General features: G+C 47.0%; 597 protein-coding genes, 6 tRNA genes and 1 other RNA gene (1 of these 604 running past the window's edge). 380 read left to right on the top strand and 224 right to left on the bottom strand.

The features are described 5' to 3' along the window. Positions 1–396: 396 nt before the first annotated feature. Together Q1V85_RS08085 and Q1V85_RS08080 are read right to left on the bottom strand one after the other, a co-directional pair. Complete coding sequence (locus Q1V85_RS08085) at positions 397–1,005, bottom strand: tetratricopeptide repeat protein (RefSeq protein WP_300598795.1); 609 nt, start codon at positions 1,003–1,005, stop codon at positions 397–399. Continuing rightward, positions 1,002–2,006 (bottom strand): VWA domain-containing protein, encoded by a 1,005-nt coding sequence (locus tag Q1V85_RS08080; RefSeq protein WP_300598794.1) that lies wholly within the window; start codon positions 2,004–2,006, stop codon positions 1,002–1,004. The genes Q1V85_RS08085 and Q1V85_RS08080 overlap by 4 nt, the downstream gene beginning before the upstream one ends. A gap of 572 nt (positions 2,007–2,578) precedes the next feature. Between Q1V85_RS08080 and Q1V85_RS08075 the strand changes: the two genes are divergently transcribed. Together Q1V85_RS08075 and Q1V85_RS25185 are read left to right on the top strand one after the other, a co-directional pair. Next, positions 2,579–2,920 (top strand): hypothetical protein, encoded by a 342-nt coding sequence (locus Q1V85_RS08075; protein ID WP_300598793.1) that lies wholly within the window; start codon positions 2,579–2,581, stop codon positions 2,918–2,920. Further along, positions 2,917–3,003, top strand: coding sequence for a hypothetical protein (locus Q1V85_RS25185; RefSeq protein ID WP_366914007.1), 87 nt, complete (start codon positions 2,917–2,919; stop codon positions 3,001–3,003). Before Q1V85_RS08075 ends, Q1V85_RS25185 begins: the two co-directional genes overlap by 4 nt. A 29-nt stretch (positions 3,004–3,032) precedes the next feature. Here the strand turns inward: Q1V85_RS25185 and Q1V85_RS08070 are convergent, their stop codons facing one another. Beyond that, entirely contained in the window at positions 3,033–3,917 is an 885-nt protein-coding gene (locus tag Q1V85_RS08070; RefSeq protein ID WP_300598792.1) for a penicillin-binding transpeptidase domain-containing protein, read from the bottom strand. A 119-nt stretch (positions 3,918–4,036) separates the two neighbouring features. Here Q1V85_RS08070 and Q1V85_RS08065 point away from each other — a divergent pair, with 119 nt between their 5' ends. After that, positions 4,037–4,609 carry a 2'-5' RNA ligase family protein gene (locus Q1V85_RS08065; RefSeq protein WP_300598791.1) on the top strand — a complete coding sequence of 191 codons (573 nt, stop codon included), beginning with the start codon at positions 4,037–4,039 and terminating at the stop codon, positions 4,607–4,609. On the opposite strand, the gene Q1V85_RS08060 is transcribed toward Q1V85_RS08065, so the two are convergent. Beyond that, complete coding sequence (locus Q1V85_RS08060; protein ID WP_300598790.1) at positions 4,610–5,791, bottom strand: heparan-alpha-glucosaminide N-acetyltransferase domain-containing protein; 1,182 nt, start codon at positions 5,789–5,791, stop codon at positions 4,610–4,612. A 172-nt stretch (positions 5,792–5,963) separates the two neighbouring features. Between Q1V85_RS08060 and Q1V85_RS08055 the strand changes: the two genes are divergently transcribed. From Q1V85_RS08055 to Q1V85_RS07960, 20 genes are all read left to right on the top strand, one after another. Continuing rightward, entirely contained in the window at positions 5,964–6,458 is a 495-nt protein-coding gene (locus Q1V85_RS08055) for a UpxY family transcription antiterminator (RefSeq protein WP_300598789.1), read from the top strand. Between the two features lie 9 nt (positions 6,459–6,467). Then, positions 6,468–7,295 (top strand): polysaccharide biosynthesis/export family protein, encoded by an 828-nt coding sequence (locus tag Q1V85_RS08050; RefSeq protein ID WP_300598788.1) that lies wholly within the window; start codon positions 6,468–6,470, stop codon positions 7,293–7,295. 53 nt (positions 7,296–7,348) lie between these two features. Next, positions 7,349–9,712, top strand: a complete 2,364-nt coding sequence (locus Q1V85_RS08045) for a tyrosine-protein kinase (RefSeq protein ID WP_300598787.1) — start codon at positions 7,349–7,351, stop codon at positions 9,710–9,712. A gap of 47 nt (positions 9,713–9,759) precedes the next feature. Next, positions 9,760–10,815 carry a dTDP-glucose 4,6-dehydratase gene (gene rfbB / locus Q1V85_RS08040; protein WP_300598786.1) on the top strand — a complete coding sequence of 352 codons (1,056 nt, stop codon included), beginning with the start codon at positions 9,760–9,762 and terminating at the stop codon, positions 10,813–10,815. 66 nt (positions 10,816–10,881) lie between these two features. Next, a complete protein-coding gene (locus Q1V85_RS08035; RefSeq protein ID WP_300598785.1) occupies positions 10,882–11,325 on the top strand; it encodes a four helix bundle protein in 444 nt (147 codons plus the stop codon). Positions 11,326–11,599: 274 nt separating this feature from the next. Continuing rightward, positions 11,600–12,457, top strand: a complete 858-nt coding sequence (rfbA, locus tag Q1V85_RS08030; protein WP_300598784.1) for a glucose-1-phosphate thymidylyltransferase RfbA — start codon at positions 11,600–11,602, stop codon at positions 12,455–12,457. Between the two features lie 320 nt (positions 12,458–12,777). Continuing rightward, complete coding sequence (locus Q1V85_RS08025) at positions 12,778–13,182, top strand: WxcM-like domain-containing protein (RefSeq protein WP_300598783.1); 405 nt, start codon at positions 12,778–12,780, stop codon at positions 13,180–13,182. Positions 13,183–13,304: 122 nt separating this feature from the next. Then, entirely contained in the window at positions 13,305–13,883 is a 579-nt protein-coding gene (locus tag Q1V85_RS08020; RefSeq protein ID WP_300598782.1) for an acyltransferase, read from the top strand. A gap of 4 nt (positions 13,884–13,887) precedes the next feature. Next, entirely contained in the window at positions 13,888–14,889 is a 1,002-nt protein-coding gene (locus Q1V85_RS08015) for a Gfo/Idh/MocA family oxidoreductase (RefSeq protein ID WP_300598781.1), read from the top strand. A gap of 5 nt (positions 14,890–14,894) precedes the next feature. Beyond that, entirely contained in the window at positions 14,895–15,299 is a 405-nt protein-coding gene (locus Q1V85_RS08010; RefSeq protein ID WP_300598780.1) for an FdtA/QdtA family cupin domain-containing protein, read from the top strand. Then, on the top strand, positions 15,292–15,708 hold the full coding sequence (locus Q1V85_RS08005) for an FdtA/QdtA family cupin domain-containing protein (protein WP_300598779.1): 417 nt from the start codon (positions 15,292–15,294) through the stop codon (positions 15,706–15,708). Before Q1V85_RS08010 ends, Q1V85_RS08005 begins: the two co-directional genes overlap by 8 nt. Before the next feature lie 41 nt (positions 15,709–15,749). Beyond that, the gene (locus Q1V85_RS08000; protein ID WP_300598778.1) at positions 15,750–16,202 is read left to right on the top strand and encodes a GNAT family N-acetyltransferase; all 453 of its coding nucleotides are present in this window, start codon (positions 15,750–15,752) and stop codon (positions 16,200–16,202) included. Then, the gene (locus Q1V85_RS07995) at positions 16,203–17,138 is read left to right on the top strand and encodes a hypothetical protein (protein ID WP_300598777.1); all 936 of its coding nucleotides are present in this window, start codon (positions 16,203–16,205) and stop codon (positions 17,136–17,138) included. It abuts the gene before it with no gap. A gap of 16 nt (positions 17,139–17,154) precedes the next feature. After that, a complete protein-coding gene (locus Q1V85_RS07990; RefSeq protein WP_300598776.1) occupies positions 17,155–18,258 on the top strand; it encodes a DegT/DnrJ/EryC1/StrS family aminotransferase in 1,104 nt (367 codons plus the stop codon). A gap of 20 nt (positions 18,259–18,278) precedes the next feature. Then, the gene (locus Q1V85_RS07985; RefSeq protein WP_300598775.1) at positions 18,279–19,760 is read left to right on the top strand and encodes an O-antigen translocase; all 1,482 of its coding nucleotides are present in this window, start codon (positions 18,279–18,281) and stop codon (positions 19,758–19,760) included. After that, entirely contained in the window at positions 19,748–20,677 is a 930-nt protein-coding gene (locus Q1V85_RS07980) for a glycosyltransferase (protein ID WP_300598774.1), read from the top strand. The genes Q1V85_RS07985 and Q1V85_RS07980 overlap by 13 nt, the downstream gene beginning before the upstream one ends. A 56-nt stretch (positions 20,678–20,733) precedes the next feature. Then, a complete protein-coding gene (locus Q1V85_RS07975; RefSeq protein WP_300598773.1) occupies positions 20,734–21,798 on the top strand; it encodes a glycosyltransferase in 1,065 nt (354 codons plus the stop codon). After that, entirely contained in the window at positions 21,791–22,990 is a 1,200-nt protein-coding gene (locus Q1V85_RS07970) for a glycosyltransferase (protein ID WP_300598772.1), read from the top strand. The genes Q1V85_RS07975 and Q1V85_RS07970 overlap by 8 nt, the downstream gene beginning before the upstream one ends. A gap of 56 nt (positions 22,991–23,046) precedes the next feature. Continuing rightward, on the top strand, positions 23,047–24,957 hold the full coding sequence (gene asnB / locus Q1V85_RS07965) for an asparagine synthase (glutamine-hydrolyzing) (RefSeq protein WP_300598771.1): 1,911 nt from the start codon (positions 23,047–23,049) through the stop codon (positions 24,955–24,957). A 99-nt stretch (positions 24,958–25,056) separates the two neighbouring features. Continuing rightward, positions 25,057–26,094 (top strand): glycosyltransferase, encoded by a 1,038-nt coding sequence (locus tag Q1V85_RS07960; RefSeq protein WP_300598770.1) that lies wholly within the window; start codon positions 25,057–25,059, stop codon positions 26,092–26,094. Between the two features lie 39 nt (positions 26,095–26,133). Here Q1V85_RS07960 and Q1V85_RS07955 read toward each other — a convergent pair whose 3' ends face one another. Further along, entirely contained in the window at positions 26,134–27,561 is a 1,428-nt protein-coding gene (locus Q1V85_RS07955) for a right-handed parallel beta-helix repeat-containing protein (RefSeq protein WP_300598769.1), read from the bottom strand. Positions 27,562–27,786: 225 nt separating this feature from the next. Continuing rightward, a complete protein-coding gene (locus Q1V85_RS07950) occupies positions 27,787–29,142 on the bottom strand; it encodes a hypothetical protein (protein ID WP_300598768.1) in 1,356 nt (451 codons plus the stop codon). A gap of 172 nt (positions 29,143–29,314) precedes the next feature. Between Q1V85_RS07950 and Q1V85_RS07945 the strand changes: the two genes are divergently transcribed. The 4 genes from Q1V85_RS07945 to Q1V85_RS07930 all read left to right on the top strand — a co-directional run bounded on the left by Q1V85_RS07945 (position 29,315) and on the right by Q1V85_RS07930 (position 33,733). Next, a complete protein-coding gene (locus Q1V85_RS07945; protein WP_300598767.1) occupies positions 29,315–30,304 on the top strand; it encodes a UDP-glucuronic acid decarboxylase family protein in 990 nt (329 codons plus the stop codon). Between the two features lie 129 nt (positions 30,305–30,433). Beyond that, positions 30,434–31,705, top strand: a complete 1,272-nt coding sequence (locus tag Q1V85_RS07940) for a glycosyltransferase (protein WP_300598766.1) — start codon at positions 30,434–30,436, stop codon at positions 31,703–31,705. A gap of 156 nt (positions 31,706–31,861) precedes the next feature. Further along, on the top strand, positions 31,862–32,536 hold the full coding sequence (locus Q1V85_RS07935) for a CpsB/CapC family capsule biosynthesis tyrosine phosphatase (protein ID WP_300598765.1): 675 nt from the start codon (positions 31,862–31,864) through the stop codon (positions 32,534–32,536). Between the two features lie 696 nt (positions 32,537–33,232). Continuing rightward, positions 33,233–33,733 (top strand): sigma-70 family RNA polymerase sigma factor, encoded by a 501-nt coding sequence (locus Q1V85_RS07930; RefSeq protein WP_300598764.1) that lies wholly within the window; start codon positions 33,233–33,235, stop codon positions 33,731–33,733. 221 nt (positions 33,734–33,954) lie between these two features. On the opposite strand, the gene Q1V85_RS07925 is transcribed toward Q1V85_RS07930, so the two are convergent. Next, complete coding sequence (locus tag Q1V85_RS07925; protein ID WP_300598763.1) at positions 33,955–34,599, bottom strand: MBL fold metallo-hydrolase; 645 nt, start codon at positions 34,597–34,599, stop codon at positions 33,955–33,957. Positions 34,600–34,778: 179 nt separating this feature from the next. Between Q1V85_RS07925 and Q1V85_RS07920 the strand changes: the two genes are divergently transcribed. After that, complete coding sequence (locus Q1V85_RS07920) at positions 34,779–37,238, top strand: DUF5686 family protein (protein ID WP_300598762.1); 2,460 nt, start codon at positions 34,779–34,781, stop codon at positions 37,236–37,238. 252 nt (positions 37,239–37,490) lie between these two features. On the opposite strand, the gene rpiA is transcribed toward Q1V85_RS07920, so the two are convergent. Next, positions 37,491–38,168, bottom strand: a complete 678-nt coding sequence (gene rpiA / locus Q1V85_RS07915) for a ribose-5-phosphate isomerase RpiA (RefSeq protein ID WP_300598761.1) — start codon at positions 38,166–38,168, stop codon at positions 37,491–37,493. A 29-nt stretch (positions 38,169–38,197) separates the two neighbouring features. Continuing rightward, a complete protein-coding gene (locus Q1V85_RS07910) occupies positions 38,198–39,379 on the bottom strand; it encodes an aspartate aminotransferase family protein (protein ID WP_300598760.1) in 1,182 nt (393 codons plus the stop codon). A 298-nt stretch (positions 39,380–39,677) separates the two neighbouring features. On the opposite strand from Q1V85_RS07910, the gene Q1V85_RS07905 reads away from it, so the two are divergent. The 3 genes from Q1V85_RS07905 to Q1V85_RS07895 all read left to right on the top strand — a co-directional run bounded on the left by Q1V85_RS07905 (position 39,678) and on the right by Q1V85_RS07895 (position 43,637). Further along, positions 39,678–41,081, top strand: coding sequence for a cobalamin-dependent protein (locus Q1V85_RS07905; RefSeq protein WP_300598759.1), 1,404 nt, complete (start codon positions 39,678–39,680; stop codon positions 41,079–41,081). A gap of 80 nt (positions 41,082–41,161) precedes the next feature. After that, positions 41,162–43,135 (top strand): methylmalonyl-CoA mutase family protein, encoded by a 1,974-nt coding sequence (locus Q1V85_RS07900; RefSeq protein ID WP_300598758.1) that lies wholly within the window; start codon positions 41,162–41,164, stop codon positions 43,133–43,135. Between the two features lie 43 nt (positions 43,136–43,178). Next, the gene (locus Q1V85_RS07895) at positions 43,179–43,637 is read left to right on the top strand and encodes a hypothetical protein (RefSeq protein ID WP_300598757.1); all 459 of its coding nucleotides are present in this window, start codon (positions 43,179–43,181) and stop codon (positions 43,635–43,637) included. A 289-nt stretch (positions 43,638–43,926) separates the two neighbouring features. Here Q1V85_RS07895 and Q1V85_RS07890 read toward each other — a convergent pair whose 3' ends face one another. After that, positions 43,927–44,421, bottom strand: coding sequence for a metallophosphoesterase family protein (locus Q1V85_RS07890; RefSeq protein WP_300598756.1), 495 nt, complete (start codon positions 44,419–44,421; stop codon positions 43,927–43,929). A 208-nt stretch (positions 44,422–44,629) separates the two neighbouring features. Further along, positions 44,630–45,322, bottom strand: coding sequence for a hypothetical protein (locus tag Q1V85_RS07885; protein ID WP_300598755.1), 693 nt, complete (start codon positions 45,320–45,322; stop codon positions 44,630–44,632). Positions 45,323–45,724: 402 nt separating this feature from the next. Here Q1V85_RS07885 and Q1V85_RS07880 point away from each other — a divergent pair, with 402 nt between their 5' ends. The 9 genes from Q1V85_RS07880 (at position 45,725) to Q1V85_RS07840 (ending at position 53,237) form a co-directional block, all read left to right on the top strand. Then, a complete protein-coding gene (locus Q1V85_RS07880; RefSeq protein WP_300598754.1) occupies positions 45,725–46,120 on the top strand; it encodes a hypothetical protein in 396 nt (131 codons plus the stop codon). A 116-nt stretch (positions 46,121–46,236) separates the two neighbouring features. Next, entirely contained in the window at positions 46,237–46,455 is a 219-nt protein-coding gene (gene infA / locus Q1V85_RS07875; RefSeq protein ID WP_223710630.1) for a translation initiation factor IF-1, read from the top strand. A 28-nt stretch (positions 46,456–46,483) separates the two neighbouring features. Next, the gene (ykgO, locus tag Q1V85_RS07870) at positions 46,484–46,600 is read left to right on the top strand and encodes a type B 50S ribosomal protein L36 (protein WP_071597075.1); all 117 of its coding nucleotides are present in this window, start codon (positions 46,484–46,486) and stop codon (positions 46,598–46,600) included. 101 nt (positions 46,601–46,701) lie between these two features. After that, positions 46,702–47,082: a 30S ribosomal protein S13 gene (gene rpsM / locus Q1V85_RS07865; RefSeq protein WP_090389550.1), complete on the top strand. Its 381-nt coding sequence runs from the start codon at positions 46,702–46,704 to the stop codon at positions 47,080–47,082. A 202-nt stretch (positions 47,083–47,284) separates the two neighbouring features. Further along, positions 47,285–47,686 carry a 30S ribosomal protein S11 gene (gene rpsK / locus Q1V85_RS07860; RefSeq protein ID WP_300598753.1) on the top strand — a complete coding sequence of 134 codons (402 nt, stop codon included), beginning with the start codon at positions 47,285–47,287 and terminating at the stop codon, positions 47,684–47,686. Between the two features lie 227 nt (positions 47,687–47,913). Further along, positions 47,914–48,519, top strand: a complete 606-nt coding sequence (gene rpsD, locus Q1V85_RS07855; protein ID WP_223710636.1) for a 30S ribosomal protein S4 — start codon at positions 47,914–47,916, stop codon at positions 48,517–48,519. Positions 48,520–48,620: 101 nt separating this feature from the next. Continuing rightward, positions 48,621–49,622, top strand: coding sequence for a DNA-directed RNA polymerase subunit alpha (locus Q1V85_RS07850; RefSeq protein ID WP_300598752.1), 1,002 nt, complete (start codon positions 48,621–48,623; stop codon positions 49,620–49,622). Between the two features lie 194 nt (positions 49,623–49,816). Continuing rightward, entirely contained in the window at positions 49,817–50,371 is a 555-nt protein-coding gene (rplQ, locus tag Q1V85_RS25180) for a 50S ribosomal protein L17 (RefSeq protein WP_366914005.1), read from the top strand. 289 nt (positions 50,372–50,660) lie between these two features. Further along, the gene (locus tag Q1V85_RS07840) at positions 50,661–53,237 is read left to right on the top strand and encodes a phosphoenolpyruvate carboxylase (RefSeq protein WP_300598751.1); all 2,577 of its coding nucleotides are present in this window, start codon (positions 50,661–50,663) and stop codon (positions 53,235–53,237) included. A 280-nt stretch (positions 53,238–53,517) separates the two neighbouring features. Here the strand turns inward: Q1V85_RS07840 and Q1V85_RS07835 are convergent, their stop codons facing one another. Continuing rightward, positions 53,518–56,178, bottom strand: a complete 2,661-nt coding sequence (locus Q1V85_RS07835; RefSeq protein WP_300598750.1) for an alpha-L-rhamnosidase — start codon at positions 56,176–56,178, stop codon at positions 53,518–53,520. A gap of 156 nt (positions 56,179–56,334) precedes the next feature. On the opposite strand from Q1V85_RS07835, the gene Q1V85_RS07830 reads away from it, so the two are divergent. The 3 genes from Q1V85_RS07830 (at position 56,335) to Q1V85_RS07820 (ending at position 62,376) form a co-directional block, all read left to right on the top strand. After that, a complete protein-coding gene (locus Q1V85_RS07830; RefSeq protein WP_300598749.1) occupies positions 56,335–59,610 on the top strand; it encodes a glycosyl hydrolase in 3,276 nt (1,091 codons plus the stop codon). Between the two features lie 5 nt (positions 59,611–59,615). Next, complete coding sequence (locus tag Q1V85_RS07825; protein WP_300598748.1) at positions 59,616–61,547, top strand: beta-L-arabinofuranosidase domain-containing protein; 1,932 nt, start codon at positions 59,616–59,618, stop codon at positions 61,545–61,547. 82 nt (positions 61,548–61,629) lie between these two features. Then, complete coding sequence (locus Q1V85_RS07820; protein ID WP_300598747.1) at positions 61,630–62,376, top strand: MBL fold metallo-hydrolase; 747 nt, start codon at positions 61,630–61,632, stop codon at positions 62,374–62,376. A 146-nt stretch (positions 62,377–62,522) separates the two neighbouring features. Here Q1V85_RS07820 and Q1V85_RS07815 read toward each other — a convergent pair whose 3' ends face one another. The 4 genes from Q1V85_RS07815 to Q1V85_RS07800 form a co-directional block, all read right to left on the bottom strand. Further along, positions 62,523–62,900 carry a hypothetical protein gene (locus tag Q1V85_RS07815; protein WP_300598746.1) on the bottom strand — a complete coding sequence of 126 codons (378 nt, stop codon included), beginning with the start codon at positions 62,898–62,900 and terminating at the stop codon, positions 62,523–62,525. Continuing rightward, positions 62,900–63,469, bottom strand: coding sequence for a hypothetical protein (locus Q1V85_RS07810; RefSeq protein ID WP_300598745.1), 570 nt, complete (start codon positions 63,467–63,469; stop codon positions 62,900–62,902). Before Q1V85_RS07810 ends, Q1V85_RS07815 begins: the two co-directional genes overlap by 1 nt. Positions 63,470–63,506: 37 nt before the next feature. Then, positions 63,507–64,058, bottom strand: coding sequence for an RNA polymerase sigma factor (locus Q1V85_RS07805; protein ID WP_300598744.1), 552 nt, complete (start codon positions 64,056–64,058; stop codon positions 63,507–63,509). A gap of 962 nt (positions 64,059–65,020) precedes the next feature. Continuing rightward, positions 65,021–65,983 carry a transketolase C-terminal domain-containing protein gene (locus Q1V85_RS07800; RefSeq protein WP_300598743.1) on the bottom strand — a complete coding sequence of 321 codons (963 nt, stop codon included), beginning with the start codon at positions 65,981–65,983 and terminating at the stop codon, positions 65,021–65,023. A 254-nt stretch (positions 65,984–66,237) separates the two neighbouring features. Here Q1V85_RS07800 and Q1V85_RS07795 point away from each other — a divergent pair, with 254 nt between their 5' ends. From Q1V85_RS07795 to Q1V85_RS07755, 9 genes are all read left to right on the top strand, one after another. Then, complete coding sequence (locus tag Q1V85_RS07795; RefSeq protein ID WP_090389562.1) at positions 66,238–67,263, top strand: rod shape-determining protein; 1,026 nt, start codon at positions 66,238–66,240, stop codon at positions 67,261–67,263. A gap of 170 nt (positions 67,264–67,433) precedes the next feature. Beyond that, positions 67,434–68,192 (top strand): rod shape-determining protein MreC, encoded by a 759-nt coding sequence (mreC, locus tag Q1V85_RS07790; RefSeq protein ID WP_300598742.1) that lies wholly within the window; start codon positions 67,434–67,436, stop codon positions 68,190–68,192. Beyond that, positions 68,189–68,722 carry a rod shape-determining protein MreD gene (locus Q1V85_RS07785; protein ID WP_300598741.1) on the top strand — a complete coding sequence of 178 codons (534 nt, stop codon included), beginning with the start codon at positions 68,189–68,191 and terminating at the stop codon, positions 68,720–68,722. The genes mreC and Q1V85_RS07785 overlap by 4 nt, the downstream gene beginning before the upstream one ends. Before the next feature lie 362 nt (positions 68,723–69,084). Next, on the top strand, positions 69,085–71,217 hold the full coding sequence (gene mrdA / locus Q1V85_RS07780) for a penicillin-binding protein 2 (protein ID WP_300598740.1): 2,133 nt from the start codon (positions 69,085–69,087) through the stop codon (positions 71,215–71,217). After that, positions 71,214–72,557: a rod shape-determining protein RodA gene (gene rodA / locus Q1V85_RS07775; RefSeq protein WP_300598739.1), complete on the top strand. Its 1,344-nt coding sequence runs from the start codon at positions 71,214–71,216 to the stop codon at positions 72,555–72,557. The genes mrdA and rodA overlap by 4 nt, the downstream gene beginning before the upstream one ends. Positions 72,558–72,876: 319 nt before the next feature. Next, on the top strand, positions 72,877–73,362 hold the full coding sequence (locus tag Q1V85_RS07770; protein ID WP_300598738.1) for an RNA polymerase sigma factor: 486 nt from the start codon (positions 72,877–72,879) through the stop codon (positions 73,360–73,362). A gap of 2 nt (positions 73,363–73,364) precedes the next feature. Continuing rightward, complete coding sequence (locus Q1V85_RS07765; RefSeq protein WP_300598737.1) at positions 73,365–74,390, top strand: hypothetical protein; 1,026 nt, start codon at positions 73,365–73,367, stop codon at positions 74,388–74,390. Positions 74,391–74,395: 5 nt separating this feature from the next. Beyond that, positions 74,396–75,277 (top strand): hypothetical protein, encoded by an 882-nt coding sequence (locus Q1V85_RS07760; RefSeq protein WP_300598736.1) that lies wholly within the window; start codon positions 74,396–74,398, stop codon positions 75,275–75,277. A gap of 90 nt (positions 75,278–75,367) precedes the next feature. Beyond that, entirely contained in the window at positions 75,368–76,225 is an 858-nt protein-coding gene (locus tag Q1V85_RS07755; RefSeq protein ID WP_300598735.1) for an outer membrane beta-barrel protein, read from the top strand. 349 nt (positions 76,226–76,574) lie between these two features. Here the strand turns inward: Q1V85_RS07755 and Q1V85_RS07750 are convergent, their stop codons facing one another. The 4 genes from Q1V85_RS07750 to Q1V85_RS07735 all read right to left on the bottom strand — a co-directional run bounded on the left by Q1V85_RS07750 (position 76,575) and on the right by Q1V85_RS07735 (position 83,729). Continuing rightward, positions 76,575–77,171 (bottom strand): hypothetical protein, encoded by a 597-nt coding sequence (locus Q1V85_RS07750; RefSeq protein ID WP_300598734.1) that lies wholly within the window; start codon positions 77,169–77,171, stop codon positions 76,575–76,577. 63 nt (positions 77,172–77,234) lie between these two features. Further along, complete coding sequence (locus Q1V85_RS07745) at positions 77,235–78,398, bottom strand: DUF3298 and DUF4163 domain-containing protein (RefSeq protein WP_300598733.1); 1,164 nt, start codon at positions 78,396–78,398, stop codon at positions 77,235–77,237. Positions 78,399–78,725: 327 nt separating this feature from the next. Then, a complete protein-coding gene (locus tag Q1V85_RS07740) occupies positions 78,726–80,480 on the bottom strand; it encodes a RagB/SusD family nutrient uptake outer membrane protein (protein ID WP_300598732.1) in 1,755 nt (584 codons plus the stop codon). Between the two features lie 12 nt (positions 80,481–80,492). Beyond that, positions 80,493–83,729, bottom strand: a complete 3,237-nt coding sequence (locus Q1V85_RS07735; protein WP_300598731.1) for a TonB-dependent receptor — start codon at positions 83,727–83,729, stop codon at positions 80,493–80,495. Between the two features lie 587 nt (positions 83,730–84,316). On the opposite strand from Q1V85_RS07735, the gene Q1V85_RS07730 reads away from it, so the two are divergent. Next, a complete protein-coding gene (locus Q1V85_RS07730; RefSeq protein ID WP_300598730.1) occupies positions 84,317–85,078 on the top strand; it encodes a rhamnogalacturonan acetylesterase in 762 nt (253 codons plus the stop codon). Between the two features lie 469 nt (positions 85,079–85,547). Here Q1V85_RS07730 and Q1V85_RS07725 read toward each other — a convergent pair whose 3' ends face one another. The 3 genes from Q1V85_RS07725 to Q1V85_RS07715 all read right to left on the bottom strand — a co-directional run bounded on the left by Q1V85_RS07725 (position 85,548) and on the right by Q1V85_RS07715 (position 89,669). Further along, complete coding sequence (locus tag Q1V85_RS07725) at positions 85,548–87,629, bottom strand: hypothetical protein (RefSeq protein ID WP_300598729.1); 2,082 nt, start codon at positions 87,627–87,629, stop codon at positions 85,548–85,550. Between the two features lie 90 nt (positions 87,630–87,719). After that, a complete protein-coding gene (locus Q1V85_RS07720) occupies positions 87,720–88,919 on the bottom strand; it encodes a putative glycoside hydrolase (RefSeq protein WP_300598728.1) in 1,200 nt (399 codons plus the stop codon). A 6-nt stretch (positions 88,920–88,925) separates the two neighbouring features. Further along, the gene (locus tag Q1V85_RS07715) at positions 88,926–89,669 is read right to left on the bottom strand and encodes a glucosamine-6-phosphate deaminase (protein WP_300598727.1); all 744 of its coding nucleotides are present in this window, start codon (positions 89,667–89,669) and stop codon (positions 88,926–88,928) included. Positions 89,670–89,902: 233 nt separating this feature from the next. Here Q1V85_RS07715 and Q1V85_RS07710 point away from each other — a divergent pair, with 233 nt between their 5' ends. Together Q1V85_RS07710 and nagA (Q1V85_RS07705) are read left to right on the top strand one after the other, a co-directional pair. Further along, positions 89,903–91,222, top strand: a complete 1,320-nt coding sequence (locus Q1V85_RS07710) for a sugar MFS transporter (protein ID WP_300598726.1) — start codon at positions 89,903–89,905, stop codon at positions 91,220–91,222. A gap of 10 nt (positions 91,223–91,232) precedes the next feature. Continuing rightward, on the top strand, positions 91,233–92,435 hold the full coding sequence (nagA, locus tag Q1V85_RS07705; RefSeq protein WP_300598725.1) for an N-acetylglucosamine-6-phosphate deacetylase: 1,203 nt from the start codon (positions 91,233–91,235) through the stop codon (positions 92,433–92,435). On the opposite strand, the gene Q1V85_RS07700 is transcribed toward nagA (Q1V85_RS07705), so the two are convergent. Further along, on the bottom strand, positions 92,422–93,432 hold the full coding sequence (locus Q1V85_RS07700; RefSeq protein ID WP_300598724.1) for a LacI family DNA-binding transcriptional regulator: 1,011 nt from the start codon (positions 93,430–93,432) through the stop codon (positions 92,422–92,424). The genes nagA (Q1V85_RS07705) and Q1V85_RS07700 overlap by 14 nt on opposite strands. Positions 93,433–93,595: 163 nt before the next feature. Between Q1V85_RS07700 and Q1V85_RS07695 the strand changes: the two genes are divergently transcribed. Then, positions 93,596–95,593 carry a TonB-dependent receptor plug domain-containing protein gene (locus tag Q1V85_RS07695; RefSeq protein ID WP_300598723.1) on the top strand — a complete coding sequence of 666 codons (1,998 nt, stop codon included), beginning with the start codon at positions 93,596–93,598 and terminating at the stop codon, positions 95,591–95,593. On the opposite strand, the gene Q1V85_RS07690 is transcribed toward Q1V85_RS07695, so the two are convergent. The 4 genes from Q1V85_RS07690 to Q1V85_RS07675 form a co-directional block, all read right to left on the bottom strand. Next, the gene (locus tag Q1V85_RS07690; protein ID WP_300598722.1) at positions 95,590–95,967 is read right to left on the bottom strand and encodes a TM2 domain-containing protein; all 378 of its coding nucleotides are present in this window, start codon (positions 95,965–95,967) and stop codon (positions 95,590–95,592) included. The genes Q1V85_RS07695 and Q1V85_RS07690 overlap by 4 nt on opposite strands. After that, a complete protein-coding gene (locus tag Q1V85_RS07685) occupies positions 95,927–96,253 on the bottom strand; it encodes a DUF2752 domain-containing protein (RefSeq protein ID WP_300598721.1) in 327 nt (108 codons plus the stop codon). The genes Q1V85_RS07690 and Q1V85_RS07685 overlap by 41 nt, the downstream gene beginning before the upstream one ends. Before the next feature lie 412 nt (positions 96,254–96,665). Then, complete coding sequence (locus Q1V85_RS07680; protein WP_300598720.1) at positions 96,666–97,943, bottom strand: ABC transporter permease; 1,278 nt, start codon at positions 97,941–97,943, stop codon at positions 96,666–96,668. A 5-nt stretch (positions 97,944–97,948) separates the two neighbouring features. Further along, positions 97,949–98,884, bottom strand: coding sequence for an ABC transporter ATP-binding protein (locus tag Q1V85_RS07675; RefSeq protein ID WP_300598719.1), 936 nt, complete (start codon positions 98,882–98,884; stop codon positions 97,949–97,951). 264 nt (positions 98,885–99,148) lie between these two features. Here Q1V85_RS07675 and Q1V85_RS07670 point away from each other — a divergent pair, with 264 nt between their 5' ends. Further along, positions 99,149–100,138 carry a zinc dependent phospholipase C family protein gene (locus Q1V85_RS07670; RefSeq protein WP_300598718.1) on the top strand — a complete coding sequence of 330 codons (990 nt, stop codon included), beginning with the start codon at positions 99,149–99,151 and terminating at the stop codon, positions 100,136–100,138. A gap of 173 nt (positions 100,139–100,311) precedes the next feature. On the opposite strand, the gene Q1V85_RS07665 is transcribed toward Q1V85_RS07670, so the two are convergent. Continuing rightward, a complete protein-coding gene (locus Q1V85_RS07665; protein ID WP_300598717.1) occupies positions 100,312–101,901 on the bottom strand; it encodes an FAD-dependent protein in 1,590 nt (529 codons plus the stop codon). Positions 101,902–102,641: 740 nt separating this feature from the next. After that, positions 102,642–103,247 (bottom strand): hypothetical protein, encoded by a 606-nt coding sequence (locus Q1V85_RS07660; protein WP_300598716.1) that lies wholly within the window; start codon positions 103,245–103,247, stop codon positions 102,642–102,644. A 293-nt stretch (positions 103,248–103,540) separates the two neighbouring features. On the opposite strand from Q1V85_RS07660, the gene Q1V85_RS07655 reads away from it, so the two are divergent. Together Q1V85_RS07655 and Q1V85_RS07650 are read left to right on the top strand one after the other, a co-directional pair. Next, entirely contained in the window at positions 103,541–104,101 is a 561-nt protein-coding gene (locus Q1V85_RS07655) for a YdeI/OmpD-associated family protein (RefSeq protein ID WP_300598715.1), read from the top strand. A gap of 164 nt (positions 104,102–104,265) precedes the next feature. After that, complete coding sequence (locus Q1V85_RS07650) at positions 104,266–105,645, top strand: Mur ligase domain-containing protein (RefSeq protein WP_300598714.1); 1,380 nt, start codon at positions 104,266–104,268, stop codon at positions 105,643–105,645. On the opposite strand, the gene Q1V85_RS07645 is transcribed toward Q1V85_RS07650, so the two are convergent. The 3 genes from Q1V85_RS07645 to Q1V85_RS07635 all read right to left on the bottom strand — a co-directional run bounded on the left by Q1V85_RS07645 (position 105,642) and on the right by Q1V85_RS07635 (position 107,199). Next, positions 105,642–106,106 (bottom strand): hypothetical protein, encoded by a 465-nt coding sequence (locus Q1V85_RS07645; protein ID WP_300598713.1) that lies wholly within the window; start codon positions 106,104–106,106, stop codon positions 105,642–105,644. The genes Q1V85_RS07650 and Q1V85_RS07645 overlap by 4 nt on opposite strands. 159 nt (positions 106,107–106,265) lie before the next feature. Continuing rightward, a complete protein-coding gene (locus Q1V85_RS07640; RefSeq protein WP_300598712.1) occupies positions 106,266–106,628 on the bottom strand; it encodes a hypothetical protein in 363 nt (120 codons plus the stop codon). Further along, positions 106,621–107,199, bottom strand: coding sequence for a sigma-70 family RNA polymerase sigma factor (locus tag Q1V85_RS07635; protein WP_300598711.1), 579 nt, complete (start codon positions 107,197–107,199; stop codon positions 106,621–106,623). Before Q1V85_RS07635 ends, Q1V85_RS07640 begins: the two co-directional genes overlap by 8 nt. A 644-nt stretch (positions 107,200–107,843) precedes the next feature. Here Q1V85_RS07635 and Q1V85_RS07630 point away from each other — a divergent pair. Further along, on the top strand, positions 107,844–108,659 hold the full coding sequence (locus tag Q1V85_RS07630; RefSeq protein ID WP_300598710.1) for a C40 family peptidase: 816 nt from the start codon (positions 107,844–107,846) through the stop codon (positions 108,657–108,659). Here Q1V85_RS07630 and Q1V85_RS07625 read toward each other — a convergent pair. The 6 genes from Q1V85_RS07625 to Q1V85_RS07600 all read right to left on the bottom strand — a co-directional run bounded on the left by Q1V85_RS07625 (position 108,619) and on the right by Q1V85_RS07600 (position 112,810). Next, the gene (locus Q1V85_RS07625) at positions 108,619–109,284 is read right to left on the bottom strand and encodes a hypothetical protein (RefSeq protein WP_300598709.1); all 666 of its coding nucleotides are present in this window, start codon (positions 109,282–109,284) and stop codon (positions 108,619–108,621) included. The genes Q1V85_RS07630 and Q1V85_RS07625 overlap by 41 nt on opposite strands. A gap of 11 nt (positions 109,285–109,295) precedes the next feature. Next, complete coding sequence (locus tag Q1V85_RS07620; protein ID WP_300598708.1) at positions 109,296–109,847, bottom strand: inorganic diphosphatase; 552 nt, start codon at positions 109,845–109,847, stop codon at positions 109,296–109,298. A 114-nt stretch (positions 109,848–109,961) separates the two neighbouring features. Continuing rightward, a complete protein-coding gene (locus Q1V85_RS07615; protein ID WP_300598707.1) occupies positions 109,962–110,372 on the bottom strand; it encodes a hypothetical protein in 411 nt (136 codons plus the stop codon). 36 nt (positions 110,373–110,408) lie between these two features. After that, complete coding sequence (locus tag Q1V85_RS07610; RefSeq protein WP_300598706.1) at positions 110,409–111,065, bottom strand: DUF4878 domain-containing protein; 657 nt, start codon at positions 111,063–111,065, stop codon at positions 110,409–110,411. A 94-nt stretch (positions 111,066–111,159) separates the two neighbouring features. Continuing rightward, positions 111,160–111,705 (bottom strand): YiiX/YebB-like N1pC/P60 family cysteine hydrolase, encoded by a 546-nt coding sequence (locus Q1V85_RS07605; RefSeq protein WP_300598705.1) that lies wholly within the window; start codon positions 111,703–111,705, stop codon positions 111,160–111,162. A 118-nt stretch (positions 111,706–111,823) separates the two neighbouring features. Continuing rightward, a complete protein-coding gene (locus tag Q1V85_RS07600; protein ID WP_300598704.1) occupies positions 111,824–112,810 on the bottom strand; it encodes a PhoH family protein in 987 nt (328 codons plus the stop codon). A gap of 251 nt (positions 112,811–113,061) precedes the next feature. On the opposite strand from Q1V85_RS07600, the gene rpe reads away from it, so the two are divergent. Both rpe and Q1V85_RS07590 read left to right on the top strand, forming a co-directional pair. Next, entirely contained in the window at positions 113,062–113,709 is a 648-nt protein-coding gene (gene rpe / locus Q1V85_RS07595; protein WP_300598703.1) for a ribulose-phosphate 3-epimerase, read from the top strand. 161 nt (positions 113,710–113,870) lie between these two features. Further along, positions 113,871–114,572, top strand: a complete 702-nt coding sequence (locus Q1V85_RS07590; RefSeq protein ID WP_300598702.1) for a porin family protein — start codon at positions 113,871–113,873, stop codon at positions 114,570–114,572. Positions 114,573–114,692: 120 nt separating this feature from the next. Here the strand turns inward: Q1V85_RS07590 and lon are convergent, their stop codons facing one another. The 3 genes from lon to Q1V85_RS07575 form a co-directional block, all read right to left on the bottom strand. Next, positions 114,693–117,092, bottom strand: a complete 2,400-nt coding sequence (gene lon, locus Q1V85_RS07585; protein WP_300598701.1) for an endopeptidase La — start codon at positions 117,090–117,092, stop codon at positions 114,693–114,695. Between the two features lie 281 nt (positions 117,093–117,373). Continuing rightward, entirely contained in the window at positions 117,374–117,964 is a 591-nt protein-coding gene (locus tag Q1V85_RS07580; protein ID WP_300598700.1) for a porin family protein, read from the bottom strand. A gap of 70 nt (positions 117,965–118,034) precedes the next feature. After that, positions 118,035–119,294: a metallophosphoesterase gene (locus Q1V85_RS07575; protein WP_300598699.1), complete on the bottom strand. Its 1,260-nt coding sequence runs from the start codon at positions 119,292–119,294 to the stop codon at positions 118,035–118,037. 338 nt (positions 119,295–119,632) lie between these two features. On the opposite strand from Q1V85_RS07575, the gene Q1V85_RS07570 reads away from it, so the two are divergent. The 12 genes from Q1V85_RS07570 to Q1V85_RS07515 all read left to right on the top strand — a co-directional run bounded on the left by Q1V85_RS07570 (position 119,633) and on the right by Q1V85_RS07515 (position 133,084). After that, positions 119,633–120,433, top strand: coding sequence for an AAA family ATPase (locus tag Q1V85_RS07570; RefSeq protein WP_300598698.1), 801 nt, complete (start codon positions 119,633–119,635; stop codon positions 120,431–120,433). 73 nt (positions 120,434–120,506) lie between these two features. Next, complete coding sequence (locus tag Q1V85_RS07565; protein ID WP_300598697.1) at positions 120,507–121,430, top strand: ParB/RepB/Spo0J family partition protein; 924 nt, start codon at positions 120,507–120,509, stop codon at positions 121,428–121,430. Between the two features lie 67 nt (positions 121,431–121,497). Beyond that, a complete protein-coding gene (locus tag Q1V85_RS07560) occupies positions 121,498–122,151 on the top strand; it encodes a DUF5683 domain-containing protein (RefSeq protein ID WP_300598696.1) in 654 nt (217 codons plus the stop codon). 40 nt (positions 122,152–122,191) lie between these two features. Next, positions 122,192–122,908, top strand: a complete 717-nt coding sequence (gene dapB / locus Q1V85_RS07555; protein WP_300598695.1) for a 4-hydroxy-tetrahydrodipicolinate reductase — start codon at positions 122,192–122,194, stop codon at positions 122,906–122,908. Positions 122,909–123,246: 338 nt separating this feature from the next. Beyond that, on the top strand, positions 123,247–125,097 hold the full coding sequence (locus Q1V85_RS07550; RefSeq protein ID WP_300598694.1) for a type VI secretion system Vgr family protein: 1,851 nt from the start codon (positions 123,247–123,249) through the stop codon (positions 125,095–125,097). Between the two features lie 17 nt (positions 125,098–125,114). Then, positions 125,115–126,398, top strand: coding sequence for a hypothetical protein (locus Q1V85_RS07545; RefSeq protein WP_300598693.1), 1,284 nt, complete (start codon positions 125,115–125,117; stop codon positions 126,396–126,398). A 3-nt stretch (positions 126,399–126,401) separates the two neighbouring features. Continuing rightward, positions 126,402–126,905, top strand: a complete 504-nt coding sequence (locus Q1V85_RS07540) for a hypothetical protein (protein ID WP_300598692.1) — start codon at positions 126,402–126,404, stop codon at positions 126,903–126,905. A 165-nt stretch (positions 126,906–127,070) separates the two neighbouring features. Continuing rightward, positions 127,071–127,991 (top strand): hypothetical protein, encoded by a 921-nt coding sequence (locus Q1V85_RS07535; protein ID WP_300598691.1) that lies wholly within the window; start codon positions 127,071–127,073, stop codon positions 127,989–127,991. Between the two features lie 10 nt (positions 127,992–128,001). Beyond that, complete coding sequence (locus Q1V85_RS07530) at positions 128,002–128,484, top strand: DUF4280 domain-containing protein (protein ID WP_300598690.1); 483 nt, start codon at positions 128,002–128,004, stop codon at positions 128,482–128,484. Continuing rightward, positions 128,474–131,491: a hypothetical protein gene (locus Q1V85_RS07525; RefSeq protein ID WP_300598689.1), complete on the top strand. Its 3,018-nt coding sequence runs from the start codon at positions 128,474–128,476 to the stop codon at positions 131,489–131,491. Before Q1V85_RS07530 ends, Q1V85_RS07525 begins: the two co-directional genes overlap by 11 nt. A gap of 86 nt (positions 131,492–131,577) precedes the next feature. Then, positions 131,578–132,468: a hypothetical protein gene (locus tag Q1V85_RS07520; RefSeq protein ID WP_300598688.1), complete on the top strand. Its 891-nt coding sequence runs from the start codon at positions 131,578–131,580 to the stop codon at positions 132,466–132,468. A gap of 4 nt (positions 132,469–132,472) precedes the next feature. Further along, positions 132,473–133,084 carry a hypothetical protein gene (locus Q1V85_RS07515; protein WP_300598687.1) on the top strand — a complete coding sequence of 204 codons (612 nt, stop codon included), beginning with the start codon at positions 132,473–132,475 and terminating at the stop codon, positions 133,082–133,084. 95 nt (positions 133,085–133,179) lie between these two features. On the opposite strand, the gene Q1V85_RS07510 is transcribed toward Q1V85_RS07515, so the two are convergent. Then, positions 133,180–134,250: an Mrp/NBP35 family ATP-binding protein gene (locus tag Q1V85_RS07510; RefSeq protein ID WP_300598686.1), complete on the bottom strand. Its 1,071-nt coding sequence runs from the start codon at positions 134,248–134,250 to the stop codon at positions 133,180–133,182. Positions 134,251–134,354: 104 nt separating this feature from the next. Here Q1V85_RS07510 and Q1V85_RS07505 point away from each other — a divergent pair, with 104 nt between their 5' ends. Next, positions 134,355–134,993 carry a carboxypeptidase-like regulatory domain-containing protein gene (locus Q1V85_RS07505; protein WP_300598685.1) on the top strand — a complete coding sequence of 213 codons (639 nt, stop codon included), beginning with the start codon at positions 134,355–134,357 and terminating at the stop codon, positions 134,991–134,993. 5 nt (positions 134,994–134,998) lie between these two features. On the opposite strand, the gene Q1V85_RS07500 is transcribed toward Q1V85_RS07505, so the two are convergent. Continuing rightward, positions 134,999–135,277 (bottom strand): barstar family protein, encoded by a 279-nt coding sequence (locus Q1V85_RS07500; RefSeq protein WP_300598684.1) that lies wholly within the window; start codon positions 135,275–135,277, stop codon positions 134,999–135,001. Positions 135,278–135,282: 5 nt separating this feature from the next. Further along, positions 135,283–135,765 carry a ribonuclease domain-containing protein gene (locus Q1V85_RS07495; RefSeq protein ID WP_300598683.1) on the bottom strand — a complete coding sequence of 161 codons (483 nt, stop codon included), beginning with the start codon at positions 135,763–135,765 and terminating at the stop codon, positions 135,283–135,285. A 140-nt stretch (positions 135,766–135,905) separates the two neighbouring features. On the opposite strand from Q1V85_RS07495, the gene Q1V85_RS07490 reads away from it, so the two are divergent. Next, positions 135,906–136,994, top strand: a complete 1,089-nt coding sequence (locus Q1V85_RS07490; protein ID WP_300598682.1) for a DUF3667 domain-containing protein — start codon at positions 135,906–135,908, stop codon at positions 136,992–136,994. An 18-nt stretch (positions 136,995–137,012) separates the two neighbouring features. Then, entirely contained in the window at positions 137,013–137,903 is an 891-nt protein-coding gene (locus tag Q1V85_RS07485) for a 3-hydroxyacyl-CoA dehydrogenase NAD-binding domain-containing protein (RefSeq protein WP_300598681.1), read from the top strand. On the opposite strand, the gene Q1V85_RS07480 is transcribed toward Q1V85_RS07485, so the two are convergent. Beyond that, complete coding sequence (locus Q1V85_RS07480; protein ID WP_300598680.1) at positions 137,877–138,323, bottom strand: type I restriction enzyme HsdR N-terminal domain-containing protein; 447 nt, start codon at positions 138,321–138,323, stop codon at positions 137,877–137,879. The two genes, Q1V85_RS07485 and Q1V85_RS07480, sit on opposite strands and share 27 nt — an antisense overlap. A gap of 102 nt (positions 138,324–138,425) precedes the next feature. On the opposite strand from Q1V85_RS07480, the gene Q1V85_RS07475 reads away from it, so the two are divergent. The 4 genes from Q1V85_RS07475 to Q1V85_RS07460 all read left to right on the top strand — a co-directional run bounded on the left by Q1V85_RS07475 (position 138,426) and on the right by Q1V85_RS07460 (position 141,984). Next, positions 138,426–139,196: an AMP nucleosidase gene (locus Q1V85_RS07475; protein ID WP_300598679.1), complete on the top strand. Its 771-nt coding sequence runs from the start codon at positions 138,426–138,428 to the stop codon at positions 139,194–139,196. A 13-nt stretch (positions 139,197–139,209) separates the two neighbouring features. After that, a complete protein-coding gene (locus tag Q1V85_RS07470; RefSeq protein WP_300598678.1) occupies positions 139,210–139,596 on the top strand; it encodes a hypothetical protein in 387 nt (128 codons plus the stop codon). Positions 139,597–139,709: 113 nt separating this feature from the next. After that, positions 139,710–140,105, top strand: a complete 396-nt coding sequence (locus Q1V85_RS07465) for a hypothetical protein (protein WP_300598677.1) — start codon at positions 139,710–139,712, stop codon at positions 140,103–140,105. Between the two features lie 169 nt (positions 140,106–140,274). Next, positions 140,275–141,984, top strand: coding sequence for an ABC transporter ATP-binding protein (locus tag Q1V85_RS07460; RefSeq protein WP_300598676.1), 1,710 nt, complete (start codon positions 140,275–140,277; stop codon positions 141,982–141,984). A 222-nt stretch (positions 141,985–142,206) separates the two neighbouring features. Here Q1V85_RS07460 and Q1V85_RS07455 read toward each other — a convergent pair whose 3' ends face one another. The 3 genes from Q1V85_RS07455 to Q1V85_RS07445 form a co-directional block, all read right to left on the bottom strand. Further along, the gene (locus Q1V85_RS07455) at positions 142,207–142,449 is read right to left on the bottom strand and encodes a hypothetical protein (protein ID WP_300598675.1); all 243 of its coding nucleotides are present in this window, start codon (positions 142,447–142,449) and stop codon (positions 142,207–142,209) included. A 126-nt stretch (positions 142,450–142,575) separates the two neighbouring features. Continuing rightward, entirely contained in the window at positions 142,576–143,577 is a 1,002-nt protein-coding gene (locus tag Q1V85_RS07450) for an SPFH domain-containing protein (protein ID WP_300598674.1), read from the bottom strand. Positions 143,578–143,709: 132 nt separating this feature from the next. After that, on the bottom strand, positions 143,710–145,032 hold the full coding sequence (locus tag Q1V85_RS07445; protein ID WP_300598673.1) for a hypothetical protein: 1,323 nt from the start codon (positions 145,030–145,032) through the stop codon (positions 143,710–143,712). A 648-nt stretch (positions 145,033–145,680) separates the two neighbouring features. Between Q1V85_RS07445 and queA the strand changes: the two genes are divergently transcribed. After that, on the top strand, positions 145,681–146,730 hold the full coding sequence (gene queA / locus Q1V85_RS07440; protein WP_300598672.1) for a tRNA preQ1(34) S-adenosylmethionine ribosyltransferase-isomerase QueA: 1,050 nt from the start codon (positions 145,681–145,683) through the stop codon (positions 146,728–146,730). Between the two features lie 77 nt (positions 146,731–146,807). On the opposite strand, the gene Q1V85_RS07435 is transcribed toward queA, so the two are convergent. The 5 genes from Q1V85_RS07435 to Q1V85_RS07415 all read right to left on the bottom strand — a co-directional run bounded on the left by Q1V85_RS07435 (position 146,808) and on the right by Q1V85_RS07415 (position 150,725). Continuing rightward, positions 146,808–147,704, bottom strand: coding sequence for a murein hydrolase activator EnvC (locus tag Q1V85_RS07435; RefSeq protein WP_300598671.1), 897 nt, complete (start codon positions 147,702–147,704; stop codon positions 146,808–146,810). A gap of 26 nt (positions 147,705–147,730) precedes the next feature. Then, complete coding sequence (locus tag Q1V85_RS07430; protein ID WP_300598670.1) at positions 147,731–148,561, bottom strand: DUF4292 domain-containing protein; 831 nt, start codon at positions 148,559–148,561, stop codon at positions 147,731–147,733. Positions 148,562–148,657: 96 nt separating this feature from the next. After that, positions 148,658–149,098, bottom strand: coding sequence for a dUTP diphosphatase (dut, locus tag Q1V85_RS07425; RefSeq protein ID WP_300598669.1), 441 nt, complete (start codon positions 149,096–149,098; stop codon positions 148,658–148,660). 141 nt (positions 149,099–149,239) lie between these two features. Then, positions 149,240–149,719, bottom strand: coding sequence for a 2-C-methyl-D-erythritol 2,4-cyclodiphosphate synthase (ispF, locus tag Q1V85_RS07420; RefSeq protein ID WP_300598668.1), 480 nt, complete (start codon positions 149,717–149,719; stop codon positions 149,240–149,242). Between the two features lie 4 nt (positions 149,720–149,723). Further along, positions 149,724–150,725, bottom strand: a complete 1,002-nt coding sequence (locus Q1V85_RS07415; protein ID WP_300598667.1) for a hypothetical protein — start codon at positions 150,723–150,725, stop codon at positions 149,724–149,726. 182 nt (positions 150,726–150,907) lie between these two features. Here Q1V85_RS07415 and murF point away from each other — a divergent pair, with 182 nt between their 5' ends. From murF to Q1V85_RS07400, 3 genes are all read left to right on the top strand, one after another. After that, positions 150,908–152,191, top strand: a complete 1,284-nt coding sequence (gene murF, locus Q1V85_RS07410) for a UDP-N-acetylmuramoyl-tripeptide--D-alanyl-D-alanine ligase (RefSeq protein WP_300598666.1) — start codon at positions 150,908–150,910, stop codon at positions 152,189–152,191. Positions 152,192–152,256: 65 nt separating this feature from the next. Continuing rightward, positions 152,257–152,715 carry a DUF983 domain-containing protein gene (locus tag Q1V85_RS07405; protein WP_300598665.1) on the top strand — a complete coding sequence of 153 codons (459 nt, stop codon included), beginning with the start codon at positions 152,257–152,259 and terminating at the stop codon, positions 152,713–152,715. Positions 152,716–152,881: 166 nt separating this feature from the next. Next, on the top strand, positions 152,882–153,493 hold the full coding sequence (locus tag Q1V85_RS07400; protein WP_300598664.1) for a trimeric intracellular cation channel family protein: 612 nt from the start codon (positions 152,882–152,884) through the stop codon (positions 153,491–153,493). A 191-nt stretch (positions 153,494–153,684) separates the two neighbouring features. Here Q1V85_RS07400 and Q1V85_RS07395 read toward each other — a convergent pair whose 3' ends face one another. The 4 genes from Q1V85_RS07395 to Q1V85_RS07380 form a co-directional block, all read right to left on the bottom strand. Next, entirely contained in the window at positions 153,685–154,458 is a 774-nt protein-coding gene (locus Q1V85_RS07395; protein WP_300598663.1) for a succinate dehydrogenase/fumarate reductase iron-sulfur subunit, read from the bottom strand. 51 nt (positions 154,459–154,509) lie between these two features. Further along, positions 154,510–154,932 (bottom strand): four helix bundle protein, encoded by a 423-nt coding sequence (locus tag Q1V85_RS07390; RefSeq protein ID WP_300598662.1) that lies wholly within the window; start codon positions 154,930–154,932, stop codon positions 154,510–154,512. An 83-nt stretch (positions 154,933–155,015) separates the two neighbouring features. Beyond that, complete coding sequence (locus tag Q1V85_RS07385; RefSeq protein ID WP_300598661.1) at positions 155,016–156,992, bottom strand: fumarate reductase/succinate dehydrogenase flavoprotein subunit; 1,977 nt, start codon at positions 156,990–156,992, stop codon at positions 155,016–155,018. Between the two features lie 59 nt (positions 156,993–157,051). Continuing rightward, a complete protein-coding gene (locus Q1V85_RS07380) occupies positions 157,052–157,777 on the bottom strand; it encodes a succinate dehydrogenase cytochrome b subunit (RefSeq protein ID WP_300598660.1) in 726 nt (241 codons plus the stop codon). A gap of 178 nt (positions 157,778–157,955) precedes the next feature. Between Q1V85_RS07380 and Q1V85_RS07375 the strand changes: the two genes are divergently transcribed. The 3 genes from Q1V85_RS07375 to Q1V85_RS07365 are packed head-to-tail and all read left to right on the top strand — an operon-like array spanning position 157,956 to position 163,327. Next, positions 157,956–160,445, top strand: a complete 2,490-nt coding sequence (locus Q1V85_RS07375) for a tetratricopeptide repeat protein (RefSeq protein WP_300598659.1) — start codon at positions 157,956–157,958, stop codon at positions 160,443–160,445. Position 160,446: 1 nt separating this feature from the next. Further along, positions 160,447–162,246: an HSP90 family protein gene (locus tag Q1V85_RS07370; protein ID WP_300598658.1), complete on the top strand. Its 1,800-nt coding sequence runs from the start codon at positions 160,447–160,449 to the stop codon at positions 162,244–162,246. 10 nt (positions 162,247–162,256) lie between these two features. Further along, positions 162,257–163,327, top strand: a complete 1,071-nt coding sequence (locus Q1V85_RS07365; protein ID WP_300598657.1) for a hypothetical protein — start codon at positions 162,257–162,259, stop codon at positions 163,325–163,327. A gap of 269 nt (positions 163,328–163,596) precedes the next feature. Here the strand turns inward: Q1V85_RS07365 and Q1V85_RS07360 are convergent, their stop codons facing one another. From Q1V85_RS07360 to Q1V85_RS07350, 3 genes are all read right to left on the bottom strand, one after another. After that, a complete protein-coding gene (locus Q1V85_RS07360; RefSeq protein WP_300598656.1) occupies positions 163,597–164,886 on the bottom strand; it encodes an aminopeptidase P family protein in 1,290 nt (429 codons plus the stop codon). A gap of 737 nt (positions 164,887–165,623) precedes the next feature. Beyond that, a complete protein-coding gene (locus Q1V85_RS07355; RefSeq protein ID WP_300598655.1) occupies positions 165,624–166,103 on the bottom strand; it encodes a helix-turn-helix transcriptional regulator in 480 nt (159 codons plus the stop codon). 237 nt (positions 166,104–166,340) lie between these two features. Beyond that, positions 166,341–167,180, bottom strand: coding sequence for an endonuclease/exonuclease/phosphatase family protein (locus Q1V85_RS07350; protein ID WP_300598654.1), 840 nt, complete (start codon positions 167,178–167,180; stop codon positions 166,341–166,343). Between the two features lie 361 nt (positions 167,181–167,541). Between Q1V85_RS07350 and Q1V85_RS07345 the strand changes: the two genes are divergently transcribed. From Q1V85_RS07345 to Q1V85_RS07330, 4 genes are all read left to right on the top strand, one after another. After that, the gene (locus tag Q1V85_RS07345) at positions 167,542–168,090 is read left to right on the top strand and encodes an RNA polymerase sigma factor (RefSeq protein ID WP_300598653.1); all 549 of its coding nucleotides are present in this window, start codon (positions 167,542–167,544) and stop codon (positions 168,088–168,090) included. Between the two features lie 60 nt (positions 168,091–168,150). Beyond that, positions 168,151–169,161 (top strand): FecR domain-containing protein, encoded by a 1,011-nt coding sequence (locus tag Q1V85_RS07340; RefSeq protein ID WP_300598652.1) that lies wholly within the window; start codon positions 168,151–168,153, stop codon positions 169,159–169,161. An 87-nt stretch (positions 169,162–169,248) separates the two neighbouring features. Beyond that, positions 169,249–172,386 (top strand): SusC/RagA family TonB-linked outer membrane protein, encoded by a 3,138-nt coding sequence (locus Q1V85_RS07335; protein ID WP_300598651.1) that lies wholly within the window; start codon positions 169,249–169,251, stop codon positions 172,384–172,386. 31 nt (positions 172,387–172,417) lie between these two features. Further along, positions 172,418–174,007, top strand: coding sequence for a RagB/SusD family nutrient uptake outer membrane protein (locus Q1V85_RS07330; RefSeq protein WP_300598650.1), 1,590 nt, complete (start codon positions 172,418–172,420; stop codon positions 174,005–174,007). A gap of 133 nt (positions 174,008–174,140) precedes the next feature. Here Q1V85_RS07330 and Q1V85_RS07325 read toward each other — a convergent pair whose 3' ends face one another. The 4 genes from Q1V85_RS07325 to Q1V85_RS07310 form a co-directional block, all read right to left on the bottom strand. Further along, complete coding sequence (locus Q1V85_RS07325) at positions 174,141–174,779, bottom strand: deoxynucleoside kinase (protein ID WP_231008793.1); 639 nt, start codon at positions 174,777–174,779, stop codon at positions 174,141–174,143. Between the two features lie 70 nt (positions 174,780–174,849). Beyond that, complete coding sequence (gene trpS / locus Q1V85_RS07320) at positions 174,850–175,854, bottom strand: tryptophan--tRNA ligase (protein WP_300598649.1); 1,005 nt, start codon at positions 175,852–175,854, stop codon at positions 174,850–174,852. 103 nt (positions 175,855–175,957) lie between these two features. Further along, a complete protein-coding gene (locus Q1V85_RS07315) occupies positions 175,958–176,608 on the bottom strand; it encodes a murein L,D-transpeptidase catalytic domain-containing protein (RefSeq protein ID WP_300598648.1) in 651 nt (216 codons plus the stop codon). A 144-nt stretch (positions 176,609–176,752) separates the two neighbouring features. After that, positions 176,753–177,952, bottom strand: coding sequence for a bifunctional 3,4-dihydroxy-2-butanone-4-phosphate synthase/GTP cyclohydrolase II (locus Q1V85_RS07310; protein ID WP_300598647.1), 1,200 nt, complete (start codon positions 177,950–177,952; stop codon positions 176,753–176,755). A gap of 544 nt (positions 177,953–178,496) precedes the next feature. Here Q1V85_RS07310 and Q1V85_RS07305 point away from each other — a divergent pair. After that, positions 178,497–181,853, top strand: a complete 3,357-nt coding sequence (locus tag Q1V85_RS07305; RefSeq protein ID WP_300598646.1) for a TonB-dependent receptor — start codon at positions 178,497–178,499, stop codon at positions 181,851–181,853. A gap of 185 nt (positions 181,854–182,038) precedes the next feature. Here Q1V85_RS07305 and Q1V85_RS07300 read toward each other — a convergent pair whose 3' ends face one another. Beyond that, positions 182,039–182,449 (bottom strand): GNAT family N-acetyltransferase, encoded by a 411-nt coding sequence (locus Q1V85_RS07300; protein WP_300598645.1) that lies wholly within the window; start codon positions 182,447–182,449, stop codon positions 182,039–182,041. An 87-nt stretch (positions 182,450–182,536) separates the two neighbouring features. Continuing rightward, positions 182,537–183,436, bottom strand: a complete 900-nt coding sequence (locus Q1V85_RS07295) for a hypothetical protein (RefSeq protein ID WP_300598644.1) — start codon at positions 183,434–183,436, stop codon at positions 182,537–182,539. Between the two features lie 180 nt (positions 183,437–183,616). On the opposite strand from Q1V85_RS07295, the gene Q1V85_RS07290 reads away from it, so the two are divergent. Next, positions 183,617–184,138, top strand: coding sequence for an antitoxin Xre-like helix-turn-helix domain-containing protein (locus Q1V85_RS07290; RefSeq protein WP_300598643.1), 522 nt, complete (start codon positions 183,617–183,619; stop codon positions 184,136–184,138). Positions 184,139–184,206: 68 nt separating this feature from the next. Beyond that, positions 184,207–184,668 (top strand): RES family NAD+ phosphorylase, encoded by a 462-nt coding sequence (locus tag Q1V85_RS07285; RefSeq protein ID WP_300598642.1) that lies wholly within the window; start codon positions 184,207–184,209, stop codon positions 184,666–184,668. A 15-nt stretch (positions 184,669–184,683) separates the two neighbouring features. Here Q1V85_RS07285 and Q1V85_RS07280 read toward each other — a convergent pair whose 3' ends face one another. Beyond that, positions 184,684–185,550 (bottom strand): DUF4846 domain-containing protein, encoded by an 867-nt coding sequence (locus tag Q1V85_RS07280; protein ID WP_300598641.1) that lies wholly within the window; start codon positions 185,548–185,550, stop codon positions 184,684–184,686. 88 nt (positions 185,551–185,638) lie between these two features. On the opposite strand from Q1V85_RS07280, the gene rnhA reads away from it, so the two are divergent. After that, the gene (gene rnhA, locus Q1V85_RS07275) at positions 185,639–186,100 is read left to right on the top strand and encodes a ribonuclease HI (RefSeq protein ID WP_300598640.1); all 462 of its coding nucleotides are present in this window, start codon (positions 185,639–185,641) and stop codon (positions 186,098–186,100) included. A gap of 44 nt (positions 186,101–186,144) precedes the next feature. On the opposite strand, the gene Q1V85_RS07270 is transcribed toward rnhA, so the two are convergent. Continuing rightward, the gene (locus Q1V85_RS07270) at positions 186,145–187,587 is read right to left on the bottom strand and encodes an L-serine ammonia-lyase (protein WP_300598639.1); all 1,443 of its coding nucleotides are present in this window, start codon (positions 187,585–187,587) and stop codon (positions 186,145–186,147) included. A gap of 40 nt (positions 187,588–187,627) precedes the next feature. Here Q1V85_RS07270 and Q1V85_RS07265 point away from each other — a divergent pair, with 40 nt between their 5' ends. Further along, complete coding sequence (locus tag Q1V85_RS07265; protein WP_300598638.1) at positions 187,628–187,786, top strand: hypothetical protein; 159 nt, start codon at positions 187,628–187,630, stop codon at positions 187,784–187,786. A 111-nt stretch (positions 187,787–187,897) separates the two neighbouring features. Here the strand turns inward: Q1V85_RS07265 and Q1V85_RS07260 are convergent, their stop codons facing one another. The 5 genes from Q1V85_RS07260 to Q1V85_RS07240 all read right to left on the bottom strand — a co-directional run bounded on the left by Q1V85_RS07260 (position 187,898) and on the right by Q1V85_RS07240 (position 190,589). Beyond that, the gene (locus Q1V85_RS07260; RefSeq protein ID WP_300598637.1) at positions 187,898–188,404 is read right to left on the bottom strand and encodes an FKBP-type peptidyl-prolyl cis-trans isomerase; all 507 of its coding nucleotides are present in this window, start codon (positions 188,402–188,404) and stop codon (positions 187,898–187,900) included. Between the two features lie 209 nt (positions 188,405–188,613). Further along, positions 188,614–188,979, bottom strand: coding sequence for an FKBP-type peptidyl-prolyl cis-trans isomerase (locus Q1V85_RS07255; RefSeq protein ID WP_300598636.1), 366 nt, complete (start codon positions 188,977–188,979; stop codon positions 188,614–188,616). Between the two features lie 152 nt (positions 188,980–189,131). Continuing rightward, positions 189,132–189,668, bottom strand: coding sequence for an FKBP-type peptidyl-prolyl cis-trans isomerase (locus tag Q1V85_RS07250; protein ID WP_300598635.1), 537 nt, complete (start codon positions 189,666–189,668; stop codon positions 189,132–189,134). Further along, positions 189,668–190,210 carry an FKBP-type peptidyl-prolyl cis-trans isomerase gene (locus Q1V85_RS07245; protein WP_300598634.1) on the bottom strand — a complete coding sequence of 181 codons (543 nt, stop codon included), beginning with the start codon at positions 190,208–190,210 and terminating at the stop codon, positions 189,668–189,670. Before Q1V85_RS07245 ends, Q1V85_RS07250 begins: the two co-directional genes overlap by 1 nt. A gap of 46 nt (positions 190,211–190,256) precedes the next feature. Continuing rightward, the gene (locus Q1V85_RS07240; protein WP_300598633.1) at positions 190,257–190,589 is read right to left on the bottom strand and encodes a hypothetical protein; all 333 of its coding nucleotides are present in this window, start codon (positions 190,587–190,589) and stop codon (positions 190,257–190,259) included. 63 nt (positions 190,590–190,652) lie between these two features. Here Q1V85_RS07240 and Q1V85_RS07235 point away from each other — a divergent pair, with 63 nt between their 5' ends. From Q1V85_RS07235 to Q1V85_RS07175, 13 genes are all read left to right on the top strand, one after another. Further along, complete coding sequence (locus Q1V85_RS07235) at positions 190,653–191,516, top strand: hypothetical protein (RefSeq protein WP_300598632.1); 864 nt, start codon at positions 190,653–190,655, stop codon at positions 191,514–191,516. Between the two features lie 281 nt (positions 191,517–191,797). Then, positions 191,798–194,128 (top strand): NADP-dependent malic enzyme, encoded by a 2,331-nt coding sequence (locus tag Q1V85_RS07230; protein WP_300598631.1) that lies wholly within the window; start codon positions 191,798–191,800, stop codon positions 194,126–194,128. Positions 194,129–194,150: 22 nt separating this feature from the next. Continuing rightward, positions 194,151–194,888, top strand: coding sequence for an ABC transporter permease (locus Q1V85_RS07225; RefSeq protein WP_300598630.1), 738 nt, complete (start codon positions 194,151–194,153; stop codon positions 194,886–194,888). 17 nt (positions 194,889–194,905) lie between these two features. After that, positions 194,906–195,799 carry an ATP-binding cassette domain-containing protein gene (locus Q1V85_RS07220; protein ID WP_300598629.1) on the top strand — a complete coding sequence of 298 codons (894 nt, stop codon included), beginning with the start codon at positions 194,906–194,908 and terminating at the stop codon, positions 195,797–195,799. A gap of 62 nt (positions 195,800–195,861) precedes the next feature. Further along, positions 195,862–196,737 (top strand): succinate--CoA ligase subunit alpha, encoded by an 876-nt coding sequence (sucD, locus tag Q1V85_RS07215; protein WP_300598628.1) that lies wholly within the window; start codon positions 195,862–195,864, stop codon positions 196,735–196,737. A gap of 241 nt (positions 196,738–196,978) precedes the next feature. Beyond that, the gene (locus tag Q1V85_RS07210) at positions 196,979–197,365 is read left to right on the top strand and encodes a response regulator (RefSeq protein ID WP_300598627.1); all 387 of its coding nucleotides are present in this window, start codon (positions 196,979–196,981) and stop codon (positions 197,363–197,365) included. 132 nt (positions 197,366–197,497) lie between these two features. Continuing rightward, positions 197,498–200,413, top strand: a complete 2,916-nt coding sequence (locus Q1V85_RS07205) for an FAD-binding and (Fe-S)-binding domain-containing protein (protein ID WP_300598626.1) — start codon at positions 197,498–197,500, stop codon at positions 200,411–200,413. A gap of 184 nt (positions 200,414–200,597) precedes the next feature. Beyond that, complete coding sequence (locus Q1V85_RS07200; RefSeq protein ID WP_300598625.1) at positions 200,598–201,374, top strand: prolipoprotein diacylglyceryl transferase family protein; 777 nt, start codon at positions 200,598–200,600, stop codon at positions 201,372–201,374. Next, entirely contained in the window at positions 201,346–202,749 is a 1,404-nt protein-coding gene (locus tag Q1V85_RS07195) for a radical SAM protein (RefSeq protein WP_300598624.1), read from the top strand. The genes Q1V85_RS07200 and Q1V85_RS07195 overlap by 29 nt, the downstream gene beginning before the upstream one ends. 225 nt (positions 202,750–202,974) lie before the next feature. Further along, on the top strand, positions 202,975–203,163 hold the full coding sequence (locus Q1V85_RS07190) for a hypothetical protein (RefSeq protein ID WP_300598623.1): 189 nt from the start codon (positions 202,975–202,977) through the stop codon (positions 203,161–203,163). A 120-nt stretch (positions 203,164–203,283) separates the two neighbouring features. Further along, positions 203,284–203,490, top strand: a complete 207-nt coding sequence (locus Q1V85_RS07185; RefSeq protein WP_300598622.1) for a hypothetical protein — start codon at positions 203,284–203,286, stop codon at positions 203,488–203,490. 109 nt (positions 203,491–203,599) lie between these two features. Further along, on the top strand, positions 203,600–204,958 hold the full coding sequence (locus Q1V85_RS07180) for a sulfatase-like hydrolase/transferase (RefSeq protein WP_300598621.1): 1,359 nt from the start codon (positions 203,600–203,602) through the stop codon (positions 204,956–204,958). A 14-nt stretch (positions 204,959–204,972) separates the two neighbouring features. Continuing rightward, complete coding sequence (locus tag Q1V85_RS07175; RefSeq protein WP_300598620.1) at positions 204,973–206,580, top strand: sulfatase; 1,608 nt, start codon at positions 204,973–204,975, stop codon at positions 206,578–206,580. A 166-nt stretch (positions 206,581–206,746) separates the two neighbouring features. Here the strand turns inward: Q1V85_RS07175 and Q1V85_RS07170 are convergent, their stop codons facing one another. From Q1V85_RS07170 to Q1V85_RS07150, 5 genes are all read right to left on the bottom strand, one after another. Next, positions 206,747–207,370: a hypothetical protein gene (locus Q1V85_RS07170; protein ID WP_300598619.1), complete on the bottom strand. Its 624-nt coding sequence runs from the start codon at positions 207,368–207,370 to the stop codon at positions 206,747–206,749. A gap of 20 nt (positions 207,371–207,390) precedes the next feature. After that, a complete protein-coding gene (locus tag Q1V85_RS07165; RefSeq protein WP_300598618.1) occupies positions 207,391–208,620 on the bottom strand; it encodes a tail fiber domain-containing protein in 1,230 nt (409 codons plus the stop codon). A 10-nt stretch (positions 208,621–208,630) separates the two neighbouring features. After that, positions 208,631–209,926 carry a tail fiber domain-containing protein gene (locus tag Q1V85_RS07160; RefSeq protein WP_300598617.1) on the bottom strand — a complete coding sequence of 432 codons (1,296 nt, stop codon included), beginning with the start codon at positions 209,924–209,926 and terminating at the stop codon, positions 208,631–208,633. A 474-nt stretch (positions 209,927–210,400) separates the two neighbouring features. Then, positions 210,401–211,306 (bottom strand): ribonuclease Z, encoded by a 906-nt coding sequence (locus tag Q1V85_RS07155; protein WP_300598616.1) that lies wholly within the window; start codon positions 211,304–211,306, stop codon positions 210,401–210,403. Positions 211,307–211,335: 29 nt separating this feature from the next. Further along, positions 211,336–211,740 carry an STAS domain-containing protein gene (locus tag Q1V85_RS07150; RefSeq protein ID WP_366914004.1) on the bottom strand — a complete coding sequence of 135 codons (405 nt, stop codon included), beginning with the start codon at positions 211,738–211,740 and terminating at the stop codon, positions 211,336–211,338. A 93-nt stretch (positions 211,741–211,833) separates the two neighbouring features. Here Q1V85_RS07150 and Q1V85_RS07145 point away from each other — a divergent pair, with 93 nt between their 5' ends. Then, positions 211,834–214,362, top strand: a complete 2,529-nt coding sequence (locus Q1V85_RS07145) for an ATP-dependent Clp protease ATP-binding subunit (protein ID WP_300598615.1) — start codon at positions 211,834–211,836, stop codon at positions 214,360–214,362. 479 nt (positions 214,363–214,841) lie between these two features. On the opposite strand, the gene Q1V85_RS07140 is transcribed toward Q1V85_RS07145, so the two are convergent. Next, entirely contained in the window at positions 214,842–215,669 is an 828-nt protein-coding gene (locus tag Q1V85_RS07140) for a polysaccharide deacetylase family protein (protein WP_300598614.1), read from the bottom strand. Between the two features lie 257 nt (positions 215,670–215,926). Beyond that, positions 215,927–216,250 carry a DUF3817 domain-containing protein gene (locus Q1V85_RS07135; RefSeq protein WP_300598613.1) on the bottom strand — a complete coding sequence of 108 codons (324 nt, stop codon included), beginning with the start codon at positions 216,248–216,250 and terminating at the stop codon, positions 215,927–215,929. 105 nt (positions 216,251–216,355) lie between these two features. Here Q1V85_RS07135 and Q1V85_RS07130 point away from each other — a divergent pair, with 105 nt between their 5' ends. From Q1V85_RS07130 to Q1V85_RS07115, 4 genes are all read left to right on the top strand, one after another. Next, a complete protein-coding gene (locus Q1V85_RS07130; RefSeq protein ID WP_300598612.1) occupies positions 216,356–216,652 on the top strand; it encodes a chorismate mutase in 297 nt (98 codons plus the stop codon). 14 nt (positions 216,653–216,666) lie between these two features. Beyond that, on the top strand, positions 216,667–217,179 hold the full coding sequence (locus Q1V85_RS07125) for a GNAT family N-acetyltransferase (protein WP_300598611.1): 513 nt from the start codon (positions 216,667–216,669) through the stop codon (positions 217,177–217,179). Positions 217,180–217,368: 189 nt separating this feature from the next. Continuing rightward, positions 217,369–217,743, top strand: coding sequence for a VOC family protein (locus Q1V85_RS07120; RefSeq protein ID WP_300598610.1), 375 nt, complete (start codon positions 217,369–217,371; stop codon positions 217,741–217,743). Between the two features lie 21 nt (positions 217,744–217,764). Further along, positions 217,765–218,238: an OsmC family protein gene (locus tag Q1V85_RS07115; RefSeq protein ID WP_300598609.1), complete on the top strand. Its 474-nt coding sequence runs from the start codon at positions 217,765–217,767 to the stop codon at positions 218,236–218,238. Positions 218,239–218,438: 200 nt separating this feature from the next. Here Q1V85_RS07115 and Q1V85_RS07110 read toward each other — a convergent pair whose 3' ends face one another. The 5 genes from Q1V85_RS07110 to Q1V85_RS07090 are packed head-to-tail and all read right to left on the bottom strand — an operon-like array spanning position 218,439 to position 224,127. Beyond that, positions 218,439–221,255 (bottom strand): MSEP-CTERM sorting domain-containing protein, encoded by a 2,817-nt coding sequence (locus Q1V85_RS07110; protein WP_300598608.1) that lies wholly within the window; start codon positions 221,253–221,255, stop codon positions 218,439–218,441. Continuing rightward, complete coding sequence (gene xrtK / locus Q1V85_RS07105; protein WP_300598607.1) at positions 221,239–221,775, bottom strand: exosortase K; 537 nt, start codon at positions 221,773–221,775, stop codon at positions 221,239–221,241. Before xrtK ends, Q1V85_RS07110 begins: the two co-directional genes overlap by 17 nt. A 17-nt stretch (positions 221,776–221,792) precedes the next feature. Beyond that, on the bottom strand, positions 221,793–223,154 hold the full coding sequence (locus tag Q1V85_RS07100; protein WP_300598606.1) for a DUF4173 domain-containing protein: 1,362 nt from the start codon (positions 223,152–223,154) through the stop codon (positions 221,793–221,795). Positions 223,155–223,206: 52 nt separating this feature from the next. After that, entirely contained in the window at positions 223,207–223,494 is a 288-nt protein-coding gene (locus Q1V85_RS07095; RefSeq protein WP_300598605.1) for a transcriptional regulator, read from the bottom strand. Between the two features lie 21 nt (positions 223,495–223,515). Further along, on the bottom strand, positions 223,516–224,127 hold the full coding sequence (locus tag Q1V85_RS07090) for a hypothetical protein (protein WP_300598604.1): 612 nt from the start codon (positions 224,125–224,127) through the stop codon (positions 223,516–223,518). A gap of 275 nt (positions 224,128–224,402) precedes the next feature. On the opposite strand from Q1V85_RS07090, the gene Q1V85_RS07085 reads away from it, so the two are divergent. Continuing rightward, on the top strand, positions 224,403–225,077 hold the full coding sequence (locus Q1V85_RS07085; RefSeq protein ID WP_300598603.1) for a hypothetical protein: 675 nt from the start codon (positions 224,403–224,405) through the stop codon (positions 225,075–225,077). 7 nt (positions 225,078–225,084) lie between these two features. Here the strand turns inward: Q1V85_RS07085 and Q1V85_RS07080 are convergent, their stop codons facing one another. Further along, a complete protein-coding gene (locus tag Q1V85_RS07080) occupies positions 225,085–226,314 on the bottom strand; it encodes an ATP-binding protein (RefSeq protein WP_300598602.1) in 1,230 nt (409 codons plus the stop codon). A 273-nt stretch (positions 226,315–226,587) separates the two neighbouring features. Between Q1V85_RS07080 and surE the strand changes: the two genes are divergently transcribed. Both surE and lpxB read left to right on the top strand, forming a co-directional pair. After that, positions 226,588–227,388, top strand: coding sequence for a 5'/3'-nucleotidase SurE (gene surE, locus Q1V85_RS07075; protein WP_300598601.1), 801 nt, complete (start codon positions 226,588–226,590; stop codon positions 227,386–227,388). Between the two features lie 165 nt (positions 227,389–227,553). Continuing rightward, positions 227,554–228,708: a lipid-A-disaccharide synthase gene (gene lpxB / locus Q1V85_RS07070; RefSeq protein WP_300598600.1), complete on the top strand. Its 1,155-nt coding sequence runs from the start codon at positions 227,554–227,556 to the stop codon at positions 228,706–228,708. Here the strand turns inward: lpxB and Q1V85_RS07065 are convergent. Then, the gene (locus tag Q1V85_RS07065; protein WP_300598599.1) at positions 228,686–228,850 is read right to left on the bottom strand and encodes a DUF6728 family protein; all 165 of its coding nucleotides are present in this window, start codon (positions 228,848–228,850) and stop codon (positions 228,686–228,688) included. The two genes, lpxB and Q1V85_RS07065, sit on opposite strands and share 23 nt — an antisense overlap. Before the next feature lie 811 nt (positions 228,851–229,661). After that, on the bottom strand, positions 229,662–232,334 hold the full coding sequence (locus Q1V85_RS07060; RefSeq protein ID WP_300598598.1) for a 4-alpha-glucanotransferase: 2,673 nt from the start codon (positions 232,332–232,334) through the stop codon (positions 229,662–229,664). A 413-nt stretch (positions 232,335–232,747) separates the two neighbouring features. Here Q1V85_RS07060 and Q1V85_RS07055 point away from each other — a divergent pair, with 413 nt between their 5' ends. Beyond that, complete coding sequence (locus tag Q1V85_RS07055) at positions 232,748–232,903, top strand: hypothetical protein (RefSeq protein WP_231004676.1); 156 nt, start codon at positions 232,748–232,750, stop codon at positions 232,901–232,903. An 89-nt stretch (positions 232,904–232,992) separates the two neighbouring features. On the opposite strand, the gene Q1V85_RS07050 is transcribed toward Q1V85_RS07055, so the two are convergent. Beyond that, entirely contained in the window at positions 232,993–233,205 is a 213-nt protein-coding gene (locus tag Q1V85_RS07050) for a hypothetical protein (RefSeq protein ID WP_300598597.1), read from the bottom strand. A gap of 140 nt (positions 233,206–233,345) precedes the next feature. Here Q1V85_RS07050 and Q1V85_RS07045 point away from each other — a divergent pair, with 140 nt between their 5' ends. From Q1V85_RS07045 to Q1V85_RS07030, 4 genes are all read left to right on the top strand, one after another. Beyond that, positions 233,346–233,855, top strand: coding sequence for a hypothetical protein (locus tag Q1V85_RS07045; RefSeq protein WP_300598596.1), 510 nt, complete (start codon positions 233,346–233,348; stop codon positions 233,853–233,855). A gap of 18 nt (positions 233,856–233,873) precedes the next feature. Continuing rightward, a complete protein-coding gene (locus Q1V85_RS07040) occupies positions 233,874–234,626 on the top strand; it encodes a hypothetical protein (RefSeq protein ID WP_300598595.1) in 753 nt (250 codons plus the stop codon). A 46-nt stretch (positions 234,627–234,672) separates the two neighbouring features. Continuing rightward, the gene (locus tag Q1V85_RS07035) at positions 234,673–235,518 is read left to right on the top strand and encodes a hypothetical protein (RefSeq protein ID WP_300598594.1); all 846 of its coding nucleotides are present in this window, start codon (positions 234,673–234,675) and stop codon (positions 235,516–235,518) included. A gap of 79 nt (positions 235,519–235,597) precedes the next feature. Further along, positions 235,598–235,783, top strand: coding sequence for a hypothetical protein (locus Q1V85_RS07030; protein ID WP_300598593.1), 186 nt, complete (start codon positions 235,598–235,600; stop codon positions 235,781–235,783). 68 nt (positions 235,784–235,851) lie between these two features. Here Q1V85_RS07030 and Q1V85_RS07025 read toward each other — a convergent pair whose 3' ends face one another. Further along, positions 235,852–236,496 (bottom strand): hypothetical protein, encoded by a 645-nt coding sequence (locus Q1V85_RS07025; protein ID WP_300598592.1) that lies wholly within the window; start codon positions 236,494–236,496, stop codon positions 235,852–235,854. Positions 236,497–236,717: 221 nt separating this feature from the next. On the opposite strand from Q1V85_RS07025, the gene Q1V85_RS07020 reads away from it, so the two are divergent. The 3 genes from Q1V85_RS07020 to Q1V85_RS07010 are packed head-to-tail and all read left to right on the top strand — an operon-like array spanning position 236,718 to position 237,967. Continuing rightward, the gene (locus Q1V85_RS07020) at positions 236,718–237,128 is read left to right on the top strand and encodes a DoxX family protein (RefSeq protein WP_300598591.1); all 411 of its coding nucleotides are present in this window, start codon (positions 236,718–236,720) and stop codon (positions 237,126–237,128) included. 6 nt (positions 237,129–237,134) lie between these two features. Beyond that, entirely contained in the window at positions 237,135–237,557 is a 423-nt protein-coding gene (locus Q1V85_RS07015; protein WP_300598590.1) for a thioesterase family protein, read from the top strand. 32 nt (positions 237,558–237,589) lie between these two features. Beyond that, the gene (locus tag Q1V85_RS07010) at positions 237,590–237,967 is read left to right on the top strand and encodes a VOC family protein (protein WP_300598589.1); all 378 of its coding nucleotides are present in this window, start codon (positions 237,590–237,592) and stop codon (positions 237,965–237,967) included. 143 nt (positions 237,968–238,110) lie between these two features. On the opposite strand, the gene Q1V85_RS07005 is transcribed toward Q1V85_RS07010, so the two are convergent. The 3 genes from Q1V85_RS07005 to Q1V85_RS06995 are packed head-to-tail and all read right to left on the bottom strand — an operon-like array spanning position 238,111 to position 240,275. After that, positions 238,111–238,506, bottom strand: coding sequence for a DCC1-like thiol-disulfide oxidoreductase family protein (locus tag Q1V85_RS07005; protein ID WP_300598588.1), 396 nt, complete (start codon positions 238,504–238,506; stop codon positions 238,111–238,113). A 1-nt stretch (position 238,507) separates the two neighbouring features. After that, positions 238,508–238,927, bottom strand: coding sequence for a hypothetical protein (locus Q1V85_RS07000; RefSeq protein WP_300598587.1), 420 nt, complete (start codon positions 238,925–238,927; stop codon positions 238,508–238,510). Between the two features lie 28 nt (positions 238,928–238,955). Continuing rightward, positions 238,956–240,275, bottom strand: coding sequence for a Gfo/Idh/MocA family oxidoreductase (locus tag Q1V85_RS06995; RefSeq protein ID WP_300598586.1), 1,320 nt, complete (start codon positions 240,273–240,275; stop codon positions 238,956–238,958). A 143-nt stretch (positions 240,276–240,418) separates the two neighbouring features. On the opposite strand from Q1V85_RS06995, the gene Q1V85_RS06990 reads away from it, so the two are divergent. Further along, positions 240,419–241,774 (top strand): DUF1080 domain-containing protein, encoded by a 1,356-nt coding sequence (locus tag Q1V85_RS06990; RefSeq protein WP_300598585.1) that lies wholly within the window; start codon positions 240,419–240,421, stop codon positions 241,772–241,774. Between the two features lie 210 nt (positions 241,775–241,984). Continuing rightward, positions 241,985–244,255, top strand: coding sequence for a cation:proton antiporter (locus Q1V85_RS06985; protein WP_300598584.1), 2,271 nt, complete (start codon positions 241,985–241,987; stop codon positions 244,253–244,255). Between the two features lie 74 nt (positions 244,256–244,329). Here Q1V85_RS06985 and Q1V85_RS06980 read toward each other — a convergent pair whose 3' ends face one another. The 4 genes from Q1V85_RS06980 to Q1V85_RS06965 form a co-directional block, all read right to left on the bottom strand. Beyond that, positions 244,330–244,953: a SprT-like domain-containing protein gene (locus Q1V85_RS06980; protein ID WP_300598583.1), complete on the bottom strand. Its 624-nt coding sequence runs from the start codon at positions 244,951–244,953 to the stop codon at positions 244,330–244,332. Beyond that, positions 244,946–245,365 carry a hypothetical protein gene (locus Q1V85_RS06975; RefSeq protein ID WP_300598582.1) on the bottom strand — a complete coding sequence of 140 codons (420 nt, stop codon included), beginning with the start codon at positions 245,363–245,365 and terminating at the stop codon, positions 244,946–244,948. Before Q1V85_RS06975 ends, Q1V85_RS06980 begins: the two co-directional genes overlap by 8 nt. Then, the gene (locus Q1V85_RS06970; protein WP_300598581.1) at positions 245,352–245,567 is read right to left on the bottom strand and encodes an AtpZ/AtpI family protein; all 216 of its coding nucleotides are present in this window, start codon (positions 245,565–245,567) and stop codon (positions 245,352–245,354) included. The genes Q1V85_RS06975 and Q1V85_RS06970 overlap by 14 nt, the downstream gene beginning before the upstream one ends. A 114-nt stretch (positions 245,568–245,681) precedes the next feature. Continuing rightward, positions 245,682–249,755: a two-component regulator propeller domain-containing protein gene (locus tag Q1V85_RS06965; RefSeq protein ID WP_300598580.1), complete on the bottom strand. Its 4,074-nt coding sequence runs from the start codon at positions 249,753–249,755 to the stop codon at positions 245,682–245,684. Between the two features lie 439 nt (positions 249,756–250,194). Here Q1V85_RS06965 and Q1V85_RS06960 point away from each other — a divergent pair, with 439 nt between their 5' ends. The 16 genes from Q1V85_RS06960 to Q1V85_RS06890 all read left to right on the top strand — a co-directional run bounded on the left by Q1V85_RS06960 (position 250,195) and on the right by Q1V85_RS06890 (position 275,677). Beyond that, positions 250,195–253,155 (top strand): TonB-dependent receptor plug domain-containing protein, encoded by a 2,961-nt coding sequence (locus tag Q1V85_RS06960; protein ID WP_300598579.1) that lies wholly within the window; start codon positions 250,195–250,197, stop codon positions 253,153–253,155. A 19-nt stretch (positions 253,156–253,174) separates the two neighbouring features. Beyond that, positions 253,175–254,716, top strand: a complete 1,542-nt coding sequence (locus Q1V85_RS06955; protein ID WP_300598578.1) for a RagB/SusD family nutrient uptake outer membrane protein — start codon at positions 253,175–253,177, stop codon at positions 254,714–254,716. Positions 254,717–254,750: 34 nt separating this feature from the next. Beyond that, complete coding sequence (locus tag Q1V85_RS06950; protein ID WP_300598576.1) at positions 254,751–255,422, top strand: fasciclin domain-containing protein; 672 nt, start codon at positions 254,751–254,753, stop codon at positions 255,420–255,422. A gap of 20 nt (positions 255,423–255,442) precedes the next feature. Continuing rightward, complete coding sequence (locus Q1V85_RS06945) at positions 255,443–256,462, top strand: DUF5007 domain-containing protein (protein WP_300598575.1); 1,020 nt, start codon at positions 255,443–255,445, stop codon at positions 256,460–256,462. A gap of 14 nt (positions 256,463–256,476) precedes the next feature. Continuing rightward, positions 256,477–259,641 carry a SusC/RagA family TonB-linked outer membrane protein gene (locus Q1V85_RS06940; RefSeq protein ID WP_300598574.1) on the top strand — a complete coding sequence of 1,055 codons (3,165 nt, stop codon included), beginning with the start codon at positions 256,477–256,479 and terminating at the stop codon, positions 259,639–259,641. A gap of 10 nt (positions 259,642–259,651) precedes the next feature. Further along, positions 259,652–261,211 (top strand): RagB/SusD family nutrient uptake outer membrane protein, encoded by a 1,560-nt coding sequence (locus tag Q1V85_RS06935; RefSeq protein ID WP_300598573.1) that lies wholly within the window; start codon positions 259,652–259,654, stop codon positions 261,209–261,211. 37 nt (positions 261,212–261,248) lie between these two features. Next, positions 261,249–261,986, top strand: a complete 738-nt coding sequence (locus Q1V85_RS06930; RefSeq protein ID WP_300598572.1) for a fasciclin domain-containing protein — start codon at positions 261,249–261,251, stop codon at positions 261,984–261,986. 23 nt (positions 261,987–262,009) lie between these two features. Then, positions 262,010–263,614, top strand: a complete 1,605-nt coding sequence (locus Q1V85_RS06925; RefSeq protein ID WP_300598571.1) for a DUF5008 domain-containing protein — start codon at positions 262,010–262,012, stop codon at positions 263,612–263,614. A gap of 26 nt (positions 263,615–263,640) precedes the next feature. Further along, positions 263,641–265,410 (top strand): LamG-like jellyroll fold domain-containing protein, encoded by a 1,770-nt coding sequence (locus Q1V85_RS06920; protein WP_300598570.1) that lies wholly within the window; start codon positions 263,641–263,643, stop codon positions 265,408–265,410. A gap of 21 nt (positions 265,411–265,431) precedes the next feature. Further along, positions 265,432–267,477, top strand: a complete 2,046-nt coding sequence (locus Q1V85_RS06915) for a M60 family metallopeptidase (RefSeq protein WP_300598569.1) — start codon at positions 265,432–265,434, stop codon at positions 267,475–267,477. An 11-nt stretch (positions 267,478–267,488) separates the two neighbouring features. Further along, positions 267,489–269,213, top strand: a complete 1,725-nt coding sequence (locus Q1V85_RS06910) for a LamG-like jellyroll fold domain-containing protein (RefSeq protein ID WP_300598568.1) — start codon at positions 267,489–267,491, stop codon at positions 269,211–269,213. A 426-nt stretch (positions 269,214–269,639) separates the two neighbouring features. Beyond that, on the top strand, positions 269,640–271,739 hold the full coding sequence (locus tag Q1V85_RS06905) for a glycoside hydrolase family 2 TIM barrel-domain containing protein (protein WP_300598566.1): 2,100 nt from the start codon (positions 269,640–269,642) through the stop codon (positions 271,737–271,739). A 57-nt stretch (positions 271,740–271,796) separates the two neighbouring features. After that, on the top strand, positions 271,797–273,302 hold the full coding sequence (locus Q1V85_RS06900; RefSeq protein WP_300598565.1) for an alpha-L-fucosidase: 1,506 nt from the start codon (positions 271,797–271,799) through the stop codon (positions 273,300–273,302). Positions 273,303–273,416: 114 nt separating this feature from the next. Then, entirely contained in the window at positions 273,417–273,710 is a 294-nt protein-coding gene (locus Q1V85_RS06895; RefSeq protein ID WP_300598564.1) for a hypothetical protein, read from the top strand. Beyond that, positions 273,686–273,991: a type II toxin-antitoxin system RelE/ParE family toxin gene (locus tag Q1V85_RS25175; RefSeq protein WP_366914003.1), complete on the top strand. Its 306-nt coding sequence runs from the start codon at positions 273,686–273,688 to the stop codon at positions 273,989–273,991. Before Q1V85_RS06895 ends, Q1V85_RS25175 begins: the two co-directional genes overlap by 25 nt. Positions 273,992–274,057: 66 nt before the next feature. Continuing rightward, entirely contained in the window at positions 274,058–275,677 is a 1,620-nt protein-coding gene (locus Q1V85_RS06890) for a beta-N-acetylhexosaminidase (protein ID WP_300598563.1), read from the top strand. 95 nt (positions 275,678–275,772) lie between these two features. Here the strand turns inward: Q1V85_RS06890 and Q1V85_RS06885 are convergent, their stop codons facing one another. After that, positions 275,773–276,444 (bottom strand): DUF1345 domain-containing protein, encoded by a 672-nt coding sequence (locus Q1V85_RS06885; RefSeq protein ID WP_300598562.1) that lies wholly within the window; start codon positions 276,442–276,444, stop codon positions 275,773–275,775. 203 nt (positions 276,445–276,647) lie between these two features. Here Q1V85_RS06885 and Q1V85_RS06880 point away from each other — a divergent pair, with 203 nt between their 5' ends. Further along, a complete protein-coding gene (locus Q1V85_RS06880) occupies positions 276,648–277,886 on the top strand; it encodes an MFS transporter (protein ID WP_300598561.1) in 1,239 nt (412 codons plus the stop codon). Positions 277,887–277,955: 69 nt separating this feature from the next. Here the strand turns inward: Q1V85_RS06880 and Q1V85_RS06875 are convergent, their stop codons facing one another. Continuing rightward, positions 277,956–278,849, bottom strand: a complete 894-nt coding sequence (locus Q1V85_RS06875; protein ID WP_300598560.1) for a LysR family transcriptional regulator — start codon at positions 278,847–278,849, stop codon at positions 277,956–277,958. Between the two features lie 54 nt (positions 278,850–278,903). Here Q1V85_RS06875 and nhaA point away from each other — a divergent pair, with 54 nt between their 5' ends. The 3 genes from nhaA to Q1V85_RS06860 all read left to right on the top strand — a co-directional run bounded on the left by nhaA (position 278,904) and on the right by Q1V85_RS06860 (position 282,195). Beyond that, complete coding sequence (gene nhaA, locus Q1V85_RS06870; protein WP_300598559.1) at positions 278,904–280,103, top strand: Na+/H+ antiporter NhaA; 1,200 nt, start codon at positions 278,904–278,906, stop codon at positions 280,101–280,103. 208 nt (positions 280,104–280,311) lie between these two features. Next, a complete protein-coding gene (locus Q1V85_RS06865; protein WP_300598558.1) occupies positions 280,312–281,190 on the top strand; it encodes a bestrophin family protein in 879 nt (292 codons plus the stop codon). A gap of 39 nt (positions 281,191–281,229) precedes the next feature. Continuing rightward, a complete protein-coding gene (locus tag Q1V85_RS06860; protein WP_300598557.1) occupies positions 281,230–282,195 on the top strand; it encodes a YafY family protein in 966 nt (321 codons plus the stop codon). Positions 282,196–282,422: 227 nt separating this feature from the next. Here the strand turns inward: Q1V85_RS06860 and Q1V85_RS06855 are convergent, their stop codons facing one another. After that, positions 282,423–282,917, bottom strand: a complete 495-nt coding sequence (locus Q1V85_RS06855; RefSeq protein ID WP_300598556.1) for a DinB family protein — start codon at positions 282,915–282,917, stop codon at positions 282,423–282,425. A gap of 104 nt (positions 282,918–283,021) precedes the next feature. On the opposite strand from Q1V85_RS06855, the gene Q1V85_RS06850 reads away from it, so the two are divergent. Together Q1V85_RS06850 and Q1V85_RS06845 are read left to right on the top strand one after the other, a co-directional pair. Further along, a complete protein-coding gene (locus Q1V85_RS06850; protein ID WP_300598555.1) occupies positions 283,022–284,077 on the top strand; it encodes a hypothetical protein in 1,056 nt (351 codons plus the stop codon). Position 284,078: 1 nt separating this feature from the next. Then, entirely contained in the window at positions 284,079–284,780 is a 702-nt protein-coding gene (locus Q1V85_RS06845; RefSeq protein WP_300598554.1) for a hypothetical protein, read from the top strand. A 369-nt stretch (positions 284,781–285,149) separates the two neighbouring features. On the opposite strand, the gene ilvA is transcribed toward Q1V85_RS06845, so the two are convergent. The 18 genes from ilvA to Q1V85_RS06755 all read right to left on the bottom strand — a co-directional run bounded on the left by ilvA (position 285,150) and on the right by Q1V85_RS06755 (position 302,797). After that, positions 285,150–286,382 carry a threonine ammonia-lyase IlvA gene (gene ilvA, locus Q1V85_RS06840; protein WP_300598553.1) on the bottom strand — a complete coding sequence of 411 codons (1,233 nt, stop codon included), beginning with the start codon at positions 286,380–286,382 and terminating at the stop codon, positions 285,150–285,152. A gap of 66 nt (positions 286,383–286,448) precedes the next feature. Further along, positions 286,449–287,264: a hypothetical protein gene (locus Q1V85_RS06835; protein ID WP_300598552.1), complete on the bottom strand. Its 816-nt coding sequence runs from the start codon at positions 287,262–287,264 to the stop codon at positions 286,449–286,451. A gap of 89 nt (positions 287,265–287,353) precedes the next feature. Further along, a complete protein-coding gene (locus Q1V85_RS06830) occupies positions 287,354–288,055 on the bottom strand; it encodes a hypothetical protein (protein WP_300598551.1) in 702 nt (233 codons plus the stop codon). A 579-nt stretch (positions 288,056–288,634) separates the two neighbouring features. Further along, positions 288,635–290,071: an ATP-binding cassette domain-containing protein gene (locus Q1V85_RS06825; protein ID WP_300598550.1), complete on the bottom strand. Its 1,437-nt coding sequence runs from the start codon at positions 290,069–290,071 to the stop codon at positions 288,635–288,637. Positions 290,072–290,171: 100 nt separating this feature from the next. Continuing rightward, entirely contained in the window at positions 290,172–291,653 is a 1,482-nt protein-coding gene (gene ilvC, locus Q1V85_RS06820) for a ketol-acid reductoisomerase (protein WP_300598549.1), read from the bottom strand. Between the two features lie 61 nt (positions 291,654–291,714). Further along, the gene (locus Q1V85_RS06815) at positions 291,715–292,176 is read right to left on the bottom strand and encodes a DinB family protein (RefSeq protein WP_300598548.1); all 462 of its coding nucleotides are present in this window, start codon (positions 292,174–292,176) and stop codon (positions 291,715–291,717) included. Between the two features lie 3 nt (positions 292,177–292,179). After that, the gene (locus tag Q1V85_RS06810; protein ID WP_300598547.1) at positions 292,180–292,554 is read right to left on the bottom strand and encodes a glyoxalase superfamily protein; all 375 of its coding nucleotides are present in this window, start codon (positions 292,552–292,554) and stop codon (positions 292,180–292,182) included. Between the two features lie 3 nt (positions 292,555–292,557). Continuing rightward, on the bottom strand, positions 292,558–293,145 hold the full coding sequence (gene ilvN, locus Q1V85_RS06805) for an acetolactate synthase small subunit (protein WP_300598546.1): 588 nt from the start codon (positions 293,143–293,145) through the stop codon (positions 292,558–292,560). A gap of 15 nt (positions 293,146–293,160) precedes the next feature. Continuing rightward, a complete protein-coding gene (locus Q1V85_RS06800; RefSeq protein WP_300598545.1) occupies positions 293,161–293,751 on the bottom strand; it encodes a methyltransferase domain-containing protein in 591 nt (196 codons plus the stop codon). Beyond that, positions 293,748–294,047, bottom strand: coding sequence for an antibiotic biosynthesis monooxygenase (locus Q1V85_RS06795; protein ID WP_300598544.1), 300 nt, complete (start codon positions 294,045–294,047; stop codon positions 293,748–293,750). The genes Q1V85_RS06800 and Q1V85_RS06795 overlap by 4 nt, the downstream gene beginning before the upstream one ends. 10 nt (positions 294,048–294,057) lie before the next feature. After that, positions 294,058–294,483, bottom strand: a complete 426-nt coding sequence (locus Q1V85_RS06790) for a PIN domain-containing protein (protein ID WP_300598543.1) — start codon at positions 294,481–294,483, stop codon at positions 294,058–294,060. After that, positions 294,473–294,712 (bottom strand): DUF6364 family protein, encoded by a 240-nt coding sequence (locus Q1V85_RS06785; RefSeq protein ID WP_300598542.1) that lies wholly within the window; start codon positions 294,710–294,712, stop codon positions 294,473–294,475. Before Q1V85_RS06785 ends, Q1V85_RS06790 begins: the two co-directional genes overlap by 11 nt. 85 nt (positions 294,713–294,797) lie before the next feature. Continuing rightward, the gene (ilvB, locus tag Q1V85_RS06780; protein WP_300598541.1) at positions 294,798–296,561 is read right to left on the bottom strand and encodes a biosynthetic-type acetolactate synthase large subunit; all 1,764 of its coding nucleotides are present in this window, start codon (positions 296,559–296,561) and stop codon (positions 294,798–294,800) included. Positions 296,562–296,608: 47 nt separating this feature from the next. After that, positions 296,609–297,097 carry a DinB family protein gene (locus Q1V85_RS06775; RefSeq protein WP_300598540.1) on the bottom strand — a complete coding sequence of 163 codons (489 nt, stop codon included), beginning with the start codon at positions 297,095–297,097 and terminating at the stop codon, positions 296,609–296,611. Positions 297,098–297,156: 59 nt separating this feature from the next. Next, on the bottom strand, positions 297,157–298,839 hold the full coding sequence (gene ilvD, locus Q1V85_RS06770; RefSeq protein WP_300598539.1) for a dihydroxy-acid dehydratase: 1,683 nt from the start codon (positions 298,837–298,839) through the stop codon (positions 297,157–297,159). Positions 298,840–299,133: 294 nt separating this feature from the next. After that, positions 299,134–300,087 (bottom strand): isocitrate/isopropylmalate family dehydrogenase, encoded by a 954-nt coding sequence (locus tag Q1V85_RS06765; protein WP_300598538.1) that lies wholly within the window; start codon positions 300,085–300,087, stop codon positions 299,134–299,136. A 1-nt stretch (position 300,088) separates the two neighbouring features. Continuing rightward, on the bottom strand, positions 300,089–301,579 hold the full coding sequence (locus Q1V85_RS06760) for an ATP-binding cassette domain-containing protein (RefSeq protein ID WP_300598537.1): 1,491 nt from the start codon (positions 301,577–301,579) through the stop codon (positions 300,089–300,091). A gap of 57 nt (positions 301,580–301,636) precedes the next feature. Further along, on the bottom strand, positions 301,637–302,797 hold the full coding sequence (locus Q1V85_RS06755; protein ID WP_300598536.1) for a 2-isopropylmalate synthase: 1,161 nt from the start codon (positions 302,795–302,797) through the stop codon (positions 301,637–301,639). 199 nt (positions 302,798–302,996) lie between these two features. On the opposite strand from Q1V85_RS06755, the gene Q1V85_RS06750 reads away from it, so the two are divergent. Further along, complete coding sequence (locus tag Q1V85_RS06750; RefSeq protein ID WP_300598535.1) at positions 302,997–304,544, top strand: hypothetical protein; 1,548 nt, start codon at positions 302,997–302,999, stop codon at positions 304,542–304,544. A 400-nt stretch (positions 304,545–304,944) separates the two neighbouring features. Here Q1V85_RS06750 and Q1V85_RS06745 read toward each other — a convergent pair whose 3' ends face one another. Next, positions 304,945–305,307 carry a hypothetical protein gene (locus Q1V85_RS06745; RefSeq protein ID WP_300598534.1) on the bottom strand — a complete coding sequence of 121 codons (363 nt, stop codon included), beginning with the start codon at positions 305,305–305,307 and terminating at the stop codon, positions 304,945–304,947. A 345-nt stretch (positions 305,308–305,652) separates the two neighbouring features. Between Q1V85_RS06745 and Q1V85_RS06740 the strand changes: the two genes are divergently transcribed. Continuing rightward, complete coding sequence (locus tag Q1V85_RS06740; RefSeq protein WP_300598532.1) at positions 305,653–307,077, top strand: tetratricopeptide repeat protein; 1,425 nt, start codon at positions 305,653–305,655, stop codon at positions 307,075–307,077. Positions 307,078–307,275: 198 nt separating this feature from the next. Next, entirely contained in the window at positions 307,276–308,178 is a 903-nt protein-coding gene (locus tag Q1V85_RS06735; RefSeq protein WP_300598531.1) for an Rpn family recombination-promoting nuclease/putative transposase, read from the top strand. Positions 308,179–308,324: 146 nt separating this feature from the next. Here Q1V85_RS06735 and Q1V85_RS06730 read toward each other — a convergent pair whose 3' ends face one another. Next, on the bottom strand, positions 308,325–312,215 hold the full coding sequence (locus Q1V85_RS06730) for a hypothetical protein (RefSeq protein WP_300598530.1): 3,891 nt from the start codon (positions 312,213–312,215) through the stop codon (positions 308,325–308,327). Between the two features lie 225 nt (positions 312,216–312,440). After that, the gene (gene metG, locus Q1V85_RS06725; protein ID WP_300598529.1) at positions 312,441–314,600 is read right to left on the bottom strand and encodes a methionine--tRNA ligase; all 2,160 of its coding nucleotides are present in this window, start codon (positions 314,598–314,600) and stop codon (positions 312,441–312,443) included. Positions 314,601–315,315: 715 nt separating this feature from the next. Between metG and mraZ the strand changes: the two genes are divergently transcribed. From mraZ to ftsZ, 13 genes are all read left to right on the top strand, one after another. Next, on the top strand, positions 315,316–315,765 hold the full coding sequence (mraZ, locus tag Q1V85_RS06720) for a division/cell wall cluster transcriptional repressor MraZ (protein WP_300598528.1): 450 nt from the start codon (positions 315,316–315,318) through the stop codon (positions 315,763–315,765). A 47-nt stretch (positions 315,766–315,812) separates the two neighbouring features. Next, on the top strand, positions 315,813–316,766 hold the full coding sequence (rsmH, locus tag Q1V85_RS06715) for a 16S rRNA (cytosine(1402)-N(4))-methyltransferase RsmH (RefSeq protein ID WP_300598526.1): 954 nt from the start codon (positions 315,813–315,815) through the stop codon (positions 316,764–316,766). A 53-nt stretch (positions 316,767–316,819) separates the two neighbouring features. Further along, complete coding sequence (locus Q1V85_RS06710; RefSeq protein ID WP_300598525.1) at positions 316,820–317,170, top strand: FtsL-like putative cell division protein; 351 nt, start codon at positions 316,820–316,822, stop codon at positions 317,168–317,170. 6 nt (positions 317,171–317,176) lie between these two features. Next, complete coding sequence (locus Q1V85_RS06705; RefSeq protein WP_300598524.1) at positions 317,177–319,309, top strand: penicillin-binding protein; 2,133 nt, start codon at positions 317,177–317,179, stop codon at positions 319,307–319,309. Between the two features lie 9 nt (positions 319,310–319,318). Continuing rightward, entirely contained in the window at positions 319,319–320,779 is a 1,461-nt protein-coding gene (locus Q1V85_RS06700) for a UDP-N-acetylmuramoyl-L-alanyl-D-glutamate--2,6-diaminopimelate ligase (protein ID WP_300598523.1), read from the top strand. Positions 320,780–320,871: 92 nt separating this feature from the next. Next, a complete protein-coding gene (gene mraY / locus Q1V85_RS06695; protein WP_300598522.1) occupies positions 320,872–322,155 on the top strand; it encodes a phospho-N-acetylmuramoyl-pentapeptide-transferase in 1,284 nt (427 codons plus the stop codon). 3 nt (positions 322,156–322,158) lie between these two features. Beyond that, positions 322,159–323,496, top strand: a complete 1,338-nt coding sequence (gene murD / locus Q1V85_RS06690) for a UDP-N-acetylmuramoyl-L-alanine--D-glutamate ligase (RefSeq protein ID WP_300598521.1) — start codon at positions 322,159–322,161, stop codon at positions 323,494–323,496. A 16-nt stretch (positions 323,497–323,512) separates the two neighbouring features. After that, positions 323,513–324,862 (top strand): FtsW/RodA/SpoVE family cell cycle protein, encoded by a 1,350-nt coding sequence (locus tag Q1V85_RS06685; protein ID WP_300598520.1) that lies wholly within the window; start codon positions 323,513–323,515, stop codon positions 324,860–324,862. 4 nt (positions 324,863–324,866) lie between these two features. Continuing rightward, positions 324,867–325,943: an undecaprenyldiphospho-muramoylpentapeptide beta-N-acetylglucosaminyltransferase gene (murG, locus tag Q1V85_RS06680; protein ID WP_300598519.1), complete on the top strand. Its 1,077-nt coding sequence runs from the start codon at positions 324,867–324,869 to the stop codon at positions 325,941–325,943. Between the two features lies 1 nt (position 325,944). After that, a complete protein-coding gene (gene murC / locus Q1V85_RS06675) occupies positions 325,945–327,327 on the top strand; it encodes a UDP-N-acetylmuramate--L-alanine ligase (RefSeq protein WP_300598518.1) in 1,383 nt (460 codons plus the stop codon). Positions 327,328–327,355: 28 nt separating this feature from the next. Then, complete coding sequence (locus tag Q1V85_RS06670; RefSeq protein ID WP_300598517.1) at positions 327,356–328,690, top strand: cell division protein FtsQ/DivIB; 1,335 nt, start codon at positions 327,356–327,358, stop codon at positions 328,688–328,690. 11 nt (positions 328,691–328,701) lie between these two features. Beyond that, positions 328,702–330,084 (top strand): cell division protein FtsA, encoded by a 1,383-nt coding sequence (gene ftsA, locus Q1V85_RS06665; protein ID WP_300598516.1) that lies wholly within the window; start codon positions 328,702–328,704, stop codon positions 330,082–330,084. Between the two features lie 79 nt (positions 330,085–330,163). Further along, a complete protein-coding gene (ftsZ, locus tag Q1V85_RS06660; RefSeq protein WP_300598515.1) occupies positions 330,164–332,065 on the top strand; it encodes a cell division protein FtsZ in 1,902 nt (633 codons plus the stop codon). A 276-nt stretch (positions 332,066–332,341) separates the two neighbouring features. Here the strand turns inward: ftsZ and Q1V85_RS06655 are convergent, their stop codons facing one another. From Q1V85_RS06655 to Q1V85_RS06630, 6 genes are all read right to left on the bottom strand, one after another. Continuing rightward, positions 332,342–332,623: a hypothetical protein gene (locus tag Q1V85_RS06655; RefSeq protein WP_300598514.1), complete on the bottom strand. Its 282-nt coding sequence runs from the start codon at positions 332,621–332,623 to the stop codon at positions 332,342–332,344. Positions 332,624–332,819: 196 nt separating this feature from the next. After that, on the bottom strand, positions 332,820–333,860 hold the full coding sequence (locus Q1V85_RS06650) for an NAD(P)H-dependent glycerol-3-phosphate dehydrogenase (RefSeq protein ID WP_300598513.1): 1,041 nt from the start codon (positions 333,858–333,860) through the stop codon (positions 332,820–332,822). A 106-nt stretch (positions 333,861–333,966) separates the two neighbouring features. Further along, on the bottom strand, positions 333,967–334,725 hold the full coding sequence (locus tag Q1V85_RS06645; protein ID WP_300598512.1) for an SDR family NAD(P)-dependent oxidoreductase: 759 nt from the start codon (positions 334,723–334,725) through the stop codon (positions 333,967–333,969). Between the two features lie 241 nt (positions 334,726–334,966). Next, entirely contained in the window at positions 334,967–335,764 is a 798-nt protein-coding gene (locus tag Q1V85_RS06640; RefSeq protein ID WP_300598511.1) for an alpha/beta hydrolase, read from the bottom strand. Then, on the bottom strand, positions 335,764–337,359 hold the full coding sequence (lnt, locus tag Q1V85_RS06635; protein WP_300598510.1) for an apolipoprotein N-acyltransferase: 1,596 nt from the start codon (positions 337,357–337,359) through the stop codon (positions 335,764–335,766). The genes Q1V85_RS06640 and lnt overlap by 1 nt, the downstream gene beginning before the upstream one ends. Positions 337,360–337,794: 435 nt before the next feature. Further along, positions 337,795–338,319, bottom strand: coding sequence for a DUF6702 family protein (locus Q1V85_RS06630; protein ID WP_300598509.1), 525 nt, complete (start codon positions 338,317–338,319; stop codon positions 337,795–337,797). Between the two features lie 183 nt (positions 338,320–338,502). Here Q1V85_RS06630 and Q1V85_RS06625 point away from each other — a divergent pair, with 183 nt between their 5' ends. The 3 genes from Q1V85_RS06625 (at position 338,503) to Q1V85_RS06615 (ending at position 342,355) form a co-directional block, all read left to right on the top strand. Continuing rightward, positions 338,503–339,084 carry a HupE/UreJ family protein gene (locus Q1V85_RS06625; RefSeq protein WP_300598508.1) on the top strand — a complete coding sequence of 194 codons (582 nt, stop codon included), beginning with the start codon at positions 338,503–338,505 and terminating at the stop codon, positions 339,082–339,084. A gap of 9 nt (positions 339,085–339,093) precedes the next feature. Beyond that, the gene (locus Q1V85_RS06620; RefSeq protein ID WP_300598507.1) at positions 339,094–341,457 is read left to right on the top strand and encodes a M1 family metallopeptidase; all 2,364 of its coding nucleotides are present in this window, start codon (positions 339,094–339,096) and stop codon (positions 341,455–341,457) included. Positions 341,458–341,608: 151 nt separating this feature from the next. Continuing rightward, the gene (locus Q1V85_RS06615) at positions 341,609–342,355 is read left to right on the top strand and encodes a DUF2846 domain-containing protein (RefSeq protein WP_300598506.1); all 747 of its coding nucleotides are present in this window, start codon (positions 341,609–341,611) and stop codon (positions 342,353–342,355) included. 194 nt (positions 342,356–342,549) lie between these two features. On the opposite strand, the gene hpt is transcribed toward Q1V85_RS06615, so the two are convergent. The 4 genes from hpt to Q1V85_RS06595 are packed head-to-tail and all read right to left on the bottom strand — an operon-like array spanning position 342,550 to position 346,222. Next, positions 342,550–343,101, bottom strand: coding sequence for a hypoxanthine phosphoribosyltransferase (gene hpt, locus Q1V85_RS06610; RefSeq protein ID WP_300598505.1), 552 nt, complete (start codon positions 343,099–343,101; stop codon positions 342,550–342,552). 3 nt (positions 343,102–343,104) lie between these two features. After that, a complete protein-coding gene (locus Q1V85_RS06605; protein WP_300598504.1) occupies positions 343,105–344,079 on the bottom strand; it encodes a glucosaminidase domain-containing protein in 975 nt (324 codons plus the stop codon). A 9-nt stretch (positions 344,080–344,088) separates the two neighbouring features. Further along, complete coding sequence (locus Q1V85_RS06600; protein WP_300598503.1) at positions 344,089–344,727, bottom strand: O-methyltransferase; 639 nt, start codon at positions 344,725–344,727, stop codon at positions 344,089–344,091. Between the two features lie 16 nt (positions 344,728–344,743). Then, positions 344,744–346,222 (bottom strand): sodium:solute symporter, encoded by a 1,479-nt coding sequence (locus tag Q1V85_RS06595; protein WP_300598502.1) that lies wholly within the window; start codon positions 346,220–346,222, stop codon positions 344,744–344,746. A gap of 90 nt (positions 346,223–346,312) precedes the next feature. Between Q1V85_RS06595 and Q1V85_RS06590 the strand changes: the two genes are divergently transcribed. Together Q1V85_RS06590 and Q1V85_RS06585 are read left to right on the top strand one after the other, a co-directional pair. Then, positions 346,313–346,849: a TIGR00730 family Rossman fold protein gene (locus Q1V85_RS06590; RefSeq protein WP_300598500.1), complete on the top strand. Its 537-nt coding sequence runs from the start codon at positions 346,313–346,315 to the stop codon at positions 346,847–346,849. 414 nt (positions 346,850–347,263) lie between these two features. Beyond that, positions 347,264–348,028, top strand: coding sequence for a geranylgeranylglyceryl/heptaprenylglyceryl phosphate synthase (locus Q1V85_RS06585; protein WP_300598499.1), 765 nt, complete (start codon positions 347,264–347,266; stop codon positions 348,026–348,028). Positions 348,029–348,326: 298 nt separating this feature from the next. Here Q1V85_RS06585 and Q1V85_RS06580 read toward each other — a convergent pair whose 3' ends face one another. Together Q1V85_RS06580 and Q1V85_RS06575 are read right to left on the bottom strand one after the other, a co-directional pair. After that, the gene (locus Q1V85_RS06580) at positions 348,327–349,061 is read right to left on the bottom strand and encodes a response regulator (protein ID WP_300598498.1); all 735 of its coding nucleotides are present in this window, start codon (positions 349,059–349,061) and stop codon (positions 348,327–348,329) included. Between the two features lie 24 nt (positions 349,062–349,085). Beyond that, the gene (locus Q1V85_RS06575) at positions 349,086–350,150 is read right to left on the bottom strand and encodes a histidine kinase (protein ID WP_300598497.1); all 1,065 of its coding nucleotides are present in this window, start codon (positions 350,148–350,150) and stop codon (positions 349,086–349,088) included. A 350-nt stretch (positions 350,151–350,500) separates the two neighbouring features. On the opposite strand from Q1V85_RS06575, the gene Q1V85_RS06570 reads away from it, so the two are divergent. From Q1V85_RS06570 to Q1V85_RS06560, 3 genes are all read left to right on the top strand, one after another. After that, positions 350,501–351,538 carry a hypothetical protein gene (locus tag Q1V85_RS06570; RefSeq protein WP_300598496.1) on the top strand — a complete coding sequence of 346 codons (1,038 nt, stop codon included), beginning with the start codon at positions 350,501–350,503 and terminating at the stop codon, positions 351,536–351,538. Next, on the top strand, positions 351,504–353,855 hold the full coding sequence (locus Q1V85_RS06565) for a hypothetical protein (RefSeq protein WP_300598495.1): 2,352 nt from the start codon (positions 351,504–351,506) through the stop codon (positions 353,853–353,855). The genes Q1V85_RS06570 and Q1V85_RS06565 overlap by 35 nt, the downstream gene beginning before the upstream one ends. Positions 353,856–354,101: 246 nt before the next feature. After that, complete coding sequence (locus tag Q1V85_RS06560) at positions 354,102–357,083, top strand: glycoside hydrolase domain-containing protein (protein ID WP_300598494.1); 2,982 nt, start codon at positions 354,102–354,104, stop codon at positions 357,081–357,083. A 213-nt stretch (positions 357,084–357,296) separates the two neighbouring features. On the opposite strand, the gene Q1V85_RS06555 is transcribed toward Q1V85_RS06560, so the two are convergent. Next, a complete protein-coding gene (locus tag Q1V85_RS06555) occupies positions 357,297–357,650 on the bottom strand; it encodes a DUF488 domain-containing protein (protein ID WP_300598493.1) in 354 nt (117 codons plus the stop codon). 140 nt (positions 357,651–357,790) lie between these two features. On the opposite strand from Q1V85_RS06555, the gene Q1V85_RS06550 reads away from it, so the two are divergent. Together Q1V85_RS06550 and Q1V85_RS06545 are read left to right on the top strand one after the other, a co-directional pair. After that, positions 357,791–358,225, top strand: a complete 435-nt coding sequence (locus Q1V85_RS06550; protein ID WP_300598491.1) for an Rrf2 family transcriptional regulator — start codon at positions 357,791–357,793, stop codon at positions 358,223–358,225. Between the two features lie 137 nt (positions 358,226–358,362). After that, positions 358,363–358,761 carry a group III truncated hemoglobin gene (locus Q1V85_RS06545; RefSeq protein WP_300598490.1) on the top strand — a complete coding sequence of 133 codons (399 nt, stop codon included), beginning with the start codon at positions 358,363–358,365 and terminating at the stop codon, positions 358,759–358,761. Positions 358,762–358,846: 85 nt separating this feature from the next. On the opposite strand, the gene Q1V85_RS06540 is transcribed toward Q1V85_RS06545, so the two are convergent. Next, a complete protein-coding gene (locus Q1V85_RS06540; protein WP_300598489.1) occupies positions 358,847–359,743 on the bottom strand; it encodes an OmpA family protein in 897 nt (298 codons plus the stop codon). A 408-nt stretch (positions 359,744–360,151) separates the two neighbouring features. On the opposite strand from Q1V85_RS06540, the gene Q1V85_RS06535 reads away from it, so the two are divergent. From Q1V85_RS06535 to Q1V85_RS06470, 14 genes are all read left to right on the top strand, one after another. After that, the gene (locus Q1V85_RS06535; protein ID WP_300598488.1) at positions 360,152–361,513 is read left to right on the top strand and encodes a TolC family protein; all 1,362 of its coding nucleotides are present in this window, start codon (positions 360,152–360,154) and stop codon (positions 361,511–361,513) included. Positions 361,514–361,650: 137 nt separating this feature from the next. Then, positions 361,651–362,619: a biotin/lipoyl-binding protein gene (locus tag Q1V85_RS06530; protein WP_300598487.1), complete on the top strand. Its 969-nt coding sequence runs from the start codon at positions 361,651–361,653 to the stop codon at positions 362,617–362,619. 25 nt (positions 362,620–362,644) lie between these two features. Continuing rightward, positions 362,645–363,826, top strand: coding sequence for an ABC transporter permease (locus Q1V85_RS06525; protein WP_300598486.1), 1,182 nt, complete (start codon positions 362,645–362,647; stop codon positions 363,824–363,826). A gap of 82 nt (positions 363,827–363,908) precedes the next feature. Continuing rightward, positions 363,909–364,859 carry a response regulator transcription factor gene (locus tag Q1V85_RS06520; RefSeq protein WP_300598485.1) on the top strand — a complete coding sequence of 317 codons (951 nt, stop codon included), beginning with the start codon at positions 363,909–363,911 and terminating at the stop codon, positions 364,857–364,859. A 293-nt stretch (positions 364,860–365,152) separates the two neighbouring features. Next, the gene (gene thrA, locus Q1V85_RS06515) at positions 365,153–367,609 is read left to right on the top strand and encodes a bifunctional aspartate kinase/homoserine dehydrogenase I (RefSeq protein WP_300598484.1); all 2,457 of its coding nucleotides are present in this window, start codon (positions 365,153–365,155) and stop codon (positions 367,607–367,609) included. 106 nt (positions 367,610–367,715) lie between these two features. Next, the gene (locus Q1V85_RS06510; protein ID WP_300598483.1) at positions 367,716–368,639 is read left to right on the top strand and encodes a homoserine kinase; all 924 of its coding nucleotides are present in this window, start codon (positions 367,716–367,718) and stop codon (positions 368,637–368,639) included. A 384-nt stretch (positions 368,640–369,023) separates the two neighbouring features. Further along, positions 369,024–370,319, top strand: a complete 1,296-nt coding sequence (gene thrC, locus Q1V85_RS06505) for a threonine synthase (protein WP_300598482.1) — start codon at positions 369,024–369,026, stop codon at positions 370,317–370,319. A 635-nt stretch (positions 370,320–370,954) separates the two neighbouring features. Then, positions 370,955–371,518: a hypothetical protein gene (locus tag Q1V85_RS06500; protein WP_300598481.1), complete on the top strand. Its 564-nt coding sequence runs from the start codon at positions 370,955–370,957 to the stop codon at positions 371,516–371,518. Between the two features lie 5 nt (positions 371,519–371,523). After that, on the top strand, positions 371,524–372,267 hold the full coding sequence (locus Q1V85_RS06495) for a CDP-alcohol phosphatidyltransferase family protein (RefSeq protein WP_300598480.1): 744 nt from the start codon (positions 371,524–371,526) through the stop codon (positions 372,265–372,267). A 67-nt stretch (positions 372,268–372,334) separates the two neighbouring features. After that, entirely contained in the window at positions 372,335–372,580 is a 246-nt protein-coding gene (gene purS, locus Q1V85_RS06490; protein ID WP_300598479.1) for a phosphoribosylformylglycinamidine synthase subunit PurS, read from the top strand. Between the two features lie 116 nt (positions 372,581–372,696). Further along, on the top strand, positions 372,697–373,368 hold the full coding sequence (rsmI, locus tag Q1V85_RS06485) for a 16S rRNA (cytidine(1402)-2'-O)-methyltransferase (RefSeq protein ID WP_300598478.1): 672 nt from the start codon (positions 372,697–372,699) through the stop codon (positions 373,366–373,368). A gap of 75 nt (positions 373,369–373,443) precedes the next feature. Continuing rightward, the gene (locus Q1V85_RS06480) at positions 373,444–376,266 is read left to right on the top strand and encodes a M16 family metallopeptidase (protein ID WP_300598477.1); all 2,823 of its coding nucleotides are present in this window, start codon (positions 373,444–373,446) and stop codon (positions 376,264–376,266) included. 537 nt (positions 376,267–376,803) lie between these two features. After that, complete coding sequence (locus Q1V85_RS06475) at positions 376,804–379,962, top strand: glycoside hydrolase family 2 TIM barrel-domain containing protein (RefSeq protein ID WP_300598476.1); 3,159 nt, start codon at positions 376,804–376,806, stop codon at positions 379,960–379,962. A gap of 240 nt (positions 379,963–380,202) precedes the next feature. Beyond that, the gene (locus Q1V85_RS06470; protein ID WP_300598475.1) at positions 380,203–381,558 is read left to right on the top strand and encodes a Gfo/Idh/MocA family oxidoreductase; all 1,356 of its coding nucleotides are present in this window, start codon (positions 380,203–380,205) and stop codon (positions 381,556–381,558) included. Positions 381,559–381,611: 53 nt separating this feature from the next. On the opposite strand, the gene Q1V85_RS06465 is transcribed toward Q1V85_RS06470, so the two are convergent. The 5 genes from Q1V85_RS06465 to Q1V85_RS06445 all read right to left on the bottom strand — a co-directional run bounded on the left by Q1V85_RS06465 (position 381,612) and on the right by Q1V85_RS06445 (position 388,339). Beyond that, entirely contained in the window at positions 381,612–382,451 is an 840-nt protein-coding gene (locus Q1V85_RS06465; protein ID WP_300598474.1) for an alpha/beta hydrolase-fold protein, read from the bottom strand. 177 nt (positions 382,452–382,628) lie between these two features. Beyond that, a complete protein-coding gene (locus Q1V85_RS06460; RefSeq protein WP_300598473.1) occupies positions 382,629–383,039 on the bottom strand; it encodes a DUF4345 domain-containing protein in 411 nt (136 codons plus the stop codon). A gap of 298 nt (positions 383,040–383,337) precedes the next feature. Next, positions 383,338–385,512 (bottom strand): DPP IV N-terminal domain-containing protein, encoded by a 2,175-nt coding sequence (locus Q1V85_RS06455; RefSeq protein ID WP_300598471.1) that lies wholly within the window; start codon positions 385,510–385,512, stop codon positions 383,338–383,340. Positions 385,513–385,774: 262 nt separating this feature from the next. After that, the gene (locus Q1V85_RS06450) at positions 385,775–387,211 is read right to left on the bottom strand and encodes an RtcB family protein (protein WP_300598470.1); all 1,437 of its coding nucleotides are present in this window, start codon (positions 387,209–387,211) and stop codon (positions 385,775–385,777) included. Positions 387,212–387,436: 225 nt separating this feature from the next. Continuing rightward, positions 387,437–388,339 (bottom strand): hypothetical protein, encoded by a 903-nt coding sequence (locus Q1V85_RS06445; protein ID WP_300598469.1) that lies wholly within the window; start codon positions 388,337–388,339, stop codon positions 387,437–387,439. A gap of 154 nt (positions 388,340–388,493) precedes the next feature. Here Q1V85_RS06445 and Q1V85_RS06440 point away from each other — a divergent pair, with 154 nt between their 5' ends. Further along, complete coding sequence (locus Q1V85_RS06440; RefSeq protein WP_300598468.1) at positions 388,494–389,333, top strand: alpha/beta hydrolase; 840 nt, start codon at positions 388,494–388,496, stop codon at positions 389,331–389,333. On the opposite strand, the gene Q1V85_RS06435 is transcribed toward Q1V85_RS06440, so the two are convergent. After that, complete coding sequence (locus tag Q1V85_RS06435; RefSeq protein WP_300598467.1) at positions 389,330–390,304, bottom strand: helix-turn-helix domain-containing protein; 975 nt, start codon at positions 390,302–390,304, stop codon at positions 389,330–389,332. The two genes, Q1V85_RS06440 and Q1V85_RS06435, sit on opposite strands and share 4 nt — an antisense overlap. Before the next feature lie 139 nt (positions 390,305–390,443). Between Q1V85_RS06435 and Q1V85_RS06430 the strand changes: the two genes are divergently transcribed. The 10 genes from Q1V85_RS06430 to Q1V85_RS06385 all read left to right on the top strand — a co-directional run bounded on the left by Q1V85_RS06430 (position 390,444) and on the right by Q1V85_RS06385 (position 395,435). Beyond that, a complete protein-coding gene (locus tag Q1V85_RS06430) occupies positions 390,444–390,998 on the top strand; it encodes a dihydrofolate reductase family protein (protein WP_300598466.1) in 555 nt (184 codons plus the stop codon). A 19-nt stretch (positions 390,999–391,017) separates the two neighbouring features. Beyond that, on the top strand, positions 391,018–391,236 hold the full coding sequence (locus Q1V85_RS06425) for a hypothetical protein (RefSeq protein WP_300598465.1): 219 nt from the start codon (positions 391,018–391,020) through the stop codon (positions 391,234–391,236). Between the two features lie 36 nt (positions 391,237–391,272). Further along, a complete protein-coding gene (locus Q1V85_RS06420; RefSeq protein ID WP_300598464.1) occupies positions 391,273–391,800 on the top strand; it encodes a DinB family protein in 528 nt (175 codons plus the stop codon). 9 nt (positions 391,801–391,809) lie between these two features. Further along, positions 391,810–392,097: an RNA polymerase alpha subunit C-terminal domain-containing protein gene (locus Q1V85_RS06415; protein WP_300598463.1), complete on the top strand. Its 288-nt coding sequence runs from the start codon at positions 391,810–391,812 to the stop codon at positions 392,095–392,097. A 14-nt stretch (positions 392,098–392,111) separates the two neighbouring features. Continuing rightward, positions 392,112–392,546: an SRPBCC domain-containing protein gene (locus tag Q1V85_RS06410; protein ID WP_300598462.1), complete on the top strand. Its 435-nt coding sequence runs from the start codon at positions 392,112–392,114 to the stop codon at positions 392,544–392,546. Then, positions 392,543–392,953 (top strand): DUF1801 domain-containing protein, encoded by a 411-nt coding sequence (locus tag Q1V85_RS06405; protein ID WP_300598461.1) that lies wholly within the window; start codon positions 392,543–392,545, stop codon positions 392,951–392,953. Before Q1V85_RS06410 ends, Q1V85_RS06405 begins: the two co-directional genes overlap by 4 nt. A 23-nt stretch (positions 392,954–392,976) precedes the next feature. Next, complete coding sequence (locus tag Q1V85_RS06400; RefSeq protein ID WP_300598460.1) at positions 392,977–393,843, top strand: VOC family protein; 867 nt, start codon at positions 392,977–392,979, stop codon at positions 393,841–393,843. 38 nt (positions 393,844–393,881) lie between these two features. Beyond that, a complete protein-coding gene (locus Q1V85_RS06395; RefSeq protein WP_300598459.1) occupies positions 393,882–394,319 on the top strand; it encodes an SRPBCC domain-containing protein in 438 nt (145 codons plus the stop codon). 55 nt (positions 394,320–394,374) lie between these two features. After that, complete coding sequence (locus Q1V85_RS06390; protein ID WP_300598458.1) at positions 394,375–394,815, top strand: VOC family protein; 441 nt, start codon at positions 394,375–394,377, stop codon at positions 394,813–394,815. Between the two features lie 98 nt (positions 394,816–394,913). Next, on the top strand, positions 394,914–395,435 hold the full coding sequence (locus Q1V85_RS06385; protein WP_300598457.1) for a DinB family protein: 522 nt from the start codon (positions 394,914–394,916) through the stop codon (positions 395,433–395,435). A gap of 85 nt (positions 395,436–395,520) precedes the next feature. Here Q1V85_RS06385 and Q1V85_RS06380 read toward each other — a convergent pair whose 3' ends face one another. Together Q1V85_RS06380 and Q1V85_RS06375 are read right to left on the bottom strand one after the other, a co-directional pair. Continuing rightward, positions 395,521–396,369: a ThuA domain-containing protein gene (locus Q1V85_RS06380; RefSeq protein WP_300598456.1), complete on the bottom strand. Its 849-nt coding sequence runs from the start codon at positions 396,367–396,369 to the stop codon at positions 395,521–395,523. A gap of 36 nt (positions 396,370–396,405) precedes the next feature. Beyond that, entirely contained in the window at positions 396,406–396,819 is a 414-nt protein-coding gene (locus tag Q1V85_RS06375) for an OsmC family protein (RefSeq protein WP_300598455.1), read from the bottom strand. A 316-nt stretch (positions 396,820–397,135) separates the two neighbouring features. Between Q1V85_RS06375 and lipA the strand changes: the two genes are divergently transcribed. The 3 genes from lipA (at position 397,136) to Q1V85_RS06360 (ending at position 399,533) form a co-directional block, all read left to right on the top strand. Next, a complete protein-coding gene (gene lipA / locus Q1V85_RS06370; RefSeq protein WP_300598454.1) occupies positions 397,136–398,047 on the top strand; it encodes a lipoyl synthase in 912 nt (303 codons plus the stop codon). 234 nt (positions 398,048–398,281) lie between these two features. After that, positions 398,282–398,854 carry a YceI family protein gene (locus Q1V85_RS06365; RefSeq protein WP_300598453.1) on the top strand — a complete coding sequence of 191 codons (573 nt, stop codon included), beginning with the start codon at positions 398,282–398,284 and terminating at the stop codon, positions 398,852–398,854. 46 nt (positions 398,855–398,900) lie between these two features. Beyond that, positions 398,901–399,533 carry an NAD(P)H-dependent oxidoreductase gene (locus Q1V85_RS06360; protein WP_300598452.1) on the top strand — a complete coding sequence of 211 codons (633 nt, stop codon included), beginning with the start codon at positions 398,901–398,903 and terminating at the stop codon, positions 399,531–399,533. Between the two features lie 361 nt (positions 399,534–399,894). Here Q1V85_RS06360 and Q1V85_RS06355 read toward each other — a convergent pair whose 3' ends face one another. Then, a complete protein-coding gene (locus tag Q1V85_RS06355; RefSeq protein WP_300598451.1) occupies positions 399,895–401,127 on the bottom strand; it encodes a serine hydrolase domain-containing protein in 1,233 nt (410 codons plus the stop codon). A gap of 859 nt (positions 401,128–401,986) precedes the next feature. Between Q1V85_RS06355 and Q1V85_RS06350 the strand changes: the two genes are divergently transcribed. The 8 genes from Q1V85_RS06350 (at position 401,987) to Q1V85_RS06315 (ending at position 411,667) form a co-directional block, all read left to right on the top strand. Continuing rightward, complete coding sequence (locus Q1V85_RS06350; protein WP_300598449.1) at positions 401,987–403,840, top strand: class I mannose-6-phosphate isomerase; 1,854 nt, start codon at positions 401,987–401,989, stop codon at positions 403,838–403,840. 56 nt (positions 403,841–403,896) lie between these two features. After that, a complete protein-coding gene (locus tag Q1V85_RS06345; protein ID WP_300598448.1) occupies positions 403,897–405,345 on the top strand; it encodes a sugar porter family MFS transporter in 1,449 nt (482 codons plus the stop codon). 5 nt (positions 405,346–405,350) lie between these two features. Next, complete coding sequence (locus Q1V85_RS06340) at positions 405,351–406,217, top strand: ROK family protein (protein ID WP_300598447.1); 867 nt, start codon at positions 405,351–405,353, stop codon at positions 406,215–406,217. 38 nt (positions 406,218–406,255) lie between these two features. After that, positions 406,256–408,598 carry a GH92 family glycosyl hydrolase gene (locus Q1V85_RS06335; RefSeq protein WP_300598446.1) on the top strand — a complete coding sequence of 781 codons (2,343 nt, stop codon included), beginning with the start codon at positions 406,256–406,258 and terminating at the stop codon, positions 408,596–408,598. Between the two features lie 534 nt (positions 408,599–409,132). Then, the gene (locus Q1V85_RS06330; protein ID WP_300598445.1) at positions 409,133–409,978 is read left to right on the top strand and encodes a hypothetical protein; all 846 of its coding nucleotides are present in this window, start codon (positions 409,133–409,135) and stop codon (positions 409,976–409,978) included. A gap of 102 nt (positions 409,979–410,080) precedes the next feature. Further along, positions 410,081–410,554 (top strand): GNAT family N-acetyltransferase, encoded by a 474-nt coding sequence (locus tag Q1V85_RS06325; RefSeq protein WP_300598444.1) that lies wholly within the window; start codon positions 410,081–410,083, stop codon positions 410,552–410,554. 62 nt (positions 410,555–410,616) lie between these two features. Then, positions 410,617–411,174, top strand: a complete 558-nt coding sequence (locus Q1V85_RS06320; RefSeq protein WP_300598443.1) for a cupin domain-containing protein — start codon at positions 410,617–410,619, stop codon at positions 411,172–411,174. Next, entirely contained in the window at positions 411,167–411,667 is a 501-nt protein-coding gene (locus tag Q1V85_RS06315) for a MepB family protein (protein ID WP_300598442.1), read from the top strand. Before Q1V85_RS06320 ends, Q1V85_RS06315 begins: the two co-directional genes overlap by 8 nt. Positions 411,668–411,952: 285 nt before the next feature. Here Q1V85_RS06315 and Q1V85_RS06310 read toward each other — a convergent pair whose 3' ends face one another. From Q1V85_RS06310 to Q1V85_RS06280, 7 genes are all read right to left on the bottom strand, one after another. Beyond that, positions 411,953–412,681: a carboxypeptidase-like regulatory domain-containing protein gene (locus Q1V85_RS06310; protein WP_300598441.1), complete on the bottom strand. Its 729-nt coding sequence runs from the start codon at positions 412,679–412,681 to the stop codon at positions 411,953–411,955. A gap of 61 nt (positions 412,682–412,742) precedes the next feature. Next, entirely contained in the window at positions 412,743–413,732 is a 990-nt protein-coding gene (locus Q1V85_RS06305) for a hypothetical protein (RefSeq protein WP_300598440.1), read from the bottom strand. An 87-nt stretch (positions 413,733–413,819) separates the two neighbouring features. Further along, positions 413,820–414,425, bottom strand: a complete 606-nt coding sequence (locus tag Q1V85_RS06300; RefSeq protein WP_300598439.1) for a YceI family protein — start codon at positions 414,423–414,425, stop codon at positions 413,820–413,822. A gap of 3 nt (positions 414,426–414,428) precedes the next feature. Next, positions 414,429–414,902: a cupin domain-containing protein gene (locus Q1V85_RS06295; protein WP_300598438.1), complete on the bottom strand. Its 474-nt coding sequence runs from the start codon at positions 414,900–414,902 to the stop codon at positions 414,429–414,431. 610 nt (positions 414,903–415,512) lie between these two features. Beyond that, positions 415,513–416,265 carry a LytTR family DNA-binding domain-containing protein gene (locus Q1V85_RS06290; RefSeq protein ID WP_300598437.1) on the bottom strand — a complete coding sequence of 251 codons (753 nt, stop codon included), beginning with the start codon at positions 416,263–416,265 and terminating at the stop codon, positions 415,513–415,515. A gap of 19 nt (positions 416,266–416,284) precedes the next feature. Further along, positions 416,285–417,289: a histidine kinase gene (locus Q1V85_RS06285; protein WP_300598436.1), complete on the bottom strand. Its 1,005-nt coding sequence runs from the start codon at positions 417,287–417,289 to the stop codon at positions 416,285–416,287. A gap of 195 nt (positions 417,290–417,484) precedes the next feature. Further along, complete coding sequence (locus Q1V85_RS06280) at positions 417,485–418,282, bottom strand: SDR family oxidoreductase (RefSeq protein ID WP_300598435.1); 798 nt, start codon at positions 418,280–418,282, stop codon at positions 417,485–417,487. A gap of 333 nt (positions 418,283–418,615) precedes the next feature. Here Q1V85_RS06280 and Q1V85_RS06275 point away from each other — a divergent pair, with 333 nt between their 5' ends. The 12 genes from Q1V85_RS06275 to Q1V85_RS06220 all read left to right on the top strand — a co-directional run bounded on the left by Q1V85_RS06275 (position 418,616) and on the right by Q1V85_RS06220 (position 434,205). Next, positions 418,616–419,197, top strand: coding sequence for a DUF4142 domain-containing protein (locus tag Q1V85_RS06275; protein WP_300598433.1), 582 nt, complete (start codon positions 418,616–418,618; stop codon positions 419,195–419,197). Between the two features lie 56 nt (positions 419,198–419,253). Continuing rightward, a complete protein-coding gene (locus Q1V85_RS06270; protein ID WP_300598431.1) occupies positions 419,254–419,961 on the top strand; it encodes a type 1 glutamine amidotransferase domain-containing protein in 708 nt (235 codons plus the stop codon). Between the two features lie 159 nt (positions 419,962–420,120). After that, positions 420,121–420,318: a KTSC domain-containing protein gene (locus Q1V85_RS06265; RefSeq protein WP_300598429.1), complete on the top strand. Its 198-nt coding sequence runs from the start codon at positions 420,121–420,123 to the stop codon at positions 420,316–420,318. A gap of 56 nt (positions 420,319–420,374) precedes the next feature. Next, positions 420,375–420,941 carry a ferritin-like domain-containing protein gene (locus Q1V85_RS06260; protein WP_300598428.1) on the top strand — a complete coding sequence of 189 codons (567 nt, stop codon included), beginning with the start codon at positions 420,375–420,377 and terminating at the stop codon, positions 420,939–420,941. A 117-nt stretch (positions 420,942–421,058) separates the two neighbouring features. After that, positions 421,059–421,817, top strand: a complete 759-nt coding sequence (locus Q1V85_RS06255) for a DNA-formamidopyrimidine glycosylase family protein (RefSeq protein WP_300598427.1) — start codon at positions 421,059–421,061, stop codon at positions 421,815–421,817. A gap of 202 nt (positions 421,818–422,019) precedes the next feature. Then, positions 422,020–423,510: a family 43 glycosylhydrolase gene (locus tag Q1V85_RS06250; protein ID WP_300598426.1), complete on the top strand. Its 1,491-nt coding sequence runs from the start codon at positions 422,020–422,022 to the stop codon at positions 423,508–423,510. Between the two features lie 290 nt (positions 423,511–423,800). Further along, on the top strand, positions 423,801–425,189 hold the full coding sequence (locus Q1V85_RS06245; RefSeq protein ID WP_300598425.1) for an IPT/TIG domain-containing protein: 1,389 nt from the start codon (positions 423,801–423,803) through the stop codon (positions 425,187–425,189). Between the two features lie 101 nt (positions 425,190–425,290). Continuing rightward, positions 425,291–428,371 carry a TonB-dependent receptor gene (locus Q1V85_RS06240; RefSeq protein ID WP_300598424.1) on the top strand — a complete coding sequence of 1,027 codons (3,081 nt, stop codon included), beginning with the start codon at positions 425,291–425,293 and terminating at the stop codon, positions 428,369–428,371. A gap of 11 nt (positions 428,372–428,382) precedes the next feature. Continuing rightward, a complete protein-coding gene (locus Q1V85_RS06235) occupies positions 428,383–430,395 on the top strand; it encodes a RagB/SusD family nutrient uptake outer membrane protein (protein WP_300598423.1) in 2,013 nt (670 codons plus the stop codon). Between the two features lie 124 nt (positions 430,396–430,519). Next, positions 430,520–431,485, top strand: coding sequence for a DUF4973 domain-containing protein (locus Q1V85_RS06230; protein ID WP_300598422.1), 966 nt, complete (start codon positions 430,520–430,522; stop codon positions 431,483–431,485). Positions 431,486–431,522: 37 nt separating this feature from the next. Continuing rightward, positions 431,523–433,061: a family 43 glycosylhydrolase gene (locus Q1V85_RS06225; protein ID WP_300598421.1), complete on the top strand. Its 1,539-nt coding sequence runs from the start codon at positions 431,523–431,525 to the stop codon at positions 433,059–433,061. A gap of 37 nt (positions 433,062–433,098) precedes the next feature. Further along, on the top strand, positions 433,099–434,205 hold the full coding sequence (locus Q1V85_RS06220) for a glycoside hydrolase family 88 protein (protein ID WP_300598420.1): 1,107 nt from the start codon (positions 433,099–433,101) through the stop codon (positions 434,203–434,205). A 351-nt stretch (positions 434,206–434,556) separates the two neighbouring features. On the opposite strand, the gene Q1V85_RS06215 is transcribed toward Q1V85_RS06220, so the two are convergent. From Q1V85_RS06215 to Q1V85_RS06180, 8 genes are all read right to left on the bottom strand, one after another. Further along, positions 434,557–434,736: a hypothetical protein gene (locus tag Q1V85_RS06215; protein ID WP_300598419.1), complete on the bottom strand. Its 180-nt coding sequence runs from the start codon at positions 434,734–434,736 to the stop codon at positions 434,557–434,559. 236 nt (positions 434,737–434,972) lie between these two features. Next, positions 434,973–435,737, bottom strand: coding sequence for a response regulator (locus Q1V85_RS06210; RefSeq protein ID WP_300598418.1), 765 nt, complete (start codon positions 435,735–435,737; stop codon positions 434,973–434,975). A 1-nt stretch (position 435,738) separates the two neighbouring features. After that, a complete protein-coding gene (locus Q1V85_RS06205; protein ID WP_300598417.1) occupies positions 435,739–438,915 on the bottom strand; it encodes a two-component regulator propeller domain-containing protein in 3,177 nt (1,058 codons plus the stop codon). Between the two features lie 1,004 nt (positions 438,916–439,919). Next, entirely contained in the window at positions 439,920–440,786 is an 867-nt protein-coding gene (locus Q1V85_RS06200) for an aldo/keto reductase (protein WP_300598416.1), read from the bottom strand. A 7-nt stretch (positions 440,787–440,793) separates the two neighbouring features. Beyond that, a complete protein-coding gene (locus Q1V85_RS06195; protein ID WP_300598415.1) occupies positions 440,794–441,786 on the bottom strand; it encodes a carboxymuconolactone decarboxylase family protein in 993 nt (330 codons plus the stop codon). A 73-nt stretch (positions 441,787–441,859) separates the two neighbouring features. Further along, entirely contained in the window at positions 441,860–442,279 is a 420-nt protein-coding gene (locus Q1V85_RS06190; RefSeq protein WP_300598414.1) for a cupin domain-containing protein, read from the bottom strand. A gap of 196 nt (positions 442,280–442,475) precedes the next feature. Beyond that, the gene (locus tag Q1V85_RS06185) at positions 442,476–443,057 is read right to left on the bottom strand and encodes a sugar O-acetyltransferase (protein WP_300598413.1); all 582 of its coding nucleotides are present in this window, start codon (positions 443,055–443,057) and stop codon (positions 442,476–442,478) included. 51 nt (positions 443,058–443,108) lie between these two features. Continuing rightward, positions 443,109–443,861, bottom strand: a complete 753-nt coding sequence (locus Q1V85_RS06180) for an SDR family oxidoreductase (protein WP_300598412.1) — start codon at positions 443,859–443,861, stop codon at positions 443,109–443,111. Positions 443,862–444,063: 202 nt separating this feature from the next. On the opposite strand from Q1V85_RS06180, the gene Q1V85_RS06175 reads away from it, so the two are divergent. Then, entirely contained in the window at positions 444,064–444,960 is an 897-nt protein-coding gene (locus Q1V85_RS06175; protein WP_300598411.1) for a helix-turn-helix transcriptional regulator, read from the top strand. Positions 444,961–445,092: 132 nt separating this feature from the next. Further along, the gene (locus Q1V85_RS06170) at positions 445,093–445,452 is read left to right on the top strand and encodes a hypothetical protein (RefSeq protein WP_300598410.1); all 360 of its coding nucleotides are present in this window, start codon (positions 445,093–445,095) and stop codon (positions 445,450–445,452) included. 44 nt (positions 445,453–445,496) lie between these two features. On the opposite strand, the gene Q1V85_RS06165 is transcribed toward Q1V85_RS06170, so the two are convergent. The 6 genes from Q1V85_RS06165 to Q1V85_RS06140 all read right to left on the bottom strand — a co-directional run bounded on the left by Q1V85_RS06165 (position 445,497) and on the right by Q1V85_RS06140 (position 456,408). Then, positions 445,497–446,918, bottom strand: coding sequence for a right-handed parallel beta-helix repeat-containing protein (locus Q1V85_RS06165; RefSeq protein ID WP_300598409.1), 1,422 nt, complete (start codon positions 446,916–446,918; stop codon positions 445,497–445,499). Between the two features lie 124 nt (positions 446,919–447,042). Beyond that, positions 447,043–449,592, bottom strand: coding sequence for a choice-of-anchor Q domain-containing protein (locus Q1V85_RS06160; protein WP_300598408.1), 2,550 nt, complete (start codon positions 449,590–449,592; stop codon positions 447,043–447,045). A gap of 285 nt (positions 449,593–449,877) precedes the next feature. Beyond that, complete coding sequence (locus tag Q1V85_RS06155) at positions 449,878–451,611, bottom strand: sigma factor-like helix-turn-helix DNA-binding protein (RefSeq protein ID WP_300598407.1); 1,734 nt, start codon at positions 451,609–451,611, stop codon at positions 449,878–449,880. A 95-nt stretch (positions 451,612–451,706) separates the two neighbouring features. Further along, complete coding sequence (gene eptA / locus Q1V85_RS06150; RefSeq protein WP_300598406.1) at positions 451,707–453,272, bottom strand: phosphoethanolamine--lipid A transferase EptA; 1,566 nt, start codon at positions 453,270–453,272, stop codon at positions 451,707–451,709. Then, on the bottom strand, positions 453,235–454,146 hold the full coding sequence (locus Q1V85_RS06145; protein ID WP_300598405.1) for a phosphatase PAP2 family protein: 912 nt from the start codon (positions 454,144–454,146) through the stop codon (positions 453,235–453,237). Before Q1V85_RS06145 ends, eptA begins: the two co-directional genes overlap by 38 nt. A 252-nt stretch (positions 454,147–454,398) precedes the next feature. Next, positions 454,399–456,408 (bottom strand): right-handed parallel beta-helix repeat-containing protein, encoded by a 2,010-nt coding sequence (locus tag Q1V85_RS06140; protein WP_300598404.1) that lies wholly within the window; start codon positions 456,406–456,408, stop codon positions 454,399–454,401. Positions 456,409–457,189: 781 nt separating this feature from the next. Here Q1V85_RS06140 and Q1V85_RS06135 point away from each other — a divergent pair. From Q1V85_RS06135 to Q1V85_RS06040, 20 genes are all read left to right on the top strand, one after another. Next, the gene (locus Q1V85_RS06135; protein WP_300598403.1) at positions 457,190–457,696 is read left to right on the top strand and encodes an outer membrane beta-barrel protein; all 507 of its coding nucleotides are present in this window, start codon (positions 457,190–457,192) and stop codon (positions 457,694–457,696) included. Between the two features lie 223 nt (positions 457,697–457,919). Further along, positions 457,920–459,065 carry an acyltransferase gene (locus Q1V85_RS06130; RefSeq protein ID WP_300598402.1) on the top strand — a complete coding sequence of 382 codons (1,146 nt, stop codon included), beginning with the start codon at positions 457,920–457,922 and terminating at the stop codon, positions 459,063–459,065. A gap of 443 nt (positions 459,066–459,508) precedes the next feature. Beyond that, positions 459,509–460,669 (top strand): DNA-binding transcriptional regulator, encoded by a 1,161-nt coding sequence (locus Q1V85_RS06125; protein WP_300598401.1) that lies wholly within the window; start codon positions 459,509–459,511, stop codon positions 460,667–460,669. Between the two features lie 507 nt (positions 460,670–461,176). After that, the gene (locus Q1V85_RS06120) at positions 461,177–462,187 is read left to right on the top strand and encodes a Gfo/Idh/MocA family oxidoreductase (protein ID WP_300598400.1); all 1,011 of its coding nucleotides are present in this window, start codon (positions 461,177–461,179) and stop codon (positions 462,185–462,187) included. Positions 462,188–462,228: 41 nt separating this feature from the next. Next, positions 462,229–463,584: a Gfo/Idh/MocA family oxidoreductase gene (locus Q1V85_RS06115; protein ID WP_300598399.1), complete on the top strand. Its 1,356-nt coding sequence runs from the start codon at positions 462,229–462,231 to the stop codon at positions 463,582–463,584. Between the two features lie 124 nt (positions 463,585–463,708). Next, on the top strand, positions 463,709–465,004 hold the full coding sequence (locus tag Q1V85_RS06110; protein ID WP_300598398.1) for a sugar MFS transporter: 1,296 nt from the start codon (positions 463,709–463,711) through the stop codon (positions 465,002–465,004). A 122-nt stretch (positions 465,005–465,126) separates the two neighbouring features. After that, a complete protein-coding gene (locus tag Q1V85_RS06105; protein ID WP_300598397.1) occupies positions 465,127–465,903 on the top strand; it encodes a glucosamine-6-phosphate deaminase in 777 nt (258 codons plus the stop codon). 47 nt (positions 465,904–465,950) lie between these two features. Further along, a complete protein-coding gene (locus Q1V85_RS06100; RefSeq protein ID WP_300598396.1) occupies positions 465,951–467,243 on the top strand; it encodes a BNR-4 repeat-containing protein in 1,293 nt (430 codons plus the stop codon). 128 nt (positions 467,244–467,371) lie between these two features. Continuing rightward, positions 467,372–470,476 (top strand): SusC/RagA family TonB-linked outer membrane protein, encoded by a 3,105-nt coding sequence (locus tag Q1V85_RS06095; protein ID WP_300598395.1) that lies wholly within the window; start codon positions 467,372–467,374, stop codon positions 470,474–470,476. 21 nt (positions 470,477–470,497) lie between these two features. After that, a complete protein-coding gene (locus Q1V85_RS06090) occupies positions 470,498–472,336 on the top strand; it encodes a RagB/SusD family nutrient uptake outer membrane protein (protein ID WP_300598394.1) in 1,839 nt (612 codons plus the stop codon). 44 nt (positions 472,337–472,380) lie between these two features. After that, positions 472,381–473,496, top strand: a complete 1,116-nt coding sequence (locus Q1V85_RS06085; RefSeq protein ID WP_300598393.1) for a right-handed parallel beta-helix repeat-containing protein — start codon at positions 472,381–472,383, stop codon at positions 473,494–473,496. A gap of 188 nt (positions 473,497–473,684) precedes the next feature. Further along, on the top strand, positions 473,685–476,897 hold the full coding sequence (locus Q1V85_RS06080; RefSeq protein ID WP_300598392.1) for a TonB-dependent receptor: 3,213 nt from the start codon (positions 473,685–473,687) through the stop codon (positions 476,895–476,897). An 18-nt stretch (positions 476,898–476,915) separates the two neighbouring features. After that, a complete protein-coding gene (locus Q1V85_RS06075; RefSeq protein ID WP_300598391.1) occupies positions 476,916–478,634 on the top strand; it encodes a RagB/SusD family nutrient uptake outer membrane protein in 1,719 nt (572 codons plus the stop codon). A gap of 216 nt (positions 478,635–478,850) precedes the next feature. Continuing rightward, complete coding sequence (locus tag Q1V85_RS06070; RefSeq protein ID WP_300598390.1) at positions 478,851–480,278, top strand: Gfo/Idh/MocA family oxidoreductase; 1,428 nt, start codon at positions 478,851–478,853, stop codon at positions 480,276–480,278. Positions 480,279–480,300: 22 nt separating this feature from the next. Continuing rightward, entirely contained in the window at positions 480,301–481,602 is a 1,302-nt protein-coding gene (locus tag Q1V85_RS06065) for an acetylxylan esterase (protein WP_300598389.1), read from the top strand. Continuing rightward, positions 481,599–483,134 (top strand): PQQ-dependent sugar dehydrogenase, encoded by a 1,536-nt coding sequence (locus Q1V85_RS06060; RefSeq protein ID WP_300598388.1) that lies wholly within the window; start codon positions 481,599–481,601, stop codon positions 483,132–483,134. Before Q1V85_RS06065 ends, Q1V85_RS06060 begins: the two co-directional genes overlap by 4 nt. A 202-nt stretch (positions 483,135–483,336) precedes the next feature. Next, complete coding sequence (locus tag Q1V85_RS06055) at positions 483,337–484,476, top strand: prolyl oligopeptidase family serine peptidase (protein WP_300598387.1); 1,140 nt, start codon at positions 483,337–483,339, stop codon at positions 484,474–484,476. Positions 484,477–484,487: 11 nt separating this feature from the next. After that, positions 484,488–485,393 carry a carboxylesterase family protein gene (locus tag Q1V85_RS06050; protein WP_300598386.1) on the top strand — a complete coding sequence of 302 codons (906 nt, stop codon included), beginning with the start codon at positions 484,488–484,490 and terminating at the stop codon, positions 485,391–485,393. Between the two features lie 30 nt (positions 485,394–485,423). Further along, positions 485,424–486,653 (top strand): N-acetylglucosamine-6-phosphate deacetylase, encoded by a 1,230-nt coding sequence (gene nagA, locus Q1V85_RS06045; RefSeq protein WP_300598385.1) that lies wholly within the window; start codon positions 485,424–485,426, stop codon positions 486,651–486,653. A 316-nt stretch (positions 486,654–486,969) separates the two neighbouring features. Then, on the top strand, positions 486,970–488,451 hold the full coding sequence (locus tag Q1V85_RS06040; protein ID WP_300598384.1) for an FAD-binding oxidoreductase: 1,482 nt from the start codon (positions 486,970–486,972) through the stop codon (positions 488,449–488,451). A 299-nt stretch (positions 488,452–488,750) separates the two neighbouring features. Here Q1V85_RS06040 and Q1V85_RS06035 read toward each other — a convergent pair whose 3' ends face one another. The 3 genes from Q1V85_RS06035 to Q1V85_RS06025 form a co-directional block, all read right to left on the bottom strand. Then, positions 488,751–489,146 (bottom strand): hypothetical protein, encoded by a 396-nt coding sequence (locus Q1V85_RS06035; RefSeq protein WP_300598383.1) that lies wholly within the window; start codon positions 489,144–489,146, stop codon positions 488,751–488,753. Between the two features lie 33 nt (positions 489,147–489,179). Then, positions 489,180–490,814, bottom strand: coding sequence for a beta-N-acetylhexosaminidase (locus tag Q1V85_RS06030; protein ID WP_300598382.1), 1,635 nt, complete (start codon positions 490,812–490,814; stop codon positions 489,180–489,182). 392 nt (positions 490,815–491,206) lie between these two features. Then, a tRNA-Glu gene (locus Q1V85_RS06025) sits at positions 491,207–491,278 on the bottom strand. 187 nt (positions 491,279–491,465) lie between these two features. On the opposite strand from Q1V85_RS06025, the gene gap reads away from it, so the two are divergent. From gap to rplL, 8 genes are all read left to right on the top strand, one after another. Further along, a complete protein-coding gene (gene gap, locus Q1V85_RS06020; RefSeq protein ID WP_300598381.1) occupies positions 491,466–492,479 on the top strand; it encodes a type I glyceraldehyde-3-phosphate dehydrogenase in 1,014 nt (337 codons plus the stop codon). Positions 492,480–492,702: 223 nt separating this feature from the next. After that, on the top strand, positions 492,703–493,902 hold the full coding sequence (locus Q1V85_RS06015; protein ID WP_300598380.1) for a phosphoglycerate kinase: 1,200 nt from the start codon (positions 492,703–492,705) through the stop codon (positions 493,900–493,902). Between the two features lie 305 nt (positions 493,903–494,207). Continuing rightward, the gene (locus tag Q1V85_RS06010; RefSeq protein WP_300598379.1) at positions 494,208–494,582 is read left to right on the top strand and encodes a diacylglycerol kinase family protein; all 375 of its coding nucleotides are present in this window, start codon (positions 494,208–494,210) and stop codon (positions 494,580–494,582) included. A 5-nt stretch (positions 494,583–494,587) separates the two neighbouring features. Beyond that, a complete protein-coding gene (locus Q1V85_RS06005) occupies positions 494,588–495,058 on the top strand; it encodes a hypothetical protein (protein ID WP_300598378.1) in 471 nt (156 codons plus the stop codon). Between the two features lie 285 nt (positions 495,059–495,343). Next, positions 495,344–495,787 carry a 50S ribosomal protein L11 gene (gene rplK / locus Q1V85_RS06000; protein WP_231004469.1) on the top strand — a complete coding sequence of 148 codons (444 nt, stop codon included), beginning with the start codon at positions 495,344–495,346 and terminating at the stop codon, positions 495,785–495,787. A gap of 51 nt (positions 495,788–495,838) precedes the next feature. Beyond that, on the top strand, positions 495,839–496,534 hold the full coding sequence (rplA, locus tag Q1V85_RS05995) for a 50S ribosomal protein L1 (RefSeq protein ID WP_300598376.1): 696 nt from the start codon (positions 495,839–495,841) through the stop codon (positions 496,532–496,534). A gap of 50 nt (positions 496,535–496,584) precedes the next feature. After that, positions 496,585–497,172, top strand: a complete 588-nt coding sequence (gene rplJ / locus Q1V85_RS05990; protein WP_300598375.1) for a 50S ribosomal protein L10 — start codon at positions 496,585–496,587, stop codon at positions 497,170–497,172. A 100-nt stretch (positions 497,173–497,272) separates the two neighbouring features. Beyond that, positions 497,273–497,647 carry a 50S ribosomal protein L7/L12 gene (gene rplL / locus Q1V85_RS05985; protein ID WP_235553661.1) on the top strand — a complete coding sequence of 125 codons (375 nt, stop codon included), beginning with the start codon at positions 497,273–497,275 and terminating at the stop codon, positions 497,645–497,647. Positions 497,648–497,951: 304 nt separating this feature from the next. Here rplL and Q1V85_RS25170 read toward each other — a convergent pair whose 3' ends face one another. Next, entirely contained in the window at positions 497,952–498,098 is a 147-nt protein-coding gene (locus Q1V85_RS25170) for a hypothetical protein (protein WP_366914006.1), read from the bottom strand. Between the two features lie 191 nt (positions 498,099–498,289). Then, a complete protein-coding gene (locus Q1V85_RS05980) occupies positions 498,290–499,237 on the bottom strand; it encodes a helix-hairpin-helix domain-containing protein (protein WP_300598374.1) in 948 nt (315 codons plus the stop codon). A 486-nt stretch (positions 499,238–499,723) separates the two neighbouring features. Between Q1V85_RS05980 and Q1V85_RS05975 the strand changes: the two genes are divergently transcribed. The 17 genes from Q1V85_RS05975 to Q1V85_RS05895 all read left to right on the top strand — a co-directional run bounded on the left by Q1V85_RS05975 (position 499,724) and on the right by Q1V85_RS05895 (position 521,026). Next, positions 499,724–503,314 (top strand): Ig-like domain-containing protein, encoded by a 3,591-nt coding sequence (locus tag Q1V85_RS05975; RefSeq protein ID WP_300598373.1) that lies wholly within the window; start codon positions 499,724–499,726, stop codon positions 503,312–503,314. 26 nt (positions 503,315–503,340) lie between these two features. Then, complete coding sequence (locus tag Q1V85_RS05970; protein WP_300598372.1) at positions 503,341–504,342, top strand: hypothetical protein; 1,002 nt, start codon at positions 503,341–503,343, stop codon at positions 504,340–504,342. Between the two features lie 612 nt (positions 504,343–504,954). Then, positions 504,955–508,758: a DNA-directed RNA polymerase subunit beta gene (gene rpoB, locus Q1V85_RS05965; RefSeq protein WP_300598371.1), complete on the top strand. Its 3,804-nt coding sequence runs from the start codon at positions 504,955–504,957 to the stop codon at positions 508,756–508,758. A 176-nt stretch (positions 508,759–508,934) separates the two neighbouring features. Further along, positions 508,935–513,230: a DNA-directed RNA polymerase subunit beta' gene (gene rpoC / locus Q1V85_RS05960; protein WP_300598370.1), complete on the top strand. Its 4,296-nt coding sequence runs from the start codon at positions 508,935–508,937 to the stop codon at positions 513,228–513,230. 92 nt (positions 513,231–513,322) lie between these two features. Beyond that, on the top strand, positions 513,323–514,066 hold the full coding sequence (locus Q1V85_RS05955; RefSeq protein WP_300598369.1) for a hypothetical protein: 744 nt from the start codon (positions 513,323–513,325) through the stop codon (positions 514,064–514,066). A gap of 10 nt (positions 514,067–514,076) precedes the next feature. Then, on the top strand, positions 514,077–514,811 hold the full coding sequence (locus Q1V85_RS05950; protein WP_300598368.1) for a class I SAM-dependent methyltransferase: 735 nt from the start codon (positions 514,077–514,079) through the stop codon (positions 514,809–514,811). A gap of 178 nt (positions 514,812–514,989) precedes the next feature. Further along, positions 514,990–515,062: transfer RNA gene (locus Q1V85_RS05945), tRNA-Thr, on the top strand. Between the two features lie 87 nt (positions 515,063–515,149). Beyond that, a tRNA-Tyr gene (locus Q1V85_RS05940) sits at positions 515,150–515,232 on the top strand. Positions 515,233–515,367: 135 nt separating this feature from the next. Beyond that, positions 515,368–515,440 (top strand) — tRNA-Gly (locus Q1V85_RS05935). Between the two features lie 80 nt (positions 515,441–515,520). Further along, positions 515,521–515,592, top strand: a tRNA-Thr gene (locus tag Q1V85_RS05930). Between the two features lie 168 nt (positions 515,593–515,760). After that, the gene (gene tuf, locus Q1V85_RS05925; RefSeq protein WP_300598367.1) at positions 515,761–516,948 is read left to right on the top strand and encodes an elongation factor Tu; all 1,188 of its coding nucleotides are present in this window, start codon (positions 515,761–515,763) and stop codon (positions 516,946–516,948) included. Between the two features lie 68 nt (positions 516,949–517,016). Then, positions 517,017–517,087: transfer RNA gene (locus tag Q1V85_RS05920), tRNA-Trp, on the top strand. 91 nt (positions 517,088–517,178) lie between these two features. After that, positions 517,179–517,376, top strand: coding sequence for a preprotein translocase subunit SecE (gene secE / locus Q1V85_RS05915; RefSeq protein WP_235553651.1), 198 nt, complete (start codon positions 517,179–517,181; stop codon positions 517,374–517,376). A gap of 3 nt (positions 517,377–517,379) precedes the next feature. After that, positions 517,380–517,973, top strand: coding sequence for a transcription termination/antitermination protein NusG (gene nusG, locus Q1V85_RS05910; RefSeq protein WP_300598366.1), 594 nt, complete (start codon positions 517,380–517,382; stop codon positions 517,971–517,973). Positions 517,974–518,126: 153 nt separating this feature from the next. Then, a complete protein-coding gene (locus Q1V85_RS05905; RefSeq protein ID WP_300598365.1) occupies positions 518,127–518,738 on the top strand; it encodes an OmpH family outer membrane protein in 612 nt (203 codons plus the stop codon). Positions 518,739–518,837: 99 nt separating this feature from the next. After that, positions 518,838–520,358 (top strand): amino acid permease, encoded by a 1,521-nt coding sequence (locus tag Q1V85_RS05900; RefSeq protein WP_300598364.1) that lies wholly within the window; start codon positions 518,838–518,840, stop codon positions 520,356–520,358. 146 nt (positions 520,359–520,504) lie between these two features. Further along, positions 520,505–521,026: a hypothetical protein gene (locus tag Q1V85_RS05895; RefSeq protein WP_300598363.1), complete on the top strand. Its 522-nt coding sequence runs from the start codon at positions 520,505–520,507 to the stop codon at positions 521,024–521,026. Here the strand turns inward: Q1V85_RS05895 and Q1V85_RS05890 are convergent. The 5 genes from Q1V85_RS05890 to Q1V85_RS05870 all read right to left on the bottom strand — a co-directional run bounded on the left by Q1V85_RS05890 (position 521,016) and on the right by Q1V85_RS05870 (position 525,795). Then, positions 521,016–522,749: a M14 family zinc carboxypeptidase gene (locus Q1V85_RS05890; RefSeq protein WP_300598362.1), complete on the bottom strand. Its 1,734-nt coding sequence runs from the start codon at positions 522,747–522,749 to the stop codon at positions 521,016–521,018. The two genes, Q1V85_RS05895 and Q1V85_RS05890, sit on opposite strands and share 11 nt — an antisense overlap. Before the next feature lie 23 nt (positions 522,750–522,772). Next, positions 522,773–523,507, bottom strand: a complete 735-nt coding sequence (locus tag Q1V85_RS05885; protein WP_300598361.1) for a pyridoxine 5'-phosphate synthase — start codon at positions 523,505–523,507, stop codon at positions 522,773–522,775. A 203-nt stretch (positions 523,508–523,710) separates the two neighbouring features. Then, on the bottom strand, positions 523,711–524,556 hold the full coding sequence (locus Q1V85_RS05880; RefSeq protein ID WP_300598360.1) for a 5'-nucleotidase, lipoprotein e(P4) family: 846 nt from the start codon (positions 524,554–524,556) through the stop codon (positions 523,711–523,713). A gap of 67 nt (positions 524,557–524,623) precedes the next feature. Beyond that, the gene (locus Q1V85_RS05875; RefSeq protein WP_300598359.1) at positions 524,624–524,896 is read right to left on the bottom strand and encodes a hypothetical protein; all 273 of its coding nucleotides are present in this window, start codon (positions 524,894–524,896) and stop codon (positions 524,624–524,626) included. A gap of 29 nt (positions 524,897–524,925) precedes the next feature. Further along, positions 524,926–525,795: a hypothetical protein gene (locus Q1V85_RS05870; protein ID WP_300598358.1), complete on the bottom strand. Its 870-nt coding sequence runs from the start codon at positions 525,793–525,795 to the stop codon at positions 524,926–524,928. 87 nt (positions 525,796–525,882) lie between these two features. Here Q1V85_RS05870 and Q1V85_RS05865 point away from each other — a divergent pair, with 87 nt between their 5' ends. From Q1V85_RS05865 to Q1V85_RS05835, 7 genes are all read left to right on the top strand, one after another. After that, complete coding sequence (locus Q1V85_RS05865; protein ID WP_300598357.1) at positions 525,883–526,854, top strand: acyl transferase; 972 nt, start codon at positions 525,883–525,885, stop codon at positions 526,852–526,854. Positions 526,855–526,892: 38 nt separating this feature from the next. Beyond that, positions 526,893–527,846, top strand: a complete 954-nt coding sequence (locus Q1V85_RS05860; RefSeq protein ID WP_300598356.1) for a hypothetical protein — start codon at positions 526,893–526,895, stop codon at positions 527,844–527,846. Positions 527,847–527,977: 131 nt separating this feature from the next. Beyond that, on the top strand, positions 527,978–529,351 hold the full coding sequence (gene dacB / locus Q1V85_RS05855) for a D-alanyl-D-alanine carboxypeptidase/D-alanyl-D-alanine-endopeptidase (RefSeq protein ID WP_300598355.1): 1,374 nt from the start codon (positions 527,978–527,980) through the stop codon (positions 529,349–529,351). A 273-nt stretch (positions 529,352–529,624) separates the two neighbouring features. Then, positions 529,625–530,617, top strand: a complete 993-nt coding sequence (locus Q1V85_RS05850) for an aldo/keto reductase (protein ID WP_300598354.1) — start codon at positions 529,625–529,627, stop codon at positions 530,615–530,617. 33 nt (positions 530,618–530,650) lie between these two features. Next, positions 530,651–531,382 carry a hypothetical protein gene (locus Q1V85_RS05845; RefSeq protein WP_300598353.1) on the top strand — a complete coding sequence of 244 codons (732 nt, stop codon included), beginning with the start codon at positions 530,651–530,653 and terminating at the stop codon, positions 531,380–531,382. Next, on the top strand, positions 531,345–531,893 hold the full coding sequence (locus tag Q1V85_RS05840) for an antitoxin Xre-like helix-turn-helix domain-containing protein (protein WP_300598352.1): 549 nt from the start codon (positions 531,345–531,347) through the stop codon (positions 531,891–531,893). Before Q1V85_RS05845 ends, Q1V85_RS05840 begins: the two co-directional genes overlap by 38 nt. Beyond that, entirely contained in the window at positions 531,893–532,348 is a 456-nt protein-coding gene (locus Q1V85_RS05835) for an RES family NAD+ phosphorylase (protein ID WP_300598351.1), read from the top strand. The genes Q1V85_RS05840 and Q1V85_RS05835 overlap by 1 nt, the downstream gene beginning before the upstream one ends. Before the next feature lie 133 nt (positions 532,349–532,481). Here the strand turns inward: Q1V85_RS05835 and argC are convergent, their stop codons facing one another. Genes argC through Q1V85_RS05810 form a run of 5 tightly spaced genes read right to left on the bottom strand, consistent with a single transcriptional unit; the run spans position 532,482 to position 536,218 of the window. Further along, complete coding sequence (gene argC / locus Q1V85_RS05830; protein WP_300598349.1) at positions 532,482–533,465, bottom strand: N-acetyl-gamma-glutamyl-phosphate reductase; 984 nt, start codon at positions 533,463–533,465, stop codon at positions 532,482–532,484. A gap of 31 nt (positions 533,466–533,496) precedes the next feature. Beyond that, the gene (locus Q1V85_RS05825) at positions 533,497–533,856 is read right to left on the bottom strand and encodes a cupin domain-containing protein (RefSeq protein ID WP_300598348.1); all 360 of its coding nucleotides are present in this window, start codon (positions 533,854–533,856) and stop codon (positions 533,497–533,499) included. Further along, positions 533,837–535,042 carry an argininosuccinate synthase gene (gene argG, locus Q1V85_RS05820; RefSeq protein ID WP_300598347.1) on the bottom strand — a complete coding sequence of 402 codons (1,206 nt, stop codon included), beginning with the start codon at positions 535,040–535,042 and terminating at the stop codon, positions 533,837–533,839. Before argG ends, Q1V85_RS05825 begins: the two co-directional genes overlap by 20 nt. Positions 535,043–535,049: 7 nt before the next feature. After that, positions 535,050–535,484 carry a DinB family protein gene (locus tag Q1V85_RS05815; protein WP_300598346.1) on the bottom strand — a complete coding sequence of 145 codons (435 nt, stop codon included), beginning with the start codon at positions 535,482–535,484 and terminating at the stop codon, positions 535,050–535,052. 11 nt (positions 535,485–535,495) lie between these two features. Continuing rightward, positions 535,496–536,218, bottom strand: coding sequence for a GNAT family N-acetyltransferase (locus tag Q1V85_RS05810; protein ID WP_300598345.1), 723 nt, complete (start codon positions 536,216–536,218; stop codon positions 535,496–535,498). A 305-nt stretch (positions 536,219–536,523) separates the two neighbouring features. On the opposite strand from Q1V85_RS05810, the gene Q1V85_RS05805 reads away from it, so the two are divergent. Then, positions 536,524–536,961 carry a hypothetical protein gene (locus tag Q1V85_RS05805; RefSeq protein WP_300598344.1) on the top strand — a complete coding sequence of 146 codons (438 nt, stop codon included), beginning with the start codon at positions 536,524–536,526 and terminating at the stop codon, positions 536,959–536,961. Here Q1V85_RS05805 and Q1V85_RS05800 read toward each other — a convergent pair. The 3 genes from Q1V85_RS05800 to upp form a co-directional block, all read right to left on the bottom strand. Beyond that, the gene (locus Q1V85_RS05800) at positions 536,950–537,648 is read right to left on the bottom strand and encodes an SAM-dependent methyltransferase (protein ID WP_300598343.1); all 699 of its coding nucleotides are present in this window, start codon (positions 537,646–537,648) and stop codon (positions 536,950–536,952) included. The two genes, Q1V85_RS05805 and Q1V85_RS05800, sit on opposite strands and share 12 nt — an antisense overlap. A gap of 76 nt (positions 537,649–537,724) precedes the next feature. Then, complete coding sequence (gdhA, locus tag Q1V85_RS05795) at positions 537,725–539,065, bottom strand: NADP-specific glutamate dehydrogenase (RefSeq protein WP_300598342.1); 1,341 nt, start codon at positions 539,063–539,065, stop codon at positions 537,725–537,727. A gap of 385 nt (positions 539,066–539,450) precedes the next feature. Next, on the bottom strand, positions 539,451–540,101 hold the full coding sequence (upp, locus tag Q1V85_RS05790; protein ID WP_300598341.1) for a uracil phosphoribosyltransferase: 651 nt from the start codon (positions 540,099–540,101) through the stop codon (positions 539,451–539,453). Positions 540,102–540,335: 234 nt separating this feature from the next. On the opposite strand from upp, the gene Q1V85_RS05785 reads away from it, so the two are divergent. From Q1V85_RS05785 to Q1V85_RS05765, 5 genes are all read left to right on the top strand, one after another. Beyond that, on the top strand, positions 540,336–541,418 hold the full coding sequence (locus Q1V85_RS05785) for an anhydro-N-acetylmuramic acid kinase (RefSeq protein ID WP_300598340.1): 1,083 nt from the start codon (positions 540,336–540,338) through the stop codon (positions 541,416–541,418). Between the two features lie 239 nt (positions 541,419–541,657). Continuing rightward, entirely contained in the window at positions 541,658–541,948 is a 291-nt protein-coding gene (gene gatC / locus Q1V85_RS05780) for an Asp-tRNA(Asn)/Glu-tRNA(Gln) amidotransferase subunit GatC (RefSeq protein ID WP_300598339.1), read from the top strand. Positions 541,949–541,954: 6 nt separating this feature from the next. Continuing rightward, positions 541,955–542,662, top strand: coding sequence for an ABC transporter ATP-binding protein (locus Q1V85_RS05775; protein ID WP_300598338.1), 708 nt, complete (start codon positions 541,955–541,957; stop codon positions 542,660–542,662). 76 nt (positions 542,663–542,738) lie between these two features. After that, positions 542,739–543,299: a cob(I)yrinic acid a,c-diamide adenosyltransferase gene (locus Q1V85_RS05770; RefSeq protein ID WP_300598337.1), complete on the top strand. Its 561-nt coding sequence runs from the start codon at positions 542,739–542,741 to the stop codon at positions 543,297–543,299. Positions 543,300–543,601: 302 nt separating this feature from the next. Next, positions 543,602–544,003: a hypothetical protein gene (locus tag Q1V85_RS05765; RefSeq protein WP_300598336.1), complete on the top strand. Its 402-nt coding sequence runs from the start codon at positions 543,602–543,604 to the stop codon at positions 544,001–544,003. Positions 544,004–544,052: 49 nt separating this feature from the next. Here the strand turns inward: Q1V85_RS05765 and Q1V85_RS05760 are convergent, their stop codons facing one another. Next, on the bottom strand, positions 544,053–544,703 hold the full coding sequence (locus Q1V85_RS05760; protein WP_300598335.1) for an ABC transporter ATP-binding protein: 651 nt from the start codon (positions 544,701–544,703) through the stop codon (positions 544,053–544,055). 309 nt (positions 544,704–545,012) lie between these two features. Here Q1V85_RS05760 and Q1V85_RS05755 point away from each other — a divergent pair, with 309 nt between their 5' ends. After that, positions 545,013–545,234 carry a DUF2795 domain-containing protein gene (locus Q1V85_RS05755; RefSeq protein ID WP_018627833.1) on the top strand — a complete coding sequence of 74 codons (222 nt, stop codon included), beginning with the start codon at positions 545,013–545,015 and terminating at the stop codon, positions 545,232–545,234. A 192-nt stretch (positions 545,235–545,426) separates the two neighbouring features. Here Q1V85_RS05755 and Q1V85_RS05750 read toward each other — a convergent pair whose 3' ends face one another. Continuing rightward, positions 545,427–546,149 (bottom strand): DsbA family oxidoreductase, encoded by a 723-nt coding sequence (locus Q1V85_RS05750; RefSeq protein WP_300598333.1) that lies wholly within the window; start codon positions 546,147–546,149, stop codon positions 545,427–545,429. Between the two features lie 100 nt (positions 546,150–546,249). Then, the gene (locus Q1V85_RS05745; RefSeq protein WP_300598332.1) at positions 546,250–547,437 is read right to left on the bottom strand and encodes an acyltransferase; all 1,188 of its coding nucleotides are present in this window, start codon (positions 547,435–547,437) and stop codon (positions 546,250–546,252) included. 306 nt (positions 547,438–547,743) lie between these two features. Between Q1V85_RS05745 and Q1V85_RS05740 the strand changes: the two genes are divergently transcribed. Beyond that, on the top strand, positions 547,744–551,193 hold the full coding sequence (locus Q1V85_RS05740) for a hypothetical protein (RefSeq protein WP_300598331.1): 3,450 nt from the start codon (positions 547,744–547,746) through the stop codon (positions 551,191–551,193). Positions 551,194–551,228: 35 nt separating this feature from the next. Here the strand turns inward: Q1V85_RS05740 and Q1V85_RS05735 are convergent, their stop codons facing one another. The 4 genes from Q1V85_RS05735 to Q1V85_RS05720 all read right to left on the bottom strand — a co-directional run bounded on the left by Q1V85_RS05735 (position 551,229) and on the right by Q1V85_RS05720 (position 554,109). Further along, positions 551,229–551,696 (bottom strand): cytochrome d ubiquinol oxidase subunit II, encoded by a 468-nt coding sequence (locus Q1V85_RS05735; protein ID WP_300598330.1) that lies wholly within the window; start codon positions 551,694–551,696, stop codon positions 551,229–551,231. Between the two features lie 15 nt (positions 551,697–551,711). Further along, a complete protein-coding gene (locus Q1V85_RS05730) occupies positions 551,712–552,191 on the bottom strand; it encodes a DinB family protein (protein ID WP_300598329.1) in 480 nt (159 codons plus the stop codon). 133 nt (positions 552,192–552,324) lie between these two features. Next, positions 552,325–553,209, bottom strand: a complete 885-nt coding sequence (locus Q1V85_RS05725) for a TraB/GumN family protein (RefSeq protein ID WP_300598328.1) — start codon at positions 553,207–553,209, stop codon at positions 552,325–552,327. Positions 553,210–553,290: 81 nt separating this feature from the next. Continuing rightward, a complete protein-coding gene (locus Q1V85_RS05720; RefSeq protein ID WP_300598327.1) occupies positions 553,291–554,109 on the bottom strand; it encodes a DUF6515 family protein in 819 nt (272 codons plus the stop codon). A gap of 105 nt (positions 554,110–554,214) precedes the next feature. Between Q1V85_RS05720 and Q1V85_RS05715 the strand changes: the two genes are divergently transcribed. Beyond that, the gene (locus Q1V85_RS05715; protein ID WP_300598326.1) at positions 554,215–554,697 is read left to right on the top strand and encodes a DUF1801 domain-containing protein; all 483 of its coding nucleotides are present in this window, start codon (positions 554,215–554,217) and stop codon (positions 554,695–554,697) included. 30 nt (positions 554,698–554,727) lie between these two features. On the opposite strand, the gene Q1V85_RS05710 is transcribed toward Q1V85_RS05715, so the two are convergent. The 5 genes from Q1V85_RS05710 to Q1V85_RS05690 form a co-directional block, all read right to left on the bottom strand. Then, positions 554,728–555,270 (bottom strand): hypothetical protein, encoded by a 543-nt coding sequence (locus tag Q1V85_RS05710; RefSeq protein WP_300598325.1) that lies wholly within the window; start codon positions 555,268–555,270, stop codon positions 554,728–554,730. Positions 555,271–555,439: 169 nt separating this feature from the next. Then, positions 555,440–555,739 carry a hypothetical protein gene (locus tag Q1V85_RS05705; RefSeq protein ID WP_300598324.1) on the bottom strand — a complete coding sequence of 100 codons (300 nt, stop codon included), beginning with the start codon at positions 555,737–555,739 and terminating at the stop codon, positions 555,440–555,442. 96 nt (positions 555,740–555,835) lie between these two features. Further along, positions 555,836–557,647 carry an ABC transporter ATP-binding protein gene (locus Q1V85_RS05700; protein ID WP_300598323.1) on the bottom strand — a complete coding sequence of 604 codons (1,812 nt, stop codon included), beginning with the start codon at positions 557,645–557,647 and terminating at the stop codon, positions 555,836–555,838. A 300-nt stretch (positions 557,648–557,947) separates the two neighbouring features. Then, entirely contained in the window at positions 557,948–558,346 is a 399-nt protein-coding gene (locus tag Q1V85_RS05695; RefSeq protein WP_300598322.1) for a hypothetical protein, read from the bottom strand. Between the two features lie 330 nt (positions 558,347–558,676). Further along, positions 558,677–559,852, bottom strand: coding sequence for an acetyl-CoA C-acyltransferase (locus tag Q1V85_RS05690; protein ID WP_300598321.1), 1,176 nt, complete (start codon positions 559,850–559,852; stop codon positions 558,677–558,679). A gap of 188 nt (positions 559,853–560,040) precedes the next feature. Between Q1V85_RS05690 and Q1V85_RS05685 the strand changes: the two genes are divergently transcribed. The 6 genes from Q1V85_RS05685 to Q1V85_RS05660 all read left to right on the top strand — a co-directional run bounded on the left by Q1V85_RS05685 (position 560,041) and on the right by Q1V85_RS05660 (position 572,222). Then, a complete protein-coding gene (locus tag Q1V85_RS05685) occupies positions 560,041–560,790 on the top strand; it encodes a DeoR/GlpR family DNA-binding transcription regulator (RefSeq protein WP_300598320.1) in 750 nt (249 codons plus the stop codon). 21 nt (positions 560,791–560,811) lie between these two features. Further along, a complete protein-coding gene (locus Q1V85_RS05680) occupies positions 560,812–564,078 on the top strand; it encodes a SusC/RagA family TonB-linked outer membrane protein (RefSeq protein ID WP_300598319.1) in 3,267 nt (1,088 codons plus the stop codon). A 12-nt stretch (positions 564,079–564,090) separates the two neighbouring features. Further along, on the top strand, positions 564,091–565,761 hold the full coding sequence (locus tag Q1V85_RS05675) for a RagB/SusD family nutrient uptake outer membrane protein (protein ID WP_300598318.1): 1,671 nt from the start codon (positions 564,091–564,093) through the stop codon (positions 565,759–565,761). 577 nt (positions 565,762–566,338) lie between these two features. Then, a complete protein-coding gene (locus Q1V85_RS05670; RefSeq protein WP_300598317.1) occupies positions 566,339–569,437 on the top strand; it encodes a SusC/RagA family TonB-linked outer membrane protein in 3,099 nt (1,032 codons plus the stop codon). 10 nt (positions 569,438–569,447) lie between these two features. After that, entirely contained in the window at positions 569,448–571,331 is a 1,884-nt protein-coding gene (locus tag Q1V85_RS05665) for a SusD/RagB family nutrient-binding outer membrane lipoprotein (RefSeq protein ID WP_300598316.1), read from the top strand. A 36-nt stretch (positions 571,332–571,367) separates the two neighbouring features. Continuing rightward, positions 571,368–572,222, top strand: coding sequence for a hypothetical protein (locus Q1V85_RS05660; protein WP_300598315.1), 855 nt, complete (start codon positions 571,368–571,370; stop codon positions 572,220–572,222). Positions 572,223–572,348: 126 nt separating this feature from the next. Here the strand turns inward: Q1V85_RS05660 and Q1V85_RS05655 are convergent, their stop codons facing one another. Both Q1V85_RS05655 and Q1V85_RS05650 read right to left on the bottom strand, forming a co-directional pair. Further along, positions 572,349–572,942: a hypothetical protein gene (locus Q1V85_RS05655; RefSeq protein WP_300598314.1), complete on the bottom strand. Its 594-nt coding sequence runs from the start codon at positions 572,940–572,942 to the stop codon at positions 572,349–572,351. Between the two features lie 329 nt (positions 572,943–573,271). Then, positions 573,272–576,118, bottom strand: coding sequence for a DEAD/DEAH box helicase (locus Q1V85_RS05650; RefSeq protein ID WP_300598313.1), 2,847 nt, complete (start codon positions 576,116–576,118; stop codon positions 573,272–573,274). 375 nt (positions 576,119–576,493) lie between these two features. Here Q1V85_RS05650 and Q1V85_RS05645 point away from each other — a divergent pair, with 375 nt between their 5' ends. The 5 genes from Q1V85_RS05645 to Q1V85_RS05625 all read left to right on the top strand — a co-directional run bounded on the left by Q1V85_RS05645 (position 576,494) and on the right by Q1V85_RS05625 (position 585,540). After that, complete coding sequence (locus tag Q1V85_RS05645) at positions 576,494–577,288, top strand: DeoR/GlpR family DNA-binding transcription regulator (RefSeq protein WP_366914002.1); 795 nt, start codon at positions 576,494–576,496, stop codon at positions 577,286–577,288. A 20-nt stretch (positions 577,289–577,308) separates the two neighbouring features. Further along, on the top strand, positions 577,309–580,725 hold the full coding sequence (locus tag Q1V85_RS05640; RefSeq protein WP_300598312.1) for a TonB-dependent receptor: 3,417 nt from the start codon (positions 577,309–577,311) through the stop codon (positions 580,723–580,725). A gap of 33 nt (positions 580,726–580,758) precedes the next feature. Continuing rightward, a complete protein-coding gene (locus Q1V85_RS05635; RefSeq protein WP_300598311.1) occupies positions 580,759–582,567 on the top strand; it encodes a RagB/SusD family nutrient uptake outer membrane protein in 1,809 nt (602 codons plus the stop codon). A 31-nt stretch (positions 582,568–582,598) separates the two neighbouring features. Then, a complete protein-coding gene (locus Q1V85_RS05630; protein ID WP_300598310.1) occupies positions 582,599–584,038 on the top strand; it encodes a DUF4623 domain-containing protein in 1,440 nt (479 codons plus the stop codon). Positions 584,039–584,100: 62 nt separating this feature from the next. Then, positions 584,101–585,540: a family 10 glycosylhydrolase gene (locus Q1V85_RS05625; protein WP_300598307.1), complete on the top strand. Its 1,440-nt coding sequence runs from the start codon at positions 584,101–584,103 to the stop codon at positions 585,538–585,540. Positions 585,541–585,666: 126 nt separating this feature from the next. Here the strand turns inward: Q1V85_RS05625 and Q1V85_RS05620 are convergent, their stop codons facing one another. Beyond that, positions 585,667–586,776: a carboxylate-amine ligase gene (locus Q1V85_RS05620; protein WP_300598305.1), complete on the bottom strand. Its 1,110-nt coding sequence runs from the start codon at positions 586,774–586,776 to the stop codon at positions 585,667–585,669. 198 nt (positions 586,777–586,974) lie between these two features. After that, positions 586,975–587,913 carry a hypothetical protein gene (locus tag Q1V85_RS05615; protein ID WP_300598303.1) on the bottom strand — a complete coding sequence of 313 codons (939 nt, stop codon included), beginning with the start codon at positions 587,911–587,913 and terminating at the stop codon, positions 586,975–586,977. A gap of 340 nt (positions 587,914–588,253) precedes the next feature. Between Q1V85_RS05615 and Q1V85_RS05610 the strand changes: the two genes are divergently transcribed. The 6 genes from Q1V85_RS05610 (at position 588,254) to Q1V85_RS05585 (ending at position 599,295) form a co-directional block, all read left to right on the top strand. Then, on the top strand, positions 588,254–589,063 hold the full coding sequence (locus tag Q1V85_RS05610; RefSeq protein WP_300598301.1) for an alpha/beta hydrolase-fold protein: 810 nt from the start codon (positions 588,254–588,256) through the stop codon (positions 589,061–589,063). A gap of 180 nt (positions 589,064–589,243) precedes the next feature. Further along, positions 589,244–591,307: a thioredoxin domain-containing protein gene (locus Q1V85_RS05605; RefSeq protein ID WP_300598299.1), complete on the top strand. Its 2,064-nt coding sequence runs from the start codon at positions 589,244–589,246 to the stop codon at positions 591,305–591,307. Then, positions 591,294–591,869 (top strand): DUF1543 domain-containing protein, encoded by a 576-nt coding sequence (locus Q1V85_RS05600; protein ID WP_300598297.1) that lies wholly within the window; start codon positions 591,294–591,296, stop codon positions 591,867–591,869. The genes Q1V85_RS05605 and Q1V85_RS05600 overlap by 14 nt, the downstream gene beginning before the upstream one ends. A gap of 255 nt (positions 591,870–592,124) precedes the next feature. Then, positions 592,125–595,472 carry a vitamin B12-dependent ribonucleotide reductase gene (locus tag Q1V85_RS05595; RefSeq protein WP_300598295.1) on the top strand — a complete coding sequence of 1,116 codons (3,348 nt, stop codon included), beginning with the start codon at positions 592,125–592,127 and terminating at the stop codon, positions 595,470–595,472. Between the two features lie 233 nt (positions 595,473–595,705). After that, positions 595,706–598,648 (top strand): two-component regulator propeller domain-containing protein, encoded by a 2,943-nt coding sequence (locus Q1V85_RS05590; protein WP_300598293.1) that lies wholly within the window; start codon positions 595,706–595,708, stop codon positions 598,646–598,648. Next, on the top strand, positions 598,645–599,295 hold the full coding sequence (locus tag Q1V85_RS05585; RefSeq protein WP_300598291.1) for a response regulator transcription factor: 651 nt from the start codon (positions 598,645–598,647) through the stop codon (positions 599,293–599,295). Before Q1V85_RS05590 ends, Q1V85_RS05585 begins: the two co-directional genes overlap by 4 nt. Before the next feature lie 115 nt (positions 599,296–599,410). On the opposite strand, the gene Q1V85_RS05580 is transcribed toward Q1V85_RS05585, so the two are convergent. The 3 genes from Q1V85_RS05580 to Q1V85_RS05570 are packed head-to-tail and all read right to left on the bottom strand — an operon-like array spanning position 599,411 to position 601,542. Next, complete coding sequence (locus Q1V85_RS05580) at positions 599,411–600,313, bottom strand: hypothetical protein (protein ID WP_300598289.1); 903 nt, start codon at positions 600,311–600,313, stop codon at positions 599,411–599,413. Beyond that, entirely contained in the window at positions 600,288–601,004 is a 717-nt protein-coding gene (locus Q1V85_RS05575) for an anti-sigma factor (RefSeq protein WP_300598287.1), read from the bottom strand. Before Q1V85_RS05575 ends, Q1V85_RS05580 begins: the two co-directional genes overlap by 26 nt. Further along, positions 600,997–601,542 (bottom strand): sigma-70 family RNA polymerase sigma factor, encoded by a 546-nt coding sequence (locus Q1V85_RS05570; RefSeq protein WP_300598285.1) that lies wholly within the window; start codon positions 601,540–601,542, stop codon positions 600,997–600,999. The genes Q1V85_RS05575 and Q1V85_RS05570 overlap by 8 nt, the downstream gene beginning before the upstream one ends. Positions 601,543–601,788: 246 nt before the next feature. Between Q1V85_RS05570 and Q1V85_RS05565 the strand changes: the two genes are divergently transcribed. Further along, the gene (locus Q1V85_RS05565) at positions 601,789–603,093 is read left to right on the top strand and encodes a HAMP domain-containing sensor histidine kinase (RefSeq protein ID WP_300598283.1); all 1,305 of its coding nucleotides are present in this window, start codon (positions 601,789–601,791) and stop codon (positions 603,091–603,093) included. A 43-nt stretch (positions 603,094–603,136) separates the two neighbouring features. Here the strand turns inward: Q1V85_RS05565 and Q1V85_RS05560 are convergent, their stop codons facing one another. Beyond that, a complete protein-coding gene (locus tag Q1V85_RS05560; RefSeq protein ID WP_090393376.1) occupies positions 603,137–603,358 on the bottom strand; it encodes a PspC domain-containing protein in 222 nt (73 codons plus the stop codon). A gap of 415 nt (positions 603,359–603,773) precedes the next feature. Between Q1V85_RS05560 and Q1V85_RS05555 the strand changes: the two genes are divergently transcribed. Together Q1V85_RS05555 and Q1V85_RS05550 are read left to right on the top strand one after the other, a co-directional pair. Next, a complete protein-coding gene (locus Q1V85_RS05555) occupies positions 603,774–606,044 on the top strand; it encodes an aconitate hydratase (RefSeq protein WP_300598280.1) in 2,271 nt (756 codons plus the stop codon). Positions 606,045–606,285: 241 nt separating this feature from the next. Continuing rightward, positions 606,286–607,728, top strand: a complete 1,443-nt coding sequence (locus Q1V85_RS05550) for an ATP-binding protein (protein WP_300598278.1) — start codon at positions 606,286–606,288, stop codon at positions 607,726–607,728. Positions 607,729–607,861: 133 nt separating this feature from the next. Here Q1V85_RS05550 and Q1V85_RS05545 read toward each other — a convergent pair whose 3' ends face one another. The 5 genes from Q1V85_RS05545 to Q1V85_RS05525 form a co-directional block, all read right to left on the bottom strand. Further along, on the bottom strand, positions 607,862–608,503 hold the full coding sequence (locus Q1V85_RS05545; RefSeq protein WP_300598276.1) for a carbonic anhydrase: 642 nt from the start codon (positions 608,501–608,503) through the stop codon (positions 607,862–607,864). Positions 608,504–608,540: 37 nt separating this feature from the next. Beyond that, complete coding sequence (locus Q1V85_RS05540; protein ID WP_300598274.1) at positions 608,541–610,229, bottom strand: SulP family inorganic anion transporter; 1,689 nt, start codon at positions 610,227–610,229, stop codon at positions 608,541–608,543. Positions 610,230–610,383: 154 nt separating this feature from the next. Then, positions 610,384–610,740, bottom strand: a complete 357-nt coding sequence (locus Q1V85_RS05535; protein ID WP_300598272.1) for a hypothetical protein — start codon at positions 610,738–610,740, stop codon at positions 610,384–610,386. Positions 610,741–610,987: 247 nt separating this feature from the next. Then, on the bottom strand, positions 610,988–611,224 hold the full coding sequence (locus tag Q1V85_RS05530; protein WP_300598271.1) for a DUF6814 family protein: 237 nt from the start codon (positions 611,222–611,224) through the stop codon (positions 610,988–610,990). Positions 611,225–611,523: 299 nt separating this feature from the next. Continuing rightward, entirely contained in the window at positions 611,524–613,047 is a 1,524-nt protein-coding gene (locus Q1V85_RS05525; protein ID WP_300598269.1) for an MFS transporter, read from the bottom strand. A 152-nt stretch (positions 613,048–613,199) separates the two neighbouring features. Here Q1V85_RS05525 and acs point away from each other — a divergent pair, with 152 nt between their 5' ends. Continuing rightward, positions 613,200–615,146, top strand: coding sequence for an acetate--CoA ligase (acs, locus tag Q1V85_RS05520; protein ID WP_300598267.1), 1,947 nt, complete (start codon positions 613,200–613,202; stop codon positions 615,144–615,146). A gap of 171 nt (positions 615,147–615,317) precedes the next feature. Here acs and Q1V85_RS05515 read toward each other — a convergent pair whose 3' ends face one another. Then, positions 615,318–616,082, bottom strand: coding sequence for a DeoR/GlpR family DNA-binding transcription regulator (locus Q1V85_RS05515; protein WP_300598265.1), 765 nt, complete (start codon positions 616,080–616,082; stop codon positions 615,318–615,320). A gap of 148 nt (positions 616,083–616,230) precedes the next feature. Between Q1V85_RS05515 and Q1V85_RS05510 the strand changes: the two genes are divergently transcribed. The 7 genes from Q1V85_RS05510 (at position 616,231) to Q1V85_RS05480 (ending at position 626,754) form a co-directional block, all read left to right on the top strand. Next, a complete protein-coding gene (locus Q1V85_RS05510) occupies positions 616,231–617,511 on the top strand; it encodes an MFS transporter (protein ID WP_300598263.1) in 1,281 nt (426 codons plus the stop codon). Positions 617,512–617,594: 83 nt separating this feature from the next. Next, a complete protein-coding gene (locus tag Q1V85_RS05505) occupies positions 617,595–618,575 on the top strand; it encodes a 2-hydroxyacid dehydrogenase (protein WP_300598261.1) in 981 nt (326 codons plus the stop codon). Positions 618,576–618,577: 2 nt separating this feature from the next. Next, positions 618,578–620,023 carry an FGGY family carbohydrate kinase gene (locus Q1V85_RS05500; RefSeq protein WP_300598259.1) on the top strand — a complete coding sequence of 482 codons (1,446 nt, stop codon included), beginning with the start codon at positions 618,578–618,580 and terminating at the stop codon, positions 620,021–620,023. Next, on the top strand, positions 620,024–621,484 hold the full coding sequence (locus tag Q1V85_RS05495; RefSeq protein ID WP_300598257.1) for an FGGY-family carbohydrate kinase: 1,461 nt from the start codon (positions 620,024–620,026) through the stop codon (positions 621,482–621,484). 173 nt (positions 621,485–621,657) lie between these two features. Continuing rightward, complete coding sequence (locus Q1V85_RS05490; protein WP_300598256.1) at positions 621,658–622,260, top strand: histidine phosphatase family protein; 603 nt, start codon at positions 621,658–621,660, stop codon at positions 622,258–622,260. 202 nt (positions 622,261–622,462) lie between these two features. Further along, complete coding sequence (locus Q1V85_RS05485; RefSeq protein WP_300598255.1) at positions 622,463–623,653, top strand: hypothetical protein; 1,191 nt, start codon at positions 622,463–622,465, stop codon at positions 623,651–623,653. A gap of 62 nt (positions 623,654–623,715) precedes the next feature. Further along, positions 623,716–626,754, top strand: coding sequence for a glycosyl hydrolase (locus Q1V85_RS05480; RefSeq protein WP_300598254.1), 3,039 nt, complete (start codon positions 623,716–623,718; stop codon positions 626,752–626,754). A 50-nt stretch (positions 626,755–626,804) separates the two neighbouring features. On the opposite strand, the gene Q1V85_RS05475 is transcribed toward Q1V85_RS05480, so the two are convergent. Together Q1V85_RS05475 and Q1V85_RS05470 are read right to left on the bottom strand one after the other, a co-directional pair. Beyond that, the gene (locus tag Q1V85_RS05475) at positions 626,805–627,014 is read right to left on the bottom strand and encodes a hypothetical protein (RefSeq protein WP_300598253.1); all 210 of its coding nucleotides are present in this window, start codon (positions 627,012–627,014) and stop codon (positions 626,805–626,807) included. Positions 627,015–627,174: 160 nt separating this feature from the next. Further along, positions 627,175–627,846, bottom strand: coding sequence for a TMEM175 family protein (locus tag Q1V85_RS05470; protein ID WP_300598251.1), 672 nt, complete (start codon positions 627,844–627,846; stop codon positions 627,175–627,177). A gap of 17 nt (positions 627,847–627,863) precedes the next feature. Here Q1V85_RS05470 and Q1V85_RS05465 point away from each other — a divergent pair, with 17 nt between their 5' ends. Next, positions 627,864–628,115, top strand: coding sequence for a hypothetical protein (locus tag Q1V85_RS05465; protein WP_300598249.1), 252 nt, complete (start codon positions 627,864–627,866; stop codon positions 628,113–628,115). A gap of 9 nt (positions 628,116–628,124) precedes the next feature. Continuing rightward, positions 628,125–629,546 (top strand): glycoside hydrolase family 125 protein, encoded by a 1,422-nt coding sequence (locus Q1V85_RS05460; RefSeq protein WP_300598247.1) that lies wholly within the window; start codon positions 628,125–628,127, stop codon positions 629,544–629,546. A 205-nt stretch (positions 629,547–629,751) separates the two neighbouring features. Here Q1V85_RS05460 and Q1V85_RS05455 read toward each other — a convergent pair whose 3' ends face one another. Further along, positions 629,752–630,279, bottom strand: coding sequence for a hypothetical protein (locus Q1V85_RS05455; RefSeq protein ID WP_300598245.1), 528 nt, complete (start codon positions 630,277–630,279; stop codon positions 629,752–629,754). 259 nt (positions 630,280–630,538) lie between these two features. Here Q1V85_RS05455 and Q1V85_RS05450 point away from each other — a divergent pair, with 259 nt between their 5' ends. Next, positions 630,539–631,084: an RNA 2'-phosphotransferase gene (locus Q1V85_RS05450; protein ID WP_300598243.1), complete on the top strand. Its 546-nt coding sequence runs from the start codon at positions 630,539–630,541 to the stop codon at positions 631,082–631,084. A 92-nt stretch (positions 631,085–631,176) separates the two neighbouring features. Here Q1V85_RS05450 and Q1V85_RS05445 read toward each other — a convergent pair whose 3' ends face one another. Next, positions 631,177–632,064, bottom strand: coding sequence for a dienelactone hydrolase family protein (locus Q1V85_RS05445; protein ID WP_300598241.1), 888 nt, complete (start codon positions 632,062–632,064; stop codon positions 631,177–631,179). 198 nt (positions 632,065–632,262) lie between these two features. Here Q1V85_RS05445 and Q1V85_RS05440 point away from each other — a divergent pair, with 198 nt between their 5' ends. The 24 genes from Q1V85_RS05440 (at position 632,263) to Q1V85_RS05325 (ending at position 675,944) form a co-directional block, all read left to right on the top strand. Next, positions 632,263–633,024 carry a hypothetical protein gene (locus tag Q1V85_RS05440; RefSeq protein ID WP_300598239.1) on the top strand — a complete coding sequence of 254 codons (762 nt, stop codon included), beginning with the start codon at positions 632,263–632,265 and terminating at the stop codon, positions 633,022–633,024. Between the two features lie 365 nt (positions 633,025–633,389). Further along, positions 633,390–636,077 carry a family 78 glycoside hydrolase catalytic domain gene (locus tag Q1V85_RS05435; RefSeq protein WP_300598237.1) on the top strand — a complete coding sequence of 896 codons (2,688 nt, stop codon included), beginning with the start codon at positions 633,390–633,392 and terminating at the stop codon, positions 636,075–636,077. Further along, positions 636,074–637,177 carry a glycosylase gene (locus tag Q1V85_RS05430; protein ID WP_300598235.1) on the top strand — a complete coding sequence of 368 codons (1,104 nt, stop codon included), beginning with the start codon at positions 636,074–636,076 and terminating at the stop codon, positions 637,175–637,177. The genes Q1V85_RS05435 and Q1V85_RS05430 overlap by 4 nt, the downstream gene beginning before the upstream one ends. A gap of 37 nt (positions 637,178–637,214) precedes the next feature. Next, the gene (locus Q1V85_RS05425) at positions 637,215–639,641 is read left to right on the top strand and encodes a glycoside hydrolase family 2 TIM barrel-domain containing protein (protein ID WP_300598233.1); all 2,427 of its coding nucleotides are present in this window, start codon (positions 637,215–637,217) and stop codon (positions 639,639–639,641) included. A gap of 214 nt (positions 639,642–639,855) precedes the next feature. Beyond that, complete coding sequence (locus tag Q1V85_RS05420) at positions 639,856–640,548, top strand: DUF3826 domain-containing protein (protein ID WP_300598231.1); 693 nt, start codon at positions 639,856–639,858, stop codon at positions 640,546–640,548. Positions 640,549–640,589: 41 nt separating this feature from the next. After that, on the top strand, positions 640,590–643,925 hold the full coding sequence (locus tag Q1V85_RS05415; RefSeq protein ID WP_300598229.1) for a SusC/RagA family TonB-linked outer membrane protein: 3,336 nt from the start codon (positions 640,590–640,592) through the stop codon (positions 643,923–643,925). A gap of 85 nt (positions 643,926–644,010) precedes the next feature. Further along, positions 644,011–645,984 carry a RagB/SusD family nutrient uptake outer membrane protein gene (locus Q1V85_RS05410; RefSeq protein WP_300598227.1) on the top strand — a complete coding sequence of 658 codons (1,974 nt, stop codon included), beginning with the start codon at positions 644,011–644,013 and terminating at the stop codon, positions 645,982–645,984. A 169-nt stretch (positions 645,985–646,153) separates the two neighbouring features. Continuing rightward, on the top strand, positions 646,154–647,785 hold the full coding sequence (locus tag Q1V85_RS05405) for a polysaccharide lyase (protein WP_300598225.1): 1,632 nt from the start codon (positions 646,154–646,156) through the stop codon (positions 647,783–647,785). A 132-nt stretch (positions 647,786–647,917) separates the two neighbouring features. Then, entirely contained in the window at positions 647,918–649,582 is a 1,665-nt protein-coding gene (locus tag Q1V85_RS05400) for a polysaccharide lyase (RefSeq protein ID WP_300598223.1), read from the top strand. Between the two features lie 150 nt (positions 649,583–649,732). Further along, a complete protein-coding gene (locus tag Q1V85_RS05395; protein WP_300598221.1) occupies positions 649,733–652,840 on the top strand; it encodes a DUF6298 domain-containing protein in 3,108 nt (1,035 codons plus the stop codon). Positions 652,841–653,332: 492 nt separating this feature from the next. Beyond that, a complete protein-coding gene (locus Q1V85_RS05390) occupies positions 653,333–654,733 on the top strand; it encodes a glycoside hydrolase family 140 protein (RefSeq protein ID WP_300598219.1) in 1,401 nt (466 codons plus the stop codon). A gap of 156 nt (positions 654,734–654,889) precedes the next feature. After that, positions 654,890–655,819 (top strand): glycoside hydrolase family 43 protein, encoded by a 930-nt coding sequence (locus tag Q1V85_RS05385; protein WP_300598217.1) that lies wholly within the window; start codon positions 654,890–654,892, stop codon positions 655,817–655,819. A 14-nt stretch (positions 655,820–655,833) separates the two neighbouring features. Next, positions 655,834–657,672 carry a six-hairpin glycosidase gene (locus Q1V85_RS05380; protein WP_300598215.1) on the top strand — a complete coding sequence of 613 codons (1,839 nt, stop codon included), beginning with the start codon at positions 655,834–655,836 and terminating at the stop codon, positions 657,670–657,672. Between the two features lie 6 nt (positions 657,673–657,678). Beyond that, a complete protein-coding gene (locus tag Q1V85_RS05375) occupies positions 657,679–659,202 on the top strand; it encodes a glycosyl hydrolase family 65 protein (protein ID WP_300598213.1) in 1,524 nt (507 codons plus the stop codon). After that, positions 659,202–660,629, top strand: coding sequence for a sialate O-acetylesterase (locus tag Q1V85_RS05370; protein WP_300598211.1), 1,428 nt, complete (start codon positions 659,202–659,204; stop codon positions 660,627–660,629). Before Q1V85_RS05375 ends, Q1V85_RS05370 begins: the two co-directional genes overlap by 1 nt. Before the next feature lie 74 nt (positions 660,630–660,703). Next, a complete protein-coding gene (locus Q1V85_RS05365) occupies positions 660,704–663,478 on the top strand; it encodes a glycoside hydrolase family 2 TIM barrel-domain containing protein (protein WP_300598209.1) in 2,775 nt (924 codons plus the stop codon). An 8-nt stretch (positions 663,479–663,486) separates the two neighbouring features. Then, the gene (locus Q1V85_RS05360) at positions 663,487–666,192 is read left to right on the top strand and encodes an alpha-L-rhamnosidase (RefSeq protein ID WP_300598207.1); all 2,706 of its coding nucleotides are present in this window, start codon (positions 663,487–663,489) and stop codon (positions 666,190–666,192) included. A gap of 7 nt (positions 666,193–666,199) precedes the next feature. Beyond that, positions 666,200–666,853, top strand: a complete 654-nt coding sequence (locus Q1V85_RS05355; RefSeq protein WP_300598205.1) for a DUF3826 domain-containing protein — start codon at positions 666,200–666,202, stop codon at positions 666,851–666,853. Positions 666,854–667,054: 201 nt separating this feature from the next. Next, the gene (locus Q1V85_RS05350; RefSeq protein WP_300598203.1) at positions 667,055–668,173 is read left to right on the top strand and encodes a sialidase family protein; all 1,119 of its coding nucleotides are present in this window, start codon (positions 667,055–667,057) and stop codon (positions 668,171–668,173) included. Positions 668,174–668,471: 298 nt separating this feature from the next. Continuing rightward, a complete protein-coding gene (locus Q1V85_RS05345; protein WP_300598201.1) occupies positions 668,472–669,431 on the top strand; it encodes a dihydrodipicolinate synthase family protein in 960 nt (319 codons plus the stop codon). Between the two features lie 40 nt (positions 669,432–669,471). Continuing rightward, a complete protein-coding gene (locus Q1V85_RS05340) occupies positions 669,472–670,869 on the top strand; it encodes a DUF4974 domain-containing protein (protein ID WP_300598199.1) in 1,398 nt (465 codons plus the stop codon). A 236-nt stretch (positions 670,870–671,105) separates the two neighbouring features. After that, on the top strand, positions 671,106–671,963 hold the full coding sequence (locus tag Q1V85_RS05335; protein ID WP_300598197.1) for a sugar phosphate isomerase/epimerase family protein: 858 nt from the start codon (positions 671,106–671,108) through the stop codon (positions 671,961–671,963). A 241-nt stretch (positions 671,964–672,204) separates the two neighbouring features. Continuing rightward, positions 672,205–673,362, top strand: a complete 1,158-nt coding sequence (locus tag Q1V85_RS05330) for an alpha-hydroxy acid oxidase (protein ID WP_300598194.1) — start codon at positions 672,205–672,207, stop codon at positions 673,360–673,362. A 296-nt stretch (positions 673,363–673,658) separates the two neighbouring features. Next, entirely contained in the window at positions 673,659–675,944 is a 2,286-nt protein-coding gene (locus tag Q1V85_RS05325; RefSeq protein WP_300598192.1) for a GH92 family glycosyl hydrolase, read from the top strand. A gap of 198 nt (positions 675,945–676,142) precedes the next feature. Here the strand turns inward: Q1V85_RS05325 and Q1V85_RS05320 are convergent, their stop codons facing one another. Continuing rightward, positions 676,143–676,688 carry an ORF6N domain-containing protein gene (locus tag Q1V85_RS05320; protein WP_300598190.1) on the bottom strand — a complete coding sequence of 182 codons (546 nt, stop codon included), beginning with the start codon at positions 676,686–676,688 and terminating at the stop codon, positions 676,143–676,145. A gap of 274 nt (positions 676,689–676,962) precedes the next feature. Here Q1V85_RS05320 and Q1V85_RS05315 point away from each other — a divergent pair, with 274 nt between their 5' ends. The 10 genes from Q1V85_RS05315 (at position 676,963) to Q1V85_RS05270 (ending at position 691,356) form a co-directional block, all read left to right on the top strand. Further along, positions 676,963–677,409, top strand: coding sequence for a MaoC/PaaZ C-terminal domain-containing protein (locus tag Q1V85_RS05315; protein WP_300598188.1), 447 nt, complete (start codon positions 676,963–676,965; stop codon positions 677,407–677,409). Continuing rightward, the gene (locus tag Q1V85_RS05310) at positions 677,406–678,563 is read left to right on the top strand and encodes an extracellular solute-binding protein (RefSeq protein ID WP_300598186.1); all 1,158 of its coding nucleotides are present in this window, start codon (positions 677,406–677,408) and stop codon (positions 678,561–678,563) included. Before Q1V85_RS05315 ends, Q1V85_RS05310 begins: the two co-directional genes overlap by 4 nt. Next, complete coding sequence (locus tag Q1V85_RS05305) at positions 678,560–679,702, top strand: CaiB/BaiF CoA-transferase family protein (protein WP_300598184.1); 1,143 nt, start codon at positions 678,560–678,562, stop codon at positions 679,700–679,702. Before Q1V85_RS05310 ends, Q1V85_RS05305 begins: the two co-directional genes overlap by 4 nt. Continuing rightward, the gene (locus Q1V85_RS05300) at positions 679,703–680,878 is read left to right on the top strand and encodes a CaiB/BaiF CoA-transferase family protein (RefSeq protein WP_300598182.1); all 1,176 of its coding nucleotides are present in this window, start codon (positions 679,703–679,705) and stop codon (positions 680,876–680,878) included. It abuts the gene before it with no gap. 23 nt (positions 680,879–680,901) lie between these two features. Further along, positions 680,902–681,774 carry an amidohydrolase family protein gene (locus Q1V85_RS05295; RefSeq protein WP_300598180.1) on the top strand — a complete coding sequence of 291 codons (873 nt, stop codon included), beginning with the start codon at positions 680,902–680,904 and terminating at the stop codon, positions 681,772–681,774. Between the two features lie 6 nt (positions 681,775–681,780). After that, positions 681,781–682,806 (top strand): L-rhamnose/proton symporter RhaT, encoded by a 1,026-nt coding sequence (locus Q1V85_RS05290; protein ID WP_300598178.1) that lies wholly within the window; start codon positions 681,781–681,783, stop codon positions 682,804–682,806. Next, positions 682,781–683,854 carry a Gfo/Idh/MocA family oxidoreductase gene (locus Q1V85_RS05285; RefSeq protein WP_300598176.1) on the top strand — a complete coding sequence of 358 codons (1,074 nt, stop codon included), beginning with the start codon at positions 682,781–682,783 and terminating at the stop codon, positions 683,852–683,854. The genes Q1V85_RS05290 and Q1V85_RS05285 overlap by 26 nt, the downstream gene beginning before the upstream one ends. 78 nt (positions 683,855–683,932) lie before the next feature. Continuing rightward, positions 683,933–686,641 carry a hypothetical protein gene (locus tag Q1V85_RS05280; protein WP_300598174.1) on the top strand — a complete coding sequence of 903 codons (2,709 nt, stop codon included), beginning with the start codon at positions 683,933–683,935 and terminating at the stop codon, positions 686,639–686,641. A gap of 181 nt (positions 686,642–686,822) precedes the next feature. Then, complete coding sequence (locus Q1V85_RS05275; RefSeq protein ID WP_300598172.1) at positions 686,823–688,373, top strand: glycoside hydrolase family 28 protein; 1,551 nt, start codon at positions 686,823–686,825, stop codon at positions 688,371–688,373. A gap of 136 nt (positions 688,374–688,509) precedes the next feature. Next, entirely contained in the window at positions 688,510–691,356 is a 2,847-nt protein-coding gene (locus tag Q1V85_RS05270) for a glycoside hydrolase N-terminal domain-containing protein (protein ID WP_300598170.1), read from the top strand. 26 nt (positions 691,357–691,382) lie between these two features. Here the strand turns inward: Q1V85_RS05270 and Q1V85_RS05265 are convergent, their stop codons facing one another. Beyond that, positions 691,383–693,689 (bottom strand): DUF5703 domain-containing protein, encoded by a 2,307-nt coding sequence (locus Q1V85_RS05265; protein WP_300598168.1) that lies wholly within the window; start codon positions 693,687–693,689, stop codon positions 691,383–691,385. Between the two features lie 217 nt (positions 693,690–693,906). On the opposite strand from Q1V85_RS05265, the gene Q1V85_RS05260 reads away from it, so the two are divergent. The 3 genes from Q1V85_RS05260 to Q1V85_RS05250 all read left to right on the top strand — a co-directional run bounded on the left by Q1V85_RS05260 (position 693,907) and on the right by Q1V85_RS05250 (position 697,756). Then, positions 693,907–694,818 carry an AraC family transcriptional regulator gene (locus tag Q1V85_RS05260; RefSeq protein WP_300598166.1) on the top strand — a complete coding sequence of 304 codons (912 nt, stop codon included), beginning with the start codon at positions 693,907–693,909 and terminating at the stop codon, positions 694,816–694,818. Positions 694,819–694,826: 8 nt separating this feature from the next. Beyond that, entirely contained in the window at positions 694,827–695,639 is an 813-nt protein-coding gene (locus Q1V85_RS05255; RefSeq protein WP_300598164.1) for an endonuclease/exonuclease/phosphatase family protein, read from the top strand. An 86-nt stretch (positions 695,640–695,725) separates the two neighbouring features. Then, positions 695,726–697,756 carry a sulfatase-like hydrolase/transferase gene (locus tag Q1V85_RS05250; RefSeq protein ID WP_300598161.1) on the top strand — a complete coding sequence of 677 codons (2,031 nt, stop codon included), beginning with the start codon at positions 695,726–695,728 and terminating at the stop codon, positions 697,754–697,756. Between the two features lie 152 nt (positions 697,757–697,908). Here the strand turns inward: Q1V85_RS05250 and Q1V85_RS05245 are convergent, their stop codons facing one another. Continuing rightward, positions 697,909–698,994, bottom strand: coding sequence for a glycoside hydrolase family 43 protein (locus Q1V85_RS05245; RefSeq protein WP_300598159.1), 1,086 nt, complete (start codon positions 698,992–698,994; stop codon positions 697,909–697,911). Between the two features lie 13 nt (positions 698,995–699,007). Beyond that, positions 699,008–700,387 carry a sulfatase gene (locus Q1V85_RS05240; RefSeq protein ID WP_300598157.1) on the bottom strand — a complete coding sequence of 460 codons (1,380 nt, stop codon included), beginning with the start codon at positions 700,385–700,387 and terminating at the stop codon, positions 699,008–699,010. 229 nt (positions 700,388–700,616) lie between these two features. On the opposite strand from Q1V85_RS05240, the gene Q1V85_RS05235 reads away from it, so the two are divergent. The 21 genes from Q1V85_RS05235 to Q1V85_RS05135 all read left to right on the top strand — a co-directional run bounded on the left by Q1V85_RS05235 (position 700,617) and on the right by Q1V85_RS05135 (position 733,671). Then, on the top strand, positions 700,617–700,799 hold the full coding sequence (locus Q1V85_RS05235; protein ID WP_300598155.1) for a hypothetical protein: 183 nt from the start codon (positions 700,617–700,619) through the stop codon (positions 700,797–700,799). A gap of 9 nt (positions 700,800–700,808) precedes the next feature. Then, positions 700,809–703,967: a TonB-dependent receptor gene (locus Q1V85_RS05230; protein WP_300598153.1), complete on the top strand. Its 3,159-nt coding sequence runs from the start codon at positions 700,809–700,811 to the stop codon at positions 703,965–703,967. A 115-nt stretch (positions 703,968–704,082) separates the two neighbouring features. Beyond that, positions 704,083–705,771, top strand: coding sequence for a RagB/SusD family nutrient uptake outer membrane protein (locus Q1V85_RS05225; RefSeq protein WP_300598151.1), 1,689 nt, complete (start codon positions 704,083–704,085; stop codon positions 705,769–705,771). Between the two features lie 49 nt (positions 705,772–705,820). Beyond that, on the top strand, positions 705,821–707,878 hold the full coding sequence (locus tag Q1V85_RS05220) for an arylsulfatase (protein ID WP_300598149.1): 2,058 nt from the start codon (positions 705,821–705,823) through the stop codon (positions 707,876–707,878). Then, positions 707,878–709,203 carry an alkaline phosphatase family protein gene (locus Q1V85_RS05215; protein ID WP_300598148.1) on the top strand — a complete coding sequence of 442 codons (1,326 nt, stop codon included), beginning with the start codon at positions 707,878–707,880 and terminating at the stop codon, positions 709,201–709,203. Before Q1V85_RS05220 ends, Q1V85_RS05215 begins: the two co-directional genes overlap by 1 nt. A gap of 12 nt (positions 709,204–709,215) precedes the next feature. After that, positions 709,216–710,586: a sulfatase gene (locus Q1V85_RS05210; RefSeq protein WP_300598147.1), complete on the top strand. Its 1,371-nt coding sequence runs from the start codon at positions 709,216–709,218 to the stop codon at positions 710,584–710,586. Between the two features lie 52 nt (positions 710,587–710,638). Further along, positions 710,639–712,048 carry a sulfatase gene (locus Q1V85_RS05205; RefSeq protein ID WP_300598146.1) on the top strand — a complete coding sequence of 470 codons (1,410 nt, stop codon included), beginning with the start codon at positions 710,639–710,641 and terminating at the stop codon, positions 712,046–712,048. Next, a complete protein-coding gene (locus Q1V85_RS05200) occupies positions 711,985–716,145 on the top strand; it encodes a two-component regulator propeller domain-containing protein (protein WP_300598145.1) in 4,161 nt (1,386 codons plus the stop codon). The genes Q1V85_RS05205 and Q1V85_RS05200 overlap by 64 nt, the downstream gene beginning before the upstream one ends. Next, entirely contained in the window at positions 716,105–717,541 is a 1,437-nt protein-coding gene (locus Q1V85_RS05195) for an arylsulfatase (RefSeq protein ID WP_300598144.1), read from the top strand. Before Q1V85_RS05200 ends, Q1V85_RS05195 begins: the two co-directional genes overlap by 41 nt. Before the next feature lie 104 nt (positions 717,542–717,645). Further along, positions 717,646–718,527 carry an aldose 1-epimerase family protein gene (locus Q1V85_RS05190; RefSeq protein WP_300598143.1) on the top strand — a complete coding sequence of 294 codons (882 nt, stop codon included), beginning with the start codon at positions 717,646–717,648 and terminating at the stop codon, positions 718,525–718,527. Positions 718,528–718,610: 83 nt separating this feature from the next. After that, on the top strand, positions 718,611–720,620 hold the full coding sequence (locus tag Q1V85_RS05185) for a hypothetical protein (protein ID WP_300598142.1): 2,010 nt from the start codon (positions 718,611–718,613) through the stop codon (positions 720,618–720,620). Positions 720,621–720,682: 62 nt separating this feature from the next. Next, positions 720,683–723,007, top strand: coding sequence for a TonB-dependent receptor (locus Q1V85_RS05180; RefSeq protein WP_300598141.1), 2,325 nt, complete (start codon positions 720,683–720,685; stop codon positions 723,005–723,007). Between the two features lie 6 nt (positions 723,008–723,013). Beyond that, complete coding sequence (locus Q1V85_RS05175) at positions 723,014–723,820, top strand: DUF4249 domain-containing protein (protein ID WP_300598139.1); 807 nt, start codon at positions 723,014–723,016, stop codon at positions 723,818–723,820. Between the two features lie 31 nt (positions 723,821–723,851). Continuing rightward, positions 723,852–724,268, top strand: coding sequence for a methylmalonyl-CoA epimerase (gene mce, locus Q1V85_RS05170; protein WP_300598138.1), 417 nt, complete (start codon positions 723,852–723,854; stop codon positions 724,266–724,268). Then, entirely contained in the window at positions 724,258–725,370 is a 1,113-nt protein-coding gene (locus tag Q1V85_RS05165; RefSeq protein ID WP_300598137.1) for a glycoside hydrolase family 76 protein, read from the top strand. Before mce ends, Q1V85_RS05165 begins: the two co-directional genes overlap by 11 nt. Positions 725,371–725,398: 28 nt before the next feature. Further along, positions 725,399–726,040 (top strand): DUF2306 domain-containing protein, encoded by a 642-nt coding sequence (locus Q1V85_RS05160; protein WP_300598136.1) that lies wholly within the window; start codon positions 725,399–725,401, stop codon positions 726,038–726,040. After that, positions 726,037–726,927, top strand: a complete 891-nt coding sequence (locus Q1V85_RS05155) for a YARHG domain-containing protein (RefSeq protein WP_300598135.1) — start codon at positions 726,037–726,039, stop codon at positions 726,925–726,927. Before Q1V85_RS05160 ends, Q1V85_RS05155 begins: the two co-directional genes overlap by 4 nt. 203 nt (positions 726,928–727,130) lie before the next feature. Continuing rightward, positions 727,131–728,042, top strand: coding sequence for a polysaccharide deacetylase family protein (locus tag Q1V85_RS05150; protein WP_300598133.1), 912 nt, complete (start codon positions 727,131–727,133; stop codon positions 728,040–728,042). 114 nt (positions 728,043–728,156) lie between these two features. Further along, positions 728,157–728,978: an alpha/beta hydrolase-fold protein gene (locus Q1V85_RS05145; RefSeq protein ID WP_300598131.1), complete on the top strand. Its 822-nt coding sequence runs from the start codon at positions 728,157–728,159 to the stop codon at positions 728,976–728,978. 60 nt (positions 728,979–729,038) lie between these two features. Continuing rightward, positions 729,039–729,824 (top strand): nucleoside triphosphate pyrophosphohydrolase, encoded by a 786-nt coding sequence (gene mazG, locus Q1V85_RS05140; RefSeq protein WP_300598129.1) that lies wholly within the window; start codon positions 729,039–729,041, stop codon positions 729,822–729,824. 1 nt (position 729,825) lies between these two features. Beyond that, complete coding sequence (locus tag Q1V85_RS05135) at positions 729,826–733,671, top strand: HAMP domain-containing sensor histidine kinase (RefSeq protein ID WP_300598127.1); 3,846 nt, start codon at positions 729,826–729,828, stop codon at positions 733,669–733,671. 136 nt (positions 733,672–733,807) lie between these two features. On the opposite strand, the gene Q1V85_RS05130 is transcribed toward Q1V85_RS05135, so the two are convergent. The 4 genes from Q1V85_RS05130 to rplU form a co-directional block, all read right to left on the bottom strand. Next, on the bottom strand, positions 733,808–735,502 hold the full coding sequence (locus tag Q1V85_RS05130; protein ID WP_300598125.1) for a helix-hairpin-helix domain-containing protein: 1,695 nt from the start codon (positions 735,500–735,502) through the stop codon (positions 733,808–733,810). 81 nt (positions 735,503–735,583) lie between these two features. Continuing rightward, the gene (locus Q1V85_RS05125; RefSeq protein WP_300598123.1) at positions 735,584–735,823 is read right to left on the bottom strand and encodes a hypothetical protein; all 240 of its coding nucleotides are present in this window, start codon (positions 735,821–735,823) and stop codon (positions 735,584–735,586) included. Between the two features lie 115 nt (positions 735,824–735,938). Then, complete coding sequence (gene rpmA / locus Q1V85_RS05120) at positions 735,939–736,199, bottom strand: 50S ribosomal protein L27 (protein ID WP_018630198.1); 261 nt, start codon at positions 736,197–736,199, stop codon at positions 735,939–735,941. Positions 736,200–736,289: 90 nt separating this feature from the next. Then, on the bottom strand, positions 736,290–736,589 hold the full coding sequence (rplU, locus tag Q1V85_RS05115; RefSeq protein ID WP_300598120.1) for a 50S ribosomal protein L21: 300 nt from the start codon (positions 736,587–736,589) through the stop codon (positions 736,290–736,292). Positions 736,590–736,743: 154 nt separating this feature from the next. On the opposite strand from rplU, the gene Q1V85_RS05110 reads away from it, so the two are divergent. From Q1V85_RS05110 to Q1V85_RS05095, 4 genes are all read left to right on the top strand, one after another. Then, a complete protein-coding gene (locus tag Q1V85_RS05110; RefSeq protein ID WP_300598118.1) occupies positions 736,744–738,240 on the top strand; it encodes a GH3 auxin-responsive promoter family protein in 1,497 nt (498 codons plus the stop codon). A gap of 67 nt (positions 738,241–738,307) precedes the next feature. Further along, a complete protein-coding gene (locus Q1V85_RS05105; protein ID WP_300598116.1) occupies positions 738,308–739,477 on the top strand; it encodes a 1-deoxy-D-xylulose-5-phosphate reductoisomerase in 1,170 nt (389 codons plus the stop codon). Between the two features lie 207 nt (positions 739,478–739,684). Then, positions 739,685–741,037, top strand: coding sequence for an RIP metalloprotease RseP (gene rseP, locus Q1V85_RS05100; RefSeq protein WP_300598114.1), 1,353 nt, complete (start codon positions 739,685–739,687; stop codon positions 741,035–741,037). A gap of 38 nt (positions 741,038–741,075) precedes the next feature. Next, complete coding sequence (locus Q1V85_RS05095) at positions 741,076–742,191, top strand: hypothetical protein (RefSeq protein ID WP_300598112.1); 1,116 nt, start codon at positions 741,076–741,078, stop codon at positions 742,189–742,191. 246 nt (positions 742,192–742,437) lie between these two features. On the opposite strand, the gene ssrA is transcribed toward Q1V85_RS05095, so the two are convergent. Next, positions 742,438–742,814, bottom strand: a transfer-messenger RNA (tmRNA) gene (ssrA, locus tag Q1V85_RS05090). 116 nt (positions 742,815–742,930) lie between these two features. Further along, positions 742,931–743,200, bottom strand: the 3' end of a protein-coding gene (locus Q1V85_RS05085; RefSeq protein WP_300598110.1) for a hypothetical protein. It continues 354 nt past the right edge of the window; 270 of the gene's 624 nt are visible here — the last part of the coding sequence; its start codon lies off the right edge, out of view — the gene reads right to left on this strand; the stop codon is at positions 742,931–742,933.

Raw genomic sequence — 743,200 nt, 5'->3', positions numbered from 1 at the left:
GCCAAAGCGCCGGCCGCAACCCGGGCAGGTTCGCTTCGTTCGGCTCCGCTACGCTCCGCCTCACTTCGCTTCACCTGCCCGGTGGTTAACTCTCCAATACAGTTACTTAATATTTATTTACACAAAGAACTAAACACTACCGATTTTGTCATTCCCCGGCCCCTTTGTCTCGCTGTCCCCAAAAAAACTTTAGCTATTAGCCATCAGTTCTCAGTGTCTTTAATCGTATCTGTCATGCTCAGGTGATAACACCCTGTTGAGGAATAGCATTGAATAACTGATCTGCTTATCACGAACGGAATCATCTGATAACTGATAGCTGACCACTGATCGCTACAATAGATCATCAGGTATGAAACGGGACCTAATCTTAAACCTCAAACAAAGCGCTCCCGCCTACCAGTCTTTCCCGGCGCTGGTTCCATACTGTGATTTATCTTCGGAGATCCGTTGTTGCGTATTTTTTTCCTTGTTTTCCAGCTTGTCGAGCTGGTTTTGAGCCTGTCGCTGGTTTAACCGCGATCTGTCGGGCTTCCGGTTCTCATCTTCTTTTTTATCCTGTGCGCCACCGCCGCCGCTTTGTTTTTTTCGCTCCAGCAACGCTTTCTGCAGGTTTTCGCGCGCCTTAAGGTCATTGCTGTTGAAGCGCAGGGCATTCTTATAGGCTTCAATGCTTTCTTCCAGTTTATTCTGGTTAGAATATACCACGCCGGTATTGTAATAAGCGCCGGAGCGCAATTCGTTACTCGTTTGCCCGGATGTTGCCACCTGTTCATAGGTCTTCAGCGCGTCTTCCTGCTTTTTCAACCGGTACAGGGCATTGCCTTTGTTCATAAGGGCAATGTATTTTTGTGGACCATCCATCGCCTTATCATAGGCCTTTACGGCTTCTTCCATTTTGCCTTCGCCATAATATTCGTTCCCTTGTTTTATAAAACTGTTTCCATCCTGGGCAAACAGGGGAAGGGCGATCAGGTTCAACAGGTATAGGAAACGCGCTTTCATTCTTTTGTTTTTTTACCCTCCGGCAATAACTGTTCGGTTACCAGTAACAGGAGCATTACCGCTGCAAATACCCAGAAGTAATAAGAAAAGCTCATCAGGCTGGTATCCCCGGTTACCTTTTTGTCGATCTGCGTCAGCTGTGCATTGACCGTTTTAATCGCTGCGTCGATATCGGTCAGGTGTACGTAAACACCATTGGTATTGCTGGCGATCTGCTGTAATTCTTTCTGGTTGAGTTTTGAAATAATCGGCTGACCGGTTTGCGGATCCAGTTTATTGCCGCCTGTGGAATCATCGGGTATATACGTACCCTCGGGGGAGCCGATGCCAACGGTGTTCACCATCAGCCCGCGTTTTTGCATCTCCTTCGATAATTCCAGGGCCTTTTCATCATGATCTTCTCCGTCAGATATCAGGATCACGGCCTTAAACTTGGCTTCCCGCTCTCCAAAGGTTTTCAGGCTTTCTTCCAGCGCATCTCCGATAACGGTACCTTTTACCGGAACCACATCCGGGGAGGCGTCATTGACATAGATCTGTGCGGCACCATGGTCGGCGCTGATGGGCATCTGGATATAGGCTTTACCGGCAAACCATACCAGCCCGATGCGGTTATTGGGCATGGCATCCATCATTTTACTGATAAACTGTTTGGCCAGCAGCAACCGGCTGGGCTTTACATCCTGGGCCAGCATGCTTTTACTAAGGTCGAGGGCAAAAACCACATCAATGCCCTCACGCCTGATGCCATCGCTTCCTCCCGGTTTGCGCAGGCTCATGGTGCAAAGCACGCCCATCAGGAACGCCAGGCATAATAAAACAAACTTAAGATTAAACCGGAAAGGACTGTACCCCCGGATCATGGATTTTACCAGGGCCGGCTCTCCGATTTTACGGATGGTTCTTTTTTTCCATTGTTTTACTGCTGAAAATAGCAACAGGAACAGCAGCACCGCCGCACTCAGCCAGATAAAATAAATGTATTGAAACTCAAACTTCATTGACTTCGTAAAGTTAATAAGTTCGGCGGGTTTAAACGTTAACAGGTTGATAAGTTACGGTTCGGGAGACCGGTTTCAGGTTCGATCCCGCTCATACCCGGTGCCGCGTGTCAAATTCCCGGCTGAAAGCTGATCGCTGACAGCCGGCCCCGGCTTCGATCGGTTTCACACTCAATTCCCTATGCCAGATCCCGATCCCGGACGTCATCAACTGAAAACTGATCGCTGACAACTATTGCCGACCGACAAAAGCAAATCCTTTCCCCAATTCCGGCATACCGCATACCACTCCCTTACCGATACCGAAACGATATACAAACGATACAGCCAGGATACAGCCAGGATACAGAAACGATATACAAAGGATATAGAAAGGATATACAAAGGATACAGAAAACATGCGTTTTGAGATCAGAAGGGATCAATAGGGATCAATAGGGATCAGGAAGGATCATAAGGGGTCAGAAGGGATCAGGAGGGATCAATAGGGATCAAAAAAATAAAACAGCGCTTAAATGCCCCATCTTTATGCAAGCAAACATTTATTGATTCATTTTTAAAAAATTACAACCATGTACAGCGTCACCAATTCCATTTTAAGCGGCACCTCCGGCCGCACCGGGCGTATTATTATTGCCAACGTGCATGGCGTGGAAATAAGCCGCACCCGGCCTTTGAAGCGCAATACCATTAGCGAACCGCAGGTAGCACACCGGGAACTGTTTCGTTTTGCAGTAGCTTTTTTAGGCTTGTACAAGTCCTTTGCCCGCCTGTTCTTTGGCAAGCGTAAAGGGCTGGCAACACCCTATAACCAGGCACAGGCCAATGTAATGGAAAACATTCAGCTTAGTGGCAACGATGTAACATCGACTACACCAAGGTGCTTATTTCGAAGGGGAACCTGCTGGAAATGATTCCCGGCAGTATTAGCGCAGGAGCGGCACAGGCTATTACGGTTACCTGGACCAATAATGCGCCGCCGGACAGCAGTAGCTGACAACTGAAAACCAGTTCTTCCCCGCAGGATCACATCTTCCCTTCAAAGAATCCCAGCTGCTTCAAAATATCCTTTAGCATTTTCAGCCGCACAGTGGTCATATCATATTTAGGATCCGCGGATTCTACGTTCAGTACAAAAAAATAAGGGTGACGGTTCTCCTCGATCCAGCCAACGATCCAGCCCAGCGCATGGCCTTTTTCGGTTGTGGCCCAGCCGGTTTTATAAGCCAGTTTGTAATTGGAATTGTCCTCGAAGAGCATAGCATTCTTTACCTTTTCCTGGTAAAGTTTAAAAAATGGCAACTCGTTGAAGTACAGTTTTTTCACCAGTCCCAGGTTTTCATCAGGGGTCAATTTAAGGGTATTGTCGAGCCAGAAGGTATCAATAGCAGAATGGATCTTAAAGAGGGTATCTTTTTTCCCGGCACCGTAGTGCAGTGAATCCAGCCAGTACTGCATTTTTTCTTTGCCGATCCGCCGGGCCACTTCCTGGTAATAGGGCACGGCTGAAACACGGAAGGCCTGGTACATGTTCAAATCTTTATTCCATTCAGGAATCGCCCGCTGAACCCCGTCCCAGGGAATAACCATGCTGTCGCTGGAAATAATGCCCGTTTGAAGTCCGATCAGTGAATTTACGATCTTAAACGTGCTGGCCGGCAGGTAGGCGCTATCCCGGTAGCGGGCCAGGTTATACACGGTAAATTCGCCGGTACCATTATTCAGCAGGGCAAAGGTTCCGTTGAGCTGGTGCTCATCAAAGTACTTTTTTAACGAATTATCCTGTTTTACATTGTTTTGGGTACAGGAAACGATTGAAATGGCCATTACAGATGCCCAAAACAGTTTAGAAGCTTTACGCATCCGGCTCGCAGCGGCATTCTTTTTTCTGGTAACTTTTGTAAAAAACATAATAAATATTGAACAAAGAATTGAATTCGCCGGCAAAAATACAACCCGTTTGCCTTTGGCAGGGATTTAATAATTTCTGGCACCCGAATTGCATCTTTTTTTATACTTAATAGCCTATTATGCAGGATATTATAACTTATCAAAGAGCGGCATTGAACCATTACCGTTTAATACTGGATACACCTGCAGCGGTAAAGCGTAAAATTGCGGATGCGGGTACCCGGTTAAATGCATTTTTTCCTGGTACACCTCTTTCCGGCGGTACTGTTTTTATGTACCTGGCCAGTTTTTCGGTTTATGAGCCGGATGAAGTAGCGGTAACCGATCTGTTGCACCGGGTAGCACTAGCTGCTATGCCTTACCGGGTTCATTTAAAAGGATTTGCACATCTGGAAACAAAAGAAATCTATATTCCCGCAGTGGAAACGGCCTGGATCACCGCGCTTATTGATACCATTGCAGCCTTACCGGCTCCATGGAGCAATGAGCGGTTCAATGTGTTGCCCCGTATCTCCCTGGCCCGGAACCTGCAGCCCTGGCAGTTTGACCGGGTATGGCCCTATTTTGAAAAGGAATCCTTTCAGGCCCGGTTTGTTATGGATGGAATGCTCCTTTTACGACAGCTCGAAGGGGCTAAACCCTGGCAGATAGAACGGAAGCTTTTATTTGAAAATCAACTAATTGCAGAATAGTTATACTTTTATATAAATTTTCTTTTTATCGAGCCAGTAGCAGATGGCCCACATAAAAAGAATAACGCAGATCGCGTATAGAAGCGACCCGTTTTCCTTGGCACCGGGTGTATGCACCAGTACTTTTGTATAAAGCCAGTTCCAGGGGGTGATGCCTTCTTTTGTTTTAAACAGCGCGGCTGTTTTGGGTAAAAAGGCGCTTAATGCAAAAATAAACAGGGGATTTTTTCCAAAAACCTCGAAGAACCGGCCTAAAAAGCCTGTTTTTTCCCGGATTTCGATAAAATAGATCATGGTTGCAATGGTTACCATGGCCAGGCCTGTTGTATATACGGTATAAGAACTGGTCCAGATCTTTTTATTGATCGGGAATGCCATATCCCAGCAGAAACCCGTGAGTAACAATGCCATGCCCGCTACAAAAAGCCCCGTCAGCATTTTAAACATAGGATTCGCAGGGCTGTTTTTATCCAGGTTGGCAGGTAAATCAGCACTGCTGTTCCGGATATACATTCCCACAAAATATCCAAAAACCACCTGAACAATGGCCGGCAGGGTACTGGCAATACCTTCGGGGTCAAAGGGTACTCCTTCTCCTTTATACATATGGGCGGTATGCAGGATCAGCTTATCCACCTGTTCTGTTCCAAACCAGCCGGCAAGGCTATAAGGATCAACGGGGTTGCCAATGATGCAAAGGGCCCAGTACAGCAGGAGCAGGATTACCGAAAGCAACCCGGCGGCTTTGGGCTTCAGATAATAGGCAATAATGGAAGCAAAAAAATAGCAAACAGCAATACGCTGCAATACGCCAAAAATGCGGACGCCCTTTTCAGGACCGGAAGTCCAGGGAATCAGCTCCAGCGCTCCTTCGTTCCAGCGCATAAAGGGATACCAGTTTAAAAAAAGGCCGATCCCGAAGATCATCAGCGTTCTTTTGATGATTTTTTTCCAAAAAAGACGTGGTCCGGCTTCCTGCAAACGGGGCATCACAAATGCCATGGCGTTGCCCACCGCAAACAGGAAAAAAGGAAATACCAGGTCTGTAGGGGTCAATCCATGCCAGGGGGCATGCTCCAGCGGGCCATAAATATGGGCCCAGCTACCCGGGTTATTGACCAGGATCATCAGGCAAACAGTAGCGCCTCGGAAAACGTCAAGCGATCGGTACCGGATTTTCATTTTTTGATGAATAATATGGTAAAATACAAATTTAACCCATATCGCATTACAAGCGGGAGAGAATTTTCCGTATAAACATTGTTACCGCTATATTTGCAGGGATGTTCCTGTGGCATCTTGTCCGGTCATATTTGATAGGGATGTGACTGAGGGGGCGAAGCCGTGTAAACAAATGAAAGAGAAAAACTGGTATGCGATCTATACAAAGCCCCGGTGGGAGAAAAAAGTATCAAAACTACTTACAGACCGACATATTGTTACCTATTGCCCCCTAAACAAAGTAAAACGCAGATGGAGCGACCGCATGAAAACCGTATGGGTTCCGCTATTACCATCTTATGTATTTGTGTACATTGAAACATCAGATATGCAGAAAGTAAGGGAAACACCTGGAGTCGTTAATTTTGTATATATCGAAGGCAAACCCGCTATCGTTAAAGATTTTGAAGTGGCCCGGATCCGGAAATTTTTGAGCGAGTTTGAGAACGTAGAACTGGAACCTTTTAACCCCCAGCGAAATCAACGGGTAATGATCAACCAGGGCATCCTGGTGGAAGAGGAAGGCCGGGTCATCGATTTAAAGAATAACAAAGTGGAAGTAGCTATCCAAAGTCTTAATTATAACCTGGTGGCCCTGTTTGATAAATCGAAACTGATCAATAACTAAATCAACTTTATGAAACTTATTAATTATACAGCAACACTGGCCGTTGTGTTGTTGTTGGCATCCTGTGCTACCCAGCAAAAGCTTCCCAAATACCTGGAGGGAGCTAACAATGAGTCGATCGACAAGCAAACCAATTTTCCCGAATTGATCATCCAAAAAAATGACCAGCTGGCCATCCAGGTGTACAGTGATTTTATACCTACAAAAGATCTGAATCCTGACCTGTTGTATAACCAACCCCTGCCGGGAGGCGGTGGCGCCACAGGTACCGGGAATATGGCCAACAACACCAGCACTACCAGCGGTTACCTGGTAGATGGTGACGGCAATATCGACTTTCCAAGGCTGGGAAAAATTCATGCAGAAGGGCTTAGTAAAAAACAACTGGAATCGGAAATAAAGAAAAGACTGACAACGCCTGTAGAGCTTTTGAAAAACCCTACGGTACTGATCCGTTTTCAAACCTATAAGATCGTTACTGTAGGAGAGTTTAATAATCCCCAGGTATTGAATATCCCAACGGAGAAAGTGAATATTTTTGAAGCTATTTCGATGGCGGGCGGTATTACCGAATGGGGCAAAAAAGATGAGGTAAAAGTGATCCGGGAACAGGATGGCAAGCGTGAAATGGGGATTGTGGATCTTTCTTCCGCAAATGTATTTACGTCGCCTTATTACTACCTCCGGCAAAATGATATCCTGCTGATCGACCCGGTTAAAGACAAACAGGAAGTAAAGGATGAGACAAGGCGCCTGAGCCGGATATCATTTGCGACCTCCATTGCATCTACCGCTGCTGTAATAGCGTCTATCATTATTACGATTACCAGGAAATAACGGGTATGAAATTTCCTCAGACATTTATATTATAAAATACGGCAATCACAACTATGCAATCCATCGAGAAAAGAGAAATGTCGAGCAATCTTAGTGCAAGAGAGCTTCTTTATAAATACATCCGTTTTCTTCCCCTGGTTATTTTCAGCCTGGTACTGGCTTTTGCGGTAGCCTGGCTTTACCTGCGCTATACACAGGAGCAATACAGTTCCATCGGGAATATGCTCATTACCACCGAAGAGTCGAAGGGTGATAAGGTGGAGGACCTGATTGCGGGGAAAAGTAAAACCACCAACCTGCTGAATGAGATCGAAGTGCTGAAATCGCGGCCCCTCCTTACCCGGGTGGTGCGGAGTTTGGGGTTGCAGATCGGGTACATCAAAAAAGGCAATGTAAAGAACATGAATGCCTATAAACGGGCCAGTTTTGCATTTGTTCCGGTTCAGCTGGTGGATTCGGCTTCGTCTTTTTCAGTGAATATTGATTTTGTAAATGCCAACCAGTTCCGGATCGATAAAAAGAATACCCTGTACAATTTTGACCAGCTGTTTCAGACGCGGAACGGCGTCTTTAAACTGGTAAAGGACGGCGGACAGCCGGAGTCCGGGGCGGAGTTTACGGTAACCTATAGTCACGAAGATGTGGTGGCCGCCGGTATGATCCGGGATTTAAATGTGCAGCCCAAAATGGCTAATACCGGTATCTTATTGGTGGAATATCATTCTCCCAACCCCTATCTGTCTGCCGATGTGGTCAATACGCTCATGAAAGAATACACCATCTGGAAAGTAGAGCAGGGCAATACGTCAATGGATCTTACCATCGACTTTATCAATAACCGTTTGGGTATTGTGCAGCATGATATTGACAGCCTGCAGCAGAAATTGGTATCCTATCAGCAAAGCAATAACCTGGTAGATGCCACCCTGCAAATTACTGCACTGTTGCAGCGGGCACAGGAGCAGGACGCGGCCGGCCAGGAACAACGGATGGCCTTAAATACCCTGGAACAATTGGAGAGCTCTGTTGCAAAGGGGGGCAATAGCACACTGGCACCCTCGGCGCTTGGCATTAAGGATCCGGGGCTAAGCGATATGTTAACCAAATTAAATGAAGCACAGCTGCAACGGAAGGCCCTGGTTGACGGCAATGTACCGGTAGACAATCCCCAGGTGAAACAACTGGATCAGAATATTGACATGTTGCGGAAAGGAACATTAGCAAATGTAGATGCCCTTAAAAACAGCTATAAAAAGAACCTGGGTCTTGTTTCTTCCGAAAAATCGAAAAATACGGGAGGCGCGCTGCAGATGCCGGCGAAGATCACCCAACAGGCAGAGATTGAGCGGGACCTGACTTCCAAACTGGCACTGGCAAAAGTATTGGGAGAGAAACGGGAAGAGGCGGCCATTAAACGGGCCAGCACCATTTCCAATACCAAGATCATTGAGAAGGCGGAACCCGACCTGGTTCCTGTAAAGCCCAGTCCTAAAACGGTTAAGCTGGCTGCCTTGCTTTTTGGATTGGCTATTCCCGGTTTGTTCATCTTATTAAAGGAAGCGTTTAACGACCGGGTAAATACACGGGCGGATATTGAACGGGTAACCGATGCCCCGATACTGGGAGAGATTGGTCACTCCAAATCGGATCATACCCTGGTAGTAAGCAAAACCAAACGCACCCTGATTGCCGAACAGTTCCGGCTGCTTAGATCGAACCTTCAATATATTACCGGTAAACGGGATAAAGTAGTGATCCTGGTAACCTCTTCCTTTGGCGGAGAGGGGAAATCGTTTATCAGTACCAATATTGCGGCGGTTTACGGATTGACCGACAAAAAAACGATCGTACTGGAATTTGACCTGCGAAAACCAAAGGTGTTAAGCGGGTTGGATATGCAGAAGCGGCAGGGGATCAGCAATTATATGATCGGCGATGTAGACCTGGACAGCCTAATCATTCCGGTTGCCGGAGAGGAAAATATGTTTGTATTGCCCTGCGGCCCCATACCACCCAACCCGGCAGAACTGTTGCTGAATGGAAAAACAGACCAGCTATTTGCCCAACTGAAAAATAAATTTGATTATATCGTTATTGATACGGCACCGATCGGAATGGTAAGTGATGCGCTTACCCTGGCTAAGTATGCAGATTGTACCATATATGTAACCCGCCAGGGACATACCTTTAAGAAACAGCTGAACCTGATCAATGAAATGTATGATAACCGGAAAATGCCCAATCTTTCCATTGTACTGAATGATACTAAAATGCCTACTGGTGGCGGGTATTATGGTAACTATGGTTATGGCTACGGTGAAAAGACCGGCAATGATTATTACCAGGATGACACATTTATTGACGGAAAGAAGAAGAAAGGTTTTTTTAGCATTTTTGGAAAAGCTAAAAAGGGATAAGCACTGCGCTATATCAGGGGGCTCTAACAATTAATATTTAATAGCTGATGTCAAAAAAAATTATCATTACCGGGGGTGCGGGATTTATCGGATCGCATGTGGTGCGTTTATTTGTAACCACCTATCCGGAATATACCATCATCAACCTGGATGCGCTTACCTATGCGGGGAATCTTGAAAATCTTAAGGATATAGAAGACCGTCCGAACTATATTTTTGAAAAGGTCAATATCGTTGATGCGGAAGCGGTGAAATCCGTGTTTGAAAAACACCAGCCGGACGGGGTAATTCACCTGGCGGCGGAGAGTCATGTTGACCGTTCCATTACATCGCCCCTGGACTTTGTATACACCAATGTGATCGGTACCGTAAACCTGCTGAATGCAGCCAAGGAATTATGGAAAGATAACTATGAGGGCAAGCGGTTTCACCATGTTTCTACCGATGAAGTATATGGCGCATTGGGAGAAACCGGTTTCTTTACGGAAGAAACAAAATATGATCCGCATTCGCCCTATTCTGCCTCCAAGGCATCTTCCGATCATTTTGTATATGCCTACTCAGATACCTACGGGTTGCCCGTGGTTTTAACCAACTGTTCCAATAACTACGGGCCCAATCATTTTCCTGAAAAGCTGATCCCGCTGATGATTCACAATGTGATCCATAACAAACCGCTACCCATCTATGGCGATGGAAAATATACGCGGGACTGGTTGTATGTGATCGATCATGCCCGGGCGATTGACCAGGTATTTCATAAGGGTACTGTTGGTGAAAAGTACAACGTGGGCGGCTTTAACGAGTGGAAAAATATTGACCTGGTAAAACTCCTGTGCGCACAGATGGATGAAAAACTGGGACGTCCGGCGGGTACCAGTGAGCAGCTCATCACCTTTGTAAAAGACCGGCCGGGCCATGATCTGCGGTACGCGATTGACGCCACCCGGATCAATAAGGAATTGGGATGGGCACCTTCGGTTACATTTGAAGAAGGATTGTCTAAAACGATCGATTGGTACCTGGAAAACAAAGAATGGCTGGATCATGTTACCAGCGGGGACTATCAGCAGTATTATGAGCAGCAGTATAAAGTTGGATGATGGCTGAAGATCGTTGAATGAGCGTTGAATTTGGTTGAATAGTTGTTAACCATTTAAAAACAGATCATGAGCACATATCAGTTTTCTTTTGAAAAATTAGAGGTCTGGCAAAGAGCAAAGGTTTTGGCGGGAAAGATATATAAAGAAACAGAAGTATTCCCTGCCGAAGAGAAGTACGGTTTAGTGTCTCAGATGCGACGGGCTGCGGTATCGGTTTGTGCCAATATTGCGGAGGGTACAACCAGACAAACTGCAAAAGACCAGGCCTATTTTACGACTGTTTCCTACGGTAGCCTGATGGAACTTTTTAGTCACCTGGCTATAGCTGCCGATCTTGGTTATGTGCCAACAGCAGAACTGGATGAATACAGGGCTGCTGTTCAGACTTTATCTGTAAAGCTTTCCAACTTAAAATCTGCGCAATTGAAACGGATAGGAAAAATCAGCTTCATTTGGCTGTTTTTGTTCTTTCCGGATATTGTACGCCCTCCTGCTATATTGCATTCATAGAGGGGTATGTTTGTTGAGGATGGTTTAATAGTTGTTGAATGTGGTTTAATAGTTGTTGAATGTGGTTTAATAGTTGTCGAATGTGGTTTAATGATTGTCGAATGTGGTTTAATAGTTGTTTAACTATAATTCAACAATCTTCAACAACCTTCAACAACCTTCAACGATGTTCAACAATCTTCAACGATGTTCAACAATCTTCAACGATGTTCAACAACCTTCAACAACATTTACCCACCCGTAAAAGTCACCTGAATTAGCGAAATTCGCATCTATGAAAGGAATCATACTCGCCGGCGGCTCCGGCACAAGGTTACACCCTATTACAAAAGCGATCAGCAAACAGCTGATGCCGATCTACGATAAACCGATGATCTATTACCCGCTGTCTGTGTTGATGATGGCAGGAATCCAGGAGATATTGATTATTACCACTCCGGAAGACCAGCCGGGGTTTAAACGCCTTCTTGGTGATGGCGCGCGCATCGGCTGCCGTTTCGAATTTGCAGTGCAGGAACAGCCCAATGGACTGGCGCAGGCATTTGTAATTGGTGCGGATTTTATTGGTACCAACAAGGTAGCGCTGGTGCTGGGGGATAATATTTTTCATGGAGTAGGGCTGGGTTCGCAATTAAAGAAACTGACCGATGTAGAGGGGGGCTATGTATTTGCCTACCAGGTGTCGGATCCCGAGCGGTACGGTGTAGTGGAGTTTGATGAAAACAGGGTGGCACAGTCAATTGAAGAAAAGCCGGCAGCGCCAAAGTCGAACTATGCGGTACCCGGGCTTTATTTTTATGACAATACGGTGGTGGAGATCGCAAAAGAACTGAAGCCTTCTCCCCGTGGTGAATATGAGATCACGGATGTAAATAAGGAATACCTGAACAGAGGCCGGCTACAGGTGGCGGTACTGGACCGGGGAACGGCCTGGTTAGATACCGGAACCTTTGATTCCTTAACAGATGCGTCGGAGTTTGTACGGGTGATTGAAAAGCGGCAGGGCTTAAAAATCGGCTGTATCGAGGAGATCGCTTACCGGAACGGGTTTATCAGCAAAGAACAGCTACTCATCCTGGCCGACGAACTGGCGAAAAGCGGTTATGGAGATTATTTGAAGAAAATAAAGTAATTTGAAAATGTGAGGATGTGGAAATGTGAGCATGAAGATCCGGCTATGGGCATTCCCGTAACAGCCACTGATGCTGGTTTTTAATTTTTGAATGTTGATCGTCGGCTTTTGATTTTTGGTTCTTGACTTTTGTAATTTGTAATTCAATCCCGTTTCCTTAGGCAATTTTTATGGTTGCCGCAGATACGCTGATTGCGCCTGCGGCGCTTTTCTGCGACATTGTTGTATTTAAAGCCAACACCAAATCTGCGCAACTTGTCACGCCCCGGGCGTGATCTGTGGCTTTAAGGAAACGACATTGATTTGTAATTTGAATCTTAATGAATGCACAATTGATACAGGGAGGACATCATACAGACCAGCGGGGCTCCTTGTTGTTTAACAATGGTTTTGATGCCGGTCCCGTAAAACGGATCTATACAATTGAACATAATAATACCGAACTGGTAAGGGGCTGGATGGGCCATGAAGTGGAGCACCGGTGGTTTACCGTTGTGCAGGGTATATTTAAGGTAACGGTGAAAATGATAAGTGATTGGGCGAAGCCGGATTTGAGTGGTGAAGGTACAGAACGCTTTTTGTTAACGGCCGGGTCCCTTGATGTACTGCATATACCACCCGGGCATATTTTTTGCTTACAGGCATTGGAGCCAAGCTCAAAAATCCTCGTTATGGCCGATCATCCGGTGGGAACTACGAATGATGAGCACCGGTACCCGGTTTAGAAGACAAATTTGAAAATGTGGAAATATGTCTGTGCCTCCGGGGGAATGGAGATACCGGAATTAAAACTAAAGCACAACCCGGAACCTGAAAATATCTATCGTCTAATATCTAACATCTAACAATGTCTGCAACCTTTTTCGCACACCCTACTGCCATCATTGATGAAGATTGTATCATTGGCACGGGCACAAAGATCTGGCACTTCTCCCATATTATGGCGGGCTGTACCATTGGAGAACACTGCAACCTGGGGCAAAATGTAGTCGTATCACCTAAAGTAGTACTTGGTAATAATGTGCGGGTGCAAAACAACGTTTCGATCTATGAAGGCGTCATATGCGAGGATGATGTATTCCTGGGGCCCAGCATGGTGTTTACCAATGTCATTAACCCCCGTAGTGCAGTGAGTCGAAAAAGCGAGTATAAACAAACCCTCGTAAAAAAAGGTGCCACTATTGGGGCAAATGCCACTATAGTATGCGGTAACACCATTGGCGCTTATGCATTCATTGGGGCAGGAGCTGTAGTAACGAAGGATGTACCAGCTTACGCATTGGTGGTAGGCAACCCGGCACGGCAAACCGGCTGGATGAGTGAATACGGGCATAAATTAAAGTTTGATGGAGATGGTAAGGCGGTTTGTCCGGAGAGTGGAGCGGTATATGAATTGAAAGCACGTCAGGTGTTTAAAGTTGAATAGGCGAATGGATCAGAAAATAAGATTTGCGGTTGTAGGATATGGGCATATGGGCAAGCGTCATGTAAGCGTGATTCAGGAACATCCTGATTGCAAATTAGCGGCTGTTATCGATATGCATCAACAGCCCATGCTACCCGGTATTCCGTTCTATAACGATTTAGATGATTTTTTGGAATCATCAGCAGTTACAGAAACGGATGTTGTGGTCATCGCTACGCCGAATGGATTGCATGCACAACATGCATTGAAATGCCTGGACGCGCAAAAGCATGTATTGATTGAAAAGCCGATGGCCCTGAGCAAGGCTGATGCCGATGCCATTATTGCTAAAGCGAAGGAGGTGCAGCGGCAGGTATTTGTAATGATGCAGAACCGGTTTAGCCCGGTAAGCAGCTGGTTAAAGGAGCTGACGCAAAGTGGTGTGTTGGGAAAAATATTCTTAGTCCAGGTGAATTGTTTCTGGAACAGGGACCAGCGGTACTACAAAAAGGAAAGCTGGCATGGAACAAGGGAGTTAGACGGAGGTACACTCTTTACCCAGTTCAGTCATTTTATAGACCTGATATACTGGTGTTTTGGCGACATCTCCAATATCCACTCAAGTTTTCGAAACTTTAATCATAACGGAGTGATTGATTTTGAAGATACCGGCATCGTGCATTTCGATTTTGTAAAAGGAGGTATGGGCTCTTTGAGTTACACAACAGCAGTTTGGGATAAGAATCTTGAAAGCAGTATTACTGTTATTGCTGAAAACGGATCAGTGAAAGTGGCGGGGCAATATATGGATAAAGTGGAATATTGTCATATTAAGGATTATGCGCTTCCTCGTCTGGAAGACCGTATGCATCAAAAGGCCGGTCAGCGAACCAATCCAGGCACCGCAAATCATGATCTTATTCTTGAAAACATTTTAAGGGCATTGAAAAGCGTTGACGGCTCTGTTGTTAGTGGAAATGACGGATGGAAAGTCGTTGATATGATACAAAATATTTATAAAAACTAGCCTGTATGGATTTGAAACCCCATATTATTCAGCTGCCAAAAATACTTGATAAAAGAGGGAACCTCTCTTTTTTTGAACATCCCCGTCAATTGCCTTTTAGCATTGCCCGAACCTATTGGATCTATGATGTGCCCGGCGGGGAAACCAGGGGCGGACACGCTTTTAAAGAGCAGCAGGAGTTTATCGTAGCTTTATCCGGAAGCTTTGATGTGGTCTTGCATGACGGCGAAAACGAGCAGGTATTTTCTTTGAACAGAAGCTATTATGGTTTATACGTTCCGCAAATGTATTGGAGGCGGATGGAGAATTTCTCAACGAATTCGCTTGCATTGATCGTATCTGATAAAGCTTATGATGCATCTGATTATATCAGGGAATTTGAGGAATATAAACGGCTAAAAAATGACTAAAAGTGTAAACGTTTTTGATTGTTCAGTGATCGACCTGGGAAAGGTTGGTTTTGATAAGGGGCATTTGACGATTGTGGAAAATGAAAGCCATTTCCCGTTTGGTGTGCGGAGGGTGTTTTATTTGTATGATATTGCCGGCGGAGAAAGCAGGGGGGCACATGCACATAAAAGCTGTCATCAGTTCCTGGTGGCTGTAAGCGGCTCCTTTGAAGTACAGCTGGATGATGGCAAATATAAACGGCAGGTGTTTTTGAATAGACCAAATATCGGCGTTCATATTCCTCCGGGTATTTGGGCCTCGGAGATCAATTTTTCATCGGGTTCTGTATGCCTGGTACTTGCATCCCATGAATATAATGAGCTTGACTATATAAGAGACTACGTTGAGTTTAAAGAGTTTGTTGGATAAGAAAAGCTTTAAGTTGCGGAATAACAAAAACCTATATATTTATGAATGCTATAAGACTTGAATCGTATAACGAAGTATATCTAGAAAAGTCATGGCATTGGCTGAATGATCCCGAAATAAAATGTCTAACCAACACTAGAAGTTTTACAAAAGATGATCAGCAAAAATGGTTTCATGCATTGGCCGGCAGAAGTGATTATAAGTTGTGGGGAGTATCATATAACGCTATTCCAATCGGAGTGTTTGGAATAAAGAATATTGAAAATGGAAGCGGCGAGTATTGGGGCTATATCGGAGAAAAAGAATATTGGGGAAAGGGTTTGGGGCCGGTCATTATAGGTGCAATTATAGATCAGGCAAAACAACTCAACCTAAAACGATTGTATTTAAAAGTAATTGGGGAGAATGTTAGAGCAATAAAGCTCTATAGAAAAATGGGCTTTCAGTTTAGTTCAAAAGAAGAAGGACTAATGGTTTTTACAAAACAATTATAGATGTTTTTATTAAGAAGATATAGCAGCGAGTTTCGGGTAGAATGGGATGATTTTATTGAGCGGTCGAAAAACGGGTTGTTTTTTTTTAAAACAGATTACTTGTTTTATCATTCTGATCGATTTATAGACCATTCTCTCCTTGTGTTTAACGAACATAAGGAACTTTGCGCTGTCTTTCCCGCTAATGAAAATAAGGCTATTATATATTCGCATCAGGGATTAACTTTCGGTTCACTGATATTATCATATAAAACAAAGGCTAAAGACGTTCTATTAATATTTGAGGAAATTATTCGATACTATCGAACTTTAGGTTTTGAAAGAATTATTTACAAGCAGATTCCCTATCATTTCAATAAGTATCCTTCCCAGGAAGACGCATATGCGCTGTTCCGGAATGACGCAGTATTGTTTAGACGTGATATTTCCAGCGTTATCAAATTGTCAGAAAGACTGGGCTTCTCACCCGCAAAAAAAAATCTTGTAAATAAATGTATGCGTATAGGTTTAAATGTTGCGGAAAAACAAGATTTCAGTATATACTGGAGTTTATTAGAAAGTGTATTATCTAAATTTCATACTACTCCTGTTCACACACTGGTTGAAATACAACGATTAAAGAATCAATATCCCAATGAAATACGATTGTTTGAAACATGGCACAGCGGCGTATTGTTGGCGGGTGTGGTAATATTTGACTTTGGAAGTTCCGTACATACTCAATATATGGCTAATTCATCTGAAGGACGAAAAATAGGAGCGCTTGACTTTTTGATTTATCACTTGATTAATAATGTCTTTATGGATAAAGATTTCTTTTCTTTTGGAATTTCCAATGAGAATGACGGGAGATACCTGAACGAAGGGTTAATTCAGCAAAAAGAATTGTTAGGGGCAAGAGGTGCTTGTCTGGATTTTTATGAATTGAATCTATAAAATAAAAAGAGTATTCATGATTAAGTTTTTGGACTTGCTGAAAATAAACCTTGTTCATCAGCAGGAAATAGAAGAGCGGCTATTAAAAACATTCAGATCCGGATGGTATTTATTAGGTGACGAAGTAAAGAACTTTGAGGCTAATTTAGCAAGATATATTGCCGCGCCTAACGCAATTGGGGTGGCGAACGGCCTGGATGCCTTACGTTTGATATTTAAAGCCTATATAGCTTTGGGCGTCATACAGGAGGGAGACGAGGTGATCGTGCCTGCCAATACCTACATTGCATCTATTTTGGCTATAAGTGATAATCATTTAAAGCCGGTACTGGTAGAACCGGATCTGGATACGTATAACATTGATTTTCCAAAAATAGAGGCCGCCATTACCGCCAAAACGAAGGCAATAATGGTAGTGCATTTGTACGGTCGTGTTGCGTGGTCGGTGGAATTGAAGCAACTTGCAGAAAAATATAATCTGAAAATTATTGAGGACAATGCACAGGCTATTGGCGCTTCTTTTAAGGGGAAAAAAACCGGGGCTCTGGGAGATGCGGCGGCCTTTAGCTTTTACCCCGGAAAAAACTTAGGAGCGTTGGGAGATGCGGGTGCGGTAACAACAAATGATGACCGGCTGGCCACCGCAATACGGGCATTGGCAAATTACGGGTCTAATCAGAAATACGTAAATATTTACCAGGGAATGAATTCCCGTTTGGATGAGATACAGGCCGCAGTACTGGATGTTAAGCTAAAGTATATTGATGAAGAAACGGAAATCAGAAGGAAGATTGCTAACCGATATATCCGGGAGATAAAGAATAATGCAATAACACTGCCGGAACCGCCTGCAGATGAGGAAGAACATGTGTGGCATTTGTTTGTGATACGTACAAAAGAGCGAGACCGATTACAGGCTTACCTGACGGACAATGGTATACAAACATTGATCCATTATCCGATTCCTCCACATAAGCAGGAAGCATACAATGAATGGAATGACTGGTCATTCCCCCTTACGGAACAGATACATAAGGAAGTGCTGAGTTTGCCTGTGAGCCCAGTAATGGATGATAGTGAGATAGAACGTATAATAGCTGTTATAACGGGCTATAAATAGAAAGAGCGGCAGGAGAACCAATGGAGAATACACAGTCATCGTATCGGCAAATATTTAAAGCAACTTCTTTATTTGGAGGTGTCCAGGCCTTTAATATTTTGATATCAATTATAAGATCTAAAGTAATTGCGGTACTATTAGGACCCGCTGGTATGGGTGTCGCCGGGCTTTTTACAAGTACATTATTGCTGATGTCAAATATTACTGGTATGGGGCTTGCATCAAGTGCGGTCCGGGATGTAGCAGCAGCACACCAGCGAAATGATATTACAGCGATTTCAAGAACTGTAAAAGTACTTAACAGGTTGGTATGGATTACAGGACTACTGGGAGGAATCATAGTTTGTCTTACTGCGCCTTATTTAAGCAAAATTACGTTTGGCGATACCTCATACACAGTTGCATTTTATTGGCTTTCGATTTCATTGGTATTTAGTCAGCTAACTGCAGGAAGAAATGTTTTATTACAGGGCACACGGCAATTAAATCGCCTTGCTAAGGCGAATGTGCTTGGATCCTTATTGGGCTTGTTGATAACATTACCTTTATATTATTGGTATGGCATAAACGGAGTTGTTCCGGCTCTGATACTGACTGCTTTATGTACGCTGCTCATTGCGCTCTATTTTTCGCGACAGGTAAGGACCGCTGCTGTTACTTTAACCCGAAGCGAGACATGGAATGAAGGAAAAGGCATGTTAAAAATGGGCTTTATGCTAAGTCTTAGCAGTTTAATGGCTTTGGCTGAGGCATACATTGTGCGCATATTTATTAGTAATACCGGCAGTGTTGAAGATGTAGGGCTTTATAACGCGGGGTTTGCAATTATTGGAACTTATGTAGGAATGATTTTTACAGCCATGAGTACAGATTACTATCCCCGTTTAGCTGGAGTTGCTAATAATCGGGTACAAAGGAATCAGCTGATTAATCAGCAGGCAGAAGTTGCTATTTTTATATTGGCTCCAATTCTTTGCACCTTTATTGTTTTTATCAAATGGGGAATCGTTTTGTTATATTCGGGGCAATTTGTATCTATCGATGCAATGATTCATTGGGCTGCATTAGGAATGTATTTTAAGGCGGCAAGTTGGTCTGTGGCATTTATATTTTTAGCGAAAGGAGATTCTAAATTGTTTTTTTGGAATGAACTTGGTGGAGTGGCAAGTCTACTGCTTCTCAATATACTTGGATATAAGTTTCGAGGATTAAGTGGTTTAGGTATGTCATTCATGGTTGGCTATATACTTTATTTTTTTCAAGTTTTCCTTATTGCTAAATTTAAATATGGGTTTGCATTTTGGAAAGCTTTTTATAAAATATTTTTATTTCAGTTCTTGTTAGGTGTAACATGTTTCCTGGCAGTCACATATTTGCCGGGATTATTAAAATACGTAGTGGGTATTGCTGTTTTGTTATTATCATTATTTTACTCTTTTAAAACAATGAATAATCGTATAAGACTGTGGCCTGTTTTGAAAAGCAAATTATGGAGAAGGTAATGCCGTTGATTTCTATAGTGGTAATTACATATAATTCGGCTCAATATGTCCTGGAAACCTTGGATAGTATAAAAAAACAAACATACAGAAATGTAGAACTTGTCATTTCAGATGATGCGTCTAAGGATAATACGGTAGCCATATGCAGCGATTGGTTAAAGTCGAACAGTCGATTTTTTCAAAGGGTTGAGTTACTAACGGTATCTGAAAATACGGGCGTTACAGCTAATTGTAATCGAGGATTTAACAGAAGCAGTGGAGATTGGATCAAGTTTATTGCCGGTGATGATATACTTTTAGATGCATGTTTAGAAGTAAGCTACAAACAAGCAATGGAGTGTAATAGTGATTTGGTTTGTTCTAAACTTGTTTACTTTAATTCCGAAAGAGAGTGGAGAGATCAATCAAATGCAAATGAGTTTTTTAATTTGCTAAGCCCTAACAGAAAGCTTAAGGTTTACTGTCGGTATAGCTTTTTTACCAATACTCCTTCCTGGTTGATAAAGCGTGAAGTGTTAGCAAAGCAAAATGGCTTTGATGAGAGCTATAAAATGCTGGAAGATCAGGTGTTCTTTTTGAGCCTTTTGCGAAACAAATATTCTATAAAGTTTTTAGATGATTTTACGGTAAAATATAGATTACATGGTGATTCAGTAGTTCAAAGCAGAAATGGTATTTTTATTTTGGAATTAAAGAAAAGCTTTCGTGAAATAAGAATAAAATCATTAAGTTACTTTAATTTTAAAGATATTCTTTACATCCTCGATGATAGGATCGCCATTAAAATAGCACAATTTCCCGAGAATTATTTTTATAAAATCTTATGTCGCTTAAGTCCAGCAAGGTATTTTAAGTTAATTATAGATAAGTGTCCTAATTCTCGAACGTTTTATTTTATCAAATATCTTTTGTCGTAAAATTTTGTAGCAAGAATAATAGAATTGGTATGATAAATGTGTAACATGTTGTAACTATGAAAATTCTGCGTCTTACTACACTTCTTGATTTTGGAGGACAGGAGAAACAATATGTTAGCTTTACTGAAATTCCAAAACTGCTCCAATATGATTATGTGTTTGCAGCAATTGGTTATGGCGGCAATTCTGAAAGAATACTAAGGGAAAAAGGATATGAAGTGCATATTTTGGATCGTCGTGTTTCAATCAGAAACATTTTGAATATATGGGCTGTATATCGGTTGATAAAAAAAATCAAGCCAGATGTGGTTCATACTGCTGCCACTGAAGCTAATTTTCATGGTATTATTGCTGCAAAGTTAGCAGGAGTAAAATATATTATTGGAGAGGAAATAGGGATACCTAGCCATTCAAATTTAGCGCAGAAGCTTTTTTCGTGGATATATAATCTGGCGAACAAAGTGGTATGTGTATCGCAATCAGTTAAAGATTATTTAGTTAAAATTGGCGAGATAAAGGAGTCGAAGGGGGTTGTTATTTATAATCCGGTATCAGTTCCAATGAGGTATCCGCAAAAAAAAGGTAATTATTTTCATATAGTATTTGTTGGAAGGCTGGAGCGAATTAAGAATGCGGATACATTGATTAAATCTATTGGAAGACTGAAATCTTTAGAAGTTCGACTAACTATAGTGGGAGATGGACGAGAAAGAGAATCTTTGGAAAAGCTAGCAGGTGAGATTAATGTACGAGAAAATATCACATTTACAGGCTTCAGTGATAATCCATCTGAATATCTTAGTGATGCTGATTTGTTTGTTTTACCATCTTATTCAGAGGGGTTTGGAATTGCCGCGGTTGAAGCAATGTTTTTAAAAATACCGGTGTTATGTACGAACATAGGCGGGATTTCAGAGTTTGTGCGAGATGGAGAAAATGGATGGCTCTTTGATCCTTATAATGTTGAGCAGTTGACGGGAAAAATTAGAATGATTGCTTCAATGAATACGGAGCAAAGAATGGACATTGGGAAAAATGGGTTTATAACGGTGAGTGATAAATTTACGATAGCAAAATATATAAATAATTTAGAACAGTTGTACTCCGAAGGCGATGTCTAAAGCTTTACTTTTTGTTACATGGGATGGCCCTCAAACAAATTATTTGGAGGGGCTTTTTATGCCGATTTTTTTCGAGATTTCGCGAAAGAAAGATATCACATTTCATATTATTCAATTCTCATGGACAGATCAAAGTAAACATAGCCATCTGAAGCAATTGGCCCAAAAGTATGGATTCATTTACACTCAGTATCCGGTCTTGAGAAAACCCAATATTTCTTTCGGCGCACTGCTGACAGTTGCAGGTGCAAAAAAAAAAATAGCTAAATATCTTATCCGAAATAACATCGATGTGGTGATGCCCAGAAGTATTTTTCCTGCAATGATGTTAAATAGTCTTTCACGTGGCAATATTAAAATGATATATGATGCTGATGGTTTAGCCATAGAAGAACGTGTCGATTTTTTGGGAATGAAAAAGAGCTCCCTTCAATATAAATTTTTGACCTCTATGGAGCGTAAAATGATTGTTAGGGCAGATGTGGTAATAACCCGATCTCAAAAGGCAAATGACATACATATATCGAATATTGGGACGAAGTTCCGCCATAAGTTTTTTGTTGTCAATAATGGAAGAGATACTGCTTTGTTTCATAGAAGTGAGCAGTATCGAATATCTGCCCGCAATGAGTTGGGTATAAAGGAAGATGAAACCCTTTTTGTTTATGGAGGCTCTTTGGGTAATCAGTATTGTTTGACCGAAATGCTGAATATCTTTGAGGGATATCTAAAACAGTATAAAGCCAGATTTCTGATCTTAACGGGTGATTTTGAGTATTTGGAAGCAACAATTCCTCAGGCATTACTACCTTTTGTAATTTATAGGACAGTAAACTATGAGCGCGTTCCATATTTTTTGAACGCCGGAGATTTGGCATTTGCATTGCGGAAACCGACATTTAGTATGCAGGGAATAGCTCCCATTAAGTTAGGAGAGTACCTACTCTGCGGCCTGCCGGTAATTGCGAGTAAAGGTATTGGTGATACGGAGGACTATTTTAAGTTTTTTGAAGACTGCTATCTTTTTGATCATACATTGTCTCTGGAGTCTCAGTATGAGAACATCATTGATTTTATCAAAAAAGCTAAGAAATGTAATAAATCCAAAATTGCTTCAAAGGCAATTTCCTTTTTCTCTTTGGAAGCAGCTGCAGAGTCGTATATAAAGGCCTTTGATAGCATTGGGATATAAGAACATTGAACATTCGGTATTAAGAATAGGAGTCCAACATCTAATTTGTTATTTTCATGTGTGGTATTGCGGGTTTCATAGATTTTAATCAGAAAAGTTCCAGGGATATTATTTATCAGATGACAGCCTCCATGTCCCACCGGGGTCCGGATGGGCAGTCTGAATTTTTTGAACAGCGGAAGGGATTCCAGGTTGGTTTGGGTCACCGTCGTTTATCTATTATCGATCTTAGTCATGCAGCGGATCAGCCCATGATCTATGAAGACCTGGTGGTTGTTTTCAATGGGGAGATCTATAATTACAATGAAATCAAGGAAGAACTGACAGCCAGGGGGCATCGGTTTCAGACGACCTCCGATACAGAGGTAATCTTGCACAGCTGGAAGGAATGGGGCGATGCAGCCATTCATAAATGGCACGGAATGTTTGCGCTGGTGTTATATGACCGTGGCAGGCAGGAACTGACGGCTATCCGGGACCGGGCAGGGGTAAAGCCTTTTTACTATTCGTTCCGGGATGGCCTGTTTCTTTTTGGATCGGAACTAAAAGCCCTCATGGCTCATCCGGCCTATCAAAAAGAAGTTAGTCCGGAAGTAGCGGCTTCTTTCCTTCAATATGGTACTGTTCCGGCACCATATTCCATCTTTAAAAATACTTTTAAGCTCCGGGCCGGGCATTTGCTGCGTATGAACCTTCAGAAACGAGAGGTGATAACAGAGCAATATTGGAATGTATACGATTATTACAATAAACCTAAACTTAACATCAGTTTACCCGATGCTATCAGGGAAACGGAGCGCATCCTCGAAAAGGCTTTCCAGTATCGTATGGTAGCAGATGTGCCGGTAGGCGTTTTCCTTAGTGGAGGGTTTGACAGTGCCTGTGTAACGGCCCTTTTACAAAAGAATAAAACGGACCGGATTAAAACGTTTACCATTGGTACCACAGACAATAAATTGGATGAAGCACCTTTTGCAAAACAAATTGCAGCTCATCTGGGCACAGATCATACCGAGTATTATTGTACGGCAAAAGAGGCTTTAGACATTATTCCGGAGCTGCCTTTTTATTATGACGAACCTTTTGCCGACAGTAGTGCCATTCCTACCATCCTTGTAAGCCGGCTGGCCCGGCAAAAAGTGACGGTGGCACTTTCTGCGGATGCCGGTGATGAGATCTTCGCGGGATATAACCGGTATGATTATATTAACCGTTATGGACAAAAACTGCAGAAGATACCGCCTACTCTCCGGAAAATGGCCGCCGGGCTGATGGAACGTATTTCATCAGAGGCCATACCCGTGTTGCGGAATAAGGCCAATTTCCACAGCCGTTATGATAAATTAAAGAACCTGCTGCACGATCCCTCTCCTGCGGAAATGCTGAAGAATCTCAGCATTGTTTTTTCGGACAGGGAAATAGGAAAGTTTTTTGCCTTCGCACCAGGCGGGCTTTCTACCCTGTACCATAGCCGGGAGCTGAAGCCCGAATATTATGACGCCCTTTCCTTCATGATGGCGGTGGATTATCAGACCTACCTGGCGGATGATATTTTACAAAAAGTAGACCGGGCTACTATGAGCACCAGCCTGGAGGGGCGGGAGCCTTTTCTGGATCAGGATATTATTGAATGGGCGGCACAGTTACCTGCGGAATATAAATACCACAAGGGTATTAAAAAGCATATCCTGCGGGAGATTGTGTATCAGCACATACCCAAAGAATTAATGGACCGCCCGAAGATGGGTTTTGGCATTCCGGTGGCCGATTGGCTGGCCGGGCCGTTAAAACCGCTGGTAAATGAATACCTGGGAGATACAGCCCTGGCCTGGCATGGCCTGTTTCAACCAGCAGAGGTGCAACGTTTAAAGCGTGATTTTTTTGCCGGCAGGAAGGAAAAGTATCTTAAAGTCTGGCATTTATTGATGTTTCAGCTATGGTATCAGAAATGGATAAATGTTGTCTGAAAAAGGAAACCGTTTTTATAGTTTCATTGTCGTTTGTTATTTAATTTCAGGGTCTTGGCAAAAAAAAATATTCTTTTCATAGTGCCTTATCCTTTGAATATGGCACCATCGCAACGGTTTCGTGTTGAGCAGTTCTTTCCGACGCTCAACGAGAATTTTATATCGTATGATATTGCCCCCTTTTTAGATGAAAAGACCTGGAACTTTCTTTACAAAAAGGGAGGCGCTATCCAGAAAGTTTATGGAATAATGGCCGGATATATCAGACGGTGGCGTATACTTTTCAAACTACATAGGTATTCGGTCGTTTTTATTCACCGTGAAGCGGCACCGCTCGGCCCTCCTGTATTTGAGTGGCTGATCGCCAAAGTGTGGAAAAAAAAGATGATTTATGATTTTGATGATGCCATATGGATACCGAATACCAGTGCTGAGAATAAAAAAATGAATGTGCTCAAGTCTTTTTGGAAAATACCAAAGATCTGTAAATATGCGTCGATTGTATTTGGAGGTAACGATTTTTTATGTGCGTTTGCAAAGGAAAGTGGGGCCAAACAGGTGTGCTACCTTCCTACGGTTGTAGATACGGAAGACAGGTATGAAAAAATAAAATCGCAGCACGCGGATATCGGGATTACGATCGGTTGGACAGGCTCGCATTCTACGCTTAAATACCTTGATCTAATTGTTCCAATATTGAAAAGGCTGGAAACGGAATACGAATTTAGCTTTGTTGTCATAGCAGACAAGGATCCGGTTATACCATTGAAGAACTATATGTTCATTCCCTGGAAGGCGCCAACCGAAATAGAAGATTTGAAGACAATCGACATAGGGCTTATGCCCCTTACCAATGATAAATGGAGTGAAGGCAAATGCGGTTTTAAATTAATTCAATATATGGCTTTGGGTATTGCGGCTGTTGCATCGCCGGTAGGTGTCAATAAAACCATTATTTCTAACGGATATAATGGTTTTTTATGCGAGGATTCTGATGAATGGTATATAGCCCTGGAAAAATTGGTTAAAGATGTAAGCTTAAGAAGGACTATATGTGAAAATGGACGAAAGCGTATTGAACAAAAATACAGCGTTATTTCTCAGAAGCGCGTTTTCATTGACGCCTTGAAATCGTGAGAAATATAGTAATGCAGTTGCTTATATGAAGCGTAAATTTTAGTCTGTGGCGATCATTTTATTGCCTCCCCCGTCAACATTAGAAGTTTCACAGCATTGGGTTATATAATATTTTTTCCGATACTGCATTGTTGTGTTCTTATAATATGCCCCTCTTAAAACGCCAATAAAATCTCCGGTCGGATAACTATCCACCATGCTGATAAACTTGCAGTTTATTAGTTGATATTTTTCCTTTGCCTGCCAACTTACAGGAGCGCTGAACCAAAAAAGTTTTTTATAACGGGCGGTCAATGTACAATTTTCAAACCGCACGCGTCTTTTGTCATTTGATTCGATAAGAAATGCTCCGGACGGCTGTTGTCCATTATAAGGTTTATCTTCAATCTGACATCTGATAAATTTAGTAGCATCCTGGTCATTGGGCGAGTCGTAGCCATGTACGATGGGACCATAAATTTTGCATGCAGTAAAAGTAAATCCAGGTTTAGTGGTCCAGATGCTCCAGGTAGTACTACTCCAGAAGGTACAGTTATTAAAAGTCATATTACGGCTATCGCCACCATCAGCCACCATACAGCAACCGGTTGCATTTATAAACTCGCAGTTTTCAAACACGCCATTTTGATTAGGGCCATATTCGGCTTCAATGTCTAATCCGGCTCCCGGGGGAGAATAAAATTTCCCCTTTCCGGTATGATTAAACTGGCAGTTTCGGGCGTATACGCCATTGCCTCCAATCCATGAAAAACCCTGACGAGCGTTGTAGTTGAATTTACTGTCAAGTATTTTTATATTGTCAGCAGTGCCTGTCTTTATATTAGCAACGCAGATTCCGTCTAATCCAAAATGATGTGAATTTACATTTTGGATTGTTATCCCCTTACTGTTTTGTATAAAAATACCATAGTGTGGCAGTTGATAACCTACATCGCCGTACCCTCCTCCCAATATAATCTTATCATTATTTCCGTCCAATTCAATGTCTTTTACTGCAATATTTTGGGATTTATCAATGAATATGCAATGCCCAAGGCTTGCGGCCCATCGTGAATCAACAAAGTAACCATTACCCTTCCGGGGGTGCCCGCTGGCAGGATCGAAGGACCCATATTTCATTGCGTCCCGGTATCTTAAAACAGCACCGGAAGAACCTTCAATTGTGAAATTTCGGACATTTGTAAAATGTAGTACATCCTGCCCTTTCCAATTGAATTGTTCGTTTTTGCCATTGTCAATAATTTGATTGCCTACAAGATAGATCCCTTTGGAGATTTTTAATTTACCATTACCGCCTCGTTCGTTAAAAAATGCGGCGGCTTTTTGGAATGCTGCGTGGTCATTAGTCCGTCCGTCGCCACGTGCCCCAAAGGATTTGATATCCCGGATTATTACAGATTGAGCAATCAAATGGCTTTGTAAAATGCACCCGGAAAACAGGGTAAAAAGAAATACAAAAGCTCTCATAGTTATAAAATATTTGAAATATCGATTCAAAAATACATAAATCCCGGACGTGGAGTTATTTAAACTGCGATGGGGAAAGTGGGAGTATCAGGTTTTGCAATGAATGTGGCCAATGAAAACAACGATTTGATTTTCCTGAAATGATAGAGATTGCAAGACCCTGATTTTTGAATGAATTAAAACCTCGCATTATGAATGAAAATCGTGCGAATCAGATTTTTAACGTCAAATTTTCAGAAGTTTTAAAAGCGATTGTTGGCCGGAGACATTTTTATAATAGATAATCATTATCGGCAAGGCATAAAATGGAAGACAGGGTATTTTATACCGGGAAAGCGTGCCGAAATTTCCAGTACTGATACCTACAGAAAAAGCAAAAATTATAGCAAAGATCAGGCAAAACTGTAGGGTCGAATCTTTTGCTATCGTCGTCCAACATCGGCGGAATCCAACGACAATAAGTAGTTTGACAGTTAAAAAAAGTAATAGAAACGCTTCCAGGCCTGAAGCCAAAATAATGAGCTTTTTTGATTCCCATAAATAAGGGCGAAACAGGGTTACATTTACTGCAAGCGGGAATTTCACGAGCATATCCCCCATACCGTTTATTTTTCCCAGGTCGTAGGCAGAGCCTTCTTCCCCGGATGAATATTGGATCCAGTCGCGGGTTATCTGCGCAGTTTGCTCGATATTTTCCAGTGAATACCGCCCTAACATTTCTTCTCCTAACGAAGATGTCATTATATACAGCGATCCGGCAAGGGTAAAGGATAAAACCAGTAACTTAAGCAGGAACCTGCCGGCTGCATTCTGCATCCGGCTGGTATAAACGGAGAGCACCCAGATCAATAAGGCGGGTACAAAGGCAACCAGGATATAGAGTTTTACCCGGGCCACCAGCCAAATGCTTAAAATAGTCAATAGAATATTTCCGGCCTTAAAATTCTTTTGAATCAGCATCTGGAATACGCCATACGTAAGCCAGCCCAGGCCAAAAAGACAGATAGTGTCTTTAAAGATCCCCGATCCCCATACCACCACACTGGGAATAAAAAGAACCGCAATGGCTACCGGTTTTACAAGATCGGGGTAGATCCGCGCAAACGTCCGGAACAACGCCCACATGCCGGTAAAAGAAAGGGCCGCAAAAGTTACTGCAATGGGCAGGTAGGTAGTACCCAGCGGAAGACCCAAAAAAGCAGCAAGTGCGGCCACACTGTAACTGGCTGGATCCTGGTACCAGAACATCCTGCTGATATAATCATAATAACCAACTGTACTATCATCAGGGATACGAAGCAAGAGATTGATCCATTTAACCGGGGAATCATCAAAAGCACTGTTAATAATTTTGGCATGCAAAAAATAGTTCATAGTATCACCTCCCTGGTAATAATACTCATACACCATCCCGATAAAAACAGCCCCGATGATCTTTAATGATAACCCTGTAATAAAATAGGGCCGGTATGCATGCCCGGGCGGATAATGCCGGTTACGGAACCGGAATGCAATGCCATAAATAGCCGCTAACACAAAGGGAAGAATTGCGTAATCCAGGAGCGTTATATTTGGAGCCATTTGATGCGGTTATTAAATAAGGAGTAAAAATAAAGCATTCTTATGGCTCCGTTAACGGACCGCTCTTATTTTTATTTGCTCCACACGAAGAAAAGCAGGATGTACACCGTTTTAACTCATGCCGATCATGTAGCTTTGTGTTGTTTATCATTGGTTTTATAACATTTGAGATATGCAGAAACGCGTCTTAATAACCGGTGCCGCCGGTTTCCTGGGGTCACATCTCTGTGACAAATTTATCGCTGAGGGGTATAAGGTGATCGCGATGGATAACCTGATCACCGGAGATCTGAGGAACCTGGAGCATTTATTTCCCCTTCCGGATTTTGAGTTTTATCATCACGATGTGACCAAGTATATTCATATTTCCGGGGCGCTGGATTATATCCTGCATTTCGCCTCTCCGGCCAGTCCCATCGACTATTTAAAAATTCCCATCCAGACGCTGAAAGTGGGCGCTATGGGAACTCATAACTGTTTGGGCCTGGCAAAAGATAAAAAAGCGCGGATACTGGTAGCCTCCACCAGCGAAGTATATGGTGATCCCCTGGTGCATCCGCAAACGGAGGAATACTGGGGAAATGTAAACCCCGTAGGTCCCAGGGGTGTTTACGATGAGGCAAAACGGTATATGGAGTCCATTACCATGGCGTACCATAATTTTCATAAAGTAGATACAAGGATCGTCCGGATATTTAATACCTACGGACCACGCATGCGCCTTAATGATGGCCGGGCGCTGCCGGCATTTATCGGACAGGCTTTGAGGGGAGAGGATATTACAGTATTCGGAGACGGATCCCAAACGCGCAGTTTCTGTTTTGTATCGGACCTGGTGGATGGGATCTATAAATTGTTATTGAGTTCCTATACTTACCCTGTCAATATTGGAAACCCCGATGAGATCTCGCTAAACGACTTTGCAGAAGAAATTCTGGCGTTAACAGGCAATAGCGTTAAAATTGTTTATAAGCCATTACCTGCCGATGATCCAAAGCAACGTAAGCCGGATATTACAAAGGCGAAGGATATTTTAGGCTGGGAACCCCAGGTGTCCAGGAAGACCGGTCTGGAGATGACATACGAATATTTTAAAAATCTTTCTTCTGAAGAGTGGAACCATCAGCCGAGAGAATTTATTAAAACAATACCCTCCTCCTGATTTACTCATCCATTTTTCATAAAACTTTCTTACCTTGTGGTATCAAGCCCTGTTAATACAAATAAACAGGGCGTTTTTTATGACGAAAACTGGTGTTTTTTTTCAACACAGATGTAAACTTTTTGTAAAATGCCAAGGATACTGCGTATTCATAACCGGCTGATTACCGGGGGACCGGTTTATAACGTATTGAATCTTACGAAATTTCTTGAACCGGATTTTGAAACCCTGCTGGTAGTAGGCGAGAAGGAATACCACGAACAGGATGCCAGCTTTCTGGCTGAGCAAATGGGTATAAAACCATTACTGGTTCCGGAAATGGGCCGTTCTATTCATCCGTTGAAAGATTATAAGGCCTATCACCGGATTACCGAAATTATTAAAGAATTTAAACCGGATATCGTGCACACCCACGCGGCGAAGCCGGGAGCGGTAGGCCGGCTTGCGGCGTATCATATGAAAGTACCGGTAATTTTGCATACCTATCACGGCCATGTATTTCATTCCTATTTTAATAAGGCCAAGACCCAGGTTTTTTTGAATATAGAACGTTACCTGGCAAAGAAAAGCACGGCATTGATCGCCATCAGCCCGGAGCAAAAATCAGAACTGGCCGTTCAATACAAAATTGCCAAAGAAAGCAAATTTCAGGTGGTACCTCTTGGCTTTCAGCTGGAACGGTTTATGGAAGGCCAGGATGAAAAACGGCAGGCATTCCGGAAGGAATTTGATTTAGCCGCGGATGAGATCGCCATTGGCATTACCGGGCGTTTGGTACCGGTAAAAAATCACGACCTGTTCCTGGATGCGCTGGCCTATGTGCTGAAGCATACTACAAAAAAAATAAGAGCATTTATTGTGGGAGATGGTACATCCTGCCCGCATATACAGGAGAAGGCAAGAGCGCTGAATATTTCCTATTGCGTCAGCGGTGAAGTGTGGCAGGGGCAGCCACTGGTTTTTACGTCCTGGAGATCGGATATGGATGTGGTGAATGCCGGTTTGGATATTGTTTGCCTGACCTCGCTCAATGAGGGTACGCCTGTAAGCCTCATTGAAGCCCAGGCTGGAAATAAGCCGATTGTTGCTACAAATGTGGGCGGTGTAAAAGATGTGGTAGAAGATGGAAAAACGGCATTGTTGGCCGGCGTTCAGGACCGGCAACAGCTTTTTGATCATTTATTGGCGCTGGTGAATGATGACGCATTAAGGGCGGGGATCGGGCAATCCGGGGTTGATTTTGTTTCGGACCGGTTTGGCGTAAAAAGACTGGCTGCAGATTTCAGGGCGCTGTATTATGCTTTATTAAATAAAAAAGGAAGCCCACGAAACAATATACAACCCACCGCTTCTGAAAAACAGCAGGAACGTTTACTGCGCCGGCAACGAAGCAATGTTTGATTTAGATGATTGGAGCAGGATATCTATTTTCCGGATGAAAGGCCCGGTCCGGATTTAAAAATTTATCTTTGCTTCCAATTTCAGTAACATATGTTTGGTCTTTTCTCAAGTAAAAATAAAAAACAGCCAATAGATTACACATTAGTAAGAACCGATATGCATTCTCATTTGCTGCCGGGGATCGACGATGGCGCACCTGACCTTGAAACTTCTATAGCCCTGATCCGGGATTTTAAGGAACTGGGCTACTCTAAATTGATCACCACACCGCATATACTCTGGGATCTGTATAAAAATACACCGGCAATTATTGAAAAAGGGTTGGATCAACTCCGCAAGGCGTTGAAGGAAAACCAGGTGGAGATCGAGATCGAAGCGGCTGCAGAATATTTTCTGGATGATCATATGCTGGAGCTGCTGCAAAAGAAAGAACCACTGCTGACAATTAAGGATAATCTTGTTTTAACGGAATTCTCCACCATGCATCAGTCGCTATCCATGAAAAACGTCCTGTTTGATGTACTGATGGCGGGGTACCAGCCCATACTTGCGCATCCGGAGCGGTATATTTATTTATACAAAAAATGGGATCTGTTTCATGAAATAAAGGATAACGGGGTACAGTTTCAGCTAAACCTGCTTTCGGTTACAGGCGGATATGGGGCACGGGTACAGGAGATTGCCCAATACCTGCTCGATCACGACTTCTACTCATTTGTAGGAACCGATCTGCACCACGAAGGGCATATGGCCCGGCTGAAAACACTGACCATTCCCGCTAAACTGCAGGAGCTGCTTGCAAACGGACGTATATTAAATAGCGGTCTTTAGCGGGTAGGAGGTAGTTATCAGTTTTCAGCAATCAGTTTTCAGCTTTCAGACGATGACAACCGGAGATCGTGATTTGTTTTAGATGCGGAAGCTGGGAGTAACAGCGCAGGATTATCTGAACGCTAAAAGCTAAATGCTAAAAGCTGCTAGCGATCAGCCATTAGCTTTCAGTTGATTCCATTGGGGATCGGGGATTGGCATATGCCGGTATTAATCGGCTCTAACATTGAATATTACACCTGGAACTGGTTTTCAGTGATCAGTTGTCAGCTTTCAGACGATGACAACCGGAGATCGTGATTTGTTTTAGATGCGGAAGCTGGGAGTAACAGCGCAGGATTATCTGAATGCTAAAAGCTTAAAGCTGTTAGCAGTCAGCCGTTAGCTTTCAGTTGATTCCATCCGGGATCGGGGATTGGCACATACCGGTGTTAATCGGCTCTAACATTAAACATTGAACCTTAAGCCTGCAATAATTCCCTTGTCTCCCCAGTCTATATGTCCCCCAAGCAACAGCAAATAGCCCATAAATCATCAAGTATAAAACGGAACATTGAACCGAAACCTGAAACGTTCCCCCAGCCGGGCAAAATGTCAGGTGTCTTCAAACGGTAAACTTTTTGTTATAATTGGACGAGCGACTTTGCGCTTACCGGGTAAAGCTTTAATTTAGACAAATTTCAAAAAAGGCGGGTTATGGCAAATAAAGAATTTAATGAACTGTTGGTAGACAATGCGGATTTTCTGAAACCCTTTGCTGTAAATCTTACAAAGAACTCAGAATCAGCGAATGATCTTTACCAGGAAACGCTTTATAAAGCACTGGCAAACTCAGAAAAATACAACTCCGGAACCAATATAAAGGCATGGCTTTTTACCATCATGCGGAATATCTTTATTAATGATTACCGCAGGAATGTAAAACGTAAAACCATTTTAGACAGCACCCCGGAAGACTACCTGATCAATATGAGCCAGGTTTCTGTGGTCAATACGGCAGAAAGCTCGCTCAGGGAGAAAGAGATCAATGCGGCTATTGAAGGACTCCCCGAAACCTTTAAAGTGCCGTTCCGCCTGTATTTTGAAGGGTATAAATACCAGGAAATAGCAGAATATCTGAAAGAACCCCTGGGAACGATCAAAAGTCGTATCCACTTTGCACGAAAACTGCTGAAAGAACAGATCCGGAGGTATTAGGAATTTGAAGATGTGAAAATGTGGAAATTGGATTGCACATCGGGTATGAAATGGAATCTAACCTTAAACAGTTCTCAGCTTTCAGTGGTTAGCAATCAGCTGATCAGGTTTGTGATTGGAGATCTGTCATCAAGTGCGGACTGTGCACAACCTTGAACCTGAAACTTCTATTGCATCAGGTATAAAACTCATTTACAAACGAATAGAACCCCTTTACCGGATCATAAATCCTGGATAAAGGGGTTATTTCTTTTTTCATACCCGATACTGGTTCCGGGGCCATGACCGGAAAAGACCTTTGTATCATCCGGCAGGGTATACAACTGGGTCCGGATGGAATGCTCCAGCGTAGCAAAATCGCCACCCGGCAAATCAGTACGCCCGATGCTGCCGCTGAACAGGGTATCGCCGCTGATAAGGATACCGCTTTCTTTATGGTAAAATGACAGGCTGGCCGGTGAATGCCCGGGGGTAAAAAGCAGGGTAAGGATATCATCTCCCAGGGAAATGGTGTCCGACGCATCCAGGAAAACCAGCGGGCCGGTATAAGGCGCAAAAGAAAAGCCATACATCTCCGCCACTTTGGGCCCGGATTGTAATACAACCTGCTCCCCTTTATGGAGATGCAGCGGCAATTTCCAGGTGTCGGATACAAACTGGTTGCCCAGGATGTGGTCGATATGACAATGCGTATTGAGCAGGTAAACCGGTTGCAGTTTTTTTTCGTCAATAAACCGGAGGAATTCGTTGCGCTCCGTTTCGTTGGAAAACCCAGGGTCAATGATGATACATTTCCCGGTTTCGTTGTAAAGGATATAGGTATTTTCCTGGAACGGATTGAAGACAAAACGATGAATTGATAACATAACAAATCTTTACTTTACTTTTAGGCCATGAAACATTCCGGACCTTTTTGTGATCAGTACAAAAATAACGTACCGCAGGGAGGCCCGTACTGCTTTTCCGGAAAATACGGCCGTTTTAGAACGCGCAAATATACGGATGAGATCACTGAACATGTTGAAAACCCCATGATAGAATGCGAATGATGAGATTGGTCTTATTGTGCTGGATCGTGCTGCTGCAGGTAAACTTATGGGCGCAAAATGATCTTTCCGGTGTGGTAAGGGATAAGCATAGCGAAGAACTGGTGCCATTTGTTTCGTTTCAGTTCAAAAATACCGGCACCGGCTTCATTGCCGATTCGGCAGGCAATTTTCATTTTGAAGCAAAACAATGGCCTGCCGATACACTGGAGATCTCTAACGTTGGTTATGAAACCCAGCTGTTGCCGGTAACGGCTTTTAAAAAAGGGATGGCAGTTTATCTGGAACCCAAAACCTATGACAATGGCGTGGTGGTTAAGGCTAAAATAGATATGGGACTCTGGCTCTGGAAGAACATTGTGAAGCATAAACCGGAAAATGACCGCTTCCGCCGGTTCGATAATTTCTATTACGAACTGTACAATAAGATGGAAATGGATCTTAAAAACATCCGGAGCATCCAGAAGATCGCCAGCATCAAACCCTTCCGGCCGATGAATGAGCTGATCAAAAAGAACCTGGACAGCTCGGAGGGAGTAAAAGTGCTGCCCACTTATCTGACAGAATCGGTTTCTGATTATTATTTTCAAAGACGGCCGCAGCGCAGGCGGGAGGAGATCAAAGGGGTAAACACCAATGGTATCAAAAATGAAAGCATGATAAAGTTCCTGGGCGGAATGGACCAGGTGATCAATATTTATAATGATTTCATTAATGTGTTCAATAAAGAGTTTATCAGCCCGGTAAGCAACAATGGCGATTTTTATTATAAATACAATGTAAGCGATACGCAACGCATCGGCGGAATCAAGTATTACCACCTGGTTTTTATACCCCGGCGTCAGGGAATGAATACATTTGAAGGGGATTGCTGGGTAGAGGGCGGAAGCTTTGCGGTTCAGAAAATGAACCTGCGGTTAGATAAAAAAGCCGATGTGAACTTCCTCGAACGGTTGAGCCTGATACAGGAATACAAAAAGATCAACGACAGCACCTGGTTTATTTCAAAAGATAAACTGGTGGTTGATTTTTCTCCGTTTAATAACCGGGTTCCCGGGGTGATCGGGCGTAAGACCAGTACCTATCAGCATGTACTGGTAAATGATACCACGGTGCGGAACCGGTTGCTGCAAAATAAAACCCAGGAAGAGATCATTGTAAAGGCCGGCTCTGGTGCAAAAGACCGGGTTTATTGGGACAGTGCCCGGCATGAAGGCCTTACGAACACGGAACAGGGGATCATCAAAATGATGGACACCATTGTGAATGCAGCTCCCTTCCAGAAAATAACCCGGCAGGTAGGTTTCCTGGCCACAGGGTATATCAATATCGGTAATGTAGAGCTGGGTTCGGCGTATAACTGGTTTACGGGAAATTCCTGGGAAGGATTCCGGACCCGGTTTGATATTGCCAGCAATAAACACTTTAATAAAAAATTCCGCTGGCATACCTACCTGGCATATGGTTTTGGCGACAAGCAGCTAAAAGGACAGGGTGAACTCTTTTATCTTCCCCGGAAAGATCCGCGCCGGTACTGGTACATGGGGTATCAAAAAGACATGGACTTTGGCCAGGTGTATTTTGGGGAAATTACTTCCGATAATATTTTTGCCTTTGCCATCCGCAAACCCAATATACCGCTAAAGTTTATCAGCCTGGAAAAATGGCAGGTTGAATTTTTTAATGAAACCCGCGGCGGTTTTTCCACCTTGCTGGGATTCAATTCCCGTACCTATACACCGTTGAAAAACCTGGTGCCGGCAGATTCATTTGGCACCGGCAGCAACCCGCTGAGGGCTGCAGAAATCTCCCTGCGGCTGCGGTACGCTTTCCAGGAAAAATTTATTGAATCGCATTTTTACAGGACCAGCCTGGGCAGTCCTTACCCGATTGTGGAAGCTACGGTTTCAAAAGGAGTTTCCGGACTGTTGGGCGGCCGGTACAATTACACAAAGGTTCAGGGAAGTATTTCCGATAATATCAAAACACCGCCGTTCGGAATCATTTCTTACCAGGCCTACGGAGGCAAAACCTTCGGTACATTGCCGTATACCTTCCTGAATGTAGCGCCGGGCAATGAACTGTATTATTATAATAAATATGCATTTAACATGATGAACCGCTACGAGTTCATTCATGATCAGTTCCTGGGTATCAATTTCGAGCACAATATCGGCAATGGTATTTTTAAAGCGATACCGGCGCTTAAGTTCCGTCAGTTTTATACGGTGAAAGCGCTTTGGGGATCTTTATCGGACGCCAATAAGGCGCTGAATTTTAAAGAGGGACATACCTTTCAATCGCTGGACGGAAAAACCTATCTTGAAGTAGGAACAGGGATCGACAATATCCTGCACTTTCTTCGTGTAGACTTTATCTGGAGATTGCTGCCCAAAGATGCGCTCCGGAGCTCCACGGAAAAATTCGGTGTTTTTGGAAGCATCCGGCTGAATTTGTAAGGGCGCAGATCTGAAAATTTGAGTCCCGATGGCTATCGGGAGTGGAAATTTGAAAATGGAGATGCCGTTACGGCTCGATGACCGCACTCTAAAATAAGAAATAAGAAATGTGAGAATGATAAGCGGATCGTAACATTCAACCGTCTTAAACTATATTCAACAATGTTCAACCACCTCAAACGCATTGTGGAAACCAGACACCTGGTTTGAAACGGGGCACAACATGAAACATCAAACCTAAAACTTGAAACTTCACCCCCCTGCTGTAATGATCTCTATCCCGTTGCCCTTGCCAACAATAATATAATCGGCCAGATCGATGAACAATCCATGTTCTACAACGCCGGTGATATGATCCAGCTCTTTTGCCAGTAAACCTGGTTCATCAATCAAACCAAAGCTAACATCCAGGATATGGTTTCCCTGGTCGGTGATATACGTATGGCCGTTCTTAACCCGGAGGGTGGCCGTTCCGTTCAGGGCGCTTAATTTACGGGAAACGGCATTGGCTGCAAAAGGGATCACTTCAATCGGCACCTTAAAGGCGCCTAACTTTTCCACCTGTTTGGATGCGTCTGCAATGATGAGCTGCGTTTGGGTGATGGAGGCCACGATCTTTTCACGCAGCAATGCACCGCCGCCGCCCTTGATCAGCTGAAGACGGTTGTTGAATTCATCGGCTCCGTCGATGGTGACATCGATCGTTTGGATATCATTGATATCGGCCATAGGAATATTCCATTCTTCAGCAAGCTGCCGGGTTGCATCAGAAGTAGGTATGGCCCGGATCTGCAGCCCCTCACGAACCATCTGCCCGATTTCCTTTATGGCAAAATAGGCGGTGGAGCCGGTGCCCAAACCCACGATCTGTCCGTCTTTTACAAAAGAAACCGCTTTTAACGCCGCATTGATTTTTTCCTGTTCGTTCATGGTATCTGCATTTTAAATGGCTGTAAGCCCTATAGGGTTTCTAAAACTTCATTAATCAGGCTGCATGCTTTTTTTATTTCCTCTTCGGTGATGGTTAATGGCGGACAAATGCGAAAACTGGATGCCGCAAACAAAAACCAATCAGTAAATACGCCCCTTTCCAATAGCCGGTCAATGATCTTTTTATTGGTTTCAAAAGAATCGAAGGTTACCGCCATCCACAACCCAAACGAACGGATCTGGTTAATCCTCGGATGCTTCAGCAGCGACCGGAATAACTCTTCCTTTTGATGAACGGTTTCCGCCAGTTGTTCTTTTAATAACACCTGTAATGCTGCATAACCCGCTGCACAGGAAACAGGGTGTCCGCCAAAGGTGGTGATATGGCCCAGCACGGGGTTCTCCGTTAACGACATCATGATCTTCCGGTCGCTGATAAATGCGCCCAGCGGCATGCCGCCTCCGAGCGCCTTCCCCAGCAAGAGGATGTCCGGAACGATATCAAAATGTTCAAAGCCCCAGAGCTTGCCGGTTCTTCCAAAACCTGCTTGTATCTCATCCAGCACCAGCAGGGTGCCGGTTTCGGTGCATCGCTCCCGTACCGCTTGTAACCAGGCTTTATCCGGTGCAAGCACGCCGCCCTCTGCCTGTATGGTTTCAAGAATGACACAGGCGGTAGCAGCATCGATCCGGTGTAACCAGTTCGTATCATTATAATCGGTATGCAAAATACCGGGCAGTAACGGCCGGTAAGCATTGCGCCAGTATTCGTCGCCTAAAATACTCAATGCTCCCTGGGTAGAACCGTGATAAGAGTTTTTGGCGGCAATGATCTGTGTGCGCCCGGTATAGCGCTTGGCCAGTTTCATAGCGCCTTCCACGGCTTCAGCCCCTGAATTGGTAAAATAAACGGAACTCAGACTGGCCGGCAAATGATCGGCCAGCAGTTTGGCGTATTGCACCTGCGGACTTTGAACCACCTCTCCATAAACCATTACATGCAGGTAGTTGTCTAACTGTTTTTTGATAGCGTCGATCACCTCCGGATGTCCATGGCCCGTATTCGCAACGCTGATACCGCCAATAAGGTCGATGTATGCTTTGCCATTGATATCGAAAAGACTGCAGCCCTTTGCCCGGGAAATCTCCAATGCTAAAGGAGCCGTTGAAGTTTGGCCTACATGCTGTAAAAAAAGTTCCCGCTGATTCATTGGGGCAAATTTACACGGATTATAATTTGAAAATTTGAGAATGTGGAAATTGGGCAATAGGTAATGGTCAATAGTGAATGAATAACAGTTAATGGTAAATAGTCAATAGTTAGTGGGCATTGGCTATCAGATCAGCAAGCATGAACTGCAACATTCCTTTGTCCCACCTGTCTTCCCGCCTCCCAAAATTAAAGACGATAGCACATTGTGTATGAAACCAGTCCTCCCTTAAACTTTAAACACCAGATCTCAAACGTAAAACTGAAACCGTACATTTGCTAACAATTGTTCGGTGAAAATGAAAAAAAATACATTGCGCATGGTAACGGCTGCCTCCCTGTTTGACGGGCATGATGCGGCGATTAATATCATGCGCCGGATTTTGCAGTCAAAAGGAGTGGAGATCATCCACCTGGGACATAACCGGGGTGTGCAGGAGATTGTGGAATGTGCCATTGAGGAAGATGTGCATGCCATTGCTATTACCAGCTACCAGGGCGGCCATATAGAGTTTTTCAAATACATGAAAGACCTGCTGGAAGAAGCGGGCTGCGGCCATATAAAAATTTTTGGCGGCGGCGGCGGCACCATCCTGCCACAGGAGATTGAAGCATTACATGCGTATGGCATTGCAAAGATCTATAGTCCGGATGACGGACGAAGGCTGGGACTGGAGGGAATGATCGAAGAGCTGATCGGCATCGTGCGTTCTGAACAATCCATCGAAGCATTTAATAAGGCTCCGGATAACTGGACGGGAAGTCCTCCGCTGGGTGAAACGAAAGAGATCCGGTCAATAGCGCGTGCCATCACACTTGCGGAAGCAGGGACGGATGCGCACAAACAGGTACCGGGGTCAGCTATTGCAACAAAGGTTCCTGTGCTGGGCATTACCGGAACGGGCGGTGCGGGCAAATCATCCGTAACAGATGAGCTGGTGCGCCGTTTTTTAAACGAGTATACTGATAAAACGGTTGCCGTGATCTCTGTAGATCCTTCCCGGAAGAAAACAGGGGGTGCCTTGCTGGGCGACCGTATCCGGATGAATGCGATCAACCATCCCCGGGCCTATATGCGCTCCATGGCAACACGCGATGATCATGTGGCATTGAGCGGCGCCATACAGCAAGCATTGGATGTATGCAGGCAGGCGGCATTTGATCTGGTCATCCTGGAAAGCGCAGGAGTTGGTCAAAGCGATGCTTCGATCGTGGATTATGTAGATGTAAGTATGTATGTAATGACGCCGGAATATGGAGCGGCCTCACAATTGGAAAAGATCAATATGCTGGACTATGCCGATCTCATCTGCATTAATAAGTTTGACAAAGCGGGCGCAGCAGATGCGCTGATGGAAGTAAAAAAACAATACCGGAGAAATCATCAGTTATGGAATGCCGGCGATGCGGAACTGCCTGTAACGGGTACCATTGCTGCAAAGTTCAATGATCCCGGTGTGAATGATCTGTTCTTACAGGTGATCCGGAAGCTGAATCAGCAATGTGGCACAGCATTTAATGAAGCGATTTCGTTTCAGTATACCGCGCAGCTGGAACGCTCCATCATTCCGGGCAAACGGACAAGGTATCTTTCGGATATTGCGGAATCGATACGGCATTATAACCGTCATACAAATGAACAGGCGGAGATTGCCACCCGGCTCTACCAGCTAAAGGGCGTTTTAAAAATGTATGAATCCTGATGACCGTTGAATGCGCTGAAGGAACAACTGCAGCAGGAGGTAAACGTATTTTATAAGAAATTCAAAAAGGAATCAATCGGATGTCGGAGCATCAATCCATAAAAGAAACATTAGAGGCCGCGTATCAAACCCTGTTACAACAGCTGGACCCGGCGTACCAGCAGCTGCTGGAAGAGTGGCCGGAACTCCGGAAGCAATATGAAGGCGAGGTATTTGAATTCACGGTTCGCAACCGTACGATCCGGTTACCGCTTACGGCCACTTCACTGAGCGGAACAACGATCCGTAAAATTGTTTTGCCCCGGTATAAGGATTGGGGCGATCTTTTAAAGTGGCAGCTGCAGGAAAATGTTCCCGGCCGGTTTCCTTTTACGGCAGGAGTATTCGATCTCAAACGGGAGGGAGAAGATCCTACCCGGATGTTTGCAGGCGAAGGCAGTCCGGAACGCACCAACAAGCGCTTCCATTACGTAAGCGCGGAGGCCCCGGCAAAACGGCTGAGCACGGCGTTTGACAGTGTTACCCTTTACGGGGAAGATCCCGGGCACCGGCCGGATATTTATGGAAAGATCGGCAACAGTGGCGTAAGTATTGCTACTGTAAATGACGCTAAAAAACTATACAGCGGCTTCGATCTTTGCAATCCCGCCACTTCCGTATCCATGACCATTAACGGCCCGGCACCCGTTGTACTTGCTTTTTTTCTGAATGCAGCCATTGATCAGCAATGCGAAAAATATATTACGGAGCATCAGCTCTGGGACCGGGTGGATGCCGTACGTCAAAAGAAATTCAGCAAGCTGGCGACACCACAATATCACAATCCGCTGGCTCCCCAGGGTTTGCCGGAAGGACATAATGGACTGGGGCTTCAGTTATTGGGGATCAGCGGGGATGAAGTACTGGAGGCCGGTGTATATGCGGCCATTAAGGCAGATGCGCTGAAAAAAGTACGGGGTACGGTGCAGGCAGATATTTTAAAAGAAGACCAGGCGCAGAATACCTGTATTTTTTCTACAGAGTTTGCGCTAAAGCTGATGGGGGATGTGCAGGAGTATTTTATACAGCAGGAAGTAAAAAACTTTTATAGCGTCAGCATCAGTGGATATCATATCGCAGAGGCCGGTGCCAACCCGGTTACACAACTGGCATTTACGCTGGCAAATGGATTTACCTATGTGGAGTATTACCTGAGCCGGGGGATGCATATCGATGACTTTGCGCCCAATCTCTCCTTCTTTTTCAGCAACGGCATGGATCCGGAGTATAGCGTGATCGGCCGGGTTGCCCGCCGGATCTGGGCAAAGGCTATCAGGGATGTGTATAAGGGGAATGAACGTTCTCAAAAGTTGAAGTATCATATTCAAACCTCCGGCCGCAGCCTGCATGCACAGGAGATCGATTTTAACGATATCCGCACCACGCTTCAGGCGCTGTATGCCATTTACGATAACTGCAACTCGCTGCATACAAATGCCTATGATGAGGCCATTACCACGCCTACAGAAGAAAGTGTACGCCGGGCCATGGCCATTCAGCTGATCATCAACAGGGAGCTGGGTACGGTAAAAACAGAAAATTTTATACAGGGCAGTTTTGCTGTGGAGGAGCTGACGGACCTGGTAGAGGAAGCGGTATTGATGGAGTTTGACCGGATCAATGAACGCGGCGGGGTATTGGGTGCCATGGAGCGGATGTATCAGCGCAATAAGATCCAGGAAGAGAGCATGTATTATGAAATGAAAAAAAACGATGGCAGTTTACCCCTGGTGGGTGTAAATACCTTTTTGAATAAACAGGGAAGTCCGACCATCCTTCCGGATGAAGTGATCCGGAGCACAAAAGAAGAGAAGGAACAACAGATCAAAAATGTAACGGATTTCCGGGAGCTGAATAGGGAAGAAAGCGCCGGGGCGCTATTGCAATTAAGGAAGGCAGCGGTTACCGGGGAAAATCTTTTTGAAGTGCTGATGGATTGTGTAAAGACCTGCACGTTAGGACAAATAACCCATGCTTTATATGAAGTAGGCGGTCAATACAGACGCAGTATGTAATATTTTCTTAATTTCGCTGGATTCACTGTCAAAAAAGATAAATATGGAAACGGGTTTGCTACATCTACACAGTTTCTTACGTTGGGTTATTTTGCTGTTATTGCTGATCGCTATTTTTAAAAGTATCGGTGTCGGAAGCCGGCCATTTACCAATGGACATCGCAAAGCGGGGCTGTTTTTGATGATTGCAGTAGATATTGAATTTTTGATAGGCATCATTCAATGGGTTACCGGTGCCCATGGTTTAAAAGTAATACAGGATCAGGGGATGTCGGCAGTAATGCAGAATGCAACCCTCCGCTTTTTTGCAGTAGAGCATATAACCATGATGCTGATTGCTGTCGTATTGATCCATATTGGAAAATCATTTGCGAAGAAAAATATTTCAGACCGTAAAAAGCACCGGAAAACCGTGCTGTTTTATGTACTGGCGCTCATTATTATCCTTGCTGCTATTCCCTGGCCGTTCCGTGAAATAGGCATGGGAAGAGGATGGTTTTAAAACAGGCTTTCTGACAAAGGCCGTTTTAAACTCAATACATGCTTTAGTGCAGGTTTAACATTCATTGTTTAAGCTGATTCCCCACCCAGTTCCCAGCCCCCAGCCCCAATGTAATCGACTGATAGCTAAAAACTGATTACTGAAGACTGATGACTAATTACTGATAACTGATGACTGATGACTGATGACTGATAGCCGAAGGCTGAAACCCGGCTCCGCTTTCATGCCCGCTGACCGGATAGCCATTGCCTGTTAACTATTCACCATTGACTATTGTCCATCCCCATTTTCATCCTTTTCCCAATTCAATCACCTCGCAGTCGCGGATATTTTTACCCTCAATTACAAACCGGATCAATGTACGCACCTGGTGCCATCCCTGCTTTCCTGCAGCCCCGGGGTTCATATGCAGGCACTGCAATTTATCGTCATAAATAATTTTCAGGATATGCGAATGGCCGCTGATAAAAAGTTGCGGGTATTCTTTTAAGAGCAGGGGTTTGGTTTCTTTATTGTACCGGGGCGGATAGCCGCCGATATGACGGATCATCACTTTTACATCTTCACACATAAATACCAGTGTTTCCGGAAATACCGACCGGATTTCCTGTCCGTCAATATTGCCATAAACACCCCGGAGCGGTTTAAACTGCCGGAGCTGATCTGCCAGTACCAGGTTGCCAAAGTCGCCGCCATGCCAGATCTCATCGCAGTCTTTAAAATAATGAAAGATGGCTTCGTCTAAAAAGCCATGGGTGTCTGATAATAAGCCGATCCGTTTCAATGCTTTTTGCGCTAAAAATAGCCATAAAAAAACAGCCGGGCAAATGCTTTCAGAAGCATTCAATCGCCTAAAAGCCGGTGAATGAACCATGGCGAAATACGCATTGTATCAACTGGTAACGCTGATTATTTGTCAGTTTAATGCGTTGGCAAGTGCAAAAAAAGGTCCCGCTTTTGCAGGACCCTTTTGTAACCAGTAAGATTCAATTTTAAAATACAAAACCGATCCGTACACCGGTAATCACATTGGGGGCTAATTCAAAGCCACTGCCTGCTGATTTTTGGGTAACGGTTGGAGCGTCATTGATGTTTGTTGTGGTTTTACCTTTTTTAGTGCTTAAGAAACCAAAGCCGGCTTCTGCACCCAGGAAAACGCGTTTTGCAATGTAGTAGTCTGCTCCGGCTACTGCTCTTACGCCAAATCCAACACTTCCGGGGCCTTTTACGCTGCCGGAATTATCCTTTGCATAAGCGGTTCCGCCAATAGTGGCATCATTGAATTCTGTTTTTTTGTTGGCCACACTCAACAAAAGATCACCACCCACATAAGGAGATAAACGATCTGTACCTTCAAAATGCTTTTCCACACCCAGGTTTACCAGGAAATCTGTCTGACTTGTTTTGAACGTGCCTTTGTGGGCATCATCACTTGGATCATAAAGGTTCTTGGTGTTGCGGACACTGCTCAGGCCAAAACCCAGCCGGAACGCCAGTGTTTCTTTAGCAAAATAACGGAAGCGCAACAGGTTGCCCTGCTCATTTAACTCAAAGTTGGAATTTAACACACCACCAGACAGGCCGAATTCGGTTGTTACATCACCCTGATTTGGTTTGATTTCACTTTGCGCGTTTACCCCTGCTACAACTGCCAGGGAAAAGATACTCAATAGGATTTTTTTCATTTGATCGAAATTTTACATTTTGCCGCCATGGGACAAGAAGCATGCCAGACGATAACAAAAATTTAAAGATCCCTTAGCGATTTATTAACATTAAAACAGGGCATTATTTGTAACAAACGTGCGTTTACCGGCAGCAAACGCAGACGGGCAAAGGCATACAGGAATGTTTGCAGCGGCTTGAGGATGAATATTTTCGGTATTTGACCAGGGATTAAAAAAAATGCAGCTGTTGCAAAAACATCACTGAAGGATTGTCAGCCACCGGCGGATATCTTTAAAAAGGGCAAGGAATGACAGGGCATATTGGCACCGGAGAAAAAATGGCAGAACGCATGGTGTTTGTCATTATTTTTTCTATCTTAGGAAAGTAATTGGATCATTTGTTACATAAATTTTATCCATATGAAATTAAATGAATTAAAACCGGGAGACTGGGTAATTGTTACGGATGATGGTGTATCACGTGAAGGCTCTGTTGTAAGGGTAAGTAATGAGGAACGGGAGGTTTGTGTAGACAATGGGATCCAGGAGTTCTGGTATCCGCTGGACCAGGTACAGGGAATTCCGCTGAATGAGGCACAGCTGATGCGTTTGGGGTTTGAAAAACTGGACAACCCCGCGGGTGGAGGTACAAAATATGGTAAAGGCCCCTTCCGGGTGCTGGTACCGGCCTCAGACAATTTCTCGAGCAGCGAAGTTTGGTACCGGGAAGACCGGCGCCTTTTCGATCGCCCGATTATGGTTAGTGAGTTGCAAAATATTCATTTACAAATGACTAAAGTGCCGCTGGTTCATTAGTGGTGATACTTTCGGACCCCTGGAGGTCCACACAATACAGCTTTATTCTGAAATTTAGACAGAATAAGGCTTTTTTATTATAAAATATTACCTATCTTTGCAGCCCTAAAATTTGTATGTCAAAACAACCTTTAATAAAACAAGACGGAGTCATCCTGGAAGCCTTGTCTAATGCGATGTTCAGGGTAAAGCTGGAAAACGGCCATGAGGTTTTGGCAACAATTTCCGGTAAAATGCGGATGCACTACATTCGAATTTTGCCCGGGGATAAAGTGGGATTGGAAATGTCTCCTTACGATTTAACAAGAGGCAGGATAAATTTCCGCTATAAATAATTGGCTAAAAATCTTAAATTAAAGAAAGATGAGAGTAAGAGCATCCATTAAAAAACGTAGCGCCGACTGCAAAATTGTACGTCGCAAAGGGAAGCTTTATGTAATTAACAAAAAGAATCCCCGTTTTAAGCAAAGACAAGGATAATAATTTGAAAATGAGGCAATTTGAAAATTTGAAAATGATTTTCGAATTGTTGCTAAATTTTCAGATTAAGAATTTTCAAATTTTCAAATTAAAATAAAATTATGGCACGTATTGCCGGTGTAGACTTACCAAAGAACAAAAGGGGCGAAATTGGCCTTACCTATATTTATGGTATTGGCCCTTCTACAGCAAAATATATTCTCGACAAGAATAGCATTGACCGCAGCAAAAAAGTAAACGAGTGGAATGATGAAGATCTGAATGCGATCCGTTCTACCATTACTGAAGAGCTGAAAGTAGAAGGTCAGCTGAGAAGCGAAGTGCAAATGAATATCAAGCGCCTGCTGGATATCGCCTGCTATCGTGGTCTGCGTCATAGAAAAGGACTTCCGGTGCGTGGTCAGCGTACAAAAACCAACAGCCGTACCCGTAAAGGTAAACGTAAGACGGTTGCCGGTAAGAAGAAGGCCGCTAAGAAATAGTATTTAGTTGACAGGTTGGTAAGTTAATAAGTTGACAGGTTTCATTGATCCTTGTTAACCTTTTAACTTATCAACTTTTCAACTTTATCATAAGCACCTGTTACTACCAGATCAATTTCGGACTCCCGGTGCAGGAATAGGGTTGACTGGGCGTTTTGCTCCGCAGAACGTTTTTATTTTTTAAAGATCACCTTTTAGTACAATGGCAAAATCACAAAACAGCGCAAAAGCCGCTGCGAAAAAAAGGATTGTAAAAGTGGATGCGTACGGAGATGCGCACATTTCTGCAACATTCAACAACATCATCATCAGCTTAACCAACAAAACCGGCCAGGTTATTTCCTGGAGCAGTGCCGGTAAAATGGGCTTCCGCGGTTCTAAAAAGAACACGCCTTATGCAGCCCAGATGGCATCTGCAGATGCTGCTAAAGTAGCACTGGACGCTGGTTTGAAAAGAGTAGATGTATATGTAAAAGGACCCGGTGCTGGTCGTGAAGGAGCTATCCGCTCACTTTCCCAGTCTGGTATTGAAGTAGTAATGATCAAAGACGTTACACCTTTACCACACAACGGATGCCGTCCTCCCAAAAAGAGAAGAGTATAAGGCCGTTCCTGGTTTTTAGTTTTTTGTTTGATGTTTTCATCAGGCAAGTATGAAGTTCTTTAAATAAAATTTTTGCTGAAAGCTAAAGGCTTAACGCTGAAAGCTGAAGCATGATTGATAGCCAATTGGCTTTTCATTTTTAATAAAGGGTACACAATTAATTTTTTCCAAAGCTTTTTACTGATTGCTGTACCGGTTTCTAAAAAAGCTTAAATGAAAGTATAATTATGGCACGTTACAACGGTCCTAAGACCAAAATCTCCCGTATTTTCGGAGAGCCTATTTTAGGTAATGGTAAATGGTTGGGTAAAAACAGTAACCCTCCCGGTATGCATGGCGAAAAGCGCAAACGTAAAACCTTAGGGGAATATGCTTTGCAGCTGCGCGAAAAACAAAAAGCAAAATACACATACGGTGTGTTGGAGAAACAATTCCGCAAAACATTTGAGGAAGCCAACCGTCGTAAAGGTATTACCGGTGAAAACCTTATTAAATTACTTGAAGCGCGTTTAGACAACACGGTATTCCGTATGGGTATTGCACCCAGCCGTCCTGCTGCACGTCAGCTGGTGAGCCACAAGCACATTGAAGTAAATGGTGAAGTGGTAAACATTCCTTCTTACCAGTTAAAAGCAGGTGATATCATCACCCTGAAAGAAGGCAGCAAGAACCGTTCTTCTATTACAAGCGTGATCCGTCCTAAAAATCCAAAATTTGGCTGGATCGATTTCAATGAAACTGAAATCAAAGGTACTTTCATCACCTATCCTGAAAGGGAAAGTGTTCCTGAGAACATTAAGGAGCAACTGATTGTTGAATTGTACAGTAAGTAATTTTTTGGTGAATGGTGAATGGCGAGTAGTGAATGGGAACAAAACCACGCCTACTTGCTACTGCCTACTTACTTTTTCCTTTTAAAATACAAACCTAAAAAATGGCAATTTTAAATTTCCACCAGCCTGACAAAATCATTTTGCAAAAGGCTTCAGATTTCGAAGCTCAGTTTGAGTTTCGTCCATTAGAGCCGGGGTATGGTGTTACCATTGGTAATGCTCTGCGCCGTGTTTTATTGAACTCTCTTGAGGGATATGCGATTGTAGGTATTAAAATAGAGGGTGTAGATCATGAATTTGCTACCATGAAAGGGATCAGCGAAGATGTGGTTGAAATCATCCTGAATTTAAAACAGGTACGCTTCAAAAGAATCGTTGATCATGAAGTGGCCAATGAAAAAATTTCCATTTCGGTAAAAAATCAGACAGAATTCACCGCAGGAATGATCGCAGACGGCACACAGTCCTTCCAGATCATGAACCCGGAGCTGCTGATCTGCACCATGGATTCTTCTTCCAAGCTGGATATTGAGCTCACTATCGGTAAAGGCCGTGGCTATGTACCCGCTGAGGACAATAAAGTAAAAGATGCGCCTGTTGGCTATATCGCAATCGACTCCATCTTTACACCAATCAAAAATGTAAAATACAGCATTGAAAATACCCGTGTGGAACAACGTACGGATTATGAAAAGCTGTTGATGGAAGTAAACACCGATGGTACCATCCATCCGGAAGAAGCGGTGAAACAAGCCAGCCGTATCTTAATTCAGCACCTGATGATCATTACGGATGAAAACATCACGTTTGATAATAAGGAAGAGAAGAAAGAGGATATGGTAGACGAGCAAACATTGCAGCTGCGTAAAGTACTGAAGACTCCGTTGGAAGACCTGGATCTTTCTGTACGTGCGTTCAACTGTCTGAAAGCTGCTAAGATCAACTCCCTGAGCGAACTGGTTCAGTACGAACAGGAAGACCTGATGAAGTTCCGGAACTTTGGTCAGAAATCCCTTTCTGAAATTGAGCAGGTGCTCATCGAAAGAGGTTTAGGCTTTGGCATGGATCTGCAGAAGCTGGGAATTGATAAAGACGATTATTAATAATGTGAGGATTTGATAATGTGGGAGTGTGAAAATTTCCACATTATCACACTCCCACATTTCCACATTTCCACATTTGTATAGTAGGTTACATTTCCTTGACACGGTGTAGCCGAATTTTTTAACCATAATTTGAGAGCGACAGGAATAAACTTTTCATATTCCCTCATTTTCAAATTTCCAAATTAAATGTCATGCGTCACGGAGACAAAATCAAAAATTTAAGCCGTACCAAATCGCACAGAGATGCGTTGTTACGTAATCTTTCCTGCCAGTTGATCGAGCACAAGCGTATTGTAACAACTGTTGCAAAAGCAAAGGCTTTAAGAGTGTATGTAGAGCCGCTGATCACCAAAAGCAAGGAGAATACCACACATCAGCGTCGTATTGTGTTCAGTCATTTACAGGACAAAGAAGCCGTTAAAGAACTGTTCGAAGCCGTTGCAACAAAGGTTGGTGGCCGCCCCGGTGGTTACACCCGCATCATCAAATTAGGGATCCGTCCCGGTGATGCTGCTGAAAAAGCAATGATCGAGCTGGTAGACTTTAACGAAGTTTACGGTAAAGGATCTGATGAAAAAGCTGCTGGTAAACGCACCCGTCGTCGCGGTGGTAGCGGTAGCGGAAAGAAAAAAGAAGAAGCCGTTGCTGAAGCAGCTCCAGCTGAGGAAGTGAAAGAAGCCGTTGCACCTGCAGCCGCTGAAGCAGCTCCCGAAGCCGCAGCAAACGAAGAAAGCAAAGAAGCATAATCCTTCTTAAAGAAAATAAAAAGCCTCGCCCTGGTGATACCGGGCGGGGCTTTTTTGTTGCGATGTATTTCGGAAATGATCCGGGAATTGGGAAGCATGTTTGAGAATATGTAAGGATTGCATTTGTTTCTTAGACGTTGTATAAAGAAATGATTAAATGCTTGAGAATTGCAAATGTTATAGCGGAAAAATAGTATCTTCAACGCTGTTTAAATGCTGACAGGTATCGATGCTTTCTTATAAAGTTCCGGAAGCCCGGCAGTAATTCTAAAAGTCAAACAGGAAATATATGGATGTGGTAAGCAGCCAATCGGTTCAGCACTTCAAAAATGATGTGGGGATCAGATTTCAGTTGTACAATAGTTTATTTACTTCGCTACCGTTCAACCGTATTGAGAAGACCGGGATCTTGCTGTCGTTATTGTCCAGCATGTGTGAAGAAGGATATGAAAAGGCGTTAAGTCCTGTTGAAATTGTAGATGACTTTTTTAACCGGCATACCTCCTATTCAGAAGTAAAAACACAGGTGGATCTGTTGTTTCGCCTGGTACAATATATAGAACGGCAGGTCGTATTGTTTGATGCACTGGAAGATGCTTCTTATAAAGAGATCAACGATCTGAATGGTGCCGGTACCCTAAAACAGCTGATGTCCGAAGTAGTGCAAAACAACAAGGAAGCAGGGTTTGAGCAGGTGCTCAAAGCCTTTTGTGTACGGTTGGTATTAACCGCCCATCCAACGCAATTTTATCCTGGTTCTGTGCTGGGTATTATCCGTGACCTCAGCAGCGCGCTGATAAGAAACGATGCCAGCGAGATCAATATGTTGTTGCAGCAGCTGGGAAAGACCCCGTTTTTGAAAAAGAAAAAGCCCACACCTTACGATGAAGCGGTGAGCCTGATCTGGTACCTGGAGAATGTATTTTACCCGGCTGCGGGCCGCATTATCGGGGCACTGAAGAACCAGTTTCCGCAGATCGACACCGGCAAACATGCCCTGGTGAAAATGGGCTTCTGGCCCGGGGGAGACCGCGACGGAAATCCGTTTGTAACCACCGATACAACGTTACAGGTAGCAGGTGCGTTGCGGGGTGCCATCCTGAAATGTTATTATATGGATGTGCGCCGGTTGCGCCGCCGGCTTACGTTCCAGGGCGTGGAGGAAGAGCTGATTGAACTGGAGCGTAAACTGTATGATGAAGTTTTTGTGCCGGGGTATGAATCGAAAATCCAAATACAGGAGATCATTGATACGCTGGAGACCGTTAAAAATGTAGTGAACGACAAACATAACGGACTTTTTGTAACGAAGATCCAGAACCTCATCAATAAGATCGAGATCTTCGGATTGCATTTTGCATCGCTCGATATCCGGCAGGATAGTTCGGTACATGAGAAATTATATACACAGCTGGCTGCTTCAGGTATCTTACCTGCAGACTATGACCAGTTAACTGAAAAGCAGAAAGTGGCATTGCTGCTGGAGTTGCAGCAGGCAGATGTAACCGCGCTTGTGAAAGATGATGTGGTAAAGGATACCGTACAGGTGGTAGATGCGGTTTGTGCCATACAGAAAGCCAATGGGGAAGAGGGGTGTAACCGTTATATCATCAGTCATTGCACCAGCGTACTGAACATTATTGAGGTGGTAGGACTGTTCCGGCTTAATGGTATCAGCGGTGAAGACTTTAAAGTAGATGTAGTACCCTTGTTTGAAACGATTGAAGACCTGCAGAACGCAGGTACGATCATGAAGGATCTGTATTCAATCCCTGCCTATAAAGAGCATCTGAAGCGCCGCGGCAAAACGCAAACCATCATGCTGGGTTTTTCAGACGGAACCAAGGACGGCGGATACCTGATGGCCAACTGGAGCATTTACCGTGCAAAAGAAGAACTGACCAGGATAACCCGCCAATATGGATTTGATGTGATCTTTTTTGATGGACGCGGAGGCCCGCCCTCAAGAGGTGGTGGTAAAACCCATAAGTTTTATGCATCCATGGGCAGTCATATTTCCAATAAAGAGATCCAGCTAACCATACAGGGACAAACGGTAAGTGCCAATTTCGGTATCATCGAATCGGCGCAGTTCAACCTGGAACAACTTATTAATGCAGGGGTGTCCAACTCGTTATTTACAGACCGCTATCCTCCGCTGAGCGGTAAAAAGGAAGAGCTGATGCAGGAACTGGCTTCCTATGGCTTTGATGCGTACAAACAATTGAAGGACCATCCGCAGCTGGCGAACTACCTCTATGAAATGAGTCCGCTGCGTTTTTATAATGAAACAAATATCGGCAGCCGCCCGGCAAAACGCGGCGGATCGCAATCTTCTTTTTCGCTGAACGACCTGCGTGCCATTCCTTTTGCAGGTGCCTGGAGCCAGTTGAAGCAGAATGTGCCCGGTTTTTACGGTGTGGGAACAGCGCTGAAAAAAATGGAATATATCGGTCGCTTTGAAGAGCTGAAAAGTCTTTATAAAGAGTCGCTGTATTTTAAAACCCTGCTGGATAACTGTGAGATGGCCATGTCAAAATCCTATTTCCCTATTACGGCCTATATGGAAAAGGATGAACAGTTTGGCGGCATCTGGAAAATGATTTACGATGAATATCTGTTGACCAAGGAATATTTATACAAACTTTCCGGGCACGATACATTGATGGCTTCTTACCCGGTGGATAAGCTTTCCATCCGCATGCGGGAGCGCATTGTAAAACCATTGGTTACCATTCAGCAATATGCCCTGGTAAAATTGCGCGAAGGCGGTGATGATATGGATGAGGCATTGCGCGATGCCTATGGCAAACTGGTGATGCGTTGCTCCTTTGGTATTATAAATGCCGGACGAAATTCGGCGTAGTCCTGGGGGATTGGAAAATATCCAGTGTAAAATGTGAATGTAAAATGAAGCATTTGCTGTCGCGCTGTATGCATAGAAGCCGCAGATTCGCAGATATAGATAACGTGCAGATCTGCATTGATTAAGTTCCTGCATTAATCTGAAAAAAATGGCGTGGATCTGTGTGGATATAAAATGTCCGGTGTGGACTATAGTATGCTAGAGTGAAGCAATCGCATCATCCGCCATCTTACTTTCCTGAAGCAATACCGCTGCTAATGCTACATTTAAAATGCAGTGTTTAATATTTTACATTTAACAAAAGGGTATAGGTTCCTGAAGGGAGCGTATAGCTTCCATCTTTATTTGGAGTACCCGGCATCCGGTAGCCTTTTTGTACCTGCCAGGAGGCCGGCATAAAAAAGGTAGCGGTGCTGTTTGCCGGTATCCGGCAGGTATAACGAAGCTGGTCTCCCTGCTTTTCCCAGGCAGAACGGATCTCGCCCCTGGGGCCTTTATAAGCAGCTTTAAATGTTTGCAGTCCCTTTACAAAATTGGGTTTCAGAAGAACGTTCCTGAAACCCGGTTGCTCCGGATCGGGGAAGATGCCGCCAAGGGCTTTATAAAACCAGGCACCGATATCTCCAAACATAATATGGTTGAGCGAGGCATCCCGCGCAGCATCCACCTTCCAGTTTTCATAAAGCGTGGTGGCACCGTTCCCAATCCACCAGCCCCAGGATGGATAGGTTTTGCGTGCCGCCAGTTGGTAGGCCAGGTCGGCATAACCATTTTCGCTTAACACATTCAATACCGCCTTGGCGCCCAGGATGCCCACATCCAGTTGCACGCCGTCTTCCTGTACTTTTTTTGCCAGGTTGGCGACCACTTTTGCTTTCAGGGCATCCGGAACCACTCCCCAGTATACGGGGGTACTTAGTTCGGTTTGTAAACCGGATCCATAAATGCCGGTTGTTGCATTCAGGTATTTATCATTGATGGCTTTACGGATCGTTGCCGCCAGGGTTTCATAATGTGCCGCATCTGCTTTTTTATTGAGCAGCCGGGCTGCCCTGGCAAGAATATGGGCATCCGCATAATAATAAAGGGAAGAGGTTAGTTCCACGGGCGATTTCGATTTAACGGGCACCCAATCCCCCAGTCCCCAGGTGGTTAAACCTGTGGGGTATTGGTCTGCAATACGGTCTACATAACGTTTTATATTTTCATAGTTATCGGCCAGGGGCCTGGTGTCTCCATAAAACTGGTAAAGGGTCCAGGGGATCATGGCAATGGTACTGGTCCAGTCCGGACCATTGGCCCATTGATAGCCCCAGCCGCTGGTTGGGATGATGGCGGGTAATACACCGTTGGGCTGCTGCTCATCCCGGTGATCGGCCAGCCATTTTTCATATACGGTAATGCCGTCAAAATTATAAAGACCCGTTTCCAGTGCAATAACGGCATCACCCGTCCAGCCATTCTTTTCGCGTTGCGGACAATCAGTCGGATATCCGAAAAGGTTCGAAAGATAAGAGTTGTTTGTAGCCTGCCAGATCTTGTTAATGAGCGGATCCCCGGCATCAACCGTACCCACGGGGGGCACATCGCTGTGCATGAAATACCCCTGCAGACTGGATTGGCTGAGTTGCACTGGTTTGCTGCTGATGATTTCTACATACTGGAACCCTTTGTAATTGAACCGGGGTTTAAAGGTTTCGGTACCGCTTCCTTTCAAAATAAAAATATCGGTCTGAAAGGGATCGCTGTCATCGGTAGGACGATAATGCACATCGATATTGGACAGATCGGCATGGCCGGAGCTGTGCACACGTTCTGCATGGATAAGCCGGATCACGGTTCCTGCAGCCCCCGAAACATGGAGCTCGCTGACTCCGGAAATATTCCGGCCCAGGTTGAAGACGTAATTCGTATCGTTGAATTTTTTTAAGGCTACCGGGCTAATGGTTACCACATCCCGTATGGGTTGCAATACCTGTGCCGTGATCAGCGGAGCGGGTGCTGCGCGATCGGTGGCTCCTGCCCATTTTGAATCGTCAAAACCGGGCTTGTTCCAGCCCGGCAGCTCCAGCCGTGCATCATAGTGCTCACCGGTGTAAATGCTGTTAAAGATCACCGGGCTTAAAGCAGTTCTCCAGTTCCGGTCGGTGGCAATGGTTTCTGTAGTGCCATCGGTATAGGTGATCCGGAGGTCCATGCAAAATGCCGGCCGGTTCCGCCAGGGCGCCTTGTCAAAATACCAAACCGCCGTGGACTGGTGATTATACCAGCCGTTTCCCAGCAAAACACCGATCACATTTTCACCCGGCTGCAACTGGTTACTTACATCATAAGTTACATAAAGGTTCCTCCGGTCATAACGGGTATACATAGGATCTAACCGGTGATCGCCTATGGATGTTGCATTGAGTGATAGCTCGTAAAGACCTGCAGCAGCTATATAAGCTCTTGCGGATTTAACCGGTTTCTTCAGCGTAAACGATTTCCTGAAATAGGGGGCAGGTTTTAACCGGGTATCATTGCCATCGCTGATCCATCCGCCCTTCCAGTGCCGTTGCTGCATCATACCGGTTTCAAAAAAGGCGGTTGCGGGTATATTGTAAGGCTGTTTGTTTTTACCGGTGAGCAGCACTTTCCAGGTATACCTTGTAAAAGGCTCCAGCGCTTTGCCCTTATAGGTAACCAGGTTATCCGAAGCGGCCACGATCCCCGAGTTCCATACTTCTTCCCCGGTTTCCCTGGAAACTACAATCCGGTAACTGGTTTGTGTGGCACCAGCCTGCGGATCATCAATGGTCCAGCTAAAGCGGGGCGTTTGATGATCAATGCCCAGCGGGTTGATCAGATGTTCACACTGCAGATTGACAACTTTTTGAGCATTGAGCAACAATGGAATCCCGGCTAAAACCAATAGGAATAGAAAGGCCTGTCTGTAAGTCATATGGGCAATATTATCAGAACAAAATAGAAATGCAGCTGCAAAATAGCAGGAAAAGTTACGTAAAATTATTTTCAGGATAGTACAGGATGGTTCTGTTAGAAACCCGGCTTATATTTAATAGCAACCCTGTTTTAGCCATAACCGTATATGTTTCGAATGATGCAGCCATTAATAAGAAGCTTGTTTTTAAACGTATGGATGATCGCAAATGCCCTGCCGGCAATTGCGCAGCCTGCTCCTGTTGTGCCGCAGGCACGGGAACAGACAGGTCGTTTTAGCGCGCAGGACCGGAAGCTATTTCAGGATCCTTCAAAAAGCTACCACCCGGAAACCTGGTTTCATTTTATTGGAGGAAATATTTCAAAGAAGGGAATCACTGCTGATCTTGAAGCGATCGCTAAAGCAGGTATTTCCGGCATCCAGCTTTTTCATGGTCAGTTTGGGGGAAAATGGCCGGGCGTCGATCCGGAGATCATCTGCCTGAGCCCCGCCTGGGAAGATGCGCTGAACTTTACCGCTAAAGAATGCAAACGGCTGGGCCTCCGGTTCACCCTGCAAAACTGTCCCGGCTGGGCCATGGCGGGCGGGCCCTGGATAAAGCCGGAGAATGCCATGCGCCACCTGGTATGGAAGCGCCAGGATGTAAAAGGAACGGGGCAGGTAAAAAATATTGCCCTGGCAAAACCAGATGCGATAAGTGAACCCTGGCGCGATTACCGGGAAGTGGCCGTGCTGGCATTTCCGACACCGAAGGATGATACCGGCGATCCGCTGGTGCCGGCAGCGGTAACAGGCAGTTCCAATATATTATGGAACGGCCTTTTTTCAGAAAAGGGAAATAAACCGGTAACGCTTGCGCCAGCCAGTCCATCCGATCCTTACCAGGTAACCGTTGATTTCAACACCAGCGTTACCATCCGTTCCATCACACTCCCGAGTATCAATAGTTTTAATCACGCCTGGTGTTACGAGCCGGGAGTTACTATAAAAGGTTTTGCCATTTTTGAGAACGGGCAGTCGAAAGAGATCCTGAATACAGCGCTGCCGCAAAGCAACTGGCAGGATCAATCGCCCATGACCCTGGCCTGCAGGGAAACACAGGGCGCAAAAAGATACCGGTTTGAGATCCTGAATCAACACGATATGCGGCTGGGATTTATTAAGCTGTTTACGGCCAGCCGGAAAAATAACTGGGAGTCAGAAGCGGGATGGACCCTACGCACGATTGAACGAGCGGGCGATGCTTATTCCCGGTCGCCAGATACCTATGTAGATTCGGATCAAATACTGGACCTCACTGCGTTGATGAACAGCAACGGGGAGCTGAGGTGGAATGCGCCTGCGGGCAGCTGGACAATTTTGCGCATCGGGCATGTAAATACCGGCCGTAAAAACGGACCCGCTCCGCCTGCGGGTACCGGCTGGGAATGCAACAAGCTATCGGTGAAAGGAGCACAGGCGCATTTCGAAGGATACATCGGCCGGCTTGCGGACAATAGCGGCCCTGTAAACGGATTGCTGAATGGAGTGCTTTTAGACAGCTGGGAATGTGAAACACAAACCTGGACGGAGGATATGGAACCGGAGTTTGAACGGGTGACTTCCTACCCGCTCCGCAAATGGCTGCCGGCTGTTTTTGGCTATGTGATAAAGGATGAAGCCACCACATTCCGTTTTCTAAGGGATTGGCGGGCTACCATCAGTGACTTGTTCACCCATAAGTTTTACGGACAGCTATCGAAGCTGGCGAAGACCCGCAATTTATCCATCACTTATGAAACGGCTGCCGGGGATGTATTTCCTGCCGATATCATGGAGTATTATAAATATGCAGATGTTCCCATGTGCGAGTTCTGGCAGCCCTTTACGGATGGTTACGTGGGATCGCTGAATTTTAAACCGGTAAAGCCAACCGTTTCTGCGGCCCGGTTGTACGGAAAGCCCCGTGTGTCGGCAGAAGCGTTTACTTCTTTTGCACTTACCTGGAACGAACAATGGCAGATGCTGAAAGAAGTGGCCAATGTAAATATGGTGGAGGGCGTTACCCACCTGGTCTTTCATACCTATACTCATAATCCGCAAACCAATTTTTTGCAACCCGGCACTTCTTTTGGTGCAGGCATCGGTACTCCGTTTTTAAGGGGACAAACCTGGTGGAAGGAGATGCCCGTATTTACGGAATATTTTGCCCGCTGCAATTATTTGCTGGAGCGGGGGAAACCGGTATCCGATGTGTTGTGGTATCTTGGAGATGAGATCGATCACAAACCGGATCAGCATGCACCGTTCCCCGAAGGGTTTAAATATGACTATTGCAATACGGATGTTTTATGGAACCGGTTATCGGTAAAGGATGGATGGATCACAACCCCCGAAGGGATCCGGTACCGGGTCCTATGGCTTCCGGCCAGTATCCGGATGCTGCCAAAAACTGCGGAAAAAATTGCTGCGTTAATTAAGGCCGGTGCCACCGTGGTTGGGGATGCGCCTTCGGGGATCGCTACGCTTAGCGGTGGCAGCGCCGCGCAGGAGCAGCTGAATACGATTGTAAACTCCATTTGGGGCAGGGAAACAAAACCGCGTATCCGTAAAATCGGGAAGGGACAAATTGTTTCGGGGATGAGCCTCTCCGATGCGCTTCAGCAACTGCGGATCGCGCCTGATGTTTCGGGGGGACCGGTACAATGGGTACACCGCCGTGCCGAAGATGCCGACTGGTATTTTGTTTGTGCGCCCAGGGGCGGAGCCTTTGCGGGTACCCTCAGTTTCCGCAATACGGGCAACGTTGAGCTATGGGATCCTGTTTCCGGCAAGGTTTTACCGTTGGCAGCAAAAAGGCAGGGCGACCGGACGGTTGTTACATTGGACCTGCCCGAAGCGGGTTCCGGTTTTATTGTTTTTCATCAAAAAGCAGCATTAGCGGAAAGTAAACCTCCGGCGCTGCATCAACCGGTAGCCATTGCATTTACAAAACCCTGGACGATTCAATTTCCCGGAGGCTGGGGCGCACCGGCTGCTATGGAAGTACAGGAACTAAAACCCTGGAAGGAGCTGGACCTTTCCAATGAAGGAAAAACATTTTCGGGTACTGCGGTTTATACAACGGCCTTCCGGATGGATACCATCCAACGGAAGGCAAGGTATACTATGAACCTGGGACAGGTGAACATGATTGCTTCGGTAACGCTGAATGGGGAGCGTTTTCATACATTGTGGGCCACGCCGTACAAACTGGATATCACAAAGGCCCTCCGGACCGGAATCAATACATTGAAAATAGAAGTGACCAGCACCTGGTTTAACCGGTTGGTATATGATGCCGGTCAGCCGGAAGCGCAGCGGAAAACATGGACGATAAACGGTCCTTCCCAAACGGCAGCGTTAACAAACAGCGGCCTGTCGGGCCCTGTAAGTATGGTCATAGAAAAATAAATCAGATGCGTAAAAAAGAAACATCCCGGTTATCGATGCTTTCAAGAAGAGTATTTGTAAAACAAACCGGCCTTGCCACGGCTGCCGGTATGCTGGCGCCCGCCCTGTTTGCCCGGCAAACCGGTGGCCCCGGTTCCTGGCTTATTGCCAACCGGCTTGAAATGGCCGGCGCAGCCCTATTGCAGGGATATATGGGCAGCCGGCTGGATCAGTGTTTTAAAAATGATATCCTCACAAAAAACTTCGATCAGCTTATCGAACCGTTCCGGCATCGCACAGAAACGCATCTCTGGCAATCGGAGTTTTGGGGAAAATGCATGATGGCGTGCATATGGGCGTATCAGTACAAACCAGATCCGGAGCTGAAGGCAAAAATAGATGCGGCGGTAACAGGCCTCATCGCTACCCAAACACCGGATGGGTATATCGGCAATTATGGTGCACAAAGCCGGTTAAAGCAATGGGATATCTGGGGAATGAAATACTGTCTGCTGGGCTTGCTGGAATATCATGACCTGACCGGCGATAAAAAAAGCCTGGACGCAGCAGTAAAACTGACCGATTACCTGATCGGAGCAATAAACAGGCAGGGCGGAACCATCGTTAATAAGGGAAATTACAGGGGCATGGCGGCTTCTTCTGTATTGTTACCCTTGGTACGGTTAAGCGTGGCAACCGGCAATAAGAAATACCTCAGCTTTGCAGAAACCATCGTAACACAATGGGAAACAACCGTTGGCCCGCAGCTTATCAGCAAGGCTGCTGTAAATGTAAGCGAACGTTTTCCCCGGCCCAAAGAATGGTACAGCCCGGAGCAGGGACAAAAGGCCTATGAAATGATGTCCTGCTATGAAGGGCTGCTGGCATTGTACCGCCTCACCGGTAAAGAAATGTATAAGCAAGCTGTATTGAATGTTTTTGAAAACATACGGGATACAGAGATCAATATTGCCGGTTCCGGAGCTTCGGCAGAAATGTGGTTTGGTGGTAAGGAGCGGCAAACCACCCCGGTATACCACTACCAGGAAACCTGTGTTACCGTAACCTGGATGCAACTCTGCACGGCGTTATTAAAAATGACCGGTGAAGCAAAATATGCGGACGCCATTGAAACAACCTATTATAATGCCCTGATGGCTGCGTTAAAAAGCGACGGTGCTACCTGGGCAAAATATACGCCGCTGAATGGCGAGCGGTTGCCCGGCAGCGGCCAGTGCGGTATGGATCTGAACTGCTGCAGTGCCAACGGACCAAGAGGCCTGTTTGCCATTCCGGGGCTTGTAGCCATGAGCAGCAGGGAAGGCATTGCCGTTAATTTTTTTATAGACGGAACCGCGGCGGTAAAATCTCCCAAAGGGAAACCGGTTAAGCTGGTGCAGGCTACAGACTACCCGGCATCAGGAAAAATAGTCTTCCGGCTGGAGATGGATGCCCCGGAAGATATGGTGCTGCAGCTCCGCATACCGGAATGGAGCCGGCAAACAGTGCTGCAGGTAAACGGTGTACCGCATAAAAATATAGTGCCCGGTGCCTATGTAAACCTGGAGAGAAAATGGAATACCGGTGATATGATCCACCTGGAACTGGATATGCGCGGGCGTATAAAAATAATGGGCGACCGGCACCGGTACTTTGCCTTGCTATCCGGCCCTGTGGTGTTATCAAGAGATACGCGTTTTGCCGGCACCAACCTGGGAACGGTGATAGCCCCGCTAAAAGAAGGCGAACCGTTTATCGATCTTAAAAGAGTTGAAGCAAAGACGGATGATTGCTGGCTGCAGTTTGAAGCAAAGTTCCAGGCCGAGAACTATAAAGAGCAGGGAGCTCCGCCGGTTACCGCCACTTTTTGCGATTATGCCTCTGCCGGTAACGGTGCAAAATCCTCCACCTTTCAAACATGGATACCACTGATCTTCAATGCCGCTAAAATAGAATAGCCGGCAGGTGCAGAGAGCTCATTCACACATGCTTTGCACAACGGGTTTATTTGTTCTAATTTAGCGGCCAGAAATTTTAAATATGAAAATAATCCCGTTATCGGAAGGCAGCTTTACGGTGGATGCCACCAAGAAATTTATTCCGTTCCGTTCATCAGAAGATGAAATGAGTGCCCGCACACACGGAAGCCTGCTGGTGGAAATACAACCATTTTTGATCATCACTTCAAAAGATATCCTGTTACTGGATACGGGGCTTGGCCTGAACCATCATTTGGGCGACCAGATGCAGATAGTAATGCATCTTGCTGAAAACGGCATCCAGACAGGCGATGTTACCAAAGTACTGATGAGCCATTTGCATAAGGATCATACGGGGGGTATGGTAAACCCTGCTACCGGCAAGCCTACTTTTGAAAATGCCGTTTATTATATCCAGGAACGGGAAGTGCAGTTTGCCCGGGAAAATGCCGGTGCTTCTTATGATACCGCTAAGTTTGAGCCGGTGCTGGCCGGCAATGTTGTGCTGTTAAAAACAGATACGGGCACCATTGATGATTATATACGGTACGAGGTAACCGGTGCGCATTCGCGGTATCACCAGGTGTTCTGGATAGAAGAGGGAGGCGACCTGTTGTTTTTTGGGGCCGATGATGCGCCACAGTACCAGCAGATGAAACACCGGTTTGCTGCCAAGTATGATTATGATGGAAAAAAAGCGATGGAACTGCGTACAAAATGGTGGGAAAGCGGCCGCCAGGAAGGCTGGCAGTTTTTGTTTTATCATGATACCCGCCGGCCGGTAGCCAATCCTCAGAATGAGCAATAAATGCAGGCCATAAAAAAAGGCCTGCCCTAAAAAGAGCTGGCCGTTGCTAACCTATGAAAAACACCAATGCAAATATATATACAGCTTTGTTATAAAACAAATTTTTGTACATAAAAAAATGTTGGAACATCAGTTTTAGATAATTTTTAGTTTTCTTTAACACTTCGCTTGCTCAATTCTTCACGGGCTTTTTTGCGGAAAAGCTGTTCTTCGGAAAAGAAACGGGTAGCACGGGGCTCTCCAATAATCGGTACAAAACGTTTGCGGTAGTTGATTTTCAATGCGATACGCTCCTGTTCGCGCAGCAATGGATCTTCCTGGCTTTTGGAGAGTTTCCTGGAATCGGCCAGGTATTGGATCACCATCGGTCGCAGTTGTTTTTTTTCCTGCGGAGTAAGGCTTATTTTTTCAGTAAGGTAATCCAGGAAAACATCATGTACCCGGCTGGCATTAGGCGCCGGCTGTGTTTGTGCCGGTCCCCGGAGGGCGATTAGCGGTAATAAAAGAATTAAAATCAGTTTCATCAGTTAAAGAATATTTCATCCGTTCCTTCTGCAGTTTCCTTTAAAAAACTGGACAGGTCTGCATCCGGAACATTTTTAAACAGGGAAGTACGTTCGGGTTTTGAAGTACCGGCAGTTTGTGTAGCCATCGGCCGGTCACGGGAAACGGTTTCATCCAGTTGAATAAAACGCTCCAGCTGATCATTGGTTAGCTGGTTTACAGTTGCCGCAACCGATGCCTGGGATGTGCTGGCTGTCTGTAATTTTTGAGTAAACAGGAAAATGGAAGTAATGGCCAGCAGGATAAAACTGGCCGCAATGGCCAATCCCTTTTTAAAAGGAATCACCCGCTCGCCTTTATTCCCCCGGAACCGTATAAAATAATCAGCAGGAATACTGAAGGGCATTTTACGGGAAACATTGTCCAATGCGTTATTTAAAACCTCCGGGGCCGTTTCCTGCGCCTGTACCGTTTCCATCAGCCGGTTGGTGAAGGATTCAAAATAGCCATCGGGAAGGGAGCATACCGGGTTGGATTGTTGTTCCTGCCGGATCCTGTTTAAAATTTCGTATGAGGCATCCTGTTTCATTGCACTTAACTTTAAGACGGAATTTTTGCCCTGTTGTTTAACTGTTCCGTAAATAATTTTCAACTTTTTTAGCCGCATGATGATAGCTGGCTTTCAATGCACCTTCTGTAACACCCAGTATCACACTCATTTTCTGGTAAGGCATTTCATCAAAATAACGGAGGTTGAAGATCAACCGCTGTTGCTCCGGTAATTGCTGAATGGCCAGCTGTAATTTCCATTCAATTTTATTGGGATCAAAATGCGGATCGGCCCGGATCTGGTCCGTCAGATCCTGTTCATTTCCAAAAGCAACGATGGCTTTTTTCTTTTTTTGATTTTGCAGATGGGTAATGCTTTCATTGGTGCTGATGCGGTATAGCCAGGTGTACAGCCCGCTCTCCGCACGAAAGCGATCCAGGCCCTTCCAGGTTTTTATAAATACGTTCTGCAACACATCATCCGCATCTTCATGCAGTACCACCATACGCCGTATATGCCAGTAAAGCCGCTCTTTATATTTATTTACAATGGCGGTAAAAGCCCGCTCTTTCGTAACAGGATTGCGAAAAAGCGCCAGCAACGACTCATCACTTTGAAACTGTTCCATTCAGACGTCTGGTATTCTTTGACCGGTAAGATAGGGAAAAGTTTATTCGCGGAGCGTTTAGAAATGTGGAAATGTGAAAATGGGGAATAGAGGAATATGCGTGGGGGAGAGGTGAATGGTCAATGGGTAATAGTCAATGGGCAATAGTCATATGTTTCCTGCCAGGAGAAGGTATCAACTCCCCCAATCCGGCACGTAATCAACTGAAAACTGACGACTGATCGCTGAAAACTGATGAGTGAAGACTATCAGGAGTGGGAATCTGAAAATGGGTTACAGGGACCGGAGGAATATGCGTGGGAGAGAGGTGAATAGTCAATGGGCAATAGTCAATGGTCAATGGTCAATAGGCAATGGTCATACGTTTCCTGACAGGAGAAGGTATCAACTCCCCAATCCGGCACGTAATCAACTGAAAACTGACGACTGATCGCTGAAAACTAATGAGTGAAGACTATCAGGAGTGGGAATCTGAAAATGGGTTACAGGGGAATGGAGGAATATGCGTGGGGGAGAGGTGAATGGTCAATGGTCAATAGTCAATGGGCAATAGTCATACGTTTCCTGCCAGGAGAAGGTATCAACTCTCCAATCCGGCACGTAATCAACTGAAAACTGACGACTGATCGCTGAAAACTGATGAGTGAAGACTATCAGGAGTGGGAATCTGAAAATGGGTTACAGGGACCGGAGGAATATGCGTGAGGGAGAGGTGAGTGGTCAATGGTCAGTAGTCAATGGGCAATAGTCATATGTTTCTTGCCAGGAGAAGGTATCAACTCCCAATCCGGCACGTAATCAACTGAAAACTGACGACTGATAACTAATGGCTGAACGCCTTTTCAGACTCGATTTTCACATTTTCACATTTTCACATTTTCACATTTCCACATCTTCAAATTATCCCATAAAAAAAGAGCCGCCAATTACTGACAGCTCTTTCTTAAGTATGTTTAAAACGATTAACCGTTCTTCCGGGCGATCACTTTTTCGGCTGCTGCCACGATATCGGGCACATCCAGGTGGTATTTTTTTAACAGCTGATCGGGAGTACCGCTTTCGCCAAACGTGTCCAGCGTACCTACGTATTCAATCGGGATGGGAAAGTTGCGGGCGGCACACTGTGCAATCCGGTCTCCCAAACCGCCAATGATATTATGTTCTTCCGCGGTTACCGCGCATTTTGTTTTTTGAATAGAGGCGATCACTGCTGCTTCATCCAGCGGTTTGATGGTGTGGATATTGATCACTTCCACGCTGATGCCTTTTTCTTCGAGGATAATACCGGCTTGTATCGCGTTCCATACCAGGTGTCCGCAGGCAAAGATGCTTACATCCGTTCCTTCAGAAAGCTGCTGGGCTTTTCCGAAAACGAAGTCGGTTTCTTTGGTAAAGATCGGCCAGGACGGACGTCCGAAACGCAGGTAAACCGGTCCGTCGATTTCAGCAATGGCCATGGTAGCCGCCTTGGTTTGTGTATAATCGCAGGGAACGACTACCGACATGCCCGGCAGCATTTTCATCATACCGATATCTTCCAGAATCTGGTGGGTAGCGCCGTCTTCACCCAGGGTTACGCCGGCATGGGATGCACAGATCTTTACGTTTTTGCCGCTGTAGGCAATCGACTGACGGATCTGGTCATATACACGGCCGGTACTGAAGTTCGCAAAAGTGGTTGTAAAAGGAATATGTCCGCCAATGGTTAAGCCAGCCGCTACACCCATCATATTGGCTTCCCCGATACCGCATTGTACAAAACGGTCAGGGAACTCTTTAATAAACTGGTTCAGCTTCATTGAGCCAAGCAGGTCTGCTGTCAACGCCACAACTTTATCGTTTTTGCGGGCTGCTTCCACAATACCATCACCGAAACCGCTGCGGGTATCTTTTTTTCCTGTAGATTGAATATCCTTTAACGCCATAATTTATTTTTGAGGTTACAAAAGTAATGTTTCTGCTAAAGAATCACGCATAAGTTTTCGAACAGATTGATTTATATTTGAGGAAATTACATCATCCGCCGGAGTAATTTACAGACCCGGGTCTGAGGGGCTTTTTGTTAATGAATGTATAAGCTTAAAAATCCTTGCTGTACTTGGATTTTGCTTTGTTAATTTGAATTATTTACTTCACCTTTGCTCCTCACGAAAACACAAGAAATTTATTTAATTAAGGAATGGGACTCTTCAACTGGTTTACACAAGAAATAGCAATGGATTTGGGTACCGCAAATACCCTCATTATACATAACGACGAAGTGGCTGTAAATGAGCCAAGTATTGTGGCGCTGAACCGCAATAATCCCAAAGAAGTGCTGGCCGTTGGAAAGCGTGCATTGATGATGCATGAAAAAACCCATGAAAGCATCCGCACGGTGCGGCCGCTTAAAGATGGTGTGATCGCTGATTTTAACGCCGCAGAACTGATGATCCGGGAGCTCATCAAACTGGTTTATCCCAAAAAACCGTTATTTCCTCCCAGCTGGAGGATGATGATCTGCATTCCTTCCTCCATTACCGAAGTTGAGAAGCGTGCCGTAAGAGACAGTGCCGAACAGGCCGGGGCAAAAGAAGTATACCTTATTCATGAGCCCATGGCGGCAGCCCTGGGTATCGGTATTGATGTGGAAGAGCCGGTGGGGAATATGATCATCGATATCGGCGGCGGTACAACCGGTATCACCGTAATTGCATTGGCCGGTATCGTGTGCGATCAAAGCATTCGTATTGCAGGGGATGAATTTACCGCAGATATTATGGAAGCGCTGCGCCGCTACCACAGCCTCCTGATTGGTGAGCGTACCGCAGAACAGATCAAGATACAGGTGGGGGCTGCAATGAAAGACCTGGAAAATCCTCCGGATGATATCCCGGTGAACGGGCGCGACCTGGTTACGGGTATCCCCAAGCAGATCATGGTAAGTTTCCAGGAAATTGCCGAAGCCCTGGATAAAAGTATCTTTAAGATTGAAGAAGCCATTTTAAAAGCGCTGGAACAAACGCCTCCCGAGCTGGCAGGGGATATTTACCGGAGAGGGTTGTATCTGACCGGTGGCGGGGCATTGCTGCGGGGACTGGATAAACGGCTCAGCCAAAAAATAAAACTACCGGTTCACATTGCGGATGATCCGCTGAAAAGTGTTGTACGGGGAACCGGCATTGCGTTGAAAAACTACGACCGTTATCCTTTTGTAATGCGTTAATTCTTTAACCGTTTTGTTTGGCCTGGCGAAACAGGCGTTAAATTTAACACCCGGTGCGTAATATATTTTTGTTCATCAGGCGATTTTCGGTTTTCATAGGTTTTTTGATCCTACAGGGAATCTGCTTGTACAACCTGTTTACGTACAATCGGTTACACCGGGTTAAAGGCATGGAAACCGCGGGGCGGATCACCAGCTATTTCAATTCCAAATACAATTCACTGGAAGATTTTTTCCGCATGAAGGCGGAGAATAAGCGGGTACACCAACTGAATGATTCGCTCATGAACCTCATGAAGGAAAACTTCGTGCAGATCGATAGCAATGCCATCCTGGTGCATGATACGGCAACGGTGGATACAACCGGCAAGGCAAGGCGCTATCTCTGGCGGACCGCCCAGGTACTGTATGCTACGGTAAACAGCGATAAAAACTACCTGCAAATCAACCGGGGAACGAGTTCGGGCGTAGAAAGCGATATGGGGGTTTTCAGTTCTAACGGAGGCCTGGTAGGGAAGGTGGTAAATGCCGGGAAGGATTTCAGCGAGGTAATGACCCTGCTGCATGTAATGAATAAGCTGAGCGTGCAGCTTAAAAAGACGGGAAATGCCGGCATCATCTCCTGGGACGGCAGAATACCTACGGAGCTTACATTGAATGGCATTCCGAAAACGGACACGGTGCATATCGGGGATACCATTCTTACCGGTAACTACTCATTGAGTTTTCCCCCCGGAAAAATGGTGGGTACGGTATCAAGAATATTAAAGGATGAGGCTACCAATTTTTGGATCCTGAAAATAAAGCCTGCGGCTAACTTTGGAAGCCTGCAGCAGGTATTTGTGGTAGAAAATCTGAACTATGCCGCGCTTCAGCAGTTGAGCGCGGAAACCGGCCGGAAGGTTGAAGCAAAATCTGGAAATAAGTGAGCGATCTTGTAAAAAATATCATCCGTTTTTCACTGTTCGTATTTGTACAGGTGTATGTATTTAACAGCATGCCACACCTGCACGAACTCATCACCCCCTACCTGTACTTTTTATACCTGCTTTGGCTGCCTTTTTCTATAAAAAGGGGCTGGCTGCTGCTGCTGGGCTTTTTACTGGGCATGACGGTTGATTATTTTACCATGACACCCGGGTTACATGCCGCCGCCTGTGTGCTGGTGGCCTTTTTACGCCCCTTCATCCTTCACCTGCTTTCGCCCAAGGATGCAGTAGGGTACACCTACCAGGAACCCTCTCCCCGGGCGATGGGATGGAGTGCATATAGCCTTTACGCGCTGCTCCTTTCATTTGCACATAATTTTTATCTCCTGTTTTTAGAATGGTTATCCTTTGGCGCCTTTATCAATTTCCTGATGAAAGTGCTGACTACCACTGCTATAAGCATGCTGCTGATCTTTATCACAGAACTGCTTTTCTTCCGCAAACAACGCTATCGTACGAATACGGCGTAATGTGGAAATTTGAAGATGTGAGAATGTGGAAATGAGGCAATGGTGAATAATCAATGTGAACAAACAGTAATTCCCCTGTCCCACTTGTCTCTCAAAAAACTTTAGCCATCAGTTATCAGCAATCAGTTTTCAGTTGATTACGTAAGGGGATATAGATCTGTCCCGCCACATCGGGTGTAAAATGGGATCTAACCCGCCTCGGCGGGCACGCCTGAAACTTGAAACCAGGAATGGCTCCTCTGCCGGTTTCAGCGACATCCTCAACTTGCTGCCCGGAACTAAAAACTGATAACCGATAACTGGAATCATAAACAGTTTTGTACTATTTTTGACTTTTCTTACAAAAGTTCCCAGGTTTAAATATGTCGGTGTTCAATAAGTCGAGAAGTTATATTATACGGATCATATTCCTTTCCGTATTTATAATTATTATTGCCCAGCTGGCCAACCTGCAGCTGGTAAGTAATAAATACCTGGAGCTTGCCAAGAATAACGCCGTATTTCAAAAGATCGTTTACCCGGAGAGGGGAATTATTTTCGACCGGAAGGGGAAGGCAGTGCTGAACAATACCATTATGTTCGACCTGATGGTAACACCGGCGGAGATAAAGAACCTGGATACGACGGCCTTTTGTAACCTGATGCAGATCGACACCGCCGAATTCCGTGCAAGGATCGTAAATGCGATCGTTAAAAACTCAAGAGTAAGGCCATCGATCTTTCATTCGCTGCTGACGCCCGAAATGCAGGCCCGGTTTGAAGAGAATAGCTGGCGGTTCCCGGGTTTTGTGCTGCAGCAGCGCCCTGTACGTACCTATCCGTACAATGTGGGCGCGCATATCCTGGGATATATCAGTGAGGTGGATGGTAAAGACATTGAGCGGTCTGGCAATTTTTACCGCATGGGCGATTATGTGGGAAAGAACGGTTTGGAATACGCTTATGAAAAAGTACTGATGGGCCAGCGGGGGGTGCAGTATATGATCAAGGACAACCGGAACCGCCTGGTGGGCCATTATGAAAATGGAGAATTTGATACCACCGCTGTTGCCGGCCGGGGATTAAAGACCCACCTGGATGTGGAACTGCAGGTGCTGGCCGAAAAATTACTGGCAAATAAAGTGGGCTCTGTAGTGGCGCTGGATCCCAAAACCGGTGGGATCCTGGCAATGGCTTCAGGTCCGGTTTTCAATCCCAATGACCTTACCGGCCCTGAAAAAAATGCCAACTACGCCAAAATGATCCTCAACGTTCGGGCACCCCTGCTAAACCGGGGCATTAAAGGAAGGTATCCCCCGGGGTCAACCTTTAAGCCCCTGGGTGGCCTGGTAGCGCTGGATGAAGGCGTTATTACGCCCGCTTACGGATATCCCTGTCCGGGCCGCTACTATGGTTGCGGAACGGGTAAACCGGCCTGTACGCATTCCGGTGGCGGGCATGCTGCTAATTTAAGGCTGGCCATTGCCAATTCCTGCAACTCTTATTTTGTAGATGTGTACCGGAAGGCAGTAGATAACCGGCAGATCGGCAATACCCGTAAAGGATATGAAGGCTGGGAAACATACATGCATAAATTTGGTCTGGGCGTACGCCTGGGGGTAGATCTGCCCAGTGAAGATAAAGGCAATATTCCAACCGTAGAGGTTTATGATAAGGAGTACCGGGGCTCCTGGAACTCCTGTACCAATCTTACCCTGGGTATTGGCCAGGATAAGATGCTGGCCACTCCGCTGCAGCTGGCCAATGCCATGTGTATTATCGCCAACAAAGGATATTATTATACTCCGCATTTTGTAGACAGCATCAATGGCGAAACGGCCGCGGATGCGCCCATCCTGGCAAAATACCGGGAAAAGCACGAGGTGTTAACGCATATTTCAGACACGGCTTATAACGCGATCATCAATGGTATGAATGATGTGGTAACCCGGGGTACGGCAAGGGTGGCAATGATCCCTGGTATTGATGTGTGTGCCAAAACAGGTACTGCGGAGAACTATACCATCCTGGACCGGAGAAGGATCAAGCTGAAGGATAACTCGATGTTTGTTTGCTTTGCTCCAAAAGACAATCCACGGATCGCTATAGCCGTTGCGGTTGAAAATGCGGGCTATGGAGCTACCTGGGCCGGTCCGATTGCCCGGATCCTGATGGAAAAATATTTACTGGACAGCTTAACCAACAAAAGCAAGGCGGACCTGGAACGGATTTCGAATACCAACCTGATGCCGTCTTATTACGACCGGCTGCAGTATATTACGGATTCAACAAGAGCAGAGCAGTGGGCCATGATCCGGAGAGACAGTACCCAGCTGCGGCGTTACCTGAAAGGAGGCGTACAAAAGGCAGCGCCCAAAAAGGATTCTGCGCAAACCGGTGACAAACCAAAACCGGATCCGAAACCGGCGCAGAAAAAATCTGCGGCGCTGATTACGTTTATAACAGAAGATAGAAAATACCGCAGACCCGTTACCGTTTCCGAAGAAATTATATGAGCCAGAAAAAAGCCGAAATATCCAAAGGGGTAGATTACATACTGTTGATCGTATACCTGTTGCTGGTTGCCATAGGACTGATGGCCATCTTTGGAGTAACTTATACGGAGGGCGACCCGGTGCTGCAAAGCTTCCTGGGTTTTAAAACGGATTACAGCCGGCAGTTCTACTTTGCCGGAGTGTCGCTGCTGCTGGGGTTATTTATCCTTTTAACAGACAGTAAGTTTTTTCCGGCTACGGCCAACCTCTGGTATGCCGGCGGTATGCTGTTGTTGCTGCTGGTATTTCCCTTTCACTCTTCGGTAAAAGGTACTGAATCGATTATCCGGCTGGGAGCCTTTCAGTTTCAGCCGGCAGAATTCTGTAAAGTAACCGTAGCCCTGGCGCTGGCCAAATATCTTTCGGATCCGGAGCTGGATTTTACCAGGACCCGTTCCCAGCTGATTGCAACGGCCATTGTGATGACGCCGGCTATTTTAACCATTTTTCAAAAAGAAACGGGTTTGGCACTGGTGTTCTGTGCCTTCTTTTTTGTTATGTACCGGGAAGGGCTGCCGGCTATTATCCTTGTGATCGGTTTTGCGGCAGCAGCGCTGGTGGTGGCCACATTATTGGTAGATAAAAACCTGCTGGCAGTTATTTTAACGGTCATTGCGGGAATAGTAGTGTTGTTTTCGCTGCGGCAGATCAAAAAAGATAAAGCATTTCTGGTTAAAATTATACTTATCTGGGTCCTTTGTGTGGGCATTCAGCGTTTTGGCGTGCCCTTTATGTTTGAGCATATACTGGAAAAACACCAGGTGGAGCGCATCTTTAGTACCATCGGACGGGAAATTCCCCAGGAATACCTCAAGGGGAAAATGGGCGAAATTGATGCAAAAACCGGGAAGCAGAACAATACGGCCGATTACAACGTAAAGCAGTCCAAAATAGCCGTGGGAAGCGGGGGATTGATGGGAAAAGGATTGCTGAGCGGTACGCAAACCCGCTATGGCTTTGTTCCCGAACAGCGGACCGATTTTATTTTTGATACCATTGGAGAAGGATTTGGCTTTGTGGGAAGCGTGGCCCTGCTGGGGCTTTACATATTGCTGTTATTCCGGATCATACGCATCGCCGAGCGGCAGCGAAGTACATTCAGCCGCTGCTATGCCTATGGAGTGGCATCGGTATTCTTCTTCCATATTGCGGTAAACGTTGCCATGACCATCGGGCTGGCCCCGGTAATTGGCATTCCCCTGCCGCTGATCAGTTACGGAGGCACCTCGCTGCTTACCTTTACCATCCTGCTGTTTATCCTTATCCGGCTGGATGCCGACCGCCAGATGGTGTTGCGGTAGGGCCGGTGGCCGGTTTCAGGTTCAAAGTTCCACGTTAGATCCGTTTTGCACCTGATGTGGCAGGACCCCTGAACGGAATCAACTAAAAACTGAAGACTGATCACTGAAAACTGATTGCTAAAAGCTGAACACATATTCCACCTCAGATCCGGTCCCTTCCTGATATACAATCCCATTCCCACACGCTCCCATTTCCAAATGCTCATATTTTCAAATTCCCCCAAAAAATAGATTTTCCTGTAACTTTTTAATCCCTTCCCCCGTATTACCTATAAACCGGTTCAAAAAAGAAAATAACTACAACCCTGCTACTGGATCTATGACGGAAAAGGAATATAACGAATGTGTAACAATGTATGCGGACAATGTGTACCGGTTTATTGTAAAAAACCTGAAGCATGCGGCAAATGCGGAAGATGTGGTACAATCTTCCTTTCAGGCGCTTTGGGAGCAGCGGAGCGAGGTGCAGGTCGAAAAATCGAAATCATTGCTGTTTACCATCGCCTACCGGAAAATGATCGATCATATCCGGAAGCATAAACGGATGATCTACGAGGAGTCGATGGGCGCTTATGACCGGTACACGGAGCAGGGAAGCCGGAATTTAAAAGAGGTATTAAACCGCGCCCTGGAACGCCTGGATGATACGAAACGGTCGCTGGTGTTGTTAAAAGATTATGAAGGGTACAGTTATGAAGAGATCGGGGACATTACAGGGCTTTCGGCCAGTCAGGTAAAGGTTTACCTGCACCGGGCACGTTTGCAGCTGAAAGATTATCTGGTTAAAATTGAAAACGTATTATAACCATGCAAGGAAAAATAAATCCGGCCAATTATGAAGCTTATTTCCTTATGTATGTGGATAATGAACTGAGCAGGGATGAACGCGCGGAAGTGGAAGCATTTTTATTACAGCATCCGGAAACACAGTCCATGCTGGAGGAATTGCTCCGTACCCGGCAGGCCGCCGACCCGGCCATAGTGTTCCCCAACAAATCAAAACTGTTCTTTGGCGCCGCAACGGTTACGGATGATGCCCTGCTTTCTTACTTGGATAAGGAAGCGGTTCCGGCAGCAATCTCCGAAGCGTTGCAACATCCGGATCCGGAACTGGCCAAACGTCTGCAGGCGTTTGAAAAGACCATCGCTGTGCCGGATATGAGTGTGGTGTATCCTGATAAAGCCCGTTTGTACCGGACCTCAAAGCTGGTATCGCTTAAAAGATGGGGCAGCGCTGTTGCCGCGGCTGTGGCGGTGATTGCAGTGGGCACCATTTTGTGGATGCAGCCACATGGCCATCCGGGTGTGGCAGATGCGGGGCACTCCAGGCAGCAGGAATCCTTAGCCGGAAACTCCGCCGCCAGTGTTCCTGCGGAGCCCCATATTGCTGCTGCCGATACACTGCCACAACCCGGCAACACAGAGCAGGGAGCTGTAGCTGCTTACAAGGCTCCGGGTCATCCTGAAAATGACAACCGGGTGGTTAAAAAAGAGCATCCGACCGCGGCCACCCATGTTCCTGTTGTTGCCCAGACAAAACCAGCCACCGCCGTACCGGGCCAACCCACACAGGTTCTGCGCAATACCGATGTGGACGCTCCGAAGGATGCTAACCTGGCCGCACACAACGTAGAAACACCTCCACCCGCCGTATTGAAGCCAGCTCCATCCGTACCACCGGCACTGGCAGCAACCGGGGAAGAAAACCAACCCAAAACAAAAAAATCCTTATTCAAAAAGTTAACGCAACGCATTGAGGAGCGGGTATCCGGGGCACTTGTAAACGACGAGGGGCAGGTAACCATTGCAGGCTTTGCTGTGAACGTAAAATAGAAATAATGAAAACGATAAAAATAATTGTATTACTTACAGTTTTAATGGCACCTGTTTGTTTGCTGGCGCAGGACAAGCAAGGCACCGATACCACTGAAATCAATGTAAAAGTAGTTACCAGTAAAAAGAAAGATTCTGTGATCATTACCGCCAGTGGGCAGCCCTGGGTAAAGGCCAGCCGTGTAAAGAACGTGATCACCAGCTGGTTGAGTATTGACCTGGGATTTGCAAACTTTGTAGATAATACCGTTTATGCGGATGCCGCTACACAGGCTTTTGCTCCGGGTGCTACAGGTTCCTGGCTCGACCTCAGAAGTGGGAAGTCGGTGAATGTAAATATCTGGGTACTGTCACAAAAAGTAAACCTGGTACGCCATGTACTGAATCTGAAATATTCCCTGGGGCTGGAGCTGAACAACTACCGGTTCAAAAACCCCGTGCGGTTCAACCCGCGCCCGGCTACGGATGCAGCTATTCCGGCAGTAGTGTACATGGATGAAGCACCCGGGCATACCTACCGGAAAAACAAACTTGCTGCAGATTATCTTACATTGCCGGTCATGCTAAACATATCATTTCCTGTTAAAAACCGGAAAGTGGTAGAAGTGAACCGTAAAAGTGTGCGTATAAAAGCCAGTAAGGAATTTGGATTGAGCGGGGGCATCAGCGCCGGGTATCTGTATTCCGCAAGAAATAAATACATAAATGCGGAAGAAGGAAAACATAAGATCAAAGATGACTTCAGTTTAAACCCGTGGAAGATCTCCTATGTAGGAGAGGTGAACCTGGGGTACCTGGGGGTATACGGTTCCTTTGCTACCAGGAGCATGTTTAAACGTGGTTTGGACCTCACTCCCTATACCATTGGAGTACGGATAGGTTTATAATTTTGTAAACAAGTTCTTTCCTATCTTTATTGATTGAATAAACCAGATTTTGCAGCAAACTGATTTGTAATGCCACTGATTTGTATAAAGATGAAACAAACATTACTGCTGACTTTTATGATTGCGTGGGTAGCCGCTGCGCAGGCACAGGACAAACCGGATACGCTGGTGATCAACGGTGTAACCATTATCCGGGATAATAAACCGGTAGAACGGGAGCCCAAAAAAGGGTTTCTAAAAAGCATCAATACAAAAAAGAGTCTGAAGAATGTTTCTACCGAATGGGGAATGGTAGATATCGGCATGTCTAATTTTGCCGATGGTACCAATTACACCGATGCAGCGGCTCAGGCCTATGCCCCCGGAAGTAATGCGCAATGGTTTACTACGAAGTATTTCAAATCAAGGAATGTGAATGTATGGATCGTTACACAGCGGTACAATCTTCTTCAGCATTTTTTGAACCTGAAGTATGGATTAGGCCTGGAGCTGAACAATTACCGGTTTAAGAACCCGGTACGGTTTGATCCGCATCCGGCAACGGCGATTGTGAATCCCCCGGTTGTTTCCATGGACGAAACGCCGGGCCGGAACTACCGGAAGGATAAACTTGCTGCCGATTATATTACGGTGCCGCTGATGTTGAATGTTAATTTCACTCCGGACCGCTTGTATCCGTTTGAACTGAGTGCCGGTATCAGTGTGGGTTATTTATATGCTGCCCGGAATAAAACCATCACTTCTGATGAAGGGAAAGTAAAGGCAAAAGATAATTTTGACCTGGATCCCTGGAAACTGTCTTATGTAGGAGATGTTACCCTGGGAGTGGTTACCTTATATGGATCGTATGCATTTAAAAGCATGTACAAACGTGGCCTGGATCATACGCCTTACAATTTTGGCATCCGTTTACGGCCGGCTGATTTCTTCGGGAAGATCCAGAACTAGGGCGGAATGCCGTTTCAGGGTTGATGCAATACTGATAACTGAAGGCCAAACGCCGTTTCAAGTTTCAGGGTTCAAGTTCCAGGTTGGATTCCGTTTTACACTTGATGTGACAGGGCAGATTTATATTCCTGAACGTGATGAACTGAAAACTGATGGCTGATAGCTGAACGCTGAAGCTAATGGTTTTGGAGGACATGGAGACAAGGGAAATGAAAAAAAACACCGACCATTAATCATTGACTATGGACCATTCACCATTTCCACATTCCCACATTTCCAAATTTCCAAATTGAAATTGCATGCTGCTGTAAGATGACGACCTGTTCCGTATCTAAGGATGGGGCAAAGATCACTGCATATCCACATATACGATCCGGTACCGGTTCTTTGTACTGGCGGTTTTTTTCACCAGCCAGATGCCGGCAACAGAGGTAGCTGTAGCAATACCCAAACCCGCAAGGTTCTTTCCTTTAAAAACCGGCTCATTGGAGCGGAGGCCGTTGATGATATTCAATACATCGTATCCAAAACCACCAAGGGCCATTAACCCGCCCAACGGTACCCATACGGTTTTGCGGCCTTTGTGCCGGGGAACATAAATCGTTTTGATCTCTTTATAATGAAAGGGGATGATATCTTTTCGAAGCGTGTCCGTAACCACATAACCCAGTATATTCTGGTACCGGCTGGTTTTGTAAGAGGCAATAAAAACGGTGTCCCGGGCAATGGCGTCGATCGGGCCATCATAGGAAAACCCATCGGTGCCGATAAAACGGATGTCCATACCTGCATAAAAATTCCGGACTGTGATACCGTTTTTTTTCCGGACAGAAATATAGTCGTTCATCTTATGGCTGCCTGTTTGCCTGGAAGGAGCACTGTCAGACTGCGCTGAAACCGTCAGCGCAAATACCAGGCAGCTACATAGTGTAAGCAGTTTTACCATTTGTGCTAAGATACTATCAAATAAGTTAGGGCGTTCTGCATCATTTGTTAAAGAAAACTAATTTTAGATGCCCATTCGTTGTATAAAGGCCGGCTGCAGGTAGGGCCTGAGATCGGTGTACGGAACCCATATGTCAATTAATCCGAGGGCATACGCGGCTACTTCATAAGGCTGGTAAATAAACCCGATGCCCTTAGGGGTAAAATAAAAATTATCGGTAAGGGCCAGCCGTTCATCAAAGAGGATATCCGTTAACGGCGTATCCGCTGCGATTTTATAGCGTGCCCTGAGATGACGTTCCAGGATGGGTTGCAGCGTTGCCGGGTCGATCCGGAGTACATCGCCCAGCAGCAGCTCTTTTTGCTGCTGCATATCCAGGCAAAGCATGGTTTGACCGTAGATGCCATGCGCCCCGCCGGTGTAAGCGTAATTGCCCACGCTGAGAACGGCATACCCATTATTATTATAAATAAGGTTGGAACTGATCTGCTGATCATAATGCATCATCGAGAAGGGGGCTTCATCTGCATTGCCCGCGGCTTTCATGGTATCGATGTCGTCGCGAAAATTTTCAATAAAGCTTCTTCCAAATTGCGTAAGGGCGGTTTGCAGGGATGTGGAATCCGGTCGTTGTGCACCCAGGATATGTTTTTTTAACAGTGCGGTAAACCAGTTGTTTGGAGTGCCGCCCGGTTCCAGTAATACCAGGCTTGAAAAGGCGGTGGGCGTATCTTTTTTAAAACCGGTGATCCGGATCGAATCCAGGTAGCCAACGGGTACAAAGGCGCTGCCTCCTTCCTTTGGATGAAACTGTACCGGTTGGCGTTCATTGTTGTTTATTTTCAGGCCGGTGATCCCATCTGGCCGGATCACCAGGTGGAAGGCGGCATCGGTGCCATTGGGATCTTCCTGTACAGAACGCGGGGCGAATGCTGTAAAAAACAGGCTGTCGTTTTTAAGCAGGCTGTCTTTTTGAAACAAAAGGTCTACGGTTTGTCCCTCGTTATTGCTGGTATAATTAACATCGTAAGTGTTACCGAATTTTACCACATGCATAACCGCCGGCTGATTGCCGATGGTTCCTTCATATTGGAGGTAATAATTACCCGGAGCCTGCGTTGCGGAAAGCGAGTCGCTACCCGAAGGCGCACTGCTTTTTTTATCGGTATGTTTACAACTGAAGAACAGCGCCGGAGCAAATAGGAACAGGAACGATATTTTTTTCATGCGTCTTTCGTTTAGTAGAAACCCAGGCAAAATTAAAACATCAGGCGTATTAATTGCAGGAAATAAAAGACGGACGTTTTTTTAATTGCCACAGGGGGCACAAAGGATTCAACCGTAAAATGAGGCATGCGTTTTATGCGGCGATGGGACAGCGTGTTGCGGTCACATGGTCAATGCTTTTTAGTATTCCCTGACATTCAAAGCTACTACGCCGGTGGTGGAAGGATGCCAGGATCAGTGCTTCTATACCCTTTGTGGCAATAGGCGCAACAAAAAATGAGGCGCCGGGCCTCATTAAAACAGCAGCGATAAAAATTCCGTTGCTGGTCAATACCCATAGTCTTGCGTAATCTTTGGATTGGCGTCGATTACAGCCTGGGGGATCGGCAGCAGCTCGCTGTGGTTGGGTTTGAACAGCTGTGCCACATTGGTAACCCAGGATGCGGTAATGGACCGCGTCCAGTTAACGCGGGTATAGCCCGTTGCGCCGGAAGGGGATGGCCGGTATAACGAGTTGGCAAATACCACCTGTTGCGATCCGGGCAGGTAATACATATACTGTGGTATTTTATCATAGGGCGCCTGGAAGTTCATCATCTTTGTATAACCGTCGCGTACATCATTTATTTTCTGAGCCAGCAGGTTCCAGCGGATCAGATCATATTTACGGATACCCTCTCCTCCAAATTCAAAAGAACGTTCTTTTACCAGCGCGTCAAAGAATCCCTGTTTGTCGGAAGGCGTAGTGCCAATGCGGCCTTCATTTCCTTTGAACCCTCTTTTCCGTACTTCCTCAAATGCCTGTATGGCATCGGCGGTAGGTCCGTTGTTGAGTTCATTTTCCGCTTCGGCAAACATCAGCAATACATCCGAAAAACGCAGGACCGGCCAGTTGATACCAGTGGCCTGTATAGCCGATGTCAATGCCGGCGTGATCCAGTCCGAACGGAATTTTCCATTGGTCATATTTACCAGGGTCTGTACTGTTTTGGTATTGTCTGCATTGTTGTAATAAGGCGCACAGGTTACATCACGTCGGGTATCGATCGAGTCAAAAGCATAAAAATATACCGGGATGATCCGAATGGATCCATTGCCCAGCAGTGCCGTATTCCCCGGGATATAAAACCGCGGACCATCATAATACCCCAGTTTACTGTCTACCTCGCGGGCCATCGCTACTTCAAACATTACTTCTCCGAAAGGATCGATTCTGTATGAATCGATACCATCCTTAAACACAGACTGGAAGCTGGGATTGAGCGTATGCTGGTCTCTCCGCTGAAGCAAGTCATAGCATTCATCTCTTGCTATTTTATAATAGTCGAGGTAATCGGCGTTGCGTTCCATATTTCCGGATTTGCGCAATGAGTATCCGCCCCGGAATAATGCCAGCCGGGCACGCAGGGCTTTAACCGTACCTTTCGTGATGCGTTCATCGGAAGCAACGGCCTTGCGCCAGGGTACCAGGTCTTCGGCCAGTTTCAGATTGGCCAGCAGGGTATCATAAATAATATCGCGGTCTGTTTTCCCAAGGAAAAGATTTACCTGGTCACCGGAAGGACTAAAGGGAGCCGGCACATCGCCCCAGTTGCGGATGAGCTCAAAGTAAAACTGCGCCCGCAGGGTGAGCGCTTCGCCATGCAGTCTTTTTAACTCCGTTTTTTCGGCTTCGCTGCCGTTATTGTACAATTCCATGGCCGGAATGTTTTTAATACAAATATTAGCCCGTTCAATTCCGGAATAAAGCTGGTTGAACGGTGCCAATAGCTGCGCATTGGTTGGCTGAAGGTTGTACCGCGAAAGATCGCGGGAACTATTGTCTGGTGCAGTGCCATTAGTGACGCCGATCATTTCGTCGTTGTCATAGGGATACATCATACTTAAACGGCTGCCATAACCCTGATCTCCCGCCAGCTGGTCATACACGCCCAGTACCGCGCTCCGGGCATTTGCGGCTGAACTGAAGATATATTTTTCATCAAATGCCGACTGTGGTTCCAGCGTCAGGTACTTTTTACAGGAAACGAGCAGCAGGGCTGCAACAGCAAAAAGTGGTAGAAGAGATCGTTGCTTTATCATAATCAACATATATTACAGTGAAACATTTAAGCCGATGATATAAACCTTGCTCCGGGGATAGGCGGAATAATCTACGCCCGGCGTTACCGGTGTTGCCCGGCGGGTATTTACTTCCGGATCATAACCGGAATAACCGGTGAGCACGGCCAGGTTGTTAACAGTCGTATAAACCCGCAGACTTTTTAATTTGATCCGGCGAACCACCGTTTCCGGAAGCGTGTAACCGAGGGTTATGTTATTGATCCGCAGGAAGGATCCGTCTTCCATAGCCCAGGAAGTAGGGTACCAGGCCCCGGCGCCGCTGATAGGGATCCAGAGTTTTGCCTGTGCATTGATGGCCGCCAGCTGATCGGGCGCAATACCTTTTACAACCTGTTGCCCCGATTCGGTTAGCACCTGCTGGATCAGGTTACCGTTCGCATCTATCGTGCGCCAGCGGTCGTTCATAATCGCCAGGGAATTGGTGTGCGAACCATATCCATTGGTAAATTCAATCTTATTGGCATTATACACCTGGTTACCATATACAAAGTTCACAAACAGGCCCAGGTCAAAATGCTTATAGGTAAACCGCTGGTTCAATCCCCCGGAGAATTTGGGATTGGCATTCCCTATAACCGTTTTGTCATTTTCATCGATGATATGATTACCGTCAAGGTCTTTTAGTTTCATCCAGCCGGGCTGGGCAACGCCAATGACTTTTGACGGATCTGCAACACCTTCCTTTAACGTATAAATACTGGTGGCGGCATCGTAATTAAAATCATTCACCGTATAAAAGCCGTCCGATACATAGCCATACATTGTTCCCAGGGGCTGGCCAACTTTTACGATATAATCGGCCGGCTGTCCGGAGATGCCGAAACCGGAATAGGCAAAGTAATGATCCAGACCGCTTGCCAGCCGTTCGATCCGGTTCCGGTTGAAGGATATATTGAATTCCGTATTCCAGGTAAAGCTGGATTTTTGAACGGGAATGGCCGTTAACTGAAGCTCGATGCCCCGGTTGGAAATACTGCCCACATTTTGGAGCTGGGTGGTATATCCCGATGTGGGAGGAATGGGAACGTCGATCAGCAGGTTGTTGACCGTGTTCTTATATACGTCTGCCGTAAGCTGTAACCGGTTTTTAAAGAGGGAAAGGTCCAGACCGATGTTTCGGGAAACAGTGGTTTCCCATTTCAGGTCTTTATTGGGAAGGCTGCCTACCATATAGGCCGGTACGATCTGCTCATTGAGTGCATATTTTGCAGTAGGACTGAAAATATTCATATAAAGATAATCATCGATCCGGTTATTACCGGTAGCACCATAGCTGACGCGGAGTTTCAGATCCGATATAACCTTGCTATTTGCGAGAAAGGATTCCTTTGAAAGACGCCATGCCAGTGCGCCGGCAGGAAAGTATCCCCATTGGTGACCTGGTGCAAATTTGGAAGAACCATCCGCACGCAGGCTGAAGTTGGCAAGGAACCGGTCTTGATACGCATAATTGATCCTGGTAAAGAAGGATACAATATGGCTTTCATAGCTATTGGATTGCGGGTAGGTGGGTACCATGGTTCCGATATTCAGCTGGTTCAATGCCTTTTCCGGAGTAATGCCTATGGGAAAGTTTTTCAATTGCAGATCGGTACTTTTCGCTTTTACATTATAGAACTCATTACCCAGTAATGCATCAATGCGATGATCGGATGAGCGGGAGTTGGTGAAGGTAAGCACATTCGAATTGGAAAGATTGTACACATTATTCGTAAGCACGCCGGCCATAGGCATGCTGGCACCCTGTACGCGGGCCTTGGAGGTAATATAGTCGTAGAAGGTGTTGTAGGTTTGGTTGTTGTAGTTTACACCCAGTGTGGATTTAAATGAAAATTGTTTGTTGAAGATATAATTCGCATACCCGTTGAGGTTGGTAATATGATTGAGCTTTTTGCTGTACAGGGCATTGCTGAGCTGAATGGGGTTGATGATGCCCAGTGCGTTTCCGGCATTGGTTTCATCATAATAGGCTTCATCCAGGTCATCCGGTAATAAATTGTTCAGCATGAATGGCCGGTATTTTACGGTATGTCGCAGCAGGTTGTAGGTAGAGGCCCCGGCATCGGAAGTGCCGGCACCGGTAATGGCCTGGTTGGTATAACGTACGTTGAATCCTACTTTGAATGCATTGCTTACCCGGGTATCCATCCGGAAGGTAACCAGCTTGCGGTTATAACCGGAGTTCAGCATCACACCGTCTTCCCCGTTGCTGGTAAGACTGAGGTTGTATTGCGTGGCCCGGGTGCCGCCGGAAATACCAACATTATGTGTTTGCATCAATGCATCGTTACCAAATGTTTTGTGTTGCCAGTCAATAAAGGGCATGGATTGGTAGACATTCAAACTATCCCACTTACCATAAATTTTCCGGAAAGCATCCTGGCCTTCAGTGGTTCCCCTGCTTTTTTCATATTGAAGCAGTACAAAGTCATAAGGCTGTAGAACCGGCAGTTCTTGGGCCAGCTTTTTAATACCAGCAAACCCATTGTAAGTAACGATGGGTTTTGCTTCTTTTCCGCCTTTTGTAGTAATGATGATTACGCCGTTTGCGCCCCGGGCGCCATAAATGGATGTGGCGGAGGCATCTTTCAATACATCTACTGATTCAATGTCTTGCGGCGAAAGCCCGGAAAGCCCGCCTTCTATTTGCACCCCGTCTACAATATAAAGGGGCGACGCGTCCTGGGTAATGGAGCCATTCCCTCTTATTTTGATCTGCACTTCTGCACCCGGTGCGCCTTCCGATGTGGTTACCTGCACACCGGCCAGTTTGCCGGTAAGTGCTTCGGCCAGAGAGTTTACCGGTATATCTTTTAATTGTTTGCTGGTTAGGGAAGAAACGGATCCCGTAAGGTCCCGCTTTTTCACGGTTGCATACCCGATCATCACCACTTCATCCATCTGCGCAACTGTAGTAGAAAGTTTAATCTGCAGTGGCCCGGTCCCCGATCGTACTTCCTGTGCATTATAGCCGATATGCTGTACCATCAGCACCACCGGTGTATCCGTTGCCGGTATTAAGAGATTGAATTTGCCCTGGCTATTGGTTTGTGTACCTCTTGCCGTTCCTTTTTGCAGAATGGTGGCACCAACCAGCGGTGTATTGTCTGTAGAATCCAGCACGGTTCCGCTAACACGCCGGCCATTTTGTGCCTGGCTCCACGAAAAATTAAGACTTATTAAAAGCAGTACTACGATTCTTTTCATTCATTGTATATTTTGATAAATGAATAACCAGGCAAGGACGTTTGGGATGATCACCGGAGGGGTAAACATGTTCCCGGTTAATGGCTCGCTCTAATTCAATTAAACACCCGTCGATCCGGTGCAATGCGTTTTATTCAGAGACAAGATAGATCTTTTTGTTCCAGATGTGAAACGGAGCGGTGCTAAAAATTAATGGTATCGTTATCGATAACGATACCGGTGATATTTTTGGGTGTTCCTGTGGAATTTGGTATGTAAAGAACTACATTGGCAGTATATTATCGAATCATTTATCAATGCCATTTCCTTAAAGTGGTAAATTGTACGCTGGCATCCCGGAGGGTGAACACAACCGCAAGGGGAGCAAAGGCCACGCAAGGAACGCTAAGGGAATTTTCAATCTTCAGGTTCCCATTGCGACTATTGCGGATACTTTGCGTCCATTGCGGTTAGATCGAACCGTAGATTTGGCAGCAGCTGGTCGTATTCAAAAAGATCCTGGAGACGGTTCCACGGGAGCAATCAGTGGCAACTATAAAGACCGCTTAAGGAAACAGCATTGAATCAATTATTACAAATTTTTCTGTATGAAAAAAGGAATTCTTGCTTTATGTATTATGACCTTGCTGCTCGCATTTAATGCGCAAAAAAAGATCACCATCTACTCCATCGGGGATTCTACGATGTGCGATTATGATCAACGGTATCTGAATGGATTTGGAGGTGAAAATTATCCCATCCGCGGATGGATGCAGATGATGCCGCAGTTTTTTAAGGATGATGTGGTGATCCATAATATGGCCCGCAGCGGAAGAAGTTCAAAAAGTTTCCGGGAAGAGGGCTTCTGGAAAAAAACCATTGAGCAGGTGCAGTCAGGGGACTATGTATTTATCATGTTTGGGCCCAACGATGAAAAACCGGATTCGGCAAGGCATACCGATCCGCAGACCACGTACCGTGCATACCTGACGGATTACATTAATGAAGTAAGAGCAAAAAAGGCGCTTCCTGTTTTATTTACTTCGTTAGCCAGAAGACGGTTTGATAAAAGTGGTCAGTTATTGCCCGATAGCTTTGAGGGTTATGTAACAGAAGTACGGCGCCTGTCTAAGGAGCTGAACGTACCGCTGGTAGACCTGAATACAAAATTCCGGGCGCTTGTTCAACAGTATGGACCGGAGAAATCAAAAAAATTATATGTGCACATTGAGCCGGGAAAATTTACCAAATTACCGGATGGTAAAAAGGACGACACGCATTTGTGTGTGCAGGGCGCCACAGAGGCGGCAAGGCTGGCGGCTGAAGGGCTGAAAGAGCTGAAACTGCCGGTGGCAAAGTATTTGAAATAAAATAGCCAAAGGCGTGGGCCACAAAGACACGAAGCCACAAAGAATCACGAAGCTTTTTTGTGTTACTTAGCGTTCTGGTGTCTTAGTGTCGATAATAGATTAAAACCTTCTGTGCGAATCTGTGAGCAATATTTAGGATGGGCACAAAGGTACGACGGCGCGAAGATCCACTAAGGTTGAATTTGCTCAATGTTCCACAAGGCATTCCTGTTCCCTTAAAGTTAACGTTACCTGTGGATTTATCAAAAAGATAAAACAAGCCTCAAAGGCACAACGCTACTGTGGTTCTTATTGCACGCAAGGAGCAAAGCCGCGACAGGTGAGGAGTTTGCCACAAAGAAACACGAAGCTTTTTTCTTTGTGTTACTTAGCGTCTTAGTGCCTTAGTGGCGATAATATATTAAAGCCTTTAGTGCGAATCTGTGTCATCTGTGAGCAATACCAGGAATGATCTTTGTTCGCTCTATTGTTACCGGAACCGGATTTCTACAAGGTCATACAATGCCAGCTTCGGTACCGTAAATTGTACGCTTCCCTTTTCCTGTTGAAATGCGACCGTGTCGCTTGTCTTACGATCGGGGCTTAATATTTTTATCGCCTGGATCTTTTTACCATCCGGGATTTTCAGGGAGACGTTGATATGTTCCACACCGGCGTTTTCGTAATTAAAATTAACAAGGTGTAACAACAGGCGATTGCGCTCTTCCTGTTTTACCAGTTCCATGGTCACGGTTTCCGGTGCTTCCACTTGTAATGATAATCCATTGCCGGAAGCCCATTGCACGGCTTCTATCAACTGGCGATGGTTTTTGGCAAGCTGGAACGATTTACCAGACATCGGCATCGTAGCGGGCTTGGGCTGGGAGGGGATCACTTCGGGTAAATAGCAGACCCTGCCTTTGCCAACGGCATTCCGTTGTTCTTTTACGGCTAAAATGGTTTCGGGTGTGCTGCGGTTCTGCCATTCCGGTGCCTGTACCTTAAAAAGATCAAAGAGTCCGAAGTTTTCTTTTCGCTGGTGCCAGCTGTTGTACAGGGAAGTATGTTCGGTAGCAATAAGACCACCGCCTTTGCGTACAAAATCGCGGATGCGCTCCTGCTGTTCGTCTGTAAGACATTCCTGGTCGGCCAGTACCAGTACTTTATACTGTTCCAGCCTGGTAAGCTGCGCATCAAAAATAATATCAAAGGGAACTTTGCCCTGTATCAGGCTTTGTTCAAAAAGGAACGTGCTTTGATAAGGGCGGTCGTTGTTGAACGCCATGCTGTTAAAAGTATGCAACACGGCCACGTCTGCAATATTCTTTGTGTGGGTGTAGTATTCAGGATGATCATGGAAAAACTGTACGTAATCTTTCTGATCCTGCGGTAATTGAAAGGCCGACTGATGTTTGCCGCCCTCCATCTCTTCCGAGCCCCCGATCAGGCCAATGCCATCGCGGTTATAAGCGAGGATCTCCGCCATTTTTAATTTGCTGTCGCTGGTATTGGTAAACACCCGGTTGTTAAGGGTACGCGCCATCTTAAAGGTCCGGATCTTGGAAAGCAGTACGCCGTCTGCAGTAAGCGCTGTTTGTTCCCCTTCGGTCCAGAAATAATTCGTATGTGCCAGGATGCGTGGAAAATCAACACTTTCATTCCACATAGCGTTACGGCCGTCCAGCCCGTGTGGATTGCATTCTACGGCTACTTCGGGGTTCAGACTACGTATGTATTGTGCCATCTCCCCGTAGTAGTCGGCCAGCCGCTGACAACGGAAATCGGTCCACTCCTGTGCCAGCGGATCATGCAGGATGCTGATGCTTTTGGTATAGGCGGGTGGTTCTACATAATCCACATTACTAAATCCAAGCCGTTGTTTAAGCAGCTCCGGTGTATATTTTTTACGCAGGAAATCCCGGAACTGTGCTATGGCCAGCGGGTGGTAAAATACCGGTGCAATGGCCTGAATGGAGGAGTTGTCGAAATGAACAAGGTCCGCCTTCAGCTCTTCGACGGCAATTTTTAAAACCCGTTTGATATAGGCCTTGTACCCTTCATGCTGAAAATATACCAGTTTGCGGAATGTCTGGCTGCCATAGGTTACCGGCTGTCCCATGTAAGGCGGTACGATCCAATCCGTTGCTTCGGGAACCTCAGGAAGAAAGGTTTCATAAGGCAGGGTAGCACCTATGTACACGCCTACTTTCAATCCATATTTTTTACAAAGTGCTGCCAGTTTACGGGAAGCATCGATCTCCTCTTTTTCGGCAACCAGGCCAAACCCTTTATAAAAAAAGGCCATCACCATGGTTGCCCCCATCTCCTTATATTTTTTTACCTGGTCTTCAGTAGAAGCTTTTTTATAAACATCATCTATCCATACCGGGTTGGCACCTGCCCGGCGCCGGAAGGTTGGTTTTACATCCCAGTTGCCGATCATGATCACCGGGAACCCGTCCGCCCATTTGGGTTCCGCTTTTTGTACCGGTGGCAGCTGCTGTGCTGTGCCCTCTAACACAAACGCCAGTAAACTCATTGCTGTGCCTAACAGCATCAATCGTTGCTTCATATGCTGGTGATTTTATCAACCGTTTCCTGTAAGCCGGGATCTGTTCACTCCCCAACGGTATCTTATTGTAACGCCGCGCTCCTGTATGTTTTATAAGCCGCCGGCCTGTTCCTGTATAAGTATCCTGCCGGAACCGGGTGGTAATGATATTGTTTTTTGTTTTAAAGAGCCATGCACCGTTCTCCAATTTTCTTCAGGAACCTGGATGCGGATGGTATCCCGGGGAGATGGGTTTACATAAACCATTCCTTTTTGGTACCGCCGTACCCATACCTGCTGCTCCGTATGTGGCTTTTCAACCGGGGCACCGATATGGATATCCATTTCCGGCCGGTAATGAAATTCCTGGTAAATGGCTTTCTTTTCAAAGCCGGTTAAGGCCAGCAGGCTTTGCGGACCGCGCAGTAGCAGGAAATTAGCGATCACCCATTCAAGTTGCGCGGGATCTGCCTGGTCTATCGTGCCATTCACCTGGTTGATGGAAATATATCCTTTTGAAGGAGCTACCCGCTCTAAAAAGAAACGCTGTAATTCCCAGGCCTTGCCCGTTACATTTTTGCCGGTATGGGTAAACCCATTTTCGTCCAGCCAGATGTCTGCACTGTTCATCATGCGCAGCACCACATCCGGTGATGCGCTGGCGGCTTTAATATTGGCGGCAACACGTACACCCAGGGGATGCAGCTGGTCCGACAGGAATTGTATCCAGCGGATCATATTCTGCTGAAATGCCGTGTCGTTTTTTTTACCCGTATAAAGCTGTTCCCATTGCCCGTTTACAAAGCGGCCCACGGCCCCCGGCCAGTTGCCCAGGTCTACATTGTCCATTGCCACTACACTGTAGCCTTTTTTTACCGCGGGCATTATAAATTCGTTAAGGTAGTACTGTCTTACGGCGGGGTTGGATACATCCAGGGGCACCAGTCCGCCATAGTCATAGATATAGCCATAGGCCGGTGTCGTCTGGTCGGCCTGGTACAGGATCCAGTCGGGGTGATTTTTTTTATACCATTCAATATCCCGCTTGCGATCCGGATTACGTACGGAAGGAAAGTATTTGCTGGCCACGATGGCCCCGGGTTGTTTGGGAGCGCGGGCACCCCAGATAAAGTATACCTTGTTGAGGTGCTGAAGATATACGGAAGGATCCGGTACGCCACTATCAAATATCTGTGCCAGCGGTAACCCGTCTTCCGGGATAGGATCAATGACGCTTTGCTGTGCATATACACCGGGCATTGCCCATGCAAGGGCCAGTAACACCATGATATTTCGGATCGAACCCGGCATTCATTCTTATTTAAAAGCCGGTGCCAGCAAGGCGGCGGAGGTTTCATCCAGGTATAATCCGCAGGAGGGATGCTCCTGCAGGATGCTGGCCGGAAAAATCGGGTTTACCGGCTGCTCCACACAGTCTTTAATGGCCTGCGCTTTGCGGCTGTCCGGTACGGAGCAAATGATATGACCCGATTTCATGATCTGTTTTACCGACATGCTGATGGCCTGCGCCGGTACATCGTTTACGGTGGCAAACCAGCCTTCACCCATTTGCTGCAACCGGCACTTTTCGTCCAGGTTTACGATCAGGTAAGGATCTTCGGTATGAAAGTCGGCCGGAGGATCATTAAACGCCAGGTGACCGTTTTCCCCGATGCCTGCCAATGCTACATCAATGGGATATTGCCGGATCAGCTGGTTCAACCGCTGCCGCTCTTCTTCTGCATCGTTTTCTCCGTTGATGAGATAATAGGCTTTTAGCGGTGCAACCTTATCGAGGAAACGCTCTTTAAGATATTTCCGGAAACTTGCCGGGTGCGTGATGGGCAGCCCGATATACTCATCAAGGTGAAACATCACAACCTTGCTCCAATCGATGTCTTCCCTGATCAGCTGTTCCAGTGTCTGAAACTGGCTGGTGCCGGTGGCAAGGATGATGTTGGCTTTCCCGGTTTGCTCAATGGCGTTCCGGATGATGTTGGCTGCTTGTGTTCCGGCTGCATTTCCCAGGGCATACTTATCGTTTTGTATGATCAATTCCATAGCAATAAACTAATTTTAAGAGTGAAGCGATGGGTACATCGCCGTATCAAAAGTATCAATTAACAAAGAGGAATAAAAGCGGCGCGGCGAATAAAACAACGGTAACGTTATCGGCAGGGATCCCGGTAACGTTACCGGTTATTTGTGCGCTTCAAAAGACAGCGGCATATCAATAATCGATAACTTAGCAAAAACGGTCGAAAGCCATAAACGGGCTGATCCCGGCGATAAATATGAAAGAGAAAAATACAGCGGTATCTGCTTCCGCGCTTACGAATAAACAGGTGGGTGTTTCTATCGGCATTATCGCCGTAGTGTTTTTTGTGATCGGCTTCATCTCCTGGGTAAACTCCATCCTGATCCCTTACTTTAAGATCGCTTGTGAGCTTACCACTTTTGAATCGTACTTTGTTACGTTTGCCTTTTATATCTCTTACCTGATCATCTCCGTGCCGGCTTCCTACCTGTTAAAGCGAACGGGGTTTAAAAAGGGCATGGCTATTGGTTTTGGTGTAATGGCCATTGGTGCCTTCCTGTTTATACCGGCCGCTGCCGTTCGTACATATGGCCTGTTTTTAACCGGGTTGTTTGCGCTGGGTGTAGGGCTATCCGTGCTGCAAACCGCAGCCAACCCCTATATCACCATCCTGGGACCCATTGACCGGGCGGCACAGCGGATCAGTATCCTGGGCGTGTGTAACAAAGGTGCCGGTATACTGGCGCCGCTGATCTTTGCAGCAGTTATTTTACGTAAAACGGATACGGAGCTGTTCAAACGCATCCCGCTGATGCAGCCGGGCGAACGGGAGCAGGTACTGGATGAGCTGATCCAGCGGGTAATGGTTCCTTACTTTGTGGTGGGCATCGTGCTGTTGCTGCTGGGATTGCTGATCATGAAATCGCCGTTGCCGGAGATCAATACAGAAAAAGAAGACCCGGAGGTATCAAAAGCCAATGCGGATAAAAAAAGCATTTTCGATTTTCCCTACCTCATCCTGGGAGCAGTGGCCATCTTCCTGCATGTAGGCACGCAGGTGATTTCAATTGATACGATCATTGGTTATGCCACCTCCATGCAGATGCCCCTGCTGGAGGCTAAGGTATTTCCTTCTTATACCCTGTTTGCCACTATCTGCGGTTACGTGCTGGGCGTGATCGTGATACCGCGGTTCATCAGTCAGAAACAGGCGTTAAAGACCTGTACCCTGCTGGGTACCCTGTTTTCGCTGCTCATTCTTTTTGTAAAAGGCAGCAGTACATTCCTGGGGCATACCATCGACGCCTCTATCTGGTTTGTGGCACTGCTGGGCTTTGCCAATTCACTGATATGGGCCGGTATCTGGCCGCTGGCTATAAACGGGCTGGGACGATTTACCAAGCTGGGCGCTTCGGTAATGATCATGGGGCTTTGCGGCAATGGCATCCTGCCACTGGTGTATGGTCACCTGGCCGATCTGCATGGAACCCGGGAGGCCTACTGGGTACTGATACCCTGTTACCTGTATCTGGTTTTTTATGCTTTCTATGGACACCGTATAAAAAAATGGTCGTAAATTCAAACGGATGGAACATTATCTGAAAATCATCAATGCCCGGATCCTTACGCCCCAGCGGATCATTAAAGAGGGTATATTAATTGCCGCGGGGAACCGTATTGTATATGTGGGCGACCAAAACCTGGAAGTGCGTGCAGCCGTTGAAATTGATGCAAAAGGCCGGTACCTGGCCCCGGGGTTTATCGATCTGCATGTACACGGAGGAGGGGGCGCTGATTTTATGGATGGCACGGAGGAGGCATTTCTTAAAATAGCGGAAACGCATGCGCAGTATGGTACCACTTCATTATATCCAACAACACTTACCAGTGAAAAGCAGGACCTGCTGAATACACTGGATGTTTTTGAACGTGCACAGCAGCGCAACCACCGGGGGGCGCAGTTATTGGGCATGCACCTGGAAGGACCTTATTTTGCGATGAACCAGCGGGGTGCCCAGGATCCGCGCTATATCCGCAACCCCGACCCTGAGGAATACAAAGAAGTGATCGGTTACTCCCGCTCTATTAAGCGCTGGAGCGCGGCACCCGAACTGGAAGGCGCTATTGAACTGGGACAGTACCTTTTGTCCAGGAATGTGCTTCCGGCCATCGCACATACGGATGCGGTATATGATGAAGTGGTAACGGCTTTTGAGAACGGATATACACTTGCCACACATTTCTACTCGGGAATGTCTGGTGTTTCCAGACGGAACGGATACCGGTATGCGGGCGTTATTGAAAGCGGCTACCTGATCGACGCCATGGATGTGGAAGTGATCGCCGATGGGATCCACCTGCCGGCTCCGTTATTAAAATTGATCGTAAAGATCAAGGGGGCCGACCGGATGGCGCTGATCACAGATGCCATGCGGGCTGCCGGTATGCCGGAGGGGGAAAGCGTGCTGGGCGGACGGGAAACCGGCCTGAAGGTGATGGTAGATAAAGGAGTGGCCTGGCTGCCGGACCGCAGTTCGTTTGCCGGAAGCGTGGCCACGGCCGATCGCCTGGTGCGGAATATGGTGCAGCTTGCGGAAGTTCCGTTGGTTGATGCCGTGCGGATGATTACGGCAACACCGGCAAGGATCATGAATATCGATCAGCAAAAGGGGGCGCTGGTTGCAGGCAGGGATGCGGACCTGGTGCTCTTTGACGATCAGGTAACGATTCATCAAACGATCATCGGCGGAAAGGTTATTTATAACAGGGATGCGGTTACCGGCGGGTAGATTCCCGTTCAATCAGCGTGCCGGGCAGGATCACTTCCTCCGGGATAAAATTCCGCTTGCCGATATGCTTTAAAAGTAACTCACAGCTTTTTTTCCCGATCTCAAATGCCGGTTCGGCAATGGTAGAAAGGGTTGGGGAAACAATCGTTGCAGCCGGATCGTTGGTAAAGCCGATCACGCCCACCTGTTTCCCGATTTTAATGCCCTGTTCCTTTAGCGTGATCATGGCACCAATGGCCTTCCGGTCATTTGCGGCAAAAATGGCATCCGGCCGGTCCTTCCGGCTAAAGAGGATTGCGGCATCCGCCTGTCCGTTTTCCTGTGCGAAACCCGAATGAACGATCCATTCCTCCTTTACGGGCAACCCATGTTTTTGCAGTGCATCCAGGTAGCCTTTTTTTCGTTTCTGGGTAAAGCCCAATCCTTCGGGCCCCGCGATATGCGCAATTTTCCGGTATCCTTTTTCAATGAGATGTTCCACTGCTTCAAAGGCGCCATTGTAATCATCCTGCATCACTTTCGACGTATGAATGGCATCCGGTACCCGGTCAAAAAATACGATGGGTACCCCGGCATCGATCACCTGCTGAAAATGAGTATAGGCGTCTGAATCGGAAGAAACCGCGATCAGCAATCCATCCAGGTTCGATACCGCAAGGTTTTTGACAATGGAAAGTTCCCGTTCCGGGGCGTCGTTGGTAATATGCAGGATGATATTATAATCCTGCTGATAAGCCACTTCCTGTATGCCGGTGATCACCGTTGAAAAATAATAATTGGTTACAAAGGGCAGGATCACGGCCAGGTTGTGGGAGCTGCGGTTCACTAACCCGGTGGCATTAAAATTGGGACGGTAATTGAGTTCGCTTGCCATTGCCAGTACCTTCTCCCGCGTTTCCTGGTTCACATCATAGGTGTCTCTCAACGCGCGGGAAACCGTCGAAACAGAAATGTTCAGCTTTTTGGCAATATCCTTTATAGTAACAAATCGGCCCATGTAAACGCTTTATCAGACAGCAAATATGCTTACGGTGAAGATACTGAAATATGAGCAGAGGGATAGCGCATTGGATACCAGGGCACAGAATCTTTTTTGTTTGCCTGAAAAGTTGCATTTTTATGGTGTGAGGTACTTCATTTTTTTCTTTTTTCTTCTGAACGTGCAGGTAATAACTGCCCAGGAAACCGATTCCGTTAAAACCATCGACCCTGTTACGGTTACCAGCAGGGCCTTTCAGCAAAAAGACAATATTACAACAGCGGTAGTGCGCCGGGTAGAATATTCCGTGCCCACCAGTAAGAGATCATTGGTTACGGCAATGAATACCATTGCAGGCGTGCGGATGGAAGAACGTTCTCCCGGTAGTTATCGTATTAATATCAGGGGCAGTTCGCTGCGTGCCCCTTTTGGTGTACGGAATGTAAAAGTATATTGGGGCGGCATTCCGCTTACTGATCCGGGAGGAAATACGTATTTTAACCAGCTGGCGTTTAATAATTTTAATGCGCTTACCATTTTTAAAGGCCCGGCATCGAGTATGTATGGCGCGGGTACCGGCGGACTGATCCTGATCGATCCCCCGGCAGCAACAAAAAGCGGTGTGGGAGTGGAATATTTTACCGGTAATTACCATGCCCATCATCTCCTGGCAGATGGCACCTGGACAAAAGATAACTATAGCAATACCGTTACCTATGCCCACGATCAGTCCGATGGCTACCGGGCGCAATCGGCCATGCAGCGGAATAATTTAAGCTGGAACACACGGATGAAGTGGAAGGATCAGGAACTGATCGCTTCTGTTCTTTTTTCAGACCTGTATTACCAGACACCGGGTGCCCTTACCTTAAAAGAATATCAGCAGAACCCGCGTGCCGCGCGTCCCAATGCCGGGGCTTTGCCGGGTGCGGAACAGGTGAATGCGGCTATCTGGCAGAAAACAATCACCGCGGGTGTAACCCATAAACAAAAGTTTGGAGCATACTGGAGCAATGCCACAACGGGTTATGGCACGTATGCACTGGTTAAAAACAGCGCGATACGCAATTTTGAGCAGCGGAAGGAACCGCATTTTGGTGGCCGCACAGTATTTGATTTTGAAAAGAAATGGGCAGAAACCAATCTTCAATGGAGTACAGGTGTGGAAGCGCAACAGGGATACTCGGCCATCCGCGTATCGAACAATAAAAACGGGCGGCCTGATACCCTGCAAACGGACGATGATGTAACCATTGGTACCTATAGCGTTTTTACCCAGGGCATTCTTTCCCGGAAGAGCTGGAGTTATACGGCTGGTGTAAGTCTGAACCGGAGCCGGTTGCTGTTTACCCGTTTGAACGAGTACCCGGTTACCGAACAGGTGTTTCGCTATAATAACGAAGTAGCTCCGCGATTTACGGTGCTGAAAAAATTCCGGCCGGTAGAACTGCTGGCTACTGTATCCCGGGGTTTTTCGCCGCCCACCGTGGCGGAAGTGCTGCCCTCTACAACGATCATTAACCCCGATCTGAAGGCGGAGCACGGATGGAATTATGAGCTTACCGCAAAGAAGGCGCTGTTTAACGGACAATTGCGCCTGGAGGCAACGGGTTTTTATTTCAACCTGAGCCAGGCCCTGGTGCAGCGCCGCGATGCTGCCGGTGCCGATTATTTTATCAATGCCGGTAATATCCGTCAGAAGGGGGCCGAGCTGTATGCGAACTATATGCACTTCTTCAGCGCGGGGTTGGTAGACTATCTAAATCTTACGGCCAATTATGCGCACAGCCATTTCAAATACCACGACTTTGTAAAAACGAACCAGGATTACTCCGGCCATTGGGTTCCCGGCGTGCCGATGAATACGCTCAACACCCAGCTGGGCCTGGTGTTGAGGCAGGGATTGTATACAGACATCAATTATTACACGGCAGCTGCTGTTTTTTTGAATGATGCCAATACAGCGCAAACACCTGCCTATCACCTGCTGGGAATAAAGCTGGGATACCGGAAACAAATAAAAGCGGTAGGCCTGAATGTTTATGCAGGTGCAGACAACCTGTTCAATGAAACCTATAGCTTGGGAAATGATATTAATGCGGCTGGCGGTCGCTATTATAACGCAGCACCCCTTAGGAATTATTACCTGGGTGCTGCGATACGGCTGCGTAAGAATTAAAAGTTACGGGGCTGGTTAAATACCGCGGTTACCAATGCCGCAACTTCATACGCCTGTTTTGCATTGTAACGCGTAGTAAGCGAATTGATATTGATAATGTCCACAATGGTACCAATCAGGCACAGTCCGCCGGTAAGCAGGTAAACAATGCCTAATGCAATGTCTCCGATCATAAGGCGGTGAATACCGGCCACGCCTACAAATCCCAGCAGGGACAATAACAGGAGCTCCTGGCGCGATTTCCTTCTCCGCTGGTACAACATAAGGAACTGCTCCCGTTGCGGTACTCCCATTTCACGGGTGATGTTGAGGAGCGTTACCAACTCATCATATTCAATATCCGGGATGACCCGTAATACTTGTTCCTGGTTCATAATTATTGTTTTTGTTGGTTATAGGTAGTGATTGAATGGTTTGCCATATTAATACCGCGGTAGCAGGAATGCCAAGTTTATGCTCTTGCCAGGCAGTACCAAAACGGAAATGAAGCGTATGGTGCATCGAATGGCCGATGCCACATCCGGGACACCAGCTGATGCCCAGGGCTTTGAACGGGCAAAGCGAAAATGTACTTTCTGTATTCATAAAAAACAAGAGGATCAGTACCACACTCCAGGTGATCGTTTCTCTGTATTTTAAGATGAATACCCGCACGTTCATAGAGCAAATCTACTAAACTCCGGGGCTGTTTGTAAAACCGATATCGGCGAGCGGGAGCTAAACGGCGGTTAAGTGATTGGTTGAGAGGGGGAATTTGAGAATTTGAAAATGTGGGAATGTGGGAATGTGGGAATGTGGAAATGGTGAAAAGTCCGGAGTCTGTAATTTTTGTTATGTCAGGTTCCCTGTGTCTCCCTGTCCTCCAAAAGCTTCAGCCGTCAGTCATCAGCTATCAGCGTTCAACCATCAGCCATCAGTTATCAGTCTTCAGTTATCAGTATTACATGAAAAACACCCCTGTCCCCACTTGTCTCCCTGTCCCCCCAAAGCTACAGCCCTTAGCTATCAGATTCAGTTATCAGTATTACACGTCAAGTGAAAAACGAAATCTAGCGTGAAACCTGAAACAAAATTATTTCCGTACCGCCCAGCGGATCATTTCTTTCCAGGTTGGTTTTTTGCCATACATCAGGATACCGGTGCGGTAAATTTTTCCGGCAAACCAGGTTACAAAAAGGAAGGAGGCAATCAGTACCGACATACTTAATGCCAGCTGCCAGTAGGGAACGGTCCCCGGTATGCCGTAAGGCACACGGGCCATCATCACCAATGGGGAAGTAAACGGAATAATGCTGCACCATACCGCCAGCGGACTACCCGGGTCTTTTACCGCCGTCATCATAATAAAGAATGCGAAAATAATGATCATGGTAATGGGAAAGCTGAGCGACTGCGCCTCCCGCATATCTTCATTTACCGTGCTTCCTACAGCCGCATAAATAGAGGCATAAAAGAAAAATCCCCCCAGGAAATAAAAGATAAAAAGAAACAGGATGGCCGGTACATTGGTATCGGTAAATAATTTCTGTACGCCGCCCACGGCACCGGTAAGCGCGCTGTTGTTCAGTGCCCCGGAACCAGCCCTGGTAGCATTGTAAATAATAAAAATAAAAGCGATCCAGAGCAGGAACTGGGTAAGCGCCACACAGGCAATACCAATGATCTTACCAATCATGAGCTGAAAGGGTTTTACAGAGGATACAATGATCTCTGCGATCCGGTTGGTTTTTTCTTCCATAACGCCCATCATCACCTGGGCTCCGTAAATGATCAGGATAAAATAGATCAGGAAACCGGATACAAAACCGATGCCATAAGCCATTGACGCATTGGTTTCCTTGTGCTCCATGTTCTCCGATTTGATGGTCAGCTGACTTTGGTTGAGTAATTGCTGCTTAAGCGTATCGATGCCCAGGTTCTCGTATTTGATCTCGCTCCAGATGGTATTTAGCTTGGTTTGTACATCGGGTACGGTTCCCAGTGTTTTTTTTGATTTTACCACCAGCTGACCGGGAGCATGACTTACCATGGTATTGGCAGGTATCACCAGGTAGCCGTCAAATCCTTTTTGCTCAAACTGCTGATCCAGCACGGCCGGTTCTTCCTTTACCAGGGTTAAGGTACTATTGGGGAATTCCTTATTGGCCTTGTCGATACGTTGTTGTGTAAAGCTGCCGGACGAATCAATAATGGCGATCTTTAGCTTTGTACCGGCTTTTTCTGACAGGTAGGAAGTGCCGAAGATCAGGGCCAGGTATAAAAGAGGGAATAGCAATGTGGTAATGATAAAGGTCCGTTTACGAACCCTGCTCAGGTATTCCCGTTGTATGATTAATGAAATCTTATTCATGAGATTCAGGCTTGAGTGGTTTGAAATTGGCGTGCCAGCGGTGTGCCTTCTACCTGGCGGATAAAAATATCGTTTAATGAAGGAAGGATCTCATTAAAGGATTCGATGGCACTGCCGGCATTTAAAAAATGGGCCAGCACCTGGTTATTGCTTACTTCAGGATGTTTTTGAATTACCAGGGCATCCGCCGAGGCCTGTTTGATCTCAAAGAGATCCGGTACTGCTGTTTGTGGCGGCGCATCCGCAAAAGAGATCTTATAAAGATGTTCCTTAAACTCCTGTTTGATCTCCTGTACAGTGCCATCCAGGATTTTCTGTCCTTTATTTACGAGGATGATATGATCACAGATCTCTTCCACCTGTTCCATCCGGTGCGTACTGAAAATAATGGTAGCGCCGTTGCGTGCAAGATTAAAGATCTCATCTTTGATCAGGTTGCTGTTTACCGGGTCCAGTCCGCTGAAGGGTTCATCCAGGATAATCAGCCGTGGCTGGTGTAAAACAGTGATCACAAATTGCAGTTTTTGCTGCATCCCTTTGGAAAGATCTTCCACTTTCTTATTCCACCAGGAGTCCATTTGCAGTTTGGCAAACCAGGTCTTTAAACTGTTAACGGCCTCCCTTTTCTTCAATCCTTTCAACTGGGCAAGGTACAATGCCTGTTCCCCGATCTTCATTTTTTTGTACAATCCTCTTTCTTCAGGCATATACCCGATCTTGCCAATATCGTTGGCCGGGTCAAAGGCCTTGCCGTCGAGCGTAATGGTTCCGGAATCGGGATAAAAAATTCCGGTGATCATGCGGATCAGTGTGGTTTTGCCCGCACCATTGGGCCCCAGCAGCCCGAAGATCTGTCCTTCTGAAATGGAGAAACTGATGTCATCAACCGCCTTTTGCGTGGCAAAATGTTTTTTTAGATGCGCAACCTGCAGTAAGTCCATACAAATGATTTAGGATGTAAATATAGCAAACGCCGGCTGTATGACAATTATACCGGAAACGCCACATTGAACGCCCGGAAGCGAAAAAGCCGGCGGCAGAAAAAGATGCGTAGGCCGGTTATTGCTGAACGGTTGGTAAAAATGTACGATTTGTTATCCCGCTGCCTTGCCATTGATGAATGCATTGATAAGAGGCGCTGAAACGGTATATGCCGGTTTTTGCTTTGAAGATTTTATCGCACCTTTGCAGCATTATTCTAAAATATGAAGCAGAACAAACGGATCGGAATATTGCTGATGGTATTGATGGTGGGCCTGAGCAGCTGGGGATTCCTGGTACATCGTACGGTAAATCAACTGGCTATTTACGGGTTACCCAAAAAAATGCAGGCGTTCTTCTACACGCATATGGATAGCCTGGTATATAATGCCCCCCGGCCGGATCAGCGGCGGAATGTGGATCCTGCAGAAGGCAATAAACATTTCCTGGATGGTGAATATTATGGCGACAATGCCTTTGATATCGTTCCGCATAAATGGGAAGATGCAGTAGCAAAATATACGGCAGACACCCTGAAGAAATACGGCACCCTTCCTTACGTGGTAGTGGAAACGCAGCAAAAACTAACGGAAGCCTTCCGGAGGAAAGATAAGGACAGCATCATTTTTTATGCTACGGATCTGGGCCATTATATCGGTGATGCGCATGTGCCCCTGCATACTTCGATCAACTACGACGGGCAGCTGACCAATCAACAGGGCATGCATGATCTTTGGGAAACCACGATCCCGGAAACAGCGCTGACGGGCTTTGCGATCAAAAGCCGGCATAAGGCACGGTACCTGCCTTCTGTGGAAAATGCCATCTGGGGCATTATGAAGCATACACACTCCCTGCTGCCGGCAATGTTTGCGGCGGAACGGGAAGTTTCGAAAAGCTTTACCGATACTTCCAAAAAATACCGCTGGGAATTCCGTTGGGGAAAGAACCGCCGGTTCTATTCGAAGGCGTTTGCCGTGGAATTTAATAAAGCATTAAAAGGATCTGTAGATGAACAGCTCATTCGCAGTGCCAATGACCTATCCGATTTCTGGTACACCGCCTGGGTAAATGCCGGCCGGCCCGATCTGGGCAGCCTGGTGGCACAGCCTTATGAAAAGAAACAGTTCCGTAAGGAGCGCAAAGCCTACCGTAAGAATCAACTGATCGAAAAGGGGTGGCTGATCAGTAATAATTTCAGGACGAGGGACTAGCTTTCGGCGGTTAGCTATCAGCAGTCAGCCCTTAGCCTTTAGCAGTGACTGAAAGCTGAAGGAGTTCCATGTTTAAGGTTTAAAGTTCCACGTTAGATTACGCTTCTTGCTTGATGTGCAATACTGATAACTGAATACTGATAACTGAAGACTGAAGGCTAACCGCTGCCCGCTCAATGCCCAATTTTCAAGGTAATCGTCTTCGCAATCCGCTCGCCATCCATTGCAGCACTTACAATACCACCGGCATACCCGGCGCCTTCGCCACAAGGATACAGGTTGGAAAGTTGCGGATGTTCCAGGGTTGTTGCATCTCTGGGGATCCTTACGGGTGATGAGGTGCGGGATTCTGTGGCAACAATGACAGCGTCGTTGGAGTAATATCCCCTGATCTTGTTGCCAAACAGCTGAAAACCCTGTTGAAGGGCGGTGGTTACAAAGGGGGGCAGCACTTCCCATAAGGGAGCGGAATGAAGCCCCGGCAGGTAGGAACAGTCCGGAAGTGTTTGAGACTGTTTGCCTTCACAAAAATCAACCATGCGTTGAGCCGGAGCCACCAGCCGGCCGCCTCCCGCCGTAAAAGCCAGCTGCTCAACCCATTGCTGAAAATAAAGCAGGAACAGGGGACTGTTCAATGCTGCCCCGTATGCTTTTTTAAATGCGGGAATCGCATGTACATCCTTTTCTTCCACCTGTACCACAATCCCGGAATTAGCATAGGGGTTATTGCGTTTGGAGGGCGACCAGCCATTGACCACGATCTCCTGCTGATCCGTAGCGGCGGGCGCAATGATACCGCCGGGGCACATGCAGAAGGAAAATACACCGCGGTCGCCCACCTGCTGTACCAGGCTGTAGGAGGCCGGGGGAAGCCATTCACCGCGGGAATCGCATTTGTATTGTGCCTGGTCGATCAGGGTTTGCGGATGTTCTGCCCGTACGCCCAGGGCAAAGGGCTTGGCTTCAATCAGCAAGCCTTCGTTGTGGAGCAGGTGAAAGATATCGCGCGCAGAATGCCCGGTTGCCAGGATCACGGCTGCCCCGGTAAAGGCATCGCCATCAGCAGTGGTTACTCCTTTAAGACTGTTTTTGCCGGTGATGAAGCCGGTTACTTTTTTATTAAAATGAACGGCGCCGCCGCTTGCCAGGATCTGCGCACGCATGGCCGTAATGATCTGGGGCAGTTTGTTGGTGCCGATATGCGGATGCGCCTGGTATAATATTTTTTCCTCAGCGCCAAAGCGCACAAAGGTGTTCAGTATCCTGTTGATGTCGCCACGCTTGTTGCTGCGCGTGTACAGTTTACCATCGCTGTACGTGCCGGCTCCGCCTTCTCCGAAACAATAATTGCTTTCCGGGTTCATAACGCCCTGTTTATTGATGGCCGCCAGATCGCGCCTGCGGGTACGCACGTCCTTGCCCCGCTCCAATATAATGGGTTTGATCCCTTTTTCAAGCAGCTGCAGGGCGGCAAAAAGTCCGGCCGGCCCGGCTCCCACAATGATCACTTCCTTTGTGGCTGTATGTACATCCTGATAAACCGGCAGGATCAGTTCCCGTTCTTTAGCCGGTTCATCTACATAAACCAGCAGCGAGAGCTGAATCATCGCCTGGCGCCCGCGGGCATCAATGGAACTTTTTAAGATGGTATAGCCCGAAATGGCCCCGTTGTTTTTACCCAGGGTACGGGCAATAAGGGGAAGAAGTTGTTGCGCGTCTTCCGCCTCTTCGGGCTTTACGCGAAGCGTGATGGTTTGCTGCATATGTCCGATTTTTATCCGGAAAATTTTTGCAAAGAAATGAAAATTTTGCGGCAGATGCTATAAAAGTATTCAGGAAGAAGCAGGACGCGATCTGCCCGGCCGGGCCGCTGTTACGTGGATAGCCGAGGGTAAAAAGACAGAAGGCGGACCGGTACAGCTACCCGAATCCTGGCACCGTGGTGGGTGAATGCAACTGCAAGAGCCACGCAAGGAACCGGGATGACCAGCGATTTTCATGGCGACCATTGCGGATACATTGCACATTGTGGTTAACTGCCAAACCGCAAGGAGCGCGAGGTTTTTCGCCAAGGACGCGAGGACATTCGATCTTTCCTGCGACCGTTGCGGTTTCTTTGCGGGCGTTGCGGTTACACCTTAAACCGCAAAGAATGAAAGGTTCGCTTGCAGCGCTCCTGAAGGCATTTAGCCCAATAACCTTCGTTGCGACCACTGCGGATACATTGCACATTGCGGTTAAATCGAACCGCAATCAGCGCATCTGCGGCAATCATACCATTCATGATTCCATTTTACCGCAACTGCAAGGGCACGCAGGGAACCGGGATGACCAGCGATTTTCGTTGCGACCATTTCGGATACATTGCGTCCTTCGCGGTTAAATCAGACCTGCAATTGACTATCTGCAGCAACTATAAAAATCGCTTAGGGAACAACATCGATTTATTATTGGCAGATCGGATGCACGTTCAAATGGCTCCGGGTATATATAGGGAGCAGTCCTATCCGGCCCGCCTCATGGCCTGTTTGGTCTTCGGGAACCGTTTACCGGTTCGCTTGTGCAAAAACCGGGCAACCGGTTTCGGCTGTGCCAGGTGATCGGGGCGCTGCGTTGGCTGTGGTACAGGAGTGAGCGGCATCATAGTGGTTACCGGTGCTGCTGCAATGGCGGGTTGCTGAGCTGCTGCTTCCTGCAGCAATGCGGTACGGTGTGCTTCCAGTTCCGCTTTAAATTGTACGGCGTCTTCCAGTGCAGACCGTACCTGGTTCAGATGAAATTGCTTTACCAGCAGCATCGGTTGGCTGTATTTTTCCAGGCGGAGATCCAGGAATTCGATCCGGCATTCGGCGCGGTGTATTTGATAGCGGCATTCCCGGGCCCGGTAGCCTTCCTCCATCCTGGATAATCTGCTATTAAGGAGTAATACGTCCAGCTCAAGGCTGCGGCGTTCTTCCGTTACTTTGAACACCATCTCTTCGTGCACTTCCAGCCTGTGCTCAAGCACATCTCTTTTCTTTTGCAGTTTTGCGATGGTTTTGGATACGGTTTTAAGGGCCACATCACAATCGGTGACGGTTAACAGCCCTGTTAAATCATAGATGGCCATAACGTTTCATTTTTGGTTATATATTAAAATAAATATACAACTATTGAAGGCCAAAAGCAAATAATTTTTGTTAAAAACCGGCAAATGACAACCTTCCTGTAAGCAAGCAGCAAGTGCAGTGGGTATGCTCGTTTTAGCGCCCGGTTCAGGCCATTGTCCGGCAACCTGTAACCGCATGCCCAGGTTTTTTGTCAATTTAATCCCTGGGTGGTTCCCGGGCGCACCTTGCACATATAAAGCAGAATGATCTGCCGGATAAGTCCGGATTTTATCTGAAAAATTTTTGCAGGGATATGAAAATTTTACGGCAGATGCCGGAACTTTATCACATGAAAAAGCAGGCTACTGTTTCTTTAACCGCAAGATTGATGAAGTTTGGCGAAAATGGCGATAAGACGGGCTGGACCTATATTGAAGTGCCGGCCGATCTTGCACAGGAATTGCTGCCGGGCAATAAAAAAAGCTTCCTGGTAAAGGGCACCATCGACAGCCATAAGATTGCCGGCGTTTCCCTGCTGCCCATGGGCGGGGGAAATTTTATCCTGCCGGTGAATGCTACCATGCGGAAGGGCATCCGTAAAAAGGAAGGCGCACTGGTGGAACTGCAATTGCAGCTGGACCCCAAAAAATATGAGCTCAATAAAGAACTGCTGGATTGTTTAGCTGAAGAGCCCGAGGTACTTGCATTTTTTAGGTCGCTGGCGCCCTCACGCCAGAGTTATTTCAGCAAGTGGGTGGATGCGGCAAAAACAGATGCCACGAAGATTACCCGCATTACCCGGTGCATTTACGCGTTACAGCGTAAATGGGATTATGGCCAGATGATCCGGTTTTATAAAGACAAGGAAGTATAGCTTTAAAAGCAATTCATCGGTGCACATGCAAACGGGCTTTTTCGCTGACCTTACAGATTGTTTTTTAGCGGATGGGTATACGGGCATTTTTCCGGGATCCCTCCAAATCCGTTTTTGAAAGCATTAACCGTTTCCCGACATTTGCAGCAACTAAGCCAGACAACATGAATATTGATTTGCAAAAAATCAACAACCCTTTTTTTATTGGTATTGCCGGCGCCGGCATGAGTGCGATTGCACAGTATTTACAGGGTATTGGAAAGAATGTTTCCGGAAGCGACCGGTTTTTTAACGAGGGGAAAGCCGGGGATATTAAGGTAAAGCTGGAAGCTGAAGGAATCCGTTGTTTTTTACAAAACGGGGAGGGAATTACACCGGACACAGACCTGATCGTGGCATCCACGGCCATCGAAGATACGGTAGAGGAGATCCGGAAGGCCAGAGCATTGAATATTCCGGTGATGCACCGCTCCGAACTCCTGGCGCTGATCGCTGCCAGTAAAAAGACCATTGCCGTAGGTGGTACCAGTGGTAAAAGCACCACTACCGGTATGTTGTTCGATATTTTGCAACAGGGAGGCCTGCAGCCCTCGGTGATCAGCGGGGCAGGATTGGTAACCCTGATAAAAAAGGGAAAAATAGGGAATGCCTTTGTAGGTGCCGGGGACTGGCTGGTCATTGAGGCCGATGAAAGTGATGGGTCCATTGTGCAATATCATCCCGAAGTGGGCTTATTACTGAATATTGAAAAGGATCATAAAGAGCTGGGAGAATTGATGCAGGTATTTGAGACCTTTAAAAACAACAGCAACCGTTTTTGTGTAAACCGGTCGAACGCGCATGCTGCAAAATTATCTGCAGATCCGGCCAATGATTTTTGTGTGGATGGAAACGGTGCTGGTGCAGGGTTTCGGGCAACCGGTTTTGTACAGAACGGCTTCCACATATCTTTTGCGCTCAATGGGCAACCATTTGAACTGAACCTGCTGGGACATCATAATATGGAAAATGCGGTGGCTGCGGCCACTGCCGCGGCACTTGCCGGCGTATCCCTTGAAACAGCTGCCGCTGCATTGAAACAATATGAAGGTATTTACCGCCGGGCACAGGTCCTTGGCCAAAAGAACGGGGTTTGGGTGGTCGATGATTTTGCGCATAATCCCGTTAAATGTGCGGCGGCCATCCGTTCCTGTCAGCCGGTGTCGGACAAAGTGGTGGCCTGGTTTCAGCCCCATGGGTATACACCTACCAAATTTTTACGTAAAGAGTTTGTGGAAGAAATCGGCAATGCGTTAAGACCACAGGATGAGATCTGGATGAGCGAGATTTTTTATGCCGGGGGAACTACTACAAAAGATATTTCTGCCGGAGACCTGATCGGTGATCTGAAAGCGGCAGGTAAAAATGCCTATTTTGTAGAGAACCGGGACCAGCTGCTTTCCGCAGCAGGCAGTCATCTGCAGCCGGGCACCACCTTGCTGCTAATGGGCGCGCGGGATCCTTCGCTGGAGCAATTTGCTAAAAGGATTTACAACGAGCTTTAGATCGCGGCTCTTGCAGCAACGATCTGGTTATGATTTTTTGGCTGAAACAGGTAAAAGCACATAACCATAAGCAGGCTATAATTGGTAGCATCACTTGGGTTATCGCCTTCCACGGAACAAACAGCTACCGGTTTTTGACCGGCCTCGTCGATGATCTCAATAACATTGTTATTGTCATTCTTAAAATTCAGGTAAAACCGTTTGTCGTCTACTTCAATGTATTTCTGGCGTCCTTCCCGGGAAATTTTACCCAGTTCTGCCCCATATTCATTTTGTAATACCCGCTTGTTCTTAAAAAGACCTTTCTTTTTATAATGAAACAGTCTTTTTTCCCCATCTTTTGATTCCAGGTAAACCGAATCGGATTTCGGTTTGTAGGCAAGGGTTAGCATTTTTTGACCATTGTACCACAATCCAAATCCGGTACTACCTAGGCTGGATGTAATAGTCTTCCATTGCATAACAAAAAATTTATGCTGCAAAGGTACAACCGGAAACGAAGGGATGGGGCGTTTGTTAAAAGAATTAATGTAAAGTTAATACAAACTTAATGTTGAGTTCATTTTGTGCACATTCAACGCACAAACGCGGTTGCTTAACCGGTAATTCGTTGATTGTGATCAACTTGCCATTTTCCCGTGAAGCAGCAGATATACCAGCACCAGCAGGATCAGCAGGATGAGGATGGAAAAATAAAGCCACCACTGGGGTTGCAGATGCCGTTTATTGCGGGCATTTCTTTTCTTTTCGGTGCGTTTTCTCAGGTCGCGGTTCAGGGCTTCGGCAATCAGCACTAACCGCTCCGGGTTTTCCACTTCCTGTAAACCTTCTGCTGCATCATTATAAAACGCATCCTCCAGTAATTGCCGTTCTACCTCATGCTCTTCTTCCTTGCCCAGCTCTTTCTTCAGGTAACGGAGCAGGGTTTCCTGGCTTACATTTTTATTCAGATGGGATAATATGTCTTTTAAATCTTCAGCCATTCTCTTTTTTTGCTTTTTTAAGCATTTTTTGAATCAGCAATTTCAGGTTCCGCTTGCCGTTCTGAATATAACTCTTTACCTGCAACAAGCTATATCCTTCGGACGCGCTGATTTCCTGGTAACTCTTTTTCTTCAGGTAAAACAAAATTACTGATTGTCGCTGCTCCTCGCTCAGCGCATCCAGGGCGTCTTTCAACAGTTCAGGACTGATGGCTTCCTGTTCCGGCACTTCTTCCGGCTCATCAGCGATCTGATCGTTTTCGGTTAATGCCACGGGAATGTTCCGCTTTTTATCGCGTAATACCGTAAGGCAATGATTCTTGGCCACCGTGTATAACCAGGATTTAAAATAGTCGATCCGGTACTTGTGCACTTCCTGCACTACCTTCAGGAAGATCTGCTGAACGGCATCCTGTGCCTGGGTTTCATCTTTAAGGTATTTCATGCATACCCCAAAGAGCAGCAATGTATACCGCTCCAGAAGGATCCCCAGCCACGCACTGTCGTGGTCCTGCAGATACCGGCGGAGCAATTCCTGGTCGCCTATATGGTCATAACGGCTTTGGTTCACGCAAATAAAGGTATTTAAACTATTGATAAGATGCAAGAATGTAAAGATTCCATATCAATGAGGGAGGTTTAATGTTTAAAGTTACAGGCCTGCCCGCCGAGGCGGGTTAAATCCGGTTTTATACTCGTCAATGCTAAACACGCCTCACAATAGCTATCAGATTCAGCAATCAGTTATCAGATGATTCCGTTCGTGATATGCAGATCTGTTACTCAATGCTATCCCTCAATAGAGGTGTGATCACCTGAGCATGACTGATAACTGAGACTGAACGCTGAAAACTGAACACTGAAAACTGAAGACTGATGGCTGAAAGCTAAACGCGGATAGCTTTTGGGGATATGGAGACAGGGGGACCTGGTGATTTTTCAAACATACAAAATGATTTACGCTTACGGGTGCTAAATGCTAAACGCTGAATGCTAAACGTTGTTTAAAGCTCCGGAATAGATCCCATTTGGTACCAGATTCCAGATCACCGATGGCGAATGCAAAGCTGAAAACTGAAGACTGATAACTGATGGCTAATCGCTGATAGCTGATAACTGATAACTGAAAACTGATGGCTAACAGCTAAACGCTAAAAGCTAACCGCTCACTTCTGACTTTAATATTTATCTTTATCCTTCTTTAAAAACAGAGCTATGAAATATGGGATCGTGGTGATGCCGGTGACACCGGTTCGGAAGAAACCGCATCATAAATATGAAATGGTGAACCAATTGCTATTCGGTGAAAAGCTGGCCATCCTTTCTTTTAAGGAAAAGGGCTGGTACAAAGTAAAAAGCCTGTACGATGGGTACAAGGGCTGGATTACCCATCATATGTTTCATGAAATTGATAAGGAAACCGCCCGGAGCCCGCTGCAGCCGGCCCTGGCGGGTGATTTATTAAATACCATCGAAGTAAACGGGCTGCCCATGCATATACCCATGGGGGCCAGTATATGGAATCCCATACAGGGCAGGGGAGCGGTTGGTAACTGGGAATATCATTATGACGGCGCTGTTGCAGCCCCAGCAGTAACCCCGGACGCCTATCGTATTGCCATTGAAAAATATGCCCGCCAATGGCTGAACGCGCCTTATTTATGGGGTGGTAAAACCATACTGGGCGTGGACTGCAGCGGCTTTGCACAAACCATTTTTAAAATGGCGGGGATCGCATTGCTGCGGGATGCCTGGCAGCAGGCCCAGGAAGGAAAAGCCGTGAAGAAACTGCAGGATGCCCAGGTGGGAGACCTGGCATTCTTTGATGACCGCCAGGAAATTGTACATGTGGGCATTCTTTTAGGGCCCGACAAAATCATCCATTCTTCCGGGAATGTGCGGATTGATACCATCGACAAAAAGGGGATCATCCACAGTGAAACCGGAAAGCGTACCCATCAGCTGAAGCTGATCAAGCGCATGCCGCAGTTTAATCTCCCTGAAGATAGAACTGTTGGAAATATTGTCTAATGGAAAAGTAACCACCCCGGGGAACAGCGCGGTTATTGACGTAGTTCATACGAAGCGCAACCAGTAATGCCAGTTCTCCGCCGTCTTTTATATACCAGCCTACGGATATGGGCGGGGAGGATGATCCCTTGGAGGTAAGATTGGTCAGCGCTCCATCGCGAATGCCCTTGATCTTTGTCAGTAAAAGTTCTTCTCCCTGCGGAAGGTCCCTTGCTATTTTCTTGCAGATCCTTTTGTATTCTTTTTGCACCGCTTTGACTGTTTGAACAGTGCTATCAAAAAAACCGGTGATCTGGTAAAAAACAAAGGTGTCAAGCGCATGGTCTTTATGCCGGATCACCAGCTGCTTTTCTCCCAGGAGCATTTCTACCCTCCGGGCACGGATGGCAAATGGATTAAATGTTTTGTAATCGCCCTGTATGTTAAAAAGGCTGGTATCTGTTTTTGGTGTGTCTTCCGTAACCTTCAGCTCCGGATCCGTTTTAACAGCGTTCACAAAGTCTGAAAACCGCCCGGCAAACGGGTTTACCCTGAAATACTCTTTCACCACCTTATAAAATTGTTCCTGTGCGGAAGCCGGGGCCGCAATTCCTATTAGGAACAAGATGATAAGCAGGTGTTTCATAAAACAAATCGTTAAGCAGGCATTTCTTTAAACTTTTTCTTGTAGTAATCGATCGCTTCAGAGATAATGGACAACGCTGTTTCCTTATCCTGGAAGGTGTCGATCTCTACTTTTTTGCTTTCAAGTACCTTATATTGTTCAAAGAAATTGCGCATTTCCAGCAGGAAGTGATGCGGTAATTCGTCAATATTTTCGTAGTGGTTTACAGAAGGGTCGTCAATGGCTACGGCAATGATCTTATCATCCCGCTCCCCGCTGTCGATCATCTGCATATTGCCGATCACCTTAGCCCTTACGAGGCAAAAGGAGCGGATGGTTTGAGAGCAAAGCACCAATATATCCAACGGATCATGATCCTGTCCCAGGGTTTTGGGAATAAAACCATAATTAACCGGGTAGTGGAAGGAAGAATAGATGACCCTGTCCAGCTTTAACAACCCCGTTTCTTTATCAATTTCGTATTTAGCACGCGATCCTTCCGGTATTTCAATGATCGTATTTACAATTTCCGGTGCACCTGCTCCATAACTAACTCCGTGCCATGGGTGTGTAATTGTTGCCATCGTATTCATGTTTTTTAGTCAATAAGGATCGTTACTTCCTGTTCCCTCTGTTCAATCAAAAATAACGAGTTTTTTAATCGGAATGTTTTTCCACTACTATTTATTGTAAACGGTTTATTTATTGGGGTCGAACAGGTATTTAAAGTCAACCAGCCAGGCTCCGTCTCTTTTTACGACTTTCAAAGTGTCTTTATTGTTTTTGTAATAAGAGTTGGAGTAAACGATAATGCTTACGGAATCGTTCAGCAATTTACGCTGATGGATATTGATGGAAGCATCCCAGAGCCCCTGTTTTTCATCAGGGCTGCGCGGCATGCGGGCTACAGCATCCAGGCGTTCATCATTGGCCGAATCGTGCAGCATATAACTGGCCGCACTTTTAAAATTTCCTCTGAGAGCGGCCTGTATAAAACTGCGTGCGGCATCGATATCTGAATCGCCGGGCTCATTTTTATCGGCCTTATCGGGCAAACAGGCGGACAATAAAAAAAGCAGGAATAAAAAGTAAAAACCAGTTCTTTTCATTCCTGCAAGATAAACAACTTTATGCTCTCTTACTGCTTATTTTGCCTTTTCCAGACTTTTCCGGATCTCTTCTACTTTTTTGGGATCCACATGCTTCAGAATGCTGTCGGCCATTTTTTGTGCCTGTTCAGAGTTCACCATGCCCTCAAGTTCCTTCAGTTTTTGAGGATCTACATTTTTCATTGCGCTGTCGGCCATTTTCTGCGCCTGTTCCAGTTGCTCCGGCGATACATTGGGATGTTCCAGGTTTTCGGTACCACCGTTTTCCTGCATTTTGCTCATACCCATTTTCATCAACGCGGCCATGGAAAAATCTACTTTCCACTGACCGTCTTCTTTCACCAGTGATATTTCAGAGGGATCCTGTTTTTTGCTTTTGCTGCTTACTTTAACGTATGCGGTGTCGCCGGAGATCCGGGGATCGCCAAACTCTACGTCTTTGAATTCTTTGGTGGGGTCTGTTTTTTCGGCGGCTGTATCCATCTTCTGGGCCATATCCATGCCCTTTTTGATCATATCCAGTGTGGATTTACTGTCTTTCGTGGCCAGCTTTGCCGCACCGTCGATGTCTTTTTTTGCAAGTAGCTCAAAGAAATGCACCAGGACCGCTTTGGGGTCGCTGCCTGACTGACATCCTATAACACCGGCCATCAGCAGGAGGGCAACGGGTAGCAACTGAATTACTTTTTTCATAATGTAAATTGGTTTTAGAGTGCAAATGTAGGTACTTATCGGCGATGGTGTGCCCGATCACCAATATAAGGGACATTTGGTTGCCGGTCCTATGCTATTGAAGCACATTATAATTGATCTTTTGTACCAGGCTGGTCCATTCATTTAAAAACAGGTCGTCAATAGCGATGTAAACCGGCGGGGTCTGTTTACGGATCACCGGTGAAAGGCGGCCATTCATGCTTTTGTTTACGCTTTTAAATACAAACTCGGAACAATACATCCGGTCGTTGGTATCAAAGTTGAAGAAGAGATCAAAGGGCAGTTTATTTTTATAATGCTCCTGTACGATGGCCATTAACCGCTGCTGTTCTTCCCTGGTAAGGCGGTACCGGTAAATGGCGATGCGGTCGGTTTCTCCTGGTTTGGAGAAGCTGTCCAGCGGCTCTTTCTTCAGTGCTTGTGAAGGGTTGTAACTGCCGCCGATGGCATGATATACCCATACGGTATCCTTTTCCACATCGATGATACCGCAATGCGAAAACGAAGTATCCCTGCGGTTAAATTTACGGGTAGCCTGGCTGGTGGCATCTGTTCCGTTCCGGAGTACCAGGTCTCCGGGATGCAACAGGGGCTTCAGCTGGTTCAATGCCTGCTGCACTGCCGGGCCGGACGGTGGTACCGGACTGCGGTTGGCCCGGCAAGCAGTCAGGAGCAGCAAAAGAAAAAGGCGGCCCCAAGGCCACCCTTTAAAGGTAAAATGGAATATGCTACCCCTGTTACTTTGTATGCTGGGTAAAGCGCTGCTCCTGCTCTTCATGTTCCTGATTATACGCTTTAATGATGGCTTTAACCAGCCGGTGACGTACCACATCTTCTTCATCCAGTTCAATATGACTGATGCCGGGGATGTTCCGCAGGATCCGAGACGCGGTTTGCAGACCGCTTTTCTGGTTGCGGGGCAAATCCACCTGCGTCATATCGCCGGTAATGATGGCCTTGGCATTGGCGCCAATACGCGTTAAGAACATCTTTAATTGCAGATCGGTTGCGTTCTGTGCTTCATCCAGGATGATAAAGGCATTGTCCAGTGTACGCCCGCGCATATAAGCCAGCGGAGCAATCTCAATGGTGCGTGTGGTCATGTAATAGCCCAGCTTATCGGCGGGGATCATATCATCCAGCGCATCGTAAAGCGGCCGCAGGTAGGGATCGATCTTTTCCTTCAGGTCGCCCGGTAAAAAGCCCAGGCTTTCACCGGCTTCCACCGCGGGTCTTGTAAGAATGATCTTCTTTACCTGTTTATTCTTTAAGGCTCTTACGGCCAGGGCCACTGCGGTATAGGTTTTACCGGTACCTGCAGGTCCGATGGCGAAAAGGATATCGTTCTTTTCGGCTTCCTGCACCAGCTTTTTCTGGTTGGCCGTTCGTGCACGAACCGATTTTCCGTTAGGACCAAATACCAATACTTCGTTGGGATTGCGCTCCTGAAAATGATCGATCGTTTCCATATCGTCGCCGCCCAGGATCTGGTCAAAATAGTTTTCACTTAAATGACCATTGCGTTCAATATAGGATACGATGAGATTTATTTTTTCTTTAGCCTCTGCGATCTGTTCGGGGGCACCGCTTAACTTTATCTGAGTGCCACGGGAAAGTATTTTAAGGAGTGGAAATTTTTTCTTCAGGATATCCAGTTTTCCGTTGTTGACCCCAAAAAAATCGATGGGGTTCACTGTTTCCAGGTTAATAATTGCTTCTGTCAATGTTTTCCGTATTTAAATTAAAAATCGTTCTTCTCAAATTTATACAACACTCTGTAAAGTACTGAATTTATTTTATGCACAGGTGTGTATTTTGTTAAAAAGTGACGGATCCTTTAGTTATCAGTTATAAGTTATCAGTCTTCAGTTTTCAGTTTTTAGTTTTCAGTCTGGAGACAAGCAAAACTGATAACTGACAACTGATGAAGCAGAGATACCGATAAATAATGTTATTTTGCCCCAAAAGTTTTTATATGGCAATTATAGCGCCTTCATTATTAGCAGCAGATTTTCTCCATTTACAACGGGAGGTTGAAATGGTTAATAACAGTGCGGCAGACTGGCTGCACCTGGATGTAATGGACGGATTGTTTGTGCCCAATATCAGCTTTGGGCCGATGATCATTGAATTTGTAAAAAAGGTAACTACAAAGACCTGTGATGTGCACCTGATGATAGAAGAGCCTTCGCGCTATTTTGAACAATTTAAAAAAGCCGGTGCTGATCATATCAGCATTCATATAGAAACCTGCCCGCGCCTGCACCAGGATATTCAGCAAATAAAGGCCATGGGTTTAAAAGCCGGGGTAGCCATCAACCCGCATAATCCTGCCGGTTTTCTAAGTGATATCATTGCTGATGTGGATATTGTTTTGGTGATGAGCGTGAACCCGGGTTTTGGCGGCCAAAAATTTATTCCCAATACCCTGAACAAAATAAAGGAAATTAAAAAACTCATTGTGGAAAAAGGTTCCCATGCGGTCATCAACATCGATGGCGGTGTAACGCTTGAGAATGCTGCGGAGATTGTGGCTGCGGGTGCAGATGCCCTGGTGGCGGGCAGTACGGTGTTCAATGCTGCCGATCCACTGGAAGCCATCCGGTTGCTGAAGCAGGCATAGCGGCTAAGATGCTTATTGAATGAGCGCCCCTCCAAAAAGCGGGTGGCTGATAATGTGCTATTGCTACCCTGTGAAAATAGCAGCGGGCTCATTTCTCTTCGGCAAAACAACATTGTGCTTACCTTTGCGTTCAATTTCTTATTTATTAAAAACGAATGCTTATGTTAAAACGACTTTTCCTCTTGTTTTTTGTAGCGGGTTTCTGCAGTGTGGGTTTTGCGCAGGTGCAGTTTGGCGTTCGAGCCGGTGTAAACTTTTCAAATGCTGTGGTGAAGTTATCGGATGGCAGTAAGATGCCCACCAGTTTATTAACCGGTTTTCATGCGGGCGTAGCGGCGGATATACCGATCGGCAATGAATTTTCTATAAGTCCCGGCCTGTTGTTTACAACCAAGGGCTATCAATATAAAGCGTCGGTTGACGGCGCTGTTGGAACACTGAACCAACATCCTTACTACCTTGAATTGCCCATCAATTTTATGTATAAGCCGGAGCTGGGCAACGGCCGTCTTTTACTGGGCGTTGGACCTTACCTGGCATATGGTATCGGCGGAAGATGGAAGGGCAAAGGAACCTCCGGCGGTACAACGATCAGCAAAACCGGTAGCCTGGAATTCAAAAGTGATATTTCATCAACCGACAGCAGCTACATGGATTTTAATAACCTGAAAACGGTTCCTTATGGAAAGCCTTTTGACCTGGGCGGAGCCCTGCTGATGGGCTATGAATTTTCCAATAAATTTTCTATCCAGTTAAATGGCCAGATGGGGCTGATGAATATCGTTTACAAAGTAGATGGAACAGACACCGGCGAGCAGCTTAAAAACATGCAGTTCGGACTTTCGGTGGGGTATAAGTTCTAAAGATTTCAGCTGCTTTTGGGAAACGATCCGCAGGATTTTAACAGGTAGCAAATAGCCCTGTAAATAAAAAAGCATGTCCCGGTAAAGACATGCTTTTTTTATGGATTATTGAAACCGGATCTAAAGGCCGATCGCAATTTTTAAAACATCTTCCATCCGGCTTACATAATGGAATTTTAATCCTTTTATAAAACCGGGTTCTACTTCTTCCACATCCTTCTGATTCTGCAAACAAAGCATGATCTCTTTAAGACCTGCCCGCTTGGCCGCCAGTATTTTTTCTTTAATGCCTCCAACCGGTAATACCTGGCCGCGCAGGGTTATTTCGCCGGTCATCGCCAGGTAAGGTTTTACCTTTTTACCCGTTAGTGCAGAAGCAATAGAGGTCATCATGGTAACGCCTGCACTGGGGCCGTCCTTGGGGGTAGCGCCTTCCGGTACATGGATGTGTATATTTTTCTTTTGAAAAAGAGCGGCATCGAGATGGTACTTTGCTGCATTGGATTTGAGATAGGTGAGGGCCGTGGTAGCACTCTCCTTCATCACATTGCCCAGGTTCCCGGTAAGATGCAGTTCGCCCTTGCCATCACTAAGGCTGGACTCGATAAACAAAATATCGCCTCCCACATAGGTCCAGGCAAGCCCAACGGCCACACCCGGGAGGTTTACTGTTTTATACAGGTCGTTGCTGTACCGCGGTCTGCCCAGGATCTCCTGCACATCCTCCGTGCCGAGGGGCGATTTTAACGTTGTGCCCATTGCCACTTTTTTGGCCTGGTTCCGCATAATGCTTGCCAGCACGCGGTCCAGTTCCCGCACACCACTTTCCCGGGTGTAATCGGCAATCAGCTGTGCCAGTACCTTATCGGAAAAACGGATATTGTTCTTTGCCAGTCCGTGTAACTCCTTTTGCTTGGGAATTAAATGCCGTTTGGCGATTTCGATCTTCTCTTCGATGGCATAACCACTCAGGTCAATGATCTCCAGGCGGTCGCGCAGGGCCGGCTGAATGGTCTGGATATTGTTGGCCGTTGCAATAAACAATACCTTGCTGAGGTCATATTCCAGTTCCAGGTAATTGTCGTAAAAGCTGTTATTCTGCTCCGGATCCAGTACTTCCAGCAAGGCACTGCTGGGATCGCCCCGGAAATCATTTCCCACCTTATCAATTTCATCCAGCACAATTACGGGGTTACTGCTTCTTACCTTCCGCAGGGATTGCAGAATACGTCCGGGCATGGCGCCAATATAGGTTTTCCGGTGTCCGCGGATCTCACTTTCATCGTGCAATCCACCCAGACTTAAGCGTACATATTTGCGGCCCAGGGCGCTGGCAATACTTTTTCCCAGGGATGTTTTCCCGATACCCGGAGGGCCCAGGAAACAAAGGATCGGGCTTTTCATATCGCCCTTTAATTTCAGCACGGCCAGGTATTCCAGGATCCGCTCTTTGATCTTGGCCATACCATAATGATCATGATCCAGGGTTTTTTTGGCGTTGTCAAGATCGTACCGGTCTTCCGTGTATTCTTCCCAGGGCAGGTCCAGCATCAGGTCTACATGATTATACACCACCGAATAATCCGGCGTGCTGGGATGCATCCGCTCCAGTTTTTCAATTCCTTTTTTAAAGGCTTCCTTTGCAGCTTCGGGCCATTTTTTGCTTTCGGCCTTTTTCTGCATTTCTTTTATCTCCTGGCTGTTGGTATCACCACCCAGTTCCTCTTTAATGCTTTTGAGTTGCTGTTGCAGGAAATATTCCCGCTGCTGCTTATCCAGTTCGGTGCGGGTCTTATTGGTTACCTTGTTCTTTAACTCTACAAATTGCAGCTCTTTTTGCAGCAGCTGCATCAGGCTGCCCGCCCGCTCCCGGATATCGTTCATTTCCAGCAGCTGTTGTTTTTCTTCAACCGTCGTATTCAGGTTACTGCTTACAAAATGAATAAGGAAGGAAGGTTTCTCAATATTCTTTAAAATGATTGAGGCTTCGGAGGGAATATTGGGCGACTGCTGAATGATGTTGGTCGCCAGGTCCTTGATATTGGCAATATGCGCCTCAAAATCGGCATCCGTAGGAGTTTCTGTATCCTGTATCCGTTTAATAACGGCTTTAAAATAAGGATCGTTGCTGCTTATTTTCTCAATAGAGAACTTATTCCGCCCCTGTATGATTACGGTGGTTCCGCCATCGGGCATCTTGATCAGCTTAATGATTTTGGCAATGGTGCCGATGCGCTCCAGGTCTTCCGCTTCGGGATTCTCCTGGTTGCTGTCCTTTTGTGCTACCACCCCAATAAATTTATTGCCCTTGTAGGCGTCGTTCACTGCCAGGATGCTTTTGTCCCTGCCAACGGTTATGGGCAGTACCACCCCGGGGAATAAAACGGTATTTCTTAACGGCAGAATGGCAATCTCATCGGGTATTTCATCCAGATTTTCATCCCCTTCATTCTCATTGAGCGGAATGATGGGTAAAAAATCCATCTCATCTTCCGGCCTAAAATTAATATCAAACTTCATAATCTTTTTTAACAGGACAAACTGGCATAGCCCGTTAGGCACGCCGGTTTTTTTTATTGAACATTTAGCAGGTCAATTGTAATGCCACAAACAAAAATGCGGAAAGATTGGCGGTTTTAAAAGTAAAAAATACCCTAACGAATGCCGGAAGGGGGTGCGATTCAATCCCGGCTCCCACTCAAAACGGGACAGTCAGAGTGTGGATCCTAAAAAGATTCCCTCTAAATGTATTGATAACTAATTATTTACGATTGATCCGAAACGCTTGTGCCCGTCTGCTGTTACAATGCAAATCCAACAGCCACCTGTAAGGCCTGGTTTTTCCATTTTTCCTGGCTGGGCAGGTCGCTGATATTGCTCAGGCCAACCACATACCTGCCAGATATCCGCAGGGCGCTGAATTTGAGCTGTACACCGCCTACCATTGAAAAATCACCTTTTTTAAAGGCTTGCTCCCCATTTTGCAGCAGGGTTTTGTTGGAACTGGTTAAAACACTAAACTGCGGACCGGCTTCAATATGTAAAGGTCCGGCCAGTTTTAAATTCAACAGGATCGGAATAGACAGATAGTTCAGTTTCGCTTTTGTCTGATCCTTGTTAAACCCTGGTAATACATTATTAAAACTGGTATCTCTTGTGCTGGTGGCCTGAGAGTAGAGCAGTTCCGGGTTTACACTCAGTTTATCGCTTACGCCAATTTCCGCAAAAAAGCCCACCAGGTAATTATAGTTAAATTCTTCTTTAAAACTCTTCCCATCGATTTTGGTAGCATTTACACCTGCTTTGGCACCAATATGAAATTGCGCGTGCAGCGACAGGGTAAAAAGAGTGCTGAAAATGAAAATGGCAGTAGTCTTTATTGTGCGTGTCATAAAATGAGGGTTGTTTAATATATAAAATTAGACAAAAAAAGCCAATGGTTTATCAAAAACGTGTTGAATATTAATGGAATTCAAAAACGGTGATCTCCGGAAGGATGCCCACCCGGCCCGGGTAGCCGATGAATCCGAACCCCCGGTTAACATATAATTTCTGATGTCCTTTTTCATAAAGACCGGCCCATTGCCGGTATACATATTGCACCGGGCTCCAGCGAAACCAGGGTAGTTCTACACCAAACTGCATTCCATGGGTATGACCGCTGAGCATCAGATCGATATCGGGGTATTTTTTATTCACTTCGGCATCCCAATGCGAAGGATCGTGGCTCAACAGGATCTTAAAGGGATAGTGCCCGCTGCCTTCCGCAGCTTTTGCCATATTGCCATAACTGTGAAAGCGGGCCTTGCCGCTGATATTCTGCACACCGATCAACCCGATCTGTGAGCCGTTCCGCTCCAGCGGCAAATGCTCATCCAGCAGCAGCCGCCAGCCCATCTTCCCGTGGATCGATTTCAGGCGCTCCAGGTTGGCGTCCTTCTCAGCAGCGTTTTTCCAGGGGTGATAATCGCCATAGTCATGGTTCCCCAATGTGGAAAACACGCCCATGGGCGCCTTCAAGCGGGAAAATACTTCCGTATAATGCTCCATTTCGGAAGCGATATTATTCACCAGGTCTCCGGTAAACACGATCAGGTCCGGCTTTTCATTCAGGATCATATCAATGCCCCTGTTCACCGCCGCCTTATTGCTAAAGCTGCCACTGTGCACATCGGAGATCTGTATCATCCGGAATCCCCGGAACCCCTCCGGTAAATGGGCATAGGTCAGCGGCACTTTCCGGATATGGTAATTGTATTTATTGCTGAGTCCGTAAACCAGGCTGGAAAAGATCGTACCGCCTGCGGCAATGCCCAGCCAGGTAAGAAAATTAGAGCGGGAAATGGTTTCTGCATCTGCTCCTGAAACCTCGCCCACCTCGTTATTGGAGGAAAAGAACTTTCCGCCCACCCATTGCGCCAGGCGCCGGATATCGTCCATAAGGAAAAAAACGGCCGCCAGGATCTTGCCCAGGAACAGGGCAAAGATGAGGGTGAAAATAACGCTCCTGCGCAACTGACCCGCTTCTGCCGCGGGCAGGTAGGGCAGCAGCAGGAGGGTACCCAGCGAAAGCACCGTAATACCCCAGTAGCTGATGGTAAAGATGGTACGGCTCCTTGGCGAGGAATAGGCAAACATCGAAGACCGGATGGCAATAAAAATATAAAGATCAATCAGCAGCATCACCAGCAACATCACCCACCAGAATGAGGCATTTCGCATAAAAAGGAAGATTTGACTCCAAAACTAGGTAAATTTTTGATCCGCGCCCTGTTATCAGCGGTTTGCAATTGGCCATTAGCAATCAGCCGTTAGCTTTCAGCGATTAACTATCAGCAATTAGTGTGACCGACAGCTAAAGCTGACACCGATGGCTGAAGACTGATAACTGAAGACTGATAACTGATGACTGACAACTGATGGACAAACGCAGATCACCGGCTGCTGACAGCTGGCAGCTTTTCGCTTTTTATCAATATTAAGACTGGCAAATACTTTACATTTGCTTAATTGGAAATTTTTAGCATTTTTTGCACCTGTTCAGAGAGAATTTAGAAAATATGGCGAAAATCATTGGCGTAGCAAATCAGAAAGGAGGCGTTGGTAAAACAACAACGGCCATTAACCTGGCGGCGAGTTTTGCTGTTCTGGAATATAAGACCTTGTTGGTAGATGCGGATCCGCAGGCAAACAGTACCACCGGGGTAGGGTTTGATCTGCACAATGTTACACATAGCTTATACGATTGTATGGCCAACCAGGCACCCGCCCGGGAGGTGATCCTGAAAAGCGATATACCGAATCTGGACCTGATTCCTTCACATATTGACCTGGTGGGCGCTGAAATTGAAATGATCAATTATCCCAACCGGGAAATGGTGCTGAAAAACATCCTGGAAGCGGTGCAGCATGAGTACGATTTTATTGTGATCGACTGTTCTCCTTCGTTGGGCCTCATCACGGTAAATGCCCTTACGGCAGCGGCCTCTGTAGTGGTACCGGTGCAATGCGAATTTTTTGCATTGGAAGGGCTGGGAAAGCTGTTGAATACAATTAAGATCGTTCAGAGCCGTCTGAATACCGAACTGGTGATCGAAGGCATCCTGATGACAATGTATGATTCGCGGCTAAGACTTTGTAACCAGGTGGTTAGTGAAGTAAGGCGTCATTTTGATGACAAAGTGTTTGACACCATCATTCACCGGAATTCGAAACTGAGTGAAGCGCCCAGCTTTGGAAAACCCGCCATTTTGTATGATGCTACCAGCAAGGGCGCCCTTAACTACCTGAATCTTGCAAAGGAGATCCTGCAAAAGAACGACATGACAAAGATTGCCAATGACGAAAAAATACTGGAATGATGCCCGTTCAATGTTCAATGTTTAGGTTCGGCATACGACCTTGAACCTTAAGCCTTAAACTTTAAACAGAAAAATGTCAACTACAAAACAAAATAAAGATGCACTTGGCAAGGGGATCCGTTCCCTGCTGGGGAGTATTGATGCAGAGCTGAAGAGCACCGGGGGAGAGCAGCTTAAAAAAACGGTGGTGGAAAATGCGACCAATATTTTAAGGATCCCTGTTACAGATATTGAAGTAAACCCCAAGCAGCCGCGGCATGATTTTGACGAACAGGCATTAAGAGAATTATCGGAATCTATAAAGATCCACGACATCATTCAGCCGCTGACGGTTTCAAAAACAGCCACCGGCAAATACCGGCTGATTGCGGGGGAGCGCCGTCTGCGGGCTTCAAAAATGGCCGGTTTAGTGGATGTGCCCGCCTATATCCGCCAGGCAAATGATGCACAGCTGCTGGAGCTGGCCCTGCTGGAGAACCTGCAGCGCGAAGATCTGAATGCGGTGGAGGTAGCCCTGAGCTACAAACGCATGATGGATGAGCTGGACTATTCGCAGGAACAGGTGGCCGAAAGAATGGGCAAGGACCGCAGCACCATTGCCAATTTTATCCGTTTGCTGAAATTGCCGCCGGATATTCAGCTGGCTGTACGCAGCGGAGAACTGTCGATGGGGCATGCCCGGGCTATTATCAATGTAGACACCGTAGAAAAACAACTCTTCATTTTTAAGGAAATAAAAGAAAAAGGGCTTTCGGTACGCCAGACGGAAGTACTGGTGCGTAACCTCTACAAACAGGCCGGTGCAGCCAAAAAGCCGGTTGGCAGAAGCGGCCTGTCCTCATCCTTTCAGCGGATCGAAGACAAACTGGCATCGCAATTTGATACCCGTGTAAAATTAAAGCACAGTACCAATGGCAGCGGGCAGATCACTTTTGATTATTATTCGGTTGAGGAGCTCAATAAGCTGCTGCACAACTTTAACGTATCTGTAGATTAATTAGTGCTTTATTTGCATCATGCATTTCCTGAACAAGATAATACTGCTCCTTTGCATTTTGGCAGGTATGACATTGCCCCTTTGTGCACAAAACACCGACTCCACTACCCGAAAGGACACGCTTCCGCTGAAGCCGGATACGGTAAAAGCTGCAGCGCTGCAAAAGTCTGCAACAAAAGCAAAAGAGAAATATGTGGATACGGTTGCAAGAAAGGATCCGCGGTACCGCAACCCCGGTACGGCCGCATTCCGGTCGGCCATATTGCCCGGGTGGGGGCAGGTATACAACCGGAAAATATGGAAGGTGCCGATCGTATATGCCGCGCTGGGTATTACCGGCGGACTCTTTATAGATAATTTAAAATGGTATAAGCGTTTTCGCTACGCGTTTTCCGTAGCCTCTGATATAAGTCTGGGAAAAGACAGCCTTACCGGACCCAATTATCAAAAAGTGTATGGTCAGTTAAAGCGGCCCTTTTTTGAGGGTCCCAACGGGCTGAATAAGGAAGGCTTAAGAAGCAACCGGGATCAGATCCGGCAGGACGTGGATTATGCATTTGTATTCTTCCTGATCGCCTGGGGACTAAACGTGGTGGATGCCACGGTGGATGCGCACCTGAGTACCTTTGACGTATCGCCTAAACTAAGCCTGCGGCTGCAGCCCGGTTATAGTGAAATGGCCAATACCAGCGGACTCAGCCTGGTGATGCGGATCAAATAGGCTGAAATCTCAAATTCAAATTACAAAATTCAAATCTCAAATGAATATTGCACTTATCGGGTACGGAAAAATGGGAAAAGCCATTGAAGCCATTGCACTGGAAAGAGGGCATGAAGTGGTATTGAAAATTGATGTAAGCAATGCGCAGGAACTGAATGCGGAAAACATCAGTAAGGCAGATGTTGCCATCGAATTTACCGGTCCGCACACAGCATTCGACAATCTCCTGAAGCTGATCAGCCTGGGTGTACCGGTGGTAAGCGGATCTACCGGCTGGCTGGAAAAGATGCCGGAACTGCTGGATGTGATCAATCAGCATAACGGCACCTTTTTATATGCCAGCAATTTTAGTATCGGTGTGAATTTATTCTTCGAACTAAATAAAAAATTAGCAGGCCTGATGCACAAACATGGCTCCTACGAGGTAAGCCTGGAAGAAATACATCATACCGAGAAAAAGGACGCCCCCAGTGGAACGGCCATCACCCTTGCGGAGCAGGTGATGGATGTATATACCGAAAAAGTAAAATGGGTAAATGATGTGGTACCCCGGCCCGAAGAATTGCTGATCACCAGCAAACGCATTGACCCGGCGCCAGGCACCCATACCATTACCTATGCTTCGGAAATTGATGATATTTCGATTACGCACACGGCACATAACCGCAAGGGTTTTGCCCTGGGAGCCGTGCTGGCCGCCGAATATATAAAAGATAAAAAAGGCGTCTTTTCCATGAAAGACGTACTGGATCTTTAACTGCATCCGTATATAAAAATGGTGTTGCCCGCTGCGTTTGCAGGGGGCAATTTTTATAATGGCTTACCCAAATAAAAAGCGGGCCCGGTTTTGATAAACGCAAGCGCTGGTACTGGCAGGAGGGGCAGCGCGGGAACGGTCCTCCGGAAATGATATGGGTTAATTTTTGTTTTGAATTTCCCGGAAATCCTTATTTTTAACCCGTAATAAACCTCGAAAATAAATAATCTATTCGGCTAAATTTGTGAAGACCTGAAAATTTTATGTCATCGCTTAGCTGACGCAATGGGTTTGGGAGGTTAAAACGATATTATTTCGTCACAGACAAAACCTTATGTATGGCGCAATTGACCGAACCTATGTTTAGCATTAATGGTACCCCGTTAATGCAGTTTACCTCATTTTCCCTTCAGCAAAGTATTTTTTCGCATCATCAGTTTACATTGGTATGTCCGGCCCAATCGATAGATGGCCGTACCGGCATGTTCACCGCCTCCAAGGAGATGATCGGGGGCAGCTTTGGCGCCCGCATCAGCGGCGTGGGCCTTTCGGGTACCGTATTGTTCAACGGGATCATTACCGGCGTGGAAACCGCGCGTTTTACAGGGCATCATGGAGATGTGATCATTACCGGGTATAGTCCTACAATTGTGCTGGACAGCGGCCCCCATTGCAAAAGCTGGGAAAAGAAGGCGCTGAAGAATATTGCGCAGGATGTATTAAAATTTTTTCCGGAAAACCTGTTAGAGCCCAAGGTACAGCCATTATATGGCGAAACACTGGCATATACGGTACAATATAAAGAAACGGCCTGGGAGTTTTTACAGCGGTTAACCAGCACTTATGGCGAATGGTTGTTCTGGGATGGACGGAGCCTTGTGGTAGGGCCGCCAAGGGATAATAAAAAAACCGAACTGGTTTATGGCCGGCATCTGTCGCGGTTTAATGTGGCACTGCAGGCAAGGCCGGTACGGTCGCAGTTGCTGGCCTGGGATTACCAGAACAGCCAGGTATACAGCAGCGAGCCGCAGGGGGTAGAACAGAAGGCGGGGCTGAACGCCTGGGGGGAACAGGTATACAAGGCCTCCCAAACCGTATACGGTACACAGCCCAAGCAATGGAATCCGCGCTTTTTAACCAATAAGAAACAGCAGGACGACCTGGTAAACCTCCGGAGTGCTGTAGAGAGCAGCAAGCTGGTACAATTTCATGGACAGAGTGGCCATCCTGGTCTGGCAATCGGTTCGGCGGTAACAATAAGCGGCAGCAATGTATTTACACTGGGCACAGAGGGATATGGCGATTACCTGGTAACGGGAATCAATCATCATGTAGACGCGCAGGGTAATTATGAAAATGATTTCACGGCCGTGCCTTCGGGCATCAAAGTGCCCCCGGTTTCGGTGCCGCGTGACCCGGTATCTGAAACACAGAGCGCGATCGTAACGGATAATAACGACTATAACGGGCTGGGCCGGGTGCGGGTAAAGTTTCACTGGATGAACGGATCGGAAAAAACACCGTGGATCCGCGTAACGAGTCCGCACGGAGGTGGCGCGAAAGGCCATTTTTTCATTCCGGAAATAGGAGAAGAAGTAATCGTGGGCTTTGAGAACGGGAGTGCAACAAAACCATATGTGATCGGTGCCGTGTATCACGGAAGTGCAAACAATAGTTTCAGCAATGCAGGCAACGATCTGAAGGTGATCCGCACACGCAGCGGACATACGGTGGAGTTCAATGACGCCGGCTCCGGCACGCATATCATCATCCGGGATCCCGGGGGTAATGAGATTTACCTGGATACTTCGGGAAAGAACATTACGATCACAGCCCCGGAAACCATGACCTTCAATGCAAAGAACATCAACATTAATGCTGATGAAAACATACGCACCAGTGCCGGAATGAATATTAACACCAGCGCCGGAATGAATATAGGCACAACGGCAGGGGCCAGTATGATGAATAGTGCGGGTGTAAATATTATGAACAATGCGGTGAAGAACCTGACCATGACGGCTACCAATATCATCGGAACGGCAGAAGACAACTTAACCCACAACGCATCAAACACTATAAAAAAACATGGCAATACGATTGAAGCCAGTGCCACAGAAGAAGACTTTAAAATTTACAGTGCTAAAAAGGTGGTAAGCAAGAGTGGGGAACAGGGAAATTTTGCATAACCAATAAGAAGAATGCCATGGGTGATATTATATTCAAAGCCAGGAATATTGTAGAAACTGCAAAAGATATAACATGGACGGCGCATGATGGAGATACCCAGTTAAGTGCGAAAGGATTTATGCGTAAAAACGGGGAGGCCGGTGAGCAGTTATTGCGCGGGGCGCCGCCAGCAAGAGCGGTTACCACCAAAAAGGTAAAAAAAATCATCGTTAATACCCCGCTTGCAGAAGGACTGGATGCCGGTGGAGGAAAACGCCCGGGACTTCAATATGGAGTTGCCTATGAGTTTGAAGCCGTGGAGTTTGATGGAGACGTGCAGCCGGATGATCATGCAACTATAAAATGGGGGTATAAATATCAAAATGAGGACGGAGTTGCCGATTTTGACTTTAATGCCACCGGTAAAAAAATATGGATCAACATTAGCACACTTGCGGTCTGCGGATGTGATTTAACGGTGTATGCGTATTTTTCGGGCAGAACCGCGGAGGCTGAGCGTACCGAATGGGTGCATTACCGGTTTCGATGGTTTTCCTTAAAGGATGTAACAAACGAAATAAATAACAGGGTTGTGGCAAATAACCCAAAATTGGGCGCTATCTTAATTGATCAATCCAATACGCCATTGTGCGGCATGGCGATTGTGTTCTATCTTTTTGCAAAAACAAATCCACAGGCGTATTCAAAGGCGTCCTTTGATCTGCACCGCAAAGGAGAGGCGGAATTCGGAACTTTTAAGCTAAAACCTAAGGATCCTGTTATCTATGAAATGGATCCGGCTGCTGCAAAGTATCCAAAACTTGGCGGAACCCCTATGCCTAAAATAGATTGGATCGATATGGTTACATTAAGAAACCAGGAAAATACATTTTTAAACTACACCGGTGAAGCAGGGCAGGAAATCTCAGGGATCAACTATCCGGATATGGTAGCGCCGTTACTCAAAAATTTTCTTCAGTTCAACGATGTGAAGGACAGTACCAATATAGGAATGAATCCCACGGCTGACAGTAAACAGTATTTGTTAGAGGAAATAGATGCGCAGCATAAAGCGGGCTATAATATTGCAATGTTAATAGATGCTGATATGCTAAAGGATAGCCCCAGTTATTTTGCTGCGGCAGACAATCCCTTCTCCTGGCGGTTTCACTGGATTATTTATGAAGGGAACTACAGCGTAAATATTCAAAACAATACCTGCTCTTTTTCCTTTTGGTGTTGGGGGAATCCTGTGAAGCTGCTGACGATAAAGCAAAAAAGTTTTGATACAAATATTTATGGGTATATAAAAGCCAAATAGTATATGACTGTCATTAGTAAAATAAATTATGGTCTGATTATTCTTTTGTTTTACCTCAGTGCCTGTTTTGACCGGCCCTCTGACACAGAAGTAAATGCATATACTGATCAATGCAATGCTTCTAATCTATGCAGAGAGGGGCTTGCGTTCACGCTGACCGGTTTCCAGATAAATGAAATGCAGGAGGTAAAAACAATTATCAAAGATGCAAATGGAACTATTGTAAAAGATACCATTCAAAAACTGGATACATTGAATGTTAATACATCTGTTAAGCCGCAAACGATCTTTGGATATACGTTAGACTCCTTTCATTTGAATAGTACCATTATGATTGAAATGGCGGGAAAAAAGCTGCTCCTTTCTGATTTTCATCTCAGCGCAAAAACGGGTAACAATGCCATGGGGGGAGCAGTGATTTATGATTGTGGTCTGGATAGCGCAACGGTAAATGGGAAAAGACGTAATTTCTATTATGGTATGACGCTGGATAAAAAGGATTTTTAATTGTGACCAGCATAATAAAATTTGGTTCTGAAGAAGTGATGATTCCAAATGGCAATGAGATATTTTAGGAAAGGACCGAAGGCCCATGGTTAGGATCAGCTCATAAAGCGCCTGTTCCCGATTGCTTGGTCATTCTGTTTAAAATATAAATTAATAAGCTCCTTTTTGAACATAAAAACAGCATATCCTTTTGGGCCAGACCGGCAGATCGTAATTCCCCGGGATGCGCTTTGCCGCACGTACGGTACGGTGATCACTTTTGATGAAACGCTGAAAGTACACTATGAAATGGATGTGGCACAACTGGGGAGCATGGAACAAGAAGGGTACCTGTTCCTTTTAAACCGGAAACAGGTATATGTCAATAACCAGGCTCCTCATCTGCTGGCAGACCGTTTGGCAGATGAGATGGGAGCGATCTTATATCCTTTACTGCTGATGGTTGACCTGGAAGGAGCATTTAAGCGGGTCGTCAATACGGAAGAAGTACTTGACCGGTGGAAAAAGAAAAAAGAGGAGATCACCCGGTATTATAAGGGCGCAATCGTGGAACAGGCAATGACGCAGATGGATCTTGTATTGAATCATGATCATGAACTGAACCAGGCGATAAGGAGCGACTGGTTTTTTGCGGTATTCTTTGCCCGTATTCTGGGTAAACGTGCTTTCAGTTACAAACAGGAACTGGATTTACAATTCCCGCTGGTTGCTTATGGACCGATGGTTAACTACCGGGTATTGGGCCATTTTGATAAAAAGGAAGTTGCTGAAAAAACATTTGCAATTCAATACAAAGGCAATGTTTGCGAGGAGCGAAGCGTAAATGATATACTGCAAAAAAGGCCGGTACCCCTGGAAAGGGCAATGGGCTACCCGGGTACTGAAGCAAAAGGTTCCGCAGTGTTAAATTATCTGATTTATAAGAAGGATTACTCCATACGTTCCGTTTGGGGAACGGTGACGTTACAAAGTGATCCGGAGCAAAAAGTGAAATTTGAAACCTACCACCAGGATACAAGGGACCGGCTGTTAAAAGAGGCTGTCAGCTTTGAGGAAACCGGGAAAAAGAATGCCTCGGTGGTTTAAAAACAAAGGAATGGGTCAAAAACATCTGGTTTGTAACGGTGCTGTTTGCCAATGTAAATTTGGTACCACGCCAGACAAACTTAAAGTAAAGCAAACAGATTTTTATATTAATGAAAACGCGCCGGGTCAAAAGGCCATCGCCAACACAATGGATATTGGTCAGCCTTTTGCAGCAAACACCTTTGGTGCGTGTAAAATAACCAAAAGCGCCTGTAAGCCCGCCATTACCCAATGGCAGGGGGTTCATGATAAGCTTACTATGGAAAACGGTGGCCATCCCCTGCTGGAAGACAGCAAGGCTGTTTGCGCGGTAGGCGGTAGCCCTTGTGTGGAAATCAGTTTTCATGGTCAAACGGCTAACGTTCATCCATCTTCCGGGCAAAAAACAAATGATAATACACAGAAAATATTAAATCCTTTTTTCAGTTTTATGGGTTTGGAAGAAATCGGATATACCCGCCTGCCACAAAAGCAATCTGCCAATGGAAACTAACAATCATCAGCCAATTCAACTGGTTCCGGTAATAAGCGGCGACCAGGTATTTGATAGCAAGAACCGTGTGCTGGTTTTAAAAAGAGCAGGGAATTTTACGGTTTCGGTAGCGGACCTGATAAACCCTCCCAAGGCTGCGCCCAGGAAGGGGGCAAAAAGCAAAGGCAGCGGTGCGCCGGCAGATGCTGCTTCGGGCTATGAAGGTATTAAATGGGTTTGGCGTATTGCCACTTCTGCTGCTGCCATAGAAGGGCTGAAGGATAACGACCGCAACCGCTCATTTAATGATGGGTTACCAAAATCGGGCAAGCAGATCTCGTTTCCTAAAATACTGGAAGGTGGCGGGCTGGTTTGGCTGGAGGCCTACAGGGAAACCCCCACAGGTTCTCCACTGAATGGGATTTTTGTTTGTGCCGTTGGAGAACCGGACCTGCTGGGTGTGGAATGGCGAAAATTAGTGAATAAAGTGGTTGATGGGAAGGAGGTCAGTGAGCCTGGTGAGATCATTACGGGGAAGGAGGCCCGGTTTGGTGAAACCGTTTTCCTGATGGTTTATACCAGGGGACTGTACCTGAATGACATTACCGTGCAGTTCCGGGACAGCGATTCCGGTATCAATAGCGATGACGACCTGCCTGCGTATCCACGTCAGAATGGTGTTCCGGTTAATAAATCTCCTGACAGCGATACCCCGGATAAATCGTTGAAAGTAGTGGCAAGAACGGTCAAATACGTCGAATTCAAGGGCGCTCAGGTCGTTTCAGAAAAAGCGAATGTGGCCGCGCTGATAAAAGAACAGCTCTCCACACTGGAGGGGGCTCCGGGGCAGTATATTCAGTGTGCACAAATTGAAGTGTACATCGATCCGTTCTGGAAATTTGATGGATTCGATCTTGCCCGTTACCTGAAAATTTATCCTACCATCTCGGGTGTAAAATTAAAAGGCGAAACAGCCCTCAGGAACGCTTTTATCGAGGTTAAGGAAAGCCAGTCCGTTGTGGAATCCAAATTATCGGATGTAGGCAACCAGCCGGTTCTGGCAAAAGACTTTGCGATGAATGTAGGTGCCTTCCAGCAATGCCGATATGAGCGGATTGTAGCACAATTGCCGGATGAGAAAAGCCCCGATGGCAAAACCGTACAGCGGCAGCCCGTTACGCTTTTTAATGAAAAGGGCACCAACCCGGATGATCAGCGGCTGAAAGAGTTTGAGGTAGTAGCCGGAGAAACAGCTAATGTTAAACAGATAACCGTTTCACTGGAAGAACTGTTTAATGATCCCGGCGATTGCATCAGTACTCCCAAGCATCAGGGACATAGCCTTACAATTGTAGAGCATCCCGAGCCGGAAGGCCCGGCAGCCGAAAAGGGAAAAGAAAAAAATACTTCGGTAACGTTTTCCGGAACGACCAAGGGCGAGTCTGTTTTAACCGGCGGTGCCAGCAGCAAAGAGCAGAAGCTGAAATCCAAGACAGCGTTAAAAGTATATACACCTCCTTCGGATGGAGATCGCAGGATCCAGTTTGATGCCCGTTTTATATACAACCGGGAGCCGATTACCATGAACCTGGGCGTTCAGAGTATTGACTTTCCGTATGCTTTCCGTTACTTCTGGCTGGGAAACAATGCTGCCGGAAAACCCTATGTTATCCGTGCCGCCACCTGCCGTTATGATCAGAACATCAGGATCATTACCTACCCGGATATTGAATGGAAGCTTGCGATCAATTTTAACAAGTATGATGCCGGTGATAGCGATTTTGAACAGGAGGAGAACAGGGGCACATCGCTGAGTGTTGTCAGCAATTCCATTCAGCGGAATCCAAGACATCGCCGGGAAATGAACCGGATGAAATGGTCTTCGCTCGGCGAAAAAAAATGGGGAGTGGCGCTTTCAGCAAAATGGGATGGTAAGGATGAAGTAGAGTTTTCTGAAGAGTTTAAAAAGAACCTGGAGGAGCGGTTAAAAGGCATCAAGGCACTTATCGAATTCATGGAGGCTTTCTTTTCTCCAAAGAACAGCAACGGGCAAAGAGACCCCGGGGCTGAAAGCACCCTGCAGTCGTACTCCAGGAGCCAGCAATCTGAAATTCAGGACCGGGAAAGAGACCAGCGGAAAATGGAAGAAAAGATCCGGCACCTGGAAACGGCAAAGGAAAGGTACAGGAATGCTGAGCCGGGCAGCCGGGAACAGCGGCAGGCACGTAAGGACATGGAGTCCATCCAGCGAAGTACAGAGCGGAACCTGGGTGGGCTAACAAAGAGAACGGTTGTTGGCTTCGACCTTTTCTGGCCTGCCTTTGAAGGCAGCTTTAGCTGGAAGTTGGTTAATACAAACGATAACCAGTCGGAAGAACACCGGCGGAAAGTGGGCGTGCTGCTCACGGGCAATATTGGTTTTGCTCCTTTGCTGGGCGCTTCCATTTACCTGGATTTCCTGGCGCTGGCACAGCGTTTGCACCCGATAGCCTTTGCTGTGATCGCCATTGCAGATCTTACCCTGAGCCTGATTGGTGACGGAAGTAAAATTGTTGCCGAGCTCCGGGCCACCGGAACAATAGGAGGAACCCTTACCGGATTCCTGAATACCCTTACAAAGGAAAATTCGTTTAACAGGGAAGACCGGAGCACCAACGATAAATCGGTGGCAACGGTTACCGGCGACGTGGACGTTACGGTAAAGGTGCAGATTAAACTAAAGAAGAAAAAGCACCTGGTATTTGTAACCATACAGGGCGAACTGAATGGTGAAGCTTCGGCAACGGCAAAATGGAAATCCAGGGCCGCAATAGACGCAGATAATAAGGGCTTCTTCGCAAATATTTACGGTAACTTTGACGGGCTGGTGATTATTGGCAAAGGGTCTGCCAAAGGAAGCATATCGCTTGATAAAGACGAAGAGGAAGTGGAAGCCGCCAGTGCCGGTGTGGGAGGGTCCATTACCTGGCAGGCGATTGATAAAAAGGATGAATCGCTGATCTCGGCCTGCCGGTTCGGTAGTTTTTAACGGTAATTATGAAACAATTAAAGCAAATAATATTATTGGCGGTTTGGGGATGTGCTCTTACCTCCTGCGCTCAAAACAGCACAAGGATGACAACTTCTATAAAGGATATTTACAAACAGGTTAAGTTTACAGATCAGGCAATTGAATACCGTGCCAATATACAGGTAGGCGCTTCCAGCTTTGAGTTTTATGTAAATGACGTACTGGTGGAGTATTATTTTGGTAACGCTAACGGTACCTTTAATACCAGCACCCCCGTAAACAATGCCATCCTGAAATCAGGAAAACAAAAGTGGAAGCTTATTTTGTATCCTCCATTTCTAAACGGTAAACAGGAACATACGCTTTCACGGAATCTGCTCGTGGAGATCGAAATGGAAGGATTAAGGGATACACCCGACGGAAAGGGGGTACGACCATCCGTTCCGCCAGCCCGGCTTATGGCCATTTCGCAGCAGGAACCAGGCAGCCTGTCTGCAACCGCCGGAAAACCGATGGCCGTATTTGAGGGCGAATTTAATGCCGCCGTTCCTTATACGCTGCCGGGCTGGGATAATAGCGAGGATTTAACAAAAGAGGATGAAAAGCAATTGCTGCAGGAGGTAGTTGAGGCAAATCAGCGTTACCTGGATCTGTTTAAAAATAAAGATATGAACGGCATTCAGGAAATGGTGTACAAAAAAGAACAGGAAACCCAGCAGGCAAATTTCGACGACCAGGCCGGAAGCATGGAGAACTATACTGCTTATGCCGAGGTTTTTGACCTGCCCGATGCTGAGTTTTTGCCGATAGAAAAGTACAAGCTGAAAATTTTTGGCAACGGCCGGTTGGTAGCCCTTGTAAGGAGCGATTTTCCAAATATTGATGAACCTGTTGTACGGATACGCTATTTAAAAAACGGAAGAAGGAAAATAAAGGCGATGCAGGGCATATTTCATAAGCCGGCGGGATCCGGTCATCTGGAATTGATCCGCTAATACCATGTACGCCGTTTTCAAAAAACTGCTTCGCGATCCGCTGTTCTGGTGGCAGGTACTGTTTTATGGTTTCCTGGCAATGCGTCTTAAAAATGATACTGAATACGTTTCCTCCTTTGTTTCCACGCAGATCATTCAGAGTGCATTGCTGGGTATTGCCTGGTTCCTGTTTTTAAAGAACGTTCCATTGATTGCGCAATCAAAAAAAAAGGCAGCTAACCATAAATCAGATCATGCAGCACGCCGGCAAAAAGGAAGTACCATCACTGCTGTCCTTTTTGCGATGCACTATGGGATGATTCACGTTGTTGCGTTTGGCTGGATCTATTTCTCCGGGCAGTTTATACTGCCGGATGCATTCACCCTGGGCGCCTTGATACTTACAGGGTTTGCCTATTATTTTGACAACATGCGGGACTATAAAAATACCGCGGAAGGACTGTCCTCTGTTTTTTTAAAGCCTTATTTCCGGATCATTGTGCCGCTATTTGTGTTGCTGCCCCTGCTGGATAGGGCGCCGGAATCCTTCCTGCTGGCAAAGGGACTGCTTGACCTTCTGATGTATATACTGTTAAATCCCCGGTACAGGAGTATGCTGAAGGCGGCATTAAGATGATAAACACAACGGGCACGCATTCATAAACACAATGCTGATGGCTGCACCTCATCACATATTGACTCAGCAGCAATCAACAATGCTGTACAGCAAGGCTATCTTCTCGATGTTTTTTCCGCAAACTGCGCCACTTTCCTTGCAAAGGATTTGAAGGCCGCCTTGGTAATTTCATCATCGCTCATCATCACCGGGATGCCCATATCACCACCTTCGCGAATGCCTTGCACCAATGGTATTTCACCCAAAAACGGAAGGTCGTATTCACTGGCCAGGCGCTTTCCGCCTTCCTGTCCAAAAATATAATACTTATTATCCGGTAATTCCTGAGGGGTAAAATAACTCATATTCTCCACCAGCCCAATGATGGGTGCATTCAGCTGTGCCTGTCCAAACATAGCAATGCCTTTCTTGGCGTCGGCCAGCGCTACATCCTGGGGGGTGCTTACAATGACCACGCCGCTTACATCGGCAATCTGCATCAGGGTAAGGTGAATATCCCCGGTGCCCGGCGGCATATCTACAATAAGATAATCAAGATCACCCCAATCCACATCCGTGATAAATTGTTTAATGGCGCTGCTGGCCATGGGCCCCCGCCATACCACGGCCTTGCTTTCATCTACCAGCAAACCGATGCTTAAGAGCTGAATGCCGAACCGCTCCAGGGGAACAATCATGCCCTTACCATTTACATCCTTCATCATGGGGCGCTCTCCCCGAACCCCAAACATAATGGGCACACTTGGCCCGTAAATGTCGGCGTCCATCAATCCTACGGCAGCGCCGGATTGGGCCAGCGCCAGTGCGAGGTTGGCGGCAACCGTACTTTTTCCCACACCGCCTTTTCCACTCACCACGGCAATAATATGTTTTACACCCGGTAATACTTTAGCCGGGGTGCTGGCGGCAGCCTGTGCTTTTGGTGCAGCACTGCCAAAGCCTACTTTTACCACCGCCTTTTCGTTTACCTGTGCTTTAATGGCCTGTATACAATCTGTTTTTACTTTTTCTTTTAGTTGTGCATCCTGGCTGGGCAGATCGATATTAAACGAGATATAGTATTTCTCGATTACCAGGTCCTTTACCATATCAAGCGCCACAATATCTTTATGAGACCCCGGAATATGAACCGCACTCAATGCCTGTAAAACAAGTTCTTTTGTCATTTTTTTACCAAAGCTTATGTTAAATTCACTACAATCCGCAAAGTTAAACATCCTATTGGGCATTTTGTTGTCTTATTTACAAATCGTTACTTAAATTTGAGGCTGTGAAGAAAATAATCATACCGGTTATTGTTTTATTATTTGTCATCCCATCAACTGCGAATGCCCAGTTTGAGAAGGCACGTGATTCGGTGATCCAGCTTTTTGGGATCGTAATGTCTTCCGACAGCCTGTACGGGATCCCTTCGGTAAGTGTTACTGTAAAAGGCTCTTCAAGAGGAACCATAACGAACAGCGATGGGGTATTTTCGATTGCCGTGCTGAAAGGAGACCAGATCGAATTTTCGCATGTTACCTATAAGCCGATATTGAAGCCCATTCCCCGCGACCTGGAGGGAAATCAGTATAATATGGTGGTATTGATGACGGAGGATACCGTCTATTTGCCCGCGGCGATCATCCGGCCCCGGCCCACACCGGAGCAATTCGCGCGTGATTTTGTAAGTCTGCACATAGCAGATGACGAGATGGAGATCATCCGGAAGAACAATACAAAGGAAATGCAGCGCGCCATGTTGAAGAAAACACCTTTTGACGGACGGGAGGTAACCAATATGCAGCTCAATATGATCTCCCAGAAAGCGCGCTACCAGGGACAGATACCGCCAATGAATATCTTTAATCCTGCCGCCTGGGCCGAATTTATCAAATCATGGAAGCGGGGCGATTTTAAGAATAAATAAACCGCCTAGGGTTTCTTGAGATAGTACTCAAAGATAAGGTCATCCTCCAGGGCAACAGCCGCATCCTCAAATACCGTAATAATAGCATCAAATTTTTCAAGCTGCCCCAGCGAAAGATGTACAAACTGAATCGTTACAGGAAGTTCAATGGAGCCTGTAAGTACGTCATAGAGCGCATCCAGGTTATTCCCAAAGAAATCCGGAAGCGCCAGTTGTTTTACCGCTGTTTTATAAAAGTCTTCTTCCGTACCGATCCTGTCAAAATCAAAAATGATTGTTTTCATTTCCTTTATTTTTCCTCAAATGTTTGGTAATGATCTTTTGTTACAAAAACCAGGCGATCGCTCGAAAACAGGATCCGGTCGGTATTGCGCCGGCCGCATTCGTAGTTTAAATCGGCCTCGTACCAGGTTCTGCCGCCTTTTACAGGCAGGGCTCTTTGCCGGTTGGTAAAAATATCCCCGCCGATGGCCTTGCCCGGGAGCACTTCACAAAGATTGCCTTTGGACGCGATCCATCCATTGCTGCGGGCCTCCTGTTTGGTGATATAGCAATCGGGAAGCCTTCCCGTTTTTTTGATATACGGAACCACAACGGCTTCGCTGGTAAGCGTTTCGATGGAAGCCTGCGGTTGCGACGGTGTTGTAGCAGGAGCATCCGGTACCGCAGGAGGCCGTACCGTGGTTTTGGAGTTCCGGTGTTCGCACCAGAAATAACCCAGTATAATGATGCCTGCCAATAACAGCATCAGCCACCTGTTTTGTTTTTGCATGTTTATTGCTTTAATCCGCAGGGCAAACCTACAGTAAAAATTGCGATGCGCAAAGAAGCGGGAGCACTGCACAGCGGGGAAATATAAGATACATCGGATCCCCGCATTTCTCATTTTTGATTATCTTGCCTTAAAAATAGATGTCGGGGCACAAACTGAGAAATGAAAAAAACTGTCTGAACTGCGGACATACAGTCGAAGACCATTTTTGCTCCCACTGCGGCCAGGAAAATATCGAACCGCGACAGCCCTTCCATTATCTTTTTACCCATTTTTTTGAGGACCTTACGCATTACGACGGACAGGTTTGGAAAACTTTCCGGTTTTTGTTGTTTTATCCCGGCCGGTTAACCAGGGAGTTTTTAATGGGTCGGCGTATGCGTTATGTGCCGCCGGTGCGCCTGTATATTTTTATGAGCTTTATCGCCTTTTTATTGCCCGCACTTTTATTTCCATCGCATGAATTAAAACTGCCGGAGTTAACTGCAGCACAAAAGGAACAGCAAATTAAAATACTGGAGGAAGAAAAGGCAACGTTCGCCGCCGCAGCACAGAAGCCCGGCAGCAATATTTCATCTAAAGAGGTTGAAAAGAATAATAAATCGATCGACAGGGAGATTAAAGCGGTGCGGGAAGATGGTGATTTTCTCCGGGTACTTTACGGCGATAAACGCGCCGGTATTCATACAACAGCACAGCTGGACTCATTACAAAAAACGCTGCCGGTTAAAGAGCAGTATAACTGGTTGGAGTATAAACTTGTAAAAAAAGACCTGGAGTTGGAAGAGCAGGGGATCCATGGGCCGGAGGCGATAAAAAAGGTAAATGAATCCGTATTTCATAATTTACCCAAAGCATTATTTTTATACATGCCGCTTTTTGCCTTTTGGCTTTGGCTGTTTCATGGTAAAAAGAAATGGTGGTACTTCGATCATGGAATCTTTACCCTTCATTATTTTTCATTGTTACTCACGCTGATCACTATCCTTTACCTGGTAACATTTATTGGCGGATGGTTGGGGAATGCCGGAGAAACCGTCAGGGATTGGTTGATCTTCCTGGCTATTGCTTATGGATTCTTTTATTTTTTTCGCTCCCATAGCAAGGTTTACCAGGAGCGAAAATTAAAATCCCGCTTAAAAGGAATTTTTCTCTTCTTTCTGAATATTGTGTTCATGGCGGTATTTGCGTTCATATTATATATCGTATCGTTTCTTAACCTGCATTAGTATAACTTGTTTTGTTTTATGATTAAAAATGTTTCTGTTATTGGCGCCGGCACCATGGGAAATGGAATTGCACATGTATTTGCGCAAACCGGGCATAAGGTGGTATTGATCGACGTTGCCGCAGCACAGCTGGATAAGGCGCTGCAAACCATTGAAAAAAATCTGGACCGGCAGCTGGCAAAAGGAACCATTACCGGTCAGCAAAAACAGGAAACATTGCAGCAAATTACCGTGGAAACAGATCTGCAAAAAGGTGTATCAGGTGCCGATCTTGTAGTGGAAGCTGCTACCGAAAATGAAGCAATAAAGCTGGAGCTGTTCAAAAAGATCGACGCGGCTGCACCGCAGGGCTGCATCCTGGCCACGAATACCTCATCCATTTCGGTTACAAAAATCGCATCCGTTACCAACCGGCCGGCGCGGGTGATCGGGATGCATTTTATGAACCCGGTTCCGGTGATGAAGTTGGTAGAAGTGATCAACGGGTATGCCACCAGCGCAGAGGTATCGGCCGCTATTGTTACGCTTAGTAAAGCACTGGGCAAGATACCGGCCCTGGCGAATGACTATCCTGGTTTTATTGCCAACCGTATTTTGATGCCCATGATCAACGAAGCGGTTTATAGTTTGTATGAAGGAGTGGCCGGTGTGGAGGCCATTGATACCATTATGAAACTGGGCATGGCACATCCGATGGGGCCCTTACAGCTGGCAGATTTTATCGGGCTGGACGTATGCCTGTCTATTTTAAATGTATTGCACAAAGGATTTGGAAATCCTAAATACGCCCCATGTCCCTTACTGGTGAATATGGTTACTTCTGGTCGTCTGGGTGTTAAATCCGGCGAAGGATTTTATACATATACGCACGGAACAAAAGACTTAGTGGTGAGCGATAAATTCCGGTAAGGTATCGATCGGCACTAAGCGACCATCTTCTTTTTTCCAACCGTAGGTAAGGTTGCCATTGGTAATAACCAGGTATTGTGCGGGCAACACGATATGATACCGCAATACCTGGTTGAGCACCGCATCATTTAACAGTACCTGGCCGGCCTTGCATTCGATCAGCATCCAGGGACGGTGTTCCGGATCGTAAACCAGGATATCGAACCGCTTTTTCAATGTACCCAGCCGGATCTCTTTTTCAAGGGCGATCAGTGTTTGGGGATAGCGCATACTTCGTAAAAGGTAGTGTATAAAATTCTGGCGGATCCATTCCTCATCCTGGAGCACCAGCCATTTTTTTCGCAAGGCATCAAAAATATGCGGCTGGCCATTGCGGGTTTCAATCTTAAACTCAGGTTCCGGGTATTGAATGCGTATCATGGATCCAAAAATAATGGTTAAATTAGCTATGCGAATGTATATTTAGAATAATGTTGCGCAGTGGCGGAGGCGATCAATACGACCTCTTCAAAAAAAAAGCGGATGAAAACAAAAACTGAAATCGTAAAAAACTGGCTGCCCCGGTACACCGGAGAAAGTCTGAAGAATTTTGGCGAATATATTTTACTTACCAATTTCGGTAACTATGTAAAGCTGTTTGCAGAGTGGAACAACGTGGAAGTGATAGGGCTCGATAAACCCATGCAATGTGCTACAGCCGGCGATATTACCATCATTAATTTCGGGATGGGCAGTCCTACAGCCGCCACCGTGATGGACCTGCTGACGGCCATAGCTCCCAAGGCTGTATTGTTCCTGGGTAAATGTGGAGGTTTAAAAAAACGGAATAATGTTGGCGATCTTATATTGCCGATTGCCGCCATCCGGGGAGAAGGTACTTCAGATGATTATTTTCCGCGCGAAGTGCCGGCACTGCCGGCGTTTGCGTTGCAGAAAGCCGTGAGTACCACCATCCGGGAGGCCAAAACCGATTACTGGACCGGCACGGTTTATACAACCAACCGCCGTGTGTGGGAGCATGATGAAGAATTTAAAACCTACCTGCAGCGGATCCGGGCCTATGCCGTGGATATGGAAACCGCAACGATTTTTACGGTTGGATTTTATAATAAGATCCCCACCGGCGCCCTCTTGCTGGTGAGTGACCAGCCCATGATCCCTGATGGCGTAAAAACTGCAGAAAGCGATAAAAAAGTAACAGCGAAGTATGTAGAAAATCATCTCCGGATCGGTATTGATTCGCTGAAACAGCTGATCAATAACGGGCAAACAGTACGGCATCTGCGGTTCTAATAAAAAACAGTATATGAAAAAAAGCTTATTTACATTCATCATTTTGGCGATGGTGCTGAACGCATTTACCGCCTGTTCCTCTAAAGCTTCAAAAGGCGGTGGGGCCAAACTGAAAGCAAGGTTTGAAGTGGCGGGCATGTGCTCCAATTATACGTTCTCCGTTATCGAAGGAAGGATAAACCCGGCACTGGTGGAAGCCTCCTGGACCAATCCGCAAACCAACAAAACCTACTGGAAGGCCTTTGGTATCAGCAATCCCTGCAATTTCCCCTCGAATATAAAAGAAGGGGATACCTTTTACTTTGAGATCGTTCCTGCAGAAAAAGATTCCAAATGTGCGGTATGCATGGCCTTCTATCCCACGCCCGGTAAGAAGCTCAATATTAAAGTGGTTCAGTAAGTAGTATACCGGCAATTTTCGGAGATAACTGCAAACACCATCAGAGATTGTGTAAAAGGACCTGTTGCGTTTTTAATCGCAGATACGTATCTGCAATTAAAACTATTTGAAAAATGAAATTAGCGCGCTTGTTAACGATCCTTCTTTCACTGTCTGTTTTTGTAAGTTTATCTGCCTTTCAGTGTGGGAAGGAAGAACCAAAGCTGCTATCCGGTAAAATTTATAAAGCCCGGCTGGAGATTGCCGGTATGTGTGGCAATTATACATTTTCTAATGTGGATGGGCAAGTGGACCCTAAACTGGTGGAGGCTTCCTGGACGGACCCGCAAACAAGCAAAGTATATAAAAACGCTTTTACGATTGCAGACCCCTGCGGTTTTCCATCCGGTATCAAAGAAGGAGAGACATTCTCTTTCCGGATGGTAACCGATCCGCTTAAAGGTTGTGCTATGTGTGCCGCTTATTATCCAACCCCGGGAAAAAAATTAAATATTAAAGTGATCCGGTAAATAGCGGGGCTATTTGCCTTTATAGGTAATGGATAAATGCTGCAATATACGGGTGTCCCGGCACAATAGGAGAACATGCACCCGGAATACGCCAGCTTGTGGCGCTTTCGGGTTTAATGTAGTAAATTAGCCGGAATATAAACGACCATTCATTAAAGTAATAAATAGAATGCAGCAGCCTTTGTTGGAGATCCGGGAACTGAGTGCCGATTTTGTTTCCGGTGAAGTGGTGAATCATGCGCTGAAGCAGGTTTCCGTAACGGTACATTCAAACGAAATTGTAGCGCTGGTGGGGGAATCAGGATCCGGTAAGTCGGTTACCTCATTATCTGTATTGCAACTGATTCCTGCTCCACCCGTTAAGTATGTACAGGGCGCGATCCTGTACCATGCCGAAGATGGCAGTACGGTTGATCTGCTGCAGCAAAGCAGGGAAGCCCTGCAATCCATCAGGGGCAATGCCATTTCCATGATCTTCCAGGAACCCATGACCTCCCTGAACCCGGTATATACCTGCGGCAACCAGGTTGCTGAAGCCATCCGGATCCATACCCATGTAACAAAGGAAGAAGCCCGCACACGGGCCATACAGTGGTTTGAACGGGTACAGCTACCAGAGCCGGAAGCTATTTATAACCGGTACCCGCATCAGCTCAGCGGCGGACAAAAGCAGCGGGTGATGATCGCTATGGCCATGTGCTGCAAACCCCGTTTGCTGATTTGCGATGAGCCTACCACCGCCCTGGATGTTACCGTACAAAAAACAGTGCTGCACCTGATTAAGGAATTGCAGCAGGAAACCGGCATGGGCGTAATTTTTATTACACATGATCTGGGCGTGGTAGCAGAAATTGCTGACCGGGCTATTGTATTGTATAAAGGTGAAATAATGGAAGAGGGAACAGTGGAAACGCTTTTCCGCAATCCACAGCATCCGTATACCCGGGCACTGCTGGCCTGCCGGCCGGTGAATCATCAAAAAGGGACAAGGCTTCCGGTGGTCAGCGATTTTATGGGTACCACCCCAAAAAACTCGGATGCGCAGGTATCCCTTCCCGTTTTAAAACCGGAGACCTCATCCGCAGCAAGCTGCCTGGTAAAAGTAGAACAGCTTTCCGTTTGGTTTCCCCGGGAACGCAACTGGCTGGGGAAGCCACTCCACTATACGAAGGCGGTGAACGAGGTAAGCTTTGAAATTTTTGAGAATGAAACATTGGGCCTGGTAGGAGAAAGCGGTTGCGGAAAAACAACACTGGGCCGCACCTTGTTGCAGCTGGTGCCTTCCACCTCCGGCAAGATCATTTACAAAGGAAAGGATATGGCGCTTTTTGGAAAAGAGGAACTGCGCGGGCTACGGAAGCAATTGCAGATTATTTTCCAGGATCCCTATTCATCGCTGAACCCCAGGAAAAAGATCGGTCTGGCAATTGAAGAACCGCTGAAAGTACACCACCTGGAACGGGATGCAGCAGCAAGAAAAAAAACGGTGGAAATGCTCCTGCAAAAGGTGGGATTGCTGCCGGAGCACTATGACCGGTACCCGCATGAGTTCAGCGGGGGGCAGCGGCAACGCATTGTGATTGCCCGGGCATTGGCACTGCAGCCTTCCTTTATTATTTGCGACGAGTCGGTTTCGGCTCTGGACGTAAGCGTGCAGGCCCAGGTGCTGAACCTGCTGAATGATCTGAAAAAAGAATTCGGTTTTACCATCGTCTTTATCAGTCACGATCTTTCGGTAGTGCGCTATTTCAGCGACCGGATCATTGTAATGAACAAGGGCCGGATCGAAGAAAGCGGACCCGCGGAATCCGTATATGAAAATCCGCAAAGCGCCTATACCAAAAAACTGATCGATTCCATCCCCCGGGGAATTTTATAATGAACCGCCGTTGATGATCATTAACAGCGTACTTTATTGAATATTGGTTGGCTCCTTCAGATCGAATGAGGTGTGTTGCAGTTAAAACGATATTTATAGCCACAGATGCGCAGATTTGGTAGCAGCTTTAATTGCACAAATAGCACAGAGACGTTACAGGCGCAATCAGCGCTTCTGCGGCAACAACAATCCCTGGAAATGGCAGACGGGCTGCCCTGTTTTTCAGCGCCGCCTGGGCTGAGCTACTTTTCCACCGTTTTCCTGGTAGCCTTTTGAGTGGTTTTTGAAAAAGAACGGTAGCAGCATCGCCAGCAAAAAAGCAGCAACGATCAAAATACCCAGTGTGATCAATGCTTTACGCAGATGCGCCGGATCAATAGGATTAATGCCCCAAACGCTAAGTGTTAAGTAGGCTGTAATGCATAATATAACGGCGGTTGCGAGGATCCCGGTAATGTATTTCATCTGTTTATTTTTTAGTCATTTTTTTAAAGCCCGGTGGTATTTGCTATAAAAAGGATCAAGGTCTTTGGTATCAATTACGCGATCATTTTCATAGCTCATCTCTTCATGGGTTAATGAAAACGATACCTAAAGCTTACCGAGTAATTCTTTTTTCTTTTCTTCAAAATCTGCGGGGCTAATGATGTTTTCGTCTAAAAGCAATTTCAGCTTGCGCAGTTTTTCTACGGCATCTGTATTGCTGCCCGAAAGTATGTCATCGGTTTGCTGATTTAGTTTTTTCCCCAATTCCATACCGGCGCCAAACTGAACACCGGCTCCGGCCAGTCCGCCTTCATTGCGTGCGGCATCCCGTAGCGCCCGCAGTTTTTCCAGGTCGGCATAATCCAGGCCGGCCTGCCCGGCGGCTTTTACATCAGCCGTAATATCCGCCACCCGGCTGATCCGTTCCTGCGTTTTTTCATCAAACTGCGTCCCGGTGATCCGGAAGTCGGTGAGTTGCAATCCCAGTGCGGCAAAGGACTCGTTTAAAATCCGCAACAGCTGTTGTGCAATGTAGTGGAGCTGTGCATCGATCTCCTGGTAGGCATAGCCTTGTTCGGAAAGCGCTGTTGCAATCAGCTGCGGAATACGATCTGCAATGACTGCGCGCATTTCATCGGTGGTATACGTTTCCCTGCTGCCGATGATTTCGGTATAGAAGAACTTTGGATGGGCAATAGTATAGGAAAAACTGCCATTGGCTCCCATTTCAATAGGAATATTGTAAACCTTGTCTACATATTTGACCGGCATGGCCGTACCCCAGGCCTGGTTCACTACCTGGGCCTTCCGGTAAAAGTAGATATACAGTTTATGTTCGCTTTCAAAATTTTGCCGCAGGTTCAGTAAGGTGGTAATAAAGGGATGATTATCTGTTTTAAGATTGTAGGTTCCCTCTGTGTCAATGATGTCGGCGATGGTGCCTTCATATACGAGGATACAACCCTGACCCGGGGCCACGATCAGCTTACTGGCATTTTTGATCTCATTTTCTTTGGAGGGAAACCGGTACCAGAGCAATTGGGGCGGCTGGTTTTCCCATTGGATCACTTTCGAAAGCTGGTTGCTGAAAAGATTGAAAAGACTCATACGGTTATTTTTTTTGCCATTAATAGGGGACACGAATCACGGATGTTGCCGGTGCGCCAACGAAGGGTTCAAAGGGATTTGATGCGATTTTCTTAGTGTTCATGTTGTTTAGGTTTTAGATAAAAGTTGATGTTAATCCCGGTAGTTCATTTCAGACACCTGTTTGCCATCCGCACCATATAAAACCGCCCTGTTGCCCAGTTTGATAAAGTATCCATTTTTTATGATCAGGGCATTGTCCTGGGCATAGGATTCGCCGGTTTGTACGGTCCAGAGAATGTTGCCGCTTTGTGCATCCAGTGCCTGCAGGGATTGCTTTTCATCTTCGGCAGGCGTGGCTTTGAAGCTGATGAGTACGGTGTTGGTATTATATCCTAATACCTTCGGGCTAAAATACAGGCGCCCGGGGCTAAAATCCTGGAAATCCAGTACACGGGCCCATTTTTTCCAGCTGCTGCCGATAAATGTTTTTTTATAGGGTATATCGCCGATATAAATACCCGATCCTACCTGGTAGTCTTTTTGCCAGCCAAAAAGGGGCCGCTCTACCGGGTAACCCGGGGTCATCTGCTGGCGGTATTTTACCAGTTGTATTTTTTCTTCTTTAAAGTCGGAATTCTGGGAAGAAAAGACAAACCGGGTAATCACCGGCGAATTGACCGGCATTAAATGCTCTGCCCGCTCTGCTTTTACATGTTCGTCGTAACCTTCATAGGTTTTAGAAATAAGGGGGTAATAGTACAGCTCTTTTCCGGCGTTGCTCATTATTTTGAAAAAGTCATCTTCCATTTGGTACCCATATTCGATTTTGGCAAACCCCGGTTGCAGATCCGGCAGGTCTTTATAGGTATCAGGCTGCACTTCGGCGGCCGTAAGCAATTGTCGGTCGATGGTGAACAGTTTTTTGCTGTTTACAATAAAATACAAAGTACCATTACTAAAGTATTTAAACTTTCCGTCGAAACGGTCTGCCTTGAGCGGCAACTCCGTAAGCTTGATTTCTTTTTTAGTCAGGGCATCGTAAAAACCAATGTAGAGCGGATGTTCTTTTTCCCTGTAGTCCCGTTCCCTCAGGCCGGCAATGATGTAAACCGGTTTCCCGTCGGGTTTTTCAAGATAAAATACTTCGGCATCGCTCCACTGTTGCCGGGAGCCGGATGCGGTTTGGGCGGTGTAGCCATTTTTTTTCCGGTTACAGGCCCGCGGCAGCGTCATCAGCAAGATGAGGCCGGTAAAGGCAAAAACAATCGCAAGTGCGGTTTTTCTTGCCCGTTCGGGGTTGATCGCCGGCTGAGGTGTGGAATTCCGGTAATAGTGATGGTTGATGTTAATATCGTCATTATCCAGGAAAAATTCGGTGCCACAACTGTTGCAACGGTAAAAATCGGTCTTTAGTTCGGTTGCTTTTACACTGCCGCATTGCGGGCATTTGATCGCTTTTATTTGTTTAGCCATAGTTAGAATCCGAAAGCACGAGGTGCAGGAAACAAATATCGTAAAATATGGATAATAAATCCAAAGAGCGATGGCAGAATGACCGGTACTTAACAAGGATCAATTATATCAACGGCGACTGGGTCGATTTTTGAGGGGCTTTGATAGTGTGCAGGGATATCAGGTGGTAGCGTGCCTCCGGATTGCATGTTTGGTATAACCTTTATATGCTTGCGTTATCCAGGGTCCATGGCGCAGTCCTCGGTTTGGTCGCGCTGAACGAAGCCGAAGGGGCTTACAAATGCAGGGTTGTCTGTATCGCGGGAATGCTCCGGCCTCGCCTGGCACGATGATCGTATGATTATTCTTAAATATATAATGTGAATTGTCATTGGCAATTTATTTCCGCACTGCAGGTTATTAATTGCCAAAAGATGCAGAACCCGGTTTTAGCATTGACAGCAGAAAAAAAGAAACATTTTTTTGGATTTTTATAAAAATTTTTAATATCCCGGATATATAGTACCTTTGCACGCACAAATCGAAAACCGGTGCCGTAAGACCGGGGATCGAAAGGATAAAACATACTGGTTCCCAGTTTGTTCAAAACTTCCTCCCCCGGCTTCGCTTGTTTTTGGGTATTGATATTTAAAACCGTTAAACAGTAGAATGAAGCTTTCACAATTTCAATTTGACCTACCCCTTAACCTTATTGCGCAACATCCCACCAAGAAAAGAGAAGATGCCCGCATGATGGTGGTGCACCGCCAGACCGGGCAGATGGAGAACAAAAATTTCCGCGATATCCTGGATTATTTTGATGACAAGGATGTTTTTGTAGTCAACAATACCAAGGTATTTCCCGCCCGTATGTATGGCCGCAAGGAAAAAACCGGTGCTAAAATTGAAGTATTTCTTTTGAGGGAACTGAATAAGCAGAACCGGCTTTGGGATGTTATCGTTGATCCGGCCCGTAAGATCAGGGTGGGCAATAAGCTGTATTTTGGAGAGAACGAGGAGCTGGTTGCCGAGGTGATCGACAATACTACCAGCCGTGGGCGTACCATCCGCTTTCTGTGGGAAGGATCCGAAGAAGCGTTTAAAGCGCAGCTGGAAGCCCTGGGCGAAACCCCGCTGCCCAAATACATTAAGCGGAAACCAGATGATGAGGATAAAGAGCGCTACCAGACCGTTTATGCCAAACACGAAGGTGCTGTAGCAGCTCCAACTGCGGGTTTGCACTTTAGCCGCGAGCTGATCAAACGCCTGGAGATAAAAGGGATCCGTTTTGCCGAGGTAACACTGCATACCGGCCTGGGCACGTTCCGTCCGATTGAGGTGGAAGACCTGAGCAAGCATAAAATGGATGCCGAGTACTATCATATTGATGATATGGCCTGCCGCATTGTAAATAAAGCGAAGGAAGGCGGCCGCCGCATCTGTTCCATTGGTACCACTACCATGCGGGCTATGGAGTCGTCTTTTACGGCGCAGAAGCTGTTAAAGCCTTCCGAAGGATGGACAAATATGTTTATTCACCCGCCCTATGACTTTAATATTGCCAATGCGCTGGTGACGAATTTTCACCTGCCCAAGACGAGCCTGATGATCATGACCAGTGCTTTTGCCGGTTATGAGCTGACCATTGAGGCCTATAAAAAAGCAATAAAAGATAAATACCGCTTCTTCAGCTATGGAGATGCGCTGCTGATTATTTAATCCCTGGTTAACTGGAGCATTTAACAGCAATAAAAAAGCAGGCCGGAAGACCTGCTTTTTTATTATAGAGATGTATGCTATTGCTGTGGTATGGGGAGGAACCAGGCCTTCGGGTCCAGGTTCTTATCATCGAGCATCAGGATAAAGTCCAGTTTGCCATAGCCGGTTTCTTCATCACGGCCTACGGAACCGATCACCTGTCCCGCTTTTACTTTTGAGCCTTTTACAACCGAAGAGCTGGCCAGGTTGCTGTAGGCGGTTACATATCTTCCATGACGGATCACCACATAGAACAGTCCGCTGAGTTTGGAAACACTGATCACATCGCCTTCAAAAACGGCTTTTACGGGCGTATTTACCGGTGCCGCAAACGTACAGCCGGGGTTATCGCCTACAATATCCGGACCTGCGCCTTCAATTTTAAACCGTCCAAAACCCTGTGTAATGGTGCCTTTATCCAGCGGATAGGGGATCTGGCCGCGGTAAAGCCCGAAATCGCCGGTTAACGCGGCATTGCTTACCGGGTAGGTGGTATGGTGCTGTGGCGGAAGTACGGGGTATTGCCGCTGGGGAACCGGTTCCGGAGCGGGCTCTTCTGCCGGCGCCTTGGCTACCGGGGGCGTATTGGTTTCGGGGTGGTAATAATGATCCCGGAGGGTTTCGATCGATTTTTTGATGCGGCTGATCTCGCGGTCGTTGTCCTGTACTTCTTCGAGGTTGAAGAAACCGGTCTGGCGCGACATGCTGACCACAAACCGTTCCTGGCCTTCGATCTTCCGGTTAAGCGTGGTTAACTGTACCATCGCTTCCCGGGAAACGGTTTTTGTACTGTTATAGGTCCGTTGTATTTCATTTACTTCATTCAGGATCTGCGCCCGCTCTTTCCGCAAGGTAGTTTTAACGTCGTCCTGGGCAAATCCGGTTCCGCTCAAAAGCACAAAGCCCACCCATAGCCAATTTTTTACTCTAAACATAAAGCACTCCAAGTTTTTTTAAGGGGTTACTTTTTGGTTTTATAACCCTTTGGTACCGAAAATGGCGTATTTAACGCTTCATTAAAGGTGTAGGACTTATAGTCCAGTTGAATTTCTATATCCGTTTTATATTTTACATGTATGTTCCTTGCTTTCGGGAACTGGGCATTATTTACTTTTTCATAATTGCCGTACGTCAGTTCCGCAGAGCGGTTCCTTCCGGCATCCACATCTTCCAGTTTGCTTACTGCCGGCAAATAGTCGGGCAGCATAGCGCTGAGCAGATTTCTGAAAAACCGGGTGCGGCTGGTAACCAGAAGGGTATCGTCCTGTTTGGTATAACTGCTGTTGGTTTTGTCGATAAAGACCGGATTGCCCACCAGAAGATCCTGGAGGGTACCCAAATCAAGCGGCAGTCCCAGTTGCTCCTGTAAATAAACGTAACTGGAAGAAATATATTGTTTATTCAGCTTATTAATTATACGCACAGAATCCTGGGTGATGACACCCCGGGCCACTTCAATGCCCAGGGGGCCGATCACAGAGGCCCAGATCAGGCTGTCCTTATGGATCTGGAGCTTGATGTCAAAGTTTTTTGTATCGCCTTTTGCCTTATAGGTAACGCCGGCCCTCCCGGAGAAGGTGGTATAATCCATATGATTGAGCTTTTCCAGTACAACGGAAATGGATTCCGCTGCCGGAGTATCTTTTTTAGTACCGGTATCTTCAGTGGATGCCGTTTCTACTTTTACAGAAGAATCTGCGGTAACCGGAGGATGGGTGCGCTGCGCCTTTTTTGCGGAATTGCAGGAGGCCAGGATCAGGACTGCTGCAACAAATGAGGTTATATATTTCATGAGTTACGGTTTCTTTGTTTTTTTAAAAAGAAAAACTGCCGGGCAACTATTGATTAAATAGCCGGCTGGCAGATATAATTTTGAATACAGATACAGTTATTGCTTGCCGGTGTGGCCAAATCCTCCTGCAGCCCGCACGGTTTCGCTCAGCGAGACGGTTTCTACCCAGTCAGCCTGCTCTACCTTTTGTACCACCAGTTGCGCAATACGGTCGCCATGCTGAATGACCTGTTCTTCGTTGGAGAGATTGATCAGGATTACTTTTACTTCTCCGCGGTAATCGGCATCAATGGTGCCGGGCGTGTTGAGGCAGGTTAATCCCTGTTTAATGGCCAGGCCGCTCCGGGGCCGTACCTGTACTTCATAGCCTTCCGGTATTTCCATAAAAATGCCGGTGGGGATCAATGCACGTTCCAGGGTTTTTAATGTAACCGGGGCTTCCAGATGCGCTCTTACATCCATACCAGAGGCGCCTGTTGTAGCATAACCGGGCAATGGATTGGAGGATTGATTGATGATTTTTATTTCAACTGCCATTGCAACAAAGATAAAGGCTTCGTACGAAAATTATATTACTTTAACATTTATGGAAGAGGGCTTTCCGGCAGGTAGCCAAAGGCAACAGTTATATAGATCGGGGCTGCAAGCTCCGATCAGCGGTTTATTCCGATCAGCGGTTTATTTCTTCTGCAGTAGCACCGTTGCCATGGCCATCAGTCCTTCTTCCCGGCCAATAGCGCCCATCTCTTCTGTGGTGGTGGCCTTTATCGAAACATCGGCAGTTGTAATTCCCAGTATACCGGCAATCGTTTCCTGCATAGCGGGCACAAATTTTTTAATTTTTGGTTCCTGCAAACAAAGGGTACTGTCTACATTCACTACCCCGTAGCCTTTACCGGTAATGAGGCTGATGGTTTCTTTTAACAGGATCTTACTGTCGATATCCTTATACCGGGGATCATTATTGGGGAAATGTACGCCAATATCTCCCAGGCTTAGTGCGCCCAGCAAGGCATCGCAAATAGCATGCAGCAGTACATCGGCATCGCTGTGCCCCAATGCGCCCTTGTGATGGGGGATTTTGATACCGCCGATCCAAAGATCACGCCCTGCTGCAAACTGATGAAAATCGATTCCGGATCCGATTCTGAATGACATATGTTTATTTTTTTAACCATTTGAGCCAATCACCTGCGACTTTATCCCAGTTGAATACCTCATAGTTGGTATTTCCAAGGGCATCAACCGGGAAATAATTGTGCTCGGTGCCAATATAGGTATTAAATACAATATTCTTCTTTTTTAAACGAATGCATTCGGCATGAAAATAATCATTGAAAGGACTGCCCCAGTCCTTACTACCATAAGATACCAAAACCGGAATGTTCAATGCAAGTAAACGGGGAAGCAGTGACGCCGAAAACTCAATCAATGACTTGTTGGTATCGCCGTTACCGTAGTTTATTTTTCCCGGTTCATTGTTCGCCTGTTCCCATTGCTGAAAAAGCTTATCAGTGAGCGCATTGGTATCCTTTTCAAAAAAACGGGCGGTACCAATCATGGTCAGTATCCTTCCTATGGGGTTGCCACCGGAATAGATGAGGCGGGTCACTTTTTTGTTAATGAAAGCTACTCCGGCTGCAATGGTGCTGCCTTCGGAATGGCCGGCCACGACCAGTTCTCCGGTAGCAACAAAGGGCCGGGATTGCAGGTAGTTAATAATAAAATCGGCTCTTTGTATATAATAACCAGGCAGGTTCCTTTCGGCATATTTAAGGAGGATGTTACCTGCACTGTCCAGATACATCAAGTTGTCGCCCAGATCTTTTTTATCGGCAATAAGCGGTACATAAGGCTTTCCTATAATGACCAGGTGATAATACTCAGCAAGGCTGTCTGGGTTAAAAGGGAAGACGCCATAAACATCATTTCCATCTGTTTTGATCAATGGCTGGGGCTGGCTTCCCTGGAAGAACAGGAACAATGGTTTTTTTACCGTTTCCGAGCCTTTTTTTGACTTAATTAACAGATCGACCGGATCACCCTTAAAGCTGGTTTTAACATAACGGTAGCCAAAGTCTTCTGGCGTTTTTACCTGGGCGAAAGAAACGAGATGGGTGCCGAAAATGCTAAGTAGTAAGAATGCCTTTTTGCTAAAAAACATAGATAGCCATTTTTGAAATAAAAATAATTCTTTTTGTATGAAGCTGTTTGAATTTAGGGTTTCTTAAACCCTGCCCCGTCCGTACCGGCCCAGGCGGGTATTGAGGTATTAAGAATCGTTAAGTTGTGCTGATTCTTAATGGTTCTTAACTCCTTAATGTTTTTAAAGCCTAATTTTGTTTGATGAATACGGAAGCTTTATACCAGGTATATCTCAACCATCCCGAAGTGCAAACCGATACCCGCAGGATCCGGGAAGGCGAATTGTTTTTTGCATTGAAGGGACCGAATTTTAACGGCAACCAGTTTGCGCAGCAGGCGGTGGATGCCGGTGCCGCAAAGGTGGTGATTGATGAAGCTGCCTGGGCAATTCCGGGCAAAACGATCCTGGTACCGGATGTGTTACAGGCATTGCAGCAACTGGCCGCCTGGCATCGCGCCCAGTTTTCGTTTCCGGTGATCGCCATTACCGGAAGCAATGGAAAAACCACTACAAAAGAACTGATCCATGCGGTACTGAGCACTACCTGTAAAACGTATACAACTACCGGTAACCTGAATAACCATATCGGTGTGCCGCTAACCCTGCTGAAAATAAAAAGCGACGCGCAACTGGCAGTGATCGAAATGGGAGCAAACCACCTGGAAGAGATCAAAGGCTACTGTGCCGTGGCCCGGCCTACACATGGCCTCATCACCAATGCCGGCAAGGCGCACCTGGAAGGGTTCGGCAGTATCGAAGGCGTTAAGAAAGGAAAGGGAGAGCTGTATGATTTTTTAAGAGAACGCGGCGATGGAACGGCCTTCGTGATGTGGGACTATGATTACCTCCGCACGATGAGTACGGGCATTGCGCATATTGTGCGGTATGGTACAGCCGATGCGGATGTGGTTGGATATGCCACAGGGCAAAGCGGCTTTCTTACGGTGGAACTGAAACAGCCGTTTGATGCGCTCATCAAAACGCAACTGGTGGGAGATTATAACCTGCCCAACGTACTGGCCGCGGTTGCGGTAGGACAGCATTTTAACGTGGCGGCGGAAAAGATCCGGGCGGCCATCGAAGGCTATACACCTTCTAACAGCCGTAGCCAGCTGATGGAAAAAGGATCCAATAAGATCATCCTGGATGCCTATAATGCTAACCCCAGCAGCATGAGGCTGGCTATTGAAAACCTGGCCAAAATGGAAGCAACAAAAAAGGTGCTGGTGTTGGGCGCCATGGCAGAAATGGGTGCGGAAACGGAAGCGGAGCATGAACGTATGATCCAATTGATTGAACAGCATTCCTGGAGTGATGTGATCCTGGTAGGCAAACCCTTTGAACCTTATAAAGAACGGTTCCGTTATTTTGAAAATTCCGGTGAGGCCGCCGGATGGCTTGGCAGGCACCGGCCGGAAAATACCCTGCTGCTGGTTAAAGGAAGCCGCAGCTCGCAGATGGAACGGGTGTTAGAAGTCCTGTGATTTGATTTTTGGTATTTGAAATTTTTGATTTCACGGGGTACCTTTGTATTTTAAACAGGCAGATTATGGGACCGGAAAAAAGCAGCAGGGGGTACCTGGCAACGGTGGTGGGCTGTTATTGTCCGCGTTGCCGCGAGGGGAAGTTATTTGAAAAGTCTTTTGCGCTCCGGTTAAGAGGTGTGCTGAAAATGAACCAGTATTGTCCGGTATGCGGACAACCTACTGAAATTGAAGTGGGATTTTATTATGGAACCGGTTATGTAAGTTATTTCCTGGCCGTTTTTCTTACCGTTATCAGTGCGGTACTATGGTGGCTGGTGATTGGCTTTTCAACAACGGACAACCGGTTTATTTACTGGCTGATATTTAATTCGATAGCCCTGATCTGTCTGCAACCCTGGCTAATGCGCTTTTCCCGAAGCTTATGGCTGTCGTGGTTTGTTAAATACGACCCCAACTGGCGGCATACCAAACCGGAAGACGTTTCGGAGCGTATGAATGAAGAACAGGGGAATAACTGGTAAGCGGCCGGCGTGATCAGCCATCAGTTATCAGTTATCAGCCATCAGTTATTAGTCACAGTTATCAGTTATCAGCCATCAGTCTTCAGTTATCAGTTGTGGCCGTACAGGACTTGCATTTGAAACTTAGCATTTGAGATTTGATATTTAGTGTTTAGAATTTTAAAAAATGTTCTCCAATACATCCGAAGTGATCGAAATACTGGGAACCATTGCGTTTGCGATTTCCGGTACTTTTTCTGCCATGCAGCGGAAGCTGGATGTATTTGGCGTGCTGATCATTGCCTTTGTAACTTCAGTGGGCGGCGGTACCATTCGCGACATGCTGATCGGTGATACGCCCGTGGCCTGGATGCGCGATATGCAGGTATGCCTGGTGATCCTGTTTACATCGATCATCGCTATTCTCTTTAAAACCTATATCCGGAAGTTGAAAGTTACCCTCTTTTTATTCGACAGCCTGGGGCTGGGTTTGTTTACCGTGGTAGGCTTGCAAAAGGGCGTCAATTTTGGGTTGAACCCCGGCATCTGTATCGCGCTGGGAACCATTACCGGCTGTTTTGGCGGCATCATCCGTGACATCCTGCTCAATACCATACCACTGATCTTTCGAAGAGAGATCTACGCCACGGTTTGTATTTTCGGCGGCGCGGTTTACCTGTTGCTGCTGCACTTTAAGGTGAATACCGACATCAGCAAGTTTATGGTGATTGCCATTATTGTTATTACAAGGATCATTGTAGTGCAAAAACGGCTGTCCTTTCCCCGGATGCGGTATTAGTGTATTTTCTTTTTAACAAGACAGAAGATAAATTGAAAGAGCGGCGGCACTGCGACTGGTGCGACCTGTATTACCATTAAATGATCCCTGTTGTCACCTTTGTCCCCGGGATTAGGAAATCATTCGAGTTAGAACAAACCATAAAAAAAGCCCCGCATTAACGGGGCTTAAAATATTAGTACCTGAAGTAATTAATGTTTTTTAGTATCGGATGCCCATCCCGCTGCCAGGTATTCCCGGTTCAGACGGGCGATATTGGTGATCTCGATCTCTTTCGGACAAACGGCTTCGCAGGCACCGGTGTTGGTACAGGAGCCGAATCCTTCTTTATCCATCTGCGCAATCATATTGAGTGCACGGTCTTTCCGTTCCGCTTCACCCTGTGGTAATAACGCCAGGTGCGATACCTTGGCCGAAAGGAACAGCAGCGCTGAGGAATTTTTACAGGCGGCAACGCAGGCTCCGCAACCGATGCAGGCGGCGGCGGCAAATGCCTTGTCTGCATCATCCTTTGGAATCGGAATGGCATTACCATCCTGGGCATTCCCGGTATTTACAGAAATATAACCACCGGCCTGGATGATGCGGTCGAACGCACCACGATCCACAATCAGGTCTTTTACCACAGGAAATGCCTTAGCCCTCCAGGGTTCTACCACAATGGTGTCCCCATCTTTAAAGGCGCGCATATGCAGCTGGCAGGTAGTAGTACCATGCCAGGGACCATGCGGACGTCCGTTGATGTACATAGAGCACATCCCACAAATACCTTCGCGGCAGTCGTGATCAAAAGCGATCGGTTCTTTTCCTTCACGGATCAGTTGCTCGTTCAATACATCAAACATCTCCAGGAAGGACATTTCCGAAGAAATGCCGGATACTTTGTAGGTCTCAAACTTACCACCGGTTTCGGCGTTTTTTTGTTTCCAAACCTTCAGGGTCAAATTCATTGAATAATGCTCCATAATCAAACTAAATGTGTAAATGTGACAAGTGTGGAAATATGAAAATAGAAATCACACGCCTGTCAAAACCATTCTTATTTTAAAAAATACAGCTGAGAGCGCGATTAAACTTAATAGTAACCTTCCTTTCAAACTGCCTTTACTTGATATAATAATTTTTGATATAATCCGTATCAGTTCTCCACACATCTCTTTTAAAGAGCTACTCACAGGATAATTTTCACTTCGCTCACAAATCGACAACCAAAACAACGTTTCGTTTGCCTCTTTTACGGATATCTTCATTTTATGAACAAAATCCGACCTGCTTTCTGCATGTTGTGCCTCAAAAATATTTGCGCCGATAGATGTACCACAACGCAATATTTGTTTTGCTACTACATATTTTTTCGCTCCTTCCAATAATTCCGAAAACCTTACTATTTCTACTCCAAAGGTTAAGGATTTTTCTACGATGATGTTTTTCATTTCCATAATGTGAAATTTATAGGTGAACAATACATCAAATGTACTTATTCCCCCTAATTCTCACATTTCCACATTCTCAAATTTTCAAATTACTTATAGTTCCGTTGTGTCGGCTTGATCACCTCATAATCCAATGGTTCTTTTTCCAGTTCCCAGGAGTTTTCACCGTTGAGTTTCCATGCCGATACATACATATACTGATCATCGTGGCGCAGTGCCTCTCCGTCAGGAGTCTGGCTTTCTTCCCTGAAGTGACCGCCACAGCTTTCATTGCGCTCCAGCGCATCCACGCACATCAGCTCGCCCAGTTCCAGGAAATCGGCTACGCGGCTGGCTTTATCCAGTTCGGGATTCATTTCATAAATGCCGCCGGGGATCCGCACATTTTTCCAAAAATCTTCCCGCAGGTCCCTGATCTCCTGGATGGCCTCTTTTAAGCCTTGCTCGTTACGGGCCATACCACATTTCTCCCACATGATCTTACCCAAGCGCTTGTGAAAGCTTTCCACCGTTTGCGTACCCTGGATGCTCATCAGCCGGTTGATCCGCTCATTTACCTTCGCTTCTGTTTCTACAAACGCCCGGTCGGTTGTAGGAATGGGTTTTACCCCGATCTCATCTGCCAGGTAATTGCCCAATGTGTAAGGGATCACAAAATATCCATCTGCCAGTCCCTGCATCAGGGCCGAAGCGCCCAGGCGGTTGGCACCGTGATCACTGAAGTTGGCCTCACCCAGGCAGAACAATCCTTTTACAGAAGTCATCAGGTCATAGTCTACCCAAAGTCCGCCCATGGTATAGTGTACCGCAGGATAGATCCGCATCGGAACTTCGTAAGGATTTTCCCCGGTAATCTTCTCATACATATCGAACAGGTTGCCATATTCCTCTTTCACTACTTCTTTACCCAGGCGTATCAGTGTTTCTGTATCCGGGTTCTGGATGCCGTGTTTATTGGCTTCCGCTTTTCCGTATTTATTAATCAGGTTGTATTTAAAATCAAGATATACGGCCTGTTTGGTAGTGCCTACGCCGTAGCCTGCATCGCAACGTTCTTTTGCAGCGCGGGAGGCCACATCGCGGGGTACCAGGTTCCCAAAGGCAGGATACCTTCTTTCCAGGTAATAGTCGCGCTCTTCTTCCGGTATTTCGTTGGCCTTACGGGTATCGTTCTGTTTTTTAGGAACCCAGATCCGTCCATCGTTCCGCAATGATTCCGACATCAGTGTCAGTTTACTCTGATGGTCGCCGGAAACCGGGATACAGGTGGGGTGTATCTGTGTAAAACAGGGGTTGGCGAAGTGCGCGCCTTTTTTATGAGCCCTCCAGGCTGCGGTTACATTACTGCCCATGGCATTGGTGGAAAGATAAAATACGTTTCCATAACCACCGGAAGCCAATAGAACAGCATGACCAAAAAAGCGCTCCAGCTGACCGTTGATCAGGTTGCGGGCAATGATACCGCGGGCCTTGCCGTCGATCATTACCACATCCTGCATTTCGTGGCGGTTGTACATTTTCACATTGCCCAGGGCAACCTGGCGCTCCAGGGCCTGGTAGGCTCCAATCAGCAGCTGCTGACCGGTTTGCCCGGCGGCATAAAAGGTTCGTTTTACCTGTACGCCACCAAAGGAGCGATTGTTAAGCAACCCGCCATATTCACGTGCAAAAGGTACACCCTGCGCTACACACTGGTCAATAATATTTACACTTACCTCCGCAAGCCGGTGTACATTGGCTTCGCGCGCACGGTAGTCGCCTCCTTTAATGGTATCATAAAAAAGACGGAAGATCGAGTCTCCGTCGTTCTGGTAGTTCTTTGCAGCATTGATTCCACCCTGTGCGGCAATGGAGTGTGCCCGGCGCGGAGAATCCTGGAAGCAGAAGGCCTTTACCTGGTATCCCTGCTCACCCAGTGCAGCGGCAGCAGAGGCTCCGGCAAGTCCGGTTCCAATCACAATCACTTCCAGTTTCCGTTTATTAGCCGGGTTTACCAATTTACAATGGCCTTTATAGTCCGTCCATTTATCTTCTAATTTTCCGGCTGGTATTTTTGAATCAAGCATAATTGATTTGAGATTTGAGATTTCTGATTTGAGATTTCAACGATCGGATGCGCGCGGGGTTATTGGATCCACCCGAAGTAAAAGCTTAACGGCATTAATACAAATGCAAGGCAGATGATGATCGAATAAACAACGCCCGTGCCCTTAATGAGACCAATATACTTATGATTGGTAAGTCCCAGTGTACGGAAAGAGCTCTGAAACCCATGCACCAGGTGCCAGAAGAGGGCGATCACTCCCAGTTCATATACGATGATGATCCAGGGATAAGTAGTGAACTGGTATTTCATTTCTCCATACAGGTCGTGATATTCTTTTGCTCCCGGAGTGCCCTGTGGTACAATCTGGCCGGTGGCATTGTCGATGAACATGGGTTGCAGCCCGCCAAAACGGCTGGGGATCCAGAAATCGCTGATGTGGATCACTAAAAAGATCAGGATCAGTGCACCCAGGATACCCATGGCCCGGCTGTTCCAGGTACTGCCGCGGTTACCCATTTTTACGGCATAACCGGTACCGCGTTTGCTGCGGTTTTGTACCTCCAGTACCAGACCCTGGATAATATGGAGCAGAAAAAACAGGAACAGGCCAATTTCCAATACGCGGGGCACGACCATTGAACCCATAAAATGGGCGGCTACATTAAACATTACTCCACCATCATTTGCCCAGATACAGGCATTTAACCCCGCATGAATGATCAGGAAAAGGATTAAAAAGATGCCCGACAGCGCCATGGTAATTTTCTTACCAACAGAAGAAGTGAAAAATTGAGACCAGTTCATATTTTCTTATAGAAGGTGAATAAATTGCTGGCAAAGTTAACGCATCAGGGTTAATTTGATGACAAAAAAATGACAAGTTAAACACCCGGGCCACAGCTCCGGAATCTTTACGCACATGGGGGAAGGATTTATTTAATAAAACCCTATTTTAGTAGCCTCACCAAATGAAAATGAATGTATGAGCCACATCGCAGTTTATGAAAAGTACTTTGAAGACCCGCTTTCCGTTCCGGCAGATTTTGTAACCAGCCTCAACAACACCAATATCCGCAATGAAGACACCTGGTTGAGGGCCCTGGCGCTCCTGGAACAAAAGGCTGGAACCGGAGCTCCCAAAGCGGAACTGGATGTTCTTTTTGATCTGTTGTTTAAAGCGGGTGCGGATCATTCGGTAAGCGTGTATTTTCCCGATGAGGTTTATGCCTGGTTTTTTAAGAAGATGACCGGGGTACTCACGCGCGTGGGCACCGTGTACCCGGAGGCATTGCTGGAAAAAGCGATGGCGCTGGTACTCACCCGCAGAGGTTATAAAGATCATGCAGCAGCAATACAGGCCTTTCAACAGGCGATAACGGCCGGTGTGGAAGCCGCGGCCCCCATATATTATTATTATCAGTATGCAGGACTTTTGCCGGGAGCGGATAAAGAAGCTGCACTGGAGCAATTAAAAGCACTGGCAGCGGCAGGCAATCCCTGGGCCGTGGTATACGAAGCATATTACCAGATCTGGTATAGCTCCGGGTTTGAGCCCGGTGCGGCGCTGGAGCAATTAATAAATCACCCGGATAAAAAATTGCAGCGGCACTACTATGATGTGCTGCAGGGATACTATAGCAAGAAGGGTGACCGGGAAAAACAGATCGCTGTTTTAAAGGAAGCCATCAGCAAATTTGATGCGGCCTATTCCCGTTATGTACTGGCCGAAATATCCTGGCCTGGTGCACAGACGGAAACGGAAAAGGGGGCGTTGCTTAAAGAACTGGAAAAAGCCTACGTGGACGGATCAATGGATGCTGCTACCAGTTTGGGTTTGAAATTGTTGCCGCAGCAGCCCCAGACGGCGCAGGATTATGAACCCGCCATTTTCTGGTTGAAAAAAAGCTGGGAGTATGACAATGCATATGCAGCATACCGGCTGGCGTACCTGTACCTGTATAACGAATGGGTGGCGGATGTACCGGCAGGACTACAATTGCTAAAAGAGGCGAAGGATGCGGGAAGCGTGGATGCCGCTATTGAATGGGCGGAAGTGCATATTGAAGGCCGGTTTACGGAGACAGATAAACAGGTCACCTTTGAAACGTTTGAAGATCTGTATGCTAAGCAGGTGCCTTATGCGGGGTACCGGCTGGGCAACTTTTATGAGTATGGCGATCCGGATCTGAATATTACGGCCGATCTTACCCGGGCATTCCAATATTATAAAGAAGCTGCGGAACAACAGTTGCCGATTGCTCAATATAATGTGGGCCGGTTCCTTAAGTATGGCTTTGATGATCAGGCACCGGATATAGCAGCATCGATTCCTTATTTTACAAAAGCAGCGGAGGCAAACAATGCCCAGGCCTGTACCGAGCTGGGCTTGATTGCAGAGGTAGCTGATCAGCCGGACTATGCCCGGGCATTTGAGCATTTTAATAAAGCCGCGGAACTGGGATATCCTTATGCCAGCTATATAAAAGGACTGTACCTGGAATATGATTATCATCAATCGGGGAAACAGGACCCGGTGGCTGCAGTAGCGTGTTATGAATATGCCGCCGGCTATAATGAAATGAATGCGGCCTATGAGCTGGGCCGTTGTTATAAATTTGGAACCGGTACGGCGCAGGATCCGGATAAGGCGATAGCATACCTGAAAAAAGCTGCAAAAGCTCAAAATCCCAAAGCCCTTACGGAACTGGCGCTGAGTTATGAGCGTGCGGAAGGGGTAGCCGAAGACCGGGATAAAGCCCTGGCGTATATGGAACAGGCCGCGGGACTGCACTATGTATACGCGCAATTTGCAACCGGCCGGTATTACCTGCATGGGTATGTGCAGGCAGACAGTGCAAAGGGGCTGGAATGGCTGGAAAAAGCCGCGGCCAGCGAGTACCCTTATGCATTGCTGGAGCTGGGCGACTATTATATGTTTGACTACGACCGGGTAGAACAGTATGAAAAAGCACTGGGCTATTACCGCCGGGCAAAGGACCAGCAGGTATATTCAGATGGACTGGGCCTGTGTTATGAGTATGGCATTGGAACGGAAACAGCTCCCGCTACGGCTTTTAATGAATACATACTGGCAGCCGAATATGGAAATACAAATGCCAAGTACCGGCTGGGCCGTTGTTATTATGAAGGATTTGGTACCGATAAAAACCTGGAAGCTGCTTTCCGGTGGTTTGGGGAAAGTGCCAATGAAGGAAATGATCATGCAAAGGTATACCTGGGACGACAATATTTAAAAGGAGAAGGCATACCGCGCCAACCGGAAAAGGCGGTAACACTTTTTACAGAAGCCGCCGAAAATGAATCCGCCAATGCACAATATGAGCTGGCCAACTGTTATCTTATGGGTACCGGTGTGGATGAAGATGAACAAAAGGCGCTTTACTGGTTTGAACGGGCATCAGAAAACGGCCATGAGGGCGCAAAAAAATTAACAGGAAGAAGACGGAAATAACATGGAAACATCAAATAACGCATACTATTCTTTCCAGGTAAACCTGCAGGGAATGATCAGCTTGTTGTCGGAGCACCTGTACAGTAACCCCAACACTTTTATAAGGGAACTGCTGCAAAATGCAGTAGATGCCATCGCTGCACTGCGCCAGCTGGATGAAGGGCTTGAAGGAGCGGTTCGCATTGAATTGCCGGCACCTGCTGATGACCGGCATTCCTTCAGCTTCCAGGACAATGGTATTGGCTTAAAGGAGCATGAGATTCACGAGTTCCTCTCTGTGATTGGTGAAAGCTCCAAGCGAAAAAATGCGGAAGATGCGCGGCTATTCATCGGCAAATTCGGTATCGGGTTATTGTCTTGCTTTGTGGTAAGCGAAGCCATTACCATCGAAACGCGCTCTGCTTTTGATGAAAAAGGTTTTCGTTGGTCGGCATTTAACGACGGCCGTTACCAGATAGACCCGGTGGAATCATTGCCCATTGGCACCAGGGTATACCTTACGCCCAAAAAGAATTATGCCCATTTGTTCCGGCCGGAAAATTTTATTCCGCAGATCCGGTTTTACGGAGATGCGCTCCCTGAAAAAATCACGGTCGTTACCAATGACAAAGAGCAGCTGATCAACCCGGCGCCGCCGGTGTGGCTTACCCCCGGTGCAGACCGGGAGGCGTTGCTGCAGGCGGGCAGGGATATTTTTCAACTCTCCTTCCTGGATGCGGTGCCCTTTCATACGGAATCCGGAGCATGCGCGGGGGTATTGTATATACTGCCGTATAAAACACAGTTTTCGCTGAAGCAGCACCATCGTATTTATTTAAAACGGATGTTCCTGGGAGAAGCGGATAACGGCTTGCTGCCTTCCTGGGCATTTTTTGTAAAAATGGTGGTAAATAGCAATACGCTTAGCGCAACTGCCTCAAGGGAATCGCTGATGCAGAACGACCTGCTGCGGGGCACGCGCAAAGAGATTGGTGAAACGCTTAAATCCTATCTCAAAAGCATCCGGGATATAGATCCGCAAATATACCTGAAGATCATACAGACGCATTTCCTGCATTTGAAAGCGATGGCCGCGGAAGACGATGAATTTTTACGGCTGATACTGGATGATCTTCCGTTTGAAACCAATAAGGGATTGCGGAGTTTTAAAAATATCAGCGAACAGTTCCCCGTCATTTATTACTGTGCCGATTATGAAGAATTTAAACAGGTGCAGCGGATTGCTGAATTTCAGGGAGTACTGGTGTTAAATGTGGCCTACACATTTGAAGAGGAACTGCTGAAAAAGATAAAAGGGATCCGGAAAGAACTGAACATCCGCGAAATGTCGTCTGCCAAATTGCTGGATACCTTTGTAAGCATCAGCGCCGAGGAAGCAGAACGGTACCAGCCCTTCCTGGATAGACTAACAGGTTTTACGCGGCCATTCCATTGTACCGTAACGCTGAAGTATTTTGAGCCCGGGGATACACCGGCCATTTTTACAAGGGCAGATGAAGACTTTGCAGCGGCTACCATAAAAAAACTAAAGGCCAGCGACAATCCTTTTGCGCATGCCCTGGACAGCCTGAAACAGCAGCCCGAATTGTTGAACCAGTTTTGCCTGAACATGAATAATGATCTGGTGCAGCATATGCTGGCACTGGATGATGAATATATGCTACAGGCGATTACTGAAGTGTTGTATGTGCAGGCATTGCTGATGGGCAAACACCCGGTAAATGAAAAAGAGATGCAGCTGTTCAACAGTGCCCTGCATTCACTGCTGGTAATGGGAATGAAAAATTTTATCCAGATTTAAAACATCCTGTATGTTGTACACATTAAAAATTCAAAAGCTATTAAATCAGGGCGAAGCGCTTTCTTTGCCTGAAGAGAAAATAAAACTGCTGTTGCAGGCCATAAAAATTGCCGATGAGAACGAAGACCTGGAATGGGGATATGACCTGCGGCTGATGTTGATTGAAACAGAACGGGACGTAGCATTCACAAAGGAATCCATCCCGGCTTTTGCGTGGGTGCTGCAGGTTTGCGATCAACATCCGGATCTGTTTTCTGAAACGGATTTCCTATGGCAATATAAATGGATGATGGCCGACCTGTATGATAACCCGCATGTGTCGAAAGAACAGGTACAGGCTGCATTAGAAGATTTTAAACTGCGGCTGCAGCGGAATGGCTATGGTTTACGGGCTTACTATAATGAGCTGTACAGCGATGCGCTGGTACAAAAAGATGCGGCATTGATACAGGAATATGGGGAGCAATTAAAAACGATAACCCGTGATCAGATGAGTGATTGTGAGGCTTGCGAAATGGATGCAGAAGTAAGTGCCACGTTTGAACTGCAGGGCTTTCAGCAAGGGCATGAGCAGGCGCTGCCGTTGCTGGAAAAACAGTATACCTGCGTGCATGTGCCCATGCGTACCCTGGCAAACCTGAGCTATGAAGCATTTAAAAATAACCAGCCCGAACTGGCGCGGGAATTTTGTGAAAAGGCCAATATGGAGCTGGAGGCATTAACGCATGACGCCTCTGCCTTGTTATCGGAAATAAAGCTGCTGGTATTTAAGGCCTCCGCCAACCAGGCTGCTGCAAAAGAGCAGATCGAACAGCTGGTGCCAAAGGTAGCCGGTAACCAGGGCCGGAAGATGTTCCAGATGGCCCTTTATTTTATGGAGGCCCTGCGGCAGTTTCCAGAGAAGGACCTGTTTCACCTGTTACTTAAAGAGGATCACGGATCGTTACAAACCGGCAAAACCGATTACAGCCGGGATGAATTGCTGGCTTACTTTGAGCAGGTTGCCCGAGATATTGCCGGGCTGTTTGACCGGCGCAATGGGAATCATAATTTTATGAAACAGCTGGAACGCATTCGTTAAGGTAAGCGAGCCATTCAGTGTGCATTTTTAACCACATAGGCGCATAGGTGTGATCTCGGTTTCTGAAAGTATACACTAAATCCGGAAGTGTTGTACGCTGTTTTCCATTGTCATACTACGGAAGATTGTTGGTATGTTATATGCGTCTTCTTTGTCTTTGCAGCAGCCTTTTATTACGCAGTCCGTCCATTTCCTCTCATCATGTTAAAAACGAAGAACAGCGGCCGGCATCCCGGACCGCTGTTCTTATATGCTGCCGTTGCTAAGTGCTAGCTGTTCATCAATGTTTCAATATCGTCTGCTTCAATGGGCATGGTCTTCATCAGGTCGATGTTGCCGCTGCGGGTAAGCAGAAAATTGTTTTCGATGCGCACTCCGGTCTGTTCTTCCTCGATATAGAGGCCCGGTTCAATGGTTAATACCATACCCGCCTTTAAGGGTGAGCGGAAGGGTCCCAGGTCGTGCACATCAATACCCAGGTGATGGCTGATGCCATGATAAAGGTATTTGCGGTAAGCCCGGTTTTCGGGATCTTCGTTTTTTACATCGCCCCGGGTCAGCAAACCCAGTTTGAGGCATTCCTTAGTGGCTGCGTCACCCAGCTTTTCGTGATAATTCACGATGGTAATGCCTGGTTTTAGGATGGAGGCTGCATAACGATGCAGGCGTAAACAGGCATTGTATATTTCCTTCTGGCGTTTGGTAAACCGTCCGTTTACGGGAATAGTGCGGGTAAGATCGGCGTTGTAGCCGCCATATTCTGCACCAAAATCCATCAGGATCAGTTCTCCATCCAAACATTGCTGGTTATTGCTCACGTAGTGCAGGGTGCGGGCACGGTCGCCACTGGCGATAATGCTGCCATATCCCTCGCGGGTAGCGCGGTTGCTGAGGAAGGAGTGCAGGATCTCGGCTTCGATCTCAAATTCCCATACGCCCGGTTTGATGAACTGCAATAAACGTCGGAAGGTTTTTTCGGTAATATTGATCGCTTTCTGAATTACTTCTACCTCTTCCGGCGTTTTTATGGCGCGTAGTTCTTTCAGAACCGGTGCTGCCCGTTGATACTGATGCAGCGGAAATTTTTCTTTCAGTTCTTTTATATACCGGTATTGCCGGGTTTCAATCCAGGAACTTTTGCGGTCGTTCTCATTCGTGTCGAGGCAAATTGTTTGAGCGGCATGGATCCAGGAGGTGAGCAGGGCCGGCAATGCGTCCTGCCATACAATGGTTTTAATACCACTGATAGCTGTTGCCTCATTAGCCCGCAGGCGCTTTCCATCCCATTTTTCTTTTAGCTCGTTCGGCCGTACCAGCACAAGTACCTCACGGTATTTGGGATCGGGGTTATCCGGGTAAAGGATCACCATACTGTCTTCCTGCTGGATCCCCGAAAGCCAGAACAGGTTGCTATTGGGTTTGTATTTATAAAGCGCATCGCCGTTTTCAGGCATTTCATCATTAGCCAAAAAAACAGCGATCGTATTACGTTCCAATTTATCCGTAAACCGTTTGCGGTTTTTAATAAAGATCTGGGGATTTAGCGGTAAATATTTCATGTGTCTGTATTTAATCGAAACAACCGTCCGTAACCTAAGTCCGGCTGTTTATGGGTTTCAAATATACGTAAAACTATCAACCGGTAGTTGAAGCCCGGGGCTGTGGAGCACCGACGGTTCTGGAATGGAAGAGAGGCGTCTGGCGGTACGCTGTTGAAAAAGTATCGGGCCCGAAGCAGATGGTCACCCGGCAATGGCCAATAAAAAAAGAGCTGCCCTAAGAATAGGACAGCCTTCAAAATAAACACCACTTATACAAAAGTTAAAATGGACGTTTTTTTGCTTTCAATGTAAACCTCGATCCTTTTTTAAGAAATGCATAAAACACACACTTAAAATATCTTAATTGCCTCTTTTATAAATCAGTTCCGGAAGCTGCAAATGCACTTGTTCCTTCAAAATACAGCACGGTCCGGAGCGCTCATCCACTACAATACTTCATCTACCCGGAAAACCCGGTGTCTGTTACAAAAAACAAAACATGCGTGATAGGCGTTTTTATACAAAACTGCTGATTTGGGCCCTATCAATTGGTATGCTAAACTGGATATGACCAGAATGAATCATTCTGAAGTTGTCATAAGCAGATTTAGGCTGCATGCCTCCTGTTCATCGATCTGGTTGTAAATCTGGCTACAAATATCACCTACTTTACCATCCCCGGCAATACCCCAATTGTGGTATTTTTGATGGGTTGTGCTCACCAGAATAAAGCCCCTCGCTTTTATTACCAGCGGTTACAGCAGCATCGAGTAAAAAATGAGTTCTTTTACGCTGTTGCATCCCAGTTTTCTAAAAATATTCTTCCTGTGGGTTCTTACAGTGTCGGTGGAAATGAAAAGAAGACTGCCGATTTCGGCGCTGGAATGCCCTTTTGAAAGCAGGCTGCAGATCTCTTTTTCGCGGATACTCAATTGCTCGATGCTTTTTTTGTATTTAGAAAGCATCGTCTTGTTTTTCAGGTAGAAGTCGATTGTTTTAACGTATTCAAATACTTCATCCCGGTCTAATTTTATGGATAAGGTGATTTTCTTTTTTTTCGCGGAGGCGTTCTGACGGATGATTTCCATCGTTATACCCAGGATATGATCACTGTCAACCAGTTCCGCTTCCGATTTCACCACTTCGGATAAATTGGTATTCCCGTCCTGTTGCTCCTTAACCCGGTAAGACACAGAGGTATGATTTCTGTTATGTACGTCAACAGGATCACTCATATTTAAGCGGTTATAATTTTGTCCGTCAAAGGTATTTTTTATTAATATGTCAAAAATACCCTAATTGGGGTATTTTTTGAATGGTTGCAAAAGCCTTTAAAAGGTAATATGCGCTATGATGCACCCATACACGGGTATTATTGCCTCAATCCGGGAAAGCGATGCCCTGGCAGATGGCTCCCAAAGGTATTGCATTAATAAAAAATCTTCAGCCATGCTTTAAACAGGGAGCATGCCTTATTTAAAACGGAGGATGGCCTCTACGGGGAAATGATCCGAAGGGTATTTACCATGGTAGGTATCTGTTAAAATACCCCAGCTGAGGGCTTTGCCATTCCGGGTAATAAAAATATGATCAATGACTTCGGTGCGGTCTACGGTTTTGCCATAAGCATTAAAAGAACCGTTGTTTTCGTAAGGTTCTTTCACATCGTTGTAGCTGTCTTTCAGAAGGGTTGAGCTTTCAAGGATGTGGTACCATTCCGAATTCCGGTCGCCATTAAGATCACCTACAAATATTGCATTGCTTTTGCCGGCGATTGCTGCAATCTGTTTAAGCATCAGTTTGGCACTTTCCACACGGGCTACCTTTCCCTCATGATCAAAATGTACGCTGAAGAAATAAAACTTTTTACCTGTTTTTTTGTCCTTCAGTGCTACCCATGAGCAGATACGGTTGCAGCAGCGGGCATCCCATCCTTTGCCCGGTTTATCCGGCGTTTCCGATAACCAGAAGTCGCCCGATTGTAATAACGCAAACCGGTCTTTTTTATAAAAAATGGCAGAATGCTCGCCTTTATCCCCGCCGTCGTCGCGCCCTTTACCATAACGGGCATAGGCCGGCAGCCGTTCGCTGATATCGTCCAGCTGGTTTTTAAAGCCTTCCTGGGTTCCAAATACATCAAAATCGTGGTACCGGATAAGATTGGCTACGGGGGTGGCCCGGTCTTTCCAAAGATTACCCTGGTCCGCAGTGGTCTCCATCCGGATATTAAATGTAGCTACTTTGAGCTGCTGGGCTGCTGCATGATAAAGAAGGCCGCATATAAGGATTACCGTCAGTAAGTATCGCTTCATAATGATGTTGTATTTAGTTGCAATCGTGTGGGCGCCAAGTTAGTACTTTGTTGCTGATTTCTTTAAAAGAAGCACAAAAATAATATCCGGTGATGCTGCGGCAGAAGAAAGGACCGCGCTGCTGAACCGGTTACAATTTGAATGATACAACTGAATAACGCAACGCGCAAATGAGATTACCAGATTGTTATATTTAGGAGCGATGGTGGCCGGATGGAGCCGGATATTTCCAAAAGTACTATCTTCATAAAACTTCCGGAGCAACAGGATACCCGGAGGGTGTGCTTGATTATGGGGACAACGATCTCGTTCCGGCGCTGCCGGAGATGGATTGGTTTGTGTAAATTTTGGTGTAATTTTAATGTCTGTTACCAGCGGGTATATGCTTGCAATGCTTCAGAAAATCAGGGAGGGTGACCAGGATTCATTTCACGAGTTTTATAACTTGTTTCATGAGCGCCTGTATCAATATATTTATATGTATACCCGCTCCGAATGGCTGGCCGAAGAAACCGTGCAGCTCAGCTTTATCAAAATATGGGAGCAACGGAAAAAATTATCCACAGAATACAGTTTGTCTACCCAGCTGTTCCGGGTAGCGAAGTTTACCCTGATCGACCTTCTGCGTAAAAATAAAATCCGCGAAGTGGTGCAGCTTCCACACCCCGAAGCACTTACAGAAGAAACCTCTGTTATTACCGCTATTGAAATGAAGGACGACCTGAAACGGGTCATGAAAACGATTCATGATCTGCCAGTGATGCAACAGCAGGTGCTTACTCAAACCCGTATCAACGACCTTTCTCATAAGGAAACTGCGGCCCTGCTTTCCATCTCCGCCAAAACCGTTGAAACACACGTTACAAGAGCTGTTCGCCGGCTCAGAAAAACCCTTTCTCTCTTTTTTTAAAAAAAAGTTACCACAGTTGTAGGGGATTTTTTTTGTTTGTTCGAACAATAAGGTATGGAAATGTCTCCGGAATTATTACAACGCTTTTTTGCAGGTCACTGTTCAAAAGAACAGGAGGTGCAAATAAGGGCATGGCTGGCAGCGCACCCGGAGATGCTGGCGCCTTATTTGACGGAGCAGAGCTGGGAACAGTTTCAGGCCGGGGGAGCGGTGCCTGCTGAAACGTCGGAGCGGATGCGGCGGTACCTGTTGCGGAAAATGCGTACGCGCACCCGGTACCTGCGATGGAGCGCCGCGGCTGCTATATCGATATTGCTGGTGGGCCTGGCTTATATTCAACTGCAGCAAAAGGAACAATCCTTTATGCAGGAAGCCGTGGCCATGACCTGCTTGCAGGTGGCCAATACCACTTTTATTGCGAAGAATATAAAGCTCCCGGATGGTTCGCAGGTGGCGCTGGCCCCGGGCAGCTCACTGGAATATGATTCCGTATTTGGGGTACGGAGGGATGTGCAGCTTTCCGGAAATGCTTCTTTTTCGGTTGCAAAAGACCGGACCAAACCCTTTTGTGTGCATACCCGGAATATCAATGTGACGGCGCTCGGAACCGTTTTTAGTGTGGAAGATCAGGATACATTGCTGACCCGTGTGCGGCTTCTGGAAGGGAAAGTGGTGGTGAAGAAAGAAGCGCATGTAGCAAAAACAATGGATGCCGTGTTCCTGAAACCTGGGCAGGAACTGGTATTCAATAATGCTGATTTCTCTAACCGGGTACGGCGGTTTGGTGATAAACCGTTGCAGGAAAAGCCTGCAGTTGAACCGGTTTCGGAACCTGTTACAACCGTGCTGGAATTTGACAACGAACCCATGAATGCGGTGTTTAAAAAAATAGAACAGACCTATCATGTAAAGATCGGGTTCAATGAAGCCACGGTAAAAGATATGCGCTTTACCGGTATCTACCGGCCATCTTCAGAAACGATCGAACAGTTTCTGAATACGCTTGTATTGTTAAATCATCTCAAAATAGAAAAAACAACAGCAGGGTTCCTGATCCGTACCGACGATTAAACCAGAATGTTTGTACCTGAATAACTAAGCACGTTTATACCCGGAAGGAGCCCGGATTTTTTAAGAAAAACTAAATCAGCATCTCTTATGAAGCAATTACGCATCGTACTGCTATGGCTTGTCTGTGCCCCTTGTATTGTATTTGGGCAGGGCGGCGGAACCAACTCGGCAACGGGAGTGGTAAAAAATGAGAAGGGAGAGCCCATGCCCGGAGCCTCCGTACTTCTCCAGAAAAAAAATGAGGGTGGCAATTTCTCAAAGGGACTGAGCACTGCCACCAACCAGAGCGGGATCTTCCAGTTTAATAATATCCCCCTGGGCACCGGGTATCGTTTTATTGTAAGCTTTGTGGGATATCAGTCTGATACCCTGGAAGGCTATGAGGTAAACGCTAACAGCCGGATCTCTATCAGTGTGGAACTGCAGCCCGGTGGCAGCGCCCTGGATAAGGTGGTGGTGATCGGTTATGGTTCCATGCGCAAGAAAGATCTTTCGGCCGCCGTGGCAACGGTTCCCGACCTGGAGCAGGCCAAAAGCAGGCCGGTGCTGAGTGTGGAAAATATGATGCAGGGAAAAGTGCCGGGTATTACCGTAACCAATGATGGCGGTCACCCGGACCGCGGTGCCAAAGTAGTGATCCGGGGGATCGGTAACCGGAGCGGAGAAAGTCCGTTGTATGTGGTAGACGGAGTGCCCAATGCACCTTATAACCCGGCAGATGTGGAATCGATCACGGTATTAAAAGACGCCGCTTCTGCGGCGATTTATGGAGCCTTTTCAGGATCGGCCGGTGTCATTCTTATTACGACCAGGCAGGCTAAAAAAGGCGAGCCATCCGTGGAGTATGCAGGCTTTGCCGGTGCCAAAAAGGCCTGGCGTTTACCACAATCCTTAACCGCGCAAAAGGAAGCAGAGGTGGCTAATTTGGCAGCCGCCAATGCCGGAGCCCAACCACTGGATGGATGGAATGCGGCAAAAAATCCCTACGCCCAGGAAACCCGTACCGACTGGATCGGTTCTATCTTCCGCACCGGGCTTATCCAGCGCCATACCGTAACCCTGAATGCGGGTACGGAAAAATTCAGCACCCTGTTCCAGGGGCGCTATGAAGAAAACCAGGGTACACTTTTGAATACTTATGCAAAAAATATGTCGCTGCGGTTTAATGCTGGCTATCAGATTGCCCCGAATGTGAAGTTCCGGCAGGAACTGTTTTATAATAACAGTGACAGTCGCGGTACAGCTACAGAAAGCGGGTATAGCGGTACCATCCTGTCTGCCATCTATATGCCGCGCTCGGCCACGCCTTATTATGCAGATGGAAGTTTTGGTGGCGTAGGCCCGAGGGAATCGGCCTACCTGGGTATTCATGGCGATGTGATAAACCCGGTAGCCACGCTGCTGCGGAACAAGCCCGATAATAAAAATATAGACATCCAGTCGGTTTCGGAACTAACGGTTTCCAACCTGGTGACCAGGGGGCTTTCTTTTATCACGCGTTTCTCTTTCCGGCAGGGTCAGTCTTTATATAAAAACTTTATACCCCGCCGCACGGAACCCGGTAAACCCAATAATTCCAACCAGCTGGATTATCGTACGGATAAGTCGAATAACTGGATCTGGGAGAATACGCTCAATTATGCCCGGGTGTTTAACCAGCACAGCCTGGGGCTGATGCTTTCTACCACCGCGCAGCAAAATAGTGCAAAAGGATTTAGCGCTTCCGCAAAAACCTTTGACAATGAAGCTACCTGGGCGCAGTTCTTTGCTTTTGCCGGTAACTTTACCGATCTCCAGCCCAGCGACTGGGATTGGAGAGACCGTAACCTGTCTTATGTAGGACGGTTGTCCTATAGCTGGGCCGACCGGTATTTTATGACGGCCAGCCTGCGGAATGATATCGCACAGCGTTTACCGGTTAATAACCGCTCTAAGTATTTCCCGGGGGTAACCGCGGCCTGGAAGATCAGCTCCGAACCTTTTTTCAAAGCAGATGCGGTGGACCTGCTGAAGATCCGTGCCAGCTGGGGACGTATCGGAAATATCAATTCGATCCCGAGTTACTACAACAATTCAGCCGATGGCTACTATTATGCGTATCCCTACCTTACAAGAGACAATATTTTCCAGGTGGGCAACGGAGGCCGGCAAACTTTTGTATACTACGTGGGCGATTTACACAATCCAAAGCTGAATTGGGAGAGCTCAGAGCAAAAAGACATCGGTATAGATATCGGCCTTTTAAAGGACCGGCTGACCATCACCGCTGATTATTTTGATAAAATGACCATTGACCTGATTGCGCAACAGAGTGTCAACTGGCCAGTGGCCATGGGTTTGGGTGCGCCCATTATTAACCAGGGAAAGATTAAAAATACGGGCTTTGAATTCAGTGCTACCTGGCACGGCCGGATCAATGAACTGACCTACGATCTGAACGGAAACTTTGCCACCCTGAAGAACCGGGTAGCCTATATTGACGAAGATCCCAGGTCGGCCTGGACTAAGGAGGGCATTACCTGGCGGGGCACCATGAATCCCTATCGCTCCGTGGTAGGGCAGCCGTTTAATTCATTCTGGTTGTACAAAACCGGCGGTATCTTTCAAACGGATGCTGAAGCCGCGGCTTATGTAGGGTCCGATGGTAAACGGATACAGCCCAATGCCAAGGCCGGTGATCTGAAATTTATTGATCAGAATGGCGATGGTAAGCTCGATGACCAGGACCGGGTGTTTATGGGCAATGCGTTTCCGAAGGTTACCTATGGCTTTACGGCCAATGCCAGCTGGAAAAATTTTGACTTCAGTATGTTCTGGCAGGGCGTAGGCGGTGTAAAACTGTTCCATATATTTAAGGAGTCTACGCTCAATGCATCGGAGCAGGGATACAATCGCTGGGATAAGATACTGGATGCCTGGTCGCCTACCAATACGGGGTCGAATATTCCACGTATTTCTGCCAATGACCCCAATAAAAACTTCCAGACACCCTCCGACTGGTACCTGGAAAATGGCGATTACCTGCGGCTGAAAAGTGTGGTGCTGGGGTATAATTTCAATAAGCTGTATAGGAATATGAAACTGCGGGTGTACATCAGCGGGGATAACCTGCTCACCTTTACCAAATATTCCGGAATGGATCCTGAAGTGGGGGGGTATGGTTTTGATGGTGGTCAGTTCCCGGTGTCAAGAATTTATGCAGCAGGTGTACGCCTGACGTTTTAAAAATGGTTAAACAGAAAATTAAAATCAGTATATGAACTATAAATTTACTTCCATATTGCTCCTGGCTGTATTGGCACTGGCTTCCTGCAGTAAGGGTTGGGTAGATTCTAAACCGCAGGGCAAGGCTTCCACTGCGTATCAATGGGACGGTGAGAATAATGTGAATTCGGCCATTGGCGCTCTGTATGTGCCCATGCGCAATGAAGGTACCTGGGGGCGGAACCTGTTCTGGATGCAGGATGCCAGCGATGACCTGATCGTAGGACGCTCCAAAGCGGATGGTGAAAATATCAAAAACTTTATCTGCTCCGGTAATGAAGGCTATATGAAAGATGGCTGGAGCGATCTTTACTGGATGCTGAATAAGGCCAACCAGGCCATTGATGGTGCATCAAAAGCCACCAATATTTCTGATGCACTAAAAAACCGGGTGATGGGTGAAGCCTATTTTATGCGGGCCTTTGCCCATTTCTGGCTGGCCTATCTCTGGGGACATAAAGATCAGGGCGTGCCTTACGATGCTGTGGAAAATCCTGAATTTGGCAAGCGGATGCTTCCGCAGTTAAAATCGGTAACGGATAACTATGCGGCCATTGCGGCCGACCTGCAAAAAGCGGCTGACCTGTTGCCGTTGTTCAGCACTTATGATGATGCCAATAAAGGAAGGGCGCATAAAGCAGCCGCTCTGGGGTACCTGGTAAAAACCTATGCCTACTGGGCACAGTTCGATCCCAGCAAATGGGCATTGATCCCGGCGCTCTGCGACCGGATCAAGAATGAATGCGGCCGGGCACTGATCACCGGGATGGCCACACCTGCAGAGAATTATAAAGCTGTTTTTAAAATTGCCAATAACTGGAGCAGTGAGTATATATGGTCCGTAACATCCGGCCCCCTGGGCGGATCTGAATTTATGGGGGTAGTGCTGGAAAACAAAGGCTGGGGCATTTATAACGGCTGGGGCTATTTTCAACCAACGGAAGAATTATATGATGAATATGAAGCGACTGATCCCCGGAGGGAAGCGACGATCTTAAAGTTTGGCGACAAGTTTACGTTTTTTGGTGTGGAGCGGAGTTATTCCTCTACTAATAGCCTGTCTGGCTTCCAGATCAATAAATACATGGAACCGTACAGCTATGGTTCTAACAACGACCCCAAAACCAACGATAAGATCAACCAGAACGGAGATTATCCTACCACTTCTTTGAACCTGCCGTTAATGCGCTATGCGGAGATCCTGTTGTTTAAAGCGGAGGCCCTGATTCAGCAGGGAAAGAACGGTGAGGCGGCCGCACCTTTGAACGAAGTAAGGGCGAGGGTGGGCCTGTTACCGATCGCCAATCCCACGCTCGATGATCTGAAGCACGAGCGGCGCTGCGAACTGGCATGCGAGTGGACAGACCGGGTGATGGATCTGAAACGCTGGAATGATGTAGCCCGTATCAATGCTCCGTTACACGGACGCATTCATACGGATAAGTCAAATCCTGCTTCACCGTATACCATCCAGCAGGTTTGGCCGGCCCGTAATTATACCCAGGCAAAAATGGCCTGGCCCATTGCGCAGGATGAGATCAATCTTAGTGGTGGTGTTTACAAGCAAACGCCGGGCTGGTAATTCCTGTTTGAACGGAACCCGGATCCCGTTCCGCTACGGGTAAGTAATATAAGAAAAGGCTTCGTCTGCAGATGAAGCCTTTTCTTATAATTTTTTATGGAGGGGTATGAACGCAGGCCCCTCGGTATTGTCATCAAAACAGTCCGTACAGCTGGGAGTCGATCTTGGAAATGATCTTTCCAAAATCTTCCACGTTGTCGGCAAAATTGTTTTTATCTACATCAATGATCAGCAATTTCCCCTCTTTGTAAGAACCGATCCATTTGTTATAATATTCGTTCAGCCGCTTTAAATAATCGAGCCGGATATTTTCTTCGTATTCCCGGCCACGTTTCTGAATTTGTCCTACCAGCGTGGGTACAGAAGCGTTCAGGTAAATCATGAGGTCTGGCGGCCGCACCATCGATTTCAGGGTCTGGAAGAATTGATAATAGTTGTCAAAATCCCGTTTGCTCATCAAACCCATTTCATGAAGGTTGGGCGCAAAAATATTGGCGTCTTCATAAATGGTACGATCCTGTATAACGGTTTCAGTGCCGTTCTGGATATCGATCAGTTGTTTTAACCGGCTGTTCAGAAAATAGATCTGCAGGTTAAAACTCCAGCGGGGCATATCATCATAGAAATCCATCAGGTAGGGATTGTGATCCACATCCTCAAAATTGGGGATCCACTTATAGTGCTTGCTCAACATTTCTGTTAAGGTGGTTTTACCGGCGCCAATATTACCGGCTATGGCAATATGCTTGGGTTTGGATTTTGATTTAGCCATATTACGGATGTGATACAGGAATGGTTTCGTTGTGAAAAATAACTATTCTTTTTTAAATGGGTTTATTTTCTCAGAAGTATTTTAAGCCCATCGCTTTGCGGACCATGTCCATGGTTTTTTCTGCATTCTCTGCTGCTTTCTGAGCACCTACTTTTAAAATAATGCTCAGTGCCCGCTCATCTTCCCGGATGGCTTTTGCTTTTTCCCGGATGGGGCTGATAAAGCGCACCATATCTTCGGCCAGTTGCTTTTTCAGATCGCCATAGCGAATGGTACAGGCATTAAAATCGGCCTCATATTTTTCGATGATCTCCGGTGTACATACCAGTTTCATCAGGTCAAAAATATTCACGATATAATCCGGCTTTTCGGAGTTGGGTTCGGTAGGACCGACGTCCGTTTTGGCTTTCATTACTTTCTTGCGGATCAGGTCATCATCATCCGACAAATAGATCGTGGCATACTGGTTTTCGCTCTTGCTCATCTTTCCCGCGCCATCCAGGCTGGGTACCTTTAGCAGTTGTGCTCCATAATTGAAGGCCTTGGGTTCCGGAAATACCTCGCCATAACGATGATTGAAACGGTTGCCGAAAGTACGTGTCATTTCCAGGTGCTGTTCCTGATCTTTTCCCACAGGAACATACATGGCACGATGAATAAGGATATCTGAAGCCATCAATACCGGGTAGGTAAGCAGCCCTGCGTTTACATTTTCCGGTTGCAATTTTACCTTGTCTTTAAAAGTAGTGGTTTTTTCCAACTCTCCTTTATAGGCCAGCATGTTTAAATAAAGATACAGTTCTGTTGTTTGCGGCAGATCGCTTTGGCAATACAATACACATTTGTCCGGGTCTAATCCGCTGGCCAGGTAATAGGAAGTAACAGAGAGTATATGTTCCCTTAATTCCTTTGTGTCGGGATGCGTGGTCAGCGAATGCAGATCGGCTATAAAAAAATAGCAATTATATTCGTCCTGCATTTTTACATAGTTCCGTAATGCGCCAAAATAATTCCCCAAATGGAGTTGTCCGGTTGGCCGTACTCCACTTAAAACGATTTCTCCTTTTTTACTCATAGGCCGCAAAGATAGATAAAGTTTGAGGTTGAAGTTTCCGGCTGCCGGTTTAAAATTCTGCGTTACAGGTATAGAAGGTGGCGTATTAAAAAATATCAGGGGTTTATTGGATCCGATCATCGTAAATAGAAAGCAGTACGGGCCTTGCGGATGCATCAATAATGGATTGCAATTGTTTTAGGAAGCCCGTACTTACGGTGGGGCAGCCATCGCTTTGGCAAATTTCATCATCCACTTCAATTTCCGGTACACATGCATGGGAATGCAACACTACAAACCGTTCAAAGGCCTTGTTATTGCTGCTGTCCAGCCCGTATAATTTATAGGCCCGTCCAAATTTCCCGTAGTAGGCGCCACCGATCCGGTAATTGCCCAGCGAGGTACAGCGGCTTCCCACATCATTGCTATACCGTCTTCCCTCCAGCCACTGTTCATTACAGCGCCCGTGCGTAACCAGTCCGGATGCGATAACGGTGTCCTGGTTCAGATCATACACAAAAAAACGCTTACGGGAGGAGGGCTGCTGCATGTTAATTAAAAATGCCAGATTCGGATTAAAGTGCCGGTTCCGGATAATGGTTTTAATGGCGGCCAGTTGCGACGCATCGGGTTTATAAATGGTTCCCTTTTCCACGCGGATGCCAGGGGAGACGGGTATTGACGTGGTGCCGTTGGAGCGGATGTAACCTGTATGATAAAATAAGTAACCACCGGCAAGCAGGAGCAGGCTGACCAGCGTCAGGAGTTTGTTCATAAACGGCTTTTGGAAGAAGATGCGGTTACCGGTGCATTCCATAAAGTTCGGCCGTTTACCCGATGAGCCTCAAAAAAAATCCCGGCAGGATAGGTATTCACTGCCGGGATTTTTTTAAGCGTATACTTATTTCAGGAGGGGCGTTTAAAACTCGTGCCCCAGTTTTTCTTTTTTTGTACGCAGGTATTTTTCGTTGTGCTCGTTGGGTGTAATTACGATCGGTACACTTTCCACGATCTCCAGTCCGTACCCGATAAGACCTACGCGCTTCCGGGGGTTATTGCTCATCAGGCGCAGCTTGGTCACATCCAGATGGCGGAGGATCTGTGCACCTACCCCGTAGTCCCGTTCGTCCATCTTAAAGCCCAGGTGCAGGTTGGCTTCCACCGTATCCATACCATTTTCCTGCAGTTTATAGGCTTTTAGTTTGTTCATAAGACCGATACCACGTCCTTCCTGGTTCATATATAATATAAGCCCCTTGCCTTCCTGTTCTACCATTTGCATGGCTTTATGCAGCTGATCGCCGCAATCGCAGCGCAGGGATCCCAGGATGTCGCCGGTAAAACAGGAGGAGTGTACCCGTGTAAGTACCGGTTCCCCCTTTTCCCATTCACCTTTTATCAATGCCAGATGCTCATTATTACTGTTCTTATCTCTGAAGGCCACCAGGGTAAAATTGCCATATTGGGTGGGCATGTTCACCCGTACGATCTCTTCGATGAGCGAGTCACGCTTCAGGCGGTATTCGATAAGGTCTTTGATGCTGATCAGCTTCAGATCAAACTTTTTGGCCACTTCAACCAGGTCCGGAAGCCGGGCCATGGTGCCGTCGTCGTTCATGATCTCTACCAGCACGGCGCCGTGCGGATAAGGAAAGCCTGCCAGGCGCGCCAGATCCGTTGCTGCTTCGGTATGACCTACACGGCGCAGCACGCCGCCTTTTTTTGACCGCAGGGGAAAAATATGTCCCGGACGGCCTAAATCCGACGGATTGGTAAATGGATTATTGAGCGCCTCAATGGTCTTGGCCCGGTCGGATGCCGAAATACCAGTGCCGCAGCCGTTGCCCAGCAGATCCACCGAAATGGTAAAGGCGGTTTCATGCAGCGCCGTATTGTTCGTTACCATCGGCGGCAGGTTTAGCTCGTCGCACCGTTCTTCAGGAAGGGGGGTGCAGATCAGGCCGCGGCCGTTTTTGGCCATAAAATTTACAATTTCGGGAGTAATAGTAGCAGCGGCGGTGATAAAATCGCCCTCATTCTCACGGTCTTCGTCATCTACAACGATTACGAGTTGGCCATTTTTTATCGCTTCAATGGCACTTTCTATTGTATCAAACATATGTTCTTGCTGAATTTATACAAAGATAACGATTGTAAGCGGGGTTTGGTTTTGTGGTTTCCTGGTTTCGTTGCTGCTGCGGGTAAAAAAGGCAGGTCCGGCGCTTTTTAGCAACACCTGTTTAAGATGATTTTACGGTTGTTTCAGGATGTGGTTGTGACAGAAAATCTGTGACCATTTCTTTTTGTCACAAAAAACGGTCACAAATTCCCATGGCCGATTGTTCCTCATTTGCGGGTAAACTGTATTTATTGATCATCAATGGTCGTGCTGGATACCGAAGTTTTGGGTAAGTATAAAGATCATATCGTAACCAGGTGCCGGCAGGAGCCCTGGTATCAATGCTGCTGGTAAAGTTGTTTGTGCGCTGATTTTCAATAAACAAGATTCTTTTTATCTCTAAAAAGTCCTCAATCATCGAAATTGATCCGGATCAAAAATTAACGGATGTTAGGCGCTTGGTTACAATTTGTTAATATTCGGGCCCCAAATGTTAAAGTTTATTCTGTTTCTTTGCCCCCTGAAATCAATTAATCCCAAAATTATGTTAAAGAAGATTTATCTATTCATGGCTGTGGCGCTTCTCTCCACGGCTTTTCTTCACGCCCAGGTAACTACCAGTAGTATTACGGGGAGTGTAAAAACAGAAGACAATAAAGCACTGGAAGGAGCTACAGTTACTGCAGTACACGAACCTTCCGGCACAAAATACCAGGCTGTTTCTAATAAAAACGGCCTTTTTAATCTCCAGGGCCTCCGGATTGGTGGTCCGTATACCGTTGAGGTGAGCTTTGTTGGCTATTCTTCTCAAAAATTTGAGCAGATCAGCCTGGCCCTGGGTGTACCGTATGACTTGCAGGTTGCTTTATCTACTGCAGCTACAGACTTACAGGCCATCGTTGTTTCTGCAACTTCAAGGAAAATAAGCACAGTTAAGCAGGGACCTACCACTGTATTTGGCCAAAGGGAGCTTACAAGCATGCCTACCATCAGCAGAAGCCTTACCGATATTACCAGGGGTACACCCCAGGCCAATGGAAATAACTTTGGCGGCCGGGATGGAAGAATGAACAACCTGAAAGTGGACGGGGTAAATATGAATAATAACTTTGGATTGAGCAATGACCCTCAACCCGGTGGCGGTCTTCCTCCTATTTCTATTGATGCTTTTGACCAGGTGTCTGTAGCAACGGCGCCTTTTGATGTACGGCAATCTGGCTTTACCGGTGCTGCCATTAATGCGGTAACAAAAAGTGGTACCAATACCTTTCATGGAACGGCCTACACGTTTTTTACAAGCCAGGACTTTAACGGATCCCAGGTAAGGGATTACCGGCTTACCAATGCTAAAACCAAGAATAATATTTATGGAGGTTCTTTTGGCGGTCCGATCATAAAAAATAAATTGTTCTTTTTTGCCAATGGGGAATACGAGAAGAGCTCCCGCCCCGGCCCAACCTGGTATCCGACCGGTGGTTCTGGTACCGGACAGCAAAGCAATACTCCAGTAAATGATATGAAGCTGGTGGCTGATCATGTGCTTGAGAAATATGGATATGATGTAGGCGCCTATCAAAGTACACCTCCTTTTGCCGGAGATGACTGGCGTGTTTTAGGTAAAATAGACTGGAATATTGATCTGAATAATAAGCTGACATTAAAGTATACAAACTTTAACAATACCAATGACTGGGCAACGGTTAATAATGGTAGTATTCCTAACAGCGGTGGATTTAGTGTTGTGGGAAGAACCGGCAGTGTAACCAGCTTACCCAATAACCGGTACAGCAAATCTTCCATGGCGTTTTTTAATTCCAACTATTATTTCAAGCACCTGGTAACCACCTATTCTGCAGAATTGAATAGTAAACTGTCATCCAGCATTAATAACCAATTTTTGTTCACCGTTACAAAAAACAAGGATACCCGCATATCTCCTGCAGGAACGTTCCCGACTGTTGATATTTTTAACGGTGCAGGGCAAAACTATATCAGCCTTGGAACTGATCCGTTTACAGCCAACAACGATGTGGTGAATAATATTACATCTGTGATTGACAACTTTACTTATAATGTTGGAAAACATACGCTGACAGCAGGGGTTAGTTATGAGCAGCAATATCTGGGAAATATGTTTATGCCCGGTGCTGCCAGTTATTATGCCTATGATTCGCTGGGCGCATTTTTAAATGATCTGACTCCGGCTTATTATTCCTGGACCTATTCGCTGCTTCCTGGTAATCCCAATCCGTATTCAGCTAAGTTGAAAACAGGACAGTGGGGCGTGTATGTTCAGGATGATATTAAATTAACCGATTACTTTACTATTTCAGCGGGACTGAGAGTTGATAAAATCAATTATCTGGAGAACCCGATCGGTAATTATAAGATCGACAGCATGTTTTTCCCCAATGCGGCAGGCGATTTTGTACGGTATTCTACCAGCAAATGGCCCAATTCCCGTCCGCTGGTTTCTCCCCGTGCCAGTTTCCGGTGGGATGTGCTGCATGACCGTTCGCTCATCCTGCGTGGAGGTAGTGGCTTATTTACCGGCCGGTTCCCATTGGTTTGGCTGACCAATATGCCAAGCAATGCCGGTATTGTACAATTCGGAGGTAAAATTACCGACCGAGCTACCTTATCAACCATAAAGTTCAATCCGGATCCGTCGGCCTATGCAGACAAATTTACTCCGGCTCCGAATCAGACACTCGACCCGTCATCGGTAACCATTCCCGGCACATTTGCGCTGATCGATAAGAATTTCAAATTCCCAATGGTTTGGACATCTGATTTAGCGGTTGATAAAACGTTTGGAAAGGGCTTTACCGCAACGTTGGAGGCAACAGTTACCAAAGATGTTTACGCTTTAAATGTTCGGAACGCCAACTTTAAACCGGCCGACAGTGTTTTTTATGAGGGCGACCTGACCCGGGCACGTTACACTTCTGCAAGTAAGTTTTATAACGGAAATTATAATGCATATGTAATTGAAAATTCCAATAAGGGTTATTCGGCCACTTTTACAGCGCAACTTACAAAAGCAGCGGCTAAAGGCTTTTTTGGAAGCGTTGCTTATGTGTATACTGTTTCAAAAAGCATTAACGGCTTAGGAAGTGCGCAGGCAAACTCTTTATATAATTTTAATCCGAACCAGGGTGTTGGTAATGACGTAGAGCTGGCTAATTCGCAATACGTGGTGCCACATCGGGTAGTTGCAAACCTCTCTTATAAAATTGAATATGCCAATCACCTGGCGTCTACAATTGGTTTATACTATTCCGGAAGTCAGAGTAATGGAATCAATACATCCTATATCGTAAACGGAGATATTAATAACGATGCAAGGAATGCTGCAGATCTCATGTACATTCCCAAAAATCAGGCAGAAATGAATTTTCAAACGCTGACTGTTAATGGTACAGGTGCGGATGGCAAACCCGTATCTTATACATTTACTCCCGGACAGCAGAAAGAAGCATTTGAAACATTTATCAATAACAGCAATTATTTAAAAAAGCACAGAGGGGAAATTGCAGGTAGAAATGCGGCGTTATTACCCTGGTACAATAAACTGGATCTGGCGTTTTTACAGGATTTCTATGTGAGATCCGGTAAAACCCGTCACAACTTACAGTTTAGTGTAAATGTGCTGAACTTTTTAAATATGCTGAACAGGAACTGGGGTGTGCTTAAAACGATCACGATCAATAACCCATTGGTGTATAAATCGCTTGATGCAAATGCAAGACCTGTTTATACCTGGTCTACTTATTCGGTAAACAGGGATGGCGGCGCAACAGGCACGCAGGTTCCTACTTTGTATACACAACCTTATCAGGACTTACGCACTGCTGCAAGTACATGGCAAATGCAGTTAGGACTGCGTTATACATTTTAATAGCAGGTTTGAACGTTTTTAAAAACCGCCTCCGGGCGGTTTTTTTGTGGGGACAAACGGATGCTCTCATGGCAAGCCGGTTTTTGTTTGTTTTTTCGGTGGCAGTGAGGCCCCGCCAGTCCTGGATAATTAAACGGGTGTGAATTCTCCTCTACACAGGGTAAAGGGCCCATGTAGTGTTTTATTTATTTATTATCATACTCCATTCCCGGAGCGTCTATTGCGCGTTCGGTAAAACCATTCTTTTTATAAAAGTCTTTTTTCCCTTTTGCGCTAAAAAGAAGAATATCATTAATACCTGCTAATTTAAGTTCTGATACCATAATTCTTAGAATGGTTTTGCCAATACCGTTCAATTGATACTCCGGCGCCACGATTAAATCGACAATTAGTGCATGTAAAACGCCGTCTGATATGACTCTTCCAAAGCCAACTAACCGGCCATCTGTATAGACAGAAACCGTGCACCAGCTATTTTGGATTGCTGTATATAGTTCGCCTTCATTTCTCTTGTAACCTTTATTCCAATGGGTAGTTTCAAATAGCTTAAAAAAAGAAGCTTTATCGGGTAGACTAAATAAGTATTCAAATTCCATTTAGCAAACATTGATATGAGTAATGAATATGTATTATTCAGAATGTTGTTATTATAAGCTGCAACTGTAACGTACGTCTCATCCTTATCAGAAACCAAATACTCCTTCCAGTCCTACGCCTAGCTGTGTTTTTACAGATTCATTCATACGGGTTGAAACCTCCCGGTTATCCGCCATATATAATAGATCGCTTCCTGCCCCGGTTTTCCATTGCTGCAATGAACCTTTAAGCTGCAGCCCAACCCGTGCACTTAATTGATAGTTTAGTGCCACCAGGCCATTGATTCCCCAGCCGCTGGCATGGTGTACGAAACTGAGGGGATGACGGAATTCGGAACGAAGCCGCCAATCGCCTTCTGCCCGGAACGTATGATACTGGCTACCGATATCAGCCCGGATCTCCCAGTTTTGGGGCAGCCGGATCCTCGTTTCCACATCCAGCAGCGGACCCTGCCATTGCGCGTCATAGATGCCTTTTATATCGGCAGCTGACCGGCCCTGCATCCGGTAACCGGCGTTTGAGATAAAATAGCCTGCCCCCGTAGCCACAGAAACAACCGGGCTTTGAAACAGCAGATAGCTGCATTGCGCCCGGTAATCCCGGGCGTTGTGCTTCCTGCTGCGAAATTTGAGAAAGGCAACAGGGAAACTTCGACCATTACCGGCATAATCAATATCTGTAACCCGGCCGGCATATCCGTATTGCCTTTCCACCGTGGCTTTCAGATCAAAACGGTTGCTAAGCTGATACCGCCCTTCAAAACAAAAACCTGTCTGTTTCAACCGGTTAAAATTCAGTTCGGATAAAATATCCGGTTGTGTGCCCTGTTCATTCCCGGCAATGGACCAATGGAAATGTTCTGTAGATAACAAGGGTCCTAATGCGATATAAAATCGGTTTTTTTGCATTGAAGCCTGGCTAAAGGCAGGTATAGCGTGAATCAACAGGCCATAGAGCAGTATGGTGATTTTAAGCAGTTGGCTCATTGTTGTATTTCGTTAATACAGGTTTGTTGTCTCCAAATTAAGTCCATTTTTGCTAATTGTTCTCACAGGGGCCTGAATTATTTTCTCCAATACCTATGAAACAGCCACAATAACAAAAAGTAGCAGAAAAATTTCCAAAACCGGACAAATGACCGTAAATTTGGGTCATAAATACAGAAGATGAAATCATCAAAAAAAAGATACGGCACAGAAAAACCACTGGCCAATCTTCTGGAAGAGCCAGCCGCAGCCTATTACACCAAATCCAGTAGTGTAGGTTATCCCATTTTATTAATGGGGCTTAAAGATGATCAGGCCTTTAAAACTGTTCGAAGTACTGCTGATTTTATCGGCCGTATACGCGAAGGGCTACCCAAAAAAGCACTGGATCATCTTGCTGAGGTGATGGGCGTATCCGATGCTGAAATGGCTGGAATGATTCATACATCTGACCGAACATTACGTAGGTATACCCCCGCTCAGAAGCTAAATGCCGGTCAATCTGAACGCATTATTGAACTGGCCCGGCTTTACGCAAGAGGGGCCGATGTTTTTGACAGCCTGGAATCCTTCAAAACCTGGATGGCCACACCCGTAGATGCCCTTGGGGCAAAAAAACCCATCGAATTTCTGGATACATCCATCGGTATCGAACTGCTCATGGATGAATTAGGGCGCATAGAGCAAGGCATATTTGCATAAGCTAATCCATTGATGGCGGCCGGTCCTTATGAGACGAGAACCTGGTGTTCTGTTGCAAACAAGAAAATATGAACGTTTACCGAATTAGCAAATGTACCTATATAGACGACCTGAGTGGCACGGGCGCTGCGCGTTTTCCGGGCCGCTGGCATAGCAGGGGTACATATGTGCTGTATACGGCGGCTTCACCCTCTTTGGCACTGTTGGAAAGTGTGGTACATATTACAACCGTGGTGAAGCTGGACCTTTGCATTCTGGGATTGGAGCTGCCGGAACAGCGTATCCAGGAGCTTTCGCCCGCGCTGCTTCCGGAGGAGTGGTTTCATAACCCTGCCCCGGATCAGTTAAAAAACATCGGCGACCGGTTTGTAAGGGAAGGTGCATTCCTTGCCCTAAAGGTTCCTTCTGCCGTGATGCAGGAGGAGTACAATTATCTTTTGAATCCTATGCACCCGGATTTTAAAAGTGTAAAAGTGATCTACAGCAGACGTCTTCATATGGATAAACGATTGCTCCGGGAACAGGAGTAATATTTTTGGCGAGAATTATTTCCAGCCATACAACTGGTCCTTGTAAAAGGTCCATTCCGGTGTTTGAATGACGGAGTTATTGTTTAATATATACCAGGGACTGTGGTGATTATCTGAGGGATTTTTGAGAATATGAATGTCTTGTGCGGGCATATAGCTTTGTGCCAGGAGATAAATTTTTTCTCCATTACTATTTTGTGCCATGTCCATTACAATGACGGCATGCCCGGGTGCTCCGGGTTTTAGGAGTACATCGCCTGGTTGCATACCGGCTATTGGTTTTTTATAAAGAGAGGCCGGTAGTGTGGCGGTTCCGCAATAGGAAAATACAATTTCAAGATATTGTAAAAGGGATGCATGTGTAGCTGCCGCCGGGGTGCTGCGAACAGGGACCAGCCTGTTTCCCGAAAGCTTATACCGCGTTCCTTTTAACCATTCGGCATAAGCGATCCAGGTGCCATCGCCGGCATAAAACCGGATCTGCTCAAATCGCTTTGCGGAGAAGAGGTACTCTGCCCTTAGCCGCATCAGGGCATCTGCACATTGCTGAAGATCTTTATTGCCCACACTGATATCGAGTACAGCGTATTGCGCCTGCTGATTGGCCTTGGGTGCCCCATTAAACAGGAAAACGGTTTTGTTGGTTTTGAGTTTTAGTTGCTTCAGGTAGACTCCAAAATCCGTAACGGGAATAGGAGTGCGGGTATACCCAGGGGGGAGCGTGATACCGGCAACATACATGGGCTCGTGGTCCGGAACCGGGACGGATACGACGGTTGCGGGCACCGGTACTGTAGCCTGTCCGCAACCCTGTATGCAGAACGTGAGACCACAGTATAAAATAAGCGAAGTGATGGATTTCATGTAGCGGATTAAAATCATAAGAAATGATGTTTTATTAAAATGAGAGTGCCGTTTTGAAAAGTTCCATAAACCAATTATTAAAAGCCAAATAGTATATTTGCCCGCTATGCAATCCCAGGGAATTACAATTTATACCGATGGTGCAGCCCGCGGCAATCCGGGGCCCGGTGGATATGGTGTGTTATTAATGTATGGGAAGCATCTGAAAGAATTATCCGGTGGATTCCGGCATACGACCAATAACCGAATGGAGCTGATGGCTGTTATTGAGGGGCTCAAAACATTAAAAACAGCAGAACTGCCGGTTACCATTTATTCCGATAGCCAATATGTGGTTAATGCTGTTACCAAAGGGTGGCTGAATAACTGGGTACGTACTGATTTTAAAGGAGGGAAGAAGAATAAAGACCTCTGGATGCAATACTATCACCTTGCAAAAAAATTTCAGATCCGTTTTGTATGGGTGAAAGGCCATGCAGACAATCCCTATAACAACCGTTGCGATGAACTGGCTACAGCTGCTGCAGACAGAAGAGGCCTGCCGGAGGATATAGGGTATGAAGGTTAGCTTTAAGGCTATGCGCAGAAAGCTAAATGCTGGACGTTGTCAGCCTAACATTCCGGCAAACTCAGCGGCACATTAATTGCCAATCCGCCATCTGCGGTTTCTTTGTATTTAAAATTCATATCCTGTGCCGTGTCCCACATGGTTTTGATGACCTCATCCAGCGATACCCGGGCAAAATCAGGGGTGCTTTGCAAGGCCAGCTGGGATGCTGTAATGGCTTTGATGGCCCCCATTGTGTTTCGTTCAATACATGGAATTTGTACCAGTCCGCCGATGGGATCACAGGTCATACCCAGGTGATGCTCCATCGCAATTTCAGCGGCCATCATGGCTTGTTTTTGTGAACCGCCAAGCCCTTCGGTTAATGCGGCGGCAGCCATAGATGAGGAGACGCCGATTTCAGCCTGACAGCCGCCCATCGCAGCAGAAATGGTGGATTCCTTTTTAAAGATGCTGCCGATTTCCGCGGCGGTCATCAAAAATTTCCGGATCCGTTCGGGTGTATTGTGCTCGTCCTCCGTATTGGTACAAAAAATAATAAAATAGTGCAATACGGCGGGAATGACACCTGCTGAGCCATTGGTGGGGGCGGTTACCACGCGTCCAAAAGAAGCATTTTCTTCGTTCACGGCCAATGCAAAACAACTGACCCAGTCCAGCGTGTAACGAAAATTGCTGCCTCCATTGCGAATCAGGCGAATCCATTCTTCATAAGACGCATAAGTGGCATCTCCAATGAGCTTTTTATTGAGCGCAGCCGCGCGTCTCCGCACATTTAAACCACCGGGCAAGACTCCGGTTTTGTGACAGCCGCGGTACATGCAGTCGCGCATGGCATTCCATATTTTTATAAGTCCCTCGTTCGTCTCCTGCTCGCTGCGCCAGGCCTGCTCATTTTCTGCAACAATTTCACTGATCGAAAGTCCGGTCTTAATGCTCCAGCGTAAAAGATCGTCCGCGTCATCGGTGGGAAAGGGTAGTTGCACATTGTTATTGAGAACAGCATCCTCGCCTTCTTCTTTTACAAAGCCACCGCCAATGGAATAATAGGTTTTTGCTATGTTTTCACCGTTTTCTAAAGTAGCCAGGAAGGTGAGCCCGTTGGGGTGATAGGGCAGGGTTTCTGTAAAAAGAAATTCGATCGCTGTTGTTGGATCAAAAAACACAGCCCTGCTTCCGGCCAGCAACAGGTTCCGGGTTTGCCGTATGGCTGCAATCGTAGTGTCAATTTTTTCTACATCAAAGGTAACCGGGTCGTAACCGCAAAGCCCCAGTTGCACGGCAATATCAGTACCATGCCCTATGCCTGTTTTAGCAAGGGATCCATATAAAAGGATCTTCAGACCGGTTACCTGTTCCAGTTGCTCCTGCTGGTTTAAAAATCCAAGAAAGCGCTCGGCCGCCCGCCAGGGCCCTAATGTATGCGAGCTGGAAGGTCCAACACCGATCTTTAACATATCAAAAACCGAAATCGGTTCGTATTGCATGGTTCAATCTTTAGTTGCCGAAATTACAACAAAGTGCTGATTGGGTAAGAAAACAGTGGGGAACCAGCACGGCAATGATGGTGCTATTTGCAGTATTGGTGCGGTAAAATTACCGGCATTGCGATTTCGTTGGGGCGAGGGGGGCGATATTGTTCGTATGCTGAGTATACCCGGAGGGAAACATGCTTCATTCAACTAAAACAAAGAAGGCATAATGCCCAAGAAAGCGCGCCTAGTGGCTGCTGTATAATGTTTGTGCAATGCTTCGGTGTAGCAATATGGAATCATTTTCCGGAAAAAAATCCACCCATCAGTTGCTCACCTTTATCAGTTCGATGTTAAAAAAAAGCGGCTGATTGACCAGTGGGCCGTACCGGGGATCACATCCATACGCCAGGGCAGATGGAAGGAGTAATTTGATGGCCCCTCCTTCGCGGATCTTGGACAGGCCGAGGGACAATCCCGGGATTAGTTTATTAAGCTGGAGCACAGCGCCGTCGGGATTTTTAACGAAGCTGGAATCAAAACCCTGTCCGGTCAGCAGCCGTCCTATATATTTAATGGTCACCACGCTATTGGATGCCGGCTGAGCGCCACTTCCTTCCCGGATCACCTGCCACATCAGCCAGTTGGTTGTGTTACTGTCGGCAGTAATCGCACTGTCTCTGATGAATTGTTTCATCTGTGCCGTGTCGCTTATGGCGGGCTTCAGATCGCAGGCTGTAGCTTTTTCTTCCTTGATGCAGCCGATGACCAGGATACCGAGTACGGCCACCAGACCGCTCCATAGTGTTTTATTTATTGATGATCTGTTCATGATTTTCTGTGAAAGGGAGCTTCCTTCCGGGGCGAATGTACATAAATGACCGGATTGTGCCGGCATAGCGGCCGACTTTTCCCGAAGGATTAACGTTATTTAAAAAGCAGAAGGCCGGCCTGGTACTCGTTCGTTCTATAGTAAAACCCCGGATGAACCGGGGCTTTATACTGCATATATTCAAAATACGGTTGTGATGAATGGCCTGGTCATTTAACGTTTACCAGCTCTATGTAAAAATAGAGGGGCTGATCTGGTGGAATACTAAAAAAACCGGTACAACCATAAGCCAGGGATGAAGGTACAATAAGCTTAATTTTCCCGCCCTGTTTGATTTTGGGTATGCCCAACTGCCATCCGGCAATAACATTGCCTAAAGAGAATGAGACGCCATCCGGTTGGCTCACATAGGAAGAATCGAAGCCGCGCCCATTTAAAAAACGGCCAACATATTTTGTCGTTACCGTATTGTTGACAGTAGGGTTGTTGCCGGTGCCGGGGTCGATGATTTCATACATCAGACCACTGGGATCGGTTGTTACATTAATGGAACTATCGGCCGCAAATTTTGTCATTGCCGCTTTTTCGCTTTCCACTGTTTTTGGGGTACATGGTTTTACATCATTACTCTTAAGGCAGCTGATCATCAAAACGGATGTAATTGCTGCTAATCCACATATTTTTTTCATACCAGGTATTAAGATATACGTTGTTTAAATTTTAAATATTAACGGTTACTGGTCATGTCGGTAAGTTCGTATTCATAAACCAGCTGCGAGTTTGCGGGCACCATATTGAGGCCCATTACCGGTACGCAGCCGAATTGTGAAGAAGACGGAATCACCAGCCGGATCTTTCCTCCCTTTGAAATTTTGCTGAGGGCATACACAACATACACGCCTGAGCTAAAATCTCTCAGCGGTGCGGTTGGGGGTTGCTTTGTTGTAAGCGCATCCACAATGGTTCCGTTCATCAACTTTCCTGTATACTGAAAAGACACCAGCGAATCAACCGTGGGCTTGGTTGTACCCGTTCCCGGATTTTCGATATAGTAGTAAACGGATGCCTGCTGATCGAAACTGTACAGGGTACTGGTTCCGTTCTTTTGCAGGAAGGAGTCGATGATCTGCCGGTCCTGAGCCAGGGATAGCTTATTGAGGCAAATGGATGGCTGTTCGGATTTTGAACACCGGGTAACCAGCACCCCAACAAACACCAGGAGCACCAGGGAAGCGATCCGCATTTTTAGATGTTGGCTTCGCATTAGTTGGGCGCTTTTACGTCGGTAAGAATATAATCGTAGATCAGCTGAGAGTATCCGGGGATACTTTTTCCATTAATCGTTTGTGAAGAGCAAGAGAAATAGATGGAAGAGGGAAGGATCACTTTAACTTTTCCGCCTTTTTTTAACATAGAAAGTGCCGCATAATAAAGTGAAGGCTGGCCCTGCTGATCCATTAAATCTTTTAAACGAAGCGGCGTTCCGTTCGTATTTGTTTTAATTTCTTCCGATGTTCCGATTTCGGTTCCGTTCATCAGGGACATGGTATATTTAAAGCTAACCAGCGAATCATCTTTTGGCTGACTACCGGTACCGGGGTCTGCAATGCCCATATATGCGCTGTAAGTAGGGTTGAAACTGAGGTAACTTACGGATGGATTTTTATCGATAAACGAATCAATCACAGCCCTGTCTTTTTCCAGTGTATTGGGGTAGCAGGAGGGGCCATTGTTTTTAATACAGGAAGCCAGCATCGTTACAGCGGCCGCAATGGCTGCTACGGGTAGGAATAACTTTTTTTTCATTCTCTCAATTTAAAAAATTTAAACGAATCTATTTATAATCAATTAATTACTTTTTGTTTTTTCGGGCCAGCAACGATTTGTAGTAGTTTTCATTAATATCCCACTTGTGGTAAGACGAAAAGATGGCAATAAACGCAACAATAATGATCCCTGCAATCAGCAAAATTAAAAAAAGTGAGGGGTCTGCGTTGGCTTCCATGGCCGCTTTTTTATACCATCCGCTGAAAAAATTGATAAAAATACCGATCATTAATAAAATTCCAAATGGAGTACTGATAAGGAAATTTTTTAATGATCTTTTTTTCTTAAGCCGGTTGGCCTCCCAGTATTTTATAAAAGCTTCCTCTTCCTTGGTATACATGACGCCCCAAAGGTACATGAAAAACAAGCAGTTTTGCAAGTGTAACAAATCTTGCATATATTGCAGTTCAATTAATTGTTTGTGAAACTAGCGTCATTATTAGCCCAATACCTGTTCGCCCATAAGCAGTTAAGCTTGCCTGGGCTGGGGATCTTTTATGCCGACAACAGCGGCGATCCGGAGTATCCGACTGTGCGGTTTGAACAACAGCCGGTAGACGGATTTGATGAGTCTGTAGTCGATTATATTTCCGCTGAAACGGGAAAAATGAAAGTGTTGGCTATTTCCGATCTCCAGTCTCAACTGGAAGATGCCGTACGTTTTTTAAATACCGGGAAGCCCTATCTCTTTAATGGTATCGGCACCTTACTGAAAAAAGCAAACGGTTCCTACGATTTTGTTTCCAACACCGCCGCCCTTCCGCCAAAGAAAAAGGATGTACCAATAACAGAGCGGAACACGATTCCGCAAAGCTATATTGAGGAAAAGCCGGGGAACGGCCGGTCAAAAAAGCCGGCGATTATCATCATTGTCCTGGCGGTGATTGCCATAGCGGCTACTATCTGGTTCTACTCCAAAACAGGGGAGCCCCGGGAAACCGTACAGGTTGCCGATACTACAGGCCAGGCGCCGCCGGCTGCTGCAGCGAAACCCGATACGGCAAATAAACAAACTTCAACTCCAGGCAGTACAACCAGTACCACACCGGCACCGGTTGCAACCGCCACCCCAGGTGTTGTTACCTATGTGCTGGAAGTAACAAAAGAACCCCGCGCATCCAAACGCTATAACCAGTTAAAGAAGATCTCCTGGCCGGTAGAACTGGAGCAGCTGGATTCCGTGCAGTATGCTATTATCATGAAACTGAATACGGCGGCAGCGGATACTGCCAAAGTGCGGGACTCTTTAACCGCCATTTCCGGCAAAAAAGTAACCATCCGCTAAAATCAGCCGGTGATCATTGGTGTTATATAGCTGGTTGTTTATCAGTCTGTTTTGCACGCGCTCTTAATCGATGCAGTGTATACATCCGAACAACATTGCCCATAGTTAGGCCGGAGCAGCCTGCTGAAAGAAGCGGATAATGCAGGACATAAAGTGACGGGAAAAAGCGCCCTTTTCCGAAGGTGTAGCGCGCTGCAGGAACAAATAATTATTTTGCATATTTGGCGGATTGGTTTACTTTTCGGGCGTCTAAAACCGGTTAATACCCCGAAAGAATTCATATGGCAAAGAATGATCTACGAAAAGAGCAGGCATTGGCCTATCACGCAAATGGAAGACCGGGCAAAATTGAAGTAATTCCAACAAAAAAGGCAAAAACCCAACGGGATCTGGCACTTGCATATTCGCCGGGTGTGGCGGAACCCTGTCTGGAAATTGCCAGGGATGTTGAGAACGTATATAAGTATACAGCAAAAGGAAACCTGGTTGCAGTTATCAGCAACGGTACTGCGGTACTGGGCCTGGGAGATATCGGGCCGGAGGCCGGAAAGCCCGTGATGGAAGGGAAGGGAGTATTGTTTAAGATCTTTGCAGATATTGATGTGTTCGATATTGAGGTGAATGAAAAGGATCCCCAAAAGTTTGTTGAAATTGTAAAGGCGCTTGAGCCTACATTCGGAGGTATCAACCTGGAAGATATCAAGGCCCCGGAATGTTTTTATATAGAGCAGGAATTGCGTAAGCAGATGAATATTCCTGTGATGCACGATGATCAGCATGGCACGGCTATTATTAGTGCGGCAGCACTGATCAACGCACTGGAAATCCAAAAGAAAAAGATCGACAAGGTAAAGTTTGTGGTAAATGGTGCCGGTGCAGCAGCCATGGCCTGTGTATTGCTTTACCAGGAGCTGGGAGCCAGGCCTTCCAACTTCCTGATGTTTGATAAACATGGTGTGCTGAGCAAAGAGCGGACCGACCTGGAAGAAATGAAACTTCCTTTTGCCAATGCAACCCGGGACTTATCCCTGGCGGAGGCAATGAAAGGGGCCGACGTATTTATCGGGCTAAGCGCCGGCAATACGGTTTCTGCGGACATGGTGAAAGGCATGGCTAAAAATCCCATTGTATTTGCCATGGCCAACCCGGATCCGGAGATCTCCTGGGAAGCGGCCACGGGCGCCCGGAAGGATATCATTATGGCAACCGGGCGCAGCGATTATCCCAATCAGGTAAACAACGTGCTGGGCTTTCCCTATATTTTCAGAGGGGCCCTGGATGTACGGGCCCGGGTGATCAATACAGAAATGAAGCTGGCGGCCGTAAGGGCGCTGGCCGGACTGGCTAAGATGCCCGTTCCGGATATCGTAAACCTGGCTTATAACCAGGAAAAAATGGCTTTTGGTGCGGATTATATCATTCCCAAACCGCTGGATCCGCGCCTGTTAACGGCCGTGGCGCCGGCTGTGGCCCGGGCAGCCATGGATTCCGGCGTGGCATATAACCAGATACAGGACTGGGAGCACTATAGCCGGGAGCTGGATAAGCGGCTGGGCGTAGATAACCAGGTGTTGCGGGCGATGGGGGCAAAAGCCCGGTCGGGGCCCAAGCGTATTGTATTTGCAGAAGGTGAAAACGTGAAGATATTAAAAGCCGCCCAGATCGTGCTGGATGAAGGGATCGGCTATCCGCAACTCATTGGTGATAAAAAGGAAATTGAGGCCATTGCGGCCGAGAACAGCATCGATATTTCAGGGATGGTCATTTTTGATCCGCGGAGTGAGGACATGATTGAAAAGCGGAAAGAATACGGCGATCTTTTTTTTCAGAAGAGGGCCCGAAAAGGATATACAAAGGAAGAGGCGCACAAGCTCATGAAGGAGCGGAATCATTTCGGATGTATGATGGTAGAGCGGGGAGATGCCGATTGTATGCTGGCAGGACTTACCAAAAAATATGATGAAGCCATCCGGCCGGCGTTGCAGATCATTGGTACGGAGCCAGGTGTAAACCGGGTTGCGGGAATGTACCTGGTAATGACCAAGAAAGGCCCCTTGTTTCTTGCCGATACCACGGTTAATTTTAATCCCACAGCAGAAGAACTGGCGGAAATTGTGTTACTGACCGCAAAAGAAGTAAAGGCCTTCAATCTTACACCGCGTATCGCGATGCTCAGTTACTCTAATTTTGGCAGCAGCAAATCGCCTGAGGCCGGACTGGTGGCCCACGCAAGGGCACTGGTAAAGGAAAGAATGCCGGAATTGATCGTTGACGGAGAAATGCAGGCGAATGTGGCGTTGAATAACGGACTGCTGCAGGAAATATATCCGTTCAGCGACCTGGTAGGCCAACAGGTAAACACACTGATCTTCCCTAACTTAGCATCCGGAAACATTGCCTATAATATCCTGCTGGAGATCGGATCTACAGATGCGGTAGGGCCCATCGTAATGGGCTTGAAAAAGCCGGTGCACCTGTTGCAATTGGGCAGCACCGTAAGTAATATTGTAAATATGGCGATGATAGCGGTAATTGACGCTCAATTGAAGACAAGGCCGCCTGTTTCGGACGACCGGAAATCAAAGCGATTGTCAAAAAGAAAAACTGATTGATCCATTTTTTAAAAACAATCCATTGAAAATATTAAGAGAGTTTGGAGCATTTATCAAAATGGCCGGGGGGATGTTCCGAAAACCGGAGAATTCCAAAATGTACTGGAAGCAGTTCATGCTCCAGTGCAACGACATAGGAATCGGTTCGCTGGGGATCATTTGTATCATTTCCGTTTTTATCGGGGCGGTATCAACCCTGCAAACAGCCTACCAGCTGGTATCCCCGATCATTCCTAAAACCACCATTGCCCAAATCGTAAGAGATACGGTAATTCTTGAGTTTGCACCTACACTGAGTTGTATTGTGCTTTGTGGTGTGGTGGGAAGTAAAATTGCCAGTGAGCTGGGAAATATGCGCGTAAGCGAGCAGATCGATGCCCTGGAGATCATGGGCATCAATACAAAAGGATACCTGGTATTGCCCAAAATACTGGCAGGGCTGGTTACCATTCCGTTGCTGATCATGCTGGCCATGGTGCTGGGCATTTGGGGCGGACGTCTTGCAGGAACTGCTGCAGGCATCATTGATCCCAGTATTTTTGATACCGGCCTGGTGATGGCCTTTAAAGCCTACAACGTGTATTTTGCCCTTATTAAATCCTTTGTGTTTGCCTTTATCATTACGGCCGTTCCGGCTTTTTACGGGTATAATGTAAAAGGTGGTGCACTGGAGATCGGTCATAGCAGCACCCGGGCAGTGGTTGTATCCTGCGTATTATTATTGCTGGCCGACTATATCTTATCCGCTTTACTTTTGTAAAACAGCAACCCAACAGCATGATTGAAATAAAGAATCTGAAAAAGAGTTTTGATGATAAGGCGGTCCTGAAAGGGGTTGACGTAATTTTTGACGACGGTAAATGCAACCTGATCATTGGCAGCAGCGGCAGCGGAAAAACGGTGCTGATGAAATGCATGGTGGGCCTGATAAAGCCTACTTCCGGCAGCGTATTGTACGACGGGGATGATTTTGTGAGCATGAACGATATAGAGAAAAAAAACATCCGCGAAAAAATAGGCATGCTTTTCCAGGGAGGCGCGCTGTTCGATAGCCAGACGGTAGAGCAAAATGTAATGTTTCCGCTGGATATGTTTACCAGCGATAAATATGCTAAAAAGAAGGAGCGGGTAAAGCAGGTGCTGGAACGGGTACAGCTAAAAGAAGATGCATACCGCAAGTTTCCATCGGAGATCAGCGGAGGGATGCAGAAGCGGGTAGCCTTGGCTCGGGCCATTGTATTAAATCCCAAATACCTGTTTTGCGATGAGCCCAATTCCGGACTGGATCCCCAAACCTCCATGGTGATTGATAAACTGATACAGGAAATTACACAGGAGTATAATATCACGACCATTATCAACACCCACGATATGAACAGTGTAATGGAGATCGGCGATCATATTACGTATATGCACCAGGGTGAAAAGGAGTGGGAAGGCAATAATAAGGAGATCATCCTCAGTGAAAATCAAAAGCTGAACGACTTTATTTTCGCCTCAGAATTCCTGAAGGACGCTAAACGCATGCGAACCATACAGGAAACCGGAGAGATTCCCAAAGATATGCCTGCCGGCGTAAAAGATGCCATCGAGGAAAAGCTGAACGTAGACCTGGATGGCGACGGACATATCGGTAATCCGTCTAAAAACAAGCCCTCTTCAAAAGAATAACGGGTATAAGGGGCAAACCCTTAATTTTGCACTTGCTTTTTTAAACACATAATTAATAAGATATGGCAGTTTTGGTCAATAAAGATTCAAAAATATTAGTTCAGGGATTTACGGGCACAGAAGGCACTTTTCATGCCACGCAAATGATCGAATACGGAACCAACGTGGTTGGGGGTGTTACACCAGGAAAAGGGGGCTCTACGCACCTGGACCGGCCGGTATTCAATACAGTGGCGGAGTGTGTAAAGCAAACGGGCGCCAACGTGAGCATTATTTTTGTTCCACCGGCTTTTGCAGCGGATGCCATTATGGAAGCTGCGGATGCAGGTATTGCGCTGGTTGTGTGCATCACCGAAGGTATTCCGGTACAGGACATGGTTGCTGTAAAAAACTTCCTGCAAGGTACCGGTACCCGCCTGATTGGTCCAAACTGTCCGGGTGTTATTACCGCAGATGCATGTAAAGTAGGGATCATGCCCGGATTCGTGTTTAAAAAAGGACGTGTAGGTATCGTTTCCAAATCCGGAACCCTTACCTATGAAGCGGCCGACCAGGTTGCAAAAGCGGGATTGGGTATCAGTACCGCTATTGGTATTGGTGGAGACCCGATCATCGGCACCACCACCAAAGAAGCCGTGGAGCTGTTTATGCAGGACGACGAAACGGATGCCATTGTAATGATTGGTGAAATTGGCGGTGGTATGGAGGCTGAAGCCGCCCGTTGGATAAAAGAAAATGGCAATAAAAAGCCGGTAGTTGGTTTTATTGCGGGCCAAACAGCACCTCCCGGACGCCGGATGGGACATGCCGGGGCCATCGTGGGTGGAGCTGAAGATACCGCTGCTGCTAAAATGCAGATCATGAGCGAATGCGGCATTGCTGTGGTAAGCAGCCCTGCGGATATTGGCAAAACAATGGCGGAAATTATCGGAAAATAAGTTCCTGTTATACATTTTTTATAGGGCCCCGGGTTTCCGGGGCTTTTTTTATTTCTTTACAGAAGCGGGAATTAAAAAAATATCATAAATTTGATTGCCCTCTGGTACCGGAAAATTTGCAGATGAAATGCAATTGGATGGGAACACTATTCACGCGTTTCGGGCAATAACCGTATGATTGCTATTTTATTTGAACACCAGGCTAGAAAATGATGTAAAGGTTCAAATAACTTCTCTTGTTATGACTGAAGGCAGAGCGATATTTGTTGTAGATGATGACCCAATCCATCGGTTGTTGATGGATAAATTGTTTGCCAAGCAACCCAAACCCTGCAAATTATACTTTTTCGAGAACGGACAAAAAGCTTTGAATGCTCTTGTTGATTCCGAAGCACCGGTTTTGCCGGACCTGATATTGCTGGATATAGAGATGCCGGTTATGAACGGCTGGCAATTTATGGATGCGTTTAGCAAGCTAGACCCTGCATTAACCGGCCGGATACCCGTTTATATGGTGTCTTCTTCTTTTTCGGATATCGACCAGGAACGGGTAAAAACTTATCCGCTGATCAGGGGCTATATCGTAAAACCGATCCGGATCGATACCATTATTGAACTGCTGCAATAACTCCGCACCGTTTGCATAGAAGTATGCCGGCAGACTACCGGGCCGGGTACTGCAGCGGAAAGCAGCTATTCTTATACAACCCATCTCCGTTTTGCGGGGGATCAGTTATCTTTAGCACAAGAACACAGAAACATGGATTTTAAGCAATTGGAAACGGTTTTTTCCGGGGAGCTGTTTTATGATAACAGCAGTTTGCACCAGGCACAGAAAATGATTTATGCAACCGATGCATCCGTTTACCAGGAACAACCGCTGGCAGTAGCCCTGCCTAAAAATAAGGCAGATTTAAAGGCACTGATCCGTTTTGCAAACCAAAACAAGATTTCGCTGATCCCCCGTGCAGCAGGTACTTCGCTGGCCGGACAGGTGGTTGGCAATGGGATCGTAGTAGATATTTCGAAGTATTTTAAAAAAATCATTGAGGTAAATACCCGCGAGCGATGGGTTCGCCTGGAACCGGGGATTATCCGCGATGACCTGAATGCCTTTTTAAAACCCCAGGGCTTGCTGTTTGCCCCGGAAACATCCACCGCCAGCAGGGCGATGATCGGCGGTATGATCGGGAATAATTCCTGCGGACTGCATTCGATCGTATGGGGTGATACCCGTCAGCATTTGCTGGAGGCGACAGTACTACTTAGTAATGGAGAGGAAGTGGTGTTGAAATACCGCACCGATGCTGAAATGGATACCCTTGCTGCCGGCGATACATTGGAGGGGCATATTTACCGGCAGTTGCGGGCATTGTTAAATGACCTAGAAAATGCATCCGTTATCCGGGAACATTATCCTAAAAAATCGCTGCAGCGGCGTAATACCGGCTATGCGCTGGATATGCTGCAGGACGAAAAGGAATCTGGCGGCTTTAACCTCTGCAGCCTGATCGCCGGCTCGGAGGGCACCCTGGCTTTTGTAACGGAGGCCCGGCTTAACCTGCTTCCGTTACCACCGGCAATGGATGCGCTGGTTTGTATTCACTGCACTTCGCTGGCAGAATCGCTGCATGCCAATAATATTGTGCTGCGGCACCACCCGATGGCCTCGGAACTTGTAGACAAATACATCATGGACTTCACCAGGGGGCATCCGGTGTACCACCAGAACCGGTTCTTTATTGAAGGAGCTCCTGAGGCATTGCTGATGGTGGAGTTTATGGAACATACAGATGATGCCCTGGATGAGAAGGCCGCGGCGCTGATTGCAGACCTGAAAAAGAACGGGCTGGGTTATGCGTATCCTGTTATAAAAGGCCCCCAAACCAAACTGGTATGGGATATCCGGAAGGCAGGGCTGGGCCTGATCCGCAACATGCCGGGCGACGAGCAGCCGGTAAACCTGATTGAGGATTGTGCGGTATCTCCCGAAGATCTGCCCGCGTATATAGAGGATCTACAAATATTATTGAACCGTTACGGACTTTCTGCTTCCTATTATGCACATGCGGGTGCCGGTGAATTGCATGTGGAACCCATGATTAACCTGAAAACAGCGGGAGGAAAAGAAACGTTCCGGAATGTGCTGAAAGATACGGTGGCACTGGTAAAAAAATACAACGGCTCTTTAAGCGGTGAGCATGGAGACGGAAGACTGCGGGGTGAGTTTATTGCCAGCGCCATGGGCGATGAGGTATATGGTTTGTTGCAACAGGTAAAAAAGATTTTTGATCCGGGAAATATTTTTAATGCGAACAAGATCGTCAATACGCCCAAAATGAATGAGCAGCTGCGTTATGATGCGGGGAAATCGCAGCAATCCATTGACACAGTATTTGACTATACGCGGCAGGAAAATATCCTGCGGCTAACGGAAAAATGTTCCGGCTCCGGCGATTGCAGGAAGTCGCACATAACCGGAGGCACCATGTGCCCTTCTTACATGGCTACTTTGCAGGAAAAAGATACGACAAGGGCCCGGGCAAATATCCTGCGGCAGTTTCTTACCCATTCAACGAAGCAAAATCCCTTCGATCATCCGGAGATCAGGGAAGTGATGGATCTTTGTCTGAGTTGTAAGGCCTGTAAGTCGGAATGTCCCTCCAGTGTAGACATCGCCAAGCTGAAAGCAGAATTCTTACAACATTATTATGATGCCAACGGCATTCCCTTCCGCTCGAAGCTGATCGCAGGATTTACAAAATCGCAGCGGCTCGGTATTCTTATGCCAGGTATCTACAATGCAGTGGCCGCTAATAAATTCACCTCGGGCATGATAAAAAAAATGGCCGGGTTTGCTGCCGGTCGTTCATTACCCGCAGTAGGCAAAACGACCCTGCGCAGCTGGTTTGAAAAATACAGTAAAACGACTCCGCAACAATATGACCGTATGGTATGCCTGTTTTGCGACGAGTTTACCAATTACAATGATGTAGAAATTGGTAAAACAACCATCAGGCTGCTGAATGCCCTGGGCTATGGAGTAACGATCCCGGATCATAAAGAAAGCGGGCGTACTTATCTGTCTAAAGGAATGGTGCGAAAAGCACAGGAGATCATTGTTGCCAATGTAAAAATGCTTGCGCAAAAGATAACAAAAGATCAGCCGTTGATCGGCATCGAACCCAGTGCCCTGCTTACGTTCCGGGATGAAGCGCTGGATCTTGTACCTCCGGATCTGCGGGAAGCCGCTCAACAGCTAGCCGGCAACAGTTTTTTAATTGAAGAGTTCCTGGCTGCCGAATATGAAGCCGGACATATCGATGCTGCGCAGTTTACGGATGCAAAACGGGTTGTGAAACTGCATGGGCATTGTTACCAGAAATCATTCGGTATAGTGCCTTCGGTGCAGAAAGTATTGGGCATACCGTCAAATTATTATGTGGAACTGATCCCGTCCGGTTGTTGTGGTATGGCCGGATCCTTTGGTTATGAGAAGGAGCATTACGAGGTTTCTATGAAAGTGGGAGAGCTGGTATTGCTGCCGGCGGTTCGTGCTGCGGCCGCAGATACCATCATTGCAGCCTCCGGTACCAGTTGCCGCCACCAGATAAAAGACGGGGCAAAACGTCACAGCCTGCACCCGGTGGAAGTGTTGTGGGAAGCATTGAAGTAGGCGGTTGTTTGTAATTATAGCAGTGGCTATGAGTGGGCTTATGCGTTTAAAAGCCGGGCCACTCCGGCGCGCATCTGGTATCGGAGCAGGTCTCCCTGTTCTCCGGCCTGGCAGCCCGCTGCTGCTGCTTCAAACATACCTCCCACTGGGGAAAAATCCTATCTTTCCGCAAATATTTACCGCTTTGGAATTTCCGGTATACCTGCATGTTGGAACACAAAAGATCCTGTTACATATGGTAACGGAGATCGTCAGCTTTTTTATTGCCTTTCGTTTTTACCTGTATCTGAAACGCAAACAGGGCGATGCTATTTCCGGCATGAACCGCCTGTATATTTTGTTGGGTGCTACGCTTGGGGCGCTGCTGGGGTCCCGCATCCTGGGCGGACTGGAAGATCCCCTGGCATTGATGGCCAGCCCTTCCCCCCTGAAATATTTTTACCTGAACAAAACCGTGGTGGGCGGTTTTTTGGGCGGTCTGGCAGGTGTGGAAATCATGAAAAAGATCATCGGTGAAAAACAGCGCAGCGGAGATCTGTATACCTATCCCATCATTTTAGGACTCATCATTGGTCGCATCGGTTGTTTTAGTATGGGCGTGCATGAAGAAACCTATGGATTGCCCACCACTTTCTTTACAGGCATGAACCTGGGGGATGGCTTGTTGCGGCACCCGGTTGCCCTGTATGAGATCGTTTTTTTGCTGCTGCTGGCGGTATCGATCCGCTATGCAGAACGATCGGTGCCGCTTGATAGCGGAGCCCGGTTTAAGCTCTTTATGATCGGTTACCTGTTGTTCCGCTTCCTCCTGGATTTTATCAAACCTCACTATACCTGGTCCGTGGGATTGTCTTCTATTCAGATCGCTTGTTTACTGGGATTATTATATTATTTTAGATATATTATTCAACCCAAAAGATTACTGATCTCCCATGCCGGTTCGTCCCTACATATACTATGATTTCACCATCAGTCTTTGCAGTACCTGTCTGAAACGGGTAGATGCCAAAATCGTTTTTGAAGATAATAAGGTATACATGCTCAAGAATTGTACGGAGCATGGATTTGAAAAAGTATTGATTGCAACGGATGTGAACTATTATAAAAACATCCGGAATTACAATAAACCTTCTGAAACACCGCTCCAGTTCAATACCAAAACGCATTATGGTTGTCCGTACGATTGCGGCCTCTGTACCGATCATGAACAGCATAGCTGTTTAACGGTGGTTGAAATTACAGATCGCTGCAACCTGACCTGTCCTACCTGTTATGCCATGAGCAGCCCGCATTATGGGCGGCACCGTACCGTGGAAGAGGTAGAGCGGATGCTGGATGTGATTGTTGCCAATGAAGGTACGCCCGATGTGGTACAGATCAGCGGCGGAGAACCTACCCTGCATCCGGATTTTTTTAAGATACTGGATATTGCCAAAACCAAGCCCATCAAGCATTTAATGGTCAATACCAATGGCATCCGGATTGCAAAAGACAAGGAATTTGCAAAGCGGCTGGCATCCTATATGCCGGATTTTGAGATCTACCTGCAGTTTGATTCGTTTAAACCGGAGGCCCTGATCCGTCTGCGGGGGAAAGACCTGCTGGATGTGCGGATAAAGGCACTGGAACACCTGAATGAACTAAATCTTTCAACCACCCTGGTGGTAACCTTGCAGCAAGGCGTGAATGATGATGAAATCGGTACGATCATCGATTATGCGCTGAGGCAACCCTGTGTGCGGGGTGTTACCTTTCAGCCGGTGCAGATCGCAGGACGCACGGAAAATTTTGACCCCGCCGTTAACCGCATTACCATGACCGATGTTCGGCAAAAGATCCTGGATCAAACCAGCGTGTTTAATGCTAATGATCTGATACCGGTGCCCTGTAACCCGGACGCGCTGGTGATGGGCTATGCATTAAAATTGAATAACCATGTATTTCCGCTTACGCGGTATATTGATCCGGCCCAGCTGCTGGATAACTCAAGGAATACGATCATTTATGAACAGGATGACGCTTTAAAAGAGCAGATGATCCATATTTTCAGCACCGGCATTTCTGTAGACCGGGTAGAGGAGAATATGAACCAGCTCCTGTGCTGTCTGCCGCAAATACAGGCGCCGGGTCTTACGTACAACAACCTGTTCCGGATCATTATTATGCGGTTTATTGATGCCTACGATTTTGATGTGCGAGCCATAAAAAAGAGTTGTGTGCATATCGTGCATAAGGACGGGCGACTGATCCCTTTTGAGACCATGAATTTATTTTACAGGGATGAGAAGGAAGCTTATGTAAAACAATTACAGGAAAAAATTGAAACAAAGGTTTAAACGATGGAGGGCATTTTTATTTTTCTTTTATTTGGTATTCCCATTACCTGCCTGGTCCTGATGATTGCAGGCTTCGTAATGTTGTTTTCGAAGAAAAATGAAGTACGGAAATCCGGTTCACGGTTATTGGTTATAAGTAGTATTATCCTGGCCGTAATTCTCTTAATTGGGTTTTCACTTTGTTCCGGCGTCTTTTAAAACGGGTTTTAACTAACAAAAATTATTATGGCAGCAGGGTTGTTTTTATTGATCGGTGGTCTTGTTGCGGGATTGATTCTGATATTGGTAGGGATCATCCGGCTATTTGGAAAGGATGAAAAAGCCATCGAAGGACGCAAAACCGTGCTGATCGGATTTATTCTTTTGGTGTTTTCCGGTTTGGTGGGATTTTCTATTTGTTCGGGTGCCCTTTAATCATCTTATTTACATAGTATTCAGTAAATGGGGAAGATGGAGAACCGGAAGCTGTGCTGTTAACTATAAAAAATACCCGTTGACCGGGCAACGGTATAAGCCGGAATAAAACAACACATTATGGCAGAATTAGGCCTGTTTTTAATCATTGTGGGGCCCATTGTGGGCGGCATTATGTTGCTGGTAGGTATTGTTCAGCTTTTGAGCAAGACCGAACCGGCAGGGCGCGGCCGTAAAACAGCGCTCACAGGGCTCATCATTATTGTGCTTTCCCTGCTCATTGGCTTTTCTATTTGCTCAGCCGTGCCCACGGGCGGCTTTCATTAGATTGCGGCAGGCAGGCATATCATCTGCTGCGCATGAGCGTCTGCAGATATCTTCCGGTAAAACCTCAAACAAATCTTAATTTAGAGCAAATTCTAATTAGTACTTATACATGAAAATAAGGCGTCTTTTCCTATGTGTATGGCTTGGGGTTTTTACCATCTCCGTATGGAGTCAATCCTCTGCACAGCGTCCGAATGTGATCCTGATCTATTCCGATGATCAGGGCTGGGCCGACCTGCATTCTTTTGGATCAACCGATCTGTATACCCCGGTGCTGGACAGCCTTGGGGCCAGCGGTGTGCGGTTTACGCAATTCTATGCGGCTTCTCCCATCTGTTCGCCTTCCAGGGCTTCACTGCTTACCGGGAGGTATCCCCAGCGGGCAGGATTACCGGAAATGGCGTCTTCGTTAAAAGGCGTAGAGGGCATGCCGGGTAGTCAGTATACCATGGGCGAGTTGTTCCGGGATGCGGGTTACAAAACGGCGCATATCGGCAAATGGCATGTGGGCTATACACCGGAAACGATGCCCAATGCCCAGGGCTTTGACGAATCCTTTGGCTTTATGGGCGGATGCATTGATAACTACTCGCATTTTTTTTACTGGAATGGCCCCAATCGTCATGACCTGTGGCGCAATGGCAAAGAGGTGCACGAGGATGGCACTTTCTTCCCGGATCTGATGGTACGCGAGGCCGGCAGTTTTATGGAACAGCACCGCAAGGATCCCTTCTTTATCTATTTTGCCATCAACATACCGCACTATCCGTTACAGGGTGAAAAAAAATGGCTGGATTATTATAAGAACAAAGGATTGGCTGCTCCCCGCGATCAATATGCTGCGTTTGTTTCCACCATGGACGAAAAGATCGGCGCCCTGTTGACCCGGTTGAAAGCATTGGGACTGGCCGATAATACCATTGTGATTTTTCAGCCGGACCAAGGGTTTTCTGAGGAAGAACGGACCTTCGGTGGCGGTGGTTCTGCAGGTGTGCTCCGCGGTTCCAAGTTCAGCCTGTTTGAAGGAGGAACCCGGGTTCCGGCCATCATCAGCTGGCCAAAGCAGATCCGTCCCAACCAGGTGCGGGATCAGCTGGCGGCCAATATCGACTGGTTTCCCACGTTGGCAGAGTATTGTAATATTCCTTTGCCCAACCGCCGGATTGATGGTAAGAGCCTGGTGCCCATTATCAGGGATGACAAGCAGCCTACGCTACACCATACTTTTTTCTGGAAACAGGGCGGCACCAAGGATAACCCACAATGGGCCGTGCGCCGGGGCGATTGGAAACTGCTGCACAATCCTGCGCAGGCCCGGAAAGAAGAATTGGATCCGGAAGGATTGTTCCTGGCCAATATTAAAACAGATCCGGCGGAGAAGATCAATCTTTCCAGGCAGCAACCCGCAATGGTGAAGGAATTAAAGGCGCTGTATGATGCGTGGGTGGTAGAAGTAGATCAACAATAAATAAAAACCAACAGATGCATTGGACAAAAATATCAGGATGGATGCTGGCGCTGATGTTGCCATTGATGGCAGCTGCCCAGCCGGGTACTGGCAAAAAGAAACGCCCGAATATTGTATACATCATGAGCGATGATCATGGATACCAGGCTGTAAGTGCATATGGGTATGGATTGAATCATACGCCCCATATCGACCGGCTGGCAAAGGAGGGCGTGCTGTTTACACAGGCAACGGTTACCAACTCGCTTTGTGCCCCCAGCCGAGCCGTGTTGCTTACCGGCAAGCACAGCTTTATCAATGGGAAAATTGATAATGAGTCCCGCTTTGACTGGAACCAGGATAATTTTGCCAAACAATTGCAGCAACACGGATACCAGACGGCACTGATCGGCAAGATACATATGGATGGTTTGCTCCAGGGATTTGATTATTCGGCGGTGCTGATTGACCAGGGTGAGTACTATAATCCAAACTTTATCATCAATGGAAAAAAGCAACAGGTACAGGGGTATGTGACCGATCTTACCACGGATATGACATTGGACTGGATCGCGAAGCGCGACACCAGCAAACCGTTTTGTGTGCTTTTTCATCAAAAGGCGCCTCATCGCGAATGGCTGCCTGCACTAAGGCATATTGCGGAATACACCAAACTAAAAGTAAAGGAACCGCCTACCTTGTTTGACGATTATAAAGGACGGGGCACGGCCGCCCGCACGGCCGAGATGAATATCCTGAAGGATATGAACTGGGCCGGCGACAGCAAAATACCACCGGCCATGATGGATGAGCTGGGGTTAAAACAAACCCTTACCTGGGATAAAGCCGCGTATAACAATAACCTGGGAAGGATGACGCCTGAGGAACGCAAGGCATGGGATGCGGTATATGATCCCATTATGGCCGACTTTAAGAAACGGTATCCAACCATGTCAAAAACAGAACTGATGCGCTGGCGTTACCAGCGGTATATGCAGGACTACCTGGGAACCGTAGCAGCCGTGGATGACGGCGTGGGCCGGTTGCTGGACTTTTTAAAAGCGAACGGACTGGACGAGAACACCATCGTGATCTATACTTCTGATCAGGGATTTTACCTCGGCGAGCATGGTTGGTTCGATAAACGCTTTATGTATGAAGAGTCGTTGCGTACGCCTTTACTGATCCGTTATCCGTCAGAGATTCCCCAGGGGAAACGGTCGCCTTCACTGGTGCAGAACCTGGATTTTGCACCTACTATCCTGGACTATGCGGGTGTACCGGTTCCAAAAGATATGCAGGGACGGTCGTTCCGGAAACTATTGAATGGAAAAGATACGTCCTGGAGGGATGCGATCTATTATACCTACTACGAATATCCCTCTATTCATATGGTGAAGCGGCATTACGGCGTACGCACCAACCGTTATAAACTGATCCATTTTTATTATGATGTAAATGAATGGGAATTGTATGATCTTGAAAAAGATCCGCATGAAATGAAGAATGTATACAATGATCCGGCCTACGCCGGTATACGGAAGAACCTGCATAAAAAGCTGGAGCAGCTCCGGAAACAGTATAAGGATTCGGATGCGAATGATCAGCGGTTTTTGCCGGCAGCCGTTAAAAAGAATCAATAGATATTCCTTATAACAGAGCAGGACCATACTGCCGGTTGGCCTGATAAAAACGATCAGGGCAGGTACTACCGCTACCTGTTCGGAAACAGCGTTGCCTTCTCAATAAGCACAAAAACCCGGAGCCATTAAGCTCCGGGTTACCAGGTGTTGTTCCAGAAGGTACGGATTATTCCCTGGTAATTGTTACGATCTTACTGTATGTTTTTATGCCGTCTTTATCTACCTGTGCAATACGCAGGTACTGGTTGGGCGTCGTTGCTGCTATGTCCAGATCTTTCCTGGAGCAACCAGAGAGTGTGGCAACCGCCAGCAGGATCACCACCGCGGGCAGGTAGTGCCATTTTCTTCGTTTTGAGAATAACCCTGTGCAGCAAAGCATGCCGAAGACCAACGCAAGTGCTGTTTCTGCCTGCTCCGACCGGTATTCATATTCCAGGGGTGTTGCTGAATGTCCCTCCGGGGCTTTTGAGGCTACAGCAGCGATCTTTTTAAACTGCGTGCCGTCTGTGGAAACCTCAATGTCAAAATGATCATTATGGGTTTCTGTTTCGGTGGTCCATTTTACCAGGAGCTGCTTATTGGCAATGGTAGCGCTGATGGCGCCGAATTGCACGGGAAGGGCGATGGCCGACGGACTACCATCTGCAGACAGGGAGCCCAGGACCCAATCAAGAGAGACCGATCCGGTGGTGCCGCTTCCGGAAGCGCCATAAATACTACCCGATCCGGCCTGTGCCTGAACGGCGATATGGGAAATACAGCATAGTACTGCAATAATTATTTTTTTCATGCGGAATGGATTGAATGGGTTTAATGATCTTTTTTAATGGCGGCCAGCTGCGCTACCTGTTGCTGTAATTTTTTATTGGCTGCTGCTAATTGTTTTATCTGGTTTTGTAAGGCGTCTGTTTGCTTTACCAGCGCCTGCAGGGCAATCATCATTACGCCGTCAATATCGGCACTGGCAATGGTCGTGTCGTTGCCGATAGTTCCTGTACCGTCATTGCCAAACAGGCTGTAAAATTCCTGCGCCATGGGACCATAGTGGCGGTATAATTGTTTATCCTGGCCCTTATAATTCCAGCTGCCGAGCTTCATGCCTTTTATTTTGGAAAGAAAGGCTGTTCCGTTGGCCGGTGCATAATTTTCTTTTTTAGTGCTATCGGAGATGCTGGCCCAGCTATTGCCGTTGGGAGCCAGGGAAACACCAATACCAAAACCGTTATTTGCAGTGCCGGTATAAAACCGGTAACCGCCACCAAAGCGCATCGCCATCTGGTTTTCTGCGGTGTTGCCTGTGCTCCAGCCCGGCCTGTAATCGCCGATAATAAAGGAGCCTTTAAAAGCATTGGTCGTTACGTTATTACCCATGGCTGTTGAATACCCGGCGGTAGCATGCACATCGCGACCAATGGCCTTTGCAAAATCCGCAGTTGCTTCAACATTGCCGCCTATGGCAAAAGACTGTGCTCCTGTTGCTTTTGCCTCACTGCCTATTGCAAAAGAAATTAATCCTGTGGCTTCCGAAAGAACGCCCATGGCCGTGGCGAAATCTGCAAGCGCTTTATTGCTGGGAGACCCGATGGTGGTGCCGCTTACAGATGAAACGGATGAACCGGGTGTTGCCACCCTGCCTGCGGCGAACGCATAAGGTACACTGAGCAGCTGGGTAGTGCTTACGATGGCGAAGGCGCTGCCACCAGCGGGATCTATTTCTACCTGGAGGTAGTAATTTCCGGCATTACCCCAGTTAATGTCCCGAAACATATTCTGGAACGCGCTATTGGTCTTACTGCCGATAGCCACATTAAATACACCGGCCGCATTAGTGGTGGGATTGTGGGTTTCCTGGAGTACCTGCGTACCGGTTTCGGACCCCTGGTGTATGGTAAAACGTACAGAAACCGTTTTGTTAACTACCGGTTGCCCGTTACTATTGCGGGCTACGCCCTGGAAAGCAAATAGCTGGGGAACCTGGGCCATAACGGTCATTGAGAAGTTGGTGGCTATAAGAAGAAGTATGAATGATTTCAGTTTCATGGTAGTGGATTTATTTTTCTTTTCTTGTTGCTTCTAATTGCTGCACCCGTTGCTGCAGTTTTTTATTGGCTTCAGAAAGCTGGTCTACCTGTTTTGCCAATGCCTGCAGGGCAATCATCATTACACCATCAATATCCGCGCTGGCAATGGTAGTATCATTACCAATGGTGCCGGTGCCGTCATTGCCAAACAGGCTGTGGAACTCCTGTGCCATGGGGCCATAGTGGCGGTATAGTTGTTTGTCCTGGCCCTTATAGTTCCAGCTGCCGAGCTTCATTCCTTTTATTTTGGAAAGAAAATCTGTGCCATTGGGCTGCAAATAGTTTTCTTTTTTAGTACTATCGGAAATACTGGACCAGCTATTGCCATTGGGGGCCAATGCCACGCCCGGTCCGGCATTCGCGTCCAGCCCTGATGACGTCAGCAACCGGTAGCCGCCGCCAAAGCGCATGGTCATCTGGTTGTCTGCAGTACTGGTAGTCCCAAATTCATAAACGGCTGAGCGGTAATCGGTAATGATAAAAGCCCCGGGATGTAAGGTTTTGCCATAAGTTCCTATGACAAAAGAGTGATCTCCGGTGGCTTGGTTTGATGTACCGATCGATACAGCCTGTTTACCGATGGCCTTTGTATAGGGACCGCTTCCTATTGCTACGGACTGAATCCCTGAAGCCTCAGCATAGTAGCCCATAGCAATTGCGTCATCGGCCGTAGCGGTCGTCTGTAACCCCATGGCGATCGAATTACTGCCGGAAGCGGTAGCCCCAATGCCAGCAGCAAAAGAATTTTTACCGGAGGCGGTGGTAACATTCCCAACGGCTAAAGCGTTTTCCCCGGTGGCCTTTGTGCCATAACCCATGGTGTTGGCGTTAAAACCTGAAGTGGTGGACCCAAAACCTGCAATCGTACGCGTCATCAGCGAATAAGGCACACTTAATAATTGTGTGGTGCTTACCGGGCTAAAGACGCTGCCACCGGCAGGATCCAGCTCAACCTGCAAAAAATAAATGGCATCGGCCCATTTAATACTTGCAAAAGCTCCCTGGCTTACAGTTCCGCCACCAACAGATACGTTAAATACGCCGGCAGTGCCCGTCGTTGGCAGGTGCCGTTCCTGGTATACGATTGTACCACTTTCAGATCCCTGGTGTATCGTAAAACGCACCGATATTTTTTGACTGGCTGCGGGCTGCCCGTTGCTATTGCGGGCTACACCCTGGAAAGCAAATTGTTGTGGCACCTGCGCCATAGCGCCTATTGATAAGCATATTGCTGCAAGAGCAGACAAAAATAGTTTCAGTTTCATTGTATTTCTTTTTCTAAAACGAAACTATCACCCAGGGAAAGCTCCTGGAAATTAAAAGGCGGTAAACGGATTGAAAAACAGGTAAACCGGATATTTGAGATCGTGAAGCGTTTAGCAAATACCGTTGGTGAATAGTGCTGCCTACGACCGGCAGAATAAGCAATGTGTTACTCCGCTCTTTTATAAGCGTTACAACGATTACAAATCTTAAAAAACGACGTGCTATCATTGGGCGTTTGTTAAAACACCAAGCACCAAAATCCAAAAAGCAAAAATCAAAAACCAAAACACAAAAAGCGGGTGCCTCTGGGGCGACTAAAAGCGTATGGTAATTATCGTATTGATGTTGCAATAACAACCAAGGAACGGCCATTAACCGATGAAGTGTATGCTGATGATGAGACTACAGTACAAGTGTGCGACGCAAGTAAAGCCGATAGCAGTGCAAAAGCCGGGCTCATAAAATAAAAGTAATTAAGGTAAGCGATAACAAACGCCTTCCAACGCCAGGTCGGTATTGGGAAATATTTCGCGGGCTTCTGTTTCAAACGCGTCCAGTACATCGTAACGGCTGCTGAAATGCCCGATCAGCAATTTTTTTACCTGTGCTTTTTGTGCGATCAGGGCGGCCTCTTTGGAAGTGGAGTGAAACCGGTTACGGGCCTGCGCTGCAAAATTATCGAGGTAAGTGGCTTCATGATAGATCATGTCTGCGCCCTGTATGGCCGGGATAAAGGATTCATCGTACCGGGTATCCGCGCAGAAGGCATAGGTGTTGCCCCTGGGTGCGGCATGGGTCAGCTGTTCATTTTTTATAAGCGCTCCGTCGGGGGCTGTATAGTCGTGGCCCTGTTTCAGGTTCTCGAACCAGTGGTAGGGAATGCGGTGTGCTTTCACGGCCTCGGGGTCAATACGCCGTGGCTTCTTTTGCTCTTTAAAAACAAACCCGAAGCATTCAATGCGATGATCCGTTTTAAAACAACTGATTTCGATATCATCTACGGTCATTAAATATCCCGGATGCTGAATGGCATGGAAATGCAGGGGATAGGGCATGCGGGTATCGGCCAGTTTGAATTGCAATGCTAAAACTTCCTGCAGGGCCGGGGGGGCCACTATATGCAGCTCCTGTTGCCGGCCCAGCAATGCAAAAGAGTTTAATAAACCCACCAGGCCAAAATAATGGTCGCCGTGAAGATGCGATATAAAAATATGTGAAATGCGGGTGCGTCGGATCTTGTAGCGGATCAGCTGGATCTGGGTGCCTTCACCGCAATCGATCATAAAGCTCCGGTTGGGCGTGGTGAGCACCTGGCTGGTAGGATGCCGTTCAAAAGCGGGTACGGCTGAATTATTTCCCAGTATGGTGACGCCTAACATTCTGTTAAACTTTTTGGAGATTTATTTGTTTAATCATTTTCGGTGTCTGGAAATTCAATATCCTCTGTATCCAGTAACTCGCGTTCGATCTCTTCCATCTGCACAATATCCCATGCTTCGCTTTCGGTTGGCGTAATATTGAGCAGTTCATCCAGCTCATGATCTGACAAAAATGCGTTTACTGTTTTTTGTATATTGCAGGTTACAAAGGAAGCATTGTTTTCATAGAAAGATTGCTGTATTTGCAGGAGTTTAGCGGCTGAATCAGCATCTATCTCTTCTACCTCCTGCAAGTTCAAAATCACGTTTTTTACCTCCTTTTGCAGAAAGGGGAGCAAGGCCGATTCCATTTTATCTGTCATTGTAGCAGAAAGAACAGGCGCATTTGGCGTGATTACGTGAAATTTCTCTTTGGTATCTATTTTGACTTGCATATAGAGCGAATTTGGAATAAATATGCTTAAATTACAAGTAAATTTAGTACCAAATATATTTGTTAATATTGTAAATAAACATTTTATCTAAATATGGATAATAATTTTTCATCCCAGGTAAAAGAAATCATTTCCTATAGCAGGGAAGAGGCTTTGCGCCTGGGAAATGATTTCATCGGCACAGAGCACCTGCTGCTGGGCCTGATCCGGGAAGGGGATAACACCGCTATCCGGATCCTGAAAAGCTTTAATGTAGACATCTTTGAACTGCGGAAGGAAATAGAGCTGGCAATAAAAGACAAAACGGGTAAAAATATTGCAAACATTAACAGTCTTCCATTGACCAAGCAGGCGGAGAAAGTGATCCGTGTAACAGTTCTGGAAGCCAAGGCGCTGAAGAGCAACCTGGTGGAAACGGAGCACCTGATGCTGTCTATCTTAAAGAATAAAGAAAATATTGCAACACAAATTTTAAATCAGTTTGATGTGGACTATGATCTGTTTCGCCAGGAATTGGGCATCGTAAAATCGGGAGAACCCCGTGCAGAGTTTGGTGAGGAGGGAGAAGAAGAGTTTGAAGAAGAAAAAAAATACTCCCAGTCAAGAGCCGGTGGAGCCAAAGCGGCTGCCAAGAGCAAAACTCCCGTGCTGGATAATTTTGGCCGGGATGTAACCAAGCTGGCAGAAAGTGGTAACCTCGATCCGATCGTAGGACGCGAAAAAGAAATTGAGCGCGTATCGCAGATCCTGAGCCGCCGTAAAAAGAACAACCCGATTTTAATTGGTGAACCCGGTGTGGGTAAAACCGCTATCGTGGAAGGCCTGGCGTTGCGGATCGTACAGCGTAAAGTGAGCCGGGTATTGTTTGATAAACGGGTGATTTCGCTGGATCTTGCTTCACTGGTAGCGGGAACCAAGTACCGCGGTCAGTTTGAAGAGCGTATGAAGGCGATCATGAATGAACTCGAAAAGAACCGGGATGTGATCCTGTTTATTGATGAAATGCATACTATTGTGGGTGCCGGCGGTGCCAGCGGCTCACTGGATGCCAGCAATATCTTTAAGCCGGCGCTGGCCCGTGGAGAGCTTCAGTGCATTGGTGCGTCTACATTAGATGAGTACCGTATGTATATTGAGAAAGACGGGGCCCTGGACCGCCGTTTTCAAAAAGTGATGGTAGATCCGCCAAGCGTGGATGAAACCATCCAGATACTCAATAATATCAAATCAAAGTATGAAGATTTTCACAGTGTAACGTATAGCGATGAGGCGATTGAAGCTTGTGTAAAATTAAGCGACCGTTACATTACCGATCGCCTGCTGCCCGATAAGGCGATTGATGTAATGGATGAAGTGGGTGCCAGGGTGCACCTGAAGAATATCAATGTGCCGCCGAATATCGTAGAGCTGGAGAAGAAGATCGAAGATGTAAAGGAAGAGAAGAATAAAGTGGTGAAGAGCCAGAAATTTGAAGAAGCCGCGTCCCTGCGGGATACTGAAAAGAAACTGGCAGAAGACCTGGAGCGCGCAAAAGCTGCCTGGGAAGAAGAAAGCAAGCACAAGCGTTATCCCATTGATGAAGAAGCAATAGCCGAAGTGATCAATATTATGACCGGTATACCGGTTCGTAAAATGGTGGAAGCCGAGACCGAGAAACTGCGCAAGATGTCGGAAGATATGAAGGGCATGGTGATTGGTCAGGATGAAGCGATTTCAAAAGTGGTGAAAGCCATCCAGCGGAACCGTGTAGGCTTGAAGGATCCGAAGAAACCTATTGGTACCTTTATTTTCCTGGGTCCTACAGGGGTTGGTAAAACAGAGCTGGCCCGTTCGCTGGCACGCTACCTGTTCGATTCTGAAGATTCACTGATCCGGATCGATATGAGTGAATACATGGAGAAATTTACGGTGAGCCGTTTGATTGGTGCACCTCCGGGATATGTGGGCTATGAAGAGGGCGGACAGCTGACAGAGAAAGTGCGTCGCAAACCGTACAGTGTGATCCTTCTGGATGAAATTGAGAAGGCGCACCCGGATATTTACAATATCCTGCTGCAGGTGCTGGACGATGGTGTGCTCACAGATGGATTGGGGCGTAAGGTAGACTTTAAGAATACCATCATCATTATGACTTCCAATATTGGCGTACGCCAGCTGAAGGATTTTGGTGCGGGTGTTGGTTTTGCTACTTCGGCAAGGGTTGAAAATGAAGATGAGGAGAACAAGGCGGTGATTGAAAAAGCGCTGAAGCGTACCTTCTCACCCGAGTTCCTGAACCGTATTGATGATGTGATCATCTTTAACAGTCTTACAAAAGAACATATCTTCAGCATTATTGATATTTCTATGAAAGGTGTGCTGAAACGCGTACAGAACCTGGGCTATGGCCTGGAGTTGAGCGAGGATGCAAAAACCTTCCTGGCCGATAAGGGATACGACCAGCAGTTTGGGGCGCGCCCGCTGCACCGGGCCATTCAGAAATACCTGGAAGACCCGCTGGCCGAAGAGATCCTCAATATGCATGTGAAGCCCGGTGATGTATTGTTGGTAGACCTGGACAAGGAAAAAGAGCGCTTGTTCTTTACAGTAAAAGATGCCAAGGAGAACCCCCAGGAAGCATAATTGAATTTACTACTTAATGGTTGATAACGACACCCTGCAAACGCAGGGTGTTTTTTTATTGGGAGCAGCAGGTGGATTTTTCCGGTATAAGATGGGGGAAAAATCGTATTTTTAATGTACTATGCAAGGATCTTTAAATGCCTGTTTCAGATTTAATGTTCAACGTTTAAGGCGTACCCGCCGTGGCGGGTTCGGTTCTGTTTTACACTTGATGACTATTCACTATTGACCATTGCCTTTTTGGGGGGGGGACATGTAGACTGGGGAAGACCGTGGAAACTGAAAACTGAATGCTAAACGCCTGTTTCAGGTTTTCCCGAGAATCGGAATAAAGTTCCAGGCGTGTCCGCCGTGGCGGGTTAGATCCCGATTGTTACCTGATGAACGATGCTCAATTGCCTGTTCTTTTACTGCATACGATGTCAGATCATCGATCCCCTACGTAATCGTCTGAAGACTGACAACTGATCACTGAAAACTTATTTCCTGTTCTGTACGGTAGGATAATGATCGATGGTTTCAAATACATTCCTGGGGTCCTGTTTCATAATAGAAATGAACTTTCTCAGCGAATCGGCATACTGCGGTTTGGCAAACATGCGGTCATGGGCCAGTAATACAAAAGTATTGGGCTGATAGGTATATTCCTGCTCAAATCTTTTATTGATCTGGGCGGCCATTTCTTCAGCACCCTGTTTAGGTATGGATCCCTTCATGAACTGCCATTCCAGGTCCCATCCAATGATCGTATATCCCAGTGAATCCAGGGCGTTGGCAACTTTTAAAGAAGACTTCGGACCCTGTACCTGCCCGGCGGATGCCCAGGTATTCATTCCCGGAAGACGGGCTACTTTTAGTTTCACCTTCAGATCCTTTTGCGCCTTTAGCATATCTGCTACAGCACTATCGGGGCTGTTATAGAATAAACGGTAGTTATCTCTGAATCCGTGTGTGGTACTGTGATTGGCCACAACAAATTCAGGGTAGCTGTTATTGAGTGAATCGGCCATCCTTCTGCGGTAAGCATCAATTTCCATATTGAAACCAACAAGGAAAAAGGAAGCTTTTACACCTTCTTCATGAAAGATGTTTTTACAATTAATGGTTCCCGGAGGTTGTGGCCCATCATCAAAGGTTAAAAAAATGTATCGCTTACCACTCTGATAGCTAATGGGTTTTCCCAGATCAGACTTCGGTGTAGCGCTGGAATCTGTTTTAGCCGCATTTTTTTCATCACTGCTTTTCTTATCACCACCATTACAACCGGTGCCGCCAATCAGTAATACAGCACCCAATACGGTAGCCATGAACAGGCTTTTTTTTGAATAGAAGAATCGGAGCATAGCAACAAAGTATTTCAGACTAAGCTATGTTTTTTACAGGAGATGAAAAATTTTTTTTTCATCTGCAGAAGGTATTGCAACACCTTGCTTCAGGCATTAAAAAGAAATACCGGACAGGGCGCCGGGTTGGCTGGCAAAAGGACGGCTGAATTTTTTTAATGCCTTCCCCAACAGGTATTTTCTACAATGGTGTATTCCTTTGAGGGCACCGGCCGATTCGATTATCTGCCCGCGCCGGTTTTTAGTTCCGGGTATTCTTTATTCAATTTTGCATCCAGTATAAATGTTCCAAACGGCAGCAGGGATGCAATAAAAGCAAGGGCGGTTTTGCCAAAACTCCATTTAAATGCGCTCCATACCTTTAACAGGTAAATACAAAAAAGCACAAAGAGTACTCCGTGTGCCCATCCGATGTATTTTACACCTTCGGGTACCTGGGCAAAATATTTTAAGGGCATGGCCACCAACAATAAAACAAGATAGGAGATTCCTTCCAAAAAGGCAATCTGCATGAATATTCTCAGGTCCTTAAGCGAACGGTTCATTTGTAGGATATTGTTTTCAAGCAAAACAGCCCTGCTGTTAAAAAGTTTAACAGCCCACCCGTAAATTATAAAGTATCTTTAAATTTTACCAGAAAAGCAAAGGAAATGATTCCGGAACACTGCAATAATATCGAAGACATAAGAGCGGAAATCGACGCCATCGATCAGGAGATCGTGCGCCTGATCGCCGCGCGGGCACGCTTTGTAAAAGCCGCGGCCCGGTTTAAAAAATCAGAAACTGCCGTTAAAGATGAACAACGGGTTGCAGCGGTAATTGAATCGAAAAGAAAACTGGCGGAAGCTAATGATGTTTCACCCGAGCTAATTGAAGCCGTTTACCGGACAATGATCGGGTATTTTGTAAATGAGGAGCTGCAACATTGGAAAGCACTTGCCCGCTAAGTATGATACCGGATATGACACAAGATGCTGACATGCATTACCGGAAAGCCGGGACGGCAGACCTTCAGCAATTGCAGCAGCTGGGGATTGAGGCCTGGAGCGGGTTTGAGCAGGTGCTGGCGCCGGAACACTGGCAGCAGCTGTGGCGTGGCATCAACAATGAACAACTCTATCGGGAGTTGTTGGCTTCTTCCGAATGTTTGGTTTGTGAAACAGGAGCAGGCCGTATTATCGGGATGGTTTTTCTCGTGCCCCGGAACAATCCTACGGATCTGTATCCTCCGGAATGGTCTTATATCCGGTTTTTAACGGTTAGCCCGGATTATGGTGGCAGGGGCATCGGCAGAAAGCTTATGGAAGATTGTATAGCGCAGGCAAAACGCAATGGAGAAACGGTTATGGCATTGCATACGTCGGAAATGATGGTTAATGCCCGCCGGTTATATGAAAACATGGGATTCTACATTCTCCGGGAAATAGAACAGCGGTTCGGGAAGCGCTATTGGCTGTATAAACTGGAGCTATAGTGTAACAATACGGTTAAATTTCCGTTATCATATTTAGGCGATGGAACTCCTGGAGCAGAAAAGCGGGTATTCGCATGTGGTCCATGCAACGATCGGCCACCAGACATCGTTTTAAAGGAGTATCTTTGGATGAAGCAGTAATGGTGTATGGAAACCTGCTTCAGGTCCTGAACCATCAAATGAAACAGCATGAAAGAGGAGAATTTTATAAACCGGATCGTTCCCAATATTTATTCGGATGATCTGGAGCAAAGCAAGGCTTTTTACCACGGGTTCCTGAATATGGATATTATTATGGACCGGGGGTGGGTATTAACATTTGCGTCCCGTACCAATCCCACCGCACAAATCAATGTATTGGAGAACCAGAAAAAAGAAGTGCTGAACAATGCGCGTGTTTTTCTTTCCATTGAGGTGTCTGATGTAAACGGAATGTATAAAAAGGCCACCGCGCTTGGGCTGGAAGTGGTTTATCCTGTTACCAATGAGCCCTGGGGTGTGCGCCGTTTTTTTGTAAAGGATCCGAACGGGGCTACCATCAACCTGTTATCACATAACAGTTAAAGCCTTTAAACAGCTTTGCCAATGGCGCATCAGGAACATCATTACGAGGTAACGGTTACCTGGACCGGTAATTCGGGAAAGGGAACGGCCGCGTATAATGCCTATAGCCGGAATCATACGATCGGTGCTACGGGCAAACCAGAGATCCCCGGTTCTTCTGACCCTGCCTTCCGTGGCGATGCCGGAAGGTACAACCCCGAGGAACTTTTTTTATCTGCACTATCCACCTGTCATATGCTTTGGTACCTGCATCTTTGTGCAGAAGCCGGCATTATTGTAACGGCATATACCGACGCTGCAAGGGGTACAATGACGACAGCAGCAGATGGAAGCGGCCGTTTTACCGGCGTGGTGCTTTACCCGGTTGTAACCATAACCGATGGTGCCCAAACCGCACTGGCCATGGAATTGCACCGCCAGGCGTATCAGCGCTGTTTTATTGCGAATTCGGTGAATTTTCCCGTGGAGCACCAGCCCGAAATTATCGTGGATTAAATGCCCATCCGTTTCTGCAACGGGATAAAATGAAACATAGGAGAAGGCGAGGTTTTTTCGCAATGTTCGCAAAGCGTTATAGTGGTCCTTGCGCACTCCTTGCGGTAAACATTTAACCGCAACGTCATATGGATTATTTTTTTAGTACCAGAACGGTGAGGATCACGATCGTGGCCAGGAGCGTGATCAGAATGAGCAGGTTATACTTTTTCATGATGATGGATTTTTTTTGAGCTGTTTAAATAGATGACTGCATCTGACAGGGAACTTCTGTTTCTAAATAATAACAGCAGCAGGAAGAGCAATAAAACGGCCAGTCCCGGCTCACTCATAGCCGAAGGTTCATCCTCCGTATCGAGGTTCTTATTGCCCGCCATTACTTCTTTTTGTTTTTGATAAAGAGCCGCTTTTTGTGCTTCGTTCTCCACCACGATATACGCAGTGTTTGGAGTGAGCACCCCCGATTGAAAACTGTGTCCGACCTCCTGCAGCCATTCTTTTTTCTGAAGGATGGGATATAATTGCATCCGTTGCGCATTTATGTATAGCTCCAGGGAAGAGGTCCAGTCTTTTTTAAACGGATGTGCATCGTTTGTATAATCACCCTTTGCCAGAATAGCCGGAGCGGCATCTGTGTTTAAATAGGCGGTTGGATGTACCTGGTTGGGATAGGCAAAAACGGGTGCAGGAGCACAATAGATGCGTGTGTTGATCGTGTCCGGAGTATTATCCAGTAATGAAAAGGCCGTGGCGCTTTTTTCGCTGGTGAGCACAAAGTAGTGCCCCATCTCCGGGAAACTAAATGTGAGTGCCTTACGTTCCGGATTTAATATGGCCCGTTTGAAGTGACTGGAAACGACAATAAAGACCGGGTATCGCGTTTTATCGTTGAGATAAGCATGCTGTAAATTTTCCTGCAGGGCACGCTCCAGGAAAAAGCCCCCCTCCCTGGGCTTTTCGCGTAAGGCCTTTTGCCACGGTCCGGTTATTTTGAACGTGTGTACCCGGCTGTTTACAAGACTGATCTGACCTGCTTTTGCGGGTGCTCCCAGTACATTTATCAGGCTGTCAATGGTTTGTTCCTGTTGCCGGGTATCAGATACCGAAGCTGCTGATACATCTAACAGGAAGTGGTAATAGGGTTCCCTGAATACGATCGGCAGTTGTTTTTTTTCTGTGGCGGTAAGATAGGTTGGCCCGGTCTTCGCCGCTGGTAAATCATTCCACGGTTTAGTGGTGGCGCCCAGTTGAATCGCCTGCCCGTCAATGGTAAGGGTTACGGGGTTTTTATGTAAAAATTCAATCCCGGTTTTCCGGACCTCGCTGGCGGTGAACGGCAAAACCTTCAATACAAGTTCTTCCGGATTTTTATAGTACAGGATGCCGGGATCCCTGTTCTCGTTGCGGATCTGGTTAAACACCCATTGCGCGGTTCGTTTTTCAGCAAGGATTCCCGGCTCTTTTTTGTTGCCGATGTATAAATAGTAGTTGCTTACAAAACATCCGGCAGGCAACCGGAAGCTGGTTTCATATTCGCCGGTAGTGGCCGCCGCATTGGAAAGCTCCATCGCTACGGTGCTAAGCCAGGCTCCCGCTTTATGGTCATAAAGGGAACTGACCTTTACATTTGTGAGCGTTACGCTCTTGTTCAATGCAGCTTTTGGACTGGCAACAGGGCCACTGCCCATAAAGATCTGCCGGAGCTGGTTGCTTTTGGTTTCCGATAACGAGAGGTTGTCCAAAACAATCCAGTTATAAATGGAAGAAAGATACGGTTGTCCTTCGCCGGTGATTGTTGAGCGCTCCGGGCGCTTGTTTTTTTCAACGGCGTTTAATGTCCTTGCCAGCGCTTTGCTGTTAATGGAATATGTTTTGGTGAAGTCCGGGGTGTAGATGTATTCCAGTGCTTTGTGAAGGTTGAGCCGCTCATGGAAACAGCAACTGAAGAGAATGGCCGGGATGATCAGGAAGAACCCGGTACCCATAATGGAGAGGTGGGTAAATGGCCTGATAAGTGTTTTATACTGTTGTGTCAGTTTGTGAATATGTATACAGAAAAGTGCCAGCGGCGTAATCATTAAAAAACCTGCCCCATATGCAATGATGGCCATCACCGACAGGGGCAGGTAGGGCAGGAAAACAAAGAAAAAGTAAAGGGTGTAAGGCAGGGTAAAGCAACGGCCAAAGAACAAGGATCGCTGGTAATTGCGTTTGCCGGTTTCGGGCAGGCAGAGCAACAACCCATTGAGTACAGCGAGGATAAAAAACCAGGGATTCGAAAAGTCGCCAAAGAAATTGTCCCATTTTTTATTGATACAAAGCCCTGCTATGGGCAACAGGATGGCAATAAGAAATATCCAGATCATCCGGGTGGTGAAAAACCATTTACCTTTTTTACTTAATAAAATATACAGAAAACGAAACAGGAAGAATAAAAACGAGGCAACCAGCGCGATATAAACAGCATTGAGTGCATGTTCGATAATGCGGTTGTTGAAACTGCTGTACACCCAGGTGGGTTGGAGCACCTGTATAAAAACATAAGCGAGTAAAGGAACTGCTATGGCAGCGGCGAAATTAAGCCAGGCATTTCTTTTTTGAATCTGCCGGGTACAATAGATCATAATGATAACAAGTGCGTGTATCATTGTTGGCATCAGGAATGTGCCGGTATATAATGCCGTAATACCGCTGACCATCCACCGGGGCAATTGAGCAGGAAACAGGATGGTGGCATTGTACAAATAGAAATATACAAAGCACAGGTACAGTACCAGGGATATGCATCCATAGGAAAAGGTGAGTAGCTTTTTTCTACGGGCCACCTGAATACAGTACAGGGCATTTGCCAGTGTCAGCAGCGTCAGCAGGACTCCGTAGCTGTGCCATAAGGACCTGCTGCGCTCATCCAGCAAAGAGTGTATAATGCTGTAGTCTTTTGCATAAAGGATGGATAAGATAATAACGGGAACTGTATTGATGAGCAGTACCCATTTAGGGCTAAGCAACGTGCGCATATGTTCTTGATTTTAATTGAAGCCATTTTTCTGTTAGCAGAAAGGCCGTGATCAGGTAAAACAGGTAAGTGGCCATGCCTTGCAACTCATGCAGATTTTCCGGCATTATATAACCTGTAAAAAAAGAAGTACTCTTTAGTTTTAGCGCTGTTAAGATCCGGGTTGCATTTGCCAGTATCGTTAGGGCATATACCAGCAGAAGCGCAAGCGGGAGATGGCCGAAGAAAATGTTCCGGCTGCGGGAATATTTCAGGAGCAGATAACCTGCAGGTAGTAGTGCAGTGAGCATAAAGGTTGACCCTGAGCAGGATTGGTTAATAATGATACCGGGACCGGGAAAAAGAAATCCCTGACGGGGTATGAATTGTGATGGATCATTGCAGAAAACTTCAACTATAAAACTAACCGGCACCAGCAGAAAGAGATGATGGTTGATATCTGAAATCCGCAGTAGTAATTTCAGCAGGATAAGGATCAGTCCGCCGCCCGTTACGAGTATCATTTTTTCTTTTAACGACATAGTGGGAATATTGAATGTTAATGATGATTCAGCGTGGTGTAATAGAGATTTTGCGATAAAAGCGGATGCACCTGGTGTTGATGCTGCAGTTGCAGGAGTGCTTCTTTCGTAAGTAAGCCTGTATCATAAAGCAGTTGTTTATTAAAAGACAGGCTGTTTGCATATTCCCTATCAAAGGTTTTTTGATATTCCAGGTTGTATTTGGTAACGATCCAGCTCCAGTTAATAGACGCGCCGATAACCAGTGCGGTGTAGCCGGCCCAAACCATACGGCCGACCAGGTAGGTATTGGTTTTTTTGTTTTTAATTTTCAAAAATGTAAAAAAGAGCCCGATGCTGCAAAGCAGGAGGAAGAAGTATACACCCAGTCGCTTAAAGGTAAGCCCATAGGCGCCCACATACTGATTGTTCTTCAGTGTTACCACAATCAGTAGCAGCAGGTTTAAGGTAATCCATATATAAGCATATTTTTTTAGCTGCCCTGTATTGGAGGTAAAGTTCAGTATCCCCCGGAAAAATAACAGGATCACAAAAATGGCCATCACAATGGAAAAGATCAGCAGGTATACGCGCTCGTGCAGTTCATTGCTCAGTGTATTACCCGTAGTACCATTGCCAAATTGTTCAATGCAATAGGTGGTGATAAAAAATGCTACAATGATGTTCAATACGATCAGGGAGATGCCGGCACTTTTTTGGTAGAAACCGGCGTCAACAGCCAGCCAGCCTGCTGACTGCCGGGGAGCAGTTCCGGGAAAGTGATCTTTCAATTTCCGGCTGATAGCCGTTAGCTTTGAGGGTGCCCAGTAATGAACAATGCTGAACATCAGGAAAAAACCCAGGGTGGTCAGGAATCCGATCTGTAAAAAATCGGCATTCCAGTTGATATGGAAAAAAGATTGAAACAGGCTGCTGCCGGAGCTGTAAACAACCAGGAAGCTGACGGCCAGCGCGCCGGGGACCAAAAAATAATAGATCGCCTTTTTGTAGAAATTCACCGTTAGAAGGCCATTCACCGGTAGCCAGCCGGTAAGCACAGGTGCACGGAAAATAAAACTTATGAAGTTGGCTGCGCTTGCAAAAGGTACCAGCAATACATGCATTACCGGCTCATGGGCCTTACATACCAGGAGGGCCAGTGAAGCAAAAACAGCTAAAAAAGAAACAGGATCACCATACCAGGCAAAAGCCCCGGCAGCAATGCCCAGTGCGCCGGTTAGCCACCAGAATAGCGCTGTGTGGTTCTCTTTCCGGGTAGTAAGAAAAACAGCACTCCAGGAAAGGATGGCGAAAAAGCTGAGGTTAAGACCAGGTCCCTGGTTGTAGAACAGGGCTACAAACAGGGCAACGCCCAGAAACAGGACAAGATTCTTTTTCATTTTATTTGTTTTAAAAGTGCTTTGAAATTCAAAGTATATGTATAAAAAAAAATTATTTCAACAGGCGGCCCAGTGCATTAATATGCTGCACAAAGGCTTCCTTTCCCGTGCGGGTGATTTTGTAGGAGGTTTTGGTTTTTTTGCCAACGAATTCCTTTTTCACTTCAATATATTTTTTCGCTTCCAGCGCGGTAATATGACTGGCCAGGTTGCCATCCGTAACGCCCAGGTGTTCTTTCATTTCCAGGAAGTCGACCCAGCCGTTTACGACCAGCACGGACATAATACCCAGTCGTACCCGGCTTTCAAAATCTTTATTTAATTTTTCAATAATGCTCATGATGCGCCTCCGCAAATATCCTTACTTATACTTTTTATACATCAGCAGCCCATAGATAATATGCAACACGCCAAACCCCAGTGCCCAGAAAACCAGCCCGTAGCCCGGGATAAATGCTGCTACAATTCCCAGGAAGATCTCGCAATATCCCAGGTACTGGATATCGGAAAAGGTATATTTGGCGGCATTCACTAATGCCAGTCCATAAAAGAGCAGGGTTGCCGGGGCGATCAGCCCGAACAGTCCGTGGTAAAGCAGCGCCATACAAAACAAACCGCCGGCGATCAGGGGCACCAGCAGATGACTCAGTAATAGCCGGGTGGTACCGGTCCAGATCTTTAACCCGTTCCGTTTGCTTTTTTGAATGGTAAAAAGGATGCCGGAACCAACGGCAAGGATCAGGACCACTGCGGCCAGCAGCACGAGTTTCCATTCCAGGTCGTTATCATATGCGTACCGGTTGCCGGAAAAATAATCGATGCCCTGTTGCTGAAACAGCCAATAGGCAATGGCGGCACCGATCAGGGCAATGGTGCCTGCGGCTACTCCCGATAATCCGTTCAGTGAAATAAACCGCGAAGAGCGCTCCATCATCTGGCGGATATGCTGCAGGTCTTCTTTTGGATCGTTCATTTTAAAAGTACTTTGAGGTGCAAAGTTGTTGTATTGGTTTTGAACAACCAAATTTATTTTCGGGTGGCCCTACCTGTTAGGTCTTAAAATCTAACAGGTAGGGCGGTTAGTTGAATATATGGCAACGCTCATTTCCTTATTTTGACGAGCAAATGTCTTGCGGAAGCCGTCTTTAAGCGGAGCTTAAAGACAACGGATAGTTTTTATTTATTTTGGAAAAAAGGCATACTTTGTAATATTGATACAGATCAAAAGAACTATAAGTACGTTTGCTAATGAGGATAAATCAACAATTGAAGTCTGTTTATGAAGACTATCTTGCAGAGCTGAAGCGTTTGCCTAAAGAACAAACAGGTAAATTTTCGTATCCGCTTTTAATGAAAGCCTTTCCCAGTTACGAAAAGGTAAAGCATAAAATATTGTTTGTTGGTAAAGAGACTTACGGGTGGGGTGGAACAATGAACAAATCTCAAAACTTAACAGTAGAAAAATTAATGAAGGATTATGAAGCGTTTGAATTTGCAAAAAATTATCCGGGACGCAATAGCCCTTTTTGGCGGTTCTTAAGGGTTTGTCATAATAAACTAAATGGCGAAGATTTTCCGGATGGATTTTTATGGACAAATATCTCTAAATGCGATAACAACGGAACCTCGCCTGAATTTAAATTACAAAAATTAAATGACAAGGGGTTTGAAATGATCCTTGATGAGATTCAAATCACAAAACCCGAAATTGTAATTTTCATCACAGGTTGGAACTACGAGTATCAATTTCAACGAGTGTTTAGTGGACTTGAATACAAAACGCTTGAGGAAAACTATTTATATCAATGTATTCACCCGGCTTTGCCAAAACACAGTTATATGACAATGCACCCAAATGGACTTCAATTTAGAAAAAAATTTGACACAACATTAAATCAGATCATTGATAAAATACGCCAGTGACCGGCTACTACCACAAATTTCCTACAGGTACCGCCTTAAACATATCTCCAAATCCTACAACCTGGTCGCCTGTGTACAAAATAATACCCTTTTGAAATTTTTTGCCCGCAAGCGCGGCCAGCTTTTTCAGCCCGTTAAAGTCTGCAGCGTTTACCGAGGCTTTGGATTTTATTTCGACCCCGTACAGTTGTTTTTTCCGGTCTTCCAGTACAAGGTCTACTTCTGCTCCGCTGTGCATGCTGAAATGATAGGCTTTTAGTGAAAGATTGCTCCAGCTTAGTTGTTTCAGTATTTCCAGTGTAACAAAGTTTTCAAAAAATAACCCGGCAGTAGTCCTGTTGCTCAGGAGGCTTGCTGCGCTTTCCCCCATCAGGTGGCAGAGTAGCCCGGTATCGTTCAGCAATACTTTCGGTGATTTTACGAACTGTCCTTCTGTATTGGGTGTCCAGGCCGGAAGCCTGATCAGCAGGAAAATATGTTCTAATAATGCCATGTAGCGTTGAAAAGTAGTGTTTTTAATCCCCGCAAGCCGGGCTATATCGGAAAAATTGATCGTGCTGCCGGCCCTTGTGGCAAGTAGGTGTAAAATATTAGGTAATTGTGTGAGACCCTCAATATTGGAAAGTTCGCGTATATCCTTTTGTAAAATGGCGGCCAGGTAAGCTTGGAACCACCGGTCTCTCCGCATTTCGGTGGCGCGGGCAACGGCTTCGGGGTAACCGCCTGTTTTAATAGCTTGTACTGTATCTGTCCAGTTGGTTTTGCTATTCCGGTAATCGCCGGCCGGCTGCAGCAATGTTTGCAAAAAAACAGGAGTACTTTGCCGTAACTCAGTTTGTGATAACGGCCATAGTTTATGGACTTCGATCCGGCCTGCTAATGAATCAGCCATTTTAGGCAGGGTCATTACATCTGCAGAACCGGTCAGTATATACCTGCGTTCTTTCCTGTTTTCATCCACCAGCTTTTTAATCGGCAAAAAGAGTTCGGGTGCCCGCTGTATTTCGTCGATAATAACCTGTTCGCCCAGGTCGAGCAAAAAACCGGTGGGGTCTGTTTGGGCAGCCATCAATGTAGTGGCATCATCCAGGGTAACAAACCGGCCGTTAAAAACCTCCTGCTCCATTAACTGCCGGCAAAAAGTGCTTTTACCGGTTTGACGTGCTCCATTGATAAGGATAACAGAAGTATCTTCCAGGGCCTCTTTTACCGGGCCAGCCATATATCGTGGATACATTTTGGCGTATATTTTACTGCAAGATACAAATTTGCAGGTAAATTTTATCCATTTAATGGGTAAATTTTGTCCATTTAGTGGGTAAATTTAGTATATTTTGTGGGTAAATTTAGTTCACCGCTCACCCGGAAAATGTAGTAATGCTGAATAGGCGGCATTTCAGGCAAACCCGTAAGTTGCGCTGATCTCAGGAGCTTCAGCGTAAAAAATGTTCTATAACCAATAGTATCCGCGTTCTTTTCGTATAGTCCTTTTCAGCTATTTTTGCAATCTATGACGAACAAAAGACAGAAAGCAAAAAAAGAAGAGCCCATCATCCTGGTGACCAATGATGACGGGGTTGCTGCGGCCGGTATCCGCAACCTGGTGGAAGCAGTACGGGGCCTTGGCAAAATTGTAGTGGTGGCACCGGATAAACCCCAATCGGGTATGGGACACGCTATTACCATCGGGCATCCGCTGCGTTTGTATGAAGTGGAACTGTTTGAGGGCGTGCGCGCTTTTTCCTGCTCCGGTACCCCGGTGGATTGTGTAAAACTGGCGGTAGATAAGATCCTGCACCGCAAGCCCGATATCTGTGTAAGCGGCATTAATCATGGCGCAAACCACAGTATCAATGTGATTTATTCCGGAACCATGTCGGCAGCAATGGAAGCAGCTATTGAAAGCATTCCTGCGGTAGGCTTCTCCCTGCTGGACTATGGTGCGGAGCCGGATTTTACAGCCTCCCGGCAGTATGCCCGGCTGATTGTGGAAAAGATGCTGAAAAAGAAACTGCCCCAGCATTTTCTCCTGAATGTAAACATTCCCAAAGCACCGGCTGAAGAGCTCAAAGGATATAAGATCTGTAAACAGGCCTATGCCAAGTACCAGGAAAAATTTATTGAGCGGAAGGATCCGCACGGACGAAAATATTACTGGCTTACAGGGGAGTTTGTGAACTTTGATAAATCGAAAGATACGGATGTATGGGCTTTAGCCAATAACTATGTAAGCGTAGTGCCCGTTGAATTTGATCTTACGGATTATGGATTGAAGCAGAAGCTGGAAAAAGACTGGGGTGAATCAATTTGAAAATTTGAGAATGTGGGAATGTGAAGATGTGAAAAATTGGAAATGGTTCATAGCTGATGAGGAGTAGTCTAAAGACTAATGTTTATTGTCTGATATCGTCTCCGGTATCTGGTGTCGTATGTCAGGATTCATTGCGCCTTCAATATCAAAAACACCGGAAAAAACGTGAATAACAACAGGCACAAATATTATATCATTGCGGGCGAAGCCTCGGGTGATCTGCACGGGGGCAACCTGGTGGCAGCGATCAAACAATTACTGCCGGAAAGCCGGATCCGTGGCTGGGGCGGCGATAAAATGCAGGCAGCCGGTATGGACCTGGTGAAGCATTACCGCGACCTTGCGTTTATGGGGTTTGTGGAAGTGGTGATGAACCTGAAGACCATCCTGAATAACCTGCGGTTTTGCAAGGAAGACATCCTGGCATTTGAACCCGATGTACTGGTGCTGGTAGATTACCCCGGTTTTAACCTGCGCATTGCCAAATGGGCCAGCGGGCAGGGCATTAAGGTAGTCTATTACATTTCGCCACAGGTATGGGCCTGGAAAGAGGGAAGGGTAAAGATGATGAAGCGCCATATTGATAAGATGCTGGTGATCCTGCCCTTTGAAAAGGCCTACTACGAAAACAAATGGAACTGGGCGGTAGATTATGTAGGACATCCCCTCATTGAAGAGATCGACCGGAAAAAGAAAGTAGGAACCGACCTGGTGATTCGTGACGCTGCAGGTGCGCCGGTAACCAAGCCCGTCATTGCCTTGTTACCGGGCAGCCGGAAACAGGAAATTGAAAAAAAGCTGCCGGTGATGCTGGCGGTGAGTAAGGCGTTTCCGGATTACCAGTTTGTGGTGGCACAGGCTCCGGCAGTGGAGGATGCCTTTTATGAGCAATTTACAAGGCAATATCCCAATGTAAGTATCGTGAACAACCGTACCTATGATGTGTTGCTGCAGGCGACTGCTGCGTTGGTCACTTCGGGAACTGCCACACTGGAAACCGCCCTGTTTGGAGTGCCGGAGGTGGTTTGTTACAAAGGCTCTGAGATCAGCTACCAGATCGCCAAACGGGTGATCAGTATCAAATATATTTCACTGGTGAACCTGATCATGGATAAGCCGGTGGTGAAGGAATTGATCCAGGGGGAGATGAATACGGAGAATATTATTGCCGAATTAAAAGCCCTGCTATTTGACGAAGACCGGAAAGTAGTGCTGAAAAAGGATTACGACGCACTGCACCAGATCCTGGCCGCGGAGGGAGATGCATCCCGGAAGGCGGCGGCGATTATTACTGCGTTTAGCGCGTCAGCAGGCGGATAATAATGAAGATAACCGCGATCAGGAACAATAAAATACTCAACCGGTTAATACCGTGCATATAACGCACCCAACTGCTTTTAGGAGTATTCGGATCTTTCTTCTTTAAGAATAAATACTGTGCTATTTGGTCCCAGATGCCCATTTCACGAACGGTTTAAAATACAAAGGTACGATTATTAGTGGTCAGTCTTTAGTTCTCAGTTCTCAGTCATTAGTCTTCAGCAGGTTGTTGAGCGTGGAGTGCTGCTTTTAGCATAGATGCTTCTTACTTCGTAACGAATCATCTGATAACTGACCGCTGAAAACTGATAGCCATTGGGGAGCATTCAATCTTCAGCAGGTTGCTGAGCGTGGAGTGCTGCTTTTAGCATAGATGCTTCTTACTCCGTAACGAATCATCTGATAACTGACCACTGATAACTGATAGCCATTGTGGAGCTTTCAATCTTCAGCAGGTTGCTGAGCGTGGAGTGCTGCTTTTAGCATAGATACTTCTTACTCCGTAACGAATCATCTGATAACTGACCACTGAAAATTGATAGCCATTGGGGAGCATTCAATCTTCAGCAGGTTGTTGAGCGTGGAGTACTGCTTTTAGCGTATATACTTCTTACTCCGTAACGAATCATCTGATAACTGACCGCTGAAAACTGATAGCCATTGGGGAGCATTCAATCTTCAGCAGGTTGTTGAGCGTGGAGTGCTGCTTTGGGTGTGTATGCTTCTTACTCCGTAACGAATCATCTGATAACTGACCACTGATAACTGATAGCCATTGTGGAGCATTCAATCTTCAGCAGGTTGTTGAACGTGGAGTGCTGCTTTTAGCGTATATACTTTTTACTCCGCAACGAATCATCTGCTAACTGACCACTGCTAACTGATAGCTATTGTGGAGCATTTAGCCCTGGGCATTGCTCATCGGATCCAACAAATCCGAATGCAAAACCGGTCTATCTGCCACTATTAATGATCATTGTTTTGAGCTGGTTGGTAAAGGCTTTGTTTTCGATCAGCTGTGTAAGCGTCAGATGCATACGGTACCGCCAGTAATGATGCGGATCGGCAGGGATGTTGATGCGTTCTTCCGCGGGATCTTTTCTCCGGATATGTTCGTCCATACCCAGGAAGTCCTGCAGCTGGCAGATGCACCACATCGCGGGGGCGGAAAGATGTTGTTTGATGATCTCCCGGTTGATCCAGTCTTCGCAGTAACGGGGCGCCTCACCCTGGAGGTGCAGCATTTCATTATAGAAGGTTTGCGTGAGTTCCCGGTTTTCTTCCCACCATCCGCGGATCGTGCTCATATCGTGTGTAGACGGAGATACCACGGAAAGATAGGGCGCATTGGCCGGATTGAAGAAACGGATCCCCGATTGTTTGGGCATGCGCTGAATCTCCAGACTGAGAATACCCAGTTCCCGCATAACCTCCGGAACGCAGGATGGAACCAGTCCCAGGTCCTCCCCGCAGATAAGCATATTGGTGGACGCTTTTAGCTCCGGAAGCTTTTTCATCGATTCTTTTTTCCAGAATGCATCCTGCCGTCTGAAAAAATAATCATTATAAAGCGCTTTTATTTTTGTTTGCTGATCATGCGGCAACGATTGAAAAGAGATGGTTTGATCCAGCCCGAAACGGGGATGATAACCGGTGGAGCCGCCGGTTCTTTGTTTCAGCATCAGTACATTGGCCAGCAGCTGGAATAGTCCCTGCTTCAAACCATCCGGGTCACCTTGCTGGGTGAACCAGCCTTCCAGTTTCCGCTGACTGTCAAAGTCTGGAAGGAAGAAGTAGTCGAACCCGTTTTCCGTTGCCAGGAATTGTTTTTTTATAAGTGCTGCCTGGTCGCCAAATACCTGCTGCAGTACGATGTTATTGATGAACGGATTACAGAACCGGTCTTCGCTGAACTGAATATCCCTTTCATGAAACTCTTCAGCTTTTAGCGAAATGCTGGGATCAAAATAGCCCATAATGCCCTGTATGCCGTTCAGCGGAATGCTCCATATACGGAAAAAGCCAAGGATATGATCGATGCGGAATGCGTCAAAATAATGACTCATCTGCTCAAACCGGCTTCGCCACCAGCTGAAATGATCTTCCTGCATGCGGGGCCAGTTGTAAGTGGGGAATCCCCAGTTTTGCCCGTACACAGCAAAATCATCCGGAGGCGCGCCTGACTGAAGCTCCATATGATAAAGCTCCGGAGCCACCCAGGTATCGCAACCGTACCGGTATACGCCGATGGGAATATCACCCTTGATTACAATGCCTTTTTTATGGGCATCGGCAACGGCTGCTTCCAATTGAAGATGCAGATGGTACTGTAGGAAACAATAAAAATTAACCACGGGATTCTTCCGGAAAAGCGAGGCAATGGTAGCCGGATCGTACACGCTGTTTGCCGCCCATTTAGAGTAGTCAACTGTTTTATATTGATCCCGCAGGTAACAAAATACGGCATAGGGTTGCAGCCAGTGCCGGTTGGTTTCAAAGAAGTCCTTATAGCTTTTTGATTGCAGTTGTTCCTTGCCCAGCCGGTCAAATAATTTTTTTAGTGTCTGGATCTTTAACTGCAGTACGGCTTCATAATCGATCTGCGGAAGGGCATTGAGGCGTTCCTTATCGGCACAGAGTCCGCTTACGAGGTCCTGTGCCTTGTCACCGGCCACGGTTTCCAGGTTCAGGTAAATGGGGTGAAGGGCGAAGGCAGAAATTGCTGCGTAGGGATAGGAATCATGCCAGGTAAAGGTGGCAGTGGTATCATTTACCGGCAGGATCTGGATCAGCTTTAAGCCGGTTTGCTGTGCCCAGTCTGCCAGCTGTTTGAGGTCGTTGAATTCACCGATCCCCAACCCGTTTTCTGTTCTGAGACTGAACACCGGAATGGCCAGTCCGGTGCCCCGCCAGGTATTGTTGGGGCGTCTGATAAAACCATCCTGCAAAACAGTGATCCCCCGTTCCGTTGGCGGCCAGTCCTGCACCCGGTTTTCTCTTTCTTCATACGCAATAAAACGCTGTTGATGGGTATCATAAATACCGTATTTATATTCCAGTGAAAGCGGTTCCGGTTCTATAGCCAGCTGCACCATCCAGTCTGCACCGGTCTTTTGCAATAACACCGGCGCTGCTGTGTTCCAGTTTGAAAGTGCGTTCGTATTGCCCAGCAGGCAAATGACCTGGTTGGCTTCCAGCAGGGGCGCCTTCACCATAAAGATATAATTGGCGCCAGGTACCGGAACGGGTGCTGCGGTTGAAGCGGCAGGCAATAATACTTCTTCAAACGGGGCGGTATAAAATACATTTTCAATCGCGTCGGTAGCGATCCAGGTATCGTAGATTACCAGGACATCTTCCGGCTGAAGCGGAAGCCGGAGCTGCCGGGCGGTTTTGTATTCCGGGATCCGTTCGCCTTCTATGGTCTGAAATGTATAAAAATAAGCGAGTGGTTGTTGTAGGGTTTCAGGCGACAGATCCAGTTCCAGCGTCCAGTAATCATAATTAAGGTACTTCATCGGAATACCGTCTGCCCCATGTTCGTTCCCCCAGGCATTTCCTGTACCGCATAGCCATAAACTTTCTCCATATTGGGTATGGAACCTGATATTGAACTGAACTTTCATTGTAAGAATTTTTCTATGAAACCGGCAAGTAAAGGGGTTTTATCGAATAATCGTTGATCTTTTTTATAAAGATAATGTGTATTTGATACACATTCAAAAAAAAGCCCCTGTTTTTTTGCCGTATTATGGGGCGTGAATTACCTGGTTCGACTTAGGCGTATTTCCTGTTCTAGCATTGCTTTTCCGCCAGGGTAAAAGGTAAATAAGGGCCAGATAACAGGCCGCAGATATTCCTGTTGCAAACGGTTTACACGCGTTTTTTTTTGAAGCCGTCAGGAAAAGCCCACGGGTAGCAGAAAATTTTAAAAATGCAGCTTCAGCCGGTGTTGTTGACGGGAAAAATAGAAATGTTCGGTTCTCATCGTTTTTTAATCTAGTCCGGTTCCCTTATTTTTGTGCTAAATTTCAAAAAAATGGCAGCAGCATCAAAAAATAAAGGATTAATGTGGATCTTGTTTTTCCTTTCCACAGCATTTTTTCTGTTCTTGATTTTTAGCCACAATCCCTGGCTGACGCTGGTTCTGCCTTTTGTGACTACTTTTTTTGTAAAAGCAATGGATATTATCTAAGCTTTTTTTATCGCATACCGGAGGTTGTTCTGTAAAGCAGGGCAACCTCTTTTTTTTGGGTAACCGGCAACCTGTACTTCCGCTCCGGATTAAAAACGCCCTCTTTTTTGAATTGCCGGATCTTTCATGGTGCCGTTAATACTCCTTCCTATTGCCGAATACCGTTTTTTGCTGTTGATGATGATGACAACCTGGCTGCTGGGAGTATAAGGTTTGATGATATTATAAGGCGCCCATTGCTGATAATAAAAAAAAGTAAAGCGGGCTGTTGCACTTTTACAACAGTGCACGTTCTCGTTCATAACAGCGTTACTGATAAAACCGACGACTGCAACAGGATAGAAGGGGAAATATGTCAAACCCGGTCGAACCGTCAAACCGGTTTGTAATCCTGTCGTATGAAAGACTGAAACGATCATTAAAACGAAATAAAAACCAATCCATGAAAAATGTATGCATGCTTGTGAGCTTTCTGCTTTTACTGTCCTGCTCCAACCGGAAAAATGAAGTGATCGGTTATGCACCGGTTTACGGAGATCTTTCGGAAATAAAGAGCGTATCGCTGGCCCCCGCCCAGGCGCTTGAGAACGGAGGCAAAATTTATGTATGGGGTGATCTTTTGTACCAGGTGGAAACAGGAAAAGGGATTCATATCACCGATATTTCGGATCCGGCGGCCCCCGTGCAAAAAGGCTTTATTAAAGTGAACGGGGCACAGGAGGTAGCTGTAAAGAACGGGCTGATCTATACCAACAGCCAGAACGACCTGGTAATCCTGAAGGTTGAGCAGGACAAACTTCAGATCGTTAAACGGCTGCCGGAGGCTTTTGGTCAACTGCCTGCTATGGCGCTTCCGCCCGAACGCGGACCTTTTGAATGTCCTGATCGGTCAAAAGGGGTGGTGACCGGCTGGCAAAAGAAAACTCTTATCAATCCCACCTGTACCTATTAACCCTATAAAAATTTCCAGATGAACCTGAAACAACTTCTTATGACGATAGCGGGTGGCCTGTTGCTTACCCTTGGCTGTAAAAAAGGCGATACCATGGGCTCCCAGTCCTCCGGCAAAGGCGGGTCTACGGCGCGCCTGACCATTTCCGGCAACTACCTGTACCTGGTAGATCATTCCAAACTGCTGACCTTTGATATTTCCGATCCGGCTCAAACCGTGCTGTTGAATACGCAAAATGTTGGCTGGAACATTGAAACCATCTTTCCTTACCGGGATAAACTTTTTATTGGTTCACAAACGGGCATGTTTGTATTTGACAACAGCAATCCTAAAAAGCCGCAGCTTCAGGGGCAGGCCCAGCATCTGCGCTCCTGCGACCCGGTGGTAGCGGATGAAAATTATGCCTATGTAACCCTGCGCAGCAATAACAATGGCTGCGGTGGTACCCTGAACCAACTGAATATTTACGATATACAGGGCACTAATATACTAAGCCCGAAACAGGTATCTACACTGGTGATGAGTGAGCCGCAGGGGTTGGGTTTGAAGAACAATATCCTTTATGTATGCATGGGAAAAAATGGTTTGAATGTGATCGATGTAACCGATAAAACAAAACCCGTGAGCAGAAAAGTATTATCGGACGATACCGATTTTATAGATGTGATTCCTTATGATCAAACACTGATCGCTTATGTGAAGGGCGGCTTTATATTGTACAACATCACGAATCCTGCAGATCCGAAAAAAAACGGTACCATTTCTAACTAAATGCCGTGCAATTGTATTGCCGGTCATTAAAACCTAAAAAAATTGTATGAGAAAGCTACTATTGGCCCTGTTGTTTATCATCGCATTATTGCCGGTTCGGGCACAGGACAAGGTCTATACCAAGCGGGGATCCCGCGTTATGGAAGTTCAGGTAACAGAGGTAAGTATTGAGTTCATAAAATACCGGAAGCCCACCAATCCGGAGGGACCGGTATATACCTTCCCGCGGAAATATGTGGATTCGATTGTTTATGCGAATGGCACGGCCGATTATTTTTCTGTTGGAAGACGGCACCGGCCGATCAGCCGTGAAAAAGTCCTGCGGCTGAGGGAATACGATAAGCTGGGACCTCATACCGTTATCGCTTCCGGTGGAATCCTGGACCTGGCCAATCAGAACCTGGGAGCGAGGGGGATGGCGAATATGCACAACCGCCCTTCTGCAATTTTCCAGCTTTCGTATGAGCGAACGATGCTGAATAACCGCCTGGGCCTGGATGTGGCTCCCTTCGTAGGCTTAAATGACGGAGCGTACGGTTTTGGTTTTGCCATGCGGTTTTACCCAACGAATAAGGGCCGGGTACGGGTAGGCATGGGACCTCAATACATTCTTGCTGTAAAGAAGGCCGTTGTTGGTTATTATGTAGGCAGCGAAATGGCACTGCCGTACTATTCATCGGCTGTGTATGAAAAAAAGCAGGCCCGGTATTCTTCCCTGGCGTTTACCGGTAAAATAACGGTAAATGTAAACAAGGTATGGTGCCTGGCAGGTAACATGGCCATCGGAGGCGTTATCGGGGGACTGGGATCCGGCAATCATCCGGAATCCTGGAAGAAAGACCTTGCCAATGTATATTACCAGGCAGGGCTGGGAGTGGGCATACGCTTCTGATAAACGGCAGCTAAATTGGCCGGACACCGTTTTCCATCTTAAATCAGTACCTTTAAAGAATGGTAATAAATGTGTGTTCGTGTGGTATATTCTGTTGATCCTTTTGTATATACTGGTCGTTTCCTTTGGGATCCGGTTGGTACTGTTGAATAAAGTATTGCCCGCTCATTTAAAAGTATTGGGGATCATCGTGATCCTTATCTTTAATATTATTCCGGTAGGGCTTTATGTGCTTTTAAATGCCATCAATACCCGTAATAAATAAAACCAGCCGGTCTTTATGCGATCGTGCCAGGGAAACGGGATGCGCTGTTTTTTCTGAAAAAGTAAACCTTACTGTTGCTGATAGGTGGCTTCATTTTTTTGTATGGACGCTTTCTGCTGGTTCCCGGACGATTGAAGGCTGCATCCGTTCTTTAATAAGAAGGCAGCGGCAATCGCTACTGCGGCGGCCAGTACGATCCATGTAATGTTGCGCGACCTGGTTTTACCGGCCTGTTCTTTTTGTTGTGCTTCTTTAATGGCTTCTGTACTGGTTTCTTTCTCTCCGATCAATACCTGCAGGTTGGTATGTTCCCGTACCACTTTCTGGGCGGCAATACCGGTAAAAGGAGAGAGCGTAACGGCCTTTGGTGTAAACGCAATGCGGAAATCGGGTTTCTCGAGGGTGCCCACATCCTCCCAGTTAACGGTTTCCTGGTCGTTTAAGCGAACCAGTACATTGCGGGCAAATTCTTCAAACTGTTCAAGGGCTTCTACCTTGCTGATGGCTTCTTTCGCGGCCAGCGCTTCGTAAAACGCATCGGGGTTCTGGTTGCTTGCAGCAGCCTTGTTCTCCGTGAACCGGATCTCCCAGCCCGGCGCCTCCACCGTTTCAAAACCGGTAGCCGCATGTACGGGAATCAGTTCGAAAAGACCGATTCCGGGAACGGTTAATTTTTTTTCCTGGTATAAATAGGCCGACAGTAAGGGGAACATGATCGATTGTTTTACGGGACGAATATACAATTCCCCGTGTATGTGCGAAAAAGAAAATCGGCGGGTGTGCTAACAGATGCCGGAAATACAAGGGCCTATGCAGCATTTTTTATTTTTGGTCCCAATCCGGGAACCGCATCAAAAAAGTATTATTTCGTGTATGAACATCCCCCGGGGAAAAAGAAAATAATCCCTATGTTTGTTTTCTAATACAATCTTGAATGAAATTGCTCAATACAAAGTATAAGGACTCGGGAGTGGCGCTGGCGTTGCTATTGCTGCGGGTGGTAGCCGGCAGCGCAATGGCTGTAAATCATGGCTATAAAAAATTAACCGGCTTTTCCGAAATGGCTGCCAAAGGATTTTCAGATCCGTTTCATATCGGTGTAAAGGCCTCATTGAGTCTGGCCGTTTTTGCGGAATTCTTTTGTGCGATACTGATCGTTTTGGGATTGCTGACCCGGTTGGCTACCATTCCCCTGATCATTACGATGTGTATTGCGTTGTTTGTGGCGCATAATGGTGATTTTTTTGGGCAGGGAGAACTGGCCGGGGTGTTCCTGGCCATATTCCTGGTGCTTTTGCTGATAGGGCCGGGAAAATACAGTGTGGATAAAGCCATCGGTAAATAAGCGTATATGTTTACTTCAGCAACACAGCTCCGGGTGCGCTATGCAGATACCGATAAGATGGGCGTGGTATACCACAGCAATTATATCAATTATTTTGAAGTCGCCCGTACCGAATCGATCCGGAACCTGGGCATTACCTACGCCCAGATGGAAGCCGCCGGTATCATTATGCCGGTTATTGAAGTGCATTGTAAATACATCCGTCCGGCTACTTACGACGATCTCATCACAGTTACCGCTAACCTGCACGAACTTCCGGAAGGTCATCGCATTACCTTTCACCAGGAAGCCTATAATGAGAAAAAGGAGCTGCTGGTAAAAGGGCATGTGGTGCTGTATTTTATGGAGGCCCGGACCATGAAACGGGCGGCCATGCCGGAATTGCTGTATACGGCATTGAAATCGTTCTTCACCGGGGCAACAAAGTAACCGCTCCGTTTGTTGTTTTGAAAATAATTCATATGAACGTTGCAAAAGGGCACCAGCCGCTCATGCCTTACCTGATCCTGCTGCATGCAGAAGATTTTATCGGGTTTACGCAGCGGGTATTTGATGCCCGGGAAATTTTTAAAAGCTATCGCGATGCAGACAGCAAAGAGATCATGCATGCGGAAGTGCAGATCAATGGCTGTAATATCCTGTTTGCGGATGTAACAGAAGGATATGATCCTGCGCCGGCAAACCTGTTTATTTATGTAGAGGATGCCGCGGAAACCATCCGCAAAGCGGTCAACAATGGTTGTGAGGTGATTGATGAACTGGCGCAGCGCGACTATGGATACAGTGGCGGTGTAAGAGATCCGTTTGGAAATGTATGGTGGCTCACTTCTATGAAATAGGGTGTTGGCTTTTAACCGCTAAGACTGCAATAATCCCGCAAAGCGCGCGATGAAGATGTGGTTTATATCACGTATACCTTAGCGCGAACCTTGCCAAAATCCTGGCGCCTATTGCGGTTAAATAAATACCAGGCAGCTCATTTTTATCCAAGAAACTTTTGCTGAAGCTCTGCCGTAGGACGTATGCATTGGTTGGTACCAAACCAGCGGTACCGGTTGCGGGCGATCCAATCATAGATCTGGTTACGGATAAATGGAGGAACAATCATCAGCAGATACAACAGCGGCCATAAGCCGTTTAGCTTTCGTGCAATCCTTAGTGCCGCTGTAGATTTGAGATAGGTCCTGCCATTTTCGATCAACACTACAGAACCGTAATTCTGAGGAACTCCGTACTCCTGTACAAGCCGTATTCCTGCAGTGGATTGCAGGGATGCAAACCGGAACCGGTCCTTTGGATCGTGTTTGATGATAAACAATACCGCATTATTGCAGAGATTGCATACCCCATCAAATAATATGACCGGTGCTGACAGCATCCTATTGTATTTTCCGGATGGAGAATGTTACTTTCTGTGTGCCTTTATCCAGGGTCTTCGTGGGATTGGGCAAAATATCAATCATACTAAATTGATATTGATGGCTGCCCAGTATTGCTGTGGCCTGGGCCTCTTTTTTCTGCATGCCGCAATCGGCACCGGTACACAATGAAACTGTGGTACTGCCTTTTTCGTCGCTGATGGTCAGGTCGGCAACTGCTTCCCCGGCCCGGATGCAGCGGGCATTCATAGGGCACCTGCTTTCCTGTATCCGGGATACCGCAATGGTAAGGTTATTATATGCTTTTTTTTCATGAAGGGCCAGGCTTAAGGTGGTGCCGTTTGCATCCATAACGGGGGCTGTGCGTTTTGCACAGCTGGCCACAAACAGCACCACGCCTAACCAGAAATAGTATTTCATAAGTAGATCTTTTTTACAAAGATACAACCTATATAGCGGGCAGCTTCCATCCGTTTTGATAAACGGGTTTTACCAGCTGTGTGGCCGCGGGGGTATTGAATTGATTTTTTGTTTGATCCCAATAAATTTTCTGCCCGGTACGCACTGCAATATTTCCCATATGACTGGCGATGGCTACGGTGGCAGCGGCTTCAACGGGGCAATGCAGGTCGGCCTTTTTTCTTGATTTCACTACATCGATAAAGTTTGCGGTATGCAGGTTCAATCCATTGTCTACCGACTTGGTCCAGGCTACTGCCGGGATTTTGTCTTTTTCCGGCCGCACTTCCCATCCGCTCCGGTTCAACAGCAGGGTGCCATTTTCACCAATAAAGGCGATGCCGTGCTGCATATTGTACAGACCCACTCCGGTAGCCAGGTTATGTTCCCAGCTCATCTGGAAGGAGCCAAAATCGTAAAGCGTGGTTTGCAGATCAGGTGTTTCGCGCGCGTCGTCCGGAAATACAAATTTGCCACCGGTAGCCATTACCGACTTAGGCGCTTCGGCCTTCATCCCCATCAGCACGATATCGATCAGGTGTACGCCCCAATCGGTCATTAAGCCACCTGCATAATCCCAGAACCAGCGAAACTCGTAATGGAACCGGTTTTTATTAAAGGGGCGGTTCTTTGCAGGTCCCAGCCACATGGTATAATCCACGCCGGCCGGCACGGGACTGTTCGGTACTACCGGTAATGGGGTAGACCCGCCCCGGTACATCCAGGTTTTAGCAGAAGAAATGCGGCCCAGTTTCCCGGATTGTGCATACGCAATGGCGTCTTTAAAATGTTGCTGACTCCGTTGCCACTGGCCGGCCTGTACCATACGGTTATATTTTGCGGCGGCTTTTACCATCAGTTGTACTTCAAAAATGGAATTGGCCAGCGGCTTTTCGCAATACACATCCTTTCCGGCAGCGCAGGCATCAATCATCTGCAAACAATGCCAATGGTCCGGTGTGCCCACAATTACCACGTCTACATCTTTATTCTGTAAAAGCTTCCGGTAATCTTTATACACTGTGGGTTTTAGCGGACTGATCTTTTCAAGATCCGCAAGCCGCTGCCGGATAATGGTATCATCAATATCACAAAGCGCTACGCATTGTGTTTCCGGCACTTTCAGCATCGAAGAAAGGTCGGACCATCCCATGCCTTTAACACCGATCACACCAATACCGATCTTGTCGTTGGGAGATACGGCCTTTTTAACCGCCGCTAAAAGTTCCAGCGGAACCATGGCGCCTAAACCCGCTGCTGCAGCGGCCAATCCGGTATTCCGGATAAAAACTCTTCTGTTTGTACTCATGTGGCAATTGTTATTATGAGTTGTAATATTGACGAATATAGACCATTTATCAAAATGCTATTTACGAAAACGTTTGAATAGTTAATTTCTGCTGTTTAGCGGAAAGCTGCTAATTTAGCCGGTATTCTTTTAAAATAAAGGCAATGAAAAAATTAATGATGCTTGCCGGAACGGCCCTGCTGGTGCTTGCTGCTGCTGCCCAGGGCTCCGGATGGAAAAATCTTTTTAACGGCAAGGACTTTACCGGCTGGAAACAGCTGAATGGTAAGGCAAAATATACCGTGGAACATGGAGAAATTGTGGGAACTACCGTGTATGGTCAGCCCAATTCTTTTATGGCAACCGAGGTGGAGTATGGCGATTTTGTGCTGGAAATGGAGTTTAAAGTAGACAGTACAATGAACTCTGGTGTGCAGTTCCGCAGCGAAAGCAAACCGGAATACAATAATGGCCGGGTTCATGGCTACCAGTTTGAGATCGATCCCTCATCCAGGGCATGGACGGGTGGTGTTTATGACGAAGCCCGCCGGGGATGGTTGTATACACTGGAGTTGAATCCTTCTGCAAAAAAGGCATTCCGGCAGGGACAATGGAATAAGATCCGGCTGGAGTGTATCGGTAATATCATCCGTACCTGGGTAAATGGCATTCCCTGTTCGTACCTGGTCGATGACATGACGCCGAAAGGATTTATTGCATTGCAGGTTCACGCAATTGGAAATCAAAAAGATGAGGGGCGGCAGATCCGCTGGCGGAATATCCGGATTCGTACCAGCGGGCTGAAGCAGGCTCCGTTGGATGGCATTTATGTTGTAAACATGATCCCGAACAACCTGTCTGAGGCGGAAAAGAAAAATGGTTTCCAGTTGTTGTTTGATGGTAAAACTACAACCGGGTGGAGAGGTGCCTATAAAGCAACCTTCCCCAATAAAGGCTGGGAAGTAAAGGATGGGGTGCTGACGGTTTTGTCTTCGCAGGGAAAAGAATCGGCAAACGGTGGAGACATTGTTTCCGAGAAAGAATATGGTGCGTTTGTTTTTGAATTTGATTTTAAACTGACAAAGGGTGCCAACAGCGGTGTGAAGTATTTTGTAACGGAAAGCGAGAAAAACAAAGGTTCCGCTATCGGGCTCGAGTACCAGATCCTGGATGATGCGGTACATCCGGATGCTAAAATGGGCCGGGATGGAAATCGCACCCTTGCTTCTGTGTACGACCTGATCACTTCCGACCGGGATAAAAAATCGCGCAAGCCTATTGGTGAATGGAACAAAGGAATGGTGATTGTATACCCGAACAATAAAGTAGAGCATTGGCTGAATGGCTTTAAAGTGGTAACATATGAGCGGGGTTCTCCCGAGTTCTTAAAACTCGTGGCTATGAGCAAATACAAGAACTGGCCCAATTTCGGAATGGCCGCCAAAGGACATTTGCTGTTGCAGGACCATGGTGATGAAGTGTCGTACCGTTCTCTAAAAATCAAAGAGCTGAAAAAATAAAACTAAAAGAACGATGATTGAAGAAGGAGCAACCCGAAACGGTTGCTCTTTTTTTGATATGCTTTGCGCTGTATGTCTTCTGCTCAAAACGGTATGTTATTCACTATTTAAGGGAACCAATCATCCGGAAATACGGCTTTATTTTTTTGTAAATCCCTTCCATTTCTGCCCGAAAATGCTTATATTTTCCGCAAACCGCGTAATATACATATGGGGCATTTACCAAAATTGATCGAAGACCTGGCACTCATACTGATGGCCGGCGCCATCGTAACCTTATTGTTTCGAAAAATAAAGCAACCATTGGTGCTGGGCTATATCATTGCCGGCTTTTTGGTTAGTCCGCATTTTATTTTTACTCCCAATGTAGTAGACCAGGAGAATGTGAAAACACTGGCGGAGATCGGGGTGATCTTTCTGCTGTTTAGCCTGGGATTGGAATTCAGCTTTAAAAAGCTGGTGCGGGTGGGAGGCACCGCATCCATTACGGCCTTTACGGAAATCATCTTTATTACGGTGGGTGGTTATTTTGCGGGTAAACTGATGGGCTGGAGCACCATGGACAGTCTGTTCCTGGGCGGAATGCTGGCCAGTTCTTCCACCACCATTATCCTGCGGGCCTTTGATGAACTGGGGGTAAAGACCAAACAGTTTGCCCGCATCGTTTTTGGTGTGCTGGTTGTAGAAGATATTGTGGTCATCCTGCTGATGGTATTGCTTTCAACCGTAGCGGTTACCAAGAACTTTGAAGGCGGCCAGATCCTTTTTACGGTATTAAAGCTGTTGTTTTTTCTGGGGATGTGGTTTATTGTGGGGATTTTTTTACTGCCGACTTTTTTACGGGTGGCCCGCAAACTGCTGGATGAAGAAACCCTGCTGATACTGGCACTGGGGCTTTGCTTGGGCATGGTGGTATTGGCCACACAGGTAGGTTTTTCTGCGGAGCTGGGCGCTTTTGTAATGGGCTCCATTATTGCAGAAACCACGCTGGCAGAAAAAGTGGAGCACCTGATCAAACCAGTAAAAGACCTGTTTGGTGCCGTGTTTTTTGTATCGGTAGGGATGATGATCGATCCCAAGGCGATGGCTACTTATGCAGGGCCGATCTTCTGGATCACCTTGCTCACCTTGTTTGGAAAAATGATCAGCACCACCATCGGTGCACTCATCTCCGGGCAACCGTTAAAACAGTCGGTACAGGTGGGCATGAGCATGGCACAGATCGGTGAATTTGCCTTTATCGTAGCCACCCTGGGGCTTTCGCTGGGTGTGATCTCCGAGTTCCTGTTTCCCATCGCAGTAGGGGCTTCGGCCATTACTACATTCACCACACCCTACCTGATCAAGTTTTCGGAACCGATTTATAATTTCCTGGTAAAAATGTTGCCGGAAAAATGGGTGAACCGGCTGAACCGGTATTCGTCCAGCACCCAGCAGATCCAGGCGGAGAGCGACTGGAAGATTGTACTCAAAACCTATCTGCGGATCCTGGTAACCAATACCATTATCCTGGTAGCTCTTTTACTGGTAAGCAAAAACTTCCTGCATCCTTTTATTGATGAGCGGGTACAGAACAGCTACCTGCGTAATGCCATTACCCTGGTGATTTCGCTGGCGGCTGCGGCGCCGTTCTTCTGGGCCTTTATGGCGGGTAAGCCCAAGAACCAGGCTTATAAAGAATTGTGGGTGGATAAAAAATACAACCGCGGCCCCCTGTTTATTGTAGAGCTGCTGCGGGTAGCCATGGGTATCCTGTTTATGGCCATATTTGTAAATACCCTGGTGCCGGCACGTATTGCACTACTGGTGGGCATTCCTATTACGGTGCTGGTACTGGTACTGTTTTCCAGCAGGATACAGAAGTTTTACCTGCGGATGGAAAAGCGGTTTATGCGTAACCTGAATGAGCGTGAAATAGTGGCGGCTGCGGCCAATGCCATGGAAAATAACCTGAAGGAAAAAAACAATGAAATGCGCTCGAACCTGGAAGCCTGGGATGCGCACATCGTGGAAATGGAGGTAAATCCGCAGGCAACGGTGATTGGCCGGGTGTTAATGGACCTGCAGTGGCGGGAACAGTTTGGCATCAACATCGTATACATAAAAAGGGGAGAAAAGATCATTCATACACCGGGGAGGCAGAATCGCTTGCTTCCGTTTGACCGGGTGGGCATCCTGGCTACGGATGATCAGTTGGCTGCCTTTAAACCGGTTTTTGACGCACGGGAGGTGATCAGCGACGAGGATGTCAGCATCGATGATATTGTGCTGCAGAAAGTACTGGTAGACGAGCACACCAAACTCAGAGGACAAACCATACATGGGTCAGGATTGCGGGAGCGGACAAACGGCCTGGTAGTGGGGATAGAGAAAGAGAAAGACCGTATTTTGAATCCGGAATCATCTACCGTGCTGGAATGGGGTGATATCGTATGGATCGTGGGCGACCGGAAGAAATTACAGAAGCTGATTGTGGAGTAATTTGAAAATTTGAAAATGTGGGAATTTGAAAATGAAGATCAGGTTTCGACATTAAAACGGATCTAATGTGAACCTTAATTCTGCGGCGCATATACCTCGTACACCGGGCTGAATAAGTAAAGCTTTCCGGTTTTCATTTCCAGACATTCAAACCGCTTGGTCCGTTTTTTCCCTTTCTTAAAAACGCGTCCGTCCGGAAGCGCAAACAAGGCGCCGTCGGGCAGTTCTTCTACAAGATAATGATGCTGTTTACGATCATCGTACCGGTATAAGATCCGCTGCAGGCCTTCTTCGGCGCAGGTAGAGGCACCGGGGTTATGGAGCGAGCGTTGCAGCTCCGCGGCGATATCACCAGGGAATACTTTTTTCTGAAGAAATTGCGCCAGCAGCTGTCCGTAATGTTGTTTCCATTCGCGGCCGTGGGATGATACTTTATTTCCAAATTGTTCAAAAGTAACCAGGTGGGCCAGCTCGTGCAGTAAGGTGATGAGGAAGGCATACTTATTCAGATTCCCGTTTACACTGATGCGGTGGTGCTCCGAATTCAGGCGGTGCCGGTAATCGCCCAGCACCGATGACCGGCTCCTGGCAATGGTCAGGTGTACCTTGTAATGATCCAGGTAGGCCAGTACTGCCTCATAGGTATCATCGGGCAGGTACGAGGCCAGCTGCCCCATTGGAACCTGTTTTTTAGGCATTGTTCTTTTTGCTGTTGAATATTTTCTTCAGGGTAGTGGTTTCAATCAGTGAGTATACAATATAGATCCCCAGGCAGATAAATAATGCCGCTTTATTGATACGTCCCTGCTGTGTATAAATATAGATAAAAGCCGCAATGGCACAGGCGAATAAGCGAATCACGAACCCGCTGTAAAACGTGCGCACAAATACCTGTGGATTGGGGTTATCGATGGCGTTTGCCGAACGTACCAGGTTCAGCAGGCTGATTATGAATAACAAAAGATTTCCTGCCAGCACCACTGTGGTATCAATATGCTGCTGTTGCAAGGTGGTTTTCCCAAATATAAAAAGGCCGCTGATGATCACAAACAGAATGATCATGATCCTTACCGGGGTTTTGATGGCCGCCTTTGCATTAAACTGAGTCATTTTTTTTCTTAATAGTTTCTTTGTAAAGTTGATAAAACGTAGTTCCTAAAACCAGCAAAGGTAGCAGGATTAAAAACAATGGCGAAACCGCCAGTTTTTTGTCCAGCCAGATGGCGGCATAAACGGCTACGCCAAGCATGACCAGCAGCTGGGCCGTAAGCCCCAGGTACTTTAACCATGGGTTGGGAGATCGCTCTTTCATGATACAGAATGTTGCCGGTTTTAAAATAAACGGTACACCTGCAAATATATTCTACCGGAACCACAAACGGTTCATGCTGTTTGTGAGGAATGCCATGCAGGTGACCTGGACCCGCTACGATGTTGTTTGCCCTTCTTTTGCATATTCCCGGGGCGTGGCGCCGAATTGCTTTTTGAACTCTTTACTGAAATATTTCCGGTCGAGGAAGCCCACCATCAGGCTGATTTCATTGACCGAGTACGTTTTTAATTGCAACAGCTGCGCGGCTTTTTTGAGCCGGATGGATTTAATGAAATCATTGACAGACATGTTGGTGAGCGCGCGTAGTTTTTTGTAAAGCACCGATTGACTCATGGCAATTTTAACGGAAAGCACATCCACTCCAAAATCCGGGTTGTCGAGATGCTCTTCAATAATATGCACCAGTCGGTCGATGAAGTCCTTATCGGCCGATTGAATAATCGTGTTGGCAGGGGCGATGGTGAATTCATTACTGAATTTCTGCCGCATTTTTTCGCGGGCGGCCAGCAGGTTGCTTACCGTAAGTTGCAGTACCTGAACGCTGAATGGTTTGGTAAGATATACATCGGCACCCATACTTAACCCCGCGATCTGATCGGTTTGTGCGCTCCTGGCCGTTAGCAGGATCACGGGTATATGACTGGTACGGTCATCTTTTTTCAACTGATCGCAAAGGGCCAGTCCGTCCAGTTCCGGCATCATTACATCGCTGATCACCAGGTCGGGTATCTGGGCGGTCGTTATTTCCCAACCCTCAGCCCCGTTTTCACAAAGCGTTATATTGTAGCTGCCCCGAAGCGATTCTTTCATCAGATGGCGCAGCGATTCATTGTCTTCCACCACCACCAGGTTGGGGCGATTACCATCCTCAAATGGTGCAGGATCGGTCCGTAAATCAGCAGGCATAACCGGTGCCGCAGGAGCGGAGTAAGATGGCGCCATGCTTCCGGTGCCCTTATCTTTAAAGTGTACCTGTCCTTTGTGCAGGCAAATGGTAAAGCGGGTATATCCCGGGGTTGTTTTACCTGCAAGGGTACTGATGGCTGTGAGGGTTCCGCCGTGGAGGGTAACGATCGATTTTGAAAGCGCCAGACCAATGCCATAGCCGGTATTCTGATCGGGCTGATCTTCGACCTGGAAGTAGTTGTTGAAAATTTTATGAAGATACTCCGGTGCAATGCCCTTCCCGTTGTCGGTAATATGGATCATCACGGTTTCCGGACCATCCTGTGCATAAATTTCGATACGGCCCGTTGGAGGAGTAAATTTAAATGCATTGTTGAGCAGGTTAAACAGCACTTTTTCCATTTGGGTAGCATCGAAATACAAAAACAGTTCCGGCTGATCATGTATAAATTGCAGCTGAACCTGCTTTTTGAGCGACAATTCTTCGAAGGACTCGTGGATCGCTGCCAGGAAACTGATCAGGTCGTGCTGACCGATATGTAATTGCATTTCGGCTGTTTCTGCTTTACGGAAATCCATCAGTTCATTGACCAGTTGTAACAGGCGATGCCCATTCGTTTTTAAGTGCAGCAGCTGGCGTATCAACCCGGGGTATTGCCGGCTTTCCTGTTCCATCTGCTCAATGGGGGCCTGCATCAGGGTGAGATGGGTCCGGATCTCATGGGAGATATTGGTAAAGAAATTCAGTTTCATTTCGTGCAGGGTATGATCTCTTGCCAGAAGCGCGCGCAGGTAAAAGAACCGGGCAATAAAGAAAAACAAAGTGATGGCCAGGGCGGCATACAGGAGGTAGGCCCACCAGGTGGCCCAGAACGGGGGCAGTACTTTTATTTTTAAAAAACGGGGCGGGCTCCACACGCCGTCATTATTGGCGCCCTTAATAGCCAGGATATAGGTGCCGGGCGAAAGGTTGGTGAATGTGGCAACGGGCACGGCAGAGGAAATCCAGTCCTTATGTACTTCCTGTAGCTCATATGCGTACACATTTTTTCCCGGTTTTATAAAGTTTAAGAGCGCAAATTCAATGGAAAATGTATTATCCCGGTAGGGAAGTTCCAGCAGGGGAGTATGGTTAATATCTTCCTGCAGGATGCCCGACTGGTCTGCTGCAAAAATGGCCTTATTCAACACCTTCAAACCGGTAAATACCAGGGGCGCGGAATCGGTGTTCGTGGGGATTTGTTCCGGTTGAAAGACAATAAGTCCCTTCATACCTCCAAAGAACAGCCGGCCGGAAGATGTGTTCAGGCAGGCGCCTTTGTTGAATTCATTGCCGGGAAGTCCGTCACTAATGGTGTAGGTACGGATCGCATTTTTTGAAGGCGTATATTTTACCAGTCCGTTTCCGGTGCTAAGCCAAAGATTATGCCCACGGTCTGCAAGAATGCCCACTACATTGTTATTGGGTAAATGCTGGGTAATGGGATGGGTATAGATCCTGTTTTGTTGCGGATCATAAACGGCCAGCCCGCCGTAATACAGGCCCAGCCATACCTGGCCCTCTGCATCCAAAGCAATACAGTTGATCTTTTGCGGCTCTGTGGCATGGGCAAAGCGCACCTCTGTAACCGATCCGGTTTGGCGGTTGTAACGCCAAACACCTTTCAATGTGCCGATCCATACCTGCTGCTGTGCATCTTCCTGCAGGGAAGTAATGTATTGGCTGGCCAGTGGTTGCAATGCCGGCTGATGGGATGAAGGCTGTAACTGGGTATCGTGCCGGTCAAAAAGGTATAACCCACTGCTGGTGCCCACCCAAAACAGTCCCTGCCGGTCTTCCAGGATTGAGGGGATCTCTGCCTGCCGGTAATTCAATGCGCTGATCTCGTCGAGGTAGCGGAAGAAACGGCCGCTTTGGGGATCAAAACGGTTCAGCTTGTCTCCGTGTGTGCCCACCCAAAGATGCTGGTCCCGGTCAATATATACCGTCTTGATCAGGTTAGAGCCCAGGCTGCCGGCTGTTTGCGGTTCGTATTGATATACCCGGATCTGGCCGGTGGCACTGTTAATGGCATTCAAACCACCGCCTTCGGTTCCCACCCATATATGCTGATTTTTGTCAACGGCAATCGAGCTTATGATATTGCTGCTGATTGCAGGATAAGTATACAGTTGCTGCCATGCAGATGCATTCAGGGCGGGGTTGTAGGAAATATTTACGCCGCCATAAAAAGTACCAGCCCACATCGATCCCTTTGCATCGCGGAAAAGACATTGTATGGAATTCTGGCTCAGGCTTTTCGGATCGCGGGCATCATAACGGTAGCTGGTGCAGCGGTAGGTAAAAGGATTCATGATGCTGATGCCGTCCTGGGTACCCACCCACAAATTACCGGCGGGATCACCTTCCAGTGCGCGGATGCTGTTATGCGCAATGGATGCAGGATCGGCAGGGTTAGAATAAAAACGGGTAAACCGTTCCGTTACGGGGTCAAAGCGGTTCAGACCATTCAGGGTGCCCACCCATACGGCACCGGAAGCATCCTCATAAAAGGTTGTTACAAAATTGTCGCTGATACTGCCCGGATCCTCTTCCCGGGACAGGAATAATGTTTTTTCATAGTTCCCCGACCGGAGATTGATGCGCAGGGCACCCGGCCCGTTATCACCACAAAGCCAGAGATAGCCGCGGGAATCTTTAAACATCCGGCGGGCCCGCTTGTTTTCCTTCTTTGTTAAAATACCCAGCCGGTCGGCACTGGTAAACCGGTTGTTGCGAACGTCGGTAAGTATGTACAGGCCCTTAAAGCAGCCCACCCAAATCTTGTCTTTATCATTAAGAATCCAATCTACAACGGGGTAAAAAGCGGCAGAATCGACACCCAGCCGGATCCGCTCAAACCGGTTTTTCTGCGGGTCGAATTTGTTCAATCCCTTTTCAGTGCCGATCCAGAGCCCCGATCCGGGTTGATAGGAAATGGCATTGATATAATTATTCGAAATGGAAGTACTGTCGGCCGGGTTATGGGTATAAGTGAGGAACCGATAACCATCATACCGGTTGAGCCCATGCCGGGTACCCAGCCAGATAAACCCTGTATTGTCCTGGGCAACGCTCAGCACCGTATTTTGTGAAAGCCCCTGTTCGGAGTTCAGACTGGTAAATGAAGCAGGTTGCCCCACCGCAACGGTGCAGCAGCAAAGCAGGATAATAACCCAACTATAATATTTATAATGGCAAAACATGGTTCTGTACCTCAAAAACAGTGGATTTTCTTCCGTTTTTATTCCGGGCAGCAGGCATTTTGTGGATCTGCAACCATTTTGGATGGTATCATTGCTTCCTGAACCGGGGCAGGGCACAAAAGTAAGGGTATTTTGAGTGCGAAAAGTAGGAAGATTCCGTTTGATTTTTAATAGCCCCCAGGTTAAATATTTGATAATCAGTTGTTAAAAATGGGGGAAAAAACTAAACAGGTTTTTCCCCCTTTTTTGGAGGAATTATCGCCCATATCCGTGATAAAACGTTCTCACCTTTAGCCCAACAGGGCAGAAAATTGCTGCGCACGTAGAAAATTGAACAAAAAGAATGCTGAAAAAGCCATTTGATTGCTAAAACAACGCGATTGCCATTGCCTGTTCTGAAGTTATAATTCCATAATACTGGTTGTTAGTAAAAGCAAAAACGATCTATTTAAGAATGAGAAAATTGCTGTTAGCCACCCTGATCTTTTGGGGAATATGCGCACATCGCGCCAGTGCCGGAACGTACGTACGATTGTATGTGGCAGAGGCGTACCTGGTTCGGGATACGGTTCCGGCGGGTGATTCTGCGTTACAGGATATCCGGCTGAATGACGAAGGCTTTTTAAAATCTGTAGCCTATGAATTGTCCCGGAAAGGAGATGCTGTTTCAATAGAGCAGCAGAAAAAGATGCCCCTCATTACGGTGCCCCAATATATGAAGGGTGCGGCGGCCGGTCTTTATATACAGGAAAATACGGGTGAACCCGGCAGCTGGCGGCAGTTTATGTATCTCCGCGGCATATCGAAGCCGGTGCTTTCTGTAAAGGATATTTATGAAGTGCAACCTGCGGTATATGTAAACGGAATTCCGCTGATACAGGATAACCCTTTTATTTATAATATACAATCATATTCCGTAAATCCTGCCGGTCCGGCCACCAGTTTGCTTTCGGCGCTGAACCTGGATAATATCGATCAGGTACGGGTGGTAAAAGATTATAAGGATGCAGCGCTGTTAGGTCCCTTTGCCGCCAACGGGGCAATTTACATTACCACTAAAACGGCCGCAGCAGGAGAAAATAAGGTAAGTATCAACAGCTACCTGGGGTATGTTCAGGAACCCGGGATCACCACCATCAACGCTGCATATGAAAAGGACTTCCGGATGCCGTTCTATGCGAAATATGGTTCGGCGGCAAACCTGGTTTCAATGCCGGCGTATTTAAGCGACTCATCAAATGCCAGCTATTACGGGCCATCGAACTGGTCAGACCGGTATTATAAAAATACGCCTCAGTATTCTGTAAATGCCAGTTTAACCGGAGGATCTGAAAGGGCAAATTTTCGCTTTTTTGGCGATTATACCCGTTCTGCGGGCGGTGCGGATGATACAAGGTTTGACCGGTATACGGGATCCTTCTTTATCAATATGATGCCTACCAAATGGCTTACACTATCCAGCATGGTAAATGCCAGTGTTTTAGACCGGAAAAGAAACAGGAGTTTTGTGGACCGCTTTGCTGAGATGCGTTATTTGCCCAATACGCGGGAACCACTGGCTCCCAACCTGGCCAATTATGATGCTTTTTTACGGGCTTATGATAACACGATCGACAAAAACGGAACCACTACCATTCAGGGGTACTGGAATATAAACCTGAAACTGGCAAAGGATCTTAATTATGATGCCCGTATTGCGTTCGACTATAATGAAGGGCGGAGGGATTTGTTCTGGAACAGCAACCTGTTTGATGGTACCAACTATGCATCGAATTATTTTGGATTCAATCAGCGGCTGATTATTGACAACACATTGAACTACCGGAAAAATTTTTCCGGCGGACAAACACTGCGATTAAAGGGAGGGATTAATTATACAGGCGATATTCAGCGATATAATTATGGCATTGGGTATAATGGCCCCAATGATTATATTAAGGTAAATGTGGTAAGTGGCGATAAAAAAAATCCCGGCAAATACCTGAAATCAAATGGATTTAACGTATCCGGGTTCACCGATAAACTGGAACAGCGTTTAATGGCGTTTTACGGAAGGGCCGATTTTAACCCGGTGCAAAACCTCGATCTGGGAGCTCTTGTACGCAGCGATGGATATTCGGCCATGCAGCCGGCCAGCCGGTGGTTTGTATCATCTGCTTTTGACGGTACCTATCATTTGCAGCCATTATTGCCGTCGGGAATATTTTCCCGGTTAGATCTGTTTGCCTCCTGGGGCCGGATCGGGAACCTGCGGTTAGATCAGAATATCGGCGCAGGACCCCAGTATCAGCCGCAGGTAGGCTGGGCCGATTATCCTACCCTGGGGTCTTACAATTCATACGGAGTTTACTCCCGCCCTTATAACTATGGGTGGATCGGATACGACATTCCCTGGGCTTATAGTACACAGCTGAATGCAGGAACCGACTTTTCAGTTTTGAAAAATGCATTAAATGTACAGGTGGAATGGTATAGCAAGGACAACAGAAACGTCGTATTCCCGGCCCCTGTAACCGCAGAATCTGGCTACAAATATGAATGGCGCCCCGGAATGGTGGTTAACAATACCGGTATCGATGTTACCGTGAATGGTAAAGCCGGAACTGCGCATTCCCTTTTATGGAGCGGTGCTTTAAACCTGGGGATGAACAAAAATAAACTGAAGGCATTGCCCGAAGGAAATTCGGTGGTTACCAATGACCGGCTGCTGGAGGTAGGGAAGCCCATAGATCAGTTCTGGCTGCTTCAAAATAATGGCATCTATCATTCAGATGCAGAAGTGCCGGTAAATCCTCAAACCCATCAGCCGATGACCTACAGAGGTGTGGTGCTGAAGGCGGGAGATCCCCAATGGACAGATATAAACGGTGACTACAATATTGACGACAAAGACCGCGTGTTGTCGGGAAATTATCTTCCCCGTATTACCGGTGGATTGGATAACCAGTTTGTTTATAAAAAGTTTGATCTCTGCTTTCAATTTGTTTTTGCATTGAAAAAATATGCCATGAACCAGGTAGCGGCAAACTATTATGGATTTATAGACCGGGATAACGCAAATACCCTGGAGCGCATGAAGGAAATTACTTATTGGGAAAAGCAGGTGGATCCCGGCAGGTATGAACTGTACAACCAATGGAGCGATGTACATCCGTACCAGGTCAATCAAAGCATCTTTATGGAAAATGCTTCATACCTCAAGCTGAGAACGGTAAGCCTGGGTTATGAAATACATAAAAAGCAAAGCCTGCAAAAAATACAACGGGTGTATTTGTATGTAACCGGAACCAACCTGTTAACCATCAGCCCCTATAAAGGGCGCGATCCGGAACTGATTGAATACAACGGGTATGATATGGGCTACGGTCTTCGCCTGCCAAAAAGTTTTATCCTGGGTGTAAAAGTAGATCTCTAAAAACAGCAACTGTATTACAATGCGTAGTAGAAACAGAATCGTAAACCTGGTAACCCTGTTGCTGTTTGCAGCAGTAATGGGTAGTGGCTGCCGGAAATTATTAGATATAAAGGCCACCAATCTGATCAATGAAAGCAATGCCTGGTCGTCGCTCAATGATGCACGTTCCGCATTGTTAGGCACCTATGGATTGCTGCGTACCGCACTTGCCGAAAATGAAGCCAACTGGTTGTACGGAGAGTTAAGGGGAGGGGCGTTTACCGCAATAAACCGGCCCGACCTGCAGGCGGTGATCGATGGCAATCTCCGGCAATCCTACGCACTGTTGAACGAGGTGTCTAACTGGCGGAAATTTTATGCAGTGATCAATGCTGCTAATTTATTCATCGAACGTTCCGGTGCAATAGTGGGGAAAGACCCGCAGTATACAAAGCTTAATAATAGTGTGGACATTGCTCAAATGAAAGCGGTAATCGGCATTACCTATTTTTATATGGTGCGTATATGGGGCGATGTACCGCTGATGACCCAATCGTATGATGGGGCCTTTCCAAAGCTTCCGCGTTCCCAGGCAAAATCGGTGTTGAAATATGCAGAAGAGCAATTGAAAGAGGCGGCTCCGGTATTGCCGTATATCTATGGAAATATTTTAGCCAGTTATTTTCCCGGGCTCTATTATGGAGGTGATCTCAATAAATGGGCCGGTGCTTTAATTACCCGTAATGCAGCTTATGCGTACCTGGCCCATATTGCAGCATGGGACAACCGGTACCTCGATGCGTCGGTATATGCAGATTTTGTATTAAGTAACGCAGCTTATTCCGGTATGAACGGCTCTACTGTTGCTGATCTTACCCGTTCGGACGGTTTCTTTTTGAACCAGAATTCCAACCAGGTCTTCTCTTTGGGTTTTTCCGCTATTGACGGCGAGGCCACACCCACCGGGCATATTGAAAACCTTACGCTTGCCAATCCGCTCATACCCCGGGCCAATCCGTTGGTATATATCCCGGATACCCGCATCATCAATATTTTTAACGAGCCCAACGATCAGCGTTTTTATGTAGACAGCGTAGGTGTAGTACATTCTTATTATTTTTCAAAGTCTGCTGCCAACCTCACCATTTTCAGCAAAATAAAAGCAATTGGTACCGGGGGTATACAACAGAATACCGCAGGCCAGAATACCAATGTGATTACCGTTTACAGTTCACCGGTAATATTTACAAGGCTGGAGGAACTGCGCTTATTGAAAGCGGAGGCACTTACGGTACTGGGGCAGATGAACGACGCCCTGGATATACTCAATGGCCTTCGGTTTAGCCGGGGTCTTAAACTGCTGAATACTACGGATGGGCTCCTGGAAAATATATTTCATGAACGTCAGCGGGAATTAATGGGTGAGGCCTGGGCCTGGTATGACTGGGTACGTTACAAGCAAATAAAAAATAACGATGCTGCTTTTAATGCTTTGCGGCAGCAGGGTGGAATTTACTGGCCGGTAAGCCAGGATGTGATCGATAGAAATCCATTGATTCAGCAAACAGCTTATTGGAAATGATTCCCGGCCCGATTTATAGATAAAATCTATTGTAATGAAAAAAATAGTGGTAGTATATATACTTGTTTGTTGCACGCTGATGGCCTGCCTGGTTTCCTGCAAAAAGAAACCGGATGGTTATTACGATTTTACAAATAAAGAAAATGTATTCAATGGTACCGTTTATGAGTACCTGAAGTCTAAGCAAGGTGTGTTTGATTCGCTCCTGGAGGTGATGGACCGCAGTACCTGGCTAAAAGACAGTTTAAGTAACGCCACAGGCAGGTATACCATTTTTGCTCCCGTAAATAACAATTTCAGGATCGCGCTTCAAAATTTAAATGTGGTGCGTATGGGAAGCAATAAACCGCCGCTTGATCTGAAAACAGTGAATGCCGCCCAGCTGGATACCCTGGTGGATCTTTATGCAGTAAGGGGGTATTATCCTACAGATAGCATGCTCTATGTAGATGGCTTGTATCTTAAATCCATTCGCTATGGCGATTCCCTACATGCACAGCGTTTTATCGATGGCGCACAGGGTATTGTAAACGGCGGGCCGGTGAGCGTAAATTTTGCCTATACAAACAAATCCGGATTTGCATCAAAATGGGTGGTGGAGCCTACGCAGGTGGTAAATATTAAAGCCAGCAATGGTGTTATTCATGTATTGGCGTATGCAAATGAATTTGGCTTTAACCAGGTAATAAAAAGGTGGAATCAATAGTGCAGATAAATACGTATAAAATGAAAAATTTTTGTTTAAGTGCCTTGCTGCTTTTATCTGTTGCGGGGTTACAGGGGTGCTATAAAAAATATCTTCCTTCAGATAAAGATGCTTTTGATCTGAGCTCTCAGTTTGTAACCACAACCTATCAGCCATTCCTGGGAAGAACAACGCTCTTTGCTGATAATTTTACAGATATCCATTCTTCCAGGCCTTTAAATTTCCGGATGTTGAATATCCGTACCTATGACGGCGGGCCGGCACCAGAGTTGCAAAAAACCTTTCCGGTTCTTGTATGGACGCAACCGTATACCGGGCTGGAAACTTCGCTGGCGGAAATAGAAGCAAAAAGAAAAATGGAAGCACATCCTTTATTTGAAATACGCGATCATTCCGGTGAATTTATTATGTGGCAAAGTGCCAATTCCAACATCGTTCGCCCGCAGCCGGATTCCGGTTATGTATTTGATGTGGAAGTAAGCAATAAGGGCGGACGCAAAATTGTGGAAGGGATGCGGTTGATCCCTTATCGCGAGCAGGAATACTGGCCCAATAACGCGGATGTCATTACGGGGAACGTTATTAATGAATCCCTGCATCCGCAGTCTGTTTCAGGAATTATCGGGGATTCCACGGAAAGTGCCCTCTATTCCAATGATATCGATGTAACCTTTCATAAAGTATCCAACACCGGATCTTCCCTCACTTTTCGCTTTTTAGATGCCAATAACCAGTTGATTGATCCGGCAAAATTCAATCTTACCAAATGGGCTACGTTAATTCATGGCTTTAACAGGAAACAAACCAATACCTATGTAAAATATGACGTTGCTTACCCAATACCCCTTGTAGAGCGCCGGACAGACTATACCAATTCGGACGGAACTATGGCGCATCTTGATTTTGGATATGAGCGGTTGGGGTTTGGCGGCCTGCGCCAGGTAGCGAACATGCAGTTTGACTTTGCCATTTATGCCAAAGGCGATTGGGAGATCATTTTCGCCTTTAAAAAAGAAACGCCCAAGTTTAGTAACGATTAATTTTTTAAGCAGATATGAACTTCAGCAACATGCGCTATTTTCTCCTTATACTACTGGCATTGATTTCCGGAACGGCTCTGCAGGCTCAGGATGCCCGTAAGGTCACCGGTAAGGTGCTTGATCAATCCAATAAGCAACCATTGGTTGGTGTAACCGTAAGTTTATCTGATTCATCACATGCGTTGGCCGCAACAGATGGAAATGGAAATTTTACGGTAGTTGTAGCGGCAAACGCTGCTACCCTGCATTTTTCCAATATCGGGTATAAGAATAAATCCGTTTCAATAAAAGGCAAAACAGACCTGGAAGTGTGGATGGAAACCTCTGCCGATGCCATGCAGGGCGTGGTGGTGCAAGGCTTTCAGCGACGTTCAAAAATTACTGCAACAGGATCTACGGTTACGTTGAGCGGAGAAGATATACAGAATGTACCGGTATCCAATTTTACTGAATTGCTTCAGGGTCGGGTAGCAGGCGTAAACGTGCAGAATACAACCGGTATGCCAGGTGCAAGAACCACCATGAACCTGAGGGGACTTTCTTCCGGCTCTGTTTCCGGTTCGGGCAATGATGCCTTCCTGTCGCCAACTTCACCGCTTTTCGTAATTGATGGGGTTCCCGTGGATGTAAACTCCGGGTATGAATACGGGTTTGATCAAAGCGGCCCCGGTACCAGCCCGCTTGCATTAATTCCTCCGGAAGATATTGCGGAGATCAGTTTTTTGAAGAGTGCGGCTGCCACAGCGCTGTATGGATCAAGGGCGGCCTATGGCGTGGTGTTGGTAACTACCAAAAGAGGAAAATCCAAAGTGCCCATCGTAAGTTACGCTGGAAAGTTTTATATCAATACCGTGCCGAAACTGAAAAGTGTAGTGGGCGGTCAATTAGAAAGAACCTTGCGCATACAGGAAATACTGGCGAACGATACCAGCCTGTACAGCGGGCGCGATAAGATTGATATGAACCCGGCTTTATCCGACTTTTTAAACCCATACTATAATAATTCCACCAACTGGCAGTCTGTTTTTTACGGGCCTACGTATAATATGTCGCACAATATATCCGCATCCGGGGGCGACCAGAAGTTTAACTATAAAATAAACATGAATTATGCGAAGGACCAGGGTATCATTAAAAACACCGGTTTTACCCGTTACAACCTGTCTATGAATGCAGACTACCTGCCAACAGATAACTTTAAGGTGAGCACCACCCTGATGGCAGCGTTGGGTGAGCAGCAAAAAGGCAGTGGCAATGGCGTATCTCAAACCGGTGTGGCCAATGCCACCAGTGCTTCATCACTGTTGCCCCGGCCCTCATTTTTTGGCGGCAACACTACTGCATTGGGAAATTTTTCTACCCGCAACGAAAATAAAACCAATAGCCTGCAAACCAATATTAATGCCTGGTACCGGTTTATAAAAAACCTGGCAGTACGCGATGTGTTCAGTTATGCTTATAACGTCGGGCGCGAAAGTAATTTCAGGCCATCTTCCATTAACAATAACGTAGCAGAGCTCTATGTATACGATGACCGCAAGCAGGAATTAAACAACCGGGCTATGCTGGAGTATAACAGAGAATTTGGAGGAAATAAGCACCGGATTAATTCTTATGTGTTTAATGAAATGACCATACGCAATTATTATCCCAAAGCGATGTTATACAGCGGTTCCCCGAACGATCAGTACGAAGGCCCGTTTGGCGGCGGCGGTAACAGCAGCTTATGGGGAATTATTGATAACTATAAGGCCGGAGAACGGATGCTTACGAATGGAGCGGTATTGAGTTACAATTATATGGACCGGTACATGCTGGATCTTACCTACAGTACCAACGGTACATCATCTAACGGTCCTAATCGCCCGTTTGCTAAAAACCCCACTATTGCAGGACGCTGGAATTTTTATAAAGAACCGTTCCTGGAGGATCTTAACTGGCTGAGCCTGGGTGGCGCCCGGTTTGACTGGGGGAAAAGCACGACACCACAGGGTTCTGTTTTTGATGCAAACGGTAAATATCTGTACACTGGCCGGTTTAATAACAACAGTACGATTGGTACCGTTTGGGACTATATTCCCAATCCGAACCTGGCACCAAAAACGACTTCGAAGTACAACTTTGGTTTAGACCTTGGATTCCTCAATAACCGCTACACCGCTACATTTGAAACCTACTACAACCAGGTGGATAATGAATTGTATGACTATGAGCTGGCAGATCACAATGCCTATGGAAAAATTAAATTGAACAGCATGAGCGAAGTGAACTATGGTTATGAGTTAACGCTGACGTTGGCACCGCTGCCCGTTTCCTCAAAATGGCAATGGAATTTAAGTATGAACGGCGCGATTAATAAAAATGTAATGACCGGCCTGCCGGGCAATAGCCGGCTGATCATTTACAATGATAAGGACAATAAGCAGGATATCGTTTACCGGCTGGGACGCAGCAACCTCAGTTACATTCTATATGATTACCGGGGCGTTTTTAAAAGCAATAACGATGTACCCGTAGATCCGGCAACGGGGCTGCCTTACCGCGTAAAGACGGATGGCGGTACTTATTACTTCCAGGCGGGAGATCCCTATTGGACGGACCTTGACGGGAACTATGTTTCGGATGCCAAAGACCGGGTAATTGCCGGCAGCGCAGCCACAAAAATTACCGGAGGGATCCAGTCCTTCTTAAAGTATGGCGGCTGGTCTCTAAACATCAACATGTCCTACCTTTATGGACGGGATATTTTAAACAATGCCCTGGCACAACGCCTGGCAGCTTACAGTACGCCGTTTAATGTGCAAAAGGACGCCAGCTTCATTCCCGTAGGCGATACTAAATTCTGGTCGCCCTCCAATCCTGACGGAACCCTTCCCAACCCGTATAATTACCTGTACACCTCCTTATACAATCCCTTCCGGTATGATCAGACCTTATTTATGGAGGACGGCTCCTATTTTAAAATAAACGCAGTAACACTTTCTTATATGTTGCCCAAATCGTTTACCCGCCGTTACAGAATGACAAGGTTCCAGGTGTATGCCACAGCCAATAATGTATATACGTTTTCCAACTACAGCGGACCTGATCCCGAATTGGTAACCGATTTGGGGAAAGACCGGTCCGACGGCTATCCAAACAGGCGGAGTTATACGTTGGGGGTAAATATTCAATTTTAAAATTGCAGGAATGAAGAAGAGCATTTTAATAGTCATCGTTTTTTTCATCACGCTTTGCAGCGGGTGTAAGAAATTTTTAAATGTGGATTCGCTGGACAGCCTTTCCGGGAATAATTTCTGGAAGACCCGGCAGGATATGGAAAGCTTTACCCGGGAAGTGTATCGCTTATTTCGTGAAGGCGTGGCCATCCGCTCAGGGCTTATTATGGTAGGGGATCTGCGCTGCATGCCGGTGGGGGCGGGGGCTTATCCCCCCCGGGGCGATTTCAGCCTGCTGTCTGCTAACCAGATCCGAACCCTGGTAACAACGAAAAGGGAACAGAATAATGTGGATACCTATTGGCAGTTACACGGCGCCTGGGACTATATCGGAGATTGGTCGCCTATTTACAAAGTCATCCAGTCGGCCAATATACTTTTTGACAAAGCACCTTCCGTAAAGGAGTCTGATGCGTCGATTACCGATGCGATGGTTAAAAAGTACCAGGCAGAAGCCGTATTTATGCGTTGTGTGAGTTATTTTTTCCTTATCCGGTTGTTTGGCGACGTACCTTACTATACCAATGCATACAATGATGCAGCATTGCCGCGCACAAAGGATGTAACAGTTGCAAAAGCCTGCATCGCAGAACTGGAAGCATACAAAACATACCTGCCCTGGACGCCCGACGACCCGGCAGACCGTGCCGTTAGAGCGATGCGGGGAAGTGCACTGGCATTGCAAATGTATTTTAATATGTGGCTGGCCGGTATTGATCCGGAAAATGCAAAAAGCTACTACCAGGAAACGGATCGTTTGGGCGATGAGCTGACTGCCGGCGGTGCTTACCGCCTGCTGAATCTTTCAGAGATCGCATTGGTCTTTGCAGGCAGATCCGAAGAAGGATTGTTTGAAGTACCTCAAAACGTAAACTATGGCGATGTGCTGGGCAATATCCGCCGTACCTTCACCGGTGCTGTACTGCACTACCCATATATCCAATTGAATCAGAACAGTACCAAATCGGAGCTTACTTATAAGGATGGGTATCTTAAAAAGTTATTTCCTGCTGATGTAACGGATGGCCGTAAAACCGCCTGGTTCGATAATAATATATACAACGAGGATGGCTCCATGCAGTGTTTTAAATTCTTTAACCTGGCGCTTGGCGAAAACAATACAACAGCATCGCTAAGTAACTACTTTATTATTTTCAGATATGCAGGCGCATTGTTACTGCAGGCAGAAGCATTGGCCAATCTTGAAAAAAACAGCGCGAAGGCAATGGACCTGCTCAACCAGGTGCGGCGGCGTGCAGGAGCAGACGCATATACCGGAGCTTCAACGGGGGGTGATGACCAAAGCGGACTGACGGATGCCATATTCTGGGAAGAGCGGCGGGAGCTTATTGGTGAAGGGCATGCATATTATGATATGGTGCGTACCCGTAAGGTTTATGATCCCAAATACTGCGATCGGCCGATCCTGTACAGCAACTTTGTAAGAGGTGCCTGGACCTGGCCCATCAGCTCAAATGCATTAACCAACAATCCTTACATGACCTTGAATACCTATTGGGGGAATAATTAAAACGGCCGTGTTTAATAAAACCGCACGAAATTATAAAATGATGAAACAACTATTTTTCCTGCCGATTTTGGTACTGATCATTTTCAGCGCCTGTAAAAAGAACAGTTACTATGAAGATACAGGCATTAATGATCCCAGGTTTAATGGTACCATAATGGACTATCTAAAATCGGATACGCTCTATTTTGACACGTTGGTGCGTGTTGTAAAATATGCCGGACTGGAAGCATCGCTGACTAAAGATCAGCTTACTTTTTTTGCTCCTCCGGACCCCTGTTTTAAAAAAATACTGGATGCTGTTAACGACTTCCAGGTGAAGGTGGGTGCCGGCAGTGTAACCCGTTTTGAACAGATAAAGCCGGAAGTTTGGCGGCAGTTTTTACAAATGTATATCTTCCCGGGCAACAGGGGGCTTAAGGATTATACACAGGTTGATACCCTCGCGTTAGATACCTATAAAGGTGCACTGTTTGAATCGGTGAGCCAGGCACCAATGAATATCGGTGTTATTTATAACGATGCTGTCAGCGGTGATCCCAATACAGTTGGAGGCGCTACCATATTAAAGTACAAAGGCTATCGCCAGCTGATGTTGTCGTATGTACCCGACCAGGCCTATCCTTATTCATCTTGGGTTAATGCCGTGGTGGCTGCATCAGATGTGGCGCCTGCCAACGGGCGCGTGCACCGGCTGCGTTATACCACTCACACATTTGGCTTTGATCCCTTTAGGTTTATTCTGCTGGCAAGGGAAAAAGGAATTGACTATAATTAATCTACTACAAATTATCAACACCGATGGTGCGAAATTATTTTTATATCGGATTGCTTTCGCTGATGTTTCTGGTTCAGTTTTCCTGCAACAAAACATCAGAGATCTATGATGATCCTTACGGGGGCGGGCAACGTGTTATTCAGATCGATTTTGTAAATACACCGCCTGTTCCGGCTAATGGAGAGGCTGGCCAGGCAATGACCTTCTCCGTGAAAGGACTAAAGCCAGAAATGAAAGAGAAGATCTCCTTCATGGCCAACGGTATGCCGGCTACGGTGTCGGGATTTACAGACAGTACGATCACCATCATATTGCCAGAAAACGTAAGCTCCGGCGGGGCTTCCCTGCGTGTGGATGGTCAGGTGTTTCTGGGTCCTTCATTTACGGTGAGGGGCAAACTGGGCCTGGACCCTACCTTTAATCCCGGCAACAATACAGGGTTAGCGAATGTCGTTAACCAGGTACTGCCGTTGTCCAATGGTAACTTCGCCCTGGTTGGAAATATCTTTTCCTATCAGGGAAAACAATTACGGGATCTTGTTCAGATCAATACCACGGGTGGTTTGGTTGGAGGCTTTAATACCGGCACGGGGGCTGATGTGGGAACCATGAACTGTATGCTGCGATTGCCCTCCGGTGAATACCTGGCGGGCGGTTCGCTGAACTCTTATAATGGTAAGAAAGGACTAAATGGTATGGTGCGCTTAAATCCTGATGCTACGTTAAAAACCCGGATCGTAGATCTTTATGTAAGCCCGGGCATATCCGATCCATTTATGGCCACCGACACCGTTTCTTATTTTAATGGAAATCTTTTGGGTAATGTAAAAAAACTGTTTTACTATAATAACCAGGTTACGGCCATCGGTAATATTACAGGGTATGGAACCTATTTTTACGAACGGTCTACAAAAGATAACAAGCTCATCTCCTTTATCCCTAACCAGCAAATTGCACGGATGGACCTGGATGGCAACCTGGATTCTGCCTATTCCTATAACACAGCCGCCAGGGCTTCGCTGCCGGCAGGTAATGGTTCTTTAAATGACGGCTTTATGCAGGCCGATGGAAAACTGGTGCTGGTAGGCGCTTTTACCACCTTCCGCGGAAAACAGGTTAACCGTATTGTACGGTTGAATACGGATGGTACGGTTGATGGTACGTTTAATACCGGTTCAGGAGCAAATGGTGCGATCTTTTCTATCCGGTATAATGCTACCACAAAGAAGATCGTAATTACCGGCGACTTTAGCAAATTTAACGGTCAGGATGCCGCCAATATTGCGGTACTGGATGATAATGGAACCCTGGATCCGGGATTTAAAAGCGCGGGTTTTGCGGGTGGTTTGCCGATGCTGGCGTTGCAGTTGAGTAATGGATTGATTGTGGTTTCCGGCTTTTTTGAAAAGTACAACAATGTAACGCGCCAGGGGCTGATGGTCTTAAATGCAGACGGAGGCCTGACGGCGGGTTATAACGCTACCGGAAAGTTAAACGGTGTGATAAACGATATGGTTGAAACAAAATCCGGAGTGGGCGGACTGCCGGCTGTTCTTTTAGGTGGCGTTATCGGTACGTTTCAGGGACAGCCCATAGGTTGTATTATGAAGCTGGTTTTTAATAATTAAGCGTTTGTACGAGCATAATTTTTACTATGAATAATTTAAAAGATACAGTAGGACGGCTAAGCCTTTTTAGCGTTTTATTTAGTACCATAATGGCTTCCTGTAACCGCGATTTTGACCAGCGGCTGCAGTTTCAAACAAATGCGGATACGGCTGTACACCAGTTCCAGAATGCGAATAAAGTATTGTATGTAATGGTGGATGGCGGTGTAGGCGCCGTATTAGAAACGGAGGCCCAGAAGGATGATAAAAATCCTAATTTGTACGCGCTTACCCGGGAAGCCCTTTATTCGGGAGGCAGCGTGGCAGACAGCAATTCTTTTTTACCTACAGGCTATGCGGATATGCTTACCGGGGTGCTGGTAAACAAACACCAGGTAAAGGCCTCCGGAAACAATAACCTGGCCGCTTACCCAACGTTTATGAAAGTGATAAAAAGCAATAACGCAGGCTTGCGGACTGCTGCTTATGTACGGAATTCATTTCTATACAACAATCTTCTTGCGGGAGCGGATCAGAAACAGCTACTGAATTCAGACGCTGAGGTGCAAACGGCTGCGGTTGCTGAGCTAAAGAATGCGGCATCGGACCTGGTACTGGCACAATACCAGGGTTTATATGATGCAGGATCACAATATGGCTATGGTCCCCGATCGGCACAATATGTTGCTGCCATAAAACCGTTTGATAACTTTATGGGCGCTCTTTTAACAGCCATACACAGTCGCCCGGGCTATAAGTCAGAAAACTGGCTCATCATTGTAGCGTCTAACCAGGGAGGATTGTATGCGTTATACCCGGAAGAGTACGACGGAACGGCATTTAGTCAACCCAAAAGAAATGCCTTTGTACTTTTTGCTAATGATCATTTCTCTGTAAGGTATTTTCCCAAACCGAATATAAAGAACTACCAGCAGGACGGTTATGTAATTGGTTCATCCGATCTGAATAACCAGTTGGGTACGCAGGCCGCAATGGGTACCATAAAAGGGGGGAATGCGGGGACCTATAATTTTGGAACCGTAGGAGGCTATACAGTACAATTCAAGGCGAATTTTAGTAGCCTGGGTTCCAACAGCCCTTCATTACTGGCCAAATCTTCGGGTGCAGCTGGTAATAACCCTTCGGGGGGCTGGGCCATACAACTGGGAAGCGGAAAGGCCCGGGCAATGCTGGCGGGTGTATTTGTTGGAGGCGGAGGCAATACCGAAGCTTTAAATGTATGGAATACATATACCCTGCGTATTTACGACAGTGTATCGAAAAGGTGGGCTAATTTTTATAAGAACGGACAATTATACACAGCACCTGCGGATATAACCGGTAAGAACATCTCCACGCCTGACTCAATGACCATTGGCGGAGGACCTTCCTATGGACAGTATACGCCAAAGTTTTCTATCGCAGACATCCGGATTTATAATGTGGCCCTGCCAGACGCATTCATCAGGGCCAATTATTGCAGCACGCTGGTAAACCCCACGGATCTTTATTTTAATAATCTTATTGGATACTGGCAAGGGCTGGGACTTAAAAGCACGGAACGCATGTTAAATATCTTTACCGATCTCAGTGCCAGTAAAAAAGATATCATCTTTCCAAATGGTCTTTCCTGGACGGCTGCATCACTCATGCAATCAGACAATATCTGTCCTACCGTGCCCTACGATATTGACACTTCTTTGCCACAGCCGGTAGATATCCCCCTGTTTATTTATAGCTGGCTGGGCGTGTCAGATATAGCAGGGCTCAACCTGGATGCCAAACCGTGGTTGCCGCTCTTTAGTAACGCGAAATAATTCAATGTAAGAGTTTTTTATATGAAAAGGAACAACTATTATCTCCTGGTAGCCTTATGTTGCATCTTCACCTGGCTGGCGGGATGCAATAAAAACTACGGATTGAAATTTGACAATGGGTATACCTCCACCAATTTCCCGGATACGGTCAACGTGGAGGTTGACACATCTGTTAAGATCGATAAATCGAAATATATCCAGGCCAGCGTTTTCCCGGGTTTGATCAGTCCGGACGAACCCCGCCTGCAAAATTATGTGGTGAACATCGATTTGAATTATGTAAATGTGCCGGCTTCAGACCTGCGTATCAGTGTGGCTCCGGGTAACTGGCTAAGCACCGGCATGTGGGCACCGGCCGGCGAATTGATTACGGTGGAAGTACCCGACGGTATTTATGGCCTGGAGGCGCAAATAGGTTCGCATACCGATAATCTGACCGGTAAGGCCGACCTGAAACGCGACCCCCTGATCTACAACCGGAAGCAATTGTTCCCGGGCAAGAACTATTTACGCAATCTTTATGGTGGCCTTATTTATATAATCCCTGCAAAGCCAACCGGCGCCATTGTGCCGGTTACATTTAGCGGAACCGCAAAGTCAGCCAGCTTTTTCCTGGGAAAAACGACAGATGCTGAATGGAAGGAGCTGGCGCGTAAAACATCTGTTCCTTTTTTTGAACTGGTAGGTGGCCGTATCGTATTTACGCTGGAGACTGCAAAGCTGGCCCAGGCGCCTATCAGCAGTCCCACAGAGTTGATGACCTTATGGGATAAAACCATTAAAGAAGTGTATTGGGACTGGTATGGACTGATCGAAGGCAATCCTGATGTAAAGAACAGGGCGCCGTTTAACCAGTGGCGGGTGGTACACGATGTGCAGCCTTCTGTGGGTGCCCAGCATAGCGGGTTTCCGGTAGTGGCGATGAATACCATGAACTATTTCAAACAGGCGGTAACGCCCGATCTTGTGCGTACATCGAACTGGGGTACCTTCCATGAGCAGGGACATAACATGCAGATGGGCAGTACCTGGAGTTTTAGCGGCAACGGAGAGGTGAGTAATAACCTGTTCAGTTTTAAAAATGCACAGGTAAATAACCCGGCTGGGTATCACCATCCCAATGAACTGCGTTCCTGGAACGGCGCTCTTCCCTATGTATCGTTAGATTCACTTAAGAAGCGATGGACGGGTACCACCACCTGGGACGGCAGTACCGCAGTAACCAATCCTTCAGATGACGCCAAGATGAGTTTTTATACCCAGATATTTGAGAAATATGGGTTCGAATTTATGACCTACCTGTGTACGGCTGCAAGAAATGCCCGGTTTACAGCAATTGATGATCAATCAAAAGTTGATTTTTATTATGAACGCCTTTGTGAGTTTACCAAAACGGATATGTACCGGTTTATGCGGGAATGGGGACTTACCATAAGTGCAACATCCCGGAAAGCGATCGCTGATAAAGGATATCCCAGGCTAAAAACAAATCTCTGGTTATACAACCCATATACCGGTACCGGCGGGGACCAGGTGTTAAGAACCGATTTTGGTGCAGGTAAGCCGGGTACAAGTTTGGGGTGGACCGTTGAATCCATTACCAATATCCGTTATCCTCTGGATACATACACACCGGCTAATTTGCTGGATGGAAACACAGCTACAATATGGTCAAGTTGTTTTCAGGGATGTTACCTGGGCCCCAACACGGCGGGTGCTACGCCCAATACAACGGGTGGTACCCAGGCTGCTTCTTATCCGTTTGCTGCGGTGGTAAAAACCGGAACCAAAGCGATAACAGCCGATGGGTTTTATTTTGTTCAGCGACAAAATACCCCTTCAACGCATCTGACGGCTGTGACCATTGAAGTAAGTATGGATAACGCTACCTGGGAGAATGTGGGCAGCTACACGCTGAAAACGGGTACTGCGGCAGATGCCGTGGCTAAGCAATATATTGATTTGCCTACCACCAAAACCTTCCAGTACTTCCGGGTCACATGGGGGCGCACAACAGATAGTAACAATAATTCGGCCCTTGCAGAGTTTGGTGCTTTTTACTATTAAAATATTTATAAATGAAACGGTTTTACTTTTTTATATTCCTGTTGGTTATGGGCTCCATTGCAGCCTGCTCTAAATACTACGATCCTCCTGAAGTTTTTGAAACAGCCGTGGAGAAACCATTTAGTAAAAAAAGAAAGGTGCTGATGATTGTGCTGGATGGCGCCTCCGGCCCGGAAGTAAAGAAAATTGCACCACCGTCGATCATGGGTCTTACAGAGCACGCCAAGTACTCCTGGGAGGCATTTGCAGATGCACAAACTACAGATGGTCCTTCCTGGGCCAACATTCTGAGTGGTAAATCTGCCGCAACTTCCGGCATTATTGATAGTTCCTTTACTCCGGGTCTGGATCAGGATAGCTTACATGAAAAAGAAGACCTGCCCGTGTTTTCCAATTTTTTTCAACGGCTGTTAATATCCGGTTACCTGCCAAAAACAGTGGCCATTACGCCCTGGGCAGGACTGGCTGTAAACGGGTTGAAATTTGCGGGTAGTGCGGTTGTAGCTGCGGCGGATCAGCAGGTAAAAGACAGCGCGATCCGGTATCTTCAGGACGACAAGCTGGGGGTAATAATGGTGAACTTTAACAGCGTAAACCTTGCCGGTCTTGCCTCTGCTTTCTCTGCAGATCAGCAGGCGTATAAAGATGCGGTATTAAAAGTAGACGGCTATATTAAAGAAATACTGGATGCCGTGGCAAAAAGAAGCAATTATAAGCTGGAGGACTGGCTCACGATAGTAACGTCTAACCACGGGGGAGAAGGAAACCGGTACGGAGATCCAACCATCCTTCAGCGGAAAATTTTTACCATTTATAATAACTCCAATTTTGTAAAAAAGCAATTCATAGCGCCTGCATTGACAAACGCTGTAAATCACACTGCTATTGCTACGCAGGCGGTTCTTCCTGCAGCAAGTGTTACCGGCATGGGGTACGATATTCCTGCAGTAGGTGCTGGAGAATTTACAATGATGGTAAAAGTAATGCGCACCGGTAATTTTTCACCTTCGGGGAATTCGGTACTGGTGTCTAAAGTAAGCCACCCGTATACGAATATAAAGGGCTGGGAGCTGATGACCAATGGAGCCAATAATTTCAGGATTTGTATTGGCGAAGGTGGCGGAGGTACTACTCCAAGATATTTTCTCCACAGCAAACAGCCTTTGCCTGCTGTCAATTCCGGATGGGTAACGATAGCCCTGGTGGTGCAAACGAAAACCGATGGTAAACGATATGCCAGTGTATATACGAATGGAGTAAAAGATTCTACGTATGATATGACGGCTTATCCGGACCTTTCCAGTCCGGGAAGTCCGCTTGTAATTGGAAATATAACTGCGGCTACAGGTAATCTGCCCTTCCGGGCGATCGAATTAGCCATCTGGAACAAAGCGGTGTCCGAAGCATATATTCAAAGTTATCCCTGTAAGAACGGCATTACCAGTACAGATGACTTTTATAGTAACCTTATCGGGTACTGGCCGTGCAATGAAGCATTGGGAAATGTATATCGCAATAAAAGTCCGTTAGCAACCGGTAAAGACCTGGTGATGAATTTTACACCAGCCTGGTCGCTGCTGTCGGCTACCAATTGCAATACGCCCGACAATTTTTTAACAACAAACACAGATATCGCGCCCAATCTTTTTTATTGGGTAAATCTGAATCCGCTTTCTGCCTGGGGTTTCGAAAGCAAAGAATGGCTTTCGAAGTATGAAACGGAATTTATAAAATAAATGGCGCATCCGGATATGAGATCAACGTTTTTTAAAGATATAGCCGTTGTGGTGTTGGTATTAGTGGTGATCGTATTCATCTTTTTGAAAGCGAACGGCTTTATATAAAACAGCCTTTGCTTGATCCCGGCGCAACGTACAAAACAATTTTCGACAAACAATCAATCTCTCGTCGCGCCATTTCCATGGCGTGACTTTTTTTAAGGAGGAAGATTATAAGGGCAGAATAGCGGGTATAAGCGGATAAAAGATGGACAATCGTTTGCATGCGGAGATGCGCCGGTGATGGTATGAAAAGCAAGCGGACTTCCCGGCTTTTATTGAAAAAGCCGGATATATTTGCAGGCATCAGGAAACTGAAACACTTTCCCCAGGTTTTGCAAGGTCCGTTACGGAGTTTTTAAAATTGAGTATTTATCATAAATTATGGAAATGAAATATTATACGCCCCTTTTTTTTAAAAGGGTTGTCTGGAGCATGGTCGTTGGTGTGTTGTGTTGGGGAATGGTTAATAAGGCTGCTGCACAAAATAGCAGAACGGTGATTACCTTTAACGATAACTGGGAATTTAAAAAAGGACCGGGCGATTTTGGAAAGGATACCAGCTACCTGCACGAGGAATGGGAAAAGATCACGGTGCCGCATACTTATAACCGTACAGATATGCAGCTCGATAAGAACTTCTACGCCGGCGATGCTTTTTATAAAAAGAGTTTTTTTATAAAGAATGAATTGAAAGGAAAACGGATCTTTTTGCGTTTTGAAGGTGTTGGATCGGTAGCTACCATTTATATCAACGGGCGATACCTTACCGAGCATAAAGGAAGCTATGCCGCTTTCGCTTTTGAAATTACCCATACGGTAAAATACGGCGAAGAGAACCTGATCCTGGTCAAAACCAATAACGATGCACGAAAAGATGTGCTGCCGGTAAACCATTTTCTGTTCCCGATCTACGGGGGCATTTACCGGCCGGTAAGCCTGATCGTTACAGCACCTGTAAATATAACGGTTACAGACTATGCATCGCCGGGTATCTACATTACACAGAAGCATGTATCGGCAAAGAGGGCCGATATACAGGTGAACGCAAAACTGGAGAACAATGAAGCAACGGCGCAGACCGTGATACTGCAAATAGTTGTAAAAAATGCCAGCGGAAAGACAGTGGCCCGGGTACGCAAAAATGTATTGGTAAGTCCCCAGGGTACTACCTACGTAGAGCAGGTATTTCCGGTGAATAACCCGCATCTGTGGAACGGTATAAAAGATCCATATTTGTATAGCCTCACCACCGCTCTGATCCGGGATGGCCAGGAGCTGGACGCGGTTACCCAGCCGCTTGGTGTTCGCCGGTTTGAACTGCGGGCCGGGGACGGCATGTACCTGAACGGTGTTAAATACCCGATGTACGGAGTTACAAGACACCAGGATCGCTGGCAGTACGGAAACGCGCTTTCGCACGCGCAGCATGAAGAAGATATGAAGATCATCCGGGAAATGGGTGCCACAACGATCCGGCTGGCGCATTACCAGCAGGCGGAAGATATGTATGCGCTGGCAGATAAAATGGGCCTGTTGATCTGGGCAGAGATTCCTTTTGTAAATACCACTTCGTACCAGGAAAGTGAAAACGCCAAACAGCAAATGACGGAGCTGGTGCGGCAAAACCGGAATCATCCCTCCATCTATATCTGGGGCATGCATAATGAGGTTTATTCTAAAACGCAGGATGAACATGTGCCGGTGCTTACCAGGGAATTGAATGATATTGCAAAAACGGATGATCCGGATAGGTATACGGTGGCTGTTTCCGGTTTTGGTGAAATGAACCGGCCGGCTAACCTGGCTGCAGATGTACAGGGTATGAACCGCTATTACGGCTGGTACGAGGGAAGAATCGGCGATCTTGAAAAATGGGCTTCCGGCCTTGAAAAAAGTTATCCGGCCTACAAAGTCATGTTAACGGAATACGGTGCCGATGGCAATATGGATCAGTCTTCAGAAACACTGCCGGACCCTTCAAAGATCAATCCCGTAAGCGGGAAGTTCTACCCCGAAAATTACCAGACAGAAACGCATATTCAACAATGGGCGATTATCGAAAAGCATCCCTACATTCTTGCATCCTATTTATGGAATGCCTTTGAATTTGCAGTTCCCATGTGGAACCGGGGTGGGGTGAATGCACGAAATTTAAAAGGATTGGTTAGCTTCGACCGGAAACGAAGAAAGGATGCTTTTTACTGGTATAAGGCCAACTGGAACCCGGAACCGATGCTTTACCTGGCCAACCGGCGCGATAGTATACGTACACAGGATACCACCAGGGTGCAGGCATTTTCGAACCTGGCGCAGGTGCGGCTTTTTGTAAACGGAAAGGAAGTAAAGGGACAGTACGGCGTTAATAAAAAACATTGGATATTTGAAAATGTTACATTAAAAAAAGGCGCAAATGAAATTGAGGCAACGGGTTCGGCAAATGGCAAACAATTAAAGGATCGGATGACATGGATATTGCAATAGGAATGTGCAGATTTGGGAATGTGATAATTTAAAAAATAACGGTTAAAGAATCAGGAAATGAAAAATATAAAAAAAGCAGGCTTCTTTCTTTTTGTGATGATCGGGATTTTGAGCCCGTTCGCAAATGCGCAATGGACCGGCCCCAAGCGAAAGCCGGATAGTTTACGAGCGATTCAATACGGCCCCATTACGCCGGCACATCGTACCGATCCGCAAATGAAGGCCTTTCGCAATTATGGCCTGGGCCAGTTCATTCACTGGGGCCTGTACGCCATTCCCGGTAACGAATGGAACGGCGTCAGTGCAAGAGGCGGGGCCGCTGCATCGGAATGGATCCGTTCCTGGGGAGGACCCACCGCTCCCAAAGACTGGAAAAACATCTACGATAATTTATACAAACAGTTTAATCCAAAAGATTTTGATGCAAAGCGCTGGGCAAAGCAGGCAAAGGATATGGGCGCCCGGTATGTGATCTTTACCACCAAGCACCACGATGGATTTGCACTATGGCCTACAAAATATTCCGATTACAGTATTGCAAAAACACCGTATAAAAAAGATATTGTAAAGCAGGTGGTGGATGCCTATACAGCAGAGGGCATTGATGTATACCTTTATTTTTCGGTACTGGAATGGAACAACCCGGATTATATGGGCGGTACACCAAAAACGGAGGAGGAAAAAAAACGGTTTAACCGGTTTTTACAATACACCCGCAACCAGCTGCTGGAGCTGGTTACAAACTATCCGCAGATCAAAGGGCTTTGGTTTGATGGTACCTGGGATGCTTCCTGGAAAAGCGCCTATGATTTTACCTATAAACTGGAGAAAGAACTGCGCGAGAAACACCCGGGACTGATCATTGGATCCAGGTTCCGTAATGATGAATTTGGGGCACGGCATTTCGACAGCAACGGTCGCCTGCTGGGCGATTATGAGCAGGGATGGGAGCGGAAGATGCCCGGCAGTTATGAGTGGATTGACGGAAACGATTGGGATTGTGTGATGACGATTCCGCCAAACGGTTGGGGATATATGAAAGACTGGTCGGGGATCTATACAAAAACAACCGACGACCTGCTGGATCTGCTGATGCGCTGCCGATCGATGAATGGCAATTTTGTGATCAATTTCGGACCAGACGGTCAAGGTAACATGCGACCGGAAGAAGACCGGATTGCGGCAGAAACCGGTGCATGGGTGCGACGCAATGCTGCCGCGGTTTATGAAAACCGGCATTCGGATTTCCCGGTCAGCAATTACGGGTATTTTACCCAGAAGGACAGTACCCTGTACCTGACCGTATTCAACCGGCCGGTAAACAATATTGTACGGATAGCGGTTCCAAAGAACTTTAAACAGGTGCCGGCTTCGGCGGTGCTATTGGAAGCCGGCGGCAAGCTGGAGGTGAAACCTGCGGACATGGGGCTGGACCTGGATAAAAATACCTATTTCGATATCCTGCTGCCGGCATCCTTTCAGGCAACCAGGGCGTTTGTGATCCGCATGCAGCTGGGTGCTCCCGTAAAAAAAGCGAGCAAATTAATGGATGCAAAAATGTAGGTTGCTACAGAAAACCCGCCAATACGGTTTTGCTGATATGAATTGCAAAAAAAACTTCTAAAAAGGATCTTTTCTGGTGATTCAGTGATGATTATATCTCCCTCAATGCGTTGTTTGGAAAAATATTGGTTTAGCGGTAAATTTGTGGAAAAGGAAATTATGACAGGATCAACGCTGGATAAAAAAATAACAGATTATCTGCCTTTGCTGGGAGATGAAGAGAAAATGTCATTGATTGGCGTCATTAAGTCATTTATCCATTTAAAAAAAACAGGGGCCAACACCAGCATGGAGCAATACAACAATGAACTGGCCGAAGCAGAAGCTGAGTTCCAAAGGGGAGATTATATTACGCATGATCAGCTGAAAGCCAAGGCAAAGGAATGGATACCGCGTTCTACCAAATAGTTTGGACAAAACGTGCTCAGGAAGAGTTACAACTCGTATATAACTTTATTAGTAAAGATTCCCCACAAAATGCGTCAAACATTGTGAACGATATCATTGATGCTGTTGGCAGGGCAGAACAGAATCCGGCCATTTACAGACCGGATAAATATAAAGTGGCTAACGATGGTAGCTATAGAGCCTTTGAGAAGCACGGATACAGGATCTCTTATCGTTTCAATAATGCTATTGTTCGTATTTTGAGAGTACGGCATACTAAAATGAAACCTTCATTTTATTAGACAGGTAGTTATACTTTTTTCAAATGCCTGCAATCAACAAATATTTTCTGCTTATTTTAATTAACAATGAGTCGTATTTTTCTTACAACAGTTTTTTTAACTATTAAGCTTTTTCTTTTTTCGCAGGCTCCCTGTCCGGTGATCCCGGCACCGGTGAAAGCAACCGTATCTAACGGTTCCTTCAACCTGAATAAATACACCCGCATTTATGTAGGAAGTGCTTCCCTGAAAGATGCTGCGGCGTATCTGCAAGGGGAACTTAATAAAAAGGAATTACTTCCGCTTGGTTTAACTACAGCGTCATCCACACCCAATGCGATCCGGCTTACCTTCAGCAAGGGGGCTATGGAAGGCGACGAGGGGTATACCCTGCGCATTGCGGATGAGGCGATTCATATTACCGGCAACTCGGTTGGCGGTGTGGTCAACGGTATTTCCAGTTTGTTACAATTGATCCGTCTTCAAAAAAACGATAATGGAAGCATTACTATCGATGGATGGCAGATTACCGATGCACCCCGCTATCGCTGGCGCGGATTTATGCTGGATGAATCGCGGCATTTTATGGGAAAAGAGAAGGTATTGCAATTGCTGGACTGGATGGCTTTTTATAAACTAAACCGCTTTCACTGGCACCTTACGGATGAGCCGGCGTGGCGCCTGGAGATCCGGCGGTATCCCCGGCTAACCCTGATCGGTGGTGCGGGAAGCTTTACCAACCCGGAGGCCCTGGCGGCTTATTATACGCAGCAACAGATCGCCGAGGTTGTTCATTATGCCGCACAGCGCAATATCACTGTGATTCCCGAAATTGATATGCCGGGTCATGCCACAGCAGCGAATCGCGCCTATCCGCAATACAGCGGTGGGGGCAATGCACAGCATCCGGATTTTACCTTTGACCCAGGGAATGAACATACCTATAGTTACCTCACCAATATTCTAAGGGAAACGAATATGCTTTTTCCCTCCGGCATGATTCACCTGGGCGGTGATGAAGTAAGTTTTGGAACCGATAAATGGCTCCAGAATGAGGGTATTAAAAAACTGATGGCCGCACATGACTTAAAGGACCTAAAAGCCGTAGAGCGTTATTTTATGGAACGTATGGCGGATTCGGTTTACGGAATGAATGCAAAGCTGCTGGTTTGGGATGAAATGGCCGAAGTGAACCTGCCAAAGGACAAAACCGTTATCTTCTGGTGGCGGCACGATAAACCGGTGCAGTTAAAAATGGCGTTAGACAGGGGGTATGATGTGGTGGTATGTCCGCGCCTGCCCTATTATTTCGATTTTGTTCAGGACAGTACGCATCGTATGGGCCGGAAATGGGGCAAGGGCTACAGCCCGTTGAAAGATGTTTATTCCTTTAGCCTGTCTGCATTGGTAGATGCGCAGCATCAAAAACAGGTACAGGGACTGCAGGCGAATTTATGGACAGAAACGGTACCCAATACCACCCGGATGGATTACCTCACCTTCCCCCGCATTGCTGCATTAGCGGAGGCGGCCTGGACAAAGGAGTCCTTAAAAGATTATGAAGATTTTACCCAGCGGCTAAAAAAACAATTTGCGCTTTACCGGGATGACGATATTTACTTTTACAACCCCTTTAATCCTTCTGAGATCCCCGAACCGGTATATTTCCGGAAGGATAAACGGAACCTGTCTGCACAGGAGAATTAAGTCGTCAGCCGTTAGCAGTCAGTTATCAGTCTTCAGTTTTCAGTTGCTGATAACTGACTGCTGAAAACTGATAACTAAAAACTGATCTCTCCAGCCTAATGCACCAATCCCGAAACGATATTGATCGTAAGGGCAACCAGGAAGGTGTTTAATGCAAAAGAGATCAGGCCGTGGTACATCGTTACAAGTCTTAGGTTTTTTGAGGTGGTATCTACATCCGAAACCTGGAAGGTGCAACCCATACAAAGGGAATAATATGCAAAATCGCGGTAATCGGGTTTTTCATCTCCGGGAAAATGCAGGCCGTATCCTTCAGGATCATCCTGGTAGTAAAGATGGGCGTAATGAAACGTATAGATCGTATGCACCAATAACCAGGAGGCGATCATTGCAGATACCGACAGCGGCAACCATAGATAATGACTGATATTCGTTTCCCGGGAATTGACCACAATGTTAAGCACCGCACCCATACAGGCAAAGCAGGCCAGTACAATAAATATAAAAACAAAGCTCCGGCTGCCGTCTTCAATGGCCGCTTTTTTTACAATATATTCCTGCGGAGTGGTATAAATCACCTGCCAGCAAAGAATGAGATAGCAGATACAAAACACCAGCCAGCAAGCCAGAACGGTCATTACCGGTGGAAGATGGTGGTACAATAGCGCCGCGCCGGTGATACTGCCGGCAATAAGTGACAAGTATACCCGGTCGATCGCGCGCAATTTATGCGCAAATCCAGGCCGGAAGGGATGCGGTTTCTGCATACAACAACTACTGGTTTTCCGGGACAACTTTTTTTACCGCTCAATATCCGGCACGCCGGGTTTACGCTGCAACAACGCCGGCAGCATACTGCCTAACCTTTGCCTCTGTATGTGCTGCAGATGATTCGGTGCGAAGCGTCCATTCCCAAATGTACTGGATTATTCGTTTTTTTTGCGGTACCTTTGCAGCTTTTTCATATCCTATGGGAATTCTGCGCGTCTATATCCATTCATTCAAAGGCCTTTCAAAGGAAGCCTGGATGCTTGCGGTGGTGATGCTCATCAATCGCTCCGGCTCAATGGTGCTGCCTTTCCTGGGGGTATACATGACGGACCATCTTCATTTTGGTTTAAAAGAGTCCGGGATCGTGCTTAGCTTTTTTGGTATCGGATCGGTGGTGGGCTCCTGGCTGGGAGGATATATTACGGACCGTATCGGGGAGTTCAGGGTGCAGTGGGCCAGTTTATTTTTAAGCGCGCCGTTGTTTGCCGTGATCCCGTTTTTTACCACCTTGCAGGGGCTGGCAGCCATCATTTTTGTTCAAAGCGTCATCAGTGAATCATTCAGGCCGGCTAACTCCGTGGCCATTACCAAGTATGCTGCACCCGAAAACCTTACCCGTGCTTTTTCGCTAAACCGGATGGCAATCAACCTGGGCTTTTCCATCGGCCCTGCGCTGGGTGGCATCCTGGCAGCTGTGTCATACAATTTCCTGTTCGCCGTAAACGCACAGGGGGCATTAACAGCCGGTATTGTTTATGTGCGCTTTTTCAGAAAACGCTCTATCCTGTTCCGCAAAAAAGAACAGGCACGAAAAAAGACTATAAAGGAAGCTGATCTGGTACATGAACGTTCGGCTTACCGCGATACGCCGTTTGTGGTGTATTCGGTGTTCTGTGGGATCTTTTCCCTTTGCTTTTTCCAGTTCTTCAATACGCTGCCCCTGTTTTACCGCGATGAAGCGGGGTTAAATCAAACAACCATCGGATATGTGCTGGGCTACAGCGGTTTTGTGATCGTGGTGATGGAAATGCTGCTGGTAAACATGGCCGAAAGAAAGCTTACGCCCGCAGCCACACTTTTGGTAGGTGCGCTGGGCACGGCCGTATCCTATGCGATGCTGATCGCCGGTCATAGCGTATGGCTGATCATTTTATCCATTACCGTATTGAGCCTGGCAGAAATCCTGGTGCTCCCCTTTATGTCGGCCATAACCGCCATGCGGTCCGGAAAAGGAAACAAGGGTTCTTATATGGGACTTAACGGGATGGCGGTATCCATCTCGTTTATCATTACGCCGTTCCTGGGAACAAGAGTGGCCAGTGACTATGGTTTTAACACTTTATGGATCGCTACCGGCAGCATCCTGGTAGTGGTGGCCGTGGCGCTCTATATTTGCGTAAACCGGATGACACCCCGGAATAACCACCCGGAACATTAAGCGGATAGCCTTTGCCTGCTCCCGGGTTTACAAATAACGAAGCACCTGCCTGAGACGGTAGGCTTCCTGTTACTTGAAATTGTAATGATTGATGAATTTCATAAAATAATCCGGAATAGCGGCCGCCCCGCTGTGCAATTGTACAAACTGGAAATGGCGCTCAATGTCCAGTCCCAGTACATCTACAATAGCCAGTTCATTATTGTTAAGTTCGCCCAGTATGGTATGGATAGAGAGAAAGGAAACGGCCATGGAATTGGAAATATAGGATTTGATGCTCTCAGAACTGGCCAGTTGTATTTCCCGGTTGAGCTGCGAGATCCGGATGCCTTTTGTTTTCAGGTGTTTGGTGATCACTTCGAGTGTGCCGGAGCCGGGCTCTCTTAATGCCATGGGTAACTGCTGTAATTCTTTCAAGGAGATCTTTTGCTTTTTGGTGATGGGGTTTTTTCCGGATGCCACCAGCACAATTTCATCTTTTATAAAGGGGGTATACTTAAACAAACTATTCTTGGGCTGTCCTTCAATCATGCCAAAATCGATCTCGCTCTTTTGTAGCAGCTTTTCAATATACTCGGTGTTGCCACTGGTAAGGACAATGGAAATGTCTTTGAACCGGCTTTTGAAAGCGGCCAGTGCAGGCGGCAGCAGGTATTCGGCAATGGTGGTGCTGGCACCGATCCGCAGGGTTCCTTTGTGCTGTGCAGCAAAAGAATGCAGCTCCAGTTCCATTTTCCGGTAAACACCGAATAACTCTTCCGTATATCGCATCAATATTTTCCCGGCGCCGGTTAATGAGATCTTAGAGCCGTTCCGTTCAAATAATTTGGTTTTAAAATGCTGCTCAATTTCCTGCACATGCTTCGTTGCCGCCGGTTGGGAAATGAACAGCTCTTCTGCGGCGCGCGTGAAATTCAGCCGCCGGGCTACGGTATGAAACACCTGTAATCTGAAATCGAACATCTTTCAAAGGTAGATCGAAAGTAGAAATAAGCGCTGGGAAACCGGGAATTAAAAATGCAATTCGTAATTTTAAGGGCTATGCTGAAACGAATCAATTTAGACACCTTTCGAAAATACGTAAATGCAAACTCTGTTGGAGGAATCATTCTGATGGGATGTGTATTACTATCCCTGGTGATTGCCAATATTCCGGCCGGCCGTTCCTTTGAACAGTGGCTGAACACCTATGTGGGTTGGGAAACCGGTACCATCGGTTTGCGGTTTTCGATCCTGCACTGGATCAATGACGGATTGATGGCGGTTTTTTTCCTGCTGGTAGGTCTGGAGATCAAACGGGAAATGGTGGAAGGGGAGCTTTCCACACCCAGCAAGGCCATGCTTCCGGTGATTGCTGCTTTTGGCGGCGCCATTTTACCGGCGGTGATTTTTGCACTGCTGAATAAAGGAACCGCTACGGCTTCCGGCTGGGGCATTCCCATGGCTACAGATATTGCCTTTGCTCTTGCTGCTATTTCCCTGCTGGGTAAAAAAGTACCGGGGAGCCTGAAGATTTTCCTGGCAGCCCTTGCGATCGTAGACGACCTGATCGCGATCCTGGTCATTGCCCTGTTTTATTCATCAGAAATCCACCTCAACTACCTGCTGTATGCCGGTGCGGTGATGATCCTGCTGGTTATTTTCAACCGCCTCAATGTAAAAGGACTTTGGTTTTACCTGGTGCCGGGACTTTTTGTCTGGTATTTTATTCATCATTCGGGGATACACGCAACCATCGCCGGTGTATTGGTGGCTATGACCCTGCCCACTACGCCCGATGCCACGCAATCGCCACTTGAAAAGTTAGAACATGCGTTAACCAAACCGGTGAATTTTTTAATTATACCGCTTTTTGCCCTGGCGAATACCAATATCCGGTTTGAGGCGTCGATGTTAAATGGGCTCACCGCTCCCCTGGGATTGGGTATTATCATTGGACTGATCGCGGGGAAATGTGCCGGTATTCTTTTATCTACCTGGGCCGGCGTACGGTTGGGCATTGGTAAATTGCCGCGGGGAGCCGGCTGGACGCATATGGCAGGCCTGGGTTTGCTGGCGGGCATCGGGTTTACTATGTCGATCTTTATCAGTTTGCTTTCTTTTGAAGACCCGCTCCTGGTAGCGGAGGCAAAACTGGCGATCCTGGTGGCTTCAGTACTTGCGGCCATACTGGGCTGCATCGTATTGCGCACAATCCACCGGAAAAAGATGGCATAGGGTAAACGGGGCTTCGTTGCCGGATGCTCCCGGTATGCTGCAAAACCGGGAAGCCCCTGACTTCGCATGATTCACGTGTTATAAGGAGGCTTTTGAGCGCTTCCTTAAGATTCGATCCACAAAAAAATGGGTGGGAAAAGCAGAGGTCTTATTTTTACATTCCATTGTTTACATTTATTCATGCTGATCGTTTGTTTTACATAAGTATATGACAATTTACAACTCCAAAGAATGGTTTAAGTCGGTCTTTTATATTCATAAATCGGATACATTCCGGAAACTGGTTCCTTACCTGGTATTGATGGCCCTGTTGTCCTGGGGTATTGCCTACCTGGAACTGGAGTACCTGAAACTATCTGAAAAAAGCTGGTTGCGTAACATTAATATGGTGCACAACCTGCTGGGGTTTGCGTTATCGCTGCTATTGGTATTCCGTACCAATACGGCCTATGATCGCTGGTGGGAAGCCCGCCGGCAGTGGGGAACGCTTACGAATACCTGTCGCTCGCTGGCCATTAAACTGGATGCATTTTTGCCCCGGGCGGATAAAGCAAGCCGTCATTTTTTCCGGAAATCTATCCCGCTGTTTTCGCAAACCCTGTTTAGCTTTTTGCGTTCGGATTATACCACGTTTATGCTGGATACCGCTGATCATCCCGAACTGGACCTGGAGAAAAAACACGGTCCCAACCAGGTAACTTCGATGATCTTCCGGCAGGTGACGGAACTATACCAGGCAGGGAAAATATCGGGAGAGCAGCTGATCGTACTCAACAACGAGCTGCAGTCGCTTACGGATGTGGCCGGGGCCTGTGAGCGTATTAAGAACACGCCCATTCCTTATTCCTACAGTTCGTTTATTAAAAAATTTATCGTTGTATATGTATTCACGCTGCCGATCGGGTTTGTGTTTTCGATGGGCTATTTTGTCATAGCCGCCGTGCCCTTCGTTTTTTATGTGCTGGCATCGCTGGAGCTGATCGCAGAATCCATAGAAAACCCCTTTGGTACCGATCCGGATGACCTGCCGCTGGAGCAGATGGTACTCAATATGCGAAAGCATATACAGGAGGTGTTGCACGCATAGGAGGTGGCCCGGGTATTTATCATTTAAGAATGTATCGTTATGTCTTTTGAACAACTGAATAAATTCGACCGCATTGTTGCCATCCTGATCCAGTTGCAGTCGAAACGTATTGTAAAAGCACAGGATCTGGCAGACCGGTTTGAAGTGAGCTTACGTACCATCTACCGCGATATCCGTAGCCTGCAAACGGCCGGTGTGCCTATTGCCAGTGAAGCCGGTGTTGGTTACGAACTGGTAGAGGGCTACCGGCTGCCACCGGTCATGTTTACAAGGGAGGAGGCCTCCAGTTTTGTGGCGGCGGAAAAACTGATGCAGAAATTTATCGACAAGCGGCTGGGCGATCATTTTGCGTCGGCTATCGCCAAGATGAAGGCGGTACTGCGGATGGCCGATAAGGACTGGATCTCCAGCATCGAATCGCAGGTGCAGGTACGTACCGCCCAAAGTATTTTTAATGAAAAAGTGCCGGAAGCATTGTCGGTATTGTTCGATAGTCTTGCCCAGAAAGTACAGGTGGAGATCCGGTATAAAAAAATAGAATCCAGCACACCGGAGATCCGGAAAATAGAGCCGGTAGGTGTATTTCATGAAAATGATTTTTGGTACATCATGGCCTATTGTCATCTGCGGAAAGACTACCGGCGCTTTCGTACAGACCGGATCCAGGGTATACTTAAAACAGAAACCCCTTTTACAAAGGAGCATCCGGAACTGAAGGAATTTTTAAACCAGCGGAAAGAAGTGCCCCGTACGAAGGTACGCATCATGGTAGAACCGAAGGTGGCCGCCTACCTGCAATGGAACCGGCATTATCATGGCTTTACAGAAGAAAAGGAAACCAGCCAGGGTATCGAAATGACCTTCATGAGCAGTTATCCAGAAAGTGATTTTGCCCGCTGGTTTTTGGGTTTTGGTGATCATGCCCGGATCCTGGAACCGGAATCTTTAAAAGCAAGTGTTCGCTCCATCGTGGCAAAACAGATGGAAAACCTGAAGGAAAAATAAAAATGCAATGAAAGCCGCAGATTCGCAGATAATGGCTTGACCCCATCGGGTTTATTGATCTCAATAAGGATAATCTGCGAATCTGCAGCTGCTAATAAATACTGAATGTTCAGGCCATTTACTGTATTGCAAACGGAACCGACGTTCCGTGAGTGGAGGATGTCTATGTTGAAAGCTGCCGATTGATATGAGCAATGCTCTTTCCTGTCTTAACAAAACACCGGTACTTAACGATCCCAGAAGAAGGGTGGCTGAATATTCAATGCCCGGAGGTACACATACCCCTGTCCGCGGTGATGAATTTCATTATCGATAAAATAAAGGATATTCTGGTAAATGGGAAAGTTGTATTGGCCAAAAAGGTTGAAGGTTTGCGAAAAATCTTCTCCGGGAATCTGGTCAAAATAGGTATTAATGGTTACCGTTTCGGCATCCCATAATTTGAGCAGCTCTTCTTTGGTTTTGGGCGCAATATCTTCTTCGCTGTAGGGTGTAGCGGACCGTTCAACAATGGCTTTTAATGCAGGACCGCACATCGACAGCATTTCGATGGCCAGACTGGAGAACGGACGCATGCCGGCAACGGAAAATTCAAACAGTTCTTTTTCCGGGAAGGCTTCAATAACCTTGCGGGTCAGGTTACGGTGTCCCTGCCAGTGTTTAAGCAGTTGTTCTTTTCCGATTACGGCACTTTGCAGGGTGGCTGTTGTTGTTGTCATCATATTGTTTTATTTTATAAATCAAAATTAAAACCGGGTAGTGACAGCCCTTTGTCAGCAGGAATAAAAATCTTTTGTTTTTGTCAGATTAAATTCTTCTCCGTATTTTGAAGGATCATTCGATGGTATGTGCTTCGCTGCGGACATCGGAAATGCTAAAAGAATCCACTATGACGCCTTCTTCAGATAAAATTAGTAGCGGCCTGGGCTGGTTGCGTTTTTTCCTGTTCTTTTTTGTGGCATTTACGTTGTTCATGACCGCCGGTTTACCCCTGATCATCCATTATGCCGGCGATGAATGGAAGATGACACCGCCGGATCAGCCGGCAACCGCCGCTTTTGTATGGCTGGGGGTAGGTTGCTTTTTATGGATACTGGTGCTGGTACTTTTCATCGACAATTTTATCCTGTCGCAGTTTCGAAAAAAACGGTTGTTGGAGCGCTTGCTTCAAAACGGGCGCCATGCCCGTGGAACGGTTGTGCAAAAGCAGGTGCTGCAGGTGGGAGCCAGGGGCGAATTGCTGGCATTAAAGGTAGCATTCAGAAACCTGGTGGATGCCGAGGTTGAAACCACAATCGATATGGTAGACTCTGAGCCCTCGCAGCACCGTTTTGCGCCGGGTAAAACGGTATCGCTATTACTGGATCCGGAAATAGGCGATCCGGCGGTAATGATCCAGGGGAAAGGGTTTCAATGGAACCGGACGATCATGACCATCATTGTATTGGTGCTGTTGATCCTGTTGACCCTGGCCCCGGGTATACTGGTGTATTCGTACATGCAGGAAAGCAGGGGATATGGATGGCGGTACCTGGGTTTTGGGCACCCCTTTATCCTGATCCCTTTTATTATCGGCATTGAACTGGTCATTTATATGGTGATCCGGAAACTGTCCGGAGCAAAACGGAAAAACTCAAAATTGCTTTTATACGGAAAGCCGGCAACCGCTACCATTATCAATACTGCGCAAACGGGACTTTATATCAATGAGCAGCCGCAGGTGCGGTTTACCATCGAATTTGAAGGAAGCCGGGGGCGTATACACCAGGCTTCTTTTAAGAAGGTGGTCGATTTACTCAGAATACCGGATATCGCGCCTGGAAAAACCATTCCCATTTTATACGATCCGGAGCACCCGGAACAAATTCAACCCCTTGATTAAAATGAAACCGAATTATTTTAAAGCGGTCTTTTTAAGTGCCATAGCATTGATGATGCTCTGTGCCTGTGAGCAGATCAACAAGAGCTTTGAAGAAACCCGTCATCCCCGGCCGGAGAAAAAGGATGCAGCAATGCATACAACAACGGAATCGCATAGTACAAATAGCAGCACTGTTATTGAATCTGATGGTGGAGATGCCTCAAGCAACCGGAGCATTTTTGAAGACGCGGCAACGCTGGATCGCATCCAGTCGGAACTGGAAAACCTGCCACAGTTCAGGGGAAAACAACTGATGTTGTACCAAACCCTTTATTTTTACGATTTCCAGGGTGGCCGAATATCAATCAATATTCAAAATCCCGACACTACGGAAAATATAGACCAGTATGTATATGCCAATGGAAAATGGCAGGATCCGACTCCTGTAAAAATCGTTGGGTCGATGCAGAACGAGGTGGATTTTTTAATGCCGCTGAGCCGGATCCGGCTGGCTACCGCTAAAAAGATCAACGATATCGCGCAGGGGAAAATAAAAGAAATCCCCGGAGGAAAAACGAATGGCTTTATCTACTTTAATTACATGAAGATCAAAAGGGTGAACCGTACCGAAGCGGGCTGGTACCTACAGATCCAGGGCGCACGCTCCGATCTTCGGCTGAATTTTGATCCGGATGGCAATTTAAAAGAGATGAAGAAACAGTAAGGGCCTGGATGATGATCAGATAATTTCGTGGGTGGCTTTGGCATGCCCATGATTAAAAGCCAGTGGGCAACTGCACCTTGCGGGGCTCTACGGTATAGGAGCATAGGGGTGCAGAGGAGTTACATAGTTTCCGATTCATCGCATAGACGGCCGGTTGATTTTTGTGGGTTGGAAAGCTGCGGCGCAGCGTTCATCCTATAGGCTAACCGGCCGTGACAGACGTGTAGGTGCAGCGCACCGGTGACAATGCAAAATTTATGCGTGGTTGCTGCCGGGCTGTGCCTTTGTTTATTTGATAGGTACCCTATGTGTTTAGCCCGTATGGAGTGGGGCAAATGGGCGTTTTAGTTTTTATCGGATATATCACAATTAGACAAGGTAACTGAACAAGGTATTGTCCTTATTGAGCTCGGTAAATTCGATTTGTGTGCGTTCCAGGTTTTGGATCAGCGGATGATAATCTTCCCGGTGCTTCAGTTCAATGCCAATCAGTGCAGGCCCGCTTTCCTTATTGGTTTTTTGCATGTATTCGAAACGGGTGATATCATCATGGGGACCCAGTACATCGTTTACAAACTCTTTTAAGGCACCCGGACGTTGTGCAAAATTTACAAGAAAATAATGCTTCAGCCCTTCGTATTGCAGACTGCGTTCCTTTATTTCCTGCATCCGGTCGATATCGTTATTGCTGCCGCTTACAATACATACGACATTCTTTCCTTTAATTTCTTCCTGCATAAAATCCAGTGCGGCGATGGATAATGCGCCGGCTGGTTCCGCAACAATGGCATCCTTATTATACAATTGCAAAATGGTGCTGCAGATCTTTCCTTCCGGCACCAGGCGCATTTCATCAAGATGGGCTTTACAGAGTTCATAGGTAAGCTGGCCTACTTTTTTTACAGCAGCACCATCTACAAAACGGTCAATGGTTTTCAGTTCCACCGGCCCGCCGCTCTTCAGGGCTAATGTCATAGACGGAGCGCCTTCGGGTTCTGCTCCCGTAATTTTTGTATGCGGGCTTACCGATTTAATATAGGTACTTACTCCGGCACACAGTCCGCCACCTCCGTTGGGGATTATGATGTGGTCGATCTTTTTCAGATCATTCCATATTTCAACCCCTACAGTACCCTGTCCTTCAATGATGCGCTCGTGATCAAAAGGTGGAATAAAGATCATCCCATTTTTTTCTGTGTAGATTTTTGCAGCAGTTGCGCAGTCATCAAAAGTATCGCCGGTAAGAATGATCTCGATATTGGTTTCTCCAAACATCTTGGTCTGCTCGATTTTCTGGTTGGGCGTAATGCTGGGCATAAAGATCACGCCTTTTACACCCAGGCGGTTGCAGCTATAGGCTACACCCTGCGCATGATTGCCGGCGCTGGCGCAAACCACGCCTTTTTGCAACTCGTCGCAGCTAAGAGATTGCATCATGTTGAAGGCCCCCCGGAGTTTATAGGAGCGTACCACCTGAAGATCCTCACGTTTGAGGTAAATATTGCATTGGTACTGTTTTGAGAGATTTTGGTTGTATTGTAACGGTGTTTTTATAACAATTCCCTTTAACCGTTCTGTAGCTTTTTCAAATTCAATCTGCATGTCCAAAGGTAAAAAGGAATCCACATTTTATGACTACAATGTGCAGATTTATTATATACTGACCGGTTAAAGTTTAACGCCCACACCCAGGGTAAGGTAGAACAGGTTTTTCCCGGTTTCTCCTTCCAGCAGGTTTTGCGGCATTACGTAGGAGGGTATAACTGTTGCAAAGAATTTTCCTGCCACGGCTACAACGGGGGCGGAGGCTTCGTATGCCAAAATATTAAAACGATCGAAGGATTGTGTGTTTTCTTTCTGGCCCACCGGTATGCCCAGGAATTTGGTACGCTCGATGTAGCTCTTTGTAAATCGTTGTGTTCCTGCGTACAGGTAACAGGAGGGATCGATGGCAAATGCAACACGACTGTTCGGTTTGTGAAGTACAAAGATATGATCCGCTCCCAGGGTAGCCCCGATATCTGTTTTTTCTTTGGAAAATATCAGGTCGCCACCGGCATTGATGGTAATTACGGGAGTTGTGATTGCTGTATTGACGCCGGTCTGGCTCTTTAATGCAGATTGCGGCAAGGCGCTGTTATCCTTGTACAATACCTGCATATAAAAAATATTGCCGCTGAAATGCTTTGAGGGCTTAAAGCGGAACCCGCCTTCCAGGGTGGTTCCGGCATAAGTGGTGGCTATCGCTTTATTTTGAATGAAAACAAAATTTCCCTGAACGTATAGCCCGTTTTTAAGCTGGTAGCCGATATTGGGAATGAGGGCACTGCTCTGTAGGCTGTCTGTTCTTCCGAAATAATGAAGGCGCGTCTGGAAATTCACTCCGGCCCCGAATTCATTTTTCCGGGTACTGTCTTTTTGGCTAAAGCAGGTTACAGGCATCAGCAGGATGCCCCAAAAGATCGATCTCAATATTGGGTTCATAAGAACGGATTCCAGGTTGTACAGCGATTAAAAAGATTGCCCTCTTATTGCGGAGAGGGCAATCAGTAGCATTTTTATTCAGTACCGGATCATTTTACTTTTACGTTACCGGAAGCGTTTGCATCAACAGTTGACGATGGCTGAGCATTTTTGATTTTAGTGGCTCCTTTTTTTACACCAGACTTAACCGTTCCTGTTGTTTTTTGGGTACCCGCAACTGCAGCACCGGTGCCGGCGTTTGCATCTTCTTTAACATTGGTGGCTGTTTCGCCTGAGCCGGATATGCCAATGGTGGAATTTCCGGATGCACCGGCATCAGTACCGGCCGAAATAACTCCCTCCTTTACGGCCGATTGTTCGTTGGCATTTGCCTTGGCATTTTCATTGGCATGAATGCCGGCCTGCACATCTCCATTTGTAGTGGCATCGGTGGCCGATGCATTTTGAGTTTTTGCGCCCACGCTTACGTTGGTACTGGTGCCTGTCTGAACCGAACTTCCGGCATTAACGCTGCTTTTTGCTGCGGTGGCTGTTTTGTCAACAGCTGTGCCGGCTGCGATTTTTGTTTTATCTACCGCCCCGGTTGCGGCAACCGTTGTTTTATTAACAGCGGTGGTTGTAGCCGCAGCTACTTTGCCAACCGTGTTGGTTGCAGCAGACGCTGCCTTTGCTGCATTTACGGAGGCTCCTACAGAACCTTTTACTGCAGTTCCCACGCCTACCTGCGCATGGGCAGCAGTGATAAACAATACCGAGAACGCAGCAATAGAGATTTTGAGATTTGTTTTCATAAAAACGAATTTTAAATTTAGGATCGTGATGAGGTTTTTTATTTCAACGATTGTGCCAAAACTGGTGTATGAAAATGAAGAATGCATGAACTGGCTGTTGCTGTTGAGCCAAGGAGTTTATTACCAGCATGATTGTTAAACAACAGTTGTGGTTATTTAACAAAAGTATTTCCAATGTTTGTTTTTCATGAAATCTTCATTTTATGGGAGGAGCAAAGAACAGTTTAGGAGGTTGCCAAACTGCGGGGTGTGTTAAGATAGTGCCAACCCGAGCATAAGTTCCCCAATGGTATAATTCATCAGGTTCATGGAATAAGAATATCAGGAAGCGCGTGTCGATGCTTCCATGTTTTAAATCTCATATGCAGCAGGCAGCGATTGAAATACATACGGCGTGGCACAGGTCTGTATTAAACTTCTTTGTTGTGCATTTTTGTGAGCTGGTTAATGCGGCCACAGCGTTGTTCAAAAAAGAGGAAGATGTAGCTGTCTATTGAGTAGCCATCCTGTGGACAGGTACATTGATACATCCACAAAGTGCTCCTTTATTTAATTCTTTTGCCGGTTAATCCAGGGCGGTTAGATCTTTGTATGCTGGATGATTTTTCCATCCTGCAGCACCAGTTTGTGCGTAATGCATGCAGGCAGCTGTGTTTCAAAATGGCCTACATAAATGATGGTGACACCATTTTTGCTGATTTCGTCTACCAGTTTATTAAAGTATTGTGTTTGCTGCTGATCCAGCCCCTGGCAGGGCTCATCCAGCACCAAAAGCTGTGGATTTTTAATAAGGGTGCGGCCTAATAAAGCCAGCCGTTGCTTACCCAGTGGGAGCGTGGTCAGCAGTTCGTCTTTTACGTCATAAAGATCCAGGAATTTCAGCAGCTCATCCAGTTGTTGTTTCTGCATATAACGCAGCTGCCGGTACAGGCCGTTACTGTCGAAAAAGCCGGATGCAAGACTTTGCAGCACGGTAGCGTTTGCATCAAAATACCAGTGCAGTTCCGGCGAAATAAGACCGATCCGCCGTTTAATATCCCAGATGCTTTCCCCACCGCCGCGTTGTACGCCAAATAATTTAATATCATTGGCATAGGCCTGCGGATGATCACCGGTTATCAAACTCAGCAGGGTCGATTTTCCCGAACCGTTATGTCCCTGGAGCAACCAGCGTTCCCCGGCATTTACCTGCCACTGGATATCTTTCAGTACCTGTTTTTCTTCATAATGAACCTGCACATCTTTCATATGGATCAATGTCTGCGTCGTATATTGAGGCGGCTCTTTCAGAAAAGCGGGCAGGGGTTTTAAGGCCTTTGTCTCAAAGCTAAATGAAGCATCCGTAACAGTCAGGCTGCCATTTTGCAGCAATGCAAAATGGTGAATGCACGGGGGCAATTCAATATCGTTGCTGATCAGGATCAGGGTGCCGCCATTTCCTGTAAATTCATCAAGCAGCTGGTTTAAACGTCCGCGGGAGTTTACATCAAGCCCGGTATAAGGCTGGTCGATGATCAGTAATTGCGGGCGCAGCCACAGGGCCTTGATCAGCTGTAGCTTTTTATGCTCCCCACTGGAGACTTCAAAAAGCTGCTCATCCAGCACCCGGGTATAATCCAGTGTGGTGATCAGCTCCTGCAAACGATGATTGTTTAATGCATGTTCTTTGCCGTATAACTCCAGTTCCCTTGCAATGGTAACGGTATCCCTTCTTTGCTGGTGGTTGTATCGCTGCTGATAATAAAAATTACGGTCGCCTTCCAGGTTGGTAAACCGGTACCAGCTTTCTACAAAAAGTGTTGCGGCCGGCAGGGGGCTTTGCGGATCATAGCTGATGTTTAGCTTTCCTGTATACTTTACCGGACCGGCGATGGCCCTTGCAAAAGTTGTTTTGCCGCTTCCGCTCATTCCTCTTATTACCCAGCTTTCACCCTGGTTCACGGTAAGGGATACATGCTGTAATACGGTTTTGGCACCGTAACGTACGGACAGGTCTTCGATGTTAAGTAAGGTCAAGGTTGAAATATTTTTTAATAAAAAAGACCTGCAAGGTTTAACCCGTCCGCTATGGCGGCAAACCCTACAGGTCTTTTGAGGTCTTTTAAATATGCGGTTCTTACGCTGTTTTGATCGCCTTCATAGCGGTCATTGCTTTACGCAACACCGTACCTACCTGCTCTACAGGATGCGAACGGAGGGCTTCGTTTACTTCAACCAGCTCCTGGTTGTCTACCGCGCCGTCTTTTCCTTCGTTGAAGTTCTTACCTACCAGGTCTGTATCTACTGTCTTCATGAAATCGGCCAGTAATGGCTTACATGCCTGATCAAACAGGTAACAGCCATACTCTGCGGTATCAGATATCACACGGTTCATTTCGAACAGTTTTTTACGTGCAATGGTATTGGCAATTAAGGGTGTTTCATGTAACGACTCGTAGTATGCAGATTCGGGCTTAATGCCGGCTTCCACCATGGTTTCAAAAGCCAGTTCCACACCCGCTTTAATAAAAGCTACCATCAGTGTGTAGTTATCAAAGTATTCCTGGTCTCCGATCTTTACTTCACCTGCCGGTGTTTTTTCAAAAGCTGTTTCGCCGGTCTCTGCTCTCCATTTCAGCAGGTTGGCGTCACCATTTGCCCAGTCTTCCATCATAATACGGCTGAACTCGCCACTCATGATATCGTCCTGGTGTTTTTGGAACAGGGGACGCATAATGGTTTTCAGTTCTTCTGAGATCCGGAATGCTTTGATCTTTGCCGGGTTGCTCAGGCGATCCATCATACCGGTAACACCACCGTGTTTCAGGGCTTCCGTGATCACTTCCACACCATATTGTACCAGTTTGGAAGCGTAACCGGGTTCGATACCTTTTTCGATCATTTTGTCAAAGGAAAGAATGGAACCGGTTTGCAGCAGACCGCAAAGAATGGTTTGCTCGCCCATCAGGTCCGATTTTACTTCGGCTACAAAAGAAGACCGCAATACACCGGCACGATGTCCGCCTGTACCTACACAATACGCCTTGGCCTGCTCCAGTCCTTTGCCTTCAGGGTCATTCTCAGGGTGTACGGCAATCAGTGTGGGAACGCCAAAGCCACGCAGGTATTCGGCTCTTACCTCACTTCCGGGGCTTTTCGGGGCCACCATAATTACGGTCAGGTCTTTACGGATCTGCATGCCTTCTTCAACGATGTTGAAACCGTGCGAATAAGAAAGCGTAGCACCCTGCTTCATCAGCGGCATCACAGCGCTTACAACACTGGTGTGTTGTTTATCGGGAGTCAGGTTGATCACCAGGTCTGCACCGGGGATCAGTTCTTCGTAGGTGCCTACGTTAAAGTTGTTATCGGTTGCGTTTTTCCAGCTGGCTCTTTTTTCTTCGATGGCTTCTTTACGCAATGCGTAAGAAACATCCAGACCACTATCTCTTAAGTTTAAGCCCTGGTTCAGGCCTTGTGCGCCGCAACCAACGATTACGACTTTTTTTCCTTTCAATGCATCTACACCGTCCAGAAACTCATCGTTGCTCATGAATTCACAAACGCCCAGTTGGTTCAGCTGCTCTCTCAGGGGTAGTGTGTTAAAGTAATTTGCCATTGTTATTTGATATTTAGTATTTACGATTTAGTATTAGAATTTAGTGCTTGGTATTTGGAATTTACGAATTAACAATTCGTGCATAGTCCCGCATCGATTGCCAGTGCAGGGTGTCGTGCGCTACTACGGTGATCAGCATTTCTTCAATACTGGTTACCGGCAAGCCGAACGTACCAGTCGTATACTCCGTAATTTCCTGGAAACGGTTGGCATCGAGCGCCTCTTTTACGGCCAGCGTAAAGGTGTCTGACAATCTGATCAGCTCATCGATTTCCTGGTGCGTGGCGGGAGCGGAGGGCTTCGTTCCCTTCCTATAAATATCCTGCAGGGGAATAAGGAAGCCGGGGTCCACGGATGTAGCTTTAAATACAAGACTGTAGCCACTTACCACCAGGTGGCCAAAGTTCCAGATGATGTTATTGTTAAAACCGGCAGGTATTTGATTGAGCTTATCAAGAGGGGTTTCTTTTATAAGCGCAATGGCTTTTTGCCGGATGCTATCGATCATATTTAGTGTGTACATTGTTTAATTTTTGCCGGGTATCCGCTCGTTAAAAGATATCCGGTTATTGAAAGGATCATTTACGGTAACGCACCAGGCGTCATAAAAGGTTTCTTCCAGTCCCGGACGGTTGTATTTATACTGTTTATTGAGGAGCATACCATGAAAATCTTTCAGCCCGGTACACCATACAAACACATGCGTGCCGGGTGTGCCGTCTCCATGATGTTCACTGAGGTGCAGGGTGATGCCCTCTTTCTCCACTTCCAGGTAAACCGGTGTGTTGTCTTCAAACCGGTGTTCCCATACAATGGTAAATCCCAGCCAGTCTACATAAAACTCAATGGCCTTCGCGTAGTCAAAAATGCGCAGTACGGGTATGGTTTTTTCTACCGTCATTTTTTACATGCTGAATACCGTGTCCTGCTCATTCAGAAACTCATTTTCGATCACTTCTTCCCCCGGCTCCCGGGCTTCGAATTCCTTGATCTTTTTATGAAAGCCTTCGCTGCTCTTTATAATGGCTACTCTTGCACCGCGTACAAATTCGATCAGCCCGTATTCTTCAAACAGCTTTACCAGCTTATCGGTTTCTTCGCGATGACCGGTGCATTCAAAAACGGTGTAATCATTATTGATGGATACCACACGGGCACCGTATTCCCGCAGTACGCGCTCTACGCTCATTTTTTCGGTTACCTGGCTGGTTGGTACCTTGTACAGGGCCAGCTCCTGCCAGATGATCTCGCTGTTCAGATTGTAATAGGCTTTCAGTACCTCAACCTGTTTTTCGATCTGCTTGCATAATTTTTTTACCACTTCTTCTGTTTCGTCAATCACGATATTGAACCGGTGGATGCCGGGGATTTCAGAAGAAGAAGTGTTCAGACTGTCGATATTGATTTTCCGGCGGGAAAAAATAATCGTAATGCGGGCCAGCAGACCGATCTGGTCTTCTGCGTAAACGGTTATAGTATATTGTTGCTTCATTGTTGTGTTTGAAGTTTAAAATTTAACGTTTAAAGTTTTTGTAACGATGATAATCCCGGTTGACCAATTCAACTTTGTAAGCACCAGATCGGTTCTGGTTTCCAGTGCTGCAATAAAGGCTTCTACCTTTTGCGCATGGCCCTCCGGCCAGTTGGGCTGAGGCAGCATGTCGTCGATAAAATAGATGCCACCGGTTTTTAACAATGCAAAGGTTTCTTCAAAAAGATCGTATTTGCCCGGCATGGCGTCGGCAAATATAAAGTCAAAAGGCGCGCCCTTGTAAGTGGTGATCCATTCGTAACCATCGGCACATACAAACTGAATCCGGTCGCCCTTTAGTTGCTCCTCTGCCACGCTGATCAGCAGTTCATTGTTGTCAACGGACACCAGTGCAGCGCTATTGTCCATGCCACTCAGCATCCACGAGGTTGCCAGTCCGGTACCCGTGCCCAGTTCTAATATACGGCCACCAGGCTTTGAGGCTACCAGGGTCCTTAACAGGCTTCCGGTTTGCAGATCAGAAGGCATGTCAAAACCCAGCGCTTTTGTTTTAAGCGCGATGGCCTCATATTGAACAGGAATGTTGATGGTTACCTTGTCTGTCATGCTGCTTTACCTGTTTTTTGATAGTGTTCCACAACCGGGAACGGCTCATAAAAATGATGCAGGAGTTTTTTCCATTCCTGGTATGCCGCGCTTTTCCGGAACCCTTCGGTATGATCCTCCAGGGTTTGCCAGCGTACGATCAATATATATTTATGCGCTTCTTCCACGGACTTTAGCAACTCGTGTTGCAAATATCCTTTCATGGAGCTGATAATGCTTCCTGCTTTCCCGAAGGAAGTCAAAAAATCATGATCCGTTCCCGGGATAATATTCAATATTGCAATTTCGGTGATCATGTACAAGGCACTAAACTATTATGGTGAGTATCTCTTTTGGTGTAATTACGGGTAGAAGAGGCTGTTCCAGTCTTTTAAAATCTTTAATGTTTGAGGTGATAAAGTAGTCCATCTTTCCTGCTAAAGCTATTTGATATAATACTGCATCTTCTAAATCATTTTTTGCGCTTCTGAATCCTGCATTTATTATGTCATTAGTACAGGGCAACACATTTAAAATAGTCATAACATTGAGCATCTGTTTCCGGTAACCATCTATATTCGAACTTTTTCGAACGAGATAGCTCGTTGTATTGATTACACTTTCGGAAACATAGCCTTTTAATAATCCATCTTCAATTGCGTTGACCATTTTCACGGCATCCTGGTGCAGCAAGCGACTTGCAACAAAGAAATCAACGATAATATTCGTGTCTATGAATATTTTAAATGCCATATTTTTCCTTTAAATAAGCATCACGGGCTGCCGGGATATCGTCAATTACAAGATCCTGAATAATCCCCGCCGCTTTATCGCTAATCCTTTTCTGGGAGTGCCCTTTTGAAACTAACCGGCTAAAGTACGCTTCAGCAATTTTGGATACCGATGTTTTTTGTTTTTCGGCATACAGCTTTATTTTAACTGCTATATCTTCCTCAATTGTTAAATTCAATTTCGTCGTCATAAAAATTGTTTCTATAAAGATACGCCTATTTTTTATTTATACGTATAGTTTCCTCTTTGTTTGCCTGCTTCTTATTGATTACTAACTATTTCAACCGGATCTCTGCTACACTACTACCTTGCGGTACCATCGGAAATACATTGTTCTCTTTACCTACTTTTACTTCGAGTAAATATGCACCGTCGTGATCCAGCATGGTTTTCAGGGCTGCCTTCAGCGCTGCACGCTGATCAATTGATTGCCCTTCGATGCCATAAGATTTGGCCAGCATTACAAAGTCCGGACTGGTAATATTTACAAAGGAATAACGCCGGTCGTGGAACAGTTGCTGCCACTGGCGTACCATTCCTAAAAATTCGTTATTCAGGATCAGGATCTTTACGGCTGCTCCAAACTGCATGATGGTTCCCAGCTCCTGTAAGGTCATTTGAAAACCTCCATCGCCGATAATGGCCACTACAGTGCGGTCCGGTGCTCCGTATTTAGCTCCGATCGCTGCAGGTAAACCAAAGCCCATCGTTCCCAATCCACCAGAAGTTACATTGCTTCTTGTTTTTGTGAATTTTGCATACCGGCAGGCCACCATCTGGTGTTGCCCCACATCGGTAACAATTACCGCATCTCCATTGGTCAATTCATTCAGCGCCGACATTACTTCGGCCATCGACATTACATCGCCTTCCGGATGCATTTCCGGCTGAATGCATTCTTTGTCTTCTTCCGCGGCATACCGGGCAAATTCGCTCAGCCAGCTGCTGTTGTCCTTCTGATCGATCAGGGCGGTAAGCAAGGGCAGGGTTTCTTTACAATCGCCCCATACGGGTACGGTAGCCTTTACATTTTTATCTACTTCTGCAGGGTCTATATCCAGATGGATCACTTTGGCCTGTTTGGCATATTTATCGAGGCGGCCGGTAACCCGGTCATCAAACCGCATGCCCACGGCAATGAGTACATCGCATTCATTTGTGAGTACATTGGGACCATAATTTCCATGCATGCCCAACATGCCCACACCAAGCGGATGATCGGTGGGCAGGGCACTTTCTCCCATGATGGTCCATGCTGCCGGAAGGTTACCTTTTTCAATAAAGGCTTTGAATTCATTTTCGGCGGATCCCAATATCACCCCCTGGCCAAAGATCACAAAGGGCTTTTGCGCGCTGTTGATCAGCTTTGCTGCTTCCGCTATATATTCTTTACGCACGATCGGTTTGGGACGATAGCTACGCACATGGTTACATTGCTGGTATCCCGGGTATTCGAATTGCTGAAGCTGTGCGTTCTTGGTGATATCTACCAGTACCGGACCGGGACGGCCGCTGCGGGCAATGTGAAATGCTTTTGCCAGTACATTCGGAATTTCATGTGCATCCGTAACCTGGTAGTTCCATTTGGTTACGGGCATGGTTACATTGATCACGTCGGTTTCCTGGAAGGCATCGGTGCCCAGCAGGTGGGCAAATACCTGTCCGGTAATGCAAACCAGCGGGGTGGAGTCGATCTGCGCATCGGCCAAACCGGTAACCAGGTTGGTGGCACCGGGTCCGCTGGTAGCAAATACCACACCGGTTTTACCACTGGTGCGGGCAAATCCCTGGGCGGCATGGATACCGCCCTGCTCATGGCGAACCAGTATGTGTTCTAATTTCCCGTTATAATCATATAATGCGTCATAGATGGGCATGATGGCTCCACCGGGGTATCCGAAAATAGTGGCTACTCCCTCCGCAATAAGGGCTTCCAGTACCGCCTGGCTACCGGAAATAGTGTCGCCGGCCTGAATCGTTTTGTGCGCCGCTGTGGCTGTGTTTTTTTGTGCTGTATCTTTTATCTGGGTCGTTTCCATACACCTGATTTTGTTTGTTATTATTTATTGTTAGAACCGGCTTTTACCTAAACCCGGTAAAACCCGATGAGGTCGGTTGATTGCACTGCGGTGAAACCAACCTGCCGTAGCAGGGTCACCAGCTGGCCACGGTGATACGTGGCGTGGTTGACGACATGCGCCAGTACCTGGTAGTAAAGCGATGTGTATTCCTGCCCGTTAAACCGCCGGTAATGGAAGGGGGTTTTGAGTTTTGTTTCATCAAAGCCCGCTACCCAATCGCTAAGCTGCCGGGATGTTTGTTCCCAAAGATCCATCAGCTCCTGCCGGGAACCGGTAAAAGTTTGATCCAGGCGCACCACAGCCTCATTGTTCAACCGTTGCAGCCAGGCATTTTCTGCGTTGACCACATGTAATACTGTTTCACGAATGCTGTTAAAACTACTTACAATGGGCTGCTGCCATTGGGCATCGCTGATCTGCTGCAGCCAGGAACATACCTGGGCGGTACTGGCCCGGTTAAATTCCATCAATTCTGTAAAATAGGTTTTATCCATTGTTGCTACGCTGTCTTCGGTTTGTAAGAATAGGATCTGCTATACTGATACGGTCTCCGTTAATCTTCATCGGTTACACATCCCTGTGATGCGTCTTTTACCAGCTTGGCATATTTATACAATACACCGCTCTTTGCCTTTAGCGGCGGCTGTTGCCAGCCTTCTTTACGTTTTGCAATTTCTTCATCCGGAACCTTGAGCGTAAGCGTGTTGTTAACCGCATCGATCTCGATAATATCTTCATCCTGTACAAAGCCGATCAGTCCGCCCTCGAAGGCTTCCGGGGTTACGTGTCCTACTACAAAGCCATGGGTCCCGCCACTGAAGCGTCCGTCGGTGATCAGCGCCACGCTTTTTCCCAAACCGGCTCCAATGATCGCTGAAGTGGGTTTCAGCATTTCGGGCATTCCCGGAGCACCTTTCGGCCCTTCATTTTTGATTACCACCACGTCGCCTGCTTTTACCTTGCCGCTGGAAATACCGGCAATCAGGTTCTTTTCTCCATCAAATACACGGGCCGGTCCTGTGAATATTTCGCCTTCTTTTCCGCTGATCTTGGCTACGCTTCCTTTTTCTGCAAGGTTGCCGTAAAGGATCTGCAAATGTCCCGTAGCTTTCAGTGGTTTTTCGAGCGGGTAAATGATGTCCTGGGATTCAAAATCCAGCTCCGGCACACTCTCCAGGTTTTCGGCAATGGTTTTACCGGTAACGGTTAAACAGCTGCCATCGATCAGTCCTTTTTTCAGCAGGTATTTCATTACCGCAGGAACCCCACCTTTGTTATGCAGGTCTTCCATCAGGTATTTCCCGCTGGGTTTAAAGTCGGCCAGTACCGGTATACGGTCGCTGATCGCCTGAAAATCGTCTTGTGTCAGCGGTACATTCACACTCCGGGCCATGGCCAGCAGGTGCAGTACGGCATTGGTACTTCCGCCCAGCACCATGATCACCACGATGGCATTTTCAAACGCCTGGCGGGTCATGATATCGCTCGGTTTGATATCTTTTTCCAGTAGCAGCCGGATGGCTTTACCTGCCGCGGCACATTCCTGTTTTTTTTCTTCGCTCAACGCGGGATTGCTGCTGGAGTAGGGGAGGCTCATGCCCATTGCTTCAATAGCAGAAGCCATTGTGTTGGCGGTATACATACCACCGCAGGCACCTGCTCCGGGGCAACTGTTCTTTACAATGCCCATAAAATCGGCTTCATCAAGTTGTCCGGCGATCTTCTGACCCAGGGCCTCAAAAGCCGAAACGATATTCAGGTCCTGGCCTTTATAATGTCCGGGGGCAATGGTGCCGCCGTATACCATGATCGAGGGTCTGTTAAGCCGGCCCATGGCGATGATAGATCCCGGCATGTTTTTATCGCATCCCGGCACAGTGATCAGCCCGTCGTAATATTGCGCGCCACATACAGTTTCAATAGAGTCGGCGATTACATCCCGGCTAACAAGTGAATAACGCATCCCATCGGTACCATTGCTCATACCGTCACTTACACCAATGGTATGGAAGGTTAAACCCACCAGGTCCTGTTCCCACACCGCTTCCTTTACGTGTTGGGCAAGGCCGTTCAGGTGCATGTTGCAGGGATTGCCGTCATAACCCATGCTGGCGATCCCAACCTGAGCTTTCTTTAAATCCGCTTCGGTAAGACCCAGTGCATAAAGTTGTGCCTGCGCTGCGGGCTGCGTGGGATCCTGTGTAATGGTCTTGGAATACTTGTTTAACTCTGTCATGCCGATTTACTTAAGATTTGATAATTAATTCAATAAAAAACCCGCCTTTATATGAGGCGGGTCCTGTTTAAAAATTCGTTTATTTTATACAATCAACCCTCCTCCGTAGCGGCAGCTAATGACAATGACGATTACCACAATAATATTGCGGAGGAAAGAAACATTGTTGTTACGATAGCTGATCATAAAACGAAGGAGCTTTGTGCGAATATAAAGCCTCATTTGTTGTGATCAAAATTTTTTCTTCTCCTGAGAAGAAAGCCTCTTGCTATGAAAAGAACTACAAAAGCGGGATTATATGATCGTTGATTTTTGCAACGCCATATTTTCTCCCTTTGCAAAACCGGGTATCGTACCGCGAATGAAATCGCTGATCAGGTCGCCGATCGTGCTGGTAGAATAATTGTTTACGGAATCCATATCTTTTGCTACAAACCCGTGCAGCAAGGTCCAGTTAACTGCCGTCCGTATAATGAGCGCTTCCTCATGCAGGTTGAAATAATCCATCATCATGGCGATGGACAGGATTGCGCCAACGGGGTTGGAAAGGTTCCGCGCGCTTTCCGGCTGTTGGTCAAAGGCAAATGCCGGACTAAAAAAGGGCATCGCACCGGCCACCCGAACGGCAGGGATCATGAACCGCGTACCGGTAATGGCCGCTGCCTGGCTAAACAGGTAATCACCCGCCGCCTTATGCGTAATGATTACATCAAACCCCGCCGGTTGCTGCAGCATACGGTCCCAGGCCTCCTGCACAGCAATTTGTTCCAACCGGATATCCTTATAATCTCTGCCGGCTTTTTCCAGTACTTCCAGCCAGGAAGCCTGTTCCGGATCCTGGGGATGGGTTACCACCGTGATCTGTTTTTTCCGGTTGGCGGCCTGCTGCAATGCCGATTGAGTGATGCGGTCCTGGTTGTGCGCATCCGTTGTCTGCGCCTGGTATAATAAAAGATTAAGTCCTTCGCTGTGTTTGGGTTTCAGCGGTGACAGATGTTGTAAAGAAGGATAAACGGTAACCGGCTGCACCGTTACCAATACCGGAAACGCATTTTCGATTGTCCGTTGCGTGGCGGTGCCACTAAACAGGGTGGCGTCACCGGCTGGTTGCGGGGTTGTTTCAGCAGTATGGATCAGGTCAAAATAATGATCATATTGTTCCGCAACGGCATCCAGTACTTTTACTGCTTGTGCGGTTACTTCTCCGGCTGCGCCTGTTTCTTCGATGATCGTGATCTTCTTTTTCATTTTATGATAGCCCGAAAGCCATTGGTTGATTCTTTGATTTAGCAATAGCGGAGGACAGGGCTTTTTTATAAAGGGTTGGGGTGCCTTGCTCCAGCTCTATCACATGCCTTACACAGGCAGGAATTTCATCTTCGTAATGACTGATAAAAAGCAGGGTCATACCGGTTTCGGAATGGATGCGTTCCAGCAGCCGGATCACCATCCGCGACTGGCTGTCGTCCAGTCCCTGGCAGGGTTCATCCAATGCCAGCATTAACGGGTCTTTGATCAGTGCCCTTGCAATTAACACCAGTCGCTGCTCACCACCGGAAAGTGACCGGAACGGGTGGTGGGCCTTATCCTGGAGGGAAAAGAAACGAAGCCAGGTCGCTACTTTCCGGGTCTGTGCTTCATCCAGCCTTCCAAATAAGCCATAGGCATCAGAAAAGCCGGAACCTACTACCTGGGCCGGTGTGATGCCCGGTTCAAAAAAATGTTGCAGGTCCGGAGCCACAAAACCAATACGGCGCTTAATATCCCAGATGCTTTCGCCGCTTCCTCTCCGCTTTCCAAACAGGTTAATTTGCTGGGCGTAGGCCTGGGGATGATCGCCATTGATCAAACTTAGCAAAGCGGATTTACCGGCACCATTGCAGCCCTTGATAAGCCAGCATTCGCCGTTATTCACCTGCCAGTTAATATTGTTAAGGATCGTGGTATTGCCGTGGCGGATGCTAACCTGCTTCATGGAAATAAGCGGCCCGATATGATACGCTTTTTTTAGTTCGGGAAGCGGTGCCTCCTGCCGGGATGGCATCGATTTCATAAAGCCAAGCTGTTCTACCGGCGCATAATTAACCAGCGCACCTTCCGACATTTCGGCAAAATGGGTAATGCATACCGGCAATTCATGGCTGTCGGTAATCAGAATGATACGGGTGCCGCCGGCTGCCAGTTGATTCAGCACGGCATGCAGCACTTTTCGGCTTCTGGCATCCAGTCCGGTAAATACCCGGTCCAGGATCAGTACGCCGGGGCGTGTCAAAAGGTGGCCGATCAACTGTACCTTTTTAAACTCGCCGCTGGAAAGGCGGGTTACCGGGGTATGGCTGCGGTGGGTAAGCTGAAAAGTTTCGAGCCATTGAAACACGGCTTCGGCGTCGCCCCTGTTCAGCAGCATTTCAGAAACGGTTACCGCCTCATTGGCGGCGCTGGTAAACCGTTGCTGATGATAGCGATCCGTGGAAGGAGCCTGGCTGCGGAGCGGATACATAGCCGGTACATAAGCGATCACCGGTTGTATGGCCTGGGCTCCTTTTTTATATTCAATAGTGCCGGTATACGGCAGTATTCCTTTAAGTGCTTTTGCCAGCAGCGATTTTCCACTGCCGCTGGCTCCAAAAATAGCAAGGTGCTCATCCGCTTTTAATGTAAAGCTGATGTGATCCAGTAAAAGCTTTCCGGTTTGTTTAACCGTTACATTTTTTAATATGATACTACAGTACGCTTCCATTGCTATTTTCCAGATAAGGAGCTCCCGGTGCTGAATGATCAGCCGGGCTCCAAAAAACTAAGCGGTGGTTTTTACTTTCTCCGCCATTTCTTTAAGGTCATTGTCGCCTACTTCTTTTTTGGCATCGGCAACATTCAGAAATTGCTGGTATAATTCGTCTACCTGGTTCCGGTCGAACTCGTATCCAAGGTTTTTAAACCGGTAAGCCAGTGCGCTGCGGCCGCTGCGTGCGGTGAGCACAATTCGGGAGGTATCGGCACCTACTTCATGCGGAGCAATAATTTCGTAGGTGGTGGCCTCCTTTAAAAAGCCATCCTGGTGAATACCTGATGAATGAGAGAATGCATTGTCACCGACGACGGCTTTGTTGGGCTGGACGACCATCCGCATGGTTTCTGCCACCAAATGACTCATGGGCAGTAACTGGGTAGTATCCACACCGGTATAAAGATCAAGCTCAGGATGTTTCTTGATCGCCATTACCACTTCCTCCAGGGAAGTATTACCTGCACGTTCCCCGATACCGTTGATGGTACACTCGATCTGGCGGGCGCCGGCAATGGCTCCTGCAATGGAATTAGCGGTGGCCAGTCCCAGGTCATTGTGACAATGGCAGGAGAAAATGGCTTTGTCGGCATTGGCTACATGATTCAACAGGTAGCTGAACTTTTCTGCATACTGATGCGGCAGGCAGGAGCCAGTGGTATCGGGAATGTTCACTACCGTGGCACCGGCGCCAATTACGGCTTCCACCAGCTGGGCCAGGAACTGCAGATCGGCACGGCCGGCATCTTCTGCAAAGAACTCCACATCCGGAACCAGGTTCCGGGCCAGTTTTACCGCGGCAACCGCACGTTCGATGATGTTTTCACGCGTTGTGTTGAATTTATATTTGATATGGTTATCAGAAGATCCGATACCGGTATGGATCCGCGGACGTACCGCAGGCTTCAGCGCTGCCGCTGCCACTTCGATATCCTTCTGTACCGCGCGGGTAAGTCCGCACACGGTAGCATTTTTAATCACTTTCGAGATCTCTTCCACCGAAGCGAAGTCACCCGGGCTTGAAATCGGGAAACCGGCTTCAATGATATCTACCCCAAGAGCCTCCAGTTTCAGCGCCAGTTTGATTTTTTCTTCGGTATTCAGTTTACAACCAGGAACCTGTTCCCCATCTCTTAATGTAGTGTCAAAAATAAAAACCTTGTTATCCGCCATAATTCGTTTATTTAATTTAGAATTGTTATTTTCAATACCCAATCCGCAACATCGGGAAGAGGTTTCTTGTAATATTCTTAAAAATAACTTCATATTATAAAACCCTGAAACCAATTTGTAGAACTACTTACATTGAATAAAGGGAATTGATGAATTATAATTAGTTGATAATCATTATTAAAAGAAGGAGTAAATTACGATGCCCAGTAGGTCCACAGACGCATTATTTCAACTGATAAAATCGCTGGAAAAATCAGAAAAACGGAATCTGAAGCTTTTTGCAGGGCGCAATTCGGGCGCAGAGTCCCTGAAAAGCATGCAGCTTTTCAACGCCCTGGATAAACTGACCGAATATGATGAAAAGCAGCTGCTGAAACGGGTGCCTACGGTAAGCAAGCAGCAGCTCTCCAATACCAAGGCCCTTTTATACAAGCAGATACTGGGCAGTTTGCGGATCATACGGGATGATAAGAATGCGGATATGCAGCTGCGGGAAATGATGGACAGCGCACGGATTCTTTTTAATAAGGGCCTGTACCTCCAAACCCTGAAAGTGCTGGATAAGACCAAGGAGTTTGCCCGTACCTGGCACCAGCTTACTTACCTGCAGCAGGCGTTGTTTTTTGAAAAGAAGATCGAAGGACTTTATATAACCCGCAGCATCCAAAACCGGGCCGATGAACTGGCGGAAGAGGCCGATGTCATCGTGGAAAAGATCGCCCATATCAACAGCCTGTCGAACCTGGCCCTGCAATTATACAGCTGGTATATACAGAACGGACATGCACGCAATGAAAATGATGTAAAAACGGTAAAGCTTTTTTTTGAAAAGAGCCTGCCTAAAAATGCAGCGCAGCTGGACGGGTTTTATGAGAAGCAATACTATTATCAGAGTTATGCCTGGTACGCCTTTATAAAGCTGGATTTCCTGATGTTTTACCGGTATTGTCAGAAATGGGTAGATGCGTTTGAGGCCGAGCCGCATATGATTACCATGGAAACCACCATGTACATCAAAGGCGTGCACAACCTGATGAGCGCACATTTTGACCTGATGAACCGGGACGGGCTGGCGGCCTGTATCAAGAAATTCAAGCACTTTGTGCAAACACCGCTGGTGCAGGATAACAACAATAACCGGATCAACGGGTATGTGTACCTGTATACGGCGGTGATCAACCTGCATTTCCTGGAAGGCACGTTTCACCGGGGATTGAAGATGGTGCCCTACCTGGAGGAAATGCTGGTGGAGCATGGGCGATACCTGGACCGGCACCGGGTGATGGTGTTTTATTATAAGATTGCCTGTTTGTATTTTGGAAGTGGCAATAATAAAAAAGCCATCGATTATTTAAACCGGATCATTCATCAGAAAGATGACCTGCGAACCGATCTGCAATGCTATTCGCGGCTGCTGCACCTGATCGCGCATTATGAGCTGGGAAATTTCGACCTGTTGGAATACCTCATTAAATCGGTTTACCGGTATATGGCCAAGATGGAGAACCTGAGCAGGGTGGAAGAGGAGATGTTCCACTTCCTGAGAAATGCATTCAAGTTTAATACAAAAACCATCCGCCCTGAATTTGAAAAACTGCTGATGAAGCTAAAGAAATACCAGAGCAACCGCCTGGAAGCAAGAGCCTTTGCATACCTCGATGTGATCAGCTGGCTGGAAAGTAAATTGTCTGGAGTGAACGTACAGGAGCTGATCCGGAAAAAATATTTGCGGGAATCCCGGAAATAAAAGAAATAACCGCTTCCAGCCTTTATGTCCGTTCTAATGCTACAGGGTCTTTCCTCTTTGTAGTAAAATTAAAACCACAAAGAACAGAGATGCGCAAGACAAAGGAATGCATCAGGATTTTATAGGTCTTTGCGGTTAATTATTAAACCACAAGGCGCGCGATGCATCCGCAAGGTGCCTTTGAGAATAGGATGGATGATTGCCACAAACCAACCTTGCGAACAACCTTGCGCCCGTTGTGGTAAAAATTAACACCACAAGGAGTGCGAGGGTTTCGCAAGACTCGAAGAATATACCAGGACTAATGGTTGTTATGGCGTTCATTGCGGTTAAATCTCCAGCGGTGCAAAAAAAAATCGCTCCCGGAGGGGAGCGATGGAATATCTTTTGCCTGTTGGAACTACCTGTAGAGATTCCGCAGCGGCTCGTTCGGGTTAAAGGTAAACCGGTTCAGGATTACTTTCTTTTTGTAAGGAACAATATAGGTATTGGTTCCTTTCTGGTAAGAAATAGACGTGTTCAGGTTGATATAATTATTATCGTTTGTAGTCGTCGTGTTTGTCAGCACCCGGTCCCCGCGATACTGATACTCAGATCTCAGGGAAAAAGAAGAAAGTTCCTTTTCAAATTTATTTTCCGCCACATAACCGTTTTTCGGTTTGTCTTTGCCATGATCCACATCTGTAACGGTATTTTCAGTCGCAAACGAAACACCCCCTACAGCCAGAACAAGCAGCACAGTAAGTAAGAAGGTTTTCAACATTTTAGTTCTTTTTAAAGATTTAAACTGATACAAAGGTATAATATAATTGTAAGAATTGAAAATTTTAATTTTTTTTTAACCTCCATTCCTGTTGTATGAACAATAAATAACCCTTTTGCCCGGAATTTAGAAAATTTCAATCTGGTTTTTTTGGTTTTTTGAGTTTTTAGGGATTGATTTTCAGATTTTTAAATTGGATGCAACAAAAAGCCGGGCTGGCACCTCTTATAATAAAGTTTTACACACCGGAGGAAAACTTATTACCGGTAACAATAGCAATATTTTGCTATATTGAAACAAATTAGTGGATTTTGTGGTTTTGATAATAGAAATAAATGGGCAGATATGAGAGAGTTTTCACATCAAAGCGAGGAGCGTAAGGAGGACATAGAGGAATTGTTACAACGCTATGAAAATCTGAAGAATGGTCAATCCGCATCCTACCTTGAAGAAGAAGAATTTGAACGGATCATTAATTATTTTGAATCGAAGGAGGCCTTTAAAAAGGCCCTGCAGGCTACGGAAACCGGCATTGCGCAGTTTCCATATTCTGCTGGTTTACTGATAAAAAAGGCAGATCTCGTTTTAAATAACCGGGCTTATGACACGGCCCTCGAATTGCTGGATAAGGCTTCGATTTTTGACGGTAATAATATTGATATCTATATCCTGAAAACAGAGGCTCTGCTGGCGCTGGACCGGCAGGAAGCGGCGGTAGTGCTGCTGGAAGAGGCCTTAAACCTGTTTGAGGGCGATGAAAAGATCGAGTTGCTTTTTGAACTGGCCGATGTATACGATGACTACGAAAGTTTCGATAAGGTGTTTGATTGCCTGAAATGGATCCTGGAGCTGGAACCGGCAAATGAAGAGGCGCTTTACAAGATCTGTTTCTGGACGGATTATACCGGCAGAAATGCTGAAAGTATTGAGCTGCATCAGAAGATCATTGATGAATTTCCTTATTCGGAACTGGCCTGGTTTAACCTGGGCGCCGCTTACCAGGGTATTAAACTTTACGAAAAGGCGATCGATGCATATAAGTATGCCATCGTCATCGACGAAAAATTTGATTATGCCTACCGCAATATCGGGGATGCCTATATCCGGTTGCGGAAATATAAAGATGCCATTGAATACCTGGAGCGGGTACTGGAACTGGCCAAGCCGGAGGACGTGATCTATGAAGCCATCGGCTATTGTTACGAGAAGCTGAAAAATTATGCACAGGCCCGGTTCTATTTCCGGAAGGCTTCGCATCTGAATGAGGATAAGGGCGCGTTATTGTATAAGATCGCGTTGACTTATTACAAAGAAGATAAATTTGAATTGTGCATCCGGCAGCTGGAATCCGCATTAAAGATCAAAAACAATCACCCCGAATTCCTGTTGCTGATGGGGCAGAGCAAACTGGCCCTGGGGTTGGATAAAGAAGCGCTGCAGTATTTTTTAAATGTAGTGCGCCTGCGTCCGAAACAAATGACGGGTTGGGAAGCACTGATCATCGGCCTGTATAAAGCAGAGCAGTTTGAGCAGGGATTGGAGCAAATTCAGCAGGCTATCCTGCGCATTGGTACGGATAAACCGCTGTTTCATTATTATAAAGCCCTGTTTTATTTTGGCCTGGGCCAGTCCAAGCAAGCGCTGATCCAATTGGAAGAAGGTTTGCGGCAGGCACCCCGGCAGTTAAAGAAAATACTGGAGATTGAGCCCGATCTTTTACAACGGCCTGCGGTTGCAGCGCTGATTGCACAGGTAAAACGGAAACCCTGACTTTTGCCGCAGGTTTAAAGTCGGTTTATCTAACAGATTCGAAGTGGATTCCGGGCTTAAGGCCTCATTCCCATAATCACTGCATTTGTACGGATTGAAGGTCCGGGCTTGAGAATATGAGGATACTGGAACTGCATTCTGCGGAGAAGGCCAATCTTTCTCCATAGATCAACATATAAACAAACGCTGCTATTGACTATGAAAAACACACAAGAAAACATCGGACCGTCCATGGGCCGGTATATTGACCCGCTGACTGACTTTGGCTTTAAAAAGATTTTTGGCTCGGAACCGAATAAAGACCTATTGATCGCATTTCTTAATGAACTGTTTAAAGGGCGTAAAGTGATACGCGACCTGGTGTATAACCCGCAGGAAAAAGACGGACCGGTAAAGGAATACCGGAAAGCGATTTTTGATCTTACCTGTTCCGGGGCAGATGGTGAAACATTTATTATTGAAGTACAAAGAGCTCATCAACAATTTTTTGCCGACCGGGCCCTTTTCTATACTGCCAGTAAATTGTATGAACAGGCGCCAAAAGGAAGAAAAGAATGGAACTTTTATTTGAAGGAGGTATACCTGATTGCGGTGATGGACTTCTGTCTTGAGGGTACCCCGCCCGGCAATTACCTGTACCGGGTGAGGCTGGCAGAGGAAACAAGCGGTCAAACATTTTATAATAAACTGGGATTCATATTGATAGAACTACCCAATTTCAAGCTTGACGAGCAGGATATTAAAACCGACCTGGAACGCTGGCTGTATGTACTGCGGAATATGGGAAGGTTACAGAAAATTCCGGTAATTTTGCATAAGAAGATCTTCCAGAAATTATTTCAGATCGCTGAAGTGGCCAACCTGAAAAAAGAAGACTATATGTTATACGAAAAAGACCTTTTAGATAAGTGGACGGAGTATGCGGTGCTAAAGACTGCCGAAGATAAGGGCGTGGAAAAAGGAGCAGAACAGAAAGCCCGGGAGTTCGTAAAAAATCTTATTGTCAAATTTGAATTTAGTGACGAGCAGGCTGCAAATGCAGCAGAAGTTTCCGTCGATGTTGTAAAAAAGATCCGCGCTTCTTTAAGAAAGAAAAAATAAATACATACGAAAACAAAATTAAAACGACTGTCGCTATGATTAGCGATGGTTTTTTTTTGAGCACAAGGAGCCTGCATCAGCAGGAGCCATGGATAAAGACTGCAGATGCTTTTCTTTTCTCCCATTGTAAAGCCCGGACTTCCATGTTAAGACCGTGTCTTTCGCATATACCGCCGCTCCCGTCCCTTTACACCGGGTACGCCGATGCTGGATTTTATACCTTCCAGGGATGATTTGATCAGGAAGTTGATGGGCGATTTATCCTTTAACCGCTCAAAGAAAAGCGGGGCGTGTTTACCCCGGTTGTTCTTCCGCAGGATCAGTGTATTAGCCAGCCAGCTGATCAGCCGGTTTTTAAAGCTTTGCTGGGTTGGGTCGTCCCTGTTCACCAGGCGCAGTTTGAGTCTGTGGTAATACATCTGCATGGAACCGGTGGAATAATCTTCATTACCGATGCCGGTCATACTCAGACTATCGAGCTGCCCCCACAATACTTCTGCGCTTACAAGCGGCAGCAGGGCCTGGTTCCATTTTTTCAGATCCAGCGGGCCGGTTTTTAACTGCATACGGAAACGTCCCAGGCTGTCTGTATAGGATTGCTGTACCGAAAGGCGGGTATCCAATGCGCCGATCACATTGGCACGGGCTGTGATGTAAAGACTATCAGAGGGATGAATATCGTAGTTCCGAACAGGGTATAACTGCGCATTCAGGTTATGCACGGGAATAATGCCCAGCCGGTTTGTAACGGGGTTGATCTCCCAATACTCGACGTATGCGCCGGTAGCGCTTACCGTATCGATGTTGATCTTTATCGGGATGTTGAGGATCTGTGCTACAGGCAGGCCTTTATATTTTTTTGCGGTATCCGGTTGGGTTTTGTCTTTGAAGGATAACAGCCGTACAGCGTCTGCATTGAGTTTTCCGATCTTAAGAATGCTTTCATCACCGTAGGCACGCGTGTCAAAGGGGCCTCCGCTGATGGTACCGGTTTGCAGCTTCAGGTAATCTTCATTAAATGCTTTCGCCTTCTTATAATCTTCGATGCTTTGAACAGGTGTCAGACTAAAAGAGTCGGTCTTAAAGAAACCATCTTTGAACTGGAAATTGTACCAGCGGAGATTGTTCTTTGCAGTGGCATAGCTGCCGGTCGCATTCCCTATATAGAGCTGGTCGCTTGCTTTCAGCACTTCCCCAACGTTCCCAAGTGCCCGTGAGTTAAGCGCGATATTGCGGATCTCGCCGGTATCCAGCTTTAGGATGGTATTCTTTTTTCCCAAACTGTCAAATACCAGTTTATCCATAGAATGTACACTCAGCAACGTGCTCCAGTCCAGCTTATCTTCTGCGTTTTTGCTGGCCTTCAGCTGATCCAGTTCAATATTGAGCTTATTGTAGTTGGTTGCAAAGCGGTTGCCGTTGCTATTGTTTAAAAATTCAAAATTGGTGAGATAGGCCTGTAAATTTTTTATAGAAAGCAGCCGGCGATGAGAAGATTCCAGCTCCCGGATGCGCAGGTAGCTGTTCTCCGGTACGCCATCCCACCGGATGGTTTGTACCTCGTTCTTCCTGGTCATAAATTGCAGTTCCAGTTTGGGCCGTTGCAGCAGGGCTTCACCCAGCAGGATTTGCGGCTTTTTTTGCCTTGCCGCCTGGTTACTGTCTTTTTTCCCAAAATGACCGGTAATATCCGGGTCTGTAAGTACAACCTTTTTCAGCTGCAGTTTGCCGTTGATGATCTGGTTAACATAGGGAATGAATATTACCTGCGGGATCTTTATCCGGATGGAATCGGTGCCGGTTGTTTTTTCGAATGCAAGGTTTTGAAGCCGGCTTTCTGCAGCATCATTCAAGATGATCTGGTCAACAGCGATGCGTTGTTCGGGCGCGGTCATCAGGAAATCGGTGCCCGATAAGGCCAGCCCGTTTACCACGATATCAGAGCGCCGGTTCTTACGCAGCTCTTTGATAACAAGCGATTGAAAATAGGAGTGCAGGTTGGTGTTTCCATCCTGGAACTGCAGGGATGTGTTCTTTCCTTCCAGGTCCCGTATCAGGAAATGGTTCAGTGTTTTTTTAGAAAATGCCTTCCCGGGCGTGGATGGTTTGTTTACCCGAACATCCGCCTGTTGCCAACGGATACCAAAAACAGAAAGCCGCTGGTTGGCACTGTCCAGCAGCAGATCGTCGATCCTGGCATTGTTGATATCCGCATGAATTCCGTTCCCGCGCACGGTAACCGTGGTTGCTTTGATGCCGCTGTTTTGATCCAGCCTCGCCTGGTTTAGCGTTACCGACAGTTTGTCTTTTTGAAATAAGGCTTTACTGAAATTGAATACTTTTATGGAATGCCGGATATGCTTTACTTTCCTGGATGCGGTTAGCTCGTCCGGCATCACCGAAAGATTGGCATCGGATAAACTCAGGGTGGCATTTTTCCCCAGGTTCAGCCGGATGTTTCCATTCTGAATACCCAGGGCATCCAGGTTCATCATTGCGCCGATATTGCTGAGCGTTTGAAAAATGCTTTTGTCTTTTTTGGTTTTCTGAGGTATAAGCGTGTATTCGATCTGGGGGTTCAGGAATAACGCGCTGTTGGCGCTGAAAAAATTATCATACAGCAAGGCCTCCCAGGAAAGCCCCCGAAGCTCAAACCGGGGCATTTGTACATTATTAATGACCTTTTTATCCTTGTATTCCCTGAAAGAAAATTTGGTAAGGTTAATGGCGTCATTAACGAATTGCACGCTGTCAAAGGCCAAGGCATACCTTCCGTCCTGCAGCCGGGTTTCGTAGTTATGAAGGGTCATCAGGAATTTGTCTACCTTCACCACCTGTTCATTTCCCTGCCGGATCATGAGGCCCTGTAATTCAAAATTGTTATGGTTGGAGGTAAACGTATTTACTTTTCCCTTCCGGATCGTATTGATGTTAAGGCCGCCGTTTTGTACCACCACATAGTTCAGCATTACATCGCCAAACAATTGCTGCAGCAGGTCGTCGATCTTTTGTATTTTTTTGTTTCGCCGGGATACTTTCTGATCACTGTCGATATCGAGGAAGATATTGGGATTGGCGCTGTAAACCGAATCTGCCTGCACCACTTCCTCATGGTACAGCGTATCGAAGTTGATATTGGTCAGTCTTAATTTATCGAAGTAGATCTTAAAGGCCGTTTTAGAGCTGTCGTCTTTCGTTCCCCGGATGGTGCAGCTGTCAAACTCCACACGCTGATCCTGCAGGGTGAATTTGAAATTCTTAAAGCTCAGCATATACCGGTTGCCCGGGAAAATAATATTCTGATCGTGTGACCGGATATAGATCTCATCGGTGAAGGGGATCTTTTCACCGGAGTTGCTGTTTTTACGGGCAGTGGTACTATCTACCTGCAAACCATCCAGCCGCATATCGATCTTGTTTACTACAAAGGGGGTTTCCTGGGGGCGGGTATTGTCGATCAGTGACAGGCTGCCATCGGTTAAAATAAACCGGTTGATTTTTAGTTCATTGATGGCGTCGTTAATGGAATTGGATACCTTCCCCATTTCCAGCGCTACCGAAAATTTTTCATCGGCGCTATTTTGGGGAGCATCCTTGTTCCGGTCGGCTCTCCGAATCCTTGGATTCAACCGGGTAATGGTTACCGCGGGTGTATAAAGATGGATGGAATCAATCAGGATCTGTTTTCTGAATAAGAGGGGCAGGAAGCCGCGCGCCTTGATCGTAATGCGCTTGGTGTTTACGGTATAAAGTGCACCGGCAGTACTGTCTGTTGAATAAAAAAGAGCGTTCTGAAGCTCGATTTTATTTTTGATCCAGTTGAATTTAAACCGGTCTACTTTAAGCTTTAACCGCCCTTTCGACTGGCGTTCTACGATCTGTTCCAGCGCAGATTCCGCATGATCTATAAACCAGAAGTTGAAGGCTGTAATGAGGGTAGCTACAATACCAAGAACAATGAGCCAGAAGCGGTGCCGCCTTCTCCTGAACCGGAGGCTCAGGCGTGGTAGGTCTTTCAGACGAATCCTGGTCTTCAAAATGTTATTGGTTTATACTTAAAAATAGTGAAAAATACGGAATGTACCTACTAAGTAACAGTATAAATATCAATGTGTTAACAAAGATCCAGGGGATTCGGTATTTGCGGGAACAGGCTACAGAAGGCCTCTGAGGCAGGAATAACCCGGCATTGAAGGTAAGCCATAAAAGCAAGGAGGCACAGCACATTCAGTGATTCTGTGCCTCCTTGGCTGTATTATTTTTTAGCTGATGGCTACTCCGTTGGGGGCTTTTTCATCCGCTGCTACAAACACCAGCTTACCTTCGGCGTCTTCCGCCATCAGGATCATACCATTACTTTCGATACCCCGCATTTTACGGGGAGCCAGGTTGGCTACTACCACCACTTTTTTGCCCGGCAGTGTTTCCGGCGCAAAATGCAGGGCGATCCCGGAAACAATGGTCCGCTTTTCAAATCCCAGATCGATCTCAAGCTTTAACAGTTTATCGGCCTTTTGAACTTTTTCAGCAGTAAGAATAGTACCCGTACGCAGGTCGATTTTAGCAAAATCGTCAAAAGTGATTTCTGACTTGACAGGTGCCTGCACCTGTTCGCCAACAGCTGATGACTGATTACTGACAGCTGATTGCTGATCGCTGATAACTGAAGGCTGACTACTGACAGCTGATAACTGATTACTGACAGCCGCTGCCTCGCTTCCAGCCCTTAATTTTTGCAGTTGCGCTTCTATTTCCGCATCTTCAATTTTTCGGAATAATAATTCGGGCGCTCTTAAGGTATAACCCACGCTGAGAAGGTTGATCTTTCCTGCGTTCTCCCAATCCAGCATACGTTCTACCACCTTCATCATGTGCAACATTTTTTGGGCGGTTTGGGGAAGGAACGGATTGATCAGGATCGCCAGGTTGGCCGTAAGCTGCAGGCAGAGGTGCAAACAGTTATCGATCCGCTGTTGCAGCACGGCCGCTTCCGGATTTTCGGCCGTCATTTGTTTGGCCAGGATCCAGGGCTCTTTTTCCTGCATGTATTTATTGCCTTTGCGGCTTAGGTCGATCACCTCAAACAGCGCATCCCGGAAGCGGAAATTCTCAAGAGCCGTCTGCACTTTCGCTTCCGCCTGCTGAATATCGGAGATCAGTGTTTTGTCGGCTTCATCCAGCAACTCTGTATGTAACTTTGGAACTTTTCCCCCACAAAGCTTATGCATCAGCACAAATGTGCGGTTTACAAAGTTTCCAAAAATTGATACCAGTTCGTTATTAATACGGTCCTGGAAATCTTTCCAGGTAAAATCATTGTCTTTAGTTTCCGGCGCGTTACTGCAAAGCACATAACGCAGGGCGTCTTCGCAGCCGGGAAAATCTTTTACATACTCGTGTACCCAAACGGCCCAGTTGCGACTGGTGGATACTTTCTGTCCTTCAATATTTAAAAACTCATTGGCCGGTACATTATCTGGCAGTACAAAATTGCCATGCGCCTTTAACATAGCAGGGAAGATGATGCAATGGAAAACAATATTATCTTTTCCAATAAAATGCACCAGGCGGGTATCTTCCTGGCACCAGTAGTCGGCCCACTGATCGGTGAGCTCCTTGGTGGCAGAAATATAGCCGATAGGAGCGTCGAACCATACATACAGCACTTTTCCTTCAGCATCCGGCAGGGGAACTTTAATGCCCCAGTTGCTGTCGCGGGTCATGGCCCGGGGTTGTAACCCATTGTCGAGCCAGCTTTTGCATTGTCCGTATACATTGGCTTTCCATTCTTTATGATCCTCCAGGATCCATTCTTTCAGCCATGCTTCATAGTTTTGCAGGGGAAAATACCAGTGTTTGGTCTTTTTCTTTACAGGGATGGCATCACTTAACGTGCTACGTGGGTTGATCAATTGCTCGGGCGACAGGCTGCTGCCGCATTTTTCGCACTGGTCGCCAAAGGCACCGGGATTTCCGCACACCGGGCAGGTACCGGTAATATACCGGTCTGCTAAAAAAGTATGGGTCTTTTCGTCGTAGTATTGTTCCGTTTCCCGTTCTTCAAACAATCCTTTATCATAAAGTACCTTAAAAAAGTCGGCTGCGGTCTGGTGGTGCACCGGGTTGGAGGTGCGGGAATAAATATCGAATGAAATCCCCATCTGCTCAAAGCTTTCTTTGATCTGTGCATGGTATTTATCTACAATATCCTGCGGACTTAACCCTTCCTTCATGGCCCGGATGGTGATAGGCACCCCATGTTCGTCGCTGCCCCCGATCAATTTTACATCTTTTTTCTGTGCTCTTAAATAACGCGCATAAATATCAGCTGGTATATAGCATCCCGCCAGGTGACCGATATGCACGGGTCCGTTGGCATAAGGCAGGGCTGCCGTAATTAAGGTTCTCTTATATTCTTTCATGGATTGTTCTTGCATTAGTCTGCAAAAGTACGACGAATTCAGTGATTTGCATTCGTTTCGGGGATACAGGCAGGGATGAATATGTAAATGGAGCTGGGGCAGATGCGGTGATTTTTGATGAGATTGTTGTGACAAAACAGGGTGCTGAAAATGCCCGCTGCATCAGCCGATGGTCATTGTGTTTGAGGAATCAGGGTGTTGGGATTTATTCCGTATCCTTTCTTCATATGCGCTTCTTCTTTTGATAGATCAATGTTTGAGAACGATCGGTTGTATGTGCAAAAAAGCCGGTTGACTGCGATATCCTGGTGAAAAAACGTTTGGGTACGGAGAATAAAGAATAGGGGAGTACAGACTTCCGGGTACTGAAAAAACACCGTTTTTTAACCAAATGTGGATAAACTTCCTGGCAGGCTATTTTTCTTAGGAATTAACTAACCTATTGATTATGATGGTTTAGTTGTTGTGTTTTGTGACAGGGGATAGCTTTTTGCACATATTTTATGGATATTTTCAGAGGTTATGCACATATTTGTGCAGTATATCCACATGGAAAACTCCCAAACACTCGTTAAAATCGATAGAACCTAATACTGTACTGCATTTCAGCCGATTTCAATTTGTGGATAAATGAAGTGGCGTGAAATTTGGTCAGTAAGTGGGAAAAAGTGTTATTTTGTGTTAAGTTTAGTAGAAATTTAAAGCATCCCGGTTTATGACAGGTTTTCTCGGCGAATTCGAGGCAACAGTAGACGCAAAAGGACGCTTCCTGCTTCCAGCTGGTTTTAGAAAACAGCTGCAGCCGGAGGACGCGGACCGGTTTGTGATTAACCGTGGGTTTGAAAAATGCTTAAGTCTTTACCCGCTTAGCACCTGGAGTCCGCTGGCGGAAAAAATAAACGGGTTGAATGATTTTGATCCTAAAGTACGTGCGTTCAAACGCTATTTTTTAAATGGAGCTACCCTTGTGGAACCTGATACAGCCGGAAGGCTTTTATTACCGGCCTCTTTGAAAGAGTATGCAGCGCTTGAAAAGGACATTGTACTGGTACCGGCAGGTAACCGGATGGAGATCTGGAATACGACTAAATACAAAGAGTTCTTTGATTCATTTTCACCGGATGCATTCAGCGACCTGGCCAGTCAGGTTATGGGCGGATTGTAGCAGCAGATTTTAACGGAGTTATTTTAAAAGTTAAAGGTTGATCAGTTATGGCAAAGGATAAACAAAAAGGAAAACTTGTTGACCCCGAAGCTGCTCAGCCGGAGGGCTACCATGTACCCGTACTGCTGCAGGAGACTATTGCCGCACTGAACATCAGGCCAGACGGCGTTTACGTGGATGTAACCTTTGGCGGAGGCGGACATTCGGCCGCTATTTTGAGCCGGTTGGGAACAAACGGGCGGCTGGTGGCCTTTGACCAGGATGCGGATGCGGCGCAAAACCTGCCCGCCGATGACCGGGTACTGTTTATTCCGCAAAACTTCCGGCACCTGAAACGGTTTCTCCGGCTTCACGCCATTCAAAAGGTAGACGGTATCCTGGCGGATCTGGGAGTAAGCAGTCACCAGTTTGATGAAGCCGGACGAGGATTCAGTATCCGGTTTAATGCAGACATGGACATGCGCATGGATCGCCGGCAGCCGGTAACCGCCTTTGACATCCTGCAAACCTACACAGAGCCGCAATTGCACAAGTTGTTTGAAAAATATGGGGAAGTGACCAACGCAAAAACGCTTGCACGAACCATTGTTGAAACCAGGGACCGGGTGTCTTTAAAAACCATCGACGCATTTAAAAATGCATTGCGGCCGGTGGTAAAAGGAAATCCGAATAAATATTTCGCCCAGGTTTTTCAGGCGCTGCGTATTGAAGTAAACCAGGAGCTAGAAGCGCTGAAAGACCTGCTGGAACAGGCAAAGGAAGTGGTAAAGCCCGGAGGGCGTATAGCGGTCATAACCTTTCATTCGCTGGAAGACCGGCTGGTAAAACAGTTCTTTAGGGAAGGAAGTTTTGAAGAAAAAGAAGAGAATCCCTTTGTGCAGCATTCGGTAGAAAAAGTATTTACCGTCATTACCCGGAAGCCGGTAACTGCCGGTGAAGAAGAACTAAAGAAAAACACAAGATCAAGGAGTGCCAAACTGAGGGTAGCGGAAAGGATTTAAGGTTTTCAATCAAATAGTAAAAATCAACCCCGAAGGGGTGTAATAATTATATAGTGACAGAGAAAAAAGAAAAAGAGCTCCGGTGGAACTGGAAAAAAGTACTCAACTACCAGTCCATTGTAAAACAGGTTCCCTTCTTGTTTTACCTGGCTTTTTTAGCAGTCATTTACATCTATAACGGACATATGGCCGATAAAACGGTACGCAAAATAAATGCAACGGCAAAAGATGTAAAAGAGCTGCAGTGGGAATACAAGAGCCTGAAGAGTGAAGTGATGTTCCGCAGTAAACCCAGCGAGCTGGCAAAAGCATTGCAACCGCTTGGATTAAATGAATTACAGGAGTCGCCTTATGTATTAAAAGACTCATTGGAACAATATATGCAAACCACACATAAATATTAAGCGGCAGTGGAGATCAAAAAAGACATATTGTGGCGGGTGTATCTCTGTTTTATCGGGATTGTGCTGCTTTGTACGCTGGTATTGGGACGGGCAACCGTTATTCAGCGGGTACAGGGCGAACATTGGAGAAGCATGGGCGACAGTATGCACCAGAAGATCGTGGAGATCAATGCCGACCGGGGAACCATCTTTAGTGAAGACGGACAAATGCTAAGCACTTCCCTTCCACAGTTTGATATTTATATGGATTTTATGGCGGATGGATTGCGCCAGAAGGATGGTAAAGTATATAAGGAGTACATTGATTCTTTTGCGGTGGCGATGGCCGATTATTTTAAAGATAAAACCGCCAAACAATATCGCAAAGAGTTTGATGATGCTTATAATAAAGGGAGCCGCTATTTTGCATTAAAGAAGAAGATCTCGTTTGAAGACTTTAAGGCACTGCGCAGTTTTCCGCTGATCCGCCTGGGAAAGAACAAAAGCGGCATCATTGTAGATGAAACCAACAAACGGATTGCGCCCTTTGGCTTGCTGGCCAATCGTACCATTGGCTTAAGCCGGGAATATGTGAACAGCGAAGGCAAGATCAAAAAGATGAACGTAGGGCTGGAAATGAGCTACGACAGCCTGCTCAACGGGCAGAACGGACAGCGGGTGGTACGTTATATTTCCGGTGGTGCCGTGCCGGTGGAAGGTTTCCAGGTAGAGCCGGAAGATGGCAAGGATATTTATACGACCCTGGATATAAATATGCAGGATGTAGCCGAAGTGGCATTGCTGCGTATGTTGCAGTCGACCCATGCTGAATATGGCACGGCGATCGTAATGGAAACAAAAACCGGGAAGATCAAGGCGATGGCCAACCTGGGGCGCCGGCCGAATGATACTACCTACTGGGAAAATGACAACTATGCCCTGCGGGTAACAGAGCCCGGTTCAACAGTGAAAATTGCAGCCTTTCTTGCAGCGCTGGATAAAGGTTCTTCAAAGCCGGGCGACCTTTTTGAAGTGGGCAGTTCGGCGCGGATGCAGGTAGGCCCCCGGATCGTAACAGATGCGCATGCAATGCCCAAACCGGTACTGACGATTGAAGAATGTATTGCGCATAGTTCAAATATCGGGATGGGAAAAGTAGGGATGAAGGCCTTTGGAAAAGAACCGGAAGAATTTAAACAATACCTGACCAAATATCACCTGGATAAAAAATCGACCATTGACCTGAGCTCCGTTCCCGCTCCAAAAATTGCGCCGCTTCAAAAGGATCATGGCGGGCTGATGAACCTGATCACCATGAGTTTTGGCTATGCCATCCAGATAAGCCCTATGCAACTGCTGACCTTATATAATGCAATTGCCAATAACGGAACAATGGTAAGCCCTTATCTCGTAAACAGCATCCGGAATAAAGGGATCGTGGTAAAACAAATGGGCACCAGGGTATTGGAGGAAGAAATCGCAAAACCCTCAACTATAAAGGCGGCCAAAAAAAGCCTGGAAATGGTAATTACCGAGGGCTCGGGGAAAAAAGTTTTTGAAGGCGTACCTTTTAAAATAGCCGGTAAAACCGGTACGGCACATGTGGCTGATGGCGGTACCAAATATGGACATGGCATTTACCAGGCTTCCTTTGCCGGTTATTTTCCGGCGGAGAACCCCCAGTATTCATGCATTGTGGTGATCCGTACCCGGGCAGGCGCCGGCCTGTATTATGGCGGACAGCTGGCAGCGCCGGTTTTCCGTGAGATCGCAACCAAGATCTACTCCATGTATGTAGAACGCAAAACCCCCAAAAGCTATGAAGGCACTACAGACAGTACCAGCTACTTTTACGCAGGTAGTGCTACAGCAATAAAGAATGTACTGGGAATGCTGAACATTCCGTTTGTAGATTCCCTGCAAACAAGCCGCTGGGCAACCATGTACGCTAAGAAATTTAAACCGGTGATCACCGGTAATACGGTACGGGCAAATGTAATGCCCAGTGTAAAGGGAATGGGTCTCCGGGATGCGATCAGTTTACTGGAGCCTATGGGACTACGGATAAAAGTACAGGGAAGCGGAAAAGTGCAGGGGCAGTCGATTGCACCCGGTGCTTCTTTTGCAAAAGGACAGGCAGTGATTTTAAATCTGGCATAAATCGGATAGGTGCAGTTACAGGATATCTTATATAAAACCCAATTGCTGGCGGTACAGGGAAGTACGGCTGTAGACATCAGTGCGGTGGCAATTGATTCGCGTGCCATAAAGCCCGGGGCGGTTTTTGTTGCGGTGAAAGGCAGCGTAGACGGGCACCAGTTCATTGACAGCGCCATTCAAAACGGGGCGGTTGCCGTGGTGTGCGAAACCCTTCCGGAAAACAGCAGCGAAGATATCGCGTATGTGCAGGTGGCCAATACCGCAGCTGCGGCGGGGATCATGGCGCACAATTTTTACGGCCAGCCTTCTACCCGGTTAAAGCTGGTAGGGGTAACCGGTACCAATGGTAAAACGACCATTGCAACCCTGTTGTACCAGTTGTTCAGCAGCATGGGCATTACCTGCGGTTTAATCAGCACGGTACAGAATCGCATCGGCGGAGAAACGCTGGAAGCCACACATACAACGCCGGATGCAGTAAGTCTGAATCGCCTGCTGGCGCAGATGACGGATGCCGGATGCGCGTATGCCTTTATGGAAGTAAGCTCACATGCCATTCACCAGCACCGCATCGAAGGGTTGCAGTTTGCAGGTGGCATTTTCAGCAATATCACCCATGATCATCTCGATTATCATAAAACATTTGATGAATACATCCGCGTAAAGAAGACCTTCTTTGATCAGTTGCCGAAAGAGGCGTTTGCGCTGACCAATATGGATGACCGGCGGGGTATGGTAATGGTACAGAACACAAAGGCGGCCATAAAAACCTATTCCTTAAAAACCACCAGCGATTTTAAGGGGAAGATCCTCGACAATAATATTATGGGATTGCACATGATGGTGGATGAGCAGGAAGTGCATTTTCGCCTGATCGGGGAATTCAATGCCTATAACCTGCTGGCGGTTTATGGTGCGGCGGTTTGCCTGGGGGAAGAAAAAATAACCGTATTGCAGGCCCTGAGTGTACTGAGCGGAGCTGCCGGAAGATTTGAATACCTGGTGTCTCCAAATGAAAAGGTGATCGGTATTGTAGATTATGCCCATACGCCGGACGCATTGCTGAATGTGCTGGCCACCATTAAAAAATTAAGAAAAGGTTTTGAGCAGGTCATCACCGTGGTAGGCTGTGGCGGCAACCGGGATAAGACCAAACGCCCGGTTATGGCGGAAGTGGCCTGTGAATATAGCGATAAGATCATTTTTACCAGTGACAATCCCCGGAACGAAGATCCACAGGACATTATCAAGGATATGGAAGCGGGTGTACCGGCCGGAGCGCGGAGAAAATGTTTGTCGATAACAGACCGGCGGGAGGCCATTAAAACAGCACTGAGCCTGGCAAATCCATCCGATATCGTGCTGGTAGCAGGAAAGGGGCACGAAACCTACCAGGAAGTAAACGGCATCCGGAACCATTTTGATGACCGCGAGGTGTTGAAGGAAACTTTTGAATTGTTGGGAAAATAAAAAAACATTAGGGTTTGACGTTGAATGCGGATAGATAACAGGATGACACATTTTCAAATTTTCAAATTGACACATTTTCATATTGTTTAATTATGTTATATCATCTATTTGAGTGGTTTAAGCAGAACGGCATCAATTTCCCCGGCCGTAACCTTATGGAATTTATTACGTTCCGGGTGATGATGGCGGTTTTGCTGGCGCTTACGATCACCCTGATATTTGGTAAACGGCTCATCAATATCCTGCGGGCCAGGCTGGTAGGCGAATCCGTAAGAGACCTGGGTCTGGCGGGTGAGCAGGCAAAGAAAGGAACCCCCACCATGGGAGGAATCATCATTATCCTGGGGATCCTTGTACCCACCTTACTTTTTGCACGTCTGAATACGGTGTATATCCTGCTGATGTTATTTGCTACTGTTTGGTTGGGGGCCATCGGGTTTCTGGACGACTATCTGAAACTGCGTGCCAAACGCATTGCCCGCGAAAAAGGCGAAGCGTACAAAAAACAGGATCGGGACGGGCTGGCCGGCTGGTTTAAAATTTTTGGACAGGTGGTGTTGGGCATTACCGTAGGATCGGTATTATACTTTAACAGCAATGTAAAGATCTGGCGTGAATACATTGGTACGCCCAATGCCAGTGTTCCGGAAACGGAAGTGATCACAAAAACGGTAAATAACCGTACCAAGCACTTTGTAGCTACCAAGGCTCCGATTACTACCATACCTTTTGTAAAAAATCACGAGCTTGATTATTCTATTTTCCTGCCAAAGGCGCTGAAGCAATATGCGTGGGTATTGTACATCCTGATCGTCGTGTTTATCATTACTGCGGTGTCAAACGGAGCCAATATCACCGACGGGCTCGATGGACTGGCCACGGGTACTTCCGCCCTGATCGGCGTCATGCTGGGCATCTTCGCCTATGCCAGCGGTAACTTCAATTTTGCCGATTACCTCAATATTATGTATATCCCCAACCTGGGCGAGTTGTCCATCTTCCTGGCTGCCATGATTGGTGCCTGTGTAGGATTTCTCTGGTATAATTCGTACCCGGCCCAGGTATTTATGGGCGATACCGGAAGTTTAACCCTTGGGGGAATTATCGCCTCCATCGCGATCATTGTGCACAAGGAACTGCTCATCCCTATTTTCTGTGGCGTATTCTTTGTGGAACTGCTGAGTGTAACCCTGCAGGTAACGTATTTTAAATATACCAAGAAAAAATATGGAGAAGGACGGCGGATCTTCCTGATGAGCCCGCTGCATCATCATTTTCAAAAAAGAGGATACCATGAGTCCAAGATCGTAACCAGATTCTGGATCCTGCAGATCCTGCTGGTAGTGGTATGTATCGTAACCTTAAAGCTGAGATAAGGAATGAAAAAACGGCTGGTCATACTGGGGGGAGGCGAAAGTGGCGTAGGCGCGGCGTTGCTGGCAAAGCAGCAGGGGTATTCCGTTTTTTTATCCGACGGCGGTTCTTTGAAGGAGATCTATCGCAGCGAACTGCGGCAGGCAGGTATCGAATGGGAGGAAGAAGGGCACACGGAGGAAAAGATACTGGGTGCGGATGAAGTGGTTAAAAGTCCTGGCATTCCCGAAAAAAATGAGCTGGTAAAAAAAATACGCACAAAGCAGATACCGGTGATCAGCGAAATAGAGCTGGCATACCGCTTTGCGGGCGATAGCCGCATCATTGCCATTACCGGCAGCAACGGCAAAACCACCACTACATCACTGATCCATCATATCTGTGTGGTGGGCGGCCTGGATGCAGCGCTAGTGGGCAATATCGGTACCTCCTTTGCAAAACAGGTGGCTACGGACCCCAAGCCGGTATACGTGGTGGAGATCAGCAGTTTTCAGCTGGATGATATTGACACCTTCCGGCCGCATATTGCCGTGCTGACCAATCTCACCGAAGATCACCTGGATCGCTATGAATACAAATTCGAAAACTATATAAAGAGCAAGTTCCGCATTGTAAAGAACCAGCTGGCAACAGACTATTTTATATACAATGCAGATGACCCGGTAACCAAGGAATCAATAGACAAATTCAATATTCAATCAATTCAACTACCGATTAGCATGGAAAGAGAAAATAACGCGGCTTTCATCAAGGATGGCGATATGTATGTAAGAACGGGTGAGGATTTTATGAACATGAGTATTTATGACTTTACACTAAAAGGTAAACACAACCAGTATAACACTATGGCAGCGTCCGTTACAGCGGCAACAATGGACATCCGCAAGGAAAAGATCCGTGAAGCAGTTCAAACGTTTCAGAACCTGGAACACCGCATGGAACATGTAGCTACCATCAGGGGCGTTGAGTTTATTAACGATAGCAAAGCCACTAACGTAAACTCTACCTGGTATGCGCTGGAAAGTATGGAAAAGCCTACGGTGCTGATCCTGGGCGGGGTAGACAAAGGAAATGATTATTCGCTGATGGAAGATATGGTAAAGGAAAAGGTAAAGGCCATTGTTTGCCTGGGCTTGGACAATACAAAAATTCATGCGGCCTTTAAAGACAGTGTACCGGTGATCGTTGATACCGCCAGCGCGGCGGAAGCCGTGGGCGCTGCATTTGCACATGCAGAAAAGGGTGATGTGGTATTGCTGAGCCCGGCCTGCGCCAGCTTTGATTTGTTTAAAAATTATGAAGACCGCGGCACGCAGTTTAAACGCGCGGTAATTGAATTGTAAAAGTATATCCGGAAAAATGGCAGCAACAGCAGAAATAGAAACAGGGGAAGAAGCCGTAAAGCCCAGGCGCTGGAAAGGCGGACTGGATCAGCATGCCCGGGGCGATAAAGTGATCTGGGCCCTCGTGGTGCTGCTTACACTGGTATCCCTGCTAACCGTTTATAGTGCTACAGGCTCTTTGGCATATAAAAAATATAAAGGGAACACAGAAGTATACCTGTTTAAGCAGGTGATCTTTATCCTGCTTGGCTTTGCGGTGGTTTATTTTGCCCACCGGGTCAACTACACCATTTATTCCAAGGTGGCACGGATCCTGTTCATACTCAGTATTCCCTTACTGGCTTATACGTTGTTCTTCGGTGTAAAGATGAATGAGGGCAGCCGGTGGATCCGGGTACCACTCATCAATATGACCATGCAGACCTCGGATCTGGCCAAGCTGGCGCTGTTCATGTATCTCGCGCGCCTGCTCAGCAGAAAGCAGCAGGTGATTAAAAGTTTTAAGAAAGGCTTCCTGCCGGTGATCCTTCCCATTGGAATTACCTGTTTGCTCATAGCTCCCGCCAACTTGTCCACAGCACTGCTGCTGGGCGCCAGCTGCATGATGTTGCTGTTTATTGGCCGGGTAAGTGTAAAGCACCTGTTGCTGGTGGCCGGTGTGGCCCTGATTCCGCTGATTATGCTGGTAATGACAGCAATGGTGCGGCATAAAAGCGGGAAGGATGTAGACACCACCGAAACCACACAGGCGGTAAAAAAAGCAACCGGGGGATTAACCACCCGGGTAGACACCTGGATCGGACGTGTAGAAAACTTTATCTATGGTGGTAAAGAGGCAGACAATGATGAAATGTACCAGGTAAACCAGGCAAAGATCGCCATTGCAAAAGGTGGTTTTGTAGGTGTGGGGCCGGGTAACAGTACCACAAGAGACTATCTTCCGCAAGCGTATAATGATTTTATTTTCGCCATTATTATTGAGGAATATGGACTTATCGGAGGCGCGTTTATTCTTTTTATATATATCGTGTTCCTCTATCGCTGCATCCGGATCTTTAAAAGATGTCCGTTTGCTTTCGGCGCATTTTTGGCACTGGGACTGAGCTTTACCCTGGCCATCCAGGCGGTGGCCAATATGGCGGTAACGGTAAATCTTTTCCCGGTAACGGGGGTTACCCTCCCCCTGGTAAGTATGGGCGGATCCAGCTTTCTTTTTACCTGTCTGGCCATCGGCATTATTCTCAGTGTATCCCGTAACGTGGAAAATATGGAGCGCCCGCAGCCGGTAGCGGAGGAAGTGGGGGAAGAAGAAGAAGTTCCGGCAGAGGTGGTAGAAGTAGCAATTGCAGAAAAAACAGATGCATAAAAAAATGATCATAGCAGGCGGAGGAACAGGAGGACATATCTTCCCGGCCATTGCTATTGCCCATGCGTTACAGCAGCAAGACCCTTCCATACAGATCCTGTTTGTAGGCGCTCGTGGAAAAATGGAAATGGAGAAAGTGCCGCAGGCGGGCTATGAAATTAAAGGATTGGATATTGCGGGTTTTAACCGCAGCTCTTTGATAAAAAATATTGCACTGCCGTTTAAGCTGGTAAAAAGCTTTTTCCAGGTGCGTAAGATCTTCCGGTCGTTCCGGCCGGATGCAGTGATCGGGGTGGGAGGCTATTCAACCTTCCCGGTACTGAAATATGCGCAGTCGAAAGGGATCCCCACCTTCATACATGAGTCGAATTCTTTTGCCGGCAAAGCCAATATCATGCTGGGTAAGAATGCCACAAAAGTATTTACGGCAACTGATGGTATGGAGCGGTTTTTCCCGGCAAAAAAGATTATGGTAACGGGCAACCCGGTAAGACAGGCCATCGCCGCCATGAACATGAGCCGGGAGCAGGCGCTGCAGTATTTTTCACTGGTGCCGGATAAGCTCACGGTGCTGGTGGTTGGGGGCAGTTTGGGCGCACGTTCCATTAATGAAGCGGTGCTTGCTCATATAAACGACCTGCTCAAGGCCGGTTTACAGCTGATCTGGCAAACCGGGAAAACCCTGTCGAAGGAAGCCATGGAAATGGCTGTAGAGCACCGGGAAATATGGGCCAACCCGTTTATCACGGAAATGCAGAACGCATATGCAGCAGCGGATATAATTGTGGCAAGAGCCGGAGCCATGACGGTAGCGGAGATCTGTGTGGCCCGCAAGCCGGTCATTTTTGTGCCCTATCCCTTTGCCACGGAAGACCATCAAACCGTAAATGCGTTGCAGTTGGTAAATAAAGGCGCAGCCTGGATGGTAAAAGACAGTGACGCCAAAGACCAGGTTGTAGAAAAAGTGATCGAACTGGCAAAAGATGCAGCAACACGCCGTTACATGAGCGAAACGCTGGCGGGGTTGTCGATAACGGATGCCGATGAGCGGGTTGCCAGCGAAATTTTAAAAACAATATAACGTGCAGATAAAAAAAATAGGGGATTTAGAGCGGGTCTACTTTATAGGCATCGGGGGCATTGGGATGAGCGCCCTTGCACGTTATTTTCATTCAAAGGGAATTGCTGTAAGCGGGTACGATAAAACGGAAACGGCACTGACAAAAGCATTGGTGGCAGAGGGAATGCCGGTTCATTATGAAGACGATCCGGCACAGGCACCCAAAGATGCCGACTGGGTAGTATACACTCCTGCCGTGCCTGCAGATCATAAGGAGTTGAACCAGTATAGGGAACAGGGATACCCGGTGATGAAACGAAGCGAAGTGCTGCAGCAGATCACCGAAAGTTCTTTCAATATTTGTGTGGCAGGTACACATGGCAAAACCACCACCACTACCATGATCGCTCATTTATTGCGCGATAGCGGGTATGGCTGCAATGCCTTCCTGGGAGGAATTTCGGCCAATTATAATACCAATTTCTGGAGCAGTGAGAAGGATGTTTGTGTGATTGAAGCAGATGAATATGACCGTAGTTTTTTAAAACTTAGCCCGGATGTAGCGGTGGTAACGGCTATTGATCCGGATCACCTGGATATCTATGGCACGGCGGAGCATGTGCGGCAGGCGTTTGCTGATTTTGCACAACGGCTGAAAAGAGGTGGGCTGCTGATCCGGAAAATCGGTATCGGCCGGGAGCTGAGGGCGGAACGCATGTGGCAGTACAGTTTGCAGAATGACAATGCCAATATTTATGCGGCCAATATCAAAATGCAGGATGGCGGCTATGTATTTGATGTGGTGCTGCCGGCACAGGTGATCGAAGGGCTTCAGCTGAACATGGGAGGCATGCACAATGTGGAAAATATGGTGGCGGCCATTGCGGTGGCCGGTTCTTTGAATATTGACCCGGAAAAAATAAAAACGGCAGTGGCTTCGTTTAAAGGAGTAAAGCGCCGGTTCGAGTACATTATCAAACAAAATGACCTGGTGTTTGTAGATGATTACGCACATCATCCGGAGGAACTGAAAGCGTTGATAAATAGTGTAAAAACGCTGTTCCCTCAAAAGAAATGTACGTTAATTTTCCAGCCGCATTTGTACAGCCGTACAAGAGATTTTGCCCAGGATTTTGCTGCTGTTTTGAGCATGGTAGACAAGGCAGTCTTATTGCCGGTTTATCCTGCACGGGAACAACCGATACCCGGAATTGAAAGCAATACTATTGCTGAGTTGATGAACGGGGGGGCACCTGTATTAATGACAAAAGAGGCGTTGTTGAAATGGATCGAGGAGGACTTTTCCAAAAATCGTGAAAAGGAATTCGGAGAAGTGATCATTACCGCGGGCGCCGGTGATATTGATAAATTAGTAGGACCTGTAAAAGACCGATTAGTAAAATAAAGTGGTAAGGAAAAGAGCGATAAAAAGAATGTTGCTGACACTCATGTGGCTGAGTGTGGGAGCCGGTATGTTTACCCTGATCGTTGCCGCTATGCGGTCGCAGGATGGAAGCAACTGCAAGGGATACGAGATCCGGATCCGTGGAGCGCAGGGCGGAGGAAGTTTGTTTACTTCCGAGGACCAGATTGTAAAGCTGCTCAAAGAAGCATCGGGCGGGGACGTAAAGGGGCAGCGCAGATCGGCGTTCAACCTGCCGCGTATGGAAGACCTGCTGGAACAGAGTTCCTGGGTATACAATGCCGAATTGTATTTTGACAATAAAGATATCCTCCGGGTGAATGTTACCGAACGGAAGCCGCTGGCCCGCGTGTTTACCAGCAACGGCCAATCCTTTTATATTGATGAAGCCGGAAAACAAATTCCGCTTTCAGGAAAAATTTCGCTGGATGTTCCTGTTTTCACCGGTTATCCCAATGCCCGGATCATGCATGCGGGCGACAGTGCCCTGCTGGAGAACATGATCGCTGCGGCTTCGTTTATCAACAGTGATTCCTTCTGGGTTTCGCAGGTTTCACAAATTGATATCCGTAAATGCGGGGCCGACTGCTGGAATATGGAAATGGTGCCGGTAGTGGGTAATCACCGGGTAGATCTGGGCGATGGCAGTGATATTGCTTCAAAATTTCACCGGCTGTACCTGTTTTATGACCAGGTGCTGAAGCGTACCGGTTTTGACAAATACAAACGGATCGATGTACAATACAATGGCCAGGTAGTAGGTGTGAAGGGCGATTACTCAAAACTGGATTCCCTGCAGCTGCGTAAGAATATTGAAGAGCTGTTGCAACAGTCGCGCAAGGCCAATGATCTGATCGAAGTAGCGCAGGTGGTGCCAGGTGCGCCATTGGTGGCCACCGATACCGCATCCGATACGAAGCTGCCGTACGAACGGCTGGCCGGAGAAGTGGAGATGGATACACTGGATATACTTCCGGCAGATGCAAAACCGGAACCGGTTGCAGCGGCCGCGCTCGTAGCAAAAGCAGCAGCGCCGGCCGAAAAAGAACCGGTTAAGCACACACCTGCACGGGAAGTGCAAAGAACCCGGGACGAAAAGAAACCGGAACCCAGGCATATCACAAAGAGTGAAGCACATAAAACAACCGGTTCAAAACCCGCAGTGAAGGCAGGTGCCAAACCGCCGGAAAAAAAAGAAACCGCTAAAAAAACGACAGCAACACCTGCCGGCAACAAGAAAGCGGTTTCAAAAGAGAAGGCGGAGGTAAAAAAGCCGGCTTCCTCAAAAAAGACAACAGAAAAGAAAGCGACCGCCAAAAAAACACCCACTAAAAAGAACAACTAAAAACGAAGTATATGAATCCTGAACAACCCATTATCGTAGGACTGGACATTGGAACCACCAAGATTGCTGTTATTGCCGGGCGCAAAAACGAGTTCGGAAAGCTGGAAATTCTTGGATTTGGCAAGGCAAACTCCAATGGAGTAAAGCATGGCCAGGTATTGAATATCGATGAAACGATCAAAGCCATCAAACAGGCACTGGAAAATTGTTTGTCGGTAAATCCGAACCTGAACATTGGAGAAGTGTATGTGGGTATTGCAGGGCATCACATAAAGAGTCTGCAAACGCGCGGCGATATTGTGCGGGAAAGCGAAGAAGAGGAGATCACCCAGGCGGAGGTAGACCTGCTGATCAGCAAACAATACAAAACCTATATTCCGGCAGGCGACCAGATCATTGATGTGATCCCGCAGGAGTATACGATTGACAATATGCCCAATATCGTGCGCCCGATCGGGTACAGCGGCGTAAAGCTGGGTGCAAACTTTCACATCATCACCGGCGATAAAAATGCCATCCGCAATATCAACCGCAGTGTGGAGAAAGCAGGCTTATATACCAAAGACCTTGTATTGCAGCCATTGGCGTCCGCAGCAGCGGTAATGGGACAGGAAGACCTGGAAGCAGGTGTAGCCATTGTAGATATCGGTGGCGGTACAACCGATCTGGCCGTATTTGCCGATGGTGTATTACGGCATACAGCGGTGATTCCTTTTGCAGGAGAAAACATCACCAACGATATTAAAACCGGTTTAGGCGTATTAAAAAGCCAGGCAGAGCAGATGAAAACACAGTTTGGCAGTGCCCTGGCCAATGAGGCAAAAGCCAATGCATATATTACCATTCCCGGTTTACGCGGCATGCCGGCAAAAGAGATCAGCGTAAAAAATCTGGCCAATATCATCCAGGCCCGTATGAGCGAGATCCTGGACTTTGTAACCTATCACCTGAAACAGATTGGTATGGATAACCGCCATCTCAACGGAGGCATCGTGCTCACCGGTGGTGGTTCGCAGTTACGGCACCTCATTCAGCTGACGGAATATGTAACCGGCTTACCGGCGAGAATCGGTTTACCAAATGAGCACCTGGCTGCAGGGCATATCGAAGAGCTGGCTAAACCAACCTACTCCACCTGCCTGGGATTGATCCTGAAAGGCTATGATGATTTTGAAAATAACCGTAAAGTATTTGAGAAAAGTTTTATCAATATCCCGGTACCCCAGGATCTGATCCGGTCAAACGTCGTGGCAGCCGTGCAGGAAGAGGTACTGGTTACAGAAGGAAACGCCGTTGCTTCCGTAGAAAAAAGACAACCGCTGAGGAACTTCTGGGACAAATTTAAAAACGGAATCATCGACATTTTTAAAGAAGAAGAAGACGGACACCTGTAAACACGATTTCAACAACAACTATAATTAACCCATTTACAAAACAGGTTTTCATGGAAGGGAAACCACAAATTTTTAAAAGATGATACATTTTGATTTACCTAAAGAACAGTCCTCCATCATCAAAGTGATTGGAGTAGGCGGTGGCGGCGGCAACGCTGTTAATCATATGTTCAGTCAAAACATCGACGGCGTAAACTTCATTATTTGTAATACCGATGCCCAGGCGCTTTCAAACAGCCAGATCCCCAACCGCATCCAGCTGGGACCCCAGCTGACATCCGGACTGGGCGCCGGAGCTAATCCTGAGATCGGCCGCCAGGCTACCGAAGAGTCACTGGAGGAGATCAAACGTATCGTTGAAGTAAACACCAAGATGGCATTCATCACCGCCGGCATGGGTGGTGGTACCGGTACGGGCGGCGCTCCCATCATTGCAAAGATCTGCAAAGACCTGGGCGTACTTACCGTGGGTATTGTTACCATGCCTTTTGCTTATGAAGGAAAGAAGCGCCATAAACAGGCGGAAGAAGGTATTAAGATCCTGAAACAATATGTAGATACCTTGCTGGTGATCAGCAATGATAAATTGCGTCATCAGTTCGGGAACCTGAAAATGCGGGAAGCCTTTGAAAGGGCAGACAACGTACTGGCTACGGCGGCTAAATGTATCACAGATGTGATTAACAGTACCGGCCAGATCAATGTAGACTTTGCGGATGTTTGTACCGTAATGAAGAACGGTGGTGTAGCCATCCTGGGAAGTGCCACGTCTTCCGGCGAAAACCGCGCACAACGTGCGATAGAAGAGGCGCTGAACTCACCGTTGCTGAATGACAATGATATCCGGGGTGCAAAATGGATCCTGATCAATATTAACTCTGCAGAAGGTGATTCGGAATTTACCATGGATGAGGTAGAAGTGATCCAGGCGCATTTATTAAGCCAGGCCGGAGAAAATACCGATGTGATCCTTGGTTTGGGTTATGATAATTCTCTGGGAGATGAGATCGGTATCACCCTCATTGCTACCGGCTTTGAAAATAAAGATCCGTTTGTAAAGCCCGTGTTGAAAAAAGAAGAGCAGGATGAAGGTAAGATCGTAATGACCCTGACCCCCCAGCAAAATACGGCTCCTAAAATAGAAGCGAAGGTGGAGCAACCGGAGGTGATCGAACATGAACTGAAAGAGGCCGAAAAAAGCCTGGGATTGCAGGTAGATCCGATGATGCCTAAACTGATCGATGAACCGATGTTTGCGGACGTGCCCATGCCAACACTGGCAGATATGTCGGACCTTGGTTACGGAAAAGAAACGGCAGATATTCATTACAGCCTGTCTACTGAAGACAACGAAAAGATTGGTACGCATGCAGAGCCGGAAGCAGCACCGGAAGTGATTGTAGAAGTAGTGGCTGCAGAAGAAGAGGCATTTTATTCGCCTTCAGTGCCCGCTGAAAACCGCGTTATGGAAGAGCCGGTAGCCGGCGAGCAGGACCTTTCTGCAGGAGTGGGTGTACGCAGCTACCTGGAAAAACCTTCCAATATTTATGCTGAGCAAAAACGGGAAGAAGTAGTAGCAAAAGCTCCGGTACCGGATCCGGTTCCCGAGGAAAAAATGGAACTGGTAGAAAAGATCGACCTGGTAAGGGAAGAAGTAAAGGTGCCGCAGCACAACACCGAGCGGGAAATGCCGGTGCAGCAGCAGCCCCAGTTAAGCCAGGAAGAAGAAATGCAGCTGCAAAAAAGAAAACAGGTAGAGCGGTTGCAAAAACTGCGGAATCTTTCCTTTAATGTAAACGGAAGCGATCCCAACAGCGAATATGAAACCGTGCCGGCTTATATACGCCGCAACATGGAATTACAGGACAATTCCAATCATATCGAAAGTTATTACAGCAAGTTTGAAATAAGCTCCGATGATAAAAATCAGGGTCAGATCAATACCATTAACACCTTCCTGGATGGTAAAAAACCAGACTGATTCCTGTGGAAATTCAATTCCCGCAGTTAGCGGGATGGAGTTTGGGTGTATAGTTTATAGTTGTAGCCCCGGCAGTTATCTGCCGGGGCTTATTGTTTTCGGTAATTTAAAGTAGCAGGGGGCAAATACATCCGGTTGGTGTATTGGTTGATCCGCTTAATACCTTATACCATTAAGGATCCAAACCGCTTTCAAAGATGTTCGGGGGAAGTCAAAGTCGGATTATAGCCAGGGGGCATTCTGAACTTGTTTATGTAACTGCTTACCGGGGATGTTTTATGAGCGGGCACGTGCCTTCACTTCTTCCGCCACAAACGCTTCGATCTCCTCAAAAAGCGTCCGGTCGCGCGGCTGTCCCTTGGTGGTTTCCTCAAATTTGTCGGTCAGCTCCCGCGCAAGTTGGTACAGCGCTTCTGTGGCACTCCGGTTCAGCATTTCATTAAAGTTTTTGGCCTGGTTGGGTTCTTCAATATCCCGCAGGTAACAAAGCGCTTCCACCACTTCAAAATGGGTCTTCTGCCAGGAGTCGAAACCGTTTGGAAATACTGTTATAGACATACGCAACTATTAAAGATGACAAAACTGGATGATTGCCAATATAACGAAAATAGCGCAGTTGGCCAAGATCGGCCCCAAAGCCGCGCCAGCGCTGGAACACCGCGATTGAGAACGGGTTTATCTAAACGCAGTATACATTGAAAGTAGTTGGCTGAACGGTGCTGCTGCTATATTCTGTGCTTCATTGGCTGACAGATCAGATCAGGAACCCTTCAATTTTTTCAAATCCTTTTGCAGGCGGTAATCCTTCCCAAAGAACCTGGTAGATGGTTTCGGCGATCGGCATTTCTGCTTTCAGCGATTTGTTCGTATTGTAAATGCATTTAGCCGCATTATAGCCTTCGGCTACCATACGGAGTTCCAGTTGTGCGGCCTGAACACTGTATCCTTTACCGATCATATTGCCGAACGTGCGGTTACGGCTGTACAGCGAATAACAGGTTACCAGCAGATCGCCCAGGTACACCGATGCGGAGTAGTTGGCATATTTTTTTTCGGGCTCATCTATATCGGTATGCTCACCCACCACAATGTGTTCCGCCCCGAATTTTCTTAGGAAGCCGGCCATCTCATCCGCGCTGTTGGCAATATATACACTCTGGAAATTATCGCCGTAGTCCAGCCCGTGCGCGATACCCGCGCCCAGTGCATAAATATTTTTTAACACCGCGGCATACTGCACACCCAGTATATCGGTGTTTACAATGGTATTGATAAATGATGACTGAAAGTGACCCGCAATTTTTGCGGCCATTGGTTCGTCAACACCTGAAAAGGTAAGATAAGAAAGTTTTTCGGCGGCCACTTCCTCCGCATGACAGGGGCCCAGTACCGCGAAATAATTTTTTAAGGAAACATCAAAATGCCGTTCCAGGTATTCATTCAGCAAAATATTTTCGCCGGGAAGGATGCCCTTGATGGCGGAGAGGAGCTTTTTGTGTTTAAAAACATCCGGCGATAATTCCTGCAGGCTTTCGGCAACATAGGCCGAAGGCATAGCAAGGATCAGCACTTCCGACCGCTCTACCACGGCATGCAGGTCGGTTGTTAAGAACAGCAGTTTGGTATTGAGTACTGCTGCGGTAAGATGTTTGGGGTTGTGATGCCGTTGCTTAATAAAACCGATGGCCGTTTCACTCCGTAAACACCAGTTCACCTTATGCCCGTTATCGGTTAATATTTTCACCAGCGCCGTTGCCCAACTGCCGCTTCCTGCTACACCAAATTTGATTGCCAATGGAATAAATATTTATTAAGCAAAGGTACTGCTTTCAGTTTCAGGTTTAATGTTTCAGGTCTAAACGATGCTGAAAGCTAAAGGCTGATTGCTCAAATCTCAGGTCCTACTCCCGGTCGTAGTAAAAACAATCGGCTTGTTGCGTGCAGGTGATCACCAGGTCGTTGATGCAAACGTGCTCCGGTAATGTGGCACAATAAAAAATGGTTTCGGCAATGTCTTCGGCGATCAGGGGAATCAGTCCGTCGTAAACCTTGTCGGCGGCCATACGGTCGCCCTTAAAACGAACCGTTGAAAATTCTGTATTGGCCGCGCCGGGATGAACAGCCGTGACCTTTATATGATAGGGCAGGAGATCGATCCGCATGCCCTGCGACAGTGCATCCACGGCGTGCTTGGTAGCACAGTACATATTGCCCTGCGCATATACCTGCTTGGCCGCTACGGAACCCAGGTTAATGATATGTCCTCTTTTATGAGGAATCATGAGCCGCGAAACGGCCTGCGCCACATAGGCAAACCCTTTAATATTGGTATCTACCATGGTATCCCAGTCATCCAGGTTTGCCTGGTCAAAATCATCCTTGCCCGCAGCCAGACCGGCATTATTCACCAGTACATCAATCTGCTTCCATGCTTCCGGCAGTTCAGCAATGGTCTTTAACACCTGTTCCCGGTTGCGTACATCAAAGGTCAGCGGTAATACTTCAACGGGGTACGCATGCGTGAGTGTTTCAGCAAGCTGTTCCAGCCGGTCCTGCCGTCTCCCGGTGATGATCACATTATAATTATTCGCTGCAAATTTTTTGGCACAGGCTTCGCCGAATCCGGCGGTAGCACCTGTTATAAAAACGGTTTTATTCATCTTCTTTTGTTTGTCTGGTATTGTAATTTATGCATTCTCGAATGCACACATGCATTATTTACTATTCACCATTCAATGCTGTTTCCGGCGATTTTATAATGGCCGCAGAAGCGCAGATGGTGCCTGCGGCGCTGTATCTGCAATATTTTTGAGCATTAAAGCGGGTATCAAATCTGCGCATCTGTGCTTTAAGGAAATGACATCGATTGCCTATTGCCGATTCACTATTCACCCTATTTGCTTATTTCAGCTCCATCAAAAATTCTTCAATAGCGGCGCTTGCTTTTGCGGCTTCCTCCAGCATTCCCATATGACCGGATTGATGCAATACGTGAATATAGGATACCCGGGGCATGGAGGCCTGCTTTAATACATCCTCAAAGGATATCACTGCATCCTGTTCGCCGATAATGAACAATACCGGCAGATCGGTTTTTGAAAACAGATCGATCCGCTCCGGTCGTTGAATCATGGCTTCATAATAACTTTTTAAGGCGGTTTTTGAGAAAGCGGGCAGCGAGGCTGTAAATTGCTCCACCAGCTCCGGATGCGTTTCTTTTGTATGCGCCGAGAATAAGTTGGGGATGGTTGTTTTCAGGAATGCGTTGGCGCCGTTCTTTTCAATAAAGGCAATGCCCTTGCGCCGGGTTTCTTTTTTTTCTTCTGTATCGGCAGCGCCGGTAGAGTGAAACAAGCCAAAGCCATCCAGTAAATGCGGATATTGCGCTGCAAAAGCCAGGGTTGCGTAGCCGCCCATACTATGGCCGATCAATGTTACGGATTCAAGCTCTTCTGCCTCTATAATTAGTTTAACCACCGCTGCAATGCCTTCCATGCTCATATCTTCCGTTAGTTCCGACTGGCCGCTCCCCGGGATATCGGGTACAATCACCTGGTAATGGTGCCGCAGGTATGCTACCTGGTTTTCCCATACGGTGCTATCTTCGCCAAAGCCATGCAACAGCACCACCGGCCGTCCAACTCCTTCAATAGTATAATGGACAATGCTGTTATTGATATTGATTGTTTTTGTACCCATCAGGATGATTTTTGAGTGGACGTTTTGTTTCGAACCATTGCTTTATAAAAAAGGAGCAATAAAAATGCCAGTGCCAATGCCGCCGCAGCATGATAAAGCCAGTCGCCATGCCGGGTATAAAAGGTTTCAGTAACAAATGCCGCAAGGGTTTGTTTTAATGTGCCCTGTTTGTTCCAGGGCAGTTGCTGTATGATATTGCCGTAGGGATCTATAAAGCAGCTGATACCGGTATTGGCACTGCGGGCTACCCATTTCCGGCTTTCAATAGCCCGCAGACGGGCATATTGCATATGCTGGCGGTATCCCTGCGTATCGCCCCACCACCCATCATTGGTAATGATGCAAATGAGGTTGGCGCCTTTCCGGTTAAATCGCGAAAGATAGTCGCCATAAATACTTTCATAACAAACAGCAGGCGTAATGTTGAAGGTATGATTGGTGGTTTGCAATACCCGCTCGGTCGTATCGCGGGCATAACCGCCCATCGTGCCCCCGAATTTTTCAAATACCGGCCCCAGAAAACTGAGAAAGGCCGGCAGTACTTCCGGACCCGGAACCAGCCGGGATTTATGATAGATCTGTGCCGACGTGCTGTCAAAAAGAGCGGCGCTGTTATAGCCTTCTACAAAACCGCCCTCCGGCAATTTTTGGGCATACCGGCTTACCCGCGTGGTAAACAACCGGCGCCCTTCCAGCCCGGTCAGCAGGTTTACATGGGGGTTATTCCGCAGGAAAGCCCACAGGGGATTGAGAAAAAGATTGTCCCGGAGCCGGTCTTCCAGTACGGTATAGGGGATCGCCGTTTCGGGCCATACCACCAGTGCCGTATGCGCATCGATCTGCTTTTGCGAAAGTGCAATTAGCTCCTGTAACTGCATTTCCTCCTTTCCGGCGGCAAACTTGGTATCCCAGGGATCGTAGTTGGGCTGCACCACTACTACATTGTATTTGTTATGCAGGAGTGTTAATGGCTGTTTTATAAATGAGGAAAGCACAATGGGTACACACAACGTAAGCACCCAGGCCGCCGCCAGCTTAAAGTAACCCGTGCTCCGGCCTTCCTCGCGGTAGCGGAATAATACCTGGTGTACCAGTACATTACTGAGCAGGATCCAGAGGCTGCCGCCGGCCGCCCCGGTATATTCGTACCATTGCACCCAGTTGGGATGCAGGGCAAAGGCATTACCCAGTGTAAGCCAGGGCCAGCTCAGGTCCCAGTTGAGATGGATCCATTCAAAGGCCATCCAGTAGCCGATCAGGGCCAGCCCGGAAATAAAACGGCTGAAACGTGTCCGGGTAAAAAAGTAAGCCAGCCAGGGCAAACACATAATAAGGCTGTTGGCCAGAAATGCCCCGATACCGCCGGGAACGCTGGCCTTGGCCACCCACCAGGTGGTCAGTACATTCCAGAGCAGCAGGGTTGTATACGAAAGCCCGAAGAATTTTTTCCAGGAACGGGTTGTTTCAGCCAGGTGCAGGAGCGGAACCCAGGCTATAAAAAGCAGCAATGTAAGGGGAGAAGAAGGCCAGCCCGCCCATAACAAAAGACCACCCAGGAGGGCCAACCATATACCGGAATTTCTGTTTACATTCATGTACCGTACTTAGAACCCAAATGTAACACGGTTTTGGCAATTAGCCAGCAGTGGGAGGCCCGGTTCTCAGTGGTCAGTTCTCAGTGGTCAGTTTTTCAGTGGTCAGTTTTCAGTGGTTAGCTTTCAGTGGTTAGCTTTCAGCAGATCTCCTGGTTTTGTTTGTTTTTGTCATTTTGGAATTTTTGCGTTTTCCTGGCGCTGATCGTTGCTTGTTATTTGTTTTTTTTGGATTTTCACCGGGAAGATTCAAATTTCAAGGCTCCGGCTGGGATCGCCGTTGCGTGAATTACATTCTTCGGTTTTTGATTGTTTTTTGTTATTTGAATTTTGATTTTTGCGTTTTCCGGCGCTGATTGCTTCTTGTTTTTTGAGTTTTGGGATTTTAGGTGTTTTTTGTTATTTGATTTTTGGCATTTACAGACTGAAAGTCTGTCGCTAAAAACTAAATTGCAGTTTCCGCTCCGGATAAGCAAGTTTGCTGCTTTTGCGGGTTCCGTTTACAATGAAATGCACGATATTCATCTGGTCCTGGAAAAGTTCATACAGGATGGTATTCTCTATGGCAATATTGCGGGGATTAAAAGATGTTGTTTCAGCCGTGGTGTAAATATAAACGGCTTCATGATCCACTTCCCAGCCAAAAAATTTTAACCGCTGCAGCTGTCCGTTGCTCCGGATGCTTAAATGCGTAGTAATATATTTGGTGACCAGTGTATCCAATGCCTGCTTCCGCAATTTGTTGCTAAAGTCTACCGGGGTTTTATAAGTACGGGTAAGCACGGCCTCCAGGTCGTCGGTGAAAATTTTTGTGCTGATCTCCAGTTTCTGCGTCTTGCCGTTGTATTCCATTTCAGTAGCGCTTACATGAAAAGGATGCCAGGCCGCAGGGGAAAACCCTATCAGTAAAAAAAATACCAGCAGCCATAGGAGCCGGCTCCTTTTATAGTAATTACACGCCATTAATACAAATAAAGGTATATTATATGAAGACGGTAAATTATATTTGATGGTTGGCATTATAAAATAAGTGCCCGGCATTTTATGAAGCGCAGCGATCCGGAGCCGTAGAGGGTTTACAGGGGTGTCTTTTAATTACCCGGTAACCATCATTGCGGCTGTTTTCCGGCGGTATAAAGAAGCCTTATGAACAGCTTTTGGTTTTATTTTGTGGAGGGGTGGCGGCATATCATCAGTCTGGATGCACTGGATCACCAGTTGTTTATCCTGGCGCTGGCCGTGATCTATACGTTTAAAGAATGGAAACAGGTGCTGATCCTGGTTACGGCCTTTACGGTCGGACATTCTTTAACGCTGGCGCTCAGTGTTTTTGATCTGCTCCGGGTTCCTTCTGCCTGGGTCGAATTCCTGATACCCCTTACCATCGTTTGCACGGCATTGTGGAATGTGCTGCGCCGGAACCAGATCCGGCAGATCCGCACCAATTATTTCCTGGCCCTGTTTTTCGGGCTCATCCATGGTTTGGGCTTTGCCAATACCATCCGGCTGATGCTGGCCAGTGATGAATCGGTAGGAACGGGGCTCCTGGGTTTTAACCTGGGCCTGGAGGCCGGGCAGGTGATGGTGGTACTGGCCATCCTGCTGATCACAAAGCTGGTGGTGGGGCGCATCCGAATTCCCCAAAGAATTTATATTTTCGTGGTATCTGCAATAGTGTTCATCCTTTCGTTAAAAATGGCGCTGGAGCGGATCCCTTCATTATCATAAAGAACATTCATGAGAAAATTGTTATTTGCGGCCGCCTGTTTCTGGGCCGTTTCGGGCCAGGCACAGGATATTCAGAACAATCCAACCAGTAATCACGGAAATAAATTCGAACAACTGGGTACGATCCTTCCTACCCCTAATGAATACCGGACGGCCAGTGGTGCCCCCGGGCCCAAATACTGGCAGCAGCGCTGCGATTATGTGATCCGTTGCACACTGGATGAAAAGGCGCAGCAGCTTACCGGCAGCGAAACCCTGAATTATTTTAATAACTCGCCGGATGTGCTTACCTATATATGGCTGCAGCTGGATGAGAACGAACACAGCAATAAAGACAATGCCAATTACCAGGATCAGAATGTGATGCCGGCCATGATGACCGACCGGGCCCTGGCAAAAATGGAAGATCAAAACGGGCCGGATAATGGTTATGGCCATAAGATCCGGTCCATAACCGATATGACGGGCAAAACGCTCCCTTATACTGTAAATAAGACCATGATGCGGGTAGACCTGCTGACACCGTTAAAACCTGGTCAGCGTTTTCAGTTTAAGATCGATTGGTCCTACAAGATCCCCGATCGCATCACCCTGGGTGGCCGGGGCGGCTACGAATTCTTCCCGGAAGACGGGAACAGTCTGTATACCATTACACAATGGTATCCCCGGGTATGCGTGTACAGCGATTTCCAGGGATGGCAGAACCACCAGTTTACCGGCAGGGGAGAGTTTGCGCTCACTTTTGGCGATTTTGATGTTCAAATGACCGTACCGGCCGATCATATTGTGGGCAGCACGGGCGAATGCCTGAACTATGCCCAGGTACTCACACCCGCTCAGCTGGCGCGTTACCAGCAGGCCACCAATGCCAAAGAGCCGGTGGAGATCGTAACTCTTGCTGAAGCAACGGCGGCTGAACAGCGCAAGAGCAGTCAAACAAAAACCTGGCATTTTAAGGCCGGTAATGTGCGGGACTTTGCCTGGACCTCCTCCCGGAAATATATCTGGGACGGCATGCCGCAGCTGATCAATGGTAAAAAAGTAATGTGTATGAGTTTTTACGGAAAGGAAGCCTATGCCCTGTACCGCAAATTTTCAACAAGAGCCGTGGCGCATACCATCAAAACCTATTCTGCATTTACGATCCCGTATCCTTATCCGGTTGCTCAGAGCGTAGAGGCCGCCAATGGTATGGAATACCCGATGATCTGTTTTAACTATGGCCGCACCGAAAAAGACGGTACGTACAGCGAAGCCACCAAGAACGGGATGCTGGGCGTGGTGATCCATGAAGTAGGGCATAACTTTTTCCCCATGATCGTTAACAGCGACGAGCGGCAGTGGACCTGGATGGATGAGGGGCTGAATACCTTTGTTCAATACCTTACGGAGGAATTATGGGATAATAAATTTCCCAGCAAACGCGGGCCGGCCTGGACGATCGTGGATTATATGAAGCTGCCCAAGACCCAGCTGGAGCCCATCATGACCAACTCGGAGAATATTGTACAGTTTGGTCCCAATGCCTATGCAAAACCGGCTACCGGATTAAATATCTTAAGGGAAACGATCATGGGGCGGAATCTTTTTGATTTTGCCTTTAAGGAATATGCCCGCCGCTGGGCCTTTAAACACCCCACGCCGGCGGATCTTTTCCGTACCATGGAAGATGCCAGCGGTGAAGACCTGGACTGGTTCTGGCGCGGTTGGTTCTATGGCATCAATCCTGTGGATATATCCCTGGATAGTGTAAAAGTGGCCAGGGCGGATGTGAACGGAACCATACCTCCTGCCAAAAGCATCACAAAGAAAGTGGATGCTCCGATGGTTCCGGAGTTTGACGATATTTCGAAGATCCGCAACCGGGAAGACCGGAACCTTCGCTTTTATACCGATACGGATACCGGTGCCCGTGATTTTTACTGGCATTATGCCCGCGGACAGGAGCCGTATGATGCGGCAAAGACCTTTACCGTTGAAGAGGCACCCGGTGTGGAAGCGCTGACGCCGGAAGCAAAACAGCGGTTTGCTGATAAGTATTTCTATGAGCTGGACTTTTCAAATAAGGGCGGAATGGTAATGCCGATCATTATTGAATGGACCTTTAAAGATGGTACCCGCCAGATCGACCGTATCCCGGCGCAGATCTGGAGGCATAATGAAAATACGGTAAGCAAATTTTTTGTAAAAGATAAGGAGGTTACGGGTATCCGGCTGGATCCGTTCCGTGAAACGGCCGATATTGATGAAAGCAATAATGTCTGGAATCAGATGCCGGCCCCCACACGGTTTAAGGCCTTTGCGCAAAAAACAGGCGCCGCACGTGGACAAAGCACCGGCTCCAATCCCATGCAGCAGGCTCAGAAAAAATAACGGCAGTACCATTACAAATACACAAAGACCCAAAGAAGCGCGAAGGATACAAACATCCTGGAACGTTTCTTTGGGTTTGATATTTTAGACTTGTGGAGCAATTGGTGTATATTAGCACAAACCTATTTAATATACAAAAAAACGGAACACTATGAGGATCTATCTGTCAAAATTATGCTTGCTGATGACGCTGCTGTTGGTGGGAGCTGGATTATTCACAACATTAAATGCCGGAGTTGTCTGGCAGGTGAAAGATACCGCAGACGAAATCCTGGTATTCGAGGTAAATAAAAGCATTCCTTCAGCAGCAAAAACCATTGGGCAATTCAAGATCGGGGATAAAGGGTTTACCACCGACTGTCAGTATCAGCGGGTAATTGAAAAGGCCCAGGAAAAAGCGAGAAAAGCCGGGGGAAATGCCATACAGATCACGGAGCTGAAAGAGCCGGATCTTTGGAGCAGTTGTTACCGGATCAAAGGAAATATCTTATTCATTGAGGGGGCCGATTCCATACGCCAGGCGGCGTCTGCCGCAACGATTGCCGCTCCGGCTCCGGGCGCTGATACGGCTACCTATGCTACGATTTATTTTTACCGACCAAAAAATTTCACAGGATCGGCGATCGGGTATAATATTAACCTTGATGATTCCGTGGTATGGCGGGCTGTAAATAATTCCCGTTATGAAGTGCGGGTATACAAGGAGGGAAAGCAAAAGATATGGGCTAAAACAGAAGCAAAGGCCATCGTTCCGCTTACGATACAATTTGGCAGATCTTATTATATCAAATGCTCGATTGCGATGGGAATGTGGGTAGGACAACCATCCCTTAATCTTATAGATCCGGAGCAGGGAAGGGATGAATACGAAAGGGTGAGCGGCCGCACACGTAAATAAAAGCAACGTTCGGCAACCAGAAAATGGTATGTATAGTACATGAATACCGGTATCTTAGGCTTAAAGCTTTAATAGCCTGCTATCGCAGTGCATCTGTGCTTCAGTGGTTCTTGTACCGCAAGAATAAAGATCTTAGCGCCTCTGTGTTCCGTGGCTTATTGCAGACATGAGCATAAAGTATCAATATTGCTTTGCTATGCTTCCGTGGCACCTTCTGCCAGCTGGTAAATATCTTTATAATTCCGGCCCAGCCCGTCATAGTCCAGTCCATAGCCTACCACAAATTTGTTGGGAATCACGAAGCCGGTATAATCGATGGGAACCTCAAAGGTGGTCATTTCAGCCTTATGCAGCAAGGCCACAATTTTTAGTGAACTGGGTTGCTGATGTTGCAGTTGCGGCAGAAAATAGTGCAGGGTTTTCCCGGTATCGATGATGTCTTCTAGGATCACCACATCCTTGCCGTGCAGGTCTTCTTCCAGCCCGATAGCCGTGGTAACAGCACCGGAAGATTTCAATCCTTTGTAGGAAGCAAGTTTTATGAAACAGATTTCACTGTCGATAGTCAGGTATTTGAAAAAATCGGCGGCAAACATAAATGATCCGTTCAGGATCGCCAGGAAGTACACTTTCTTTCCGGCATAATCTGCATTAATAGCATCTGCCAGTTCCTTAATTCTTTTTTGTAATACTGCTTCCGGCAGGTATACTGAAAAGCGTTTGTCGTGTACCGTTATGTCCGCCATATTCTAAGGATTTTGTGCAACGGAATTTTTTCCGGCGCTCATATCCTGCAAATATAATTTAGACCCGGTTGCCGGGGAAGCAAATTTTGTAAGATTGTTGTATTTCAGCAGTGATTCAAGACGCACGCCTTCTTCCTGTGCAATATCATAAAGTGTTTCACCTGCTTCAACTTCATGAAATGTTTTTACACTCTCTGTTCTTTTCAGCTGTAAAAACACCAGGGCATCACGTTGCGGCAGCTGATCTTCCTGCAGGTCGTTATACAGGAAAAGCCGGTTTAACGGGATATTGTAACGGGAGGCAATGGCTTCATAAGCGGTACCCTGTTTTACAAAGATGACCTTGGTTTGGTTGATCAGGAAATCGCCCTGCGGATATTGTTTGATTTTTTTTGCGGGAACTATGGCCGCTTCCACTTTTGCTACGGCAAAGGACGCTTTTAACTCCTGCGGCATCTCTTTTTTTCCCATTGCGATCAGGGTATAATCCTCCAGGTTGTAACGCTCAATTAAACCGATCAGGAGTTGCGGGTATTTGGGATTGGTAGCATAACCAGCCTTTTTTAAACCATTGGCCCATGCCTTATAATCGGTGGGATCCAGTTGAAACAGAAACGCATACCGGTCGCGGCCTTTTAAAAAATCAGAATGATCCTGGAATGAAGCTTCCGGCTGTTCATATTTTATAAAACGTTCCTGCGGACGGTCATCATCATGTAACACATAAGGGCCGGTATAGCCGGTTTTACATTTGATGCCAAAATGATTGTTCGATCGCAGCGCCAGATCTCCATCGCCTGCACTGGATTCCAGGATGGCCTGGGCCAGTTTAATAGCTGCCGGCACGCCGGTCCGCTGCATTTCTTTAATTGCAATGCCGCTGTATTTTTGAATATAAGCCACAACTTTTTCTGATTGTTGGGCGGTAGCAGTCATCGTTATAAAAAGGGCAGTTGCCAAAAACAATTTCCGTATCATCAATAACAATTACAATTTTCGTAATAAATATAGTCCGTCTCTAATGGTCAGAACCAGTTTGTCAATGTCTTCTCTTTGCTGGACAAAATCGTTAAACGCCTTGATGGCTTTTGCACTTTTTCCCTTTGGATGTTCGGTAAAAACCTGCCCGTGGAAAAAAATGTTATCTGCTAAGATAAAACCATTTTTTTTAACTGCCGGCAAAACGAGCTTAAAATAGTCCATATAACCCGGTTTATCGGCGTCGATAAAAACCAGGTCCCAGGTTTCATTCAAAGTAGGAATGATATTCAGCGCGTTACCCACATGCAGTTTTATTCTTGGATATAACGCGGATTTCTGGAAAAAATTGTGGGCAATGGCCGCTGTTTCTTCGCGAAATTCGATCGTATGCAGCTCACCGTCGTTTGTTAGTCCTTCTGCAAGGCTCAATGCGCTGTACCCGGTAAAGGTGCCGATCTCCAGGATGCGCCGCGGGCGGATCATATGACTGATCATTTCCAGCAGTTTGCCCTGAACCGGTCCGCTCAGCATATGCGGTTCGGCATGATGCTGTTGGGTGTATTGTTCTACTTCTTGCCGTAACGGATCAGGCGTACTGGAAAAATTTAATGCAAACTGCTCTAATTCAAAGGGTAATAGTTCCATTGCTGTTTATTGGGCATTAGTGAACCGAATCCTGTTCCAGCTGTGAAAGATCCGAAACGGGCTTTGAAATGATTAACAGTCCTATAAACGTTAATGTTGCATTAATGATGATCAGCTCCAGGCCGATTTTAAAATCTCCGAAAAGTACGGATTGATACTTATCGATAAAGAAACAAATAATGGGTGCGATAAAACATACATAAGGCACCAGGCGGTCTTGCGGGCGGCGTTTTGTAAAAATACCAAAGGCAAAGAGACCCAGCAGCGGACCATAGGTATACCCCGCCAGCTTCAGGATAATGCCGATCATGCTGTTATCGTTGATCCAGTAAAACATCAGCACCAGCAGCAGGAATGAAAGCGCTACCAGCAGGTGTACTTTCTGGCGGAACCGTTTCTTTTGGAGCTCATTCATGTCGGTGCGTCGCTGCAATCCGGCAATGTCGATACAAAATGAAGAGGTTAATGCCGTCATGGCGCCATCTGCACTGGGGAATAGGGCCGAAATCAGCGCTACAATAAAAATGACCGAAATATAAGGGGGCATATGATTTACGGCTACATCCGGAAACAGGGCATCTCCTTTGGAGGCAAGATGTTCCTGGGCTGCAAACAGGTGCAGCAGACCACCCAGATACAGGAATAAACCAATTACCACTACCATGATAAATGCCAGTGATACCATGTTTTTTTGCGAATCTTTCAGGTTGGTAACCGAAATGCTTTTCTGCATCATTTCCTGGTCAATACCCGTCATACTCAAGGTAATGAAGGCGCCGGCCAGGATCTGTTTAATAAAGAAATCGTTTTTGGAGGGATCTGTTTTAAATAGCTGTGATAATCCGCTGCTGCGCATTGCATCAAGGCTTTCACCCACGCCCATATTCATATGGTTCAGCAGGTATACAGTACAAATGATCAGTCCCAGCAGCATACAGGTGGTTTGCAGGGTATCGGTCCATACAATGGTTTTTACACCGCCCTCAAATGTATACAGGATGATCATTACCAGGATGATCAGTGTAGATACCCAGAAAGGGATGCCAAAGCTGTCGAGGATCGTGATCTGCAGGATATGCACCACCAGGTATAACCGCGCTGTGGCACCTACCAGGCGGGAAAGGATAAAGAACCAGGCACCGGTCTTATATGACAGCATCCCCATGCGGGTTTTCAGGTAGCCATATATAGATGTAAGTTTTAACCGGTAATAGAGCGGCAGCAATACATAAGCGATGAGCAGGTAGCCGATCATATAGCCCAGTACCACCTGCATATAACCAAATCCATCCTTGCCCACAGCACCAGGCACGCTTACAAAGGTAACACCGCTTAGTGAGGTACCGATCATACCAAAGGCCACCAGCATCCAGTTACTGTTCCGGTTGCCGATAAAGAAGGATTCATTGTTGCTGTTTTTGCTGGTTTTCCAGGCCACAGCCAGTAAGAGTATAAAGTAGGCGATTACAATCGAAAATAAAAAACCTGCAGACATATTATGTATATATTAAACAATGGTTATCAAGTAAAATAATTTTTGAAGATAGGGAAAATTGAGTTCCTTTTGCAGTAAAAGTAGGGAATCATGGGGATAAAATCGCTTGCGGTTTTTTGCGGGTCGAAAGAGGGCCGGGATCCACTGTTTACAATACATACAGCGGAATTGGGGGCCATTATGGCGGCCCGCAGTTTAACACTGGTGTACGGAGGTGGAAATGTGGGATTAATGGGCACCATTGCCAACGCGGTACTAGCTGCCGGGGGAACTGCGATTGGTGTGATCCCGCAGTTACTGGCCGACCGGGAGCGGTCGCATAAAGGGCTGACCCAGCTGGAAATTGTGCCCGACATGCATACCCGTAAAAGAAAGATGTATGAATTATGCGATGCGGCTGTGATCCTGCCGGGCGGATATGGTACGCTGGATGAATTTTTTGAAATGATCACCTGGAACAACCTGGCCATTCATGATAAAACCCTCTTTGTGCTCAATACCAATGATTATTATACCCACCTGCTGATGCATATCCGGAAAATGTATGAAGAAGGGTTCCTATATGAAGATCCCTGGGATAAGATCCGGGTACTGGCATCACCGCAGGAGCTGGAACGGTATCTTTAGTGGAAAACGCTGATGGATCAGTTTTCAGCTATCAGTCTTCAGTGATCAGTTTTCAGCAATCATCAGCGGTCAGCTTCCGTTTGTGATATGCAGATCTGTTATTCAATGTGATTCCTCACTAGGGGTATTATCACCTGAGCATGACAGATACGACTGAAAGCTAAAGGCTTAAAGCTGAACGCCGAGTTCAGAACCGTTTCAGTTTCAACGTTCCGGGAAAATCCGTGATATTTGATGCGGGGCGCACAGATCTGTGATCCAGGATCAGCTGAAAACTAATTGCTGATAGCTGAAGGTGAAAGCCTGTTTCAGCTGGTTTTCATTTACACATTTGCACATTTCCAAACCTTCAAATTTCTCAACGGCCTTTTTTTGGAAAAACTTTTGCATTTTTGCAGGAAACCTCCCATCCTGATGAAGATGAATATTTATAGCGGCTTGGTGGAAAAGAAGTTAAACGCCCAAAAATCATTTGCAGTGTTGCTGGATCCGGATTCGGTAGAGCCTTCTTCATTACACAGCCTGGTAAACCTTTCGGAAGCAGCCGGAGTGGATTATTTTTTTGTGGGCGGAAGCCTGGTGCTTTCTGCGCATTTGGATGAAGTGATCAGCAAGATCAAAACACTCACCAATATCCCTGTGGTATTGTTTCCCGGCAGCCCTTCGCAGGTGAGTCCGTTTGCGGATGCGCTGCTGTATCTTTCGCTGATATCGGGCAGAAACCCCGAACTGTTGATCGGTCAGCATGTGGTTTCGGCGCCTTTTGTAAAGCGGAGCGGACTGGAAGTAATGCCCACCGGGTATATTGTGGTAGATGGTGGTGCGCCTACAACGGTTTCCTATATCAGTAACGCGGCTCCTGTGCCTTCCGATAAAAATGATATTGCACTTTGCACGGCTATGGCCGGTGAAATGCTGGGTATGAAACTGATCTATATGGACGCAGGGAGCGGTGCCCGTATACCGATCACCGAATCAATGATTCGTGCCGTATCGCAGCATATTGAAATTCCCCTGATCGTGGGCGGAGGTATTACAGACCCGGAAAAAGCCTACCTGAATTGCAAGGCAGGTGCAGACGTGATCGTGGTAGGCAATGCCATTGAAAAAGCACCGGCATTGATTAAAGAGATCAGCGATGCCGTGCATTCTGTGAAATTTGAAAATTTGAAGATGTGAAAATGTGGGAATGACCTGAATCCGTTTACAGGGGCATCATTTTCTTAGAATATACGACCTGTCAGAGAGGCGGCAGTCTTCAGCCTTTAGCATGATGAATAGGCAATGGGCAATACTGAATGGATAATAGCTTCAGCAAGCACAACCTGCAACCTTACATGGTTACCAGCTATCAGTTTTCAGGGTCCTCCTAGTCTGCATGTCCCCCTAAAGCAAGAGCGATAATGAACGGCCCGGATAAATCATCAAGTAACAAACGGCACCTAACCTGGAACTTTGAACGTTAAACTGGAACCGTTTACAGGCTCATCATCTCCTTGAAGCGTACTGCCTGCCGCCGGCTGACTTCGATCTTTTCTCCATCCTTTAATTCAATGAGCAAACCATTATTGAAGTAGGGCTCAATTTTTTCAATCATACGCAGATTGATAATATGTTTGCGGTTGGCCCGGAAAAAAGCCTTTGGATCCAGCCGCTCCTCCAGCGCATTCAGTGATTTTAAGATGAGCGGTTTATGGGGACCAAAAAACACCTTCGCATAATTCCCCACACTTTCAAAAAGCCGGATATCGCTAAGCTTTACAAACCAGCAGCGGTCGCCATCTTTTACAAATACCTGGCTGTTTTCATGCAACACATCATGATTGGTAAAGGAAGCGGCTTCGCTTTCTTCATAGTCCGGAAGGTTCAGCTTTTTGATGGTATCTTCCAGGCGTTTGGAGTCAATGGGTTTTAACAGGTAGTCCAGCGCATTTACCTGGAAGGCCTTCAATGCATATTCGTCATAAGCGGTAGTAAAAATAACAAGCGGCGTGTATTCAAGCGTTTCAAGCATTTCAAAACCCGACCGACCGGGCATCTGGATGTCGAGGAAAATAAGATCCGGTTGCTGTGCATTGATCTTTCGCATGCCTTCCTCCGCATTGCCCGCTTCATCAATAATGGTAATTTCCGGAAAGCCCTGGAGTAATTTCTTCAGTTCGGTTCGGGCCAGTCGTTCGTCGTCTATAATGATGGTGCGTATATGTTTCATCCTGTTTATTTGATACGTTTATTGTTAAGCGGGCAATTCAATTCTTGCTTCAACGGTTTCGGCATTCAGCTGCCGGATCTCGAAATCACTTTTACCGGGATAGAGCAGTTTCAGACGGTCGCGGATGCTGTTGAGTCCAAAGCCGGTGCTATCGTTTTCCCCGGTAAGTTTACCGGTATTCCGTACGCAAAGCTCTATCAGGTTATTTTTTAACCGGGCTGCAATGGATACGGAACCTCCCTGCAGTTCCCGGCTGATGCCGTGTTTGATGGCATTTTCCACCAGCATCTGCAGCATCATGGGTGGGATCTGTTTTTCCAGCGCCTGGCTGTCGATCTGGTAACTTACCGCCAGCCGGTCTTCAAAGCGCACCTGTTCCAGGGCCAGGTAGTCTTCGATAATGGCCAGTTCACTTTTCAGGGCCACCGATTCCGTTTTATGCATGGTGATGCTGCTGCGCAGGATATTGCTCAGCTCCGTGATGGCCTCGCGGGCCCGTCCGGGGTTTTCATCCACCAGTGCACGGATACTGTTTAAGGCATTGAAAATAAAATGCGGGTTGATATTGGATTTAATGGTTTTCAGTTCCAGTTCCCGCACGAGGGATTTTAAACGAAGCGTGTCGATCTCCTGTTGCTGGTAATCGCGGGCATAATGATAAATAATATAAATGGCATTCCATATAAAAATATAAATGAACCAGGAGATCATATTATTAAGGGAAACCAGCCAGATGCCCCGGCGTTTCAGTACTTCAATTTCCCGTTGGGTAAACAGCGCAAATTGTTTGTAAACCTGTTGCTCGATGATACCACAAAGAGAGGCGGTAATAATGGAAAGCAGAAGAAAGTTCAGCAACTGCAACCCCCAGTTGTGCTCCAGCAGATGCAGCCGCAGGATAAACATACGCATTATATGCGTTAACAGCACGCCAATGACCACAAAGCTAAGCGCCCGTGTAAAAAACAGGCTCCGGTCCTCAGGGGTGTCAAACTTGCCATAGAACCATGCAAAGAATAAGTGGATCAAAAAGAGTCCGCCCCATCCGATAAACTGAAACCACCAGTATCGTTGCTTACCTGAAAACATATCGCAAAACTAACTAATAAAGCCACGGTTTTCGTCGAAAATAAGCAAATGGCGATTATTGGTTATAAATGGAAAGATAGGAGGGCAGTCTTCAGTTATCAGTCTTCAGTTTTCAGTTATCAGTCTTCAGCCTTCAGTTTTTAGCATTCGGTGGTAAAATAATTTCATGGTCCCCCAGGTCTAAATGTCCCCCCAAAAGCAAGCGCAATAACGAATAGCCGATAAATTATCGATACATACGTTCAGCTTTTAGCTTCTAGCCTTCCGCTTTCAACCGTCACTGCTAAACGCTGACTACTGAAGGTTGATAGCTGACGGCTAATTGCTACATTTGCGGCAACTGAAATCGGATGCAGCGATTAACCGTAATTTTTGTTTTGATGCTGGCGCTTTGTAATACCGGCTGTAAAAGCAACCGTAAACCCCGGGAAACGGAACGGGCTTTTTACCACTGGAAAACGGTGTTTGCGCCCACCGCTTATGAAAAACGACGTGCCGACAGTTTGGGCGCTACCACGCTTTATATTAAACTGTTTGACGTGGTTTGGAACTCCGTGTCCAAAGTACCCGAGCCGGCAGCTAAATTGCTGGTTAAAGATTCTGCCTGGCTGTTGCAGAAAAAGATCATACCGGTTGTATTTATTACCAATGAGTGTTTTTACGGGCTGGATAGCGCACAGGTGCTGCAACTGGCAAAAAACATCACCACACTTGCGGATAAACTTGCGGAGCAAAACGGCTTTGGCCATTACCCGGAATTGCAGATCGATTGCGACTGGTCGGAAACAACCCGCGACCGGTATTTTCAATTGCTGCGTACTATAAAAGCGGCAAACAATAAAAGAATGCTGTCGGCCACGATCCGCCTGCACCAGGTCAAATATAAACAGTCATCGGGGATACCTCCGGTTGACAGGGGACTGCTGATGTGCTATAATATGGGCGATCTGCAGCAGGCACATGTTAAAAATTCGATCATCGACGCACAGGAATTTCAGCGCTATATTCAACACCTTTCAACCTATCCGTTGCCGCTGGATGCAGGTCTGCCGCTTTTTTCCTGGGTGGTTATTTTCGATCATCAGGGAAGGTTTGCCGGGCTTATCCGCAATACACCAACGGCCTTGGAAAATGCATCCGCTTTTAAGCGATCCGGTACAGGCTACCTGGTGCAGAAAGATACCCTGCTGGGAGGCAGGCCGGTAAAAACCGGACAGTTTTTAAGACCGGAAAACAGTGAGGTTGCTACTGTAACAACCGTGGGCGCTTTACTGGCCAGGCGATTGTCCAACAACCGCTTGCGGGTAGCACTCTATCACCTCGATTCACTAACTTTAAATAAATATTCGTTTTATGAAATGGAAAGCATCTATAACAGCCTGCATTAGCTGTTTATTCCTTGCCATTCCCAATAATATATTTAGCTGCGCAGATGTAGAAGATGCCTATAGCTCGTTCATCTCCTTTTTTAATAAGTATGCTGCGGAAACACCGGTTTACGCACCGTTCTATTTTGCCGATCTGCAATTTCTGCGCGATGAGGAAGAATGGCCTACTACCGCAGCCGCCTTGGTAAAAGAATGGAGCCTGTTTACAAAGGAACAGGCTACGCCCAGGGATGCCAATGCCTTTGTGATGCAATTCGACCGGAAGGACCTGGTTAACTTATATTATCATCTTGAAAATGGAAAGCCCCTGACGATACCGGACTCCGTAAAGAACAATGGAATGACCCGCTTCTTCCTGGAACATAAAGACCTGGAGGCGCTGGGATACCTGATGTATGCAAAACAAGTGGAACCTTACGTTACAAAAGAATACAATAGCTGGGATGCCACACCAAGGGACAGTATAAAAATGAATGGTCTGCTAAAGAACGGTTTGCAATTATACAAAGCGGCAAAGTCGCCGGTCTTTCAATTGAAATACGGTTACCAGGTGGTACGGCTGGCACATTACAATCATCAGTATGCGGATGCGGTGCGGTATTATGATGAACTGGTGGGCGGCAATCCAACGCCGGGCGTACTGCAGTTGATGAGCCTGGGATTAAAGGCCGGAGCCCTTTACCAGCTCGACCGCAAACCGGAGGCAGCCTATATCTTCTCACAGGCCTTTAACGCAACTAACGTAAAGAAGATCGCAAACTTCAATAGCTTTGGATGGGCGGTTCCAAGAGATGAACGGTTCCGGACAGCATACCTGGCGCTTTGTAAAAACAACAAAGAAAAAGCGGGCATGCTGGCTTTATACAGCCTTGGCAACGATGAGCCGGATGTGGCCGTGTTGTCAGAGATCCACCGGCTTAATCCCGGTATGGATATCATGCCCACGTTGGTAGTACGCGAAATCAATAAGCTTGAAATGGCCTTCCTGCATGGATTTGGAATGTCTCTGCCTCCCGCAAAACAGCCCGGGATTTTTGCTGCTGCGGGAACCTTTCCGGCGGAGGCAACAGCAACATTGAATGCGTTTGTAAAAACGCTGGAGGAATTTTCGGATAGTAAACAATACGGAGAACAGGCCTTGTACCCGATTGGTGCAGCTTATATTTCCTGTATGTTGAAGGACTACAAAAATGCAAATCGTCTGCTGGCAATGGCAAAGAAAATGAAGCATTCCCGGAGGCTGGAAGATCAGTGGATGCTGACCAACCTGCTGGTGGCCATCAACGAAAGCTCCCGGATGGATGCAGCAGCTGAACAAAAAATATTGCCTTCGTTGCAATGGCTTTGGAAAAAGGCAAACGAAGAAAAACAACGTTCTGAAAGTGATCCGGAACAGGGGCAGTGGGGCAACTTTTTCAAAAACGTGGTGGTGGAGATCCTGGCGGCACGGTATGCGGCGCAAAACGATGTAAACCGGATGGTACTGGCGTATGGCACGGCGGATAAAATAAACCAGGTATATCCAACGGCGATCAATTATGTGCGGGATTCATTCAATATACCGCAGGCGGAGTCCCTGTACGGGTTCCTGACGGGCAAACGGTTTTCGGCATTCGAGTCGTTCCTGCTGGATATAAATACGCTGGATCGTAGTGACGTGGCCGACTATATCGGCACGGCTTACCTGCGGGCCTATGACTATGATAAGGCCATAAGCTGGCTCGGGAAAGAAAAGAATGCGATCATTGAAAAAGATCCGTTTAAGGAGCTGTTATACGACCGGGAGGAACGGTTGCCGGGAGACCGGGTAACCACTACAAAGCTGGCCTATGCCCAAAAGATGAAGGCGCTGCTGGCGAAGCAGGACGATCCGGAGGCACTGTACCAGCTGGGGCTTGGCTGCTACAATAGTACGTATTACGGCTATGCATGGGAATTGACCACTTATTTCAGAAGTGGCTCCGATGGTTACCTGATTCCGCAAAATGCCGGCACATTTGAGAAAGATTATTACGGTTGCTTTAAAGCAAAAAGCTATTTTGAAAAAGCGGGGCAGTTGGCATCGAATGCGGAACTAAAAGCAAAATGCCTTTTTATGATGGCCAAATGCCGGCAGAAAGAATTACGGAAGCCGCAATACGAAGACTTTAATTATAACTATGATCTGTATGCGCAAAAGGTAAAAGCGTACTACCAGGCATTCAAAAAAAATCCCCTTTTTGCACAATATCAAAAAGAGTATGGCGGCACCCGTTTTTATAAAGAAACCCTTACACGCTGTTCCTATTTGCGGGATTTTGTAAATAAAAATAGATGAAAAGGCCACTGAAACGCTGAATACGTTTTGAACCGCTGTGGTCACTGATGCCCGGAAAACCGCGGAGGCGCAAAGGCGCTGAGGAACGCGAAGTTTTTCGATTGAGCTTTCTGTAATTCGGTGTGCCTTGTGGCCCGTATGGCCAACCCTTCAGCGCCTCAGTGGCTTCTATACAAACGGTTGCGCAAAAAAGAACTGTAGGTGGTGCGGCATTTTTTTTAGATTTGTTTGATCAAAGTCGCACACATGAAATATTGTCTTTTATTGCTGGTAGTTCTTGCTGCCCATATCCTGAATGCCCAAACGGTTAAGTATAGCTCCGGAAGCAGCAGCTGGAACACCGATTCATTGGGAGATCACCGGGCGGTGGTACAGTTTAACGGAACCGGAAAGGTTGCCAAAACAATTGTAGAATGGAGAAGAAGAGACCCCAATCCCGGAGAAAAAAGGATCATTATACAGGATGCCCAAACCGGTGCAAAGATTACCAATGTAAAAGTGGCGGCTATCAGCAATGAAAAAGGCACGGTTCTTTTTGAGCCGGTTTCGGGGAAAGGCCGGTACTATCTTTATTACCTGGTTTCTAAGAATTCCGGATCCCCCAATTACCCGACGGTGCATTATCTGAAGCCGGAAAATACGGTAACAGATGCCTGGCTGAATGCCCTTCCGGCGCAGCTTCCCGTAAACGCACCGGTGGTGACCATTGAATCGGGCGATGCCTTTAACAGCTTTTACCCAATGGAGGTTACCGCAACAGCCGCCGAAACCCGTGCGCTGCTGGCTAAATACCAACGGACCGATTACGTGGTTTTTCCCGAAGACCGGCAATACCCGGTTAAAATGTTTGCGGAGTTGCCTTACCGCTGGGTGCAGCGGGGCGCGGTAAAAGATTTTAAAGGCAGCGGAATGCGGGGTGAAAATTATTCCTTTCAGCTGGCCGTATACGCACTAAAGAACCTGGAGCAGGTAACGGTGAGCTTCTCCGATCTGAAAGATGGAAAAGGCAATAGCATTCCGGCTTCCGGAATGAGTTGTATCAATACGGGGGGAATCGATTATACGGGAAAACCGTTTACAAAAATAGTAAAGGTAAGCAAGGATAGTCTGCAACCCCTTTGGTGTTTGGTAGATATTCCGTCGGATACGAAACCGGGGATTTATAAAGGACAGGTAGTGGTGCGTGCCGCAGGAGCTGCAGCCTCCCAGGTTCCGGTGCAGCTGACAGTGTTGCCAACATTGGCCAAAGAGGGCAATATCGCAGCCCCCTGGAACCAGACCCGCTTGAAATGGCTGAATTCCACGATGGCACAGGAGAATACCGTTATCGCCCCTTATACGCCGCTGGTACTGAAAAATAATGCCATCGATCTGCTGGGGCGTCGGGTAACAGTAGATCCCTCCGGTTTTCCCGCGCAACTTCAAACCTTTTTTACGGAAGAAATGACTGGCGTAAAACCCCAACCCAATAATATCATTACCGAACCCATCCATTTTCATTTTACCGGCGCCGATGGTAAAGACCTGAAATTTGAAAACGGGGCACTGCAGTATACCGAACAGTCGCCCGGAACCATTGCCTGGAAGACCACCAATAAACATCCCCTACTGCAAATGGATGTGGCCGCTTCCCTGGAGTTTGATGGGTTTCTTTCCTATAAAGTAAAAGTAACCGCGCTGCAGGATGTGGATTTTAAAAATATTACCCTGCACATTCCTTTTACTCCGGAAGCAGCTACGTACCTGATGGGCCTGGGTGAGAAGGGAAGGGTGCGTCCGGACAGCCTCTCCTGGAAATGGGATGTGGCCCATAAAAACCAGGATGGGGTTTGGGTTGGTGCTGTAAATGCCGGCCTGCAATATACCCTGCGGGATGAACATTATGTACGCCCGCTGAATACCAATTTTTATTTGCAAAAACCTTTGTTGCTGCCGGGTTCCTGGGGCAATGAAAACAAAGGCGGGATCACGATCGCCCAAAAAGGCAAATCGATCCTGGCGGATAATTATACCGGTGCGCGCAGTATGAAAAAAGGAGATACGCTCTACTTTAATTTCAACCTGCTGATTACACCGTTTCATCCGCTCAATACCGATTTTCAGTGGGCTACACGATTCTATCACCGCTATGATAGCATCAGCAAAATAAAGAACATCGGCGCCACCGTTGTAAATATTCACCATGGAAACGCCATCAATCCCTGGATCAATTACCCGTTTATTGAATGGCAGAAAATGAAAAGTTATATCGACCAGGCGCACCAGAACGGACTGAAAGTAAAAATATATAATACGGTAAGGGAATTGTCGAACCATGCATATGAACTGTTCCCTTTGCGGAGTCTCGGACATGAAGTGTATTCGCCTGGTAAAGGAGGCGGATTCCGTTGGTTGCAGGAGCATGTGGGCTCGGATTATATTGCGGCCTGGTTTGTGCCGGAGGTAAAGGATGCCGCCATCATCAACAGCGGTATGAGCCGCTGGCACAACTATTATGTAGAAGGAATGAACTGGCTCACCAAGAATGTAGGCATTGATGGCATTTACCTGGATGATGTGGCCTTTGACCGCATTACCATGAAGCGGATCAAAAGAGTGCTAACGGCTAACGGACATCCCGGTATTATTGATCTGCATTCCGCTAACCAGTATAATAAAAGTGATGGCTTTATCAATAGCGCCAATCTTTACATGGAACATTTTCCGTACCTGAACCGTCTTTGGTTTGGCGAATATTTCGATTATGAAAACAACAGCCCCGATTTCTTTTTAACGGAAGTGAGCGGGATCCCTTTTGGACTGATGGGTGAGATGCTGCAGGACGGGGGAAATGCCTGGAGGGGCATGGTGTATGGCATGACCTGTCGTATTCCCTGGACGGAAAATGCAGATCCTACCGGCATCTGGAAGCTTTGGGATGATTTTGGGATACAGGGTTCCCGGATGATCGGGTATTGGGTGAAGAACAACCCGGTAAAAACAGACAATGAAAAAGTAAAGGCGACAGTATACAAAAAGAATGGCAAAGCACTGGTGTCCATTGCCAGTTGGGATACAGCAGATACCGAGGTTTCTTTGAATATCGATTGGAAACAATTGGGTATCGATCCTGCGAAAGCCGCAATAACGGCGCCGGCGGTTAAAAAATTCCAGGAAGCCCGGAGCTTTAAGGTGGACGAAAAGATACCTGTTACCAAAAATAAAGGCTGGCTGTTGGTGATTCAGTAGGGGGCTGGGTTTCAGTTATCAGTCTTCAGTTATCAGCCTTCAGTTGATTATGTTCGGGATTGGAGATTTGCCTGATGTTCGATACATGAATCGCAATCTTATTTCCACATTCTCACATCTTCAAATTTTCAAATTCTCAAGTAAAGTTGTTCCTGGTTTAGCGTTCAATGTTCCACGTAAGGTTAGGCCTGAAATAGTGCAGGCCGGTGCCGCTCAATGCTGCTCCAGCACCTCCTGCAATACCACCGCCTGGTTATGCTGTTCGTCGCGGGCACCAAATAACAGGGTGATCTTGCGGGTGCCGGTATGGCTCTTTAAAAAAATATCCAGTGCAGGGTTTTGCTTTAATTCTTCTTTATATTTTTTTTGAAATGCCTCCCATTTGTTGGGATCATGATTAAACCATTTCCGCAAATCAGCAGAGGGGGCCAGCTCCTTTGGCCATTCATCAATAGCGGCATTTTCTTTTTTGATACCCCGGGGCCAGAGGCGGTCTACCAGCACGCGCAGCCCGTCATTTTTTGCGGGGGCTTCATAAACCCTTTTAATGGTAATTGTTGTGTTCATTGTTTTTTTATTTGCATCGGATGTAAATGCTGTCCGGCACAGAATCCTTCGCCTGGCAGGCATACGCCCGGTTTTAAAGGTACAAAAAATAATAAAGGATATTTTTATCTTTTATTTAAATGTGCTAATTTTGCGGTCAGATGTTTTCAAAAACCTGCGAATATGCAATACGGGCAATGATCTACATTGCGCAGCAAACCCGGAACGGGAGCCGTGTAGGAATTAAACAAATTGCCACCGGCATCGATTCGCCTGAACATTTTATTGCCAAGATCCTGCAGGAACTCAGCCGCAAGGGACTGGTGGCTTCGATGAAGGGTCCTACCGGTGGATTTTACCTGGAAAAGGCCGCTCTGAACCGGTCCCTGGCGGATATTGTAAGAATCGTGGATGGCGATGAACTGTTCCTGGGCTGCGGCCTGGGACTGAAGCAATGTTCAGAAACAAATCCGTGTCCGATCCATTTCAAATTCAAAAAAGTACGGAAAGAAGTACAGACCATGCTGGAGCAGGCCAAGCTGGGCGCCTTTATCGACAAACTCGATCGTAATGAAACCTTTCTGAGGCGGGATTGATTTTTTACAAACAAAGGATTAAGAGAATAGGGCATCATCTATCTATCGTTTATCCTTATTTATTTGATGCCTGGAAGAGAACATCACAATGCATCCCACTAAAGGTTATTGAATTCGACATCTTCAATGAACAAAAAATGTTGGAACAGAAAAAAGATATTACAACAATTGATGACATACAGCTGCTGGTAAATGAATTTTATACCAGGGTTCGGGAAAACCAGCAGATCGGGCCGGTGTTTGACACGGTGATCGGTAATGAATGGCCACGGCACCTGGAGAAAATGTACCGGTTTTGGGAAACCGTGCTGCTGGATAATCACACCTATTTTGGAAGTCCCTTTCCTCCTCATGCCCGGCTGCCGGTTGGTCAGGAGCATTTCGATACCTGGTTACAGCTTTGGGCGCAAACCATCGATGCGCATTTCTCCGGCACCAGGGCAGATGAAGCCAAATGGCGGGCGGGAAAAATGGCTGTTATGTTTGTTTCAAAGATCAATTATTACAGGGACACTGGTAAAACGCCGCTGATATAGCGGTAAAGTCTGCATCTTACTGATTATAAAAAAGCCCGGTACAATTTTTAAAATCGTACCGGGCTTTTAACGTTTATCATTCGTTTTACATAGACGGTGTTGCCGCCGGTGTATTGTCTTTACTCTTTTCCGGAGCCTTATCGATCAGTTCCATAAACTGATCCAGTTTGGGAGTGATGATAATTTGCGTTCTGCGGTTACGTGTTTTGCCCTCTTCCGTATTGTTATCCGCTACAGGGTTATACTCTCCGCGCCCACCGGCTGTAAGACGTTTGGGGTCTATGCCGTATTGCGTCTGCAACGCCATTACCACGGATGAGGCCCTTAAGGAACTCAGATCCCAGTTGTTGCGGATATTGGGACGGTTGATGGGTACATTATCGGTATTACCTTCTACCAGTACTTCATAATCTTTATAATCCTGGATGATCTTGGCGATCTTGCTGAGGATATCGCCGGCGCGATCAGAAATTTCATAGCTGCCTGATTTGTACAGCATGTTATCCGCAAGCGAGATGTATACCACACCCTTTAACACCTTTACGTCCACATCCCGGAGCTCATCGCGGCTTAAAGAACGGGTCAGGTTATTGGTCAGTACCATCAGCAGGGAATCACTCTTATTCTTGGCATTTACCAGGTGCTGGATATATTTGTTCGATGCATTGATCTCATCCACCAGCTTGGAGATATTCACGTTGCCCTGGGTGTTCTGGTTGATACTGTTATCCAGTGTTGCCTGTAAAGCGGCCAGTGCTTTTTTAAGAGAAGCGTTATTCGCCCGCTCCTGTGCTAACTGTTCTTCAAGGCTTTTAACACGTGCCTTGCTTTCGGCCAGATCAACCTGGCTGCTCTGGTAGCGCTCATTCAGATTCCGGTAATCTGTTTGCAGGGTGGTGAATTTTTTATTGCTCACACATCCCGAAAAAAACAGCGCCATAAAAACGGCCCCAATGGGCCAATAAAATGCTTTATTCATCATAATTGGTTCTTTTAAATATCGGTCCGTTTCGAATACCCTTCCTGTAAATACAAAATGAATGCCTGAATCAGGAAAATGCGGCTTAATAGTTAAGAAATACCCAAAGCCGGCATTTTAAGAAATCATTATGCGTTGTTCAGAAAGAACGCCGTGATCAAATTCTTTGACAACTAAGACGTTTGATGTCGTGGTTCCGTTGCAAATGAAAAAAAAGTTTTGTTTAAGGATTGTTAATCTACTCATGCGGCTACGGATATGCTGCATACAGGTTCCGGATCGCCATTTTTTATGAGATCCGTTTGAAATGAATTTTGGACAATCATTGGCGTATTTTGGACAAAAAAGGGCCAGGCCCACCAGGTAGTTTTGCAGGGTTCATCATTCACACAACCTTTAAATGATAACAGCATGAAAAAGCAATTATTCCTTGCTGCATTTGTAGCAGCGTTTATGCCGGCGGGTGCCCAGTATTTTAACGAGGAGGTCAGCAACCTTTACCGGGCAGCGGCAGCAAATAATGATACCCTGCAGTTGTACCAGATCCGGAAACAGGCAACGGACATCGATATCCAGACGGCCCGCTTTAGTTATTTGCCAAGGGTACAGTTGGGCGCATCTTATACACATTTAAATGACGCCATCGTATTTCCCGATAACCTGCAACAGCTGTTACAGGGCACACAACAATTACTGATCAAAGAAAAACTGGGCCTGCCGTTTAATGCGGAACTGCCGGCAGGCGTATCCCTGCAGCCGGTACCGCCTATTCAGAAACAGGATATCGTAAAAGCCAATGTAAACGGACAGTGGCTGTTGTTTGGCGGCATGAAAGTACGCAACGGCATCCAGGCCTATCAGCATCAGCAGCGGTCGGTCGATTATATGACCCAGAAGCAGGACCGTGCCCTATGGCTGGATGTATCGGAAGCATATGATAGGCTGGCCCTGCTGCATGAATCGGATGCCATCATCCGCAGTTCGGAAAATGTTTTGGACGAACAAACGAAATTTGTAAAGGCTGCTATTCAGAATGGCCTGGCCACTCCGCTTGATCGGAAGAAGATTGAATTGGCCCAACAACGGCTTGCCGTAAAAAAGCTGGAAAACAGCAGCAATAAAACCGTGCTCATCAGCCGGCTGCATCAACTTACATCCGTGTCTGAAGAAGACCTGCTCCGGCTGAAGCCGGAAATAGTACCGGCTTATTTTGATGTAAATACGGTACCCGCAGAACGTCCGGAAATAAAGGCGCTGGACGAAGGGATGGAGGCCCGCAAATATAAAGGCCGCGCAGAGCTGGCGGAATATGTACCCAAGCTGGCGGCCTTTGGCCAGTATGAATTGCGGAACAAAGACCTTTCGCTTTTTGATCCGCGGTGGGCGGTGGGGCTTAAGTTACAATGGAATCTTTTTGATGGGTTAAGCGCGCGTAACAATGCCCGTAAAGAAACACTGGAGAAGCGGGCACTGGAAGTGCAAAAGAAATCGGCACAGGAGCGGATTAAGCTGGGCTATGCCAAAAGCCGTGCCGATTACGAGCTGGCTACGGGTAAGGTATTGCTGAAAAACCAGGAGGCCAACCTGTCGCAAAGCACTTATGACTTTGTGCAGAAGCAGTATGTAAACGGGCTTACTAATATTACAGAGTTACTCAATGCGCTGAATGATGTGGAAAAAGCCCGGTTTGAAAATAAACAGGCGATCTATGAACAACGCAGGGCTGCATTGCTGGCGGCTGATCTTAGCGGTACCCTTTTGAAAAACCAGTAATGATCCCGGCTTTAAAGATGCCGGGCTGTGTACCGGACCCTGAAGTGTGCGACGCAAGAATGCTGCTACAGGGTGCTGGTGCCGGGCCCATAAAAACAATCACACTATTTTTTATACCAACCTTTAAATGAACAGTTATGAAAAAAATATTTATAAACAGCAGTTTGCTTTTGAGTATTACGGCAATAATTTCCTGTGGTGATGTAAGGCAACCACAATCATCAGCCGTGCAGGGTAAGGTGAAGATTGAATCGATTGCCATTGCGCCCAAAATTGCGGGACGTATAGAGAAAGTATTTGTACGGGAAGGACAACGGGTACAGAAGGGTGATACCCTGGCGGTATTGTCGGTGCCCGAAATAGAAGCCCGGCTGGAACAGGCAAACGGAGCAGTGGAAGCGGCTGCGGGCCAGCTGCAACTGGCGCATAACGGAGCCACGGCCGATCAGTTGTTGCAGGTTAGCAGCCAGGTAGATGCCGCAGTAGCGCAGCTCAACTTTGCTGAGCAGTCGTTTAAGCGCATGCAGCATATGTACAATGACTCCCTGGTGCCGGCCCAGCAGTACGATGATGTAAAAGCAAAATATCAAATGGCCAGGGCGCAGGTAAGCGCTTTAAAGGCAAAGCAAAAAGAAATACAAAGTGGTACAAGACCAGAAACGATTCAGAGTGCCCGTGGGCAGGTGCAACGGGCGGAGGGGGCAAAGAAAGAAGTATTGCAGGCGGCCAGGGAACGTGTGCTACTGGCGCCTTCGGAGATGACCATTGAAAGCATTACCCTGAAGGAAGGAGAGCTGGCTACGCCGGGTTATGCGCTTTTTAACGGCTATGAAACCGGTGGCATTTATTTCCGCTTTACCATTGGCGAAAAAGCGGTGTATGACTACCAGCCAGGCCAGCCGGTAACCATTCAGATACCCGGGGGCAACCGCTCTGTTGCTGCTACAGTTGTGGCGGTAAAACAACTGCCGCGCTATGCGGATAACACCAGCACTGCACCTAACCGCGAAGTGGGAGAAGGTTTTTTTGAAGTAAAGATCAGCCCGGTTACGGCATCGGATGCTTCGGGGCTTTATAACAATACCACGGTATTGCTGGCAAAATAAATACAGTACTGCGAAATCATTTTTTATGAAAACGTTTTGGAAATTATTACAGACAGAATGGAAGCGGATCTTTTCGAACCGGGTGCTGGTGATGATCTTTTTTGGCGCACCCGTTTTGTACGGATTGCTGTTTATTCAGGTATATAAAAAAGGAAAGATCACCGATATGCCCGTGGTGGTGATTGATGAAGACCGAACGGCATTGAGCGGCCGGATCATTGATGCCCTGGACGAAAATGAAAATCTGAAGGTGGTACAGGTGCGCTTTGATGCAGGCAATATTGCGGCAGAAATGCCTTCGAAAGAATATGTGGCGGTGATCAGCATCCCCGCTGGATTTGAGTCTGCGGTATTACAGAAAAAATACCCGGAGATCATGACCGATATCAATACGGCCAACCTGGTAACGGCAAATTTTGCGAGTCGTGCCATACAAACCGTACTGGGTACCATCGGCGCCGGTATTGAAATAGAGGGGTTGAAAAAAGCCGGTATGGACGCCACCACAGCGGCACAACGCTATGAGCCGTTTAAGGTGAACTACAGCCGGTTCTATAACCCCTCCGGCAATTACCAGGACCTGATGATACCGGGCTTGATGGGTACCATTATGCAACAGGTGATCTTACTGGCACTGGGACTGGTCTTTGCCCGCGATTTTGAAGATGGGTATTTTAAACAGCTGGTAAGTGCCAGCGGTTCGGCGGCTTATCATATCCTGCTAAAATCCGTTCCCTTTGTATTGCTGATCGGTTTTATGTGGCTGCTGGTCCATTCTTTTTACCCGGTGTTCCGTATCGATATGACCGTATTCAGCTGGCCCATGGCGGCATTGGTGGCGGCCTTTAGCCTGGCCTGTATGTTCCTGGGCATGCTCTTTTCCCTGGCTATACCCAATCAGCTGCGGGCTACCGAATTGCTGATGGTGATTGCCACGCCTTCATTTTTATTAAGTGGTTATACCTGGCCACTGGAAGCCATGCCGGACTGTATTGCAAAGATTGCGGGCATGTTACCGTTAACGCAGTTCTTACAGGGATTCAGAAAGCTGGCGATCTATGGCGGCACGTTGAACGATGCGCTTCCGCATATGCTGCACCTGTTACTTGCCGCGTTGATACTGGCGGCGCTGATGATGATATTATTGCGGCGGAAAATAAAGCGTACAAAAAAAGAGGCTATTGCCGCTGTGGTGTCAATCCCATAACCGGCAGTCGTTTAAAGGTTAGGTCCCCTGTTTCTACAGGGGACTATTTTTTGGTCTTGCCAGATGCGGAATACTTATTAACTTGTCGCACCTTTCAGGAGCGGTGCGCGGCCGTATGGCCGGCGATCGCTGCCAGGGGGTCGCATCCGTTATGCCAAAGGATTCAACAAAAAATATCAGGGCCATCTTACAGCTTTTTGGCTATGCCGATCAGGCCCGGCCCTGGTTCATTTCCAGGGGATCCGGTATTGTGGAACATCCGGAGAAGCCGTTCCGGGTAGGATTTTATGTGTACGGAATCTGCACCGCCGGTCGTGCCCGGCTGCGCATTAACAATGAAGAAGTATGGATACAACCCCATACGTTTTTTACCGCCATTCCCAGCAGCATCCTGCAGGTGCAGGAACATACAACAACCTTCAGGGCCCGGCTGCTGGTATTTGAGCGTGGGTTTTTACTAAGGAATATCCTGGATGCCCGACAGCTGGAGCACCTGGGCTTTTTTAATTTTGATACCCTCACCCATGTACCCTTTACAAAAGCGGAGGCCGTGCTGCTGGGTAAACTCCTGGACCGGGTATATGATCAGTCGCTCGAAGACAGCGTTTTTCAGCAACAGAAAATGCAAAGCCTGATCCTTTACCTGTTGTTTGAAACTGCTGAGATCTATTTCCGGTACCGCAACCAGTTGCAGCGGAAACGGCTGGGCAGGGAGGAGGCGTTATTTATGCAGTTCATGAAACTGGTGCCGGCTTATTTCAAGACGGAGCAGGCGCTGCAGTTTTATGCCGACCGGCTGTTCATCAGCAGCCGTTACCTCATCCGGGTTTGTCGCAATATTGCCGGCAAAACGCCGGCAGCGATACTCGCGGAAACCCTGCTGAGCGAGGCCCGGTTGCTGCTGAACAATCCGGCCAATAATATCGGCATGGTGGCGCACCAGCTGAATTATGGATCCACAGCGGCTTTCAGCAAATTTTTCAGAAAACATACCGGGGTTTCGCCCTTGCAATGGAAACATTCCCATTTATAGCTGTGGTGCTCCGGTGGCTGCAACAGGAACGGGCCGGCTGTATGTATTTCAAAAAAAAATCGGAACCGGTGGTATTGTTTTAATAATTCTTCCTTATCTTGCGGTGGTATCTAACAAAATGCAGTACAATTTTCAAAATATTCAATCTGCGGTAAGTTCCGGTAACGGCACTACGACTACCATTATTACCACAACCCCTTGAGGGTTGTACGCTGCTATATCATCCATTGGGCATTCTGCCGTCTTTCTTCCGGGTTTTACTCCTTATTTCTTACTATTACTAAATCGAATTCATGCAGGTCTTTAAGTTTGGAGGCTCTTCTGTAGCCAATGCTGAGAACATAAAAAAAGTGGCAGCCATTGTGGATCATGCCGCAAAAAAAAATTCCATAGTTGTTGTTGTTTCCGCACTGGGCGGTATTACGGATCTCCTTTTAATGGCTGGTAAAGAAGCCGCCGAAGGCAACGAAGATTTCCGGTCGAAGGTAAACACCATTGAACAGCGCCATTTTGAAACCATCAAGGAACTGATCCCCATTGCCGCTCAAAGTTCCCTGCTGAGCCTGGTAAAAAAGACGATCAATGAAATTGAAGAGATCTGCAATGGTATCTTTTTACTAAGAGAAATCACCCCCAAGAACCAGGACCGCCTGGCGGCCTTTGGAGAATGGCTGTCTTCGCAGATCATTGCGGAAGCCTTTAAACACCAGGGTTTGTTTGTGCAGTGGAAGGATGCCCGCCAGTTTATTTTTACCAACAGCGATTACACACATGCAGAAGTACATCTTGAAGCTACAGAGAAGGAAATAAAAAAATATTTCAAAGAGAATAAAAGCAATGTGTTCCTGGTCCCCGGGTTTATTGGCGCCGATGAGCAGGGCGTAACCACCACGCTCGGACGCGGCGGATCCGACTATACAGCGGCTTTAATCGCCGCGGCCATTGATGCAGAATCGCTGCAGGTATGGAAGGATGTGAACGGGATGATGACCGCTGATCCACGCCTGGCGGCCAATGCAAAGGTCATTGACCGCATTTCATACAGTGAAGCCATGGAACTATCGCATTTTGGGGCCAAGGTATTGTACCCGCCTACCATCCAGCCGGTGATGAGCAAAAATATTCCGCTGTACATTAAAAATACCTTCGCTCCGGAAATGCCCGGAACCGTGGTGGGCGGTAAGGTAAAAGATGCCAAGGTGGTAAGGGAACATATTGTGAGCGGTATTTCCAGCGTAAACAATATTGCATTGCTAAGCCTGGAAGGCAGTGGTATGATCGGTATTCCCGGTTTTTCCAAACGCTTATTTGAAGCCCTGAGCAAAGAGCGGATCAACGTGGTGCTGATCACACAAAGTTCTTCGGAGCATTCAATTTGTGTGGCCATTGATCAGAAATACCTGCCCGCTGCAAAAAAGGTGGTAGACAAAACTTTTGGAGATGAGATCGCGCTCAATAAAGTAGAACCGCTGAAGGCCGAAACCCATCTTTCTATTGTGGCCCTGGTGGGAGAAAATATGAAAAGCCTGCCCGGTGTCAGTGGCCGGATGTTTGGCGCTTTGGGACGGAACGGGATCAATATCCGTGCGATTGCCCAGGGCTCATCAGAAAAAAATATCAGCACGGTGATTGCTACCGATGATGTGCGCAAAGCCATCAACGTATTGCATGAAGAGTTTTTTGAAACCATCCAGAAGCAGCTTAACCTGTTTATTGTAGGACTGGGCAATGTGGGCGCCAAACTGATGGAACAATTAAAACAGCAGCATGCCTTCCTCATCCAGCATCTTAAATTGAATGTGAGCGTAGTGGGCATCAGCAACAGCCGCAAGATGATCTTTAAGGAGCGCGGTATTTCCCTAAGCGGCTGGAAAGAATCCCTGGCGGGAGGAGAGCCGGCTTCCATCACCGAGTTTGCACAGGAGATCATTAAACGCAATATGCGGAATTCTATTTTTGTAGATGTTACCGCAAATAAGGAGGTGGCCAAAGTATACGACAAAATGTTACAGAAAAGCATCGCTGTGGTGGCCTGTAACAAAATTGCAGCAGCTTCTCCGTTCTCCGAATATAAAAAATTAAAGGAACTGGCCCATGTATTCAATGCCAAATTCCTGTTTGAGACCAATGTAGGCGCTGCGTTGCCTGTAATTGGCACATTGAATGACCTGCGCCGCAGCGGGGATGAGATCAAACGCATTGAAGCCGTATTAAGTGGCACGCTCAATTTTGTATTTAATCATTATGATGGATCCCGTTCGTTTGCATCGGTGGTAAAACAGGCGCAGGAAGAAGGATATACCGAACCCGATCCGCGCCTGGATCTGAGTGGTACGGATGTAATGCGCAAGATTCTCATCCTGGCCAGGGAGGCCGGTTATGAAATGGAGATGGAGGATATCACCAACCATTCTTTTATGCCTGCATCCTGTATGGAAGGTTCTGTGGATGCCTTTTACAAAGCGATGGAAAAAGAAGAAGCGCATTTTAAAAGCTTGCTGAGTGCCGCCCAGGCTGCAAACAGTAAACTGAAATTTGTAGCCACATTTAATGAAGGAAAAGCTTCTGTGGGATTACAGCATGTAAAACCGGAGAATGACCTGTATCATTTATACGGAAAGGACAATGTGGTGCTGTTTTACACCGCCCGTTATCCCGAGCAACCCCTGGTAGTAAAAGGTGCCGGTGCCGGCGCAGACGTAACGGCCAGCGGGGTGTTCGCCGATATTATGCGCGCCGTAAATGAATAAGGCATGCATCGCATTGGGACTTTCGATGGATGGCAAAACGCAGCGACAGACTATTGCCCATTCCCTTTTCACTAAACAACATCTCACTAATCGCAGACATCTCACGATGAAACAAGTAAAAATAAAATCACCCGGTACCGTAGCCAACCTGGTTTGTGGGTTTGATATCCTGGGGCTCGCATTGAATGACCCCTATGATATCATGGAATTCCGCCTGCTCAGCGAGCCGCGCGTGATCATACACAATAAAGATAATTTTGGGCTGCCCACCGATCCGGAGCAGAATGTAGCGGGTGTGGTGTTACTGGCGGCCATGGAAAAGGCCGGTGGCAATATCGGGTTTGAGGTCACCATTGAAAAGCGGATCAAGCCGGGCAGTGGATTGGGATCCAGTGCCGCCAGCGCCGCCGGTGCTGCGGTTGGGGCCAATTTGCTATTGGGAAACCGTTTTACAACGGATGAGCTGGTACAGCTGGCCATGATTGGGGAAAAGCTGGCCAGCGGTGTAAAACATGCAGATAATATAACGCCCTGTATCCTGGGTGGAATTACACTGATCCGTTCGATTCATCCGATGGATATTGTACCGCTTGCCGCACCGGAATTATTTGTAACCGTGGTCCATCCGCAGATAGAGGTACGCACCGCCGATGCCCGGCAGATCCTGAAGCAAAAGGTATTGCTGAAGGATGCGATCAAACAATGGGGAAATATTGCCGGACTGGTGGCTGGTTTTATGCGGAACGACAAAGCGCTGATCAGCCGCTCGCTGGAGGATGTGATCATCGAGCCGGTCAGAAGTATTCTGATCCCTGGTTTTGATGAAGTAAAACGCCAGTGCAAAGAAGCAGGAGCCCTGGGCGGGGGTATCTCCGGTTCGGGCCCGTCGATCTTTATGCTTAGTGAAACAGAAGCCATAGCACTGGATGTAGCCGGTATCATGAAGACGATCTATTCCGGTATTGGCATTGATCATTATGTGTACGTAACTACGATTAATAATAGAGGAGCGGAGGTAGTGAATAGTTAATAGGCAATGGTCAATGGGGAGTCAATGCGTTCCCTTAAAGCCGCAGATGCACAGATTTTGGTATCGGCGTTAGCTATAACAATGTCGCAGAAAAGCGCTGCAGGCACAATCAGCGAATCTGCGGCAACCATAAAAAATGCTACAGGAAACTGCATTGAATGGTGAATGGTCAATAGGGGACAGGCCGGTTTTATCCGGCAGGGGGGCGGCAGCTTCGGGGTAAAATAACCACATCGGGTGTTAATCCCGAATCTCAACCTTAAACCTCAAACCTGGAGCTGGTAAATGCTTAATGCTGAACGCTAAGAGCAGATGGTTAATTGCAATCGCTGGCAACTTATAAACGATTCGATGCCAGCTAACAGGAACATTAAAAAGAAAACGATGAATTATTACAGTTTAAATCGCAGGTCGCCGAATGTAAGTTTTAAGGAAGCTGCTGTAATGGGCCAGGCTCCGGATAAGGGCTTGTATTTTCCCGAAAAACTGCCGCGTATAGAAGCAGACCTGGTAAAAAATATTGAAAGATTTCCGGAAGCCGAACTGGCTTTCCGCGTTATCCGGCCCTATGTGGGAGACAGCATCCCTGAGGATGTGTTGTTTGATATTGTAGCGCAAACGGTAAACTTTCCCTTCCCCCTGCAACCGGTTACGGAAAGCATTGCTGCACTGGAATTATTTCACGGACCTACCCTGGCCTTTAAGGATGTGGGCGCCCGGTTTATGAGCCGTTGCCTGGGATACTTTTTGAAGGACCAGGAAAAGGAAGTAACGGTGCTGGTGGCTACATCCGGTGATACCGGTGGTGCCGTTGCCAGCGGTTTTTATGGGGTGGAGGGCGTAAATGTAGTGATCCTGTATCCCCAGGGACGTGTAAGCCCGGTTCAGGAAAAACAGCTCACCGCCATGGGTAAAAACATTGTAGCGCTTGAAGTTGCGGGTAGTTTTGACGACTGCCAGCGGATGGTAAAACAGGCGTTTACGGATGCGGATATACATGCCAAACGTTTTCTTACCTCTGCCAATTCCATCAACGTGGCGCGATGGCTGCCCCAGCAGTTTTATTATTTCTTTGCGTATAAGCAATGGAAGGGAAATGCTGTGGCTCCGGTAGTGGTAGTGCCCAGCGGTAATTTTGGAAATATCTGTGCCGGGCTGCTGGCCAGGGAAACGGGTTTGCCCCTGGGCCATTTTATTGCGGCCTGTAACGCCAATGATGTGGTGCCGGCCTTTTTACAAACAGAAAACTGGCAACCCAGGACAACGGTAGCAACCCTGTCCAATGCCATGGATGTGGGCGATCCCAGCAATTTTGTGCGGATTATGGAATTGTTCCATCAGGAGTTTCCGAAACTGAAAGAGCAGCTTTCGGCCGTAAGTATTTCTGATGCCGATACCATTGCCACCATTGCACGGGTATACCACGCAACCGGCTATACGCTGGATCCGCATGGTGCAGTGGCCTACAAAGCCCTGGAAGATTATCAGCAGGCGCACCCCGATGGGAAAGGATTCATCCTGGAAACTGCGCATCCCGTAAAATTTCCCGATGCTGTAAAACAGGCTACCGGTACGGATGTTGAAATCCCTGAGTCGTTGCAAGAACTCATGCTCCAACCCAAACAGGCTATCGCCATGCCGCCGGATTATGAGGCGTTTAAAGCCTACCTGATCAATTGAAAGCCGTTTCCGGTTTAAGGTTCAAAGTTTCACGTTAGCTCCTGTTCATACCCGATGAGAAAGGGCAAATCCCAGATCCCGGACGTAATCAACTGAAAGCTGTAGCTTTTGGGGGGACAGGGAGACAAACGAGGACAGGGTGTTTTTCACACATACGAATTGATTTACGCTTACGGGTACCGAACGCTAACGGCTAGACGCCTGTTTCAGGTTTTCCCGAGAATCGGGATAAAGCTCCACGTTAGATCCGATTTTATACTTGATGTGTAACACTGACACTGAAGACTGACAACTGAAGACTGACGGCTGAACGCCGTTTCACGTTTCAAGTTTAAAGTTCCTGGTGTGCCCGCCATGGCGGGTTGGCTTTCGTTTGTTACCTGATGAACAGTGTTAATTCTCTGTTCTTTTTCCGCGTATAATGTCAGATCTCCGATTCCATACGTAATCTGCTGATGGCTGACGGCTGATATCTGAACGCCGTTTCAGGTTAGATCCGTTTAATACTCAATGCAAGATGTCAAATCCCCGATCCCGGACGAATCAACTGAAAGCTGACCGCTGACGACTGATAGCTGATGACTGTGTATTCGCGACCCCCTGTGTTTCTGTGGCAAAAACACTAATTTCGCATCGTGCATGATATAGAACCTTATTACAATTGGCAGCATATCTATTTAAGCGAGGAAGACGAGCGTTCTCCCTTCTACGGGGTAGAGCATTCCCAGTTTGAATATAAAGATGCTGTTTATAATTATTATATCCATCCTCAATGGGATTTTTTCGGAAGCCGTACTTTATACCTCAAAGTGTTGATGGCAGACTATGAAGAAGGATATGCCATTATCGAGCTGATAGGGGAATGGAATGATGCGGTGGAGAATGACATCATGACCCTTAAACGGGATGTGCTGGAAGTGTTTATGGCGGAAGGGATTTTTAAATTCATCCTGATTGCGGAGAATGTGCTGAATTTTCATAGCGGCGACCGGGATTATTACGAAGAACTGCATGAAGAGCTCAGCGATGCCGATGGGTGGATCGTGTGCCTGAATATGCCTTCCCAAACCCAGTATGATTTTAAACAGGCCAAACTGAACCAGTTCATCGAACTGATGGAGATCCATAACTGGAGAGTATATAAGCCCTATCATTTGTATAAAAAAATTAACGACCAGCTGGCTGCCCGGTTGACCTGATTGTTATGAAACAGATTCCCAATTTATTTACGCTGCTGAACCTGGTATTTGGCTGTTTGGCCATAAAAGCCATCCTGCAGCCGGAACCGCTTTTTTTTGATACCGGTGATAAAGGTCCCACCACTGGGATGATCGTCGGCAGCTTTTTTTTATTACTCGCCGCCATCGTCGATTTCCTGGACGGGTTTGTGGCCCGGTTATTTAAGGCCACTTCGGCCATGGGAGAGCAGCTGGACTCGCTGGCCGATGCCGTAAGTTTTGGTGTGGCGCCGGGTATGATCCTGTACCGGTTGCTGGAGATAGGATGGTCTGGTCATGCGGGTATGAACCAGTGGTGGCTGTTGCCCGCGCTTATTTTTCCCTGCGCGGCGGTTTGGCGCCTGGCCAAGTTTAACCTGGATAAAGAGCAACGCTACTATTTTAAAGGTATTCCGACACCGGCAGCCGGGCTAACCATTGCCTCATTTCCTGTAATTGCCTATTACGATACGCCGGCGGTAAATGACTTTGTGTTTAACCCGGTGGTGCTTTATGCCACTATCATCATCATCAGCGGACTGATGGTAAGCAACCTGCCCATTATCAGCCTGAAGTTTAAGGCCTATACCCTGAAAGCCAATACGGATAAATTACTACTGGTACTGATTGCCGTTTTATCGGCCGTCTTTTTTAAATGGATGGCGGTTCCGGTGGTATTTGTAGCCTATGTTATTGTATCTTTGATTTTTAAACCGAACCGGCAGGGTTGATTTTCATGTGGGGAGGTTCAGGATAAACAAATATTTTAAACAACATACAGCGCAACAAAGAAAGAGTATGAGTTATACAGTACAGGTGGTGATCATGCCGTTAAAAGAGTTATTAGATCCTCAGGGTAAAGCCGTTCTGGGCGGATTGGAAAATCTGGGCCTGGGTACCGTTACCGATGTTCGGGTAGGAAAAAACATCACCTTACAGGTAGATGCGGCCTCTAAAGAGGATGCGCAACGCATTGGCGAAGAAGCTGCTAAAAAACTGCTTGCCAATGCGGTAATGGAATATTTTGAGGTAACCGTACTATAACGGATCCGGAACAGGCACCTGGTGTTGAGGTCAGGAATCAAGGATTCAGTACTCCATACCCGTCATGCTGCCTGTTTTACATTTCTTATTTTATATTCCGCATTTTACATTTTTAAATGCTGTACCTCGTTCCCACACCCATTGGTAATTTAAAGGACATCACCTTCCGGGCGTTGGAAGTGCTGAAGGATGTGGATGTGATCCTTGCGGAAGATACCCGCAATACTTCCCATTTGCTGAACCATTACCAGGTCAGTAAGCCGCTTACGCCCTATCACCAGCATAATGAACATAAAATAACCGCCCACCTGGTCGATCAATTGATGGCCGGGCGAAAGATGGCCCTGGTTACCGATGCCGGAACTCCCGGTATTTCTGATCCGGCCTTTCTGCTGGTGCGGGCCTGTGTAAAAGCCGGTGTAAAAGTAGAGTCGCTGCCGGGTGCCACTGCATTTGTTCCTGCCCTGGTCAACAGCGGACTGCCCACCAACCGGTTTTGTTTTGAAGGGTTTCTTCCCCTGAAAAAAGGCCGGCATAGTTTGCTGGAAAGCCTGAAAACGGAAGAACGGACCATGATCTTTTATGAATCGCCCCTGCGCCTGGTAAAAACACTGAACGACCTGGCGGGGTATTTTGGCGCTGACCGGGAATGCAGTGTGAGCCGGGAGCTCACCAAATTATATGAAGAAACCCAGCGGGGAACCCTTACGGAAGTGGCCGCCTACTTTTCTCAAAAAACGGTAAAAGGGGAAATTGTAATCATAGTAAAGGGAATGGACGATAAATAACCAAACGCGCCATTTGCTTATTTTTGCTAACAACTGTTATTTTTAATCTTTTTATTTTAAACGCGAAGACGTTATATGAAACAAAAAACGATCCTGGTAAAAGGAATAGCCTTGTTGTTTCTTTTATCAGCTGGCCTTGGTCTGACTGCCCAGGTGAAACTGACCGACTCCATCCCGGTAGATGCAAAAGTAAAAATCGGGAAACTATCCAATGGCTTAACCTACTATATCCGGCAGAATAAAAAGCCCGAGCAAAAGGTGGAACTGCGGCTGGTGCTCAATGCCGGCTCCATCCTGGAAGCGGACAACCAGCAGGGACTGGCGCATATGGCCGAACATATGGCCTTTAACGGAACCCGTAATTTTAAAAAGAATGATATTGTAAGTTTTTTGCAAAGCATTGGGGTGGGGTTTGGAAATGACCTGAATGCCTATACCGCTTTTGATGAAACGGTGTATATGCTGCCCATTCCAACCGATAAACCCGGAAACCTTGAAAAGGGCTTCCAGATACTGGAAGACTGGGCGCACAATGTGACCTATAATACGGATGATATCAATGAGGAGCGGAATGTGATCCTGGAAGAGAGCCGGCTGGGCAAGGGTGCAGATGACCGGATGTTTCGCCAGATCTATCCCCGGCTGTTTGCTGGCAGCCGGTATGCAGACCGTCTGCCCATTGGCGTGGATTCCATTATCCGGAACTATAACCCGGACCTGATCCGTTCGTTTTATAAAGACTGGTATCGTCCAAACCTGATGGCCGTTGTAGTCGTTGGGGATGTAGATCCGGCCACAGCAGAGGCGATGGTTAAAAAACATTTCAGTGGCCTGGAAAATCCCACGGCTCCGCGTACAAGAACCTATGCCGATGTAAAGCCCTATACCGGCAATGACGGCATGGTGGTTACAGACAAAGAGGCCACCAATTATACCGTGGGTATTGCCTACAGCGCCTTTCCTTCTAAAGAAGCTCAAACGGTGGGTGAATACGAACAGGACCTTGTTAAAAATATTTTCTCCAGCATGCTCAACCAGCGTTTGCGGGATCTGACACAGCAGGCAAACCCTCCCTTCCTGTATGGCTATACCTATTTTGGAAGCTATGCCCGCAATTACGACCAGTTCAATGCGGGGGCCGGCGTAGCCACTGCCGCCGATGCAAAGAAAGGCCTGGAAACGATCGTGGAAGCGATCGAAAAAGCAAAGCGTTTTGGTTTTACGCAACCGGAACTGGACCGGGTAAAAAAGACGATCGAAGCAGGTATGGATAAGGCGTACAATGAACGGGAGAAAACCGAATCGTCCAATTATGTGGATGAATACATCCGTAACTTTCTTACCAATGAACCCATTCCTGGTATTGCCAAGGAACGGGAGTATACAAAGGAACTGTTGCCCCAGATCACATTAAAAGAAGTGAATGCGTTTGCGCAGTCGCTGCAGCAGCAATCCAATTATTTTGTTACACTTACCGGACCCACAGCCGCTGAACTACCGGTGGCCTCCGACCTGGTGACTGCAGCAGCCAATGTAATGGCAAGAACCGACCTCCGGGCCGATGAGGAAAAAGTGGTAGCAACGGAGCTATTACCCAGCCGGCCCAAACCAGGGAAGATCCTGAAAGAAACAACAGATACCAAACTGGGTACCAAAACCTGGGAGCTCAGCAACGGAACTACCGTAACCTTTAAGAAAACCGATTTTAAAGACGATGAGATCCGGATGGGAGCCCGCCGTTACGGAGGCATCAATGGCTATAGCGTGGCGGATAAATACAATGCCTGGTATGCATTAAGCGTGGCAGGTGCCATGGGCTATGGCAGCTTTTCGCCTACCGATCTGCAAAAAGCATTAGCGGGGAAAACCGCATCGGTACAAGCTTCACTGGGTGGAATTACGGACGAACTATCGGGTAGTTCGAGCGTGAAAGACCTGGAAACCATGCTGCAGATATTATATCTTAGAGCAACGGCACCCCGGGTGGATACGGCATTGTTCCGGTCTTTTATACAAAAGAGCAAAGCAAGTGTAGTGTATTCCCTTTCCGATCCGCAAACCGTTTTTGTAGACACACTGTTCAAAACGCTTTACAGGAACAATCCGCTGGCGCCTGTGGCTGTGCCACGTCCGGAGTATTTCGACCAGATCGATATGAGCCGGGCGCTTCAGATCTATAAAGAGCATTTTGGGGATGCCAGCGGTATGCAGTTTGCTTTTGTGGGCAGTATTGATGAGGCCGTGTTAAAACCACTGGTGGAGACCTATATCGGTGGCTTGCCGGCTACAAAACGGAAATTTGCCTACACAGACAATGGCGTACGCCCGGTAAAGGGAAAGGTAGATCTCACCGTATACAAAGGTGAAGCAGAAAAGAGCCTGATCCTTTCACTGGTGAGCGGAGACCTGGTATACAGTCCGGACCTGGCATTGAATATGCGTGCCGTAAGCGAGGTACTGAACATCCGGGTGATCGAGGAACTCCGGGAAAAGATACAGGGCATTTATGGTGGCGGAACATCGGTAAGCATCGAACGCCTGCCTTATGCGCATTATAACTTCTTTACACAGCTGCCTACAGGGCCGTCAAAAGTAGACACGCTGTTAAAGGCGATGAGCGCCGAAATAAAAAGTATTGAAACTAAGGGCCCTTCTAAAGAAAACCTGGATAAGGTAAAGCAGCAATGGCTGGAGCAGGACAAAGTGGCGATGAAGCAAAACGGTTCCTGGCTCGAATACCTGCTGGCAGCAAGACTGGAGAAAAAAGATCCGGATCGTTTTCTGAATACGGCCAAATACATCAATGCCTTAACGCCGGCATCGGTACAGGCAGCGGCAAAGAAGCTCTTTTCCAGCGGCAACGTGGTAACAGCGGTATTGCAACCAGAGAAGAAATAACGGACGGCACTTTTTTGAACCATACGTTTGTAAAGGAATGACAACAACGGTCATTCCTTTTTATTACCCGGCACATCTCCGCGTTCTGCCGTTCTCCGCGGTTAATCCATCTCGGGAATTTTCAGGAACCACAAGCAGAAGTGGTCGAACATATATTCTATCTCGTCTCCGCGCCCCCGCGCCTTCGCGGTTAATTTTACCGCCAGGTTTGCAAAGTATCCGCAAAGGTTATTTATGGGCATAATATGCCTTCTCGTAAAGCGCGAGCGCACCTCCGTGTTCTGCCGTTCTCTGCGGTTAATTATACCCCAATGTGCACAATTTACATTCCTCCTTACGGCTTGTACAAACGATTGCACGGATCGGTCGCGGCTGCACCGGGTTCTAATGAAATGCTGTCTGAGCCAGGGTTTGAGCGGTTCGGTAAGTTCAGACGGGGCACCGGTTTACCGTTTGCACAGGAAAAAACCTTCCTCCGGCTAATGCCAATTTTTCTAAATTAGCGCCTTTGGAGCTACCAATACTTGTTTATTAATTATGAAGAAGCAGATACTATCACTAACGGGAAGCTTGTTGCTCGCCGGGTTTGTATGGGGACAGTCCCTCCCCTCGGAATTGCAGACGCCGGAAGTTGTTTCGGTAAACCGGATGCCCATGCGGGCCAATGCCTTTGCCTTTGAAACAAAAGCCCTGGCAGAAAAAAGCGAAAAAGAACGGTCCGCGTATTTTATATCCCTGAACGGAAACTGGCGGTTCAACTGGGTACAGGATCCCAATAAACGTCCCAGGGATTTTTACAAAACAGATTTTGACGACAGCAAATGGAACCATTTTCCGGTGCCCGCCAACTGGGAAGTAAATGGCTACGGCCTGCCGATTTATGTCAACCATCCTTATGAGTTTACCGGAAGGGCCAAGACCGGCAGCCGCTTAAATCCCCCGTTCGATATACCGGAAGATAATAACCCTGTGGGCTCTTACCGTAAGAAAGTGACCATTCCCCAAAATTGGGATGGCCGCCAGGTATTTATTCACCTGGGCGCGGTGAAGTCGGCCTTTTTTATCTGGGTAAACGGACAAAAAGTAGGGTATAGTGAAGACAGTAAGCTCTCCGCTGAATTTGATATTACAAAATATGTAAAACCCGGCGAGAACCTGGTAGCACTGGAAGTATACCGCTGGAGTGATGGCAGCTACCTGGAATGCCAGGATATGTGGCGGATCTCGGGCATTGAACGGGAAGTATACCTCTACGCAACACCGCTGCTGGATCTGCGCGATTTTAAGATCGGTTCCACTCTGGAAAATAACTATAAAGACGGCGCTTTTACCTTCCAGGGAACAGTGAATAGTTATAAAACAGACACACATACCCTCCATTCAAAAAGAGATACCGCAACCGTAGAGCTGGAGCTGGTGGATGGTAATGGTAAACCCGTGTTTAAGGAAACCCTGCCGGCATTCTCCGTACTGGGACGTTATAAAACGGATCTGTCTTTTAAAACAACCATACCCGCTGTAAAAGCCTGGAGCGCAGAAACCCCTGCTTTATATACCCTCTTTATAACACTAAAGAATAAAAACGGTGAAACACTGGAAGTGGTACCCGTTCGCGTAGGGTTCCGTACCATCGAAATCAAAGGGCGCGATTTCCTGGTAAACGGTAAGCGGGTATTCTTTAAAGGTGTGAACCGGCATGAGCACAATGCGCGCACCGGTCATACACTTACAAGGGCCGATATGCGGAAGGATATGGAGATGATGAAAAAGCTGAACGTAAACGCGGTACGGCATTCGCATTATCCGCCCGATCCTTACTGGCTGGAGCTTTGCGATGAATACGGGTTGTACGTGATCGATGAGGCGAATATTGAATCGCACGGACGCTACTACGACCTGGAATATACATTTGCGAACGACAAGCAGTGGCGCATGCCGCACCTGGCACGGATCCAGCGGATGTATGAGCGCGATAAAAATCACCCTTCCATCATTACCTGGTCATTGGGCAATGAGGCCGGTAACGGGATCAATATGTATGAAGGGTACGATTGGCTGAAAAAGCAGGACAGTCGCCCCGTACAATATGAGCGGGCAGAATATGATTACAATACCGATGTGATCTGCCCGCAGTATCCGTCACCCAACGGCGTAGCCTGGCAGAAGAATTCCAAAGACGGACGGCCCTATATTATGAGCGAGTATGGGCATATCATGGGTAACAGTCTTGGTAACTTTAAAGAGTACTGGGATGCCATCGAATCTACCTCCGGTACCCAGGGTGGTTATATCTGGGAATGGATCGACCAGGGCATCGATACGGTAAAGAACGGGAAACGCATCCTGGCTTATGGGGGCGATTTCCCGCTGAGCGGTCCGGTTGATGAAAATTTCAGCGATAATGATTTTTGTGTAAAAGGGGTGGTAACGGCGTATCGCAACCTGACGCCCATGGCCATTGAGATCAAAAAGGTACATCAGAATATCAAAACCGTATATAAGGGGAATAACGAGATCGAAGTAACCAATGGGTATTTCTTTAAAGATCTTTCCAACGTGCAGCTGGATTGGGAAATTACGGAAGACGGAGCCGTAGTAGGTAAGGGTACAATTGCCGGGCTGAATATAGCCCCCCAATCAAAGGCACAGCTGGTATTACCGGTAAAATTAAAACCCAAAGAGGGAAAAGAATATTTGCTCAATGTATACTACCGGCTGAAAAAGGAAGAACCGTTCCTCGAGAAAAACTATGAAGTGGCGGCCGAACAATTTGCCTATAACGGAACAGCGGTACCTTATAACTACCAGGGAACTTCTGCGGCCGTTACGGCAACAAAAGACGGCAGTCAGCTGGTGTTAAAGGGTAATGGCTTTACTGCAGCATTTAACCTGGAGAAAGGAACCCTGGAAGAATATTCTTTAAAAGGCACTCGTGTGATCGCAAAAGGTCCCCGTCCGGCATTTTACCGTGCACCTACGGATAATGATATTGGTGCCGGGTTGAACCGGTCGCTCCGCAACTGGCGGAATGTGTATGAATCCGCAACCGGCATCCAGGCGAAGACGGAGCAGGTAAGCAGGAATGAATACCGGGTTTCATTCACTGCGGCCCTCTTAGACGGAAAGGCAGCTACCGAACAGGTATTCACCGTATATGGGGATGGAAACATCCTGGTGAAAAATAATTACACACTAAATGCAGGCGATTATAAAACGGTGATGCGGATTGGGAACGACCTGGAACTGGAAAAAGAATTTTCAAAGATCCGGTGGTATGGCCGCGGACCCTGGGAGAACTATTGGGACCGCCATACCGCCAGCAATATCGGTACCTACAGTCAAACCATCGATCAGCAGTATTTCGCCTATGCCCGTCCGCAGGAGAGCGGTAACAAAACCGATGTCCGCTGGATCAGCATGCTCAATGCTAAAGGACTTGGTGTGCGGTTTGAGCTGGCAGACAGTGTGCTTTCGGCATCGGCATTGCCCTACAGCCTGGAGCAGCTGGATCCGGCACCGGTGAAAAAGCAATTCCATTCCGGGGAACTGGAGCCTGCCGGCAAGATCTTCATGCATATGGATCTGAAACAGCTGGGGCTGCAGGGAATCGACAGCTGGGGCTCGATGCCCTTGAAGCAATACTGGATCACTCCCGGTACCTATACGTACAGTTACTGGATACGCCCTGTTCGTTAAAAAGGGCGGTGGCTGTGCAAACGGTTGCTCTTTAAAAACCGGTACAGATCCTTTTTGATCTCTGTGATTCGGACTATCTTAGGCTGCTGGTTGCTAGATCTTACAGATTGCAACGGCACCCGGACGGCTATTGAAAGCGGCCGGAATCCAAAAAAAGAATGTGCCGGCCTATAACGAAGCGGCATCATTAAAACCCGTTCGACTCCGCGGCAGCGGGGCGGGCATAAAAATAACATACGGATGAAACGTAAAGACTTTGTAAAAAGCGCCGGCCTGGCCATGGCTTCGGTTGCAATTCTGCCATCAGAAGTGGCGTTTAAACCTACGGCGGCTACCAAACTGAAAGTGGCGATCGTTGGTGTGGGCGCCCGTGGTATCTGGCACCTGGATCTTTTATTAAAACGCGATGATGTGGAAGTGGTGGGCGTTTGCGATATCGATCCGCGGTGTATTGAAGCCGCTAAGGAAAAATTTTCCAAAGCAGGGAAAAAGGCGCCGGTATATTATTCGAACGGTCCGGAAGACTGGAAAAATATGTATGCAAAAAAAGGCATCGAAGCGGTAGTGATCGCAACGCCCTGGGAACTGCATAAACCCATGATCATTGGCGCCCTGGAGTCCGGTATCAAATATGTGGGTACGGAAGTGATCCTGGGTATCTCCTTGCAGGACCATTGGGATGTGGTACGTGCGGCCGAACGGTATAACGGGCATGTAATGATGCTGGAGAATGTATGCTATCGCCGGGATGTGCTGGCGGTGCTGAATATGGTACGCCAGAATGTGTTTGGAGAGCTGGTGCACCTGCAGGGCGGATACCAGCATGATCTGCGCGGGGTGAAATTCAACGATGGTAAAACGCCTTACGGAAAGGGTGTAGAATTCGGCCATACCGACGGATACTCAGAATCCCGCTGGCGTACGGATCATTCCGTGTGGCGCAATGGCGATCTTTATCCTACCCATGGTGTTGGACCTGTGGCGCAGTACATCAATATCAACCGGGGCAACCGTTTTGTATCCTTAAATGCGTTTTCTACAAAATCCCGCGGTCTGCACAATTATATCGTGGATGTGGGCGGCCCTACGCATAAGAATGCCAAAGTGAACTTTAAACTGGGCGATATTGTAACCACACAGATCAGCTGTGTGAATGGTGAAACGGTGATCCTGCAGCATGATACCAATTTGCCGCGCCCGTATTCACTGGGCTTTAGGGTACAGGGCACCAAGGGCCTGTGGATGGATGTAAACAGCGGTATCTATGTAGAAGGTGTATCCAAACCCCACACCTGGGATAAGGCGCAGGAGTGGCTGGATAAATACGATCACCCGTTGTGGAAAAAATACGGCAAGGATGCAGAAGGCGCCGGTCATGGTGGCATGGACTTCTTTGTGATGCATTCATTCATCGAATCGGCAAAACGGAAAGAACCTACGCAGATGGACGTGTATGATGCGGCTACCTGGAGCGCTATTACGCCGTTGAGCGAACAATCAATCGCACTGGGGCATCAGACCGTGGAGTTCCCTGATTTTACCGGGGGCGACTGGATGTACCGCAAGCCGGTATTTGCGCTCAATGATGATTATTAATACGTAAACTGTTCATTTTAAAAAATGCCCGCCGTTATTGGCGGGTATTTTTTTTATGGCTTCGAGGCTTCCGCCTGCCACTGAAGACCTTTAACAAAAGACGGTAGCTGTGTGTCCATATGATCTAAGGCAGAATAGATGTCGATCTTTTTTGTGATGCCTGATGGAAGTAACAAGGGAAGTTGGCGGCAAAGGCTATCCTGTTTTTCCAGGCCACCAAAGGTGATGTAAACATTAAGACTGTCGTGCTGTACCGGAACCGCTTTTTTAAGTTCATTCGGCAGGAAGTAGTTGTTGTAATGTAAGGAAGGGCTTGCTGCAATATAATTCCTGAACCGGTATTGTTTGCCGGCCAGTCGCTGCTGCAACGCATAGCAGGTAAAATAGCCACCCAATGAGTGGCCCATCAATGTTTGTTGCAGCGTATCCGTTCTGAATCGTTTGTCAATGGCAGGAGCCAGCTCCGTGTTGATGAAGTTCAGGAATTGAGGAGCGCCTCCGCTTACCGGCATCTCATATTCAGGAATCGCCGTGGGAAATGTATAATCCCTGTTCCGGAGCGAGTCCATTGTTTGAAAATCTTTGTAGCCGATGCCTGCGAGGATCACCGGAGGTGCAAGTCCCACTGCTGTATAGTTGTTGAGTACGGTGGCCATGATATCAAAATAGAGATTGGCATCCAGCAGATAAACTACCGGGAAATGTTTGCTGCTGTCTGCTAAATAATCGGCAGGAAGATTTACATAGATGGTAAAGGAGTCCTTCACATTTTTTGAATAAAAATGCAGGGTATCTCTGGCTGAAAGGGATTTTTTAATATCCGGAGCGATGCCCCCCGGGGCATTACAGGCTATTACAAATAATACCAGGGCAAGTAAAATCGTGTATCTCATACATGTGCATATTTAGGTTTTAGAATAGCAGGAGTGTATGAAGTTAACAAAGATGTCAGCTCTGTATGCATGCGTAATGCCGTTCACGGATCATTTATAAACATTTTAACAAGGTGCTGCAAAAAGCAAAGGAACGCCATAGACGCTCCCCGGTTAATGTAGAATAATTATTGAGCATTAGCATGGTGTTGCATGAGCTGATTTCCGGTTGCCCAGGTAAAGCACCAGTGCCAAAATGCCAAAGGTGGTTTCGATGGTGAGCCAGTTGCTGCCAAAGCTGCCTAGTGCTCCGTTTGCCCAGATGGTAACCAGTCTTGATAAGGCATAGAGCAGCCAGAACAGCGTCAGGAAAAGCAGCGCATGGGCCAGGTTCCGGCGCATTACATAAAGCAGTACAGCGATGATGGAAAAGCCCACGCCCCCGTACACGCCCCTGATGGAGCTTAAGGCATCGGTATTGTTCAGCGTTACATGCACCAGGTCCATCACCGATTGGGGATTGTACCAGGCCAGGGCCGCAACCCATGCAAGACTTAACGCGGAGATACAAACAAATCCATAACCGGCATAACTGAATATTTTTTTCATCTTGTTGTTGTTTAGGATGCAAAAATATCCAGGCCTTTTTTGGAAACTATTGACATTTGTCAATGGTTTTGTGCAGACGGGATAAGATGCTGTTCCGGTTCGCCAAGGTTCAAAGCTGCATTAAGTTTAAGTTTCTCTTTGTGTTTTTTGGTGTCTTTCAGTCTTAGCGGTTCTTATTTCACGCAACAGCGCAAGGGAGCAAAGACTGCCGGGGCGGTTCGCCAGAAAGACGAGGTGGTTCTTGTGTCTCCACGTCCCAGAAGTTCTCCCCGTCTCCTTGAACCAGGAATGTGCTTTCCTACCTTCCCCCAGGCGGACAATAGATTTTTAAATAATTGGTATAAAGTACGGAAAGATGCTCGCGGGTGCCGTCGCCTTCAGCAATGGAATGCGTACGGTTGGGATAGCTCATCAGCTGGAACTGTTTGCCCTGCCGGATCAGCTCATTGATGAGCAACTCTGCATTCTGGTAGTGCACATTATCATCGCCGGTGCCATGAATATAGAGCAGGTTGCCCCGGAGGTTTTTGGCATACGTGATAGGAGAGCCTTTTACAAAATCTTCATTGCTGGTTACAGGTACACCCATATAGCGTTCCTGGTAGATATTGTCATAAAGGAGCTGGTTGGTAACGGCCGCAATAGCGATGCCGGTCTTATAGATCTCCGGGTACTGGAACAGCAGGTTGAGGGTAGAGGAGCCGCCACCGCTCCATCCCCATACGGCTACCCGGCTGGTGTCGATAAAATTCCATTTTAAAATTTCTTTGGCGCCCATGGCCTGGTCGCGGATATTGATGCGGCCGATATTCCGGTAAATAGCTTTACGCCACTGGCTTCCTTTAGGAGCCGGAGCACCCCGGTTTTCCAGGGAGATGTATACATAACCGTCCCGGGCCATATTACCATTGTAAAGAAAATTCTTTCCGGCTCCGAAATTGTCCAGCACGGTTTGAGATGCCGGCTCTCCGTATACGTAGAAAACGACCGGGTATTTTTTTGCTGGATCAAAGGGTACGGGTTTTACCATCCACCCATCCAGCTCAATACCATCGGCGGTTTTAACCTTAAAAAATTCAGCTTTGGGATCGCCGGAACTCAAGGCCATCAGGCTCCTGGCTTGGGCCAGCTCCCGGTGGCCCGGAAGGCTTACAATAGATCCGTTGGCCAGTTCGGAAGCGCTGCTGTGGTTCAGGATCGCTATTTTCCCATTGGGTGAAATGGTGTACTTATTGGTGCCGCTCAGGTTTTGAGGCGTTACCCGGGTTGCTTTTCCATTGCTGATACCAACCTTATACAGGTAGTTTTGCGTGGCGTTATCCGGAGACGCCGAAAAATAGATGGTCTGTGTAGGAGCATCATAAAGGTAGAACTGGATTATGTCATAATCACCCTTGGTAATAAGGGTTTCTTTCCCGGTAAGATCCAGCTTGTAGATCTGGCGCCAGCCGTTCTTTTCAGAAAGCCAAAGGAATTCGCCTTTATCATTGATCCAGTCCCAGCCACCGGGATCATTATCGTTCCACCGGCTTTTAATATCGATCCAGGCGGCATCGGTTTCCTGGTAGATTTGTTTCGACTGTGCAGTAGCGGCATCCACCAGGAAAATACGGCTATCATTCTGCCGGCGGTTCAATTGCTGCAGGATGATCGATTGTCCTTTGGGCGCCCATTCCATACGGGGTATATAATGTTGTACGGGATCGCCTTCAACGGTGGCCGGTCTTGTTTTACCGCTGGCTACGTCATAGAACCAGATTGTACAGGAGCTGGGATCCTGGCCAACCTTTGGATATTCTACCGGGATGGTGAACGGATAGAGCGAATCGGTATTGTTGATCATGAGGAAATTCCGGATGCGGCGGGCATCCAGTTTCCAATAGGCCATGCGGGTGCCATCGGGCGACCAGCGGAATCCGTCCTGGCAACCAAACTCTTCTTCATAAGCCCAGTCAAAGGTTCCGTTTATCAGCCGGTCCGTTCCATCTGTTGTTACCGGCGTTTGTTGCTGATCCGCCAGGTTTTCTATGTAGATATTGTGTTGTGAAACATACGCCACTTTTTTACCATCCGGTGAAAATTTGGCAAACATCAGGGAGGACTCCGGGTGTCCTTTTCCCAGCCGGGTCAGTTTTTTGGCGCTGCGGTCAAATACCCAGTAATCGCCCCGGGTATTTTCGCGCCATACGCGTCGGGTATTGGCAAATAACAGGATCTGGTTGCCATCGGGCGAAATGGTGAAGCTTTGCACGGTGAGTGCTTTGGAGGCTCCTGCGGGCGTAAGCTCCTGTTCCGTCATGAACACCTGGTTATTTGCTGGCTGCACCGGATCGATGGCCGCAATGCCTTTTTCCGAAAAGCTGTAAAAACGCTGGCCATCCGGTGTCCATTGAAGTTTTTGGGCAATGGCCGTGCCTGCCGAAAAAACAAGAATACCCAGTATTAAAAAGGTGCTTCTGAAAGAAAAATTCATGCGTTATTATTTGAGGCCTAAATTAACAGGCTTTTTCTATACCGCCATAAAAAATCAGTAAAGCCGTGGCCCGGCAGCATGGCCCTTCTTTTTTTACCGCAGAGAGCGGAGCGCCGATGTGGTTTCAACATCTACCGGCGGCTCCTCGTATCCGGGCATCTCGCGGTTCATAGGGAACCGCAGCGGGCAAGGAACGGCGGGAATAGCGCCACATAACTCCCGGCGAAGCTCCATGCCCTCCCGTTCTCCGCGGTTTATAATATTACTCCTTCTCCTGCCATTTCCTTATTTTATCGCCGGCCATTTTCACAATTTTCGGAGTGAATTTGCCAACCACATCTACCAATGCCCGCTGACTTTTCATCACCACCTCAATGTCTTTATAGGCAAAGGGCGCTTCATCCAGACCGGCACTGATCAGCTTTACGCCATGTTTAGACAGTTCCTTTTTCAGATCGGCATCCGTAATGCTCTGCAAGGCCCGGCTGCGGCTCATTTTACGGCCGGCACCATGCGATGCGGAGTTGATGGCAGCGGTTTCACCACGGCCTTTTACAATAAAGCCCGCAGCGGTCATGCTGCCCGGAATAATACCCAACACATCTTTCCCGGCAGGTGTGGCCCCTTTCCGGTGTACGATCACTTCTTCACCATCGAGCTGTTCCTTCCAGGCGAAGTTGTGATGGTTCTCCACCATTTTTAGCGGTTTACGCCCCAGCTGTTTGGCAATTTTTGCATGAATGATGTGGTGACAGGCAGACGCATAGTCCCCTGCCAGGTTCATCGCCAGCCAGTATTCTTGTCCTTCCTGCTCATTCAGATCCAGCCAGGCCAGGTTTTTCGCATCCTGCGGCAGCCGTCTTTTGCTGATGGCGATCTTTGTATAATGATTGGCAATGGCCGCTCCCAGCGCGCGGGAGCCGGAGTGCGATAATAATCCCAGGTAGGGCCCCGGAGGTATTTGTAGGATGGCATCCGCTTCATCAATTTCCACAATACCAAATTCAACAAAATGATTACCGCTGCCGCTGCTGCCCAATTGTTTCCAGGCACGGCCGTGCAGCTCCTTTAAGAAAGACAATTGCTGAAATGCTTCGTGGTCCATTACCGCGTGGTCCTCGGCTCTTGTAAACTGGGCACCGCTTCCAAATAAGGTAGCTTCATTCAACTCCCGTACAAAATAATGTTCGCGGTTGGTCAGCTCCTTTGGATCGATATCGAAAAGGCTCAGGCACATCCGGCAGCCAATGTCTACCCCTACACCATAGGGGATCACCGCGTTCCGGGTGGCCAGTACGCCACCAATCGGTAACCCGTAACCATAATGGGCGTCGGGCATCAGGGCGCCGGCAATGGAAACCGGTAGTTTTGCTGCCGTGTACATCTGGGCAAGGGCGCCTTCTTCAATATGTTCCCGTCCGAAAATATTAAAGGCGATCCCGGACTGGTTCAGGGATACGTCGATGCCATCGGTTTCTTTGGGCGGTGGCGGTACCAATTGCTGTGCTACCGCCGCCAGCACCGGATCGGACAAAAAGCCGGAAGGCCCCTGTAACACCGCTTTTAAAAGGTCCAGCGCCTGCTCTTTGGATTCATATTTATAATGCTTTTGCACCAGGTTCATAGCAATGCTGATGACCGGACCTTCGGGATACCCCAGTTGTCTTAATTCTTTTCCGGTTAATTTTAATTTACTCATTAGAGTGTTTTTTAATAATAAAAGGTTGTTGTATGCTCAAAAACAAAATTGAAACATTGCTGTGCAGTGTATTTGCACAGTCAGAAAAAATAATATAAAAAATGAAAAATTGCGATATACAGAACGCTCCGGGCGGGAGTATGGCAAAAAAAACAGACGATATGTAGTTATTGAGCACGCATAGCAGGAGTTAATACCGCCGGAGAAAAAAAGTAACCCGCCTGTTTATCCCTTAAAGAAAACAGTGCCGTGAAGTTTATTAGGTTTCAGATAAATATACTGCCGTTCTGCGTCGATAATGAGGTTGAACCGTTTTAGCAGATCGGCGCCCATAAAACTCATTTGCTGGGTGCCCAGTTTTCCTTCGAAGAAACCGACCGGTACATGGTTAAAACGGAAGCGGCCGATAGTTAATTGCGGAACAGTGGCTTTCTGCACTTTTACAATATTGCCAAAGGCGTCCTTTAATGCGTTTGTTTCGGTTACTTTAAGCAGGCTGTTAAAATGATTTTTTACTACAAAAGCATCGTCCAGCAACAGGTCGCCGGAATAGCCGGTATGCAGGAGGTATTGGTTCAAATAGGTGTTGCGGCCAACATGCATTGCGGCTTCTATAAACAGCATTCCGTGTTTGTGGATCAGTTTAAATTTTTGATAGCCTTTTACGGGGACATGATCGCTTACGGTGATTTGTCGTTTATCAAAGTTGATAAACAGCGCCTTTTTATTAAAAAGGTGCGGCCCGAATTTGCCGTCTGTACCCGTTCCCGAGTATTGATCTTCCCATACCGGAAGCTGCTCCCAGGTACGATCTCCGATCTGGAGGGTGTTGTTGCTGCTAAAGCGGGAGGTATTGCCTGTGCCGCCCCAGCTGGAAACACTGTCGGTCGTTTCAAACCGAACGGAACGGATCTTTTGGGTAGTGGCTGTGGTTAAGGTTACGGCATCTGCTGCAAAATGAAACATCAGGCGCAGGCTGTCGGTTCCGTTTAACCGGACGGGAACAGACAAATTGTTCTGGGCGGTTAATTCAAAGGGAAAACAGAGGTCTTTTTCCTGTGCTGCGGTTGCAAACCGGGTTAGCAGCGCGGTTGCAAATAGTAGGGTTTTGATCAGATGGATCTTCATAACTTCGGGCGTAAAGATATAAAAAACCGGTCTTGTTTGTAAGCTCACACCGGAGCGGTAATACTGCGATCAAACGCGGGTAGATTTTTTGCGGTATAAATCGGGATTAGCGCTTAACTTTAGGAACGATAAAAACACAGGGAACAAGTACAATATGAAACAGGGAATCGGGGCATTCCTGTTATGGTTGGTGGCCGCATTGATGCCCGGCTGCGCACAGCTGAGGGTAGCTACTTACAACTATAATGAGGCCGCTGGAAAATACTATACGATCAGGGGATTTCGCATGTATACAGAAACCTACGGCGAGGGGCCGCCTTTGTTGATGATTCATGGGAATGGGGGCGATATGAGTGCGTTTGCGAATAATATTCCCTATTTTTCAAAGAAATACAAAGTAATCCTGGCCGACAGCCGGGCGCATGGGCGCTCCCTGGATCCCACAGATTCGCTCAGCTTTGAAATGATGGCGGATGATTACAGCGCCTTATTGTCTGCCATGCATATTCCTTACGCCTATGTACTGGGCTGGAGCGACGGAGGCATTATTGCCCTGGAACTGGCGATGCGTCACCCGGATAAAGTGATCAAGCTGGCCAGTACCGGCGCCAATCTTTGGGCCGACTCCATTGGCTTGCGGCCCGATGTATGGCGGGATGGAGTAAGGGACTATAATGCCTGGCAAAAACGGCTGCCGCTGACTACAGAAAAAGAGAAGAACGATTATAAAGTGTTTATGCTGGATTATGAACAACCCAATATTGCATTAGAGGAACTGCGAAAGATCCAGTGCCCCGCGCTGATCATCGGCGGGGATAATGATCTTATTCCCGTGGCGCACACCACGCAGATTGCCGCCAATATCCGGAGAGGAGAGCTCTGGATCGTACCCAACTCCGGGCATGCGACCCTGATCGATCATAGTGCGGCCTTTAACAAACGGGTAGAAGCCTTTTTCCGGAAACCGTACCGGCACCGGCGGCATCAGCACTAGATCAGTATTTTTTCGTACTTGAGTTTATAATCCACCGGGGTCATACCCGTGATCCGTTTAAATACATCCCGGAAGGCTTTTACATCATTATAACCCACATGGTACATGGCCTCCTGTATGGTTCTGCGACCCTGTTCCAGCAGTTTTTTTGCGGCTTCGATCTTTACACGCTGGATATATTCTACAACCGTATTGGTGGTTGCTTTTTTAAAACGCCGTTCAAATGTGCGGCGCCCCATCGCAAAACGTTCGCAAAGCACATCCACCGGCAGGCGCTCTTCAAAGTTCTGTTCGATGTATTCCTGTGCCTCCCGGATGGCGTCGTCACCATGATCGCGCATACCTGAAAAAATAATAAAAGGCGATTGACTGCTGCGCTGGATATCAATCTGGAAATATTTAGAGCAGTAAATGGCTACTTCACGGCCTGCATGTTTTTCAATAAGGTACAATACCAGGTTGGAAGCAGAAAAGGCACCGCTGCTGGTATACACGCCGTTTTCATCGGTAAGGATCTTATCGGCAACCAGGTTCACTTCCGGAAAGAGCCGGGCAAAATCATTACTGGCCTTCCAGTGGGTAACGCAGCTTTTATTGTTCAGCAAACCGGTACCTGCCAGTAAAAAAGCCCCCATGCAAAGGCTGGCAATTTCAGCACCTCCCCGGTATTGTTCCACCAGCCAGGGAATAATGCCCCGGTTTTCCTGCACATACCGGCTGATGGGCTCCTGTAAGGCCGGTACCAGGATGAGATCTGCATGATCGATTTCGCTTACCAGGAGCTGGGCCTGTACCTCGTAAAGTCCGTTGTTTAACTGTACCCTGGGCTCTGCCGCCGCAAGTTGTACCTGAAACAAGGGCAGACGGCCGTTTGCAATAAGGTATTGATTGGCTTCTTCAAAACCCTGTCTTGGATTTTCAATACTGGAAAGATTAGCGCCCTTTAGTAGCAGGATGACCACTTTTTTCATTTCATATTTTTTAGCCTTGCAAAGATATAACAGAAGAATGTCGTAATCAACCCCAGGTATTGTCGTATTTGCATATCTGTAAATGTGCAGGTCTGTTGTAGGTTTGTATGGAAAAGGAAGCACTAAAAAACGGATATATATGAACCGGATTTTTGTCTTTAACTGGATTTCCGTAGACGGTATCTTTTCAGGTCCGGGAGGAGAAACCAATTGGTTTACCCCGGATGCCGAATTGGAAAAGGCCAACCGGCTGGAACTAGGACGGGCCAGTACCGTATTATTTGGACGCGTTACCTTTAAAATGATGGAGGCTTTTTGGCCTACACCGGGCGCTGCCACGCAATTTCCTGATGTTGCCAAATATATGAACGAGGCGGAGAAACATACGTTTTCAACAACCGTTACAAGCAGCAACTGGCAGCACAGTTTTTTTCATAAAAACCTTAACCGGGATACGATTAATGCCATAAAGGAAAACGCTAAGGAGGATGTTGTAATTTTTGGCAGCGGGTCGGTCGGCATGGCGCTGCAAAGGTTACAACTGATTGATGAATATGTATTGTTACTGGATCCGCAGTTGTTGGGCAGGGGGAAACCCTTTTTTAAAGAAGTGGATCCTACGGTGCTACAACTGCTGGAGGTAAGGGCTTTTCCATCGGGAATCGTCCGGCTGCATTATAAAACAGTTCGATAACATTTGTTAACTCCAGGCGATGAAACGGATCGAGATTTTTAAAACCAATGTTTTTGATAAAGCCACAGCAAGGGTGCTGGTCAAAAATCTGAAGCGGATCTACCCCCGGTCAAAAATCAATTTTGACCTGGAAGATTGTGATAAGATCCTGCGGATCGAGTCCCGGCAGCCAATTGATATAAGACAGGTGCATTTTTCATTAAAAATAAAGGGGTATCGTGCCGATATTTTAAATTAACAACGGCGCCCCGCTCCATTCTTTAAACGATTTTTTATGCAGACAATGACAAACGATACCACAGCATTGCTCCGGGATTTTACAGCAGCAGCCGATGATTTTACAAATCTCCTGGAATCGTTTGCTCCGGAGGTATTTAACCAGGCGCCGTTTGAAGGTAGCTGGTCGCCGGCACAGGTGGGTGATCATGTGTTGAAATTTTTGAGCGGCACAAAGAGTGCATTATCCGTTCCAAAAGCAATACCTGGACGTGCTCCGGATGCTCATGAACCCCTGCTGCGGGAAATATTTTTAAACTTTGAATGGAAAGCAAAAGCGCCGGCATCGGTGGTGCCTTCAGATGAGCAAATCGACAAAGCGCAATTGTTACATGCATTAAAAGAGATCCGTGAAACGCTCAGTGTCCGGATCGGTGAAGAAGACCTGCTGATGCTTTGCGCGGGCGTATCGTTCCCAACCATTGGCGACCTTACGGGACAGGAGTGGGTATTGTTCGCCGATTATCATTTGCGGCGGCATACCCATCAACTTCAACAGATGCAACCGTATTTTAACCCGCAATAATCAGTCGCTATGGCAAAAGGTACATTGAGGATCTGTGACAAAGGGCATCGCTATTATAAGAGCAGTGATTGCCCTACCTGCCCCGTATGCGAGCAGGAACGGAAGCCGCAGAGTGGTTTTCTTTCCCGGCTGGGAGCTCCGGCACGCAGGGCATTGGAACATGCCGGCATTGGCAATGTTGAGGCGCTGGCACAACATACGGAAAAACAAATCCTGAGCCTGCATGGTATGGGCCCTGCTTCTATGCCGGTTCTAAAGGCGGCACTGGAAGCATCCGGGTTGAAATTTAAAGATTGATCAAATAAAACAGCATGGATACCCCATCAACAATGATATGCGTGGAAGTTACCGTGCATAAGCCGGTGGCGCTGGTTTGGCAGGCCTGGACAAGCCCGGAAGCGATTGCAGCCTGGAATATTCCTTTTGACCACTGGTGGGTTCCAAAGGTGGAAACGGAGCTGAGGGAAGGCGGAGCATTTTGCTACCGTATGGAAGCGAAAGACGGTAACGAAGGATTTGATCATAAAGGAATTTACGACCAGGTGACACCGCATAAACAGATCGCCTATACCTTAACGGATGGCCGGAAGGCGGTGATCCGTTTTGTTGAGCATGGCGATACCACTGCGGTGGTGGAACAGTTTGAACCGGAAGCAAACCTGGCCGAAGCAGTACAGCATGATTTTTGTGCGTCCGTTTTAAACAGGTTTAAAGCATATACAGAAAATATAAAAATTCCGGAATGATTGGAACAAAGTTTACAACAGTAGATGCGTATATCGATGCATTCTCCGGCATACAGAAAAAAAAGCTGGAAGAGATGCGAAAGATCGTAAAGCAGTCGGCTCCCAAAAATGCCGTGGAGGTCATCAGTTACAATATGCCGGCAATTAAAACAAGTGAGGTATTGGTCTATTATGCCGCGTATGAAAACCATATCGGTTTTTATCCCACCGGATCGCCGATTACAGTGTTTGCAGACCAGCTAAAAGAATACAAAACCTCAAAGGGAACGGTGCAGTTTCCTTTGGATGCCACACTGCCCAAAAAACTGATCGGGGATATGACCGCGTACCGGGTAACAACAGCAGCAGAAAAGGCGCAAATAAAAAAAACGGAAGGCAGCAAAAAGAAAACGGTAACAAAAAAATAACTCCTTACTAAAACGAAAAAATCATGATTCAGTTAATTTACCCTTGTGTTTGGTTTGATGCAAACGGCAAAGAGGCGGCCGGGTTTTATGCCGGTATTTTTCCGGATACCCGGATCAGTGCAGATTCCGGCATGGTGGTAACGATTGAGTGCAGTGGTCAGAAACTGATGCTGCTGAACGGAGGCCCGGTATTTACGCCCAATCCTTCTGTTTCATTTCTGATTGCAAACGAAGATGAAAAGGAAACGGAGCGGTTGTACAATGAATTGATAAAGGGGGGCTTTGCCCTGATGCCATTGAACGCCTATCCCTTTAGTAAAAAATATGGCTGGGTGCAGGACAAATACGGTGTATCCTGGCAGCTGTATACGGGAGAGCGGGGAAACACCACACAATATTTTACGCCTACACTGATGTTTATCAATAAACAAAACGGACGCGCGAAAGAAGCCATCGGTTTTTACACGGAATTGTTCCCCGGTTCAAAAACGGAAGGTATTATGGAATACCCCGAAGGGGGAGGAGATACCGCCGGTAATGTGCAACATGCCCAGTTTCATATCAGCGGTTACACGCTTGCCGCTATGGACAGTTCGCTGGCGCATCCGTTTAATTTTAATGAAGGCATTTCCCTGGTGGTGGAATGCGATACACAGGAAGACATTGACCGCTACTGGAATGCATTGATTGCCGATGGTGGCGCAGAAAGTCAATGTGGCTGGTTAAAAGATAAATTCGGTCTGAGCTGGCAAATCATTCCTGCCCAATTAGGCCGGTTGATGGCTGCCGGAAACCAGGAGGCATCCGGGCGCATGATGCAGGCCCTGATGAAAATGAAAAAGCTGGATATCGCTGCCCTGGAAGCCGCTTACAACGGTGCGCAAGGATAGCGGGTCGCAGCATCATAAACACTTCAAAAAATAGTTTTATGGAAATCTATTCTTATAAACAGCAAATTGAGGCACCTGCACAGGAAGTGTGGGAAGTGCTCTGGAATACCGATACCTACAGGCAATGGACCGCAGCTTTTGCGGCGGGGTCTACGATGGAATCCGATTGGAAGGTACAGGGGCGTACCCGTTTCCTGGACGGCAAAGGGAATGGAATGATCAGTACCATCCGCAGCATACGGGCACCGGAGGAATTGGTTTTCGAACATCTTGGTTCCATCGAAAACGGAGTGGAAGATACCACCAGCGACGCGGTAAAAGAATGGGCCGGCGCCCTGGAGCAGTATCACCTCAGGGAAGTGGATGGTATCACAACGCTTGAAGTGCAGGTAGATACCGACCCGAAATATAAAGAAATGATGGACAACGGATTTACCAAAGGGCTTGAAACGGTAAAAGCACTGGCCGAAAAATAACGGCCCCCACATCTTACTCATCAACATCTCACTTATCTAAAAAAATAAAAATAAAATGGCAAAATTAAATCCTTACTTAAATTTTGATGGCAACGCCGAAGATGCATTCAATTTCTACAAATCCGTTTTTGGCGGAGAATTCGTAGGAGGGGTAATGCGGATCGGGGATGCACCGGGCTCAGAAAACCTGTCGGAAGAAGATAAAAAGCGGGTGATGCACGTGGCGCTTCCGGTGGGCGGCGATCTGCTGATGGCATCCGATATCGTTCCTTCGATGGGGCACAAGTTAACGGTGGGCAACAATAATTATATCTCTATCTTTCCCGAAAGCCGGGAGGAAGCCGACCGTTTGTTTAATGCTTTATCCCAGGGCGGGAAAATAGAAATGCCGATGGCCGACCAATTCTGGGGCGACTATTTCGGTAGCTTCCAGGATCAGTTTGGCATTGGTTGGATGATCAATTATTCATCCCGTCAGGAAAGTAACGAATCATAAGGAACCGGGGGAGGCAGCTGTTAGCTTTTAGCCTTTAGCTGATAGCTGACAGCTGGCTGCTATCCTCCTCGGGTTCTTTCATCTAAAAAAATTACAACATGGAAACAACAGTTAGCCGGTTGCAGTTGATTATTCCTGCTTACCGGATGCATACGCAACAGTTCAATAATGCGATTGATGGCATTAGCGAGACGGATGCTTTAAAACGGATCGAGGGGCGGACAAACCATATCGTATGGATGGCCGGTAATTTAGTAAACTGCCGGTACTGGCTGGCCAATATCCTGGGTATTGCCGATAAGGACCCGAACGAAGCGCTTTTCAAAGATGCGAAAGCGCTGGATGCAACGGCTACCTACCCAACCCTTGCCGCGCTAAAAGAAGAATGGCATAAAATATCGCCCCTGGTTTTTCAAAAATTACAAACCGTAACCGATGCGGAATTAAACGAAGCGTATCCCTTTGGGATGGGCGTTGGCTTTGTAGAGGAGAACAAGCTGAATATGGTGGGCATGTGCATCGGGCGTGAAGATTACCTCTTTGGCCAGATCGGCCTGATGCGGCGGATCCTGGATTACCCGGGGATGAAATATGATATCGACGAAAGCATTTCATATTAATTTTAGTGTTAAGTTGCTCCCGCAGATGGCACAGATGAGACGCCGCAATACATCAGCGAAAATCAGCGGAAAAGATCCGCGTAAATCAGCGGGGAAAGTTCCCGCGCATGGCACGATCACCCAGCCACAGCAGGGTATTCAACACCAGCTTATTTTGCATAGCGTTGGTAAACGTAAAGGATAACTCCCGGTTGGTATGGTGCGCATAATCGATATCATTATGTCCCATGTTAAAGTACACCATATGGTATTTTTTATTGCTCCATACTACCGGGTAGTACCCATTATGCCATATTTCATGCGGTTTGGGACCGGTGCCCAGCGGAAAGCTGCTGGAGTCGATGGATAGGAGGATATCAATGTCCGGGTTCTTCCGCAGGTCATATTGCCAGCGGTACCATTCATTCGGGGCGCTGCGGAAGGTTGAGGGCATTCCTTTTAGCACCGGATGATCTTTTAATTCCGTTTTTAACACAGCGGCCGTCGGGCGCCAGGTATTGCTAACGTAGTTGCCGGATCCTAAAAACTGGTTGTGGTACCAAGGCCAGTTATCCGGAAATGCTGATCCCGGCAGGGTAAATGCTGAAAAATGAAAACCCATCCATCCGCCGCCACCTTCCATATACGCTTCAAATGCCTTTCGCTGCGCTGGTTGTTCCGGCCGGGTGTCCAGGAAGATGAGGACCTGGTAGGTTGAAAGATCTGTTGTGCGCAAAAGATCCCAGTTGTCGGTTGAATCGTACCGGAAATGTTCCCGCAGGGCCGCCGCTGCAAACCAGCGATTGGCTTCATGTACAAAACTGATATGCGCAGGATCCTGTTTGGCCGTATAAAAAGCCAGTACCCGGAACCGCGGCCGGTTGGTTTGCGGACGGGCAACGGCATACAGCAACATTGCTGCGAAGAGTAAGCCAATCGTTTTTATGAATTTCATATCAGGGATATGCGGCCACCAGATCCGTTTAAACGGTTATTGCCAGGCGCCCCAGTCAATATTGACTTCAATATCCGGGTGCAGGCTTTTGGCTACCGGGCAGGTGTAGCCGGTCCGTTTCAGGATGTCGATGGTTTTGGGATCGATCACGGCCAGGTTTTCAGGAATATATACTTTCAGGTCAATGCCGCTTACGCGCCTGGGCTCAGCTGCCATTTTCTTCAGGACCTCGATCTTTATATCATTCAGATCAAAATCCATGGTGCGGGCCTTAATACCCATTACGGTGATCATGCAGGCGGCCAAACTGGTAGCCAGCAGATCGGTAGGAGAAAACCGTTCGCCTTTCCCATTGTTATCGGTAGGGGCATCCGTTTCAAAATGTGATCCGCTCTTTAGATGCGTACAGGTGGTGCGTAAATCGCCGTTGTATAAAACTTCCGAAGTCATTGTTTATTTATTTAATGCGTAAAGATAGTTTTTTTGGGATCGCCGGAGGCGATAAAATAGGCAGGTGCGACTGTAAGTCGCACCTAGCTGGCTGGCTGGCAGGCAGGCATGAACAAATCGCTGCCACCTGTTGTTAGTAGATGGGCTGCCCCCGCCTGAATGTACCATTCGGTACGGGCGGGCGATGCGCAGGGTTTAGCTCCGGGTAAGGCCGGGGCCGCAGCCCGGAGCAGCGGGAACCGCAGGTGGGCCCTGTTCTGCAGCCCATAGCCCCAAAATGAAAAAGAATGAGCATAAATTATAGTATTTTCGCGTCATGATCGAATTACCGGTAACAACGAAGATAAAGAAGCCCGACTGGCTGCGTGTGAAACTGCCCATTGGCGAAAGCTACCGGCATGTGCGCGGACTGGTGGATCAGCATAAATTACATACGATCTGTGAAAGCGGCAACTGTCCGAATATGGGCGAATGCTGGGGAGAAGGTACAGCCACTTTTATGATCCTGGGAAATGTGTGTACCCGAAGCTGCGGATTTTGTGCCGTGGCCACCGGTCGCCCCGAGCCTGTGGATTATGACGAACCACAGCGTGTGGCCGAAGCTATTTACCTGATGAAGGTAAAACACGCGGTGATCACTTCTGTAGACCGGGATGAGCTGAAAGACGGCGGGGCATCGATCTGGTTTAATACCATCCGTGCGGTAAAAGCGCTGAACCCGGAAACGACGCTGGAAACCCTGATCCCCGATTTTAAAGGCAAAAAAGAAGATATCCAGACCGTGATGGAAGCGGCTCCGGAAGTGATCTCACATAATATTGAAACCGTAGAACGGCTGACCAAACAGGTGCGCATCCAGGCCAAATACTGGCGCAGCATGGAAGTGATCCGGACCCTGAAAGAAGGCGGTGCCCGCACCAAGAGCGGCATCATGCTGGGCCTGGGTGAAACCCGGGAAGAAGTATTGCAAACACTGCGCAACCTGAAAGACAATGGCTGTGATGTGGTAACCATTGGCCAGTACCTGCAGCCTACACCCAAGCATTTGCCGGTGCAACGCTTTGTACACCCGGATGAATTTGCTTTTTACAAAGATGCCGGTTATGAAATGGGGCTCGATTATGTAGAAAGTGGTCCCCTGGTGCGTTCATCCTATCATAGCGACCGTCATGTACATCCCGGGTTGGGCCGGATCCAGTGGGAAGAAAGCAAGCGGATGGTGGGATAACCGTTCTGGAATATAGTTAAATAATAAGGCCGCCGGGAATGATCCTGGCGGCTTTTTATTTTAGAACTATTTTTAAGCAGCGCTTCAGTCATTGCTAACGATCCCAAAATCTGCGCATCTGCGGCTGTTTGATAAACCGCCACTTAATCTAGGTTATTTTTTAAGAACCGCACTTGTGGTTGCTTTGCACCTGCATTTGTAAAGCAGGTGTATGTTCTTTAAAATTATAAACAAATGAAAAAAGTTTTTTTATTGCTCGCGGTTTCAATATTTAGTATCCAGCTATTTGCGCAAACAACCTGGTCGGCAGATCCCATGCACTCTTCCATCAACTTTACCATTAAGCATATGGGTATCAGTTTCGTTACCGGGAAGTTTGATCAGTTCCAGGGTACGCTTCAGGCAGCCAGGGCCGATTTTTCCGATGCGAAGATCCGCTTCACCGTTCAAACATCCAGCGTAAATACGGGCGTGGCACCCCGCGATAAGCACCTGAAAACGGCCGATTTTTTTGATGTGGAGCAATTCCCCGAAATGAAATTCGTGAGCTCTGGCTTTAAAAAGAAATCCGGAAACAAATACCAGCTGAGCGGCAACCTGACCATTAAGGATGTAACCAAACCCGTGGTATTGGAAGCGGTTTATGGAGGCCGTACCAAAAACCAGATGGGTAAGGAAGTGATCGGGTTTCAGACGGCTATCCGGATCAACCGGTTTGACTATCATATTCCCTTCGACCCAACCGGAAAGGCGGTAGCAAGGGATGTGGATGTAACCATCTTCCTGGAACTGCAGCCGCAGCAATAACGGCAACAGCCGTTTCATTTTTTAGTATCCTCAAAAAATAAATACGATGGAAATTATTGAACAGCTGAACTGGCGTTATGCCACCAAGGCGATGAACGGAAAAAAGATTCCGCAGGAAAAGATCGATCGCATTTTAGAGGCCGCCCGCCTGGCGCCCTCTTCTAACGGGCTGCAGCCGTTTGAGATCATTGTGGTCAGCAACCAGGAATTAAAAGAAAAGATCCGCCCGGCAGCCTTTAACCAGCCACAGATCACCGGTTGCTCGCATCTGTTGGTATTTGCGGCCTGGGATCAATATACACCGGAACGGATCGACGGATTTATTGCGCATACCGCGGCAACAAGGGGTGGCGATCCGGAGCGGCTGGAACGGCAGCGCCAATCACTGATGCATAATTTTGGACGTATGGATCAGGACCGGGGTTATGCACATGCAGCAAGGCAGGCCTATCTTTCACTGGGCGTAACCATTGTGGCGGCGGCAGCAGAAGGCGTTGATGGCACACCCATGGAAGGCTTTGATCCGGAACAACTGGATGCCATACTGGATTTGAGGTCAAAGGGATTACGGAGCGCCGTGATCATTGCGCTGGGATACCGGGATACGGAAAAAGACTGGCTGGTACATTTAACAAAGGTTAGAAAAGATAAAGCGCAGTTCGTTACGGAACTCAATTAAGTTGTAGGTGTTTGTGGTAAGAAAAGCCTGGTCCGGTTATCCGGTGCCAGGCTTTGTGTTTATCTGCGTTTTTTGAGGAGGCGGCTCGATTGCCAACGGGACATTTTAATCTACAGATGCTGGTTAATGAACATCTATCTGCGCATCAGCGGCGTATATGCACGCGCGCGGCTGTATGAGCCACAGAGGCGCAGATTGTGCTGAGCAGGATTGTGATCACTTTTCATACTTTCGAATGAACCGGCAATTTCAAAATAGTGGCTAAAAAAACCAATAGAAATCGCGGCCGGTAAAATTGCAGGGAATAGCGTTGTTGAGCACAGAAACCCATGCACAAAAAAACGTAAACAAGGACTGCTGTTTATTTGCCAGGATAGCCCAGTGCCGACCGGGCGGCGAGCCCGGCCTTACTCAATGCCTTAAGGCAAAAGTCGAACCGTTCTTTGCTGGTAAGGTTCCAGTAAGGTAATAAAACAACCACAGACACATCAGTGGCAGGATCATACGCCATCATCGACAGGTAGCCCACCGTAGCGCCATTGTGGCCATACCCCAGGCCTTCAATATGTGAACAGCCCAGGGCATACCGGTTGCCCTCCGGTGGCCGGGCCGGGCCTTCACTGTTTTGCATGAGCGCAACGGTTTGCGGTTTTAATACATTGCGTCCCTGCATCAGGCTCCGGATGTATTTATTAAGGTCCGTCATGCTGCCGGTTCCGTTGCCTTCTGCGATATGACCCGATGCATTCTCCCGGTCTGTAATGATGGTGGTGTCCGGCAAGCGGATCATACCAGTAATATAGGGTGCCGGCAACTGCTGATCCATTGCGTTTTCGATAAAGCGGACGCCCAGCGGCACGTTGGCCGAAACTCCGGTGATCTTTTCATGCAGATAGTCGGCATAGGTCTTTGTTTTACCGGAACGGAAGGAATAGATACGTGCAATGATCTCGCCCAGGATCGAATAACCGGTATTGGAGTAATGGTATACCGTATTGGGAGGCCCGTAGGTAAGTTTATACTGTGTAAGGACCTTTACATATTCCGGGGTTGTAAACTGGTGATTCGGGTCCAGGGTCATCGCATGTTCCAGGTAGGTATCGCCGTTAACGTCGTACTGGCTGGTATCGTTGGTAAGATCATACACTCCCGCATTATGCTGCAATAGTTGTTTGATTGTGATCTCGTTTTTATGCGGAAAATTCCAGTCCGTTTCGGCAGGCACATATGGCATTCCGGCACCCGGAATCATAGCGGTGATCTTGTCCTCAATATTTAGCCAGCCTTCCTGCTGCATATTCAGGATGGCCGTTGCCGTAAAATTTTTAGTGTTGCTTGCAAACCGGAAGATGGTGGCCGCCGTAACGGGTTTCCCGTTTTTTCCTGTGGAGGAAGAGAAGTAGCGCCCCCTGGGTGATTCGATCAGTACGCTGATGGATGGTACCGGGGCGTCCAGTGATTTTTCCAGTGAAAGCCGTTCCTGTTCGATAGCGGTTTGAAGCTTCGACTGAACGGCGGAATCCGATTTGTTGCAGCCTGCCATTGTTTGCAGGCCGATCCAGCAGCTTAAAAGCAATAAGTGGAAGGGTTTCATAAACAGATATTTTAAGGTGAAGCGCATCTTTACGGTTTTGAGGTACCGGGTACCTGGAAGAGACCGGGGATCTTTGTTGTTTGAGTGGTTATGGGCCTGTTCGAATAAAAGCAGCTGTTGTTTGGCTGCTCTGTTCTTTAGAACAGCCTGCAGGCGCAGCTGCTACAACAAATATACAAATATTTTAATGAGAAAGAACCGGGGGAATTAATTGGACTTTCACGGTTAGGATGCGTACGGTCCTGAACCGGATGCTCATCAATGAATGGTTGCTAAGTTTTCAATTGTTGAAAAATGTATATGGACATAACATAATCATTTTCGTCTACCCTAACCGCATACATAGCGGCGGCAGGAGGGGAAGGGGCGCTTAATTTTTCCGGGTGGTCCGGTATTACAAAACGGCCTTACCATAACCGCTTTCCGGCCCCGCCATCAATCGTTTTACTTGTTCCGTTGCGTATATCCGCCAACAATAACAAAAATCAGGAGAATAAGAATGAGGGTAACCATAGCAGCTATATAAAGTGGAGATCAATGAAACAGATGTATTTCTTATTGGCTTTCTTTTTTTAAAGATAAGGGAATATCGCGAGGATATGTTCCGGGTGTATCCCAGGGTACTGATAAAAGCCCCGGTTGCAATGCGGTTAGCCTGGGAAAAAAGGAAAGATTTCATTATATGTTTAAATGTATGTACATTTACTGCTAAAATAATAAAGACTGCCCGGTTTGCATTATTTTTAAAGTACCGTCTTTCTCCGGTGCGGCGCCATCAGGGGTTGCTTAACGAGGATCGGGGTACTGTTGAAGTAAAAGCAGGTAACGTATCCGGGCAGCGAACAGCAATACATCGATTATGACTGAACTTACTCAGACGCGCATGGAAACCATTAAAAAAGTTCCGCAATCATTCCGGAAGAGCGGGCAGCCGCTGATGCCACAACGATTGACCAGTGCAGCAGTTAAAACGGATACCTACTCTATTTATCCTTTTCACCACCTTGGAGAAAATAAGATCCATGAAGGCTATCGTTCCCTTGCGGATTGGATCCTGGGAGAAAAAAGAGTAGTGATTGACGGTTACAGCGGCGTGCTTTGGGAAGCCGTATACCAGTCATTGAATACCGTATTCCGGGAAAAAGGTGTGCAGGTACACTGGATCTTTACAGCAGATTATTTAAAGCCTGAAGCGGCGATCAATGCATTGGTGCGTCCGTTCCTGGGAGCGGAGGATGCCGTTTGGGGAACGCGCTGTACCCATCAGCTGGCCGATTTTTTTGAGATGGACCGGTTAACGGCCGTTGAAGCCGATCCTGCCGCCGATTGTACCCTGGTGATGGGTGCGGGTGCAGCGCTTTGTGGCTGGGAAGTACCGGTGGTATACCTCGATGTGCCCAAAAATGAAATTCAATACCGCATGCGGGCCGGGGCGGTTACCAACCTGGGGGCTGTGGAGCCAACGCTTGCGCCCAGGATGTACAAACGCTTTTATTTCGTAGACTGGGTGGTACACAACGCGCATAAAAAGAACTTGCTCAACCGCATTGCAGTATTGGGAGATGTGCAGTGGGAGGACTCCCTTAGCTGGGCATTGGCGGCAGATATCCGTGCAGGATTTGCACAAATGGCCCGAAGCAGCTTCCGCGTGAAACCCTGGTTTGAACCCGGCGTATGGGGCGGGCAGTGGATGAAAGACCGGATACCGGGATTGAATAAAGAAGAAATAAATTACGCATGGTCCTTTGAGCTGATCGTGCCGGAAAATGGAATTGTTTTTGAAAGCGATGGCCTTTTGCTGGAACTGGCATTTGATTTCCTGATGCTTTGGGATAGGGCCGCTGTTATGGGGCGTCATGCCGGTTTTTTTGGAGATGAATTTCCCATCCGGTTCGATTTCCTGGACACCTGGAACGGGGGCAATCTTTCCATCCAGTGCCATCCGCGCCTGCCGTATATCCGGAAACATTTTGGCGAACATATAACACAGGATGAAACCTATTATATCCTGGACTGTAAGGACGATGCAAAAGTGTACCTGGGGTTCCAGGAAAACATTGAGCCGCAAACGTTCCGGGGAGTGCTGGAAAACAGTCACCGGAACAATGTGGAGGTGCCGGTGGAGGAATTTGTACAGGTGCATAAAGCACATAAGCATGATCTTTTCCTGATCCCCAATGGAACGGTGCATAGTTCCGGTGCCAATAACCTGGTATTGGAGATCAGTTCCACCCCCTATATTTTCACGTTTAAAATGTATGACTGGCTGCAGGTAGACCTGAACGGCGAGCCCCGTGCCATCAATATTGAACATGCTTTCAATAACCTGCGTTTTAATTATAAGGGAAGCGATGTGGCAAAAGAACTGATCGCACATCCCCGTTTAATAACCAATGGCAACGACTGGGAGCTCTATCACCTGCCCACGCACCCGCATCATTTTTATGATGTGCACCGCGCAGAGTTTGATTCCAGCATATCCTTTACAACCGGCGATAGCTGCAATGTGCTGATGCTGGTAGAGGGAAGTTCTGTAACAGTACAGGTAGCCGGAACAGAACAGGTATATCATTATGCGGAAACATTTGTGATTCCCGAAGCTGCGAAACAATATACGGTGATCAATAACGGAGCCCAACGCGCCAAAATGGTCCGGGTATTTATAAAAGATTCCATTGATCATTTAAAAATAGATGACGATGGTGATCGTTAAGTGCTGCACTATATAAACGCAAATGAAATATATTTAGAACGATTCAATTCTTGCCAATGCCTGTATCCATTAAACGATCTTCCATTCTTACCATCACCCTTGTGGCATCCCTGGGCGGCTTTCTTTTCGGGTTTGATATGGCCGTGGTTTCCGGAGTACTGCCGTTCCTGCAAAAGCAGTTTTCACTTTCGGCCTTTGAAGAAGGCTGGTTTGTATCTGTAGCACTCATTGGTTGTATTGCGGGCGTGGCGGCCTCCGGTGAGTTAAGCGACCGGTGGGGACGGAAAAAGCCATTGTTTATAGCAGCATTGCTCTTTTTTTTATCGGCACTGGGTTGTGCCGCCATGCCTTCCTTAACCGGGGTGATCGTGTTCCGGTTCCTGGGCGGTGTGGGGATCGGACTGGCCTCAAATGTGGTGCCCCTTTATATATCGGAAATTGCCCCGGCAAGGATCCGCGGCCGGCTGGTTACGTTTTACCAGTTTGCACTTACCCTGGGCATCCTCATCGCTTATCTCAGCAATGCGGGCCTGGTAAATGATGCTGCGGCGCACCCGGCAAATGAGCCCGGCAACTGGACCACCCTTTTGTTCCGGCAGGAAGTATGGCGAGGAATGCTGGGGCTGGGAATGATACCCGCCCTGCTGTTTTTACTGGGCTTGTTTTTTGTGCCGGAAAGTCCGCGCTGGCTCATACAGCAGGGAAGAACGGAAGAAGGGCTGGCCATTATCAAAAGTATTTCGCCGGGTGACGAGGCGGCTGCAGGTACACCGTTGCAGGATGCCGGAACCGGGGAGGGCTCATACCGCGAATTGTTTGCGCCCCGCTGGCGAAAAGCCCTGTTACTGGGCATATTGCTGCCACTGTTTTCGCAGTTCAGCGGCATTAATGCGATCATTTATTATGGTCCCAGTATTTTAAGCAATGCTGGTGTATCATTAAGCAATTCTCTTTTAAGCCAGGTGATCTTTGGATTTGCCAATATGATCTTTACCCTGGTTGCGATGTGGAAGGTAGACAGCGCAGGGCGCAGGCCGCTATATCTCTGGGGTACGGCGGGGGCAACCGTTGCGCTGTTCTTAACCGGGCTTTGTTTTGCAACAGGCGCCACAACTTCCATCTGGTTACTGATCTGTGTAATGGCCTTCCTGGCTTGTTTTGCCTTTTCGATCGGTCCGCTGAAGTTTGTAGTTGCTGCTGAGATCTTCCCGGGTAAGATCCGGGGACGGGCAATGGCCATCAGCATCATGGTCATGTGGATCGCGGATACCATTGTAGGACAGCTAACCCCTATACTGTTGAAAACCGTGGGTACCGGCGGAACCTTCTGGATCTTTTCCGCTTTCGGCGTCATTGCATTTATTACCGTGTACCGCCTGCTTCCGGAAACCAAAGGAAAATCGCTGGAGCAGATTGAAACCGAATGGAAGGGCAGTGCTTTCATACCGGAAGCAGCAAAAGAAAGCAACATCAACAGGTCAATAGATCAAATAACGCATCCCTGAAACGAATGAACAATCTTGTACTGGCGGTTGATATCGGAGGAACGCATATTACAGCGGCACTGATCGACCTGGAAAAAAGGAGCATGATCAGGCCTTCCCTGATACGCATGCCGGTAAACGCGGCTGCAGCGGTGAAACCGGTTATTGATACCTGGAGCGCCTGTATGCGGGCGGCTATGCAGGATGTTCCGGTGTCTAAGATCTGCATCGCCATGCCGGGGCCTTTCGATTACCAGGGTGGCGTGAGCCTGATGAAGGCACAGGGAAAATATGATGCGTTGTACCAGCACAATGTAAAACAATTGCTTGCGGAATCGCTCCATTGTTCCCCCGGGCAGTTCTTTATCAAAAATGACGCCGCCTGTTTTCTTCAGGGCGAAGTATTTGCCGGTGTGGCCAATGATGGTTTTAACCAGGTGGTGGGCATCACCCTGGGCACCGGATTGGGGTCTGCATTCTATACAGATGGAATGGCTGAAAACGCGGACCTGTGGCAATTCCCATTCCGTGATGGAATTGCTGAGGACTACCTCTCTACCCGGTGGTTTGTAAAACAATACGCTGCCTTATCCGGCACAGTACTGGATGGTGTAAAAGAGCTTTGGGCCTGTGCAGCAACGGATGCAAGGGTGCCGTTGCTCTTTAAAGAATTTGGGAAAACCCTGGGTGCATTTTTAGCATCTTTTATTGAAATGAAACCGGCGCAGGCTGTAGTGATCGGGGGAAATATTACCGGGGCTTATGAAGTCTTTCAACAGGAAATGTGCGACGCCCTTCACAAACGCTTTCCGTTTGTGAAGGTAAAGCGGTCGGTGCTGGGGGAGCGGGCCGCATTATACGGCGCTGCGGGCAGCTGGCTGGCTGGCAGATAGGTGGCAGATACCATTTTGTTTATATAAACGGTTTAACGGTGCGACATTTATTTTGGTTTCCGGTTTATTTAACCGTCCTCTTTGTTTTATTGGGCAACCAGGCGGATGCACAAAAGGATTTTACACAGTTTGTAGATCCGGGCATTGGTACGGCACACTGTCGCTGGTTTCATTATGCACCCGGGGCCTTACCCTTTGGTATGGCCAAACCCGGACCGGCCACCAATGGAAGCTATGGCAATGCCAGCGGCTGGGAAGCCACAGGTTATGATTACCGCGATAGCTCTGTTGAAGGATTTCCTAATGTTCATGAGTTCCAGGTTGGCGGGATTGTATTTGCACCCATTACCGGGGCCTTACAGACCGTGCCGGGAAAGCCTGAAGATCCGGACAGTGGTTACCGGTCGCGTTTTGACCGTAAAGATGAGATCAGCACGGCGGGATACTATTCCGTATGGCTGAAGGATTACAGCATCCGGGCGGAGCTCACGGCCACCAAACGGGTGGCTTTTCACCGGTATACCTTTCCGGCATCGGAACAGGCTTACATCCTTTTTGATATCGGCAATCAGCAGGGCGAAAGCGGGCCGGTAAAAGATGCCGGTGTGCGTTTGCTGCCCGATGGCCGCATCGAAGGCTGGGTGACCACCTTGCCGGCGTATATTCAAAAATATCAACCGGGCGCATCGGTAACCCTGTACTTTTCGGCCGTGGTTGATAAGGCGTGTACGGCTTACGGCGCCTTTAACGGAAAGGAGGTCCATATGTCTGTAAGGGAGGCTAAGGGAAAAGGAGCGGGTATATATCTTGGCTTTTCTACAAAAGAACAGGAGGCCTTAACCATTAAGGCCGGCTTGTCGTATACATCCATTGAAAATGCACGGCTGAACCTGGAAACGGAAGCCGCCACGCTTTCTTTTGACCAGGCCCGGGCACAATCAAAGGAAACCTGGAATGCATATCTGGGCCGTATCGAAGTGGAAGGGAAGAACCGTGCCGATCTTGTAAAGTTTTACACGGGCCTTTATCATGCGGTGCTGGGACGGGGCCTGGCCAGTGATGTAAACGGTGCCTATCCAAAAAATGACGGAACGATCGGACAGATCCCGTTGGATAAGCAGGGCAAGCCACAGCATCAACATTACAATACCGATGCCGTATGGGGTATTTACTGGAACCTGGCGCAGCTTTGGGCATTGGTGTACCCGGAATATTATTCGGACTTTATCAAAAGCCAGTTGCTGGTTTATAAAGATGCCGGCTGGCTGGGCGATGGTATTGCAAACAGCCGGTATGTTTCAGGGGTGGGAACCAATTTTGTGGGACTTGTTTTTGCAGCGGCCTATATGGCGGGCATCCGGGATTTTGATGTGCCGCTGGCGTATGCGGCTGCACGGAAGAATGAGCTCGAATGGAACGGCCGCCCCTTCGGAGCAGGAAAAATGGACCTGGACCGGTTTCGCCGGTATGGATACGTAAACCACCTGGATTCCGGGAGCGGCAGCAGTGAGCTTTGGCAGTTTTCGGTGTCGCATACGCTGGAATACGCCTTCAGCAGTTATGCGGTGGGGCAGTGGGCCCGGCTGCTGGGCAAAAAGAAAGACCAGGATACCCTGATGCGTTTGTCAAAAGCCTGGGAAAACGTTTATGATCCGCAATTAAAACTGGTAAGGCCCCGCCTGGCCAATGGCCGGTTTATTGATCGCTTTGATCCATCCCAGCCCTGGCGCGGATTCCAGGAAGGAAACGCCTGGCAATACACCTATTTTGTGCCCCATGATATGGAAACCCTGGTACGGAAGATGGGCACACAAACCTTCAACAACCGGTTAGACAGTATTTTCACCATTTCGCAAAAAGCGTTATTTGGCGGCGGCGCCACAATTGATGCTTTTGCTGGTGTTGGCGGTATCTATAATCACGGTAACCAGCCCAACCTGCATGTGTCCTGGTTGTTTAATTTCTCCGGCCGGCCATCACTTACACAAAAATGGGTACGGGCGATCTGCAACCAGTTTTATGGCACCGGAGGCGTTCATGGTTATGGTTTTGGCCAGGATGAAGACCAGGGCCAGTTGGGCGCCTGGTTTGTAATGGCCTCCATGGGCTTGTTTGATATAAAGGGGTTAACCGGTCCCAATGCTCAAATGGGGATTGGCAGCCCGCTGTTCAACCGTATAAAGATCCGGCTCAGTCCGCGGTTCTATAGCGGAAAGGAGCTTATTATTGAAACAAAGAATAACGACAGCAGCCATATCTATGTACAATCCATCTTGCTGAATCAACAAAAAATGCATAGGCCTTTCGTGCCCTGGCAACAACTCATCAAGGGCGGCACACTGGTATTGGAAATGGGCAGCCGTCCCAGGGATCAGTACTAACGCAGGATTGTTTGCCAACAGCGCTGTCTTTAACGCAAAGCGCGCAAAGCATCCGCAACGATCGCAGGCAATGTCATTAAATGACATTGCATTCTTAGTGTAACCTTCGCGTACCTCGCGGTTAATATCCTCAGCGAGCCTCCGCGTGCTCATGTACGCTGCGGTTTATGATAACGCAATCTATCCACAATGATCAGAGGAAGGAAGGTCATAGTAAAAAACTTTGCGCACCTCGCGTGATCCTTGCTCCTTGCGGTTTAAAGTTTAACGCAAAGCGCACAAAGCATCCGCAACAATCGCGGGGACTGGCATTGAATGACATTGTATTCTTTGCGTAACCTTCGCGTACCTCGCGGTCAATATCCCCAGCGAGCCTCTGGGTGCTCATGTACTCCGCGGTTTATGATAACGCAAATGAAACATGCAATAGTCGGTAAAACCGGTTGTTTGACTTCTAAGCATGGTATTCATCGCCCCGCTTTTACCGGGCGCTTCCCCTTCGATACATTTGCTCCCCAAAATAATGTATCAATTATGTATAACAAATTAATGAGCACCATCAGCAAACCGGTAACGGCCGTATGGCTGGCTGCAGTTCTGTGCGCCGGCTGTGAACAGGATAGCAGCAATATAGATGATCCTAAGGAACCGGCAAAAGCAGGCAATTTTATCCCTGCAAAAAACAAAAAGTTTATTTATAAAGTAGAAGGCGACGGGGGTACTGAAGCCACCGTTACACAAAATATTACCGGTAGTAAAGATTCTTCGGGTATTACCGTGTATAACCTGCATGCTTTAGTAGAAACCGGCGGAACCTCCATGACGATGGATAACCGGCTGTTTGCGCTTGGTGGTAAAACCTACACCGAAATAAAAGTACCGGATGCCTGGTATCAATACGTGGAGTTGTTTGGTAAAATGCCCAACGTAAAAGTAACCAGGGCCGAAGTGACCGGCTACCCCGCATATAGGGTCATGCAAAATGCATTAAAAGACGGGAGCACGATTACCACTGAAGGGCCGTCGGCACAGGAGCAGCTGATCGAATATACCAGCAATGGTCAGAGCGGATCCAGTAAGCAGGAGATCGCAGCCGTTACAGGGTCTGGCAAAGTAGAGACCATTAAAGTGCCCGCAGGCAGTTTTGTATGCAATAAGTTCTCCTATGATGTGGGGACCAGGATCACATCCAAAATCGGAGACAAACAGGAAACTGCCAATGGGAATGAAAAAATAACCATCTGGATGGCACACGGTGTGGGCATGGTAAAACAGGAGTCTGCTGCTACCCTGGTATCCATGATACCATTGCCCACCGGTGAAATCAAAAAGGTCGTTACCAATACAACATCCACGACCACCCTTCAAAAAGTTGAATAGTGATTGATGCCTGTTGGTATGTAAAAATACGTTGTATATGGATGCGCTGATCTGACCGGTGCATCCATATACTGATAAATAAGAACGGAACAAATGGAAACAATGCACCAGATAGAATTTGAGATCTTAAGGCCGGAGGACCAGCGGTCGTTGATGTTGATCGCAGACTGGTATGTTGAAGAATGGCAGATCCCGGTGGAGACTACACAGGAGCGGCTACGGGCAGTAACGGCCGACCGGCAGCAATGCCAGGTATTGATGACACTGGACGGAACGCCTATTGCCACCGGGGGTATTTATGATCACGTGGGGCTGCTTGAGCGGTTACCCCATTTTAATGTGTATAAAAAATGGCTGGCCCTGGTGTATACCCGGCCTTCCCAAAGAGGCCGGGGATATGGAGCCGCTTTATGTAACTATATACACGACTATTGCCGGGGCCTGGGTTTTGAAAAAATACATTTGTTTACCCACACCGCAGAAACATTATACCGGAGGCTCGGCTGGAACGAACTGGAACGGATGCATATCCGGGACCGGAATATCGTTGTGATGGAAAAAGATCTTTTTCTGTAACCGGCAGGTGATAACCAACAACCGGTACCCGGTATTTTCTTATACTTTATAATCGTTTATATATGCAACAAACAATTGTAAATCCGGTCATCAAAGACCGGGTAACATTTACCCAAACAGCCAGGGCAACCAATGGCAGGATTACTACATTACAGGTAACCTTAATGCCCGGTGGCGGTACGCCGCTGCATTATCACCGGAACTTTTCGGAAACCTTTATCGTGGTCTCCGGGGCCTTAACCATTACGCTTAAAAAAGAACGTTTGGTGCTGGGCGCCGGGCAAAAGCTTACGGTAGAGGCCGGGCAATGGCATCGCTTTTCGAACGCATCTTCGGAGCCGGTTGTTTTTACTACGGTGGTGCTTCCGGGTTCTGAAGGTTTTGAGAATGCCTTGCGGATCCTGTATGGCCTGGCCAGTGATCGTAAAACCGATAAGAAAGGGATTCCTAAAAGCCTGCTGGCACTGGCGGTGGTGTCCAGGATCAGCGATATGCGTCCTGCAGGCGCCGGAGCAATGATGATCCCTTTTTTTAGGTTATTAAATGTTATTGCCGGAATTTCGGGGGTACAAAAAAAACTGATCAGTCGGTATTGTACCCATACACAGGCACATGGATGATGCATTAAACAACATAGAACGGTTGCTGTTAAAAACAAACGGGCTGGCTGTTTCCGGCATAACCGAAGACCGGGAATGCCCCGCCTATTCGGGATGTAGCTTTCAAATCGGGAACCGGAGTATCCTGTTCCGGAACGCAAAATGCACGCCTAAAAAAAAAGGTCATTTTGTAACCCTGTGGAAGCGGGATGCTCAAAAACAAACCCAGCCATTCGAACTAACCGATGCGATTGATTTCTATATGATCGCAGCTGCCCGGCAACATCAGTCCGGGTTTTTCTTTTTCCCCAAATCGATCCTGGGTGAAAAGGGCATCCTGACGGTAGGTAATAAACAAGGGAAGCGCGGTTTCAGGGTATACACAGATTGGGATTTTTACCTGAATAAACAAGCTCAGAGAACAAAGGATTGGCAAACCAATTATTTCATCGATTTAACTGAAGTGAACAATACGGATGCTTCCGGATTTATTGCGATCATGAACCAATATTGATATAGATTGATTGCTGTCTTAAACAGGCGCATGACCCGTCTGCCTGCAATAAGTTACCATTGATCCCAGATCCCGCATCATATCAGACCGGTATCTGTTTTATTAAAACGTCGGTTCTCTTAAATGTTTGGTGAAGACGCAAACCATGGCTTGCGCCTCAGGCGGCGTCCTTTCTGACCGGGCATAAATTTATAAAGCTATTTATGATACGGGTTTCTTATAAACAAATCCGGCAAAGGAATCAGATACGATGCCCTTGCCGGATTTTGCTGTTAAATGAGTTATTTAATAATTATAAGTTACTGCAACTCCTTCATACCAGGTTTCCGGGAAGTCGATTGTTAAACCGGATTGATAACCGCTGGAGCCCAGTGTGTATTTAAGCCGGAGCGGCTGTCGTTGGCCATTTTTGACATAGACCGCCGCCAAAGTATAGCGGCCAATTGGAATGTCGGTTAGTTTGTTGTATGCCGGTGTATTGGGTTGTCCGGTATGCAGTGTTAAAACTTTGCCATCTGAACCATCGATCAGTTTGCCCACAGGCGTTAGCGTATACTCAATACTTTGTTCATCAATGTCCATACCTAATTCGCCAATGAGCTCAATATGCGCACCATAATATCCATCCTCCGGCATGGCGCCAGAAAGCTTCCATTGGAAATTTCTTACAGCACCCGCATTGCTGAACACTTCATCGTTATCTGGATGCAGTGGCAAGCGATAGCTTTTCCCATTGTAGCTTTTTACAAGGTAAGCATTGGCATGATAGGTGCCTACCTTTCCGATTTTGATCTTATAGGTGCCATCTGCGCCGGTTTTCCCAACATAAGATACATAGGTGCCGGTGAGTGTGTTTTCGATCGTTATTGCTACATCACTTAACGGCTTTCCCTGGGTGTCAACCACTTTCCCGGTGGCATAGCCTGTTTCAGATTCAGTGGCGCCGCCATCCTTTTTGCAGGACATCAGGGTTACAATCAAACAGAATGCATAGAAGTATATATTTTTTTTCATCGTTAATTGTTCATTTCATTTTTGAATAAAGAAGCGGGTATTCTGTCTTATAGTACCCCCGCTATTCCATTTTTAATCCAATTTCAAGCGCGTCCCAGTTGCTTTTAAAGGAAGCAACCATTACCGGTGTATACTGATGGTTAGGGGTAAAGGTTACCGTAGATGTTCCTATCGCATTGTCGGGTTTAAGGCCCAGATGCTCATACACATTGGCCTTTGTACCGATAGCGCTCATTTTCAATTTATGTCCGTCACTCATTTTGGCGTTAATGGTATAGTTACCTACCGGGATATTGTGAATAGCAAACCCGGTTTGGGTGCCTATTTGCCGGGTGATTTTAAAAGACCTTTTTTCGCCATAAAGACCGGTTCCTACGGGTATCAGCTCAATTTCAATGATGCCGTTGGATGGCAGGTATTCGGGATTCTGATAGTAATCGTCGGGGTCGTTTGTATTGAACCAGAACGACAACGCGCCGCCGTAATAATTACTTTCGTTATTGGGTTGCTGTGCCACCTCATCTGGGTTTGCAGGACCGTAAGAGAGCAGTACAAAATTTTTGACCACTCCGTTCCCTGAGGGAAAGGAACTGGTGCCTCCGGCGGGATATAAAGCCACAACTGTTGGCGTTTCATTATATGAGATCGTTGTGGCTGTACCAAAAAAGTAGGCGGCACCGGAAGGAATGGCAAACTCATAGTACCCGTTATCGTTGGTTAGCCCGCTTCCGCTGGAGTAAAACCCGCCGGTCATAGAAGAAGATACGCCTATATGTGCTCCTTTCAGCGGTTTTCCGCTTAAATCAGCCACATAACCCCTGGCAATACCTGGCTTGGCTGATAACGAAGGAAAGACGGGCATGCGGGGCAGGGTACTGCCCATAACGTTCACGTAATATTGATTACCGGAAATGGTGAAATTGGAATGGCCATCTACCACGGGCAGGGCTGGTTGTTCGCCCCATCCGCTATCGCCGGATGCATTTTCCTGGGTTTTTGAGCAGCCTGCAAATGCCATGTATACCATCAGCGGGAGATAAAAAAATTTCATGATGCATTTTTTTATAATTAAAAATATAAGCGCCGGCCGTTATTTTCTGACCGGCGCAGGGATTTGGAAAGGGAGTTGTTACAGGACTTACGAGCCGGACGGGTTGAAATGGAGCTTCAGCGTGATGTCTACATCCGGCAGGATATAAAGCGTTTCTTCGGGATCATTAAAAATGTTCATACCCCATTGCAGACGGTTCAGTTTAAAGCTGCCTTCTGCTGATATTTTATCTTTTTCCGTTTTTACCACCGCAGGGATCTGGATGCTGTGGGTTTGCCCGATCATGGTGAAATCGCCGGTGATCATGGTGTTGGCAGATAAAGCAGCGTCGCTATAGGGCTCAACCTTGGTGATGTGAAAGCTGGCATTCGGATGTGCCACTATATTGAAAAAACGCGGACTTTTCAGGTCTGCTAAGAGCGCTTCCCGCTCTGCCGGATCAGTAAGGTCAAAGTTGCTGATACTGGCGATCGGAATGGAAAAGTCGCCGCCTGTGATGGTGCTTTTTCCGTTTGTGGTAAGGTTGCCGGAAACCTTAAACGCACCTTTGTGAAAATGTGTGGGAGCACTGCCTTTCCATTCAACCGCAGAGCGATCTTCGTCTACCTTGAATGCAGTTAAAAGGGGCGCGTCTTTATGTGAACAGGCCGTCAGTAAAGCCAGGATGATTAAACTAAAAAAAAGTGTCTTCATTTGTTAAGAATTATTGGGTTGTATAAAAATTACTTTATAGGTATCGGTGATTACGTCGACCATTCTTTTTAAAACATCCGGTGGCGGCGGCCCCGCAGCTGCAACCGTTCCCGGAGCTTCGCTGAGGGGCTGGCTGAATTCAATAAAATAGTTCCAGAGCTGCCCTGGTGTAATCAGGTTTAACAGCGTGGCGTTCTCTGTAAGGATCCGGAAGGAGTGCGGCACATTTTTGGGCGCAAACAGGGCCTCGCCGGCTTTCAACAATGTTGTTGTGCCCGCCACTGTTACCGCCATTTCTCCTTTTACTACATAAAAAGCCTCATCTTCATGCGTATGGATATGCGGCGGTGGCTCGGCTCCCCGGGGAAGCGTAAGCTCCAGTATGGCCAACGCTTCGCCTGTTTGCTCGGGCGCGATCAGCGTTCGGAAATAACCTCCCTGGTAACTTCGATAGGAAGGCGTGGTCAATTGTTCCATTTGTAGATATTTTTTGTGTTAAAAATGAAATACTGTTAGCGGCGTTTTTTGATCGTTGTGATGCGGCATTCTTTCATTCCCGGCAACACTGCTATTGTTGGGGAATCTGCGACCGGACCGGCTATGGTAAGACGGTTCCGTTTTTTTGATATACAAAGTCGTGCGAATGGTTGTTTCATCATCTGTTTTTTTATTTGTCTTTTGGCGTTTAGCGGCCGGAATTGGTAAGAAAGCGCAAGATTGAAACTATTTTTACTATTGCACAAATACCGGCGACGGATGGCTTTATTTATCGCTGTATGGAGGTATTGCTATGCCGGATGGTGTTGCGGTTGCTTGGCCTTGGGCCCGTTGTGGTTGATGAAACATTGCAGCGAGTTCGGGGAATATAAAGGCAGTGTTGTGTGACCTCACTTCCGCGAAGCTCAGCGTCCTCCCACTCTCTGCGGTTTATCTTTTACCGCAAAGTTCCTTGCATAACAATGGCGTCCGTTATGGTTGATGAGACATTGCAGTACGTTCAGCGAATATAAAGGCTGTGTGCTATCGCCTCACCTTAGCGAAGCTCAGCGTCCTCCCACTCTCTGCGGTTAACAATATATCACAACATTCATTCGGGGCAATAGAGATAGCCGCTTTCCGGGTTGAACTGCTGTGCGCAGATCTGTTTATAGTTGCGGCCAATGGGGATTTTGTTTCCGGAAATGATCACATGGTTGGGATGATAACCATCCACTTTATTGATGGGAATAATAAAAGAGCGGTGAATGCGCATAAATGCGCCCATCGGAAGCAGCTTTTCGGTAACACTGATCTTTTGCTTTGTTTGAAAGGCCTTGTCTTTGGTAATTACCTTGATATAATCCTTTATACTTTCGATCCACAGAATATCGGCGGTATTTACTTTCAGCAGCCGGCGTTCCACACGCAGGTACAGGAAATGCGCAGCCGGTAGCGCAGGCGCTTCTTCCGGTTGGCCGGTAGCCTCCGTCGTTTTATAATCGGCATTCAGGAAATGCATCACCTTGTCAATCGCCTGCAGGAAGCGCTTCAGCGGGATGGGCTTTAGCAGGTAGTCGATGGCATTCAGGTCAAATCCTTCAATGGCATACTCCTGGTAGGCGGTTGTAAAGATCACCAGCGGCGGCTTTTTCAGACTGCGCACCAGGTCGGTGCCTAAAAGACGGGGCATTTTGATATCCAGGAAAACCAGGTCTACCCTGGAGTTTTGAATGGTTTGAAAGGCTTCTATCGCATTGCCGCAGGTGCCCACAATTTCTATTTCGGGAATATGTGCCGCATACTTTTTTATAATTTCCATTGCATGTGGCTCGTCATCAACAATAATTGTACGGATCACCATCGCGTTTTCTTTATGATTTTTAAGATAGCTGAATATGCAATTCGGCGATAAAACAATCGCTTTCGTCAAAATACCGGAACTGGTATTTTGAGGGGTACGCGTATTCCAGTCGCTTCCGCAAGTTAAGTAAACCAATTTCACCACGGTACTTCGGGCCCTGGGGATGCGTAACCGGCAACTCCGGTTTACTATTGGCAATCTTAAACGTGAGGTTATTCCCTGAAAGATGTAAGTCAATATTCATCCACGGCATATCGGTGGTTTCTGCAGCCCCGTGTTTAAATGCATTTTCAACAAGCGGAAGCATCAGCAACGGTGCAATCTGTATAGGACCGGTATGCGGATCTATATTTACATTCAGCTCTAAGCGGTCTTCATAACGGAGCTTTTCCAATTCGATATAATCGTTCAGCACCTCAATATCTCTTTTTAGTGGCACCTGTTCTGCCGTACATTCGTAGAGTACATAGCGGAGTATATTTGAAAGCCCAAGGATAACATGGGGCGTTTGCGGGGCCTTATCTAAAGACAAGGCATACAGATTATTCAGTGCATTAAACAAAAAATGCGGATGTAGCTGGCCTTTTAAAAAATTAAGTTCCGCCTGCAAAACGCTTTGTTTACGTTCATGCCATAGAATAAACAGTTTGAGTGTTACGCAGATCCATACAACCGTATTGCTGCGTTCAATTGCATTTACAAAATCAACCGGGCTTAGCAGTTGCTCGCGCAAAGGCCGGGCATGACTGGCCCATGTAAAACTGCTGTCCCGTACCTTGTAAAAATGATAGATGAACGGGTCTGTGATAAAGACTTCGGTAAGCCGGTATACCACCGCCATCAGCGGCATAACCAGCAATATCAGGATGCAGGTCTGCACATACTTTCCCCGGAAATAATAGCGGGGCAATATCCAGCCGCCCACCAGGTAAAAATAGCACATATGAACCGGCAGCAGCATCAGGATGACTTTTACCCCCAGGTTATAACTGCCATATGCGGTGCTGTAAATAAATACAAGCAAGCTAAAGGCTATCAGCCAATAGAATAAAGACCTCAGTATTGGATATTTTCTGATCAATCAGCTCATGTTTCAGCGAGGGTAAAGATACGCCGGGAGCGGGAAAGTTAGGGTATTGGTAGACAAATGTGCCTGTTTGTCGATAAACACCAGGACCTGACTTGCCGGAGAATGAGATCATTGTTGCCTGGGTACGCTTTATGAATTGGCTGGTTTTTGATTTTCCTTCATTTTGTCTGCCGCCAGGTCGTCCGGCGTGAGATTATTTATAGCTACGTTTACCTTGTTTTTAAACCCGGAAATAACCATATCTGCATTGTTCATCAATGCCTGGTATCCGTCCCGCGCCACTTCGGCGGGGTCGGCCAGCTGGCTTTTGTCCTGAACGGCCTTCGAATCCGTCATTCCTGCCTTGTTGAAAAAGTCGGTGTCCGTGGTGCCGGGCAGCAGGGCGGTTACTACAATACCTTCATCTTTCACCTCGCTTCGTAATGCTTCTGTAAAGGATTGCACAAAGGCCTTGGTTCCATGGTAAACAGATTGCCAGGGGCCGGGAGATTTGCTGGCGATTGAAGACAGGTTCAGTATTTTTCCATCACCTCCCTGTGCCAGCATATCCTGGAGGTACAGTTTCGTAAGCACTACCAGCGAGGCTATATTCAGCTGAATGATGGCCAGTTCCCGGTCGATATTGGTGTTTTCAAACAACCCATATAAACCCTGCCCGGCATTGTTTACGAGGATATTCACATACAGGTTTTGTTCGGTTGTTTCGCGGTGCAGTTCAAAAGGGGCGGCTGCATGAAAAAGGTCCTTTACGATCGTAACAATATCCACACCGTAAACATCAAGATCGGCCCTGGTTGCTTCCAGTTCGTCCGGGCTACGCGCCACAAGGATCAGGTTATGTCCGTTTTGGGCAAATACCCTGGCAAGTTCTCTTCCGATTCCCCGGGTGCCACCGGTAATAAGCGTGTATTTTTTTAAAGAATCCATAGTGCTTTTTTTAGAACCATGAATGAAAACAGGGCGCCGGTCGCGTCCCGGTGCTTTTAATGTCCCGGGTTTTTAATCCCAAACATTATACCAGTACCAATCCGCCGGAAAGCAGCCACTCCCGGAAACCGGCACAAAAAAAAGAAACAGCGCTCTGCTACAAGTGCGCTTTGTGGAAATTGTTCCCCGTTTTTTGGGTTATTGATTCCTCTGGTCAACAGACACCCGGAAAAAGCGGTGATAAACCGCTTCTGACAACTCAGGAACGGTAATTGTTACTACCACTTTGTTCAGTATTTGAAAATCATTTTAATAAACCCCAAATAATAGCGTATGAAAACAGTAATGCAATTGTTAACCATCGGAATTTTTGCAACCTGCCTGAGCTGTAATAGCCAGCAGTCTAAGGACACTACCTCCCGGGCGGATAGTACAAACGAGGCTATGATCGATAGCAGTCATGCTGCCGGAACGCCGCCACCGGTTGCTGAAAAGGATGCAAAATTTGCCGTAGATGCCGCCAATGGTGGCATGGCGGAGGTTCAATTAGGAGAAATGGCTCAAAACCAGGGCGCCGATCCGAAGGTAAAGGAGTTTGGCAAAATGATGGTGACGGACCATTCGAAAGCCAATGATGAATTAAAAATGATCGCTGCGGGTAAAAACATTACCCTGCCGGCCGCACCGGGCGATGATATGCAAAAAGTAGCAAACGACCTGTCTTCGAAATCCGGGGCCGATTTTGATAAGGCCTATGTGAAGCAGATGGTAGACGATCATGAAAAAACAGTAAAGCTTTTTGAAGATGCTCAAAAAGAAGTGCAGGACAGCGATCTCCGGGCATTTGCGGTAAAAACATTGCCCGTGTTAAGGACCCACCTGGAACATATCAGGGCCCTGAAAAAAGCAAAATAAATGATAGCAGCGTCGTGCCTGGATCATATCTGCCGCACAAGTAAAATCGACTTTTAATGAAGCGCATACTGATGGTATTGACCTCTCATGCCGGAATGGAAAATACGGAAAGCACTACCGGGGTCTGGCTGGGTGAATTCACCGATCCGTATTATGAATTTATAGATGCCGGCTGGCAGGTAACCTTATGCAGCCCTGAAGGGGGTAAACCGCCGGTGGATCCGTTGAGCACCGTAACGGAGAATATCACCCAGGCTAACCGCCGGTTTATTGACGACACGGCCGCTAAAATGGCTTTTGAAAATACATTCATGCTGCATGAAATAGACCCAACCATGTTTGATGCGGTCTTTTACCCCGGAGGGCATGGGCCGCTATGGGATCTTGCTTTCAATGAGTTTAGCGGGCGGCTGATCCTGCATTATTTATCGGCCGGGAAACCCGTGGGGGCTGTTTGTCATGGCCCCGCTGCGCTGACCATTGCTGCGGAGTTAAAGCCGGGGTTACTGGCAGGAAGGAACATCACCGCATTTACCAATGAAGAAGAGGTACTGGTGTTTCGAGCAAACAATATTCCGTATAAACTGGAAGACCGCCTGAAGGAGTTGGGCGCTAATTTTCGCAGTGCGGCCCTGCCTTTTGTGAGTCATGTAGAGACCGATGGTTTGCTGGTGACCGGGCAGAACCCGCTTTCGGCGGGAGCTGCCGCCCGCAGGCTGATTGCGCTGGTGCATGAACAGGCAGGTTTAGCTGCGCATAAATAATATACCTGGCCGTAACCCGCAAAGTGGCTGACAGCGTGTTTTTACGTATGAACGCTGCCAATAGACGGCCGGTGCGATCATTGATGATTTTTTACAGTCCGGCATTTTGGCGTTGGATGGGGTATAAGAAAATTTATTAAATAGTCGCAAACCTGCACCATGCCCTCAACCGTTATAGCGCAGTTCCATTATCATGCTGGAACAAAAACACTGGAGATCCATTTTGTTTCCGGTGCCATATATGATTATTATGAAGTACCGGAAGCGGTATACCAGGCATTTAAAACGGCTTCAAGCAAGGGCGCGTATTTCAACCAGCATATAAAAGAAGTGTACTCCTTTGAACGAAAAGCCTGAGCCGCTTGTTCAACGGATCCCAATGAATCAATATCTAAAAATAAAAAACAGCAATTATGGCAACTACTAAAAAACCTGCACCAAAAAAAACGACCGCCTCTAAAAAAAGCAATGGGAATATGTCTGAAGCGCAATCGGCATTGATGGAGCTATTTGTGGATGAAATAAAAGACATTTACTGGGCAGAAAAACACCTGGTAAAAACACTGCCGAAACTTGCTAAGGGTGCTGCATCCGAAGCTTTAAGAGATGCGATCAACGAACATCTTGAAGTTACAAAAACGCATGTGTCAAGGTTGGAGCAGGTATTTGAGCTTTTAGAGAAACGGCCCCAGGCAAAAAAATGCGAGGCCATGGAAGGGCTGGCGCAGGAAGGGGCAGGCGTGCTGGAAGATACGGAAGCAGGAACGGCTACGCGTGATGTGGGTATTATACTGGCGGCGCAAAAGACCGAGCATTACGAAATAGCGACCTACGGCGGACTTTCGGTATTAGCCAAAACACTCCATCTGACAGATGTGGCGAACCTGTTTGACCAAACACTGGCGGAGGAAAAAGAAGCCGATGAAACATTGACCTCTATTGCTGAAAATAGTATTAATGCAGAGGCATCTGAGGAATAAAAGAAGGCGCCGTCTTTCAGTTTGTACCTCTGGAAGACGGCGCTTTTTTTAAATACTGAATGGCCTTAAGGTGAAGCGGGCCACAGAATTGATATTGTAAAAGCATAACCGTTTCTTTTGCCCGAAGGTCCCTCCATATGGCTCATGAAAGAAGCCCTGCAACCGTTTGCAGGTGGCCGGATCATCAGCGCGCGGGGAAATGCGAAAATAGAAATGGATCAGCTGAATGGAAAAAAACTGCTTGAAATAAAAACCTTTGGAAAACAAACCTTCCTCGTTTTAGATCAGATAACTGTGCGGATCCACCTGCTTATGTTCGGCTCTTACAGTATTGGTGAGCAAATAAAACCAGACAAAAGCCTCCGCCTGGCACTGCACTTTAAAAAAGGGACCCTGTTTTTTTATACCTGCGCCGTAAAGCTGATCGAAAATGTAATGCTGCAAGCCATTGATTGGGAGGCAGACGTTTTAAGCGCGCAATGGAATGCCGGCAAGGCCCGAAAAAAACTGGCGCAGCTGCCGGGTATGATGGTTTGCGATGCCCTGCTGGACCAGGATATTTTTGCCGGTGTTGGAAACATTATCAAAAATGAAGTGCTGTTCCGGATCGGCGTTCAGCCGGAGAGCCTGGTAGGAGCGCTGCCATCTTCAAAGCTAAAAGCACTGGTTGCAGAGGCACGGAATTATAGTTTCGATTTCCTGGAGTGGAAAAGAGCCTTTGTATTAAAAGCACATTGGTTGGTGCATACGAAACGCAGCTGTCCGAAATGCGGACAGCCGCTGGTTAAAAAATATACGGGTAAAGGAAAGAGACGGAGTTTTTATTGTACAACAGATCAACGGTTGTATGTATCCCCAGCTCGTGTAGAAACATAGATGCCGTTTGCTAAGTGTAAACCAGGGCTACATTCCCATTGTATAAATAATAACGCCAGGTAACGGCTTTTTTAACGGTGCCGGCAATCTGGAACGATTCGACTAAATATTGAACAGCAGAATCCGGTGGTATTTATTTTCTTCGCCACTTCATTACACCCAGTTGTAATCCATTTAAAAATAGTTCAATTTAGTTGTAGAGATGTTTGCGATGCGTTTGCCGGTATTGTTTTTTTTATTGCTTCTTGCCATATATTCAAATGCCCAGCAACTGGTGTTGCGGGGCGATCATCCCGATCCTTCGGTGGTAAAAATAGGTGATGAATACTGGGCCGCCGGTACTACCTCAAATTGGTTCCCGGCGTTTACGCTGTACCGCTCAAAGGACCTGGTAAACTGGAAAGCCGCGGGGCATGTATTTACAAAAATGCCCGCATGGGCGCACTATTATATGTGGGCGCCGGAAATCAGCTATGATAATGGTAAAGTGTATGTGTACTACACGGCACGCAAAAAGGAAGGCAGCCTGTGTATTGCGGCGGCGGTTGCAGACCGGCCGGAAGGTCCTTACCAGGATCTTGGACCGTTAATGTGTCAGAAAGACGGATCGATCGATGCATTTCCGATCCGGGACGAAAAGGGCAAACTGCATATCATATGGAAGGAGGATGGAAATAGCGCGGGTAAACCCACTCCCATCTGGGCCGCAGCAATGAAAGAGGACCGGACCTCCCTGGCTGGTGAAAAAAGGGAGCTTTTTCGTGCAGATATGCCCTGGGAACGGGGATTGGTGGAAGGGGTGTCGATCATCCGGCACCGGGATTATTTTTATGCCCTCTATGCCGGTGCTGCATGCTGCGGAAGAGCCTGCAGCTATGGTACCGGGGTGGCACGGTCAAAGCATCTGTTCGGCCCCTGGGAAAAATATCCCGGTAACCCCGTGCTTATGGATAACAGCCAATGGAAATGCCCCGGGCATGGAACACCTGTTGAAAAGGATGGCCGGTTTTATTTCCTGTACCATGGGTATAGCACCGCCAGCGGCGTATACGCAGGGCGGCAGGGCTTACTAAACGAATTTGAATTTACGGCCGACGGGTGGATCCGCTTTCTGAATAAAGGAGATGAAGCAGCTGCAATAAAGCCGGGAACAATCAGCGATCATTTTTCAAAAAGCATATTGGCGGATAACTGGCACTGGAGCATCTTTCAGGATGTGACCTACAGCATCTCAAGCAATACCTTAAAATTGAATGCCCTGCCGGTTGCTGGTGGTGCCTACATCGGTCAGGCGGTTCTGACGGCCCATTATGAAGCGCAGGTAACCCTGCTCAAAACTTCTTCTGCAAACGCCGGACTTGCCCTGATCGGAGACGACGGCAATATTGTAATGGCAACTGCTTATAAAAACAAACTTCAGTTAATACAGGTAAGACAAAATAAGGCGGAAGTGATTGCTGAACAAGCTATCAGCATGCCTTCGCGGCTATTACTGAAAGTGAAAGTGACGAACAATACGCAGGCCACTTTTATGTACAGTACCAATGGCAAACGGTTCCATATATTGAACGGCCAGCCGGCGGATGTCTCTTACCTGCCACCATGGGACAGGGCTGTACGCGTAGGGCTGGTTTCAAAAGGCGACCCCCGGGAAGCGGCGTTTTTTAAAAGTTTTGTTTTTAAACATCAATGATGTTCGTTGCATTGATGATGCCGTGTAAAAAGTAGCCATGCGTTATTTTGGAACAATTCGACAAAATGTTGAACAGAATATATCGGGTGTATTTATTTGCTTTGCCGTAATAAAAAACCTAACTGGAATAGCTTGCCTTTCAGCTCAGATGCGTTGTTTGTAGATTAAGTTTTAGTTCAGGTTTATTGAGGTAAAAACTGTTTATCGAAATAAGCGAAAGAACCAGCTGTACGTTGCGGATACGGATTGGGTCGCCATATAATAATTTGTAAATACAAGATAGCTCCATTATGAAATTTCAAAAAAGAATGCATTGCTTTTTCTTTTTCCTGCTGGTTTTGGGCAGTTCTTTTTATGGCTGTAAAGACAAAGATTTAATCGGTAAGGATCATCATTACGACCCGGGTAAGCCAACAGTGTTTGCTGATTTTTCGCCAAAAAAAGGTGCTATAAGAACACGTCTTTATATTTACGGGGACAACTTTGGTACGGATGTATCTAAAATACATGTGTACGTCGGCGACAGGGAGCTGAAGGTGGTTGGCTCTAATGGAAAACAGATCTACTGTTGGGTGCCGGGCCAAACCAGTACGGGGCAGGTGCGTGTGGTCATTGACGGAGATGCCGGCAAAGCTGCAGCGCATACGTTTCCGGATGCGTTCACGTACATCAAAAGCACTACGGTAGGCACACTGGTGGGGAATGTAGACGAGCTTGGAAATTCTTCCATCGTTGACGGCAGTTTTGAGGAAGCCCGGTTTTCTTATCCCGCGTGGGTAACCTACGAACCGGAAAGTGATGTGCTGTTTGTAACAGAACTGGATCGTGCGGTAAGAAAGCTGGATCTGGGCGCACAAACGGTGTCTACCTTAATTACCAACGGGCAGGCCTCCTTTACCAAAATGCAAACCACCACGCTCAGTACCGATAAAGACACGTTGTTTCTTTCGGACGACAACGGAAATCTTACCAGCAGAACCAAGGTGGCGGTTGCTTATACCCTTCGGTCGGAAAACTATCGCCGTGTGCATCCTTATATCTATGACCCCGCCAGTTACTCTACGGCGCCGCACCCGGTAACCAATGAAATGTTTTATAATGGCTACCAGGGCATCGGCATCAAGAAAGCTGTTCCGGACCCGGTAACCGGGGAGCTTAACCCCAAATTGCTGTTCATGGTAGGAGGAAGTACCAACCAGTCTTCGCTGATCTTTTTTCACCCGTCCGGGAACTATGCCTACATCGTATCCTATACCCGCATCTATAAGAGTATTTACAATTGGCAAACGCGCGAGCTGGAGCCACCCATTCTCTTTGCCGGCAGCACCACCAAGGACGATGTAGATGCCATCGGCACCTCCGCCAGGATCGGCAGGGCCTACCAGGGCGTATTTGTAAAAAATCCGGCATATGCCGGCCAGGCGGATGAATACGATTTTTATTTCTGCGATCAGGACAACCAAAGCATCCGTACCCTTTCGCCCACCGGCGTGGTGGCCACGTTTGCCGGTAAAGGCAGTCCCACGCCCGATGGCAGCAAGAAGGGGTATATAGATGGCGATCCAAGGACGGAGGCCCGTTTTAACGATCCCACGGGTATTGACTATGACCCGGTTCGTAAGATCTTCTACGTTGCAGAGCGCAACAACAAACGCATCCGTACCATCACCGTAGAATAGAAGCGTGCTGTTTACCATCATTTATTTTTAACCGATTGCTTTGTTGTGCCGGGCAGGCATGCCTTAGAGCGGGCAACCAGGCAGTTACTGAATACAAATTAATGAGAAAAATTATTTTTATACTGATCGCAATTGTTGGAACGGTGCTGTGTACCCATGCACAGGATACAACCCAGGTGGCTGTTACCGTTACCGGCGTGGTACTAAATGAACAGAAAGAACCGTTGCAGGGTGTAACCGTTGCCATAAAAGACCAGCCCGGCCTGGGTTTAAGCACCGGTGAAAAAGGTGTGTATACGATAAAAGCCAATAAATATCAATGGCTTGTTTTTTCGTATGTTGGCTATGAGCCGCAGGAGATCCTGATAAAGGACCTGCTGAACATAGATGTAACCCTAAAGGCATCGGAACAAAAAGCGATGGATGAAATTGTAGTAACCGCATTGGGCCGTCAGAAAAAAGCTACCGTTACCGGCGCTATTACCACGGTAGATCTTTCCCAGCTTAAAACATCCACTTCCAGTATTACCAATGCACTTGCCGGAAACGTGTCAGGGGTATTGGCCATGCAGGGAAGCGGCCAGCCCGGCAGCAACTCATCCGAGTTTTGGATACGGGGTATTTCCACGTTTGGTGCCGGCACATCGGCCCTCGTGCTGGTAGATGGTTTTGAAAGAAGCCTCACCGAAATTAATATTGAAGACATCGAAACCTTTACTGTACTTAAAGATGCTTCTACCACCGCTATCTACGGTTCCCGGGGTGCAAACGGGGTGGTGCTGATTACTACGAAGAAGGGAAAGATGGATAAAGTGAGCATTAACGGTAAGTATGAGGGCTCTTATAATACCCGCACGTTTACCCCCAAATTTGTAGATGGCTATACCTATGCCAGCCTGATGAATGAAGCGCGCATTACCCGGAGCGAAGAAGCTTTTTATACGCCCGAAGATCTTGCCCTGATCCGGAACCAGCTGGACCCGGACCTGTTTCCCGATATCAACTGGATGAATATGTTCCTGAAGCCCGGCGCCTTTACACAGCGCACCTCCCTCAACTTTGATGGCGGAGGAGCCCTGGCCCGTTACTTCGTATCGGGAAGTTATATCAATGAAGGCGGCATGTATGAAACCGATGAGAACCTTAAAAACTACAATACCAATGCCAACTACAAACGGTGGAATTACCGGGCCAATATAGACATGAATCTTACCAAAACAACGCTGGTAAGGTTGGGGGTAAGCGGCTCCCTGGGTAAACAAAACCTGCCGGGTGGTACGTATAACGAGATCTGGGCCTCGCTGATGGGACAAAACCCGATCTCTATTCCCATTAAATACTCAAACGGTAAAGTGGCTTCCCGTGGCGGCGCCGAAAGGCAAAACCCCTGGGTCCTCATCACCCAGCAAGGCTATATCGAAAACTGGGAGAACAAGATCCAGACCAACGTAACCCTTGAACAAAACCTGAAATTTATTACCAATGGCCTCCGGTTTGTGGGGCGGTTTGGTTACGATAACAATAACAAAAACTATATCCGCCGGATGAAATGGCCCGAAGGCTGGATCGCCGAGCGGCAGCGGGAGTCGAACGGTGATCTCCGTTTAAAGCGTACCATTAACGAGCAATTGCTCACCCAGCGCTCAGATGCCTCCGGCGACCGGGCCGAAACCTTACAGGGAGAGCTGCATTACAGCAAAACCATTCAAAGCCACACATTGGGCGGGATCCTGCAGTATACCCAGGAGAAAAAGGTGAATACCTCCAATTATGGTACCGACATTATGCAGGGGATCGAGCGCCGCAACCAGCGCGTGGCCGGCCGGTTTACCTATGGCTACCAGTCGCGCTACTTCTTTGACATCAACTTCGGTTACAATGGTTCCGAAAACTTTGCCACCGGGCATCAATTCGGGCTGTTTCCCGCTGTGTCCGGCGCCTGGAACATTGCCGAAGAAAAATTTATACAGCAGCACCTGAAATGGATGGATATGTTCAAGATCCGCTATTCGTACGGAAGAGTAGGGAACGACTATATCAGCGGCAGTGATAATCAGCCCATCCGCTTTCCCTACCTAGCCTCGTTTGATTCTGCCGGAGGCTATAACTGGGGCGATCTCGAAAGTAAAAATGCTTACGACGGGCTCACCTATTCAAGGATCGCTTCCAATACCATCACCTGGGAGGTATCTACAAAACATGATGTTGGGCTTGACTTTTCTTTTTTTGGCGATAAGTTCAGCGGTGCCCTTGATTATTTTCATGAGCAGCGGGATGGTATCTATATGGAACGGCAATACATCCCGGACATCGTGGGGCTGCGCGGCCAGGATCCCCGCGCCAATGTTGGTTCTACCTTATCGAAAGGATTTGACGGACAGGTGAAATTTTCCCAGCAGCTCAATAAGCTGAACCTTACCGTGCGCGGCACCATGACCTACAGCAAGAATCAGATACTGGAAGCGGATGAGCAATATAGCAATTACCCTTATACCACCCGGGCCGGCTTCCGGGTAAACCAGAACAAGGGGCTGGTGGCCCTGGGGCTTTTTAAAGATTATGATGATATCCGCAACAGCCCCACACAGAATTTTGGAAGGGTGGCCCCCGGCGATATTAAATACAAAGACATTAATGGTGATGGTACCATCGACGACAATGATATTGTGGCTGTAGGCGCCACCCGCTACCCGAACCTTGTGTACGGTTTTGGTTTGTCTGCAAACTGGAAAGGCTTCGATGCCAGCATCCTGTTCCAGGGAGCCGGTAAATCCTCGTTCTTCATCAATGGTTTTACGGTGTATCCGTTTAGCCAGGGCGACTGGGGCAATATCCTCACCGATGTGGCATCATCGAACCGTTGGATCCTGGGTGAGAATGAAGACCCGGAGGCCGCTTATCCCCGGCTGAGTTATGGCGGCAGCGCCAACAACTACCGTGCCTCTACTTACTGGTTGCGTGAAAGTTCTTATATGCGGGTAAAAACGGTGGACGCCGGGTATACCTTCCCCAAGGTTTTCACCAACAGGATGGGCATAAAAACAATGCGTGTCTACTTCCTGGGCACCAACCTGCTTACTTTTTCCAAATTTAAGATGTGGGATCCTGAAATGAACAGTACAAACGGGCAGGCCTACCCACTGGCTAAAACAGTAACATTGGGCTTAACCCTGAACCTATAATATAAAAGGCCATGAAGCAAAAACAAATCCTGATAGGCATATTATTAACAGGCATACTGACCTCTTTGGGCGCCTGCCGTAAATACCTTAGCGTAGAGCATTACTTTGACGACCGTCAGAGCGAAGAGCGTATCTTCAACAGCAAAGACTATACAGAGCGGTGGCTGGCCAATGCCTATAACGCGTTATTGAATAACAACCTCGAAATGGGGAACACCGGTAACAACCTTACCAATTATTCGGATGATATGTATTTTAATGAGTCCGGCGGAGGCAATGGCGATAGGTACCGGAGATTTAAGTTCGGAGAATACGACCATACCTGGCTGCAGTCCTGGTCTCAATCCTATGGCGGTATCCGGCAGGCATCGGTGATGCTCAACAGCATGGCCGATGGTGGCACATTTACGGAAAAGGAAGTGGCCGACTATAAAGCGCAGGCGCGGTTTATACGGGCCTATCTTTACTGGCTCCTGCTGCGCAAATATGGCCCCGTACCCATTATGCCAGATAAGGGTGTAAACTATGATGACAGCTATGATAACCTGTCTTATCCCCGCAACACGTATGATGAAGTGGCAAATTACATCGCCGGGGAAATGGCCATAGCGGCAAAAGACCTTCCCTTAAAGCGCGACAACCGCAATATTGCCCGTCCTACCCGCGGCGCCGCATTGGCTACCCGTGCTAAAGCGCTGCTCTTTGCTGCCAGTCCGCTGGCAAATGGCAATACCGAGATGGCCGATTTTACCGATGATAAAGGACAGGCATTAATCGCTGCACAATACAGCGAGGAAAAATGGGCGAGGGCGGCAGCAGCCTGTAAAGATGTGATTGATCTTGGCACGTATAAACTCTATACCACAGTATTTAAGACAAGAGGAACCACAGACTATCCGGCCACGATTGTGCCGCCTTATAATGCGGAATATTCCGGCAAAAACTTTCCCAATGGCTGGGCAGATATCGATCCCTTTGAATCCTACCGGTCGCTATTCAATGGAGAACTCTACGCTTCCGAAAATCCCGAAATGATCTTTACAAGGGGCGATAACCAGATCAGTTCAGAAGGAGGTGTTATGGCCCTGGCAAGGCTTCAAATGCCTAAAACCGGAGGCGGGTACAACTCGCATGGCCTTACGCTGAAACAGTGCGATGCCTACTCCATGAATGACGGCGCCCCTTTTGACCGGCAGGCCATACGGAATAAATATGGTGCCAGTATGTTTGTGCAGGCCGGCGAAGTAAACGACTTTAAGCCGCTGCTGGCAAATGTATGGAAAGAGTTTGCCAACCGCGAACCCCGCTTTTATGCTTCTGTGGCTTTCAGCGGCGCACTCTGGACCATGTCCAGTGCGGTAAACAATTTGCCCACCGTTACGAACCAGCAGATCTTTTATTACCGGGGTGAATTTAACGGCTATATCAATGGAGATACCTGGCTGCCCACCGGTATCGGCATGATGAAATTTGTAAACCCCAAGGACAATAACAGCGGGAACGGGGGCAGGATTTTTCCCAAAGTAGATCTGGCCCTGCGCTATGCCGACATCCTGCTGATGTATGCAGAAGCGCTCAACGAGCTGAATGGCACTTACAATATTCCTTCATGGAACGGCAGTGGTACTCACGCTATATCCAGGAATATCGATGAAATGAAAGCGGCCATCGGGCAGGTGCGCATCCGTGCGGGTGTTCCCAACCATGATGCTTCGGTATATGGCAGCAAAGAAGCGCTGCGTAACCAGATAAAACGCGAGCGGCAGATTGAGTTCCTGGGCGAAAACCAGCGTTACTATGACCTGCGCCGCTGGAAAGACGCACCGGTTGATGAGGCCGAGCAGATCAATGGGTTCAATACCATCATGACAAAAGATCAGGCCACTCTTTTTTACACGCCGATACGGGTACCGCTTTTACAAACGACATTTTCTAAAAAAATGTATTTCTGGCCCGTTGCCTGGGATGAGCTGAAGAAAAACAAGCGCCTGACGCAATCACCCGGCTGGCCATCGTTTGACTAATTAAAAAAAGGATCGGTTTTTTGATGCAGGATGCGCTGCCTATGGAGGTTAGCGGGGTATACCGGTCATAAAGAATAAAAATAAAGCAATGAAAAGTGTACGCATATATAGCATAATCGCAGCAATGAGCTTTCTGTTCAGTGCCTGCAATAATGAGTGGAAGGAAGAACTTTATATACAAATGGTGTCTTTTAAAGCCCGGCTAAACAGCGAAGGTGTTTCCCCGGTATACCTGAGATACAGCAGGAACGGAGAAGTTACGTATAAGCTGCCGGTAATTGTCAGCGGCTCACAGCCCAGTCACCAGGATATCAATGTAAAAATAATGGTGGATAATGACACGCTTGGGATTTATAACCGGGAAAAATTTCAGCACCGGACCGATCTGTATTTTAAACAGCTGCCCGGCCAGTTTTTTGAGCTGACCTCGCCTACCTGTTTTATTCCAAAGGGGTCAAGCACCGTAAACTACCCCGTAAAATTTAAGTTTGATAATTTAGACCTGGTAGAACGCTATGTACTGCCGCTGACCATCGTGGACGATCCTTCCTATATTTCCAACTACCGGAAGGGCTGGCGGAAAGCATTGCTGAACGTGATACCGTTTAACGATTATTCGGGCAACTATTCGGCCACTTCTATGAACGTGTACCTGGACGGACAAACCACCAACCCGCTGGTGTCCAGCACGCGGACGGCATGGGTGGTAGATGAGAAATCGGCATTTTTTTATGCCGGGGTAACCGAAGAAAAATCAGAGGCAAGGGGCGCGTATAAAATTGTAATGGAGTTTTTAGATCCGGTTACGGAGGCCAACGGCGATAAAGTAGGTGCCCTGAATGTTTATGCAACCAACAGTGCCATCCGGCTCGAAATGCTGGGGCAGCCCACCTACAAGATTACGCAAACCGTAGACCCTACAAAAAAATACCTGGTAAAGCAATATTGTACGGTAAACCTGCGCTACAAATATGATGATATCACCACGATGCCCGGCATACCGGTGCGGTACCGAGCCGAAGGCTCGATGACCATGGAGCGGCAGCGGAACATATTGATACCGGATGAGGACCAGGCTATCGATTGGTAGGTTGGGCATTTAAATAAAATCAGGAAAAAATACGCGCATGAAACGATCAGTCGTAACAGCATGCCTGTTGGGTTGTTTAATACTATCAAACGGGTGCAAAAAAGCAAAAGAGCCCTATTACGATCCCATACCCGAAAAAAAGCAGGAGCCCGAAAAACCCAGAGGCGAATGGTGGGGCTTTGTTCTTGACAGTACGTTTACAAACCCTGTTATGCCCGGTGGCCCCGATCCCTGGGTAGTACAGAAAAACGGCATTTATTACTATACGTATACGCAGGGTAGTAAACTGGTGATCCTGGAAGCTAAAAATATATCAGAGCTGGCAACGGCGCGCCGGTATGATGTATGGGCGCCTCCGGGCGGCAAGCCGTATTCAAGCAACCTGTGGGCACCGGAGCTGCATGAGATAGATGGCAAATGGTATTTTTATTTTGCTGCGGACGACGGTAATAACGCCAACCACCGTATGTATGTACTGGAAAACGCCGCGCCAACGCCTGTGGAAGGCAGCTGGGAACTAAAGGGTAAACTAACGGATCCTACAGATCAGTGGGCCATCGATGGAACGGTATTCCGGTACAACGGGCAATGGTACACGCTTTGGTCCGGTGGCAATGCCGGTGCACCGCCTCAGAATCTTTATATAGCAAAGATGAGCAATCCCTGGACGATTTCCGGTGAAAAAGTAATGATCTCAACGCCCGACTTTGCCTGGGAAAAAAATGGCAACCCGATCAACGAAGGTCCGCAGGTGCTCACCAATTCACAGGGGCGTGTATACGTTACCTATTCGGGCAGCGGTTACTGGTCCGATGGCTATTGCCTTGGGCTGCTCACCCTGCAGGAGGGCGGAGATCCCATGAACCCGGCACACTGGTCAAAAAAGATACATCCTGTTTTTTCCATGCGATCGGAAAGCGGTGTTTTCGGACCCGGGCATAACGGCTTTTTCAAATCACCGGATGGTAAGGAAGACTGGATCATTTACCATGCACGTGCTGCAGCCAACCAGGGTACCTCCGGCGGGCGTAGTCCATTGATACAGCGTTTTACCTGGAACCCGGACGGATCACCTAATTTTGGTCTTCCCGCAAGCACGGTCATTCCTCAGAAACGGCCGTCCGGCGAGCCCTGGCGCTATATTCATTCCAAGGCCAAATGGTCGATTGCCGGCGTTAGCTCAGAAGAGCCGGTTAATAATCGCCTGGGCGCAAGTCTGATTGATAATAACCTGACTACGATCTGGATCACACGCTACTCCGCGCCGGCAACCGATTACCCCAATCACTGGATAACGGTGGATATGGGTGAAACCGCTACTGTGGATGGGTTTGTCATTTCCCAGAAAGACGGCGATCGTAAAATAAAAGAGCTGGAGGTACTGGTGAGCAATGACAATACGGACTGGGAAAGCCAGGGCGTATTTACCCTGAATGATGTAAACCTGTTGCGGCAATTTATCGATCTGCCGCAACGCAAACAGTTTCGCTACTTCAAGCTGGTGCCCAAATCCGGTTACGACAGTCAGCGCCAGCCCGGCCTGGCGGAAGTGTCTACGTTCCGGCATAAACAATAATTCATAAAATTTCAATAAGTCTCATTAAAAAAATACCATGTATAAAAAACTATTTTTATCGCTGTTCACCGTTCTTTCTTTTCAGTTTTTGTTTGCCCAGAAACAGCTCCTGGCCGGCTTTCCAAAAGGAACTACGCCCAACGAAGTGGGCCGGCGCCTGGCGTATCATTTCGTAGATGGCAGGCATGAGCTGTATGCCGGCCAGTATATCCATTATGCGGAAGTTTGCTCCTGGAACGGAGCGCTGGATTATGCTTTGAACGCAAAGGACCGGAAGCTGATCAGGCTGTTACAGGATAAATTTGAGCCGTTGTTTACAAGAGAGAAAGCACTGTTACCTCCCATGAATCATGTGGATTATAATATGTTTGGCAGTATTGCGCTGAAATTGTACCAGGCAACCAAAGATGAACGCTACCGGAAGATGGGCCTGGCCTATGCCGATGCGCAATGGGAGCTGCCGGCCAATGCAAAGCAGCAGGAGAAAGCCTGGGCAGGTAAAGGATTTTCGTGGCAGACCCGTTTATGGATAGACGATATGTATATGATTACGGTGGTGCAGAACGAAGCGTATAAAGTAACCGGCGACCGTAAGTACCTGGACCGGGCTGCAAAGGAAATGGTGCTTTACCTGGATGAGCTGCAACGTCCCAATGGTTTGTTTTACCATGCTCCGGATGTGCCTTATTACTGGGGCAGGGGAGATGGCTGGATGGCTGTAGGTATGGCAGACCTGCTGCGCGACCTGCCCAAAGACCATAAAGACCGGCAGCGCATTATGGAGGGATATCTTAAAATGATGAGCAGCCTGAAAAGTTATCAGCGGCCCAACGGCATGTGGAACCAGTTGATTGATGAAGCGGATTTCTGGCCGGAAACATCCGGAACCGGCATGTTTACCTATGCATTTATCAGGGGAGTTCAGCAGGGATGGTTAAACGCAGCCGAATATGCCCCTGCAACGCGGAAAGCATGGATGGCCATGGTGCCCTATATTGATGAACGGAATAATGTTACGGAGGTTTGCATCGGTACCGGTAAAAAGAATGACAAACCCTATTATCATAACCGTCCCCGCAATGCGGGCGATCTGCACGGGCAGGCGCCTTACCTTTGGTGTGCTGCGGCACTTATGGAGCAATAGTGCCCCCTGATGTGGTTAGCCGCTAAAGCCTGAAGCGCCGGGTCTTGGATACTATTGAAATAAAGTTAAGCGTTGCCCGAAGGGCAGCCCCCAGCGCTAACTGGGGGCAACGAATGCGTAAAATGCGCGGCCCCAACGGGGCCGTACGTTTCATGTTCCGGGTCTTGCAGGACCGCGTCTTATAATAAATGTTTTCGTCAAATCCAACGCCCTTCGCAAGTAGCAACCGCTTATATTCATCGTAAAACGTTTCACCCTTAGGATGTGGCAAAAATGATCTGGTGGAAAATCCGGCGGTAGCTCATGATATCAATTTCATAGGGCGTAAAATATGGTTCAGTTCACTCTAATTTACATTTGATTTTCGAAAATCCGATCCACGTTCATCACATTCGACCCCTCCGGGGCCGCATCCCCTACGCTTTTTCTTTCTCCCAGCTGACGCTGGGGACCATACACATGGTACCCTCCGGGCACTTCAACAATGACTACAGACAGATCATTCCTGTAAACCTCGGGAAATGTGTCCACAGGACAGGATTGACCGGGATAAAAGAGGAAAGCTATAACATGTACGATCTTGAAATATCCCGGTTTTCCCGGATTAGTGGTCATCACCGCATCCGAACGTTGGGATGATTCGGTTAATCTGTCGAATACTCAGGGTGATATTGTTCAGTATGGAGCAGGTGCCGTCATCATCCATTGTTTTTGCAACGCAAACCGGATACGCGGGGTTACCATCCGCGAACTGCAGATGAACCACCTTACCCTCTTGGCAACGAATTGAAATATTCAGTGGGCGACATTTTAAAATGCTTCTGGAAGTTGCGGCTGAAAAGGCTTTGGGAACTGTACCCCACCATTCTCGAAATTTCGTATAATAAAAACTCATTTTCAGCAATCAGCCTGGCTGCTTTTTTCAGGCGCGTGATATCAATGAGCTCCTTTGGGGATAAGGAAGAAAGCGATCGTATTTTCCGGTAAAGCGTGGTGCGGCTCATAAACATATGCTCTGCAAGCATATCGATATCAATATTGGATTCCCTGATATTGCTTTGGATGTATTCATCCAGTTTTTTCAGGAATGCTTCATCTGTCTTTGAATGCGCCATCACCCGTACATCATCGAAGGGCGAACTGGCAAAATGATCCTTTATTTTCTTCCGGTTTTTAAGAAGGTTGGCAATTTGTACCTGCAGTAATTCTGATGAAAAAGGCTTTTGAATATAGGCATCTGCGCCCACTTCCAATCCTTCAATATGTGCTTTGTATGTGTTCTTGGACGTTAGTAAAATGATGGGGATATGGCAGTATTCAACACTGGATTTAAGCTGGCTGCAGAGCTCAAACCCATCAATGCCCGGCATCATAATATCGGAAATGATCAGGTGAATGATCTCCTTATCCAGGATCGTTTGAGCGATCTCCCCGCTGGCTGCAAGATGCAGTTTATAGGTGTCGCCCAGAATTACGGATAAAAACTCCAGGATGTCTTCATTGTCGTCAATGATGAGGATGCTTTCTGTCATGCTATCTGATCTTTTTCCAACTGCTTAATTGAAATTCTATTTTCTGGTGTACGGGCAGTTGCAGTTCAAAAATAATGAAATCCTGTTCACCGGAAATAAGCTGCAGCGTTCCATTGTGGAGCTCGGTAAGTGATTTGGCCAGGGCCAGCCCGATGCCGGTTCCCGGTTTATTGTTACCGCGTACCCTGAAAAATGGCTCAAATAGCTGCTGCCTGAATTCTTCAGGTATGCTCCTGCCATCATTTTGAAACCGGATGGTAAAACAGGGATCGGAGTCGTTAACCGCCGTAATCTGTACCGTTGCCCGGGAAGCCGCATATTTAACGGCATTCGACAGCATGTTCGTGCATATTTTGATAAATGCCTCCCGGTCTACAAAGGCCATAAAATGATGTTCCGGCACTTCTAAATGCAGCTGGATATGATGGCTGGCAGCCTGTTCTTTAAAACCGGCAACCAGGTCGGCAAGCAAGGTACTGATATCTGTTTTTACAAAATTTAAGCTAAACTGATCGGCTTCTGTTCTTCTGAAGTCCAGCAGCTGGCTGGTTAGGGTTACCAGGCGCCGGGTGTTTTTTTCAGCGATGGCCAGGCTTTTCCGGATGTCGGGCTCTTTGCTGAATTTTTTACTCAGCCATTCAATGGGTCCGGCAATCAGTGTAAGCGGGGTTTGTATCTCATGGGTAATATTGGTAAAGAATTCGATTTTTGCCTGGTAGATCTCTTTTTCTTTTTCATGTTCAAACAGCTGCAGTTTCCGGAGGTTTTTCCGCTCCAGGTATCGACGGTATAAGCGGGAGACCAGGTAGATACCGGTCATCAGCAACAACAGGTACAACAGGTATGCACCGGTACTTTTCCAAAAGGGAGGAAGGATCCGGATATACAGATGGCGCTCCCTGCCGGTCCAGCTTCCGGTATTGCTCTCAGCCTGTACGATAAATTCATATTTCCCCGGGGCGAGGTCGGTAAAGTAGGCGTTGCGATTGGTGTTGAGATAGGTCCAGGATTGGTCGATCCCTTTCATCTGGTATTTATACCGGGTAGCTTCCGGAGCTGAAAAGTTCAATGCTGCAAACTCAATGCTGAAATTGTTTTGATTGTATTTTAATGACAGGGTATCTGTATATAAAATGGACCGGGAAAGGGGACTGTGCTCCGCATTGGGAGCCACTTCTTTATTGTTGAGCTGGAAGCCGGTGATATAGGTGGGCGGACTGGGCTCTTGCTGATCAAATAAGGCGGGGTTAAAGGCAATCATACCTTTAACGGAACCGAAGTACATTTTACCACCGGGATGCTTATAGGCAGAATTATAATTAAACTGGTCCGTGATCAATCCGTTTGCCTGGGTGTATACCGCTATCTTTTCTGTAAGCATGTTTAAACGGATCAGCCCTTTGAGCGAGCTGATCCATAAATTTTTTGAATCATCTTCCAGGATACTGTATACTACATTACTGGGCAGGCCGTTTGCCGTTGTATACCGTTTAATGGTTTTACGGTCCGAGCCCAGTTTTATCAGTCCGCAACCGGTGGTAGCAAACCATAAGGCATGGTTACTGTCTTCAAAAATATTGTATACGGGGAATTCGTTAATCGTGCGGCCCTTTGTGGTGTCGCCAAACTGTAAATTACCCTGGCGGCCGGTTTTGGGGTTGTAATAAAAAGCGCCTTCCTTTACGCTGCCGGTCCAGATATTGCCTTCCGAATCTTCAAAAATATCATACACATACGTGTTAAAGGGGATCTGGGGGATGCGCCTGAATTTTTTTTGTTGCAGGTCGTACTCAAATAATCCGGCGTTCCGATAGGCCGTTCCGATCAGCAGCCGGTTGTCCCTTGTCCGGTAAATAGAGATCACAAAATCACTTACCGGGCCATCCCCGTCGGCGATCAGCTTAAACCGGTTGGTGATCTGCCCGGTACGCATATTCATAATTTCCATGCCCTGTAAAAAGGGACCGATGAATAACGCGTTTCCCCATGCCAGCAGGCCATGTATATTTGGATAGGAGAGGCTTCCTTTTTTGTTTGTAGCCGTATAATTTGTAAATATTCCGGTCTTTAGATCCAGTTTGCTGATACCTGCATCTTCCGTACCGATCCATAAATGATCCTGGTTATCTGAACAGATCTCCCGTACCGCGTTTCCCGGGATCGCGTTTACGCCCGCCAGCGGATAGTATTTTTCAAACCGGGCATTGTCTTTTGAATAATAATTTAATCCGCCAAAAAAAGTGCCGGCCCACATGCCTCCCTGGTGATCCCGGCAGATGGCATAAACGGCATTGTCTGCCAGCGCATAAGGGTCCCCGGCCCGTTTTCGCAGGTTGATACTGGTGTTGGCCGCAAGGTTATAAATATAAATCCCCGATTCGGTGGCGATCCAGTATTGACCGTTGTTGCCCGCGGCGATGTCGCGGACAAAAATGTCTTTATCCGTACCCAATGACAGGGCGCGGATGCTGCCGGTTTTGGGATCGTAGCTTTTTAATCCCTGCTTAAAACAACCGATCAATAGTTTGTTGTTTTGGATCGGATAGATCTTGCTGATGGACCGGGCGTTTGCAGGCAGTCGGTTATCAACGATCCGTATGGTGCTGCCGGGCTTTTTTTGAGGATCGTAAATCCGGATGTTTCCATCATCATCCCCCATCCATAAATTCATATGAGCGTCCAGCGCAATACAGGATGCCGGCGTTTTTAGGTCCATCACCCTGTTTGCTGCCTGTATGTATTTATACAGAGAAAACTGGCTGAGAAACCACAGGTTGTTATCCTGGTCGATAATAAGATTATTGGTGTATTCCTTGGGAACGGCATCCAGTGCTGTAAGTACTTCCTTATACGGGTCATATTTAAAAAGCCCTTTACCGGTACCGATCCAGATCATCCGGTTCTTATCTTCAACGATGCTGTTAATAACGTCATTTCCCAGGCTGCCGAATTTGTCGTTATTGTTTTTGTAGGTTTTAAAGGAGTACCCGTCAAAACGGTTCAGGCCGCCCCGGGTGCCGATCCATATCAACCCTTTACTATCCTGTATAACGGCTGTTACTGCATTGTGGACCAACCCGTCATCCACCTGGTAATGCTTAAAATAATATTGTCCGGAACATACGGAGGTGGCAAGCAGCGCTACCAGACGTAATAGCCATAGGTAATAAACACTCATAATTCGTTCATTCAAAGATATATATAATGGCGTTTACAAAACAAACGAAGGCAAACAGACGCAGGAAGCAGTAGCACCAGTGACGACAGAACCGGTTTAAAAGTCAATGGATTGCCGGATCTGCCGGCATCAGGGCTGGTTTGTATGACACAAATCGACAAAAAGATGAATAAAATATGAAAACCGGGGTGCTATATAAGATGGAAGGGAAGCATGGGGGAGCAATCACCCGCTGCTTTGAACCAGGGCTTTGACCTGGTTTGGATTGCGAATACAAGATTTAAATAGGATGCTTACGTGAAAACCAGCACCAGGGTACCGTGTTGCTCCTTCTGCAGCAATCGCGAACGCTGTCAAACGGTTTCATAATAGACCGGTATCTATTTTATTGAAAGGCCTCCAAATGGTTTGTGGAGATACGAACCGTAACATAGCATGGTTAGTGTCTCCACCATAACCGTCAACTTAAGGGTTAGAGGAGAAAATTGCTGGATTGTCAGATTCCTTTGGCGGGCTATCGTGTGGACACATTCCGGGAGCTTGTGCGGAAGTGATTTTTCTGTAGTCGTTGCTAAAGTATCCGAAGGGTACAATGTGCATGGCTCCAAGCGTCAGCTGGGGGCCATGGGTAGGTAGCGGGCGGCCCCGGAGGGGCCGGATATGATGAAGGCAGGTTGCACTTGCCAATTCCGGAACATTAAACGTACGACCCCGTTGGGGGCGCGTGTTTTATGTATTCGTGGTCCCCGGCTTTCAGCCGGGAGTTATTCACATTGTAGCCCTTCAGACTACGCATGTCTTATTTTGGTAAGTGTCTTCTGTTAAGTTGACGGCTATGGTGTCCTCACGGGCACAAAAATCAAGAACGGAAATTGCCGCGGAAAGGGCAAAAAAATATAGGGCCGATTGTTACGTACAAGTGCGGCAAACTGAAGCGTTTTCAACTAAGGTGTTTAAATTAGTTGAAGAGATATCGAATTATATAAATGTAATAAAGAACAGCTTTACCCCTTGTTGCCTCCCGAAAAAACAGGGAACCGTTCCGCTTCGCCATACGCTTTTTGCTTTATATTTTTTAAAACCGTCATGTCTTCATCCGTGATGATAAAATCCACTTCGGCATTGGCCCGCATATGAACCGGGTTGGCCGTTTTGGGTAAAGGGAGAAGGCCAAGCTGCAAATCATACCGGATGCCCAGTTGCGGTACGGACACCTTATATTTCGCGGCCATTTCTATTACCGGCCGGTTTTTTAACAGCGCGCCGTGGCCAATGGGAGAATAGGCTTCCACAAGCAGATCTGTATCCTGGCAATATTGAATCAGCTCCTGTGGTGTATTGCCGATATGCGCCAAAACCTGGTTTACCATTGGTTGTACGGAACAAGACTCAAGAATATTGGCAATATCTTCGTTTTTGAAATTCGAAAGACCGATAGCACGAAGCTTTCCGGCCCGGTACGCTTCTTCAAGTGCCCGCCAGGCTTCCCGGTTTCCTTCAAAGTAAGGTTCGCTTTCATGGAATTTGGCCCAGGGCTTCGGGCTGTGAATGAGCATCAGGTCAATATAATCAAGCCCCAGGGCTTTAAGTGATCCTTCAATGGATGTAACTGCTTCCTGGTAATGCTTTACTTCAGCGGCAAGCTTCGTTGTTACAAAGATGTCGGCTCTTTTAACGCCACAGTTTCGCACACCTTCCCCAACACCGTTTTCATTCTGGTATGCCTGGGCGGTGTCTATATGTCGGTAGCCCATTTCAACAGCGTCCTTTACTGCCTGTGCAACCGTTTCATTACTGATAAACCAGGTTCCGAGTCCTATTTTAGGTATTTCAATACCATTGGACAGGATGTATTGTTCCTCTAAAATCATATGTAAGCTATTTAAGTTTTTTGAAAAGCTGGGGCATTGTCTCTTTATCAATGCCATTCATGTCTGTTAATTTCAGCGATTTTACCATTTTCAACGTCGCAGTTTTGTAATGCAGAAAATGAGGTGTTTGCAAATGAGATTGATAGGCCTCCCTGTTCGCGTAAATTTCGATAATGCGCACCTGCGTTGGACTATCCTGCTGGTACATTGGGAAAATGGCGATAACACCTGGCTCTATCTGAATAGATGTGGCGGCTTCCTCTTTAAGAATATTCTTGTACGCTTCCAGGTGTTCCGGAACGACCTCTATTTCAGAAATGCGCACCATCATTTCAGGCTCTGTAACCGGAGCAGGCGATTTTGAAAGAAGTGTTCTTAAAACATTCGCCTGTGTTTTGGTAACGTTTTTTTCTATCAGCTCGGCTACCTGTGTTAATTGGTCCTCAGTAATTCCACAATTCCTTCCCATAGAGATATGGGCTTTCAGCTGGGGCTCAACGCCCGGCATAGCGGCCAGTGCAGCAATAGTAACCAGCTCTCTTTGCTGAAAGCTGAGCACATCGCTTGCAAAAATGTCGGCAAATAAGTGCTCCTTTAAAAAAGCATCAATCCGCGGAGCAAATTCCCCAAAACCGGGTGCAGGTTTTGCCTGTGGCGTTTTTGTTAACGCCTCCAGCACTTTTCTGCCCTGTTCGTATTTGTCGGCAACTGCATTTTCAACTACAATTTCCTTTCCAATGCTATCCGGAATGCCTTTTGCTTTTCTTTTGTCCAATACAGCTTTAAATGTGCTAATGGCATTCAGACTTCTTGGAAAACCGCAATAGGCATAAAGTTGGGTTAATGCTTCTTTGATGGCATTAATGCAAAGCCCGGCATCTAATGCGCTGTAGAACTGAACTTTTAAATTTTCCTGATCGCCTGTTGCTGTAAGTGCGGCAATGGTGATCAGGCCTTGTTGCTGTGCATTCAGGCTATCTCTATTATTTTGTGCATTCATGTTGCTCGCATTTAAGATTAAAACAAAAAACAATAGCCATTTTACGATCTTGTTCCTGTTCATATCTTCGGCTTTATTGCTGCGTTGCTTTTTTGTATTCCGCATCGGTTACCGGTTGCAGCCAGATATTTTCATTTATCTGCGGATTGCAGGCGATGCCGATATGCGAAAACCAGCTATCGGGCGCGGCTCCATGCCAATGTTCTACATTCGGGGCAATTTCAATAACCGTACCCGGTAGCATACGTATGGCTGCTTTTCCACGTTCCTGGTAGTACCCGGTACCTCCAACGGCAATCAGGATTTGTCCGCCGGTGTGTTTATGCCAGTTGTTGCGGCAGCCCGGCTCAAACGTAATATTGTTCATGGGTACATTTAAGTCTTTGTTATGTGTAAGAGGGGCATTCCACGATTTCCCGGTAAAGTATTGTGCGTAACCCGTGTTTTCATCCCCTGTTGGAAAATCACTGATTGTTGGTACGGTCGCTTCCATTGTATTTAGATTTTTATGGTTATGGCAGGCTGTAAAAGAAAGGATACCGCCTGCGGGCATTATTGCATTTATTATTGTTCGCATCCCTGTATTTCAAAAGTAACCACAACATTTCCAGTGCCCAACGCCAATGCCAGAGATGTTGGATCAACTATCGTACCCAATTTTGTATAGCTGTAGGAGTTTGAAAGGTTTTTCATCTTATACCGGTTTCAATCGTTTTCAGAATTTTTGCCGGAACGCCGCCCACGACCGTATTATCCGGAACATCTTTGGTAACAACTGCGCCTGCAGCTACTATAGCATTTTCGCCGATGGTTACCCCGGGAAGGATGGTGGCATGGGCTCCGATCCAGGCATTTCTTTTTATATGAATGGCGCCCGGCACCAGCGCATGCCTGCTTTCCGGAGAAACCGGGTGCCCCTCCGATAACAGGCTCACCTTCGGCGCAATCTGCACATGGTCATCTATCGTAATACCACCCAGGTCTAAAAAAGTGCAGCCGAAGTTTATAAATACGTTCTTGCCGATTTTAGTATGCTTGCCATAGTTGATGTATAATGGGGTAAATACGGCAACACTTTTATCAATTTCACTATCGGTTATCTGGCTCAGGAAACTTCTTATTTCCACCGGATCCGTGGAGTTGTTCATTTGAACAAGAACTGTCTTTGTGGCGTAGGAAGCCTCCCGTAATTTATGCGCTTGCGGGTCATCCGGCGTTATGGTTTCTCCGTTTCGTAACCGTTCAAAAATAGCTGTTGCCTTTGTTTCCATTTCGTTTATTTAAGAGCTTTTTAATTCCAAATTCGAATAATAGGTCATTTTTTATTTTACTGTATAGCCGCCGTCTACGGCAATTGCCTGACCAACAACCAGGCTTGCCGAAGGACTGCAAAGCCATAACACAACATTGGCAACTTCCGCTGGCCGCCCCAGTCTTTTGTTTGGCAATTCATTGATAAGTTCCTGCATCGCCAGGGGTTCGCGCGCTAACATTTCTTCCACCATAGGCGTGGAGATAATACCCGGACATACCGCGTTAATGTTAATTCCGCGCGCAGCATATTCAAGCGCAGCACTTTTTGTTAGTCCGATTACACCGTGTTTGGATGCATGATAAACGCCCCTTTCAGCAATACCGATCAATCCGCCAATAGAAGAGCAATTGACGATAGCCCCATTGCCTTGTTTCCGCATTTGCTGCAGCTCATATTTCATACAGTTCCATACTCCACGTAAATTAATGGCCATCACCCGGTCGTATTCCTCGCCGCTGGCGTCTGCCGTTTCTGCTACGGGACTATTGATGCCTGCATTATTAAAAGCTGCATCCAAACGTCCAAAAGAAGATGCGATGTATTCAATCAGTTCTTTTACCGCTTTTTCGTTTGTTACATCACAACGCATCGCTGTAGCGCTATATCCCTCATCTTGTAATTGCCGGGCTTGTGCTTTTGGTTCAGTAATATCGGTTAAAATAACATGCGCCCCTGCTTCGGAAAAGGCGCGCGCCGAAGCCAAACCAATTCCTTGTGCTGCACCCGTAACCAATGCAACTTTTTCATTCATTGAATTCATATTTCTATTTTAAAAATGCTTAAAAGAAGGTACGACCACCGTAAGTGATCGGATGCCCGAAATGACGATACAAAATTCGTCTTTTAGGCAGGTTGACTTTTTATACAGGATACAGATTTATTTACCAGTTTTACGGATTTTGCTTTAACCGTGTAAAAAAGGCAGTTAGGTTTGGTAAATTTGTAGAAGAACTTTTTGAATTATGGAACAGGTAGAACGAATAGATACGGTTAAACAGTACAACAGCAATATGGGTGTTGATACACTGCATCCCCTGGTAAGTGTGATTAATTTTAATGAATTTCCGGCTGTTCAGTATTTCAGACGGTACATGGGTATTTATGCGGTATTTCTGAAAAATATAAAATGCGGGGATATGCTGTACGGCTGCCAGCCCTATGACTATGAGGATGGAACGTTGGTCTTTGTTGCTCCCGGCCAGGTATATGGCGTTGACAGTAAAGGGATCGCTATGAAGCCTTCAGGCTATGCGCTGGTGTTTCATCCCGATTTGATTAAAGGAACACATTTGGGAAAGACCATCAAGGGGTACACCTTTTTTTCCTATGAAGTGAACGAAGCGCTCCATCTTTCAAAAAAAGAGCGGGAAACAATTGTCGATTGCCTGGAAAAGATTGCAACAGAAATTGAACAAAATATAGATCAGCACAGTAAAACCTTAATTGTTTCAAATATAGAGCTGTTGCTGAATTACTGCCAGCGGTTTTATGACCGGCAATTTATTACGCGCAGCAACGTGCATAAAGATCTCCTGGTGCGGTTTGAAAATTTGCTAACAGATTATTTCCGGTCTGATAAAGCTGCTGTTTCCGGTTTGCCATCTGTTTCCTGGTGTGCGGAACAACTGCATCTTTCTCCCAATTATTTTGGAGACCTGATAAAAAAAGAAACAGGGAGCACCGCGCTGGATTTTATCCAGTCAAAATTAATTGATGAAGCGAAGGCCCGCATTTTCGATCCTTCCAAAACCATCAATGATATAGCCGCAGAACTGGGCTTTAAGTACCAGCAACATTTTACCAGGCTGTTTAAGCAAAAAACAGGTGTTACTCCAATTGTATTCAGAAGACTGAATTAGCGTGAAAGATACTGTCTGCGGCTGACTGCTTTGAGGGCGATGGCGGGTTCCCTGCGGATCCTGGAGGGTTGTCTTGAAAAATTTTCGTATATTTATTAAGCCGCTGCGCTTACAAACTCCTTAATCAAACAGATGTCAGGCGAACATCCCCATAGCAACGAATGGCCGGCCGAACTGGATGCCTTGGCCGCAGATCCGGAGCATCATACCTTATTATTTGAAAATGATTTTGTCCGGGTATTGGATACCTTAATTCTGCCTGGTCAGATGACCCATGTACATACGCATCGATGGCCTGCTTCCCTATACGTGCTCAGCTGGTCAGATTTTATACGGTATGATCCCGAAGGGAATATGCTGCTGGACTCCCGTACACTTGCGGAAACACCGGCTGCTGCGTCGGCCCTATGGTCGGGTCCTTTAAAACCACACGCATTGAAAAATACCGGCGAAAAAGATATCCATATCATCAGCGTTGAAATTAAAAAATAAGGCTAAGCAATGCCCCCGGCAACCTGCTAAAAGGGGGCATTCAATTATGCCTCTACCACGGTTACCACCTTCGATACCTGTTCGCTTCCGTTCGTATCCACCTGTACAATCCGTACAAACAGGTTTTCATTTGCACTCAATTGAGGAAAGTCTCTTTTACTGCAGGAGCATGTAATCGCACTGAGGATAACAGCCATAGTCATCAGCAGGTGCTTTTTGCGGCCGAAAGCCAATACACCCAGCAATAAGAACCCGGCACCCAAACTGAGCGAGGCCAGCGGGATGGTGCTGCTATATTCCCAGATCTTATCGCTATTACCATCCGGCGCTTTACTTTGCACGGTTTGCACGGTCTTCCAGTGGATACCATCCTGCGAAACCTGTATCAGAAAATGGTCGTTGCCGGTTTCTGTTTCGGTGCGCCAGTTCACCAGCAATTGCCCGTCTTTAATAGTGGCGCTCACACTGCCAAACAGCACCGGCAGGGCTTTATCCTGGTATTCATAAGCACCCAGGTCAATGGCTGCACCAAACAGTCTGGGTTTGCCGGACAGGTCTTTAGTGCTTATATTTAATCCGGGATACAACGCATTGTTACCGGAATTAATGGCCGGGGAATTGCTTTTGAGTGTATAATCGCCTGCGGCGGGATTGTTAAAAACCTGCGCCAATGTAACTCCGGTTGCATCCAGGTTATTATTGCCGCTGATGGCATTATTTTCTACCAGGGAATGTTGTGCGGATGCATAAGACATGCGGTCGGTTACTGTGCCGTAAATAATGCTGTTTTTGATTGTAAGCGTGCTGGTGCCCAGGGTGGAGACAAAGATCGCGTAATTGGGGTTCCCGGCTATGGTAACATTGGTCAGTGTGGGATTCCCGTCCCGAATAAGGAAGCCAGCATATGCGCTTTGTGTAATAGTGATATTGGTTAGCACAGGAGATGAGTTGTTTATATTGATAATGCCCCCTACTGCATTACCGGTGATGAGTAAATTGCTCAAAACAGGTGAAGCTGTTGTATTGTAGATACAGGCATCGTTCGTGGATCCCGAAGCATGGGTAAGGGCAAAGCCATCCAGCCTGGCGGTGGAGGTCACCCCATTGTTATTGTTCAGGATGACGGGGCGCTCATTTTTCCCGTCGAGGATGGAGCCACCGCCACCTGTTCCGGGTAGTATGCGGGCATCGGCCAGGGTGCTGATATTATTTGCGGGATCAAATCCACCATAAATCCCCACCCCGTCTTTCATTACAAAACTATTAGGGCTGGGAACATAATAGGTTCCAATGGCTACAAACACTTTTTGAACACCAGTTGTATTGATGGCCCCCTGCAGATCGGCCGTGGCATTGGCCCAGCTGTTTCCACTACCTGTACCGGAGGCTGTCGGTTTTATATATACAATCCCATTGCCATCCGGAGTCTGTGCCTGCAATAATGCAGCGCATAACAAAAAAAACACCGGGATGACTATTTTTCTACCTATACAAAATACATGCATCATCTGCTATTTATAATTGTTCCTGCCGGCCTCCGTTATCTGATGCCCGGCATCGAATGTCTATAATCTAATACCTATTGTCATCTTACTCCGCTACGGCCTGCACTACTTTTGAAAAATCTTCCCTGCCATCCTTATCCACCTGTACGATGCGCACCAGCAGTTTTTCATTTGCACTCAATTGAGGGAAGTCTCTTTTACTGCAGGAGCATGTAATCGCACTGAGGATAACAGCCATAGTCATCAGCCGGTACTTTTTGCGGCCGCGAGCCAATGCGCCCAGCAATAAGAACCCGGCACCCAAACTGAGCGAGGCCAGCGGGATGGTGCTGCTATATTCCCAGGGCTTATCGCTATTACCGTTCGCTGCCTTACTTTGAACGGTTTGTATCGTTTTCCAATGGACGCCGTCCTGCGAAACCTGTATCAAAAAATGATCATTGTTGGTTTCGGTTTCGGTGCGCCAGCGAACCTGCAATTGCCCGTTTTGAATAACGGCACTTAAACTGCCAAAGATTACAGGCAGGGCTTTGTCCTGGTATTCATAAGCGCCTGGGTCAATGGCTGCACCAAACAGTCTCTGGTTACCGGCCAGGTCCTTAGTGCTTGCATTTAACCCGGGAAACAACGTATTGCTGCCCTTGTTAATGACCGGGGAAGTACTTTTCAATGTATAGTCGCCGGCGGCAGGATTGTTGAAGATATCCGCTTCAGCAATACCGGCAGCGTTTATATTGCCATTGGTGTTGTCTATACTGCCCTGTATAAGAGAATTTTGTGCAGTATAGATTCCTGAAGTCGCTGCCACGTCCGTGACGGGTTGAGTGATAATGGAATTGTTAATAGCGACATTACGAGGGCCACTGTTCACAAACGCCGGGGAACTATTCCCCGCAACGGTTACATTGTTTAATACAGGTGTTGAATTATAGCTGGAAAAGCCACCCGGAGCTCCACTTCCGGTTGCTACATTACTTATGATGGCTACATTGGTTAAAACCGGGTTACCGGCACCATTGTATATCCCCGCTGCTCCGCCAAAGTTTTGGGAGGTACTATGGTTACCGGAGATGATAACGTCTGTGATCAGCGGAGACGATAAGCGAAGGCAAATGCCGCCGCCACTGGCCGCGTTATTGTTCCTGATGACAAGATTTCTTAAAACAGGCGATGCATAGTACATATTGAAACCGCCGCCAAAACCACCAGTTCCATTGGTAATGGTAAACCCATCCAATACAGCCGTATTATCAAGGGCGGTTGCCTGGTCGAATACATTCCAGATCACCGGTCTTACATTCTGCCCATTCAGAAAAGATCCTGCAGCTGTACTTCTGTTCGGTAAAATCCTGTTATCACTCAAGGCTATTATGCCATTACCAGGGTCGAAACCGCCGTAAATGGCCACCCCGTTTTTCATCACAAAACTGTTATCACCTACATCGTAATTGCCAATGGCTACAAATACCTGTTGTACACCGGCGGTGGAAATGGCGTTGTGCAAATCGGAAGTAGCATTGGCCCAGCTATCGCCGTTTTCCAAACCGGTAGCAACGGGTTTTACATAAATGATGCCCGTCGTTGGGGTAAGTGGTAACGGTGCCGATTCGTAAGCACCCAGATCAATGATGGTACCCTGCAGGCGCGGGTGCCCCGCCAGATCCCTGGTACTGGCATCCAGGCCCGGATACAGCGCATTGTTGCCGGTATTAATGGCCGGGGAATTGCTTTTGAGTGTATAATCGCCTGTGGCGGGATTGTTAAAAACCTGCGCCGGTGTAATCCCCGCAGCATCCAGGTTATTGCTGCCACCAACGGCATTGTTTTCAACCAGGGAATACTGCGCAGTAGCGTGGTCAGGTTGGAACACAGTGCCATAAACGATACTATTCTTAAGTGTTACTGTACCTAAAACCCCAAAATCAAGGGCTTTGGTACTGTTTCCTGCAATGGTAACATTGATCAGTTCAGCATTTCCACGCGCAATAGAGAAGCCGGCCTTTCCGTTTTGAGTAATGGCAACATTGATGAAAACAGGGTTGGCATTAAGGGCATTCGCAATGCCCGCCACCGTGTTGTTGGTAATGAGTAAATTGCTGAATGTGGGAGAAGTAGTGTAATTGTGAATACATGCCAGACCGGAGCTTCCCACCGGATCCGCAGCATGGGTAAGGGTAAAACCGTCCAGCCTTTCGGAAGGGGTTAGCCCATTATTATCGTTCCATATAACCGGCCGCTCATTTTTCCCGTCGAGGATCGAGCCGCCGCCTGTACCAGGTAGTATGCGGGCATCAGCCAGCGTATTGATATTGTTGGCGGGATCAAATCCACCATAAATCTCCACACCTTTCTTCATCACAAAACTATTGGGGCTGGGTACATAATAGGTTCCGATGGCTACAAACACTTTTTGAACGCCATCTGCATTGATGGCGCCCTGCAGATCATTGGTAGCATTTGTCCAATCGTTTCCCTTGCCCGTTCCCGAAGCCGCCGGCTTTACATATACAATGCCACCGGTGGGCGTAATCTGGGCATTGGAAAACATGCTGAACAGGAGCAGCACCAGGCCCGGAAATGTAGATCTCAGCGGTCTTTTAGCTAACAGAAATCCGGGAACGGAGGATCGTTTCATTGTTTAATCAGTATTTAGTTTTAACGCTTTTTGGTGTTGTTCCATAGCCCGCAGCTTCTGGTCATAATACCACCATATAAGTCCCATGGCAGTTATGGCCAGGAGCAAAAAAGCGAATAATAACAGCAGTTTCTTATCGGGACGGGGCATGCCCGGTAAACTTAGTTTAATCGCCGGGGGATGCTGCAAATACAGGGCTTACAAAATCCTTACATTTTCAATACGTTGATTATCAATATGCTGAAAATGGATTGAGATGATATTGCCAGGCGGATTCAGAAGTCGTCAGGTGTTTTTTATCACTTCTTCGAGCGCTATATTATCAGGAAGATCCAGTTTTTTGCGGATGCGATGCCGCATCACCTGGATAGCATTGGGCGAAACACCGAGCATGGCAGCCATTTCTTTGGTGGAAAGATTTAACCGGGCAAGTACAAAGTACCGCAATTCTCCAATGGAAAGCCCGGGAAGTGTTTCTTTAATGCGGTGAATGAACCCCGGGTGGGCCTTATCAAACAACAGCTGGAAAGCCTGCCAGTCGTCTTCGGTAAGGATCGTGCTTTGCTGTAACTGCTGAAAGAGTTCGGTCTTGTCTTCCTCCGGGTTACGGCTTTGTAATTGTTCGATGAGCTTGTTTTTTTCCAGGATATTTTCTGTAAACCGGTTCAGGTTCAGCCGGGCTACTTCCAGTTCCTGCGTGGCCGCCCGGAGTTTCAGGTCTTTGACTATTTGCCGTTTCTTTTGAACAAAATAGGTAAGCAACACCGCAATGCACAGGATCAATACCAGCAGGATCAGCAAATTCCGCTCGGTCAGTTTCCGTTGCCGTTCCAACCTGAAGTTGGCCAGTTGCAGTACTTCTTTCTGATGATCAATTTTTTGCTGCGCCCTCAATACTTTCAGCGCGCTGAATTTTTCGTTGTAGCGGTTCAATGCGGTTACGGAAGAATCTACGTATTGCCTGGACCGTTCCATATCCCCGGCCGCCGCATACCATTTGCTCATTACCGGGTATAAAAGCCGCAGCCGGTCGGGTTGTGCTGCTTCCTGGATGTATTCCTGTGCACGGTCAATGAATATTTTGGCCTGGTCCGGCTGCCCTTTATACCTGAAAATATCCGCAAGCGCAATGGCTGCACCCGCAGCACACCCGTAGTCATTTTCCTTAACGGATCCGTTAAAGTCGGTTTCTAATAAGGGAATGGCCTGGTCGTATTGATTCCGCAGGTACCGGCTCATGCCCAGGTTGCCTGTGGCAATCCGTTTCCAGACAGCAGATTCGGGAAAGGGCGTTTGCTGCACTTCATTAAAATAGTAATCGGCGCTGTCCAGGTTATGTTCCTGCTGGTAACAGAGGCCCAGGGTATTCCGGCAATTGTTCAGTACACTGGTGTTGAACGCGGTTTCGGGTATAGCGATCGCTTTTTTAAAATATTTTTTGGCTACCGCATAATCCTGGAAAAAATAATAGGCTTCCCCTATTTGCATCAGGTCCCGGATCATTTCGGGGTAATCGGTGGCCCTGATGGACGCCAGTTCTTTATCTAACAGCAAATATTGCTCAAAAGCCCGTTCATAATTTTTTTCACATTTCCAGTAGAACTCTGCCAGCGCCCGCAGTGCCCGTACTTTAAGAAATTCTGTATTTTCTTTATCGGCCAATGCCACCATTGCTTTTAACGCCCGGAGCGATACCGCTTCCGGTTGGCGCTGGTAAAAAGCGTTCCAGAAAACCAGGAAAAAATCGATATTGAGCGCTAAGCCGCGGTCGTTATGCCGGAGGGCAAAATCTTTTATCTCCGCCGCTTTTTCGGCACGCCGGGCAGAATCGCCGATATCAACCAAGCGCTTATACATCGCGTGAATGACAGCGATATTTTCCCCGTAAGGCTTGTGTAGCAGGGAATCGTACTGGGCAAAAGCGCTTATGGGAAACAGCAAACAAAGCGATAGCAGCCAGCTAAGCCGCTTCCGGTTTAGCACGGTATAAATAGCAGGAAGATCAAACCGTTTGTGCAAGGGCAGTTAATTATGCCGCCAAAGGTACTGCAGTAAACACAAAGTATGAAATGCGCATTACCGTAGCGCTGCCCCGTGAAAAAGGCCCCGGGCTGTTATTTAAAAATGTTCATTTCCGCATTATAAATGGGGCTTTGTACGCTTAAGAAATTTAAAACACTGTGGAAAACATAGTTTTGAGTCAATTCTTTAAACGGCTTGGGTTGTTTTGTGCTATCGGATACCCAAACGATAAAAGGAATTTCATATTGTTCTTTGGGCGCAATACTTAAAGGAACCCCATGCATATACAGGTTTTTTTCTCCCAACGACTCCCCGTGATCCGAAACAAAGATCATGGAGCTTTTATACCCGTTTAATTGTTTCAGGTCTTCAATCACATCATGTAAGAGATAATCCGTATAAACAATGGTATTGTCGTAGGCGTTCATGAGCTCCTGTTGCGAGCAATTGCCCAGCTCCACACTGTTGCAAACAGGTTTAAAGGTTTCAAACTGCGGCGGATACTTCTTGCTGTACGTAGGGCCATGGCTGGTGCTGGTGTGCAATACAACGAGTATTTTGTTTTTTTTACTGGCCTGTATCTGCTCCTTCAAACCGTTTAAAAGCACACCGTCGTAATTGCAGCTATCGCCCTTGCACTGGAGCATGAGCGCGTCTTTATTCTGATAGTTGTCAATATGCACCGGCGGCTCTCCCCAGTTGGTGGTTCTCCAGATCACTTCCACATTATTCCGGTTCAGGTAATTGGGTAAAATCTCATATAACTCACCGGTGTTTTTATGCTCCAGGATGCATTTTACGCCGGCCGTTGTATAGGTAGCACAGGAGGTGGCATCAAAATGAAATAAGTTGGGAGTTTGGGAAAGCAGCGGGTTGGTGTTGCGCCCATAACCGTATAAAGAAAAATTTTGTTTTCTTGCCGATTCGCCGATCACTAAAACGACCACCGCTTTTCCGGTATCGCTTATCGTAGCATTGGGCAATAAGATTTCTTTTTTGTTTTTATCGTATTGGCGCACATAATGAATACCGGTATTTACGAAATAGGACCAGGGCATGGCGAGGCCCCCCAGTTGTTTGGAATTTTTATCGATCCATAGCCAGTTACTGGCATTCACAAATGCCACAATGATCATAAACAGGAGCGCCAGTCCGGAAGTAATGGAAAATCGCTTCAATGTTACAGTAGTGACCGTTGCTTTAATAATGTAAATGGCCGGAAGAACTCCCAGGAGAAGGATGTACACAATCAGTTTAACAGAAAAAAAACTGCTGGCTTCTCCATAGTCGGTATTGATCACATTGCCCATCATAATGCCATCGATGATCACATTATAGGTATTTACAAAATAAAGGGCCACGGCATTGAGGATAAAGATCAATACCAATAGGAATTTTCCAACGTACCGGGATAGAAAAAGGAAAAGGTAAAAAACAAAGGCATTGGCCACCAGCATCAGGATGATGAGGCAGGTAATGATCATCATGCCGTTCCAGCTTTTGTAGTTGACGTTATGAACAACAAACCTGTAAAAGGGGAAATGAAAAAACAGTAAGTTCAAAAAACTCATGAATAAGGCAAACCAGATCAGTTTTAAATGAAGCAGCCTGGATGTTGCATTATAAAACTGTGCTAACTTCGGATTGTTTTTTAGCATAAACTTGAATGATTTTATAGAGTGAAAGAACCAGGCAGACAAGTGACAAATAAAATATTGCCAGGTTATCGTTTATGATTTTGTTGATGAGTGCAATAGCACCAGCCAGGAATACCAGCATAAACAGGGGGTAGGACTTTTTATTGCCCACCCAGGAAAAAATTTTATATCTCTGACAAATAAAAATACCTGCAAGTCCCGAAATATACCCGATGGTGCTGCCGGTAATCACATCAAGCGGATAATGTGCGCCCACACCTACTCTTGCAAACGCAAGGAACAGTCCTGTGGCACCCGCGAAAAAAAACCAAAGGATCCGGTAGGACATTTTTTTTGGAGCAAAGGCAAACAGCAGCACGGTGAGCACCGTAAAAACGGTAATGGAGTGCCCGGAAGGCAGGCTGTTGGAGCCGGTTAACTTTTTCCCGATGATAAAAAAGCTCTGGTTATCATATACCACCGCCGGCCTTGGTACGGCAAAAAACGGCTTTAGTGTACTGGAAAACAGTAATGAAACCAGCAGGGCGGGTATTAATGCTTCCCAGATTTTTGGGGCATACAGGATAAAAATGCTGACAAAGGACAGAAAGATCAGCGCATCCCCTAGCTGGGTAAGATTCGACTCGAGGCCCGGGTATTGTCCCAGCTGATGGTTCATCAAAAGAAAATAGTCCTTTTGAATATGGGTATACCCGTTAACCGATAATGCACCCTGGATATACAGAAAGAGGGCAACGGCCACCAGTAAAACCAGGGGTAAAAAAAACAACAATGGCCGGAGCCTGGAGTAATTCTGAATGATCCTGGTATTCAGTGGGGTCAGTGATCCTGTTATCCCATTAAAAAAACCGGTTGATCTTTTTTGGTTGTTCATATTTTACGCGTTGCGAAACGAGCAAAGATCGGGATCAATTCAGAAGAAATGCAGATTTTTATTGGTATATCGTAAAAATTTGAGGTAAAATGGGTTAAATGTCTACAGGATCATGCCGGGCCGGTGTTTCCCGCTGATTTCAGGCAGTTGAATGCAGCGCAGATCTCCGCAGATCAGTTTTCTGCGAAAATCAGCGAAAAAATCGGCGCAATCTGCGGGAACTACAACCATTTGAAGACCGTTTGCTTCGGGTTACTCGCCGGTTACCTTCACCACTTTCGACACCTGCTCGGTCCCGTCCTTATCTACCTGCACGATGCGCACCAGCAGGTTCTCATTCGCGTTTAACCGGGACAGGTCCTTTTTGTTACAGGCGAATGCAACCGCACTGAGGATAATGGCCGCCGCCATAAACCCATACTTTCTGCGGCCGGGGACCAGCGCACCCAGTAAGAGAAGCCCGGCGCCCAAACTGAGCGAAGTAAGGGGGATGGCGTGGTTATATTCCACCGGAACATCGCTGTTACCATGCCTTGCATTGCTTTGAATGGTTTGCACGGTTTTCCAGCGGATACCGTCTTGCGAAACCTGTACCAAAAAATGATCATTATTGGTTTCCGTTTCTGTACGCCAGTTTACCAGTAGTTGCCGGTCTTTAATAACCGCAGTAAGGCGGCCAAACAACACCGGCAGCACCCATGAGGGATCATATTCATAAGCGCCCAGGTCAATGGCGGCGCCGGATAACCGGGGATTACCGGCCAGGTCCCGGGTGTTGGCATCTAAACCTGCAAACAATGTATTGCTGCCTTTATTTACTGCAGGCGAAGTGGGCTTTAATGTGTAATTGCCACCTGAATAATTGGTGAAAATATCGTTTTCCGTGTAAAGCGTGGCATCTAAATTGCCATTACCGGTAGCGGATGCACCTTTTATCAATGAATAGCGGAAGGTATAAGACCCTCCCGAAATGGGATCCCAAACAATGCAATTCTGAAAAACAAAGGAACCGCTGTACGCATAAAAGCCGCTGCCATTGTTGGCGATGGTAGTATTGGTAATTGTGGCTGAAGGATTATTGTAATTACACATTCCGCCGCCCAGCGGCGCCCAGTTATTGGTAAAGCTGCAACCCGTAATGGCCGGTGAAGAGGACCCCTGCGTCCACATACCACCGCCTCCGAAGTTTGCCGCATTTGACGTAAAGCTGCAATTGGTAAGCGTTGGCGAAGAAAAATGATTATACATGCCGCCGCCTGCGCTGGAAACGGAGTTTGCTGTAAAGCTGCAATCGATCAGCACGGGTGCAGGCCGGCTGTCGTTAAAGTTATACATGCCCCCGCCGCTGTTAGCCGAATTTCCGGTAAAGCTGCAATACATAAGTTTGGGTGAGGCATTGTCATTTTCCATTCCTCCGCCGTTGTCAGCCGCCCAATTCCCTGTAAAGCTGCAATGGGTAAGGGTTGGTGAAGAATAGGTATTATACATACCGCCCCCCATATTATTGATAAAACGGCACTGCATAAGGGTGGGAGAAGGGGAGCTGGACGTAAGGCTAAGCATGCCGCCGCCTTTTCCGGAAGCCGTATTCCCGCTGAAGGTTACATGGACAAGGGCCGGCGCTGCACCAATATTATACATGCCCCCGCCATTAGATGTGTTAACGCTCCACCCGTTTACAACGATCTGCCCCCTGGTATCAGCATTGGCGCCGGTAAGGGTAAATCCGTTTAATACGGCACTGCCCATATCGCCGGCCGCAATGACTACATGGTAATTATTTTCTTCGTTTCCTGTAATATACAGTGTGCCTCCGGAGCCGCTCACTGCATCGTTGTTATTGATATCGCCGCTCAAAACGGAACCGTCCGGGCCAAAAATCCGGCCATCGTCCGGCGCCTTAATCTGGTGCTCCGGATCAAAACCTCCGTAAAGCTGTACATGGCGCACCAGTACAAAAGCATTGTTGCGGTCGGTGCCGGAAGTAAAATTGTTGCTTCCGGCGTTATAGAGGGGTTTATAGATCCCCTTTGCCACGTAGATCTGTAAGGGGCTGGCCGCGGTGTAGTTATTGATGGCTCTTGCATACTGCAGGGCATCCGCCAGTTCGGTAACTGCATTTTCCCAGCTGGAGCCGGAATGATCGCCGCCGGCCACCTGTTTATCAACGTACAGGATATTGTTGGTTGGGGAAAGCTGCGCTATTGCCTGAACAAAAAAAATAAGCAAAGCAGTAGTGATGGTTACATGTTTTAGGGGCATAAATATTCGCTTTATAAAAAAGCAAATATCTCCAAAACCAATATGCCGAAATGGCAAAAAAATGTGCGGATCTATCAGCGTTTAGCTTTCAGCCTTTAGCCTTTAGCTTTCAGCAATCAGTTATCAGTTATCAGTTTTCAGCGGTCAGCCATCAGTTTTCAGTGTCAGCCTTCAGTTTTCAGCTATCAGTTATCAGCGGTCAGCTTTCAGTTGATTCGTCCGGGATCGGGGATTTGCCCTTTCTCAGCGAGTATGAACAGGAGCTAACGTGAAACGTTGAACCTTAGTATTCCGCTTTTTCAAAAAAGAGACAAATAAAGAAGTTTAAAGAGACGGAGCGGAAAGGCTTTGTCCTGACCGGGTTCTAATTTTATTGCCGGAACTTTTATGAACGCAACCAGCGGGTCGTAGAAAAAGTACCGCCGGGCAGGAGGGAGCATAGCAGTGGGGTTTGGATGCCGGCAGGGGTATTAAATAAATTTACTAGAGGGCTAAGAGGGCCTCCGGGCTTTTCCAGGCCATGGTTGCCCCTCTTACATTTTAATAAGAAAGATGGTTTGAAGTTTGAGATCAGCCTCGTTTTTATGACTGGTGTTCGTTGTACTGTTTTGGTTCAATCAGCGTTCATTTTAAAACCCCGCGCACTGTGTTTATGTGCGGTAAACCCACGCATCTTCCTTAACTTCGCCTATCAGTTTCGGAATGATTCGTTTTATTTGCCAAAACAAAAACCTTAATTCCTGGAGCTTTTTCTTTTTATGTAAGCCTGGACAATTTCTATATGAAAAAAATAATGATTGCTTTATTGCTAACCGCACTTTACTCACAGGCTGCTGCCCAATGGAAATCTTTTGATATCGGGCCATATGGTGAAGTAGCCATACCAACAGGTCTGGTCTCAGGCGATTTTAAACACGGTTTGGGAGGTGGTGTTACCGCCGATATCCGGATCGTAGAAAGGTGGGCGGCAACCCTTTCTGTTGGTTATATGGAACTTAAAGGACAACATTTGGGAGCTTATAAAGTGCCTGATCTGGGAACCATTCCGCTGCGGGCCGGAGTAAAATACCGTGCATCCCCGTTTTTTTATTTAAAAATGGATGCGGGTTGGGCTGCCTACACAGGCAAAAGCAGCGGTATAAATGATTATGATGGAGGCGCACCTCTTTTTTCGCCAGGTATAGGCTTTAGGATAAAAGGACTTGATTTGCAGGCAAAATATGAAATTTGGATCGACGATGATGTTGCGAATCGTTTTATCGGACTAAAAATGGGATGGAATTTTTAATAACGCCGGCTATGTTCGCTGCGTAAATGCCGGGGTCATCAAGCGGTTGAAGTTTACAAAAACTGTTTTTATAGATTCATTTTTACACGCCTGTTGCTGCATCACCAGGGTATTGCGGATCTGTTGATTGCGGCACCGGGCCAGGGAGCTCGATGGCGTTGGTTAAAAGAATCGCCATAAGGTTAAAAGGGGTATTATAGAGGAGCTGAAAATCAATATGCCAATGGAAAGAAAAACAAATGACCGCTACTACCGCCCGGAGCTGGATGTACTGCGCTTATGCGCCTTCCTGTTTGTATTTTTTGTACACCGGCTGGATCTGGCCCCGGTTGATCCCAAAGAATATTTTTGGGGCTATCATATAAGCCTGGTGGGCAATTATGGCGTGCCCCTCTTCTTCTTTTTAAGTGCCTTTTTAATTACCGAATTGCTGACAAGGGAACAGGACCGGTTTGGAAGGGTTAGCGTTAAGGCCTTTTACATCCGCAGGATCCTGCGCATCTGGCCCTTATATCTTACCTTCTTCTTTTTAATCGTGCTGTTAACATCCATTACGCCTTATTTTGGAGGAACCATACCTCCAAAAGCACAGCTGGCCTTCACCTTGTTTTCCGGTAACTGGTACATTACGTTTAATGAATGGCAATCGTATTGCATCAACCCGCTGTGGAGCGTATCGGTGGAGGAACAGCTTTATATTGTACTGCCATTGGTTATTTACTTTGCAGGTAAAAAAGGATTAAAGGTTTTTTCACTTTTAGCCATTATAGCGGCCTATGGGACCATTGTTTATTATGCCCAACGGCCTACGGAAGGATTCAGCGGACAGTGGACCAACAGTTTTGTGCAGTTCCAGTTTTTTGCAGCCGGCATTTTAACGGCTGTTTATTTAAAGGGAAAGCAGCCGCAGTGGAATACGGCAGCAAGGGTGCTATTGTTTGTAACAGGTTATGTTTGCTGGCTGGTAGCTTCCATGGTGTGCGAAGTTAATGCAGATGCGCCCCACCTGGCCACGGTGACACAATCGGTGAGCGGTTGGTTTTTGGTGCTGCTGGGTGTAATGGCGTTCTTTTTTGCGTTCTTCGGGTCGGCTGCAAAGCGTATGCCTTCCGCACTGGCTTACCTGGGGCGTATATCGTATGGCATGTATGTTTTTCATATTACCATCTACTGGATTGTATATCATATTTTCAAAGAGCAATTAGCGGCGTTCAGCAGTAACCTGGGCTTGCACGGGTGGAAAAACGGAATAGGACAATTGATCGCATTTTTGATAACGGTATCCCTGGCCATGCTTTCGTACAGGTATTTTGAGAAGCCATTTTTACGCCTGAAGCAACGGTTCACATTTATACCGTCGAGGAATTAAATGAATGTTTCATGTTTAAAGTTCAGGGTTTAACGTTAGGTCCGTTTTATACTTGATTAGCTGAAAACTGAAGACTGAAAACTGATGGCTGAAGGCTAAACGCTGAAAGCCGTTCCAGGTTTCATGTTTAAAGTCTCAGGTTGGATTCCGTTTTGCATTTGATGCGGCAGGACAGATTTATATTCCCATACGTAATCAACTGAAAACTGAAGGCTGAAAGCCGTTCCAGGTTTCATGTTTAAAGTTTCAGGTTGGATTCCGTTTTGCACTCGATGCGGCAGGATAGATTTATATTCTCATACGTAATCAACTGAAAACTGAACACTGAAAACTGAAAACTCCTGGCTAAAGGCTAAGCGCTGAAAGCTCAAAAATAAAAATCAGACAACTTCAATTTGGATGGGCTCACAATGCATTAGAATGTTATTTTTAACAAAAAAAAATTGATCCGGATATTGTTGCTCATCGACCATTCCAGTAAATTCAGCAGGAAGCTGCTGCGAGGGATGGTGAAATACTCCAAGGATAACGGCCCCTGGCTGTTTTACCGCCTGCCTACGTATTATAAAAACCTGTATGGGGAAGAAGGTGTGCTGAAACTGGCCCGGGAATGGAAGGCCGATGCAGTGATTGCCCAGGCCGACCTGAATGACATCGGGTATCTGAAAGAGCTTGGTATTCCTGTAATCATTCAGAATTATAAAGAGCGGAGCGATTATTTTTCCAACCTCACCGGCGATTACCGAGGCACCGGGGTCATGGCCGCCCGATTTTTTATACAACGGCGGTACCGCAATTTTGCTTTTTATGGCAGCAGGAATGTGGTATGGTCCATAGAAAGAGCCGAGGGATATAAAGCAGAGGTAGAAAAATATGGCGGGCGGTTTTATTATTTCGAAACCGAGCACCTGAATGAAGAACAATGGGGTAGTGATCATGAAGAGCTTGACAAATGGCTGATGTCGCTTCCCAAGCCGGTTGCCCTGTTTGCCTGTGACGATTATTTTGCCCTCCAGGTTTCGGACATCTGTAAGATCAATAATATTTTAATACCGGAGGATGTGGCGCTCCTGGGAGTGGATAATGATGACCTGATCTGTAATTTTTCCGACCCTTCGATCTCATCGATTGAGCTGGATGTAGAGCGGGGCGGCTATGAGGCCGGCCGGCTGCTGCACAAACTGGTTTTAAAGGAGCGGACAAAGCCGTGCAATATTATTGTAAACCCGGTTCGTATCGAGCTGCGGCAGTCAACCGAAAAGTACAACCTATCCAATGAATACATACGGGAAGTGGTGCAGTATATCGAGGCTTCATTTACAACACCCATATCCGTTGATGCACTGATCCGCAGGGTACCACTGTCGAGAAGGAATCTGGAAACCAAGTTTAAAGACTCGATGGGTATTTCGCTCTACCAGTTTATCCTCAAACAACGGATCGAATACCTGGCAGACCTGCTGCTGGCAAATCCTGCATTATCCTTGCTGGAGCTGGCCATACGGTCCGGCTTTAGTGACTGCAGGAACCTGTCGCGCACGTTTAAAAAATTCAAAGGATATACGCCCACTGCATACCTGAAGAAATTTGCAAAACCTGTTTGAGATTTGCGTTTTTTGAAACAATGATTGCGCAAATCGATCGTATACATTTACCGGTACCTGCTAATTTTATGCAGGGGCTTATTTTAAGGTGCTCATAACAGCCCCGATATCTGGATTGCTTTTGGAGTGCAAAACCTGTCTTTGAAAGGCAGGGATGCCAGGAACCGGTCATATGAAAGAGCTGCCGGTGATCCGTTAAAGACCAGGCACGGTATACAGACAGGCGCCCGATCCGGTGCCGTGCAGGTAATATAGAATAAGATGGAACAACGCATGGCCGTTCCGGGGTAACCGGGAAGTATCGTGCAATGAATGGTAGTACCGGCTCCGCCGGTGCGGTGCAGCCTAAGGTATGCACGCACCCCGCCGTTTAGCCTGACAGGGCATCCTGCCATTATTTTTGTGCAGCGGCCTTTATTACCTGTAAGGTGCCGGTTTACGAGCCGTGTATTGTGTTTTTAATAGAATAAAAGGAATATCTGGTTTTACTTTTAACAACAGCGTTATATGCATCGGAGAAAATTTGTAAAAATACTGGGCGCCGCATCCGCCGCCGGCATCATCGGAAGTAACAGGGAGGTGATGGCTGCAGTAACCGGTAAAAAAGCGGCAGGAAAAAGAGTAGGGATCATCGGGCTGGATACTTCACATGCCGTAGCATTTGTAAAAGCGTTAAATGCCGCAAACCCGGATGCAAAATGGCTGGGATATAAGGTAGTAGCGGCTTATCCTTATGGAAGCCGTGATATTAAAAGCAGTGTGGACCGCATCGCCGGGTATACGGAAGAGGTAAAGCAAAACCATGTAACGATCGCAACCTCCATCCGGGAGCTGCTGAGCCTGGTGGATGTGGTGTTGCTGGAAACCAACGACGGGCGCCTGCACCTGGAGCAGGCCCTGCAGGTACTGAAAGCACGCAAGCCGCTGTTTATCGACAAACCGATGGCGGCTTCATTAAAAGACGGGCATGCCATTTTTGAAGCGGCCCGCCGCTATAAAACACCGGTGTTCTCCAGTTCTTCATTACGGTTTATCACCGGGATGCAGGAAGTAAAAAACGGGAAGATCGGGAACGTGATCGGGGCAGAAACCTATAGCCCCGCGAAACTGGAAGCCACGCACCCGGATCTTTTCTGGTATGGGATACACGGCGTGGAGACCCTGTTTACGGCCATGGGAACGGGATGCAAAACCGTACGTCGCATCTATACCGCAGATACCGATATTGTGATTGGTACCTGGGAAGATGGAAGGGTAGGCACATTCCGGGGCACACGTGCAGGCAAAGACGGTTTTGGCGGTACCGTATTTGGTGCCACCAACCAGCTGGTCCTAGGTCCCTTTACCGGCTATGATCCCTTGCTGATGGAGATTGTTCGTTTTTTTGAAACCGGCAATGCTCCCGTTCCGGAAGCAGAAACACTGGAGATTATGGCCTTTATGGAAGCCGCCGACCTGAGCAAAAAAAGCGGTGGTGAGCCGGTAGATATGACCCTTTTATTGAAAAAATACGTTTAACAAACCCTGCAGGCAACGGAACAGGAAATAAAAATTATTTTATGGAAAAGCAACAAAACAATTCAAGAAGGGATTTTGTGAAAAAGGCGGCGCTGGGTTCTGCAGCACTCACCTTTGGAGGAATCTTACCCTCTTTCAGCGCCCGGAGCTATAAGCATATTGTGGGTGCTAATGAGCGCTTCAATATGGGCGTAATGGGGGTTAACAGCCGTGGCCTGGCACTGGCCAGCAACTTTGCCAAACAGTCCAATTGCGTGGTGCGTTATGTAAGCGATGTAGACCAGCGGGCGGCGGATAAATGCATTACCCGTTTGGAAACGATCCAGCAATTGAAACCGGTAGCCCGGCCGGATTTCAGGAAAGCGCTGGAGCAAAAGGACCTGGATGTAATGGTAATCGCCACCCCGGATCACTGGCATGCGCCGGCGGCATTGCTGGCGATGCAGGCGGGCAAACATGTATACCTCGAAAAACCCTGCAGTCATAATCCAAAGGAGGGCGAGATGCTGGTAGCCGCCCAAAAAAAATATGGCAAAATACTGCAGATGGGCAACCAGCGCCGTTCCTGGCCCAATGTGGCCCAGGCCATCCATGAAATTCATACGGGCGTTATCGGCCGGCCTTATTTTGCCAAAACCTGGTATACAAACAGCCGCAAACCCATCGGGGTTGGTAAAACCACGGCGGTACCTGCGTGGCTCAACTTCGACCTGTGGCAGGGACCGGCGCCCCGGCGTCCTTACAAGGATAACCTCATCCACTATAACTGGCATTGGTTCTGGCATTGGGGTACGGGAGAGGCCCTCAATAACGGTACACATATGGTAGACCTGGCCCGCTGGGGCCTGCAGGTAGACTATCCTACCAAAGTACAATCCGGTGGCGGCACCTTTGCATTTTCAGACGATTGGGAAACACCCGATACGCAAATGATCACACTGGAGTTTGCCAACAAAAGCATGATTACCTGGGAAGGCCGCAGTGCCAATGGTAAGTTCAACGACGGCGCTTCCGTAGGAGTGATTTTTTATGGGGAGAAGGGAACGCTGCAGATCAACGGCGGCAACAGTTACAGCATTTACGGGCTGGATGATAAACTGATAAAGGAAGTAAAAGACAATACCGAGTTTAAGGCTGGTGATCTGTCGAACCCCACCGAAAAACTGGACGGCTTTCATTTTCAAAATATGTTTGAAGCCATAAAAGGCAATGCAACCCTTCATTCGGATATCCAGGAGGGATATAAAAGCACCTTGCTCGTTCAGTTGGGTAACATTGCACAACGGACATCGGGAATGCTCATCACCGATCCGGCAAACGGGCATATACGCTCCAATGCGGCGGCCATGCAATTATGGGGGCGCAGTTATGAAAAAGGTTGGGAACCACATATATAAATTCGTAAATCCCGTTTAAACAGCGCATAACCTGGATGGCGTACGGCCCCAGGCCTACGGTTCCGCTCCGGAACGGTAACGGGATTGATTTGTCATTATTTTTTTACAGAAAAAAAAGCCGGTAATGGAAGGAAGCCTGTTAAGCAAAAGAGATACGGTGACGTCGCTGGTGATCATAGGGGTGCTGTTTTTTATTTTTGGATTTGTTTCCTGGATCAATGCGATCCTGATCCCGTATTTTAAAATTGCCTGCGAGTTGACCCATTTTCAATCCTACCTTGTAGCCCTGGCATTTTATATTTCCTACCTGCTGATCTCCGTTCCATCCTCCTATCTTCTGAAACATACAGGATTTAAGAAGGGAATGATGATTGCCTTATGGGTTATGGCGGCCGGTGCATTTATGTTTGTACCGGCGGCGCTGAGCCGTACCTACGGACTTTTTTTAACAGGGCTTTTTTTGCTGGGTACCGGTCTTGCAATTATGCAAACGGCTGCCAATCCTTATATAACCATATTGGGCTCAAAGGAGCGCGCTGCACAACGGATCAGCATGATGGGGATCTGCAATAAAGGAGCCGGCATCCTGGCGCCCCTCATTTTTGCAGCAGTTATTCTCCGGTCTTCCGATGCATCCCTGTTTCAGCAGATCCCCGGGATGGCGCCTGCTGAAAAAGCCGCGGCACTGGATGAGCTGATCCGCCGCGTAATTATTCCGTATACCGTGGTGGGTACGGTACTGTTTATTTTGGGCATCATGGTGCGGTATTCGCCCTTACCCGAGATCAACACAGAAGCGGAAAGCGGAACCGTGGCGCAGGCCAATTCGGGTAAAACCTCCATTTTCCAGTTCCCGCACCTGGTGCTGGGTGCCATTGCCATTTTCTTACACGTGGGCACACAGATCGTTGCCATCGACACCATCATCAATTATGCAGGAAGCATGGGCATTCAGCTGCTGGAAGCCAAGGTCTTTCCCTCGTATACCCTGGCGGCAACCATCACCGGGTATGTGATCGGCATTGTTTGCATACCCCGGTTCTTCAGCCAGGCTACGGCTTTAAAGATCTGTACTACCCTTGGGCTGGCATTATCCGTATTGATCCTTTTTACGAAGGGGCCGGTGACCCTGCTGGGGCATAAGGCCGATATTTCCATCTGGTTCGTGGTACTACTGGGATTGGCCAATTCACTGGTATGGGCGGGCATCTGGCCGCTGGCACTGGATGGATTGGGACGGTTTACAAAACTGGGTGCTTCGCTGATGATCATGGGGCTTTGCGGCAACGCCATCATGCCATTGGTATATGGATATGTTGCGGATATGTTCAATGTGCGCGTTGCATACGGCATCCTGATCCCCTGCTATGCGTATTTAATATTTTATGCGGTACGCGGGCACCGGATCCGGAATTGGTAATGGAAAAACGGCACCTGTCATTGGTATCCTGTTTTCGAATATTGTGCAGGCATTACCCCGTTCAGGAGCCGTGGGTTAACCGGAAGATTATATTAAAATTTAAACAATTAATAAGAATGGAAATGGGTGAAGTAAAAAGTAACGTGCGTATAAAAAAGTATTCCACGCGCCAGGCGATGGGCGAGGCAGCGGCCGTGGCTGTAGCCCGGCAGGTGGGGCAGTTGCTCCGGCAGCAGGAAGTGGTGAATATCATTTTTGCGGCAGCACCCTCTCAAAACGAGTTTCTGGCGGCCCTGTTGCTGCAGGATATTGACTGGAAACGGATCAATGCGTTTCATATGGACGAGTATGTGGGATTACCGGCCGATGCACCGCAGGGCTTTGGCAATTTTTTGAAACACCGGCTGTTTTCCCGGGCTCCGTTCCGGGCCGTTTATTACTTAAATGGAAATGCGCCGGACCTGGCTGCCGAATGTTACCGGTATACCGCACTGCTCCATGCGCACCCGATCGACGTTGTTTGCCTGGGCATTGGCGAGAACGGGCACCTGGCATTCAACGATCCCCCGGTGGCCGATTTTGCGGATAGCGAAACGGTGAAGGTGGTAATGCTGGATGGTGTTTGCAGGCAGCAGCAGGTGAACGATGGCTGCTTTGAATTACTGGAAGCCGTACCGGCTACGGCACTAACGCTTACCATCCCGGCATTGATGAAAGGATCTGGTTTGTACTGCATCGTTCCATCGGCCGCAAAGGCACAGGCGGTGTACAATACTTTTTATAAGGCATTATCTCCGCTCTATCCTTCTACGATCTTAAGAACGCACCGCAATGCATCGGTATTCCTGGATGAAGAAAGCGCCGGGTTGCTGGATGAAGCATTGCTGCAGCCGGAGTAACGGACGCCGTGGTGCCTGAACTTAACGCGCAACGAATAATTGTCTATATGAACGATCGTCTATTGATTTTTTTTCTGGCATTGCTTTTTCCTGCAACACCTGCACAGGCCCAGGAAGGCAGTGTAGTAGCCGCAGCGGATGCCGCCTGGTGCTGGTTCTCCGATCCCCGTGCCCTGTATCACAAGGAAAAAAAAGAGGCGGTGTACTATGGGTATATCAATAGCAAAGGCGATGTAATGGTACGCGCGCTGGATCTGCGCACCCATAAAATGCAGGCATATACCCTGCATGAAAAACTACAGGAAGATGATCATGACGTACCTTCTTTTTTATTCCTGCCCGATCACCGGCTGCTGGCCTTCTACTGCCATCACAACGGCAACATCTTTATGCGTAAAACGGTGCACCCGGAGGATATCACCTCCTGGGAAGCAGAACGGGTGATCCTGGAAAAAGATTCCGTTAATTTTTACTGCTATATGAATCCCGTTATGTTACGGGATGAGCATAACCGGATCTATCTTTTTGGCAGGAATATGGTTCGCCGGAAAAACGGCATCAACCAGCCCTGGGGCGAAACGGGTATTTATTGTATTTACAGCGATGATTATGGAGCAACCTGGAGCAAAAAAACAAACCTCCTGGATAACAGCGGCCGCAATACGCCGCAATATGTAAAATATGCCACGGATAATAAATCGAGGATCGATTTCCTGTTTACAAACGGGCATCCCAAACAGGAAGCCGATATCTCCGTACATCATATGTATTATGAAAAAGGCGCTTTCTTCCAGACAAACGGGAAAAAGATCGGCGGGTTCGGCGAGCTGCCGGTGCTGATCAGCGGTGTGGACAAAGTATATGATCCGGCGGCGGGAAAGGCGCGGAGCTGGATCTGGGATATAGCGCTGGATGCTGCCAACCGGCCCGTGGTTACCTATGCAAGATATCCCTCAGAAACAGCGCACCAGTATTATTACGCACGGTGGAACGGGCAGCAATGGAATACCCAAAAGATCGCGGATGCAGGGCCCTATATCACCATCATTAAACCCGGTAAAAAATTGCTGGAAGCTCATTATTCGGGCGGCATTGTACTGGATCATGCCAACCCGGAAAACATCTATGTATCCCGGCAAATAAACGGAACGTTTGAAATAGAACAATTAAAAGCAGGGGCCAGGTTGCAACGGGTATCCGTCACCAGCGGGTCTGCGGTAGACAATATACGTCCCTATGCTGTAAGCAGGGGCAGGGGACGCAGGCCGGTCCTTTTCTGGATGGCCGGCCGCTATTATCACTATACGGATTTTGATACCAACCTGAAGATGATGCCATAGATCCGGTATGCCGGGTTGTTGCAGGTGCCGGGTAGCAGCCACAAAGAAAGAACCTGCCGGTGGGAAATGACCGCATTGCCGGTGGCGAACCGGGAACGAATGAATATTAAACGAAAAACTTGTCACAAATGAAAAAGAGAAAACTGTTGTACGGGTGTCTGCTTATTTCGTTTTTGCTTGCGGGTGCAACCCATTTCCGGCTGCATGCACAAACAAAAACGATTACGGGAAAAATTACACAGGAAGGAAGTAGTGCGCCTTTAGAGGGGGTTACGGTAGATGTGGAAGGAACAGCTGGTAACACCATCTCTGATAAGAACGGCCGGTATTCCATTGCCGCCGGCCCTGCTGCCGTATTGGTGTTTACCTATATCGGGATGGATACGGTACGGATCGAAGCCGGGACATCTGCAACAGTGGATGTGGTGATGAACGTATCAAAAAGCTCGATGGACGAAGTTGTGGTGGTAGGGTATGGAACGATGCGGAAAAGAGACCTCACGGGATCCGTAAGCACCATAAAAACCGCCAGGCTGGAAATTGAAAATCCGCGGAATATCCAGGAACTGATGCGGGGCAATGTGGCCGGTCTCAACATCGGGTTAACCACCTCCGCAAAGGGCGGGGGAAGCATTGAGATCCGGGGGCGCAGGACCCTGAAGGCCAAAACGGATCCGTTGATCGTATTGGATGGGGTAATTTATAACGGGGATCTTGCAGATATCAATCCAACAGATATCGAATCGATGGATGTGCTGAAAGATGCCAGCTCTGCCGCGGTTTTTGGTGCTAAATCCGCCAACGGCGTAATCATTATCAATACCCGCCTGGGGCGTACGGAAAAACCGAAGATCGGCGTCAATATTACCAGGGGAATAGTGGATCTTTTCCGTTCGGAAGATGTGTATGGCCCGTATGAATTTATTAAGTGGCGATCGGATGTGCTGAAAAGTGGTAACCGGACGGCCCCCGGCTATGTGTTTGAAGACCCCAATAAACTACCGGCCGGTGTTACACTGGCCGACTGGCGGGCGTTTGATAATGCCCAGGGCGACCCTACCGATATCTGGCTGCGCCGGTTGGGCATGTCGCAGGTGGAACGGGAAAACTATGTTAAAGGTCAAAGTACAGACTGGAAGGCGATGGTCTTTCGCACCGGATCGCAACAGAGTTATAATGCCAACCTTTCCGGCAAATCGAACCGGGTCAATTATTACTGGTCGGTAGGCCATGATAAGAATGAAGGCGCTGTTGTTGGCGATGATTATTCGGTATACCGGAGCCGGCTGCGGTTAAATGCCAATGTTACAGACTTTTTAATGGTAGGGATCAATTCCATGTTCTCCATAAGGGATGAGAGCGGGGCACCGGTTGCCTGGGGGCAGTATAATGGTATTTCTCCCTGGGGGCAGCCGACCAATCCGGATGGCACGTATAAGATCTACCCGATCGATGACGCGGTTGCAAACCGGCACCCGCTGATCGACCGGTATTATACCGAACGGTCCTATACCTATAAGTCGCTTGATAATACCCTGTTTGCCAAATTATCGCTGCCGCTGGGCATTTCCTATGAGGTATATTATTCACCGCGGTTCACCAATAATGAACTCTACCTGCACAATATGTCGCAGCACCCGGAGTATAAAGTGCAGGGCGGTATCGCCGTGCGCAATACCTCCAGCGGGTTTAACTGGCAGGTAGATAACCTGCTGAAATGGAGCCGTACGATCGATAAGGTACATCAGTTTGATGTAACCTTACTGGCAAATGCGGAAAAATACCAGACCTGGCAGCAGTCGATGGATGGACGTGGATTTGTGCCGAGCGATGTGCTGGGCTATCATAATATGGGAGGCGCCACGGTAACGAAGCTCACCAGCTCCGATTCCTATAGCACGGGGGATGCATATATGGCCCGCTTGTTCTACTCCTTTAAATCGAAGTATATGATCACCGGAACCGTGCGCCGGGATGGCTATTCGGCATTTGGCATCAACAACCCCCGGGCCACTTTTCCGTCGGTTGCACTGGGCTATGTCTTTTCCGATGAGCCGTTTATGAAAATGCCCTGGCTCAGCTACGGAAAGCTGCGGGCATCCTGGGGCGAAACAGGCAACCGCTCCGTTGGGATCTATGATGCCCTGCCCACCTTAACCAACGGGCTGATCACTTATGTAGATGCCAGCGGCAACCCCTACCAGGAGTCGTACCTGTACCCGAATGCCATGGGAAATGAGTTCCTGCAATGGGAACGTACCCGGTCGCTCAACCTGGGGCTGGATTTCGGGTTGTTTAACCAGCGCATCAGCGGAAGCCTGGAAGGATATTCCATGATGACCAATAACCTGCTGGTAAACCGGGCCCTGCCTTCCGTTACAGGGTACGCATCGGTACCGGCTAACCTGGGGCAGGTGAATAACAGGGGCTTTGAGGTGAGTTTGCAGTCGCGGAATATGATAAAGGATCATTTTTCATGGAACACCACCTTCAATTTTTCAATGAACCGGAATAAGATCGTTGCCTTGTATGGCAATAAAATGAATATACTGGATGCACAGGGTAATGTAATCGGACAGCGGGAAGCGGATGACCTGCTCAATAAATGGTTTATAGGGCATGCCATCGATGCGATCTGGGGTTTTAAAGTAGCCGGCGTATGGCAGCAGGGAGAAGAAGCGGAGGCCGCAAAGTACAAGCTCGCACCCGGCGATATGAGGCTGGAAGATGTGAATAAGGACTACGCATTTACCAATGCCGACAAACAATTCCAGGGGTATACTGAGCCGCGTTTCCGGTTTACGCTGCGCAACGAATTCCAGCTATTTAAGAATATTGATTTTTCGTTTTCCGCCTATTCCTATTGGGGACATAAACGCTTGTTCAACGAGGCAAAACACAGCTATTCCATTACCCTGGAGCGGTACAACTCATTTACCATCCCCTACTGGACGCCGGAGCACCCGCGCAATGATTATGCCCGGCTCAACTCAAATGTAGGAGGGGTAACGTTCGATGTATGGCAGGATATTTCGTTTATACGGCTCGATAATATTTCCATCGGCTATACCGTACCCAGGAAGTTGCTGGAACGTGCCAAACTATCACAGTTACGGTTCAATGTTTCGGCCAGGAACGTGGCTGTATTTACAAAGAATGATGTATTCTGGGATCCGGAATATATAGGCCCCACTCCGTCCTACGTAACATTTGGGTTGAATCTTTCATTGTAGAAAAATTTAAATGATTTTATTATGAACCGGTTATTGATATCTATAAAAGGAATGGTCTTCTTTACCGTGATCTGCATTGCGGTTGGTTGTAAAAAAGAATTTCTGAGCCCGAAACCATTGTCCATCAGCACGCCGGATGCAACCCTGGTAGATGCTAAAGCCATGTATGCGGTGCTGGCCGCCAGTACCCGGAACATCCGGGATCATTATATGGATGGCACTTTTGCGCCTGCCATGTTTACGGAGTACCTGTTTACCGAGTCGATGATCGACGGTACTACGGATAAAACCTTCCCCAGCAGGGATATGAACCGTTTGGTGATTCCCGATGGCGTACTGAACGATCCCAGCTACAACCGCATCGGCGATTGCTGGAACAAAGCCTATGATGCCATCAAAAGTGCCTCCCTGGTTATTTATAATATCGACAAACCGACCTATACCGGGGAGCCGGAGAAAAATGCGGTTTTGGGAACGGCTTATTTTCACCGCGCCTTCTGGTACTACCTGCTGGTAAACCGTTTTGGAGATGTGCCCTGGATCTCAAAACAGATCGTGTCGCCCCAGCTGGACTTTTATTCCACCACCCGGGAGGCGATCCTGAAGAAACTGAGAACTGACCTGGAGTTTGCTATACAGTGGGTACCGGAAACCATTGATAAAGGAAAGGTTTCCCGGGCAGCCTGTTATCATTTGCTGACAAAGGTTTACCTGGCCCTGGGAGCGTTTGATGAAGCCATTGCAGCCGCTTCAAAAGTGATTGACGGAAACTATAAACTGATGACGGCCCGGTTTGGAACCGATGCCGGTGATCCGGCCCGAAATGTGATCTGGGATCTGCACCGGCCGCTGAATAAAACAAGTGCGGTGAATAAGGAAGAAATATTTTCGGTGATCGACCGGTATGGAATGGATGGAAATGTGGCTGCCGGTATGACCTCGATGTATATTTTTACGCCCAACTGGGGCAATACCACCAATGCCATCATGACCCCGAACGGGAACGTAGGGTGCTCCAAGGTCAACGGCCTGGAGATTCCGCAGGTAGAGCGGGTAGGAGGCGGCGTAAATAAAGGACGCGGCACCAATTACAGTACCCGTATGATCTGGGATGATGCCAATGATCTGCGGCATGCACCGGGCAACTGGATGCGGATGGAAGACCTGGTATATAATAACCCCCAGCTAAAAGGGAAAGATTCCTACTATGGAAAGCCTTTACAGCTTAAAGATGACCAGGGCCGCTTACTGACAAAGGATACCATCCGTAACTGGTGTGGGGGATGGCCGCATTACAAATTGTTTATCCCCGATCCTATACGGGTACAGCCGCGCGGCGGAAATACCGACTGGTATATTTTCCGGCTGGCAGAAACCTACCTGCTCCGCGCAGAAGCCCATTACTGGAAGGGTGAAAATGCATTGGCACTGGCCGATATCAATGCCGTAAGGAACCGGGCCGGGGCTGCATCTTATACCGATGCCGGTGCATTGAATATCGGAACCATCCTGGATGAACGGGCCAGGGAGCTTTTCTACGAAGAACCCCGGAAATGCGAGCTGACGCGGATCGCGTTCTTATTTGTAAAAACAGGGAAAGCGGCCTATAACGGTAAAGTGTATGCTGCGCAGAACTTTTCAGAAGTAAACTTTTGGTATGACCGGATGATGGAAAAAACAGAGTTTTTTAACAAAGGGGTCAAAACCGTTGCCGGGGATGAATTTACATTGAGCCCCTACCATGTGTTGTGGCCGGTACCGCAAACTGTCATTGATGCCAATTCGCAGGGGATCATCAATCAGAACAAGGGCTATGTAGGGGCCGGGCGGAATTTGCCGCCAAAGGAAACGATCGATTGATCTGTTTAATAAAACAACAGGCCACTGTAAAAAAAGAGCGTAAAATGAAACGATTGTTGGTCTTATGGATACTGTTTACTGCATTGCCGGGTAATGCGGCTACCCGTTATGCGGCCCCCGGTAAACAGGGTGATGGCAGCGGGTTAACAGCAGGCCAGGCAGCCGATTTTTTAGATGCCGGCTTTTGGACAGGTATTCAGAGCCTCCTTCAAAAAGAAGCCGTAACCGTAAAATTTTCCGGAGGCGATTACCGGAGGGCGTATACTGAAAAAGCATGGATACTGGCGGAAATGGGAAATGAGAGAAACCGGCTGATACTGGAAGGAGAAGCAGGGCAAACGGTCTTCACCGTTCCGGTTGGTTACCAGCAGCAACCCGTTTTGATACTGATCCGTAATACCCGGAACCTGGTGATCCGTAATTTTAGTTTTACAGGGAACGGGAAGCTGGGGTATGCCCTTCAGATAACCTCCGGAAAAGAGGGAACCACCCGCGATATCCGGATCGAAAACTGTTCCTGGACGGATATGCGGGGCATCATTTATGGTGCAACCGGCGCGCATCAGCCCGGAACGGCTGCCATAACATACAAGGGATGCCGGTTTAAACGGGTGGGCATCGACAGCCATTCACACTTTATGTATCACGCGCATCATGCGTCCAACATTCAGGTAACGGACTGCTATTTTGAAGATGCTACCGGGGATTATGTTCGTTTCCGGGATCATTGCGATTATGGCAGCGTTACCAACTCCACTTTTGTACGAACCGGGATGTTCCCGGCTTACCCGTTTATTTCGGTTCCGCTTTTCAATGATATCGATCCCGGCGATGAAACCTTTGCCACCCATTATACATTTACCGGCAATCGTTTCAGGAATACCAGGTACGCTATCGCGTTTCATCATTATGGTTTTGATCCGGCCGGTAAGCATTACCTGCTAAGCGCCGCCGAGGGAGCTATATTGGATAACGGACAACCAGCGGAAAAGAAAAAATTGCTGCTGCAGCAGTTTGGTATCCGGACTGATGCCATAAAGATCCGCAATAATATAAACGAACAGATAACGGGCCGGGTGGTCATGGGCAGCTTTCCAAGGTATGGAGCCGCATCCAAAGGCTGGAGCGGCTGGGGCGATATCAGTATATTTTTTAAATAAAAGAAAGGATTGCTTTCAAACAAAAATGAACAGGATAAAGACCGCATCGGTTCAGGCGCACCGGTTTTCACGGTACCGGCTTCCGGGCAGCGGTTCAAAACATGTTTCAGAAAAAAACGGTAGCCGTGAAGGTTGTTGGAGCGGTTACCGGGACCCTTAATAAATACAAAACGAAAAACTTGTTACACATGAAAAAAAGGAACCTCATGTATCTATGCCTGCTTCTCGGGTTTTTGTTTGCAGGCGCAACCCGGTTTGAGCTGAATGCACAAACAAGAACGGTTACGGGAACGATCACACAGGAAGGGAGTAATACGCCGTTGGAAGGTGTTACGGTAAATGTGGAAGGCTCCGCCGACGCCGCTCTTTCGGATCAGAGCGGCCGGTACACCATTTCGGCCAGCCCGGGGAAGTGGCTGGTATTTACTTATATAGGGATGGATACCATACGGCGGGAGGTGGGCGCCTCCACAACAGTGGATGTTGCGATGAAATTATCAAAGAGTTCCATGGATGAAGTGGTAGTGGTGGGGTATGGAACACAGAAGAAAAGCAACCTGACGGGTTCGATTGATGTGATTTCCGGCGAGCGGTTAAAGGATCGCGCGGCAAATAATGTGGGTGATCTGATAAAAGGTGCTTCACCCAACCTCAATATCACCATGAATATGCGGGGCGGTGAGCCGGGCTCCGCCGCTAACTGGAACATCCGGGGGATGGGTTCCATCCAGGGGGATGCTTCACCGCTGATCCTGGTAGATGGGGTGGAAATGAACATCAATAATGTGGACCCGGAATCGATCGAAAGTGTTTCCGTATTGAAAGACGCCTCGGCATCTGCTATTTACGGATCGCGGGCCCCGTTTGGCGTAATCCTCATCACCACCAAAAAGGGCAGCAGGAACGGCGGTGTCAATATCCAGTATACCAACAACCTGTCGTGGGAGAGCCCGGTCCGGTTGCCCAGCTTTGCAGACGCCTATACCTGGGCTACCGCATACAACCAGGCGGCTGCTAATGCCAAGGCTACCGCCGTATACAGTGAAGAGCAAATGAAACGCATCCAGGATTATATAAATGGTTCCTTCCCCTACGAGTATAACCCAGATAAGCCGATTGATAATTTGTTTGGCGGCCGCCGGGACGGGAACGCCAATAACGACTGGCCGCACCTGCTGATGCGCGACTATGCCTTCAACCAAAAACACAATATCAATGTTTCCGGGGGCAATGAGCGTAACCAGTATTACCTGGGAGGCGGATATGTAAATGAGAACGGGTTATACGAGTGGGGCAACGACAGCTATAAACGGGTGAATTTTATCGGTAACTATAATACCACGATTACTTCCTGGCTCAAATTCAACTCCAGCGTAAAGTATGCCTCCGGGAAAACCGATTATCCCATCGGCTATACGACCGTAGGGCGCGAGCACTTCTTTAACGGGCTGCTGACCTTTGCCCCCATGATGCCGTTTCATAATATCAACGGCACGGTACAAAGCCCGCTGGTACGGTACCTGCAGGGCACCGGGCGGGACAAGGGGTATACGAATGATTTTTTTATCACCCTGGGTGGTGAGCTGGAACCTGTTAAAGGCTGGAAGACGTTGTTCTCCTATAACTACAATAACCAGGGCTACCGGAGCACCTCCAATCCAAAGCCGGTACCGGTGGAACTGGGCACCGGCCAGTTTGCCAATATCGGGAAACCTGTTGCAGGCTATGCATCGGCATTTTCCCAGAATATTTATACCCTTATCAATGGAACAACTTCTTATGAAAGAAAAGTGAACAGGCATTATTTTAAAGCGCTGGCGGGTTATGAGCAGGAATACCGTTATTATACCGGGTTGAGCGGATCCGGTGCCAACCTCGTCAATGTGGATGTACCTTCCATCAGCGGCTCATTGGGGGCGCGGGTGGTAAGTGACCAGATCTATCATTGGGCCACGCAGGGGGTCTTTGGCCGGCTTAACTATAATTTTGACGAAAGGTACCTTATAGAATTCAGTGCGCGGTATAACGGGTCTTCAAGATTTGCGCCCGGTAAACGCTGGGGCTTTTTCCCGGCGGGGGCCATTGGGTATGCCATTTCAAAGGAGCGTTTCTGGGAGCCCATCAAACCTTATGTGAATACCCTTAAATTAAGGGCCTCCTACGGAGAACTGGGGAACCAGAATATTATTGCAACCGGCCTTTTAAATGAACAAAACTACCGCTACCTGGCCACGGTACCTACGGGCAGCCAGCTGAACTGGATCATTGACGGTGTGCGGCCACCCTTTGCCAATGTTCCCTTGCTGAAAAGTGCCGATCTGACCTGGGAAACCATTACCTCTTTTAACGGGGGCATCGATGCGGCATTTTTGAATAACCGGTTAAACCTGACAGCCGACTGGTACAAACGGATCACGGATGATATGGTGGGGCCTGCCCTTAGCCTGCCATATCAGATCGGTGCCGTCGCTCCCCCCACAAACAATGCAAAGCTGTCCACCACCGGGTTTGAACTGGTGTTGTCATGGAAGGACCAGGTATCGCCCCGGTTTGGCTATAATGCCGGTATAAGCTTTGGCGATAACCGCTCCGTAATCCTCCGCTACCGCAATGATAAGGGGAGCATTGATACCTGGTATAACGGCAAACAGGTGGGGGAGATCTGGGGCTTTATCAGCGACGGGTTGATCCAGAGCCCCGGTGAACCCATGGCCGATCAATCCAAATACTGGAGTACCTGGGGGCCGGGCGATATGAAATATAAGGATGTGAACGGAGATGGTATCATTAACGATGGCCAGCGGTCATTGAGCAATCATGGCGACCTGGTGGTGATCGGTAATAACCAGCCAAGATATAATATCGGCATCACTGGTGGTGTAAACTGGAGGCAGTTCGATTTTTCGATGTTCTGGCAGGGTGTAGGAAAACAGGATTATTACCCGGGTACGGACTCACCGGTATTTTGGGGCCTGACTACCGCCTGGAGCGGATCGGCCGTTTTTAAGCACTCGCCCAACCTGGACTATTGGCGTCCTGCTGATGAGACCAATATTCTGGGACCCAATACCGATGCCTACCTGGCCAAGCCCTATTTTACGGCAGAAACCAATAAAAACCGCCAGGTGCAAAGCCGGTACCTGCTGAACGCTGCCTACCTGCGGCTCCGGAACGTTCAGCTGGGCTATACATTGCCGGCAGATCTGTTGCGCAAAATAAAGATCAGTAACCTCCGGGTATATCTTTCAGGAGAAAACCTGTTGCTGATCACCAGTGTGCCCAAAGTGTTTGATCCTGAAACGATGATCGCTTCAGACAGGAGTTTCGGAGGGTATCAAACCGCCGGGATGATTTACCCCCAAACCAGCGCACTTTCATTCGGACTGAATCTTACCTTCTAATATGTAACTATGAATATCATGAAAAAATATTGCATTATCATAATGGTACCGGCCCTGTTGCTGATCAGTGCCTGTAATAAAAATTTCCTGGATCGCGAGCCCCTGGATGCCACCACATCGGATGTGTTTTTTGAAACGCCCGACCAGATGCGTACCTATATCAATTCGTTCTATAGCTCGGCCAATTTTCCCAAATATGAAAATCACGGGAGCGACTACGAGAGCGATAACCAGGTAACCAATACACCCAACCTGCGGCTCCAGGGTACACGGGTTGTTACTACTTCCGGTACGATTAGTTTTACCGATGTACGCCGGATCAATTTCTTCTTTGATAATTACCGGAGAGTAGAGAAAGGCTATAAGCTTGATCAATACCAGCAATACCTGGGGGAAGCCTATTTCTTCCGGGCGTTGATCTATTTTAAGTTATTGCAGAGTTATGGACCGATACAGATCGTTACAAAAGAGTTGGCGGTTGATGCACCCGAGTTGTTTAATCCACGGGATCCGCGAAATGCCGTTGCTGATTTTATCATCGGTCAGCTGGATTCTGCTGCCCTGTACCTGACCGCCGATAAAACCTCCGGCGCCGGGCGGATCAACCGCTGGATCGCTTTGCTGATCCAAAGCCGTGTGGCCCTGTACGAAGGCTCCTGGGAAAAGTACCATGCCGGCACCCCCTTCGGCGTGGAAAACGCTAAACCCGAGGTATATTTTGCAAAGGCAGCCGAAGCGGCAGGTAAGGTGATCGATGCAAAAATATACAGCGTGTACAGTACCGGTAAACCCCAGTCTGACTACAAGGACCTGTTTGCCCTGATGGACTACAGTACCAATAGTGAAATGATGTTTTGGCGAAAGTATGATAACAGCCTTACGGGCGGGGATCCGGATTTTACAAATGACCGCTTTTACCGGATGACCACTCCCACCAACCGGACCATCACCCGGCAACTGGCCGATGCCTACCTCTGCACCAACGGCAAACCCATTACCGGCAACGACCAGTTTCAGGGGTACAATACACTGGCGCAGGAAGCCCAGAACCGGGATCCCCGCTTTTATCAAACCATTGCCACACCCGACCAGGTCTGGAAAATCCAGGCAAATGGCAGTACCGAAAACTGGAGTGGTGCCTATGCGCAGCTCAATACGGCGGCCGATTATAATGCGCCCAGCGGCTACATCATCCAGAAAGGATATAACCCCACAATGGCCTACCATGTGCAGCAATATGAAGAGTCGCCCGGCATCATCTACCGCTATGCAGAAGTGCTGCTCAATTATGCAGAAGCCAAAGCCGAATTGGGTACGCTTACACAGGCAGATATCGACAAGTCGATTAAACCGTTGCGCGACCGGGTGGCGATGCCCAACCTGCTGATCTCGGGCATTGTTACGGATCCGAAATGGGATTTTCCGCAATTATCGCCCGTGATCAACGAGATCCGCCGCGAGCGCAGGGTAGAACTGGCTGCAGAGGGTTTCCGCTGGAATGATATTGCCCGCTGGGCCGCGGCAGACGAATTGATCGTGGGTACCCGGCCCAAAGGCTTCAAGGCTTCGCAGATTGCAAAAAATCCCTTCCCGGTAGATGAACAGGGCTTCCTGGACCCGTTCCAGAAATCCCTTCCTTCGGGGTATGGGTTTAAATTGAACAGGGATTACCTGAACTCCATCCCGGAAAGCGAAATTTTGTTGAATGATCACCTGAAGCAAAACCCGGGATGGTGATGGCGCATTCAATGTCGTTTCCTTAAAGCCGCAGATGCGCAGATTTGGTATCAGCTTTAACTACAACAATGTCGCAGAAAAGCGCCGCAGGCGCAATCAGCGTATCTGCGGCAACCATAAAAAATGCTTAAGGAAAGGGCATTGATAGAGCATTCCGCATTCTGTTATCCTGAGGCACAATAAAACATTTAACAACCCGGTAATAAAAATAAGCGTATGACCATACAATCCACCAGAAGGAATTTTATAAAAAGGTCTTCACTGGCGTTGACCGGCATAACCGTGTCAGGAGTCGGTTCAACAACATTTGCGGCACCGTTCATTGATTCCCGCCGGAGGATTATCGGGGCGAATGACCGGGTACGCACCGGCTTCATTGGGGTAGGCAACCGCGGAACCCAGTTATTGCATTTATTTATGGAGCAGCCGGACTGCGAGGTAGCAGCGCTCTGTGATGTATACAAACCGTATGTTACGCGTAACTATGCGGAGGTGCACCCCCGCTATATAAAGGCTACGCCTGCCCAGGTTCCCAAAATGGGCGAGCAGTTCCCCGGGCAGGTAAAGCAGTTTACAGACTATCGGAAGGTGCTGGATGATAAAAGTATTGATGCCGTCTGTATTGCCACTCCCGATCACTGGCATGCCCTGCAAACCATCGATGCCATCAGGGCCGGGAAAGATATATATGTGGAAAAGCCGTTATCGAAAACAATTCAGGAAGGGCGGGCGATGGTAAACGCCGGAAAGAACAGCAGGCAGATCATTACGGTGGGACTCAACCGGCGGGCGGCGCCCGTATTTCAAAAGCTAGCCAAAGAAATACCGGCGGGTAAGATAGGAAAAATAACGTTTGGCACCTGCTGCCATGTAAGCAATATGTTCCGCAATGGTATCGGAAAGCAGAAGCCTGAGGCCCCTCCCGCAAATTTCGATTGGGATCTGTGGCTGGGCCCCCGGGCCTACCGGCCGTATCAATACAATATAGCCCCCTATATGTTCCGCTGGTGGGATGATTACGCCAACCAGTTATCAAATAATGGCATTCACTACCTGGACCTGATCCGCTGGCTGATTAACGAAGAAGCACCGGTTGCCATTAGTGCACATGGAGGCAAATATGTGCTGGATGATGATCGTACGATTCCGGATACCATGCATGTGACCTACGAATTTGGATCCGGTGTTTTAGTAACGGTAACGATCCTGGAAGCCAGCAGCGGTAGTTTTGTGCCGCAGGGCTTTCTGGAGCTCAGGGGCACCAACGGAACCTTATATACCGGAGAGGATGATTATAAAGTGGTGCCTGCCCAACCCGGACAATTCCAGACCTGGCCATCGCCGATGCCGGCGGAAAATTTTGTATTGGATAAGAATGATCCTGCATTCCCCGGAGGCGGCTATAAGAACAGTACCTTTAGTAATATCCGGAACTTCCTGGATTGTGTTAAGTCGCGCAAAGAGCCCTGGGCCACGCTGGAAACAGGGCACCGTTCCACAACGATGGCGCATTTAGGTACCATTGCCATGCAAACAAAAAAAAGACTGGAGTGGGATGCGGTAAACGAACGGTTTACAAATTCAGAAGAAGCCAATAAATTACTTTCGTATGAATACAGAAGGCCATGGAAATTAAATGTATAATGGGTAGCTGAACCTGTTTTTTATGAAAAAACTTTTTAGACAATTAATGACTGCCAGCCTTCTTTGGGTTGTAACATCGATCGCCGTTGCTGCGCAGCCTGTAGTGGTTAAGGTAGTGGCAGATCATGCAGACTGGGTTTACAAGACGGGTGAAAAAGCGTTGTTTTCAATTGAAGTAACAAAGGATAACAAACCTTTGGAGGATATCAGGGTTACGTATGAGGTGGGCCTGGAGCGCATGGCCCCCCTGATAACGGGCGACCTGGTTTTAAAAAAGGGCAGCGGCGTGGTTGATGGCGGATCGTTGAAGATGCCTGGTTTTTTGCGTTGCATTGTTACGGTTAATATGGATGGTACGCCTTACCGCGGACTGGCCACAGCGGCCTTTGAGCCGGAGCAGATCCGGCCCACCACATCGATGCCTGCAGACTTTGTGGCATTCTGGGATAAAGCGAAGGCCGATGCCGGCCGGATACCGATGGATGCAACAATGACCCTGCTGCCTGACCAGTGCACCGGAACGGTAAACGTATACACCATAAGTGTGCAAAATTACCAGCCGGGATCCCGTATTTACGGGGTATTAAGCATGCCCAAAAAAGCAGGCAGGTATCCGGCGGTTTTAAAAGTTCCGGGAGCTGGTGTGGGGCGTTATAGTCCGGATATTGCGCTATCTGAAAAAGGCTTGATCGTACTCCGGATCGGCATTCATGGGCTGCCCTTCACACTTCCGGACAGTGCCTATAAAGCCATCGCAAACGGAAGGCTGAAAGGGTACCCGTTATTTGATCATGATAACCGGGATCGCTATTATTTTAAGCGCGTATTTATGGGATGCATCCGGTCCGTTGACTTTTTGTACAGCTTACCCCAGTTCGATGGAAAGCACCTGGCGGTAGCCGGAGGCAGCCAGGGTGGGGCGCTTACCATTGCAACGGCGGCATTGGATCGCCGGGTTCAATATATGGTAGCCTATTTTCCAGGGCTGGCTGATTTAACCGGTTATTTATATGGCAGAACCGGCGGCTGGCCGCATATGCTTAAGGATACGGATAAGGTAACCAAAGACGAAGTAGAAACTTCTAAATATTATGATATGGCCAATTTTGCCCGGCTGATTAACATATCCGGCTTTTATAGCTGGGGATTCAACGACGAAACCTGCCCCCCAACAACCGCTTATGCGGTTTATAATACGATCAGGGCACCCAAAGAACTACTCATTGTCAAAGCGTCCGGACATCAGTATACCCCGGAGCAACGGGTACGGATGGATACCTGGCTGCTGGAAAAATTAATGAACCATAAACCAGATCAACAATGAAAAAAAGAACGACCGGTATTGCCATCATAACAGGAGCATTTGCTGTAGCAGTAAGCTGTATCCTTTGTCAATGCCGGCAGGCGCAACCCCATGTGCAAACCCGGTTTAATATAATGCTGGATACATCCATCCTGGGCGTGCAGGAGGTTTCAATAAATAACAAAGTGCCCTGGGAGCTCATGTGGGGGCCAGATAACACACTCTGGTATAATGAACAGGAAGGACGTATTTTTCGGCTGGATCCCGCTACCGGGAAACGTAAGTTATTGCTTCGGATGCATGATGTTGCCGGCAAGACCACTGCGGGCCTCCTGGGTATGGTATGCTCTGCACCAGACCCTGCAACCGGCCGGTCTTACTTATTTGCGGCCTCTACGTTTGCCATAAAGGATAGCATTGGTTTAAAGCTGGTGCGGTACCTGGTTCAGAAAGATACGCTCGTTGAGCCTAAGATCATTGCCGCGGTTTCCGGTTTCCGCGGGCATTATGGCAGCCGGGTAGCCATATCGCCGGATCAAAAACTGTATTGGGCCACCGGCGATGGGGCGCAGCAGGGCAGTGCCCAGAGTGCAGCAGATCTTAAGGGAAAGATCCTGCGTTTTAACCTGGATGGCAGCATTCCTGCAGACAACCCGGTACCCGGAAGCCCGGTTTGGGCCAAAGGATTCCGGAACATACAGGGACTTGCGTTTTCAGATAGTGCCCGGCTGTATACGTCGGAGCACGGAGATGCAATAGATGATGAAGTAAACCTGATCCGGAAGGGCGGCAACTATGGATGGTCTGCCATCGAGGGGACTGCCAACCTCGCGGATGAAAAAGCATTTGCAGACAGCGCAAAAGCCATTGATCCGTTACAGGCCTGGACGCCTACCATCGCTCCTTCCGGAATGGCGTTTTATAATCACTCAAAGATCCCTGAATGGAAAAACAGCCTGCTGCTGGTTTCCTTAAAAGACCGGAATCTCCAGGTGCTCCATCTTTCAAAAGATGGCCAAGCCATTGTAAAAGAAACCATCTACCTGGATAAAATATATGGCCGGCTAAGGGCGGTTTGTGTATCGCCTGAGGGAGACGTTTACCTTTCAACAAGTAACCGCGACTGGAATCCTTATAGTAAACCGGCGGCAGATGACGACAAGATCATCCGCATTACCCGGGTGGATCGCGTTACCGCCAAAGAGCTCCGGGGAAAAGCACCGGAAACAAAGGTCAGCAAGGAAAATGCCATGGGACTGTATACCGTTTACTGTGCCAGCTGTCATAAGGAAGATGGGGCAGGAACGCCCGGTACATTTCCGGCCTTGCGCACCACGCCGTTGCTGAATCAGCCGCAGCAGCTGATCGATGTGTTTTTGTTTGGAAAGCGTACGAAAGACAACCCCAGCCGGATGCCGTCGTTTAAATTCCTGAGCGATGAAGAAGCCGCTGCAGTACTCAATTTTATAAGAAGCCGTTGGGGTCATAACAACACGGATTCGATCACAGAAGCGGCCGTACAGGAACGGAGAACCCGGAAAAAAGATGGGTAACCGGTTTAGGTGCCCAGATGCGTGTCTTCACGGATCAGCAGTGTGGTAAAATCAGGGAGAACCATAAGCTCAGATCATAGGTTGACGGAAATGGGTCTTCGCGACCTGCACCGGTTTAACAACAAATCCGGTGATATATACCTCCTGCTGTAACAAAAAAAAAGTAAAGAATAAAAAGAAAAGGATACTATAAAAGCCAGATATGAAGCATAAAAATATACCGCTTATATTGCTGTTCTTCGTTGGTGTAACGGGCGTGGTAAATGGCCAGCGATCAGCAAAGGATGCGGTCGATGATCGTATAGCACCGTACTTTTCCCCGCCCGCTGCATTAAAGGACAGCCCTGGTCCCTACCGGCCGCTGTTACGGTTTTATAATGGCGACACCGTTTTAACCCCGCAGGCATGGAAGAAACGGCGGGCCGAAATTGCAGACACCTGGAACCAGCTGATGGGCCGGTGGCCGGCATTGATAAAAAAGCAGCAGCTGGAAGTGCTGGAAACCACGCAAAAGGAGGGTTTTACACAATACCGGATCCGGTTCCGCTGGACGCCCAATGAAAAAACCGTTGCGTACCTCTGTGTGCCCAAAGCAAAGGGGAAGCTGCCGGCTGTAATAACAACGTTTTATGAACCGGAAACGGCAATCGGGAACGGGAAGCCCAACCGCGATTTTGCCTATCAGCTGGTTAAAAGAGGCTATGTTACCCTTTCTATAGGTACCACCGAAGCTTCCAGGGCCGGCACCTACTCGGTTTATTATCCTTCCATTGAACAGGCAACGGTAGCACCGCTGTCGATGCTGGCCTGTACGGCAGCAAATGCCTGGTATCTTTTGGCAGGATTGCCTTATGTTGATCATAAGCGGATCGGGATCATGGGACATTCATTCGGTGGTAAATGGGCGATGTTCGCTTCCTGCCTGTTCGATAAATTTGCCTGCGCCGTATGGTCAGACCCGGGCGTGGTATTTGATGATACAAAAGGAAGTGCCGTCAATTACTGGGAGCCCTGGTACCTGGGTTATTATCCGCCACCGTGGAAAGATACCTGGCGAAAGAACGGGAACACGACGGATGCGAAAGGCCTTTATCCTAAACTGATCAAAGAAGGTTATGACCTGCATGAGATCATGGCCTTAATGGCCCCGCGCCCGTTCCTGGTATCGGGCGGGTCTTCTGATCCTGTAGACCGGTGGACGGCGCTCAACCAGGTGATCCGGGTAAATCGATTATTAGGATATACCAACAGGGTAGCCATGACCAACCGGCCTAAACATGATCCGGATGACGCATCCAACGAAGCGGCATATCTTTTTTTTGACACTTTTTTAAAGCAATAATGATCCCGTCTATGTATGCTGAAAGATTAAAAACCATCAGTGGCCTGCTTTTTATAATGACCGTACTTTTTTCTACGGTGCCGGTGTTCGCACAATCGGAGGAAAGTACCGTAACGCGTATTAAAAATATCCGGTATGCGCCCATGCCTCCCGCGCCTTTTGATAAGGATTCGGGTTGTGACCGGACGCTCGACCTGTACATTCCTGAAGAACCGTCCGGTAAAAAATGGCCGGTACTGGTCTTTATCCATGGCGGCGGGTTTGCCGGTGGCGATAAAGGAGGCAATGCAACGCTCTGTGAAAAAATTGCACGATCGGGGATCGCGGTTGTTTCCGTCAATTACCGCCTGTACCTGAAATACCATAAAAATGCAGGAGCAGGCGCGGGTGCCAATATGGGTAAAGGGCTGCCGGCAGATGGGCGCTTTCATCCGGAGCTTCAAAAAGCCATCGGTATAGCGGCCGACGATGCAACGCTTGCCCTGCAATGGTTGAAGGATCATGCGGCGCATTATTCAATGGATGCCCAAAAACTAATGGTCTCCGGTGGTTCTGCAGGTGCTATGACGGCCCTGTATGTGGCATATGTAAAACCGGCACTTCCATTAAAGATCAGCGGGGTGATCGATTTCTGGGGCGGACTGGAGGATGCTGCGGTTATTAAAAAAGATGCGCCGCCGGTATTGGTGTATCATGGCAGTGCGGATCAGACCATCCATGTAGCCTATGCGGCAGCCCTGCAGCAACGAATGAAAGAAACCGGCAACCGCCTGTCTGAATTTCATATCATGGAAGGGAAAGGGCATGCGGCTTACCGGGTTATTGAAACCGAAAAAAGCGGGGAGGTGGTATCGTTTATAAAAAGGATCGTTGATACGGCCGCAATGCCGGGGCGAACGAAAAGCAGGAGACGTTGAATAAAGGAGTTTACATATTAAAAGAACCGTATGCTGAAAATTATAAATGGCACTATTATTACACCTGCAGAGATCATTCATGGTGGAAGCCTATTGGTTGATAACGGTAAAATAGTTGCTATCAGCAACGCACCCATCGAAGCGCCCTGTGCCGAAGTCATCGATGCCCGCGGGCACTATGTTGCTCCTGGGTTTATAGATATGCATGTGCATGGCGGTGGTGGATACGATTTTATGGATGGCACCGTGGAAGCGTTCCTGGGCATTGCAGAAACCCATGTCCGTTATGGCACTACTGCGATGTACCCGACCACGTTGACCAGCGAGGTTCGTGATCTTTTTGCCACGCTCGATTCCTTTAAAGAGGCCAGCCGGAAGAACAGCAAGGGCGCACAGTTGATGGGCATGCACCTGGAAGGACCTTATTTTGCACTGAGCCAGCGGGGAGCGCAGGATCCGAAATATATCCGTAACCCCGATCCCGCGGAATATCGGAAAATACTGGATTATTCAGATGATATCGTACGATGGAGCGCCGCACCGGAGCTGCCCGGTGCCATCGAGTTTGGGCGCTATGTACGGTCAAAAGGAAAAGTACTGGCGCTGGCACATACGGATGCTGTTTACGAGGAGGTATTGGAAGGCTTCAACAATGGTTACACCCTGGCCACACATTTCTATTCGGCCATGAGCGGGGTTACCCGCCGGAATGCATTCCGGTATGCAGGTGCCATAGAAGCCGGTTACCTGATCGATGAAATGGATGTGGAAGCCATTGCGGATGGCGTGCACCTGCCTCCGCCGCTGTTGAAGCTGATCTGTAAGATCAAAGGGCCAGACCGGGTAGCCCTGGTTACCGATGCCATGCGGGGCGCGGGCATGCCGGAGGGCGAAAGCATATTGGGGAATATCCATACCGGCCTAAAGGTGATCATAGAAGATGGGGTGGCCAAGCTGCCGGACCGGTCGGGTTTTGCGGGCAGTGTGGCCACAGCAGACCGCCTGGTGCGTACGATGATCCATGAAGCCGGCGTGCCATTGAAGGATGCCGTAAAAATGATGACGCAGAACCCTGCCCGTATTATGGGTATAAGCGCAACAAAGGGCGAGCTGGCAGCAGGCAAGGATGCAGATATTGTGCTCTTTGATGATCAGGTAAATGTATGCCTGGCAATGGTAGCCGGGGAGGTGAAACACCGGGTGGAGATAAAAGGGCCCGCTCCGGGATACCAGGCCTGGAACCGGGAAGGAACAAACTGAGCATTACAAAGCGTTAACACAAAAGTTCGGAAGCTGATCACGCCTGGACTATCGGCTGCCGTATATACACAATATACAGATGTGGAAATCGCATCGTAATTGCCGCTATAGTATAATACATCTCCATTGTATTTTTCAGCCAGTTGGTTGGACTGGTCCGTTTGTCGCTTTTACCCCTTTTTATGTCATGTTTTACACTTGTGTTTTCCTCCTGGTGCACTTAATTTTACAGTGTAAATAAGCAGGCACAATGGATTCCTGTTATAGATATAATAACCGGGATCTGCTGGTAAATTTAATGTCTTCAAATTGACATATGGAAAAGATAACCTTAAATGACGTCCGTTTTCCTGACCTGAACGTAAAGCGTTTTAATAAGCGGTTTATGGGACAGCCCGAGTGTTTTTATCTTCCGGAATCTACGGCCGATGTTGTAGCTGCCGTGCAGGACGCCATCGATACCCAAAAGAGAATCGTTGTCCGAAGCGGGGGGTATTGTCTTGAGGGGTTTGTATCCGATCCCGCTGTTCAAATCGTCATTGATATGTCCCTTATGAAAGCGATCGCCTATGACACTGAAAAATCAGCTTTTGTAGTGGAGGCAGGAGCTACCGTCGGTGAAACCTATAAGAGACTTTTCCTGGGCTGGGGCGTGGTGCTGCCTGCCGGTGAGCATCCAAACATCGGAATTGGCGGCCATATACTGGGCGGCGCTTTTGGGTTCCTTTGCAGGGAATATGGATTGGGGGCAGATCATCTCTATGCGATTGAGTTGGTTACGGTAGATGCATCCGGTAAGGCTCAAAGCGTTATTGCAACACGAGAAGAAACGGATCCTAACCGGGAACTCTGGTGGGCGCATACAGGTGGCGGCGGCGGAAACTTTGGGGTAGTTACCCGTTACTGGTTTAGGACGTTGGGAAGGGATGGTACCGACCCCGCTACGGCGCTTCCAGAAGCACCTGCAACGATTACAACATTTAGGGTATCCTGGAATTGGAGTGACATTAGCGAAATGCAGTTTTCGCAATTGGTTCAAAATTTTGGGGCGTGGGCAGAGATTAATAGTGCCCCCGAATCCTCCTACAGACAGTTATTCAGTCTGCTATTCCTGAATCACCGGAACCTTGGCAAGCTGGAAATGAAAGGGGTGTGCACTGCAGGTACAACGGCAGCAGCGCTTATTGAAGCGCACCTGGCATCGACGATCGGTCCTTTGGGGATTGCTTATTCGCAGGAAATAGAAGAAACCGCATGGCTGGAATTTGCGCTGAACCCTTTCCCCGAGCTTTTTCAGCCCGGGTACGATAAAGTGAAGGCCAAGATTAAAGATGCTTTTTTGCGCCGTTCGTTTACGGATGATCAGATCCGGACGATATACAAATACCTGACAAGCACAGATCCGGTAGGCGGGGGAATGGGGATGGCAACCTATGGCGGCCAGGTAAATGCCGTGCTGCCGGGGGCTACAGCATCGGCCCAAAGGGATTGTATTCTTGATATTGCCTGCAATACCGGCTGGGCTGATCCGCAGGGTGAAGCAACCAGCGTTAACTGGGTGCGCAATTTTTACAAAGAACTGTTTGCCGCTACCGGCGGCGTTCCGGTACCCAATGAGCAGGCTGGTGGTTGTATGATTAACCATCCGGATACCGATCTGGCTGACCCGGAATGGAATAATTCTGGTGTTCCCTGGCAAACCTTATATTACCGGGATAATTATCCCCGGCTGCAGCAGGTAAAACGAAAATGGGATCCCGGGAATGTGTTTCATCATGCTTTGTCAATTGGCTTGTAACAGGAGGAACACACACTTTGTATAAAGGTGATTGATCAATTGCATCCACCGGCTGAAAACAGGCTGTGATTTGAAAAGCTTAGGCTGAGGTTGTGGTGTAAAGGGGATACAAATGCTGCTTAGATTTCGGAATCTATCTTGGAGTTTTTTGCCGGCCAGCTCATAATTGTACTCCGGCTATATTTTATAAGAGCAGTGACAAATTTATTGGATTGCCGGGATTTTTTGACTAAACAAAGAAGTGGTTGCTTCAAAAGGATGCCCGGATTAATTTAGATATTAGTTCCCTCTTGCTGGTACTATTTAATCTTTGTCAAATCCCTGAACATGCTATCTGTGTCAACAAATCCCAGGCTTTTGTGCCGGAAACCTTTTGGTGTGTCCGGATCATATACATACGTGTCGCCTGTTGAAATTACATTTCTGAAAATTTCCCAAACCCCCTCAAAATCGCTCTGGATGTCTGCTTTTCTAATTTCCATTGTCTGTTTTATGGCCGGGTCTTTGCTAACCGTGATTGTTAAGAAATTACCGGCAAATTTGCTAATTCGCTCAGCTAAAAAAGGGATCAAAGCGGTCAGCACCGGTAGATGGGGCGCTGTTTGTATTTGCAGATCAACTGAAACGCTGGGGAATTCCTGGAAAAGTAATTTTTTGCTGCGGTATGGGAGAAGATCAAGGAATTTTGATGGCAACTATAAATGATCGGTCTGGCTTTTACCAGTTCCTCATTTATCAAATACTTCAAACGGCGCTCTTACCGGCGTGCCATTTTTCATTAATTCCAAAATATTGGGATACATTCTTTTTTTGAAGGAATGCCAACTGCGCAGTTCCTGCCTGGTCCAGGCCGCCTCGCTCAAAGCCAGTCCGCGCGGCCATGTCATATAGTTTGCCCTGTTGATATCCCGTACGGCTTCTCCCCATACGGTACCCATAATGCCAATGATATGATCCGTTTTGTCTGCGGGCAGATCATATAAGGGCTTGAAGCTTGCCGTCTGCTCCAATGTTGTAATGGGCATCCCCCAGTTACCTTTTTCCGGAAGATCGTCTTTATACTGTGGATAGTCCAGGTAACAGTATTCTCCCGGAGCCAGAATAAGCGTATTCTTATGAATGCCGGTCAGTTCAATGCATTTTGGCGTTAGCCCATTCCTCCAGCTCACCAGCGTCACGTTCTGAGGATAATCGAATAAGTATCTTGTGGCGGGCATGCGTACGTTATCCAGCTCACACCACAAAATTGCGTGCAGGTTATATTTTTTTGCAGACGCCAGCACCTTGTTAAAGAAAAATTGCATGAGCTGTTCCGGTTCATTATAACCAAGTTGCTTCATTAAAGTCTGATGCTCGGGACTTTTTGCCCAATTTGATGCTATGTCAGATTCATCGCCGCCCAAATGGATCTTTTTTGAAGGAAACAGGAGTGAAATCTCCTTCAGCACATCGTCCAGCACGGCATATACCTCCGGGTTAGCTGCAGATAACATCATGTGCTCGGTTGTATTGATGTCGAGAACCGCGTCTTTTTGAAAATCGCACCTTAAACCGGGGTATGCGGCAAGCATCGCAACGGTATGGCCCGGAACATCGATCTCTGGTATGATTTCTACATTACGTGTGGCGGCATAGGTAACCAGGTCCCTGATTTCTTCCTGGGAATAAAAACCATTATCACCAACCATTGCTTTTTCTTTCGGTTTCCGGAAAGCGCCTGTTTGCGTTAGTTTTGGATGGCTTTTGATCTCGACCCGCCAGCCCCGGTCATCCGTTAAATGGAGCTGTAATGCATTGAATTTATATCGGGCCATCTGGTCGATATATTTTTTGACAGCTGCTACGGGTATAAAATGACGGGCCGGATCCAGCATAAGGCTACGTAGCGGAAAGAGGGGGCTATCATCGATGAAAACAGGAGAAATCAATTGCTGTTGGGTCACGGCTACGTCACCCATCAGCAACTGGTCAAGTGTGTATACACCATATAGCACAGCTGCTGCAGTGCTGCCTTTGATCAAAAGCTGCTTTTCTGTGATCTCTAAAATATAATGTTCTGTTCCTTTTATGGCGGGATCCAATAACAATTGAACCGGAAGAGCGCTGGCAGCGGTTGTGTTTAGTTCGGCCTTTAGTGCCAGCTGCAGTCTTTGTTGCAGGATCCTGCTTAATTGAGCAGCTGCAAAATCGAGTGCCTGAGCATTATAATGGAAGCTTGTTGCCGACCGGATATCGAGCTTGCCGGCAGTTGACGGCGTTTTTATCAGATTAGGCAGCGGCATCAGCGCTGCAGTATTCTCCTGCGCCGTGGTTGCAGAAGTAAATGCTATACAGATCGTAAAAAAAAAGAGTTTTATTTTCATTGCATATGTAATTGCTTTTTTATAAAATCAATTCCTTGTTGTTGCTTTTGATTGTATAAAAAGATAAAATCAAAAATAGTTTTTACACCCCATAAAACAACTTGTAGCCGATTATAAAACAAATTTTCAGCAGCGTTCTAATCACTTAAAAAAAGATGGTGAATCGATGCCGTTCTTTCAGGTATGATATTAAGGACAGGGATTGAATGTTTCTCGAACAGCAGCCGGATCCATTTAGTCCCACGCTAAAAGTATCCTTAAATTAACCTTTTAACGCTAAAATTAAAGCCTTCAGAGCCACTCAACCTGATCCCTGGTCTGCCATCGATCCCCGGCAGCAGCAATACGGCAATTTTTGGCATAAAAAAACCGGGCTGAAAAGCCCGGCTTTGTACCGCGTACGGGAATCGAACCCGTGATTCATCCGTGAAAGGGATGCGTCTTAACCCCTTGACCAACGCGGCGTTATCCGTTTTTGGGAGTGCAAAGATAACAGACTAAAATGGATTGGCCAAAAAAAAATTAAAAAATAATTGCTTTTAAAAAAATAAGGGCTAAAAATCGAAATCGTTTAATATGTATTCCGTACAAAATGCTGTAACTTTACGCCTCCAAAAATTGTTCTTACTTAATTAAATTTTTTACACAACTATGAGTACAGTAAAAGTAGCCATCAACGGCTTTGGCAGAATCGGTCGTTTGGCTTATCGTCAAATCTACAACCAACAAGGTATCGACGTGGTTGCCATCAATGATTTGACCAGCCCTAAAGTATTAGCTCACCTGTTAAAATACGACTCCGCTCAGGGTGGTTTTAATCAAGATGTAAAAAGCACTGAGAACTCCATTATCGTTGACGGTAATGAAATTAAAATATATGCACAAAAAGATCCTTCCCAGATTCCCTGGAAAGATCATGATGTAGACGTAGTACTGGAATGTACCGGTTTCTTCACCGATAAAACAAAGGCGGAAGCACACCTGGCAGCGGGTGCAAAAAGAGTAGTCATCTCTGCTCCTGCAACCGGTGAACTGAAAACCGTTGTATTTAACGTAAACCACGATATCCTGGATGGCAGCGAAACCATCATCAGCTGTGCTTCCTGCACAACCAACTGTCTGGCTCCGATGGCTAAAGTACTGGATGATACATTCGGTATCGAACTGGGTATCATGACCACCATCCACGCATACACCAACGATCAGAATACCCTGGATGCACCGCACCCTAAAGGTGATCTGAGAAGAGCAAGAGCAGCTGCAGCCAACATCGTTCCCAACAGCACCGGCGCGGCAAAAGCAATCGGTTTGGTATTACCCAACCTGAAAGGAAAACTGGATGGCAGCGCACAGCGTGTGCCTACCATCACCGGTTCTATCACGGAGCTGAACGTAACACTGAAGAAGCAAACTTCAGCTGAAGAGATCAATGCAGCAATGAAAGCAGCTGCCAATGAAAGCTTTGGTTACAATGAAGATGAAATCGTAAGCAGCGATGTAATCGGCACCCATTTCGGTTCTTTGTTTGACGCTACTTTAACAAAAGTGATGACGGTAGGCGACAAACAACTGGTACGTACCGTTTCCTGGTATGACAATGAAATGAGCTATGTATCGCAGCTCGTTCGCACGGTTGAATATTTTGCGAAACTGATCAGCAAGTAAAGCTTACATAAATAATAAAGGCGGAACAGCTTGTTCCGCTTTTTTCTTTTACACTGAGCAATGACGAAGTGTATTAGACCGGCTGCAGGACAAATGGCATCTTTGTTGCTACGCTCAGTTTGACTGATGTGCATGTGGCGGCCCTGTTCCGGCAGTTACCGGTGCTCAAATCTCAGATCTCATCCCGATAGCTATCGGGACTCAAATCTCAAAACCGTTAACAATGTCAAAATTTTCAAACTATAACTTCAAGGATCAGAAAGCGCTGATACGGGTCGATTTCAACGTTCCCCTGAACGACCAGCTGGAAATTACTTCGGATGCCCGTATGAAGGCCGCCGTTCCAACCATCAAAAAGATTCTTGCAGATGGTGGTAAAGTGATTTTAATGTCGCACCTCGGCCGCCCAAAAAACGGTCCGGAGGATAAGTTTTCCCTCAAACACCTGGTAAACCATCTCAGCGAATTGCTGGGCGGTGCCACCGTGTTGTTTGCCAATGATTGTATTGGTGAGCAGGCCTATCTTACCGCAGACATGCTGCGCCCGGGCGAGGTGTTGCTGCTGGAGAACCTCCGTTTTTATAAGGAAGAAGAAAAAGGGGATGAAGCCTTTGCCGAAAAACTCAGCAAACTGGGCGATGTATATGTGAACGATGCTTTTGGCACGGCACACCGGGCCCATGCTTCTACCGCTGTGATCGCAAAATTCTTCCCCGCCGATAAAAAAATGTTCGGCCTGCTGATGGAGAACGAGGTGAACAGCGCCCAAAAGGTATTAACCCAAAGCCAGAAACCGTTTACGGCGATTTTGGGCGGGGCAAAGGTTTCGGATAAGATCCTGATCATAGAAAACCTGATGGAAAAAGCTACGGATATCATCATTGGTGGGGGTATGGCCTATACCTTTTATAAAGCACAGGGTGGACATATCGGTGCTTCTCTTTGCGAAGAAGACCGGCTGGATACCGCAAAAGAGATCCTGGCCAAAGCAGCCGCAAAAGGCGTATGCATCCATTTACCCAGCGATAGTATTATTGCTGATAAATTTGCGGCGGATGCCGATACCGCGGCTTCACCCAGCAATGCCATCCCCGATGGCTGGATGGGGCTGGATGTGGCCGAGAACGCCCGCGAACAATTTACCAATGTGATCAAAAACTCCAAAACCATTCTTTGGAATGGTCCGATGGGGGTGTTTGAAATGGAAAAATTCCAGGCAGGTACCAAGGCCATTGCAGAAGCGGTGGCGGAGGCTACACAGAACGGCGCTTTCTCACTGGTAGGTGGCGGCGACAGCGTATCGGCGGTAAATAAGTTTGGCTTTGCAGATAAAGTAAGTTATGTTTCTACCGGTGGTGGTGCCATGCTGGAGTTTTTCGAAGGCAAGGTACTTCCGGGTATTGCGGCCATCGAGGAAGCATAAATGGTGTTTTTTAATTGTTTTGAAGTGCGGGGTCTTGATGGCTCCGCATTTTTATTGGAGGCCACTGAAATACTGAGTTGGTTGGAATGCCACAGCGCCTCAGAAACACAGAAGCCTGGTTGTGCTTATGGCGCCGTCACATTGAAACCACCGCGTCTTTGCTCCTTTGCGTCGGGGCGGGAAATACCGGGCCTCAGAAACACTGAATTGGTAGGGAGGTGCTGAAATAAAGAAGCGTGATGTGCTGTGTTTCAGCGCTTCAGTGGCAATACACCTGCTTTTAGGCTTTTATCGTAGTTTTGGGCATGCGTGGCCTTCTTTCCTTTAAAAAATTATTCCGGAGTTTTGGTTATGCAGCCCGCGGGTTAAAGGCGGCTTTCAAAACCGAACAAAATTTCCGGGTACATACCATTGCCGCACTACTGGCAATTCTACTCGCCTGTCTTTTCAGGGTAACCGGGTATGAATGGGCGCTGATCGTGCTTTGTATTATTGCCGTAACCGGCGCGGAGCTGATCAATACGGCCATCGAAAGGATCTGCGACCTGGTGCAGCCTGAAAAAGATGCCCGGGTTCAATATATCAAAGATGTTTCGGCAGCAGCCGTGCTCCTGGTAGCAGCAGGCGCTTTGATAATAGGATTGCTGATCTTTATACCAAGATTAATGACCCTGATCTGATTTTTATGAAACGACTCCTTATATATGGATGCATACTATTTCCGGTACTGGCCTGTCAGAACCGGCAGCAGCCCCCGGCTGCTCAGCCCGCTGTTCAATCCTTGCAGCTACAAACGGGGCTGGCGATTTCTGAAGACCGGGAAACGCTGGGCCGGTTAATTGACCTGAAAGCATATCCGCCCACAGGCGTTACCTTTCAATGGAATGGCCAGGATATGCGTGGGCTGGAGGCTATTCTTTATTATAATGAAAAAATCTATGGGGATATCCTGAATGTATATATGGAAGCCGGATTTCCCAAAGGGAATTATCGAAAGGAACAGTTCGGCTTTTCCTGGCTCGACAGTGCACAACAGGCAGAACTGCAGTTTAGCAAACCGGATTACGTGGGCAACCCGGATATTTTCCTGGGAACGGGTGGGAGGGGAAGGCTTTGGTTCCTGGATCGAAAAATACTGTTGAAGGTAGCACCCTGAGTGGCCGAAGGGGCATTCCGGTCGGAAAAAATGACTTTTGAATGAATATAATGGAAGCTACGCAATAGTTGTTTGCTATGAAAACCAGCATCTTAGATACAATAACGACAGGGTGGTTATTTTTTATTATAAATAATATGCATCCAGGTGGTAAAAATGCTACCTTTGCACCCCCAATTAGTTCTTTTATAGTTCCTGTGCCGGTACATGCCGGAGTAAAACAGGACGGAGGAATTTGGGAGTTCCGGTGATTGCCGGAACGTTTGAACCAATAAATCGAATAAAATGGCAAAAGAAATCTCTGGCTTTGTAAAGCTACAGTGTAAGGGCGGTCAGGCCAATCCTGCACCTCCCATTGGGCCGGCGTTAGGTTCCAAAGGTGTAAACATCATGGAATTCTGCAAACAATTCAACGCCCGCACACAAGACAAAATGGGAAAAGTACTTCCCGTATTAATCACCGTTTACAGCGACAAAAGTTTTGAATTTGTAATCAAAACGCCTCCCGCAGCCATTCAGCTGATGGAAGCCGCTAAAATTCAGAAGGGTTCTAAAGAAAGCAACCGCGCCAAAGTGGGCAAGGTTACCTGGGAGCAGGTAGAGGCAATTGCCAAAGACAAAATGCCCGACCTGAACTGCTTTACCGTTGATTCTGCTATGAAAATGGTAGCCGGTACTGCGCGCAGCATGGGACTGAATGTTGAAGGAAAAGCCCCGTGGGAAAATTAATCCATTTTACGAACCCGCCTGCCGGCTGGCAGGCCTAAAAAGAATTGACAAATGGCATTCATTAGTAAAAAAAGAAAAGTTGCAAATGCAAAGGTAGACGCTAACAAAGCGTACACCCTGAAAGAGGCTTCTGCAATGGTAAAAGATACAAGCGTTGCAAAGTTCGACGCTTCTGTTGATCTGCACGTACGTTTGGGTGTAGATCCTAAAAAAGCCGATCAGGCAATTCGTGGTACGGTAACCTTACCCCACGGAACTGGTAAAACAAAACGCGTACTGGTACTTTGTACGCCCGATAAAGAAGCCGATGCAAACAGCGCCGGCGCTGATTATGTAGGTTTGGACGAGTTCGTTCAGAAAATTGAAGGTGGCTGGACAGATGTAGATGTAGTCATTGCTACGCCTGCGGTTATGCCGAAGATCGGTAAGCTGGGTAAGATCCTGGGACCCCGTAACCTGATGCCGAACCCTAAAACAGGTACAGTAACCAACGATGTGGCTGCTGCTGTTAACGAGGTAAAAGGTGGTAAGATCGCTTTTAAAGTAGATAAAGCCGGTATCATTCATGCCTCCATCGGTCGTGTAAGTTTCAGCCCTGAGAAGATTGCTGAAAATGGCCAGGAGTTTTTAAATGCCATCATTAAGGCAAAACCCACTACCGCAAAAGGTACTTATTTAAAAGGAATTTCGATGGCCAGCTCTATGGGCCCCGGAATTGCTTTGGATACAAAATCTTTTGTACAGTAATCACCCCGGCATCACCGGTTTAAATTTTAAAACAGTCAAACCGCAATAAAATGACTAAAGAACAAAAAAATGAAGTAATTGAGGTATTGAAGGGGAAATTCTCTCAGTACAGCAACTTTTATATAACAGATACCGAGTCGCTTACTGTAGAACAGGTAGGCAAATTGCGCCGCGCATGTTTCGATAAGAACGTGGAAATGAAAGTGGCCAAGAACACCCTGATCCGGAAAGCCCTGGAAGGACTGGATGCAGAAAAATATGCAGGTGTGTATGATTCGCTGCATAAAGTAACGGCCCTGATGTTTTCTGAAAATCCTAAAGAGCCCGCTGTAATCCTGAGCTCTTTCCGCAGCGAAGCAAAAAAGGAAAAACCCGAACTGAAGCTGGCGTTCATTAACGGAGATCTGTATACCGGCGACAACCAACTGGCTGCCCTGGTTAAGATCAAAACGAAGAATGAACTGATCGGTGAAGTGATCGGCCTGTTACTGTCTCCGATCCAGCGTGTGATTGGTGCGTTGCAGAACAGACCCGAAGGTGAAGCAGCCGCGGCAGCAACAGAAGCTCCGGCAGCAGAAAGCGCAGCAACTCCTGAAGCAGCGGCTCCTGCAGCTGATGCAACTCCGGCGGCTGAGTAATTTTTATATAGTTCCGATCTATATTTAATAAACAAACAATTTTTTTAAACCCGCCGTCGGACCCTCTAACGGGAATGAAGACGGTAAAAATTAAAGCAAAATGGCAGATATCAAAACATTAGCAGAAAGCCTGGTAGGTTTAACTGTAAAAGAAGTACAGGAATTAGCAGATTTTTTAAAGACTGAATACGGCATCGAGCCTGCTGCAGCTGCAGTAGTAGTAGCTGGCGGTGGTGAAGGTGGTGCGGCAGCTGCTGAAGAAAAAACAGCATTTGACGTGATCCTGAAAAACGCTGGTGCTTCTAAATTAAACGTTGTTAAGATCGTTAAAGATCTGACTGGTTTAGGTCTGAAAGAAGCAAAAGAACTGGTAGACGGAGCTCCGAAACCAGTAAAAGAAGGTGTTTCTAAAGCAGAAGCTGAAGACATCGCAGCTAAGCTGAAAGAAGCAGGTGCTGAAGTAGAAGTAGCTTAATTCTTTTGTAAAGCATATTTGTCCTGTAAGGTCTCCGGATCTTACAGGACTTTTTTTTTGAAGAAGGTGCTGCAGAAACACCGAAGCACTGGTTTTTTTTCATATCGTTATCCGCTGCGGGGGCTGTCTTCAAACCTTCCGTGTTTCAGAGCCTCAGCAGCTTCAATTAAAAAATGACCCTCCTGATCTGCAACCTCAGTTTCCCAAAGTTGAGGATCAGCCCTGCCTTACATCCGGAGCACTTAAGATCATTTATAGTTTGTGCCAGGTCTTCTTCCGCTATGCCTCTTCCTTTGCCTTAATTTCAGGATTGCCCTTTCGAAAACGACAAAGTCGGCATGAAACTGATGTGGTAAAACAATGTCTTTGTACGGTATTCTATATGTTTTTTCCCGATCATACCCAATATTGTTTTTCTGAGTTCGTACTCAAAAGCATCTTTATAAACGATCTCAAGAAAGCCGGCTCCAGGTATCTTATGGATTTCGATGCGATATTTTATGATAGTTCGGTTTCTTGTTGAAGGGGATAGTTTTCGGCAGTGAAGTTCTCGTTTTTCATAATTGTATTTTTTTAGTGATGCCGCAGAACCACAGAAGCACAGAATGTTTTGATGTTGCAGGAAACGGAAATAAACAGTATTCAGCGTCTCTGTGTTTCTGTGACTTCTATTAGAATATAAGGCTTCAGCTTTTCAAACACATCATTGGTTTGTATCACCAGGGCCTGTAGATCGTCTATAGAAGCAAACGGTGCGGATTTCCGTTGTTTAACGATGAGGTAGGCCAGTTTGCTGCTGATGTACGGATGCGCATTCAATGCCTCATAGGATGCTGTATTAATATTTAATTGCCGGAGATCCGGGTTGCCTAACAATAGAAAAGGCTTTATGTGCTCAAATACAGAATCCGGCACGCCATAGGTTTCGCCCACCTGGCGAATACTATAAAAGCCGCCCAGTTTTTCCCGGTAGTTAACGATCCTTGCAGCCAGTCTGCTGCCAATACCATAAAAAGCCTTAAAGGCAGTAGTATCGGCCGTATTAATGTTCACCGGTTGCAGTGTTGAACGGGGAACCGTTTTGCCCGCAGCTGCAGCGGGGGGTGGGGGATAGGCTGTTTGATAAGATGGCGAAGCAATGGTTATATAAGGGTGCAGCCGTTCAAATGCATCCTTGTGCAGGCCATAGATCTTTTGCAGATCTTCCGGTTTCCGGAAGCGTCCGCCCTTGTTCCGGTAACGCAGGATGGTTTGTACCGTTCGTTCCCGCAAACCCAGCTGCAACCAGCCTGCTGCATCCAGTGTGTTGGGATCGAAGTTAAAAAGCGTGCCTTTGGTTAAAGAAGTATAGGCGCTTTTTCTATAAGTGCGGGCTGCTGCAGGTAACAGATCCGTAGCTGATTTGTCGTTGTTTTCAGTGACTTCAGACGTAGTGACAATTTTGCTGAAAGCCGCGCCGGTTGCGGCATCCAGCGGCTTTTTGTCTGCATTGATTTGAATGAAAGGCTGGATGGCAAAAAACAGCATAATGATGATGAGCAGCAGCAGGCCGGTCAATTCTTTTTTTGAAAATCGTAAGTACGCTTTCATAGATTAACATTTTAGCTTGGTGAAACGAATGGTGTTGCTTAAATATACCAAAAAAGGACTTCACAAAAAAAAAATAACTAAAATTTGGTTTATTGTGTTTTGGAAGACTATCTTTACTACCAGCTATTGCATTGTAAACCTACTTTAACTATTAAAAAACTACAATTTCCACACTGTAATAGCTTAAATGAAGAAGGCCCTTTAGTAATGTTATTCTTCATTGGTTTTGTGAATGTGTTGCACCAAAGCGCTGTGTTTTTTGGATTGCTCAAAACCGGCTGACGTGAATACATAGTATCGACATATAAAATTTACGGCGATGTCCTGTTACCAGGGCTGCCATTTAATGTGCTGTATCAGGCAAGTGATCATATTGTCACCTGGTGAGGTGATGTGTGCGGCATGGGACTCCTGGTAAACAATGGTGTTTTTGTATTTAAAAATGCCCGGTCTGTGTTGTGCCCGGGAGTATAAAATATATCTATTATGAGAACCAATCAACCTCTTGGAATTGCCCTGAAAAAGGCTGCTTTATGCGTATTAATTTCCTGTGTTGCTATGCTAAGTAGCTATCGAGTCTATGCGCAGGCCTCAAAGGCTCCTCAAAACATGGACACCGCCCTTGTAAACAATGGTCCTAACGGTTTTACTAATATTAGCGTAGCCAGTAGTGCGGGAGGATTTTCTGCTACAAGAAACAATATCATTGACAATGATTTAACTAATGCTGCTACCTGGAGCTACCTGGCTACATTGGGTTCAACAGAATGGATCGAGGTGAAGGATAATTCTGCTACAGGCGCACAAGTGTTCCCCGCAGGTTCATATGCCGGTTTTGTAATAGGATCGGGGGCATTACTGGATCTCAACAGTTCCATAAAGATTGAAACCTTTTTAGGAAATGGAGGCAACTCGCTCCAGGAAACCTATGATGCTCCAAATGGTATTTTGTCTGTTTCATTGCTCGGTAATGACCGGGGTAAAGTAGGTTTTGTAACTACTAAAAGTTTTGACAGAGTGCGGATCTCTTTTACAGTGGTTGGGGTTGCCGGCTCACGAAGCGTATATTATGCACAGATTCTAAAACCTCAGACAGCAGCACTTACTGCTCCTCCCTGTAATACAACTACTTCATTGGTTCAAAGTGCTTACCCGGTTACTGTTACTACCGGAACAACTGGTATTGCTACAGTGAGTCTGCTGGGGGGTATTTTTTCCAATGTTGATAACGTAGTGGATGCCAGCACTGCCAATGCAGCAACCATCACGCTTCCCGTAGGTGCTTTATCTACGGCATTTCTATCAGTGAAAGAAGCCGGTGATCCTGCTGTACTCTTTCATCCCGCCGGGTATTTCGCAGGGTTCGAAGTTTCAAACGGATCGCTGTTAGGACTTGGATTGCTTTCTAATTCTACCATCTCTACCTATTTAAATGGGCAACTTCGTGAAACCAAATCAGGTAGCGGGTTGCTTCTTTCTGCTCCATTGTTGTCTAGCAACGGCCGGTCCACAATTGGTTTTGCAACTACAATGAGTTTTAATGAAATACGTTATACGATTACACAACCATTAAATGTAAACTTAGGAACCACGTCGATTTACGCTGCTGTTGTAAAGCGGTTCTGCGAAAGTCCCGCGCTTGTTTGTAATACGTTAACCGAATTGAATTCCAAAGGGACGGATCCTGTTTATATAAATATGGCCAACACCGGGGTTTCCGGAGCCGTTGCGGTGAACAACAATATCACAGACCTGGATAAACTTATCGATGGCGATCCCAACACCGCGGCTGTAATCAAAGCTCCGGCCAGTGTAAGCGTACTTTCCACTCCTCATGTGTCCGTAAAAAAAGCCCTGCAACCATATGTTGCCGGTACTTATGTGGCATTTGATGTGGAAACCGAGTCGCTGCTCTATGCAAATGTGCTGGCTACAGCTAAAGTAAGACTTTACCTGAACGGCCAGGAAAAACAATCCAGTACCGGAAGTGCTTTACTGGTGGGTACAAAATCCACCTTGCTCAGTGGGTCCGGCAGTAAAACCCGGCAGTATATGGGAATTGTGGCAAACACCAGTTTTGATGAGGTGGTGCTGGAATTTAACCAGCCTGTGGGAGCCACTTTAGGCGACGTAAGTATTTATGGAATTAAAGTGCAGAAGAACTGTAGCGGTGTACTTGAATGTAATGCAACAAACATTATTACCAATTCATCTACAGGATTCGGTGCCGTTATTAATAACGAAAGGTCCGGAGTTTCGGGAGCTATTTGCGCCAGTTGCAATATCAATAACATTAATAGCGTGGTAACACCCAATGCGGCCACTCCGGCAAAAATGTTTATTACTGCCGGGGTAATTGCCAATGCTGCTATTTCCGTACAGGTGCCGGCCAATACATTCACTAAAGGTACCATTGCCGGGTTCCTGATCCGGACGAATAATGCAACCTTAGTTGGTTTGGATCTTTTAAAATATCTGAAAATCGAAACATTTTATAACGGAGTTCTTGCAGAGGAAGGAACAGCAGGGCAGTTGTTAGGCCTTGATCTGATTACACTGCCCATAATTGGTTCAAGAACCGGCATGTATAATGTAGGGATTAAAACAACCCTGCCATATAATGAAATAAGGATATCCACTACAAACATTGTGGGCGCAAATGTTATAGGCGATAAGGATATCGATGTGTTTTATGCAACAGTGGATACCCGTTATCTTTCTGCTTCCGAGGCTACAGGTATAGGTTGTTCTATTTTCAAAACAAATCCGGATATTAACTATACAACCATCAATAAGCCGGTGAATGGTAATGTAAAAACAAACGATGTGGTGCCTACAGGTACAACATATGCCAACCCGGTAGCAGGAGTTGGTGCAAACGGTCAGGCTACACCAGGCACAGGAACATTCTCAAATTGGAATGGCGCAGTTGGAACCTATACCTTTACAGCTACAGCTCCGGGTGTATACAGTTATAATGTGAAGGTGTGCAGCGGTGCCAATAACTGCAGGTTGGAAAACCTTACCATTACAGTAACAGATCCAACAAAAACAGATAACTCGAATCCGCCCATAGTGAATACCGACATTGCGATTACAAAGGTGGGGGCACCCGTTATCGTAAATGTATTGTTCAATGACCATGCGGGTAATAAAAACGGAGGATTAGGGAACCCTGACGTTGACAAACAGGGCTTACATGGAACAGCGGCTTTTGCAGCGCCTAATGTAATAAAGTATACTCCGGATGCAGGATTTGTTGGAAGAGATACCGTTGTATATAAAACGCAGGAAACTCCCAGCAATAAAACAGGGTTTGCCTATATTATCATCGACGCCGTGCCCGCAGACGCAAGTGCTACCAGCGCAGCAGATGATTTTACCATGACGGACGTTGGTACGGAGGTTAACGGAACCGTTAATGTAAAAGATAATGATGTTGATCCGGCAGGGTTGCCACAAACAGTAACCGCGTATACATTAGAGGATACGCAGGGTAAATTTGTACTGGGCAGCGACGGAAAATTTGTATATACCCCGGCTGCTGGGTACACGGGTACCGCGCAGTATACATATGAAACAAAGAACAGTGCCGGTGCTACCGCAAATGCTACCGTATATGTTGCAGTAGCTGCTGCTACAGATTTAGTACCGCGCGTTAAGCTGAATCCAGTAAATATCATTGGAGCAAGCGATGTGGAAGTTACTGTGGAATTGTACGAAATTGCAAATGTGGCATCTGTTGGCCCGATTACGATCTACGTGGATAAGCTGAGCATTTTTGGGGACGCAACATTTGATCAGACCGGCACAAAAAATGCAGCGGGAGAAACGCTGCAGAATAGCCAGTTCACCGTTGACGCCACCAGTAACCCGGATGCGTATGTGATTACAACCAATGCCAGTTTGAAGGATTCTGATTTGCGGCTCATGTTTAAAGTAAAAGCAAATCCCGGGGCAACTGCAGGGGTGGGCACTTTAAATGTGTTGCTTAAGAACGGTTCCGGAGGCGATTCCAATGCGGCAAATAATACTTCTTCAACAAATATTACTTATTCTTTTATTCCCCAACCCTAATCTATTAATTTAAATTTTACGAGAAAATGAAAAAATTATTAACGACCATCCTGAATATTGCGCTGTTTGTTTCAATTTCGGGGATAGCTTCAGCTCAGGATTTTGTTTTAAATAACGGCGTAATCACTCCCGCACCTGCTATATTCCCCGGGGGGACCGTAACGATTACCTATGACTTTTATACAACGGTTGCTTTCGATTTCCAGGCAAACGGAGCCAGGGCGGCTACCATAACATTCAGTTTTACAAAAATGGACCCTACCGGTAAAACACCAACGGGTACAGGTGCTGATCTGTTTACATGGGTGCTATCAGATAACGGGCAGGCCGGACAATCGAAAGTCTATACCTGGACAGGAACGACTAAAGCGGCAACGCACATGAATGATTTTCCCACGGCGGCAAAATATAAAATCGTGTTTACAGGAGTTCCGGTTACATTTTCGGCAACTCAGGCTGCAAGCGACATAAGGGTTGCGGGACAATTTACTGATCCGGCGCAGGCTCCGGCTGGCAATACTGCCAATAATTTTGCGGAGGTAAAAACTTATAGTACGCCGCCATTACCGGTTAATTTTAAATCTTTCGACGCTAAAGTTGTCAATAATGCCCTGGTGGTGAACTGGGCAACTGTGAGCGAAACCAATAATGACTATTTTGAAATACAGGTAATGGATACGGATACCACATTCCGTACAATTGGAACAGTGCTCACCAAAGCGGCAAATGCCGGTACTTCAGATAGCGCCCTGGAATATAGTTTTACTAAAGAACTGGATGCAAGAGGCAGCCTGATGGGCATAGCAATGTTTGCTCTGGGCTTTATAGCATTATTATTCAACAAACGGAATAAAATGCTCTATATGCTGGTGGTAATTGCTGGAATGAGTATCACAACCATTTCCTGCAGGAAAGAAAGCAAAGAAAAAATAGACCAGTATAACGGCGACTATCGGGTACGTGTGGTACAGGTAGATAAAGCCGGTTTAAAGAGTGCTACAAAAGTGGCGCTGGCTGTAAAAGAGTAACAGGTGGCCGGTTCGCCGGCATTTGTTTGAGTCAGCAATCTGAATAGCATGTGATCACTATGATTCGGGAATTGTAAAAGTGATTACAGAAATAAAAAGCTTGTTGCAGTTTTGGCAGTTTTAAATAACCGGAATGGCCTGCGATCAATGGCCGTTTTGGAAATATGGAGCAGGTCCGGGATGATTGTCCCGGGCCTGCTTTTGTATCAAAAGGAGCACTTCTGATCAACCGGAAGTTTCCGTAATCCCTGTGGTATCCCTTTTTGTAGCTATACAGCGTAATTAACGGAGAGTAAATCTGCTAATAGTCAATTATTTATAAAATTTGCTGGTAAATATTACGGCTATCTTCTATACGGCTTGCTTTTTCTTTTCCACAAATTTTTCCAATAAATTTTTAGATTTGTCAGCCTCTGGCAATATTCTTGTGAGAAGTTTTCTTCTTTTCAAAGTTTTTCGTAACTTTGCCTTCCTTTTATTTTGGCCAATAAAAATTTGATTAAACAAAATAGATTCATGTAATTGAATTTCAATGGATTTCTTTTAGCAATAAAAGTAATCCTGATTTTATTTTGTATATAGTCGATTATTAAAAAACCGGGTTTATAACATATGTCATCTACAAAAGTGAATTCAAGAGTAAATTTCGGAAAGATCAAGCATTTAGCTGAAACACCCGATCTTTTGGAAGTTCAGATTCAATCCTTTAAGGAGTTTTTCCAATTAGAAACCACACCAGACAAACGCAATATTGAGGGCCTGTTCCGGGTATTTAAGGACAATTTCCCCATCACTGACACCCGCAATATCTTTGTACTGGAGTTCCTGGACTACTTTATCGATCCGCCCCGCTATTCGATCGATGAATGTATGGAGCGTGGCCTGACCTATGCGGTTCCCCTGAAGGCAAAATTGCGGCTGAGCTGTAATGATGAAGAGCACGTAGATTTTCAAACCATCGTGCAGGACGTGTTTTTGGGAAATATCCCCTACATGACGCCCCGCGGTACCTTTGTGATCAACGGAGCAGAACGCGTGGTGGTTTCACAGCTGCACCGTTCTCCCGGCGTATTCTTCGGTCAGTCTGTACATCCCAACGGAACAAAGATCTATTCTGCCCGTGTGATTCCTTTTAAAGGATCCTGGATGGAATTTGCTACGGACATCAATAACGTGATGTATGCGTATATCGACCGGAAGAAAAAATTCCCTGTTACCACCCTGCTGCGTTCCATCGGTTATGAAACCGATAAGGACATCCTGGAGCTGTTTGGTATGGCGGATGAAGTACCGGGCGACCGCAAATCGCTGGAGCAGCAGCTGGGCAAACGCCTGGCCGCACGTGTACTGCGTACCTGGGTAGAGGATTTTGTGGATGAAGACACCGGTGAGGTGGTTTCCATCGAGCGGAATGAGATCGTAATGGAGCGGGATGTGGTACTGGATGAAGAAGCGATCGACATTATCGCCGACATGGATGTAAAGAGCATCTTTGTACAGCGTGAAGACGTAGGTGGTGACTATGCCATTATCTATAATACCTTAAATAAAGATACTTCCAACAGCGAGCTGGAAGCGGTTCAGTTCATCTACCGCCAGTTAAGAGGCGCAGATGCACCGGATAACGAAACCGCCCGTGGTATCATTGATAAACTGTTCTTCAGCGACAAACGGTATGACCTGGGTGAAGTAGGCCGTTACAAGATCAACCGCAAGCTGAATATCGATGCACCGGTTACCCAGAAGACCTTAACCAAGGAAGACATTATTGAAATTATTAAATACCTGGTACGTTTAACCAACGGTAAGGCAGAGATCGATGATATCGATCACCTGAGCAACCGTCGCGTACGTACCGTAGGGGAGCAATTATATGCACAATTCGGTGTTGGTTTAGCGCGTATGGCGCGTACCATCCGTGAGCGTATGAACGTACGGGACAACGAGGTGTTTACACCGGTTGACCTGATCAACGCGCGTACCCTTTCTTCCGTGATCAACTCGTTCTTCGGAACCTCGCAGTTGTCGCAGTTCCTGGATCAGACCAACCCCTTATCAGAGATCACGCACAAACGTCGTATTTCTGCACTGGGGCCAGGCGGTTTAAGCCGGGAGCGTGCCGGGTTTGAGGTACGTGACGTACACTACTCGCACTACGGCCGTCTTTGTACCATTGAAACACCTGAAGGTCCGAACATCGGTCTGATCTCCACGCTTTGCGTGCACGCGAAGATCAATGAAATGGGCTTTATCGAAACGCCTTACCGGAAAGTAATCAACGGTAAAGTGAACATGAAAGAGCTGGAATTGCTGAGTGCAGAAGAAGAAGATACGGCGAAGATCGCACAGGCAAGTGCCAAGCTGGATGAGCAGGGTAACTTTGTGAACGAGCGCGTGGAAAGCCGTGAAACCGGTGACTTCCCGATCCTGGATAAGAGCGAGGTAGAATATATGGATGTGGCCCCCAACCAGATCGTAGGGTTGAGCGCCTCCCTGATTCCGTTCCTGGAGCATGATGATGCCAACCGTGCGCTGATGGGATCAAACATGCAACGTCAGGCGGTTCCGCTGCTGCGTCCAGACGAACCCATCGTTGGTACCGGCCTGGAAGGCAAGGCGGCAAGAGACTCAAGGATCCAGATCCACGCAGAAGGAAACGGGGTGGTTGAATTTGTAGATGCCAACGAAATCCATGTACGCTATGATCGCGATGTGAATGAGAAACTGGTGAGCTTTGAAGAAGATCTGAAAGTATATAAATTAACCAAGTTCATTAAAACCAACCACGAAACCTGTATGAACCTGAACCCGGCTGTAAAGAAGGGACAGAAGGTAAAAACAGGCGACTTCCTGACCAATGGTTATGCTACCCGGAACGGGGAACTGGCCCTGGGTAAGAACCTGAAAGTGGCATTTATGCCCTGGAAGGGTTACAACTTTGAGGATGCGATCGTGATCAGCGAGCGCGTGGTAAAAGAAGATATGTTTACTTCCATTCACATTTCCGAATATGAACTGGAAGTGCGGGATACCAAACTGGGAGAAGAAGAACTGACCTCCGATATTCCGAACGTTTCTGAAGAAGCCACCAAGGACCTCGATGAAAACGGTATCATCCGTATCGGTGCCCAGGTAAAAGAAGGCGATATCCTGATCGGTAAGATCACTCCAAAAGGAGAAAGCGATCCGACTCCGGAAGAAAAACTGCTCCGTGCCATCTTTGGTGATAAAGCCGGTGATGCAAAAGATGCTTCTTTGAAAGCTCCGAACGGGGTAGAAGGTGTGGTGATTGGTAAAAAACTGTTCCAGCGCGCGAAGAAAGATAAGAATGCGAAAGTGCGTGAAAAAGCAGCGATCGAGAAGCTGGATAAAGCACATGAGAAGAACGAACAGGACCTGTTGAACGTACTGCTGGAAAAACTGGGTACCATTCTGGAAAACCAGGTTTCTACCGGTGTAATGAACAGCTTTGACGAGATCGTGATTGGTAAAGGATCGAAGTTCCATGCCAAGAACCTGGCTTCACTGGATTATGCCAACATCAATCCGTTGGGCTGGACCAATGATGAAAAGATCAACGATCAGATCAATACCCTGTTGCACAATTATAATATCAAATTCAACGAAGAACTGGGAAGATACAAACGCGAGAAATTCAATATCTCCATCGGGGATGAATTACCTGCGGGTGTGTTAAAGCTGGCAAAAGTATACCTGGCTGTTAAGCGTAAGCTGAAAGTAGGGGATAAAATGGCGGGTCGCCACGGTAACAAAGGGATCGTTGCCAAGATCGTTCGCCAGGAAGACATGCCATTCCTTGAGGATGGAAGTCCGGTGGATATTGTGCTGAACCCATTAGGGGTACCAAGCCGTATGAACCTGGGACAGATTTACGAAACCGTACTGGGATGGGCTGGTAAGGAACTGGGTGTGAAATTTGCCACTCCGATCTTTGATGGTGCTGAGCCGGAAGAGATTGAGAAATATTGTGCAGATGCCACCATTCCTAAGTTCGGGCATACCTTCCTGTACGATGGTGAAACCGGGGAGCGCTTCCACCAGAAAGCAACCGTGGGTGTGATCTATATGATCAAACTGCACCACATGGTGGATGATAAGATGCACGCACGTTCTATCGGGCCATACAGCCTGATCACACAACAGCCGCTGGGTGGTAAAGCCCAGTTTGGTGGTCAGCGTTTTGGTGAGATGGAGGTTTGGGCACTGGAAGCCTACGGAGCATCCAGCATCCTGCAGGAATTGTTAACCATTAAATCGGATGATATCATAGGCCGTGCAAAAACCTATGAGAGCATTGTAAAAGGCGACAATATTCCAAGAGCAGGTGTACCGGAATCCTTTAATGTATTGATACACGAATTAAGAGGTTTGGGATTAGACCTGACTTTTGAATAAAGACAGTGAATAGTGAAAAGTCAATGGTGAAATTCACCGTTGGCTTTCACTATGAATCATCAGATCGGAATCAATAACAAAGCAAAAAACAGAATTAAAATAGAGATCAGGATTTTGAGGGTCTCAAATCTCATCCCGATAGCTATCGGGACAAATCTCAAATCTTCAATAAGATTATGGCTACTAAAAAAGACAATCGCCCAAAGGCAGCGTTTTCAAAAATTACCATCGGTCTTGCTTCTCCGGATACCATCCTGGAAAAAAGTCATGGCGAGGTATTAAAGCCGGAAACTATTAACTACCGGACTTACAAACCGGAGCGTGATGGTTTGTTTTGCGAAAGAATATTTGGTCCTGTAAAGGACTATGAATGTGCCTGTGGAAAATACAAGCGCATCCGTTACAAAGGCATCGTGTGCGATCGTTGTGGTGTAGAGGTTACTGAGAAGAAAGTACGTCGCGAGCGGATGGGGCATATCAAACTGGTGGTACCGGTGGTACATATCTGGTACTTCAAATCCCTGCCCAATAAAATTGGTTACCTGCTGGGTATGAGCTCCAAGAAACTGGAGACCATCATCTACTACGAACGCTACGTGGTAATTCAGGCGGGTGTACGTGAAGATAAAGGACAGAACTACGGAGATCTTTTAACAGAAGAAGAATACCTGGATATCCTGGATACCCTTCCGAAAGATAACCAGTACCTGCCGGATGATGATCCGCAGAAATTTATTGCAAAGATGGGTGCCGAAGCGGTACATGACCTGTTACAGCGCATCGACCTGGATCAGTTATCTTTCGATTTAAGAAACTCTGCGGCTACCGAAACCTCCCAGCAGCGTAAGGCTGACGCCTTAAAGCGCTTGAGTGTGGTAGAAGCCTTCCGTGATGCCAATACACGCATCACCAACCGTCCGGAGTGGATGATTATGCAGTATATCCCGGTAATTCCGCCGGAACTGCGCCCGCTGGTTCCCCTGGATGGCGGCCGTTTTGCATCTTCGGATCTGAACGACCTGTATCGCCGGGTGATCATCCGGAACAACCGTTTGAAACGTTTGATGGAGATCAAGGCACCTGAAGTGATCCTGCGAAATGAAAAGCGGATGCTGCAGGAAGCCATCGACTCCCTGTTTGATAACTCAAGAAAATCCAATGCCGTTAAAGCAGAAGGCGGACGTGCATTGAAATCACTGAGCGATGTGCTGAAAGGAAAGCAGGGACGTTTCCGTCAGAACCTGTTGGGTAAACGTGTGGACTACTCCGGCCGTTCGGTAATTGTGGTAGGCCCGGAAATGAAAATGCATGAGTGCGGTTTGCCAAAAGATATGGCGGCAGAATTATTTAAACCGTTCATCATCCGTAAACTGATTGAAAGAGGTATCGTAAAAACCGTAAAATCGGCCCGTAAACTGGTTGATAAAAAAGAAGCGGTGGTTTGGGATATCCTTGAAAATATATTAAAAGGGCACCCGGTAATGTTAAACCGTGCCCCAACGCTGCACCGGTTGTCTATCCAGGCGTTTCAGCCCAAGCTGATCGAAGGAAAGGCGATTCAATTGCACCCGCTGGTTACCGCGGCCTTCAACGCCGACTTTGATGGTGACCAGATGGCGGTACACGTACCCCTGAGCAATGCAGCGATCCTGGAAGCCCAGCTGTTGATGCTGGCCTCTCATAACATCCTGAACCCGCAGAACGGTACGCCAATTACCCTGCCTTCACAGGACATGGTACTGGGATTATACTATATTTCCAAAGGAAAAAAATCCACAGAAACCGAAAAGGTTCGTGGTGAAGGGAAAGCCTTTTATTCTGCAGAAGAAGTGATCATTGCGTATAACGAAAAGCAGATCGACCTTCATGCATGGATCAAGGTAAAAGGTGTTGTGCGGAATGAAAAGACCGGTGAGCTGGAAAAGAAATTAATTGAAACCACAGTTGGTCGCGTTATTTTCAACCAGAATGTACCGGAAGAAGTAGGGTTTATCAATGCCTTGCTTACCAAAAAGAACCTGCGGGAGATCATCGGCGAAATCATCGAGATCACCGACGTTCCAAAAACAGCGAAGTTCCTGGATGATATTAAACAATTGGGATTCCGTACGGCGTTCCAGGGTGGTTTATCCTTCAGCATTAATGACCTGATCATTCCTGATATTAAACAGGAATTACTGGATAATGCAAAAGGCGAGGTAGATGAAGTGTGGGAGAACTATAACATGGGATTGATCACCAATAACGAGCGTTACAACCAGATCGTTGATATCTGGAGCCGTGTGGATACGCGTCTTACAGAAACACTGATCCGGGAACTGAGCGCTGATAAACAAGGGTTCAACTCCGTATACATGATGCTGGATTCCGGAGCCCGTGGTAGCAAGCAGCAGATCAAGCAGCTGGCAGGTATCAGGGGATTGATGGCCAAGCCAAGAAAGTCGGGGTCTACCGGATCTGAGATCATTGAGAACCCGATCCTTTCCAACTTTAAAGGCGGCCTGAATGTATTGGATTACTTCATCTCTACGCACGGTGCGCGTAAAGGTCTTGCGGATACGGCGTTGAAAACGGCGGATGCCGGTTACCTGACCCGTCGTCTGGTAGACGTAGCACAGGATGTGGTAATTACCGAAGAAGATTGTGGTACATTAAGAGGTATTTCCATCGCAGCCTTAAAGGATAACGAAGATGTGATTGAGCCATTGGCAGATCGTATCGAAGGCCGTACTTCTTTGCATGATATTTATGATCCGCAAACCGACGAACTGTTGCTGGAAGCAGGTACTGAAATTTCTGCCGAAAAAGCACGTAACATTGAAGCGGCAGGTATTGAATCGATCGAGATCCGTTCTGTACTGACCTGCGAAAGCAAACGCGGCTGTTGTGTAAGATGCTATGGTAAGAACCTGGCATCCGGTATCCTGGCTCAGAAAGGTGATGCTGTGGGTATCATCGCAGCCCAGTCCATCGGTGAGCCGGGTACACAGTTAACCCTGCGTACGTTCCACGTGGGGGGTGTGGCTGGTTCTGCTTCTGTAGAATCTACCTTAATCGCCAAGTTTGACGGTACCATTCAGTTTGACGGTGTGCGCTCTGTTATTACGACCAATGCGGAAGGAGATGATGTACGTGTGGTGATTGGCCGTACCGGTGAAGCCCGTATCATTGACACTAAAAATGACCGCCTGTTAATTACCAATAACATTCCTTACGGATCTACATTATTGGTGAAAGATGGCCAGAAGATCTCCAAAGGAGATGCGATCTGCTCATGGGATCCGTATAACAACGTGATCATTGCGGAAGTGGATGGTGTGCTGAAGTTTGAAAACGTGATCGAAGGGGTTACCTACCGTGAAGAAGCGGATGAGCAAACCGGTCACCGTGAGAAAGTGGTTATTGAAACCCGTGATAAAACAAAGATCCCTTCTATTGTAGTAGAAGGTAAAGAAAATAAATCGTATAACTTACCTACCGGTAGCCACCTGATGCTGGATGATGGCGATGATGTGAAAGCCGGCCGGGTACTGGTTAAAATACCGCGTATCCTGGGTAAATTGAAAGATATCACCGGGGGTCTGCCGCGTGTAACCGAGCTGTTTGAAGCACGGAACCCAAGCAGTCCGGCTGTTGTATCTGAAATTGACGGGGTGGTTTCTATGGGAGCTGTTAAGCGCGGTAACCGCGAGATCATCATCGAAGCAAAAGATGGAGTAACCCGCAAATACCTGGTACCGCTTACAAGACAGATCCTGGCTCAGGATGGTGACTTTGTAAAAGCTGGCAGCCCGTTAAGCGATGGACAGATCTCTCCGCAGGATATCCTTTCCATCCAGGGACCATTTGCAGTACAGCAGTATGTGGTGAATGAGATCCAGGAGGTATACCGCTTACAGGGGGTACGTATCAACGATAAGCACATTGAGGTGATCGTTCGCCAGATGATGCGTAAGGTGAGCATCGTGGATCCGGGTGATACCCGCTTCCTGGAAGATGACCTGGTAGATAAGTTTGAATTTGTAGATGAGAATGACTTTGTATACGAGAAGAAAGTAGTTACTGATCCGGGTGATTCGGGCAAGCTGCGTGCCGGCCAGATCATCAGCCTGCGGGAGCTGCGCGAAGAAAATTCTGTACTGCGTCGTAACGACAAGAAAACGGTGGAATACCGCGATGCACAGCCGGCTACTTCGGCCCCCACATTGTTGGGGATCACCAAGGCTTCGCTGGGTGTACAAAGCTGGATCTCGGCGGCTTCCTTCCAGGAAACCACCAAGGTACTGTCTTCTGCAGCCATCCATGGCAAAGCGGATGAAATGCTTGGTCTGAAAGAGAACGTGATCACCGGTCACCACATCCCTGCGGGTACCGGCTTGCGTGAGTTTGAAAACATGATCGTAGGAAGCAAAGAAGAATACGAACTGTTGCAAACTGCAAGAGAAGCGATGTCCTTCGACGAAGAAGAATAACCAGATCTATAAATTTTAAATCTTTATAAGTTTCAGGAGCGGCTGCAAAGCCGCTCTTTTTTTATGTAATTTAACGATCAGCGCATCTCCCAATGAAATACCATTGCAATGCGTACGGGATACCTTATTCTGTTATTGACGGGGCTTTGATCGGGTGCCGGTCAAAACCGGCTAAAAATGCGTTCCTTCAATTGCCGCATGGCCGGATGGAAAGGATGGTAGACAGTGTATTCAGGCACGATACACGTAATCTGCACCGGTTTGCAGCTTCCGACAGGGATGATCGTTACTGGAACGTTTTTGAGGTGGATCCGTATCTTTCAGCGGATACGGCCTATCAATGGATGAATAGAAATGAGGAGCCTCATTTAAATCCCTTTAAAGAGAAGGACGATCGCTCCCTTCCGGCAAGACGTTCATCCAAAATAGACCACTATATTACCGTACGCAACTATTTTGAGGGGAAGGAACATTATTTTCAAAATAATATAGGAGCGAATAGTAATTGCCAGGCATATTTGGAAGATGACACCCTGCGGATTCAAATAGGGGCATGGTACGGACTGGGCGGGGAAGGGTTTTTTATTTATCAATCCGGGGCCAGGTTCCTTTCTATGCCTTATTATTATGATGATGTTATAGACTATCGGGAGCCGGAGCCCCGTAATATTCCGCTATGGCAAAAACTGGTGTTGGATAAAGCTACCTATTCCATCGGGGACAGTCTGTATGGCTATATTTCCTTCGGATCGGTCTTTTACAATAAATACGGGACCCCTTCCGGAAATAAGGCCAATGGTTTTTTCAGAACTGTAATTAAAAAAAGAGATTGGTAATTTTGCGGCCATGGAACAAAATAAATATGATGATCCCGCATTTTTTGAAAGTTATAGTCGCATGCCCCGTTCGCAGGAAGGATTGAGCGCGGCAGGAGAGTGGCCGGTGTTGCGTGCGATGCTGCCGGATCTGCAAGGTAAGCGGGTACTGGACCTGGGCTGCGGCTATGGATGGCATTGCCGCTATGCCGCGGAACAGGGCGCTGTTGCAGTAACTGGTGTAGACCTGTCTGCAAAAATGCTGGAACAGGCGCGCGGCTATAAAGGATATGCCCAGATCCGGTATCTGCAACAATCCGTTGAAGCGGTTGATTTTACTCCGGGGTCCTTCGATGTGGTCATCAGCTCCCTGGCGCTGCATTATATTGCGGATTATGGCGCTGTGTGTAAAAAGATCTTTGATATGTTAACGAACGGGGGCTGTTTCGTCTTTTCGGCGGAGCACCCCGTGTTTACAGCAAGGGCTGAGCAGGATTGGATTTACGATGCGGCGGGAAACCGCCTGCACTGGCCGGTAGATCATTACCAGGAAGAAGGCCGCAGAGTAACCCGTTTCCTGGATCACGAAGTTGTCAAATATCACCGCACCATGGCCACCTGGGTGAATACGTTGCTGGAGACCGGGTTCAGGATCCGGCAGGTTGCTGAGCCGCAGCCCGCACCGGAACTATTGCAACACTATCCGGAAATGCAGGACGAAGGCCGGCGGCCGCTTTTTATTTTAATTGCAGCGGAAAAGCCTTAATAAACAACTAAAAAGGGCAAGGGGTATCGTTTTTATTTTTACAATAAAAATTTATAAAAAAATTGTCCAACAAAATTTATTGAATGATAAAAAAGCCTTACTTTTGCCTTCCCAATTTTTGGAGCTGTTCAGTACTGTTTTTCAAGCACTAACTACCAGAAATTAGTTCTTTTCATAAGCCGAAGTAGCTCAGTTGGTAGAGCAGCTGATTTGTAATCAGCAGGTCGCGGGTTCGACTCCCTTCTTCGGCTCAGTTAAGTTGACAAGTTGAAATGTTTATAGGTTAACAGGGCGTGCCTTATCAACATTTAAACTTGCAGACCTGTCAACTTAAAAAAGGGTAGTTGGCCGAGTGGTTAAAGGCGACAGACTGTAAATCTGTTCTCTTCGGAGTACGGAGGTTCGAATCCTTCACTGCCCACAGTGCAATTTGAAAATGTGTAATTTGAAGATTTGAAAATAGCACCTTTCAAATGCAGGAGTTCTTTGGGTTTTGAATGTTTGCAGAAGATTTAATTTTCAGATTAACTCATTTTCAAATTTTCAAATTAGTTAAGCGGGAGTAGCTCATTTGGTAGAGCGATAGCCTTCCAAGCTATAGGTGGCGAGTTCGAGCCTCGTCTCCCGCTCTGTTTCGTTTGTAGTTGAGCCCCGCCTCCGGCGGGACGGGGATTTGTTTTAAACAGGTCCTGAGCTATCAACTGAGATCGCCGTTGTAGCTCAGGGGTAGAGCACTTCCTTGGTAAGGAAGAGGTCGTGAGTTCAAGTCTCATCAACGGCTCTAGATAGAAGCAGTCATTCCGGTTAAAACCGGTATCAATGACTCTTCTTTTGGTATTTTAGATGAGTTGCGCCTCTGTAGAAGCAATTCAGCTAAGTATTGCAATCCAGCCCTGGCTGGATTTGTGAATAAATAAAAATTTAGTAAAAACAATTAAAAAAGATAACAATGTCAAAAGAGACCTTTAAGCGGGAGAAACCCCACGTAAACATTGGTACCATTGGCCACGTTGACCATGGTAAAACCACTTTGACTGCCGCTATTACCGAGATTCTTTCTAAGAAAGGTTTAGCTCAGGCAAAAAAATATGACGATATCGATGGTGCACCTGAAGAAAAAGAGAGAGGTATTACAATTAATACAGCTCACGTAGAATATGAAACTGCCACTCGTCACTACGCACACGTAGATTGCCCCGGTCACGCTGACTACGTTAAAAATATGATCACTGGTGCTGCCCAGATGGATGGAGCCATCCTGGTGGTTGCGGCTACTGATGGTCCGATGCCTCAAACAAAAGAACACATCCTTTTGGCTGCACAGGTAGGTGTACCTAAAATGGTGGTTTTCTTAAATAAAGTAGATCTGGTTGATGATCCTGAACTGTTGGATCTGGTTGAAATGGAAGTACGCGATGAGTTAACCAAGCGTGGTTTCGACGGTGACAACACTCCAATCATCAAAGGTTCTGCAACCGGCGCATTAGCTGGCGAAGAAAAATGGGTTGGTGCAATCACTGAACTGATGGATGCTGTAGACAGCTACATTCCGCTGCCTCCCCGTCCGATTGATCTGCCGTTCCTGATGAGTGTTGAGGACGTATTCTCAATCACTGGTCGTGGTACCGTTGCAACTGGTCGTATCGAAAGAGGTAAAGTTAAAACCGGTGAGCCTGTAGAAATCGTAGGTCTGATGGAAAAACCCCTTACTTCTACTGTAACAGGTGTGGAAATGTTCCGCAAGATCCTGGACGAAGGTGAAGCTGGTGATAACGCAGGTCTGCTGTTACGCGGTATTGAGAAAACTCAGATCCGTCGTGGTATGGTAATCTGCAAACCCGGATCTATCACTCCGCACACTGAATTCAAAGCTGAAGTTTATGTACTGAGCAAAGATGAAGGTGGTCGTCACACTCCGTTCTTTAACAAATACCGTCCTCAGTTCTACTTCCGTACAACAGACGTAACCGGTGAGTGTACATTAGCTGAAGGTACTGAAATGATCATGCCTGGTGATAACACCTCACTGACTGTAAAACTGATCACTCCGATCGCGATGGAAAAAGGTCTGAAGTTCGCGATTCGTGAAGGTGGCCGTACAGTAGGTGCTGGTCAGGTAACTGAGATTATCAAATAAGTTTGATAAGATTCTTTGAAATATAACCAATTAGCTAATTGGCAGCCCGCCGATTAGCTAATTAGTTTACGGGCATAGTTCAACGGTAGAATAGAGGTCTCCAAAACCTTTGATCAGGGTTCGAATCCTTGTGCCCGTGCTAAACAAGTTCATTGTTTATTCGGTAATAGTTCATAGTGATGTATGTTATATAGCCATGAACCATAAACTATGAACCATAAACTATTAAGATGAGCAAGTTCGGAGATTATGTAAAAAACAGCTATAAGGAGCTGGCAGAAAAAGTAACCTGGCCTACCTGGGGCGAACTGCAGCAATCTACTATGATTGTGCTGGGCGCTACGGTACTGATCACTGTGATGATCTGGCTGATGGATTTTATTGCCGGAGGCGGGCTTAATTTTTTATACAAAATCCTTTATAGTTAGAGAATGGAAGATGCAAACATAACAGATAATGCAACTCCGGCGGCACCCCAGCAGGATACCAAATGGTATGTATTGCGGGTGGTGAGCGGTAAAGAGCGGAAGGTAAAGGAGTATCTGGATAAAGAAATATCGAGAAGTGAGTTTGAAAAGGTGGTGAAGCAGGTATTCCTTCCCGTGGAAAAGGTATATAAAGTACAGAACGGGAAAAAGGTAATGCGGGAGCGGAACTACTATCCGGGTTATGTGATGGTTGAAGTGCTGGATGGAAAAATGAGCGATGACCTGAGAGACCTGGTGGTGAACACCAATAGCGTTATTCATTTCCTGGGAAAAGATAACCCGATCGCGCTCCGGAAAGCAGAGGTGAATAAGATGCTGGGCCGAATGGATGAGATGGCTGAAGCAGGTGGCGTAAGCATGGTAGAGCCGTTCATTGTTGGTGAAACCATTAAGATCGTTGAAGGTCCGTTTAATGATTTCAACGGTGTTATTGAAGAGGTGAACGACGAGAAGAAGAAACTGAAGGTTACCGTAAAGATCTTTGGAAGATCTACACCGGTAGAACTGAACTATATGCAGGTTGAAAAGATTGTATAAGACACCTGCACTGTATTGAATGAAGCCGCCCCCGTTTGGAGGGGCGGCTTTTTCATGATGTTAAGGCTATCATAAGATACGCACTGAAGATTTTTTTTGTTTAATTCATTGGTATATTGCAAGTTGTTTTATATTTATTGTAAAAATTGAGAAATGAAGAATGCGCTCCTTGTTGTAAATGCATTACTGGTAGTTGCAGTGGTATTTTTGTTATACAAACAGTTTAACGGAGGTACCGGTGCGAGCGGGGCTCCGCATGCCGGTACAGCACTTTCAAAAGGTAAAGATTCCATGCTGCATAAGAATGCTGTATTTGCTTATATCGACATGGATTCGATCCAGGCACATTATGAACTGGCCCGGAACATGGAGCGTGAAGTAGATAAGAAGAAGAGTGCGATTAGCGCGGAACTCGATAAGATGGACAAATCGTTTAAAGCAAAAGTGGGCACGTATCAGCAGCAGGGGAATACAATGACCGAAGAACAGGCATTGGCAGCCCGTCAGGATGTTGAAACCACCCAGTCGCAAATGATGGAAAAACGGCAGGGCTTAATGGATGAGTTCAACAACTTTGTAGCCAGTAAGAATATGAGTGTAAAGAAAAAGATCGAGGAGTTCCTGAAGGTATTTAATTCCGATGGTACCTTCTCTTTCATTTTTGCTTATGAGCCGGGTTTGTTTTATTATAAGGATACCACCTATGATATTACCCGGGAGGTAATCAAAGGGCTCAATGAACAATATATTAAGGAAAAGAAATAATATTTCGGCCGGACCTTCTTAATGACCTTGCTTTTAGCAGGGTATTTTTTTGCCGTTTATTTCCAATAAAATCTTATTTTGGGCTAATAAATTAAAACAATGGCGGAGAAAGTTGCGTTTAAACAATCGCTCAATTTATTTGATGGTACAATGATCGTAGCCGGATCCATGATTGGTTCCGGTATTTTTATTGTAGCCTCGGATATGACCCGGCAGGTAGGATCTGCCGGCTGGCTGGTTGCGCTGTGGGTGATTACAGGGCTGATGACTGTTTTTGCAGCGGTAACCTATGGGGAGCTTTCTTCCATGTTTCCAAAGGCGGGCGGACAGTATGTATACCTGAAAGAAGCGTATAACCCGATGGTGGGATTTTTATATGGCTGGAGCTTTTTTTCGGTGATCCAAACAGGTACCATTGCAGCGGTTGGTGTTGCCTTCAGCAAGTTTGCAGGCTACTTTATTCCTGCGCTTACGATGGATGAACGCAATCTTCTTTTCGATTTCGGCTGGGTGCGTATTTTCCCGGCACAACTGGTTTCCATTGCACTGATCATTTTTCTAACATACATCAATACACGCGGCGTAAAGGATGGAAAGATCATCCAGACGATATTTACCATTGTTAAACTGTTCTCTTTATTCGGCCTGATCATATTTGGTTTACTGGTTGCCGCTAAAGCGGATATCTGGAATGCAAACTGGGCCTCGGGTTTTGATATGAAATTTACTACGCCCGTTACGGATGCTGCCGGTGTAAAACAGGGCTGGTCGGTATTTCAATCTCCAGGCAGCATGATGGTGGGCCTGGGACTGATCAGCGCTGCGATGGTGGGATCGGTTTTCAGCAGTGTAGCCTGGGAAAATGTAACATTTATTGCAGGGGAAATCAAGAATCCTAAACGCAATGTAGGGCTAAGTCTTTTTTTAGGAACGCTTGTGGTAACGGTTGTATACCTGCTGGCAAACCTTATGTACCTGGCCGTTTTACCAATGATTCCGCCTGCATCCGGTGCAACCATTGCATATGCCCCGGAAGTAGCAGACCCCAATATTGCATTTGCCGTTCAGGATCGTGTGGCAACTGCAGCAGCCTCTTCTATATTTGGTCACTACGGTGCTGCTATTATCGCTGTAATGATCATGATCTCTACTTTCGGATGTAATAACGGATTGATTCTTTCCGGTGCGCGGGTATACTATACAATGGCTAAGGATAAATTGTTCCTCCCACAGGCCGGCACCCTCAATAAAAATGCGGTGCCGCAGTGGGCACTGTGGGCGCAATGTATCTGGACCAGTATTTTATGTCTCAGCGGCAAGTATGGCGTTTTGCTGGATTATGTAGTGTTTATTACCGTGGTGTTTTATATTCTTACCATCGTCGGTGTTTTCCGCCTGCGCCGGAAGCGCCCCGATGCAGAACGTCCCTACAAAGCATTTGGTTACCCGGTTATTCCCATTATCTATCTCCTGATGGCCGGCACACTGGGTATCGGATTGTTGTATGAAAAGACCTTTACCTCATTATTAGGCCTGGTTATTGTTATAATTGGAGTGCCGATTTATTATTACTATGCCCGCAAAGCCCAGAACAATCCGGGCGAAAGCACTGGCAGTTAGCCTGCTGGAACCGGCACTGTTAATGCCGCAACCATTCCGGGAAATGCCGGTAAGGCAAATGGGAGTGAGCGGAGTTTTATACGCCAGGCCGGTGCATGCGTGAGAAAGACATCGGCGGATTGTCGGACATAAAATAAAATACATCCATGCAATTGAAGACAGCATTAGGCGCGTTGACCCTCTTTTTTTTAATTGCCTGCAAAGGGAAGGTAACCATGACTGCAAAGCAGTATAGTGATGAGATTGCAGGTTTGGAGCAAAGTCTTGCTGAGCCCATACGGCAAACAGAAAATAAAATTAAAACATGTGCAGACAGTGCTGATTATAAATGTGTTTCGGCAGCTGCGGAGAAGATGGAAACCGTGATACAGGAGAAAGTAGACCGGATCGAAAATATTGATGTTTCCAAATTTACGGGCGGAGATGATTTTAAAACCGTGGCTGTCCGGTACTTTGAATATTTTAAAGGATTATATACCGCCTACAGGGCAATTGGTGATGCCCCGGATGAAGCGGCCCGTATTGAAGCCAGTAACCGGATGAACCAGGTGCTGACTGCGCAGGAAGAGGTGATCCTTCGCCTGCAGGAGACACAGGTCCGGTTTGCTGCAGAAAATGGATTTATACTGGAAAGAACACCGGAGGCTCAACCCGGCGCTAATCCATAATCCGGAAAACAGGATAGCGCATAAAATCGGGATCTTTATACGGCGATTGATTGAATATAAAGGTGAGTTGTGCTGCAGCACTGTTTGCAAAAGCGGTATCAGATCTGCGCTTTTCTTCAAGGGCGGTCCGGAGCGCAGCGTTTCCCTTTAGATATCCGGCTGCAATGTCTTCGTAATTGTATGCAGAATACCATTCCTTATTGTTTAAGACCCCGTCAAAAAAGTTCCAGGCAAAATAACTGTCTTCATAATAGGGCTCCAGTGTTTCAAACAGGAAGCGATTGGCCGCCTGGTTCATCGGGATCCACCAATCTCCTTTTCTAAAACGAAGCTGCTGCTCTTTTGCTTCCACTTCCACATCCGTATTGGCATGATGCATTTGGTAGGGCGTTGGGGAAGACCGGTATTTTGTGATATAATAGGCCTGCACGGTTATCGTGGTATCCCGGGTCAGCTGCTGCATTTTTATCTTATTTGCCTTTAAGCGGTCGGTTACTTTCCACCAACCCTGCGGAATGATATAGGCCCGTGGTTTGGTTACAAAACGCTGTGGCCGGTATACATTATAAAAGGGGATCTGCCGGGTAAACGGTTTGGTGCGATCGTAGTAAAGCCTTGGTAGGCCAGATACCTCACTTTTTTTCCGGGTAGCTTCGTATCCTTTAAAGGTAATGGTGGTGGCCGCGGCCGAATCCAGTTTGTATTGCGCCGGAAAAGATACGGCACGCGTGGCTTCTGCACGGGCTTCCCGCCTCAGCTGTTGGATCTCATGACCATGAGCTGCCGCAAAGCCGATAAAACTTTTCATTAGCGCATAAGTGGCTTTTACGCGCTGGGGATAGGGCTTCAGCATATGCGTTTCCGGTACAAATGCAAAAGAATGAAAGAGCGTTGCATAACCGCTGGCATAACGGGGACTGTCCCAGAATGCGGACCAGCCATTGGTAACCGCATCTCCAAAATCATTCACATAAGGAATGAGGTCAAAACCTTCTTGCTGCATGCGGCTGTAAAGCTCCGGCTCAAATTGCCGGTTCATAAATTCCCCCATTTTTCCACCCAGTTTATTATGCTGAGATGAGAGGAGCGTCATTACATGCTGGTAGTCGGCTCCATTGCTTACATGATTGTCTACAAATATATCGGGATCTACCTGGTGAAAGATTTCAGTAAAGGCCAGGGCATCCCGGGTATCACATTTTATAAAATCCCGGTTCAGGTCCAGATTTTGGGAATTGCCTCTCGATCCGAATGCGTCCGGGCCATCCTGGTCTACCCGGTAATAAGCACTGCGGTTCAGACAGCCCCCGATATTGTAAACCGGTATCAGGGCCAGCACCACGTTATCCGGAAGCCGGAGCCTTTGCTCCGCAATATCACGTGCCAGCAGCATTGATGCGTCAATGCCATCCGGCTCCCCGGGATGGATGCCATTATTAATCAGCAGTACGGTCTTTTTCTGTTGATGCGCTTTTTCAAAACTGATGACCGGCTGGTTACTGATGGTTACCAGGTGTAGCGGAAACCCTGCATCTGTCATGCCCATCGGGCGCATCTGCACCTTGTCCGATCGTTTGTCAAGCTGTTGCCACCATTGAATAACTCCGGCATATTCGGGTGTTTGCTTCCCGTTGCTGGTTTCAAAAACAGTCGTAAGCTTTTGCGCAGGTGCTGCCACGGCAAAGAAGATCATTGCCAGGAAAAGAAAAGAAATGCGGGTCATAATCAATGCAAATAAAAAGGAAGTTAGAGGCTGCTTCTCATGGCCAGTTGCCGTTTGTACAACTGGATCGTATTTTCAAAACCCAGGTACAGTGCATCACAGATCAACGCATGGCCAATACTTACTTCATCGAGCCAGGGAATCTGCTGACTGAAATAATTCAGGTTGTTTAAATCCAGGTCGTGCCCGGCATTGAGCCCCAGTCCCAGCTCCCGGGCTTTTTCAGCAGCGGCCAAATACGGAGCGATGGCCGCCTCCCGGTTTTGCGGAAAGTTTCGGGCATAGGCTTCTGTATACAGCTCGATCCGGTCGGTTCCCACGGCTGCCGCACCTTCCACCATTCGCGGATCAGGATCTACAAAAATAGATACCCTTATACCTGCGGACTTAAAAATGCCGATGGTTTCTTCCAGGTATTGCTGATGCTGAATGGTGTCCCATCCATGGTCCGATGTTAACTGCCCCGTGGCATCCGGAACAAGGGTTACCTGGTGGGGTTTTACTTCGAGCACCAGGTCGATAAACTTTTGCTCACGGCTGTTTCCTTCAATATTAAATTCGGTGGTCAGCAGCGGTTTTAAATCATGCACATCTTTATAGCGGATATGCCGTTCATCCGGCCGGGGATGAACCGTGATGCCATCCGCGCCGAAATTTTCCGCATCCAGCGCCATTTTGATAAGATCCGGATTGTCGCCACCACGGGAATTCCGGAGCGTAGCAATTTTATTAATATTGACCGATAATTTTGTCATCATTGATATATTTAATAGAGGGACCGGTTCTGATATAAAGCCGCTTCAAAGCCCCTTTGCGCTGCCCTTGTTGCAATGTACACTATTTTGTGCTTTTCCCGGGATGAAACCGGTGGAAGCATATCAGAACTTCGGGGATTGTATTAAGATCCGGAAGTTCAACTTTTATTTTTAAAAATTGTGTTACCGGCTGGTGGGGGTATGACTTAATACGCAGACAAATTGGCCCGGATTGCGGACTCTTTTTGCGCGGGTGTAAGGCTGTGTTGATTTCCGTAAAGGGCATCTTCCCATCCGCCATAGGTTGGGTTGGGAAGGATGATAAACCGTGTGCCAAATGCGGCGGCATTCTCCTTTACCTGCTCCAGCCGTTCTGCTGTTGTTTTTTTATCCCAGAGATTACTAAAGTCTGCGAGGTTGTCGCCCAGCAGTAAAAGAATGGAATAGCGCATAGCGATGGACAACCGGCGTTTTTCTTTTGAAGATTCACCCTGCATCATAATCAGGTGTTCGTTGTCTGCAAAAGGATAGCGGTATTTTTTAAGGTTCGCCATGGTGCCGGCACGTTCCTGCTCGCCCCGGTTGGTAATATAAAAGACCGTAACGCCTTTTGAAGCCGCATAGTTAAAGAAATCAACACTTCCCGGAAGCGGAAGGGCAGCTCCTTTTCCGGTCCATTCCTGCCATGTTTTGCTGTCATAATCCTTGCCCTGCAAGGCCTGCCGAACAGCATAGGGACTATTATCCAGGAAGGTTTCGTCAATATCGGTAATAATTGCAGGTGGTTTCTCCGATGATGCCAGTGGCAGGGAACGATCCAGGCTCATCCGGGCCGTATTATAGGCCTGGTAGCAAAGCGCGGCATACTCTGCGGCTTTTTGCTGGTACAGGGAGCTCCAAAGCTTTCCGTTTGTAGTTGTTTTTGAAGTATCCGGCTGCTGCACTAACTGCCGGGAGGATGTGCAGGCACAAAGCACGGCCAGGAGTATGGTCTTTAGCGTGTTTGTTATGGCTGCCCTTGTATTTTTCACGGGGGAAATAAAAACTACCATGTGTAAAATTTTTTATGAGGCTTCATTGTAAAAACGTTACACATGGTAGCTGCGCCGCGTGCGGCCCTTAATTATTCAGCACGCCTTCTTCCAGTTCGGTAACTAATAATTCCTGGTTATCGGTAACCCATTCCGGCATTGACATTTTAGTGGTAAGCTGCCACTCATTGTCTTCCTTCAGCAGCCTGAAAAATAAGCGGTTTCCACGGTCATCCGCTGTATCTACATCAAACACATAGCTGCCGGCATTGTTGTTTTTCCGGTAATTAAATTCTCGTAATCTGCCATTGATTTTTATCAGGCGGGTAAAATGTACAATTTTATTAAATGAAGTATGCATAAGTTATATCTATCAATTTTTGTGCTAACTTATCGTGTATACATTTCAATCACCATTTTCATAAAATATAACACGGACGTCAGCGCCATCAGGCCGTCTAAAATAAAATAAAAAAGGTAATCATTTTTAGATTTTATTGCGAAGGGATACAGCAGGTAGGTGAGCACCGCCGGCAGGGCCAGAAAGATGAAATGTATAAGGTCTTGAGTATAAGTATATAGTATGTAAGAACCTGTAATGTTTATAAGAATAAACAAGATGAAAATTATTTTTATTTTTTCGAGCGGCAGTATGGTCACCAGGCTTTTTATTCCTGTTTGCTTGTCAAATTGTTTATCCCTCAGGTCAAAGAGAATGCAAATGGCAAAAATCAGCGCAAACCGGTCGGCCACATAGATATAATGTCGCGTTTGCCAGGTGATCTGCTGTACAAAAAAGGTTAGCGCGGTAGTTACATAGGTCCACATGGCCGCCAGTAAAAAGGTTTTGCCAAGGATGTACCGTTGCAGCGACCGGAAAAAACGATGCGGAAATTTTGGAGCGGTATACATTACGGTTAACCCCCCGGCGGGCAGGATGTACAGCCAGTAGGGTTTTAAACGGATGAGGAAGAAGGCGGTGCCTATGGCGCTGATGACAAAAAAAACAGCGTGCACTCTTTTATGCTGCCGGAGCCAATCCGTACGGCTGGCTGTAACTTCTACATCCGCATTGGTAAGGTACCAGTGAATGCTATAACTGGAAAGCGTAGAAAAAAAGACAAATGCGGCATAGTCTGCCGGAAGTTTGCCAATATCGAAAACCGCAACTGTACAAAGACACATGGCCACTGCGCAGCATGCGATGAACAGGTTGCTGAAAATGATAAAATCAAAAAAAACTTTGCCCTTTGCTGTCATGAGAACCGGGTTTCTGCTGCAAACTTAATCCTTTATTATCTGTGCCCTATTTGTATTTTTGCGGCATCTCTCATGAAATTGGAAGCGTTGAAAGAATCAGTATTTACTGTTGATGCGGCAGGGTTCGAAGCCCTGGCAAAGGAGGTGTTCCTGTTTCAATATCAGCACAATAAAATATACCGGAGTTATGCGGACGCTATCGGGTGTAAGGCGGGTACCGTTTCCCGGCTTTCTGATATCCCTTTCCTGCCCATCCGGTTCTTTAAAACACACGAAGTGACCGCTACCGCTTTTGAGCCCGAAGTATATTTTGAAAGCAGCGGCACTACCGGTACCGTTAACAGCCGGCATCTGGTAAAAGAGTCCGCTTTATATACTCAAAGTTTTACAAACGCCTTTGAGCTGTTTTACGGACCGGCAACGGACTTTTGCATCCTGGGCCTGCTGCCTTCTTACCTGGAGCGGGGACATTCTTCGCTGGTTTTTATGGTAGACCAGCTGATCCGCGACAGCAAACATCCGCAAAGTGGTTTTTACCTTCATGATGTTGCATCCCTGGCTCAAACGTTGCAGCAACTGGAGGAACGTGGGCAAAAGACCCTGCTGATTGGGGTAACCTATGCGCTGCTTGATTTTGCCGCGCAGTTTCCCCGGGAACTGAAACATACCATTGTTATGGAAACTGGTGGTATGAAAGGACGAAGACGCGAGCTGATCCGTGCAGAGGTGCACGATGAGCTGAAGCGAAATTTTGGCATACCAGTGGTGCACTCTGAATATGGTATGACGGAGCTGCTCTCCCAGGCCTATTCAAAAGGAGCGGGTATTTTTAATACGCCACCCTGGATGCGGATGGTGCTGAGGGAGGAAGAAGATCCGCTTTCGGTTATCACCCGGCCGGCCCGTGGTGTATTGAATATTATTGACCTGGCAAATATTTATTCCTGCAGCTTTATCGCAACGGACGACCTGGGCATCGTACATGCCAACGGGACCTTTGAGGTATTGGGCAGAAGGGACAACAGCGATATACGCGGCTGTAGCCTGCTGGCGCTCTGAACGGTTTAAGAAGATCAGCGCTTCATGCTTTTAGAATTATGAAATCAAAAATCCTTTTTCTTTTATTGCTGCAGGGCATCTGCCAGTGGCTGGGTGCACAGGTGCAGGAAGCTGTGCAGGATTCACTGGAAAATGAGCGCCTGGCGCAGATGGTAACCCTTTCGGAAGTGGTGATCAATAACAAACTGAATGTACCGGGTTTCATCGACCGTGTTAAAAAAGATACGAGCTTTTATAAGGCGTTTAAAAATTTAAGGGTGCTTAGCTTCTCTTCATTAAACAATATTGTAATGAAGGATAAGCGTGGGCAGCAGATCGCATCGCTCAACAGTAAAACCCATCAGACCTACCAGGGTGGCTGTCGTACCATGACAAAAGAATATGAGAACACAACGGGCGATATGCTGGATAAGAACGGTGATTATAATTACTATACGGCTGAATTATATGCCGGCCTTTTCTTTACCACGGGAAAAGTGTGCGGGGAAACAAATATTGTAGGAAATGCCGGTTTAAATCCCAGGGAAAAATCCGGTATTGAAAAACGTAAAGAGCAGTTGAAGATGTTGTTTTTTAATCCGGGAAAAAAGATCCCGGGCATTCCGCTGATGGGTGAAAAGAGCAATATATTTGATCCCCGCATTGCGGATCTTTATGATTATACCATTGACTATGTTTCGTACAATGGCAAGAATGCCTATAAATTTGAGATTAAGGCCAAGGCGGGCTTGAGCGGATCGGACCGGAGCCGGATCGTATATGATCAGATGACCACCTGGTTTAACGACCATAGTTTTGAAATCATGGGTCGTAGCTATGACCTGAGCTATAATACCGGCGCCTATGATTTTGATGTACATATGGAGGTAGCATTAACAAAGGTGGGGCGCCTGCTCGTGCCTTCGGTGCTTCGCTATATCGGTAACTGGGATGTGATCTTTAAAAAAAGAGAACGGGGCATGTTTACGGCTACTTTGTTTAATTTCAGATAGCATGCTGCGGTTTGTGTAAACCGGCTGTTCAGGGTTTATAAAACGATACCTGTGTGCCATCAAAAATCTTCGATTTCCGATGCGGTTCTTCCTGAATTATGTTGTACTTTCCCTTTCTTAACAAGACGACTATGCGATTTTTTTCTCTTTTAGCAATGCTGCTGGGGTGGATAACGGTTCATGGGCAAACGGCTCAAAAGCTTACGGCGGCGATGGATGTATTTAATGCCGATGCGCAATTGAAATATGCGTTGAGCTCGCTGTATGTGATTGAAGCCTCAAGCGGAAACGTGGTTTTTGATCAGAACAGCAAAACAGGGATGGCAACGGCTTCCACAGAAAAGATCGTAACCGCCGCTACAGCGTTTGATATTTTGGGCGCAGATTACCGGTACCAAACCCGGTTTGGCATTGTGAACACGCCCCGGGGAAAGAGCCTGTATATTGAGCCGGCCGGAGATCCCAGTTTGGCCAGCTGGCGCTGGACGGAAACAAAGGATAGCGCCTTCCTTACAAGACTTAAGACCGCATTGCAGCGGGAGGGGATTAAAGAACTGAATAACGTGGTGATCTATACCGGCAAATGGGGCGATGAAACCATACCGGAGGGCTGGATCTGGCAGGATCTCGGCAATTATTATGGCGCCGGCGCACAGGCGCTCAACTGGAGAGAGAACCAGTTTGACCTGGTATTAAAGTCGGGCACTGCGTTGGGTAGTCCTGTTTCTGTGGTAAAAACCATTCCTTATCTCTATGATTACCGGATCACTTCACAGGCTACGGCTGCTGAAAAAAATTCGGGTGATAACAGTACTTTGTTTTATCCTTCTATGGGCCGGCAAACGGGATTGCTAACCGGTACCATTCCCGCAGGTCAGAACGCATTTGTGGTATCCGGATCGATCTATGACCCTGCCAACCAGTTTGTAAAAACGGTGATCAGCAGCCTTAAAGGTACGGTTCGTTTCTCCAGCAATGAAGGAGCGACAACGAACAGGGAAGCGGGGAATGTAAAATGGGTTTACACCAACAGCTCCCCGGAACTTTCAAAGATCATCTACTGGTTTTTACGAAAGAGCATCAATCTTTATGGAGAAGCTTTGTTACGCACCGTAGGGCTAAACCGGAAAGGTATGGCCACTACCGATAACGGAATTGCAGCAATTCAGGAACATTGGAAAACAAGAGGTGTGGATGCGGATGAACTGCATTTGTATGACGGATCCGGGTTATCGCCGCAGAACAGGATCACAACAAGAGCACAGGTTACTATTTTAAGGTATGCCCGGGAGCAACCCTGGTTTGCGGATTATTATGAGGGCTTCCCCTTGTACAATGATATGAAGATGAAAAGCGGCACCATCAACCGGGTTAAAGGCTTTTCCGGGTATCAAAAATCCAGGGATGGAAAAGACTATATTTTTTCGTTCCTCGTGAACAATTACAGCGGAAGCCAGATGGCGCTGGTACGGAAAATGTATAAGGTGCTGGATGAGCTGAAGTAGTGAATGGGCAGTAGGCAATAGGTAATAGTGAATAGGTAATAGTGAATAGGCAATGGGCAGTGGTGAATAGTCAATAGTGAATCGATTCCGTCTGGGGTAAACGATTTTAAGGGATGGCTGCAGGTACGCGGGTTGCGCCTGCGGCGTTTTCTCTGCGGTATTTTGGGTACGATTAAAGCTGGTGCTAAAGCTGCGAATCAGGGGCTTTAAGGAACAACATTAAGTAGTGAACCGGAAATCAACGAATCATTTTTATATAAAATAGTTTATACAATGAAATTTAATCCATCAAGATATACCGAAATGCAATACCGCCGCTGCGGTGCATCGGGTTTAAAACTGCCGGCTATTTCGCTGGGACTCTGGCATAACTTCGGTGATGTGGATGATGAAAAAGTGTATCGTAAAACCTTGCATACGGCATTTGATGCCGGTATCACCCATTTTGACCTGGCCAATAATTATGGTCCGCCCCCCGGATCTGCGGAAACCAATTTTGGTAAGATCCTGCATACGGATTTTAAACATCACCGGGATGAGCTGATCATTTCTACCAAGGCCGGGTATACGATGTGGGAAGGACCTTATGGCGATTGGGGATCAAAAAAATACCTGGTATCGAGCCTCGATCAAAGTCTTAAGCGCATGAAGCTGGAATATGTTGATATTTTTTATCATCACCGGCCGGATCCCGAAACCCCGCTGGAAGAAACAATGGCAGCACTGGATCTGATCGTGCGGCAGGGCAAGGCCTTATATGCAGGGATCTCTAACTACCGGAAAGAAGAGGCCGCCGCGGCATTTAAAATACTGAAAAAACTGGGCACGCCCTGCGTGATCCATCAGCCCAAATACTCAATGTTTGAGCGCTGGGTAGAGGATGGATTGCTGGACCTGCTGGGAAAGGAAGGCGTTGGTTGCATTCCTTTTTCACCGCTGGCCCAGGGACTGCTGACCAACCGGTACCTGAAAGGCATTCCTAAAAATTCAAGAGCTGCTAAAAAGCATGGCTTTCTGCAAAAGGAACAGATCACGAAGGAACGGCTGCAGCAGATACAGGAGTTGCATACACTTGCGGCTAAACGGGAGCAAAGTCTTGCTCAAATGGCACTGGCCTGGCTTCTGAAAGATCCGCGGGTCACATCGGTGCTGGTTGGGGCTTCCTCCAGCGCACAATTGCTGGATTCTGTAAGTTGTCTTAAAAACAGTACCTTTAGTATAACAGAATTGAACCAGATCGCCCGGATCCTGAACAGGCATCCATAATGGTATCCTGATCCGGCTTTAAAAGCACTACTCATGAAAATAAACGGTCAATTTTTTCTATTGCCTTTGTTCTGCGTGATCCTGCTTGCCGGTTTTTCAAAACCGGTTGCAAAAAAGTCGGTCACCGGAAGCTGGAAGTACACCAGGGGTAATGAAACCTGGATGCTGATGGCGGCAGACCAGTATTGCATGATTGCACATTATGATGCTACCGGCAAAAAGTTTTTCAAAACCTTCGGTGGATTTCAGTACCTGGATAAGGGAACATTACAGCTTAATTACCGTTTTCATTCCGAGGATAAAAGTAAAACCGGCACCACCGGTGCTTTTGTGTGGAATGTAAAAGATGGTTATGTTGAAAGTAACCTGTCTGGCGAAACCGGCAAATGGATCCCGGCAGGAACCGCCAGCAGTGAACGAACCGGCGTTTGGCGGATCACCGGACGTAAAGAAGGAAACAACCTCCGGGAAATGCAACTGGCACCAAGACGCACCCTGAAATTTCTTACGGATGACCGTTTTCAGTGGGCGGCCATCAATATAGAAACGGGCGAATTTTCCGGCACGGGCGGAGGCACCTACACATTTAAGAATGGAGTGTATACAGAAACGATCGCCTTCTTTTCGAGAGATAGTTCCAGGGTAGGCATGTCCCTTCAATTTAAAGACCACCTGGAGGATGGACATTGGATCCATACCGGGTTGAGTTCCAAAGGCGATCCGATCTATGAAGTTTGGTCCAAGACAGCTGAAACAGAACGATAAGAAAAAATACAGATTCCGACAAAAAACATATACCTTTGTGACAAATGACACAATTATGAAAAAAAACATAAAGCGATATCCCGTTATCGAAGACCCGCCCCTTTCAATGGTCTCTGATTTTGAGGCTATTTATGAAATACCTGATAAAACCACCAAAAGAACGCCTGCAGTAAAAGATTTCACCTACACACATTTTAAGCGAATAGCAGACCGGGCACCTTTCAGTTTGAATGAATGGGCGGATCTTCTTTACATCTCCGAGCGCTCGCTTCACCGCTACGCAAAAGAAGGCGATGGTTTTAATGGATTGCAAATAGAGCGGATCCTTTTACTTGCAAAGCTCATTGATATCGGGAATGAATTTTTTGGCAAAGAGGGCTTTCGCCAGTGGTTGCACAGCCGGCCTTTTTCACTGAATGGGGCTACGGTCAAAGAATTGCTCACCACTCATACCGGAATTCAGGAGGTTATAGATCTCCTTCATCGTTTAGAACACGGAATTTCTGCCTGATGTTTATTTATCGCCTGGTACACGCACCCTACAGGGAAGATATATCTGGTTTTGGCGCTTTCCTTTACGGAGGACGCTGGAACTCGAAAGGGGTATATGCGTTGTACACCGCTGAACATATCTCCCTTGCAGTGCTGGAGATTGTTGTTAACTACGACAGGGGCCTGTATAAAATGCTGCCGGAGTATTATCTTCTAACGCTGAAGGCGCCGGAAAGCCGGATGGTGCAGGTGCAACCACATGTATTAAAAGAAAAGTGGGTGGAGGATTTTGAATATACCCGGTTTATGGGCGACCAGTTCCTGCTTCAACAAACACACCTTGCCATGAGGGTTCCCTCAGCTGTAATCCCTGAAGAATCGAACCTGCTGTTAAACCCACAGCATCCTGAATTTAAGAAAATAAAAATTGTAGACGCCCGGCCTTACGGGCTGGATAACCGGTTGTTTGGATAGCTGCTTTAAGGCGCTGCAGGTTCCAGGTTGGATTCCGGGTTTACGCTTGATGCTGTTTTTTTATTTCCCTATTTTTCAACCTTCTCCCGAGGGCCGGAATTTACTCTGAGCTGAAATCTGACAACCGGGTGCTTTAAAAAGCGGCTGGTTTCAGGTTTAAGCCTGTCCGCTCATCCAGATCGAACAGCAGGTTCATATTTTGTACTGCTTGTCCGCTGGCACCTTTCAGCAGGTTATCTGCCGCAGAATGCACTACCAGCTTTGAACCAACCTTTTCCAGCTGGATCACTACTTTATTGGTGTTTACGATCTGTTTCAGGAAAATGGGCGCCCGGCTTACCACGGTAAAGGGATGGCCGCTGTAAAAGTTTTCAAACAGCACATAAAGCTCTTCCAGCGAAAGATCGGTTGTGATGGTTGAGCTGATAAAAATGCCTCTTGTAAAATCGCCCCTCCAGGGTACAAAGCTCAAATCGATCTCCGTGCCCGGTTGTAACTGATCCAGCGATTCGCCGATTTCACCAAGATGCTGGTGCGTAAGTGTTTTATACGCCTGTATATTATTGGCCCGCCAGCTGAAATGGGAGGTAGCGGCCAGTTTCTGACCTGCACCTGTAGAGCCGGTGATGCCGGTTGTATAAATTTCTTTGAGAACACCTGTATGGGCCAGTGGTAACAATCCCAGCTGGATGGTTGTTGCAAAACAGCCCGGGTTGGCAATGTTCTGCGCTTTTTTAATGGCTTCGCGGTTCAGTTCTGGAAGACCATACACAAAGGTCCGGTTCAGCTCCGGCTGGCTGGCATCTTTCCGTAACCGGAAATCATTGGCCAGGTCGATGATCCTGATAGCAGCATCAATTGGTGTTTCTTTTAAGAATTTTGTAGATTCTCCGTGGCCCAGGCAAAGAAACAGCACATCAATATCCTGCGAGATGGCATCTGTAAACTGAAGCTCGGTATCCCCAACAAGATCTGCATGTACATCCGTAACCGGCTTGCCCGCGTTACTGCGGCTATGAATAAAGGAAATGGTTACAAAAGGATGGTTGATCAATAAACGGATCAATTCACCACCGGTATATCCTGCACCACCAATAATTCCAGCTTTTATATGCATGCCTTTCTGTTTTGTTGTTTGATTTTCAACGTTACAAATTTAAGCGATCCTGTTCGGTTAACGGGTGTGAACAAACAAGAAATTCCAGCAATTCCTTTTCCCCGTTGAAAATACGGTGTTGCTGGCCGGCATGGATCTCAATGCCCTGGCCGGCACTTATTGTAAAATACTCCTGGTCAATTTCAAAAGAAGCCGTCCCTTCCAGGATATAAAAGAACTGGGCGGCCTTGTTGTGCAAATGCAACTGTTCTCCCTTGCCGGGAGGTATCCGTTCTTTTTTTATTGAAAAAGCAGTGTTACTACTCAGCACAAAGGCTTCGCATCCTGCTCCCCATTGATACGATGATACGGGTGCATTACTGCTGACTACTTTATTTTTCTTCCCGGGCACCTTCTTTTATCAGATGATAGATCGATGTCTGGTTGCCGAATATCCTGGTAAAACCTTTTACATCTTCTCCTGTAAAACTTCTGTTTGCTTCGCCGTAGCTGCCAAACGCATTATTCATAAGATCGTATGGGCTTTCAATGCCCAATACCTGGTACCGGTAGGGGTGCAGCTGTAGAAATACATCACCGGTTACATTGCGCTGACTGCTTTGGAGGTAGGCCTCAATATCCCGCATTACCGGATCCAGGATCTGCCCTTCATGTAACCAGGTTCCGTAAAACTGGGAGATCTGGTCTTTCCATTGCAACTGCCATTTGGTTAAAACATGTTTCTCCAGGGCATGGTGCGCTTTAATAATGAGGATCGGTGCTGCTGCTTCAAAACCAACGCGGCCTTTAATACCGATAATGGTATCGCCTACATGGATATCACGGCCAATGCCGTAGGGGCCGGCAATTTTTTGCAGGTATTGGATCGCTTCTGTGGGATGGTTAAACTGCTGATCGTTTACACTTTTAAGCTCACCTTCCTCAAACAAAAGCTTTACAGCCTCCGTGCCGGTTTGGGTTACCTGCGTAGGCCAGGCTTCATCGGGCAGGTAGCCATTGGATGTAAGGGTTTCCTTACCGCCAACACTGGTACCCCAGAGGCCTTTGTTGATGGAGTAAACCGATTTTTCAAAGTTCATTTCCACCCCTTTGCTTTTTAAGTATTCCACTTCTGCGGCACGGCTGAGGTTCATATCCCGGATGGGGGTAATGATTTCTATTTCGGGAGCCATAATATGAAACACCATATCGAACCGCACCTGGTCATTTCCCGCGCCGGTGCTGCCATGTGCAATAGCATCTGCGTTGAGTTCCCGCGCATAGTTGGCAATATGCAGGGCCTGGCTCAGGCGCTCCGCAGATACACTTAGCGGGTAGGTATTGTTCTTCAGTACATTTCCGTATATCAGGTACCGGATAATGGAATCATAATAATTTTTAACAGCATCCACTGTTTTGTGCGATTTTACGCCCAGTTTTTTTGCATGCTCCTCTATCTTTTTTAATTCATCCTCGCTAAAGCCCCCGGTATTTACAATGATGCTGTGTACCTCGTACCCTTTTTCTTCGGTCAGGTATTTTACGCAATAGGATGTATCTAAACCACCACTAAAACCCAGTACAACTTTCTTTGCCATAGTATTATTAACTTATGATTTGATTTAAATGATGCAGCAAATGACGAATATAGTCTTGTGCAATATATTCTATTGTGCAAAGTTCTGTATTCATGTAAGCTGTTAATGTCTTCTTTTCCTCAGGAAAATTTTTCAGGATGGAACCGATCTGTTTGTTTGATAATTGCCATAAACCAAGCAGGTCTTCCTGGCTCCATTCATTGTAGCATTGTGCCTTTACCCATTCATCCTGGTTGTAGGCTATATTAGGTTCTGGCTCGTATTGAACGCTGATGAATCGCTGAATATTATTTTCGGCGGAATCGATCAGATGTCCCGGTATTTCTTTCTTACTCCATTTGTCTTTACCCGGTTTCAATGAAAGCGAAGGGGCATCTATATGCTGAATTTTTTCAGTATACCGGTTTATAATCGTTGCTAATTGTTCAGCAATTGCCCGCATCAAAATTTCAGTTATAAATGAAACACACTTTTAAAAAAAGACTTTAATGTTCCGCCTCCGCTGCCGCCGCCGGCTTTATCTTTTTTACGAAAGGCCTTCAGGAATTTCCATTGTTTAAAACGCTGCAGCCGCTCCAGACCTGTTTTGTTTTCTTCAAAGAAGGCCTTGGTCTCTTCCGGTTCGTAATGATCTTTGGGATCGTACAACATGGCGGTGCACATACAGTTCTTACGGTCCTTGCTCATAAGGATCTCGTAGTTAACACAGCTTTTGCAGCCGGCCCAAAACTGTTCGTCTTGCGTAAGTTCTGAATAGGTTACGGGCTCATAACCTAATTCGCTGTTGATCTTCATTACAGCCAGGCCGGTAGTTAACCCAAAGATCTTGGCTTCGGGGAACAATTTCCGGCTAAGCTTAAAAATCGTATGCTTGATCTTTTTGGCAACACCGCTTTTACGGAAATGCGGTGCAACGATCAACCCGGAATTGGCTACATATTCGCCATGGCTCCAGGTTTCGATATAACAAAAACCAACCCAATCGCCACTCTCTGTAAGGGCGATCACGGCCTTGCCTTCGTCGATCTTTTTTTCAATGTATTCCGGACTTCTTTTGGCAATGCCGGTACCCCGGGCTTTTGCCGATGATTCCATTTCGTCCGTAATAATGGTTGAATATTTTTTATCAGCAGCTTCAGCTACTCTTACGATAATGTCCTGATTGAGATTGTCCACGATGTGTAATTAAAATGAATTTGCGGGAGACCAGTCCTGATAAGTTTTTTTCGGAGCTTTTTCACTGACAGGGCCCAGGTCAGGGGGTTGTCCTGTCAGCAATCAGGACAGCGCATCGGTCGTGGAAAACATACGGCTACGTCAAATCCCACAGCGTAAATCCCTGTGGTGATATTTGCATGAAAAGCAACGTGTTTTGTATGTTTTAAAAAGTTATTCATTTAAAAACAAATTGTACTTTCGAAGTACAAAAATAATGCAATATTGAATATTGCACATTAAATTTTTTAATTAAACCATTTTTTATGGAAACCTTACCAATTGAGAACCAAAAGAAAACAAACAATCGTTCAGGTTGTCGCCGGTATTTTTTCGTGGGCCTCCTGGTGTTTATCATTGCGGCCGGTGGTTATGTTTACTGGAATTACTACAATGTGTTTGGTGATGGTGTAAAATCGGGTATCCTGAAAAATGTGGTACGCAAAGGACAGCTCTTTAAAACATTTGAGGGAGAACTGATCCAGGCAGGTATTAAGGGCGCATTGGGCGGCGGTGCACAGTCTAACAATTTTGTTTTTTCTATCGAGAACAAACACATTTATGATACGCTGGCCATGCACAGCGGTAAGCGTTTTGACCTGCACTATAAAGAATATCGCGGAGCACTGCCCTGGAGAGGCAATACGGTGTATATTGTAGATAGTATTCTCTCTATGACGGATGGCGGCGTGTCACCGTTTTAATAAAAAAATAGCAGGCCGCTTGTGCAGGTCGGGGATTGTTTTTTGCCACTGCTGAATGGTTTTTGTCTGGATCAATTCCTGCGCGCCGGTAATATCGACCGCAATACACAGCATGGTTTGTGGCTGACATTGTTTTAGCAGGGTTTCCAGTAACTGGTTGTTCCGATACGGGGTTTCAATAAAGATCTGGGTGCTGTTCTTGCGCTGCGATTCGCTTTCCAATTCCTTGATGGCTTTTATCCTTTGTCCGTTATCAATGGGCAGGTAACCGATAAAACTGAATTGCTGTCCATTTAACCCACTGGCCATCAGGGATAGCAAAATAGAGCTGGGCCCCACCAGCGGAACTACCTGCGCCCCGGCTTCCTGAGCCGCGGCAACCAGGAGCTGCCCCGGGTCTGCCACACCCGGACAACCGGCCTCACTGATGATACCGATCGTTTTCCCTTCTTTTAGTTTTTGCCGGAATTGCTGCAATACGCTTGCTTCATCTTTCTGGATACCAAACCATTCAAAATGGTCGATGACAATTTCTTTTTTTAACTGCTTTAAATAGCGCCGGGCGGTTCGCTCGTTTTCTACAAAAAGGACCGCGCATTTTTCGATGGCGTCCAACAGGTAAGCAGGCAATACCTCCAGGTTACTTTCATGGAGGTAAGTAGGGATCAGGTAAATCGTAGCTGTCATACGGCAATGTTACAATAAAAAAGATCGCTCTTCGAAACTTTAAGTTTCGAAGAGCGATCTTTTTTTACTATTTGTTTTACACAACACCCTGCGAAAGCATGGCTTCTGCCACTTTCACAAATCCACCGATATTGGCGCCTTTCTCATAATTGATATGGCCATCCTTCTCGTGCCCGTGTTTCATACAAATGTGGTGGATATCGCTCATGATCTCTTTCAGCTTATTATCGACCTTGGTTCTTCCCCAGGAGTAACGCTGAGAGTTTTGCGACATTTCAAGACCGGAAACAGCCACGCCGCCGGCGTTTGCAGCCTTACCGGGTGCGTACAATACTTTTGCCTGGTGAAACGCAGCTACGGCTTCCGGAGTACAAGGCATATTGGCGCCTTCCGCTACACAGATACAGCCGTTTTGAATCAGCATTTCTGCATCCGCTCCATCCAGCTCATTTTGGGTGGCATTGGGAAGCGCGATATCACATTTAATTCTCCAGGGCTTTTCTCCAGGGAAAAATTCGCAGGAATAGCGTTGCGCATATTCCTTAATACGTCCGCGCTGATTATCTTTCAGATCCTTGATATATTCCAGCTTTTCCTGGTCGATGCCCACCGGGTCATAAATAAACCCTTCAGAGTCGGACATGGTTAATACCTTGGCTCCTTTTTCAATACATTTTTCTGCGGCAAACTGCGCCACATTACCCGATCCGGAGATGAGTACTCTTTTTCCTAACAAAGAATCGTCCTGTACTTTCAGCATCTCTTCCACAAAGTAAATCAGGCCATAGCCGGTAGCTTCGGGCCTTATCAGGCTGCCGCCCCATTCAAACGCCTTCCCGGTAAGTACCCCGTTAAACGTACCGGTAATGCGTTTGTATTGGCCAAACAGGTAACCGATTTCGCGTTTACCCACACCAATATCGCCCGCAGGGATATCAATATCATCCCCAACGTGCCGGTACAATTCGGTCATAAAACTCTGGCAGAATTTCATGATCTCGTTATCGGATTTTCCTTTGGGATCAAAATCAGACCCGCCTTTTCCTCCGCCCATGGGCAAACCGGTAAGACTGTTTTTAAAAACCTGCTCAAATGCCAGGAATTTTAAAACACTAAGCGTTACCGTCGGGTGAAACCGCAGTCCGCCCTTGTAGGGGCCGATGGAACTGTTCATCTGAACCCGGAATCCGCGGTTTACCTGAACTTCGCCCTTATCATCAAGCCAGGGCACGCGGAACATTACCACCCGTTCCGGTTCCACGATCCGTTCTAAAATCTTGTTGTCTTTGTATTTTGGCTGCGTTTCAATATAAGGGATGATTGATTCTGCAACTTCGGCAACTGCCTGTAAAAACTCCGGCTCTCCAGCGTTTCTTGCACTTACCTTTTCGATAAAAGGCTTGATTGATTCATTCATATTTTAAAATAACTAAGATGGATTTAGTCCGGAAAAGTACAAAAATATTTTTTTAACACGCATTAGTTTTCTTGAAATATTTACACGGAATGTGGAAAAAGTTTAACGGTTGTTCATTTTTTTGCACGTTTTAATGCAGTTTTATAATACGTCCGGCCGCCGGTAAAGTGGGTGCCGCGGCCTGTTTTTATGCCGGAGAATGCCGGGAGGCGGCGTTTTTTCGGGTTATTGTGCTGCCGCTACCTGCTGCGGATACAGGTAAGCGAACATGTTTACAGAAGGATCTGATTGCACGATCCGCGGGGAGAAGTGCTGGTTGAAACCTCCGGAAAGGAGATCCCGTATCCGTAAGGGGATGCTGTTTTATTACCGGGTCAAGCCGCTATTAATACTGGGCCTTTCCTCCAAACGCCAGGTCTCCGGCATCGCCCAGTCCGGGTACAATGTAACCTTTGGCGGTGATTTCATCGTCGATATCCCCGCACCAGAGTTTTAAGGAGGGCTCTTCACGCAGTACATATTCAATGCCTTCTGTACAGGCGATGGCTACGGCTACGTGAATAAATTTAGGGCGGCCCACTTCGCGCAGGTATTGAACGGTTTTTACCAGGGAGGCGCCGGTGGCCAGCATCGGGTCCGAAATGATGATGATCCGGTTTTCGAGTTCGGGACTACTGATGTATTCAACATTAATCGTAAAACTACCGTCTTTATGATGTTTCCGGTAAGCCGACACAAATGCATTGTCTGCCTTATCAAAATAATTCAGCAGTCCCTGGTGCAGGGGCAGTCCGGCCCGCAGAATAGTGGCCAGCACGGGTTGTTCTGCCAGCAGTTTGGAATTGGAAATGCCAAGCGGGGTTTGGGTTTCTACCGTTTTATAGGGCAGTTCCCGGCTGATTTCATACGCGATGACTTCGCCGATGCGCTCGAGGTTCCTGCGAAAGCGCATACGGTCTTCCTGTATCTTAATGTCTCTGAGTTCGCTTACCCAATTACTCACCAGGCTGTGTTGCTCGCTTAAATTAATGACCATATTGGAACTGTTTATAATTGCTGCTTCGGAGGAATAAAAATAAGATAATATTTGAGAATAAAGTGATCCGCTTCCGGTCTTCAGCAATCAGCTGGTGATGCTGATCTTAAGGTTTTGCCCGTTGATTTTTGATTTTTGGGTTTTGTTTTTGATGCTCTTTCAGCATTTGGCGTTTAATATTTAGAATTTCAGTAATCAACAATCTGTTATTTTTGGCGAATCTAAAATGGTATTATGATCTACAGGGCTATAGGAATTATGAGCGGCAGCTCACTGGATGGGCTGGACATTGCATTTGTTGAATTTCATGAAAATGGAGGAAAATGGCAGTTTGAAATTCAGCATGCAGACTGTTTGCCCTATACCCCGGAATGGAAATCTAAGCTGGAAAAGGCGGTTTCGCTGAATGCATTGGAATACCAGTTGCTGCATGCAGCCTATGGCCATTATATCGGAGCCCGGGTAAACGAGTTTATCGACCGGTACAACCTGCATTATAAAGTAGCGGTGATCGGTTCTCACGGACATACTACGTTCCATATGCCGGAGCGCCGGATGACCGCACAGATCGGAGATGGGGCAGCTATTGCAGCAGCAACAGGACTAACGGTTGTTTCGGATCTTCGTGCCCTGGATGTAGCTCTTGGTGGCCAGGGAGCGCCCATTGTTCCGGTGGGGGAGCAGTTGCTGCTGGGCAATTACCGTTATTTACTGAACATCGGGGGCATTGCCAACCTGTCTGTAAAAGATACGGACTACCGGGCTTTTGATATCTGTGCGGCCAACCGCGTACTGAACCTGCTGGCGGAAGAATTGGGAAAACCCTATGACGAAAACGGTGCACTGGCTGCCAACGGCACTTTGAATGAGCCTTTGCTTGACGCGCTGAATGCTTTAGACTATTACCAGCTGCCGGCTCCCAAGTCGCTGGCCAATGATTTTGGAACCGATACCGTTTACCCAATGGTGAAGCGCTTCGGTGGCCGGGTGGAGGGTCAACTGCGCACTTACGTGGAGCATATAGTGCAGCAGGTAGGCCGTGCCCTGGAAACGGATCGTCATTACGGTGAAGAAGGACAGCAACTGCTGGTAACGGGTGGCGGCGCTCTTAACAGCTTTTTAGTCAACCGGTTAAAGGAAGTGCTAAAGGTAACCGTGATCATCCCGGACGAAAAACTGGTATTGTATAAAGAAGCGATGATCATGGCATTGATTGCAGTGCTGCGCTGGCGTGAGGAAACCAATGTGCTGAGCTCTGTAACCGGTGCCAGCCGGGATAGCGCGGGCGGGGCCATGTGGCTGGGAGCGGAGGGATAGGAGGATGTGTAGTGAGAAGTGAATGGTGAATAGTGAGTAGTGAATGGTGAGTAGTGAATAGTGAGAAGTGGAGTATTGAGCAATTAGTCTTTATTGATCCTGATCCCTGATTTCAGGCACTTGTTTGTTGTTACCCGGCTTGATTTTTTGTCGTTTTGAATTTGATATTTCTGATATCGTATTTGATTTTTGCTATTTGTTATTTAGTATTTAAAATTTCTACCCGTTATCTTTGACAAATGGAAGTAAATGAGGCGTTAATTAATAAACTGGCACATCTTTCCAAGCTTAGTTTTTCGGAGGAGGAACAGCTCGAATTCCGGGGTGATCTGGAAAAAATGATCGGGTTTGTAGAAAAATTAAATGAGCTGGACCTGAAAGATGTAGCACCGTTAATGCATATGAGCGAAGAGATCAATGTGCTGCGGGACGACCAGGTAAAAGGATCTATTACGCGGGAAGAAGCGTTGCTCAATGCCCCGGCCACAGACGGTGTCTTTTTTAAGGTGCCTAAAGTTATCCGCAAATAATAAAAAGTGCCCCAGTCCATTATCCATATCAGCAACCTGCGCAAAAGCTACTTTATGGGGCAGCAGGAATTGCAGGTGCTGAAAGGGGTATCGCTGAACATCAATAAGAATGAATATGTGGCGCTGATGGGGCCATCGGGCAGTGGAAAAAGTACCCTGATGAATATCCTGGGATGCCTGGATACGCCCACTTCCGGTAGTTATGTACTAAACGGAAAAGACGTGAGCAAGATGGAGGACAATGCGTTGGCAGCAGTACGGAATAAGGAGATCGGCTTTGTATTTCAGCAGTTCAATTTATTGCCCCGTCTTACCGCATTGGAAAATGTAGCGCTGCCGTTGATCTATGCCGGTATCCGGAAGAATGAACGAAGTGAAAAAGCGATGCAAATGCTGGAACTGGTAAGTCTTACAGACCGGTATCATCACAAACCCAATGAATTGAGTGGGGGCCAGTGCCAGCGGGTGGCCATTGCACGCGCGCTGGTAAATGATCCTTCGCTGATCCTGGCAGATGAACCAACCGGAAACCTGGACACCAAAACTTCCTACGAGATCATGGACATTTTTAACCGGATTCATCAAAATGGGAATACCGTCGTATTGGTAACCCATGAGGAGGATATTGCCAATCATGCGCACCGGATCGTACGGCTGCGCGATGGGGTAATTGAAAGTGACCAGGCCGTGGCAAAGGCCGGTTTTCCTGTTTAAAGTTCCTGGTTCAATATCCGGATCGGGACCTCTTCATTTCCACATTTCCACATTCTCACATTTTTAAATTAAGCAAATGACGTTTCGTATTTATACAAAGACCGGAGACCAGGGAAAAACAGCCCTTATCGGCGGTACAAAAGTTTCAAAAGCGCATTTGCGGATAGAAGCATATGGAAATGTGGATGAGCTCAACTCCTGGATCGGGTTGTGCCGGGATGTTCAGACAGACGCATCAACAAGGGACCGGCTGCAGGAACTGCAGGACCGCCTCTTTACCATTGGAGCGCTGCTGGCACAGGATCCGGGGAAAGCCACCAAAATGCTATTGCCGGATCTGCATGAGGAAGATATACAGGTGCTTGAAAAGGAAATCGACACTATGACGGCAGCGTTACCTGAAATGAAATCGTTTATTATACCGGGTGGCAGTGTAGCCATTTCTTATTTGCATATAGCCCGTTGTACCTGCCGGAGAGCAGAACGTTCCTGTGTACGGCTGCAGGCGGAAGAACCGGTTGAAGCCCTTGTAATTATGTACCTGAACCGGCTGAGCGACTATCTGTTTGTACTGGCACGGTACACAGGACATCTTACCGGAGTTGCTGATATCCCCTGGAGGCCACGCAATTCCTGATGCTCCGTTTATAGCACTTGCAGCCCATACCTGCAAAAATCCTTTAACAAAAATTTAAAAACGCAACAGCAGGTTGATGCTGAATGCCTTTTCCTTACTGCGTTTCATTGATGCGGTATTAAACGTTTTGCCCATTGTTATACGGCATGTGTTTTAGCCGCTGAAAATAATTAGCTATCAACAGGTTCTGTAGCGGCGCCGGCATCATCAGGTGTTATAAGCAAATGGTTGCGGCTGTTCCTTGGCATAAATCTTGGTTCATTAAAGGATACAACAGCTTTTAAACCGCAAATAACATATATATGAAAACAATCTCGAAAATGATGCTGGGTGCAATGGTCTTAAGTATATTTTTCCTGGGAGCCTGCTCGCGTACGAAGGATGCCATCGGCACAGATACTATTGAAAACATGGTAACGATCGGTAACTGGAAAAGTGTGATTACTGCAGCGGGTACCGACCTGGTTCCTGCCGGCGGCCGGGCTGAATTCTCCAAGCAGGACCATTTGATTCATTACTACAATGTAAGCGGAGACCAGATCCGGACAGATCAGTTTGCCTTTAACAACGGAACCAAAAGAATGACCTGGAACAATGTAGAATATGAGATCCAGGAGAATTTTGTGTCTTCCTCAAAAACATTAACGTTGCTGGATCCAACTACAAAAAAGATGGTCGTAGCATTTTTCAGGGAACGTCAATAACATTACTTAGCTGAACACCAGAGAAGACGGCCCTCAAAGCCGTTTTTTTTTATACAATAAGCCCGTCCTTCATATGCAGCGCCCGGTCACTTAGCTGCGCCAGTTCCTCGTTGTGCGTTACGATCAAAAAGGTTTGCTGAAACCGCTCCCGAAGGTCAAAAAACAGGCGGTGCAGTTCCCGTGCATTTGTAGTGTCTAAATTTCCCGTAGGTTCATCTGCAAAGATGATCTCAGGCCGGTTGATGAGCGCGCGGGCAACCGCCACACGCTGTTGTTCCCCGCCACTGAGCTCATTGGGCTTATTTTCCAGCCGGTGGTCTACGCCCAGTATGGCCAGCAACTGCCGCGCATTTTCTGCTACTTCTTTTTTGCGGCCTCCGCTTAACCAGGCAGGGATACAAACATTTTCGAGTGCGGAAAATTCAGGCAGTAAATGATGGAACTGAAATACAAAGCCGATATTCTTGTTCCGGAAGGCCGCCAGTTGTTTTCCGCTGATCGCACTGATAGCCGTTTGGTTCATCACCACAGCACCCGTGTCTGGCTTATCCAGTGTGCCCAGTATATGCAACAACGTACTTTTCCCGCTGCCGGAGGGGCCAACAATGGATACCACTTCTCCTTTAGCAATTTCAATGTCTACCCCCTTCAGAACCTGAACCGTGCCATAGGCCTTGTGTATATTTTTCCCCGAAATCATTGTGTTGATATATGACTGTAAATATAGTCATTGTAACCAGCTTGCACAACACCGGTAACCAGCGCTTGCCCTGTTTGAGCGTGAAGTATAAAACGAAGATGACACCATCAGGGAGGCCGCAAGCGTTTTTCTAGACATTGGGATGTTTTTTAGCCCATTGGTACTGTTAAATAAGCAGCGGGTTTATAAGAAATCGAAATAAAAATAAGTATTTTTTAAATTACCGAATACAGTTACTTTTGCAAAAATTTGAGTATACCCTGAACCTTGTTTCGGGTATCCTGTTAATAATAAAAAACCGAATATAGTATGTTTTGGACACTTGAGTTAGCCTCTTATTTAGAAGATGCCCCTTGGCCAGCCACCAAAGACGAACTGATTGATTTCGCTATCAGGAGTGGAGCGCCCATCGAAGTGGTTGAAAATTTACAGGAACTGGAGGATGAAGGCGATGTATATGAGACCATCGAAGACATCTGGCCCGATTATCCCACCCAGGAAGATTTCCTGTTCAACGAAGACGAATACTAATATCCTCCGGGAAGTTAAAAATGCTGAAAGCTGCTCCGCAACAGGAGCGGCTTTTTTTATGAAAAGAACGGTGTATTGATCCGGTTTCCGGGAACCGGATGCCCACAAAAAAGCGATGCTATCAAAGGCAAGGGATCACATATACAATCCATACTTTAATACCATCGCTTCCGGTGGCCGGTATAAAAAATCCTAGCTGCAATTACCATCCGGTGTGCAGGATGGGCCTTCCGTTACTTCCAGTGAAGGGGCCGGGTGTTCCTCCCGCCATTCAGCGAAGGCTTTATCCAGGGTTTGCGTAAATGCTTCCGGCGGCTGTGCTCCTGAAACAGCATATTTGCGGTTAAATACAAAAAAAGGAACTCCTCTAACCCCGATCTGCTGTGCTTCGTAAATATCCCGGTTTACTTTTCCGGAATACGCTTCATTGGTGAGGGCTTCGTTTACTTCCGCTTCTGTAAGACCGATCTCTGTTCCCAGGCGGATCAGTGTTGCCGGATCAGCAATGTCAAGGCCTTCCGTAAAATAGGCTTTGAAGAACCGTTCTTCGGCGGCATCGCCCAGTCCTTTTGTTTTAGCTATCTGAATAACGCGATGCGCATTGAACGAATTTACCGTGATCACTTTTTCAAAATGATAATCCAGTCCGGCCTGTTTTGCGGATTGCGTTACATGATCCAGCAGCGATTTAACCTGGTCCTTGGGCAATCCCTTGCGCTCGATAAGGTATTGTTCATGATCAATTTCTTCCTTTTCGGGAAGGGTAGGATCCAGCTGGAAACTTTTCCAGGTAATCTCTATTTGTTGTTGGTCTGAAAACGTTTCCAATGCCGTTTCAAAATGCCGCTTGCCGATATAGCAAAAGGGACACATAACATCGCTCCAGATTTCAACCTGCATTTTATTTGTACTCATAGTCTTGTATTAACATATTTCTAAAGATAAAGTTCCTGCAATTTCTGTGCTTGAATAACAGGGCTGCCTCCGTTCCGGTTATAAAAGGGAAAAGACGCTTTTATGGGCGGATCTGCGGCTCCGGATATGCCGATGTGGCAGGCTGAACGGAAACAACAGCATGGAGGTCTTGCCGGCGTTTTAACAAGATATCCCGGAGCTGCCGGCAGGGGCGTTCTACCAGGTAGCGGAACAACAACCCGGCCAGGATGCAGTTTATGGCAGCAAGCAGTAAGGCCCTATTGCTGTTGGCTGCCAGGCCGGCTTTTTCAAGCAACACCTGCGTAATATGGATAACGCCTTTATGCGACAGGTAAATGGCAAAGGACAGGCTTGCCAGCTGCTCTGTTACAAACAATCGCTTTTTATAAAGAAATGAACCGGGGGCAACCGCTGCCGCTACCCAACACGTAAAGCCCAGGGCTATGAGGAGGAATCCCCAGATAGTAGCCGGAAAAGAATACGGCGATTGACAAACAACATAAGCCGCGGCTAAAAACGGGATGCCGGCAAGAAAAAAAGCGTTCCCATTCAGCCGGATCCTTTTTTGTACAAACGGTGCGTAATGCATGAGCCACGCCAGCCCAATACCCAGTAATAAACCATCCAGCCTTGTATAGGTTGGATAATAAATATACCGGTACCACTGCAGCCAGAAATCATCTTTGTCAATGACGGGTACCACCCATACATTCCAGGAAAGCCACCGGAACACTACTGTAAGTACCAGCAGCAGGAAAAATAAAACCTTACAGGTAACAGGACTTTTGAGCTTATGTATCAGCAACAGCACAAATGGAAGCGTAAGATAAAACTGCTCTTCAATGCAAAGTGACCAGGCATGGGAGAACGTACCGCGGTGTTTAAGGTCTAACCCAAAATTACGGGTAAACGTTAAAAACTTCCATAGCGGGTCCAGCGCCTCCCGTTCTCTGAAAAACGGGACGCAGAAATAAATGGCCACTACTATAAAATAGGGCGGTATGATCCTGAAGAATCGTTTTATAAAGAAGGCACGCACATCAATACCTCCGGTGTTTTTTAACTGCGCAAATAGCTGACCGGCGATGAGGAAACCGCTCAGCACGAAGAACAGGTCAACTCCCGTCCACCCAACTACGGCTACCCGGTCCATCCACTCCGGGTGTTTGAAGCTAAGGCAGTGAAATAAAAATACCAGCAGGATCGCCAGTGCCCTTAAATGATCGAGCCCATATAATTTTTCTGAAGCTGCCATCGTATTGCGCATATCCATTTGTTGTAGTTGTAAATCGCCCGTAACTATTTGCTCCTGTTCCCCGGTCAGGGTATTAAAATTATGAAAAAAAAGGGGTGACCACGCGCATATATTCGGGAGACCGGGCTCTTTGCGTTTCGCCATTTGCCTATACCGGTGAAAGTAAATCAATGACCCGGGAGTCAATAGCCGCATCATTTATGCGACCGTCTTGCTTTTAATCTGGTCTGTATAACGAAAAAACCGATTTTTGCTGAATTAAATCAGCCAGCATTGCGTCTATTGGGAAGCATACTATTTTTCGTCTTTCTTTTTTGTATGGCAGGTCGGTTAAGTGGTCAGGAATTATCATCTTCCCGGCCTTTATCGAACCTGCGCACAAAGCAGATCCCTGTGCTGGCGGATAAGGTACTGCTCGACAGTGTCAGCATCATCCCTGAAAGCTTCCGGATAGAAGGTGTCGACAGTACGGCCTACCGGGTGGACTTTGTGAACGCCATCCTGTATTGGGTGCAAAGGCCGGCAGCTGCCGGTGTAACAGTGCATTACCGGGTATTTGCGGTAAAGCTGAACCCCGCAGTGCAGCGGATGAATTTCGACAGCCTTGTAATGAATGCTGCCATATCGGTTGGAGCGCCAGAAACCAATACGCGGGGCCGCAGTCAACTGTTTAATTTTGGCAATATTAATGCCCAGGGAAGCTTTGGCCGGCAAATGGGCTTTGGCAATAATCAGAGCCTGGTGCTGAACTCGAACCTGAATGTACAACTGAGCGGAATGCTGGCAGACAGTATTGAGTTGCAGGCAGCTATTACGGATAATAATATTCCCATACAACCAGACGGGAATACGCAACAGTTAAATGAATTTGATGAAGTGTATATCCGGTTCAAAAAAAAGCATTGGCAGCTGAATATCGGCGATATGGACCTCCGGGAAAACCGCAGCTATTTTCTCAATTTTTATAAGCGCCTGCAGGGGCTATCTTTTCAAACAACCAATGCACTTTCAAAAAAAACAACTTCGGGCACATTGATCAGTGGGTCCATCGCCAAGGGGAAGTTTACACGCAATGTGTTCCAGGGCCTGGAGGGTAACCAGGGACCGTATAAATTACAGGGGGCTAATAACGAGCTGTTCTTTATTGTGCTGGCCAATACCGAACGCGTGTTTATTGACGGGGAACTATTGCAAAGGGGAGAAGACCAGGATTATGTGATCAATTACAACACGGCAGAGGTAAGCTTTACGCCGCGCCGCATGATCACAAAAGACAGTCGTATACAGGTAGAGTTTGAGTATGCCGACCGGAATTTTCTGAATACAAATGTGTATGGTATGCAGGAGCTCAACTTCAATAATAAAGTGAAACTGCGGGTTGGATTTTTTAACAATAGCGACGCCAAAAATTCATCCATTAACCAGGTGCTGGATAACCGGCAAAAACAGTTCCTGTCGCAGATCGGGGATAGCATTCAAAATGCGCTGTATCCGTCTGCCGTACTGGATACGTTTGCTGCCGGAAAAATTCTTTATGCCAGGGATTATATCCTGCAGGGAACTGAGGTTGTCGATTCGTTTTACCGGTATACCATCAACCGGGATTCGGCCCGGTATAATGTGTCCTTTATGGACGTGGGCTTTGGAAGAGGCGATTATGTGCCGGATAATACCAATGCCAACGGAAAAGTATTCCGGTATCTGCCGCCGGAGAACGGTCAGAAACAAGGGAACTATGCCCCGGTGATTGCCCTGGTAACACCCAAAAAACAACAGGTATTAACGTTAGGTGTAGACTATGCACTAACGAAGGGTACCTTATTAAAGACGGAGGTAGCTGCCAGCAGTTACGACGTAAATACGTTTTCCAACCTTAACAATGGAGACGATAAGGGATTTGCGGCCAAAGTAAACCTGTTGAATGCCACAACGCTCCGGGAAAAAAACAAACTGCAACTCGTTTCCGCACTTGATTATGAAATGGTACAGGCCCGGTTTCAGCCGGTAGAGCGCTTACGCAGCGTGGAGTTTACCCGCGACTGGGGACTGTCGCTGGTCGCAACCCGGGTGGATGAGCACATCATCAGGGCCTCTACAGGATTACAAAGCGGAAACGGTAACCGGCTGCAATACCAGTTTACCAACTACAACCGCAGCGACCGTTACAATGGTTTTCAGAACGCGCTGACGCAATTTACCCAATGGCATAACTGGACCTTTAACAACGATGTAACCCTTACGCAATACAGCGGCATGCTGGATAAAGGCAGTTTTTTAAGACCCACGCTGGATATCAGTAAAAAAATACCGGCGTTGGACAACTGGAGCATTGGTGCCCGTTACACCCTGGAGCGGAATGAGAACCGGAATAAAGCAACGGATACGTTAAATGCGGCGGCGTTTTCATTTGATACCTATACGTTCTTTCTAAAATCGGATGAAGCAAAACAAAATCATTACGGGATCAGTTTTTTTACAAGGGAAGATCAATACCCGGTTTACAAGGATTTTGTAAAGGGCGATCGCAGCTATAACCTGAACTTTAAAGCAGAACTGTTAGCGAATCTGCACCGGCAACTCTACTTCAATACAACACTGCGGAAATTAACCGTGTTGAACAGCACCGTTAGCCGGCAGCAGGAAGAGAACACATTGCTTTCCCGGATCGAATACAATATGAACGAATTTAAAGGGTTTCTTACCGGCAATATCCTGTATGAAGCGGGGTCCGGCCAGGAACAAAAACGGGAATATGCCTACCTGGAAGTTCCGGCCGGAACGGGGCAGTATACCTGGATCGATCTGAATCATGACAGCATACAGCAGCTCAATGAATTTGAATTAGCCGCATTCTCTGATCAGGCCCGGTTTATCCGGATCAATACGCCCACGAACCAGTATATAAAAGCCAACTATAATACCTTTAATTATAGCCTGGCGCTAAACCCGAAGCTGTTGTGGAACGGTACTACTGCCAGCAGGTTTCAGCAATTCCTGGCCCGGTTTAACTGGACCAGCACCCTGCAGGTTTCCCGGAAAGCGCAGGCTACGGGGCTGGTGGAGCTCAATCCGTTTCGTTATGGATTAAATGATACCAGTCTTATTGCAATGAGCTCAGTGCTGGTGAATACACTTTCCTTTAACCGGTCCAGCACGGTTTGGGGAATTGATATCAGCAATCTTCAAAATACCGGGAAAACACTGCTGACCTATGGGTACGAGAGCCGTAAAAGCAGGGAGTGGTCCTTAAAGTACCGGCAGTTTTTCGGAAGCAGTCTTACATTTAACCTGGAAGGACGAAAGGGTATACAGGCGCTGTATTCGGATAATGCCCAGTTTGACAACCGCAATTATGAGATTGCAAAAAATAGTGCGGCTCCTTCGCTTTCATTGGTCAGCGGAACAACCTTTAGGGTAATGGCCGGCTACAAATATGAAGTGCGAAAAAACAAGCCGGTTTATGGCGGAGAAAAGGCCGTGTCCAATGCGCTTACTGCTGAAACAAAATACAATATCCTGCAAAGCGCTGCCCTGACGGCGCGTTTTACACTGGACCAGCTGAATTATACATCGGCTACGGCCAATACCACCACAGTGAGTTATATTATGCTGGATGGATTGTTGCCGGGAAAAAACTATTTATGGAATATTATGCTTACCAAACGGCTGATGAGTAACCTGGAGCTGAATTTTCAGTATGACGGACGCAAACCGGGAACAACCCGGACGGTGCATACGGGAAAGGCTTCGCTGACCGCCATTTTTTAATGTGCTCAGGTATGGACGCAAATGCGTCACCGGGCCTATTGTGGCGAGGTGGCATCAGCCGCGTCTTCAGGAGGGCTTATGATTCCGGGTAAATGCTTTTTGGGGCCAAGCAGGAAGAACAGGTCACTGATGCAGAACCCGATCCAGTATAAATAAATACCCAGGTGAAACCGTTCTCCAAGCCAGCGATGTGAAAGCGAATTGCGGAAATCGGAATAAGTGATATAGAGCCCGCCCAGGAATGCAAAAAGAAAGCCGGTTAAGAGGATGACCCGTTTGCCGCCTTTGAATTTTTTATCAATGGCATACAATAAAAACGTTACCAGGATCAGTACCAACAGGCATACAAGCGCCGCCTGCCACCATATTTTAAAAAAGCGATAGTTCTTATAAAATGTATTTACGCCCACACGGCCTACCAGTGAAATACCGGAGCTTAAAATGCCCGATAGTACCGCAATGAGCAAGAGGAGGGCAGCAAGGACAGCATAGTTTCTTTTCATCTGGATCTGTGATTTTTAACCGGTAACTGTTGGCTGTACCAGTTTCCGGAGCAGCACGATTTGTCCAAGATGGTAATACACATGCTCGATCATCGCATCAATATTGCGCTGGTAGCTGCCGTATCTGGCATCTGTGAAGGGCGCTTCAAGCTGCGCATCCGTCATTTGCTGTACATATTGTGCAAAGTCTTCAGCGTCGGTCCATAGTTTGTTTAACAGTTGCTCCCAGTCTTCCTGCGACCGGATGGGAGGCGCATCAAAGCTATACCGGTCATGAATATCGAGCGATCCGCCTTTGAATACGTTTAAGATCCCGGAAATATAATAATTGATATGAAAAGCCAGGGCTCCAATGGTGTTGAGTGTGCCTACCTTCTCATTTGCTTCGTTCCAGCTCAAACCGGATAGCGCTGCTTTGAGGTTGGTTGCGGCTACCCAATCCCCATTAAGATGTACTTCCCGAAATCGTTTTGCAAGTTGCGCTGCCTGGGTCATAAATTTTCAGTTTTGTGATCAACCTGTTTGATGCTTCTTTGGAGCCGGTCTGCTATAACGCTGGTATGACCATGGTTCCAAAATACAAAGATATCCGCTTTGGGATGAATGGAGGAACGGACATCCGGGTGGTTTATTGAAAAACAGGGGTAACCGTATAGCCCCTGCGTTTTAAAAGCTGGATCATTCCGTTATTACCTCCCAAATGTCCGGCACCTACTGCAAACAGCGTAGGCGCTTTTTTCATTTTTCCCGGCAGCAGCTGTATCCAGTTATCATTGCGCTCCTTAAGCAAACGGGTCTGCTGGGCCGTGCTCATAAACGCCGGGTCATTCATCAGGCTGGTCAGGCGCGGCAGGTCTTCTGTTTTATATACCTGCACCAGGTCCTTCATAAAATGCGGTGCTTCTTTCATTCCCTTCAGGGTATTCATCAGTTCTTCAATCGTATTCATCGACCGGATCATTTGTATCTGGAAGGCTACGGATTCCAGGTGGTCGATTTGTAACGAATCGTCCTGCGCCAGGTTGTAGAGCTCCTTTTCCATCATTTTTACCGCTGAAGGATCGGAGCAGTTGAAGGTTTTAAGGGTGAGTACGGAAGTAATGCCAAAGGGCGACATATAATTCAATGCTTCGGGTGTTAGCTGGTATGCCTTCAGCAAGCTGTCGAGCAGATGGCGTTGTTCCCCCGGCAGTTTTTCCAAAATACCGGGTACGGGTTTCATCAGGTCCATTAGCTGATCGGCGCCGTCCATGGCGGCTATATCGGCTTCAAAGGTGACCGTTCTTACGTTCTTTAATACGTTTTTTAATTTGGGCGGCACTTCAAAATCTTCTCCGCAAACCAGGTGCATGGTTCCCAGGAGATAGGAGGGCGCCTGTAATTGGTGGCCGCTGATCTTCCAGAGCAGCGACCGGGCTTCCTGTGCGTGCAGGGAGATGCCTGTAAAAAGAAGATAAAGCGGAATGCTGATCCTCAGAAAATAATAGAGCCGGTTGGTGCGTTGCAGCTTCATGTTTAAAAACGAAAACGATCTTTATGCGCATTAAAAAAAGCGGCCGGCCGGGGCCACTTTTTTTAATATGCGTATATTATATTATTTTGAACCTACTACCTCATATACCGTTTTGCCATCAACAGTCACTTCTTTGTAATAAGTGCCTGCGGGTGAACGGAACTGGCTTTTGCCGTCGACGGTTACCCTTGTTGAATTCCTGGGCAGCTGATCAAACTGATCGCCAACCTGCGGACGGGTATCGTAAACAGCGTCATTTCCCCCGGTATCATCGTTGTTTCTTACGGCGGGTTCACTGTTGTTACGCTCATCGCCCCGGTTATCATCGGGGTAATTACGGTCGTCGTTCGAACGCTGCGTTCTGGCTTCTTCGGTATCCAGGGTTCCGTTCCGTCCTACTACCACGTATACCCGCTCCCCGTCCTCATTCACGTCCGGGCGGTAATAAGTACCGTTGTATTCATAATAGGTGTCTCCATCAATTTTGCGCATACGGGCCCCGTTGGGCAGTCGCGCAGCAGTAGCTCCAAGCGGAGGCGCTACCACTTCATATCCTCCCTTATCCCGCTCTACAAAATAGGTATCATCCCGGTAGTAATAGGGAACTCCGCCAAAATACATCCGGCGGGCACCGGAAGGTAATACCGCAATGGTGGCGCCGATGGGTGGAAAGGCAATGCCAACAGAAACACCCATATTCGGTCCGTAACCATACCGGTAGTAGGGGGCCGGCCAGCCAAAAACACCACCGATACCGATGGAAACCCGTGGCGCCCGGTAATAAGAATGGCTTCTGTACACGCGGTGCGGATAACGCCGGTATTGTGCAAAACTGTCAACTGCCAGAAAGAGGCTCGCTCCCAGCAGGAACATTCCCAGTTTTATAACATTTTTACTCATTTGTTTTTTTATTATATTTATTGGACGATAAAAACCGGGGAAATGGTGGCAGACAGGCGTTCTGTTGTGTAAAAAAAATGCTAAAAATAAATCAGGGGAAAGAATATGCAATCCAGGGCAAAAACAGTAGCGGATTATTTAAAGGAAATGCCTGCGGAACGGCTGCCGGCAATGGAGCAATTGCGGACCGTGATCCGGAAACACCTTCCCAAAGGATATGTAGAGACCATTAGTTATGGTATGATCGGCTATGTGGTACCGCATAGCATTTATCCTGCTGGTTATCATTGTGCCCCGGAGCTGCCCCTGCCTTTTATGAGCATCGCTTCTCAAAAAAATGGCATCGTGCTGTACCATATGGGATTATATGCAGACGCGGACCTCATGAAATGGTTCCTGGGCGAATGGGAAAAGGTTTCGGTAAAAAAGCCGGACATGGGAAAAAGTTGTATCCGGTTCAGTAAGCCGGAATTGATCCCGTTTGAACTGATCGGGAAACTGGCGGAGCGGGTTTCTGTGGCTGATTGGGTTGCTTTGTATGAAAAAAATTTTGTTAAAAGCAAAAACCGCAGGCCTTCTGAAAAATGACCTGCGGCAGTAAATAATTCCATTTTACCATTACCTCCTGGAGCGGCTGTTGTTGCTGCCAGACCGGCCCTGGTTATAACTGCCTCCTGAGCCTGAGGGCGGCGCCTGCCGCATACTCCTGGAAGGGGGTGGAGGACTGTAGGAACGTTGCGGTGTTACATTCCGCGAACGGACTTCGTTAGAGCGGTTGTTTGTGTTATTGCGCTCCATGATCCGTGCATTGTTATTTTGCTGGCGGTAATATTCCGCATTGTTCCGGTTGGGATTTACACGATACCCGTCCCTGTTGTTGTTACTGTATACCCGCCTCCGGTTATCATATCTCCGGCGATCCTCATAACGGCGGTAATTCCTGTTATTACGGTAGTACCGGTTATTGTAATAATAGCCACCATTGCCATAATACCCATAATACCCGGGAGAATAATAGTAATAGGGATCGTAACCATAATACCCATCATAATAACTACTCGAAGGATAATAAGTGTCTGCACAGGAGCTAAGCCCCGCTACCAGTGCAATCAATGCCCCGGTAATCATCAGACGGGTTTTATTGAATAATTGTATTTTCATTGCCTGCTATATTGTTTTTGTTAAAGAAAAATTTATATCGCTCGCTGCGCCTTCACTGTTTTATGTTACGTATCTTTTTATAAATTCAAACTTTGTACCAACAGCCAGGCCACCCCGAAGGGTGGCGACTGTTGAACCATTTTAAACCTTATGAATCATACGCTTATCTTTAATAATAATGTGCCCGGTTGTGCTGCTTATGACGGTAATATTTTTTTACCTGTCCGGGAGGCATATGCCGGTGATGCCGGTAACGATAATGGTGCCGGTAAGCCGGGTAGGAACTGCCTTCATAATACCGGTGCCGCTGCACCACGGGGTAATAGGCAACTACTGCAGGCCGGTTGTACCTATAGCTTTTTTTGTAATGTTTTGTATACTTTTTCTCGTACCGGTAATGCTGGGCCTCTGATTTTGAAATACCTGCTACCAGCAGCACAAACGCCAATAAAATCAGTTTCACTTTCATAATAGTTGTACTTAGGGGTTAATGATTAAAAAAGTCTTCAACTATATGACGCTAAAGCGAGGCTAACGGCTGTTAATGAAAATGAAATATTTTAAGCTATTGGTACGACTGTGCGATACGGGCGATATTCAGGCTGCGTGCAGAAGCATTAAAGATTTCGCGGTAGGTACCATTAAGGGCAACGAGTTGTTCATGGGTGCCGTGTTCTACCACATGGCCCTGTTTTAATACGTAGATCATATCCGCATCGATGATCTGTGAAATAGAGTGGGAAATGATCACTACCGTTCTGTTTTGTTTAATCGCATCCAGGCTGTTCTTGATCTGTTCGGTAGCGATGGCATCCAGGCTGGCTGTGGGTTCATCCAGAAAGATGACCGGGGGATCTTTCAGAAACAGCCGCGCTATAGCAATACGTTGTTGCTGACCGCCGCTCAGCGACTGGGCATCGCTTTCATATTGCAGGGGCAGTTCCATGATCTGGTTGTGCAGGCTGGCCTTTGTGGCGGCGGCAATGATTTCCTCCCGGGTAGCATCCATTTTTCCGTAACGGATATTATCTTCAATAGAGCCTTTGAAAATATGATTTTTCTGCAGCACCAGTCCGATCTCATTTCTTAATACCTGGTTGTTGTAGGCGTTCAAGCCGATCCCATCCAGCATAATGGTGCCGCTGTCCGGCGTATAAAATTTATTAAGCAGGTTGAGGATGGTGCTTTTTCCCGCACCGCTTAACCCCACCAGGGCGGTGGTTTTTCCGCCTTCTATTTTTAATGACACATTGTGCAGGGCCCTGGTACCATTGGGATAGGTGAAGCTTACATCCTGCATTTCAAAATCGCCCTTTACCAATGCTTCTTTATACGTACCAGACGCTTCCGTAGCCGTTTCCGCATCCAGTATCTGGAAATAGGCTTCCGCATAAATAAAGGCATCGTTTACCTCATCATAAATGCGGTGCAGCTGGCGGATGGGGGCCGATACGTTATTAAAGAGCATGATGTGAAGCATGATGGCTCCAATGCTGATCTGGTGTCCCAGCACCAGGTAGGTGGTCAGGATGATGATGAGTACCACGCCGATCTGCTCAATAAACGATTTGATACCGTCATAACGGAAATTGGTCTTACGGGTATAAAGCTGATCCTGTGTGAGTTGGTCCTGTATCTCAAGCTGTTTTTTTTCTTCATAAGATTCCCGCACAAAACTTTTGATGACGGTAATGGAATCGATCAGGTTCAGTAAACCATTATTCTTGTTCTCTCTTCCCCGCCGCAATTGACGGCGTACGCCCTGCAATTTTTGCGCCTGCCGGCTGCTTACATAAAAATACGCCGGCAGGATAACGGTAGCCACCAGGCCTACCTTTACATTGGCCAGGTACATAATGATCAACGCAAGGATGGCGTTGGAGAAGAGGGGCAGGATATCGATAAAAAAGTTTTGAACCAGCCGGGTCAAACTTTCTATACCGCGGTCGATCCTTGTTTGCAGGCGGCCGGATTGGTTTTCGGGTGCTGCATAAAAGGCCATGCCGTAGCTCAGTATTTTTTTGATGGCCGCTTCTGAAAGCAGGTTGCTTACATTGATCCGGATCTTTTCTCCATAAAACTTTTGTCCGAACTGGATGAAGATATTTACGATCTCCTTGGTGAAGAGTACGATTGAAATATGCAGCAGGAGGCGCAATCCCTCCTGCATGGGCTCGGGTTGTTGCAGGAGCGCATCTACATGATCAACGGTATATTTCAGGATGAGCGGGTTTACCTGTGCCGCCAGCGATCCTACCAATGTAAGGGCCAGTGTACCGAAGATCATTTTACGGTACGGCCTTACAAAGGGCCAGAGCTGTTTTACAATATTGGCGAGATTGAGCGTTTTTGTAAAGGGTTTTGCTATCGGTTTCAATATGCGTTTATTTTAACAATGAAGCTGTTTGAACTTTTCAAAAGAATTCTTCCGTCCCTGCCCGAAAGGTGTGCTGCCGGGCAGGGATTTCAGGGAAGATCCGGTACACCGCAGGTTGATTTCCTGCGCAACCCGCCGGAAATATCACGGCATCTAAAAAGCCCAAACAATTGCCATAAAGGTAAACGATATCGATACATCGATGGTCAACAGGCAGACGGGGATAAATAAAAAAGCTGTTTCAAAAGTTCCTGTTGCCCTGATAAACTTTTGAAACAGCCCTTCCGGGTAAAGCTCCTGTTAATAACCAAGCAGTGAACCTATAACGGTAGTCAAAACGTTTGACTGGGAATAACCCCGGTTATTGTAATAGCGGTTGTCATCATTCCGGTATCTTTTTTTCTGCTGCCCGGGCGCAAAATATTTTGCAGATTGGTATCCATATACCTTCTTGGCTTGTCCGGGAGGCAGGTTGCGGTAGTACCCATCATGATTGCTGCTGTAATAACGGTGGTGTTCGCCCTGGTCATCGTCATCATCTCTGTTACGGCGGTAACGATAGCCGTCTCTTTCATAGGCATCCCGGTGCTTATATTCTTTTTCACGATGCTTATAATAGCCATTGCCCTGCGCTTTAGCAGCCTGCACCCCACAAAAAACGGTAACCACCAATGTTAATAAAAGAAGCTTTGATTTCATAGTACGGATTTTAAGATTGCTTTGTAATAGAGACGCAAGTTTACAACCAATGGCTGTTAAGAAAAATGCAATCTTTATTGCCCGCACAATAAAGGTAAGGGCGAAGTTTCGAGCGGCTTTCAGGAAGCAGTAACCTTTAAGAGACATAGATTGGCCCCGGCAAGTGCTGACAGGAGTGCTGGAGCTGAAGGGTGTGACACAAGGATGCCGATAGCAGTGCAAAAGATGGCGACCCAATCGTTATTTCACCTCACCAGCTGTATGCATTTTAAAAAGAACGGCGCTTACCAGCTAATGCCCTTGTGCAGGCAACATTTCTTATTCTTAATTTTACATGCGCTCCACAATTCCCGCAATGCCCTGTCCGCCGCCCACACAGGCGGTAACCATACCATACTTTTTATTCAGGCGCTTCAGATCTCCAAGTACCTGTATGGTGAGTTTGCAGCCGGTACAACCCAGGGGATGGCCCAACGCAATGGCCCCGCCGTTAATGTTTACAATATCCGGGTTAAGGCCCGCTTCCCGGATCACCGCCAGGGATTGCGCACCAAATGCTTCATTTAATTCGATAAGGTCGATGTCATTCAGGGAAAAACCTGCGCGGCTCAATGCTTTGGGAATAGCGGCCACCGGCCCGATGCCCATAATGCGCGGATGTACCCCGGCAACAGCGCTGGCAACCAGCCGGCCGATGGGCTCTAATTGTAACTCCCGCATCATTTTTTCACCCATCACCACCACGAAGGCCGCGCCATCGCTGGTTTGGGAGGAGTTGCCTGCGGTAACGACACCGTTGGCTGCAAAAACCGGTTTTAGTTTTTGCAATGCCTCCATAGACGTATCGGCACGGGGCCCTTCGTCCGTATCCACTACAAATTTCTTCACCTGCCGCTTGCCTTTTGGATCGATGGATACCTCTTCCACTTCCACAGGGAGGATGCCTTCTTTAAAATGTCCGTTCTGTATGGCATGGATGGCTTTCTGATGCGAATGATAGCTAAAGGCATCGGCATCTTCGCGGGTAATATTAAACTCTTTTGAAACAGCTTCAGCGGTTAGTCCCATATTGAGGTAATAGTCCGGCTCATCATTGGCGATGGAATAGGAGGGAACCGTTTTCCATCCGGATGCCGGCACCATGCTCATGCTTTCGGTACCACCGGCAATGATACAATCGGCCTGCCCGGTGCGGATCTTAGCCGTTGCCATGGCAATGGTTTCGAGGCCGGATGCGCAATACCGGTTAACCGTGGCCCCCGGCACTTCTATGCCCAATGCGCGGGCGGAGATAATACGGCCTACCTGCAGTCCCTGTTCTGCTTCGGGCACGGCATTGCCCACAAGCACATCATCTACCCGCCTGGCTTCCAGCTGCGGTAAAGAAGCCATCAGGCCTTTGATTACGGTAATGGCAAGATCGTCCGGACGGTAAAAGCGAAGCCCGCCCTTTTTAGCTTTGCCCACTGCGGTGCGATAACCGGCAACTATATATGCTTCCTGCATAACGCGTGTTTTTAACGATGACCAAAAAATAGTTGTTTATGCAACTTGTTTGACCAAATATACTCTTTTTCCAAAACATTCCAACGGAGATTTTTATGGCTGGGGACCCTTTTATTTATGCACTTTTTTTTGATTTTTTGCGAGTTTTTGCTGGTTTCTTATTTACCTTTAGCAATAAATTAACGATTGTGTTAAAGAAAGAACGACAAGCATATATTCTCCACCGGCTGGATCTGCATAATAAAGTGTTGAGTGCCAAGCTTTGTGTGGATATGGAAGTGTCTGAGGACACCGTACGCAGGGATTTGCAGGAACTTGCAGAAGCTGGGCGGCTGATCAAAGTACATGGCGGCGCATTATCGCTGGCTTTTAATGAGGTGCATTTTAACAGCAGCCCCGTGTATTCGCAAACGCAGAAGGCCGTAATTGCGCAGAAAGTGATCGGGTTGATCAAGGAAAATATGTATGTACTTACAAGTGGGGGCACCACCATCATTGAAATGGCCAAACGGCTGCCGCCGCAGCTGCGGGCCACTTTTATTACGGGTAGCATACCGGCGTTAAATGCTTATATCGCGCATCCCAATATCAATGTAGTGGTGGTGGGGGATAAGGTAAATAAAGAATCCAAGATCACGGTAGGCGCCAGTGCCATAGCCAAGATCAAGGAAGTAAATGCGGACCTGTGCATTTTAGGGACCAATGCCATCGATCTGCGCCGGGGTATTACGGACAGCGACTGGGAGGTCGTAGAACTAAAAAGGGCGATGGTAGCCACTTCTGCTAAAACCGTGTGCTTAACGATTGCAGAAAAGCTGAACTCTTTTGAAGCGCTGCAGGTTTGTGAATTAAAACAGATCGATTACCTGGTTACGGAGCTGAACCCGGATGATGAGTTGCTGCAGCCGTATGTAAAGGCAGGGATAACAGTTTTATAAAAAATGGAAAACAAATTTCAAATGAACAAATATTCACGTCTGCTGACATTTTTGTTTTGTAATCTTTTGTCGGCAATTGCTTTTAGCCAGTCGGGCAAGGTTACGGGTACAGTAACAAGCGATGGACGGTCCCCGATACCGGGCGCTACTGTTATTGCTTTGAAAACAGGACAGGGAACTGCAACGGATTCGACCGGGCACTTTGAATTATTGGCACGCGCGGGGGACAGCCTTTCTGTTTCTGCTATCGGGTTTGTTGATAAGAATATTGTGGTAGGATCGTCCCGTATTGTAAATGTGGTATTGACCACAAGTTCCGGGGAGCTGGAAAATATAGTGGTGGTGGGCTATGGCAGCCAGAAAAAGGGCAATCTTTCGGATGCCGTTGCTACGGTAGATGTTGAAAAAACATTTACGAACCGGCCAATCTCAGATCCTATGCGGGCCTTGCAGGGAGCTGTTCCGGGGTTGAACATTATGTATAAGAATGGAGGATTAACCAGTACCGCTGATTTTAATGTAAGAGGTATTGGCTCTATTAACTCAACCAATGGTGGAAGACCGTTGATTTTGGTGGATAATATCGAAACCCCGGATCTGAGCATTATTAACCCAAATGATATTGCCAGCATATCTGTATTAAAAGATGCCACTTCTGCGGCTATTTATGGAACCCGGGCGGCTTTTGGGGTGGTATTGATAAAGATGAAAGAAGGCAAACGGAACCAGAAGCCTTTTGTGAGCTTCAATAGCAATTTTTCCTCGGCCAAGGCCATCAGCCTGCCCCAGTTTGCAGATCCTGTTAAGGAACTTCCGGGGATCATCTCGGCTGCACAGCGGGCGGGTACCGCTTCCCCGGAATCTTTCGGGATGCAGTTAAAAACCTTGCTGAGTGGTATTCAAACCTGGGAGCAAAAGTATAAAAGCACAAACACCGGAACGGAGATGATCAAGGGCCAGGACTTTGATATTATCAATAATATTTTTTACTTCTATAAAGTATGGGATGTAAATAAGCTTATGTTCCGTGCCATGCCGCAATCTAACCAAACGCTGAGTGTTACGGGAGGTGGCGACCGGGTTAGTTATTATTTATCGGCGGGTTATAATAACCAGGGTGGTATCTTTAAAATGAACCCGGATAATATCAAAAAATATAACCTTGTTGGTGGGGTAAATGTAGATATTACAAAATGGTGGACGGTGGGCATCAAATCGATGTATCGGAATTTTGAATACACGGCCCCGTATGGCTACCAGGATTATTTTTATTACATGTACAGATGGGGCGCATATTGGCCTTATGGTACCTATAACGGGCAGTACTTTCGGAATGTGCCCGGATATCTTAATGCAGCGCACCCATCTTCCACCATCGATAATTATACCCGGGTAGAGTTAACAACAACCATGAAGTTGTTAAAAGGACTGGAGTTGAATGTGAACTACGTTGTTGGAAAGGATAATGTGATCGGTCACCAGGTGGGTGGGCCCGTGCGGGTGTTGAACAACTGGGCCGCGGTTCCCGATCCTAATGACATCAGCTCTGCCCTGACGGATATTTCTTTAGCTTCGCAAAATGTGGCGGCCTACACGGCCTCAAGGGTTGGACAGAATTCATTTAATGCCTTCCTGACCTATACAAGAGGTTTTGGTGATCATCATTTTAAGATAATGGGCGGAGCGAATTCGGAAGATTTTGAAAACCTCAGCATTTCGGCTTCCCGCAGAAATTTACTGGATCCTAACAAGGGAGAGCTGAACCTAGCAACAGGTGATCAGTTCGCCAACAGCGGCCATGGTAACCGCGCTTATTCCGGCTTCTTCGGCAGGTTGAACTATGATTATAAAGAAAAATACATCCTGGAATTTATGGGGCGCTATGACGGATCTTCTTCTTTCCCGTTAGCTACCCGCTGGGGATTCTTTTCCGGTTTGTCCGGGGCCTACCGGATCAGTTCCGAAGCATTTATGCAATCGCTGAAGCCCGTGCTCAACGACTGGAAGGTACGTGCTTCCTGGGGAGCCGTAGGCAACCAGGACTTTGGTGGAAACCAGTTCTTTGTTGCTTCCATGTTCAATACAAGCGGGTACTGGATGGCCAACAACAACTGGGCACAGGGCGTTTCGTCTCCACGGGCAGTGCCTAAAGACCTGCTTTGGGAAAAAGTGGAGTCGATTGATATAGGATCTGATTTCAGCTTCTTTAAAAACAACAACCTTTCGGTAACGTTTGACTGGTACCAGCGCACGACCGCCGATATGATTGCAACAGTAGTTTTGCCGGGCGCTTTTGGAACATCGGGCGGCCCCCCCGGTTTGCCGGACCTGAATCCCAAAAGAAACGATGGAACCCTGCGTACGCGTGGGTATGAAATAAGCATCAACGGGAATGTACCCGTAAATAAGAATTTGTCGCTTTATGGCATGCTTGGTTTTTCAGACAATAAAACCATCGTTACGAGATGGTTCAATCCTTCCCAGTTGATCAATAACTATTATTCGGGCTCTACATACGGCGATATCTGGGGCTTTGAAACCGACCGGTATTTTACGGATGCCGATTTTGTGAAGGATGCGAACGGAAACATTACCGGGTATGCGAATGGCATTGCCAGTCAAAAAAATCTTCAGACAGGGAACTTTGTATATGGACCGGGTGATATTAAATACAAAAATTTAAATGGTGACGGGCAAATTGATGGCGGCAAGGGATCTGCCTCCGATCACGGAGATTTAAAAGTGATTGGTAATAGCCGTCCCCGTTATATGTTTAACGGAAGGTTAGGCGGAAATTTTAAAAATTTTGATCTGGATCTGTTTATCCAGGGTGTGGGAAAACAGAATGTTTGGGGCCTGGGGAATGTAGTATTGCCGATGTACCAGGGAACCGATATTTTATATGCAGACCAGGTGGATTACTGGACCCCTGAAAATCCCAATGCCCGCTTCCCCAACCCTTATCCCAATAACCAGGGCGGAACGGTGAGCGGCCTGCAGGCAGGATCCAATAATTTTTATCCGCAAACAAAATACCTGCTCAACCTGGCTTATGCGCGGCTGAAAAACCTTACCATCGGGTACACATTGCCATATGATCTGCTGGCAAAATATCATTTTCAAAAAGTGCGGGTGTATCTAAGTGGTGAAAACCTGGTGACCATTAAGGATAAATATCTTCCGATTGATCCGGAAGCTTACGATGTTAGTTCAACCGCAGGGTTTACGGGAAGGACATGGCCTATTGCCCGGACCTTTTCATTTGGAGTACAAATTAACTTTCAATAAAATCAGCATACCATGAATTCTTTTAATAAATTATTATTAATAGCGTCGCTTTTTGTTATTGCGGCATCCGGCTGTGCAAAGTATATAGATAAACGCCCGCTCGATAGTTTCAGTGATGGTGATTTCTGGACCGGAGAAGACAACTTAAGGGCCTATAGCTGGGAGTTTTATTCTTTGTTTGCTGGTTACGGAAATGGAAATGGCACCGGAGATTTCTATTTTACATCCTTCAATGATGACCAGGCGGACCCCAGTCTTCAGATCTTTGCCGCCAATGCCCCTTCGGGTAACAGCGCCTGGAATTATTATTGGGTGCGTAAGGCCAACCTGATGCTGGCGCGTATTGATGGAATGCCCATTCCGGATGAGGCAAAAAATCATTGGAAAGGTGTTGCAAAATTTTTCCGGGCAATGACCTATTTTAACCTGGTAAAAACATTTGGCGGTGTTCCTTTTATCAATACCTATCTTGACCTGGCTGATGTGGACAGGATCTACAAGCCAAGGGACAGCCGGGTGCTGGTTATGGACAGTGTATTGGCAGATCTGAATTTTGCCGTGGCCAATTTGCGTGTTAAGGACCAGGCCAACACAATAAACCAGGATGTGGCCTATGCGCTCTTGTCGAGAGTGGGCTTATATGAAGGCACCTATCGTATTTATCACAAAGATCCGGCAGTGACCAATGCAGATGTATATTTGCAGGCCTGTAAAACGGCTTCGGAAAAGCTGATGAATTCCGCTGCAGGGTATACATTGAATGCGGATTACCAGACTACGTACAATTCGCTGGACCTGAACGGAAATAAACAGGTAATCCTGTATAAGCAATACCTGGCGGGGTTCCTGGGGCATTCGGTGATCGGTTTTACCAATAGTTCCACCGTAATGAAAGGTCTTTCTAAAAATGCGGTAGAATCGTATCTGTGTACAGATGGGCTTCCCATTAGCCTGTCTCCATCTTATAGAGGAGATGATACCATTATTAATGTTCGGGCAAACCGCGACAAGCGGTTACTGGAAACGATCAGCGACTTTTTATGTTACCAGGGCAAACTGGTAAACGGGTTGAGCTCCAGTACCGGCTACCGGCCGGCCAAGTTTCTGCAGCCCGCCGATGCTCAGCTGGCGCCCAATAATACAACGGATGCGCCCATCTTTGGTCTTCCGGAGGTATTGCTGAACTATGCGGAAGCCTGCACAGAGTTGGATCGTATGGGCAAATACAGCATCAATCAGGCCGACCTCGATAAGTCGGTTAATAAATTAAGATCGCGCGCCGGCGTAGCATCGTTGCAGGTTATGGCAGGCCAGGGAACCGCCATCAATGGTATTGGTTTTATAGATCCGAAAAAGGACGCAGATCAGAATGTTACCTCCCTGCTATGGGAAGTACGGCGGGAGCGCAGAACCGAATTGATGATGGACGGGTTCCGGTTTGATGACCTGATGCGATGGGCAAAGGGCGCCTACATGGATAATGCTGTAAATCCCGATATTTTTAAAGGAGCCAAAGTAGCCGGAAATGGCCAGGTTAAAACAGATGCCAATGGTTATATAACGCCTTATGCCGCCGGAGCAGCACGGCCCTTTATTGATCCTAAAAACTATCTTTCAGCCATCCCAACAGGTCAGATTGCGTTATATCCCGATGGAAGCTTTAAACAGAATCCGGGATGGTAATGGGCCTGGACCGATTTTTTCAGGCCGGCCGGAAACCGGCCTGAAAAATCTTATAGCGGATCCATTTACAGGGGGGCATTTCGCTGTATTATGTTAGATTCAGGGTGTTCGATCATTTATTGGCTGCCGGCATTTGCATGCTGGGTTCTCAGATGCAGTCTACCGGTAGCTTATTATATCACTGGTAATAATTTATGGAGGTTACCCTGCCAATAAACGCCAAAGGAGTTTATTTCCCTCTTATTCCTCCAGGTACCGCAGCGGATAAATAGCGCGGAAGTTTTCCTGTTATTTATGCGCATATTTGCAGGTTTTTTATAGAAGATGCTTGTTTTTACCATCTTTTTTACATATCTTTAACAGGGTTTTATACGAATTAACGGGATCATGAGAAAGTTTTTATAACGATTGATTGCAAAACAGAAGTATAGTTTGTAGCATTTCTGTGATTTTTTTATAGATTTTATTGATAAGCCGGCGGGTGACAGGCCAGAGGCAATGGGTGTGCTTTTCGTTTACACTATGGCATTTGAAAAAACAGGACTATTATAATTTTTTAATCAAAATGTATGAGAAAATGAAAAAACTAACTGGACTGGTTGGTCTGTTATCGGTTTTGTTGATGCTTCTTCCACATATAGGAAAAGCCCAGGTGAAACAGGTTACAGGAACCGTATACGATGAAGAAAGCAGACCCCTGTCAGGTGTTACCATTACCATTAGCGGTACTTCCATCGCAACGCTTACCGGAAGCGATGGTGGTTTTAGAATATCAGGCAGGGATATTTCCTCCTTGGTTTTCACCCACATCGGGTATTTGACGCAAACGATTCGGGTAGAAGGGAAAACAGCGCTTAAGGTAACCCTTGTTGCGGATAAAGGATCGATGGATGAAGTGGTGGTTACAACAGAATTTGGAATGAAACGTATCGGGCGGGCCGTGGGCTCTTCTGTACAGGTCATTGATGGTAAAACCATTGCTGAGTCTGGCCGGGATAATTTCATTTCTGCCCTGCAGGGCCGTGTTCCCGGGTTGAATGTTACTTCTACCAGCGGATTGCCCGGTGCTTCCACAACAGTGGTGCTGCGCAATCTTACTTCCATTTCGGGAAACAATCAGCCTTTATATGTTGTGGATGGTATTCCTATGAATAACTCCACTTTCGACCCGTTGAAAATGGGACAAACTACCGAGCTTTTGTCGGTGCGTAATATGGATTATTCTTCCCGGGGAAATGATTTCAACCCCGAGGATATCGAATCAATAACCGTGCTGAAAGGGGCTACTGCAGCGGCTTTATATGGCTCCGATGCATCCAATGGCGCCATTATTATTACAACAAAAAAAGGACGGGCGGGCAAAGGACGTGTTACCTACGACAATGCGTTCCGTTGGGACCATGCTTATGGTTATCCTGATATGCAAACAAAATATGCTGAAGGCGCATATGGTACCACCAACTATTATTACACCTCCCGGTATGGCGGTTTATATCCCGAGGGTATGAAGCTGTATGACAATGTAGCGGAAATTTTGCAAACAGGCTTTTCTCAAAGACATAGTGTATCTGTTGAAGCGGGGTCGGATAAAGCAACCCTGCGTGGTAGCTTCTCATACCTGGATGGACAGGGCGTTATTAAAACAACCGATTACGGGCGTATGAACCTGAGCCTGGCCGGTAAAGCTGATATTACCAGCTGGCTGAAATTTGAAAGTGCCATGCAATACGCGCACTCAACAAATGATAAAGCGCTGCTGGGTACGGAAGGCCCGCTGGCAAAAGCAATGCTTTGGCCTATTGTAGATAATATGGCCAACTATCTTACACCAGACGGTACACATATGAGAACGCCCGATTATTATACAGACCTGGATATGCTGAACCCGCTCTTTGCCATGTATAAGAACAAGAATTTTGATAAATCAGACCGGTTTATCACAAATGTGGCATTTACGGCAGTACCGGTGAAAAATACATTTTTACGGGCCCAGGTAGGATGGGATGTGGGAATGCAAACCTTTGTATCATCAAGGCATCCTTACTATTCAACCAATAATGCTGGCACCGGTACTTATAGCCTTGTGCACTCTAATTTTTCTGATCCTACAGTGAACATATTAGCGGGTTATAATAACAAGTTTTTTAAGGAGAAATTTTCCTTTTCCGGGCAGGTTGGTTATCACCAGCTGGAAAATGGTGTAACCCTGCAATCTACCATCGGGTCCAAGTTTATTATTCCGGATTTTCAATCGATCAATAATACCGATCCGGCAACGGTAACCTCTTCGCAAAGCAATACAAAGCGGAGAATACAGGCGCTCTCGGGCCAGTTTGAGTTTGGATATAACAATATGGCATTTATTACTGCAAGAGGCCGTAATGACTGGTCCTCCACACTGCCGCTGAATAACAACCGGTATTTTTACCCGGCAATAGAAGGATCACTGATTGTAACCGAGCTGCCGTTCCTCAAAGGAAATAAAACCGTCAATTTTATAAAATTAAGAGGGTCTGTTGCACGCGTGGGTAAGGATGCGCCCCCCCTGTCTATTGATCCTCAGTTAGAGCCTACATATATGACCGGAGGTGGCTTTAAATACGGGTATACCGGCCCTAATCCAAATTTAAAACCAGAGATGACCACCGCCCGGGAAATCGGGTTTGATACCCGTTTGTTTAATAACCGGGTAAATACCTACTTTTCCTATTTTACTACCCGCAATGCGGATCAGATCGTAAAAGGCTTCCGTTTAAGTTATGCAACCGGGTTTGTATTAAATACCATGAATGTAGGATCCTTTAAAACCTGGGGATGGGAGGCACATATAGACGGGGATGTGTTGCAAAACAAAACCGGCCTTACCTGGAATGTTGGTATTAACGCTTCCCACGGCGGATCAAAAGTCATTTACCTGCCGCCAAACGTTTCTGAATATTATAATCCTTACACCTGGAGCTCAGGCAATATCCGGAATGGTATTATGGTTGGCTATCCGATTACTACGGTAACCGGTCGTGCGTATATGCGGAATGATAAGGGACAGGTGATGATTGACCCAACCACAGGGATACCGCTTACCAGTGATAAATGGAGTGTTATCGGCGACCGGGAACCCAAACTAAGATTTGGCCTGGTAACGAGCCTTTCCTACAAGGGGCTTCGCCTTTCGGGCTTATTTGCCGGCCGGTATAAAGCAACGGTGGTGAACGGAACAAAACGCCTGATGATGACAAACGGAACCAGCTGGGAATCGGTTGCATTGCGTGAAAGAGGACCCGTGGTGTTTAATGGTGTGTTGAATGATAAAAATGTAAATTCAGATAATCCTACTGTTAATACGATTGCGGTTGACTATCATTTGTATGGTAGCAGCATCTTTACCGGGGGGGATGAAAACTGGCTCGAGAAAAATGTGAATTATCTGCGCATGCAGGAGCTACGTGCATCGTACTCGCTTCCGCAAAGTTTGCTGATGAAAAGTAAGTTTATTGCGGGTATTGATATTTACATGGTTGGAAATGATTTATTCACCTTTACCAATTATTCGGGTATTGATGCAGTAGGAAACAACGTGTCTGCAGCAGCAGGCGGAACAGGAGGCGAAGGCATTGATGTGTGGTCCCTGCCTAACCCCCGCGCATTTACTGTTGGTCTTAGCATTTCACTCCGTTAAATTTAAAATCATGAAAAGATACATATACTTCTTTACGATAGCGGCCGCGCTTTTTGCCGGCGGATGTAAGAAATACCTGGATGTAAATAAAAATATAGACGCTCCGGATCATGTGGACGGGTACCTGTACCTTGCAGGGATCCAGCAGCAATATGAAGGTATTTATTGGGAAACCAGGGCCATTGGCGCATTTACCCAAATGATGGGAACCAATAGTTCTACATATAGCACCTATGCGCTGCATTCCTATGTGCCGGGTAGTGACGCAGCAGGGGAAACCTGGCGTATGGTTTATTGGAACCAGGGCATGAACCTCGAAAATCTTATCAATCAGTCGCTGGCGGCAGAAGACTGGACGCTGGCAGGGATCGGCTATGCCATCAAAGCATTTTCATGGGATTTACTGGCAAAAAATAATGTAGATGCCCCCATGAAAGAAGCGTTTGTACCCGGACGGTTATCGCACAACTACGATTATGAAAAAGACATCTATACCCAGGTTCGGGAATGGGCTTATAAAGCGATAGAGTTGCTTGGAAAACCAGATGATCATATCTACGGTAGTAAAATTACCGCCAATGATTACATCTTTGGAGGCGACAAGAATAAATGGATTAAATTTGCTTATGCGGTAATTGTGCGCAATCTTTCTTCGCTTTCCAATAAAAAAGATTTTGCTGCCACATATGCCCAGGAACTGATCACGGCTGCAGGCAAATCGTTTCAAAGCCCCGATGATGATGCCACGCTTAGAATAGCCGGCGGATCCCAATCTGCTCCCTATGCCGATTATAATAATTTCTGGGGAACCGCCGTCAATGCCGGCAGTGGTAATCTTAGCTATACTTATTTTCAGCACGACTACGCCGTGCAATTGTTCACGGGAACGGTTCCGGAATACGACGAGTCTACAGGCGAGAAGGTACGTGGGGTAGAAGGAAACACTTATCATCCGTATAAATTAGCAGCCGATCAAATTGTAACAGACACGCTTGTGCAGGCCTTGGGCCATTATGACCCCCGTGTTGCTTTAAAACTGGGAACAACAAGCAATCCGAATTACCTGAATCTGGACAATGCCGATAGTGTAAAAGCCTACAAGTATTATGGTGGAACTTTTACCAGCACCTCTGGTCCTATAGGAACGGCGCCTTCCTTCTATGGACGGAATGCAGCTTCATTATATAGCGGTGCCGTTCATGACGGTATCGGAAGATGGATTTACAGAGATGATGCGCCGTATATTTTAACAACCTATGCGGAAATTCAATTTTGCCTTGCAGAAGCCTACTGGAAATTAGGAAAGAAAGCAGAAGCATTTGCTGCGTTTAAAGAAGGGGTGAAGGCTGATATGACCACCACGGGCAGGTATATCTACACCGGTAAAAGCGGAAGTCCTACGGGCGGCGATAAAATCAGCAAAAGCCTGTACGCAACGCTTGCAGACCAGTATGTGTCCGGGCCTTTCGTAAATGGGCTGGCAAACTTTACATTGTCGCATATTATGATTCAAAAATGGATCGCGCTTTATCCCTGGGGCGCTCCCGAAGCCTGGGTTGATTTGCGTAAATATAACTACGATATAAAATATACCGGCGAATATCCAAAAAACGGAAACGGCTGGACGCCTACATTGGTGGATCAAAAATGGGATTCAGATCCGCAAAAAGTATATAAGGGCTTTTACCTGATGCCGGCGCAGGTTCAGGGCAGAAAAGTAAGCTACGATATAAAGAACCAGGGCGCACCCTGTTACCGTCTTCGCCCGCGCTATAATTCGGAATACATGTGGAACCTGGCTTCGCTACAGGCATTGAAACCCATACCGGGCACAGCAGATAATTATCAGACATCGATCCCCTGGTTTGCATACCCGGGGGAATTACCCAATTGATCTGTTTACTGATTGTTTTGTATTAATAATTAGAGTATGAAAAATTTAATAAAACTGTTATCGCTTATAATTGTTGTGATGGCCCTTCCTGCATGCAAAAAGCATGTGGTAGAATACAATGCACAACCTGTTGCTGAAAATAAGGCGGAGTTTCAGCTCCACTATTTTGTTCCGGTTACCACGGGCGCTGCCAATAATATCTACAGGGTAGAAGTAAACGGAAAACTTTTCGCCGATTCAACCAATGCCCTTTCAACATACAATGCAATTCCCAGCGGTGGTGTAGGACGCTTTTTTACAGCGGATGCAGGTACCACCAGTTTGAAGTTGTATAAAGGGGGCAATGTGTTGGTATATGATCAAAGTTGCAGTTTAGCCAGTGGCAAACAGAATGTATTTGTGTATGATTTTAGTAAGCCCCCGGTTGTGTTTAACAATGGCTTTCCGTATCCTACAAACCTAACGCAAAACACGGATAGTATTTCATTGGTAAAGTTCTATAATTTTTTATATGAAACAGCCGGTGTTACAACAACGTTGAAATTGCAGTATCAATATCAATACACGGTTAATATTACAACGGGTGAAAAGAGCAACTGGATCAATGTAGGTCAGCCGGTGGCTTTTGGAGAAGCAACCGGGTGGGAGCCGGTAAGGGTTATAAAAAGTATTTTTAATTCCAGCGGATATGCCCGTGTCGATTACCGGATCCGGGTTATTGGTGCGGATGGCACTGACCAGGGCAGTTTGAAAGTGCGCAATTCCTCGGGCAATATGGTAGATTATTCAGATTTCTGGACAACCTATATCGGGCGGGCGGCGCATCATGTACTGGCGGGTATGCGCGCTGCAACGCCGGTATCATCAGTAAGGCTGTTTTATGCCCGCTGATGGGAAGGATAATGGTTGAAAGGTTATCAAAATTCGTAAGGCCGTTTCCTTCGCAGACCTGCGTGTTCCCCTGCGGTTCATTTGAACCGCAGGATGGGCAAAGGCCCGTAATGCAATAGCGCTCCATTACCCGGATCCATATCTCTTCAGCGGTGCATCGTTCTTCGGTTTTCTTTTTCCAATGCGGGGATTGATATCTTTTTGAACAGGTACTGTTTTCATAACCGGAACGGGTACCGGTGGCCCTTCGGGGCTTACAGTTGGGGTGGTTGGCTGCGGCTCCGCTGCTTCCTGTTTCAATATCCCGGCCTTATGCGTTTCCAGCTCCAGTATCAATAGCGACAGCTTTTCCAGGGCAGCGTTTATATACTGCAGCTGCAACTCTTTTTGCGTCAGCCATTGGGGCGGCAGTTTCTGTATACGAATTTCCAGCAGGGCTACCTGGTGCCGGAAGCCGGTAGCCGCATCGAGGTACTCCTCCCGTTCGGGATGGGTTTCCTCCAGCTGGGCGGCTACATTGCTGGCGTGCTCCAGTGCCAGCTCCTTCGACCGCAGTTGCGCTTCCGTTGCGGCCAGGCGATCCAGGCGGCGCTCTATCTGCAGTTCGAGGCCCAGTTTTTTCCATAGCAAGGTCTTTTGATCCCTGTAAGCCTGCTTCAAAGCATCATCACACAGCGGGATGCTGGTAAGGCGACTGAATAATGAAAGGGTGGTAGACATAACGTTGGTTTTGGGGTAAAAGAATACTTACAAGCTACACCCGTAAAGAGCCGATCGCATCAACAAAAAACGTTTTAATCATTTTTTAACGTTTGAGCGGTTTTGTATCAAAACTGGTTGGGGATAATAAGTTGCATATCAGTTGGTTTAGTTTTTTCAGGGAGGAGGATATTGGGGTTATTTGAATTAAAATATTTTCTTATATGATTTTTCTATAGGTTGATACCAGACCCCGGTTTCTTATCAGCTACCGGGCAGCCATGGGAAATGATCAAAAACGGTGGGCTGCTGTTATACTGCCAATAGGGATTGAACGATCTGTATAGTGGCTAACCAAACAACCACTCTACATCCTCCTGTGCCAGGTTTTTGATAAAGCCTTCATCGGTTGCGATAAGATCAGCGGAAAGTTGTTTTTTGCGTTGCTGCAGTTGCAGGATCTTTTCTTCGATGGTATCCTTGCAGATCAGCTTATAGGCAAATACATTTTTGGTTTGCCCGATCCGGTGGGTTCGGTCAATGGCCTGCTGTTGTACGGCTTCATTCCACCAGGGATCAAATAAAAATACATAGTCGGCCGCAGTTAAGGTAATACCGGCATTCCCTGCTTTTAAACTGATCAGGAACAACCCGGTTGTATTGCCTGCTTCCTGGAAGGCCTGCACCATTTCCATACGTTTTGCGGCGGGCGTTTGGCCGTCAAAATGATAATAGGCCATCTCCCTGCGGTTGCAGATCGTTGCAATCAGGTCCAGTACCCCGGTAAACTGGGAAAAGATCAGCACTTTGTGCCGGGGAAGAATTAATTCCAGTTCCTCAAAAAGCCGCTCCATTTTTACAGATGCATCGCTATAACCTGCGGCTTCCGGCAGCAGCTGCGGAGCGTTGCAAACCTGGCGTAGTTTTAAAATGCCCTGCAGTACATCCAGCTTGGCTTTGGCCATTCCTTTTTTCTCTATATCCAGGAAAAGGCTGCTGCGGATCTGTTCCTTAACGTCATCATACAGGGCGCGTTGTGTATCGCTCATTTCACACCACAACGTGATCTCTGTTTTTTCCGGAAGATCAGGTGCTACCTGTTCCTTCGTCCGCCGGAGCACAAAAGGTGCGATCAGTTTCTGCAGCAATTGCTTTTTAACATCATCCCCGTTGCGGTCGATGGGGTCTGCATATTCCCGTTTAAAGAACTCCCGGCTGCCCAGTAAACCCGGTAATGCCGTATGCAGTTGTGCATAAAGATCGAAGGTGTTATTTACAACCGGGGTACCACTAAGGGTAAAACAATAGACCGAACGGATTTCTCCAACGGCCCGGGTGATTTTAGCAACAGGATTTTTTATGTTCTGACTTTCATCAATAAAAACGGAGAGGTAAGACTGGGCGCAGAGTTGTGCTGCTTCAGTGCGAAAGGTACCATAACTGGTGATGAGCACCTGCCGGGCCGGGTTGCCAATAACTGAGGCATCGCGTTGCGGACCATGAAAAACGGTAACGGACAAGCCCGGTGCGAATTTTTTTAATTCCTGTTCCCAGTTGTAGATCAGGGAAGCAGGGCATACAACCAGGCTTTGCATGCCCGGTCTGTTCTCTATGGAACGTGCTAAAAAGGAGATGGCCTGCAGGGTTTTGCCCAGCCCCATATCATCTGCAAGGCAGCCCCCGGCGCCGGCATCGGCCATTAAGCACATCCACTCATAACCTTTTTGCTGGTAGGGGCGGAGGGTGGCCTGTAATGCGGAAGGCAGGGGATACACCTGGGCATCGCTTTGCCATTGCTGCCATTGTTGCCACCAGATACCAGCGTTCTTATTGGCGAATACAGCATTTTCATCGCCGGGTTCCTGCAGGGAAAAGCAAAGCCAGCGGGCAACGGTCAGCTCCTGTTTATGAATCTTTGCGTGCTTCACCAGGGTGGCATATTGCTTCATCCATGCTTCATTCAGCAATCCCAGTGTGCCGCCTTTCAGCAGAACGGTACTTTGGCCCGCCCATAAAATTTTTTGCAATTCTGTTAGCGGAACATTTTCCTTTCCAAAGCGTACCGAAAACCGGCAGGTAAGCTGGTTGTCCTTTTCCTGCAGCCATTCAATATCCGTTTCCGGTAGGTGCGATGAATACCTGAAATGACGCAGCATATCCATGCCCCTCAGGTCTACACCGGACAATAACAATTGATGATACACTTTGGGGAACCATTGCCGTTTTTGTGCTTCGGCAAAAGGAAGATAGTAGTAGCCTTTATGTTGATCCGGAAAGCGGGGATGCAGCGATTCCAGCAGCGTTTTTAATTCCTGCTCCTGTTGCTGGTTGCGGCGGATGACCACCCGTTCCCCGTTTTGGCGGATTTCGGTTGTAGCTTCCCAGGGATCTTCTACGGTATAGCCGTCGTAGGTCCATTGGGGCGTCAGCATTAAAAAGGTATTGCTCAGTTCACTCAGCAGTACACCGGGAACCGGCGGTGTTTCTACGGTCTGGCTGTCCTGCAGGGCATGCGGCTTTACCGGGTATCGTTCTTCCAGTGTTAAAAGGATTGGCCGGAGGGCTTCAGCCGGGGCCGGGCGAAAAGCAGCTTCCTTTTCAAGTCCGTCCAGCGTTTGCTGGTCGGCAAGCGGCATCAGGAAGTACTGGTCATCTTTTCTCAAAAAAAAATGATGCCGTTCCAGGTCTTTCAGCGCATGATCGGTGCCATCAATTTCTGCAATCGCATGGAGGCAATAGCTGCCTGCAGATTCGGTAACCTCAAACTTTAAATAGGGGCGCTGGCTGCTGATGCTGCAGGGCCCCGTAATCCATCGATCCCCGGCTGCCTTATAACTATGGTACCATTTAAGCCTGTCGAACCAGGGCTTTACCTGGCGGAAAAGATCATAATGATGCTTGACCAGTTCCTTCTCCTGGAACTCGCGGTAAGTAAGGGCACTGTTCTGAACCTCAAAATATTGTTTGATGGCGGCAACAGACCTGGATACATTGCTTTCGCTGAAGGCGCCTAATGCCTTAATGAGCGGATCGGGCAAGCGGCCAAAATGCCCCACCACCGATCTTGAGTCGACCGGGGATTTTTCATAAGCAGGCGGTTTACTGCTTTTATCTACTGAAAGGATCTGCAGCAGTCCCTGCTTTTCTCCCGCTTTATGTGCAGCGAGCAATATTGCTGTAGTACGTTGCGCCGTCATTATTGTTATGATAGGGCCGCGCAATATATACAAAAACAGCACTGAATATTTTTTTGTTTTCTGGTTTTAATGTGTATACCCGGCGGTGGCTCTGTCTCAAATAAGAACCGTTCAAGGACATTGGAATGACTATAAGCGATACAATGTCGTTTCCTTAAAGCCGCTGATGTGCAGATTTGGTATCGGCTTTAACTATAATAATGTCGCAGAAAACCGCCGCAGGCGCAATCTGTGCATCTGTGGCAATCATAAAAATTGCTTAAGGAAACGACATCGATAAGCGATAGGTTATTTTATTTTAAATGCGTCTTTTTGCTGCTTTATTCTTTTTCATTGCGTTGCTATTTGCGGTTTTTTATAAAAAATTGCGGGTTTTTGCAAAAAACTCCCTATCTTCATTTTACATTAAAACTGATTGACTTGCTAAAGAAAGAACGACAGGCTTATATACTGCATAGATTGGATTTGCACAACAAGGTGGTAAACGCAAGTTTATGTACCGACATGGGTGTATCGGAAGACACGGTACGGAGAGACCTTTATGAGTTGTCGCAGGCCGGCAAGCTTATCAAGGTGCATGGTGGGGCATTATCGCTGGCGTTTAACGAAGTAAAGTTTGAAACCTCCAATGTGTATTCGCAATCGAAAAAGGTAACGATTGCCGAAAAGGCCATCGGGCTGATCCGGGATAATATGTATGTGCTTACCAGCGGAGGTACCACCATCCTGGAAATGGCGAAGCAGTTACCGCCGCAGCTCCGGGCAACTTTTATTACCGGAAGCATTCCTGCTTTAAATGTATACATTACCCATCCCAACATTAACGTGGTAGTGGTAGGAGATAAAGTGAATAAGGCCGCTCGCATCACCACCGGGGCCAGCGCATTGTCGAGGATACGGGAAGTGAATGCTGATTTATGTTTTCTGGGAACCAATGCCATCGATCTGCAGCGGGGCATTACGGATAACGACTGGGAAGTGATCGAACTGAAAAAAGCCATGATTGCAGCTTCCGCCAAAACAGTGTGTCTTGCTATTTCCGAAAAGCTCAATTCTTTTGAGCCGTTGCAGGTATGTGCCTTAAAACAAATAGACTATTTAATAACAGAATTAGACCCGGATGATAAAATACTGCAGCCTTATGCTGCGGCAGGAATTACTGTTTTGTAGAAAATAAATAATAAAAAACTATGAGTAGATTACGAACCTATGTACTGCTTCTGGTAGTGCTTGCTTTTTCTGCACCTTGCAGCCTATGGGCGCAGAATAGCCCTGTATCCGGAACGGTAGTATCAGAGACAAATAGTCCTATGCCCGGAGTAACGGTTACCGTCAAAGGAACGGCGGTTTCCTCATCTACCAATGATGATGGCACATTCTCCGTCCGCGCTGCTGAAGGTCAAACCCTGCAATTTAGTTATGTGGGCTATCAGGCGCAGGAAGTAAAAATTACAGGTAACGATCCGCTTACCATCACCCTGCATCCGGGAGCCAATTCCCTCGATGAAATTATTGTGGTGGGCTATGGCAAACAACGGCGAGGTAATATTACGGGCGCTGTAACTAATGTGAATATGGACAACCTGAAAAGCCGGCCGATTGCAGATCTGGGCAGGGGCCTGCAGGGCGTTGTTCCCGGCCTATCCATACGAATCCCCAGTGGGGAAGTGGGGTCGGATCCCCTGATCAATATTCGTGGGTTTATCGGTTCCATCCAGGGATCCAGTCAACCCCTCATCCTGGTTGACAATGTGGAAGTGCCGAGCATCCAGGACCTGAACCCCAATGATGTGGAAAGTGTTACCGTATTGAAGGATGCGGCCTCTGCATCGATATACGGGGCAAAAGCGGCCTTTGGGGTGATCCTCATTACCATGAAAAAAGGTACAAAAACGCAGGGTAATGCGCTTACTTACAGCACCAACCTATCCTGGCAAACGCCTTTTAAGGACCTGGAGCTGGCGGGAATAGATGGCCTGCAATACACATTAGACGCTCAAAAAAATATGAAAGGCTCGGGACCGGCCGGTGGGTTCTGGCGGCTGGATAGTGCCAGCCTGGAAAAAGCCCGGGAGTGGCAGCGCCTGTACGGAAGTACAGTAAAACCAACAGACCCGGTGGTATATGGCCGGGATTGGTACTTTAATGGTACGGACAAATATGGTTACCGGATCTATGATCCGATTGATGCCATGATCAAGAAATATAGCTTTACACAAAACCATAATATTTCTTTGAATGGACGATCCAATAACACCACGTATAATGTTGGTTTTGGATACCTGGGACAGGAGGGAATGATGAAGCCGGCCAAGTACGATGATTTTACGCGGTATACCGCCAATCTGAAAGTTTCTACAAAAGTGAATGATTATGTTACGGTAAGGGGGGGCGCCATGTATTCAGACCGGGCTAAACGATATCCCAATTCGACCAATACCTCCGGTTTTGGAGCAGATCCATGGCTATACCTATATCGCTGGAGCCTGTTATTTCCAACAGGTGTGAAAGAGTTGGGTGAAGAGATCCGGGATCCTTATTGGGATGCTAAAAATGCGAATACTGCTACATTAAAAAACAAATATGTAAATCTTAATTTCGGAACTACCATTGATCTTACCAAGAACTGGCAGGTTATAGCAGATTATACCTATGACTACCGCGGAGAAACACTTAGCAGTTCTTTACCTACCCTTAGTTTGCGGGAGCCCTGGTATGCCGCTGTTCCATGGGTAGATGCTGATGGGGATCGGGTTTATGTTGACGCCGCCGGCAACATAACAGATTCTGCGGGTATACCCGGTTACCGGTTCCCGCTGGTGAATTATGTAACCAAGGATCAAAGCTATGTGTACCAGTCTACATGGGCGGCACAGCGGCATACGGTAAATGCCTACTCTGTGTATAATCTGAAATTGAACCTGCAACATAATTTTAAATTTACCCTTGGAACCAATGTCGTAGCCAATAAATGGAACAGCCACTGGTCACGGAAAACCGACCTGATTAATAAAGACAATCCTCAGTTTGATTTTGCAGTGGGTACGGAAACAACCGGCGGAGATGCTAACTGGGATTCGCAATTGGGATATTTCGGCAGGGTGAATTATGCGTTTAAAGACAAATATCTTCTTGAAGGAAACCTGCGCTACGATGCTACTTCCAAGTTTCCGGCTGATTTGCGTTGGAAATGGTATCCTTCTTTCTCCGCAGGATGGGTGTTGAGCGACGAAACATTTATGAAGGAACTGAACCCCATACTCAGTTTTGCAAAGCTCAGGGGTTCCTGGGGGGCTATTGGTGACCAGTCCGTGCCGAATACCCTTTATACATCAACCATGGATATCTCCAAAAATTCATGGCTGACCAGCGGTGGTAAACAATTTGTTCAGTTAAGTACACCGGGACCTGTTTCTCAGGGTATCACCTGGCAGAATATTCAAACCCTTGATCTGGGTGCAGATCTGCGCTTCTTTAAAAATAAGTTCGGCGTTGTATTCGATTGGTACAGCAGGGAAACACAAAATATGATCATCAGCGGGCAATCATTGCCTGCAACATTCGGGGCCGCCGCACCCCTGGGTAATTACGGGAATTTAAAAACAAACGGATGGGAAATCGCTTTGGACTTTAATCACCGTTTTCAAAATGGTCTTGGCTTAAACCTTACCGCCAACTTATCGGATGCCATTACGGTGGTTACCAAGGCAGCAGATTGGAATCTTAAGCGGGAGGACCGGAAAATTGACAACACGTTTGTTACCGGGAAGCGGTATGGTGATATTTACGGCTATGTAACCGACCGGCTCTATCAAAAAGAAGATTTTGTATATGATGCCAATGGCAAATTTGTACAGGAAACGATCATCTGGCAGGGAACGGCAAAACGAACCAATAAGCTGGCGGGCAACAACCCGGTGTATCAAACCTTCTTCGAAGATGGTAATCAGATCTTACTGGTTAGTCCCGGTGATGTAAAGTTTGTAGATGTAAACGGAGACGGGTATATTACTCCTGGCAAGGGTACGTTTGGTGATCCCGGAGACCGCGTGGTGATCGGGAACGTACTACCCCGGTATGAATATGGCTTCCGCATAGCGCTCGATTATAAATCCTTTGATTTTTCCGTAATGGGGCAGGGTGTAGGCAAAAGAAGCATCTGGGGATCCGGTCAGCTGGCCATCCCGGGCTATTTTGCAAAAGAAGGGGCCATGCCGCAGGCCATTGCCGGTAATTACTGGCGGCCCGATCGTACGGATGCTTTTTATCCCCGGGCCTGGGATATGGGCGGCTCCAACTCCGGTTTTGTAATGGTACCGCAAACCCGTTACCTGCTCAATATGGCCTATTTCCGGGTAAAGAATATAACGCTGGGATATAACGTGGCGGAAGATTTACTTCGACGTATACGGTTAAAGCAGGCGCGGCTTTATGTTTCTTTGGAGAACTTTATCACATTTGATAAACTACGGGGACTGCCCATTGATCCAGAAGCGATTTCAGGAGTTTCCATGTTGAAAGGAGATGGGAACTATAACCTGGGGCGTACCGGTACATCGAATCCCACGTTTAAGATTGCTTCGGTGGGTATAAACATAGGATTATAATTCTCTTTCATCTACCGCTTAAAACAAACAAAAATGAGACAGAAATATACATTTATATTGATGCTTTTAATAATCGCGGCCACCGGTTGTAAAAAATTTTTGGACAGACCTCCGTTGACCAACCAGCCTGATGAAACGGCCTGGAGTTCTGAAGATAACGTGCGGCTCTACGCCAACAAATTTTATACAGGCTATTTTGTAGGATACGGTACGCAGTTCAGCGCTGAATCCAGCGCAGCATTACTTGGCTTTACGTTTAGTGATGATGTGTTTATAATGGGCAACCAGGGAAATTTTGCAAGGGCTGTGCCCAATAGTGGGATATGGGGCATGGGTACCCTGCGCTCCATCAATATCATGCTCGACAGGGTTAAAACAAAAATGAAAGGTGTCTTGCCGGAAGAAGCGTATAATCACTGGACGGGTATTGGCCGCTTTTTCAGAGCGATGGAGTATGCAGAGCTGGTTGCTGCTTACGGAGATGTGCCTTACTTTGACTATGTGCCCGTAGAAACCGATCTGGCTGACCTATACAAACCCCGCACTCCGCGCAACCAGGTAATGGATGCCGTATATGAGGATTTGAAATTTGCTATGAGTAATGTAAGAGCTTCCGATGGAGACCAGCAGGTGAACCGGTATATCGTAGCGGCTTTTGCATCCAGGATTGCACTTGCTGAAGGATCCTGGCAAAAATATTACTACAATAACGCAGCACAGGCCGGTAAGTTTTTCCAGTTGGCGCAGGATGCTGCGGCCATAGTGATGAATAGTGGTAAGTATGATATTGTGACCGATTTCAGAACCTTGTTTACTTCTAATACGCTGGCAGGTAATAAGGACGTTATCATGTACCGGCATTATGATCCGGCCGTTGGTGTAACCCACGCGGTAGCAACCAACAATAATTTATCGGAGTCGGTTGCTTTTGGACCCACTACCGACCTGATCAAATCCTTTATTTGTGTGGATGGAAAGCCGTATCAAAGTTCAGGCGTGGCCAATGCCAGTGATTTTACTTTATCCAATATGATCAAGACAAGAGATGCACGCCTGGAAGCTACGTTTTACGATAAGCCCAATGTCAGGAACCGGGCGTCCTACTGGTATATTAATAAGTTTTTGCCCAGGAGTGTGGTGGCTACGGTTGATGCCGGTGGTTCTGTACCGGTGGAGTTTACCTCCAATAAAAATCAAACAGACTATCCCGTAGTCCGGTATGCAGAAGTCCTGTTAAACTGGATCGAGGCCAAGGCGGAACTGGGGACGGCCACACAATCCGACATTGATGTTTCTATTAACAGGATACGAAACCGGCCGTTGGCTCCGGAAGCCATTGCAAAAGGTGTGGTTAAAACAGCCGCTTTAAACCTTTCCAACCTTCCCGATGACCCGGCAAAGGATCCTTCGGTGCCGGCCTTGCTATGGGAGATCCGGAGAGAACGCCGGATGGAATTCGTTTTTGAATATTCCCGCTACCAGGACCTGAAGCGATGGAAAAAACTGGAGTATATGGACACCAATGACCGGCCGGATCTGTTATCTGGAGGTTGGGTGAATTTTCCTACAGAATTACCGGGTGATCTGACGAAGGAAGCAAATAAAATAGGTCAGATATCAGTGGTGCCGCTTGCCGGAGGCAGCCCTGTTGTATTTGACGGAACCAATGGCGCATTAATGAAAGGGTTTTACCGGGGAACCAATACCAATGGTCGGTTGCCGTTCCTGAATCAAACCGGGGTAAACCCCTATCTCGCGCCGGTAGGTAAAACCCAGATGGATGACTATAAAAGTATGGGTTATACGCTGTCGCAGACAGAAGGGTGGCCGGTGTATCAATGATAATCGATTCGTCAATGAAAAATTGAATAAAATGGTAAAAAATATTTCAAAGTACGCAACAGTGATGTTGACATTATTGATCGTGTTATTGATGATGTCATGTCAGAAAAAGTATCCGGCGAATGTAGACTCGACGGATGAAGTGGTATTGAAGTCCATAAAAATTGTAAATGCCGGTGCAAACAGGAATACAACCTTAGAAGGTACGATTGATGAGAACCGGAAGAGCATTTCTTTCCCTCGTTTAGATACAATGAGCGATTTCAGCAATATCAGGATTGAGGCAACCATGTCGGATGGCGCGGTACTGGAAACAACTTCGTTCCAGCTGGACTTCAAAGATGGCAGCAATTATTTCATCGATGGCAAATCGTCGCTTACCAGGGTTGTTAAAGTAGTAAATAATATGCATTTCCGCGAATACTTTGCTACGCTGGTGCTGAAAATTCCTCCCTTTGGGGCCGATTTTGCAAAACCCCAGATATATGATTATACGAATAATGAATTAGGAAATCCTGTTTATCCTTCCTTTACAGGGGCATTAACAAGAGGATCTGGTTTTGATGGCGAGCATATATTGATCGTAAGCCGGGCTGCGGGCGGATCTCACTTGCTGAAGGCATCTGATATCAGGAATAATCTGGTGGCCCCCATACCGCTGAACCAGGCAGGGGTAACCGGTGGTACATATGCCGTAAATGTGGGTGCACAGGTGAATGGTCACTCCTATATTGCGAATCTTTCCGGTAACTCGGCGGCTTCTCCGCTAAAAATATATCATTGGACAAATCCTGCGGCCGCTCCTCAATTGATTGGCAGTTTGGTTGTGCCGGACGGAGGCGTACGCCTTGGAGATAATATGTCCGCAAATCTTGATAAGGATGGCAATGGGTATTTCTTCTTTGGTGATAACGCGGCTACTAGGGTTGTTCGGGTGAAAGTAACCGGCTATACGCAAATTTCGGAACCAGCAGCATTTGTGAGTGCTACCGGATCCAGTTATGTAATGTCTTTTAACCGTGTAGTAAATACATCCGATTATATCTACACGGGTTATGATGCGCCCATCCGGTTGGCCAACGAATCAGCTGTAGTGTCTTATGCATTAAACAGTGATGCAGTGCCGGTACGAGGTTCTGATGCGCATGTGATTACTTTTAACAGGGAGCGCTACTTGATTATGACTACTGCTGCGCGTTCCGGAACAGATCCTGTCGTACTATATGTATATGATATTACAAAAGGAAATACAACAAGGGAGGCACTTGAGCAATTTAATACCAGAACGGACAAAACACCGGTATTTCAGTACTCTTTACTAGGGCCGGTTACCTCCAATTGCTTTTTACAAACCCGGTGGTCTATTACCAGGGACGCAGAGGGAAGGGATGAAAAACTTACCCTGTATTCCGCGCATACAGATGCTGGCTTTGTAATGATCGATTTTCCCAAAAAAGCGTTAGACGATTAATGTAACGGTTATTGAAAAACATTCATACATCCCGCAGAGAGCGGAATAAATAAATATAGGATATGAAAAAGATTAGCTGGCTTTTTATAATTGCTGCGTTCATATTGGGGTTTAACGCATGTAAGAAAGATAATGATAATGTGGATATAGAACCCCAGGCAGATGTATTTACCATCCCTAAAAAAGAAATGCGGGCCGTATGGGTAACCACAGCCTGGGGGCTGGATTGGCCGCAGGATCAATATAATATGGCTACGCAGAAGCAGCAGTATATTGATTATCTCAACCGGTTTAAACAATTAAATATGAATGCAGTTTTTGTACAGATAAAAGGGATGGGGGATGCGTTTTATAATTCGCCCTACGAACCCTGGAGCGCGGCCATCACCGGCACAAGAGGAAAAGATCCGGGTTATGATGTGTTGAAATTTATGCTGGATGAAGCACATGCCCGTGGTATGGAGTTTCATGCCTGGTTAAATCCATACCGGATTGCCACCCGGGCCAGCAGCACTGCTGCTTATCCGGCCCTGCATCCTTCGATACAGCCGGATTGGGTGGTGAGCCACGAAAAGATCCAGATCTACAACCCCGCGGTTCCTGAGGTACGGCAAAGACTGGCAGATATTGTAAAGGATATCATTACCAAATATGATGTGGACGGTATTCATTTTGATGATTATTTTTACCCCGATCCGTCAACTGCGGGTACCATGGTTTCCGATAATGCTGATTATGCAAAGTATGGTGCAGGTATGGCTTCAATCGAAAACTTCAGAAGGGATAATGTGAACAAGGCGATAAAGGCCGTACATGATATCATCGTGGCAACCCGGCCGGAAGTGGTCTTTTCCATATCGCCTGCAGCAAGCGATACCTACAATTACAATACCTTATATGCCGATGTATTGAAATGGAACCAGGAGGGCTGGCTGGATGTGATCATCCCGCAGCTGTATCAGCAGATTGGCGCTGCCTCCAACGATTTTAAGGAACGTTTGCAATGGTGGCACCAGTTTCGTTATAAGGCTGCAATGATGGTGGGATACGGTTATTACCGGTTCGGAGATCCCACTGCACCCGCTGCGTTCCAGTCGGTAAATGAACTGGAAAAGCAATGGGCACTTACAAAAAAATACAAGGCTTCTGTAGGGCATCTGTTATACAGTGCCAAGTATGTGATGCAGAATCCCATCGGTATTACCGATAAGCTGGCCACACTTTGGACTACGCCAACAGTGATTCCGTTTTTGGGACGGAGCGTGGCTCCCGATCCGGCAGAACCGCAGAATGTACGCATTGAAGGCAACAGCCTGAAATGGGAAGCCGGCGGAAATGTACGGTCGGTGGTGTATTACACTCCGGATCTGAAGCAGGAGGCAAAGGTGCTGGCCCTTACAAATGATCATACAACGGATGCTACTTCTGCAGGATATTATTGTGTAACCACGATTAACAGCGACAATAAAGAAAGTAAGGCCTCCAAGGTGATACAGAAGTAGTAGTTGTTGTTACTCATACCGGACTATATCCTGTATCCCGGTAATATTAAAGCCCGCAAATCAGTCTCATATACGATTTGCGGGCTTTTTTTAATGGGGCATCGCAAGGGCGGCTGAACGTTCAGCTTACAATCCCTCCAGAAAACTTTCGCTGATATACCGGCCTACATCCGTAAGGTTTTTGGTTTGCTCAAACAGGTCCAGCTGGCGGTCGGCCCCCGTACCCCGCTCCAGGATCTTATGCACATGTTCGATGCGGTGCCGGCTGCCCAGGTGGTCGATCACGGGATCCAGGAAATCCAGCAGCTCATAGATCAGCGCGCGGGTATTCACTTCTTCTTCCTTGCCGAAATCGATCAGGTACCCGTCGATGCCATAACGGCTGGCCCGCCATTTGTTTTCATTAATAAGGGGACGCGAGTACTGGATGAAATTAAGGTTTTTACTGCGCAGCATATAGATCCGGGCACAAACGGCCTGGAAGAGGGCTGCTATCGTAATCGTTTCATCCACCGTCATGGGTATATCGCAGATGCGGAACTCCACCGTATTGAAGAAAGGATGCACCCGCAGATCCCACCATATTTTCTTTGCATTGTCGATGCAATTGGTTTTGATCAGCATTTTCACATAGTTGTCGTAGGCTTCAATGCTTTCAAACGCGTCCGGGATACCGGTACGGGGAAACTTGTCAAATACCTTGGTGCGGTACGATTTATAACCAGTGGTCCTTCCTTCCCAAAAGGGGGAATTGGTACTTAATGCAAAAATATGGGGCAGGAAATATCGTGTAGAGTTAGCGATATGATTGGCCAGCTCCCGGCTTTCCATACCCACATGTACATGCAGTCCGAAAATAAGGTTGCTGCGTGCGGCCTCCTGTAATTCGGCCACGATCTCGTTATACCGGATATGATCGGTGATCAGTTGCTTCTCCCAATGGCTGAAAGGATGCGTGCCCGATGCCCCAAGCGTAAGATCGAGGGTGCCGGCTATATCAGAAATGGTTTTGCGCAGCAGGGCTACATCGTTGTAGGCTTCATCAATATCCTGGCAGATATCGGTACCCACCTCCACCACGGCCTGGTGCATTTCTGCCTTCACCTTGTCCTTAATGATCTTTTGTCCTTCCTGCACGATCCGTTGCTCATGGCTTTTCAGCTCGAAGGTCTGGTTATCTAAAACCATGTATTCCTCTTCCACGCCAAGCGTGAATGTTTTATAATTGATGCTCATTTTTTATTAATGTGAAAATGTGATAGCATGGAAATATGAAAATGCGGTAATCTGAAAATTTTTAGGGCACCGAGACGCTCCGAAGGAGCACTTCGAGCCTTGGGACACTTCTACGGAAAATCAACTGACTTTGTAAATGCGGACAGTTGCCTGGCGGATGAATAATTATCACATTTCCACATTATCACATTTTAAAATTTATTTCCCCGCGCTTCTCTTTACATATTCCCCCCAGGTAAGGTTGTTGCCGCCATTATTGGCCAGTGCTTTTTCGATGGCATAATTGGCCGATGTTTCCACCACCCATTCAAAATTTTCTGCACCTACACTCTTTATATCGGCGTCGGGGGCCGGGTTGCAGAAATCAATCGCAAAAGGAACCCCGTTGCGCAATGCCAGCTCCACCGTATTGAAATCGTAGCCCAGGTACCGGTTTATTTTCAGTACAATGTCGGTCATCTCCTGCAGTTTTTCTGCAGTGGGGGCAAAATCGGCTACATAGCGCAAATGATGCGGGTTGCGGGGCTCATACGGCATAATGCGCACGTATTTTCCTCCAATGCAGTAACAACGGTAGTATTCTTCAAAAACAATTTCTTCCTGCAGCAGCATCACCAGCTGACCGGTTTCCCGGTGCTTTTCGAAAAACTCCTCTTTGTCATGTAGTTTGTACACATTTTTCCACCCGCCTCCGGCAAAAGGTTTCATGTACGCCGGAAAACCTACCTCCTGGAAGATCCCTTCCCAGTCCAGCGGATAGGCGAGGTTGCTGAACGATTCATCGGACGTATCATCCGGACGGTCGTGCGAGGGAATGATGGCCGTTTTGGGTACCGGAACCCCGATCTGGGTCATGAGGCAGTTATTGAAATACTTATCATCAGCGCTCCACCAGAACGGGTTATTGATCACGGCTGTGCCGGTTACAGCTGCATTCTTTAACCAGGTACGGTAAAACGGCACATCCTGGCTGATGCGGTCGATGATCACCGAATAGCCGGACGGCTGTCCCTGCAGGGCCTTATCGATACGCACAGGTTCCGCAACGATCCCGTCGATGCCTTTGCTGTTTATCCGCTGCACAAATGCTTCCGGGAAAGAGCGTTCTTTCCCAAATAGAATTCCGATTTTTTTCATTTTCTTATTGTTTATTGTTCTGCTGTGCAGAACCGGTTTCGTGATCCATGGCCGCACGTTGGCTGTGGACCGGTGTCTAAATGGTGATTCGGGAATGGGCGAAAAATTCGCTATATTTTGTTGTTACCGCATATTTGTTGTTTTAATATGATTTCATAGCCCGGCAAAAGGAAGAAAGCAGTTCCCGGTGAACCTGGCTTTATACCGCTTTTTACAGGCTCCATACTTGTTTTGTTTAATTTGAGATTGAATTTAAGTTATTCTCTAATTCCTCACAAAAAATTATTACCGGCCTTAATATTTCGATACCGGATTGGGGTATTTTGTTACTTTTGGGCGAATGAATATGGTAAAGGAACTGGACTATGTAGCAGAACGGGCAACTGTTTTATCTGTGTTACTGAAAAGAGCTGTGACGGTTGATTTTTATCTGCCTACGGGGGTGGATGACCTGTCTGATCTCAGCCTGCTGCTGATCAACGATGGTCAGGATTTACCGGCAATGGGCTTGCAGGAACTGTTATCCGGCTTGTATGCAACCGGGGCCATTACCCCGGTTTTATGCGTGGGTATTACCGCCGGGCCAGACCGGAAGCGGGAATATGGAGTAGCCGCTGAGGCCGATTATATGGGCCGGGGCGATCGCGCCGCGGATTATACCCGTTTTGTCATTGAAGAGCTGGTTCCCTATACGCTGGATAAATACAGGGTTCCCGGCTTTCGGGAACTGGCATTTGCCGGTTTTTCGCTGGGCGGACTGAGTGCGCTGGACATTGTATGGAATCATCCGGAGCTGTTTTCCAAAACCGGTGTTTTCTCCGGGTCGCTCTGGTGGCGGAGCAAGGACCAGGAGGATGTTACCTATGATGATGACCAGGATCGCATTATGCAGCAGCAGATCCGGAATGGAAGTTATAAGCGCGGGCTCCGGTTCTTTTTGCAATGCGGCCTGATGGATGAAGCGCACGACCGCAACAATAATGGAGTTATTGACGCAGTGGATGATACCCGTGATCTTGTAACAGAACTGATGAAAAAGGGCTACAAACCGGAAGATGTATCCTACCTGGAACTGGATGAAGGCAAACATGATGTGGCTACCTGGGGAAAGGCCATGCCGGTATTTTTGAAATGGGGGTGGGGACGGTAGTATTTGAAAATATGAAGATGTGGGAATTTGGAAATGTGAAAATAGAGCAGGGGGGCGGGTATGAAAAATGGCTCTGACTTTAAACGTTGGCCAGCATTCAGCTTTTAGCCTTTAGCCTTCAGCTATCAATTCAGTTATCATAAACCTCAAACCTTAAACCTGGAACTTTAAACTTTCCTCATGTCCAATCATCTTATAAACGAAACCAGTCCTTATTTATTACAACATGCCCATAACCCGGTAAACTGGTATCCCTGGGGGGAAGAAGCGTTGCAGCGGGCAATAGCGGAAGACAAACCGATATTGGTCAGCATTGGCTACGCTGCCTGTCATTGGTGCCATGTAATGGAGCGGGAGAGTTTTGAAGATGCAGAAACAGCGGCGCTGATGAATGCGCATTTTATCAATATAAAAATAGACCGGGAAGAACGTCCGGACCTGGATCATATTTATATGGACGCCGTTCAAACAATGACCGGGAGCGGTGGCTGGCCGCTGAATGTGTTTTTAACGCCGGGGAAAAAGCCTTTTTATGGGGGCACGTATTACCCGCCGCAGGCTTATGCAAACCGTCCCTCATGGAAAGACGTATTGGAGGCGGTGGCCGATGCATTTAAACAAAAAAGACCCGATATTGAAAAACAGGCAGAAAATCTTACGCAGCACCTGGTAGATGCCAATGCCTTTGGAATTCAGGAGGCAGGTACAATGACGTTTACAACAGATGATGCAGATACGGCCTGCGCCAATATCCTACAGCAGGCAGATACTTCCTGGGGCGGCTTTGGGCGGGCGCCAAAATTTCCGCAAACGCAAACGATCCGCTACTTGTTGTACTATGCGGCGCTGGAGGCAGTACGCCCGGAAAGCCTTGCAGAAAAAGCACAAACACAGGCCTTGCTGAGCCTGGATAAAATGATAGAAGGCGGAATCTACGACCAGGTAGGGGGCGGCTTTGCCCGGTATGCAACGGATACCGAATGGCTGGTGCCTCATTTTGAAAAGATGCTCTACGACAATGCATTGTTGGTTACCACCCTCTGTGAAGCCTACCAGGCTACCGGGGCAGAACGGTACCGGCACTGTGTAGCGCAAACGCTTACATTTATTGAACGGGAACTACAGCACCCGCTGGGTGGATTTTATGCCGCCCTGGATGCAGACAGCGAAGGAGTGGAGGGCAAGTTTTATGTTTGGAGCAAAAAGGAAACCGATGGCCTGCTGGGCGCCGGAGCGGGGCCGTTTACAACCTACTATGATATTACCGAAACCGGAAACTGGGAAGGAACGAATATCCCCCGCATATGGCGTTCAAAAGAAGAGGTGGCTGCGGAACAGCAAATAACCGTGCAGGAACTGGATGCCATCCTGGAAGAAGGATGCTCCCGGCTTTTACAGGAACGCTCCAAAAGAGTGCACCCGGGACTGGATGATAAAATTATTCTTGGCTGGAATGCGTTAATGATCACAGCTTATGGCAAAGCCTTTGAAGCTACCGGTAACGAAGCATACAAAACAACCGCTATTACCTGTATGCAGTTTCTCCTGAACGCTTTTAAGGAAGGCGATGGACGGTTTTTGCATGTATGGAAAGCGGGCGTGGCAAAATATCCGGCTTTCCTGGACGACTATGCTTTTTTAATAGAAGCGCTGCTGCAACTGTACCGTGTTACAACCGACCGGGCCTGGCTATTGAAAGCAACAGCCATCTGCGAAATTGTTCAAACAGATTTCGCTGAGGAAGATACCGGCTACTTTTATTATACACCCCGTAACCAGCAGGATGTGATCCTCCGGAAAAAAGAGGTATACGATGGCGCCACACCTTCGGGCAATGCCGTAATGGCCCGGAACCTGCTTACATTAGCCGTCTTATTCAATAAACCGGAGTGGCGGTTACAGGCCGAACGCATGATTGCGCAGCTGAGTAATGCCATTCTTAAATATCCCACATCCTTTGGTGCCTGGATGCTGGATTTTTACCTGGTGAGCAAAGGCTTTAAAGAAATTGTATTGCTGGGCGACTATACAGAAACATTTCCATCCCTGCTACGCCGGTTACTGCCGCACAGCATCATTATGGCGGCAGCGGCAGCTGATGACCGTTTTCCGTTGCTTGCCGGTAAAGAGGCCGGAGCGCCCTTGCTGATCTACCTTTGCGAAAACTATGCCTGCCAAAAACCGGTACGGACCTTAGATGAATTATTTCAACTGATCCATATAAATGACCATGGCGGAATATAAATTGTTTTATCTTTTACTGGGATGCACCCCTCCCGGACGGCACACGGAACAACACGACGTTTTCTTTTGCATCGGCAGCGGGTTGGAAGCACTCATTCCGGATATACAGCAGTTCTGGCCGGAGGCCGGCGGTAAAATTCATATCGATGCGTGGCGGGAAATAAGCGCCGTTGATGGATTCCGGATCCGTGTTGAAGTGCGGGCACACAGGAATGTACCAACAGAACAATTATTTTTTATCAATCTTGGGGGTTACCTGCCAGGAAGCTTTGAGGAGTACCATCATAAGCTGATAACAGTAGCCGGTAGCATGGGCACTGCTGTTCAGCGGGCAAAGCAGACGGCTTTTTATAAAGATTACAATGCTGTAGCAAAGGCGGTCAGCCATATAGATAATAAATACGGTGTCGATATTGATGATGTATTTAACGTGGAAGACATCCTGCCGGCTTATCAGAAACACCAGTTTATGCTCACCATTACAAAAGAAGAAGGACTAACCGAAGATCCGGTTGGCATCGGCTACCTTAAACTGGATCAATTGCGCAGTGGTCTGGTTTAAAAAGCATTACTCATTTACAACCCGCATTCGTCTGCGCATGTGCAGACTGCTATTTCCGGAAAGTTAATGACCGTAACCGGCTATGGTTGCCGGCGCTGTACGAAGGGTAAACGGCTACATGTTCCTGTATTGAACTTTTTTTTTATTTCTTTTTATCCACAACTGTGCATATTTAGCGCTGGGAAACCCCATTTAGTAAAAGTAAATTCGTTATTCACGCTTCAGTGTTTTTAACCTTAACCAAACTTTTATAAAATGGCGCCAACGAAAAAGCAAAACCGGAATGGCCTGGGTTTTACCCGGAAATTCACTCAGGATGGAGTTAGTCCCTTCGACATGTTTCAATACGATTATCGCAGCTCTGTGATTAAAAACCCCACAGGGGAAGTCGTATTTCAGTTAGATGATGTAGAAGTTCCCCGGCAATGGAGTCAGATTGCAACGGATATACTGGCGCAAAAATATTTTCGAAAGGCGGGCGTTCCGTTGCCCGACGGAAGCCTGGGGCGTGAAACAAGTGTAAAGCAGGTAGCGCACCGTTTGGCACATTGCTGGCGCATGTGGGGTGAGCGTTATGATTATTTTGCATCAACAGCAGATGCCCAGGTCTTTTATGATGAACTGGTGTATTCAATCCTGAACCAGTCCTGCGCGCCCAATAGCCCTCAATGGTTCAATACCGGGTTACATGAGGTATACGGAATTACCGGCAAGCCCCAGGGGCATTACTTCGTGGATCAAAAAGATGGAAAGCTAAAGAAATCTACATCCGCATATGAGCGGCCGCAGCCGCACGCGTGCTTTATCTTAAATGTGGAGGACGACCTGGTGAACGACGGCGGGTTAATGGACCTTTGGGTGCGTGAAGCGCGTATTTTTAAATATGGCAGCGGGGTGGGCACCAATTTCAGCAGCATTCGTGGAGAAGGCGAAAAGTTAAGCGGCGGCGGTACCTCCAGTGGGTTGATGAGCTTTCTAAAAATCGGCGACCGGGCAGCAGGCGCTATTAAAAGCGGGGGCACAACCCGCCGCGCTGCCAAAATGGTTTGCCTGGACCTGGACCACCCGGAGATTGTGGAGTTTGTAAACTGGAAGGTAGAGGAGGAAAAAAAAGTGGCGGCATTAATCGCTGCAGGGTACTCCAGCGACTATGAAGGCGAGGCTTACAGAACCGTAAGCGGGCAGAACAGCAATAATTCCGTGCGCATTCCGAATGCTTTTTTTAAGGCGTTGGCGGCAGATGGGGACTGGGAGCTGAAAGCGAGAAGCACCGGTAAAACGATGCGTACAGTAAAAGCAAAAGATCTTTGGGACCAGATCAATTATGCCGCCTGGCGTTGTGCGGATCCCGGAACACAATATGACACTACGATTAATGAATGGCATACCTGTCCGGAGGGAGGGCCCATCCGCGCCAGCAATCCCTGCAGCGAATACATGTTCCTCGATAACACGGCCTGCAACCTGGCCAGTGTGAACCTGCGTAAGTTCTTCAATGAGCAGCAGCAATTATTTGATGTTTCGGGTTTTGAATATACCTGTCGTTTATGGACGGTGGTGTTGGAGATCTCTGTGCTGATGGCACAATTCCCTTCAAAGGAAGTGGCACAATTGAGTTATGATTACCGCACGCTGGGCCTGGGCTATGCCAATATCGGATCAATGCTGATGGTAAGCGGCATTCCTTACGATAGTGATGCGGCCCGCGGTATAGCGGGGGCTATTACGGCCATCATGACCGGTGTATCTTATACCACCTCGGCAGAAATGGCGGGTAACCTGGGGGCGTTTCCCCGCTATGAGGAAAACAAAGCGCATATGTTGCGGGTAATGCGCAATCATCGCGCAGCGGCTTATGATGCCGAAGATGCATACGAGGGATTACAGATCAGGCCGCAGGGTATTCAGGCGGCGCATTGCCCTGAATACCTGTTAAAAGCTGCTACCCGGGCCTGGGACAACGCCGTGCAGCTGGGAGAGAAGAACGGTTACCGGAATGCGCAAACAACGGTGATTGCCCCAACGGGTACCATCGGGCTGGTGATGGATTGTGATACTACCGGCGTAGAACCCGATTTTGCCCTGGTTAAGTTTAAAAAGCTCAGCGGCGGTGGTTACTTTAAGATCATCAATCAGAGTGTACCCCAGGCATTGCGCACACTGAAATATGCGGAACATGAAATTGAGGAAATTGTCAATTATGCAAAAGGGCATGCCACTTTAAAAGGTGCACCCTACATCAATAACGAAACGCTTACGGCAAAAGGACTCACCGCTCCGGAGCTGCAACAGCTGGATGCCGCAATGGTTACAGCTTTTGAGATCCGGTTTGCATTCAATGTGTTTACCCTGGGAGAAGCCTGCCTGCAGCGTTTGGGCTTTACGCCGGAGGAGTATAATAATTTCGATTGGAACATGCTGGAAGCATTGGGCTTTACCGAAAAGGAAATTGCAGCCGCAAATACCTATGTATGCGGTGCTATGACGGTAGAAGGGGCACCTTATCTGCAGGAAGCACATTTGCCGGTTTTTGATTGCGCCAATAAATGTGGTCCCGACGGGCAGCGTTATATTCATGCACACGGGCATATCCGTATGATGGCTGCTGCTCAACCCTTCCTCAGCGGTGCCATCAGCAAAACCATTAACCTGCCGAATGAGGCGGTTGTAACGGAAATTGCAGACGCCTACAAATTAAGCTGGGAACTGGGTTTAAAAGCCTGTGCGCTATATCGCGACGGTTCTAAACTGAGCCAGCCGCTCAGCAATAAGGCGGATACAAAATCAAAGACGGATGATGATAAAGAAAGTACCGAAGAAATGCAGCAGGAAGCGGCGATCATCGACCTGGGAAAATTAACGATCGAAGAGTTGCTGGAAGAAGTCAACCGCCGCGTGCAGGACAGTGCCGACACTTCGCTAAAGCGCCAGCTGGCCATGATTGTGGAGCGCCGCTCATTACCGGCAAAACGCAGAGGGTTTACGCAAAAGGCAAAGGTGAACGGGCAAACATTATTTCTGCGTACGGGGGAATATGGCGATGGCACCCTGGGTGAGATCTTTATCGATATGGCAAAAGAAGGCGCCACCATGCGCAGCATGCTCAATTGCTTTGCCATCGCCGTTTCTATCGGGTTACAATATGGTGTGCCGCTGGAAGAGTTTGTGGAAAAGTTTGTATTTACAAGATTTGAGCCGGCCGGAATGGTACAGCACCCGAATATTAAATCAACCACATCCATCATTGATTTTATGTTCCGGGCGCTGGCCTATGAATACCTGGGGCGGGCAGACCTGGTGCACGTGCTGGATGGAACGAATGGATCTGGCGGGGAAGAAAACTGGGATCCGGAAACACCCACCATTGGGGACCGCACACCAGAACTAAGCGAAGTACGGGTGGTGGGCAAGGCTGCTGCCAAACCGGTACCAGGCACAGCCGGTTCTAAATATGATGGCCAGACGGGCTTGGATGCGGTAAATGCGGCAGCAAAGAATATGCAGGGTGATGCTCCGGCCTGTAACGTATGCGGGCATATCACCATTCGCAGCGGAACCTGTTATAAATGTCTGAACTGCGGCAACAGCCTTGGGTGCAGTTAAGAATCAACAACGAAGTAAAAAAGGATGCTACCACAGGTACATCCTTTTTTTGTACATACAGGTGAAGCAGGTGTAATTTATATATAGATTGGTATTGTTTACAGGAAGTGCTGCGGCCGTTTGGGATTAAATAATCCATTAGCCGGATATCCTGTGATGCTATAGGATTGATGTATTAAAAATGTATATTTTTGTTTGATCATGCCGATTCAATTTAAATCAGGAAGGCCGCTATGAGGATGGTGAAAAATCATAACTGTTATGTTAGGGCCTTGTCTTTTTTATTGCTGATTTGCCTGGTTGCAACACCCGTTGTTTCTCAAAATCTAAGACTGGCCAGGGCATTTACTATAAACGATGGGTTGGCCAGCAACCTGGTTTATTCCTGTACGGAGGACGATAAAGGTTTTTTATGGGTAGCCACCGATAATGGCGTCTGTCGTTTTGACGGCAAATATTTTAAACGGTATGCCATGCTGGATGGGGTACCGGATATGGATGTGCTGGAAGTGCTCAAGGAAAAAGACGGAACCATCTGGATTAATACCTTTAAACAGGGCCCCTGTTACTATGATGAGGCTACCGACCGGTTTGTTGATCCGCTGAAAAATGTAAATATTCATAAGGATTTTGTGCGGCTTGTGCTATGGAGCAGACGCCTGGATGACGGCGGTGTCGTATTTTCTAATACGGGCGGTGAGCTGGAATTTAAAAATAGAAAACTGGTGCGTTCTGATGGCCGGACGGCTTTCCGGTTCTTTCAGGATGGTAAACCCTATTGGATGTATGCGGGGATTGGTGGAAATAATCAGGAATACTATGCTTACTTAAAAGGTAACGGCAGCCTGGATAGTGTGCGCTTATTTGAAAGAAAAGAGAAGATGCGTTTTTATGACATCAGTGTCTTACTCAAAAGCAAGTTGTATGTACTGAGGGGTACCGAAAAGATATATATAGCGCAAAAAACAGACCACGGAAAGGCGCTCAAAGTGGTTGAAAAAGAGATTAATGAAAATCCATTAATGATCCGGGAAAACGGAAATGAAATAAATGTATCCACCGCCAAGGGAGCCATTTATGTGTTTGATTACGTAACGGATTCGCTGAAGTTCAAGATCTCTGGTAACTTTTTTGCCAACTCGTCTTTCAGGGATAAGAATGGGGATATATGGGTCTCTACCATGGATAAAGGCCTGCTCCTTTTTAGAAAAAATGCCTTAAATATTCTCCGGCCCCTGCCGGATCCTCCAACAAGAAATAATTTCAGATCGGTTTGTGTAGATTCGGAAGGAACCGTCTATGGCGGTAATAATTATGGAGAGATTATCGAAAGGCCGCGGAATGGGGAAGTACGTATCAGGACGATCAATGCAAAGGGCAATACCACCCGTATTTTAGGGATTCTGAAATCACAAGACAAAGTCTTTGTTTTATCGGAATGGGGATGTTTTGTAGATTATAAACGCCTTGTTAAGCTGGAAACGTCTGAAACGATCCGGCAATTGAAGAAGGGAATGATTTATAATGATAGTATTATTATTGTTTCCGGGGTAGATCCCAAAGGAGGGCTCTATAAGATTAATACCAAAACGGAACGTGCTACCCGGTTGAATATACCCCCGCTGCGCGTTTCAAATCTGGCGGCGCAGGGTGAATACATTTATCTTGGAACCACGCAGGGATTTTTCAGGTACGATTATACGTTAAATACATCATTAGAAATAGGACGCAATACACCGCTGAAAGGCGCCCGGATTTTGTCTACGGCAGCAACACCGGATGGTCTGATCTGGGTTTCAACCATCAACAACGGCGTCTTTGTTTTAAAAGACACGCAGATTGTATACCAGGTATCCGATCCCCGTTTTTTAAACTTTTCGGTGGTAAGGCTTCAGGAAACCGATAAGCCAGGGCTGTTATGGACCACTACCCGGCGTGGGGCGGCTTATATTAATTACAACCTGGATCATGGGCGGTTCAACTATACCATCACGAATTTAAATCATGAAGATGGAATTTCAAACAATGTGATCACTGATATCGCCTACAGAAATGACTCTATTTACTTAGCCGCAGAAAGCGGGATTGCTATCATCCCGGCAAATATCAGTATCCCCCGGTTTGATATAAAAACATATCTTACAGATGTTAAAGTGAACCAGCGGCAATTGCCGGTTGCAACATCCTATGAGTTATCCAGCGGTGACCGAACGATTACCCTTACCTTTTCCGGCGTCAATCTTTCCGGGTACTTTGACCATTTTGTGTATGCGCTTAACGGCGATTCTTCGATGCCGGAAATTGTAGGTAATACTTTGAACCTGAGCCTGGAACCGGGGAAACACACGCTGAAGGTAAGGGCCGTAAACATTAACGGGCTGATGAGCCATCATGTACTTACCTTATATTTTAATATACGGGCACCTTTTTACCGGAGCGCCTGGTTTATAGTGGTGATTGCCTCGCTGGTAACCGGGGTTGTTTTTTTGGGCGTAAACCGGTTAAAAACAGTAGGGCAGAAAAGAAAATATGCACAAAAGAAGCGGATCGATATGGAACGCAACCGTATTACGGAAGACCTGCATGATGACATTGGTTCTACCCTAAGCAGCCTGAAGGTATATAGTGATGTAGCGGCGAATATGATGGAGCGGGATGTTTCAAAAACAAAGTACCTGCTGGAACAGATCTCCGTTAACTCATCAAAGATCCTGGAAGATATCGGTGATATTATCTGGAGTATGCGAACCGACAAGCAAAATATGCTGACAGTGGACAGCCGGATCAAAAATTTTGTGAGCGAGGTTCTGGGAAGCCGGGAAATTCATTATCAGATTTATATTGCCCCCGAGATTAATGATCTTGTGCAGCATATCACCGCCCGGAAGAATGTGGTGCTCATAATGAAGGAAGCGGTCAATAATATTGTAAAATACAGCAAGGCAACCCAGGTGTCCATCCGCATTTATGCCAAAAATGATTTGCTTCGGATCGAGGTTGTAGATAATGGGGTTGGCTTTCAGGAAGATGCAAAGCCAACCGGGAACGGGTTACGGAATATGAAAAAAAGAACCGAAGAACTGGGGGGCGTTTTTCAGATCGCCAGTTTCCCTCAGAAAGGAACCAAAATAAACGTGGAAATTCCTGTCACGAATATTCGTGACAAAGGCGTATGACGAACTCGGCTATCTTTGCCGGAACAATGCCGATCAGGGTTTTTATATATGACGACAATATAGCCAGGAGAGACAGTCTCAAGAACCTGATTCAACTAACAGACGATCTGGAGTATGTTGGTGAGGCAGAGAATTGTAAAGATGCCGTTGCAGACATGGACAACACCCAGCCTGATGTAGTACTGATGGATATCAATATGCCGGAGGTAAATGGACTTGAGGGCTTGAAAACAATCAAAACAACGCGCCCTGGGATCAAAGTGCTGATGCAGACGGTCTTTGACGACAGCGAGAAGATTTTTACCAGTATCCGAAACGGCGCCAGCGGATACGTATTGAAAAACGATTCTTCTCAAAAATTACTGCAAGCAATTCATGATGTGCATGAAGGCGGAGCGGTAATGAACCCGGGCATTGCGCTAAAGGTGCTGGATTATTTTAAACCGCCGGTAGTTGCTTCCTCATTAAGCGATCGGGAAGCTGAGGTATTGCAGCTGCTGGCAGACGGGCTAAGCTATAAAATGATCGCAGAAAAGCTGCAGATCACATTTAACACCGTTGGAACCTACACCAGGAGAATTTACGAAAAACTGCATGTGGCTTCCCTGGGAGAAGCAATATCATTTTATTATAAACATCTTAAATGAGAATAACCGGATAATGGAAAATACCTTTATTTAACTTTTACTACACCCGGGGCCATCATCAAATGGCCTTTTTTCTTGCCCGTTTCCGTGTTGCGGGATCAATAAAAACGCCCTCCTATTTAAGGTGAATCTTCCCAAACTCACTCCTGATAGAGATTTTGCGGTCCGTACGGGAAGATGACGTTGAATACCTGGTTTGGGTATGCTTTTCTCCGTTATTGTCGTTTAACTTTAGATCACTGTTATTGGTTACGCGGCCAAAATTGGTAACAATATCTACATTGATATCAAGGCTCTTGGGCAGCATAAGCGTAAGGTCTGAGTATTTTGTGTCAATGCGTACATGCTGCACGGCAGGCGTAAGCACAATAAGCGGTTTGGTACAAAACTGGAAATTGCCATCGAAATTACCGGATAGTTTACCGATTTCGACCTGGGAGAACTTTACAGACACTTTTGTATTCTCAAGTTCTTTTGATATCAGTTTCCCAAAGTCTACAGACAGCCGGTCGGTATTAATAAGATTGCCCGTGGTAAGGTTTCCGTAGGCCTGGGAAAGCTCTGTGTTGCCGGTACGGTCGGGAATATACGTATTGCCAAATGAGTTCGTGACCTTCAGGTTCGTGGTAGCGGGCAGGTAAACCACGTAATCAATCTGCATGGACGAACTTTTGTTGCGGCCTTCGTTATTCCTGGAACGATGCTTTGTTTCAAAAGAAACATTGGCTCCTCCGCTTTCCTCGATCGATATGGCGTCCATTATGGCGGCAGCAGCCTGTTCGCTGGTAGCTTTCACGGTAATTGTTATATCTACTTTAACCTCATTTTTGTTCCAGTTAGAAACGTTTACATTTCCGAATGAATTTTTAATAGAAACCTTGGAACGGTCGGTTAGGGGATATGAGCGCGAAATCGATTTTCTTTTTTCCGCATCCCATTCGCCGTTTTCGGCCCGGCTGCTGCTGCATACCACCAAAAGCAGCAAAAACAGGCTAAATATTTTTATACGTCGGTTCATCTTTTTGTTGTTTAAGTTTTTTGGTGATCTCCAGCTGGCGATTCAACAATTCGGTTTGCAACTTCAGGTTCTCAATCATTGCCGTAAGCAATTGTTCACTGTTGAGGCCCTCGTCGTACTTATGTTTGAGTGTTGCATAGGAGTTGTTGAGCGTGGTAAGATCTTTTGAAAACTGTTCAAATAGCTCCGGATAATTATTTTTTAATGTTGCAATTTCTTTTTGCTTGATCTCGATCAGACGGGCATAATGATAAAGCTCTTCTTTTACTTCATTGCCTGCTGGTTGATCTTTTGGGCGCTGCGGGTCTTTCGTTAAGTCATCTTTGCCCGGGTTGTGCTGGGTTTGCCGGTCGTCATAGGTGCCGGTACTGCCACTGCCCATATTTTTGTTGCTGTCGCCGGAACCATTATACCGGCTACCGGAATCGCTGTAAGCCAATGGTGTGGAAGGCGCATCCGCAGTGCCGGACCTCCAGTAAGGCTTGCTTAAAACGCCTGCGGTGATTACGATCATGGCGGCTGCGGCCCATTTCCACCAATTAATCTTAACCACCTTGGCATTGGTCCGCGCCGGTTGAATATCCGGTTCCTGCATTTTTTTTTCCAGACGCTTCCAGAGAGCCGCAGAGGGTTCCTGGTCGTCAAAGGCGGCCTTGTTCTTTTGAATAAAGTTTTCTAACCGATTATCCATGATCACTCGCATTTAATATGTCCAGCACTTTTTTCTTTGCGCGGTGATAAATTGTACGGACATTATTATGAGAAATATTAAGAAGTGAAGCGATCTCATCCTGCTTCAATTCATCGATAACAAACAAATTAAAAATGACCCGGTAATTTTCGGGGAGCGTACGGATTGCTGCTTTTACCCGTTGTATATCAAATTCAAATTGTTCCTCATTTGTACCTCCCGGTTCATCAGTAGCTGCGGCACCGGAAATGTCAATGTCGGTCCATACAATCTTCCGTTTCCGGAGCAGGCTGATGGACTTGTTAATAACAATTCTTCGCAGCCAGGCCTCAAATGAGCTTTTATAAGTAAAGGACTCCAGGTTGTTGAACGCGTCAATAAATGCCTCCTGCACCATATCCTCTGCGTCAGCGATATTGTTCAGGATCCGCATACTGCTGTTTAGCATGGGTTTGGCATACCGTTCATAGATGCTGAAATAAGCGTTATTGTCTCCCTTTTTGCAAAGTTCAACCTGCTCATCTCTCGCTATTTCCATGATTTGGTCCAATGAAGTAATTTACCCTTTACCTAATAATAGCAAAAAGTTTTAAAATGTTACACATAGAACCGGACATTTTTTAAAACAGTCGTCAATATGCTGATATTTAACCGGTTGAGCTATCTGAGCTGCGGTTTGCTATTAAAGAACGGTAGTATGTGATGCATTGGCCGCAAAGCTCAGGCGGCTTACCGGATGCCGGAATGAACAGATAGAGGGCATTGATTTATCTTTGTTCAATATATGGCCAAAAGAACGAAACAATTATTGCTGAAGTATGTAAACTGGGTTTGGAATAGTATCGTTAACGTTGGAATTTCGCCGGCTATGCCTTATGTTGAATCCAGGCGGACCAAGCTATTGAATTTGTTGGCGCTGCCCTGTATCCCCTTTATGTTTTTCTATGCGGTGGTCAATTTTATACAGGAACGGTACGTTTTAGCCGGACTCAACCTGGTAAATGCCCTGTCGGCTGTGATGGTATTTATCATGCACCGCTGGCGAATGTACCTGGGAGCAAGGATGGTGCTGATTGGAGTGAACCTGCTGGTATATACGTTCACCGGCATGTTTTTTCATAACGGTGCGCAATATTTTTTACTGAATATACTGATTATTGCCGTTTTGGTTAACGATAACCGCCGGGTGGTGATCGGGCTAAGCCTGCTGATTATTGCTGCGCATCTTCTGATCCTGTTTTTTCCCCAACCACCTGTTTTTGGCTCCCCCGTGCCCGAAGCCCGCATTTGGAGCAACGTTGTTATTGCCCTGCTTTTTGTGGTGCTGGCCCTGTTCTTTTTTAAATCCATACAGTCCGATTATGAACAGGAAATTGAAGGCCAGCGACAAGCGTTAACCGTCATGAACCGGGATAAAGAGCGGTTGTTTTCTGTGGTAGCGCACGATATCCGCAGCCCGGTTGTAACACTGGACGCATTGCTGGAGCAGTTCCGGAGCGGGTTGCTTAACGGGGAGGAAATGGAAGCGGCTACGGCAGTGCTTCATGACCGGGTTTCGCAGCTGAGTGGCACGCTCGATAACCTGCTGCGCTGGAGCGCACGTGGTATGCAAGGTATACAGATGACTCCCGGAAACTTTTTGCTATCGCCATTGCTGGAAGAAATAACGCGCTTTTTTGAGCCGGTGCTGCAGCAGAAAAAGATCCAGACGGATAGTCATATTGCTCCCGGCACTGTTTTGTATGCAGACCGGGACCAGGTTTCTGTGGTGCTGCGTAATTTATTTAGCAATGCGGTTAAATTTAGTTTTTCCGGCGGAACGATCAACATGACTGCTGAAGAACACGGAGACCAGGTGGCCATCAGCATTACAGATCATGGCATAGGTATGGATAGCGAGCGGCTGAAAAAAATGTTTTATGGCCCGCAGGAACCGGCCTATGGTACGGTTGGAGAACGGGGTGCCGGAGTAGGGCTGGTCCTTTGCAGTGAATTTGTTCGTCAGAATAAAGGCGTGATCGATGTAGAAAGCACTCCGGGTAAGGGTACCCGTTTTACGGTACGGTTGCCAAAAGGAACCATGGGCTGATCGGATTAATCAGCAGCGGATGATACCAGGCCTGTCTGGTTTTTTACAAATAATACCAGGGATTTCTTTTTGACGAATGAATATAGTTTTTTACATTTTTGAAGAACGCCAGGATCATATAGATCAGGATCGGCGATCCCATTGTTAAAACGGATGTATAGATAAAGTACTGGCGGATACGGCTGGGGGAAATATTCATCCGGTTCCCGATGGAAGAACAAACGCCAAACGCGTTCCATTCAACAAAACTTTTCAGACGGTTCATAGTTAGTACTATAAAAATAGATACTGCAAAAATATTTATTCTTTACGAATTCTGTATGTTTTAAAAGCAGATATTGCTACAGTATGCAATATTTTGTCTAAAAACACTGATAATTAATTTGTTATGAAGATTTTGGCGGCGTTAATATGGAGCGTTATCTATTGGGTTTAAAAAGACTTTTGAAGAATATAACGGTATTACTCCATGGATTTTTGGCGATCCTCTTGTTATAAATGCAGACCGGGATCGTTTAGAAAGAGGGTTCAATGAGGAGAAACGGGAGGCGCCTTTAGTTATTGGAATACAGGCTGCAACGTTTGAAATATCTGCTGGATCAAATGATTTTAGTCGGTAAAACCGTCAGAATTTTGTAAATTCGCGGCAATTCATTCACATCCAATTAAATGATTTTTTTATGGCATTTGATATTGACCTGATAAAGAAGGTTTACGCCGAATTTGAAGGAAAAGTAGCTGAGGCGCGTAAACTCGTGAACAAGCCTTTGACCTTTACCGAAAAAGTACTGTATGCACACTTAACCACATCTGCACAAAGAGCTTATCAGCGTGGGGTAGATTATGTGGATTTTGCTCCGGACAGGGTGGCGATGCAGGATGCAACAGCGCAAATGGCCCTGCTGCAGTTTATGCAGGCTGGTCGTGATAAAGTAGCAGTACCTTCTACTGTACATTGCGATCACCTCATTATGGCGCAAACCGGTGCTGCGCAGGATCTGGCCATAGCCAGGCAAGACAGCAGTGAAGTGTTTGATTTTCTGGCTTCGGTTTCTAATAAATACGGGATCGGTTTCTGGAAACCAGGTGCCGGTATCATTCACCAGGTGGTATTGGAAAATTATGCGTTTCCTGGCGGGATGATGATCGGAACAGATAGCCATACGGTAAATGCAGGTGGATTGGGAATGATTGCGATTGGTGTAGGTGGGGCAGATGCCTGCGATGTAATGTCGGGCCTTCCCTGGGAGCTGAAAATGCCTAAACTGATCGGCGTAAAACTTACCGGGAAATTGAACGGATGGGCAGCGCCAAAGGATGTGATTTTGAAGGTTGCCGGAATCCTGACTGTAAAAGGCGGTACCGGTTGTATCGTGGAATATTTTGGAGAAGGAGCACAGGCGTTAAGCTGTACCGGAAAAGGTACCATTTGTAATATGGGTGCTGAGATCGGGGCTACCACATCCACCTTTGCCTATGATGACAGCATGAGCCGTTATCTGAAAGCAACCGGACGGGAAGATGTGGCAAGTGCTGCAGATGCTGTTAAAGAACAACTGACGGCTGATCCGGAAGTGTATGCAAATCCTGAGCAATATTTCGACCAGGTAATTGAAATTAACCTGGATGAGCTGGAACCACATTTGAACGGACCATTTACCCCGGATCTGGCAACGCCTATTTCAAAAATGAAGGAAGCTGCTGCTGCAAACGAATGGCCTACAAAAGTGGAAGTAGGTTTAATCGGAAGCTGTACCAACTCTTCCTATGAAGATATCAGCCGTGCCGTATCGCTTGCAAAACAGGTGAATGAAAAAGGACTGAAAACAAAGGCTGAATTTACAATTACCCCCGGGTCAGAACAGGTGCGTTACACCATTGAGCGGGATGGATTCCTGGATACTTTTGCCAGTATCGGAGCTACCGTATTTGCAAATGCCTGCGGTCCCTGTATTGGTATGTGGAACCGTTTAGGTGCCGACAAACAGGAAAAGAATACCATCGTACATTCGTTCAACCGGAACTTTGCCAAACGCGCAGATGGTAACCCCAATACCTATGCATTTGTTGCATCGCCTGAGCTGGTAACCGCATTGGCTATTGCGGGCGATCTTACATTTAACCCGATTACAGATACCCTGGTGAATGAAAAAGGAGAAACCGTAAAACTGGATCCTCCAAGTGGTGAAGAATTGCCGGCAAAAGGTTTTGCAGTAGATGATCCGGGTTACCAGGCTCCTGCTGCAGATGGTTCCGGTGTAGAAGTAAAAGTAGCACCGGATAGCAAACGCCTTCAGTTGCTGGATCCATTCCCGGCATGGGAAGGTACGGATCTGAAAGGTCTGAAACTGCTGATCAAAGCAAAAGGTAAATGTACCACCGATCATATTTCAATGGCCGGTCCCTGGTTGAAATTCCGTGGCCACCTGGATAATATCTCCAATAACCTTTTAATTGGTGCGGTTAACTATTTTAACGATAAAACCGATAATGTAAAGAACCAGTTAACAGAAGCATATGGACCGGTGCCTGCTACACAGCGGGCCTACAAAGCGGCTGGTATCGGAACCCTGATCGTGGGAGATGAGAATTATGGAGAAGGAAGCAGCCGGGAACATGCGGCTATGGAACCCCGTCATTTGGGCGCCCGTGCCGTATTGGTAAAATCCTTCGCACGGATCCACGAAACCAACCTGAAAAAGCAGGGTATGCTGGCACTGACCTTTGCCAATAAGGATGATTATGATAAGATCCAGGAAGATGATACCATCGATATCCTGGGGCTTACAACATTTGCACCCAACACTCCGCTTACACTGGTCTTGCATCATAAAGATGGTTCATCCGACACCATCACTGTAAATCATTCTTATAATGCACAGCAGATTGAGTGGTTTAAAGCAGGAGCAGCTTTGAATATTATCCGGAGAGAATTCGCTAACAGGAAATAATCTGTTGCATAAATTTTGTACAGCCTGTAAGGTAATCAATGCCTTACAGGCTTTTTTTTTGAAGCATTTAGGAATGCCGGCATATTCTATACTTGTCCAAATACGTCCTTTTACCTAATATTTTGGCTGGTTATATATTTTATATTTGTCCAAAATATGATTATTTTATCAATTTTGGCTGATTATATATTTTATAATGATCCGGAATTTGAATAACTTTATCTGGTTTAAAAGCTGAACCATGGATGTTATCATAGGTAGAACAGAAGAGCAGAAAATGCTCAATCGCCTGCTTACTTCCCGCAGGCCGGAGCTGATTGCGGTTTATGGCCGCCGGAGAGTGGGAAAAACATACCTGATCCGTACATTGCTCAAAAAAGAAACGGTATTCGAGATGTCGGGTATCCACGATGCAACCTTAACAGATCAATTAAAGAATTTCAGTAATGCTTTGGGAAAAGCCATGGCCAGTCAGGCTCCGCTGGCTGCCCCCGATAGCTGGATACAGGCATTTACTTACCTGGATCAATACCTGCTGGATCCGCTTAAGAAGAAGGGGCCGGTGGTTCTTTTTTTTGATGAGTTTCCCTGGATCCATACGCCCCGCTCCAATTTTCTGCAGGCATTCGATCACTGGTGGAACAGCAGTGCAACAAAGCGGCGGAACGTAAAGGTGATCATCTGCGGATCGGCGGCCTCCTGGATGATTGATAAGATCATCAACAATAAAGGCGGGTTGCATAACCGGGTTACACAAAAGATCCGGTTGCTTCCGTTTACATTGGGAGAAACCCGCGCCTACCTGTCTCATTTAAAGGCCAGCCTGGATCCATACCAGCTGCTTCAGCTTTATATGGCTGTAGGCGGCGTGCCCTACTATCTTCAATCGATCCTTCCGGGAGAAAGTGCCGCCCAGCTCATCGACCGGCTTTGTTTTGCCAAAGAAGGATTGCTGCGCAATGAATTTGCCAACCTGTATCAATCGTTGTTTGTAAATGCGCAGCAACACGAAAAAGTGGTACGGGCATTAGCGCAGAAAGGAAAGGGGCTCAGCCGTGATGAGATCATTGAGGTATGCCGTTTTACAAGTGGCGGAACTACCAGCAAACTGCTGCGCGAACTGGAAGAGTCTGGCTTTATTACACCCTATGTGCCGTTTGGGAAAAATGCCAATGAAAGCATCTATAAACTTTCAGACGAATATTCCATGTTTTACCTGAAATTTATTGAAGGCGCAAAAGCAACCGGTATGGGATCCTGGCTAAGAAAAATACATACACCATCCTATAAAAGCTGGTGTGGGTTTGCTTTTGAAGCGGTTTGCCTGAGGCACATTGTACCTATCAAAAAAGCGTTGGGCATTGAGGGCGTGTTTACGGAAGAATCGGGGTGGCGGTATCAGCCTCCAAAAGGAAGCGCAGAGAAAGGCGCACAAATCGATCTGCTGATTGACCGGCAGGATCATTGTATTAATATTTGTGAAATGAAATTTTCCGAAGATGTATTTGTGGTCAATAAAACCTATGCGGGGGAACTGGATCATAAAATGAATGCCTTCCGCCGGATCACCCGCACAAAGAAAACCCTGTTTCTTACATTGATTACGACTTATGGAGTGGCGCAAAATATACATACGACTGGTAGAGTGGTGGCGGAAGTAACAATGGATGCGTTGTTTTTGTAAGAGACGTTTATACGGCTGCCTTAAGCGCAGTGATGGGTTTTGAAATATTTGAGGGAAGGAGTCCTTTCGATTAAACCAGCGTCAACAAAAAAGCCCCGCAATCCTGCGGGGCCAAATAAGGATGGGGGCAGTGTTACTGCAGATTTTCGTATACGTAGATGGGATCTACCGGGTTGCTGCCCGGTGTGATCGTGTGCAGGGAATGTAACTGCCCGTCGGCCAATCCATAAACCCAGCCGTGCAACATCGGGGCCTGACGCTCCTGCCAGGCTTTTTGAATGATCGAAGTCTTCGCCAGTTTTTCTACCTGCTCTTTTACGTTCAGCTCTACCAGGCGATTGGCCCTTGCTGTTTCATCGGAGATCTCATTGAGCTCTTCTTTATGCTTGTAATAAACATCCTTGATCACCCGCAGCCACATATTCAGCACCTGGTGAAAATCACCGTTGCCCATGGCCGCTTTCACGCCACCGCATCCGTAATGTCCGCACACAATTACGTGCTTCACTTTCAGGTGTGCCACGGCGTATTCTAAAACGCTGATCAGGTTTATATCGGTATGTACCACCAGGTTGGCAATATTCCGGTGTACAAAAATTTCGCCGGATGTGGTTCCGGTTACTTCATTTGCCGGTACCCGGCTGTCGCTGCAACCAATCCACAGGAACTCCGGTTTCTGCGTTTCCGCCAGGCTATCAAAAAAATGTGGATCAATCTCTAGTTTTGCGGCAGCCCAGTCTTTATTATTCTGTAATAATTTTTCGTATGAATTCATAATTGATATATCTTTTGAAATGTCTTTTTATTTAAAATTACTGAGGTTGAGATGCTAAGTTAGCCAATTCCGGCGTTGTTTCCGGTACCGGATCCGGTTTTGTACTGGTGATCACTTTTGTATACGTTCTCCTTAAATGCCCATCCTTATTGTCGTTTGCCAGTATTTTATAGGAAAAGCCATGATCGATAAAACCGCTGGTTTCCAGTTGCACATCAATATTTTTTAGCGGTGCATGAATGATAAAATCTTCAATTACTTCCACAATGTCCTTATCAATATAATCGGCGCGCATGGCATCAATAATCACCTTGGCTCCATCGGGTACCTTCTCCAGGTTTTGCTTGATAATGGCCTTGTTCAGAAAGGAAACATCTTTCCGGAGACGGAAAAGATACCTGGTATCATCCTTTACGACAAATACCGCCTTTCTGAAATTGGAGCGGAAAGCAAAGAACAGTCCAACGCCAATACCAACAATAACGCCCTTCAGCAAATCCGTAGCCAGGATGGCGATAATCGTGATCACAAAGGGCAAAAACTGGTCCCATCCTTTTTTATAATATAACTTAAACAACGTGGGCTTTGCCAGTTTGTACCCGGTAAAAATCAGGATGGCCGCCAGGGCTGTTTTGGGGATCATGTTGAGCAGGAACGGGATGAACGCCACCGAACCCAGAAGCAACAGACCGTGTAAAATGGTCGACATTTTTGTTTTGGCCCCGGAGTTCACGTTTGCCGATGAGCGTACAATGACGCTTGTAACCGGGATACCGCCAATAAGCCCCGAAAGGATATTACCGATGCCCTGGGCTTTTAGCTCCCGGTTGGTAGGACTGGCACGCTGGTACGGATCCATATCATCAATGGCTTCCAGGCTTAGCAGGCTTTCCAGGCTGGCCACCAGCGCAATGGTAAGCGCCAGCATCCAAACCTGCGAATTCCACAATGCGCTCCAGTCGGGACTTGTAAAGAACGACACAAACTCCCTGGCAGATCCTGCCATAGGAATACTTACAAGGTAACTTTCGGTTAAGGCCGGCATGAGTCCGGTACTGGCAAATAATGCATTTAATCCCACGCCAATAAAAACAATCAGTAACGGCGCCGGAATCAGCTTAAGAAGGCCCTTTTTACCTGCCACCAGCTTCTCCCATATAAAATGAAATGCCAGGCAGATACCGCCGATTAACAATGCTGCCGGTGTAATATGCGCAAAGGCTTTGAAGAAGTTAACAAAAATATTCCCGGTAGTGGCAATGGACTCTTCATCATTGGCGGGCAGTGCAGATTTATCGCCCAGCAGCTGCGGAACCTGGTTGATAATAAGGATCAGACCAATTGCAGCCAACATCCCTTTGATGACACCATTGGGGATATAATCGCCAATGATACCGGCTTTTACAAAACCAAGGATCACCTGCATAATACCTGCTAACACTACTACTACCAGGAAGGCTTCAAACGACTGAAGCGTGATGATAGCAGATGCAACAATAGCCGTAAGCCCGGCGGCGGGGCCGCTTACACTGAGCTGCGAGCCGCTTAAAATACCTACAATAATTCCACCGCAAACACCGGCGATGATTCCGCTGAACAGGGGTGCATTCGAGGCTAAGGCAACACCCAAACAAAGGGGTAATGCCACCAGGAATACAACAACGGATGAAGGAATATCGGAAGCCAGGCTGGAAAATATATTTTTTGATTTTGAATTTGTATGCATAAAATTATCATTAAGGAAATAACCCGGCATGCTAATGCTATTGCGATAGCAGGCAACAGGAGATCGGAAAGATGATGTACAGAAAGACCTGCCGGAATCAACTGGTGATTGCAGCACAGATCAGTTCCCCGGAAAAACACCGGAGTCCAAATGCCTAGGCTTGTTTGTTGGGAGGGGGCGCGTGTAATTCCGCATGGAACGCAATATACGTGCGTTCATGCGCGTGCAGGTAAGCAATGTCTTTTTGAAATTCAGCCAGGGAAAAATCATATGTACCATGATGCAGGTACTCTTCCGTAATGGTTACGGTTGGGTTGCCCGGTACTTTTTCCTCGGTGGTTCCGGCCATGGGGTTTCCCTGGCTCTTACCCTTGGTTTCGGTTTTTTCGGTCAGATGAAGTTTAGCTTCATATACAAAAGGAAGGCTTATGGTAAGCCACAATAACGCAACGCCCAGCATCACTGCCAGGGCCCTGGATATTATTTTATTGTATAGTAAGCCGGATATCATGTGATGCAAAGGTAATTGATTGCCTTTTTTCAGACAAGAAAACCGGTGAATATTACAATTCTTTAACGAAAAGGTATGGCTAATTTGCTGAATGTTAATAGCGTAAGCCAGCCATGCAACAGACTGTAATTCATTTTATCTAAGGCTTCGAATGATCCCGTTTTTATCATGCCACTTTTGGAGAAATGGTGCAACGCTGTTATCCGTATGCGTTTGTGGCATGTGCCGGTCGCATATGCGATCTGATCTATTGATCTCCGGCATTCTTCGAATATTCGCCTTTGAGTGCATACCAGCCAAAGATCATCAGTCCGATAGCAATTGGCAAAAAGATCGTGATGATAATCACCCAGATCACCGGGTTATTAATATCCTTTTTTCCGTGCGGATCAATATTATGCAGAGCACCTGTAAACAGGAAGTAAATAACGGCAGGGCCCAGTAACAACCAAACGATACCCAGTGATTTTTTTATTGTGTTCATAAAAACTTTTTAATAAAAAATAATGATTTTAAGTTGTTTGTTTTTTTATGCGTTTTGCATTTCCCGGTTTGATGAAGTTTAAAGTCTCTTTGAGCCAGTCTTTTGAAGTTAAAATGATATCGGGAGTTACACCGATTGCCTCGATGGATTTTCCGGTTCTTGTTTTTATCTGACAGGTAGGGATAAAAATAAAAAACCCGATATCCGAACCGCTCAACATAAAAGCCGTGCCTTTCCCCGGGTTTCCCGCTCCGGCAGTCGTATCGCCCAAAATAACAGCTCTTCCATAAAGCGACTGTTTACTCCAGTGCAGGGGCGCTCTTATTAGACAGATATACCATCCCGATCACAAAACTTAATGCAGCGATCCCGATGGGATACCAAAGTCCTACCAGGGGATCTGTGGTAAACGTCGTTTGCAGCAAAACCCCGATAAAAGGAACCAGGCCTCCAAATACTCCGTTACCGATATGATAGGGCAGCGACATAGAAGTGTACCGGATATGCACCGGGAACAATTCTACAAGGAATGCTGCAATAGGACCGTATACCATTGTTACATATAAGATCAGCAAAAATACCAGGCCCACAAATTTCCAGTAAACAGGCCTTGGCAATACTTTATCCTTGATCAGCGGCTTGCCTTCCGAGATCATTCCGGTAGCCACACGCAGTGTATCTGTTTGTTCCTTTGCATATTTGGCACCATTGGATAATTCAATATGGGTTATGGTTTGCACCAGCGAGTCTGAACTATTAGCCAACAGCTTCGATTCCTTGTTCACCTGGCTGTTGCTGATCTCCGTGTTCCATTGGTCAGGAACAGCATCCTCCAGCAAGGTGCTGAAGATCGGGCGGTAAGTAAGAATGCCCAGCAGCATTCCTGCCAGCATGATCCATTTGCGGCCGATCTTATCACTCAGCCATCCGAAAACAATAAAGAACGGCGTTGCCAGCAGTATCGCCCAAAGCAAAATGGAACGGCTTTGCTCAAAATTAAGCGCCACTTTGGTTTCCAGGAAGCTTTGCGCATAAAACTGCCCGGTATACCAGATCACGCCCTGTCCCATGGCAGCTCCAAACAAAGCCAGCAGAACCATTTTAAAATTAGCCTTTTTCCGGAAGCTTTCCTTTAATGGATTCTTGGCCACTTTGCCTTCGCTTTTCAAACGGGCAAACAAGGGCGATTCTTCCATCTTCAGCCGGATATAAACCGATACCACCACCAGTATAATGGAGAACCAGAACGGATAACGCCATCCGCCCCATTCTGCATTAAAACGGTGATCACTCATGTTCATCTTTACAATCATGATTACGCCCAGCGCCAGGAATAAACCCAACGTAGCGGTTGTCTGGATCCAGCTGGTATAAAAGCCCCGTTTGCCGGGTGGTGCATGTTCTGCTACATAGGTGGCCGCACCACCATATTCACCACCCAGCGCCAGACCCTGCAATAAACGTAACAGCAGCACCAGCAGGGGGGCTGCTATGCCGATGCTTTGATACCCGGGAACCAGCCCGATGAGGAAGGTAGAACCGCCCATTAAAACAAGTGTCAGCAGGAAGGTAGACTTTCTTCCCAGGAGATCGCCCAGCCGCCCGAAAAATAATGCACCAAAGGGCCGTACAATAAAGCCTGCAGCAAAAATGGCCAGGGTGCTCAATAAGGCGGCCGTACTGTTGCCCTCCGGAAAAAATTCTGTAGAAATGGTTTTGGCCAGCATGCCGAAGATGTAAAAGTCATACCATTCGATCATGGTGCCCAATGATGAAGCACCAATGACTTTACGAAGCACGCTGGCTTCACTCATTTGTTTCATGTAATTTTGTTTTGTGCAATAAAATAAATACAATCGTTCGGTAACGCTACCGGTAACAGCTGTCAAGATAATATTTCTTTCAATAAAATATTAATAAATTTGAATAATTTTTATTGCCTATTTTTATTGCCCGAAAAAAAACGTTTTAAGTTATGTCATATTCATTTCAGATAAAGACGATTGAAGAATACCAGGAAGCATATAAAAGAAGTGTGGAGGATCCCCAGGGGTTTTGGTCGGAAGTGGCCGATACTTTTGAATGGAAAAAGAAACAGCCGTTCAGCAGCCGCGTATTGGATTGGAACTTTGCAGAGCCAAGGATCAAATGGTTTGAAGGAGCAAAGCTGAATATTACCGAGAACTGCCTCGACCGTCATCTGAAAACATCGGGCGACACGCCGGCGATCATCTGGGAGCCCAACGATCCAAATGAAAAAGTACGGACGCTTACTTATAAAGTATTGCATCGTAAGGTATGCGAATTTGCCCAGGTATTGCGTAATAACGGGGTAAAGAAAGGCGACCGGGTTTGTATCTACATGGGAATGATTCCCGAGCTGGTGATTGCTGTACAGGCCTGCGCACGGATCGGAGCCATTCATTCTGTAATTTTCGGTGGATTTTCTGCACAAAGCATTGCTGACCGTTTGGATGATGCAGGAGCAGAGTACATTATTACCTGTGACGGCGCGTACAGAGGCGCAAAGGATATTCCGTTAAAAGCCATTATTGATGATGCGCTTATCGGTAATAAAGTGGTAAAACGGGTAATTGTACATACCCGTACCCGTACCCCGGTAAGTATGATCAAAGGGCGGGATGTGTGGTGGCGCGACGAAGTAGAGGATGTGATCGAAACCATGAATGATGAAGTGCTGGCCATACCGGCGGAAGAGATGGATGCGGAAGATCCGCTGTTTATCCTGTATACCTCCGGAAGTACCGGTAAACCCAAAGGGGTAGTACATACCTGCGCCGGTTATATGCTTTGGACAACGTACACGTTTGTAAATGTGTTCCAGTATCAGCCAAAGGATATTTTCTTTTGTACCGCCGATATTGGTTGGATCACCGGGCATAGCTACATTGCATATGGTCCGTTATTATCCGGAGCTACCAGTCTGATGTTTGAAGGGATACCTACCTGGCCGGATGCCGGAAGGTTCTGGGAAATTGTAGATAAACACAAGGTGAATATCTTATATACGGCGCCTACGGCCATCCGGTCGCTGATGAGTTATGGTTTAGATCCGTTAAAGGATAAAGATCTTTCTTCGCTGAAAGTATTGGGTACCGTTGGTGAACCCATCAATGAAGAAGCCTGGCATTGGTATGATGAGCATATTGGTAAAAAGAAATGTCCGATTGTAGATACCTGGTGGCAAACCGAAACCGGGGGCATCCTCATCTCCAACCTGGCAGGCGTTACGCCGGCGCGGCCCAGCTGGGCTACCTTACCGCTGCCTGGGGTACAACCGTTGCTGGTAGATGAAAAAGGCGAAGAAATTACAGAGTTTACCGATGAAGTAATGAGCGGCAATTTATGTATGCGGGCTCCCTGGCCAGGCATTTTAAGAACCACTTATGGAGATCATGAGCGTTGCCGGCAAACCTATTTCAGTACGTATAAAGACCTGTATTTTACAGGAGATGGCGCCTGGAAAGATGAGCAGGGCAATTATAAAATCACTGGTCGTGTGGATGATGTGCTGAATGTAAGCGGACACCGTTTAGGAACCGCGGAGGTAGAGAATGCGATCAATATGCATGCGAATGTGATCGAAAGCGCAGTGGTTGGCTATCCGCATGAGGTAAAAGGACAAGGAGTATATGCCTATGTGGTGCTGGATGAAAAACGGCATAAAGAGGAAGATGATCTTACAAGAAAAGATATTCTGGCTACGGTAAGCCGCATCATCGGACCCATTGCAAAACCGGATAAGATCCAGTTTGTGAGCGGACTTCCGAAAACAAGAAGTGGCAAGATCATGCGGCGCATTTTGCGCAAAGTAGCAGAAGGCGAACTAACTAACCTGGGGGATACAACCACATTACTGGATCCGGCTATTGTAGACGAGATCCGGGATGGACGGCTTTAATGCCAGGGCTCCCGATTTTTTTCCGGGGCTGTTTTTGCAATAATGCAGAAACAGCCCCGTTTTATGTAACGCCATGAATACAATAGTTGCTGTACAGTACGTTTTGGATAAACGGCATCCTTAACGACCGTTTCAGGACGCTTCCAAAATTGCAAAAACGAGGATAGCGGATCAGGCCAGCACTACCTTAATTCCTTTTTCCTGCAGGGAGAATAGTATTTTTTCGGAGATCTTTTTGTCGGTAACAATATATTCAACCTGGTCCAGGTTGCAGATCTTGCCCAATCCACGCCGGTTGAATTTAGAACTGTCGGCAAGCAGGATCAGGCGCTGCGAAACTTCGATCATTTTCCGGTTTAACGAGGCCTCCGAAATATTGGAGATGGAAACACCATGCTCCAGGTCAATGCCATCCACACCCAGGAATAAAAGATCGCAGGAAATCTCTTCCAGTACCTGCAACGCCTGGGTACCCGCCACCGATGAAGAATTCGGGCGGATCAGGCCGCCCAGCTGCAATACTTCAATATTCGGCCGGTTATTCAATTCCAGTCCAACCTTCAGGGCCGGGGTAATGGCGGTCATTTTGTGATCGGGGTATAACACCCGGGCCAGTTCAAAAACTGTGGAGCCGGAACCGATCATAATGGAATCGGTTTGCCCGATCAGCGGCAGGGCCGCCTTGGCGATCCGTCTTTTGGCGTCCGCGTTGATCTGCTCTTTTTCATTGATCGGTTTGTCTATGGCGTAAGGATTCGAAAGCGATCCTCCGCCCTTGGTGCGGAATAGCAGGTTTTTATCTTCCAGCATTTTCAGATCCTTCCGGATCGTTACACTGGATATATGAATTTCTTCAGCCAGGTCTAAAATGCTCACTTTCCCCTCTTTTTTGAGTTTATTGAGGATAAACTCGTGTCGTTCCGTAATATTCTTCATATCCAAGGATTCTGTAATGCAAAGAAATGAAAAAGAAGTGTATATAAAACGTTTTCGTTGATGTTTTATTTAACTTCTTAATTTTTTTTGATTTAATTTAGTTTAATTGTGTTTTATTTTATTTAAATTCGTTTCAAATTATTGCTATATGAATCAAACGAAAGGTGAAACGAATTTCATCGGAAAAATGGGGCTTCCCCCCAACCTGGTATGGGGGTACCTGGGTATCCTTATCTTTATGATGGGCGATGGTGTAGAGCAGGGCTGGCTGAGTCCTTATCTGATCCATGACCGTGGGCTGACAATTGAACAGTCGGCAACCTTGTTCAGCGTATATGGTTTAACCGTGGCCATTTCCTCCTTTTTATCGGGGATCCTGGCCGAAGGAATGGGGGTACGCAAAGCCATGTGGACGGGGTTTTTACTTTTTGTGGCAGGTACCTTTGGGTTTGTGGGATTAGGGCTCAAAGACTTGGATTTTAGTATGATGCTGCTTACCTATGCCATCCGCGGATTTGGTTATCCGCTGTTTGCTTACACGTTTCTGGTATGGATTACCTACCGCACACCGCAAAACAAACTGGGCACCGCTGTTGGATGGTTCTGGTTTGTATTTACCGGCGGCCTCAATGTGTTTGGGGCTTATTACTCCAGCTGGGCCATTAACCGGCTGGGACATATTAATACCTTATGGACCTCGCTTTTCTGGGTGAGTCTGGGCGCCTTATTTGCATTATTAATTAACCGGGACCGGATCCGGAAAACAGGTACACAGGACAAACTCCGCGAATTGTCGGAAAGCATTAAGATCGCTGTCAATGAGCCCAAGGTGTTTTTAGGTGGTATTGTACGTACTATTAATACAACGGCCCAGTTTGCATTTCCTGTATTTATGCCGATCTATTTTGAAAAGTATGGTTTTACTACTGCCGACTGGTTAAAGATCTGGGGCACCATTTTTACAGCCAATATTATTTTTAACCTCATATTCGGATTTGTGGGCGACCGGCTTGGATGGCGCAGGACCATTTCTCTTTTTGGAGGAGTGGGCTGTGGCATCACCACCTTGCTGTTCTATTATTCTCCCCAGTTATTTAATGGCAGTTTCTCAATGGTATTGCTCTGTGGTGTATTGTGGGGAGCATTGCTGGCGGGTTATGTACCGCTGTCGGCACTTGTTCCTTCACTGGTGCCAAAAGGGAAAGGTGCAGCTATGGCATTTCTGAACCTTGGGGCAGGTCTGTCGGTATTTGCAGGCCCGCTGATCGTGCGGCTCTTCATCGGGCCGGCCGGAAACGCCGGTGTGATCTGGATCCTGGCGATCCTGTATTTTATCAGCGCGCTTCTTACAAAGTTTATAACCCTGCCTGAAAAGGATGCGCAGCAAATCCCCGATCCGGCATTGGAAACGAAATTATCTGAAGTTTAGGTAAACAAGCACAGTAAAAACAGTGCGCCTTTCGGTTTCACGCGGAGGCACATCAATGATTTAATAAAGAACTAAATTGATATATGACAATTTTAATTACAGCGCCCTATAACGAGGCCGGGCGCCGGGAACTGGAATCCTGCCTCGGAAAGGTTGTGTATAAGGTTTGGAAGGAGAACGGCCGCGCTTTTAATGCTGCTGAACTGAACCAGCTATTGGATGAAACAGCGGCAGACGCGTTGATTACAGAACACGATGAAGTTACAGAAGACGTGATCCGCAAGCATCCGCAGCTGAAGTTCATCGGGGTATGCCGGGGAACGCCCTCCAATGTAGCCGTAAAGGCCGCTGCCGAACTGGGTATTGAAGTTTTACATACCCCGGCCAGGAATGCGCAGGCGGTAGCGGAATTATTTGTGGCCAATGTGATTACATTTTTACGGAAGACACTACCGGCGATGGAATGGTTAAAACAGCGGAACTGGCAAAAAGGAGCACATGCATCTTATTTGCAGTTTAAAGGAAATGAGCTGGCGGGCAAAACCATTGGTATGGTGGGGTTTGGTGCAGTAGGACAGCGCATTGCCACATTGGTACAGGCTTTTCCCTGTTCGATAAAATTTTATGATCCTTACCAGGATGCTCCCGGCCTGGTGTATGAAAAAACAAGTCTTGAAGCTATTTTTGAAACCTGCGATATCGTTTCCATTCATTTGCCGGTAAATCCTTCTACCATTGGCATGATCGGCAAAGAGCTCATTGATAAAATGAAGCCGGACGCTATCTTTATCAATACGGCCCGGGCCAGTGTGGTAGACCGCTACGCATTGCTGGCGGCCGTGGAAGATAACAGGATCCGCGGCGCTATCCTGGATGTATTTGATCATGAACCTCCGGATGCGATTGATTACCGGCTGATCGATCATCCAAATGTGCTGGCTACGCCGCATACTGCAGGAGCAACCGATGAAGTGGAAGATCATCATGTTACGATCCTTAATGAAAAATTATTGAGCTGGGCAAAGAATCAGCCGGCCAAATCATTACATTTATCCAATCAGTAATCATGGCTTTAACAAACGCACATCTTATCATCGATTTCGGCACCGGAAACCTGCGCGCGGCGGTTATTTCCGTTGATGGCGCCGTTTTAGGAGTAGCCCGCGAAGACATTCCCTATATACGGGATACGCGGTATGCAGATTCCATTTATTTTGATCCGCAGGCATTATGGGATCAGATCCTGGAGTTAACGACCACCGCACTGAAGCAAGCCGGTTCGGTACGGGTGCTGGCCATTACTGCAACCAGTCAGCGGGAGGGGATCGTGGTATTGGATCCTGCGGGCACACCGGTTGTGGGAATGCCCAATATCGATCATCGCGGCAGGGAATGGGAATCGATTATTAGCGATAAGGAACAGGTATATCGACTGGCAGGACGTTATCCTACTTCGTTGTTTTCTGCATTTAAACTGGTTGGCTTACGGGAGGGCAGAAAAGAATGGTGGCAGCGGCTGGATACCTTTCTCAGTATCAGCGACTGGATCGAATATATGTTTTGCGGAGTAGAGCACTATGAACATTCACAGGCCTCAGAGACCCTGCTATATGATGTGGAGCAGCAAACCTGGTCGGCATCATTATGCGAATTGTTTTCATTTCCGCTTTCATTGCTGCCGCCGCTGACCCGCTCCGGCACGGTGCTGGGAACCATCCGGCAACCCCTTGCAGAAGCCCTGTCTATCGATCCGGATGCAAAGGTGATCGTGGGTGGTGCCGATACACAACTGGCGGTACTGAGTACCCACGCGCACGCAGGAGACACGGTGATCGTTTCCGGTACCACAACGCCGATCATAAAGCTGTCCGCCTCCTACGACCTCGATGAACAGCAACGAACCTGGACCGGCCGGTATATTGATGCCGGCAGCTATATGGTAGAAGCCAATGCAGGTGTTACCGGGTTGAACTACCAGCGGCTGAAAAAAATATTTTATCCCAATGAAGGGTATGATGTGATTGAAGAAGAATTGCGATCGGTTACCGATTTTCAATGTGTGGCCTCTTTGGGATCACTGGTGGCCGACGAAAAAAAGCCCCTGATCAAAGGTGGGTTTATTTTTAATACACCGGTGAATCATGAACTTTCGAGGGCCGGAATGGTTTGGGCTACGTTGTGGGATATCGCCTGCAGTATTTTTGAAAATTATAAGACCCTGGTTTCCGTTACACCAAATGAGCAGGGTTATATCTGGACCTGCGGTGGGGGAATGGAGAGCAAGATGCTTCGGCAGTTTATCGCCGATCTTACCGGCAAAGAGATCCGCATCCGCGGTAATTACCGCCACGCTTCAGTTGTGGGGGGCATGATGATTTGTAATACGGCATTGGGCATTGCAGCAAAGCAAACGGAGTTGTATGAACAGGTACAACCGGCAGCGGCAACACAGCATGCACATTTTTACAATAGCTGGAAAGAACACCGGGAATTATTAAAGCAGATATTTTAAATGGAGCGTGCATATTTTATAGGGATTGATCTGGGTACGCAGGGATTGCGCGTGGTGGTGCTGGATAGGGAAGGAACCATTGTGGCGAGTGCGGAGCAGGGGTTTGTTTTATCGCAGCAGATGCGCATGGAACAGGATCCGGATGAATGGTGGGCGATCTGCAGGTCGTGCCTGGATAAGGCCCTTAGCCAGCTATCTGCGGAACAGCGGGCCGCGGTACGCGCCATAGCCGTTGATTCTACATCCGGAACGGTAATTCCCATGGACAAAGCATATCGCCCGCTGCACCCCGCAATCATGTATAGCGATCAGCGCTCTGGCATTCAGGCAAAAAAATGTACAGCCGCAGCAAAGGCGCACGAGGTACATGGGTTTACCGGCTTCAGCACTTCGACTGGGTTAGCCAAGATGGTTTGGTTTGCTGAAACCTTTCCGGAAAAGGCAGCGCATATTTTTCAATGGATCCACGCGGCAGATTTTATTACCGGCAACCTGTGTGGCGTATGGAATATTACGGACTATACCAATGTACTCAAATCCGGGTATGACCTGTCCATGCTGCAATGGCCCGATTACATCAGTAATACACTGGGTATAAAAAAAGAATGGCTGCAGGATGTGCAACCTTCGGGAACCGTTATCGGAAGGCTAAATACAGACCTTGCGCGTGGATGGCGCCTTCCCGATAATGTGGCAGTTACTACGGGCATCACAGACGGCTGTGCCTCACAGGTGGCATCGGGTGCAATGAAGCCCGGGCAGTGGAATACGACCATCGGTACCACACTTGTGATAAAAGGCGTATCGGTAAAGGAAATAAAAGATCCGTTGAGCCGGCTTTATAATCACCGGCATCCTGCGGGCTACTGGATGCCCGGAGGTGCCGGAAACATTGGTGCCGACTGGGTTTCGGCCGGATTTAAGGAAGACCTGGAGCGTTACAATGCTGCTGCGGCTGCTTTAACTCCAACCGGACAGATCGCCTATCCGCTGCTGCAGAAGGGCGAGCGATTCCCGTTTACAGCACCGGAAGCAGAAGGGTTTGGTCCGGAAAATGTATCGCAGGATGTATTGTATACGGCTAATATGGAGGGCGTGGCTTTTGCAGAGCGCTATGCTTATGAGCTGATTCAATCGCTTTCAGGCGAAGGAGTAGAAGCCATTTATACCGCCGGAGGGGCCAGCAACAGCGATAGCTGGTTGCAGATCCGCAGTGATATCTTACAGAAGCCCGTATGCAAAATGAAATATGTATCGGGCGCTGTAGGGGCGGCCATTGTTGCTGCATCCAATACCGGCTTCAATGATATTACGGAGGCAACGGCTGCACTGACGCAGGCTGAAAAATGGGTGACGCCACAGGCTGCATTGAAACAGCAGTATGAGGATCAGTATCACCAGTTTTTAAACACGATGCGGGAGCGGGGATTTATCAATAATGCAGATCAGGAAAGCGCGTAACGGTTGGTGGCATAAGCAAAGATATTTGCGATTGCGGACAACTGGTTCAGGTTATTAAGAAGTAAGGATCCCGGGCACATTTAAAAATTACCTGGTGTTGTTTATGAGCTTGCTGATGCGGTTACTGATATCCATTAAAGAAAAAAACGAACTTTGTATAAATAATAAAAAGAATGCTAAAAGTGATTTTATTGCGGCATGGTGAAACGGCCTATAATGCTGATGGAAACCGGTATTGCGGCAGAACGGATATAGGGCTTACAGAAAAAGGAACGGCACAGGCCGGCAAAGTATTTGAAGCGCTGAAGGATGTAACAGTCGACGCCGTCTATTCATCACCTTTGCAGCGTGCCTGTAAAACAGCTGCAATTGCCTCCGGTAACCAGGCTGTAGTCACCGATGAACGGCTGATAGAAGCCGATTTCGGTTTATGGGAAGGGAAAACAAAGGAAGAATTCAATGCAGAAGACCCCTCGCTTTGGGACGCATGGATGAATGACCCTGAAGCAGCGAGAGCGGGTGGTACCGGCGAAACCGGTGGTGAAATTGTAAGACGGGTAAATGATTTTTTTGAAGAACTGCACCGTAAACATAATGGACAGCTGGTAATGGTTGTAGCGCACAATGGCATTAACCGGCTCTACCTGGCGTCAAAACTGGGTATGCCATTATCGAACTACCGCCGTTTCGATATGGAAAACTCCGCCGTGTCCTACTTTGAACTGGATGATAAAAATGTATTGACGCTTAAAAAATTAAACGCAACCTCAATATAGTATTACTATTGCGGGAACGGTCAGGCAGATGGGTTCATCGCCTGTTGTGATGCACGGGAGGGATATAAAAAAACTGCGTTTCAAAATAGTTAGAGAGCAATGTTTTTCTAACGGCGGATTTTGGGTACATTCAGAAATGTTGAATCCTATATGTTTACCTGGTAAACGGGGATGATCAAATATTTTCAGCAACACTTGAATAATGAAGATAAAAAACTACCTGGCGCTGTCCTTTTTCATTTTTGTTTTATGGAGCTGTAAACCGGTTCAGAAAAGCCAGTCCTCCGGTAATGCAAATGAACGGATTTCAATAAAGGGCCTTCCCCGCCGCATTTACCTCGAAGAAGGCAACTTTCATGTGCAGGGCGTGGTGGTTGATGTGCAACGCGGGTATGCTTATTTTTCATTTACCACAAAGCTGGTAAAGACCAATTTAAAAGGGGAGCTTATCGGAAGCGTTGATGGGTTTATCGGGCACCTGGGCTGCCTGGATGTAAACCCGGAAGATGGCCGCATTTATGCTTCGCTGGAGTATAAAAATGATAACATTGGAAAGGGGATCTTAAAAGGACTTGGAAGCGATACGAAAAGTCAGAATGAAGAAAGCTCTTTTTATATTGCCATTTTCGATGGGGAAAAGATCACCCGGCCAGGCATGAACGCTGAAAAAGATGATATCATTCATACGGTTTATTTGAAGGAAGTGGCCGATGATTATAAGGCAACCGTCATGAGCAAGGGTAAACAGGTAGCGCACCGTTATGGATGCAGTGGTATTGATGGCATTGCTTTTGGCCCGCAGTTTGGACAAAAACATGGAAAGAACTTTTTAAACCTGGCTTATGGTGTATATGGCGATACGTCCCGTACGGATAATGATTACCAGGTGATCCTGCAATATGATGCAAAGCATCTCCGGCAGTATGAACGTCCGCTATCACAAAATGGATTTAATAAAACAGGACCGGCAAAGCCGCTAAATAAGTATTTTCTTTACACCGGGAACACCTCGTACGGAATTCAGAATTTAGAATACGATCCGCATACCGGGTATTGGCTGGCTGCTGTTTACGCAGGAAAAAAAATGCAATTTCCTAATTATAGCCTGTTTGCAATAGATGGTGCCAGGGCCCCGGCGCTTCAGCCATTAAAGGAGTTTGATAATGGAGAAAAAGGAAACCTGCTGCAACTGGCAACAGCGGGTATGTACGATCAAAAGAGCGGGGTGCATGGTTGGTATTATCCCTGGGGATCAACTGGTATGCATGCGTTGGGCAATGGCTATTTTTATATTTCTCAAAACGGCGTCACTAAAAGCAAGAAGCAATATTGTGATCTCCGGTTATATCGCTGGACCGGACAGGATGCTGCTCCTTTTGAGGAAGTGAAATGATCATCGTTTAACCTAAACATATAGGATCACCCGGCACCATGTATCCGGCATCCATTTTCAATATGTCCACTTCATATAAAACAGCCATGCATTTAAAAAGAAGAAGTTTTTTAAAAATCAGCGGGTTGGCAGGATTTCACGCAATATTGGTGAACCCGGTATGGCTGACGGCTTTAACGGGCATGAATGCCGCTGAAGCCTTGTTCAAAAACTTTGTAACCCCGCCCGAAACGGCAGGTTCTTCCTGCTACTGGTGGTGGTTTAATGGCTTGGTAGATGAGGAAGGCATCCGGCGGGATTTGGAAGCCTTTAAGGCGAAGGGTATGAGCGGCGTGTTGCTGGTAAATTCATCCGACGGACTTGGCGGCGCCCGCATTCCGCAGGGTGCGAAATTTCTTTCGGAAGATTGGAAGGCGCTTTATCGCTTTGCCATGAAAGAGGCCAAACGTCTGAATATTGAAGTGGGCATCAATCTCAGTTCGGGATGGTGTATGGGCGGGCCCTGGATCCGGCCGGAGAATGCCGGCCGCTGGTACCTGCAATCAACACTCGAACTAAAGGGACCGCAATCATTTCGGGGTACCCTTCCGCTGCCGGGTAACCGCGCCGGGTATGATAAAGTATTTAATCCTCCGGGTTATAAAGAATACATCGATCTGCCCCTGGAACAGCTCGACTACAGGGATACATCGGTTGTGGCCATTCGTACACCGGCAAAAGAACATACACTAACCGGCAGTCGCGCAGCATTGCTGGATGCAAAAACCAACCGGAAAGATGCCAGTAATTTTGCAAAATCATTCGAGATCACGGATCCCGTTCAAGCGCCCTGGGTCAATAGCGCCAGTGACGAGGCGATTCCTTTAACAGATGTCATTGATCTTACCGGTAAGATGGATACAGGCGGATGGCTACGATGGGAAGTGCCCTCCGGTACCTGGACGATCGTACGTACCGGGCACCGGATGACGGGGTCAAAACTGATGATTGCCCAACCGGAGGGAGATGGTTTGTCGATCGACTGGTTTGATAAAAAAGGCGTGGAGCTTCAGTTTGAGCACCTGGGAAAAGTATTTATCGAGGAGGCTGCAAAAGTGGGTGCAAAGCCCGCGTATTTCTGTGATGATAGCTTTGAAGACGGGTTTCCCAACTGGACGGAAAAGATTCTTGAAAAGTTCAGACATTACCGGGGGTATGATGCAGCACCGTACCTTCCTGTATTATCAGGTTACCTGATTGGCAGTGCGGATATATCCGACCGCTTTTTGAATGATTACCGCCGCACCATTGCCGATTGTATGGCCGATGAGCATTATGGCCATTTTGCGGCACTTTGTCACCGGCAGGGCATGCTGGTACAGAACGAAGCGGCAGGTCCCAGCCGTTCGGGCACCATCTGTATCGATGGATTAAAAAACCTGGGACGCAGTGATCTGCCTGCGGGCGAATTCTGGCTGGCACCAAAGCATGAAGACCAGGAAAACCTGGCGGATGATAAGTCCTACGGCGTATCCCGGTTGGATTTTGGACAGAATAAAGTAACCAAGATGGTCGCATCCGCGGCACATATCTACGGCCGGAAACTGGCATCAGCGGAGGCCTTTACCAGTTTCCGTCACTGGACGGATTATCCGGGTTCGCTGAAGCAGGCGCTGGACCGTGCTTTTTGTGAAGGGATCAACCGTATTGTGATTCATACGTCCACGGCAACAAGACCTAAGGACGGAGTACCCGGTTATGAGTACGGCGCGGGTACGCATTTCAATCCGAATGTAACCTGGTGGGAATTTTCATCACCTTTCTTTTCATATGTTGCGCGCAGCCAGTACCTGCTACGTGCCGGGCATTTTGTGGCCGATGTATTGTTTTATAATGGAGATATTGCACCGAATCTTGTGGCGCAAAAACACATACCTGCGGCGTTGGGAAGGGGATATGATTATGATGTGTGTAATGCAGAAGTGTTATTGGAGCGGGTTCGTGTACGCAATGGAAGGCTGGTATTGCCGGATGGTATGCAATACCGGATCCTTGTATTGCCGGATAGCACCCGTATGCCGGTTGCTGTGCTGAAAAAGATAAAAGCGCTTTTAGAGCAGGGCGCCCTGGTAATGGGTGCTCCACCGCAAACGGATTCTGGCCTGGCCAATTATCCGCAATGCGATACGGCGATTCAGCAGCTGGCGAAAATGTTATGGAAGGAGCCCGTTTCCGGTAAGGGTATTACGGTGGGCAAGGGCCGCCTGTTCTATCCGGGATCGGTACGAGCAGTATTGGAAAGCATGCATTGTCAGCCTGATTTTGAAGTTGCCAATACCAGTGCCTGGATCGATTTTATTCATCGCACCACAGAAGATGCGGAGATTTATTTCATTACCAACCGGAAAAAAGAAGCCGTGCTAAGCAACTGCATCTTTCGTGTAACCGGCAAACAGCCGGAGTTATGGGACCCCGTTTCAGGAAAACGCTGGTGGCCCGTATATCAACAGGAGCAGGGCCGCACAAAAATAACACTGAGCCTCGATGTATTTCAATCCGTGTTTGTGGTATTCCCCAAAGTAAAAACAAAAGATCTCCCTGCTCCGGCACCAGGTATATGGCAGCGGCCGGATGCATTTCGTAAACTGCAGGAACTGACCGGTTCCTGGGAGTTGCAGTTCGATCCCCAATGGGGCGGACCGACAGCCATTCGTTTTGAATCGTTGCAAGACTGGAGCCGGCATACGGATCCGGGTATCCGTTATTATTCAGGCAAGGTTGTTTATCGCAAACAGGTTTCTTTTAGGGATGTATTGCCATCCGGTGCTTTATTCCTTGATCTGGGCGTGGTAAAAAATATCTGCCGGGTCTGGCTCAACGATACCGATCTGGGAATTGTATGGACAGCTCCCTGGCGGGTGGAGGTGACCGGCAAATGGAAACAAGGAGTCAATGATATCCGCATTGAAGTGATCAATCTCTGGCCCAACCGGCTGATTGGGGATGCGGGATTGCCCCCGGAGCAACGAAGAACAAGGACAAACATCCCGTTTAAAAAGGAGGACCCGCTGCTGCCGTCGGGTTTGTTGGGGCCGGTAATGCTGGTTTCTTTTGCCGGATAAACGCGCTTATCGGGCTTAAAAGTCCAGCGGTTTTTCAATGGTGGATAGTACTAGCTTCCCAATACCTGGTTGGCTTTTTCGAGGTCCTTTGAAAAGATCTTCACCTCGATACCAGCCAGCGGCGTCATACCCACTACATCCATATCGTCAATTGTAGCCGTAATACCAGCCTCCTCCAGTTTTTCTTTTGCAGAAATTGCGGTTGCGATATCATTATACGTTCTTGCAACAATAATCGCGTCCTGGTTATGATCGGTCATAAGAAAGGATTTTTCTTAAAGTTACAACAAATAGCTGATCCGGGCAATCCGTCATCAGCGATCAGTTTTCAGCTTTCAGCGATCAGCTGTTAATGGTAAACAGGGAGCACTGCAGATATAAAAACCGGGTCAGATATGCGCCTTTGAACTGAAGCAAAGGTTAATGCTGGGGTTTAACATCTTCCTGTATTGCGCTGCCCGCGTTTTTCTTTCTTTGCGAGAGAAAGGCAAAGGCATAATTCATTTGTACCAGGATGATAAACGTGATGCTGAGGAGCGGATTGATAAAGCAGAGTAGTGCACCAAAAAGGTACAGGGATTGTGCGGTGATAATTCTTTTACGCAAAGGAAGATCCACCATTTTCTTTACGTTCTCATTAACAAAATGGTGCCTGCAGGCATAAGCCCAGTTAATGTACAACATGGTACCCAATAAAAAGATATTCAGCCAGTATACAGCAATGGGGAATTTAAAATGCATATAATCTCCCAAAAACGCGGTAGTGAAGGGTAACATGGTTACGGATAAAAGAAAAAGCAAATTGATCCAGTTTAAATTCCGGTCACTCCCTTCAATGTATTTGTATTGTGATGAATGACCCACCCAAAAAATACCAGTGGTCATAAAGGCAAGAAAATATACCAGGAATTTCGACTTCAATGCAAAAAATGCCTGTACCAAATCCTGCTCAGAGTGGATCGATTCCATAACAGGTACCCGGATCTCCAATACCAACAAGGTAAGTGCTACTCCAAAAACGCCATCGCTGATGGCAATAATGCGACCGGTATCCTGCCCGGCAATTTTATTGTAGGTGTCTTGTTTACTCATTTTTATACATTTACAGTATGTTTGATCCTTGCGATTTTTTTTCGGTTTTGCCGCAGCTCACCCGCGGAAAAAATAATACCCCAAATATGGCCATATCAAAAGTAGAACTTGTGGTGAACTTTTCGGAATTTTTGAATGGTGTTTGTTTTAAGAGGAAGGTTCCTGCGGATGGCGCAGATGGAACGCAGCTCATCGGCATTAAAAAGAGGATGTTTTTGAAAAATCGAGTAGTTTTACAAGCACATAATAATTTTTTGCTTTACCCATAAGTATATAACATGAATCGTAAAACATTTCTGCAATACACCAGCGTGCTGGGTGCCGGGCTCGCCGTGGATCGTTTTTCTTTCGCTCAAAGCAAAAACGATTTTCCTGTGGTGCGGGTTTCTGAAGGCCAGCGCCATTTTAGAAGTACGGCGATCGAAAATGCCATAAAAGCATTTCAGTCGAAAGTAAAAAACAAAGAGCTGGGCTGGTTATTCAATAACTGTTTTCCGAATACGCTGGATACAACCGTTTTTTATACGGAAAAGGACGGGAAGCCGGATACTTATGTGATTACCGGCGATATCGATGCTATGTGGTTGCGCGATAGTTCGGCACAGGTATATCCTTATCTGGCGTTTACCAAAAAGGATCAGGCCCTGCACCGGCTGATTGAGGGTGTGATCCGTAAACAAACACATTTTATTTTAAAGGATCCCTATGCCAATGCCTTTTATAATGACGATAGCAAGGTAAGCGAGTGGAAAGAAACCGATATTACAGACATGAAACCGGGCATCCACGAACGGAAATGGGAAATCGATTCGCTCTGTTATCCCATCCGGCTGGCCTATCGTTTCTGGAAAGAAACAGGCGATACGGCTCCTTTTGATGCTTCCTGGAAAGAAGGAATTGCGCTTACGTTAAAAACGTTTAAGGAACAGCAGCGAAAGAATGGTGCGGGTCCGTATAAATTTGAACGGAAAACTTCCTGGGCTACAGATGGCATTCCGATGGGCGGGTATGGTTACCCGGTAAAGCCCGTTGGTCTTATCTGCTCTATGTTCCGGCCAAGTGACGATGCTACGATTTTTGCATACCTCGTTCCTTCCAATCTCTTTGCTGTGGTAAGCCTGCGGCAGGCGGCGGAAATGGTGAATAAGATATCGGGTGATGCCGCGTTGGCCAGCGAACTGGCACAATTGGCAACTGAAGTGGACGCCGCATTAAAAAAATATGCGGTGATCACACACCCGCAGCTGGGAAAAATGTATGCCTACGAGGTAAACGGTTATGGCAGTCATATATTGATGGATGACGCAAATGTGCCCAGTTTACTGGGCCTGCCGTACCTGGGGGCGGTACAGCATACCGACCCTCTATACAAGGCTACACGTAATTATGTATGGTCTTCAGAGAATCCCTTTTTCTTTAAAGGCGCAGTAGCCGAAGGCATTGGCGGCCCGCATATCGGTAAAGATATGATCTGGCCCATGAGCATTACCATGAAGGCACTTACTTCCAGCGATGACAGGGAGATACGCTGGTGCATCGATACGCTCCGGAAAACCCATGGTGGCACCGGTTTTATGCATGAATCGTTTCATAAAGATGATCCAAAGAAATTTACCCGGAAATGGTTCGCCTGGTCTAACACACTATTTGGAGAACTGCTCTGGAAAACCTTTAATGAACGGCCGGGTTTGCTGGGCTGATCCTCGCTTTAAATAGCGTATTGTAAACAGATGCACCCACGTAGATAATGTAGTTGGCCGATAATATTTGCAACGTTGGCAACGCTCAGGGTACTTGCTTTTTTGAAAAAACTTCTTTTACACCGAAATAGTAGGAAACCGTAAATAGCAGGGACAGGTATTTCGCCTGTCCCTGCTTTAAGAGCTTTGATAGACGATCACCGGGTTATCGCAGGTTTCCGGCCTGGGTGATCCAGTCTGCGTAAGTTGTAGCCCCCAGGTATGCAGCTGCTTTAGGAACCAGGGTGTCTGTTTCCAGCGGTGCACCCGAATACAAGGCCAAACGGTCGGTAACCACCTTATTGTTTTTATGAGTAGCCTGCAGGTATTGTTTGATCCATGCCGTCATCTCGAATTTTTCCGGACCGCCAATTTCCAGGGTTTTATTAGCCGGTGCGGCCAATGCTGCTGAAGCCATAAAAGCAGCTACGTCCTTGCTGGCAATCGGCTGTATGCAGGCATCGGGCAAAACTACCCGGTCTTCTACCATGCTCATTTGTGTAATGCCTCCTGCAAATTCAAAAAACTGGGTGGTATGCACACAACGGGGCCTGTATGTATCGAAAGCTGGTTTTCCATAAATATTGTCCAGGTCGATCTTCTCGGAATAGTGCGCATCAATAAAGAGCTTCGCCTGCACAATACGGCGGTACAGGTACACTTTTGGATACTGATATGTTTCTGTTGCGCTCATTCCAGGGATATAATACTGGTGTATCTTGGCCGGGTTTTATAAACAGCTAACTTATGAAATAAAACGCTATGATCAATGGGCGTGGCAAAAAAGGGCATATCCGATCCGAATATGTTGCCAGACTGATGATAGCAGTACCTGGAGATTTCCTTATGAGGATAAAAACGGTTATTTTAGCGGTGTAACCGGTACGGAAATTCGGGCGGGGAAAAGTTATACCAAAAAATCGTACGCATTGAAATGATAAAAAAAAGCCAAAATGCTTAGCGAAAAACAGTTAATCAATCTCAGCAAGTTTTTAAGTCTTGTTCTGCGTCACAAGCCCGAAACAATCGATATTCAGCTGGATGATTATGGCTGGACAGACGTTGACGTGCTGATAGAAAAAGCCAATGATCACGGAATCGGATTGGACCGGGACATCTTAAAATATATTGTTGCCACAAATCCTAAAAAACGTTTTGCTTTTAATGAAGCGATGGATAAAATAAGGGCGAGCCAGGGGCATTCCATTACAATCGAGCTGGGGTATACGAATCAAAAGCCACCGGAAATACTGTATCATGGAACCGGTGAAAAATCAGTTCCATCCATTCTGGCTAAGGGACTTGAAAAACGCAGCCGGCAGCATGTACATTTAAGCAGCGATTGGGGCACAGCTGTTAATGTGGGACAAAGGCACGGAGTACCTTTTGTGTTCAGTATACTTGCGGAACAAATGTATAAGGATGGCTTTTTGTTTTATCTTTCGGACAATGGCGTTTGGCTTACGGAGGCAGTGCCCGCGAAATACTTACAATACTAGCGCGTGCCGGTCCTCCTGGTCAGTCTTAATCTGTCGCAGGTCTGTTAGAGTAAAGCGGCTTCTCTCCATTTTTATGAATAAGTACTTCAGCTTTATAACAACTGCTTCCTGAAAAAATCAATCGTTCGTTGCCAGGCCAGATCCGCAGCATCTTTATCATAACGGGGCGTCGTGTTGTTATGAAACCCATGATTGGCATTTGGATAGATGTATGCGGTATACTTTTTATGATTGCTTTTTAATGCTGCTTCGTAAGCCGGCCAGCCTTCGTTAACACGGGTATCCAGGGCTCCGTAGTGTAGTAACAGGGGGGCTTTTATCTTTGAAACATCTTCCGAAGCAGGCTGCGTGCCATAAAAAGGAACAGCCGCCGACAGGCCGGGCATCCGCACAGCCATCATATTGGCGATCCATCCGCCAAAGCAAAAACCAACTACACCCACCTTCCCGTTGCAATCCGGTTGGGTTTTCAGATAATCCGCAGCGGCAATAAAATCCTCCAGCATTTCGTTCTTGTCGCGCTTAGCCTGCAGGTCGCGCCCTGCGTCATCATTACCAGGGTAGCCGCCAAGCGGAGTCAATGCATCGGGCGCAAGGGCAACAAATCCGGCAAGCGCTACCCTCCGTGCTACATCTTCGATATAGGGGTTCAGGCCGCGGTTCTCATGTACTACTACCACACCACCGGTTTTCTTTTTCAACCCCTCCGGTAATGCCAGTAATGCTTTAATGGAACCGCCACCCTTTGGTGAATTGTAATGAATATAGGTTGTTTTTATGCGTGCATCTTCCGGCACTACCTGTGCGGTGGAGATATAATCGGGCATTAAAAAACTCATAAGTGCCGGAACGGTGAGCCCGCCAATGGCATATGCCGAAAGCTTTTGTACAAAGTTCCGCCGGTCAATTCGGTTATGGGCATAATCATCATAAAGATCAAATACTTCCTGGCGGATATCTTCTTTTTTGATGGGATTCATATTGCTGTTTTTGAAGTGGAAAAATGAATGTTACAGATACGGGCGCTTTTCAAATTTAAACTTTTTTTATGGTTCACGCATACATGCTATTTTAAGCTGCGGCGTTCGCAAACGCAAAAATGACCCTGGTATTGTTTATTTTCGCAAATAGGATGTTACCTGTGCAGGTCTTCCGCTGATTTTTTTTAACTTGACCCTATGAAATGCCACACCCTTCTTTTATGGCTGTTTATAAAGGTGCCGCAGGTACTGTATGCACAATCGAATGGATTGAGCAGCGCTCAGCAAATGGTGACAGATAAATTGATCCGCGCCGCAAGCTCCGGTGATAAGCAGCAGATTGCCGCTATGGTCGTTTACCCTTTAAGAAGAACCTATCCGCTGTCCGACGTAAAAAATAAGGCGGAAATGCTGATCCGTTTTGATACGATCTTTGACGATGCGTTGCTGTGCCGGATTGCCCGGTCAAAAGCGGATGATTGGTCGGTTGTGGGTTGGAGAGGCCTGATGCTGGATAAGGGTGTGCTCTGGATGACTGATGCAGGCGGCATTACAGCCATTAACTACCAGTCGGAAGAGGAAAAGATACTCCTGGAAAGCGCCATACAAAAAGATAAACAGCAGCTTCCACCATCCCTGCAACAATTTGCCGCCCCCCGGTATAAGATTGTTACCAAACGCTACCGGATTCGGATCGATGAGCTGGCCGGAGGTCAATGGCGTTATGCATGCTGGAGCTTAAAGAGCAGGAAGCAGGAGCCGGACCTGGTACTATATAACGGTGTTTTTGAAATACAGGGGACAGGTGGAAATCACACCATTACTTTTACAAACGACCTGTACCGATATACAGTTGCTATAAACCGGCTGGGAACCCCCGAAACCCCCGAAGCGGTACTAACCGTATATAAGGGTGTAATGCTTCTGTTGAATGATCCCGGAAAAATAATAAGGAATTAATACGGCAGCAAGATCCTACATCATTATAGTCGAATTCTACAGCCGTTCTTACGGAAAAAATCGAATCTTTAGGGTTGGTTAAGAAACGGTGTATGAAAGCGATTGTGGCAATCCGGATTTTTTTGCAGCAACAGCGTCCATATGGGCGCGACGTGATAATTATAATGGTGCAGGAGGCAACAGGATGGTAGAACAGCGGATTCCCCTTAAATTTACCCGGTCTGGCCCCGATAAATCGGGGGAACCTGGTAACGGTAAATTCGGGTAACATGGCCAATGCCGGACATTATACTGTATGGCTTCTGCTAAGAAAAGCAAAAGTCCTGCGGGTATCCAACATTGACATTCTGTAAAACGGTTTCTGTATGAAAAAATGCTTTATTCTTAGTGTGCTTTTTTTGATCGGCCTATCGGCTGATGCCCAGCTAAAAGCAGTATACCTGCGTTGCGAATACCTGCAAAACCCGCTGGGGGTGGAGGATGCCAACCCCCGGCTGAGTTGGGAGCCTGGCAGCAGCCAGAAAAATGCACGGCAGTCGGCTTACCGGATCCTGGTGGCTGATGATATACAGTTGCTTAAAGAAGGGAGGGGCAATATCTGGGATTCGCGTAAGGTACTTTCGGATGCCACTATCCAGATCCGTTATGCCGGAAAACAGCTGGTCGCTGGTAAAAAATACTACTGGAAAGTAATGACCTGGGATGCGGAAGGGCGTCCTTCAGGTTATAGTGATCCTGCGTTATGGCAGATGGGACTGCTGAGTATCGAAGACTGGTCCGGAGCCCGGTGGATCGCAAGGGACCTGTTGCCCGATTCTAATGTGATCCTGCCTTTTGCACACGGAAATGGCAAGAAAGATTGGGGGAAACGTCCGGATGTATTGCCCTTGCTTCGCAAAAGTTTCAGGGTGGCCAAACCCGTAAAACAAGCTACGGCATTTATCAGCGGACTTGGACATTTTGAAATGCATATAAATGGAAATAAGACGGGAGATCATTTTCTTGATCCGGGATGGACGCAATATTCCAAACACGCACAGTATGTAAGCTTTGATATTACTTCCCAACTGCAAAACGGCGAAAATGTGCTGGGCGTAATGCTGGGCAATGGGTTTTATTATATACCAGGGGAACGTTACCGGAAGCTTACAGGGGCATATGGTTTTCCGAAGATGATCGCAAAACTATTGATAGAATATAGAGATGGTACTACACAAATAGTAGTATCTGACAACAGCTGGAAAACGGCAGCATCACCGATATACTTTTCCAGTATTTATGGTGGAGAAGACTATGATGCCAACCGCGAAGAAACGGGCTGGGACCGCCCCGGCTTTAACGATAGTGGATGGAAGGATGCATTGAGCACCAGCGGCCCGGCCCGGTTGCAGGCCCAGCCGGCAGAACCGGTGCGGGTGTTGCAAACATTTCTGCCGGTGTCGAAAAAGCAAATTGCAAAAGATACCTGTGTATATGATCTGGGGCAGAATTTTTCCGGCATTCCCGCAATAAAAGTTATGGGAAAGCAGGGTGATACGATCCGGTTACGTCCCGCAGAGTTGATCAACAAAGACGGGTCTGCCAATCAAAAGGCCACGGGCGCGCCGCATGTGTATACCTATGTACTCAAAGGAAATGGAATAGAAGAATGGCAGCCGCGCTTCACCTACTACGGGTTCCGGTATCTGCAGGTAGAAGGTGCTACACCGGAGAACGGTACTCCGGGACTACCGGTGATGAAGGAAGTGAAGGGGCTGCACATTCGTAACAGCGCGCCGGAGATCGGGGTTTTCAGCAGCTCCAATGAATTGTTCAATAAAACAAGTGATCTGATCCGCTGGGCCATCCGCAGCAATATGGTGAGTGTATTTACGGATTGTCCTCATCGGGAAAAACTGGGATGGCTGGAAGAAACACACCTGATGGGCAGTTCGGTACAGTACAATTATGATATTGCGGCGCTTTGTAAAAAAGTGGTACGGGATATGGTGAATGCTCAAACTGAAGATGGGCTGATCCCTGATATAGCTCCGGAGTATGTGCATTTTGATGGCGGTTTCCGTGATTCACCGGAGTGGGGGAGTGCCGGCGTCATCTTTCCCTGGTACGCATTTCAATGGTATGGCGATACGGCATTGCTAAAAGAAGCCTACCCAATGATGAAGAAATATGTTTCGTATTTAAAAGCTAAATCGAAACATCATATCCTTGAATTCGGCTTAAGCGATTGGTACGACATCGGCCCCGAACATCCCGGCGTTTCCCAGCTTACACCGATGGGCGTAACAGCTACAGCTACATACTATTATAACCTCACCATTCTTTCAAAGGTGGCTGCGTTATTAGACATGCAAACCGATGTTCCCATGTTTGAAAATTGGGCAGCAGAAGTAAAGCAGGCATTCAATCAAACTTTTTTTAATAAACAAACCAAACAATACGCCACCGGAAGTCAGGCCGCCAACGCCATGGCTTTATATATGAACCTGGTGGAGCCGCAATACCGGGATGCCGTAGTGCAAAACCTGGTAAAAGATATCCGTAACAGAAAGAATGCGCTTACCGGTGGCGATGTGGGATACCGCTATGTGCTGCGTGCCCTGGAGGATGCCGGGTATAGTGATGTGATTTATGATATGAACAACCGGAGTGATGTACCCGGATATGGCTATCAGCTGGCGCATGGAGCCACCGCACTTACAGAATCCTGGGCCGCATTATCATCGGTATCCAATAATCATTTTATGCTGGGACATCTGATGGAGTGGTTTTACTCCGGTCTTTGCGGCATCCGGCAGGCGGAAGGTTCCGTAGGATTTAAAAATATCGAGATAAAACCTCATCCGGTTGGAACGATAAACCATGCAGCAGCAAGCTATCATTCTGTACGCGGGTTGATAAAGGCTGACTGGAAAAAAGAAGGCGAACGGTTTACTATAAACATAATGATTCCAGCCAATACTTCTGCTACAGTGTATTTCCCGCCTGGGTATGACAAACCGCCTGTAGAAGTTGGATCAGGCAGTTATAGCTTTACCGCAAATAAAAAATGATGACACGGATTTTTTTAATTATTGGATGGATATTGATGGTAATGGCCGCAGGCGCACAAAAAAAAGAAGTGCCACAGGCCGTCATGCAAAAAGTGTATGAAGCCGTAAAAACTCCGTATAAATACGGATTGGTGATCGCTCCCGGTGACCCGTCAAAAAAACTGGATTGTCCGACTGTATTCCGAAAAAACGGGAAATGGTATATGTCTTATATTGAGTTTGACGGTGATGGGTATGAGACCTGGCTGGCGCAAAGCAATGACCTGCTGCACTGGACAACCCTTGGAAAAATGCTATCCAAGGTAAATGACTCGCTGCAGTGGGATGGCTATCAGCGGGCCGGTTATGTATCGCTGGTCGATCCTACCTGGGCCGGAAGTTATAGTGCGGAAAAATATAATGGAAATTACTGGATGAGTTATATTGGCGGACATACACCGGGGTATGAGGCCGGACTATTATCTATCGGTATGGCGTATACGCCCGGTGATATCGCCCGTCCGCATGAATGGCGCAAACTGGATAAGCCCGTATTAAAAGCGACGGACCCGGATACACGCTGGTGGGAAAATAAAAAACTGTACAAGAGCACCGTAATATGGGATAAAAAAAAGACCCTGGGATACCCTTTTGTAATGTATTACAATGCGAATGGAGATACCAGTCATAATACGCCCAAATGGCGTTGGTTCGAGCGAATTGGGATGGCAGTATCAAATGACATGGTACACTGGAAGCGCTACCTGGTGGATCCTGTAGTGCATCACAGGATCGGCATTACCGGGGACGGGGTTTTACAAAAAATGGGGAACCTTTGGGTGATGTTTTACTTTGGCGCGTTCTGGGAGCAGCGGAAGAACGAAACCTTTAACCGCTTCGCCTGTTCATATGATCTGGTACACTGGACGGATTGGGAAGGCGCCGACCTGATCCGGTCGTCTGAACCTTTTGACAGCAAATATGCGCACAAACCCTGCGTGGTAAAATATAAGGGAGTGGTCTATCATTTCTATTGCGCGGTAAATGAAAAGGATCAGCGCGGTATTGCGGTGGCTACGTCGGCAGATAAAGGGAAAAGTGCCGTGCGTTTTGTTGATTGATGAGGTTTTGTGGTCTTATTGGTTTATTCGGAAAACGATGAAGTATCTATTACAACTAAGTATTTGCTTTTTATTGACCACGGGGATAGCGGCACAGCAAAGTCCCCGCAGGGTGATCGACTTTAACAAAGGATGGCGTTTTCATCTGGGCGATGTGCAATCCTGGAAAGACGCCGGATTCAATGATGCGTCATGGAGGCTGCTGGATCTGCCGCACGACTGGAGCATTGAAGGCCGTTTTGATTCAACACATCCCGCGGGCAATGCCGGCGGCGCGCTGCCGGGTGGAACGGGATGGTACCGGAAAACGTTCATACTGGGAGACATTACAGCTGAAGATCATGTTCGAATTGAGTTTGATGGCATTTACCGCGATGCATCGGTATGGATCAACGGACATTACCTGGGCAAATGGCCTTATGGCTATACATCCTTTGATTATGATCTGACACCCTATATCAGGAAGGGAAAACAAAAGAATACGATCGCGGTAAAAGTAGATAACAGCCGGCAGCCCAATTCAAGGTGGTACACCGGATCGGGAATCTACCGGGATACCCGACTGGTGATCACCAAAAAGATCGCCTTTGAGCGCTGGGGAACTTTTGTGTATACGACAAGAGATCCGAATGGTCAAACCTGGTTTAATGCCACATCGGATATCCTGAACAGGGGTGACGGCCGGCCGGGAATAAAAGTGACCTGTACCGTATTTGATCCCTCCGGCAGGAGCGTGCAGGAGATGAATGGTATTTCCGGAACACAGGCGCATCATTTTCGTTTTAAAACCATATTAAAAGATCCTGCACTATGGTCGGTAACTGAACCAAGACTTTATAAAGCGGTATTTAAAGTGTTCGATGGAGCGCAGCAGACAGACCAGTGGGAGACGACCTTTGGTGTGCGTTATTTTGTATTTGATGCAAAGAAGGGCTTTTCATTAAATGGGGATGCATTGAAGATAAAAGGTGTTTGCATGCATCATGACCTGGGCGCGCTGGGTGCCGCATTTAACCGGTCGGCGGCGCGCCGCCAACTACGCATCATGAAGGAAATGGGAGTGAACGCGATCCGTACGGCACATAATCCGCCTGATCCGCAGTTCCTGGATCTTTGTGATGAAATGGGATTCCTGGTAATGGACGAATCCTTTGATATGTGGGCAAAGAAAAAAAATAAGTACGATTACTACAGCGATTTCCCGGAATGGCACCGGCGCGACCTGGAACATATGGTAAAGCGCGATCGTAATCATCCAAGCGTGTTTATGTGGAGTATCGGCAATGAGATCAGGGAACAATTTGATTCCACCGGTATTACCCTGGCAAAGGAGTTGGTAAATATTGTAAAGGCATTAGATACGACCCGGCCGGTAACCTGTGCACTGAGCGAGAACCGTTCCGATAAGAATTTCATTTATCAATCGGGAGCATTAGATGTGATTGGCCTGAATTATCACATTGAAGCTTATGAGGATTTCCCCAAAAATTATCCCGGCGAAAAATTCATCGCAACAGAAAATGTATCCGGACTGGCTACCCGCGGGCATTACGACGGGCCCGCAGATTCGCTGCGGCTTTGGCCCTCCGCATCAAAGTTTAAATTTGTAGAGAACGGCAATCCGGATTTCACCGTTTCTGCCTACGACAATGTGGCTGCCTACTGGGGATCAACCCATGAACAAACCTGGCGGATCATAAAGAAACATGATTATTTATCAGGACTCTTTGTTTGGTCTGGATTCGATTTCCTGGGCGAACCGGTACCTTATCCCTATCCTGCAAGAAGCGCATACTATGGTGTTGTGGATCTGGCAGGATTCCCCAAGGATGTATACTATATGTACCAGAGTGAGTGGACAAACAAACCCGTGCTGCATATGGCGCCGCACTGGAATCCCGCTAAAGACGGAACGGGCTGGAAAAGCGGACAAACGGTTGATGTAAAGGTTTATTACAGCCAGGCGGATGAAGCTGAACTGTTTCTGAACGGTCGCTCTTTGGGAGTACAAAGGAAAGATGATACGGCTTTTCATGTGCTCTGGCATGTTCCTTTTGAGCCCGGGGTATTAAAAGTGATCTCCCGGAAGAATGGAAAAACGGTACTGGAGCGTACTGTCCATACTGCAGGTCCTCCGGCTCAAATAGCACTGGAGATAGAAAACGGGGTGCTGCAACTGAACAGCGATGATCGTGCGTTTGTCACCATCCGTATCCTGGATCGGGATGGAAATCTTGTTCCCAACGCTCAGAACGAAGTGCGGGTGGCCACTACAGCCATAGCAAAAGTGGTGGCAATGGATAATGGCTACCAGGCGGATCTTCAATCTTTTCAAACCAATCAGCGCAGGGTATACAATGGGTTGGGGCTGGCGATTTTGAAGGGGATAACAAAGGGTACTGCCATCATTACGGTAACATCACCGGGACTAAAGCCCGCCACCATCCGGGTTCGGGTGAAATAATACGTGATTATAGGAAACAATATAGAAACAGGCTATGATGCCTGTTTTTTTATTGCAGCGCTATTGCTCAATACGTTAAAAGCTACGCAAACCGTTGCGGAGAATAGGAATATTTTCCATTTTATTAGTGAAACCGTACATTGCATGAGGCCTTTGGGCGTTTTACTTTTAATGTCAGATTTAAGAAGAAGGATTCAGCCAAATAGCGATTGTCATGAAGTATTTTTTTTACAGCAAAAAAAACAGGGGTATTTTTACGAAACGTATATTAATTGTTGTTTTTACAATTTTTAATTTGTCGGTTGTATGTGCACAGGATACAGGAGGAGACCGGGCCTATCGCCAGGCAATTGAACAGCGGGCTTATAAGATCGTGGCACCACTGGAACTGAAAGATTCAGTAAAATTTTATAAGGTACAGGAAACGGTTGCTGCACAGTATATCGGATTGAGCAAGCTGGACGAAAGGCAGGAAGCGGCAGTCCGTAATATAAAAGAAACTATTGCGGATAAGGAAGCTTCAGAAAAAAAAATAAACGAGGCGACAGCGAAAACGGAAGCGGCCCGTGCTCAGTTGCACAAAAGTTATCTCCAAAATCTCTCTTCCATGCTCACAGAGCAACAGGTCGATGTTATAAAGAACGGCATGACTTATAACGTACTTCCCATCACCTATAAAGGTTATCTGGAGATGATTCCGCGGCTTACAACCGAAGAGCAAAAATTTATTATGGATGCGCTTATTGAGGCAAGAGAACATGCCATGGATGCCGGTTCTTCGGAGAAAAAGCATGCCTGGTTTGGAAAGTATAAAGGACGCATCAATAACTATTTGTCCTCCAGGGGATATGATGTAAATAAAGAAAGTAAAGCCTGGCAGGAACGGACGAAGGCCAATCAAAAATAGTAACAGCAACCAGAACCATAAAATAAAAACAGCAAAGCCATATGTTTTATCAGACTATTCTAAGAGTCGTATTTGTATTAACGATTAGTTGTTGGGGACTATATGCCGGTGCCCAAACAAAAACGATAACCGGTCAGGTATTGGAAGATTCTTTAAATACTCCGGTTCCTGGAGTAACCATTAAGGTAAAGAATGGTCCGCAAAGTGCGGTGACCAACATCCAGGGATCTTTTACCATGAACATTCCATCCGGGGGAGCCACCCTGCAGTATTCGCATATCGGGTATGAATATGGAGAGCTGCGGGTGGACCCTTCGGCGCAGCCTTCCATAAAAATTACGCTGAAAAGGCAGGAGAATAAGTTGGATGAAGTGGTGGTAATCGGATATGGTACTCAAAAACGGGAAAACCTTACCGGCTCTGTTGCTACAGTAGATCTTGGAAAGATCTCAGACTATCCGGTAAGTAGTATTGCGGAAGCGCTTAAAGGGCAGATTCCTGGTTTAACGGTATCCGGCGGCAGCCAGCGGCCAGGTGAAAACGCAACGCTGAGTATTCGCCAGAATTTTGGATTTAGTAAAGACGGCAATAGCCAGATACCTTTGATCATCATCGATGATGTTATTCAGTTAGATCCCAATACGGGTCAGCCCACGTTAGATCAGTTCAATAACCTGGATCCTTCCCAGGTAGAAAGCATCACCGTGCTGCGTGATGCAGCGGCGGCTATATATGGTGCCAGAGCTTCGCAGGGAGCCATTATTGTAAAAACAAAAAGAGGGAAAATCGGTGCTCCGAAAATTTCTTATGCCGGAAAGTTTGAAACCAATGATGCAGTGAGTTTTGGCAAAGTGATGAATGCTTACGAGTATGGAGTTTTTGCTAACAGGTTTGGCCGTAATTCGGGGTGGACAACCAATAAGCTTTTTGATGATGCAGAATTGGAAAAAATGAAGTCGCTCAATTACGATTGGTTAAATGCCGCCTGGAAGCCGGGAAGTGCTATGCAACATTCACTTGATGTGAGTGGCGGGTCAGAGCGGGCTACCTATTTTGCAGGAGCCGCCTATTACACGCAAAAGCCCAATATGGGAAGCCAGGATTATAACAAATGGTCTTTCAGAAGTGGTGTGGATGTAAAAGTGCTGAACAATTTGAAATTTTCAGCAACCGTAGCTGCCACAAATTCAGTAGTTAAAAAATCGTTTACTAAAATCAGTCTCAACGATGGCACCTATACATCCCAGTCTGAACAAACGGACTATGCCGTACTGCTGCATATGCCTAAATATATCCCCTGGCAATATACGGTTGCAGGGCAACAATACTATGTTTCACCAGCTTTAGGCCCTTCTAATGTAGTATCTACGCCTGTGGGACAAAACAATATTGCAGGGTGGAACTATTTTGCAATGCTGGACAACGGTTCCTTTACCAAGGACGATAATCAATCCTATCAAACTAATTTTTCGTTACAGTATGATGTGCCGTTTGTAAAAGGGTTGTCGCTCAAGGCAAGCTATGGTTTAAACTACATGGCGTACAACAATGAGCAGGCCATGCTGGGTATAAAGCTGGGTCTGCAGAATCTTACTAACCAGGCGGGCTATCATTTATATCAGGATTCGGCGGCTTTATGGGTATCGGGGATCAATAACAACCGTTCTACGGTGCGCTATTCCGATGTGATCGGCAAAAATCAACAGATGAACTTTTTTGTTAATTATGACCGCAAATTTGGTAGACATAGCGTTTCTGCCATGGCATCCGTAGAAAAAGGCCAGCAGGATTATCAGAAGAAGTTCATGATTTATGATGTGCCTATTTACGGTGCTTATAATGGATCTTCACCATCGGCGGGAACGTTGAATATTTCTAATAGTTATGTTTACAAAACTCAATTAGGAAACCTGGGCTATTTGGGCCGTATCAATTATGATTACGATAACCGGTATTTATTACAACTTATGTTTCGTTCAGATGCATCAACCAAATTTGCACCCGAAAACTATTGGGGCTTTTTCCCGGGTGTATCTGCCGGCTGGGTGGTCTCCCGTGAAAACTGGTTTGCCAATAATGTTAATTGGGTTAATTTCTTAAAAATAAGAGGCTCTATTGCTAAAACGGGTAAAGACAACCTGAGTGCATGGCGTTGGATGCAAACATTTGGATATACTTCTGATAAAGCATTTGTCTTTGGCTCCAATGGCGGTGCTTTAACCAATGCATTGTCGCCGGATGCCACACCGAACCGCAATGTAAGATGGGATGGGGATATTAAGAAAAATATTGGTATCGATCTAAGCGTATTGAATAACAGACTAACGTTAACATACGACAAGTACTGGGATTATAACTATGACCTTCTGATGTCGATGGCCGGGATGGTTGGTGTTCCGGTAACCGTAGGCGGCGGTTTTGCAGAGCAGAACTATGGTATTTTACAAGCGTGGGGATCAGAGCTGAGCGCTACCTGGAAAGATAAGGTGGGCAACCTTGGATATTCCATTGGGGTGAATTTCGGTACCGGCGACAATAAAATTAAAAAATGGACTCCGGTGGCATTTGACTATCCTGCCAATATTAAAAACGCAGAAGGCTCCTCAACTATACTGCCTTCTTATGGCTACAAGGTTTGGAAGGAAACATCCGGTGGTGACGGAATGCTGCGCACAGATGCGGATATTGATGCCTATTGGCAATACCTCACAGATCGGGCAACTGCTGCGGGCACTACACCAGCCTACTTCGATATTGTTACAAAAACGGCGCTTAAAAAAGGAATGCTTGCTTATCAGGATTTAGGAGGCGTCTTAAATACGGCTACCAATACGATTGCGGGTCCGAATGGGCAGATAAAGGACGACGGGCAGGATAAAACAGTACTGGTAAAGAAAACAAAACTGAATGGCTTTACCACCAATCTTGGATTTACCTGGAAAAGCTTTATGCTTAACGCCCAGATCGCTACTTCCTGGGGTGGATATACACCTGTCGATTATTTAAAACAACCCACGAGTTCGGGGCAAATGTTTTATGCAAGGGAATCTTACCTGAATGATATGTACGATAGCACAGACAATCCCAACGGTAAATATCCAAATCTTGCTTATTATAGTTATAATGGCTATCAGTCTGATTTTTGGCAAATATCCAGCTTCAGAAGTTTTGTGCGGAGTATGGTGATCGGTTATACGCTTCCGGCGAATATTTCAAAGAAACTAAGAATGAGTTCGCTTAGGGTAAGCCTGGCCGGCTTTAATCTCTGGGATTTTTACAATCCTTATCCGGATAAGTACAGGAATATGTACGATAGTCCTAAAACGGCTTATCCAACATTGCGAACATGGTCGTTTGGAATTAATGCCTCCTTCTAAAATAGAACATTTAAGCGATAATAATCTTCGTTTACTCAGTATAAATACAGGTTCGGCATCTGAGGAACAACAAAAAAATATATAGATGAAAGCAATAAAAATATTTTCAGCGGTCATTATAACACTTACAATTGCCGCCGGCTGTAGCAAAAAATTTATGGAAGACATGAAGAGCTTCGATAAATATGATGAAAGCATATTTGCAAATGAAACATTAACCGGCTGGTATATCGACCGTATTTATTACGATTTCTTTTCTGCTTACAGATCCCCGGTTACGAGCGTGGTAGGACTGTATAACGACACAAGAACAAAAAATACGGAAGAAATAGGTGGCGGCACGGATTATACCAATCCACAAAAGAATCTGGTAGATGCCTCGCAGGCAGACGGCTACTATGGCGCACAGTTACAGGTGAACCCCGCCAATGTTCCGTACACCCGCATTAGAAATGCCAATTTCCTGCTGCAAAAGATTGATGAAAATGGTGCGGCACTTTCCGAGGATTTTAAAAATAAGGCAAGGGGACAAATGTATTTTTTCAGAGGCCTTCAGTATTTTGATCTGATGCGGGTGTATGGCGGCGTGCCTATTGTAACAACAGTCGAAGGTGCATCGGCACTGGACTCAGCCATTAAACATCCGAGAGCCCCGGTTGGTGAGGTCGTAGCCCGGATAACCGCGGATTTCGATTCAGCCGCGGCGTTGTTACCGGCCGCATGGGGAAGTACCGATTACGGCCGTTTCACGAGCGGTGCAGCACTGGCTATGAAGAGCCGTGTATTACTTACCTATGCCAGCCCTTTGTTTAATAAAGATTGGGACAATAGTGGAAGTGATCGCTGGCAAAAAGCGCTGGATGCCGGGCTTGCTGCTGAAACAGCATTAACCGCCGCCGGTTATGGCCTGTATGGCACCACTGCTAAAGACTGGAGCGATATGTGGTATATTAACGATAATAAGTTTATGAAAGAAGCCATTATCGTTCGCTTATTATCCAACGCGGTTGCATCGTCGGGTATTGAAAGCAACGGTTGGGAGCGAAGTATCCGGGTAACAAAACAAACAGGAGCCGGAGGCGTTTCTGCTCCAAAGGAAATGGTTGATCTCTTTCCGCTGGCAGACGGATCACGGCCTACCATTGGTAATGGCTATGATTCGCTGCATTTCTTCCTGAACAGAGATCCCCGTTTTTACCGGACGTTTGCATTTTCCGGGAGCCGGTGGCAGATGAAAGAGACCGGTAATGATACGATATGGTTATACCGGTGGACTTATCCCACAAACAAAACGGCTTACAGCGATAATAATCAAACTTCCAGCGCTGCAGTGGTACGTAAAATGTCCAATCTTACAGGAGCCAGCACCGCTGCAGGCCTGGCATACTCCGGCACGGATCTTTATGAATATCGCTATGCTGAATTATTACTGAATATAGCTGAGTGCTACGCGGCTAAAGGAGATATAGGGAATGCGATGGTCTATTTAGGTAAAATCAGGGCAAGAGTGGGAATCCCTTCTGCAAATAATTATGGAATCGGCGCACCGGCTTCAAAATATGCAGCTATTGAAGCATGCTTGTATGAGCGTCGTGTCGAATTAGCCTACGAAGGCAAGCGATTCTGGGATACGCAACGCTGGATGCTGTATGACGGCGGTTCTTCTTTAGGTGAAAATACCTGTATTAAATTGGGCGTTGCGCCAATCAATGGTACGGTGCATACAGGCCGGTTGTGGCAATACAACACAGCCGCAGCCAATGCGAATGACCCGTTGGCCGCTACCCGGAAAACGATTCTTTGCGATCCTGATGCCGCTAATTTTTCCACACAGTTAACGGCGCTTAAAGATTTCTTTGACGCTAACCTGAAAGTGGTAAGTACCGATCAGCCAATGGATAAAGATGCATCGGGGAATCCCATTGTGATTACGTTCCGTCCCAATTATTATATATCGGGCATTTCAGGCAGTGTCTTGTCGCTTAACCCCTGGCTAAAGCAAACAATCGGATGGAATGATTACAATGGTGTTACAGGCACATTTGACTACAGGGAATAGACCCTCATTAAGCGGAACGTTTAAAGTAAAAAACAGTGAGGATAAAGTATGTCATTGTTCTAGCGGAATTTTAAATGTAAATTATACAATTATTTTTGAAAACTCATATAAGTAATTTTGAAAAATAGCGTCTTATAAAAAAATAATCAGGACGTTTAAAAACAGGAGGATGAAAGTTAAAAATCTACTATGTGTACTGGCCGCCGGATGTATGGCTTCTGCAACATACGCCCAGTATCCCAAAATATCACAGGAAGACCAGGCCCGTTCCAAAGCGTTGCTGGATGCCGCGGAGAAACATTCGGATTCTATGTGGGCCATTGCCTATCCGATCATCGATAAAGAAGCAAGAGAAGGGCGGCCTTATATTCCGTGGGCCTCGCGGTACGACGAATTGCCGTATGCGGATATTCCGGCATTCCCCGGTGCAGAAGGTGGTGGCAAATTCGTACGGGGTGGTCGCGGTGGAAGAGTCATCGTGGTTACGAATCTGAACGATGACGGGCCCGGCAGTTTCCGTTGGGCCTGTGAGCAGGGAGGAGCACGAGTGGTGGTATTCAATGTAGCCGGTATCATTCGGCTGAAGTCTCCCGTTATTGTAAGAGCTCCATATATTACGATCGCGGGTCAAACGGCGCCTGGTGATGGTGTTTGTATTGCCGGCGAAACCGTATGGATCAACACCCATGATGTAATCATCCGTTATATGCGCTTCCGCAGAGGCGAAACCTGGGTAGGCAGAAGGGATGACGCTATTGGCGGTAACCCGGTTGGAAATATTATGATCGATCATGTATCTGCTACCTGGGGACTGGATGAAAATATGAGCATGTACCGGCATATGTATAACGACAGTACCGGGAAGATTGAAGATAAATTCGGAACGGTGAATATCACCATCCAGAATTCCATCTTTGGAGAATCGCTGGATACCTGGAACCATGCGTTCGGTAGCACACTGGGAGGAGAAAACTGCAGTTTTATGCGAAACCTCTGGGCCGATAATACCGGGCGTAATCCTTCCGTGGGCTGGAATGGAGTATTCAATTTTGTAAACAATGTAGTATTCAACTGGGTGCATCGCTCCATCGATGGAGGCGATTACCGGGCGCAGTTCAATATTATCAATAACTACTTTAAACCGGGGCCTGCCACTCCGAAGGATAATAATGTGGGCCACCGGATCTTAAAACCCGAAAGCGGTCGCAGCAAATTGAAGTATAAAGTATATGGCCGTGCCTATGTGAACGGGAATGTGATGGAAGGATATCCGGAAGTGACCAAAGATAACTGGAACGGTGGCGTTCAGGTGGAAGAAGAGAAAGATGCGGGCGCATACACGGATTATATCCGCCAGTCAAAGCCGCTCATCATGCCGGCATTAACGATTCTTAATGCAGCGACTGCCAAAAATTTTGTACTTGCAAATGCGGGGGCAACATTACCGAAGCGAGATGCTGTGGATACGCGGATCGTAAAGCAAGTAGAAACCGGGAAAATCAACAATGTGCCTGCTTGCTCGCTGCCGAAGACCCAATTCGAACACAGGCGGCTTCCCATCGACTCCTATAAGATCGGTATCATTACCGATCCCTGCCAGACCGGTGGCTATCCGGATTATAAAGGATCACCTTATAAGGATTCAGATAATGATGGCATGCCGGATGATTATGAAAGAAAGGTAGGGCTAAATCCCAATAATGCATCCGATGCGCGGCTTATTGCAAAGAATGGGTATAGTAATATTGAGAATTACCTGAACAGTGTTATAAATGTAAAAAATGTAGTACCCTCAAAGTAATAATTATTGGATGGAGTGATTATTGTGAGAGGCAAAAAAAGCGCTGATGAACGGATAGGAAGAATGTGCAGGAAGAAGACTTGCGGTCATCATTTGTGTCTGCACAAACCATCCATAAAAAGGAATGATTACATGCAAAAAAAGTGGATCTATATTTTAGGTTTTATAAGTGTTTTTGGTCTTCAAGAGCAGGCAGTGGCTCAATATCCCGTTATTCCTAAATCCCTGGAAGATTCTGCAGATGCTGTTATGGCGGATTACCGGAAATTATCCGATGCTGCCTGGGAAAAAGCATTACCGGCAGTTGAAGCCGAAGCAAAGAGTGGCAAGCCCTTTGTACCCTGGGCTTCTAAGCCTTCCGATCTGATAAAAGTTGCACTTCCCTCATTTCCGGGCGCTGAGGGAGGTGGAGCCTATACACCGGGCGGACGTGGCGGAAAAGTATTTGTGGTGACGAATTTGAACGATAGCGGGCCCGGCAGTTTTCGCTGGGCTTGCGAGCAGGGCGGTGCCCGAATCATCGTGTTTAATATAGCCGGAATCATCCGGTTAAAAAGTCCGGTTAGCATCCGCGCACCGTATGTGACCATTATGGGGCAGAGTGCTCCGGGAGATGGTGTTTGTATTGCCGGAGAATCCGTGCTTATTGACACGCATGATGTCATTATCCGTTTTATGCGTTTCCGGCGCGGTGCCACGGAAGTAACCCGCCGCGATGACGGACTGGGCGGCAATCCCGTAGGCAATATCATGATCGACCATGTGTCTGCGAGTTGGGGACTGGATGAAAATATGAGCATCTATCGCCATGTGTATGACCGTAAGGCCGATGGTAAAGGAGAGAAGTTGCCTACGGTAAATGTGACCATCCAAAATTCTATTTTTTCAGAGGCATTAGATACATATAACCATGCTTTTGGCAGCACTATTGGCGGGCACAACAGCACGTTCATGCGGAATCTTTGGGCAAACAATATTGCCCGGAATCCTTCAGTAGGGATGGACGGCGATTTTGGATTTGTGAACAACGTGATCTTTAACTGGTGGAACCGGAGTGCCGATGGCGGCGATGACCGTTCGCTGTTCAACTTTATCAACAATTACTACAAACCTGGCCCCATCACGCCTAAAGACCAACCCATCGCTTACCGTATATTAAAGCCGGAATCCAGTCGTAAATATAAAGACAGCCTGATATTTGGAAAAGCATATGTGCATGGCAACATTGTGGAAGGCAATGAAAAAGTTACAAGAGATAACTGGGCGGGTGGTGTGCAGATCGAGGACCGGCGCGATGCCGATAAGTACCTGCAGGAGATACGGGTTAACCAGCCGTTTCCCATTGCTGCATTCCCGGTATTGTCTGCTGCAGACACATACACTTATGTACTGCAAAATGCAGGAGCGTTACTGCCGGTAAGAGATGCGGTAGACAAGCGGATCGTGAAAGATGTACGTACGGGAACGATTACGTATAGCCCGGATGCTCATACAGCGCCGGTATCAAAGTACCTGAAGCGCCGGCTTCCGGCCGATTCTTATAAGAACGGTATTATTTCCGATATCGCCCAGGTAGGCGGTTATCCCGAATATAAAGGCTCGCCTTATAAGGATTCGGATAATGATGGCATACCGGATGCTGTTGAAAAGAAGATGGGACTGAACCCCAATAAGGCATCCGATGCTGCCGCCATTGCTAAAAACGGCTACAGCAATATCGAAAATTATCTGAATGGGCTGGTTGCATTGAAGACCGTAACGCCAGAGAACGGGAAGCCCTTGTCGTCGTTTAAATAGACGCCTGGGTATAAATCAGCAACAACGGGACTTGTAACGATTATAAGCTGATGGCTGAAAACTGATGACTGATAACTCAAATCTCAGATCTCAATCCTGGATTCTCAATTCAACCGATTAGCTTTGTAGAAGCGCAGTAAATTTGCAATAATGAAGTTTTTCCTTTCTCTTTTATTGAGTTTTGTGTTTGTTGCAGTAAGCGGACAAAATCCAAAGCCGCCCAAACCTATATTATCCGTTTCCGTTGAAAAAGGACAGCTCATTTATAATGCAGATTCCATAACGGGGGACCGTATCCCGGATTATTCTTATTGTGGTTACAAGGCATCCGAAGCAGCGATACCATTGGTGCCGGTAAAGGCCATAGTACCTGTTAAGGCTGGAGACGCCACCGCGCGCATCCAGGCTGCCATTGATTATATAGCTGCGCTTCGCCCGGATAAAGATGGATTCCGTGGCGCAGTATTACTTCAAAAAGGAACTTATACGATAACGGGCCAGCTGATCATTCGTCAATCAGGTATTGTATTGCGGGGTGTTGGTGCTGCCGGTGAAACGGTGTTGTTGGGAGACGGGGCTAATCGCGACGCGCTGATACGGGTGGTGGGCAAAAATGATAAAACGGTTGTTGGTGCTAAAGCGGAAATTGCACAGGACTATGTACCGGTAAACGCCACTGCATTAGCAGTTGCCAATGGAAACAGTTTTAAACCCGGCGATCAGGTGGAGATCCGGCGCCCTTCCACCGCAGAGTGGATCGATGTGCTGGGTACCCGCAGCTTTGGTGGGGGGCTGTCGGCCCTGGGCTGGAAGCCTGGCGATGCCGACCTGGTTTTTGAACGGACTATTACTTCTACAAAAGGAAATACGCTCACGATCGACGTACCACTCACGAATGCACTCCATAAAAAATACGGTGCCGGCACAATAACCGCTTTTTCATGGCCCGGAAGAATCGATCAGATTGGCATAGAGAACCTGTCGCTGGTTTCTGTATTTGATGCAAAGGATCCGAAAGATGAAGACCACCGTTGGATGGCTATTACGATGGAAAATGTGGAAGATGCCTGGGTACGCCAGGTGTCGTTTAAACATTTTGCAGGATCCGCGGTACACCTGCTGGAATCGGCCAGACGTGTTACGGTGGAGGATTGCATTTCCACAGAACCGGTTTCAGAAATCGGCGGGCAACGGCGCTACACCTTCTTCACACGCGGTCAGCAAACCCTGTTCCAGCGCTGTTATGCAGCCAATGGGTATCATGATTTTTCGGTAGGACATACGGCAGCAGGCCCCAATGCTTTTGTGCAGTGCGTTTCGGAGCGACCCTATAATTTTTCCGGGGCTATCGACAAATGGGCTTCCGGTGTTTTATTTGATATTGTTTTTGTAGATGGAAATGCCATTCGTTTTGGTAACCGGGGCCAGGATGGTCAGGGTGCCGGATGGGCCGCAGCCAATTGTTTATTATGGAATTGTTCAGCCGCGCGTATTGACTGCTACAAACCTCCCACAGCGCAAAACTGGGCATTCGGTTCCTGGAGTCAGTTTTCGGGTGATGGCTATTGGGGCGAATCAAATAATCATCTCACACCAAGAAGTTTTTACTATACACAATTACAGGAGCGATTGGGGAAAACCAGCCCGCAGCAATCTTTTATTTTAGAGATCGGTACCGAGGCCTCCAGCAGTCCGTCGGTTGATGTGGCACAGGAGCTTACAAAAGAGGCCATACAACCCAAGCTACAACTAATCGACTGGATAAAGGAGGCATCAAAGCACAATCTGATCGCCGTAGATGGAAAAGGTGCGAAGATCATCGACAAAGCTTCAACGGGAGGATGGACGCCGCTGCCTCCGGCTGTTCAGGCAAAGAATGGCTGGCTGGTGGGAGTGTCTGGTAATATACTTACAGGAGTTGTACAGGAAGTACCCTGGTGGAATGGAGGGGTGGAAGGTAACGACCTGGAGCAGGCTGCAAAAAAGATGGCGCTCACCCGTTTTGTACCGGGGCGCGTAGGGCCGGGTCTTACGGATGATCTCAACGATGTGGTAGATTCGATGAAAGCCAATAATATTGTGGGCTTGAATCAGCACTATGGCTTGTGGTACGAGCGGCGCAGGGATGACCATGAGCGTATCCGGAGGATGGATGGCGAAGTATGGCCACCGTTTTATGAGCTGCCATTTAAAAGAAGCGGCATTGATACCGCATGGGACGGTTTGAGTAAATACGATCTTACAAAATACAATTCCTGGTACTGGAACCGGTTAAGTGAATTTGCAGTATTGGCGGGGTTAAACGGATTGGTGTTGATCCATCAGAATTACTTTCAACATAATATTATTGAAGCGGGTGCGCACTATGCCGATTTTCCCTGGCGTACAGCCAATAACATCAATAATACGGGCTTTAATGAACCCGTAAATTTTGCAGGAGACAAACGTATTTTTTATGCGGAACAATTTTATGATCTGTCAAACCCCGTACGAAGGGAACTACACAAACGCTACATACAGCAATGCTTCCGGAATTTTGCAGATAACGCCAATGTGATACAGTTTATCGGGGAGGAATTTACAGGACCGTTGCATTTTGTGAAATTCTGGTTGGACTGTATTAAAGAAATGCCGGACAAAAAGTTTAATCAGAACAAAATTGGTCTTAGTGTAACCAAAGATGTGCAGGATGCTATTCTTGCCGATCCGGCCTATGCGCCGGTAGTAAACGTGATCGATATAAAATACTGGCATTATCAGGCTGATGGCTCCCTGTATGCACCGGAGGGAGGGAAGAACCTGGCACCGCGCCAATGGGCACGGTTACTAAAACCAAAAGCCAGTTCTTTTGAACAGGTGTACCGTGCGGTGAACGAATACCGGTTGAGATATCCGGATAAGGTTGTTATGTACTCAGCGGATGGGGCGGATAAATTCGGATGGGCGGTGTTGATGGCTGGTGGTTCGCTTCCGGTACTTCCCGCTACGGTCGATAAGGAACTACTGAAAGCTGCTGCAGAGATGCGCCCGGCTACTTCAGACGGAATCGTGTTGCAGGGCGCAAGGGGTATGATCGCTTACGCTTTACAAGGCAACAAAGTTCAGGTAGATCTAAAAGCCTTCACCGGAAAAGTAAAATTGCATTATATCAGTGCAAAGACCGGAAAAATCATAAAGACGGAGTTTATTACTTCCACCGGTGCAGCTAAAGCGGTTGATCTTCCGCAGGACGCTGCGCTGCTGTGGATCAGTAAATGATCCGGATAAAGCAGATATTGCAGGAGTCGAGGTTATCTATCATTTGTGCAACTGGGCGACTGGAGGAACATGGAGATACCCGCTATATAAGTATGTTTAACCTGGTAAGGCCATAAGCCTGGCTCTTCTTACAACTCCGGAATTTATTCCGGAGGCAGAATATACTACCTGAGTGCGGGAGTGCCATAAGTACGGCGCATATATGCATCGATGTGTCCACCAGTCTCGCCGTCCCCGATGCTAATACGGGTAATAAGCGAATTGCGGTGAGCGGAGATTCGAACTCCCGCTGGGAGTTAAAAGTATAAGATAGATAGATAAGCAGCTGTTTTCTTTGATGGAATATCTTTCTAAACTACTGGAAATATTTACCGGCTATCCGCTTTTTTCCACTATCCGTTCTATCTTTAGTCGATAGCTGTTAAGATCATAAATGCTTGTCTTTTTTGATTAGAATTTTTAACAGTTGGTATCATCGAACGCCTTGTTGTTATGAGCAGACTATTATACATTTTCGTTTTTCTTTGTATCGGATGGCTTCTCCCGGTTGGGGTTCATGCACAGAAGTTACAGCCGTTAAAAATCTCCCGGAATAAACGTTTTTTTCAGACCGCAGATGGTAAGCCCTTCTTCTGGTTGGGAGATACCGGGTGGTTATTATTTGTACGGTTAACAAGGGAAGAAGCAATCGCTTACCTGGATGCCCGGAAACAGCAGGGTTTTAATGCGATCCAGGTAATGGTACTGCATGACGTAAAAAATGCCCGGAATGTGTACGGTGATTATGCAATTGAAGGCGGGGATGTATCCAAACCTGTTATAACACCCGGAGCAGATCCGGCCGACTCTGTGGCCTATGATTTCTGGGATCATGCAGACTTTGTGATCCGCGAAGCGGCAAAGCGTGGGTTGTATATGGCATTGGTTCCTGTTTGGGGCAGCAACGTAAAAGAAGGGCGGGTTACGGCTACGCAGGCATCCGTATTTGCCAAATTCCTTGCTGAGCGGTATAAGGACCAATCCAATATTATCTGGATGAACGGAGGGGATATAAAAGGTACCGATGGTCTGGATGTTTGGAATAGGATCGGGTCTACTATAAAACAATATGATCCCGGTCACCTGATGACCTTTCATCCCCGCGGCCGCTATTCCTCTTCCGATTGGTTTCACCACGCAGCCTGGCTCGACTTCAATATGTTTCAAAGCGGCCACCGCACTTATGCGCAGGATACCAGTATCAGCGAGAAGAACCATTTCGGAGAAGATAACTGGAAGTATATTAATGTGGATTATCAGCTAAAGCCGGCAAAACCCACACTCGATGGAGAGCCTTCGTATGAAAATATTCCGCATGGCTTGCATGACAGTCTGCAACCCAGATGGAATGCTACCGATCTGAGAAGATATGCCTATTGGAGCGTGTTTGCCGGTGGCGCGGGCTTTACCTATGGCGAGAATGCGGTAATGCAGTTCAATGCAAAAGGATTTAAAGGTGCAAACTACGGAGTAACGCAGAACTGGAAGCAGGCTGTTCATGCTCCGGGAGCACAGCAGATGCAGTTTATTAAGGAACTGCTATTGTCATATGATTATAACAGTCGTGTTCCGGCGCAGGAAATTCTTGTTGACAATAGGGGTACGCGTTATGATTATCTCCTGGCAACAAAAGGACGGGGATACGCGATGGTTTATACATACAGCGGCAAACCTTTTAAGGTAGATCTTTCGCGGCTGGGTTTTAAACCGGCAAAGGCAAAATGGTTTTACCCGGCAACGGGTAAGTTTGTGACTGTTAAGTTAACGCAGTCTGCCGGCATTATTACATTTAACCCGCCAAATGCAATGATTGATGCAGAAGGTAAAGATCGGGTACTGGTGTTGGAGGAATAACGGCAGCGCATTCGCCACCTTGAGCGCCTCCCGGCGAAAGCCGGGAGGAGTCGAAAGGTCGTTCCGGGTTAAGGAGATGCCTCTGCTGCGTTCCGTATGACGATCAGAAATCGCGTAAATATGTAAGCGGAAGTGCGAATACTAAAAAGTATAAACTTGAAAAGATTTTTAATCATACTTATTACAATCATCGCTATCAGCTCCTGTTCCAACCGGGCCTACCTCTTCACATCTTTCCATGAACCCGCGAATGCCGGACTGCGTATGTTGTACAGTTACGACGGCTATCACTGGACCGATTTTGATACGGTCTTCCTGAAGCCCGTAGTGGGGCAGCAAAAAGTAATGCGCGACCCTTCAATGGCGCAGGGACCGGATGGTATATTTCATTTGGTATGGACCAGCAGTTGGCGGGGTGATAAAGGGTTCGGATATGCTTCATCGAAAGACCTTATTCACTGGAGTGAACAGCGAATGATCCCGGTAATGAAACAGGAGCCAACAACTGTAAACGTATGGGCTCCGGAGCTGTTCTATGACGATGCCGCAAAAGATTATAAGATCATCTGGGCCAGTACCATTCCCGGCCGTTTTGAACGAGGCGCAGAAGAAGACAATAACAATCACCGGATGTATATGACCACCACAAAGGATTTTAAGACGTTTACATCCGCGAAATTATTCCTCGATCCGGGTTTTAGCGTGATCGATGCGGTGATCGTAAAGAAACAAAAAGAGGATTATATACTGGTATTAAAAGACAATACCAGACCGGAACGGAATCTGAAAGTGGCTTTTTCAAATAATGCGGCAGGCCCCTGGAAGAATGTATCAACGCCGTTCTCTGATAATTTTACTGAAGGCCCTTCCGTGGTAAGGGTAAAGGACCGGTGGCTGATCTATTATGATTCGTACCGGAAAAAGATCTACGAGGTAATGGCAACAAAAGACTTTCAGCACTTTAAAGATGTTACCAATCAGGTTACGGTGCCAGAGGGACATAAACATGGTACGATCGTGCCGGTAAAGAAAAAACTGGTGCGGCAATTGGTTAAACGGTTTAAAAAAAATAGCCCCGGATTTTAATCCGGGGAAACAATATGCAATTGAAATATTATATAACGGCATTTTTAATTTTAACCGGGCTCATCCTGCACGCGCAGCAGGACACCGTTCGCTATAGCGGTGAAACCTTATCCAATGTGGATTATCACCATGGACAGCTGACGCTGGCAGTGGGTGTGCACAATATACAGGTATTCCGTGCCAACCGCGAGCACCCGGAATGGGCGGGTGGGATGAACTGGACCTATAACCACCAGCCCATGCTGGTATACTGGAACAATAGCTTTTATCTTCATTTCTTAAGCGACCCCGTGGGCGAGCATGTGGCTCCGGGAGCTACCTTCCTGGTAACCTCTAAAGACGGATACCAGTGGTCGAAACCTGTAGCCATTTTTCCGGAGTACAAATTGCCGGATGGATTTACAAAAGAGGGGCGTACAGAAGTAACGCACAATAGTTTTGCCGTCATGCACCAGCGGGTCGGTTTTTATGTATCCAGGGAAAAGCGCTTGTTTGCACTGGGCTTTTATGGGATTGCGCTGGGACCAAAAGATGATCCCAATGATGGGAATGGGGTTGGACGGGTGATTCGCGAGATAAAAAAGGACGGCAGTTTTGGTCCCATTTATTTTTTGAGATACAACCACCGCTTCAGCGAAAAAAACACCAACTTCCCGTTTTATAAAAAGGCAAAGGATAAGGGGCTGATAGCGGCCAGCGAAGAGATACTGGCTACGCCCTTGCTGATGCAGCAGATGGTGGAAGAAGCAGACCGGAACGATCCGCTGATCCCGTTGAAAAAAGACTACAAAGCATTTAACTATTACCACCTACCGGATGGGCATGTGGTGGGATTTTGGAAATATGCCTTAACCAGTATCAGCAATAATGAAGGCAAAACCTGGGAGTATATGCCTACGCGTGCACCTGGATTTGTCAATGCCAATGCAAAGATATGGGGACAAAGAACGGGAGATGGTAAATACCTGACCGTATATAACCCATCGGAATTCCGCTGGCCCCTGGCGTTATCGGTGAGCGATGATGGACTGCATTATAAGAACCTGTTGCTGGTAAATGGAGAAATTACAGCGCTTCGTTATGGAGGCGCCTATAAAAGCTATGGCCCGCAATATGTGCGGGGCGTACAGGAACTGAATGGCAAAGCCCCGGGTAATGATGTATGGGTGGGATACAGCATGAATAAAGAAGATATCTGGGTGGCAAAGATCCCGGTTCCGGTAACGGGTACAGTGACGGCCGACATAGCCGATGATTTTGATGAGTTGAAGCCGGGAGAAGAATTGAAGTACTGGAATGTATACAGTCCGCTATGGGCGCCGGTTGCCATCGAAAAGCAGGATGGCAAAAAGATATTGTCGCTTACGGATTACGACCCTTTCGATTTTGCAAAGGCAGAGCGGGTGGTGCCGGCGGCTGCAAAAATGAAGCTGGAATTTAGTGTAACGCCGGAACAGGCAACAAACGGCCGGCTGGATATTGAATTACAGGATACAAAAAATACAGCTTGCATGCGCATCTCCTTTGATTCCACGGGTGCCATCATCACCAAAGCCGGCTACAGGGACCGGGTGCTTTCAAAATATGAAGCAGGTAAAATATATAATTTTGTAGTTGAACTGGATGCGGAAAAACGGTTTTATACCGTGTCGATCAACGGTGGTAAGCCGGTCAATGGGATTTTCTTTGCCCCGGTACATAAGGTTCATCACGTAACCTTCAGAACGGGACCGGTGCGCCGGTTTCCTGATGCGGATACACCTACGGACCAGGACTATGATCTGCCCCGGGCCGGGGAAAAAGATGAAAAAGCTGTTTACCAGGTTGGGTATTTTAGAACAGTAAAGCAATAGCCTGACATGCGTATAAAATTATTCAATACGGTTTTCTTTTTATGGATGGCAACAGCTGTTTCGCAGGCGCAGGTATTGAAGCCTTCTGGCTTTAGACATTACGTGGATCACTTTAATACCATGGAGCAGGAGCCGGTGGTACAGGCTATTTCCAATAAAGAAGCCTGGAACTGGATGCAACAAAATATTCCCTTATTTGAGTGCCCGGATAAAAAAATGGAGGAGATCTATTATTTCCGTTGGTGGACCTTACGCAAACACATCAAGCTAACCCCGCAGGGCTTTGCATTTACCGAATTTTTGATCCAGCGCTCTTATGCGGATAAATACAATCTGATCAGCAGCGCATTGGGGCATCATATTTACGAAGGCCGCTGGCTGCATGATCAGCAATACCTGGATAACGATTTACTGACTTGGTACCGTGGCAATGACGGCAGACCCTTAAAGAAACTACGCTTTTACAGTAGCTGGAACACCGACGCGATATACAACCGGTACCTGGTAAACGGGGATACGGGCTTTGTCAAAAAGATGTTCCCGGATCTGCTGGCCGATTACCAGGAATGGGAAGCCGAAAAAAGATATCCAGGTGGCCTGTTCTGGCAATATGATGTGCGGGATGCCATGGAAGAAACCATCAGCGGCGGACGCAAAGAAAAGAATCCGCGTCCGTCCATTAACGGGTATATGTATGGAAATGCAAAAGCCTTATCGCGGATTGCAGCGTTAACCGGTGATAATGCTTTGCGGCAATTGTATGAGGCCAAGGCTGATACCTTAAAAAGACTGGTGCAGCAGGAGTTGTGGAACAGTAAGGATCATTTCTTTGAAGTACGGAAACAGCCGGCAGACACATCAGCCAATGTTATGGAAGAAATCGGGTTTATTCCCTGGTATTTTAATATGCCGGATGCACAATACAACAGGGTCTGGAGCCGGTTAATGGACACGGCACATTTTAATGCACCGGCGGGTATTACCACGGCGGACCGCAGTCACCCGGGGTTCCGTACCCACGGTTGTTGCAAATGTGAATGGGATGGTGCGGTATGGCCCTTTGCAACAGCACAAACATTAACGGCCATGGCCAATCTGCTGAACCACTATCAACAAAAGGTTGTAAGCAAAAAGGATTATTATCAGCAGTTGCGGAAATATGCACTTTCCCAATATGCGAACGGCCGGCCCTATATTGGCGAATACATGGATGAACGAACAGGTAAATGGCTGACCGCAGATGAACGCGGGCGGTATTACAATCATTCCACCTTTAACGACTTGGTGATCACCGGGCTGGCAGGACTACGCCCCCGGGCGGATAACCGGATAGAAGTGAACCCGCTGCTTCCGATGGGGGAATGGGATTGGTTCGCACTGGATAACGTGTTGTATCACGGAAAGATCATTACGATCATCTGGGACAGAACGGGGAAAAAGTATCATAAAGGAAAAGGGTTGTCCGTTTGGGCGGATGGTAAACTGGTGAAGCGGTCAAAACGGCTGATGAAAATTACGGGGCGCTTATAATGAGATATAGACTGGTCATAATAATGATGATGCTTTCGATAAAACTGAATGCGCAATTATCAGTGGCAAAGATCATCGGTAACAATATGGTATTGCAGCAGGGACAGCCGTTACCGGTTTGGGGACAGGCCCGGGCAGGAACAGCTGTAATTGTCCGGTTTAAAAAGCAGCAGCTAGAAACCCGGACAGATGCATCCGGAAACTGGAAGGTTGTACTAAAACCAGAGCAGGCTTCTTTTGATCCGGCTGTTCTTGAAATACGATCCGGTAAAGAAACCATCACATTGAAAAATATCCTGGTCGGAGAGGTGTGGTTATGTTCCGGTCAGTCGAATATGGAATTTGCCATGCGGAAGATCGGCAAGTTGCAAGCCCCGCCGGATGCACATTGGCCGGTTGATGAATTGGAAACGGCACATAATACCAACATCCGGATCTTTTTAGCAGAACGTAAAAAAATGGCGCCCGATTCAACCCACTCCGGATGGGAGGCTGCGGAAGGGACAGCGCTGCGTGCCTTTTCCGCCGTTGGCTATTTCTTTGCAAAGGGATTGCAGGCGAAGCTGAAAGTACCGGTAGGTGTGATCTCCGCGGCGGTACCCGGTAGCCGGATAGAACCCTGGATGCCACGGGAAGCTTTTACGGCATTAAAGTTTTTCCGGGAACCAAAAGACAGCACGTATAAAATAGATGGCGATCCAGGTAAGTTTTATACCACGATGATTCAGCCATTGATACCGTTTGCCCTGAAAGGGTTTTTATGGTACCAGGGAGAATCCAACTGTTTTTTAAACGAACGGCAGCAATACAGTTATAAGATGGAGGCGCTGATCAACTACTGGCGTAAACAGTGGAACGATGAGCAGTTGCCTTTTTATTATGTGCAGATCGCGCCCTATTATTATTCAAAGGCAACGGACCGGCGTTACACCGTGTACAGCGAACCGGAGTTTTGGGAAGCACAGGCGGCGGTTTTAAAGGTGCCGCATACGGCCATGATCAGCACCCAGGATCTGAATGATGATCCTGCGGATCTGCACCCGGTAAATAAATGGGATCTGGGAAAGCGTTTAGCCGGAACGGCGCTCAGCGCCGCCTATAAGATCGGTCGTGCTCCTCCGATGGGGCCGGTGTTTAGAAAAGCGGTGAGAAAAGCAGCTACATTCATCATTGATTTTGATTATAAAGGAAAAGGTCTAGTGAGCCGGGATGGAAATCCTTTGCAAGGGTTTGAAATAGAAAGCGAAAAAGGAGATTATATAAAAGCGGATGCTATCATTAAAGATGGCAAGGTTCAGGTGCGTGCATCGGGCGTGACGGCGCCACGTGCGGTGCGTTATGCCTGGAGGGAAGATGCCAAACCATCGCTATACAATAAGGATGGTTTGCCGGCATTGCCGTTCCGGACCGCTCCGCGAAACTTATAGCTTCGCGGCATTATACTATCGCTTTAAGCGATAGATTGTTTCTTCGGAACTATGCCGACGACAAAATAAAAAATATGCACAGACTTATTTATATATTTTTCTTATTACTGTTTGTGAGCGCCAATGCCCAGCAAACGGAGGTGAAATATCTTTCTGGCAGGGGAAACGACGATATGGTGCAATGGGATTTTTATTGCACGGGGGGAATGAACGCAAATAAGTGGACCACCATCGGAGTGCCCTCCTGCTGGGAGTTACAGGGCTTTGGAAAATACAACTACGGCTTTGCCAAAGACAGTGCTAAAGGAAAAGAAAAAGGTTTGTACAGACACCGCTTTTCTGTTCCTGCAGATTGGAAAGGCAAAACGGTGAATATTGTTTTTGAGGGTGTGATGACCGATGCCGAAGTAAAAGTAAATGGAAAGATAGCTGGTCCGGTGCACCAGGGGGCATTTTATGCGTTCCGGTATGAGATCAGCCGGTTGTTACAATACGGAAAAGAGAACCTGCTGGAGGTAACGGTGGCCAAACATTCGGCCAATAAATCGGTGAATGCGGCGGAACGCGAAGGTGATTTCTGGATCTTTGGTGGCATCTTCCGCCCGGTATGGCTGGAGGCCTTGCCACCCTTGCATATCAGCAAGGTCGCCATCAATGCGGGAGCGGATGGATCATTTGCTGCTGTTGTAAACACGAATGCTGCTAAACAGGAGCAGGTGAAGGTTGAACTCTTTAACAGCAAAGGTGAAAAACTGTCTGGTAGTATGTCCGGTGTTTTTGACCGGCAAAAGGGTTCCTTTTTTGAAAAGAGTGCCTTGAACGATATCCGACCCTGGACACCGGAAGCCCCCGAATTGTACACCGCTGTTTTTACTTTGTATAAAAACAATAAACCGGTTCACCGTGTATCGCAAAAATTTGGTTTCCGCACCGTGGAGCTCCGGAAGCGTGATGGCATCTATGTGAACGGGGTAAAGGTAAAGTTCAAAGGGATCAACCGGCATTCCTTCCGACCGGAGACGGGTCGTACACTAAGTAAACAGAATAGTATTGAGGATGTGCTATTGATAAAGGATATGAACATGAACGCGGTGCGGATGAGTCATTACCCGCCGGATGATCATTTCCTGGAGGTTTGCGATTCGCTGGGCTTGTTTGTGATGGACGAACTGGCGGGCTGGCATGGGCATTATGATACACCCACCGGCACGAAACTGTTAAAGGAGATGATCGATCACGATGTGAATCATCCTTCGATCGTGTTATGGTCGAACGGGAATGAGGGCGGACATAATGTTGACCTGGATTCCCTGTTTACAAAATTTGATCTACAGCAACGTCCGGTGGTGCATCCCTGGCAATTGTTTAACGGAATCGAGACCCAGCATTACCGTCAGTATAATTACGGGATCGGTAATTATGATAATGGCCATGACATCGTATTGCCTACTGAGTTCCTGCATGGACAATACGATGGCGGACATGGCGCCGGACTGGAAGACTACTGGGATAAAATGTGGCGGGATCCGCTGCATGCAGGCGGCTTCCTGTGGGATTTTGCCGACCAGGCCGTGGTACGGAAGGATCTGAATGATTCGCTGGATACGGATAAGCACCGGGGCGCGGATGGTATTGTAGGACCGCATCATGAAAAGGAGGGCAGCTTTTACGCCGTGAAGCAGATCTGGAGCCCGGTGAATGTTGAACGAAGGGAGATGACGCCTGAGTTTGATGGTAAGTTAAATATAGAGAACCGCTACCTGTATACCAACCTAAATCAATGTAGTTTTAGCTGGGAATTAAAGCGGTTGAGTCTGGATACCGCAGCCGATAAAAAAGGAACCGCTGCGGTGCCATCGGTGGTACCTGGTGGTAAAGGTGTGCTGGATCTGCAGTTGCCTGATGACTGGAAAACCTACGATGTATTGTATGTGACGGTCAAAAATAAAAATCATATGGAACTCTTTACCTGGAGCTTCCCGATCAGTCTGCCGGATAAGAAGGCAATGGAAATTGTGAAGAAAGATGGAGAAGGATCGGTGCAACTGGTTACCGCAGATTCCATTTATAAAATCCGCGTAAGTGATGTGCAGATCAGCATCAATAAAAATACCGGCCTGCTGGTGTCGGTAGAAAATGCAAAAGGGCGGATATCGCTTGCAAATGGTCCCCGCATCCAGGAAGGTGTAACCAATTTTAGGAATTTCTCCCATCGCTTTGAAGGGAAGCAGCTCATCATTGAGTCGGCATTTGATAAAAAAGAAAGTTTCAATACCCTGCAATGGACCATTTATCCCAGCGGATGGATCAAAATGGAGGTGCATTATTTTCCGCTTGCGTTGCACACGAATATGCTGGGCGTTAATTTTGATTATCCCGAATCGGATATGCGTTCTGTAACCTATATGGGCAATGGTCCTTACCGGATATGGAAGAACCGGATGAAAGGTTCCTCCTTTGGCGTGTGGCACAAGCAATACAACAATACGGAGACAGGCGAACAGTGGGTATACCCGGAATTTAAGGGATATTATTCTAATTTTTACGGCGGCTATTTCGACGGGAAAGATCAGCGGTTCACTGTAGCAACAGAAACGGAAGATCTGTTTTTGCGGTTGTTTTCCGCCGCGCCTAAAACGGATCCCTGGCATAATTATGAACCGCTTTTCCCGGAGGGGAATATTTCCTTTATGCAGGCCATTCCTTCCATCGGCAATAAAACGCAAACCAGCGAAACCACCGGTCCGATGGGACAGAAGAATATTTTTTATGATTACGAAAAAGATCCCGGCAGAGCGTTGAAAATGATCCTGTGGTTTGATTTTTCTGCAAGCACAACAAAACAATGAGCAGGTGGATGATCATATTATGGCTCCTGGCTATTCCCGCTGTAATGCAGGCGCAGCTGGCGGTGCAGGGTTTGAAATGCGAACAGCTTGAAAACCCGGTTGGACTTGATGTAGTGCAACCCCGGCTGAACTGGCAATTAAAAAGTAATCAGTATAATGTAAAACAAACTGCTTACCGGATTTGGGTAGCTTCCTCAAAGGCGCTGCTTGACGCAGGTAAACCGGATCTCTGGAACAGTGGTAAAGTGATTTCGGACGAATCGGTGCTGGTCGCTTATAAGGGAAAACCGCTTATTACTAATGGTCATTGTTTCTGGAAAGTGCAGGTGTTTTCCAATAAGAATGATAGCGCCTGGAGCGATATGGGGCAGTGGAGCATAGGCTTGTTAAACGCCAGCGACTGGAAAGCAAAATGGATCGGGTATGATAAGGCATCATCCTGGGACAGTATTACACAATGGTCGCGGCTTTCCGCCAGGTATTTCCGGAAGGGATTTGTGGTACAGCAAAAAATAAAGACAGCAGTGCTACATATTGCCGGACTGGGTTTGTATGAATTATATCTTAATGGAAAACGGATTGGCGACCAGGTACTAGCGCCCATACCCACCAATTACCGGAAGTCGGTATTATATAACAGTTTTGATGTGTCTGCAGACCTGGTCAAGGGAAACAATGCTATTGGAGTGGTGCTGGGCAACGGACGTTTCTTTACCATGCGTCAAAATTACAAGCCACAAAAGATCAACACCTTTGGCTATCCCAAACTATTGCTGCAACTGGAGATCACTTATGCTGATGGCAGCCGGAAGTTGATCGTATCGGATAATTCCTGGAAATTTACGGCAAATGGTCCCATCCGCACCAACAACGAATACGACGGGGAAGAATATGATGCCACTAAAGAATTTCCAGGGTGGACCACCGCATCTTTTGATGATACAAAATGGCAAAGGCCGGAGCTGGTAATTGCACCGGAAGGAACACTGCGGACACAGCTGACACCGGGCATGCGGGTGATGGATTCCATTCATCCGAAAAAGATGAGTCGCTTGAATGACAGTGTTTATATCCTGGATCTTGGACAAAACTTTGCGGGATGGCTGCGCATGAAAGTAAAAGGAGTCCGCGGACAACGTATACAATTGCGTTTTGCGGAAAGTCTGCAACCGGATGGATCGCTTTATACGGCTAACCTCCGGGATGCACGGGTTACAGATGTTTATACTTTAAAGGGCGATGGTGAAGAGCAATGGCAGCCTTCTTTTGTGTACCATGGATTTCGTTATGTGGAAATTATCGGGTATCCCGGTGTTCCATCAGTAAATGATTTTATGGGTTTGCTGATCTATGATCAGATGACCACCGCGGGTAAACTGGAAACCTCCAATGTCACGCTGAACCAGGTGTTAAAAAATGCCTGGTGGGGTATTGCTTCCAACTATAAAGGCATGCCGGTGGATTGTCCGCAACGCAACGAGCGGCAGCCATGGCTGGGCGATCGCACCCAGGGCGCCCTGGGTGAAAGTTATTTGTTTAATAACGTCACCTTGTATGCCAAATGGCTGGATGATATCCGGGAGTCGCAGACCGCAGAAGGCGCGATACCCGATGTAGCGCCTGCATTTTGGAACTACTATAGCGACAATGTTACCTGGCCTGCGGCCTATATCCTGGTGGCGGAGATGCTGTACCGGCAGTACGGCGACCGGCAATCGATCGTGAAACATTATCCCTCGATGAAAAAATGGATGGAGTACATGCAGCGGAAGTACATGAAGGACGACCTGATCGCAAAAGATAAATATGGTGACTGGTGTGTGCCGCCGGAAAGCCTGGAATTGATCCGTTCAAAAGACCCGCTGCGGAATACCGATGGAACGCTGCTGGCCACTGCCTATTATTATCACCTGTTGGAAACAATGAAGCAGTTTGCGGTGCTTGCCGGCAGACCCGGAGATGTGACTGGCTATAATCAACTGACCGTCCGCATAAAGAAAGCATTTAACAAAGCGTTTCTTAATGGAGATCATTATAGCAACAATACGATAACGGCCAACCTGTTACCCTTGTATTTTGGAATAGTACCGGAGGAAAAGATAGCTTTAGTAAAACAACAGTTGATACAGAAACTGCAACAGGATGGCATGCACATCAGTACCGGCGTTATCGGTACCCAATGGCTGATGCGCGGGTTGACAAAATATGGATATGCTGATGCTGCATTTACACTGGCTACCAATAAAACCTATCCCAGTTGGGGATATATGGCAGCGCAGGGGGCTACCAGCATCTGGGAGTTGTGGAATGGCAATACCGCCAACCCGCAGATGAATTCACAGAACCATGTGATGCTGCTGGGCGATCTGGTCACCTGGAGTTTTGAAAGCCTGGCGGGTATTCAAACAGAGCCGGACGCTGTGGCTTTTAAGAAGATCCGCATGCGGCCGGTGTTTGCAAAAGGTCTGGATAGCGTGAATGCCTCTTATGAATCACCTTACGGACTAATAAAAAGTTCCTGGAAACGGAAGGGAAATGCACTGGATTGGGCGATCGAACTACCGGCAAATACATCGGCGGTAATCAATATTCCGTCAGACAAGGTGACGGTATCAGGTCAGCCATTAAAGCAGGTGACGGACCGAAAGAATAATACCACTCACCTGGAGTTGGGAAGCGGCCGGTATTCATTTAAAATAATAGTAAATCAATAAAGCAGAAATGAAACAGGTATGGTGTTTTTGTTTGTTATTACTTTTTTGTAACGTAAATGCCCAGGATGCGGGAGCACCGGATGAATTGCAGCAGAAAGCGCAGCGTTGGGTAGGCGGCCTGAAGCTGGATGATAAAATAAAAGCTGGCAAGGTACAACAGGCAATCGTGGCGCATCTTACGGCGGTAAGGGACTGGCACAATAGCCATCCGTTTACACAGGTTCCAGCCGGTATCAACCCGGCTACTGGAAATAAATTGTCTGACCTCGACCGGCAGCTGATCGTTTGTTCATCAAAGCCGGCGGCGATTCATACAACGCTCATGGAGGTGCTACAAGCGGAATTGAATGCGGAGCAGGTGGCTTTTATCCTGGATCAATATACGGTTGGAAAAGTGGCCTTCACTTTAAAAGGATATGAAGCCATTGTTCCCGATCTTACGGAAAAAGAACGGACCGAGATCCGTAAAAACCTGGAGCAGGCACGGGAACAAGCCATCGACTATAAAAGTATGAAGGAGATATCGGCCATCTTTGAGATCTATAAAACAAAATGCGAGCAGTACCTGAATAACAATGGCCGGAACTGGCGGCAGTTGTTTAAAACTTATGTAGAAAAGGTAAAAGCAGAAAAGGAAAAGAAAAAAAGCGGAGCTTTGTAAGCGTGGATCTTGTTTGTTATGTTAAGCCAGGCGAAGCATAACAGACGAATGGCATTTGTCAGACAAGGATACTGATGCCACCAGCACTGCAGCACAAGAGTGCGATCCGCCACGGCGGACGCGCGCAGGTAAAGCCGCCATCACGATAGCTATTGGGACTGCTGCCGGACAAAAATAAATAATGATAAAGCATAAACAACAATGATAAAAAAAGTAAACCTGTTGATCGTTTGTTTGTTGATAACCGTTTTGGCTACTGCGCAGGCCAACCGCTGGAAACAAGGTGTCCTGGTAGATGAATTTATCTATGATACGGCATCCTTCCCGCAGGCGCATGCTTCTACTATTGCCGAAACACCTGACGGACTGATCGCTGCCTGGTTTGGCGGTACAAAGGAAGGCAATAAGGATGTCTGCATCTGGACGAGCCATTTGGTAAACGATCATTGGACCACTCCTGAAATGGTAGCCGATGGTGTGCTGAATGATACCACGCGTTATGCCTGTTATAATCCCGTGTTGTATTATGCGCCCACCGGTGAATTATTATTGTTTTATAAGATAGGACCTAATGTGGCGGGATGGTCGGGCTGGCTGAAACGTTCCAAAGACAATGGCAGGACCTGGAGTGCGCGGGAAGCCCTGCCGGAAGGTTTCCTGGGGCCGATCAAGAATAAACCCGAACTGATCAACGGGGTATTGATCTGTCCTTCCAGTACCGAAAAGAACGGATGGAAAGTGCATTTTGAGTATACAAAAGATTGGGGTCGCACCTGGACAAAATCTGCACCCATCAATGATGGCGTACAGTTTTCAGCCATACAACCATCCATCTTAAAATATAAAAATGGTGATCTCCAGGTATTGGGTCGCACCCGCAACACGGTGATCTATCAAAGCCGGAGTAAAGACGATGGCGAGACCTGGTCGCCCATGACGGCGCTGGATCTGCCCAATAATAATTCCGGAACAGATGCCGTTACGTTGAAAGACGGCCGTCAACTGCTGGTGTACAATCATGTGCTGCCAGACTCTACCTGGAAAAAAGGAAAGGGGCCGCGTACGCCGCTGAACGTGGCGCTTTCAAAGGATGGCAAGCAGTGGATGGCCGCCCTGGTGCTGGAAGATTCGCCCATCAGCCAGTATTCCTATCCTTCTGTGATCCAGGGAAAGGATGGCATGGTGCACATTGTATACACCTGGCGCCGCCAAAAAATAAAATATGTAAAGATCGATCCTTCAAAGCTGAAGCTCTCACCCATAAAGAACAAGCGGTGGCCAGGCGTTGTAAGTGCGCGGGGCGTGGTGACGGATGATTAGGCTGGTATGCGCCGATCCTACAGCTCTTTGCTCTGTGTTACTACGCTGTATCGCAAACTGAAGTTCGCTTCTGATGATCGATAGAAGCGCTGCATCTGGTACACGCCCGGTGAAAGCCCATAGCCTTTGATCTGATTTGTCTTTAAGATCTCGAACTTATTCCGGTACTGATTGATTAAGCGCGCCAAGTGCTGTCTGTTTCTCTTAAAAATAGCAAAATCCTACATCCCTTTAGTACAATCCTACAGTCTTTAAATAAAAAAATATACAAACTTTATAGGTCTCAAAAAATGGATGCATGAAAGCGTTTGCAGGAAAGTTTGTCCCCGTAATGATCACGCCCTTTGATCTGAAAGCCAGTATCGATTATGATGCCGTTACACAATTAGTGGAATTCTATCTGGAAGCCGGTGTGGAAGGCTTTTTTGCCAACTGCCTCAGCAGCGAGATGTTCAGCATTACCGAAGAAGAGCGGCTGGCACTCACACAGCATGTAGTCAAATGCGTGAACGGACGCGTGCCGGTAGTGGCAACTGGCTCCTTCGGACTTACCGTGGAAGACAAAGCACAGTTTACAAAGAGGATATATGATACGGGTGTGGATGCGGTGATCATGATCAGCGGGCATTTCGCAAAGCTGGAAGAGGACGATGCCGTATTGTTGCGCAATTTTGAAAAATTGTTTTCGCTTACGGGCGATATCCCGCTGGGCATTTATGAATGCCCGGCGCCTTATAAGCGCATATTAGGTGCAGATGTGTTTAAACAGTTGTTACAGTCTAACCGCCTGGTCTATCATAAGGATACGTCCATCACGCATGAAAACGTAAAGGCCAAGCTCGACGTGTTAAAAGCAATGAACAGCCCGCTTGAGTTCTATGATGCGCATACGCCCAATGCCTTGTTCAGTATGCAGCAGGGCGCGGTGGGCATGTCGTCCATCTCAGGAAACTTTTACCCGGAGGTGCTGGTGTGGATGGTGAAAAATGCAAATAACCCCGGGCAGCAGGAAACGGCGAAATGGTTACAGGAGGAGTTGACCAGTGTGGATCCCATGATCCACCAGGCCTATCCCATGAGCGCCAAATATTTCCTGGAAAAGCGCGGACTGCCGGTGCGCACCATTAGTCGTGCTTATGCGCTGCATCTGACGCCGGATCAGAAAAAGGAACTGGATGCGCTCTACAACCGCTTCCTGAGTTGGTGCGATCGGTTGGAGATACAGCCCGTAGGATTATCCGCACGTACCGCTTTATGATTAATTTTATTATTATTTCGCCAGCTTCAGTACTACTATTATGCTTTACTTGCGTCGCACTCTTGTACTTTGGGGATTCCTGCTCGGCTTTTTTGCGGGAGCACAGGAAAATACGGACAACCGGTATGCGGAGCCGTTGGATCAGGTATTTAAAAAGATAGAAACACGTTATGGCATTACCATCCGCTACCCCGATGCATTGGTAAAAGGAAAGATACTGAACTATGCCCGCTGGCGCTTCCGACAGGATGTGGAGGAAACACTCAATAATGTGCTGGCACCTTTTGATCTGAAGGCAAAAAAAGACGGCGATAAGAAGTATAAGATCAGCGATTATGAATATTATCGCTGGTCGGTGGAAGACGGCTGGGCCGAGCTGGATCGTATAGCAGCACAGTATAAAAATATAACGGAATGGGAGTTGCGAAAGAAGGAATTGAAACAATGCATTCTTGAAAAATTAAGACTGGCCAACTTACCTGCCTGGCCTTTAAGCAAGCCGATCATCACTCCGTTAAGAAAGTATAACGGCTATACCATAGAGAATATCGCTTTGGAAATTTTACCAGGGGTATGGATCAACGGGTCGCTATACAAACCGGCAACATATAAAGGGAAGATTCCTGTGATCCTGAACCCCGACGGTCATTGGCTGCAACAGCGGTACCGCGCCGACTGCCAGTTGCGCTGTGCGGCGCTTGCCAAAATGGGCGCCATGGCTTTTAGTTATGATCTCTTTGCCTGGGGAGAGTCCTTACTACAGTTTAAAACGGAAGATCATCGCCGCAGTCTGGCCATGACTATACAGGCATTGGGCGCCATCCGCATCCTGGATTATCTGCTGGCATTAAAAGACGCCGATACCGGCAGGGTGGGCATTACCGGCGGCTCCGGCGGTGGAAGTCATACGGTATTGATGACGGCTATTGATGATCGTATAAAAGTGTCAGCCCCGGTGGTTTCGCTCTCTTCTTATTTCTATGGTGGTTGTCCTTGTGAAAGCGGAATGGACATCCACAGTTGCGCCGGTGGTACTGATAACGTAGAGATTGCTGCTATGGCGACACCGCGTCCGCAACTGCTGGTAAGTGATGGGGGCGACTGGACGGATAAAATGCCGGAACATGATTTCCCCTATCTGCAAAAAATGTACAGTTGGTATGGAAAGAAAAGCGATGTGCAGAACGTGCACCTGCCCGCTGAAAAGCACGACTTCGGTATCAACAAAAGAACGGCGGTATACCGCTTCATGGCGCAATACCTGGGGCTGAATATCAAAGCCATCGAAAATAAACAGGGGCAGATTGATGAATCAGGGGTCACGATTGAGGAAGAAAAGAAAATGTATGTCTTTGGAGATCATGGTGAGCGGTTACCGGCGCATGCGGTAAAAGGGTTTGACAACCTGGAAAAGGTTTTTGAAGCAGCGGTGAGATAGTGCGTAGGTAATGGTTTATAGTCACCGTACCAGAACATTGTCACGTCGACCGTAGCGGAGAGGTCTCTACGGATACCCCCTTATATGTAAGATTCTGACGCTTACTTGTTGAGAGCAATTTCGTAAAGGTTTCCCGGCTGCGCTCGAAACGACGATGATTTTTTGTGTCGATGGCTGTTCGAGACGTCCGCTATTCGAGACGTCCACGTCTCGAACAAATATTAAACTTACTAAACATGAAAAAAATACTCCTATACATCCTCATCCTTGCATTACCCTTTGCTGGAATGGCTCAAAAATCGCAACGCTACAAAATAGCATTGATCGACCTGATGCTGCTAAAGCGCCAGAAGCTCAGCGCACTGCCGCTGGCAAAGGAGTTGAACGCGGATGGTATCGAGATCGATATGGGTGGACTGGGTAACCGGGAAACTTTTGACAATAAGCTGGCCATAGATTCCATACAGGAACAATACCTTCAGAAGGTGAAAGCACTGAACCTGGAAATTCCTGCTTTGGCCATGACGGGTTATTATGCACAATCCTACTGTGGCCGGGAGCACTATAAAGAATCGATCGCCGATTGTATTGCCACGATGAAACAGATGAATGTTAAAACCGCTTTTCTGCCCCTGGGTATACAATGCGATCTGAAAAAGAACCCCGAAAAGCGACCCTCAGTCGTAACCCGCTTAAGAGAGGCGGGCAAAATGGCGCAGGATGCCGGTGTGGTCATTGCTATTGAAACAGCTTTGTCGGCAAAAGAAGAGGTAACGTTGTTAAAAGAGATCGGTTCGCCAGCCGTTAAGATCTATTTTAATTTCTCCAATCCGCTGAAAGAAGGCCGGGATCTGTATAAGGAACTCCGGATACTTGGGGCAAAGAACATCGCCATGATCCATTGCACCAATAAGGATAGTGTTTGGCTGCAGAATGACCCTCAACTGGATCTGTATAAGGTAAAAAAGATCCTGGATCAGATGAAATGGAGCGGATGGCTGGTAGTAGAGCGTTCCCGCGACGCCCAGCACCCCCGGGATGTAAAGTATAATTACGGAGCCAATGTGGCCTATCTGAAAAAGATCTTTCAATAACAGGCCAGCAACGTATTAGTCTCTGTTCCCCAGGTCTTCCCGTCACCCCAACCACAAAGTTGGCAACAATAATGAGATGAATGCCCCGCTGCCGCACTTGTCTTCTCCTCAATAAACCATTTTTACCAATTATAAAACAATTTATTCATGAAAAGCCACTACCGGATGGCACAGGATAGGGATTTGGATTTTATTCGCTAATCTTGCTGCTTTATAAACGGTTTTCTTTGCGAACAGAGTTATGAGTACAAATTTACTGCAGTACAATCCTCAATATCCCTCGGTAGCGGATCTGAAAAGGAAGGCAAAAAAACGGATACCCAAATTTGCGTTTGATTACCTGGAGGGCGGGTGTAATGATGAACTGAATGTGTGGCGGAACGAGGAAGATTTTAAGCATATTTTCCTGATGCCCCAGTACCTGAAAAAGCACCGGGGCGTGGATATGCGGACAGAATTATTCGGTCATGTTTATGATGCGCCATTCGGAATTGCACCGGTAGGATTGCAAGGCCTCATGTGGCCCAATGCCCCGGAGATCCTGGCCAAGGCCGCATTAAAACATAATATTCCTTATGTTTTAAGTACGGTTTCCACCAGCAGCATTGAACGTATTGCGGAGATTACGGAAAGTAAATTCTGGTTCCAATTATACCATCCCACAGAAACTGAATTGCGAGACGATCTCTTACGCCGGCTGGAAGCGGTGAATTGTCAGGTCCTGGTGGTGCTCATTGATGTGCCTTCTTTCGGGTTGCGCTATCGCGAAATAAAGGCAGGGCTTTCCATGCCGCCCAAAAACACCATCAGCAATTTTGTGCAGGCGGCTATGCATCCTGTGTGGGGACTGGAAACCCTCCGGGTTGGTATTCCCTCTTTTGCCACACTGAAGCCCTATATGAAAAAAGGGATGGATATGAAACAGCTGGGCAAGTTTATGAATGCTACATTCACTGGTCGGGTAGATGCGGATAAAGTAGCGGCCATCAGGGAAAAATGGAAAGGAAAACTGGTGGTAAAGGGCGTGGTAAGTGAGCAGGATGCGGAGTTGTGTGCAACCATCGGGGTAGATGGGATCATTGTTTCCAATCATGGTGGCCGCCAGATCGACGCAGGGGAGTCAACCATTCGTCCGTTAAAAGGTTTGGCTGAAAAATATAAAGGCAAATACAAGGTAATGATCGACAGCGGACTCCGCTCGGGTCCGGATATTGGCCGGTCGTTGGCATGCGGCGCTGATTTCACCTTTATGGGCCGGCCCTTTATGTACGGTGTGGGCGCCCTGGGGAAAGCGGGCGGTGATCATACCATCGCGATGCTCAAAGCGCAGCTGAAACAGGTAATGGAGCAGCTTTGCTGTGAAACGGTCCACGATTTTCCGGCAGCATTGATACAGTAAGGTTCAATTTTTGGAAGAGCTCTTTAACCCCGAATCGGTAATGCAATGTATCATAGGGCGTAGTAAAGAGTTCATATATTGAACTCCGGGATCCGTCCCGGAGTTTTTTTTATATATAAGAGTGAAGGCTTTTTAAAGTTGCGGAGCGGGGCATTTGACCCATGGGGCAGTGCTGTTGCTAATTCAGCATTCATAAATGCCAGGAAATGGTAAAAAGCCTGAAATTAGCATAAAGCTGTTATTTTTGTAAAGTATTGCAAAAACGATTTTGTTATTTAAAAATAGTATTATTGCTCATGAAGAAGATTGCACGCTACGCCTTTTTATTATTGGCCGGAGGCTTTTCGCTCCTCTTACATGCTCAGAAAAATGATCCCGTTGAACTGGTAAATCCGTTAATGGGTACTCAGTCCAAGCCGAGTCTTTCAAATGGGAATACCTATCCCGCAGTGGGGGTGCCGTGGGGCATGAATCTGTGGAGTGCACAGACGGGGAAAATGGGCGATGGATGGATGTATACCTATGATGCTGATAAGATCCGCGGGTTTAAACAAACGCATCAGCCGTCCCCATGGATGAATGACTATGGCCAGATTTCTATTATGCCGGTTACCGGCAAAATGGTATTTGAGCAGGATGCCCGCGCCAGCTGGTTCTCGCATAAGGCGGAAATAGCGAAGCCTTACTATTACAGTGTGTACCTGGCGGATCATGATGTAACAACCGAGCTCACTCCTACAGAGCGAGCGGCACAATTCCGGTTCACGTTTCCAAAGACGGATAGTTCATTTGTAGTGATCGACGCATTTGATAAAGGATCCTATATTAAGGTTATTCCTGCTGAAAAAAAGATCATCGGATATTCCACCAAACATGCACGTGGCCCATTGCCGGATTTTAAAAATTATTTTGTGATCTATTTTGATAAGTCATTTGCGAATGCGCATACCTGGGAGGGCAACAAACTTAACGAATCTGCACTGGAGATCACTTCCGATCATAGCGGTGCCATTGTTGGGTTTAAAACCAGTAAAGGCGAAAAGGTGAATATGAAGATCGGCACCTCCTTTATCAGCTTTGAACAGGCTGAACTGAATCTGAAGCGGGAACTGGCCGCAGATGGTTTTGAGCAAACCATGGCCAAGGCTAAAAGATCATGGAATGAACGCCTGGGAAGGATCGAGATCGAAGGCGCCTCTGTAGATCAGTTACGGACTTTTTATTCCGCCATGTATCGTACCCTGTTCTTTCCGCATAAAATGTATGAACTGGACGCCTCCAACCAGGTGGTGCATTACAGTCCGCATAACGGAAAGGTCCTTCCGGGATACCGCTTTTCAGGCACCGGATTTTGGGATACCTTCCGCGCTTTATATCCCTTCCTGAACTTCCTGTATCCGTCCATCAACAGGGAAATGCAGGCGGGACTGGTAAATGACTATAAAGAAGGTGGCTGGCTGCCGGAATGGAGCAGCCCAGGTTATTCAGATGTAATGGTGGGTAATAACTCTGCATCGGTGGTTGCTGATGCTTATTTAAAAGGTTTGAGAGGATACGATATCAATACCCTGTATGAAGCTTTGTTGCATGGTGCCAATAATGAAGGACCAAGGGCCACCGGCCGGAGAGGCGTTGAATATTATAACGAACTGGGGTATGTCCCCTATGATGTAAAGATCAATGAGAATGCCGCACGTACGCTGGAATATGCTTATGATGATTTTACGATTTACCAGCTGGGTAAAGCTTTGGGCCGGCCAAAAACAGAGTTGGATTTGTACAAAAAACGTTCGGGAAACTATAAAAATCTTTTTGATCCGGAATATAACCTGATGCGGGGTAAAAATAAGGATGGCAAATTTCAAAGTCCGTTCAACCCTTATAAATGGGGCGATGCTTTTACAGAAGGTAATAGCTGGCACTACTCCTGGAGCGTATTCCACGACATACAAGGTCTGATCGATCTGATGGGAGGGAAGCCCAATTTTGTAAAACAGCTCGACAATGTGTTTAGCCTGCCACCGGTTTTTGATGACAGCTATTATGGAGGTGTGATCCATGAGATCCGGGAGATGCAGATTGCTGATATGGGGCAATATGCGCATGGAAATCAGCCTATACAACATATGATCTATTTGTACAATTATGCTGGCGCACCCTGGAAAGCACAGTATTGGGTACGTGAAACCATGAACCGTATGTATAAGTCTACACCCGATGGTTATTGCGGTGATGAAGATAATGGTCAAACCAGTGCATGGTACGTTTTTTCGGCCCTCGGCTTCTATCCCGTAACACCGGGAATAGACCAGTATGTAGTGGGGGCACCATTATTTAAAAAAGCAATAGTACACCTGGAAAATGGAAAAAAAATCACTATAAATGCTCCGGCTAATAGTGATCAGAACCGTTATGTACAGTCCGCTACTTTTAACGGGCAGCCATACAGTAAAAACTGGTTTAATTTTACTACACTTCAAAAAGGAGCGGTTATCAACTTTACGATGGGGGCGCAACCCAATAAAACCCGTGGTACAGGAGATGCGGATGTTCCTTACTCTATGAGTCGCGATGATAAATAATCAGTAGCATAAACGATATAAGTATCCGTCTTCGCTAAAGGAGCCGGATTTTTTTTCACTTCATCGGAGACTGCCATCTTTCATGCTGACGAGTGTATAAACTTGATATCGCAATTTGCGACATCAAGTTGTCAGCGTTGTTTTATTTGAGAATAAACATAAAATCTGCCGAGTAGAAGAATAGGCAGAAACCGGAGTTTAATCCAGTTTAAACCCAATCTTATTTCTTGGTATAGGAGTTCTTTGTTTTTCAATCAATTCTTTCAGTACTACAAAAATGTTTTCGATATCCCGGGAATTTCCTTTTACCTCTTTTTCCAGCCTTGCAAGCTGTACCAATATGTCTTTTTGACTCAATGCATATTCCCGCAATTTTGTAAAAACGCGGATAATACGAACATTGACTTCAATGGCAACTTCGCTATTTAATATACTTGATAACATCGCTACTCCTTGTTCTGTAAAAACGTATGGTAATTTACGTCGTCCTCCCCAGCCTGGTGATGAACTTGATATCGCAATTTGCGACATCAAGTTGTCGAACTCTTTTTGCTTGAGGGTAAACATAAAGTCTTTTGGAAATCGGTTCAGGTTGCGTTTTACCTGTTCATTCAAACGTCTGGTTTCTACTTTGTACATTTCTGCCAGGTCCTGGTCCAGCATTACTTTTTGTCCACGGACAACATAGATCCGGTTTAATATTTTTTGTTCTGCCACCAGGAGTTGCAGCGCTCTTTTTGCCATAGGTGTTGTTTTTCTGGTTTGCTAAATAATTTATAGGCTCTATCTTGGTTTTCTTGTATTAGCAACTGGTTCTTATTATAAAGTTAGCAAAAAATAACAAAAAGGAGCGGTCAGCTATTTATTGCGACTAAAGCTTTACGCTATCGCAATTCGCATAGTAAAATTTTCCATTAGCTTAGTGAATCCTAACATTTCCCGACAAATGGATTCGATCTATTTTCGATCTGTTGGCAAAAGGTAGTATTGCGCCCGGTAGCCGTTTAAATGCTGTCATATGGCTGTTAAAATATATTTTGAAGATTTTGTGCCGGGGGAAAAGCGGACTACTACGGGAAGAACCATTACCGAAGCAGATATTGTATTGCATGCCGGGCAAACCGGAGATTTTTACCCGCACCATATGGATGCCGAATGGTGTAAAACACAATCTTTTAAACAGCGGATCGCACATGGCACGCTGATCTTTAGTGTGGCGGTTGGATTGACGGCCGGTGTAATCAATGAAGTGGCAATGACCTATGGTTATGAGCGGTTGCGGTTCATTGCTCCGGTATTTATCAATGATACGATAAAGACTTCCATTACTATAAAAGAAAAGAAAGATCATAAAAAACCAGGATACGGTATCGTGTCAGAGCTGCTGGAAGTACACAACCAGGGAGGACAGTTGGTGTTGGTTTGCGAACATTTACTACTGGTTGAAAAAAAAGAGGTTGTATGAATAAGATGGTATTAAAAGGGATGACCTGGGACCATAGCCGTGGGATAGTGCCGCTTCAGGCGGCGGCACAACGTTTTAACGAACTACATCCGAATGTACAGATCGTATGGGAAAAACGCAGTCTGCAGGCCTTTGCAGATTATTCCATTGAGAAACTGACGGAAAGTTATGATTTGCTGATCATCGATCATCCCTGGGCAGGGAGTGCTTCGGTAACCAATTGTGTGTTGCCATTGAATGAGTTCCTGCCGGAAGAATATTTAAAAGCCTTACAGCAACACTCGGTGGGCGCTTCTCATGATAGTTATTTTTACGATGGCGGGCAGTGGGCGCTGGCCATTGATGCCGCAGCACCGGTAGCGAGTATGCGTGCAGATCTGTTGCAGCAGGAGCAGATAGCTACTCCACAAACCTGGGAAGACGTGATGAAGATAGCTGCAAAAGGAAAAGCGGCTGCCCCCGCAATCCCTATTGACCTGTTGATGAATTTTTATACGTTTTGCTGGGCGCATGGAGGCAATCTCTTTAATGATAACGAAGTGGTAGCGCCGGAAACAGGTACAGCGGCATTGGACACCATGAAAGCATTTTACAGTTTGCTTGATCGTCGATTCTTTTCAATGAACCCGATAGCAGTTGCGGAGGCAATGAGTAATACCGATGCGTATTGGTATTGTCCTTTTGCGTATGGCTATTCTAATTATTCAAGAAAATACTACAGCAGGCAACTACTTATTTATACAAACGTGGTTGTGTTTAACGGTCAACCCTTGCAAACCACATTGGGAGGGACCGGTATTGCAGTTTCGGCGCATAGCACCCATCAGTCGGTAGCTGTGGATTTTGTACGGTTTGTATGTGCACCGGAATGGCAGGGGGCAGAATATCTCCTTACCGGCGGACAACCCGGTTATGATTTTGGCTATGATGATGCGGTGAATAACCAGGTAGGTAATAATTTTTTTATAAATACCCGGGCTACGCTTGAAAATGCTTACATACGTCCGCGTTATCATGGCTACCTGCATTTTCAGGATGCCGCTGGTTTTTATATCCAGGAATATTTAAAAGGTAACATTCTAGCCCCGCAGACAGTACTTACTAAATTGAATACACTTTATGCGGAAAGCTTAAAATTGCAAGCCCTCCTATGAACCAATTGCCATTAAACGGACTCATTGTACTGGAATTCAGTCAGTATTTATCCGGGCCTTCCGCTGGACTGCGATTAGCAGATCTTGGAGCGCGGGTTATAAAAATTGAACGGCCTCAGGGGGGAGATCCCTGCCGCAAACTGGCCGTAAAGAACTTGTGGGTGGATGGCGATGCGCTGAATTTTCATGCCATCAACCGCAATAAAGAAAGCTTTACGGCGGATCTTAAAAATAAGGAGGACCTCGAACTGGTGAAGAAGCTGATCCGGAAGGCTGATGTGATCACGCATAATTTCCGGCCGGGAGTAATGGAAAAGATAGGCCTTGCTTATAAGGATGCACGGGCCATGAATGAAAAGATCATTTATGCGGAGATCAGTGGTTTTGGCCGTAAGGGCCCATGGGCTCAAAAGCCAGGGCAGGATCTGCTGGTTCAATCGCTATCAGGGCTTGCTTATACAACAGGGAACGGTGGTGGCGCTCCGGTTCCGTTTGGTCTGTCGGCTGTGGATACCATCAGCGGTATTCACCTGGTGCAGGCCGTACTGGGCGCTCTGATTCGCAGACAACGTGAGGGGAAAGGCGCTTATATCGAGCTAAGTCTGATAGAATCTGCGATCGGTATGCAGTTTGAATTGTTTACGACCTTCTTTCACAGTAAAGACGGCATTCACCGCAGTACGATCAATAATGGCAACCCGTTGCTGGGTGCTCCTTATGGAATTTATAAAACGGCAGATCATTTTCTTTCACTGGCCATGATGGACCTACAGCAGCTGGCAACTGCTTTGGACTGGGAGGAATTAAGGGCCTTTGATCAGCAAGATGTTTTTCAAAAACGCGATGAAATAAAAATGCTGATCGCAAAGAAATTGAAAACGAATACAACCCGGTACTGGCTGGAGCGGTTACGCAGGCATGGGTTATGGGCGGCAGCTGTTTACAACTGGAAAGACCTTGACCAAACAGAAGGATACCAGGTGCTAAAAATGGAACAGGAATTGCAGGCCGGCAATAAAGCGATCAGGACTACAAGATGCCCGATCAGGCTAAATGGAGAAAAGCTGGTTTCCGCAAAAGCCGCACCTGCGCTGGGTGCAGACCGGGATATGATCATTAAACAGTTAATGAAAGGATAAATGAGTTTTCTAAACGATATATTAGTGGTTGACTTCAGCCAGTTCCTTTCCGGTCCATCGGCATCCTTAACGCTTGCAGATATGGGTGCAAGGGTTATAAAGATTGAACGCCCGGTTACCGGCGATATCTGTCGTGAGTTGTATGTGTCAGATGTGGTAATCGATGGCGAATCTTCGATCTTTCAGGCGATTAACCGGAGCAAGGAAAGTTATACGGCGGATCTGAAAAATACAGCAGATCTCATAAAAATAAAAAAACTATTGAGGCGCGCGGATGTGGTGATTCATAATTTCCGGCCGGGCGTAATGGAGCGCCTGGGATTGGATTATGAAAGCGTAAAACAACTCAATCCGGCTGTTGTGTACGGCTCTATCAGCGGTTTTGGCGCAGAAGGTCCCTGGAAGGAGCTGCCCGGTCAGGATCTGTTATTGCAATCGGCAACCGGTATTACACTGTTGAATAATACCGCTCATGAAAATCCCACACCCCTTGGAGTTTCCATTGTAGATATCTTATCCGGGGCACATCTTGCACAGGGAGTACTGTCCCTGTTGTATCAAAAAATAGGATCAGGAGAAGGCGGGGAGGTGCAGGTGAGTATGCTGGAAAGTGCGCTTGATTTTCAGTTCGAATTGTTGACTTGTTATTATAACGATGGCCATGAACTGCCGCAACGCAGTATGGTAAATGGCGGCCATCCTTACGTAGGCGCACCCTATGGTATCTATAAAACAGCGGATTCCTGGCTGGCGCTGGCGATGACCGATATTGTGCGGCTGGGACAGTTAACCGATTGCTATGCACTGCTGGCCTATACCAATAGTGACGAATGGTTTACACAACGCGATGCGATCAAGCAGGTACTGGCAGCGCATTTGCAGCAGCGATCTACAAAGGAATGGCTGGCCGTGCTGGAGCCGGCTGATATCTGGTGCTCGGAAGTGCTGGATTATACCGGATTGAGCAATCATCCTGCTTATAAGGAGCTGGAGATGGAAATGACGGTAAAGAACAGCAATGGAACGGTGATTACAACCACACGTTGTCCGTTCCGGGTAGATGGTCAGTTACTTACCAGCGCAATCGGTGCACCACTGTTGGGTGAGCACACTGCAGCCATTGATAAAGAATTTGGATTAAATCAATTGCAAAAAGAAGGAGCTGTAGTATCTTAGTTGATTGTAAAACGAAGCAATTAATGAAAACAAACAACAGCGAAATGATCATCGATACGCATATACATATCTGGGATACGAACAAATCATCGTACGATTGGCTGGCCGGAGCGCCGGAGTTGTTAAAGCGCACATACGCCATTGAGGAACTGGATGCGGCAAGAAAAACGGCCGGTATTGGCGCGGGGATTTTTGTACAGGCAGATGTACAGATGGAAGATTCTTTTCATATGCTGGATGTGGCCCGGAATACAGATTGGATCAAAGGTGTGGTAAGCTGGTTACCACTGGCGGATACGGATCGAACGGCCCAACTGCTGGAGCAGCGACTGTTGAACGATGCTTATTTTGTAGGGGTACGCCATCTTATCCATGATGAAAAAGATCCACAATGGCTGTTACAGCCTGTGGTAATAGAAAGCCTGAAAATTCTGGCGGCTCATAATATTCCTTATGATGTAGTGGGCGTACTTCCGGAACATATCGAAACCATTATAAAAGTAACGGAGCTGGTTCCCGGACTGCGGATGGTTTTTGATCACCTGAATGCACCGCCTATCAGTAGCGGAGAGCGATTTGGACAATGGGGAATATTGATGCAGGAGGTAGCGAGGAACAAGAATATATGCGCAAAAATTTCCGGTCTGGGCACGGTGGCCGGTGCCGGGAAGTTTACCGCATCTGAACTGAAGCCATACCTGGCATTTATCCTGGAGCATTTTGGGACAGATCGTTGTTTTTGTGGAGGTGACTGGCCGGTTTCATTACTGGCGAAGGACTATGTATATACCTGGCAAGTATATAAAGAGGTGCTATCAGCATTGCTTTCAGCAGAAGGGTTGAGTAACGTATACGCAGGTAATGCCATCCGATTTTATAATCTGAAGCTGGATTAGTTTAACATGCAATTATTCAATGGTATATTTTTTCACGGGGTAGGTGCTTCATCCGCAGCACTGTGTTATACCCCCGAAAAAAAAATAAGAGGATGGTCCTGGCAAACATATTGGCTGGCACAGGCCGCAGTTTGCTGGCTGATTCTGCCGGTGGTGGTAGCAATAATCACTGTGCCTTCGCTGGGCGATGTTTTAAAAGAAGCGCCGCGTGCTGCTATGATCCGGTCATTTCTGTTGGGTATGGCCTATGGCATCGGTGGAACGGCATTCGGAATGGCTATTCGCTACATCGGTTTTTCGCTCACTTATGCGGTTTCTGTTGGATTGTCCTGCGTATTGGGCACATTAATTCCCCCGGTGATGGATGGCTCTATTGGGACTGTAGTAAAAGGGAATGGAGGGAATTGGATCCTCACCGGAGTTTTTTTGGGTGCCCTGGGTATCGCTTTTTGTGGGATTGCCGGGCGGATGAAAGAAAAAGAACGCAGCAGCACACAAGGCTATTCATTTAAAAAAGGATTGCCCTTATGTATAATTGCTGGCATCCTTTCTGCTTTTTATGGTTTTGCCATTAATGCAGGAAAACCTATTTCTGACCTTGCTGCTGCGCATGGTGCCGGAAATTTCCAGGTAAATGCAGTATATATTTTTTCAAACTCAGGAGCTTTTCTAACCACACTGTTTTATACTTTATACCTGCACCGGAAACACCAAACATTTAGCGAGTATAAACGGGCAACGGTAACCGGGGCCTTAACGACCAATTATTTAATGGCGATACTTACCGGGTTTTTCTGGTATGGGCAGTTTTTCTTTTATGGACTTGGGCATGTAAACCTGGGTAAATATGAATTCTCCAGCTGGGCCATACATATGATCCTGCTGGTGTTGTTTAGTGCAGTAGTAGGGATGGTATTGAAGGAATGGAAATTCACAAAACCGCGTACGAAGCAGGTATTGACCGGAGCATTGCTGGTATTGTTACTTTCTGTGATATTGTTAACATATGGCAATTATAAAGGAGGCGCCTAAAATGAATGAGCAAGCGGTGAATATATGTATGATTGGCGCAGGAGGTATCGTAAACGATGCACACTTGCCAGCCTATCGCATCGCAGGATTTAATGTGAAAGCGATTATAGATAAAAATAACCAACAGGCCCGGGAACTTGCCGGGAAATTCGCCATCCCCGAGGTATACAATTCACTGGAAGCAATGGTAGCACACCAGGATGAAAATGTTATTTACGACTGTGCATTACCTGCCTCAGAAATAGTGGATGTATTACGCCAGTTGCCGCCTCAATCCGCCGTGCTGATCCAGAAACCGCTGGGCGAAACAATTGAGGAAGCAAGGCATATATTGACGATCGCACACACAAGGAGCCTATTGGCTGGCGTCAACTTCCAGCTTCGTTTCGCACCCTTCGTCCTCGAAGCGAAAAAAATGATCAGGGAAGGACAGGTCGGCACGCTGACGGATATAGAAATTTATGTAAATGTACATACGCCATGGGACCGCTGGTCTTTCTTGTTCGACAAGCCACGTATGGAGATTAATTATCATAGCATTCATTATATCGACCTCATACGGTCCTTTCTGGGAAATCCATCCGGTATTTATGCGAAAACATTTAAACATCCGGATTCCTTGAAGCTGGCTTCTGTAAAGAGCACCATTATCATGGACTATGGAGATCATGTGAGAGCCATGATCCATACCAACCACCATCATGATTTTGGATACCAGCACCAGCAATCCTATATAAAAATAGAAGGTACCAATGGCGCGGTCAGGATGAGCCTGGGGGTACTGATCAATTATCCAGACGGCATTCCTGATACATTTGAATATATAACGATGGCTCCGGGAGTAACTCCGGAATGGAAATCAAAAGAAATAGAAGGTTCCTGGTTTCCGCATGCATTTATTGGAACAATGGAACAGATGATGCTGGCAAAAAAAGGAATCATTGAAAAGCCGGAGAATAATATTGATGATGCGTTTGACACGATGCGATGTGTGGAAGCCGCTTATCTCAGCAGCGGGCAGGGGGGCGTTTTGTTATCCTCTATATAAAACAGCCATTATCACGCCTTATTTTTTACGCTGTTTCGGGAGCGATACAGGATATTTATGTACAGAATATATAAACGGATGAGAGCAATATTTACGGGTATTTTATTGGTGGTTACCTTAAAACTGTTTGCTTTGGCAGATGGAGATAAAGTAACCATTGCATTACCCGAGGCCGCAGTAGAACGGGTCAGGTATGGCACCCAACAATTGAAGAATGCACTTGCAGCAGCGGGGTATACCGTAAGCATAAAGTCTTCGGCGATGAAGCAGACGGGTGAAACCTTTATAGGCGTATATACCACAGGCAGTGGGAGAAAAGAAAGTTTTTCCATTGAGGCAAAGAACAAACAGATCGTTATAACAGGAGCAGATGCTTCCGGAACGCTGTACGGTTGCCTGGAACTGGCGGACCGCATCAAATTAAACGGCAGGTTGCCGGAGAAGCTTTCTTTTACCGATGCTCCCGAAATGGTGTTACGCGGGGAATGCATTGGTGTTCAGAAACCTTACTACCTGCCCGGGCACAACGTTTATGAATATCCCTATACGCCCCAAACCTTTCCCTGGCTCTACGATAAAAAGTTGTGGATACAGGTACTGGACTCCATGGCGCACAACCGCATGAATTCCCTATACCTCTGGAACGGACATCCCTTCGCATCACTGGTTAAACTGAAAGATTATCTGTATGCGGTAGAAGTAGATACGGCCACTTTTAAAAAGAATGAAGAGCTATATCGTTTTCTAACCACCGAAGCGGATAAACGGGGCATCTGGGTGATACAAATGTTTTATAATATTATTGTGTCAAAACCGTTTGCGGAAAGGAATCATCTGAAAACACAGGAGCGCGAGCGGCCGATTATCCCCATTATTGCAGACTATACCCGGAAGTCGATCGCGGCTTTTGTAGAAAAATACCCCAATGTAGGATTGATGGTCTGTCTGGGCGAAGCAATGGAAGGAGTGGGGAACGACGATATCGAATGGTTTACCAAAACCATTATTCCCGGTGTACGGGATGGGATGAAAGCCCTGGGTATAAAAGACGAACCTCCGATCGTATTGCGGGCGCATGATACTGATGCGCCTTCGGTAATGAAGGCTGCCCTGCCCCTGTATAAGAATTTATATACTGAAGCAAAATTCAACGGAGAAGCATTAACAGTGGCCAGACCAAGAGGGGAATGGGCTAAACTTCATCAAACATTGAGCGGATTAGGCAGCGTGCATATAGCCAACGTTCATATTCTGGCTAACCTGGAACCCTTTCGCTATGGGTCACCGGATTTTATTCAGCAAAGCGTTGCGGGAATGAATGAGGTACTGGGTGCACACGGATTACATCTCTATCCGGAAGCATCGTACTGGGATTGGCCTTACAGCGCCGATAGTATCGAGGGCGGAAAGCGCTTGTTGCAGATAGAACGGGATTGGGTCTGGTATAAGGCCTGGAGCCGGTACGCCTGGCAATCAAAACGTAGCCGGAAGGAAGAGGTCGGATACTGGAGCCTGGTGATGGGAGAGCAGTTCGGCGTCAGCAAAGAACAGGGAGCCGCCATTTTAAAGGCATATGAAGCTATGGGAGAGATCGCACCCAAGCTGTTGCGGCGTTTTGGTATTACAGATGGTAACCGGCAAACATTAACGTTGGGCATGTTGATGACACAGCTGATTAATCCCTATCGTTATGGCTTATTTACGCTTTTGTATGAAGGAGAAAGTCCGGAAGGGGAAATGCTGATTGACTATGCAGATAAAGCATGGAAGGGGATTGCCCATCATGGAGAAACACCGGTGCAGGTGGCACGGGAAGTGCGGGAACACGGAGATGCAGCAGTGGCTGCCTTAAAACAAATGGGGAACGTTGCAAGAAATGCGGATGAATTTGCGCGTATTGAAAATGACGCTGCCTGCTACCAGGCATTGGCCTATCATTATGCTGCAAAAACTGAAGCGGCATTATGGGTATTGCGGTATAAGTATTCAGATAATATAAGCGACCTTGAAAAGGCGCTGCCGTTGTTAAAAGAAAGTCTGGACTGGTATAAAAAACTCGTCCGCTTAACGGAGGGTACGTATCTGTATGCAAACAGTATGCAAACCCAGCAGCGAAAAATTCCCATCCGTGGAGTGGATGGCACTTTTAAAACATGGAAGGAAGTGCTGGTTCCGTTTGAAAACGAACTGACGGTGTTTCAACATAAGCTGGATTCCTTAACCAAGAATCCAAAGGCCGGTACCGCGAAGGCAAAACCTTATACAGCGGCCAAAGTAATGAACAAAGACAAGCCGGTAGGGCAATTTATTGTTGACAGTCTTGCACAACCTTTTTCAGATACTGCTTTATTCATCCGGTCATTTGCACCTGAGCTGAAAGGATTGAAAGGTTTGAAGCTTTCTTATAAAAGACAATTGAAGAATGGCACCTTCTATACATTTAGCAATACACGGCCTGTAAAAGTGCTTGTAGGTTTTTTTCAACCGCAAAAATCCGCTTTTTCGAAAGATACATTTTTCCTGAAAGCCCCCGAACTGGAAACAAATGCGTTGGCCAACGATTATGGTCAGGCGGAAACGAAGATCGCCAACGCACTGGTGATCCCCGGTATGCCGCAGTTAAATGTACACATGTACGAATTTAAGCCGGGCATCAATACACTGAAACTCGAAAAAGGGGTGGCCATCGTATTGGGATTTATCGGGGATGATCAGCCGGTGAAGGTCTATGACGCAGGGTTGTATGAAAGTGGTAATAAAAAACAGGTAGACTGGTTATTTGAGTAAATGTACTTTTCGAATCGTGGAAAATGAGAGATGCCAGGAGTAAATCCTGGTTCGGGCTCCTGTAAATAAAGGATCATATGTGCCGGTATAAAAAGATCCTGGGCTTATTATCTATGACCAAAACACTGAGCTCCTTTGTATAAAGCGGTTTATTGCATCATTAAATAGTTAAACGAATATCATGAAGTTGTTTTTTGTCGTTGTTGCCTTGTTTATCTTTTTCCCTGGAAATGCCCAGCAGTACTATGATGTAACTAAGTTTGGAGCTAAAAAAGATAGTAGTGCCAAAGCAACTACAGCCATCGCAAAGGCGATTAAAGCGGCATCTGTGGCCGGAGGTGGTACGGTTTACTTTCCCGCAGGAAAATATCTTACCGGTCCCATTCATCTGAAAAGTAATATTACCATCCTGATCGATGCCGGTGCCGAACTGCATTTCAGTGATGATTTTGATGATTACCTGCCCATGGTAGAAAGCCGGTACGAAGGTGTGGATGTAACCAGTTTTTCCCCATTGTTTTATGCAAACGGGGTGGAGAATATTGCGATTACCGGCCGGGGCACCATTTATGGGCATGGTAAAAAGTGGTGGGACTTTGTGGAAGGGTACAAGGAAGGGCAACCGCGTTCTAAATGGCAGCTGGAGTTTGACCGGTTGAACAAGGATATCCTTTTACCGGATGATCCAAAGCAAATGAAGCGCGGATTTTTACGGCCCCCTTTTATTCAGTTTATGCATAGTAAAAACATCCTTATCCAGGGCATTATGATCCGCAATTCTCCATTCTGGACCATCAATCCCCAGTTTTGTGATAATGTTACGGTGCACGCCGTTACGATCATAAACCCCGGTCAGCACGCACCGAATACGGATGGTATCAACCCGGAGAGCTGCAGTAACGTACATATCAGCGATTGTCATATCAGTGTGGGGGATGACTGCATCACCATTAAATCGGGAAAAGATGGCCCGGGACGTGCAAAAGCCCGGCCGGCTGAGAATTATACCATTACTAATTGTACCATGTTAAGCGGACATGGAGGTGTAGTGATCGGAAGTGAAATGAGCAGCGGTGTTAAAAAGATTACCATCAGCAATTGTATTTTTGATGGTACCGACCGGGGTATCCGTATTAAAACGACACGTGGCCGGGGTGGAACGGTAGAAGATATAAGGGTGAGTAATATTGTGATGAAAAATATAGGTGAGCAGGCGATTGTATTGGATATGGAATATGCAAAGGTTCCCGAAGAACCGGTGTCGGACCGAACGCCCCGGTTCAGGAATATCCGGCTAAGCAATATCACCGCATATACCAACGAAGCGCTGTTTATAAACGGACTTAAGGAAATGCCGGTATCAGAGATCAGCCTGAATGACGTGGTCTTTGAGGCGGAACGTGGTATTACACTTAGAAATACAGCTGATATTTCATTTAGCAATGTGCGGGTAAACACGCAAACAGGTCCTGCATTAAAAGCAGATGCGGTCGAACGGCTTTCGATCCTTAATTTTGAGGCTGAACGGTTATCGGCGAGTGCACCCATGTTATGGCTGAATGATGTAAAAGGCGCACGCATCCTGGATTGCTGGCCGTTTGATGAAACGGGAATGTTGATGAAGATTACAGGGGCGGCCACAAAGAAAATTACTGTTAAGAACAATTTAGTTAAAGATGCGGCTATTCAAATTAGCCCCGAAGTAACAGCGGTGGAAGTGATGAAGCTTTAAGCAGATCGTCATAAAGCGACAAAAACACAAGGATAAGAAAAAACGTCTTCATATATTAGCAACAGGAATATGAATTCTTAACATAAACCTGTCATAAAGCAGCTGCAACGGAGCGAAAAATCTGTAGTGCTGCTGTATGAATGGCAAAACAAGTATGGAAAAGTATTATTTTTCTTTAATGGCGTTGGCGATTGCTGCCATTACACAGCCTGGTAACGCACAGGACCTGAAACTTTGGTATGACCGTCCCGCAAACGAATGGGTGGAAGCATTACCCATTGGAAACGGCCGTTTGGGAGCGATGGTTTTTGGGGGAATAGCAGATGACCGGATCCAGTTTAACGAAGAAACACTTTGGTCGGGCGGCCCCCGGGATTATAACCGGAAGGGCGCTTATAAATATCTTGACACGATCAGAGGGTTATTATTTGCCGGAAAACAAAAAGAAGCGGAAAGTCTGGCTGGTCGTGAATTTTTGGGGTTGAAATCAGCTGAAGGCGATCAGGATGCCTGGGTGATGCAGATGAAAAACATTTTAAAACAAAAGAATAATCCTTCTGCGGCGATCTATAATGACCGCAGCTGGAAAACGATCCATGTACCCAACTATGATGGCTGGGAAAAAGAAGGCCTTGGAGAACTGGACGGTGCGGTGTGGTTCCGTACCAGCTTTAACCTGCCTGCAGACTGGAAAGGCAAAACATTAGAGCTGGATCTGAACAAGATCTCCGAACAGGACATCAGTTTTGTGAATGGTATAAAAGTGGGAGCACAAAACAACGGGGAAGCGCGTATCTACAAAGTACCGGCTGCAGCATTGAGGCCGGGTAAAAACAGCATTGCGATCCTGGTGTTAAATCTTGCCGGCAAAGGTGGTATTCTTGGGTATAAGGATGCGAATAAACCAATTGGCATTTATCCGGCCGGAAAGCCGGAAGCCAAATTGCCGCTGAATGGCGTATGGAAATACTGGATTCAGTCAGATAAAGTACCTCCGGTGGGCGAGTACCAGGCCCGGTATCAGCCTTTTGGAGATATACATTTTCATTTTGATATAGACACGGCAATGGTTACCCAGTACCGGAGAACGCTCAACCTGGAGGATGCTGTATTAACGACTTCTTATAAGAGCGGTAGCACCACATTTAAACGGACCTATATTGCCAGTGTGCCGGATCAGGTGATCGCGGTCAATCTTACCGCAGATAAGGCGGGATCCATTAGCTTCGAAACGGAACTTTCCAGTCCGCACCGGAATTTTATACTCAGCAAAACCGATCCGCAAACAGTGGCGCTTCATGTTCAGGTAAAGGATGGCGCTTTGTTCGGAGACAGCTATGTGCGGATAACGACAAAGAATGGCAATATCGCAGTAAAAAACAATCGCCTGGTCGTAAGCAGTGCTGATGAGGCAACCGTTTGGATCACGGCGGCTACCAATTACCGAAACTATAAAGATGTATCCGCACAACCCGCAGCGCTTTGTAAAGCAACACTGCAAAAAGTAGGGCAAAAGCCATTTGCCTCAGTACTGAACGGTCATATCAGGGAATACCGGCAATATTTTAATACACTTTCTGTAGATTTTTTTAATCCTTCGGTTCAAAATGCGAATGCTGCATTGCCTACAGACCGGCGGCTGGCGCAGTTTTCACGCTCCGGAGACCCGGAATTTGTTGCATTGTACCTGCAATACGGCCGTTACCTGCTTATCAGCAGCTCAAGACCGGGAACTTATCCCGCTAATTTGCAGGGTATCTGGAACGACCTGTTGTCGCCACCCTGGGGAAGCAAGTACACCACAAATATCAATGCCGAAATGAACTACTGGCCGGCGGAATTGCTGGGACTGTCACCTCTGCATAGCGCTTTTTTTAAGATGACGCAGGAGGTTGCCGCATCCGGACGTGAAACGGCTAAAGAATATTACAATGCTCCTGGATGGGTATTGCACCACAATACCGATCTGTGGCGGGGCACGGCCGCCATCAATGCCTCCGATCATGGTATCTGGGTTACAGGGGGCGCCTGGTTTTGCGAACATCTGTGGGAGCGCTACCTGTTTACAAAAGATGAACGCTTTTTAAGAGATACCGCCTATCCCCTCATGAAGGATGCCGCATCGTTCTTCAATACATTCTTAATCAAAGACCCGGTAAGCGGTTATCTGATCAGTACGCCTTCCAACTCGCCGGAACAAGGTGGGTTGGTTGCTGGCCCTGCCATGGATCATCAAATCATCCGGGCCTTATTTAAGAACACGATTGAAGCCTCAAAGATTCTGAATAAAGATGCTGCATTCAGAAAAGAGCTCGAAGAAAAATATCCACGGATCGCACCCAATAAGATCGGCCGTTATGGACAATTGCAGGAATGGATGCAGGATGTCGATGATACCACCAACAAACATAGGCACGTGTCTCATTTATGGGGCGTATATCCGGGTAATGAAATTAACTGGGAAACCACACCGGACCTGATGAAGGCCGCACGTCAGTCGCTGATCTATCGGGGTGATGCGGCTACAGGCTGGAGCCTGGGCTGGAAGATCAACCTTTGGGCGCGCTTCAGGGATGGGAATCACACGTATAAACTCATCCAGATGTTGTTGAGTCCGGCTGGAAGAGGGGCGGGTAGCTACCCCAATTTATTTGATGCGCATCCGCCATTCCAGATCGATGGAAATTTTGGCGGGGCGGCTGGTATCGGTGAAATGCTATTGCAATCGCATGCCGGTTTCGTTGATATTCTTCCGGCCTTGCCGGATGCATTGCCGGGAGGACGCATAAACGGCATCCATGCACGGGGAGGATTGGTATTGGATCTGAAATGGGAAAATAGACAGCTTACAGCACTTAAGATAAAGGCGATCGCAGATGGTAATACCATGTTGCGTTATAACGGAGCGGTATTGCCTTTTGTATTTAAAAAAGGAAAAAGCTACAAAATTGCTCCGGATTTCAAAAGCGCTGAAGTCTTATAACCATCTATTATGTGGTGCCATTATTATTAATGCAGCATATTCACTACATCTTTTTCCCGGCTTTGGGGTAGTACTTTTAACGTGATCAGTTGACCGTTTTTTAAAGCGCCTTCTACGGTTGTCTGATGCGGTGCATGAAGTTTAAAAGATACATCCCAGTCTTTAGGCCAGGCGGGAAATAAATAGAGTTTATCATCAACGGCCTGCAAAAGCATTTCCTGCAGCCCAATCATGCCGGATCCGCCCCAGTTATGGTCGGGAACCCAATCATACCCCGGTCCCCAGAAAGCAGGGAAACGGCGGCCGCTGTTTTTTAATTTTAAAGTGGTTAGCTGTTTGGCGGCTTCTGTTAATCCAAGCCTGGCTGCAAAAATATTGTCCTGTTTCCACCCTGCTGCGCTTCTGAACTTCAGGGCAAAACTGTCCAGTTGATAGGTGTTGATAGCGGTATCCAGTCCCGGTTTGCCCACACCAAAAATGCCCCAGGGAAAAACGGGATACAACATGGCGGATTCGGTATTGTTCACCCGCGCCCAAACCTGTGCAGGAGCGATGGTGGTTTTGCCGTTATACTGCGCATATGGAATGGGCGGAATCCTTTTCAGCAATGCTTCGAAATAATTTCTTTCTTCATCAGTTAAATGAACGGCTGCCGATAATAATTTTTGAGTTACTGTTGTTAAAGCCGCAACAGTAGAGCTGGCATTGTACGCCAGTTTAAAGGTCTCTGCTCCAGAGCCGGGATATAATACCAGGTGACCATACTGGTCCAGTACCTTATTCCCTCTTTTTTTTGCCAGGTACTGATAATGCTCGTCAAAGAACACCAAACAACTTTTGATCAGGGGCAGATAAGCTTCAATGGGCTTGCCGGCATAGTCCTGCGCTTCCAGTATCATCATGCAAAATTCCAGTACTGTATCCCATTCATATTCCAGCCAGGCATTGTATTCCATACCCGGGTCAAAATCCATGGGTCGTTTCCAGCCATATTCGGTGGGGTTGGGCAGTCCGAAATTTTCAATCTGTTCATTAAAATTGGCGCCCGTATGATTCCAGTAAAATTTACTACGCAGTTCGGCTACCGGTAACAGGCGGTTGTAAAAATCAAATTGAGGGTTCATCAGATCTACATCTCCGCTTTTTAGCATCGGCCAGTATACCAGGCGCTGGTTCTGTGCTGTAAACGTGCCGCCTCCCCAGTTCCGGTGATCGGGCGTACCCTGGATCGTGCTATCGGTAAAGACCGGGTCTACGGTAAACAGGCCTCCATTGAATTTTGTGGGGTAGGAGCCATAAGCATTCGCCGCCAGCATATAGCGGAACAGCTGATAATTACGCCCAAGCTGCCATGCTGTATCTGCCGCATCTTTCTTGCCGGGATTAATATAAATATAACTCCGGTTCCAGAATTGCTGCCACCATTGCTGCGTAGCTGCCTGGTCTTTTGTAAACAGACGGGTTTTGGGAAGCAGTTGCTGCAGCTCGTTAACCCAGTTATGCGCACTGTTGGTTTGATTATTGTGTAAGATGATCCGCAGTTCATGCTGTTTTTTGGCCGTACGGCTTTTCAGGCTCCAGCGTTTAAAAGGAGTGTTGGTGTAAACGCCGGTACCGGTTCCCGCTGCAACAAAACCCGCACCTTCGATGATGCCGCCGGAAGTAAGATTTGCCAGAGGGTTGAATAATTTTTGTTTTACGGTACCAAGTTGTTGTTGTGTTACGGCCGCATCAAATACGGTTGAGTCTGTATTGCGATGAAAAAAAAGAACACGGTTTTCATCAAATCGGACCGTATCTTTTTGGGTGATTACGTTTACATGGCTGGCCCACTTCCATGAGTTCGCATTGTTCTCTTTTCCTTTTTGCGGCCGGTCGGCAAACCGCCAGTTCTCGTAAACCGCTTTTGCAGTAACCGGCACGGAACCGTTGATGGAAATATGAATAACCGGCTGAAAAACGGACACCCAGATCTGTATTACAGCCGATCCTTTACTATTCTTTGTCCGGATGGTTGCGCATCCTTTTTGCAGGTCCAGCTCCTGCCGGAACGAACCATTTTCAAAAAGATCGGGATATAGCCGGATCCGCAGGCGACCTCCTTTTAAGAGGGTATTGTTCTCATCAAAGGCGCCGCTACGGCAAAAATAAAGCAGCACCTCGTTGTTTTCTACCCACAAATTGGCCCCGATAGAGCCTCCTCCAACCGGCATCGATTCCGATGCGTTCCGGCTTTGCGTATTCCAGGAAACCGTATAGTCCTGCAATACGGTTTGGGCGGTAGCGGCCCATGCCAGCGTTAGGAGGCTTATGCAGAGAAACGCGCGGAACATACCAGATAATTGTTATTGTTACAATTATAAAAGTAAATCAAATATCCTTCCCATACCGGTTTTTAGTGGTTATTTTTGCAGATGTAGGCTGCCGTACATTCATCATGAGGATCCGGGATGCTATTTGCAATTGCTGCCGGTTGTCATAAATACCGCCTTAAAGTTGACGGTAAGCTAAAAGTTTATTATTATTGACCTGATTTTTTGCCGCACAAATATGGAACAAGCAGAAACGAAGCAGGGATCTTTTAAAAATATCTGGTATGGTATCGGGCGTAAACGGATCGAGATCCCGTTTCCGGTGCTTAGAGACAAGATCCTGAAAGATCCGTTGCTGAATAGTTTATATATTTCCAGCCTGGGATTTTACCCCAATGCTAAAGCGCATTTTACCAAACGGAAAAAAGGCCTTCCCGGAAATATGTTGTTCTATTGCGTAGACGGCCATGGTTTTTTTGAATATAAAGGACTCCATTTTGATGTAGGCCCCAACGAGTTTTTTATGCTTCCCTGTAATGAAGCACATGCATACGGGTCTGCAGATAAAGATCCCTGGAGCATTTACTGGATCCACATCGGTGGCATGAACCTTCCGTATTTTAACGAGATGAACGCGGTAAAGGATAGTTTTAAACCTACCCGGGTAAAAGATAATGGGGAGATTCATGTGCTTTTCAATAAAATGTATGAAGCGTTGGAATTGGGGTACAGCGCGGATAACCTGTATTTCGCAAATCTTGGGTTGCGGCAGTTCCTTTCTTATTTTATTTATAATAGCCGGCACTACCCCATTGTAGAAAAAAAAGAGTTGGATGCGGTAGATAGCGCTATTTTATATATGCAGGAGCGCCTGCAGGAAAGTATTACTTTAAAGGATCTTAGCCGGCACTCCAATTATTCAGTGTCACGGTTCTCCAATTTATTCAAGCAAAAGACGGGCTATGCGCCTATGGATTACTTTATGCAGATGAAGATCCAGCAGGCCTGCCAGCTGCTGGATTTTACCGATAAAGCCATTAAAGATGTCGCCATTACAATGGGATTTGACGATCCGTATTATTTTTCAAAAAGATTCAAACAGATTATTGGAATGCCCCCGCTAAAATACCGGGCAATAAAAAAAGATTAAAAAAAGTTATGAGAAAATTCAGTGTACTTGGTTTCCTGGTCGTATTAGCAATGATTTCATGTGCCCGGAAAACTGCGCCGGGGAAAAGCAAGGCGGGTATAGATGCCATTACGTTTATGTCATATAATGTACATCATTGTAATCCTCCTTCTAAACCGGGGGTTATAGATGTAGATGCGATCGCACAGGTGATAAAAAGGGAAAACCCGGATGTGGTGGCCCTGCAGGAGATCGATGTAAATATCGGTCGTTCGGGTAAGATCAACCAGGCGGCGTTGTTGTCGGAAAAAACAGGATATCATTCTTTTCACTTTTCAAAATCGATCGACCATGATGGGGGCGATTATGGAATTATGATCCTTTCGAAATACCCGCTATCAGATATGTCAACACATAAATTACCAACAGATCCTGCAACGGGCGGAGAGCCCCGGGTATTGTCGTTAGCCGTAGTTACATTACCAGGAGGAAAAAAAATAAGAGTAGCCTCAACACATCTTGATTTTCATGGAAAAACCAACGGTAAATTACAAATGACCGAGGTGAACAGGATCCTTGCGAACGAGCCGTTACCGGTGATCATCGGCGGGGATTTTAATGCAACTGAAAAAAGTGAAACGATTCAGTTGCTTGATAAAGCGTTTACCCGCACCTGTCACAATTGCGCCTTTACGATAGAAGAGGGTAAAGAAAAACAGGCCATTGATTTTATTGCGTTTAAACCGGGTAAAGCATTTTCGGTCCTTTCACACCGCGTGATTGAGGAGGATTATGCATCCGATCATCGTCCGGTACAGGCCATACTTAAAATAGGTTTTTAGTGAAGGTATTAAACCATCGCGTCCGGGAAGCGTTCCCTTAATAATTTCATCCAGGTTTGATCGCTCGCAAAATGAAACTGGTTCTTATGCGCAAAATCGTTCTTTTTTCCTGTCTGCTGCTGGCATCCGGTGTTTGGGCACAAGCCGGTAAACCCCGTCCCAACATTATTTTCATCCTGGTGGATGACCTGGGGTATGGAGACGTAGGTGTGTTTCATCAAAATGCCCGCCGGGCCTTAAAAGACCCGGCCGTTCCTTTTATGATAACGCCTTCTCTTGACCGGATGGCTTCCGGCGGCGCCATTTTTACACAACAATATGCGAATGCCCCGGTATGCGCATCGTCCAGGTCATCCCTGTTAACAGGCGTTACCCAGGGACATGCCGTGGTGCGCAACAATCAGTTTGATAAAGCACTGGAAGATAATTATACCATCGCATCTACTTTAAAGGCAGGGGGATACAATACGGTAGCAATCGGGAAATGGGGATTGCAGGGTACTGATAAAAAAGACTGGCCGGGCCACCCGCTAAAGCGTGGGTTTGATTATTATTACGGTTATATCCGGCACAGTGATGGGCATGAACATTATCCAAAAGAGGGCCTCTACAGGAAAACAAAGGAAGTATATGATAACACAGTAAATGTTACTGAAGGACTGGATAAATGCTATACAGGTGATCTGTGGACGGCACGCGCCAAGCAATGGATTATCGATTACAAAAAATCAAAGGCCGGTGCCCCGTTCTTTATGTACCTGGCCTATGACACGCCACATGCAGTGATTGAATTACCCACCCAGGCTTATCCTTCTGGCGGCGGTCTTACCGGTGGTTTGAAGTGGACGGGAACCCCGGGGCATATGATCAATACCGCTTCTGGGGACATTGATTCCTGGATGGCTCCTGAATTTGAACATGCGCAGTACCTGGACAGGGCTACCGGTAAAATGACGCCCTGGAAGGATGTCAATAAACGCTATGCTACCGTGGTACAGCGCCTGGATGCGCAGGTAGGGGATTTGTTACAATTGCTAAAAGATCTGAAGATCGATGACAATACGATCGTAATTTTTACTTCCGACAACGGGCCTTCGCAGGAATCGTATCTTAAAGAAGACTATACGCCCGAGTTTTTCAAGGGCTATGGACCTTTTGATGGCATTAAGCGGGATCAGTGGGAAGGCGGTATGCGTACTCCAACGATCGTGCAATGGAAGGGAAATGTAAATCCCGGCAAAACCGTACTTCAACCTTCTTTTTTGTCGGATTGGATGCCCACATTGCTGGAAGCTGCCGGAATGACCGCTCCCGCAAGAACGGATGGTGTGTCGCTGCTACCGGCACTTACGGGAAAAGGCGTGCAGCAAAAACAAACGCTTTATTCTGAATATTTTTTTGATGGGAAAACGCCCGGCTATGCAGATTTTGAGCAAAATCACCGGAACCGGATGCGCAACCAAATGCAGTTTATACGGGAGGGTAATTATGTTGGAGTGCGTTATGATATCAAAAGCAGCGATGATGATTTTGAAATTTATGATGTAGTGAAGGATCCGAAAGAGAAGCAGAACAAAGCATCAGCACTTCCGGCATTACAAAAAGCGTTTAAAGACAAAGTTCTGCAAATGCGCATACATTCAGATGAAGCGCCGCGTCCCTATGATAGTGTAGCTGTACCTTCGGTTTCAGAAAGAGGAGTAAAGAAGAAAATGCAATACCAGTTGTATAAGGGCGCATTTTTATGGGTGCCTCAAACCGGTACATTAAAACCCACGAAATCGGGTACCGGAGATATAAAGACCATTCAAACTGCTTTATCCAATGCCGATGCCGGCGCATTCAATGGCTATATCCGGGTGCCGGCCGATGGAGCATATACGTTTTATGTGAAAGTGAATGGAAAGGCTTTTGTCCGGTTACATGATATTGCCCTGCTGGATGCAGATTATGGTTACACTCCGGGAACAGCAATACAACAGACGCTTATACTAAAGGCCGGTCTGCATCCCATACGCGTAGGGTTTAAAAATGAGGGAAAACGTCCGGAGTTGGAATTGTTCTGGAGCGGACCTGGTTTTGAAAAAAGGCTATTGACGCCAGGCGATTTTTATTAGCCGGAATATTGATCCCGCAGACGAATGCTGTTCTGCAGATCGTGCAGATTTTATACGGAGAGTACAGCTTCAGCCTGGGTCAGCGAAACAGCCTGCGGAATCAGCGGGAAAAGAAATCAATAAGTAGATTGAATTACGATAGATAGCGGCTTTTACTTTGTTGTAGGACCGGCTACTTTTAACACTCCATGCTGATCGATCTCCATCGGATCAATAAAAACTACCCGTTCATCACCCGTTTGGTTGGTACGACCGTGGTATACGCAGTACATTTGCCTGCCATCGGGTGAAAACGTAATACTGTTATGTCCTGTTCCGGTAACAATACCGCCCTTTTCAACATTCTTTTGTAATACCGGATTATTAGCGGCTTTTTTAAATGGCCCCAGCGGGCTTTTAGATGTAGCATAACCCACTGCATAATTTTTACCGCCGAAATAATTGGCAGAATACATCATATAATAAAGGTCCCGGTGTTTAAAAATAAATGATCCTTCCGTCCAGCGGCGGTTCACTTCCTTTGAAGTAACGGAACGGCTTTCCCATTCCGATTGCCGGTCGCTCATTTTAACGGGAGGCCGCAGCAGTAAAACCGGTGCACCAATAACACCGCTGAAATCCGGTTTCAGCTCCACGCCATACACCCAGCTTTCCTCAATTTCATTGAACCAGCCTTTTTTACGGGCCCAATCGGCCACTTCACTTTTAACCGGGTGTTTATAACAGCAACGGGAATAATAAAGATATACTTTGCCATTGGGCTCAAACAAAACATTGGCATCGATGATGGGATAGCCCGGGTCAAAAACCGGTCGGTTTTGCAGATCGATAAACGGACCCGTTGGCTGATCTGCAACAGCCACCCCGATTTTGAAATTCTCTAGTTCGTTGGTTGGGTTTTCCTTCCACTGGGCGCTGTAGAACAAATAGAACTTTCCGTTGCGCTCATAAACCTCCGGCGCCCAAAATGAATGAATCCCCCATCCGTTTTTATTATCACCGGAATAAACCTGGCCTTCTGCCTTCCAGTTAACCAGATCCGTTGAAGAATAAGCGTTGAATCCTTTTTTGGCGCCACCGCCGGTGCCATACATATAATATTTATCTCCTTGTACATGCAATACATACGGATCGCCAAATTGTACGGGCAATGGATTATGGGAGGTCCCGGGTTTATTTTGTGCCGGCGCCACCTGGAAGAATAAGAACAACAGGAAAAAGGACAATAGTCGTTTCATAATAAAAATAAGTTTAATGGGATGCATGTACTTCCTTTTGCCAGTTGCGCAACGCGGCATCCAAACCGGCTACTCTTGAGGGATATTTTGCAGACAGATCCGTTTGTTCGCCGGGATCTTCGTCCAGGTTATATAATTCTTTATGCCCGTCATCAAAAAAGGAAATCAGTTTCCAGGCTCCGCTGCGAATACTTCCGGCAGAGCGTCCGCCTAAAAAATGCGGTTGGTCCAGCGGATAATGCCAGTAAAAATTTCGTTGGGGCATAGCTGCCTGCGGATTGTGCAGCAATGGAGCAAACGAAATACCGTCCAACGGCTGATGTTTGCCTGCGGCGCCCGTTAATGCCATCAACGTGGGATAAAGATCATAGTTGGCCAGTGGTTGTTTACAAATGGCGCTTGCTTTTACATTTCCGGGCCACCAGGCAATAAAGGGCTCTCGAACGCCCCCCTCATACAAAGTGCTTTTGCCACCGCGCAGCGGGGCATTGGTGGTGATGGTGGTTTCTCCGCCATTGTCGCTGGTAAAAATGAGGAGCGTGTTTTGATCCAACCCCAATTCTTTAAGAAGTCCGACAATTGCGGCTACACCGTCATCAATTGTTTTTAGCTGTGCGGCCAGGTGCGGATTGTTCCCGGAAGCTTTTGATCCGGCAGGCCATTTTTTATAGGGATCGTTTCCGGGGTTTTGTTTTGTGGGGGAACTGGTACCGGCATTCTTTTTTTGCTGGAAATGACGCACCAGTTCCGGTTGCCCATGTACCGTTGTATGCACCGCGTAGTGACTGAGGAATAAAAAGAAGGGTTGTTGCCGGTTGCGTTTAATAAATTCAAGCGCTTCATAGTTTTGCCGGTCGGTAATGTATTCATGGGCGCCCGGCAGCTGTTTAACAATTTCGCGGTTGAAATCATACGGGTAAAAATAGGTTCCTTCGCCAATACCCCGGTTTTCACTTACCAACACTTCATCAAAACCATGCTGATCCGGAAGCGTTTCTTCCGGCGCGCCTTCTTTGACATAGCCAGACAAATGCCATTTACCCACAATACCGGTACGATAGCCCTGTGCTTTTAACAGTTCGGCGAGCGTTACATAACTGGTGTCCAGGTGCCGGGCGGCCCCGGGGCGCAGGTAATCTGTAATACCAATACGTGCCGGGTACTGACCCGTCATCAATGCCGCCCGGTAGGGCGAACATACCGGTGCCGCTGCATAAAAGCTGGTGAACCGCATCCCTTCCCGGGCGAGCCGGTCCAGCGCAGGTGTTTCGTTAAAGCTGTTGCCATAACAACCCAGTTCACTGTATCCCAGGTCATCGGCAAGGATAAAGATAATATTCGGCCGTTGCTGCGCCCTTGAAAAAAAGCACAACAAAAGCAAAAAAAGGATCATATGATATTTAAACAGGGGCAAACGCATGCACTTACCGTATTCCTTCCCGCAATATAAACAACTCTTGCTGATCTGAACCCTGTAAATAGGGCATACGGCTGTAACAAATGTCGCAACTGCTGTAACAAATGTCGAAAAAACAATTTTGATGGGCGATTTCTTGGTGGGGAAAATAAAAGTCTACTAAATTTGTGGACTTTTATTTTTCACCAAACAATTTTAAACAGACATGAAGACTCCTGTTGTAAAAGGATGTTCCGCGGTGGCCTGGCTGCCGGAGAACGAAAAGACAATTATTACAGCAATGCCTACAATAATGACAGTACGTGGCTATGGCTGTTGTTATATTGCAGCTACGATTGCAACACGTACCGCTGGTACACCGCACCCCATCTTTTTATTGAATTGCTAAAATGTCATTATGAGAATTGTAGGATTATTAAAATGCAGGGTTCCAGACTACCGGAACCAATTGCTGATCCTGTTAGCAGTTATGCTTACAGGCATTAGTACAATGGCACAGGATAACCGGATCCGGGTAACCGGAACCATAAAAAATTTATTGGGCGACCCGGTAGCGGACGCTTCCATTGTTGTGAAAGGCCGCAGTGCGGGCACCACCTCTAAACCAGACGGAACGTTTTCGCTCAATATGCCCGGGAATGCAGTACTGGTTGTTTCGCATGCCCAATACAAGCGGGTGGAAGTAGCGGTCCGCAATAAAACACAATTGTTTATTACCCTCGATTCCACCATATCGGATATGGATGAAGTAGTAGTGGTAGGATACGGACAGCTCAAGAAAAGCGATGTGACCGGCGCGATCAGCAAGCTGGACCTGGATAAGGAAATGGATAATCGTTTTGTATCGGTAACAGAGGCACTGCAAGGGCGCATGGCCGGCGTACAGATCATTAACAATACGGGAGAGCCCGGTGGGGGTGTTACCTTCAATATCCGGGGAAAAACCTCGGTGACCGGTGATAACCAGCCGCTGATCGTAATTGACGGGCAGCCGGTAGAGTCCAGCTATGGATCTACGAAAGCCGGTATGGGAGTAGACGGCGGACTGGATATATCGGCCGCCAACCCGCTGGCCTCCCTGAATCCGAATGACATCGCCTCCGTAGATATCCTGAAGGATGCGTCTTCAACGGCCATTTATGGTTCAAGGGGTGCTAACGGAGTGGTATTGATCACCACCAAGTCGGGCAAGGCCGGCAACAATGGCCGGGATAAACTCACCTATACCACAAGGTTTGACTGGAGCAGTTTGCCCAAACGGATAAAAATGCTGGGTGCCCGTGATTTTATGACGTATAAGAACGAAGCGAACCTGAATGACGGCAAGGATTCGGTATATACACAACATGCAATAGACTCGATACTGGCCACCGGCGTCAGCATGAACTGGCAGGACGCCATATATGAAACGGCGTTATCGCAGGACCACCAGATTTCTTTATCCGGCCGGGACGGGCGTAATGACTACCTGGTAAGCGGCAACTATTCAGACCAGCGGGGGATCATTAAAAATGCCCGGTACAAACGCTATGGTTTCCGGGCTAATTTTTCGAGGCAGGTAAATGATAAACTGAAGATCAGCATTAAGAACTATTTTTCGATGGCAGACCGGTATTACGGACAGCAATCGAACTGGACGGGTATCATGGGCTCTTCTGCGGTGATGGGGGCGTTGGTTACCAATCCGCTGCAGGAACCTTTTGAAGCGGATGGGGATCTGGATGAAACATTTGCCAATAACCCGGTACTGGTAACCACCCTGGTTAAGGATAAAACGCAGATCCGTACGCTGATCAGCAACCTGAGCGTGGATTATGAAATTGTAAAAGGCCTGAAGTATACACTACGCGCGGGTTTGAATGATATGTACTCACTCCGGAATGTATATTATCCGCGGGGCACGTTTGTAGGCAATACCGCTCCCAATGGCTACGCTACGCGTGCAGATAATTCCAATACCAACTACCTGGCAGATCATCTGTTCACCTACCGGAAGGTGCTGGATCAAAAACATTCCCTGAATATTGTAGCCGGTTATTCCTACCAGCGCTGGGTCAATAAATCGACCAGTGTAACCAATATGAATTTTCCTTCAGACCAGATGACCTACTACAATTTCAACAGTGCATTGTCGCCCGGAAGATTCCTTACCAATGGTCCCCGGAATAAAGTGCTCCAGTCGTTCCTCGGCCGGGTCAATTATACGTATGACCAGCGGTATGTGGTGATGCTTACCGGAAGGGCGGATGGGTCTTCCCGCCTGGCACCCGGAAATAAGTGGAACTTCTTCCCGGCGGTGGGATTGGGATGGAATGCCTCCAATGAAGCCTTTTTTGAGCACTGGAAAAATGCGGTATCTACGCTGAAATTCCGCGCCAGTTATGGCGTCAGCGGCAATGAGAACGTAGCCATCGGTGCCACGCAGGCCAAGTACGGGATCGACTATGTGGTGCTGGGAAGCGGCATTGCACCCGGTTATGTGCTCAGCGATTTTCAGAACCCCAACCTTGGCTGGGAAAATACAAAGCAAATCAATATAGGGATGGATCTTTCGTTTTTAAAAGATCGCCTGAGTTTTTCGATCGATTACTATAAAAAGAATACGACCGACCTGCTCATCAACCTGGCCCTGCCCAGTTCCTCCGGCTACAGCGATATGTTTACCAACATCGGGGAGGTACTCAATAAGGGGGTGGATGTGGAAGCCAGTTATAACGTATTCAACAAAGGACCGCTTACCTGGAACATCTCCGCCAACTTCTCCAAATATTCCAATAAGGTATTGGATATGGGATCGCTGGGCATTACGTACGGCCGTGTTTATGTGGTGGCCGGAGCCATTATCCTGAGCCAACCATTACAGGTGGCAAAGGTGGGCTATCCGATTTCATCCTTCTGGGGCTATAAGACCAATGGTATTTACCAAACACAGGAAGAAGTGGATGCCGGGCCCGAAAAAGGAAAGGCAAAGCCCGGTATGACGCGTTTTGTGGATGTGAACGGAGACGGGCAGATCACCGAGGACGACAAGACTATTATCGGGAACCCCGCACCTGATTTTACCTATGGCATGAGTCATGAGTTTACGTATAAAAAATTTTCCTTCGGTTTTAATATCATCGGGAGTAAGGGCAATCAGCTCATTAACCTGAATCAGTGGATGGTGGGGGCCAACAATACCAGTGGTAATTTCAATGCCACACAGGAGGCCTGGGACAACCGCTGGACGGGGCCCGGAACCAGCAATCAATATACAAGGCCTACCAACAATACCATCCGCTTTTCCCAGCGGTTCCCCGACTGGATGGTAGAGGATGCTTCCTTTCTGCGGATCCAGACAGTACGCCTGGGATATGCGTTCAATTTGAAAAAGAAGGCGCCCATCCAGGGACTACGGGTATTTGTGTCGGCCACAAACCTTTACACCTTTACCAATTATTCCTGGTATGACCCGAACATCAACGCGTTTGACAGCGATGCGCTCGGCAGTGGTATGGATTATGGCACGTTACCGCTGCCCCGCACGTTCTCGGCTGGATTGGAACTGGGGTTATGATCATTCATTCATTGTATAAAAAAGAATTTATGAAACGCCCATGATAAATTTCTCACACAGAGGTATGTATACTCAGGCGTTCCATTCGACTAAAATAAAAATAAAAAATATACGGATGAAATATATTATTGCATTACTGCTGGCCGCTGTTGTACTGGGTGGCTGCAGTTTAAAGGAAGACCTGCTCGATGTACCCACGCCGGCAACCATCAACAGCGAACGGGATCTGGAAGTGGTGGTTAAAGGGTTATACGCCCGTCTGAATAATTCCAATGCCTTTAAGTTCAGAGGGATGGCCATGCTGTTTCTTTCTGCTGATGATCTGTATGCGGCCGCATCCGGTGAGCTGCTGCCTTTTTCTGACCGGACGCTGACCTCTGTAAACGTATCCGGCTTTTGGAGCGTATTGTATTTTACCATCGGCAGTGCCAATGATCTCATCGCCCAGCTCGATTCAAAGGAACTGGATGCTGCGGCCGAGCAGCGCGCCTACGGCGATGCCTATTTTATAAGAGCATTCTGCTATTATTACCTGGTCCGTTTATATGGGGGTGTACCGCTGCGGTTGAATGCAACCGATGTTGGCTCCGACTTTTACCTTCCGCGCAGCACCGTACAACAGGTATATGCACAGATCTTTTCCGACCTGGAGAAAGCAGCTGCATTGCTGCCCCTGGCAAAAAATATTCCGGTGGCAGAACTGGGCCGAGCTTCCAAAGGGGCTGCCCAGGCCATCTATGCCCATGCCGCATTAACCTTTGGCAACCAGTTATCATTAAAAGGACAGGATGGTAGCAGTTATTATCAGAAAACGATCACCTATGCCGACTCTGTAATACAAAGCAACCAGTACCAGTTACTGGGCAATTATAAAGATCTATTTGATATCAGCCGTGAAAATGACGCCTATAATGAAGTGATCTTTGGGGTGCGGTTCATGGTGGATCAGCAGGACCGTGCCCAGCCCGCGGCAGGTTCAGAGTTTGCGCTGCGCTTTGGTGCACCCAATACCCACCAGGTTTGCGGCAATCCGCCCAACGGAGCCGGGGATGGCTCGATGCGGGTGATGCCCTGGGTAGCGGATTATTACCGCACCGGCGATTACGACTCGGTGATCGGCGGGGTAAAGGTGATCGATTACCGGAATGAAGGCGCTTTTTTTCAGAAAGGATATAACGTTACTCAGAAAAAATATTATGCAGTTTATCCCAATCTTCCTGCTGCGGATGAGGGCAGTATTACCACCCCGTTGATCAGCAAATACATTGATCCCAATGGTAAAGACGGGCGCAATAACGGGAATGATTTTTTTGTGATCCGCTTTGCGGAGATCTACCTGATAAAAGCCGAAGCGGAGAATGAACTGAACGGACCAACAGCAGCAGCACTGGAAGCCTTCAACAAAGTTAGAGCAAGGGCGAGGAATGCAAATGGCACCCAGCGGGCCGTGCCGGCTGATATTGCACCGGGGATATCCAGGGATGCATTCCGGATGAAGATCTTTGATGACCGGGGTCTTGAACTAACCGGAGAGGGACAACGTTGGTTTGACCTTGTTCGTATGCGCAGCCCGCTGAGCCCGGCACAAACCATGTTTGAATACCAGTTTAAAGAAGTGCTGTCAAAATATCCGCAGAAAATGCCAACGTATAGTACCACAACAAAAAAGTATTCCAATGAATTTGCTGTCAATGCCCCACAGATGAGTATTGAGATACCAAAGAACCTGTTATACCCCTTGCCGGCAGATGAGATTACGCAAAATCCGAATATCGGAACCGCCAATCAGAATCCCGGATGGTAATTTTAAACCCATGCATCAAAAGAAGGTCTAACTTTAAATTGAATAACGAATGTTCCGCTTTTCCGTTTTAATATGTTTATTGGGCGTTTCAGTGTTCACCCGTGCGCAGCCGAAACCCAATATCCTGCTCATTATGGCAGATGATATGGGCTATTCCGATATCGGTGCCTATGGCGGAGAAATCCGGACGCCGCATCTCGATCAGCTGGCAAAGGAAGGCATCCGTTACCGGCAGTTTTACAATGCAGCCCGGTGTTGTCCAACGCGGGCTTCCCTGCTGACGGGGCTTTACCCGCATCAGGCCGGAATGGGCTGGATGGCAGCGGCGGACCTGGGCACCGGACCTGCTTACCAGGACAACCTGAACAACGAATGCGTAACGATCGCCGAGGTATTAAAAACGGCCGGCTACCGTACCTACATGACCGGCAAATGGCATGTGACCAATGAGCGGAAGATCGATGGTGAGGTAATTGATAACTGGCCGCGGCAGCGTGGGTTTGATCGTTATTTCGGCATCATTCCCGGTGGGGCCAATTATTTCACACCGGTGCTTTACAGCGACAACCGGAAATATAAGGCCCCCGATCATTTTTATCTGACCAACGCCATCTCCGATACCAGCGTGCGCTTTTTAAAGGAGCATTTCAGCAGCAGGAAGCAGGATCCTTTCTTTATGTATGTAGCCTATACGGCACCCCACTGGCCCCTGCATGCATTGAAGGCCACCATTGATAAATATACGGCGGAATATAAAAAGGGCTGGGACGCTATAAGGGCTCAACGTTTTAAAAAACAAAAAGAGATCGGTTTGTTTGCAGCTTCAGCTGTATGCACGCCGAGGGATGCCACCGTTGCTGCATGGGACCGGCTGACGGATAAAGAACAGGAGGAAATGAGCCGGCGCATGGCCATCTATGCGGCACAGATCGATATCATGGATGAAGGGATCGGAAGGATCATACAAACACTCAGCGCAAACAATGAACTGGATAATACCCTGATCTTTTTTCTTAGCGACAACGGAGCCTGCGCCGAGTTTATCAGCAGCGGTGAAAGTAAAGCCGTGGATGGAACAGCGGCCACATTTGAAAGCTACCGGCTGCCTTGGGCAAATGTAAGCAGCACACCCTTTCAGCAGTATAAACACTTTACTCATGAAGGCGGCATTGCCACCCCGCTGATCGTGCATTGGCCAAAGGGTATTACGGCCCGCCTGAATAACCAGTTTGTTTCCGGCTACGGGCATATCACCGATATTATGGCCACCTGTGTGGCAGTGTCCGGGGCCCGGTACCCTTCCGTATTTCAGGGGCATAACATTCATCCGATGGAAGGCAAAAGCCTGCTGCCTCATTTTTCGGGACAGGCCAATAACCGGGGGCGGATCTATTGGGAACATGAGGCCAATATCGCCCTGCGCGATGGTAAGTGGAAGCTGGTAGCCAAAACACCGGAGGACGCATCGTTCTCGATGAACACGCTGCAATTGTATGACATGGATACAGATCCCACTGAAATGAACGACCTGAGCCGCAAACAACCGGAACGCGTGAAGGCATTATATGCAGACTGGGAGCAATGGGCCCGGAAAATAGGTGCGTTTCCCCTCGATACGCGGGAGTATGGGGTGCGGATGCAGGCATACCGCAGAAACATCAATGGAAATTTCGACGACAACCTGGGCGGCTGGAACGTACACCAGGCGGCGGATATGAATGGCTCGATAAGGATCGATGACAACAGCCGTATCTCCGGCAAAAAATCGGCATTCATTTCTGTGGTGCAGCCGGCAGCAAAGCCCGCTGCGCTTTCCATGCTCTGGCCTTTTAAAGCACAGCAGGGAGAACGGTTTTTGATCAAGATAAAAGCAACGGCCAATCGCAGTACGCGTTTCTTTGTACGGCTTGAAAGCACCGGTGCAGGCGCTCCAAAGGTCATTGACCAGGAATTGCAGGTTAAACCCGGGATTAAAGATTTTGAATGTACTTCAGCAGTTATTCCTGAAAACGGCACGTACCGGGTTGGGCTTTATTTTGGAACAGCCGGACCCGGCTCGCAGCTGTGGATTGACGATGTGGAACTGGTTGCTATAAAAAATAAATGATGTTACTGAAACGAATACTTTTTGTTGCAATAGTGCTGGGTGGAATGCTGCCGGTAAAAGCACAGTCTGCAAAACATGTGGTGCTGATCAGTATCGATGGGCTCCGTCCGGAATTTTACCTGGATCCTGCCTGGCAGGCCCCGCATCTGAAACAGCTGAAACAACAGGGTGTTTATGCCCGGCAGGTAGTGGGGGTATTTCCTACCGTAACCTATCCCTCGCATACATCCATCGTTACCGGTCAGCCTCCGGGAAAACATGGCATTTATTACAATGCCCCGGTTGAAGCACCAAAGGGCCGCTGGTATTGGGAAGACAGTGCAATAAAAACACCCACACTCTGGAAAGCAGTTAAGCAAGCGGGACTTACATCCGGAGCCGTAATGTGGCCGGTAACGGTTGGTGCGCCGATCGACTATAATTTTCCGGTGCGCCGGGCCGACGGTGATGAAAAAACAGACCAGCTTTCTGTAACCCGGCCGTATATTACCCCGGCTGGCATGCTGGATCAGATGGCGGCCTCCGGCAGCGGAACGCTTACTGCGGATGACTTTAAATACAGGGATGTTGATCGCACCATCGGGCGGATGGCGGCTTTTATATTTAAGCAATACCAGCCGGCATTGCTGGCCATCCATTTCATACAGGCGGATCATGCCCAGCATGAGCATGGCCGGGATGCCCCGGAAGTAAAAGAAGCCGTGGCCCTGATCGATAGTATGATCGGGCAGGTGGTTGCCACGATAAAAGAAGCCGGGCAGGCATCCAATACAACCATCATTGTAACGGGCGATCATGGATTTGTAGATGCTACGCAAAGCTTTGCACCCAATGTGCTGCTGGAAAAGAATGGACTGATCAGTGACGGGGACTGGAAGGCAAAATTTTATACGGCAGGTGGTTCCGCTTTTCTATACACAAAAAAAGCCGGTGATGCAGCCACCGCCCAACAGGTAGAAGATTTGTTACGCCGGTTGCCCCGGGGCGATCAATGGTTCCGGATTGTTACAAAGAAAGAGCTTACGGAGATCGGTGCCAACCCGGAAGTGGAACTGGCATTGGCCATGAAAAAAGGGATCGTGGCCGCCAATGCCATAAAAGGCCCGTTGATTCGTACGAAACCATTGGGCGGCGCGCATGGCTATTACCCGGATTTTGATGAGATCTATACCGGGTTTATTGCGGCGGGTTATGGTATCAAAAAAGGCAGTACACTGACGCAGCTGCGCATGCTGGATATTGCACCGCTGATCTGCCGCCTGCTGGGCATTCCTTCCATCGGCAATGGCACCAATGCTTTGCCCGATATTTTTTCAAACCGATAAAAAGTTGATCATATGACAAAAAGAACCGGGTTGTTACTGTTCGTACTGCTGTTCACAGGTATTGTTATTAAAAGCCAGGCGCAGCGCAGCAAACAGCCCAATATTGTAGTAATCATGGCAGACGACCTCGATTCGCGGCAGCTCAGCTGCTATGGTGGCCGGAATCTTAAAACCACCAACATCGACCGGCTGGCAGATCAGGGAATGCAATTCAATAACATGATTGCATCGGAGGCGATGTGTGTACCTACCCGTGCCTCACTGTTCACCGGCTTATACCCGGTACGGCACGGCTCTTATCAGAATCACAAACCGGTATATGATACCTTAAAAAGTATCGGGCATTACCTTTCCGGTTTAGGATACACGGTTGCCCTAACAGGGAAAGACCATAGCACAAAGCCCCGGACGGTGTTTCCCTTCGAGATCATAAAAGGCTTTGAACCCAATTGTGTATCCCCTACAGACGATTATTCGCTGACAGACGTAAAAGCTTTTATGAGCGGACAACAGACGCCCTTTTGCCTTTTTGTAATGAGCATCAACCCGCATGCGCCATGGACGGTGGGGGATACCACCGAGTTTGATCCGGAAAAGCTGATCCTGCCGCCACACTGGGTAGATACCAAACCCACAAGAAAGCAATTCCAGAAATACCTGGCAGAAGTGCGCAGGCTGGATAACCAGGTAGGGGAGCTGATGCAGGCGGTAAAAGAAACAGGGAAGGAAGAGAATACAGTATTTATCTTCCTTGGGGAACAGGGTGCGCAGTTTCCGGGTGCCAAATGGACGCTTTGGGATGCAGGACAAAAAAGTTCGATGATCGTGCGCTGGCCCGGTGTGGTAAAACCCAAAACGGCTACCGGTGCCATTGTACAATATGAAGATATTACGCCTACATTTATTCATATCGCAGGCGGCAATCCTGTTGCACACCTCGACGGGCGCAGCTTCCTGGGCGTACTCCAGGGCAAAACGCAGCAGGCAAGGGATGTGGCTTTTGGCATTCACAATAATTTGCCGGAAGGCCCGCCATACCCGATCCGCAGCATTCGCGACGGCCGGTATAAGTTATTGCTGAATCTTACACCCGGTAAAAATTATCACATTAAGTACATGATGAATCCCAAAAATGCTTATTGGGTGAGCTGGAAGGAAAAAGCTGCAACATCTCCAAAAGATAAAATACTGGTGGAACGCAATATTCACCGGCCCGCTTTGGAATTTTATGACCTTAAAAACGACCCCTATGAGTTGCACAACCTGGCCGGCGATAAAAAATATGCAGCACAGATAGCCGCATACCGGAAAAAGCTGGAAGGCTGGATGAAACAACAGGGCGATCCGGGCGCAGCACTGGACGTACCATTTGAACGGAAATAATCTTATGGCAAAGCTGGAACAGATTTCAAATTAAACTCCTGAACACAAAAAGATGAAAAAAACAAGATGGCTCATTTTAATGGTTGTAGGCCTGTGGACCGCGGTTGCGGAAGCGCAGCAACGGCCCAATATTATTTTTATTATGGCCGATGACCTGGGATCGGCCGAGCTGGGATGCTATGGCAATACGTTTAACGAAACCCCAAACCTGGACAAGCTGGCCGGTGAAGGGGCACGGTTTACACAGGCGTATTCGGCAGCGCCCATTTGTTCGCCCTCGCGTGCCGGCATCATGACCGGTCAGTACCCCGCCCGGGTACGGATCACGGATTTCCTGGATAACAATGCCGACCGTTACCTGGACCCCGCAAAATCTTTTACCATTAACCGGGCTCTGTCGGCAGCGGGATATCATACCGGCATTATTGGCAAATGGCACCTCGATACAAAATTCGATGCCCCGAAGGGCAACCCGCAGCAGCATGGCTTTGATGAGGTGATCGGATCCGAAACAGAATACATCGCAGACGGGGATTATTTTTATCCCTATGACAAAATCAGTACATTCAATACCGGTGCAGCAGGAGAATATCTTACCGACCGCCAATGCAGTGAAGCGTCTAAATTCATCCTGCGCAATAAGGCGAAGCCATTCTTTCTTTATCTTACCTTTTACAGCGTACATACCAAACTGGATGCCCCTGAGGCCCTGGTAAAAAAGTATAAAACAAAGTTTGATGCGAAATATGGTACAGGAAAAGCAGCAGCCTTGTTTGGCCCGCAGAATGAACGGCACGAGGCGGATCACCTGGATAATCCCTATCTCGCAGCCATGATCGAACGGATCGACGCGGGCGTGGGAACAGTTATGGAAACGCTGAAAAAAGCAGGGATCGATAAAAATACACTGGTGATCTTTTTCTCGGACAATGGCGGCGTATGGCACCTGGGCAACAATGGGATACTGCGTGCCGGCAAGTCCTGGCTGTATGAAGGCGGTATCCGTGAAAACCTGATTGCGCGCTGGCCGGCAACCATCCGGCCGCAGACCAAGGTTGATACCCGGGTAATGGCTACCGATTTTTACCCAACCTTCCTGGAGCTGGCGCAAACAAAAAACCGGAAAGACAACCTGCTGGATGGCAAGAGTATGGTGCCGCTGCTGAAAGGAAAAGCCATAGCAGAGCGCGAACCGTTTTTTTGGCACTATCCCTCGGAAACCGGCCGCTGGGTAAACCGCATGTGCAGTGCGGTACGGGATGGAGACTATAAGTTGCTGTATTTTTATAAAGCGGATCGTACAGAATTATATAACCTGAAAAATGATCCTTCGGAACAAACCGATCTTGCGGCGCAGATGCCCGGAAAAGCAGCTGAGCTAAAAAAGAAACTGGATCAGTGGCTAAAGGAAGTGGATGCGGAAGTGCCGGATACTGTAGTAAAAAAGAAAGCAAAAAAGTAAATGGATTGAAGGGCGGATTACATAACACCAACAGGGATGGCTTCTGCTGTCTTTTTATAAAGCATGGCCGCCTGTGCGCCTTAGTGCTATTGCTGGTATTATGGTCGCCCTTGTTACACGCACAACAGCTGCTGTTTAAAAATTACAGCGTTCGGAACGGCATGTCTTCCAATACCGTTTGGAATATTCTGCAGGATGACCAGGGGTATATCTGGTTCGGTACCAAGAACGGGTTGAACCGGTTTGACGGTTATACCTTTAAAATATACCAGGTACGGGAAGATAAGGACCATGCAGACAACAGCCTGATCCATTCTGTTTGCAAGATCAGCAGTACCACCTTTTGGGTGGGAACGGAAGAAGGGCTTTATTCCTTTGATCTGGCCCGTGAAAAATTCACACCGGTCGCCTTTGCAAAGAAAGACCTGATCTTCGATATCCTGAAGTCATCCAGGGGAGAAACCTGGGTGGCAACCCGCAGCAATGGCGTATACCGGTTTGATCCCCATTCGAACACAGTGCTTAACTACCGCGCCGGCACCGGTGGTCTTTCGTTAAACCAGGTACGGAAACTGGCGGAAGACGCCAGCGGTCACATCTGGATGGGTACTTTTGGAGAAGGGATTGATGTGCTGGACCCCGCAACCAACCGTTTTGTGCATCATAAGGCAGGAACCGGAGCCTTATCCAGCAACTTCATCCTTTCGCTTTATAAGGATCCCGAAGGCAATATATGGGCCGGCACGCTCTCCGGGGGATTGAATAAATGGATCGTAAAAGAACGGCGCTTCCAGGTATTTCGTGCAGGCGGCAACGGATCAATCAGCGACGATATCGTGCGTGCCATTTATCAGCCCATGCCCGGGCAGGTATATGTGGCCACCGAGAAAGGATTGAATGTATTGAACACGGCCACGGGTACCTTTACACAATATAAAAACAACCGTGGAGACCCTTATGCCATCAGCGACAATGCGATCTATTCTATTTATGAAGACCGGCAGGGAGGGATATGGGTAGGTACGTATTTTGGTGGCGTGAATTATTTTTCACCGGCCGATGCCTCGTTTGAGCTGTACTATCCCAATGGCAGCACGGATGGACTTTCCGGCAGCGCTGTAAGCTGTTTCCTCGAAGACCGCCCCGGCAATTTTTGGGTGGGCACAGAAAATGGCGGATTAAATTATTTTGAAACGGCCACCGGTAAATTCTATAAATATCCGTTTCCTCCGTACACGCAACCGCTTTCCTATTCCAATATCCATGCCTTATACAAGGACCGGAACAACCGCCTTTGGGTGGGTACGTTTTCCGGGGGATTGAACAGGGTTGATCTGAACACAGGGGTGGTTACACAGTATCATCACAACCCGGCTGATCCGGGTAGTATCAGCTCCAATAGTATCTACAGTATTTATGAAGACCGCAGTGGTATGCTTTGGATCGGAACCGTAAAGGGATTGAATGTTTTTGATCCGGTAAAGCAACAATTTACAACGATTACGGATATGGATCTGCACAACAGCTGTATCTATAAAGTGTGGGAGGACGCCGGCCGCTCCCTGTGGATTGCAACCTATGAAAACGGACTGTTAAAGAAAGATTTTAAAACGGGGAAATGGCAGCAGTTCCGTACCGCGCGTGATGCGGAATCGATCAGTTCCAATAAGATCATTTCCCTGTACGATGATCCGGAAGGCCGGCTGTGGGCTGGTACCGATGGCGGCGGGCTGAACAGGCTGGATAAACGGACCGGCAAATTTAAACGGTACGGACAGGAACAGGGCATCAGCAATGTGGTGTTTGGGATTGTGCCGGATGACCAGGGTTATTTATGGCTGTCTACCAATAACGGGTTGCTCCGCTTCTCGGAAAAAGAAGCGAAAGTGTGGTCCTATACCGGGCTCAACAGCCTGCAGGGAAAACTCTATAATTATAACGCCTATTACCGGGCCCGGGATGGCCGCATTTTCCTGGGGGGCATCAATGGGTTTAATGCATTTTACCCGGAAAAGATCCGTACAGCAACGTCCGGAAGCAACCTGATCCTTACCAGCTTTAAGATCTTTGATCATGAACCGGACCTGGATGATAAGAAAAGTGCCCTGCAACAGCTGGTTGGGTTTACGCGTAAAATCCAGTTATCGTACAGGCAGTCCGTCATCAGTTTTGAATATGCACTGTTGGATTTTAAAGACCCCGGCAAAATAAAATATGCCTACAAAATGGAAGGGTTCGATAACCAGTGGAACAATGTAGGTACGCAGCGGGTAGCTACCTATACCAACCTGCCTCCCGGCACCTATACGTTTAAAGTCAAAGCCACCGATATCTACGGCAACTGGAATGATAAAGAAATATCGGTAGATGTACGGGTGCGGCCTCCGTTTTACAGGACCAATCTGGCCTATATCCTCTATGCTGCATTGCTGGTAGCGGCCATTTTTTTATTGCGCAACTATTATAAACGGCGTGAGATCCGGAAAAATGAAGTACGGCTGGAAAAAATGAAAGTACAGCGGGAAAAGGAATTCTATCAGCAGAAAATGGATTTCTTTACCACCATGGCACATGAAATACGAACCCCGCTTTCGCTGATCATGGCGCCCCTTGAGAATCTGAAAGATGCAGCGCTCCAGCATGAGCAACGGCAACAGCTGAAGGTGATGGAGGAGAACAGCGAACGCCTCCAGTCGCTGGTGAACCAGTTGCTTGATTTTCGAAGGATCGAGAGTGATATTTATACCATACGCAAAGAACCGGTAGAACTGATCTCTTTTGTTCAGGCGCTGTATGCCCGTTTTGGTGCCATTGCCGTACAAAAGAAACTGCAGTTCCTGTTAACAACAGATGTGGACCGGCTTACGATTGATGCAGATCCCGAAGCACTGCAGAAGATCCTCAACAATCTACTGATGAATGCTTTTAAATTTGCGGCCACAACTGTAGAGCTCCGGGTATGCCAGCAGAAGCCGGATGCGAAAGGACAGGGGGCGGTATCCGTTCAGGTAAAAGACGATGGCATCGGTATACCCGAAGCAGAACTTACAGCAGTGTTTAAACCCTTTTATAAAGTGACGGGTGCAGGCGGACAGTTGAACAATATCGGTGGCACGGGTATCGGGCTGTCGCTGGCAAAAGCACTGGCGGAGAAACATTCAGGGGCACTAACCGCCGTAAACGGAAAAGATGGCTTTACGACGTTTATGCTCGTGCTCCCTTTTGAAACAGTTGTAAAGGATGAAGCGGCTGTATTGCCGGCCGGGGATGTGGCAATGGACGGTGACGCAGGAGGACCAACCATTCTGGTGGTGGAGGATGATCTGAATATGCTCGATTTTATTTCGGCCAGTCTCAAAGCCGAGGGCTATCAGACCTGTTGTGCGATCAATGGAAAGGAAGCACTGGGCATTTTGCAGGCCCGGCAGATCGAACTGGTATTGTCGGATGTGATGATGCCCGAAATGGATGGCATTACGCTCTGCCGGCGGATCAGGGAACAGATCAGCAGCAGCCATGTACCGGTAGTGCTGCTTACGGCCAGAAGTACTACGGATGCTGAATTGCAGGCGCTGGAAAGCGGTGCTGATGCCTATATCATGAAGCCCTTCAAATGGAAACAGATCGCGGCAACGATAAAGAACCTGCTGGAAACAAGGACCCGCCTGAAAGAGAAATTCAGTGCTCATCCCTTTGTGGAAGCCGATACCCTGTACAATAATCCCAGCGACCAGGTGTTTATCGAAAAGATCACCGCTATTATTGAAGAGCGCCTGGATGATTACCAGCTATCGGTAGAAGAGCTCAGCAAGGCGGTGGCCATGAGCCGTTCCACATTGCATAAAAAACTAAAGGCGATTTCAGGGAACAGTCCGAATGAATTCATCCGGGTGATCCGTTTAAAAGAAGCCGCCAAGTTATTATTATCCGGTAAGTGCAATGTTTCTGAAGCCGGGTACCGTACCGGTTTTAATTCACCCTCCTATTTTACCAAATGTTTTACGCTTCAGTTTGGCGTAACACCCCGTGAATTTGTAGAAAAATATCTGTCAGACCATGCATATAAAGATTCCGTTTTCCGGAAAGATCAGGCATAGCGCCTGCCTCCTGTTCCTGTGTTCTTTTTGGTTGCTTCAGGCCCGCGCCCAGCAGGCACCGCCCAATATTGTCATCATTGTAGCCGATGATATGGGTTGGGGAGATGTGGGTTTTCACGGCAGTGAGATCCGTACGCCGCATATAGATCAGCTGGCACGGGAAGGGGTGGTGCTGAACCGGTATTATGTAAGTCCGATCTGTTCGCCAACGCGCACCGGTATCATGACCGGCCGGTTGCCGGAACGCTATGGACTCCGGGAGAACGTGATCGCCCCATGGCTGGATTTTGGGGTAGATACAGCGGCCGAATTCCTGCCGCAAATGCTGGCACAGGCCGGGTATAAAAACCGGGCAGCCGTCGGTAAGTGGCACCTGGGACATTCCAGGCGCAAATACCTGCCCCTGAGCCGCGGATTTACTCATTTTTACGGGCACTATAACGGTGCGATCGACTACTTCACCCATATGCGCGAAGGAGAACTGGACTGGCACAACGATTGGGAAACATCAAAAGACACCGGTTATACTACGGACCTGATCACAAAAGAAGCGGTACAATGCATCAATCATTATAAAAAACAGGGGCCTTTCTTTTTATATGTAGCGTATAACGCACCGCATGGCCCGTTGCAGGCAAAAGAGGCGGATCTTATTCAGAATGGTTTTGATCCGTCAAAACCGGTTTTTGGTAAAGAACAGACGGGCAACGAAGGGGCCATAGGAAGAGGTAATACGCGCCGGCAGACTTATGCGGCGATGGTTACAGCAATGGACCTGGGTATCGGTCGTATATTAGAGGCACTCCGGGCAGCGGGTATCGATGAAAACACCCTGGTATTGTTCCAGAGCGATAACGGTGCAGCTCAAAAGGAGGGCGGGCGGAACCAACCCTTGCGGGGCTTTAAATTCCAGGAATGGGAGGGCGGTGTACGGGTGCCTGCTGTAATCCGTTGGCCGGCTGGGTTCAAGGGCGGCTGGACCTCCAACCAGGTAATGGGGTATATCGATATTGCTCCCACGCTCCGTGAGATTGCAGGGATAAAGGCACCTCCTCCGCAGCCTTATGACGGGATCTCTGTTTTAAAGAACCTGCGGGAGCAAAAGAACAGTACCCGGGAATTTTATCTCGGAAACGGAGCATTGATCAAAGATGGATGGAAACTGGTAATACCCAGATCTGCGGATGCTGATGGTGCAGCAACGCTGCAGCTGTTTGCGATTGACCAGGATCCATACGAAAAAGAAAACCGGGCCTCACAATATCCCGAACAGGTAAAGGTATTGCTTGAACGGTCAAAAAAATACCAGGCCATCATATCTGCGGAGAAAGTGCCGCCCTATGAACAGGGTAAAAAAGCATTTAAGGCGCCCTCCAATTGGGATATCCGGGAATAATCCGGATTTTTTTGACAATTGTCAGACATTGACAAACAGGAATTTATTGTCAAAACAGATACTAAAATGGTATATTTTTCGTTTAATGTTCAAATTGGCGTGCTATGGCAAAAATATACCAGATAGAAAACAGTGTACTGAAAATTGCTGTTTCAGAAAAAGGTGCGGAACTGCAAAGTCTGATTGACAGAAGTACCGGGCAGGAGTATATGTGGGACGGTAACCCGGAAGTGTGGGGCAAGCATTCTCCCGTGTTGTTCCCGATCGTGGGCGCACTCAAAGATAATACCTATGAATATGACGGGCAGCGGTATCATCTGAATCGTCATGGCTTTGCGCGTGAAATGAATTTTTTGCCCGTAGGACAATTGGCAGATGAATTGATTTTTGCATTGAAAAGCACTGCTGACACATTACAGCTTTACCCTTTTGAATTTGATTTCAAATTAAAATACCGGCTTGAAGGAAAAACGTTGTATGTTACCTATGATGTAACCAATACCGGCGATAAGAAAATGTGGTTTTCTGTGGGTGGCCATCCCGCATTTAAATTGCCGCTTTTTAAGGGCGATGCGTATGTGGAGTATGCACTTGAATTTGAAGAAAAAGAAAATGCCGGAAGATGGCCGATTGAAGAAGGGGGACTGCTGGCGCAGGAACCCATTCCCTTTTTTAACCATACCAATATTTTGCGTTTAAACAAAGGCTTGTTTGCCAAAGATGCAATAGTATTAAAGGATCTGAAATCGCGGAAGCTAACGTTGCGTGCCGATAAAACCGGCAAGGGATTTGATTTCAGCTGGGAAGGTTTCCCCTACCTGGGTATATGGGCTGCTCCCGGGGCTGATTTTGTTTGCATTGAACCCTGGTGCGGTATTGCAGATACCGTAGGCACCGGTCAGGATCTTACAAAGAAAGAAGGCATTCATACACTGGAACCCGGTCAGCATTTTGAACGAACCTGGTCCGTAACCATAATTTCATAAAGGGGCTGGCAGACACAAAAAAAGTTTTGCTATTTTTAGACAGGTTAATAACCAGGTTTCCTGGTTCCGGTTAAAAAAAGCGGATGCATTTATTTAAACGAAAAAAAGAAGAAAAAAGCTTTTGCGAAAAAGTGCTCGAGGATGAATCGGCGTATGAGATTCAAACAAAAGAAGAAAGTCTGCATTTCCTGATCGCTTTTTTTGCAGATCTGCGGCCGCCGAAAAATGAACAGCACCTGGCAGATGAACGGATGAAGGATATGATCCTTTTCCTGGAAGCGCACCCAACCCTTGTTTCGATATTGCAGCAAGCCATCCTTGTACAGCTGATCAATACCCGGCTGGAAGGCGCGTTTACCGAAAGCGGTATTCCGCTCAGCAGCGGTTTCTGGGATGAACTGACGGGCAAGCTTAAACATAAGATACTCCCCAAAGAACAGGATAAGGATGATTTTGTGTATGTGCTGGACCGGGTCTTTCATAAAAAAAGGGACCATGTGTGGATCGAGGTCATCCGGCGCGCTACCTGGATCAGTTTTTTTGAGTTGCTGCAATTTACACTGCAGGCGAAAGACCCGCGTTTAACAGAACACCTGGTAGACGCCCTGACCGTATTGTCTTTTCAGGTGGCGAACGACGGACTCGAAAAAGAAATTGCGGATTACATCGCTCCTTTCTACTCGATACGGGAAAATCCTTTCCTGTTGCAAAGCCGGTTGCTGCACGATCTGCAGCAGCAGGTAAAAAACGATCCTTACAATATCCGGGAAGTAACCACCCGGCTAAAACAGGTGCTCTTTGAAATTGAGAATGAGATCCGCTATATCCGCCAGCATCAGGACCAGCGGGGTACCAGTATCCGGCAAAGCTACCTGCTGCTGATCCTGAGCGCCCGTATTGAACGCATGCAGATCCTGCTGGATACGATCGATAACGACGATCATTTTGATGTAGGCCGGTTTGTTGATCTTTTTAAACTGCTGGTGCGTAATGAAAACCTTAAAAACAGCATTCGCCAGTTTATTTCGCAGGGGGTAGGCTATATCGCTTACCAGATTGCAGAACATAAAGGACAAAAGGGGGGAAAGTACATTACAACTACACGCAGGGATTATCTGAATATGCTGGTCAGCGCCATGTGGGGCGGGCTCATTATCTGTTTTGTAACCATTGCAAAAAATATCCTGAGCAAGCTGCATTATGCTTATTTCTGGCAGGGCTTCTGGTATAGTGTAAACTACAGTGCCGGGTTTGTGCTGATTGATCAAACCGGTTCTACGCTGGCTACCAAACAACCCGCCTTTACCGCAAATGCTGTAGCCGTTTCGCTGGATTCCAAAAAGAACCAGGATCAGCCCGATCTTCAAAGCCTGGCGCTTACCGTAGCCAAAGTGATCCGGAGTCAAACCGCCTCTTTTGTCGGAAACCTGGTCATTGTATTTCCGGGCACCTATCTGCTGGCATGGGGCTACCATCAGATAATGGGGCAAAAGCTGGTGGCGGGTAAAGCCGCCTTTATGCTGTTGCAGGAGCAGCATCCGTTTAAAAGTCTCTCCTTACTGTATGCCTGCAATACCGGTGTGTTTTTGTTTTTAAGCGGCATCATTGCAGGATATGTACAGAACAAGATCCGGTTCAGCAAAATAGGCAGCCGGTTAAAAAATCATCCCGGCTTGCATCGCAGTACCTCGGTAGCAAAAAGGAGATGGTGGGCCGGCTTTATTGAAAAAAATGCAGGGGCTTACGCCGGCAATATCAGTTTGGGTTTTTTCCTGGGAATGGCGGCCAATGTGGGCAAAATATTTGGCGTGCCCTTCGATATCCGGCATATCACTATTTCATCGGGCAATATGGCCATCGGTGTTTATGGTCTCGGCATTGGAAATATTCCAAGGGGATACCTGTTAACCGTATTCCTGGGTGTATTGGGGATCGGGTTCTTCAATTTCCTGGTTAGTTTTTCACTGGCTTTTTTTGTAGCGGTGAAATCAAGAGGCATTCAATTGCGGCGTTATCCGGAACTGATCGGCATCATCCTGCGGCATTTCTTTAAAAATCCCTTATCCTTTATCATTCCGTCTCGCGGAGCCTGACAGCGGTAATCTGCCGCAGTTCGGCTATTTTTGTTGGATTGAGGTTGTTTATAACATCATTTATGACAAAGAAGACAGGTATTCTTTTTGTGGCCATACTATTTGCGCTGGTGTCCCTTGCGCAGGAGAAGGTAACCCTCAGCGGTACCATAAAGTCGGCCGCCAGCGGGGAAACATTGATCAATGCCAGTGTGGAAATACAGGGCGGGGTTTCGGGAACTACTTCCAATGAGTATGGATTTTATTCGCTTACCCTTTCAAAGGGGAGTTACACTGTTGCATATTCTGCTGTTGGTTATGAAACCGTAACGGAAACCATCCGGCTGGATGGTAACAAAGTGCAAAATGTTTTATTGCCAGACCAGGTGGTGAACCTCGATGATGTGCAGGTAACCGCCAATACAAAGGGCCGTACCATACGGGGTACGCAGATGGGGGTGGAACGGTTAACCATGAAGGAGATCAATACCATCCCGATGTTGCTGGGAGAACGGGATATTTTAAAAGCAATTCAGCTGCTGCCGGGCATCAAATCGGCAGGTGACGGAAACAGCGGGTTTTATGTAAGAGGTGGGTCCACCGATCAGAACCTGATCCTGCTGGATGAAGCCAATGTATACAATGCCTCGCATCTCATGGGGTTCTTTTCTACTTTTAACTCAGACATTGTAAAGGATGTAACCGTATATAAAGGCGGTATGCCGGCACAATATGGCGGCCGGCTTTCATCCGTGCTGGATGTAAAGATGAATGAAGGCAATAACCAGCGGTATGCCGTAAGCGGTGGTGTGGGGCTGATTTCGGCAAAACTCAATGTGGAAGGACCCATACAGGAAGACCGGTCCTCTTTCCTGGTATCGGGCAGGCGTACTTATGCCGATCTGCTGCTGCCGGTCTTCGGTGATTCTACCAATAAAAATACCCGCCTGTTTTTTTACGACATCAATGCCAAGATGAACTATACCCTTGGGGAAAAAGACCGGTTATACCTTTCGGGTTACCTGGGCAGGGATGTGCTAAAGCTGGAAAAACAATTTGGGATGGATTGGGGAAACAAAACCGGAACCTTACGCTGGAATCATATTTTTAACGACCGGCTTTTCTCCAATACTTCTTTTATCTACAGCGATTTTAACTACAATATCGCCATCAATAATGCCAACAATGATCTGAACATTTTTTCACAGATCCGGGACCTCAATCTGAAGGAAGAAGTGCAATGGTATGCCGGCTCCCGTCATTCGCTCCGCTTCGGATTCAATTCCATTTATCATACCATTACTCCCGGAGAGATCACCAGTTCCGGCAAAACAAGTTATAATAACCTGTATTTGCAGGACCGCTATTCCTGGGAAACAGCCGTTTTTGCCACCGATACCTGGAGCGCGGCTTCCTGGCTGAACCTGACCTTTGGAATGCGTCTTTCTTCCTTTGCCATTTTTGGGCCGGGTGATTTTTATGAAGTGGAACGGAACGGAACCATTACAGATACGTTGAACTACCGGAAAGGGGCGCTTGTAAAAAATTACTGGAACCTGGAGCCCCGGATCGCGGCCAGCTTTATCTTAAATAACAGCACATCGCTAAAAGCGTCCTATGCCCGTAATGCGCAGAACCTGCACCTGATCTCCAATTCGGCAGCGAACTTCCCTACCGATAAATGGGTGGCCAGTACCAATAGCATTAAGCCGGAGCTGGTGGATATTTATTCGCTGGGTTGGTATAAAAATCTTTCCGGGAACCGGTATGAGCTCACCGCTGAAACGTATTATAAAACATTTCAGAACCAGATCGACTACCGCACCGGTGCCGATGTATATACCAATGACGCCATAGAAACACAGTTGCTGTCGGGTATCGGAAGGGCCTATGGCCTGGAATTGCTGCTGAAAAAAAAGCAGGGCCGGCTTACCGGCTGGATCGGATATACCCTTTCCAAAACCGAAAGAAAGATTGACGGCATCAATGACGGTGAATGGTATAATGCCCGGCAGGACCGCACCCATGATGTGGCAATTGTAACCAATTACCAGCTGAATAAAAAATGGAACTTCTCTGCCAACTGGGTCTATTATACCGGTGATGCGGTTACATTTCCCAGCGGAAAATATGTGATCGATAAACAGATCGTATTCTACTACACAAAGCGCAACGCCTACCGCATGCCGGCTTATCACCGGCTGGATCTGGGCGCTACGCGGCAGCTGAGAACCCGGCGGAAAAATACTTCTTCGGAGCTGGCCTTCAGTCTCTTTAATGCCTACGGACGGGAAAATGCCTACCTGATCACCTTTCAGCAGAACGAGAAAAATCCCGATGTAACGGAAGCGCAGCAGACGTCCCTTTTTCGCTTTGTTCCGTCTATTTCCTGGCATTTTAAATTTTAGGTCAACATGAATCGATATCCCCTTTTTATTTACGGTTTGCTGAGCTGCCTGCTCTTTATCACCACGGGGTGTCAGAAGGTGATACAGGTAGACATCAACAACGTTCATAAAAAATATGTGATTGAAGGAACAGTGACGGATAACGCCGATTCTTACAGCGTTACTATTTCTAAAACACTGAACATTTCGGATCCCAATCTTTTTGAAGGCGTGGAAGATGCAGTTGTAACCATTGCCGAAAACGGCAAAACGCCCATCGTATTGCAGCATAAGGGTAACGGGCTTTATCGCGCCAATGCAGCCGGTAAACCGGGGGCTACGTATCATTTAGCAGTAAAAGCAGGAAACGAAATTTTTACAGCCACCTCTACCATGCCGAAGAAAGTGCCCCTGGATTCGTTGTATACAACCAGCCGGGTATTTGTGGGAAGGGAGCAGCTGATTGCTACGGTAGAGTTCAAGGATCCGCCGGGAGAAGGGAATGCATACCGGTTTACACAATTTGTAGACGGACGTAAAGAAAATACGATTTTTGTAACCAATGACAAATTGATTGATGGCCGGAACGTTGTGTATGAGTTACTGATCTTTTCGGGCAATGATGGGTCTGACCTGAAAAAAGGAGATAACCTGCGTGTGGAAATGCGTTGCATCAATAAGGATAACTATGATTTCTGGTACAGTTTAACCCAAAGCGGGTCAGGGCAAAACCAGAGTGCATCCCCGGGAAATCCGGTTTCAAATATCCGCGGCGGCGCATTGGGCTATTTTAGTGCCAACACCTTTGATAAAAAAGAGATCTACGTTAAATAAACGATCGGATTGCTGTATTAAACTGTAAACAATGAAGCCATCACATATCGAACATATCGGTTTGGCCGTTCGCAACCTGGAAGAAAGTATCCGTTACTGGGAAGAAGTATTCGGGTTGCAGTGCTACCGGGTAGAAGAAGTGGCCGACCAGAAAGTACGAACGGCCTTTTTTAAGATAGGGGATACCAAAATAGAGTTACTTGAATCCATGGATGCCGAAGGGCCCGTTGCCAGGTTTATTGAAAAAAGAGGCGAGGGCGTGCATCATATTGCGTTTGCTGTTGACCATATAGAAGACGCTTTGCAGGCTGTGCAGGAAAAGGGCATTACGCTTATAGATAAAGAACCGCGCCCAGGTGCCGAGGGGTTGCAGATCGCGTTTTTGCACCCAAAATCTACCTATGGAGTTCTTACAGAATTGTGCTCAAAATCAACAAATGAAAAGTAAATGGAATGGAATGCTCCGGTATAGCGGAGGATGGATGCTGATTGTTTTTTTCTTTCTTGCAAATGGCACAATTGCCCAGCAGCGAGACTATGCGCAGGAATATGCATTGCTCAAAACGCAAATCATAAAACAGTATTACAAACCGGAGCTGAAGTATTACACAGAGCACGCACCGGCCCGTACGGACGACCGCAAGGTTTCCTATCTCTGGCCGCTTTGCGCGCTGTTTGAAGCGTACCAGGCAGGCGCTGCACTGGAAAGCGGATCAAGGGATATGGAGCAAACCTTTGGGGTCATCCGGAAGTATAATGATCTGAGGCCCCCGGCGCCCGGTTACGCCTCTTATCCTCCGGAGCTGGGTGGCGGAGACCGTTTTTATGACGACAATCAATGGATCGGCATTACGGCAATGCGCCAGTATGAAACCACAAAAGATCCGCAATGGCTGAAGGTTGCAACAGGAATCTACCGTTTTATGATGACCGGGCTGGATACGGTTTCCGGCGGCGGGCTTTACTGGCAGGAGGGAAATAAACGCACTAAAAATACCTGCAGTAACGGCCCCGGCATCCTGCTGGCACTTCAGCTTTACAAGGCAACCGGTGATCGCACATATTTAAAAACGGCGACGGCATTGTACCAATGGGTGAATCGCTGGCTCCGCACACCGGAGGGGCTGTATTACGACAACCTGAAGTTAAAAGATCGCCGGATCGACCAGCGCGTTTATTCTTATAATACCGGAACCATGCTGGAAGCGAACGTACTTTTTTATGAGCTAACAAAGGATCAGGCCTATCTCACCACTGCCCAAAAAATGGCTGCGAGTGCTGATGCATATTTTCTGAAGAACCAGGAGCTGAAAGATAATTTCTGGTTCAATGCCGTATTAATGCGGGGCTTTCTGCGTCTTTGGCGCATTGATAAAGATCCACGTTACCTCGAAGCTTTCCGGCAGGCGGTGGATCATGCCATTGCCCATAAAACTGCGCTGGGTTTGATAGGTAAGGATGAAAAATCCCAGAACCTGGTACCCCAGGGCGGCATGTTGGAGCTGCTGGCACATATGGCAGTATTGCAAAAGCAGGGTGTTATAAAATAATCAACTATTTTTACGCCAAATTTCTGTATTGCAGCTAACAAAAAAACATAAAACAACTGCACAATTCCTTGCGCTGGTGCTGCTGGTTTTTTTTAGTTTCCTGATGCTGGAGATCACCCTACGCTATATCCCGTTCAGTTCTACCGCATCCTTCCTGCAGATAAAGCAAACCGAAGTGGCAGGCCTGTGGTATTATCTCCCGGTATTTTATACCCATGTATATACTTCGGTCTTTTGCCTGCTGGCAGGCTTCACCCAGTTTAGCCCATACCTGCTCCGGAATCAACCGAAGACACACCGCATGCTGGGATATGTATACGTAGTGGTGGTATTGTTTTTTTCGGCGCCCACCGGTTTTGTAATGGGAGTACATGCCAACGGAGGCTGGGTGGCCATATTGTTCTTTACCATCCTGTCGGTATTTTGGTGGGTGTTTACATTACGGGCTGTAATGGCTGTAAGACAACGGGATTTCAGGCAACACCGGTTCATGATGATCCGGAGCTATGCCCTCGCGGTATCGGCCATTACACTGCGGTTATGGAAATGGGCCCTGGTACAGCTTTTTCATCCGGCCCCCATGGATGTATACATCATTGTGGCCGGATTGGGATGGATCCCGAACTGGTTGTGCGCAGAATATATTATTTATAAAATCAAATCAAAATGAAATACGCTTATTCCCCGATCCTGCTTGTTGTTATCCTGCTTTTTGCCTGTAACTCAAAAAAGAAACCGGTTAACGCCGGTGCACCTGCCGCACTGGCACAGGAGCTGCCGCCCGAACAGCATACGGATCTTTATGGTAATTGGGTGGGGGATTTTGTAGGTATGTCAGACGGGGCACCCGATTATGAAGATGTGGCCCGGATCAATATCCGGCTTAGCCGCATTACTGCAGAAGGAGTGGAGGGCAAAAGTGTGGTAAAGGGAAATGACCGGCCCATGAAGGGAACGCTGACCCTTACCGGCAATAAATATTCCTTTTTGATGGATGAACCCGGCAGCGACCGGCATGATGGACGTTTTGAATTTGTTATCATAGGCGATACATTGAAAGGGAAATGGAAGGCCTATAAGGCAACAGAAGTAAAGAACCCGGTAAAGGAGTTTACCCTTGTAAAAAAGCCATTTCTTTATAACGCCAACCTGATGCTTCCTGAGGGTTGGGAGTATGTAGATTATGAAAACGGAAAAAGCCAGACGGAGCTTTATACCAACGAAGATGGTACGGTAGATACTTCAATAAACAAGGTTTACCGGGCGGCTTCGGAAGAAGTATACAAATTAAACGGATCTGCCAGCGAACTGACGGAAAAGCAACTCAAAAACCTGAAAAAACTGGATCTGGAGATTATCCGCAATACCATTTTTGCGCGGCACGGGTACTCATTTAAAAGTAAGGGCGTACGGCAGTTTTTTGACCAGGTAGACTGGTATGTTCCGGTAACCAACAATATTGACGGCGTACTTACGGAGGTGGAGCAAAAAAATGTGGCTACGCTAAAGCGGTTTGAAAAATACGCCCAGGACAACTACGATACGTTTGGCCGCTGACCGGCAGCGGCAAGATGTTGATCGGGATCATGGGAAGATTTTTTTGAAATCATAGGTGCTTTGATTAGTTTTACATCCGAATTGTAAAATAACATGGAATGCACATTTGGAAAGTCTGTTGGTTATGTTCCGGAGACTTTTGATTTTCAGCTGACCCAACCACTGGCACACCTGGTTTTGCAATCTCTTTTGATTTAAGAAATATGAAACTATTGATGAAAGGGACCGCCCCTAAGGAGCGCTCTGTTTTTATGAGGAAGGGATACTGCTTATTGGGTTCCCTGGCTTTGCTGCTGCTTTTTTCCTGTAATGACGCGGATACAAAAGGACAAAAACTGGGGGCAGACCTTAATATCCCGGATTCTGTGCAGATCAATTTAAAAGATCCGCAGAAGGAAAAAGAGAGGGAAAAGGAAAAAAAGAAACGGATCTTTATGACCTTCGACGATGGGCCGAACCTGGGTACCCGTAACCTGTTAACCATCCTGAAGGAGGAAAAGATACCGGCCACGATGTTTTTGATCGGGTTGCATACCGGCGCCAGCCCTGAGCAAAAACTCATGTGGGAACAACTGCAGCGCTTTCCGGGCATCGAACTCTTCAACCACAGCTATTCGCATGCCTGGAGAAACAAGTTCACCAGTTTTTATAAAAACCCGGATTCGGTTATTTCCGATTTTAACCGCGCGCAGGCCATGATGATGCTGAAAGAGCCCATCGCCCGTACCCCCGGCCGCAATGCCTGGCGGATCGATAGCATCAGCCGCACGGATCTCTTAAAGAACAAATCGGTAATCGACTCGCTCCAGAAAAAAGGCGGCTATGTACTCATTGGCTGGGACCTGGAGTGGGAGTTCAATCATAAGAACTCGCAGGCTGTGCAAAGCCCGGATCAGCTGATGGCACAGGTAGACCACTTGTTTGCCTCCAATAAAACACTGAAACCGGATAACCTGGTCATCCTGGCACATGATCAGATGTGGCGGACCTCTGCCGATTCGCTGAAACTGCATGAATTTATCCGGAAATTAAAAACAAAGTCAGATTACGAGCTGGCCGTTATTACCGAATATCCCGGTGTAAAAGAAGCGCTGGTCAATCAAAAACGTTTCTGATCACAAAAACCGTAAATAAAGAAGGCAGGTGGTAGCTCCACCTGCCTTTTTGTTGCCGGCACTAACCATTTTTTGTATAAATTCGTCCGTATTAAACTAAATGCATTAGGTAAAATGAAAAAGTGCTTTATTGTTGGGTTCATGCTATTGGTGACGTTCAACCTGTTGGCGGCAAAAGTAGATACGCTGGAAGTATACAGTGCTTCCATGAAAAAGAATATTAAAACCTGCGTAGTATTGCCGGATGGTTATACAAAGGCTAAAAAGTATCCGGTGGTTTACCTGTTACATGGTTACAGCGGCAGTTATGCCTACTGGCCCGGTGTTAAGGGCGCACAGGCTGGTGCAGACCGGTACCAGATGATCCTGGTATGTCCGGACGGTGGCTATGGCAGCTGGTACTGGGATAGCCCCGTTGATCCTTCATTTCAATATGAAACCTTTGTTTCCGGCGAGCTGGTGGCCTGGGTAGATAAGAATTATGCCACCATGGCTTCTCCCAAAAGCCGGGGTATTGCCGGGCTTAGCATGGGCGGACACGGGGCCCTGTATCTTGCCATCAAACACCCGGATGTATTTGGTGCAACGGGCAGTATGAGCGGTGGCGTAGATATCCGGCCCTTCCCCAATAACTGGGATATGGCAAAGCGATTGGGGAAATACAGGGATAACCCGGAGCGCTGGGAAAAAAATACCGTGATCAATATGTTGTATCTTATTGAACCTAAAACCCTGAAAATTATTATCGATTGCGGTACAGAGGACTTTTTTTACAAGGTGAATGAAAACCTGCACCAGGAGTTGTTATTGCGAAATATTCCGCATGACTATATTACCCGGCCGGGCGGACATACATCCACTTACTGGCAAAATGCCATTTATTACCAGTTGCTATTTATGGACCGCTTTTTTACGGAACCGGATGCGGCAAAATAAAGGAATCGATGCCGCAGCTTTAGTACAGGACGCGGGGCAAACAGTAAATAAACGATAAGTATGAGTCAGGAAGCTTTTAACCGGTTGGTGCAGATCATGAATGAGCTAAGGGAGCAATGTCCCTGGGACCGTAAACAAACCATTCATACCCTGCGGCAAATGACCATTGAAGAAACCTATGAGCTGGGCGATGCGATCATCGATGAAAACTGGAAGGACATCCGGGAGGAGTTGGGAGACCTGTTGCTGCACATTGTGTTTTATTCAAAGATAGCAACGGAACAGGAGCAGTTTACCATTGAGGATGTGTTAACCGGCATTGCGGACAAGCTCATCAAACGGCATCCGCATATTTATCCGCCGCAGGAAGCCATTGAAGGCTTAAAAGAAGTGCATACCGAAGAAGACGTTAAAAAAAACTGGGAACAACTAAAATTAAAAGAGGGAAAAACATCCGTATTAAGCGGTGTGCCCCGGTCATTACCCGCCGTGGTAAAAGCGATGCGGCTTCAGGAAAAAGCCCGTCAGGTAGGGTTTGAATGGGAGTCTGCCCCACAGGTTTGGGAAAAGGTGACAGAAGAAACCGGTGAGCTGCTGGAGGCGGTGGAACAAGGGGCACCGGAGCAAATTGAAGAAGAATTTGGCGATTTATTGTTTTCGCTCATCAACTATGCACGGTTTTTGAAGATAGATGCGGAGGCTGCGCTGGAACGCACCAATAAAAAGTTCATTTACCGCTTTACCCGGATGGAACAACTGGCGGCAACAAAAGGCAGCACACTTTCCACGCTAACGCTGGAAGAAATGGACGCTTTATGGAACCAGATAAAAACAGAACCACATTAAAATGAAACAGCGCAGCAGGAATAAGTATTTATGGGAGCTGCTGCTTTTAGGTGTGGCCCTGGCAATTTTTGCAGGGGCGCTTTTGCTGAGTTCCAGTTACCTGAAAAATACATCACTGGATGCCCAGACAAAGATTTTTGAAAGAACGATCAAAAACAGGGTTGCCGAATTTGAGCAGGTGCTGGCCACACCGGAGCTGATGGACCGGCTGACACAGTCACGGGAATCGTCCCGGGATCTGACCAATTTATCCGACGATAAGTTTTATTTCTACCTGTATAAAAATGACCAGGACAAACTCTTCCTGCGGTTCTGGAATACGGGGATCGTAGTGCCTTCCGATGAACTATTATACAACGACCGGGAAGAGCAGGGAGTAAAGCTGGCGAATGGGTACTATTATGCAATCCGGAAACCGGTGCCCAATCATCCCGATTTTACAGCCATCTGCCTGGTGCTGATGAAGTCCTCCTTTTTCGTGGAAACCGAATACCTGCGGGATTCCTATCCCTTCGACAAGGCCATGGACCATGTCATGGATATTGATACCGTGCCCACCTCACATGCGATCAGGGGTATTAACGGGGCGCCGGTGTTTTATTTAAAAAAGAAGCCGGAGGAAAAATTTGCCCGGAAACTGGAGGGTGCAGAACATGTAGTAACAACGGGCATGCAGGAACCATATCCGCATAAAAAACTGTCACAGGATTCGGCTTTTTCTGTAGTATTAAAGATCATCGGCCTGTTCCTCTTTTTTCTTTCCTGCTACCTGTTGCTGGCAAAGCGGTTTGCCGTTTCCAATTACCGGTTGCAGATCTGGCTCCTGCTGGCCTGCCTGCTGGCCTTCCGGATAGGCGCATATGTGATGGGAACTGTCTGGAATTTTTCCGAGTTCCAGTTGTTTGATCCGGATTTATACAGTTCCGGTATCCTGTTGCCCACCTTTGGAGACCTGCTGATCAACAGCCTGCTTTTTTGCTGGCTCAGTGTATTTGTGTGGAACCGTCTTTCTGTACGGCCATTCCCGGCAGAAAAATATTCAAAAAAAGTACTCCGGGTAGCGGGTATCAGTTTCCTGATGATCCTGATTGCGGCTACCTTCAGTATCGCAGGAGTGATCAAAGACAGTATTTCCAGATCGAAGATTTCATTTGATGTAACCAATATCGATAGCCTGAGCATCTTTACGATGGTGGGCTTTCTGATCCTTGCCTGTCTTTGCCTTGGGTTTTACTACCTCAGCAGAACGCTTTACAAATATATTTTTGCAATTTTCCGTACCCATATCTGGCAGGTATACCTGCTAACGGCCATATTGGGATTATTGTCTATTTCCGTATTTGTAAACAGTAAGGATGTTACGTTTTGTCTTCCGGTACTGGCATGGCTGTTAACCTATACCTTTATCTTTACCAGGGAAGAGCGCATCAACCGGTTTATAAAATTCAGCGTGTCCGGAACGGTGCTCTGGATCTTTATATTTTCCATCAGCCTTTGTTTGCTCATGCTGAATGAAATTACGAAGGCCGAAATGAATCTGCGCGTTTTGTACTGCCAGAAACTGGCAACCCAAACAGATCCGGCCAGTGAACGGTTGATCAGTATTGCCAATAAATACCTGGACAGTAATTATTTCCGGAGCAACTTCCAGCGCCTGTATGATGAAGAACAGAATACTTATCTAAGAGATAGCATCCGGCAACGGAACTATATCGGTTACCTGAATAACTATGTAACCAATCTGTATATTTTCGACAGTCTGGACAATCCGTTATATAACCCGTTTCCGCAAACGGTAGCATCCCTCAATACCACTATCGCCAACCGGTCCAGGGCCACCTCTCTGCCCGATATGTACTTTTACGAGTCTGAGGCCTTCGACAATTTTGCCTATATCACACGCAGGATCATTCAGAACGCGGAAACCGGCCGGCTCATCGGCACGGTTTATATTGTTTCAAACCCCCGTAGGTTTGCAGTGGCCAATATCAAACCGGAGCTGTTTAAACAATTTAAACAAGGCGAGTTTTCAAATTCGGCGGTCTACCAGTTTGCTATTTATCACAATAACCAGCTTACTTCTTCATCTGTTTCCAAAAAGTATCCCTTTACCACCACGCTTACGGCAAGCCAGTTCCCGCAAAAAAAAGTAGAGCTGCGGGAGCGGGCAGGATACAATGAAGTGTGGTACCGGGCCAGTGCTTCCAAGGTCATTATTATGGCGCGTAAAAGCGAAATGTTCCTCGAGGCCACTACGTTGTTTTCTTATCTCTTTTGCTCCTTCCTGTTCCTGGTGGCGCTCATCAATGTGCTGATGGTGGTGCTGGGGGCTTTCATGAATAAAAAACTGCTTCGCAATTCTACATTTTTTCCAACCATCCGGAGCCAGATCCACGGTACCTTCATTTTGATCAATGTACTGGCTTTTGTGGTAGTAGGGGCGGCCACGATCTCTTTCTTTGTAAACCGCTTTGAAGAATCGAACAATGACCGCTTAAGCAGAACGATGAACATCATGCTGAATGAGATTACATTGCACGACAGTCTAAGACCGATACTGGAAGGCGGACACTATAGTGAAGATCTCTTTGAAGCCAATGCATTCAATGCTGTCATAAAAAGAGTTTCTGATATTCATGGGCTCGATGTGAACGTATATGATTTTACCGGCGAGCTGCGGGCTACCAGCCAGGCAGATGTGTATGGTCAGGGTGTTTTAAGTACCCGGATGTCGCCCCGTGCTTTTTATAGTTTACTAAGGCAGCGAAGGGCCCAGTACATTCAGAAGGAGCGGGTTTCTGAATTGTCATTCAACACTATTTATGCACCGGTTGGCACGAACAGCGCTGCCCCATATGCCTATCTGAGCATTCCGTACTTTGCCTCGCAGCAGGAACTGAACCAGGAGATCTCTAATTTTTTGATCACATTGATCAATTTGTATGCGTTCATCTTCCTGCTGACCGGCTTGCTGGCCCTGCTCATCACCAATCGTATCACAGGCTCCTTTACAGTGATCAGTAATAAAATGAAGGAGATCAGTCTTTCGCGGGTCAATGAAGAGATCGTATGGGAGCGGAATGATGAAATCGGGCAGTTGGTAAAAGAATACAACAAAATGGTTTCGCAATTACAGAAAAGTGCCGATGTTTTGGCGAAGTCGGAGCGGGAGGAAGCCTGGCGGGAAATGGCACGGCAGGTGGCCCATGAGATCAAGAACCCGCTAACGCCGATGAAGCTGAGTCTTCAGTATCTTCAAAAAGCCATTTCCGAAAACAGTTCCAATGTACAGCAGCTAACCTCCAATGTGGCTAAAACCCTGGTAGAACAGATCGATTATCTTTCAAAGATCGCAGCCGATTTTTCCCAGTTTGCCAATATCAACCATGTAAATGAAATGATCTTTGATCTGCATGAGGTATTGCAGCCGCTGGCGAGCATTTACAGCAAAAATCCCGATGTGGAATTCCGTTGGCACCTGCTGCCCGGCGAGGTAATTATTAGAGCCGATAAGACGCAGATGAACCGCTTATTTACCAATCTTTTTGTAAATGCCATCGATGCCTGCGAAAAAAATACAAAGGGCGTCATCACGGTTAGAGAATCCGTAGAAGGAGGATCGGTTATCATCAGTGTTACGGATAACGGCTCCGGCATCGGTGAGGAAATGCGTGGTAAGATCTTCACACCTAATTTTACCACCAAAAGTTCCGGCACCGGTCTTGGATTGGCCATGTGTAAAGGCATCGTTGAAAAAGCAAACGGAATGATCTGGTTTGAAACGGCGCTGGGTGTAGGTACCACCTTCTTTGTAAAATTACCGGTGATAGCGGAGCGGGGTGTTTAGCGATCCGTTTTCAGGTATCAGCGATCAGTGGTCAGCTTTTAGTTGATATGGCAGGGGATGCAGCACCTGCATCAAACGAAATCCCACCGTCTTCCAGGTTTTCCTGTCCCATGAAACGCGACGTGAAATGCTGAACTTAAACCTGGAACAAACGAATTGCAGCCTTTCGTTTGCTGATGAAATCTTCAAACGCAGGTAATGAAAAACTGCTCAGGTTATATGCCGGCGTCAGTCCGCCCTTCTGCGCAGCGATCACTCCAAACCGGATATCATCAAATCCTTCAATGGTATGGGCGTCGGGGTTAATGGACAGTAAAGCGCCTTTATCCATTGCGTACGAAATCCAGCTCCAGTCCAGGTCAAGCCGGTGCGGATTGGCATTGATCTCAATAACCACTTGGTTGGCAACACAGGCATCAATGATTTTTTTATGATCGATAGGGTAGCCGTTGCGGCTTAGCAGCAGCCTTCCGGTAAGATGGCCCAGGATCGTTGTATAAGGGTTCTCAATGGCCCTCATAAGCCGCTCCATGGCCTTTGTTTCGTTCATATACAGGTTGCTGTGCACAGAGGCAATAACCAGGTCAAAAGTGGCCAGTACTTCGTTGCTGTAATCCAGGCTGCCATCGCCCAGGATATCGCATTCGATGCTTTTATAAATTTTGAAAGGCGCCAGTTTTTTGTTCACTTCATCAATGGCCTGTTGCTGCTGTACAATACGCTCTTCCGTAAGCCCGTTGGCATAGGCTGCCGATTTAGAGTGATCGGAGATGACCAGGTATTCCATTTTTTTATCGATCAGCGCCTTGGCCATTTCCTCAATGGTAAAAAGCCCGTCGGACCAGGTACTGTGGTTGTGAATGATCCCTTTTATATCACTTACCTGGATCAGCTGAGGCAGGTCATGCTTTTCAGCGCGGTCGATCATGGAAACGGATTCGCGCAAACAGGCGGGGATATAGGGAAGCTTTGCTTTCTCAAAGATCTCCGATTCGTTTTGGAACAGCGTGGTGTCGAAGTTACCCGGGTAAAACCGTTCAAGGAAGGCCGCTGAAAACTCCGGAGCTGATGAAGTGTTGAACAAAAACTGGGGAATCTGTTCCAATACCGGGTAAATGCGCAGGCGAAGCCCGTTGTTCAGTTTATAAAGCACACTGCCGGCCGTTTCTTCCAGCAGTTCCGGGGGATAAGCCGTTTGAAATTTTTGCTTTATGATACCTGGCTGCTCCGCTATAATAAATTCCAGTTCATGCAAGGTAGGTAGCTGCCGGTAAAAGTTCCCGGTATTCCATACCTTGCCGGTTCCAAATATTTTTTCAAGATAGTTTTGAATAGAGGGGAAGATCTCGTGGATCTGGGAATAAAGAAAATGTCCTTTGTTCTGGGTGTAAAAATTAATAGACTCTAATATCTTTACCTGTGTCTTTTCTCCAAAGCCTTTGTAGCGGGTAAGCCGGTTCTCAATGCAGGCATATTCCAGTTCGCCAACAGATACAATGCCCATTTCTTTCCAGATGATATGGATCTTTTTAGGGCCCAGTCCTTTCAGTTGCAGCATTTCGGCTACCCCGGGAGGTGTGTCCGTCAAAAGATCTTCCAGTGCCTTCATTTTCCCGGTATCCATCAGTTCAATGATTTTTGCGGCCACGGATGCGCCCAGTCCTTTGATCCCCGCATAACTGCTGCGGTCCATTGCTGTTAATTGCGCGTCCAGTCTTTCGATATGAAATGCGGCGATGGAGTAGGTTTTTGCCTTAAACGCATTCTCGCCATGAATGTCCATTAATTTGGCAAGCAATTCAAAATGATCGGCAATGGTACTGTTATTCATGACTGCAAAGTAGGAAAGGAGGCGCAATAAAAAAAGCCTTCCATCCGGAAGGCCTTTGAATTTCTTTTAGAAAAGAGATTCTTATTTTTTCTTTGCTGCTGCCTTTTTAGGAGCTGCTTTTTTTGCTGCTGCTTTTTTAGGAGCCGCTTTCTTTGCTGCTGCTTTTTTAGGAGCTGCTGCTTTCTTTGCTGCTGCCTTTTTAGGAGCTGCTTTCTTTGCTGCTGCCTTTTTAGGAGCCGCTGCTTTTTTAGGAGCTGCTGCTTTTTTTGCTGCTGCTTTCTTAGGAGCTGCTTTTTTTGCTGCTGCTTTTTTAACTGCCATTTTTTTTGAATTTAATGATTAGTAAATAATGGATTATCGGCGGTAAAATTATACAATTATTTAATGCCGCCAAATTTTTTTTCCACAATTTATTCAGTCACAGCAAAAAGCATCATTATGCCTGGGCTTCGCTTACAGAAACAAAGGTTCTGTTCTTTCTTCCTTTTCTGAATTCAACGATGCCATCAGACAAAGCAAACAGGGTGAAGTCTTTTCCAACGCCTACGTTTTTACCAGGATGGTAAACGGTGCCACGCTGACGAATGATAACATTACCGGCAATAGCAGGCTGACCTCCGAAGATTTTTACTCCAAGACGCTTGCTTTCTGAATCACGGCCGTTTTTAACGCTACCTTCTCCTTTCTTATGTGCCATTTTTTACGAGTTTAAAAGTTGATACTATTAAAAGGCCCACAGGACGATCATACATCAGCCGGTTTGCCCTTCAATTTAATGAACGCTTTATTAAGCGATATTCGTTACTTTAATTTTTGTATAAGCTGTACGGTGCCCTTTCTTTTTGTGAAAACCCTTTCTTCTTTTGGTTTTATAGGCAATAACCGTATCCCCTTTTACATGGTCTACAATTTCTGCGCTTACTTTTGTGGCAACAGTACCGCCAACAGACAAGGTTCCGTCAACGTGCGCCAGTAAAACTTCCAGGTTCACAGCGTCACCGGAATTGCCTTCGATATGTGGCACAAACAGAGTTTGATCTTTTTCAACTTTAAATTGTTGACCGGCCACCTTAATAATTGCTATCATTGTCTAAAAATTAGGACGGCAAAGGTAAGGAGATTTTTTAATTTTGCAAACAGAACCTTTAAATATATCTTCCTTTATATATCCCTTCTCCCATAACAAGCATTATATTTGTAGTTCCGGTACTCCGGTAGCATCGAAAAAATGAATTAATGCAATGAAATTCAAATCGTTCCTGGCCAAGCCCTTTGCATCGATTGTTTCCAAAAATATTAAAAAGGGAATGCATACGGCGGTTGAAGACCAGGAAAATATTCTGAAATACCTGATTAAAACGGCCAAGCTCACCCAGTTTGGGAAAGAACATAAGTTTTCGGAACTAAATGACTACAAGCAATTTAGACAGGCGGTTCCGGTCCGTAACTATGAGCAGCTAAAATCGTATATAGAAGAAATAAAGGCAGGTAAACATAATGTACTCTGGAGGGGTCAGCCGCTGTATTTTGCCAAAACCTCCGGAACGGTAAGCGGCACCAAGTACATACCCATTTCTAAAGAGTCGATCAGCAACCATATCAACGGGGCGCGGAATGCGTTGTTATGCTATATGGCAGAAACCGGAAATACCGCTTTTGCTGATGGAAAACTCATCTTTTTAAGCGGATCGCCGGTGCTGGAGCGGGTAGGAGGCATTCCAACCGGCCGTTTAAGCGGCATTGTAAACCATCACGTACCCCGTTATCTGCGGAAAAACCAGCTCCCGGAATACGAAACCAATTGTATTGAAGACTGGGAAACCAAGCTGGGAAAGATCGTAGATGAAACCATCCGGCAGGATATGACGCTGATCAGCGGCATTCCGCCATGGATGCAGATGTATTTTGATGAACTCATCCGGCGGTCGGGCAAACCGGTGGGAGAGCTGTTCCCGCATTTTTCGGTAATGGTCTATGGCGGGGTTAATTTTGAGCCCTACCAGGCAAAATTATTTCAAAGCATCGGGCGGAAAGTAGATGGTATTGAAACATTCCCCGCCTCCGAAGGCTTTTTCGCTTTCCAGGATACACAAACCGAACCGGGGCTGCTGCTCAATACCAACAGCGGCATCTTTTTTGAGTTTATTCCGGCGGAAGATATCGGCAAGGATAACCCCAGGCGCCTGTCATTGGGTGAAGTGGAAACCGGAGTGAATTATGCGCTCATCATCAACAGCAATGCAGGTTTGTGGGGATATGATATCGGGGATATGGTAAAATTTGTGTCGGTAAATCCCTACCGGTTGGTAGTTACCGGTCGCACCAAGCATTTTATTTCAGCCTTTGGAGAACATGTGATCGGGGAGGAAGTGGAATACAGCTTGTTGCGGGCCGCTAAAGAGCACAATGTACATATTACAGAATTTACGGTAGCCCCGTTTGTAAGTGCGGATGCCGGAAAATCGTACCACCAGTGGTTTGTAGAATTTGAAAATGAGCCGGAAGACATGAATGGCTTTTCGCAGCAGGTAGACCGCTATCTCCGGGAAAAGAATTCCTATTATGATGACCTCATCTCCGGAAATATCCTGCAGCAGCTGATCATCACCCCGGTGAAGAAAAACGGGTTCATCGATTATATGCGCTCTATCGGAAAACTGGGCGGTCAGAATAAAGTGCCGCGTTTAAGCAATGACCGTAAGATTGCAGAGGGCCTCGCACAATGGCTCCGGCACTAGCATTTTTTTATTCCTGAAACAGCCCCTATCTTAGCCGCGTTTAAAGAAAAGAACACTAGAAAAGTAAATGGGAGACGAACGTATGATAAAACGAATCGCCATTTTTGGCTCAACCGGTTCTATCGGAAAGCAGGCTTTGGAGGTGATAGAAAAGAACCCGGATCAGTTTTCTGTAGAAGTATTAACGGCGTTTTCAAATGATCAGCTGCTGATTGAACAGGCGCTGGCCTATAATCCGAATATTGTTGTAATCGGCGATGAAAACAAATATGGTTCTGTAAAAGATGCCCTGGCAAAAACGGATATCAAAGTATTTGCCGGTGAGGATGCCCTGGAAGAAGTAGCAGGTATGGACGTTTATGACCTGATGCTGGCGGCCATCGTGGGTTTTGCAGGATTTAAGCCCACCATCAGGGCTATTGAAAACGGCAAGGCCATCGCCCTGGCCAACAAGGAAACCCTGGTAGTGGCAGGCGATATCGTTATGCAAATGGCGGTAGAGAACCGGGTGCCCATTATCCCGGTAGATTCAGAACATTCTGCAATTTTCCAGTGCCTGATCGGGGAAACCCGCAATAAAATTGAAAAAGTATACCTTACCGCATCCGGCGGGCCATTTATAGGACGGAAGCCCAATTACCTGGTAAATGTAAAAAGAGAACATGCCCTGCAACATCCCAACTGGGAAATGGGGGCTAAGATTTCCATTGATTCGGCTACTTTAATGAATAAGGGTCTGGAAATGATCGAAGCGAAATGGCTCTTTAACCTGAAACCCGATCAGATCGATGTGCTCATCCATCCGCAAAGCGCTATCCATAGTATGGTGCAATTTGAGGATGGCAGTATCAAGGCGCAGATCGGGTTGCCGGATATGCGGCTGCCCATTCAATATGCGATGGGATTTCCGTCGCGGATCCTCAATGATCATCCGCGGTTCGATTTCAAGCGGATGAACACGTTTACATTTGAAGAACCCGACCTGAAAACATTCCGCAACCTGGCCCTGGCAATAGAAGCGCTGGAAACCGGTGGAAACCTGCCCTGTGTAATGAATGCGGCCAATGAAATTGCGGTATACGCGTTCTTAAAAAACCGGATCGGATTCCTTGAAATGACGGATGTGATCGAAAAAGTAATGGCACAGGTAGCCCATGTACCCAGGCCCACACTGGCTGATTATTTTGAAAGCGATGCCGAAGCCCGCACCCTGGCTGCCGACATCATCCGGTTATAAGCAATTGTTAATTGTTTTCCCAGGCTTCATATTTGAAATTTGAAATTTGGAATTTGATGTTTGGGATTTGATATTTGAAATTGATGTTTGGGATTTGATGTTTGATATTTGGAATTTGATGTTTGATATTTGAAAGTCAGAATTTAGGGCTTAGTATTTTATCGCCTTATCTTTGCCATCTTAATAAATGATATATCTTAATAATACATGGTTTTATTAGCATTTAACTGGTCGGCCCTGGGAGCCAATGTTGGTCAGTTTATATTGTCATTCTCCATCCTGATTGCTTTACACGAGTTTGGACATTTTATTACGGCCAAATGGTTTGGCTGCCGCGTTGAAAAATTTTACCTGTTCTTTAATCCCTGGTTTTCGCTTTGGAAAAAGAAAATAGGAGAAACAGAGTATGGTATCGGCTGGGTACCCCTGGGGGGCTATGTAAAGATCAGTGGTATGATTGATGAAAGTATGGACAAAGAGGCCATGAAACAACCGGCCCAGCCCTGGGAGTTCCGTTCAAAGCCGGCCTGGCAACGCCTCATCATCATGCTGGCGGGTGTCATCATCAACTTTGTGCTGGCGCTCATCATTTTTGCCATGATCCTTTTTGTATGGGGCGAAGAGAAACTGCCGGTTGCCAATATGAAATATGGTATTGCTGCAGATTCAATGGCGTTGAAAGTAGGATTGCGGGATGGTGATATCATTACCAAAGTAAACGGCCAGGAGCTGAAATATTTTGACGAACTGCCCAAACGGCTGCTGCTGAGTGAAAAGAATGCGCTCAACGTAACAAGGGATGGTAAGGATACGGTGATCAATTTCCCTCCGGGCTTTTTAAAAGAATTAACCCGGAACCAGCTGAAGAATTTTGTTTCTGTGCGGTTTCCGAATGTGGTGGATAGTGTAGATGGATCCATTGCTAAATTTACTTCCGGTCAATTGCAGAAAGGAGATCGGGTCGTTGGTGTTAACGGAACGCCCGCATTGTATTATAATGATTTTGCAAAGCAGGTAAAAAAATATAAAAATCAAACAGTAAACCTTACAGTGCTGCGTAATACAGATACGGTACAGGTAGGAGCCAAACTCAATGATGCGGGACAAGTGGGCTACATTACCCGGTCTGCATTAAAATTTATTACGTTTGAAAAGAAAGAATACGGCTTCCTGGAGTCCATCCCCGCCGGAATTAAATATGGCGTGAACCGGTTACTCGAATATATCGAAGGCATTAAACTGCTGTTCACTTCCAAAGAACACGCGGTAAGCGATAACCTGGGCAGTGTGATCAGCATCGGTAAAACATTTGGCGGATCCTGGGATTGGGAACGGTTCTGGACCATGACCGGCTTGTTTTCCATCATCCTGGCCTTTATGAACGTGCTGCCCATACCGGCGCTTGATGGAGGGCATGCCCTGTTTACCCTGTATGAAATGATCACCGGGCGGAAGCCGGGCGATAAGTTCATGGAGTATGCCCAGATGGTGGGCATGGTATTATTACTGGGACTAATGGCCTATGCACTGGGGCTCGATATTTTCCGGCTCTTTAAATAGGAGCCGGATCCTCCTTCGGGGATCATAATTGGCAACATATGAGATCAAACCTGGGAAAAGCAATGGCCCATTGCCTGGTCCTGTTCCTTTTTGCCTGCCATACAGCGGAGCAGAAACCGGCACCGGCAATGCACCGGCAGGACACTGCCGTAGCAGTTCCATCACCTCCTCAGCTGGCGCAGCAGGCACTGGATACCAACACTGCATCCTATCATTTTTTAAAAAGATTGGTAATGGGTGAGGCACCGGACGGAAAGTACCGGGAGCTCAACCTGGACAGTCTGCCGTTTTATATTGCACGGGAAGACGAGGGTATGCCTTATACTGTTTATTATTCCATTGTTGCAAACGAGGATCTGAATGGAGACCATGTGCCGGATTATATCATCCGCAGGGAGTCGGAAGGGATGCTGGGCGGAAGCGTACAAACCAACAGCCAGCTGGATTACTATATAATGAAAGACAGCCTGCAATACGACCAGTTGCATTCCATCCTCACCTATGCACCCTTTTCCTATAATATCATTTCGGATTACCGGTTTGAGAAAGGGGTGCTGACCGTTGCTCTTTCAAAAAATTTCCGGACCTATCCCGATGCAAATGAAACGCCGCCAGGGAATTTTCATTTTGTGTATAAGGATGATAATCTTTATGAAACCAGCTATCTGACCAATTGTACCCTTGGAAAATGGAAGGATAAACGCATTTTAAATGATGGCCCCGTAACCGTGACGCGGAAACGCAGCATCGACGAACATAATTTTACTGAAACCCTGGAAGAGAAAATGCAAACCGGCGATACCACCATTACTGCAGCGTTATCGGGCTGTGACAATACCGATCTTCATTTTGAAGTTACTATAGAACATAGCAGGATCGATACCGGTAATGTTGTTGCAAAAAAAGAACTGCTGATCCAGATACTGCGATCGCTGGCAACAAACACGGCATTTGGTGCGGAGCTTAAAAAGCTGGAGCAGTTCTATGCGGCGCAGGATTACCGGGAGGGGAGCACCGACATAGACAACCGGCTTACCGGCGCTGCCTGGATCCGGCAACAAACCAACGGGGCGGTAACCCTGCGTATTAACATTGCCATTACCGAAAATGAAAAACAAGGTGATAACTGGGAGGTGCTGAACCGGGTAAAATAACTGGCTGGGAGGGAATAGCTCCGGTGAACAGGTCCCTTTCCGGCATTACAAGCTGGCGTCATATTGCGCCGTCGCACTAATGAACTGCTATGATTCATGGCTGTCAGTGAAATAAACAGCTGCACCTTTACTGCAGATTTAGTTGTCGTTAATTGCCTGAACAGGAAAAGAACACAGCCGGTCGAAAGGAGGGCTGTATATAATAAATAGGGTTAATTTATTTGATAATCAATAAATTAACCCTATCGGTGGAGGCGAGGGGAGTCGAACCCCTGTCCAAACATATCCTCCAAAGGCCTTCTACATGCTTATTCCTTATATTATTTGTCGGCGCAGCACCGGAAAAGGACAAACCAATGGAACGCTTAGCTGTATGAGTCTTTTGCTACCGGCACAGCCTATTGCAGCAGCATCCTGTTTTGTTTGTTGAGTCGGCGGCGGAGCTTGGTAACAGAACAACCTGCTCAACGCGGCCCTAATGACTACTTAATCACTGATTAGGCAGCCATGGCATACTGAGTATTGCCATTTAAAGTTTGAGTATTCAGATTTACGGGCTAATTACACAACGCCCGACATGCTTCTACCTTCAAAGATCTACGCTGTCAAAACCAAACGCCCCCTGGCGATTGTTCATTCAAAAATCAGCATACAAAGATACGGATTAATTAGTAGATTTACAGCGTTCAGATGAGGTTGTTGTTAAACTGCATTTTTTTCTTTTTGCGACATCTGCAGCCTATCTGATTTTTTTCAATACTTTTTCCACCCGCTTCCGTTTACTTTCCTTTTCAAAATCGTTAAGCCGCGTTGTGAGCGTTTGGACAAAGGCTGCTTTATTACTGTTGTTAATAATGGGCAACGCATTTTCGGCATACATCGGCAGCTGGTTGGCAGGGCAGTGGCGCAGTTGCTCGTTGAACAGCACAAAGGCATCGGCTGCATATTGTTTAACCGTACACAGTTTAATAAGAATGCCAACAAAATGGTCCCGGGTAATTACAGAACC

It is taken from the genome of Niabella sp., assembly GCF_030150205.1.
Classification (GTDB): domain Bacteria; phylum Bacteroidota; class Bacteroidia; order Chitinophagales; family Chitinophagaceae; genus Niabella.
This window is presented reverse-complemented; position numbering and strand designations above follow the sequence as displayed.

What these genes read in the sequence shown, in the direction of transcription:
- Q1V85_RS07155 (WP_300598616.1), bottom strand. Translation starts at nt 211,306, where the DNA reads ATGTTAGGCGTCACCATACTGGGAAATAATTCAGCCGTACCCGCTTTT.
- Q1V85_RS07015 (WP_300598590.1), top strand. Translation starts at nt 237,135, where the DNA reads ATGTTTACTTCAGCAACACAGCTCCGGGTGCGCTATGCAGATACCGAT.
- Q1V85_RS08050 (WP_300598788.1), top strand. Translation starts at nt 6,468, where the DNA reads ATGAAACTTATTAATTATACAGCAACACTGGCCGTTGTGTTGTTGTTG.
- Q1V85_RS05880 (WP_300598360.1), bottom strand. Translation starts at nt 524,556, where the DNA reads ATGGTAGTTTTTATTTCCCCCGTGAAAAATACAAGGGCAGCCATAACA.
- Q1V85_RS06630 (WP_300598509.1), bottom strand. Translation starts at nt 338,319, where the DNA reads ATGGCGTGTAATTACTATAAAAGGAGCCGGCTCCTATGGCTGCTGGTA.
- Q1V85_RS06200 (WP_300598416.1), bottom strand. Translation starts at nt 440,786, where the DNA reads ATGATTTTAGAGGAACAATACATCCTGTCCAATGGTATTGAAATACCT.
- Q1V85_RS07255 (WP_300598636.1), bottom strand. Translation starts at nt 188,979, where the DNA reads ATGACAAAATTTGCGGCCGATAGTTCCATTAATGTAACAACCGATCCC.
- Q1V85_RS07620 (WP_300598708.1), bottom strand. Translation starts at nt 109,847, where the DNA reads ATGGCAACAATTACACACCCATGGCACGGAGTTAGTTATGGAGCAGGT.
- Q1V85_RS05765 (WP_300598336.1), top strand. Translation starts at nt 543,602, where the DNA reads ATGAAAACAATCTCGAAAATGATGCTGGGTGCAATGGTCTTAAGTATA.
- Q1V85_RS05665 (WP_300598316.1), top strand. Translation starts at nt 569,448, where the DNA reads ATGAAAAGATACATATACTTCTTTACGATAGCGGCCGCGCTTTTTGCC.
- Q1V85_RS05480 (WP_300598254.1), top strand. Translation starts at nt 623,716, where the DNA reads ATGTCCACTTCATATAAAACAGCCATGCATTTAAAAAGAAGAAGTTTT.
- Q1V85_RS05320 (WP_300598190.1), bottom strand. Translation starts at nt 676,688, where the DNA reads ATGGCAAAAAGAGCGCTGCAACTCCTGGTGGCAGAACAAAAAATATTA.
- Q1V85_RS06445 (WP_300598469.1), bottom strand. Translation starts at nt 388,339, where the DNA reads ATGAAGATCCATCTGATCAAAACCCTACTATTTGCAACCGCGCTGCTA.
- Q1V85_RS06410 (WP_300598462.1), top strand. Translation starts at nt 392,112, where the DNA reads ATGGATACCCCATCAACAATGATATGCGTGGAAGTTACCGTGCATAAG.
- Q1V85_RS07575 (WP_300598699.1), bottom strand. Translation starts at nt 119,294, where the DNA reads ATGCGAAATGCCTCATTCTGGTGGGTGATGTTGCTGGTGATGCTGCTG.
- rpmA (WP_018630198.1), bottom strand. Translation starts at nt 736,199, where the DNA reads ATGGCACATAAGAAAGGAGAAGGTAGCGTTAAAAACGGCCGTGATTCA.
- Q1V85_RS07050 (WP_300598597.1), bottom strand. Translation starts at nt 233,205, where the DNA reads ATGAACGAGAACGTGCACTGTTGTAAAAGTGCAACAGCCCGCTTTACT.
- Q1V85_RS07160 (WP_300598617.1), bottom strand. Translation starts at nt 209,926, where the DNA reads ATGAAACTGAAACTATTTTTGTCTGCTCTTGCAGCAATATGCTTATCA.
- Q1V85_RS06140 (WP_300598404.1), bottom strand. Translation starts at nt 456,408, where the DNA reads ATGCCCCTAAAACATGTAACCATCACTACTGCTTTGCTTATTTTTTTT.
- Q1V85_RS07005 (WP_300598588.1), bottom strand. Translation starts at nt 238,506, where the DNA reads ATGCTGTCAGCACCGGTCATATTATTTGATGGGGTATGCAATCTCTGC.
- Q1V85_RS05610 (WP_300598301.1), top strand. Translation starts at nt 588,254, where the DNA reads ATGAATATGGTAAAGGAACTGGACTATGTAGCAGAACGGGCAACTGTT.
- Q1V85_RS05270 (WP_300598170.1), top strand. Translation starts at nt 688,510, where the DNA reads ATGAATGGCAAAACAAGTATGGAAAAGTATTATTTTTCTTTAATGGCG.
- Q1V85_RS07810 (WP_300598745.1), bottom strand. Translation starts at nt 63,469, where the DNA reads ATGAAACAGGATGCCTCATACGAAATTTTAAACAGGATCCGGCAGGAA.
- Q1V85_RS06955 (WP_300598578.1), top strand. Translation starts at nt 253,175, where the DNA reads ATGCGTAGTAGAAACAGAATCGTAAACCTGGTAACCCTGTTGCTGTTT.
- Q1V85_RS05430 (WP_300598235.1), top strand. Translation starts at nt 636,074, where the DNA reads ATGATGACACGGATTTTTTTAATTATTGGATGGATATTGATGGTAATG.
- Q1V85_RS06205 (WP_300598417.1), bottom strand. Translation starts at nt 438,915, where the DNA reads ATGAGTGTTTATTACCTATGGCTATTACGTCTGGTAGCGCTGCTTGCC.
- Q1V85_RS07435 (WP_300598671.1), bottom strand. Translation starts at nt 147,704, where the DNA reads ATGTTTAGAGTAAAAAATTGGCTATGGGTGGGCTTTGTGCTTTTGAGC.
- Q1V85_RS06250 (WP_300598426.1), top strand. Translation starts at nt 422,020, where the DNA reads ATGTTTGCGATGCGTTTGCCGGTATTGTTTTTTTTATTGCTTCTTGCC.
- Q1V85_RS05130 (WP_300598125.1), bottom strand. Translation starts at nt 735,502, where the DNA reads ATGAATAACAGTACCATTGCCGATCATTTTGAATTGCTTGCCAAATTA.
- Q1V85_RS08035 (WP_300598785.1), top strand. Translation starts at nt 10,882, where the DNA reads ATGAGCACATATCAGTTTTCTTTTGAAAAATTAGAGGTCTGGCAAAGA.
- Q1V85_RS07240 (WP_300598633.1), bottom strand. Translation starts at nt 190,589, where the DNA reads ATGTACCTTTGGGGCGTCATGTATACCAAGGAAGAGGAAGCTTTTATA.
- Q1V85_RS06645 (WP_300598512.1), bottom strand. Translation starts at nt 334,725, where the DNA reads ATGAATAAAACCGTTTTTATAACAGGTGCTACCGCCGGATTCGGCGAA.
- Q1V85_RS05815 (WP_300598346.1), bottom strand. Translation starts at nt 535,484, where the DNA reads ATGCGGGCAATTGCTGAACAATTAGCAACGATTATAAACCGGTATACT.
- Q1V85_RS05545 (WP_300598276.1), bottom strand. Translation starts at nt 608,503, where the DNA reads ATGAATTCATACGAAAAATTATTACAGAATAATAAAGACTGGGCTGCC.
- Q1V85_RS07055 (WP_231004676.1), top strand. Translation starts at nt 232,748, where the DNA reads ATGGCAGCAGCATCAAAAAATAAAGGATTAATGTGGATCTTGTTTTTC.
- murF (WP_300598666.1), top strand. Translation starts at nt 150,908, where the DNA reads ATGAATACGGAAGCTTTATACCAGGTATATCTCAACCATCCCGAAGTG.
- Q1V85_RS06945 (WP_300598575.1), top strand. Translation starts at nt 255,443, where the DNA reads ATGAAAAATTTTTGTTTAAGTGCCTTGCTGCTTTTATCTGTTGCGGGG.
- Q1V85_RS05350 (WP_300598203.1), top strand. Translation starts at nt 667,055, where the DNA reads ATGATAAAAAAAGTAAACCTGTTGATCGTTTGTTTGTTGATAACCGTT.
- Q1V85_RS05970 (WP_300598372.1), top strand. Translation starts at nt 503,341, where the DNA reads ATGAAAAAATTATTAACGACCATCCTGAATATTGCGCTGTTTGTTTCA.
- Q1V85_RS06350 (WP_300598449.1), top strand. Translation starts at nt 401,987, where the DNA reads ATGACTGAACTTACTCAGACGCGCATGGAAACCATTAAAAAAGTTCCG.
- Q1V85_RS07145 (WP_300598615.1), top strand. Translation starts at nt 211,834, where the DNA reads ATGGATAATAATTTTTCATCCCAGGTAAAAGAAATCATTTCCTATAGC.
- Q1V85_RS07960 (WP_300598770.1), top strand. Translation starts at nt 25,057, where the DNA reads ATGGCACCATCGCAACGGTTTCGTGTTGAGCAGTTCTTTCCGACGCTC.
- Q1V85_RS05295 (WP_300598180.1), top strand. Translation starts at nt 680,902, where the DNA reads ATGAAAACAAACAACAGCGAAATGATCATCGATACGCATATACATATC.
- Q1V85_RS07135 (WP_300598613.1), bottom strand. Translation starts at nt 216,250, where the DNA reads ATGAACCGTTCGCTTAAGGACCTGAGAATATTCATGCAGATTGCCTTT.
- Q1V85_RS07825 (WP_300598748.1), top strand. Translation starts at nt 59,616, where the DNA reads ATGCGTAAAAAAGAAACATCCCGGTTATCGATGCTTTCAAGAAGAGTA.
- Q1V85_RS07120 (WP_300598610.1), top strand. Translation starts at nt 217,369, where the DNA reads ATGAAAGAGGAGAATTTTATAAACCGGATCGTTCCCAATATTTATTCG.
- Q1V85_RS07195 (WP_300598624.1), top strand. Translation starts at nt 201,346, where the DNA reads ATGCCGGTTCGTCCCTACATATACTATGATTTCACCATCAGTCTTTGC.
- Q1V85_RS05165 (WP_300598137.1), top strand. Translation starts at nt 724,258, where the DNA reads ATGAAAAGTAAATGGAATGGAATGCTCCGGTATAGCGGAGGATGGATG.
- Q1V85_RS06320 (WP_300598443.1), top strand. Translation starts at nt 410,617, where the DNA reads ATGCAACAAACAATTGTAAATCCGGTCATCAAAGACCGGGTAACATTT.
- Q1V85_RS05145 (WP_300598131.1), top strand. Translation starts at nt 728,157, where the DNA reads ATGAAAAAGTGCTTTATTGTTGGGTTCATGCTATTGGTGACGTTCAAC.
- Q1V85_RS06180 (WP_300598412.1), bottom strand. Translation starts at nt 443,861, where the DNA reads ATGAATTCAATGAATGAAAAAGTTGCATTGGTTACGGGTGCAGCACAA.
- Q1V85_RS07710 (WP_300598726.1), top strand. Translation starts at nt 89,903, where the DNA reads ATGAAAGAGAAAAATACAGCGGTATCTGCTTCCGCGCTTACGAATAAA.
- Q1V85_RS06525 (WP_300598486.1), top strand. Translation starts at nt 362,645, where the DNA reads ATGAAAACGTTTTGGAAATTATTACAGACAGAATGGAAGCGGATCTTT.
- Q1V85_RS05460 (WP_300598247.1), top strand. Translation starts at nt 628,125, where the DNA reads ATGAATCGTAAAACATTTCTGCAATACACCAGCGTGCTGGGTGCCGGG.
- Q1V85_RS05195 (WP_300598144.1), top strand. Translation starts at nt 716,105, where the DNA reads ATGCATATAAAGATTCCGTTTTCCGGAAAGATCAGGCATAGCGCCTGC.
- Q1V85_RS05175 (WP_300598139.1), top strand. Translation starts at nt 723,014, where the DNA reads ATGAATCGATATCCCCTTTTTATTTACGGTTTGCTGAGCTGCCTGCTC.
- Q1V85_RS07360 (WP_300598656.1), bottom strand. Translation starts at nt 164,886, where the DNA reads ATGAAATATTTACCGCTAAATCCCCAGATCTTTATTAAAAACCGCAAA.
- Q1V85_RS06495 (WP_300598480.1), top strand. Translation starts at nt 371,524, where the DNA reads ATGAAACAGATTCCCAATTTATTTACGCTGCTGAACCTGGTATTTGGC.
- Q1V85_RS07680 (WP_300598720.1), bottom strand. Translation starts at nt 97,943, where the DNA reads ATGAATAAGATTTCATTAATCATACAACGGGAATACCTGAGCAGGGTT.
- Q1V85_RS06480 (WP_300598477.1), top strand. Translation starts at nt 373,444, where the DNA reads ATGAAACAAAAAACGATCCTGGTAAAAGGAATAGCCTTGTTGTTTCTT.
- Q1V85_RS05450 (WP_300598243.1), top strand. Translation starts at nt 630,539, where the DNA reads ATGCTTAGCGAAAAACAGTTAATCAATCTCAGCAAGTTTTTAAGTCTT.
- Q1V85_RS05210 (WP_300598147.1), top strand. Translation starts at nt 709,216, where the DNA reads ATGACAAAAAGAACCGGGTTGTTACTGTTCGTACTGCTGTTCACAGGT.
- Q1V85_RS06420 (WP_300598464.1), top strand. Translation starts at nt 391,273, where the DNA reads ATGCAGACAATGACAAACGATACCACAGCATTGCTCCGGGATTTTACA.
- Q1V85_RS06185 (WP_300598413.1), bottom strand. Translation starts at nt 443,057, where the DNA reads ATGGAAACAAAGGCAACAGCTATTTTTGAACGGTTACGAAACGGAGAA.
- Q1V85_RS06835 (WP_300598552.1), bottom strand. Translation starts at nt 287,264, where the DNA reads ATGAACCCAATATTGAGATCGATCTTTTGGGGCATCCTGCTGATGCCT.
- mrdA (WP_300598740.1), top strand. Translation starts at nt 69,085, where the DNA reads ATGTCGGTGTTCAATAAGTCGAGAAGTTATATTATACGGATCATATTC.
- Q1V85_RS07910 (WP_300598760.1), bottom strand. Translation starts at nt 39,379, where the DNA reads ATGAATCAGCGGGAACTTTTTTTACAGCATGTAGGCCAAACTTCAACG.
- rnhA (WP_300598640.1), top strand. Translation starts at nt 185,639, where the DNA reads ATGCAATCCCAGGGAATTACAATTTATACCGATGGTGCAGCCCGCGGC.
- Q1V85_RS05735 (WP_300598330.1), bottom strand. Translation starts at nt 551,696, where the DNA reads ATGAAAAGAAACTATGCTGTCCTTGCTGCCCTCCTCTTGCTCATTGCG.
- Q1V85_RS06575 (WP_300598497.1), bottom strand. Translation starts at nt 350,150, where the DNA reads ATGTTTTCAGGTAAGCAACGATACTGGTGGTTTCAGTTTATCGGATGG.
- Q1V85_RS06225 (WP_300598421.1), top strand. Translation starts at nt 431,523, where the DNA reads ATGAAACGATCAGTCGTAACAGCATGCCTGTTGGGTTGTTTAATACTA.
- Q1V85_RS06915 (WP_300598569.1), top strand. Translation starts at nt 265,432, where the DNA reads ATGAAAAGGAACAACTATTATCTCCTGGTAGCCTTATGTTGCATCTTC.
- argG (WP_300598347.1), bottom strand. Translation starts at nt 535,042, where the DNA reads ATGGCAAAGAAAGTTGTACTGGGTTTTAGTGGTGGTTTAGATACATCC.
- Q1V85_RS05360 (WP_300598207.1), top strand. Translation starts at nt 663,487, where the DNA reads ATGATCATATTATGGCTCCTGGCTATTCCCGCTGTAATGCAGGCGCAG.
- Q1V85_RS05805 (WP_300598344.1), top strand. Translation starts at nt 536,524, where the DNA reads ATGGAAACCTTACCAATTGAGAACCAAAAGAAAACAAACAATCGTTCA.
- Q1V85_RS05750 (WP_300598333.1), bottom strand. Translation starts at nt 546,149, where the DNA reads ATGAGTACAAATAAAATGCAGGTTGAAATCTGGAGCGATGTTATGTGT.
- Q1V85_RS07480 (WP_300598680.1), bottom strand. Translation starts at nt 138,323, where the DNA reads ATGATACGCATTCAATACCCGGAACCTGAGTTTAAGATTGAAACCCGC.
- Q1V85_RS06365 (WP_300598453.1), top strand. Translation starts at nt 398,282, where the DNA reads ATGAAAAAAGTTTTTTTATTGCTCGCGGTTTCAATATTTAGTATCCAG.
- Q1V85_RS05300 (WP_300598182.1), top strand. Translation starts at nt 679,703, where the DNA reads ATGAGTTTTCTAAACGATATATTAGTGGTTGACTTCAGCCAGTTCCTT.
- Q1V85_RS07830 (WP_300598749.1), top strand. Translation starts at nt 56,335, where the DNA reads ATGATGCAGCCATTAATAAGAAGCTTGTTTTTAAACGTATGGATGATC.
- Q1V85_RS05740 (WP_300598331.1), top strand. Translation starts at nt 547,744, where the DNA reads ATGGCAGGTCGGTTAAGTGGTCAGGAATTATCATCTTCCCGGCCTTTA.
- murD (WP_300598521.1), top strand. Translation starts at nt 322,159, where the DNA reads ATGAAAAAACGGCTGGTCATACTGGGGGGAGGCGAAAGTGGCGTAGGC.
- Q1V85_RS06270 (WP_300598431.1), top strand. Translation starts at nt 419,254, where the DNA reads ATGAAGCGCATACTGATGGTATTGACCTCTCATGCCGGAATGGAAAAT.
- Q1V85_RS06280 (WP_300598435.1), bottom strand. Translation starts at nt 418,282, where the DNA reads ATGGATTCTTTAAAAAAATACACGCTTATTACCGGTGGCACCCGGGGA.
- Q1V85_RS08015 (WP_300598781.1), top strand. Translation starts at nt 13,888, where the DNA reads ATGGATCAGAAAATAAGATTTGCGGTTGTAGGATATGGGCATATGGGC.
- Q1V85_RS07035 (WP_300598594.1), top strand. Translation starts at nt 234,673, where the DNA reads ATGAGAAAGCTACTATTGGCCCTGTTGTTTATCATCGCATTATTGCCG.
- Q1V85_RS07445 (WP_300598673.1), bottom strand. Translation starts at nt 145,032, where the DNA reads ATGGCTAAACAAATAAAAGCGATCAAATGCCCGCAATGCGGCAGTGTA.
- Q1V85_RS06095 (WP_300598395.1), top strand. Translation starts at nt 467,372, where the DNA reads ATGAAAAAGAGAAAACTGTTGTACGGGTGTCTGCTTATTTCGTTTTTG.
- Q1V85_RS06745 (WP_300598534.1), bottom strand. Translation starts at nt 305,307, where the DNA reads ATGTTGAAAACCTTCTTACTTACTGTGCTGCTTGTTCTGGCTGTAGGG.
- Q1V85_RS07180 (WP_300598621.1), top strand. Translation starts at nt 203,600, where the DNA reads ATGAAAATAAGGCGTCTTTTCCTATGTGTATGGCTTGGGGTTTTTACC.
- xrtK (WP_300598607.1), bottom strand. Translation starts at nt 221,775, where the DNA reads ATGTCGTTAAAAGAAAAAATGATACTCGTAACGGGCGGCGGACTGATC.
- Q1V85_RS07115 (WP_300598609.1), top strand. Translation starts at nt 217,765, where the DNA reads ATGGCGCATCAGGAACATCATTACGAGGTAACGGTTACCTGGACCGGT.
- Q1V85_RS06105 (WP_300598397.1), top strand. Translation starts at nt 465,127, where the DNA reads ATGGGTGAAGTAAAAAGTAACGTGCGTATAAAAAAGTATTCCACGCGC.
- Q1V85_RS07090 (WP_300598604.1), bottom strand. Translation starts at nt 224,127, where the DNA reads ATGAACGATCCAAAAGAAGACCTGCAGCATATCCGCCAGATGATGGAG.
- Q1V85_RS05640 (WP_300598312.1), top strand. Translation starts at nt 577,309, where the DNA reads ATGAGTAGATTACGAACCTATGTACTGCTTCTGGTAGTGCTTGCTTTT.
- Q1V85_RS06100 (WP_300598396.1), top strand. Translation starts at nt 465,951, where the DNA reads ATGAACGATCGTCTATTGATTTTTTTTCTGGCATTGCTTTTTCCTGCA.
- Q1V85_RS06785 (WP_300598542.1), bottom strand. Translation starts at nt 294,712, where the DNA reads ATGACGACGAAATTGAATTTAACAATTGAGGAAGATATAGCAGTTAAA.
- Q1V85_RS05550 (WP_300598278.1), top strand. Translation starts at nt 606,286, where the DNA reads ATGGATGTTATCATAGGTAGAACAGAAGAGCAGAAAATGCTCAATCGC.
- Q1V85_RS06075 (WP_300598391.1), top strand. Translation starts at nt 476,916, where the DNA reads ATGAAAAAATATTGCATTATCATAATGGTACCGGCCCTGTTGCTGATC.
- Q1V85_RS07730 (WP_300598730.1), top strand. Translation starts at nt 84,317, where the DNA reads ATGAAAAAAGGAATTCTTGCTTTATGTATTATGACCTTGCTGCTCGCA.
- Q1V85_RS05635 (WP_300598311.1), top strand. Translation starts at nt 580,759, where the DNA reads ATGAGACAGAAATATACATTTATATTGATGCTTTTAATAATCGCGGCC.
- Q1V85_RS07515 (WP_300598687.1), top strand. Translation starts at nt 132,473, where the DNA reads ATGTACGCCGTTTTCAAAAAACTGCTTCGCGATCCGCTGTTCTGGTGG.
- Q1V85_RS06990 (WP_300598585.1), top strand. Translation starts at nt 240,419, where the DNA reads ATGAAAAAATTAATGATGCTTGCCGGAACGGCCCTGCTGGTGCTTGCT.
- Q1V85_RS25175 (WP_366914003.1), top strand. Translation starts at nt 273,686, where the DNA reads ATGGATACCGCGTTCTACCAAATAGTTTGGACAAAACGTGCTCAGGAA.
- Q1V85_RS06765 (WP_300598538.1), bottom strand. Translation starts at nt 300,087, where the DNA reads ATGAAAAAGAAGATCACGATCATCGAAGAAACAGGCGCAGCCGGAGAA.
- Q1V85_RS05465 (WP_300598249.1), top strand. Translation starts at nt 627,864, where the DNA reads ATGTTTGATCCTTGCGATTTTTTTTCGGTTTTGCCGCAGCTCACCCGC.
- ykgO (WP_071597075.1), top strand. Translation starts at nt 46,484, where the DNA reads ATGAGAGTAAGAGCATCCATTAAAAAACGTAGCGCCGACTGCAAAATT.
- secE (WP_235553651.1), top strand. Translation starts at nt 517,179, where the DNA reads ATGAGCAAGTTCGGAGATTATGTAAAAAACAGCTATAAGGAGCTGGCA.
- Q1V85_RS05470 (WP_300598251.1), bottom strand. Translation starts at nt 627,846, where the DNA reads ATGAGTAAACAAGACACCTACAATAAAATTGCCGGGCAGGATACCGGT.
- Q1V85_RS07370 (WP_300598658.1), top strand. Translation starts at nt 160,447, where the DNA reads ATGGAAACATCAAATAACGCATACTATTCTTTCCAGGTAAACCTGCAG.
- nusG (WP_300598366.1), top strand. Translation starts at nt 517,380, where the DNA reads ATGGAAGATGCAAACATAACAGATAATGCAACTCCGGCGGCACCCCAG.
- rpoC (WP_300598370.1), top strand. Translation starts at nt 508,935, where the DNA reads ATGGCTACTAAAAAAGACAATCGCCCAAAGGCAGCGTTTTCAAAAATT.
- ilvD (WP_300598539.1), bottom strand. Translation starts at nt 298,839, where the DNA reads ATGACAGAGTTAAACAAGTATTCCAAGACCATTACACAGGATCCCACG.
- Q1V85_RS08060 (WP_300598790.1), bottom strand. Translation starts at nt 5,791, where the DNA reads ATGAAAATCCGGTACCGATCGCTTGACGTTTTCCGAGGCGCTACTGTT.
- Q1V85_RS06510 (WP_300598483.1), top strand. Translation starts at nt 367,716, where the DNA reads ATGAAACAAGTAAAAATAAAATCACCCGGTACCGTAGCCAACCTGGTT.
- Q1V85_RS07715 (WP_300598727.1), bottom strand. Translation starts at nt 89,669, where the DNA reads ATGGAATTGATCATACAAAACGATAAGTATGCCCTGGGAAATGCAGCC.
- Q1V85_RS07125 (WP_300598611.1), top strand. Translation starts at nt 216,667, where the DNA reads ATGACACAAGATGCTGACATGCATTACCGGAAAGCCGGGACGGCAGAC.
- Q1V85_RS05695 (WP_300598322.1), bottom strand. Translation starts at nt 558,346, where the DNA reads ATGAAATCAAAGCTTCTTTTATTAACATTGGTGGTTACCGTTTTTTGT.
- Q1V85_RS07270 (WP_300598639.1), bottom strand. Translation starts at nt 187,587, where the DNA reads ATGCAATACGAACCGATTTCGGTTTTTGATATGTTAAAGATCGGTGTT.
- Q1V85_RS06355 (WP_300598451.1), bottom strand. Translation starts at nt 401,127, where the DNA reads ATGAAACCCTTCCACTTATTGCTTTTAAGCTGCTGGATCGGCCTGCAA.
- Q1V85_RS07565 (WP_300598697.1), top strand. Translation starts at nt 120,507, where the DNA reads ATGTCAACTACAAAACAAAATAAAGATGCACTTGGCAAGGGGATCCGT.
- Q1V85_RS07740 (WP_300598732.1), bottom strand. Translation starts at nt 80,480, where the DNA reads ATGATAAAGCAACGATCTCTTCTACCACTTTTTGCTGTTGCAGCCCTG.
- Q1V85_RS06545 (WP_300598490.1), top strand. Translation starts at nt 358,363, where the DNA reads ATGTTGGAACAGAAAAAAGATATTACAACAATTGATGACATACAGCTG.
- Q1V85_RS07450 (WP_300598674.1), bottom strand. Translation starts at nt 143,577, where the DNA reads ATGAGTCTTTTCAATCTTTTCAGCAACCAGCTTTCGAAAGTGATCCAA.
- Q1V85_RS07290 (WP_300598643.1), top strand. Translation starts at nt 183,617, where the DNA reads ATGAAATCATCAAAAAAAAGATACGGCACAGAAAAACCACTGGCCAAT.
- Q1V85_RS06060 (WP_300598388.1), top strand. Translation starts at nt 481,599, where the DNA reads ATGAAAAAAAGAACGACCGGTATTGCCATCATAACAGGAGCATTTGCT.
- Q1V85_RS07095 (WP_300598605.1), bottom strand. Translation starts at nt 223,494, where the DNA reads ATGAGCATTATTGAAAAATTAAATAAAGATTTTGAAAGCCGGGTACGA.
- Q1V85_RS06590 (WP_300598500.1), top strand. Translation starts at nt 346,313, where the DNA reads ATGGGGATAAAATCGCTTGCGGTTTTTTGCGGGTCGAAAGAGGGCCGG.
- Q1V85_RS05980 (WP_300598374.1), bottom strand. Translation starts at nt 499,237, where the DNA reads ATGAAAGCGTACTTACGATTTTCAAAAAAAGAATTGACCGGCCTGCTG.
- Q1V85_RS07325 (WP_231008793.1), bottom strand. Translation starts at nt 174,779, where the DNA reads ATGGCTAAATCAAAATCCAAACCCAAGCATATTGCCATAGCCGGTAAT.
- Q1V85_RS06585 (WP_300598499.1), top strand. Translation starts at nt 347,264, where the DNA reads ATGAAGATGAATATTTATAGCGGCTTGGTGGAAAAGAAGTTAAACGCC.
- Q1V85_RS05745 (WP_300598332.1), bottom strand. Translation starts at nt 547,437, where the DNA reads ATGCGCAATACGATGGCAGCTTCAGAAAAATTATATGGGCTCGATCAT.
- Q1V85_RS07020 (WP_300598591.1), top strand. Translation starts at nt 236,718, where the DNA reads ATGAAATTGCTCAATACAAAGTATAAGGACTCGGGAGTGGCGCTGGCG.
- Q1V85_RS07300 (WP_300598645.1), bottom strand. Translation starts at nt 182,449, where the DNA reads ATGGAATTTGAATACTTATTTAGTCTACCCGATAAAGCTTCTTTTTTT.
- Q1V85_RS05515 (WP_300598265.1), bottom strand. Translation starts at nt 616,082, where the DNA reads ATGAAGAATATTACGGAACGACACGAGTTTATCCTCAATAAACTCAAA.
- Q1V85_RS07930 (WP_300598764.1), top strand. Translation starts at nt 33,233, where the DNA reads ATGGCAAATAAAGAATTTAATGAACTGTTGGTAGACAATGCGGATTTT.
- Q1V85_RS07610 (WP_300598706.1), bottom strand. Translation starts at nt 111,065, where the DNA reads ATGAAAAAAGTAATTCAGTTGCTACCCGTTGCCCTCCTGCTGATGGCC.
- Q1V85_RS05770 (WP_300598337.1), top strand. Translation starts at nt 542,739, where the DNA reads ATGACGTTTCGTATTTATACAAAGACCGGAGACCAGGGAAAAACAGCC.
- Q1V85_RS07085 (WP_300598603.1), top strand. Translation starts at nt 224,403, where the DNA reads ATGAGGATAAATCAACAATTGAAGTCTGTTTATGAAGACTATCTTGCA.
- ftsA (WP_300598516.1), top strand. Translation starts at nt 328,702, where the DNA reads ATGAATCCTGAACAACCCATTATCGTAGGACTGGACATTGGAACCACC.
- Q1V85_RS05285 (WP_300598176.1), top strand. Translation starts at nt 682,781, where the DNA reads ATGGCAATTATAAAGGAGGCGCCTAAAATGAATGAGCAAGCGGTGAAT.
- Q1V85_RS07700 (WP_300598724.1), bottom strand. Translation starts at nt 93,432, where the DNA reads ATGGGCCGATTTGTTACTATAAAGGATATTGCCAAAAAGCTGAACATT.
- purS (WP_300598479.1), top strand. Translation starts at nt 372,335, where the DNA reads ATGAGTTATACAGTACAGGTGGTGATCATGCCGTTAAAAGAGTTATTA.
- Q1V85_RS05760 (WP_300598335.1), bottom strand. Translation starts at nt 544,703, where the DNA reads ATGATTTCGGGGAAAAATATACACAAGGCCTATGGCACGGTTCAGGTT.
- Q1V85_RS05625 (WP_300598307.1), top strand. Translation starts at nt 584,101, where the DNA reads ATGAAAAAGATTAGCTGGCTTTTTATAATTGCTGCGTTCATATTGGGG.
- Q1V85_RS07185 (WP_300598622.1), top strand. Translation starts at nt 203,284, where the DNA reads ATGGCAGAATTAGGCCTGTTTTTAATCATTGTGGGGCCCATTGTGGGC.
- ilvA (WP_300598553.1), bottom strand. Translation starts at nt 286,382, where the DNA reads ATGCAGATTGAATTTGAAAAAGCTACAGAACGGTTAAAGGGAATTGTT.
- Q1V85_RS05630 (WP_300598310.1), top strand. Translation starts at nt 582,599, where the DNA reads ATGGTAAAAAATATTTCAAAGTACGCAACAGTGATGTTGACATTATTG.
- mraZ (WP_300598528.1), top strand. Translation starts at nt 315,316, where the DNA reads ATGACAGGTTTTCTCGGCGAATTCGAGGCAACAGTAGACGCAAAAGGA.
- Q1V85_RS05890 (WP_300598362.1), bottom strand. Translation starts at nt 522,749, where the DNA reads ATGACCCGCATTTCTTTTCTTTTCCTGGCAATGATCTTCTTTGCCGTG.
- Q1V85_RS07245 (WP_300598634.1), bottom strand. Translation starts at nt 190,210, where the DNA reads ATGAAAAAAAAGTTATTCCTACCCGTAGCAGCCATTGCGGCCGCTGTA.
- Q1V85_RS06865 (WP_300598558.1), top strand. Translation starts at nt 280,312, where the DNA reads ATGACAATTTACAACTCCAAAGAATGGTTTAAGTCGGTCTTTTATATT.
- Q1V85_RS07170 (WP_300598619.1), bottom strand. Translation starts at nt 207,370, where the DNA reads ATGAAAAAAATAATTATTGCAGTACTATGCTGTATTTCCCATATCGCC.
- Q1V85_RS05570 (WP_300598285.1), bottom strand. Translation starts at nt 601,542, where the DNA reads ATGGAAATAGCGAGAGATGAGCAGGTTGAACTTTGCAAAAAGGGAGAC.
- Q1V85_RS07925 (WP_300598763.1), bottom strand. Translation starts at nt 34,599, where the DNA reads ATGTTATCAATTCATCGTTTTGTCTTCAATCCGTTCCAGGAAAATACC.
- rpoB (WP_300598371.1), top strand. Translation starts at nt 504,955, where the DNA reads ATGTCATCTACAAAAGTGAATTCAAGAGTAAATTTCGGAAAGATCAAG.
- Q1V85_RS07630 (WP_300598710.1), top strand. Translation starts at nt 107,844, where the DNA reads ATGAAATATGGGATCGTGGTGATGCCGGTGACACCGGTTCGGAAGAAA.
- Q1V85_RS05875 (WP_300598359.1), bottom strand. Translation starts at nt 524,896, where the DNA reads ATGCATACTTCATTTAATAAAATTGTACATTTTACCCGCCTGATAAAA.
- Q1V85_RS06465 (WP_300598474.1), bottom strand. Translation starts at nt 382,451, where the DNA reads ATGAGATACACGATTTTACTTGCCCTGGTATTATTTGTAATAGCCTGT.
- hpt (WP_300598505.1), bottom strand. Translation starts at nt 343,101, where the DNA reads ATGGCGGACATAACGGTACACGACAAACGCTTTTCAGTATACCTGCCG.
- Q1V85_RS05095 (WP_300598112.1), top strand. Translation starts at nt 741,076, where the DNA reads ATGAGATCAAACCTGGGAAAAGCAATGGCCCATTGCCTGGTCCTGTTC.
- Q1V85_RS06195 (WP_300598415.1), bottom strand. Translation starts at nt 441,786, where the DNA reads ATGAATGCACAAAATAATAGAGATAGCCTGAATGCACAGCAACAAGGC.
- Q1V85_RS06980 (WP_300598583.1), bottom strand. Translation starts at nt 244,953, where the DNA reads ATGCCTAAAAAACAGGTTCCAATGGGGCAGCTGGCCTCGTACCTGCCC.
- Q1V85_RS08010 (WP_300598780.1), top strand. Translation starts at nt 14,895, where the DNA reads ATGGATTTGAAACCCCATATTATTCAGCTGCCAAAAATACTTGATAAA.
- Q1V85_RS08055 (WP_300598789.1), top strand. Translation starts at nt 5,964, where the DNA reads ATGAAAGAGAAAAACTGGTATGCGATCTATACAAAGCCCCGGTGGGAG.
- murG (WP_300598519.1), top strand. Translation starts at nt 324,867, where the DNA reads ATGATCATAGCAGGCGGAGGAACAGGAGGACATATCTTCCCGGCCATT.
- Q1V85_RS06860 (WP_300598557.1), top strand. Translation starts at nt 281,230, where the DNA reads ATGTCTTTTGAACAACTGAATAAATTCGACCGCATTGTTGCCATCCTG.
- Q1V85_RS05280 (WP_300598174.1), top strand. Translation starts at nt 683,933, where the DNA reads ATGAGAGCAATATTTACGGGTATTTTATTGGTGGTTACCTTAAAACTG.
- thrC (WP_300598482.1), top strand. Translation starts at nt 369,024, where the DNA reads ATGAATTATTACAGTTTAAATCGCAGGTCGCCGAATGTAAGTTTTAAG.
- Q1V85_RS06950 (WP_300598576.1), top strand. Translation starts at nt 254,751, where the DNA reads ATGAAAAAAATAGTGGTAGTATATATACTTGTTTGTTGCACGCTGATG.
- Q1V85_RS07665 (WP_300598717.1), bottom strand. Translation starts at nt 101,901, where the DNA reads ATGCAGCAAACCATCACGCTTCGCGTAAAGCCCGAAGAGGCGGAAGAC.
- Q1V85_RS06315 (WP_300598442.1), top strand. Translation starts at nt 411,167, where the DNA reads ATGGATGATGCATTAAACAACATAGAACGGTTGCTGTTAAAAACAAAC.
- Q1V85_RS07895 (WP_300598757.1), top strand. Translation starts at nt 43,179, where the DNA reads ATGGAAACGGGTTTGCTACATCTACACAGTTTCTTACGTTGGGTTATT.
- Q1V85_RS06230 (WP_300598422.1), top strand. Translation starts at nt 430,520, where the DNA reads ATGAGCTTTCTGTTCAGTGCCTGCAATAATGAGTGGAAGGAAGAACTT.
- Q1V85_RS06085 (WP_300598393.1), top strand. Translation starts at nt 472,381, where the DNA reads ATGAAACGATTGTTGGTCTTATGGATACTGTTTACTGCATTGCCGGGT.
- Q1V85_RS06240 (WP_300598424.1), top strand. Translation starts at nt 425,291, where the DNA reads ATGAGAAAAATTATTTTTATACTGATCGCAATTGTTGGAACGGTGCTG.
- Q1V85_RS07970 (WP_300598772.1), top strand. Translation starts at nt 21,791, where the DNA reads ATGTCTAAAGCTTTACTTTTTGTTACATGGGATGGCCCTCAAACAAAT.
- Q1V85_RS07885 (WP_300598755.1), bottom strand. Translation starts at nt 45,322, where the DNA reads ATGAAAAAAATCCTATTGAGTATCTTTTCCCTGGCAGTTGTAGCAGGG.
- Q1V85_RS05110 (WP_300598118.1), top strand. Translation starts at nt 736,744, where the DNA reads ATGAAATTCAAATCGTTCCTGGCCAAGCCCTTTGCATCGATTGTTTCC.
- Q1V85_RS06010 (WP_300598379.1), top strand. Translation starts at nt 494,208, where the DNA reads ATGCGTGGCCTTCTTTCCTTTAAAAAATTATTCCGGAGTTTTGGTTAT.
- Q1V85_RS05900 (WP_300598364.1), top strand. Translation starts at nt 518,838, where the DNA reads ATGGCGGAGAAAGTTGCGTTTAAACAATCGCTCAATTTATTTGATGGT.
- Q1V85_RS05330 (WP_300598194.1), top strand. Translation starts at nt 672,205, where the DNA reads ATGAGTACAAATTTACTGCAGTACAATCCTCAATATCCCTCGGTAGCG.
- Q1V85_RS07920 (WP_300598762.1), top strand. Translation starts at nt 34,779, where the DNA reads ATGATGAGATTGGTCTTATTGTGCTGGATCGTGCTGCTGCAGGTAAAC.
- Q1V85_RS06220 (WP_300598420.1), top strand. Translation starts at nt 433,099, where the DNA reads ATGTATAAAAAACTATTTTTATCGCTGTTCACCGTTCTTTCTTTTCAG.
- Q1V85_RS05730 (WP_300598329.1), bottom strand. Translation starts at nt 552,191, where the DNA reads ATGACCCAGGCAGCGCAACTTGCAAAACGATTTCGGGAAGTACATCTT.
- Q1V85_RS07760 (WP_300598736.1), top strand. Translation starts at nt 74,396, where the DNA reads ATGAAAACGATAAAAATAATTGTATTACTTACAGTTTTAATGGCACCT.
- Q1V85_RS08025 (WP_300598783.1), top strand. Translation starts at nt 12,778, where the DNA reads ATGAATGCACAATTGATACAGGGAGGACATCATACAGACCAGCGGGGC.
- Q1V85_RS05905 (WP_300598365.1), top strand. Translation starts at nt 518,127, where the DNA reads ATGAAGAATGCGCTCCTTGTTGTAAATGCATTACTGGTAGTTGCAGTG.
- Q1V85_RS06815 (WP_300598548.1), bottom strand. Translation starts at nt 292,176, where the DNA reads ATGTACACACTAAATATGATCGATAGCATCCGGCAAAAAGCCATTGCG.
- Q1V85_RS07380 (WP_300598660.1), bottom strand. Translation starts at nt 157,777, where the DNA reads ATGAACTGGTCTCAATTTTTCACTTCTTCTGTTGGTAAGAAAATTACC.
- Q1V85_RS06580 (WP_300598498.1), bottom strand. Translation starts at nt 349,061, where the DNA reads ATGAAACATATACGCACCATCATTATAGACGACGAACGACTGGCCCGA.
- Q1V85_RS06470 (WP_300598475.1), top strand. Translation starts at nt 380,203, where the DNA reads ATGAAACGTAAAGACTTTGTAAAAAGCGCCGGCCTGGCCATGGCTTCG.
- Q1V85_RS06620 (WP_300598507.1), top strand. Translation starts at nt 339,094, where the DNA reads ATGAGAAAATTGTTATTTGCGGCCGCCTGTTTCTGGGCCGTTTCGGGC.
- Q1V85_RS06405 (WP_300598461.1), top strand. Translation starts at nt 392,543, where the DNA reads ATGATTGGAACAAAGTTTACAACAGTAGATGCGTATATCGATGCATTC.
- Q1V85_RS05315 (WP_300598188.1), top strand. Translation starts at nt 676,963, where the DNA reads ATGGCTGTTAAAATATATTTTGAAGATTTTGTGCCGGGGGAAAAGCGG.
- Q1V85_RS07840 (WP_300598751.1), top strand. Translation starts at nt 50,661, where the DNA reads ATGGATGTGGTAAGCAGCCAATCGGTTCAGCACTTCAAAAATGATGTG.
- mreC (WP_300598742.1), top strand. Translation starts at nt 67,434, where the DNA reads ATGGAAACCGCGGGGCGGATCACCAGCTATTTCAATTCCAAATACAAT.
- Q1V85_RS06615 (WP_300598506.1), top strand. Translation starts at nt 341,609, where the DNA reads ATGAGGATCTATCTGTCAAAATTATGCTTGCTGATGACGCTGCTGTTG.
- Q1V85_RS06740 (WP_300598532.1), top strand. Translation starts at nt 305,653, where the DNA reads ATGAGAGAGTTTTCACATCAAAGCGAGGAGCGTAAGGAGGACATAGAG.
- Q1V85_RS05395 (WP_300598221.1), top strand. Translation starts at nt 649,733, where the DNA reads ATGAAGTTTTTCCTTTCTCTTTTATTGAGTTTTGTGTTTGTTGCAGTA.
- Q1V85_RS07330 (WP_300598650.1), top strand. Translation starts at nt 172,418, where the DNA reads ATGAACTATAAATTTACTTCCATATTGCTCCTGGCTGTATTGGCACTG.
- Q1V85_RS07385 (WP_300598661.1), bottom strand. Translation starts at nt 156,992, where the DNA reads ATGCTTGATTCAAAAATACCAGCCGGAAAATTAGAAGATAAATGGACG.
- Q1V85_RS07165 (WP_300598618.1), bottom strand. Translation starts at nt 208,620, where the DNA reads ATGAAACTGAAATCATTCATACTTCTTCTTATAGCCACCAACTTCTCA.
- Q1V85_RS06760 (WP_300598537.1), bottom strand. Translation starts at nt 301,579, where the DNA reads ATGGAAGCGTACTGTAGTATCATATTAAAAAATGTAACGGTTAAACAA.
- mraY (WP_300598522.1), top strand. Translation starts at nt 320,872, where the DNA reads ATGTTATATCATCTATTTGAGTGGTTTAAGCAGAACGGCATCAATTTC.
- Q1V85_RS06065 (WP_300598389.1), top strand. Translation starts at nt 480,301, where the DNA reads ATGAAAAAACTTTTTAGACAATTAATGACTGCCAGCCTTCTTTGGGTT.
- ispF (WP_300598668.1), bottom strand. Translation starts at nt 149,719, where the DNA reads ATGTCATTCAGAATCGGATCCGGAATCGATTTTCATCAGTTTGCAGCA.
- Q1V85_RS05835 (WP_300598351.1), top strand. Translation starts at nt 531,893, where the DNA reads ATGTTTATTTATCGCCTGGTACACGCACCCTACAGGGAAGATATATCT.
- Q1V85_RS05575 (WP_300598287.1), bottom strand. Translation starts at nt 601,004, where the DNA reads ATGGATAATCGGTTAGAAAACTTTATTCAAAAGAACAAGGCCGCCTTT.
- Q1V85_RS07690 (WP_300598722.1), bottom strand. Translation starts at nt 95,967, where the DNA reads ATGAACCAGGAACAAGTATTACGGGTCATCCCGGATATTGAATATGAT.
- Q1V85_RS05705 (WP_300598324.1), bottom strand. Translation starts at nt 555,739, where the DNA reads ATGAAAGTGAAACTGATTTTATTGGCGTTTGTGCTGCTGGTAGCAGGT.
- Q1V85_RS08080 (WP_300598794.1), bottom strand. Translation starts at nt 2,006, where the DNA reads ATGAAGTTTGAGTTTCAATACATTTATTTTATCTGGCTGAGTGCGGCG.
- argC (WP_300598349.1), bottom strand. Translation starts at nt 533,465, where the DNA reads ATGCATATAAAAGCTGGAATTATTGGTGGTGCAGGATATACCGGTGGT.
- Q1V85_RS05290 (WP_300598178.1), top strand. Translation starts at nt 681,781, where the DNA reads ATGCAATTATTCAATGGTATATTTTTTCACGGGGTAGGTGCTTCATCC.
- Q1V85_RS05310 (WP_300598186.1), top strand. Translation starts at nt 677,406, where the DNA reads ATGAATAAGATGGTATTAAAAGGGATGACCTGGGACCATAGCCGTGGG.
- Q1V85_RS07490 (WP_300598682.1), top strand. Translation starts at nt 135,906, where the DNA reads ATGTCGGGGCACAAACTGAGAAATGAAAAAAACTGTCTGAACTGCGGA.
- Q1V85_RS07355 (WP_300598655.1), bottom strand. Translation starts at nt 166,103, where the DNA reads ATGAGTGATCCTGTTGACGTACATAACAGAAATCATACCTCTGTGTCT.
- Q1V85_RS07110 (WP_300598608.1), bottom strand. Translation starts at nt 221,255, where the DNA reads ATGCGCACGTTGCTTAGCCCTAAATGGGTACTGCTCATCAATACAGTT.
- Q1V85_RS06605 (WP_300598504.1), bottom strand. Translation starts at nt 344,079, where the DNA reads ATGATACGGAAATTGTTTTTGGCAACTGCCCTTTTTATAACGATGACT.
- Q1V85_RS07190 (WP_300598623.1), top strand. Translation starts at nt 202,975, where the DNA reads ATGGCAGCAGGGTTGTTTTTATTGATCGGTGGTCTTGTTGCGGGATTG.
- Q1V85_RS07230 (WP_300598631.1), top strand. Translation starts at nt 191,798, where the DNA reads ATGGCAAAGAATGATCTACGAAAAGAGCAGGCATTGGCCTATCACGCA.
- Q1V85_RS07645 (WP_300598713.1), bottom strand. Translation starts at nt 106,106, where the DNA reads ATGCAATGGAAGACTATTACATCCAGCCTAGGTAGTACCGGATTTGGA.
- Q1V85_RS07010 (WP_300598589.1), top strand. Translation starts at nt 237,590, where the DNA reads ATGAACGTTGCAAAAGGGCACCAGCCGCTCATGCCTTACCTGATCCTG.
- Q1V85_RS07540 (WP_300598692.1), top strand. Translation starts at nt 126,402, where the DNA reads ATGACTGTCATTAGTAAAATAAATTATGGTCTGATTATTCTTTTGTTT.
- Q1V85_RS06145 (WP_300598405.1), bottom strand. Translation starts at nt 454,146, where the DNA reads ATGAACAACCAAAAAAGATCAACCGGTTTTTTTAATGGGATAACAGGA.
- Q1V85_RS07175 (WP_300598620.1), top strand. Translation starts at nt 204,973, where the DNA reads ATGCATTGGACAAAAATATCAGGATGGATGCTGGCGCTGATGTTGCCA.
- Q1V85_RS06115 (WP_300598399.1), top strand. Translation starts at nt 462,229, where the DNA reads ATGGAAAAGCAACAAAACAATTCAAGAAGGGATTTTGTGAAAAAGGCG.
- Q1V85_RS06380 (WP_300598456.1), bottom strand. Translation starts at nt 396,369, where the DNA reads ATGAAATTCATAAAAACGATTGGCTTACTCTTCGCAGCAATGTTGCTG.
- Q1V85_RS05190 (WP_300598143.1), top strand. Translation starts at nt 717,646, where the DNA reads ATGGCAAAAATATACCAGATAGAAAACAGTGTACTGAAAATTGCTGTT.
- Q1V85_RS05660 (WP_300598315.1), top strand. Translation starts at nt 571,368, where the DNA reads ATGAAAAATTTAATAAAACTGTTATCGCTTATAATTGTTGTGATGGCC.
- Q1V85_RS07570 (WP_300598698.1), top strand. Translation starts at nt 119,633, where the DNA reads ATGGCGAAAATCATTGGCGTAGCAAATCAGAAAGGAGGCGTTGGTAAA.
- Q1V85_RS07770 (WP_300598738.1), top strand. Translation starts at nt 72,877, where the DNA reads ATGACGGAAAAGGAATATAACGAATGTGTAACAATGTATGCGGACAAT.
- Q1V85_RS06910 (WP_300598568.1), top strand. Translation starts at nt 267,489, where the DNA reads ATGAAACGGTTTTACTTTTTTATATTCCTGTTGGTTATGGGCTCCATT.
- dacB (WP_300598355.1), top strand. Translation starts at nt 527,978, where the DNA reads ATGCGATTTTTTTCTCTTTTAGCAATGCTGCTGGGGTGGATAACGGTT.
- Q1V85_RS06245 (WP_300598425.1), top strand. Translation starts at nt 423,801, where the DNA reads ATGAAATTTCAAAAAAGAATGCATTGCTTTTTCTTTTTCCTGCTGGTT.
- Q1V85_RS05215 (WP_300598148.1), top strand. Translation starts at nt 707,878, where the DNA reads ATGTTACTGAAACGAATACTTTTTGTTGCAATAGTGCTGGGTGGAATG.
- gatC (WP_300598339.1), top strand. Translation starts at nt 541,658, where the DNA reads ATGGAAGTAAATGAGGCGTTAATTAATAAACTGGCACATCTTTCCAAG.
- Q1V85_RS06015 (WP_300598380.1), top strand. Translation starts at nt 492,703, where the DNA reads ATGTCAAAATTTTCAAACTATAACTTCAAGGATCAGAAAGCGCTGATA.
- Q1V85_RS06090 (WP_300598394.1), top strand. Translation starts at nt 470,498, where the DNA reads ATGAACCGGTTATTGATATCTATAAAAGGAATGGTCTTCTTTACCGTG.
- Q1V85_RS07400 (WP_300598664.1), top strand. Translation starts at nt 152,882, where the DNA reads ATGTTCTCCAATACATCCGAAGTGATCGAAATACTGGGAACCATTGCG.
- Q1V85_RS05380 (WP_300598215.1), top strand. Translation starts at nt 655,834, where the DNA reads ATGCAATTGAAATATTATATAACGGCATTTTTAATTTTAACCGGGCTC.
- Q1V85_RS07520 (WP_300598688.1), top strand. Translation starts at nt 131,578, where the DNA reads ATGACAACTTCTATAAAGGATATTTACAAACAGGTTAAGTTTACAGAT.
- Q1V85_RS05620 (WP_300598305.1), bottom strand. Translation starts at nt 586,776, where the DNA reads ATGAGCATCAATTATAAAACATTCACGCTTGGCGTGGAAGAGGAATAC.
- Q1V85_RS07470 (WP_300598678.1), top strand. Translation starts at nt 139,210, where the DNA reads ATGAAAAAAAGCTTATTTACATTCATCATTTTGGCGATGGTGCTGAAC.
- Q1V85_RS07205 (WP_300598626.1), top strand. Translation starts at nt 197,498, where the DNA reads ATGGATTTTAAGCAATTGGAAACGGTTTTTTCCGGGGAGCTGTTTTAT.
- Q1V85_RS07940 (WP_300598766.1), top strand. Translation starts at nt 30,434, where the DNA reads ATGCCAAGGATACTGCGTATTCATAACCGGCTGATTACCGGGGGACCG.
- Q1V85_RS06360 (WP_300598452.1), top strand. Translation starts at nt 398,901, where the DNA reads ATGGAAATTATTGAACAGCTGAACTGGCGTTATGCCACCAAGGCGATG.
- Q1V85_RS06375 (WP_300598455.1), bottom strand. Translation starts at nt 396,819, where the DNA reads ATGACTTCGGAAGTTTTATACAACGGCGATTTACGCACCACCTGTACG.
- Q1V85_RS05680 (WP_300598319.1), top strand. Translation starts at nt 560,812, where the DNA reads ATGAACAAATATTCACGTCTGCTGACATTTTTGTTTTGTAATCTTTTG.
- nhaA (WP_300598559.1), top strand. Translation starts at nt 278,904, where the DNA reads ATGCAATTCGTAATTTTAAGGGCTATGCTGAAACGAATCAATTTAGAC.
- Q1V85_RS07905 (WP_300598759.1), top strand. Translation starts at nt 39,678, where the DNA reads ATGAAAAAAAATACATTGCGCATGGTAACGGCTGCCTCCCTGTTTGAC.
- Q1V85_RS06325 (WP_300598444.1), top strand. Translation starts at nt 410,081, where the DNA reads ATGCACCAGATAGAATTTGAGATCTTAAGGCCGGAGGACCAGCGGTCG.
- Q1V85_RS07950 (WP_300598768.1), bottom strand. Translation starts at nt 29,142, where the DNA reads ATGGCTCCAAATATAACGCTCCTGGATTACGCAATTCTTCCCTTTGTG.
- Q1V85_RS07285 (WP_300598642.1), top strand. Translation starts at nt 184,207, where the DNA reads ATGAACGTTTACCGAATTAGCAAATGTACCTATATAGACGACCTGAGT.
- Q1V85_RS07510 (WP_300598686.1), bottom strand. Translation starts at nt 134,250, where the DNA reads ATGACAAAAGAACTTGTTTTACAGGCATTGAGTGCGGTTCATATTCCG.
- Q1V85_RS06560 (WP_300598494.1), top strand. Translation starts at nt 354,102, where the DNA reads ATGAAATATTGTCTTTTATTGCTGGTAGTTCTTGCTGCCCATATCCTG.
- Q1V85_RS05670 (WP_300598317.1), top strand. Translation starts at nt 566,339, where the DNA reads ATGAAAAAACTAACTGGACTGGTTGGTCTGTTATCGGTTTTGTTGATG.
- Q1V85_RS06550 (WP_300598491.1), top strand. Translation starts at nt 357,791, where the DNA reads ATGTTTTCAAAAACCTGCGAATATGCAATACGGGCAATGATCTACATT.
- gap (WP_300598381.1), top strand. Translation starts at nt 491,466, where the DNA reads ATGAGTACAGTAAAAGTAGCCATCAACGGCTTTGGCAGAATCGGTCGT.
- Q1V85_RS05535 (WP_300598272.1), bottom strand. Translation starts at nt 610,740, where the DNA reads ATGATATCCGGCTTACTATACAATAAAATAATATCCAGGGCCCTGGCA.
- Q1V85_RS05125 (WP_300598123.1), bottom strand. Translation starts at nt 735,823, where the DNA reads ATGGCAGTTAAAAAAGCAGCAGCAAAAAAAGCAGCTCCTAAGAAAGCA.
- Q1V85_RS05530 (WP_300598271.1), bottom strand. Translation starts at nt 611,224, where the DNA reads ATGAACACAATAAAAAAATCACTGGGTATCGTTTGGTTGTTACTGGGC.
- Q1V85_RS06130 (WP_300598402.1), top strand. Translation starts at nt 457,920, where the DNA reads ATGGAAAGAAAAACAAATGACCGCTACTACCGCCCGGAGCTGGATGTA.
- Q1V85_RS05540 (WP_300598274.1), bottom strand. Translation starts at nt 610,229, where the DNA reads ATGCATACAAATTCAAAATCAAAAAATATATTTTCCAGCCTGGCTTCC.
- Q1V85_RS05365 (WP_300598209.1), top strand. Translation starts at nt 660,704, where the DNA reads ATGCACAGACTTATTTATATATTTTTCTTATTACTGTTTGTGAGCGCC.
- Q1V85_RS08070 (WP_300598792.1), bottom strand. Translation starts at nt 3,917, where the DNA reads ATGTTTTTTACAAAAGTTACCAGAAAAAAGAATGCCGCTGCGAGCCGG.
- mazG (WP_300598129.1), top strand. Translation starts at nt 729,039, where the DNA reads ATGAGTCAGGAAGCTTTTAACCGGTTGGTGCAGATCATGAATGAGCTA.
- Q1V85_RS07295 (WP_300598644.1), bottom strand. Translation starts at nt 183,436, where the DNA reads ATGAGCCAACTGCTTAAAATCACCATACTGCTCTATGGCCTGTTGATT.
- Q1V85_RS07375 (WP_300598659.1), top strand. Translation starts at nt 157,956, where the DNA reads ATGAGCCACATCGCAGTTTATGAAAAGTACTTTGAAGACCCGCTTTCC.
- Q1V85_RS07395 (WP_300598663.1), bottom strand. Translation starts at nt 154,458, where the DNA reads ATGGAGCATTATTCAATGAATTTGACCCTGAAGGTTTGGAAACAAAAA.
- Q1V85_RS07080 (WP_300598602.1), bottom strand. Translation starts at nt 226,314, where the DNA reads ATGTATCCACGATATATGGCTGGCCCGGTAAAAGAGGCCCTGGAAGAT.
- Q1V85_RS05840 (WP_300598352.1), top strand. Translation starts at nt 531,345, where the DNA reads ATGAAGTTTGGTCCAAGACAGCTGAAACAGAACGATAAGAAAAAATAC.
- Q1V85_RS06735 (WP_300598531.1), top strand. Translation starts at nt 307,276, where the DNA reads ATGAAAAACACACAAGAAAACATCGGACCGTCCATGGGCCGGTATATT.
- tuf (WP_300598367.1), top strand. Translation starts at nt 515,761, where the DNA reads ATGTCAAAAGAGACCTTTAAGCGGGAGAAACCCCACGTAAACATTGGT.
- Q1V85_RS05495 (WP_300598257.1), top strand. Translation starts at nt 620,024, where the DNA reads ATGGAGCGTGCATATTTTATAGGGATTGATCTGGGTACGCAGGGATTG.
- Q1V85_RS06295 (WP_300598438.1), bottom strand. Translation starts at nt 414,902, where the DNA reads ATGGAACAATTGACCACGCCTTCCTATCGAAGTTACCAGGGAGGTTAT.
- Q1V85_RS07390 (WP_300598662.1), bottom strand. Translation starts at nt 154,932, where the DNA reads ATGGAAATGAAAAACATCATCGTAGAAAAATCCTTAACCTTTGGAGTA.
- Q1V85_RS07805 (WP_300598744.1), bottom strand. Translation starts at nt 64,058, where the DNA reads ATGGAACAGTTTCAAAGTGATGAGTCGTTGCTGGCGCTTTTTCGCAAT.
- rpe (WP_300598703.1), top strand. Translation starts at nt 113,062, where the DNA reads ATGGCAATTATAGCGCCTTCATTATTAGCAGCAGATTTTCTCCATTTA.
- Q1V85_RS07850 (WP_300598752.1), top strand. Translation starts at nt 48,621, where the DNA reads ATGGCAATTTTAAATTTCCACCAGCCTGACAAAATCATTTTGCAAAAG.
- Q1V85_RS06595 (WP_300598502.1), bottom strand. Translation starts at nt 346,222, where the DNA reads ATGTCTGCAGGTTTTTTATTTTCGATTGTAATCGCCTACTTTATACTC.
- Q1V85_RS06290 (WP_300598437.1), bottom strand. Translation starts at nt 416,265, where the DNA reads ATGGTGATCCGTACAATTATTGTTGATGACGAGCCACATGCAATGGAA.
- Q1V85_RS05435 (WP_300598237.1), top strand. Translation starts at nt 633,390, where the DNA reads ATGAAAAAATGCTTTATTCTTAGTGTGCTTTTTTTGATCGGCCTATCG.
- Q1V85_RS06260 (WP_300598428.1), top strand. Translation starts at nt 420,375, where the DNA reads ATGGCAACTACTAAAAAACCTGCACCAAAAAAAACGACCGCCTCTAAA.
- Q1V85_RS07660 (WP_300598716.1), bottom strand. Translation starts at nt 103,247, where the DNA reads ATGGCCATCTATGATTTAACAGGGCTGTTAACCGTCACCGATTGTGAT.
- Q1V85_RS06535 (WP_300598488.1), top strand. Translation starts at nt 360,152, where the DNA reads ATGAAAAAGCAATTATTCCTTGCTGCATTTGTAGCAGCGTTTATGCCG.
- Q1V85_RS07745 (WP_300598733.1), bottom strand. Translation starts at nt 78,398, where the DNA reads ATGAAAAAAATATCGTTCCTGTTCCTATTTGCTCCGGCGCTGTTCTTC.
- Q1V85_RS07935 (WP_300598765.1), top strand. Translation starts at nt 31,862, where the DNA reads ATGCATTCTCATTTGCTGCCGGGGATCGACGATGGCGCACCTGACCTT.
- Q1V85_RS06305 (WP_300598440.1), bottom strand. Translation starts at nt 413,732, where the DNA reads ATGAAATTTTTTTATCTCCCGCTGATGGTATACATGGCATTTGCAGGC.
- Q1V85_RS07820 (WP_300598747.1), top strand. Translation starts at nt 61,630, where the DNA reads ATGAAAATAATCCCGTTATCGGAAGGCAGCTTTACGGTGGATGCCACC.
- Q1V85_RS05710 (WP_300598325.1), bottom strand. Translation starts at nt 555,270, where the DNA reads ATGAAAATACAATTATTCAATAAAACCCGTCTGATGATTACCGGGGCA.
- Q1V85_RS05225 (WP_300598151.1), top strand. Translation starts at nt 704,083, where the DNA reads ATGAAATATATTATTGCATTACTGCTGGCCGCTGTTGTACTGGGTGGC.
- Q1V85_RS08005 (WP_300598779.1), top strand. Translation starts at nt 15,292, where the DNA reads ATGACTAAAAGTGTAAACGTTTTTGATTGTTCAGTGATCGACCTGGGA.
- Q1V85_RS05255 (WP_300598164.1), top strand. Translation starts at nt 694,827, where the DNA reads ATGAGAAAATTCAGTGTACTTGGTTTCCTGGTCGTATTAGCAATGATT.
- Q1V85_RS05440 (WP_300598239.1), top strand. Translation starts at nt 632,263, where the DNA reads ATGAAATGCCACACCCTTCTTTTATGGCTGTTTATAAAGGTGCCGCAG.
- rseP (WP_300598114.1), top strand. Translation starts at nt 739,685, where the DNA reads ATGGTTTTATTAGCATTTAACTGGTCGGCCCTGGGAGCCAATGTTGGT.
- rplU (WP_300598120.1), bottom strand. Translation starts at nt 736,589, where the DNA reads ATGATAGCAATTATTAAGGTGGCCGGTCAACAATTTAAAGTTGAAAAA.
- Q1V85_RS06555 (WP_300598493.1), bottom strand. Translation starts at nt 357,650, where the DNA reads ATGAACACAACAATTACCATTAAAAGGGTTTATGAAGCCCCCGCAAAA.
- Q1V85_RS07675 (WP_300598719.1), bottom strand. Translation starts at nt 98,884, where the DNA reads ATGGACTTACTGCAGGTTGCGCATCTAAAAAAACATTTTGCCACGCAA.
- Q1V85_RS05720 (WP_300598327.1), bottom strand. Translation starts at nt 554,109, where the DNA reads ATGAGTAAAAATGTTATAAAACTGGGAATGTTCCTGCTGGGAGCGAGC.
- Q1V85_RS06940 (WP_300598574.1), top strand. Translation starts at nt 256,477, where the DNA reads ATGAACTTCAGCAACATGCGCTATTTTCTCCTTATACTACTGGCATTG.
- Q1V85_RS05185 (WP_300598142.1), top strand. Translation starts at nt 718,611, where the DNA reads ATGCATTTATTTAAACGAAAAAAAGAAGAAAAAAGCTTTTGCGAAAAA.
- Q1V85_RS07995 (WP_300598777.1), top strand. Translation starts at nt 16,203, where the DNA reads ATGTTTTTATTAAGAAGATATAGCAGCGAGTTTCGGGTAGAATGGGAT.
- Q1V85_RS05800 (WP_300598343.1), bottom strand. Translation starts at nt 537,648, where the DNA reads ATGACAGCTACGATTTACCTGATCCCTACTTACCTCCATGAAAGTAAC.
- dut (WP_300598669.1), bottom strand. Translation starts at nt 149,098, where the DNA reads ATGGCAGTTGAAATAAAAATCATCAATCAATCCTCCAATCCATTGCCC.
- ftsZ (WP_300598515.1), top strand. Translation starts at nt 330,164, where the DNA reads ATGATACATTTTGATTTACCTAAAGAACAGTCCTCCATCATCAAAGTG.
- Q1V85_RS05305 (WP_300598184.1), top strand. Translation starts at nt 678,560, where the DNA reads ATGAACCAATTGCCATTAAACGGACTCATTGTACTGGAATTCAGTCAG.
- Q1V85_RS05230 (WP_300598153.1), top strand. Translation starts at nt 700,809, where the DNA reads ATGAGAATTGTAGGATTATTAAAATGCAGGGTTCCAGACTACCGGAAC.
- Q1V85_RS05370 (WP_300598211.1), top strand. Translation starts at nt 659,202, where the DNA reads ATGAGATATAGACTGGTCATAATAATGATGATGCTTTCGATAAAACTG.
- Q1V85_RS06435 (WP_300598467.1), bottom strand. Translation starts at nt 390,304, where the DNA reads ATGAAAAAAGTGGTCATCCTGCTACTAAAGGGCGCTAATCTTTCCAGT.
- Q1V85_RS06310 (WP_300598441.1), bottom strand. Translation starts at nt 412,681, where the DNA reads ATGAAAAAAAATATATACTTCTATGCATTCTGTTTGATTGTAACCCTG.
- rfbA (WP_300598784.1), top strand. Translation starts at nt 11,600, where the DNA reads ATGAAAGGAATCATACTCGCCGGCGGCTCCGGCACAAGGTTACACCCT.
- Q1V85_RS05405 (WP_300598225.1), top strand. Translation starts at nt 646,154, where the DNA reads ATGAAAGTTAAAAATCTACTATGTGTACTGGCCGCCGGATGTATGGCT.
- Q1V85_RS07475 (WP_300598679.1), top strand. Translation starts at nt 138,426, where the DNA reads ATGAAAACAAAAACTGAAATCGTAAAAAACTGGCTGCCCCGGTACACC.
- Q1V85_RS06875 (WP_300598560.1), bottom strand. Translation starts at nt 278,849, where the DNA reads ATGTTCGATTTCAGATTACAGGTGTTTCATACCGTAGCCCGGCGGCTG.
- Q1V85_RS05205 (WP_300598146.1), top strand. Translation starts at nt 710,639, where the DNA reads ATGAAAAAAACAAGATGGCTCATTTTAATGGTTGTAGGCCTGTGGACC.
- Q1V85_RS05220 (WP_300598149.1), top strand. Translation starts at nt 705,821, where the DNA reads ATGTTCCGCTTTTCCGTTTTAATATGTTTATTGGGCGTTTCAGTGTTC.
- Q1V85_RS07685 (WP_300598721.1), bottom strand. Translation starts at nt 96,253, where the DNA reads ATGAACGTGCGGGTATTCATCTTAAAATACAGAGAAACGATCACCTGG.
- rplJ (WP_300598375.1), top strand. Translation starts at nt 496,585, where the DNA reads ATGACTAAAGAACAAAAAAATGAAGTAATTGAGGTATTGAAGGGGAAA.
- Q1V85_RS06880 (WP_300598561.1), top strand. Translation starts at nt 276,648, where the DNA reads ATGGGAATTCTGCGCGTCTATATCCATTCATTCAAAGGCCTTTCAAAG.
- ilvC (WP_300598549.1), bottom strand. Translation starts at nt 291,653, where the DNA reads ATGGCAAATTACTTTAACACACTACCCCTGAGAGAGCAGCTGAACCAA.
- rsmI (WP_300598478.1), top strand. Translation starts at nt 372,697, where the DNA reads ATGCTGTACCTCGTTCCCACACCCATTGGTAATTTAAAGGACATCACC.
- Q1V85_RS06975 (WP_300598582.1), bottom strand. Translation starts at nt 245,365, where the DNA reads ATGACTCAGTTTAATGCAAAGGCGGCCATCAAAACCCCGGTAAGGATC.
- Q1V85_RS07735 (WP_300598731.1), bottom strand. Translation starts at nt 83,729, where the DNA reads ATGAAAAGAATCGTAGTACTGCTTTTAATAAGTCTTAATTTTTCGTGG.
- nagA (WP_300598385.1), top strand. Translation starts at nt 485,424, where the DNA reads ATGCTGAAAATTATAAATGGCACTATTATTACACCTGCAGAGATCATT.
- Q1V85_RS07590 (WP_300598702.1), top strand. Translation starts at nt 113,871, where the DNA reads ATGTTAAAACGACTTTTCCTCTTGTTTTTTGTAGCGGGTTTCTGCAGT.
- Q1V85_RS06900 (WP_300598565.1), top strand. Translation starts at nt 271,797, where the DNA reads ATGAAAAATATAAAAAAAGCAGGCTTCTTTCTTTTTGTGATGATCGGG.
- Q1V85_RS07460 (WP_300598676.1), top strand. Translation starts at nt 140,275, where the DNA reads ATGCAGCAGCCTTTGTTGGAGATCCGGGAACTGAGTGCCGATTTTGTT.
- rpsM (WP_090389550.1), top strand. Translation starts at nt 46,702, where the DNA reads ATGGCACGTATTGCCGGTGTAGACTTACCAAAGAACAAAAGGGGCGAA.
- Q1V85_RS06455 (WP_300598471.1), bottom strand. Translation starts at nt 385,512, where the DNA reads ATGAATTTTTCTTTCAGAAGCACCTTTTTAATACTGGGTATTCTTGTT.
- Q1V85_RS05410 (WP_300598227.1), top strand. Translation starts at nt 644,011, where the DNA reads ATGAAAGCAATAAAAATATTTTCAGCGGTCATTATAACACTTACAATT.
- Q1V85_RS05565 (WP_300598283.1), top strand. Translation starts at nt 601,789, where the DNA reads ATGGCCAAAAGAACGAAACAATTATTGCTGAAGTATGTAAACTGGGTT.
- lipA (WP_300598454.1), top strand. Translation starts at nt 397,136, where the DNA reads ATGATCGAATTACCGGTAACAACGAAGATAAAGAAGCCCGACTGGCTG.
- Q1V85_RS07945 (WP_300598767.1), top strand. Translation starts at nt 29,315, where the DNA reads ATGCAGAAACGCGTCTTAATAACCGGTGCCGCCGGTTTCCTGGGGTCA.
- Q1V85_RS07100 (WP_300598606.1), bottom strand. Translation starts at nt 223,154, where the DNA reads ATGAAAAAGAATCTTGTCCTGTTTCTGGGCGTTGCCCTGTTTGTAGCC.
- Q1V85_RS07750 (WP_300598734.1), bottom strand. Translation starts at nt 77,171, where the DNA reads ATGGTAAAACTGCTTACACTATGTAGCTGCCTGGTATTTGCGCTGACG.
- Q1V85_RS07455 (WP_300598675.1), bottom strand. Translation starts at nt 142,449, where the DNA reads ATGAAATACATTACCGGGATCCTCGCAACCGCCGTTATATTATGCATT.
- queA (WP_300598672.1), top strand. Translation starts at nt 145,681, where the DNA reads ATGAAGCTTTCACAATTTCAATTTGACCTACCCCTTAACCTTATTGCG.
- Q1V85_RS06385 (WP_300598457.1), top strand. Translation starts at nt 394,914, where the DNA reads ATGGAAACAACAGTTAGCCGGTTGCAGTTGATTATTCCTGCTTACCGG.
- rpiA (WP_300598761.1), bottom strand. Translation starts at nt 38,168, where the DNA reads ATGAACGAACAGGAAAAAATCAATGCGGCGTTAAAAGCGGTTTCTTTT.
- Q1V85_RS07350 (WP_300598654.1), bottom strand. Translation starts at nt 167,180, where the DNA reads ATGAAGCGATACTTACTGACGGTAATCCTTATATGCGGCCTTCTTTAT.
- Q1V85_RS05785 (WP_300598340.1), top strand. Translation starts at nt 540,336, where the DNA reads ATGATCTACAGGGCTATAGGAATTATGAGCGGCAGCTCACTGGATGGG.
- Q1V85_RS07580 (WP_300598700.1), bottom strand. Translation starts at nt 117,964, where the DNA reads ATGACACGCACAATAAAGACTACTGCCATTTTCATTTTCAGCACTCTT.
- Q1V85_RS07220 (WP_300598629.1), top strand. Translation starts at nt 194,906, where the DNA reads ATGATTGAAATAAAGAATCTGAAAAAGAGTTTTGATGATAAGGCGGTC.
- Q1V85_RS07405 (WP_300598665.1), top strand. Translation starts at nt 152,257, where the DNA reads ATGGGACCGGAAAAAAGCAGCAGGGGGTACCTGGCAACGGTGGTGGGC.
- Q1V85_RS08085 (WP_300598795.1), bottom strand. Translation starts at nt 1,005, where the DNA reads ATGAAAGCGCGTTTCCTATACCTGTTGAACCTGATCGCCCTTCCCCTG.
- Q1V85_RS06995 (WP_300598586.1), bottom strand. Translation starts at nt 240,275, where the DNA reads ATGAGTACAAACAGAAGAGTTTTTATCCGGAATACCGGATTGGCCGCT.
- Q1V85_RS07670 (WP_300598718.1), top strand. Translation starts at nt 99,149, where the DNA reads ATGAAGCAGAACAAACGGATCGGAATATTGCTGATGGTATTGATGGTG.
- Q1V85_RS07615 (WP_300598707.1), bottom strand. Translation starts at nt 110,372, where the DNA reads ATGAAAAGAACTGGTTTTTACTTTTTATTCCTGCTTTTTTTATTGTCC.
- Q1V85_RS05240 (WP_300598157.1), bottom strand. Translation starts at nt 700,387, where the DNA reads ATGATCCTTTTTTTGCTTTTGTTGTGCTTTTTTTCAAGGGCGCAGCAA.
- rfbB (WP_300598786.1), top strand. Translation starts at nt 9,760, where the DNA reads ATGTCAAAAAAAATTATCATTACCGGGGGTGCGGGATTTATCGGATCG.
- Q1V85_RS05415 (WP_300598229.1), top strand. Translation starts at nt 640,590, where the DNA reads ATGTTTTATCAGACTATTCTAAGAGTCGTATTTGTATTAACGATTAGT.
- Q1V85_RS05235 (WP_300598155.1), top strand. Translation starts at nt 700,617, where the DNA reads ATGAAGACTCCTGTTGTAAAAGGATGTTCCGCGGTGGCCTGGCTGCCG.
- Q1V85_RS06810 (WP_300598547.1), bottom strand. Translation starts at nt 292,554, where the DNA reads ATGACGGTAGAAAAAACCATACCCGTACTGCGCATTTTTGACTACGCG.
- Q1V85_RS05105 (WP_300598116.1), top strand. Translation starts at nt 738,308, where the DNA reads ATGGGAGACGAACGTATGATAAAACGAATCGCCATTTTTGGCTCAACC.
- Q1V85_RS07725 (WP_300598729.1), bottom strand. Translation starts at nt 87,629, where the DNA reads ATGAAGCAACGATTGATGCTGTTAGGCACAGCAATGAGTTTACTGGCG.
- Q1V85_RS07150 (WP_366914004.1), bottom strand. Translation starts at nt 211,740, where the DNA reads ATGCAAGTCAAAATAGATACCAAAGAGAAATTTCACGTAATCACGCCA.
- Q1V85_RS06400 (WP_300598460.1), top strand. Translation starts at nt 392,977, where the DNA reads ATGATTCAGTTAATTTACCCTTGTGTTTGGTTTGATGCAAACGGCAAA.
- Q1V85_RS05870 (WP_300598358.1), bottom strand. Translation starts at nt 525,795, where the DNA reads ATGACAGCAAAGGGCAAAGTTTTTTTTGATTTTATCATTTTCAGCAAC.
- Q1V85_RS06800 (WP_300598545.1), bottom strand. Translation starts at nt 293,751, where the DNA reads ATGACAGACAAGGTAACCATCAACATTCCTGTTCAATATGAGGCCATC.
- Q1V85_RS05690 (WP_300598321.1), bottom strand. Translation starts at nt 559,852, where the DNA reads ATGCAGGAAGCATATATAGTTGCCGGTTATCGCACCGCAGTGGGCAAA.
- Q1V85_RS07485 (WP_300598681.1), top strand. Translation starts at nt 137,013, where the DNA reads ATGATTAAAAATGTTTCTGTTATTGGCGCCGGCACCATGGGAAATGGA.
- Q1V85_RS06235 (WP_300598423.1), top strand. Translation starts at nt 428,383, where the DNA reads ATGAAGCAAAAACAAATCCTGATAGGCATATTATTAACAGGCATACTG.
- Q1V85_RS07955 (WP_300598769.1), bottom strand. Translation starts at nt 27,561, where the DNA reads ATGAGAGCTTTTGTATTTCTTTTTACCCTGTTTTCCGGGTGCATTTTA.
- Q1V85_RS06275 (WP_300598433.1), top strand. Translation starts at nt 418,616, where the DNA reads ATGAAAACAGTAATGCAATTGTTAACCATCGGAATTTTTGCAACCTGC.
- Q1V85_RS07900 (WP_300598758.1), top strand. Translation starts at nt 41,162, where the DNA reads ATGTCGGAGCATCAATCCATAAAAGAAACATTAGAGGCCGCGTATCAA.
- Q1V85_RS06190 (WP_300598414.1), bottom strand. Translation starts at nt 442,279, where the DNA reads ATGGAAGCGACCGTACCAACAATCAGTGATTTTCCAACAGGGGATGAA.
- Q1V85_RS07025 (WP_300598592.1), bottom strand. Translation starts at nt 236,496, where the DNA reads ATGTTCCCCTTACTGTCGGCCTATTTATACCAGGAAAAAAAATTAACC.
- Q1V85_RS05425 (WP_300598233.1), top strand. Translation starts at nt 637,215, where the DNA reads ATGAAGTATCTATTACAACTAAGTATTTGCTTTTTATTGACCACGGGG.
- eptA (WP_300598406.1), bottom strand. Translation starts at nt 453,272, where the DNA reads ATGCTAAAAAACAATCCGAAGTTAGCACAGTTTTATAATGCAACATCC.
- Q1V85_RS06885 (WP_300598562.1), bottom strand. Translation starts at nt 276,444, where the DNA reads ATGCAGAAACCGCATCCCTTCCGGCCTGGATTTGCGCATAAATTGCGC.
- Q1V85_RS06070 (WP_300598390.1), top strand. Translation starts at nt 478,851, where the DNA reads ATGACCATACAATCCACCAGAAGGAATTTTATAAAAAGGTCTTCACTG.
- Q1V85_RS06565 (WP_300598495.1), top strand. Translation starts at nt 351,504, where the DNA reads ATGAAATGGAAAGCATCTATAACAGCCTGCATTAGCTGTTTATTCCTT.
- Q1V85_RS05375 (WP_300598213.1), top strand. Translation starts at nt 657,679, where the DNA reads ATGCGTATAAAATTATTCAATACGGTTTTCTTTTTATGGATGGCAACA.
- Q1V85_RS07655 (WP_300598715.1), top strand. Translation starts at nt 103,541, where the DNA reads ATGAAAATTTTACGGCAGATGCCGGAACTTTATCACATGAAAAAGCAG.
- Q1V85_RS06905 (WP_300598566.1), top strand. Translation starts at nt 269,640, where the DNA reads ATGGAAATGAAATATTATACGCCCCTTTTTTTTAAAAGGGTTGTCTGG.
- Q1V85_RS07815 (WP_300598746.1), bottom strand. Translation starts at nt 62,900, where the DNA reads ATGAAACTGATTTTAATTCTTTTATTACCGCTAATCGCCCTCCGGGGA.
- Q1V85_RS06415 (WP_300598463.1), top strand. Translation starts at nt 391,810, where the DNA reads ATGGCAAAAGGTACATTGAGGATCTGTGACAAAGGGCATCGCTATTAT.
- Q1V85_RS06210 (WP_300598418.1), bottom strand. Translation starts at nt 435,737, where the DNA reads ATGACAGAAAGCATCCTCATCATTGACGACAATGAAGACATCCTGGAG.
- Q1V85_RS06050 (WP_300598386.1), top strand. Translation starts at nt 484,488, where the DNA reads ATGTATGCTGAAAGATTAAAAACCATCAGTGGCCTGCTTTTTATAATG.
- Q1V85_RS05845 (WP_300598353.1), top strand. Translation starts at nt 530,651, where the DNA reads ATGAAAATAAACGGTCAATTTTTTCTATTGCCTTTGTTCTGCGTGATC.
- Q1V85_RS06120 (WP_300598400.1), top strand. Translation starts at nt 461,177, where the DNA reads ATGCATCGGAGAAAATTTGTAAAAATACTGGGCGCCGCATCCGCCGCC.
- Q1V85_RS05420 (WP_300598231.1), top strand. Translation starts at nt 639,856, where the DNA reads ATGAAGTATTTTTTTTACAGCAAAAAAAACAGGGGTATTTTTACGAAA.
- Q1V85_RS06110 (WP_300598398.1), top strand. Translation starts at nt 463,709, where the DNA reads ATGGAAGGAAGCCTGTTAAGCAAAAGAGATACGGTGACGTCGCTGGTG.
- Q1V85_RS05850 (WP_300598354.1), top strand. Translation starts at nt 529,625, where the DNA reads ATGAAATTTAATCCATCAAGATATACCGAAATGCAATACCGCCGCTGC.
- Q1V85_RS06265 (WP_300598429.1), top strand. Translation starts at nt 420,121, where the DNA reads ATGCCCTCAACCGTTATAGCGCAGTTCCATTATCATGCTGGAACAAAA.
- sucD (WP_300598628.1), top strand. Translation starts at nt 195,862, where the DNA reads ATGGCAGTTTTGGTCAATAAAGATTCAAAAATATTAGTTCAGGGATTT.
- ilvB (WP_300598541.1), bottom strand. Translation starts at nt 296,561, where the DNA reads ATGGAAACGACCCAGATAAAAGATACAGCACAAAAAAACACAGCCACA.
- Q1V85_RS07765 (WP_300598737.1), top strand. Translation starts at nt 73,365, where the DNA reads ATGCAAGGAAAAATAAATCCGGCCAATTATGAAGCTTATTTCCTTATG.
- Q1V85_RS05390 (WP_300598219.1), top strand. Translation starts at nt 653,333, where the DNA reads ATGAGCAGACTATTATACATTTTCGTTTTTCTTTGTATCGGATGGCTT.
- Q1V85_RS05560 (WP_090393376.1), bottom strand. Translation starts at nt 603,358, where the DNA reads ATGAACCGTCTGAAAAGTTTTGTTGAATGGAACGCGTTTGGCGTTTGT.
- Q1V85_RS05135 (WP_300598127.1), top strand. Translation starts at nt 729,826, where the DNA reads ATGAAACAGCGCAGCAGGAATAAGTATTTATGGGAGCTGCTGCTTTTA.
- Q1V85_RS08065 (WP_300598791.1), top strand. Translation starts at nt 4,037, where the DNA reads ATGCAGGATATTATAACTTATCAAAGAGCGGCATTGAACCATTACCGT.
- Q1V85_RS06030 (WP_300598382.1), bottom strand. Translation starts at nt 490,814, where the DNA reads ATGAAAATAAAACTCTTTTTTTTTACGATCTGTATAGCATTTACTTCT.
- Q1V85_RS06430 (WP_300598466.1), top strand. Translation starts at nt 390,444, where the DNA reads ATGAACCGGATTTTTGTCTTTAACTGGATTTCCGTAGACGGTATCTTT.
- Q1V85_RS06080 (WP_300598392.1), top strand. Translation starts at nt 473,685, where the DNA reads ATGAAAAAAAGGAACCTCATGTATCTATGCCTGCTTCTCGGGTTTTTG.
- rsmH (WP_300598526.1), top strand. Translation starts at nt 315,813, where the DNA reads ATGGCAAAGGATAAACAAAAAGGAAAACTTGTTGACCCCGAAGCTGCT.
- Q1V85_RS05950 (WP_300598368.1), top strand. Translation starts at nt 514,077, where the DNA reads ATGGAACAAAATAAATATGATGATCCCGCATTTTTTGAAAGTTATAGT.
- gdhA (WP_300598342.1), bottom strand. Translation starts at nt 539,065, where the DNA reads ATGAATGAATCAATCAAGCCTTTTATCGAAAAGGTAAGTGCAAGAAAC.
- Q1V85_RS07800 (WP_300598743.1), bottom strand. Translation starts at nt 65,983, where the DNA reads ATGGCGTTAAAGGATATTCAATCTACAGGAAAAAAAGATACCCGCAGC.
- Q1V85_RS06845 (WP_300598554.1), top strand. Translation starts at nt 284,079, where the DNA reads ATGAAACCGAATTATTTTAAAGCGGTCTTTTTAAGTGCCATAGCATTG.
- ilvN (WP_300598546.1), bottom strand. Translation starts at nt 293,145, where the DNA reads ATGAAGCAACAATATACTATAACCGTTTACGCAGAAGACCAGATCGGT.
- trpS (WP_300598649.1), bottom strand. Translation starts at nt 175,854, where the DNA reads ATGAGTAAAAAAGGAGAAATCGTTTTAAGTGGAGTACGGCCAACCGGA.
- Q1V85_RS05615 (WP_300598303.1), bottom strand. Translation starts at nt 587,913, where the DNA reads ATGAAAAAAATCGGAATTCTATTTGGGAAAGAACGCTCTTTCCCGGAA.
- Q1V85_RS06600 (WP_300598503.1), bottom strand. Translation starts at nt 344,727, where the DNA reads ATGGAACTATTACCCTTTGAATTAGAGCAGTTTGCATTAAATTTTTCC.
- Q1V85_RS08045 (WP_300598787.1), top strand. Translation starts at nt 7,349, where the DNA reads ATGCAATCCATCGAGAAAAGAGAAATGTCGAGCAATCTTAGTGCAAGA.
- Q1V85_RS07755 (WP_300598735.1), top strand. Translation starts at nt 75,368, where the DNA reads ATGAAACAAACATTACTGCTGACTTTTATGATTGCGTGGGTAGCCGCT.
- asnB (WP_300598771.1), top strand. Translation starts at nt 23,047, where the DNA reads ATGTGTGGTATTGCGGGTTTCATAGATTTTAATCAGAAAAGTTCCAGG.
- Q1V85_RS05585 (WP_300598291.1), top strand. Translation starts at nt 598,645, where the DNA reads ATGACGAACTCGGCTATCTTTGCCGGAACAATGCCGATCAGGGTTTTT.
- Q1V85_RS07500 (WP_300598684.1), bottom strand. Translation starts at nt 135,277, where the DNA reads ATGAAAACAATCATTTTTGATTTTGACAGGATCGGTACGGAAGAAGAC.
- Q1V85_RS06440 (WP_300598468.1), top strand. Translation starts at nt 388,494, where the DNA reads ATGAAACAGGGAATCGGGGCATTCCTGTTATGGTTGGTGGCCGCATTG.
- Q1V85_RS05860 (WP_300598356.1), top strand. Translation starts at nt 526,893, where the DNA reads ATGAAATCAAAAATCCTTTTTCTTTTATTGCTGCAGGGCATCTGCCAG.
- Q1V85_RS05505 (WP_300598261.1), top strand. Translation starts at nt 617,595, where the DNA reads ATGACAATTTTAATTACAGCGCCCTATAACGAGGCCGGGCGCCGGGAA.
- upp (WP_300598341.1), bottom strand. Translation starts at nt 540,101, where the DNA reads ATGGTCATTAATTTAAGCGAGCAACACAGCCTGGTGAGTAATTGGGTA.
- Q1V85_RS05755 (WP_018627833.1), top strand. Translation starts at nt 545,013, where the DNA reads ATGTTTTGGACACTTGAGTTAGCCTCTTATTTAGAAGATGCCCCTTGG.
- Q1V85_RS07990 (WP_300598776.1), top strand. Translation starts at nt 17,155, where the DNA reads ATGATTAAGTTTTTGGACTTGCTGAAAATAAACCTTGTTCATCAGCAG.
- Q1V85_RS06425 (WP_300598465.1), top strand. Translation starts at nt 391,018, where the DNA reads ATGAAACGGATCGAGATTTTTAAAACCAATGTTTTTGATAAAGCCACA.
- Q1V85_RS05655 (WP_300598314.1), bottom strand. Translation starts at nt 572,942, where the DNA reads ATGTCTACCACCCTTTCATTATTCAGTCGCCTTACCAGCATCCCGCTG.
- Q1V85_RS05485 (WP_300598255.1), top strand. Translation starts at nt 622,463, where the DNA reads ATGAAGATAAAAAACTACCTGGCGCTGTCCTTTTTCATTTTTGTTTTA.
- Q1V85_RS25185 (WP_366914007.1), top strand. Translation starts at nt 2,917, where the DNA reads ATGATTCCCGGCAGTATTAGCGCAGGAGCGGCACAGGCTATTACGGTT.
- Q1V85_RS05650 (WP_300598313.1), bottom strand. Translation starts at nt 576,118, where the DNA reads ATGACGGCGCAACGTACTACAGCAATATTGCTCGCTGCACATAAAGCG.
- Q1V85_RS06460 (WP_300598473.1), bottom strand. Translation starts at nt 383,039, where the DNA reads ATGAAAAAAATATTCAGTTATGCCGGTTATGGATTTGTTTGTATCTCC.
- Q1V85_RS06340 (WP_300598447.1), top strand. Translation starts at nt 405,351, where the DNA reads ATGAACAATCTTGTACTGGCGGTTGATATCGGAGGAACGCATATTACA.
- Q1V85_RS05250 (WP_300598161.1), top strand. Translation starts at nt 695,726, where the DNA reads ATGCGCAAAATCGTTCTTTTTTCCTGTCTGCTGCTGGCATCCGGTGTT.
- Q1V85_RS05715 (WP_300598326.1), top strand. Translation starts at nt 554,215, where the DNA reads ATGCAATCCAGGGCAAAAACAGTAGCGGATTATTTAAAGGAAATGCCT.
- Q1V85_RS05340 (WP_300598199.1), top strand. Translation starts at nt 669,472, where the DNA reads ATGCTTTACTTGCGTCGCACTCTTGTACTTTGGGGATTCCTGCTCGGC.
- Q1V85_RS06475 (WP_300598476.1), top strand. Translation starts at nt 376,804, where the DNA reads ATGAAGAAGCAGATACTATCACTAACGGGAAGCTTGTTGCTCGCCGGG.
- Q1V85_RS07975 (WP_300598773.1), top strand. Translation starts at nt 20,734, where the DNA reads ATGAAAATTCTGCGTCTTACTACACTTCTTGATTTTGGAGGACAGGAG.
- thrA (WP_300598484.1), top strand. Translation starts at nt 365,153, where the DNA reads ATGCAGGTCTTTAAGTTTGGAGGCTCTTCTGTAGCCAATGCTGAGAAC.
- Q1V85_RS07465 (WP_300598677.1), top strand. Translation starts at nt 139,710, where the DNA reads ATGAAATTAGCGCGCTTGTTAACGATCCTTCTTTCACTGTCTGTTTTT.
- Q1V85_RS07140 (WP_300598614.1), bottom strand. Translation starts at nt 215,669, where the DNA reads ATGGCTACCGTATTGGGTGCTGTATTACTGATTGGCGGCACCGGTTGT.
- Q1V85_RS06640 (WP_300598511.1), bottom strand. Translation starts at nt 335,764, where the DNA reads ATGGGTACAAAAACAATCAATATCAATAACAGCATTGTCCATTATACT.
- Q1V85_RS05500 (WP_300598259.1), top strand. Translation starts at nt 618,578, where the DNA reads ATGGCTTTAACAAACGCACATCTTATCATCGATTTCGGCACCGGAAAC.
- Q1V85_RS06795 (WP_300598544.1), bottom strand. Translation starts at nt 294,047, where the DNA reads ATGATCACCGAAATTGCAATATTGAATATTATCCCGGGAACGGATCAT.
- Q1V85_RS05975 (WP_300598373.1), top strand. Translation starts at nt 499,724, where the DNA reads ATGAGAACCAATCAACCTCTTGGAATTGCCCTGAAAAAGGCTGCTTTA.
- Q1V85_RS05555 (WP_300598280.1), top strand. Translation starts at nt 603,774, where the DNA reads ATGGCATTTGATATTGACCTGATAAAGAAGGTTTACGCCGAATTTGAA.
- Q1V85_RS05455 (WP_300598245.1), bottom strand. Translation starts at nt 630,279, where the DNA reads ATGAGCGCAACAGAAACATATCAGTATCCAAAAGTGTACCTGTACCGC.
- Q1V85_RS06985 (WP_300598584.1), top strand. Translation starts at nt 241,985, where the DNA reads ATGGGGCATTTACCAAAATTGATCGAAGACCTGGCACTCATACTGATG.
- Q1V85_RS05675 (WP_300598318.1), top strand. Translation starts at nt 564,091, where the DNA reads ATGAATTCTTTTAATAAATTATTATTAATAGCGTCGCTTTTTGTTATT.
- Q1V85_RS07365 (WP_300598657.1), top strand. Translation starts at nt 162,257, where the DNA reads ATGTTGTACACATTAAAAATTCAAAAGCTATTAAATCAGGGCGAAGCG.
- surE (WP_300598601.1), top strand. Translation starts at nt 226,588, where the DNA reads ATGACGAACAAAAGACAGAAAGCAAAAAAAGAAGAGCCCATCATCCTG.
- Q1V85_RS06830 (WP_300598551.1), bottom strand. Translation starts at nt 288,055, where the DNA reads ATGAAAACAAATCTCAAAATCTCTATTGCTGCGTTCTCGGTATTGTTT.
- Q1V85_RS06040 (WP_300598384.1), top strand. Translation starts at nt 486,970, where the DNA reads ATGGAAAAGATAACCTTAAATGACGTCCGTTTTCCTGACCTGAACGTA.
- infA (WP_223710630.1), top strand. Translation starts at nt 46,237, where the DNA reads ATGTCAAAACAACCTTTAATAAAACAAGACGGAGTCATCCTGGAAGCC.
- Q1V85_RS07310 (WP_300598647.1), bottom strand. Translation starts at nt 177,952, where the DNA reads ATGTTTGATACAATAGAAAGTGCCATTGAAGCGATAAAAAATGGCCAA.
- Q1V85_RS06970 (WP_300598581.1), bottom strand. Translation starts at nt 245,567, where the DNA reads ATGAAAGAGCGATCTCCCAACCCATGGTTAAAGTACCTGGGGCTTACG.
- dapB (WP_300598695.1), top strand. Translation starts at nt 122,192, where the DNA reads ATGAATATTGCACTTATCGGGTACGGAAAAATGGGAAAAGCCATTGAA.
- Q1V85_RS07550 (WP_300598694.1), top strand. Translation starts at nt 123,247, where the DNA reads ATGGCGCAATTGACCGAACCTATGTTTAGCATTAATGGTACCCCGTTA.
- lon (WP_300598701.1), bottom strand. Translation starts at nt 117,092, where the DNA reads ATGAAGTTTGATATTAATTTTAGGCCGGAAGATGAGATGGATTTTTTA.
- Q1V85_RS06175 (WP_300598411.1), top strand. Translation starts at nt 444,064, where the DNA reads ATGGAACAGGTAGAACGAATAGATACGGTTAAACAGTACAACAGCAAT.
- Q1V85_RS07530 (WP_300598690.1), top strand. Translation starts at nt 128,002, where the DNA reads ATGGGTCAAAAACATCTGGTTTGTAACGGTGCTGTTTGCCAATGTAAA.
- Q1V85_RS07625 (WP_300598709.1), bottom strand. Translation starts at nt 109,284, where the DNA reads ATGAAACACCTGCTTATCATCTTGTTCCTAATAGGAATTGCGGCCCCG.
- Q1V85_RS06345 (WP_300598448.1), top strand. Translation starts at nt 403,897, where the DNA reads ATGCCTGTATCCATTAAACGATCTTCCATTCTTACCATCACCCTTGTG.
- Q1V85_RS07315 (WP_300598648.1), bottom strand. Translation starts at nt 176,608, where the DNA reads ATGAACAAACTCCTGACGCTGGTCAGCCTGCTCCTGCTTGCCGGTGGT.
- Q1V85_RS05150 (WP_300598133.1), top strand. Translation starts at nt 727,131, where the DNA reads ATGAAACTATTGATGAAAGGGACCGCCCCTAAGGAGCGCTCTGTTTTT.
- Q1V85_RS06160 (WP_300598408.1), bottom strand. Translation starts at nt 449,592, where the DNA reads ATGAAACGATCCTCCGTTCCCGGATTTCTGTTAGCTAAAAGACCGCTG.
- Q1V85_RS05605 (WP_300598299.1), top strand. Translation starts at nt 589,244, where the DNA reads ATGTCCAATCATCTTATAAACGAAACCAGTCCTTATTTATTACAACAT.
- Q1V85_RS07560 (WP_300598696.1), top strand. Translation starts at nt 121,498, where the DNA reads ATGACATTGCCCCTTTGTGCACAAAACACCGACTCCACTACCCGAAAG.
- Q1V85_RS06930 (WP_300598572.1), top strand. Translation starts at nt 261,249, where the DNA reads ATGATGAAACAACTATTTTTCCTGCCGATTTTGGTACTGATCATTTTC.
- Q1V85_RS07040 (WP_300598595.1), top strand. Translation starts at nt 233,874, where the DNA reads ATGAACCTGAAACAACTTCTTATGACGATAGCGGGTGGCCTGTTGCTT.
- acs (WP_300598267.1), top strand. Translation starts at nt 613,200, where the DNA reads ATGTCATATTCATTTCAGATAAAGACGATTGAAGAATACCAGGAAGCA.
- Q1V85_RS07525 (WP_300598689.1), top strand. Translation starts at nt 128,474, where the DNA reads ATGGAAACTAACAATCATCAGCCAATTCAACTGGTTCCGGTAATAAGC.
- Q1V85_RS05510 (WP_300598263.1), top strand. Translation starts at nt 616,231, where the DNA reads ATGAATCAAACGAAAGGTGAAACGAATTTCATCGGAAAAATGGGGCTT.
- Q1V85_RS05345 (WP_300598201.1), top strand. Translation starts at nt 668,472, where the DNA reads ATGAAAGCGTTTGCAGGAAAGTTTGTCCCCGTAATGATCACGCCCTTT.
- mce (WP_300598138.1), top strand. Translation starts at nt 723,852, where the DNA reads ATGAAGCCATCACATATCGAACATATCGGTTTGGCCGTTCGCAACCTG.
- Q1V85_RS05580 (WP_300598289.1), bottom strand. Translation starts at nt 600,313, where the DNA reads ATGAACCGACGTATAAAAATATTTAGCCTGTTTTTGCTGCTTTTGGTG.
- Q1V85_RS07545 (WP_300598693.1), top strand. Translation starts at nt 125,115, where the DNA reads ATGGGTGATATTATATTCAAAGCCAGGAATATTGTAGAAACTGCAAAA.
- Q1V85_RS06395 (WP_300598459.1), top strand. Translation starts at nt 393,882, where the DNA reads ATGGAAATCTATTCTTATAAACAGCAAATTGAGGCACCTGCACAGGAA.
- Q1V85_RS06750 (WP_300598535.1), top strand. Translation starts at nt 302,997, where the DNA reads ATGCCCAGTAGGTCCACAGACGCATTATTTCAACTGATAAAATCGCTG.
- Q1V85_RS06960 (WP_300598579.1), top strand. Translation starts at nt 250,195, where the DNA reads ATGAGAAAATTGCTGTTAGCCACCCTGATCTTTTGGGGAATATGCGCA.
- Q1V85_RS05445 (WP_300598241.1), bottom strand. Translation starts at nt 632,064, where the DNA reads ATGAATCCCATCAAAAAAGAAGATATCCGCCAGGAAGTATTTGATCTT.
- Q1V85_RS07305 (WP_300598646.1), top strand. Translation starts at nt 178,497, where the DNA reads ATGTTAAAGAAGATTTATCTATTCATGGCTGTGGCGCTTCTCTCCACG.
- Q1V85_RS07980 (WP_300598774.1), top strand. Translation starts at nt 19,748, where the DNA reads ATGGAGAAGGTAATGCCGTTGATTTCTATAGTGGTAATTACATATAAT.
- Q1V85_RS06755 (WP_300598536.1), bottom strand. Translation starts at nt 302,797, where the DNA reads ATGGCGGATAACAAGGTTTTTATTTTTGACACTACATTAAGAGATGGG.
- rplL (WP_235553661.1), top strand. Translation starts at nt 497,273, where the DNA reads ATGGCAGATATCAAAACATTAGCAGAAAGCCTGGTAGGTTTAACTGTA.
- Q1V85_RS07335 (WP_300598651.1), top strand. Translation starts at nt 169,249, where the DNA reads ATGAAGCAATTACGCATCGTACTGCTATGGCTTGTCTGTGCCCCTTGT.
- metG (WP_300598529.1), bottom strand. Translation starts at nt 314,600, where the DNA reads ATGAAAGAATATAAGAGAACCTTAATTACGGCAGCCCTGCCTTATGCC.
- Q1V85_RS05475 (WP_300598253.1), bottom strand. Translation starts at nt 627,014, where the DNA reads ATGACCGATCATAACCAGGACGCGATTATTGTTGCAAGAACGTATAAT.
- Q1V85_RS07000 (WP_300598587.1), bottom strand. Translation starts at nt 238,927, where the DNA reads ATGAAATACTATTTCTGGTTAGGCGTGGTGCTGTTTGTGGCCAGCTGT.
- Q1V85_RS06005 (WP_300598378.1), top strand. Translation starts at nt 494,588, where the DNA reads ATGAAACGACTCCTTATATATGGATGCATACTATTTCCGGTACTGGCC.
- Q1V85_RS06300 (WP_300598439.1), bottom strand. Translation starts at nt 414,425, where the DNA reads ATGAAGACACTTTTTTTTAGTTTAATCATCCTGGCTTTACTGACGGCC.
- Q1V85_RS06855 (WP_300598556.1), bottom strand. Translation starts at nt 282,917, where the DNA reads ATGATGACAACAACAACAGCCACCCTGCAAAGTGCCGTAATCGGAAAA.
- Q1V85_RS05335 (WP_300598197.1), top strand. Translation starts at nt 671,106, where the DNA reads ATGAAAAAAATACTCCTATACATCCTCATCCTTGCATTACCCTTTGCT.
- Q1V85_RS05245 (WP_300598159.1), bottom strand. Translation starts at nt 698,994, where the DNA reads ATGAAACGACTATTGTCCTTTTTCCTGTTGTTCTTATTCTTCCAGGTG.
- Q1V85_RS07340 (WP_300598652.1), top strand. Translation starts at nt 168,151, where the DNA reads ATGTCTCCGGAATTATTACAACGCTTTTTTGCAGGTCACTGTTCAAAA.
- Q1V85_RS07720 (WP_300598728.1), bottom strand. Translation starts at nt 88,919, where the DNA reads ATGCCGGGTTCGATCCGAAATATCATGGTGTTACTGGCCCTTGCATGG.
- Q1V85_RS06570 (WP_300598496.1), top strand. Translation starts at nt 350,501, where the DNA reads ATGCAGCGATTAACCGTAATTTTTGTTTTGATGCTGGCGCTTTGTAAT.
- rpsD (WP_223710636.1), top strand. Translation starts at nt 47,914, where the DNA reads ATGGCACGTTACAACGGTCCTAAGACCAAAATCTCCCGTATTTTCGGA.
- rpsK (WP_300598753.1), top strand. Translation starts at nt 47,285, where the DNA reads ATGGCAAAATCACAAAACAGCGCAAAAGCCGCTGCGAAAAAAAGGATT.
- Q1V85_RS07280 (WP_300598641.1), bottom strand. Translation starts at nt 185,550, where the DNA reads ATGATTTTAATCCGCTACATGAAATCCATCACTTCGCTTATTTTATAC.
- Q1V85_RS05275 (WP_300598172.1), top strand. Translation starts at nt 686,823, where the DNA reads ATGAAGTTGTTTTTTGTCGTTGTTGCCTTGTTTATCTTTTTCCCTGGA.
- Q1V85_RS07260 (WP_300598637.1), bottom strand. Translation starts at nt 188,404, where the DNA reads ATGAACAGATCATCAATAAATAAAACACTATGGAGCGGTCTGGTGGCC.
- Q1V85_RS06670 (WP_300598517.1), top strand. Translation starts at nt 327,356, where the DNA reads ATGTTGCTGACACTCATGTGGCTGAGTGTGGGAGCCGGTATGTTTACC.
- Q1V85_RS05725 (WP_300598328.1), bottom strand. Translation starts at nt 553,209, where the DNA reads ATGAAGCTGCAACGCACCAACCGGCTCTATTATTTTCTGAGGATCAGC.
- Q1V85_RS06775 (WP_300598540.1), bottom strand. Translation starts at nt 297,097, where the DNA reads ATGGATAAAACCTATTTTACAGAATTGATGGAATTTAACCGGGCCAGT.
- rplA (WP_300598376.1), top strand. Translation starts at nt 495,839, where the DNA reads ATGGCATTCATTAGTAAAAAAAGAAAAGTTGCAAATGCAAAGGTAGAC.
- Q1V85_RS05260 (WP_300598166.1), top strand. Translation starts at nt 693,907, where the DNA reads ATGGAACAAGCAGAAACGAAGCAGGGATCTTTTAAAAATATCTGGTAT.
- Q1V85_RS08020 (WP_300598782.1), top strand. Translation starts at nt 13,305, where the DNA reads ATGTCTGCAACCTTTTTCGCACACCCTACTGCCATCATTGATGAAGAT.
- Q1V85_RS07345 (WP_300598653.1), top strand. Translation starts at nt 167,542, where the DNA reads ATGTCTGTTACCAGCGGGTATATGCTTGCAATGCTTCAGAAAATCAGG.
- Q1V85_RS07430 (WP_300598670.1), bottom strand. Translation starts at nt 148,561, where the DNA reads ATGAAATATATAACCTCATTTGTTGCAGCAGTCCTGATCCTGGCCTCC.
- Q1V85_RS06170 (WP_300598410.1), top strand. Translation starts at nt 445,093, where the DNA reads ATGTCAGGCGAACATCCCCATAGCAACGAATGGCCGGCCGAACTGGAT.
- Q1V85_RS06685 (WP_300598520.1), top strand. Translation starts at nt 323,513, where the DNA reads ATGGCAGCAACAGCAGAAATAGAAACAGGGGAAGAAGCCGTAAAGCCC.
- Q1V85_RS06055 (WP_300598387.1), top strand. Translation starts at nt 483,337, where the DNA reads ATGAAGCATAAAAATATACCGCTTATATTGCTGTTCTTCGTTGGTGTA.
- Q1V85_RS06530 (WP_300598487.1), top strand. Translation starts at nt 361,651, where the DNA reads ATGAAAAAAATATTTATAAACAGCAGTTTGCTTTTGAGTATTACGGCA.
- Q1V85_RS05490 (WP_300598256.1), top strand. Translation starts at nt 621,658, where the DNA reads ATGCTAAAAGTGATTTTATTGCGGCATGGTGAAACGGCCTATAATGCT.
- Q1V85_RS08075 (WP_300598793.1), top strand. Translation starts at nt 2,579, where the DNA reads ATGTACAGCGTCACCAATTCCATTTTAAGCGGCACCTCCGGCCGCACC.
- Q1V85_RS05600 (WP_300598297.1), top strand. Translation starts at nt 591,294, where the DNA reads ATGGCGGAATATAAATTGTTTTATCTTTTACTGGGATGCACCCCTCCC.
- Q1V85_RS06925 (WP_300598571.1), top strand. Translation starts at nt 262,010, where the DNA reads ATGGTGCGAAATTATTTTTATATCGGATTGCTTTCGCTGATGTTTCTG.
- Q1V85_RS07495 (WP_300598683.1), bottom strand. Translation starts at nt 135,765, where the DNA reads ATGCAAAAACAAAACAGGTGGCTGATGCTGTTATTGGCAGGCATCATT.
- Q1V85_RS05595 (WP_300598295.1), top strand. Translation starts at nt 592,125, where the DNA reads ATGGCGCCAACGAAAAAGCAAAACCGGAATGGCCTGGGTTTTACCCGG.
- Q1V85_RS06135 (WP_300598403.1), top strand. Translation starts at nt 457,190, where the DNA reads ATGAAAAAAATAATGATTGCTTTATTGCTAACCGCACTTTACTCACAG.
- Q1V85_RS06890 (WP_300598563.1), top strand. Translation starts at nt 274,058, where the DNA reads ATGAGTCGTATTTTTCTTACAACAGTTTTTTTAACTATTAAGCTTTTT.
- Q1V85_RS07650 (WP_300598714.1), top strand. Translation starts at nt 104,266, where the DNA reads ATGAATATTGATTTGCAAAAAATCAACAACCCTTTTTTTATTGGTATT.
- Q1V85_RS05355 (WP_300598205.1), top strand. Translation starts at nt 666,200, where the DNA reads ATGAAACAGGTATGGTGTTTTTGTTTGTTATTACTTTTTTGTAACGTA.
- Q1V85_RS07060 (WP_300598598.1), bottom strand. Translation starts at nt 232,334, where the DNA reads ATGAAAGTTCAGTTCAATATCAGGTTCCATACCCAATATGGAGAAAGT.
- Q1V85_RS05895 (WP_300598363.1), top strand. Translation starts at nt 520,505, where the DNA reads ATGCAATTGAAGACAGCATTAGGCGCGTTGACCCTCTTTTTTTTAATT.
- Q1V85_RS07250 (WP_300598635.1), bottom strand. Translation starts at nt 189,668, where the DNA reads ATGCGAAGCCAACATCTAAAAATGCGGATCGCTTCCCTGGTGCTCCTG.
- Q1V85_RS05885 (WP_300598361.1), bottom strand. Translation starts at nt 523,507, where the DNA reads ATGATGACAAAATTATCGGTCAATATTAATAAAATTGCTACGCTCCGG.
- Q1V85_RS06790 (WP_300598543.1), bottom strand. Translation starts at nt 294,483, where the DNA reads ATGGCATTTAAAATATTCATAGACACGAATATTATCGTTGATTTCTTT.
- Q1V85_RS07210 (WP_300598627.1), top strand. Translation starts at nt 196,979, where the DNA reads ATGACTGAAGGCAGAGCGATATTTGTTGTAGATGATGACCCAATCCAT.
- Q1V85_RS07640 (WP_300598712.1), bottom strand. Translation starts at nt 106,628, where the DNA reads ATGGCTGAAGATTTAAAAGACATATTATCCCATCTGAATAAAAATGTA.
- lnt (WP_300598510.1), bottom strand. Translation starts at nt 337,359, where the DNA reads ATGAATGTAAACAGAAATTCCGGTATATGGTTGGCCCTCCTGGGTGGT.
- Q1V85_RS05180 (WP_300598141.1), top strand. Translation starts at nt 720,683, where the DNA reads ATGACAAAGAAGACAGGTATTCTTTTTGTGGCCATACTATTTGCGCTG.
- nagA (WP_300598725.1), top strand. Translation starts at nt 91,233, where the DNA reads ATGGAACATTATCTGAAAATCATCAATGCCCGGATCCTTACGCCCCAG.
- rodA (WP_300598739.1), top strand. Translation starts at nt 71,214, where the DNA reads ATGAGCCAGAAAAAAGCCGAAATATCCAAAGGGGTAGATTACATACTG.
- Q1V85_RS07985 (WP_300598775.1), top strand. Translation starts at nt 18,279, where the DNA reads ATGGAGAATACACAGTCATCGTATCGGCAAATATTTAAAGCAACTTCT.
- Q1V85_RS06920 (WP_300598570.1), top strand. Translation starts at nt 263,641, where the DNA reads ATGAATAATTTAAAAGATACAGTAGGACGGCTAAGCCTTTTTAGCGTT.
- Q1V85_RS05525 (WP_300598269.1), bottom strand. Translation starts at nt 613,047, where the DNA reads ATGAAACAAATGAGTGAAGCCAGCGTGCTTCGTAAAGTCATTGGTGCT.
- Q1V85_RS06655 (WP_300598514.1), bottom strand. Translation starts at nt 332,623, where the DNA reads ATGTCTATAACAGTATTTCCAAACGGTTTCGACTCCTGGCAGAAGACC.
- Q1V85_RS07795 (WP_090389562.1), top strand. Translation starts at nt 66,238, where the DNA reads ATGGGACTCTTCAACTGGTTTACACAAGAAATAGCAATGGATTTGGGT.
- Q1V85_RS06450 (WP_300598470.1), bottom strand. Translation starts at nt 387,211, where the DNA reads ATGAGTAAATTAAAATTAACCGGAAAAGAATTAAGACAACTGGGGTAT.
- Q1V85_RS07045 (WP_300598596.1), top strand. Translation starts at nt 233,346, where the DNA reads ATGAAAAATGTATGCATGCTTGTGAGCTTTCTGCTTTTACTGTCCTGC.
- Q1V85_RS07880 (WP_300598754.1), top strand. Translation starts at nt 45,725, where the DNA reads ATGAAATTAAATGAATTAAAACCGGGAGACTGGGTAATTGTTACGGAT.
- rplK (WP_231004469.1), top strand. Translation starts at nt 495,344, where the DNA reads ATGGCAAAAGAAATCTCTGGCTTTGTAAAGCTACAGTGTAAGGGCGGT.
- Q1V85_RS06330 (WP_300598445.1), top strand. Translation starts at nt 409,133, where the DNA reads ATGTATAACAAATTAATGAGCACCATCAGCAAACCGGTAACGGCCGTA.
- Q1V85_RS07415 (WP_300598667.1), bottom strand. Translation starts at nt 150,725, where the DNA reads ATGTTTTTTAGCAAAAAGGCATTCTTACTACTTAGCATTTTCGGCACC.
- Q1V85_RS05400 (WP_300598223.1), top strand. Translation starts at nt 647,918, where the DNA reads ATGCAAAAAAAGTGGATCTATATTTTAGGTTTTATAAGTGTTTTTGGT.
- Q1V85_RS06540 (WP_300598489.1), bottom strand. Translation starts at nt 359,743, where the DNA reads ATGATGAATAAAGCATTTTATTGGCCCATTGGGGCCGTTTTTATGGCG.
- Q1V85_RS05325 (WP_300598192.1), top strand. Translation starts at nt 673,659, where the DNA reads ATGAAGAAGATTGCACGCTACGCCTTTTTATTATTGGCCGGAGGCTTT.
- Q1V85_RS06935 (WP_300598573.1), top strand. Translation starts at nt 259,652, where the DNA reads ATGAAGAAGAGCATTTTAATAGTCATCGTTTTTTTCATCACGCTTTGC.
- Q1V85_RS08000 (WP_300598778.1), top strand. Translation starts at nt 15,750, where the DNA reads ATGAATGCTATAAGACTTGAATCGTATAACGAAGTATATCTAGAAAAG.
- Q1V85_RS06625 (WP_300598508.1), top strand. Translation starts at nt 338,503, where the DNA reads ATGAACAGCTTTTGGTTTTATTTTGTGGAGGGGTGGCGGCATATCATC.
- Q1V85_RS05155 (WP_300598135.1), top strand. Translation starts at nt 726,037, where the DNA reads ATGAAATACGCTTATTCCCCGATCCTGCTTGTTGTTATCCTGCTTTTT.
- Q1V85_RS05590 (WP_300598293.1), top strand. Translation starts at nt 595,706, where the DNA reads ATGAGGATGGTGAAAAATCATAACTGTTATGTTAGGGCCTTGTCTTTT.
- Q1V85_RS07065 (WP_300598599.1), bottom strand. Translation starts at nt 228,850, where the DNA reads ATGGGCATCTGGGACCAAATAGCACAGTATTTATTCTTAAAGAAGAAA.
- Q1V85_RS05955 (WP_300598369.1), top strand. Translation starts at nt 513,323, where the DNA reads ATGAAATACCATTGCAATGCGTACGGGATACCTTATTCTGTTATTGAC.
- Q1V85_RS07835 (WP_300598750.1), bottom strand. Translation starts at nt 56,178, where the DNA reads ATGACTTACAGACAGGCCTTTCTATTCCTATTGGTTTTAGCCGGGATT.
- rplQ (WP_366914005.1), top strand. Translation starts at nt 49,817, where the DNA reads ATGCGTCACGGAGACAAAATCAAAAATTTAAGCCGTACCAAATCGCAC.
- Q1V85_RS07130 (WP_300598612.1), top strand. Translation starts at nt 216,356, where the DNA reads ATGATTCCGGAACACTGCAATAATATCGAAGACATAAGAGCGGAAATC.
- Q1V85_RS06390 (WP_300598458.1), top strand. Translation starts at nt 394,375, where the DNA reads ATGGCAAAATTAAATCCTTACTTAAATTTTGATGGCAACGCCGAAGAT.
- Q1V85_RS05265 (WP_300598168.1), bottom strand. Translation starts at nt 693,689, where the DNA reads ATGTTCCGCGCGTTTCTCTGCATAAGCCTCCTAACGCTGGCATGGGCC.